The organism is Bacillus cereus group sp. RP32 (assembly GCF_040459735.1).
Lineage (GTDB): Bacteria > Bacillota > Bacilli > Bacillales > Bacillaceae_G > Bacillus_A > Bacillus_A wiedmannii.
Genome location: NZ_JARVHO010000001.1, coordinates 3,228,164 through 4,150,909 on the forward strand (window position 1 = coordinate 3,228,164; position 922,746 = coordinate 4,150,909).

The window sequence follows — 922,746 nt, forward strand, 5'->3', positions numbered from 1 at the left end:
AACACGGAAAGCTCTCCTCTTGTCATCGCTCCCATAGACAAGACAGAAATTAAAATATAAATAGACATTACTAAAATAAGTCCAAGTACTGTCGCTTTACCAACATCTCGGCTATTTTTCGCTCTACCAGATAATACAACCGCTCCTTCAACCCCAATGAAAACCCAAAGAGTTACAAGCATTGTATTTTTCACCTGACCAAGTATAGAGGAAACTGATATAGTTCCTTCTCCCCAAAAATCATGTGTAAATGTATCCCAGCGAAACGCTGTTACCATTACAACAATAAATAATACGATTGGAACTAATTTCCCTATCGTTGCAATAACATTCATAATAGATGCTTCACGAATTCCAAATAAAATTAGAAAATGAAGTGTCCATAATAAAAGTGATGCACCAACAATAGACGCAACATTATTTCCACCTTTAAAAATGGGGAAGAAATAACCTAATGTACTAAACAGTAACATGATTGTTGCAACGTTTCCTAAAATTCCTGCTAGCCAATATCCCCAAGCACTGTTAAATCCGATATATTCTCCGAAACCAGCGCGTGCATAACTATAAATTCCGCCCTCAAGCTCCGGTTTTTGTCTTGCTAACGTTTGATATACGAGCGCGAGTGGAATCATTCCCATCGCTGTAATACACCAACCAATTATTATAGAGCCGCTATTTGCTCCTACTGCTAAATCATGCGGTAAACTAAAAACACCGCCACCAACCATCGTTCCGACTACTAATGCAATTAATGGAAAAAAACCTAACTTCTTTTCTATTTGTACCACCCCATCTGTCATTCTAGGTGTTATGTTCGTTCAACTATTAAAGTCACCTTTTTCTCTAATAGACGTTTCTCTTATATTTTTTCAGGAAAACATTACTTATTCTAAAAGAAAATGAAGAAAAATGGAATACTTTTTTGAAAAAATGTATAAGTATGCACAAAAAAACCGTTCATTTTGTAATGAACGGTCATTTCATACATATAAATTTGTATATTTCTTGTAAAATTAACGAAGTAAATTCTCTTTTTGTAAAAATTGTTTTGCAACTTCTTCACTACTTTTTCCATTCACATTTACTTCATAATTCATTTTTCGCATTTCTTCATCTGTAATCTTCCCAGATAATGTATTTAATACTTTTTCAAGTTCAGGATATTTCTGTAACGTCTCTTTTCTTAATAACGGTGCACCTTGGTACGGTGGGAATAACCCTTTATCATCTTTTAGCACTTTCAGTCCATACTGCTCAAGTTCACTATCAGTTGAATATGCATCGATTACGTTAACATCCCCTGATTGAATTGCACTATAACGTAGTTTCGGTTCCATCGTTTTCACATTTAAAAACTTATAGTTATATAATTTTTGCATTCCTTTATAACCGTCTTCACGATCAGCAAATTCTAATGTGAATCCTACTTTAGCATCCTGTGCCATTTTTCCTAAATCAGAAATTGTATTTATATTATTTTGATCTGCTATTTTTTTCGGCATAGCTAGTGCATATGTATTGTTATACTCCATTGGCTTCAACATGACCATATTATATTTCTTTTCCATTCCAATGCGAGCCTGCTCATATACTTCATCCCGATTTGTGCTTTTTGGCTCTTCTTTCACAAAAGTAGATAAAGCTGTTCCTGAAAATTCAGGGTATATATCTACTTCTCCTGATTTCAATGCTTCAAATACAAATGCTGTTTTTCCAAGACCTGGTTTTAATTCTACGTGTAAATCGGTATCTTGTTCGATAAGTTGCTTATACATTTGAATTAAAATTTCAGGTTCTGATCCAAGTTTGCCGGCAATAACAATATCTTTCTTTTGTGTGTTCCAAAGAAAGGGAGAAGCAATCATTATACAAGTAATACATATCGTCAATATAACACGCTTAGAAGAGCGTTTTGGACTCTCAAGCACTCGAAGTACTACATCAAAGAATAAAGCGAGTAACGCGGCTGGTACGGCCCCTAAAATGATAAGCGCATGATCATTTCGATCGATACCAAGTAATATGAGTTTTCCGAGCCCACCAGCACCTATAAGAGCTGCTAATGTAGCCGTTCCAACAATTAATACCATCGCCGTACGAATACCGGCCATAATAATTGGTAATGCAAGAGGAAGCTCTACCTTCCACAGTCTTCTCCAGCTATTCATGCCCATAGCTCTCGCTGCTTCGATTAAAGATTCATCTAACTCCCTTATTCCTGTATATGTGTTTCGTAAAATAGGTAATAGTGCATACACAACTAATGCAATAATGGCTGGGAATTTTCCAATTCCTACTAACGGAATTAAAAGTCCGAGTAATGCAAGTGATGGCACTGTCTGCATAACCGCAGAAGTTCCTATTATAAATTCAGCCATTCGTTGTTTTCTCGTTAATAAAATGCCAAGTGGCACCGCAATAATTACTGCAAAAAATAGTGAAATAAGCGATATTTGTAAATGCTCACTTAATGCAGTTAGTAATTCTATTTTCCGCTCTTGGAACGTTTGTATAAAATCAGTCACTGTTTAGCCTCTTTCCTTCATTTGTTCAACAATGTAATTAACAATATGACGACTTGTTAAAGCTCCAACATATTGACCATTTTCTTCAACTGGAACGACTTCGTCAGCTCGTACACGAACTAATGCTTCTTGTAAAGAAGAATGCAATGATAATGCATCCCCTTCTGCCCGTATACTTTCATCAAGTGGCAATACATCTTCTATACTTTTCCCCTCATACCAAGGTTGTCCACGATTTCCAATGAACTCTTCTACAAACTCATTTTTCGGATTATGTATAATACCTTCTGGTGTATCTAATTGAACTACTCTTCCTTCTTTCATAATACAAATACGATCTCCAAGTGATAATGCTTCTTGCATATCATGTGTTACGAATACAATTGTTTTTTGAATCTTCTTTTGCAATTGTACGATATCCTTCTGAAGCTGTTCCCTACTTAATGGATCTAACGCACTAAACGGTTCATCCATAAGAACGATTTTCGGGTTTGCGGCTAATGCCCTTACGACACCAACGCGCTGCTTTTGCCCTCCTGACAATTCATCAGGCATACGATTGCGATATACGTCTGGATCTAGCCCGACCATCTGTAGCAACTCATCGACACGAGCTTTTATTTTTTCTTTGCTCCATTTTCTCATTTCAGGAACGACTGCAATATTTTCAGCAATTGTCATATGCGGAAACAAAGCGATTTGCTGCAATACGTATCCTATATTCCAACGCAGTTCGTTTATATTATATTGTTGAATATCTTTTCCATCGATTAAAATAGATCCCTCAGTCGTTTCAATTAAACGGTTAATCATTTTCATTGTCGTTGTTTTCCCGCAACCACTCGGACCAATGAGAACAAAAAATTCTCCCTTTTTAATTTCTAAATGCAATGAGTCCACTGCTTTCATGCCATCTTCATACGCTTTTGACACATGATTAAATTGAATCACAAATACAACTCCTTTAATGTTGTTTCCTTTATTTTGATGGAATACGGCATTCATTTCAAATGATACGCTTTATAATTAAAAAAGAGCTCAAATTTGAGCTCTAACGGTCGAACAATATTGTTTTCATTATTGCAGCATATTCACGTACATACATTTTTTTCTTAGAGCGCATTGGTGTTTCAGCAGCTAGTGCCTCCATCTTCATGCCTAAACGCTTTGCAATTATTTTGGTCCTATACAAATGATACGTATTACTTACAACTACCGCATGTTTCACATCATATAAATCCATACTAAACTTTAAATTCTCATACGTATTTGTAGATTGATCTTCTATTAAAATACGACTCTCATCTATACCATGTACCATTAAATAGTTTCTCATACTATGAGCTTCCGGTATATCTTCATCTTCTCCTTGACCACCTGAAACAATTACTTTCACTGTAGGATGGGAAACTAAATATTCCAATGCTACATCCAAACGGTTTTGAAGAGATAAAGACGGTTTATCTCCAAATAATTTTGCGCCTAATATAAGAACGTACGGAGAGTGATGGCTCAATTTTTCACGAGCAACCTGCTTCATTCGAAACGTCATATAAAGAATGTATAGTGGTGGTAATAATAAAATTATAAGCAAGATCCATTTGTTCATAAATCAATTTGCACTCCCTTTCTTTTTATTATATAGAAAAAGAAAGGAAGGCAGAAGTGTTTTTTAAACGATCGATTTATTAGAAACACTCGCTTCGAATTTACGTTTTGAGATTACATAGTTTATAGCAATTCCTAACGAAAGGATCAATATGAAACTTAGTAAATAAAACGGTACCATGACACCTACTTTAGAAACACCAGCTGTAAACAACATTAACAATACAATTTGAATTCCTGTGTCAATTAACCGAAATAAGCTATCCACTCTTCCCATTACTTCGTTTGGAATTTCCTCCATCATTAATACATGTCTCGCCACTCTTGTAACTGCATTTCCAATTGCATGAAAAATTGCAAGTCCATATAACAACATTACGGAAGGTTCAATAATCATTACGGTAATTGAAATTACATATAGGAACATCGTCATGACGATTGAAATTTCTATTTTGACATATTTCATCATAATTGGAATACTTATTCCCGCCAAAACCGCTCCGACACCATACCTTCTATTGCGTAGACAGAGGCACTAGCTTTTAATATATCTGAAATATATACCGGGATTAAATAATTTGCCACCATAACACCGATAAACGGCATATAAGTCGCAAGTAAAAACAAAAAGAACTTCGGACGCTTTTGCATAAAGTGAATCCCTTCGAACAATTGCTTCTTAAATGTTACTTTCTTTTTCACTTCATTTTTCTTTACGTACGGTATACATAAGAAAAGGAAAAATGCTCCTACAAAAGTTAACATATCTACTAACAAGATCCATTTTAAAGAAATGATTTCAATTAGGAAGCTAGCAGCCGCTCCTGAAATAACTTGAGTTAATTGTCCCTGTATTTCCATTGTTCCACTTAAATTTTTATAATGTTCTGCTTGAAATATCTCTTGGTTGAACGCAAATATTGTAGGATAAAATAATAAATAGTAAAATGACCCTGCTATATATATAAGAATATAGTGAATAGAATGATAAGGTTGCCCAGTAAATCCCCATACAGCCACCATTCCTATAACGACTATCCCTATACCTTCATTACATAATAATAAAGATTTTCTTGAAAAACGATCAATACTTTGCCCAATAAACGGTGTTAATAAAAACATAATAAGAGTTGCGATGATGGAAACATAACCAAACGTTGTCTCTCCTCCACTCTCTTTAATTAACAACCACGGAATCGTTATCATAACAATACCGGAACCAATAGCTGATAGACTATTGGCCCCTAGAATGAAATACAAGCGTGAATCTTTATACAGAGATGGCATATCACTCCACTCCTAGTTGTTTTTTCACCTCTTTATATACGCCCATGTATGCTTTTAATTCTTTAACTAAATCATGAATTAATGGTTTTGCATCTTCTCCCAGTTCACCGTCTTGTACATGAAGTCCATCAAGCACAACTTGTTTTGGGATAGCATTTGCGTATACTCCTCTAGCAACAATGCGCATACTGTTTAATGCGTTAATTCCACCTTTACCGCCTCCTGCAACGGCTAATAAAGCGACAGGTTTATGAATAAATTCACTACTACTTAAGTAATCTAACGAATTTTTCAGCGCTCCACTCATTGCATTATGATATTCAGGTGTACATAGTACTACACCGTCTGCAGTTTTCACTAATGCCTTTAATTTTTTTACCGCTTCTAATTCACGTTGTGATTCTTCCCCATTATATAAAGGCAGTTCCTCTGCTGCTAAATCATATAACTCCCCTTCAAATTGATTAGCAATATACTTTGCCACCACACGAGTTCTACCGAATTTTCTTGGTGTACCGTTAATAACGACTAGTTTCATAATTATTTCTCCCCTTTGTTTTCCAGCTATACTTATATATTATCAGAAATTTCTATACAAAACACAATATAAAGAGGGAACTAGCTTGATAAAATAGTATGATAGACGTAAAAAGAACTCATACTTTCGTATGAGTTCTTCACAATTACTTTTTTTCTCCTTTATGACTCAGTATGCCTATGCTTCCTTTCGCCTCAAAATAGTTATACGCTTTTTCTGCTAATTTAATACGTTCTTCTGGTAATTCTATATATTTCATAACGTTTTCTATTATTTTTTCATACGGAGTAAACACTATTCCTGGCCACTCTATCTCGTCCTCAGGATTACTATTTTCAGAGATAATAAATTTCTTATTTGCCACTGCATAAGAAACTCGAGGAGTTTCAAGAATACCCGATAAGTAAAAATGAATATTTAATATAATTTTAGACCTAGCAATCAATTCATTTCTAACAATTCCCCACGCATTATTTTTAAAAACAATATTTAAATTCGGGGCAACTACTTTTAATTGATTAAAAATAGCTTGTCGCCTTGGGTTAAGAGCACCTATAAACAGTATATCAATGTCTTCAGTTAACTCTTCATCAAATGCATCTTTTTTTATTTCTAGAGTTGGGGCATAGTTCATTTCCACATGTTTTATTTCTTTTCCTACTCCTTTTTGTTTTAACCATTCTATATTTTGTTTACTATAATCCCAAATTTCCTTATCTTTTAATAACATTAAATAAAGAGGATGCGCATAAGGACTTCCTTCATATAGCTGTTCTAAATTATAAACAATTGCATTTTTTGGTAGTAGATTCGGATTATGTGCGTACGTATGCGCTCCAAAAACAATTGTATTTTTCACATTTTCTAGTATTGTTTCTGAAATAATTGCTGTATTTCCCTCCTGCTCCAATCGCCATTTCAAAGCTCGCGCAACATCTATAAAACTACCATACGTCTTTGGGCATATAAAAAGACAATAATCATATTCTTTATTCAAATAAGCTTCCATTAGTCTTAAATTATTTTTATATAAATCCACATCCGGATATCTAATTAAAAGCTCACTTGCATGTTTTTTTGCTACTTTATACATTCCAGCATAATAAGCAGCAATGCACCTTCTTAATTCGATTTTTTGCCGATGCTCTTCTGCTACGTCCATGTCTATAAGGAGATTTGCGATACAATACGCTTTTAAATGATCACGATCATAATAATAATCTAGTAGTGGCATCAATTCTTCATACGTATTTCCATGCACGGATTCCCCTAGTTCTAGCGCCCATCGTATTAATTCCATGATTACTCCACTACTCCTTTAACCGACAATGTATTTAATAAAATTTCGCATTACTTTCTACCATATTTGCTATATGCAACGGTAGCTCTTCTTTTTTCGATTCCAAATATTTTTGTGATACTGCACCTAAATGTTTTTTATGCGGTATATAAAAAGCACTTATAGAAATCTCATAGTCAAATAAGTAATCATACACATGATAATCTACAAATAGCAGATCATTTTTCGGAAAAGGAATTTCCTTCCCTTGCAACGCATACATCAAAGCAATATTATTTTGAGATTTTAATCGATACATTCTTGCAAGTTGGTATAATGGCTCAGCCCGAGTTGGTCTATATTCCCACGCTTTTTGAAAATAAAGAATAGCTAATGCTGTATATTGCTCTTCTTGCGCCTTAGCATTTTCTTTTTCATCCACTTCTGTTACCTCATATTGTTTATTTGCTGAACGGTTTGCTAATTGTTCATAACAAAATCCTATTCGCAATAACGAATAGAACACCTCTTCAACCCATCCACCTGCTTCCACTCTTTTTTTGTACCATTTAATCGAATCTTCAAATTGACTTAAATGAAAATAAGTTTGGGCTAAGTAAAATAAATATCTTATATGCAAATCTGGCGTTGTTTCTGGATCACTCAATCCTTGTAACAACAACCGCTCATCTCTCTCAAATTTATCAGCTTTACTACCACCATCCCCAGGATCGTTAACGACAAGCGTCTCTAACCTAGCTACCCTCGTATTGTAATTCGCACCAACTTTGGAACGATCTATATCCCAATACTCATGAGTAACACCGACAGATTTCCATGGTAAAGAAGCTTTCAAAAGGCGTGTAAGCCAATACTTAATATGAATATCATATTGCATTGTAAGATAGTGGTCTTCCGTTAAACTAGTCTTATCAAACTCGGGATCAACTTCTAATATCATATCTGCATCTAATATTAATAAATAATCTGCTTCTGGATATGTTTTTTGTGCTAATGAAACTGCTAAACTTCTGTTATAGCCAAAATTTTGAAATGGTTCATGATGAACTGTTCCAGGGATTTCATTTTCTTCACACCAATTTTCAATAATTTCAGGTGTATTATCAGTTGATCCCGTATCACAAATAGAAACAAAATCTACAATTGATTTTGTAGCATTTAAACATCTTTCCATAATTCTAGACTCGTTTTTAACAATCATACAAAGACATAACTTTTTTTCTTCCCCTGCATTCTTCACTTGCTCATTTCCCATTTAACCACCTCATATTTTATTAACACGCTCTTTTCATATGTAACACCACTTCATAGCTACACTGATGACATAATCATCCTTTTACTATTTATGAAAATTTCATTTTATTTATTCTTATTTTTATGTTGGGACATCTTTCATGCTTCACTATATATTTGATACAATCAGTACAAATAAACAATGATTGATTGATATTTTTAAATTAGAGATTTCTTACACTATAAAAAAAGAAACTTGCGCCTATGCACAAGTTTCTTTTTAAAAACAACCTTATTTTTTCACAACTTCATGTCCACCGAACTGATTACGAAGAGCTGAAACTACTTTTCCGTGGAATGTATCATCTTCTTGAGAACGGTAGCGCATAAATAATGACATTGCGATTACCGGTGCTGCCGCTTGAAGTTCAAGTGCCGTTTCCACAGTCCATTTCCCTTCTCCTGAAGAGTTCATCACACCTTTAATGCCATCAAGTTTAGGATCATCTGCAAATGCCTTTTCAGTTAAGTCCATTAACCAACCGCGGATAACTGATCCGTTTGCCCATACTTTAGCAACATCTTCATAATTGAAATCAAAATCACTTTTATCTAACACTTCAAAGCCTTCAGCGATTGCTTGCATCATTCCGTATTCAATACCGTTATGAACCATTTTTAAGAAATGACCACTTCCGACGCGGCCTGCATAAGAATACCCATTCTCTACTGCTAAATCTTTAAATAAAGGTTCTAATTGATCATAAATTTCTTTTTCTCCACCAACCATTAAGCAAGCACCGTATCTAGCTCCTTCTACACCGCCTGATGTACCGATATCTACGTAATGTAAACCAAAACTTTTCGCTTCTTCAGCACGGCGTAACGTATCTTTATAGAATGAATTCCCGCCTTCAATAACGATATCGCCTTCCTCTAATAATGGATATACATCTTTTAGTACCGATTCAACAACTTCTCCCGCAGGTACCATTACCCAAATTTTACGAGGAGCTTCTAGTTCAGCAATCATTTCTTTTAATGTATGACGAGCGGTAATCCCTATTGCCCCTGCCTTTTCAACAAGCTCTTTATTAACGTCATATACCACTACTTCATGCTTGTCTTCATATAAATGTTCTGCTAATGGGAATCCCATTTTTCCTAATCCAATTAAACCTAGTTTCATATTAATCAATCTCCCATTCTATACAAATATATTTAATAACGAAATGAGTCCAAGTGCTACGACAGATAATATCGTCTCCATTGCAGTCCATGTTAATAATGTTTCTTTCACAGTCATTCCGAAATATTCTTTAATCATCCAAAATCCAGAATCATTTACATGTGATAAAATTAATGACCCTGCACCTGTTGCAAGTGCTAGTAGTTCAACATTTACACCTGGTGTACTTGCTGCAATCGGCGCAACAATACCAGCTGCTGTCATCATAGAAACTGTAGCAGATCCAGTCGCAATTCGGATAAGTGCCGCAATTCCCCAACCTAATAATATCGGTGAAATATGAGATTCTTTCGCCATTTCTGCGATTGTCGTTCCAATTCCAGAATCTAATAATACTTTATTAAACGCACCGCCTGCACCGATAACTAACAGTATGTTCGCAATTGGCCCTAAACAATCATTTGTAAATTGTAATACTTTATCTTTTGAGAAACCTTTTGCATAACCAAGACTAAAGAAAGAATATATCGTTGCAATTAATAACGCGACTATTGGATCTCCAATGAAGTGCAATACTTGTGCAAGTTGACTTGTTTTGCTTAGCCCTACTTCCGCAATCGATGCACCTAGCATAAGAAATACTGGAAGTAAAATAGTAAACAATGTATTTCCGAAACTAGGAAGTTCCTTCTTCTTATCTCTTTCAATAAATTGCTCCGCTATATCTAATGGTACTTCTTTATGTATACGAGCACCGATCCATTTCCCGTAAAGCGGACCTGAAATGATTGCAGTTGGAAGTCCGACGATTAAAGCATATAAAATTGTCTTCCCTACATCTGCTTTAAAAATACCTACTGCTGCCATCGCTGCTGGATGTGGCGGAACGAGTCCGTGTACAACAGATAAACCTGCTACTAGTGGTATACCAATTGTAATAAGTGATACCCCTGTTTCTAACGCAATTGTAAATACTAATGGAATTAACAGTACAAATCCAACTTGGAAAAACACTGGAATCCCCACTAAAAATGCAACGAACATCATTGCCCAGTGAACACGTTTCTTCCCAAAACGATCAATTAATGTGTTAGCAATTCGTTCAGCACCGCCAGATTCGGCCATCATTTTTCCAAGCATCGTTCCTAATGCTAATACTATCGCTAAAAACCCTAACGTATTACCAAGCCCTAGTTTAATAGAATCGATAATCCCTGGATCTTTTGGTGAAGTTCCAATCAATGGCATTCCCATTGCTAGTCCTACACCAATTGCTGTTAAAATTAACGCGACAAACGGATGCCATTTTACTACTGTAATAAGTAAAAGTAGTATGACAACTGCCGCTAGTACGATTCCAACTACCATTTCTCCCAATCCCCCTATTGTTTACGTTGGAAAGCAGCTATACAATCAAATTCTTCCTTCAAGCGATTGTAAAGTCGTTCATACATATAAAACATTTCTAAATATATAGCCGTATTTTCTTTATTCGGTACATGATGATGAACAATATCAATCCAATCCTTTACCTCTTCAAGAGAATCAATTTTTCCTACAGCATATAAAGCAACTGCCGCTGCCCCAAGCGCAGATGCTTCATGACTTTCAGGAACAAGCAATTCTTTTCCCATCATATCGGATAACATTTGTCTCCAAAATGCAGATTTCGCAAAACCTCCTGAAACGCGTATTTCAGTAAGTGGCCCTGTACAATCCCTGATTGCGAGTGCAACAGAATATACGCTCATACAAACACCTTCCATGACTGCACGTATAAAATGTTCTCGTTTATGCTGAAGGTTTATTCCAAAGAATGTACCACGAGCATTTGCATTCCAGTAAGGTGCACGTTCTCCAGATAGAAACGGTAAAAATAGCAATCCACCCGCTCCAGCTGGTACACTTTCCGCATACTTAATTAATAAATCATACGGATCAATGCCAAGCTTCCTTGCAACCTCTTGTTCCGGGCTACCAAATTCATCACGTAACCATCTCAATAATATTCCGCCGTTATTCGTTGGTCCCCCGATCACCCAGTGCTCGTCTGTTAATGCATAACAAAACGTTCTTCCTTTTTCATCTGTATTAACACTTGATGAAATTGTTCGAACCGCACCACTTGTACCAATTGTAATTGCAGCTGAGCCAGGCGATATTGCCCCAACGCCTACATTCGCAAGAACACCATCACTTGCACCAATAACAACTGGCGTATCTTCACGAATGCCCATCTTTTGTGCTAATTCAGGTTTCATACCCGATAAAATATATGCAGTTGGCACTGGTGTTGATAATTGTTCTGGTGACATATGTAACAACGTTAAAACATCTTCATCCCAGTTTAATGTTTCTAAATTAAATAACCCAGTAGCTGATGCTATTGAATAATCCACTACGTAACGTGAAAACAATTGATACATAACATACTCTTTAATGGAAATAAATTTATATGCGCTCGCATATAATTCTGGCTCTTCCTCTTTCATCCACAATAATTTAGAAAGTGGCGACATCGGATGAATTGGTGTACCCGTTCGTCTATAAATTTCATGACCATTCATATGTTGTAATAATTTTTCTGACTGTTTCGTACTTCGATTATCTGCCCAAATGATAGAATGCGTTAATGGTGCACCGTTTTTATCTACTGCAATTAATGCGTGCATTGCTGTACTAATACCGATTGAAGAAATATCCTCTGGTAACACGTTACCCTTTCGGATGGCAACGCTTACAGTTTTATATACAGCAGCACATATTACATCAGGATCTTGCTCAGCCCATCCGACATTCGGTTGAATAATTGAATAATCAACTGCATGTGATGCAACGACTTTTCCTTTTTCTGTAAATACAACCGTTTTTGTACTTGTGGTACCGATATCAATCCCGATTACTCTCCCCCTTGTTTCCATGCGAATCTTCCCTTCGTTTCTAGCAAAATACGATCTAGTAAACCGTTTACATGAATTAGTATATAAAATATTTTTTCATTAATAAAGTTTTAAAAAGAAAATTTTTTTCACAACAAAAAATATATCCCCCTCATTCCATTTCACTTACATACTAAATTTAGATTTTCCCCGCGGTAAAGTTGCGTTATATTCGTTACGTTTCGCAACACACTCTCTTTTTCTTTCATTAACAACACATACATAGTCCTTCCTTACGTTCTACTCATTTGCATGAAAAAGAGTTGAGAAGCAATATTCATTTTTAAGGGTCACTTTACATAACCATCAAGCTAAGAAAAATGATTAGTGACCCTTCTTTTTATACAAGTCCGAAAAATAAGGGATATTTTTAAAAGATTATTAAGTAGGCAATAGTTAATTGATTAGGCCAGTATTTTTATTCTTCACTAATAAAGGGAGCAATTATCTTTTTTTCATGAGAAGATAACACGATATTTGTTGATGGCGTACCATATTGCATCGAATCATCAATAAATTTTTCTAAACTTTCTACAGAATACGTTGCTAATTTGACAATATAGCTAATTTCCCCTGCTACTCTGTAACACTCAATTACATCTGGATGATTATAGCAAAAGTTAGATAATGATTTACAATTCGTTGATTTAAACAATATAAGTGCAGAAATTGGACGATTAATTTTTTTTAGAGAAACACGTGCATGGTAACCTTCAATAATTTGTTGCTCCTCTAACTTCCTTACTCGCTCAGTTACTGACGGAGAAGATAAGTGAACTGCTTCAGCTAAATCCTTCATTGAAATTTTTGCATTTGACTGTAATAACCCCACGATTTTTTTATCAATTTGATCCATAAACTATCCAACCTTTTTTTATAAAATAGAATAACCTAAATTCTTTATATAATAAAGCCAAACAATTGAATATCCTTATTTAACTTATTCATCAGCTTTTTATATTTATATAAAATAAGGATATTAGGAGGCGATTTACGATATGAAAAAGATTTTATTATTATTAGCTGACGGATTTGAAGCAGTAGAAGCTAGTGTATTTACAGACGTACTAGGTTGGAATAAGTGGGAGGGTGATGGATCGACCGAGGTCATAACAGCTGGTCTTCGGGATAAATTAACCTGTACTTGGAATTTTACTGTCATACCCGAAAAAACGGTTGATAATATTCAATTGGATGAGTTTGATGCACTAGCTATTCCAGGAGGGTTTGAAGAAGCTGGTTTTTATCGGGATGCATTCAGTAAAGAATTCTTACATGTTATTCAACATTTCCATGTCAAACAGAAGCCTATTGCAAGTATTTGTGTTGCATCATTAGCGCTTGGTAAAAGTGGAATTCTTATAGATAAAAAAGCTACCACATACAGTCATCCAACGAGTAAACGAAAAGAGCAGTTAAAGAATTTCGGTGCAAAAGTACAAAATGATTTAATTGTTCAAGATGGAAATATTATTACATCTTCAAATCCAGGTACAGCTTTTGATGTTGCATTTTTATTACTTGAAAAATTAACATCTAAACAGAACGTTAAACATGTAAAGAATCTTATGGGGTTTTAAACATTAAACTTCAACAAAGAGATAATTCTAGAGCTTGTTAGAATTATCTCTTTGTTGAACCACAGGTGCCCTCCTAGGAATTCATTGACCCCTAGGAGTTTTTTAAATTTCCTACACGTAGCCTAAAAGAAGAAACCATCTCGTCTAAAATTAACTTTGCATAAGCTTAGCTTTATCGCGATGAAGTCGCGTAACATAGCCGCTACCTCTCCAAATAAGAATTCTGTACATTTTGCTCTATTAATTGTTTTTGGTTCAATCATCCTATTACCTTAATAAACTTAGAGCGCGAATCCTACTATCACTTTATTAACTTGTAAATATATGTTCCATACTATAAAATCTAATAGTATTTTTATTTTTCAGAAAAATAAAACAATATTTTAGACTTTATTGTATAATGTTGTAAAAAGATGTCGGAGGGATTTAATGTTACATAAAATATCTCAATTCACAATTAAGCTTTCATCAATTCTTTTATCACTGTTACTATTATTAAATTTACCTTATTTATTTATCACTCAACAAGGATTCACCTTTCAACCAATTTATTTTTTTAACCAGATCGTTACTATGTTAAAACAGGTTTTCTCACCTGAATCATTGTTGGTTATAGGATCAGACCCAAAGTTTGGTCATTTAAAAACAACACCATTATTTCCAACTGTTTTAGAACCTTACCTATATTCGTTTATTGTATTATTTGTGGCCTTTTTGCTTGCGCTCTTTATCTCATCTAGCATGGCATTTTTTTATTTTTTAGCAAAAGATTATATAAAAAAATGGATAAACCGAATTGTATTCATATTAGAAGCTGTCCCTGATATGATGATGATGATTTGTTTGCAAATCTTTTTCATTTGGGTACTTAAGAAATTTGGGGAAGCTCCTTTCACCATTATTTCTTTTAATGAAAATCGCGCTTATTTACTCCCTATTTTATCTTTAGCGGTCTTACCTACATTACAAATGTTTCGGATGATGGTGTTATACATACAAGAAGAACATGGAAAACATTACGTAGAGGTTGCATATGGAAAAGGTCTTTCATCAAGTTATATACTACGCATTCATTTATTCAAAAATATATCTATCCACTTCTTCTACCATTTAAAAACGATTTTTGTTTTCTTACTTTCTAACTTATTCATTTTAGAATTTGTTTTTAATATGCAAGGTATTATTCAATTTTTATTTAAGAAGGCGTTTATTTCACCTCCCGCTGCATTTATTATACTTGTCATGATTATTTTACCGTTTTATACCATTTTTCAGATAATCTCTCTCATGATGAATAGATCGCAAAAACAATTGAAAGGAGTAGCTTTATGAAATCTATTTGGAAATCAAAACGCTTTTTAATCGGCTTTACTTATTTATTCATACTTGTTTCAGCTAGTTTTATTTATAGTTGGTTCTTTAAAGATAACATCCCAAAACCTCCTCAGTTGCTTTACAATGACAATAACGAATTGCTTGGAAAGGCTCCCTTTCCACCATCGTTAATACCACCTTTTGGATCTGATCGTTTTGGAGAGTCTGTTTTCTTACAAATTATAGAAGGAGCAAAATTCACCATTTTATTAGCCGTGGCAATTAGCTTCTTTCGAATTTTATTCGGAACATGTATAGGAATCCTCTTAAGTTTATATGCTCCAAAATTCAAGAGATTTTTCCAGTCATGCTCAGAAGTTTTTTATTACATTCCTACTTTATTTATCGCATTTATACTCATTACGCCCGTTAATATTGTAATCGTATCAAATGCTGATAGATTAGATCCAAATATTTCATTTGCTTTTTATCAAGTACTCGTACTTATTTTCGTCGCTCTGCCTACACTTTCTTTATATATATCCTCAGAGGTTGAGGAATTTATGAAACAAGATTACATTTTAAGTTCCCAATTGCTAGGGGCTAGCCGTTTTCATATTATCAAAAAACACTTACGAGTCTTATTACTTGATCGCTTATTTGTGTTATTCATGGAACATATCGTCCAAGCACTCATACTCGTTATCCATTTAGCGTTGCTTGATATTGTAATTGGCGGGATTCAAATGCGGGAACTTTATGACGGAGTGCTTAAACCTGTTTCGCTATCTAATGATTGGGCTGGCCTTATTGGATTAAATCGTTATGAAATGAATATTTCATGGTGGATTATTTTGTATACTCTCGTTTCATTCTTTATTACGATTCTATTTATTAAGCTTATGACAATCGGGATTCAAGACGCACTGAAAGCAAGAGATTCGCAAGCAGTAGCAATTCAAACCGTTCCAGATCATAAAAAATTTGTTAAAAGTAAAGATTCTTTTTCGTTTGTAAATAAAGTGAACCTTTAATCCTTTCTCGTTAGTCGACATTGATAGTAGTGGAATGCAAAGAAGATGATTCCTGTTGAATGCAGGGATCATCTTCTTTCTGCCGTCTAACTTTTTTACATGTCTTTAACTAGACTCATGCTTTTTATATTTAAAATGAATTATTTGCAATCACAATTATGCTGTTTAAAATCGATTACCATACGTCCTTGAATTCTACCTTGTTCCATTTCTTCGAATACATTTTTTACTTTATCTAGAGAACAAGTTTGAACAACCGGCACTACTTTTCCTTCTGCACCGAACATGAATGCCTCTTCTAAGTCTTTACGAGTACCGACTAGAGAACCAACTACTTCAATTCCATCTAGTACAAGTCGCGGAATGTTTAAATCCATAGTTTCTACTGGTAAACCTACTGCAACGACTTTACCACAAGCACGTACTGCATCAACTGCTGAATTGAACGCTACTTTAGAAACGGCTGTTACTACAGCAGCATAAGCACCACCAAACTCATCTTGAACAATCTTATCAGCAGGACCTTGAGAAATTGGATTGATAGTCATATCCGCACCAACCTCTTTTGCTAATGCTAATTTATCGTCATTAATATCTACTGCAATTACCTTTGCACCAAATACGTTTTTAGCATATTGGATAGCTAGGTTACCTAATCCACCACACCCATAGATGACGATAGGTTGACCAGGTTTAATGTCTGATACTTTTATTGCTTTATATGTAGTTACGCCCGCACATGTGATTGATGATGCTTGAGCAGGATCTAATCCTTCTGGTACTTTCACAGCATAATCAGCTGTAACAATACATTGTTCTGCCATACCACCATCTACTGAATAACCAGCATTCTTAACTTCACGGCAAAATGTTTCTCTACCAGTTATGCAATATTCACAACGTCCACAAGATTGGAACATCCATGCAATACTTACACGGTCACCTACCTTTAGTGAAGTTACATCATCAGCAATTTTCGTAACAATACCTACACCCTCATGACCAAGAATACGGCCATCTGTATTTCCAAAATCATGATTTGCAACGTGTAAATCAGTATGACAAACTCCACAATACTCTACATCCACTAGCGCTTCACCTGAGTGTAACGGACGCAATTCCTTTTCAATAACTTCAATGTTTGCTTTACTATTTTTATTTACTACTACCGCTTTCATATGTGATCTCCCCTTTAGTGTTTTAGAATTTTAATGAGTTCATCTCACAACTTCTACCTGCACTGTTTCGACCAATTATTGCACCAAATTTAAATGTTCAATCATCATTACACGTTCATCATAACATGTAATTTTAAAAGCTTATTGTTAAATATTGAACAATATTTGAATTATTAACCAAATGTTTTCTTACTATATTTGAAGGGAAAACTGAGATTTCATCTATGTATCGTTTATTAGAATTCAAGATGCGGAGTAATAAATAAAGATTTTTTAATATAGGAAATTATTATCATCATATTTTCAAAAAAGATTATAACGAGTAAACCTAGATTATATATCATCAAACTATTGACCAATATAAAAAGCCCTTCAACTGAAGGACTTTTTATATTCGTTTCATCGAAATTGTTTCACGTATACTTTGTAAATTTTGCAATGTCTCTTCTTGGCGTTGTAACGATAACCCAACGTATAAAGTATCTAACAAACTTAACTGTGCTAATCTTGATGAACTTGCTTCTGTACGGAATTCCGTCTCACGTGTTGAAGTATATAATGTAATATTAGCAAGTTGACTTAATGCTGATTTCTGATAGCTCGTAATTGCAATAATGCGAGCTCCCCTTGCTTTTGCTACTTCTAACGCTTCCAGTAACCCTTTATTGCTACCAGAATGAGAAATTGCAATGACCACAGCTTCTTTCGTAAGTAAACCCGCACCCATAATTTGAAAATGTGAATCTGTATGAGCAATACACGAAATACCTGTTCTCATAAATTTATGATATGCATCCATCGCAATAATACCAGAACCACCATTTCCATAAAACTCAATACGGCTTGTATCTTGCAATACTTTTACAGCTTTCTCTAGCGCTGTATCATTTAGCAAATGTAATGTATCTTGCAGTCCTGTAATATGCGAATGGAAAACTTTTTTAGCAACAGTTACCATACTATCTTCTGCCGATACTTCTTCATGAATATTTTGCATAGGAGTATGTACAATTTCACGAGCTAATGTAATCTTTAAATCTTGAAACCCTTGAAAACCAAGGTGCTTACATAAGCGGAATATCGTAGCTTCTGAACTATTCGTAACCTCAGCTAATTCTGTAATAGATTTATGTACAACATCTTGTGGATGTTTCAATATATGTTCGGCAATACTTCGCAATTTTGGTGATAAACCGTTTAACGAAGCTTGAATCTTTCCAATCCCACTTCTTGTACCTGGCATAGTATTTCTTCCCCTTCCATCGTAGCTTAATCCAGTAAAATCCAATTGGTACAGGCTAATAATCAGTTGGGATGACCCCACTGATTCAAGTTTCACTTTATTGTACCTAATTATTGAAAGAAGAAAAACCTTTATTTGGCATCACTATGGTTTGTAATGTAAATCAACGCAAGTTTTGTACAGCTCTCACTGATTGTTAGCTCACAAATAGCGGGCCAACTATATATATTCTGCCATAACATGGTACACCATTATTCATACTTACTATTCCCCTCATGTTTCACCGCATATAATGCAGCTTGCGTACGATCATCCACTTCCAATTTAGCTAAAACATTTGAAACATGTGTTTTCACAGTCTGTTCTGTAATATGAAGCTCTGCTGCAATTTCTTTATTACTTCGCCCTTTCGCAATTTCACGAAGTACTTCTTGCTCTCTTTTTGTTAACATGGAAAAAGGGTTTTCTTTTTCTTTCTTAACTGCTGATCGTCCTAATAGTGCCGGTGTTACTTTCGGATGAAAATTCGCATTCCCTTCATGTACTGCGATAATTGAAGCTACAAGTTGCTCAGGTTGTACTTCTTTTAATTGATAACCATCTGCTCCAGCTTCCAGTGCTGGTAAAACATAATCTTGCTCCGAAAAACTGCTTAATATAAGTATCTTTATCGTTTCATCATATTGTTTTATTCGTTTTGTTGCCTCAATTCCATCCATCTTTGGCATTGATAAATCCATTAATACTACATCTGGTCTTTCCGTTCGGACAAATGTTAATGCCTCTTCCCCATTTTCTGCTTCCCCAACTATTTCAAATTCTTCTCTCGTTTTCAAAAAGAAGACAAGTCCTCTTCGGACAATATGATGATCCTCAACTAGTAGTAATTTAATCGTCAACCTTCTTCTCCCCTTCAAACTGGTAATTGAATTTCAATTTTTGTACCCTTTTTCAGCTCAGTTTTTATTTGAAATGATCCCCTCATTAACTGAATACGTTCCTTCATACTTTTTAAACCGAGCGCTGATTCTCTTACGTGATCTTGTATAAATCCGATTCCGTTATCCTCTATGTAAAAATACAACTGGTTATTTTCTATTTTCAAAAGAACATTTACTTTTTCACATGAAGCGTGTTTTTTACAATTATGTATTGCTTCTTGACTAATACGCCATAAAACTTCTTCAATTTCATCTCCAATTGAAACCATTCCATCAATTCGAACTTCCACGTGAATCCCTAACAACTTCCCGTAATTTTTAATTGCCTCTGCTAAACCTTTCTCTAATCCTTCCGGTCTTAATTGCCAGATTAAAAGTGTCATTTCTTGTAATGCTTCCTGTGATAATTCTCCAATATAACTCAACATCTCTTGCAAGTCGCTATCTTGCGTCATATTTAGAGTACCTTTTGCTGTTAGCATAATAGAAAATAACAATTGTTTTACTGAATCATGTAAATCACGGGCTAATCGATTTCTTTCAGCTACCACTACATATTTACGTTCTTTCTCTACTAACTGAATACGTTGTATTGTCGTTCCTATTTGAAATGCAATCGATTCTAATAATGCCAATTCTTCCTCTGAAAAATGTGTTTTTTGAGGTGAGGCTACATTTAATAGACCAAACTTCTCCGATCCTGACCTAAGCGGAATCGTCGCATGATGCGTAACATCTTCTGTCTCTCCCCAATTACACTCAATCGCATCCTCTATTCGCTTACATTCAATAATATTTGTCGCTTTTTCCAATCTGCCATTCACAAAACGCTCTACACACCAGCAGTCTCCTTCACACATTGGTTTCTTCTCTTGCCACGTAAGAGCTGGTGGTAAGTTTTCATCTACAAGCATTCGGTGCTTTCCACTTTCATCAATAAAAAAGATCCACCCTGTTTGCAAATTCATAACTTGTAACAATGTATGTAACACTTTTTCCAACATGTCTTGTAAGTCTGTTGCTTCATTTAATAATTCTGCAATTGCTTTTAATGCTTCTAAACGATGCATCTCTTTTTCTTCAAAGTTCATTTTCATCACCATCTACCATTATAACATTAAGAAATTTCTAAATTCTACAAATAAAAAAGAACTGAATTCCTTCAGTTCTTTCTTTATATTGATCATTTTATTATTGTTTTTCTATCCAATTATTCTACTTTAGCTGTCCGATACAGATTGTCCACCATGGTTATGCTGTAAACTCTCAGTAGTAACGAACATATTTGTTGCTGGCATTTGCACTTGATTCTTATGGAACATAGACATTAATTCAAACCTTACTTGTCTAGAAGTTTCAAAATAATCTTCTGGCTTTATTAAGCCTGTAATACAAAATTCATATCCAACGTATTTAAGATTTGGATTTAAATCTGTAACACCAACGTATTTAAACGGTTCCACAGCTTCATCTTCTACTTTATAAAGATTTGAAGCGAATTTTTCATTGCAATTCACACAAACTTCTTCTAACAATTCTTTAACTCTTGTAGGATCTTCCTGATAACTTACCGTAATTCGTTCAATTACGCGCATCCATCCTTTATTAAAATTTTGTATCGTTCTTATCTCTCCATGTGGTATCGTAAGAAGCTTTCCTGACCATTCACGAATTTGCATGAAACGAATACTTATTTCCTCAATCGTTCCTGAGTTTGTTCCGTTAAAAGTAACAAAGTCGCCAACACGAAACTCTTTGTCCGCTAATCTCGCAAAGCCTAATATAACATCTTTTAACATCTGTTGTGCAGCAAAACCAATAACAACCCCCGCTATCCCGGCACCTGCAATGATACTTTTTATATCTACAAATTGGCTAATTAAATAAATGATTAAACTGATGATAATGATATATCTAAAAATAGATCGAATTACACTTTGAATCGTTTGCTCTACCTCTTCATCAAAAAAGCTTGATTTCCTAAAAAACCAATCAATAATGCGGTTGATTACAAAAGAGATAATGATTAAAACGAAAGCAAATAGTAAAAATCTTAAAAGTAAAAACTCCCGTACATAATTAAAAAATTCTTCAGTATACGTTAATAAACTCATCCATCCACTTCCTTAACTAATAAAAATTTCATACAAAACTGATTTATTGTAATACTTTTTGATTTCCTTAAGACTTGTTACACATCCTCCTATAAATATACCCTTTTTCATAATCTAAAGGGAGATTGCAATAGAATTTTTTATAAACGACTTTATTTTATGACCGCAATACTTCCATCAACAAAAAAGGAAATAATAATATCGCGCCGAATAGTTCATTTGAAAATATTTTGATTCGCGGAGGTTACTAACAATGGGCTATATCGAAGAACTAAGAGAAGTTATTGGATCAAGACCACTCAATCTAGCAGGAGTTGCTGTAGCTGTTTTCAATGAACAAGGACAAATATTACTTCAACAAAGACGAAATGGAATTTGGGGTGTCCCTGGTGGATTCGTTGAACTAGGTGAATCAACAGAGGAAGCAGGAAGACGAGAAGTGCTCGAAGAAACTGGGATTGAAATAGGCTCTTTACAGTTAATAAGCGTATTTTCTGGAAAAAAATTTTTTGTGAAATTACCGAACGGAGATGAATTTTATCCTATAACAATTGCATATCTTTGCAAAGACCTTACAGGCGGTACGTTAAAAGCTGATGGAATTGAATCATTACATGTACAATTTTTTGATATAAATGCGTTACCAGAAAAAATAAGTCCGTTCCTAAAAAAACTAATCGAGCAAAATGTCGTTTCTATTTAAAAGTAAAAAAGAGCCCTTTTTTAACGGCCTCTTTTTTCACTTCACTTCTGCGTTTAAACAAGATTTAAAATGCCCAAGTGCATATTCATGACCTTGGGCATTAAAAGATGCAACTGCCTTTTCAAAAACAACAATTTTAAATCCTTTATTATAAGCGTCTACTGCTGTGTGAAGAACACAAATATCAGTACATACCCCTACAAGATGAACCTCTTCAATTCCTCTTTCTCTTAACTTCATCTCTAAGTCTGTCCCTGCAAATGCGCTATATCGTGTTTTATCCATATAATATACATTCTCAGCATTTTTATATGTTTCGTATACATCTTGTAATTCACCAAACAACTCTCTTCCATTTGTGCCAGCTATATTATGAGGCGGGAATAATTTTGATTCTGGATGATATACATCATTTTCTTCATGTTTATCAATCGCAAAGACAACGTAATCTCCATTTTCAATATATTGCTTCGTTATTTGTACAATTTCTTTCTCAACTTCTTGGCCCGGCTTACCGCAAGTTAGAGCACCTTTTTCAGCTACAAAATCATATGTATAATCAATATTTATAAGAGCTCGCTTCATTACTATCTCTCCTTCTCCTGTTTCACAGTAAACAATAGAAAATTTGTTATTACGACATCGTAAGTACTATTCGACATTTCAAATGAAATACCTACATTTTCTTCTGAAAATTACCTTAGTCCGAGTTTATCATATAATAGATAAACAATGGTAAAACAAAGAGCTCCTATTAATAAGTCATGAATTTGATAATTGAGCGTAACTTGAATCACCTCTTGTATCGTAAACCAAAATACTGCCATCATCATACTAATCAAGACGATACGAATACACCGATTCACATCTTCAACCCCTTCCTCTGTCATAGAAGTAATAAGTGATTTCTTCTTATTTAATCGTATTTGAAAACGAAACAAGTTATTCACTATTGCACACTCTAATCCAAACAAAAAAGCACACTACTGTTTGGAGTAATGTACTTTTTACACTTATTAAGACGCAGGCTTTGTCTCAAATGTTGCTTGATTAAAACTAATAACCTTTCCTTTCGGGTCATTGTTTTCATACTGAACTGCAGTAATTGTATGACTACCTGTTTCAAGCGTCTTTTCTTTTAATTGTACTGTTGTCTGTGTTGTACTAGTTACTTGATGTTTATCTGCAAATACTTGATCTACAAATACGAATGTTTCTTTATCATTTTGAAAATTAGAAAGCTCTAATTCAACGTGTTGAATTAAAGTATCCTTTTTAATGAATACGGTTGGTATATTGCCATTTTCAGAAGTGCCATCTGGAGTAATAACTTTCACTTTCCCTTCTCCAATTGGCATTGCTCCTTCAGGAAATACAACTATATTCTCATTACTTGCGTTTACAACTTGTTCTTCTGGCTTTGATTGTGTACCGTCTTTTTCCTTTGGAGCACCGCAACCAACTAATAACAATACAGACAATCCAGTGATTATGAATTTTTTCAAAATTCATCCCCCCTGTCATTTCATTATAATTTATTATACAAAAATAACTTTTAGATTTTAAGACTACTTTCAACACTTTCATGAACAAATAGAATCTTGCTCACGATTAATGTATCATACTTTCCTTAATAGAACATTAATTTTTTTTATGAAATAAATAGTAATTCCCTCTTATCTATCATTTTAGCCCAACAAATTAATTACATACCTGTCCAAAATAAAAAGACATTGTTCATTCAATGTCTTTTTATTTTAAGCTTTAAAAAACAAATGTTGTAATCTCATCTACTTCTTTTCTTGGAAGTTTCTTCGGCTTATCTTTCGGAAAACCGAGTGAAATAACCATATTTATTTGTTTTTCAGGCTCAATTTGTAAATATTGTCGTAGTTCATCTTGAGCTAACAATACAGGTCCTGTCATTGGGCAAGTACCAAGCCCCTTCGCATGTGCAGCCAACATTAAGTTTTGTGCCGCTAAACAGCTACTCTTAATTCCTTCTTCTTCCCAAACTGAATCTGGAACAAAAGCAATTGGATCAAATATTTTTTCACGAAACTTTGATTCATATGGCGTTGCCAAACATACGATTAATACTGGTGCCTCCGAGAAAGCTGTTGCATATGGTCCGAAAGAACGTGTAAGTAATTTCCCTGCTTTCTCTTCTCCGTTTTCTGCCGCTTTTGCCGCAAGTTTATGTAATGCATCCCATGTCATTTGTTCAATTTCTTTAATTTTTTCTCGGTTCATAATGACCAAGAATTCCCAAGTTTGTGAGTTCGTATCACTCGGTGCATAACGAGCACAATCAATAATTTCTTTTATATCACTAGTGGATACTTCTTGTTCTGTGAACTTTCTAACACTTCGTCTACCGTGAATTACTTCTTTAAAATCTTCATAATTCATACATTAAATCCCCTTTTTACAGCGTTTTCAAATCTTGTCCTATGCTTGAATTATATCATGAAAAAAAGCTGGAGGAATACCAGCTTTTTTCTTCAATATTAGTTCATAACTTTAAACAATCTAATACTTTCTTCATATGCCACTTGGAGTTTCTTTGTAATCGGTCCTCTTTCGCCGTTTCCAAACTGCTCGTCACCAATTTGAACGACTGGGAATATTTCAAGTGGTGTCGCTGTAAAGAAGCACTCATCAGCCTCATATACTTCTTGTAGTGAAAATTCTCGTTCTTCTACATCAATATGTAACTCATTCGCTAATGTAATAACGTAGTGACGTGTAATGCCGTGTAGAATGAAATTGTCAGCTGGGTGTGTAATCAATTTATTATTTTTCACAATAAAGAAATTCGAATGACACCCTTCAGTAACAATGCCATCTCGTACTAATATCGCTTCTTGATAGCCTTGTTCATTTATTTTATTTTTAATCATGATATTAGGAAGAAGATTTAATGATTTTATATGGCAAAACTTCCATCTTATATCTTCTTCTACTGTTACCTTGATTCCCACTTCCATTGAAGCAATTGGTCTTGGAAACGAAACAATATTTGCAAAATATGTTGGTTGCATATTGGAATCATATACATGATTCCGCGCTTGAGCACCTCTTGATATTTGCAAATATACATTCCCATCCTCTTGAAATTGATTTTTTTCAATCATTTCATGTAACTCTTCTACTAACTCCTCCTTAGTAAACGGTGGAATTAGTTTAATTTCTTCCATAGAATTAAAGAATCATTCTAAATGTAAATCTAACAAATGTGGCTTCCCATCATATAATCTAAATACCTCGTATATACCATCACCAAATTGAAAGCCTCTCTCCTCTAATGGAATCATCGGCTGTTCTTCCTTCGTATTTACAATTCTTCCGTTAAACAAAATCCAATCTTTATGAGTAGCTTTCATTCATTCCCACTCCTTTATTCCATAATTGGTTTAATTGTACAACTTATCCACACTCAAAAGAAGGAATTTTCTGTATTTTTACAAATAAAAAAGTACATCACCCATTTAAGGTGATGTACTCAACCATTCATTTACTTTAAAAAATATTTTTCAATATCATCTAACATAAGGTTTGCAGCTACAATACCACCTGCTGTATTCCAAATCACTTCATCTACTTCGAATACTTTATTATCTTTAGAAGCCTGTAACTGCTTAAAGAGCGGATCTTCTGTCCATTCTTTCGCTAACGTGTTTCCTTCATTATTCTTATCCGCATCTTTATCAGATGTGAAATAGAATAAGTAGTCCCCGTCCATATTTGGAATTTGTTCTTTTGTAATTCCTTTTATCGCAAATTCATCTTTATCTTGTAGTGGTGGTCGTTTAAATCCAATATCATTTAATACAACGCCTGAGAATGAATTTTTTTGATAAATACGAACATCACCTGGGACGAAGCGAATAATTGAAACTTTAGAGTTAATTTTATCACCTAATTGTTCTTTTATTCCTGCAATACGCTTTTTATAATCATTAAGAGCATTTTGCCCTTCTTTTTCTTTATTTACAGCTTTTGTATAAAGCGTAAAGTTTTCTTTCCAATCACCGCGCAATGTTTCAGCATATACTGTTGGCGCGATTTCTTTTAACTGCTCGTATATTTTTTCGTGACGCATTTTATTTCCAATAATTAAATCCGGCTGAAGCTTCATTACTGCCTCTAAATTAATGTCACGCTCAGTTCCTACTACTTTCGTATCTTTTAACTCATTCGCTAAATGAGGATACCATTCATCCCCAGCTCGTGGTTTTGTCGTTCCAACTGGCGTTACTCCAACAGTTAAAAGTGCCTCAGCACCCTCATTCGTTAAAACAACAACTCTTTTTGGTGTACCATTTACTGTCGTTTCGCCCATTGCATGCTTTATACTATATGAATCTTTTGCCTTTACTGATGTATCTTTATCTTTCTTCTCTTCTTCTTTACCGCAACCTGCAATTATGACCATTAATAACATAATGCAAAGTATAAGAATATTTTTAGTGCGTGTCATAAATCCTCCTAGTTGAAAATGATTTTCATTAACATTTAAAGATTAATGTATATCTCATACATTGTCAATAGATATATCAGAAAACTTTTTCAATATATCTAATTTCGACCTCATTTTTATTCAAAATATTTTTGTACTTATTTGCTATTCACTTTTTAACCGTAACATGTGAAACATAAACGGACATAAGAAAGTAATTGTAATTCCAGTCAATGCATAACGTACATAATACATATCAGGTATTACTTTTTTTAGTATGAGCTGTATCATTAACATGAAACTAAGGCCTAAAACTGTTTTTACTACTTGTATTTTTAAATTATTATTTTCATTCATTTTAATAAAATGATTCTCTAACATGATACCAATCGTAGAACCTGTCAAAACTCCAAGTAATTTTAAATTATCTATTTGGTCAGTCATAAAATACATAATAAGTGAAACTGCCAATACAATTCGTTGTAACAATATAAATTTCCTATCACTTAATTCCCCTGTTACTTTCGTATATAAATAAACAACTATGACACTAATTAAAATTGCACCTATTATATCACTGAGCCAATGTACACGTAAATATAGACAAGAAGTAGCAACCAATATTATAAAAATAATTCCAATGGTCCAAATGATTCTCTTTTTACATAACATCATAAAAGAGCCCCAAAATGTTGTCGCTAACTGGACGTGTGTACTTGGAAAAGAATAACCTGCAGCTGATTTTTCATATAAAGCCTGAATTCCTTCGTATGTATACGGTCGCGGGATTTTCATGAATTCTTTTACCACTATCCCTATATACCCAGAGAAACAAAGCATAACAATCATATGAAATGCTTTTCTTTTAGAAACGCACCAATATAAAATCGAAATAATGACTAAATACAACGTTTCATTTGCAATACTAGATATAAGTTTAAAAAGTATTGTAAGCACACTTCCCTCCACACTGGTCATCCATTCAAGAAATAAAATATCCAAATTAAACATAAAAAAACGAAACCTCCCCAAAATTTAATCCTGCTATTTGTCAGCACTTAAGATAAACTAGTTGATTAACATTTCAAATTTATACACCTACTTACGTTACAGATTAAGAATATATAGTACCACATACTAATAATAGATAATATGTTAAATCATCTAATTATTTTTATAAATTTTAATGAAATTTTGAGCTTTATATACAAAAACATCTGTATCTTGTTATCCACTTATTTATATTCCATGTCAAATTGCACCTCGTTGTTTTTTGATATATGGAACTACTATTAAATAAATCAGCATACATATAACTTTCAAAACCATTACAATTACAAATAAAAAAACCGCCTTATGTAAGGCGGTTTCTATCATTGTGCTTTAACCAATTTAAAATAAATATATACGATTGATAGTGAATATAACGTATGCAAAATAAAAGAAATAAAAGGGCTATTCCAGTGCTACTATACAGCAAACCGAACTTTAAAAAAATATTTAAAAGCGGTGGAAAGTTCGTTATGTTTTGTAATGTAATAAGCATACAAAATAAAAGGAAAAACACAGGGGCATATTGTAATTCATACGGCTTTCTTTTCTTATTCATTCTTTTTCGAATGAACATATGGATTAGCTCTGCTACTATAAAACACCCTCCAATTAATACAAGACCAGAAGTCATCGTCATATATCCACCTGCCTTATATTTATCTCGCACAACTACTCATCGTTATATTTTCTTCACATATATTCCATCTTCTTCATTAAAACCAAAGCTCTCTATGAAAGTTTTTGCTTGTTCTGTTAATTCCGTTTGTAATACCTTTATCTCTTTCACGTTTCTTTCTTTCATCATCGTTTCAAATGTAAAATACGTATTTGTCCCATAACCGTAACTTTGATAATCAAAGTGAATAATTAACTGCGATAAAATTGTACTCTCCTCTTGTACACTATAGTCTATTACACCAATATATGTATCATCAACTTTCACACAATACTGTACTTGATTCTCAGTTAAACTATGTGAGCGAAACATTTCTTTAACAACGCTTTCATTATCTACAGTTACTTTTTCAAACATAATCATATGTTGTCCATCCTTTTACTATTATTGTATCAATAATACGTCCTATTTATGAAAAAAACCTTAAGACCATATGCGATCTTAAGGTTTTTCTAATTAAACTAAGCTATACGCACGTTTCGTTTCTTCGTGGAACTTATTCGTATCGTATTTATGCTCAACATAAATTTGATGCCATACCATAAACGCAAGTACAGTCCAAATTTTACGGCTATAATCGCCTTTATCTGCACAATGTGCTTCCAGTAAGTTTAATACATACTGTTTGTCGATTAAATGCTCTGTTTTACTCTCGTTTATAATATTGATAGCCCAATCATGCATTTCGTCTTTTAACCAGTGACGAATTGGTACTGGGAATCCAAGTTTTTTACGATCTAATACGTGATCTGGAACGATTCCGCGTGCCGCTTCACGTAAAATAGCTTTCGTAGTTCCGTTAGCAATCTTAAATTCAGTTGGAATTTTAGATGCAACATCAAATACTTCTTTATCTAAGAACGGTACACGAAGTTCTAATGAGTTTGCCATTGTCATTTTATCAGCTTTTAATAAAATGTCACCGCGTAACCATGTGAACATGTCAATGTACTGCATTTTGCTTACATCATCATAATCTTTAATCTCGTTATACAATGGTTTCGTGATATCCATATAGTTAACACTTTCATTGTAATACTTCATTAATTCAACTTTCTCTTCTTCACGGAAGATTTTCGCGTTTCCATAGTAACGCTGTTCAATTGGCGTACATCCACGCTCTAGGAAGCTCTTTCCTTTAAATCCTTCTTTAAGAGCACCACTTAATGCTTTTAGAACGCTCTTACCTGGGCTAGGAATGTAAGAGAACATTTTTAGTGAGTTTGGCTCACGATAAATGTTATAACCACCAAATAGCTCGTCTGCACCTTCACCTGAAAGAACAACTGTTACATGCTTACGTGCTTCTTTTGCAACGAAGTACAATGGTACAGCTGCTGGATCTGCTAAAGGATCATCCATATGCCAAATGATTTTTGGGAACTCATCCATAAACTCTTTCGCTGAAATGAATACGTTATGGTTTTTAACGCCTAATTTCTCAGCAGTTTCTTTTGCAACATCAACTTCACTGAAACCACGTTGTTCAAAACCAATTGAGAATGTTAAAAGATTTGGATTCATTTCTCTTGCGATAGAAGCGATAATAGATGAATCGATACCACCAGATAAGAATGAACCTACTGGTACATCACTGCGCATATGCACTTTTACTGAATCATACAACACATCACGAATTGCTTGAATATGCTCCTCTTTCGTTGCGCTTGAAGCATTGAAATAAGGTTTCCAGTAGCGATGGATTTCCATCTCTTTACCGATTTCTTTTACGAAATAATGACCAGGCTCGATTTTATTAACATCAATTGTTAATGTTTCTGGCTCTGGACCATATTGGTACGTAAAGTAATGTTGTAGTGACGTTGGATTAACGCCTTTATCTTCCATCACATGCATAATACTTTTCTTCTCAGATGCGAAGAATGTAGTATCACCTTGTTGTGCGACGTATAAAGGTTTAATACCGAAGTGGTCACGTGCACCGAAAAGTTTCTTCTCTTCACGATCCCAAATCATAAATGCAAACATACCACGAAGATAATCTACACATTTTTCTTTCATATGTGCATACAATGCAATGATAACTTCTGTATCAGATTGTGTTGCAAACGTTGCACCTTTTTCAAGTAACATTTCACGTAATTCTACATAGTTGTAAATTTCACCATTAAAAATAATTACATATCGATCATTTTCATAAGTTAGCGGCTGATGTCCTGCCTCTAAGTCAATGATGCTTAAACGGCGGAAGCCAAATTGTACATGTTCATCACGAAAATATCCTTCGTCATCTGGACCGCGGTGGAAAATCATCGTGTTCATATTTTCAAATTGATGTTTTTCTGTTTCTGAAAACTCTCTAGGGTTTTCACATAAACATCCTACAAAACCACACATACTTCTTACCCTCTTTCAGTTTTCATTCTGTCTATATACTACTATATCAACCCTATTTATACTAGCATAATCAATTGAATATGGCGACCAAAAACTATAAAAAAATCACTCCATTTCACATTTTTAACAATTTTTTATGAAAACATGAAAACTAGGCAATCACCTTTCTCCGCTTTTGTCATATGATATTGCAAATTGATTTCTAGGAGGGAATACCATGAGTGAAGAAAAAAAAGACTCTTCTCGCCCACCGGTTCGCAATTATTTAAAGCAAATTGATGATTTCTTCGAGCAAACACCACTTCGCAATGTAATCGCTGATTTAAATCATTTTTTCCAAAAAGGAAATCGTTTATTAACATTCCCCGTAGATTTATATGAAGTTGGTGAAGAACTCGTTGTTACAGCTGAACTACCAGGTATACAAAAAGAACAAATTCAAATTGAAATACAAAGTGAATACTTAAAAGTTTCTGTAAAAGAAGAGATACTTGAAGAGGTCGAGGAAGAAACATCTCATAACTATTATCGCCGAGAACGTTCCATTTCAGAAGCATCAAGATTGATTAAATTACCGTACTCAATTAATAAAAAAGCAGCGAAAGCTTCGTATCAAAACGGCGTGTTAGAAATTCGGGCACCAAAACTTCCACAACAACATGACATTTTATCCATAGACTAATGTAAAAAAAGAAGGGTGCTGTGCACCCTTCTTTTTAATCCACTAATCTCTTCATATCACGTATAATGTCTTCGTACGGCGTATTACTAATACCACTATACTTTTTCATTACTTTTCCGTTTTGATCAATTAAATAAAATGATGTACCATGTATAACTTGACCATCCTCAGGTTTATCTACAAGTGATTGGAAATTATCTTTTGAAAACTTTGTAATATCTTCTAATGAATAACCCGTTAATAAATCCCAGTTACTAGTATCCTCTGTAAACTTTTGAATGAAAGCCTTCAAATTCTCCGGCTTATCAAGGTCTGGATCTACACTAAACGAAACAAACTGAACGTCTAATTTCTCTTCTTTGGCCATCTTTTGCAGTTTTGCCATATTGGCAGTCATTGGCGGACAAACTGTTTGGCAATTTGTGAACATAAAATCAGCAACCCAAACTTTCCCTTTTAAATCTTTTGTACCAAATGACTTTCCATCTTGATTTGTAAATTGGAAAGTTTCTAAATCCCAATTCAATGGTTTACGAAGCTTTGAACCCGATCCACTACATCCAGCAAGTACAAAGAGACAAAATACAACCATAAGACCAATTATTTTTTGATAACGCTTCATTTATAAACCTCTTTTCTCTATCCTAAATTTAAATAGGTTATGTTTATCATAACAAAAGTTAACACTACGAGAAAATTGTTTACTACATTTGTTCACGAAATCGTACGAATTTACGTATGTTACTTCTTTATTTCAAGCCAATTACTAGACAAAATTTATTTTTTTACTATTATTTCTCTAAATAGAAGTTGCAAAACTAATTTTATTGTTACTTTTGTAAACGCATCCCCCTATTTTTTAACAATTCCTTAAACATTCATCCATGTTATACACTGTATTCCTTAACAACATTTCGGTACAATACAATTACAACGATTTTAAATGAGGTGATGTTCATGACAAAACGTTATGAAAACATGGATAATGTGAGTACAAAAAAATCAATTCGTTCCTTTATACGTTGGCGAAAAGAACGAAAACAAAATAAAAAGGATTTTTCTTTTTTAGTAGAACAATCACCTGTTAAGCAAAGTAAATTCCTACAAAACAACTTTGAAAAGACGTCTGTAACTTGGATTGGTCATTCCACATTCCTTATCCAAACGAATGGGCTGAATATATTAACAGATCCAGTATGGGCTACTAAATTAAAATTAGTTCCAAGACTTACTGAACCTGGTCTTTCTATACAAGAACTACCTAAAATTGATATTGTCCTCATTTCACACGGTCATTATGACCATTTAGATTTTCCAACGCTTCGCCAGCTAAATGATGATGTTTTATACCTTGTACCTATTGGACTGAAAAAACTATTTACTCGCAAAAAATTTACTCGTGTAGAAGAGTATAATTGGTGGGAAAATACGATCATTAATGATGTTTCCTTTCACTTCGTACCGGCCCAGCACTGGACGAGAAGATCCTTATTTGATATGAATACATCTCACTGGGGGGGATGGATTATTAATAATGAACCAACGAAAGAAACCGTTTATTTTTGTGGTGACAGTGGCTATTTCCAAGGTTTCAAAGAAATTGGCAGACGCTTTTCAATTGATATTGCCCTTATGCCAATTGGCGCTTATGAACCAGAGTGGTTTATGAAAGTATCTCATGTTTCACCTGAAGAGGCAGTGCAAGCTTATTTAGATTTAAACGCTACACACTTTATACCGATGCATTACGGAGCTTTTGCCCTTGCCGATGAAACACCTCGCGAGGCAGTAACAAGGCTCCGAAATAATTGGAATTTACGTATGTTACCGTGGGAACAACTGCATGTACTCTTTTTAGGCCAAACTTTTACTTATAATAGCGCAACAAACGATAAGCAAGTAAATGAAAAAATTGAAACATTACACGTATAACGTAACTACTTATTTTCTATATCCAACATATACTAGAGAAAATCATAAAGTAAAACTTTAATCAGTGGGTGTTTTCTATGAATAAATATTTACAGACTCGCTATATCATTAGCGGGAGTGCCTGTATAACCCTTCTTATTTCTTACTTTCTATTCACATAAAAAAGCTACTTGAAAATTCATTTCAAGTAGCTTTTTTATTACTCTATTACTCTGCTAAATACATAAATCCGATTGCACCCGGACCTGTATGAGTACTAATAATAGGCGTTGTAAAGAAAATTTCTGATTGAGCAAATCCACTCACTTTTTCAACAGCCGCTTTTACATTTTCAGCTAAAGGAATTGCTTTCGCATGCGGAATTGCAACAGCTTTTACAACTTTTCCAGCTGTATCTTCCTCAAATAACTTAGCTAACGTTTTTACAATTTGACCTTGGCTACGCACTTTCGTTACAGGGTTATAAACACCATCTTCAAGGCTAGCAATTGGCTTTATATTGAGTAGCGAACCGATAAACGCTTTTCCTTTACCGATACGCCCACCCTTCACTAAATTTTCTAATGTATCTACTACTACATATAAACGAGTATTCTTTCTCACTTCATCTACACGTTTTAAAATTTCTTCTAGTGAGCGTCCTTCATTTGCCATTTTTGCAGCTTCTATTACTTGATATGCTAAAGCATGTGTAATAAATTGAGAATCAACAACTGTTACTTTTGTGTCGGTCATTGATGCAGCACTATTGGCAGTTGCCACAGTACCACTCATTCCACTTGTCATATGAATAGAAAGTACTTCACTTCCATCTTCACCTAACTTGTCATACATTTCTACAAATGTACCCATTGCCGGTTGTGATGTTTTTGGTAATTCCTCTGATTTGATCATTTCTTCAATAAATTCATCAGGTTGTAAATCAACTCGATCTAAATATGTTTGTCCATTTACAGAGATTGATAATGGTAGCACATGAATGCCATACTTTTCGATTACATCCTGCGTTAAATCTGCAGTTGAATCTGTTACAATTTTAATTTTTTGCATATTATATTCTTCCCTTTCCAATACGCTCTCCTTGTTATTATACTAGCATTCCCTGTGCTTTCAACAATTTCGAACAAATTTCACCAAATTAATTATATTTTTATACCTAAAATGAAAAAGACAGAGTTTACTAACCCTGTCCATACTTTGTATCATGCATTTTTTTCAAGGGTATTTGTTTTATATACATTTAAATAATCATTCCACTTCAAACAATTTTGCAAATATTCACGGAAAGAATACGAAAATCTTGGGTGCTTTTGTTTTTGAATTTTTGCAATAAATAATTGAAGACGAGACTGAATTAGAAACGATAATGGATGCTGTGCCTGTAGGACAGGGATTTCGAATATTTTAATACAATCCCCTGTTGAATGAGTGAAATAAAAACTTTTCGTAATCACAATATCAATCCTCTTTTTCATTGGATTTTTGAACTTCCTCTACTTTACGCTGTAACACGTTGTTTAAAGTGGAGACTTCTATGAATACAAAAGTATCCTTAGTCAATCCCTGTAGTCCTTTTGGTTAGAAGATTTATACTCTATTCATCCTCCATCCTAAATATCCGATCAGACAGGAATCCCGTTATCCGTATATTGCTTAATAATTTTAGTATAAACTTAGCAAAGCGCAAAGTTTGTCTAAATTTTGGAGATTCTATAATTTTTTTCTTCTATATATTGTATACGTTTATGTCTAAAGTATAACAAATAAATAAAAAAAGTGCCTTTATAACGAGGCACTTTTCGACTGTATTTCTTCTTCTCTTTTCTTCTTCCGCTTACTGACAATCTTTGATAAAGCGATACTAATTTCATAAATACAAATAAGCGGTACCGCTACTAAACTATGTGATAAAAAATCTGGCGGTGATATACACGATGCAATGATAATCAATGCTACGTAAGCATACCTTCTTATTTTTATTAGCAATTCCGCCGTTAACAGTCCAATACTCGTTAAAAACATGACAACTACAGGTAATTCAAAAATTACAGCAAATGGAACTGTTAAATTAAGAACAAAATGAAAATACTTTTCTGTCGTAAACATCGTATTAAACATTTCATTACCTATCGTAGTTAAAAAATGAAATAAAAACGGCATTACAACGAAATATCCAAAACATAAACCTGCAATAAATAATATAGACAATACCGGTATATACATTACTGTCATTTTTTGTTCATTTGGATGTAAACCCGGTTTTACAAATAACCAAATTTGTATAGCAGCAAAAGGAATTGTACAAACGATAGCAAATACTGTAGCAATCGAGAAAAAAATCCATAATACATCACTTGGACCGAGAACAGTTAATTTCATTGGTAAATCTTTTACTAGCCAAAAATAAATATCCTTCGTAAAAGTAAATCCGATAATTAAAAATAGGACAAAGGATAGTACTGTATATATTACTCGTTTGCGAAGCTCAACAATATGTTCTACTACGCTCATTTCCCGATCTTCCATCTCGTTCACCACACTTTATTTATCCATTTCGAGGAAAATTCATTACATTTTTTCTTTCTTTTCCTTCTCTTGAAATGCATCATCAGTCAATTCTTTCGTTGATTTTTTAAATTCTTTTAACGTTTCCCCTAAAGCCTTTCCGATTTCTGGCAATTTTTTCGGCCCAAACAAAATGAGTACAGCTACTAAAATTAAAATTAATCCTGGAAAGCCAATATTTGAAAACATTTCTCCATCCCCTTTATTAGTAGATTCCTTGTCCTACTATTGCATAATTTTATTTTGTCAAAAAAGTTTGAAAACGTCAACAAATCCATTGCCTTTTGTCAAAAAAATTAAAAAATATAATCAATTATACAAATTTCATTTTCTATTGCCCTTGTGTATGATATGGTAAGGGAAATGACATATTATTTTATGATAGTAGAAAGGATTTGCATTATGACTGAAAAAATGACACGAATGACACATTTTGTGAAAGAAGAAATTGCAAATGCAATTACACATGGTATCGGTGCCATTTTAAGCATCCCTGCCTTAATTATATTAATTATTCATGCCTCTAAGCATGGTACCGCATCTGCTGTAGTTGCATTTACGGTTTATGGTGTAAGCATGTTTTTACTGTACTTGTTTTCGACCTTGTTACATAGCATTCATCATCCAAAAGTAGAAAAATTATTTACTATACTAGATCACTCAGCCATTTATTTATTAATCGCTGGCACATATACTCCTTTTTTACTTATTACGCTTCGCGGACCATTAGGCTGGACGTTACTCGCTATTATATGGACACTAGCACTCGGAGGTATCATCTTCAAAATTTTCTTTGTACGTCGCTTTATTAAGGCATCAACATTATGTTATATCATAATGGGATGGCTCATAATCGTTGCTATTAAACCACTTTATGAAAATCTAACTGGACATGGTTTTTCACTACTTTTAGCAGGCGGAATTTTATATTCTGTAGGGGCTATATTCTTCCTTTGGGAAAAGTTACCTTTCAATCATGCCATTTGGCATCTTTTCGTTTTAGGTGGTAGTGCGATGATGTTCTTCTGCGTACTCTTTTATGTCTTACCTACAGCATAAAAAAAGGTTTCAGCTTATATTAAGCTGAAACCTTTTTTTATTACTTATGTAATTGTGATGCGATAACATCCTGTGTATGCTTCGTTAATTCTTTAATATCCATATTCGCATACTCTTCAGCTGTAATCGGCTTAGAAATTGTTACTGTTGCATGAGCTGGTTTCATACGGTTTCCATTCGCTTCAAACATTTTATATGTCCCATCTAATGTTACAGGTAAGATTGCTACACCAGATTTTACTGCAAGGTGAAAACTCCCAGCCTTAAACTCTCCAATTTCGCCACCCTTACTTCTCGTCCCTTCTGGGAAGATTACGATTGAATGCCCGTTCTTTAACAGCTCAATTCCATCTTTAATCGCTTGAAGAGATTGACGACGATCATTACGAACCATAAATACACAATTCATAAGTTCCATCCAAGTTGGTACAACTGGAAACTTCTTAATCTCTGCTTTTGAAACAAATCCAATTGGTTTATTTAAGTAACCTAGTAAAACAGGAATATCCATATTACTCTGATGATTACTTACAACTAGTACCGGCTTATCTTTTGGAACATTTTCCAGTCCCTTTACTTCAACTGTCCCACCAGCTACACGTACCATTTTCTTACCAAACCAATTTGTCGTTTTATACACAACATTATCTTTTTCTTGTGGCGACATCGTATTTACTTGTCTTTTCAGACGCCACATTCTCGGTGTAATCGCAATTACGATTAAAATTAAATAAAAGATTTTAAAAAACGTTTGAATCATACAGAACCCCCACCTATTATCATTCCGACCTTCATTATACTAGACAAACGAAGGAAAAAGAAGAAAAAATGTCCAAACAGCAAGTGCTTGGACATTTTTTAAGTATTCTATATTAGAAACGTTTTGCTAATTCACGAGCATTAGCAATTGCTGCTTCTTTAATTTCTGGTGCTTTTTCAGGGTTTGCATTCATACCTTCAACTGCAATGTATTCAGTTTCATTTACACCAATGAATCCTAATACTGTTTTTAAGTGATTGCGGCCGAAGTCTACAGCTGCGTATGCTCCTTCAGAATAAACGCCACCTGTTGCTTGAATGTGAAGTGCTTTTTTGCCTTCTAATAAGCCAACTGGGCCATTCTCAGTATACTTGAATGTTTTACCTGCGATTGCTAAGTTATCTAAGTATGCTTTTACTACTGGTGGATAGCTAAAGTTCCACATTGGAGTTACGAATACATAACGATCCGCATGCATAAATGTTTCTAAGTTTGTGTTCATTGCTGCAACTTTTTGTTGTTGAACTTCAGTTAAAGTTTCAAAGCCTTCACCTGCTGCAAATTTACCCCAAGCAGCAAATACATCCGCATCGATTGCTGGTACTGTAGTGTTGAATAAATCAATTGTTACAACTTCGTCTTGTGGATGTTCGTTTTTATAAGCTTCGATGAAAGCTTCTCCTACTGCCATTCCGAAAGAACCTTCTGCTGAATTTGGATTTGCTGTAATAAATAGTACTTTTGTCATTGTATTCTCTCCCTTTTACACATCTTATCTTTAATTTGAGATTTATAATTCGAAAGTAAATAACTTACCTTATGTAAGTATAATACAAAAAGTTATGTTCAATGTCAATAAAAAATAGCTACTTTTTTTTCGTAAGTTAATAAACACTATCTTTTCAATATGTTTTTGGTGAAACAAAAAACTACCTCCACATTCCATGGAGATAGTCTTCATCATTTTCTATTTTTGAAACACATGTTTCACTTTTTCAGCTGGAATATTACTTCCGCCTCTACCTTTTACATCTTCAATCATCATTGTAATGACCATATCTGGTGAATTTAAATCAAATGCAGCGAACCAGCCTAGTTCTTTTCCTTCGGCCTCTTTTGATACTTTTAATTCCGCTGTACCTGTTTTTCCAGCAAGAGTCATTCCATCAATTTTAGCAATTTTCCCAGTACCATCTGGATCATTAATTACTTTCGTCATAGCAGTTTTTAATATATCCTGATTGCCTTTTGAAATGACATTCTCTTTCCAAACTTTTGGTTGCTTATCTGTTTTAATAATATATGGAGAAGGTATGTTTCCATCATTAACAATTGGTGCGTACGTTAATGCTAGATGGAGTGGAGTCATTAATACTTGCCCTTGTCCATAACCTGTGTCTGCCATTTGAATATCATTTTTAATACCATCATTTGCGATTTTAGAAGCTGGGAATCCATATTCAATTGGTAATTTCTCATCGAATCCGAACTTTTTCGCTTCACTCATAAATTTATCTTTTCCGATTTTCAAAGCCTCTTGTGCGAAATAAATATTATCCGAGTATTTCATAGCCTTATCAAAATCAATCGGATTTGCATCTTTTACACGCGTTACATAATAATTACCCCAAGAAGAATCTTTTGTCCATTTCAACCCTTCAATTTTCAACTCTTCTTTTGGATCAATTGTTTTCGTTTCAAGACCGATTGCAGCTGTAATTGGCTTAAATACAGAACCTGGTACCGATAATTGTGTAAATCGATTCGTCATCGGTTTTTTCGGATCATTATTTACCGCATCACGTTGCGCTTTTGACGCCCCTCTTGTAAGGGTATTTGGGTTATAAGCTGGTGTGCTCACAAGTGCAAGTGTTTCTCCAGTCTTTGGATTAATTGCTGCACTTGATCCTACCTCATTTTTCATTTCATTATAAATTTCGCTTTGAACTGCACTGTCAATCGTTAAAGTTACATTTTCTCCATCAACAGCATCTGTTTTTGCTAAATTTTTAATTTCTTTTCCTTGTGCATCTTCTACGAAGACACGACCACCTTTTTTACCGCGTAGCTTTTCTTCCAATACTTGCTCTAAACCAGCTTTACCTACTGGATCATCAGCTTGATAGCCTTTCTTTTGTAGCGTTTTTAAATCTTCAGCATTTACCTTTCCAATATAGCCAGTAAGATGTGCTGCTTCTTCTCCTAATGGATATGAGCGAACATTTACTGGCTTTGTTGCAACACCGGGTAAATCTATGTACGTATTTTGTGTTGCTCCTTCAGGCAATATTCCCATTGGTACAAGGTAATTTGGTTTTACCCATTTAGCTGCTAGTTTTTGATCAATTTCTTCTACAGACATATTTAGCAACTTCGCTACCGTTTCTTTCGTTTGCGGAGCAGCATCACCTAACTGTTCAGGAATCATTCCGATTTCAGAGGCTTTACCATTTACCGCAAGATATTTACCGTTACGGTCATATATTTCTCCGCGCTTTGGTTGTGTCGTTTGCATGCGTACTTTACTATCTTTTGTCATCCCTGGGAAGATAAAATCAGGAGTCCAATCTATTTTCCAAGATTCTTTATCTCCATCTTTTTCTTTCACCATTTTTGCCTCATGACCAAAAGTGATTTTACCGCCAACTGTATCCATACTTACTTTAAAAGGAACAGGGCCTTCATCTTTTTTATCTTCTTTTACTTCCCCTGTTTCTACTTTTAAATCTTTCACTTCAATGCCAGAATAAATTTTTTCATATTTCTCAGTGAATTCTTTCTTTGAAATATCTTTTTTTGCCTTTTCTGATAATTGATCATACATTTCTGCAAATTTTTGTTTATTCCATGCTTTTGCATATGTATCAAATGCTTCTTGTGGTTTTTCTTCTTTACCACATCCAACTAACATGAATGTTAAGCAAAGAAAAAGAATCCCCCATATCTTTCTCAATCGATTCTCCTCCTCTTTCTATATGAATACTTTTGAAAATTTTAGCATTTTTACATGCTAGATTTCATTATAGCACTATTGAATATCATCTATAAACTTATATTAACGAATACAAATAAAAAGATTGATGTGAATTTCACATCAATCCTTATTATTATTGTCGCTTCTCATATACATGATAATAGTACGTATACGGATTTTTTTCGTCTGTTAAACCTTTTTCTACAAAAATCTCTTTCCAATTTTTCATATCCATTTCTGGGAAGAATGTATCTCCTTCAAATGCATGATGGATTTTTGTTATATATAACTTGTCTACGTAAGGTAAAAAGAGATCATAAATTTGTGCTCCGCCGAAAATAAAGATTTCCTCTTCATTTTTGCATAGTTCAAACACTTCTTCTACAGAATGTGCTACTTCACACCCTTCAACATGATACCCTTCATTACGAGTTACAATAATATTACGTCTTCCAGGCAGTGGTCTACCAATCGCTTCGTAGTTCTTTCTGCCCATAATAAGTGAATGGCCCATCGTTGTTTTCTTTACATACTGCAATTCACTCGGTAAACGCCAAGGTAAATTATTATCTTTGCCAATTACTCTATTCTCGTCCATTGCGACCATAAATGAAACAATCATTTTTTCATCTCCTCTACAATTATACTGCAACCGGTGCTTTAATTGCTGGGTGTGGATCATATCCTTCAATCGTTAAATCTTCCATTTCAAAATCAAACACAGATTTCACATCTGGATTTAATGTAAGTTTCGGGAATGGACGTGGTTCACGTGCCAATTGCTTTTCTACTTGTTCAAAATGATTCGTATAAATGTGTGCATCTCCAATTGTATGAACAAATTCTCCCACTTCAAGACCACATTCATGTGCGATTAAATGTGTTAGTAATGAGTAACTTGCAATGTTAAATGGAATTCCAAGGAATATGTCACCACTTCTTTGATATAACTGACAAGAAAGTTTGCCATCCGCTACATAAAACTGGAATAGCGTATGACAAGGTGGTAATGCCATACTTGGTACATCTTCAGGATTCCAGGCAGAAACAATTAGGCGACGGGAGTCTGGCGTTATTTTAATCATTTCAATTACATCTTTTAATTGATCAAGCGTCTCACCAGCTGTCGTTTTCCAGGCACGCCACTGCTTTCCGTATACGTCTCCTAAATAACCATATTTATTCGAGAAATCATCATCTTCTAAAACGTTCTTTTTAAACAAGTCCATCTGCTCGTCGTACTGCACTTTAAATTCCTCATCTTGTTGTGAGCGAAGACCGAAATCAGTCATATCAGGACCAGTATACTCATCGCTTTCTACCCAGCTCTTAAATGCCCATTCATTCCAAATATTATTATTATGCTGCAATAAATAACGAATATTTGTATCACCTTTCATAAACCAAAGCAGTTCACTTGCTACAAGGCGAAACGGCACTCTCTTTGTCGTTAATAAAGGAAAACCTTTACTTAGATCAAAACGCATTTGATATCCAAATACAGATACAGTGCCTGTCCCTGTACGATCTTCTTTCTTCGTACCATGCTCCATTACATGGCGGCATAAATTTAAGTATTCATATTCAGCATGTTTCATATGTAGTAAAACCTTCTTTCAATCTTATATGCAATTTATCATAACATGAAAAACAGTAAATTAAATAATCCTAATGAATAAAAAATATTTCTATATAAACAGAATTCTACTTCAATATATTTTTACAAAATGTAAATTTATAATCGCCTGATCCTAAATCCCTTCCAACGTCATGTTCTGCTTTCCAATTTATTTCGTCTATCCGTAATGTAGCGCTTGTATTAGGTGGTACAGAAATATGTAAAAAGGCTTGTTCCTTTTCTACCCGCCACTCAATCTTAATTTCTCCATAAGCTGTCTCACGTTTTACTTTAACCCACTCTAAATTCGAATCAAAATGTGGTTGTACATAAAAATGTTTATACGCAGGTTTTGTCTCATCCATTTCTAATCCAATAATATATCGGTATATCCATTCAACAATAGAACCATATGCGTAATGATTATAAGAATTCATACTATCATTCCAAAGTGTTCCATCCTCTTTCACGCCATCCCAATGTTCCCAAATCGTTGTGGCACCTTTTTTCACTTGGTATAACCATGATGGATAATCTTCATAAAATAGAAGCTTACAAGCAAGGTCATGCCGGTTAAACTTGCTTAATATTAAATTCAAATACGGTGTTCCTATAAAACCTGTTGTTAAATGATTTTTATTTTCTTTTAATAGCTCAATTAAGCGATTAAATACTTTCTCCTTCACATCATCTTTCACTAGTTCAAAAAGAAGTACTAATATGTGGGCTGTTTGTGTATTTGAAATTAACCTACCATTCGGTGTAACGAATTCATTTTGAAATGCTTGAACAATATTCCCATGTAACTCTGCATATAATTTAGCATCTGTATTTTCACCTAAAATCTCAGCAATCCTTCGTAAAAGCGATGTAGAATACGCATAATAAGCAGTCGCAATAAAATGCTTGTCTGTTCCACCTTCATATACATCTGGTTTCGTATCTAATGCGAGCCAATCCCCTAAATGATAGCCTGTATCCCATAAATACTCGTTCTCACCTTGTGAACGTATGTAATCTATATACTTCTTCATACTGTCATATTGTTCTTTTAAAATCGATACATCTCCGTAATGTAAATAATGAACCCACGGGCATATAATTGCTGCATCGCCCCAACCACCAGAAGTATGTAAATCAAAATCCGCTCTTTTCCCAAAAGCATCTGGAATAACTAAAGGCACAGCTCCATTAACATTTTGATCTAACGATAAATCTTGGAGCCACTTTTTAAAGAACAATTGTACATTCATAATTTGCGTAGCTGTCCCAATGAACATTTGTGCATCTCCGGTCCATCCAAGTCGATCATCTCGCTGCGGACAATCTGTTGGCACATCAAAAAAGTTCCCTCTTTGAGACCATTCCACATTATGATGAAGTTGATTGATTAATGGATTAGACGTTTCGAATTCAGTTACTTTTTCCATATCCGTATGTAATACAACCCCTTCAAAATCTGTTATTTGAGGTGGTTGGGTTAATCCACTTATTTTCACATACCTAAAGCCTTGATATGTAAAATGAGGTTCAAACGTTTCCTCTTCTTCTCCTTTTGCTATATACACTATTTTTTGTTTTGCCTTTCGGAGATTTCCAGTATAAAAACTACCATCTTTATTTAATATTTCAGCATGATGCAATTCTATCTTTTGCCCAATATAAACATGACGGACTATACATCGAACCCACCCTACCATATTTTGCCCCATATCAATGAGCCATTCGTGATTCGGTAGTTTTGAAATAGAAATCGGTTTTATAATTTTCATTTTACGAATTGATTCATTTTCTTGCGAAAAAATCATTTGTTTAGAATACTCAATCACTTCAACATCTTCTAGCTCTTGAACACTTTCTTCTAGTGTAGCGTCATAAACCTCTCCTTCATATATTTCCGAATACAAAATAGGACTTGGAGTTACCTTCCATGTTTCATCCGTTACAATTTTTTCTTTCGTTCCATCTTCATATGTTATATGTAATTGAGCAATTATCGCACGTCTTCTCCCGTAATAATTACGTACATGATGCATAGTGATCGGCCCTTTATACCAGCCGTTACCTACCAGAGTGGAAATATCATTTTGCCCAACCTTTAATACATGAGTTATATCATACGTTTGATACAATACTCTCTTATCATAACTTGTCCATCCAGGAGTAAAGTAACAATCTCCAATACGCTCTCTATTAATAGAAGCCTCATATATTCCTAAACTAGTGATATATAAGCGTGCTTTTTTAACTGCTTTTTTAATAGAAAAACTTTTATTAAAAGACATAACTTGCGTTCGTTCTTTTTTCACAGTAATCCAGTTTCCGCTCCAATTATCTTGCCCTTGTAACCCCGTCTCCCAAAATCCTACTTTAGACCAAGATGATTCTTCTCCGTAATTATCCCATACCTTTACCCGGTAAAAATAACGTGTCTCTTCTCTGTATGAAAATGAATTGATTGGTATATGCAAACTTTGATCTGTTTCTACTTTTTGCGAATCAAACATTAGAATTTCAAAATCTCTATCCTTCGCAACCTGCAATTGATAAGCAATTTGTTTTACATTTCGGTTCCTCGACTCAAGCTGCCAACTCATTTTCACAACTTTTGAATCTATACCTATCGGATTTTTTTTATTATCGCAAATCACTCTCTTTATTGTTAGCACACTTCTTCACCATCTCTTCTAAATCTTAATTTAAATTAATTATAATAAAAATAAAATTCTAAATAAATAATAATTTTATTCATTCTTACAAAATTATTAACTTTCCATAATTAAAAAGGTTTTTATTTTCTATTACCGAAAGTATAGTGCGGTAGAACAAAATTTATATTTGGAGGTTAGAAGTATGTCTAAAATTGAAACTCCTGTTATGACTTCTTTACAAACAACGGTTGAAAAAATGATGAAGGATTTAAACGTTCCTGGAGCTGCTGTAGCTGTTATAAAAGACGGTGAAGTTATTATTTCAGAAGGATTTGGCTATCGAAATTTAGAGACAAAAGACACTGTTACACCGAATACTCGGTTCGCAATCGGTTCCTCAACGAAAGCTTTTGGTACACTTTCATTAAGCTTGTTAGCACAGCAAAAAAAGTTTAATTGGGATAATCCTGTCCAGTCTTATATACCTAACTTCTCTTTATCTGATCTACTTGCTAGTTCACAAGTTACCGGGCGAGATTTAGCTTCTCATCGAACCGGTGTAAGCCGCCATGAGGCTCTTTGGTATAGCTCTTCCTTATCTCGAAAAGATCTTGTTGAAAAAATAAAACATTTACCGCTTGATGCACCGTTTCGAACTTCCTTTCTATATAACAACTTAATGTATGCAACAATTAGTTATATTGTAGAAAACATTACGAATCAAACGTGGGAGCAATACGCTACAGAACATATTTTAGAACCTTTAAATATGGATCAAACAAACTTCTCTGTTACAGATTCACAAAATACAGATGATTATGCTTTACCTTACATTGAAATTGAAGGTGAAATAAAAGAAGTTCCATTCCGTAACATTGATACAGTTGGCGCTGCTGGGTGTATTAATTCTACAATTAAAGATATGGCAAATTGGGTCCTTCTTCACTTAAACAAAGGGAAATTTGGAGATCATGAAGTAATCTCCTCTGAATTATTACAACAAATGTATACACCACATAATTCCATTCCAGATCAACCAGTTTTATCACTTCCTGAATCTCCATTAAATAGTTACGGCCTTGGTTGGTTTATTAGCGCTTATCGTGGTAATAAGGTAATTCATCATGGCGGTAATATTGATGGGTTTTCAGCACTTGTTTCATTCATACCAACAGAAAACATAGGCCTTGTCATTTTAACGAATGCTGGAGGCACACTACTTCCTACTTATCTCGCTAATCAAATTTATGACGAACTACTTGAATTAGAATGCATTGATTGGCATAAACGTGCTGTAGAAGATACTGAAAAAATGAAGGAAATGATGAAAGAAGCAACCGAATCCATTCCTGAACAAACGAAAGGGACTACACCTTCTCACAAGTTAGACGATTATACTGGTACTTTCGAACATCCTGCATACGGAACATTACAAGTATACAAACGAGATAATTCGTTATATGTACAATTTATGGGGATGGACATTCAATTAGCGCATCATCATTACGATATCTTCTCTGCAAAAGTTGATTTATTCCAAATGAAAATGAGTTTATTATTCGCTTATGAAATGAATGTGAGTGGTGAATTTCCATCCCTTCAGTTACATGTACCAGCTATGTTAAGTACGCAGCCACTTGTATTTACGAAAATTAAATAAATTTTTAAAAGAGGGATGATAACACATCCCTCTTTTCTCTATCTAAAAAAGGATAATACGTAAAGAATACAGAATTCTATTATTCAACTAATTAAATTGGCAGGAGGAAAAGCAATGTACACAGAAATTTTCAAAGAAGTTGTTTCGATTACTCATCATGATTATTCAGGCTGTATAGATAAGAAAGGATGGGACGATCCTATTACTTATTTACAAACAATCGAGAAATTAGAGAAACAAGGAGAACTGACACCGGTTCATTTCACTGAAATTGTAAGTGATTACTTACTAGATTTTAAAGATAATCATATGTTTTTCAAAATGCAGTCTAACAATCCACCTCTTAACAGTGTTGGTTTCCAAGTGAAAAGATACGGAGATTGCCTATATATTACATCCACTTCACAAGAAATAAGAGTGAAAAAAGGACAGTCTATACTAGCATTAGATAATATGAAAATTCCTGAGCTATTAATAAAATATAAAAAGTATTTAAACGAAACTTCATATGAACGAGAAAAATGGAATTATGTTTTATTAAAATCGTCAAATTTTACACTTATAAATGAAAATGGGGTAACCGAGACCATTACTTTACAAAAATATAAACAAAACGAATACACGCCTATTTATTCAATTAAACAGCATAATGAAGATACACTCTTAATTACTTTGACGGATTTCGCAAATACTGAAGCTATTAATAAATTATTAGACTCACATAAAGATGAGCTTAATACTTTTCCGAATTTAATAATAGATGTGCGATTGAATCGTGGCGGGAGTGATGATGCATTTTTCAAATTACTTCCTTACTTATTCGAAGACAAAGAGATTTCACTTTTAGATTCTTCAGATACAATGCAATTAAATCATACAGAACGAAACTTTCATTTGCGTATGAAAGACATCGAAAGGGAAGATTATGATTCTTTAGACGAACTTTCCAAATTATTCACAGATATATTTATTCAAGATTTAAAAAAGAATTATAAAAAAGGATTCGTTACATTTGATACTTCTGGGTTACCAAAAGAACTTCAATCATTAAAAATACACGGAAGAAAATCACCTAGTAGAGTAGTTCTATTAACAGATGTTACATGTGGAAGTTCTGGTGATTCTTTTGTAGAAGTTGCCAAAAAATCATTAAAAGTAAAAGTAATAGGTCGTCCAACTGCTGGTTTAAATGATTATTCCAATTTAGTCGTAATGGATGGGCAGATACATTCGCCCTTTACTACCCTACTTCACGACTTTCTACTATAGATAAAGGTGAAGGAATGTCCGGCATTGGCATACAACCGCATATACATATCCCGTGGACTCCGGAACATATACAAGAAGATGTAGATTTAAAGTTAGCATTACAACTACTTCAAAACGAAGAATGGTAAAAAAATAAGGGTAGATGTGAATCACACCTACCTTTTCTATTTCATCTTAATCTTTTCTGGTTGAAACCAAGTTGGCTTTAATGACTCAAAGTCTTTATGATCTTCTAAAACGATAGTAAGACGCTCTAACGTATCCTCTAACATATGTGGTGCTGCTCGTAAGGACCACACAACTGATGAGAAAACTGTCATGCCAACGTACACCGCATATAATTTCCAAAACTCCTCTGGTATTCTCCCATTAAAGTATCCTTCTACTTGTCCGATTGAATACGGAATACTAATGTCCCTTGCAAATAGTGCAATTTTTACGAAATCATGGAGTGGGTCGCCCCAATCATAACCATTAAAATCAACAACACCTACATATTTCCCATCCCGTACAATTATATTTTCTAAATGAAAATCATCGTGTTGAAATCGATTTGGGCGGTTTTGTAAATACATTTCATTTTCATCGATAAACTTAATGATTTTATCATCATTTTTTATTTTTATTCCGCACGTTTTATATGCCTCTACATATTTTTGATGTTTTTTCATTGCTCTTTCATACCATGGAAGTATATTCTTAGGAGCTTCATATGTATGCATTTTCGCTAAATCTTTTCCTGCCTCTATACCAATTTCATATTGTTCTTTTGGTGAATGCGTAGGCAATAGCTTCTTTGCATCTTCCCCTTCTAAATATGAAAAAATACTATAGCATACACTTTCTTCTTCCAATATACCTATTTCAATCGGCCTTTGTGCCTGTACGTTGCGTTTTGCCATTTCATTTAAAATTTGAAACTCTATTTTTCTTCTTTCATACTCTTGTATATCGCCAATCCGTAACAAATATTTTTCATCATCAATTGTCGTAACTATATATTTTTTATCAGGTGAAAAACCTTTAGAAATTTCTTCAATATTCGCTGCATCTTTTACTATTTGTATACTATTTTGCCATGCTGTCATTGTTTTCATTTTTATTCCCCTTACATTTCTGCATTTGGTGTATAGGCAACTTCTACAATAAATCCATTCGGATCGTAAAAATCAATTGTATAGTAACCTTCCGAATAATGATTCATTTCAATTGGACCACGTATTACCTTCACTTTCGTACTAGAAAGAAAATCTGCTACTTCATCAACTACTTCTCTATGAATAGCTTGATAACAAATATGTCTAGGCCCTAACGTCCTTACGATTTCCTTATCTACTTCTTTAAAGTATATTTCACTTTCTCCTGTGCTATATGCTACTTCATTTAACTTTCTCCATCCAATTATTGAAAATAACATATCATAAAAAGAAATGGACTCCTCTAAATCCGATACCCAAAATTCAATATGATGAATAGCTGATTGAAGTGTATTCATATTAAGAATATGCCCCTTGTACTATTTGCACAATTTCCATTGGTGTATTGACCATGTAATCTGGTGCATCTTTTTTCACTGTTTCAATAACATCATATCCCCAAGATACCCATATTACATTCACCCCAGCCTTTTTACACGCTGCTACGTCTCGCTGTTCGTCACCGACGTATAACATATCTTTCTCTGTTATTTTTTTCGATTTTAAAAATCTTTTTATCATTTTATCTTTACCGAACAAATTTTTAGAACAATATACTTCTTGTATATTTTCTATATCATTATTGTGTAAAAATGCCCGAATATGCTCTTCTGAGTTAGAAGATATAACGGCAATTCCGTAGCCTTTTTTATGTAGTTCATCTAATACATCCTTCATCCCATGGAACAAAATAAGATCTTTTATAGCAGGTTGATACAATTTATAAAACTCTAATGCTAAGATCGGTAGTTTATACAGTGGTACATCGAGTTTTTTGCATCTCTCTGGCATCGTTAATTTACGTAAATACTCAATTTCTTCTTCCCTTACCGTTTTATATCCGTGCTTTTCAGCAAGTTGATTATAAATTGGTACAAATATATTTTGTGAATCTACTAATGTGCCATCAAAGTCAAAAACAATATACTTTTGCATTTCCATACTCCCTTTGCTTCTTTTTTCTAAACCTATTTTATTCAACAACATAGTTGTCTTACCCTTCTATACACATAAAAAAAGAACAAGATCTTCTCTTGTTCTTTTTAAGAAAGCCATTTTGGCGGTACATTCGTATTCCAATAAATGTTTCCTAATTCATGGTGTCCTGAGTACCCATCATCAAAACGGTGATAGTGGAAATTAAAATAATAACCATCTTGCGGTGGATGATCTCTTCTTACATGAAATCGTAATAAGTCATTTCCTGATTTCGTGTCATACACATGAAAAATCTTTTCATTATTTCCGCCAGCTGGCCTTTGAGAAATTGCTAATGATTGCAATGACTCCTCTGGTACATCACTTGCAAGCTCAGCAATTGCCTCTTCAATTTTCGGTAATATTACATCTTTAAACTCATCTTCAATTACTGGACCAATTTTAGTGCCAAACTTTTGCATCGACTGCTTCTCTGCTTCTAGCATTGCATAAGTAATAAAAGTATCGGTGGTTAACCTGTCATTCGTTTCTTCATATGTATAGGACGTACTCTCCAAATTTTGTTGCCCAGCTGTACTCGTAGGCTTGTCCGCAGCTTTGGCATTATCAAGCAATATGGAAGGAGGCGTCACTAAACCAAATGTAAATACGGTAATTAATGCGACTAAGGTTTTTCTAAACCAATTTGGCATTTATGTTCCCTCCCTTTCACTCATTATATTTTATATAACGGTTGTTTCTTCTATTATACAAAATGATTGTAATTTTTGCACTTTACAATTTTGTTAACGTTCACATATTTTTCACTTGAATATGAAATTGTAAGATTTCATACAATATAAATACAACAACAATGAGGAGGCAATCCGATGACTTTAGATGTCATGTATTCCGCCGCAAGCATACTCGTTTTAGTATATTTTCTTTATCAATGTGTAACAGATTAAAAAAAGAGCCATTTTTCGGCTCTTTTTCTATGGTAAAAATACAATCCAACCAATCCATACTATAAAAAGAATCCCGGCAATTACAGCTAGTAATAAATAAAAATGAGAAAGTACAACTATTCCATACAAAAGCAGTACTGGAAGTAATAAATAGCGATCTGCCTTCCATCTTAACAATAATAATTTTCCTTCATCACAATATAGATGGAGAAACATTTTTTTCGTAAATTCATTCCAATAATCGCGCGCATAACGAGAAATTCCAACTAAAGCAAATGCAAGAATAATAGCTGCAATCCACCTCGGACTCATAATAATACTGACGGTGCTTATACATACAATTTGAATATAAAATATTCGTGCACTACTTGTACGGAAAAATTCTTTTAAAAAGGATTCAACAATACGAGATTCCTTTTTCTTCCCTAAAAACTTTTTAGAACGTGGAAACATCCACGGTTTTTTATTCGAACTACTCGGTTTAGCTGTATGACCACCAACTTGCATAATCCCACTTGTCCAGCGCATACTTTCTTCTTTCTCTTTCTCAACTTCTTTAAAAAAGCAATTTTTATAATTCAATTTTTCTTTTATCAACCCGATAATTATAAAAGCTGCTAGACCGATACTTAGTATAGAATAAAATGGATTTGTATAAATAAGAAACAGACTCACTCCAAAAAAGGTTAAACTTATAGAAAACATTACATTTTTTATAATCCATAGTAGCCATCGTTTCCCCACACGTACATGAATAAATCTCGTTAATAACGACAACAGAAATCGAAATACAGTAAAAAATAGCCAAAATAATACGACTTGTATTTTCGTCACTCCGATACTTTTCATCAACACTGGTAACATAGCAACTATTACTATTACATTCGTTATCGCTATTCGAATGAACGTATATGTCATGCCATACTGGATTAACTTTTGCATGTGAGCGGGATACGAAATTAAAAATAAACTGTCCGCTTGTTCAAAAAATGAACGAACTCCTCTCGAATATGTAATCACATAAAATGCGAATAAACCTAACCCAAAATAAACTGTCTCTCCCATCGATAATTCTTCCATCCATAGTGAACGATAATAAATCCCTATAAATATAAGTGCAGGAATAATAATATATAGTGCAACCGTCCAATCAGTTATAGAACGTATGGACTTCCATTTACGCCCCAGTTCATGGCGCAATCTTTTATAAAATTGTTGTTTAATCATGCTGTTCACGCCTTACTATTACATCAAAGCAGTCTAATAATGAACTCCCTGGCATTTCTGCTAACGCTTGGATAGATTCTAGATTTCCATCTGCGACTAATGTACCTTGTGAAATGAGTAAAAATCTCTCACAAATTCTTTCAGCTGTGTCTAATACGTGCGTACAAAGTAAAATACCTGCGCCACGTTCTTTTTCTTTATATAAATAACTTAAAAACTCTTTCGTAGCTACTGGATCTAAACCGATAAAAGGTTCATCAATGATATAAAAATCTGGTTCAGTTAAAAATGCCAAAATGAGCATCGATTTTTGTTTCATACCTTTTGAAAACTTTGATAAATACTCATGTTTATGTTTATCCATTCGAAACATATGTAATAACTCTTCTGCTTTTCTTTCCCAGCTTCCTACTTCGTTCTCGCGAGCAGCCATTAATAGTTCGATATGTTCCCAAAGCGTCAAATAATCATAATATGTCGGGTGTTCCGGCACGTATGCATAAGGATTTTTCTTTTCACCAAATGATATTTCACCATTCATATTTACAAGTAAACCGAGCATCGTTTTAATCGTCGTACTCTTCCCAGCACCATTCGCACCAATAAGTGCAACTAATTCACCTTTTTCAATTGAAAAGGCAATATCATGAATTATCTTTTCCCCTATATCATATCCGGCAGAGCGAATATTCACGTCTAACATACATTCCCCTTCTTTCCATTTCCAATACAATCAAGAAAAATAATAACATATAACTATCTATATATCATTATAAAATATTTATTTTCATAGCAGGAATACATACTTTTTAACAGAATATTTAATGTTTGATTACATTTTATTGGAGTGGATTATATGTCTTTTCAAATTCGCGAAGCTACAATAGACGATATAGATGCACTTTGTTCTTTAGCGAAAGAATTAAAAGGTTCTTCTATTTCCTATGAAGATATGAACAACCGATTGCAATTCGTACAAATGAGTCCCTTTGATTTTTTATATGTTTATGAGGAAGAAGAAACCATATGTGGATTACTTGGGTTTCGTATACGTGAAAATTTAGAAGATATAACTCGTTATGGGGAGATTTCAATTATTAGCGTTGATTCTACAATACGACGGAAAGGCATTGGACAAGTATTAATGGATTATGCAGAACAATTAGCAAAGACACATAATTGTATCGGCACATGGCTAGTCAGTGGAACAAAAAGAGTAGAAGCACATCCTTTTTACAAAAAATTAGGATATGAAGTAAATGGATATCGATTTGTAAAACATTTTTAAACTACTTATAAATGGAAAGGACTAAAACTATGACAAACATCGAAGCTATTTTTATTGATCGTGACGGTACAATTGGCGGTGACACTACAATACATTATCCAGGCTCTTTTACATTATTTCCTTTCACAAAAGCAGCTCTGCAAAAACTAAAAGCTCAAAATATAAAAATTTTCTCTTTCACAAATCAACCAGGTATCGCAGATGGGATAGCGACTGTAGCTGATTTTGTACAAGAATTAGAAGCCTTCGGTTTTGATGATATATACGTATGTCCTCATAAACACGGTGATGGTTGTGAATGCCGTAAACCAAGTACAGGTATGCTGCTGCAAGCGGCTGAAAAACACGGGCTTGATTTAACAAAATGCGCTGTAATTGGTGATCGCTGGACTGATATCGTTGCAGGAGCAACAGTACATACGACAACGATATTAGTTCGAACAGGCGCTGGATATGATGCTTTACATACGTACCGAGATAAATGGGCACATATTGAACCAAACTACATTGCAGAAAACTTTGAAGATGCTACAAATTGGATTTTAAATCAACTATAATACAAATTAAAAGAGACGTTTTCACAATGAAAACGTCTCTTTTAATCTTATATTTTTTTAAAACGTTAATTCATAGTGAAAATAACGATTATCTCTCAAATAACCATTTTCAGCATATAATCGCTGTGCTGATAAATTATCAATCTCCGTTTGTAATTTTACACCTTTTGCACCATTTTCTAATGCAAATTCTTTAGCAGCTTCTAATAATTTTTTACCTGTTCCTGCCCCGCGCTTAGTTGCTTGTACAAATAAATCATTTAAAATCCATAATTCTTTCATCGAAATGGAAGAAAATGATGGATATAATTGCGTGAATCCAACATATTCACCATCTTCAACTGCCACGAAAATAACAGATTCTTTTCTCTCGATTCGACTTCGCAAAAATACTTTTGCTCCTTCTACATCGGAATCTTGTCTATAAAACATACGATAGTTATTAAAAACTGATGCTAGTCCATCTAAATCTGCAATTGTTGCCTCATATATTCTCATTTTACTCCATTCCCCTTCCAATACTGTCTCATTATATCCGTTGCCCATTTAGGCTGTACAATTTCTTCTTTCGGCATAAACTCTTTCATTATCGGCTTTATATCCAATATAGGTGTGCCATCAATAGCATCTAACCCCTCAACAATAATTGATTTACCTTCTCTTTTGATCACCTTTACAATTGTTGCTCCTATGCGATTCGGACGATTTTTCCCGCGCTGTGCAAAAATGCCTACTTTAGGATAATCATTATTATTTCTAGGATTTCTAGCAAAATGTTGAATTTGTTCATCAGTTACTTTATGAAAATAAAAAACAACTTCAATATGAGAAAAATCTTCAATCCCTTGTATACTTTCCTCTGTATACATTTCAATTAAAGTAATACAGGATCTTACTTCTCCCCACTCATCATCTTTTATTTCCTTTCTTTCATTATGTACAAATGCGATTGGTTGAACTGAAAACATACGCATTCCCCCTCGATTGTAACCACTTACATTATAAAATATTTTCTGAATGTTTTCCACAAACTCGAACTAGGTTACATAATATAATTATAATCTATTTTGTAAAGCGAAATTAACTGCTTCAACTGCATGTATATGAGTTGTATCGAATATCGGAATGGATACGTCTTCCTGTTTTATTAATAACCCTATTTCTGTACAACCTAATATGATTCCTTGTGCCCCTTCTTTTACTAGATCTTCTATAACTCTTTTATAATACTCTCTAGATTGGGATGTTATCTTTCCTAAACACAATTCTATATATATTACTTCATTTATTTTATCTCTATCCTTTTCTGATGGAACCATTACTTTTATATGATTCTCTTCTATGCGTAACTTATAAAAATCTTGCTCCATTGTATATTTAGTTCCAAGTAAACCAACCTTTTGAATACCTTTCCTTTTAATTTCTTTCGCAGTTGCATCAGCGATATGTAAGACTGGAATATGAATATTCTCCTTTATTTTCTCAACTACTTTATGCATTGTATTTGTGCAAATAATTATAAAATCTGCTCCTCCCCTCTGTAACGAATATGCTGCATTCCCTAATACTTCTCCCGCTCCATTCCAATTTCCGTTAGACTGGAATCGCTCAATCTCTTCAAAGTCCACACTATTAATCATACATTTTGCTGAGTGTAACCCTCCCAACCTCTCTTTTATTTCTTCATTTATGATTCGATAGTATTCAGAAGTTGATTCCCAACTCATACCACCAATTAAACCTATTGTTTTCATTACACAACACCCACCTTATACTGTTTTTCAAAACTAATCACAACATTTTATTATGTATATTATACATAATAAAACAAGACTTTACGTTTATAATATAAAGTCTTGTTTTAACTATTTCCAAGGAAATTTTATAAGAATATTCCGAAATTAATTACCGGATGTTTTTATAGAATCTTCATATTGATAATGAAAACATTCTCGATACAACTGTTTAATTTCATCGTATGATGGCACACGTGGATTATTTGCTGGACTTCCACTTTCAATTGCATCTGATGCCATTTTAGAAATAGCTTTTTCAAATTCAACCTCACCAATTCCGTATTCTTTTAAATTTGGAATACGAAGATCAAAACAAAGTTTTTTTATTTCTCCCAGCGTGTAGTCGGCTACTTCTTCATCACAATAGGAATACAAATCTTTATTTATACAACGTCCAATTTCCGCTAGTCTTTTTACTGCACTAACTTTTGTATATTGTAAAACTGTAGGTAATAGTATTGCATTCGATATACCATGTGGTACATGAAATAACGCTCCTACCGGCCTTGACATTCCATGAACTAACGTAACAGATGCATTTGAAAATGCGATTCCAGCTTGTAAAGAAGCAATCATCATCGCTTCTCTTGCCTCCATATTCTCTCTATCTTCATATGCAATACGTAAATATTTCATAATACTTTCAATAGCGGAAAGTGCAAGTACATCGGTAAGCGATTGTGAAACTTTAGAAATATATGCCTCGACTGCATGACATAATGCATCTATCCCTGTTGCTGCTGTAATATGAGGTGGTACCGAACGCGTTAAAATTGGGTCAATAATCGCTACTTGCGGTGTGAAATTTGGATGCTTCATCATCATTTTTACATCTGTTCGTTTATTCGTAATTACTGCTACACTTGTTACTTCCGATCCAGTACCAGAAGTTGTTGGGATTGCAATTAGTGGTAGCGGATCGTTGTCTATTTCCATATCTTTTTGGACATAATCTTCCACTTCTCCACCATTTGTATATAACACCGCAACTGCTTTCGCTGCATCAATACAACTTCCACCACCAATACCAATAATAAAATCACACTTTCCTTCTTTGCAAATAGTTAACGCTTCTAACACGTGTATATTTGTAGGCTCAGCATTTACTTTATTATATGTAATAACAGTAATACCTTTCGTATTTAATTGTTGTATACACCTCTCAACATATCCTAAATTCTCCATAATTGTATCCGTAACTATAAACGCTCTTTTCCCCAACTTCTTAGATTGTTCCCCCAGCTTTTCTAGCGAATTTCTTCCATATAATACGGACTTCGGCATACGAAACTCAGCAACTTCTTGCAAGTACCCCACCCCTTCTTACCCTAATTAATGTTTTAGTTTATAAAATATCGACTTAATAAATTCCTGTTGCAGTATAGAATGCAATTACTAAAAATACAGCAACCGTTTTCAAAATTGTAATAGCAAAAATATCTTTATACGACTGTTTATGTGTTAAACCTGTGACTGTAAGAATAGTAATAATAGCCCCGTTATGTGGTAATGTATCCATTCCTCCCGATGCCATTGACACGATACGATGCATTACTTCTAATGGAATATCAAATTGATTGGCCGCTGCAATAAACTTATCTCCCATCGCACTTAAAACAATTCCCATTCCTCCTGATGCAGAGCCTGTAATTCCAGCTAAAATATTCGTCGTTACTGCTCCATTCACTAAAGGATTCGTGAATGTGGCAGAAATGCCGTCTCTCATAATCGCGAAACCTGGAAGTGCTGCAATTACCCCACCGAATCCAAACTCAGCACCTGTATTCATCGTTGCAAGTAACGCTCCACCAATACTTGTATTCAATCCAGCTTGAAATCCTGTTACTACTCGTTTCCAATATAATAATAACGTTGTTACAATACCTATAATAAGTGCTAATTCTACTGACCAAATTCCAACTACTGCACTTAATTCTACTTTTCCAAATGCTTTCATACCAATTGCAGAAAAATCAAAACCATTCGGATACCACTTCGGTATCATAATAGTAAAAACTTTATTCATTACACCTACTAAAATAAGTGGTATAAAAGCAATCACTTGCTGTACTCTTGTAATTTCAATACTTTTAAGCATCGGCATATCTTTTTGTTCTACTTGCAAAGAAGCTGCCATTTCAGTATTCCCATCGTTAAAACCAAAATACCCTTCTCCTGCTACCTTCGCCTTCTTACGTCTACTCTCTAAATATAGTAAACCTAACGTGAGTACAAAAATTGCCCCTACAATACCAAGTATCGGCGCAGCATAAATGTCCGTTTTAAAAAAGGTTGTAGGTATTACATTTTGAATTTGTGGTGATCCAGGTAGCGCATCCATTGTAAACGTAACTGCTCCAAGAACAATTGTTCCAGGGATTAAACGCTTTGGAATATTCGCTTGGCGAAACAACTTAGCTGCGAACGGATATACAGCAAACACTACTACATACACACTAACACCACTATACGTTAAAATAGCACCCATTAATACAATCGCTAAAATCGTACGTTTTTCACCAACTAACTCTATAATTGTTTTTGCAATCGAGTCCGCAATTCCTGACATTTCTACTACTTTACCAAATATTGCACCAAGTAAAAATACAGGAAAATATAGTTTAATAAAACCTACCATTTTCTCCATAAAGATATTCGAAAAGAAAGGTAATACAAAACTAGGTTCTGTCAAAAATACGGCAAATAAAGCAAAAATCGGTGCAAATAAAATAACAGAAAACCCTCTATATGCTACAAACATTAGTAAACTAAGTGCTAATAATATAATAACTAGCTCCAATTATACCCCTCCATTTAAACAGAAAATTCAAACTTTTATAAATATAATTCTACTAATCTTTTGATTTTGACATCCCTCCTCTTATTCATACAAATTTTTCATGCTAAAAATGTCTAATTATAAGTATTCGATTACATATGAAAAATCCCTTTAAACATAAAGTGAAACTTTAATCAGTGGGGGTTTTGTTCATCCCCCACTGATTATTAGTTGAACCAATCGGACGTTTACGGACAGTTAATCTCCCACCTAACTTCTTTGCTCCAACTGAATTTTGAGGTGGGAGTTTTACTGTCCGTTAACGCGGGATAAACGATTTCATCGTCATACGTTATAAAGGGATTGTTAGTCTCTATATTTACTTCTTTACCAAACTATTTTCTGCACAAAAATGCTGTAGTTCTTTTACATCATTTACTATATAAGTCGCACCAACTTCAGTCAATTCTGTTTCACTACCATAGCCATATAAAACGCCTATTGAGGAAATTCCATTATAATTCGCACCGATTATATCGTGTTTTCTATCTCCAATCATAACAATCTCTTCTTTATTAAAATCTTCATTTGTTTGTAAAATATGAGCAATGATTTCTTCTTTTTTTATTCTCGTACCATCTAAGTTACTTCCAATGATACTTTCGAAATAATTCGTTAGTTGAAAATGATCTAGTACTTGTTCAGCAAATATAGTAGGCTTGGAAGTTGCTATAAATAAACGATTTCCGGTATCTTTTAATTGTTTTAAAAGATTTGGAATACCATCGTACACATTATTTTCTAACAATCCACGTTGCTTTACATACTCTCTGAAATAAAAAACAGCTCTTTCAACTTGCCCTTCATTCATATTGTACCTCTCTACGAATGATTGTTGGATGGGCGGACCGATAAATGAGTCTAACTCATTTACATGTAATTCTTCAATTCCAAGCTTTTTTAATGCATACAATACTGAATTTACAATTCCTTCTTTCGGATCCGTCAATGTTCCATCTAAATCAAATAGAAATGTTGTATACACATTTAATCCCCCGCTCCTATTTACTTTACATATTATATGGAAGGCTTTTTCATGGCCACCTTTTACTATACTATCATTATTTATCTTTTCGAAATTTTTTCTTCTATGTCACATACTTTCAGTTACAAAATGTAATACATATGATAAAGTAAAAAAGTTACAATTATTTTAATAGAAACTGGTGAATCTAATGTCAATTACGTTAATTGTTATAATGGCTTTCACAATTGTTATTCATGCGGTTGAAACAAGCTCTTATAGTATTCGATTAGCTGGAGTGCGTTTAAAGAGAATTGCTGTTGCTTTGTCTGTCGTAGGCATGGTGTTACTTATTTCAAGAACATCTAACATGCTACAAGCCTTTTTAATCAGTGGGTTTGTCGATGAGGCAAAACGAGACGCATCCATTAATTTAGAACATATTATACGGCTCGTTCTATTATCCGCCTCTGTCGGTACATTGATTGCGATTATACTATATCCAACTTTAACCAAACTATTTGGATATGTCATTCAAAACTTTGAAACAGACGGTTCTTTCATTCGAATGATGAGAACAAATAACATTCAAAAATTAAAGTACACAAAAAAATATGTACGCTTCCCAAAATTAGAAATGATTCATAGACTACGCATTGGTGGTATTCCAAAACGTATTATGCTTATTAACATGTTTGCTACTGCTATTTATACAGCTGGTGTTCTTTCAGCCCTATACGCTTCCTTTTTACTTCCAGATTACGCAACAAAAGCTACTACAGCTTCTGGCCTTATTAATGGGTTTGCTACTATTTTATTAACAGTGCTGCTTGATCCACGTATCGCTCTTTTAACAGAGCGAGCTCTTCAATCAGAAGAAGGTGCAGAAGCAATGAGTAAAATGTATGGTTGGCTAATGATTTCTAGACTTTTCGGTACATTATTAGCACAACTATTATTCATACCAGGTGCTTACTGGATCACATGGATTATTAAACTGATGAATTAGTCCTCTATAAAAATAGTAGGTGGGATAACAAATGACTATACAAACAGAGCAAGATATAATTCGCTTAATAGAAAACGACGAATGGATGATGAACGTATTACAAATGGCAAAATCACTAGAGTTACCTGATTGGTGGATTTGCGCCGGATTTGTTCGCTCTAAAATTTGGGATACTTTACATAACTATGAAGCTAGAACAACTATGCCTGATGTTGATGTAATTTATTATAATAGTCTACATAAAGATGAGATATACGAACAATCATTAGGAATAAAATTAATGAATATGGATGCTACTATCCCTTGGTCGGTAAAGAATCAAGCTCGTATGCATGTGGTGAATAATATGCCACCGTATTCTTCTTCTGTTGATGCTATTTCTAAATTTCCTGAAACAGCAACCGCTTTAGGGGTTACATTAGACGAAAAAAACAAAGTTATATTAACAGCCCCATGCGGTATTGAAGATGTTCTTTCCTTACAAGTGAGACCAACAGCTCATTTTCTTGAAACAAAAGAACGATTACATATGTACAATGTTAGAGTTACTAAAAAGAACTGGCAAAACAAATGGCCTAACATAACAATTACTTATCCCAAAATGTAAGAAAAGGAGCTTCGCATTACACGAAGCTCCTTTTCTACTTTATTTCAAAAACTGAATGACTATTTCAGCAAATCGATCTGCTTCTTCATAATGCGGTGTATGACCACTCTCTTCAAATACAATATAATCCCCATTTTGAGCATCTTTATTAAATGTTTCAATTTGTTTTTCACACGTTACTACATCATGTTTTCCTACAATTAATAACATTGGATTTTGTATATTTTTTATTTTTTGTAATAATGAAGTATGAACTGCTCCTTCTACTTTTAATCTATCAAAATGAATTTTGGAGCGATTTGAACATACTTCCCACTCTTCATCACTATACAAACTCTCGTCTGTCACATCTTCCTTATAATTGTAAATCTCCATTCTTTTTTCTTCTAGTTCATCACTTAGTCTTATATAAGCTTCTAACAACTCTTCTGAACTAGCATTGCTAGATAAATAAACTAAACACACTTTTGCTACTTCTTCTTTTCCATACTTTTTTAATAAATCCGCTGTCTTTTGTAACAAAGCTCTACTTGTTAATGCAAAATCGAAAGTTGGCGCTTCAAATATGATTTTCTCTATTGAACTTGGATATATCGACGCATATAACAATGCTACATATCCACCGAAAGAATGTCCAATGACAGACCATTTCTCAATTTGTAATACTTTTTTTAGTTCCTCACAGTCTTCAATCAAATCATTTAATCCAAAAGCTTCGTCCTCAGTAATTTCTTCTGAGCGACAAACACCTCTTTGATCTATCATTATTACATATAAAGAATCTTTTAAACGTTCCGCTTGATAAAATGAAAAATCATAGCAACTTTCTCCTGGTCCACCATGCAAGTATAAGACCGGTTTATTTTTAGGATTTCCATGCGTTTCAACGTATAGCTTTTTCCCTCTAATGTTCATGTGTTTCCCTACTTCTATCAAATTCGTCTTTATAATCATCACCTTCTTTTTTTACTGAATATTATAACATTTTCTGTTAAATAATCCCTATTACATTTAAAAAGACAACGATTATTGCAAGTGGTGCTACAAATCGAAGTAAAAACGCCCAACAAGTAAATATTTTCTTTCCATAATTACCACCTACAAAAAACTCTGCTTCTAGTACCTTCTTCTCCATTTTGAATGAAACGAAAATACTAATAAATAGTGCTCCAAGCGGCATTAATATATTACTAGATAAGAAGTCTACTGCATCAAAAATATTCTTTCCAAAAATCGTAATATCACTCCATATTCCAAATGATAACGCTGATGGTATACCTACTAAGAAAATGCCGAAACCGATCATCCATGATAATTTCGTTCTCTTTTCTTGTTCACCATTTGCTAATGCTGAAACAACTGTCTCTAATAGTGAAAATGCTGATGTTAATGTCGCAAATGTAAATAGTGCAAGAAATACTGTTAAGAATAAACCACCGAATGGAATTTGACTAAATACAGATGGTAATACGATAAATAGTAATCCAGGTCCTTCTGTCGGCTCCATTCCTAATGAAAATACGGCCGGAAAGATAGCAAGACCTGCAAATAATGAAACAAATAAATTCAATCCAACAATTGTAACTGCTGATTTTGGTAAACTTTCTTTTTTATTTAAATACGAGCTATAGGTAACCATAATCGAAATCCCGATACTAATCGCAAAAAATGATTGTCCCATCGCGAATAAAATACTTTCTGAAGTAATCTTTGAAAAATCTGGTTGTAAGAAAAACTTCACACCTTGTATTGCATTATCAAGTGTTAATGAACGAATAATAAGAGCAACAAATAAAACAAACAATGCTGGCAACATATATTTACTTGCTTTTTCAATTCCATTTTGTACACCCTTTGATACAACCCAAATCGTAATGAACATAAAAGCGAAATGTCCCATAATCGCCCAAGCGGGATTTCCAATTGTTTCAGTAAATAACGCTCCATAATTTTGTCCCGGAGTAATAAGTTGTCCCGTTACTCCTCTGAATAAATAAATTAACACCCATCCACCTACAACACTATAAAACGAAAGTAGTATAAAACATGTTCCAACGCCAAGGCGTCCAATCCAGTGCCATCCTGTATTAGGTGCGATACTTTTAAATGCTCCAACTGCTTGTTTCTGTGTACTGCGCCCAATCATAAATTCAGCTATAAGTAGTGGTAGTCCAATTAATACAGTAAATAATATAAAGATTAAAAAGAATGCCCCTCCCCCACTCTTCCCAGCGATATAAGGAAACTTCCATATTGCGCCAAGTCCAATTGCTGATCCTGCTGCAGCCATTATAAAACCTAATTTCGAAGTCCATTGCTCCGTCTGTTTCATCTTATTTTCCTCCTAGTTAAATTACTTTATATAAATAATTAAATTTTATAAACCAATCCGAATAAACCCTCCATTTCTATTTCCATAAAATAAAAAAATGGCTCAACGTCTCTATATAAAGAGACGCTAAGCCATTTACTTAACGCGGTACCACCCTTATTGATTCCATTATGAATCCACCTTAGTAGTAATCGTTTGATTACAAACCTAATATCGAAGGTTAACCGTTAAGATTTACTAAGAATGTGATTCCGTTCCACCTTACTGCTCCTAGGCGAGTTCAGGATGTCATTTGACTATGTCACACCAACCCATAGCTCTCTGTACAAATACATGACCTTACTACTCCTATTCAACACATTTTAATATTTAGAATATATTTTCTTTTTAAATTAATATGAATTATATCGGTTATATCTGTAACTGTCAAGGTGTATATTAATTTTTTTGTCGAAAAGGAGTGTTATATAGATTTATAGAAAATATTTACAATAAAAATATAAGGAGATTCAAACGTTATGTCACTTTTAAAAAATGGTTGTTTTTTTATTATCACTTGTAATGTTTGTATCTCCAGATGAAGAACATTTTTGGCTTTCTTATATGATTTCAGTTTTAATTTTTATTGGTGTACCTAATTTAGTACAGCTTTTCATTAATGAAATTCGTTTATTACTACAAAATGAATTTGTGACAAGCTCTAAAACATTAAGACGTGGTTTTTTTCACATTTGTAAGATCCATTTAAAACCCTTTCTTACGCCAAAAATTTTCATTTGGATTAATCAACAAATACTGCAAACTTTAGTTTTATTACTGCATTTAGCACTATTTCAAACCATTTTATTTAACGTTGCTGGCACACTTATTTTACTTGGTCGTAATCATCAATTTTTATCCGTTTTACCATGGGCAGCATTTGGTCCAGTTTTACTTTTCACTATTGTTATTTTAGCTGTATATATGATGCTATCTGGAATGCAAAGTGTATTAGAAAAAGATATAGACTATATGGAGAACTCGCTTTTATTAAGTGTTTTAGCGAAGAAAAAGAATAAAAAAAGAACTCCCATGTATCCCTTGAAAAGAAAGTTTATTAAAAAAATTCACAACATACTATAAAAACCCCATTGTTCACAAAAATCAAAATGGTGATTTTCTTATTTATGATTTTTTCTATTTAGTATTACTACAAAAGCAAAAACACTTGTTGCCTTTCATAGACAATCAGCTGGCTCAGGAGTAGTCCTCTTTTTTGTTTCTATAAACTAACAAAGGACTGATATGAAAATACTACTTAAGTCTGCTATGAAAGACTTTAAGGAGGAAAAAGTTTTGTAACCTCTACCCTCAAATATCCTAATTTAATAATATTCTACTTGTTATTTTTGTACAAAAATAAAGCAAGGATTTCTCCCTGCTTTTGTTAGTTTCTTTAATTGAGAAGATTAACTACTAATATTCTTATCTGCCATTCTATACAATTTATATCTATTTTGCCCTCTTCTTTTTTCGATTTCTAAATATAACCTCTAACGCTACTACTGCGATGAATCCTACAGTTAGTTGTAAACCTGTAAACAGAAGTTTATTATTTAGAGGAATATCAGGTGCACTCCACAGCAGCACTGGAGGAACAAGTATGCCTATGATTACAATGGTTCTCATTATCTTTCCCATTTTGTTTCCCCTATCGTATTTTTAAAATCTATATGTATTTTCCAAATAATTTACATTTCTACTAATTTCTCACGTAGAACTAATTCACTCTCAGTCATATACCCTCTATGCATTTCCTCTACAATCTTATCATGATTAAAACACAATACTTTTTCATCACCTAGATAGCCAACTGGGTAAGGAACACCCACATAATCAAAATCACGTTTATCTGCTGATACAATCATTCTTCCAATAATCATAATGATTGGTTCTACACCTTCTAGTTTCACTACTGATCCGATTGGTAAAAGTTTCATTTATTTATTCCCCCTCTTATGTTATACATTATTTATTTTTAAATTTACTATACATCCGTTCGTAAAGTTTATTAGTACCAAGTGCACATGCTCCTAAAATAAGAACAGCTATAATAAAGCCAATCTTTTTAGGTAATTCATAAGGAGACATAATAGCGACTACAAGAAATATAGCAATTGCGACATATGTAATATATTTTCCAGCCTTAAATGGTTGCATATAAAACGCTCCTCTCTTAATCCTCAAATTTAATGGTACCACCTAGTCCATAACCATCTCCAACATATAATCCCGTTTCTTTTCCTAATTTAAAGTCATAGCCAAATGTTCCCAAACCCAATTCCCCTTTTACGACGACATCTTTATCTCCTATAAAAGGAACAAATTCTGGGATATGAAAAAGGTCCATCTCTACTTCATATTTATTAGTAGTAACTTCCGCTGCATTTTTTAGTGTATATTCATCCACACCATACGCAAAGTTTCCTTCACCAAACTTTTGAGTAATTTTAATATCCTTCATTTCAAAACCTGTAGGGGTAAATATAGGAACTTTTGTGCTATATTCGTTTTCTAAAACTGACCCCTCTATCTTTCCACCAATAATATTCCCTGCAAATAAATCATCTTTAGCAGTATCTAAAGAAAAAGGAATATTTAAATCTACTTTCCCAGATAAGGCTTTCATTGTCAAATCCCCATTTGTCCCTACACTATTCTTTGCTTCTACCACTGCTCCCTCTAACGTCCCACCAAATCGGTCTCCTTCTTTCCATTCTGCTTTCCCTTGCAAATACTCCACATCATTTTGAGATTTTGCTTTTGCTAACATATAATCCATTTGGTCTGCTTCACGGAATTTCTTAGCAGAATGTTTGAGTTCTTCTGAAATTTTATCCAATAGATTATTAACTTCAAAAATCTTTGGTTTAGCTTCATTAAACATTTGATAGAAATTTTGACTTGTTGCACCTGTCCACTGAGACGCTATGTATTCTGTTTGATTATAAAGATCTTTGTGCATATTGTCTAAAGTTTGTCTTATATCTTGTACCAACTTAGCAGACTGCTCCAAACGCTCTGGAGTAATTTTTATTAAATCCATAAGCCTTTCCCCTTTTAAATTTTTATATAGAATATTTTACCACAAAAATTTAATTAGGTAGAAGAATATTTTTTATACTCTTAAAGCTCGAAGACTCTGTCTCCTCAAGGTAAGCAATTTTAATCAATACTAATAAATGTACAAATAGATGACACCGAGATAAAAACATTCTCCTAGTCTTCTTTTTTGGGGATAAAGCTAAAAGAGGTAGCCTACTAGGCTACCCAAGGTTATTAATGATACATATTGCCATACTTCTTAACCATTTCCTTGTACTTGTTCTCTTCCTTTAGTGCTTCCCTTAACATCCACACTAAAAAACAGTACCGCCACCAACGAACTCGGACTCCATAGCCTTTTCGTATTTTTCACTATAGAGATTACCTAACATCTTAATAGTTTGGCATCTGTATAGTGATATTAAGGTTAGATACTCTTCTCTGAGAGGAAGGACTGAGGAGTCTATCTCATGTTTATTCATTCCCCACATCTTATTAGATACCTTATATAGAATGGCTACTAGAAATGATGTGTATGAAAAAGAAAGTATAGACTGCCTTGATGAACTTTTACAAACTTTAATAAGCTTTTTAATTACTTCTGTTTCTCACAGATAGCTATACTAGGCTTTCTTTTACTTAAAAAATTGCTTATATTTTGATTTTAGATCGGAAACTAACTGCTTTTCTATCGAAAATAAACATAAAAAAGTTCTACTCAATATTAGTAGAAATTTTTTCACTTTATGGCGGAGATGAATACACAATAGGTTCGATTTCTAAAAGTGAAAATTTAGAATTAAAATACTAAACTTTTGGACACCTAATGGTAAGAGTTTTTTTTATGAAAAAATCCCCACACAATGTGCAGGGATTCGTAACTGATATAATTGGGTTAGTACCACATCACCATCAACCTAAAGAATCATCATTTCCTAGATAACTGTTACTTCTTTTGTATTATTAGTTCTATCCACTAGATTTAAGTAGAAATGCGATACTGTAGTAGTATAATATGGAGAAATCCAAAGGTATGGGAGATTTAGTGTAAATATTCCCACCAATGAACCTAAAATAAACCAACCAATGAAACTTAACCAAGTGATAAATAAATCTAACTTATGTCCTTTCATCATCACTTTACTTTTTTTAATTGCTTCACTTGCTGTACATTCTGGATCCTCTAACATAATGTAGTAAGCCATAGAATAAGAGAAAAATTTAATAATACCTGGAACAATGAACAAAAGACTCCATAAGCTAATAAATATTGTTTGTAAGATACCTAGTTTCATAGCTCTAAATATATTATTTGAATTGAAACCAGCAAATAAATCACCAATTGTGGTAGATTCATTTTTCGCTAAACCTAATGTGATTGTATAATAGCCGTAACTCATAACACTTTGTACAACAATATAAAGAATAAAAATAATAGCCCATATAATAATTTGAGATAAAATAACTCCAAAATTAATTTGAGGTTCGCCATATGAATAATATACAAGGTTCTCAGGTCCTAAAACGTCTATGAACAAACCAAAAATTAGAAATACTACTATACCAATGAAATACATACTTGCTGCGGGAATGAGGTAATTAAGAAACGTTGAACCTACCCCTAATCCCCATCGGCCTTTCAATGAGGATAATGCTTCCCTTTTTAAATTGCTAATCATCTTTTTTCCACCTTTCAAATTCTTTATTATGCAAAGTGTGACTTTAATGAATAATTAATGAGTTTAGTAGAATTCAAATTTCTACTAAACTCATTAATATTTACTCCTTATGCGAAATTTAAATCTAGTTATTTTTGAACGTTCATTGCTTTAATTTTTTCTACATTCTCTTTTGCTTGTTTAGTTATTTCTCCATTAATAGCATTTGCATATTTTTCACGAGTTAAAAATTCAAAACATTTATATGCATTATTCGTGTCATTTGACGACATGTACCCTGCACCTTTATTAAACATTTTTACTGCTACCGTATTCATCCATTCTTTTGCATCTTCTTCTGGATATCCTAGTTCCATAGAATGATAAGTTAATTCAACTGCTGAAGCTAAATCTTCAATCGTATCTTTATTCCCGCTTACATTTGCAGCTTCAAATGTACTCAAATACTCAATTTTCGCTTTTATCCCATCTTTAATTCCTAATTCTTCAATTCCTGGTGTTTTATATAAAATTTGATAGTTGTTTAATGCAGCCTTATATTGAGTTTTTTCTAACTGTTTTACTTCTTCGATTACAAGACTAGCAACATTAGAAAACCCTGTTTTTTCAACAACACCACGAGAGGCTGCTTGACCATAATAATGTAAAGCGTTATAAAGGCTCGTTTGCTCTTTTTTATTTGCTTCATCACTCGCTAATTGAATAAGTTGAATTCCCTCCATTTTTTTTGATGCACTATCAATCATACTCATACCGCTAATTTGTCCAATCGTTTTATCAATATCTTTTAACTGTGCAAGTAATGTGTATGATGGTAATACGGTTTTACCTACTTCACTTTGCCATCCTGTCGTTCCATTCATTTCATTCCATTCATTTTCTGTATTTACCCATAATTTACTCGCATAATTAACCATTTCTTCTCTTGAACGTTCTAATGGATGCTTTGTACGAATTGCATTTGCAATATTTAATACCGCTGTATAGTATTCTCCTTTATTTGCAGCTTCGTTTGCTTTTCTTTCAAACATAAGCGGCATTAATAACTTATGAGATTCATCTTGAACGGATTTTTCTACCCTTACCGTATTTGCTAATAAATTTGCTTTCTTTATAGCATCTTCCACTGAAAAACTAGGATCTTTTATTTGTCCACGAAGTCCCTCTACGGCCGCACCAAATTGCTTTTCTAATTTTTCTCTTTGTTGACCTGTTGCCCCGTCAATATACTGATTTGCTAATAGTAAAGCATTTTCATAATGTGGATTCGCTGGAATTACATATGTTTCAATTTCATCAATCGCTCGATCAACCGGATCAGATTTCACCTGTTCCTTTTGATTACTTGAATCTATATTATTTGTTTTATCGTTATTTGTGGCACCTTCAGTTATTGAATCTTTTAGATTTTTCTCACTTGATGTAGCTGTTGCCTCATTTTCACTTACATTTTCTTCTTTAACTACTTTTCCTTCATTACTGCTAGTAACTTCTTTCACTGCTTTTCCTTCATTACTGCTAGTATCTTCTTTCACTGCTTTTCCTTCATTACTGCTAGTATCTTCTTTCACTGGGCTTGCATTTTCTTTTATTTCAGTTGTAGACATCACTACTGATGTTTGGATATTAAGGTTCTTTAATTCTTTTTCTAATAGTTCGTTGAAAATATCTTCTACATCTTGATTCGCTTTTTCTACTAATGTAGGATCTACACTTTCAAATACAGACGTGACTAAATAAAATTTACTTAATGCTTGTTCTAAAGATGCTACATCCCCTGTATTTAACCAATTTTTTTGTTCTTTTGTTGCTGCTTCATAAACATTTTTTGCTACTAATTTAATGTAATCTTTCTTATTTTCACTTAAATACTTTTGTAACTCTTCTTGTGTGGTAACCGATTCATTTAACACATTGATTTGATTACGTAAATAGAATAATGCTCTCTCATTTGAATATTCACCACTCGAGCGAATTTGATCTAAATTATCTAATGCTAACTTATGTTCAGCTATCGATTTCGATTTTGATGGTGTATTCAATTGGCTAACAAGCGTCCAATCTTCCTTTTTGCTATCGTAGTTCGTTAAATTATTTAATACATTTTGATCTGGTTCTTTTTGATTTGTATAAAAATCATTAAAGAAAACAGATGAGTAGTATTGTCCATTTCCAGCGTACCACTCAACTAAAATATCACCCGTTTTTGGTGATATTTTAATTGTTGGTTGTGTTGGATCTGGTTTTGGTTCTGGTTTTGGATCTGGTTTCGGATTCGGATCCGGATCTGGTTTCGGATCTGGTTTCAGATCTGGTTTCGGATCTGGTTTCGGTTCTGGATTTGGACTTGGGTTTGGATCTGGTTTCGGATCTGGATTTGGACTTGGGTTTGGATCTGGTTTCGGTTCTGGATTTGGACTTGGGTTTGGATCTGGCTTTAAATCTGAATTCGGATTTGGTTTTTGCCCATCTCCTTCTTGCCCATTAAGTTGCTGTTTATTATCATTCACCTTACCCGGTTCTGCCACAGGTCCTACTATATTAGTTGGCAAATCTAGCTTTTGCGGAGTTGGTGCATCTGATAATTTGATTTGTGGATCTTTCTTTTCCACCGATACTTCATCAGGTTTATACGTTACTGGTGTAATTGGTGATTTATTATTTCCAATTAAATCTGCTAAATTAATAGTTGGTTTTTCGCCGGGTTTTTCATCTTTTTTTGCAGGATCAGCGACTAAATTTGGGAACATAGATTGTAAATCGCCCCCTGTAATACGATCATCTTTTTTCTCTTCTGTATTACTTGCTAGTTTTACTGGTTCTTTTCCTGCTGTCCTAAAGCCTTTGTCATACACAAGATATCCTGACGTTCCTAGTAAAGCTACTGACATTACTGATATAGCGACTTTTTTCCCTAAGTTATTATTGTTTTCCTCCATGTCCTTTTCCCCTTTTCCTATCTTTATTGAATCCAACCGTTTGTTTTCATTTCTGTTAGTTTTTCTTGCGCGGCTCTTACTTCAGATTCATTTTCATTTGCCTGCACTGTTTTTCTTAAGAAGCGACTTGCTTCCTCGTATTTTTTCTGTTTAATTTTAAACATCCCGAATGCAAAATTCACATGCGGATTTTCATCGTTTTGTGAGTATGCTTCTGTGAAAAGCTTCTCTGCTTCATTTCCTTGTCCCACTTTATCGTATAAAATCCCTATATTTACAAGCGTATTTATGTCGCGTGTTCCACTGCTGACAACTCTATTGTAAGCTTCTAACGCTTGCTGATATGCAGCAGTACTCTTTGCGCCATCTCGCGTTTCATAAAACTGGCCCGCTTCGTAATACACAATTCCTAGTTGATTTAACAACTCAATATTTTTCATATCTTTTTGAATCGCTACTTGTAAAATGTGCGATGCTTGTTGATAATTTATTTCTTTCTTCGCACTATCAATTAGGTTTGTTTTATTCCAAAGCACATATAAATTTGAAAGTTCAATTGTATATATGGCATTCTTTGAATCTTGCATAATAGCTTCTTTAAAGAAAGATTCTGCTTTGTCTAACTGTACCGTTGCGGTTGATAATTGACCTTTTAAATACGAAACAATTGCTTTATCTTCATTTGTCTTCGTACTCATTTTGACAATAACATCTTCCGCTTTTTCAAATTCTTTCATTTTCATATGACTTACAGCTAAATCTCTCATTGCATCTTTTTTGTATGGTTCAATTCCTTTTGCATTATTCGCTAGCGCTTGTTCAAAATTTTGCACTGCTTCTTGATATTTTCCAATGCGGAAATTTGCTAAAGCTAATAGATAAGCAGCTTCATTATTTTCTTTATCTATTTCTCTATCTTTTATTAGTTTTGTAATATAATCGATTGCAATTTTATTTTTTCCTTCAGCAACGTAAATCGTTGCTAATTGGAGATATGCCTCGTCTTTACCCTTCACAGCAATTGCATGTCCAACAGCTTCTTCTGCTTTTGTATATTTTTTATCATCATAAGCTTGTCGTGCTTGTTCCATAAACTTTTGATATTTCGCGTTTGTTGTGTAGAAATAAAATAACGTTGAACCACCTATAACAACCACTACAGTTGAACCAATAATCAAAATTCGCTTTTTATTCTTTTTCCACCATGTAGAAAAAGCCGACGGTTCGCTTTGTTCATGCGTTATTGTAAGTGGTTGATTTGATGCTTTTGCATTTAAAATCTCATCATCTATATCATATTCCACTTGTTTTTTCGTTTGTTTCCGGCTTTGTAGAATGCTAGTTGGAACTGTAATTGTAGCTGCTACTTCTTGCTGTGACTGCGTTCCTTGCTCTTCTTTTATCTCTTCAATAATGCTTTCAATTTCCTGTTTTAACGCCTGGTCAATGTTTGGAAATTGTACGATTCGTGAATAGACGAAACAAGCAAATGCTGCATTGTTTTCTCGTTCCAATTCAGTAGCTAATTCCAAATAATGTTGTAGGACCATTTTATTATTTATTTCAGGCTCTTGACTCTCCATAGTTTGAATGATATATGCGAGTTCTTTTTGTAGAGCTGTTGATGAATTGAGTGAATTGAAAATTATTTTATACTCATATAATGCCGCTTGTTTAAATTCTCTCTCTTCTAATAATCTTGCAATTTCCAAACATTTTGATACAAAAAGAGAGTGTTCTTCTGCTGACTGCCTTTCCGCATCAATTTTTATTCTTTCTCTCACGCTATTAAATACATCGTACCACTGTGCAAAGCTTGGGCATTCTGCGAAAGAGTTACTACTCCATGCCTGCTTAAATAATTTTGCAATTTCCCCATTCCATTGATTATGTAATACTTGCTGAAGTAACGTATACCTTTCACATTCTGTCTGCATTTCTTCCGTTTTAAAGTAACTTGCATCCGTCCATTTTTTATTTCGAACTTCTTCACTACACCAACCTAATATTTCTCCCAATAAAATAGCGCCTGCAAATCGATCGGCTTCTTTTTGCCATACCCCGCTTTTTAAATACATTGGTGCATAGCCCGCTGAACCTGCTGGCAATAGCATAGGCCTTTTCGTTTTTGGTCCATACATTTGCTCAACATCAACAAGTTCGATATAGTGTTGTCCTTCAATTGGATTTTCACTCAAGAAAGGTATGAGTACGTTGCTAGACGATAAATCATTATGAGCAACTTCATTTTCCTCCATCATTTTAAGTGTTTTAAGAAATGCTTCTGCAATAAAGAAACATTGTTCTTTTGATAACACTCGTTGTTCTTGTAAAATATCAGCCCAAGTTGGACCTTCAATCCAAGGCATTACAATACTATTAGCAAGATCTTCTGATTTTTCAATAACAGATGCATTTTCTTCTTTTGTAACAATGTAGCGTGAACATACTTTAAGGCCCGCTAAGGAAGAAAGTGGTTTTAAAAATGCTAATTGATGTTTTTCATCACGATAGCGTTCCTTAAAAACTTTTAATGCAATTCGTTCCACACCATTTTCATGTTGTAATTGATAAACTGTTCCTTGTCTTCCCTCTTGACCATAGGGCATTTCAATACCAATTACGGCTGGGTGTTTCTCAAAACGATAAACATCTTTATTAAGAATAATTTTTTCTCCTACTTCTGGTCGGAATCCCATCTTATCCCCTTACCCTCATCTGACAATTTTCCATAAAAAAGACCAGGAACAATAGCTCCTGGCCTTTTGCAATTGTTCTATTTTTAGTATGAGTTATCTGTATTACGGAAATTCTCAGCGATTTTTCTTAAATCCGTCGAAATTTTTTCTAAAATCGGTATGTATTGTTGCATTTTTTGTTTAGAATTATCAAATTCCGCTCTGAACTTATCTTGTGTTGCCCCAGACCATTGACCATGTAAACTATTAATGTCGCCTTCAAGTCTATTAACTTGATTTTGTGCTTCCCCAGCTGCGTTTTTAAAGTTATTAGCAATTCTTTCAAGTTCTTCTGGTCTAATTTTAATTTCTGTCATTGTATTAATTTCCCCTTTCAAATCATAAATGATACAACAATTAGATTATAAACTATATTCATACAATATTTAAAGGGTTAAATTACAAAAAAATTCTATTTTTTTGTAATTTAACCCTATTTTAATATTATTTCACTTTTAATTCAGACCATTTCACAATTATTTTATCTGTCATTTTGCGAAGTAAATGTAATGGTGTATATGCACATTTTATTTTTATTGGTTTTCTACGTATGCAATATCCATCCCCACTTAATAATTCTTGATCCATTTCAGTATGTGGAAGTTTCATATTAAAGAAATACACATCGTTATTGTGTGTTGTTCCCAATAAATAACCAATGCTTCTTTTTCTAATTTCTGCAAACCATTTTTCATGAGAATGGCTATTTAGACTAGAGGTTGTAGCCGCCGTTATAAAATGAATCCCTTTATTTTTACAGTTTTGAACTATTAGTTCCATTTTATTTTTCGTCTCATAATCATTAGCTAGTATAGTTAACACTTGATCAATATCATCAATCGCAATGATTATTCTCTTATATGGAAATTCCACTGCTGCATTTGGATCTAAAGATGGCATTACTGGTTCTCTATTATTTATTAACTCTAACAATTCATCTAATATTTCTTTTAATTGCATACCATCTGTAACTTTCTTCTTCACATGAGGTAAATCTCCAAGAGCTAATATGCCTGTAGGTCTTTCACCAAGATCTACTAAGTATAGTTCAACCTTTTCTGGAGAGTACTGGTAAGTAGTGGTGAACAGAATCGTTTGTAATAGCGATGTTTTCCCGCCTTCTATTCTTCCACCAACAAATATATGGCTCATTTCGTCTAATGAAAAACTTTGCAAACGAATATCCTCTGTTTCAATACCTGCTGAAATTTGGGATGTTTCTAATTGCTCAACCATATGCTCTACAAATATCTCTTTAGGTACCATTGGAATATCTTTTGCTTTTTCACCATTCCATTCCCTATTCATTTTTTGAATAATCGTTTTTAATTGCTGGGAATATTCTAATTCACTTTCACCAATAAACGGCAGTGCTGCTTGGAACAATTCCGGCGGTTGACCTTTCATTAATCCACGACCAATAGGAACTTCAATTAATGGGAAATTAGGTCTGCCAACTAAGTTATGATATTCTGTTCTATCTTGCAATTCAAATGTAATTGCCATCGGTATATTGTTACGAACACGATCGAACATATCAATTGTTTGATTCAGAGAGAAATAGAAATATACTCCGTATGTACTTGATTCACGCAATAATAATTCTAATACTTCATTTTCTTTCTCGAATTCATTTTTGAATCTTATATAACCATCTACCATTATTACTATAGCTGGTATTTTCTTTTCTACCATTCGATTATACATAGAGAATGACTTTGCACCGATATTAGAAAAACTCTCTTTTCTATCCGTGATTTCCTTCTTCAAAAATCCGAATAGACGTTTCATTTTTTCATTTTCGCCTTCTTGTACAATCCCACCTATATGAGGTAAATCTCTAAAATCTAAGAACATACGACCAAAATCAATAACATAAAAATTCACTTCTTCTGGTGTATGAGATACAGCTAAGGACATAATAATGGTTTGCAACATCGTCGTTTTCCCTGTACCTGGCATACCATATATATTTAAATGCCCTTCTTGTAAATCTAACTTCAGAGGAAATTGTGCTTGATTTGCAACATCATCAATTAATCCTACCGTTACTTGTAAATATTCTTTCGGTTTATTCCACTCACCAATTGTCCAATCTTCCATAGCATAAAATTCTTTTAACAATAATTTTTCCGGTAATGGATCCAGCCAAGGTCCTGGTAATGCTTTAATATTTTCTTTTTCTGATACGCTCTGTACATATTGAATAAAAGCTTGTAATTGCTTTGGACTATTTGTCATTGGTTTTGGACGCTTTTTCACTTTTATTCTTTCACCCGAAAGCTTAACTTCTGTAAAGTCAACAATATCAAGAACTTTCTCTTCATCTGGATTATAAGGTGCTCCGCTCCATGCAGATTGGAATAATTCCAATACTTCATTGCTACCAACTTGGAGATACCCTCGTCCTGGTACATTGATTTTAGATGCATCTGGAATCTTTAGCATTTCACGACTATCCGCATCATCTTGTACACGTAAACAAATTCGAAAACGCGAGTTACTCCAAATCTTGTCATTTACAACCCCTGAAGGTTTTTGAGTTGCCAATAATAAGTGAACCCCTAAAGTTCTTCCTATTGCAGCGACACTAATTAGCTCGTCCATAAATTCTGGTTGTTCCTTTTTCATTTGAGCAAACTCATCAATAACAATAAATAAATGTGGTAAAGGTTCTTTTTCACGCCAGCTTGTTTCATAATATTCATCTAGATGCTGGACATTTCCAGCCTGAATGAATAACTTTTGTCTACGCTCTAATTCTGCCTTTAATGAAATTCTGGCACGCTCAATTAAGTTTGGATCTTCTAAGTTCGTAATAGATGCAATAATATGCGGTAATCCCGCAAATGTGTTTGACATTCCGCCACCCTTATAATCGATAAGCATAAATGCCATCTCATGAGGATGATAGGTTGCTGCTAACGCTGCTATTATAGACTGAATAACTTCACTTTTTCCTGATCCAGTTGTACCAGCCATTAGACCGTGCGGACCATGCCCTTTTTTCTCTATTTTATCGTGAATATTTAGAAAAACAGGTTTACTTCCCTCTCTTACACCAATTGGAACCGGTAATGAAGTCGGATATCGATTTTCTTTCCATCTCTCGAGCACTTGTAACTCTTCCATGTTTTTAGCTTGAAACAAGTCTAAAAATGTTAATACTTTCGGAATGTTGGCTGCTGTAGAACTTTTCATTCGAATTGGAGCAATGCTTCGCGCTCCTAGTTCACATCGTTCGAATGAAAGTCGATCTACTTTAAAACTTGCACGCGTTGTCCCACTGTTTTCAGCTGAACTTGAAAAAGTTTCTACTAACTCACCATTTTTTCCATTTAAACTTATAATAAGATCACATTCCATAGGTAAGCGTTCCCTTTGTTCCGCAAAAATAAATGTAGAAGCTCCTACACTTTCACCTTCTCTAAGTAACATTGGAGTTAAAGGATCATCCTCTAAAAATTCTCTCGCCGATAAGAAAAAGACATACATTGGAATTAAAGGAACTTTTGCATCCGCTTGCGCAGAAGAATTATAGATTCTGCGCATGTTAAGTGGGGTAAAGAGTACTTCAGCTAGCTTCTGCGCATCTTGTTGATTTTCAGATAAAAAACGCATACTTCTCTGTTCATCCCATACGTGAGGAAGCCATCTCATCCAATCCCACTGTTTTTTCTCCTTCTCATGATAAAAGGCTGCTATTTTCACTTCATTTGGTGCATGATGTGTCATAATTTGCGTCGTTACAATTCGAATAAAGTTTAGTCTATCTTCTTTATTTCCGACTACACCAATTACATCGTTTTTTTTCAAAGAAATTGAAATGTGTCCATTAGGTATCATATTGAAATCCCTTTTCACATTTTGTGCTTCTGTAACTAATGGATTTTCTTCATAACCTTTCTGTTCAGGTACCTTCAATTCTACAAGAAATGGTCTTTCTCCTGTTCCAATACGAATATCTAAAAAGTCCGGACTTTCAGGTGTACGCTCCCATAAATTACTTTCTCGGTTTTCAATTCTTTGTACACTTTTTAATGGGCTTGGATTTTGTGTAATTAAATATTTTGCTTGTTCAACCTTTAACGTATCTAATTCCACTCGATGCTTTTGAATTTGCTCTAAGTATCTTGTTTGTAATTGTTCAACCATTTGACGATGTTCTTTCTTTTTACGGAAATGCCCCATCGTTGTAATTACATATGATCCCAACATTGGAATACTTGAAACCATCATTAATGGCATATAACTTGAATTCATCTTCATAAATTTCATCATTACAAAATATAATATCAATGTTAAAATCGTCATCATTGCTGGCAGTAACATTGTTTCAATTGAAAACTTCGGCTCCTCCGGTATATTCGGCGGATCATGAATAATAACATCCCCTGTTGGTATATCTACTTTCACACGCGGAGAGCGTTGAAAATACGGTGATTTTTGCACAAAACATTGCTCCTTCCCCACTTAAAAACTATTACTCAATGATTTTCCATACATAATCTTCTTCATTAGAAGGTATATCTGATTTAATAGGTTCGGTATGAGCTTCTTCTGCAGGTAGCATTTCAAAAGAAGAAATAATTGCTCCTTTTTTATGCAACATTACATATTGCCCATCCCAAACATCACTATCTCTCAAAGTTTCATCATCCCGAATAGAATGCCATTCTTCTTTATCTTTTGTCACTCTAATTTCATAGATATCGCTTAACGCTTCATCTATTTTTTCATGATGTAAAATCGCTTCAATAATTTGTACTACTTTTACATCATTAGGAATCGCAATATCTATTTCTTCATTTGATTGCTTTATGTACGTCACAATAATCTCTTCCACGTTTATTCACCTTTTTCTATCGTGTTGTTACCAAGAAATATCTAAGTATGAAATATCATCGCTTGTCGGCGAGCACTGCGCCCTCTCAATTTCTGTTAAGACTTCCTCAAAGTTATATTGCATAAGCGACATAAGTCCGTCTGAATGAATAACTATCCGGTTTACTTCTTCTTTGGATAATATCTTTGAAAAAACCTCCAATTCGCCACCAATAATGCCACGCTGTGTAGACCATCTTTTCTCTATATTTCTCTCAAACTTCATTACATTCAAACAATCCTTCTTCTCTTGAAACAATTGTACAAATGAATCACCATGTGTAACCATCGTTACTTGTACTTTGTCTTGATTTGGAATGAGTTCTATTTTTCCACCAATAAACATAGCTTCACTACCTTGTTTTCGCTTTTCTTCCAATACATCGCGAAGTAACCACGGTGTTTCTTCTGGCAATCGAAATGCCCTTATTTCCTCTGACGCTTCTTCTTTCCACTTTTCCAACTCTTCATTTAATAGAATAGAAATATCCTGTTCCGTTTCCGGAAATGTTTCAAATAAGTTTAATAATTTCATACCAAGAAATTTCGCAGCGATTTCACCATGAAAAGACATCCCTACACCATCACATAACACAAATGTGAAATTAGTTCCATTATCTTGAAATACTAAAAAATCTTGTCCACTTTCATTTAAATCCTGTGTTTCTTTAGCTCTTACATAGCTATATTGATAAGTAAAATGTTTGCTTTTCTTTTCTTGCAATACCGTTTCTTTCTCTTGCGACAGGATATATTTCACTATACTTTTCCCTCCTATCGAACCGGCGTCGCAGCGGACATTTGAAATCCAAGTGACACTAAATCGGCATTTGTACCAGGAAACATCATCACCGCACCATCTGCAATATGAAAACCATGTTCAGTCATCATCTCACGATAGCTTTGAGGGATAGGCGATGAAAGTCTTTGCAACTTTGCGCCATACTCATCTGTAATCTCTGTATTTGGCATAATCCCTTGCCACTTCTTTATGTTAGTAATTTCGTCCTGCATAATTTCATCTGAAATAAAAATATTTTCAATTAGCACATTTCCATCAGGTACAGACATATCCATAATTCTTCGCACAATTAATTCTGGATCTTCACCAGTTGAAGCGCCGTCTGTCATATGACAGACCACAGGAGCTGGTCCATCTTGTAAATTTGGTAATTCCTTTTGCAATAACTTCTCCACTACAGAGAAAGCTTTTGCTGTATCAGTTAAGCGATGCGTTTGGATTTTTTCTAGTGGGCGCAGTCTTGCTACTTCGTCTATTGTTTTCACCCCACCCAATAGATCAAAAACATGATCGCTATAGGCTAAAATAGATAACTTATACCTTGGAAGCAAGCGACTACCTTTTGTTGAACGAAATACCATTTGGCGAATCGCTAATGATAGAGCATCCGTTACAATATCAATTCTTCTTTTTTCTTCTCCGCCTGCATCCATCATTTGATTCATTGATGCGCTTACATCCAGAAGATAGATTATGTAAGCTGGTGTTTGTTGTGTTGCTTGAGTTTGATATAACATGTTTCATACCCTTCCATACATTATTATATGAACTATTTTTATATTCATATTTTATTATAACTTATGAATTTTCTATTTCTCAATTCATTATAAAATTTTCTTGATATAATTTACATATTTTCACACAAAAAAACCATTATTCTTCCCTTTAAGTTATGTTGAAATGCACAAAACCCTTCTATTATTATAGAAGGGTTTTAATATTATGGTATAAGACGTGTACAATCTCTCGGAAAAGCACTTGCCTCTCGTATGTTTGTTAATTCTAAAAGCTTATACACAATCCTTTCTAATCCTATCCCAAAACCACCATGTGGTGGACAACCGTATCGGAATGTATCTAAATAAGATTGAAACTTCTCTGGATGTAATCCTTTTTCTTTAAAAGAAGCAAGCAACATGTCATAGTTATGAATTCGCTGTGCCCCTGATGTTATTTCTAATCCTTTATATAGTAAGTCGAACGAATCAGTAATAGACGGATTCTCATTATTCGGCATCGTATACATCGGCCTAGCTTCTTTCGGATAATGTGTAATGAAAACTAACTCACTCTTATATGTTTCCTTCACATATTTGCCTAGTAGCTTTTCACCTTCTGTATCTAAATCCCCAATTGGCGACTCTTTTCGGTATTTATTTTTCAAAATTTCTTGCGCTTCTAACAATGTAATTTTCGGTATTTCTGTAATAACAGGTACTTCTATTTGTAATAGTTGTAGTTCTTTTTCACAGTTTTTTGCTACTTGTTGAAACATATATCGTAAAACATCCGTTTCTAATTGCATCACTTCATAAAAATCATGAATAAATCCAAGTTCTACATCTAACGATATATATTCATTCAAATGACGGGAAGAATTATGATGTTCCGCTCTGTAAACAGGTGCAACTTCAAAAACACGTTCTAACCCTCCAGCTACCATCATCTGTTTATAAAACTGTGGTGATTGTGCTAAATAAGCTTCTTTTTGAAAGTATGGAAGTTTAAAAACATTCGCTCCTCCTTCTGCCCCTTGTGAAACAATTTTCGGAGTAAATATACGTGTGAAATCGTTCTCTATAAGGAATTCACTAAAGCTCTGAACGAGTGTAGATTTCACTTTAAATATCGCCGCGGTTCTCTCATGTCTTAATGATAATACCCGCTCATTCAGTAGTTGATCTAAACCAATTTGTAACTTCTTTTTATTTATTTCAAACGGAAGTGGTTCTGCGCCATTTAATATTTTCACTTCGTGAGTAAGCACTTCAACCCCTAACTCTGTTTTCGAAGTCTCTACAATTTCACCAACGACTTGAACGACACTTTCCACATCTACCTTATATCCAGCTAACTCATTTTCTAATACACATTGCATAACTCCCGATCGATCCCTTATTAATAAAAAACTAACATTACCTAGATGACGAATCTTTTTTACCCATCCTTGAAGTAATACAACCTTGCCGCCTTGCTCCGTACATTCTTTTGTGAGTGAACGCTTTATTATTGACTCCATTAATTTTCCCTCCAGTAATTTTATATTTATTTACGTTATTGTTGTCATCGTCATCATCCACGGTCACTCACCTCCTTTCAAAGAATACAAAAATCCGCCCCTATAAATAGGGACGGATTTTTCCGCGGTACCACCCAAATTGTCATAATGACCATCTTAGCCCTGATAACGGTAGGTACCGTTTGCTTTTACTAATTATCACGTTCAAAGCAACACTCACAGGTGTCTTTCCATCATGCGGTATCGCAATCTTCTCAGCAACCGATTGCTCTCTGTAGACCTTTGCATCATGTACTTTTCCTGATCCTCACTTTTTATATTTACAGAGTATTCTATCTCTTTGTTTTATAAAACGCAAGCCTTTTTAAATATATTTTGATCTTTCATATCCAATTTTGTACAATCTCCTCTAAAGCCATTCCACGTGAGCCTTTCAATAATATGATATCCTTTTTCGTTATAACTTTTAATACTTCCTCTGCTATCTTGGCTTTACTATTAAATGACTGTACTTTTCCTATATCATATTTCTTTCTCGCTTCTTCCGCTACAATTTCAGCTAACTCTCCATAAGTGAATACATATTGAATGCTCTCTTGATTTAACATTTTACCAATTTCTCTATGATATGTTTCAGCATTCTTCCCTAACTCCAACATATCCCCAATTACTATCATTTTTTTCTTATAGGCATTTAATGTCTGTAACGTTTCAATTGCGGCCTTCATTGAAGAGGGACTGGCATTCCATGCATCGTTAATAATTGTAAAACCTGTTTTAGCAGTTAAAAATTGAAAGCGCATATGAGTAATATTTACTTGTCGCAATGCTTTCTGTATTTTTTCTGTGGGGACATTATAAAATTGACCTACGGCGATTCCGACAATCGCATTTAAAATATTATGTTTTCCATGCAAGGGAACATCGTACTGTATTTTTGAATCATTTAATTTAAAATGAACACCATATTCATCTAATTGCACGTTTGTTGGCAACAAATCATTTGTATACTTTTCACTAAATGCCTTACAATTTATACTCGATAAATTCTTATTTTTCAAAAGCAATGGTTCATCACCATTATACAAACATAATCCTTCATCTTTTAATCCATCAATAATTTCTAATTTAGCCTTCGCAATTTCTTCTTTTGATCCAAGCGTCTCTAAGTGAGAATGGCCAATCATTGTAATGATCACTACATCTGGCTGTGCTATTATTGATAAGTTTCGAATTTGTCCTTTTTCACTCATCCCCATTTCAAGAATTAAAAACTCTGTATCTCGTTTCGTTTCTAAAATCGTTAACGGCAAACCGATTTGACTATTAAAATTGCCCTTTGTTTTATGCACACGATAAGTTGTATTTAAAATTGTGTTTATTATATCTTTTACCGTTGTCTTGCCATTACTACCAGTGATTCCGATTACTTTTACATTTAGCTCTTTTCGATAAAATTGTGCCAATTGTTGCAAAGCAAACAAAGTGTCATTTACAAATATAATTGCTATCCCTTTTGGCGGAGTACCGTAAGACTTTTTCCATAAGGAAGCGACAGCTCCATTATCCATTGCTTCTTTCACATAATCATGTCCATCTTTCACTCTAATAATTGGGACAAACAAATTCCCTTTCTTAATTTTCTTGGAGTCAATGCAGATACCTTGTATCTCTATATTGTGAAACGATTCTCTTAATCCTTCTCCATCTACTACCTCTTCAAGTTTTTTTAAATTCATTTGAATCAAATTATCACCTTTTTCCATTTTATTACATAAAAATTGTGTTTTTTACGCATATTAACTAACAAATTTAAAGCGAGGTGTGTATATGAAAAAAACAATAAGTTTCTTCCTCCTTTTGTTATGCCTAATCGTAGTAAATGAAACATACGCCTATTCACCAAAATCTTTACCAATCTCCCAAAACTCTGATCAATGGAAAGTGAATATTGATGAACCGAAGAACATAGGTAACAATATGCTTCAAGCTAAAGAAGATGAATTTAAAACATATCAATTTTCAGTAAAAAATGTTGGTAACAGTGAAGTATATAACGTACAAGTCGAAGTATTCCGCAACGAGCCAAAAACGAAAACGAAATATGAACTTTTCTCACGAAAGGAAAGTCGCTTAGCAAGTGGAAAAACTGGATTTGAACATACTAATTTTCCACTTGCTACAAAAGCAGATGAAGTTGATGTAATCATTACTTGGCAAGAACACCCTTTCCGCTCCATGAGAAACGGTCAAAAAGTTGAGTCTAGAAAATTTAAAGAGCATTTTGTTTTTAAAGACGAAAAAAACAACTAGAATGCGGATGAATTTACATTAGCATTCCTATAGCTTACTTTACTAGTACCAGTGCTTAAGCAAATTAAAAAGTCGTGGCTTATAAACGCCACGACTTTTTATATTAATTCGTACTAATTCCTCTTGCTGCCCAAATACGATCGATATCAGCAGCATGTTGTCCGCCATATAAAAGAGCATCTGCTTGCTTAATCGCTTTTGCTCCATCACTGAATTTAGAGTTTGGTGTTAATGACCAGTGTGATTGTAAAATAATTTTCGTTGCTACATCACGTCCAAAAGCTTGTGCCATCTCATATTGACCTTGTGCCCAAATTTCCCCATCATCATGTACCTCATTTGTAACATCTTTCGGATACACTTTATTCGTATCTAATCGGCGCAAGCACGTCGGATCTGAACTAGAATAAGCTGTCGCATCCCATTCTCCAACACATGCTTTTCCGTAGCCTGTTGTCGATACTGCATCTTCATACGTAGCACCTAAGAAGTCACCAAATCCTTCTCCCATCGCTCCGCCTTCTGCAGAACTACCAAAGCCAGGCACTTGGTTATCTTGAATTGAATGCCCGTATTCATGTGCGATAATACCAGCATCTTCTGCATCATCTACTCCGCCAGTACCAAAAGTTAAAGCTTTCGTTGTTGGAGAATAAAATGAGTTATCCGCCGTCGTTCCATTCACATTCACTTTAATAGAGCGATTATTAATATTTTTAAATCCTAACCCTTGAATGTAACGCTGTAATGTATCGATATGATAATACGACATAACATCTTCAAAGCTATCATTTGCACGTGTATAGTTAAATTGTAAATTTGTAGATTTTGTTTTTGCTTTTGAAGAAATCGTTACATACTCTCCAATTAAAAATCCTGTCCCATCTAAACCTTTTAACGTAACAGTCTTCAATTGATTCGTTAACGCTGTTGAATCTGCATCGTTATTATCTTTTAAGCCTACTTTACTACCGCTAGATACGACTGGGTTAGGTAAAAATACTTTTCCTGTCCCTTCAGCTTTTCGGTTTATATCAACCTTTTTAATTAACTTCCCATTTTCCGCATCAATAAATGTTTCCCATGCACCAAATGGATTATTAGAATGGACTACCACTTTATATACTGGACGAGCAATTCCCTCTTCCACAATATATCCGAATTCTTTCTCTGTAGGAGCCCATAAGTTTTGCTCACTTGCTTCTCCAACATACGCCATTGATTTTTGTATTGCATCTTTTTCACTAATTTTTGTCGTTACTTCCTTCACACCTTTGACGGATTGATAATCAGAAACAGCAAGTACGCCCTTTCCCTCTCCGTTAAGAGTAACTGTAATTTGTTTTGAAAATACAGGTGCACCATTAACAACTTGCTGGAACCTAACATATGAAGCTACTGACGTTTCTGTTGTAGAAATATATTGCAAGTCTGAAAGGTCTGTTTTTAATCCATACTGCGCAGCATTTTCTTTTAAATATTCAGTTGCTTTTTTCTGCGGCGAATAAGCTTCTAGCTTTACTTGCTGCTGTTTTTCCAATGCCGAAACCGTAGAAATCGTCCCCATTACTAACGGCACAGTCATTGCCATTGCCACCATTTTTTTATTAAACATAGAACCACTCCCCCTAATAAAGTAGCTCAACCTTATCCCATTACCACTAGGCAATCATTCCCCACAAAATGGGGGGATAAAAATTGAATCTACGAGTAATTCTCTATAAACAATTCTATTACCTTTCCATTTAGGTTGAGTGAAATTTTCTCAATATTTATGTATAAAATGAGAAAAATACTGTAGAAATATATTTCTACAGTATTTTATTTAGTGTGCTATGAAGAAAGACATTTACTAGAGGACCTATCGAACGGATTATGAGGAAGTTAGCCGGATAAATTTCCATCATACAAAAAGGAAGTTGGAATGATTCCAACTTCCTTTTTTCTTTAATGAGCCGCGCTTAATTTAATTCGAACTTTCGCTTCACCTAAAGATAGTTCATCGTCTTCATTCGTTAAGTGATCAAATGTAAATTGCTTAACGAGTAAATTTTCTTCCAATAAATCTTTATGGTTCGTTAATGTTCGTTGTAGCTCTTCCTCTGTATCAAGAATAACATCTACTCGTAAATTAACCGGTAAATTTAACTGCTTACGATATTCTTGAACCGCTCGAATAAATTCACGCGCCACTCCTTCTTGTAACAACTCTTCTGTTACATTCGTATCTAACATAACTGTATATTGTCCGTTAGTCGTATTAGAGAACCCTGATTTCGCAACTTTCTCTACTACTACATCTTCAGCCGTTACAACTACTTCTTCTCCTGGTGCAGTTTCGTAAACTGCTCTTTCTGTAGATACAAAGTGTTGCACTTCTTCTTTTGATAATTGTTTTAACCATCCATTTATTGCATTCACATTTTTACCAAACTTCGGCCCAGCTGTTTTAAAGTTCAACTTTAATTGATAGGACGTGTATTTCGTTTCATCGAGTTCAACATGAAACGCTTTGACATTTAGCTCATCCATGACGATATCACGATAAAATTCCCAATCCATATCATTTTCATTATGCGCTAGTAATACAAGTTCCGCTAACGGCTGTTTTACTTTTAAAGAATGTTGATTACGGTTACTTCTTCCTAGTTCAACAACTTGTAAAACAGCATCCATTTCCGATTCTAGTTTCGGCTGAAGTAGTGATTCATTTACAACTGGATAATCCTCTAAATGAACGCTACTTCCAGTTAAATTTAAATGAATATCTTCAGCGACAAACGGTGTAAATGGTGCAATTAATTTACTAATTGTCACAAGCACTTCATGAAGTGTCTCATACGCAGCTGCTTTTTCAGCATTCATACCAGATTCCCAGAAACGATTACGTGATCGTCTTACATACCAGTTACTTACTTCATCTACAAGCGCCGCGATTTCACGAGCTGCATTCGTAAATTGATAATCATCAAGTGCTGTTCCCACTTTTTTCGTTGTGCTATGCAATTTTGATAATACCCATTCATCCAATTTCGTCCGCTTTGCGTCATACGTTTCTTTCGGATTATACTCATCTAAATTTGCATATAAAACGTAGAAGCTATACACATTGACTAATGTATCTACAAATTTAAACTTTGCTTCCAGTACTGTTCTTTCCGAGAAACGTTTCGCATTCCACGGCGCACTGTCAACGAGTAGCGCCCATCTTAATGCATCTGCACCAAACTGATTTACTAAATCAACTGGATCTAGTGCATTCCCTTTACTTTTAGACATTTTCTGTCCTTCTTCGTCTAATACATGCCCTAGTGATAACACTCGTTTATAAGGCACTTTTCCTGTATATAGTGCTGATACTGCTAATAAACTATAAAACCATCCACGTGTTTGATCAATGCCTTCTGCAATAACATCCGCTGGAAACTGTTCTTCAAATAACTCTTTATTTTCAAATGGATAATGATATTGCGCAAATGGCATGGAACCACTATCAAACCAAACATCAATTACTTCTGGTGTACGATTCATTGTACTTCCGCATTTTTCACAGCAAACTTGCACTTCATCTACATATGGCTTATGCAATTCCAAATCTTCCGGTGTTTCTTTTGTACTATGCTTTCTTAAATCAGCAATGCTTTTCGGTGCGAATTGATGATCGCAACTTTCACATTCCCATACGTTTAATGGTGTTCCCCAATATCTATTTCGGCTAATATTCCAGTCCACCATATTTTCTAAAAACTTACCAAAGCGTCCATGTTTCATATGGTCTGGATACCAAGTAACAGAATCGTTATTTTGCAAAAATGTATCTTTAATTGCAGTTGTTCGGATTAACCAACTCTCTCCTGCATAATAAAGAAGTGGTGAATCACAACGCCAGCAATGTGGGTAGCTATGTTCATACTTTTCTTTATGATATAGTAAGCCTTCCTTCGCTAAATGACGAACAATATCCACGTCACAATCTTTTACAAATTTCCCTTTCAAAAATGGTACTGCTTCTGTATACTCACCTTTCTCATCTACAACATGCAAGAATGACAATCCTTCACTTTGAACGACTCTATAATCGTCCTCCCCATATGCTGGAGTGATATGAACGAGTCCTGTACCACTATCTGCCGTGACAAAATCTGCTGCGATAACGTGATAGCCATTTGTAACTTCTTTCATTGGAAATGGCGGCATATAAGATGTGTTTACTAATTCTTCACCTTTATGAACAGATAATACTTCATAGTCTTCTTTTAATACATCTTGTACACGTTCTTTCGCAACAATGTATACATGACCTTCTTGTTTCGCTTTCACGTATTCCATATTTGGATGTACAGCGAGCGCAACATTTGCTGGAAGTGTCCAAGGTGTTGTTGTCCACCCTAGGAAATATTCATTTTCACTATCTTTTACTTGAAACTTAACTGTTGCACTTAAGTCTTTTACTGTTTTATATCCTTGTGCAACCTCATGTGAACTTAGTGAAGTTTGACAACTTGGGCAGTATGGTGAGACTCTATGCCCTTTGTACAATAATCCTTTTTCATGAATCGTCCCTAAAATATGCCATACACTTTCGATATATGGATTCTCTAGCGTAACGTATGGATCATCCATATCTACCCAATAACCGATGCTTTCAGTGAATTCACGCCACTGCTTCTCATATGTGAATACACTCTCTTTACACTTCTGAATAAATGGCTCAATTCCATACTCTTCAATTTCATGTTTACCAGAAATACCGAGTTGCTTCTCAACACCTAATTCTACAGGTAAACCGTGTGTATCCCATCCCGCTTTTCGTAGCACTTTATAACCAGCCATCGTTTTATATCTCGCTACTACATCTTTAATTGTCCGTCCAAGTGCATGTCCGACGTGTGGTAAACCGTTCGCCGTTGGTGGTCCTTCATAAAATACGAAAGACTGTGCGCCTTCTCGATTCTGAATTGATTGCTCGAAAATACTTTGCTCGTTCCACTGCTTACGAATACGTGTTTCTCTCCCTACAGCTGACTCTTTTACATCTACTTTCTTCATCTACAATCACTCCTTTTGAATATTTTAAAGCACACAAAAAACCCGTCCCCATGAAGTAGGGACGGGTTTAACCGCGTTACCACCCTAATTCTATTAGCTCTTCGCTAATAGCACTTAGCAACGTACTATCATACGTGTTCTTTGTAACGGTAGACATCCGTCCGGGCTTACTTATTTCAGCCTCGGCTCCTCGGAGATGATTTTCAAATAACGTCTGCACACCGGCTTTCAGCTATACACCGGCTCTCTGGGGAACAATTCATTATTTTACTCGTTCTCGTCTTCAGATTTGTATACTTTATTAAAAGCTATTTTATGCCATTGGGCAATAAATTGTCAACTAATTCGAAATATATATTTAATTATACCCTTTTTTCACAATTCCTATACAATTATTTCTTAAATTCTTGTATTCCAGCTAATTCTTCATCTTCTTCAATAAGCTCAGCAAAGAATCCTGATTCATCCTCACGAAGAACAATTTCAAGCTCTTGCTTCGCCTCTTCAATTCTATTTAACTGTGCTAAATAACAAGCGCGATCGTATCTTGCTAACAAATCACTCGCATCTATTGTTAATACATCATTTGTTATTTTTTCTGCCTTTAGTGTTTGTCCGGCACCATGATACGAAGATGCTAAAGAAAGAAGAATTGCTGCTTCATTTGGATGATGTATAGAAGCATTTTCTAATACATGAATTGCCTCTTCAAACCTTTCTTGACTTTGATACATTTCTCCTAAAGCAAGAAACGCTCTACTTACAAACGGTGTTTGCTCCGTTAATTGTAAGGTAATCTTTTCTGCTTTTCTTTCTTCTCCTATTTTAAAGAATACTTGTGCTTGTAAAAGAAGCGTATCATAATCATCTGGTAACTCTCGAACCATTTGCTTCGTTAATTCTGAAGCATCCCGTAACATATCTTCTTCCTCACACGCCATGAAAAGATTTACAAGTTGCTTCGCTATATCGTAATCCCATTTATTTTCTAACGATATTTGCAATACATCTATCGCCTCTTTATACATCGCCACATTCTCGTAAAATAGTGAAAATCGCTGTGCTGCCATACTATTTTTTTGATTTAACTTTAACGAAATTTCATACAAATCAATGATTGTAGTAATAATCGAAATTTCTTTCGCACGGTTTTTCATACGATAAAAAGCTCTCGTAATTATGGATTTTTTCGGCTGTTCATTTTGTTGACGTTCAATCCATCTTTCCGTCACCGCAGATGCAGCATACATAAATGCCATACTTCTTTCTGCCTTCTTCACCTTTAATGTATGAAGAAAATCTCGTATGTTAGACAATTTCTTATGTTGTTCTATCGCTTTTACATACACATCAAATATTCGTTCATTATTTGCATCTTTTTGTATAACTTTCATTGCAATTTCAATTGCTTTTGCATTTCTTTTTTTCACTAACACTTTGGCATAATGATATAGAACTTCTATATGCTCACTATCTAATTGAAGTGCCTCTTCAATCTGTGCTTGTTCTTTATCTATTTCATCCATCGCTCCATACACATATGCAATCGCATCTAATCGCCATATTTCAGGTGCTTCGTCCGCTAATTGTTCTAGTTCTGTCAGTAACTCTTCCTGAAGACTCATTTCTACTGAAAGCTGTGCCAAATATTCCATATTAATATGCATCGGCTCTTCTTTCATAGCTTGAACCATATGACTTTGTTCTTTAGAACGATTTTCTTCTTTTTCATATATTTCTGCAAGCTGTAAATGCACACCTACGAAATTCTCATCAAGCTCTAAACATGTTTCATACGCTTGTTTTGCTTCCGTCAATTGCCCTAATGCCATGAGTATTTCACCAATTCGGTAATACGGTAATGCCGTTTCCTTTTGTTCTATCGCCTTATTATACCTTTTCATCGCTTGGCCGTACTGCCCAATAGATTCATATAAAATACCTGTATAACAACCGTATTCGCTTATTTCTTTTCTTTCTTTGTGTAACGTTCTTAAGAATGCTATACCTCTTTGTACAAATACCGTTCCTTTAATTCGATTCACATATTCATCTAACGCACTTGCCACATTATATTCACTCTGCTTTATACCACTCTCTAACTTAGACAAAGCTAATTTAAACCCTTCTTCATTTCCACCAAGTTCAACCTCAGCATCCCATAGAACCATTCCCGCATTCATAAGAAAATCTTGGCTCTTTTCAATTTGTTTTTCAATACCGAGAATATATTGTTTCGCTTCCTTGTATTGTTCTTTCGCCATATAAACTTGCGTAAGTCCAAAGTGAGAATAAACATCATCATGATTTTCTTCTAAAGCACGATTATACAATGTTTCTGCTTCTTCCAGACTATCATTTTGAAAATGATAGTCACCGAGTTTTACGTATAGAGGTGCCTTATCGTCACAATTCTCAATACCTTTTAATAAAATTTCTTTCGTACTTTCCTCATCCTTCAAATCAGACTCGTATATTTCCGAAAGTTTCGTATAGATGTAAGGTGCATTACTATCCAAATAAATCGCTACTTTAAGCCCTTTTATCGCTAAATGTAATTCCCCTAAATGATGCGCACATCTCGCGCGCTCATACCATACATGTGCCTCCTTTTTATTCTCTCTTAATAGGTCATTAAAAATTTCATACGCTTCTTCATATCTTTCTAAATCTATTAATATTAATCCGTGATTCGTTAAAGTGAATCTTTCTGGACTACGTTCTAAAGCAACTTGAGAAAACTGCAACGCCTTTTCAGATTGATCGATATACATGTATGATAGAGCGAGAAAACTCCAAGCAATCGGCTGATCTGCGTCTAATTGTAATGATGAACGAAAACTTGAAATCGCTTCTATATAACTTTCCTGTTCAAAAGCATATCTTCCGTTTATTAAATGATATAAAGCACGATTATTTTTCTTCTCAACACTTGTCAGCATTTGCCCGGCTTTTTCTAATTCTTGAAGGCGAATAAAGCACTGCGCACCATGCAATTTAACAAAATCTGAGTTCGGAAACTTCTCCATTAACTTTTCAATACAACATATAATAAACTCATTATCTACTTCAACATCTAAATGCTTAACTGTATATAACCACGTATTCGGATTATCACTCGTCTCTTTTAAAAATTGTACTAAGTTATGAATCCCCTCTTTATCATGTTCATCTAGATGATCCGTAAGAGAAAAAATAGATTTAAAATAATGATTTTCTTCTTCATTTAAAAATGCTAATTGCTCCTTCTTTTCTTTCGGAACAAACGTAATCGCTAAACAACCTGTGTAACGATATTTTTCTTGTAACTTACTATATTCCACAATAACTGGTTCTATAAAGTTCGGATCTTGAACATAAAAAGCTTGTAACGTATCATCATATCCAGATAGCACTTGTACATGTGAAGCATGCTCAATATCTATACTTAATAAAACAGGAATCCTTTCATCCAGCAGTCTCTTATAATTTTCCTCATTCCCTTTAAAATAACGATATTCATAACCTAATTCTTCTAAATAAGAAACAGTATCTGAAAACTTTGAGCCTGTCATATCAAAAATAAACTCTGCTATTTCATCTTGTGTACGTTTTTCTCCCCATAACTGCAACATCATTTCTAAACTTGTCGGAACACAATAATTATCCTTTTGTACAATAGGAACTATCGGTAAATGCACCTTTTTTCCATCTGGATTTTTTTCTAAATTATGATATAAAGACTCTTTTAAACTTTTTTCTTCTTTTAATAACTGTTGTAAATCTACAAGTTTATTCATTTTGTAAAGCGCTTCTGCACGTAAATGTACAAAGTAAGCTTTATACGCATGATAAGGAAGCTGATTATTTATGTTATCTATTACCGCTAACATTTCTTCATACTTCCTTAAATCTAATAAATATTTTACCTTTTCAAAATGAAAATATGGTACTTGCGGGAACTTTACAATCGCATCATCAATTAGCTGTAATGCACGTTTTTGTTCTCCTTGATTCGCATATAATTGTGATAATAAATAGGTAGATAGCTCTTCACAATCTTTATGCTGCATGCCAGCTATAAATTGTTCTTCTGCTTTCTCCCATTCACCTGTATGCATATAGACGTAGCCCCATTTATCAAATACGGCACGTGAACTGTACTCCTCTGCCTTTTGCATATAGATTAGGGCTTCTTCATTTCGTTTCATTTCCAACAAACATCGTACTAACGTAAAATATGTTTTCGCTAAAAGATCAGCTTCTATTTCTTCTTTACTTACCTCTTCTAATGAGTCTTTTAACAACTGTTCTACTTCAAGTATTTTCCGCTCATCAATTAACTCATCACAATATAAAGAGAGCGTTCTCATATTTGGGAATTTTTTGTAGGCGTAGCGAATGAGGAATGAACTGTATTGGTGCATAAGCCCTTCATCAGTAAGACGTATTAATATGTCAAACTCCTTATGTGAAGGAACACTAGCAAGCCAACTCTTCAAATAAGATAAAGTATTCTTTTCTTTTATATATGAAATTTCATTATTTATTTCCTGTAATCCATCTATAAATCTCTTGTCTTTCAAACAAGCATCTAACTGCTTAAAATCTAGCATGTATTCACCTCGAATATTTATTTGTACTGCTACTTGCTTAGATTTTACACATCATATTGTAGGTATTCAACTAAAATCTCTTATAATGGATGGTATTAATTAATATTATTCAAATTTATAACAAAATATAGTAAAAATGATTGTTTTTCTCCATATTTTGTTTAATTAAATGGAATAACGTAACATGAGGATTTTATCTTTTGGAAGCTGAACTCTGTACATAAAATTATATCGGCGATAATTCAAATATATCAGCGATTCTTTCATTTTATCGGCGATTTTCAAAATATATCGACCGATTCTTAACATATATCAGCGATTATATGTCGAATATCGACTTATCGACAATAAATGACATCCCTCGTAATATCGCTACCTTTTAACATACTATGTCACCAAATGTAATTTTCATATATCGTACATTTCCAATTGTAATGCCTCCTTTTTATATATGACATTACAATTCTCCATTTAATAAGGAGCTTCCTACACTTGAAACAATTCTAGAAAAATTTAGATTTAATAAAATAAAACTTCTGCTTTCACATTTTCTATAAAAATAAATAGGCATACATATCTACTATGATACGTATACCTATTTATTTTACATCTCCTCAGGAGCCTCTACCCCAAGTAAACGTAATCCCTCTTTTAATACAACTGTCACAGCATAAACTAATGCCAGTCTACTGTCTTTCTCTTCGCTCTCTTCCAATATACGAACATTGCCGTAGTATTTATTAAACGATTGTGCTACATCTAATACGTATTTCGAAATGATTGATGGCTCATTTTTGTTGAAGGCTGCTTCAATTACTTGTGGGAACTTATTAAGTAATTTTACGACGCTCCAGCTATGATCATCTTTTAATGCAAACGTACACGTTTCAAATTCTACACTTTCTTTTCTTAAAATAGAGCACGCACGTGCATGTGTGTACTGTACGTACGGTCCTGTTTCACCTTCAAATTTCAGCATATTTTCTAATGAGAATTCAATATTATGCATACGCTCATTTTTTAAATCATGGAAGATAACTGCGCCAGCGCCGACTTGCTTTGCTACTTCTTCTTTCTGTTTTAAGTTTGGATTTTTCTCTTCAATATTTTGTTTTGCAAGGTCTATTGCTTCCTCAAGTACTTCTTCAAGTAAAATAACTCTTCCTTTACGTGTCGACATTTTCTTACCGTCTTTTAAAATGAACCCAAACGGTATATGTTCCATGCCCTCAACCCAATTGTAACCAAGTTTTTTTAATACCGTGAAAAATTGATTAAAATGTAAACTTTGTTCTGGGCCAACTACATATAACGCTTTATCAAATGCATATGTGTTTTGACGGTATACAGCTGCCGTTAAGTCACGTGTTGCGTAAATCGTCGCACCATCTGATTTTCTAATTAAGCAAGGCGGCATTCCCTCTTCTTCTAAATTAACGACTAACGCGCCGTCAGACTCTTCAAGCAAATCATGTTCTTCTAAAATTCCAATAAAATCTTCCATTAAGTTATTATAAAAAGCTTCTCCTTGAAAATTAGTAAATTCAACACCGAGAAGTTCATAAATACGAGAAAATTCTTTTAAGGATTCGTGACGGAACCAATTCCAAAGCTCAACCGCTTCTTCATCACCTTCTTCTAATTTCTTAAACCAAGCGCGTCCATCTTCTTCTAGTGCTTCGTCGGTTTTTACCTCTTCATGGAATTGAACATATAACTTAAATAGCTCACGGATTGGATCTTCTTTAACTACTGCTTCATTTCCCCATTTTTTATAAGCCGTAATTAACTTTCCAAACTGTGTTCCCCAATCCCCAATATAATTAATTCCTACAACTTCATAACCACATTTTTCAGCAATATGTTTCAATGAATTACCTATCATCGTAGAACGTAAATGCCCCATTGAAAAAGGTTTCGCGATATTAGGAGAAGAATAATCAATAACTACCGTTTTTTCACAGCCAAAGTGATTTTGACCGTATTCTTCTTTCTCCGCTAAAACCGTTTTTAATACTGCATCACTTACAATTTCACGATTAAAAAATACATTTACGTAAGGACCAACGGCCTCTACTTTCGTAAAAAATGGATTACTTAATTTCTCCGCAACTTCCTTTGCGATAATAGCTGGTAATTTTTCATATTGTTTCGCAAGTGAAAAACATGGAAATGCCGCATCTCCGAATTCATCTTGTTTCGGCGTTTCGATTAAATCTAAAATTTGATTTTGTGTTAATTCATTTGTAAAAATATTGGATAAACTTTTTGCAAACTGCTTTTTATAATCCATACTACAACCTCCTTCATTTTTAAAACACAAAAAACTCGTCTCTAAAAAGAGACGAGTTTAAACCCGTGGTACCACCCTTGTTGTTCATTACGAACCACTTTCCCGTTTATAACGAGGACAGGGGGCCTCGGCTTACTCTACTATTCGTTCAAGAAGCATCTCCGAAGTGCGCTTCATCTTTTTCTTCCGCACTAGGCTCACACCATCCCTAGCTCGCTTTCCTTCTAAAAAAGACTACTCTCTTCATCACCGACAGTATATTTAATTAATTATTGCTTATTATACATCTTTTCAAACAATTAGCAAGGGTCAATTACACCAAAGTGAAACTTAGCACTTCTTCTTTTGTATACATGAAAATTATGTTTTTCAAATCTAGAACTACGGAAATGATCTTTCAGAACGACACGCTTTCTCGCCACACGCTTCGCTTCTGCAATTGTTTCGTCAGTAATATCATGATACAAAGCGAAGTGTTTTAATCCTTTTATTCCATCTGATTCTATAACAGTTTCTTCAAACATCGGATCAAGGTATACAACATCATAACTATTGTCTTCACATTGTGTTAAAAATGCGTAATGCTCCGTTTGCTTCACATCGATTCGTTGCATTGCCTCATCAATTTCAGAAACAGTTGAAGACCATGTTTTCAAACCATTTTCCATAATATAAGCCATATACTCATTGCCTTCAAGTCCCGTTACTTTTCCGCTTTCACCAACAATATAACTAGCTACAATACTATCTGATGCCATACCGAGCGTACAATCTAATACTGTCATTCCGCTCTCTAATTGCGTGGCTTGTACAAACGGATCATGTTCTCCGCGCATTAACCTTTTCACACGAAACATCGCTGAGTTTGGATGAAAGAAAAACGACTCTTCCGTTCCTCTCGGATAAATAGCTAATCGGTTTTTCCCTACAACAAGTACATCTTGTTCATACTGCTCATGTAGTTTATGTACTGGTATGTCATTACGTTTAACGAAAGAACGATTTAATTCTGCTGCTACCTTATTTGCGTAATCTGTCATTTCTTTGTTCGTTCTTCCTGCTGTTGTTACTATCATTGTTTCACCTCTATATAAAGAAAAGAGGGAGATTTTCTCTCCCCCTTCTTTAGCAATTCTTTTCGAAAGCTTGTTCTAAGTTCGTAATAATTTCGTCCATAGTTGCACCTTCAATTTCATGACGGTGAATGAAGTGAACAACTTCTTTTCCTTTTAATAATGCCATAGATGGTGAAGATGGAGGAATTTCTCCGAAGTATTCACGCATTTTTGCAGTAGCATCTTTATCTTGGCCTGCAAATACAGTTACAAGATGATCAGGTTGTTTTTCAGCACGAACAACTGCTTGACCTGCTGATGGACGTGCTAAACCAGCTGCACAACCACAAACAGAGTTTACAACTACTAAAGTTGTACCTGCCGTGTTTTCCATAAATTCTGTTACAGCTTCTTCTGTAGTTAACTCTTCAAACCCAGAACGCACTAATTCTTGACGCATTGGGATTACCATTTGACGCATGTATTCTTCATAAGCATTTGACATCTTGTAATCTCTCCTTCAACTTTCATTCCAAATTCATCATATCACGCTCTATTACTAGGTGCAAAAGAAAGATTACAATGATTTCATTTTTTTGTAGGGATTTCACAAACCCCTTCACGGCAATGTCCAACTGGGACAAGTTTTCTATTGTTAGCGATATAATCGTATACTTTACTTCCAAATCCAAGTACAATAGATAGTTTTATAAAAGGCACGGCAAACCAATAAGATGGAACAGCCTTTGCTAATACATGTATGCTATGAATCCCGTCATACCACTTATTATTTTTTAAAATATACAATCTTTGTTCCATCTTGCTTTGTAGTTCTTGAGAGAGTTCATACTTCTCAACTACATCTTCATCTCGAAATGAAACAAATTTCATCTTACCCTTTTTATCTAATTTTTTCGTACGTTCTGCAACCGCCGTACACATCGGGCACCAACTATCATAGAAAACAATCATACATTATTCTCCTTTACGAGACTCCGTCATTTGTTTCCATACAGAACCTTTTGCTTCTTCTCCGCCTTCAATACGCTCTAATGCTAGACGCGCTTGCATAGCTACTTCAAACTCTGGATCATCTTGCGCTGCTTTTAATGCCGGAATCGCACTTTCATCTCCAAGTTCAAATAAGAACATCGCTGCACGCCAGCGTACTAATTTACTTGAATCTTTCAGAGATTTAATCATGACGAACATTGCTGCTGGATCACCTACGTCTGATAAGCAATCGCCCGCTGTACGGCGAACACTTACTGAACGATCTAATAACGCTTTATATAATAACGGCAATACTCCATCACCTTTTACCATACCTAAATACGCTGTTGCTAAACGGCGAATCGAAACTTTTTCATCATCTAACGCCATCTTCAACACTGGAATATCTTCTTCAGTAGGATCCATTTGCTCTAATGCTGCAAAACGATTTTTCCAGTCAGCATCTTTCATCACCTCTACTGTTACTTTATATGGCTCACGCTTTTGAATCGTTACTTCAACAGCACCTGCCTGGTTTAATAATTCTTTAACTGTTTCATTTACACGTTCTTCTGAATAAGCAGCAACAATCTCTTCTACTACTTCTTTCCCGATTTCTTCAAAATTACCGTAACGTGTACTTTGTTCTACCCATTTGCGCTCTTTCACAACGTTTGGTGCAGACATTTGTACTTTCATAATTGATTCTTTAAAACGATCTGGTAAGCCAACACGTTCTTCCGATGTTCCATCTGTTAACTTTACTTGCATTGGAATTGTAAAGAACATTTGAACAAACACTTTCACTTCCCCAAAATGAGCAAGTTGTTGTTCTTCACTTTCTTCTACTACTTCTTCACCGAAAACAGCACGAACTTGTTGTAATAAAACTTTCCAGTCATACTTTGCATTTCGCTCTACTGCTAAAAAGTCGGCTACATGATATACACCTTTAATGCCTTCAATTTTCAAAATTTCTTGCACTTGCATTGGTGCTTGTTCTTTATTTTCATTTGTATAATTATTACGCGCTCCTGATGGTAATACTTCATTCAAAATAACTTTCATTGTATTTGGACTTGGCGTCGGTTCAATTGCTTTAATCTTCACGTAAAAAACTCTCCTTTATTGCGTGTTCTTAGGTGTATTGTAACATGTTCCACCTTTCTAAACCTACTCGGATGCTTTATTTTGCTGATTTCTTTCCATCATCATACTTTATCTTTCAATCTAATTGCCCCAAACCCATTGTTTAAAGTCCCATCTTATTGTGATGCGCCCTCCCGCCTTCTCTCCAAAAATGTAATGCTCTCAATCACAACTTCAGTTCTATATGTTCTCTTTCCCAGATCATCCTCGTAATTACTCGTATGAATACGCCCGGTAATTCCAACAAGAGACCCCTTCGTACAATATTCAGTTACATTCTCAGCCGATTTTCTCCAAACGACACAATTAATAAAATCTACTTGTTGCTCACCTAAACTATTTCGAAAACCTCTATTCACCGCAACACATACTCGTGCATACGCAACACCTTGCTTTGTGTAGTATAATTCTGGCTCCTTTGTCAATCTACCGATTAATACAACTCGATTCATCATAAGTTATACCACCTCACATATTTTTCTTCATTGTAAAGAAAAATGTATGAAGGGTAAAAAGCGTAAAATAATATATTTTAAAGTGAAAAATATTATTTTATATGCTGTAAAAGAAAAAAAGAAACCTTACATATATTAAACATGTAAGGTTTCAAAATTTATACTTCACTACAGGAAATGTAATATCCACCGCGAGCCATCTTTATCTCAACACGATACATTACATTTTCTAAGTAAAAAGTAATCGGTTTAACTTTACTCTCAAAATTCAATTGTTCCTGACATTCAACCGCATACCTTTCGATAGCGGAAATAATAACTTCTAATGATGGATACGTTAAAGCATCTTCTAGTTCTATGAAAAAACTTTTAGAAAATAGTTTTTTCATAATCCCTTTCTTCTCTTTCATCATATTCCATCCCCCTTCAATTCGAGTTACCAACAACCATATTATACCATTAACGAAATTACCCTGCATTAACAGGCAGTATAAGCCTCACTGATTAAAATTTCACTCTATCTTTGAAAATAAAAAAATCCTGCATTTTTCATGCAGGATTTTTTATTAGTCATTTTTCGTAAAGTAAGAAACGAAACGAAGAATTTCTAAGTATAACCAAACTAATGTAAGCATTAGTCCCATCGCAGTGTACCACTCCATATATTTCGGAGCTTGACTACGTACACCATTTTCGATTAAATCGAAATCTAGTAATAAGTTTAATGCAGCAACTACGATAACAACTGCACTAATAATAATACCAATCGTACCGCCTTGGTGAATGTACGGAACCGTTACACCAAACATGTTTAGTAGAAATACGACTAAATACATAACCATAATTCCAAGTGTTGCTGCCATCACGCCTGTACGGAATTTATCCGTTACCTTTACTACACGCGTTGCATATAACACTAACATTGCAAATAGAATTGAGATTGTTAGTAATACAGCATTTAAAACGATAGAATCGCCAAATTTCATTGTATAAACCGCTGAAATACTACCTAATACAACCCCTTCTACCGCCGCATAGATTGGTGCACCAAAAGGTGAAATACGCGGAAAGAACATAGACGCAAATGCGATGATTGCCGCAACGATTAAAGCACCAATTAATACCGGCATCTTCATCGTCCCCTGCATCATCTGTATGTATGAATAGACAGACGTTGCAAGTAGCAAGATAAGCATAATAAACGTTTTGCCTACTGTTCCGCCAATCGTCATCGCAGAAGCGCTTGCTCCCTCTTTACGGAATGCCTCTTTTTTCAACATTGGATTAGATGTTCTCATTTTTTCCCTCCTAAAATAGGTTCTACCAATAGTGTAAAGTTTTTCTCTTTACTTTTCAATATATGCAGCTTGTTTTTATTTTAATCCTTCAACGATGTCTGATAGTTCACTCCATCTTTCCATCGTTTTTTCTAGCTCTTCTTCTGTTTTTTGCTGTGCTTCAGATAATTCTTGTGCCTTTGTAAAGTCAGATCCAACTTTCGCAAGTTCTTCCCCAATTGACTCAATTTTCTCTTCTAGTTCGGCAATTGTATCTTCAATTGTTTCCCATTCACGCTGCTCTTTGTATGAAAGTTTACGTTTACGTTGTTGTTTCGGAGCTTCTTCTACTACTTTTTTCTCTTTTTGAACTTCCGCCTTCTCAATAAGTTCTTTCGTCTTTTCCATTTCTAAAAAGTCCGTATAACTACCTAGGAATTCACGCACTTCGCCTCCGCCACTAAAGATGAACAATTCATCTACTACTTTATCTAAGAAGTAACGGTCATGCGATACAGTTAAAACGACACCTGGGAAATCTTCTAAATAATCTTCCAGTACTGTTAATGTTTGTGTATCTAGATCATTCGTAGGTTCATCAAGTAATAGTACGTTTGGTTCTCCCATTAAAATACGTAATAAATATAAACGTCTTCTTTCACCACCAGATAGTTTACCAAGCGGTGTACCATGTGAGTGCGTCGGGAATAAGAAACGTTCTAGCATTTGAGATGCACCAATTACTTTTCCGTCTGTCGTATGAATAACTTCTGCAATCTCTTTAATGTATTCAATCATACGCTGATTTAAATTCATCTCTTCATTTTCTTGCGTATAATAAGCAACTTTTACAGTTTGTCCTACTTCAACTTCACCACTATCAGGAGCTAACTTGCCTGCAAGCATATTTAATAGAGATGATTTTCCGCTTCCATTCGCTCCAATGATTCCGATACGATCTCCTGGTTTCACAATATGATTAAAGTTGTGTAATACCGTTTTATCACCGAATTTTTTCGTTACATCTTTTAACTCAAGTACTTTTTTGCCAAGGCGACTCCCGCTAAGCGCAATATCAACTGACTGTTTTGCAGCTGGTCCTTCTTGACCTTTTAACTCATCAAATCGTTGAATACGTGCTTTTTGCTTTGTCGAACGAGCTTTTGCACCGCGGCGGATCCATGCTAGTTCGCGGCGATATAAGTTTTGACGTTTTGATTCTTGCGCAATTTCTTGTTCTTCACGAAGTGCTTTCGCTTCTAAAAATGTACTATAGTTTCCTTCGTAACTATATAGTTTACCATTGTCTAATTCAAAAATGCGGTTTGTCACACGATCTAAGAAATAACGATCATGGGTTACAAGTAATACCGCACCAGTATATCTTGCTAAATATTCTTCCAACCATTCAACTGTCTCATGGTCAAGATGGTTCGTAGGCTCATCCAAAATTAATAAATCAGGTGTTTCAATAAAACATTGCGCCATTGCAATACGCTTTTTTTGTCCACCAGATAGGTTTCCAACAGTTGCTGTAAAATCAGTAATTCCTAATTTCGTTAATAACGATTTTGCATTCGCATTTGCTTCCCACGCACTCATCGCATCCATACGTTGCTGCACTGCAAATAATTGTTCCTGTACTTTTTCATTACTTGGATCTTTTTCGATATTTAATAACGATTGTTCATAATCACGAAGAAGACGAATTAAAGGTGTATCACCATGGAACACTTGCTCTAATACTGTTAGTTTTTCATCAAACTCTGGCTGCTGTGATAAATAACTAATTGTATAACCACGTGAATGCGTCATATCACCTGTATCAGGAGTTTCTAACCCTGCAATAATTTTTAATAATGTCGATTTACCAGTACCGTTTACACCAATAATTCCGACACGTTGTCCTTCTGTAATACTACATGATAATCCATCAAATAACGGTTTTTCTCCGTATGATTTCGATAAGTTTTCCACAGTTAACATTTTCATATTTGTGCATTCCACTCTTTCATAAATTGTTCAATAAACTGTTCCATATAACGATGACGAACTTCAGCCTCTTGTTTTGCTGCGTTCGTGTTCATTAAGTCTTTTAGTTTTAAAAGTTTTTCATAGAAATGATTTAAAGATGGATCGTTATTTTTTCTATATTCATCTTTCGTCATCACTTCACGCGGAGGAATAGTTGGATCATACATTAATCTCCCTTTCGCTCCACCATACGCAAATGTGCGAGCTATTCCAATTGCTCCAAGAGCGTCTAAGCGATCCGCATCTTGAACAACCTTCCCTTCAAGTGACTCCACTTTGCCACCATGACCACCCTTATAAGACATGTTGGCGATGATGTGAAGAACATGTTTACTTTCCTCTTCTTCCACATGTAACTCTTCTAACCAATCAGAAACTTTTTTCATTCCTACTTCTTCACTTTCATTTAACTTCTCATCTGCCACATCGTGAAGTAATGCTGCCATTTCAATTATAAAACGATTTCCCCCTTCTTGCTCGGATAAAGAAATCGCCAGTTTATGTACGCGTTCAATATGATACCAATCATGCCCACTCGCATCTTTTTCTAAAATATGTTTTACAAAAGTAATTGTTTTTTGAATCTTTTCTTGTTTTGTCATTTTATCTTCACCCAGTTACTTATTGTAACACGCCCGCATTTTTTCATCACATATTTTCTTGTCCGCCCATACACTGGGTGGTAGGCATCATCATGAAGGAGGAATAAATATGTTCTATAATAATCAACCGCCTTATCCACAACAACCATTCTACCCTCAGCAACAAGAACAACGGTATGAAGAAAAATATGAGGAACAAGAACAACAATTCGAGCAAAACCAAGAAGCTAATTACCAACAAAACTCATTCGACACACGTCCAAATTATGAATATCCTCAAAACCCATATGCAGTACCACAAAATCAAGAACAACAATATCAACAAAATCCATACGTAACACCGCAAAATCAAGAAGATAATTATCAACAAAATCCATACGTAACACTGCAAAATCAAGAAGATAATTATCAACAAAACTCATTCGACACACGTCCAAATTATGAATATCCTCAAAATCCATATGCAGCACCGCAAAATCAAGAAAAACAATATCAGCAAAATCCATATGTAGCACCACAAAATCAAGAACAACAATATCAACAAAATCCATACGCAACTCAGCCTCAACAACCACAATATCAGCCACAAATGTATCAACCAAACTATGACGCACGTGTTTCACCACCGGCACCACAAACAATTGATCCGACACAACCACAAATTTTACCACCAGGACCAACACTCGATATTACACAACCGCAAATCTTACCACCTGGACCAATTACAGAACCAACACAACAACAAATTCAACAAGTTGTCGGTACACAGTTTTTACCTTTAAAGAAACCTGTACTAGATTTCGTAAAACCTTGGGTAGATTACGGTTTAAATGAAGCAAAACATACATCACACAAACATGCTTTAACAGAAGTTGCTGCGATTATGTTTTTAGTTGGGAAAGGATTCAATCCGACGATTGCACATTATATTGTGGAATCTTGGGAGAAGAATGAGCAGTTTTAGGGTTGTTTATTTGATAAAATATAAAAACCACAAGGGTTTCGGCACTTTTTAATATCTAGAACAAATTTTATTGAAATAATTATTTTTATAGATTTTCATACTTTTTTATATAGTACGTGAACAAAATGTGAGCAAAATGTGCGCAAATATATGAATCACATTTTGCTGTTGGTGCACTGGTTATTTAAACCAATTCTCAATTATAAGATTTATATGAAAAACCAACACTTTTTCCTGTTGGCACCCGGACAGTTTCCTGATATCCAGCCACGACACTCATGCACCGTGGTTGGATAAATAAATTCAATTAAGTTTTTCGTCTTTTTCTTCCTTTTTTCTCCGTCCATTCCGACCAAGTAACGTTTTGATAAAGGGGCTACGCTATCCCCACAGCATTCTTTTTTCAAAGAACAATTAACTGTAGAAATGTCGTACCGCCGATTCCAAAGTAAAAAGGCACCTGATTAAGTGCCCTAAATAGTGCCCCGAACAGTACTCCTAAAATTCCATTACTTTTTAAATCATGCCAAGCGCTGTAGCAAAGTTGATGATACCTGATTTACGTTTTCTATAAAACTTACCTCGTTTCATTCCAAGGATAGTATAAATGTAATCATCATTTAATTCTTTGATACTCATATACTTCATTTCAAGAATCCTTTGTTCATCCTCATCAAGAGCTTCTTCAAAAGCTCGTTTTAACTGTCTATATTTCAACTCATGTTTATCCACTTGCTTTAGCTCAGGAAACAATAATTCTACTCCAAGTTCTGTTTTTTCCTGCTGATTTTGAAACCGAATACGTAAAACTCTATATTTCCGTAACTCATATATAACCCTCCCACTTCTCAATCCTTACATATGTAAGACTAAAATTTAAAATATTTTAGATATCTGCCTTTGTATGTGTATGAAATTAGTTCTGTATCCCAAATAGGTTGGAAACCTTCATTTTCTTATGCCTATTACTATGTAATTTACTAGCAGTGACCATTTAACTTAACACAATTACACTACATTCTCATAGTATATTTAATCATTTTCACCAGACATAAAGTATAAAAACAATTAAAGAAAAGAGACTGTCTTCAAAAGTTAATCTGAGGATACTTTTTTGACAATCTCTTTTCTTATATCAAAATTTTCAACTACAAAACTTACAAGTGATTATACGAATGTTATACCTGCACTTGCGAAGCCTGTAATAGCAGTAGCTATATCAAAACCAGGTGTAGTTGATGAAACAACAAGTAATATCTTATCTTGTGGAGCGACCGCAATGGCTTGTGCGCTAATACCACTTGAAGTATTACCGATAGCAATAAGACCACTAAATGCTGGTGTTAATAGTAACGGTGTACCTACTGGAGTGAAAGTATTACTTGCTGCTGGCGCGCTGTACAATTGCATTTGAATTTGTATGCTTCCTAATGCTAAAGCAACCGCTACAGTTACACTAAAGAACCCTGCTAAAGAAGTAATTGTACCTGCGCGAGGGGCTACAAATGCAAAATCAAATACTGGAGGTACAGGACCTATAGTAATTGGACCACCAGGCGGGACAATTACAGGGAAGAATGAACTTCCAAATCCAAGAAGTGCTCCTGTGTTTGCTAATCCACCTAAAACAGTTGCTAATGCTACTGGTCCACCTGATGCAAACGGAATAACTGCTCCAGCTCCGGTTGCTCCTGTTAGGCCTGTTGGACCTGTTGGACCTGTTGCTCCTGTTGGACCCGTTGGACCTGTTGGACCTGTTGCTCCTGTTGGACCTGTTAGACCTGTTAGACCTGTTAGACCTGTTGGACCTGTTAGACCTGTTAGACCTGTTGGACCTGTTGGACCTGTTAGGCCTGTTGGACCTGTTGCTCCTGTTGGGCCTGTCGCGCCACCTCCAGGACCTGTTGGGCCTGTTACTCCACCTCCAGGACCTGTTGGGCCTGTTGGACCTGTTGGACCTGTCGCCCCTGGAGTAGCATTGATTAATTGAATTAATAAACTAAAAAGAAGTTGTAAAGTTGCAGGATCGACATTTGAGTCACAGGATACAGGGATAAGATCTAAAGCGAAGAAGAATTGTGCAAGGGCACTATAAAATTGTTGCAATAATGTTGACAATTGTCCTAAATTAGGTGCTGGAGATTGTAATAAAACTATAATACTTTGAGTTAATTGTTTCAAAAAATTAACTTCTGGGGAAGATAGTAAGGAATTTAAGAAAATTAAAAATTGATTAAATAAATTGAGTAACGCTACTCTGTTTGCATCACTTGGATTTGCAAAAAATGCTGAAATAGCTGGTATTAATGAATTTAGTAAAGTAATTAATTGACTTAATTGTTGGCTAGTAATAGGAACTGACTGTGGATTTTTACAACAATCTGCTGAAAAAACAATCGGATTGCAGTTATTATGATTAAAACAATCATTATGTTTCATTTATTTCCTCCTTATTTAATAATTTTGAGAGAATACCCTTATACTAAGAAACACTCAATTGTAATGGTGTTGAATATTTTTAAATATTCATTTTTCTTAGAATAAAAGTAGAGTTACTAATAATTAAACTAGAAAAATTTAGTTTAATTACATTCACAACTCACATAATATAAGTATACGCATCTATTTATCGAGTGCTTAGATTAATTTACTAATAAAAACGCATATTTTTAAAGGAATACGTTATTACTCCTATCAACGTATTTATTTTATCAATAAACGAAAAAACATATTAATTTATAAGTTCAATAATTCCATTCTAGAGTAATATCAAATGAAGTTTTTCAAAAAGTTTAACCCTCACAACATAGTTGTTTGTATCATGGGTTTCTAATAATGCATTGTATTTTCCATTGAGAGCTAATCATTTTGCTTTTGCTGACTAATTTTTAATTTTTTGTAACAATTTATACTCATCTTACATGTATTATTTTGAATCCTTACTTTTCAAACCATTTGATTGTTCATGACTCACAAACATTAACAATATATGAATGGTGTACTGATTCATAGAAGAGTACCATATAATGGTGCTCTTTTTTATTTCAACAATTTTATATGAAATTTGTTTACTTTTTTCACCTATTTTCAATGAACTTTCTTAAAGCCTTCAATAATACAATCGACTATTCACTCCAAGAAAATTACTTTTCGAAGACCCTCTTTTTCAATACACTAAATATAATTTAAATATTGATACATACTGTAAATACAAAAACTCCTAAGACATTTCATTTAATATTCCTTTAAGATTGGAGAAGTTAGCTTTTGCTAGCTGTTTTTTTGTTGATCATTCTTTTAAGAGGAACCAGTTATATGCATAATAACTCAAATAAAATCCATACTATATTTAGGTTAGGTCTTAAAATCTAAAACCCTTATTCCAAACTTAGACCTAATTGATCGCTCCTCTCCCTTCCCTGGGGCTAAGTAGCTAGCTTTTGCTAGCTATTTTTTTGTTCTTATCATTCTATTTATTACATATATCTACAACGTAGCTCATTTTGTTCAAAGACAGAGTTACCTCCTAACTTGAGAGCACTATAAATATGTGCTCTTTTTTATATGAAAGACACAAGAAAAAATTGCATGCATACCTTATAATGAGCAAACTCACATTATATGTTTTCTCTTGAAATTCTTGATCAAAGAGCATCTATACATGATGCTCTTTTTCATTTCCTATAAAATAAAATTTTGTATAAAAGATACACACTTAATCGAAAATAACTTCATAAAATATTTTGTGTTCATTTCTTTATAAAATAGTCGTTACAAAATGAATCTCGTCACGAGAGCACTTTATTTAGTGCTCTTTTTTGGTTTTAAAATAACACAAAATGAAATTTTTACCACATAGCTAATTGTTAAATATTTTACGTTTATACATTATAATGGAATAGTTATTGTATATTGGCATTAAGAGGAGCGACCTAATTAAGGGCTTCTCTTTTTTTAAATAGCATTGTTACTGTAATCTTCCTTTGTGTATCTTCTTGATTTGCGCCCTTCAGTGAATCCCTCGTATACCGCAAATACTTCAGGAAACTCACTTAGACACATATCGATAATCACGTCATCTGTTGTTCTAATGTAGAAGTACTTAACTTCTCCCATATAATCGTTGTGTAAGTAATAACTTCTAATCTCGCAATGGTAACTATTAGCTTCCAAGACTTCATACAACTTGTTTTTGGTTTCATCGATATCAAATATTGATAGCTACCCTTCGATCTCAACCTGTTCAATCATTTAGCTCATTCTCCTTTCTATTCAAATAGCGTTTTCATTAAATTTTTTTATTACAATAATACTACAAGCTTTATTAACCTTATATTTTCATATTACATTCACAATTCACATCTATTAGTAAAGAGTTAATATACTGGAGGTGAATTATGTCAAAAGGAAATCCATTTGATTCACATGAAAGCTTACGTGGAGCTGCATTAGACCCAAGTTCAATTGGACCCACATTCCCACCTATTCCACCATTTACGTTTCCAACTGGGCCGACTGGCATTACTGGACCCACTGGCGATACAGGTCCCACTGGACCACCTGGACCTACTGGCAATACCGGGCCTACGGGCATCACTGGACCTACTGCCCCACCACTCATTTGTGAGGTATCTGGCAGTATTGGAACATGCTCTTTTGAAGGTAGCCCTGTTCAGAATGGTGATTGCTCATTCGCTGAAGGATGTGGAACGACTGCAAATGGTGATTGCTCCCACGCTGAAGGATGTGGTACAGAAGCAAACGGAGATTTTTCTCATGCGGAAGGTTGTTGCTCGGTTGCTAATGGTGACTGCTCCCATGCTGAGGGAAGTCAAACTGTAGCAAATGGTACGGCCTCTCACTCAGAAGGAACGCTTACTCAAGCGAATGGAGATGCTTCTCATGCTGAAGGAGAAAATACCCGTTCCAGTGGATTTTGTTCTCATACGGAAGGAAATAATACCGAAGCCAGTGGTACGGCCTCCCATGCAGAAGGTCTGAACACGCAAGCCAGTTCATTTACCTCGCATGCAGAAGGACAGGGTACAGTTGCCAGTGGAGCAGTCTCGCACGCAGAAGGGCAGGCTACTATCGCCAGTGGACTCGTGTCACATGCAGAGGGAATTGTAACAGAAGCAAGTGGTCGGGTCTCTCATGCGGAAGGGCTATTTACTCTAGCTGCTGCGGAAGGCTCTTTTACAATAGCGAACGGAGATTTTTCTCACGCGGAAGGTCGAAGTACAACTGCTAGATGGTGAGAAAATACGAACAGCAAATGCGGATGATGATTATATTGTAGGAGTTACGAGTTCTCGTCCTGGCATATTAGCAGATACTCAAGATCCTACATGTTCTAAATACTTACTAGATGAATGGAATCGGGAGATATATGAAAAGGTTGTAAAAGAAGCGATAAAAGATAGCACAGGAAATGTAATTGTTCCAAAGCACGTAGAAACTAGAAAAAAAATCAACCCCAATTGGGATCCTGATATTCCGTGTAGCTCACGATTAAACAGACCTGAATGGGTTGCTGTTGGTCTTATTGGAAAACTTCTAGTTCGTGATGATGGTACCTGTCAAGTAAACGGTTATTGTAAATCCAATAATGAGGGAATCGCTACGTCATCAACTAACGGATATCGTGTTATGAAACGTACAGGACCAAATCAAATAATGATTTTAGTTAGGTAAAAATTAAAATGCATCTTAATTGTGTAAACTGCAGATTCAGCAACCTATTTTAAACAAATAAACCCTACCAAAAGGTAGAGCTCAAGTAAGACGATTTACACATATCATATAAAAATCTGTCTCAACGGCACCAAAAAACATAATTTTATTTTCACTAGAATAAAACCAAGTTTATATAATCCCTAAAGCAATAGCTATCAAACGGATAGCTATTTTTTTATTCCCATAAAAGTTATCGCGTCTCATCATCAATTCGTTATAAACATAAGAATCTTTCACTTTCTCATTCCCTAAATACTTTAACTCAATAATCTGCCGCTGATCTTTATCAAGTGCATTCTGTAACGTTCGTTCAATTTGTTTAAAGCGTATCTCATGATTCTTATCGTCACCTTTCATTTTAGGAAAAAGAACAACGCATCCAGCTTGATGCTGTTCTTCTTGATTCTTCATCCGGACGCACAATGCTTTGTAGTTTTTCAGCTCCTTCACCACAAGTCTTCGCATCTCCTTTTCATCAATGTTTTCAAAAAATGACAATTGATTCATACGATACGGTTCCCCTCCGTTCGATCTACTTACTTATATACGAATTATTTTGTTTAAATTTATACAGCATCTATTAAACACATAATAATTATACTTTTTTACTAGTATACAAGCCGTATCTTTTAGAAGAAGCACAACATAGAATAAAATACAGGACAAGCCTTTCAAAAAACTTGTCTGAGTTTATTCTCAAAAAAGAGGTGAACATAAATGCCTATCGTTAAGCCCTTTATAGCTGGAAGACGATTTGTAAGTACAGCAGCAACAGGAACTGTCGCAGGAGCAGATTTAACTTTTGCTAACACAGACTTCACTGATGACACCGGTGCTGTAACAACATTCCCTGCTTCTTATGCTTTTTTAACACTTTATATTAATGGCGTTATTCAAACAGGTGATACTATTACTGGTGTGACTACTACAGCTGCTACTATTGTAGGAGGAGCTGTCCTAGATGGAGGAACTCCTATCGCAATCGAATTTACAATAACGTAAATTTAGTTATCTTTTTAGAGGTTTCATTAAAAGAAACCTCTAATTTTAAAAAATGAAGTTAATTTTAGTAGCAACTACATAATGCAGTGCATATACTAGTATAGGATGATTGGTATTTATACTCACTCTTGAAAAGAGCACTTATATGGTGCTCTTTTTAGGTTCGCTAGAATAAAACTCAAAATTCCGTCAATACTATAGACAACCCATTTCGAACCACATTCCATGATTGGAGGAGCAGTTAACTTTTGTTAGCTGCTCTTTATTTGTACAAGGTACTCAATTAACTGGGCGTACATATAATATCCTGAGTTCCTTTCTTTATAAATTGAAATAGTCATTACAAAATGAATCTCGTCACGAGAGCACTTTATTAAGTGCTCTTTTTGTGTTCCAAATTAATACAAAATGAAATTTTTATTTAGCGTAGTAAAAATTCTTTGCTTCTGAATTGAGACTATCTTTTTAATTAAAATTGTAGGCGTTAGTATTTATATGGGCTTAATTAAATAATTCAACTTATACTTCCCTCGAATAAAATCCGCTATTCCGGTAACACTAAGTATAAGCTGCTTTTCCCCAAAGTAGTTCCTTTTAGCAGTGCTTGTGAGAGCGGTTAGCTTTTGCTAACTGCTTTTTTATATTGAACTAATAATAAAATTTAGGTCTTATTTCTTTTCTACACCATATAATTTTAACCTAAACATCCAGCTCAAATTGTTACCTCCTATCTTAAAAGGCACTGATGCATGGTGCTCTTTTTTATTTTGTTTTCTTTGATTTCCGAATAACATTTTCAACCCTGTTCATACTATTTTTGTAACTTAAAGTTACAAACTATTTCTGTAAGCGCAGCGTTTCTTTTGTACAACAAGCAGTTAGTTTTATTAACTAGCTGCTTTGTTGTGCAAAAGAAAGAGTTTTTAAACTGCACATGTATTAAGAACATACATAAAATATCATGTGGTATTCTTTTTCAATATTAGTTTTAGTCAGAGAGCACTTTTAAGAGTGCTCTTTTAATGTATTGCAATGTATCACGTTTTACATACAATAAACATAGATTGCAATGAGCACGCAAGACATAATTTTTATAAAATCGTGTGCATTTTTTGTACACGATTTTATTATTAAATAACTATTTTATTGCACTTCCTAACTTACAGTAATGTTCTTGAAAAAACATTCATATATATTTATCGGATGCCTTTTGAAACCCCTAAGTATTAAATGCTTTTAAGAATTGACTGACCAACACTTTTCAGCTAATTTTCACAAACTTGTTAAAAATAACATAGATACACAAAAAGTTACGTTTTATAAGATAAAAAATTATCTTACACAAAGGAGTTTGATTATTTGTGAATTACCAAAATGATAATAACTCTAAAATTCACAAACCTTGCACTTGTCCGTCCCCCACGGCTAACAGTTTAAATGTTGTTCAAACTACCCCAACAATAGTTTCTGTAAATTCTGCAATTCCACTAGATACCGTGGTAAATTCTAATGGTACGGCAATCTCATTCACACCTCCAACAACTGTTTTACTTGAAGGCGGAAGAACCTATTTGGCAATCTATGAAGTGCAAGTTATTATTCAACCAGGAGGTAATTCTGCAGGTATCACTATGTATCTGAATAATAATGCAATCATTGGCTCAGGTACTTCTCTAGGATATACTGCAGGATTTACTTCTGTATCGGCACCAGCAATTTTCACTACACCTCCAGGTATAATAAGTACTCTTACTGTTAATGTAGGCCCATATTCTAGTCCATTAAATACGTTGGGCTTAACTCTTGCTGTTGTAGCATTAACATAATAAAATCTAATACTCTCTAAAATGATTTTCTTTGTCCTTTAACTGTGGTTTTTGAGCTAGCCTCTAGGAACTCAACATAAATACATATAGAAAAAGAACATTATTTGGATCGATAGTACTGGGTGACTCGGCTGGCACACTTGCTAAGTCACCTATTTTCCTATAATAAAATAACGCTTTTATGAAAATTCCATTGTCTAATTCCTCACTTGTCCATTTCGCTTTTCTCTATCCCTGCATTTACTATTAGTAATACTAACTATTCAGAGGTGAAAATATAATGGACGAGTTTTTATCTTCTGCTGCAATAAATCCTAATTTAGTTGGACCTACTTTACCACCTGTTCCACCATTCACACTACCGACTGGACCGACTGGGCCAACTGGACCGACTGGGCCAACTGGGCCAACTGGACCGACTGGACCGACTGGACCGACTGGGCCAACTGGGCCAACTGGGCCAACTGGACCGACTGGACCGACTGGACCGACTGGACCGACTGGACCGACTGGACCGACTGGGCCAACTGGGCCAACTGGGCCAACTGGACCGACTGGACCGACTGGACCGACTGGACCGACTGGACCGACTGGACCGACTGGACCGACTGGACCGACTGGACCGACTGGATCACTATCAGTAGCTTACGGTACTTTTTGGCAAACGGAAATCATTACAGTTCCTTTCGAATCCCCTTTTTCTTTTAATCAGGCTGCCCCTATGGTAGGGGGAATTTCTCTGTTAAATCCAACTACAATTAATATCACACAAGCTGGGGATTATCGAATTTCTTTCATTTCCTCAATTAACTTGACTGTAGCCCTTTCATTCCCTTATTCGCCTACCATTTCTATACTATTAAATAACAGTCTGATTCCAAATTTCAAAGCTACTTTCGGTCTTTCAATACTAGATCCAGAGGATGTAGATTGCGCTCAACTCATTGGGGACACTATTTTATCAGTCCCAGCTAACTCAACACTTCAACTTATTAATAATAGCTTTGTAGGCGACACAGACATTCGTACATGCGATAATGGAATAAATGCTTTAGAATTAAACATTATCAAATTAAGCTAGTACAAGTACTCCTTTAAAACTAGGTGCTATTATGGCATCTAGTTTTCAGTTTTCAATGAAATTTTTGTCCAAAGAATACACACAAAATCAAAAATAAATTCATAAACTATTTTATATTCTTTTCTTTTAGAATGAATAGTCTTTACAGAGCACTTCCCGAAGTGCTCTTACATTTACATATCAAATAACGTTTTTAATTAATTACGAGAGCGGATTTTATTATTTTGTACAAGCACTCTATTCTTCTTTTAATAAAATATATAGATATCTCAAAGAAAGGAGAGCGACATAAGTATGGCTGATTATTTTTATAAAGATGGTAAAAAATATTACAAAAAACAATCGTATTCTCACCAACAAAAAGACAACTGTTTTATTGAAACCCATACAATAACTGGTTCGAATACAGCTTTAAATTTCAGCGTACCAGCTAACACTACAAGAACTGCTTTTGAAGATTTCACCAATAACCACAATAAAACATTACTTGATCTTCGCATTCCCGGTACTTCCCAACCAATTGAAGTAACTATCCGAACAAGAAGTTCTCGTCTGCCGATTACTGTAACAATAGTTGCAGGTGAAACCAAGGTATTCCAAGTAGAGGATTTCCATAGCCTCACTCTCACAAATAATACTAATATTAATAGCAATATTGGTATATTCATTCAAAAAACATTTTGTATCTGTTGCAATAATCAAAATGATTCTCGTAACAAGTATTATAAAGAACAATCAAATTCTCACTATCAAAAAGATAACTGTTTCATCGAAACTCATACCGTAGCTGGTTCAGAAACTACCCCAACCGAAAATGCACCTTTAACTATTATCGTACCCCCTGAAACTTCAAGAAGAGTTTTTGAAGATTTCACTAATAATCACAACAAAACATTACTTCAAATATCTGTTCCCGAAGATGTCTCCCCCATCGAAGTCACTATTCAAACAAGAAAATCTCCTACACCAATTATCGTGACTCTTGCTACAAATGAAACAAGAGTATTTCAAGTAGAAAATTTTCAAAGCCTTACTCTCACAAATAATACCGAATTCCTTAATTTCATTGAAGTATTGATTAAAAAGACATTTTGTATCTGCTGCAATGATAGAAATGATTCGTGCGATGAATATTACCGTGATTACGAATGTGAATGTTAGATTGACTCCCCAAAAGAATCCTTATAAAGGGTTCTTTTTCTTTTACCTTAGTATCATATAATCATTCACATTTGTTCAACATTTCATCTCTTAACAAAATTCAAATTTGATTAAAGTAACTGTGTTTTTCGTTCTTCCATACGAATTACTTTTCCACTTTGATATACAAATGATTGTTCACCAAATCCACCTTGGGATGGTTCTATTAGTTGGACCTGACCATTTTTAACAACATATATTCCGTTTATTTTCAAATCTATTTCAGCTGTCATTTCTTCAAGTTTTTCTTTAATAATTCCCACTAAGACCACTCCCGTATGTTATGATTATTTTGTCGAAGCAAGTCGGGAGCAATCTCGGCTTTTTTGTTTGTCTACAAGTATCGCACAACAATTTTGTGTACCTACTTTTATGTTACGTAACCTTCCTCCCCTACAGTTAAAAGCATATATAATCTCAGAAAAATTCAATGTAACAACCCAATTTGCTGAAAAAAGGCTTTTGCATTATGAAAATCAATTATTAGCAAGTAAATTACAGAATCAAATATCACAATACTGTAATTTTAAAAACTAACGATACAGGAGGTATTGAATATGAAAGGAAGTTTTCGTAAACGTGGAAATACGCGGTCTTTTACAATAGATATTGGTATAGATCCAACCACAGGAAAACGACAGCAAAAAAGTAAAAGTGGATTTAGAACAAAAAAAGAAGCCCAAAATGCTGCTGCAACGATGATCACAGAGATAGAGAAAGGAATATATTTTGATGACAAACAATTAACTGTTTTAGATGTATGGGAAAAGTTAAAGCCTCTTCGTAAAGCTGAATTAAAAATTACATCTTATGAAAAAGACATGAGCTTAGTTAGGCTCTATATCCTTCCCCCATTTAGTTATAAAAAAATTAAAAGTATTAAGCCTGTAATGATTCAAAGCTACTATGCTGAACTTAAGGAAAAAGGACTATCAAATGGTACAATCAGCAATATCCACCGCTGCCTAAGATGCATTTTCAAACACGCTGTAGAATGAGAAATCATACATGATAATATAATGAATAAGGTTAAAAAACCACGTGAAGAGCAAGGTGAGATGAAAACATGGTCCAGCGAAGAATGTAATCGATTCCTCCAGTATCTAAAAGAAAAAAATATTAAGTACCATATGTTCTCCTTACTGGCAATCTATACAGGTATGAGACGCGGAGAATTACTTGCACTAACATGGAAAGATATTGACTTTGATAATAAACGTATCCTGATTAATAAATCGCTTGTAAAAACAGAAAAAGGACTTTTTAAAGCTGCTACAAAAACTAAGTCTACAAATAGAAGCATTAGTATCTCTTCTTTTGTTATAGGGAAGTTTCAATCCTACTACTCCTATAAAAAGAAAGAATTTTTCCGCTGGGGTATACACTTGAATGAAGAGGCCTATATTTTCACTGGCAATACGATATACATTCGCCCTTACATATAGATGCTCCCCATCGCTTTTTGACTGATCACTATAAAAAAGCTGATGTTCCCCGAATTCGTATACACGACTTACGACATACTCACGCTACACTCATGCTTCAGGCTGGAGAACACCCTAAAATCGTACAAGATCGCTTAGGACACTCATCTATTCAAATGACGTTAGACAAGTATAGCCACATCACACAGAACATGCAGCAACAAGCTTCGGAAAACTTCGAGAGCATAATCAAATCTAATGAAAACACCTGATAAAAAATGAAAAGATTTAATGTGAGCATCGAGGGAAATCACCACTTATAAACCTTGATACAATAAGGTTTTTCATACTATATCGTTGAATCTTAGGAGAAGAATGAGCAGTTTTAGGGTTATTCATTTCATTTTAAACAAAACAAAAAAAGTGTCACAAATGCCCATTTCATAAGCATTTGTGACACTTTTTGTTTGTTATTTTAAATATCATTTCAATACTGAATTACTGCAGTTACCTTTTCCTTCTAGGACCTACAATTAGTTTAATCGCCGTTCTTTCTTGATCATTAATAGTAACCTCTTGAAATGCTGGAACAAAGGCCAAATCAATACCACTTGGAGCAACAAATCCTCTTGCGATTGCAATTGCTTTAATCGCTTGATTTATAGAACCAGCCCCAATCGCTTGAATTTCCACATTTCCACTTGTTCTTAGTACACCAGCTATTGCACCTGCTACTGAATTTGGTTTTGATTTTGAAGATACCTTTAATATATTTTCCATGTAAGTTGCTCCCTCTATTATTTAATCTCTCTTTTGTTACGGTTTAAAATATTTCAACGTATCTTTAACTACTATTCACACCAAAAGCAAATAATGCTACATATGTACATTCATTCGATACTTTTCGTCTTCTTCCTGCCCTATTACGTAAATAAAAGGCGACAACTAAAAACTCTAATATACAAACTCTTAAACGCTCACAGCATCCAAACTGAGGATAATGGTTTTACTTTTACATGTAAAAGTAAAATATGCGTGCCCACTTTACTTCAATCTTTCAAGATATTCCACGGATATTTCCACCAAAACATTAACTTTTTCATCTTCAAAAATTGTTACAACTAATACTCTGTTACTATATTTCTTCATTTAAGCACTTTATCTTCCAAATCTATCACCTTTTATATAGGACAAACATAAACTACTATGAGTATACACTTCATTAATAATAGGAGGTAATATATTGGGTTCATACTATCATTCTTCAAATTCAAATAAAAAATGTTCATGCAAATCTTCTTCCAGCTCATATAAAAAATGCTCATGCAACTCCTCTTCTAGTTCATATAAAAAATGTTCATGCGACCATTTACATAAAAAAAGCTATCCAGCATACGGTACTTTTTGGCAAACTGAGTTTATAACTGTTCCTTTTGGAGATCCTTTTCCATTTAATCATGTTGGCCCTATAGCAGGAGGAGTTTCCTTACTAAATCCTACTACTATACAATTTAGTCAAGCTGATGATTATAGAGTTTCTTTCATTTCAACTATTAACACTACTTCAAACCCTGTATTTCCACATATTCCAGTCATGACTATATTTTTAAATAATAATCCACTTGCTAATAGTCAAGGTGACTTCGCATTTCAAATGAATACTTCATCAAATAACGAATGCCTTCAACTAGTAGGCGAAACGATTGTTACAGTATCAGCTAATTCCACTCTTCAACTGAAAAATAATAGTGGTTTTAATCGTCAAAGTATTACAACTTGTGATAATGGTATCAATTCAGTTGAATTAACAGTTATAAAACTAACTTAATAATCACCTTCTCATTCAGATGCTATTTCAGCATCTTTTTTTATTGAATAATGTTCTTTTGATTCCTATCGTCTCCCTCATAGAACTTAAATTCTCATTGCACGTTGTGATATGAACCATAAGTTTTCCGAAACGGCAAGCTTATGGTTCTTTTTGTTTGCGGCAAACTTATGCTTCCTGTAGCTTTGAAATAAATTCGTACCGATTATAAAAAAATTGATCGTTTTATCCCTTTGGGTTTACTCATTTTTTTGTTTTTGGGGTGTTTCTTTTTCTTAAGTTGATGGATGTGGGGTCTCGCCACATATCCATCAACTTATCTAAATAAAATACCCTCTAAAAATTAAGGGTATTCAAAAATAAAAATAGACATTCATTCACTTCGTTTGTTATAATTCAAACAAAATAAAAAATCGTTTACTTTTTACATTTAACGATATCAAATTTACTGGAGGGGATAAAGATGAAAAAAGCACTTTACATCAATATAGGTGGAGAAGGACACTTAAATCCAACGTTAGGATTAGTACAGGATTTAGTACAACGTGGAGACAACATTGTCTATTATTCATCAAATGATTTTGAAGAAAAAATCAAAAAAGCAGGTGCACAATTCCGTCCCATCAATCAAGAGGCACAAAGAGAGCTTTCGGAAAATATGAATCTTATGACTTCCCATCCTCAAGAGTACTTATTACACTTCCTTCATGCTATGGAAAGAATTACTGATTCCATTTTTGAAGAAATCTCCAAAGAAACATACGATTACATCCTCTATGATGCACAGTCTTTACCTGGAAAATGGGTTGCTCACCATAGAGGTTTAGCATCTATTGCAACTTGGACCACGTTTGCTTTTTCACAAGAACTAAAAGAAAATATGAACCTGACAGGAACAAGAAACATAGAACAAAAACAGGAACGTTTAGCCATGCTACAAGCATTTTTGCAATTAGAAGAAATAGCAAAAATGAAACAATATTTAGAAGGAAAATATGAAGTATCCCTATCTGATAATTTTTTACTTTGTCCGGGTTCAGGCGATTTGAATATTGTCTTTACTTCTCGCTATTTCCAAAGAAACAGCAAGGATTTTAAGGATGGCTATATTTTTATCGGTCCTTCCATTGCTGAAAATGAAACTCTAAATGATTTTTCGGTTGATGAATTAAAAGGAGAACGTGTGATTTATATTTCTATGGGAACCATAATTAATAATCAGCCTGAATTCTATCAAAAATGTTTCGTCGGTTTAAAAGATCTCAATGCGAAAGTAGTACTTAGTATAGGCAAACAATTAACAGTGGAGCAGCTAGGAGATATACCTGATAATTTTATTGTTGGTAACTATCTTCCACAATTAGATATACTGCGTCAAGCGGATGTATTTATTAGTCATTGTGGAATGAATAGCACAAGTGAATCACTTTATTTTGAAGTACCTCTAGTTATGCTCCCATTTATAAATGATCAGCATACGATTGCTGAGCGAGTATACGAACTTGGCGCAGGATTTATGTTAAATATCCAGCAATTATCGGCCGAGGATTTAAAACATGCCGTTAATGAAGTATTGCAGCATTCGATTTACAAAGAGAATGCCCAAAAAATTAGTCAATCATTCCGTGAGGCAGGTGGTTATATCAAAGCTGTTGATGAGATTATTACATTTACTCGTTAATTCTGCTATGTATGCCACTTAAGGCCTATTAACTTAAGAATTTTATAACACTCTACAACAAGAATATAGAAGATAGAAGAAATGCTGGCAGTATCCCATACTCATCAAGCTAAGAAATTGAATACCCCATTACTATCAATTCTTAAGTTGATAGTAATGGGGTACAGCCACATCGCCATCAAGCTAAGGTTTTGAAGTACCCACTAAATGAAATTTTTCTTTCTCTGCAGTTAGTTATTTTGAGAAGTCAGCTCATTTTTTGTTTTTGGGGTGTTTACTTTTCTTAAGTTGATGGATGTGGGGTATCGCCACATATCCATCAAGCTAAGATTTTAAAGTATCCCCTAAACGGAAATTCTATATTTTTTATAGTACAAAAGTTTAATTTTATCGTTTTGGGGAAGAATGTGTTTCTTAAGTTGATAGCGATGGGGACGGCCCCTCTAACCCTTTAACTGAAAGAAAACTTGTTCAATATTGCCTCAGTACCAAGTATGACCGTGTTAAGCTCATTCCCTCGGCTATCTTGTCCCCTTCTGAAATAGAGACTGCGTAAAAAATTCTTGCTGTTCACGCGAGCAATCACCTGACTGCGACTTCTCGGCAAATTGCAGCATTGCGCTAAGCCGCTAATCCAATTAGCGATTTCTTGATGTGGAAGTAACTCTTTGTCAATCATCGTATCCACGATGTTTACCAACCGCTCATCATCCTCATCGCTAAAAATGTGTCTACCATTATGAAGCATGCCAGAAATAGCGACAAGAACCTCACGCAGCAGTGCGACGCTGCTCTCCTCGCACTGCACCAGCTCAACAAAAACATCCGCACCATGAGACGCGCTGTGAGCCCAGCCTCCTACTGAAAGGTAACCTCGCAGATCCTTCTCCTCTTTATAATAACGGAGCATCACATGCATTAATTGCTCAATTTCCGCTTGATTAAAAAATGGATTCTGTCTGTGGCGTTGCACAATCAAAGCGATAGGTAAGGCAGAGAACGTCCTTGTAAAAACTGACTGATCATCCTCGCTACCAATACTATAGAACAAATGGTTCTCATCAGTCAGAACAGTTAAGAGGCTTCGTAACTCCTCTTCACTGAATCTATTCTCTTCCTTAATCCACATATAAAACATCGAATAAATCAGGTTATCCCGTAATTCTGGCTGAGGATCGCCAATATATTGAAGTAACAAAGGTAAGAAATCTTGATGCTGCTCACCTTCGTGTAACTGATACTCATCCTTCTCAATTCTTTGTAAATCCAGCATCAATTTAATCCTTGTATCGCTCATTTCCCCATCTCCTTCAACATTAACATAATCTCCTCTATAACAACTTCGGGCTCATCATGATGAATATAATGTCCACTTCGACTAGCAATCCGGTACTTGCTTGACGTTGATAGCCATTGGAATTCTGCTTGGAGTTTTTGCTCAATTTTCAATATTTCTTGAGATGGCCATCCCTCTTCAACATTGTCAGGTAAACCTCTTGTAATAATTGCAAGAGGGAGGTTACTTTGATTTGAATGATCAACGATTTGCTTATAACTTTGTATTTTATCAATCTTCTCACTATTCAACATAGGATTCTCGTAATATTCCCTATTTCTTGCAAGAAGATTTTCGGGTAGAACCTTTTCATAGGCAAGTTCTTTATATTCCGGTGCAGCGTCAACCAAAACCATACCACAGATGTTCAGTGGATAAAGGCTGGCATATAATCTAGCGACCAAACCACCAAAAGAATGCCCCACCAATATATAGGGCTTCTCCACTTCAAGCGCTAGCAACAATTCGTTGAGCTCCTCGACTAGATCATAGCAAGTCGTCGGGACGGATGCGACTTGACTCCTGCCAATACCCGACCTGTTATAGGAAAAGGTTGATGTTTTTTGCGATATTCGGTCTTGGACTTTTTTCCATGTCTCATAGCTATCGCCTAACCCTGCTATGAAGATTACGCTTGGAATACTGTTACGTGAATATTTATTTAATAGTCTGCGGTTATCACAGATATCAATTATCTTTTCATTTTGTATAGTCACTTTTAATCACCCAGTTCAATTATAAGCTTCACACTATCATTATTTCTACAATAATTTGATTATTTTATTTTTTATGAACTTTCCTGTTTTTTATTTTGTAACTTCAGCTGAAACTGAAGAAGAACAAGTAAATGCCTTAAGAAAAATTTTAATTGCATTTCATGATCGATTAACTAGAGAAGAAGTTTCGATTTTTGCCCAAAACGATCATTTATTTTCTAAATTTAAACTTCCTTTAGATATGCTATACAGCCCAGAAAAGCCTAATTTAGATGAGTTTAAACTATATATCACTAAGATTTTTTATCAAGAATTTGAATTGAAATACTTATTATTAAGTTTAAAAAAACAATGTATTTTTGTGAATGTCCGTGATTATCTTTTAGAGCAATTAAAAATGAGTAATAACGTTTGATTATTTAGATATATAAAGGTGGCATAAATAATTATTAAACGGCTATTTGGTACCGCTACATCGCTATAAAACTAAGGTTTTGCACTATCCATAAAGCAAAAAAGGCGTTATCCTTTCTGTAGAATTATAGGTGGTCTGACCCCATTTGGTGAGACAAAGAAAAAACACCTAGATAACATGTTTCCTATAAGCTATAGGTGACATATTATCTAATTTTCTCTGAATCCGTTCATTATTATAGTAGTGGATGTATTCATCCACAGTTTGTATTATACTAGCATTATTCGATTGTTTTATATTTTGCGCATAGAATCCTTCGGATTTCAAATGAGAATGAAAGGATTCTATGAGGGCATTATCATGGCAGTTTCCTGTACGAGACATGCTTGTGATAATGCCTTTTTCTTTGGCATATGTTTGAAATTGTTTTGATGTATACACCTTTCCTTGATCCGAATGTAAAATCGTATCAATCACATTTCGCTTTCTTAAAGCCTCTTTTAGAGTATCTAATACAAGAGAAACATCTTGTGTCTCAGCTATTTTATAACTTACAATTTCATTGTTAAACCCATCTATAATAGATGAAAAATAAAGAGTCTTATTGCCGAACATCAAATACGTGATATCAGTGAACCATTTTTCATTAGGCTTGGTAGCTTTAAATCTCCGTTGTATTCTATTTTTAGCTACCACTGGTTCATGACCGAGCACAAATATCTTTTTCTTTTTTCTAACCCGAGATAATACGTTGTATTTTCTCATGATACGTAATACTTTTTTATGATTCATTACGATGTTAAATTGATCACGTAGACAAGCTGTAACCCGACGATATCCATACCGATATTTATGATCTTGACATATTTCTATTACGGTTTTTTCTTCATGATTAGTTACTGTTTTCTCCTGTTTTTTCCAACGATAATAAGTAGCACGTGAAATATTAAATATGGAACACAGTTCTGCAATTGTAAAAATTGATTGCCGTTCCTTTATCATTTTCATTATTTCTTCTTTTCCTCCCACCTCCTTAAGATTTCTTGGCACTTTTCCAGCAATATAATCTTTGCCTTTAAATATCGTATTTCTAATTCTTTTTGTTCAAGTTCTGTTAACCTTTTTAAGCCTTTTCCATGTGCAGATTGTCTTCCAATAGATTGTTCAAACCGATAGGTTTCGCCTTCACGATACCATTTCATCCAAGTTTTAATTTGAGCCACATGTCTAATTCCTAAGGCATCCATAATTTCTTTATTTTTGAATCCTTGGTGTTTCATTTCAACTACTTTCCACTTTATTTCGGCGGGATAATGCGCCTTTTTCCCCATACGAAAAACACCTCCATTAAAATCATAACTGATACTTACGATTTAGAGAGGTGTTTTTTATCGTCTCATTCTCAGGGTTCACTCCAATAGGAAAGGATGGCGTTTTTTATGTCTGTTTCTGTGCCTGATGAATTACAACTATTTGCTCAAGAGATTCAAAGTTTTTTATCTCCAAATACCTTACGGGATCTTGCTAGAGATGTTGGTTTTGTACAACGAACTAGTAAATATCAAGCAAAAGATTTAGTCGCTTTATGTATATGGATGAGTCAAAATATCGCTACAACCTCTTTAGCTCAGTTATCTAGCTGTTTAGAAGCATCCACAGAAGTACTCATCAGTCCAGAAGGACTGAATCAACGGTTTAATACATCAGCCGTTCAGTTTTTACAACATATATTGACTAACCTTCTAAATAAAAAATTAACTTCATCTATGCCACTTTCTTCTCCATACACCTCTGTTTTCAAGCATATTCGCATTTTAGATTCCACTGCATTTCAGCTTCCAGATATATTTTCAACCATTTATCCTGGGGCTGGAGGATGTAGCCATACTGCTGGGATGAAAATTCAACTTGAATATGACCTATTAAGCGGACAATTCCTACATATCCATACAGGTCCAGGGAAACAACATGATCGAACCTATGGTTCTCTGTGTGTTCCAACTGTAACACCAAATGATTTATGTATCCGTGATTTAGGGTATTTTCATTTAAAAGATCTTCAACATATACAAGATAAAAAGGCTTACTATATCTCTCGTATTAAATCCAATACACGTATTTATCAAAAAAATCTCACACCTGATTATTTTCAGGATGGAAAAATCAAGAAAGGTACAGAGTATATACAGATAGATATGGAGGCATTAATGAACTCTCTCCAACTAGGGCAAACCTATGAAATATCCGATGCTTATGTAGGAATGACTGATAAAGTACCAACTCGTGTGATTGTTCATCGACTTACAGATGAACAACAACAAAAACGATTGCAAGATCAAGCTGTAAGAGAGAAAAAGAAAGGAATAAAGTATTCCCCTCGTAGTAAACGTCTCAGTAGTATCAATGTATATATGACAAATACCTCTACAGATACTGTCCCGATGGGACAAGTACATGATTGGTACTCTTTACGTTGGCAAATCGAGATTTTATTTAAAACATGGAAATCATTCTTTCATATTCACCATTGTAAAAAGATAAAACGAGAAAGATTAGAATGCCATTTGTATGGGCAACTGATCGCTATTCTCCTCTGTTCTTCTACTATGTTTCAAATGCGTCAATTACTTCTTATGAAAAAGAAACGAGAGCTGAGTGAATATAAGGCCATATATATGATTAGAGATTATTTTTTTCTTATTTATCAAGCCATACAGAAAGACACCCAAGAATTATCAAAGATTCTCATTCGCCTGTTCAACCTCCTACAGCAAAATGGGCGAAAATCTCACAGATATGAGAAGAAAACAGTCTTTGATATATTAGGTGTCGTTTACAATTATACCATTTCTGAAGATCAAGCGGCCTAATTCAAAAAATGAAACCCGATAGGGTTTATTTCGCATGCAAACCTTTAAATTCTCTAAGCCTGGCTTTTAGAAAAAAGAAATAATCTCTACTATACTTGACATTGTATAATCTTAGCTTGATAGCGATGTGGCGGGACCCCTAATAAAAGAAACATGATATATAAACTGAATATAAAAACGTTTTAATCCTTTAAAATATTCCATAATTTAGTATTGTTTAAATATGGAATATTTTGTTTACATGAAAGGGGTAACTATATGTTTTTACAAAAATATAAAGGTTTGATTATTGGGGTAATTGGTGCTGTTATAGGGATATTATCTTTCTTTTATCTTAAAGATTTAGCTTATATGTATAGATTGGGTCTTAGATTATTTTCTATAACATTAATAACTATAGGATGGATTATTGTCGAGAATTCGAACCATTTCTATAAAAAAAGGATACTGGTAATGTATAGATGTTACTATTCCCAAATTTTTTTGCGTTTTATTAATCAGAGAATCACATAGTAAGGTTAACATGTGTAATTTTAATCAACCATTTTTATAAAAAACCATCTTAAATCTACTGGAAAAGAATCTATTATAAAATCAACGTTTGTAGCATGTTTTTGATCAAACTTTATTACAAACAAACAGCATTCACGGCAAAGTTATGCTTCCATTTTCTTTGAACAATTAGATAAATATCTTCTAAAACAAGTGAATTCCGGCAAGTTTATGCTTCCAATTGCGGCAAACTTATAGGTAAAGTGACACACGTTTCTGTTAATCTAATAAACATGAAAAAAGTACCGAACTCTTCTACTGCAAAAGTTCGGTACTTTTTATATTAAAAACTTCTTATTCTTTCTTACTTCTCCACATAAACCGACTTAACAATTGTACGATTATACGGTTGTCCTTCTTTATTCGTCCCTTTTATATCCATCGTAACGTTGTATACTCCTGGTTGCTTTATGTCCTTCAAAGCACCAGTAAATGTATTGTTATTAACATGTTGTAATTCATTATATTCAGAGACTAATTTCCCTTCTTTATTAACGACTCTTACTGTTATGGAAAGATCCCCTTTCATTTCAGGTGCCACAGGTGATTTTTTCAGTTTATACTCAGATTTATTCGCTTTAACTTTTGTAGGCATTTGGAGAACAAATGGCGCACCACTTTTGTAATCGCTTACAACTAAATATGCATCTTTCGACTGCTTCGCCATCATTTTAACTTTCCATTCTCCTACATCCATTTTATCAAATTTAAATGTTCTAATTGTCGCACCATTAAAGAAAGATTCACCTTCACCAGTTGTTATAACGCTATCTTTATTTGTATACATTTTTCCTTTTGGAGATATCATTTGTACTTCTACATCAGAAGAAGCTGTTAATATAGAAACGATTCCTTCCGCTTTTTTATCAACCGTAACAGTTTGCTCTATCCACTGATTTTGTGGCAATTCTCCTCCTAATATGTTTTGATTTGAAGTTGTATTTAATTGTTCTATATTTTCATTTGAACTAGTGCTGGATGCTACTAAAGCTGGTACGGCTACATTTGCTGTACGTAAATATGGTTCAATTCGAGAGAAAACAGCAGATCCTTTTCGTATATTATCATGATCAAATCTGGAATCTGTAAATAAATGCGTTCCATATGGCAGCTTAGCACTCCACTCATTTACTAGTCCATCATTTGAACCGTATGATGACAAATAGAACCCACCCATAGATAACGCAGAAAATACTGGTCCCCAGCTAGTCCCAGTAGCCGTATAGTAACGGTTTAATTTAGCTGCTGGATTATTATCAATCGTTGAACGAAATTTTGCCATTTCGCCCATTTGTAATGAGTACGTACCATCATCTTTTTGACCTAAAATAGAAGCCAGCCATCCTGCCCACCAACTATATGATAAGTCCGCTAAATTTGAGCCATGATGTGGCGTCGCAAGCGTAATAACATTTCCGACAAATCGATTTGCACCATATCCTACTAATGCAGCTTGTGTATCGATACCGCCTTTACTATGTGCTACAATATTAACTTTTTTACCGAAGTGATTATATATTTCTTCTAATTTTTGTGCTAACAATTTTCCGTTGTCCCACTGACTAGCTGACCCTTTCCCAGCAGCATCATATAATTGGATAAATACTGTTTGATAACCTGCTTTTAAAGCATAGTCATACATATCATTTATATCGTGATACACTGTCTTTCCATACCAACTATCAGCGTTCCCATTCCTTCCTTGTACAAAAAGAATTGGAGGCTTATTCTCATCGTAATTAGCAGGTTTTTGACCTAAAAACCATTCTCCAGGTGTAAATACTTCTGTATCAGGAAATCCCTTTCCAAGCTCTTTTACAACTTCTGCCCGTACATTCGTGCTAATTATTGGAGCCATGATAAAAAATATAATTAGTAAAGTAACACATCTTCTCATCAATCGCATGTTATTCCCCCCACTTTTTTTGAAAGAAGGTGCTCTTTGTAATATTTTTTATCTTCACTCTTAATAATAGATAATCTTTTTACTTAAACAAGATTTTGCCCTATTTTCAAGAGATTACTAGTACACCCTCTTCCTTAACACACGTTATTCTCTTTGTTTCTATCTCTTCCTTTTGAGAGAACACTACAAAAAAGTTTCTCAATAATTTTTAACTTTATTAAATCTAAATATCCCTAAACCATTATTGTTTATATAAAGTATACAAATCTTGAAAAAACTTTAGTAAAAAAACACTTTATTACCAGTTAGTTATAAAAAAGATTAATGAAGATATGTACTTTTATTTAATTAAATACAAACTAAAGGAATAGAAGCTTATATTGTAAGACTTTCCTACGATTAAAAACTAAACTGAAATTTCCGAATAGAAAATAATATTTCCAGAAACATATATTATGATAATTTTCGCAGACTTGAATTAAAATTTTAGAAGTACTAACCTAGCGATGAGCAGAAGAAAATTCTGTAAAAAGAAAGGAGAATGCTTTATGATGACCAAGTTACAAAAGGAGTTTTTTAAACGATTAAAAATTCCTGCAAAAGAAATAACATTTGATGATTTAGATGAAATCCTCTTAAAAATGGGATTGATTCTCCCCTATGAAAATCTTGATATTATGGCTGGTACTTTTAAAGACATCTCAAAAAAGAACTTAGTAGAAAAGTTACTTATTCAAAAACGAGGCGGTCTTTGTTATGAATTAAACTCCTTATTGTATTACTTTTTAATGGATTGTGGATTTCAAGTATATAAAGTAGCTGGTACTGTTTATGATCTTTACGATAATAAATGGAAACCCGATGATGGTCATGTCATTATCATATTAAATCATAATCATAAAGATTATGTTATAGATGCAGGTTTTGCATCCCATCTACCTTTACATCCAGTCCCTTTTAACGGCGAAGTCATCTCTTCTCAAACAGGAGAATATCAAATTCGCAAACGAACTACCCGAAAAGGCACACACATTTTAGAAATGAGAAAAGGCGCTAACGGGGAATCTACAAATTTCTTGCAATCTGAACCTTCACATGAATGGAAAATAGGCTATGCTTTCACTTTAGATCCAATAGATGAGAAAAAAGTGAATAACATTCAAAAAGTGATTGTAGAGCATAAAGAATCTCCTTTTAATAAAGGGGCTATTACTTGTAAATTAACTGATTATGGTCACGTATCATTAACAAATAAAAATTATACAGAAACCTTTAAAGGCACAAAGAATAAAAGACCAATAGAATCAAAAGATTATGCCCGCATTCTTCGTGAATCTTTTGGAATAACACAAGAGAAATATGTAGGAAAAACACTAGAAAGAGGATAGTTGACTAGAAGTATTTCATAATAAAGCAGATTCCATACTTAGAATCTGCTTTATTTTATATTTTTTTATAAAGAAATTCACTTTTGCTGTTACCCTTTAATTTTCAATTATATACTCATCATCATATTTATCGTATTGGAGCCCTGATCCTATTTTTGATTCCGTAACTTGATCTCTTAAAAACGGTGCAGCTTCCATTTTGCTAGTTGCAATTTCAATTCCATATTTTTTCGTTAAATGGGCTAATTCTATTAAAAACCACTCTCTTCGCAATGTAACTGGAATATCAAATGTTCTTCTTTTCATATATAATAGCACCTCTTTAATTTCATAACTTAATGAACATCATTACATGCACGTGTGAAAACTACCTTTCATCACTAACATCCAATGAAACATTATAGTATATGCATGTCCATTTTAAACGTGCTATTACAAAACAATATTTTAGTTTACATAATCATATTATGTAAGAATAGAAAAGAAAGGTATACCCCTTCCCTTCTACTCTAGAAATTTAAATTAAGAACATCTTGGTACACCTAAAGCTAAGAATAAACCTGCTACTCCCGCAGTAATCGGTACTTTTAACGTAATAACATCGTCTACTTTCGTTACTAAAAAGAAAGCATTACCTTCTTGTAATATACAAGTTACCAATAATTGAAATTCCATTTAAACCCCTCCTTTCAATCGTTATATTATACTTTATGAATTCTCTTTAAAAACGTAATAGGAAATACATCTATTTTTCTTCATATGCAAAATAAATGTTTATAAGTCTATTAAAAATACTAATTTTCTAAATTTATATAAATCGTGTAATATCCAATAAGTTCCTATATAATCAATAGTGAAAATCTTACAAATGGAGGTATAAAAATGGCAATTTTGAGTAATATTGGTGCATCTTTATTTTTTATTGCTTTTATTCTTTTAATACTATGTATCATTTCATTCTTTAAGAAAAATGGAAAAGCAAAAAAATATGGTCGTCCTACCATTATTCTTTTTATGATTTCAATTCTCTTAATAGGAATGGGCACTACAAAATCTGAACACCCAGTCATCGATTTTTTTGCTACTTTAAGTTTAATTTTATTTATTTTTTTCCTTGTTCTAGCAATCTTATCCGTAATTAAAAAGACAGGTGTAGCAAAAAAACAATTTATTATCACTGCTATTTTATTTGTCATTTTTGTTGCATTATCAAGTATTTCAGCTCCTTCTTCTGAAAAGACGACAGCAACAAATAAACAAGTCGCTTCTAATAATGCAGAGAAAAAAGATGATAAAAAGAAAGAAGCGGACGAGAAAACTCAAAAGCAGGAAGATGAGAAGCGTCTAGCCGATGAACAAGCTCGTAAGCAAGAGGATGAAAAACGCCAAGCCGAAGAGCAAACTCGTAAGCAAGAGGATGAAAAACGTCTAGCCGATGAACAGGCTCGTAAACAACAAGAAGAGCAAAAACGTCTAGCCGATGAACAAGCTCGCAAACAACAAGAAGAGCAAAAACGTCTAGCTGATGAACAAGCTCGCAAACAACAAGAAGAGCAAAAACGCCAAGCTGATGAACAAGCTCGTAAGCAACAAGAGGAACAGAAAAAAGCACAGCAAGCTCAAACACAACCAGCTGCAAGTAGCAATAGTAATGTAACTTACAAAAATTGTACTGAAGTTAAAAATGCTGGAAAAGCTCCATTATATAGAGACCAACCAGGTTATAGCTCTAAACTTGATCGTGATGGCGATGGAGTTGCATGTGAAAAATAGTATTAAAAAAGAAGCTTCTAGTAAGCTTCTTTTTTTATCAAATAGTATTGCGACTAATTACCTCCTCTCTCTCTTCCGTTTATATCACTCCTATTATTCTCAAAACTGACACATAAAAAGTGATTTCAATCACCACATTGCTTTTCATTTATCGCTATTCTTAATTTAGATAGTACATTTAAACTTTATGGAGGCATTCATATGGAACATACATTTACTGAAACTTCAATTGTTGGTGAGATTGTTACACAATTCCCAAAAGCTAGTGATCTTTTTAAATCATATAGAATAGATTTTTGTTGTGGTGGTAATAAGCCACTTATTGATGCAATTCATGAAAGAAATTTATCAGCTTCTGAAGTAATTACAGAGTTAAATACGCTTTATCATAATACGAAACGATTAAATGAATCTGAAATTGATTGGAAAAATGCTTCATATCGTGAATTGATTGATTATGTAATTAATAAGCATCATCGCTATTTAAATGCAGAGTTGCCACAGCTAAGTCCATATGTGACGAAAGTATTACGCGTTCATGGAGCAAATCAGCCTCATTTAGCTCAAATTCATAAGCTATTTCATGAACTTAAAATGGAATTAGAACAGCATTTAATTAAAGAAGAAACGGAAGATTTTCCATTAATTTTAGAATTTGAACAAAATCCAACTGATGAAAACTATGCTAAGTTACGTGAAGTAGTAGATGAACTAGAAAATGAGCACAATTATGCCGGAAATATTATAAAAGAACTTCGTAAAGTGACAAATGACTTTACTCCTCCAGAAGGGGCTTGCGGTACTTATCGACTTGTGTATCAACGCCTTGAAGCGCTAGAGTCTGATTTATTTGAGCATATTCATTTAGAAAATAATATTTTATTTCCACGTGCAATTACGAGAGCATAAATCAAGTGCAGGACATGAGTGTAAATACTTATGTCCTGCTTTTTCATTTTGCGAAAAATATCCACGCCCCCCCTCACACAAATCCGAATTTTAACAATTTGTGAATCATTATATAAGTGTGATAAATATCACATCTCCCTCTTTTTTAATTTTCTATAATAGAAATATAATCCTTTGTTCAACATTTCACATAAAAAGGGGAAACGAAAATGAAAAAACGTTTAGTTATGATCGGGAATGGTATGGCTGGCATACGCTGTATGGAAGAAATATTAAAACATGATAGTGCTTCATATGAGATTACTATTTTTGGAGATGAACCGCATCCAAACTACAACCGTATTATGCTCTCTCATGTTTTACAAGGCAAAACAAATATGCAAGATATCATTATGAATGAATACAGTTGGTATGAAGAAAATGAAATAACTTTGTATACAAATGAAAAAGTTCAAAGTATTAACCGAGAAGAAAAAATTATTATTACTGAAAAGAATCGTACTCTGACATATGACAAGCTCATTATTGCAACAGGTTCTAGTGCTTTTATTTTACCGGTTGAAGGTTCCACTCTTCCTGGTGTAACGGGATTTCGAACTATTGAAGATACACAGTTTATGATGGATACCGCTAAAGAAAAGAAAAAGGCCGTTGTCATTGGTGGCGGGTTACTTGGTTTAGAAGCCGCAAGAGGTCTTATTGACTTAGGAATGGACGTACATGTTGTTCATTTAATGCCTAGCTTAATGGAGCAACAACTAGATACAAAGGCAGCAGCTCTATTGCGTGAAGATTTAGAAGCACAAGGCATGAAGTTTTTAATGGAAAAGAAAACTGTAAAAATTCTTGGTACAGACTATGTTGAGGGCATTCAATTTGAAGATGGTGAAGTTGTAGATTGTGATTTAATCGTAATGGCTGTCGGAATACGACCAAATACGAAAATAGCAAGAGATGCTGGTCTCATTGTCAATCGAGGCATTGTAGTCAATGACTATATGCTTACAAATGATGAATCCATTTATGCAGTTGGCGAATGTGCAGAACATGATGGTATCGCATATGGACTTGTTGCTCCTCTTTATGAACAAGGGGCAATATTAGCGAAACATATAACAAATTTACAAACGAATGGATATTCGGGCAGTATCGTCGGTACGCAATTAAAAGTTGCTGGTTGTAATTTATTCTCTGCTGGCCAAATATACGAAGATGATCAAACGAAAGCAATATCAATCTTTGATGAATGTAAACGTTCCTATAAAAAAGTATTAATTCGCGACAATAAAGTCGTCGGTATCGTTTTATATGGTGACACAGCTGATGGTACACGCCTCTTTAGCATGTTAAAGAAAGAAGAAGATATACAAGAATATACACCAGCTTCCATTCTTCACAAAGCTGGTGAAGAAAGTGAACTTGACGTTGCTACAATGAGTGCAGATGACACGATTTGTGGATGTAATGGTGTTACGAAAGGTACAATCGTTCATGCCATTTTAGAGCAAGAGTTAACTACTTTTGAAGAAGTAAAAGGCTGCACGAAAGCCGCAGGATCTTGTGGTAAATGTCGTCCGCTTGTGGAACAAGTTTTATCTCATACACTCGGAGATGCTTTTGATGCTTCTGCGCAGTCTGCTGGTATGTGCGGATGTACAACTTTATCACGTGATGAAGTCGTAGCAGCCATTCACGAGAAAGGTTTAAAATCTCCAAAAGAAGTACGAAATGTTCTTGGTTTTGTACATGAAGATGGCTGTTCGAAATGTCGTCCTGCTTTAAATTACTATTTACGTATGGCGATTCCAGAAGAATATGAAGATGATAAATCGTCCCGTTTCGTTAATGAAAGAATGAACGGGAACATCCAGTACGATGGTACATTCTCTGTTATTCCACGTATGTACGGAGGCGTTACAACAGCAGATGATTTAATGAAAATTGCTGAAGTTGCGAAAAAGTATGATGTTCCTCTTGTGAAAATTACAGGTGCGAGCCGAATCGGCTTATATGGTGTTAAGAAACAAGATTTACCTAACGTATGGGCTGACTTACATATGACTTCGGGATATGCGTATTCAAAATCGCTTCGTAATGTAAAATCGTGTGTTGGTTCTCGCTTCTGCCGTTTCGGCACGAAAGATTCATTAGGACTTGGTATGTTACTTGAACAATCATTAGAAATGGTAGATACACCTCATAAAATGAAGATGGGAGTAACGGGCTGTCCACGTAACTGTGCGGAAGTACTGACGAAAGATTTTGGCGTTGTATGTGTCGAAAATGGATACCAACTTTACATTGGCGGAAATGGTGGTACAGAAGTACGCGAGGCAGATTTTGTAATGATCGTCCCTACTGAAGGTGATGTCCTTCGCATCGCTACAGCTTACATGCAATATTATCGTGAAACTGGTATTTACGGAGAGCGTACTGCCTACTGGACAGAACGTTTAGGCTTCGATCACATAAAAGAAATACTACAAGATGCAAGTATGGTTACTACGCTAAATGAACGCTTCCAAACAGCTCGTAGCACATATACGGAAGCATGGGGACAAGCACTAGAAACGAAGTCATTAAAAGCGATGTATGAAGTAGAAACTGTGAAATAAGGAGCTGTGATTTAAATGATACAAACGAAAGAAAAAATAAAAGTTATGCGTGCAGAAGACCTTCCTATACAAATCGGTAAAGAGGTGCAAATGAAAGGTATGTCTATCGCCCTATTCCGCCTTTCAAATGGAGATATTCGAGCTGTAGAAAATCGTTGTCCTCATAAAAACGGACCGTTAGCAGAAGGAATTGTATCTGGAGAATTCGTCTTTTGTCCACTGCATGATTGGAAAATTTCACTAATAACAGGTGAAGTTCAAAAACCTGATGACGGCTGTATCCAAACATACGAAGTAGAAGTTATTGATGGTGACATTTATATAAAGTGAAACTTTAATCAGCGGGGATTGGTTCATCCCCCGCTGATTATTAGTTGAACCAATCGGGCTTTTACGGGTAGTTGATCCCCACCTAACTACTTTGCTTTCGCTGAATTTTGAGGTAGGGGTCTTACTGCCCGTTAATGCGGGATAAACATGTAATTTACGAAAGGAAGCCTCCTCTGGCTTCCTTTTAAATAAAAATTGATGAGGTGCGATGATGAACGGATATGTATATTTAGTTGGTGCAGGACCAGGTGATGAAGGGCTTATTACAAAGAAAGCGATAGATTGTTTAAAGCGTGCAGATATCGTTTTATATGACCGTTTATTAAACCCTTTCTTTCTTAGTTATACAAAAGAAACATGTGAACTTATTTATTGCGGCAAAATGCCAAAGAATCATACTATGCGACAAGAAATGATTAACGCCCACCTCCTTCAATTTGCGAAAGAAGGAAAAATCGTTGTCCGATTAAAGGGCGGAGACCCATCTATTTTTGGCCGTGTTGGTGAAGAAGCAGAAACTTTAGCAGCAGCGGACATTCCATATGAAATTGTACCAGGTATTACATCTAGCATCGCCGCTAGTAGCTATGCAGGTATCCCCCTCACCCACCGCAACTACAGTAATAGCGTTACTTTACTAACTGGGCATGCAAAAGGTCCTTTAACCGATCATGGAAAATATAATTCATCCCAAAATAGCGACACAATCGCCTACTACATGGGTATAAAAAACTTACCTACAATTTGCGAAAACTTACTACAAGTAGGAAAAAAAGACGATACACCAGTAGCAGTCATTGAATGGGGTACAACTGGAAAACAGCGCGTTGTCACAGGTACACTTTCAACCATTGTTTCTATCGTCAAAAACGAAAATATTTCTAATCCATCAATGACAATTGTTGGTGATGTCGTTTCCTTACGTAATCAAATCGCTTGGAAAGAACGTAAACCATTACATGGTAAAAAAGTTTTATTTGCATCTGCAACAAATAAAACAAGTTTAGCGAAACAAAAGTTACAAAAAGCCGGTGCAGAAATATATCAAATTCCTACTTTCAAAAAGGCAGAATATACATTAACACTTGAACAAATCAATGAAATTTTTAGCGTTGATCGCCTAGTATTTTGCTCAGCTGAAAGTGTAGAAATATTGATGCAATCATGTAGTAAACACGAGAAAGATATTCGTTCCTTACAGGCGAAACTGCGGTATATGAACGTTGCTACTCAAGAGAAACTTATGCAATATGGGCTATTAAGTAAACAAGCAGAGTTCTCTTTCGATACTACTGTTTATTTAGGCAGAAATATTAATCGAATTGCTTTTATTCAAGAGAAAATTGGTGCCGGTTCTTATATGATGACACATGAGTATACTATTGATCATCGTTTCGATGAAGTCCATTCTCGTATGCTTTCTGAATTCTCATGGGATAGTATTGTATTTGAAGGGCGGGCGTCAATTGATACGTTTCTAGCAGAAATAAAACGTCTTGGCTTTATCGATATCGTTACTCTTCCATTCTCGTATACCGACGTTCCAACTTTACACTATGCGAATAAAGTTGGATTTCATAATATAGATCAGCAATTACAAAACATTATTATGAAGAAAGACATGGTGAGACGATGAAAGGAATCGTATATGTTGGACACGGTAGCCGGCTCCAAGAAGGTAATGAACAATTCATTCACTTTATTCAATCTGTTATGAAAGAACGTAACGAAAGAATTCAAAAAATAGCTTTTCTAGAGCTAACAACACCTACCATTAAAGATGCAGTTACAGAAGCGATACTGGAGGGAACAACTGAAATAATGATTGTACCTGTTTTATTATTTGCAGCAGCTCACTATAAACGTGATATTCCTTTTGAGATAGAGAAATTGCAAAAGAAGTATCCACATATCACATTTTCAGTTGTACCACCTTTTAGTACGCATCCACATATGGTGGAACTTGTAGTGAAAAGAATACGTGAAGCTATGCCAAAGCAAGATAGTAGCGTTTTACTCATAGGACGAGGCAGTAGTGATTCACAGCCGATACATGAGTTACAACAAATCGGAGCAGCTGTCGAACGAAAACTCGGTATGCAAGTATCGTGCTCCTTTTTAACGAAAGGAGCGCCCTCTTTTACTGCTGAGCTCAAGACTATAACATCGACTGCGTCCCATGTATATGTCATGCCGTACCTTCTCTTTACTGGATTATTGCTTCAAAAAATTAAGTTGCATACGAAAAAATATGATCACATTACGACTTGTAACTGCCTTCAGTTTGATACATATATGAAGTTAACATTATTAGAACGAATGGAGGAATGTGTGTATGTATAACATGTACCCTCTTATGCTTAATTTAAATAAAAAAGTGGTCGTTATCATTGGTGGAGGTAAAATCGCATATCGAAAAGCGTCTGGATTAAAAGATACAGGCGCTTTTGTCACCGTTGTCAGCCCCGAAATTTGCAAGGAAATGAAAGAACTTCCTTATATTAATTGGAAGCAAAAAAATTTTTCTAATGATGATATTAAAGATGCTCATCTTATTTATGCAGCTACAAATCAACATGCTATAAATATGATGGTCAAACAGGCCGCCCATGATTTCCAGTGGGTTAATGTTGTAAGTGATGGTACAAAATCATCGTTTCACACACCTGGTGTCATCCGACATGACGAATATGTTGTCACTATTTCAACCTCAGGTAAAGATCCATCGTTTACAAAGCGTTTGAAGCAGGAACTAACATCTATATTTCCTCAACTTATAAAAAAGCTTTCTCGTACTCACAAATAATAATCTATTTCTTAGCTAAAATAGTAATTACCTTTGGACAAACGTTTTTTAGAAGCGTTTGTTCTTTTTGTTTTGGTTCCTTTTTTGAATTAAGCCGCTTAATTATCAGACATGGTACAATTGTAAACGACAACCAATATATCAAAGACTGTTTTCTTCTCCTATCGATGGGATTTCCGCCCATCATTTATCGCCTCAAATCTATGCGTTTTTGCACGTATATTCAAAACAAAATATATGACAAATAAATAACGATAGTTACTGTAATCATGCTGAAAAGTGTTGAAAATAAAACGATTTGCGCATGTAATTCAGGCTCAATTTGATACTCCATAGCAATGGTTGATGTATTTCTTGAAGTAGGAAAAGAACTTGCAATAAATAATGATTGTGCAACAATACCATCAATGTTTAGTAGGTATATCATAGCAAGTGCTAATAATGGTCCCATCAATAATCTTCCAATTAAAGCCCATGTTATGACTCGATGGGAAAAATTAAGCTTAATGTTGGATAATTGCGCTCCTAGCAATATGAGTGCTATTGCAACAAAACTATTCGCAAGCTGATTGAGAGGTAGAAAGATAGAATTAGGTATTTGAATTGTAAAAGATTGAAAGAGAACCCCTAATATGAGTGCATGAAATACAGGCAGTCTTAGAAATGATTGAATAATACTTCCGATTGTTTTTGTTGCTGATAGTAAGTTATATATCCCAAACGAATAAGTTAAAAGATTCTGGAAAATCACAATAAAAATCTGAATGGAAACCCCCACTGGATTTTGACTGAAAATCAATTGACTTACTGGTAATCCATAATTACCGGAATTCATTAACGAAATGCTATTTTTTAGAGCTGCACTTTCTCCTTTTTCTAACTTTAATATTTTTGAAATGAAATGACTTACTATGATCAGACTTAGACTATAAAGCATTAAATAGTATATTATTTGGAGCAACAAATCTATTTCTATACGAATGTCATATATATTCACAAATACAGCCGCTGGCATCAAGCAATAAGTAATAAGTATAGATAGCTGCTTTAAGTTAAATTGGAACTTTCTTTGTAAGATTGCACCAATTAGCAGCAATATTAATATTGGTAATATCACGTCTAATATAATAAAAACAAACATGTAAAACCTCATTCCAAATATATTATAGTTGGATTAAACTCTTTACTAAATATGGAATGGACAAATTTAATTCAAATGTAGCTCCTGATGCTACCTAAAATACCATTTGAAAGCATTCGTACACAGAATGTTTTCGGTAGCTTGTTCATCAAATAGCTGTTGAATTAATTTGACATCTCCATACTCAAAAGGTATTTTTGCTCTTGTAGATGGTAAATCTGTCCCAAACATAAGTGCATCTGGGTTAACTTCATAAATCGACTTTAAGACATTCTCAACATCTAATTCGACACGCCCAAATCAATAGCTTTCACAATTACCCTCCCCTCTCTTTTCTTTAACATATCAAATATGACTCATAAAGAAAATTATGGATTATTTATACAAATTCATAATTTTATCTTATCGACCTAAACTGTATTCTTTATTTTAAGTGTACTTTTTCACAATATCCATTAGCCTTACCAAAAAATCTGGCCCTAAAAATATGAAGTTTTTCTTGTTATAAATACCGTCATATATTTTTAAAATTTCGGGATATTTCTATATATTTATATAAATTTTTATATAAATATATAGTTTTTTGGAAAAGAGCGACTATTTATCGATTCGTTAGCGATCAATAGTCATCGTTTCATTCAAAAGCTATTATTTTCGTTCTCGATATATTCCGAATGTTTTATGAGGATTTTTCGGTTGTTCATTTCAGTCTTATAACAATCGTACTGTTACTTTTACTTTGGAAACTTTCAATAGACAAAAAACAGAGTTCTCGATTGTGGAATTAGATTTAAGTTCATACATTTATCCCTTAATTTCTTTATCTGTAGGCAAAACAATTGCTGCTATTATATAAAGTAACACTGTAAATCCGCTAGAAAAAAAGGCTGATAATGCAGTTACTATACGAAGGATACTAACATCAATTCCATACTTATCACTTAAACCACCTAATACACCTGATACTTGTTTATCTTGAGTGGACTTATATAATTTTTTCATCTAAACACCCCGATTCAATTAAATATTTGTATGTTAAAAATTAGTTCGATCTTTGGAAGAAATTTAAACTTTCTTTAACTAACCTGCCCTTTAATTGAATAACACCTGACATCTATATTTTAACATAAAATCCCATAAGCCTTCTTTTTTTCATTTTAAAACCACATTATTTTAGAAAACAAGCGTTTGTTGAGATATCAATAAAAAACATGTTGAAGCCTATTACTAAAAGAACCATCCCAAAATATTTTGGGATGGTTCTTTTTCCTGATTAATGATTCTTTAACATCACTAACAGTTTCTCTTGGCTATACATCCATACTGTAATGATTAAACAAGCAAGTGCGACTTCTGATAATGCCATAAATCCAATTGCATAATGACCTGTTAGTTGGAATAGTAAAGTTAAAATTAGGGGCGGGAAGAACCCTCCTAGTCCGCCTAAAGCTGAAACGAGGCCATTTACAATACCTGCTTGTTCTGAGAAATACATTGGAACGAGTTTGAAGATTGTACCATTACCAATCCCTGCACAAAATGCTACTAGTAAGCAACCAAGTGTATACACGTTCATACTAGGCATAAATGATAAAATAATACCTGAAAGTGTTAAACCGATAAATACGAAGATTAATATTTTAAATGGGTTAAATTTATCACCTAGCCAACCGCCAATTGGACGCATCATTGTTGCTAATACGATGAATCCGGCTGTCCGCATACCTGCATCTACTTTTTCTAATCCGAAGTGAGATACTAAAAAGTTTGGTAAGTATACTGTAAATGCGACAAATGATCCGAATGTTAAAAAGTAAAAGATACATAAAAACCAAAGTTTTTCATTTTTATATACACCTTTTATTTGTTCCATTAATGGTGTATTCACCTTTTTCTCCTTACGATCACCTAATAAAAAGTTCATAAGTGCAAATGCTGCAAGTAAAACTAAATAACACTGTACTGTCGTTCTCCAGCCAACTGAAGTTGCAATGACAGGTGCTAAAAACGAAGTAATTGCTGTTCCAGCGTTACCGACACCGTAAATACCATTTACAAAACCGTGACTCTCTTTCGGAAAGTATTTCGGTAAAGAAGTTACCCCTACGGAGAATACGGCCCCACCGATTCCGACGAATAAGCCACCAATAATTAAATCCATCATTGAATTGGCAACACTAATATAAAAGACAGGAAATAATAATAGAATAAAACTAATAAAGAATAATTTTCTTGCTCCGAAACGATTTGTCCAATAACCAATTGGAATGCGAAGAACAGAACCTAAAATAACCGGTACTGCTGTTACCATAGAAATTTGTCCCGCAGTTAATGGAATATCCGCTTTAATATAAGGCATTAATGATGATAAAATAACCCATACCATAAAACCGATAACTAGATTAGAAGTTTGTAAACTTAATTGAAAATTAGGACCTTTCATCCTGTTCCCTCCTATGTATGCATAGTTATATTCATTCCCTCCAGCCTAATCACGTCCTAACATGATTAGGCTGAAAAGAATCAACCACCACTTACTGGCGGAATCATTGCTATGACATCGCCAGTTTGAATGATGTCATCCTCATTTGCATACTCTTCATTTATAGCGACCATTATCTCACTTGAAATTGCTACGTTGTATTTCGTAATAAGGACTTCCTTTAGTTCAGCAACCGTAATATTTTCACAATCTATGTGTAATGCTGACTTACTTACTTCTTCTTGTAAATGTGCAAATAATAGTATTTCAATCATATTCTCATCTCCTTTCCAGGCTCACCATTTGCATACGCTACCTTCTCTAACTGATCACCTATCCATGACTCACCATCTTCCCAAAACTCTTTCTTCCAAATTGGAACAATTTGTTTTATACGCTCCATAATATATTCGTTCGCCTCATAGGCAGCTTTCCGGTGTGGTGTAGAAACAGCGACGACAACAGCAAGATCAGAAATTTGTAATGTACCAATGCGATGTGTAATGGCGACATTTGTCCCAGGCCACTTCTCTCCTACTTCGGTGCCAATTCTCTTAAGCTGTTTCTCCGCCATTGACTTATATGCTACATACTCTAAATATAGCGTACGACGGCCTTTCGTAAATTCTCTAACAGTACCAATGAAAGTTGCAACTGCGCCACATTCACGAAGAATTACTTTGTTTGTAACTTCTTCAATTGAAATAGGTGTATCAATTACTTCATAATACGTATGTGTCATCTTGCACCTCTTATCTTTGTATAAGTTAGCAATCTATTTTTCTCTTATTTGTACGATCGAAGCGGTTCTTCCCACGGCCACTCACTTCCGGCGTTTGATTCTAATAACAGTACCGAAACCGTTATTCCTGCTTCAAATCCTCTCGTTCCTCCTGGTAAAACGATAAATGCATTTGATTCTACAAGTGAAGAAATTGCACTAGATTTATCTAAACCAACTGGTATAGCTTGCAATGTTCCATCTACAATTTCCACTTTCCCTCTTACAAATCGAGTAAATGGATTTGCTTTCGGAAAGTCTTTTTGTAATATTGCCTCTGCACGAAATACGTGCGGATTTTTCTTATACAAGTATGTTCGAATAACTGGCCGAACAAATAATTCACAACCGACATAGCAAGCAGAAGGATTACCAGATAAACCAAATAGTAGTTTTCCTTCTACCTCAGCTACAGTTGTCACACTTCCTGGTCGCATCGCTATTTTGTTAAAAAGTACATTTGCTTGTAATCTCTCATAAATAGCAGGTAAATAGTCATAATCTCCTACCGAAACGCCACCAGTTGTAATTAAAATGTCGACTTCTTTCATCGCTTTTTTTACAGTGTTATAACACGTCTCAAAATCGTCAGCGAACTGTCCATAATACTGTACAACTCCGCCGGCTCGTTCAATTTGAGCAACAATCATATAGGAGTTACTATTTCGAATCTTCCCTAGCTTTAATTGTTCATGTACTTCAAGCAGTTCGCTTCCTGTCGTTACAATTCCAATAACCGGCTGTTTTATAACATTTACAGAACTATAACCAAACGTAGCAAGAAGCGCTGATACTCCAGGATTAATAACAGTCCCTTTTTTCACAAGGATGCTATTTTGTTTTACATCTTCTCCTTTAAAAGAAATGTTATCACCAGCGGCGAAGGAGCGTTTTAATTTCATATACGTCTTTTCTTTTTCTTCAAATCCTTCCGTTAGCTCTAACATAACAACCGCATTACACCCTTTCGGAATTGCGGCTCCTGTCATAATACGGACAGCTTGAAATGCTTTCACTTCTTCTGTAAAAACAAAACCGGCTCCAATTTCACCAATCACTTCAAACAGAATGGGATTACTGCTACTTGCTTCTTTTGTATCTTCTGCTCGAATCGCAAACCCGTCGTATGGAGAGCGATCAAAATGAGGGACATCATAATCTGCAATAACATCTTCTCCAAGAATTCTTCCGTAACTTTCTATAAGAGAAACCTCTTCTATTTCACCTTGATGAGCGTATTTCATTACACGTGCCACTGCTTCTGCCACCGGAATTGGTATACGTTTTTCTAACATTCTTTTTCACCTCGTTTTAATAAGGGGCAACGCTCTTTCTGTTCATCCTATATATTTTGCGTATAATCGTTTTGCTATTTTCACATCATTTGTCCCATGAATAAATGCCCTACCGTCTGTAAATAAAACGAAACGATATTCATCAATTAGAAATGATAGTAAGTATGGCGTTTTTTTGACATGTACACTCTTTTGTAATCGTTTTCGAATTTCGTTTAAATTAAGATTTTTCTTTATTCCTGAACGGATTTGAACTGTATTCCGTCCGCATAACACTTCCGTTTTCATTTGCGTTTCAAATGTTAAACTTGGATACGTTCGTGATTTTCCGCAAGATAGACATGTACTTTTTTTCTGTCTATTTACTTTTAATGAGAGATATTGATTGTTCCAAATATCAAATGATAACATCGTCCCTCTTAACGACTCATAATCATCCACCAATATTTTCATCGCCTCTGTTACTTGGTGAGCAACAACCATTTGTACAGCTGGCTGAATGATTCCGGCTGTATCGCATGTTGCACCGCTCATAGGATGGTCCATTAGGCAGCGAAAACATGGTGTTTTCCCAGGAAGAATGGTATACGTTACACCGTAACTCCCGATGCATCCGCCGTATATCCAAGGTATATTCTCTTTTTGTGAAATGTCATTTATAAGTAAACGCGTATCGAAATTGTCAGTCGCATCTATGATAAGGTCCACATCTTTTGTTAACTCTTCTATTTCTTGCATTGTGACATCTGTTACAACTGGTACAATTTCCACTTCAGAATTAATCTTTCTTACATGTTCTGCCGCTGCAATTGCTTTCGGTTTACAATGCTTTGCATCTTCTTCTGTATATAACTGTTGCCGCTGTAAATTACTCCATTCGACGTAGTCACGATCGGCAATTGTCAATTTCCCAATTCCCATCCTAACGAGCGCTTCCGCATTTGCAGCTCCTAGTGCACCCGCACCGATTAGGAGCACTTGCTTTTCTCTTATTTTGCTTTGTCCCATTTCACCAATTCCAGAAAACAATACTTGCCTTGAATATCGCTCTTGCATAGAGAATCCTCCTTTCGCTATCCGCCAATGTATGACATTTCAACTTTTGGACGTTTATTTGTACTTTCCACCGTTCTTTCATCTGAATATCGATTTGTTCTATATCGCCATGTATGTTGTAAAATTTTTAATAGTGAGGCATCCGAAATATTTTCTCGAAGAAGCGTTCGCAAATCCGTTCCTTTTTCTCCAAATAAGCACGTATAAAACTTGCCGTCTGCCGAAATACGAGCTCTCGTACAAGAAGAACAAAATGACTCAGATACTGAAGTAATAAATCCAACTTCGGCATCGCTCCCTACATATCGATACAATTTCGCAACTTCTCCAAAATAACGAGGTTGAACAGGCTCAATCGGATATACGCGATTAATCTTCTCTATTAATTGTTCCTTCGTAATAACTTGTTCAAAGTTCCATCCGTTCGTACTGCCCACATCCATAAACTCAATAAAACGAAGCTGAATTTCTTGTTCTTTAAAATAACGAGCCATATGTAGGATTTGGCTATCATTCATTCCTTTTTTTACGACCATATTTACCTTTACTTCTAATCCAGCAGCCTTTGCTGCTTCTATTCCTTTCAGTACAGGTTTTGTACTTACATTTCTTCCGTTAATTTTTTGGAAAACGTGATCCTCTATTGCATCTAAACTAATATTTACACGTTTTAATCCCGCGTCTTTTAACGCCTTAGCTTGTTTTGCTAAATGAATACCGTTTGTTGTGAGCCCAATATCCTTTAAGCCTTCTAATTTTGCAAGCCTTGCGATTAACTTCGGTAAGTCTTTACGCAATAACGGTTCGCCGCCAGTAAGCCTAATTTTATTGACTCCCATACTTATAAACAATCTTGCTAATCTTTCTATTTCATCGAACGTTAATAATAACTCTTCTTGTAAAAAAGCGTAATCAGGTCCGAACACCTCAGCGGGCATACAATATGTGCACCTGAAATTACAACGATCAATAACTGAAATACGTAAATCTTGAAGTGGCCGTTCTAAAGAATCTTTCATTTTCTCGTGCATCTATATCCCTTCTTTTCTGCTCAAATCCTTAGTAAGTTTTCGTTTTTTTTATTTGCCTTCATTATAAAAAAGAAGCGACATATTCAATGTGACATTTCTCACATCACTTTCCCCATTCAAAAAATCTTCACAAATCCGTTCGAATTTTGTTCACATCTTCAGTCTCTCCTCCTTACGGTCATTGAAATTTCACTTTATTTTTAAAATAGCTCTTGCATTTTCAGCATATTTACACTCAAAATAGGAAATGTATTGCTTATAAGAAGAAAGGTGATTGCTGTGGCAAACAGTATGACATTATCTCAAGATTTAAAGGAATTACTTGCATCTGTTGAATATAAAATGCAGATTAAAAAGGGGAGTTTTATTTTTCAAGAAGGTATGGAAGCAACAGAACTCTATATCATCCACTCTGGAAAAGTACAAATTAGTAAACTAAGTGCTGACGGGCAAGAATTAACACTCCGTATTTGTTCGGCATACGACATTATTGGAGAATTAACATTATTCACGGACAATGCGAAGTATTTATTAAATTCAAAATGCCTTGAAGATGTTGAAGTAGGAGTAATAAAGCGTGAAACCTTAGAAAAAGCATTACTCCAAAAACCCGCACTTGTATTTGAATTTATGAAATGGATTAGTGAACATTTAAGAAGAATGCAAACGAAGTTCCGAGATTTAGTATTACACGGCAAAAAAGGTGCCTTGTATTCTACTCTCATACGAATGACAAATAGTTATGGTGTGTTAAAGGAAAATGGTATTCTCATCGATTTACCATTAACGAATCAAGAACTTGCTAATTTCTGTGCAACTTCACGTGAAAGTGTAAATCGAATGTTAAATGAATTAAAAAAGCAAGGCACAATTTCTATTCATAAAGGAAAGATTACAATCCACGATTTACAATTTTTAAAATGTGAAATTGCATGTGAAGATTGCTCTACCTCTGTTTGTAGTATTGATTAGCATCTTATTTAGATACTTATACCTATAAGGAAAGCCGAGGTCTCCAATTAGATCTCGGCTTTCCTTATAAACTACTAAACATATAAAACTAAATCATTTTTTCAATTCATTTGGAATACGTCTTCTGTAAATCACATAACTACGGCTTAAGTATTTAATTGGGGCACTAAAAACATGTACCAGTCTAGTAAATGGCCATACTGCGAAAAGCCCCATCCCTGTAAGAATATGAATTTTAAACCATACAGGCACTTCCATCATATATTCGACTTTCGGTTGGAAAATAAAGAGACTTCGGAACCAAGGACCGATCGTTGTACGATAATCAAACCCTTTTGAGTCGATGTTTAAAAAAGTTGAAGAAAGTCCTGCTAGCATTACGATTAGTAATAAAATAAGCGCAATATAATCTCCCTTTGTACTCGTTGCAATGATGCGTTTTACTGTTACACGGCGGTACGTTAATATAATTAAACCGATGATAGAAGCAATACCTGCCGGAAGTCCGAAACTAATTGCTATTATGTGATACATATGCTCCGAAATACCTATTGAACGATATACAGCCTCTGGAATTAAAATCCCCATAACATGACCGCCAATTACGAACATGATCCCAAAGTGGAATAATAGACTTCCAATTCGTAGCATTTTCTTTTCTAATAGTTCACTAGATTTTGATGTCCATCCAAATTGATCATAGTTGTATCTGAAAATATGTCCACCGATAAAGATCGCAAAAATGATATAGGGAAACAATACCCATAGAAATTGATCCATCATTTTGACAACTCTCCTTTCTAATTTGTCTGTACACCCCATGTATCGATAGCGAGTAGAACAGCCGCAAGAATCGGTTCATACATACTACCTGCTTCTTTTAACTGAACGTGTAATGCTTGTATGTTCTCCTTGTATTTACTCATAATTGGTTCACTGTCTTGCTCATTTGCATTTGCAAAAAACTCGAGTAATAACGGTAAATAATCAGGTAGTTCTTTATCTGTTACTTCAAAACCAGATTTTTTATAATGCTGCTTTAACTCTAGTAATTCAATACCTCTTTCTCTTTGTTCGCCGGTGTTCATATAAGTTAAATACATATTTGTCTTTTTACCAAAATCAAATGTATATACGTAACAGTCAATTAATTGATCATCCATTTTATCCAGCGCTTGCTTTATAAATGCTGTAAGTGATGCTTTAACGTCTTCCTGTTCAATCGCTTCAATCTCTTCTTGCAATTCAGTTAAAGCTTCTCTCCACCCGAGTTCTGGATAGGAAAGAAGGAATGAAGAACATGAAAAAGCAGTTTGTAAACTTTGTTTCATATTTTTCCGCCCCCATTATTTAAGAAATTGTCGTGCAAGAGCCTGGGCCACCTGCGAAAGATAAACCACAGCTTCCTTGTTCGTTATATAAATCTGCAACTTGCTCGCGGTGAGATGTCGGGATGACGAAGCGATCTTTATATTTCGCGATAGCAAGAAGACGATACATATCTTCTACATCCTGTTTCGTTAAGCCAAGTTCTTTTAATACCGATTCATTTGGTTCTTTATTAATTTGCAACGCTCTCATATGTGTTCGCATAACAGCCATTTTTTTCAATGTAAGACGAATATGTGATTCATCTCCTGCAGTGAGTAAATTCGCTAAATATTGAATTGGAATACGCATATTATCAATAGCAGGGAAAATCTCTTCTGCTTGCCAGTTACTACCTTTCCCCTCCACCATGTTCATAATTGGGCTAAGCGGCGGGATATACCAAACCATCGGCATTGTACGATACTCTGGATGAAGAGGTAGAGCGATTTTCCAATCAATAATCATTTTATAGATTGGTGACTGTTGTGCCGCTTTAATCCATTCTTCAGGAATCCCTTGTTTTTTCGCTTCAGCTGCTACTTCTGGATCATTTGGATCTAGGAAAACAGTAAGCTGAGATTCATATAAATCTTTTTCATCTTCAACAGACGCCGCTTCTTTTACTTTGTCAGCGTCATATAGCATTACCCCAATATATCGAATACGTCCTACACATGTTTCCGAACAAATCGTTGGCATACCCGCTTCAATACGCGGGAAGCACATTGTGCATTTTTCAGCTTTATTTGTTTGCCAGTTAAAATACACTTTTTTATATGGACAAGAAGATACGCAGAATCTCCAAGCACGACATGCATTTTGATCCACAAGGACAATCCCATCTTCTTCACGTTTATACATCGCACCAGATGGACAAGAAGATACACAAGATGGATTCATACAATGTTCGCATATGCGAGGTAAATACATCATAAAGACATTTTCAAAATCCGTTTTAATTTCTTCTTCCATTTTCTTTACGTTCGGGTCTTGCAATCCTGTTATATGTCCGCCTGCTAAATCATCTTCCCAGTTTGGACCCCATTCAATTTTATCAATAAATTCACCTGTAATTGCTGATTTCGGACGAGCAACTGGCTGATGCTTACGCTGTGGACTATTTGTTAACGTTTCATAATCATAGTTCCAAGGTTCAAAGTAATCATCAATTGTTGGTTGATCTGGATTGTGGAAAATATTCATAAGGCGCTTCATTTTTGAACCGGATTTCAGTTGAATTTCACCATTTTTCAATTCCCAGCCGCCTTTATATTTCTCTTGATCTTCCCATTGCTTCGGATAACCAATACCAGGTTTCGTTTCTACGTTATTGAAATACATATATTCAGCACCTGGACGATTTGTCCAGGTGTTTTTGCACGTTACACTACAAGTATGGCAGCCGATGCATTTATCTAGATTCATTACCATTCCGACTTGTGCTTTAATCTTCAAGCCAATCTACCTCCTTCAGTTTACGAATTACTACGTTTAAGTCACGCTGGTTACCAGTCGGACCATAATAGTTAAATCCATAGCTTAATTGACCATATCCGCCAATCATATGTGTTGGTTTCACATGAATACGGGTTGGACTATTATGCGTTCCCCCGCGGGTGCTTGTTAATTTCGTACCAGGCACGTTAATGTGACGATCTTGCGCATGGTGCATAAATGCCATTCCTCTCGGTATACGGTGCGTTACAACAGCACGCGCTACAACAACACCGTTACGGTTAAAGCACTCGATCCAATCATTATCTGCAACGCCAGCTTCTGCAGCGTCCTCTTTATTCATCCAAACAGTTGGACCACCTCTAAACAGCGTTAACATCGGTAATGAATCGAAGTACATACTATGAATCGACCACTTATTATGCGGTGTTAAATAATTCAATGTAATCTCTTTTCCTTCTACTTCAGGCCGTGATTTACGGAACGGTTTATGTTGCAGAATTGGTTTAAATGTTGCCATCGTTTCACCAAATTCTTTCATCATGTCATGATCTAAATAGAAAGATTGTCGACCAGTTATCGTTCTCCAAGGAATGAGACGTTCCACATTTGTTGTAAACGGTGAGTAACGACGTCCACCTTTTTCTGAACCTGTAAAGGCCGGAGAAGTAATTACTGTTTTCGGCTGCGCTGTAATTTGTTCAAATGTGAAGCATTCTTCTTCACGTTCTTCTGCTAAATCACGTAGTTTTAAATCCGTTTGTTTTTCAAGTGCTTCCCATGCTTTTACAGCCATATGACCGTTTGTTGTAGAAGAAAGTGTTAATACCGCTTCAGCAGCATTAATTGCTTCTTTTATGTCAGGGCAACCTTTCGCAATAGAATCCGTTCGAACGACCCCTAATCGGCTCTTTAATTGCTCATATTCTTTTTCTGCAGACCAAGAAATCCCTTTCGTACCAATCGGCTGTTTTCCGGTATTTGGTCCTAGCGCAGTCATTTTGTCATAAATCGTTTTATAATCCCTTTCGACAACATGAATTTGTGGCATCGTTTTACCTGGAATCGGTTCACACTCACCTTTGCTCCAATCTTTAATCTTGCCAAGTGGTTGCGCTAATTCTTGTGGTGTATCGTGAAGAAGTGGTGTTGCAACAACTTCTTTCATTGGTTCAAGATCGATTTTCTTCGCTAAATCTGACACAGCTTTAGAAAGAGAAGTGAAAATGTCCCAGTCAGAGCGTGCTTCCCACGGTGAACCGATTGCTGGATTAAATGGATGTACAAATGGATGCATATCTGTACTACTTAAATCATGCTTTTCATACCAAGTTGAAGCAGGTAAGACGATATCAGAATAAAGCGCTGTTCCAGCCATACGGAAATCTAAATTAATGAGTAAATCTAACTTCCCTTCTGGTGCTTCTTCATGCCACTTAATTTCTTCTGGTCGTAACGAATCACTATCGTCATTCATTAATCCGTTCGTTGTACCTAATAAATGTTTTAAGAAATATTCGTGTCCTTTACCAGAACTTGAAATTAAGTTTGCACGCCATACGAATAAGTTGCGCGGGAAGTTATTTTTATTATCAGGATCTTCAATCGCAAATTTCAGTTCTTTATCCTTTAATTTTTGTGCAACGTATTTTCCGATTTCTTCTTGCGTTGTTGCACAAGAAGCAACAGCTTCTTTATATAATTCAATCCCATTTTTCTCGAATGTCGGATACGAAGGTAACCAGCCAAGTCGCGCTGCTAATACGTTGTAATCACCGTGATGTTGATAACGAGAGTTGCCTTCCACTGGTGATGCTAAATGTCCAACTGGTGTATCTTCATAGCGCCATTGATCTGTTACGAAATAGAAGAAAGATGTACCGTTTTGTAATTTCGGTGGCCCTTGCCAATCTTTTGCCATCGCGATTGTTTGCCATCCTTCTGCTGGTCGTAATTTTTCTTGACCAACATAATGCGCCCAACCACCGCCGTTTACACCTTGTGCCCCAACGAGAAGAACAAGATTTAAAACGGCGCGATAAATCGTATCAGAGTTAAACCAATGGTTAATACCCGCTCCGACAATAATCATTGAGCGACCATTCGTATCAACAGCATTTTGTGCGAACTCACGAGCGATTTGAATAATAAGCTCACGTTTTACTCCTGTCATTTTCTCTTGCCATGCAGGTGTAAACGGTACGTCATCATTGAAGTCTTTCGGCTCTTGCCCGCCAAGTCCTCGGTTCACACCGTAATTTGCTAACGTTAAGTCGTATACAGTTGTAACGAACACTTCACCTTCTTCTGTCATAACCTTTTTCACTGGAATTGTACGTTCTAATACTTTGTTTCCATCATCAGAGAAGTACGGAATTTGTACAGTTTGAACACTATCCTCCATTCCAAGTAAAGAAAGACGTGGATCAATCTTTTCACCTGTTTCTTCATCTTCTAAACGTAAGTTCCATTTCTTTTCGTTATCCCAACGTGACCCCATTGTGCCGTGAGGTGTTGCAAAATCATTCGTATTCTCGTTCCAAAGTACAGGTTTCCATTCTCCTAACTTCGTTTCGCGTCCAATATCAGAAGCATTTAAGAAACGATCAGCAACGAATTGATCCCCTTTTTGTTTCAATGTGACGAAGAAAGGAAAATCAGTATATTGTTTCGCATACTTTGTGAAGTATTCCACTTGATTATCTACGTAAAATTCTTGTAAGATTACGTGCCCCATTGCCATCGCAAGCGCACCATCTGTACCTTGTTTCACACTAATCCAATCATCCGCAAACTTTGTAGATTCAGCGAAGTCAGGACTGACAGAAACGACTTTCGTTCCTTTATATCGAACCTCTGCTAAAAAGTGTGCATCTGGTGTTCTCGTCATCGGTACATTTGAACCCCATGTCATAATGTAACCAGAGTTATACCAGTCACTACTTTCTGGTACATCTGTTTGATCGCCCCAAATTTGAGGAGAAGCTGGTGGTAAATCTGCATACCAATCATAGAAGCTAAGCATCGGTCCACCCATAAGTTGCATAAAGCGACTACCAGCTGCATGACTTAACATCGACATAGCTGGAATTGGTGAAAAACCAACATTTCGGTCTGGACCGTATTTTATTACTGTGTAAAGTAAAGAAGCTGAAACGAGTTGTAACACTTCATCCCAATTCGCACGAATGAATCCCCCTTTACCACGCGCCTGCTTATACGTACGTGCCTTTTCAGGGTTTTCCACAATGCTTTTCCAAGCGTCTAATGGTGACTCGTTATTTTGTAACTCCTCTTGCCACATACTCCAAAGAACACCACGTACATACGGATATTTCACACGAAGCGGGCTATAAATATACCAAGAAAAACTTGCTCCACGCGGACATCCTCGCGGTTCAAAATCAGGCATATCAGGACCTGTAGTCGGATAGTTAAGCTCCTGCCCTTCCCAAGTTACAATTCCATCTTTCACATAAATATTCCAACTACATGAGCCAGTACAGTTCACGCCGTGTGTAGAACGAATTACTTTATCATGCTGCCAACGCTTTCTGTACACATTTTCCCATTCGCGATCTTCATATGTTTCTTGTGTATGGTTATCGTTATAACGATCTATTGGTGAAAAATATTTTAAACGTTTCATTAGTGCTGAAGGTTTCTTCTTCATACTGTTCACTCCTTTAATACGTCTCTCTTCCATACCCTTACTATAAGAGAGGTTGTAAAATACAGATGTGACATTTCGCACAGTTCAAGAGATTGTCAAAAATTACGGAACAAATATAAAAAAGTGAAAATCTAATCGTTGTGGAGGGGTCACATCCTTCACTGACTGTTAAATTACTTCCTTGCTTCTAGCAAAGTTTAAGATGTAGTACAGATTATAATGAGCGTGCAAAAAATTTCTTATATAATAGCGGAAGTAATTTGGGAATAGTTAAATTTGATTTGCCTAAATCGTAAGATAAGTTTATAAATGAAAATACAATACTTTCAATCCAACATAATAAGGGTAAATATCCTGAAAATAGTTGAACAAAAAACGCCAGGAAACCCATATGATTTGCCAGCAACTTGGATTGAATGAAGAGAAGAATACACCAGAATGGTAGGATATTTAGATAATAATAAAAGGAGTAGATTATGATATTAGAACCGCTTTATGCAGAAAACATTATAGTAGCCGTCATATATAAAAATGAGTTTAGGTGGTATGTAACAGATAAAGAACTATGGTTTTTAGATTATAATAAATTAGATAATGCATATAAAAATTTAGGTATAAGCATTGAAGATAATGATGAAACGGAAGAAAGAAATGGAATAAAAATATTAGATCATGAAAATGTAGAAGGATTTTTAGTAAGGATTAATCAATATAAAACAACTAAAGAAGAATTAAATTATTTACTAGTTGAAAATATTAAAAGGAAGAATGCAGTAGAAGATCTATTAGATTATAGTCCAGTCTTATTAATTAACTTTGATAATAAAATACTATATTCAATGTTTCCAGAACCGGCATCATACGAAAACTATGTACCAAAAGATTGGATAGGTACATATGAAGATTTCACTGAACTCATACCTACATCAGAGAAATATTGGATAAATAAGTTTAATAACAATCTACTTTTACTATAAATGTAAGTAAGACAAGAGTAATGATAGTATAAGAATTTATTACCTTAATAGAGCTTATGAGATTAATAGAGAAGTAAATAGAGTCACTAAAGCCAGAAATAAAGGAGTAAAATAGTCATGAAATATCCATATAGTTTTGAAGTACTTAACAGTAGTGATTTAGTTATGAGATTTCCTCAAGAAATAAAACTTGTTGAAACTTTTTTAGGAATTGAAGTTTCAGCTTTTGGAGATTGGATTTTAGAAGAAATACATAGTGTTTTAAACGGAGAAAAAAATTATGTAGTAGTAAATGGCAACATTTGCGGTTTAGAAATCCGGAACGACACAACTACTGTGTTAGACAATTTAGCCGAAGATGGGAAAGGAGAATATTGTGAGATTGAAACAATGGAATTGGTAGAATTGATTCATATTTGGTTAAATAAACGAAAAGAATATAAAAGAGATAAAAAATAAAGGAGTGTAATAATTTAAATAGATGGCCTCTTCATGTGAAGCCGACTTTATTTTATTCACAAGGCGTATTAATATATGTTCCAAACTTTACGCGTAGGGTTTCCTACGCTATTTATTTTGCTCATTGAGGTCAATCTTTCCTGTCCTTCCCCTCTTCTACTTTTACCGACGATACTATTCTATATCAAAACGTATTTCACATAAAACGAGAAATCATTATTTACCATATTGCCCTAAGTTACCGAAACAATTATACTAGATGTAATCAGACTAAATAATCTGAATATTCTTGGAATTAGGTGGATACATTCTATTTTTCACTAAATAGATTAGAAAACGATAATAACACATTAGGAGGATTACGATGCACCAGCTTGATTCATTACATCCCATTATAGAAAAAATAATTACCAATATTGAAAAGTTAATGGTCGGAAAGCGAAAAGAAACGATCTTAGCTTTGACAGCTCTCTTAGCTGAAGGTCATGTACTATTAGAAGATGTGCCTGGCGTTGGGAAAACAATGTTAGTACGTGCACTTTCTAAATCAATTGATGCTGATTACAAGCGCATTCAATTCACACCTGATTTACTGCCGTCAGATGTTACAGGTGTTTCTATTTATAATCCGAAAGAGCTCCAATTTGAGTTCAAGCCTGGACCAATCATGGGGAATTTTATACTTGCTGATGAAATTAATCGTACATCTCCCAAGACACAATCTGCCTTACTTGAAAGTATGGAAGAAGGCAATATTACAATAGATGGCATGACAAGACCGTTACCAAAACCGTTCTTTGTAATGGCTACACAAAATCCAGTCGAATATGAGGGAACATATCCTTTACCAGAAGCACAGCTCGATCGTTTCTTATTGAAACTAAAAATGGGATATCCTAGACCAGAAGAAGAGTTTGAAATTTTAAACAGGATGGAAAAAACAAATCCCCTCTCCCATTTACAAGCTATTACAACAATAGAAGAATTACTTTATTTACAACAAAGCATACGGGAAGTAAGTATGGACAAAGCAATTAAGCATTACATTGTAAAGCTTGTTAGTCAGACTCGTTCTTATAGTTCTATACAACTAGGTGCAAGTCCACGTGGCTCGATTGCTTTAATGAAAGCTTCACAAGCTTACGCATTCATCCATGGCAGAAATTATGTTATTCCGGACGATGTTAAGTTTTTAGCTCCTTACGTGTTGGCTCACAGACTCATTCTAAAAATGGAAGCAAAATTTGAAGGAATTACAGGAGAACAAGTTATCGCAAAAATCGTTGCACGAACTACCGTACCTACTCACAGGAAGATGAACCTTTGATGAAACGGATACTACGAGCACTCTATCATTTTACTAAGTTATCACTCATTCCGTTATACCTAGTCTTAACATTTGTATACGCTATGCTTCAAGGAGGATTTGTAAGTTGGTTTTTGTTTTACAGTATGATTCCTATTGGTCTTTATTCACTATTGCTTCCCTTCTTTGCTTTACGGAACGCCGAGGTAAAACGAATAACAAATCAAGACGAATATGTAGCAGGAGAACCCTTTTTAAGTACGATTACACTAAAAAGAAGTTTTCCTTTTCCCTTACTGTATTTAATTATAGAAGATGTGCTGCCATCACAATTTACAAATTGTAAACAAACGAAGATGAATAAAGTAATACTCTTTCCAGGATTGAAACGAAATATTTCGTTTCAATATGCAATTGACACAATACCTAGAGGAGAGCACACTTTTTCAAGCGTACGTGTCAAAACTGGTGATTTATTCGGTATGATGGAGAAAGAAGTAACTTTTTCAGTTCCAGATACATTTTTAGTCTACCCTCAGTATGTAGATATAACATATCGACAAATGGAAAATCATTTCGAACAAGGAGCACTTTCAGCAAATATAAATTTAGTAAAAGACTCTACCATTTCTGTCGGTGTGAGAGACTATAAACCTGGTGACCGCTTTTCATGGATTGATTGGAAAGCAACTGCACGAACAAACAACATTATGACGAAAGAGTTTGAACAACAGCGCAGCCATAATATTATGATATTCATGGACAGAACCCCATCCCCTCTATTCGAATCAGTCGTCACATTTACTGCCTCTATTGTCAGGTCTGTCTTGAAGCAAAATTCACCGGCGTCATTCGTATCTGTCGGAAAAGAACGAACTTTTTTCCCTTTAGACAATGGAGATAGTCAGTTACATCAAATCTTTTGTCATTTAGCGAAGGTACAAGCAGATAGTGTATTCCCACTCTCCCGGAGTGTAGAAATGGAATTAAGAAAAATTTATGAGCCCGTCACGATTATACTCGTGACAAGCGATCTTTCTCCCGATATTCAAAAGGCGGCTGACTTTGCTGCTATAAAAAATAGAAAATTAATGGTGTTTGTCGTAAAAGAAAAAGTAAACCAACTCTCACATCGAGAGCTAAGTATTCTAGAAACTCTACAAAAACGAAAAATATTTGTAAATGTGGTTTATGGAAACCAGTATACAAACGTGTTTTTTGAGGTGAGCAAATGATAACATTACAGGCAAAAAAAACAATTGGATATGACTAGATTTTTCATGCATGCATGCGCATTTCTACTTTTACTAGAATGGCTAAGGCCCCTTATAGGTATTACAAACGTAGGTAGATTAGATGTTTTCGTAATATTTATAGGGATTTGCTTCACTCTCTATTTTTTTCAAACAAGGTGGCAGATTCCAATAAAGATCGTCACAATTTTATTCATCATTCATTTCCTATATTATAAAAATGCTTTTATAAACCCATCTTGGCTAACGAAATTTTCCACTGATATTTCTCGAAATTTCTCCCTGTTATTCCAGGGGAATTTGCTGGATATCTCTCCAGTTTTTCCAACACTTTTATTTTTTTTATCATTTTGGTTTTTGAGTGCTTTCATCTCTTTTTGGATGATTCATAAAAAACGTGGGCTGTTATTTCTTATATTGACTATTATTTATATCACCGTTTTTCATAACTTACATTTATATCATGCAAACTACGCTATTATTCGTACTGTTGTCATCGGCTTTTTTATGCTTAGTCTTCTCCGCATAGAACGAATAAAAGAGATGGAACACTTACAAAATTATGCTAGAGAAATCTCAAAATTACTTAAACCTCTTACAATATTTATTGTATTGTCAGCAACTATCGCATACTTTGCTCCAAAATTTGGCCCTCAATGGCCAAACCCAATGGATTTTTTAAAATTCAACACATCCGAAGCAAGTAAAAAACAAGAAGTTTCTAAAATTGGGTATGGTTTAGATGACTCGCGATTAGGCGGTCCTTTTAAGGCAGATCCTACAATTGTTTTCACAGCACAAACGCAAAACAAACAATATTGGAGAGTCGAAACGAAAGATTTTTATACAGGAAAAGGCTGGGAAGTTTCTGAAAATCAAAAAAAGGTTTCTTTTAAAAATAAAAACGACGTCGTGAGCTGGTACGAACAAAATACAAAAACGGAGACAACTAAGGCAACAATCAACATGCAAAAAAGATATCCTCACCTTACCTATCCAGCAGGGTTAATATCAGTTGAGGCTTCTTCAGATGTATCATACAGCGTTGACCCATTTTCTGAAAAAATCTATACGATGGACGGAGATTCTTCTACTACTTTAAATTCATATAAAGTAACATATGGGGTCCCGGAGTTTTCCATAGAAAACTTGAAAGCTGTAAAAACGAATGAAGGTCAAGAAACAAATCCTTATTTCATGACAAAGTACACGCAACTTCCCGAATCATTACCGCAGCGAGTAAGAGACTTAGCTGTTAATCTAACAAATGATAAAGACAACCGATATGATAAAGTATTAGCTATTGAAAATTACTTCACCGACCATTCTTTCGTATATGAAACAATGAATGTGTTGTTCCCTGCCAAAAACCAAGATTATGTTGATCAATTCCTTTTTGATACAAAAAGCGGCTACTGTAATAATTTTTCGACATCTATGATTGTGTTACTTCGTTCTGCTGGGATTCCTGCTCGATGGGTAAAAGGTTATACAGAAGGAACTCTTGATAACACACTAGTTGGTGCAGAAGGTGAGGATGTATTTAAAATCGCGAACGATAACGCACACTCTTGGGTCGAAGTATATTTCCCAGGATACGGATGGATTCCATTCGAACCAACAAAAGGATTTACTAATCCCTATAATTTCACAAATAATACTCCTGCTCCTACTTTACAAAATAGCGAAGAAACTAATTCTCAAAATGCGCAAATGCACCAAAGAAACAATGAAGCAAAGCTCAAAAGTTTAATTGAAGATACAGAAGACACTCCTACTAAAAAGCTTACAAATTCTAAAAATGGACTTTCTTGGTGGTACGTATTCCTCTCTACGATACCAATTAGTATCATCGGATACATTCTCTTCACCACTAGAATGAAATGGATTACATTTTTTATCATTCTTTTCTACAAATACCGAAAAGATGATGCTGTTTATAGCAAAGCTTACGGTGCACTTTTAAAACAATTTGGCAGAATTGGTATACCACGAGGGAAAAGTCAAACATTCCGAGAATATGCTCTCCACATTGATACACTTTACAACTCGGCTCATATGCAACAACTTACTTTCAGTTATGAGAACGCTATGTATCAAAAAGGACAGGCCGCAGCAGAATGGAAGAAATCCGTACACTTATGGGAAATTCTTATGAAAAAAGCAGCCTCTCCGCCTAAATCAAATGACTTCCATTCAGCGATTTAATCTTGATAATGTGAGTTGAAAGAAAACGCCTCAAAGAACTACATTGTTCTTTGAGGCGTTTTTTAATAAAGTGAAACTTCTAGTTATTCTCCAAGTACCTTCTCAATCTCAACTTCTAAATCTACCGGCTTTGTCTGCGGCGCAAAACGCCCTACTACTTTCCCGTCTTTTCCAATTAAAAACTTAGTAAAGTTCCATTTCACTGCTTTCATACCGAGTAAACCTGGTGCTTGTTCTGTCATGTATGTATAAAGCGGATGTGCCTTATCACCTTTCACATCAACCTTTGCAAACATCGGGAAATTCACACCGTAGTTTAACTCACAAAAACTAGTAATATCTGCTTCTGTACCTGGTTCTTGTCCTCCGAATTGATTACAAGGGAAACCGAGTATTTCTAGTCCTTGGTCTTTATATTTATCATATACTTCTTGTAATCCTTTATATTGCGGTGTAAAACCACATTTGCTAGCTACATTTACAATAAGAAGTGCTTTTCCTTCGTAATCTTTTAACGATTTATCTTCTCCTGTTATCGTTTTAGCTGAAAAATCATAAATTGTCATTGTCCTGCCCCTCTCTTCACTATCATTCCATGTTTATACTATACTACATTCGTGAATATACAGCTCTTTTTACGTACTTATAAGCTGAAATGATAGCGCTTTGTTTTTGTTCGAAAATTCGACACAGACTACTAGACTTTTATGATGGAAAGTTTTACAATTGAATTGTGAACAAAATGTGACAGTTTATATTCCATTATAAAAGAAAAGGATGGTGTTCATTATGAAAACTGCACAACATGAAATGATTTCAAATCGCGAGTTTTATTTCGTACTATATATGATGTTATTGTATGTGATTGGCTGGGTAATCGATGTAAATGGTTTATTTTTAAGCTCCTACTTTAATTTAGCAGGAGAGATTATGCTTCCAATCGTTGGTGGCATTGTTGGACTGTTCGTTATGTCTATCAATAAAGAACAAACGAAATAACAACACTTTAAAAAGGCAGAAGACGAGCTTTCGTTTTCTGCCTTTTTCTATTTTAGCGTATAATAGAAACATACAGTAACTAAGGAGTGGTAACGATGAAAAAAGTAGAGCAATTATCTTCACACCTATATCTTATTGATGATTTTGATTTACAACACAATGAACGAACTGGTACGTACGTTTTATTAGGTGACGATATTACTTTAATTGAAACTTGTGCAGCCCCTTCTCTTCCGTATATTTTAGATGGCTTACAACAATTACATATTGATTTATACGATGTAAAAAACATTATCGTTACACATGTTCATTTAGATCACGCCGGGGCTGCTGGTTTAATGATGGAAAAGTGTCCAAACGCTACTTTATATGTGCATTCTCGCGGTGCTCGTCATATGATTGACCCAACAAAACTCATTTTAGGCGCAAAAGCTGTATACAAAGAAGATTTCGATAAACTATTTGATCCAATTCTTCCTATAGAAGAAAAACGTGTTCGTATTGTACAAAATGGTGATACGTTAAAAATTGCCGAAGACCGTACACTTACATTTTACGATACACCGGGACATGCTAAGCACCATATTAGCATTCACGATTCATTAACAAATGGCATTTTTACTGGCAATACAATAGGAATTTACTATAGAGAACTCGCAGACCTTGGTGTAGAACTATATCTACCATCAACGTCCCCTTCACAATTCCAACCAGATGCGATGATTGCTTCTAAAAATCATATTCAAAGTATGAATGTAGATACTATTTATTTCGGTCATTACGGTGCATCATCCAATGTTACAGAAGTATATAACCAACTGGAACATTGGTTACCTATTTTCGTTCATACTGGTAAAGAGGCCTTTGAACAGTATAATGATTTCGATGAAGCGACTAAAGCTTTACAAACTATATTAATGGATAAGATCTCTTCTCACCTTACAAAGGTAAACGTTCCATCAGATCATTCCGTTTATAACATTTTACATCTAGATATAGAAATTAGCGCTATGGGCATTATTGATTATTTCACGAAGCAAGAAAAAGGAAACTCCACTATTAAATAACCGTAAAAGAAGAGATATACAACAGTAGTTATTGTATATCTCTTTTTTCTTTGAATATATTTTGAGTAAAGGATGGTGGAATGCAATGCAAAAAGTAATGCTATACCTCTGCTTCACCTTATTTATCGTCTTATTATTATTTGTCGGAGTGAAAATTCAATTTTATTTAGATACAGATGCGCAGGTGAATTTTAACGTTTATCCAAGATTATTCTACTTTACAATCTTCCCTCTTATAGTTGGCATATTATTACGATTCCTTCAATCGATTAATCGCGAAACGAGTAAAAAAAACTGGAGCTTTCAACCGGATAAGTTTATCGCTATTACAGTACCTACAATATTAATTTCCTTTTCCCCAGCTCTACTCTTTTCACCACTTGGCCAATACTTACCTTATTTAGCTAATATTATTCTTATAAATACAACTTTTGTTACGATAATTAGTTTAATAGCTGGTTATTCACTTTTAGATTGTTTTATACAAAAAGATAAGGAAAATAGTAAGGAATATAACTAAGTGATTTCCCACTTTCACTTTATTAAGCAAATCAAGATAATTCTGCCCTGACTTGTATGCAAAAGAACTTAATGTTCAATTTTTAAGTGTCGTTGGTTATGGTGGTTTATTTATAAGTGCAATACTCCTTGTAAGAGTTGCTATACATGCGGTAAGGAAATTTATGTTAAACTTAAGAAAGTCGTGCACTAAGTCAAAATACATTTCAAACAAGGGAGACTTATTATGAAATTAGGTACTTTCTCGTTTCTAACGTTTCTTGCAAGTATATGTTCTTTCTTTATTTTAAGAGGACCTAATGCAAATTTAACTTTAATTATTGTGATTCTAGCTATACTTTCATTACTCGGTATTATTTTTGCAATCGCATCAAAGAATTGGTTATTCGGAATAGTTGGTACAGCATTAAATGCAGTAATACTAGTATTTGTATATTTCTTATCGCTAGCAAAAGGAATAGGTGGTTAATAATTTTACGTTTCAATAAAAAAGCTCAGAGCTTAGGCTTTGAGCTTTTTACTTATCTCACCTTTTCATCTACATACTCCATAAACTGCTCCGCATTAATAAATCTTTCTTTATACGCCTCAGGTACTTCTTCTACTTTCATCCCACCAGTTGATTTTGTCTTTCCTTGTACGATTTCATATGTCATTAAAGCTTCCACATAACGGTCAAACTCTTCTTGTGTTAATACTTCTTTACTAGATTTATGACCATTTAATCTATCAAAGTATGGTTGAAGGCTCATACTTAAATTTTTCATTTCTTCTCTTTTTCCTGGTGATAATTGATCATAATTAATATTACCGTTCGAATCCCCGTACGCAAGCTTTGCATTTGTTAATTTCTTTAGTTCTTTTGTAAACTCTTCATATTCCTTCGCACCCATTTCGTCTTTCGCTTCTGATAACTTTGCATTAAAACGCATATACGCTTCTAATGTCATCGCTCCGGCATGTTTTATTAAGTTCTCAAACGACCCGTATATACCATCCGCCATAATAGATTGGTAAGCAAAACCAGTCGTTGGGATTAAAAATACTGCTGCAAGCACTCCTGCGATAAGGCGCTTCTTCCTTTTACTTCCCCCGCTCTTCATTTTTATTTGAACAATTACTTTTTCTTTTAACTCCGGCGGGGCAATAATCCCCTTCGCTTCTTCTTGTATAGATTCTCTAACTCTACAATCTAAGCTCATTTCACATTCCCTACCTCTCCTAAAAAGATTTCTTCTACTTGCTCTTTTTGACGTAGTTTCTTTAATGCCGCATGAATTCTAGACTTCACTGTACCGATTGGAATATGTAATATGTGTGCTACTTCTTCTTGAGAGTAATCGTGTAAGTATCTTAAGATAATAACTTGTTTCAATTTATACGGTAACTTATGAATGAGTTCGATTAATTTTTGATTTGATATTTTACTTACAACATCGCTAGAAAAATCAATTTGTACTGGTTTTCTTTGCTCTTCTGCTTTTTTTACAATTCGTAGTCGCATCCACCTCTTTCTTCTATAAGAATGAATTTGTTTAATCGCAAGTCCAATTAGCCAAGGTCTAAATGGCTTCTCGCTATCATATTTACGAAGCGATTCATATAGCTGTATGTATATTTCTTGAACGACATCATCTACATCCATTTTATCTTCAATTAAAAAATGTGCTGTCTTATATATTTCTTGAATCGTTTTATCATACAATTCGCTATATGCTTCTTTATTGCCTGATAAAGTTAATTGGATTAAATCTATATACACCGTTTCATCCTTCATATTCCATCCCTCCTTTGTCTTACACTTTATATTGGCAAGTAATTGATATTTCGTTCGATTTTTCAAATTTTTTTTATATAAATTAATATAATGATTCAATATGTTCATAAGCTTCACTTATAATCACACATAACTATTATATAATTTTCCAATTTCTAATGACGATTTAAAATGATTTATATAATCAAATTTAGGAGGATATACAATGAAAGCTATCATTGTAACGTCGTTCGGTGGTCCTGAAGTGATGAAATATACAGATGTGGATATGCCGGCTATTTCAGAAGATCAAGTTTTGATTCGCGTTGTTGCTACTAGTATAAATTTCGCCGATATTAAATCCCGTTATGGTAAAAAAGGAAATACCGCACTACCTTTTATACCAGGGATAGATGCCGCTGGTATTGTAGAACGTGTCGGTTCTCAAGTGAAAAATATTCATCCTGGACAACGTGTCATTGCTTTTCCTCAAAATGGATCTTACGCAGAATACGTTGTCGCAAACGAAAACCTTACTTTCGTTTTACCTGATGAAGTCGATTTTCAAACTGCAGCTGCTTGTCCAATTGTATCTTTTACAAGCTATAATTTACTCGCAAATGTAGCAAGGCTTCAACAAGATGAGTCTGTACTCATTCATGCAGCGGCTGGTGGAATTGGTACGACAGCAATTCAACTTGCAAAACGATTAGGGGCTGGAACCGTTATCGGTACTGTCGGAAATGAAGCGAAAAGTAAAATCGCTTTAGACGCTGGAGCTGATTATGTTATATGTCATCAAGATGTAGATTTTGTAGAGAGAGTCAATGAGCTGACAAACGGTGAAGGGGTTGATGTAATTTTAGATTCTATTTCTGGAACGGTTTCGGAAAGAAGTTTAAAATGTCTTGCTTATTACGGTCGCCTCGTTCATTTCGGAAATGCAAGCGGTGAAATTGGTAACTTTCAAACGAAAGATTTACACGCAAGTTGCCGCTCTATACTCGGTTTTAGCTTTGGTACTACACGAAAAAAACGTCCTGAACTACTCCAAGAAACTGCAAATGAAGTTTTCCGTTATTTACGTGACGGAAGTTTGCAAATTAAGGCTACGAAATCTTTTCCACTTCAAGATGCAGGGAAAGCACATGAATGGGTCGAAAGTAGAAAAAGTACAGGGAAAGTAATACTAACTGTTCAGTCCTCTTCCTGAAATGAATACTTGAAACCGAGGTGTCATTCATGGGATCACGAATTATGCATGCTATTATCGCTAACAGGATTGCCGAGAAATTATCTATTCAAGATAAAACTTCTTTTATACTTGGAGGTGTGGCCCCTGATGCTGTGCATTCAAATATAGAAAAAGTCACCTCACATTTTTACGCCGGCTCAACAAAAGACTATACGAGACGAATTGATTATGGATCATTTATTCATAAATATAAAGATTATATGGAGTCCCCTTTTCTCCTAGGCTATTGCACCCACCTCATTGCCGATGATAATTGGCTAAGCGGCTTTTTTCTACCTTGGCTTAAAAACAGAATCGAAAATGACGAAACGATCGCGCCTATGTACTACAACGACTTTAAATTATTGAACGCAAAATTACTTTATCATTACGATAAAGAACAACGGCTCTTCTCTCTTCTCAATCAAGAGGCTCACATTATAGATATTGAAGAGGTTTCTAAAGAAAACGTTTTAGCTTTTCGAAAGTATCTTTTTGAAGATATGTTGTATCCAGAGCAACATTTACATGAAAACTTACAAGTATTTACGTTCGATCAAATCGTTGGTTATATTGAAACAGCTATTGAAAAAGGGGCATTTTTTATTAATCAACTCTCTAATGAAAAATCCACTTCAAATATGTAATCCCCCTCAATATATATGAGGGGGATTTTCACATAGCAATATTATTATTTGTTCTTTTCCATAACCGCAAAATAATTCCCTTCGCTATCAGCAAAGTTAAATACTTTACCAGAAGGCATTGTTACCATTTCGCCAACAGTAACATTTTTATTTTTTAAATCTGTATATAATTGCTCAAGATTTTCTGAAAAGAACATTAAAGATGGTGTACCAAGATTTAATTCTGGGCTCATCTTAGAAATAACTTCTTTATTATGTAATATAATACTCGTTTCTGCACCGCTAGTCGGAGCAATTTCAATCCATCTCATTCCTTGCTTATTATCTTCCTCTGCTACTACATGAAACCCTACCTTTTCCGTCCAAAAATTTACTGCCTCTTCTTGATTGTTTACATATAACATAATTTGTCCAACTTTATGAATCATTTCATTTCCCCCTAATGGTTTTTATATTCTATGTAGGTTTCTACAGGTACTATCGTTATTCCTTTTTCATTCAATTACAAACAAAAAAGACGTAACTACAAATAGTTACGTCTTTCTCTTTATTTATCTAGGTTTTTTCTTCCCAGTAAATGCTGGTTTCTTTTTCTTTGGTGCTTTCGGTTTCGTTTCTACAAATGATCCGTTGAACATTTCTTGCTTCGTAAACACGATACCTAATTTTTTTGCAAATTGAAGTAATTTACGCTCTTCTTGTTGTGTTACAAGAGAAACGACAGTTCCTTCTTTACCCATACGTCCTGTACGTCCTGAGCGGTGAATATATTGGTCTACTGTGTCTGGTAACTCCAAGTGGATTACATGTGTTAAATCATCGATATCAATACCGCGTGCTGCAATATCAGTAGCAAGTAAAATTTCTAATTTCCCGCTGCGGAAAGCACGCATCGTTGCTTCACGCTCTTGCTTACTTGCCTCTGAATGAAGAGCTGCTGCTTTCATTTTACGGAATTGCAATTTCTGAGTAATTTCATCTAAACGGAATGGGTCATTTAAGAAAGCAACTGCTTTTACATCGCCCATATGCATAATTCTTCTTACGTAATCATTTTTTTCGCGTCGCTCACAAATGATATACGTATGCTCAACTAAGCTTTTTGACTCTGCACGTGTTATACGTACTAATTGTGGTTCAACTGCTAAATCACGTGCAGCATCTTCTGCCACTTTTGTAATTGTCGCCGAGAAGAATACTAATTGACGATCTCGCATTGTAGATTTAATTACATCTTGTACTGCGCCCATCATCTTTTGTTTTACAATTTGATCAAACTCATCAAATACAATCGTTTTTACTTCATGCATCTTTAGCTTTTTCATTCGAATTAATTCTAAAATACGTCCTGGTGAACCGACAATTACTCTCGGGTGTTTCTTTAATTTTTCAACTTGGCGCTTAATATCTGCACCACCAATTAAAGATGCCCCTGAAATTTCAGTCCCTGCTGTAAACTTTTGAACCTCTTCGTGAATTTGCATTACAAGCTCACGTGTTGGCGCTAAAACAACAACTTGTGGTTGTTTTACTTCAGGATTAATTTTATGTAAAAGGGGTAATAAGTACGCTAATGTTTTTCCTGTTCCAGTTGGAGATTCAGCTATAACGTCTTGTCCTTCTAAAATAGTTGGAATCGCTTGTTTTTGAATTTCAGTTAATTCTTTAAAACCAGCCTTCTCCCAAGCTTGTTGTAAAAATGGTTGCATATCTTTTATCATTTGTTTTTCTCCTTTATCTCTATTTTTGAAGAAAATGTTGTATTGTTCGCACCGTTTCTATCATGTGTGAAATAACAGCTATTAAATCATCAACATGGTCTTCTGTAATCGCTTTTTGAAATATAACCTCTACCTTATTATGATATGAAATCGCTTGCTTATTATATTCGTATGAAATTTTCTGCGTAATCATTCTTTCTTTTCCCCATATAGAATGCATGAAATTTTCAATTTCTTCACACACTACCTCTGGCTTTTCTATCGGGAATGAAAATGCTAACTTCATTTCACAACCTGGTGTAAATTGTGGTACTTCCAATATTTCACCAGACAAGTTCTTTGCATCTACAGATAGTGAAAATGTTGCTTTTACTACCGGTTCGAACGGTTCTGTTAATTGAAATGAAATATGGTATATACGACTTAATGAGGCAAGGTCCATCATATCTTTTCGATCTGTTACAAGAATATCTCCATGTAAATCAAAATCATAAACAGCACCTTCTACGATTACTTTTAAATTATCAAAAGCAGTTGGATCAAACATAATTTCCTCCAAAAAACAGGCGCCTTTCGATGGAAAGGCGCCACTTGATGTATATATAGTTTACAGATAAACGAGATGAATTACAACCTTTTAGAATAAACCTACTGCTTTTCCATCTTCATTTACATCCATTTGTAGTGCTGCTGGCTGTTTTGGAAGGCCTGGCATTGTTAACATTGTTCCTGTTAACGCAACGATAAACCCTGCACCAATTGATGGTTTTAGCTCACGAATTGTAACGATAAAGTCAGACGGACGACCTAATTTTGTTGCATCGTCAGAAAGAGAGTATTGTGTTTTAGCCATACAAATTGGTAGGTTACTCCATCCTTCTCCTTCATATTGAGCTAATTGCTTACGTGCTTTCGGAGCAAATTCAATATCTTTTGCACCATACACTTTTTGAGCAATTGTACGGATTTTTTCTTCTAATGGTAATTCTAATTCATAAAGTGGTGCGTAGTTGTTCTCACCTTTTTCAATTTCTTTTAATACTTTTTCAGCAAGGTCAACTCCGCCTTGGCCACCCTTCTCCCAAACTTCCGTTAAGGATACTGCATAGCCACGCTCATTGCACCAATCTTGTAAGTATGCAACTTCTGCATCTGTATCTGTAATAAATTTATTAATTGCAATTACGAAAGGCACACCGAAGCTTTGAATTGTTTCAACATGCTTCTGTAAGTTTTCCATACCTTTTGCTAATGCATCTACATTTTCTTCTTTTAATTGATCTTTTGCTACGCCGCCATGCATTTTAAGCGCACGAATAGTCGCAACAATAACAACTGCTTCTGGTTTAATGCCAGCTGCACGAGCTTTAATATCTAAAAACTTCTCTGCACCTAAATCAGCACCGAATCCAGCTTCTGTAATAACATAATCACCTAATTTTGCGGCCATTGTTGTAGCGATAACACTGTTACAACCGTGAGCGATATTCGCAAATGGTCCACCGTGAATGATAGCTGGTGTATTTTCTAACGTTTGCACTAAGTTTGGTTTTAATGCGTCTTTTAATAATAATGTTAACGCACCTTCTACACCTAAATCTTTAACCGTTACAGGTTGATTTGCAAAGTTATAAGCAACTACGATGCGAGATAGACGAGCTTTTAAATCTTGAATATCTGTTGCAAGGCAGAATACGGCCATAATTTCAGATGCTACTGTAATATCAAAACCGTCTTCACGTGGTACACCTTGAACTGGTCCACCAAGACCAATTACTACGTTACGTAGGGCACGATCATTTAAGTCAACACAGCGTTTCCAAACGATTTTACGCGTATCAATTCCAAGTGTGTTCCCTTGTTGGATATGATTATCAATAAACGCCGCTAACGCGTTATTAGCAGTTGTGATCGCATGAATATCTCCAGTAAAGTGAAGGTTAATGTCTTCCATAGGTACAACCTGTGAAAAACCGCCACCTGCTGCCCCGCCTTTTAGTCCCATCGTTGGTCCAAGAGATGGTTCGCGAAGTGCAATTACTGTTTTCTTACCAATTTTATTAAAAGCTTGACCTAAACCAACTGTTACTGTTGATTTACCTTCTCCAGCTGGAGTTGGGTTAATCGCTGTTACTAAAACAACTTTACCGTCTTTCTCATCCTGTAAGCGCTTAAAAATATCAAGAGATAACTTACCTTTATAATGCCCGTATGGCTCTAATTCATCTTCTAAAATATTTAATTCAGCTGCAATTTCTTGAATCTTCCTCATACTCGCTTCTTGCGCGATTTCAATATCGGATTTAACTGTTGTAGTAGTTGTCATATACCCTAGTCCCCCTTTAATTGGTTCTGATGATATTGTATCAGTTTTTTGTATTTTCTGCACTTATTTACCTCCTAAAAATTCTTTCATTTCTTTATGCGTTTTTTAACATAAATACCCATAAGAATGTTAACGATTGTTGTAACTCGATAGGTAGTTGACCTAGCATCTTCTCATTTACTCCGCGCTTATATACACCGATGCCATCTACAACTTCAAAACCTTGTTCTTTCGCTAACTGTTCAAACTCCCAAGGCATCATCGTATTACAAACAACGTCTTTGCCATATAAGCGAGGATAACTGTTCTCTCGGGGCTTTGCTGTCGGTCCTAAAATTGCAATACATGCATACCCATCTCTTTTTAAAACGCGCTTTATCTCATTTAATGCTCGTAATGGCTCCTCGGTCCATTCTAAAGAATTTATTGCCATAATTGATTCAAATTGCTCATTTTCAAATGGTAAGGAAGAAAGATCCCCTTTTATAAAAGATAAATTCGGTCCTTCTCCACGCTCCTTCCCTTTTTGAATCATCACTTCTGATAAATCTACTCCAACTGCTTTATAGCCCGCGCGACTTAATTTATATGTACCATACCCATCCCCACAACCAACATCGAGCACCTGAGCTTCTTTCTTCACATACTGTTCAAAAAACGGAATAATTGTACTCCTACTCCCGCTGTCCCACATCTCTTGACTATTTTGATTCCAAAATTCTGCACTACTATCCCATTTTTTCTCTGCTGATTCATGCCAATTAAATTTCGTCATACATTCCCCTGCCTTCACGTTTTATCACTCATTTCATTCTACATCATTTTCCAAAATTCCTGTTTATCTTCATTAGGAGATGTACAAGCTAATAATGGAATCTTTATTCTCCAATTTTTGCTTTACTTGGGTTTAACTCATACTCATGTTCTTCTCTTTGTGTAAGATACTATAGGTACACCCAATTGAAAGAGAGGGATGTACATGCGAAGAAAGAGAAATCATCATTTTAAAAGTGGTGAAAAACACGAAGAGTATGCAGCTGAAATATCACCAGCTGGCATTCCAATTAGACATAACCGTAAAGAAATTGCAAATGAAATAGAAGGTACAAATATCGGTGCAATGGTAGGGTATGTCGCTTTATTTCTTTCGCTTTTCTCAATTGCATTTTATCCGGTTACACTCGGTTCTCTTGCAATTTTAGTCGGCTTATTAGCTGTCAATTTCGGAGCGAGAACACTTGGATATACAGCAATTGGTTTTGGTAGTTTTTCTGTTTTATTTACTTTACTTTATCCGCTTGCTTTGTCAACGTTTTAAAAAAACACACCAAGTTATACTTGGTGTGTTCATTCGTGATACAACATAATATGGCCGCATCCACAGCAATGTTTCGCTGTAATTTCTTGAAACACTGGATAATTTTCTTCATCCCTATGTTCAATAAACACCTTTTCAAAACGGTACATGTTTGGCGCATATGCCCAATCTTGTTTCGTACGTGCATACAAAGTTGAGGAAAAAAACTCCTCACCACCGCAAACGATACATGTATTCTTCATTACTATCCCTCCTATGCTTGTCTTACTTCATCTATATGAACATAAGCATAAGAAAAAGACCTTCTATTACTAGAAAGTCTTCTCTGAAACAAAAAGAAATGTACCAAACATTCCTACTCCGCTATATTCTTTCGTAACACCAGCTTCTGTTTTAAATGTTTGCTTTGCAGTCATAAAGAATACACCATTTCGTGCATCTGTACTTTCAAATTGTAATTTTTCTTTTTTACCATCTACATTTTGTGTGCATTCAAAACTACTCTCATCACATTTCAATGCATACTTATCCTCTACATATACTTTAAAATCCGATTCTTTCGGACAAGTAATAAGTAAAATCGCTACGAGAATAATACTTACAATACCCACAATTGTATAATATTTCTTCATTTGTACTCCTTTCAAATGACAAGAAAACTTGACTTCATGCGCCAAGTTTTCTTAGTCCACAACCCATTGCCATTCTTGTTCTTTCTTATCAAAAATAAGCCAGCCCGTCTCTGTTGCTTCTTCTTTCAATTCATCGATATTATCTAGCACCTCATCCGTACTTTCATACGAACCAACTACATATACCGGAATTTCAAGACCTCTTCTTGACTCAATTTTCCCTGCTAGATCAATATAAAGACCATCCTCCATTAATGGAAGAAGCCCCATGATCACTTCTTTCGAAATTGCTGGGAAAATTTTTGATTTTTGGAACAAAGAAAAACGTTTCTTACCAAAAGCACCGAGTTTATAAGGAATGACTTTACTTAACATCCCTACAAAGTCAGCAATTCTACGATAATACACTTTGTTGTACCATCCGTCATCATGTGAAAAATAAACAAATCTATTTTTCAATAGCGGAAAGAATGTTCTTGCAAGTGGTTCTTTTTTGTGAGCCAAATATAAAAGCTCTGCAATTTCTTTTGGCTCTAATTCATCTAAATCGCTTGCATCATCAAAATCTACCCAACAAAATTCATCAAATTCATCAATCTCTGCTTGAATTAGCTTATGTATATTTTCTTCCTCAACATATTCAAATAAAGTATGATAATGAAAATCTGTCCATTCAAAGTTATGCTTCAAAAGCAACACTTGATGAAGCGGTGAAGGGATGTTACTTGCAAACTCTTTAAACGTAATTCCTGATGTAATAAAACAATGACCCCGACGATTACCATTAATATATATCATATTTTTTACTTGGTCAGATCCTCCAGACAAAGCACCTAGCCACCTTCGTTTTATATGTTTCAATTCTATAGCATATTTTAACATGAAAAATTTTAGAAACATAGAAAAAAATTCAAAAACTATTTACAATTTCATGTGTTTTATTACATAGTGATTACAAAAAAAACACCTGCTCGTGAGCAGGTGTTTTTAAAGGATTTCATCTGGGTTTTGAGGATGATGATTTCCCTCTTTCTTTTCATCTTTTTGGAACATCGATTGAATTTTATCAATTGTTTGTGGAGCTAATTCAATCATTTTTTCTGCTAAATGTGTCGCATTTTGTAGATGCAGAATATTTACTCCATCTTTATTCACTACAAGAAATGCTACTGGTGTAATAGAAACACCACCCGCGCTACCGCCACCAAATGCAGGGTTACCGTTCGCTCTTTGGCCATCATTCGTTTGGAAATCAGAACCTCCTGCTCCAAAACCGAACGCTACTTTAGAAACCGTTAACACCACACCACCGTCAGCCGTTTGAACAGGCTCTCCAACAATCGTATTTACATCGACCATTTCTTTTAAATTTTCCATTGCCGCTTTCATTAACCCTTGAATTGGATGATCCACCGTTCATAACCTCCTTTGTCATATCTTTCCTAGTTTTTCCGAAAGTTGGTGAACTAAACATAAAATTTTATATTGATTTCAAAAAATTTAAGTTGTAATATTTAGAAAAGTAAAAAAGAGGTCGATTCGTTATGATGCGAAAGTTAACAAAGAAAGATCATGAACAAGTATTCGATTACCTAAAAGAAGAAGCAGCCCTTAACTTGTTTATTATTGGGGATTTAGAAGCTTTCGGTTATGAAACAGACTTTCAAGAATTATGGGGCGTATTTAAAGAGAATGGAACATTAAAATCGATTTTACTCCGCTTCCATGATGCATTTATACCCTATAGTAAAGAAGAATTTGTTACCATTGATTATGAGGCACTTATTTCCGCCTATAAGCCGCTTAAACTCTCTGGCAAATCAACTATTGTAGAAAAATTTGAAACCGCTCCGAGTATACAACTAGGTGTCAAAAATGAAATGTATTTTTGTGAATGTCTAAATGACAACAACTTACCTATTACGCCTGTCCAAGAAACAATTAAACTTGCCACACTAGATGATGTAAAGCGAATAATGCAATTACGAAGTAATATCGTTGAATTTCCGACTGCTAATGAATCAGAGAAAATATTAAGACAAGCTCTCGAAACAAACACAGGACGTACATACTATATTGAAAAAGACGGCGCTATTATTGCATCCGCCTCTACATCTGCTGAAAATTCATTATCCGCTATGGTAGTTGGCGTATGTACACACCCAAATTATCGCGGGAGTGGATACGCTTCACTCATATTGCAAAAAATGATTCAAGACTTTGCGAAAGAGGGCCGAACACTTTGCTTGTTTTATAATAATCCGGCTGCTGGACGAATTTATAAACGATTAGGGTTTAAAGATATAGGGATGTGGACGATGTATCGATAATAAAAAGCCGATTTGAAATCGGCTTTTTATACATATTGTGCTAATCCAGCTTCAAAGGCTTTTTTATCATTATTTAGTACACCAAACAATGCTTCTTGAAGCGAAAATGGACTTTTATAAAAATACATTCGTTCCTTTACTGCTTCTAAATTAGGATAATGGGCTGAAAATAGTTGTAAAAACTCCTCTCCATAACTAGCTAATTCTATTCGAAGTTTTTGAATACCTTTTTCATATTTCGGAAAACGGAATACTACATTATCATTTACAATTAATACATCATTATTTTGGCCAATTTCATTTATATAAGCTGATCTTATTTGTAATTCAGGACACACTCTTTGTAAATACGAAACATACTCATTTTCTTTTCTCATTCTTTCCCCTCTCCCGTTCAAGCCTATTGTTCTCACTTCAAAGTCATAATTACCTGTCTTTCAACAAAACCAAACTCTTCGTACATCTCTTTCGCAAAATTCCCGGCAAATACATTTAAGCGAATTTCTGAATACTTCTTTTGTAATTCCTTAATACCAGCCCACATTAACTTTCTTGACAACCCTTTTCCGCGGTACTCTGGAAAAACATACAATTCGTATATAAACCCTAGTTTTTCATGAGAAAAATAGTCCGTATTTTCCCCTATTAATATCCATCCCATTACATTGTTTTCTTCTTTAACGACTAAATAATATGCTCCCTTTTCTACAATCGACCTTGTGATTTCAATCGCTTTCTCTATACTTAACTGACAATTTCCCCTCGTGCCTTCAAAAAGTGATTGAGCTGCATACTGTAAGATTTCATTCGTTTCTTCTCGATTCGCCTTTTCTATCATTTTTCACAACTCTCCTCTTTAATAGGCATTAATATTGCTCGTTCAAGTTCCTCCGACTCAATTACAATTGCCATCAATCCCTTTTCCGTACTCGTTTCATGAGATTCGTCCTTCCCCCAAAACACAGCTTGTCCCGCTTCCACCTTCACTTTTTCTTTATCTGCTCCGCATACATATCCTTCTCCGTCCACAATAAGAAGCAGCTGTGATACAACTGCTTCATGATATCCAATTATTCCATTCTCTCGTAAATGCATAGCACCAATATGTACATTTCCTTTATAGTTTAATATTTTTGACATTATGAAATTAGATTGAAATGCTGAGATTTTCTTTCCCACTTTTTCACTAAAATCAAAAATTTTCATTACTAGTCCTCCCTATACGTATAAAACCATCCTTACTGTCTGCATCATATGTCCTTCAAAATCTTCTTCAAATTCCTCTAATTGAGCAAAACCTTTCGCTTCATAAAAACGTTTTCCTTTTTCATTCGCTGCTTCTACATGAATGTATAGTTTCCGAATTCCTTTTAATTCCGTTAACCCTTTTTGTAATAAAGCACTTCCTACCCCTTTCCCTTGCTGATCTGGTAACAAATAAATCGCTCCTAATTCTGCTTCGTTTTGCAATCTAACAGGTGAAAAATTCGCAAAGCCAATTACTTCTCCCTCTTCTTCCGCAACGAATAAATGTGTATTTTCAAGACGATATTTCATTTTTTCATCAGAATAGGCCTCGTCTAAAAATCTGTCTTGAATCTCTCTCGGAATAATGCTTTCGTATGTATCATGCCAAGCTATTTTCGCTACGGATTGTACAGCGTGAATATCTTCTTGCTTCATTTCTCTAATTACATATGTCATCTCGTTGTCTCCATTCTCTTTAACTTATATTCTGCTAATATACTAGAAGAAATGGCAGAACCATTTTCATAATTCACTTTAATTAATTTTAATTTCTCAATTGAAGCTGTTGCATAATCAAATTTTTCATATATATATTCCATTACACTTAAAAACTGATTTGCATGTAACTTATTTGCAATCGTGCAATGCGGAACCCATTTTCCTGGTACATAATATGAATTTAAATTATCATGAAAAGTTTTAAAATTATCATGATAAGAATGATGAAGTTTTAACAATTCATCTGTAATGGTCGGTGCTAAAAAGATCGTTCCATTAGTAGGAAAAACTCCAACAGAAGGAAAATTTATTGCAGCCATATTTTCTTGAACAGCTACAAACTCCTCTAATTTCTTAGTATATAAGTTAACATCTACCTCATTGTAATCAGCTAATGTTATATGAGGTTCTACTCCGGCTAATTGATTTGTGCCAATGATATTTGTTATTTCATTTTGTAATTCTATAATTTTATTAGTAAACACACGATCAAATGTAGCAATAATAGCGTACATACTTTCTCACCCCTTCGTTACATATAACGCTTCCCATTCTTCACGAATCATTCCCATTCGAATAGAATCATAGTACGTCCCGTTATAATAACGACATTTTCGCATCCTACCTTCTAAGCTCATTCCTATTTTCTCCGCTACTTTCATCATTCGTTCATTGCCAGACCAAGTCGTGATTCCTACTCTGCCAATCTCCATCTTTTCAAATAGTAAATCTCGATATAACGTTAACGCCTCTGTACCATAACCACCATTCCAGTAATTTGGATTATAAATAACAAGCCCTATCTCTAACCAACGCGTCGGTTTATATTCCCAATAAAACCCGATTGTCCCTATAATTTGACCGTTATTTTCTATAATTAAATTGGATAGAGGTTCCTCTTTTAAACGAGTTTTCATCTTCTCTTTATAAGACGAGTATTCTTGCATTGAAAACGGAAAATACGGTGCATCCCATTTTTTCCATTCTGGATTTTCTTCTTTAAATACGAGATCCCATAATGTTTTTATATCTGATTCTTCAATTGCACGAATTGTAACTTTATCCCCTTTTACTCTTACGTTTTGCATAATTTCCTCCTACACTCCTCTTTATTTCATATATAATTATAATGTTTTTTCAGAAAAATCAAAACAAATATCAATTATAAAAAGATAATAAAAAAATAGAAGGCTCCATACCTCCTATTTCATCTTTTCTATCTCAACTAAAATACCTTTCTCTATCCAGCCTTCTATTCCATCTCTTTTAACTAAATCATATCCTGAACAGCTTCCATCAATGAGAGAAACAATGTCCCCTTTCCTTACACATATTTGTGCACAAGAAATATCGGTTTTCACTGTGTAATCACCTGACTCAAGCTGCCTAATATATTCATTTTTCACATAAAGTAATGTATTCGCTTCCTTTTGCTTGCATATTGTGTATTCTTGCACCTTCTCCATCGGCTCTATGTAATAATATGGATATGTTACCCCGCCCTGCATTTCTGAATTCGCATTAAAATCTGCTATCACTTCATATTCTGGAAAATAGTCTACATATGTATAAGAAAACATATCACCTGCTGGTTTCCTTTGAATGATAAATGCGTTTAATTGTCCTGCTTCTTTAATCGCATTTCCCCCATCAATCGCAATAATCTTTTTCTCCTCATCAATAACTGGATTGTTAGACGGTGCCTTATCTGAATAGTTTACAACAGGCCAATGACCGACAACTACATACTTATTTGCTCTATGTGATTTATTGAAAAACTCTGGCATTGCTATCGCATTTTTGCGCTCTGTTTCTTTCCAATCTTCTTTATCATCAAGGCCAGCATGTACAAAAATATAATCTTCTGTTTCAATCGCTGTTGGTAATTCTGTTAGCCACTTTATTTCTTTTGAAAAATGACCCATCAATATGTTTTTCACTTCACAAATATCACTTTCTTCATTAACGGTAACACTCAATTCCGCTAGCCACTCATTAAAAATTGTATTCTTTCGCGTACATAAATAATTTATTAGCGCGGGATTTTCATTTACAAGTGCTTCAACTACAACTTCACAATTCCCTTCAATTACATAAACGTTTGGCTTGCTAACTACTAGATCCATCACATAGTTTACGACGCCAATGCTATTTCTTCCTTTCTCACAAAGATCACCATTAATAATTAAATAATCCTCATCTTTAAAATGAACTTTATGTAGTAGTTCCTTAAAAAGATCTAATTCTCCATGAATATCAGAAATAACGATGACTCTTCCATTATTTAGTATAGATAATTTCTTTATTTTTTCCAAGTATAAACGCTCCTAACATTCTCCAAATTCAATATTCCCTTGTTATTTTCTAATATTCGACAAATTATATTACTGGACCTGTTGCTAGCTCAAATCCAGAAAAGAAAAACAGGTTCCATATATTTTTAAACATGGAACCTACTTAGTATTATAGCTCTTTATAAAAAGAATAGCTTACCTTATCATAGCCCTCTCTTTCATAAAAACGATGTGCATCCATTCTTGGAAACGCAGATGTAAGAACAATAGAGCTGCACCCTTTTTCTTTCCCCCATTTTTCTACATATGACAGCAGAACTTTACCATATCCTTTTGATCTGTGTGCTTCCGCAGTTACAAGATCATATACGAAAACATGTTTCTCATTATAAAAATTCGTACAAATCGCTACACCGGCTAGACTCACAACTTCATCCCCTTCATTACGTAGCGAAAACAGTTTATAATTTTCTTCTTTCATTTTTTGAAATAAAGAACTTACTTCTTCTTTTGAAAGTTTTGTTCTTAACTGTTGTAATACAGGAAATACGTCATGTAAATCCGCTTCTGTTACTAATTCTCTAATATTCATTATGATTCTCTCCTTACTATTTATAAAATTTTCTAAATGTTATATCATCATTATAGAAAGCCGCTGTCCTTAGCTTAAGTGACAGTTTTATTCTTTTTTATAAGGCCAGTATGAAAAGGAGCGTCTACGAATGGATTTGACTATCCCATTAGTATTACAAAGTAAAACACCCCTTTACTTACAAATTTATGAATATATGAAACGAGAAATCTCTCATGGATCACTACGTGCCGGGACACGCCTTCCTTCTCACAGAAATTTAGCTATGCAACTTAATGTGAGCCGTATTACAGTGGAATCCGCTTATCAACAATTACTAGCTGAAGGGTATGTAGAAAGCAAACCGAAACGTGGGATTTTTGTTGCAGCAGTTGATATTGATGTCATTCAAAAGAAACAGCAAATTGCGTCAAACAGTGCAAATAATAAAGAAAACGAACAATATGATTATGATTGTAGTCAAGGGCTTATTGATCAAAAAGCTTTTCCGATAACAAACTGGAAAAGAGCATTACACGAAACTTTATTTCAGTATGAAAATGAATTATTTGCTAAAGAAGATCCACAAGGTGAGCTCGTTCTACGAGAACATATTTCAAAGTATTTATATCATGCTCGCGGGGTACATTCTTCACCTAATCAAATTATTATCGGAGCAGGTACGCAGCCTCTTCTTTGGCTACTACTGCAACTACTTGGTCCAAAAAAAGAATACGGAATCGAAAATCCTGGATTTCACCGTATCCCTGCTATGATTCAAAGTTCTGGCCTTCCCGTTCACCCTATCCCTTTAGATGATAAAGGGATTCATATTTCCGCTTTACGTAAATCGGCTTCCAATGTAGCGTATGTCACTCCATCTCACCAATTTCCACTTGGAATCATTATGCCGTTATCTAGAAGACTCGAGTTATTAAAATGGGCGAATGATTGTAAGGGCTATATTATTGAAGATGATTACGACGGGGAATTTCGCTATATAGGAAAACCTATTCCTTCTTTACAAGGGCTAGATGCAAATGAACGTGTTATTTATATGGGAACTTTCTCAAAATCTTTTTTACCTTCTTTACGAATGGGATATATCGTTTTACCACCTCATCTATTAGGAGCTTATCAAGAACTTGGTGGTATGTTTAAACAAACAGTTTCTACGCTGCAACAACTTACCTTTGCCACCTTTATTCAAAATGGTGATTGGGAACGTCATATTAACCGAAGTCGGACGTTATATAAAAGAAAACATATTTCTTTAATTAAATCTATTACAAACGAGATGGGAAATAACGTACATATACTCGGTGAACAATCCGGACTTCATATTGTACTTCACGTTCATAACGGGATGAATGAACAAGAACTTATTCATGCAGCCGCAAAAGAACGTATTAAGTTATACCCTCTCTCCACATACGATTCTGTTCATAATGTAATGGATGAGTCGTATGTATTGCTCGGTTTTGGTAGTATTCCAGAGGATTGTATCGAAACTGTAGTTCAATTACTGAAAAAGGCCTGGTTCCCTAAATAAGAATAGCTCCACGCAAGTTATACTTACGTGGAGCTATTTTCATTCACTATTTTTCTGATCTCGCTGCCCTTCCCGGACGTTTGACACCAGTTGTTTCTGTTGAATAGGAAGCTTCAATGATAGCAGTTGGATCTACAGAGAGAACGAGATCTTTCATTTTTGGATAAATGAAACGGTTTGTAATACAATAAATGATTCTCTTATGTTCTCCTAAAAAACCACCTTCTCCATGTAGATACGTAACGGATAATTGCAATTCTTTCATAAGCAGATCGCCTATTTCTTTATTTTTACCAGAAATAATCATAACGCTCTTTCCTTGATTAATACCATCTAATATGAAATCAATCATCTTTGTAACAATATAGAAAATCGCTAATGAGAACATCGCTTGCTCGATTGAAAATAAAATCGCTACAAATGTGAAAATAACAGCATTTACCGCAAGTAAAAATGTACTAATCGGTACTTTAAAGTGTTTGTTCATCCAAACTGCTAACATTTCTGACCCGTCTATCGCTCCACCCATTTTAACAACAATCCCAACACCAATTCCAAACAATACTCCGCCATAAAGTACAATTAATAGTTCAGAAGTCGTAATCGCTGGAAATGGTTTTAAATAAATTAATCCGAGTGTTGTAACTACATTTGCATAAGATGTACGGATGAAGAACTTCTTCCCCATTACTTTTGCGGTAAATAGCAGGATAGGAATATTAAGTCCTAAAAACACTCCGTACAGCGGTAATCCAGCAACTTTATTTGCCATAATAGCAATGGCCGTTACCCCACCATCTACTAATCCATTAGGTGCTAAAATAAGCTCTAATGAACCCGCTACAATAATCGATCCAATTGTTAATAATACGTATTCAAATACTCTTTTCATTCATTACCCCCAAAACTTATGTATTTTCTTAGTATTATTTTAACGTAATTTAACTACTAATTCAAAGATATGAGTTTATATACACAAAAGTTTCACCTTTACAGTGATTTTTTATGTAATTTATTTATAGAAACACACTTACATATTACAGTAAGTGTGCTCCAAACATTTATTTAAGTTTTGAGTATGAATTCATTTTCATTTTTAATATTTCATCAACTGCCCTTTTATACCCACCAGCATTTCGAAGTGACTCTCCAACTTTACGACTATTTTCCTTAAACGTTACATCATACGTTACTTTCTCTACAGCTTCACGTAACGATTCAGAAGTTAATTCTTTACGATTAAGCCTTATTCCAGCTCCTACTTCACTCACTCGTTTCGCAACTAAAGGCTGATCTCCTGTTACTGGAATTACAACTAACGGGACACCGTAATATAGTGCTTCGCTCGAACTATTCATACCACCGTGTGTCACGAATACATCAGCATGCTGTAATACTTCTAATTGCGGTACATAATTAAACAACTTAAAGTTATTCGGAATGTTTTCAAATTGACTTATATTTATCTTCTTACCAACAACTATTATGACTGTCGCTTCTACATCTTTAAACGCTTCAAAACATTTTTCATATAGCTCAGGTTGTTCATTAAAAACTGTTCCCATAGAAATGAAAATCAATTTTTTATCTTTTAAATCTATCATAGGAAAGTTGCCTACTTCTTTACGCGTAGCAATTGATGGGCCGACGAACTTATACGATTCATCGAATACATCTGAACGCGGCTGGTATTCTTTTGAAGTATATACGATAGTAATATCACCAGGATGATTCATAATATCATACATACTATTACATTTCATTCCATACTGCCTATTCCATTTTTCCATTCCCGCTAAACAAGATTGATATAATGGATTCGTTTCGTCTACTTGTCTTGATTCTTGTTCATCATGAAAAGTAATGTACTGATTAAAAGCAAATGTTGTACAAGAAGAAACGCTAGGTAATTTTAAAACATTGGCTATTATACGTCCTACGGGAAAATGATTATCGTATATTAAGTAATCGTACTTTTCCCCTTTTGTTTCTTCTACAATTTGAGTCACAATACGCTCTGATGCTTCAATCATATGAGATAGCATCGTCAGAGGACTCCCACCTTCATTTACTCGTTCCATAATATTAATTTGAGAGAGGAAATTCTCAAACACTCGGAGTTCTGCACCGGTTGCTTCAATCTTCTTTCTATAATCTTCAATACAATACGAAACAACTGTCTCCCCTCGCCGAATTAACTCACTTACAATAGCTAAAGTCGGATTTATATGACCTTCTCCAGGGAAATTTATTACGAGTACATTTGCCATCATATTCTCTCCTATCTAATATTATTAATAATTAATTATATTAATTAATTTAAAACTATTATAAAGGAATCTATTCTACTTCTTTATATTTTTCTCTTCATTTTATTATTGAGAAATATTTTTCATAACCAACTTTATAATACTTATAAAAGAACGCTTAACTCTTCATTTACTGAAAATAAGAGATTTACATTCGGGTGTTTTTACAGATTTATCATCAGAAATATTATTTTGATAATTCATACAAAAGTAGAAAAATATAATTTTCACACTGATTTCTTACTATAAATTTATTTAAGTTCTATGTTGTCCTCATCATTATCCACTTGGAACATATTCTGTTATATAATGAATTTATAGAATTTACAGAAAAAGAAGTAACTTCATGCTACAACAACTATTCACTTCAACTATTTTATCTATTCAAGCTTTACACCCAGGTTATGAAGACCATGCAAGCGATGTGTTTCTCGTCCGAACGGAAGATGCAGAAGTCATCGTTCGTTCTTCTAAAATGAATGAAGAACCAAATAATGATTTTTGGTGGGGATGTAAAAACCTATTTGGAATTGATCCAAGGAACGTACATCATTTAGAAGCTGTACATACATTGCTGCAAGAACATACTAATCTTCTTATCCCAGCAATATTAGAAAAACATATTTTAAATGGTCGTGAATTCGTTGTAGCCGAAAAGTTAGTAGGTAACACAGTTCAATCTTTTATCGGGCAACCAGATTCTATTTTATTCAGTCTAGGAAAAGGGCTTGCAGAAATACATACATTTAAAGCCGATTACATAGGAAATGTGTCAGATTCCTTCCAAATTACACTAGATGAATTCCAATCACACATTTTAAATGTGAGTAAAGCGCTTGTGAATATGTTTTATTCCGATAATGAAAGCATACAAAATGCATTTCCTACTTTTGAATCACAACTTTCTTCCTTGCCAGCACCAAAGGACTCAACGCTCGTTTTAATTGATATGGACCCTACTCAGTTTTTATCAGATGGTTCAACTATTACAGGTTTAGTAGATACAGAAGCCTATGCAGTTGCTCCCCGGGAGTTTGATTTTATCGGCTTAGAATATGTGCTTACAGAAAAAGAAGCTCATGCTTTTAAACAAGGTTACGAAACCATTATGCCCATTCCCCGTCTTGAAGAATGTAGACATCTCTATCGATATTTGTACCGATTATTATCTGTTCAGGGCAGCGTGGAGTTAGAAAAGTGGCTAAGTCATCCAGTCTATTTTTAAATACGAATGAGAGGGATTATGAAATGAATATTGAACAAAAGAAATCTTTAACAGCAAATGCAATTCAGCAAATGAAAGATTTAGCTCATATTTGCGGGGAATACGATCAAATTGATTATTCGTCAGATTTACATATAAACTTTTTAACTGCTCGTACTAATAAAGAGATAAATGATTTTCTACTTTATGACGATACTCAATTAATCGGTGCATTAAGTATGTATGACTTTGAAAGACCGACAAAACTGGAGTTAATAGGGTTTGTTCATCCGAACTATAGGAAACAACATATAGGCACTACTCTTTTACAAGCTGCAATAAAAGAAATACGAATAAGAGAGGCAGATGAAGCTCTTCTTATTATGAATGGAGATTCTATTTCCGGGAAAGAATTTGCAAAACATATGAAGTTACCTTATTTATATAGTGAATATAGTATGGAGTTCAAAAAACACCAAAGAATACTATACAGTTCCCTCTTGCCTCTTCAGAATCACTTCTTGATCTTATTGAAATTTCCAGTAAAGCTTTTGGAGATTCAGCAGAAAATACCGCTACATGGTTACAAAAGATGATAAATTCACCTTCCCATCAAGTTTACTGTGCTCTTATCGATGAAAAAATAGTAGGAACGATCACAGTTTCTAAGCAAGAGCAATCTACTACACTATCAGGATTCGCCGTCCATCCTTCTTATCAAGGTAAAGGATATGGTAAAGATATTCTTAGTTATATGGTACATACCCTTATTACAAAAGGAATTTCAACAATTGAATTAGACGTCGAAACGAAAAATAACGACGCTTTAAAACTATATACACAATGTGGTTTTGAAATGAAAAAGAAGCATGACTATTATAATCTAATGAATCTTGAGGTGAATACATATGTGTAAAAAACTAATTTATTCTGATTATGATATTTTCGCATCCATTTATAATAAACATTGGGGGCATTATGCTGAACACTCCTATCTACTTTTGGAAAAACTCGTTTTACAATATGCACCACCACATTCTCATATTTTAGATCTTTGCTGCGGGACTGGTCACCTTACTAAGAAATTAATTGATAATACTTTTTTAGTAACTGGTATAGATGGTTCTGCTCAAATGATTGAATACGCACGTCAAAACGCGCCAGACGCAACCTTTATCATCGATGATGCTCGTTATTTCAATATAAATGAGCAATTTCACTATGTTATCTCTACTGGCGATAGCTTAAACCATATTTTAAAATTAGATGAATTAAAAAATGTTTTTCATAATGTTTACTCCGTATTACATAGCGAAGGTACATTCGTATTTGATATGAATATGGAGAAAGGTTTTCTTGAAAATTGGATTGCTTCATTTCATATTTCAGCGGAAGAATATGTATGTACGATTGATTCTACATATGATAACGAAAATAAAAAAGCAGAAATGAACTTTATACTATTTCAACATGATATAGATAATAATTGGAAAAGAAGTGACTTTACTTTTGAAGAAGCTTGTTATTCCAATGAAGAAATAATATCTTTGTTGAAATCCGTTGGTTTTAAGAATATTCAACTACACGGTACAAATAGAGCATTTTTCATTTGTCAAAAATAAAAAAACTGAATCATATCGATTCAGTTTTTTCTTAGTATATTTACGACAGCAGTCGTTTCATTATTTTCTTTATAAACTCGCGGGATTCTTCTGTCTAACATACATGTAACTTCATAGTTAATTGTACCTAACATATCCGCTACTTCTTCTACCGCAATTTCTTCTTCGCCTTGTTTACCATAGAATACTACTTCGTCCCCAACTTGTACTGGCATTGCTTTTGAAACGTCTAACATGAGCTGATCCATACAAACACGACCAATAACAGGTACTCGAACTCCATTTATTAATGCATGCCCTTTATTAGATAACTGACGATTATAGCCATCAGCATAACCAATTGGTACAGTTGCAATCCATTCTTCACCAGTCGTTACATACGTATTCCCATAACTTACACCGCGATTCTTCTTCGCATGTTTAATATGAGCTACTTTTGATTTTAACGACAACGCAGGCTGTAAAGAAACGACTACATGATCTACCTCTTTTGAAGGATACATTCCATATATTCCAATACCTACCCGGACCATATTTTGAAATGTATTGCTAAGCTCCATTGAACCTGCACTATTTGAACTATGAATATATGGAATATGAATTCCTAATTCTTTTGCTGCATTGACAGCTTTCTCAAATAAACTTGTTTGCATATTCGTATATGATTTATCAATTTCATCTGCCGTAGAGTAATGTGTAAACATTCCTACTACCTCTACATACTCCATACGGTTTAATTCTTCTAAAAATGGTTTAACCTCTTCTTCTTGTAAACCGATACGACTCATTCCTGTATCAATTTTCACTTGAATTTGCGCTTTCTTTTGAAGACGGTTTGCGATTTCATTTATACCTTGTAAATCTTCACTTCTATAAACAGTCATCATAACGTCATATTGAATTGCCTCTTCCGCCGCTGCTACTGATGTATAACCTAAAATTAAAATCGGCACGTTAATTCCTGCTTCTCTTAACTCTATCGCTTCATCTACAAATGCAACTGCAAGCTGATTTATTCCTACTTCAATAGCAGCTTTCGCAACTTCAACCGCCCCGTGGCCATAACCATTTGCTTTTACAGCAGCCATCATTGCAATATTTTCATCATTCACACGCTTTTTAAATTCTTTTACATTATGTTTTACTGCATTTAAGTCAACTTCAATAATTGTATCTCTTCCATATTTCAAACTCATTGGTCTAACTCCTAACTCAATAATTGCATTCCATTCTATTTCACGTTTCATATGACCTTTTACAATATAATACTTTTCAATATGCTAGTCAAACTACTAGAATTTTCGGAATTTTGAGTATGATATAATACTCTTAAGAAACTATTATATACGGAGAAGAGGAGAATTACAATGTTTGTACAATCTGCATTGCATCAACTACAAGTTGCTGTTGATACTTCTATTCAAATGCTTAACCAATATAATGAAGCCGATTTAAAAATACAGCCCATTCACGCAAAGCGATCTCTATTTGAAATGTGTGCACATCTTTCTCTTATTTGCCATGCAGATCTACTCATTTTAAATGGTGTTACGGAAAAACAACTACACACTTTCTATAAAGAACAAACACCCGAAACAATTACGCAAATGCAACAAACGATGATACAGGGCTACGATTTACTTTCTAAAACTTTTTTATTCTATTCCAATGAACAATTAGCAGAAATTAAGACTACTTATTGGGGTATTTCTTATTCACGCTTTGAATGGTTGCTTGAAATTGTTGCACACTTTTATCATCATCGTGGGCAAATTCATATTTTATTGTGCGAGCACATTAAAGATCCTAACATACCTTTATTCCAATAAAGGTATGTTAGACGACATGAAGCTTCTCTAAAGCAAATAAAATACCACCTTCACTCGCCTTCTTTGTAACGAAATCAGCTTTTGTTTTTAGTACTTCTCCGCCATTCCCCATCGCAATTCCTAATCCTACATATTGCAACATCTCAATATCGTTTCCACCATCACCAAAAGCAATTGCTTCTGATTTACAAATGTTTAAGTGATCCAATACTTTTTGAATTGCGGTGAGCTTCGATACTTTATTATCTTCCAATACATTTATGACATAACCATGAAATCCGTCGAATGTAAGCATTGGATATTTTTCAATAAATTTTTGAGATTCTATTTCATCCGCATACAGACATAAACAATAGATTTCTTCAGACAAATCCTTGCTTTTTTCAGGGTACTCCCCTAAATTTAACGTCTCGCTAAGCGCTTGCATTACACGCTCATTATCTGAGGCTATTCCGTTCATTGTAAAACCCTCAGTAAAATAAGAAACGCCGTGACCATGTAATTCTGCAAACTCTGAGATATCATGAACGATTTCACTGGAAAGTACTGATTTATGTATAACTGATTCCTCACACTTAATATGTGCACCATTTGCAGAAATAAACGTATTTATGCCTAGTTCCTTAAATTGCGAACATAAGCTATATGGTCTCCCTGTTGTAACAACTACGTGAATTCCTTTATCTATTAATCTTTGTATCGCTTCTTTTGTACTTTCGTGCATACTTCTATCAATCTCACTTAAAAGCGTACCGTCAACATCAAAAAACACTACTTTGTACACGGGTCTTTACATCCCGTCCAAATGATTCGTATCATTAATGAAATGCACCGTTTTTTGTTCGCCATCAATTTCAATTAAGCTTATTCCCGTATCTCCCATTTTAAAATAATAGTCCATTGAAATGGGCATTTTGAAAAACGCACGTAATAGACTATTTATTACACCACCGTGTGCAACGATTGCTATCCGTTCATAAGTATTCTCTGTCACGATTTTAGAAAAGATTCCTTCTATTCTCATTCTAAATTCAATAAATGATTCCCCATTTTCAAAACGGTCATGAAGAAACTTTGGCTCTGGATATTTCTTTGCTTCTTCAAAAGATAAGCCTGCTTGCACTCCGTTATTAAACTCCATTAATTCCTCTTCTAGTTGAATTGGGCATCCAATTCCTTCAGCTAACGTTTCACCAGTTTCACGAGCACGCTTTAATGTACTTGCCCAAATGAAATCTGGTGGAAAATCAGCTTTCACTTTCTGTACAAGCCTTTGCACTTGCTGTCTTCCCTTTTCTGTTAATTCAAAGTCAGCTCGTCCTTCATGTACGTTTAAGATATCAGCTTCGGATTCACCGTGACGTATTAATAATATTTGCAATTGTTTCCCACTCCCTTGTTTAATATCCACAAAATTCCATTATATCATATTTTAAATTTTCTTTAACAAAAATATATTACTTTGACAGTTTTTTAACCGTCTAGTAAACGTGTTATTCCACTTAACAATTCCAAACACTCTAAACTTATAATTCTTTGAAAAGTGACAAACAAAAAAGCCCTATCCATAATGGCAAAGGACTAATATTTTTTATCCTACTCAAAAATAAAAAGAGAAATGGCATCCCATTTCTCTTTTTCACTCTTATTGTTCTTTTGGTGTATCTGAAGAAGGCAATTTCTTCGCTTGTTTTTCTTTAAAGATTTCTCCAATTGCTCCGAGAGTACCAAGTGTTTCAATTGCATTAGACGGAATAAAGACTTTATTTGCTGGTCCTTTCGCAACCTCAATCAATGATTCAAATGATTTATAAGCAAGTACGCGTTCATCTAAATCTGCTGCACGAAGTAATTCAATTCGATTTTGTTCTGCTTTTGCAATTTCCTCAATCGCTCTTGCTTCCCCTTGTGCTTCTAGTTCTTTTGCTTCCTTTATACCTTCAGCTTCTCGAATACGTGCTTCTTTATCCCCTTCAGCCATTAAGATTTTACTTTGCTTTTCACCTTCAGCACGAAGGACTTTATCTTGTTTTGCAGCTTCAGCTTCTAAAATGATCGCACGTTTATTACGTTCTGCTTTCATTTGTTTTTCCATCGATGCTTGCACATCTTTTGGCGGATTAATATCAACAACTTCAACACGCTCAATGCGAACGCCCCATTTTTCTGTTGCTTCATCAAGCGCTAAGCGAATTTCTGTTGAAATTTTTTCACGACCAGATAACGTTTCATCCAGTTCCATTTTACCAATGATTTGACGCATCGTTGCAGAAGTAATATTACGAACACCATATTCATAGTTCGAAATACCATATGTCGCAAGTTCTGGTTCCACAATTTGATAGAAAATGATTGTATCAATTTCTACTTGTACATTATCTTTCGTAATTACCTTCTGTGGTGGTACATTCGTTTGTTGAATACGTAAGTCATGATATACACGAACACGGTCTACAATTGGTATTAATAAATTTAATCCCGGCTCCATAATACGCTGAAACTTACCAAATCTTTCAACGACTCCAACTTTTTGCTGTGGAATAATTTTAATTGTTAATGCGATAAATGTAACAACGATTAGTGCGAAAATAATCGTTAATGTTAATGCTACTGCCATATTTATTCACTCTCCTTTTTTACTTGTAATATAGTACTATGCCTCTTTATAACAATAACTTTTTCTCCAACATCAATTGGATCATCTGCAATAGCTGTCCAAGTATCTCCATCCACCTTCACAATACCATTTGCTTCATTTGTAATCGCTTGCATAACAATTCCTTTTTTACCGACAAGCAAATCTACTGTATCAGTAAAACCTTTTGCTTCTCGAAAGTTTTTTGAAATTCTTTTCGTAAAGAAAGTCAATGTTAAACTTACAATCGCACCAGCAACAACTTGTAGCAGTAGTGCTTCAGGGGCAAACAAAGCAATTAGACCTCCGACAACAGCTCCAATTCCAAGCCAAAGCATATAAAACGTAATCGACAACAGTTCCGCAATAAATAAAATACCAGCTATTATAAACCAAATTACCCAAGCAGCCATATGCAACCCTCGCTTTCTTTCTCATTTTCTATATGTATATGAAGAAAAGAATGGTTTATCCGCCCTTTCTTATACCGGGGCATTTACTACAAGCTATTGTACATATTCACTGTTATAAAAAGTATCAATAAAATACTATATTAATATATTCTTCATTATACATGACATTTCCTTTCAAAAAATGACAAAAAATTAAATTCTTTCACAATTCCAACTTTCAAATTATAATTATTCTAACTATTGGAATGTTTTTCCTCAGGAAGGTTGTGTACTTATTGCAAAATCGTTCACTAATTTACTATTTAGGCTCTAAAATATGCATTACTCTCGCTGACATCGTATACATCATGATTATTACAACTCATATGTATATCACAACGAAATCAGCTACATTAACCGCGCTTTTTCCATTAGTACAAGTCATAACTAATCTTATAGCAAATACATCTGCACCACTTATCATGAATCGTTTTTCATCTTATTCCTTACTTTTCACACTACAATGGACAAAAACTGTTCTATTATTTTTATTAATGATATTATTCCCAGCCCTTTCCTCAAACGTTGTAACACTATTCATTTTCATTTTTTTCATTTCTTTATGTAGCGGCTGGAGCGCACCGTTATTATACGGTATCCTTCCTCGCCTTACACGAAAAGAACAATTAGTAAAAGTAAATAGTATTTTTTCCTTTTCCACACAAATTGCGCAAGCCGCTGCTTATTCATTTACAAGTGTTATAGTTCTTCTTATCGGTGCTACTTCTACACTCATGATGAATAACATTTTGATGATTTTTGGGTGTGTTGCACTACACGTTTCATTACGTTCCATACATACTGAACGAGTAATTGAACCTTCTTCTTCAAAAGGCGCTGCTTTACTGGAAGGTTGGAAACTCTTATTTCAGAACCCCTCTCTCCGTACCGTTACATGTATGGACTTAATTGAGACTTTCGCAGGGACGATATGGATCGGCGCTATTACAATGGCTTATGTAACAACTGTCCTTCATAAAGGAGAAGAATGGTGGGGATATATTAACACAAGTTATTATGTGGGGACGTTAATTGGCGGGATATTAGCGTGGAAAATGAGTACATACATTCAAAACAATTTAATACGCTCCATGGCGATAGGCTCTCTTATGTTTAGTATTCTTACATTTTTATATGGTATGACAAGTAGCGGGTTTATTGCGCTTTTTCTATGCGTTCTAATGGGGCCATGTTATCAAATTAGAGATATTTCTCAAACGACGGTTTTACAATCCAGCGTCGCTCCTTCTTTATTATCCAAAATGTATACAGCACACGGCGCACTTCTTTCAACAGCTTCTGGTCTTTCTATGCTTAGCGTTGGCATTATTACCGACCTGTTCGGTGTTCGTACTATTTATATTCTCGCTTCTATCCTTATATTGTGCTCTGCTTGTTTATCATTTAACTTATTAAAATATGATAAAACAGAGAAAAAAGATATTTCACTTTAATGAACAAAATAAATAGGACAGGGATTCCTGTCCTATTTATTTTGTTCATGATAAGTTAGGGATTTTCCGATGCTTTGTCGCTTGTTCAAAAGCGTATGCTAGTTTAATCAAGGTCCCCTCATAAAAAGCAGTGCTTGCAAACGTGATTCCAAATGGTCTCCCGTTATCCATATATCCCGCAGGTATCGCTATAGATGGATAACCTGCTTTCGCACATATAGTCGAGCCGATATAGGAAGGGAATAGAATCGCATCGAGATTATATTTTTTCAGTGCAAAATCAATACCTTGTTCTTGTGAAAAATATATATCTGCTAATCTTGCATTTAAATATTCTGGATTTCTTAACGTATTAGGAAAATCTTTTCTTCTTTCTAACTTATTTTGTCCATATTTTAAAGCTCTTTCAGCTATGTTTTCATTAAACGCCATTAACTCTGAAATAGAATGTACTGGCATAGTAGAAGGTAATTTAGAAAGATAGTTATCTAAACTATGCTTTAATTCATAGAGCGATACTCCCCAGCTCCATTCTCTATGAAAAGACGGAATATCAATATTTTCTACTACTGTTGCTCCCTCACTACACAATACTTCAATCGTCTCCTTAAACAACTTTTCATCATACTCACCAGTTTCATAATAATCTTTTGGTGCATTGCTAAATACACCAATCTTCGCTTCATGTAAGCCATTAACATCAAGATATTTTGTATAATCATGTTCTGCTATACCTTCACTTTTATGAGTAGCTACATCCTTCTCGTCTACCCCAGTTAAACTCCCTAGCAAAATAGCAGCGTCTGTAACCGTTCTAGCAAATGGACCAGCTGTATCTTGCGAATACGTGAACGGAATAATGCCTCTACGACTAATTAGACCAACAGTCGGTTTAATACCGACTACAGAACTTTGAACAGCCGGGCTTAAAATAGAAGCATCCGTTTCCGTTCCAACAGATACTACTGTAAAGTTAGCAGCAACTGCAATCGCAGACCCCGTACTAGAGCCACCAACAAACATATCATCCTCGCCCGTCCCATATGGATTGATTGTTTGTCCACCTCTTGCACTATATCCAGCCCACATGTCAAAAGACATTGCATTTGCTAATTCTGTCATATTTGTTTTTCCTATTATCACTGCTCCTGCTTCTCGAAGTTTCGTAACGAGAAATGCATCTTCACTACTTATATTTTGTTCCAGGGCAATCGTACCTGCACTTGTATGCATAGAGTCATTCGTTTCAATATTGTCCTTAAGTAAAACAGGTATACCATGTAATGGTCCCCGTCCACCTTTTGTCTTTCTTTCATAATCTAACGCTTCTGCAATAAAAATAGCGTCTGGATTGATTTCTAAAATAGAATTGATTTTTGGTCCTTCTTGATCATATTTCGCGATTCTATGAAGATAATACATAACTAATTCTTTTGCAGTTAATTGCCCAGCTTCCATCGCTACTTGTATATCATGAATTGTTAATTCTTTTTGTAATCGAGCATTGAACTGAATCTCCTTCTTTAAAAGCTTTCATTGATAACGTGTATCTATTACTTTTTCATTTTCTCCGCTCCTCGCATATATAACTACAATCCCTTTCAAAGAATTCAACTTACCAATGTAAAAACCTTTTATTTCCTGAAAAATAAAAAAAGTCTGAAACGATTAAATTTCCGCTTCAGACTCTTTTATTACTTTACATATACCTCATCTAACAAATGTAAGAACTCACCTTGTTTCCCAGCTAATGCAGGGCATTTTGCAATATCCATCCATTCGTAGCAAAATACTAATCCTTGATCTTCCTCACCAGCACTTACAATATGTTCCCAATCATCTTTTACATCTGTTAGCAAAGTTACGTGGAAAAAATGCCGCTTTTGATATTCCTTTTTCTCTTTCACAAGTATGATGTAATCGGCTAGGAATCTTTCTATGCATAAATGACGTAATCCAGACTCTTCCTGTACTTCACGTAAAATTGCTGCTTCTAACGTTTCCCCTTCGTCAACTGTTCCCCCTGGTACTTGTATACCAGCTTCAGGTATATCACGATGTTTAAAAACAAGCAGTTGCATAACTCCTTCTTTTTCTCTTGTCACATATGCGTGTACTTTTTTCTTATATAACACCGTCATAATCCTTCTCTCCCCTCAATTGTTCACTGCGTTACTTCTTCAATCGTCAGTTGATTTTCATATAAATATGTAGCTTGTGGGTTCCCCACATACCTTACGTGCCATGGTTCATATCGATAGCCCGTAAGCGATTCTTTCTCTTTTGTATATCGAATTACAAACCCGAATTTATGGGCATTTTCAGAAAGCCACTGCCCTTCTTTCGTTTCACCAAAAACTGTCTCTAACTGAAACTTAGCAGCTTGAGATGTAATATCCATAGCAAGCCCTGTTTGATGTTCACTCGTACCAGGAACCGCACTCGACATCGCTGTTTTTACTTCTCCATCTTGCTTTTTATACATCGTATTTAATGCTTTTTGTCGATCGAAAGATCTAAATCCCGATACTGCAAATAAGAAAATATGCTCCTTATCAGCTTGCTGAAACATTTCCTCTAGCGCCCCTGCTGCTTCTTTCCTCATTTTTTTCTTTTCTTGATCACCTTCACTTGAGTAGCGCACTTTCGGAATAACTAAATCTGGCGGTCTGTATCCATCTGGTAAACGTCTACTTTTATTCACAAGCACAAGCATCGAATTCGGATTACTAATTACCGCAATATCACCATCCATATTGGCAATCGTTTCTTTCGCTTTCGGAAATATGTTATTCACATTTACCTCGCGCGCCTGCTTATCCTTATACATTTTATAATTGATTCCTGCTACTCCAATAATGAGTATCATCGCTACGATACCAAGTAGTATCCATCTTTTTTTCATATAACGACCTCTTATTTTAATAATTTGGCCATTTCATACTCATCGATGTTCTCTCCACCGATAATAAGAGCTGCTCTTTTGACACCTTCTTTCTCAAATCCAACTTTTTTATATAGTGCCTGAGCTCTTGTATTGTGGGCCATTACCGTTAATTCTAAACGCCATACATCATGTAATCTTGCCCACTTCTCAGCCTCTTTAAACAATCTCGTCCCAATACCTCGCCCGCTATACTCTTGCAAAATACCAATTACAATACCTGCTACATGTCTCTTTCTTTGAATATTATTTCCATTCACTAAAATAAACCCTACTATACTTTCTTCTTCAACTGCTACGAATATTGTTGCATATTCATTTTCTATAAAGCGATGAATCATTTGTTCTTGTTGCTCGGCTGTAAATTTTCTTTCTCCTGGTTCATATAGCATAAATTTCGTTTCTTCATCTAGTTGCTTACTTAATTGCAAAAATGGTGCTGCATCTTCTATTTTGATCTCCCTAATCACTTTTATCACCCTACCAGTTTTATAATAAAAAGTTTTCCTTGTAAAAAGATTTTCTCTAATTTTTCGAAAATCCCTTTGTAAATCTCCCAGTATAATTTGACAAATTTCGATATTACCATAACAACGGCAAATTATGTCTATTCTGTGACACCTCATCATTACAAAGAAAAAACGCAAGCTTTACACTCACGTTTTTTCAGACTCTCCCACTAATTTATGTTTCATTTTATCCATTCACCTTTTCCGCCTGCCAGAAATATTCACCAAACGCTTTAGCAAGTACATCAATTGATCGATTTAGTTCTTCCTCCGTATTATCTACGCCACCAACTTCAATTAATATCGCTTGTCCTGATAAGTCTTGATTGTAGACACCATTTCCTGTTTGGAATCCTTTTTGAATGACACCACGACTCACTCCTGGATATTTCTTATTAATTTCCTCATGAAGAGCTGTTGCTAATTGTAAGTTCTTTTCATAATTTTTATTGCCTTTCCCTATTACGAAAGCAAGCTTTGCATATGATTTATCTCCAATTGCTTTTGTCGTGACATTTTTCCGAGCACTATCACGATGCAAGTCAAAGAAGTACTGCAGTTCTTTATTGCCTGTCATTGCTTCTTGTACAATTTCCCGTGACACTTTGTAAGAACTATTACTATTTAACCCTTTACTAATCAACTTTTGGCCGACATCAGTCTTGTCGTTAGTAGCTCCTATCCCTTCACTTTCTAATTGTTCACGAAATCGATCGCCCACTATTGAAATATTAGTGACGGAACTTGTTGCTTTATTCGGATTTGGATCGTTTGCTAAATTTAGTAACGGCAAATAAGATTCCCAACTATGCGAATGATAAATAAGCGCAACTTGTCTTTTTCCTGTTGTTTGAGCCGGTTGCTTTTTCTCTTTGTTCGTATTCGGCTTTTGAGCCTGTCCACCTTCACTAGTCCGTTCTTTTACCACTTCTTCAAGCGGAACGCTCGACTCTATCGGTAAGTTAGAATAATTTGTCCCTTCACCCGCAATAACAATTTCTGTATCGTACTTTCCAAAACCAGGTAGCTCTTTTCCGACAAAACTGCGTACATCATTAAAACGAATATTCGTAGCCATAGAAAAGAGAAACGAAGAAATTGAAAAATCTTGATTTAAATTTCGATACTCCTGTGTAAAATAATGATTCTCTTTCCCAAGAACGTACATGTAACCATTCATCGATAACTCATTTAACCAATTATATAAATACGTTGACTTTGTCTCTTTCATAGAGGTTACCATCATACTAATAAGAAAAAAAGTCGCTAGTACTGTAGTAATAATAAATAAAACTAACTTACGTACACTTGTGAACTTCACATAAAAAAAGCCTCGATTCATACTATCACCCTCTCTATTTCAAGTTATGTACAAGCTCTAGAGAATAGACCGTCTAAATTCCGGCTATATTGTTAATGAGGTGAAATGAATTGAAGCTACTAATAGGAACATTACCCATTGTACTATCATTTATTTTTTATTGGCTTGCTAAGCATCCTACAATCCGTGTTGCTTTACATATTTCAGCGTACTTAGCACTTTATGTACTCGGTACAATTATTTCTATTAATATATATGATGTTTTAATACAAGATTTAGTTTTCATGACAAGCATTCATGGAATTTTACTAAATCCATTTTTTCTTATATCAGGAGCATATATAGGGATATACACCTTGCACTTAATCTTGTCTTACGTTATTACGAAAATAAAAAATGGAGCGTAATAAAATGCAACCACCATTCATCTGTCATACATGCAAAAAAAGAATTGTGCGAAAGAAAGATCTTATTATTGCCACATCGTACTTCCGCTTTTATTTATTTCACAGTGATTGCTTTAAACGACAGCAAGTGTTCATCTCACGATTTATCCCTGTAAATACGCTTTTTAATTTCTTTCTTATTATATACGGACTTATTTTTGGCAGCATGCTTATGATTACAGAACCATCTATTATTTGGGTGATTTTCTTATTTCCCATTTTATATCGGTTTCTTTCCTATTATTATGTTGAACGTTTTTTCTCTACATAACGTGCAGACTGTCCTCTAGGAATACTTAGACATTCCCACTCATTTTCTTTTAACATCTTCCCAATGTAAATAATCTGTCCAATATGCAAAGCATAATGAGAAATTTGTCTTTCAATTGCTTGCATGACAGTATGTGCTTCACCGCGAATATATACCGTCTGTAATAAAACTTCTGGCGTTAGCACATGCATCGTTTTCAAAACATATTCCCATCCTTCATTCCATGCTGCGAGAACCTCTTCCTTAGAATGATAACCATCTTCAAATTCAGCGTCTCGGTTACGATCTATTTTTTCACCATCAGATGTTAAAAAATCCGTCCATCTAGAACGCATATTACCTTGCAGATGCTTTATAATAACCGCTATACTATTTGTTGCTTCATGAGAAGACCATTCAATCTGTTCATATGATAATTGAGAAAGCACCCGTTCCCCTTGTTTCTTTGTTGCTTCAAAATTCGAAATGGCACATTGTAAATATTCTCGTCCAATATCCATGTTCCCCCGCCTTTACACTAACTAATTTTCGTTCCATTTGGTAATTCCATATTGGGCTGAAGTAATACGACATCACCGGCTTCAGGTACTCCCCCTAAAACAAGCACTTCTGATTTAAATCCAGCTACACGTTTTGGCGAAAAATTTACAACAGCAACGATTTGCTGACCGATTAAATCTTCTGGGGTATATCTCTTCGTAATTTGAGCACTTGACTGCTTAATTCCAAGCTCTCCAAAATCAATTTCTAGTTTAATCGCTGGAACTCTTGCTTCTTTAAATTCCTCTGCATATGTTACAGTTCCAATTCGTAAATCCAAAGCTAAAAAATCTTCAAAATTAGCCATTTTATCATTCCTCCCATTTATTACTTAGACAAAACAATAAAATCCCCTTTAAAAAAAGAAAGGCGCCTAAGCACCTTTCTTTTGTAGTTCACTTGATTCATTTGATTTATAGAAGAAGAAACCAAGAATCCCGCCAATACATGATGGGATTAACCATCCTATTCCTTCATTATATAATGGTAACATTTGTAGTACGTTAGAAATCGCGTCAATTTTAATGTTCGCACTTTCTAAACCGTTAAAGAAACTAATTAACAATGCGCCTAAAATAGCTCCAATATAAATGGTATTACGCTTCCCAATCCATTTATGGAAGTAAGAAAGTACGATTAATACGATTGCAACTGGATAAATGATCATTAACACTGGTAAAGTAACTGTGATTAATTGTGTTAAACCTAGGTTAGATACAATTAAACTAAACACACATACCATCGTTACAATCGCTTTATGCGAAAGTTTAGGGAATAAGTTTGTAAAGAAGCCAGCACAAGCTGATGTTAATCCAACAGAAGTTGTTAAACAAGCGAGTATAATAACGAGCCCTAATAAAATTTTACCACTTGTTCCATATAACTCATTTACAACATTCGTTAAAATAAGTCCACCATTCTCTGATACACCAAGTGATGTACTTGTTGAACCAAGATAAGCAAGTGATAAATAAATTAACGTTAAACCAAGTACTGCAATAATACCTGATACTACTGTTATTTTTGCAACTTGACTACTTTCTTTTATTCCTTTAGAACGGATAACTTGTACAACGACAATTCCAAATACAAGCGCACTAATTGCATCCATCGTTAAATATCCTTGTATAAATCCACCAAAGAAAGCATTTTCTTTGTATGCTGCTAGCGGCGCAGCTGGTTCTCCAATTGGATCAATAATTGCCTTTCCAACAATAACAGCAACAATCAATACTAACAATGGTGTAAGAAATTTTCCGAACCAATCCACTAATTTAGATGGATTTAATGATAAATACCAAGTTATTCCGAAGAAAACTATCGTGAAAAGAAATAGCATGTACCATTCGGAAACCAATGCCTCTGATAAAAATGGCTTCATACCCATTTCAAATGAAACGGCTCCAGTACGCGGAATCGCGAAAAATGGTCCAATTGCTAAATAACTAATCAATGGGAAAATAAACGCGAATATTGGGTGAACTCTAGAAGATAGCGCTTTCAAGTCCCCCTCTACAAACGCGACAGCCGTTACAGCTAATAGGGGTAATCCGACTCCCGTCACAAGGAATCCAATTGTAGCAATCCAAACATTCTCTCCAGCTTGTTGCCCTAAAACTGGTGGGAAAATTAAATTTCCTGCTCCTAAAAATAGTGCAAATAACATTAAACCGATTGCTACCGTATCACCTGGCCTTAAACGTCCCTTCATACTTTTCATTTGCATAGCACTTTTTCATTGTTTATCTCTATTTTCACAATATGCTATGCATCCTCCTCTCTGCTCAAGCTGATAAAATATGCCCCTTACAAAGCAGTGTCTTTCTCCATAATTTCTCCATTCCCCTTATTTTTACTCTAATTATTAATTTTTGATTTTTTTGAATATTTGACTCATTAGAGTGGTATTGCGTGGAGTATAGTTGTCAGACCTCTTTGTTTTTATCACACATATAGTAACATATTTAGTTGAAAAATAAAAACATATTTTCAAATTGATTTTTTTGAAAATCAAAATTATCTACATTTTTTATTCTTTTACACAAATATTGTTACAATCTCGACTTTTATCCTATCATTATTTTTAAATAACTTTATTCAAGTAACATAACAAAAACCATCCAACATAATTAGATGGCTTTTGCATGTTACTCTATCGTTTCAACTTCGCGTGGATTTTTCATCTCTTCCACATACACAACTCTAAATCCGTGATCTTCTAAATCTTTCAGTAACGTCTCTAATTCACCGTCGTTAAACTCTTCTCCTAATGTAAACATAATTCTCCGAACTAATAAGGCGTCATTATCAAAAGTCATTAAACTTTGGATACCTGTATATTTCTTTAATACTGTCGATAATTTTTGAATGGCCCCATTATAATCTTGTGTCCCAATCATGACAGAATATTTACTAGAATGAACGCCCCAAGCATCTTCTAATAACTCGAAAACCTTTTTATGCGTTAAAATTCCAAGAAAGACTCCATTTTCATCAACTACTGATAAATAAGGTAATTTTTTTATTGTAAAAAATACTTTAAAGAACGAAGAATCTTCTCTAACATAACCTTCTTTATCATTTAATAATTGTACTACACTCTCTTCCAGCGAACCTTTATATTCTAAAATATCTACTTTGTATACATTCCCTAAATATTTCTCTTTTTTTTCATCTAAAACTGGTACACAACGATACCCAGTTTTATTTAAATGCTCCAGTGCTTCCCCTATCGTAATTGAACTTGAGCAAAATAAAACTTCCCTTTTCGGCACATAATTCCCTTTAATCCTCATAAACAGCCTCCTTATGTTAAAATACTTTCTGTGCCATAACTATATTATATTTTCAGAAAAAAATAAATAATTTATTTTACTTTTCTGAAAATTATTCATTTTCTTGTCATAATTTATTCACGTTTCATTCACTTATATCCCCTACAATACTAAATTTCTTTAAGAAAAATATATTGTAACTTACGCCGAAAAAAGCTAAAATAAGAATAAGAATTTTCTGAATATTCTAAGAGTAGGTGGTTACATGTCTTTATTGCGCTCACATATATGTAAATTTATCGTTGGTGTTCTCATTATATTTATCATTAGTCCTATTCCTGCATTATTCATTACACATAAATACTCATACATAACTGGCTTTATAAGCATTTTTCATAACTTCGCACAACTTTCTTCTATGACAATTCCAAAGATTGATTGGATGCACGAATCTATCTTTTTCTCAGCAAATCAAATGGTTCATACTTCTAATCATTCAACACCGTTATTCCCTTACATATGGGAAATATATTTTTTATCGATTGTTCGTTTTACCTTTACTCTTGCGATTGGATTCTTTATCAGCTTAGGGATCGGCCATTTATTTTTTAAAGCACCTCAATCGGTTAAGAAGTTCACTTATTTATTAAAATGGATACCGTACTCTTTTTGTACTGTATTATTACAATGTTCGGTCTTATTACTACTCCTATACATCGCAAAATTGATAAAGCTTCCTTACTACTCATCTTTTATCATCGTTTGTAGTACTTCCATGATTATCGTTATGCAAGCAATAAAAAAGTGGATTCCTTTCTTAAGTAACACCAATGAATATGAAATAAAACAATCTTCTTTCCTTGTAGATACATTGTTTTTAGCGCTTACTTCGAATCACAAATCTATTCTAGGTTCCATTATTCTTTCATTCGTTATTATGGAATGCGTTTTTCATGCAAGCGGACTATTGCAATTTGTCGTTCAATTCGGTGGAAATGCACCTGTTATTGTTACAATTAGCTTATTACTTTTGTATATCCCGTATTGCATACTCTCTTTCCTTCAAACACTATGGACGACAAATCACGTTAAACAACAATCATACGCTTTAACGAGAAGTATTCCAAAACCTTAATTTGAAATAACCCTCTATAATCTGAAAGTAGGGGGTTATTCCTTTTGTATAGCGGACAAAATAACAGCAAATTCAAAAACTATTGCAGAAACATACCAATATTTACCCTTTTTCTTTGACTATTCTTTTCGTTTGGATTTATTATAAAAGCATAACATAATCGCAGGAGGTGACATCTTTATTCCAAACTACGGAATAGAGAACACACTTGGACATATTAAATATTTTTCTCATCTTTGTGCTCATCCTTATTTCCGGCTTTTTCGTTGCATCAGAATTCGCTGTTGTAAAAGTACGAAAAAGTCGCATTGACCAACTTGCAAATGAAGGCAATAAACAAGCTTTAGCTGCAAGAAGTGTCCTATCTAATTTAGATGTTTATTTATCAGCTTGTCAGCTCGGGATTACGATTACTTCTTTAGGGCTTGGTTGGCTTGGTGAACCGACTGTGGAACATTTACTACGACCGCTCTTTGAAAAGATTAATATTACTGGAACAATGGCGAATACTTTATCCTTTATTATTGCTTTTAGTGTTATTACATTTTTCCATGTTGTATTAGGTGAATTAGTTCCAAAGTCTTTCGCCATTCAAAAAGCTGAAGCAATTACACTTAAGTTTGCACGACCACTTATTTTATTTGATAAAATTATGTATCCATTCATTTGGCTACTTAATAGTACGGCAATCTTTTTCACAAAACTACTCGGTTTAGAGCCTGCGAAAGAAAATGAACTTGCCCATTCTGAAGAGGAACTACGACTCATTTTAGGTGAAAGTTTCAAAAGCGGCGAAATAAACCAAACCGAATATAAATATGTAAATAATATTTTTGAATTTGACGACCGGGTCGCGAAAGAAATTATGGTCCCTCGTACAGAAATGATTTGCTTATCTACTGAAAATACGTTAGAAGAGAATATGGATATCGTCGCAACTGAAAAGTATACACGCTATCCGATCATCGAAAAAGATAAAGATGATATTATCGGTATGATCAATACGAAAGAAGTATTTCACGATCAAACGAAAGACATTCATAAACCACTTGAATCTTACATACATCCAGTACTAACTGTATTTGAAACTGTTCCAATTCGCAAAACATTAGTACATCTACAAAAGAATCGCGTTCAGATGGCAATCGTTATGGATGAATATGGTGGTACTGCTGGACTTTTAACAATGGAAGATATTCTTGAAGAAATCATTGGAGAAATTCAAGATGAGTTTGATGCGGATGAATCACCTATGATTGAAAAACGTACGCCGAAGCTTACTGTTTTAGATGGGAAGGTGCTCATTTCTGAAGTAAATGATATGTTTGGCCTGCATATTGATGATAGCGATTTAGATACAATTGGAGGCTGGCTCCTCTCTCAAGCAGTTGATTTAAATATTGAAGCTGGTTATTCCATTGAATTTGCCGGTTTTCAATTTAAAGCACTAGAACTTGATGGACATCAAGTGAAAAAAATTGCGGTACATAAATTAGACACGAAGAAGGAGTTATAAAGTGACAGTATTATTAACAATCTGTATCATTGCCTGTTTCATTGTTTCATTTCTCGCCTTTATTTATCCTATCATTCCAGGCATCCTTGCTGTCTGGGCTGGATATTTAATTTACCATTTTGGTATAAATGGCGGAGAACTAACAACTTCCTTTTGGATTATTCAAGTCATTTTCACACTATTTATTTTCATTGCTGATTTTATTGCAAATGGATATTTCTTAAAGAAATACGGGAGTTCTAAATGGGGAGAACGTGTCGGTATGATTTCTATCATTGTCGGATCTTTCTTCTTCCCACCATTCGGTTTAATTATCATACCGTTCTTATCGGTATTTATTACAGAACTCATGCATAAAAAAGCGCCAAAAGACGCCTTTCTAGTAGGAGTTGCTACTGTAGTTGGTTTTTTAAGCAGTACAGTAGCGAAAGCCATTCTCCAAATCATTATGATTCTCATATTTGTATGTTATATCGTCTTTTAACCATCCCAATTTCGGGATGGTTTTTTTAATAGGAAATACCTACTCGACTATTCTCATATTGGTTTTCACTACATAAATTCCACGTAAATTGCGCTGTATCACCAACTGTTATTTTCGCTCCATCTTCTGGTAATACATCTTTTTCAGTTCGATATATTCCTGTCACATCACCGTCTATTAAATGCGTCGGACAAACGACCGTCCAACATAAATTACTACTACTCAGTAACTTATATGCGGCTAAATGATCTTCTGCTGCGGTTGTTGTCTTCCTTTTTGATTCCGTTGATTGAAAACGATATAAATTTAAATTTGTTCTCGCTTGTAAAATACCGGCTGTTCCTATTGTAATGATTCTATGAACCCCTTCTTCTTCCATTTGCTTTATAATTTGTGGCATACTCTTCGCTAACGTTCCATTTTGATCCGTTCCAAGTGCACTTATTACTATATCGCTTCCTTCTATTGCTTTCTTTATATCATTTTCATTTAGTACATTACCTTCTATCACTCGTAACCTTTCATGTTGTATTTCTATTTTATTTACATCACGTGCTAATGCAGTCACTTCAGCTGAATCCTTTAATGCTAATTTAATTATGTTTGAACCTACTCGACCTGTTGCTCCCAATATACATACTTTCATTTGTTTTCCCCCTTTTTCATTCTTTCTCTATTTTTCAATAATCTCAATCAATTTACAACAAAAAAGCTTCCTCATATATAAGAGGAAGCTCTATTATTACATTATTTCTTTTCTTTAGAATCCGTAGACTTCTCAGTTCCACTTGTTTCTTTATCCTTTTTGTCCTCTTGTTGTGTTGTTGTATCCTCTTCGTTCTTCTTGTCCTCACCTTTACTACAACCTACCATTAATAAAGAACTTGCAAGTGCCATAGCAGTTAATGATTTAACCCATTTGTTCATTTGCGTTTCCTCCTTTAGATAGAATATGTACAACCCCCATATTACTCTCTATTTTTAAAGGAAAGATTGAAAAATAGTAAATAAACGGTAAATATTTGTAAATTTTCTGATAATAAATATGTACACCTAGTCTTTTTTTCTCCATGAAAAGTAAAAAACTAAGGCGCCTATCTTTCCGCCTTAGTTTCTTATGCAAACTTCTCATTTTCATATACATGTTTAATCTTATACTCTTTCTTCACAACATATTGCCATACACTATAGGCATAACGATTCATTTTCAGGAAGCAATTTTCTAAAAACGAGCGGAATTCTGGATTTGCAACTTCAACTGCCACTTGAGCGAACTTTAGTGCTAACCGTTTTAAATGCGAAATATAACAAGTTGCAATATGGATATCCCCTGTATATTTACTATCAGTTTCCTTTTCCATTTCATGAAAATGAAATGAAATTGGTTCACAAGTTATATGCTGTACATTCTCTCCTTCTTGAAAATTCACTTGTTCATTATACGCTTGCAACATATATGGTAAATGATGCTGTAATAGCTCTTTTAATTCTTCGTCTCTTACCTCCCTTGTATACTCCCCAACCTTATAAATAAGCATATAACTATACCTCATTAATTCTTTCATACAATCCATGAAAATGCCTCCCTTCTCTTTTGTCTATATGTTATAAATATGATGCTATAACATTTGCTATTCTTGCTAAAAACCAATCCCACTTACTAATTTTCTCAAAGTCTTCTTCTGAAAGTCTTTTTGATTTATGAAAGTCTTCTTTTAATCGGTTCCATACGTCCGCTGTTACTCCCTTATCATAGATAATACAATTAGACTCCGTATTTAAATAAAAACTTCTATTATCAAAGTTTGCGGTACCAATATCAACAATTTCCCCATCAATGATTGTTACTTTTCCATGAAAAAAACCATTCTGATATTGATAAATCTCCGCTCCAGCATGTAACATGTCTTTCAAATACGGATAGGCAGCTTGTTTTAACAATACTGCATCACTTTTAAATGGTACGAGAATTTTCACATTGACACCGCGGTTTAATGCATCTTTTAACTCTTTCATCATTTCTTTACTTGGTACAAAATATGGCGTTGCAATAATTAAAGACGTTTTAGCCTGCTTTAAAAGTGCTCCATATTTTTCCCATAAACCTTTTCCATCTGAAAATAAATATTGATATTTCACATTCCCAATTGCAGGTAAACTTTCATGTATAGGCGTTTTTTCTCCTGTATCTTCTTCCCAGTCAGTTGCAAATTTTCTTTCCATATCCGTGGCACCATTCCCCTTGACTCGTACATGATAATCACGCCACGGACCAAATTTCGGATTTTGTCCAAGGTACTCCTTTCCAATGTTAAAGCCGCCAACGTATGATACTTTTCCATCTATCGTAACGATGCGTCTATGGTTCCGTTGGTGCAACGAATAGAATAAATGTTTCAATTTAGGTTTTTTACTAAACGTAAACTGGACACCATTGCTTTTTAGTTGATGAATTATCTTTTTCTTCAGCTTATATCCGCCTATTCGATCGACTGACAATTTCACTTCTACTCCGCTCGTTGCCTTTTTCTCAAGTAACTGCAAAAACTCTTTGCTTATTTCATCTTTACCTACAATATAAAAATGGATATATACGTACTTTTCTGCATTACGTATATCCTCAAATAATTTCTTATATAACTCTTCACCGTTCGTATATAGTTGAAATTCACCTAATCGAACTTGTCCTAATTCATATTCACTAGCCATTTTTTTCCCCATTTCCACATCGATGTTCATCCAAATGAATACACCTACTAAAAAAAGGAGTACAGCGAAAAAGTGTTTCATGGATATTTTCCTTTCTCCACTTACTGTTATTTCTATATCTTCCCTTTTTTAATACATTATCATTCAAGAAAATATGTCATTACATGATATATGTCCATATCAAACGATAGCTCATTTGCATATTGTATGTTGTATCTTAAAATAAAAGGAGGAAATAACAATGGGCTTCGCACATGGTAATGGATTCGCGCTATTAGTCGTATTATTTATCCTCTTAATCATCGTCGGTGCTGCTTGCTTCTGCTAAGTAGTTATCGTCATATGATATGTGGATGAAAAAACTATAAAAGCGGACACCTATTTTTAGGTGTCCGCTTTTCATATGAAAAACATTTCCGTTTGTTATTGTACCTTTAACGACTACATATTCAACTCAAAAAGTTAATAATGTAGCTACTTTCTTACTCTCCGCCTTACGTATATGGCGTTGTTCTGCACGTAACACTGCAATGCGATGTAATTCTTTCTCTTCTTCTGTTTCAGGGATAACTCGCGGCACAGGAACCGGATTATTTTCCTTACTAAGTGCAACAAAAGTAACAAATGACGTTGCTGCTATACGTTTCTCACCCGAAATTAAATCTTCTGCTACTACCTTCACAAATACTTCCATAGAAGTTCTACCCGTCCAAATTACAAAAGATTCATAACTAACACAATCTGAAGAGCGAACAGGATGTAAAAAATCTACCCAATCCATAGATGCTGTGACACATTCTTTTCTTGCATGCCTTGTTGCTGAAATAGAAGCAACCATATCCATCTCGGCTAATATCTTCCCACCAAATAGCGTATTATGATCGTTTAAATCTGTTGGAAATACTCGGCTCGTTTTAAACACTCTAGACTCATTAGCTGTTTTCCCTTTTACTTCAGTCATTGTTATCACCTCTTTGATTATTTAACCCGCTATTTGCAGACATTAAGACTCCCACCACAAAATTCGGCTGGAGCAAAGAAGTTCGGTAAGAGTTCCATTTCCCATTAACACTAGAACGGTATGAGCTTACTATCACTACACGTTTAATATTAACAACATTCAGAACTCTTAGTCCACAAAAAAGAACCGATGTTATCAATCGGCTCCTCTAAATACATATTGTTCTTTTGGCGGTTCAACCTTATTCCATTTCGTTACTTCTAATACAGGGATATTCGCATGGAATGGCTGATAAAATTCCGTTGATATTTCTCCTTCAACTTGAATCCAATCATCATTTTTCCATTCTACCCCTTCTGGTTTTTTCACTAACATACCATATACACCAGAATCCGCTACACAGTGTATAATCCCGAAACGGAATAAGAAATATTGTTCTTTTTGAGAAGAGTCATCTTTGAAAACAAACCCTTTAAAAGATAATTTTTTCCCAGTAAACTCGCCAGGGTAATTATAAATTGTTTCCATACCCTTAAGGAAATTTTCATCATTTAAAGTAACACTATCTTTCGTTACAAACTCTTTCTTCCCTTTTTCCATTACACCACGGTATCCTTCTTTTCCGTAATAAATACTCGTGTCCGGTCTTAAAAATTGCCTTCTCATAAATGGGTCTGTACTTTCTGCTTGTGCAACAGGAAAATGAAACCCTTTCGCCTTAACAATATCTGAATCTAACGTTGCAATTGGGAAAAACAATCCTGATATAATAGGAAAACAGAACAATGAGTACGAAAATACTTTTTTCCACCATGTATTCTCATCTTTTGAATGATCATGTCCGCAATGGCTATGATCACAACTACAATCTTGTTTTCCTTGTTCTTTCTCATGTTCTTTTTGAAAAACGATAATAATTTGAACTACTGTTAAAAAGCCTAAAATAATGGCTGCTGTAGTTGATAAATAAGCATACTTCATATTGATATACTTCGTAATATTACCGGAAATATGAAGCTGCGCGATTAAGATTGTAAAACCTAATAATATATACGCTCGAAACATAACCTACCACCCCATCGCATAAATGAGTAGTGAGCTTGCATAAACAACAAGTGTAACTGTAACTGTAACGACAATTACAAATTTCGTTTTAAATGTCGCAAGCATCATAAACATATTTTTAATATCCACCATCGGTCCATATACGAGGAACGCGACAAGTGATGCTGTTGAAAATGTACTTTGGAATGACGAAGCAATAAACGCATCCGCTTCTGAACAAAGTGATAAAATGTAAGCTAGTCCCATCATAACAGCTGGTGAAGAGAACGGCCCTTGTCCTATAGCAAGAAGTGTTGAAGTTTGTACGAACGTTTGAACTGCCGCTGCAATTAACGCACCTAATACTAAATATTTTCCCATCGAGAAAAATTCCTCAACAGCATGCGTACATACATCCCACATTTTTTTACGTAATGGACGCTTATGATTCACTTCTGGGAAGTGATCATCTCGTAATTGATGTTCTTTAAACATAAATGATAATATAATTCCAACGATAATTGCTACGATAATCGCTACGATAGAACGATACCATACCATGTGCATACTACTTCCAAAGGCAACGTATGTTGCAAATAATACGACCGGATTAATAATTGGCCCAGTTAACATAAATGCAATCCCGGCATATGGTGGAACCCCTTTTCCGATTAACCGTCTTACAATCGGAACGATTCCACATTCACAACCTGGAAACATCATACCTAAAAAAGTAGCCATTAAAACAGACAGAAAACGGTTTTTCGGCATCCATTTTGCTACCATATCCTCTGTCACAAACATTTGAATGAATCCTGAAATAAATACACCAATGAGCACAAAAGGAAGTGCTTCGATCAATATGGAGATAAAGATTGTATTCATTTGCAGGAATGCTTTCGGTAATTGAAACAATTCCATGATGTATTTCCTCCAACTTTTCATTAACAATATGTAATTTTAACCCCATTTTATGAATTGGACAAGGCTTATACGGAATTCACTTCCTTCATATACATTACATTTTATAAGTTATATTCTATTCAAAACTTTCGATTTCATGGCAAAAAAGCTGCTCTAGCGCAGTTATATAACTATGCTAGAGCAGCTTTCTTCTCGTTAAAAGTAACGTTTCTTCCAAAAAACAAACGCTAATGTGAAAGATAGTGTTACACATATTATGAGTACAATTACAAAACCATGTGCTTCCCCTTCAAACGGAACCTTTACGTTCATTCCAAAGAAACTAGAAACCATCGTTGGTAACGATAAAATGATTGTAATAGACGTTAACAGTTTCATAACACTATTTAAATTATTTGATATAACGGAGCTAAAAGTATTCATCATTCCACTTAAAATGTGACTATATATTTCCGCCATTTCAATAGCCTGTTTATTTTCAATTAATACATCTTCTAATAAATCTTGATCGTCTTCATACATTTTTAAAAATGTACTGTTACGCATTAATTTTTGAATTACAATTTTATTCGCCTTTAATGATGTTGTAAAGTAAACTAAACTTTTTTCAAGGCCTAGCAATGTGAAAATCTCTTTATTTTTCATCGACTTATTTAATTGATGCTCTAAATCGATTGTTTTTCTGTTAATTTGCTTTAAGTATCTTAAATAATAAGTAGAAATCGTATATAAGAGCTGAAGTGCAAAGCGTGTCTTTTTAAACGTATAAAATTCTTTAATACGTTGATTAATAAAGCGTTCGAAAATTGGGTTTTCTTCTAAACAAATTGTCACAAAACAATCTGGCATTACAATCATACCTATTGGAATCGTGTCATAAATCGAATTTCCTTCTTCATCATGTCTAACTGTTGGAATATCCACGATTATTAAGGTATTATTGTCTTCCTTTTCAATACGAGAGCGTTCTTCATCATCTAAAGGGTCTTTAATGAAATCTAAGTCTACATTTAAAGTTTGTACTAGATATTGAATTTCTTCTTCCGTTGGATGAAGTACATTAATCCAGCAACCCTTTTGCATTTCCTCAACCTCTTGTAGTTTTCCGTTTCGGTCTGTTAAATAAATATTTAACATACTATCACCCCGATTCTTTTTACATGTAGGAATCTACCTCTCTTACATAACAGTTTTTGAACCGCCATTCTCAGCATATGAAACATACGTTTAAATTTCAATAGAAAAATTATTTTGAAAACGTTTTTATAAGAAAAATATTCTAAACAAAGAAAAAGACAGAGTGCTCTCTGCCTTAAAAAGCTTATGTTGCCTTTATAACATATTTAGAAAGCATCCACAAGTTAAAGCCAACTGAAATCGTATAACCAGCGTATGTTGAAATAATAAAACTTACATAATCGAAATACGGAAGCAATACGATATTTAAAACTATCTTTACAATAATGCCAATTACTAATCCTAGCACTGTTTTCTGTTGTTGGTTAATTCCTTGTAACATCGCAGCTGTTACTGTAAAAAGCGAAAATAGTATACAGGCAGGAGCATAATACTGTAAAATAACTCTCCCCATCTCCGGATCATTTCCGGCACCAAATAAAAGAGTATATACTGGTTTTGCTAACACCATCATTCCAATCGCCGCTGGTACCGTAATACCTACTACTAATACATTCGTTCTCGTAAAATGTTTGTACAGTAACTTCACATTCCCTGCTGTATAGGCTTTTGTCATCTCAGGTACGAGAGACATACTAAAAGCAGTCGCAACGGAAACTGGGATGAGTACAACCATCTGAACAAGACCAATTATTGCATTTATCTTCTCCGCTTCTCCTTGCATATACCCTATTTGTATAAGTAGTTTATTAATTGTAAATGTATCAATCGTCTGATACAACGGAATTGCTAAACCAACCACAACAAACGGTATTGAATATGTAAAGAGCTCCTTATAAAGCGAGAAAAAAGATTTCGTTGTTTGCGGAATACTTGCCATTTCTTTTTTCTTTAAGTGCTTTCTCCTTCTTATGTAATACGCACTTAAAACAGTTAATCCACCTATCGCTCCCATAAAGGCACCGAACGTTGAAATACCAACTGCTAGTGAGATAGAAGCTTTTAAAATATATAAAACGACAAAGCTTCCTATTAAAATGGTTAAGACCCGAAAAAACTGCTCAACAACTACACTTAAAGCAGAAGGCCCCATCGATTGAAACCCTTGAAAGAATCCCCTTAATAAACTCATTACCGGTACAAGTATTAACGCAAAACTTACAATTTGGATATTAGTAGTGACCGCTGCTACACTATTCCCTGTTTGATCATTTCCATCGATTACAAGTTTAGCTAAATGTGGAGCTAATATATATAGCGTAAAACATGAGATTACTCCCATTATTAACATAAAATAGATACCGCTCTTTAGCACTCTCTTAACCGTATGATAATCATTCAGTTGATCATATTTTGATACCATTTTTGAAACGGCAAGTGGTAGTCCCATCGTCGCAATGCTGAGCATAATCGTATAGGGACGATATGCATATGTGTATAAAACGTACCCACTCGTACCAACCATTGCTGTAAATGGTATAACATATATAAATCCTAACATTTTAGATATCATCGTTGCCATCGTTAAAAATATCGTTCCACGTATAAACGGTGACCCTTTCATCACATTCCTCCGCTACGCTTTATTATTACACATTATGGACAACTCCTTTTTTTTAGAACCGAAACAAATAAAAAAGCCAATGAAAAATCATTGACTTTAACGCGCTGCTTTTTTCTTTTTTAAATACTTTAAACCGAAGTATAGAGCAACAAAGAGAACAGCTCCTATAATTATGTAATGTGTGTAATCAGATGCATACTCTTTAATGTGTCGCCAATTTCCACCAAGCTTTTCACCTAAGTATATAAATAGTATTGACCATGGAATAATCGCAACTACTGTATATAGTGTAAATAGTTTTAACGGCATTTTAGCTAATCCTGCTGGAATAGAGATTGCATGACGTACTACTGGGATAAAGCGTGCAGAAAAGATTACTCCTGCTCCGTAACGCTTAAACCAACCTTCCGCTATGTCTAAATGGTGTTTATTAATAAGTAGATATTTCCCATATTTCTCTACAACCGGACGCCCTCCGTAATATCCAAGCCAGTATAAAAAGATTTGGGCTAAAGTACCACCAATAGTTCCGGCGATAACTGCACCGACAAAACTAATTTTACCATCCGCTACTAAAAATCCAGCATACGAAAGTACAATTTCACTCGGGATAATTTCAATCATTAAAGCTAGCGCTACTCCAAAGTAACCTAGGCTTGCAAAAAATTGTAATAACTGATCTATTATGCTTGCTAACATTTTATTTTCTATCTCCTTTTTTCTTCACATACCATCCCATTATTACATAAAGGTCGCATTCTGCCAATATCTTCATTCCAACAATATTATCGGCATAAGCATAATTAATCTATTAATGTTTCTTTCTGAGGTTCTTTCATGTAGGCAAACATTTCTTTAATTTGCTCTTCTGTATTTCTAGCAATCGATAAATTAGGCAATTCATTCTCACCAAAAAACTCCACATCTTCTGTTTCAATACTAGTTTTCTTTTCGCCACCAATAATCTTACAGCTAATAAAAATTTTATATACGTGTGTTGCTGAAGGCGATGGTTGATGTTTTTCTTTATCAAATATAGCGAGTAGCTTAAAATCGTCTACTTCATAACCCGTCTCCTCTAAAACTTCTTTTGCTGCTACTTCTGTTGGCGTATGACCGATATCGGCCCATCCACCTGGCAATGCCCATTTCCCATCACTTTTTTCTTTCACAAATAATAACTTTTCATTTTGAAAAACGACTGCTCTTATATCGACTTTAGGTGTTTGATAACCTGTCTCACTTGCAAATAACTTCTCTACTATTTCCCAATCTGTCTTTGTGTAATGTGACATCATCGAAATGGAAATATCCCGTAATTGTTGGAAACGCTCTATATCATACACATCTTTAGAATACGTTAAACCCGCTTGGGCTATAGCTTGTATTTGTTTTACCCAATCAATCCATTTTACCGTCATGTTTCCACATCCCCCATACTCTTTTAAGTGAATAGTAAGTCAGTTTTGTTGATACATCTTTATTATACAAAAAAAGAGATTGATAATGTTCCAATCTCTTTCAAAATTAATCCAATTCATGTAAGTGGTCTTGTATATACTTTCTTCTTTTATTTATATATTCATCGATCATATCAGCTTCTTGATCAAATGTTTCTAATTTTTCTTTCATATATGGATCTTGTAGTAAATATGGACGAATCGATTCACACAAACTCTCAACTTTCGGCATCATAAACGAAACGGTAAATTGTTCTTCTAGTATTTCTTCCAAAATACTTCGGTATTGCTTTCTAAATACAGGTATATCTAACAATCTTGCACTTAACGTGTTATAGCCTTGAATGCGAATATACTCATGATTAAGTGGCCTTCCTTGTACATCTCGCCCCCAAGTTGCATCATAATCCCACGGTATCACTTCAAATAAATTTGTTTCATCGTTATGATATAGTGCATAGTTATGAACGAAACCATCAAAGTTTTGTGTAAAAATAACGCCAGCTAACCATCGTAAATATTTATCAACATGCAAAAATTTTCCAATTTCTTTTTCATAAGCTTCCCTCGACAAAGCATTCGCTTGAAATACAAATTCACTCAGCTGTTCTTCACTATTTTTATTCGAATATTTAAATTCATAACCCGCAAAGAGCTCAGTCTTAACATCTTTATCTCTCTCACTCATTAAAGAAAAATTCGCATCATCATCTATTGCATAATAAATAGAACCACTCGGTAATCCTCTATTTTTCAAAAAGTTTTCATCAACTGATTCTAACTGTAAATATACACCTTGAATTTGACCATTAATTTTTATAAATACATGTTGTGATTTTGGTGAAAGTACACCAATATCATGAAAAAAGTCTAAAGATAATTTGTTTCGTATGAGAGACGGATCCATAAACTCAGAATTTAAATGAATTTCTTTCGCACCTTGAAATTTTTTCGGTTTATAAAACATAACATGATAAGACTTTTTCTCAAACTCACGAATATGAGCCCCCCGGTATACGATATCAATATCATACTTCTTTTTTCCATAAGTTAATTTTGCTGGCACTGGACTATCTGACCAAATGTCTTTTTTTAATTCCACTAAGTACATTGGATGAATAAAAAAATCATATGAAGGTAGCATATTTTCTCATCCCTTCTCAGTTCTCTTCATTCAATGTATGCACCTTGCCTTGTCCATACATCCGCTATCATCTATTTATATAAAATTACACTCTTGTCCTGTTCAGAAAGACGTCATATCTCATATCATGTTAAGGAAAAAGAATACCTTTTCAACTTAATACATGATAAGGAGGATTTCTATGAAACGTGATATTAGAAAAGCGGTTGAAGAAATCAAAAGTGCTGGGATGGAGGATTTCTTACACCAAGATCCAAGTACTTTTGAGTGCGATGATGATTGCACTACAAAAATAGAGTGTAGCGAAGATTGTAAGTGTCCAAGAACAAGATGTACTCGCGTGAAACATTGTACTTTCGTTACAAAATGTACTCATGTTAAAAAATGGACATTTGTTACGAAGTGTACTCGTGTTCGCGTTCAAAAATGGACGTTCGTTACGAAAGTAACACGTAGAAAAGAATGCGTTTTAGTTACAAAACGTACTCGCAGAAAGCATTGTACTTTCGTTACAAAATGTGTACGCTTTGAAAAGAAATTTTACTGGACAAAACGATGTTACTGTAAAAAATGCGAATTCTTCCCGAATGGACACGGTGGCTCTTGCGACGATTCGTGTGATGACGGAAAGAAATGGAATGATTGCAAAGGCGGACATAAATTCCCATCTTGCAAAAACAAGAAATTCGATCACTTCTGGTATAAAAAACGTAATTGCTAGTTTTTATGCCTACAAAAAAAGGCCGTTTTGCGGCCTTTTTTACGTTTATTGAAAGTGACTTATATCTGCAAATTGCTTCACTTCACCTTTCCCTTCTTCAAATTCTATTATACTTAGACTAGCACTATGCATAAATGGATCATCCCACACATTTTCTATTTCAATACCCGCAAAATGTCCTACAAGTAGTTTTGCCGCTGCCGCATGGGAAACAATTAATATACTTTCTCCTTTATGCTTTTCTAAAAGAAGTTGTATCCCATCCATTACCCTTTTATGAACAACCTCAAAATTTTCTCCTGATGTTGACCGAAAAAGATGTGGCTCATACCAAAACAATTGCATTTCATCTGGGTATTCTCTTTCTATATCAGCGATTGTCTGTCCTTCCCATATACCCATGTTAATTTCATAGAAATGCTCATCCGCTATTATCGGTATATCACGTTCGCCCTTTATTAACTCTGCAGTATGAAGGGTTCTTTCACTCGGACTACTATAGATCGCATGGATAGATAAATCTTTCATTCGGTCTCCTAATTGCTTTGCTTGTAACATACCATTTTCAGTTAAAGCAGAATTTTTCCGGCCTTGCATTCGTTTCGATACATTCCATTCCGTCTCACCGTGCCTTGTTACATATACAGTTGTTTTCATTTCACATTCCCCCTTACCATTTTGGCCGCAATTCCCACGGTTCTACTCGTCCTACAATCCATTCATCACATTTATTCTCAATTCCTTTTATTACCCCATCCGATATTTCTTCATGGGTAAGCCATCTCCCGTATGTATCTTCTAATATAAAACCTAATATTATTTTATGGTAGCTACATCGCGTACCACCTATTTTTTGTGCGGGTATACGCGACGCTTTACTACCTAAACTATGAAAAACGTTGTATGTTTCAGACGACAAATCCACTTCTCTACAAATGAATGACAACGTATCCTTCGCACTTGCGTGTACCCATGCGACAACTAATGTTATGGGGCCATTCCGCTCAATTGTGCTTTTAATAGCTAGCTTTACATCGTCGTCATTATGATAATCTAATGGAAGACATGCGATATTTTCTGGTATAGCACTCTCTCGCTTAACATTTTCTAATTTCATTTCATCTCGTCCAATAATAGAAACATGAAATCCTTGCTCACAAAGCCACATAGAAACTCTCTTTAGCATTCCTGTCCCACCAATTACTAGCGCATGCAACTTCTTCCCCCCTTAGTAAAATGTCATATGAGGTTTATCTTCCCTATAATAATTAAGTCGGTCTTGCAATGTCCCTGAATGAAACTCAAATTTGTGGCCGTCAGGATCAACAAAATATATAGACTTACAATCCCTTACATCCCGTTCTCTTCCTTGTAAAATATGAACATCGTTTTCTTCTAATCGTTGCAGTAAACGTTCAAAGTCTTTCTGTTCAACAGAAAACGCAATATGCGTATAAGATTGATGAATCTCATTTCTTGGAATATGTGTTTCTTCATTTAGTGCTATCCATACCCCACATATATGAAAATATGCAAGTTTTCTCCCTTTAACTAATAATTCTCCTTCTAGCACTTTTTCGTAAAATGTAATAGAGTTTTCTAAATTAGATACTGAAAAACAAAGATGATTGATTCCTTTTAACAAAAGTAGCTCCTCCTTAAACAAACGAAAAGATGAGCGAAAATTCACTCATCTTTTATTATACTATTTCTTTGTAATATATGCCCATTTATAACTGAAGTCCCCACCAAACGTATGATTCGCAATACCTTTTACGTATGGTTTCTCTAAGTAAGCCGTACTTTGTTGGTACGTAGGAGAAATGGCAGCATCTTGACCAATTAAGATTTTTTCAGCTTCTGCAAGGGCATTCCAGCGTGCTTTATCATCTTTTAATAGCTCTCCTTTTGATTTCGCTACTAAATCATCATACTTCGGGTTAGAATAATCCATTTCATTAAATGAACTTCCAGTAACAAACATATCAATATAAGTCATTGGATCTGGATAGTCCGGACTCCATGCTGATAATGAGAATTCATATTCAAATTTCTTTTCTAACTCTAACTTCTGCTTATATGGTTGTTGTTTCAAATTCACTTTAATACCAGGTAAATTCTTCTCTAATTCTTCTTTAATAAAGTCGCCCACTTTTTTACGGCTACCGTTATCATCATTTAGAAATTCTACTGTAATTGTATCTTGGCCAAGTTCTTTCTTCGCTTCTTCCCATAGTTTTTTTGCTTTTTCTGCATTGTCTTTACTATCACGGAAATTTTTATTTACAGAACGGAAATCTTTCCCATCTGGTCCTGTCGTAAATTTTTCAGGTACTAAGAAATATGCTGGTAATGATCCGTCATTTAAAATAATATTTGCAATTCCTTTTTTATCATATGCCAGATCAATCGCTTCACGAACTTTTTGGTTTTTAAATATTGCATTTTTTTGGTTAAAGCGCAAGAAATACATACGTGGATCTAACTTCGTTTTAAATTCATCTGGCTTATTCTTTTTATATTTATCAACAAATTCAGAACTTAAAATAACACGGTCCGCTTGATCACTATCATATAAATTTACTCCCGTGCTCGTTTCCTTCACAATATTTACATTAATTTCTTCTAACTTCACAATATCTTTATCCCAATAATTAGGGTTTTTCTTTAACTGATAACTTCTTTCATGTTTCCATTCACTCATCGTAAATGGTCCATTGTATAATAGTTTATCTGCTTCTAATGCATATTTATCCCCTTGCTCTTTCACATATTTTTCATTTAATGGGAAAAATGTAGGGAATGACGTAAGTTCAAGAAAATAAGGTGCTGGTTGCTCTAATTCTACTACTAACGTTTTATCATCCTTCGCTTTAACACCCAATTGATCTGATGGTAATTCTCCTTTATTTACTTTCTGTGCATTTTTCACATCAAATAAAATAAATGCATATTCTGCCGCTATTGCTTTATCTAATGTACGTTGCCATGCATATACAAAATCTTGTGCTCGAACTGGATCACCATTTGACCATTTCGCATCACGTAATTCAAATGTATATGTCTTTTTATCTTCACTAATCTTCACATCTTTTGCCATGCCTGGTGTTGGTTTATTATCCTTATCTAAACGATATAACCCTTCCATTGCATTTACAAAGGCACGGAATGATACAGAGTCTGTTGATTTTGACGTATCCATTGAAGGGATTTCTGCTGTTTCTAGTAAGTTTAATACTTGCTTATCTGCTGCTCCCTTATTCGATTCTTTCTTCGTTGTCGAAGCCTTCTCACCATTCCCACATCCTGCAACCAATACACTCGTCGTTAACGCAAGTGCAGCAATTGTTGTTGTCTTTCTCTTCATTCTTCCTTCCCCCAATCTATATGTATAAGTTAAATCCTATATAATATATTTCATTATACAAAAGATTCTGATTATTTTAAATATTTATTTTAACAAACATAGAAAAAAGCGGTCAGAAATTTCTTTCCAGCCGCTTTGTTGAATAGCATTTACTTGTAATCCATCCTCTATATCAAATGGATTTTGGACCTTAAATATTTCTTCCATCATCTTCAAAAACTCTTCTTCATTTTTAGATTCACCGTTAACCGTAAGTGAGTATGGTTCCACTTCACCCAATTTATAATCGACAACAAATTGAATCGCCACCTTTTGCCTCGGCGTTCCAGCGTTATATCCTTGGAATTCTACTAATTCTAACCCTTCCGTTCCACGATAATATATCCAACCTGAATTTTGAAAATAATTTTCGAAAGATTCACCTATAGAAAAGAAAGGATATTCATAAAGCGAGCTTGTACGAACCTTTTGAATAACGTCTCGATCAGTCGGAAAAAAGAAATGACTAAAAAATATGCTAGCAACTGCTAAAATAGTAACAATTGTCGCTCCCATTTTGCTCGTTCCGCCGCTATCATGGATAAGATAGTTTTCAACTGATTTATCTTTTATTTCTCTTGCTTTTATTCGGTATATACGTCTTTCCGCAAATTGATAGTATAATCCATTTGCAAAAATCCCCATTCCAAACAGAATAAAAATGAGTAATAAAAACGTAAGAGGCACCATATTAATGATTGGCAACGCTACATTAAATCCCATATAATACGAAAATGCATCACACGCTACTAATAACAACATAAATAAAGCAGCTGGCACATAATACTTACGATATCCTAGCCAGCCTATATTAAAAATAGCAGCCCAACCATTCCAGCTCCACCTAGCAATCCGCTTATTCTCAAGCTCCCATTTCCTTTTGTAATACGGATATCGTCTCCCTACATATACTTCTAGTTCTTTATCTATTAACGAGCTACCTTCATCTTGTTCATTATCCAAGTTTCGCTGACAACTTGCACAATTTAACTGTTCCTCCTCGCAAGGTCGCCCACAATTTATACATTTCAAAACAATCCCTCTTCCCATCCATACGTCATTTCAAAATACCTTCGTGTTTTAATAACCACTCTTTCCTCCATAAACCGCCCGCATACCCAACAAGCTTCCCGCTCTTTCCTATTACACGGTGACATGGAACGATTATTGAAATTGGATTCCGACTATTTGCTCCTCCTATTGCTCGTACCGCTTTCGTATTTCCGACCTTCTCTGCAATATCTAAATATGAAGCACTTACGCCGTACGGAATAGTATAAAGTGCATCCCATACATTTTTTTGAAATGATGTGCCCTCCGCAGACAGCGGGACCGTAAACTCTTTTCTTTTCCCTTTAAAATATTCATCTAACTCATTTATACATTGTTCTATCATTTCATTTTTATGTTCTTCTTGTCGTTCATCAACAAATATAACAGACGTAATTCCTTCTTGATTTGCTGTAATTTCTAGCAAACCTACTTCGCTTTCATAATAAGCCTGGTACATATGTCATCCTCCAATTCAGTTCATATTAGTCATTGTAACACGAATAAACAAAATTTTTCGTATAAGCGTTTTATTAGAGAAACAAAAAAGAGAATGGTAAAATATAAGAAAATTCAATCAAGGAGGCTATTTGATGAATTCCAAGCTTTTTTCACCTTATACAATTAAGAACGTTACACTAAAAAATCGTATCGTTATGTCGCCTATGTGTATGTATTCATCAGAAAACGAGGATGGCCAAGTAACTAATTTCCATCACGTTCATTACGGAACAAGAGCTGCTGGTCAAGTTGGTTTAGTTATGATCGAAGCAACAGCCGTGTTACCTGAAGGAAGAATTTCTAATAAAGACCTAGGTATATGGAATGATAGCCTAATTGAAGGCTTACATAAAACGACAACTTTTATACATGATAACGGCGCAAAAGCCGCCATTCAACTTGCTCACGCCGGAAGAAAAGCTGAATTAGAAACGGATGCTCTCGCTCCATCCGCAATTCCGTTTAATGAAACTATGAAAATCCCAGTAGAAATGAGTATACAGCAAATAAAAAAGACCATATTAGCTTTTAAAGAGGCTGCAATACGATCCAACCAAGCTGGATTTGACGTTATTGAAATACACGGCGCTCACGGTTATCTTATTAATGAATTTCTTTCTCCACTTTCTAATAAACGGACTGATGAATATGGAGGTTCACCTGAAAATTGCTATCGTTTTTTACGTGAAATCATTGACTCAATAAATGAAGTTTGGAATGGACCGTTATTTGTTCGTATTTCAGCAAACGATTATCATCCAGACGGTTTAACGGTTCAAGATTACGTTCCATATACAAACTGGATGAAAGAACAAGGAGTAGATTTAATTGATTGTAGTTCTGGAGCTGTTGTTCCGGCACACATCGATGTATATCCCGGGTATCAAGTGCAATATGCTAAACATATTAAAGAACATGCTAACATTGCAACTGGGGCTGTTGGTTTGATTACGACTGGAGCACAGGCAGAACAAATTTTAAATAATAACGAAGCAGATTTAATTTTTATCGGACGCGAGTTACTTCGCAATCCTTACTTCCCAAGAATAGCCGCCAATGAACTTAGTTTTGAGTTAGAAGAACCGTATCAATACAAACGAGCACCGGGGAAACTCCATACGAATAAATAAAACCGAGAATAATATGTACTACTGAATCTAGAGGAATAAAAAGTATACTATAAGATAACGTATGTTATTTCATAATATCGTTTTAAGGTGGATCAACATTTTGCTTGATACACCTATTTTTTTATGTATTTATCTCCCTTTCTGAATATGTGACAGGGTTAAAAATCGAATTCCACAATCATGATTACGAAAAAAAACAATTCCTCAGATTAAGCGAGAAATTGTTTTTTCATATAGTAGTATTCTACATATTAATTCGTTTGTTTCGTTTATAACTCCAACAATTTTAAGTATCATTTACAAATAAGAACGATGCGCTGGCCATGAACCTTGAAGCTTGCGAAGTTGCACAATTTGCCCGGTATGATAAGCATCGTGCAAAAGGATGTTCATATATTGTTGCCAAATTGGTAGAGAAGGAGTTAATTGATTTAGTTCTGCTTCTTGAAGGGATATTAATGCAGATTGTAAGGCATCATGCACTTGAATTGTTCGCAACACTGTTTGTTGCCAATCCCTCTCATCATTACGTCCACCTTGGACAAACGTTTCATCATTATTTTGTGGCGCCACAAATGTTTCATCTTGATGCAAGCGGGCAAGTAAGCGTTCTTTAAAGATAAGTAAATGGTTTACATTTTCCCAAATCGTATTACTAGCCTCTCCTTCTGGTTGCCAACATGCTTGTGCAGCAGTAAGGTGCTTTAACGCGTCTGATAAAGGTGGATACCATTCTTCTTCGTAAAACACTTGCTTAATTCCATTTTGCAACATTTCTTTTTTACTCATTCGTATATCCTCCTTTTGCAAATCTCCAAAAAATACGGAGTAGTACATATAGGACTTTTATATCTTCGGAACCCAATTCCCTTCAGATTTTACTCAAACAGATATAAAAACAGATTATTTCCAAATAGAAAGTATATTCTATTTGATTTATTGGCATTACAAACAATGGATATATGATAGTAGTATATTTTCAAATGAAGTGAAACATTCTTATAAGACGAAATCATCCGTTAGTATAATACGACTCTAAAAATAGCATTGCAATAAACGAGGTCACTTGTCGTACTAGAGTTGGAGACGTATAAAGTGAAACTTTAATCCGCGGGGTTTTTGCTGTCCACAAATAGCGGGATAAGAATGCGATTTGCATAATAAATTATCGTAAAAAAGGAGTGGGCTTCCCACTCCTTTTTTACTTTCTTATAATTGCTAAACTACATGTATTTACTATTCATTCAAGATTCAAACTTGATTTTTAATACATGCCATTTTTCACGTTTTTTATTCTATCGTTGTAATTTCATTTGAGTTATAAATATAAATACCCGTTTCTTCTCTCAATGCAGTTATATACATCCCTTTCGCCACATCTTTCGCTGAAATTGGTTTATACTTTTTGAAAGCCCCTTTAAATATAAAAGGAATGATACGAGATAACTTTTCAGCCATTCGTTCACCGAAACGAAATTCTTGTCGATTTCCTACTAATAAAGATGGCCTAAAAATGTGAATACCACCAATGACTAACTTTTGTAATTCCTCTTCCATTCTCCCTTTAACTTGCGAATAAAAGAAAAACGATTTAGGTTTTGCTCCCATTGAAGACACAACAAGGAAATTTTGTACCCCTTGTTTTTCAGCTAAACAAGCAGCTCGTAACGTATATTCATAATCTACCTTTTTGAAATTTGCCTTTGTTTTTGCTTTTTTGATTGTTGTTCCTAGACAACTAAATACGTCATCTACAGCAAAAAACTCTTTATATTCCTCTAACATCGAAAAATCTATTTGCTTTTGCTGTAACTTTTCATGTTGCCATTGCATTGGTTCCCTTACAAAAATAGTAACCGAATCGTAGTAATCTGATTCAAGTAATAGACGCGTTATCTCTTGTCCAACTAAACCACTTGCACCAAGTACTAACGCTGTTCGCTTATTCATATATGCATATACCTCTTATTTTACTTTTCTCTCCTTCAGTAAAATACAACTTTTAGGAGTTTCCTGCTCTCATTTTACCACAAGTAAAGCACTATGCGTACGCATAGTGCTTTACTCACTCTTTTTTCTCATCTTTCTCTCGCAATTTTGTTACTATTGATGCATCTCCTAAATTACTTATTAATCTTCTTAAAAAAATTAAGACTAATGCTAATGGTAATACTACCGCTAATATCAATAAAATAGCTTCCATTAAGTAACCCAAACACTCATCCCCCTCTACACCCTCCTTTCAAATATATGAACGTAGCGTTGTCACATATGCATGCATTCCTAAAAATAATACATCCAAATTTGACAACTTTATAACAAAAACAAATCGGAATGATTATTATTTATTGCAACTTTATAAAAGATGTATTATACTAAGTTCGCAAACTAAAACGTAATTATTCCGTTTTGTATTAAAATGATATTTTTCTTCTATAATTGGGGAAAATATATCCGTAAAAAAAGAAAAGAGGAGAACTTCATGCCTAAAAGATTGACTATATTTTCATTCTTACTTATTTTCACTTTAATTTTTACTGGCTGCTCAAATAAAAAAGAAGGTAATGCCAAGAAAGACGGAAAGCTAACTGTTTATACTACTATTTTTCCTCTTGCAGATTTTGCAAAAAAAATTGGTGGCGACTATGTAACTGTTGAAGCGATTTACCCACCTGGTGCAGATTCACATACATTTGAACCAAGTCAAAAACAAACAGTACAAGTTGCAAAAGCCGATTTATTCGTTTATAACGGCGCTGAATTAGAACCATTTGCTGAAAAAATGGAAAAAGCATTACAAAAAGAAAATGTTAAAATTGTAAATGCATCAAAAGGTATTGAACTGCGTACTTCTACTGAAGAAGAGCATCATGATCACGGAGACGGCCACAAAGAGGATGAACATCATCACGATAAAGACCCACACATTTGGTTAGACCCTACTCTAGCAATGAAACAGGCAGAAAAAATTAAAAATGCACTTGTAGAATTACAGCCTGATCATAAACAAGAGTTCGAAAAAAATTTCGCAGCACTGCAAACAAAATTTACTGATTTAGATGATCAATTTAAAGCAGCTGTTGCGAATGCAAAAACGAAAGATATTTTAGTTTCTCATGCGGCTTATGGATACTGGGAACAACGCTATGGCCTGAAACAAATTGCTATCGCTGGTATTTCAGCTTCTAATGAACCATCTCAAAAACAGCTTGCTGACATTACAAAAACAGTAAAAGAACATAATCTACAATATATTTTATTTGAAACATTCTCTACACCAAAGGTAGCGTCCGTAATTCAAAAAGAGACGGGTACAAAAATTTTACGCTTAAATCATCTTGCTACTATTTCTGAAGATGATGCGAGGAGCAATAAAGATTACTTCACTTTAATGGAAGAAAACGTAAATACATTAAAAGAAGCTACTAACTAATCAAATTTTTAAAAGAAGCTGAATATGTCATTCAGCTTCTTTTTTATTTGTTCTTACTTGACTTGACCAAAATAACAAGTAAAATTATCCATATTAGCTTTTAAGCTATATTAATTTAGAAGGTGAGTTGGAATTATGACTCTTCACATTTGTGAAGTTACAGCAAAAAATTGGCGTTCGGTAGCTGCTTTAAACGTTGCAAAAGACCAGCAGCAATTTATTGAAAGCAATGCGTTTTCTCTAGCAGAATCATTATATGAGGGAAACGGAACGTCAGTAGGTTTATATGATGGAGAAACACTTGTAGGATACGCAATGTATGGATGGTATTGGAAAAAACGTAAAAGTGTGTGGTTAGATCGCTTTATGATTGACGAGCAATATCAAGGAAAAGGATACGCAAAACGTTTCCTTCGCATACTCATTCAATTCTTACAAGATAAATTTGAATGTAAAATAATTTATTTAAGTTTACATCCAGACAACAAACTCGCAATGGGATTATACGAGTCATTTGGTTTCCGTTTAAATGGTGATATTGATGACGAAGGTCCAGTTGTAGGTGTTGTAATGGAGTTACTATTAGATGAACATACAAGCCTGTGAAAACAGGCTTTTTATTATCCTTCGTTTTTTGCAATCTAGCATTTTTCTACAAAATACTTAGTTAAGTTAAAAAAATAAGCCTGCAATATATGCAGACTTATTTCACACACTCCCCGAAATGTTCTTGGAACCATTCTTTATTAATATCTTTTCCGATAAACACAACTTCACTTATTCGTTCTTCGCCCTCTTGCCACTCTCTATCATATGATGCAGCAAACAGTGTATGCACACCTTGGAAAACGATACGTTTATCTACTCCATCAATCGATAAAATTCCTTTGTAGCGATATAAATACTCCCCTAGCTCTTGAACGACAGCTGACATCCACTCATTTAGTTTTTGTAAATCTAACGGTCGCTCTTCGCGTAGTACAAACGACTTTACCCCTTCTAGATGATTATGCTCTTTATGAGGATAAATTTGTAACGTATCTTTCGTTTTAAACGTTTGAATTTCTAGTAACGATGGAATATCTACATCACAGTTAGTCGCCTCGATTAACTTTGCAGTTGGGTTAATACCTTGCAGTTCCTGCAATAGATTTTCCTTTTCACTTTCATCCACTAAATCTAATTTATTTACTAAAACGACATCAGCAAATGCAATTTGTTCCTTTGCTTCTAGTCCTTTTTCAAAATGTTTATGTATATGATAACTATCTACTACTGTTACAACGCCGTTAATTTGGTATGCAGATTGAATCACAGGATCTAAAAAGAATGTTTGAATAATCGGACCTGGATTTGCAAGACCAGTCGTTTCAATTACTAATCCATCAAATTCCATTTTACCTTCTGCTTTTACGTCCAGTAATTGTTTTAAAGCGACTAGTAAATCTTCACGTACAGTACAACATAAACATCCATTCGTCATCTCCATAATCTCTTCTTCGACATTCATAATCAGCTGATTATCAATACCAATTTGTCCTATTTCATTTACAATCACTGCTAATTTATGACCGTGATTTTCTGATAAAATGCGATTTAATAATGTCGTTTTCCCTGATCCAAGAAAACCAGTTAATATTGTTACTGGAATCATTTCGTACATCTCCTTATAGCTATATGTTTTTACATTATAGCATATAGAGAAAATCGTTTTTGTAGCAAAACATATTTATTGTATGTACGACACTGTAACTATATAATAATATGTAGCAAGAAAGCCTTTTCAAAAAATGATTCATTCATCAAGGAGGTACTTATAATGGAACGAGTTCAAATGGCCGAAACACTAGAATTTTCTCGTATTATTCAAGGTTTTTGGCGTTTAGCAGAATGGAATATGCCAAAGCAAGAGTTACTTTCTTTTATGGAAGCTTGTATGGATATGGGAATTACTACTTTCGATCATGCTGATATTTATGGCGGATATACGTGTGAAGGATTATTTGGAGAAGCGTTACAACTCAAGCCTTCCTTACGCGAAGACATGCAAATTATCACAAAATGTGGAATCGCTCCCCCATCACCAAAATTTCCAGAGAGATATGTTGCGCACTACAATACGAGTGCTGAACATATAATAAAAAGCGCGGAAGACTCACTACAAAACTTACATACAGATTATATTGATGTACTGCTCATTCATCGCCCTGATCCATTTATGGATCCAAATGAAGTAGCAGAAGCGTTCTCACGCTTAAAGCAAGAAGGAAAAGTCCGTCACTTCGGTGTATCTAACTTTTTACCTTCACAGTTTAATATGTTAAGTTCTTATTTAGATTTCCCGCTCATTACAAATCAAATTGAAGTATCTGCGATGCAGCTTGAACATTTCGAAAAAGGGACAATTGATTTATGCCAAGAAAAGCGAATCAATCCTATGATTTGGTCGCCTCTTGCTGGCGGAGAAATCTTTACTGGCCAATCAGAACGTGCTGTACGTTTACGTGAAACTTTACAGAAGGTTGCTACTGAACTAGATGTTACTAGCATCGATACAGTTATGTATGCATGGCTGCTTGCTCATCCAGCTAACATGATGCCAATCGTTGGATCTGGTAAATTAGATCGTGTTAAAACAGCCGCCCTTGCTACAAAAGTTAATTTAGATCGTCAACAATGGTTTACAATTTTCGAAAGCTCTAATGGACATCCTGTACCATAATACACAAAAAGAAGAGCTGTTTCTTTACAGCTCTTCTTTTTCATATGTATTTCTAGTCATGGCAAATACACACATATCCCTTAATCCATTTCCATCTACCGCTACACTCGCACTTTCCAATGTACCTTCTAACTTAAATCCTAATTTCTCAGGTATCGCTCTACTCTTCTTATTTAAAGAATCACATCGAATTTCTACGCGATTTGCTTTCAGCTCAGAAAAAGCATAATCTGTTATACCCTTTGCAGCCTCTACCATATAACCCTTTCCACTAAACCTTGAATCAATCCAATACCCAATTTCAAATTGAGGTATATCCCAATTAATACGATGCAATCCAGCTGATGCAATAAATTCACCTGTTTCTTTCGAAAAAACTAGTAATCTTAAATCCTCACGCTGTAAAAATTGAATATGCGATTTTCTAATGCTCACTTCTACTTCTTCCTCTGTTTGCTCTTTTTGTGCAAAAACCATCCAAGGTTTTAATTCTTTCATAGAAGCTTGAATTGCATCGTATACAGATTTACCGTCACCCGGTTTCGGCATTCGAATAAATAGCCTATCAGTATAAAATTCAGAAGGAAAATCGAATAATAACGGATTCACTTTCAACACTCCTTTTAATTCTTTTATATATAATAATATCCGTCTCAAATCATACAGTAAAGAAATTTCTGAATTTTACACATTTTAATCATTTACCTCTACCGCTACACGAACTCCAGATTCAATTGCACCTTGTATCCATCCGTGATATAACGTTGTATGATCACCTGCAAAGTATAATCTCCCCTCTGGTTTTATAATCGCTGGTTGTAGCTCAGATTCTTGCCCTGCCTGAAATAGTGCAAACCCTCCAAGTGCATATGGATCCAATGTCCAACTTTTTGATATGCCAGACATGAACTCATCATATACTTGATCGCCTAATATTGTCGCTAAATTTTGTAGTGTGTAATAAATACGATCACCTTTTGATAACCCATCCCATAACAACGCATCATAAGACCATGTATAGCTTCCTAACATCATAGCAGGTCCTTTTTCTCCAATTCCGTGACTTGGATAATAGGCATAACGAATTGGCAAATCCGTTATAATCCTGCCACCTAATTGTCCTTGTTCTTCCCAAAATCGACTTTTAAATTGAATTCCTATTTTTGTCGCTGGCATATAATGCAATTCACGAATTGCTTTCCATTTTTCATGAGATATAGAATTAAATGGATCTACTTCCACAAAGCGCATTGTCGAAAATGGAATTGTAATAATAACTAAATCCCCTGTAATACTACTATACTCAAAAGTTTGCTCGTTTCGATAAAAAGCTGTCACACCATTATCGTGCTGATCTAGCTTCATTAATTTTTGGTTATATATAATATTTTCTTCTAATTGTGGTAAAAAGGACTTTGGTAATTTATCATTCCCACCTACAATTTCACAAAATCCACTCTCCTCTTGCATAATATATAAAAAGCGCAACGTCTCTACAAATGACCTTTCCAAAAAACCTTCTAAATCTAATAGAACACCGATCATCTCAATTGTTACTGGCGAGAAATACGTATTATATTGATAAGGATGATACTTTAAAAATTGTCCTGTAGAGTATCTCCCAAAATCCTTTACTACAACATCCCAATTTTTCTCTGGGTTCTTTTTTATAAAATTTATAATGGGCTGTACCGCTAGCAATAATAGCTCCTCAGACGTTTTCCCGACCTCATTCATTTCTACAGGATACTTTAATATACTTGGATCTTTTTCGTATTGTTTTAATGTCGTTTTCCGGCCATTTACGAAAATGATATCAGTCTCATTCCTATTAATAAACGGGCTCACCTGTAGCCCAAATTTTCTTATATATGCCATCGTTAATGTGTGCGAATACGGAATTCTCATTGCCCCAACATCTAAATATAATCCAGTATCTTCCATTCTAACCGTCTCTATGCGGCCACCTACCCGGTTGTTTGCTTCAAAAATCTTCACATCATGTCCTGCAGCCTTTAATAAAGATGCCGAAACCAACCCAGCCATACCGGCCCCTACTACTATAATTTGCTTCGAACGTGTCGTCTTCTTTAACCCTTTATTTATAACTTTTAACGTTTCATCCATGTCAGTGTTATACATTATATCTTTCTGCACAATTCCACCCCTTACTTCATAAAGTGAAACTATAATCAGTGGGGGTTCTTCCCCCACTGATTATTAGTTGAACCAATCGGGCTTTTATGGACAGTTAATGCGGGATAAAATGGGCATTAGTGGTTTAGTGCATTTTATTCATAAATTCCTATAAACATAACAACATAGAAAGAGGAATATTCACTAAAAGTACATAAGAGTTAGCTTTCACACCTCTTCACGCTTCGTATAATATAGCAACAGCAAAGAAGGAGTGGTTAAAAATGAAACAAACTTACGACTACCACGCTACAAAGAAGTATTTAGAAGAAAAGAAACAACAACTATGCAACAAACTTAGTTGTAAGCATCTATCTAAAAAAGAGCGTGAACAACTAAAACTTGAGATTGATAACTACGAATATATATTAAATTTAGCCGAAATGAATCATTATGAACGAGGATTTTCTCGTTAAAAGTAAATATAGAATTTATCCACTTTTTATTTTGAGCATTTTATTACGCATTTTTCGTAAGTAAATATATAATAGGATGTACATTAAGATTGAGAGGTATATTCTATGATCAAATTAAGCGTATTAGACCAATCACCTATTTCAGATGGTAGTACAGCAGCCCAAGCTTTTTCACATACAGTTACACTTGCGCAAGAAGTTGAAAAACTCGGATATACACGCTTTTGGGTATCGGAGCATCACAACTCTGTCAGCCTTGCTGGTTCAAGTCCTGAAATACTTATTTCACATATTGCAGCAAAAACAGATCGTATGAGAGTGGGTTCAGGTGGTGTTATGTTGCCACACTATAGCCCATATAAAGTTGCTGAGAATTTCCGTGTTTTAGAAGCGCTTTATCCAAATCGTATTGATCTTGGTGTCGGCAGAGCACCTGGTGGTATGCCAATTGCAACTCGCGCACTTCAAGAAGGCAAAATGGTCTCACTTGATCAATACCCAGAACAAATTGCAGATGTTGCAATGTACTTACATGATCAAGTACCAGAAAACCATCATTATGCAAATTTAAAGGCTACTCCTGTCATTCCAACATCTCCCGAGATGTGGATGCTTGGTTCTAGCGGAGAGAGTGCAATGATTGCCGCAAAACAAGGTGCTTCTTTTGCATTCGCACAGTTCATTAACGGATACGGTGGCCCTGAAGTAATGAATGCTTATCAAGAACAGTTCCAACCTTCTTATTTAGGAGATAAACCAAAATCAATCGTCTCTATTTTTGTTATTTGCGGAGAAACGAATGAAGAGGCGGAAAAAATTGCTTCTAGTTTAGATTTATCAATCTTATTACTAGAACAAGGAAAGCGTACAACTGGTACTCCTTCTATCGAAACTGCACAAAATTATTCATACAGCGCTTATGATTTATTCCGTATAAAAGAAAATCGTCAACGTATGATCGTCGGTGATCCATCTTCTGTGAAAGAACAAATCGTAAACTTAAGCAAAGCGTACAATACTGATGAATTTATGATTGTCACAATTACTCATCGATTTGAAGATAAATTGAATTCTTATCGCTTACTAGCAAATGCTTTTCATTTATAATGACAAAAGGGAGATACATCAATTATGATGCATCTCCCTTTTTTACTACTTATTATTTTTGTCGTCTATATATTCAATAGCTTCTTTATTTCTCTTCGTCCAATAAGTTTAGTATAAAGTTTAATAAACAGAAAAATCAATATTTTACTAAACAAAAAAAGACAACAATATATTTATTGTTGTTTTCAATACATCTACCCACTCTTTTGTTTTTTTCTGTCTGGTTTACTTGAAACTAAATAGTGTTTTTCTGAAATATATAAGTCTCTTTTTAATATACGATTTAAATACGGCCCTAATTTCATCCCGCATATAAGGCGATCTTCACTACCTTCAACAATTGGAAACATTTCTTTTTCTGTTACGTATTGATCTACTGCTTTTTGTACGATATCAATTTCTTTAACTAGGTTTAGATTTTCTTCTGTATGTTCAAATACCTCAAGCGTTTCCTTCGTAATAAGAAAACTATTTGTTGGAAATGCAAGTAAATACGGCTTTAACAAATCATAATTTACTGTATAATCATCATTTACTAATACTGTATAAACGATATTAGCATTCTTTTCTAGAAACTTAGCCATCGCTTGTTCTAATTCATCTTTCGTAATTTCACGCTCTTCTTTTCCAGTTCTGAAAAAGCGAAACATCGCATCGCCTCCTTTTTACTATATTATAGCATAAAAGAAAACTGGAAAATTACAAAAAAAGCCATTGAAAGAATTTTTCAATGACTTTTTTCTTTATATACTTATATTTATTTTAAGAACGCACTTAGCATCCATACATGTTGTTCTAATGTTGTATGAATCGCTAACAACATGTCTGCTGATGTTTCATCGCCAGCTTCGCCAGCAACTTCCATACCTTCTTTTAATTCTTGAATAAGTGCAGAGTAATCATTCACTAATGTTTGCACCATTTCTTCTGCAGATTCCTTGCTTGTCCCTTCACTCACACTAGATGTTGCAAGATATTCTTTCATTGTCGCTAGCGGTTTACCTTCCAACGCTAAAATACGTTCTGCTAATTCATCAATATTTGTTCCAGCTTCATTGTAAAACTCTTCAAATTTCTCATGTAACGTAAAGAAGTGTGGTCCTGTCACATACCAGTGATAATTATGTAGTTTCACATATAACACATTCCAGTTTGCTACCTGCTTGTTTAATACTTCAACAACATTTGTTTTCGTACTCATACAATCCACTCCTCTTATCATTTCATAATGTTTATCTTTTAATAACCTAGTTACATGTTACCATACATTTCCTATCCTTTCGAACGATTGGCTCATATGTAACAAAGTTTTAACACCTTTAATACTTCCCTAATATCTTTTAATTCATGTATGTTTTCAAACACTTCATACGTCTAATTGTCCAAGCTCATACATATGCATAATAGTAAATCAAGCTCATCGTAGTAGAAAGAGGGATAACATGGACAATCAACAATGGCAAGTAGCAAAGAAGGTCGCTGCTACTTATATTGGAACAGTCGTTGGAGCTGGATTTGCTACTGGACGAGAAATTGTTGAATTTTTTACAGTGAACGGATTATATGGAACAATTGGCATATGTGTAAGTGGATTTTTTTTTATTTGGCTTGGCACAAAGATGATGTTACTTTCATCACAAATCGGTGCATTTTCAGCGCAAGAATTTAACAAATATTTATTTGGGGATGTAGTTGGCAATGTTGTAAACACACTATTATTACTCGTATTATTTGGTGTAACGAGCGTTATGTTATCAGGAGCTGGGGCGGTATTTGAAGAGCAACTTCGTTTACCAAGACAACTTGGTATTTTCATTATTTTGATCGCCTGTCTCATTATAGGTAGTCGCGGATTACAAGGGGTTTTTGAAGTTAATACACTTGTCGTACCTATTATGATGATTTTTATTATCGGACTTGCTATTACAACTTTTTTTCACGGTACAACTCCTATTAGTGACACTATTCCTGCAGAAAGCTGGAATATGAAGTGGATTACTAGTCCTATTACATATGTCGCCTTAAATCTTTCTCTCGCCCAAAGCGTTCTCGTCCCGTTAGCCAGTGAAGTAAAAGATCGAAAGGCCATTTTATGGGGCGGTATTTTAGGCGGTGCAGGACTTTCTTTAATTTTATTATGTAGCCATTTAGCTATTTTATCAGTCGATCAATTTTATCAATATAATATCCCAATGGCTGAAGTCATAAGAAAATTCAATGCAACTTTTCACTTTTTCTTTGTTCTTATCATTTTCGGTGAAGTGTTCACAACTTTAGTTGGTAATGTGTTCGGAATGACAAAACAAATGCAATCCATCACCGGATGGAAAAGTAACAATATTATTTTCTTCATTTTACTAATTAGTTATTGCTTTAGTTACATTGGTTACAGTGAATTACTCCACATTCTATATCCTATAATTGGATGGGTCAGCATCATTTTACTGCCAATTATTGCTTTTAAACAACTTCAAAAAACATAAAAGAAGCATCCATGTTATTGGATGCTTCTTTTATGTTCATTCACAATCATCGCATACTTCCCAGTACGGCCCCATTTCGAGTGCTAAATATGGCTTTAATTGCAACCGAATCATCCGACTAGGCATACGTTCTAAAACGAATTGAATTCCTTCCTCCTCTTCGTCTAATTCAACTTTTGAAATCGCAATTCTTTGCATAGTAGAAATAGGCATTCCATCTTTATATAAAGTGATTTTCACCTCATCATATTCATTAAAATACAATTCAACACTCATTTGATTTTTCAACAGTTCATCAACAATTTCATATTTATCATTTCGTTCCTGGATTATATATTTCCAGCCGCCTCTACCTTCTTCTTTCGGAGCTGCTTGAAATAATGTCATCAAATCCTCGTATAGCATAAGATAACCCCTCTCTTACTAAAAAACGATGAGTATTTTATATACCCTTTATCTCTATCACTATCCATATGTATTGTACCATATATCGTCGTTTTTACCGTATTCATTTGCTTCATAATTGCATGTAAAACACCTGATTCTCTTCATTATTATATGAATTGTCTCTCATTATATTTCTTAATATGCTTCTAACGCTTTCCAATCATATCAAACATAAGTAAATGCACTCTTTGTCCATCCTCCGCTTAGTATTTCCTTACAATAACAAAAAAGAAGAGTGACTTTTATCACTCCCCTTAAAAGAATTTCCCCGTAGCTACTAACGCTAATACTAGTATTAAAATTGTAAATAATAATGATACGATGAAACTAAAAATAGGTAATGCTTTCTTTTCATTCTTCTTAAAGAGTAACTTTAAACTAAGAAAGATGTTTACTGGTACAAGTATAAAATAAAAATATTTAACAATTTGCACCGAACTATTCGAAAGTGTTTTTAAAATAAACACTTCAATTAGAAAGACAATAAAAAATGAAATACTTAACCAAAATGAGACATAACTAAGCCAAGAATGTCTTTTGGTACCCCAATAAACTCCCATAGTAATCTCCTTTATTTGCATTTTATACGATTATAATTATACACAAAGCAAACAAATACCTCTATTTTTCGACAAATATCATACAAAATATACCTTTAAATATTATAAAGATACTCTCAATCTCATTTCATTTTACATAATAAAAACAGACTACTCCAATAGCATACTGCTATTGGAGTAGTCTGTCCTCTGTTAAACTTTAAATCTTTCAATTAACCCTTGTAACTCTTCAGCCATTTGAGATAATGTACCAGCCGCCGAACTAATCTCCTCAATGGACGCTAGTTGTTCTTCTGCTGATGCTGCAACGTTTTGAGTACTCGTCGCATTGTTCTGTGCTGTCATTGCAATTTGACCTACTGAAATAGACACTTCATTTGCACCTTTTGACATCCCATTAGCCGTTTCAACCATCGTTTTAATTTGATCTGCAATTTCATTTGTAGATTGTAAAATCTCAGTAAAGTTTTGCTTCGTTTCATTCGCAATAACAAGTCCAGATTGAACCTCTTCATTTACATGCCCCATAGATTTTACCGTCTTACTCATGTCATCTTGTATTTCACATATTAATTTACTAATTTCATTAGATGAAACGCTAGACTTCTCCGCCAATTTACGTACTTCATCTGCAACGATTGCAAATCCTCTTCCGTGCTCTCCTGCTCTTGCAGCTTCAATTGCCGCATTCAAAGCTAGAAGATTCGTTTGATCTGCAATATTTTGAATGACTTCTAGTATGTCACCAATTTGTTTTGATTTATTATTTAGTAACTGAATAACTTCATCTGATTGTGAAACAGATTCTGCAATAGACTGCATTTGATTTACTGTTTTTCCTACTAGTTTCCCGCCATCTTCTGCTTTTTCACGAGTATGAGCAGAAGCCGTACTAATTGATGATGAACTATTTGCTACATGCTGAATTCCTTCTGTTACATCAAATAATAACATTGCACCATTTTCTACGCTCGTTGTTTGCGTTGTTGCCCCGTTCGATATTTCATCCATTGCCATTGTAATTTGCTCAGTCGCTTCACTCGCTTGTCTTACACTTGCCGTTAGCTCTTCTGATGCTGCTGCAACATGTCCAGCCGACGTATTAATTCTTCCAATTAACGTTCGCAATGCATCTGTCATCTCATTGAATCCTTTTGCAAGTTGGCCAATTTCATCATTAGAATGAATCTCGATTGTTTGCGTTAAATCTCCCTCACTTATTTCTTTAGAAGTGGCAACTAATCTTTTTAATGGCTTCGTTATAGAAAGTGTCACAAAATAAATAAGTGCTCCGCCTATAACTAATGAAATAAACATAACAATTAACATATTATAAAATACAGGCTGCGCAGCTTCAATTATTTCATTTGAGTACATCGTTCCACCGATTTTCCAACCTGTTTTTACATTTGTAGCAAATACCATTTGTTTTTCGCTGCCATCATACATATATGAAAAAGCACCATGGTTATCTTCATAAATTTTCTTCGCCCAAGAATCAGCTGCTTTTTCTCCTGATTTTTCTTGAGGATGTGCAATTATTTTTTGTTTTCCATCTAAAATGAAAGCATATCCCTTTTTACCGATATTGATTAACTTTGTTGTTTTTAATAAATTATCTAAACTTAAATCTATTGCTACAACACCGTTTTTATCTTCTGCTTGTTTTGCAATCGTTACGACAATATGTCCATTTCCTTTCGCCTTATACGGCTCAGTAATGACAATACCACCTTGTTTTGCCACTGCATCTTTATACCAAGAACGATCTGTTGGATTATAGTCTGCTGCCATTTGTATATTTGGTTCTTGCACAAATTTCTTATCATTCCCAGCAACATATACTTGTTCAACATCTTTATTCAAATTGATATATTGAGATAGCATTTTTCTTAATTCATCTTGATTATCCCCTTGATACATATTACCTTGAATCACCCGTGCAAAATTATTCACGTCATTAAATTTCGCATCAATCATTTGATTGATTAAATTATCCAGTATTTTTATATTGTCGTGAGCACTGCTCGTAATTTGTGATTCAAAATTCTTTTTAGCTGTTTGATAAGACATGCCTCCGATAATAGAGCCAGCCGCAATTAAAATTACAAAAAATGAAATTAATAACTTTTTTGCTACTTTCATATCACGAAACCAATTTAATAGTCTACCCATTACAAACCTCCTGCTTTTCAATTTCAAAAGTTAAATCTAGCGAGTTGTAAACATTTCCCATCCCTAAATTATTATTTTCATAATCTATTACGATGAATACTTTGTAAAGTTTAAACAATTAAATTCCCTTTGTCTATATATTTGAATAATATTATTATAAAATTTACAAATGCAAAAAAAGCCAAAGGGAACTACCCTTTGGCTTTTCATATTTTTTTATGCTGTTTAGAAATCTTTTTCCACTTATCACGCTCTGCTCTCGCAAGAATAGCATCTTGTTTTCTCATAAAATACGCCAGTTCTCTTTGTAATTTTTTATAGCTTTGCAAACGATTTATCGTAATAATTCCGTTATCAATTGCATTATGCACTGCGCACCCTGGCTCATTTTCATGTTTACAATCCCTAAAACGGCACGTTTTTGCTAATTCTTCAATATCAGAAAATGTTGTTTGAATTGCATCGCTTCCTTCCCAAAGCTGCAGCTCCCTCATACCCGGAGTATCAATAACTAAACCACCACTCGGTAATCGGAACAATTCACGATGAGTTGTCGTATGCCTTCCTTTACTATCTTCCTCACGAATATCTCCCGTTTTTGCTACTTCAAGTCCTATGAGTGCATTTAACAAAGTGGATTTTCCAACCCCCGATGACCCGACTAAAGCAATTGTTTTTCCTGAAGAAACAAATTGCTGCAACGATTCAATACCAGTATGCTTTAAACTATCAACGACGAAGATTGGAACACCAATTGCCACAGCTTCCGTTTCAACAATTTTCTGTTCCACGTCTTCACATAAGCTACTCTTTGTTAAAACAATAACAGGCATTGCACCACTTTCATACGCTAATAGTAAATAACGTTCTATTCTTCTTACGTTAAAATCATGGTTAAGTGCATTTACTAAAAATAGATAATCTACATTTGCTGCTATTACTTGTTCTTCCGTTCGATTACCAGCCTCTTGTCTAGAAAAAGAGCTTCTTCTTTGAAAAATACGATGAATAATTGCTTTCTTTTCATTCTCTATTTTCTTTATATACACCCAATCACCAACCGCTGGATAATCTCCCTTCGTTACTGCTTCATGTCGAAACTTTCCAGACAGCTCTGCCATATATTCACCATCATTACAAATAATTCGATATATATGCTTATGCTCAAGTAAAATACGCCCTACTTCAAAGTTCTCTACAGCTTGTTCCTCAAAAAAAGAATCCCAGCCGAACGATTCTAAAATATTTTGATTCAAATTGATATCCTCCCTAGTTTAAGCTAAGCGGAAGGATCGTGCGCTAACTTATACAGTCTCGCCCTTTCCATCCACCTTTGTATTTGGTTTATTAATATAAGTTATTTTCGCCATAATACATCACCCCGTTCTCATTTTAATTACTCTCATTATATGGAATATTCATTTAAAAAGCTATCTTATTTAACGTAATTTTCAAATAATTTATTTTTCATCATTCTAATTTGTCCACGGTGATTAATCTCATCTTCTAGCACATGAAACCACAGATAGTGCTGGTTATACGCTACATCGTTAGGCCACTTTCTTTCTGACATAAGCCATTCATCATCTTGTTCACTCAAATACTTCAACGATTCTCCTCGAACACTTTGTAGAAGTTGTTCATAATACTGTATGTCATGACCACGGATTGTTCTCCCCGCTTCCCCTAAATACAGTGCGTCTTCCCATATTTTTAATTCTTCTTTTGTAAAGTCACGATCTTGAAATGAAATAAGTTGATGAGCTTTTTCTATAGCTGCTATATGCTTTAGTAACGCTCCGATGGAATTTCCTCCACTCGGCATAATTAAATCTAATTGCTCAACTGATAGATCTTGTATTTCCTGTAATGTTACAGACCTCGTATGCTCCAGCATGCTTACTAATTCCCCTATATTTTTTGCATAACCATCCACACTTCTTATTCGATAATCTATATTCATATCACGCATCCCTTTCTACATTCATATTAAGGAATAACCTCTTTATATAATAGACTGAAATATATCAGATTTTTCTGTTATAATTAATTTGAATACAGTAAAAACCCAAACAAACTTTCTCAATATGCTTCTATGAAATATTAAAAGGAATCAATATAAAATAATCGAATCTTATTCACTAAAAGGAGTGGATTCGATGGAAATGTATCAATGGCTAACTGCAGTTCTTGTTGGTGGCATTACTGGCTTCGTTTCCCATCTAATCAATAACCAAGGTAAGTTATTGCTTCCACGCCGTTTGAAAACTTTTTTTCACTTTGGGTTTTTGACTGATATTTTTACTGGTAGTCTAGCTGCACTTCTTGGACTCGTTTTATTCGATGTCACCTTAATAAAAGAAATTATTAAAGTATCCATTGTGACTGCCATTTCCGGTCAGACTTTCTTACTGCACCAAGCGCTTGGTGGTGAGCAGGCTAAAAATACACAAATTGGGAAAGCTGATGAGAAGATTCAAGAAATTGACAAATTATTACGACGTTAGTCTATACTTTTTTTAAAAATTATTGCTATAATAAACAATAAATATTTTCTATTGCGTCGTTTGTCAGAAGAAAGGGTGTTTCGTATGACAAAAAAGAAAATAGAAGATTTCTTAACAAACACTGAAAAAGAGGAACTGCTAGAAAACTATAAATGTTTACGAGAAGCCCGCACAAAGAGCGAAGCTAACTATTTTGGTGAAGCAGTAAATCATCTATTAAATATAGCTAAACAACGAATTATTAAAGATGCAGGCATACATGATGAAAATGCAGCAACTGTTCAATCAAAGAAAAAAGCACTGTTTTAGTTGCATTTGCTAAAACAGTGCTTTTTATTACGGGATTTTTTCACATCTATTTCACATCTTTTTCACAAATATAAGTAGTCCTATATGCTAAACTAAGTATATCCTTTTCCAAGGAACTATATGCCGATATATAAATCCCTATTTTTATAGGGATTTTTTATTTTTGGATTCCTCATAACTTTGTGAAAAAACATTTCTACTATTGTTCTACTTTCTTTAATCTCTGCACTCAAAAATCCCTTCATGTATTATTACTCTTCTAATATTGATTTCATATGTGGTTTCCAACTGCTATTTTCATTGATAGACTAACTGCACTTCTTGCACTCGCTTTATTCCATGTCACCTCAAATAATAGATAAATCCCTTTTTTTATTTATACAAGCTTCATGATGCAATTCCTGTCTCACGATCTTCATTAAGCTTTTCACTTCTTCTAAACAGAAATAAAGCTACAATATATAGTAACGCAGTAAAACTACCTATAAGTATAAAATTGTGAGATGCTGCAAATAACATTCCTGCTATTGCCGCTCCAATCATTTGACCAATGTACATAGAAGCATTTACAAGCGCGGCTCCTGTTCCTCTTGCTACACTAGACATGTTTTGTAAGTGCCTCATCATTAATACAAACAAAATTCCTGTCACAAAAAACAAAACAAAGAACAATAACTCCACCAATACGATGTTCTTTACATGAGGAAGTAATACATATAGCACTGCTGTAAATATAATTCCACCATAGAAAGAAAGTTTATAACCAATTTTATTTACGATTCTAGGGCCAAAAATATTACCAGTTAAATTTCCTAATCCTAATACGAGCATAGCTGTACCTACTTCATGGACTTGTAAGCCGAATTGACTGGAAAGCCATACACCAAAAAATGAAAATGCAGCAAAATTACCAGTTTGAAAAACAAAATATGCAAAATAAGAAAGTGAAACCTTTGAATCTGTAAGTAATTGTTTATAGCGCTTTAAGATGTTTGTTTTACTTCCACCTATATGAACCGGTTGTATTTCTGGTAATACTACATAGATAAGAATGACAAGTAGTGCTGATAATATACCAATGACGAAGAATGGTGTTGTATAGTGTATCATTGCCAAATATGATCCAACTGGCAACCCTAAAATTTGAGAGATTGCTAATCCTGCTGTTGCAATTCCAATTGCCTTTACAATTTGCTCCTTCTCTATAAGGAGCGGAATAGATGCCCACACTTGTGGAGACACAAAGGCTGCACTTACACCTGCTAAAAATCTAAATGCTAGCATCCATAGAAAACTCGGTGCCATTCCACATAAAAACGTACTTAACGCAAAAAAACTCATTCCTATTACCATTACTTTTTTTCTGTTTAAGCCATCTGATATAGGACCAGCAATAAGCGCAAATCCAGCATATCCTAAAGCATATGAGCTCACCATCCACCCTGACAGCTCAGTTGAAACATGATACACCTGTTGTAATATCGGTAAAAGTGGTGAAATTAAGAAAGTATCCGTACCGATCATAAACATGGTTGTAAAGAATACAGCTAGTACTCTTTTCATTTAAACCTTCTCCTTTTATATAAAGTGAAACTTTAATCAGCCCTCACCAATCGGGCTTTTACGGGCAGTTGATTCCCCACCTAACTTCTTTGCTCCCGCTAAATTTTGAGGTGGGGGTCTTACTGCACGTTAATGCGGGATAAAAAGAGGGAACACCCCTCTTCTCAATTAAGCTTCTAAAATAGCTTCAATCTCTTTCATCACCTTCTCATTCAATGAAACTTCCACCGCTCTTACACTTTCTCTTATTTGCTCCGCTCGTTTCCCACCAGGAATAACGGTATCAATTCCTTTTTTGTTTAATAGCCAAGCTAACGCTAAATGCGATACTTCAAGATTTATTTCTTTAGCTAAGCCTTTTAACTTCTCAACTTTTTTAAAGTTACTCTTATATGTATTTTCTTCAAATAGATTTACACTTTGACGCCAATCGCCTTCGTTTAATTTAAAATCTTCTGTATATTTTCCACCTAGTATCCCAAAAGCAAGAGGCCCGTATGGTATAAATGAAATACCTGATTCTATACAATACGGCAAAATTTCTTCTCCAGCAGTACGATCCAACATATTATACGGTGATTGTACAACATCTATTTGTTCGTGCTGATTCGCTTCTTTTAATCGCTCTACGTTTACGTTAGATATTCCAATTGCACGAATTTTACCTTCTTCTTTTAGGCGATTAAGCTCACCAATTGAATCTATGTAACTTGTTTCTGGATTTGTAAAATGTAAATAATATAAATCAATATAATCAGTTTGTAATCTTCTTAAGCTATTTTCCACAGCATTTCTTAAATAGCTTGGCTCATTATTAATATAAACTTCTCCATTTAATAACGGCTGTATTCCACCTTTTGTAGCAAGTACAACTTCGTGGCGTTTTCCTTTCAATACTTCTCCTACTAATTCCTCTGATCTACCGAAACCGTATGAATCTGCTGTATCAAAAAATGTAATCCCTTGCTGGATAGCTTCTTTTATTAATCGTTTTCCTTCTTCCTCATTCACATCAGCATATAAATTATGTCCCCCTACAGCATTTGTTCCTAGCCCTAACTTCGAAATATGTAGTCCTGCCTTTTGCAATTTGGTATATTTCATTTTTTCTCCCCCTATATTTCTATTGTTCGAATATATTCGAACAATAGAAATATACCACTTTATATGTTATAGTGCAAACTATATTAACTTATACAAGCAGGTGAAAAAATGCGTACTCTCTATCATCCAAATCGAGAAGAAATTCAATTCTCTTCTGTCTTATACGCACTTAGCGATCAAATTCGTTTACAAATTGTAACGATGCTATTAGAGAAAAATGAACAATCTTGTGGTGCGTTAAACATTCCAATTGCGAAATCAACTTTATCTCACCATTTCAAGGTTTTACGTGAATCCGGTGTTATGTATACACGCATTGAAGGAACACAGCGTTTCATTTCAATTCGTGAAGATGACTTACATGCTAGATTCCCCGGTTTATTAGACGTCGTATTACATGCGACAGAACCATACTAAAAAACATCTCATATTCATATGAGATGTTTTTTAGTATGGTTCTATTCTTTTAATAAAATGCAACTTTAATCAGAAGGAACTTTGTTCATCACACACTAGAAATATATACGCTTCATTCTTTTTCACTTTATTTTTTTACTGGATCCTTTGGACACTTTAATTATTTGATTACATTTTATACACATCATTAATATAGGACCGCCTATCTGTTTCAATTCCTGTAGTTGCTTATGCTCACACTCCTCCATATTATTAATTAGGTCATTTTGTAATTACTATAACTACTAAGTCCATTCCTAATTTAAGGTCTGAATAAAACGTTTAAATGCCGATATCCCTTCGTCATCTCGTTTAAAAACGCCAGCATCTTCAAGCGCCTGTATAAATTTCTGTCCTAATTCTGCTCTTACTATCTCCTGTACATTTTGTTCATGTATCCGATTGTAATATTTGATTTTTAATTGTTCTGCCCATCGTATATGAAGCGTTGGAATATCACTTGGAATGTTAAGTAAGAATTTTTCCACTTCCTGAAGTTCTGTTTTTAAACGCGCCGGAAGTACTGCTAACCCCATTACTTCAATTAGACCGATATTTTCCTTTTTAATATGCTGTATTTCCGCATGAGGGTGGAAAATACCTAGCGAATGTTCTTCACTTGTACGATTGTTCCGCAAAACAAGGTCCAATTCGTACATACCATTCCGGTAACGAGCAATCGGAGTTATCGTATTATGTGGAACATCATTCGTAAATGCAAATATATTAACAGATGGATCACTATATCCCTTCCACCTCTCTAATATGTACTCCCCTGCATTTACTATTTGTTCTATGTCTTTACTTCTTAAGCGAATAACTGACATAGGCCATTTAATAATAGAACATTGCATTTCTGGAAAGTTAGTTAGTTCAAAAATTAGGTCGTTTGATGCATTTGCCATAGCAAATTCATAGTTTCCACCTTGATAATGGTCATGTGTTAGAATAGATCCTCCTACAATAGGCAAATCAGCATTAGAACCAAGGAAATAATGCGGGAATTTTTCTACAAATTTTAACAAACGTAAAAATGTTTGACGGTCAATTTTCATATCACGGTGTTCTGAAGACAATACAATACAGTGTTCATTGAAATATATATACGGAGAATACTGTAGAAACCAGCTTTCATCTGTAAGATTCATACGAATCATACGATGATTCGAGCGTGCTGGATGTCCAATTCTGCCTCTATATCCTTCATTCTCAATACAGAGTAAACATTTTGGATAATTTGTACTTTCCAATACTCTCTCTCTAGCAATTTGTTTCGGGTCTTTTTCCGGTTTTGATAAGTTAATCGTTATATCAATGGGTCCATATTCCGTATTTACTTTATAATTTATATTTTTGGCAATTTGCTTCATTTGGATATAGTTGCTGTTTTTACTTAACTCATAGAAGTAATTTGTCGCAGCCTTCGGATTTTGTTCGTATTTTTCATAAAATAGAGAATTGATAACGGACGGTTTGGACATAAAAACATCCATAATTGCACTTGCTAAAATCTCCTTCTCGTCCATTACTGCCTCAATGACTTTATGCATACAAGCATATTCAATTAACTCTTCCAATAACTCTGAAATTGCTTTCTTTGCGGGCGCTGACGCTTCCACTACAAAGTCATCTAAACGAAGTAAGGAAAGGATTTGATTCCTTGTATATATTTCATCTTCTTTTTCAATCAGTTGAACTTCAATAGCACGATCAATTAACTGCTGGATAGCTTGATATATCATCAGTATATACCTCCTCTAACCTTATAGCGGTTTTCGTTGTTACGATGCCAGTTCTATGTACCTTTTATCATTTTATGAACAGATCTATGGGATAACCACCACCCTAATAAACATTTCATGAAAAAGAAATAAATACTAGATTCCACGATATATTCGACAAAGCCATACAAAAAAACATCTCATAAAATTATGAGATGTTTTTAGTATTTGCTATTCTTTTAATAAATCTATTAATCCATTCCCTTCAGATGTACGTTCATACCCTAAAGGTACAGTTCTTTTAATAAGTTGTGCATATATTTCTGGCTCTGATAACTTTCTACCATATTCTCTCTCACACTGCTTAATGAGCAATGCCAGCGCTCCAGCGACATGCGGTGTCGCCATAGAAGTTCCACTTAATACCGCATATTTCCCTTCAGGATACGTAGATAATATTTCATCACCTGGCGCCACTAAATCAATTTCTTGATTCGAATTACTAAAACATACGATTTTCCTTTCTAAATTGACAGCGCCTACTTCAATTACTTCGGAATAAGCACCTGGGAAATCTAGTTCTTCTGTATTATCATTACAATCTCCATTATTCCCAGCAGCACATACGACGAGAACATCTTGCTTTACTGCATTTTGAATCGCTTCATGTAATTCTGGAACGTCCTGCGGGCCACCAAGTGACATTGAAATAACTCTAACTCTTTCTTTATTAGACCCTCTCCAATTTACAGCATAATGAATCGCCTCAATAATTTGCTCATAACTTCCAGAACCATCTCCCGCTAAAACCTTTAACACTAACATTTTAGCAAGTGGTGCGACTCCTAAAACACCGACTCCATTTTCAGTCGCTGCAATTGTCCCCGCTACATGAGTACCGTGTCCGTTATTATCAAGATAAATATTTGGATCTCCTTCGTAATCTTTCGTGAAATTTCTTCCACCGATAATGCGTTCCTTTAAATCTATATGATTCACATCACAACCTGTATCTAATACGGCAACAACAATATCATTTCCTTTCGCACTCTTCTCCCATACTTGTGGAGCATGAATGAGTTGTACACCTGGTGGAATTTCATTTACTTGTTCAACCACCTTATCTACTGTAAAAGGAATCAATTGTATACCTTTTTGTTTATTCGCTGTACTACTATTCATCGTAATCCCTCCTGAAAATATATTATTTTCATTTCAGACCACTTTTGAAAAGGTTTAAATGTAACATTCGTTTTATTCGTTTCGTTTTCCTTCCTTAAAAATATTTCTCAATATAGCTTACTAATTTTATACTACTCTTTTTATTTATCTCGTAATTTTTATTCACCAAAAATCCAATTGGTACAACCATTAACCAAAATAAAAGGACCAATTTAATGGTCCCTTCATAGTTTTTAAAGAATGATATGAAATTTTAAAAATAAATTAAGACTAAGCCTCACTCTTATTTAAAAACTTCTCTATTTCTTTTATTAAATGTTTCGCTCCATCTATACTAACAGTAATGTTTCCATTTGCTAATGATATGTTTTGATTTGAAACATCACCTGTTATTTGACAAGCATTGTAAGGTTGATATTTTTGTAAAATGACTTTATCTTCTTCTACGAAAATTTCAAGTGGTGATTTGATTTGTATTCCTAATACTTCTCGTAACTCTTTAGGAATAACAATTCGTCCTAATTCGTCTACTTTTCGAATAATTCCTGTTGCTTTCATATTACTCCCCCCTTACTTTCTATTAATTTTTCCACCTCGCTCTTTCCATTTTATCACTTTTTGGTAATACTTGCCTCTTTTTAGAAATTTTTGTACTCAAGTTAAAATAACACAATTAATGCATACGTAATCTCTCTTTCAATTGTTTTAAATAACGAGATCTTATCAGTAAGAAATATACAACTTGAATTCCTACGAAAATACTTAATACAATCGCATTTTCTTTAAATAGTGAGTACTCAAACATCTGTCCCAGTGCAGTTAACGCTACTGCCCCATGTAATGTTGCAACACCTATTGGAACGAAGAATAAAAGTGCCAATCGGATTGTAACTACTTTCGATAACTCTCCACTCGTTAAGCCTACTTTTCGAATCATTTCAAACAAACGAGTATCATCCTCCAAATCAGAAAACAAACGGAAGTAAAGGAAACTTCCTGCACATACGAAAAATACTATACCAATAAAGAAACCTACAAATAGAATTGGTCCTGCGATTTGTAAACTTTGGTTTTGTTCATACTCTTCTGCACTAAACATTGCATGTTCTTCATAAGTCTTCATTTGATGAGTAAGTTCTTTACCAACTTCAATTTCATCTTTCGTTCCTTCTGTTTTGTACACATAATCTTTTTCCTCTTTAAATCCATCTTGTAATGCATCATATTGATTTTTAGAGATTACATAGACGTTACCTCTTAGTATTTTACTTAATGAAGAAGTATTAACTTTTTTCACTTTTAAAGATTCATTCAAATGTGGTAAAGTAATTTCTTTTCTTTCTTTCATCGGTGGGCCTGGTATATCGACTGATAAAAATAAAGCTTCTTTATTTGCTACAGTTTGAAATGGTTCTCCTGTTAACTTCGCATATTCCTTATAATCTGATTCTTTTATGAAAACGGCACTTCTTAACGACTGCTCCTCCGCCTTTTTCGTTGAAATATTCGTTTTAGAAGCTGCTATACTATGTTTCTTTAATCCTTCATCAATCATCTTCAAATGCTGTGATTCATTACTATTTCCTTGCTTAGAATGATACTGAAACGCAATTGGTCTCTCCATAATCCCTTTCGTCATGGACGTGAAACCTACTAATGTACCTATTGCTGAAAATGCTACAGTTGAAATAATAGTTACAATAAAGAACATTCTGGCGTTGTCTCTCATACGGTAAGCTAAATCTGATAACGTAACAATATTTGTCTGTGTCCAATAGAAACGTTTACTTTTTTTACACAGTCTAATAATAAAGACACTCAACTGCTTGTACAGCAAATACGTACCAATAATGACTACCGTTGTAACAGGAATCATCATGACAAATACCATTGCCCCGTGTGACATAAGTGCTCCTGCATATCCCGCACTAAGCAATATAACCGCTAATATAGAAGAAATAATCGATGCTTTCGGTTCCGGCTTCGCTTCTGCGGATCCTCTAAACAATTTCATAATTTTATTTTTTCGAATCATTCCTGCACTAAACAATGAAATAATCATAAATAATACGAAAAACATAATACTCGTTACAACAATGGCTTTCATTGGAATGTAATAAGCTAAAGTAATATCTAATTTTAATATCATCGGAGCTACAAATAGTAATATTCCGGAAAATAACATTCCAGCAAGTATTCCAAAAATAATGGCCCCTATCCCAATCATAATATTTTCAAAGAAGATAAGACGCTTTAATTGATATTTCGTCATACCTAACATCATTAAAATTCCTAATTCACGCTTTCTCGTTTTTAAAAACATTCCCATCGAATATAAAATAAAGAAAAACGTAAATAAGTAAATAATGGACTGTGCAAAAGACATACTTACGAATACGTATCGTCCCAATTCTCCAGCACTTAATGCGGGATGAAACGCAAAAAATGAATAAACAAAAAAGGCCATAATGGCAAATGCACTACTTAAAAAATATGCTGAGTATGTTCGTCTATTTCGCGTTACATTCCGGTATGCGAGTTCTCTAATGTTCATATTACTTCTCCGCCCTTCTACTAACTATGTTTTTATATTAGTAAAATACGGAAATACCTTCCATCGATTCAAATGACAAAAACCTTACATTATTGAAAGGTTTCAAAAAAATTGCTTAAACGAAGCAGTTTCATTATAATGACTACATTCATATTCATACACGCATCCTATTGTATATTCGTTAGTTTTGCGAAATAATAAAGGATAGAAGTATGTACCAATATACATATAAACTTAATTACTGCTTTAATATGAATAGGAGGAAACATAATGACATTACAAGAACAGATTATGAAAGCATTACATGTTCAGCCTGTAATTGATCCGAAAGCAGAAATCCGTAAACGTGTTGATTTCTTAAAAGATTATGTAAAAAAAACAGGTGCGAAAGGATTTGTACTTGGAATTAGCGGCGGACAAGACTCTACATTAGCTGGACGTTTAGCTCAGCTTGCAGTGGAGGAAATTCGTAATGAAGGTGGTAACGCAACATTTATCGCCGTGCGCCTTCCTTATAAAGTGCAAAAAGATGAAGATGATGCGCAATTAGCATTACAATTTATTCAAGCTGATCAATCTGTTGCATTTGATATCGCTTCAACAGTTGATGCTTTCTCAAATCAATACGAAAACTTATTGGGTGAATCATTAACAGATTTCAATAAAGGTAACGTGAAAGCGCGTATTCGTATGGTTACACAATATGCAATTGGAGGACAAAAAGGTCTACTTGTTATCGGAACTGATCACGCGGCAGAAGCTGTTACAGGATTCTTTACAAAATTCGGAGATGGTGGTGCAGACCTATTACCATTAACGGGTTTAACGAAACGTCAAGGACGTGCTCTTTTACAAGAATTAGGTGCGGATGAGCGACTTTACTTAAAAATGCCAACTGCTGATTTATTGGATGAAAAACCAGGTCAAGCTGATGAAACGGAGTTAGGTATTTCGTATGATCAACTAGATGATTATTTAGAAGGTAAAGCAGTTCCAACTGACGTTGCAGAAAAAATTGAAAAACGTTACACAGTGAGCGAACATAAAAGACAAGTTCCAGCATCAATGTTTGATGATTGGTGGAAATAAATAAAACATAAAAAAGAAGCTAACCTCATTAGCTTCTTTTTTGTTAACGATACACCCCTACTCTTTTCTCTAGTAAATCCTGCAAACAATCCTCGTGTTGTTGATTAAACAATGGTGGCATCTTATTTAACGGGAAAAACTTCAAATCTAACGTTTCATCACCGTCTATTTTTTTCTCTCCTCCGGTAATTGAGCATGAAAAGAATAGTAAGATTGACTGGGCTTTATCTCCATTTGGATACGCTTGAAAATATTTTGAATACACCCCGATAAGCTCATTTATTTCCACATCATAACCTGTTTCTTCTTTTATTTCTCGAATCGCAGTTTCTGCGGCAGATTCTCCAATTTCCATTGCACCACCAGGAAATCCCCAAGCGTTGAAATCACCTCTTTTTTGCAGCAATACTTCTCCATGTTCATTCAACACACAACCACCCGCAAAGTTTATGAGAACACAGTCGTGCCCTACTTTTTTACGCAATTCTTTTATATAATTAGCCATCCTCTCCCCCTTTTCATAAGTCTTCTATCATTATTTCTTATCTTTTTCAAGCAATTCAATCATTCGATCTAGCTTCTTATTCATATTTATTTCATGTTGTTTTTTTGCAGCGCTATTTTGCAATAATCTTCTAAGGAACAAAGTAAATGATAGGAAAAACAAAACGATAAGTCCGATTACTAAACAAGTATATATCAATATAAAAATATTATTTTCGAACAAATCCAATCAGATTCCACATCCTTCCTTTTTATATTTTATCACAAAATTCTGTTTTTTAAAGTGATACATAATAAAAAGAGCACCTTTTACAGATGCTCTTTTTCATTACTTAATACGTAAATGAAATTGTCGCTAATGAATAATTTGCCATCGCACTATAAGGTGCTACTTCATAAGATACACGCTTTGCACCTTTTGGCCAATTTATTTCATTTAACACTTTCTTTATATCTTGCATTGTTCCATCCATAGATTGCTTATATCGTACTTCTACCTTTTCTGGCTTAGAAGCGAATTGTTGCTGTAATTTTTTCTTAAATTCACTATAATTATCTGCCCCGTATTGTGCAGACAAATATTTTAAATTTGTTTCTTTTAACATTTGTTCATACGCAGCAGTCTTTGAACTACCCGTTTTTATTTTGTTTGTTAATTCATTAAAGTAACTTGCAGTTGCCGCCGGATATTTACTACGATCCCATTCATGATCTTTACTTAATTGCTCGTCAGACATATTAAAATATGAATATGTTACACGCCCAGCTTTATCTGGTACTGGATCATCGAATGTCGTATCAATGTGGTACCATTTGTTTTCAATGTTTACTAAATTCCATGCATGAGCTTGTCCATTCCCTGTGCCTGTTACAATATGATTTTGAATACCTGCTTCTTTTAACAACTCATACGTTAATAACGTATAGCCTTGACAAACGGCAGAACGATTCGCTAATGCTTCATATGCTGTATACGCTTTATAAGACGTATCATAAGATACATGTTTTACAACATAATCGTGAATAGCTTTTACTTTCTCATGCTCATCCATCCCTGTTTTTACAATTGAACCGATAATTGCTTTTGCCTGAGATTTTACATATTGTGTTTGCTCTTTTGATTCACGGTATTTCACTTGCAATGTAAACGTATAGTTTCCTGGTAACCCTTTAATAGAATATTTAGTAGACGCTACATTATATTTTACATACTCATCTGCATCTACAATTTTATTAAACTCGCCATACAATTGGTCCATAACATTTCTAGCATTTCTATCTTTCTTTTTATATGTGATTGTAATATTTTCTTCTCGATTATCAACCTGTTTTTTTAATTCTTTTCGGAAATCATCTAATAGCTTTGCATCTGATTGTGTTGTCGCTACAGACGGATTCGTAGCTGCATAAGATACCGTTGACGCGTGTAAGCCTCCCATTACTATAGTTGAACAAAGCAGGGTAGCTGTCACATACTTACTTGTCTTTCTCATCTCGTCACTCCTTACATTCTATAACTATACGAAAAAGTATCGTATAGTTTCAGAGTATACAATACTTTTTCGTATAGGTCATATGAGATTATGCATATTTAACATTGTAAAAAGGCTGTTCCTTTTACAAGAACAACCTTTTTCATTAACAAGTTTGTAATACACAACATGTATTTTCAAAACGTCGATTTTTTAAGTCTTCATTTCCAATACAGAAATAAAGCATTCCTAAATCTCCCCACATCATATTACAATTTTTAGTATCTGAATCGATTTGGAATAAAAGCGTCATTTGCTGCGGGTCTATCCCCATATATTCTCCTGTCTCATATAATACTTCCTCTTGTACAGAGAATGGCTCACCAAACATTTGATGGTTATCATAGTTGTCTGGGATTAGTTCTTCAAGCAATTGTAAGAAACGATCTGAATCAGCCTCATCTTCAATGAAAAGCTCTGGCAATTTATATGTCAGTTCAAAAGTAGTTGCACACTGGTTATAATTTGTTTGCAATTCATCGGCCCTTCGTAATTGCTCTACAGGAACATCATAATAAAGTACACGCCCCGCTTCAGTTGGATTCACATCTTCTTCAAAGTAATTTTCAATGCTGAAAAAATATAACATCCCTGTCTTAGGAAGATTGTGACCCATACCAACATTTTGTAAATCATTTAAATTAAATTGAGCGATAAATTGTAATGGATTTCCTTTGTGCATTGGGTATTCCAATGTAGCTGGCAAGTCAGGAACTCCTCCCATTTTCGAACTACCTACCGCAACTGTTTCCTCCTGCTTTGGCACAACTTTTACACAAGGAAATACAGTGTGAATAAGTTCCTCTTTTAAATGTGTCAGCCCATATTTATCAATTAATACTTCAATTTGTTTATTCATAAATTCTCCTTATATTTACATACTTATTTGTATCATCGCACAAAAATTATACTCCATTCTTTGTAAAAACAACAAGCCTCCAAAAAAACGGGCTCTTCCTCCATACGCGAACAAGTTAAAAAAAGCATAGTATACATTGTTCCTACAAACACGATAGTTCATTATTTCTTCCAGTACATTTTCCCCTCGTTCATTTTTATTTTTAATTTAAGGAGGAATTCCACATGGGTTACGGATATAGTTGCGGCGGTTACGGCGGTAGTTGTGGTGGATGTGGTTATGGAGGTTTCGCTTTATTAATCGTTTTGTTTATCCTTCTAATCATCATCGGAGCTAGCTGTTGGGGCGGCTTTGTAGGCTGCTAGTAAATTTAAAAACTATTGTAAAAAAGCACGTACAATACGTGCTTTTTTGCCATTTTCAAATCTTTTATTCGAAAGGAAGTATGATTAATGAAGATTGATGGTGTTTTTGAAGGGGGCGGTGTACGCGGAATTGCGCATGTAGGGGCAATTTGCGCGTTAGCTGAAAAAGGCTATGAATGGGAACGTGTAGCTGGAACATCAGCTGGTTCCATTATCGCTGCGCTCCTAGCAGCAGGATATTCTTGTTCAGAGTTAAAAACGATTATAACTGATATCGATTATAATAAATTTACGAAGAGAACCTTTATTGACAGAATCCCCTTTATCGGAAAAGGATTAAGCGCATGGACTACCCTTGGTATTTACTCTAATATATTTATAGAAGAATGGATTGAAGAATTACTTCGCAAAAAAGGAGTTCACTTATTTACAGATTTATCTGATTTAAATAAGCTTAAAATTATCGCTTCTGATATAAGTAATGGTAAAATGGTTATCTTTCCCGATGACTTACCGAACTACGGATTTTTAAATTATCGCTTCTCTATTGCTAAAGCTGTAAGAATGAGTAGTACAATCCCTTTCTTCTTTGAACCGGTAAAATGGAGAACCCCTAAATGGAAGCAACCTTGTTATATGGTTGATGGAGGGATTTTAAGCAATTACCCAATTTGGATTTTCGACTCACCTTCCTCTCCTCGCTGGCCAACATTTGGATTTCATTTCGTAAAAGATGAGATTCAAGCTGATCCTGCCCATTATAACGAGCCTATCTCCATGTTCAAAGGACTTTTTAAAACGATGATGCAAGCCCATGATTTACGTCATTTAGATAAGGAATCAAAAGCAAGAACGATTACAATTCCAACAGGATCCATTACAAGTACAAACTTTGAGTTAACAAAGGAAGAAAAAGAGTGGCTTTACAATTCTGGTTATAACGCCGCAAATAAGTTTTTACAATCTTGGAACTTCAGACAATATATTGATGACTATAGAAACGGAAATCAGGACCGAAAAACAAATCGGTATTTCCGTCAACTTGACTCATAATACTATTATTTTTCATACGAGAACACGTAACGCTTTCAAAAAAAATAAGCCTAGTAATATCATAGATTACGAGGCTTATTTACTTCATGCTGCATCATAATTATTCGTTGCTTAAGGATACGTTAACCCTTCAGCTTCTTCCGCAGTAATAACTGTGTATCGATTTCCCGTTCGTAATCCTAACAATTCTGCTTTTTCAATTGCATCCTGCTTCGACTCCGCATAAGCAGCTAAATATTTTTCTCCATTGATAATTTGGCAAATTACGTATTGTTTCATTATTTTCTCCTCTTACTTTTTCATTAGTTGTGCAAGTTTTTTGATACCTATTTCAATTTCTTCTAACGTTGCGTATGAATAGGATAGACGCAAAAATTGGTTTGCACTTCTATCATACAAAGTACCTGGATTTAATAAAATCTTTTCTTTCAAAGCTTTGTCGAATAAGCTACGGTTCGAAACGGGTACATTCATATGTAACCAAATATAAAAACCACCTGTCGGTTCATACCATGTTGCTATATCACGACAATATTTCTCTAACATTTGTAACATAAAATCTCTACGTTTTTTCAACTTAGTTCTTACAAACTGTAAATGTTCATCATACAATCCATCTGCAAACCATTCCGCTGCAATTTGCTGGGATATAGAACTTGAACCATAATCTGTTTGCATTTTTATGTCTGCCAATCTTTGAATGACTGGCTCAGATCCAACAATCCATCCAATTCTTAATCCTGGACTAATGACTTTAGACATACTCCCAATATGTAGTACAATTCCGTTTTTATCATATGCTTTTAAAGGCTTTGAAACAGGCTCATCAAACCATAAGTCTTGGTACACCGCGTCTTCTATAATAGGCAAACCAATTTCGTTACATATTTCCATCACTTCTATTCGTTTCTTCGCATTCATACTAAAGTTCGTCGGATTATGAAAAGACGGAATTGTATATAAAATAGATGCATTAAATTGCTTCTTATATTTCGTAATATATGATGCATGTAAACCGTTCTCATCCATTGGTATACCAATTAAACGCATTCCTGCTGATTGAAAAACATTAAGAGAATATAAATAAGATGGTTTTTCTAATAAGATGGATGCCCCTTTTGGAAGAAGTCCCATAGAAATAAGTTGCAACGCTTGAATTGCTCCTGAAACAATTAATATAGAATCAGGAGTTACATCTATACCATGTCCTTTTAAATAGTCCGCAATCTTTTCCCTTAAAGAGAGATTTCCTTTCGGCTCTTCATAGCCAAGTGCCACCTTTGATGCTAACAGCTTATTCATAATATCTTTCATCTTTTTTTCAGGTAAAAGACTTGGCGCGAGCTCACCTGTTCCTAAACGAATTACATGCGGAGAAAATTCAGCTTGATTAATCTCTTGAATAGCAGGCAGATTCGGATAATGAAGTCCTGTTTCTACATAAGACTGCCAATTAGGCGGAGGTGCGTACGTTGAAGCATTCTCATTATTATTTACAACAATTGTTCCTTTCCTGCCATTCCCTTCAATATATCCCTTTGCCACTAGCCCATCGAAAGCCAGTACAATTGTACTCCGGTTCACACCAAATGCATGCGCCAAATCTCTTTGTGAAGGTAATTTCGTTCCAATAGTCCATTCTCCATTAACGATTCTTTCTTTTATATACGTTTCTATTTGTTTATACAGAGGAGTCGCTAGAGACATATTTGGTTTCCAAACGAATCTTTCCATCATATCACCTTATATTCTTTTTGGTTGGTAACCTCCCCAACCATATGGATGGATACAAATTTTCATTTCTTCTATACAATATACACTATCATAATGAATTAAAATAGGAGGTAATATGATGAATGAAGCAATTATTCATGGTATCATTCTTGCGTTTGGTCTTATCATTCCATTAGGCGTCCAAAATATTTTCGTCTTTAACCAAGGTGCGAGCCAACCAAACATTTGGAGGGCAGCTCCGGTAGTATTAACTGCCTCTATATGTGATACGTTACTCATATTAATTGCGGTGCAAGGTGTCTCCCTTGTACTCCTTACTTTTTCTTGGCTAACTAACACGTTATATATAATTGGATTTTTCTTTCTCCTATATATGGGCTTTGTTATTTGGAGAAGTAACCCTTCCAACGATATAAAACAAGAAAACAGCATGCCGTTAAAAAAGCAAATCCTTTTCGCTGCATCGGTTTCGTTATTAAATCCACATGCAATTTTAGATACAATCGGTGTAATTGGAACAAATTCTATTCAATACATAGGAAGTGAAAAATGGGCTTTCACACTTGCAACTATTATCGTTTCTTGGATTTGGTTTATAAGCTTAGCTTTAGCGGGGAAATTTCTAAAAAAAATAGACTCAACTGGAAAGACAATCGTATTATTAAATAAATTTTCGGGTCTCATCATTTGGGGTGTCGCGCTTTATATGTTAAAACAAGTTATGTATTCTTAATGAACGAAAGAGAATTGCATGTTCCTTAAAACACCATGCAATTCTCTTACAAATTATGAAGTAGGTTCCGTTTTCTGTTTTACCGTCTTTGCATCTTTTGCTGGTTTAATCCAAATCATTGCTATAACAGCACCGATACCAGCAAAAATACTTGTTACATAAAACACTTCATGGTCAGCACCTTTCATGAAAAAAGAATATAGAGGTGGTCCAGCTGCTACACCAATAAATCGCATGGAACTATAAAATGACGTAACTGTCCCCCTTTGCTCCTTTTCAATTCCTTGTGTAATTAGGGCGTCTAAACATGGGAGTGCCATACCAATTCCTATCCCCATAATAACGAGACAAAGAAGTAGTAAATAGATCCCTTTTATAAATAAAGGAATGATGACTGATGCAGCTGCCATTAAAAAACCAATATAAATACACTTCTTCATTACATTTTGATTATCTCCAATTTTTTTACCCGACATATATGAACTAAGTGACAGTACAAGTAACGGGATAGCAAGTACACAACCTTTCCATATACCATGTATGTCATACTTTGATTCCAGTATCGTCGACAAATAAAAGAGAATTCCGAATAAAATAAGCATAATAATTGCACCTAATACAAAAATGGCAATTAACCATCTTCCCTTTTCTCGAAATGTAGAGATAATAGATTTTATAAACTCTTTAAGTGGTGGCACTTCTCCTTCTTGTTTCTTTGCCTTTACTAGAACAAGTAATAAAACAATTGATACTATGCATAAAACTGGAATTGCCCAAAATGGTAAGAACCATACAATGGCAGCAAGAGCAGATCCTAAAATAGGGCTCAGCACTTTTCCAAATGTATTGGATGTTTCAATGATTCCTAAACCTGCACTAACTTGTTTTTCATCTTTGTATAAATCACCAACACACGGTATAACAACTGGCATTGCACCAGCTGCACCAATACCTTGAATCGCTCTACCAATCAGTATCCAAGTGTAGGGATTATCAACTTTCCATGATACCCACCCTGTTACCGCTCCGCCTATAGCCGCAATCAGCAAACTCGGAACCATTACCATCTTTCGTCCCCATCTATCTGATAAGTAACCAGCAATCGGTATAAGTAAAATGGCTACAATAGAGTAAATTGTAATAATCATGGATACTTGAAACGATGAAATATGTAATTTCTTTTCGATAGTCGGTAGGATTGGAATGAGCATTGAATTCCCTAATGTCATAACAAGTGGAACTGATGCAAGCGCAATTAAACAACAGTTTTCTTTTTTTAACATGTTGACTTCGGAACCTTTCATCATATATTTCTTACCATATAATAGCCCTGCTGGAACGTAATTTTTCATTCCACCAGGGCTATTACATCTTTACTACTTCCCATTCACAACAAAAGAAATTGGGGAAAATATAGTATTATTACTATTCTTTGAATCCAGTTCGTAATATATCCATACCAATTAATTGAAAAAAAAGAAAGGAAGAATCCTTCCTTTCTCCTATAACCTTCTACAATTAGCGAGTATATCCGCCACCAAGTTGTTGTTCTGCCATCGCTACAAGGCGTTTTGTAATTTCACCGCCTACAGAACCGTTTGCACGTGAAGAAGTATCAGCGCCAAGTTGTACACCAAACTCTTGTGCAATTTCATATTTCATTTGATCTAAAGCCGCTTGTGCTCCATGTGATGCTAATTGATTAGAATTACGATTTCTAGCCATTACCAATCACCTCCTTATTTATATATAAATTGTGTTAAATTTCAATTTAAATACATGGTAATTTTTGGTTATTTTATTTTCAAAAAAAGAGTCTCTACAATGAGAGACTCTTACATCATTTTATATTAAGAAGTTACTACTTCTAAATTTCTATTTCTTAATACTTTCATTTCTTCTTTTAATATATCTTTCGCATTATGTCCAAACCATTCGATTGAAGCGAAATGATCAGTACCTCTCACTTCCTGAATAATCTCATCATAATTTACGATACCTTCAAATAATGGAACCATACCATTACGACTTCCCGCTGCTGCATATACATTATTAGGTTCAAACACATGTAAATAATCTGCTGACGATATATTCTTAAAATGGTAATGTTGTATCCACGGCTTTAGTCGATGGAAGCTGTCTATTGGATTTGCTCCAGACTCCCATATATGAAGAAAATCAAGGTTTATTTTCAAATTCGGATGATTTACTTCTCCCAATAATTCCAAAGTAGAAGGCAACGTATCCGTTAACGTATTTGGATGTGTTTCTAAAAGTACATACATATTATGCTGAGCAAATACTTCACAAATCATGCGAATACGATTCACATATTCTTTTCTCTCCTGTTCCGAGAAATCTTCGCTACCTTTTTGTCCAGCAAACGTACGAATTTTGTTCGTTTTAAACCAATTAGCTAGTATTGCAAGTTGTTCACATTTCTCTATCATTTTTTCAAAATCTGCCGATAATGATATGTCTAAGTAATCACTTATCATCGTAATTTCCAAGTTTTTATTCTTTAAACAATTCAATTCTCGTTCTGTTGTTTCATATTCTTGCATATACAAATTTTGTGCATGAGTCCCCCACAATTCAATGCCTTCAAAGCCGTTTTCATATGCAAATTGAACAATATCAGTAAATGAAATTAATTGATGACGAAAGGAAATAGTACATAATGAATATTTCATAGGTTTGAACTCCCTTATCTTAAATTCAGTTAGGTTTTTACAATACTAAGACAGACTCGTTTGTTTTCATTTCTTTCCATGATAAAAACTGTCTCTCTAATTCAGCCTTTATTTGCAGTTCAATTGCATTCATTTCATCCAACTTTTCAACAATTGATACTAACATGCCTTTATTATTCGTCATTGCCATTTTAATTGCACGATACTGTACATTTGTAAATCCTTGTACAATATCTTCTATCCGATCACACCAATAATCAAATTCTTGCTCCGAATATTGCAACGTTTCACGGAAGTATGCAAAGGCATGTTCATAACTATATTTACGAATTGCAAGTACTGGTATTTGTTTGACTGCCGCTACAAGACCAGAAAGCGAATACCCTTCTTCTTCATTTGCCATTTTTATAATTAAATTTTTCAGCTCCATAGTCAGTTCATTGTCGTTTCTTTTGAAAGTTTCTATGAAATAACTTGCTACCATTTCTAGCGTTGGCTCCTGAATTCCTTCTACATCAATGAAATAGCCTCCACCAAATGGGTTATCTTGAACAGAGTAAAGCACTTTTTCTCTTTCCATATTCCCTTCCCAGCGAAAATCAGGATCTAGCATGAACCACTCTTCTTCTTTCTCTGTCTTCGATATCATTAAATAATGTGGAAATGGTTTTTGATGAAATTTATTTTCCCTCTCTGGTAATAGAGACATATCAACCATTACAATGACATAACGATTTTCAGGCTTGTTTTCTACTAATTCTAAAAATATTTCTACATTGCTATTTTTATCTTTTGCATGATCGTACCATTCGTTCACTTTCATACCATACAATTTTTGATACCATAGTAAGTAATTATTATGGTTAATGTTTTCAGAGTGATACGAAATAATTCCACCTTCTGTTATATCAAAATCGCCGTCCCATAGTCCAAAATAAAATGGACGAAAATCAATATCGCTACGCCTTTTTATAATTTCACAAAAACAACTCACTAAACAGTGCACTTTAATTGAAGTCATACTCTCATCCACTTTCCTAAAGGTTAGTTATTCACATTTACTTCCTATAGCGGCTGCAACTCCTCCATAAAATCAAGCAAAGATCCTACAGTAAGAAATGCTTTTGGGTCTACCTCATCCTCTGGAACGCATAGCTTTACATCCATTTCTATGTAGACTATGAGTTGTAACATCATTACCGAATCTATATATAAATCTTGGTTTAAACGCATCGTTTCTTCTAAATGCGTTACATTTTTTAGCTCCATTTTTTCTGTCATAATTTTCAACACTTCATTTTTTAATGTTTCACGTCTCATGTTGTAACCTCTCCCATCTCTAGTAATTTTCTACTTACTTTTCCAGTTTTATTTTTCGGAATTTCAGTTACACTTTCAATCTCATGCGGAACTTTATAAGATGGTAAATGCTGCATACACCATTCTCTTATTCGCACTGGATCAACATGAGAGATTACTTTCGCTTTAACAACTTCGCCCATCACAGGATGTTTTCCCCGATATACAATTGCCTCTTGAACGCCTTCTAGTCGAAGCATTGTTTCTTCTACCTCTATCGGAAAGACTTTTAATCCTGAAACGTTAATCACATCATCCATGCGCCCCATAAAATGAAGACCATGCTCAGATTTATACCCCAAATCTTTCGTGAAAATTTCCTTATCGTTCATTTTCACTACGATTTCTTCAGGCATATTTTCATCTGAGCCTATGCTTATACTCGCATGAGGTAGTGGATTTCCTAAATCCAAATGGCTTTTCATATCATGACATATACTAATACAACCCGCTTCAGAACAACCGTATTGCTGCATCATATATGTTGACATTTCTTTTAGTTTATAAAATAATGCTTCTGGTAAAGGTGCTCCGGATGTCATAATTTTATGAAACTGAAACGTTCCTTGCGGGAAACTCCCCATAATATGTAACATAAGTGGTACTGCATATATGATATGTTTTTCTGTATTGCGAACGATATTTAATGCGAATTTAGGATTTTTATTCGTAATGATGATAGGTTTGCTTCCCCGCGTAATTGCAGATAACGTACCACATATTAATCCGTATGAATGTGAAACAGGAGCCATAACGATCGGCACTTCATCCTCTTCACAGTTTAAAGCTTCATTATAAGCAGTAATTTCTGTATCCACTTCCGTCCATGCTCTACGAATCAGTTTTGGTTCTCCCGTAGTTCCAGAACTATATTGCAATAAAGAAGGCTCTTCTAGTAAAGCGTTCACTACTTCTAATTTCGTAAAATCGCCATATTCTCCATACAATATCCCGATACAATTTGCACGCTTTGCCATTTCAATAGCCGTTTCTTTTGGCGTATCTTCATGTATAAGCAATACTGATGATTTCTTTTCTTTTAAGAAAAACACAAGCGTAATAATATCGAATGGATCTTTCAAACAAAGCGCGACTCTATTTCCTGCTGCTTTTTGAAATTGTTCCATTTCCTCATAAACTTGTAATCTCAAATCAAAATCACTTTTGCTATACTCTTGTTTATTAACGATTAGCATAATTTCCCCCTGTAACAACTGATTTTTGTTTGATAAGTTGTCTTGCTCTATACAATGGATTTGGAACTTCATGAACAAGCGAGTCCACATCCATATATAATCGTCGCTTCGTTAATTGCTCAGCATAGAATGTAGGAGTGTATAGCTGAATCCTTTCAAATCTATCTTTCAAGTGTGGATATTTTCTAAAATGATTTTCAATTTCTTCGACAACTATCATCCAAAAAATTTCTTCTTTCCAATCATATTCGTCTGCAAGTACGAAAGCTAATTCTCCTACATTAAATAAGAACAGTGCATCTAATACCATCTCTTGTAAACATTCAATACGATCCATTTCAAAGAAATCATTCATTTTTCCATTCGCATACGTTTTATGCATTTTAGTAAAGTCTGGACATTTATTCATTTCTTTTAAGAATGGACGATAAAACTCAAGTCCTTCATGGAAATCCTTTAATGCAATACGGACAGGTAGCCCTTCTTTATGAACTAAAATCATATTTTGTCCGTGTGATTCTAATGCGATTCCATACTCTACAACAAGATGTATAACTGGTATGATCGCTTTTTGAATCAATAATCGTAGCCAATTTTCTATCCCATATTTGTTTAACCATACATCAATAACTGGTGTCCCGTCTTTCTCTTTCGCATATAAGCCGTTAAAGGGAACCGCATCCTCTTGCTCATCTAAATATTTATGAACGCTTTCACGCCAAATGCACCCTAATGAACCATATGTGGCTTTCTTATTCGTATCATACGTTACACTCGAAAATTCCTTTAACAAAATAATACGCGATTCATCCCTTAAATAAGAATCCTGACTTACGACATCACTTAACCAATTCGATATAGCTGGTGCACTCACAACTGAATATGGTTTCAGCGTACGGAGTGTTGAAGTGTTAAGTATGTTCAGCGATAACTTTACATATGGTCTCTTTGGATTCGTAACATTTCTTAACGTCCTCATCGATTGTTGCGCGCAATAATCATCCGCTGATTGTCCTAAATAAATTATATTTTTATCCTGTATATGATCAGCGTAATTTGGAATGATGAAATTCTCCCACTGCCAAGGATGAACAGGTATAAACACGTACTGCTTTGGATTACATCCCGCACTGTGAATTCGTTCCATATACGTTTCTAATGTATGCGCGCCTATCTCACCTTTTAAAATATTGTCATAGATCATTTCATTTTCATAACCTACAGTCGCATACTTCTTATGAGCTGCAATCCATATAATTTTTATAGGTCTCATAAATTCATATCCATATTGAAAATTGTCACGATATTGAAACCCAATGCGTGCTTTATAGCTAGGATGATATGGATGACCGTCTATTAAATGGCTTTCAAATTCATCGTACGATTTTTGGGTATATTTCACCTTATTATGTCTTTCATATTGTGCAATCGTGTCTTTAAATATTGTTTGTTCTAATTCATGAATAAAAGAATCTAATTTCGTTTGTTCTACGTTAACAATCCGAAAAACTTCTTCCAAAAATTGCGAAACTGATTGTATTTCTTGTTTTTCCTCTTGAACTCTTATTACTAATGAATCTATAGAGATACGTCCAAATGTCATTCGTTCTCTTCCGTAACATTCATACGTGACACTTTTGTTGTCCTCATCAAGTCCTTGTATAAGAAAAAGAATTTGTTCTTCGTTTTCTATGCGAATTGGCGTAATAATCCCCTCATAAATTAACGACTCTACTAATTGACGTAACACTCTTCTTCGTACTGAAATGTAATCTTTTGATTCAAGCGCTTTCAATATTCTCGTATGATACATGTCCACTCTTATAACTCCCTCCGCCTTACGAAAAAATACCATTATTTGTATTACGTGAAATTTTAACGTTATTTATGAACGGACAGCCACTTCTCTAACGAGCGGATTCTGTACCTGTACGTAAATTGCTTGTTCTAAAGGATTACTTAACTCATCGACATCGAAAAATCTCGTTAATAAATTTGCTTTACATGCCAACTTATCCTCTTCTAACAATTCTCTTAAAAAGGTAGAAGGTTCACGGTTATACGGAAGGAACGATTCAAGTACAGATCTTAATTCAGAGAGAAGAATTTCCTCCTTAATTAATCCTGCTGTGCCAAAACCGTTAATGAGACCAAACATATGATTGAAAATTAAGTAGTAACGAAATCTCTCATCTACAATATAATCGTCATATAGATTTCCAGTACGTTCTCCAATGCCAGCCAACTCATTATTAAGCATCTCTTTCATTGAATTACAGAAATAAAACCCTTGATTATCACGGAAATAATATTTGACCGGATAACCATCCTTTAGCTGAACAACGCTATTTTGCTGATGCGCTTCTAATGCAACACCATAACGTAAGTACATCCATACCATCGGCTTTAAAGAAATATTCATATATCGTCTAAACCAATCTAAACTTACTTCTTCACAGCTTCTACCTTCTAAATCTGCTAGTCGATGAATAATATTCGATAAACGAGTACGTTCCCCAGGTATAGCATCTTGAACTAATCCAGCAATTAAAGTAGCGTCATTTGCATGTTCACTATAAAAAGGATTCTCTCGTATAATTACTTCAAATCCAGACTCTTTTGCCCCGTAATTTAATGTAATAAATGCTGGATCATAAATAAAATCAAAACCTGGAAACTTGTCTAACACTTCACCAATTGCTGTATTTAGCATTTCCTTTCCTTCAAGACCACTCTCTAGTTCCTTCAATTTATTAATGCGCATTGAATTTGTTACTTTTACTGGAAATGAAAACTTAAGCATATATTTTGATTTAGGATGATATAACGTTCTGAGTGATGATGTTGCCATATAGTACTTACCTGCAGGACCGATATATTCAAGTACTCCTTGATCTATCCAATCCTGTACGTAAGGTTGGTGTAATAGCCATTCTGCCTGAAGCGGATGAATTGGAAGTAATGAATATGCATCTTCATTACAATACTTCGATATAAATTCCTTACTAACCATCTCATCATTACGTAACTCTTCTTTTAGAATTACTGTTGTAGAATCTAATAATAATGATTTTTCATTTACTATACTTTTATGTGCCCTAAAATAATGAAGCTGACATTCTCCTTTTAATTCTGGAGAATACATTGCGCTTTTCCATTCCAAAATACCTTGTCTACTCTTTGGGGTTGGATGAGTTAAATGTCCAAATAATAAAGATTGCTCCGCTTCTATAAAGGATGTATGGAAACCGTATAATGCAGATGTATCTTCTATTCTCTCCCTTGTAAATTCTTCAATATTTTGACAACTACGAATAACTCGAAGCATAAGTTCAGCAGGATTCGTCCCTTCTCCGTAGTTGATAGACATCTCTTTTATTAAGAACGTAATAACTGTAACGTAATCTGCTTTTATAACATTCTTATTTTCTCCCATTTGATAATAAAATTGTTCTCCAAACAAATGGCGATCTGTTGCTGATTTATATATAACTTCTCCATACAAAGTAATGTGTTGTGCCGATAGCCGACAATATAAATATGTGGGGACTATATCTCTATTCAACGTATTATTGAAGATACTTTTCATTTTTTCATCCTCTGTAATCCATTCTCCACTCCCTGTTTCCCTTAAATAACAGTTTAAAAAACTTTGTAATGTTGCATGTTCTGCGATTTGTTTCGCATGCTGCATGTTGGTCCTCCTCTTTATATTAAAGCTATCGAAATTTTATATAATAAACAACAATTGAATATCGTTATCAATTATGATTCTAATTGATAATGATATTCAATTCAATAGTATATTTCAGAATTTTTAAATCTGAATAAATATTTATTTTTTCTACCTTTCTTTAATCTGGTTAAACATACACGAAAAAAATGCTTACATTCAAACTATATACTTTCTATTTTTCATTAATAATCCATCCAAAATAGTTAAACAAAAGAGGTATACCTTAATTGGTATACCTCTTACAAACAATGAGTTTACATAATAATATTATTTATATTTCTCCAACAATACGCTGTCTCTTCTACCTGTACTCTCTCTAGAAATTTTGTATCAATTTTTTCTGGATTATATTTTTCATAAAACTTTTTAGAAAGATTATTCGTGACCACCCAAACTAAAAGTGATTGCATGTCATTGTTTATACATTCCGATAATAAAGCTTGAAATAACTGTTGTCCTATTTTCATTCCTTGATACGTTTGTAAAAGGTAGATCGCATATAATTCCCCATCACAATTATATGCACCACTTCTTTCAACTCCCCCGTCAATGAATCCAATTATTGTTCCATCTGACGTCTCTGCTACAAATCTATATTGGTATTTATCTTCTTGTTGAAAAATGTTTTCCCATTGTTTTTCTCGTTGCTCATATGTTATATTTTCTAAAAATTCGTCAGCAAATATCCCTGTATACGTTGTTTTCCAGCTATCAACATGCACCTTTGCTATACCTCGTATATCATCTTTTATCGCTCTTCTAATATGTATTCCCATCATTTCTCCCCCTTGTTATTCATCATTATATCAATTTATTCCCTTAAAAATCCAAATAAAAAAAGAGTGAATACACTTCACTCTTTTTTATCACAATTATCTACTTTCCACTTCAACTGAAACTACTCGATCAATCTCTTTCAGGGAACTATATAACTCTGTTGTATATAAATCTTCTGGAGCTAAAATAACCATTTCCAGTTGCTGAAATGCTCCACTATCTATATCTTTAATTTTCACTCGTTTCACATGCATACCTAAATTTTTAATTTGCTTAAATATACCATCTAACTCATGATGCTCTTTTACAGTAATTTTTATAGATAAATCCTTTTGTCGTAATGAATACGGACCTGCAATTTTCACAAGTTGTGGAAGTACATTAATTGCTAAAATAATTAAAATCATAGCAACCGTCGCTTGTAAATAAAAGCCCGCCCCAATTGCTATACCTAAAGCTGAAGCAGCCCACACCATAGAAGCTGTCGTTAATCCTGAAATAACATCATTACTTCTTCGTAAAATAACACCTGCCCCAAGAAAACCAATCCCACTCACAATTTGAGCAGCTAGACGCATTGGATCCATATTTGTATGCCCTGGAACAGAATATACATGTACGGCTTCAATTGAAACCATCGTAATTAAACAACTTGCTACAGAAATAACCATACTTGTTTTCACACCAAGCGGTTTATTCTTTAGCTGCCTATCTATCCCGATGAATAATCCTAAAAAGAGTGCTAAACCTAATTTGAGTAAAAATTCATATGACATATTTCCATTCTCCTTACTTTACAATGTTTCCCTTGGAATAATTCACTATAACTCTTTTATGATATCAATTCCAGTCTTTTCTATTCATTTAACGTAAAAAGCCGAAAAAACATTTGTAACGATGTTTCTCCGGCTTTTTATTATGCTTAAGATTCTTCTTTATTTCTGATCTTTAATCTTAATCTCTGCATCTTTGTAGAATGCTAATTTACTGTCATTATACTCTTTTGTAAAATTGTTAAATTGCTCTTTTGATTTTTGTGCTTCCACAGTTAATTCATTAACAGCCTTAACTTTTTCACCAATCTCTTTTAATTTCGTTTCTTTTACTTTTAATTTTTCATACAGTTCTTTTTCAGTCGCTAACGCCTTCGTATAATTTTCATTCATCTTTTGGAATGCATCATAACGGTTTTTATACGACTCTTCTACAGCTTTCGCTTGTTTTTGTAACTTCTTATCTTCAAGCTTCTCTATATTTCCTTGAACCGATTTTGTTTCTTTCTGAGCTTTTTCTAGCATTTCTTTCTCAGTTTTTAATACTTTTTCACGGTCATCTACATTTGCAGTAGCTTGCTCTATCTTCTTCATAACAGCGTCATTATGATCTTTACCTTCTTGTAAAATTTGAGAATATAGTTCTTGACCTTCATTCTCTAATTTCTCTAACTTCTTCGCTTCATCAACTAATGATTTTTCTTGTGTCGCTGCTGTTTCAAAAGCTGTATATAGATTTTCTTCTGGTTTTTCACCAAAACAACCTGTTAATAGTCCTAATGATAGTGCTCCAACTACTGCTACTTTTCCATACTTCAACGTTCATTCCTCCATTACATACGGTTATCATGCCAGAAATTCACTGGGAAGTGACTCTCTTCATGATAAGCTTCAAACTCATAACCCTTTTCTTTTAACCCTTTTAAAATTGCTGGCACAGCAGCAACTGATTGTGGGTGAATGTCATGCATTAAAATAACTTCCTGTGGTTTTGTTGCATTTGTTATTACATTTTGAGCAATTTGTGCTGCCGCTGCATCAACTTGCATTTTATTATATTTCCAATCTAATGAATCAATTGTCCAATCCCATACTTTAAAACCGCCCTCTACTACTTTATTTCGAAGACCTTCATTTAATCCAGGCATCGAACCGTATGGTGGACGTGTTAATTTAGGTGATTTTCCAATAATATTTGCGATTAAGCTTTGATCTTCTTTCATTTCATTTACATACTCGCCATTTTTATATAACTTTGCAAAATTATGTGTCATACTATGCATACCTACATAATGACCCTCTGCATTTTCACGTTTCACTAAATCCGGAAATCCTTTTACATTCGCTCCAATTAAAAAGAACGTCGCCTTCGCATCATGCTGTTTTAACATATTTAACAATTCAGCCGTATATTTCCCTGGGCCATCATCAAATGTAAGATAAGCAACTTTTCTTTCTTTTCCATTAAAACGACTTGGTGCCGTTTTATTCATTTCTACTTTCGGTTGTTCACTTGCAAGCTGTACTACGTTTTCTTGTTTTGCAACAGCCTTTGCTGGTGAAGTAATGGATTGAAACATGAAATACCCAATAGCTACTGCTGCAATCGCTATTAAGACGACTACTACTCGTTTAACTTTAAAAGCTTTTTCCATTCTATCGAATTCCTCTCCCTATTAATCTTATATATAAATCACCCAATATAATTATACATCTATTTATTTTATTACACTATATAAACAGACTTTATATGTATTATAATGGGAGTTTTATCAAAATGGTTGTTCCTTTTCCTTCTTTACTTATAATACTAAGTGTACCTCCATGAAGCTCCACCATTTTTTTAACGATAGCTAAACCGAGACCAGCACCTGTAGCATGGTTATTAATCTGGTAAAATGACTGTTCTATATATGGTAAATGCTCTTTAGCAATTCCGATCCCTTCGTCTTTCACCTTTATCACTGCTTGTCCTTCATTTTTAGTCGCTTCAACGTGGATGGTACCTTTTTCATGTGAATATTTAATAGCATTTTGAACAATATTCAAGAAAATTTGCTTTAGCCTATTTCGATCTCCCATCAATTCAATTCTTTCTATCATATTAATAAATTGAATTTGTTTCTCCTCAGCGTTAGGAGTTAATTGCCAAATCGTCTCCTCTAGTATATCGTACATTTGCACCTTTTGTTTATATAAATTAAAATGATTTGATTGTAATCTTGAAAAATCTAGCAATTCTTCTACTAAATGAATCAATCGGTCTGTCTCACCTGAAATAATTCCCATGCCTTGCTTTATCTCTTCTTCTGTTAAATGATCTACCGTTTTTAACGTCTCACTCCAACCTTTAATTCCAGTTAAAGGCGTTCGTATTTCATGAGAAATAGAAGCAATGAATTCATTTTTCATCTGTTCCGCTTTTTCTATTTTATTAGACATATGATTTAAACTATATGCTAACTCACCTAATTCACCTGGATAATCCTCTTTAATTTTCTTCTTTAATGTACCTTCTGCAATTTGTGAAGAAGCATGAATAATAGATTCGATAGGTTTAACAAACGAATTCGCTAATCGTCTACTGATTAAGAATACGATACCAGAAATGACAATTCCAACTGAAATAGTAAACATAATAATTTCAATAATCTTTGCATTTACATTCGTTAAAACAGTTGTATATTTCAAAACACCGATCGTTTGTCCTTGATGAATAAGTGGACTAATCACTTCCAATTGTTTCACATTGTCTTTCGTAGCAGTCACTTGATGATACATTTCTCCTTCTAGTAATGAATATGGAATAACTACTTTACCTTCTACCTTTTGTCCACTTGACGATTGTATAATCGTACCATGTCGATCAATTAATTGTAATTCGGTTCCTTCTAACTGAAAGCTCTCAATTATATCCCCGCTGTATTCTTGCAAACGAATAAAGTATAGTGAATTGTATTCAGAGAAAAATCGCGTACTTGTCTTCGCATGAGATTCTATATATTGCACAATGCCATTATAATAATATCGATAAATTGAGACTGAAAATACGACTTCAAATAATACAAGCATAAGTATAATGACCGTCATAAAATATAAAGTCACTTTTCTTTTCATCTTATACTTTCCTTCCACACATATCCTTTTCCCCACACAGTAAGAATAAATTCAGGTTCTGATGGATTACATTCTATCTTTTGGCGTAACCGCCTCATATTTACATCTACTACTTTCGTCTCACCTACATAATTCGTTCCCCAAATCATATTTAAAATTTCATCACGTGAAACCGGCTTTGAAGCCTGATTCATCAAATACTGTAATATCATATACTCTGTAGGGGTTAAATCGACTAATTGTCCACCTTTATATAGTCTTTCCTCTATTACATTTAACGAAAATGGGCCAGATATGATGATATTCGCTTTTTCATCATGTACTTCTATTCTCCTTAGTAACGATTGTATACGTGCAGTTAATTCCATTGGACTAAACGGCTTTGCGATATAATCATCTGCACCAATTCCTAGTCCTTGTACTTTATCTTCATTTTGTACGCGTGCGGTTAACATAATAATACCTATTTTTTTATTTTCTTCCCGGATGGATTTACAAACTTGAAAACCATCAATTCCTGGTAACATAACATCAAGTAATGCTACATCAACAGTATGTTCACATAAAATCTGTAACGCCTCTTCTCCCGTACTAGCTTCTAACACATAAAATCCAGCACGTTTCAAATTCAAGACGATAAAACTACGAATAGGCATTTCATCTTCTAAAACTAAAATTGTTGGCATAATTTCCACCTCCCTACTCTTGTTGATAATCCGCTAGCGGTTTTACATATGCTTTCACTTTTTCAAAATGTGATTGTTTCGGTACAGCATATACGTGAGAAGCTGTTTTAACTGCTGCTTCGTATCCTTTTATTTTGAACCATTCTTTCCGCTTAAATATATGGACTTCAAGCCATAGTTCATTTGTACTTGTCTCCAAAAACTTTTGAGAATTTGATTCCTTTTGCTCATCTGGTATCGTAATTTTTCCAATTAACTCTTCAGGAATTTTCACATAATATCCTTTTTCTATATCGATATATCTTTCTTCAATTGGTTTAATTCCAGATTCACTCCACTGTATGTAACGTTCAAAAAGCGGAATATCACCATGTGATTTATCTTCCCAACCTTGTGGACGCACTGTACGAACAAATTCAATAATGCCGTCTTCATTAACATCTTTACTCTCCACTACATATTCATTGAACAAATCTTCTTTCCCATCTATAGGCAATACCTCATAATGACCCTTATCAAATTTTGCTACATACGTTATCCCTGAATGAGCACCAACTCCTGCATCAATTACAACTGCCTTTAGTGATTTAGAAACACGACCCATTTGTATTCTTTGAATGCTATTTATAAATGGATCGAATGATGCTTCAGATAAAGTTTTAAATTGTTCCATAAACTCAACTGTCAACTTCTCATCTTTTTCATACGTAACAAGGCTTATATCTTTCAGTCCATTTTTATTTAGATCCTCTATGAATAACTTCGTATAACTTCGATTATATATTTCCTTCATATCCTCATATTCTTCCGAAAAAACATACATAACATGTTCTAACGATTCACGACTTACAGAAATTCCGATTAATAACTCTCGCTTCCCGTTCCCTGTAAAATCACCAACTTCAACGATATCTACATCTCCACCATCAAATCTATGCGTGGACTTTACTTTCCAGCCATTTCCGACTTCTTCATAGACAGCTAAATATACGCTATGATCTTCATTCGGTAATTTATAAAATAAGATAGCTTCTTTCTTATTATCTTGTTTAAAATCCATTGACCAAATCATCTGTTTATCTTTATTAGACATTGGAGTAAGCAATCGATAATTAACAGGCAAATCTTTATCTATTTGCTCTTTTAGTTCATTAATCCATTTTTCATTGGCAGGAGCACCCATTAAACTTGTTGGAGCTTCAGACATTTTACATCCAGTCAACATAAAAATGATTCCCATAATGCCTATCCATTTCTGCATATGATATCTTTCCTTATTACAGATTTTCATTATTTCTCTTTACTTTTTGCTTCTCCAATATTCTCATACATATGAGTATAATTTTTCTAAAATAAAAAATCGTTACAGAAAAGTTACAAATCCATCTCGATAAAAAAAGATTGGCAAAGGCCAATCTTTTTTTATTATTCATTTCGAACTGGTTTTGGTGTTACACCTAAATGCTCATTTAATTTTTTCGAAATATCTTTTACATTTTTTTCGTTTGGAATGTAATAATAAATACCTCCGATACGTTTATCCGTACCTTCTATTTGCATTTTTTCCATTTCTAAATTAGATCCTGCCATATTTTTTGTAATCGCAAGCATATCATCGAAAGTTAAGTTCGTTTTCATATTTTTATCAACCGCATCAAGTAAAGAGCCCATTTTGCTAATTGATTGCACAGACATCGCTTTTTTTGCAATTGCTTCTATTACAAGTTGTTGTCTTTGTCCACGCATTGCGTCACTATCAATTTTACGCGTTCTTGCAAGTGCAAGTGCTTGTTCTCCATTTAAATGTTGGAAGCCTTTTTCTAAATGAATCATACCCGCTTGGTCTTTACTATCTTGCTCTGTGAAAGTAACAGGTACATCAATATCAATACCACCAAGTGAATCGACAATTTGTACGAATGATTCAAAGTTAAACTTCACATAATAATCAACAGGAACATTTAAAAATCTTTCCACTGTATCTCGTGTACTTTCAACACCACCAAATACGTGTGCGTGTGTAATTTTATCTAATTTCTTTCTAGATGGAATATATACACGTGAATCACGCGGAATACTTACTAATTTAACTGATTTATCATCTTTATTAATTGTTGCTAATAAAAGTGCATCTGTGCGAACAGCTTCACCATATTGACTTTTTCGCATTTCACTACCATCTACACCCATAATTAAAATAGAGATGTTATCATTTAAAGGCTCAACTTCTTTATCACGTTTTGATGATTTATCAATTTGTGCATACGCATCACTTACAACAGCTTTTGCTTTATTATATATTAATGATCCATATCCTACTCCTCCAAAAATAAGTAGGAAAAATGGAATTAAAATGAACCATTTTATTGACCTTCTTTTAGAACGTTTTTTATTGCTTCTCGTATTTTGTTCTAATTCAGAGCTCATCTTCATTCGCCTCTCTTTCTCTTTCCCTAGTATAATGTATGTCTAGTATTCTTCATATTGAATTTCCTTTCAAACACCTTACATTTTTGTAAGGTTACATGATGAATCCAATATGTATCCCATTTCACATTATACTCTCGTGCTTATTTTTGGCAAGTCACTATTTTCCAACTTCAAATATTTAACACTTCGCAACATTCGAAATTATAGATTTATAAATTTATTCGTTTCGAATCCTTCAATTTTCACCTGAAAAATTAGTAATGCAACAATACATTTCATATTATCTCTCAATCGGTGTATACATTGTTTTCTTCCCATGATTATTAATGAAAGCGGATTTTGCTTTTAGTTTCGTCTTTTCTATTTCTATCTCTGCATTCGAGAAATTCACAATAATTTTAATATCTTTTCCATAAGAAGCAGATTGAACTAATTTATCTTCTGACAAATATACAAAGTTCGTCATTTCTTCTTTTACTGCCTTTTCATGAACGTCATTCCAAACTTTCAGGTGCTGCGTAATTTCTTGTTTATGCTTATTCCATTCTACTTTATCTAAATGGTACAACGGAGGAACATTATACAATAATTCGTATAGCATACGGTTCCCTACCTCATCTTTTACTTTCAAACTTCCCCATTCCCAGTGGTGCGTTGTAATTACAGAATCATTGTATACTAATTTATATAATGGTACTGAATATACAGGGTTTAAATACACTTGTTTATATTCTTCTTTTAACGGTACTTGTTTTGCATATTTTTCTGGAACATTTTGATTCGGTGACCAATATCCGCCCACATAATACGGACTTGTTTTATTTTTCCTCATATCTTCATCGTCCCATTTAATAACCGGTGTTTCAATACCGTGAGCAAATGCAATCGTGCTACTTGCAAAGTCATTTCCGCCTTCTGAGCCAACTACCATACCTTTTTCTTGCGCAATATAATCCATTCGTTGCAATCTTGCTTTTAAATCTTGTTCTTGTGTCGTTATATGTTTGGCTGAATAGTCATCATAAATTTCACCTGTTGCATCACAATCAATAAACCATGAATTATATTTAGGTCCATTTTGTAAAATATCGTTCATTCGCTCTTTTACACTAGGAAGAGATAAAGTTGGATTTAACTTTCGCCCTCTACCTAAAAATCCTTGCACTTTTTCTCCATTTTTCTTCGTCACAGTTGCCTCTTCATATAACGATGGATCCTGAAAAGAAGCTGTATTCCAATTTTTATCAACTTTTTCGTGAATAGAATGATAAGAATCATACGGACCAACTAAATATCCCATTTTCTTAGCTTCTGTCACGAAATCAGGCTGCATATACCCTTGTTCCCAGTTCGGTAGCCCAATCCATGCATTGTCTATTCCTGATTCTTTCATTTCCTTTATAATATCCGTTCCATCTGCCTTACCCCATTTACTTACTTCTTCAACCGCATCACCGAGCGCTGATTTTAATACATGCTTATTTAAGTTATATAACTCCATCTTCGATAAATGGTCTATCCCTTTGTTTAATAACTCACTAGCGTTCTGATCAACCTTTTGAAAAATATCATCTTTATACAATTCCTTCATTGATAATACTTCATTTACATAACGCAAAATAACATTTTTTTGGTACTTATCAATGAAATCTTGTTTACTTAATTGCTCAAACACACTCAGTTCTCCAGGCTCCGAACTATTCTTTTGAATAAGCCCTTTTATATGACTAAATACAGGACTATTTATTTGCTCTCTTATTTTAGGCCAATTTACGTTACTGTCAGACAAACCATTTTGATTCCAAAAATAAAAATGAGCAGCACCATAAAGTTTTTCAATCTCTTTATTTTTTCTAGCCTTTTCTTGTAATGTTTTAAATTCACCTTTTTGAGTAATATTATCCTTATACAGTTTAGCAATACTGACTGCATCATTATTTGTCACATATAATTGAAATCCATATGCTTTATTTTTATTTATACTCGGGAATTCATGTATAAAATCAAATCCTATTTTCGGATCCGAATGAAATTTCAATTCATTATTAAACATATTGTTCGTAATAAATACAATTGAATATTTCGAACCATTTAACGCAAAAAACTTCATAGAAAATGATTCAGCAAATGAATATGCATCATCCTTTAAAAACTTCTTCCAATTTTCATCATTACTCGGAATTTGCTTACCTTCCCATAACGGAAGTGTATAATTTTCAGCTTGTACTTTCGGCCACGTAAAGCTTTCTGCACCAGTCGATTCCACTTCAATATTTAAGTGATCTTTTTTCTTTTCTAGATTCACTTTTACTTTTTGATCTGGATATTCCCAAGATGTTCGATCCTTGTCTTTTTTTACATTCGCCACCTTCATTTTCGGTAACGGCTGTGACGCCTGTTCCTTTACACCATCATGTTCTACAGTTAACATGAAAGTCTCTGGATTTACATCGTAAGTAAACTCTTTATACGTCGCTTTCTTTACTTTAGAATCTTGTACAGCCTTGTTACCTTTTACATCACACCCGACTAAAGTCGAAAATGACATCGTTGTAAGAAGACATATTGCTATCATTTTTTTCATCTTTTGCACCTCCACCACTGAATATACAGGGGCTTTGTTACAGGAATGTGGCAAAAAAATAGAACTAGCATAACGCTAGCTCTATTTTGAGTATTATAAATAAGTGTGTATGAACAACTATAATCTGCTTAAAGTATATGTAGTACAATAACCGTGTTTTTTCATCCCCACTAAATATAAAAGCAAATAATTCGAAGCCTTAACACTTATTTTTCAACTAAAAAAATAAGTGTATATAATATACCCTAAAACTAGCACTAAAATTACTAGCGCTGTACCTTTCCAATTCATACCATCCGTCATATCAACTGGACTACCTGATTCAGCTCTGTTGAATCCATCATTTAAAGAACCGGTAGGATTATTTTTCAATTCACTTTGCCTTATACGTTCTCTGTTTTCTTCTGGTGACTCTTTTTTCATACGATCACCTCTAAATTAATACACACTTTACTAAATTATACATTATTACTTTTCTTTTATATGCCAACTGAAAAGATATTTACAACAAAAAAAGCTAGCAATGCTAGCTTTTTTATAGTTCTATATGTTCTTCTTTATTTACAGTAATTCCTCTATGATCGATTTCTAGCTCACACACTTTCATAGACGTAAATACTCTCGCTAATTGCTCAGCAATTTCTTGACGCTTATCATATGGCGTTAATATAAAAATGGATGGACCTGCACCACTAAGCGCTGTGCCGTATGCTCCAAACTCTTTTGCACATTTACGAATTGAGGGTAATAGCGGTACGAGTTCTAAACGATACGGCTCGTGAAAATGATCTCTTTCCATCATTTCACCTACAACTTCCCACTTCTTTTGACAAAACGCAGCTACTAATACGTTGCTGATTGCACTAGCCTTAACTGCTTCATGAAACGGAAACACATCTGGTAATACAGATCGGCTTTCCTCTGTATTTAACTCTTCATTTGGAATAAGAGAAATTACACCTAATTCCTTACTTTCAATTCTTACAACCGAAACATTCTTTCCATCAAGTGCTCCGATTACAGTTCCTCCTAATATAGAAGCCGCAACATTATCTGGATGCCCTTCAAAATTTGTTGCAATTTGAACTTTTTGATCAGTCGTTAAGTTTAAATTGCCAAGTTGATTCGCAAGCTCTATCCCTGCTGCAATTGCTGATGCACTACTTCCTAGTCCTCTTGTAAGCGGGATATTACTAGTAACTTCTATTATGTGAGGTGATAAAGAAGGACATACTTTACATGCCGTGCTAACGATTAAATTTTTATCATCTGTCGGAATTAATTCTTCAAAGGAATGGATTACTTGCCATCTATCAGCTTTTTCTTTTACCACCACATCTAAATATAATGACAAAGCTATTCCTACTGAATCAAATCCAGGTCCAACATTCGCTGTACTAGCAGGAACACGAATACTTAATGGTATCACGACATAATCACCCCTTTAATATGTTCTTTAATTTGTTCTATATTATTTGAAACACTTGCAATATCTAATGTATTAGAAGAAATTGCGATATCAGGATCTTTCAAACCGTTTCCAGTTAAAACTGCAACAACTGTCTCTCCTTTTTTGATTTTTCCAGATTGAACATGTTTAATTACACCTGCTAATGAAGCATTTGATCCTGGCTCAGCGAAAACCCCTTCCGTTTTTGCTAATAATCTATACGCACGTAAAATTTCTTCATCTGATACCATATCTATTTCACCGTGAGACTGTTCAGCAGCCTCTACTGCATATGACCAACTTGCGGGGTTACCGATACGAATCGCTGTTGCAATTGTTTCAGGTTCTTCAATGACATGTCCTTTTACAATAGCAGCTGCTCCTTCCGCTTCAAATCCGTGAATTCTTGGCTTCTTATAGCCTTTTTCTTTCTCATATTCACAGAAACCTTTCCAGTATGCTGTAATATTTCCGGCATTCCCAACAGGAATCGCTAAAACATCTGGTGCACTTTGCAACTGGTCACAAATCTCAAATGCTGCTGTCTTTTGCCCTTCAATTCGATAAGGATTCACTGAGTTTACTAATGTAATCGGCTCTTCCGCAGCAATATTTCTTACAGCCTTAAGTGCATCATCAAAATTTCCTTCTATTGAAATAATTTCAGCTCCGTAAGCGACTGCTTGCGCTAATTTTCCATGTGCAATCTTTCCTTCCGGGATTACGATTATACATTTCATTCCAAGGCGTGCCGCGTATGCTGCGGCCGATGCCGAAGTATTACCTGTTGATGCACAAATAATTGCCTCCGAACCTTCTTCTTTCGCCTTCACAACAGCCATTACCATACCACGATCTTTAAAAGAACCTGTCGGATTCGCACCTTCGTACTTACCGTATAACTGAATCCCTAATTGTTTTGATATATTTAATAGCGGAATAAGAGGTGTATTTCCTTCCATTAAGCTAACATCAGGTGTATTTTCATTCACCGGTAAATAAGAAGCATACTGTTTTAATAATCCTTTATACATATTGTTTTTCCTCCTCAATAATGTAATAACTGTTTATTTCACTTGCGACACTTTCTATCGCTCCTAGAACTCGTTCAAATTGATACTTTGAAGTTTGATGTGTCACAACAACGACTTCTGCAAGTTCACGATTTAAAGGTAATTGAATAACTTCTTTTAAACTTACAGAATAATTAACGAAACATTCTGTTATTTTTTGCAACATCCCAGGTTCATCTCGTAATGAAATACGTAAGAAATATTTCGAAACGACTTCTTCATCCCCTTGTAACTCGTATGGCTCTGGTTCTTTTAACACACTTTTATTTTTCTGAACTTGATTCATATTTTTAACGATTGAAATAATATCACTTACTACAGCAGAACCAGTCGGTAACTTCCCGGCTCCAGGTCCGTAAAACATTACTTCTCCTACCGCTTGACCGTGAACATATACTGCATTAAATTCATTATTTACATTCGATAATGGATGATGGCTTGGTAAAAGTGTCGGTTCTACACTTAAATGAATGGCTGATCCTTGTTTCTCTGCTTTCCCAATTAATTTCATAGTAAATCCTAACTTTTCAGCCATTTGTAAATCTTCTTTTTCGACCTTTCGAATCCCTCTTACTTGTACATCATCTAAAGAAACATTCATCGAAAAACCTAAGTTTGCAAGAATGGCTACCTTTCTCGCCGCATCTAGCCCATCTACATCTGCTGTTGGATCCGATTCTGCGAAACCTAATTTTTGTGCTTCTTGTAAAGCCTCTTCGTACGACCATCCATTTTGACTCATCTTTGTTAACATGTAATTTGTTGTACCATTTACAATCCCCATTATTTTTTCAATTTGATCTGAAGCTAATCCGTCTGTTAATCCTCTTAACACTGGAATACCGCCCGCTACACTTGCTTCATAACATAAATCACAATCATTATCGTTCGCCAGTTGGAGAAGCTCTGCACCGTATACAGCCATTAAATCTTTATTTGCTGTTACGACATGTTTTTTATTTCGTAAAGCCTTAACAATATGTTGCTTTGCTTCTTCAATTCCGCCCATTACCTCTACTACAATATCAATATTTGGATCATTTAGAACTTCATCGACATGACTTGTTACTACGATTCCATCAATGCAAACATCACGTTCTTTTTCTAAGTCACGTACAACGACTGTCTTTACCTTCACTTCATACCCTGTATCAAGTGTAATTTTTTTATAATGTTCTTTCAAAATATGGACAACACCACTTCCGACCGTACCTAAGCCTAACACCCCAACATTAATAACGTTATTCATTTTCTAATCTCCTCCTACAATTTTATTTTTTATCTCTATCAATCACCTTGCTCTGCTTTTTAATCATGCAGGTGGTGGTTATTTCCGTACGTACAAATCGTTTCATTTTACTGCACCTCCTTTCAAAGTAAAAAAACACACTCATCCCTAGGAAAGGGACGAATGTGTTTTCGTGGTTCCACCCTTGTTCCAATCCAGACTTAACTCCTTCTAGATTGCTCAAGTTCAGATAACGGCTGATTCCGTCAATAATTACTAGATTACTCGTTCACTATTGAAGTTCAAAGGTGGTAAAATCATTTCTCGTGTTAGGAAGCTCACACCCTTGGCTTCCCTCTCTGTAAACCGTAAAAATGATTCCGTGTCCTTATCGTTACTTTTTCGTTCATGTTTATTTGTTAACTCATTATACTCGTATAAACAACAAAATCAATACTATTTTTTAATTATTTTTAATTTTCAATCTCTAATTCAATAAAAAAACACACTCATCCCTAGGAAAGGGACGAATGTGTTTTCGTGGTTCCACCCTTGTTCCAATCCAGACTTAACTCCTTCTAGATTGCTCAAGTTCAGATAACGGCTGATTCCGTCAATAATTACTAGATTACTCGTTCACTATTGAAGTTCAAAGGTGGTAAAACCATTTCTCGTGTTAGGAAGCTCACACCCTTGGCTTCCCTCTCTGTAAACCGTAAAAATGATTTCATGTCCTTATCATTACTTTTCGTTCATGTCTATTTGTTAACTTATTATAGTTATCAACTTTTTAAAAAGCAAGCCTATTTTTACTAACTATTTTCAAAATCATTTTTTATTATATTTCACAATAACATTTTACAATTGCCGCTCGATTTACCTATTTTGCTATTTCTCCATTTTGTAAATCCACGGTTCATATATAAATATCCCATTCTAAAATGTGTACATATTCACCTTACAAAGATATATTAATAAAGTTTTTTAATACAATCTTTTCGTATAACTTTCTTCTAAAGAACGTGCAACATCTTCTTCTGAAGCATTCACTTTCGCATGCTCCAGCAACATTTTTGCTGTTGAAGGTAATTCTTTTTTATTTAACCAAAATTCTGAATCCCACATCTTAGAACGAATAAAAGCTTTTGCGCAATGAATATAGCATTCCTCTATTTCAACAACAATTCCAAGTAACGGATTGCGTCCATTTGCCTGCATTTCTTGCAAAATTTCTTCATCGTTTGTAACGAATGCTCGGCCGTTTATTCGGAGTGTCTCCCCAAGACCAGGGATCAAAAAGAGTAACCCTACGTGCGGATTTGAAATAATATTCAAAATGGAGTCTATACGACGGTTGCCTGGTCTTTCTGGAATGATAATTTTATTATTATTTAATACGTATACAAATCCAGGTGCGTCCCCTCTCGGCGAAGCATCACACTCTCCTAATTTATTTGCAGTAGATAATACTAGAAAAGGAGATTTAGACAGAAAATCTATGCAATGATGGTCTAATGATGAAATAACTTTTTTCAAAGCTCGCTCACTTGGTCGCCCCAATATTTTTCGTAATTCTTCCTCTGTTGAAATAATCGATTTTATTTCCTTATTCTCTATCCCCACTTATACCCACTCCTTTTTCTTTATTTTCCCAAAATCCAATACAAATATTGTATAATAAAATTTGCGGAAAGGGGAATTTAAATGACAGAGTGGTTAACAATATTTGATACTGAAAGAAATATACTTGGGAAGAAATTACGTGATGAAGTGCATCGTGACGGTGATTGGCACGAAACATTTCATTGTTGGTTTGTAGAAAAAGATGCTGAAGATATGTTTTTATATTTCCAATTACGCTCTAAAAATAAAAAAGAAGCTCCTAGTATATGGGATATTACTTCAGCTGGACATATTATGCATGATGAAGAAGTACAAATTGGTGGTCTTCGTGAGATTGAAGAAGAATTAGGGCTTTCCTTTCAAACTACTGATTTAGCATACAAGGGCATCTTTAAAATAGATTATGAAATTTCAAATCTTACTGATCGCGAGTTTTGTCATATGTATTTTCACAATGTCATGAATCCACTTCCATTTGCACCAGGTGAAGAAGTAGACGATGTGATGAAAGTACATGCAACTTCTTTTCTACAACTATTAAAAAGAGAGATTTCATCTTTTACGGCTATTTCTGTTTTAAACAATAAACCAATAACGATAAAATTTGAAGATATTTATCCATATGATCTTGCATACTATGAATTTGTTATAGAAAAAGGAAAAGACTTACTAGAAAATAATAGTATATAAATAAAATAGGACTCCCATTTTAAAGTACTTGGGAGTCCTATTCTTTATAGTGGACGATTGACAATACCCGACTGATTTAAATTCCAGTTTATTTTCTCTCTTTCGATGTTTGGAACATACTTGGCAGCGTTACAAAGCGTGCCCCTTTCGTTTTCAACTGCGGAATAATTTTGTCTAGCGCCTCTACAGACCCTTGCAAATGTCCACCTGGAGTCGAATGCTGAAGTATAACACTGCCAGGAAATGAATTCCCTAACACATTATTTGTAATCGTATCAGCGCTTACTCCTTTCCAATCAACCGTATCAACACTCCACTGTACAATCATAAAATTTTGCTCTGTCGCCCACTTCAATTGATTTTCAAGTATTTCACCGTACGGCGGACGTATAAACTTCGGTGCATAACCAGCTAAACGATTTAATATTTCTTCTGTTTTTATAATTTGATTACGATACTCAGCATCATTTACTTTCGCTAAATTTGGATGGCTATACGTATGATTGCCAATTACATGCCCTTCATTCGCAATACGTTTTACTACATTCGGAAACTTTTCTGCATTTTCACCAAGCAAGAAGAAAGTCGCCTTCACATTATGTTGTTTTAACTTATCTAAAATTTTCGGCGTAAATTCTAAATCTGGTCCATCATCAAATGTAAGAGCGACTTCCGCTTTATTGTACGGCCCTGAAAATGCGTACGCATATTTTTCGACCCACGAAAATGGTGTCCACGATCCACGCTCATATGCTTTCATTTGTACTGTATATTTTTGAGGGATATATGTGTATGGCAATGAGCTCATATAGTCTCCATAATAAAATGAGTGATATGGCATATAGGCGTACGAAACATCTCGTTCTAGTCCCCATTCATATGGGGCAAACATTTCTGATGAATAAAAATAATACATGATAAAAACCTCCCTAAAATTTCATATGTGATTCATCTGCACTTTGTTAGAGAAATTATTATTCATGAACAAAAATAAGACTGTCCATAATTAGGACAGTCTTACTGCTTTATACAATTAATAAATCGATGCACTATCTTTCGGCAAAGCTTTTACATGTTTTAAATAGCTTGTCACTCTGTTATCATCACCTTGCGGGTATTGATACCCATATGTGTTAGCAATTTCGTTCGCAACTTTTCTAAATAAATCACCCATTACAAAAAATGACTCCCAAATATCTTCATATTCATCATTCGAATAGGTCCTTTTAAATTGCTCCCACATATCTTTTTCAATGTATTGCTCGAAAAGCTTTCCAAACTTCCCTGCATTAACTGTAAAGTCTGTTTTCATACCAATATGCCATTCTAACATTACGATGAACATATCCCGCACCGGGCCATCAAGTATTCCTTTCGCATAAGAAAGTTCTTCTCTCCATAGTCCTTTTGCCACATTCGTACTACACCACCAAAATTCATTACAGCAATCTAAAAACTCTTTTTCTGTAGGCTTTTTTATTAAGTAATCCCTATCGCTTGCTGGTGGAAATTCGTCAATACAATTATCTTTATCCAGAAGCAGTTCACTTAAACTATCTTGTCCAATGAACTTATTTATCAAATCAAAGGGAACGAGCGTTAAATCAATTCGGTTTCCATCCATAAACTGCATTAAATACGGAAATTTCCCGTCTTCATCTGCTGGAACTAATGACATTTCTTCCGGCATTTGTACAATCATTATTTCGCCAAATCTATGAATCCAATTATGATTAGACGTAAAAGATTGTATATCATTTACAACATACATAATATCATAGTCTTGAAAACAATCTTTTTTCACATGTGGATTTACACGTGACCCATTCATGATGACAGCTCGAATTCTTCCATCCTCTTTTGCTGTACTAATAATTAAGTCTAACATTTCTTTTTCAGTTTTCATCTATTCCTAACCTCCAATTTTTATATAAACTTATATTTCCAAGTATGTTGGAGGTCCACGAGCTAGCTGTGTTGTACACGATACATGTTATAATTTTTGAAACATCTTTTTCATCTTTTTACCACCTTCCGTCATTCTTTTACGACTACCATTACAAACCCATCGTATCCTTTACTTCCGACAGTTTGAAGCGCAGTAGCACTTACACGTGGCTCTGCAGCTATTAATTCATAGAAGCGACGTATCCCTTGTACGCGAGGATCGTTACTCGTATTGTCAATAACTTCTCCTTCACGTACTACGTTATCACCAATAATTATAGTACCAGGGCGTGATAGTTTCAGTGCCCATTCAAAATAAGTAGGATTATTTTGTTTATCGGCGTCTATAAAAATAAAATCAAATGGTTCATAATTCTCATTTTCGATTTGCTGTAAAGAATCTAAAGCTAATCCTGTTCGCACTTCAATTCTATCATTCAAATTGGCACGCTCAATATTGCTACGTGCAATTTCAGCATGCTTTTCACTTGCCTCCAATGTAACAACTCTGCCTCCCAATGGCAATCCCCTTGCAAGCCATACCGTGCTATACCCGCCTAGAGTACCAATTTCCAAAATGTTTCGAGCTCCTTGAATTTGTACTAATAGTTGCAAAAACTTCCCTTGCGTTGGCGATACATCATGTGCTGGTAAATTAGCTGCAGCGTTTGCTTGAAGTACTTCTTCTAATGTAGAATCTTTCGGTATTAATACATCACTCACATATTGATCAACAGCCGTCCATTTCTCAATTGTACTCATGTAAATACCATCCCTTTCAATATTTTTCTACTATTCACATATTATTATACAGAAAATTCTGTCTCGTAAACAAAAATAAAGAAGGGACATCTCCTCCATTACAGAATAAATATCCCTTCTTTTGTTTATAAAATTATCCCTTACGGATTAGTAGACCAAAGTCCTGCTGATTTAATAAATGTACGTTTATTTAATTTCAGCTGCGCTACGATAAACTCTGCAATATCTTCTGCTTGCATTACTTTATCTGGGTTTCCATCAGTTAACCCTAAATCTACAGCCATATCAGTTGCTACTGTACTTGGAGTTAAAGCTGTTACACGAATATTATGTTTGCGAACTTCCATCGCTAACGATTCTGTTAAGCCAAGAACACCAAATTTAGAAGCACTGTATGCACTTGTTACAGGTGCACCTTTTTGTCCTGCTGTAGATGAAATGTTAATAATATCACCAGATTGTTGTTCAATCATACTTGGTAAAGCTGCACGAGTTGCATAGTATACACCCATTAAGTTTACTTGAATGATTTTTTCCCAATCAGCAACGTCTAATTCTAAAAACTTACCGAACTTAGAAATACCAGCGTTATTAATTAAAATATCGATAGACCCTAAACCATTTTTTAACGTTTCAATTGCAGTCGTTACCTCTTCATATGAAGATACATCAGCAGTCGTAATAACAGCTTTTACGCCTTCTGCTTCTACTTCTTTCGCTACAGCTTTTAAGTTTTCTTCTGAACGAGCTAAAAGACCTACATTTACGCCCTCTTTCGCTAATGCGATTGCTACAGCGCGACCAATTCCTCTACCTGCTCCTGTAATTAAAGCATTTTTACCTTGTAATAATTCTGCCAAGTATAACACTCCTTAATCATCTCAGTTATGTATTATATTAAAATTGTATCTGTGTTTATGTAAAAAGGCAATGATGCACTTTCATGTGCGTAGGTTACTTATAGGTAACTATGGAAAGTTTTTATTGATAAGTCTCATGTTTTTGCCATAATTCATGTAAAATAAAAATAAATCCTGCATAGGAGAGTGTATGTGTATGAAAAGAAAAAAATGGTTCTTGTCACTAACTGCAGTCGGACTATGTATCATATTTTTGGCTATGTACTTTATATTTGGTAATCCACTACATTATAAAGTAATAGAAAAAGATACTAGCGACTATCTCTATACTATACAAGGCTATAAGCAAAAAGAAATACAAAGCATAACCGGAAAATATACTCCCATTTATAATATCGGCTATTATGTAGAGGTAGTATATAAAGACGAACCTTATTTTACATACTCTTATACATACGATAATAATAAGAAAATAATACAAGACAACGGCATTTTAGGAAGACATACTGAGTCATTTAAAAATCTTAATTTAAACTGGTCATTGTTTGACGAGTTAGTAGACGGTATCCATACTAACTTGCAAGAAAGAGGTTTAAGCGAAAAGAAAGATTATTCTATACGCTATGTTCAATTCATTGATATCGATGATGATACAAACGGTGTAGAAGCATATGTTGACTTTAAGAAAGATAAAGAATCAGATTATTCATACCGTATGAATGGCCAAGGAACAGCTTATCAATATAGTTGCAGTAACGGGGAATGTATTTTTAAAGAAAAATAGTGTTAGAAGATATCCTCCTAACACTATTTTTCTTCATAATTCGGAATACACACAATAAATTCTGTTCCATTCCCTTCCTCACTCTCGACTTTTATTTCTCCTTGATGAAGGTCAAGTACCTTTTTTACAATGGCCAAGCCTAAGCCACTTCCTCCATAAGCACGATTGCGTGAAGAATCTGCTTTATAAAAACGTTCAAAAATATGTTGTTTCTGTTCTTCAGATATACCAATTCCAGTGTCACGAATACGTATTTCTACGAATTTCTCATGTTCTTTTAACTGAATTGTAATTGTGCCACGACTTGGAGTAAATTTAATACTATTATGAATTAAATTAATCCACACTTGACTCATACTTTCTTGATCCGCAATTATATGCACTTTTTCTAAATCAAGGTCTAATTCAATTTCTTTTTCAGCCCAGAGCGGTTCACTATTTAACACAGTTTGCTTTAACTGTTGATCTAATCGATAAGTCACTCTTTCTGGTGTATACTCTTCCGACTCTAAAAGAGTTAGTTTCAGTAAATTTTGGCTTAGTTTAGATAATCTCGTCGTTTCCGTTTCAATAATGGTAAGATAATGCTTTCGTTTTTCCTCGGAAAGATTGTTATCTTTTAGTGCTCTAGCAAATCCTTTTATAGAAGTTAAAGGTGACTGTATTTCATGAGAAACATTCGATACAAATTCCTGGCGCATTTTCTCCATCGCATTCAGTTCATCTGTCATATCATTTATACTTTTTACGAGTACACCAATTTCTCCATCATACTTTTCTTCATTTCGTATTTTTACGGAGAAGTCTCCTTTTGCAATTTTTTGTATCGGTTCAATAATAGTCCAAATCATTGCCTCTCGTTTTGGTCTCATTAATATCCCAATCAATGTCCAGATAAGAACAATAAATACAAAACCGACCATATCACTAATTAGAAAGGCTACAAACGACGATACATTTACTTCAAAAGCATTCAATATACTAGTTGCTACATAAAATGCGATAGACCAAATTATAGTGAGAAAAGAAAAAAGCGCTAATACCGCTCCCGTTACTTTCAACATCTTCAACTTACTCATTCGTTTTCTTTTCCTCATTTACTTACCTCTAAGCGATACCCTAATCCTCTTATCGTTTTAATACTAAACTTCGACTTCTCTTCTTGAAACTTCTCACGTAGTCGATTAATATGAACGTCTAGTGTACGTTCATTCCCTTCAAAATCATATCCCCATACATCTTCAATTAACTGCTCTCTCGCACAAGTTCTTCCTGCTTTAGAACCTAAAGTAAAGAGCAATTCGAATTCTTTTAGCGGTAATGTGACTGTTTGTTCTCCGGCTGTAACTTCAAATGTTTTACGATTTAACAGTACATTCCCAATTTGAATCGATTGCGACACTGTAATTTGGTAACGTTTCAATAACACCTTAACTCTCACTACTAGTTCTATAGGATCAAATGGTTTTACAAGATAATCATCCGTGCCAAGGTGAAATCCTTTTACTTTTTGAGACGTTTCCCCTTTAGCAGTTAGCATCAAAATCGGAATATCATAGTACTTCCTTAATTCAAAACATACATCAAATCCATCCATATTTGGCATCATAATATCAAGAACAACCATATCAACTTTTACTTCGTCTATTTTCTGAAGTGCATCTAGTCCATCAATTGCCTCATATGTTTGAAAACCTTCTCGTTCTAAAAATACAGAAACAAGTTCCCTAATATGCGGATCATCGTCCACTATTAAAATGTTAGGTATCAAAGAAACCATTTCCTTTCTAATTCGCATCCTTTATAAAACTTTTAAAAATGAATCATTAGTGGAGTAAAAACCCCACTGATGATTCATTTTATAATACGCCCTCTTTAATTTTCAATTGTTGCGTTGCAAATTCACGATACATATCATGTGTCTGTAATAATTCATCATGTGTACCGCTTCCTGTAAGATTCCCTTTTTCTATAAAGATAATTTTATCTGCATCCACAACAGTAGAAAGTCTATGTGCAATAACTAATGTTGTTCTGCCTTTCATTAAGTTATTTAACGCTTTCTGAACGACAGACTCTGATTTACTATCTAGACTGGAAGTTGCTTCATCTAACATAAGAATTTGTGGATTTCGAAGTAACGCTCGAGCAATTGCAATTCGCTGTCTTTGCCCTCCAGAAAGCTTCACACCACGCTCTCCAACTTCTGTTGCATATCCGTTTGGTAAATCATGAATAAATGCATCAACATATGCCATCGCTGCTACTTTTTCAATTTCTTCATCTGTTACTTCACCCTCAACACCGTAGCAAATATTATCACGAATTGTCCCATCAATTAACGGACTATCTTGTGAAACGTAACCAATTTGACGTCGCCATGATTGCAATGAATAACTCGTAATTGAGTCTTTTCCTAATTTAATAGCACCGCTAGTTGGCTCATAAAAACGTTCTAATAGTGAGAATAACGTCGTTTTCCCGCTACCACTTGGTCCTACGATTGCTGTTACTTTTCCTGATTCAATTGTGAAATCAATATTCTTTAAAACTTGCTCTTCTTCGTTATACTCGAAATGTACATTTTCAAGTACGATTGGCTGCTTAGCATTTGTAACCTTCATACCAGTTTCATGATCTTCTACTTCATATTCTAAAATTGTATTAATTCTTTCCGTTGCACCAATTGCCTTTTGGAACTGTGTAAAGAACATAGATAATTGACTCATCGGCATTATAATTTGAACTAAATATAAAATAAATGCTACTAGTTCTCCTGTTGTTAATGCACCGCTAGAAACTCGCATTCCACCATACCCTACGATAATAACAAGTAATGCCATTAAAACAAACGACATAACTGGTGAAATTAACGCTTGCACTTTTCCCTCTTTCAAGCCAAATTGTAATAGCTTTTCAATACCTTTATTTCCAGTTTCATATTCCTTTTTTTCTGTGTTCGAAGATTTCACTAAACGAATTTCTGATAATACTTGTGTTAATACACTAGTAAAAGAAGCCGTTTCATCTTGAAGTGCTTTTGAAATCTTATACATTTTTCGTCCAAGTGGAACTAAGATGAGTACTGATAACGGAATAACCGTTAAAAGTAAAAGTGTCATTTTCCAATCTAAAACAAATAGTACAATTAATGATCCAACAATTGAAATACCGCCTGTTAATAAATTTGACAAATGCTCAGAAATTAACGTTTTCACAACTCCTGTATCATTTGTCATACGGCTAATTGTATCGCCTGTTCTATTTTGATCATAATAAGTTACCGGTAAAATAAGCACCTTTTTCCACAAACGTTCTCTCAGTCCAGCTACAATCTTCTGTCCTATATAATTTAGTAAATATATAGACAATCCCGCGGCTATAGTTTGCATAATAAAGAATGCAATTAGCCCAAAAATTTGTCCTGTACTAATTGACGAAAGTGAAAAATTATCTACTAAGCCCTTCGTTAACATCGGTATAAATAAACTTGCTCCAGTAGAAAGTAAACTCATTAATAACGCAAAAGCAAGAATCCCCTTTGGAGGATTTGTATCTTGAATAAGGTGTAAAAACTGCCTCCAGCTCCCTTTTTTCTCCATCTCATTTCTAACTTCCATTTTTGTTCATCTCCTCGTGTTCAACCAAACTGTTCTTTCTAAAAGTAGAATACAATACAAATGTAAACTGAATGTAAACACACTTTTTCTGTTTTTACAAAATATACATACAAACGCATCTTTACAACAGATATAAACATCTGATATTATTACCTGGTACTTAATATTATTCTATGTGAATTATAGATAACTAATTTACAATACTGTATAAATCTCCCGTTATTGAAAGGAGTATCCTTTTTGCAAACAAATATACATTCCGAAAAGGAAACAATCATTTTTATTCATGGATTAGTCGGCAATCGTCGTGCCTTCAAAAAAGAGCATAAGCGATTTTCCGCCTCTTACAACATTATTACTTATGACTTATTAGGTCACGGCGACGATAAAGGAGAAGCTATCGAATTTTCATTACAGCGCCTCGTAGATCAACTATTGAAATTATATGAAAAAGAAGGTATTACAAAAGCTCATATTTGCGCTCTAAGTTATGGCTGTTATATCTCTACAATTTTTGCACAAATGCACCCAGAAAAAGTATTAAGCATTTGTCATATTGGTGGACATTATAATAATCCATCCCTTTTATATAACGTATTTCAAAAATTTTGGGAGAAGCGCGGAGACGAATACTCTAAATGGCTCTCTCAATATGCAAATACCATTTTTCCAAGTGGCATACTAAAGGCAAATCCGTTCGCAGTCATTTCAAGAAATATTTATTACCGTTTCGGATTGCAATTACATTCATCAATTATTTCCCAATCATTACGGCATCGTTTAGAATTCGATTTAAAATCTAAATTAAAATCACTTCCCCACCCTATATTATGGGTAATGGGTGAACATGATCATCTCTATAAATCTTGTCTTTTTGATTTAAAGTCCGTTCTTCCTAACGTTTTATATAAAGAAATACCGTTAGCAGGACATGCAGCAAACTTATTTCGTCCGAACTACTTTCATGACCTATACGCTCGATTTTTAAATGGGAAGTTACAGTAAAAACTACTACATTCCCAACTCAACTATAAAAAGGCTTCCCAAGTTTCCCTGGAAAGCCTTTTCTCTATACGAAAAGTATATAAACTACTTTTTCTTAGTATGCTTTTGTGTAACCTAACATGTGCTTGCTCCAGTAAGAGTTACTTACAGAACTAATACGTACACCAGTTGCATCAGTTTCTGCACTAATGAACTGACCGTTTCCTAAGTAAACACCCATGTGAGAAGGACCTGATTTATAAGTATTTTGGAAGTATACTAAATCACCTGGTTGTGGATTGCTAGTTTTTGTTTTAGAGCTCCAGTATCCAGCAACTGTTTGACGAGCGCCTTTATGACCAGTTTGATTTAATACGTAGTGAATGAATCCACTGCAGTCAAAACCAGCAGGTGTTGTACCAGCAGTTCTGTATGGTGAACCATTTAAAGATCTAGCGAATCCAGCGATTGAAGATGTATCTCCACCTGTTGTTGGTTTTTGTACGTCTTTACCTGGTTGTTGAACGTTATTTGTAACGTTATTGTTATTTGTAACGTTGTTTACTCCGCCTTTTACAAACTTAACGAAGTCTGCACTTACGTAACCTGTACGGCCGTTATGGTTAATTTTGTACCAACCATTTTCAGCGCCAGTAACGTTTAATACTTTACCTTGTGTTACGCCACCGATTACAGCGTTGTATGTAGCTGGGCCTGTACGTACTTTTAAAGCACCAGTGTTAACAACATAAGAACCACCAGTTTGAACTGTAGTAGTATTGTTGTTTGTAGTTGGTTGTTTTGTTTCGTTAGATACAGCAGAACCACCTTTTGTTACGAAGTCTTTGCTTACGTATCCAGTTCCACCATTGAAGTTGATTTTAAACCAATCTTCTACTTCTCCAACAACTTGTACTGTTTTACCTTTATTTACAGAGCCTAATACTGTATGAGATGTACTTGGGCCTGTACGTACGTTTAGTGAAGAAACGTTTACTGTGTAAGTACCAGTTCCTTGTTGAACAGTAGTTCCTGTTTTACCACCAGTCGTTACGAAGTCACCACTTACATAACCAGTTTGACCGTTTACAGTTACTTTGAACCAACCGTTTTCTTGTCCAATTACTTGTAGTACTTGACCTGATTTCACTTTAGAAATAACGTTATGTCCTGTACCAGCACCTGAACGTACATTTAATACATCAGCTGTTACCGTGTATTTTAATTCAGAAGTTGTTTCTACCTTTTTTGTTTCAGTTACAGTCGTTTGAGTTTGAGTTTGTCCATTAATTTCTTTTAGCGCCTCATTTGAAACTTGTGCCTGAGCAGAATCCATACCTGGAACTGCAACACCCACTACAGAAGCTGCTGCTAAACCTGCAATTACTTTTTTCATAAGTTGTCTTTACTTCCTTTCCCTACTATCCTCTTAAAAAAACTTATAAACTTAATACATTACAATATTATCAAAGTAAAATATTCATTAAGTTCCATTTTTTAACAAGAGTTTTATTTTTCACACAGAGTTCATTTTAAATGAATGAAGTGAATTCCGTGTGAACTTCATGTGAACTTTACCATTAAACTTATTGTTTTTGCAATGCTTTTTTCAATTCTCTTATGTATTTCATTGAAAATTCGACATTTCATTCATTATCTTAATATACATTTTCTATCCACTTTGAAAAACTCTATTCATCTAATCCAATGCAAAGAATGTATTTTCTAGTAAAGTCCCTTACATAAAGCATACTCTTATCATGACAAAAAATGCTTTTTTAATCAATAGTATAATATTTTCAGAAAACTTTTTTGATACTATCTATCACTTATAAAAGATTTGACGATTTGTAAGATTTAACTTCAAAAATTCTGTTCTAATTTGGCGAAAACACACACACCACTACCTATTTTTCACTAAATATGGAATTTATAGGATATTTATATTATCATATATATAGTGGCATTTTAACCAATACAAATTTTATTTACCCTACACTGAAACCTATGGAACTTTTACAGGGCGGTACATTGAATTTTGAGATGGAAGTCTTATTGCCCGCAAATAATGGGATTAAAAAAGGAGGTATATTTATGAAAAACATAATAGATGATCCTATAAATAAAAATATAGAATTGTACTCTGCTTTTTTTCAATTCGTTTCAATTATTACCTTACAAAAAATATCAACTATTGAAACACGTAAAAACGAATTAAAAGATCAGATGAAAAATTCCTATCAAAAAAATCCTTATTACTTATAAAAGGTGAACAGGTTGTATCCCTGTTCACCTTTTATCTCGCATTATTTATAAATTTTCACACGATTTTCTAAAGGTTGGTATTCTTTTTCACCTGCAGGTACCACCGGTTTACCAAACGGCATTTGCGCAGTAAGTTTCCAGATTTCTGGAACTTCCCATTCTTTTCTCACTTCTTCATCAATTAATGGATTGTAATGCTGCAATGTAGCACCAAATCCTTCAATTTCTAAAGCTGTCCAAATTGCAAATTGTAACATTCCTGAGGATTGCTGTGACCACGTTGGGAAATTCTCTTTGTATAATGTAAAGTTTTCTTGCAGTTCTTCCACTACTTGACTGTCTTCAAAGTATAAAACCGTTCCATAACCACTTTTAAATGCATTCATTTTTTCTTCAGTAGATGCAAAGTTATTTTCAGGTACAATTTTTCGTAACGTTTCTTTCGTAATATCCCATAACTTATCATGTTGTTCTCCTAGCAAGACGACAACGCGGGCACTCTGAGAGTTAAAAGCTGAAGGTGTATGTTTTACAGCATGATAAATCACTTCTTGAATTTTTTCATCAGAAACTACTTGCTCTTTACTAATCGCGTAAATAGATCTTCTGTCTTCAATTGCTGTGTAAAAATCTTTTGCCATCATAATTCCCTCCAATTTTCATTTGAGGCTTTTTCATATGTATACATCATGTTCCGCCTCTTAAAACTTATCATTAATAAGCTTCTAACTTTATACTATCAACAAACAATAATAAACTCAAACAATAATAAACTCAAATAATAATAAACTCAAATAATAACACTCACATTTTTTACCTTTTTACTTCCTAATACTAACAATAAAAAGGCAATTTATTGTTACCGATAATAAGTAACAACAAATTGCCTTGCTTATATGATGATCCAACTCAGTATTTCACTTAATTAACTAAGCCAAAAGCATAAGACATTAGCTTGTTCGTCTCTGTAAAACGCTGCGTTTTACCTTTCGTTCCCATTACAACAGTAATAATACGAGTATCACCTTGTTTTGCTGTACCCGTAAAACAATACCCCGCGCTATCTGTAAATCCTGTTTTTAATCCGTCTATTCCTTCTATATATAAAGCTTTATTATTTTTGTTTAACATATCATTTGTACTTATAACATTAATATTATTAAATGCTAACTGACTTTGACGTAAGTGAGTCACTTCTAATATTTCTGGATAGTCTTTTATTAGATGATACGCCAAGTTTGCTACATCAGCAGCCGTCATCTTCGTCTCACTTCCATCAGGTTCTTGTAGTCCTGATGCATTTGCGAATTTAGCATAATCCGACATTTTTAACTCCTTCGCTTTTGCATTCATAAGCTGAACGAAATCTTTCTCCGTCTTAGCCATATGTTCTGCTAAAGCTACAGCCGAATTATTTGCCGATTCAATCATTAATGCATGGTACAAATCTTTAACAGTCAATGTGTCATTCACTTGGACTGGGATTCTCGCACCCTCTGTTTGTGCCGCTTTCGTACTCATTTTCACCGGATCTTCCCAGCGAACTTTCCCATTATGTACATTTTCTAATAGAAGATACGCTGTCATCATCTTAGACATGCTTGCTGGCGCAAAAGCTTCTTTTTCATTATGTTGATAAATAACTTCTCCATTACTCGCATCAATAATCATAGCTGCTTTTGCATCAATTTTCGGTGGTATGTACTTTGGTGGCACTACTTTTTCAGCTAATCCTGTTTTAGGTAGTTCTGCCACCTGTAAAGGTTGTCCCTCTATATTTGTTGCACTCTTTTGAGTTCCTTGGAATAAGAACCAACATATCCCTAAAATAATGACTACTAGGATCGTCAGCCTTCCCCATTTTAACCGCTTCATTTCAAAACTCCTTTAGCAAACCTTTTATACACTCACGTTTAACCATAACAACTTTCCCTTTATATCGTCAAGATAAAAAGTCTATTTATTCATCTATAACAATTATATTTCAATATATTTATGTTACAATGATACTGAAATATAAGAATATTCAACAATATATTCACGCGGCTAAACTATTTAATAGAAGGGATTCATACAAATGCCACTTCCAAAATCATTAAAATACGGAGACACAATTGGGATTTACTCACCTTCTTCTCCAGTAACCTACACTTCTCCCAAAAGATTTGAACGAGCGAAATCTTACTTACAACAGAAAGGATTTCATATATTAGAAGGTTCACTAACAGGTCGATATGATTATTATCGTTCGGGTAGTATACAAGAGCGTGCTAAGGAACTGAATGCTTTAATAAGAAATCCTAATGTATCTTGTATCATGTCAACAATTGGCGGTCTAAATTCTAATTCCTTATTACCTTATATTGATTATGATGCTTTTCAAAATAACCCTAAAATAATGATTGGCTATTCAGATGCAACAGCTTTATTACTAGGGATTTATGCAAAAACAGGAATTCCTACATTTTACGGTCCGGCACTCGTTCCCTCTTTTGGAGAATTTGAGCCTTTTGTAGATGATACGTACAAATATTTTGCAGAAACATTACTGCATGACCAAGCACTTCCTTACAACATAAAACAACCTTTATTTTGGTCAGACGAATTTATTAATTGGGAAGAGAAAACGAAAGATAAAGAACTTAGACCAAATAATTGGATTTCTGTAACAAACGGACAAGCTACTGGACGTGTTATTGGTGGCAACTTAAATACAATACAAGGAATTTGGAGCAGTCCTTATATGCCATGTATTCAAGAAGGCGATATTCTATTTATTGAAGATAGCTCAAAAGATGCAGCTACCATTGAAAGAAGCTTTTCATTCCTAAAAATTAACGGTGTATTTGAAAAAGTTTCAGGCATTATTCTTGGAAAACATGAGCAATTTGATGATTGTGGTACAAATCGCAAACCTTACGAAATACTTTTAGAAGTACTCCAAAATCAAAGGATTCCTTTACTAGCTGACTTTGATTGTTGTCATACCCATCCGATGATCACTATGCCTATAGGTGTTCAAGTGAACATGGATGCAACCAATAAGTCGATACATATTTTAGAAAAATGGAAGATATAAAATAAAACTTTAATCAGCCATCACCAATTGGGCTGCCCGGCAAGCAGTGTGATAAAAACTCTTATATTATAGGAAGAAAATATAATGGACTTTTCCATTAGAAAACATAAAAAAGCTCCGTTATTACAACCGGAGCTTTTCATTATTGCCCTAAATTTTGTATCTTATCTTTCAAATCTCGAACTTGATCTACCGTCTGCATAAGCTCAGAGTTTTTAAATTGCTCTACATCTACTTTTCCTTCTTCTATCTTTGTCATTGCCGTATCAATTAACGTATTTAACTTTTCGTTATATCCGACAATTTGCTGATGAAGATCCTTTGCTACATCAGGTGGCGTTAATTCATTGAATGCGGGTATGTCTTGTTTAATTTCACTAAGCTTCGTTTCTAATTCTTTTCGAGCTTCGCTATCATTAACAGCCTTTTCTGCTAATGCTGGTGCATCATTTGCAAATGCACTTATTTCATTTACATAGTCTGTCGCTTTTTGCGCATAATCTAGGGAGTTCTTTCCTTCCTCTACTAGTGAACATCCCATTAATCCAATTGAGACTATACATGCTAATAAAATTGATTTTATTTTCATTGTAGGCTCCCTTCATTTTTATAATTGTCTTCAATTTTCTCTATCATAACTTCTATCTAAATTACTTAAAACCTTTTTTCAAATAGCTATTTAGCCTCTTACATGCCCGATTACAGTTACAACATCTATTTCTATATGTACGCTAATAATATCTTCAATTATATCCATATATCCTTGTCCTATAGCTGTTCCGTAGTGTAATGTAAGCCCCTTCTTTTCATACACTGATTTTGGCACTGAAAAAATAAATCTCCTCAAGTTCCTTTCATCAGCTGGTTCCATAATTAAAACTATCCCATCCTCATCAAACATATACGCTCGCCCTCCAACTTTACATTCACTATGGCTCAGTATTGCCTTGGTCAGCAAAATTTAATACATAATAAGTTAAAATACATTCTGCTTGTCATAAAGTAAAACTTTAATCAGCCCTCACCAATCGTTTTTTACTGGCAACAAGGCCCCAACCTAACTTCATTCCTTTCGCTCAATTTTGAGATGGGGTTTTACTGCTCGGCAAATAGCGGGAGAAAAATACAAAGCATTCATTCTTTTTTATTAAGAATGAATGCTTTTTAAAAAATCAATTTCTAACTCTAGCATCTTTTTTTGACGAGGCTTTACTTTTTTTACGGGAACTCCAGCATAAATATACCAATCATCTAAACTCTCTTTCACCATACTCATCGCGCCTACTGCCGTGCCTTCTCCTATAGTTACATTTGGAAAAATAATAGAATTAGCACCAATAATCGCATGTTTTTTTAAAATAACTTTTTCTGTTTTCACATTCCTATATTGATTCGGAACAGTTGGCCCCATTAAAGTATTTCCACTGAAATCATCAAGTACTGCATATACGATTGTTTTAGCTGAGATATTTGCAAAGTCATACATTTCAATCCCAACTTCCCCTCCATATAACGCTGTATACGCTGATATATGCGAATAACTTCCAATTGTGATTTTACCACTTAAAATACAAAAATCATCAATTCTTACATTATTACCAACTGATATAACACCTGGATTATATATACTTGCTTTTTTACTAATCAATACATTTTTCCCAACAGATAAAAATCCAATTTTCTTTAGCTCTTCTTGACTATAAAAACTATTCATCTGCCGACACCACCTTCTGCCTTAAACAGATTACAATTTGTTCTACTATTTCTTTCGTCATTCCTTCCCATAAAGGTAAACTTACTATTCGTTTGGCTATTTTATTCGTTTCTATTAAATCTGTAGACTTATAAGTTCTAAAAAGAACTTGTTGGTGGCATGATGGTGAAAAGTATAATCTAGCTTCTATTTTCTGTTTTTTCAGTTCTTCTATTACTTGTATGTTGTGAACTTCTTCCGGACAAAGAATAGGCATAAATTGTTGAATAACTGCTTCTGTCTTTTGGAGTTTCCATCCTTTTTTCATTAATCCATTACTTTGTAACAATTGTTTATACCATTCAGAAATACGGGTGCGTTCTTTTAATTTTTGATTCCATTTTTTCATAGTCGCAATCCCAACAGCTGCCGCATATTCAGACATTTTACAATTAAACCCCATCATCGTACATTCACGATTTTTATCAAATCCGAAATTACCCATTCTTTTAATACGTTGTATATCTTCTTCCTTTTTACTATATATGAGCCCTCCTTCACCAATTCCGAACGGCTTTGTTGCATGAAAACTATATACGATCATACCACTAAAATCCTGACCGTAATGCATACTTCCATTCATTAACCCAAACCCCGGTGCCGCATCTACGACAACCGGAATTCCCTTCTTCTCTAATTCTTCATATTCTTCTAAGTTCATCCATGATCCAAAAGTTGCGTACGGGACAACAATCGCAACCTCTTCTTTTAATTCTTCAATTTTATCCAAAAGTACTGTTTTATCCATATACCAATCATCTATTGAAATATCAATAAAATAAGGCTCCAACCCACACCAAATAGCCGCTAATGGAGTCGCAGGGAATGTAAAACTAGGCATGAGGGCATACTTTCCGTTTCTTCTTTTCTTAAGTTGAATAGCGGCCATTAACCCTGACGTTGCGTTTGCTACCGTTGTAACAGCTCCCCTGTTCTGAAAAAATTCGGACATAATTGTTTCTTCAAAACGTTGATTTATAGGTCCATAATTCGTATATATGTGAGATGTATCAATTTCCTTCAATTCGTCCAAATACTCAATTACAGGTACAGTTGAAGCACGTAAAAAAGGAATATTCTTCATATCTATCTATTCCTTCCTATCATTTTCGGACAATATAGAGCATATCTGTTTCAGATAATCCAAATTTCCTAGCACTTTTCATTCCTTGTCTTTCAGCTATGTTATATAATTCCACCTTAAATCCCGCATTCATTAATCGTTGAATGAATCCCGATTGATTATAAATTCTCACATGATCTTCTTGACCAAAAGCTAATTTCCTCAATTGTGGTGTTACAATTAATTCATTCTCTATAATAGAATCTACATTCATTACGATTGGTACTTGAATAATTCCCCATCCATTTGGCTTTAAAACTCTATATAACTCTCGCATTGCTTTGTCATCATCAAGAACGTGTTCTAATACATGGCTACATAAAATTACATCAAAAGTATTACTATCATATGTAATTCTTGTAACATCAATTTCCTTCATCAATGGATCCTTTGGCTCTAAATCCCCACATACATAAGTAATATTTTTATACTCGTTAAACCAATCTCTTACCTTCGCTTCAGGTGCAATATGAAGCATTGTATAATTTTCACTTAACAAGTCCGTTTCCGTTTCAATGTACGCACGATACAATCTTTCACGATCCATTGAACTACAAACTGGGCATATCCCTGTATCTTTATTCCACATCTCAAATTTATATTTCGGAAAATCATAATGTGCTGGCCAAGGTGAAAATTTTTCAAATTGTTGATTGCAATATTGACAATAACAAGATTCTTTCTCAAACATATAAGCAATTAGCTTGTTTAACCCTTTTTTTATCTTTTCATTATAAATTTGATCTAGTTCTCCATTTCTTACTGCATCCTTAACTATAAATCCCGCATTTTCTAAGCAATAAGATAAGCTCTCTTTATAATCTCTCTCAGAACTTAAAAATCCACTATTATACGCATCTATAATTAATTCAGCCCATTCTTCAATTGTCATTAAAATAAAATGCATTTGTTTTTGATTTTGTCCACTATGTTGTCTAAAATAACTAAGAGGTTCTTGTATATAAACTACTTTTCCTTTCCTCATCATATCTAGCCAAGTTGCAATGTCATTAATGGCGGAATAAGCCTTTCCTTTAAAATACCCAAACTTCCCTTCAAACAAATCTCGATTAAATAGAACAGTTGTCGGCTCACCAACTATATTTTTTAAATTTTTTAATATGTAATTCCCTAATTCTTTCCCTTCAAAAAGTGTAGTTTCTTTCGCAATTTTCATATTCAATGTTGAGGGTGGTAATATCTCTCCATTCTCATCAATCAGTTCACGATATGACGTCACAAATGAAATATTTTCTAACGTCAAAAAGTATTTCATCATTCTCTCGATCTTTTCATGATGAAATAAGTCATCATCTAATAAAAAGTTTATATAATTACCGTTCGCAAGTTCTATACACTTATTAAAGTTTTCAGCAACTAAAGGTGTTTCATTTTTAACATATGTAATACACTCATATTCACGTAAATACGGTTGAATCATAGCATTAACTTCATTATTTGTACTGTCGTCAGAAATAATAATTTCAATATTTTCATATGTTTGATTCAGAGCGCTATTGAGCGCTAATTCCAAGTAATAAGGTCTATTGTACGCAGGAATAAGTATACTTACTTTCGGTAAAGGAGAATTATTATTTATATGTTGTTTCTTCTTTTCTATGTTTATTTTCTTTCCCCTAATTTTTTGATAATAGTCTAATGTATATAATATCGATGATGGAACTATCCTTCTTGCATAATCTAGAAAATTAGTTATCGCTTTGTCTAACTCTTTTTCGTTGGATAAGAAACCATATTTTTCCCCTGCTATCATAATACTATGTGAAAAGTCTTCTAACCCATCCATTATTTTATTAGATTCATTTAACTGTTGATCTGGATGTAATCGAAAGTAACTAAGTGTCTCTGCTATATATACTGCTTTTCCTTTACTTAATAAAGATAACCATGAAGCGATATCTACGTTACATAGATACCTCCTCTTATCAAAAACCCCATACGGTTCTTGTAAATCATTTTTACGAAATAAAACTGTTGTCGGTTCTCCAATATAATTTTTTTGATCTACAATTACCCTATTTCCTAATTCTGTTCCCTCTATAATCATATCCTCTTCAAATAAGCGGACAGTTGAATAAATATGTCTTAGTTCTTTCCCTTTATCATCAATTACTTGACGATGAGATGTTATAAGCTTAATTTCATTATCTAGATCATTGAAAAAATACTTCATCATTTTTTCAATTTTATTCACATGAAATATATCATCATCCATTAAAAAATTTATATACTCACCGTTCGCTTCATTAAATAACATTAGCGCATTTTCAAATTGTCCGAGAGTTGACCTGTTTTTTATATAAATAATATTTGAATGATTACATAAGTATTTTTGTAGCATCTTTTCTGTTTCGTCATTCGTGCTATCATCTCCAACTATAATTTCTATATTAGGGTATGTTTGTTCTAACACACTACATAACGCTTTTTCAAAGTAGCGAGGACGATTATACGTAGGAATTAAAACACTTACCAATGGAAGTTGATCTCTCGCCTCTTCAGTTCTTTCAAAACGAGTTCTCATTTTACTCTCTCACCCCTTCGCATATTATTTGTATACTCGATGCAAAATCACATTACTTAACTGTATGGAGCCTATTTACTTTTATGCAAACATGAAACAAAATATCATACTTTTCGTTCCTGAATAAACATATTTAATAACGCGGACATTTTATTTGCACCTTTTTTATTCATATGATCACTATCATAAAAATCATCATCACAAAATAATGGTGAATCAAATAAATCTATGATTTGAAAAGAATATTGAGTTTGAAAATCATTTATAACTTTATAAAAATCTGCTTTTAATTTCTTACTACTACAATTGAAATAATGTGAAGTAACAGGAAATACAACGATTAGTGGCTTTATATCATTTTTTAACAGTAATTCTAAATATGTTTTAAAAATCGTTTTATTTTCAACTAAAGTATGAGGATAAGACAATTTAGCATGTGAAGCTGCTCTTATTTTCCCATGTTCTTCAAAAGGAATATGAAGGGGAGTGGTATTCCATTCAGCATTTATCCAAGGTAGTTTCAATGATTCATCTTTTAGTTCGTCTAGTAAAAGATATTCAAAATGCAAATTAAAAATAGAAAAAAGTGGTTTCGGAGTATCTAGATGTGAGAATCCATCAGTGGGTAGAGGAGAATGGACTACAGTATGATGACCGTCTTGAAACAATGGATAATATACTTTGTGAATTCTATATACTTCAGATGATAACGACATGTCAAAGTAAAAAGAGAAATAAGCTATTCCTATCAAACAATATTGAAATGAATGATCGTTTGATAGAAGTTGTGACGCTATTAAATAATCATAGTATAGATCTTGCGATGGAAGTGTTAATTTTATTGACTTTTTTGAGAGGAGCTCCGTACTTATGCCACAATGCGGATAAGACAAACCGGTAGCAAACAATTCATACGTGGGATCACTCTTTACTTTTTTCATAGACATGTATAAAAACATAAGATCTGGATTTATTTGATATATAGAAATTAATTTATTCCTCCATTCATACATGTATTTTGTTAAATTAATAATTTTTTTACTTTGCACGCCCTTGTTTATCAATTCATTTGTAAGTTTTTCTGCGTCCACTCTCCAAATGACTATATATTGAAAAGAATTTTCTATACGAACAATAGTTGAAACGTCTACAACATGAACTATTGTTTTACATTTATTTTTGTCTAATGCATTTTGAATCCTTCCCCCTGATACTTCATCACTTAAAACAATAATTTTATACTGCTCCTTCATGTATATCCCCCTCCATTATATGTATAATATGAAATTCATTTTTCATTCATAATGATCATATACATCTGCAATCCAACATTAAAAAAGAATAGAATATTCATTTCAAAACAAAAATAGCTCCACCATTTGGCGTAGCTATTTTTACAATTATTACTTATTCAAACTATATTCCTTTATCTAACTCATAAAGCTTTCGATACTTCTCGTTTTCTTTCAGAAGTTGTTCATGACTGCCTTGCATCACAATTTGACCACGATCAAGGAATATAACTTCATCTACATGTTCAATTCCTACAAGGTGGTGTGTAATCCAAATAACAGTCTTTTCTTCTGTTGCAGAAAACATTGTTTCTATTAAAGATAGTTCTGTCTTTGGATCTAAGCCGATCGTAGGTTCATCAAGTACAATAATTGGAGCCTCTTGCATTAGCGTTCTAGCAAAAGCAACCCGTTGTCTTTCTCCACCAGAAAACCTTTTTCCCATTTCATGCATTTTTGTTTGCAATCCATCTGGAAGAGAAGCTATATGCGAAGCTAATTGTGCTTTCTCTAAAGCTGTCCATATCTCTTCATCCGTAGCCTCTGGTTTACCGATTCGCACATTATTTCCAATTGTCGTATCGAATAAATGCGGCTTTTGATTCAATACAGAAATATATTTTGATAAAAGATTCGTATGAGCATGTTCACTATTCAGTAAAACTTCACCATGTAACGGGCTTAGCGCACCTGCTAACAATTTTAACAAAGTAGATTTTCCTGTTCCACTTCTTCCTAAAATGGCGATTTTCTTTCCTGCCTTTATTTGCAGTGATACTTCTTTCAATACAAATTCATTACTATCTGGGTAACTATACGATACATTATTTAATTCAATGTCTATATGTTTTGATGCAACATAATCTTTATCCTCATGTAATTCCTTTTCATCCTGTAAAACATCATTAGCTTCTACTTTATTTAGACGATGAGCAGATTCTACATATGATGGAATTCGATCGATAGCATCTGAAAGAGGAATAAGCGCGTTTGTGACTGATAACGTCATTAAGACGAAAGCCGCAATAACGGTAGGTGCAATCTGTTCACTTGCCGCCTCATTTCCAGTCCATATGATCATTGAAATAACTACAATCCCCACTACTAATTGAATGATACTGTCCCGAATATGATTCCAGCGCTTCATTCTTTTTTCCGTTTTTAACAACTGAGCATTTTGCTCTACATACTTATCAATGAATTCATCTTTTCTACCACTTGCTTGCCAATCAGATAACCCAAAAACAGCGTCTGTTAGTTGTTGATACAAACGGCTTCTTCCTTGCTTTAAAGTAACATGATGCTGCTTCATTAAAAGTAATGATACAAACGGAAGAAGAAAAACGATAATAGCCAACATACATGCTGTAATAAGTGCAAATACTACGTCAAATGCACCGATAACAAGTACGAATATACTATATACAACTAATGCTAATAGACTAGGAAATATTGTACGTAAATATAGGTTTTGCAAATGCTCTATATCTTCGGATAATATACCTAACATATCGCCCGTTTGAAATCGTGAGCGGAAAAATAACGCCTGCGGTTCTACTATTCTGTATAGTTTCGTTCTCATCTTTTCTAATATGCGTAGTACGACATCGTGTCCAACTAAACGCTCTAAATAATGAAATACCGCTTGTCCTATACTAAACGCACGTGTTGCAACGATAGGAACATATACAGCCATTACATTTTCTGGTCTAAGAGCAGATTTAGAGATTAAATAACCTGAAATGAAAAGTAACATCGCACCTGAACTAACTCCAAGAAGACCAAGGAAAATAGTTAAAGTCATTCTACCTTTATTTTGCTGTATATAAGGTTTAATCCAGTTACTCATCTCTATCCCCTCTCTTTCCTTTGAAAATGTAATGCCTCATTCTTTAAAAGTTCTTCATACGTGCCGCTTTCTATCATTTCCCCTTTATTTAAAATAAGAACATGATCCATCTGTTTCATCCAGTGAAGACGATGTGTTGCAAGAAATACTAGCTTACCTTCAAACAGACGTAACATCGCTTGCTTTATTTCAAATTCAGTTTCAATATCAAGATGTGCTGTAGGCTCGTCTAATAAAATAATTGGCTTTTTGCTTAAAAGTGCACGCGCCATAGCGACACGTTGTTCTTGCCCCCCACTAAGCATACGTCCACCTTCTCCAATTCTTTCATACATCCCGTTCGGAAGCGATGTAACGAGTGAACGAAGACCAACTTCATTAATAACTCTTTCCACTTCTGCATCAGTTGTATTTGTTTCATAGAAACAAATGTTATCTTTTAATGAAAGTGGGAAAATATAAGGTTGCTGCGGAATATAAACAATATTCTTTTGCCAATCTTCTCGAGTAGACCCGTCAATTTTCACACCATTTATTATCAGCTTTCCACCCGAAGGAGTTAAAAATCCTGCTAATACGTCAATTAACGTCGATTTCCCTGCCCCACTTTCACCAATTACACCTATAGCGCCGGTGCCTTTCCAAGTAAAATCAATTCCCTCTAATATAGCTTTTTCAGATTCACCACTCTTTACTTTTACATCTTGTAAATTCAAGTTACTAGAGGAATTCCAGATTAGATCTACATTAGATTCTTTCTTTCCTATTTCTTTTTGCTGCTGTAAAATCTCTTCTATTTGCTCCATTGCAAGTTGTCCATCTAACGTAGCATGATAATTCGCTCCAACTTGTTTAATCGGCAGAAAATATTCTGGAGCTAAAATTAAAATCGTAAGGGCTGGCAATAGTACAATTGTCCCATCTATTAAACGTATCCCTAATCCGACTGCCACAAATGCGATTGATAAACTCGTAAAGAAATCTAATGCAAAAGAAGAAAGAAAAGCAACTCGCAAAGTACGCATCGTTGCTTTTCTATACCTTTTACTTACTTTTTCAATCTTTCCTTCGTGTTGTTTACTTTTCCCTAAATACTTTAATGTTTCTAATCCTTTTAATGTATCTACAAAATGATTAGAAAGTACTCGATATGTTTCATATTGGCTATCCGCCATTTTCTGCGCTGCTAATCCTAGTAGGATCATAAATGTAATTACGATAGGGATCGTTACAACTAAAATGATTCCAGACTCAATATCTAACGTAAAAACATATAGTACAATTAGTCCCGGTACGATACTACTTCTAATCATTTTAGGAATTGTTAATTCAATATATGTTTTAAATTTCTCAATACCTTCAATCGATAAGGTAACCAGATGACCTGTTCCAGCAGTTTGAACATACCGTGGACCTAATGTGAAATACGCCTCTATTAATTGTTTTCGCAGTAGCGATCCTGTTTTTTCAGCGAAACGTTCCACTAATATTTGCGAAATTCGAACTAGCATATGACGTACTGCAAACGTGATTCCAAAATAAACCGTTTCATTTAACACAGATTGCACTGTTTCTCCTTGAAATAAAAACGTAATAGCCCGTGCTAAAAACACTGTTTGCCCAATAATACTTATAGCTTCTAAAATGCTAATGATTGTTAACACTACATATAAAACTCGGCTACCAGGATACGATGGAAGTCCTCTTTTTCTTTTCATTAGTACTCCAAATCTTTATCTGACTTAACAGGTTGTCTAAACACATAGAAACTCCATATTTGACTTCCCAAAACAAATGGCAATATAGCAATTGAAAAATACGTCATCAGTTTTAGTGCATAATCTCCCGATGCTGCATTATAAATTGTTAAATCGTATATTGACCCTAACGAGCTAATTAAGACACGTGGGAACATGCCGGCAAACACACTCGCACTTAGTAAAATGATTGTTAAACTCGTCATAACGAAAGCCCAACCATCTCTTCTTCTTTTATTTAATAATGTTGACGCACATAATGCTACAAAAGCTCCGATCGGAACCATAATCCACTCTGTACCATGACCAGTGAATATATCTGTTTTCCATAACCCTACACCGGCAAAAATAAGAAGTGCTATAATTGCAAGCGGTGCAATTTTCAACGCAGCAATACGTGCACGTTCTCTTAACTTACCAGTTGTACGTATAGTAAGGAATTGCAATCCGTGAACAATACATAGCAGAAGGAACATAACTCCTCCAAGTAATGCAAATGGATGAAGTAATGGTAAGAATCCACCTACAGCATTTTTCGTTTCATCAATTGGAATACCTACCATAAAGTTAGCAATTGCAACTCCCCAAAGAACAGGCGGTAGTAAACTTCCTAAAAACATACCCCAATCCCAAAAACCTTTCCATTTATGATTGTCTATTTTCGCACGGAATTTAAAGGAAACCCCTCTTATAATTAAAGCAAGAAGCATAAATACAAACGGAATGTAAAACCCGCTAAATAAAGTTGCATACCAGTGCGGGAATGCCGCGAACATAGCTCCACCAGCACAAACAAGCCATACTTCATTCGCGTGCCAAAATGGGCCAATTGTATTTAAGTAAATTCTTTTCTCTAAATCGTTTTCCCCTAAAAACCTTGAAACTATACCTACACCGAAATCGAAACCTTCAAGTACAAAGAAGCCTACGAATAAAACTGCAATAATGATAAACCACAACTCATTAAGAGATAACATACTCTTCCTCCTTATCAAATGGATCATGGCTTTGAGAATCCTGTTTCGCTTTCTTATTCTCATGTCCTTTAATAATACGAACGAATAAGTAAATAGTGATTCCACCTATAATTAAATATAGTGATGTGAATGAAACTAAAGAGAATAATACTTCTCCGAACGTAACATTTGGAGATACAGCATCTTCCGTTTTCATAACACCGAAAACTACCCAAGGCTGACGTCCCATTTCAGTCATAATCCATCCTACTGTATTACCGATAAACGGTAGTGCAATTGCATACACCATTAATTTTAAATACCAAGTTTTTTCAGCTAAACGATCTTTTCTTGATAAGAACCATCCGTATGCTCCTAGAAGAAGCATAAATGTTCCACTCATTACCATCGCTCTAAAACTCCAGAACATAGTGTGTACTGGCGGTATATAATCTCCAGGCCCATATTTTTCTTCATATTGTTTTTGAATTTGATTCATCCCTTCTACTTGACCACTAAATTTATCAAATGATAATAGACTTAGCATATAAGGGATTTGAATTTCAAACGAATTTTCTTGCTTCTCTGCATCAATTTTCGCAAATACTGTAAATGGCGCTGGATCCTCACTCGTATTCCATAACGCTTCAGCTGCTGCCATTTTCATTGGATGCGTCTTAATTAATTGTTGTGCTTGCGCATGACCGAAGAATAATACTAACGCCGTTGTAAGTGTTCCAACAATGATAGAAATGCGGAACGATTTTTTAAACACTTCAGTTTCTTGAGCTTTCGTTATTTTCCATGCACTCACACCTGCAATAAAGAATGCACCAGTTGCAATCGCCGCTGTAATTGTATGCGGGAATTGTACCCATAATTGTGGGTTTTGAATAATCGCTAAGAAATCATTCATTTGTGCACGTCCATCTGCTGCCATTTCATATCCTACTGGCGATTGCATAAATGCACTTGCAGTTAAAATCCAAAATGCTGATAACATTGTTCCAATTGAAAGGAGCCAAATACATAACAAGTGAATTCGCTTCGGTAATTTGTCCTCACCGAATACCCATAAACCTAGGAATGTAGACTCTATGAAAAATGCTAATAAGCCTTCAATTGCAAGTGATGGACCAAACACATCACCTACGAAACGTGAATATGTTGACCAGTTCATGCCAAACTGGAATTCTTGTAAAATACCAGTTACTACACCTACCGCAAAGTTAACTAGGAATATTTGTGTCCAAAACTTCGTCATTTTCTTATAAATTTCTTGTCCCTTTACCACGTATAACGTTTGCATTAACGCAATGATAAAAGCTAAACCAATAGACAGCGGAACAAAAAAGTAATGGAAAATCGTTGTTGATGCGAATTGTATTCGTGCCAATTCGAGCGTTTCCATACTACAATCACTTCCTTCATAATTTTTTATATCGTAATTTCAATTGAGTTGTATGTATAAAACAACTCAAATCTTAGAAATATAGAAAGATAAATTTGTTTATGTACTTTTAGAAAATATAAATTTTCAGTTTTCAAGATCATTACAAAAGAACTTTCTCATAAAATTTACCTTTTCACTATTTCAGTAGTGTTTTATCCGTTAATCGAATTGTATAATATACCTGCATAGTAAATTCAGCTGATTTTTGACGTATTATTGACATCATTTTGTCTGAAATATGTCTTTTGTCATTTTTTTGAATTAGATTTTTCTCATTAATAAAATGTATTTTTTCAATATAAGACTTACTCTCATATCAATAAAATAATCATTTCTCTCTTCATACACTTGACTTTCACACGAAAAAATGTCCTCTAAACCAACGGAGAAATCAGTTTGTTTTTTGTCAAGAGAAAAATATATTTCTAAAATTCAAACACGAAATAATGTTATTCAAAAATAGAAAATACCCTCCCTCTTTCTAGATTAAAAATTCATTTTTTTGCCATTTTTCAAACTAAATTAATACATAAAAAAATACCGAGAATCGATTAGACTCTCGGTATTTTTCAAATTATTTTGCTGTATGTTTTCTTACAGCCGGTAATATTTCAGTAGCAATTAATTCGATATTTTTCTCAATTTTATTAAGTGGCACACCACCAAAATCAATTTGTGCCATAAAACGTTGTTGTCCAAACAATTCATATTGGTAAAGCATTTTTTCAATAATTTGTTGCGGGCTACCAACCATTAATGCGTCACGATAATCTACTGCATTTGTAAATTGGTGCTTCGGATATCCACCACCGCGCAGTGTAAGCATACCAGCATTAATATGAGGATAGTATTCACTAAGTGCATCCTGTGAATTTTTTGCTGTATAAAATAAACTCGTTGTTGCAACTGGTAAATTTGCTGGATTAAATCCACTTTGCTCAGCAGCCTCACGGTAAGCATCTACTGATCCTTTAAAGTTAATAGCTGGACCACCTAGTGTTGTTATCATCATTGGCACACCCGCACGTCCTGCTTTAATTGCACTAGCTGGCGGGCCACCAACTGCACGCCAAATTGGTAAGTTATTATTTTTCGCTCTCGGAATAACCGATGCATGTGCAAGCGGCGCTCTGAACTGTCCGTTCCATGTTACATGTTCCTCTTTATTAATTTTTAATAAAAGATCCATCTTCTCTTCGAATAATTCTTCATAATCATTCACGTCATAACCAAGCAAACTATATCCCCCAATACGAGATCCACGACCAGCCACGATTTCTGCACGTCCATTAGAAATCAAGTCAATTGTAGCAAAGTCCTCATATACTCGTACCGGATCAGATGTACTTACTATCGTTGCTGAGCTTGCAATTTTTATATTTTTCGTAGCTTGTGCAATAGCTCCTAAAATAACTGTATGAGCTTGCGTTGTAAAATGCGTTTGATGACTTTCACCGACAGCAAATACATCAAGTCCAGATTCATCCCCTAACTTAGCTGTTTCAATTAATTCATGAATTCTTTGTTCTGCACTAATTTTCTCTCCGTTATGTGGATTTAAAACATGATCCCCAATTGAATATAATCCAAACTCTATTCCTTTACTTGTATCCATACGGTATTTTTCCATAGTTGCTCTCTCCTTTAATTCAGTCGTATTCATATTCTTCAATTATTTTTTCACTTGATTAGTCAATTGATAGTGTAAAAAAAATTACTCTTACGGCAATTCTTTTTTTTCACTATGCTTATGAACTTTCGTCATTAGCTCGTATAATATTTTCTGCTCTTCTTCATTTAATACATCATCAAAAAACGATGATTGAAATGCAAGTTGCTCTGGCAATGCTCTCTCTAAAGCTGCTTCCCCTTGCTCTGTAAGACTAATTGTTTTCGTTTTCCAGTCTTGTTTTCGTACAATATATCCTTCTTTTTCAAGACGAGTTAACATTCGAGAAATACCGCCTTGTGTAACAGTTACCTTTTCAGCTAACTCCATTTGTGTGAGTGGCTGATACGTACGTATTTGCAAAAGCACATCAAATTGAGCTGTCGTTAAATCAAACCGTTTTAAAAACTCATTTGACATCTGATTACTTTGGTTCGTAAATCGTATTAAACGTAACCATATTAATGACCCTATCGTATTATCACGCATATTTGATCACTTCCTATCGTGAATCTTACTATCACTTTACTACGCAAGTGATAAAAAAGCAAGAGAAAAAGTGAAAAATATCTCATTAGAGTATTGCATAAATAACGATAAGAAAGAATTCATATTTAAATGAATTCTTTCTTATCGTTATTCTTAACTTTCCATTTCATTCATTGCTATATTTAAAGCTCCCACTGCTTTGGGCCAACCAACATAAAAAGCCATATGTGTTATTAATGCGATCATTTCATTCTCTCTTGAATACAATATTTAATTGATTCATTCATCATTTCACTCTCCCTTCACTTTTACCAATTGTGCCAATCCTTGACCAAATGACCAATTTTCAGCAGATGTCTCATTTAGCGTAATAAAAATATCTGCACTTTTTATACTAGAACATCCAGAAATCCTCAGGGATATCGACTGATATAGATTCATTTTCTGTTTTATCGTTCTTCCCGGTCCGCATGTAATAGAAACATAAATCATATTCTCTGTTCTCTTTTCTCCTCTTTCTAATAAATAATATGGATTATATAAAAAGTGATTTTGTTGATAAGGTAAAAACATTTGAAAAAAATCATTTTCAAGGATGTTAAAATGTTCAATTAATGACAGATGAATACATTCACCTATCTTTTTCAACTCTTCTTTATTTAATATATTTTCATGATAATAAACGTTCACAAAAGGCATACATATTCATTCCTTTTTCCTAATTTAACTTCAACAAGTTTTCATCGTGAAATGTGCAAAATCTCATATACTGTAACACCTTTATTTGTTACCATTTCAGGCTTTTCTTCATAAAAATTAAACTGACTATACCTCCATTTATCTGGATTATAAATGATTACATTTCCTAAACACTTTTCTATATTTTTTACATATTCATTCATAGTTTTTAATTGAGTCTCCCTCAGTGAATTACTTTGAGAAATACTCCCTACATATTCAACAACATACTTACATTTCTTAAAATCATCCTTTAGATTAACAACTAATGGAGCACCTATATTTATTTGTTGCCACCCAAAAGATTGTAAAATATTATCGTAATACCCTTCAAAGATAAATTTGTTCATTCCTTCATGGCCATTCCAAATATATAAAGGTGCATAACAGTTATAGAAATTCCCTTCCATACCTGCCTCAGTAATTAAATATGCTTTGAAATTCAATTCTTGAAAACCATCCGTTTTATGCCCATTATCCTTTACCCTTTTTTTAATAATCTCCATGTCATAATCCTTTGGCAAAATGACCTTATATTGCATTCCAATCATGTTTATCACTCACTTTCTATCTTATATACACAATGATAAACCGGTGATTGACTAACGTAAAATAGGTATAAATTATGTTTGTTATCATTTATAATGATACCGTATAAGGGGCTGTGATAAATGGAAATAAATGATCTTATTATATTCAAAACTGTAGCTAATGAAGGTTCTATTAGTAAAGCTGCTAAAGAGTTAGGATATGTTCAGCCAAACGTAACTGAGCGAATCAAAAAATTAGAACAAGAATTAGAAACTCCTTTACTACATAGAGATAACAAAGGCGTTTCCTTATTACCTTCTGGTGACATTTTATTAGACTACACGAATCAAATATTAACTCTAGTAGAAGAAGCAAAAGATAAAATTAAAACGAATGGTTCTTCTTATATAATCGCGACGTCACAATCTATTTTGACTAATTATGTAAGTAAGCGTATTAAAGAAAATTTCAGGAATTATCAAATATACGTAGAAAATAGCAGTCATTTGCAAAAATTACTGCATCAACAAAAAGTTGATATGGTCATCACTTATGAAGAGGATCCCGACGAAGCTTTTAAAAAAGTATTTACTGCTTCAATTTCTATAGGCTTATTAAAAACGAAACAAACACGTACCATTGACTATTCGAAGGAACTCTTCTTCGTTAGTAATGACAAAAGGTGCCCTTTTAGAAATAAGACGATACAATTTCTAAAAGAAAATAATTTATCTCAGCGTCAACTTCAACAATTAGATTCTTATTCGCTTATGGAAGAGTTTATTCATGATGGAAAAGGAATAGCCTTTTTGCCGATTAGAAATGATACATTGGTACCAATTGAAAATGTTCCAATTGAAAAATTAGCTGTTCATTTTTTTACGAATCAACACTCTTTAAAACAAATCCCTGATGAACTATTTGATTAATAGAATAGCTATAAACTAATTACATACACCAATAAAAATCCCTCCTTTACGAATTTAAAAGAGGGATTTTCATATTCTATACAATTGATTTTTCACACATTTTGCTCCACTTCTGCACTTTTCTCCTTCTTACTCTGTTTCACATTCTTCAGTCTCTTAATCGTGCCAACTAATCCTTTCGGAAAAACTAACAAGACGATAATGTACAATAAACCAAGAATAATTGTCCATCTTTCAAAAATCGGATACGCTGTGGCTAGTTCTGATAAATAATATTTCAGTGATTCAATAATTCCAGCTCCAGCAATTGCTCCAATTAACGTTCCAACACCTCCAATCATTGTCATCAATAATGCATTTAATGTCATTTCAATTGAAAATACAGTCGTATTAACAAAGCGTAGTGTGATAACAAATAAACCACCGCTAATTGTAGCAACTACTCCTGCAACAATACTAGCAATAATTTTATAATGAAGAACTTTATATCCTAATGCTTCAACACGTTGCTCATTTTGTGAAATTGCCTTTAATACTTTTCCAATAGAAGATTTTGTGAAAAGACGTAACAGAATAAAAATGACAATTAAACATATAAGTGTTACATAATAAAACGTAAAACGATCACGGAATAAGTCTGGTACACCAAATGTAAAACCGTCTCCTCCATGAGTGAGTCCACGCCATTTTTCAGCAAGTACGAAAAACAACTGTGAAATAGCAAGTGTTAACATTGCATAAAAATGACTTTTCAGCCGTAACGAAAGCAAACCGATTATATAACTAACAATTACTGAAATGATAATTGCAGCTACTAGCCCTATTAAAAAGTTCGTTATGGATACTCCTTGCCGATCAAATAAAAGTGCTACCCCATACGCTCCTATTCCAAAGAACATACAATGGCCGAACGATACAATTCCTGTATAACCAAGCAATACATCAAAACTCATTGCAAAAATAGCAAAGATGAAGATTTGAGTGAACAAAATTAACAAGCTCCGTGAATCATTTACGAATGGAAATACACTTAAACAAATGAGCATAAATACTCCGAAGTATACTTTAATTCGATTTGATGTGCTGTTCACCATTTCACCCCTTTTCACTAACAAGTCCATTTGGCTTCACTATTAAGAAAAATAGTAACATTAACATATTGATTGCAAGTGATAAATCCGGTATAAAATACGCTGTAAAGGCACCCGCTAATCCGACAATTAAAGATGCGATTGCTGAACCTTGTACGCTTCCTAATCCTCCAATGATTACTACTATGAAAGCTAAAATCGCATACTGCATACCCATCTCGGCGAAAATAACTCCTGAATACGGTGCTAATAAGAAGCCTCCCAACGCTGCCATCCCTGCTCCTAATAAAAAGACGAAAGAAAATATTGCTTTTACGTTAATACCGAGCGCTTGAACCATCTCTTTATCTATTACACCAGCGCGTATCATTAGACCTATCTTTGTTTTTTTGAGCAATAATAGTAAGGCAATGTAAATGATGATCCCAATTAAAATAACGAATAGACGATATTTAATTAATATAACGCCTTCAAATGTATAACTACCTTGTAACCATAACGGTAATTTAGCACCAATTGGATTTGGCCCCCAAAATACTTTAATACATTCACTAAGTACAAGCATTCCTCCAAGCGTCACAAGAAGCTGGCGAACATGATTTCCATATACCGGTCTAATAAGAAATCTTTCTAAAATGAATCCAAGAAACATCCCCATAGCAATTGCTCCAATTAACGCTAATACATAACTACCTGTCATATTAAATAACCAAACACCTGTAAACGCTCCCCAGGCAAATAAACCACCATGTGCGAAGTTTAGAACGCTCATTAAACCGAAAATAAGTGAAAGTCCTGATGCTAATAAAAAAATGAGCATCCCTGTTGAAATCCCATTTACAAATAAATTGATTAACACATCCATCCTTCTCACCTCGGATTCATGTTAAGAGATTCCTAAATATTTGTGACACATTTCCTTATCCTCTTTTAATTCATGCATAAAACCGTTATGAACAATTCTTCCGTTATCCATAATATAAAAGTAATCACCAATTTGACTAGCCATCATAAAGTTTTGTTCAACGAGTAAAACTGTTGTTTTCTCCTTCATTTTCAAAATGGCTATCATTAATTTTTCTATCATAATAGGGGACAAGCCTTTACTCGGCTCATCAATAAGTAATAAACCATCACTATTAATAAATGCTCTTGAAATTGCTAGCATTTGTTTTTGTCCTCCGCTTAAGAGTCCACTTTTTTTGTGCCAAAACTGCTTTAAATCTGGAAATAATTCAAGCATCCACTCAATTTTCTCTTCCGCTTCTTCTCCCTTACCCCTAGCAAGAGCGAATGTTTCTTCTACTGTCAGATCGTGAAAAATACCTTGATTTTCTGGTACATAACCTATTCCTTTCCTTGAAATTAAATGTGTAGATAATCCATTTACTTGTGTACGATCATAATAAATTTCACCATGTGCGATATGGTGAAATCCCATAACCGAACGTAATGTCGTCGTCTTCCCTGCCCCATTTCTTCCAAACAGTACAGTAATCGTTCCTTTCTCAATAGCAAGAGATACCCCTTGTAAAATATGAAACTGATCTAAATACGTCTCTATATTATTCACTTGTAATAGTGCCACTATATAATCCCCCTAAATAAGCACTTTGTACACGCTCATCTTTCATCATTTCTTCAGGCAAACCTTCAGCCAATAACTCTCCATGGAACAAAACGATAAGATGGTCTGATAAACCTAGTACCATATCCATCTTGTGTTCAATTAGTACAATTGTACTTTCTGGATGTTTCTTAATATTTTCAATCACTTGTAAAATAGCCGGTACTTCCTCAACTGATATACCTGCGGTCGGCTCATCAAGTAGTAATACATCCGTTTTTAAAGCTAGTAACATCGCAAGCTCTAACTTTCGTTTTTCCCCATGTGCTAAATCTTTCGCTAATACATGTTCTTTCTCCTGAAGTAATACCGTTTTTAAGAACCGTCTCGCCTCTCCCACTTGTTGTTTAAATTTTGCCGAACTCGGAAAAAAACTATAGTAATCTTGAACAAATGATTGAACACTTAAACGAACATTTTCAAGTACCGTTAACTCCGGGAATATATTTGTAAGTTGAAAAGAACGACCAATTCCTAATCGAGTTCGATCCGAAATTGATAATTTTGTAATCTCTCGTCCTTTAAAATATACTTCACCCTTCGTTGGAGAAATTTGTCCACTAAGTAAATTAAATAACGTTGTCTTTCCTGCACCGTTTGGTCCAATAATGGAAATGAGCTTTCCTTTTTGTACTGTTACATTCACATCTTTAATAACATGATGCTCGCCAAAAGATACGCAAAGATTTTTCGTTTCTAGCAAATGTGTCACGAAATCCCTCCTTTTAAAGCTTTAAGTATGAAAGAAATACGTATAAAGAGGGTGCACGCCCTCTTTATACGTAAACAACAGAAAATTCAGTCTATTTATTTTGAACTGGTGGTTCTGTCTCTTTCATCGTTAATTCTCGCTCTAATACTGGCACCGGATAGTCAACACCATCTTGCTTTTTCAATGTGATAGAATACAGTGTCTGCATCGCTTGGTGATCCTTTTCTCTAAACTTCATCTTTCCTTTCGGTGTATCAAATTCCATTCCTTCCATTTTCTTAATCAACGTATCAACATCTGTATCACCTTTTGTTTTCTTTAAAGCTTCTACAATAGAAATTGCCGCTGACATTCCACCTGCTGTAAATAAATCTGGCACCGCACCATTAAATCGTTTTTTATGTTCTTCCACTAACCAATCATTCACCTTATTTTTCGGGAGTGTATGATAATAAACAGAAAAACCTTGCATTCCTACTAACGCATCCATCGTTTTTAATGCCGGTATATCTGGTGCACCGGTAGAAATTTTAATACCTTGCGCTTCCACATTCATATCTTTCAACTGTTTCCAAGGTGAATTTGCCCCAGCCCAAACGATAAATAAATAATCCGGTTTTGAGCTAATGATATTTTGAATATTTGCAGTGAAGTCAGTCGAATTTGTATCTGCGTATTGCTCGTTTACAATATTTGCCCCTAATTTCTTCGCTCCAGCTTTAAATGCCGCAATTCCCTCACGGCCGTAAGCATTATCTTGTGCTAACGTTGCTATTTTCACATCTTTTTTAGCGATTGCCGCCGCACCAGCGACTGCATCTTGGGAGGAATTTCTACCTGTTCTAAAAATATATTTATTCCAGTTATTCCCAGTAATACTATCAGCTACTGCTGGTTCTACAACCATTATTTTTTCATATTCTTCAGCTAATGGTAAAACCGCTAATGTATCACTTGAACTAGACGATCCGACTAAAAAATCGACTTTCTCTTCTTCTAATAACTTCGTAGCTTTTTTAACCGCTACATCAGCTTTTGTTTCCGTATCTTCTACAACAAACTTAATCTTCTTCCCTTCAACTTTGCCAGTTCCACCAGTTGCATAGTCTAACCCTAATTCAAATCCGTTCATGGTTTGTTTTCCATATGATTCTAATGGACCTGTTAATGAAGCAAGAACACCTACCTTAATCGTCTTGTCACCCTCTGTACTTGTTTTCTTTCCTGAACAAGCTGTCGTTATTAATAACGAACCTAAAACACAACCAGTAGCCATCATTCTTAGCCATTTACGTTTTTTCATCGACATTGTGATCCTCCCCATACTTTACTTTCTGATAGAATCAAACACGCCAAAGTTACCCAACCGTAATTATGACTTTTTCTTTGAATAATATAAACGAGATTGTTAGTATACATGTATCTTCTACGCTTTCAATTAAACACCTTTACAATTTGATATAAATATTTTAACCGCATTCCCACTCTATTAAACTTCTATCCTTTCTAACAAGCATTTTGAGTCTCCAATATTAATTAGCTTTCTTAAAAAATTGAATTCTTTGGAGTAAACCATCTGTAATAATGATATTCCCTTGGCTATCCACATCTATTCCTTGTGGCGAGAAAAACTGCCCTGACATACCATTAAAACTTCCAAAAGACTCTAAAAAATCCCCATTTTCATTATAAATATTCACACGATTATTAGAAGTATCTGTGACATACACCGTATTATTTATATCGATTTCAATTCCTATTGGCAAAAAAAGATCTCCTGGACCCTCTCTCCAATTTTCTAGTGGATCTAAGTTTCCAGCTCCATGATTTGTACCCCATTTTGTAAGAAAATTACCCTCATTATCAAATTTTTGAACCCTATTATTAATCCGATCAACAACATAAACATTATCTTTTGAATCAATTGCTAATTGCATAGGTTGAAAAAACTCTCCCTCTCCACTTCCTTTTCTCCCCCATTCTTTCATATATACAAAGAATGGATTAAATTTTTGAATACGATGATTTTCTGAATCAGCTATAAATATGTTTCCTTTACTATCAATAGCTATTCCAGATGGAAATTGAAAAAAACCTGGTAATACTCCAAATGAACCATATGAAGCAAGCGTTATCCCTGAATTGGTGAATTTTTGGATACGATGATTTACAGAATCAGATACATACACGTTATTGTAACAATCTGTTGCAATTTGTCTTGGAACATAAAACTGTCCCGGAAGACTTCCGTATCCTAGTGATCCACCAGCACCAAATAAACTTCCCCACTTCCCAACAACCTTCCCAGATACATCATATTTCAAAATTCGATGATTAAAGGAATCAGATACAAAAACATTTCCATTCGTGTCTCTTTCGACATCATAAGGTCCTGCATATTGTGTATTTCCATTCCTTTCATTACCTATGGTTTTCTTCATTACCGCTGTTAGGCCTACCTCATTATATAAAAGCACACGATTATTTCCCGTATCCGTTATATAGATATTCCCTTTACCATCCGGAAGAACTTGATTAGGATAAACAAACTGAAAAAAGTTACCTACTGTATATAAAAATTGATCTTTATTTGTAAATTTCATTATCCGATTGTTATATGTATCTGCTACATATAGCGATCCAGATGTTGAGTCAAAATTTATTCCTCTTGGATGGTAGAATTGATATGGGCCTAAACCTGCACTTCCTGTTCCGATTACTCGTTGAAACTCCCCTTTTTTATCAAACACTTGAATACGATTGTTATATGTGTCTGCAATATAGACCTCGTCCTGTTTATTTATCGCGATTCCTTGTGGTAAAGCCATTTCTCCATTCGCCTTTCCATAACTCCCTATTGTTTGAATATACTGCCCATCCGGGCTATATTTTTGAATTCGATGATTGTATTCATCCGTAATATAGTAATTGTTATCGCTATCTACTGCAATTTCCCTAGGAAACGAGAACTGCTCACTTCCTTTACCTTTTGTGCCCCAACTTTTAATAAATTGAAACTCCTCATTAAATTTTTGAATACGATAATTCGCTGTATCCGCAACTAAAATATTACCTTCTTTATCAACAGCAATACCAAATGGCATATTAAACTGTCCCGGACCTTCACCTAAAGTTCCTATAGCATCAACAACTTCTCCATTCTTATCTATTTTCAAAATTCTATTATTCCCCATATCAACAACATACAAAAATCCTTTTGCATCCCTTGCCATCGCCACTGGTGTCCTTAATAACTTAGAAGTATCTAGCTCACTCCCCCATGATTTCACATATTTTACAGCAGAGGCACTCCCTAAAGAAGCAAACATCCCTAGACTCACAGTAACAATGAAAAAACAACATATAATTTTTTTGATAAAATTCATCTTTACTACCACCTAATCACAGTCGCTGCCCACGTATACCCAGTCCCTGCACTAACTACTACTGCAATATCTCCGGCCTGTAATTTCCCCTGTTCATTTGCAAAATGAAGACCAATGCAAGGATCAAGCGCTGACATATGTCCATAATGATCTAAATATACAACTTGTTCTTCTGCTAGCCCTAGCCCCTGTATCAATTCTATTAACATAGAACGTTTTGTATGCAGTGGTAACAATACTTTAATATCTTTAGGAGTAAATCCACTTTTTCTTAACGCCTCCCGAATAACCTTGTCAAAATTAGGAGTTGAAACCCTGTCTAGACGTTCTTTCATACTAATAGGATCTATTACATCAATATAATGCTGTCGATTCTCAACTGTATCGTAGCTCGCAACCTGCTTCGATCCACCTGCTGGAATACGAACATCTTCATGAAATGAACCATCTGTTATAATCGCACTTCCTAATATTTCACCGTTTCTAGCGTCTTTTTTCACTAAAGCTGCACTTCCGCCATCAGCGAAATTAAACATAAAACGCGAGCGTGGATTATCATAATCTACAATTTGAGATTCTTTACATCCACCTACTAATAATATATTTTCAATTGAGTTATCGGAGTAGAGCATATCTTTTGCCACTTTGAGAGCAATAGGAAAGCAAGAACTAACATTCATAATTTCAAAAGCATAAGCATTTTTTAATCCAAGTTCATGCTGAATTTTTGGGGCACTAGACCATACGTGGTAATCTTTATGTGGACTGCCAAAATAAATGACTACATCAATAGATTGAGGATCTACTTGTGATAATATTGGCTTTGCAGCAGCAATAGCTAAATCTGATGCATGCATCGTTTCATCTGCGACATGTTTTTCATATAATCCAAACTTTTCTATAATAATGTGCTCAGGAATACCTGTTTTTTTAGATAGATCTGCAGCCGTCTCTACGTCTTTTGGGAAGAAAACACCAGTCGCTTCAATCCCAATATTCATTAGACTACTCCTCCTTCTTTTGGCACCATCATTGTAGCTACACCTGTTAATACTAAATCTCCTTTTTGGTTATGACACTCCGTTAACAATTTCAAAACTCTCTTTTCTATTATAAATTCTTGTACTGTAGCCGTTGCTGTAATTGTATCTCCTATAAAAACTGGTGCTGTAAATTTAATAGTTTGCTCCATATAAACGGATCCTTTTCCAGGTAAATGAATACCAAGCAATTGCGATAATAGACTAGAAGTTAGTAAACCATGTGCTATTCTTTGATTAAATCTAGTTTTTTTCGCATACTCATGATCAATATGGATTGGATTAAAATCCCCACTTAAACCTGCAAATAATACAAAATCCGTTTCTGTTATTGTTTTACTACATGACGCCTTTTGACCCGTGCTGTACATCGTCATCTCTTCACCTACTTTTCAATTGATTTGCTAACTGTGTTTTTTGAATTTTACCAGTTGCATTTTTAGGCAATTCTTTTAGAAAAACAATCTCTTTCGGTATTTTATATTTTGCTAGAAATAAACGACAATGTTCAATGACTTCCTTTTCAGTTAATACACTGCTACTTTTTTTCACAATAAAGGCGATTGGAGTCTCTCCCCACTTTACATGTTGCCTACCAACGACCGCTACCTCATATACGTCCGAAAGCTTATTAATGACTTGCTCTACTTCAAGTGGATAAATATTTTCACCACCGGAAATTATCATTTCTTTTTTTCTACCGACAATGTATACAAAACCATCTTCATCAACTCTAGCTAAATCTCCCGTATATAACCAACCATCTTGAATCGTTTCTTTTGTTGCATCTGGCCGATTCCAATACTCTTTCATTACATTTGGCCCTCTTATAAGTAACTCTCCAACTTCACCAATCTCAACTTTATTTTTGTTTTCATCAATAAGTATATAATCACAAAACAAAACTGGTTTCCCAATTGAGCCTACTTTACGTCTTGCATCTTCTTCTGAAAGCATAAATACGGTTGGTGATGTTTCAGTCATACCAAAGCCTTGACCAAATAAAAATCCTCTATTTATAAATTCTCTCATCAACTCTTCTGGACACGGAGCACCACCGTTATAAAACCAGCGAACTGATTGCAAATTTGTAGTTCCAAAATTCTCACAATTCATTAATGCTTGATGAATTGTAGGTACTCCCATCACTACAGTCACTTTATGTTTTTCTATCATGGAAAGAGCTGTAGTTGGCTCAAATTTTCTCGGAACAATGATTACACCACCTGCAAATAAAGTTGGAAATGCGAATAAGCCAATCCCACCAATATGAAATAAAGGCAGTAATACAATGGAGCGATCGTGAATAGTTAGATCAATCGCAAATGTATTATTTAGCGCATTCCAAAACATATTTTCTTGTGTAAGTACAGCTCCTTTCGGTTTTCCAGTTGTCCCTGAGGTATAACATATAATAAAGGATGCGCTTTCATTTATCTCTTCAAAGTTATCAATTTTTCTATCTTCTATTTCTTTTAAACTTTTAATCGAAATCACACTTTGTACATACGATACCTTCTGCATTGACAGTGCCATATTTTGAAATGTTTCCTCTACAAATAAAACTGTAGTTCCACTATCCCCTAACTGAAATATAAGTTCATTTTCTGTTAACCGTATATTCAGTGGAACAGCAATACATTCTACTTTTGCTATAGCAAATAAAACCACAATATATTCCAAGCTATTTTGCGATAAAATAGCTATCCTTTCTCCTTTTTGCACATGTAAATCGTAAATTAAATATGCAGCTACTTTATTTACATACTCATGTAACTGTTTATATGTCATTTCCTCCTCATCTGTAATAATGGCAATGCGATCTGGATGTAAATAGGCCCGTTTTTCAATCCAATAAGCAATGCCTTGCATATTTTCCCCACTCCCTTATCTCTTTCTCAATCCTTCAAATATTAATGACATCGCTGCTTCAAATACATCTTCCGGAACATCTTTCTCTTCCCAATACCCCCATCGCATTCCTAGAAATTGCCCAATTGACATAAGACAATACGCAATTGTTTCTTTATCAAGTTGTTTAAACTCCCCCGCTTCCATACCAGCCGATAAACTTTTTAAAAATCCATTTGCGAGCTTTGCATAGTACCATCTATATAAGTTATCATCAACAACTACCGCCTGTTGTACAATGTTATATAGATTAGGACGATCTTTCACCCATCGAAAAAATGCTTGAAAACCTCTTCTTTGTGCCTCTTCGTAACTTGATATCCCCTTCATTTCTTCTTTAATAATTAAGCGTAACTCACGGTTCAATCTGCGAATCAATTCATCAAATATATCTTTTTTAGATGGAAAGTAATTATAGAAAGTTCCGTGCGCTACCTTTGCTTCTTGTGTAATATTCACGATAGAAGCCTCGTAATATCCTTTACTACCAAACACTTCTTCTGCAGCACACAATAATTTCTCTCTTGTTTCTAACCCTTTTGTTGTTAGATTTTTTACATCCATTATTATCTTTTCTGACACCTGAATCACCTCTTAGATTTGATTATAAATATATTTCTGAATTTTACAATTATTATTGTTAGACAAAATCTGCAAGCATTTTTTATACCCCAACAAAGGTTGTCTTCTTTTGACCAGCTATTAATTAGTAAGAATTTTATAACACATCCCTAATCAGAATGAATCAACGCCCCGTCAGTTAACTTTTTATACTTCCCTCCCTCTTATAACACCAAATATATTTAAGCAATATTCCGAAAGTAAATCCATATTTTACAAAAACTAAATATACTAATATAATAGATAAGTGATTATCACTTAAAAGTAACGGATATGAGTGAGAAAATATTGTTTTATATACTTAGGAGGAATCATAATGAATTTTAAACATGTACTTGCAACAGGCTTAATTACCGCCACATTATTCGGTGCAACGAATGCTCATGCACAAACTGAACGTTTCATCGATGTACCAAAAGGGCATTGGTCTGAAGATTCGATTGACCATTTAACTGAACAAAATGTCATGAATGGTTATGGTAACGGAAAATTTGGATTTGGGGACAATGTAACTCGTGGGCAAGTAGCTGCGATTATTTCAAGATACTTAAAACTAGAAAATACCGGATCTACAAGCAAACATTTCTCTGATATTCATGGGCATATGTTCGAAAACAATATTAAAGCAGTTGCTCAAAAAGGAATCATGACAGGGGACAATAGCACTGACAAGTTTAGACCTGATGATACATTAACTCGATATGAAATGGCTGTTATCTTACAAAAAGCGTTTCATTTACCTGTAAAAACAAACGACCTTTTCTATGATGTTCCAAATAATCATTGGGCAACAAACTCTGTTCGTTCATTGTATAGTAATGGTATTACAAACGGAATTGGAAACTATCAATATGGCGGAAAACTGAATGTAACAAGAGAACAATTTGCAAAGTTTATGTATAGTGCAATTAATGTAAGTCCTTATTTTGTTCCTGATTCTATTCCTGCGAAAGATGAGGATAAGTATAAAGAAATTGAGAATATACTAATTGATTCTGGATTTTTCAAACGCTCTTCGGAATATATATATAATAAAAATGGTAAAGACGGATATGATAACATGATGTATTTTTATTTTTCTTCCTCAGATGATAGCGCATATAGAATGTATATTACAAGTGATGATCCGGTATTAAACGAGCCTGTGAAAAAAATCCTAAACACACTACTACCAACTAAAGCAGATTATCTGTACAGTCTAATTAAAAATCCTACTGCAAGCTCTCGAACAATAGAATTAGATGGTCGCAAAGTTGAAATTAGTAGAGGCTCTAATATAAGTGTTTCTCTTGGAAAACGAAAATACTAAAAGAGTGACTATTTAAAATGAATACAAGTATCTATATGCTTATTCACAAAAAATAAAAAGCTGCCACATAAGTCGTTTTCATCAACTTATGTGGCAGCTCCCTTTAATCTTAATTAGAATTAAGTTCCACTTTCTCTAACCCTTCAGCCAATTGTTTCTTATCTAGCCCTTCCCCTATTACTACCAGGTTCGTTGGGAAACCGAAGTCTTGTTCCAGTAAAGTCGGTACCCCGAACGAGTATTGGAATAAGTGAGGATATTTGTCCCCATGAAATTTCACAAAACCTTTTACACGATAAATACTATCTGGTAAATTCGAAAGCCATTCGTATAATTTATCTTGATCAATTGATTTCGTAAATTGATATGTCATCGTTTGTATATGCAAATGCTGTTTTACATGTAGTGTCTCATGTTCCCTATCATTCGTAAGTTCAGCTGCTTCTATGTCTTCTAAAGATATATTACAATATTTTGTTTCAAACAATTTCGCATGATTATTTATTGCTTTCACTTCTTCAATTACTTTGTTCTTATCCGCATCTGTTAGTAAATCTGATTTATTAATTAAAATGTGGCTACCAAACTTCAGTTGCTCATGCAATAATTGCTGAACGTTTGCACTTAATACACTTCGATTTAACCACCTTACTGCATCTAAAACGACGACAATTGATTTCACTTCTAGGAAAGGTGCTAAAATTGGTGATACACACGCATCTAACACTTCAATTGGATGTGCAACACCTGTCGTTTCTATATAAATGACATCTGGTCTTTCTTGCTGATATAACGAATGTAATTGTATTTCAAGCTCTTCTTTTAGCGTACAACAAATACATCCTTTCAGAAGCTCTCTTAAAACATTCTCTTTTCCAATAATATCTGTATCTACCGAGTATTCACCAATTTCATTCATTAATACTGCAACTTTTCTATTCTTCTTTTTCTCCGCTAACAATAAATTTTGTAATAATGTTGATTTTCCACTACCTAAAAAGCCACCTAATATATGAATTTCTACTTTTTTCATTTGATCGACCATCCATTTCTTTATTTCAAACGTATTCAAAGCGTAATAATTACGATTTATACTAATCATTTTATTAAAAGAATAGTGATTTGTAAATATATCTTCACTGTTCGTTTACTTCATAAGCAACTCGAATTCCAGACTCTATTGCTCCTTGCATCCACCCATGTGTTAATGTCGTATGCTCTCCGGCAAAATGCACTTTCCCAGATGGTGGTGTAATATACGGAAATAACTCGAGTTCTTGGCCCGGTTCGAAAGCTGTAAATGCGCCGCAAGAATACGGATTTTGGCTCCAGCAAAAAGATGTTCCAGTAACAAACTCACTATAGACGATGTCGCCGTATATTTCTGCTAAATTTTTTAATGCGTAACGAATGCGATCTCTTTGCGGGAGACTATCCCACGTTAACGCCTCATCTGCCCACGTATAACTCGCTAAAACGATAGCCGCCCCTGGTGTTTGAATGCCATAACTCGGATAATATGTAAATCGTATAGGTAAATCTGTAATAGATTTACCGCCACACTGTCTCGCTTTCTCCCAAAATCTACTTTTAAACTCTATCGCAATTTTAGTTGCAGCAATATAATTTAATTCACGAATTGCTCGTCTTTTATAATAAGAGAATAAATGATATGGCCGAACTTCTACAAATCGTAACGCTGAAAATGGAATTGTGATAATAGCAATATCACTTGTTATAGTAAATCGCTCTAACGTTTGCTCACGATTTCCTTGTAACATTACTTTATTATCTTCTTGTATAATTTTCTCTACTTTATATGACATAAAAATATTATCCTTTAGCTGTGGCAAAAATGAATTGGGTAATACATCCATTCCACCCGTTATCTCATAATATTTCGTCGTTGAAGTAAAAAAAATCATTTCCCGTAATACTTCAATTAAAGACATTCCCATATAAGCTTCCATATCAAGAAGTACCCCAATCATATCTATTGCACCGTCTGAATAATATTCAGTTAAAAATGAGCCGAGCGAATATGTTTTATACTTTTTTTCAACGATAATCCAGTTTTTATTAGGATCTTTTTTTATAAAATTTAGTATGGGTTCTAATACTACTAACATTAACTCTTCTGCCGTTTTCCCTTTTTCGTTCTCTAAAACAGGATATCCAATTTTACTTGGATTTTTTTCAAATACGCTCAATCTCGTTTTAATATTATTCGTATAAATAATATCTGAAGTGGTTTTATTTATAAAAAGATTTAATGGTAATTTAAATTTACGAATGTAAGCTAAAGTTAACTCGTGTGTTTCAGGAATTCGCATTGGCCCTACATTAAAATATAAACCAGAGCTAAATGGTTCACGAATCGTATATATTCTTCCGCCTATTCGATTATTTGCTTCTAAAATTGTTATGTTATGCCCTGATTCTTTCAATAACGATGCTGCAACTAATCCTGAAATTCCTGCACCAGCAATAATAATTTGCTTTGGATTCTTCGTTTTTACGAGCCCCACATTAATAATATGGAGCATTCTTTCCATCGTTAATGGATGCATCATGCCCTTTTCCCCTTCGATAAAGGATTTTATTGCATTATATTCGGTTCACTTACTTCCTATGTTTCGTGCAAAGAATTGCACGGATACATTTTCAATTACTTGAATATCTTTTATAAAGTGTAATAAACTAGATATGACTCTATAGAAGTAAGACGTATTATCTTACATAATAAAATCAATGAAATTGCGAGGAATTTTGAAATGAAAAAAGGGATTAACCGTGTTGTATTAGTAGGAACAGGAGCAGTTGGATGTAGTTATGCTTACTGCATGATTAACCAAGCTGTAGCTGAAGAATTTGTTTTAGTTGATGTAAACGAGGCAAAAGCTGAAGGAGAAGCAATGGATTTAAGTCATGCTGTTCCATTCGCTCCAGCTCCAACTAGAGTATGGAAAGGTAGCTACGAAGATTGTAAAGATGCTGATCTTGTAGTCATTACGGCTGGATTACCACAAAAACCAGGCGAAACACGTTTAGATTTAGTTGAGAAAAACGCGAAAATCTTTAAACAAATCGTTCGTAGTATTATGGATAGCGGATTTGATGGTATCTTCTTAATCGCAACTAATCCTGTCGATATTTTAACTTACGTAACTTGGAAAGAATCTGGTTTACCGAAAGAACGCGTAATCGGTTCTGGTACAACTCTTGATTCTGCTCGTTTCCGCTATATGTTAGGTGAGTATTTCGATATTGGTCCACACAACATTCATGCTTATATTATCGGGGAACATGGTGATACGGAACTTCCTGTTTGGAGTCACGTATCAGTCGGTATTCAAAAACTACAAACGCTTCTTGATAAAGACAACACATACACGCAAGAAGATTTAGACCAAATCTTCATAAACGTTCGTGATGCAGCTTACCATATTATCGAGCGAAAAGGTGCAACTTACTATGGTATCGGTATGTCACTTCTACGTGTTACAAAGGCGATTTTAAACGACGAAAATAGCGTATTAACAGTATCAGCTTACTTAGAAGGCCAATACGGTCAAAAAGATGTTTATATCGGCGTACCTGCTGTTTTAAATCGCGGCGGTGTTCGTGAAATTTTAGAAGTGGAATTAAGTGAAGAAGAAGAATTAAAATTCGATCACTCTGTTCAAGTATTGAAAGAAACAATGGCTCCAGTTCTTTAATCGTTTATTCAAAAAAGCAATCCAATTTATTTTGGATTGCTTTTTTTGATTGTTCCTTGAAAACATCAGTTATTTTCTATCATTTCCTATTTTTTAAACTGTTCCTCATTGTTTACATCAAGTACATCTAATAAAAAGATAAAGATTGGTATCCCGATAATAAGCCCCCATATTCCAAGGAAATGTTCTGAGAAGATGAGAATCATAAATGTATAAAAGATTGGCAAATTCGTTTTCGCAGACATAAACTTCGGATTTAAAAAATAACTTTCAAGAGCATGGATTACTGTAATGAACACAAGTATGTATACAACGTACATTACTCCGCCTACGTTATAAGCAATAATACAAAGTGGAAACAAGGAAATGATTACACCGGCAACAGGAATCAAACCGAGTAGAAAGACCATGACGGCCAATACAAGAAGCTGCGGAAATCCTAAAATCACAAGTGCAATTACAGTGAGTACACAATTGACAACCGCAATTAAAAACTGTGCTTCAATTACTTTACCGAACGATCTTGCAAACCTTTCACCAAAATATGCAATCTCCTCATAAAAAACCTTCAGACTACTATCTTTAAATTTCGAAGTAAATGATATTATGCGTTCTTTTTCTAACAAGAAAAATAAACTTAAAATAAGAGAAAGTAGTATTTGCAAACTGACTTTTCCTATATTTGCAATCGATTGATATATGACATCTACACCTTGTTCTATATATTTTGATACTTCCATCCCATTAATTGTTGAAAGTGCATATTTAATGATCTCATTATCAGGTGGATTTTGAAAAAACAACCTAAACTGATAAATCAATTGGGAAATTTGTATCGTTAGTACAGGTAAATATTTATATAATGTTGTGCCGATAAAAGTAACTAATATTATATACAAACATGCGATAACAATTTTCCGATTCACTTTCAATTTCTTTGAAATAAAACGTTGAAACCGATCCATTAAAAATGTAAGTATGAACGTAATTAATATTAAATTGATCATACTTTTTAATCCATATAATACAAGCGCTACTATTATTAAAACGAGAAACCGTTGGAACCCTCTACTTCGAAAGAAATTTTTCACTTCATTCATTAAGATTTAACCTCCCCCTTCAATGGATGGAAATTGAATATATTACATTTTATGAACTTCTATAGACAATCTTTCTTACTAATTGAGAAGAATCCTTTTTTTCTTTTTATATTGTTAGATTCTTTTCATATTAGCCTACCAACATATTTCAGTGGAGCTCTTTTTTTCGTTTACCCTTTTACAGTTTTGGTGATCTTCTATTTTTAGACTGCTGCTCATACGCATATCCAATATTGAACAGTTCCTTTTCACCAAATTGCTTCCCGACAAACACTGCACCTACTGGCTCTCCATTGTTATCATATCCTGCTGGCACCGCTAATTCTGGATAGCCAGCTACAGCTGATAGAAGAACTTCTTCGTTGTTAATCATAACTAAAGCATCCAAACCTTTTTCTACTAAATATCTATCTAGCTCTTTTCTTGCATTTTCTTGACTCGATCGTACTATTTTTTCAAACTCATCTTTCGTTATAGCAGATTTTTCAGATCCCTCAATTAATGCTTGTCCGTATTTTATTCGTCTATTACTATCCTTTTTATTAAACGCTATAATCTCTTCTAGCGATTTTACCGGCACATTTTTTTGCTGTGCAAGATAGTCGTTAACATTATGTTTGAACTCATATTCTAATGTTTGCAGGTTATCTACTCCCCCATCGTTTAACTGAATATCATTAGTCAAGATCGCACCTGCATCTTGAAGGTCTTTTCTAATCTTTTCTGCTACTTCTTTTCTATTCTCATCTTGTCGATCTATTGAAAAAAGAACTCCTACTTTTTTCCCTATCAATCCGTCTATTGATAAGTCCTTCGTATAATCAATTCTTTCTTTATCTTTCATTTTTTCTGTCATAGCATCTTTTCCATCATAACTTACCATTATATTAAATAACGTTGCCGCATCCTTTACCGTTCTTGCCATCGGCCCTGCTGTATCAAGTGTTTCAGCTAACGGAATAATGCCAGATCTACTCACCATACCTAGTGATGGACGTAACCCAACTACTGATTGCTGCGTCGCGGGTGCTACAATTGACCCAGTCGTTTCCGTCCCGATTGCAAGTGGTGCAAAATCTGCCGCAACTACTGTAGCAGATCCAGAACTTGATCCCGATGTATCAAACGTAATCGGACCGTATGGATTCAAATTTTGTCCTTTTTTCCCGCTATATCCGCTAGGCATTGTAAAGGATAAATAATTTGCCCACTCAGACATATTCGCTTTCCCTAAAACAAACGCACCTTCTTCTTTCAACTTCTTCACGATTGTCGCATCTTTATCTGCAATCCAATCTTTTAACACATACGTGCCCGCACTTGTCGGCATCACCTTTTCTGTTTGTACATTATCTTTTACGATAACCGGCATGCCGTATAAGTTCGACTTCTTATTTGAAGACCTTTCTTTATCTAACTTTCGCGCTTCTTCCATTGCATTTGGATTAATCTCTGTAACAGTATTTAATGATATTCCATTTTGGTCATGTTCTTGTATTCTAAAAAGATAAATACTCGTTAATTCTTCATATGATAATTTTCCATCATCAATCATTTTTTGAAGCTCGTTCACAGTCGCATTTACAACCTCTTTTTCTTTTATCTTTACTTTATCTATGTTGATTCCTTTCAGCTGATTATGTATCGGTTTTAACACTCTATCTTTATCATATACGATACGCTCAGGTTCCTTTGGAAAATAATTTTTATACACGTAATATCCTCCGGCACATGCCAATAGGACAATACCCCCAGCAATTGACAGCGTTATCTTTACCCACTTTTTCATGCTGTTTCCTCCGCTCTAAAAGTTGCTCCATTGTATTGAAAAAGAGAGTTATCCTCATAACTCTCTCTAATTAGAATGCTAAATGAAAAAATAAAGGATTTCAATTTCATTACTTCTTTTTTTGCATTTGCTTCGCTAATAATTCTTTCACTTGATTATATGATAATCCCGAATTTTCATTTAAACGTTTTACTTCTTCAACATCAGTACCTACCACTGTATACTTTTTCTCATCATTCATTTTCCCACTTCCCTTTCGATTATTTCTTATATTTTTCCCCTAAACTCTTATTAATTAACACAAATACAAATACGGAAACTGGACGAAATTCAATAGCTAAAGGGAATTCAGTTACATAAGAGGAAAAGATAAAAAAATGTCGAATGTATATACTTGTTAAATTTAAGGGCTTGGAGGGTACATTTTGAAAACATATGAGTTTAAACATAACATCCCACCATTAGAAGAGTACAAATATTTGTGTGATTCTGTTGGATGGACTGATTATATGAATTTTGATGTAGCAGATACTTCACTGAAGAATTCTATTCACTGCATCACAGTGAAAGATAATGAACAAATAATTGGCATGGGGCGAATTGTTGGTGACGGATCTATCTATTTCTATATTCAAGATATAGTAGTTCATCCGGATTATCAGAAACATGGTATCGGGAAAGAAATCATGCATCGTTTAGTTGCATACTTACATGAGAATGCCCCTGATAAGGCGTTTGTTGGTTTATTTGCATCAGAAGGTAAAGAATCATTCTATGAAAAATTTGATTTTAAGGATTACTCACCAAACATGACGGGGATGTTTACTGTCATTACAAAACAATAAACATAACAGATTTTTAATTGTAAGGAAAAACTTCGATTCATATGAAGGAAATCGTTCTTGCAGTAAGAGTTTAACATTGCATACGAAAGGAGAGTACATATATGACTAATACGTACTCTCCTTTTATTTAACTTTTTATATATTAAATTTCTTAATAAAATTTCACTACATCTTCAGTAGGTAAGAAAGTTCTTTCTCCTGGTTGTTCATTTGGCTCACCAAATGGCATTTGTCCTACTAAGCTCCACTCTGCTGGAATGTTCCAAGTTTCTTTCACTTCAGCATCTACGATTGGATTGTAGTGTTGCAGGGATGCGCCAATTCCTTCAGCCGATAATAACATCCATACAGTATGTTGTAACATTGCATTTCCTTGATGAGACCAGAATGGGAACTGATCTTTATATAATGGTGCATTTTCTTGCATTTTTTCTACTGTTGCTTGATCTTCAAAGAATAACACAGTCCCAACACCTGTATGGAAACCTTTTAATCTTTCTACAGTTGCTTCAAAGTTTTCTGCTGGTACGCGGGCTCTTAGTGTTTCTTTAACAATATCCCAAAACTTTTCATGTTCTCCATCCATTAATACAACCATACGACCACTTTGCATATTGAAAGATGTTGGTGCGTGTAAAGCTGTTTGTAAAACTTCTTCAATTTTTTCTTTCGTAATTGCATCGTTTTTTGTTACTTTACGAATAGAACGACGGTTCACGATTGCTTCTTTTAAATTTGTTGTAGTTGCTGACATTTTAATTCCTCCAAATATTTGTTTTATAATTTATTTTGTTATTTCATAACAAGCGAATTAGCAATATCCATCTGTATTACATTGCATACCTTCAAATGAATTTGTTTTATCCTTTTCAATTTCTTTATCGATGACTCTTTGTAGCGTTTCTTTACTAGCAAGCCCTTGAATGACTTCATCTCCAATCATGACAGTTGGAACAGCCATAATATTTGCTTCATCATATGCATGCTGAATTGCTTCTTGATGCTTTTCTTTATATTTACGAGTTACTAAAGCATCTTTAAATTCAGATTCAGGAAGACCTACTTCTACCGCTAATTTTGTTAAAACATCAATATCTTCAATGTTTTGCTCTTCTTGGAAAAATGCGGTGAATACGCGGTGATGATACTCATTTCCTAGTCCACGTTCTTTCGCAAATTGACATCCTTCGAAAGCTAAATGTGTATATGGATGCGGTGAAACACGCGGCAAACGCATATCAATTCCTAACTTCTTCGCGGTTGGAAGAATAAAAGCATCCCATGAGCCTAATTTTTCTGGCTCATTCCATGGATCTATTTTTGAATATGGACTTGGACGTAATTCAAATGGCATCCATTCAATTTCTACATCTTTCTCTTTCGCAACTTCATCTAATGGACCTTTTGCTAAAAAACAAAATGGACATATAAAATCTGAGTATACTTTCATTTTTACAGTCATACTTTTACACCTTACCTTCATAGTTGTAATCAAATCAGTTACATTAATAATAAAAAAATATAAATATGATTTAAGCATTCATTTTTTCTTGCAAAGTTTCAAACAAATGCCCCATCGTAATATTTCTCAAAATTTCTTCCATCGCGGATTGCGCTTGTATTAATATAACTTCTAACACCGCTTGAATATTTGCTCCAATTGGACAATCTGGATTTGGTTGCTCGTGAATATGAAATAATTTATCCTCTTCCACTACATTCACTGCATGATACACATCTAACAATGTGATTTCATGTAAATTCTTTAATAATCCCGCACCACCTGGACCGCGGTTTACATATACAAAACCCGCTTGTTTCAAGTACGACATGATTTTGCGAATGACTACTGGATTTGTGTTTACACTTTCAGCCATATAGTCTGAAGTACAAAGTGAAGATGGATTATTTTTCAAAATAGATAAAATATGAACAGCTATAGAAAAGCGGCTACTAATTTTCATCGTGATCATCACCTCGATGTAATCATTATAGTTACAACAAAAAGATAAGTCAATCCTTTTCATAAATTTTTTATAAGCAAATTAAAAAGTGTCCCATTAAGATATATGAGACACCTCTTTTTACTCTGCAAATAGCGCTTGAAATTCCTCTATAAATAGCTGCACAGCTATTGAAGAATCCTTTAATGAAGGAACAGCTAAAGCAATTTCTCTCCATACTTGTGGTTCCAATTCCCTCGTTTGCACATTCTGTGGTAAATTCGTTAAAGATAATTCGGCTAATATTGCAATACCTAGCCCTTCTTGAATCATGTTTAAAGCTGTAGTAACGGTTGATATTACATACTCAGCCCGAAGTGGTACGTTGGCTTGTTTAAACATATCAATAATGGGTGGTTCATATCCGCCCTTACATAATATGATTGGTTCATTCTCTAAATCACTAATTGTAATAGAGTCCTTCTTACAAAGAGGATGGTCATCTCTTAAGATAACAACCATTTTTCCTTTCGTTAATGGAACAATCTCCATCTCTTTATTAGGCAAAATAACAATTCCTATATCAACAACCCTCGATACTAACCAATCTTCAACCTCTTGAATCGTTCCTTCGCAAAGAACGACCTCTAAGTTCGGATACTTCTCCTTAAAATGGTTTATCATTTTCGGTAAGAAATGTGCAGAAGCACTCGGAAAACTCCCAATTCGAATCGTCCCAACTTCGTGCCCTTTCTCCATCGCAACTTCTTGTTCAATCTTCTCTACACCGTTCAAAATCTCTCTAATATGTACAAGAATTCTGTTTCCTACATCCGTAACAATTAGCCCTTTTCGTTTATCACGTATAAGAATAGTAACTCCTAACTCTGACTCAATACTTGAAATGGCATGACTGACTGCTGGCTGCGTCATATTTAACACCCGGGCCGCCTTCGTAAAACTACCTAACTCAACAGTTTTTATTAATACTTGCAGTTGTGTAATGGTCATAACTAATCACTTATACTCCTTATAAAAAAGATTCATTTTATTTATTACAGTCGATATCATATCATAGTGAAATGAATAACAACAAGGAGGTCTTACCGTGACACAGCTTTCTCGAACTAAGACGGCCATAATCCTTACCTTTCTCGTTTTCATGTGGGGAATCAATTGGCCTTTATCTAAGTTTGCCCTGCATTATACACCACCCGTTTTATTTGCAGGCGTTCGAACTTTAATTGGAGGATTCATTTTACTTCTTTTCGCATTACCGAAATACAAAGAGTTACACTTAAAAGAAACTTGGCATTTATACGTTATTTCTTCTTTACTTAACATCATTATATTTTACGGATTACAAACTGTAGGCCTTCAATATATGCCCGCTGGGTTATTTTCCGCCATTGTATTTCTACAACCTGTTTTACTCGGCATTTTCTCATGGATTTGGCTTGAAGAATCTATGTACGGCTTAAAAATTTTCGGGCTTGTTCTTGGATTTATTGGCGTAGGTGTCATTAGCTCTAGTAGTTTAACTGGACATATTTCTATTATCGGAATCCTTCTCGCGATAGGATGCGCTATTGGCTGGGCACTTGGAACAGTATTTATTAAGAAGACTGGGCACCGCGTTAATTCCATTTGGATGGTAACACTGCAGCTTATTATTGGCGGGCTTTGCTTAATTGGATTTGGATCAGAGTTTGAAAGCTGGTCTAGTATTGCTTGGAGTATACCGTTTGTTAGTGTACTACTCTTTATTTCATTCTTTGTTATTGCAATGGGATGGCTTGCATACTTCACTCTTGTTGGAGCTGGTGAAGCAAGTAAAGTTGGGGCTTATACATTCCTCATTCCACTAATCGCTATTATTGTAAGTTCAATTTTCTTACATGAGGCCATTACTATTAGCTTATTCATCGGACTATTATTTATTGTTGTGAGTATTTGTTTCGTAAATATAAAGCCGAAAACACTTACTGTAAGGCAGCAGGTTGAAGTGAAATAAAAATGAAAAAGAGCCTGCTGTTTGTAGGCTCTTTTTCACCCTTTTATCAGTAGAGTTCAGTTACGGAGAGTTGTATTAAAGGGAATTTTTTTCTTTTTTATTGTATGATTATACTTAAGTAGTAAGAATATTACCTCTACTATATATGGATGGACTAACAATTCTAATCATAAGGGGGCATTATATGGTTATACAGTATAAAGAATTTGGAGATTCCAGCTCACCACTTCTGGTTTTTATTCATGGGGGTGGAGTCAGTGGTTGGATGTGGGACAAACAAATTAAACATTTTACTAACTATCACTGCCTTGTTCCTGATTTACTTGAGCAAGGAAAAAATAAAAGTAAAGATCCTTTCTCAATAAACTTTAGTGCTGAAAAAATCATAGACCTAATTGAAGAAAAAAGTCAGGGTAAAACTGTTATAGTAATTGGGTTTTCATTAGGCGCTCAAGTATTAATTTCCATGCTCAGCATGAAGCCAAACTTAATTCAATATGCTATGATCAATAGCGCATTAGTTAAACCAATCCCTTTCGCTAAAACATTAATAAGCTTCCTTAGCTTAACCTACTTCCTAATAAAGAGTAAGACATTTTCCAAAATACAAGCAACATCAATGTACATAGATGAAACACAGTTTGATAACTATTATCATGACAGTTGTCAAATAAATAAAAATACATTTGTAAGGATATTAGAAGAAAATATGTCGTTTACAATACCAAAAGGTTTCAAGGATGCTAATAGTAATATATTAGTAACTGTTGGAAACAAAGAAAAAAGAATTATGAAAGACTCAATGACTGAAATCCTTGAAAATAATACAAATTGCACAGGTATTATCATTCCTAAAATTGGTCATGGAATCTCTTTAGCAAATCCCATACTATTTAATACTTTAATTGAAAACTGGCTCGAACATGATATCCTGCCGGAAGACTTAATAATCGTCAATTGATTTCCATACATCAATACATTTCATTATAGAGTGGCTATAATAGTACCACTATCTTCATTCTTTCTAATCCATAGACCTAATAAAAAAGGTCTCATTATTTTCGATGAGACCTTTCAATCTTACTTACCTTTTACGGCGTACTACAAAAACACACGCACCTGCCGACGATACAATCGCCAAAATAGATAAGACAATCGCTATTACTTGCATATTACTAGTACCTTCATTCTGTTCTACACTAGACACTTCACCATGTTCTCCTGTTAATGACGTACCTTTTGCAATTGTAGTAAGTGAATGTGGTTTTTCAGCTTTTTCATCGCCTGTCCATTCAACAATTTCTCCGTCTTTATATTGTTGATATGCATCCCAAGCTATTTTTTGTTCTTTATCCGGATTTTTAGCGACGAAAGTAAATCGCTGGAACTGACCGGGTAAAATCCCTTCTCCTGTTGCTTCCCATACTACAGTTTTCACTTTTCCAGCATTATCTTTCTGCTCTTCCACTTTCCATCCTGGCACTGGTTCATACTGTTGGAACTCTACTCCAGACGGTATTTTCAATGTAACTTTTGTCGTTGCTACATTCTTCTCAACTGGTACTTTTATCGTGTAAGTCTCCCAAGAATTAACGTCCGAAGCTTCTGGTTTCACAGTGACGTGCGCACTAACAGGTAACGAAAAAATCCCCATTGCAATTATTGTTGCGATCATTGTTGTGCCAAATTTTTTTATACGTTTCATTTTCTATTAGCTCCTTTTTATCTATACCTTCTCTTTATCCCGGCTATTCGCCGGATAACCCGATTGATGAGGGCTGATTAAAGTTTCACTTTATCTGCCGCCTACAATAAATTTATAATCCGTATCAAAACTATCAAGAGATTTTGTTAATCCGTGCACTTGCATATTCCAGTTTCCTGTCATGTTAATATATATACCTTCCGCTTCATATTCTCCTGGTGACACGGCCGAAACTTTAAATGAACCCTTCCCCATATTCATATCCAATGATTGCGTGGTTAAAATAATTTGCTCCATATCAGTAACAGGTTGTCCGTTCTCATCCTTTAAAGTAATATGGAATGTATTTTGTCCTACTTTATTAGGACTTACATGTAAAGTAAGTTCATATCCATTATCTAATTGCTTACTCTCTGTAAAAGGTCCAGTTGGAGGCATCGGCGGTGTTTGTACGTTTGTCATAAAAGCTACGATTACGAAAATGATAATTCCAATGATAAACTCTACTTTCACCGTAGCGCCTAATCCTTGCTCCGCTCTCATTTTCCCTTTCACATAATGAACAATTCCCAATATCCCCATGAAAATGAATAAAAGTATCTTTGCTAATAAAGCTAATCCATACTTCGTATCAAATAACGAGTGGATTGTTGGTATAAAGAATGTACTGTTAAAAAGACCTGTTATTAAAATCACGATGACAGCACCTGTTGCCCACGGTGAAAAACGCTTAATCATATCCCAATACATATTCCACTTGTCTTCCTCTTTACGTAAAAGAAAAATAATGGATGATAGACCTCCAACCCATAACGAAGCTGCGAATAAATGTAGAAAGTCCATAACGACCGCAATCTCTTTAAACTTTAAACCAAATGCATGACTATTAAAGGCTTTCATAACAAGTATCCCGATAAACAATAGTATTGGAATGCTCCATACTTTAAACGACGACAACTTCTCACACTTCATCGCAAAATAAGTAACAATTATAAGCGAACTAATAAGAACCATTTGAGTAATCCATACATATCCAAAAACAGAAAGCTGTAATGTTTCTTTTAATAGTAATGGATCGAATGCTTCTAACCATGAAACATCAGCATTTATTTTCGCTTGCAATGGCAGATTGAATAATAAGCTAATCAATATACCCAATAATGAGATCCATATTATGTTCTTACTCCTTGATCGAACCGAGGTTGCATTCCCTTTATACATAATAAGATTAAAGAATAGCACTCCTATAAATAGTGAGAAACTTGTATATAAAACTCCACGTTCCATAATCATATCTTTTTTCGGGACATACCCCATCTCTTCTACTTGTATATCGTCTGCTCCCGCTTCCTCTGACCCAATTCGGAACGGAATAACTCCTTGAATAGGATGCCCGTCAGCAGAAATCACTTTCCACTGAATAGAGTAGAGTCCGTTTTTCAAGTTTTCTTTTAAGCCTACTTCTAATATTTTTTTGTTTTTCTTATCGATATGAGCATCTTTTAAATCTACTCTTGTACCTGAGGTATCTCTTACAAACAATGTATTAAAATGCGAAACTTGTATATCCTCATCAAATTCAATTTTCACTACAGATGGTGCTTTCTTCAACGTTTCATTTTCAGCAGGGTTTGATTTCACAACGTACGCATGAGCAGATGCACTTTTTGGTATCAATATGATAAGTACACACGCAATTAATAGCCATGCCCCTAACCTTCTCATTACTTTCACAATCATTTCACTTCTTTCTTCCTCATCACTATCTTTTCATTCCTTAAACTTCCCAAGTTTCATTCTCCGACGAAATATTAACCTGATTAAATATAAATTTCTATACAGTGTAACTTTTTATTTCTATCTCACCTCTTAACTTCCAATACAATAGTAACTACCTTCATAGATACAACTTACATTTTTAAAGTCGGTTGTTATTATATCATAAAATATATTTATGTAAGTTCCTAAAGAAGAAAAGTTATCGTGAATCATTTATGAAAAAAGTGTGAAATACATAAATAAAAAAGGTATTACGTTATTACGCAATACCCTTCTTCCATCATAAAATTTCTTTACTTCTCTTCTGGATAATCACAATACTCAATGATTGTTCCCTCTGTATCCGCTGGGTTAAGATATATTAATCTTCTACCGTGCTTATTAATTCGAAGTGTATGCTCTAACGTTCGAATACCTTGTTCTTTTAACTCTTCTAAAGCTACATCTAAATCATCGACACGATACGCAACGTGATGAACACCTTTACCTTTTTGTTTTATAAATCGTGCAATTGGAGATGTCGTATTATTCGTAGGCGCAAGTAATTCAATTCTATCTCCATCCACTTCAAGAATGGCTACTTCGCTTTCCACACCAGGAGCTTCACTTACGTAACGATCTATTAAAGTTCCTAACAACACCTTTTTGTTTTGTTTCAAGATAGTTGTACATCAGAAGGCGTATAACCCCCTATTTTTCAGCTTTAATTTTGAAATAGTTAAAACAAAGTTGTTCCTTATATGCATCCATAATTAATTAATCAAGGTAATTATTAAAACAACATAGTTGTACACTACACATATATTAGAAGCAAATTCAAACTTTACGTATCTCATCATTGGAGTATTTCATATATGTAATACACACTTGTATAGCAAGAAAACAGATATCTTTTGAAAAGATATCTGTCTGTTGTAAGCACATAGCAAATACATAAATAAAAAGGGTATTACTTTATTATGCAATACCCTTTTCAATAATAAAATCCCTTTATTTCTCTTCCGGATAATCACAATACTCAATAATCGTTCCTTCTGTATCCGCTGGGTTCAGGTAAATTAATCGTCTGCCATGTTTATTTATTCGAAGTGTATGCTCTAATGTTCGAATACCTTGTTTTTTTAATTCTTCTAAAGCTACATCTAAATCATCGACACGATATGCAACGTGATGTACACCTTTACCTTTTTGTTTTATAAATCGGGCAATTGGTGATGTTGTATTATTCGTCGGTGCAAGTAGTTCAATTCTATCTCCATCCACTTCTATAATAGCGACTTCACTTTCCACACCTGGTGCTTCACTTACGTAATGATCTATTAATTTCCCTGAGAGAACTTGTTCATAAAAACGTATCGTACTATCTATATCACGAACTGCGATTCCAATATGATCAATTTGTTTTTTCATTTTCTTTCCCCTAATACTTTATTTTTGCTCATTATTAATAGTAACAAAAAAAGTTATAGAAACAAGCGTTTTGTTTCAAGATAGTTATATATCATAAGGTATATAACCCCCCATTTTTCAGTTTCAATTTACAGATAGTTACAACAAGGTTATCCCTTAACTGCCTCCATAATTAATCAAGGCATTTATTAAAACAACATAGTTGTACACTATACATATATTAAAAATTATACTTCTCTCTTAGTCCAATAAATTCTTTCTGCATTTCAGGGTTTTTAAACTCGAAACATTTAACGGATCCATAACTTCGTATGTTATTTTTAATAATTTTTTCTCCTTTATTAATCAATATAGGGATAATATATTTAATTTTTCGCAACTGATAACCTTCTCTATCTTCAGTATGCATCTGTAAATACTGTACAGTTTTAGGTGTTTTCTTTTCATATCCTGTAACCCCCTTAATACCTAACTCTTTTGCTACACGATTTTTAGTAACATGTATTGGAGGCTCAATCTGGTATAATTTATCTAAAATGCCTCTTGATTTATGTAAATATTCTTGATCTTTTTCCGGCCAATTCACTTCTCTATAAGTTTTAGAATTGTTACTACGTCTATATTTAACATTTGGCTTATTTTTCATTATCCATTTTTTGTCATTATTATACAACCAGGCGATTAAATTCGTATCAATTCTTTTTAGATGAGGGATTAAAAAATCAGGATGTTTTTCTTTTAAATCTAAATATTTCCTTCGATTTTGATGTTTTAATTCTTCTTGTCTATCCTCCAGACACAATTTATTTCTTAAATGATAGTATACTTTAGCATCGTATGTACCTAATATTCTCGCTATCTTAGCTATTGATAGTTTTTCAACATATCTTAGTTCAAATAGCTTATCCCTCCAAACCTTTCCATATTTTTCGATTTTCCAATACATTTTTTCATCGGAAATATGATCCGGCACCAATTTAGAATAACTAAATCCACAATTACATTCGAAAATTCCTTTTATTTTATCTTTAAATTTTTTTATTTCGACTGTTTCTATAATACGAGTATTATAATGTTCTGCTGCTTTATTCAAACAAATATATGGTCCTTCGCCAAAAAGATTAATTTTCCCCTCATTATTTTCAGCTAGATTTTTCACGGATTTATCCCAAAAAATAGTAAGTAATATATGTCGGATAGGATGAAACGAAGTATAATGAGTTCTAATTAATTTGATAAGCCAACAGTTCGCACTATCTGTGATTGTTGAATTCATAAGAATTAATAATTCTTCTCCATAAAACTCTAAAAAATCTTTAAGTAACTTTTTTCTATCAAGTAAATCATTTTTATTTATGTATCCTTTTTGGGTTAAGATTGTCCGATATATTTGATTCACATCTTCGAAATTATAATTATTATTAGCTAGAAGAATGCTTTCTTTAGTTATATATTTAAGATACATTTTAGTCCTATCAGAATAAGATACTTCCTTTCTTACTATTGGACAGTTTTCAATAGTAGGTGGCTCTAAATATTGAGTATTGCTATATTTATATACCACAGTACTATCTAACAAGTATGTTTCATGTCTCTCACAACTAAATACACTAGGTATCTGATGTTGTAACCTCCAGTACGTTTCTCCAAACTTTTCATAATCGTCAGCTACACAACACGGACAATACTTAAAGTACTGATTTTGTATTGTTGTATATACTCTTGTTCCAATAAGACTTATTACATTAACATTCCCACCATTGCACATAACATCCCATACTTTTTCTTTTATCTCTTTTCCAAAAAAATTTGTATAGTAGAAATACAAAGTATTTCTTTTTATTAAAGAATCTACAGGTGGCTATGCAAATATGTTTAATCGTTTCATTATGTTATTTAAAGAAGTAGGTAAATCAGTACTAATTGTCCATGATTTACCTGGAATCAAATCTTTTCTTCTTATACTCAACTTTCTACTTGGACTGCCTATATGGTTATAATAACGTGCAAAAACACTATAAATAAGCTCATCTTCATATAAACTTGGAAAATACGGTAACAAATAAACGCCTCCCTATGACTATTGGAGTGAACCCTGAGAATGAGACGATAAAAAACACCTCTCTAAATCGTAAGTATCAGTTATGATTTTAATGGAGGTGTTTTTCGTATGGGGAAAAAGGCGCATTATCCCGCCGAAATAAAGTGGAAAGTAGTTGAAATGAAACACCAAGGATTCAAAAATAAAGAAATTATGGATGCCTTAGGAATTAGACATGTGGCTCAAATTAAAACTTGGATGAAATGGTATCGTGAAGGCGAAACCTATCGGTTTGAACAATCTATTGGAAGACAATCTGCACATGGAAAAGGCTTAAAAAGGTTAACAGAACTTGAACAAAAAGAATTAGAAATACGATATTTAAAGGCAAAGATTATATTGCTGGAAAAGTGCCAAGAAATCTTAAGGAGGTGGGAGGAAAAGAAGAAATAATGAAAATGATAAAGGAACGGCAATCAATTTTTACAATTGCAGAACTGTGTTCCATATTTAATATTTCACGTGCTACTTATTATCGTTGGAAAAAACAGGAGAAAACAGTAACTAATCATGAAGAAAAAACCGTAATAGAAATATGTCAAGATCATAAATATCGGTATGGATATCGTCGGGTTACAGCTTGTCTACGTGATCAATTTAACATCGTAATGAATCATAAAAAAGTATTACGTATCATGAGAAAATACAACGTATTATCTCGGGTTAGAAAAAAGAAAAAGATATTTGTGCTCGGTCATGAACCAGTGGTAGCTAAAAATAGAATACAACGGAGATTTAAAGCTACCAAGCCTAATGAAAAATGGTTCACTGATATCACGTATTTGATGTTCGGCAATAAGACTCTTTATTTTTCATCTATTATAGATGGGTTTAACAATGAAATTGTAAGTTATAAAATAGCTGAGACACAAGATGTTTCTCTTGTATTAGATACTCTAAAAGAGGCTTTAAGAAAGCGAAATGTGATTGATACGATTTTACATTCGGATCAAGGAAAGGTGTATACATCAAAACAATTTCAAACATATGCCAAAGAAAAAGGCATTATCACAAGCATGTCTCGTACAGGAAACTGCCATGATAATGCCCTCATAGAATCCTTTCATTCTCATTTGAAATCCGAAGGATTCTATGCGCAAAATATAAAACAATCGAATAATGCTAGTATAATACAAACTGTGGATGAATACATCCACTACTATAATAATGAACGGATTCAGAGAAAATTAGATAATATGTCACCTATAGCTTATAGGAAACATGTTATCTAGGTGTTTTTTCTTTGTCTCACCAAATGGGGTCAGACCACCTATAATTCTATAGAAAGAATAACGTATTTTTTTCATTTTGAGGATATTTCTTTTTATTAGTTTGATAGCGATGGGGTTCGTCCCCACAAAGCAAGCCGCATTCTAGCCAAAACGCAATCTTTAGATCGAAAAATAAGAATAAAACCAATGAATAAATATTTAATTTATATTATTTTAATCTCATTTTCGTAATCTTCAAGTTCCTTATCTGTCATTACATATGGAGAGGGATCCTCTTTTATAAACCGTACCGCATTTAGTCCGATCATCTGAGCAGCGGCGGACGGCTGACCATCTGGAATAATAGGCGAAATGGACAAATCGGCAACCTTAAGATTTTTGGTACCAAACACATTGAGGAATCCATCGACAACCCCTTCTTGAATCGTTTGTCCCATCCGACACTGACCGCCTAAAGAGAAGTTCGTGTAAGAGGCTTTGACATAATTCTCAAGCTGCTGTTGTTTGTTAGGATCATTGTCAGGTAGCTGGAATATACTTTCGGGTGGATATACAACTTTCCCGATTCCGTTATTTGGGTATTTCAGTGGATCTCTAGCCTCTACAATAATATTATAAATTCTCTTATATTGATCGACCATATACGTTAGGTCATTGGGATCTTCCAACGGATTGAAGTTAAGAGATGGATAAGCCTCTGGATCGCTATGTTCCACTAGCACTGTACCCCTGCTTTTTGTATTCACGTCTACAATACCAAAACTCATGATACTTGGAGTAGTTTGGAAAGTTAAATCTAAGCTCCAACCATTGCTGATCACATCTGGAGCAGGGATAAAAAATGGGATAGGAGCCCCTATCAGTTGGAGACGACGACTTTCTAGTAGATTCATTGGATTCTCTGCTTGGAAAGCACCTAAGATAAGTGGAAAGTTGGGATCAGCAAAAAATATCGGAAGAATTTGAGAGGTATCTATTTCAACTCCTAATCCAACATAACCATGAGTTTGAAGATTGTGACCCACATTTGGACTCTCTATAAATGTTGATATACCTGCTTTAGCCAAATCATCCGATTTACCGATTCCTGAACGTTGTAGAATGACTGAGGAAAAAAATCCTGCAGAGACGATAATGCCTTTTCTTGCAAACCTTCTATGTGAAACACCATCCTTGACAAATTCAACACCAACCGCAATGTTCAGTCCATTTTTTTTCTTAAATAAAATTTTGTTAACGGTTGTTTTAGCTAAAATAACTAACTTTCTTCCACCAACTCCAAATTCATCTGGATGGAACTGGTTTCCTTGACTGACAATATGATCATTTAAATAACCTGTTGCCGTTGAGGATCGGACAAATTGACCGGGGCTAATTTCTTTTTGAATAATTTGCGATTTATAAAATGTACAATCCCTTATGCCAGTATTATAGTCCACAGCAATCGGCGTTCCCAATACAGTGTTTGTTGCTTGAACTAACGTATTGATCAATCCATTAGGGGGAATACTCTGTTGCCTAATAAAGATTGGCCCTTGTGATCCTCGTTCATCAGGGTCTTGTGTCGATCCTGTATAGGTTTCATTTTTTACAAATAAGGAGCTAATCTTGTCGTAACTCCATTGATTACCAACAAGACTTGCCCACTGGTCATACAACTCTTTACTCCCACGTACGGCGTACATGTCACTAATTTCTGAGCTTCCCCCTATGGTGCGACCATTTGTTGCAATAAGTGTACGTGCAATAGTCGATTCTAATTCAGAAGTAACATTAAAGCTAAACCTGTTACCTCGAGTTGTATTAATGGCCGCAAGAACGCTAGGGTTACTTAGCTCATTCGTCATATTTGTTCCTGCTTCTAGCACTAGTACAGAAGTACTTTTGTCATCTGTTAATTCTTTGGCGATTACCCCTCCAGCAGTTCCGGCACCAATCACGATATAATCAAATTTAGTAGGGTCTATTGGTTTTATAGGCTCTGGAACTGCACAAGGAAATGCACAAGGAAATAATGAATAAGGAAATTCGCAAGGATTAAAACAATTTCTATTTTTTGATGGCATAAATAATCAAGCTCCTTTTTTGCATTTAGTATATTAAATGTAAGAAAGAATCTGTCTCTTGTACCAGTGTCTTTATTTATTAAAAAAATGTATGTTCTATACATGTAAAGTTAATATAACGCATTATTATCAATAGACAATAACGGATAGAATTTTCGTTTTGGGGAATTTTGATTCTTTAGCTTAATGGGCATGGGGGGCTACCCCTTCAAAAGTTTCCATTAAAAAATAGTAAAAGCCGGAAAGTATTTTTATACTCTCCGGCCTTAATATAAAAAAATTAAGAAGTTGAAGCCTTATTTGCTAAGCATAATTTTCTCAAGTTCATCTAACATTTTGTTAGCTGCAATTACACCACCAGCAGTATTCCAAACTGCATCACTAACTTCATGTGCATTTCCATTTTTAACAGCATTTAGATTTTTCCAAAGAGGATCGCTTGTCATTTCTTTTGCTTTATCTAAAGCTTTTTGATCATTTTCTGGAGCATATGTAAAGTAAAAAAGAACATCTCCATCCATTTTAGGAATCATTTCTTTTCCTACATCTATAGCAAGGTTGCCAAATTTACTGTTAGCAGTAAACAGCTCTTTTTGCTGTTTCACACGTTTAAAACCTAATTGATCAAAAATAACTCCAGAAAAAGAATCTGTGTAATAAATACGAGAAGTTCCAGCCATGAAACGGACAACAGAAACTTCTTGATTTACTTTATCACCTAATTTTTGTTTTACACCTTCTAGGTGTGCATCAAATTTGCTTAATACTTTGTTGCCTTCTTCTTCACGATTTAAAGCTTTTGCATATAATTTAAAGTTTTCCTTCCAATCGCCTCCTAGTGTATCTGAAAATACTGTTGGAGCAATTGCGCTTAATTTATCGTACACCTTTTCTTGGCGTACCTTATTACCAATAATTAAATCAGGTTTTAATGATGCAATTTTCTCTAAGTTGACTTCATGTTCAACCCCTACAACTTTAACATCTTTCATATCGCTTTTAATATGATCGTACCATGGATCCCCTAGCCAAGATTTCACAGCACCAACAGGCTTTACTCCCATTGATAAAATCGCTTCTGTTCCTTCGTTAGTTAAAACAACAACGCGTTTAGGAGTTTTTGTGATCTTTGTTTCACCCATAGCATGTTTAACGGTATAACCTTGTCCTTTGTTTGATTTTGACTCTGTTTTTTCTTTTGACACTTCATTGCTACCACAAGCAGCTATGAACACTAAGAAAAGAGCTGACAATAAACTAAGTATCGTCTTTAAATATGTACGCATAGTAAGTCCTCCGATAAGTTCGATAATGATTTTCATTATTAATAATGATGTATAAATTAATAAACTGTCAATGCTATTTTGTCAGATATTTTAAAAATGCATTGAAATATCTGATAAAACATAAGAAATCAGCTAGATAGGAATACGGAAATGGTTCAAAGAATAACCTTCCACATCTGAAAGTTTTTCAAATTTGGCGGGTGCTTTATTTTATACTTTGGTCTGTATTTTCCTATCAGAGTCCCGCCCGATAGCCATCAAGCTAAAATTTTATAGTACCCCCAGAACCAAATTTTGTGCTACTTGTAACAAAAAAGCATATTTTTTCGTTTTGGGGAGCAACCAAATTCTTAACTTGATGGGGATGTGGCGAGACCCCATTTCTGTCAAGCTAATAATTTGAAATATCCCTAAAACGAAAATTTTATTTATAGCTGACCTTGGGAATTCAATTCACTTTTTTCGCTTTTGAGGACGATGCATTCCTTAACTTGGTAGACATGGGGACCAACCATCTTGATTTAAGTGCATATGTGTGTCAGAGAAAGTGGACTATAGGTTAAGGATCACAGCCTTGCATCAGTGGATGATGGAACTAACTTGTAATTCCATAATACAAGCTCCTCTTTCATTACAATATGATACTATACTACCTTAACTTAATGATATATATCATTACTTGTACCATTATATATAAAAGTACATAAATATTTCTAGATGCTTTCCCCTACTCTTTTTGTAATATATGTTTTTATATTATTATATTAAGATATTAGATATATCATATAATTTCTCGTTTTTTTCCTTTAAATACAAAAAATTCCCCCATTTCCGTAAAAAATAGGGGATTAAAAAATAAAGTATCGCCATAATACTTATATATACTGTAATCTTTCCAATCCAGAAATTGGAGACCTATTTGGCATAGAAGGCCGAACTTCTACAAAAGCAGGCATTATGCTGGATGGTAATTCTGAGATTGCAACAGCCAATTGACCTATATCTTGTGGGCGCATTTTCCATTCATCATTTTCCATCGACCTGTTGGCAATTGCTCCTAAGGATAGGTGACTAACACGTATTCCTTCGTATCTTAAATCTTGTATTGCTGCCTCTGCCATTGCGTGCAAAGCAGATTTTGTACTTGAATATGCAACACCTTGCTCAAAATAGTATTCACCCGCATGGCTTCCAATGAATATGATTAGCCCTTTACTCTGCTTTAGCATAGGGGCAGTAAACTGAATCAACCATAATGGGGCTGAAAGATTTGTACTTATACTGTCTTGCCAATCTTGTTCTGTTATCTTTGAAATGTTATTAAATCTTCTTATACCTGCATTATTTATTAATATATCTATTTTCCCATATCGTCTAATTATCTCGGCAACAGACTTTTCAATATCTATCTTTTGTGAAAGATCACATTTAATTTCTTCTAACCATTCTTCTTTACACAAAGTCCTATTCAATCCAATAACCTTGTGCCCTTTCTCCGCAAATGATTTTGCAATTCCGTATCCCAAACCGCGATTTGCACCAGTTATTACTATTATTTTCACTTCAAAACACCACCTATTTTCTCAAAATGTTATTTTTATAACTTAGATGGCACATTAATGTTATAAAAATAATTATTAAAGTTTGCCAAAAAGTCATTAATTTGTTTTTCTTTTTCATATAATGATTTTTTTCTTTTAACTATTTTTGCTGAAATCTCTTCAATTTTTTCATAGATTATTAATCCATTTTCAGCAAGTGTCTTACCTGACTGCACTATTTCCACAATACAATCCGCCATATTCAACACTGGAGCAATTTCCACCGAACCATTTAAATGTATCACTTCTATATCATGGTATTGCTGATCAAAATATTTCTTTGTAATTACAGGATATTTACTTGCTACAGATTTTACATCTCTTATATTTATACCAGGTTTTGCACATACACACAGTTCACATTGCCCAATTTTAAGATCAAGTATATCTACAAAACCTTCACCCTTTTCTAATAGTAAATCACTTCCTACAACGCCTAAATCAGCAATCCCTTTCTCTAAAAAAAGTAAAATATCTACTGATTTTACCAATACAAAGCGCAAATTTTGTTCACTTAACTCAAAACACAGTTCACGCGAACTCTCTAAATCTACGGGGATATTAATCCCACTTGCTCTTAGAATCTGCAAGGTTTCTGATAATAAGCGTCCCTTTGAAAGAGCAATTGTAATAAACTCTTCATTAACTGACAAAGTGATTCCTCTCTTCATAGAAAATATAAAATCAAATGTTAATAATTTTTCATTTTCTTCTTTGTTTACTTTTTAATCAGTACATCTTCTATACGTAAAACTTCAAATGGAATTAACACTCCTACACTTTTAATTCTCCCTGTTAAGTGCCCAATAACAATGTCCGAGGTACATCCCAATAACATGTAGGCATCTGCCTTATTCATATGATTTGCTTGAGCTATTATCTTTGTAGAAGTATCTACGCCCATCTTAACAGCTTCTTCAAATGTCTCCCCAAAGCCAATTATTACAAGTCCTTGTTCTACCTGTAAAATGGGAGTAGGAATATTATTTTCAAATACATTTACATTTATGTGTAAAGTGCCTGATGCCTCTAAAGCAATCCCTGAGGGTTCTCCATTTCCTTGTAGAGCATGTAAGTCACCAGCGTATAATAAACCACCTTCGACAGCTACTGGTAAATAAATTGTTGTTCCTTCAACCAACCAGCGGATATCTAAATTCCCTCCGTATTTACATGTTGCACCATTTCTTGTTCTAAAGGGATCAGCTAGTCCTATCCCTCCCAAGCTAGGTCTAACCTGTAAATCAATTCCCTCAAAATCTATCCTATTATTTTTAATCTCTATTTTCTTATAATTTCGTTCTGTGAATTGCCCCTTCAACACTCCTGAAGAACGCGAAATACATGTATATGCATGCTTTGCTAAATGAATATTTTTAATTTTTATAGCTACTGTCATTCCTGGCAATGCTCCATTGATATAAACTGGCCCTGTAAACGGATGATGTTTGCCTTTATTAATTACATTATTTAGTTCCTCTTCATTATCCGTCTCTTGTGAAAATGCATTCATTATCTCCATTGAGATTTCTTGACCTGGATTTACATATAAAACCGGTTCTCTCTCTGGAGATAACTCAAAACTAGCTGTATCAGTTGAGTATTCAATAAAATTCACATCTACATTATTCATCTTATTATTTCATACTCTCTACTGGCATTATACGTTTCAATATTTCTTCATAAGCATGTACCAAGTCTCCTTTGTTGTAACGAAATACATCTTTATCTAGAGATTGGTTTGTTTCTATATCCCAAAGACGCATACCATCTGGAGAAATTTCATCTCCTATTACCAACTCACCTGCTGCATTTCTTCCCATTTCGAACTTAAAATCAACTAATTTTACTCCTCTTTCCAAAAGAAAACCCTTTAAAATAGCATTTAATTCAAAAGCTATCTCTCTTATAACTTCTATTTCTCTTTTAGTAGCAATACCCATTGCAACAATGTAATCGGAATTCATCATCGGATCGTTTGAATATTTGAGGTCTAATTTTAAAATAGGCTGATTAAAAACTTGTCCATATTGGATAGGATAATTCCTTACAATTGAACCAGCTGCAATATTTCGAGGAATTATCTCCAATTTAATCATATCTAATTTGTTAACTTTCATTCTCCCCATTCCTATATTGGATATATAATGATTAGGTACCCCTTTTTTATGGAGTAACTCAAATATGTGAGAAGAAAATTCACATCTTAGTATTCCAGTTCCTATAATTCGAGCATTTTTATTTTGTGTATAAGAAGATACACTATCCAAAAAATGCATGATAATTGAATCATTTTCCTCACCATGATACATCGATTTTGATTTACCACATGTATATAACAAACCGTTTTTCGTCATTAGATTCTATCCTTTCCCTTTATAAGTTATAGTCTTTATATAGAAAAAATCCCACGTAAAGTGTGTGCTACACCATCATTTTCATTTGTTGGTGCAATACAATTCGCTCTTAATTGCACATCTTTTCCAGAGTTCCCCATAGCAACCCCCATACCAACTAGTTCTAACATTCCAATATCGTTTTCTGCATCACCAAAGGCCACTATGTTTGAAAGTGGGACACTGTAGTGATTCGCTATCCACTTTACAGCCGCTGCTTTCCCTGCATTTTTACACAAAATTTCTAACCAAACTTTACGGGAGTCAGAAAATGTATAAATTAAGTGTTCTTTGAATTGTTTTTCCAAAATTCTGATAATAAATTCGGTATTTCCCCTAACGATCAACTTAGATAAATGGTCATCTAAAAAAGTAGATGGATATCCTATTGCATGTGGTGGACAACCTGCATCAATCCAGCACTGTACATCTTTATCAATTACATCCACCCAAAATTCGTTATTTTTTTCAGCTAAAAAATTTTCAATGCTTTTTTCTTCTCTTAATACTTCAAATAATTTTTTCACTATGGAAATATCAATCATATTAGACGTAAGTATTTTACTTTTTCTATTATCAAAAATTAATGCCCCATTATAACAAATGCTAGGAGTATCAAGTGCTAATTCTTTTAAATAAGTTTCTATATCTCTTGGTGCTCTTGCCGTTGCGAGAATAACAGGTATTTTCATTTGATTTAAAGATTGTATAGTCTTTATTGTCCTATTACTAATCTCTTTATTATTGTTTAGCAAAGTACCATCTAAATCACATATGACAACTTCAAACATAGAATTCATTTTAAGTAGCTCCTAAAAAAGAATTAAAACTTCTTTATTTATCTAATTATCGTTAATACTTAATTTGATATTTACAAAACAAGAAAGTATCCACCACTAAATATTTTTTATCTAATGGTGGATACTCTAAGTTTGTACAAAATCTACAATTTATGTTTATGCTGCTTTGTTTAATCCCTGTTTCTGATTTAGCACTGAAAATCCGTATTTTACAAATGTTTCTTTTACTTGGTCCGTTTGAAGATAGTTATAATATTCTGTAGTTTCAACTGGAGACGGTGTCGCTTTAAGAACACCCATTGGATAAATAATAGGATCATGTAAACTAGAATCTGCTGTATCTACTATTTTTACTTGAGGTGAAATGAGTGCATCTGTCTTATATACAAGCCCAGCATCAACTTGCTTCGTTTCGATCAACGACAATACATGTCTTACGTCAGTTGCTAATACAAATTTAGGTTTTAAAACTTCATACAGGTTCAGCCCTTCAAATACTTGTTTTGCATACATTCCAGCAGGTACTGTTGCAGGATTACCAATAGCTATCTTTTGCACATTATTTGTGTTCAAGTCTGAAAAACTATGCACAATATTATTTTCGATTGGTGTTGCCAATACTAATTCATTCCCTAAAAAATTAATAGCTTGGCTCGGATTGATATACCCCTTTTCAACTAGAGGAGTGAAATTTTTTTCGGCAGCGGAGATAAATAGATCTGCTGATTGACCTTGCTCAATCATTTGTTGGAGTGAGCCTGAACCACCGTAAGTGAAAGTAAACTTTACATTTCCATGAGTTTTCTCATAATTAGCTGTAACTTCCTCTAAAACATCTTTTAAACTTGCAGCAGCAAATACTTTTATCTCAGTTTTATTAACATTTTCTTCCGCCAGAGCAGGAGAGAATCCTGTAAAAATTGCGAGCATAAAAACAGAAACAGCACATAATAAAAATGATTTAATTGTTTTCATAATTTTTCTCCCTTCTTAATAAAAGACAATAAATAAATTACCTAACAAAAAAGTACTCTTGTATCTCCTCCTTTTACCAAAAGCATTACTTGTACAAAATTTAATTCTCGCAAACAGAACATACCACAACATTCTCACTATAGTTTAAATTCTAATTTTTCTATATTTTCAGATTTATTTTTTGAGAAACATTTGTACAATAATATCCACTCAATTTAAACAAATAAAGTATTGTGGATCCTCATTTTTTTTAAAACAATGTAATAAATGTTTATGAAATAACAACATCACATGTCGAAATATGCGATTTTATTTCATAAGAGAAATTTTTTGCGAAAAAAAAAACTGAAAATACTCAAACTTAATTATATCTAGTTATCTTTAATTATGTTTAGTTATAATTCGTTATACATTAAAATCTGCGAAGAAATATATTCCAATTAAATCAAAATTATTGTATACTTCTTTTTGTATTTTCAGAATAATAAAAAAGGAGGTGTTACAATTGATTTCATATTAATACGTACTTACATTTACCAACAATAAATTCGAAATACTCAATGTGGAACATAACTTCAAATTAGTATGTTTTTAAAAGAAGTTTATTGGTTGGATAGCCTGTAGAATTTTATACTGGACTAGTTTCACTATAAGAACTACTACCTCCTTTCAGTTAAAAATACAGTCTATAAACATAAACCATTTACTTGTATATTAAATAACTTTCTAATCTATGAAGGAACAAACACAAAAGGCTTCTCTCCAAAATATTACTGTTGAAAATACGCCAGACACTAAGAATTATTTCAAGCATGTGGAAGATCACTAAATATATTATTTTTCCAATTTACAAACCACTAATCCTTGGGAGAAAAATTATTTAAACCGCATTATAAAATACACTTAAGAACTGAATATATTAATTTTAAGTACAAATTGCTACAAACTAATAAAAAAACGTTCTTAATACAGATCAATCACTACTATAACAATACCAATCTTAATAAAGAGGTGGATAAAAATGAAAACATTTGATAAGTACTGTTCCTTTACTTTCTTTTCATACTTTGCAACATTTGCTATTGTAGTTCCGCTAACCGGACTTTTTTTAAATCAATTACACTTTGGTAGCAAAGAGATAGGGATAATCCTTGGCATTTCAATTCTAGCCAGAATACTAGGACCATATGTATTCCTAATGATATCAAAACTAAATAGAAATTTAGCAAGCATATACCTTATACAATGCGTTCTCCTTTTAGTCGTTCTGTTTGTTGGTACTCAAGTTAAAAATAGCTTGGCTATAGTTATAGCACTCTCCTTATTAAATATTTTTTGGATATCTATTTTGCCCAACATAGAAACAATTTCATTATCAAAATTAAATGGTGACATGAAACGATACTCAACCATTAGAATGTGGGGAAGCATCGGATTTATTTTCTTTTCAGTTTGGGCAAGTCATGCCCTTATTAAATTCGGCCCACTATCTTTTTGGTTTATATTAATATTTTTAGGGTTTATGTTGTTAATTTCCTCTATTCTACTAATTCGCCTTGAACCGATTAAGGTTACGAAAAAAAAATCAAAAAGTATTTTTATTGAAAGAAAACTTTTGCTTTTTTATTCTGTATTTTTCTTATTTGAATTAACACATGCACCTTATTATGGATTCTTTTCTATTAAGTTGTTGGAAAATAATTATACTGGTTTTGCAATAGGTTCATTAATTGCTTTTGCAGTTATATGCGAAATTGTTACTTTCGCTTATGGTCATAGGCTTCTAAAATATATGAATGTTTCATCTATTCTCTTATTGTGTTCTATTTTAGGTATTCTAAGATGGACATTAATAGAACTTTTTGTCGGAAGCATCACTTTATTAGTAATTTCACAGTTAATGCATGCTTTTACCTTTGCTTTATATCACATTTGTGCTATGAACATTTTAAGTTTAAATGCAGACCAAGATTTAATTAGCCAAAGACAAACTACCTACACAGTTCTTACCATGGGTATAGGTGCTGCATTAGGAGCTTACCTGTCCGGCTTGTTCTGGGACGTTAAAATTTTTCAATTCTCATCTTTCATATCAGTTGGAGTTAGTTCACTGGTTATTAGTATAATACTTGTTCTGTTAATAATGAAAAAAGAAGCAAACCAAGCCCTAAATACTCCTACCGAGAGTAATATGTAATTATATAGAGAACAATCCTTGTTGTAACAAGCCTAAGAAAACCACATGCAAAACATTAAATGATACATTTTAATCTTTAAAAACAGATTCTCTTATTCAATACCAAAATATTTTTCTGAATTTTCGAAAATGAAATCATCTCAGAATTCCCGTATTTAAAAGAAAATTTATCAATACCTTTCTACAGTGAAAAAGTTTAATATATTAAAAAGGTTCCAATATAACCCTTATATTGAATTTTTTGATACCGAAATCCTATTACTTTATAATTGCCTTTTCATAAGCCACATTAACAAGAATTAATTTTGAAACAAAAAATTTCTATGTACTTCATAAATCTTAAAGGAGGATAATTATGTATAATCATGTGATGCAACTATTAGATCAAGCTAATATTTCTTATCAGCAATACAAGCATGAACCCAATCTGGATTATGATACAGATAGAGAAATACGAAAAAGATTTAATTTAGAAGGTGTTCCAAGTAAAAGTTTATTTCTAAAAGATAAAACCGGACATAATTATGTACTAGTTACGATTGAAGGCGAAAAATTAGATTCAAAATCAATGAAAGAACTAATTGGCAAGAGAGTTTCAATTTGTTCATCTGAAGAGTTGGTTGAAAAGACTTCCTGTGTTCCCGGTTGTGTAGCTCCTTTTGGGTATCAGGATGAGGTTACCCTTATTATAGATAAAAAAATCTATAATTATAATAAATTTCTACTATCTCCAGGCGTACCTGAGTTAACAATTGAGATACACACGGAGGATATCAATAAAATTTTAAATATAGTGAAAAACAACATTTTAATTTATGAAAACAATCAATGATTTTATACTCACAATAAGGAGGGATTACAGTGGTAATCCAATTAACCAAATCTTATTTGTATAATCAAAATAGAATTCTTGATGAAAAGAACAATGATTTCTTAGAAAACTGGAAAATAAACGCTTACAACAGTTTCCACAAAAGTATTATGGATAATTCTAAACCGTTTCCTTGCTATTTTGCAGTAGATTCTGAAAAACATGGTTGGTCCAGATATCTTTTTATCGATTCAGCTTATGATCAAAAAGAGCTACTAAAGCTTAGAGATGGTATTTATGAATATATAAAGACATATCAGCAAATTGCCAAGCGGACCACGCTAGTGATATTCTTCAAACCCTCAAGTAAGCAATTACTAGCAGAAGAATATAAAAAACAATTTTGGAATGTACTACAATTTTTAATTGAAAATGATCCTGAACCATGGAATCCGGAAATCCCAACAGATCCTTACCATGCTAAATGGGAATTTTGTTTTGCTGGAGAGCCTATATTTGTAGTTTGCCGAGCACCTATATATGCTGAAAGACAAAGCAGATATACCGAGAATGGTCTTGAAATTACCCTTCAACCCCGCGGAACGTTAGATGATATTACAGGTGATACCAAACAAGGAAAACAAGTCCGTAAAGTTATTAGGAAACGCTTATTAGCCTACGATAATATTTCAATGCATCCAGATATAGGTGATTATGGTGCTGAAAATTCACATGAGTGGAAACAGTATATTTTGCCTGAAACAAATGAAGAAAGCGTAATGAGATGTCCAATTACAGGTGTAAAAAAGCATGATTAGCATGATCTTTAGTTATATATTGTTAGGTGTTTCCCTTTCTGCTCCTGTGGGTCCAATCAATGTGGCTCAAATAAATAAAGGTATTAAAAATGGATTTTGGAGCGCTTGGTTTGTAGGATTAGGCGCTATGTCAGCTGATGTAATTATGATGTTACTCATTTATTTTGGGGTTTCCACTTTTCTAACAACTCCAATTGCTCAACTTTGCATTTGGATTTTCGGTTTTATTACCATGCTTTACTTAGGATATGAAAGTATTAAGGATGCTCCTAAACAAGTACATCATTCTTTAACTGGCGAAAAAGAACATCCTCTAAAATCTTTTTTAGCAGGATTTGCAATTGCAATCTCAAATCCATTAAATATTGTATTTTGGATAGGAATTTACGGTTCTGTTCTTACTAGTGCAATAAGTACAATTGGAAAAGAACAAGCACTATGGTATAGTACAGCTATTTTTGCAGGTATTATGCTATGGGATTTATTCATGGCTACATCCATACATTTTGGTAGACGCTTTGTAAACGCTACTGTAATGAAATGGATTTCCATTTCAGCAGGTGTTATTTTAATCTGTTTTGGTATTTACTTTGGCTACCAAGCTGTACTAACAATCCAACAGTTAATTTAAGATAAAGTTAGGAAAATATCCCTTTGGATTTGATCATCCAAAGGGATATTTTCCATTTTACAATATTTAATTATTCCACATCTAATAATTTTAAAATATATTAATGGATTTTTAAACATTTAATTATGACTTAGGCTATATAATTCAGAAAGTTTCTCTAACCTATTTATGATCTCTATTTCGTATTCTATGTCCATAGGGATGCTTTCTTTAGAGAATGGCGCTAATTCTGGATGATGCCCAACCATTACTGAATATGCAGCATGTTCGAACATACTTATATCATTCGCATCATTTCCAATAGCTACATATTCCCCTTCTTTAACACCTAATACCTGCAGTGCATTCCATTTGTGAATACCTTTTGGACTAATGTCTATTACATTTTCATTTCTATGTTTATGCACAACAACATCTAATAAACTTAGACTCTTCGATAGTTCTTCCATGTTGCTTGCTGTAAGGATTAAAATCTTAACTATCGAATTTAAAGAGTTCACCTTAACAGATTTAGCAAGTTTAGCTGGATCTAGATTATTAAGTATAGAATGATTATCCGGACCAGTATATGCATAATCCCAATCACCGTCAATTAAATAAGTTGCTTGAAATTCATTTATCAAAGTAAGGATCTTTTTTAGTTGCGATTTCTCGAACTCTTTTGAATAAATTAATTTTCCGTTTTGAGAAATTAAAGATCCATTTCCCCCAATCAATGTATATTCGTGAAAGCGCGGATGTATCACAGGTAGCATATCACGAATAGGTCTTGCAGAAGCAAATATAACTTCGTGACCATTTTTACTAATGTTATCTAAACATGCAAGAATTTTTTCTGAAACTGGTTTTCCCTTAAAACAAATTGTACCATCTAAATCAAAGACAAATTTCAAAATTTGCACTCCCCTTCTTACTTCTCCTAGATTATATAATAACTCAAAAATAAACAAAGTGATTTTACTTTAAGTTACTCACAGTTATTCACTCTACCCAATGCTGATCTATCATCTACCTTCCCCTCTGCTTATCTATAATGTCTTTAAAATAAATCAAACATAAATTTAATAGACTATGTAGATTTTTCAAATTATTAACAAAGAAAACATATCATATCAATTCTATTAATTGCAAAATTATTTTTTTCTTTGTTTTCAGGATAAAAACCTTTTGGTAGCTTTATTTCTTAGTCACAACCCTTGATAGCCTTACAATTTAATAAAAGATTTTCACTTCATTAATCATAAAAATTATCATCTTAATAAATAAAACAAAGAATGTTCTGAATTAATTAAACAAATATATATCCAGTTATGTTTTGTTATATTTAGTTATGTTTCGTTAAAATAAGTATTGTTTTATATCTAAAATTATTGTTTAATATAATTTAGTTATAACTGGAAAATAGGTCCATATCTATAAATATATATTTTTTAAGCATTTTTTCTCTTTTCTCTTCCAGCAACCAGATCACTCACAATAATATGAAATATCAATTACAAGAAAATTAATATTACAAATAAAAGTGAATCTAGGAGTGACGAAATGACTAACAGTACTATAAAAAAAATCATCGAAGATAGATATAAATTTTATACAGCGGCCTTAGCTACAGAAAATATTATTTGGGATAAAGAACTCAATGCGTGGCTTGTTTTCGATTACACCAATATCACCCAACTATTAAAAGATTCTCGATTAAAGGCTAATCGAAAAAAACAATTCATCGAAAAGCTAGATATACCTGTTGAGTATAAAGATAAACTCTCTAATTTTTACTCTAGATGGTTAATGTATATGGATAATCCTAAGCATAAGGAATTGCGTAAACACGTACAAGTACCTATCAATTTAACAAACTCTATTATAGAAGAGTTAGCTAAATCTTCTACACTCAAAGTATTGAATTCTCTGAATAAAGATAATGAATTCATTGACGTTATTAATGAAATAGCTATACCGTTTACAGAAAACACTCTTGCTAATTTATTGGGCCTAGATGTAAACGATTATAAATTAATTCTACAAGAAGCTTTTAAAGCTGTGGATTTCCTTTGGATTCCGGTTCCTAGTTTCGAAGACTCTCAAAAAACTGTTCACTCTATTGATAAAACCTATAGTATTATTTCTGAAATTCGCGACCAACAAAGATACGAAAAAAAAGGTTTATTCGATTTAATACTGAAAAATGTAGATCAAGTAGAAGATAGTTTAGCCCTAATCGCAAATGTAACAGTAGATGGACATGAACCATTTCTTAGTGCTGTAAAAACATTAATGTATCTTTACATACAAACGCAGAATGATAAATTACCTCATAATAATCCTTACAGTTTACTAACATTAGAAAATATAGTTGAAGAATCTTTAAGAATGGAATGCCCTTTTCCCTATTGTGCACGTGTTGCCAATGAAGATATACCTTTAGAAGATAAACTCATTAATAAAGGTGATAGAATTATTTTGTTTATCTCTTCTGGAAATAGAGATCAGAGTAAATATGAAAACCCAAATGAATGCCAAAAGCGAACAAATACCCCTCCAATCTTAAGTTTTGGAGTTGGTTCTCATTACTGTGCCGGTGCAAATCTAACAAGAAAATCACTAAAAGTATTTTTAAATACCATACAACCTTTTATAGAAGATAAGTCACTTATTATTGACGATCTAGAATGGAACGATACTTTTGGATTTAGAACAATTTCAACTTTGAAAGTCACAATAAAAACGAAGTACCCAGTTAATGTATAAAAAATTTGAACAGAGGAGACTTATGTCATGACAGAATGGATTTATACTCACTTTAATATGACACACTACAATACAACCATAAAAAAAGAATTACTAGCTGCTCTAACAAGTTTCTTCACTGTTTCTTATATAGTGATTGTAAATGCCTCCATATTAAGAGACGCAGGGATTAGTACAGAGGCATCTGTAGTAGCCACTACTCTAACATGCTTTTTAGGTTGCCTTATAATAGGTTTTTGGGCAAATTCCCCTCTCGTAATTATCCCTGGAATGGGAGAAAATATATTCTTTTCCTATACAATTGTTCAATCTTTAGGACTAAATTGGCAGGAAGCTTTAGGCGTCGTATTAGTATCAGGCATTATTTTCACACTGATTACATTTACACCTTTTTCTAGACTTTTAATCAACTCTATTCCACACTCCTTAAAAAATGCTATTACTGTAGGGATTGGCCTATTTTTGACCTTTATCGGACTTCAGAAAGGTGGACTTATTACAGATTCTTCTGTAACAATAATTGGATTGGATAACCTATTTAAAGCAAATACATTACTTACAATTTTTACTCTGGCATTAGCTGTAATCCTTTTTATTTATAATATCAGAGGTGGATTTTTAATCGTTATAGGAATTAGTACATTGGTTGCAGCCCTTTGTGGCATAACAAAATTAGATCCTTCCTATAATATGGGGTCTTTATATGAGCATTACCCAGCTGTGTTCAATGCTTTTTCTTTTGCACAAGTGAAAAATGCATCCTTTTGGACAGCTACCTTTTCTTTAACAATGATTCTACTATTTCAAAATCTAGGAACCATACAAAGTTTTGAAAATGACAATAAACGTTTCAATCGAGCTTATCAGGCAACCGGGATGTCCAACATTTTTGCTGGAGTTTTTGGGACTAGCTCCACTGTAGCTGGTTTAGAAAGTGCCGTGGGAATAGCTGCTGGTGCAAAAACCGGTTTATCCTCTATTTTTGTTGGATTACTATTTCTTATCTCATTTTTCTTTATGCCTTTTATAAAAATGATTCCAGATGGAGCCGTTGCACCTATTCTAATTATCATTGGAAGTTTAATGTTAAAAAGCATAAAAGAGATTGACTTTGATGATTTCTCGGAATATTTCCCTGCCTTTCTTACAATTATTATGATTCCACTGACTTACAATATAGCTGACGGTATAGCTTTTGGTTTTATATTTTATCCAGTAATAAAACTCCTAACTGGAAAAAGAAAAGAATTAAACAAAACTATTTGTGTTATCGGTCTATTATTCTTATTAAACTACTTACTATCTTATTAATTAATAATTCTTTATACATAGAAAAAGACTGCTTTATAAAGCAGTCTTTTTCTATGTATAAATCCCATCTAATATCTTATTATTATAAATAAAAACAAGACATTAAATCTAACTAAAAAGATTCATATATAGTGTTTCCTGTCAATGTTAAATCATATCCTCCAATAGACTCTAGTTCTTGTTTAAAGTCTGTTGAATGCAGTACTTCTTTAATTTCATTAATGATTTTAACAGTATGTTCATTTTTTAAGATTATAAGATCATACTGTTCTTTTATTAATGGAACGAATTCAACTTTTGTTATATTGGCTACATTTTCAATCCCTATTCCCACATCCGCTTTATTCATAGCTACACTAGTTGCAATACTAAAGTGGCTACTTTCTTCATAATCATAACCTTTAATCTTTGTTCTATGTATATTATGAATACGTAACTGTTCATCTAATAAAACGCGTATACCCGCTCCAACTTCTCTATTCACTATCTTTACATCTTCTCTACATAAATCTTCCCAAGTTTTGATATTCTTTGGATTACCTTTTTGTACATAAAACCCTACATTTCTTAAAAGTAAATTAAAAATTATATACTGAGAATTTGTTAAAATTCTTTTAGTGTAGGGGATGTTATATTCTTTAGTATCACCATCAAATAGATGTAGACTGACTATACTTCCTTCACCTTTATACAAACGAATCAAACTTGTAAGACTTCCATCATAAGCTCTTAGCATTCTTTCTCCCATACTACTCTCCATATATTTCCCTAGTATGTCCAATGCCATATCTTGCCCACTAATTACAATTACATTCGTTAAATTATGTTTTTTAGATAATTGAGCGGAATTTTTTAGGCTCCCTGTTTTACTTTGCTCTATGTATTTCTGTAGATCTTCTACATCAATTCGAACTTGCCTACCTATTCGATAAGATGGCAGTTCCCCTCTTTTGATAAGTTCATAAACAGTTAATTTAGATATTTTCAACTTCTTTGCAGCTTCTTCTGCTGTATATGACTCGTTCAAAGTTTCATTCCCCCAATCTCTTAAATTTATCATATAACATTTGTCTCTATTTTTCCAAGAAGTATATTTGCTGCAAAGTAAAATACACTTAAATTAATTTTTTATAAACTGAACCATTTCTTTCTTCTATCATGAACTGATTACATACTTAATTTTCATAAAAAATGCTGTTTTATAGTTTTTCTCATTGTTTTTCCCCATAAAAAAATATTTTAAAACTTCTCTTCACACGTAGTTAATTAAAACTTTAACGCCCTATATTTAGGGACTTTATTTAATCTCAACTGAAGTTTTCATTAAGATACCTATAATTTATTTCTCAACATAATACACCTAGAATTTCCATTCAGTAAATGGTAATATATAGACATCTCAATTACGCTATTTCTTGTAGCTAGAGCTTGTTTCAAGGACAGGCTCTTTTTTTATTTTCTATATAAAGATCTAATAAAGAAATCTTAAATTAGTAACTGGTACTCTCCTTCAAATTTCCATTTAATATTTAACCTAATAATTAAAAATCATTCTGTAACCATAGAACTCTAACCTTTACTAATTCTTCAAAATCCCCTTAAATTCCATTTTTGAAATTGCAAAAAAGCATAACGTAAAGTTATGCTTTTTCCCATATAATCTTATATTATTTTAAGTGTACATCTTTCATGTACCATGTATAACTTTGTTGTAGAATGAACAACCTTCTTGTAAAGTATACAACTTTCTTGTCACTTCACACCTTTTCATAAAAACGTATCGTACTTTCTATATCTCGAACTGCGATGCCGATATGATCAATTGTTTTTTTCATTTTATTTCCCCTACTACTTTATTTTCTTTCATTATTAATAGTAACAAAAAAAGTTATAGAAACAAGTAAAATGTACCCTATAGAATAGACACTCGAAAAAAGTCTATTCTATAGGGTATTTCTTGTATAATAAAAGGAAAATTGGGATCGGAGAATGTCCAAAATGACAAAAAAGCTATTTACAGAAAGAGAAATTCAAATTCTATCAAATAACCTATACGTAAAATCTGTAAGTCAGAAAGGTATCACTTATACAGAGGAATTTAAGCATATTTTTATTGAGGAAAATGAAAAAGGAAAGCTACCTCGAAATATTTTTGAAGAATGTGGCTTTGATATAGATATGATTGGAATGAAACGGGTTATGTCATCAGGAAGTAGATGGCGTGCTGCTTATAGAAAAAATGGTGTATTGGGTTTACGGGATACACGTATCGAAAAAGCTGGAAGAACTCTTGAGAGAGAGAGCTTACGTTAGAAGAAAAGTATGCCCGTTTAGAAGCCGAACGAAACTTACTAAAGGCGGAAAATGAATTGTTAAAAAAAATCAAACTTATAGAAGGGAGGATGAGAAGGAAATAACGCTACAACCTAGTCAGAAATTCATCTTGATTCGTTCTGTCATCATGAAATACAACTTAAGGAATATGGTCAGTCATTTGTGTAAAGTAATTATAGTATCCCGTTCGGGATACTATAATTACTTTTCAATTTCATCTCAAGAACAACGGAAACAAAAGAGCGATCGAGATGAAAGCGTGAAAGAAACCATCTTAAAAGCACTTCGATTTAGAAATAAAAAGAAAGGGGCTCGTCAAATAAAGATGACATTAGCGGGTCAGTTTCAAGTTGTCTACAATTTAAAGCGTATCCGTAGAATTATGAAGAAATACGAGATTGTCTGTCCGGTTCGCAAAGCGAATCCTTATAAAAGAATGCTAAAAGCTACAAAAGAACATCGAATAGTACCGAATCGATTAAATCGGGAATTTAAACAAAATACTCCAGGGAAAATACTTCTTACAGATATCACCTATTTAGTTTACGGTAAGAATCAAAGGGCCTATTTATCTACAATTTTAGATGGATCAACCAATGAAATTTTAGCTTACCATGTTTCAGAACAGATGACATTAGAGCTCGTAACAACCACTCTCCATAAACTAAAAAGGAATCAGCGGATTCAATTGACCGAAGGTGCTTATATCCATTCAGATCAAGGAGCCCACTACACAAGTCCTACCTATCAAAAGCTAGTCAAAAAGCTAAATCTCGGACAATCCATGTCAAGAAGAGGAAACTGTTGGGATAACGCCCCGCAAGAATCATTTTTTGGTCATCTGAAAGATGAAGCTCATATAAAACCTTGCGCGTCCTTTGATGAGTTGAAACAAGAGATTAAGAAATATATGACGTACTATAATCACTATAGATATCAATGGAATTTAAAAAAGATGACTCCTGTTGGATACAGAAATCATCTTCTTGATGTTGCCTAACTTTTTTCAAAATGTCCTTTACAAAGGGTACAGATTAAAGTTCTATAACTTTTTTATTTAACCTATTTTCTTATTTGCACTAGCTGCTGGCTGAACTTGATTTTTTACTTTCATAATGCTAATGCCATATCCGATAAATCCACCGATAATTGCTGGGAAGATCCATCCTAATCCTACTTCTTGCATCGGAAGGAATTTAGTGAACACTCGGCTTACTACTTCAATGTTAACTCCAGCTGCACTTAATCCATCGAATAAGCTGATGATAAATGTTACGATTAAGCTCACTTGATAAACTTCAGCTCTTCCTTTAAATAATGAATGGAAGAATGTTAAGAAAATCAATACGATTGCTAGTGGATAAATTGCTGTTAGTACTGGAACAGAAACTGCGATTAATTGTGTTAATCCTACGTTTGCAACAATGGCACTAAATACACATAACGTGATTGCAATTGCTTTGTAAGGAACATTTGGGAATAACTTATGGAAGAATGAAGAACATGCTGATACAAGTCCCACACTAGTTGTTAAACAAGCTACTGTAATCATTAATCCTAATAATACTCCGCCATATGATCCAAAATAGTAGTTAGAAACTTTCGCTAATACTTCTCCACCATTCTCTAAATGTCCAAGCTTTGCAACACTTGAAGCACCCATATAAGAAAGAGCTGTATAGATAATTGCTAAAATAGATGCTGCAATGATTGTTGCTTTTGCACAAACGACCATAATCTGTGTTTTCGTTTTCGCACCTTTTTCTTTAATTGCATTAATGATGATGATTCCAAATACGAATGATGCAAGCGTGTCCATTGTTAAGTATCCTTCTTGGAACCCTTTAAAGAATGCATGTGATGTATAAGCTTCCACTGGTGCTTGCATATCTCCAATCGGATGTATAAAAGCAACGATTACTAAAATACCAATGAAAGTTAACTTAATTGGCGTTAAGATTTTTCCAACAATATCGACAATTTTCGCAGGATTTAGCGAAAAAAAACAAGTGATGCTAAAGAATACAATTGTGAAAAGAATTAAAGGTGTAGAACCTAATCCTTCTGGCATAAACGGTTTAAGACCAATTTCATAAGAAACATTTCCTGTTCTTGGTATTGCAAATAACGGGCCAATCGCTAAGTATAAAACTGTTGTAAACACAATCCCGAACACTGGGTGAGCACGACTTGCTAATGACTGTAAATCATCTTTACCCGAAAAACCAAATGCTAGTACACCTAGTAATGGTAATCCAACACCCGTTACTAAAAATCCAGCATTAGCAATCCATACATTCTCTCCTGCCGATTGCCCTAGCATTGCCGGGAATATTAAATTTCCTGCTCCAAAAAATAGTGCAAATAACATTAATCCAATAACTACTATGAACGAAAACGGTACTTTATTCGCCATAATATAACCCCCATTCAAATTTCCTTATCTCATTTTCCATTTTTAACTAATTGAATTTTCTGAATCTTTAGTTCAACTATCAACTATTCTTGAACTCATTATAGTTTGCTATATAATATTTTGCAATACTATTTTCAAACTTTTCATTTATTTTATAAATATACATTTTTTAACATAGAAATAGACTAAAAAACCAACATGGTCATCCATGTTGGTTTTTTAGATTTACTATCAATTAAAATTTCGCCGCTACTTTTTTAACGTTCTCTAAACCTTCTTCAACAATTTGTTGTGCACGATCTGGATATTGATTGTGCCCTTCAATTACAACAGTCTCTGGATTTGTAATTCCCCAGAACCCAAGCACATTCGTTACATAATTCACTGCCATTTCCATAGGAGCCATTTGTTCTGAAGAGTAATCTGAACCACGCGCACCTAATACAACGACTTTCTTATCGCCAGCTAAACCTTCTGGACCATTTGCTGTATATTTAAATGTTTTTCCAGCTTGAGATAAGTATGAAATATACGTAATTAATGGCGCTGGCACTGTGAAGTTCCATAGTGGAAAGGCAAATACAACTTTATCAGCTTCTAAAAACTGATTTAAATATTGATCTACCGTAGCTACAGCCTTCTCTTCTTCTGCTGTTAACTCCATTCCTTGACTACGTTTGTATCCACCTGAAATAGCGATATTTCCGTAATACGGAAGATCTAATGCGAATAAATCTAACTCCGTAATTTCTGTATTTGGGTTCGCTTCTTTATAAGTACTTACAAATGTTTCATACATTCTTGAACTAACTGCTTGCTCCGCTGGACGATCGTTTGCTTTTACAAATAATACTTTTGACATTGTTTTATTCCCCTCTACTTTTGTATTTTCTTCTTTTTTACCAAATAACGAGCTAAATAATCCCATTTTCTTCACCTAAACTTTCTTATCATATTCATTATTCATCATCATAAAAATTCTTATTCTAGTAAAAAGTTCCAATAGATACCTTAAGTACAAACATAAAAAACTTTTTGTTATTTAATTACCTTATGTAAGTGATTGTATTACACTCACTTACTTTAGTCAAGTAACTTAAAATAAAAAATAATATCTCGAATTAAAAATAATAATCCCAATACAATTAAAACACCCATTGTAACTTTATTATTTGTATAATGGAGATAGAGAGGGCAATTCATATTTAGAAAGGATTCACTCATGAGCACTATAGAAAAGATTCAAACTTTTATTATTCTTTTTGCTGTTACATGCGGCATCGTACTTGGACAATTTAATTTGATACATATGTATTCAGAGCAATTTATTGTCCCCTTCCTATTTTTCATGTTATATGGATTATTCCTCAGCATTCCATTGAAAGAAATAAAAAACGGATTCCACAATTTAAAATTTGCTGGAACGAGCCTTACTATTAATTTTGTATGGACACCTTTACTTGCTTGGGGATTAGGTGCACTATTTCTTTCAGATCATCCAGCACTTTGGGTTGGATTTGTTATGTTAATGGTTACTCCATGTACAGATTGGTACTTAATCTTTACTGAAATAGCGAAAGGAAATGTAGCACTTTCTACTGCTATTTTGCCTGTAAATTTAATATTGCAAGTACTACTCCTTCCCATTTATTTATTTTTATTTGCTGGTGTCATGAAGACTGTAGCGCTTTCTGTTTTAGTAGAAAGTATTGTTATCGTAATTGTCTTACCCTTTGTACTTGCACACGCTACAAAATTCATTATGAATAAAATGAAAAAAGCCGAAATACTAGAGAATAAACTCATTCCGTTTTTCAGCTCTGCACAAATTGTATTTTTAAGTTTAGCAATTGTAGCGATGTTTGCATCACAAGGTAAATATTTACTACAAAATATGAATATCGTTTTACTATTACTCATTCCTGTTCTATTGTTCTTCATCATAAATTTTGTACTCGGACAATTAATCGGACGCATTATGCATTTATCTTATAAAGATACAGTAAGTTTAAGCTTAACAACATTAGCAAGAAACTCACCTGTTGCACTCGCTATTGCTGTGACTGCTTTTCCGGACGAGCCTCTTATTGCACTTGCACTCGTTATTGGACCGTTAATTGAACTGCCAGTACTTGCTTGTATTTCACAAGTGTTATTACTTATTAAGAAAAAACAGCAATATACATAATAAAAAAACGTCCCAGATTAGGACGTTTTTTTATTTTCAAGAAATAATAGAAGTAACGATAATTATCCGCTCTAAGGATTTTATACGTTATAGAAGAATTAACTTGTCGTTATATTAACAAAGCCTTTCTAATTAAACATTATAGGAAAAGTAAATATAACGAAAGCTGCCCAAAGTCCGTAGATTGGCAAATACTTCGTAACAGCATCTTGGATAGCTGTCGGCCCTGATTTGTTTTGTAGAAAACGCATATAGGAGAACATAATCCAAATGAGATTTGCCCAGATCAGTATGTTTACACCTAACACAGCAAGTCTATTAGGTGTAATCCCGTAAGAAGAAAGTCTGAATACGATGGCTGACAATGCGACAGTGTCAATAATAAGCGCCAGAACAATTAAGGCAAAATTTATATAATCTGGAATGCTCTTTTTCTCGTCTGAGTCACTCTCAACAATAGAAAATATGGTAACAGCCAATACACCAAGGAGTATTCCGTTGAAGACCATTAGGAAATTGCGGTCCAAGAACGGATTTTTCCCAACCCATATAACCGTTATAAGATAGATCAACAATGTGATCAGGACGAGCGGACTAAAAATTTTAGATATGTATGGTGTAATATTTTTAGCAAGTTTAAGGTTCATTGATACTAAGTATGCAGCCACTACAGCGAGAGCGGCAGCTCCAAATAAAACAACATTACTAAAATAGAATTCTCCTATATCCAAGTCAACGAAGCTAAATAACTTCATAGTGAATATTGCTAGTATCATTCCGCTCACTGCCATGCTCGCATAGAGAAGGCAATATTCTAAATTAAATTTAATATAAGCTAATCTTGTACTGCCTTTTGAATATTCATTTCCTGTAAACGCAAGCCCTACTAAGACCCATAAAAATATAGGAAGATGTAAATAAGCAAGGATGGTACTGTCTTTATAATTTACTGGCAACGTATTAAGATAAAACCCGGAAATTAGGAACAACGCTACAAGGAAATAAATAATACTTTTTTTCGGAGTATTATTGTAAATAAAATAAGCAGCAATAAAGGGAATTACACCAAAAGCCAAGTTAATTGGAGCAATTGCTTCCTGTTCGACAAAGTGGAAAATGATTCTAGTGCTTAGCCCAGATAGAATAGCTAACATACCCATGAATAAGAATCCTTTTTGAAACAGCGATATTTTTTCTTTCTTTGCCGTCTCCTTGAAATGTAATCTTTCATACCAAGCAGCTAGAACCTGCGCATCAGGGTTTTCATCCCATGCTTGTGAGAATGACTTTTTAAAAGCTTTTGGGTCTTTTCTATACATTCTCTCCAACTCATGAGGATTATCCATATTTTCAATAATCAAATTGTTTTTGTTCATAGTTTTACCTCCTCTAATAAAAAACAGCGTTGTTACCTTTCTATAAAAAGCACCTCACTGATTTATCATGATATTGATTTTAATACAAAATTTATTGTTTTACAATAAAAAATTATCAATTATAAAGATTTTTTTATTGTATATTAAATAAAAATAAATAGTACTACTTATTCAAAAAAATATCCTATAGAATAGATTTTTTTAAGTGTCTATTCTATAGGATACAGTTTAATTATCATATTTTTTTATTTGTTGAAACTACTTAATTCTCAAACACAAAATTAATCTTATTATCTTTCCACTCTAACTTCGCATCAAATGTTTTCTCGCCCTTTGTAAAGCCTTTAATTAAATCGGTCTTTTCACCTTTTAAGAGCTTTGTCATATTCTTTTGCGAAATTGTTTTGCTTAATATCTTCTTTGAGATGGTAAAATCACATTGTGTTGTATTGTAGTTAGAACAACCGTAAAACGTTGATTTATCAATCACATCGCCATCACATTTTTTACAACTACCAACCTTTTTACCTGTTGTAAATTTCGATCCTTTTCGCTCAATCGATTCAACATGTAATCCAGTGAAATCCCATTTCTCCGACATTTCTACCGCATCTTCAATAATTTTAGCTGATAGCTTTTTCGTTTGTTCCATAAATGTAGCTGGTGATGCTGTACCTTCGCCGATTTCCGCGAGGCGCTGCTCCCATTTCGCTGTCATTTCTGGTGAAGCTAATATTTTGTCTCCGATTGCGGTAATTAATACTTTCCCTTTATCGGTTGCATACACTTGGTTCTTCTTCACATCTATATATTTACGGTCTTTCAGCATCGTAATAATTCCAGCGCGCGTTGCCTCTGTACCTAAACCTTCTGTTTTCTTTAATACTTTCTCCAGCTCTTCGTTCTCTAAATACTTACCTGCCGTTTTCATTAACGTAATAAGTTGCCCTTCTGTATAACGCTTCGGTGGTTGTGTTTTTCCTTCTTTCACTTTCACCTTTACAACTTTTCCTTGTTCACCTTCTGCTACAATTGGGAGAATTGTTTCATCATCTTTATCATCTTGGAAAATTACTTTACGCCATCCTTCTTGAATTTGCTGTTTTCCTTTTGATATGAATTCAGCACGTTCATCCACAAGCGTTACAATCGTTGTATAATCAAAGATCGCAACTTCATAATGAGCTGCAATAAGTCTTCTTACGATCATATCGTAAATTTTCTTTTCATCACCTGATAATCTGCTTGGGTTTGTAACTTGCTCTGTCGGAATAATGGCGTAGTGATCTGTTACTTTCTTTTCATTCACATAACGCTTATTGTTCATAATCGATTCAATTGGTGCAGGCAATAACCCTTTATATTCATCAAACTGACTTAACTTCTGCAAAATATCAGGGAACGTCGCTGCTTCTCCTTGTGTAACATAGTTAGAATCCGAACGCGGATAAGAAACAATCCCTTTTTGATATAGTGCTTGTGTTATATCAAGCGTCTTTTTCGGTGAAAATTTAAAAGCTTTATTAGCTGTCGCTTGCAGTGCTGATAAATTAAATAAAAACGGCGGCTGAAACTCTTTACGCTCCGTTTTCATTTCTTTTACTACAGCCGGTTTACCTTGGCAAAATGCTGCAATTTTATTTGCCATATCAGGGTCTTTTAAGCGTGATTCACTATCCTTCTCCCATTTCCCCTCATACTTCTTTCCTTCTATATTAAAGGTTGCGAACACTTCCCAAAAAGGCTCAGACTTAAAGTTTTCTATTTCTTTTTCACGCTTTACAATTAATGCGAGTGTCGGTGTTTGTACACGTCCAGCTGAAAATACATCGTTCATTCCTTTTTTCTTTAGCAAAATACTAAAGACACGTGACGCATTCATACCAACGACCCAGTCCGCACATGACCTTGTATACGCCTCATAGTACGTATTGATTGTATCTGCTTCATCTAATAAATTTTTAAATCCTTGATAAATAGCTTGCTTCGTTAAAGATGAAATCCACAGGCGCTTCATTGGTTTTTGCACGTTGCAAAGATTAATAATGTTTCGTACGATTAATTCCCCTTCACGACCAGCATCGCCCGCGTGAATAATTTCTGTTACCTGAGGGTTATGTAACAGCTGTTTCACAACGTTAAATTGCTTATACTTTGACTTTGTTACTTCAAATTGAAAACGCTCTGGAATCATCGGTAACGTATTAAGTGACCATTTTTTCCACTCTGCGTGATAATGCTCTGGATTACATAACTGCGTCAAATGACCAATTGCCCATGTACAGTACGCTCCATTTGGAAATAACTCATTCGCTTCTACTTCTAAATATCCATCTTTCCGGCGATATTTAAACTGTGAAACAAGAGCCAAACCTTGATCTGGTTTCTCGGCAATAATTAATTTCATTTTATAACTCCCTATCTGTATTCCAGTGTTACGTTCATTGTCTATCTGTTTAGAGGCGATGATAAAACAACAATCTTATTTATCATTCGCGGTTCGTCTCGCAAATGGGAGACCTATAATATTATACGCTTATTCTTTATGGCTTCACAATAGAAACTCTTCATTTAACTCTTACATTTACATGCTCATAATTAAAAAGGCGTCCCAAAAAATCAGGAGCCTTCTCACTTACATTTATGAAATTGTGCAGATAATATGCAGATATAAATAAGCATAAGTACTCTCCATATGAACATATGATGAAATGAATGATAGGACAGGGAGGTATCATGATGTTCGCTTACACATTAACCGCCTTAACACTTTGTTGTATCTCGATTCTTATTACATCATATATTTCTAAACGCAAGGGTACCCTAATGGAGTATATGGTATTTATTATGTCTTTTAGTATGTGTATCGGTTTAAGCATAGGTTTTTATTTAGGTATTCTTTTTAAAGGAGAATTACTATATTCTACTTTGCTTGCGATTTTAATTAGTGGTTGTATCGGTTTTGTAGTCGGTCTACGTTTTCACCTATATACTGCTTTAGAAGGAATGTTTTCTGGATTAATGGCAAGTATGATGGGAGCAATGATTACAGAAATGTTAAACGCTCAACAAGCTCATAGTATACTGTTTATTAGTCTCTTACTTACGATAACAATAACTATGTCATGTATAATTCAACTTTTATCAGAAACCTTTTCTACTTTTATCCAACGGCGTTTTTTATTATTACTTTCAATTAGTGTGGCAATTATCGTTGCCGTATTCGTGACATTCCCAGATCATACTCCCCCACCTTCGTCCGGGCATGATCAACATATATATTGACATTTGGAATATAATTGACTTTATAAATTGAAGATGCTTTTTGAGGAAATATCGCGGTTTCAAATGAACAAAATAAAAAGACGCTCAAACTTGAGCGTCTTTCCCAATCATTATTTCGTAACAACTTCGTCTTTTTTTACATGTACATTGTTTTCTCTCATAAACGCTTCAATCTCTTCAACTTCTCTAATGATATCTTTTGACAAGTTTTCATATCCGTCTTTCGTTACAAGAATATCATCTTCAATACGAATACCAATTGATTCTTCTGCAATATAAAGACCAGGTTCAATTGTTATAACCATACCTTCTTCTAACACTCTATCTTTATATGTTCCTACATCATGCGTATCTAAACCAAGGAAATGGCTGACACCGTGATAATAGTATTTTGATAACTCTTCGTCTTCTTGAATTAAACCAATTGCTTTACACTCTTCTGCTAGCACCTTTTTTGTATGCTCATTTAATGCAGCAAACTTTACTCCTGGCTTAATGAGCTCTGTTGTTTCTTTCAATGCTTTTAATACAATATTATACATTTGTTTTTGGCGACTAGAGAATGTTCCATTTGCCGGGAATGTATAACTAATATCAGCATTATAGTAATCTTTTTGAGCGCCTAAATCTAGCAGTACTAAATCACCATTTTGAATTTGTGCATCATTATCTTCATAATGAAGAACTGTAGCATTTTTCCCACTTGCCAAAATTGTATTGAACGCATGATGCTTAATGCCAGATGACTTCAGTGTGAAATCAAACTGAGCTTCTAATTCATACTCCATCATGTCAGCTTTTGCATGCTTAAGTACGTTGTAAATGCCCTCTTTCGTTACAGCAATCGCTTCTTTAATGATTTCAATTTCTTCTTCTGTTTTAAACACTCGTAATTCACAAATATTCGGATATACATTACCAATTAAAACGTGTGGATACTGTTCTCTTACATGTTTAGCAAACGCAAGCGTTTTTGTCTCCGCACCATTCCACTCACGACACTCTAAATCTAAATATAGATGCTTCACATTTTCTGTGAAAAGTATATTTGACATTGTCTTTTCAAAGCTATCTAAATATACAACTTTCTTTATACCTGAAATTTTCTCTGCCTCTTCGTTAGAAACTGTTTTACCGACCCATTTTTCCATTACTGGATCTGACTTTTCAATGAAAAGTGTTTCTTCTACACTACCTCCAACCTTCTTCAACATGAAAATAACATTTGGTTCATCGATCCCTGTTACATAGTAAAAGTTTCGATTCGGCACAAATTTATAATGTGCATCAGCTGACATATGAGGTGCTTGTCCAGCAAATAAAATAGTAATAGATTCATCTGGTAATGTGTTTACTAATCGTTCTCTATTTTGAGCAAAAAATGTTGATTTCATATTAATCCCCCTAGCGTTCTATGTATACTTTTAAAGATAATTAACCTCTGCTATTCATTTTATTATTGTTATAATTTTTCGTCAATTTTTAACCTTTTAGATGATGTTGACATAATAAAAATTAAGCGTTACAATAACTATATATTAGTAAGTAACTAATATAATCGATTCTAACTAGAGGTGAAGACAAATGAAAAATATTTTATTCCGTATTAACGAATTATCAAAAAAAGAAAAAGCATCTGGATTAACAGTTGATGAAAAACAAGAACAACAAATGCTGCGTCAAAACTATACAAAAACATTTCGTGGAAGCTTAGATTCCATTTTATTAAACACAAAAATTGTTGATCAACATGGTCTTAACGTTACACCAGCCGCATTACAAGATGCTCAAATACGTTTAAAATTAAGCAAATGAAATCAAAGCTAAAAAAACAATCGTATAAAACATAAAAAGAGCCGGAATTCCTATTTAGAAATTCCAGCTCTTTTTATTGTCTTTTCTAATTTAACATATGAGCGATACATCACAATTCTCCACGATACAATCATTTTACTCAAAGTTTATGAACGGAATATGAACAGATTATTACATTCTATTATTGAAAATAAAAAAGGCCATGCCACAACTATTAATTGTGGCATGGCCTTTTAATTTATTTTAAGTCTTCAATTGAAAAGGCACCAGGCAGTAGCTGCTCTACAGTCACTTCTTTTTCATCGCCTTTTACATTCGTTAGTAAAACTGGCATTTTCGGTTCACAGAATTCAGCAATTACTTGTCTACAAGCACCACATGGTGAAATCGGTCCGTCTGTTTCGCCTGTAATAACTAAGTAACTAAAGTCGCGCTCCCCTTCTGATACTGCTTTAAAGATCGCTGTTCTTTCTGCGCAGTTACATAAACCGTAAGAAGCATTTTCTATATTACAACCAGTATAGATTTTACCTTCTTTCGTAACTAATGCTGCACCAACAGGAAATTTCGAATACGGAATATATGCTTTCGATAACATCTTATTTGCTTCTTCAATATATTTTTTCTTATCCATATTATTTCCCCCTTAAAATAATGTAATGATGATTAGTCAGTAATAACTGTATGAACTAATTTAGGAGCCACTGCTGTTTCAGCGATAGAAATGTTCTCATAGATTTTTGCTTTTACATCTTCTACATTTTCACGGTTTGCATAGATTGTTACAAATGGCTCGCCTTCTTTTACTGCATCGCCAACTTTTTTACGTAACATTAATCCTACTGCTAAATCGATTTCATCTTCTTTTGTTGCACGGCCAGCACCAAGTAGCATAGCTGCGATACCGATTTCATCTGCAACAATGTTAGAAATAACACCTGAAGTTTTAGCAGGTACATCAATTACATACTTCGCCTGTGGCATTTTTTCTGGATTGTCTACAATTGAACTATCTCCGCCTTGATTGCTTAAGAACTCTTTAAATTTCTCAGTTGCTTTTCCATTTTTCATAACTTCAATTAACATTTCACGAGCTTCTTCTAACGTATTTGCTTTTTTCGCAAGTACGACCATTTGGCTACCTAATACGAGTACTAATTCTGTTAAATCTTCTGGACCTTCGCCTTTTAAAGTATCAATTGCTTCCTTCACTTCTAGAGCGTTACCAATCGCAAAGCCAAGAGGTTGTGACATATCTGAAATAACAGCCATCGTTTGACGTCCAACATTATTTCCGATACGTACCATTGCATGAGCTAATTCTTTTGCATCTTCTTCTGTTTTCATAAATGCTCCTGCACCTGTTTTTACATCAAGTACGATCGCATCAGCACCAGCTGCTATTTTTTTACTCATAATTGAACTTGCGATTAAAGGAATCGAGTTTACTGTTCCTGTTACATCACGAAGTGCATAGATTTTTTTATCTGCAGGTGTTAAGTTTCCTGTTTGTCCAATAACAGCTACTTTGTCACGGTTTACAATATCAATGAACTGCTCTTTCGTAATTTCAACGTGGAATCCTTCTACCGCTTCTAATTTATCAATTGTTCCGCCTGTATGTCCTAATCCACGACCAGACATTTTTGCTACTGGTACATCTAAAGCAGCTACTAATGGTCCTAATACTAATGTTGTCGTATCACCAACACCGCCAGTTGAATGTTTGTCTACTTTAATTCCTTCAATTGCTGATAAGTCGATTGTTTCTCCAGACTCCACCATCGCCATCGTTAAATCTGCACGTTCACGATCTGTCATATCTTTAAAGAAGATTGCCATTGCAAGTGCACTCACTTGATAATCAGGAATACTTCCGTCTGTATATCCATTAATAAAGAATTTAATTTCTTCAGTCGTCAATTCTTTGCCGTCACGTTTTTTCGCAATAATATCTACCATTCTCATTACAATCACCATTCCTTTTTATATGATATGAATCTGTTAAAATAATAAGCCTACGATTGTTGCTGATAAGAAACTTACTAATGTTGCACCGAAAAGTAATTTCAAACCAAATCTTGCGACTACATTCCCTTGCTTTTCATTTAAGCTCTTAACTGCCCCTGCAATAATTCCAATTGAAGAGAAGTTTGCAAATGAAACTAAGAATACAGATATAATCGCTGTCGTTCTATCTGAGAAATTAAAGTTGCCTTGTGCTAAATCTGTCATAGCGACAAATTCATTTGATACTAATTTTGTTGCCATAATATTTCCGGCATTAACTGCTTCATGCCAAGGTACACCCATAATAAATGCAAATGGTGCAAATACATAACCAAGAATTTCTTGGAATGAAATACCGATTACACCTTTAAATACTGCATTAATGAATGCGATTAAAGCAACGAAACCGACTAACATAGCTGCTACTGTAATTGCAACTTTAAATCCATCTATAATGTATTCCCCTAATACTTCAAAGAAAGTCTTTTTCTCTTCTTCTTGTACTTCTAACATATCTTCTTCTTCAGTAACTTCATAAGGGTTAATGATAGAAGCGATAATAAAACCACCGAATAAGTTAAGCACTAAAGCGGTTACAACATATTGTGGTTTTAATAACACCATATACGATCCAACGATAGACATTGAAACGGTAGACATTGCAGATGCACATAATGTATACATTCGTTTCTCTGGCAATAATCCTAGTTGTTTCTTAACTGAAATAAACACTTCAGATTGTCCTAAAATCGCAGAAGCAACAGCGTTATATGATTCTAGTTTCCCCATTCCATTTACTTTACTTAATGCTAGACCGATAGATTTCACAATAATAGGTAATACTTTAATGTGTTGCAAAATGCCTATTAAAGCTGAAATAAATACGATTGGCATTAATACACTTAAAAAGAACGAAAACTCTTTTTGATTTACTAATCCACCAAATACGAAATTCACACCGTCAGCGGCATATTTTAATAGCTCTCCAAAACCATCTGCTATTCCGCTAATTAATATATTCCCTACACTTGTATTTAATAATAAAAACCCCAAAATGAATTGTAATATAACCATCGTTATGATTGGGCGATATTTGACTTTCTTTCTATCATTACTAGCAAGCCAAGCGATACCTAAAATCAATACGAGGCCAAAAATACCGATTAAATATTTCATAAGCCGTCTCCTCCCATTCGTATCCGCTTACATTTTTTTCAATTATTAAAGCAATAGATACACTTTACTTTGTGTATCTATTGCTTTTGACTTCATTAATGTTTAGTAGTTATCTGTAGCACCTTTTGCATCATTTAATACGATTGCAACACTAGCACTTGCTCCAACGCGAGAAGCTCCAGCAGCTACCATTTTGTCTGCATCTTCACGTGTACGAACGCCACCAGATGCTTTTACACCAACGTTTGGTCCAACTGTTTTGCGCATTAATGCGATGTCTTCAGCAGTTGCTCCGCCAGTTGAGAATCCAGTTGAAGTTTTTACGAAGTCAGCACCAGCTTTAACTGATAATTCACAAGCGCGTACTTTCTCTTCATCTGTTAATAGGCAAGTTTCAATGATTACTTTTACAAGAGCTTTTCCTTTTGCTGCTTGTACTACTTCATAAATATCTTTTTCAACGAACTCATTGTCGCCATCTTTTAAAGCGCCTACGTTGATTACCATATCAACTTCAGTTGCACCTTTTGCGATAGCATCTTTTGTTTCAAATGCTTTTGTTTCAGTAGTGCTTGCTCCTAATGGAAAACCGATTACAGTACAAACATCTACATCATGTCCAGCTAACTCATCAGCAGCTAGCTTTACCCATGTAGGATTAATACAAACAGAAGCGAATTTATATTCCTTTGCTTCTTCGATTACTTTCATAACATCTTCTTTTGTAGTATTAGCTTTTAAAATTGTATGGTCAATTAACTTTGCAATATTCATTATCTTCACTCCTCGTATCTTTTAACAACTTCATTCTAACTCTTAGTTGAACAAATGTAAATACACTTTTGAAATTTTGTTCATTCTTTTCAAAAAGGAATTTTCTTGTAGTAAATAAAGCGCATTCTAACTAAGAAACAATTCATATTTAAAATCAAAACTTTTATATTAACAATGGTAGTATGTATCTCAATATCCATAATTATTTTTAAAAAGGCAATTTGTATTCAAAAAACACTCCCATAATTCATACATAACAAAATAAAAGGCTTTCTCAAAATTAACATCTTGAGAAAGCCTTTTATTTCTAACCTTTTTGATAATGTAACAATTCTTTTGCTGTATGCTGATCGATAATTAATACATTTGCATACCCGCCACGTAACGCACCATCAATTGCTTTTATTTTTCTATTACCACCAGCAACTAAAATAGAACGTTTCTTTAATTTCAGTTCTTCTAACTCAATTCCAATTGTACGCTGATTAATCTCTTCGCTACTAATCTTTCCGTCTCCATCAAAGAAACGTGAACAAATGTCACCGACCGATTGTTTTTTGAGCAAATTCGTTTCATCCTTATCGAAATAACCTAATCTGAATAATAGTGCTTCGTCTCTCACTGTTCCTACAGTGAAAATTGCAACATTCGCTTGTTTCCCCATTTCGATAATGTGATGAATATGTCGATCCTGCTCTACTAATTCTTTTGTCACTGCATTATCAAATATAACTGGAAGGGGTAGATTTCTTGGTGTCGTTTGAAAAGCATCTGCAAATAAAGCAATCGTTTCATTCGCATATGTATTTACACTCGAATGACTAATACCACCTTTTAACTGAACAACTTCTACACCTTTTACATGTTGTGGTACAATTTTTCTAGCGATTTCATACATCGTCATTCCCCAGCTTACACCAACGATATCACCAGTTTTAACCGTCTTTTCCATATACTCAGCTGCATATTTACTAATATATTCTGTAATCGTTGCATATTCTGGCACTGGAGAAAATACGACATGTGCCTCTAACAAGTTGTACTTTTCTTTTAGTAAATTTCCAACGTTATCTAAATCAGCAAATGGATCGGCTATGCTAATTTGAACAAATCCTTTTTCTTTCGCGTACTTTAATAGTCTAGAAATCGTCGGTCTTGAAATATTTAATTTGTTAGCAATTTCTTGCTGACTATAATCTGATTGATAATATAATCTTGCAACTTCAACGCTTAACTGTTGTTTATCTTTTTCCATAGTAATTCATTACAAATCCCTTCCTGTATTTCCCTTTCGTTACAAGCATTATACAGCTTTATACAAGAAATTTCGACTACCGAATTTTATCTAACTGAACTTCTGCTACACTTATTATATACAATGAAAACTTATTGTGTAGATTTACAAACTCAATATAGATACGCTTGAAACATGTAAATCGATTTATATTTAATTCATTCTTTTTTGCTTTTTCTGTAGTAACGATAACAAAGCCATTCAATAACAAACATTAAATATCGTTTATGGAGCTTCCTTAATGTACGGTAAAACCAAGTTTATTAACATAGAAGTTCCTTAGCGTGCGAAATTCGCATTGTAATGGTGATCCCATTCCCATCAACTTAAGAATGAAAACAAAGTGAATTTTCGTTTAAATAAACTAAAAATCCTGAAAACACTTTTTCCCTTTAAAAATGACCATGCCAAATAAAATTAGATAGGTATTATTTTCAAAAAAGATAAACAAGTTATCAAGCATGTAGGTAACACCGAAGGAAGTTCACGAAAGACCTAACTTTAGCTTGATGTAGCGATACCACATCAAGCCAAGAAAAGCTATCCCCAAAAACGCAAATTTTGTATTTATTATATCCCTGCATTCTTATTAAATAAAAATGAGAATGCAGGGGTACTCGATTTGTAATATTACCGCAACAACCTTAGTTTTTATTCAGGATATTCAAAAAATAATCCAATTCTAAGGTTATTTCCGTTTTTTTGATTGGATTTTGAGAAAGTGTAAGGTAAATTCTTTTAAACAATATAAAACAACGTGGGATAAACCAAATCCAAATACTGTATTCTAAGCTCTATTTTTTACTTTTCTAAAACAATTGCTGCTATTTCATTAGCATATTTTTTAGAGTCAAATTCAGCATAGTTACTTAGTACCGCAACAGACAAATATTCTTTTGGAAACCGCATGAAGTGTGAACGATAACCTGCCCAGCTTCCTGAATGTTCCAGGTATGGACAGTTAAAACCTTCTGCAACCCTCAGCCCAAAAGCATAATCTTCATTATCAATAATCGTCTCTCCAGTTGGAGAAATTTTCGGACCTATTTCGCTCATTCTTTTAACGAGGTCTTTTCCACCAACGGTACCTGTCGTTAAATGTTCTCCCCATTTTACCAGATCTTCAACTGTTGTATGAACTGCCCCATCCCCTGTATGTTCCCAAGGACTTTCATAAATTTTATATGTTCCTTGCTCATTCTTCGAATAGCCCCTAGCAATTGATATAGTAGTTGGGTAGTAATCTACAATTATTGTGGTCCCCATATTTAAAGGATCAAAAATACGCTCCTTTGTAAACTGACATAGAGACTTGCCACTTGCCTTCTCTATCACTTGTGATAATAAAAAATATCCTGTATTGCTATACTCAAATTTTGTTCCAACTGGGAACATTGCAATTTGATGACTTTTAAGGTGTTCTAGCGATTCTTCCACAGTTAATGTATCAGTATATTTAATATTTGCTGCTTCAGCCAATTCCATATAATCAACTAGTCCACCAGTGTGATGAATTAGGTGTCTCAATGTTACAGGTTCAGCATATGCTCCTATAGAAGGGACAAACTTTACAATTGAATCATCTAAACTCAATCTCCCCTCTTGTTCTAAGAGTAATATAGAAAATGCTGTGAATTGTTTAGAAACTGAGGCAATATTAAAAACATTTTTGGTAGTTATGGGTAGATTTTTCTCTATAGAAGCTAGGCCAACTGCACCTTTATAAGTTACTCCGCTATCGAAACTAGCAATATATGCAAAGCCAGGAGCTTTTGATGAAAACTTTTTTAATAATTGTTTAATCGATGTATGCGTCTTTTCATTATATGTATTATTCACCTCAATCACATACCCTTCCCTTTAAATGATTAGAAATATATTAACCTGTTATCTTTCTCATATTGAATCCAATTGGACTCTGTATCGGATTATGAACTCCAGCAACGGGATGACCATCTTCAGGCTGATTGCACAGACCTACTTGTATAATTCAGTTTTGGATTATCTTTTGCATCATTCCAATATAATTTAAATTTTAGAATTATATTACACATTTTACTTCAACTCAAAACGACATATTTTAATTTGACTACAATAAAGCACCCTCACACTAACTTCTTTAGTTTCTAAATTCTTGTCTTTATAAAGAGCTTGAATTTAGTGAGTGCTATTATCCCCGACTTTACGGAAGTAACTCTTTCAATTCCAAAACCACTCATGGAAACGTAATAGATATTTTCGAAATGGGGTCAATAACATCTAAATCACAGGTGTTATTGACCAAAATATCTATTTTACTTTTTCGATATGAAAATCCGAATACCCATTTTAAACAACTAAATTATATTAGACTATATTCACAAAAAAGCAGGGGATTTCCAACTCTTTATTTTTCATTGTAGTTTCAAATGTAATATTGGGTAGTGATGCCCTGCATTATCTGTAAGTTCCACTATTGACTTCAGCTAACTGGTTCAAGTGAGAGTGTCAAGAAAGTAATCCTGTTTCTTTTGCCTTTTGTACGGCTTCTTCTCGATTTTTAACTCCGAGCTTCTCATAGAGATTGGAGGCATAATTTCTTACCGTTCCGTTTGACAAATAAAGTTTCGAAGCTATTGTTTTATAACGACTTCCTTGTGATAATAGTTCCAAAATCTCTAGTTCTCGTTTCGTTAATCCATACTCTTTTCCACCTGATCTTGATTCAAATAATCCTGTTTCTTCATTTTCTTCCCACATTCTATGGAACAGGTCATGATTAATCATCGTGCCTCCTCGATAGACTAGACGAATTGATTCAGCTAGTTCACGCGAATCTATGGATTTCAATACATATCCATCCGCACCATTTCGTATGATTTCTTTTGCCCTTTCTGTATTCTGAAAGGTTGACAGAATGAGTACACGAATATCCGGCCATTTTTCCTTAATCATTTTAGTCGCATGAATCCCATCCAGATTTGGCATCTCTAAATCCATTAATACTACATCTGGTTTTAGTCTCTCACACAATTCCAAAGCCCGTTCTCCATCTTCAGCCATTCCCACTACTTGTAAATCCTCCTGTCCATCCAAAATTGTATGAAGACTTTCTCGGATAAAAGAATGATCATCGACAATACACAGACGGATTTGTTCATTAGACAGTTGTACTTGTTTCGGTAAAACACATGAAATTAACGTCCCTTCCCCCTTTTTGGAATAAATAATGACTCTTCCTTGCGACTGACTCACACGCTCTTTCATTGCAGTTAATCCAAAGCCATCCTTCCACTCTTCTACCCCACAGCCATTATCCTGTACATCCAATCTTATCTGTTGTGGTTCAAAGTGGAGTGACACAATGATTTCTGTGGAATGCCCATGGCGAACAGCATTTGTTAGTGATTCCTGCAAGCTCCGATATAGTGTCATTTTTGATTGTTTTGAAGCCATATACTCTTCCCCTATTATTCGAGTACGTACATTTACTTTTGCATGTTTCTTAAATTCCTCTGTCAATTGTTGTAATGTGACAGCTAAGGGAAGCGATTCTTGTGATAAATCCAATTGATGTAAATACAGTCTTACTTCTTCCATACTGTTACGGGCCAATTGTAATAATGAATCGAGCTGTTGCTCTCCTTCTTTAGACTTTAATTCCATACGTAATGTTTCCATCCCCATAATAATTGAGGTATAGGAATGCCCCATCGTATCGTGTAAGTCTTTTGAGAGCCTGTCACGTTCCTCAAGTAATGTAATCCGCTCAACTTGGGATACGTATTGTTCCAATACATGTTTCTGGTTTCGAATAGTTTCACTTTGACGGTAATTAATAGCCAGTAAACGAAAGAAAGAGCCCATAGCAAAAGCTAAACTGAGTTGTAGGATGATTGCCCATACATCTGTTACTTTGGAAAATATCGCAATGAGCAATGGGAATAAAATAATTGTGGTAGGACCCGACCAACGGTAAGATTTATGAGCACTATTTGCCGCAATCATAAAAGTTGGCATTAAAAAAGTAAGATACGCTGACGGAAATAATAAAGTTAAATAGAAACACACTCCGCCAAATAATATTATTTCAGTAAACAAATAATAGCGATAACTAAACATTAAACAAATCCAAGGTACTGAGAATGAAACTATTTCCCAAAGAATAATGATCCAAAGTGGTACTGTCAAATAATCTTGTTGTTGGATAGTCATCCATATCAACGATAGCCAAATAATAAAACGTATACAAAGTAAGACCCAATCATACCAGAACCATAGTTTCAAAGTCTTAAACAAATTATCACTCCTTTATAGCTTTAAACATGGAACGCGTGTACATTCCAATAATTTGAACTAAGCAGCTTCCAATAAAATTATGTATCCAGATGAGAATAAAACCAACAATCATGACAAAAATTGCTGTCTCCCATGAATCCACAGCTATGCCCAATAAGTATATATTAAAATATCGAAAAAGTAAGGGTGTAACGATACATACTAGTGGCATTACATACAGTAAAACAGCACATATAAGACTCATTATTCCGACAAAAAATTTCTGCATGAGCCAAAAAATAGCCCTCCAGTTGCTATTATTGAGGATCGTATCTCTCGCTTTAATCCATTTATCTCCCTCCTTTTTTTTTCTTAGTTCGAATAAATCTATCGATATATCTGTATAAATTTTCGTCTGAATACGTTCATACTGAACAAACGTGTGAGTTGTTTGCAGCACCCACGCCAATAAGGGAATACCCAAAAAGATAATCGTCATTACTAATGCAAATGTAATGCTGACTAGATAGAAACAAAAGTAAAAAAAGCCGGATACAAAGGTAAATAACAAGAAATAAAAATCTTGCAAAGTTTTTTGAGCTGATGCTTTCGTCATCAAAATCTCTCCTCCTCACTCATTGCTAATGTGTTAAAAACTACTTTTTTAATTCTAAGTATTTTTCTGTCACATACGGTAGTGTCAAAATGTCATGGTTTGTATGACATAACTATCAATACAGCCGGATCCCACTCAATTTTTGTTGTTCTTTAAAATATGACAAAAGTTAACTATCGACTATGACTCGTCGCTTGCTAGATATTCATCCTAAATTGAATCATAAAAAATTGGATGATGATATCCCATCATCGTCAAGCCAAAATATAACAAGAAATTCAACTTTATAATATCTTTATGGAAACGATTCGAAGCATAACCCGATACATTTGAAGTTTCTGCATTTAAAGAAGGAACCTATTATGAAATATGATAGGTTCCTATTTTGTTATATAGGGGAATCATACGTACCCATCAACTTAAGAAATTAATTGTTTCCCAAAAAGAAAAAGTGAACCAAAATCTCATAAATAACTGTAGAGAGTAAACTTTTCGTTATGGGGGCAATTAAAAGTCTTAGCTTGATAGCAATGTGGTGATACCCCTAAATGTAAACAAACGCTATCCTTTCCTATGATTCTAGAGAAAGAATAACGTTTTTTTATGTTACGAAGAATTTTGTTTTATTAGCTTAATAGTATTTACCCCCTTAATTTCAAGAAAAATTTTAAAGGAAGTTGTTTTTTTGAACCAGAAAGGTATATTTTCAACTATAAAAACTATTACAAAATTTATCCGGTTTTCCTTTTTACCTACTTGCTAAATTCTGCAAGTAAAATATTTTTAAAAGGATCAGAACGACTAGTTTTATGGCCATTCAAATTGATAGCCAATGTATGCTCGCCTCCAAGTGTGCCTCCAGCAAAAGTAGAAAACCCTGGAACACCGCCTGCGTGTCCCCATATCGAGACACCGTTTTGAAGTTTAGTTTCATAGATTCCAAGACCATATCCATCGATTCCTTCTGTTCCTGTAGGAACTGTAGTAAGCATTTGTTTTAGTTGCTGTTCCTTCAGTAATTTGCCACTGAGTAAGTAAGAGAAAAATTTGTTTAAATCGTCAGCAGTAGAAATTATATCTCCATCCGAGCTACCTGGGTTAGAATAAGTAACGTCTTTTAGCTCACTTTCTCCGTCATATCTTTCATATCCACGGGCATGCTTGGTGCCTGGAATAACCGTTGAATTGCCAGGTAGGAATGTATTTGACAATTCAAGAGGTTCAATAATTCGACTTTCAACCTCTTCCGCATAGCTATTTCCAGTTACTTTTTCAATAAGGATACCCAGTAATACGTATCCTGTGTTTGAATAAGACCAGCCCTTTCCTGGAGCAAAGTCTGGAGGAAGAGAAATCCCCATCTTTATGAATTCTTCAGCTGTATACGCTTTTTTTGTATCTTTCATATCAAAGTCTTTTGACTTTGTGTATTCAGCGATACCACTTGTATGATTCAATATCTGTCTGATAGTAATCTGGTTACTATCATATCCGTTTCCTTGAATAACACCAGGCAACCATTTTTCAATGGAGTCGTCTAAATTCAAGCGGTTTTCTCCAGCTAATTGAAGTAGCACTGTTGCAATGAATGTCTTCGTCGTACTACCAATGCGAAAGCGAAAATCTGTTTTCATTGGCTTCTTGGTTCTCAGATCCGCTATACCAGCGGCATAACTCCACGTTTTACCGCCCTTAGAAATTTGAGCGAGAATTCCAGGGTATCCAAGTTGCAGTGCATCCCGCATTGCCTTCTTAACGGAAGTACGATTGCTTTGAGTACCTGTTTGTAACGAACTAGATACATTTTGCGTGGATTCTGCTTTTACAATTGAGGCTGGTGTTAACAGGGAACTTCCAGCAATTAAAAGTGATAGACTTGCACATGTAATTTTACTGCTTGTTTTCATAAAGTATCCTCTCCTCTATTTAAATTGTATCGTTAGTTACTTGCTGTTTCGTATTAATCACACAGCTATTACCTCCACCAATGACTACAAGCCAGAATTGAATTCGTAATCATATTCATAATCATTATTTTTACAAACTCCATTCTGTCCTAAGTAAGTCCCTCTTTTTCCACATGTACGTTAATTGTTAACCCTAGAAATTACTTTATCCTTGAAACACTCTTGTTACTGGCTTGTTTTTCATAAATAGGTCATACCTGTTTCCTCTTTCACGCCTCTTTATTTTTTAACATACACAATGAAGCTCTTCCCTCCTCATTTATTATTAATGGGTAATAAACTGCTCCTTGATTCTAAGGGTTTTTCTGTCACATACGTTAGTGTCAAAATGTCATAACTTTTATGACATAACTATCAATACAGCCTCATCCACTCAATTTTTGTTTTTCTTTATAAATATGACAAAAGTTCACTATCGACTATGACTCGCCGCTTGCTACACTCTGTTCATAAGCTAGTGAGTCGCTAACTCGTTGAGCTAACAAAAAATCTCAATTAAATAAAGGAGCGTACAAAAATGAAACAAGCAATTAACAAACTGGGTATCGTTACAATTCTTCTTTCTTCTTCAACCATGATTTCTGCATGTTCTCAACAATCATTAGAAAGAGAAACATCAAAACCATCGGTATCCACAACTAATATTGAAATGACGAAAGGACCCAATAATAAAAAAGAAATAGAATCTTTTGCTGATCCATTATTCGAGGAAAAAATGAAGAAGTATAATGTGAATGGTTCTAGTTTTGTCGTCGTTCATGATGGAAAGGTTGTTGTTAATAAAGGGTATGGATATGCTGATAAAGAAAAGAAAATTCCCGTTACTAAGGACACGGTCTTTCAAATTGCTTCAGTCTCAAAAACTTTTACTGCCTTGGCTGTGATGCAACAAGTCGATAAAGGAAATATTAAACTAGATCAAGACGTACAAAAATATCTTGGTGGATTACAAATACCTAATCAAACAGGGAAACCTGTAACACTGTTTGATATGCTCACTTATACCAGCGGATTTGATTTTCCCGACCTTACAAATATAACTGGACCTGAATATACCGATGACGAAAACAGCATACCAATGAAGGAATTTTTCTCTAAACACATGCCAACGGTGGTACGGCCGCCAGGGGAAGTTTATACGTATGATAACGTCTCATTTGCGCTCGCAGGGTTTGCAGTAGAGAATGTTACTAACAGCCCTTTCTCCAAATATATGGAAAATAATGTTTTCAAACCATTAGATATGAAATCTACAAGTATGAGCTTCACACCTGAACTTATAGAAAGAATGGCTACACATTATGGTCCCACTGGCGAACCGATCCCAACAAGTGGGAGCGGTTTAAGGGATACACCACAAGGAAGCATTTTATCTACCGCAGAAGACATGTCAAAATACATGATTATGCAACTACAGAAAGGAAAGTTTAAAGACAAAGAAATTGTAAGCAAAAAAAGCATAGATATGATGCATGCCTATCAAGTTTTTGATGATAAGACCAACCCTGTTGCGACAATTGGGTTTGAGACACCTTTTAATAAATTTGCTAACGGTCAACACGTTGTAATGAAAGGGGGAAGTATGCCTGGACATCAATCACTGATGATTTTAGTGCCCGAACAAAAAACAGCATTCTTCATGTCTTATAATAATGATTCAATGATGAGTATAGACGTATATGAAGCTCTCATGGATCACTATTTCCCAGCTAAGAAGAATGAAGTAAAAACAAGTTATCTCCCGTTAGAGGAGAAAGAAGCTCATAAATACTTGGGCTTATTCCAAAATACGCGTTTCGCTACGATTCGCACTCATTTTACTTATGAAAATGGGAATTTAGTCATGGAGGGTGGAATAACTGGAAAACAAGTTCTCAAAATGATTCATCCGTTGTTATTTGAAGATTCGGAAGGCAACAAAGTTGCTTTCAAAAAGAATTCAGCTGGAGAAATCACATATTTTCACTACAATTCTCCTAAAAGCCTTGATTTTGTAGCAGATGCTCAGAAAATTAACAACAAACCACCTTTTGATGACGTTCCACAAAAGAGTAACTATAAAAGTCACATTGATAACCTTCATGCTCTAAATATTATGGGTGCTAAAACAGGTAATCTATTCAACCCGATGGAAACCATGACACAAGGAGAGTTTGCGGATACGTTGTTACTTGCTCATGGATGGAACGGTTTTCCAGATGAATCAAAAGAGGCAAGGAAAAAAATTATGAATGGAATTCCAGAGTATAATCGTGCTACTCCGATTACCCGCCAGGTCGCAGCAACCATGATTCAAAACGTTAAGCAAATTCAAAACTTGAAACCGATTCAACCTGACAAAGCTATTGAAGTTAAATTACTGGATGCCGCAGATGACTGGGCAGTTCAATCGATTCAGGCACTTGCCTCCCAAGGAATTCTAGACCCTGATACTCCCATCAATGCTGACGGATCCTTTATTTTCCGTCCGAAGGATTTGTTACTGCGTCAAGAAGCAAGTGCTTTGCTGGATTTAGCTTTTAATTATTATGCAACACCTATCAAACGACAGTAATTATTCATCCTAAATTGAATCATAAAAAAATTTGGATGATGGTATCTCATCAGCATCAAGCTAAAATATAACAAGAAATTCAACTTTATAAGATTTTTATGGAAACGGAAACGATTCGAAGTATAACCTGATACATTTTAAGTTTTGCATTTAAAGAAGGAACCTATTATGAAATATGATAGGTTCCGATTTTGTTATATAAATAATTTCAACTTTGATATAAGAGGTTAATAATGCCAATTATCCGAGAAAAAGATCAACTTCCCTACCTTAAAATCATTATAAAATTGTGAAATGGTAGCTTTAGAATAAATGAAAAGAGAAATAACCACCATTATTTATTTCTCTTTTCATATACATATTTATTTTTGGAAAAACAACCTCACTCCAAATACTAATAATACTGCTCCCGTAATACCCTCTATTGTACGGTTCACTCTTTCTTTTCTTAAAAAAGTTCTTAATTGACGTATGAGTGAGATATAAAGTAAATACCATATTGCTGTCAAAGTCGTAAATGTGACTCCTAATAAAAGAAATTGGAGGAAATGATTTTGATTACTCACAATAAATTGGGGTAAAAAACTAAGGAAAAACACAGCAGTTTTTGGGTTTAAAATTGCCGTAGTAAATCCTTGTCTAAAGCTTTTAATTGCCCCAACATCCTTAGAGTCCATTTCTACTGAACCTGACATATCTTCTTTTTTATGTAAGGCACTTTTAATTGACTTTACAGCTAAGTAAATTAAATAAAAAGCCCCAGCATATTTTATAAATGTAAATAACATAGCAAATTTCATTAGAATGGCAGAGAGTCCTAGCGTGGCCATTATTGTATGAATCATCATTCCAGATATCGTTCCTAAGACAGTCTTTATCCCACCATTTTTACCATGCGAGATAGTGTTTTTTGTAACTAGTGCAAAACCAGGACCAGGCATTATTATGATTAACAGTGCTGTAAGGATAAATAATAAATAATTTTCCATGTTCTAGTATTTCCTTTCCAATTTTTAATTTTACTTACAGTATAGCTTTTTTCATTAAAACATTAAATATAAAAAGCTTGATCAGAAGTATATCTAGGTTATTAGTATCGATTTGATTAAACATTACCCCAAAGCTACATCAATAAAAAAACACAGCAAATTTATATATTAAATAACAAGTCCACCTCTCACAAAAAACAGGATAAAAAATAAACAGCAGAACTAGTCCACTGTTTACTTCGCCACGCCTTCATGTAATTTTTCTGTATAATCTTTTACATCTTTCCAGCTATCTTTCGCTGTATGTAAATCTTCTTTTATGAAGGTAAATTCTTCAGGGCTGATTCCTTTTACGTTTTGCAGTAAATTATTATACTTTGCCCCTACTGTATACCATTGATTTGATATATTTTGCAATGCTGTAATTGCTGCATCAATTGTTTCAGTCATATTTGTTGTTTTATTTTTTACATCTGTCAATATTGCCACTTCTGCTTGTGCGCCAGAAATTCTATCTTTTAAATTGGAGATTTCTCTTTCTGCATTTGCGATATCTTTTTTCGCAATCGCAATCATCGGTCCGCCAGCAAGACATGTTATTAGTGCTACGCAAAGTACGCCACCAGCAATGACCATATCATTACTCTTTTTGATTGAATCGTTATATGTATTTATTTGTTGCTCTAGAGCTGGAATGCCAGCATTCGTACTTGCTAAAATTGCTGTTAATTGATTTGTATCCTCTTTAAAACTATTTGTGTCTTTCGCCATTCTATCGCGAAAAGCTTTCAAATCCCCTAATAATACATCTACCTCATTTTGATTCTTTACAATATCCGCATACAACTTTTCTAAATCCGCTTTTAATTTTCCACTATCCTTTTGTTCAATCGCTACTAGCATGCTATTATAATACGCTTGAAAAGTATTATTGTAATTAATAATATTTTGATCTGTTTTCATAATTTGAGGCTTCATATAATTTAACCAATACGCTGCGTTAATTTTTGCATCTCTTTGGTGCTGAATCATATTTCCTTTAAACTCACTATTAATGGAACTTATTTTACTCAAATCAGTCTCTTGCTGATTTTGAATTAATTTTGCATATGAATCCATTGCAAATATGCTCGATGTCGTTTGCGCCATAACATCTTGGAATCCAGCTGGCCCTAGCGAATAATTTTCCGCACTTTCTTGCAATGTTTTTACGTTTTGTTCTGCTGCAAAAGGATGTAAAGGAAATGCGTTACTCGTTGCCACTCCAGCAATCATTAACGTTAAAAGACATTTTTTATAAAATCGTTTCTGCATACTTTTCACCTATTTTCTTTATAAGGGTATAAAAAGCTCCTGCTCACAACTGAACAGGAGCTTCAAATCACTCATCAATACTTAACGCTCTAACGATTCGTATCCGATTATGCTTTTTTCGTATCTACTACTTTAATATCTTCAGCATAAATCTTTTCTGCATAGTCTTTAATGTTTTTCCAGCTATCTTTCGCAATGTTTAAATCTTCTTTAATGAAAACAAGGTCGTTTGGACTAATTGAATCTACATTTTGAAGTAAAGAATTGTATTTTGATCCCATTGTGTACCATTGGTTTGAAATGTTTTGCAACGCTGTAATTGCAGTATCAATTGTATTTGTTAAATACTCCGTTTGTGTTTTAATGTTCGTTAACCCAGCTACTTCTAATTGGGCAGTTGTAACTTGTCCTGTTATTTTTTGAATTTCAGCTTGTGCATTATCAAGTTCTTTCTTCGCTAATACGATTCCAGCTGTACCACCGCCTACAGCTGCTGCACCACCTGCAATTAATGCGACTCCTAGCGGCGTTCCTGCACCTGTAGCAATAACTACTGCACCACCGATAATTGCAATTGGTCCTAGTGCTGTTGCAACAGATGAACCGATAATAATTGCATTATATTTACTAATTGCTTCATTGTACGTTGTAATTTGATTTTGCAGAAGCGGAATTCCAGCATCTTGACTAGCTAATATAGATGTAATTTGATTTGCATCACCTTTGAAGTTTTGCGTATCGGACGTCATTTTGTTTCGGAATTTTTTTAAGTCTTCTACTAACTGATCTACTTGCGCTTTATTTTCATTAATACTACTTGATAATCTAGTTAACCCTTTCGTAAGAGTCGCTTTATCCTTCGCATCCACCGCAGCAACTAACGTATCATAATAGTTTTGGAATTTCGTATTGTAGTTAATGATATTTTGATTCGTTGAAATAAGCTGCGGCTTTAATACATCTAACCATTGTTTCGCATTTCCTCTAGCTGTATCCTGGTGCTGAATTACTTTCCCTTTTAGAGCCGTATCAACAGAGGATACATTACCAAAGTTAACATTCCCTTGTTTAATAATTGTTAAAGCGTACAGATCCATTACTAAAGCGTTTGAACCTGTTCTTTCCATTGCATCTTTTAGGCCTTCTGGTCCTAATGAGTATTCTTCATAGTCATTATATGCTTTTGCTACCGCATAAATTGGAGCTTGTTTCACTGTACTTTCAGCTGCATACGTATGAGCTGGCATGATATTTCCTGCTGCAAATACTGCCATAAGTGCTGATAGAGCCATTACTTTATAAGGTTTTTTTGTCATTTTTCTTCTCTCCCTATATCGTTACTTATTTTTAATGTACTTCAACGTTTGTAACGTAATCTTCAAATTGATTCGTTTGTTTATTCATTTCATCACTTACTTTTTTAATTTGATTGAAATGTTTTTGAAGTAAACTACTATCTGTATATGTGCCTTCTTCAACATTCTTTTGAATTTGGATCATATTATTGTTTAAAACTTTCCAATCCGTTAATAACGTTTCTAAAGTTGTAATTTGACGATCGATTAGTTCTGTAAAGCTACTTACTTGATCTTCAACGAATGTAATTTGTGTCGCCTCTGCTTCAGTTTGTGATAACTTTTGAATAAGTGGTAGTAGCTCTTTTTGCTTTTGCTGAATGCGAAGAGCTGCTTCTCTCGTTTGACTATCTGCAGCATTTACAATTTCATTACTTAAAGTACCGATAGAAACGAAATCAATTGTTTTCGTTTGCGCAGTTTGATTTGTAATTGTAAATACTTGTTTACCGATATTAATAGAACCTTTAATAATTTCTTGAGGTCTATTCAAAATAGTCGTTAATTCCGCTTGGATTTCTCCTTGAATTCTTTTAATATCTTCTCTTAATTTCACAATATCTCCACTTGATCCTTGCAGTGTTTTTATTGCTTCATCAGCTTTAAGTGATAAGTTGCTACTATCTTTGTCTAATACCGTTTTAAATCGATTTAACTCTAATAAATCTTGCTCCATACTCTCTTGGATGCTTTGTACTTGCAATTGTAATTTTCCATATGCATTTGTAAAATCTGCTTTTGCCTGTTCATCTTCATTGACGTTTCCTGCTAGTTCATAGAGCTTACTATAATAACTATTAAATCTAGTACTATATCTCATCATCTCTTGATTTAAGTCGATTAGCTTCGGATTATATTCATCAATCCACTCTCTTACATTTGCCTTTGCAAACTTTTGATGATTCGTCAAACTACTCATCGCATTCACCTTAATGTCTGGCTGCTGTAAAATCACTAGTCCATATGCTTGTATAAGCGGTGACTGTGATCCTAACATTCTAATTGAATTGGATAATGTATTTGGAGCAATTACATTTTGTGCATATACTGTTTTCACTTCTGTTTGCCCTTCCTTAGCGTAAGCGCTTACAGGAATAAAACAACTCGTAGATACTGCTGTAACCAATAACCCTGTAATTAAAGTCTTTTTCACTTTAACTCCTCCTATGTATTAGCAACTATTACTATCGCATTTTATTATTCTATTTTCTTGCATATAGTTTGAGATGGTTAAAATAGAGAACGTTCTCACCGCGATCCATGTACGAACCACCTCTCTCAACTTTTATTGATACAGTACTTACTTATTGTTATAAAACATTTCATATGTGATTAGTATGAATAATATTGTATAAAATTTCTATTTTATAGCCATTCTCACATTCACACAGTGAATATATTACATAAAAATATTATTCATTTTAAACTAAATAACGTACGTAAATATGAAATTCCGTTTTGTTTTCATGTAAGTTTTGTACTGTAAGGTCATTTAAACACAGCTATTTATATAACGTAAAGAAGTATTTTCATTCCCTTTATTTTCAAGCTTTCCTGTCCTTATTTCAAAATATAATCCACTTCACTTTTTCAATTGAAATATCCATATATCACAACAAAAACCTCTACTTATTCATAGATACAAAAATTATATCAATATATCTTTTAGAACCATATGCAATTATGCATAGTGTATACACAAAAAGGATAGCTTCACTTTCGTAAAGCTATCCTTAAAAAATCTTCTTACTTTTTCAAATGATATGGAACTGTCGTAATAACAACATTTCTTTTATAGAGTAAATACGCACGAATGAGTAAACTAGACTGATTATGAAGAATGTTATGCCAACCTTTTTTCGGAATGAACTGTGGTATAACTACAGTAACTCGGTAATTTGACTCACTCGCTTTATATTGTACTGTATCAATAAACTTTGTTAGTGGCTGAATAATACTTCTATAATGAGAATGTAAGGTAACAAGCCTTACTTCAGGTTGCCACTTCTTCCATTTCTCTTCAAATTTCTTTTCCTCTTCTCTGTCAAAAGCAACATATACAGCAATAACTTGATCTGCCGAAAGAGCCTTCGCATAGTTCAATGAATTTTCTACTACATGCGTCATACCAGCTACAGGAACAACAATTACATTTCCCTCAATTGGAACAAGTGGCTCACAAGTTTTTAAACTTAATTGATCACCCACTGCCTCGTAATGCTTCTTAATTCTATGGAACAAGAAGATGATGGCAGGTAAGAAAATAAGGATTGACCAAACTTGTGCGAACTTAGTTAAAAAGAACATACTCATTACAATAAAACTAATGACTGCACCAACTAAATTGACCGTTAATCTCAAAACCCATCCTTCAGGTTTTTCACAAAGCCATTTTAATACCATCCCCGTTTGAGAGAGTGTAAACGGAATAAATACACCTACTGCATATAACGGAATTAAATGTTCTGTTTGCCCTTGGAAAGCTACAATTAAAATAATCGAAGCAATTCCAAGTATAATAATACCGTTTGAGTAACCTAGGCGGTCTCCTCTAATCGTAAACATTCTCGGTATGAATTTGTCTTTTGCAAGGTTAACTGCTAATAGCGGGAATGCAGAATACCCTGTGTTAGCAGCAAGAATTAATATTAAAGCAGTTGTACCCTGTATAAAATAGTACATGAAATTACGCCCAAAAGTTTGTTCAGCAATTTGTGAAACAACTGTTACTTCCTTACTTGGATTAATTCCGTAATAATAAGCTAAAAAGACAATTCCTGAAAATAACACTGCAAGTAATGCACCCATTGCGAGCAATGTTTTCGCTGCATTGTTAGGTGCAGGATCCTTAAAGTTTGGAATTGCGTTAGATATTGCCTCAACACCTGTTAAAGCAGAGCTTCCTGAAGCAAATGCTCGTAACAGTAAAAACAAACTAATTCCTGCAACTGGTGTTCCAATCGGTGAATGTAATGTCGGTGAAACTTGACCAGTTATAATATTATAACTACCTACACCAATTAATATAAATAGTGCTAAAACGAATAAATAAACAGGATATGCTAAAACGGAAGCTGATTCCGTTACCCCTCTTAAATTTAGAATAGTAATCAATATAACAAATATAATCGCAATGATTACATTGTGTGCATGTAAACTAGGGAAAGCTGATGTAAGCGCATCTGTACCTGCTGATACACTTACTGCAACAGTTAAAATATAATCGACTAATAAAGATCCTCCAGCTATTAGCCCTGGATTCATCCCTAAATTTTCTTTTGATACTACGTATGCGCCACCGCCGTGCGGATAAGCAAAAATAATTTGTCGATAAGATAAAATAAGGGCTGTCAATAATACTAATACCCCAACAGCGATAGGAATAGAATACCAATAAGCTACTGCTCCTAGGCCTGCTAGTGCGATTAATATTTGCTCTGGTCCGTATGCGACCGATGACAATGCGTCAGAAGATAAAATGGCTAGCGCCTTCGTTTTATTAAGCTTTTGCTCTCCTAACTCAGTTGATTTTAACGGCCTTCCAATTAAAAACCTTTTGATTGATGAAACCACTGCTATCCACTCTCCAATAATTTTGTACGAACTTTTCTGCTAGTTACAGCGGATAAACGATTTCTTCAGAAAACAAAAAATGTCTACAAGCCATAACGAAATAGACTTGTAGACATTATTTTTTTTGTCGCACAAGCTCCACCTTCCTTCTCAATATAACGCTTACGAGGTTAGCTGTCGGATTCGGGCCTATGAGTAGCCCTACCTTTTTCAAGGATTCACCCCATTGGATTAAGAACTAATCCATAAGAACGGGTCCCCCGCACCATGCGGTTTCAGCGATTTAGAAAATTGAAACTGTGGATTATAATACTCCTTTATTTTCAAAATGTAAACAAAAATTTTTAAAAAGAAAAAATTTAAATGATTGCGCATAATCCGCCGGTAAATATACATAATGAATACTAAAAAATCGATAAAGGAGACCCACATGTCTAAAGAAAAGAAGCCTATTTTTTCTGATTCCTATTTAGATGCATTAGCAAATGAAATTAATCAATTATACGGTAAACGTGAACAGGAAATAAATTTGACAGATAGAACGAAAAGAAATAAATAATTTGTCATAAAAAAAGAAAGCAATACACTTATATATTGCTTTCTTTTTTATTTTTTCATACATCCAATTGTATTGCTAATCTGTTAAAGGTCATTTCTTCATACACTTTCAAATTTTGATATACTGCCCCTAATAATGGTGCTTCTATAGAAAATTGTTCCGCTACATCTAGTAAGTATCCTTGTAAGTGCTCGCCTTCAATGAACGAATCTTTTTCCATATCACGCTGCATCGATGACTTCATATCATACGAAATTTTATCAATTGTTTTCATATGTTCTTGGGCAATTCCATCCTTAACTGGAGCTTTCATAGATCTCATGATTTGCACACATTCTTCAAATAAGTTTTGGATAAAATCGCGTCCACCTTCGCTTTCGCGAATCGGTCCTATCGGTGCACGCATTAATGTCGTCACACCCGACATTACAGTAATGAATAAATATTTATGCCACATATCTTGCATAATATTTTCACTTAAAACAAAACTAGATTTCGTACCTGCAAATGCTTTAGAAATATGCTTTATTCTCTCTGAATCTTGAGACTTCATTTCTCCAAATACAAGTCTGTTGGCAACACTCGTTTGTACAATCTCTCCTTGATCGTTTAACGTCGTCTCGATAAAGCATAAACCGCCAATCACTTTTTCCACGCCAAATTCTTTTTGTAATAGTGATACATGAGCAATACCATTTAACAATGGAATAATTACAGTATTTCCACCTACAAACGGCTTCAAATCTTGAATTGCCTCGTTTAAGTGATACGCTTTTGTTGAAAATAAAATAACATCAAACGGAGAAGTTCGATCTTCTTTCGTTATTAATTTCGGTTGGAAGGAAAAATCCCCGTTAACACTACGAATAACAAGTCCCTTTTCCTCTAATTGCTGTTTTCTTTTACTGCGGACAAGAAACGTAACATCTTCTTCTTTTTCGACTAATCGACCTCCAAAAAAGCCTCCGACGCCACCAGCTCCTAATACTAAAATACGCATACAACATCCCCCTTTTCAAAATACAATTTTATAACATTTAATATACATAACATTATACATGTCCCCTACTAAATAAGCTGAATTTTCATTCTTAATCGAGTATAAAACAGTGGTTATTTTCAAATAAATTTGGGTATGTTGTTTTTATAGCATATATGGAAAGGAAACAATGTAAATGGAGGCAATACAAACCATCGAGGAAAAAGATGTAGCAACAGCTATATTTCAATTTATATTCCCGTTTTCTTTTAAAACTGGATATGAACAAAATATGTTCCCTTTCTTACAGAAAAATGATTTCCGCCCTTTTCGACTCGATCATCTTGAAAATGAAAATACATACTACGGAAAGTTTCAAGTTTCACATCAAAATATGGAAGCATACTATCTTTCATTTACAAATAAAATTCTATTTCCTCACTCAGAGCATCAAAAAGGATTACAACGCTATTCTAAAGACCTTAACTTAACTGGACATTTAACAACAAATTTGATTTCTGTTCCATTCAAGATTCATTCTATTGACGTAACAATTTGTCCTTATGAGCTTGGCTTCTTAACAATTCGGACAGAAGTAGAAACCGCTCCAAACATAACATTATCAGAAGCAATTGAATTCGCCGCCCGCTTCCGTGTACTCGAAACTAAAAATGATACAAACGAGACTATTTGTATTGAATGTAACGGAAAACAATACTCACAAGTGGAAAAACTTATATTCGGTGATTTATTTCATGGTGTAACAGACTTCTTTGAGAAAAAGAGATTGCGGAGCTCTTACTTTCAAACCTTTCCTTTCTTTGAAGACCAAAGAATGTATGTACAAACGTTATTATCTATAAAAGAAGATATGGACCTGAATGAAGTGGATGTTTATCGTACTTCCAGCCTTTCCGGATTAACAGACGATGGTAAGCCGTATATTGGCGCAAATAATGTTTCTTATATTCAAGATTATTTAATAAAACATTCTTATCAAAGATGGGCTCCTAATCGCTACTTTGTTATGGAAGAACATATTTTTACATGTATAACAAATGAAGGTGAGCAAGCAATCGCTAAACTTGCTAGTCAAATGTACGGGGAGTTTTATTACGCTTTATTATTAAACTTATTTCATAAAGTTGTTTTATTAAAGATGGCCAACGCTTATGCTGAACTAAACATTGAACAGGATACAAATGAAATAGAGCAATTAATTTATTCAATCAATTCATTTACAGCAAATTACTTTTCTTTAGAGTTAGTATCCCAATCACAGAGTGAAGATATTTTCTTCCGCTTAAGAAAACTATTTAACATTGAGGTACTATACTCGAATGCAAAACAAAATCTTGATAGTTTGTTTAAATATCAAGAAAATGTCGCTTCTAAAAAAGATAGCCTTTTACTATTAATTTTAACGCTCTACTCTGTAGTAGGCCAAATGTTAGGGTTTACTATGATTGATCTTTTAAGAAACACCGATTCAAACAAAATCTCGTCGCCACTTGAATTTTTCGCGCTTTTAATAGCAATTAGCGGCATAGTCATTTCACTTATTTTAGGTGCGCAAAGTTTATACCAATGGAGTCTACAACATAAACGAAGAAAATCATGGGTAAAACAAACTGTACTTTCTGCTGTTAAAGAGAAAGATGATAAACATTAAAAAGGGTGATTTTCAAATTACAAATACGTAGAGCATTTCAGTGAATGAAATTTTTATCAGCGATTTTTAAGATATATCGGCGTAACTCAAATTATATCAGCGATTTTTCGATTATATCGGCGCAACTCAAATTATATCAGCGATTTTTCGATTATATCGACTTACCGACAAAAACTGATAAAAAACACATGGTAAAAAAAGTACTCCAAAATAAAATTTGGAGTACTTTTTTATTACAATAATTTAGCTTACTTCCCTGCTTCGATTTTCTCTAATGCAGCCGCTACTTGCTCTTCAGTTAATTCGTGTTGAACGATATAACGATTACGTGGGTGTACACGACATTCATGAGAACATGCACGTAAATGTTTCGCTTCGTTTTCTTCAGAACATAAAATTTTCTTATTACATTCTGGATTTGCACAGTTTACATAGCGCTCACAAGGTTCACCTGTAAAGTGGTCTTTACCAACGATAACATGCTCTTTTTGGTTTACTGGTACAGAGATACGCTCATCGAACACGTAACATTGTCCATCCCAAAGCTCACCTTGTACTTCTGGGTCTTTTCCGTACGTTACAATACCGCCGTGAAGCTGACCTACATCTTCGTAACCTTCACGAACTAACCAACCAGAAAACTTCTCACAACGAATTCCGCCTGTACAGTATGTTAAAATCTTTTTACCTTCAAGTGTTTCTTTGTTTTCTCTAATCCAATCTGGCAACTCACGGAATGATTCAATATCCGGTTTAATCGCACCTTTAAAGTGACCTAGATCAAACTCATAATCATTTCGTGCATCAATGATAACTGTATCTTCTTGTTTCATTGCCTCATAGAATTCTGTTGGCTCTAAATATTTACCAGTTATTTCTTTCGGATTAATGTCGTCTTCTAGACGAAGTGTAACTAACTCTGGACGAGGGCGTACGTGCATTTTCTTAAATGCATGTTCATCTGCCTCATCAATTTTAAAAACGATTCCAGCAAAACGTGGATCATTGTTCATTGCTTCCATGTATTTCTCTGTTTGCTCAACAGTTCCAGAACAAGTTCCATTAATTCCTTCTGTCGCTACAAGAATTCTTCCTTTTAACTCAAGTGATTTACAAAATTCTAAATGCTGTTCAGCAAATTCTTCTGGATTTTCAATTGTTGTGTACATGTAATATAGTAATACTCTATATGGTTTTGTAGTTGCCAATTTATTTCTACCACCTATCTAAATTTTAAAATCATGTATAAGTTAACGTTCATATCAAAACATATATAATAAGAAAATACATACTAAATTGTACTTAGCCTATTTTCTTCTATTTACAATTTTTTCTATAAGTTAACGAAAATAAAAACAAGATTACATCACAAAACACTATGGTTATGTTGTAATCCCAATATATTATATATCATACAATTTCATTTCCATCAATTAATATGCTGTAATATAGGCTCTATGTTCACATAAATTTCAAAATTAGTCCTTTAATTCATTATGTTTCCCCATGTGATCACACCATAAACTCCCATTTTTTTATAACACGACACTATCTATTGCGGCAAGGCATATAATTTGCACTAAGGAAACATTTGTGTTCAAATAAAAATATCATCTCATACATTTAAATGTATTGAAATAAACAATAAGAATACTTACAATAATTTCATCAAGTTAACATTTCAAAGGGGAAAACTACTATGAATAAAGATATATCAAAAGATGAACAAGTCCCTTCTCAAAGTACAACTGTTCAATCAGCACACTTAGCTTTAAGTGGAGAAACGAAAGGCTGGAAAAGACTGTTACCGTTTTTAGGACCCGCTTTTATCGCATCCGTAGCTTATATTGACCCTGGTAACTTTGCTACAAATATCGCAGCTGGTTCACAATATGGATATTTACTATTATGGGTTATATTCGCCTCTAACTTAATGGCAGTATTAATTCAAACTTTATCAGCTAAATTAGGAATTGCTACGGGAAATAATTTACCTGAAATCGCTCGCGAACACTTTCCAAAACCTGTGTCTATTGGCTTATGGATTCAAGGTGAACTCGTTATTATGGCTACAGATCTAGCGGAATTTATCGGGGCAGCACTCGGATTGTATTTATTATTTGGAATTCCGATGTTACCAGCTGCTTTAATTACAGCAGTCGGATCATTTATTATTCTTGAGTTTCAACGCAGAGGATTTCGCCCACTAGAAGCTATTATTACAGGGATGATTTTTATCGTAGTAATAGCATTTGGGATTCAAGTTTTTTATGCAAAACCAGAATTAAGTCCCCTTCTTTCAGGACTATTTATTCCAAAATTCCAAGGTGTAGACAGTATATTACTTGCAGCAGGGATATTAGGTGCGACAGTTATGCCACATGCAATCTATTTACATTCTGCATTGACACAACGCCGCGTGATCGGAACAACTGATGAACAAAAGAAAAAAATTTTCCGTTTCGAGTTTATTGATATCATTATCGCAATGGTTATCGCTGGAGCAATCAATGCGAGTATGTTAATTGTTGCTGCCGCACTATTCTTTAAAAATGGCTTACATGTTGAAGACCTTGATGTTGCTTTTAACCAGTTCAGTACTTTAGTCGGTCCTGTATCAGCTGCTTTATTTGGAATTGGGCTCTTATCAGCAGGACTATCTAGCTCTTCTGTCGGTACAATGTCAGGTGACATTATTATGCAAGGTTTCATTCGAATGCATATTCCGTTATACTTACGCCGCTTTATTACAATGATTCCACCATTAGTTATTATCGCTTTAGGTGTAAATCCAACTTACGCTCTAGTCATGAGCCAAGTCGTCTTATCATTCGGTATTGCTTTTGCATTAGTGCCACTTATTATGTTTACAAGCAATAAAAAAATTATGGGTGCGCTCGTTAATCACCGCATAACAACCTTTATCGCTTGGATCATCGCTGCACTTGTTATCATTTTAAATATTTTCTTACTTTATCAAACATTTGTAGGGTAATGAGAAAAGGTATTCCAATAAAACTGGAATACCTTTTTTCATTACCACTTATGTATGTACCTCTTTCTGGCATTATCTTACCTTTTTCAGTTCGAAAGTAAAGTGGTAATCCTTCCGAAAGAAATATGCTCACCTTGGATGGATCCTGCCTTTGATGATGAATATGTAAATGCGGCTCACTTGAACTTCCTGAGTTACCAACTTGAGCAAGTACCTCTCCTTCATTTACATGTTGGCCTTCCCTCACTTTAATTGATCCTTTTTTTAAATGGGCAAGAATCAAAAATGTCCCTGATTCATCTAGTTGCAAATAAATATGATTCCCCGCCATTGACTCAAAATTATCCGATCCCGGAACTACATCTTTTTCATCGTTATTGATTGATACAACTGTTCCTGAAGCTGGTGCCATTACTTTTGCTCCATATATTCCATAATCTTCTAATTTACTACTTTTCACTTCAGCAGGCGGAATAAGAATATCATATGCCCATCGTTCATTTGGTTTTATAACATGATAGTTCGTTTCTAATCGATCACCACCTCAGCCCACTAGTGCTCTTTCATTTAAGGGAAAACGAACGACTATTTTAGGGCTCATAGACTGTACATCTGCTGGGTAAGCAAGTCCCCCTATGTTAGCAAACCATCCTAAAGGCCAAGCTCCAATTATAGAGAAAAGAACGATGAAGAGTAATATTCTATCTATTCGCTTTCTGAAAATGCCTTTCCACACAAATAGTAATGCTGATCCTATCAAAATAAAGATTGATACTAAGCTAAAGGCTTGTATACTCCACCACACAATGACTGATATAACACCTTTAGCTAAATAAACTACACTCCAACTTGCAATTAGAAAAGCAATTAAAATTACTAATACATATTTCTTCCACATGTTGTATCCCCACTCTCCTATCTTTGTACTACATCATACGAAGTGAAAATTACGACATATAAAAGAAATACTTACGACTTCCTTATAATTCTTTATAATACGGTAAAGCGATGGTGAAAACAGTTTCTTTCTCGTTACTGCGCACAGTGATATCCCCTTTATGAAGCTCTGCTATACTTCTCGCAATTGCAAGTCCCATTCCTTTGCCACCCGTATGGGAGCTACGTGATTTTTCACCACGATAAAACTTCTCAAAAACGTAAGGAAGGTTCTCATCCGGAATACATTGTCCAAAATTTTTAATTTCTATTTCAGCATTCATGTCTCTTTTAGAAACTTGAATTAAAATATCCTTTCCGTCTTTCCCGTACATAATACTATTACTAATTACATTTTCGAATAGCCTCACCATAAGCGCTACATCTATTTCCACATGTAACTCCTTATCACCATTAATACAAAAGCTCATATCGGCATCATCTAGTTGTGGTACAAAATCAATCATGATTTGTTCAATGAACGATTTCATATTTACTACACTTTTATGTAATTCGATCTCTCTATAATTTATTTGACAATATTCTAATAAATCATCTACTTGATTTTTTAATTCATAACTTTTTCGCTTTAGTATACTTACATACTGTTCACATTCTTCTCTATTTGAATGAAGCTGATTTCCTAACAGGTCCGCGTAACCGATTAGAGATGTTACAGGTGTTCGTAAGTCATGAGAAATATTACTAATCATTTCAGTTTTCATTTCCTGCAATTTTTTTTCATTTTCGATAGACTCTTTTAAACTTTTAGCCATTCTATTAACATTCACTGCTAATTCACCAATCTCGTCATTTTTTGAAATAGGTATATGTATTTCCAAATTACCACTACTTATTTCCTTCACACTCTTGTTAATTTCAGATAATCTTTTCATCATTGTTTTTGTCATGAATGCAAAGTATGTTGTAGTAAAAATTAAAAAAACTATAAAATATAAAAATGAATATTTTTCCTCTAACGCAGTAACATGACTATATATATTTCCAATTACAATTTGAAACGCTATTATACTTACAGTTGCTAACAAAATGCTACATATGAATGCGATAAAAAACTTAGCTCTAATGCCTTGTAATGATTTAATCTTCAATTTTATATCCGACTCCCCAAACATTTTGAATAAACTTCGGCTCTTTTGGATTCTCTTCAATTTTATTTCTTAATCTTGCAATATGAACCATTACTGTATTATTACTTTCATATGCTCTTTCTTTCCAAACGCTTTCGTATATTTCTTCAATAGTGAACACACGATTCTTTGCAGCGGCCATTAAGTACAAAATATCATATTCAGTTTTCGTAAGATTGATTGTTTCTCCATATAACATTACTGTTCTAGACACTTCATCTATTTCTAAACCTCTAATATTTATTTTCTTTTCTATTTCTTGGACAGCACTTTGATTGAAATATGTATACCTTCTTAATTGAGCTTTCACTCTCGCTATAAATTCAATTGTACTGAACGGCTTCACAATATAATCATCTGCCCCAGTACTAAACCCAATTACTTTATCTACATCCGATGATTTCGCGCTTAAAAACATAATTGGTAAACTATGTTTCTCTCTAATCCTCCTACACAATTCTATTCCATCCATATGTGGCATCATAATATCCAAAATAGCAAGTTGAATACTGTTATTATTTATTATTTTTAAAGCCTCTTCTCCGTTATGAGCACTAAAAACTTTAAAACCTTCTTGCATTAAATTCGCGTTAACACATCGAACAATATCTTGATCATCATCTACAATTAAAATTGAGTTTTTCTCCATATACAAACCTCTTTTTGAAATATATTCCACAATCAATTTTATCACAAATTAAAACCATACTTCCCTCTTGAATAATCTTTATTTTCAGACTAAATTATATAATAACAACACATTCTAGTTTCAGAAGAAATGGAGTGAAAGTATGTTTCCTATATTAAAAACCGACCGACTCATTTTACGAGAACTTACCGAAGAAGATGCACCGAGTATACTACAATGCTTTTCTAATGCTGACGTACTGCGCTATTATGGCCAAAAACCATTACAAAATATTGATCAAGTGAAACAAGTCATTCATAACTTTAAGCTCAGTTACAATGCAAGAAGCGGTATAAAATGGGGTATCGAATTAAAGGACAAGAAAGAGCTCGTTGGAACAATTGGGTTTCATGATTGGTCTTCTGAGCATAAACGAGCCAATATAAGTTATGCCTTTCTCCCTGAACACTGGGGAAAAGGATATGCAACTGAAGCTGTTTCTGACGTTATATCATACGGTTTCCACACACTTCATTTAAAACGGATCGGAGCAATTGTATTTCTTGAAAATGAAGCTTCCAATAAAGTGTTATTAAAATTAGGATTTGAAAAAGAAGGCTTTTTAAAAAATTATATGTATCAAGATGATATCCCATATGATACGAATTTTTATTCTTTATTAAAATCGGTTTAATAGAATGCATGCGTAAAAAACCTTACTTTTAAAAAGTAAGGTTTTTTGTATTTATTAATTTAGGATATAAGCATTCTTATAAGTATAAACACCACCAAATTGATGCTTTTCAATTCCCTTTACGTAATCCTTTTGTACATATGCTGAACCAATATGATACAGCGGTGCTACAGCTGCATCCTCTAATAAAATACGCTCGGCCTCTTGCAATGCTTCCCATCTTTTCTTCTGATCTAGTACTAGATCGCTTTTCGCTTTCTTTATTAATTCATCGTAGTGTCGGTTAGAATAGTTCATTTTGTTATTCTGATTATCCGTCGTAAAGAGTTCTAAATAACTAATTGGGTCTTTATAATCCGGTCCCCAATTTGCCATAGATATATCGTAATCTCCTGTTTGTTCTAACTGTAATTTTTGCTTAAATGGCTGTTGTTTAATTTGTATCGTTAATCCTTGCAAATGCTTTTCTAATTCACCTTTTATATATTCTGCCATACGTTTTGCATTATCTTGTTCATACGTTAAAAACTCGAGGTTTACTTCGTCTACTCCTAGTTCTTTTTTCGCTTCTTCCCAAATCTTTTTCGCATTTTGCAAATCATATGAAGAAAGATCTCCGTTTTCTTTTCTAAAATCTTTGCCAGTCTCTTCATTTATATGACCAACTGGTACAAGTCCGCTTGCAGGTTTTGACCCGTTATTTATAAAGTGAGCAACGAAATCTTCTTTATTTAACGCGAATGAAATAGCCTGACGCACTTTCTTATTTGCTAACGCATTATTTTTTTCATTAAAACGTAGCATAGCAATTCCAGGATCGCTCGACATATGTAATTCCTTATTCCCTTTATACTTGTCTACAAATTGAGAATTAATAGTCACTCGATCCAAATTACCAGCTTCGTATAAATTAACAGCGGTCATTGTATCCTTTACAATTTGAAAGTTTATCTCGTCTAATTTCACTTTCTTTTCATCCCAATATGTAGCATTCTTCTTTAATTGAAACTCTTGTTCATGCTTCCATTTCTCTAATACAAATGGGCCGTTATATATGAGATTACTAGGTTCCAATGCATAATTCTTTCCTTGTTCTTTCAAAAATGACTCATGCTGTGGCAAGTAAATCGGCAGTGCTAACAACTGTAAAAAATACGGAATTGGCTGTTCGAGTTCCACTTCTAACTTATAATCATTTATAACTTTAACCCCAAGTTCATCAAGAGGCATTGTTCCCTTATTTATCTCTTTCGCATTTTTCACATGAAAGAGCATGTACGCATATTGAGACGCTGTTTCAGGTTTAATTGCACGTTTCCACGCAAACATAAAATCATTTGCTGTTACACTGTCTCCATTTGACCATTTTGCATCTTTACGCAAATCAAATGTATATTTTTTACCATCTTCACTTCTTTTAAACGATTTTGCTACTGCTGGAATAGGCTGATCTTGATCATCTAATACATACAAACCTTCAAATATGTTTTGCATAACATGTGCTGATGTACCATCCATCGTTTTCGCAGTATCAAGAGAAGGGATTTCTTCCGATACCGTTACATGTAATACTTGTTTTTTTGCCTCTGTGTCACTTTTATTCGCTTTATTATTACAAGCTGTTAATAATAAAGATGTAACAAGTGCCATTACCATTAAATGGCTCTTTTTTCGCTTCATGAGTTGTTCTCCTTAAGTATAATATATTATAAAGCGTAATATATTATAGCAGAAATACTAACAGAAAGATGCGACATTCTTTTGAATATTTATTCGTCCAAGAAAAAAGCTATCCTTTTAAAAAAGGATAGCTTTTTCAACTACATATAATTACCTATCTTTGCAAACCTCGTTTATAACGACTCGCTTCAAATATAATACGCTCTTCATCTAACGTTTTACATTCGCCATTCCAAACGACACGTTTTCCGTTAATAATTACATCGCTTATATCTTTTCCACTAGCAGCATATACAAGGTGCGATAACACTTCATCTGCTGGTTGTAAATGCGGCTTATTAGATGGATCAATTGTGATAAAATCGGCACACTTTCCGACCTCAAGTGAGCCTGTTTGTTTCATCCCGATTACTTCAGCAGCTCCTTTAGTCGCAAGTGTAAGAGCTGTTTCAACTGGTAACGCTGTTGCATCTTGATGAATGCCTTTTTGTAATAATGTCGCTATACGCATTTCTTCAAACATATCTAAATTGTTGTTGGATGCTACACTATCTGTTGCAATTCCTACTTTCATTCCTGCTTCTAGCATCGCTTTTACATTTGCTATACCTGAACCTAGTTTTAAATTACTATTCGGGTTATGAGCTACTCGAACATCATGTTCTGCTAAAAATGCACGCTCATTTTCATTTAATACTACACCGTGTGCAATAACTGTTGGACGTTTAAACAACCCGCAACTTGCTGCATATTCTACTGGACGTTTTCCGTACTGTGCTTCAATATCACGTACTTCACGCTCTGTTTCCGAAAGATGAATATGAACCATCGTTTGATTTTCTACTGCAATTCGTGCGCATTCTTCTAACAGTTCTGTGGAACATGTATATGGACTATGCGGCGCAACCATCGTAGTTAACATACCACTTTCATTATAGTAACGCTTCACATATTTTTCAGCTTCTTCAACGGCTTTCTTTTCATCATCTTTCGTTCCGAAGCTAAATAAAGTTCTCGAAACAGCAGCTCGCATTCCACTCTTTGATACCGTTTCCATAATTGCATCTTGATCTACTCCAATTGGATTAAACATATCAGAGAATGATGTTGTACCACTTTTCACCATTTCAAGTAATCCTAATTCCGTACTAGCGACCGCAAGCTCTGGCGTAAACTGACTTTCAAGTGGCCAAATTCTCGTCTCAAGCCACGGCTGTAATAGCATATCATCGCCAATACCTCTTAAGAGACTCATTACAACATGTGTATGTGTATTTACAAGTCCTGGTAAAACCCACTTTCCTTTCATGTCAATTACTTCATCTACTTCAAAATTATTAGCGAATTCTCCGCTCTTTACATCTATAATTTGATCATTTTCTACAATGATATATCCATTTTCTATCACTTCGTTTTGTTCATTCATCGTTACGATTGTAGCGTTTACATAAGTTGTTTTCAAAAGTATTTCCCCTTTCAACTCTATGAAGTTCCCTTTAATAAGTTACCACCATTATAGTAACTTATTAAAGATTAAGAGTCAAAAGATAATTTCAACTCTTTCATTATCTTTTCCTTCAAAATGCTATATTGTTTTTCATTTGTATCTGCAAATGCTTCTTCTCGATTTGATTCCACATCCAAATAATTCAATCTTCCATTGAACTGAATCTCTGTAAAATCAAACCTCTGTCCAACTATACAGTTATAAAAATGCCACACCTCCCCTACTTTTGTCTTTTTGATTTTTCCTCCGTATATATCTTGAACGACTAAAGCCGTTACACCACACTGTCCCTTTGCCGGATTCTCAATAGTCCACTTTGAACTTGTTTCAATCGACCATGATTTTACTAGTGCTTCATATATCCTTTTTATCTTTACATCATCCATTCTAATCTTCTCCTACTATTAATTGTTTTACACATCATGTTGCAAAAGAGGCAGTAAACGATCCTCAAAAACCGTTGATGGTGTCTCTCCTATTAACTTTGCTCCCATCTTCAAGTAAAACCCTTTTGCATTCGGATCACTATCAATTGTAAAACTTTTTATTCCTAGCTCATTTGCTTTTTCTAATACATACTCCCAAAGTATTTTCCCGTACCCTTTTCCTTTGTAACGAGGCTGAATGTACAGGAGATCAAGAGCGTTATCATTACGTAAAAATGAGAAAAAACCAATCTTCGTATTATCGTTTTCTAAAACATATACAAAATTATTTTTTATGTACTCATCAGTAATTGTTAAATCTTCCTTACAAGCAAGTATGAATGCTTCGCTATAGTTCCACGTTGCTTTTGAATGTAGTGCAAGTTCACTTAATTGATTTGCTTCACTTAATAACGCATTTCTTATCTTCATGATTCTTTCTCCTCACCTTTGATATATAAACTATTAAAATGATTCGAAAAGTAATTAAAAAAACCTCTTATTTCCGTAAATAAGAGATTACTTTTATAATTCCTCATAATAGGTAACAATTTTTTAAAAGAAAAAAAACGCCATTCCTGAAAATTGGCGTTCTTTTTCTTTTAACCTTTATGGCATATTATATTAAGCATCATTTTTGCATTTCTAAACAGTTTCTACTACCGCTTCAAGCATTGTTCCATTTTTAGCATAGTTTGTATGCCAAGAAAAAGCTTTTTCTAAAATATGAGGAGTTTGTCCACCTCTTGTTTTTGCTTCCTCGTAATAAGCTCGTAGCTGTTCACGATACATTGGATGTACGCAATTCTCAATAATTAGTTCCACTCTTTCTCTTGGCGCAAGCCCTCTTAAGTCAGCATACCCCTGTTCAGTGACGATAACATCTACATCATGTTCACTATGGTCTACATGAGAAACGAAAGGAACGATGCTTGATATGTTGCCACCTTTTGCAATCGATTTAGTAACAAAAATAGCTAGACGTGCATTTCTCGCAAAATCACCAGAACCACCAATACCATTCATCATTTTTGTACCTAAAACATGAGTAGAATTAACATTTCCGTATATATCTAATTCTAAAGCAGTATTAATCGAGATTAATCCAAGGCGACGAATGATTTCAGGATGATTAGAAATCTCTTGCGGGCGCATCATTAATTTGTCACGATATTTTTCAAAGTTAGAAAATACTTGTTGCATTTTCTCTTCAGAAAGCGTGATGGAGCAGCAGGAAGCAAAATTGACTTTCCCAGCATCCATTAGATCAAAGACCGCATCTTGTAAAACTTCAGAATATACCTCTAAATCTTCAAACTCCGAATCTAGCATGCCGTGCAATACTGCATTAGCAACTGAACCAATTCCCGATTGTAACGGCGCTAAACGATTTGTTAATCGGCCTACTTTAACCTCTTCTCGAAGGAACTCTATTAAATGCTGTGCCATAATAACAGTTTCTTCATCTGGAGGAACAATTGTCGATGGCGAATCCAGTTGATTCGTAAACACAATTCCCTTCACTTTTTCAGCATCAATTGGGATACCGATTGTTCCAATTCGATCATCCGTTTTTACGAGCGGAATAGGGAGTCTTTCCCCTTGTTTACCTGGTTCATATAAATCATGTAGCCCCTCTAATTGCGTAGATTGAGCCATATTCATTTCAATAATAATGGACTTAGCATTTAAGGAGAATGCTAAGGAATTTCCAATTGAAGTGGTTGGAATAATCATTCCATCTTCAGTAATCGCAACCGCTTCCAAGATAGCGAAATCTATATCCATAACGTCAGCACGAAGTAACTCTGCTGTATGAGATAAGTGCTGATCCACAAATAAAAAGTCCCCGTTATTAATTCCTTTTCGCATAGTTGCATCTGCTTGGAAAGGCAATCTTTTCCCTAAAATTCCTGCCTCAGCAAATAATTTATCTACATCCGAACCTAAGGAAGCCCCTGTATAAACATTTACTTTAAAAGATTTATCATTCTTAACTCGGTTTACAAGTGCAAATGGGACTGCTTTTACATCACCAGCACGTGTAAATCCACTTAATCCTAAAGTCATTCCACTTTTAATCCATGAAGCTGCTTCTTCAGGTGTAACTACTCGATCTTTTAATCGTTGATCCCTAATTCTATCTAAATTATTCTCCATATGTAATCCCTCTCCCAATGAATATTCATAATTATTTTACACATTAACACCATCAAAATAGGGGTTTTCTTACACAATGCCGAAAATTCAGATAAAACAGCGAATCTAGGTTCTAAAGCAGAAAATTTTAGAATCCTAGAAGCTTACGAAAATAACTGGCGTATGATTGACTTACTGGTACCCTCTCTCCGTTATCCATAGAAAGTAAAAAAGTAGAATGGGTATCAGGATAAATCGCTTTAATATGATTAACATTTACAATAAAGGAACGGTGGCATCTAATAAACGAATCTTTCGGAAGCAAGTATTCGAATTCTTGTAGAGAGTATTTATGCGTTCCTGTTAACTCTTCTGAATTCACATATGTCTTTTTATCTTTAGCCTCTAAATACATGACCTTTGCAAAAGGAACTGGAACCCATCCGTCTGTTGTTTTTAAAGTAACGACTGACTTACCATCCGTTAAAGCGGGATAAATTGCCGTCACGCAACCTTCAATATTTCCATTATTTGCAAATGGTACGGCCATTCCATGATAAGGAATACCGAAAACATCTCGGTTAATAAACTCAGAGGCTTTTTGCTTCGTTACCATTGCTTTATGTGCAATCGTTCCTTCCTTAATAGGATTCCCGGCGCTAATCTTTAAATCAATTCGTTTACTTGGCCGATAGTAAATATATTCTTTCGTATTCGAAACGGCGATTGATATTTCATCTGAAAATAATTCCCCAACAACATCTAGTAGTATACCTAATGTTTTATCTTCCATATTATTAACACCTCATTCACTATTATACTACTATTATGATTTGTAAAACCGTTCAACAATTTGAACGGTTTTACAAACAATTTAGTTCACCTTAGCCCCATAACATCTTGCTACTGCAACTGCCTGCGCTATATCTAATTTCACATTTTTCAAATCAAAACTTGTAAAATCAATTCTATCAACTATCGCCCCTTTTAAATTTGCACCGCTAAGTTTCGCCTTACCTAGTTGTACACCTGTTAAATCGGCTTCACGTAAATCTGCTTTTTCTAAATTACATTCATATAGGTCAGCTTCAATTAAACGTATACCCTTTAACATTTGTTTACTTAAGTTCGCGAACCTTAAATTCGTATATGACCAATCGCCCGATATTATAGTTATTCCGTCTAAATTCGCTTCTTCAAAATCAGAGCCAGTCATTTTACATTCTTCAAACTTCGATACGAATAAATTCACACCAACAAACTTACAATTTGCAAATGTAGTTCCTTGATGGATAGAAGCGTTAAATAGAGCACCGGTAAAATCACATTCTATGAAATTACAATTTTCAGTAGAAACTTCCGTTGCATCCACCCCTCTAAAACAGCATTTTATGAACGTACAATTTTTCAATTCCTCTTCTTTAATCAAAACATCTTGAAAATCTATTTCTATATACTCTTTATTTACAAATTCACTCATAACTATTCCTCCATTTCCTCAAAGAAACCTCACTTGAAAAAAGTGAGGTTTCTTCTCATACAATATGCCCATCTAACCAAGAAATCAAATCTTGAAATACTTCATCTCTATTTACTTCGTGGAACATTTCATGTCTTCCATTTTCATATAAGCGCAGCGTTACATCTTTCACGCCACATTTTTTATAATTTTCATATACTTTTTTTACACCTTTCCCCATATCCCCAACAGGATCACGATCTCCTGAAAAAATATGTATTGGAAGATTTTTCGGTGTTTTCTTAAACTCTTCTAGTTTATTTACTTCTAATACCCCAGAAAATAATTCACGATAAAAGCTTGTTGTACAAATAAATCCACATAAAGGATCCGCAATATATTTATCAACTTGATTATTATCTGAAGATAACCAATCAAATTTCGTACGATTTGGCTTAAAGTGTGAGTTGAAATTTCCGAAAGATAAAAAGTTTAGCATCGGACTTTTCGTTTTTGCCCCGCGTAGTTTCATCTCGATTGTCGCTACTTTATGACCAATGACTCCTAAGAATCCCGGGTTCCCACCAGTTCCTGAAATAAGGAATCCATCATATAATCCACCTTTAAGTTGTACAGCACGTCTTGATAAAAAAGAACCCATACTATGTCCAAGTAAAAACAACGGGCATGTCTGCTCTTTTCTTATCGTTTCTGATACAAAGATAACATCAGAAACAGCCTCACTCCAACCTACATTTGGTTCAAAATGACCATAATCTTCTTCTCTTTTCACTGTTTTCCCATGACCTTTATGATCATGCGCATAAACACCATACCCCGCTTCTAATAAGGCAGCAATAAAGTCTGTATAAACACCTGCATGTTCTGTCATACCATGTGCAATTTGAATAATCCCTCGCGGATCTCTTTCTGGTAGCCACTTACGTAAATAAATTTCCGATCCATCCAATGCCGTAACGAAACTTTCCTGTACGTTCATTTCGTCAGCCCCCAACTCTATTATGTATATCAAAAAATGAATATCCATTCATTATTCTTATTATGTATTATATGCAATTGCCTTCATTATGACAAATGACCCACTTTTCCAATTAGCTCTTAAACTAATATATTGACGAACAGAAAATAAAATTATATAGTTACTTACATAAAGTAATTATTATATAGTTACTTACATAAAGTAATTATTATATTTTTGGGAGGTTTCTATTATGATGCCATCATTATTTTTAGCACACGGATCACCGATGCTTGCTATTCAAGATACAGACTATACAAGGTTTTTAAAAACACTTGGCGAAACATACAAACCGAAAGCAATTGTTATTTTCACCGCTCACTGGGAAAGCGAAGTATTAACGATTTCTTCAGCAGATAACGAATATGAAACAATTTATGATTTTGGAGGTTTTCCTCCTGAGTTATACGAAATCAAATATCGTGCGAAAGGCTCTTCTAACATTGCATCTATGTTAGAAACAAAATTTAAAAACAAAGGTATTCCAGTCCATCATAATATGACGAGAGGTTTAGATCATGGCTCATGGACTCTTCTGCATCGCATGTATCCAGAAGCAAATATTCCTGTTGTCCAAATATCAGTCAATCCATTCCTTGCTGCAAAAGAGCAATTTAAGATTGGCGAAGCACTAAAAGGACTTGGACAAGAAGATATTTTAATAATCGGGAGCGGTGTTACCGTTCATAACTTACGAGCTTTAAAATGGAATCAAACTACACCCGAACAATGGGCAATTGAATTTGATGATTGGATTATTAAACATATGCAGACTACTGATAAAGATGCATTATTTAATTGGGAGAACAATGCCCCTCATGCACAATTAGCAGTACCAAGAGCAGAGCATTTTGTTCCTTTATTTATCGCTATGGGAAGCGGTGAAAATAACGGTGAAGTCATTCACCGCAGTTACGAGCTTGGTACATTAAGCTATCTTTGTCTCCAATTTTAAAGAAAAGGATGAAGCAATCATTGCTTCATCCTTTTCTTTTTCATTCACTTAGTTAACTAACTTCCAAATGTCGTTTCTCTGATACCTCTTCGTTCTTATTGTGAAAATAAACCCAAATGCACGCAATAAATAATAGTGATGAAGTAGAGAAGAAAACATATTGGAAGCCTGCATGAGCTGCAATTTGTCCACCAAGTACTGGTCCAATCATATTTCCTAAAAACTGAAACGATTGATTATACCCAAATATTCTTCCCGTTACATGGTTTGGTGTATGTTGTTTTAGTAGAGTTTGTACGGAAGGTAATAGTCCTGCTTGTGCGATACCTAATAAAAAGCGAAGAATTAATAGTTGCCAAGCTGAGGTTACAAATGCTTGCGGAATAAAAATAATTCCTGCCGCAAATAATGCCACAACTAACGTTTTTTGAGGTCCAATACGATCTGATAATCTCCCTAACTTAGGAGCTGCCATAATAATAGCTAAACCTGTCGCAGACATGACTGCGCCTGCAATCATTTCAATATGAGCTGTTCCTGGGCCTTCTAAATTCTTTACATACAATGTAATAATAGGTTGAATTGACATGTTCGCAAGTTGAATAATAAATGTTGTTACAAATAAACTAATAATTAAATGCTTTGCTGGAACCATCGTCCATACTTTTTTCGGTTGTACTTTTTTTGCTTGAGCGGAGTGATTCTCTTCATGTAGGAAGAAAAAAACGATGAGAAAAGAAAGGAATAAAAAAGCTCCTGTAACAAGAAAAACATGGCGCATTCCAATTAACTCAGACAAATAACCACCAAGTAATGGGCCAAGTAAAGAACCGCTCACGCCACCTGTTGAAATTGTGGAGATTGCCCAACCTGAATGTTCTTTCGGAGTTTCTGCCGCAATAAATGTCATCGCCGTTGAAAGGAAACCAGATACCGCTCCCATCAAAAATCTTAGTGCGACTAGTTGATACACATCCGTTACAAACCCCATAAGCGTCATAATAATCGCCATACCAAGGCTCGCACGAATCAGCATCAATTTCCGTCCATGTATATCACCAAGCTTTCCCCATATTGGTGATACGATCGCACCCATTAAAAATGTTATACCAAATGCAAGTCCCGACCACTGTGCAATACTTGAAGTGCCAGTCACTCCTAATTCCTCAATATAAAAAGATAAAAAAGGAATTACTAAACTCATACCGGCTGCAGTGGTAAAACAACCTAGCCAACAAATCATTAAATTTCGTTTCCAGCTGGCCATTTTCACACCTTCTTTCTTTAGATACCCATTCTACACCCTTTCTTGTAAAAAGTTTAGTAATTTGCTTTATTTGTAAGATTTACTACAAAACCCGCTATTTTCTAGTGAAAACCACTACATCTCTACATTATTTTCATAAAAAAACCAACTCCCATATATGGAGTTGGTTACTTATTCTCTAACGGTATTAAACGCGCATCACAATTTCTTTCATAAAACTCAATCGGACCTGCTTGTCCAATAATTGCGTATTCATATCCTTCTTGCTTCATACTATGTAAACAACGATGTAACAATTGCTTTCCTACACCTTTCACACGATTTTGTTTTGTTGTGCCCATTGGACCAAACAATCCTTTCTTCCCTCTCACTACATCATAGCAAGCAAAACCTACTATCACTTCTTCTTGTTCTGCTATATAAATAGGTAAGTTTTCTTTATATGTACGAAATCCATATTCTATTGAACGTAACCAACGTTCACCAAATTCCTCATTAACAAAACTTGCTAATTTTTCAAAATCAGAAAGGTTAGCCTTTCTAACAGTACAAGTTAAATCATTATAAGTAGGAACAAAACATTTTAGATCAACCGCTAAATCTCTTGGCTCAGCTATAATACGTAATATATCTTTTTGTATTTGTGCATTTTCAATAAACTTATCTACACGAAATAGCGCATATATAACATGTCCTTCATTGATCATTACTTGCTGGAAACGTTCCATACGTTTCTTCGCTATTTGTAAAATTTCTAGCACCTTATAAGATACCTTATATTGTCCTATTTTTTTATACTTTTGATACGGTGAATCGTATTGTTTTCGTATTGAAAGTTTTTCTAAAAAATCCGTACCCAAGTTACGAAACAAATACATATACAACTCGCTACAAACTCCAGTGCCTTCTTTACTCATTCCGATAAACAGATGAGTTGGTTGAATAATATTATTTTCCGCCTCTTCTGCTGCAATCTTCAATATGTTATGAACACGTTTTGTATATTGAAATTCCTCCATATATATATCCATCCCCTACTACTTTACTATTAAACCGTAACCGTAAATAAGTGAAACAATTATTCCAACTACCAATATACCTGGCAGTAAATTTGCCACTTTAATTTTAATAATACCAAGTAAGTTCAATCCAATAGCGGCTATCATAATACCACCTGTAGCTGTCATTTCCACTATAAATTGATTCATTAATTCTTTCGGGACCAAACTATTAATTTGTGTTGCAAAAACCGCAATACCTCCTTCGTATAAAATAACTGGAATTGCCGAAAATACTACACCAATCCCTAAAGTCGTCGTTAATATAATAGAAATAAATCCATCAATAATTGCCTTTGTAAATAAAATATCATGATTTCCGCGAATCCCACTGTCGAGTGCACCAAGTATCCCCATTGCACCAATTACAAAAATTAAAGTAGCTGTTACAAAACCTTCTGATATGCTCCCTTTCCCTTTCGATCCAACTTTATTTTCTAACCAATCTCCTAACAGCTTTAACTTTTCCTCTAGTTGTAGCCATTCCCCGATGACGGTACCAATAACTAAACTTAGTATGACAACAAGAAAATTTTCACTTTTCAATGCCATTTGAAGTCCAAGCACAGTAACTGCTAAACCGATTGCATGCATAATTGTTCCCTTCATACTTTCTGGAATTCTACTAAATAATTTTCCTAGTAAAGTACCAAATATAATACAAATCCCATTTACAACTGCTCCTAATATAACCATCTCTCGTTCTTCACCCTTCGAATTCTTTATTTCTATATTTTGGTTTATACATTGATTTACAGGTTATCTATATGTTAACTTAATATTGAGAATATTAACAAATGTTTTCACTACATAAACTGCATTTGTAGTTATACATAAAGTGAAACTTTAACTAGCGCGAGTTTTATTGCCCACAAATTGCGGTATAAACTCAAAAGGGAAGGTATTTATGAAAACTTTACTAAAACGATTTCTGTTAATAGCCTTTTGCATTACACCAATTGTTTTATTAGTTAACTACTCTTTTATTTCAAAAGCGAAAGACAAACCCGATTTGCAAAACAAATCTAGTAAAACAGCTTCAACAAGTGAAAAGAAAATAGAAGACAAGGAAATCACACTCACCTTCTCTGGTGATACAATGTTCGATTGGCAATTACGTCCTGTAATCGAAAAAAACGGGGCTGATTATCCATTCCAACATGTAAAAGAAGAAATAACAAAAGCTGATATTTCTTTCGTTAATTTAGAGTCAGCATTTACAACGAGAGAAAAGAAAGCTCCTGGACAACTGTTTTGGATTAAAAGTGATCCATCCACGCTTAAAGCGATAAAAAACACGGGATATGACATCGTAAATATTGGGAATAACCATACACTTGATTATGGGCAAGATGGATTATTAGACACGATTTCTCACGTTGAAAAATTAAAGTTCCCTTACATTGGAGCCGGAAAGAATGCAAAGGATGCATATACTGCACGAGAAATGACTGTAAAAGGGAAAAAGTTCAAATTTCTTTCCTTCGTTCGATTTATGCCTGATACGAATTGGGTAGCTGGTGACAATAAACCTGGCGTTGCGAACGGATATGATTTAAATCTTGTAACAAAAACAATTAAAGAGCAAAAGAAAGATGCAGACTATTTAATCATCTATATGCATTGGGGCGTTGAAAAATCAAATCGTCCGGTAGAATACCAAAAACAATATGTACCTAAAATGGTTGAAGCAGGAGCTGACGCGATTGTCGGGAGTCACCCGCATTGGTTACAAGGATTTGAGTATTATAATAACGTTCCTATCGCTTATTCATTAGGCAACTTTTTATTCCCAAGTTATGTAAGCGGGAAAAGCGCCGAAACTGGCGTATTAACTTTAACTTTTAAAGGAAAGGATGTCCAAATGTCATTCAATCCTTACATCATTCGCAACAACCAAATTTCCCCTGTAAATGAGGAAGAAAAGAGAAAAGCTCTACAATATTTACAAACGATTTCAACTGATGTAGAAATTGATGATACAGGGAACATAAAAAACAAACGAAACTAGACAGCGCAAGATTTATTTCTCTGTAACATACTTTATAGAATAGGTGATGAACATGCTGAAAGACTTATTAGAAAATGTAAGTTTGTTAGAGAATATTTATAAAATATCTATAGCCGTTCTACTTTTATGTTCATTTTTTTCTGTTAAACTTCTAAAAAAAATAAAACGTGAACGAAAACTTACTACCTTTGAATTTACTATGTATGTAATCATTCGCATTGCGATACTCTTTTGGTTAACTAGCTTTATCCTACTTGAATATGGAAAGTATATAGTGTAATTATAAAAAGATAGATACAAGCAGCATTTCCGCTGTTTGCATCTATCTTTTTTATTTGGATGCTAACTCTTTCCTTCTATTAAATAAGCAAATCAAACAAAATAGGATTTTTATTAAGCTCCATAAATTGAATATTATTTTCTTTAAAACGAGTAATTAATTGCTCATAATCTTCTTTATGTTTCAACTCTACTCCGACTAGTGCTGGGCCATTTTCTTTATTATGTTTCTTAATGTATTCAAAACGAGTAATATCATCTTCTGGCCCTAATCCCTTATCAAGAAACTCTCTTAGCGCACCTGAACGCTGCGGGAATTCAATGATAAAATAATGCTTTAACCCTTCGTAAATGAGCGAACGTTCTTTCATTTCTTGCATTCTATCAATATCATTATTTCCACCACTTAGCGTACATACAACTGTTTTACCTTTTATTTCATCTCTATATAAATCAAGCGCTGCAATAGATAGTGCACCAGCCGGTTCAGCTACAATTGCATTTTTCTTATACAGTTCTAAAATCGTCGTACAAACCTTTCCTTCTGGTACTAAAACAATATCATCAATTACATCTTTACAAGTTTCAAATGTTAACTTTCCTACCTTTTTGACAGCTGCCCCATCAACAAAACTATCTATTTTCTCTAACGCGACATTTTCGTTTTGAAGAAAAGCCTCTTTCATAGATGCAGCTCCCATTGGCTCTACACCAATGATCTTTGTAGCAGGACTAACACCTTTTACATATGTACCAACACCTGATGCTAACCCACCGCCTCCAATTGCTGTAAAGATATAATCCACTGGTTTCTCCATATCATGCATAATTTCAACTGCCACTGTTCCTTGACCAGCAACTACATGCGGATCATCAAACGGATGAACAAACGTCATTCTATTTTCTTCACAATAGCGCTGTGCTTCTTGGAAAGAGCTATCAAATGTATCACCAACTAATACAATTTCTGCAAAATCACTACCGAAAAATTGTACTTGCGATACTTTTTGTTTAGGTGTCGTTGTTGGCATGAAGATTTTCGACGGAATCTTCAATAAATTACACGTGTAAGCAACTCCTTGTGCATGATTACCAGCACTTGCACAGACAACACCGTTTTGTAATTGTTCTTTTGATAAACTTTGAATTAAATTGTACGCACCACGAATTTTGAAAGAGCGAATCAATTGTAAGTCTTCTCGTTTTACATAAACGTCACAATCATATTTCTCAGATAGAACTGTATCACGTTGTAACGGTGTTTTAATAACGATATCTTTCATGCAATTATGAGCCATTAAGATATCTTCAATTTTCACTCTCTCCTTTACCTTCTGCACCATTATATATCATCCTTATCTCTTTTAAATTGGCTCAATCAAAATTCGGGATTTTTAGAACTGCACCTGTATTCGCCGATGTTACCATCTGCGCATAACGTCCAAGCCAGCCAGTTTTCACTTTCGGTTCTGGTCGTTTCCATTCTTTTTTACGCTTATCTAATTCTTCATCACTAACTCTTACTTCTAACAATCTTTCCTCAACATCGATACAAACGATATCCCCTTGCTTGAGAAGTGCAATCGTTCCCCCCGCAGCTGCTTCTGGCGAAATATGCCCTACCGAAATACCACGTGAAGCTCCAGAAAAACGTCCATCCGTTAATAGCGCAACATCTGCACCTAATCCCATACCAGCAATCGCTGACGTTGGTGCTAACATTTCCGGCATACCAGGACCGCCTCTTGGTCCTTCATAGCGAATAACAACTACATCGCCTTTCTTAACCTTTCCAAGCATAATGCCCGCAAGTGCCTCATCTTGTGAATTAAAAATAACGCAAGGTCCTTCAAATCGTTTTACTTCTGTTGCCCCACTTTTAATAACTGCTCCGTCTTTCGCAAGGTTTCCTTTTAATATACGTAATCCCCCTTCTTCACTATGAGGGTTTTCGAGAGAATGAATCACTTCCTTATCTTTAATCTCTGCATGAGCAATGTTTTCTCTTAATGTTTGCCCAGTAGCAGTAATACGGTCTAAATGAAGCACCCCTTCTTTTCGGCTCATCTCTTTCAAAATTGCACTAATTCCGCCTGCTCGATCAATATCCTCCATATGCCAATTGGAGGCAGGACTTACTTTACATAAATGTGGTACACGTCTTGAAACGGCATCAATGCGGTTCATATCGTAATCTAAACCCGCTTCTTGTGCGAGCGCCAATGTGTGCAACACTGTATTTGTTGAACCGCCCATCGCCATATCAAGCGCGAACGCATCATCAATTGCTTCTTCCGTTACAATGTCTCTCGGTTTAATATCTCTTTCAATTAAAATCTTTAATTTCTCTGCTGCTTGTTTAATTAATTCTTCACGTCTTGGATCAATAGCTAAAATACTTCCGTTACCAGGAAGAGCTAAACCTAATACTTCACATAAACAGTTCATAGAGTTCGCTGTAAACATACCAGAACAAGAACCACAAGATGGACAGCCATGATCTTCAATATCCTTTAATTCTTCTTCTGAAATTTTCCCAGATTGATAAGCTCCTACTCCTTCGAAAACAGAACTTAAATCGACAACCTCCCCTTTAGAAGTCTTCCCAGCTGCCATCGGTCCACCTGAAACAAAAACAGTTGGAATGTTAATACGAAGTGCAGCCATCATCATACCGGGTGTAATTTTGTCACAGTTTGGAATACAAATCATGCCATCAAACCAATGTGCATTTACAACCGTTTCTACTGAATCTGCAATGATTTCACGACTCGGAAGCGAATAACGCATACCGATATGCCCCATCGCAATACCGTCATCTACTCCAATTGTATTAAATTCAAATGGAACCATACCTGCTGCACGCACTGCTTCTTTAACAAGTTTTCCAAACTCATTTAAGTGCTTATGACCTGGAATAATTTCAATAAAAGAATTACAGATAGCTATAAACGGTTTATCAAAATCTTCATCTTTCAAACCAGTTGCTTTTAATAAACTACGGTGCGGCGCTTTATCAAAACCTTTTTTAATCATGTCACTTCTCATCTTGTCAAATCCCCTCTTACGTATTTTTCACTTACAATCTCTTTCTCTATTTCTTTACTAATTCTTTCGGTGCATGAATCCAGCTCATCATTTCACGAAGCTCTGCCCCCACTTTTTCTAACTGATGATTTTTCTCTGCTTTTTTCATGGCATTATACGTTGGACGCCCCGCTTGATTTTCTAAAATCCATTTCTTCGCGAATTCACCTTGCTGAATTTCTGTAAGAACACGTTTCATTTCTTTCTTCGTTTCATCTGTAACAATTCTCGATCCTGTTACATAATCTCCAAACTCAGCCGTATCTGAAATAGAATGGCGCATGTTCGTTAAACCACCTTCGTACATTAAATCAACAATTAACTTTAATTCATGCAAACATTCAAAGTATGCAATTTCAGGACGATATCCGCCTTCTGTTAACGTTTCAAAACCAGCTTTCACAAGTGCAGTTACCCCGCCGCAAAGTACCGCTTGCTCACCAAACAAATCTGTTTCTGTTTCTTCTTGGAATGTCGTTTCAATTACACCTGCACGTGTACAACCTACACCTTTTGCATACGCAAGCGCTACACTTAATGCCGTGCCTGTTGCATCTTGATGTACAGCGACTAATGCCGGAACACCATTTCCTTCTTGAAATACACGGCGAACGAGATGACCTGGACTTTTTGGCGCGACCATTGCTACATCTACGTAACTTGGCGGATTAATTTGCCCGAAGTGAATATTAAATCCATGTGAGAAAAGTAACATTTGTCCTTCACGGAGATTCTCTTCTACTTCTGCTCTATACACATGTGCTTGCTGTTCATCCGGTAATAGCATTTGTACAACTTGCGCGGTTCGAACCGCTTCTGAAACAGACATTACTTCAAACCCATCTGCTTTTGCTACTTCAAAAGACTTACCAGGTCGAACACCGACTACAACTTCCACACCAGAATCACGTAAATTTTGCGCCTGCGCATGACCTTGAGATCCATAACCAATTACCGCAACTGTTTTCCCTTGTAATAACTCTAATTTTGCATCTTTCTCATAATACGTTTTCATATTCCATACACTCCTTATAATTTATTTACTTGCAGTACATCAATTAATTTTTTCAACTGACCGACAAGTAATGTCGCTTCATTTTCAGTACAAACTGCTGTGAGTTTCATTTCAGAAACGCCACTAGTATCTCTTTCGTTTAAATGTAAAGAAGAAATATAATAACCACGCCGAGCAAAAATCCCACTTATACGTAATAAGACGCTTGGCTCGTTATGAATAACGAGTGAAAAAGTATGACTCATTCTTCCCACCTCTTCATAATCATTTCGTTATTCCCTTTGTTTGGCGGAACCATCGGAAATACGTTTTCACCTTCTCCTACACAAAAATCAACTACGACAGGACCATCATGAGCAAATGCTTCTAACATCACTTGTTTCGCCTCTGTTGAATTTGTCGCCCTTAATCCCTTCACTCCATAAGCTTCTGCCACTTTCACAAAATCTGGTGATCCGATTTTTGACTCTGATAAACGATTTTCATAAAACATCTCTTGCCATTGCCTTACCATCCCTAAAAATTTATTATTTATAATAAATACTTTTACAGGAATATTATTTTCAGCAATTGTTTGTAATTCTTGAATGTTCATTTGAAAAGAAGCATCGCCCGCAATACAAATGACGAGTTCTTCTTCTTTCGCAAGCTGAGCACCAACTGCCGCTGGGAAACCAAATCCCATCGTTCCTAGTCCGCCAGATGTTAGAAACGTCCGTGGTTTTTTCGCTTTATAAAAATGAGCAGCCCACATTTGATGCTGTCCTACTTCTGTCGTAACAATCGCTTCACCATTCGTTAATTCACTTACTAGACTAATAACATGCTGTGGTTTTAACTCACATTCTTTTTGATTGTAGGAAAGAGGATATTCCGCTTTCCATTCCTCTATTTTCGTAAGCCATTCATTTGTTTGTGTACGAATTGGCATATGTAACAACATATGTAACGCTTTTTTCACATCTCCAACAATCGGATATTCCACAGTTACATTTTTATGGAACTCCGAAGGATCTATATCAATATGTACCTTTTTTGAATGCGGAGAAAAGAGTTCTAATTTTCCTGTTACACGATCATCAAAGCGAACACCTAACGCAAGTAATAAATCACATTCTGTTACTGCCATATTTGCAGCGTACGTTCCATGCATGCCGAGCATTCCTAAAAATAACGAATCTCCCGGCGGATATGCACCAAGTCCCATTAAAGTGGAAACGACAGGAATACGATTTTCCCTCGCAAACTGAATAAGTTCATCAGAACCACCCGAATGAATGATCCCTCCTCCAATATAAAGAAGGGGACGTTTTGCTTCGGAAATTGCTTTAGCTACCTCTCTAAGCTTCCTACCGTCTGGCATAGGCTCTAATTTGTAACCTGGAATCTCAATTACTTCATTATAAAAACTTGTTACATTTTCATTTTGAACATCTTTTGGAATATCAATTAATACTGGTCCTGGTCGCCCGCTTTCGGCGATGTAAAAAGCTTCTTGTACGATGCGTGATAAATGATTCACATCACGAACTTGGTAATTATGCTTCGTAACAGGTACTGTAATCCCGACAACATCTGCTTCTTGAAATCCATCTTTTCCGATGAGAGGTTTTGCAACTTGCCCTGTAATGACAACTAAAGGAATCGAATCCATATAAGCATCTGCTAAACCCGTAACTAAATTTGTCGCCCCTGGGCCAGAGGTAGCAAAGACTACCCCGACCTTTCCAGAAGCTCTCGCATATCCTTCTGCCGCATGAATGGCAGCTTGTTCATGACGAGTTAAAACGTGCTTCAAACCACTTCCATATAACGCGTCGTACACTGGCAAAATCGCTCCGCCTGGATAACCGAAAACAGTCGTTACACCTAATTTTTTCAAGCATTGAATAACATGTCCGGCACCTGTCACATCTTCACACTGTAATTTCTCACGTGTTGTATGCTGTTCCATTTTAATTAACTCCTCTCCCCTACCTACAGTAAGCTCTCCGCCAGTCCTGGAACACGTACTCCTCTTTCTCTCGTTAACTTTTTAAATTCCTCTGTCAATTGTTTCGTTACACTTCCTGGTTTTCCATCTCCAATCTCTCTTGAATCAACTTTTACAACTGGAATTAATTCTGCTGCCGTTCCTGTTAAAAACACTTCATCTGCTACATATACGTCATGGCGAGTAAATGGCCTTTCCTCACATGGAATATTAAGTCGTTCACATAGCTCGATAACACTATTTCTCGTAATACCTTCTAGCGCCCCTAAGTAAGAAGGAGGTGTTAACACTTTTCCATCTTTCACAACGAAAACATTGTCTCCAGATCCTTCACAAACATATCCTTGTTGATTTAACATAAGGGCCTCTAACACTCCTGCTTGTGCCGCTTCAATTTTCACAAGTACGTTATTTAAATAGTTCATTGACTTAATACGTGGATCTAATGCATCTGGCGTATTACGTCTCGATGCAACAGATACAACGCTTAGTCCATTATCGTAAAATTCCTGTGGGAATAACTTTAATTGTTCTGCAATGATAATAACGCTCGGTTTCACACAACTTCTAGGGTCGAGCCCTAAGTCACCTTTTCCTCTTGAAACAATTAATCGAATGTAGGCATCAGCATATTCATTTTTTTGCAATGTTTGTAAAACTGCTTCTTCCATTTCGTTAACTGTCAGTGGGATTGTAAGTAAAATAGATTTTGCCGATTCGTATAATCGTTTTACATGTTCTTTTAAACAAAATACATTTCCACCGTAACTACGAATCCCTTCAAATACACCATCTCCGTATAAAAAACCGTGATCATATACTGAAACAACTGCCTTTTCTTTTTCTACAAATTCCCCATTCATATAAATATACTGGTTTCCCATCTCACATCGCTCCTCTTTTTTCTCTCTATTTTTGCAATCTATTTCTATATCGATTGCTGAGATGAGTTATTTCAACAGAATATTCAGTATATAAACCTTAAAAATATACTCGTCTCAACAATCGATTACATACATACTTGTAGCAATCCATTGCTGAGACGAGGGAATCGTGGTACCACTCAGCTTCCTTACACTTCTCACGAAATATAAGCTCTGCAAGTCCAATTAGACTTTTGTTTTTCTATCGGAAACAACTCCGCTACTTTTTACTAGTTTTCAAAAGTAGTACTCCGAGGTGATTTTCAATGATGAAATTGTTACCACCCTCACAGCTTCTGGGCAGCTCTCTGAAACAATTTTCTTCATTTACTCTCCTCTTCTACGCATTATCGTATTCTATTTTTTAAAATAAAAACTCTCGCCTCAGCAATCAACTACTACAATTTAGTAGCTTTGATTGCTGAGGCGAGAGTTTCGCGGTACCACTCAGCTTCCTTATACTTCTCACGAAATATAAGCTTTGTAGGTCCAATTAGACCCCCGTCCTTTTACCGGAGACGATGCCGTCGCCCTCTACTCAGTTTCCCTTTCGCAAGCGATGCTCCGAGGTGATATTCAATGATTCGATTGTTACTACTCTCACAGCCTAGGAGCAGCTCTCTGAAACGATCATAACCATCTACTTTCCTCTTCTTTGCATATGCAACATATAAAGTTGAAAGATTCTTAATTAACTTTTATTTGTTAAACGTATTATAGGACGTTGTTCTTTTCATTGTCAACATATTTTCCGAAAAAAAATAAAATTCAATCAATTCAAGAGAAGTCTATTTATTTTTTCTCAAAACAAAATCGGAATGAACTTCTTACACATACTCATATATTACTTAAGTATGTTCGCATTACTACATAAAGAAAAACAACTTAATAACATAAAATTTTTTTTGAGGAGATGAGAAAACTATGTTAAAAGGAAAAGTGGCATTAGTTACAGGAGCAAGCCGAGGAATTGGACGTGCTATTGCAAAACGTTTAGCGAACGACGGTGCATTAGTTGCTATTCATTACGGAAATCGAAAAGAAGATGCTGAAGAAACTGTTTATGAAATTCAATCAAATGGCGGATCAGCTTTTTCTATCGGTGCAAACCTTGAATCTTTACATGGTGTAGAAACCCTTTATAGTTCTTTAGATAGCGAATTACAAAAAAGAACTGGTAGTACTAAATTTGATATTTTAATAAACAACGCTGGAATTGGTCCTGGTGCTTTTATTGAAGAAACGACTGAACAATTTTTTGATAGAATGGTTTCTGTTAATGCAAAAGCACCATTCTTTATCATCCAACAAGCTCTATCTCGTTTACGTGACAATAGCCGAATTATTAATATTTCATCCGCTGCCACTCGTATTTCTTTACCTGATTTCGTTGCATATAGTATGACGAAAGGCGCTATTAATACGATGACTTTCACGCTAGCAAAACAGCTCGGAGCACGAGGAATAACAGTGAATGCAATACTTCCTGGATTTATTAAAACCGATATGAATGCAGAACTCTTGAGCGATCCAATGATGAAACAGTATGCCACTACCATTTCCGCTTTTAATCGCTTAGGTGAAGTAGAAGATATTGCCGATACCGCGGCATTTCTCGCTTCTCCAGACAGCCGCTGGGTTACTGGGCAATTAATTGATGTGAGCGGAGGATCTTGTTTGTAATTTCTTAATCTACTTACGCAAAAAAAGCCAGCATTTTTGCTGGCCTTTTCACTGTGTAAAACGATACCCTACTCCCCAAATTGTTTCGATATATGATTTATCAAATGGATCGAGTTCAATTTTGTGACGAATATTTTTCACATGGACAGCAACCGTTGCTGCATCACCAATTACATCCATCCCCCATACAGTTTCAAAGAGACGATCTTTACTAAATACTTGATTTGGATGTTCTGCCATACAAGTTAATAAATCAAATTCTTTTCCTGTTAACATGATTTCAGTTCCATTTACAAATACACGTCGGGCCGATTTATCAATAAGTAATCCTCGAATACGAATTTCATCTTTTATTTGTTCTCGTTTTCCTGTTAAACGATCATAACGAGCTAGATGAGCATTTACACGTGCCACCATTTCACTCGGGCTAAACGGTTTTATAATATAATCATCTGCTCCAAAACCTAACCCTTTAATTTTATCGATTTCCTCTTGTTTTGCGGACACCATAAGTATTGGTATGTCCTTTTCCAATCGAACTTGTTTACAAATTTCATATCCATCTATTCCCGGTAACATTATGTCTAAAATTAACAAGTCATAATCCTCCAGCAGAACTCTTTGTAAACCTTTTTCGCCAGAGTAATCAATATCTACTGTATACCCAGCAACCTCTAAATAATCCTTTTCTAACTCTGCTATAATAGCTTCATCTTCAATAATTAAAATTCTTTTCAAGATGCTCTCCTTTTTCTAATTGATTTTTTGTAATGTAAATGCCAGCGTCGTTCCTTTACCTTTTTTGCTTTCTACCCAAATATCACCACCATGTTGTGTGATAATCTGATGTGCAATTGACAAACCAAGTCCGCTTCCACCTGTTTTAGAATTTCTAGAATGATCTGCACGATAAAACCTTTCAAATATATGAGGCAACGCCTTCTCTTCTATTCCTACCCCATTATCTTTTATGTAAATCGTTACATAATCAATAGATTCGGTCATGCGAATTCCTATATATCCTTCTTCTTTATCCATATACTTCACACTATTCCAAATGATATTTGTAATAACACGACGTAATTTTTCACGATCACCTTTTACCAAAATAGAAGTATCCTTTTGAGCATCCCATCTCACTGTAATTCCCTTATCTTGCAATTCAAGCTGTAGTTCTTCTATGCAATCAGATAAGTATTGGTTAATTTCAACCTCTTCAAATTGAAATGGTTCCTCTTTCAAATCAAGTTTTGAAAAGAGAAAAAGCTCGTCAATTAATTGATCCATATCAAACACTTTATGATAAATAATCGTTAAATATTTATCTAATTGTTCTGGAGTTCGAGCGATACCTTCTTTAATTCCTTGTACATAACCTTTAATAGCCGTTATTGGCGTCCGTAAATCATGAGAAATATTTGAAAGCAACTCTTTACGATTCTTTTCATATTGCATTTGCAACTCGACCGATTCCTTCAATCTGCCACGCATCTCTTCAAACGATAAACTTAATTCACCTATTTCATCTTTCGCAAGTGGCTTTACTTGAAAATTTAAATCACCCTTTTGAATTCTTTCCGTTGCCTGCTTTAATGAATGCAATGGTTTAATAATACTCCGTGATATAAAATATGTTAATATTCCATTCGTAATAATTAACCCAAGTATTAAAGAGAATACGAAATACGGGAAAAATTCTCTAATCATTTCTTCTAAAGGATTTACATACTCAAATACAAAAATACTGACCTTATCCTTCTCTTCATCGTAGTAATCAAATTGCTTATAGTAAAAAGAATTATCCTCTATTTTCACATCCATTCCCTTTCTTTGTCCTTCCGTTTCAAATGCGGGTAGGTATTTATCAAAAGAAGAGATTTTAAAATATGGGGATGAATATGTAAGCTCATCATTTTTTCGAATTAGTAATCCTGCTTGATTATCGTTTAATTCTTTATCAGTTTCCTTTAAAAAATTTATATCCTCCAATTTATCTGGAGCATACGATGAAAGAATTTTCAACCTACTGAAAATATCATCTTCATCTTCTTTTGTACGAATAGCTCCCTCCTGCTCTTTATCAATGAGAGAATGACTATTTTGATTAAGACCAATGATTGCTTTTGCAATACGAATATCACCAAATAAAGTAACACTAATTAACATAACTGCTATACCGCAAAAAACGATTGGAATAATTACCATCGCAACATACGACAACAGCAATCTAATACGGATTGACATTACAGAACTCCTATGAACATTATAATTTTAGCTTGTTACAGAATTCACCGGAAACGAAACTTGACTCATCCAAATACCAGCTAATAATACGAGTATAGCTAGAACAATTTCTAAGAGCAATAAACGGCGATTAACTGTTCCAATATCGATACCCCATGTTTTCGTTTGTCTCCATGCTACAATTGTAATTATACATACAGTAAGAACCTTTATATTTAAAAGGTTCGTCCATATTGAATTAAAATTAAAAAGTACCCAATTCCTTGTCTGTAGAAACACAATTAATTCCCCAGAAAGAAATGCTAGAATAAATGAAATACCAGCAATAATGCTAAAATGCTTACGGAAACGCTTTTGATCAAATGTAATTTTGTATAATGTTGTCCACGCTATAACAAGAACTAAATAAATAAGTGCTCCTAGCCACACTGCAATACTCATAACATGGACCATTCTAATTATAACTGCTGCCCAATTTGGATTAGTAATCCATACATGACCTGTGAAAGAAAAACTCGCAACAAGAAATCCCCAAACTAGCGCATACCATTCGTTCCCCATATGTTGCAAAGACATAAGAACTAATAATAGCAGTTGAATCATAATAATAACTGAAAATGGCGAATGAATAAGTAAACTTCCCTTCGGAATAACTGACTTATATACTATTAATTCAGCTATTAATCCTACTACAAGTATAGAGAAGAAAATCTTTTTCATATTCTTCATTCTTTGCAATATGGACGGTAATCTATAACGTTTAACAAACATATCGAGCCACTTTACTCCTGCTCCAATTAAAATCATTCCCTCTACAATATAGCGTAGTGTTACTATCATAACATCTGAAAATACTGAGCCACTCCCACTCGCATTTCCCTCTACCACTACATTAGTTTGTACTTCTTCTCCAATTGAAAAGGGATAGCCTCCCTCACTCGGATGTCCGTCTGCAGAAATCATAGACCACCTTACTGTGTAAGTACCATTATTTAAGTTTGGTAATTTCACTTTTATTTTTGTTGGGTTATCTAATATTTCAACCTTTGATACTTGCACTCTCTTTGCACTTGGATCTAGCAGTTCAATATTGACTACATTTCCTGTAACTGGTTCACTGAATTCAAGAATAATCTGTTCCGGTTGTACTGTAAGAACCTCCCCCTCTTTAGGGGTGGCTCCTACAACACTTGTATGAGCAAATACACTACTATGAGAAAATAAAAATATACTTACACTTGTTAAAATAAATACTATCATTCTATAAAGCATGAAAACCTCCGTATTATTATTCTGGATGATTACCTGAGTGATCTCCGGTAGAAAATGGAGTAGTTACCCCCTCATAATTCATCATCGTATGCATTCCTTTTTCCGCATGAACGAGATGATGACAATGAACCATCCATAGTCCACTATTATTTGCCTCTAAAGCAATTTCATATTCTTCTCCCGGAAAAACATTAACTGTATCTAAGTAAATCGGACTTCCCTCCATTGGTTTACCATTTTTAGAAATAACCTGGAATGTATGTCCATGCAAATGCATTGGATGAATTTCTTCTCCCTTATTTTTAAAGCGAATCTTAACTTTATCTCCTTTCTCTACTTTAATGGGTGGAATGTCAGGTGATGTCTTTCCATTAATCGTATACACCCATTTTTCTTGTCCATTTACATCTTTCACACCTTCTGCCAAATCCATATCATAGACCTTTGTAAACTTTGAATCTATCGTAAACTTGCCAACTTCTTTTTCTCCATATTTCGTAAAGTCAAACCATGGATAACTCTTTATATCAATAGGTTTTTTCGGCAAAGAACCGTTCCCAATAGTCGTCGTTAACATTCGATTCATTTTCTTAGATGGATCCACATTAATAAGTTTTACACTCCTTGTTTCCGGCATTTTAAAAACAAGGTCATAACGTTGTGCAGCCCCCATCGGAAGAATTGCTTTATCTAGCTCGTCCCCACCTTTTATATCACGACCATCTAATGCGATAATTTGAAATGGCGCCCCAACTAATGTCATTAAATGCGTATTATTCCCAGCATTAATTAAGCGAAGGCGTACTGTTTCACCTGGTTTTGCATCCAATCGTAGTCCCTCACTTGTATCATTTAATGTAAATACATCGTAATCATCTCCATCAGATAAATCTTTGAGTTGATCATTACTTGGCATCATTAACGGGCCTTCTAAAGTTTGCGCCTTTTCATTTCGAATATGATTGCTAGGGTAGCTATCCCAATCTTTATCTTGTTCGCCATTATGCTTACGGGTTTTTATGGCTCCTGTTTTCCATTCATGGATCGCCACTGTATAATCCTTTTCATATTTTACAGCTGGTTTATTCGGTTCAATAACAATGGTTCCAAATAGTCCCCGCTCCGTTTGTATTGCACTTTTTTGATGTGAATGATACCAATATGTCCCCACCTGATCAGCATTAAATGCGTATGTATATGTTTCACCGGGTTTTATAGCATTTTGCGTAACACCTGGAACACCGTCTACCGCCGCAGGAACATCTAATCCGTGCCAATGGATTGTAACTGGTTCTGGCAATTCATTTTTCAAATTTACAACAATACGTTCACCTTGTTTAACTCGAATTTGAGTACCCGGTGATGTTCCATCAAAGGTCCATGCATCTACCTTTTTCCCATCTCCCAAATCTAAACTTGCTACTTTCGCCGTAATATTAAAAGTTTTTGTAACCCTTTTTTTGGCATCTGAATTAGCAATAGATGTAATTGATTCTGAAGTAGATGTTGCATCTGTTAACTTCTTTTTTTCATTTGTACCTGGGTAATTATTTATTAAAAAATATCCAAAAATAACTAACCCTAATAGTAAGCATGCCGCAATCAATATATTTCTTAAATCGCTTTGTATAAATTCCTTTTTCATATTAGTCTCTCTTTCATTTTTTGTTGTAAACTATTAAATTTCATACGTGGATTCATTGCCTATCACCTCACATCTTCACTTCGATTTACATCATAACACTCAGAAAAAAAGAAACTTTGAAGGAATTTTAAAGACTTTATAAAGAAATATATTTCAATTTTCCTTTACTTCTAAATCTTTTTTATTGCGTAATAAAAAAGATTGTATAATACTATATAAAACATATATATTTAGGAGGATTACAACAATGTCCGAAAAAACATACGAACTCGCAACCTTCGCAGGCGGTTGCTTTTGGTGCATGGTAAAGCCATTTGATGAACTTCCTGGTATTCATAAAGTACTTTCTGGCTATGCGGGTGGTCATGTAGAAAACCCAACATATGAACAAGTAAAAGCTGGTACATCTGGTCATTTAGAAGTTGTACAAATTACATTCGATCCTTCTATTTTTCCATATGAAAAATTACTAGATTTATATTGGCCACAAATCGATCCAACTGATGATGGCGGACAATTCTTTGACCGCGGTCCCTCTTATCGCACTGCTATTTTTTATCATAATGAAACGCAAAAAGAGCTTGCTGAAAAATCAAAACAAGCTCTTGCAGAAAGCGGTATGTTTAAAGAGCTAATCGTAACTGAAATTCGCCCGGCTGCACCTTTTTATGAGGCTGAAGAATACCATCAACATTTTTATAAAAAAAATCCGGAGAAATATGCTACTGAGCAAAAAGAATCTGGCCGTGAAGACTTTATAAAAGAAAATTGGCAAAAAAAATAATAAAAATGCATCGTATCTTTTAAGTACGATGCATTTTTATCTTTGAAAAAAGTACCATACAATGATGAGAACAACCGCTGTCAATGTCCAAAGTGCGATTTCATTTTTCACTCTACTCTTTTTCTTATTCATTTCCTCTCCTCCTAATAGAAATACAACATATTCAAGATTTCCTCTGTTTAATTGTCCACCTTATATACGTGAATACATCCTTACAAATTTTTATAACAAGACCACCGACGATTCCGATTGCAATTGAAATTATTAACATCTGTCCAAAACTAAGAGTAGTTGTGTATGTTATGTAGATAACAATGCATACAAGTAAAACATCCGGTAAAGAAAGCAAAAACTTTTTAAGCATTTCTTCAGCTCTCCTATGCTTTATTTGTAATTTATACTTTCTACTGTAGCTTTGAAATAAAGTTTGTTCAAAAATTCCATTTAGACACTCATTTTATGGAAAAAGAATAAGAACCTCTTTTAAAAAGGGGTTCTTATCTACATATCCTATTCCATAATTACTCCTAAAATAGAATAATATTACTAGTGATTTGTTGTACATTAACTATTTTCCAGGCAATCGGATGTTACGCCAGCTACCTACATCGCATTGACCGTATGTATTATCACCTACTGCTACCACCGTGCCATCTAATTTCAGACCGACCGTATGCGCACAACCCGCCGCTATCGCTACAATATCACGCCAATCGCTTACATTACATTGACCATACTCATTCCAGCCGACTGCCACCACGGTACCGTCTGATTTAAGTCCGATTGTATGATTCGTACCAGCCGCTATTGCCATAATATCTTTCCAGCTGCCTACATCGCATTGACCAAGTTTATTATTACCCACTGCCATCACTTTGCCATCCGATTTCAAACCAACAGTATGAAGATAACCTGCCGCCAACTCCACCATACCACGCCATCCACTTACATTGCATTGGCCATATCGATTATTCCCCACAGTCGTCACTGTTCCGTCCATTTTAAGACCAACTGTATGCCAGTCACCCGCCGTGACCACCACAATATCTCTCCAGCTACTTATATTACATTCTCCTTCTTTATTTCGCCCCACTGCTACTACTGTGCCATCCGGTTTAAGGCCAATGGTACGACGCCACCCCGCCGCAACCGATACAATATTATGCCAGTCGTTTACATCACATTGATCATGCTTATTCCACCCCACCGCTTCCACAGTATTATCACTTTTAAGAGCGATTGTATGAGCATTACCCGTGTTCGTCGCCATATGAACATTGCCCGCTGCGACTGCTTCAATATCACACCAACCGCTTACATTGCATTCTCCTTCTTTATTTCGCCCCACTGCCACAACTGTGCCATCCGATTTAAGAGCAACTGTATGACCACGACCTGCCGCTATCGTATCTTTAGGCACCGTTTCACTTTTAACATTTCTTCTTTCGGTGAAATGTAATTCATGTTTTACCTCCTTGCATATAAGCAACTGTATCCAAATAGATATTTTTATCTAATTTCATTATAAATGACCCGACTTTTTTTATAAATTTACAGCTACAAAAGAAGCCTATTATTACTTCTCCCAAAAATAAAAACCTCCAGTTTAAATACTAGAGGTTCCTTCTTTATTTCTTCAATCGTTCAATAAAATCGTTCAATTTATCAAGCGATTTCATATTCTGATTACAGGCTACACCATCTTTGCAAATATAGTTTCCCTTTTTCACAAAGGTTCCTGGTACATCACCTTTAATTTCAACTAAAAACATCCCAACTTCTTCATGTCCATGACATAATGAACAAATGCTCTTTTTATTTAAACTTTGGAACGTTCCTTGCAGACCAACAAACTTATTTTTATCATTTTTCGCTATAATAAATTTCCTGCTTGACCCTTTATCAATCCAGCTTAAATAAGATAACTCTTTCATATCCAGTTCTTCCATATCAGGAAGTTTTAATTTTTTCGCTTTAGGAAATAATTTTTTTAATGTTTGTGCTGTAACTTCCTGAAACGGAATGACATACGGATTTATTTTCATTAAAAACGATTCTGCATCTTCTCTATTTTGAACTGTTAATACTGTATCAATTAACTCTTTCTGTTCATCTGTTAAATTTTCAAATACATGTATTATTTTTTCAATCGCAAGTGATTTTAATGCTTGAATTACACCTCTATCATTTGCCGTTGCGTGTCCATTTGCTAAAATATAAGCTTGTGACTTTATAAAATTGTATTGATCACTTCTAATAAAAGCTTCCATGTTTATCACTCCATACAAATTGTTAATCTAGTCTTATTGTATACAATGATTCAGCTTTTTGATATGTAAAAGATAACTTAGAAATGAACATTACATACTCTGACTATGTTCTACCGAGGCATTTCCTGACAAAAGAAACCATCGTCTGTTTTCCATTCTGCATATAAGACGTCTTCAAATTTAGTAATCCCTTTTTGCTTTATTTGTTTATACAGCCACCCTTCATCAAAACCAGCTTCCCTCAAATTATCTTTCACTACTTTTCCATCACTAATTAATGAAATTGGTAAGTATACAGGCTTATGTTTTAAACTTAAATCATTTATAGTAGGAGATTCATATTTGCTCTTTTTCAGAACGCTTATGTTTCCGTTAGGTTCCAATATCATATATTCAACTTCTCGTATTGAAAATATGTCTTTTTGTTGCCTAAGCATTTGTTGTAATTGATTAATATCCAAATGATTCGATTTTAATTGTTCTCTGTCAATATGCCCATTACGAATGATAATAGAAGGGTATCCTTCAAAGAACTTTCTTGTCCTTCTAAATTTTTGTGTTATTACTTCTATTGCGTAAATTAATATTACCCATACAAAAACAGCGTATAAAATAGACCATACTCTCACCTCAGGATCATATACAGTGTTTCCAACTAGTTCTCCGATTACAATGGCAGAAATAAAATCAAATGGTGTTAACTGAGATATTTGTGTTTTTCCTAATATTTTAGTAGCCACCAATAGAACAAAAAAACCAACAAACAGTTCTATCGTTATTTGTCCTAGATGATTCATATGTAGTCACCTTTCTATGCCGTACAATTACGATTCACTTTTACTATTATCATTCCCATTTACAACCAATATATCCAATAGATACAAAACAAAAAGAGTCTAGTTCAAAATAATATTTGAACTAGACTCTTTTATTTTCATTTAGAATACACAATCTTTTTAATCGTTTCTCCGGAAAGAAAATACTCCTCTGCAAGTTGATGAATGGAAATTCCACTTTTAAACGCTTCTTTAATGGCTTTATTTCTTTCATCTAGTTGTTTTCTTCCTCCAGATCGTGTACCCCATTTATAATGTTTCGTTTCTTGTTTTGGAATGTAAATTGTTTCACCTTGTATATACTTTTGAATTTCAGCAATTAAACTCTCTGGTAAAACCGTCGCAGCTTTTACGTATTTCATTTCTGCTCGCCCCTTATTTTTTATGGTTCATTTCAATAAGGTGCAAAGCCAAATATAAAAATGATACGAGCTCATTTAGGCGATTGTATATTACTTGTCTACCTCACGCAAAGTATCGCCATTTCCATACTTGGCTTTGCATGAGACGCTGCAGTGTCCGGCAATTGAATTGTAATCGCCATTTCAACACCTCCTAATATACCTTTTGTATTTTATTATATGATAAATTCCTCCCCCTTGCATCCACATCCTTTTTTAAGCATGAAATTACTTAGTTTGGTATAATATTTTTTAGTCCAATCCAAAAGTATAGTGAGGTCGCTTTATGAAAAAGAAAATAATCATTACAATCGTTACATTATTCATTATTACTGTAGCATTATTTGGAACATACAAATTGATGAACGCAAGGAGTTTTCAATTGTTTGGAGATTTAACAAATCGAGTAGAGACAAACGAAAAAGTAATTGCTTTAACTTTTGATGATGGCCCTACGAACAATGTAAAACAAATATTACCGCTACTAGATACATACAATGCAAAAGCTACTTTCTTTTTAATCGGAAATGAATTAGAAAAAAACCTATCGTTAGGAGAATCTATCGTACAATCTGGACACCAAGTTGGAAACCATACATATTCTCATAACAGAATGGTTTTTAAAACACCTTCTTTTATTAAAGAAGAAATAGAAAAAACGAATTCATTAATCCGCCAAACAGGATATACAGGCGAAATTGATTTTAGACCACCTAACGGAAAAAAGCTAATTGGTCTGCCCTATTATTTAAATAAAAATAATATCGAAACAATCACATGGGACCTTGAACCTGATACTTTTTATAAATCTGCTGCTGATAAAATTGAATATGTTAATAAAAATGTAAAAACAGGTTCTATCATTTTACTGCACTCAATGTATGATGAGTCTAATGAAAATTTACAAACCATTGAAGGTATTTTAGACTCTTTATCTAAGAAGGGCTATCAGTTCGTAACAGTAAACGAACTACAAAAAAGAGCAAAATAAAAAGGTAGCGTATCATAGAGCGATACGCTACCTTTCTTTTTAAATAATGCCAAGTACATTTAAGAATACGATAATAATCGCAATTGGTGCGATAAAGCGAAGTAAGAATAACCATAATACGAACAGTTTATAGCCTTTATTTTTACTTACACCAAGTTCTTTCATTAATACATCTTTCTTCATTTTTAAAGGAACAAAGATAGAAACTAATAAAACACCAAGTGGCATTAGTACGTTACTCACTGCATAGTCCGCTAAATCAAAGATTGTCTTTCCGAAAATCTTCAGATCACTTAATATACCAAATGATAATGCTGATGGTACTCCAACAACGAAGATTAATAACCCTACGATTAAGGCCGTTTTTTCACGTTTGCCTTTACCTTTTGATGTTAACGACGCAACACTAATTTCTAGCATAGAAATAGCAGATGTAATCGTTGCGAAGAAGAACAGCAATAAGAAAATAACGAAGAACACTTTTCCGAACGCCATTTTACTGAAAATAGCAGGTAATACGATAAATAATAATCCTGGTCCTTGAGATGGTTCTAGTCCAAATGCAAATACAACTGGGAAAATTGCAAGTCCTGCAAGTAATGTAATTACTAATGTTAAAGCTACGATAGAAAATGCTGAACGCGGTAAACTTTCTTCCTTCGGTAAGTATGAACTATATGTTACCATTACTGCTACACCGACCGATAATGAGAAGAACGATTGACCCATCGCATATAAAATAACTTCTGATGTTACATGTGAGAAATCAGGTTGTAAGAAGAAACGAACTCCCTCTCCAGCACCATCTAACGTAAGTGCACGAACGATTAAAACAAAGAATAAAACGAATAATGCTGGCATGAAATATTTATTTACTTTTTCAACACCATTTTGTACACCTTTACTTACGATGAAAATAGTAATAAGGATGAATAATAGCTGTGATCCAACTGCTAAATACGGATTGGAAATGATTTCACCAAACGTATCTTCGTATGCCCCATTTCCTTCCCATAGTCTACCTGTAATTGCATTCCATAAGTATAATAAAATCCAGCCTCCTACAACACTGTAGAAAGAAAGTAATATGAAACAAGTTACAATCCCTAATTTCCCTAACCATGGCCATAATGTTTTTGGTGCGATTTCTCTATATGCATCAACAGCCTCTTTTTGTGTACTTCTTCCAATAACGAATTCAGCTAGTAATAGCGGTAAACCAATTAATAATGTGAAACCGATGAAAATAAGGAAGAACGCGCCGCCCCCTCCGATGCCGGCCATATATGGGAATTTCCAAATCGCCCCAAGACCAATTGCTGAACCTGCTGCAGCTAATACGAAACCTAATTTCGATGTCCATTGCTGTGAATTCATTTGTTAATCTCCTCTCTGTCTCTTTTTCTTTGTTTCAGTTCAGTATTTATATTGTTCTATCAATACTCTTTTCTAATACGTTCACTTCCTCCCTACTAATAAAAAAACGCCCCTACGTAAATACGTAGGGACGACAAAAATATCGCGGTACCACCCTAGTTATGAAGATACAACAAAGTTAGGACCTAAATAAAAAACGTCCCTACGCAAATACGTAGGGACGATAAATTATCGCGGTACCACCCTAGTTATGAAGCCACAACAAAGTTAGGACCTAAATAAAAAACGTCCCTACGTAAATACGTAGGGACGATAAATATCGCGGTACCACCCTAGTTGTGAAACAATCTTCACCACTTTATTTGATAACGGTATAAACTACCGTCTTTCATTTCCTCAAAATATGAGATTTATGAAAGATGCTCCAGGACGAACTTCATGAATAATCTATATACTGATTCACACCAACCATCAGCTCTCTGAAATAGGGAGATATTCACTACTATACCCTTTCATTGCCCAAATATTATTTTCCGAATTGATTACTATCATTTTTATCACACATTAAAAATAGTGTCAACTTATATTTTGAATTTTTATGTATTACATTCTATTTAAAAAATGTAAAATATGACTTTTAAATGAATAATATTAGAATATTTATGTTCCATACTATATTAACTTCTCTAACAGGTTTATAGTAGTATACGATAAATGCAAGACAGCACGAGTAGGAGGAAAGAATTTTGTCTACTTCAAAAGTTTTAAAAGGTACTGCTTTATTAAGTGGTGCAACAATGATTTCACGTATATTAGGTTTTATATACTTCTTCCCTTTTCAACTATTAGTCGGAACACAAGGGGTCGCTTTATATGGATATGCATACTCTTGGTACGGTATTTTATTAAGCTTTTCAACAGCTGGTATTCCTATTGCTGTTTCCAAATTTGTTGCAAAGCATAATGCGCTCGGTGATTATAGTACAAGCAAAAAATTATACAACTCTAGCGTAAAATTAATGTTGTTTATGGGCTTTTTAGGGTTTTTAACTTTATTTATTGGAGCACCATACATATCACAATTTATTATTCGCTCGAAAACGCCAGATCCACAATTTATCGCCGACGTAACACTTACGATGCGAGCATTAAGTTTCGCACTTATTATCGTACCAGCTATGAGTGTTACACGTGGCTATTTCCAAGGTTTTCAACATATGAAACCAAGTGCCGTTTCTCAAGTCGTAGAACAAATTGCGCGCGTGGTTTTCATTTTAGTTGGTAGTTTTATCGTTTCAAAACTATTAGGGGGGGCAGTCGCCTCTTCTGTTGCAGTTGCTACGTTTGGCGCTGTTATCGGAGCGCTTGCCAGCGTTTCGATTTTAATGCTGTACTGGAAAAAATATAATAGATTAAAGCCTCCCGAAGGAGAATTAAAGTCAAGGGCATCGAATATTCCATTAAAAAATATTTATATGGAATTACTTCGATATGCAATCCCAATTGTATTTGTCAGTATTGCAATTCCACTCTACACGTTAGTAGATCAATATACTGTAGCTGATGTCCTTAGGGCGATGGGCGAGCCGTTAGAAACAGCGAATGCAGTTTTCGCTTATATAACGAACTATGCCCAAAAGTTAATTATGATTCCAGCTTCTCTTGCAACTGGATTCTCATTAACGATCATTCCGGCTATAACGAAATCGTATACAAGTGGGAAACTAGAAGAACTACAAGAACAAATTGCAAAGATATTTCAAGTCTTATTATTCTTCACTATCCCAGCTGCATTCGGTCTTGCTAGCATCGCTTACGATGCCTTCCGTATGGTTTATGTAAATCCTGAAATTGCACTTGGGGGATCACAATATTTAATTTCATTTGCACCTTCTGCTATATTAAGTGCGATTTTCACAGTTTCAGCAGCTATATTACAAGGAATCGATTATCAAAGAAAAACGATGATCGCTTTCTCAGTCGGTATTCTCGTTAAAGTTTTAGTAAATACACCGCTCTTACATTTATTTGGCGGACACGGTGCTGTACTTGGAACAATTCTTGGATACCTCGTTTCCAATGTTATTATGTTGTACTGCATCATTAAGTTTGCGAAATTTAAAATTGGTGAGACAGCAAAAACAGTACTTCTTATTACAATTTACTCCGCTGCAATGTCTGCTGTTGTAATTGCATTAAAAGCGATTTTAAAATGGATGATTCCTGGACAATCCTATATGGAATCACTTCTCATTGTCTTTATATGCGGCGCTGTAGGAGGGATTGTTTATCTTTTATTCGTCCTAACGAGCGGACTTGCTTCACATATTCTCGGTGATAGACTTCAACGATTACCCATACTAGGTAAATTAGTCAAATAAAAAGAAGGGAGGTAACTCATTGTTACATCCCTTCTTTTTTACTTCGCATATTGTATACGTTTTTGTTGTTCAGTAATATGTAATTCTGGAGCATATTGTTGTACTAAATGTAATAGCTCTTCAATTAACACTTCTAACTCCTGTACACTATACTCCGGTTTCCCTATTAACGTATTTGCCATACGCTCGTATAGATTTTCAGGCTTAATAATCATTCGTTCCACATTATGTGGCATCCATTTAAATGCCGGATGATGTACATACATTTTATTCAAACCAAATAAGACCCCAAATATATTTCTTTGCACTTCACAAATAACATCATATAACATAAGCCAGTCTTTTCGTTTTAAAAGCGCCTCTCGATTATGCCAGCGATTGCTTAACCAAAGATTTTCTGAAATCATCCGTTTCGCTAGGTCTTCTGGATATGCTACCACTTTATCTTTTAATTCATGTACTTTCTCTTCTCCATACAAACTAACACCATCATGAACGGATGATACAATACATTGTTTTTCATAACTTATATCATATTGAACTACCACATCCGAAATAACTTTCTCTACTGTTTCAGTTAAAAAGTTACTAATCTCTAATTTAATTCCCTCTTTTGTCAAATACGTTTCCGACCATTCTTCTTCCTCGTAAGGATAATATGACAAAATTGTTCCACCAATATAGTTAATAGGCCATTTACGATCCTCATCCTCTGGTGGCATTGACCATAAAATATGCAATTCTATATCTGAATGTTCATCTTCTAGTTTTCTAGCTACTGAACCCGCTAAAATAATAGCTTCGATCTTCGGATTTCTCCTATAAATCTCCGATATTTCTATCGCTTTCTCTTTTAATCCCACTTCATTTCCCCCTATAATTGCAGTACACAGTTACCTTTTCATTTATCTATTTCGATATTATGCATTGCATTCCCTTTTCAATGTCCCACTAAATCATATTTCTATCCAATAACGCTGAACAATTTCCCCAGTATGAACAGAAACTACTTCATCTTCTAACATACCGCCAACCTTTTGAATCGTTTTAGCCGAAGCGATATTAACTTTATCGCAAGTTATTAACACTTTCTGTAACCCTAACTTTTGTGCTTCATCTAATGCAAGTTGTAGTTGTTTCGTAGCGTAACCTTGACGACGTTTATTTGGATGTACACTATATCCAATATGACCACTTTCCCGCAATAATTCTGAGTTTAGTCGATGTCTAATATTCACAAAACCTATAAGTTCCCTTTTTTCAAAACTTAAAAATTGACTAGACGGTACTCGATTACCTTGTAAGTTTTCTCCTAGTTCCTGTCTACTCACTTTTTCAAACCATTTATCGAGAGAATCAAAATTTTGTAAAGAACTACTACCATATGGTTTTTCATCCGTATGTAAAAATGCCTCCCGATACTCTATAATTTGTTTGCTATATTCATTTGCTGGTTTTAATAGTTTCATTTTCATTCTCCCCCTCTTTTCAACCTAAAACAAACAGCTTAATCGTGACAATTTCACGATTAAGCTGTTTCTAACAATTTCATTCAAATAATCCCATACTCAAATAACGTTCTCCTGTATCAGGTGCAATACATAAAACTTTTTTACCTGCGCCTAGACGTTTCGCTATCATAATTGCTGCGTAAACAGATGCTCCAGACGATGGCCCAACTAATAAACCTTCTTGTCTAGCTAAGTTTCTCATTGTCGTTAAAGCCTCTTCGTCTGCAATTTGAATAATTTCGTTATACACTTCTGTATTTAAGTTTTTCGGGATAAACCCTGGACTTGTTCCTACTAGTTTATGAGGACCTGGAACACCGCCTGATAAAACGGGAGATCCTTTCGGTTCTACTACTGCAATATATAAGTTTGGTAGCTTCTCTTTTAACGTTTCCCCAGTACCTGTAATAGTTCCACCAGTTCCAGCCGTTGCTACGAATGCATCAAGCTCGCCATCCATTTGTTCATAAATTTCAAGTGCAGTCGTATAACGATGAATATTCGGGTTTGCTGGATTTTCAAATTGTTGCGGAATAAAACTATTTGGAATTTGCTTTTGCAGTTCTAATGCCTTCGCAATTGCTCCTGGCATTCTTTGTTCTGCCGGTGTTAAAACTACTTCCGCTCCGTATGCTTTCAATAAATTTATACGCTCTTTTGACATATTGTCTGGCATAATTAAAATTGCTTTATACCCTTTCGCAGCTGCATTCATTGCTAAGCCTATTCCTGTATTTCCGCTTGTCGGTTCAATAATTGTATCTCCTGGTTTGATGAGACCATTCTCTTCTGCAACGTGCAGTAAATTATAGGCAGCGCGGTCTTTCACACTGCGTGATGGATTAAACATTTCTAGTTTTACATACACATCCGCTGCGTCTTCTGGAATAAATTTAGATAATCGGACGACAGGTGTATCTCCTATTAATTCTGTAACATTTTCACATAATTTCATAGTGCATCCCCTATTCTATCGTTTTCTTATCACTTGGTAATAACCAAGAAGTAAGTCCAATTAATGGTAGACAACTACATAGTAACATAATGAATTGTAGACTATATATGTCAGCCAATTTCCCAAGTACTACAGATCCTAAAGCTCCGAGTCCAAACGCAAGCCCTACAATTAATCCAGATACCATCCCTACTTTTCCAGGAACAAGCTCTTGCGCATAAACAACAATTACACTAAAACTACTTGAACTAATAAAACCGATACATAAAAATAGCGGTACGACCCACATGAGCGAAACGTGAGGTAATAAAAGGGCAAGTGGCGCCGAACCTAGCATTGAAAATACAATAATTGTTTTCTTTCCAAATCGATCTGCTAACGGTCCACCAAAGAAAGTTCCTAATACACCGGCAATCATAAATGCGAATACGAAATACTGGGCATTTTTTATAGATAAACCATAATGCTCAATTAAGTAAAATTGATAAAAATTCCCTATACCAGCACCGTACCAAGAACGTACAAAAGTAAGAAAAACAAGAAGTAGAATAACAAATTTAATATGTGTACTTACAATCGCATTTTCCGCCTCAAGCGCAGCCCTCTTTTTTCTTCTCACAGCGCCAGTTGCTAATTCATTTCTATACCAATTTGATACGAAAATTAATAATACAATTCCTACTGCTGCAAAGGCTGTAAAACCTAAAGAACCAATTTGGCCGAGCGGAACGAAAATTAGCGCTGTAAAAATAGGAGCTAAGGAATTCCCTGTATTTCCTCCAACCTGATAAATCGCTTGCGCTAAACCTCGTTTTGCACCAGCTGCCATATAAGCAACTCGAGCACCTTCTGGATGAAAGACTGCGGAACCTAATCCGATAAATAAAACAGAAATGATAACAATAATAAAGTTCGGTGCAAACGCGAGTCCAATCATTCCAAGCATACTCGAAAACATACCGAGCGGTAATAAAAATGGTGACGGTTTCTTATCCGAATACATACCAAAAACCGGCTGCATAATCGATGACGTCATATTTAATGCAAACGCAATCCATCCTACTTGCATATAAGATAAATTCATCGTTTTTTCCAAAATAGGAAACAATGCCGGCACAACTGCTTGCATCGAGTCATTTAAAAAATGACCGAAACTAATCGCAAATAGAATTCGATATATCGTCCGTGTTTCCATTGTATTTTTTTTCGAAACTGCCTGCATATATGTATTTCTCCTTCCTGTACAAAATATATATTTATTACAGCAAGTGTAATAAAGTAAAACTTTAACCTCGATAAATTCTGACTTTTGAAACATTTCTATTCTATACTGGTTTCATTTCTTTTTCCAGAAATATCACTTCTTACATAATATATTTTTTCTATAAGTTTTATCGGATTTATTTATAGAAATCTTCTATATTTTCTTTTATACTAGGACAGAGATGAAGGAAAGGATGACAACTATGAAGAAAAAAACTAAAGGAATCGTTGCACTCTCAATCACATTATCTATGTTTTTAACAGCATGTGGTCAAAAACAAGAGGCAACAACTACCGGAGCAAAGAAAAAAGAATCTTCAAAACAAGTATTAAACATTGTAGAAGCTGGGGAAATTTCTACACTTGATTCATCTATCGCAACTGATGGGTTTTCTTACGCTGCATTAAACAACGTAATGGAAGGATTATATATGCCTGGCCCTGACAATAAACCTGTTCCTGCAGCAGCTGAATCATACAAGCTGAGCGAAGACGGAAAAACATATACATTTACATTACACGATTCAAAATGGTCAAATGGTGATCCAGTTACTGCACATGATTTTGAATATGCATGGAAACGTGCTGTTAATCCAGAAACTGCTTCTGAATACGCACATATTATGTTCGATATTAAAAACGCAGAAAAAATAAATAAAAAAGAATTACCAATTGACTCATTTGGTGTAAAAGCAATTGACGATAAAACGCTTGAAGTACAGTTAGAACACCCTGTTCCATACTTTTTAGGGTTAATGGGATTTGCAACATTTTATCCTCAAAACAAAAAGGTTGTAGAAGCGCAAGGGAAAAATTACGGACTTGAAGCTGCAAATGTAGTTTATAACGGGCCGTTTCAATTAAGTGAATGGAAACATGATACAAGTTATAAAATGACAAAAAACCCGAACTACTGGGATAATAAAAATGTGAAGTTAAGTGAAATTAATGTAAATATCGTAAAAGATACTTCCACAGCCGTTAATTTATTTGAAAGCAAACAAGTAGACCGAATTACGATTAATTCAGAGTTTGTTGATAAATATCAAAAAGATCCGAGCTTAAAGAAAATGGAACGTCCTTCTATGACATTTTTCCGATTTAGCCAAAAGAACCCTTTATTAGCAAACAAAAATGCTCGAAAAGCTATTTCGCTTGCTTTTGATAAACAAGGAATCGCAACAACAATTTTAAATAATGGTTCTATACCGGCGAATGCATTCGTTCCGAAAGGATTCGTAAAAGGACCTGATAATAAAGATTTTCGCAGTACAAGTAATGTAAAAGTAGAAACAAATGTGAAAGAAGCTAAATCACTATGGGAAACTGCGAAAAAAGAAACAAATTTACAAAATGCTTCTCTTTCAATCATAACAACTGATGAATCTAACGATAAAAAAATTAGTGAGTTTTTAAAAGGTGAACTGGAGAAAAACTTACCAGGACTTAAAATCACATTACAACCTCTTCCAGTAAAAGCATTTTTAGATCGTGAAGGAAATGGTGACTATGAAATTTCACTTTCTACATGGGGACCAGATTATCCTGATCCTACAACATTCTTAAATATGTTTGTCACTGACGGACCGTTTAATAAGATGAGTTATTCAAACAAAAAATACGACGAATTAATTGAGAAAACGAGCTCTACTTTAGCAACTGATTTACCAGCACGTTGGAAAGCGTTCCAAGATGCAGAGAAAATCTTACTGGAAGATGATGCAGCTATCGCTCCAATCTTCCAATCAGGCCTGGTATATTTAGAACGTCCAACAGTAAAAGGTGTTGTTATTCGTCCATTTGCAGGAATTTATTCTTATAAGTGGGCCTCTATTACAGAATAAGAAAAAGGCGATCCTAACATATATTAGGATCGCCTTCTTTATTAAATTGCAAAACGCTTATACTTTTCGTAATCACTCGTCTTACATTCTACTTCTAGTTTCGTACCTTCGTTTTCATAACTCGTAGATAAAACGTGCGCATGAGTATTGAAATAAGAAACTACCTGTCCTTGATCATACGGAATTAGCATTTCACACTTCGTATACTCTTTATAAATGTGTGAGCGAATCATTTCGACAAGCTCTTTTATTCCAACATGTTTCTTCGCTGATAAATAAACGCGGTCTTCTTGTACTTTCGGAATTTCAACATCTACCATATCTGATTTGTTATAAGCATAAATGGTCGGAATATTGTCTACTCCAATTTTCTTTAACGTTTCATTTGTAATATCAATTAATTGTTCGTAATTTGGATTTGCATAATCTACAACGTGAATAAGTAAGTCTGCTTCAGCTACCTCTTCCAATGTTGAACGGAAAGCTTTTACAAGGTGATGCGGTAATTTGCTTACAAATCCAACTGTATCCGTTAATAAAAATGATTTGTTATCTGGTAAATCAATATTTCGCACAGATGTTTCTAGCGTCGCGAATAACATATCTTTTTCAAATACTTGTTTTTCTTCTGTACCATTGTAAATTTCAAGCATTGCATTCATCGTCGTTGACTTTCCGGCGTTCGTATAGCCTACTAATGCTACAACTGGTACTTCATTTTTCTTACGTTGCTTTCGCTGCGTTTGACGCTGGGCAACAAGTGCTTCTAGATCTTTATTTAAAACTGAAATCTGTTCTTCAATTTTACGGCGATCTAACTCTAATTTCTTCTCACCGACACCTTTATTTTTCGTACCAACTCCGCCGCTCTGTCTTCCTAACGATTCACGAAGACCGATTAAACGTGGCATCATATACTGAAGATGCGCTACCTCTACTTGCAACTGTGCTTCTTTCGTTTTCGCACGTTGCGCAAAAATATCTAAAATTAATATGGTACGGTCAATTACTTTACAATCTAAATCTGCTTCTAAATTTCGAATTTGAGAAGCAGATAATTCGTCATTAAAGATTACCATATTCGCATCTACTTCATTTACATAGGCTGCTACTTCTTCAATCTTTCCTTTTCCAATATAATGGGACGGATTTACTCGTTGTAAATTTTGTGTCACTTGCCCGATTACCTCTACATCACAAGCCTCTGCAAGATTCGCTAACTCTTCCATCGAATATGCAAAATCATCTTCATTACCTAAATTTACTCCAACTAAAACTGCTCTTTGTAATAATTCTTCCATATATTTATTCCTCCATTTCGATTACGTAAAATAAAAAACACAGGTTACTGCCTGTGTTTTCGCAAACGGATAAGGGTTCACCAAAGAAACAGGAGAAAGCTATACTTTCATCCTATCTCATAGTCAATAAGTCCCAAGATCATATACGTATCCACAATAAGGGTTCACCTATACGATCCCATTCTATTTATAAAGGCAAAACAAAAAGAGGGCGTATTCGTCCCTCCCTCTTTTTCACATATAAGCTTAATAAAGGGTTCCTTTAAAATAGGCAGACCAATCCCGTTCACTCTGCACACAGACAGAGCCTTTGAGCGCTATTCAATTATTGGCACAAAGTATTGAGACGTAATCTGATTAAGATCAAAGGAAGCCCCTCCGTTCATTTTAAGTTACATAAAGTGTAGCATAAGTAATTCGCTTTCACAAGATTAAACCACCTATAGAAACAGAAAGAAATTCTTTATATATTTACTTTAATCGTCATTTTTTGCGCATTCTTCTTACACTAAAAATCAAAAGAGCTACTATGAGTAACAGGCCTATAGAAATGGTAACAACTTGCCACCAACTGAAACCGCTGACTATGTTTTTCCGAGTGTCGCGTGTCAAATACAACAACACTTCAGCATACCTCATACAATAGCATTTGATTTAAATGCAACTTGCGCTGGTTTCACATATGGCCTGCACGTCGGTAATAGCTTAATCACTTCTGGATCACACGAAAAAGTACTTGTCGTAGCGACAGAGACATTATCTAAAGTTACTGATTACACCGATAGAACGACTTGCATTTTATTTGGCGATGGTGCTGGAGCTATTTTATTAGAAAAAGATGAAAACAAACCAAGCTTTGTCGCTGCTCATATGGGAACAAATGGGCACGGTGGTATTCATCTATACCGAACAAACTTATCTACTACTATGAATGGTACACCACTGCAAACAAATGAAAAAATCGTGAAAAATGGAAGAGAAGTATATAAATGGGCAACTCGTACAGTGCCAGCAGGTATAAAAGAACTATTACATACCGCAAATATGCAAATAGATGATATAGACTGGTTCATACCACACAGTGTTAACTTACGAATGATTGAATCTATTTGTGAGAAAACCGAAATTCCAATTCAAAAAACTTTAACAAGTGTAAAACACATGGGAAATACATCTTCAGCTTCCATTCCACTCGCTCTGGACTTAGCTAGGAAAGAAGGAAAATTAAATAATGGAGACACACTTTTACTATACGGATTTGGTGGTGGTCTTACGCATTTAGGACTTATTATAAAATGGGATTTAAGTTAAACATAAAAAAGGTTCTAGGGAATAACTAGAGCCTTTTTTATTACATTTTACATTTTAAATTTTATTTACCATATATCCATAAAACAATTTAAACAAGTAATTTGAATTTTTCATGTAATAATTCTCTTCTCTTTGCAATAAATTCTTCAAAATTTGCAAATTCAAAACTAACCATCGGTATGTAGTGTTCTTCCATATATTTTTCTAGCTTGGTAGCATCTTTATACGTTTCGTTCAACCACTTTTCAAATTCCGTATCAGATTTTTCCATGTTTGGAATCCCTTCCAATAACTGAAGATTCACGATAGAATTTACATTTTCTACGTACACATCCATTTTCCCCTGTGGAATTCCTCTCTTAGTTAGATTCCTTTTTGTAAATAAACTTTTAGCAAAGATGTGATCTAGATGGAACTTATTTCTAAAATCTAAATGTGGATAAAGCACTGCTAAAATAGAAAACGTATGCTTTTGACCATATTGGTAAGATAGTAAATTATCAATTTCATCATCAGAAAATGTGAATGATTTCGCTTCTCCTTTAAATTCATCAATAATCAGTTGCAAAGGAAATTCATTATTATTAGCAGCTATAACTTTTCTTAATTTTCGTAGTATATTATCAGGCTGTCCACTGAAAACCCTTTTTAACAGCCCTAAAATCAACCATTTCTTCACAAGATCTCGATCTTGCTTATATTTTTTTGATTCCACATAATTATGTGGAATCTCTCGTTTTAATAAATAATACGCTATCGGAACAATTGCGTTATTAGATGTTAAAGTATCTTGATTATATCCAAAACTTGCAACTAAATTAATAGCCAATCTAATTGCTTCTTTTGCGTGATCCCAATTGTCTTCTATTTTCTCCATCGTTTCGGTATTAAAGTTATCAACTTTAAAAGCAATATCTTTAAAATCACACAGAACTAAACACGCTTTCAAAACAAAATCCTTATCAAACTTAAACCCATCACCAATTTGATTAATTTCATCTACGAACTTAATTATTTCTTGTCGAGCGTCTTTATTTTTCCATTGGGCTGTTGCAATTGACAATAATAAATCCGAATAACTTAATTTTGTTCCACCACTGTTAACTCGAATAAAGATATTTAAAACCTTATCCAGATTTTGTTCCTCTTCTAAAAAATAATTCACATTAGGTATTTCATTTATAGCTCGATATAACTTATATAGCGTTTCACTTGCAAATAAAGCCTTATCTTTTTCAATTGCACTTAATCCCTCTTGTATAAGATATTGATTTAATTCAAAAGGATTGTTTATATTAAGAATATCCGCTACTTTAAACCAATAAACACCTTCAATTTTTTCATTTGCTTCCTCAACAGTTAAAAATCTAAAATCATACACCGTATCAAAATCATCTGATGTCCCTAATAAATCTACATATAGTTGTTGTTCTGGAAAAGCTAACGGATTTTCTCTCCTCATTCTCGGCAAACGATATGCATACGTTCCTTTCAATGCAATATACATTGAAGTTAGACGTTGTTGACCATCTAATATTGCCACAATCCCCTCTTCACCACTAATATTTGCTAACGGATTATGTCTATTATTCTTTTCATGATAGTTTCTAATAAACTCATAAAATTGAAAATCCTTACTTTTCTCTTTTTTAACATCCCAAAACAAAAATGACCCTACTGGATACCCTTGCATTAACGAATCAAATAATCTTTCAATCTGATCAGTTCCCCAAACAAATTCACGTTGAATAGCTGGTAATAAATATTTCTTACTATGAACATTTTCAATAACTTTCTTAATTGTTAACGGTGTTTGAAAAGCCATATTACCCCACCCTATACCTAATAAATTCCATTTTAAAATAATTATATCACAAATTCCGCATATTCTTTAAACCAGACTATCTCTAAAGCCTATTAAAATTATTTCTATCTATTTTTAAATTCAAAAATAGTAGATCATTAACCCCCCCAAAAAGAAAAGGCTATATTAGCCTCCCTTTTTTGACATGTTTATACTCTTAATCTTTTCGAGTCCATATCACAACAGGAATGAGTATGAAAGCTAACACTCCTCCAGCTAATGACAATGCCGCATAACTTGAATTCGCCACTACCATACCTGACATCGCTCCACCTGAAGCTCCAGCTAGCGCAATAAACACATCTATTTTCCCTTGTGTTTTTGCACGTGTGGAAGGTATAGTTGCATCAACAATTTGAGCAGTACCACTTATTAAACCGAGGTTCCATCCTAATCCAAGTAAAGACAAAGCAACAATTAATAGTATTAAAGAATCACTCGGCGCTATCGCAGCTATGACACCTGCTGCTAGTAAAATTACTCCACCAGCTATACTCATCGTAGTTCTGCCAATTTTATCAATTAGCATTCCTGTAACGAGAGAGGGAAGATACATTGCACCTACATGAAAACCAATCACAAGCCCTACTGCACTTAATCCATGACCGTGATGTCCCATATGGACTGGCGTCATCGTCATAATCGCAACCATCACGATTTGTGTAAGTATCATTACGATGGCTCCAACAGTAATACCTCGTTTGTTTTCTGTAGCTTCTTCTGTTACTGCTTGCCCTTTATATGTATGCTCTTGTTTATATGTTTCTATCATATTAGCAATAAGTAACGGATCTGGACGAAGCATAACAAATAGGACAATACCCGCAAGTATAAATGCAGTTGCCGATAATATGAACGGACCAGCAAGTTCAGGAATTCCAATTGAATGAGCAAACCTTCCCATTACTCCTACTAAATTTGGACCTGCGACTGCACCAAAAGTCGTCATTACCATCGTAATACTAATAGCAGTTGCTCTTTGCTTCTTATTCGCTAAATCCGTTCCAGCATAACGCGCTTGTAAATTCGTAGCTGTGCCCGCGCCATATATAAGTAAAGAAACTAGTAAAAGAATAATACTATTTGTTAAAGCTGCCCCCACAACTCCGATAGCCCCTAGTCCGCCTACTATAAAACCTGCCGAAAGCCCTATGCGGCGACCATGTTTTTGCGATAATTTTCCAACAAAGAAAGCCGCTACCGCAGATCCCATTGTAAACATAGCTGCCGGTAATCCTGCATATGCATCTGTCCCAAGCATTTGCTGCGCAAGAAGTGCACCTACTGTAATGCCAGCAGCTAACCCTGCTCCGCCGAACATTTGTGAGATGCTGACGATTATTAATGTTCGTTTGTATAATTTTTGTTGGTCTTCTTCTGTATATATATGATTACTTATTGAAACATCTGCTGTATCTATTATTTTCTCACCCTCTCTATAAAACTAATCCCCCTTGTTAATGTACTATAGAACAACAAAATCCCCAAATTTATAACTCTTAAATTTATTCATATTTTATTGCTCCTCCACTTCAAATAATAATCCCCTAATTTTTAACACTACTCTTATGTATTATTAAAGATAAATAATATAATACAAAACTACATAACATATGATTTTATATAGATACCGTAGTAAATTTATTGTTTCCAAACAATGATTAAAGTGCGATTTATTATAAATAACACTGCAAGAATAATAGCAAAGGTTATTTGATCAACAGTATATAGAGCAACAGAGCTAACTCCAAACAATATGATTTCTAACATAAACCTATATGGTTCTGTCAATTTTAATGATGCTTTAGGTGCAATGAACATCCCCAAAAAATTGAAAGCCCCAATAACATAGTGATGCAAGAGCAAATAATTCTATAAAAAATCTTGTCACCAGATTTATATGTTTTATAGACATATTATAAAGCCCCCTTGAAAACATATGTAGAATCCTATAAAAATAATATTATGCATCCTATATTTGAACTTGATACGTACCTATTCATTGTATGTAAAAATACTTATTCATACTATTCAGTTCATCTTTGATTTTGGCTGATAATGAATGAGAGTAAATACTTAACGATAGTGACACATATGCCTATAAGCACAAAGGAAAGAACTTCGCCATTCACGTTTCGTCCGTGGAGTTCTTTCCTTTGTTAATAACCAACTTTCAATAATTAGAGTGAAATTTATATTTAGCCTATTTCCCTTACAATCCCCCTACTATCCTTTTTTCCCTTCTTTTACTTAAAGCCTTTCCTTCCCAAAATAACAAACTTACTAAAGCAAAAACTAAGATAATCGGCACACTTACTTTATATAAATCTGTAAAACTCATTGCCATCTGATTTTGAGCATAGTGATTCACATCATTCGAAAATGCGAGTACCTCTTTCTTTATATTTCCCTCTTGTTTTTCAACTTCTTTTGTCACTTGATTCATAACTTCTTCTCTTTTTACATCTCTATATTCTACTGGAATTTCTCTTAATACTTCATCCACTTTTTGGTGAATTAATGCATCTTTTTTCTCTTTATTTAACCCTACAAATGTTTTATTTTGATGCTTTTCTACACTTGGTTCTATACTTTGGTTCTCTATTTTTTCTTTTGTTACTTGTAGTATTTCAGCTTGCTGTGAGCTATCCACATGAATATTATGTACTTTTTCTTCTGCATAACGATATACATTCTCTTTATTTACAGCTAAATTGTGCGTTAAGTTAGATACAAATATTGCAACTGCTAATACAATTCCTACTTGCCGCAACATCGAGACAACACTTTGAGAAGCGGTTAATAATTCCCCTTCAAACGAAGAAGCACTTAAAACTGTAATTGGACCTACTACTAAACCATACCCAACACCTAATATCATACATGGAATAATAATTTCTATATTTGTTGAATTAACATCAATCATTTGCAACCAATAATAAGATAAGCCCATAACAAGAAATCCTGACAAAATAATAGTTACTTTTCCAAGCTTTTTAATTAATGTTGCTGCAACTGGTGAGACAAAAAATATCATTGCTGAAATAGGTGTCACTAAAAAAGATGCTTCAATTTCCGTTCGACCTTGTATTTTCGTCAAGAACGTTGGAAGTAATACAGTTACTCCAATTAAAAATAAATTACTTAATATGATAACGATAGACGCTCCGACAAACATTCGATCTTGAAATAACTTTAAATTCACCATTGGATTATGAATCTTTCGTTCTACTAAAACAAATAGAATAAGAGAAATAGTGCTAATTGCATAACAAGACAAAGCAATATTACTTTGCCATCCCCATGTATTGCCTTTTACTAATATGAGAGTAAAAGAAAAAATTGCTGTGCTACTTAATAGTAGTCCTACCCAATCTATTTTTGAGATAATACGTTCTTCATTTTTTATTTGCAGCATAACGCAGCATAAAATGATTCCAAGAATACAAATTGGAACATTTAAGAAGAACACCCATCTCCAACCGAAATTTTGTGTAATAATTCCACCTATTACTGGTCCCATTGCAGCTGATAGTCCTTGTGTTACCCCTAAAATTGCAAGTGCAACATGCCTCTTTGCTAATGGCATTGCTGATACGCCGATTACCATACTTGTCGGAAATAAAATTGCTGCACCAATACTTTGTATAAAACGAGAAAAGATAAGAAAATCGCCCGTATTAGCAAAAGCACAAAGCACTGATCCACCACCAAAAATTATCAAACCAAAAATATACATCTTTGCTTTCCCAAAAATATCAGCTATCCGTCCTAGTGGAATGGCTAGTACTGCAATCGTCATCGTATAAACATTTAATATCCAAGACATCTTTTCTAATGAAGTGTTTACACTCGTTTGTATCGCTGGTAAAGCTATATTCATAATTGTCGTATCAATCATACAAAGAAATATACCTAAGCACATTAAAAAGACAATCTTAATACCCTTTGATTGCTCCATGTTCATCTACCCCTTTATTTATTATAAACGTGTTTTTCATTCTTCCGTTTTATTGTGTTTTTTTACTTCTAGTTGCTCTAGTTTTCTTTTCAACGTCTCTACTTGAGCACTATACGATGCGATACCTACATCTAGTGAAATTTCTTCAACAAAAGTAATACCTTCTCTCCACTTTTCATATTTCAAACGAAGATCCGCAATATATGCTTCTTTCCTTTCAATTTCGTCCGCAATCCATTTTTTTATTGACTTGTCATCGCTATAATTACCGAAATACATCCTCATTAAAAAATCTGAACGTAAAACATCTTTCTCTACATCTGTTTGCATGTACTGATAAAACTCTTCACGCCCTTCATCTGTAATAAAGTACATTTTCTTATTCGGTTTCCCTTCTTGCATAATAACCTCTTTCTTTATTTTCCCCTCTTTTTCCAACTGTCGTAACGTTGGGTAAATCATTCCAAAACTCCCATCAAAGAAATGAGTAAATACGTCTTCAAACACAATTTTAATATCATAACCAGACATTTCTTTTCCCATTAACAAGCCTAAAACAACATCTCTTCCCTTCAAAATAAAACCTCCACACTGTATATAATCAATAATCATATTAACAATGTTAATATGATTATTGATTATATACCTCATTCCGTTAATTGTAAAATATTTCTAAATAAAAACACCCTGTAATTTTATTATCTAAAATTACAGGGTGGCTCTACTTTATATTTCATATACAAACTTTGTACTATTTTACAACTTCATCTTGATTAGCTTCAAAGCCTTCTTTCTTACCCTCTTTTATTTCATAATAATACGAAGGTAATTCTATATTATGTTCTAAAAGGTAATCCTCAATCAATGCAATAATCACTTTCAATATTTTCAAACGTGCGTATAATTTATCATTGCTTTCAATAATATGCCATTTCGCATTTGGCTTATTTGTTTTTTCAAACATATCTTCCATTGCTTCAACATACTCGTCCCACTTTTCACGGTTACGCCAATCTTCGTCTGTAATTTTCCATCTTTTCAAAGGATTGTTCTCTCTATCTTTAAACCTCTTTAATTGTTCATCTTTACTAATATGATAGAAAAACTTCCCGATTATATAATGATCATCTGTTAATAGTTTTTCAAAATCATTAATCTCATCATACGCTCTCGTCCACTCTTCCTTTATAGCAAACCCTTCAACACGCTCAACTAACACACGTCCGTACCATGAGCGATCAAAAATAGTAATTTGCCCGTACTGAGGAAGTTTTCGCCAGAAACGTTGCAAGTAATGGTACCGTTTTTCATGAGGTGCTGGTGCTCCAATTGGATTTACTTGAAATCCGCGCGGATCAAGATGTTCCGTCACTCGCTTAATCGCTCCGCCTTTTCCAGCTGCGTCCCAACCTTCCATAACGAGCATAACCGCAATTTTTTCTTCTTTTACAATTTGCTGCAGTGCTAATAAACGTCTTTGGTATTTTTCAAGTTTCTTATTATACTTAGATTTCGATTCTATTCTTTTCATTAAATCCACTTTAGCAAGATATCCATTTTCCATAAAACAAATCCCCCTTGTTGTATGACAATGTTATTTTAACATATTATTGAAAAAATTCCCAAATAAGGAAAACTGTGCAGAAAAATCTCTACACAGCTTCCTTCTCTAATTGCACATCTACTTCAATATTCTCATTTTTATTTTTCGCAGCTTTTATAAAGAATACAACAGTTAATATAACGGTAATAACCGCACCTACCATATAAGATGTGTTTAACGGAATATTAAAACCAATTTTTGCATTTAAAATGTAAATGACAGTCATGAGTGTCATGACTATCGCGGGAATTAAGGAAACAACATACAGTTTCCCTTTTATGAATAAATACATCTTTCCAATCGATCACGCAATTGCTGCAGTCGATTGGTTAGCCCAAGAGAAATATCTCCATCTTATTCACAAAGAGAGACTATATTTTTTACAATTGAATTATGGTATACCCTCTCAAAAAAAGAAGATAATAACAAATAAATCCGTTACAGAATGGGAGTACTTTAAAGATGAAACGAAAAATATTTTCTCTCTTTGCACTAACCTGTTTCGCACTACCAATACAAGCTAGTGCATACACATTTCAATCACTACCAATTGTGTCAAAGTCTAAACAGTGGTATATCGAAATTGACAAATCTCATAACGCAAACAAGCAAGCAGTGCAGCCAAAACAGGGTATATATGATACATATAGTTTACTCGTAAAAAACATCGGTAATGATGTATCAAATGTATCAGTGGAAATACTTGATAACACTCCTACCTCTAAAGCTACTTTTAATCCTACTACGTTAAATAGCAACGTTTCTAAAAGTCAGACAAGCTCTGACTACATCGTATTCCCTTTAGACTTTAATAGCCATAATTTTAAAGTCGTCATTACTTGGGAAGAAAAAAATTTCTCATACAACGGTCATCCGGTAAATGAGGGGGAACAAATGAAACAAACATTTGTGTTTAATGAAGAATGAGCCCTAATTTGATTAGGGCTTATTCTTCATTTACAAAACCAGATTGAATCGCTTCCGTCACTTCTTCTGTGATTTCTAGTTCTGTTGCTTCCGTACTAATTTTCTTGTCCCAAATATGTACGGAAGGCTTTTCGTTACAAAGATGTTTTACTAATACTAGTTGATTATATGTTAGCTTATTTTCTCTATGGGTGGCGATATAGACTGTGAAATTTTTTGCTTCACAGACCTTTTCATGCAAAGTGTATTGGCTGGCCAATTCCTTTATTACTATATCTTTCAAGTTTCCTATAATCATATAAGTCGTTCCCCTTTCCTTTATATCATCAATCAAATCGTCGAATACTTGGTACACATAACGCTATTCCAATTGTTACAAGTACTAAAATAGCTAGTGTTATAATCGTTATCGAACTACCTAAAGTCGAAAGTAATTGCCCAATCCACAAAAATTTAAAATGTGGTGACGCTTTAACCGGCAATATCAATTTACCAACATAACTTACATTTTTCTCTGTTCGTATTTCTCCTTGCATACCTCTCTCCTCTTTCCAAATTAAGTTAACAGAAAATTCAAACTTTAATACCTTTAATTATATATGAAACTGTTAAATTATTGGAAAAAATATAAAAAGGTGCTTTCATAAATGAAAACACCTTTTTTGTCTATAATTTTAAGTTCTTCTTCAATGTCCAATATTTTTCTTGAGTATTTTCAAATGAAAATTCTACCCAACCGTTTGGATCTTCACGATATACAGTTACTTTCTTACCATTTTCTAATTTTCCAACTTCATTTTGTGTAATATTTGGTACACTCTTAATTGTATAACCAAATGGATATGGCACTTGATAGTAGGAACCTACTAATTGAACCGTAGCCGTTGCATCTTTTGCATAATCTTTATATGGGATGTCTTTTCCTAATGCCTCTACATTTAATGTACTAGGATTTTTCCGTAATCGTTTTACATTTGCATAATCTTTCTTGTTAAACGGTTTAATACGCTCCATAATATTAGCGATTTTGCCAGCCCATTCTTTATCTGTTGCATACTTTTCATTCATAGCAGGTAATGTGTAACCATTAAAATGATTAGCACCTTCTTCTAAGTAGTTCTTCCTTACATAATCAGCATTGTAAGAAATACTTTCCTTGTATGACGGTAAATATTTTGCATATGCAAATGGGTCACGGTCATATGCTCTTAAGCCAAATAAATTATGTTTACGATATGCAATTTCTGATTTACCGTACGCTGATTCTAAGATTGCATGTGCAGCTAAATATAGTGCGCTCACACCATACTCATTTTGTGCTTGAATAAAATCTTTACCAGTTCCAATAAGTGGACTATCCGAATGAGATTTTTTAATGAAATTATCAATCTCTAGTGCCGTTACGTTAGATGGCAAAGTTACGTCTAGATTAATATACGATGGCTGTTCAACAGGAACATCATTTTTAATTTTCATCGCTTTATATAATAATTGCGCATAGCTTTCACGTGTTAATATACCTGATGGATCAAATCCTCCAAGTCCATTTCCTACCGATACACCATTGGATTGCAATGCACTAATTGCTTCTTTTGCCCACCAGTGTGTTGCATCTATATCATTAAATGTATGTGGTGCTTTTACTTCTAATTTAAATGCTCTTTGCAAAATAACAGACATTTCAGCACGAGTTAATGATTCTTTCGGTCTAAACGTCCCTTTACCATCACCTATGAAAATCCCCATATCTGTTAATGCCAAAATTTCTTTTGGGAACATCGTCGTTCCTGCGCTAATATCAGAGTATGGATTTTTATAATCGCTTTTTAATTCTGGTTTTAATGCGCGATACATTAATGCTGCTACTTGCTCACGAGTTACAACATCTCCAAAGCCAAATTTACCATTATCGTAACCTGCAATAACCCCTTTTGACGTTAAATCAGTAATCGCTTCAAGTGCCCAATGATTTTTCGGAACGTCTGGAAATTCTTTTGTAGATGCAAAAGAAGTTGCTGGAGCCAGTACTACTTGAAGTGCGACTGTCACTGCTAACACATTAGAAATAACTTTTTTCATAAATTGTTTAACACGTTTTCTATATGCTTATACCGTGTTAACTTGCCTCCCTTTATCGTATAATTTTCCCTATTAAACTAACAAACTCTTAATTAGTCAACAGTAAAAGTATACGTGATAAAAATAAACTAATCTACCATTATTTTATTCATAATCAGCATAATACGATATATCTTTCTATTTCGATATAAAATTACAAAAACTTACATAAAAAGCCCACCTCTATATAGACGATGGACTTAACAATCAACATTGTTATTTCGTTAAACGAGATTTTGAAACATCAAAACCTTTCCACTCATAATAATCTAAAATACCCGCATAAATTGCCTCAGCAACTATTTGTCTTCCAGATTCTGAAGCTAACTTCTCATAATCCGCGCTGTTATCTAAAAATGCTAGCTCCGTTAGTACTGCTGGCATCTCATTTTCTCTTAGTACATAAAAGTCTTCTGGTTTCACACCACGATCTCTTGTATCTAGAGCTTTAACTAATCGCTTTTGTATTTTATCAGCTAACATATAACTATCTTTTTCACGCTCAGTTAATTCTTTCTTTTCAGATCCTTTATAATAAAAAGTTTCTGTTCCATGTCCATCATGTTTTTGAGAAGCATTTGCATGGATACTTACAAAAATATCTCCATTATGTTCTTTCGCGAAATCCACACGATTTTTAAGGTCTTCTCCTTGTTTTTCACCAAGACGAATATCTGTTTCACGTGTTAACATCACACGGAATGGAGTATGTTTCTCTATTAAACTTTGTAATCTTTTAGATGTATCTAATACAATATCACTCTCATGTAATCCTTGTGTTGCTTTCCCAGGATCTGTTCCTCCATGACCTGGATCAATAATAATCATCTGTTCTACTAAAGGATTGCCTATTTTAAGTGAATCAGCCTTTGCAATAAACTGTGCTGCTTCTGCTTTCGTTACAGTTTTCTTAGGCTCCCACTTCTCACCAGTACCAAGAGAGATGCCTAATTCAACTAGGATGTTCGCTTTTTCTTTACCCCAGTTTAGTGTTTCTAAATCTTTGAATTTAGTTTCTGGAGTACCGTTTACTTTAGACTCTAATTTGTAAGCTTCTACAAGAAGAGATGCCATTGAAACACGGTCGATTTTCCCGTCTGGCTCGAATCCATTGCCTGTACCTTTAACAACGCCAGCTTTTTCTACAGCTGCGATGATTGGAGTAGCCCAATGTTTTTGAGAATCAGCGTAAGATGGTTTAGCATTTGTATCGATTCGTAAGTTTAATATTCGAGCCATCATTGTAGCTGCTTCGGCACGAGTAATTTCTTTTCCAGGCTCGAACATTCCTTTATCGTTACCTGTAACTGCACCTTTCTCTACTAAATAGTAAATAGAATCTTCTGCCCAATGTTTAGCTGGGACATCTGGAAATTTTTTTGTTTGTGCGAAACTACTAGATGAATAAGATAATATACTAGCTGCGATTAATCCTGCTGCGATTATTCTATTTTTCATAGAATATATTCCCCTCTCAAGTACAATGTATTTATGTAACAGACTAATTATAGTTCTGAAAATTAGTAATAGTCAATTGAAATTTGTATAATTTTGTATTATTATTGTATTTTTTGTAATATATAACTATAGTTAAAAACTATAAGATTTTATAAGAGGAGAGATTCGTATGAGCAACAATTGGAAAGATATAGAGCACCGTATTTATACAATGTGTATGATTCAGCGTAATAACAAAATATTGCTAATACAGCGCCCCGATCATCTAGGCTTCCCTGGTTACATCGCTCCTGGCGGAAAAGTAGATTTCCCAGAAAGTATCGTTCAAGCTGCTATACGAGAATCGAAAGAGGAAACTGGACTTCACGTTTCTAATTTAATTTTCAAGGGGTTAGACGAATATGTAAATCCGAAAGAAAATGTTCGATATATGGTATTCAATTATTGGACAGATTCGTTTGATGGTGAACTTCTTATAAACCCTCCTGAGGGCGAATTATTATGGGTGCCAATTGATGAGGCACTAAATCTTCCTATGCAAAATTGGTTTAAAGAGAGATTCCCATTATTTTTTGAAAAAGGTACGTTTGAAATTCAACGTGTTTGGGATCGGGACTTAGATAAACAAGTTGCTATGACAATTACGCATACGTAAAAAAGCTTGGTATCTCTCCAAGCTTTTTTTACTTTCCTTCTATTTTCTTAATCTCATAATCAATTTCTAAAAACTTAACTCCAAATATCCACATTCTATGGTTAGCTTTTAATATGTGATTCGTGTTCTCTTTTATAATAAAAGTCTCTGCTAACGGTAAACGAATTGTAAAGAAACGAGTATGTAAATAAATCCCCTCATCTCCTTTACCGTTTCTTCTCAGCTTACTAGTAATGATTAAATCATTACTCCTCTTATTACATAATTTTAAAACCCCCGTCATATTCGAATATGGTAAAGGTAATGCAATATTCATATATGTCTCGCTCTTATATGTGTGCTTTGAATAAAGAGCTACAAAAATAGATTCTCCTGCTTCATTTTTTCTTAGCCAAGCCCTTACATTCTCCCTTCCATCTTTCTCATCTATTATCCCAACGATAGAGCCATGCATCGTTTCCCACTTACCGCCCATTCCTAAATGTATTTGTCCTACACGCTTACTCATTTTCTCATAGCAAAATGCAACCGGACGAAACCAACGAGCCCACTTAATATGCGATTGTAACTCATACTCTTTTGTATTTTCATAAAAACGAGTAATACTTAAAGGAATCTTTGCCATGCCAAATCCCTCACTATGAAAATCGTTCATATTATCAACTAAACCTTTGTATTCCTTGCTATCTATTAAACTTCTGTTATGTAAAAATGCTTCACCAACTGTCGTATTTCCTCTTAACCTGCTCATTGGTTTCCCGTAATATTTATAATTCGGAGCAGTCTTTTCAATCATCCAGCCGACAAATGCGGGTAACGCTACTCCAATTCCATTGACAACACCGTGAATCCAAACCATTTGAGCAATTGTAATCGTCATTACATGTTTCAAATTCCCATATGAATATATAAGCGAAAACATAATTGTTACCATGAGTGTACTAGACGATATGATCAGAAGAACCTTTGCACTAATAGCATTAAATTTCGTACGCCAAACATAAATTCCATAACTATAAATAGCGCATAAATATAGGAACACTGCAAAAAATTCAAATACTCTTGAGTACGTAATTCCTATTGCAACTGTCATAGGTGAAATGACGATGACAAACATAATAGCATCATATACTTTACTTCTCTTTTCTCTTTTCCTCCCAATTAAACCAGCTGATAACGGCAATAGAAATGCCGAATAATGAAAGTGTGCAGCTGTAAGCAAAACAATGTCGGAACTAAAGTGCATAATGGAAAGCTTTGCTACAGAAGCAAAAAACCAGAAACCACCTAAAAACAAATACATAAACGCACTATCGATAGCTGTCTCCTCTAACGGTTTCCATCCTCTTTCTAGCACTCTACTTACACCGAATAACGCAACGATTCCTGTATATACAAACCAAAGTAATCCAAAGAAATAGTGATTTGTTACGAAAGCTAGCATTGCACTAATTGCTGCGATTGGATATAAAAGCGATACTAGTTTATAAAAGGATACATATGATCCACTTCTTGTCTTTTTATCAAGAATGCAAAATGACATCGGTATAAATAACAAAATAGATAATAAAATAATTGCTTCAACTGGGTTTACATTTGTCCACTCACATATTAGAAATACAATATAACAAGCAAGCCCAACTATTATATTTTTCATATCATTTATTTCCTCTCCACAAATGTTCCCTTATATGAAAATAATGAACCGATTAACGGATTGCGTACTTGTACATGAATTCGAAAGCATTGTCGTGTTTCATCATAACTTTCTACAATGTTGGCCTCTCCGTATAAGAATCTAGGTAACGGGACTTTTCTGCCAAACATGTAAAACCATTGTTTCTTTGAGGAAATATGCATTGCCCCCACCTCATCAATATGAAAATTCAATGTAGAAACAAGTATGTGTGGTTCACCAAAACAATCTACAATTTCATTATTCTCTTCATCCAACTGCATAACGGCGTTAAAATATCTTTTCTTATTGTGAAAATAAAAAGTACGATTCCACCGCACAAGTTCATGTCCATGTTCATCACGCTCAGCGGTATTATGTATTGTAAATGGCACTTCCTTCCCCCGCTCAGAGAAAAACATACGGAACTTTGATGCAATTTTTAATATGAATTTTACGAAAAAAGAACCACCATAAATCTCATCCATCTTTCCTTCTCCAGTAAAACTATTTTCTTCTGTAATTTCATAGCGTTTCTGTAATTTTGGATGTAGTTTTTTATAAGAATCCCCTAATAGTCTTTCATACATATTAGCCATACATTATCCCTTTCTCTTCCTCTTGCAATTTTTTGAGCTTGGCAAGTTCGTGCTATTTATATAACCGACAATTGATAATCCCATGATTAGAACGTTTAATGTAATTGGATTAAACGGCTCTGTAAAACTTGCAATATTCGTAATCCCTGCCGCTATCGTTAAGGCTATTAACATAAAAATATGTACGATAAATACTTTTCGTTTTGGAAATGGCAACAGCCATATGACACCAAAAATAATTTCTAACAATCCAATTATTTTAAGTACAAAAATACTATGTTCAGTTGAACCAATTATCACAGATAGCATTTTTACTTCTTCTGAATGGGTAAACATTAGTTTCGGTACTATTCCTTGATACATCCATACAAATGCAAATAAAAAACATACGAGCCAATATGTCATTGTTCTTCTAATTAGTAACTTAGGATGAAGTCCCTTTTCTATCCATAATTTTAACGCATCAAAACTCCAAGCAGTCGCCCAGCCTAATAAAGGCCGAAACATATAGAAATCTATTACATTTCCTATACGACCAAACCTCGTATCATAATCATATTGTGTCTCAAAATAAATGTGTTCTTCACGCGGTGTATACTTCCAATAACCACGCCCTATTTGAATAAGTAATAATTTATTATCCGTCCAAAATTTTAAAGAAGAAATTCTTTCACCCGTTTCTTTTCTTATTTCAGCTATCGATTCCCCTTCACCAGCTATTTCAAGTCCAAATCCAATCTTTGTTTTATATAAAAACTTCTGCGGTTCTCCTTCTTTTTTCTCTAAATACGAAATTTCAGTAAAACGAGCATCCCATTCTGTATGTATATGTGGTTCTTGCGTGTATTCCCATAATTTCTCCATTGTTGTGTTCATTTCTGCCGAAACATAAATAGGCTTTTTCCCCTTCATTCTTCCACCTCCAATGCACTATAATTTTAATGTACATGCAATGAATTTATTTTGCTACATTTTTCACAAACTTTTCCACAAAGAGAAAGAATTTTTAAAATTTATACAAAACACTTGATTCCCCGAAAAATTTAAATTATTATAAAACAAATGTTACCAACAACTTCATAAATCAAACACTCTCGCCTAAAACGTGAGATAGAGGTTGCGATACTTATGAGTATTCTAATGGAGACACAGAGATGTCTATGAAATTAGATGAAAGGAAGTATTGCCGAAATCGATACATTTCTCTGCATTTATCGATTGGGGCTGTTTTCGAATAGAAACAGAACTGTCATATGTACAGACGTGTATGTATGAAGAGCTATCTACAAAAAAGAGATATCATTTTTATGGTATTCCTTTTTTGGCGGTTTTTTTATTAGCTCCGTTTTCTGTTTCCCTTTTCCTGTAACAGCACCATCCTCACTTATTTGAGATGGTGTTTTTTGTTTTTTCTCTGGTAACTACAGGAATATTGGGATCTATATATGTCCTAATCTATTCTTAAAAATGGATGAAAGAAGGAATTCGTAATGGAAACGATTGTACAAAAATTTGGTGGCACTTCTGTTGGAAGCGTTGAGCGCATTCAACATGTAGCAAATTTAATTATTGAAGAATATGAACGAGGACATAGCATCGTCTCTGTCGTTTCAGCAATGGGAAAAAGCACAGATGAACTCGTAGCACTTGCTAACGCGATTTCAGAAAATCCGAGTAAACGCGAAATGGATATGCTTCTATCAACAGGAGAGCAAGTGACTATTTCATTATTAACGATGGCACTACAAGCAAAAGGCTATAACGCGACTTCATTAACTGGATGGCAAGCTGGTATTACGACAGAATCTGTACATAGTAGTGCACGGATTACTGAAATTAATACTGATCGAATTCAGTCTTATCTTACTGAAGGCACGATTGTTATTGTAGCTGGCTTCCAAGGAATCAGTGAAAACCATGAAATTACAACGCTTGGCCGCGGTGGTTCTGATACAACTGCTGTTGCATTAGCCGCTGCACTGAAAGCAAAAAAATGTGATATTTACACGGATGTGACCGGCGTATATACGACGGACCCACGAGTTGTAAAAAATGCTTATAAATTAGATGAAATTTCTTATGACGAAATGTTAGAACTTGCAAACCTCGGTGCTGGTGTATTACACCCGCGTGCTGTTGAGTTTGCTAAAAATCACAATGTCATTTTAGAAGTTCGCTCAAGTATGGAACGAGAAAACGGAACAATTGTAAAAGGAGAATGTAACATGGAACAACAATCAATCGTTAAAGGTATTGCATTTGAAGATAATATTACACGCGTCACAATGAAAGGATTAGAACAAGGTGCACTCTCAACAGTCTTCTCTACATTAGCAGCGGCACATATTAATGTAGATATCATCATTCAAAGTATTACAAATGAAGGAACTGTTCACCTCTCCTTCTCAATCCATTCTAATGATTTAAAAGAAACATTAGAGGTATTGGAACAAAATCAAGAAACACTTCACTATGAATCTGTAGAATATGAAAATCATTTAGCAAAAGTATCCATTGTAGGATCTGGTATGGTCTCTAATCCAGGTGTTGCTGCAAATATGTTCACTACTTTAAAAGAAGAAGATATTCATATTAAAATGGTAAGTACATCAGAAATTAAAGTGTCTGTCGTTATTGACCGCCTTCATTTAGTAATAGGTGTCGAGGCGCTTCATCAATCATTTATGGCGAAAATTGAGCCTTTAGTGCAGATGAGTTAATTTCCACCAGTAAAACTTAAAATAAATTATATAAATCTATTTCCTTCCTATATTAATAGCAATAGGGTCGGAATATTTTGCGGGCAAGTCGAAGTTATATTATCGAATAGAAACTACATTATTGAATTCTTAAAATGATAGCATTCTCGAAATAAAGTTCGCGCATATTTCAATAGTAGAGGGTTTAAAAAGTGTTGTTCGTTAACAAAATGTTTTATACTATACCCGAAAACACCTTGTCACATTTTCCTACACTGTGACAAGGTGTTTTTTGTTTAAAAGAGATTTTAGTATAATTATGAGGATAATTAAATAATAAATTTATACATATAAGGAGATAAAGACTATGACAAACAACAGATTATTACGAATGGACAATGTCAGCATCGTTGTAGAATCCCTTGATAACGCAATCTCTTTCTTCGAGGAGATTGGACTAAAACTCGAAGGGCGAGCTACTGTCGAAGGTGAAGGGGCTGGTCGCGTAACAGGACTCGGTTCTCAGCGCGTAGAGATTGCTATGATGGTTACGCCAGATGGCCATAGCCGAATTGAACTTTCGCGATTTCTCACCCCACCTACTATAGCAGATCACCGGACAGCTCCTGTAAATGCCCTCGGTTATTTGCGCGTCATGTTCACCATTGAAGACATTGACGAAATGGTATCGAGACTTACAAAGCATGGTGCTCAGCTCGTTGGCGAAGTAGTTCAGTACGAGGACTCATATCGACTCTGCTACATTCGTGGAACTGAAGGGATTTTAATCGGTTTGGCGGAAGAACTCGGTAACAAATAAGTAATGTTTTATATGAAGTCTTTGCTGAAGTAAAAATACTTGAAAGAACTTTACGCTTAATAAAACTTAGATTTTGAACCCCGTCCTAGCTTTAGAACGGGGTTATACTTGTTTGAGCTTTTTAACATACTATCAACATCCCGAAATCATTATAAAACAATTCAATTACTTGTTATACTCTTTCCTAGGAAATATAACGGACTCTTCTCACTTCTTATCATATATATCTTTTCTTTTAAAAAACGATCTGAACTCATTCAAAATAACTTTCTTCACGTCAGAGTAAAAAACCATCATGAATAGTGCAATTCCTAATAAAATCTCTTGCATTCCTTCATAATCAATGAAAGCACTCACAATTAGCAAACCAAACCCAATATAAAAACCAAACTCATTCTCTTTCTCAAAATCCTCATCTTCATCAATATGTATTTTTTCTTTTAAATTTCGGTTCCCTTTTATTAACTCATCGAGCGTAACATTATACATTTCGCTCAATAAAATTAAATTTTCAATATCAGGGCAACTTTTATCATTTTCCCACTTATACACTGCTTGCCTCGTTATACCCATCTTTTTAGCAACATCTTCTTGTGAAAATCCTTTTGATTCTCTTAATTTTTTAAGTTGTTGTCCTAAGCTCATAACGTCCCCTCCTTTAACAAATTATTACATAAAAGGATCCAAAAAAGAAAGAAACCATTAGTAAAACCCACTGTAAACCACTCGTTTACACTATAAAAAAGAGAGAATAACTCTTTGAGCTATCCTCTCTCTTCTATTAAAACAGATGAATGTTTTCTTTCTTGCAAGCTTCACGTAAATCGTCAGGCCATACAGAAGATTGAACTTCACCAATATGTGCTTTACGTAAGAAGTACATGCACATTCTTGATTGTCCAATACCACCGCCAATTGTTAACGGTAGTACGTCTTCTAAAATACCTTTATGGAAATCGTACTCACGTTTGAAGCCTTCACCTGTTTTCGTTAACTGCTCATCAAGTGATTTACTATCAACACGAATTCCCATTGATGATAATTCGAATGAAGATTGTAATACTGGGTGCCAGAATAAAATGTCACCGTTTAATTTCCAATCATCATAATCAGCTGCGCGTCCATCATGCTTTTCACCTGAACGAAGTGCATCACCAATTCCGATAATGAAGACTGCACCGTGTTCTTTCGCAATTGCATGTTCACGATCTTTCGGTGTTAATTCTGGATATTTATCTTCTAGTTCTTGGGAAGTGATGAAAACAATTTCTTCTGGTAAATACTTTCCAAGGAACGGATACTTTTCAAATAAGTGGTCTTCTAAATCTTTGAATATTCCATAAATTGTTTGTACTGTTTCTTGCAAGTAATCTACAGTACGCCATTCTTTTTGAACGATTTTTTCCCAATCCCATTGGTCAACGTAAATGGAATGTGTTGCATCAAGTTCTTCATCACGACGAATCGCGTTCATGTTTGTATATAAACCTTCACCAGCTTCATATCCGTATTCATGTAATGCGAATCTTTTCCACTTCGCTAGTGAGTGAACAATTTCTAATTCTTCTCCTGAATGTAACATATCAAATTCAATTGGACGTTCTACACCGTTTAAATGATCGTTTAATCCTGATTTTTTCGTTACGAATAATGGTGCAGATACGCGGAATAGTTCAAGGCGTTTTGCTAATTGATCCTCGAAAAATGTTTTAACTTCCTTAATTGCGATTTGAGTCTCTCTTACTGTCATTAATGATTGATACATGGTGGTTTCCTCCTAAAATGTTTGGATGTTGTAAAAAGAAGCCAACAAAAAAAGCCCTTCTTTCCCAAAAAACTGGGACGAAAGACTTTGGTTCCGCGGTACCACCCAAATTAGCAACAGAGGTTGCTCACTTATACAATACGGAGATGAAATATCTCGATACTGTTCTTCTTGTAACGGCGAAGTTCCCGGCTAAGTCTACTTTCCTGTAAAGGATTTCGGTTAGCAACTCCAGGAGGTTCTTCATAATAGGCTTCGTATCAGGCTCACACCACCCCTGACTCGCTTAAACTACTTCCTACTACTACTCGTCCTTTCATAGTCGTTTTGTTGTCACATCTCTGAAACATTTTATTAATGATTATTCTATACAAAAAATAAAGAAAGTCAACAAAAATTTAAAAATATTTTTCAATTCTTTATTTTACGGCTTTATTGATTGTTTTCAATATAACGTCTTCACTTCTTTTGTCTTGTCAATCCAAAAAACGTTTCACTAACCGAAACTAACATATACACAACAAGTAATGTAATCGTTCGAAATATAGAATCCGCAGTATTTCGTATTATTTTCATTTTCTTTGTAATTCCTTTCAGTTTACTTGCAAATTCGTGTTATACTATAGCATTCAAGCAGTTTATTTTTACTTAAAGCAATCATAGTCATTTATAAAGAGTATGTTCTAAATCATTGACTATTATCAAATAAGATTTTTATATAACGGAGTGATCATATGAGTAAAACGAAAGCAAAACCGAAAAAAGGTGTAGGACAAGGTACAGGAAGTAAAGGATGGAATCGTTGGCAATCAAGTGCAAAGAAAAAGGCAGCTGCCAAGCCATATAAAAGTAAAGGGACTAAAAAATAAATTCTGTATTATCTCTTTACTTTTTTCAAAACAAATTATAATTATTACACTAAAAAAGCTATGCTCTCATACATGTGAAAGCATAGCTTTTTATATTAAATCATTAAAATATCTCGTATTTCTTCCTCCGTGATTGATGATAATTTCTCTTCTCCCGGCTCAATCACTTCAGCGATTAAATTTTTCTTACTCTCTTGCAGTTCATGCATTTTTTCCTCAATTGTTCCGTGGGCTACTAATTTTATAACTTGTACTGTATTTTTTTGTCCCATTCGATATGCTCTATCAGCTGCTTGTTGTTCAACAGCTGGATTCCACCATAAATCGTATAATATAACCGTATCGGCACCCGTTAAGTTAAGACCTGTACCACCAGCTTTTAAAGAAATGAGAAATAGATCCCCTTCCCCCTCGTTAAACCGATTACATAGCTCTACACGTTCTTGTGATGGTGTACTCCCGTCTAAATAAAAGTATGGAATCGCTTGACGATTTAACTCACGACCAATAATAGACAGCATCTTCGTAAATTGAGAAAAGATTAAAATTCTCTTACCAGTACTTCTGCATTCCTCTAGTATCTCTAATAGTTGTTCAAATTTAGCTGAACTACCCTTATAATCATCAACGAATAAAGCCGGATGATTACAAATTTGTCGCAATCTCGTTAAGCCAGCTAAAATTCTAATTTTATTTTTACGTAACGTATCTTTATCTAAATGTTTTAACGTTTCTTCCCTTAATTTCGCTAAATAAGCAGCATAAAGTCTCTTTTGATCTGGTAATAACTCCGATGACTGTAAGTGCTCTATTTTATCTGGAAGCTCCTGTAATACGTCTTCTTTTAATCGTCTTAATACGAAAGGTTTTACGCGCTTCGCTATATCTTCGCGTCTTAAATCACCGAATTCTTTTCTTCCTGGTAATAATTCCGGAAATACGACATGGAAGATAGACCATAGCTCTTCTAATGAATTTTCTACAGGCGTTCCCGTTAGCCCGAAACGAAATTCAGCTTGAATTGTTTTCACTGCTTTTGCAGTTTGGGTTGTAGGATTTTTAAACGCCTGTGCTTCATCAAGAAACAGTGTATGAAACGGCCTCGCATACGACCTTATATCTCTTCTCAGTAATGGATATGACGTAATTACGACATCAAATTCCACTATGTCTTTTAATATTTTTCGCCGCTCTGTTTGATTTCCATCTGCAATAACCGCTCTAATATGCGGGGCGAATTTTTTCAATTCACTAAACCAATTATAAACAAGAGAGGATGGTGAAACGACTAATATAGGTAGTTTCTTTTCTCGAATTTCAGGCAACACAGAATCTATGTAAGCAATACTTTGCAGCGTTTTTCCAAGTCCCATATCATCTGCTAAAATACCGCCAAAACGGTAATAGGCGAGTGTTTTCATCCACTCAAATCCGTATACTTGATACTCTCTCATTACAGCATTTAAAGTTTGCGGCACTATAAACTTTAATTTTTTCGGATTTTGAATGCTTTCCACTAAATCTTGAACAGACTCATCTAAACTTAAAACATTACCTTCGTGAAGTCCGTTCATCCATTTCACACTCCGAATAAGCGGAACATTCACTTCTTCCCCATTTAAAAATTCTTTTCGAATACCTGATTCTTTTGCAAACTGATTAATTTCATTAAACTCTTTGCTCTCTAGTGATAATAATGAACCATTCGCTAATCGATAATATTTGCGTTTCTCTTCAAGAGCCACTAATACCCCTTTAATTTCTGCTTCCGGTATTCCTTTTATATCAAAACGAAATGACAACCAATCAATTCTTTCTTTTCTTCTCACTCTAATAAGTGGTGCTGTATCCCCTTTATGAATACGTAATTTAATTGCTGTCGTCGCATAAATGTCAACCAAGCCTTTTAACGACGGAACGACGTGATATAAAAAGTTATACTCAGCCTCTTCATTATGCATAAAGTAACCACCTTCTGTTTTCGCAAAGGCACTTTCACTCATAATGTCTAAAATCTCTTTTTCCTTTTTCTCATCACGATTAAAAACAGACGGCTGTCCATCTTCTTCTAACGGATTGATCATGACGTTTCCATAATGAAATTCAAGACCTGCTAACAAACGATTTTTCACTCGATCTAAATACAGCTTTGCTTTTAGCGACGGCGTTTCAACACGATCTGATATTACTTCATCAATGCGTACCGTTCCCAGTTTCATTAATCCTGGCACAACTTTCGCTACAAAATGTTCCATCTTACTTTCAGGAATATAAAACTGATTGCTATTTGAGCGACTCATCATCTTTTGCAATTCAATAAGTCGCATACAATCTTCCATAGGTAAATGATATAATTTCCCATCGTAAAGAGCGTTGTTATACATTTCCATAACTTGAACACGATTTAGGCCGTCTATATGAAGTGTGAATCCACCATTATTTCCTTTCTTAAACTCAAAATGTAATGGCAATAAACCGTTTGAAATTTGTAAGCCCTGAAACTGTTGTTCATTTTGTTTCAGCTGTACATACTCAACTTTAGAAAGTGAAGAGAGCATATCTTTCCACGAAGCTGGCGGTATGAATATCATACTTTCATCTTGTTTCGCATGTACTTCTAACGCATCTTCATACATTTTTTCATTATGATACATTTTAATAAGCTGCTGAATAACCGCATCTGTTTCCTGCCTGAAGCTATGTACATCTGGTGTGTATGTAAATTCATTAGAACAATGAAAAGTCTCTCTCTTCTCCACTTTAGAAAGAAATTCTCTAATATGCTTTATAAAATATATTTTCGCAAGTTTTAACTGAATTCCAAGAAGCGCCCCACCACTTTTCGTCGCTACTGGTGAACATATAAACGCAACATCTAATATTTCACGTGTATCAAAACGGTGTTGTTTACTTTTTGGCCGCAGTGGTTTGTCTGCAAACAACTGAAACATTCCGCTCGTTAATTGATCATTTCCGCTCATATTTTCGGACATGCCGCCCGTTTGCTGGTTATAATTTATTTGTATTAGTACGGCTGCAACATGTTGACAATACGTTTGAAAAGACGCTAATGAAGGACAACTACATCTCGCAACTACATCACCTTTTTTAGCTTTTTCTACTGTAACATGAAAATCCTCATTCCCTTTTACCGTCGCCTCACAAATTTCTTTCGTTTCATCATAATGATTCACGATTACTTTATTTGCTTTATAATAAGCTTCGCCTCTTTTATATGAGGTCTCTCCGCATACTTCTTTTATAATCGATTTATTTAATGTAAAACTCATTGTTTTGACACTTCCTTAATGTAAAACCATTTTCTCTTACTTAACATTTTACATGCTCTACGAGAAAATATAAAATATTGATTGAACAAAAAAAGATGCTTATTTATAAGCACCTTCTTCACTCTATCTCCATCAACCGTTTCGCCTCAAAATATAACACTTGAATAAATTTTTTCGTATTAATTCGTATATGGCCAGAAGTCGCTACTTCATCCTTTGTCATTTCTGTCATCCGTTTTCTAACTACAGTGAAATCAAAAAACTTCGGAGCATAGCTTTCAAATTTCGGATTTGAAAAGTCTGTTAGTCCGAGGGAGGCTAAATGATTCAATGATTGATAAATTGCTCTTCTCACACGTTGTTCAGATGCTTTTCTCTCCTTATCTATATCTGTATCCGAAGCTATATGATCTAATTTTTTTAATGTTATTTGGTGAAAAATATCTTTTAACGCAGGAAAGCCAAATTCAAATGTCTGCGCCTTTTCTTGTCCGTATAAATATTCCAGCATACTAAGTAAATCTTTACTTCCGTTCTCTCCCGCAATACCGAGCTCTGCTAGTAAGAAGCGTCCTGAATCTGATATCTTTTTTCCTTCTTGCACTGTTTCACTACGCATTTGCGGCTTTTCCCACTGAAACACATTATTTAATGATTTTTGAATGTCATATATAGAACGTTCCAAACGAATACGCTCCATCACTTTTCGTACAACAGATACTACTTCTATTTTGTTTAGTGGTTTTGTAATATAATATTCCACACCAAGTGTATACGCCTCACCAATGAGCTGTTTCGATTCAACTTGGGAAATCATAATAATTTTCCCAGTAAATGAAGACGCTATATGACGAACTGTTTCAATGCCGTCTCTCATCGGCATTAGTAAATCAATAAATAAAATATCTACTTTTTTATAATTTAGCTGTTCTGCTTCAATAAACGCTCCATCTTCCGATTCTCCAATTACTTCCCCAAGATCGCCATCCTCAATAATTTGCGAAAGCATCGAACGGAAAACTTCATCATCATCTACAATATAATAAAACAAACCTATTCCCCTTCCCGCTTTAAACTGCACTCCGGTAAACAAACGATAAACTTACACCCTTTTCCTGTTTCATTGTCTTCTAACCTTACTTCTCCGCCAAGCTCTGTTACCATTTCGTGTATGTAAGAAAGTCCAATACCTGTTGACGGTGTTCCTGTTTGATCATACTTGGAAGTAAACCCTGGCTTAAATACTAATTTCTTATACTTTTGTGCAATACCAGGGCCATCGTCAATTACTTCAAAGATTACATGTTGCTCTCGTTTATATAACTTAATACGAATGAGACCTCTATCTTCAATTGCTTCCACTGCATTGGCAACTAAGTTATTAAAGATTGATAGCACTGTATACACGTGATATGCAGCGTGTTCACCTTCTATATGTTTTGAAAAACGTATATCTTTCCCTAGCATTTCAGCATATTTCTCATTTATTCTTACGATCATTTCTGTAAGCTCATGTCCTTCTACATACTCAGTCACATTTTTATCTAATAACAGTTTAGATAATCCTGCAAAAATCCTTTGATTATCCTTTTTTATTTCGTGCACTTCTCCTGCTATTTTCAATGCTGTTTTACTACTGGAATCATCGTCTGTCTGTAAATTTCGATATAGTTGATATGCTTCTTGTGTAATCAATTCTGCATTTTGTAACGTTTTTTTCAAGTGAACAGATTCTACATATAAATTTGAAAGGTGCATGAACATTTTTTCATTTTCTTTTCGGACTTGTGACTCTTTTAATTTCGTTTCATATAAAATCATCATATTTAAAAAGCCAAGTGCAAAGAAACTACGAAAAATAGCAATAATAATTAATTTATTCACTTCAGAAACTGTTATTGTTGTACCGAGTACTACCATATGATAAATCGCAAGTTCTGACATACTTGCGATAATTTCAATTGTAATTCCAAGGCACCCAATAACGATTGGTTTCTGATGAAACTTATTCACCCTACAAAGTGAAAAAAGACTTCCATAAATAAAATAATAAAAGAACACAGGATAGCGCAAATAAAATGATTCTGTCATATGAAATGAACCTTGCATGATCCAATCAAGGCATACACGGAATAAAACGACACATATACCGACAAGAATACCTGCAGCCGCTGCTGGTATTCTTCTTAAAAATAATAATAAAAAGAAGAAAAGCGGTGTCCCAAAGCTAACGCGAAACGTATCGTTAAAAGGATGAAAATTAAGCTCTCCAGCAATCGGAACAACAACCATTAATATAATTAAAAGGGATATATCTTTCTTCCATAATTGATTCCAATTCAAAGGTGCCACTTCCTATACTTTTTTCGACAATAAAAGTGAAAGCCCGCTTATTATAATAAACGGGCTTTATTTCTATATTCTAACCTTTTCTACCGCTTTTATTTGGCGGTACTCCGGCTCCCATATTGCTTCTTTCACTGCAATCTTGATATCGTTATCACTTAAGTTCTCTCTAGCAACACCTTCTGCAACGGCAACTTTCGCTACTTCAATTGCAACCATTTCCGAGATATTACGTAACTCTTCAACCTCTGGCAAAATAGGTGCTCCTGGCTGACTTGTGTCTACCATGCTTGCAACTGCTTCAGCAGCTGCTGCGAACATTCCATCCGTCATGACGCTTGCACGTACAACAATTGTTCCAAGACCAAGACCTGGGAAAATAAGTGCGTTATTTGATTGTCCAATCACATACGTTACACCGTTGTATGTAACTGGTTCAAATGGACTTCCTGTTGCAACTAATGCTCTTCCTTCTGTCCACTCGATTAAATCAGCTGGTTTTGCTTCAGCAAGTGGCGTCGGATTCGACATCGGTAAAATAATTGGTCTTTCTACGTGAGAAGCCATTTCTTTAATAATCTCTTCTTTGAATGCTCCTGCAACAGTTGATGTACCGATTAAAATTGTCGGTTTTACATGCTTCACAACTTCAGCAAGTCCAATCACATCATTTTGTTTCCACTCACTTACTTTCGCTTCTTTTCTTGCATATGGAATTTGGAAATCAAGAAGATCTACCATATTATCTGTAACTAACCCGTTACGATCAATACACCAGAAACGCTTATATGATTCTTCTTCTGATACGCCAACGCGGACCATTGCATCTCTAACTTGATCTGCGATACCGATTCCAGCCGTACCAGCACCAAACACAACAACGCGGTGTTCACTTAAAGGTACACCCGAAACTTTCACTGCCGATAACACAGCAGCAAGTGAAACTGCACCTGTACCTTGAATATCATCATTAAATGTACAAATATCATGACGATATTTATCTAAAATTTTTCGTGCATTTCGAGAGCTAAAGTCTTCCCAATGTAAAAGTGCTTTCGGGAATTGTTTATTCACTGCTTGTACAAATGTATCAATAAATTCATCGTAAGCTTCACCAGTTATACGAGGGTGACGATTTCCAATATAAAATGGATTGTTTAATAGTTCCTCACGATTTGTACCCACATCTAAAATTACCGGTAATACACGGCTAGGATCGATACCAACTGCGGCCGTATAAACAGCTAATTTCCCGATTGCGATGTTTATACCACCAACACCCCAGTCACCAATTCCAAGTATGCCTTCTCCATCTGTTACAACGACTAAATCAATGTTTTTAGCTGTTGCACCGATATTCGCAAATGCTTCTTCAATACCCGACGGATCGTTAATTGATAAATACACACCACGCGGTTTACGATATTCATGACTATATCTTTGAATCGCTACACCAACAGTTGGTGTATATACGATTGGTAACATTTCACGTAAATGATTTGTTAATATACGATAAAATAACACTTCGTTTCGATCATGTAACGCTGTTAAGTATACATTCTTTAATAAATCGTCCGGCTGAGAACAAAATTGTTCATACGCTCGGCGTGCTTGTTCTTCTAATGTTAAAACCGCTGGCGGTAATAACCCTTTTAAACCTAATTCTTCTCTCTCTTCTTGCGTGAAAGCGACCCCTTTATTTAAAAGTGGTGTTGATAATACTTCTACTCCTCTTAATGTCGTTTCTAATGAACCATTAGAAGCTACTGTAAACTTACTCATAACATCCCTACCTCTATTCATATATAGCATTTCTATATTGTAAACAAAAAAGAGGGGATTGTCCCCCTCTTCTTTTAATTTTTCTTTAAAAGAGTTGCTCCTGCAATCCCTGGGTGTGTCATTTCGAATGGATCTAGAATTAACTCTAAGTCTTCTTGTGACAGTACACCGTTTTTCACACAAAGTTCTCGAACGGATTGACCTGTTGCAATTGCTTCTTTCGCAACGCGAGCTGCTGCTTCATAACCGATATGAGGGTTCACGGCTGTAATAATTCCTACACTCTTCTCAACATACTCTTTTAAGCGATCTTCATTCGCTTCAATTCCTTTTAAGCAATTATCTGTAAAGGCACGGAAACCGTTATTCATAATGCTAATAGATTGAAGTAAGTTGAAAACAAGTACTGGCTCCATCACGTTTAGTTCTAATTGTCCTGCTTCTGAAGCAAGGCAAATTGTATGGTCGTTACCAATTACTTGGAACGCAATTTGATTAATTACTTCTGGCATAACAGGGTTTACTTTCCCTGGCATAATAGATGAACCTGGTTGACGAGCAGGTAACATAATTTCCGCTAAGCCAACACGTGGACCTGATGCCATTAAGCGAAGGTCATTCGCAATTTTAGACATATTCATCATACATACTTTAAGTGCTGCAGATACTTCAGTGTATGCATCCGTATTTTGCGTTGCATCTACTAAATCTTCTGCACCAACAAGTGGTAGTTCACTAATTGTAGCTAAATGTTTTACAACTGCTTCAATATATTCTGGATCCGCATTTAAGCCTGTACCAACTGCAGTTGCTCCCATATTTACTTCATATAAGTGTTGACGTGATTGCTGAATTCGTTTCATATCACGTTCAAGTACGCGAGAGTACGCTTTAAATTCTTGTCCAAGACGAATTGGCACAGCGTCTTGTAAATGTGTACGGCCCATTTTAATAACATGATCGAACTGCTCTGCTTTTAATTCAAATACATCGTGCATATAACCCATCGTTTGTAATAAACCTTCTAATGCGTTTAATGTTGCGATATGAATCGCCGTTGGGAATGCATCGTTTGTTGATTGCGCCATGTTTACATGACTATTTGGACTAATATAATGATAGTCTCCCTTTTCCATTCCTAATAATTCAAGAGCACGATTGGCCATGACTTCATTTGCGTTCATATTCATTGAAGTACCTGCTCCGCCTTGGATTGGATCTACGATGAAATGATCATGCCATTTTCCATCAAGAATTTCTTGAGCAGCTTCTGCGATCGCGCCGCCCTTGTTCAATTCCAATCTTCCTACATCTGTATTAGCAAGCGCTGCTGCTTTTTTTACAATTGCAAAAGCTCTAATTAAACCTTCATGGATTTTGTATCCTGTAATCGGGAAGTTTTCAACTGCACGCATTGTTTGTACGCCGTAGTACGCATAGTTCGGTACTTCTTTTTCACCTAAAAAATCTTTTTCAATTCGAACACCATTTTTAACTTCAGTTAATGTTGCCATGATTATTCACTCCTTAACGATTTCTTATGCTGCTTTTGTTTCTTTGACTGTTTCTACATATTGTTTTGCTTTCTCATTATCGAATTCGCCTTCCCACTTCGACATAACAATGGCCGCTAATGCATTTCCTAACACATTGACAGATGAGCGAATCATATCTAAAATGCGGTCAATTCCCGCAATTAATGCGATGCCTTCTAGTGGTAACCCCATTGAACCTAACGTTGCTAATACAACAACGAATGATGCACCTGGAACTCCCGCCATACCCTTGGATGTTAACATGAGAACGAATAATAACGTTATTTGCTCTGTCAGTGACATGTGCACACCGTACATTTGTGCAACAAACAATGCCGCTAACGCTTGATAAATAGCCGATCCAGTCAAGTTAAATGTATAACCTGTCGGAATTACGAAAGAGGCAACGGCCTTTGGACAACCGAACTCTTCCATTTTTCTCATTATATTAGGTAAAACAGCTTCTGAACTTGCTGTCGTAAATGAAAGAATAAGTTCTTCTTTTAAAATTTTCATTAATGTAAAAATGTTTACGCCAACCATTCGTGCATTAATACCTAATACAATCACAACGAATAGTATAACAGTTACGTATACAGCTAGCACTAGTTTTCCTAAAGGAAGTAGTGTTGCTACACCAAATTTTGCAACCGTAACTGCAATTAATGCGAATACACCAAATGGTGCAAATTTCATAACTTGATTTGTAACCCAAAACATCGCTTCGAGTACACCTTCAAAGAAGTTAAAAACAGGCTTTCCTTTGTCTCCAATTGCCGCAACTCCTAAACCGAATAATACTGAGAAGAAAATAATCGGTAATAAGTCACCTTGTGCAATCGATTCAAATACGTTTTTCGGTACAATATGAACAATTGTCTCAGCAAAACCTTTCTTCTCTGTAGCATCTGCTGTTTGTTTATAAGAAGAAATATCACTTTGCTGTAAGTTACTCATATCAATGCCAGTACCTGGTTGGAATATATTCGCCGCAAGTAATCCCATTAAAATAGCAATCGTCGTAATAATTTCGAAATAAAGAATTGTCTTACCGCCCAGTTTCCCAAGCTTCTTCATATCTCCTACACCTGCTACCGCAACAATTAATGCTGAAATAACAATTGGTACTACAATCATTTTAATTAAGTGAATAAATATATCCCCAATTGGTGTGATATAAGAAATCGCCGTTTTATTGCCATAAAAGATTGCCCCTACTACAATCCCTAAAACAAGCGCGACAAAAATTTGTGTTGCCAATCCGAATTTTTTCATTTATGTTCATCCCCTTCATGCGAACGCTTTCATTTCGTATTTATAAAAGCTTACTCACACATCTTATAGGCGAACCTACAAAATCATACAAAAACCTACAAGTTCGTCACAAAAAATTCGAAAATTTTTCTTTTCTTTTTCATTGACACCTTTTTATTAAAAAGAAATAAAATATACTTGATAAGTAATCAGATTATTTCGTATAATCAAAAAGATATACACTTACAACAAATCGAAATGAAAAGGAGTGGATGATATGAAAAATTATGTACAAAAATTCGTCCTATCTTCTTCTTTTCTTTTTCATTTTCTTAAAAAGGAACAAAGGCATTTGCCTTTGTTCCTTTTTTATTGCGATCTATATAGGGGGGAATTGTTATGAGGCCATATAAACGTGTCTTAATTAAATTAAGCGGCGGTGCACTTGCCGATCAAACCGGAAATAGCTTTAACTCCAAAAGATTAGAACATATCGCAAACGAGATTTTATCCATTGTTGATTTAGGTATCGAGGTATCTATTGTCATCGGCGGCGGTAACATTTTCAGAGGCCATTTAGCTGAAGAATGGGGAATTGATCGTGTAGAAGCTGATAATATTGGTACGTTAGGTACAATTATCAACAGTTTAATGCTACGCGGCGTTTTAACAAGTAAAACAAATAAAGAAGTACGCGTTATGACTTCCATTCCGTTTAATGCTGTAGCTGAACCATATATCCGCCTACGCGCAGTACATCATTTAGATAACGGTTATATCATTATCTTTGGAGGTGGTAACGGGCAACCATTCGTTACGACAGATTATCCAAGTGTTCAAAGAGCCATTGAAATGAATAGTGACGCTATATTAGTCGCAAAACAAGGAGTAGATGGTGTCTTTACTAGTGATCCAAAACATAATAAATCAGCAAAAATGTACAGAAAACTAAACTATAACGACATTGTTAGGCAAAACATACAAGTAATGGATCAAGCCGCTTTATTACTTGCCCGTGATTATAATTTGCCAGCACACGTCTTTAACTTTGATGAGCCTGGAGTTATGAAAAGAATTTGCTTAGGTGAGCATGTCGGGACATTGATTAATGATGATGCTTCATTGCTTGTGCATGAGAAATAATTATTTCTCATAAAAAAGGGGTGTCTATAAAAGACTCCCTTTTCTTTAAAATTTATAAATAAAAATCCACCAACCCTGCCAATTTCTCCTTACAACGCTCCCAAAAAGATAACTTCTCAAAAAATTCTTTCGTCATTTCTTTTGAATCACGAAAATCCTCTGTTAACACCGTATTAACTTGCCCTACAATAGGGCCACCATGAATATAAAAATTCATTTCATCATTTATATTGAAGCTACGCGAAGTAAAGTTTGTTGTGCCAATAACGGTTAATTCATTATCAATAAGCATTAATTTGCCATGGAACATTCCTTTTTTATACCCATATACAGTAATCCCATTATTAACAGCTTGACGTATGTATGGATACGCCGCTTCTTTTATAAGAGGTAGATCTGGTTTATATGACCAAAGTATTTTTACTGTAACACCACGCTTTTGGGCTGCGATTAAAGCATTCATTGATTCTTTATTTTTCGCTATAAAATACGGCGTTGCAATTACAATTGAGTGCTGAGCTTGTTTTATTAGCTCTATATATTTTTTAGCAACGTAATGTCCATTGTAACTCACCATAGTATGCAATGTATTCCCTTTACTAGCCTTATTCGTACTCCTCTTTATATCTTCTTTCGTATCTCGTTTCCAATCTAAAGCAAATTGTTCCTCTAAATCTTTTGCACCTTCACCTTTTATCCGTACATGATAGTCTCTCCAGTACCCAAAGTGTTTATCTTTCCCTAAATACTCATCCCCTATATTAAAACCACCCGTATAACCAATCTCTCCATCAATCGTTGTAATGCGGCGATGATTACGATGATGAAGGGAATAAAACCCGAATGGTAATTCCTGTTTTCTACTATATGTAAAATGCACACCATTTTCCTGTAATTCTTTTTTCATCTTTCTTTCAAATGATAAATCGTTAAGTAAATCAACAGATAAATATACGTTTACTCCTTCTTTTGCCTTTTCTTTTAATAAGTTTAAAAAAGTATGGCTGCTTTTATCATCCGATAAAATAAAAAAATAAGTGTAAATAGATTGTTTCGCTTCTTTTATATCAGTAAATAACTGTTTATAAAATGACTTTCCTTCTATATATAATTGAAAATCACTATGATGAGATGCATACTCTGTAGGCATGTTTTTCCCGGCTTCCATTTTCCTACCTAGAGTAACATCAATATGCATACAAACTAAAATAAAAGCGAAAATAGCAATAATAATAGAAGTAACTCGCAATATTTTTTTAATCATTTTGATTTCCTTCCGCTCATTTTTCTTTCCACCTTTCTATTTTGTCATTCAAATTTAGATTTCATGCTTCATACAAAAAAGGATGCGACTTAACGCCACACCCTTTTCATATTAAACAAAGTTTCTCGCATCATTACTTCTTCCAAACTTATAAATAGCAATTAAGAAGAATGCTACCGCAAAGGCAATTAAGATTAATATATTTAAATACAAATCTGAAATCGGAATTCCTTGTTGTAGTTTTGATACCGTATCTAATAGCCATCTTTGCGGAAGAAAATCAGCTACTTTTTGCACTGCTTTCGGCATAATATCATACGGAAAATAGCATCCAGCGAGTAAACATGTCGGTACAATGATCATATTTTGCAATGCATTTGCCGATGCTGAGTTTTTTGAAAAAGCAACGAGGACTAACGATATTCCAATCGCTATTAAAGCAAATAGCATGAGTACGCCAAGCATCACTATGAAAGGCATATTGATATTCGTATGAAAAACATTCGTTAGGAATAGGATTGTAATCAGAATTTGTACTGTTAATATCATCATATTTACCCCGACATTAGATAATATGAATTTCTTCCCATCTATTGGCGTTGATAAGAGTCTAAAATACGTTCTATTTTCTTTTTCTTTTAAAATATAACCTGATAAGTTCGCTGCTGAAAATAGCATAAACATAATAAGATAACCCATCGTTTGGTTTGTCATATCTTTATTTTTCGAAGTATCTTCTAGCGTCTCAGTTTTCATTTTAAATGAACCTTTTTGATATCCTGCGTACATACTATCAAATGCACTTTGATCTGTTCCTGCTATTTTACTAATAGCTGCTACATTATCAATATAATTGTATAAATATGATTTTATAAATCCTGTTACTTGATCACCTTTAATCGATGAAATTTCAATATGATTTGGTTTCCCTTCTCGAACACTTTTTGAAAAACCAGAATCTAATGTAATAACTCCATCAAGTTTTTTGGAAGTGAGTTTATCTTCTACTTCAGATTCTTTAATTTTACTTACCTTTACATGATTTAATCCTTCTAAAAATTTCACCGTATCATTTGCTATAGATTGATTTTCTTTATTTATAACCCCGATATTTAACGTCCCTTGCCCCACATTCCCATACATTGAGAAGGAGATTAGTGTTCCGATTATCGGCAAACTAATAATAATGAATAACCCTTTTTTATTTTTCAAAAGTACAGATAACGTTTTTTGTATGAGCCATAAAATATCTTTCATACTATAGCCCCTCCCGTCTACGTAATGCAATAATTGCAATTAATAAAAAGAGTGCTGAAATGCCAAGGTTTAAAAATATTACCGGCAGTGCTGCTCCTACATCATTTGCATAAATAATTTTCATGACAGCTGTGTTTGCCCACGTTAATGGTGATAAATTCGTAACAAAATTTTCTTCTACTACGAAATATGCACCACCAAAAATAGAAGCTAATTGCACAACTACAAGAATAATTGCTCTCGATGATTCAGCTGTTTTCGTAATATATCCAATCCCTAAACCAAAGCTAATTGCTAGGAAGATTTGTGTTAATAAAATAATAAATATGATTCCAAGATGATCGCCCCAATTCGCTTGAAAGACAAATTTACTAAATAACATGACAAGTAATACGCAAAGGGCATTTGCTACTAGGCTACCAAGTACTTTTCCAATGAATATTTCAGCCTTACTTATAGGCGCAGCAATGAGGCGATCTCCTGTTTTACGTATTCGTTCTCCACGAATTAAAGAACTCGCTCCCATCCCAGCATATAGTGCAATCATCGTTGTCATTACAACCGCATAATAATCCATAGAACCTGGTTTTTGCGCAGCTTGTAAAGATGTTTCTTTTATATAATCATTATGATTTCCGTTTGAAATAACTGTGCTCACCTTACTAGGATCTACTTTTGCAACTTCGACCGCTACATTGTACTTATCAATAAATGTTGTAAGCATGCCTTCCACAATACTTCCCTCAATACTACTTTTGTCACTTCCGTAAAATTTTGCACCATCTTTATTTAATTCTACATAAGCAGCATATTTATTTTGCTTCACTTCTTCTTTCCCATCTATACTGCCCGAAGCTTTTTTAAAATGAATACCCGATTTATCGACTTCTTTCGTAAATGCTTTGAACGATTGAGAAAATGTGCTACTCGCTTCATCTTTGTAGAGCACTTGTATATCTTTAATCGCTTGACTATCGCTATCAAATGCATTCGTTAACGCTGTTCCTAACACAAGCATAAGTACAATCGGAAATGCTAACATAAAAACTAAAGTTCTTACGTCTCTGAAATCTCTTTTAATATGCATAACTGCAATATTGAAGATGTTCAATTGATGAACCTCCCTTTACCTTTTCTTCATTTACCTTTTATTTATCTCGTAAGTTTCTTCCAGTCAACGTAAGGAATACTGTTTCTAAGTTCGGGGCCTGCTCCTCTAATGAACGAATTTCAATGTCATGATTAATGAAATGCTGAATAATTTTATTTAAATTATTTACTCCTGCATCCGAGTTTACCTTGATTACGTTCTCTTCAACTTGAACAGCTTTCACACCGTTTATCTCTTTTAACTTTTCTACATCTAAATTTTCTACTGACTTCACTTCAACCCAAATGTCTTTCGTATCAGTAATAATCGCTTTTAACTGTTCTTTCGTTCCTTCTGCAATCACTTTACCGTGATCTACAATTGCTATTTTCGTACAAATCTCTTCTACTTCTTCCATATAGTGGCTCGTGTAAATAATAGTGCTTCCCATTTCATTTAATTTTCGAACCGACTGGAGAATATAGTTTCTTGACTGTGGATCAATTCCAACTGTCGGCTCATCCATAATAATTAACTTCGGTCTATGAGCAATCGCACAAGCAATATTCAGTCTTCGTTTCATCCCGCCTGAAAAGTTTTTCGGGTAACTTTTATATTTATCACTAAGTCCCACAAATTGAAGTGCTTCCTCTACTCTCGCTTTTAGTTCAGCTCCTCTTAACCCGTACAATCCAGCAAAGAATTTCACATTTTCATAGGCAGTTAACTCTTCATAAATCGCAATATCTTGCGGAACGATACCGATATTCATCTTCGCAAATCGATTATGTTTCTTTATATTTTTTCCTAATATGCTAATTTCACCTTCATTACTTCTTAACAACCCAGCAATCATATTTATCGTTGTACTCTTACCAGCACCATTTGATCCTAAAAAGCCAAATATCTCTCCTTCTTTAATAGATAAAGACATATTATCTACCGCGATGAAATCACCAAATTTTTTCGTTAAATTTTTAATTTCTAATGTATTCATCATTTCACCCCTATTTCGTTTTCTCTGCTATTCATTATAAACAAAAAAAATGAACCTGCTCAGTGCAGAAGTTCATTCTTTTCACATGAGATTATTCACTTTTTTCATATGAGTTGATTCATCTTCGTCCCATTTTCTTATATCGGCAACAGCATCGTTACTGAAAAGCTACTTGTTCCATCTACAATAATTTTTCCGTTTACTGATGCTGTTCGCTCCTCCATCCCCATAATCCCGAGACCTTTCTTAACGAGAGCTGCACCTTTTCCGTTATCCTTCACTTGTACTTTCACCATCTTGTTAAGTACATGAATATCGATTGAAATGACTGTCGCATCAGCATATTTCATCGCGTTCGTTAGTGCCTCCGTAACATTTTCACCGATAATCTTCCACTGAATCGGTGAGATTATATCTAAATTCCCTTTATATACGAAAGGGATATTTATATCATGCTTACCGGCAAATTCCTCTATGAATAATTTCATACGATGAATGCCAATTTGCTCCGTTGGTGGCTTCATATTTTTTAATGTAACTCGAATACTTTCAATTCCATCTTTCGATATATGAATTGCATTTTGTAATAACTCGGCAGATTTTTCTTTATCTATCCCCATTAATCTCTTTGCTGCTTCCATTTGAATTAGCGCCCCTGTCATCGAGTGGCCAATTTTATCATGAATTTCTTGTGACAACCGATTTCTCTCTTCTAACTTAAATGTGTACTCTGATTGCTTTATGTACTCTTTATTTTCATGTAAGCTTTTCGTCAGCCGCTGCATATCTTTTCGCATCTTATCATTTTGTGATTCAAGCTTTAATACACGCGATATATACCGTTCTGCCATAGTTAATACGATGAAAGAAAATGTAGCAATTAATCCATATGTCATTCGAATACTTTCTTCTGTAAAGATAATAGGAATCATCATAATGATAAAGAGCTGCCATTTCTTCTCTATATAACGAAATATAACTTCATATAAGTTCAATGGTAAAAATAAAATAAAAAACGGATGAACCTTCCATGTAAATAACATAACTATGCCAATTGACAGACTAGATAATATGTTTTTGTACGTATCTTGTTTAAATATAGAGATCAGCACATTTACAGAAAGATATAAAAGCAAAGTAAGTATAATCCACGGTAAGTTCACAACATTTAAATAAATGTAACTAAACACAATATATATAAAGACAATTAATTTACTTACAATTAACCAAAATTCCATATCTTTAATCTACTTTCCCTGTTAAATAATAAATCGCAATTTGTGTGCGATGTTCAAGTCCAGTTTTCCCTAAAACTGATGTAATATAATTTGCAATCGTTCCTTCTGATATGAAAAGTTGCTTTGAAATTTCTTTATTCGAGAAACCTTTCGCAATTAATGCGATAATACTAAGTTCTCTTTCTGTAAAAAGACTTGTATCTATTTTGCATTCGTCCTCTTTGCTCTCCATTAAATTGCTCTTAATTTTATCAAGCACTACATCTTGCATAACAGTTTGACCGTTATATACTCCTTTTATTGCATCACGAATACGCTCTGGGTCATTATTTTTTAATAAATAACCTTTCGCCCCGTTCTTCACTGCGTCCAAAATATATTCATCATCATCGAACGTCGTTAAAATTAGTGGTTTCGTTTCCGTTTCTTCACAAATAAATTTCGTTGCCTCTACCCCGTTCATATTTGGCATGCGGACATCTAAAAGAGCGATATCAACGTCGTTCTTTTTACAATATTCCACTGCTTCTTTCCCATCATTTACTGTATCTACCACTTCGAACTCTTCATATGTATTTAAAATAATTTTCATGCCTTCTCTAATAAAAGAATTATCATCCGCTATTAATATTTTAATTTTCATGTTTGTTAGTATGGACCTTCCCCTACTAACATTCACATCCTTTCTTCACGTAACATTTCCCACTTGCTCATTATATACTTCTTTTTACCATTTTTTCACACCTTTTTTCATATAGCTTCCTTCCTAAAAATATATTATTCTTTTTTTACAACATGTGTAGGGTGACCTATCATTTCTTACGTCTATATAATAGAATGCGTCAAAAAGGAGGGAGAGACCCATTGAGGAAAAACAATTAATTGAAAAAGCACAGCAAGGAAGCGAACATGCTTTTCGTATCCTTGTGCAAACATATCGTCATTATATTTTTCAAGTTATCTTTTCTATTTTAAGACATGAAGAAGATGCGAAAGATGTTACACAAGAAGTATTCTTAAAAATTCACGCCTCTCTCCCAAATTATCAATTTCGCGGATTAAAAACTTGGATGGCACGTATTGCCACTAATCACGCTATTGATTATAAAAGGAAGAAAGCTAGAGAAAATGAAGAACTCTCCTTATGTAAAGACACTGAGGAAAATATAAAATCCTCTCATAATATTGAGGCTTTATTATTGACGAAAGAGCAAAAATTACTCATTGCTCAAAAACTGAGAGAACTTCCCGAAAATTACCGTGACGTCGTTCTCGCACATTACTTAGAAGAAAAAAGTTATCAAGAAATTTCTTTACAGGAAAACATCGAAGTGAAAACAGTCGAAATGAAACTGTACCGGGCAAGAAAATGGATTAAAAAACATTGGAAGGAGGAAGAGTTTCTATGATGCATTATTCAAAAGAGGATTGGCGCAATTATACTTTAGATTTTATAGAAAGCAATGAACGTGAATCTATGGAAGAACACCTTTATGAATGTGATCATTGTTTAGCACTTTATATGGAAAGTATCGATGAACAACATGAAAACCTTCCAATGATAAATGATGATTCATTTACGAACGAAGTTATGGCGAAAATTGATTTTGAAACGCTACAACCTAATGAAAATATAAAAACAAACTCACTAAAGCGAACGATTATTCACTACATAATCGCTACGGCAGCTACAATTATTTTTATGGTAAGTGGTTTATTCCAATATATTTTCACAGCGACATCAAATTTCGAGAAATCTTCAAAACATAACGAGTCTTCTATCTCACAACAAATTGTAAACAAATCGGTAGATACATCAAAAAAGGACGGAGGTTCAAAGCATGAATAAAAATCCCTTTTTAGCACTTGTATTAGGGCTAATTCCTGGGCTTGGACATTTATATTTAAAAAAGATAGGACGGTTTATTTTATATAGCGGAGGGGCTTTATTACTATTTTCTTTTGCAGTTTTTTGCGTAGTAGAATTAGGAGAGCGCACCATTGTCTTTCTCCCCCTATTTTTACTAGCTGTTCTATGGATAATTAACTTACTAGATTTAGTTATCACCATTATAAACCAAACGAAAAAACAAGAAGCTGGAGAATTGATAAATCCCTCTAAAGAGAGCGAACGATTTTATATCATTCTCCTATCCATCATACCTGGACTTGGTCATTTCCAATTAGGGCTTATGCAACGTGGACTTACATTTTTAGTAGCTTGCACAGGGATCGGAAGTATGATTATTTTCGTTGCACTTTTAACATCACAAGAAAGTTTCCTTATCTTCCTTATTACATTACCTGTTTTATGGATTTACAATTTCTTCGATGTTGTTCAGCAACTCCAGAAAAAAGAACGTGGCGAGCAACTAGATGATCGTACTATTTTTGAAGAGTTTGAAGAGCACCGTGAACAAGGAAAGAAAAGTAAAACATTCGCTTCTATTTTAGCGATGTTCCCTGGGGCAGGACATATGTATTTAGGCTTACAACGCCGCGGCCTTCAGCTTATGGCAGCCTTTTTACTTTCCATCTATTTACTTGACTTATTAAGACTTTCTGCGTTTTTATTTTTAGTTCCAATCATTTGGTTCTATAGCTTCTTTGACGCTTTACAGCAAACTGCAAAGTATGGAAAAGAACGTGTACATGACGAACCTATCATTGATTATTTTATCAATCATCAAAGATGGATCGGTATCGGGTTAATTACACTCGGTGGTTATTATTTATTAGATCAAACACTCCTTCCTATTTTGAATGATTACTTTGCAACTATATTTAACATTCATCTTAGCGAGCTATATTATCGCTATTTCCAAACATCTATCGTTGCACTCCTCTTAATTGGTGGCGGCTTTAAATTGTTACTTGGAAATAAAGAAAACAAAGGTGGTACAAAAGAATGAGAACATGGCGCGTTGGAACATTTTCAATGGGGCTTTCTATTATTTCATTAGGTTGCTTCTTACTATTTTCAGTTGTAAAAGGTACTGAGGTATTAGATTCCTTAACAGCATGGTGGCCTGTTTTACTTATTATACTTGGCGTGGAAATTTTACTATACCTTCTATTTTCTAAGAAGGAACAATCCTTTATTAAATATGATATTTTTAGTATTTTCTTTATCGGTATTTTAGGAAGCGTTGGAATTGCTTTTTACTGTTTATTATCAACTGGATTACTAGATGAAGTTCGTCATTCTATTCATACCACTCGCCAAACGAGTAATATTCCAAGTGGACAACTTGATATACCTGAGTCTATCAAAAAAATTGTAGTGGATGCAGGACAGCACCCTCTAACAATAGAGGGAAATAATGCAAATCAAATTCACCTTCTTGGAACATATGAAATGACAACGAAAGCTAATGAAAAACTTAATTTAAAACAAGAAGATTTCCTTTCAGTTCAAACAGCTGGGGAAACGATGTATATCACTTTAAAATCATTACCAGTTCAACATACGTTATGGAATTCAGCACCACAGGTAAAACCAACACTCGTTCTTCCGCAAAATAAAAATGTAGAAGTTCGTGCTTCAAATAACGAACTATCCCTTTATCCTGGTCAATTACAAAATAATTGGTTTGTACAAGAAAGTTCACATGTATCTGTTCATTTAGCAAAAGAAAGCGATGTATCTTTAATCGCCATAACAAACAAAAAAGAATCACACGGAAACACACCTTGGGAACAAGTTGAAGATTTAACGAAAAAAGAAGAGAATACTTCAGAAGAAAATAAAGAATTCAACGAACAAGAACATTGGTATAAAAATTCGATTAAAACAGGCAATGGGACGTACAAGTTAAATATTGAAAAAGCTTATAATATCAATATGAGTATTATTGAAAAATAAAAACCTTCCACAATTGTGGAAGGTTTTTCTCATATAATCGCTTTAATTCCTTCTAACACTAATCCAATCATAAATCCGCAAACAGCCCCGTTTACTCGGATCCACTGTAAATCTTTACCGACGTTATTTTCAATCATTTCAATTAACGTTTTATCATCTAACTTATCAAGGTTTTCTTGTACAAGTTTTCCGATTTTCGAATGATTCTTTTCCACAAGTGTGACAACTTGTTTTTGTAACCAATCTTCTATTTTTTGAACAGTCTGTTCATCTTCTTTTATTTTATTCATTTGTGTTTGTAAAAATGGAATAACATATTTATCCGTAAACTCTTCGTTTTTCACAAAAGTAATTGCCCTTTGTTGCACTTGCTCCAGCATCTCTTTAATTTTGTCAGTAGCATTCCAATTGGCAATCCATTTTTCTTTCCAATTTTCTAATTCTTGTAGTAAAGCTTCATTTTCTTTTACATTTATAATTTCTTGACGAATTTTCGATAATATAAGTTGTCTCGTACTATTATCTGCATCTTGTAAGCTGTTAATATTGCTAATAATAAACTTCTGCAAAATGCCGCCAATTTTATCTTCATCTACAATATTCATAAACGATTTCAAAGTAAACTGTAAAAATCCATCTACTTTTATGTTTTCCATCGCCTTCATACCTAAGCTTCCGAGCTGGTAACGTGCTTCATCTTGCGCTGTCCAATCTTTCACTTTTACTAATATGTAATCCAGTGTCTTTTCATCGTACTCTTGCACTACCAATTGATCAACAAGCACTTGTAATATGTTACTTGTATTAATTGTATGCAAATACGTTTTTAATTCTTTTTCAATAATAACCGCTAACTTTTCCGTATCTATTGTAACAATCGCCTTCTCAGCAATTTTTACAATTCCCTTTTTCACAGCGTCAGACTGCATTTCTCTCTCAGCGATTTGCAGTACCATTTGCGCTAGCTGCATTTCTTTTACTTTATTCGTAATACTTTCTTTCGTCAGCCACTCATTTTCTAACGTATGAATGAGTCCTTTCGTTACTCGTTTACGATTTTTAGGTAATAACGCAGTATGCGGAATTGGAATTCCCATCGGATGACGGAATAATGCTGTAACTGCGAACCAATCCGCAAGTCCACCAACTAATCCAGCTTCAAATCCCCCTTGTATAATCTCCCCTGCTACCGTTCCTTGAAAGGGGATAGAAGCGGCAAATCCTACTCCCATAACCCCAAGCGAAATACCCGCTATATATTTAGTCTGTAATGACATCGTATACACATCCTCTTATTATGTAAAATAAAGCTTTTTTGTTATATTTATTCGATCTTAGTAATCCTTTATATCTATACTATAAAGAACATATGTGAAAATAACAAAGATTTTTATGTACATGAAAAAATGAGGCTATAACTAGCCTCATTTTCCTTATAGTATTAATTCTAAACCTTTCTTATAATACCCATTCATCACATCTTCTGGAACCATACTACCGCCAGTTCCCCACACAATATGAGTACCTTTCTTCATCTTCTCTGTTAACTGTTTTTTTTGTAAATACTCATCTTCTTTACATACTTTCACTGGACCTATCATACCGGCTAACGCAGAAGGTTCTAAATAAATATTTTCTGTATCTGCTAGTTCTTTCAACAATCTATATAACTCTTCATCACTTACTGTGTAATTCCCACTCAAAAATGGTTCCATCGTTTTACCGACAAATCCAGACGGTCTTCCTACCGCTAGTCCGTCCGCGTCTGTTACATTATCAATCCCGATATCTTGAACAGCAATTTTATCATGAAGTCCTGTCATTAAACCGAGTAACATACATGGAGATTGCGTAGGCTCCGCAAAGAAACAGTGCACGTTGTCTTTATACAATAACTTTAAACCAAATGCGACTCCGCCAGGTCCGCCCCCTACTCCGCAAGGAAGATAAACGAATAAAGGGTGCTCTTCATCTACTACAATCTCTAACTCTTTTAATTGCTTTTGTAAACGCGATGCTGCTACTGCGTATCCTAAAAATAAATCATGTGAGTTTTCATCATCTACAAAATAACAGCTAGGATCTGCATCTGCTTGCTGACGCCCCTCTTCTACTGCTTTACTATAATCAGCTTCATATTCAATAACGTTTACACCTTTACTTCTTAATAAATCTTTTTTCCATTCTTTTGCGTCTGCTGACATATGAACAGTTACGTTAAAACCTAGTTTTGCACTCATAATTCCAATGCTTAGTCCTAAATTACCTGTAGAACCTACCGCAATTGAGTATTTTGCAAAAAACTCTCTACAAGTATCACTGTCTAAAATGGAATAATCATCTTCTTCTGTTAACATTCCATGCTGCAAAGCTAATTTCTCCGCATGCTTCAGCACTTCATAAATGCCGCCTCTAGCTTTAATCGATCCTGATATCGGAAGCCCGCTATCACATTTTAATAGTAATTCACCTAATATAGGTTTCCCGTAATTTTTCTCTAAAGACTGTTTCATAGTAGGTATCTTCACTAAAGGTGATTCTATAATGCCGCCCGTTTCTTTCGTTTCTGGAAAAACTTTCGCAATGTACGGTGCAAAACGCTTTAACCTCTCTTCCGCATCTCTTACATCACCTTCATTCAATGGGGAATCTTTTATTGCCGTTTCATACTTTTCCATGTTCGGATTCACCCAAAACACTTCTTCTGTTGAGATTAATTTATTTAATAGTGGATATTCCTCTTTTAATTTCTCTATTCCCTTCATTTCTCTTCCTCCTCATAACCTTGTAGCTTACGATTCAATAAATTATAATTAAATTAATTTTAATTTAGTTTAACATAAATTATTCACTTTAGTTAATTTTAATTTAATTTATTTAAATAAAATTTAATAATTAGTAAGGAGCCTTTCATTATGGAAAATATAGATATTGGTAAAAAGATTGAAAAGCAAAGAAAAGAAAAAGGTTTAACGAGTAAAGAACTAGCAACGATGGCAGGTATTACACCATCTATGTTAAGTCAAATTGAGCGTGGATCTGCTAACCCTTCTATTCAAACATTAAAAGTACTCGCTAAAGCTCTTGATGTTCCAACATTTAGCTTTTTATTGGAGGATACAAATACAGACGATTTAATTGTACGTTCTCATAAACGAAAAAAAATGATTATCGATAATTTATCATATGAATTGCTATCACCTGATTTTACAGGAAATTTAGCAACAGCAATTATGACTGTTCCACCGAATACAGCTTCATCAGAAAATGTACTAGAACATAAAGGTGAAGAGTTAGCATACGTATTAGACGGGAAAATTACATTACATTTAAATGAAGAAGAATACATATTAGAAACGGGTGATAGCGTAAAAATACCTGCTTATTTAAAACATAAATGGGTAAATCAATTCGAGAAAAATGCAATTGTTTTATTTGCTGTTACTCCGCCGATTTTTTAATATATTTAAGAAAAACAGGATAATCCTTGTTAAACATGGATTATCCTTCTTATTTAATAAGAAGGAAACTCCTCCTCATATTAATAAAACTCTATTTACAGTAGAGGTCTATTTTGTTATTCGTAGAAAACTTGTTATATATAATTTAAATTGAGGTGTTATGAAATGAACATTCACAAAAAAACGAAGCCCCGCATTCATGTTAGTTCGTCAATCTCATTAATTGATTCTCCCATTCAAATTTATATAACCGGATTAGAACCTTTACAAGAAGTAACAATAAGAGCCTCCAGAATTGCCGAGGGAATAAATGATATATATTTAGAATCAAATGCCACCTTTATTGCATCTAAAAATGGGAATGTAAACCTTACCGAACAAGCACCTATTACTGGCTCTTATACAGGGATTGATGGAATGGGATTGTTTTGGTCCTTAGACATTATTAAAATAAACGAACATCACGATTTTATTCGAAATTATAAGAATCCATTGTCGCCTCAAAACTTAACTTTATCACTTGAAATTAATGGATCTACTATCGATGAAATAAACATCTCAAGATTATGGAAATCCAAACAAATCGTTCGGTATCCAATTAGAGAAAATGGATTGATTGCCACCTTTTTCTACAACGAAAATAAAAAAGCGAATCCAGGAATTATTGTACTCGGCGGTTCGGAGGGTGGATTAAATGAATACCTTGCCGCTTTACTTGCATCACATAATTTTTCAGTACTCGCCCTCGCTTATTTCGGAATCGATAATCTACCAAAACAACTTGTAGAAATCCCCCTTGAATATATAAAAACAGCCATTGAGTGGATGAAACAACGAGAAGAAGTCACCAAAAATTGGTTAGGTATACATGGTACCTCTCGAGGAAGTGAACTAGCCCTTTTATCAGCATGCTTTTTCCAAGAAATAAATGCTGTCGCCTCTCTAAATGGTTCCGCTATTGCATTAAGTGGTATTGTACCGTGGTCCGATGCTACAACATTACCTCCTGCTTGGACATATAAAGGGAAAGTATTACCGTATGCGTCTCCAATAAACCCCATCTCCGTCGCACTCGAATGTCGTAAAATGTTTGAAGAACATAGGGGAATGCCATATAGAAAGTGGTATAACGCTTTTACTTCAGATTCTAAAGTTGTTGAAAATGCTACTATACCAGTTGAAAAAATTAATGGAGATGTATTGCTAATTGCTGGTGAAGAAGATGAAGCTGATATTGTAAGATTATCAAAAAAAGCAATTAATAGATTGGATACATTTCATTCTCCTCATTTTTATAAACAACTCGTATATAAAGGGGCTGGCCATTCTATCGGCATCCCCTATTTAAGAATAAATTATAACCAAGGGAGCAAAAAAGATAACGCTTTTGCTAGTATTGATTCTTGGAAGGAAACCATTCATTTTTTTCAGAAAAGCGCTCAATCCTAATGATAAAGAGGTATGCGTGTATGAAAATCTCATACATGCATACCTCTTATTTTTTCGGCACCAACAAAATCCCTAAACTAATAAAAAAAAGCTCATTATTTGCTGTATTGATAAACCAAATAAAACCGAATTTTGTTCACTAATAAGCGAAATAATAATATGAGCAAATCCCTCAACTATTAGAAAAACACTTATGTTCTTTCCATTTCCAAGTCTTTCATTTTTCATCCATAACAAGCCGATTATACAAAGGGCGAGGATGATCTCGTATACGAAAATAGGGTGATATAAAAATTTAGATTCATATATTTTCACACCCCAAGGCAATGTCGTTTGTACACCTATTTTGTGGTTGAATAGAAAATAAAAAATAATGCTCATACATAGTCCAATAGGTAATGCATCCAGTAAAATACGAAGCGAAAATTGTCCCTTTTTACTTTTCCAAACAATGTATATACTCGCAATTACACATCCTGCTATAATATGCTGCATACTTCCTACAGCTAATAGTGCCTGCAATGGCGACCTAAAGGCCCATACTGGATTTAAAATTGCCGGTGCAAATTTCCATACAAATATGATGATAAGAAAGGCATTTGTTACTGCATCCATCATTTTTTCATATAGTACACTTTCGTTCTTCATCTTTCGTTTCATCAACATAAATCCAAATAAACTTCCAATTATAAGAGATACGGGTTGTAACCTCACGATCCACTCCATCAATACAAAATCCCCTCTTTAACTCTCAATTAATTTCTTAAATTTCTCTTCTAATTGATCTGGAGGTAATACGCCTCGTACTTGCTCTACGATAATTCCATCTTTATTAACAAAAAATGTCGTTGGTAACGAAAATACTTTATAATCTAATCCAGCTACTCCGTCCATATCTAGTAAAACAGGAAACTTAAATCCGTGACGATCTGCAAATGCACTCGCTTCTTGTACTGGATCTCCAATTGTCGCATTTACCGCAAAAATTTCAACATCCTTTTTATATTTATCATACATACGAACTAAGTCAGGTGCCTCCATTTCACATGGGCCACACCATGATGCCCAAAAATTAATAAGGTATGGCTTGCCTTTTGCATCATTTAACGAATACAGCTTCCCGTCTAACCCTTTTAATGTTATGTTTGGCGCTTTAAATCCTACTTGTGGTAATACTTCTGTTTCTTGTAACTCCGCTTGTTTTGCTTTTCTTTCTTTTTCTTCTTTCTTTGTATTATAAAAATTAACTCCGGCCCAAATTAATGCCCCGGCCAGTATAATCGCAATTAGCTTCTTCACTTTTCTTCCTCCTCATTTTTAAAAGCCTGTAAATCCACCGAATAGACGAATAAAGAATGCGGTAATTTTCGTCATTTGATTTGTATACAATAAAACCCCTGTTACAATCATCATTCCACCGCCAATTTTCATCATGACATTGGCATATGTAACAATCCATTTTACCTTCCCGATAAAGAATGCCATCACGAAAAATGGAACCGCAAACCCAAGAGTATACGCTGTAATATAAAGAAGTGCCCCTTCAGGATTCGTCGCACCAAGCATGAGTACAGCTGAAAATATCGGTCCAACACATGGCGTCCAACCCGCTGCATATGTCATACCGACTAAAATCGAGCGAATATATCCAGTCGATTTACTTCTGTATTGTACTTTTTTCTCTGCCATAAGCCACTTAGGTTGAAACAAACCTGTCATAAACAGTCCCATCAAAACAATAAAAACCCCACCAATTTGTTGAATCAATTTTTGGTTAGATGAAAATGTTATTCCAATCCAACTTACCGATAAACCTAACGCATAAAATATAACCGAAAATCCGATCATAAAAAATACGGTATGTATAATCGCTGATTTTTGCATAATTCCACGATTCTCTTTTAAATCTTGAATAGACACACCTGTAATATATGATAAATAAGATGGATATAGCGGTAAAGAACATGGTGATATAAATGACAATACCCCTGCCCCAGCTACAAGCCAAATTGTTAAATCTGCTGCATTCATTTTACTCCCCCTAAAGCACTACAATAAGTAGTGTTAATTCTTAAAAAAAAGAGGCTATATGCACTCTCCGACAATAAGTACAATCGACATACAGAATAAACCTAATGTTACATATAACGAATTCGTATGTAATGGAATATTAAGCTTAACAACTTTTTCATTTAACACTTGCTCGATTCGTAAATTTATTGCTGTTTTTGCAAATGAAGCTGTCACACATCGATTTTCCATTGTCTTTATTTTAATTAATTTTAATAACGCACTACCTAATTCGAATGAAGATTTCATCTTTTGCATTGCATATTTATCTGCTGCTAGCTCCTGATACACATGATAGCGCTGCAATAACCCTTTTAATATCGGAATGTACACCATTCCTTCTGCTAATAACGTAAAACAAAATAATTTTAATGGATCTCGATTAGTTTGATGATATTCTTCATGGAAAATAATCGCATCCATTTCTTCATCTGAAAATGTTTGAAGCATGCCTTCTGACATGACAACTTTCGGACGAAATAACCCAATTGTAAATGCCGCAACTTCCCCGTTCGGCAATATATATATTTGTTTTCCTTTTCGAATGAAAGGGATAAGTATTTTTTGTAATTTTTTACTATAGAAAAATTGTCGCCACATTCTTTTGCACACTATGAGTACTGTAAGTAATAGTAATCCAGCAATTATAATACGAATGAGCGATAATTCCTTCATATGTTGTTCTAATTGAAACAAGCAAAAATTTGAAAGAAAGAACGCCTTATTTTGAAACAGAAATGGATATGTAACGTAATACACTAACATACTGAAAAAGAGGGTACTAACAATTACTGCTAACAATACGATTTTACGCATTTGCCATTTCATTTCATTGATCCTCTTTTTTTAACTGACTCAATTTGTCTTCTAATTTTTTTATTAAAGTCGGATCAGCCTGCTCTAACTCATCTAGCATATGATTTACAACTAAATCTCCAAATTCCCCCATCAATTCCTGTGTCATTTTCTTCGTTTGATTGGATAAGAATTCTTCTTTTGTTTGTACAGTACGATATATGCCACTTCTTTTCACCGTCTGTTTTTCTAAGTGTAATTTCTCTACTAACCTGTTCATAACTGTCATAACAGTGTTAAAATTCACAGGTGATTCTTCACTTAATTTCTGCTGCACTTCTTTAATCGTAATACCCTCGGTAGACCAAACAATCTCCATAATTTTTGCTTCAAGAGGTCCAAAGAAATGATTTAATCCTTGCTCATTTAATTTATAGTTTTGAGTAAACATAGTATGGCTCCTTTCACACTACAAATTGTAGTACAAATTAAATGAAAGGTCAAACAAGAATGATATACACTAAAATTCACTACCTATAAATACGCAGGCCATTCCATTCATTTTAAACCTAATTTCTCTCCAAATGTCTCAAAGAGATACTGCTCTAAAATTTGTACATTAAACTTCTCATTGCGCCCAAGTGCAAATAATTCTCGATCCTTTGCTACGATAGTATCTAAAGGAATAACGACATTATCCACTATTTTTGTAATTTCAATGATGTTACTTTTTACATTTACCTCTGTTTTAAATTCAACATTTTCTAATACGATATGTGAACGTCTTCCTGATGTAAAAAAAGTAAAATTAGGATTTTTCACAACGCCAATTTCAGCCTCTAACGCATATAAATAGTGAAAAATTATATCTCTATGTCCATCTTTTATTATTTTTTCATCCTTCTCATCATCTAAGTATTCTTTCACCTTCGCTGCAAACTCAAATCGAAAATCCACCTTTTTCACGCTCCCTCTTTGTATTTTTATATTAAATAAATATATTGAAATAATTTTACCATATTGTAATACAAGTTCCTATTAAAAGTAAAAAACGATTTGTAAAATCCCTATTATTTCCGATTCCTTTTTAAAATATAAACACTAATTCAATTTGAATTAATGCTTTGTTATATCCATTTAAACATATTGTTTCCATATTTTGAAACAATAGTATGAAATATTATATATCGATAAAGTGAAACTTTAATCAATGGGAGTTTCGTTCATTCCCCACTGATTATCAGCCCTCACCAATCAAGCTTTTACGGGCAGCCCGCAAATAGCCGGGTAATTTGTTTCAAATTCATTTTTCTATATAGTTATCACTACCTTTACTATTCCGATATACTTAAACTATATTTTCTACTTATTCATTACTTGAGAGAAGGAATGTTACTCTCTTCTATCGAATTTTTATATAACAAAAATGATTAGGTGGTGCTTTACTATGAAATTAGCTGTCATTGGTGGCGGTGATTTACAAGATTCAAATCACTCGCCTATTAATGAGCGACTTATAGAATTAACAAATAAACAGTATCCAAAAGTATTATTCATTCCTACAGCTAGTCATGATGATGAAAGCTATATAAAGCTATTTTTAGACACGTTCGAAAAACAATTACACTGTGAAGTACAAATTTTACGTACTATAGCTGATACACCTTCTAAATATGAAATAGACGAAATGATTCAGTCTGCTGATTTAATTTATCTCGGTGGCGGGAACTATATTCAAATGGTTACAGAATGGAAAGAACTTAAACTCGATGAAAAATTACTATTGGCTCTGCAACAAGGAACACTCATTGCGGGCAATAGCGCTGGTGCTATGTGTTGGTTCACATCTAGTATCCGATCAGATTATGAAGGTTCTGGTTATATAGAGTGTAACGGTTGGGGGATTGTTAACAAAAGGTTTTGTCCACATTATAATCAATTAAATAGAATGAACGCCTTCCATTCCTTTTTACAAAATCATCAAGGTAATATAGAAGGAATTGCACTAGAGGATAATTGCGCTTTATATATTACAGAAGAATCTTTTGAAATTATCGGTGAACCTGAAAAAGCGTGGGAGTTTTATATGAGCGATAACAAGCTCATTAGACAACATTTTGATATCACTTTAAAAAGCTATTTGTAAACATACACTTACAAAAAATGTCCCTAAGTATAATAGCTTAGGGACATTTGCATGATTTAACTCACTAGTCGTGTAATTCGTTTCTTCTGCCATGAAAGCTTATAATATGCATACTGTAATATTAAGCTGACAATAAATGCTGCTGGGTACCCAATCCATATCCCTTCTATGCCAAGACTTGTATGGTAAGAAAGGTAATACGCTACAGGTACTTCAACAAGCCAAATTGATACAACTCCGATAACAGTTGGCCATAATACTGTACCACTCGCTCGCATTGTCGCACTAATAATTTGCGCATGCCCGAAAATTAAATAACTCCATAACGTAATCATAACTAGGCTATGAGCAATTTCAATTGTAGTTTGACTCGTTAAAAATAGTGATAGAATGTCTCTTGAGAACAAGTAAATAAGAGATATTAGCACACCACCGATGACGTAGTTCATAATAATTCCGGCCTTCACAACTTTCTGCAATCTATCAAATTGATTCGCACCAATTGATTGTGCTGCAAAAATGGAAACTGTAATACCAAGGCTAACTGCTGGCATTTGTACATAACTTGCAACCTGGTTCACAACGCCATAAGCTGCTGTTGCATCCGAACCATAACGATTCACAAACGCGATTACCGCAATTTCAGATAATGAAACTAATATCATATTAATACTCGCTGGAATTCCGAGTCGTAACAATAGCTTCAATAACTCCCTATCCATGCGAAGATATTTCCTTACCGTACTATCTAATTGTAGTGGGTGATTTTTCTTCTTTAAATACACCAACATGACAATAAACGTAATCACTGTAGATATAACAGAAGCATAGGCTGCTCCATACACATCTAATTTCGGAGCTCCTAACCATCCAAAAATAAGAATTGGTAATAAGATCATATTTAGCGCTGTACTTACAATTAAAAAGTAAAATGGCGTTTTAGAATCTCCTGTACCTCTCATAAATGTTGTGTATGCAAAATATAAAAATAATACTGGCATTGATATAAATAAAATACGTGCATAATGAACACTTATATCAATAATATTTTCTGGCGTTCCCATTAGGCGCATAATATCCATCGCAAAAATACTACCTATTATCGCCAACACAACTCCAATAATAAAGGTAAATGTCAGTGTCGTACCAACGATAGCTTTTAAACGATCTTCGTTTTTAGCACCAAACGCCTGACCAATTAAAATAGAACTCCCTGAACCAATACCAATTACAAATGAAACGAGTAAGAAAAATAGTGGAAAGAATGCTGATATAGCCGCTAAATCATTAACGCCAAGCCATCTTCCTACTACTACCATACCGAATAATTGTCCAATCGATTGTAATACATTACTTAATAGTAACGGTACTAAAAACATGGACATCGATTTCCAAATCGGTTTACTCTCACTTTCTAACTTATGTGACTCCGCACCTTCTTTATTATTATCTGTAGGTGGTTTCAAATTTCATTTCTCCTTTTATTAAAAATCTGTTTTTCAACTTCTATTTCTTTGTATAGTTGTTATAATAATGTGCCTCTATTCATTTTCTTTTCCGTATTATTATAACTTTACCCAATATTGGCTTCCATCTGCTGTTCTATCTAAAAACCCATATTCGATTAAATATCTTCTTAAAGTTACAAAATCCGGGTATACACTTTCTATAACAGTATTTACTTCTTTTTCAGTGTACTTTTTATTACTATCAAACTTCGTCACTAAATGGCGTAATATAATTAATTTACGCTTTTGCTTTTTCGGAAATTTAGAAAGCGGTCCATCTAATCCTTCTGTAAAGTGTGCTTTTAATACTTCCTCATTTTCTTCTTCCGTAATATTGTAACGATCATCTACCATCGTTGCTGTTCTATGAATCGGTACAAATTTCGTTTGTACCTTTGATTTTTCTTCTGATAATTCCATTAACGCTAAAAACACTTTCGCTTGCTTCATTTTCTCTCGAAGTGTAAATCGATGATTACGAATGGTTGATGTACTTCCGCCATCCATCTCTTTTACAATCTCTTTATCATTTAGCCCCATATGGAAAAACTGAACCATTTTCTTTTGCAAATCCGTTAAACTCGTATACTTTTTATCAAGGTTTAATAAATAATCAAACATAGACGTATGTTCATTTTGCACATGCAATTGCACAAACTTCTCTGCTTCATACAAAACTTGATTATCTTGATAAATAACCCCCTTAATAAATGCTTCTCCACAAGCTAAACAAATATACTCCTCTGCTTCCGCTTCAAATACATACCCTTTCTTCAATTCTTCTACCGAAGCATCCCAAAACTTCTCTGAAATATCACTCATACTAAACACTCCTTTAAAATGTTTATCTAAAAACAGACATTTTCCAATAACGTTTACTACCACTTCATCATCTTAACATAAAACAAACAAACACTTCAACGTTTCGTTTACCTTTTTTATAAACTTTTATAAAAACATCTATTAAAAGGGTTTGATACAACGAAAAGCGAATATATTTATATAAATTCATTCAATAGGATGTGAAATAGAACATGACTATTCCTCAAGACCCTTGGTTTACTGTAATGCAGATTGCACAAAATACATATGCAATTAGTGAATATGGACATTGGGAGAAAGTACATTCCTTCTTACTTATAGGCGATACTGCTGCAATTCTTATCGATACAGGACTTGGTATCGATAATATGAAACGTATAACGGACCAACTAACAAACTTACCCATTACAGTTGTCACAACACACGTCCATTGGGATCATATCGGTAGTCACGCACAATATGAAGAAATTTATGTACATGCTTTAGAAGAAGATTGGCTCATTAACGGCATAAAAGGACTTCCTATTACTCAAATTAGGCACGACATCGCTCGTGACATTACTTTACCTACACCTAAAACATTTCAACCTGAAACATTCGAGCCATTTCAAGGGACACCAACAAAATTACTACAAGATGGAGATATGATTGATATTGGAAATAGGAAAATTCAAATTATACATACCCCAGGTCACTCACCAGGACATATTTGCCTATACGATTATGAAACTGCGTTTTTATTCACAGGAGATTTACTTTATGAAGGCATGATTTTCGCGTTTTATCCATCGACAAATCCTGTAGACTTAGTTCAGTCTCTAAACAAAATTACAAACCTCTCTCCTATTCAACAAATTTACGGCTCACATCATACTCTTGGTCTTCCGCCTACTATTTTGAAAGAAGTAAAATATGCTATTCAATATTTAAATAATAACAACCTCGTTCAACACGGAACCGGTATTCACTTATTCCAAAACTTCAGCATTCAATTTTAACTACAAAAAAGGTATTTCCGTATATGGAAACACCTTTTATCCATTATATATTCTATTTATAACCTCGACTAAAGCCTTACTTACCTGTACAAATATATGCTTTCGATTTCCATCCTCAACAAATTTAGTTGCACAACTACCCATAACCGTCATACAACTAATTATGACTAGCGCTAACTTTCTATTCTTGTAAGTCACTTCATACCTCTCCACTATTACAAAATTCCATTTAAATTTATCCCATCAGGAAATTTTACATGAATAATAAAACGTGTATATATGCAATTATGCATATATACACGTTTTATTACGATGTTGTGATTTAATTTAGTTAGAGTACACGTAAACCGAGGTGACTAACTTGAAATTCAAAGCGAAAAAGAATCCATTTCACGTCATTTTTATTACATTATTTATCACTATTTTTCTCGTTTCGCTATTCTTCCAAAATGAAAATTCTATTTTTTCACTCTCATGATGCTGTTAAATATCGTGAATCTTTCTTCATTCTATTTCTCTCACTACGACGTAACGGAATCATCTCTTGTTGTAAAACATGGTTTCATACTGCGTACTGAAATTCCATTTGAAGATATTCGCCATATTACATACTCTGGCAAAACACTTCGCTCAGAAAAGTGGACTAGGCAGCAATTAGAAATCCATTACAATTTATTTGATTCTGTGACAACTTTCGTACCACAAGAAGAAGAAAAGTTCATTTCACTCTTAAAAGAAAACTGTCCACAAATGAAAGTATTGAACATGCCTGCTAACAAATAATATATTTTGGCACTTGCAGTAATACAAATGGAAGTCATAAAAATAAATATCAAAAAAGCCAAGATTCTAAAGAATCTTGGCTTTTTTGTTACTCTTTCGGAGCAATCATTTTTTTCGGATCGACAATTTCATCAAATTGTTCTTCTGTTAGTAGTCCAGATTGCAGTGCTGCTTCTTTTAGCGTTAACCCTTCTTTATGAGCATGCTTCGCAATTTTCGCTGCATTTTCATATCCGATATGCGGGTTTAATGCTGTAACAAGCATTAAGGAACGATTCACATTCTCTTTAATTACTTCTTCATCTGCTTCGATACCAACTGCACAATTATCATTAAATGAAACAATTGCATCCGCTAATAGATGAGCAGATTGTAAGAAGTTATATGCAATAACAGGTTTAAATACATTTAATTCAAAATTACCTTGGCTCGCTGCAAATCCGATTGTTGCGTCATTTCCCATTACTTGCGCTACAACCATCGTTAACGCTTCACTTTGCGTTGGATTTACTTTACCTGGCATAATAGAACTTCCTGGCTCATTTGCCGGAATAATAATTTCTCCTAGACCACTACGCGGACCACTTGCAAGCCAGCGCACATCGTTAGCGATTTTCATTAAATCAGCTGCTAATGCTTTTAATGCACCATGCGTATATACAACTTCATCATGGCTCGTTAATGCGTGGAACTTATTTGGTGCAGTAATAAATTGCTTACCTGTAAATTGGCTAATTTCCTCTGACACCATCTCCCCAAACTTAGGATGAGCATTAATACCTGTTCCAACTGCAGTACCACCAATTGCAAGCTCTTTCATATATGTATTGCTCTCTGCAATCATACGCTCTGTTTTTTCAAGCATACGGTGCCATCCGCTAATTTCTTGCCCTAATGTTAACGGTGTTGCATCTTGTAAATGTGTACGACCAATTTTTATAATATGTTCAAATGCAGTTACTTTTTCTGCTAATGTCTCTTTTAATTTCGTAATTGCTGGTAATACGTGATTTTCTACTGCAATTACACATGCTACATGAAGCGCCGTTGGGAATGTATCATTTGAACTTTGAGACATGTTCACATCATCGTTCGGATGAATATGTACGTCAGATCCCTTCTCTTTCAAAATTCGATTCCCACGATTTGCAATTACTTCATTCACATTCATGTTTGACTGAGTACCGCTACCAGTTTGCCATACGACAAGTGGAAAATGTTCATTCCATTTCCCTGCAATCACTTCGTCAGCTGCTGCCACAATTGCTTCTGCTTTTTCTTCTAATAGCTTTCCTAATTTTTGATTACTAAGTGCTGCACTTTTCTTTAAAATGGCAAATGCTTTTACAATTTCAAGCGGCATTTGCTCTGTTCCAATCGGGAAGTTTTCTTTACTACGTTGCGTTTGTGCTGCCCATAATTTATCAGCAGGAACTTTTATTTCTCCTATTGTATCTCTTTCAATTCTGTACTCCATTTTTTCATCCCCTTGAAAATAAAATACCTACATTTCTCATTTTAACAGAATTTCACCCAAATGATAAGAATTCTCACTCGTATATATAAAAAAATACCTCCTGCCATCGCAGAAGGTATTTTTTTATGATGCTTGCTTTCCTTTTTCAACGTCATCTACATACCAAATGAACTTGCCTGTGTATCCGTAAATAACTGCTAAAATTAATGAAACAAAGCTTAACCACATAAACGGAACGTATGAGAACGTTGCTACACCTAAAATACCAGCCATAAAAATACCATTATCCGACCACGGAACCATACCAGAAGTTAACGTTCCACCTACTTCTGAGTTACGCGCTAATACACGTCGGTCTATTTTTAATTTATCATAGCTATCTTCCATAATTTTCGGTGTTAAAATTAGTGATACGTACATTGCACAACCAAATATATTCGCTAAGAATGCCACGATTAATGTAGACAATGTTACATTACCTGCAGAATTTAATTTCTTCTCAAATTTTGATACGATTACTTTTAAAACACCTAGTTTTTCAAGTAATCCACCAAATCCTAAACCGAAAATAATAACGGCCACTGAGCCAAGCATACCGTTAATTCCACCACGGTTTAATAACTTGTCAACAAACTCAACACCAGATTGAATTGAAAATCCGTTATACGCTGTTCCAATCGCCTCTCCAAAGTTCATTCCTTGGAAAAGAGCTGCCCAAATTGCACCAATTAAAGCTCCCATTGCAATTGTCGGCATAGACGGTTTCTTCATCGCTAATAGAACAATAACAATGACCGCCGGAACAAGCATCCATATTTTAATATCAAATTGCTTTAATAAAGCTTCTTTTAAAAACTCTACTCGATTCAAATCTACATTATCGCCGCCATACATCCAACCAGCTACAGTAAACATAATGCTAGTAATAATGTAAGCCGGAACATCTAATACGAGCATAGCTCGAACGTGAGCAATAACATCTACTTTTGCCATAGAAGCTGCAAGAACTGTGCTATCAGAAAGTGGTGATAATTTGTCGCCGAAATAAGCTCCTGAAAGAACTGCACCAGCAACAAGTGGAAGTGGTAATCCAAGCCCTTCACCAATCGCCATCATAGCAATACCTGCTGTTCCAACTGTTCCCCATGATGTTCCTGTTGCGATAGAAGTTATCGAACAAATAATTAATGTTGCTAATAGGAATATGCTAGGGTGAATAAACTCTAATCCATAATAGATTAATGTTGGTACAACGCCACCAGCAATCCATGTTCCAATTAAAGCACCTACCGCAACTAAAATCAGTATTGCTTCTAATCCGTTAGAAATCCCTTTCGTAATTGCATCTTGCAATTCTTGATAACGAAATCCTAATCTTAATCCAAGCGCAATTACTAAAAACCATGAAATAAATAGCGCTAATTGAATTGGGAGATCAAAAATCGTTTGGAAGGAAAAGACAACAGCAAGAAATAGTAATAAAAGAACTATGATTTCTAGCATCGATGGTAATCTTACACTTTTCATTTTTTTCTCTCCTTACAAGTCGATAACATGACGTGTGTCGTCTTACATGTATGTAATATACAATTAGCGAAGACAAAACAAAATTTTCATATTATTTCGATTTATTTTTTCAGTATAATATAACACCTTTTCTATTGTAAAAGTAGATGTTACTTTTCGCAATGGAAAATATAAAAAATGTTACATTTTTATATAGAACAATCCAAAAATAACTTTTTTAATATTTGCCACAACAAAACTTTTTACTATTATCCTCCCCTTTTAAGGAATACCATTTTTCTCCACAAAAAAGCACACATCATTAAAATGATGCATGCTCTACTTTTATTTATACATATTTTGTATTTCTTCTTTATTTTTAAATATTTCCACAAACTGATCGCTACAGCCTTTCGGAAATAACACTCCGAGCCCATAGGAATGCTCAAACTGAAAATGAGGGTACTTCGCCTTGACCTCATCCCAAAATTTATACACACCGAAGTTTCGATTTTTCACCTCAATATCATGAAATAACACAATACCGTTATTCGCAAGTTTCGGTAACCATGTTTTATAATCATGAGAAACTGCTTCATACGTATGATAGCCATCAATATGCAACAAATTTATCGTTCCATCTTGAAACTGATCCACAGCGTCATCAAAAGTAGATCGAATTAAATTACCTATACTAGGATAGCTCATTTTCACCACTTTATCTACGATTTGGAAAACACCTTCTCCATATGGACCTGTATGCCCATCTCCCGTCCAAGTATCTACAGCAAAACATTTTGTAGGTAACCCTCCATCTTTTACCCCTTGACAAAAACTGAAAAAAGAAGCGCCTAGATGTGTACCTAGCTCAACTAATATTTCTGGCTTTTCAAATCTTACTAAATCATATGCGAACTCTAAATGCCCAAGCCACGCAGTATTCGCACGAATAAATGGACTATAATTATCAAATTCAAATGTTGGTTTATGAGTAACCCAGTTCATCGCGTATCTCCTTCTACACATATTTTTAACAAACCAAATTACTCTTATCTTTATTTTTTTATCGTCATGATTATGATTCTATTTCATGAAAATATGAAGAATTAATTCTTTTTTATTGTGGTAAAGCATCATATACATATGGGTCTGTAGGCGTATTGATTTTCTCTACTTTACTTACTTTTACAAGTGGAAATAGTGTTCCTTTATATGTCGTTTCATCCAACAAACCTGTTATTTTCACCCATGTTTCCTGCGGGAGCTTTTTTACGTTTTCCCCTGCAACAATCATCCCCCAGACTGATGCATCCGCAATGCAACAAGTTATGCCATATCGAGCCACTACTGCTTTATTACCCGTCACATCTTTATCCCTATATATGAACCCTGAGAATGTAATTTCTTTCCCTTTAAATCCATTAACATCTTGACTAATTATGCTCATTGTTTGAACATAGTTATTTTCCTCTACTTGTATTTTACGCTGCCCTAACATGCTTTTTGCTAATTGCTCTTCTGTTTGATAATTTGTTGGTAAATTCGAAGTTGCATCTTGCTCAACTAATACTTCTCGCCAATCAAAATTGACCTGCCTTCCTTCTTTTTCGTTCTTTTCCATACTTCTCGCCTGTACACTTTGATTCATACCCCTTTTCCCCGCTAAACTTCCGTCAATTGTTACACTTCCAAATAGAAAAGCACTAATAATTGGAACAACAAATAAAACATATACAAAGAAACTTTTCATCCCTGGTTTTAATGCTGTATGGTGCTTACAACAATTACAATCATCCTGTTTTTCTCTCCCATCTCTCCAAACTTGTAAAGAACCAAGAAGTAAAATCACTACAAAAGCTATATACGTAAATTTAATCATTTTTGGAGCGATAAAATTATAAATATTCCCTGTTACAAGTAGTTTAAATAAGAGCATTGCTAAACCAATTAAAATAATGCCACGAATATAGCGATGATAGGCCTTCTGTTCCTTTTCCTCCACTGTTTCCCGCCTCCTATAACGTTGTAATTTGCACGATTGTGTACACCGATAAAATAATAATTCCAATCAAAAAGAATACAAATCTCTTTTGAAAATAAGCAAATAGCATTAATGTATTTTTCATATCAAGCATAGGTCCAAACACAAGAAATGCGAGAAGTGCTTTTATAGAGAAAACATGTCCAAAAGATGCGGCTATAAATGCATCAGCTGCTGAGCAAATGGATAAAACATAACCAAATCCCATCATAATAATTGGGGAAATTACTTCGTTATGTGCCACTGCATCCAGTACATTCCGATCAAAAAACGTTTGAAACACACTTGCTAAAAAAGCACCAATTAATAAATACTTACCAGTATCAAAAAACTCATCTACAGTGTGATTCAGAACATCTTTCCAACTCTTTTTTTTGCTTTTTTGAACCGAAACCTCTACGTCTTTTAAAACATTTCTCCCGTGATAGCAATAATACACAATTAGACCTATGAATAGAGCAACAAGAATTGTTATCCCAAAGCGTGCATATACAACGTAATCATTTTTTTGAAACGCATATACAGTGGATAAAAGAACAATTGGATTCATAATAGGTGCACTCAGCAAAATAACAATGCCCACATGAAGTGGTAACCCCTTTTGAATGAGCCTTCTTACAATTGGTATAATGACACATTCACACATTGGAAAAAGAATTCCCACAAATACTGCTGGAATCATTGCAACAATTGGAGATCTCGGCATTACTTTTTGAATCATATCTTCTGTCACAAACACTTGAATAAGTGAAGAAACGATTACCCCTAATAAAATAAAGGGTATTGCTTCAAAAATAATACTTAAAAACACCGTATTCACATTCAACCATTCTTTTGGCATACTTTTGTGCAAATTTGCTAGACTTGTAAAATCTACAAAAAATAATAAAAAGAGAAAAATAGCGATAAGAGCTATACCTGCTAATTCTTTTGAAACTCTATTAAAGACCAACCTTCTCACCTCCATTTTATTTATATGTAAACATGTGCTTGTCCAAATGCTTCATACTACTAAAACACAAATTTTATAGTCTATTCCTATTCTTAAATCGTAATCATTATGATTTATTGTTGATTTTTTCTTTTTTATCATTTAATATAAAACGTAATCATTACGATTTAAGGGAGAGAGATTATTTTATGAAAAAAGTACCTATCACTGTATTAAGTGGTTTTTTAGGAGCTGGAAAAACTACCTTACTACATCATATTTTAACTAATAAGAACAACTTAAAAGTAGCTGTTATCGTTAATGATATGAGCGAAGTAAACATTGATGCATCCCTTATAAAAAAGGGTGGTTTTTCACGTACGGAGGAAAAACTAGTAGAAATTCAAAATGGCTGTATTTGTTGTACACTACGAGAAGATTTAATGATAGAAGTGAATCGTCTTGTTGAAAATGGGGATATCGACTATATTTTTATTGAATCTTCTGGTATAAGTGAGCCTATCCCAGTTGCTCAAACATTTACTTATACTGACGAAGTACTTAATATCGATTTAACAAAAAATTGTCGTCTCGATACGATGGTTACAGTTGTAGATGCAAATAGATTTTGGGATGATTTTGCAAATGGGGAAAGTTTATTAGACCGTAAACAGGCTATCGATGAAAATGATACTCGAGAAGTTATTGATTTACTAATAGACCAAATTGAATTTGCGAATGTCATTATTCTTAATAAAATTGATCTACTAGAAAAAGAAGATGTGATAGAACTCCATCATTTACTTCAAAAATTAAATCCCGGTGCAAAAATTATTGAATCTTCATTTAGCAAAGTACCATTACAAAAAATTTTAAATACAAATTTATTTAATTATGAAGAAGCCAGTCAATCAGCCGGATGGATACAAGAATTAAATAGCGAGCATCATACACCCGAAACTGAAGAATACGGTATCAATTCCTTTGTATATCGTCGTAAATATCCTTTCCATCCTGAACGCCTTATGAATTGGCTAGAAAAATGGCCTATAGATGTTGTAAGAGCGAAAGGCTTTTTCTGGCTCGCATCTCGTAACAATATGATAGGTCTTCTATCTCAAGCAGGTTCTTCTATTACAATTCAAGGAGCTGGTGAATGGATAGCAGCATTACCTGAAACTGAAAGAAATCAATTGATTGCAGAAGAACCAGAAGTATTAAAAAACTGGGATGAACAATATGGAGATCGAATAACTGAACTCGTATTTATTGGCATCGATATGAATCGTTCTATTATCGAACAATCATTAGATGATTGTCTATTAACAAAAAAAGAAATGACACAAAACTGGAATACATTTGTTGATCCTATTCCTGCTTTTACTTACATTTCATAATCCCCAAATAAAAAGGCTTCTGTAAACGGAAGTCTTTTTATTTTATCGTTCTCTTATTTAACAAATTTTCTTTAATTTCAATAACAACTTTACATTAAGTAAGAAATTTCAGTTTATTTTTTATACATCCTGTGATATATTGCATATTGTATCCAATATATTTTTTTGGAAGGAGGACTATATACATTATGGATCCAAATCGTTTAAAAGGAATCATTATGGTTGTAATTGGCGCTTGTTTATGGGGATTGTCCGGAACAGCCGCACAACAACTTTTTCAATATGAACATGTTTCTACTGAATGGTTAGTTACAATACGCTTGCTTATATCGGGCGTTATCTTACTCATTATTTCATCATTTGGAACGAACAAAAAAGAAATATTCGGCATATGGAAACAAAGATCTGATGCTACTAAAATGATATTGTTTGGCCTATTCGGTATGCTTGCTGTACAGTACACGTACTTCGCTTCTATTAAAGAAGGGAACGCTGCCGTCGCAACATTATTGCAATATTTAGCTCCTATATTTATTACTGTATACTTACTTTTCAAATGGAACGTTCGGCCATCAAAAATTGATTTCATTTCCATTACCCTTTCATTAGTAGGCACTTTTCTCTTACTAACAAATGGGTCTGTTCATAACTTAGCTGTTTCTACACCGGCTATTATTTGGGGTATTTTATCTGGGTTATCTCTTGCTTTTTATAGTTTATATTCCAAGACATTACTAGAAAGATGGTCTTCCTCTGTTATCGTTGGATGGGGCATGATTATTGGGGGTATTGGCGTTACGATTCTACACTTTATTTCTACAAACGAATTCATTTTATTATCGACTATGAAATATGTAAAACTAAGTACCCTACCGCTCATCACATTTGTCGTCATTTTCGGGACACTGATTGCATTTTATTTATACTTAGACAGCATACGATACCTGACTCCGAAAGAAACGACATTATTCGGTTGTACTGAACCACTCGCAGCTATTATTTCTTCTGTACTTATATTACACGTACCCTTTCAATCTTTTCAGTTATTAGGTGCTTTTTGTGTCATTGTAATGGTGCTCATCTTAAGCCAAAAACCGGATGAAGGGAAACAGGAATTAAAGTTTGTTCATGAGAAAAAAGAAAATATACAATGAAAGGATTGAATTCACTATGCCTATCCCTCAAAATTATAAAAAACAAGGAAGAGTTTCGGCAAAATCACTCGTTTTAAATCAACTACAAGATTGGATTATTGAAGGTGTACTGCAGCCTGATGAAAAAATTAATGATGGGGAATTGGCTGAAGCACTAGGAGTAAGCAGAACACCTGTAAGAGAAGCACTGCAAATATTAGAACTTTCTGGATTGGTGGAAATGATACCTGGGCAAAAAACAAAAATTGCTCCTATTAAGTTAGACGACATTCCGATCATTTATGAAACGATGGCTGGTCTTCACTCTATTATAGGAAAGCAAGCACTTCAAAACATTACAGACGCTGATTTGAAACTACTTTCTGAAATAAATGATGATTTTCAGCGCTCTATAAAGAAGAAAAACGCAAAACAAGCTTTACAACTAGATATACAATTTCACAATACAATTTCTTCTATTGCTAAAAACCAATATATTGAACCCTTTCTAGAAAATATGCACCTTCACGTTTTACGTCTTGAATACTTGTTTTTCCAAAACTTTGTTCCAGCAAGTCAATCTATTGAAGAACATCACTCTATCATTCAAGCACTACAGAAGCTGGACGAAAAACAAATGGAACAAATGATGTCTCAAAACTGGCTCCGTCCAATGAAAGAAATATCAAAAATAATTTCTACGAAATAATAATAGAGCTGGTTACATAAAATCGTAACCAGCTCACCTTTTATTAATCTATATAGCTATGCCTGAATATCTGCATAATCTTCCATATCTTCGTACTCTTTTTCCAATTCCTCTAAAGACAGCTCGTATAATTGTCGATCGCGAATTTTAAACACACCTGCTCCAATTAACTCATCAATTAAATGCCTCTTACGATTTTCAACAGCAAAACGGAGTTGACTACTCATCTTTAAAAAAACTCCTTTCTACAATCATCGAAAATGATAATCTTTATCAATTACCAATTCTGATTATAAAAGATGACTCTTTATAAGTAAAGTAATTTCATGAAATATTTACCTTACAAAGTATTTGTGGCCACATTATATATATGTATGCCTCGCGAAAAATGTTATGACACTTTTTCTTATCCTTTTTCTTTCATACTTTGCAAGTTGTCTCACTATGGTTAAATTCACCATCTATCTCTACTTGAATGGTGACATGTTCTACATGAAACTTCTCCTTTAATACATCCGTAGCCTCTTTTAGTACCCTTTGCGTTTCATTACCTGTAATAATCAAATGGCAAGTTAATACTTGAAAATCAGATGTGACAGACCATATATGCAAATCATGAACTTCTTTTACAACTGTAATATTTAATAATGTACTTTTTACCTCTTCAACATTTATGTGCTGTGGTGCACCTTCCATTAATATATGGACCGTATCACGTGTTACACGCCATCCACTAATAATGACTAAAATAGACACAAGAATACTAGCAATCGCATCTGCAGCAGTCCATCCGAAAAATTTAATACATAGCGCTGCAATAATCGCTCCGACTGATCCTAATAGATCGCCTAATACGTGTAAGAAAGCACTTCTTAAATTTAAATTGCCCTTCACATCTCCGCCTCTCATTAATATCCAAGCTGATAAAATATTAATAAGCAGACCAAGTACAGCAATAATGAGCATCCCATTACTAGCAATCTCAACTGGTTCTGTAAAACGGCGAATTGCTTCAATAAAAATATATACTGAAATGACTATAAGAACGACGCCGTTGCATAATGCCGCTAACATTTCGACTCGCTTATACCCGTATGTTTTCGCAGCTGTTGCTGTTTTTTCTCCAAGCTTAAACGCAAGTAAACTTAGCGCTAAAGATACCGCATCACTTAACATATGCCCCGCGTCAGATAGTAGTGCTAAACTATTTGTTACAAATCCGCCAATTACTTCAGCAATCATAAAACTTGTCGTTAATACGAAAGCAATTAGTAGCGCCTTTTTATTGTTAGAATGACCGTGATCATGTGAATGTCCCATACGAATGCTCCTTTAAGTGCAATATCTGTATGTTAGTATGAAACAAACTCCCCCTCTTTATCCCCCATTAATTGCCCATAAACGTCCGCTTCCTCTACCTACACACTTCGCTATTTTTCAAACAAGTCCTTTTTCTCAACAAAAAATAAGACTACTTCTTTTTCAGCTTCATATTGTTTACTAATGAAAGAAATTTAAAGGAGGTTATGGAATTGAAACGACTATTTCTCTGTATGGAACGTGAACTTGTTGTAGTGAAAGAACAATATGGTAACTATGAAACAGCGTATCACTTACAAAATATGCAGCCTACTTGTATCGCTGTTGATCCATTTCAAAAGAATCGTATATATTGCGGTACATTTGGACGAGGCCTCTGGTTAAGTGACGATAGTGGAGATTCGTGGAGACCGATTGGAGATTCTTATCGTTACTTTGATTTTCCAAAAGAAGATGGTATTTTACATTCTTCAATCACTTCCATTACGATAAGCCCTAATGAACAAGTTAACGGATATGGCGTCGTTTATGTTGGCACAGAACCGAGCGCTTTATTCCGCTCTGAAAATGGTGGTGAAACGTGGACGGAACTTAAAAATATGAAATCATTATTATCTTCTTATACGTGGGCTTTCCCGCCTAGACCTTTTACTCATCACGTACGCTGGATTACAGTTGATCCAAACAATCCAAATACAATTCATGTTTCAATTGAAGCTGGTGCTGTTATTCAAAGTAACGATAAAGGACATACATGGATTGATAAAAAATTCGGTGCTCCTATCGATGCTCATCAATTACTCATGCACCCTGAAGCCCCAAATCGCCTTTATGCATCATGTGGTGACGGGTTTATGGGCGGACCTGATCGCGCATACCTTGAAAGTTATAACAGCGGAAACAACTGGATTTCATGTAGTGACGGACTGGAGCATCATTATTTATATAGCATGGCTATCGATCCAGCTGATTGCGATACAATTCTCGTTTCTGCTGCACCGAGTGCCGATCTTGCTCATCACCGTATTCCTTATGAATCTTATATTTATCGTAAAACGAAAGATACTCCGTTCCAGCAAGTACAGCAAGGACTACCATCAGCAATCGGTACAGTCATTTCGATGCTTGCGACAAACGAAGCAGAACCACATACATTTTACACTTTAAATAACAATGGCGTGTTTCAATCCACTACTAGCGGCGAATCGTGGGAACAACTAAACATTCCGTGGAAAGATGAGTATAAAACGCAGCATCCACATGCATTACTCGTTACTAGTTCTTAACGAAAAAAAGACTGCCTACTTGTTTTAGGCAGTCTCTCTTTTATTTCTTTAAATCAATAACGATATCATCTAATATAATATCTTTCTTTTTCGCTTCTTTATTCGGCACTTCAATTTTCTTCTCTTTTCCATTCACATACTCCACTCCACCATGATTTTCAGGTGTATGCACTCGTAAGTTCACACGAGGTGTAACGATAAGCTTTGTTGCATTTTCGTTTAACTTTTGGAATGTAGCACTCCAACTACTTTTATGTGGCTCTGCTACTGTACTAGTTCCACCATTTCCTTCACCTGCATATTTATTTCCTAAATCATCTTTTATTTCTAATTCCACATCAGCGCTATCCCATATACTTCGTAACGCCTTAGATTCTTCCTGATTGAAAAAAACGATAAATGACATCGGGGTTACTTCCATTTTGTCTATATTTACTTTTATTAATTCATTTTCAGAAGCCCCATTAACCTTTACTTCCTTACTATCCATTGCCTTTAAACTAAGTGCGAAATTCCAATTCCCCTTAATTGAATTACCTTTATAATCCATTTCAATTTCTTCCATATCCCACCAAACATTTGCAACATCTAACCTTTTACTACTATTACCACTCATTGTAGTCATACCTACGTACTTTTTCTCTCCAACTTTTGTTACTTGAGAGCTTCCTCCCCCGCCATTAAACCCCATCACCTGCGGATATCCAAATATATTTGGCTTCTCCCCTAAATCTTTATCACTCTCAATAGAGTATGTGATTGTGATTGTTCTACCATCAAACACAGCATCATTAATTGTAACCTTAACCCCATTACTCTCCCGCGTCATATTCAATTCAGTCGAAAACTCTTTATAATTTTCATATAACCCTGTTCTACCATTATCTAAAAATCGAAATATATCACCTACAATTGGTAATCCCCCAGCATATGTAGGAAACCCGATACCAAGCGTTGCAACTGATAACCCTACTAAAATAGATGCAGCAGCAACACCTTTTTTCCAACTTTTCATCTTTTTCTTCGTACGTATCGATTGTTTTACATTACGTTTCACTTTTTCTTTTTCAATTTCAGAAGCCTCAATTTCCTCAATTTCTTTTTCATCTATATCAATATCATTTAATAGTTCATAAATGTCTTTCATATTGCACTACCTCCAAAACTAATTTTCGTAGCATTTTGTTGTAGTTTCTTTTTTCCACGGTACACACGATTATCGATCGCTGCCCGAGTTAACCCTAACTTATCTCCTATTTCTTCTGTCTTCATACCGAGAAGATATTTCATAATGAACACCTTTTGATCTAACGGTTCTAATTGATTAATAAGCTTCAATAACTCTTCCCTATCTTCCATAACGATTAATTCATCTTCCGCTGACTTTTCCGTACTAATATGAAACTCATCTGAAATAATTTCTACTTTCCTAGTCGCTTTCCGGTAATAATCAATCGCTTTAAATTTTGCAATTGCCGCTATCCATTTTTTAAAATCACTCGGCTCTCCATGAAATTTATTTGCGTTATTCCAAATGGAAAGAAATATATCGTTTACGCATTCCTCTATGAGTCCATCATTTTGAACTGGAATAAGAACTTTGTGCGTTATTCCTTTTATGAGTGGTAAGTATGTATCGACAACGAATTCTAGTGCATCTTCTTTTTGCCGTTGTAATCTTTTTATAAAATTTTTCTCATTTGATTTCATGTAGCGATTCCCCTTATTTTTTTGTAAAAGCTTTTACACCCTATATAACGTCTTACAAAATATTTTCTCTCATCTTTTTTATTTTTTGTATGTTATGGAATACTTTCCCTAAGCCATTGTCTCACATAACTATGTATTACAAGAAAATTTTCTCAAGTCTGCCCTTTAATTCATGTAGTACACTATTTATGTAGTGACTTTTTAACTTGATGTACATTTTATTTCATTAATCTACTATTTTAAATTAGGAGATGAGATGTGTATGTGTGGAATTACAGGCTGGGTAAATTGGAATAAGGATCTTTCCAATGAACATGTTATTTTAGAAAAGATGGCAAATAGTATCCAGCATCGCGGTCCGGATGCTGAAGGATTTTGGTTTTCACCTCGTGCGGCCTTTGCACACCGTCGGTTAATCGTAATTGATCCAGAAGGCGGGACACAACCAAAAACATTTCGTGCTGGTGATTATACGTATGCTCTTACTTATAATGGAGAAATTTATAATTTCCGTGAACTGAGAGAGCAACTTCAACAATGTGGTCATGCATTTGAAACGCATTCAGATACAGAAGTATTACTACATGCTTATTTAGAATGGAAAGAAGATTGCGTACAACATTTAAATGGTATTTTTGCCTTTGCAATATGGGATGATCAAAAGCAACAATTATTTTTAGCACGTGATCATTTAGGCGTAAAGCCACTCTTTTATACAGAAAGAAATGACAGTATTATTTTCGGATCCGAAATAAAAGCGCTATTAGCCCATCCATCTGTCCCTGCTGAAATTGATGCAGATGGCATAAACGAAATATTTGGATTAGGATTATTTCGAACTCCAGGATGTGGCGTCTTTAAACATATTCAAGAAGTACGTGCTGGACATTCTATAACGTTTACACGTGATAAAAAAGTAGTTAAGAAATATTGGAATTTAGAAAGTAAAGTTCATACAGACTCTACTGCAGATACATCATCACATATTTTATCTATTTTACAAGATACAGTAAAAAGACAATTAATTGCTGATGTTCCTCTCGTTTGTATGTTATCAGGCGGATTAGATTCTAGTGGTATTACTGCACTAGCGGGTAAAGAGTTTGCAGCGGAAAATAAAACACTTCATACGTATTCCGTTGACTTTGTAAATAGTGCAAAAGATTTCGAGCTAACATTTGCTCGCACTGGTTTAGACGCTCCTTGGGTAAAACGTGTTTCCGAACATGTAGGGACATCTCATCATGACATTATTGTGAATGCTGAAGAATTAGCAAATCACTTATTCGTCCCTCTCCGTGCAAAAGATTTACCGAGTGCTGGTGAAATGGAAACTTCACTATATTTACTATTTTGCGAAATGAAAAAAGATGCAACTGTAGCTTTATCCGGCGAATCTGCTGATGAAGTATTCGGTGGGTACCCTTGGTTTCATCAAGAGGATTTACTATTTGTCGATAAATTTCCTTGGCTAACAAATTGGAAAAACACTTCCCCTCTTCTACTAAATGAAGTAAATAACCAATGCAACTTAGAAAACTATATTGATACACGCTTCCAAGAAGCGATTCTTGAAGTACCTACTCTTGAAGAGGAAAGTAAAAAAGCCGCGAAACAACGCCAAATGTTTTATTTATTTTTAACGAGATTTCTCCCGTTCTTACTTGATCGTAAAGATCGTATGAGTATGGCTGTAGGCTTTGAAGTTCGTGTACCGTTTTGCGATTATCGATTAGTTGAATATTTATGGAACGTTCCTTTCAATATAAAAAGCATTGATAATATTGAAAAAGGCATTTTACGTAGAGCACTGCAACCTGCTTTACCTGACGATGTACGCAATAGAAGAAAAAGTGCTTATCCAACTTCACAAGATCCACATTATTTACAAACAATCCGTCATTTATCACTCGACTTGTGCAGTAATAAAAACAATCCTATCTTCTCACTTATTAATCATTCCACATTACTTGCCATTGCCGATGAAAGCAATAAAGAAATTAACAATTTTGAAGCAAGAAGTGCTATGGAATACATGCTTCAAGTAAATGAATGGTTAAAAACATATCACATCCATATTGCTTAAAAAAAAAGAGTTCAAGGATAAAAACCTTGAACTCCTTTTATATTAATTAGCGCATCGTTTATTTTCAGTGTCAATGGACCATCCAATAATTGTGGCACAATCTCTACCTTTCCAATGCAGTACATTTGTTAATACCGGCTCAATCTGCAAGCTATTTCCGTCGTGCAATATTTCTACTAAAGATTGATCATCATCAAATTTTCGTTTATCACACTCTAAAATACCGTCCGTTGCCATTACAATGTGATTCATTCCTTTTTCTAATCCTCTGACACCTGATGTAAAGCAAGGTGTATTTGCAGCAAAAATATTTTTCCTACCAATATATTCGTAATTCTTCCGTTTATTTAACCGCCCTTTACCATTCTTCGTTTTTTCAGAATGGAATAAATATGCGAAGCAATCACCAACTGATAGCCAATATAAAAATTCGCCTTTTCGCAAACAAATTAAGCATGCAAGTTCCTCATCATCTTGATCACATTTTTCAATAAACAATTCATCTGTAAATAACGCTAATAAGTACATATGCGTATGATGAAAAGCTAAATGTATCGGGTAAGAAAATAACTCTTTTAGTTTCTCTTTTCTTGCTGAAATTGCTTCTATTATATAATCAATATTTTTTGTTTTGTGGTGTGTATCAAAAATCATAACAAATTCAAATTGTAATTCAGGATCCCACCAAGCAAGTACCGCATCTCCTCGTTCATATGCATCACTCTCTTGATTTCCCCCATATACGCCGACTGAAAGAGGACCACATTTTTCAACATGTATTTCATCTACATACATCTGTTCATGACTCATCCATTTGAATGTATTCACAGCTATCATCCTCTCTCTTGCTAAATGTATACCTTTACACATAGATTACCTTATATTTCAATAAAAATAAACTTTTTCAACATTTTTTATCCAAATAAAAGGATTTTATTTCTATGTTCACGAATATATCTTATTATACGATATAAAAATAGGGGGATTTATCATTATGAAAGACATCAATCAACATTGGGAGAGCATTTATTATCACTTACGATATGAGTATGAGGACAACCTTTCTCACCAAGCCATTCGTATTTTACAACTCATTTCTCGTGAGAAAGATATAACAATTGGAAAAGTCGCTACTGAGCTTAGTCTCTCTCATAACACAGCATCAGAACACGTAAAGCGCCTTATTCAAAAAGGATTTATCATGAAAGAAAGAAACAAACAAGATGAAAGGGTCGTAAACCTTACTTTAACGAAAGAAGGCATTGAAATATTAGAAAAGCATACTTTACTAGATAAAGAAAAGATAAAAATATTAGAATCACAGTTATCAAAAGAAGAACAACAATTAATTGAAAAAGCCTTTTCGTTATTAGCGAAGGAGGCAAAATATGCATTTCCTCGTTAAAGTAATCGTTTCTGCACTTATTATTGGCGTTATTACTGAAGTCGCTAAACATTATAGTACGATAGGTGGCTTTATTGCTGCCCTTCCTCTCGTTAGTTTACTGAGCCTATTTTGGATTTCTTTAGAAGGCGGGAACAAACAAGAATTAAGTCAATTTGCTATAGGCGTATTATATGGATTTCCTGCATCCGCACTACTACTATTTATCGTCTATATTGGTCTAAAAAACTCATTTTCACTTAGTACATCTGTCCTGTTTGGTATAGGTGTTTGGTGTATCGTTTTTGCTTCTCAAAAATTATTTCAAGCTTAGTTAGGAGGGTTTATTATTTATAAATTTGTAGAGGTATTGGAGCAAACTATAGAAGTATATACAAAAGGAAGTAGTAAACAAACGGTAGTTATTCAGACCGGAATGGGTTGCTCATTTTATGATTGGCTCCCTATTATAGAAAAACTTTCACAACATTTTACAGTCATTTCATACCATCGCCCAGGTTACGGAAAAAGTGAACTAGGAAATTATTCGCGTACTACAAGACAAACGACAAACGAACTTCATATGTTACTACATGAACTTGCTATTCACGAGCCTATCATTTTAATCGGTCATTCCTATGGAGGCTTATGTGCACAACATTTTGCGATGTTACATGAAGATAAGCTGCAAGCACTTATTTTAGTTGATTCTACTTCTATGAACTTACACCGATTAGATGAACTGCATTTACCAATTTCTGATCAAACGGATTCGGATGATATGTGGCTTCAAAAATATAATACATACTCCAAAATGGATATAGATATGCTTAATAATGAACTAAAACCTATACTCGTTGATCAATCAAGACAGTACATTGAATTTTCTACCTCCCCTCTATTATATAAAGCGACAGCTTCCGAACTATGTGAGTGGAAAAATTGTGCTCGCTCAATAAAAGAGCTATATAAAACATTAAAAGTACCGTTAATCGTTATCGGTAGAGACCCTCAATATTCTATTACTCAGTTGACTGAGGGTGGCATGCCAAAAGAGGAAGCGACACAACTTGAATCAATGTGGCAAGAACTGATTCATGAACAATTACACCTCTCAATAAATAGCCAATATATACTTGCCGAACATGCTGGTCACGGAATTGAAAATACTCGACCAGATATTATTATTGAAGCTGTTCAATCTGTATAAATAAAAAAAGGAAGCAACTAACGCTGCTTCCTTACTTATCTATTCATAATCTTCTTCATCATCGATTTCTTCATAATACGAATTCCCATTACTTACATATATAGGGCCATTCGCAACGTCAATACGTAATACCCATGCCCATGGCACAGCTAAACGCTTATGTATTGCTCGCCAAAAGCTCATTGATTTTCTTTCGTACTCCTGGAACTCCTGAAGTAACTCTTTGTAGGAGGAACCGTCTAACTGAATATTTGCTTCTAGCAAACGAGAATGGGCATAGTACTGCAGCTCTAGTTCAGCAGCAATTTCCATTTCTTCTTCCGTTGCCATACCAATAATTGCTCCATCTGCTGGTACAATTTCAAATACGTTCTGAACTTCAATAAGCCCTTCTTTCTCTTTCTCAAACATGTAAACAGCCTCCTTTAACACATATTTTTTATGTTACAAAGTCATACTTCTACAATAACTTCTCCCTTTCCTCTTTTTTTGATAAACTTTTACAAATTATTTATCTGATAATCTGTAGACTGTATTCTTTCAGCAGAACTGAAACAATTATTATCAAAAGTTAATTTATACACGTCAGGCATATGAAGGGTTTTCCAAAACTGAAAATCATATTTCGAATCAAAATAATTCATTAGTAATACCATAATATTCCCATGAGTACCTATTACAATATTCTTACCTTTATATTTTTTTAATATACTTTGCATACATATTACAGCACGTCTTTGCGCTACATCATTTGATTCTCCGCCTTCGTATGCAAAAGTCCAGTCTTCCCATACCTTCTGAAGAGCATCATTAAAATCCTGTACTGGTTCTTTACTTAATAGCCTTTCCCGTAAATCTTCTTCCAGTTGTATTGATAAATTATATGTATTCGCAATTCCTTGCACAGTTTGCATTGCCCTTTTGTACGGACTAGAAATCACAACATCAATATGTTTATCTTTTAATAAGCGTGTTACATGCTGCGTATCTAACAAACCTTTTTCAGATAAAGGCCTTTCCCGTTCTTCTTTTGTATATGTAGAGTTGGCATGGCGAACAAAATATATTGTCGTCATTCATTCATCCCCCTTTTCTGTTTCTATCCAAATTCAATACATTACCATCAAATCCCTTTACCTTTATAATAAGTGCTGTCAAATTTGAATGTTGATTTTCATATTAATAAAAGGGAAACACCTCTATGGTATTTCCCTCATTTAAAATAGACTACATTCAATTAAATACTTTATCAATTTTATTTCTGTCGTATTCTAATATCCAATCATTATATGTATGATAAATATCTCTAATTGTATTAAGAGAGGTAGCTAATACATCACAACCCCTATCATCATAAACGTGAAATATAGTATTCTTGTTAATATTTATGAAATACACCCTATGAAAAATACGCGGTTTTATTCCCATATCTTGATTACAAATTGCTTTTAGCATAGGAATGTATTTCAAGTCTGAAACTTTACATTTCAAAGTATATCTATGAGTTTTATATACCCCGTCTTCATCGTCTTCTGGAAAAATATAAGGGATTGTATTTTTCTGTAACTTAAACAAATCGGACTTCTCTTTTACATACTTAGAAAAGATATTCAATTTGTATTTGAAAATTTCACCGTCTGCATAGTCATTTACATCCACTACGATATAAATATCACCTTCTGTTGCATGTAAAGACTGAAATAAAGTAATCGCTCTATTATAAACGCCTTCTAAATATGAGCAGTTTTCATAAATGTTATTGCAATCATAGTTCACACCTAATCTAAAGCGAATACCAATATCCCCATTATAAAATAGAGGTGGTCTAAGTTCTAAATTTGGAAACGTTTCAAGCATATACTCATTCAACCTCATCTCAACACCTACCTTTAATAGCACCTTGTTTACATAATAAAATTATTCTATTATAATTTATTTTTGAATTCCTCACTTGTTATAATGTCTCGAATAAAATAATCTACATTATTTCTCAGCTTTTGATATGCAACTTGATCTTCTATATCGTTAAACATAATGACAACTTCTACTTTATTCCCTTTCTTATCTGTAGTATACAAGCTTTTTGTCAATACGAATGCGGTAGAACCACCTTTTTGACCAGCATATTCGAACTTACTATTTTTAACTGTTCCTTTGAAAATGTTCTCGATTTCTTCTTGCATTGATTTTGGAAAATAATTTCTACTATTTATTTTTCCCATTATACTCATATAATCTTTAGCGTTTGCACTCACTAATCGATCTGACCAAATTCGCTGAAATTCCATATCTACCTTTAATGGAATATCCCGTTTTTTCCATTCTTCTTCATCTTTCATCCATTCATGAATTTGTAACACATGTTTATTATACTCATCCTTTGACATGTTACGTATCATTTCTAATGATTGATTTTTTGGCTCATGAAGCTCTTTTTCTACATACCCTCTCATATATAGTGAAGCAGTATACGAAGAGAATTTGTCATGACTAGTAAGCTCTAATTCTTTTATACTTTCATTTACCCTTTCTATTCCAAGCTTATCTAACAAATATGTTGTATTTGCATTAGAGCTATAATGAATCATCCCTTTAGAGACTTCTTCTAAAGCGATTTGTCCATTTTTCACTAATTCTCTCGCTTTGGCATCTTCTAACCAGTCAGGGTGCGCTCCACCGTCAGTGTTTTTAACGTAATATTTATCTAGCTCCTGCAATGAAATTTGTTCATCACGACTTATTTTCCCTTCTGACACTTGCTTAGCAAATTCAACTGCTATTACAATTTTGGCCATACTCGCTAATGGCAATTTTACATCTTCATTTATAGATGTTACTACTTCCCCATTTTTTCTAATTAGTAATGAACATGTTTTATCACCTTTATGCTCTTTTATGTACTGTAATACGTAATCAGGATCTTCTTTTGACAAATAGTACTTCATAATAAAAAAGAAAGCTATAGCGGCTACTATAATAATTCCTGCAACAATTCCTATAATCTTTAATATGTTCACAATATGCCCCCTCTAGAAATTCCCTTCTATTTAATAATTATAACGAATTGAATTACAAAATTAAACAAAACAGAGCAACTCTTCCTAAAATAGAAAGAATTACTCTATTTCACATGATGTTATTTGTCCATTTAACGTAACGATTATATTTGAGTCGTCACTTTCTTGAACGCTATTTAATCGATTTGAGTTAGGGGGACCAATTACAACTGACTCCTTAATTGGCGAAAGGTCCTTTCCTAATTTTTCTGCACTTACACCGTATGCAGCTTGAAATACTTCTGGCGGAGTTAATCTAAGTATGTCTGATCCTTCTGCTGTTTCAAACTGATCGTTATTGAAGAACAAATGTAATTGTACTTCTTCTGTTATCGCTGTAATCCAATGCCACCATCCCATTGGAATAAAGACAGTTTGCCCCGCTTTCACATGATAATTTTGCAATTGATTCGTTTCCGGATTTAAAATGGATGTAACTGCTTCTCCTGATACAACAACATCTAATTCCCACGCATTCGGATGCCAATGTGGTTCCCTCATATGCCCTTTCGTCATAAACAAATCAACAAACGCCCCTCCTATCATCGCTGGTAACTGCGTTGACGTAACTTCATATGCAACGTTTTTCTCATCTCTTTTAAAAAAGACATTTTTTCTCGAATCAAAGAAAAGGTTTGGAGTTCCTGAGCTTTTCTTTAAATTTTTGTTATCTGGAACATAACCTGAACTACTCATTTTATCCCTCTTTTCCACTCCGAACATTTCGACTTTCACACTGTATCGTATGGAAAAAATGTATGAATGTGCCTAAGCATTGATATAACAAAAAAACATGCCTTCATAAGGAGAGCATGTTTTGTGATATTCTTCACATTATTTAGCTAAAAATAAACTTTTTACTTACCATGATGTAACATTAAATCACTAAGTTCTTCTTCAATGTGATTTAATTTCGCAACGCCTTCTTTCCATTTATGAATATAACGTGAAACCCCAACGAAAAATAAAATGATAATTGTGGAAAGAATAATACCATACACGATTGTTACAGTACTCATAGTTACACTTCCTTATAATTAGTAATGTGGTTATTAGTTATATTTTTATTATAAACCTTTTTCTCTTAAAATACTTCGATTTCAACTTTTTGTAACAAAATTGATTTTTCTAATATTTCATTCGTAAAAATGGCATATTTTTCACAAATTATACAAAACTTCACCATATGTACTATTACCATATGAGTTATATTATTTAATAGGAAAAAGGGGATGATATACTATGACGACTTGGTTTATTGTTATGTTAGTTGTATTTGGGGCATTTAAAATTATCGTTTCTAGCCTTCCCAACTCTGTTATTGAATCCATTATTAGCAAGTACGAAACACATCCACAACTTGAAGAAGAGAATTCGACTGTTACAATCAATGGAAATAACTTAGAAGGCGAACAAAAATCCAAAATTATTCATGGTTTTAACGAAGGTTTATTTTTAGATCGCTATTATGCACCACCTCACAATGAGGGCACGCCTTTAATTATCAATGCAAAACGTGGTAAAAAAGATTTTATCTTTTACATTTATAGTCATGAAGAGCATGTTGATGTTGTAAAGCAACATAAAAAGAAAGTAGTTGCTTATAGTTTACGCTCTAAAAACCTTCAAAATAATGATATGTTCGTGTCAGCTGATTTAGCTTAATACTCATATATTAGAAAAAGGAATCCATGACATATGGATTCCTTTTTACTATTCACTGAAAAATAAGCTCTGTCTTCAAACTATCTTTCGGTAACAACCATCCTTTTTGTTCTAAACTCTCCATTAATAATTCTCTTTGTTTTGTTGCAATACTTTCCTCTTTTGTTTTAAACGATACTTCTATTACGAAATCATCTTCTATTTTCCCTGTATTACTTAGTGGCCAAACTTCAATATTCGTTTTAATATTTTCAAATTCAGCTGTATACCTTTTCATTAATACAGGGCCATAAATACGAGAATTTTTGAGCATTTCTTCTCCCCAATTCGTATACAACCATTTGTTCATTTTCCCTGGCAACTTTTCTATTAACATGTTTTGAGCAGCTCGTTCGTTTGGTAAATCAAGTACGCCATACCCTTTAGCACTGTAACTTTTCTTATTTGAAATACTTAACGTTTTCTTCTCAAATCCCCAATCTATTTCTGCCTCATAGTTATCAGTTTTACTATCAAATCCATCCTTTTTAGCCACTTCTAGTGTATCTTGAATTACACCATTTTGAATGGGATATCTTTTTTTATATGTTAGCTCAAAATCTTTACTAAATTCTTTCTTTCGAATTCTCGCAAACCAACCTTCATTACTTAAATTTTTATTTGCCGTATCTAAAAATTGCACTTGTATTCTTTCATAATTTGTACCAGCCTGGAAATATTCTAGTACCTCTTGATTTATCTCTTTGTTATAACCTAATACTTGTTCTGGTTTTAATAATAACTTCACTTCAAAACTAGGTGTCATTGGACTGGCAGCAAACCCTTCCTTAACGTTATAAAGGAAACAACAAAAGAAAATGCTTACGAATACAAATACTTTTTTCATATACCTATCCCCTTTACATTTCAAATGACTTCTATACGTTCCATAGTAAGTGAATGTACATTTTCATACCCTGCCGTGCTAAGCTTTTTCTGTAATCGATCCGTATCCTCTTTCAAAGCGTGTACTAAAACCGTATGTTCTGGTAATAGTGTATTTAACATTGCCTTAACGTCACTTATACTTTGATGAACTTTATAAGGAACTCGCTTCACCCTACATTCCTTATCTACACGTTCTTTCAAAACTTTTTCTGCAAAACTCCCTTTCGCAATATGTCCAGTAAAGATAATGGAATTTCGTTCTTCATGCCGGAGTTGTTCATAATATAACTGCGCTCGCTTCGTTTGCATATTCGCATCACTCATTACAACTATTCCATAACTATTTTGCGTACGGCTGTCATGATCCATAACTATTATATTTCTTTTTAAACTCTCCATAAGCCCTTCAAGTTTTTCATTGTTTTTGATCCAATCTTTATATACGAACATCTGTTGGAATCCATCCAAAATTTCTTGATCTACTACAATGGGAAGTTCTTTATATTTTTCATATAAATACAATACGATGTCTTGTGCCCTACCAAGCGATGGCAATGGTAGTAACGCTATCCCTTTCTTTTGAACAACTCTTTCAATTTCTGCGCACAATTCGTTTACTCGTTCATGTTGCGAAACATCATCAGTATGATAAGCGGCATCTACGATTGCGACTTTTATATCGCCGTGCAACTTCTCAGGTAAATTAGCTCGTAGTATGTTAGACTCTGCTGAGTAATCGCCAGAATAAAATACATATGTTTGACTCATATCCACTAAAAACCAAACACCCCCTAATACATGCCCACTATACCCCCATTGAAAACGCAATGTAGGGGTAATCTGTATCCATTCATTCGGATTGCTAATCTCATCAATATATACATAATTTAAATCTTTAACATTTTGGTCGGTATAAGGTACATGCCATCCTTGCGCCAAATTGTAGTTTCTCCATTTTTCGTAATAAGCAGGAAGTTGCTCCTTCGTATAACGAGTCGTCCAAATTTTTTTCTTATATCCATACTTCGCTAATAAAGGTACGCCCATCGTATGATCTTCATGAATATGTGATAAAAATACTGCATCTAAAAACGGTACAACTTCCCTCTCTATTTTTGGATAACTATCCTCATATGATCGATTAATGCCACAATCAAATACTATTTTCGTCTCTTTATTTTTTACAAAGTAGCAGGAACGACCATATTCCCCCGCTCCTCCCCATACCTCTATCCTCATCATGCTACCCCTTTTCGTTTTTGCTCCATATGTTGCAGAAGTAATAAACATATTGTTGTAAGTCCAACTGAAACGACAGCCATCGCCATTCCAATAGATACTTTTCCTTGTTCAAATTGAGCAAAAATAAATGTTGCTGACGTTTCTACTGATGGAGGTAGTACGAGAAGTGATGCTACTAGCTCTCTTATCGAGATTGTAAATGTCATCGCCCATCCAGCAAGAATGCCCGGGATAATAAGGGGTAATATTATTTTTCTAAAAGTATAAATATAATTTCCAGAAAAAATACTTCCTGCCTGCACAAGAGAATCATCAATTTGCCCGAGCGATGCTTTTACATACTGCACTGTATAAGGTAAAAAAAGAACGACGTACGTTATGATAACCATGACTGGTGTATTATAAATTGACAGGGGCATATAGGGTGAATTCCAAAATAAAATAAGCCCTACAACCATCACGATTCCTGGTACCATATTCGGTAACATACCGCACATATCAAGCCATTTTTCAGAAGAGTTTTTCCCCTTTCGAATCATAAGCGCCAAAAACACTCCAATAGTAGCAGCAATAATCGCTGTTATAAGTGAAAAGAGAAAACTGTTCCATAAAGCTTCTAATCCTGGGGATCCAATTGTAAATAATGCTTCATAATGGCTCGTTGTAAAGTTGTTTAACTGTAAGCCTCCGCCTCTTAATTTTGACAAAGAAGCAATCAGTATAGAGAAATACGGGATTCCAATTGATACGATTAATAAACCAATTACATAGCCCCATGCTACAATACGTGTAAATATAGACAAAGTATATCTTTTAGACTTCACACCTTTTCCACTAACCATTGCATATGAATACTTTCGATTCAATACATTTTGCATATACCAAATGAGCATGCACGCACTAAGTAATAAAGAAGATAATGCTGTTGCACTACTAAAATCAATCGGCCAACTCGAAATAAATTTATGAATCTCTGATGTTAACACATGAAATCCTATTCTTCGTCCGAATGTAGCCGGTGTTCCAAATTCAGCAATCGTCTTTACGAAAATGAGTAAAGCACCCATTACATAACTTGATACTAATAGCGGCAATATTATTTTTCGTAAACGATAGAAAAAGTTTCCACCATGAACCGCTGCAGCCTCTTCTTTACTACTTCCAATTTGAAGTAACGTGTTTTTCAACATAAAGTAAAGAAATGGGAATAAATGCAGACTCATAATTAAAACCATACCTCCTAAACTAAAAAACGAAGATGAAATCGTCTTTAGCATCGGGAAAAACTGTTCGAAATAGCCGTTCGGTTGCATGAACAAAATCCAGCCCATCGATCCAATATACGGCGGAGTCATAAATGGAATCATAAAAATAATATCCAATTTACTATACTTTCCAACATCTGTTTTGCTCATAATGAACGCCAATGGAAATGCAAATACGGTTGCTCCTATTACTACGAGTACACCTAGAAGCATCGAGTTTAGAAAAATACCAGCTAATCCACCACTCTGCATCACTTCAAAAGGCTTTAAAAAATTCCAACTACTATTTTCATATACGCTAGAAAATAAAATGAGGAAAAGCGGAATGACGATTAACATCGCCACAAGTAATAACGCTACCGTCATTCCAACTTGTCTTACTGATACGAATCGATTTACCATGTAATCACCATCTTATTGAAATACTTTCTTAAATTGTTTTCCTATTTCATCTTGTTCTTTCTCAACTGTTTTCCAATCAATATTTAATACCGGAATCTCTTCTACATTCGGTCTATTTTCTGCTTTTATATCTGTTCTGCCTGGTAATAAATACGCTTTAGCAACTTGTTTTTGCACATCATCTGATAATAAATAATCAATAAACTCTTTTGCACCTTCTACATTTTTACTATCCTTCATAATCCCTGCTGCACGTGGACTAATAACTGTTCCGCTTTTTGGATACACAATATCAACCGGTTCACCCTTTGCTTTTGCACTGTACGTCATATAATCAACACCAGCAATGACCATGTCTTTCGCACCTGTTACTACTGGATCTAACGCTTCTTGATTTGCCCCTGCTACTGTAACTTCATTTTTCTTAAGCTGTTCAAATAAATTCCAACCATCTTTTCCATTCTTTTTCACATATCCTGTTACAAAGTCTAAAGCTGAACCTGAAAGTGCTGGATCTGGAAGATTCACTTTTCCTTTCCATTCCGCTTTCGTTATATCACTCCAATCTTCCGGCGCTGTCTTCACATTTTTTGTGTTATACACAATTCCTAACGCTGAAGCACTATATCCGAAATAATTTCCTTTATCGTCCGACCATTCAGAACGAAGCTTATCAGCTTGTTTCGCTTCTTTATAAGCTAACGTTTGCCCATCCTTTTTTAATCCTTCCATCGCTGGTAATGATGCAAGTACGACTACATCAATGACTGGATTTTTCTTTTCAGCTTCCATTCTCGCTAAAATCTTACCTGTTGTTCCTTGAAACATTTCTACTTTTATACCTGTTTTCTTTTCAAAGTCCTTTTGAATCTTTTCTGCTAATCCTTTTGGTCCTGCACTATATACAACAATTTTCTTTTCATTCGTATTTTTACTTTTTGCATCTGCATTACCTGTCTTTGAACTACACCCTGTTACTACAGCAGAAAATAATAACGTACATACAAATAAAGACTTAAGCGAACTGAATCTCTTCATACGATTCTCCCCCTATATGATGAATACATTTTTTTGGCACATATAACGATACTGGTTTACCGATGCTTAATTTACTATTGTGATAAACTGTCCATATTCCAAGTGCACCCATGTTTACTTTCATTTCATACCGTTCTCCTACATATGTAACGTGCTGAATTTCACCTGTATACATTTCGCAAACTTCATTTTTCGTCCAGCTCACATGCTCTGGACGAATCATTTGTTTACCCTCTACAAGCCAATTTGCCTTACCAACAAATTTTGCAACAAATTCATGAGATGGTTTCACATAAATGTCTTCTGGTGTTCCTTTTTGTAATACTTCTCCTTGTTTCATGACAATAATTTGGTCTGACATTGACATCGCTTCTGTTTGATCGTGCGTGACATACAATGCCGTTAAACCAATTGAATGAACGATGTCCATAAGCTCTAATCGCATTTCTTCTCGCAAAATTGCATCGAGTGCACTCAGCGGTTCATCAAACAAAATAAAATGCGGTTTTGTTACAATTGCTCGAGCAAATGCGACACGTTGCTGCTGTCCACCAGAGAGTTCATGCGGGTATCTTTTCTCCATCCCTTGCAAGCGAACTCTCTTTATTGCATCTTCTACTTTTTCCCGCAATTGATTCGTTTGCTTTGTAGCTCTTAAACCAAATGCAACATTTTCAAACACTGTCATATGCGGCCATAAAGCAAAATCTTGAAATACCATACCGATATTACGTTCATGAGGAGATGTTTTTATTTTTTTTGCACCAGAATACATGCACTTATCCCCAAAATATATTTCACCTTTATCTGGCTCTTCAAGTCCTGCAATCATTCTAAGTAAAGTCGTTTTCCCGCATCCCGAAGGTCCTAAAAGTGTGGTGAATTCGCCTTGTTTCATAACAATTTGTAATGGTTTCAACGCCTGTGTTTTTCCAAAGTTCTTTTCTAATCCATGAATTTTAATATCCATCGTATCACCTCTCTCCCCTTACTCTTAACCTGCTTTCATTCTATATGGAAGATTTATACTGAATGTTAATGTACTGTAAAGATTAAATTAAAAAACTTCTAATAAACTATTTATTTCTATAGATTTTTTCTATAGTTAGAAGAAAAAGGGGTAACTTGCCGTGAATCTCTTAAAATTAGAAATTGTAGTGCTCATTAAGAAATATAAAAAACTTACGATTGTTGCAGAAAAACTTGGTGTGAAACAACCTACTATTACATTCCATATAAAAAGCTTAGAAGAGGAGCTTGGTGTACCTTTATTTGAATTACGTTCTGGAAGATATTTCTTAACGGAGGCTGGTGAGGCACTTCATCATTATGCTTGTAAAATAGATGCACTGATGAAAGAAGCTAGACGGGTCACGCAAGAATTTAAAGATTTTCATAAAGGTGCTATAACAATTGGTGCTAGTTATGTACCAGCGACTTATCTTTTACCAGAAATGATTCATCAATTTCAATGCGAATTTCCAAATATAAAAATAACACTTATGGTAAAAACAGCTCCTGAAATTCGGACGATGCTTCAAAATCATGAAATTGATCTCGGTGTAATTTCTGCAGCACCGTTTGATGAATCCCTTTTAAAACAGACGACTGTATTGCCTGATACACTTGTTCTTGCTTTCTCCAAAGAACATCATTTTTCAGAAAAAGAAAATGTATCATTACAAGATATTGAAAAGGAACGTATATTATTGCATCGTAATCCATCTACAACGAGAGATTTACTTACAAAATGGATGTTAGAACATAACATTACGTTCCAATCGGAAATTGAATTAGATTCATTAGAAACGATGAAACAAATTTTAAAGTATGGTAATGGAGTTGCCTTTATTTCTAAACTCGCTATTGAACAAGAAGTACAACGAAATGAACTATGCTATATACCCATCCCTGGATTTGATTTTCCACGCAACATTTATACGATTCACCATGAAGACAGATGGAATTCTAAAATTATTTCTTTTTTACTTCATAGCATCACTTCTTATGCCGCAAAAAATTAAAAGGCTGTCGTTATGCACGACAGCCTTTCAAACTATAACTCTATTTATTTTTCTTCGCTTCAACTTTTGCCTGCGCCTCTTCAGCCTTATCTAATGCTTCTGAAACTTTCTTCTCTTTTTCTTTCACGTCATCTATACTATCGACCGCTTTAATGAGTTTATCGATTCCTTCTTCTTCTACTTTTCTCCGCTTTGCCACTCTTTCATTTACTTTCTTTTCCACATCTTTTGCTTTTTGAAGCATATCCTCTGCATTTGATGTCACAGCTTTTTCAAGTACATCGTCTTTTTTCTTTTGTAATACCTCATTTGCAATATCTTTCGTCTCTAAATACTTACCATCTTTTAATGATGTAGCTCCGCGCTCCAATAACTGAGCGACTTCTTTATATGCCTTCGCTTCATTTCCTGTTTTCTCTTTTTCCGCTTTTTCAAACCACATCGTTGCATCACTATATTTTTCATCTTTCAATGATTGCATACCTGTATCAATATACGTGTCATAATTACTACATCCAGCCATTACGACTAATAGAAAAAGCATAACAAAACTTAATTTTTTCATGATGTTTTCCCCTTTTCTTTGCCTGCTCACTATACTGTAACATACATGAAAAAGAGTTTCAAAAACTAAAATACTAATTTGGTCATTTTTATAATGATAAGTCAATTTTTTATTATTTTCTTATTTTTAAGCCGACACATCTACTTGTTTTTTTGCCATATGTTGCTTTACTCCAACTAATACAACTAACAATAACCCCCCGCCTATCGTCATCATAACAATGCTAGTTGGCAACATATCTAATAATAATCCATATACAATCATACCGAGTGGTGCGATTGCAGTAGCAATTGTTTCAAGTAGGCCAAACACACGCCCTAAGTAGCTCGGATCTGTCGTTTTTTGCATATGTACTTGCATCGGAATATTTACAATCATAATTGCTATACCCGTTAACATCATAAAAGCAATATAGTAAATAAAACTTGCCCCTTTTGAAATGGTAACTACCAATGGGAAGACTGTACATAAACTTAAACCCGCAAACAAAAACAGCCCAGTATAAATAGAACGAAACGGATTATTCACTTCTTTACGCACCGATAAAGCAATCGCACCCATTAGCATCCCGACTGCTAACATTCCCTCTACAGTACCGAGTTGCTTTGAAGATAGATGCAATGTATGGACGATAATATATGGAAGTGCTACGGTTAGCCCACACGCAAAAAAGTTTACCCACAATGCTATTTTCATTAAACCATATATTTCATGCTGTCGTTTTACATATGAAAATCCTTCTTTTATACTCGTCAAGAAACGCTCTTTACTCTCAGCCACTTCTTTTTTGTATAAATCAAATACAATAAATAATTGCAAAATAACTGCTAAAAAGAACGTAATACTATTTAACAAAAAGAACGACTTAATGGAAAAGAAACCAAATACAACTCCACCAATAATCGGCCCTAAAATATTTGATAAAGAAGCTGCCGTTTGATTTAAAGCACTCGCTTTTTGAATACGCCCCGCATCTACTAAATTAGGAATAGACGAAGTTAATGCAACAGAATAAAAACTTGCACAAATTGATAATAATGCCGCTGAAATATAGATAAAAAGAAGTGATGGTCCAAATATAGTAGCAAGAATAAACATAATAAGCATCGTTAAACTACTTAATAAATCAGTGCCAATGACAAGCCATTTTCGATTCACACGATCAGCTACAGCACCTGCAATCGGACCACAAATCATCCTTGGTAGTGATCCGCAAACGAGCGTAATAGCAAACCCCATCCCTGAACCAGTTGTCTTTAATACGTATAACCCCATTGCGAATGTATAAATACCTGCCCCTAATAAAGACGTCATCTTTCCAATCATCATCAAAATAATATTTCTCGTTGCAACTTTCATTCTTGAATCATTTTCTCCTATACTTATATCTCCCATAATGACTTTCTCCCCTTAAAAGTTAAATTGTGTTAAACTTATTATATAATCAACTTTCCAATTTTTACAACAAAAAGTTAAATACAATTTAACTTTTTAATGATAAAGGAGCAATAATATGGCAACTCTCGGTGAAAAAATTAAAGCGTTACGTAAAGAAAAAAAACTTACACAAACAGAACTGGCAGGTTCGGAACTTACAAAAAGTATGCTTAGTCAAATTGAAAATGGAAAAGCTACCCCTTCCATGAAAACATTACAATACATCGCTGAAAAGCTTGAATGTGAAGCGAGTTTTTTATTAGAAGATGATGATGGAGAAATTGTGGAACTCATTACAAAAATGGAGCAACTCATAAAGAAAAACAAATGTGATGAAGTGTACGAGACTTTACTACCTATCGTTCAAAAAGAGCTCCCTTCTACTTTAAATACGGCTCGTATATACAAACAATTCGTAACTGCTGCGGTGATTATGAAAGATTACAACATTGAATCTTACGTAGAAAAAGCTGTTTTTATTTTCGAAAAATATAAGTTATACCGAGACAGTACGGAAACAAAATTAAAATTATCTTTTGCGATATTCACACGTAAAAAGTATGCAGAATGTTTACAACTTATATCTAATATTAGAAATGATTATGAAGAGAAACATTTAGAAATGGATCTTATTATACATATTGATTTATGTTTATATGAAGCCATCATATTACTGGCATGTGGCGATTATGAAAAATGTGAAGAAACGATATTAGAGACACTCACATTTTCAAAAAAACATCAAGTGTATTATAAAACAGATGTATTTTACCGGATTTTATCTTATCAAAAAGTCATTACAGTTGATAAAGAGCGTTATTTATATTACATAAAGAAATCTGAGCAATTTGCCATTTTTACAGAAGATACTCTATCCATTGCGATGACTAATATTTTAAAAGCCTATTACTACAACACCATTACTAATGAATATACAATCGCATTAAAACATCTAGAACAATATCGAGAAAAACTAAAAGATCAGCCCATTTTTCAAGACGACGGATTGTATTATCTTGAAAAAGGAAAATCTTTATACGGATTAAAACGTTACGAAGAAGCTTTGGAAGCATTACAACGTGGCATTATACCGGATTATATGAACCATCCATTGGATCAATCGTGGCTTACAACAGCAGGTGCATATCGTGCACTTTGTTACGTTAAACTGAGTGATAAAAAAAGAGCTCTTGAAGAAGCAACAAAAGCAAATGAAATGATACAATCGTATCCGGATTCTATTTTCTCTTCATTTATTAAAGAAACATTACAAATAATACAAAAACTTTAAGAATGTCTCGAAATGGTATATTATTCCTCTTTTTTAGCAAAGATAATAATGATGGGAGGAATATAAATGAATATTCAACGTGCAAAAGAGCTTTCTGTTTCATCTGAACAAGCAAATGTCAGTTTTCAAGGCATGCCTGTTACAATTCAACACGTCGATGAAAGCAACGAAACCGCCCGCATATATGAAGTTAAAAATCCAGACCGCGAATTAACGGTCCCCGTTAATAGCTTAGAGGAAATATAAAAAATGCCGCTTCGATTTTGAAGTGGCATTTTTCTTACTTTCATATAAATTCTCTATACCCCCTTGTTTTACAACAACTGAAAAAATAAGAATCTTCTACTTCTTTTCTTTTTTTAACCTGCTAAAATACAAACTATAAATGAATTATTCGCACTATATATTAAGGGGGAAAGATAATGAAATCTGCTTTAGAAAAAAACAATCATTATTATGCAGTTATATTCACTTCTCATTTATCAAATGATACGACAGATTATAGTACCGTTGCCGACAAAATGGAGGAACTTGCAAAGCAGCAACCTGGATTTTTAGGTGTAGAAAGTGCACGAAATCATTCGGGACTCGGAATCACAATTTCTTATTGGGAATCACTTGCGGCAATTGACAATTGGAAACAGAACGCCTTACATAAAGAAGCGAAAAAAAGAGGTCGTGAGCAATGGTATGAAAACTTCCATCTACGTATCTGCCTTGTTGAGAAAGAATTTAAGTTTCATAGAGGTACATTGTAACGATGAAGAAAAAATTAGCTCTCGTTGCTGTTCATGAAATATATGGTGTGAACGACCATATGCATCACGTTATCCACCACTTCACTTCATCTCATATAGATGTATTCTGTCCTAATCTTCTACAATCGCAACATGCATTTCATTATAGTGATGAAGAAAAAGCATATCATTTTTTTATGAATCATATTGGATTTGAGGATGGAAAGAAGCAAATTGAAGAATTCATTACTTGTCTTTCTAATAGTTACACACATATTGGACTGATTGGCTTTAGTGTTGGTGCTACCATCTCATGGCTATGCAGTAACAATCCGAAAATAGATTTTATTATCGGATGTTACGGTTCCCGTATACGTGACTATATTCGTATGAAACCAACATGTGCTACCTTACTTATTTTCCCTGAAAAAGAAGTTAGTTTTTCAATATCCTCTTTAATCCAAACATTGCAACAACAAAACAATCCTTTACTAGAAATACAACAACTACACGGTGAACATGGATTTCTAAATCCGTACTCCGAAAAATATAACGAGCACTCTACAAAGCAGGCATACAATGTAATAGATTCATTTCTTGTAAAAAACAATCTTATAAAGGAGATCTAAATGACACTTACATTACTCTTACTTTTTTTCATATTCATTGCATTTATATTAGCGCTAACTATCATTTTTACAACCGTAAAAAAAGGAGAGTTTTTCAAACGCCCCCACTTACAATCTATTATCGTTTGCATTTTATTTTTTACAAATTGGATCTTATATTTAACAACTTTTTATGGTTTACTTCCCGAGAAAGTTAGCGAGTTCATATTCCTGCCCATTTGGTTTTTCCTTTGTATTTTAGGGTTTATCGTTTTCTGGTGCGAATGGAGAAACAATCGTGTGTTCTCAATATGTATTGGTTTTCTTTCCTTTATTAGTTTTTTATTTGGGTTATTTTTGTTAGTTCTTTCGGGGATGTAATAGAAAAAGAAAGAAAAGCCAACTTTCAACTTTTCTTCCTTCTATGTTTACCTTTAGCTTTCACTGTCACTGATTCACAAGGTGTATAATATATTTGAGGTGTCGCCTTATCAACAAACATCATAAACGTGACGAAGCCGATAATAAATAAAATAAACAACGTTAACAAAATTGCTCCTATCGTTAAAAGTATCATAACACCACCCCTATATCTTTTATGTTATTACACCTTTCGCTATTATATGAGCGTAATCCTTTTTAGAAAAAGAAACGTAACAAAATAATCACAATCACTCCCGTTAATACTGTACCTAATAAACTACGAGTATATATTGCAACAAGAAATGTTGGGATTGCTGCGATAAGGTAATCCCACTGCATCGTCTCATGCATAAATAGTACTTGTGCTAAAAGTGCTGCTAATATCGCAATTGGTATGTAATTTAGCCATTTTAAACCCCAGTCTGGAATTTGTAGTTTGCTAAATACGAGTAGAGGTAAAATACGTGGCACGAGTGTGACAGCTCCAGCTGCTAGTAAAAGTAATAGTACGTCTAATCTCATTTCCATTTTTCAATCACAACTCCAATCGTCGCAGCTAGTAATGTTGCGATAATAACCGCTATACTATCTGGCATAAATAAGTGTGAAACGTATGCGATCATAATCGCTACAATTGCAACAGTAAGATGAATTGCTAGTTTCGGTTTACTACTTATGAGCTGAAGTACAAATAATCCGATAAACATTGCTGGTAATGCATAATCCATCCCGTACGTATGTGGATCTGGTATCCACTCACCAAACAGCCCGCCAATAATAGTAGCAAGAATCCAATTTAAATATGCTGTTACATTTAAGCCCATCATCCACCTGTCGCCTACATATCCTTTTTGCGCTGCATGCTGCACTGCAACGCCGAACGTTTCATCTGTAATTTGAGAACCGATAAATACGTTTTTTAATAGCGGAAGTTTCGTAAAGTATGATGCAAGGGCAGCACTCATTAGAAGGTGGCGTAAATTAACAAAAAAGACGGTGAAAATGATTGCTGAAGCAGGAGCACCGGCTGCATACATACCAGCTAATATAAATTGGGCAGAACCTGCATAAATTAAAGTGGACATAAATGCAATTTCAATGATGGAGAAACCTGCTGTTTTTGCAATTACACCAGCTGCTATACCGATGCTTAAATAACCAAATACAGTTGGTAAACAATCTTTTACTCCTTGCTGAAATGTATCATCGCTCTGCAAAGCTACATGTGCCTGAGCCTTACTCATCCATATCATCCTCCATTCTTTCCATCGTTCTTTTTCCTGTTACGACATGAACTAAATCTATATTTTCACGCCACAACGTATCTAACTTATCAGCCCCAAATTCCTTCGTAATTTCTTCGACCATAATATCGTGCCGCACATACTCTGTAGCAACGAGCACTAAAGCTGGGTCATACGTTGTTACGGCCCATGAGGTACTATCATTTGAAAAGTTCGCAATTAATACTTCCTCTCCATCACGAGCAATAACAGTTAAATGACCACCCATTCTCTTTTCAACAACGTGGGGCGTCATATAATTATGGTGAAACGTCGCGCCTATTTTTGTATTTGGAGCGCCAAATAAGATTGAAAATATATGTACACCTTCCTCTTCCTTTTGACGAATATATGGCTCAATTTCATGCACTTGATCTTCCCATACAGAAATCCATAACTCGTCCTTTGCCCTATTAATTATATTGCATATTTCTTTTACAACACGATCATTGGAGCGAATATGCGAAATTACATCTATTTGTCTCTCTTGTTCTAAACAATTTAATTTCCGGTCTAAAAATTCAAAGGACTTTTCAAAATCTTTTCGCATTCGATCCATTAGCTCCGTAGCTGGTACTGGTACATATTTCACTGGTTCAGTAGGAACGATATGCACTGCTCCTTTATCCATCAATTTACCGAGCACTTCATAAATCATCGAACGAGGTACTCCTGTCTGTTTACTCACTTCATACCCAGTTACTGGGGAATGTTTTAATAATCCAATATACGCTTTACATTCGTACTGGGAAAAACCTAACTTTTGTAATTCCTTTATTATTTCATCCAACGGTAATCCCTCACATTCTATATAACTCTCATCTCAAAACGATACATATATATTAGTAGTTATTAGTATACCTACTAATATAAAAAAACAGACCTACAAAGTCAATTGATAATTCTGAAATTTAATCCAAAAATAAAAAGCCTTTCATCAGAAGGCTTTTTCTACATACTATTTCACTTATTTTAGTTTCAACGTATTTGATAGATTCTCCTCCAAATGCTCCCGTAAAGTAGAACCTGTATACTCTTCCGATACGATAAACTTAACTAAATCTATACAATTCAATCAAATTTATACAAATTAGTGCTTCATCGTGTTCTCGCAACCCCGAGGGGACGAGGGGTATAACACTCCACACGAGGCAGTATCGTTACCTCCTATTATCAAGCATTTATTTTACCCATCTTGATAAATTTATCGAAGCATTTACATCCCTATCGTGATGGCTATTGCACCCAACACAACACCACTCACGTATTTTTAAACTCCACTGTCCTTCTGGTTGAACTGAATGGTCGTATTTTACTCCGCAACATGAGCAAATCTTGCTTGAGGCGAACCATTTATCAGCTTTTACATACTCAATGCCATACTTCTCGCACTTGTATGATAAACATTGAAAGAAGAAGTTTAATTTTTGAAATGAAAATGCTTTCGATAGTTTTTTGTTTTTTAACAGGTTTGAGATAGATAAGTCTTCCACAACAATCCTCATTGGTTTGGTTTTCACCAATTTAGCTGTTGCTTGATGGATATGGTTATTTCGGATATTCATAATTTTCCTAGATAACCGCAGGTGCTCAGTTTTGGCTTTTTCATATCCGGCAGATTGAATTTTTACACCTTTTTTAAATCTCCTAGACATATCTCTTTGCGCTGACTTTTTCCTTTTCAAAAGTTTTTTAACCTTAGCATCTTTGTTTATATTTCGTTCTTTCGTACCATTAGAAGCTACAAACAGCTCTTTTAAACCAACATCCACACCAATCGACTCATTGGTTAGTTCTTGTGATGCAAATTCTTCTTGGAACCCTACACTAATCCACCAGTGACGACCATCAAAGGTAACTCTTGGATTTGATGGCTTTTTGTTTCTTGGTAGTTGTTGGCTTGTTTTCACTTCTCCAACGGACTGAATATGAACTACTTTCTTTCCTATAATCAGTCTTTCATAATTAGCATAAAATCCTTGGATTAAATCTTTTTTGGATTTATAAGAAGTGTGAGAACCATTTTTGTACTTTTTGAACGAATGTTTCCTCGCCTTATCAAAATCTTTTGAAGCCTGTTTGGGAACTTGTGCGTTGATGTCATTTAACCACTCATATCTCTTTCGCTTCTTGATCTTTGTAAATCGTTTCTGTAAAGCTAACTGTGAAACAGATTTTCCAAATAGCTTATAGTATCTATCACTCATTCTTTTACAATAGTTATAAGCGAATCTTGCAGCACCAACATGGTTTCTAAGCACTTTTTCTTGTTCAGGCGTTGGAATCAGTCTGACTTTCTTCGCCAATATCATCAGAAGCCTACTCCTTTACTGTGCGATTATTCGGGCACTCACCTTTCAGATAATGAAAGATTTATTCTTCTGAATAGTAGCGTACTCCACCAGCATTCTCCTAAGACTACTAGGATACAAACCTGTTAATTCCGATACTTGACTAACTCGTGAAAATTTCATTATTATTCTCACCTCATTGAACCCACCATAGCACATACGTTCTATATATTCAATGAAGTTTGATATATTCAATAAAATTTATCTCGTTCAACTAAGGGCGCAATTCCTTAGCCAGTTCTCTTATGAACTTCTCATGTTTTCACATGAGCGCAGACTATATGTTTATCTCTTTAGAGATAGAGGATTTTCCACCACCATAGGCTTGTGGTGTACTCTCGTCAGTTATACGAGATAGTCGTTGAACGTTCATCTTATCCATTTTGACTTAGATGATTCGAGGCGGAAGACCCATTATTCTAATGTTTAGGATTTAACCTTGCACCATCTGATTGATTTTTTCTGCTTTCGCGACATTCACACTCGCTATTTCTAGCCACGTTGTAGTTCAATCAGCTTTAGGGATTGCCCGCAGTTAACCCTCACTACTAGCCAATCACTTGACTAGCAGGGCTTGCTGATATATTTAATTAACTTTGGTTATAATTGGTTAAATAAATCGTAACAGTTAGTTACCCCTTTTTTAATTCACTTAGTTAAATAAACATTGCTATCATTATGAAATTCTATCCTCACAATAACGATATTGATAATCATTATCATTTTATGATGTAACTGTAATAAAAGCAATAAAAAAAAGACTTCCGCTAACGGAAGTCTCTTATCTCAATATTTCATTCGCTTCTTTTTCATAAATTTTATCAAATGAAGTCATAACGCGTTGTGACGCTGAAATCATTTTTTGATCTGTCATAAGATCAGCCATCTCTTTCGTCATATCTACATTTGAATTTTCTAGCATATGGTTTTTTACTGTCCCTGTTCCGTTCGGTAAATCAGCAATATTCCCTTCAGCTAGCGCAAAGCTTTTGTTCTCTCTTTGTACGAGACGTGCATTCGCTTCTGCATCTACTGTTTTTGTTTGCAACTGTGCAATTACTACTCTCTTATGATCTGGTTTAAGCTCAGTGCCCTCATTAACTTCTCTATAAATTTCTCCATTATTAGATACGAAGAAATCAACATTTTCTGGAATACGAATACGTTCATTATTTACATCCATAACATAAGCACCAGATGATGTTTGCAGATAACGATCACTATTTAATGTAAAACTACCATCTCTCGTTAAAAATGTTTCATCGTTTTTAGATGTAACGAAAAATGATGATGTGCCGGCCGTACCGTCATCTAAAAAGAAATCTGTAGCACTATTTGTCATTTGTATATTTCCTTGTACTAAGTTCACATGCGTTGCGGCTGGTACTACAGCGTAATCGACCGAACCGATATTTGTCACAGCTCCATCTCCGCGGCGATATGTGTCTTGTACATCAAATACTTTAGAAGTCATATTTTCTGCTTTAAATCCTGTCGTTTGAGCATTTGCAACGTTATTCGAATGAACATTAATACGCTGCATGTAATTCATCATACCCATAGAACCTATATAAAGACCGTTCATATTCGATTGAATAAGGCAAGTGCCTTATTCTTCACCTCTTTTCTATGATGTTTGCAACATTTGTTTCGCTAAATGTTCAGCTGTAGCGATATGTATATGTTGCTTCACGTCTTGTCCGTCTGTCATTAATACAATTGGAGCTGATGATACTGCTGGAATTTTCAATAATTCACCACTACTTGCTGTTTCATCAAATTTCGTAAATACGATACCATCAATATGAATATCTTTAAAATTTGTAATGATTTCAATCATATCTTTACTTTTCATCGAAGCTGATAACGTTAAGCAAATATAATCTGGCTCTACTTGTCCCATCGTTTCAATCATTTCTTCTACTGTTTCTGACGCACGATAATTTTTTCCGGCTGTATCAATTAAAATATAATCGACGCGCGCTTCTTCTTTAAAATACGTAAGCGCTCTTGTCATTGCAGCTTCATCACGTACAGCGATTACTTCAAATCCAATTGTCTTGACGTAATCTTGCAGTTGCTGTACTGTTCCAATGCGCGAATGATCTGTCGTAATAAAACCCACCGTTTTTTTCTTACCGTGAAACTGCCATGCCATTTTCGCAAGTGTCGTCGTTTTTCCAACTCCAGTTGGGCCGATTAATGCAATTGTTTGCACTTCTTTTTCAAAAACGTTTTCCGTGTTGAAATGGGATCTCATATCTTCCAATATGTATCCGATCACTTCTTCTTCTGTAATCATCGTTGCATTCTCAAACTTCACTTTTAACTTTTCAGCATATGCATGAATGAAGTATTGTTCTACATCGTTTTGCTCTAGCATGCGAATTACTTTTTGAATAATAAACGGTACAGATTCTTGGTTTTCTTTTTTTACAACCACTTCTTCTTTCTTGACCGGAACAACTTTTTTCACAGTTTTTTGCTTTTTTGTTACTTTCGCTACTTTCGTTTCTTCCGTCTGTTTCACAACAACGATACCTTTTTCAAACAGCTTTAATAGTTTCTCTTTCTTTCTTGTCCATTCTTCACTATTTCCTGTTTGCATCGCCGCATATGACATAGAAGTCGTCACGTTTTCTAAATTGTGCAGTACCGATTGAATTCCGTTCGCCTTCACAATTTGTTCTGAAGAATCATTGACAACATCCATTAGTTGTTCATGAAATTGAGCTGTGCCTTCATTCACTTCTTCCTGTTTATCCTCTGGAAAAGCAACTAACATTTCATAATTCTTTTTCCAAAAAAACGGGATATTTCGTTTTACACTTTCATCGACAACGTAATAATAATCTGTACCATATTGGTCAAATAACTTTCGATACAATTCATTTTTCGAAGCTGCTTTTATTCGCATTAACGCTTCTTTCTTTTCTGTACTTTCCATTACTTCACCCCCTACTATTCAATATAGGCAATTTGATCTACAACAATTTCCGGTGCTAATTCGCTAATACAAAGTACTTGCGCTTCTACTTGATAACGCTCAAGAAGCCTTACAATCGCAAATCTGAAATCTTTTCTACGCGTTAGTAATACTGGTTCTCTTCCCATTAAACGAGCTTGTTTAAAGACACGCTGTACTTGTTCAACAACACGTGTTTCTAAATCTAAATCCCAGTTTAATAAGTAACCTTGGTATGAATTATTTACAACATCCGCATCTAACTCGATTGAATCTGAGAAGAGCGCCGCATAAATTTTACCGTCAGGATTTTTCGCATTTTCACAAATCACTTTTGAAATACATTCACGGACGAATGACGTTACACCGTCAACGTGGTTTTGATAAATTTCTTTTCCGTCAATAATACCTTCAATAATGGTTGGTAAATCACGAATAGAAATACCTTCTTTTAGAAGTTGTTTAATAACATTTTGAACGAGTGATAAGTCGATTTCTTTCTTCTTAATCTCTTCTAATAAAACACCGTTATCATTTTCAAGCGAGTTAATTAAGTCTTTTACATGTTGACGCTGAATTAACTCATGAAGATTACGTCTAACGACAACATCTAAATGCGTAATTAATATGCTAAGTGGCTCTAATACTTGATAGCCTTTCATTTGTGCATCTTGTACCATATGCTCTAAAATCCAATATCCATCTTCACCGAAAATTGGATCTTTCGCTGGTTCTGCATCTAAATCGGCCATTACATTCGGTGTTTTCAATGCTAATAAATAACCTGATTTTAAAACACCTTCAGCTGCCTTCGCACCTTTAATACGAATAATGTAACGTCCGCGTGGTCTAAAACTCGTATTATCTTTAAAGTTAATGCCAGGAACGTTAATACCAAGGTCGGTAATAATCGACTTCCTCATAAGAACAACTTTATCACGAGCTGTTTCCCCGTTAATCTTCTGCTTTACAAGGGCTGCTAAATCTAAACCGAGTTCTACTATAATTGGATATTTATCTGTAAATACTCCGAATGAATCTTCCACTTGTTGCAGTTGCTCATCTTCGCCTTGAATCATTTCTAATTCTTTTTGAAGCTCGTCTTCTTTTTCTTTCTTTATTCGGTTTTTATTACGAATTCCTAAGAAAATAATTGTTCCACCAACAAGAGCAAACGGTAGAAATGGTAGCGGAGTGAAAATACCCATCGCAATAAATAAACCACCAAGCGCATATACAACAACTTCATGTGCTAATAACTCTTTAAAGATACCTTCTGTTACTGTATCCGCTGAGCCATCAAATACACGTGTTACGATAATACCTGTTGAAATCGCAAGCATTAACGAACCAATTTGGTTTACGATTCCGTCACCAACAGTTAGCTGTGTATAGTGAATAGCTGCTTCAGCAAAACTCATGCCCTGCTGCATCATGCCGACAATTAAACCGAAAATAATGTTTACGAATAAAATGACAATCCCGAAAATAACGTCCCCTTTAATGAACTTCCCGGCACCATCCATCGCTCCATAAAACTCTGTTTCCATATTTAATTTCTTTCGTTTTGCCTGTGCATCTTTTTCAGTAATAATACGCTGATTTAAATCCGCATCGATTGACATTTGTTTCCCAGGTAAAGAATCAAGTGTAAAACGAGCTGCAACTTCAGCTGTACGAGATGCACCGTTTGCAACGATAAACTGGAATATGATTAATACTATAAAAATAACGATACCAATTAATAAGTTCCCGCCAATTACGAACTGACCGAACTCTTCAATAACATGCCCCGCATTTCCGTCTGTCAAAATCGCTCGCGTCGTCGATACGTTAATCGATACGCGGAAAATCCCGATTAATAACAACATCGTCGGAAATGACTTTAATTCATCCCACTCGTTAATACTTGTTGCTCGCATATAAATAAGCACTGACATACTTAGTAAAAAAACGATAACGATATCAAGTATAAATGGTGGAAGTGGAATTAAGAGCGCCACTACGAATGACGCTGCTAAAAAGATAGAAAAATAGGTTCTTGCAGAATCTATCTTAAACACAAGAGATCTCCTCCAACCGCGCTATTATACTTCAAGCTCATTCGTTTGAATTAAATAGCGCATAACTTCAATTACAGCTACGTATAAATCTTCTGGAATCGTCTCATCTTCCTCGACTTGATAATATAATGAACGAGCAAGCGGACGGTTTTCCACCATTGGTATTTCTTGTTCGCGGGCAAGTGTTCGTATATATAATGCGAGCTCATCTTCCCCTTTTGCAACGACAATTGGCGCCGCATCAACCTGTTTATTGTACCGAAGTACGACCGAAATATGAGTCGGATTGTTTACAATAAACGTTGCACCATCCATCTTCTTCGCAATTGTCCCTTGCAAGATCGCATGCATAAAGTTTTTTCGCTTTCCCTTTACTTGCGGGTCCCCTTCATTATCTTTATGCTCTCTTTTTACTTCTTCTTTTTTCATCTTAATATCTTGTTCGTACTCCCATTTTTGATAAATAAAATCAATAATAGAAAGAACGATTAATATAATTAAAATAGCTAAAAAGATAAATTTAATTTGCCTAATAATTTCAGAAAGTGACGCAGTCCAGTTAAATCCAATCATACTAACGATCTTCTCTAAATTCTTTTTAAAGAGAACGTAAGAAACGTACCCGATTAATCCCATATAAAATAGTGATTTCAAAATATCTACTAAACTTTTACGACTAAACAATCTCGTAAAATAGTTTTTTGGATTAATACGCGACGCTTTCGGCTTAATAACTTTAGAAGAAAATAAGAAACCGACTTGAATCATATAATTGAATAAATGAAAAGCGTATACGAGTATTAAGATTGGCGCTGAAACTTTTAGTAATAAAATACCCATTAAATAAAAATACTCGGTCGAATCTGTATTTTTTCCAATTTGATCAAACAGTACTGCTACAGAGTTTGCAATCTCATAACCGAGCCAATCTCCGAAAAAATAAACGACAACTGCTAATACAAGTATGGAAAATAAATTATTTAAATCTTTACTCCGGGCAATATTCCCTTCTTCACGCGATTTCTTACGCTTCTGCGGGGTGGCCTTTTCTGTTTTATTATCCTTTGCCATGCGCGTCCCCCTACTTCGTTAAGAAAAAGTTAAATAGTTTCGTATATTCCTCAAGCAATACATCCGTCATATTTTTAAACACATAACCGAGCATCGGTACACTCATCGCAATAAACAAAATACCACATGTGATTTTAATGACGTACGCATTCATAAAAACGTTTAATTGCGGAGCGTTTTTTGCGATTAAAATTAAAACAAAGTTAATGATGAACAAACTTCCCATAAGCGGAAGAGCAATTTCAACCGCTGATGTAATCGCAAATAATAACGTTGCGAGTAGACTATCTAGGAAACTAGTCGTCAGCAATTTTGAAATCGCCTCTGTATATTGAAACGACTTTAAAATCGTGGCAACGAAATAATTAATGCCGCCAAGTGAAATAAAAATAATGAGAAAAAATATATCAAAAATGGTTGAAAGTAAAGTAGACTGTGAACCTGCATTTACATCAAACAAACTTGCCTGTGATAAACCGATATCAAAGTCTAAAATATGCCCTGCCATTTTTGGAATGTTCCACAGCATTTCTACAATTTTTGAAAGCGATAATCCAATTACAATTTGCGTACCTGCATAAGCTGCAACGTCCCAAGTTGTCTTTATGTGAGAGACATCAACTTGATCGGCAACTGTAATTGAAAGAGCAAGTCCAACTGTAACCTTCGCCATCGCTGGAATGGATCGACCTGAGAAAAACGGTAAAAAATATAAAAATGAAGTAATGCGGCAAAACGCAAAAAACGTCGCCGCCCATAATTCCATATTCATTTCAGTTCACCTATCTTAGTACGAACGCAATAGCGATGGGATTTTATCAAATAAATCTAAAATAAGCGTCGTTAACTCTTGAAACATCCACGGACCTAAAATGATAATAACGAGCACAATACTCGCCATTTTCGGTAAAAACGTCAGCGTTTGTTCTTGAATTTGCATCATCGCCATAATGACAGCGATAATAATAACGACAATCATACTAACACCGGCAACCGGCATTAAAATCATAACCCCTTTATAAAAAAAGGTTTGAAAAATATCTATAATTGGTGACGTATTCATTTATATGACTCCTATCACATAGCATCAAACGCTTCAGGCGACCGTTTTAAACATAATGTCGACGATTTTTGTATATCCACCTAAATATACGAAAACGAGTATTTTAAATGGTAAACTTAAAATCATCGGCGGTACCATCATCATCCCGAGGTACATTAAAAGTGTACTAATAATCAAATCTATAAATACAAACGCTAAATAAATGAACATCCCCGTTAATAACCCTTTTTGGATTTGCGTTAACGTAAAGGATGGTACGAGCGTAAATAAGGAAAGATCTTTCAAATCTTTCGGCAACTCTTCTCCGCGCACTTTCAGCATCATTTTTAAATCATGCTTATATGTATGCTTTGACATATACTCTTTCATAATCGGAGCTGTCGTCTCCGCAGCTTGACTTACTGTTATTTTCTCTTTCGTCATCGGATCCCAAACATCGCTCTTTAGCTGCCCAAGTACAGGCTGCATCGTGAAGAGGGATAAAAATAGTGCAAGTCCTACAAGCACTTGGTTCGGTGGTAAGTTCATTACCCCAAGTCCTTGACGTGTAATCCCAAGAACGATCATAAAATAAGTAAAATGTGTAAATAATAGAACGATAGAAGAAGATAATGATAAAAGGGTAACGAGCGCAAATAACTGTACACTTGAATTACTCGTAAACTCTTTTCCATTTTCGAAATTAATAAAACCGTTCGGGGCCGCATACGCTGGATTTACAAAAATAATTGAAAAAACGATAGAAAATACGAAAATAACGGCTAATAATGATAACTGTTTCTTTATTCTCATGATGGATCCTCTACTTTTTTCGTTTCACTCTTCACCGCGTCTTCTAGCGCTTGTTGAAACTGATTTCCTGTTCCTGTTAATTGCACAGATTGTACACCGTTATTACTAATAACAGTGAACACTTGCTTTCCATCTACTTCAAATAAAAAGGCGCTCGTTTGATGATTTAAATACACCCCGTCTTTCACTTGAATATGGCCATTTTCACCTTGCTTAAAAAACTGCTGCTTGCGCGTCTTTTTCGTCATATAATATGCACCGTATCCGAGCGCACCAAACAGTAAAACGACTTGAAATAAGGTCGTCATATACGACATATGACTCCTCCTCTACTCTTTATCTTGCATTTGACTTTGCGCTTTCATAAGCGCAGCTTGCTTCTTATCGGCTTCAATTTCAGAAATGATAATACCGAACTTCTCGTCCATTACGATCGCTTCCCCAATGCCGACTTTCATATTACTTAAATACACATCTACTTTATGTCCTAGGTTTTTCTCTACTTCCAGAACATCGCCAACTTTTAACTGTTTCACATCACCAAGCGTAATAGATGACTTTCCAAGCTTTACACCAAGTTCAATCGAAATATCTGAAACGGTATCAATATGTGCTTTACCCGCTTCATTTCGCTTTCCTGCAAAATCTTCTAATCCCATTAATGACACAGGAGATACTTCATGCTTCATATGGATCCTCCTACTCTACAAAACTTTTAAATAAGAGCGCCTTACGCGTTCCATCTTTCCCAATAAAACAATTAAATTTATGCTTTCCATCTACATAACCAAGTAATTCATCCGAAACTTTCGTATGAAGCGGAATAATATCGCCTTCTTCAATTTGTTCAATCTCACCCATTGTCATCTTCTGTTCACCAATCGCAACGTGAACAGGTTTAAACACTTGATTTACTTTCACTTCTACTTCAGACGTATACTTTTTACGCTTATCCGAAGAATGTTCGACAATATTTTCAGACGTTAACTTATCCATAATTTCTTCAACAGATAAGAACGGAATACCGATACGCACCGTCGTATTCCAAAAATCTGTTTTCATATTTACATTCAATAATGAAATAATATCACTCGCTGTCGTAATTTTTAATGCATTCGGGTCTGTCTCCGTCGTTACAAATTTTGGTTCAATCGCAACAACGCTTTCAAATGATTGCTCTAAATTTTTACAAAGAAGCGAGAATATATTATCAAGCGTTAAAAACTCAAACGCAGTTAGTGGTCTACGCATCGTAAAGTTACGCTTACTATCTCCGCCAAGCCAACATTCATGGATATAAATAACGAATGCTAAATCAATCTCAATGACAATTTCTCCAAGCTCCGGGAGGCCAAGATCAATCACGCAATATAAATAATAATCTTTCGGCATTTTCTCCACATACTCACTCGTAAATGGAACTTGCTCAACCGTTGAAGGCTCTAACTCAATCGGAATACGCATACGCGCTGACAACGTCTGTGACGTCTGTTTACCAAATGTAGAAGCAATTGCTTGCAAGCTACGTAAATGCTCAACACCGAACTTCTCCGGTCTATTAAAATCATACTCTTGAAATTTCTCTTGCTTCCCTGCTTCTTGTGCGAAAGCTGGCATTTCCTCGCCTTCATTTACCGCCTTCAGCAGGGCATCAATTTGCTCTTGGCTTAATTTTTCGCCACTCATGACAATCCCCTTCCCTACCTTTTCAATTCAACGATTTCAACGTACATCTTCCCGTTTTTCGTCAAAATCTTTCCGGTTCCAATCTCTTCATTCTCAAGCATAAGACGCACCGTATTTTTCGTTGAATTTTCAAGACGATACAATGTACCTTTCGTAATATGAAGCAAATCTTCAATTTTCTTTTTCGTATTTCCGATTTCAAAATAAATTGTTAACGGAATATCATCTTGTAATTTCAAATCTAGCCAACTCCCATATCATGTTCACGAAAATTTCATGTTCTCTCTATATATGAAATTTCTTATTTTGAAACGTCGATATTTAATATTTTTTTTATATATCCTTGCGTTTCTTTAAATGGAGGTACGCCTCCGTACTTTCTCACATTACCAGGGCCAGCATTATAAGAAGCAAGTGCCAATACTAAGTCGCCGTTATTTTTCTTTAAATAACCGCTTAACTCTTTCACGCCACCCTCAATACTTTCAGCTGGTGAAAATGGATTTTTTATACCCATCTCTCTCACATTTGCTGGCATAAGCTGCATTAGCCCCTTCGCACCTGCATGCGACACCGTTTTCGGATTAAAATCAGATTCTACCTCAATCATTTTTTGAATTAACGTTTTCGGAATTCCGTATGTACGACTTACACGATCAATAATATCCTCATACTTCCCCTCATTGGAAGAACGTATTTTTTGAATATTATACTTCTTCGTTAATTCCCACGTATCAACAGCCTCATTTTTCGTTTCTGGGAAACGTCGTTCAAACTCTTTTTGTGCGACTTGCACTTCATCTACGTTCTTCGTTTCAGCTTTTTCTTCAGGCTTACTCGCTTCCTCTACTTTATTAATAGATTGTTCCGTTTTATTTACGACCGTTTCTATTTTCGTAGATTGTACCGGCTGACTCATATCCTCTACATTTACCGGCTGCGCAGTACCCTTCGTCTCCTTCGCAGGTTCACTCTGCAACTTCTCTTGAAAACGACTACTAACGAATGCTTGTGGACTACTTAGCTTTTGCTCAATTTGTCCTTTCTTATATGCAAGCACTTCTTTTACTATATTTCCAACTAACATAATATCACCTTTTCGGTAAACAAAGATAATCTAATATTAGAGTTTTTTTTTAAAGTTTGCAATAATCCTTTTAAATAATATTGTAATAAAAAAACGACTAAATTGTTAAACTGTTATTTTTTTATATTTATTAATTCGAATTTTTAGTTGACACCCATTGTAGCAAGGATTACAATAAATCTCGAAATTGATTTTTTCGCATATTACCGTTTTTCAATTTGCAGAAAAGTCAATATAAAAAAATGGGGGTTCTTAACATGAGAATTAATACAAACATTAATAGCATGCGTACACAAGAGTACATGCGCCAAAACCAAGCTAAAATGAGTAACGCTATGGACCGTTTATCAAGCGGTAAACGTATCAACAACGCTTCTGACGATGCAGCAGGTCTTGCAATCGCAACTCGTATGCGTGCACGTGAAAGCGGATTAGGAGTTGCAGCTAACAACACACAAGACGGTATGTCATTAATCCGTACAGCTGATTCAGCAATGAACTCAGTATCTAACATTTTACTTCGTATGCGTGACCTTGCTAACCAATCTGCAAATGGTACGAATACTGATGGAAACCAAGCAGCACTAAACAAAGAATTTGCTGCATTAAAAGATCAAATTGACTACATTTCTAAAAATACTGAATTCAACGATCAAAAATTACTAGATGGTTCTAAAGAATCTATCGCAATTCAAACATTAGATGATGCTGATACTGGAAAACAAATTAATATCAAATTATCAAATGTTTCTACTAACGAACTTAACCTTAGTGGATTACAAATCGATGGAAAAACTACAAAAACGCTTGATGCTGCTGTACTTAAAGGAGCAACTGATGCGAAAGCAGCTCTAAATACATTAAAAACTACCGATACAGATGCAGCAACTAAAGTAGACACATTTAAAAAAGCATTTGAAAAAGTAAAAGATTTCATGTCAAGTGATGACGTTAAGGCTATTAACGAAAAAATTGCAACTTTTGAAAACGACAAAACTGTAGACAATGCTAAAGCAATTGACGCTGCTTTCACAGCACCTGCTGCTGGTGCAAAAGTTGAAACTTCAAATGCATCTAGTGCGATTGCAGCAATTGACGCTGCCCTTACAAAAGTTGCTGACAACCGTGCAACTTTAGGTGCTACATTAAACCGTCTTGACTTTAACGTAAACAACCTTAAGAGCCAATCTTCTTCTATGGCTTCAGCTGCTTCTCAAATCGAAGACGCTGACATGGCGAAAGAAATGTCTGAAATGACTAAGTTCAAAATCTTGAACGAAGCTGGTATCAGCATGCTTTCTCAAGCAAACCAAACTCCACAAATGGTTTCTAAATTATTACAATAAGCCATTTGAGTTAGTTTCCTGAATAAACCTCTCTGCTTGCGGAGAGGTTTATTTTTTATAAAAACTTCTTTTTTTTTGATGGAAGAGAGCATCTGCGGTGCATAGAAGCGGTTAGTGCTTATCTTGATCCCCGCTTATGCTAAAACACAAATAGCAAATAAGCATAAGCCTTTTTATCTTTTCATGACCTTTTATTAGCTTTAGAACACTGACTATATCAATCTATAAGGAGTGTCTATTATGCGTATTGGTACGAATGTTTTAAGTATGAATGCTAGGCAGTCGTTGTATGAGAATGAGAAACGTATGAATGTTGCGATGGAGCATTTGGCTACTGGTAAGAAGTTAAACCATGCTTATGATAATCCTGCGAATGTTGCCATTGTGACTCGTATGCATGCGAGAGCGAGTGGTATGCGCGTGGCGATTCGTAATAATGAGGATGCAATATCGATGCTTCGCACGGCAGAGGCTGCCCTTCAAACTGTGACGAATATTTTGCAGCGTATGCGTGATTTAGCTGTTCAATCTGCAAATGGTACAAATTCAAATAAAAACCGTGATTCACTAAATAAAGAGTTTCAATCTTTAACAGAACAAATTGGCTATATTGATGAGACAACTGAGTTTAATGATTTATCCGTATTTGACGGACAAAACCGTCCTGTTACGTTAGATGATATTGGTCATACGGTAAATGTAACGAAACATATTCCCCCTTCCCCTACACAACATGACATCAAGATTTCAACAGAACAAGAAGCAAGAGCTGCAATTCGTAAAATTGAAGAGGCTTTACAAAATGTATCACTTCATCGTGCTGATCTTGGGGCTATGATGAATCGTTTACAGTTTAATATTGAAAATTTAAATAGCCAAAGTATAGCCCTAACAGATGCTGCATCTCGAATTGAAGATGCGGATATGGCGCAGGAAATGAGCGATTTTTTAAAGTTTAAATTGTTAACTGAAGTTGCACTTAGTATGGTTTCACAAGCAAATCAAATACCGCAAATGGTTTCCAAGTTACTACAATCTTAAAAAATCATCTTCCTTCTATGAAACGATTCCATACAAAACAAAAGGGAAATACATATACACTATGTATCTCCCTTTTATTTTGTACCCAAATTTTATTACTGCGTTACAGTCATAACCTGCCCACTACGATCAACCATAATTTTCATTTTACCATCTTGTGCGTTATATAACCCTAATTTATGCAAATCTTGTTTACATTCTTTTACAAAGAAAGGCAATGTGCGAATTTGATCGATATCAGAACTCGTAATGAAATGAATTAAATGATGCGTCATTTCTTTTATATCATGAACAAGCTCTTCTTTTTCTCGCTTTAGTCTTTCATTTTCAGCTCGTAATACATGTAACTCGCCTTCAAGTCCACGAGCATTCTTTTCATCTTTTGAACGCTCTGCAGCCATGCTAGAAAGCTTATAGATTCCTTCCATGAACTGATGTAGTTCATGCTCTTTTCTTTCACTACACTGACTAATCGTTTCAAAATTATCAACAATGCCAGATATAACTGTTACAAGATTTTTTTCGTTCTCTGTATTTGGAACTTCATTTCTAAATTCTTGTTTGTTTTCTTTTTTTATTTCAACAATTGATTCTTTTACAGGCGTATATTTTCGCTTTCGTCCTGGTTTTTGTTTTTCAATATTTTCAAACGGTATTTCACATTTTTTTAATTTGTAATACGTATTTTGTAATTGACTTGCTGTTTTTGGAAAAAGATTTATTTCTTTTTTACTAACGTATTTTGAAATATTAATAATGTTTAAACCGTGACGTTGGGAAAATTGATACACTTCATACAGTAACTCTAGCTCAGACTTCAGCCATGTAATTGTAGATTTTTCATACGCTCGCATCCCGCCATTTTTTTCGATATCTATTTGAAATAATACCATTCTATTATATAAATCAACTAATTCTTCATACTCTACTCGGAATTGTTTCTCTATTTTTTTTAATTCCTCTTCTAGTTGCACATCGTTCATTTTATTATTTGACATGTTTTGTAAAAGATTTAATACATTGATTGCTGTGTGGTGATACATAATCTGTGCCACTCCCCCTCATCCTTTCACAATTCTCATCTGACTCCCATGTCTTTTTAGAAAATAGCAATTTTTTTCATATCCATATTATAACATTTCGAAATTATCTGTCAAATATTAAACATACAAAAATGTATAGAAAGTATAGAAATAGAAAAATTATTTTTAATTAATATGTATAATTACATATTAATTATATTATATGGTATTTCGGATATATTTTCACCGAAAAAGTTTGCGTCACTACGCAACCTTACTAGCATATTCCAAAAATACACTTTCTTATATTTTTAAATAAACAAGCCCGCTATTTATTCATTAAACGAATTGAAAATCTCGAAGTAGAGACTATTCATACAGCCACAAACACTCCAAAACGTCCCATCTTTCCGCCTATACAGAGTATAGAATACTAAAAAGGAACTAGCCAGTACTACTTACACGTGGCTAGTTCCCTCCTCCCTACTAAAAGAATAGAGTTGTATATCGGTTCTTCAAACCCTCAATTAAAGGCTCTATTCTTCTACTGACCTAAAACTACTCCATATCTCTGGTCTTAATCGCATGGGGCTCATTAGGCACTGACCTTGCTAGATTCTCTCTTTCAGCCAATAAAAGCTTTTAAAGTACTAACTTATCAACTAAACCAATTAACTCTTGAATATCTGGCTTACTTACTTGAGCATTTGCTCCTACAGCTTCGCCTTTATGGAATAATTCATTTGTAATTAATGAAGAGAAAATAATGACTGGTAAACGATTCATTACTTCACTATCCTTAACAACTTTCGTTAAATGATGTCCATCCATTTTCGGCATTTCAATATCCGTAATTAGCAGGTGTATATGTTCAAACATTTTTTCACCTTGCTCTTTCGCTAGCTTTTCAATTTGTGCTAACGCTTCTGCACCATTGCTGAAGAAGTTCATTTTCGTATATCCAGCTGATGATAATGTTTCTTCTAATATTTGACGAAGCATTGCTGAATCTTCTGCAATATAAATCACTTTTTCAGCTCGATCTGTTTTCTGTTCTAACCCTGCAAGTGATTTATTATCATAACCAGTACCGCTAATTTCACATACAATTTTTTCATAATCTAATAGCAAAATGATTTTTCCATCTAGTTTTACAATACCAGATGTCGTTTCTTCTAGTCCCATAGACAATGAAGCTGGTTCATCAATTTGTTCCCACGAAATACGTTGAATACGATGCACTTCATCAACGCGGAAAATAACCTTCATTTGGTTTAATTCAGAGATAATAAATTTCGTTTGATCAAGTGGCTTTGTTGATTTTAAATTAAGAGCCGTTGCTAAGTTAATAACAGGTAAAATTTCACCACGTACTTGAACAACACCTTCAACTGCATGATGCGATTCTGGCACAGTTGTAACAGGGAATGGATTAATGATTTCACGTACTTTCATTACATTAATACTAAATAGGTTTTCACCGACAGTATATGTGACAATCTCTAATTCATTTGTTCCGCTTTCTAATAAAATACTTTGTGCTTGTGACATAAAGGTGTCGCTCCCCTTCCATTAATTCCGTATATCTAATTATTAAGCTTTATTAAACCGAAAAAGTCAACTACCTATATAAAAAATATAGATAGTCGAACGATTTATTTTAAAAGACGCTTAATCTTGTATAAAAGAAGCAAGTGCCTCTAATAACACTTCTTGTGCTCCTACAATTTCTGTCGGCATTGCTTCCCACTTTTTTGAAAGCTCCGTTTCTACTCTTATTCTTAGCTCCGAATCCATTTCTTCTAGCACATATTCTTTCGTCGCTATATCAACATCAAGTAGCGCAAGCGCATATAATTCTGGATCATTTATTTTTTTAAATAATTGTTTCAATATAGCTGGTGCTATATGTTTTAATTTTTCAATATGAATTTCCTTATCCGAAAATAGTAACTCATATTGAATAAATGTAACATTTTCTTTAATCACTTTAAAATAGCAATTATTTTTTTTATCATTTACAAAATAACCGTTCGGATCTGCAATGATACTCTCTACTTTACGAATTAAATCTGGCAAACTACTCGCCGTCATTACAGTCCGCTGCTCAACCTCACTTGGCGAAATGAATGTAACGCGATACTTATTCTGCGCCATCCTCCTCACCTCTCCTTTTATAGAAATCTATCGTCACAAATAAACTTATTAGTCCATCTAACACGCTAAGACCACAGGTATTATTCATACTACAATTCGCTTAAATCTTAAACTAACCTAGTAACTCTCCATATCTCTGGTCTTAAACAACGGTCGAGCATCCACATAAGCACTAACCGCTACCACATACCGCCAGATCCTCTCTCAAAACCTAAAAAAGGGCTTTTAAAAGCTTTTTAAGAGCTTTTCAATAACTCGATGTTATTGAACCAAAATGCAATCTGCTGATCCGTTATCCCTGATAGTGTAATAAAAAACTCACGGCACTTCATCTCATCCTTAAACAGCTGATATTTCCATTCTCCCTCGCTACCAACGCTTACGAAATAAAACTCATGAATACGGCCAATGATTGATTGCTTTTCACCAAATGAATATGGAGGTACTTGCTTAATTTCAAAATGATCCGGTAAATATATATGCTCTTCTCGTTCCATTTTTAACACTTGCTCAGCAAGTTCACGTTTATTTTCGAAAAAAGGCAATTGTAAAATTCGCTCTTGTCTTGTCATACGAATAAAAAACCCTTTCTACTACATTACAATTTTTCTTTATTATATATTATCGAATTAAGTTTACAACTTCATTTAATACTTCATCAGAAACTTTAATTACTTTCGCATTTCCTTGGAATCCGCGTTGATAAAGCATTAAATCAACAAATTCTACAGATAAATCTACGTTTGAACTTTCTTTTGCTGACCCTCGTACATTCCCTGCACCATTCTCACCAGCAACACCTATTCCTGGAATACCCGCTGATGGTGTCGCAACGTAATTTCCATTCCCTGTTTTCATTAATCCACCTGTATTTGGGAATGTAGCTACAGCTAGTTGTCCTACAACTTTCATACTACCATCCGAATATTTCATCATAACGAAACCACCGTCAGAAATAGAATAGTCATTTGCAATTGCAGCTGGACGCCCCGTTACTTCTGTGGTAGAAATAGTTTTCCCTGTCGGATAATTTGTTAATCCGCTTAAATCAAGTGTTAGACCACCACCAAAAGGAATTTGAACAGATCCACCTTTAGTAATTTCACCAGTTACTGGATCTTTTTGTACAGCCTCATCTGTTTGCTTTAAATTTCCTAATGTATCAAATATAAGCGGTTTGTTGTCCGGCATACCTTCAATAGGCTTAAATTCTTTTTCGTTTTTAGAATCATTTCTTACAGAAACTGAATATGTATATTCGCCTGGCACTGGCTTTTCAACTTCTTTACCATCTACAGTCTCTTTTGTAGTCTTTTGTTTAATATTTACACGTAACGTTAACGAGTTCCCTTCCGCATCAAAAACTGTGAATTCGTGAGATAATGCATTTTGGTTTCTAGGAAGGTTTCCGCCTATTGTCGCTTTATCTGTTTGAATCCCACCAACAGCTGATCCCATTGGAATATGAATTGGGCTTGGTCGTGAAGAAAAATCTACTTCTTGTGTTCCTGTTTTTACACCATAACCTAGTACATACTGTCCACCTGTATTTGTAACATAGCTATCTTTGGATACACCAAAAGACCCTTTTCTCGTATACTCTACATTTCCAGCATTACGATCACCGACTAAAAACAAACCGTTTCCTTCTATCGCTGTCTCCATCTTATCACTAGTTAAAGTAATAGAGCCATCACTAAAATCAGTAGATGTCCCACTGAACTTTACACCGTTACCAATACTCTTTGGATTCGTACCAGCATAGGCACCATCACCACGTGAACCAACCGTATTATTATATAGCAAATCATCAAAAATAGCCTTTTGCTTTTTATATCCAACTGTTTGTGCATTTGCAATATTATTTGAAGTAACACTTAATGCATTTTGTGCTGCATTCATCCCTGTAATACTTGTATATAACGCTTTAATCATAACCTTTGTACACTCCTTTTATTAATCTGGCTTAACCTCTTCATTTTTTTCTATATCATCTTTCTTCTCATCTTCCGGATTAGTTTCTGTTATCGGTTTATCAGAAACCCTCTCTATGAAACGAAGTGAGACAACTTGATTATCAACAATAAGTTGCACATCGTTATTTTCAGCAAGTCGAACTGTTTCCACTTGACCAGTCACTTGCTTTCCATTATTGCTTACACCTCTAACGTACTTTCCTAAAAACTTCATCCCTCCATCAAGAGCCGTCGAATACATCGTTGATTGCAGTTTATCTACTGCTTTCGTCATATTCTGTACTTGCTCCATAAGCGATAGCTGTGCTGTTTGGTTCATCATTTGGTTCATATCCATCGCATTAAATGGATCCTGATGTTGAAAACTAGCTAAAAACAGCTTTAGGAAGTCATCTTTATCCATAATACCGGGTGTTTTTTGAGTACTTGCTGATACTCCGTTTGCTTGTTGAGCTGTCGACTGTGCACCAGTAACAGATGCGTTTTTTGTTTGTGCTCCTGCTTGTAACGGAATATGATTTGTACTCGTTGTATTTAATCCAACTGTTGGCACACTTTATTCCTCCAATAATCCCGCAAATTCTTTTGAGTGTTGTTTTTCATGTTTCGTACTTGCTAATTTTTGTTTTTGTCTTTGCTCTTGTTCTCGCTGTTCTTTTCGATTTTCATCTTTATCTGAATAGCTAATTTGAATATTGATTTCTTTTTCTTTTAACTTCAGTCTCAATTCATCAAAAATGATTTCAACACGTTTTTTCGCATCATGTTTTTCCATTTCTACGTGAACATCAATTTGATCTCCATGTTTTTTCATAAACACCGTTAATGTACCAAGTTTTTCTGGATTTAACTGAAATAAAACACGCTCTTGTTTCACTACAAATTTTTGCAACGCTTCTACTTGTGCTTCCATTTTCTTTCCTAAGTCAGGTAACGTAACTTTCTCAGCGCCACTATTTGATTTTCCTATTTGATTCGTACCCGTTGCTTTATTTAATAACTCCGCACCCGTTGAACTCGAATCGTTTAACACATCACCTTCAGGCAATTCTATCTTTACATCATCGCCCTCAGCTTTTGGAAGATCTACATCTAAGTCTTTGGAATCTTCTTGTTTCTTTGCAATATTACAAGTTTCTGTTTCTACAATTTTTAATGCTTGCATCGTTTGCTCCGGCATCTTCATTTTGTCTAATACCATTTGCATTGTATCTTCTAAACATATAGCATTTTTGATATTCATATTTGAAAGAAGCTCTTGCAACTGTTGTAATTCATTGGCGGGTAATTCGTTAAGTTTTATATTCCCATATTCTTTATATAGCTCTTGTATTTTTTGTATGTATTGATATAACAATTCCGGCTGCACACGTAATTGTTCAATTGCAACCATTTGCTCAGATACAGCTAATAGTAACTGTTCTGTCTCTTTTTTTTCTTCTTTCTTTACAATTGGCTCTTCTTTCGTTACTGATTGTTTAGAAAGAATATATTCTTTTTTTTCTTCTTTTGGTGCTTCTTCTCGTTTCATGTTCTCCGTTTTCGGCTGCTTTTTATTTTCCATTCTCATCGTACGATCGAATGAAGAATCTTCACTTTTTGATTGTACTTCTAGCCCTTTTTCTTTTTGCGGAGGTAAACTTTGTTGCACCGGTAATACAGACTGTATCACTATATTCACCTCATCCATTCATACACATTTTCAAATCAAGAAGCATTTTTTCTTCCTGCTTTTCTCGTACTTTAGCAAGCTTTCTACAACCTTCTTGATACATCTCATCAATGACACGTTCTTTTTCTTTTACTTGCTCTAAAAGGCTTTCATTTTTTCGAATAAAATCTTCCATTTTTTTAATTTTCCGATTCCATTCTTCTATTCTTTCAGGTGAAAACGTATGTGACGAAAGCATACCGGCCATTATACGCTGCCCAGTTTGTACGACTTTACTACGCGATTTTACTACATATAAATCATATTCTTTTTTTTGTTCTATTTTTCTTTTTTCACCTGTTAATTCATACACTTCTTTCAAAATCTGTTCTTTTTCTTGATTTATTTGCAATTTTATCGTGTCGTACTGCTGCTTATCCACCTGTTTTTATAGCCCCTTCCTATTATAACGTTCTCTTTTTCTATTATATAGTTTTTTCCCAAAAAAATCTGTGAAATATTAAAAAACAAAAAAATAAGACCTCTTGGGCAGAGGTCTTATACTATATGGTGCATCGCTTCAACAATATCATCAAATTGGAAACTATCAGATCGACCTTGTTTTAAAAACGTATTTATACCTTCTACTTTGTTTTTACATTCAAAAATATAAGCATTTTCTGCATTTTCTTGAATCGTCCCTAATTTAAAATACAATTCATTTTCTTTATAAACAGATAAGATTCTTCTCATTTCATTTGCAAGTTGCCAATGATTTGGCGACACGATTTCTTCCATAATCCTACTTACTGAATCTAACACTGAAATGGCAGGGTAATGACTGAGCGTTGCAAGTTCACGCTTTAACACAATATGCCCATCTAAAATACCTCGTGCTAAATCTGGTACAGGTCCGTTTAAATCATCCCCATCGACGAGTACTGTATATATACCTGTTATGGATCCCTTTTGTGTTTTCCCAGAGCGCTCTAACAGCTTCTTCATATAACTTTCCATTAAGAGTGTTTTACCACCGATCGGCAACTCTTTAACGGCAATATCAACACTTCTACGCGCATCAGCAAAACGAGTAACAGAGTCCATCATAAGTAGTACGTTATTACCTTGATCACGGAAATATTCAGCGATAGATGTTGCAAGTTTCGCTGCACGAAGTTGCATTAGGTGACTTTCATCTGACGTCGCTACAACAACGACGCTTTTTCGCATTCCTTCTTCACCTAATTCTTTTCGAATAAAGTCTTTTACTTCCCGGCCACGTTCTCCTACTAAGCTAATAACATTAATGTCAGCTTTTGCATTTTTTGCAATCATTCCGAGTAAAGTAGATTTACCAACACCAGAACCTGCAAAAATACCAATCTTTTGACCGATGCCAATTGTTAGCATAGAATCAATCGATTTGATTCCAGTTTCAAATACATCGGTAATTTCTTCACGTTCAAATGCATGAATAGGCGGGGCATCTAGTTTTATTTTTTGTAATGGAATATTCTCTGCATCCTCATTTAGTACTTCGCCATTTGCTCTTAACACTTTTCCGAGTAAATAATTCCCACGAGGTATGACAACATCTTCTGCAACTAATGTAACTGAATCTCCATAACATACTTTTTCTGTTTGCTCAAATGGAAGTAGCATATTGTTTTCTTTTTCAATCGCAATCACTTCACATAAAACATTATGTTCTCCAACGAAACAAACATCTCCTATTTTCGCCTTTGGCCCTTTCGCTACGAAAAACTGTTCTTGTACACTATGAACTTTACCGACTTTCGTATAAAACGGCGTTTCAATAAATGTATTCCATTTTTGGTTTTCATTCATTAATAGTCGATTCATACATTTTGCTCCTCAAATAACTTCTCTTCTTCCCATTTCTGGCGAAGTTTCGCAAATATAGGTGCAAATTTAAATTCAAAGAACTCTTTCTCTTCTTCCAGAACAAATTCACCGAACTGTAAGGAGAAATCATACTTCCATTCTACTAATTGTAGTAGCCAATATTCTTTCGTATTTTCCTTCTCTTCTTGAATACGTTCAAATGTTTCTGGATGTACTGTAATGACTAATTTTTCAAACGAAGTAGGCAACGTTTGAACGATGCCAGTTAAAATAGGTAACACATCAAGCACGCGCGAATCTACTGCTTGATTTACAATTTTTTCTGCTAGTTGAAAAGATTGATCCCATAATAACTCTGTCCATTCATATGCTGTTTCTTGTTGTTCTTTTTGAAACTGCATACGTGCTGCTTCCATCTGTTCCATTTGTTCATGAATATGCATTTGAAAGTGTTCTTTATCTTGCAATAGCTGTTGACGCTCTCGTTCTAACATTTGTTGTTCTTGCCTTAGTTGATTCAGTTCAGTATGTAATGATTGTTGCTGTGCAAGAAGCTCTTCATGGTCCACCTGTATTTCTTCTTCTACTTGAACTGGTATTGGTTTTGGAAATTGTAATTCAAACGTTTCTTCAGAAAAAGAAACAGAATTCTTCGGAATTCTGTTTTTAAATAAGGACATCATCTTCACCTCTTTGAACGATAATTCTTCCTTCCTTCTCTAGCTTTTTCACTGTGCCTGTAATCGTTTGCTGTGCCTTTTCAGCATCCGTCATCTTAAGCGGTCCTAAGCCATCTAATTCTTCTAGAATCATCTCTTTACGGTTTGAAGACATACATGTAAATAATTTCTCTTTAATTTCTTCTTTTGCAATTTTAAGTGCTTTCGCAATAACACCGTTATCTGTAATTTCTTCTAATACACGACGAAGTGCAAGATCTTCAAGTCCGAGTAAGTCTTCAAATACAAACATGTTTTCTTTAATTTTCTCAGATAACTCATAATCCATTTCATCCAGCTTTTGAAAGACTGTTTTTTCAACACCTCGTGAAACATTATTTAAAATGTTTACTATTGTTTTCAAGCCATCCGTTTTATTAATTGCATTAAATGCCATATTATTTAATTTCGCTTTTAATAAATCACCAATTTGATTTATTAATTCACCATCAACTTGCTCTAGCTTCGCAATCCCCATTACCGTTTCTACTCGCTTATGATCTGGTAATCTCTCAATTAACTGAGAAGCAAGTTGCGGTTTAATATAAGAAGCGATAATCGCAATCGTTTGTGGCGATTCATCATTAAGTACAGTAAGAAGCGGTTCTAAATCCGCAAGTGAATTTAAGAATTCAAACGGATTATCTTTGTTATACCAAAGATCTTCCAATAATTTTTCTAGTTCGTCTTCTGGCATATTTTTAAATATGCGACGAATATATTCTTTATCCGGAGTCACTAGGTTTAATTCTTTTACGTTTAATTCATACAAGAACTCCCCTAATACATTTTCTAACGTTTCTGGTTTATATACACGAAACTTCGCGATTTCACGAAGTAATACTTCTTTTTCCTCAGCCGTCATATATTCAATGACTTTTGCTGCCACCCCTTCTTCTAATGTACGAATAAGGATGGCAGCTTTTTCTTTGGAGGAGATTTCATCTAACATCGTTGTTCCTCCCTTACTGTCCATTTAACCATTTTTTAATTACTTTTGCAGTTCCTTCTACATGTTCTTTCGTAGCATCATGCACTTGTTCATCTAACGTTGGTTCTTTCGGTTCTTCTGGTTCTGGTTTTGGCTCTGGTACTATTTTTTCTTCAGGAATTTCCATAATACTTTCATTACTTGCAGCAATTTCCTCTTCTGCTAAGTATTCTTCATATTCCTCTTCTTCTTTCTTTCTCTTACGTCTTGCTAATAAGAACCATACTAGACCACCAATCGCTAATAAACCAGCTGGAATTCCACCGAATAACCACCAGTTTATACCGCTTTCTTCTGGTTCTTTTTTCTTCTCTTCTTTCGGCTGATCAAACTGAACAGTTACAACGTTAACTTGACCGTTTGTAAAGTTTCCATTCGGATCAGCTTGAAGCCCAGCAGCTGTGCCGATTGCTTCTTTGAAAGTAGTCATATCTATTTTTCGTTTTACTAACGTATCGTTGTCTACCCATACTACAACATTTGTTTTCGTTAATTCTGGGTGTTTCTTAATTGTTTCAACTGTTTTATCTATTTCATAGTTTTCAATTTTGTTACCATTTTTATTATCATAGACGATTTTACCATTTTGATTATTGTTCGTACCGTAGTTTGGTACTTCGCCGTTCGCTGTAATACCAGCGCCTTGCTTCGTCTCTGCTCCTTCTTGTGCAGTAGAGCTTTCTTCTTGCTCTTGTTTACTACGAAGTACACCTTTATCACCATATTTTTCTGACTGGCGTGTAACTTCATCATAGTTTACAGACACTTTCGTATTCACTTTATATTCATTCGGTTTAAACATCGTCATTAACGTTGCATCAATATCTTGCTTTAATTTACCTTCAATTTGTTGCTGCATCTCTACTTCTTTTTCATAAGAAGAGGAACTAGTAGAATGCGCTTCATCTGCTCCTTTTGAGATAATACCTTTTTTGCTATCAATCACACTTACTTCTTCTGCTTTTACACCTGGAACTGCTGCACTAATCATTTGCTGTATACCTGCAACCTGATCTGCAGTTAATAATTGGCCACGTTTCACACCTACAGTAATTGCCGCTGTTCCTTTTGCTTTTTCTTCATCAAAAATTGTCTCTTTTTCAGGTAATGTAATTTGAACATTCGCCGTTTCAACTGTCGCAAAGTTTCTTACGATATCTTGCTCCAATTGCTTTTTCGTACCGACAATTTGCTTCATTTTTTTATCTTGCTCACTTGAACCGAGCGAGCTTTCTAATAAAATTTCCTCACCGCTTTTAGAATTAAATGGTAAGCCCATCCCATTCATTTCTTTTCGAACCCATGGAGCATCATTCTTTTGCACACGAATCGAACCATCGGCCGCTAATTGATAATCGACACCTAACTTCGATAATTCTGCTGTAATCTCTTGCTTATCTGTATCATTTAAATTTTGATATACAACAACATATTTATCTGGCAAGGTGAAGTATAAAAGTGCTCCTGTTACAATCGCTAAAAGCGCAGCACCGATTACTAACTTATGCCACGTTTTTAATGATTGGATAACATTTTTTATCTTTTCCATTTAAACACACCCGTCCACTTTCCTAAATTTGCATATTAATTAGTGACTTATAATTTTCGATAAGATTATCACGTACGAGAGCAGCCGTTTTCATTTGGGACTCTGCCTTCTTCTGCTGAATTAAAACATCATGCGTTTCCCCTACCCCTTTAGTTAGTAAATCGTATACTGCTGTTTGCGCATTGTTTTGCGTTTGATTCATATCTTCCAATAAATCAATAAACTTTTTCCCCTCAACTACAGATGTTTGAGACGTTTTCGGTGCACCAATTGACTGAATTGCTCCAAATGGTTGCGTATTTAACATTGGTTGGATTTTCATATTACTATATTCCCCCTTATCCTCTGCCAATTTCTAAATCTTTATCAAGCATTTTTTTATTCGCATTTAATACACTTGTATTCGCTTCGTACATTTTTTGGGCAACCATTACATTCGTCATTTCAGCAGTCACATCAATATTTGGATAGCGTACATATCCTTCTTCATTTGCATGCGGATGTGTTGGATCATACACTAAGTTTTCAGTTTTATCTGCTTCAATACTTTTTATTTTTACTCCATTTGTAGGAGACCCATCTAACATAGTTGCAAAACTATTGTTTGATTCTAGCACTACACTACGACGCTCATATAAATCCGCCCCCGGAGCAGCCGTTGTATTTGCATTTACAATATTGTTAGAAGTAACTTCCATCCACTTTCTCGCTGTCGTTAACCCTGAGCCACTTGCATTAATTGCCTGAAACATCGTTGTCTCTCCTTCTACTTTTAACGTCCGCGTGCCGCTTGGTTAATTGCATATTGTGTATTAATCGCGTTAATTGAAATACCGTATAACTGATTTGCTTTCATTAAATCTAGCATTTCTGTCGTTACATCCACACTATTTCCATCTTTATTCGTTTGCATTGATTTTGTTTGCATCTTTGCATATGTATTTTTCGCATTCACTGTCGGTAAGTGCATTTCATTCGTTTGATATAAATCTGGATTGCTCTTTAAGTCCGCAGCATTGTTTTTATATAATGCACTACTTTTATTCATTTGCTCAGCAAATGTTACATCTTGTGCTTTATAGCCGGGTGTATTCGCATTTGCAATATTACTAGAAACAGTATTTCGTTTCGTCACTAAATAATTCATATAATGGCCTACATCACTCACTAAATCTGGCATATTCCACACCCTTTCTTTTTTAACTTCATGATCCACTGATGGAAGTTTCACTTCATTATTTATTTTCTTATATGTGTTTATTAAAATATTAACAATCATGTACCCTTACATATTTTATTCCATTTTTCCATTGTTGTCTTTAGAAAAATACAAAAATATAAAAAAGAATACAAAAAAACTGTATACACGCAATAATCTATGAAACATTTCAATATATGATCTACAAACTAAAGTTCATTTTCGCATTATTTAGATTACTACTTTTTTCATTACAGTCATAAAATGAAACCTCAACCAGCGGAAGTCTTTATTTAAACAAAGGAATGGATCCCCTCTTAAAAGGGGAATCCGTTTCTAAACTCTATCACTAAAATTTACCGTAAAATGAATTAGCTTTCATGCGCCCATCATTTGTCATAATCATTTCTTCCAAAATCTTTTGCTTATCTCGAATATGCTGTGCCGCCTTAATAATGAATGGGCTTACTTCTGCTGCAACTTGCGCACGTGTTTCCTCATCCAATGTCATCATCCAGCGATTTAACATTTCACTCTTCTCAGCAAACTCTCCATCCGACACTTGCAATTCACCGATTTCATTAAAACAGCCGACAAACGTCCGATAAATATCATTGTTCATTTTCAAGTGCTCCGCGGTAACCGTCTATTAAATCTTGTAACACTTTCACAATCGCATCCATATCTTTTGCTTCACGTGTTACTTTCATCGTTTGAATTTGAATGCTAATCCAATCGTATAAGCCATATAAACTATCATATAAATCTTTCGTAATTTCAGGATTTAATTGAAGCTTTAATTCTTCAAAAATACGTTCTAACTTTTCAAGAAGTGCATCTCCTTCTTGTAGCTTAAAAGTATGTAACAGTTCTTCTAAATTACGAAACTCTACAATGCATCTTTCATAAATAAAAATTGTATTTTTAATCGGATTACTCGTCATAATATCATTTTGCATATAACGTTGCCATGCTTGCATACGATCACTTCCTTACCTTTCATTAATCATCACTTTTTTGTTTTGTCATTGCTTTAATTGTTTTTAATTGGCTATCAAGCGCCGCTAATGTACTTTCTAGCTTTTGATACTTCTTCACAATTTCATTTTGTTTGTCCAAATTTTGCTTTTCAATATCTTGAATCTTTTTATCTAAATCACTTACACGTGAGTCAATGTTTTTTACTCGTTCTCCAACTACACCTTTGTCACCAAATAACTTATCAAGTGGTTCTTCCATCATTTTTCCTAAACCGTTAGAACTAAAGAAAAATTGCTTCGCTGCATCCGGTTTTTCTTTTAACGCTTTCGTTAATGCTTCGTCATTAACTTCCATCGTTCCATCTTGCTTTAATTGAATACCAAATGAGAATAAGTAATTGTCATCTTGTGAAAATGTTACGACATTGTTCATAGCTTGACGCACACTTTGCATAATAGCTTGTCCTTGGAAGGCCCCACCTTTACCAGCAAAGATATCTACTGTAGCAACAGCTTTATTATAATCTGCAACCATCTTTTTAATAATATTTGATGCGTCTGTTACGTTTGAGTCACTTACTGTGAATTTTAGATCTATGCCTTTTGCTTTTTGGTCTACATCTGTACCAGTTCCGCCTTCTGGTTTATTTTCCACCTTTGATTCCGTTACTTTCAATAGCTCAATCTTTACACCTGGCAATGCTTCAATTGTATTACTATCACTTTTCCCCTCAACACCATTAATGCTGTATTTTGCATCTAACGCTTCATTAATAGTATTTAGTTTCATCTCTGTCGTAGGTTTGTTATTCTCATCTATACCTTCCACTTTCGAATAAAACAAATCTGTAAGTAGATTAGGTGGTGTCTTTTCTAATTTAATTTCATTTGTTGCCCCTTCTTTTTTCGAGGTCATGAAAATTTTATTTCCAAGTGTATAAGCCGATACACCATAATCTCCGTCATTAATTTTATTAATTAAATCTTTATATGTCATATCAGTTGTTACTTTTAGTTCTTTATCACCTAGTTTTAATGTTTCATCTTTAGGAAGCTTTGCATTTATATCTTTAATTTCATTAGAAGCTATTTGATGACGCTGTGCAAGCTGTGTAATTGTCATATTGAAAGTGCCGGCAATCGCACCACCATCAGCTTTTACATTAATATAACCGTCTTGTGATGTTGTTACCTTTTTCTCATTTCCTTTAAAAGCCGCTAAGTTTTTAAAAGTTTGCGCAAAAGAGCTAAATTCTGATTTTAAACTTGTATATAATAGTTTATCTTGTGAAAGTTGGTTCTTTTCATTAGCATAAGGCGTCTTTCTCATTTCTAACGCTTGCATTTCTAATTCTACAAAGTTAGATGTATCGATCATATTATTTCCGAGGTTCCATATTTGTTGTCTACCACCGATACCCGTTAATGTTCCTGCCATAATTTCTCACTCCTTATTTATTTACATATAATCTAAAATGCTCGTTTTACTCATCGTACTAACTGCTTTTAACGTAGCTTCATACGTTGCGTTTATATAAGCTAAATCAGAAATGGCAACCGCTAAATCGACATCTTCAATTTCTTTACGGTTTTCTTGAAGCGCTAAATTTTGCTCGCTTAAAATTGTTTTAAACGTCTCCATTGTGTTCATTGTCGAACCAACTTCAGTTGTACGATTAATGATGCCATCTAAATTTTTCTTATTTTCTCCTAATAAAGGCTGTAATGCTTTTTGGTCACCTTTTTGCATCGCTTCACTCATCTGTTTTAACGTTTTTATAACAGGGGATAATAGCCCTTCACCGTTACGAAATGCTTTTAATTCATAACCGTCATTTAGTTGCCAGTTCACATCATTTTCTCCACCTTGATACGTACCATCTTCTGTAAATGGTGGCTTCTCTGCACTATCACCACCGAAAATATAACGACCTTGCTCTTTCGTATTTGCTAAATATACGACCTGTTTTAAAATTTGATCTATCTCTGCACCGATTGCCTTCAATTCTTTTTCACTATTCGTTCCATTTAACGCCTGAACTGTTAATTGATCTGCTCTTGTTAAAGATTTAAAAACACCTTGTAAAGTATTTTCAGTTTGTGTTAATACATTTTTCGAATCCGCTAAATCTTTTTGCATTTGTTCAATATTCGCCAATGAATGTTGAATCGCAAATGATTTACTTGCCGCAAGTGGATCTTCACTCATAAAAAGGTTTTTCTTCCCTGAAGTTACTTGATTTCGGTGGTATTGTTGTTGCACATTCAAATCCATTAACTGATTCTTTGCCCAGCTTGCATTTTGAAATGTAGATACTCTCATTTCTATCTCCTCCTTATATATTTCCAATCAATTACTATCACTTATCGAATAATCGAAAATAGACTATCAAACACTTCATTCATCGTAGTAATAGCTTTAGAGTTTGCAACGAAATATTTTTGGAAAGCCATTAAATTAACCATTTCCTCTTCCATATTAACGCCTTCAACACCCATTTTTTCTTGCTGAATCCCCTCTAATAAATCCACATGAATTTTTTGATAAGCATTCACTGCACTTTTATCAGATGCAACACCAACTACGAATTGGTCTAATGCTTGTTTATAAGAAAGACCTTCTTTATACTTTCCATCTGTAATTGCTGCTAATTTATTTGCTGTTTCAGCTGATATTTTCATTTCCGAAACATCTTTTGCAAATTCAGGGTTTAATTTCATATCTTTCGCTTGATCTCCAACGAAGAACTCTTTCCCCATTACTGTGTTCACTTCATTCTTTACAGAACTCATTAGTTCTTCAAGGTTTTTCTTATAACTAGCAATCTTCGCTTTCGTATCGATCGCTGATTGGATTGCTCCACTAGTTAAAGGAATTTCCGAACCGTAAATTTCAGCAGTCATTGGCTCTTTTTCTTTATTTAATTGAAGTGGATATGTATCTTGTCCATTTACTGTTAAAACACCATTCATTCTAACACCCGCGATATTAGGATTCATAGATTCATAAGACACTTCTATATTTGCATACTTAGACATTTCTGTAATGATACGATCACGTTCATCTAAAAGTTGATTTGGTACTTGTGTACCTGCTTGTCCAATTTTTTTATTCGCTTCCGCTAAACTGCCAGCAAGACGATTAAATTCATTGACATGTGCTTCAATATCTTCTGTCGTTTGTGCTTCTGCTGTATCTAAGCCTTTCGCTAGACGATTTACTTGACTTGTAAACTTCCCAGTTTCAGAAATTAATGTATCGTAGTAATTTGGTTGTTCTGGATTTTTTGCAACTTCACGAAAGGCATTAAAGAAGCCATCCATTAAACTAGATAATGAATTCTTTCCTGTCGTTCCAACCATAGATTCTACACGTGATAAAGTCGAATTCATGTAGTTATAGTAAGAGAGTTGAGATAATTGATCGTTAAACTGTTTCGTCTTCACTTCATCTGTAATACGGTCAACGCCTAACGTTTGTACACCGTAACCTATTTTTTGTTCCGGTGAATAGCCCTGACTTGCCCCAGCCGATCCGTAATTCACCATTTGACGCACATAACCAGGCGTATGAATGTTTGATAAATTTTGTTTCGTCGTTTGTAATCCCATTTGTGCCGCTAATAAACCCGATAGCGGCGTATTATAATCAGATAATCTCATAATGTTTCACTTCCCCTTTACAATAGTTCGTTCATAAAGATTTGTGAATTATTGTTTCGCTCTAAATTATATTCAGAAACGGAATCCACAATACTTTCTGTAGTTTTTAATAGTACGTTTAAGTAATATTGATTTTTCAAAAGAATCATTTTTACATTCTCTTCTAATTCAGCTACATTTTTTTGTAATTCTTCCATTTTTTCAATTTCTTCGTTAGAAAAATGCGAAAATAATGCACTTACACGAAATGATTCCACGCCCTTTTCTTTACAAAACTGAACAACCATTTCTTCAAATGAACTTGATAACTTTTTTAAACCATCAATGTACTGCAATTGCTCTACTTGCAATTTTTGAACTGCATTTACATTTTTATGTTTCAAATTCTCATATATTTGTTCTCCGAGCGTTTGAATATTTTCATACGCTTTTTGAATAATAACAAGCTTTTCATATAATTGTATGTACATATAGCTTCCTTCCTTTTACAAGACTAAATTTACAATTAAACCGTGGATCTCTCCAATTTGATTTAACATTTCTAAATGTCCTGTTTTCGTATTAATTAAGTTCATAACATCTTCTAACTCATTTAATCCCATTTCCGCCTGTTTCACAATCGTCATTTTCTGTGAATATCCGTAACGCGGATGACGAGACATGACATCTTTATATTGCAATACATTATCTACGTAAAAATTCAAAAATGATTTTACTGTATTTTTGTATTCCATTACATTATCAAGCGTTAATTCCATTTCAATTTTCTCTTTAATTTCTCCAATGTTATCGACAAATGCTTCCATTTGTTCTAGCAATTTATCTTTTTTCGGATCTGCATGCAAATTATCCGAAAATGCAAGTCCTGTCCTGACATTTGCTTCTTTCGGCATTTGAGTAGCAGGCGGTATATGCGATAAAATTGGATTATGCGAGATCGAACGCAGCATATATATCACCTATTTATTTTTTTATTTCTTCCTAAACTTAATCGTAAAATCCAGTTATTTATAATTATACTCTGAACACTAATATTTTGCAGTTATTTTTTATAAAAGATATGTTACAATTTAGCATGAGGTGGCACAAATCTATGAATATTTTTCTTTGTGGTTCAAATCAATTAACAGCATTAGATCAAGAAGAAATAAAAAAATTTTTAACTGACTATGCTCACAAACATAAAATTTACATATTATGTTATAAATCTATTGAAAATGAGGTACTTCGTTTTTTCGTCGAAAACGAAAGACTCGCTCAAAATTTATGCCTTTACACGCTACAACCGTTACAAGCAGTAACAGATGAATTTCAAGAGGTCGTTGATTACTTAAAAAAACACGGAGCCGAGTACGTCGCTTTTGATCATCCTTCCGACTCCATTTACCGATCCGATTATATGTTTTTTGTAAAACAAATAATCGAAGATACCGATTTAGTTCTCTGTTTTTATAATGGGGACAAGCATACATCTGTCATTCCCGTTGACGTTGCAAAAGAAGCAGGAATTGATGCTGTTATTTATGATTTACCAGGTTTACATGAAAAACAGATGAAAAAAAACTTTGAACAAAAAATCCGTATGATGTAAAGGGGGAGGCACAATATCGTTATTGTGCCTATTATAAATATGATAATTGAACAAGATTATGATCATTTTATCGCGAGTTTTAAACAACAATTCAATATGGATATCGCTTCATATAAACAAGATAGAATGCGTCGTAGAATCGATGCTTTTATTTCGAGAAAAGGCTTTGAGAACTACACTAGTTTTCTAAGCCTTTTACGTACCGATCAAAATTTATTTTTAAGTTTTATTGATTATATTACAATTAACGTTTCAGAATTTTTCAGAAATAAAGAACGTTGGCAAACGTTAGAAACGAAAGCACTACCCAAATTACTTGAACAAAATAACGGAAAATTAAAAGTATGGAGTGCCGCTTGCGCTGCCGGTGAAGAACCATATACACTCTCTTTGATTTTATCGAAGCATCTAGCTCCATTTCGTTTTGAAATACAAGCAACAGATCTTGATTTTCACATTTTAGAAACTGCAAAACGCGGTCAATATACAGAACGTTCTTTAAAAGAATTACCTATCGATTTGAAAGAGCGTCATTTCACAAAAGAGAATGATATATATTCATTACATCAAAATATTAAGCAAAACGTCACGTTCAAACAACACGACCTGTTAATGCAGTCGTTCGATACAAATTACGATTTAATCATTTGTCGCAACGTAATGATATACTTTACTGAAGACGCAAGGGTAAAACTTTATGAAAAGTTTAGTCGTTCTTTACGAACAGGCGGCGTACTATTTGTTGGTAGTACCGAACAAATTTTAACACCTGAACGTTATAATCTTCAGAGATTTGATACATTCTTCTACGAAAAAATATAAAAGAGGTCGTCACAATGTAAAGTGACGACCTTTTTATATAACTCGAATTAAAATAATAGCAACAATCCATACAAAGAGAAAAAGAAATGTCATAGACCATTTATGTTCTTGCATCGTTTGTTTCAGGGCCTGTGATAATTGTGTCATATTCATTTCTGCGAGCGCTCTCCATACACTTACATCCCGCTCTTTAGCTGTGCGATCTGTAACGCTAATTAAAATAGTTTCGTTAGACAATTTCGTTATGTAAGCAGTAATAACCGTTACCATTAAATTTATATTTCCTTCTGAAGAATCACTTTCCACTCTAGAAATGAGTGCACTTACATCTAATAACGGAATATGTACCTTTCTACCAAATGATAATTGTACTTCAGCAAAATCATACGTCCCATCTAACAAAGGAAGCTCTTTTATATGCGCCTGCTTAACAAGCCCTTGCAAACTTCTCATTACTTGTTCAAATACTTTTTCTGTTTGCTTCCCTTCTCCAGATAACGTATGCAACTTTTTAAAGAGTTGTAACACTGTATCCATCTCTTTAGAAAGCATTTCCTTCATAACCTTTCCATCACCTAAACTCGCAAGTAAAATCCCTATTTCATTATTTTTCGAAATAACCTTAGACTGTCCAGTAAACACTAGATTACTATGCTTTCGTTCTTTCTGGATTTCATGTTCCGAAATAGCTGCAGGCTGTTTTAATGGTTGTAGCGTCTTATTTTCAATTGTCGTACGTTTAATCTCCATCTAAGCGCCTCCACTACTATGAAATAATTAGCCCCATTCTTTATTACTTTTTAAAACTAAAAACAATACGAATAAACCTGACATGATAGCAAATACATTAGAAGCTTGTATTCCCTGTTCACTTTTAGCTTCTTTCTTATCTTCTGGCTCTTCTTGTTTCTCTTTCTTTTTCGAAATGACTTGATTGTTATTATCTTTATCTTTTTGAGCCTTCGCTTTATTTACTTCCTTGTTGTCTGTGAGAGGCTCTTTTATAACATAAGTAATTTTTTCTTTCTCTTTCAATGGTTCTTTTATAAGATCGTTTACTTTCTCTTCTTTTTTCGGAATTTGAACAACTGGCGTTTTTTCTTCTGGAAGCGGGATTTCTACTTTCGAGTCTTCCTGCTTCTCAGTTTCTTTCTTATCTTCTAATTTATCTTCATTCTCTCGTTCTTCTATCTTTTTATCATCTTCTGGTTTTTGCTCCAAAATAGAAACGATATACTCACTTTCTTCAACCAGTTTATTGCCGGCCGCATCCACTATCTCTACAAGTATTTCGTATGTCCCGATTGGCAACGCATCCGTTATTTCAAATACTTTTTGCCAATCCATGTCGCGCTTATTGTAATCTAATAAAAATGTAATCTCTTTATTTTCTTTCCCTTTTAATGTAACACGAACCTCTTTCACAACTGATTCTCCGTCTGTCGCCTTCACTCGCACACGTATAGAATCGCCTTGTTTCCGTTCAATTAGCTTCTCTTTCGCCTCGTCAACAGTAACTTTATGCAACTTCGGCAGTTCTTTATCTATTGTTGGCGTGTCATTATTTATACGAATAAATGGGACTTTTACTTCATTTTCTATAAGCTCTTCTTTCTCAGTTTCTTTAGAACTTTGAATGAGCTGAAGATTCCAATCACCTTGCAAATCAAAAGTTTCGACCTTGTAGTTAGCAATCCATCGCTTTGTTTCCTCTTCATACTTAAACGATAGCACTCTTTCTTGTTCATACTGATCGCCGTTTTTTGGCAAGCGCAAAATACCTTTTATACTTTGAACATTTTGCTCTTTCGGCTCTACAATAACCCGCACTTCTTCGCCAACTTTTAATTCTGGCTTATTTACTGTAATAACCCCTTGATCCGTTTCTATCTTTTTTTCGATTTCTTGTTCATTTGCTACTTCTTGTTGTTGCTCTTTACCTTGATTCACTTCCACTTGCTCTGGCTGCTCTTGAACTTCTTTGTTTTCTTCTTGTACATTCATTTCATTTAGTTTTTGATCTGGCTCAATTTGTTCTTCCGCCTGACTTTGCAGAGGGAAGAACAGACACACATTTATAAATAACCAGCTCATTAGAAAAAACTTTACGTTTTTCATCTACTAGCTCAAACTCCTATTTCAACGACTTATAGCGATTTCGTCACTTTTACTCCGAAAAACCCATCTACATTTACAAGTTCACCATACGCCACCAATACATCATTTACATAAATACGAATTGGCTCGTCAATATCCTCATCTAGTACAACCGCTTCATTCTCTTGTAAACTTAAAATATCTTGAATTGTTTTCACTGTGCTTCCAAATACAAATTTCACATTCATTTCTACATTTTGTAAGATGGATGTGTCCATGTATACTGGTTCCATTTGTTTTACTTCTTTAAATTCAATAGGTTGCACAACAGGTTCTACAATTTTTTCTTCTTCAATTTCTTCCGTAACAATCTCTTCTTCCTCTTCCACCATTGGATATAGAAGTCTTCTTACCATTTCTTTCGCTTCTGAAATCGGTAAAATTTGATACATTTTCGATTGAAGCAGGTCGCCAATTTCAAGGTTAAACGTAATTTGAACGAGTTCGTCCACTTTCATTGACTCTCCCAAATATTCCATTTCTTCTTTTAACGTTACGAATTTAACATTTGGCGGTGTCATGTCCATTTTTTCTTGAAACATTTCTGACATCGCTGTTGCAGCATGCCCCATCATTTGGTTCATGATTTCTTTAATACCGCTCAGTTCTAATTCACTAAGCTCCTTCTCTGGATCAACTTCCCCTGTTCCCATCATCATTAAATCTACCATTGTTAAAGCGACATCTTTCGTAAATACGAATACATTCTCATTCTTTAGTCCTTCAACAAAATCAACATTTAAAATAACAAACGGGACTGGTACTCCGTCATAATGACGAACATTGATTGATTCTACATTGGGCGTACTAATTGTAACTGGCTGATTTAAAAGTGTTGATAATACTGTTGAAGCGGAACCAATTGAAATATTTGCAATTTCACCAAGGACATCTTTCTCTTCTTGTGTTAAATGCTCTTTTTCAACTTGTTCTTCTACAATCTCAGTTTCTACTACTTCTGCTCCACCAGATAATTGCATTAATTTATTTACCATTCGTTTCGCATGTTCAACTGAAACAATTTGCACAAGTTTAGAGTTTACAAGATTATCTATCTTTAAATCAAACGATACTTTAACAATCGTTTGATTCCCATCAATTTCAGAAATTTTCTCCATTTCTTCTGATAACTTTACAACTTTAATTGTCGGCGGAGACATATCTACTGTATCTTGAAAGAATTCTGACATAGATGTAGCTGCGAACCCCATCATTTGATTCATTGCTTCTTGTACAGCACTTAGCTCTAATTCCCCAAGTTCTTTTCCGTCTTCCACTTCACCTGTTCCCATCATCATTAAATCAGCAATGGATAACGCAACATCTTGCTTAAGGACAAGAAGGTTTTCCATATCTAATCCTTTTGTAAAATGAATGTTTAATACAACGTGTGGAACTTCGACGTCGCTTGAATCATATAAATCTACCAATTCTATGCGAGGAGCAGTAATGCTTACTTGCCTATTTAAGATTGTTGATAATACAGTCGAAGCTGAACCAAATGATATATTTGCAATTTCGCCAAGAATATCGCATTCTTGAGGCGTTAAATGCTCATTTTCTTTTTCTAGCACAATTGTGCTCGTATCCCCTTTTGTGTGTTGCTCAGGCATTTTCTCTGCCTCCTCATTTCTGTTTTTCTATCAAATGATATAAACTCTCATTTTATTTTAACAAACTTATTATATAAAACGTTAATATGTATTTATTCCCATTTTTAGATTAGTAACGATTAACCAAAAAGCTCCCCAATTGTATACAAGTGGGGAGCTTTCCTTCATTCCTATTATAAACCTTCTGGGTTTAAAATGAGGACCACTCGTCCATCACCGAGAATTGTCGCACCAGAGAAATAATTAGAACTCTCTGCAAAGAAGTCACCTAATGACTTTAAGACGATTTCTCTTTGACCGATAATTGTGTTTACAATAAGTCCATAGCTGCGATGTGTATTACGAACAATTAACACAGGAACCATTTGACCATCATATGACGCAAACGCCTCATCTACTGTTTTCTCACCAAATACAGTACTTAAATGCTTCACTTCAATAATTTGATTACGATAATTTAACACATCTTTTCCTTGTAAGGATTGGATGTCTTCTCTCTTAATCCGAATTGCTTCAACAATATTACCAAGAGGGAAAGCATAACGTTTATCATTCGTTTGAACAAGCATAGATTGAATAATGGACAACGTTAATGGAAGTTCAATTCTAAATGTACTACCTTTTCCTTCTTCAGAATCAATAATTAAATGCCCACCTAAACTATGAATCGTATGTTTCACTACATCTAATCCAACGCCACGCCCAGAAAGGTCTGATACAACTTCAGCTGTACTAAATCCTGGTTGGAAGATTAAATCAAATACTTCACGGTCCGTTAATTTATTTGCCTCAGATTCTGTTACAACACCATTTTTAATCGCTTTTTCTAATACTTTTCCTTTATGAATACCGTTTCCGTCATCCGTAATTTGAATTACGACATGATTTCCACTATGGAATGCTTCTAATTTAATCGTACCTGTCTCATTTTTACCTGCATCACGACGTTGTTCAACAGTTTCAACCCCATGATCAATTGCATTACGAATTAAATGAACAAGTGGATCACCGATTTCATCAATAACAATTTTATCAACTTCAGTGTCTTCACCTGTAATTTGTAAATCGATTTTTTTCCCTAAATCTTTCGCTAACATACGTACCATACGCGGGAAACGATTGAAGACCGTTTCAATTGGTACCATACGCATGTTTAGTAGTACATTTTGAATATCTTTTGAAATATCGCCTAATCGATTTAAATGCTCAATTAACTCTTTATTTTGAATCCTTTGTGCCAATTCATCAATGCGCCCACGTTCAATTACACTTTCTTCAAACATATTCATTAATCTTTCGATTTTTTCTAATTGAACACGTATGGAACGATTTTCCACTTTACCACTTTTTGTCTTCGCATTACCCTTAGCTGATGTAGCACTAGCAGGTTGCTTCGATATTTCTTTAGTTGATTCCACCTGCGTAGCCACTTGTATAACTTCTTGTGTAGCCAATTCTTCTGAAACTACTTCTTTTGATATATGTCCTTGCTTCACTTCTACTTTCTCAATTTCAGAAACATGAAGCACTACTTGTTTTAATTCTTCTTCACTTTGATCAGTATCCATAAATACTGTGAACTCAAACCCAAAAGCATCTGCTTCAATTTCTTCAATACTTGGAACTGTTTTTTGTACATTACCCACATTTTGCAGTGCCTCAATACACATGATTGCACGTACCGCTTTTAAAATAGCTTGTTGCTCGACAGTTATATACACTTCATGTGAAACTGCATCATCATTATTTATAGGTTCTTGCTCAATATATCCAGCAGGATTTTCTACATTGCCATTCAATAATGCTTCTAATTTCTGCTTAGTTGTAACTACATCAATATTGCCCATTCCGCCTTGTTGCACATCTGCAACCATCTTCTCTAGATTATCAATGCACTCAAAAATCACATCAATAATCTCCGCATTTACAACTATATTCCCATGACGAATTTCATCTAAAACGTTTTCCATTTTATGCGTTAAATCCGCCATTTCCGTAAATTCCATACTCGCTGACATACCTTTAAATGTATGGGCTGAGCGGAATATTTCTCCCACAACATCCATATCGGCAGGATTTTGTTCTAAAGTTAGCACATTTTCATTTAGTGATTGTAAATGTTCTTCTGATTCCTCAAAAAATATATTTAACAGATCTGTTTGCATTTTAATCCCCTACCTGTCTAACAAACATTTCATTTATGTATAACAATTTAGTGTTTTAAAACAAGAAAAAAGGGGGCCACACGCATATCCGCTATCAATGTTTAGATTCCTTGTGGCACCCCTTCTATATTAGCTGTTTGCTACTTTTGTTAAAGCTTCAATTACTCGATCCGCTTGGAATGGCTTTACAATAAAGTCTTTTGCTCCACCCTTAATTGCATCTAATACCATACCTTGTTGTCCCATTGCAGAACAAATAACAACTTTTGCACTTGAATCAATTTTCATAATTTCTTTTAATGCTTCAAGTCCGTCCATTTCTGGCATAGTAATATCTAATGTTACAATATCCGGTTGAAGTTCTTTAAACTTCTGAATTGCTTCTACTCCATTCTCTGCTTCACCAATAATTTCAAATTCAGAATTACTTTTTAATAAGTTTTTAATCATCGTTCGCATAAACATCGCATCATCTACAACTAAAATTTTATGTGCCATTCTTTTTAATTCTCTCCTTCTATGTATAAGTATATCTTAATATTTCATCTTATCATTCTCACTCATTATACAAAATAAAATGATAAAATTTAATATTTTTTAAAAAGAATTTTCGTATTTTTATTATTTTATTATTAAAATGATAATATACTATTCTTTTATGTAAATGACAACGCGACGGTTTTTCTCCCAATTTTGCGGTGAATCATTTGGTACAACTGGCTTTGTGTCTGCATATCCTACCGCAGCTAGCCTTTTATCATCCACATTATACACTTCGATTAAGTGGTGAATCATATTTGCTGCTCTTGCTGAAGACAACTCCCAGTTAGAAGGGAATTTGTCATTATGAATAGGTCTACTATCTGTATGCCCTTCCACAACAATCGGATTTGGTACGGATTGGAAAAACCCAACTAGTTGACTTATTATCTCTTTCGCTTCTGGTTTAACGTTCGCGTCACCCGTATCAAATATTAAATTATCTACTATAACGACGCTTACTCCCGTATCCTCTCGATATACATTCACTTGACTAATACCGTTATTATCTACATATGCTTTTAACTTTTTATATAATTCGTCCATTCTCTTTTTAGAGACCATTTTTTCATCATTTTTTTCATGTGAAATATCTGGTATTGTATTTTCCATTACTTTTGCATCAACTTGCTCCACGTCACTAAACTTTTCAAGCATCTTTGACAATTTTACTGCATCCTGCTTTGATGTAGCAACTAGTAATACAAAGAAAGTTAATAATAACATCGTTAAATCTGTAAAAGTCGTCATCCAACGAGGCGATCCCTTTTGCGGTCGTTTCATCATAACCATACCACTCCTTGAAATATTAGGCTGCTCGTTTTACTTTTTTTACCTTTGTTTCGTATACATATGTATCGAGTTTCAACTTTAATTTAGAAGGAATTTGACCACGATATAATTCTGAAATCGCTTCAATAACAAACTTCTTCTCTGTATATAAATCTTCAATACCACGATACACCTTTTCAGCAAGAGGGATTGCAATCATATTTGCAAGTACTGACCCATACAATGTCGTTAACATCGCAACTGCCATCCCTGTACCAATTTGCGATGTGTCTTGCAAGTTTTGAAGCATAATGATAAGACCGATTAAAGTCCCTATCATGCCCCAAGCTGGAGCGAAATCACCAATTTTATCTAATAATGCTGCCCCTTTTCTTAACTCATACACTTCCGTTTCAACATCTTTCATTAACACTTCTTTTAATTCATCTTCATCGTAACCACTTAACATTAATCGAATTCCTTTTTGAATAAAAGGATTGTCTACTTGCTCTCCATCAACTTCTAAAGAAAGTAGGCCGTGTTTTTTAGACTTTTTCGAAAAATCAACAAATAAATCCGTTAACTGTTCTAAATTTTCTTCTTTTCTATGTAAAACAGTAAAAATGCTTTTCGTATATTTTTTTATTTCTCCAAATCGATATGCCACAACAATTGTCGCTGTAGTTCCCCCTATGACAATTAAAATAGATGAAATATCTAAAAAGTTTTTAAAAGCTTTTACTCCGCCGCCGCCAATCATAATTGCCGCTATTACAATAGCGAAACCTACTATTATGCCCACTGGGCTAGAAATATCAAACTTCCTTTTTTTTCTTTCTGGTCTAGCAAACACTTGATTTTCGTCTCCCATATTCCGGCCCTTCCCTTTTCATTTTTATAAAACATTTTTTTATTTTAATAATGCGTTTTCACATATACTAAGTATTATACGCTCATCATCTATTTATCGCAATATACTCATAGAATTGACACATTTCATTTCCATATTAGAATTATAGTATGGAAATATGAGGAGGATCACGATGGAACATAACATTTTACAAGTCATTGCACTAGCAGAAAAATTAAAATACGAAATGCGACATAGCTGGCTTTCTAACGGACGTCAAGAAAGTGTTGCTGAACATACGTGGCGCATGTCTCTAATGGCCATTTTAGTCGAGCCTTATTTAGATCAAAAAGTAAATATTGAAAAATTACTTAAAATGGTTATCATTCACGACCTAGTCGAGGCAGAAGCTGGTGATATTCCTGCTTTTGATACAATGAATAGTCATGAATTACAATTACAAAAACAAAAAAATGAGCAAGAAGCCATTTTAAATATTAAACGAACATTAAAAGGTTCTCTCGGTGAGGAATTATATGATTTATGGATGGAGTTTGAAGCGAAAGAAACGTACGAAGCAAAAGTTGCCAACGCACTTGATAAGCTTGAGGTGAAAATTCAGCATAACGAAGCTGATATTGATACGTGGCTACCCATTGAGCATAAAATGACATTCCAAGTAGCAAAGCATACAAACTTTGATTCTTTCCTATCTAAATTACAAAAAATGATTGAACAAGATGGAGAAAAGAAATTACTAGCTGCCGGCATTGACGTGGAAGCTTGCAAACGATAATGAAAAGACACTCAAATTGAGTGTCTTATTTCATTATCGTTGATACAGCCTGCTTGTAAATCAGTTGTTGTTTTCCATCAACTAACATTAAAACGGTAAATTTGTCTATCGCAACAATTTCTCCTACTATTCTAACGCCACTCTTTAAAAAAATTGTAACAATACCTTTTTCTTCTTTTATTTGTTTATATAACTCTTCTTGTAAATGTTCCAAATACTTTTCTCTCCTTTTTTTACAAAATATCTTAATATAAAAAACTACAAATTATTTATTTGTGTACTTTATCTTTTACATTCATAAACTTATTAATAAGTATATCTAAATCTCGGCTAAATAACAAAACTTTATCATGATCCAATCCGTGTCTAGCAACAAGTTGGATTAGCTCTTTCTTTTTGTTTTCTATTTTATTGTGTAATTTTCCCATCTCCATCTCTTTACTAAAACTCCCTTTTCCCATAATATTACTTGTAAAATTATAGTACAAATCCTCTCATAAAAAAATATAAAAATGGTTTTTTTTACAATTTTTATATTTTTTTATGAACAAATCGCAAAATATATAACGATTTCTTCACATACCCCTAGCACAATATACAATCAAAATAACCATACAGGCCTTTGTCTAATTACAAAAGAGACTGGCTCCTTTTCCATACAAAAAACATACTGTATATAGTAGTCCATGAATTATATAGATTAACTTACTCAAAAGGAGGAAAACATATGAGCTATGGTGGAAGTTGCTCTGGTTTCGGCGGTGGATTTGCTTTGCTTATCGTACTATTCATCCTTCTAATCATCATCGGATGTAGCTGCTGGGGTGGCGGCGGATACGGATACTAATATATCCTATCCTTAACAAATGAACGAAAAACTATACGAAAACAGCTCATATTTGAGCTGTTTTTTCATACTTTCGTATGAAGTGTTATCCCTCTTTTTTGTGATTTCAACTAATAAAAAAACGTTTACTATGAAATAAGAAATATTTTACTGAGGAGGATTACAATGATTAAAGGTCTTTACGAAGCACATTTACCTGTTAGTAACTTAGAGATATCCATATCTTTTTATGAATCACTTGGACTGAAATTATATAAAAGAGGAGATGATATTGCTTTCTTTTGGATTAAAGAAAATGAAAGTTGGCTTGGCCTTTGGGAAGGCCCAGAATACAAAGTTAATTATCACCCTTCTTTACGACACATCGCTTTTCAAGTAAGCTTACATGATTTAGAAAATGCAATACACTGGCTAAACCAAAAAGGAATTTCAGCAAGAAAAGATTTTGGAATGGAACCAATTGAGCCGATTGTTTTTCCAGAATTAGCACATGCCGCCGTATACTTTAACGATCCTGACGGAAATAGTTTAGAATTGATCGCACAATTACCTGTTGGACTTCCTACAGCGGAGAAAGTGTATTTAAGCGAGTGGAAAAAACAAGTTCAAGCATCATCATTACATAAGGATTAATCTTTTTATGTCAGTTTCTTATTCCGCACTTCTTAAAACAAATAGTAACTTCAAAAAACTATTTTACGGTCAAACATTAAGTGTACTTGGAGATTGGTTTCATACTGTAGCTTTAGTAACATTCGTCTATAGCCTAACGGAATCGCCATTTATGATTGCACTCACTTTTATAAGTAAAGGCTTACCACAGCTACTTCTTAGTCCATTCATAGGTGGAATTGTAGATCGTTTTTCTAAAAAGAATATTATGATTTTTACCGATATTACACGGGGAATTCTAGTCCTTACATACTTACTCGCAAGCTATAATATTGAAATTATTTTCATTGCTAATATATGTTTATCTGTACTTTCTTGTTTATTTGAACCAGCTAAACAAGCAACCTTAAAGAATATCGTACACCAAAATCATTTCGTAACTGCTAACTCTCTTTCTAGTACAATTAATGGTTTTATGTCTATTATGGGTGCTTCTTTGGGCGGGATAATTGCACAATCTTTACATATTGAGTTCGCTTTTTTAGTAAATAGCCTGTCATACTTTATTTCAGCCTATTTTATTTATAATATGAATGTCCCTTCTCATGATACTTGTAACAAGAAAAAAGCATTTTTTACTGATATAAAAGATGGTTACACATACATATTACAAACAAAAATCATTTTAACGTTAATTCTTGTCGGCATTTCATGGGGCATGATTGGAGGTGCTTACCAGCTACTTCTAACGATCTATGCCGAAAAAATTTTCTACACCAATATCGGAATTTTATATACGGTTCAAGGGGCTGGGCTTATGATTGGAAGCCTCCTCGTTAACCTTTATATATCTAAAAATGAAGAAAAAATGAAAAAAGTATTCGGTTGGGCCTATTTCCTACAAGGAATTTTCTTTCTCGGATTCATTTTGTCCGATCAACTTATTATCGGTATCATTACATTGCTCTGTATGCGCATAGCAGGAGGAATTATCGTTCCACTTGATACGACATTACTTCAAACTTATACGAAGGAAAATATGATGGGTAAAGTTTTTTCATTCCATTATTCCATTTACGGATCTCTTATTCAGTTATCCATGTTTTTTACAGGAGCGCTTTTAGAAATTCTTTCTCCGCAAATTATTGGTAGCCTATTAGCTCTATGCTGTATTTTTGTTAGTTTTATATGGCTTTACCTGTTTTATCGCGGGAAACTGAGTGAAGAATCTACTAACACTTAATAGCATGTTTATATACACGTTATTTTTATTTATGTCGAAATATAAAGGAAAAAGGCGATTTATTTCCCTTACGTTCTAATTTTTTAGAATGTACAATAAATTTAGATTATAAGAAAGGAGATATCATAATGTTTGACGATAGACTTACTATTTCAGCTGAGCAGCAGAAGCTCATTTCTAATGCAACTCGCATTCAAATTCTTCACCTTTTAAAAGATGAAGCACTCACTGCAAAACAAGTAGCTACTAAACTAAATAAATCTGCTGGTAGCGTACATTATCACGTTCAAATTTTATATGATGGAGGGTTACTTGAATTAGTAGACACGAAAGAAAAACGAGGAATTATTGAAAAATATTACAAGGCAAAATCTGCTCATTTCTATATTGAAGAAAGCGGCACAGAAGGAACGAATACAGGCAGTCATATTGTATCTCATTTATTTTTAACTCCAGAGGAATTACAACAACTTACTTGGGAAGTTACACAAGTTTTATTACGCTGGGAAAACAAAACCGCTCGTCAATCAAACTCCGAAGAGGAATACGCTATTTCCTGCAGGATTAAAAAACAATGAAAGAAAGGTCCAACTACTCATGAAGAATAAATTATTATTATTGTCGGGAACAGGAATTTCTCGTTTAGGTGATTTTATGTATCTCATCGCCCTAAACTTAATGGTATTAAATAGCACAAACTCCCCTGCTGCTGTAGCAGGATTATGGATTGTAGGTCCAATTGCCACCGTTGTTACAAAAATATGGTCTGGTAGTATAGTAGATCGATTAAACAAACGGGCCATTATGCTCATCACAGATATAATTCGGGCAGCTCTTATTGGCTGTATTCCACTATTTGATTCTATTTGGGCCATTTATATTTTTATCTTTTTAACTCGCATCGCTACATCATTTTTCGATCCAGCTTCATTCACTTATAAAACGATGCTCATACGAGCTGAAGAACGCGCTCAATTTAACGCTTGGAATAGCTTATTTACAAACGGGGCTTTTATTATCGGTCCAGCTCTTGCTGGAATACTTCTCACCACGTACTCAGCATCCTTTGTGATTTACTGCAACTCACTTTCCTTTCTACTTTCTACCATTCTCATTTACTTCTTGCCAAACATTACACTACAAACAAAACAAAACGAAGAAGTTGCAAATACTTTCGTACAAACATTACGAAGTGATTGGAAACAAGTTTTTTCATTCGCTCGAACTGAAAGTTACATTATTCTCATATTCGTTTTATTTCAAGCTACTATGCTTGTCTCTATGGCACTCGATTCACAAGAAGTTGTTTTCACAAGACAAGTACTGTTTTTATCCAATATAGAATATAGCATGCTTGTTAGTATAACTGGTGCTGCTTACGTTTTCGGTTCATTTCTTGTTTCTCTCTTTGCTAAACGATTACCAATTCAACATTGTATCGGATTAGGTATGATTTTCACAGCAATAGGTTATGTAATTTTCGCCTTTTCAAATTCATTTATAGTTGCAGCGAGTGGTTTCATTTTACTTGGCATTTCTTCATCATTTGCTGGTACTGGCTTTATAACATTTTATCAAAATAACATCCCTGTACATATGATGGGACGTATTGATAGCGTATTTGATTCCATAAAAAATTTCATCCAAATCTTTTTCATTTTAGCAATTGGAGCGTCTGCTCAATTTCTTTCCGTTCAAATTACTGTAATAAGTAGCTCATTACTCATTCTTTTCCTTTCCTGTTTATTAGCACTCCGAGTAATGACCCCTTCACGTGAAAAATATTTTAAAGCTACAGGATCGTCATTAGAATACTAACTAAAAAATAAAAAGCGGCTATTATGCCGCTTTTTGCCGGGCAGTAAGCCCCCCACTGATTAAAGTTTCACTTTATGTTAAAATATGTATTGGATCTGATTATGTAGGAGGGCTATTTTGGAGATTATATTCATTTTCATATGTATTATATTAGTAGCTTCTATTTTACAAACGAGTACAGGTTTTGGCTTTTCTATTATGGCAACACCTTTCTTACTCATGTTATTTCTACCACAAGAAGCTATACAAATAAATATCATTTTATCCTTAATTATTTCCATATCACTCATCTGGAAAATAAGAATGGACATTGATTTTATTCTACTGAAAAGATTAATTTTCGGAAGTATAGTTGGTGTTCCTTTTGGTATTATCATTTTCACTTCCATTAACATCAACACATTTAAATTAGCAATTAGCATCTTGCTCTTACTATTAACGTTGATGCTAATATGCAACTTTAAGATTCAATCAACAAAATCTAGAGATTTCATAGTTGGTGGATTATCTGGTCTTTTAACGACAAGTATCGGTATGCCAGGACCTCCACTGTTACTTTATTTTACAGGAACTGATACGAAAAAGGAGAAGTTACGAGCAACTACATTGGCTTTTTATCTATTTATATATTTCATTAGCCTACTAACTCAAATACTCTTCACTGGGACAAACAAAACAATTTGGGAATCCAGTTTATATGCTATTCCAATCGTATTTCTAGGTTTGTATATAGGTCAATTTATTTTCAAATGGCTTAATCAACGGATTTTTAAAATATTTACGTACATCCTTTTGAGTTGTACAGGTATGTATCTTCTTATTGAAAGTTTGCATTTATTATAAGTAAGTTTTTCAAGATAAAACGATTAAAGCTTGCTTCATTTTTCTCCTCCAAAAAAGGCAGACCTGCATGCAGGTCTGCCTTTTTACTCATTTCTCATTAAATCCTTTTTCACTTAAAAACTCTTTCATATGCATTCTTTTTTCTTTAGCCATAAACGAACTCATTGATTCCGTCCATGTTACGTTTTTCTTGTTTGCTGATCTTTCTTTGTAATACGAGCTCATCGTTTCATCGTATTCGTTTAATAATTCATCATATTTCTTTTCATCATACCCATTTTCATGAAGAATTGCTGCTACTGGTAAACGCGGTTTCACTCCGTGATCTTCATCTGGTACACCAACTGTCATTCCGAATATAGGATATACTTTATCTGGTAAATGAAGCAATTCACTTACTTCTCTCGGGTTATTACGAATACCACCAATATAACAAATACCGTATCCTAACGATTCTGCTGCTAACGCTAAGTTTTGCGAGAACAGTGAAGCATCTACCGTCGCAACGATAAAGTCTTCTACTCCTTCATGCTTAATCTCTGTACCATGCTGTTCACACGCCATTTCAAGTCGTTTTAAATCTGCACAACAAACAAAGAATGCTGCGCAGTCTTTCACGTGACGATTTCCGGATAGCTCTGCTAGTTTAACCTTTAGGTCTTGATCTGTTACATATATAACAGAATACGCCTGTACAAAATGCGAGGAAGCAGCATGCTGCGCAGCTTGCACCATTCTTTCTACTACATCTTTCGGAATTGATTCTTCTTTATATTTACGAACTGAAACGTGTTGCTCCATTTTATGTATGATCTCATTCATGAAAAACACTCCTTTTTTCTCTTCATAATGAAAAATTAACATATCTTTTTCAATATTCACAACTTATAAGCACAAAAAGAGCAATTCTTTTTGAATTGCTCTTTTTTAAAACGTCTATTAGTACGGTAAATGAAATTATATCGACGATTCCTTGCATTATATCAACGATTTTTCAAATATATCGACTTATCAACAAATACCGACAGGTTTACATCAAATTATTTCTTGTCTTATTACGTTGTTTTCAAAACTTTAATACCTTTTACGATATTCCAAATGAAGTAATAAATCCCTACAAGAATGAATACTGCATATGTGATCATCATTCCAATTCCAGCACCATCGGATTGATTGAAGCTTAAACCATATATGCCGGATACTGCTAATCCACCAAATAAAACCGCATACGGGAAAATATGTGACCAAAATGCTTTTTTCGCGTGGTATTTCACTTCATCCTCCGCAACGAAGTAGACGATAATTGGCAGTAAAAATGGTGCAAAAAAGATACTAAAGTAACATAGTGAAGATAATATATTATTTCCTTTCATCCGATTCACCTCTAAATAGTTTTTGTTATCTTCATTATGTCAGGAATCGGTTCTAGAAACTATCGCTTTACCTTTCATGAACATGACATATTTGTAAGATTTTCATCAAAAATAATCCCGACTGGACTTCCAGATGGGATTACTTTTTCTATATTCGATTCATAAACCAATATTGCGTAATAGCTAAATACTCTCGTATATTCGATGGAATGACAATTCGCTTCGGTGTTTCGGCCGGAAGACCTTCTAATTGTAAACCTTGTTTTGCTGCTATTTTTTTCGCTCTAAACATATGGAAGTCGTTTGTTACGATCATTCCCTTTTTCATATTGTCCGGAATTAAAGGTTTTGAGAATTTAATATTCTCATCTGTACTCGTTGACTTATCTTCCATAATGATACGGTCTTCTGCAATTTTTAGTTTCATTAATTCATATTTCATTGCTAATGCTTCTGAAATATCTTCTCCTTTTCCTTTCCCTCCAGACACAATCGCAATTGTTTTCTCATGTGATTTTAAATATTCAGCTGCTTCCTCAATACGATATTGTAATGAGTAAGATGGTTTCGTCCCATTTACTTTCGATCCTAATACAATTATATAATCCGCATCGTAGGTCGCGTTCATATGCCCATGCTTATATATGTTATATTGTAAAAATCCTGCATAAACGGCGCAAATCATTATAATTCCTATCATATACTTAATTATTTTCTTCTTTTTCATATCCATATACTCCTATGTTCTTTGCTTCTTTCATGATAATATCCATTTATTTGTTTGTATACAGACAAATTCCAATTCAGCCTAATTTATCCTCTGGAAAGTAATATTTATATTTCTTTCGGGAACAGTAAGTACAACTTTGCACGAAGGAGTGTCTCTATTGCTTCTCTTTTTATGTAACGTATCATTCTTTTTCATCTTATTTTTACTATCACTTAAAATGCTCGGTAAATCAGCTTTAGCACAACTAACTCCTCATGATTTTGGTGCTATTATCTTTTTATCTTATTTAGCTTTTCAGGCCATACCAGTCTCTGGTGCTTTGCAAGCTTTTCTCGGCATGGTCGTTATTACGTGTTTACATTTGCTTCTTACAAAATTAAGTTTACTAAACAAACTAAATCGTTTCATTCTCGGGCACCCTATCATTTTAATTAAACATGGTGATATTATTTTTGAGAACTTACAAAAAAGTAGATATCCAATTGCTGAACTACTTTCTAACCTTCGCGTCGCAGGATACCCAAGTGTTCACGAAATTGAATATGCTATTTTAGAAGCGAATGGAGCCATTAGCATTTTACCAAAGCGTGAACTTGTACCATTAACTCCAAAAGATTTAAACATAGATGTTACGTATGCTGGATTACCAATTGCCCTTATCGTTGATTCGCAAATTCAATACGATAACTTAAAGTTAATTCATAAAGACGAAAAATGGTTATATAAAGAATTAAAAGAAAAGGGCATCACTAATATTAAAAGCGTTGCTTTCGCGTCTGTTCAAGAAACAGATGGATCTTTTGCGATTAGTTTAAAAGAGTAAAAAAATCCCCTTACTTGCTCAAGGGGATTTTCTTCATTATATCGCTTCTTTCTCTCCCGCCATATTTAATGGAACAGGATGTTTCATACGATTCATCGTAAATACGATAATCGCTGTCAATACTTCAGCTACTGGCATAACGAGCCAAATTCCATTTATCCCAAATAATTTTGGCATAATCCATAATAATGGAATAATAAATAGTAACCCTCGGCTCATTATAATCAGCACTGATTTTGTCGTTTGTCGCACTGATTGGAAGTACTCTCCATACACAATGTTATATCCTAAAAATACATATTGGATAAAGAACAAGCTAATACCCGTTAATGTTAACTCCAATAACTCTGGAGATTGGACATCAAATAGACCAATAATATATTTCCCAAAGAATAATCCGATAACTATTGCAATACCACCGAGTACTACCGCAATTTTTACAGCGAACTTTAATCCTTCACGCAATCTTTCTGATAAATTTGCCCCGTAATGGAAACTAGCGATCGGTTGTAACGCTGCTCCAACACCGAAGAATAGTAGTAATGTCATCGCATGAATACTGTTCACCATCGCATAAGAAGCGACTCCTACTTCTCCTGCATATCGAACGAATGCAATATTAAAACCAATCGTAACAATCGCTACTGTACTTTCTGCTGTAAAGCTAGGGAAACCTATGATCATAATTTGTTTAACTGTATCCCATTCAAAATGGAATTTCGTCCATTTTAAAATACTACTTTTTCTAAAAAAGTGCGTTAATAATACAAGGAATCCAATCGCTGCTGAAAGAATAGTCGCTGAAGCAGCACCTGTTACGCCCCATCCAAAGATGAAAATAAAGATATAGTCAAACACTATATTTAATACAGCAGTTACAACTAGACCTGCCATTGCTAAATTAGGATTTCCGTCATTTCGTATAAATGTACTTAAAATATTTTCTAAAACGTATATCATTCCAAATGTTAATAATACATGTAAATAGTCTAACGCATACGGTAAAATCACTTCGTTTGCACCGAATAAGTATGCTAAATCTTCTATTCTCCATAAGCAAATCGCTGCTAAAACACCTACGATAATTACTGCTACCGTCATGGATTGAGTAAAAATAGATCTTGCTCTATCTAATTTATTTTCACCTAGTGCAATGGAATATAACGTTGCTCCGCCCATTCCAATCCACAATGAAATAGAGAAGAAAATTGAAAATGCTGGAATAGCCACGTTTACTCCCGCTAATCCGTTCGCTCCAACTCCCCTGCTAATCATAACCGCATCAATCACAATATTAACTGACATTAATACCATTCCAAGAACAGCTGGTATTAAATATGAAATAAATAAACTTTTTATTGGTTTTTCTCTTAACTTTTCTGTTGTTTCCATCATATAAATGCTCCTTTTTCAATGCTCTGTTCACAGTTTAAACCTTCAAGTTACTTGAAGGTCAATAGAGAATTAAAAAATAGGCAACTTAATTATCATGTTTGCGGCCAATTTGTAATGATACGAGTCCTACAACTTATTGCTTTGTTTTTTCATGATAGGAATTTGAATTTCTGTTACTTGCTCCTCTGGATTTTCTGTTACAGACCAATCAATTAATGCAATCTCAATCGCATCTCCACTTATTTCGTATCCTTCTTGATCAATATATTTCATTAGCTTTTTATATGTTTCATCAGTTTCTTCATATGGCCCATGATGATATACACAGGCAAACATACCTTCTTTAATTTCATCTGAACTCTGTACTTGAAAAGGCATATAATCCAAAAGAATAAAAACACTGCTATATGCTTGAAACTCATTTTGCAATAATCCTTTTTTCGCAACTGTTACACCGATATCTCCAGAAAACAAGCTATCATCCATTTGCCTCATATTTTTTTGCAACGAATGAATGTAGTACTCAAACATATCATCCGTCGTATTCGGAGCAATTGCAATAGCTGTTATTTTTCGCTGCGGGATCTCTTTTATTACCATTTGTTCAGCTTTTGTTTTTGTTGCTTCCTTAATTAAATGAATTCTATGCTCCATTTTCGCCAAAGCATACTCAATTTCTCTTTGTTTTTTCAACATCATTTCTTGTTGTTTCTCTAGTAAATTGAGTGCGTATGTGGGATTTCTTTCATCAATATATTTTTTAATTTCCTTTAGTGGGATATTTAATTGACGTAAAAATTTAATCGTATCTAATAGTGAAAATTGATCGATTGTGTAATAACGATAATTTGTTTGCGGGTCCACAATGGACGGATGAAAAATTCCCTTCTCATCATAATAACGTAAAGTAGATTCAGCTATATTATGCATTTTTGCCATTTCTCCAATTGTAAAGCGTTTGTTTAATAACATCTTTTATTTCCTTCCATTTCTATTTATTTCATTATATGTTCATTCTGTCTTCAAAACAAAAAAGAATTCTCCTACGAGAATTCTTTTTATTAACTCTTAAACCTCTATTATTATAGGAAGGATCATCGGTTTTCTTTTCGTGTTAGTATATATAAACTTCCCTAAAGCCTCTCTTACTTCTCTTTTCAAAATACCCCAGCTATTCACATTCTCTTTCTTTAAATTATTAATCGTCATAACAGCTAATTTATTTAATTCCTTCAAAAATTCTTCTGAATCACGAACATAGACAAATCCACGAGAGATAATATCAGGACCGGAAATAATTTCTCCATCCACTTTATTAAAGGTAATAACTATTACGAGCATTCCATCTTCTGAAAGTTGTTTTCGATCACGTAATAAGGCATTCCCAACATCACCAATTCCTAATCCATCTACATATATATTTCCAGCCTGTATTTTTCTAGATTGAACGGCCACTTCATTACTTATATCTACAACATCGCCATTACGAACGATAAAGATATTTTCTTTTTCGACACCAATTGATTCTGCTAACAAACTATGGTGATGTAGCATTCTAAACTCTCCATGAATTGGGATAAAATATTTAGGTTTCATTAAAGTGAGCATTAATTTCAATTCTTCTTGATACGCATGACCAGATACATGGACTCCAGTAGAACTACCTGATCCATAAATTACTTTTGCTCCTAAAGCAAATAAATTATCTATAATTCTTGAAACGTTACGTTCATTTCCTGGAATCGGAGTCGCGGCTATAATAACCGTATCTTCTGGTAAAACATCAACTTGTCTATAGTTTCCACTCGCTAAACGCGCTAAAGCTGCCATCGGTTCTCCTTGACTTCCTGTACAAAGTATCGCTACCTGCTTTGGATCTAAACGATTTACTTCACTCGCTTCAATTAACATGCCGTCTGGAATATGTAAATACCCTTTCTCTAGAGCAACTTCTACTACATTTACCATACTTCTCCCGAGCAAAGCTAGTTTTCGATTTGTTTTTATGCAAGCTTCAACTATTTGCTGAACACGATTCACATTAGAAGCAAATGTAGAAATAATTACTTTTCTATTTGCTTTCATAAATATTTCCTCTATTCGTTCTCCTACTGATCTTTCTGATGGAGTAAAACCTGGTCGTTCTGCATTTGTACTTTCAGATAGTAAAGCTAGTACACCTTCACTACCTATTTTAGCCATTTTATGAATATCAGGATGTTGGTTATTTACTGGTGTTAAATCGAATTTAAAATCCCCGGTGTGTACTACAGTACCTTCTCGTGTATGAAACACAATACCGAGACAATCTGGGATACTATGATTCGTTTTAAAAAATGTCGTCTTAATAGAACCGAGATCGATTTCTGATTCTGCGTGAATAACGATTAATTCTGTATCATTTTGAAGATTATGCTCCTTTAATTTAATTTCAATTAAACCTAACGTTAACTTCGTCGCATAGATTGGTACGTTTAGTTGTTTTAAAAAATATGGTATTCCGCCAATATGATCCTCGTGTCCATGCGTCACGACTAACCCGCGAATTTTTTCTTTATTTTCTTGTAAGTATGTGATGTCTGGAATTATTAAATCAATTCCTAATAAACTTTCATCTGGAAATTTAGATCCACAATCAATAACGACAATATCATTTTCATATTGAATAGCATACATATTTTTCCCTATTTCATTTACTCCACCTAAAGCAACGATAGATAAGTTGTTTTTTAATGACTTCAAATGATAAGCCTCCCTTTCACAGTTATAATTTGTGAAATAGTATTTAGACTTTATTATTTGTAATAAAAAAAGACTTCATACTATTTCATACATATAAAATCCACACGCTACTCTTATATGTATATCCCTAATAACACAGCCTCCCTCTAAAAAAGCCCCCATTTTTTCATTGATTTTTTGTAAAATATATTATATATTAATTACAGGTTCAAATTACGAGTTCAAAAGAACTTGTAATAAGACCCTTTGTTTAATGGGTTTTACATATTTTCATTAGGCAAATTCCGAGAAATCGTATGATAAAAATAAAAATGATGAGGAGAGGATCCGATGGAATTCGAATTTTTCTTTCAAATTGCACTTATTTTATTAAGTACAAAGCTTGCTGGTGATCTTAGTGTTAGATTAGGTCAACCTTCTGTACTAGGTAAATTAATTGTCGGTATCGTTATCGGTCCAGCTTTATTAGGTTGGATTGAAAATTCAGAGCTTCTAACACAATTAAGTAATGTCGGTGTTATTCTTTTAATGTTTATGGCAGGACTTGAAACAGACTTAGAGGAATTAAACGCAAATCGTAATTCTTCTTTAGCTGTTGCACTTGGAGGTATCATTCTTCCATTCGTAGGTGGTTACATTTCTGGTCTTGTTATGGGAATGGAACAAGGAAATGCTGTATTTTTAGGGTTACTTCTATGTGCGACAAGTGTTAGTATTTCTGTACAAACACTTCGCGATTTAGGAAAGATGAAAACACGTGAAAGTACAACTATGCTGGGCGCAGCTGTATTTGATGACATTCTTGTCGTTATTTTATTAGCATTTGCAATGAGCTTCTTAGGTACAGACGATGTTAACTTAACAATGGTTATCTTGAAGAAAGTTGTATTCTTAGCTTCTATTATTTTAATCGGATGGAAAGGTGTTCCTGCGATCATGCGCTGGTTATCACCACTACGCGTATCTGAGTCTATCGTGAGCGCGGCTCTTATCATCTGTTTCTCATTCGCATATTTCGGCGAACTATTAGGAATTGCTGGTATTATCGGTGCTTTCGCAGCTGGTATCGCTATTTCTCAAACGAACTACAAACATGAAGTAGAAAAGAAAGTAGAACCAATCGCTTACGCTATGTTCGTTCCCGTGTTCTTCGTAAGTATCGGTATGAATATTACATTTGACGGTATTGGCAATCAAATTTGGTTCATCCTAGCATTAACAGTAATCGCTGTATTAACGAAACTAATTGGTTGTGGATTTGGTGCACGAATGACTGGATTTGACGCTAAGTCTTCTGCAATTATCGGTGCTGGAATGGTTTCTCGTGGTGAAGTTGCACTTATCATCGCAGGAACAGGACTTTCTTCAGGTCTACTAGCACAAGATTACTTTACAGCTATCGTTATTGTCGTTATTTTAACTACAATGATTACACCACCAATGTTAAAATACACTTTTGGTGCAAAAGATAAAGCAATGAAAGCAAGTAAATAAGTTTAATAAAAAAGGAGATTGCTATCTTATAAGATAGCAATCTCCTTTTTCGTTTTATCTTTAAACAATTTTATTCGTTTTTAACCATTTTTCAAAAATAATTCGTGCTTCTTCATCATCAATATCATTACTAAATGAATACACCTTAATGCCATAATCATCTATATATTCACCTAGCTTCATTTCCTCCACTTTCTTATAAAAATTGTCTACCTCATAGTGCGGAATATAAGCGTCCCAAACTGGTTCATTTATTCTTTTGTACGCCGTCACTTCTAAATCGTATCCATCTTCATAATAACCGATGTGATAATGTTGACTAGGGTCATATTTCTTCATAAAAGTTCCTTCCCTTTGAAAATTTATCATATTTCACATAATAAACAAAAGCGAGCTGTATATTACAGCTCGCTCGATTCATTAAATACGTTCCATCGCCGTCTTCAACGTTCCAACAACAAAGGCAATTTCTTCACTTGAAATAACAAGTGGTGGTGCTAATGTTAAGACGTTATTATATCCTGCTGTTGTCATGCCGTTTCGTCCGATAATTAACCCTTTTTCTTTACAAGCATTTACAACACTTGCAATTTTGTCGTTATCAATTGGTTCTTTCGTCTCTTTATCATTTACTAGTTCGATTCCAACTAGTAAACCTTTCCCTCTAATATTCCCAACAAGTGGATGCTCTCCAATTTCTTCTTTTAATTGCTCTAATAAAAGCGAGCCCATTTGTGCAGATCGCTCAATTAAATTTTCATTTTCCATAATCTCTAAGTTTTTAAGCGCTAATGCACAAGCTGCAGGATTTCCACCAAATGTATTAATATGACGGAAGAATTCATATTCTCCCTTCCCTTTAAATGCTTCATATATTTCTTTTTTCACAGCTGTCGCTGATAACGGTAAATATGCGCTCGTAATCCCTTTTGCCATCGTAATAATATCTGGCTTCACATCATAATTCATAAATCCAAATGCCTTCCCTGTACGTCCGAAACCGCAAATTACTTCATCGCTAATGAGCAATGCACCGTGTTTTTGACACGTTTCTTGAACAGCTTTCATATAGTCTTGTGGCGGCATTAAAATGCCTCCGCCCGTAATAATTGGTTCCATAATAAAAGCTGCAATCGTTTCACTTAATTCCCATGTCATAACGCGATCTACTTCTTTTACACATTCTACATCATAAATATTCTCTCTTTCTATTCCAGGCATACGATAACAATCTGGTGGCGTTACATGTAAAAATCCTGAAGCAAATGGCTCATATTGATATCGACGTTGCGCTTGTCCCGTCGCTGCCATCGTAGCCATTGTATTACCGTGATACCCGCGGTAACGTGACATAAATTTATAACGATGCGGTTCACCTTTTTGAGCATAGTATTGTCTTGCTATTTTAAAAGCTGTTTCGTTCGCTTCCGAGCCACTATTAGAGAAGAAAATAACATACTCTCCTCCAAGCCACTCATTTAATTTTTCTGCAAGCTTTATAGCTGGTTCATGCGATTGTGACATCGGAAAGTATGATAATGTTTGTAATTGCTTATATGCCGCCTCTGCGAGCTCTTTTCTGCCATATCCACTATTCACACACCAAAGACCACTCATACCATCTAAATATCTTTTCCCTTCTATATCTTCAACCCAGCACCCTTCTGCTTTTGCCCCTACCATTGTACTATTTGGACTAAAGGGACGCATTCCGTGCCAAACATATTGCTCATCTTTCGCTAATAATTCATCAGTCTGTTTCGTTTTCATCATTTCTTCCACCTTCCATAACAACTTATTTTTCACAAAAGCTGCGCTGGTGCCATGATGATTTAAATTTCTCCCTGCTTATTTTCATTCCACAAAATTAAGACAAAATCCTACTTACAATACAGTAATATTTACAAGAAAAAGGAGCTCTTCTTATATATCGAAAAGCCCCTCTTTTTTTAATGCGACGATGCATCACTAACGCCATGACCTGTATTAGATTTCACAAGAATCTCATCAAATTTCGCAGCGTCTTCTTTCTTACTAGATAAAACTGTTCCTAAATATGCTGCAAGGAATCCAAGCGGAATTGAAATAATTCCAGGTGTCGTATATGGGAAAATCGCTTCCCCAACAAATATAGCTTTTCCAGCTACAGGGTTCCAAACATTTGGACTTAACGCTACGAGAACAATTGCTGATACAAGACCAACGACCATACCCGAAATAGCACCTGTTGTATTGAAGCGTTTCCAATATATTGTGAATAATATAACTGGTAGATTTGCACTCGCTGCAACTGCAAATGCTAATGAAACTAAAAATGCTACGTTCAACGTTTGAGCAAATAACGCTAGTATAATGGATAATACCGCTACCCCAATAGACGCATAGCGAGCCATTGACACTTGCTCTTTTTCCGTTGATTTCCCCTTGCGAATAATTTCATTATAAAAATCATGTGCAAATGCTGATGCTGCTGTTAATACAAGGCCTGCCACTACAGCTAAAATAGTTGCAAAGGCAATTGCTGAAACGAAAGCAAATAAGAAATCTCCACCTAACGCTTTAGCTAATAGAGGTGCTGCCATATTACCAGCAGGGTTTGCTTTCATAATTGCCTCATTCCCTACAAATGCTGCTGCCCCAAATCCTAAGAAGATTGTCATAATATAAAATGCGCCAATTAACCACGTAGCGTACACAACAGATTGCCGTGCCGTTTTTGCATCACGTACTGTAAAAAATCGAACAAGAATATGTGGTAATCCGGCAGTACCAAGAACTAGTCCTAAATTTAAAGACAGTGTATCAAGACCATCCTTATACTTTACTCCTGGATTTAAAAACGAATCTTTTAATGGTGTAGCTGTTTTCATTTGCGCGAACATTTCAGTCACACTAAAATTAAATTTGGAGAAAACGATAACAGAAATAATAAATGTACCAGCCATAAGTAGTACAGCCTTAACAATTTGTACCCAACTCGTCGCAGTCATTCCGCCAAAAATAACGTACACTGTCATTAATGTACCAACGATTAAAACTGATGTCGTATATTCGATCCCTAATAATAATTTAATAAGTGCACCAGCCCCAACTAATTGTGCAATCATATAAAAAATCGAAATCGTCATTGTATTAAGCGCTGCAACACCGCGAACTTTTTTCGCATCAAAACGTGCCGCAATCATATCCGCTAACGTGTACTTCCCTAAATTTCTAAGCGGTTCTGCAACAAGGTATAGAACAACTAAATAAGCAACTAAAAAGCCGATACTATAAAAGAATCCATCAAATCCAGTTAATGCGATCGCTCCGGCTATACCAAGAAATGACGCAGCAGACATGTAATCTCCCGCAATGGCCAGACCATTTTGCCAACCAGTTAATCCCCCTCCAGCTGTATAAAACTCACTCGCATTTTTCGTTTTCTTCGACGCAAAATAAGTTATGACGAGTGTACCAAGAACGATGATTAAAAATAATGCAAAAGCGGTTATATTCAACGTCAGCCCCTCCCTTTTTGCATATCTTGTAGAATTTTTTGCGAGATTTCATCAAAGGATTCTGCTTTTTTGCTATAAATCATACATAATGACCACGTCATTATAAATTGCGCAAATGCAAACATCCATGCCCACGTAACATCCCCAAATGCTGGTGTATTGAGCACCTTTGAATACGATGTTAAAATAGGTAATGCAATAAAAAAGCTTAAAAAGAAAATACTCATCGGAACGATAAACTTCTTTTTCGTATTTAATAGCAATTGAAATTCTTCTGACTGAACAACCTCTGTATAATTCACTTCATTTTGTAACTTACGTGCTGACGTATCATCTCGTTTCATTCTCCGATCCCCTCTCTTACTGAAAATACAATTACCCCTTGTATACCTAAAGACTAAATTTTATAAATATTCAGAAACTTATTTCCATTTTAGACAATCCATACATTCCTGCAAAGATTTTTCGATAGACATTTTTCGGCATTTTCCCCTAAATTTTTAATATACTTTTGCAGCATAAAATTTACGTACTGCAATCCCGCACCAGTCAAGCTTTACAGGAAGTTATCTTCCATCTAAATTCCTCATATTTGCCGAATTTTGAGGCGGGAGTTTTACCGCTCGGCAAATTTCAAGATAAAAAAAGTAGTGCTTATCGCACTACTTCTGTCTTTTTCTCTTTTTCTAAATTACGAGCTGTTTCGCTTAATTCAACGTCTTTTCCATCTTTAAGCGTTCCAAATATGAAATCGAATACTGGATTTGAAACACCAAACCAAAACTTTTCATTTTTATAATGGTGTAATATGTGCTGTTTTTTTAGCCATCTTCCAAACTTAGTGAACGGACGAATCGGCTTATGTGCAATATAATGTTTCCATTCATAAACGAGAAGCATGATAATCATTCCAATTCCAAATGAAAGTGTAATAGTAACACTTTTTGTTATACCATATGCTATAAGTAAATATATAGTAAAGCTAGGTATACTAAACCATACAGGCAAAAACAATAGTTTTAAATCATCTGGATATACATGATGATCATAATGTAATCTTCTTAACATTTTTAATAAAAATACGTTTTTAGGTGGCTTTAAATGGAATAAAAATCGATGTGTCATATATTCGTTAAACATATAAAAAACAATCCCAAACAAACATGCGAACATACCAATCCATGTGAAAAATTGCATTTTTAAAATAATGATGAAAATAAATAAAATACTATACATAATAACGATATCATGTTGTAAAAAGAACTCTTTCCCTACTCTCTTCATCTTCCTTCCCCCTTTTCAAAAAAACAGCCGCAACATATCGTTACGACTATTTCTTTTATTTTATTCTATTCACTTTACAAATTTGCCTGCTGCTCTATTGTCGAGAAAAAATTGTTCGATCCAAATATATTTTGCTTTGGAATAATATGTTCCACTGCAAATACTGTTACTTCTCCTCTTTGTACCTCTCCAATAACGAGCCCAAATATTTCATGATTCACTGCAAACGTTGGTTGCTTTGTTTGTAGTAATCTTGCTGCATTTTGAAATACCGCTTCATATAGTGGATTTCTATCAGTAATTTCTTTTCGAATTTTTGGTGCTAACGTAATAATAATTTCTTTTCCGTCAATAGTGGTTCGATACATAAAAATCTCCCCTTCAATCTTATGTGAACAACTGTAAAGCTTTGTATGCAAAATGGATAGAATATCCTACTAAAATAATACCTGCTCCGGCTGTTATATAGCCAAGTGCTTTTTGCTTTAATAAAGTTCTGCCAAAATGGACAGAAAAAGCAATATTTAAATTCCATAAAATAATGCCAACGATAATACAAAGACTGTACAAAAAGGCTTCTTGTTTCGTTACCTTCGTAAGCAATGAGCTAAGTGTACTTCCGTATATACCAAACCAAAAAACAAGATTTAATGGATTGGATATCGCAATTAAAAAACCTGCCATAAACGATTGTTTAAGACCACCTACCTCTTCCTTTTTATATTCCATATTCGAGTGGGAAATTCCTTGTTTTACACTTTGAAATCCTAAATAAAATAATAAGAAAAACCCTGTACAATACATAAAAGCTTGTACATATGTATACATAAACACAGAAGATAAACCGAAATAAACGAGAAGCATAAACAAAATATCTGCAGTCATTCCACCAATTCCAACAACCCATGCATGCCAAAAACCTCGTTCAATTCCTCGTTTTAACATTTCAATATTAATCGGACCTACTGGCGCTGCTAATGAAATACCTAATACAATTTGTTGTATAATCGCTCCAAACATCGCTCTATCCTTTCTACTTCCTTTACTATTAAGTAATGATATAATGATTAAAAATAGACTAGCTTACATCAAAATATTCACTACTAAAATACCCTTTTTTATCCAAAATATGCAAAAGAGCCATCTGGATGATGGCTCTTACTTTTCTAACTTATGAAGAAAAGGACATTTTCCTTTTATCGGCTCTACATCGTCTCCTACGAAGTATTGTTTCCATTCACGATGATCTGGATCACCATAATGACTAATGTTAGGATGCTTCGGCAGCTGATCCCACTTTTCAACTCGATCTCGGACCGTTTGTCTTGAATATGCTCCTTTAGGGCGATCCCCTTCTAATCCATCAAAGATGGTACGCGGTTGAAATCCAATAACGAGAGAATTTCCTAAATGCCTAGTTTTTCGTTGTTTATAAGCTGGCGCATTTCCAAATGCGAATATCGGTTCACCACCAAATGAAAATTCCCATAAGTAATGGTCTGGGTCTTCAGGCATTTGCTTCGGCCATGTTTGGTCATCGTTTTCATGTAAATATTGTAGTACTTTCCAAAAGTAATCACGATAATATTCCAGTGATTGTTCCTCACATTCCGGTTCCACAAAAAGAAAGAATCCTCTTCTTACAATTGGGCGCTCTTTCATTAACTCTAAAAAAGATAACATTGTATGTGGCAAATGACTCCAATCATTATGAGAGAGAAATGAATAACGAAGTTCATTCTTTTTCAAAGCTGTTAAGCCGAAATAACATGGGAAAGTTGGTTCTAGCACGACACTCGAAAAATTTTGAAATTCTTTTGTAACCCAATTTGGTATGTCGGTTCTCGTTCTCATTCCTTCATTATCTAATAAATAAGACTCATTCATTCTTTCTTTCACCTCATTATGTATAGCATTCAATTAAGAATATTACATACTCGGCCTGTCCTATACCTATTTAAAAATTCGGCTGAAAAATTATTTAAAAATACAAAAAAATAAAATCGCTTACTTGACTAATTTCTACCAATTCGTGTATATTTAAATTAATCATTTAGCAGAATATTCAAGATTATAGCATTTTTAGTTTATATTATCTTTCAAATGAATTTCACTAAATGAAAAAAGCAAATGTTTTTAGGAGGAATTGTAACATGCAAGGAAAAGTAAAATGGTTTAACAACGAAAAAGGTTTTGGATTTATCGAAATGGAAGGCGCTGACGATGTATTCGTACATTTCTCTGCTATTCAAGGTGACGGCTATAAAGCTTTAGAAGAAGGTCAAGAAGTATCTTTCGATATTACTGAAGGAAACCGCGGACCTCAAGCTGCTAACGTAGTAAAACTTTAATCCAACATATAACAGGAGGTTACCTTACTTGGTAACTTCCTTTGTTATTCCTTTGTATATTTCCGTTTTACAGAGCAAAAACTATGTGAAATGCGCAATATACAAAGGAGGAAGTAATAATGGGATCAGAAGTAAATGATTTTGAAGAAGTGAAATTCCGTGTAGAAACAGCACAAAAAATGGTAGGGTCAGCGACAATTTCAATGGATCCAGATACATTAGAGCATGCGACTACTGCTGTAGAAGCCGCTCGCTCTCAGCTTGAAATTATGAAATCTGTTGCGACAGATTTAGATGAGCCATTTTTAATGAATGAGGAAAAGAAATTAAGTAAATGCGAGCATCAATTAAATGAAGCAAGACACTAAAAAACATCCAGAGAATTTTCTCTGGATGTTTTTTCATGATAACTGTTCTCCATACTTTTTCAATGTTTCTCCAACTGTACATTGTCGTATACAAAATGAATGGGCATAATACTTACTATTTGTCTTTCGATTATGTTCTCGCAAGAAACATCCTTCACAATACGTTTCTAATAAGTCATTTACCTCTGTAATGAGTTGCTTTTTATCCACCTTTGCACCTCTCTATTAGGTTATTTCTTTATGACTATCAATGACTGTTCCTTCTAATGCTTGCGTAGCTAATTGATGCGCTTCTTTATTTTGTTTTCTAGATATCGGCTCACATACAAGTTTTAATTTCATTTGCTTCGCTTTTTGTTCGATTTGATCTAAGTAATGATTTAAATGCTCATCATAACAAGGCCATTCTCCAGCCAATTGCTGCAGTACAACTTGAGAATCGCCGCGAAGTGTAACTGCTTCATACTTAATTCCGAATTCCTCGAGTATATTCATGCCATATAGTAATGATGCATATTCCGCTTCATTATTATCATATATACCTTCTATATATGCATTACGGCGAATTCGGTATTTTGTATTTCCTTTTTTATAGTATACACATATACCTACTCCAGCTTCTTTCGTCTGTACATCATAACCGCCATCAAAATAAACGAGGATTTCTTGGGGCTCTTCCTCCACTTGTTTACTCAGCTTTTTCATTTCCTTTAATGACCATTCTGCATCCATTTCATCATAAAATGATAGTTCTTTCACTCTTCCTGTTTTCTCGAAATCCTCTGCAAATTGCAATACATCTTCTATGTTCATATAATCTGTCGTTAATTCCGTCTGCAATCCGCTCTTTGTTTTATACAACCAATGAATTTTATATTTCATACTAGATTCCCCTTATATAAGACTTCTTATATGTAGTCAGCTAATGAAAGCCTCACTTTATTTTATTATATTGTATCAAGAGTCACAGCATTATATTCAATATGATTACATACAAAAAGAGCTATCCCTATAGGAATAGCTCTTTCATCTATTGCATAAATCTTTCAAATTGTACTCGTTTATTAATCCAGTACATTACAGGCATACCAATTGCCATGACAACAAATTCACCGATGGCACATGTTAACCAAGTCAACATAAACGGTAAATCAAATGCAAGATGAAGTTCAATTGCAATCATAAACATAGTAATTGTAAAAATAACTGTATTAAAAATCATACGAGCCCAAACACCTTTAATAAATCGCATAGAAATAATCGTTGCAACTAATGCAAGAATAGATTGCCCTACTCCAAATACTAAATCGTAAGCGATCATAGGTGAGAAAAAGAGATTCGTTAAAAATACACCTAATACAATTCCGTAAATTGCTTTCTTATTAAATACAACAAGATGATTAAACATCTCTGAAATACGAAACTGTACATTCGTAAAGCCAAATGGCTGAATAAGCATAGAAACAGCAATATATAATGCCGCTAAAATACCATTACCGACTAAAGTTCTAATATTCATGACAAAATCTCCTTAGTTTTTTTACGTGGGATGGTTTCGAACCACGTTATTCGTTTTTTAAGCAACAAGAATATATTCTACGCAATACACACTCTCTCGTCAATAGATTCCTATCATTAACTACCTTTTTTCTTTTAGACAACGTATAATAAAACATATGAAAGTTTTAGGAGGTTTCACTTCATGACAGCAACAATTCAAAATGAAAAAGTGGTCGTTTCCATTTCTGACAAAGGTGCAGAATTACAAAGCGTTCGCTTAAAAGAAGATAACACTGAATACTTATGGCAAGGCGATTCTACTTATTGGGGGCGCCGCGCACCAATTTTATTCCCAATTGTCGGCCGATTAGTAGATAATACATACTACGTAGATGGTAAACCATATTCTTTAACACAACACGGCTTTGCTCGTGATCTTACATTCTCTGTACAAGAACAAAGTGAAACGAAAATCACTTATATTGTAACTAGTAATGAAGAAACATTAAAAAAATACCCATACGAATTCGAATTACTCGTTTCTTATGAGCTAGACGGACAAATCGTCCATGTAACATATGAAGTAAATAATCCTGCTTCAAAAGAGATGTTCTTCTCAATCGGAGCACATCCTGGTTTCAACTTCCCCTTATTAGAGGGCGAATCATTTACTGATTATCATTTATCATTTAATGGTTCTGAACGCTTAGAAACAAGCGTATTAGAAGGACCTTACCTTTCAAGTAAAAAACAATTAATTGCTGAACATACGAATGAATTACCACTTACATACGATTTATTCAAAAATGATGCGCTGATTTTTGAAAATATGAATACGGATGAAATCTCTATTCGTTCTCATAAACATAATAAATTTGTAAAAGTAGAATTTGACGGATTCCCATTTGTCGGCGTATGGACACCAGGCGAAAACGCACCTTTCTTATGTATTGAACCTTGGTACGGTATTGCTGATGAAGTAAATCCGGCAAAAGATTTCAAGGAAAAAAAAGGAATTCAATCTTTACAAGCGAATGAAACATTTACATGTCGTTATAGTATTACAATCGGCTAAAGTACTCTATCCCCTACTTCAAAGAAACATATAAGTAGGGGATCATCTTATAATTTGGAGGTTTCTCATTTTGATTGAAGTATATATTGATGGTGCATCAAAAGGAAATCCTGGTCCTTCTGGTGCTGGAGTGTTTATTAAAGGGGTGCAACCAGCTGTACAATTATCATTGCCCCTTGGGACAATGTCCAATCATGAAGCAGAATACCACGCTTTACTTGCGGCATTAAAATATTGCACGGAGCATAATTATAACATTGTCTCTTTTCGTACAGATTCGCAACTTGTCGAGCGAGCTGTCGAAAAAGAATACGCAAAAAATAAAATGTTTGCACCACTATTAGAAGAAGCATTACAGTACATAAAAAGTTTCGATCTCTTTTTTATTAAGTGGATTCCAAGTAGTCAAAATAAAGTTGCTGATGAATTAGCTAGAAAAGCTATCTTACAAAATTAACGGGGGTATGAGTATGAAAAAAGATTGGGTTGCTCCTCTTGCTTTATTATTTGTCTCTTTTATTTGGGGAGCTACGTTTGTTGTCGTTCAAAATGCTATGTCTTTCGTTGGTCCATTTACTTTTAATGGCATTCGCTTTTTATTCGCTGGAATTATTTTATTATTCGTTCAAATAATTTTCTCAAAAAAAGCTTCAAAACAAGATATAAAACAGAGTAGTCTCGCTGGATTAATCGTTGGATTTTTTTTATGCGTTGGCTATGTATTACAAACATTCGGCTTACTTTATACAACTTCTTCAAAAGCTGGTTTCTTAACAGGTCTTAGTATCGTTATGGTACCCATTTTGTCTTTTATCTTTTTAAAACAAAAAGCTACCATTTTTATCGTAATGGGTATTGCTGTAGCAACAGCAGGTTTATACTTATTAACTGCTGGTGATTCTTTTCAATTAAACATTGGAGATATACTCGTTCTCGGTTGTGCAGTTGCTTTCGCTGCCCATATTCTTGTTAACGGCTCCTTCTCTAAGAAAATATCACCTTTATTGTTAAGCACGTCGCAAGTATTAGCTGTCGGTATGTTTTCTTCTATTTGCGCTTTTTTGTTTGAAGATTGGGAAAAATTATTTTCAGTAGCATTATGGACGAATTCTTCCTTTTTATTCGCTCTATTTCTAACTTCCCTATTTGCGACATCCATTGCTTTTTTTATTCAAACATCAGCACAAAAACATACGTCTCCAACGAGAGTAGCAATCATTTTCGCAATGGAGCCCGTTTTTGCTGCCTTAACAGGCGTTCTCGTTGCAAACGAACAACTTTCTGTTTCCGCTATTATCGGATGCCTATGTATTTTCCTAGGCATGGTTTTTGTTGAATTACCTTCCAAAACCAAAAAAGAAGCGCAGGCTGCATGAAGTTACGCTTGTAACTTCCGCATAAAAGCCTTAGCGCTTTTTTTATCTGTAATTTCTTCTTCTTTCAATCGTTCTAATAACGCAACAAAATAACTTCCATCAAACTGTAATTGATGTTTAATTGTCGCTTCTATTGCTGCGTTCACAATTCCATCAGATGCACCAGTATATCCTTGTCCGAACATAATAAATCCTTGTGCTTCCTCTGATAATTTAAATCCTTTCGTATGTAAGAATGAAAGATAATCTTCTACTGTTTGCATGTTATTCCCACCTACTCAAAAATTCTCCATCTCCTATCATACATGTTTTTACACGCTATGAGAATGAAATTTCTTTGACAACTTTGTAAATCTATCGTCTACTGCATAGACAATAAAGGATTTCCTTGCAATATGAATGAATATGTATAGTGGAACTTATTTCATATTAAAGGGGAGACACGATGAAACAAGCACTATTAATTATCGATGCGCAGCAAGAATTAATGGATGGGAATGAACAAGAAAAAGAAGTTTTTCGCAAAAAAGAGTTATTATCTACACTAAATACAGCCGTACAAAAAGCAATACATGCAAATGCCCTTATTGTTTTCGTAAGAGATATCGATGTTGCTTCTGGTAGCGGAGAAGGATTTGAAGTACATAATGAAATTAAAGTACCTCAGTCCGCAATCCTTATTAATAAAGCAGCAACAAACGCATTCTATGGCACTTCTTTACTTGAACTTTTAAAAGAAGAAAAAATTAACCATCTCGTTATAGGTGGATGTAAAACAGAACATTGCATCGACACCGCCGTTAGAACAGCAACTGTACAAGGCTTTGACGTTACATTAATTAAAAACGGTCATTCCACAACTGATTCTAACGTGTTATCTGCAGAGCAAATTATCGAGCACCATAATAAAGTTCTACACGGTCATTATAATGTGGATCATTTTTCTATGGTGAGAGATATCGAGGAAGACCTTTTTCAACCTATTCATGATCAATATCGCGATTAAGTTGGCTATAAAAAAGAATCCTTTTCACAAAAGGATTCTTTTTTATCCAAAAATTTGCGCTGCAATACTGTATAGTTCTCCATTTCTTTTCAAAAATTGATCACTATTTTTTATCATAATTGGTGGTGTATTAACCTTTTGAAAACCAGTAATCTCTAATTCTTTCATGAAACCTTTCTTTCCTTCTGGTACATCAATTCTTAATTTACCATGATGCTCTCTTGCTAAATCATGTACAATCCTCATTGCCATCGCATCATTTTTCGCAACGACTGGTCCTATTATTTTATTTTCTGATGTTTGTATACTTAAACCGTAACCTAATACATTTTGTTTGTTGTCCTTTACAACGATGCATTGTTCACTTTGTATAATTCTTTTCGTTAAAAATGCTTTTCTATTTGTTCCAAACGCATTTTCATCTAATTTTATTATTTCTTCTAAATCACACTCTTCATAATTCATCATATAATCTTCATTTCCTACACAATAATCATTCACATTGTACGAGTTACATATGTATTTAGAAACATAGCTTACTGCCCTAAATCCTAGTTTTTCATATAACGGCTTTCCTTCATCCGTGGCAATAAGCATAATTGAGGTTTGAGCCGATACGCTCTTAATACATGCATTCGTTATCACCTTTCCAATCCCACTTCCCTTATAATTCGGATGTACAATGACCATTCCGATAGACGCTAATTTCTCCCCATATAATATAATTGCCGCGCTAGCAATAAGTTCCTTTCTCTTATTCCACACACCGTATATAATACCTGAATCAAAAATAGTCTCAATTTCTTCTTTGTTATAATCCCACCCAATATAAGAAGATAATGCTACAATATCGCCTATTTGTTCGTCCCTAAGACGCTCCACCATAATTTCCAATTCAAGCATACTTCATCCCCTTATCTAGACATTTAAATCATTATTATCAAATCAACTTGTACATGTTTCACTTTATCTGTCACACACATATCCTATTTTGACCAAGACTATATTGTAAATGAGGTGACAACATGCCCATTACGAATCGATTTTCTACCACCACTAACGGCGCACTCGCAATTACAGGTAATACACTCGAGTTAAGTAAAATTAGTAATCAAAACCGTGCTGGTACAATCGGGGCAATTGGTGCATTCGTAACTACGAATACTGCTTTACAAGTAACGACTTTTCCTGCTGGTACAACATTAAACTATACACAAAATAGTTCTACCGCTATTTTAAATATCCCTGCTGGTAGTACGATTCTTTACGCAGAACTTGTGAGGTATTGAACCATTCCCCGATTCCTACGATAAGTACTTCTATTTTAGATACCATTCCAACTGGTACAACATTTATAGAAAACAGCGTAACCATTAACGGCACTCCTGTTCTAAATGTCCGTCCAGACACTGGTATGAATATCGGTGCTTTATCAGCTGGCTCCGTAGCAAAGATAGCATTTAAAGTTCTCGTCACGTCTATCCCTTCAAACAGCACAATTATCAATTCTGCTTCCGTCACAGCCGCCTTCCAATTGACACCACAGGACCCAATTATTACTTTCATTGACAATTCAAATATCGTTCGTATACCAGTTCAATTTATAACTGCAACAGTAGTGAAAGATGCTTCCGTCAGCTCAGCTTATTTAAACCAATATTTTGATTATACGGTGCGTATTACAAATACTTCTGATATTTCACTTTCAAATGTTTCATTACAAGATACCATTCCACTAGGTTTACAATTTATGAACGGCACTGTCTTTATTAACAGCGAACGCTCTCCACTAGCGAATCCGAATATCGGTTTCCTAGTCGCTACTAATTTGGAACCAAACGAAACAATTATTGTATTATTCACAGTACAAGTGATAAGTCCACCTGTTAATAATGAATTCAAAAACACGGCGAATATTTCGTTACAACTTCAAGTCTCGCCTACCGATCCACCAATTACAGTAACCGTTACAAGCAACGAAAACATCGTCTCTTTTATTTCAGAAAATCCAGATGAAACACTTCCAAATTTAAATTGCTTCTTTAACGGTGAACGTTTTATACGCGTTACTCCTCGAAATATACGAAATTACTTTTGGGCTTGGATTTGGTGGAAGTAATAAAAAAGAAAAAGCTTGTAGTTTGGATAGTATCCAAACTACAAGCTTTTTTCATAAGCAAAATTATCAATTGCTAGCACCACTATATGCTACATGTCGTTTCTCAATTCTCTCTTCAATTTCTTTCATATTTTCTTTATTATTTAATAGTGATTGTTTATTTTCAATTAATAATTGTTTAAAAGATTTTCTCACTTTTTTTCTCATTTTCATTGTCCTCCTTGGGGGATGGTTTATATAAAAGATAAGGAATTATCTGTGTGCCCTTATAATAATTGATTGTTGTGAATTCCATTTGAACTTCATATGAAAATTTCATTTATTTTCTGACAACTTTGTGAACATACAAAAATGTGATCATCCTAAAACCATTTTGAAATTGCTTCATTTCATTATCAAAGTTGCTATTGTCATCAACTTCTATCCATATATTTTGTCGAAACATTTATATATTTAAAATTGAGTTCGATATAATTTTATTTACTACGATACTGTTCGTAAAAACAAAAAGAGGGGTGTTATATAAGTCAAAGTTTGACTTATATAACACCCCTCTTTCAAAACTATTTATAGCATATTGATTAATATTTCAGGTCTTCCCCAATTCATTTCTTCACAAACGAATCTAAGTTTTTCTTCATCCATTGTGTGTAATCCTTCTTCTAGTAAACATGAAATTGGAACTTCACAATGAATTTGTGCCAATTGTAATGAAATATTTAAGTTCTCTAAATCACTTTCAATCTTTGTGCGCTGCGCTTTCGTTAATGATGCTACATTTTCTAGTACAGTTGCTACTGTTCCGTGCTCTTGAATCAATTTATACGCTGTTTTTTCCCCGATACCTTTTACACCTGGGTAATTATCGCTCGTATCTCCCATGAATGCTTTCGCATGCACGATTTGCCACGGCTCTACGCCTTTTTCTTCCATGATTTTCTCTGGTGTGTAATATTCGTAATTTCCGATTCCTTTGCGCAAGAGCATTACTGTAACGTTCTTATCAACAAGCTGGAGTAAATCCGTATCACCTGTTAAAATATACACTTCCGCTTCATTACAGTATTGTTTTGCAAGCGTGCCGATACAATCATCCGCTTCATACCCTTTCATACCGATAACTGGAATAGACAATTTCGCAGTCATTTCTTGAACTAAATCAAATTGCGGAATTAATTCTTCAGGCGGCGCTACACGATTCGCTTTATAATTCGAGAACGATTCTGTTCTAAATGTCGTACTACCCATATCCCAGCATGTTACGATATGTGTCGGTTCAATTGCTTGCATAGCTGTTAATAAATGTTTCATATAACCATGAATCCCATTTGTAGGGGTACCATCTTGTCGTTTCATAAATTGTCCGTAGACACTTGTTGCGTAAAAAGCACGAAATAATAGTGCCATACCATCAACTAATAATACTTTTTTCATAATCCCTCTCCTACCAAAAAAATAATAACCCCACGTCATCACGTAAGGTTATATAAATAGATTACCATTCTACGTTTTTTCAACTTTGTCTATTATACATTGTTTTTGTATATTTAGCATCATTTACACATTAAGACGTTCTACTACAACAAGTATGAAGAATTCCTGTATACGTATTTTTCCCAGTCGAAACAACTACAGCCTTTGCATTTCCGCCAACAATATGAGTCCCTTTGAAACATACGTTTTCAAGTTCAAGTGGATTATAGTCTTTCATTCGTTTTAAAGGAATAAATCGTTTACGCTCAAGGTGATAGCAACTTTCAAATTTCTCAATACTTGCATCTTTTCCTGTTAGCACGGATTCATTTACTAATAAATCATTCGCGTAAATGATACGTACATCTGCTGGTACTGTATCACCTTCTGAAAGAAAAATCATATCGCCAGGAACAAGTTCTTGTACTGGCACATTCATCATTTTTAATTCACCGTTTAAACCTGTTACACTAGAACATTCTACTCGAGACACAGTAATTTTCTCACATTGTAACCCATCACGCACATGTTGTTTTGAAAAACCTGGAATCATTCCACTTAGCTTCATCATTACTTCCGCAATACGCGCTCTTTTTGAAATTAATTCGTTACGGCCGTATACTTGAATGCGTTTTTGTGCCTCTTTCATAGATAATCCGTCTCTTGTTGTTTTAAAATACGCAAATACAGATTTTACATCTCTCGTTGCGATTTCAATTAATAAATCTTTATTTTTTTGAAGCATTGTTTGTTCTTTCATTGATTTTTTACTTAATTTATATGACGTGTTACCCACAGTTTTGTTTGCATATAACATATTATCGTCTCCTCCTGTACAACATAGGAAGAAACGCTTTGTTTCTCAATTTATCCACTTTACCGTAACAGTGTCTAGCGCTTAAACATGCATATAAACGCTACATTATGATAAATATAGAGGGAGGAACAAGTCGTTTCCTGCCTACATCATATATTTTTGATTTGAAGTATATGGGTAACGGAACCGAGTCAGAATTTGACATGCTCCTCACCTCCTCGTTTAATTTTATAGTTTATACTATGAAGTTACTCATAGCTTTGTAACAAAAAGACCCTTACTCCGAAAAGAGTAAAGGTCATGACATACACAAATAAACGATTCCTAAACAATTAGAAATCTACGGACCTCTCCCTCGCCGAGTTTTAGCACTGTATAGCATAGGTACATTACCAGCTACGTTAAGAAAAACCTTAATTCGATCATTCCTGTTGACCCATTGGCGTCTCTCGACATTTTTGGGCAGTAGCATTTCTCTATACAGGAGCCTCACCTAACAGAGACTTATTTTTATTACATAGAAAATGTTACTCTTATTTAAAATAGATGTCAACAGTAGCCTACAATTTTTTCGAAAGGTATGGCGAACTAACGTATATAAAATAAAAACCTTTACGTCTAAACGTAAAGGTTTTAATAAGTTATACAACCAGCAATTACAATCCCAATGGAAAGCGATAAAAACATAAGAAAAAGACCGACTGCTTGATTATCTTCTTCAAGACTTTTGTTTATATTAAAGCGTGGTGTAAGCCACTCAGCTAAATAAAAGACGATAATTTGAGCCAAAATCCCAACGGCTCCCCACGAAACCATATCAAGAAGTGAAATGGAATTAGCTGCTGTCGAATATAAAACAATAGCTAACCCAAGTAATCGTCCTCCAAGTACATAGCTTACCGCCTTATTTCCTTGGGCCATTAACTTAAATTCTTTTACTTTCGTTGTCACTTCCATGAGGATCAGACCAATACATAAAAGGCCCAGTGTTACTGCTAAATATAATAAAAAATTCATCATATACTTTCCTCCTTTTTTATACCTACCGGTAAATAGTACGATTCATTCCCCGTAATTTTTTCCCCAGCGCGAATACCGATACTACTCGCTTTTCCGGCAATTAAAAACGAACCAAACACATACGACAGTTTCTCCATCCCTTTCTCTGTTTCCAAGGATACGACTGGAAGTTCTGTATACTTTTGAAATATCGGCAGTGACGCTTTATATGTTTGGTGTGCATTTTGAATCATAATATTTTCGTCCTTATCGCGAACGGTAATTGTGTCTCCTTCTCTACCAAATGAAGGTTTTTGAACGAAAGAGCCTTTTCCTAAAAATAAATCTGGTTCTAAATATGTAGGTAACATATATTCTTTAATCCACTGTTGTTCCTCATTTGTATAAAAGGCCTTTTCTTCTGCTAACCCCCAAATAAGACACTGAATTGATTTTGGCTGAAGCAAAAATGCTGACAAAGGATTTATTATAAAAAGCTTTCCGGCTTTTACAAGTTGCAACAGTTCCACACCTACGAAGTCTCCTGTTTCAGGATCTTGATCCTCAATTAAATCTTCTATCGGATATGTTTGGCGATATAAAACATCAATCTGTACTCCATCCCTATCCACTAAAGCATCTTTTGTAATTCTAAGTTCTGACATTGGCACTACTTTATTTTCGACATGGCATAACTGACTCAAATACATAGTCGTATTCCAATCCTCAATATGTTCATGATGTGCTGTAAAAACAACATTTGGGTTATCTATTCCCTTTGTCGCTTCCATTACGGCCTTTGTAACACCAGAAGATAGTAATCGTTCTTGACCCAAGTTTGGATTATCATAGCCTAGTTTTCCACAAACTTTTCCATTCATTTGAAAGCATTCCATAATAAAAGTTGGTGTATCACTATTAAACTCAAGCATTTTAATTTGATTATCACTTGTTAAAACGAAATCAAATCGTGAAATAACAGATTCAGGATATAATCCTTTCATTCTAATGAAAGATAAGCTTGCAGGAGGATACCCAAGTTCAAGAAGCTGTTCGTCACTTAAATTCCGCAAAAGTTTAGCAGTCTTAAAAAATATTTTCCCCATTCGTTCAGTTGCTAATTGCAATTGTTTCATAGTCTGATTTGTTATAGAGAAAACATGAAACAAACTATACTCACATTCATATAAATCCGACCAAAAATTCGGATATTTCGAATAAAAATCTTTTCGATCCCTGATGTATTGCGACATATGTTAGCCCCCAAATCCTCCCTTTGAACCGCTTCCAATTCCACCTTTAAATTCCCCAGACGATTGATAAGATTTAAACGCCGATGAATTTTTAAAAGTGGATTTATTTTGATAGTAACTCCCACCATAAAAATAATGCCCACGATAACCTGACCTACTATCATCACACTGCCATACCCCAAGTTCATCATCCCAATCCCAATCTGAACAACTATTATCATTCGGTTTTGGGGGAAGATCTTGTGCGCAGCCAAATAAGGTGCCAGTCATTAAAGACGTTACGACACCACCTACTAGCCATTTCGTTTTTGTCACCTTCGCACTCCCCTTTTTAAATTCTATTCCTATTATATAAGATAACATGATAAAGTAGAAGAAAAAGGAAGAAGAGGGATAAAATGCGCTTAGAATATCGACTTAATGATGAAACGAAAAGGTATCCTGCTTTATGGAACTACGCAAATATTTCTAATTCTGAAATCATCGCACGCATGACGTGTGAATATTTTATAAAAGATAACAAGACATATGTTGTTACTGCTACTTCAGTAGATCCAGACGGAACAGCAGTTATATATATTCAAAAAGAAGAGTTTGCAAATGACCCTTCAGATCCTACATACTCTCACATCGGTTTTGAGGTTAGAGAACTAAGTGAAACGAGTTCAAGCATAATAGATCGGAAAGATGTATGGAACTATGAAGAAATTTTGCCATCTCTTCATTCAGATCTTATATATATTCAGCGCGACGGCATGCATATGGAGTTCGCTTTAGATTCAAGAGAGATTGATGAAGATAGAAAGTGCTATATTTATTATGGAAACTTCACAGGTGAATCCAGATAAAATAAGATATATTTATGCAACAAAAAAACCTTACGTATAAAACGTAAGGTTTTTATATAGCCCCACATATGCCGTTCTCTCTAGATGTCCATAAACCTGCTCTCACAGGTGGATGCTCTCACAAATGTTTGTAACTTCCTTCTTAAAAAGACGGCTTGTTAGCTACATTTAAATATTGAACTTCCATATTAAACTTATTGGTTTAAGACATGCATAAGCTACGTACACCGTAGGAATTTTATATAATGTTAGTTGAAATAAGACCCCCGCACGTGCCGCTCCTCGTAAATGTCCAAAAACCCGCTACTCGCAGGTGGATGCCCTCACAGTTACCGTACATCTTCCCCCACAAGGACGGCTTGATGATGGTCGCTAAATATTGAGCTTCCGTATAACTAACATCGGTTTTAGACATAAATAAGTTACGCACACCGCAGGATGTATTATTTACTTGTCGTTATATTATCACATTGTTTCCAATGTGTAAAATACAAAGTTTTTCGAGCAATTTCTTGCTTGTGACCTTATTTTAATACAAATTATTTTTGCATGCAAGTGATTAATCTTCTTCTTTTGCAATTTGATTTTCTGGATAAGAAATCCAATCACTCCAGCTACCTGCATACAATTTAACATTTTGGAATCCAGCTAATTTCAATGCAAGAATATTTGGACAGGCTGTAACACCAGAACCACAATATACAATTGTTTCCTTATCTTTCGAAAGATTTCGGAATCGTTCTTGTTGCCCAGCTTCATTCTTAAATTGCCCTGATTGTACAATTCCATCCTTCCAAAAATAGTTTACTGCTGTCGGAATATGTCCTGCTTTTGGATCAACTAGTTCCTCTACACCAGCATAACGTTTTGGCTCTCTAGAATCAATTAACGTAACATCTGCACCTGCATGAATATTCTCTCTCACCGTTTCCATCGTTACAAGCATATGATCTTGTACATTTGCTTTGAATGTTTTTCGTATAGCAACAGGAATTTCCGTTGTTATCGGTAGTCCATTCTCTTTCCAAGCTGGAAATCCACCATCTAATATATATACTTTCTCATGTCCTACATAGTTTAATAACCACCAGAGACGAGAAGCATTTGCACCCGCTTGACTGTCATATGCAATTACTGTCGTAAGTTCATCAATACCAGCTTGTGAAAGCTTGTCTGCAAACTCCTCAATATTCGGCAATGGATGGCGACCACCATGTTCTGTTACAGGACTTGATAAATCTAAATTCAAATCAAAATATAATGCATGAAGAATATGTTCTTCCTCATACTTTTCTCTACCCCAATTAGGATTCGCTAAATCAAAACGACAATCGATTATACGGACATTCTCATCTTCTATATGCTCACGTAACCATTCGACTGTAACTATCATCTTTAACGACCTTCTTTCTCTTGCAAACGACTTACATACTCCATAACCATTTCTTGTGTAACAAATTTACGCTGCAGTGTAACACCATTTTTTGCAAGATCATTAATTTGCTTTGTTACAACATTAATGACATCAACCGAAAATTCTTTCCCATTTGACGCAAGAGATACGGCTGCTTCAATAGCTGCTTCACGCTGCGCATCTAATTGTAAACATGCTTTTACACTTTCATTTTGTTTACGAGAATGTGCTGTAATTGCTTTATGTACTTCCATCTTCTCTTCCCCCTAAATAAGTTATACGTTCTTATTCAATTCCATTGCAAGCCGAATCATATCACGACATACAATCCCATTTTCAATAATCTCTTCTTCATAATGCTTTGAAAAGTAATCAAAATCAATAGAAAAAATACGAAATCCACATTTTTGATATAAAGCAAGTTGTGAAACACTAGAATTGCCTGTACCAACTTCAAGTTTTGACATACCATATCCTTTAGCAGTTTCTACGGCATGACTTAATAGCTGCTTTCCAATCCCTTTTCCTTGCAAATGCTCTACAACCGCAATATTCATAATTTCCATCGTCTTCGGCCTTGTTTCCAAAAGAACATATACACCGATAACTCTCCCCTCTTGCTTAGCTACATATGTTTTCCCTCTTTGTACATATGTATCAATTTGCCCCTCACTTGGATCAGCAAGCAATAATAAAGGTTTCGGTATAGCTTCTTTCGAAATATACTCTATTACTACACACATAAAAAACTCCCCTTTCTCTATTGTTCTAAACCCTCCTTGTCTACCATAAATAATAGAAAGGAGGGATTCACCATGGACAACAATGAGAAAAAGTGCAACGTCATCTCTATTGATGGAAAGAAGAAGAAAAGCGACACGTATTCCTACCCAAAATTAGTAGTAGAAAACAAAACATATGAATTTTCTTCATTCGTCTTATGCGGTGAAACACCAGACGGCAGACGCCTCGTTCTTACTCATATGATTTCTACCGATGAATTTGCTGGGTTTGTCAAATCTTTAGATACAGTATTGCAAAAGAAAATTGAACGAATCTTTTTCTCATAACGACTATATCACATAAATTTCTTTTTCAATCTCTACTAACTGCTTTTGCAATTGTTCTTTACTTTGTTCATATAGTGATACATCAATTGTTTCAGCCAATGCAAATAATACACTTTCATAATAATTCATCACATCTTGCTGCATCACTTTTTGGAATAATTTCCATTTCAAATCCCACTCTTGCTTATAATGATGAACAAATAAATCTTTTTCATCAGCTACATAGTTTGATACGAAAGGCTCTAATACAACTTTAGCCTCTTCTTGCATGAAAGCTTTATCATTTTTTTCAAAAAAGCTTTTTTCATTTTTAAAATGCGCCAGTGCTTTTTTGAAATCTTTTATTTCAACTGAAGGGAACGGTTCTTTATGTGCAATATCTTTATATTCATAATCCACTGTTCCACTCATAGAAATTGATTCATTTTCTACTTTACAGTTCACCACAATTTCATTCTTTGCACGCTTCATCGCTTCATCTATCCATTTCTCAAGGCGTAATGATGTCGCACGCATTTCTTGTAGTAAATCATGCTGAATAAATGCCACTAATTCCATAACGCACTGTTGCAACTGCACTTTCACATTCCCATCCGTTCGCAGCGATGCTGGATTAATAAATTCAGTAAACACATCGTTATAGCGTAGGAATAGACGCTGTTGCACGTAATAAAGCAATTCTTTCACTTCATTTTGCATCGCCTGCTCTTCAGCAAGCACACTATATGATGAAATAATATGAAGTAGCTGATCACGCTCTGCTTCATATTTTTTCGTTTGCTTCTCTTTCTCTTCATTCCCCTGCTTTGCACCGTTTATCATATTTACTAAAAGCTGATCTGCTCCTTGCAATGTACCATATAAAGCGTGAACAGATACGAGCATTAAATCTCTCATCATAAAGGATGTAAATGATTCCTCGAACTTAGCAATCCCAGAGTTTTGTAAAATACCGTACTTCTCTTTTTCAATATTCTTTCCTTGCTTCTCTTCAAGTGCACATAAACTTGAAATTGCAAATAAACGCGGATTTCTAATACCGTATTGCAGTAGCTGGTCTGCGATATAACCTTTTACCATTTCAAGTTCTTCTTCAGACTCTGCTAAATCGGCCGCATTAATTAAGAAGAACATTTTATCAAGTGCAAAAGTATCCTTTACACGACCAAGCTGGATTAAGAATTCACGGTCAGCACGAGAGAACACATGATTATAATACGTTACAAATAAAATAGCATCTGCGTTTTTAATATACTGGAACGCAACGTCCGTATGGCGGGCGTTAATAGAATCCGCTCCAGGTGTGTCTACAAGCGCTACTCCTTGCCTTGTTAAAGCACAATCATAATAAAGCTCCATGTACTCAACAAAACATGATTTTTCTTCATTCGCTACATAATCAGAAAACTCTTCTAATGTAACTTGTACTTGCTCCCCTAAATGAGCAGAAACCGTATCATACCCTTTTTGTACCGCTCGTAAAAAGCTAAATGTTGTTTTTTGCTTCCCAGTTGGTGAAGGATATTTCATAACTTTATCAATTTGTGCTAACGCTTCATCTAACGTAGTAATCTCATAATGAAACAACTTATAAACAGCTTTCATATCTTCTAATAGAGCTTGCTTTGATTTGAATTGAACCATTACTGTTCCGTGTGGTTTTTCCTCTGTAACCGGCAAAATTTGATTAATCGTTGCCGTCGTCGGATTTGGTGATACAGGAAGTACATTCCCACCAAGCAATGCATTGGCAAATGATGATTTCCCAGCACTAAAAGCTCCGAATAATGCTACTGTAAATTGTTTCGTTTCCACACGACGCCTTTTTTCTATTACCTCTTGTTGTACATGTTTCAGCGCTGGCAATGGCTCTAATATCGTTTCAGCTTTCTTCACTTTCTCTAATATACGCTGAATATTTAAAGCTGCCGTTCCTTTTATCTCTTCCTCACGAGCCATTACGTTATCGTTTACGCTTTCCTGCTCTTGTAGTGTGAATTTCTCACTAACAATTTGTGTTTTACTTTGCAATATCTCCTCTATTTGCAATCCTTCTGGTGTAGCAACACGCTCGTGCCAAACATTTTGCAAATAACTTTCATATGTCTCTAAATTGTTACTGTATTGCAATTGCGTTTCTTTTGCCGTTTGCAACATCGTATATTTTTCAATCTCTTCTTCAATGCGTGCAACTGCTTCCTTCACCTTTTGCTTTAAAACGACTGCACTTTTATCAAAAATTTGCTGCGCTATTGTAAAATAACGTTTCTTCAGTTCATTCGCTACATCCGCTGTATAAAGAAGTAAGTAATCACCTGTGAAACCTGCACCTTGTTTAATAACTTCAGCTAACATTTCTGGTCCAAAAGCAATTTCTAAAGCATATATGTCTTTCCCAATTTCCTCTGTGAACAATCCTTCTTCTTTTAAGAAGGCAACAATAAATTCTTTCACATGAAAATCAAGTTGCGTTTCAACAGTCTTTTGCAAAGCAGAATAAAAAGCATCTAAACGTCTCTGTTTTTCTTGCTCCGTCTTTCCTTTCGCAAACAGCAAACCGACCTTAAATTTAGTTAATTTCGTTTCTAAATACGCATTTGCCAGTTCTCTCGTTTCAAATGGCATTAAATATGCGTTATCTAATATAGCTTGTAAGCCTTTTATAAATTCGTTTCTCACATGAGATTCTTTACTAACCTCGCGTTGTTTAGTTTCCGTTAGCTCTTCTTTCTTTTCAACTATCTCTGAAATAGAAAGCGGCGATGCTAGCTCCTCCTCATATTTCAAAAGAGCTTTTTCATTTTCTGAAAGAATAAACGAGAAATGTTCCCCCATTAAATATTCTGTTTCTCGCTCCATTCCATCTCTTACATACTGCACTTTTTCTTTCATAATAGAAGTAATTAATGTTTCTAAGCTCCCAATTTCATTATGTGTATGGTTCATCATTCGTAATGAAGTATAATACACTCCATCTACTTCAATATCCCAGTTAGAGAACGATTGTTTTACACTATCTTTATAATCCTCAAAGGATAATTCATTTTCTTTATGTTTATCTATTTGATTTACAACGAGATAAACCGTTTTATTACGTTGTTTCAATTCTTTAACAAATTGCAAATTCACTTCCGATTGGACGTGATTATAATCCATCATATAAAAAATTACGTCTGCTAGATGTAGCGTTGATTCTGTTGCTAATTGATGGGCATCATCTGTTGAATCAATCCCTGGTGTATCAACTAACATAACACCCTCAGGAATTGGCGCATCATTCCGATAAATGTGTACACCGATTACCTCATCACCGTCTTTACAAATTTGTTTTAATTCTTCAGCTGAATATGCACCGTCATATTCGTACTGTTCACCGGATTTAACCGTTACAACAACACGATCCATTCCTTTTTCAATTTTGACAACGTTAGCGCTTGTCGGAATTGGACTTGTTGGTAATAACTGCGCTTTATATAGATGATTCATCATCGTTGATTTCCCTGCAGAGAAGTGACCGCAAAACGCGATCATAAGCTGTTCTTGTTTATATTTTTGAATCACCTCAAACAACTTTACACTATTCTCTGCATCGCCGTGTTTTTGCCACTCTTCATAAAAACAAACAAGTTTTTTCATACCGTTTGTCTGTACTATGTTTGTCATCCCCTTGTTCCCCTTTATCCAAGATGTATATACTTTTCCCCGCCATTTGCGAGCTCATAATCATCAGGAAATACATCCCCTCATCGATTACAGTTTCACTTTACTATCATACTAAATTTTCAGCATATTCTCATTAAAAATAAAAAATCCCTTTCATTCTTTTTACAAATGAAAGGGATTTTATGTCATATCACTCATTTTGCTGTTCCTACTCCATTTAAAACATACTTTGCAATAACTGCATATACAGTGACTGTACCTGCTACTAATGCATATACCATACTCATGCACCAACCTTTTTTGATAATGATTATCACTTTTAAATACATTTTATCATTAAAGAGAATCATTATCAATACTTTTCATAAAGAAAGCCCCTTATAGAAAGGAGCTTTACTGCCTGTTTTGAAGAAGGTTAAAACTTGTTGTGCACTCTTATTATATCTCATAATACATATCTTAACAGTTTTAAAAATTGGAAATTACCTATATACCCTCCTCTTTACATTTTGTATAATAAAAGGGAATTACTTAACAAGGAGGAAAATAATGACACAAAATATTTCACAAGGCGAGAGGATACATTCCATCGATATTATTAGAGGAATAGCTGTATTAGGTATTTTTCTTGTTAACTGGCCAATTATCGCCGGGGTTGACTCACGTGATATTACAGGAATTTACGAAGGGATAGACAGCTATATTCGCCTATTTTACGATATGTTTATTCAAACGAAATTTTATACAATTTTTTCGTTTTTATTCGGATTAGGTTTTTATATTTTTATGAATCGTGCTGAGGCGAAAACCGATCGTCCAAAAACTTTGTTTGTTCGCCGCTTACTTATTTTATTATTATTTGGTTTCTTACACTACGTTCTTTTATGGGACGGGGACATTTTACATACTTATGCAATTACCGGGTTTTTCTTATTTTTATTTTACAAGAGAAAGCCACGTACTATTTTAATATGGTCAATTGTACTATTAAGTTTCATGCAATTGTTTACATTAGTAGGTTCTCTTCTCATGTTATTAGTGCCGGTAGATGAACTAGGCCTTTCCATAGCCATTATGCCGTTAGAAAACTGGGGCTTACAAATTACAGACAGATTCCATTCTTTCTATTCTGAAGCAATAAGTAACAGTCTTATTATGCTTCCTGAAACACTAGGATTGTTTTTACTAGGATTATATGCCGGTAAAAAAGACATTTTCCGCCGTGCTAAAGAATTAGATCTAAAACTTAAAAAATGGCAAATCATTATGTTCATTTTAACATTACCGATGTGGTTTATTATGGTTTACTTCTTTATGAACAATCAACCATACACACCATTTTCACTTATGGGTATTACGATGATAAGCGGAAAGACATTGTTCATCTTCTACATTGTCACGTTAATGCGTTTATTACAAAAAGAAAGATGGCAAACATTATTACGTCCGTTCCAGTATGTTGGTCGAATGGCGTTAACAAACTACATTTCACATACAATTGTTACATTACTTGTATTCGGACTATTGTTCAAAAATGATTATCTTGCTCCATTATGGGTAGGTCCTCTATTTTGCATTAGTTTCTATACTTTACAAATCTTTATTAGCCGCTGGTGGCTGTCACGTTATCAATACGGGCCACTTGAGTACATTTGGCGTCTTGGTACGTATGGGAAAATGATGCCACTTAAAAAGAAAAGCAAGGTCTCATAATGAGACCTTGCTTTTTTACGCTTCTCTTACTGCACTTTGCATCGACACTGGCTCTTCTTTTACTTTCACTTTACGCTGCGGCACCATATTAAATACGATATTTAAAAGTACTGCTGACGCACTTCCAAGTACAATTCCGTTATCTGTTAAAATACGAATGTTTTCAGGAAGTTGTGAGAATAATGTCGGAACAACTGTAACCCCAAGCCCAATTCCAACAGAACATGCAACGATTAATAAGTTTTCTTGTTTACCAAAATCAACACTACTTAACATTTTAATACCATATGCCATTACCATACCAAACATCGCTAACATTGCACCACCAAGTACTGATTTCGGGATAATAGTTGTAATAGCTGCGATTTTTGGAATGAACCCAAGAACGATTAACATACCACCACAAGTATAAATAATAACGCGATTTCTTACTCCAGTTAATTGAACAAGTCCTACGTTTTGAGAGTATGTTGTATATGGGAATGCGTTAAAAATACCACCTAACACCATCGCTAATCCTTCTGCGCGATAACCTTTTGTTAATTCTTTTTCACCAATCTTTTTATTGCAAATATCAGATAATGCAAAATATACACCTGTTGCTTCTACAATCCCTACGCAAGCAACTAAAATCATCGTAATAATTGGCGTTAATTCAAATGTTGGTGTACCGAAGTAAAACGGCTGAATACCATGGAACCAATCCGCTTCTCCAACCGCTTGCAAACTTACTTTCCCCATAAATGCTGCGACAATTGTACCGAACAATAGACCAAGTAAAATAGAGATTGAACGAATAAATCCATCAAAGAAACGATACATAATGATGATAAATAGTAATACACCAAATGCTAACGCTAAATTTTCAAGACTACCAAAATCCTTACTTCCTACTCCTCCAGCCATATCATTAATTGCTGCTGGAACAAGTGTAACTCCAATTACGGTAACGACAGATCCTGTTACAACAGGTGGAAACAGTTTTACAAGCTTTCCAAATAATTTCGCAAAAATAACAACGAATAACCCGGCAGCAATAATTGCTCCATAAATAGAAGACACGCCGTATTGTTTCCCGATTGCAATCATTGGGCCAACCGCTGTAAATGTACAACCAAGTACAACTGGAAGTCCAATACCGAAAAAGCGATTTGATAATGCTTGTAAAATTGTCGCAACGCCGCACATTAATAAATCAATTGAGACTAAGTATGTTAACTCTTTTTGATTTAAACCAAGTCCGCCGCCCACAATAAGCGGAACGATAATTGCGCCAGCATACATCGCAAGCATATGCTGCATACCAAGCGATGCGATTTTAAATGGATGTTGCTTCATCGTTTATTTCACCTCCGCAGTTTCTTGCTGTACAAATGTAACTGTGCCGTTATCAAGTGATGCAATTTCTGCTAGTGACTCAACACGAACTCCTTGTTCACGAAGCTTCTTTCCTCCATCTTGAAATGCTTTTTCAATAACAATACCAATTCCTGCAATACTTGCTCCAGCTTGCTCTACTAAACTCATTAAACCTAAAGCAGCCTGACCGTTTGCTAAAAAGTCATCAATAATTAAAACACGGTCATTTTCATCGATATGATTTCGAGATAATGAAATTTCATTCGTTTCTTGTTTCGTAAATGAATATACGTTTGCAACGTACATATTATCTTGTAACGTTAACGATTTACGTTTTCTTGCAAAGATTACTTTTACACCAAGCTCTAATGCAGCCATAACTGCTGGTGCAATGCCTGAAGATTCAATCGTTACGATTTTTGTAATGTTCTCTTCTTTGAAACGTTTAGCAAATTCTTTTCCAATCTCTTGCATAAGTACTGGGTCAATTTGATGATTCAAAAATGCATCTACCTTTAATACGTCACCAGATAAAACCTTTCCTTCGTTCAAAATCTTTTCTTGTAATACTTTCATGTTTGTTCCCCCTCTTATGCAATAAAAAACTCCAAAAGCCGCCACCACTCGTTACAAGTGAGAGACGCGCTTTTGGAGTTTCGCAAAAAAAGAATGCTAAACAAGCAAATATATTCGTCCTCACTCATAGTCAAAGTATTTACGGTACTTCGGTAGAAACTTGCAGGCCATATCCCCGCGATTATATGAGTGTAGCTAACTATTTATTTTATAGATGGATTATAACGCACTTTTTATACTTTGAAAAGTATTTCTTAATAAAACACGTACAAATTTTATAAAAACATCATTTTTGTTCGAGTTTTGTAAACTCTTACATATTATTTCAAAGTGTCGTTAAAATAATCGGCCCATCTTTTGTAATCGCAATTGTATGCTCATATTGCGCTGATAATTTCCCGTCCATCGTTCTTGCAGCCCATCCATTTAAATCTACTTTAGAATATCGCATACCTACATTGACAATAGGCTCAATTGTAATTACCATTCCTTCTTGTAGTTCAGGCCCTTGTCCTTGTTTCCCAAAATGAAAAATTGCTGGTTCTTCATGAATCTCTTTACCAATCCCGTGCCCCGTAAAGTCTCTTGCAACCGAAAAACCTTCAGTAGCTACATAACTTTCAATTGCATAGCCAATGTCTCCTACATGATTACCGATTACCGCCTGATTAATCCCTTTATATAAAGCATTCTCAGCTACTAACAATAACTTTTCTGCTTCATCAGAAACATTTCCAACTCTATACGTCCAAGCAGAATCTGAAAGACCACCATTTAAGTTTACTACCATATCAATTGTTACAATATCACCCTCAGTTAAAGGAACATCCGCCGGAAACCCATGACACATTTCATCATTTACAGATGCGCATATCGCATATGGATACCCGTTGTAACCTTTCTGCTGAGATGTTGCACCATGCTTTTCTAAATATGCTTCAACAAACGTATCAATTTCTTTTGTCGTAATACCTGGTTTCATCATTTTGGCAATTTCCCTATGACATGAAGCAAGTAATTTCCCAGATTCATGCATCAAATCTATTTCATTTTTCGTTTTAATTGTAATCATTCTACCTCTCCTTGCTAAACCTGCTATTTGCTACTAAAGTTCAATCATACACATCCTCTGTCAAAATTTCAAAACTCCCAATTACAACAAGTACAAAAATATGTATACTATACTTCTAAATCAAAATAAAGAAACAGAAGATCCCCTCTGTTTCTTAATCATTTTTACATATATAATTCATTTTCAAAAACTCAAAACAACTACCATTTGTTTTCTGTATAAACGTTCCAACAGCTTCAAATCCTGCTCTTTTATACACTTTAATCGCTCTCTCATTACATGTCGCTACTGATAGTGTTATATAATTGCAACCATATTTTTCTTTACTAAAAGCTAGTCCAGCGTTTACGAACTGTAAACCAAATCCATTTCCAGTTATATCAGGTCTCATTCCAAGACCTATATCAACCGTTCCATCATTTATTTTACAAACAGTAAAAAAACCAATGAGAGTGCCGTTTTCCTTCACAGAAAATGTATGATCTCCTCTACTCTCATCATGTAAAAACTCAGCTAAATCTTCTTCATCTGCACCTATATCGTAAAAGGAATACCTCCCTTCATAATGCCAGTTATATGCAATTTCTTCTGCTTCTTCTTGCGTCATTACTGTATATGTATAATCCATTCTTCTATCCCCCTTGAAAAAAAGAGCTGCAATTAAGCAGCTCTTTTTTATAACTCATAGATTTCTTTATACTTCGCTTCTAAATAATCTGCTAAGTAGTTTGCATTTAATCCTTCACCTGTCACATCTTCTAAAATTTCAAGTGGCTTTTTCGTTTTACCGTATTGGTGAATATTTTCTGTTAACCATTCACGAATTGGTGTTACGTTTCCTCCTTCTAATAATGCATCAAAGTTCGGAATGTCTTTTAACATTCTTTGCTTAAATTGCGCTGCATACATATAACCAAGCGCATAAGATGGGAAGTATCCAAATGAACCACCAGCCCAGTGAACATCTTGCAATACACCTTGTGCATCGCTTTCCGGACGAATTCCTAAATATGCTTCCATCTTATCATTCCAAGCCGCTGGCAAATCCTTCACTTGTAATGTACCATCAAATAATTCTTTCTCAAGTTCATAACGAACCATGACGTGAAGCGGATATGTAAGCTCATCTGCTTCTATACGAATGAACGATGGCTTCGATTCGTTAATCGCATCATAAAACTCATCTACTGATATATCATTGAATTGACCATCGCTATACTCTTTTAATAAATCATAATTTTTCTTCCAGAATGATTTATTACGACCAATAAAGTTCTCAAAGAATAATGATTGTGACTCATGAATACCCATAGAAGTTCCACTACATAGCGGTGTACCTTCGAATTTCTCTGCAATATTTTGTTCATATACAGCATGGCCACATTCATGAATTGTTCCAAACACTGCCATACGGAAATCTTTTTCATCATAGCGTGTTGTAATACGAACGTCCCCTCTATTTAATGTAATCTCAAATGGATGTACCGTTTCATCAAGACGACCTGCTTCAAAGTCATAATTCAATTGCTTTAATAACTCTAATGTAAAGTTCTTTTGTTTTTCTTTTGAAAAATGTTCTGATAAAGCACTTGTCTTTAATCTCTTTTGTGACTCCGATATTTCTTTTACGAGCGGAACGATACGCTCACGAAGTTGACCAAATACGTGATCTAACACTTCTACTGTAATACCTGGCTCATACATATCTAATAATGTATTATATTTATATGTTTCGTAACCCCAATATGTAATGAATTTCTTTTTAAATTCAACTATTTGTTCTAAATACGGACGGAACATTTCGAAATCAGATTTTTCCCGAGCTTCTTCCCACACACTTTCCGCTTTCGCTTCTAATTTCACATACGCTTCGTATTCCGCTTGTGGAATTTTCTTATTTCTATCATATTCTTTACGACACTCTTCAACCATTTTCTTCGTCGTTTTAGAAAGTTTATCTTCACTTATTAAAGCTTCAAGCTCTGTTAAATAATTTCCCATCTCATCTGAAGTCGACATGACAAACACTTCTGATGAAAGCATACCAATTACTTCTGAACGCTGGTCTACACCTCTTTTAGGCGCACCTGTTCTTAAGTCCCAAAACATTAAGCTTAATGCTTCCCCGTAATTCTGTATCTTCTTCACATATGTTAAAAATTGTTTTTCTACTTCATATGTAGCTACTGTCATCGTATAAAACCTCCCTTTTCTACCTCAAACTTAATTCGACATGGAAATCTAAATTCCTTTTATAATAGAAAAAAAGCTTGGCAAGCGCCAAGCTTTCTCCTTATAATTCTTTACCTTCTACTGGTAGTACGTTTTTCACCGCTTCTATCACTTTCTCATCTTCTGTATCAGATAAGAAGATTGATATAGCCCCTTTATCGTCGCTCGTACGAATTAAACGTCCAATCCCTTGACGAAGACGTAAAATCATATACGGTACATCTACATCCCAGAATGGATCATTTACATGTTTACGCTTCGCTTCAAACACAGGATCGTTTGGAGGGAATGGTAATGACCAAATAATAACATGCGATAATGATGAACCAGGAATATCTAAACCTTCCCATAAATGAACAGCACAAAGTACAGTCTCTTCTTCATTTTGGAAACGAGAAACGAGCTGACTAATTTCTTGATCCCCTTCATATAGGAACGGAACGGACATTTGTTCTTTACTTACATAGTCTTTAAACGCTGCAAGTTCTTGTGTTGTACGGAATAATACAAGTGTACGTCCATTTGTTTTCTGTATATTTTCAAGTGTATATTGACACTTTCTTTCCCATTCATTTTCTTTCGTATGCGATAGTAAGTTTACTGCCATTTGCTCCTCATAATCAAACGGTGAGGCAACTGAGAATGATAAGTAATCTTTTACCCCTAGGCTATTTGCTGTAAATGCGAATGAATCGTTGTTAGATAATGTAGCAGAAGAGAAAATATACGGGATTTTCTTCGAGAATACTTTCTCTTGTAATACTTCTTCAACTGCACGTGGCATAATCACTAACGTGAAGGCTCCATCACCTTCTTCACCCCATGTAATTACATTTTTCTCGTGCATGAACAGACGAAGTGAATGTTCTAATACATCTAAATGTTCATCAACGATATTTAAATCATACGTGTTTACTGTATGCATTTCACTTTCAAATACTAATGCATCACCGACTTCACCAATTTTCGCATAAAGTCTATTCGCTTCAGCTGTTACTTTTTCTGTCACAGTAATTTCTAAACGATCAGAACCGGCGATTTCCTTTTTATTTTCTTGTAACACATCAAAGAATCGCTCTGTTTGCCAAATTGTTTCTTCTACTAAATGTGCAAACTCTTCACGAATATCGTTTTGCAACAATCTTGTTAAAAGTTGCTCCATCATCGTTTGCTTTAAACGATATGTTAAAGCTTTTTGAGCTGCATATTCTACAAGATGTCCTTCATCGAATACAACGCAGCTACTTTCAGGTAATAACGGAATTTGCCCTTCACGCTTACGAGCATCGTACGTCCAAATATGATCCATGTAGAAATCTTGAGAACAAATAATTAAATCTGCCGCTTTACGATAATGTTCACGAGAAAGAGTTTGACCACAACGATGACGAGAATCACAAGTGAAGCAATCTTGGAAGTAATCCCAATTTACTTTTGACCATTCCTCATCATTTAAAAGTGGAAATTCTTTTCTGTCGCCGTAGTGAGTAAAGTTTTGCATCGTACCATGATCGAATACAAACTGTGGTAATTCGTAGTATACATCTTCAATTACTTCTGGAGCTCGTCCACTCATAACATCTTCAAGTTTACGTAAACATAAATAATTATCCATTGATTTCGCAAGTCTAACATCAACAGATAGTCCTAATGCTTCAGATAACTTAGCAATGTCTCCTTCTTCTTTCACAAGCTGCTCAATTAACGTTTCATCAGCACAAGCGATAATAGCTGGTTTTCCAGTATAACGCGCATAGCAAATTGCATATAGAAGATATACAATTGTTTTCCCTGTTCCTACACCCGCTTCTGCGAACATTACTTTCTTTTCTTGGAAAGCACGCTCTAATTGAAACGCCATAAAAATTTGTTCATCACGCTCTTCAAAGCCTTTTTCCGGAAGGATATCGTAAAACACATCTCCAATCCATTCATTCAACTTATCATAAAAATTATCTTGTTTTCCTACTTCAAATGGTAATCTCTTCTCAGTAAACATCCTTAGCCTCCAACCAAAAAGTTTTTCTATAAAAAGATATAGCAACTGCTACTCATATGTGTGCAGCCACTTTCCCCTGTTGCCATACATAGAAATACACGAAAAAAAATTTTCCTTTCGAAAAAGGAAAATTTTTTTCTATATTAATGACTTTAAATACCGTTTATCAATCGCTGTTTCGTGTGAAAGAGCTGACAAATATTCTTCTTGTGCTTTTTGTATTTCTTCTACAATCGTACCTTGGCTATCCACTTCTTTCCCGATCTCATCATACGTACGATGAATAGCTTTTTGAATCATAGATAATTGGAAACTATCCATATCACGTCCTCCTTTACGCATTACATAATAGCCAGTATATGCGCGCTGGAGGAGTTTTATACTATGAATTACGCGGTGGACGTTTTCCGAAGTATTGGTAGTAATCTGTACGGATAAATCCATTAAACAGTTTACGTTTCTTCGATGCATCTTTTCCATAACACTTTTCAAATGCTTCGTAGCTTGTTAATACATACGCTGACCATGTGTCTAATGGGCGGAATACTTGTCCCATTTCTTTGTACAATTGTTCAACGAGTGCTTTTTCACTTAAACGTTCTCCGTATGGAGGATTCGTTACAACATAGCCATAATCCTCTTTTGTCGTGAAATCTTTTACTTGCATTTGTTTAAACGTGATTAAATCACCTAAACCTACTTCTTCAGCGTTGTCTTGAGCAACTCGGATCATACGATGATCGATATCTGATCCAATGATTTGTAGTGGTTGATTATAATTCGCTAAATCTTCAGCTTCTTGACGAGCTTCACGCCAGTTTTGTTTACCAACCCAGCCCCACTCATCTGATGCGAAGCCACGGTTAAATCCTGGTGCAATATTTTGTCCAATTAATGCTGCTTCAATCGGAATTGTACCTGATCCACAGAAAGGATCCACGAAAGGACGATCCGGCTTCCAGTTTGTTAACTTAATTAAAGACGCAGCCAATGTTTCTTTTAATGGGGCTTCCCCTTGATCCATACGGTACCCACGTTTATGAAGTCCAACACCACTTGCATCAATTGTTAATGTTGCAATATCCTTGAGCATTGCGATCTCAATACGGAATAACGGACCATCTTCTTCAAACCAAGTTGTACGTTTATATGTTGTTTTTAATTTTTCAACGACAGCTTTTTTAACGATACGTTGGCAATCTGAAACACTGAACAACTCAGATTTTAACGATTTACCAATTACAGGGAACTCTCCATTCTCTGGAATATAATCTCCCCAGTTTAATGCTTTCGTTTTTTCAAACAGCTCATCAAATGTTGTCGCTTTGAATTCGCCAACTTTAATTTTCACACGGTCCGCAGTACGTAACCATAAGTTCGTGCGACAAATCGCCTTTTCATCTGCTTCAAATGTTACTTTGCTGTTTTCCACTTGGCATTCATAACCAAGATCACGAACTTCTCGGGCAACTAACGCTTCAATACCCATTGCCGCTGTTGCAATTAAAGTAACTTTTCCCATTTGCATTCACCTCTTATGTATAGTTAAACAATAATTAATAGCAATTTGTCCTATTAATCATTACATTTTACGAAGAATTTTCTCATTAACCATTTTAACTCATAATTTATAACTTCATACAAATAAAAAGCCCTCCTCTAACAAAGGAGAGCTGAGTTATTTCATAGTTGGTTCATAACGTTCTGTAAGCCATGTTCTGTTCCTTTGTACTGCAAACGGCCCACGCCTCGTACTCCGGTGGCAATCATCTATCTACAGGTTATACAACCTGTCCTTTCCCATCGTTCATTTCCTTGGAAAAGATTCCCCTACCATTATTTGGGTTTCTCGCTCGTGGGGTTTACCTCGTTCCACTCCTATCATTTCTTCAAGGACTTCGTCACTGTGGCACTTTAAAGGTAGTCAAACCATATCCGAAAGGACTTAGGTTTTTTCCCTGCCGTTAAACCAGCCTTACAGCCAGAATACCCTAGCTTATGAATTGGCTAGGCACGAACACTACAGCCATCTCAGGCCGTGCGAGCATGGACTTTCCTCTACAACGTTGGCGTTGCAGCGATTACCCAAACGTTATGACATCCATTAGTATAGTGGAAACAAAAAGATTTTGCAATGTTTTTTTCTATGTAAAATGCTTTAACCTTTTTACCACTAGAAATTATTCGTATAACTTACTTCCAAATACAGCTTTTTCTAAATTAGATAGACGTTTTAAAATGTCCGTATTCGTATTGTTATATACAGGTTGTGCAACTGGTGTTTGTACAACTGGTTGTTGAGGCACTTGCGTTGCTACTAATTTTTGTTCCTCTAATTCACGCTTTAAACGAGCATTTTGTTGCTTTAATTGATCAAACTCCTTGTGAAAAGCTTCATAGTCTTTAATGATCATATCAAGAAACTTGTCTACTTCTTCTTGTTGATAGCCTCTCATGCCTGTTTTAAATTCTTTTTCTAAAATATCTTTCGCCGTTAATTTAATTTTATCCGAAATCATTTTCTTCACCTCAAATTTTTGCCAAAACTTTCATTACCTAAATTTTTTCAGAAACAATGCCTTTTGTCAATCATATATACGAGTACTATATTACATATTACTCAGCATTATTCCACTGTTCCTCTTCTATTATATCTTGTAAATCAGAAAAAAGAATAAAATAACTGTGATAATTTTCTATTTCTCCTTTTTTCTTTGCTGCTTCTACAATATATTTGGGACTCCCTGGTTTTTCTTCATCATATACAGCTAAAAGTGCATCACTTTTTTCAATAAAAAATTGATTTTTTAATTTAAATTGTTCCGGGCTTTCGTACTTCCGTTTCGTAATACTATCAATATGGTCTGCTTGAGAGAGAATACATTCGTAATATTCACGGTTATCTTCCTTCCAGCTTTCTTCTTGTTCTAAAAACGGAGTAAATACCGCTAATTTTAGATCTGGATATTCTACTTGAATTTCAAAAACAACTTCAGCAGCCCATAATTCGACTCCTAACTGCCCACTTATTATCACCCATTCCAAACCTTCTTCTACAAAAGTAGTTAATTTTCGATGCAATGCTTTTTTTATACATTCCACCCCTGGATGATCATTTTTAAATATACCAAGTTCAAATGGCTTATATCCCGTTACAGCAATAACTTTCATATCAACACTCCAATTACAAAAAAAGAACTAGCATTTCGCTAGTTCTAACATATCATTTACTTTTTAAATATTCCACCAACGTTTGGTCCAATATTCGGACCTACTGGTGATACATTATTCGGTAAGAATGGTGATACATTTGGTCCTGGACCAAATGGAGATATTTGATGTCCAAAATGTCCATGATGCCCATGATGCCCATGACCACATGGTCCACATCCGCCGCCGAATCCTGGATTAACTGGGTCTACCACATTTACATTCGAGTTTGTTTGTGGGAAGAAGTTTTGGTTTTTAATTTGTTGATGGTGTACATGTGTTGTATGCGTTGGGAAAATGTGTGGCACCACCGTTGTTGAAAAAGAGTGTGTTACGCATTGTTTCGTCGGATGAATGACAGGAGCAGTTGTACAAATAGGTCCTACAGGCTTATGCCCTCCAAAACAAGGATGACAATGATGCATAGTTTTTTCTCTCCTCTCTCGTTAAAAAAATCTGACTACACTTTACAATATGAGAAAAGAGAGAAAGCCGTTTGTTATATATACCCATTTATTACAAGGAAATTTGTCTAGCCTTCTGCTTTATACGTAATACTTTTTATAGACAACCCCCAAGATTACTTACCAAAAAAACCTCCAACTTGCTTTACAATACCTGTCACTTGGTTCATCGCATTCATCATTTGTCCAGCTGTATTCATCATTTTATTTACATCATAGTTACCGTCTGAGTTTTTAAATTGGGAAACAAAACTAGAAAATTGACTCGGTTGCTGTTGTTGTTTTTGTTTATTCTGCGTCGGGTACGGTTGTTTTGGTGGATAAAACATCGCTTGTTGATTTCCATAGGGAGATGGTGGTGGCATATAGTATTGTGAATTCATATAAGGTTGCTGCTGTTGATCCATATAGGGCTGCTGCTGTTGATTCGTATAGGGTTGCTGCTGTTGTGGTTGATTCATAAACGACACTTCAAATGGCTGGTAATAATTTTGATTTCCATAATTAGGCTCGAAAGGATACATATTATACCGTAAATATGTATCCGTATTATATTGGTACATATTTTGCTGTGCATATGGATTAGATTGCTGATATACGTTAGATTGTTGAAACATGCATTCTCTCCTCCTTCACATAAGTTTCTACATATATAATATGTACTTGTAAAATAATTTGTGTGACGGAGTATCTGTCTATTTTTGTCGGAAGTTTAAATTTTTAAAAAATTAAAAAAGAAAACCCTTCCATGCTATGATAGTGAAGAAGAAGATTCTCATGGGGGAGGAATCAACATGGTATTAGGGGATTTAAAACAAGCGTTTTCTCAAAAAAAGGGGTATTACACAGAGAATGTAAATGAATTATTAGACTTTGCGAGACATTGGTATCTCGAAGGAAAAATATGCATTTCAGATTACCGAACATTAATAAAAGAATTAGAAATAAACGGTGCAACAAAACCTACAACAATGACAGAAGCATAAAAAAAACAAGAGGGTTTCCCCTCTTGTTACTTACATTGCTCAATTATATTTTGCAAAGTATACGAAATGGCTTGATGTGTTTCAAAGAATCGCTTACCTTTACCTTTATTTACAAAACATTGCAACACATTTGTCTGTAAATTATCGTACACTTGATCAATTTGCTGTACATGTATATACTTCGGTTTTTCTTCCTTAATCCATTTATAAGCTAATTCTTTCCACACTTTTAATTCCTCATCTACCATATCTACAAATGGTTTCATATCCTTATAAAAATCGTACTCAATCATTTCTCTTTTTTTCACATTCGCTTCATTATTATACTGCATGAGTTTTTCTGAAGATTGTATTAATGCTTCATACTTCATTTTATTCCCACCTTATTATGCACTCACTACGACGTTTTGAAATGCCTTCACCCAATTCCCTTTTTCTTCGTGATGCACTAATTTATTTTCCATATGCTCAATATGCATTTCTGTTATTTCTATCTTATTGCATATTTTTTCACCCGTATCCTTCAATGCATGATTCATTCTAATCCCTATATTCATTTCCAGCAAATCGAGAGAACTTAACATTTGATCCATTGCTTTCATTACATCTTCCTTCTGAACCATCGCCATATACAAAACGCCCCCTTCTTTGCTTTTCCTTTGTCATGTAATTTCGCCGAATGACTGCTCACTCCTGCTCACATGACAAAACTAGTTGTTATTCGTCAAAGAAATCATTTTGTATGTCATTTATAGAAATGGTAACAATACAAAAAGGAGGTGTATGAAAATGGCAAAGAACAAAAACGAAAAAAAGAAAAAACAAAACAAACAAAATAAACCCGAGACTGGCAACCCTAAGTTAGACGGTCCAAACTTCCCTGCTACATAAAGTGAAACTTTAATCAGCGGGGGTTTTGTTCATCCCCACTGATTATTAGCCTTCTCAATCGGGCTTTTACGGGCAGTTGATCCACACCTAAATTCTTTGCTTTCACTGAATTTTGAGACGCGGGTCTTACTGCCCGGCAAGTAGCGGGATAAAGTGAAACTTTAGCACTTTTACAAAAAGCTAATTTCTGAAGCATCCTTAATCTCTTATATTCATTACGTTTTGAGATTAAATTCTTAGCATACACGGCAGGATTACTTCACATTAAGAAGTCCCGTCTTCATTTATGAAGACGGGACTTCTTTTTTATTATATCACGAACTCATCCATCCTTTTAACAAAACGATTTACGATAGAAGCAACATAGATTTGCTCCCTCTTTCTTTTATACCATTCTGTTATATCAACTTCACCCTTATACTCTTCCAGTAGAAACAACTCATTTATTTCCATATCTCTACAAAACCAATCTCTCATACTTATTTCCTTATGTGCAACGACAGGATAAACTTCTCTAAGGGCTGGCGTACAAGATTTTCTAGCTTCTCTTACATAATATTCATAATCTGCTCTTGATCCTGTGTGTATAGTTTGCAATGCAAACCTATGGAATAAACTTCTATAATTCGGATGAAACAGTAACTCCGCTAATTTCTGCCCTAGTTCTATACGCTTTTGTAACGTTTCAAATTGATAAACTGAAAAACCATACATCCTCCCTTCAACAGTCGGAAAAATAACAGCACTAATATGAAGCATTTCTTGCAATTTAAAAAGTGCAGTATGGAATACATGTTTTTTAAAATATGCATTCTCAATAACTGGTTTTTGAATTTTATTTTGCTCATTTATAATAAGCGCTGTCATGAGCCTATTTATATCTTTTTTTTCCCAAAAATAAATCCATTCTTTTTCCATAAAAATTGATACGTTAAAATATTGTAACAAATAGAATAGTGGTACCTGCCTCCTCTTACTTTCTTCGTATAACAATAGCTGAGGAAATGCATCTAAAAAAATAATCCAATTCGCCTCTTCATAAGTCAGAAACAAATGTTTTTTTACTGTTTGAGGTAAAACAGTAGCATAATATCTCCCTTTTAAATCAGTCATATTCCATCCCGCATTTCTCGAGACCATACTTGCTAAAAAGGCCCACCTAATTTCACTGTTCCTTACATAATATTCTTGATAAGACTGTGTTCGAGAAATATTGTCCATATTAGCCATTTCTATTTTCCTCTTAATGTTATAAACGATTGTTTTTTCTACGTCTGTACAAACCATATTTTTACGATATTGTTTAATTTTCTCATAATCATTCCATGTAAACATAAATAAGTCATCATACCTTTCTTCAAAAAGGTCACATCTTTTTTCATTTTTTGTTATAATCACCTTTGTAAGTAATTCTTAGCAAGTTGGGAGTGGACACACTATGACCATTCGTTACCCAAACGGAAAACGGTACAATCAAGCTTCACAACCTCATAAAACACCAATTAAAAAACATACTTATAGTAATAGAGGTATGTCCCTTGAAGAGGAATTGAATGAAACAAATGAATATTACTTAACCCATAATATTGCATGTGTACATAAAAAACCTACACCTCTTCAAATTGTAAAAGTAGATTACCCCGCTCGAAGTGCTGCAGTGGTAAAAGAAGCGTATTTTAAACAACCTTCTACAACAGATTACAACGGTGTATACAAAGGGAAATACATCGATTTTGAAGCGAAAGAAACAAAAAATAAAACCAGCTTTCCACTTCAAAACTTCCACCTTCATCAAATTGAACATATGAAGCAAGTAATCGTTCATGATGGAATTGCATTTGTTATTATTAAATTTACACTTTTTGATGAACTTTATTTACTAGATGCAAAACATATTATTGCATTTTGGAATCGTCAAAATACTGGTGGACGGAAATCGATTACGAAAGAAGAAATAGAAGAGCATGGATCTTTATTATCATGCGGTTATCACCCTCGGATTGATTATATCCGTGTACTAGACACGGTTTATTTTTCGTGATAGAGTCATCACTAAGGCTCTTTTTTCGACTTTTGGGGAGAGAATGAAAGGTAGGAGAAAGTATAATGTCAGATAATTATCGTTCTCGTACAGAACGAAATCATGTAAAAAATCAAAATCAAAAGCAAGAAACAAATAAAGAAAAAAAACTAAAGAAAAAAGGCTCCTTTTTTAAAAAATTCCTAATAGGTTGTCTACTTCTTGGTATCGTTGGTCTTATAGCTAGCGTTTCCGCTTTCTTTGTTATGGTGAAGGACGCTCCAAAATTAGACAAATCAAAACTTGTTAATCCTTTATCAACAAAGTTTCTTGATAAGAATGGGAACTTTTTCTATGAATACGGTGCTGAAAAACGAACCCACGTTACGTATGATCAAATTCCAAAGGTAGTTGAAAGTGCATTCCTTGCAACTGAGGATTCACGTTTCTATGATCATAATGGAATTGATTTTAAACGAACTACAAAAGCAGTTATGGAAAATGTCACTGGAGGGTTCGGATCTCAAGGTGGTAGTACGATTACACAACAAGTAGTCAAAAACTATTTTCTAACGATGGACAAAACTGCGAAGAGAAAAGTACAAGAATGGTACCTATCTTACAAATTAGAACAACAATACTCTAAACATGAGATCTTAGAAATGTACTTAAATAAGATTAACTTAGGTAACCGTTCGTACGGTATTGCAACAGCAGCCAAAAAATATTATAACAAAGATTTAAAAGACTTACAGTTACATGAAGCTGCAATGCTTGCAGGTTTACCCCAAGGTCCTAATATTTATGATCCAACAAAAAAAGACAACGTTGAACGAGCTACACAACGTCGTAACGTCGTATTATCATTAATGAATCGACATGGTTATATAACAAAAGATGAAATGAATAACGCAATGAAAATCCCTGTAACTGAGGGTCTTCAACCGGCTTCAGAAGTAACTGAGATGAAGTATCAAGCATTTTTAGATGCTGTTGTAAAAGAAGTTGAAAAAGAATATCCGGATATAAATATCGGTTCAGATGGTTTAACTATTCATACAACACTTGATCAAGACGCTCAAGATTACGCTGATAAAATTATGGATGGCAATCTTATTAAGTATCCGAACGATCAATTCCAAGGATCATTCGTATTTATGGATACACAATCTGGCGAAGTTCGAGCAATTGGAGCTGGGCGTAAAGAAAGTAAGTCTACTTTCAAAGGTCATAATATGGCCATTGATTTAAAACGCCAAGTTGGTTCAACAATGAAACCAATTTTTGACTACGGTCCAGCAATTGAGAATTTACAATGGTCTACATACCATCAATTAAATGACTCAGAGTATACGTATTCCAATGGTAAAAAAATACGAAATGCAACAAATAGTTACAAAGGTGACGTTTCACTACGTGAAGCTTTGAAAAAATCATTAAACATCCCGGCTTTAAAGACAGCCCAAGCGGTTGGCCTTCCTAAGTCACAAGCGTTTGCTGAAGGCTTGGGTATGACATTTAAAGACGGCAAAACATATGAATCAACAGCAATTGGTAGTAACGATAGTTCTCCATTAGAATTAGCAGGGGCGTATGCCGCATTTGGTAATGACGGTGTGTATAACAAGCCGCACTTCGTAAAAGAAGTCATCTTCCCAGACGGGAAAAAGAAAAGCTTTAAACCGAAGGAACAACGTGCAATGCACGACTATACAGCTTACATGGTGACTGACGTTCTTCGTGACGTAGTAAGACCTGGTTCTGGTGGTACAGGTCCAACAGCATACGTTTCAGGTATAGACGTAGCAGGTAAAACAGGAACACAAAACTTTGATGAATCAGTTATAAAAAAATATGGCATCCCAGCTGATGCAAACAGAGATAGCTGGTTCGCTGGATATTCACCGCAATATACAATGGCGGTGTGGACTGGTTACGAAAAAGATAGCCCAGAAAATTACATTGGTGATCGCTCTACTAGAATTGCGCAACAAATGTTCCAAGTAATGATGAGCAAATTCGCTACAGATAAATCTCGTTTCGAACGCCCTTCTTCTGTACAAGTACTAAATGATGAATTGTACGTAAAAGGTGCTAAGAAAGATGCAGTTAAACAAATTAAAGTAGATGCACCTAGTGGTCTTAATGTCACTTTCGATGGTGCTAACACAGTTACACTAAACTGGTCTGGACCAGCAGAAGTTGATGCATATACAGCAAGCTATAAAGCGACTGACGGTTCAAGTGGTAGTTTATCAATAAAAGGTACAACAGCTACTCTTGGTGGTATTAAACCAGGCGTTACTTACAGTTTCTCTGTAGTAGCGAAAAAAGGTACTGGAACAAGCCCTGCAGTTGGTGCATCCTTCACTGCGCCTGGAGGAACTCCAGACGCGAAGAAAGCTGACGAAGAGGCTAAGAAGAAGGCTGACGAAGAAGCTAAGAAAAAAGCTGATGAGGAAGCACAGAAAAAAGCTAATGAAGATAAACTAAAACAAGACGAAGCTAAGAAAAAAACTGATGAAGATCAGCGTAAACAACAAGAGCAACAAGAACAACAGCGTAAACAGCAAGACGAAGCTAAAAAGAAAGCCGATGAAGAGGCTGCTAAAAAGAAAGCCGATGAAGAAGCCGCTAGAAAGAAAGCCGATGAAGAAGCTGCTAGAAAGAAAGCTGAAGAAGAGGCTGCTAGAAAGAAAGCTGAAGAAGAGGCTGCTAGAAAAAAAGCTGAAGAAGAACAACACAAGCAACAAGAACAACAACAAAATACCGGAGGAGATACACCTCACGCAGACGGAAATGCTGTTATAACAGAGTCTTAATACAAAAAAAGAAGTCCTTTCTCTTAACGAGAAAAGGACTTCTTTTTTGTTATCATTTTCTTAACATATAGCTTTTCTATTTCAATATACAACTGCGCTAACTGAATATAGGAATGATAATTATTCGGTTTCTTTATGATGAACGAATATCGCTCTATAAAATTAACTGGTTGTACTTCCAATTTACTCGTATAAGCTTCCATTTCATTCAAACTATGAACAGGTTGCTCATTTAGCCAATATACAATCGATAACAAATGTGCCGCAAAAAGAATCATTGGACCTTCAACTTCTTGCTTATTTCTGTTTCGAAATAGTGTAGCAATGTCTTCATGCTTACTTTTCCATACATTCAACAGTACAAGAATACTATTTTCAATTTCATTCCACGGCTCATATTGTCTTTCAATATCAAATATAAAGTAAGTATTTTGTATTATTTCTTCAAAAGACTGATCTGTATGATACGTAATCGAAGTTACGCTTTCTGTAAAAAATGGTAAGCACCGAAATTCTTTCGGTATTTCTATAACTCGCTCCATCCTTTATTTCCCCTTCATTCGCTTCTTTCCTTCACGACACACTTCTAGTAATCGGCACTCTTCACATTGTGGTCGCTGTGCTTTACAGTGGTAACGCCCAAAGAAAATCATACGATGATGTGTAACGCCCCATTCATCCATCGGAACTTTGTTCATTAATGTCTTTTCTACTTCTAACACCGAATCTTTCCACCTACAAATCGCTAACCGTTTACTCACTCTCTCTACATGCGTATCAACAGCAATCGCTGGAATTCCAAATGCAACCGAAACAACTACATTCGCTGTCTTTCTTCCTACTCCTGGTAATTTCGTCAGCTCGTCACGGTCTTCTGGAACTTTCCCGTTATAATCATCTAGCAACATCTGGCACAATTTTTGAATATTTTTCGCCTTATTTCTAAACAATCCAATGGAACGTATATCTTGTTGTAATTCTTCTAAAGACACGCTTAAATAATCTTCTGGTGTTTTATATTTTTGAAATAAATTTTTCGTCACTTTATTTACAAGTGCATCTGTACATTGTGCAGATAACGCCACGGCGATTACTAATTCAAATGGATTATCATGAATTAATTCACAATGTGCTTCTGGATACATATCCGCCATTGTGTCTAAACAATAGCGGATTTGCGTTTTATTTAACATATACTTCCTCCTACATTACTGCTCCAACCAATTATAAAAAGGCACTTTCCCAGTAAATTTCGTCTCTTGTTTTGTCGTTTGCTGCGTTCGTTGTTGATTTGCTCTAAATTTCCGTCCTTGGTTTTGGGCTTGATCTACTGTTTTAATACCATTCTTTTTCCACTCAAATAAAATACGATCAATATATCGGAAATTAAGCTTACCGCTCATTACAGCTTCCCTGAGGGCCGCTTGAATTAAATTCGGATGATGTTGATCTTGATCTTCCCACATACCCAACGTTTCACATTCAAACGGAGAAAGTGGTCTTCCAAATTCTTTTTCAAATACTGTATATAAATTTACTTGCAGTTGTTTTATTTCTTTTTGTTCTTCCTCTATTGATTCGTTCATTAAGAAATGCAATATTCTTTCCCATAGCGGTTGTAAAGAATAACTTTCACACATCATCGCTTCTGATTTTTGTCCACCTTCTAGTGATAAAAAACCTTTTTGAATCAATGTCTGAATCACTTCCATACATTTCATTTCAGTAATCGTCATCCGTTCTGAAATCTCTGACGGAGTCGGAAACGAATTGCCCGATTCTAAAAATGTGTGTACATGAAGTACAACCATAAATTCCATTTCATTTAACCCTAATTTTTTATAATGCATCATAAGTAATTTTGGAATTGCAATGCTTCCCTGCTCAAACCACTGTAACATCATTTTCTTTTTCATCACCAAACACCTCGCTCTCTAGTATAACACACCTTTCGCTATTTCTTTTTGCCACAATTCGTCAAAAAAACCTTCCCATTATGTAGGAAGGTTTTTTGTATTGCGTTAATAAAATATACAATTAAGCTTGCACTTTACTTTTCATAAACGTATGAATGCGTTCTAATGCTTTCTCGACTTGTTCAAGAGATGTCGCATATGATAAACGAACGTTATTTGGAGCACCAAATCCTGTACCTGGTACAAGAGCCACTTTTTCCTCTTCTAATAGAGCTTTTGCCCAATCATCCACAGTTTCGTATCCTGATAAAGCTACAGCTTCTTTTACATTAGGGAATAAGTAAAATGCACCTTGTGGTTTAATGCAAGTAAAGCCAGGGATTTGAATTAATTTATCATAAATAATGTTTAATCTTTCTTCAAATGCTTGACGCATTGTTTCTACAGGTTCTTGTGAGCCTGCATATGCTGCAATTGCGCCGTATTGAGCGATTGAAGTAGGGTTTGACGTACTATGACTCGCTAAGTTCGTCATCGCTTTAATAAGCTGCTTATTTCCTGCTGCATATCCAATACGCCATCCTGTCATAGAATGAGATTTAGATACACCATTAATAATAAGTGTTTGTTCTTTTAATGCATTAGAAAGCTGGGCAATCGAAGTATATTCTGCTCCACCATAAATTAATTTTTCATAAATTTCATCTGAAACGATTAAAATATCGTGTTCTAAACATATTTCTCCAAGCTGTTGTAATTCCTCTTTGCTATAAATCATTCCTGTTGGATTGCTCGGTGAATTAATAATAACTGCTTTCGTTTTCTCTGTAATTGCCTCACGCAGCTGCTTCGCTGTAATTTTGTACTCATTGTCTTCCAGGCCTTCTACGTAAACTGGCTTACCTCCAGCAAGCTTTACTTGCTCAGGATAACTTACCCAATAAGGAGTTGGGATGATAACTTCATCTCCTTCATCAAGTAACACTTGGAATAATGTATATAATGCATGCTTTGCACCGTTACATACAATAATTTCAGATGGATCATACGCAATTCCTTGATCACGTGTAAACTTCTTCACAATTTCTTGTTTTAACGCTTGTAATCCACCTGTTGGCGTATACTTCGTATGTCCTTCTAACATCGCTTTATGTGCAGCATCCATAATATGTTCTGGCGTATTAAAGTCAGGTTCTCCTGCCCCTAATCCAATTACATCATGACCTTCTGCTTTTAATGCTTGTGCCTTTGCTGTAATTTCTAAAGTTGCAGATGGTGTTAAAGCAGCTACTCGCTTTGCTAATTTCATTTGTAGTTCCCCCTACATCTATTTTTCAATGCTGTAGTGACCAGCATAAGCCCCATTTTGAAACTCTAAATAATAATACGTATAACGATCTTCCTGATCAATATATGTAATTTCCCACAACGGAATATCGTTTTGAGCACCTAATTTTACTTTTATAATTTCTTTTGGCTTTGGCTTTGGCTCATCACCTTTTCCTGTAGCTTGTTCAGCCAACTTTTGCAAAGCTTCTTTTTCAGGAATACCTTCACTCTTTTTCTTCACAAGGACATTCCCTTTTTTATTAGGCACCCAAACAATAATTTGTTCTCCTTTTTCGTCTACACCTTGTACGACTGTATATGAAGAATTTCCATTATAATAATCAACAGATTTTACTTTTGTAAGCTTTGCCTTTTCTTTCGCAATTTCTACAGATTTTGCCTCTTTATGGATTTTCTTTTCCATTGCTTTATTGTAAACATACGCCCCATATATTCCGCTAGCAACGATTACGATAACGATTGCAAAGATCCACTTTTTCATTGTATCACTACGTTCTGTAAATCGTAAATACAGCTATTTCTTTATCTTTTTCGTCTAATGCTAATCCGAACATGAGGTCCTGTTCTTTTAACGTACGATTCAAACTATCAACAATTTTATACAAGTCAGACGAATATTTAATACGCGTCGTTGATAGGACTTCGATTTTCTTATCCATGAAAAAACTCCTCCGTTACACAAAAATTTCTAATTATAGAAGAACGCAATACGGTTACAATAAGAGTACATTCTTTACAACCCCTGCTTCATCACCCATCTATTATAGCAGGACATGTACTGCAAAAAAAGGTTTCAAGTCGAAAACCAATACATTTTGTATACAAGAAGTAAGAAAAATAAAATTCCTCCTACCCACATTTTTTACGCCTGAAGCTTAAATGTACTTCAGGCGTATTTTTCTTCCAATTTTATTTATTTGGCCATGCCTTTAATTGTTCTAATAATTCTTCTAGAGGGCCTTCATAAAGCGGAACAGTTGGGATTGATTGTAAAAAACGTTTTCCATAAGAAGCGCTTATCAAACGACGGTCTAATACAAATACTGTTCCGGTATCTGTACTTGTTCTAATCAGACGACCAAATCCTTGTTTGAAACGCAAGATTGCTTGCGGGAGTGCTAACTTAGCGAATACGTCCTCTCCTTGATTTTTTAACCACTCTCCTTTTGCTTCCATCATCGGTTGATGAGGAGGCGTAAAGGGAAGCCGTACAATAACAAGACAACTAAGGGCATCTCCAGGTATATCTATCCCTTCCCAAAAACTACTTGTTCCTAATAAAATCGATTTGTCGAACTCTTGAAATTTACGAATGAGACGACTTCGGCTCTTATTATTTACACTTTGCGTTAATAATAAATACCCCTCTAATTCCTCATCATTTTTCAAATTCGTATACGCTTCTTTCAACATTTCATACGAAGTGAATAAAACAAGCATTCTACCTTTTGTAGCTTTCGCTATTTTTGCAATATGTGCCGACACAGATTCAATATATTCTTCATTACTTGCTTGCTTAATAAAAGGCACATCTGTTGAAACCATTAATTTCATCTGTTCTTCAAAACGGAATGGTGATGGAACCTGTAATGTATTGGGAGCAAAATCATGTAAACCTAGCTCCTCTTTTATATAGTCAAATGAATCGTTTACTGTTAACGTTGCTGATGTGAAAATAACACTCTTTTTCTGTGTTAAAAATTCATCCGCAAGCCTTTCACCAATATGAACAGGCTGTGCATATAAAACGGTTGAATGAATTGTTCCCTTCGTTTCAGTCTCCATCCATGTCACATATGAATTTTTTTCTAAAATGAGTAATTGTAAAGATTGTTCCATCTTTCTCAACAACTCAATTAAATGCATAAATTCACCTGTAACAACATGCATCTCCCATTCTAATTTACTTTGCAATATATCAACTTGCTTCTCAAGTATAGTCAATAATTTTCTTACATCGTATACAAAACGATTTGTTAACTCTGTAATGCTATCCCATAACTTACCTTTCTCTACTTCCGTGTTATATCGATAAATGAGTGGCATATTGCTTATCCCTTGTTCCTGCTTTGTTTGTTTAAAGATGAAAGCACGTAACATTTGGAATAGCTCATCCGCATCAAATTTCAATTCCTTCAAACTATGACTCACCATACGGAAAGTCGAACGAGAGGCTTGCTCTGATTTTTTCATCATTTTATATACTTTAGAAAGTACATCATCTGTTTCTAGCGTACCAAGACGAGATAAAACTAATTGAAAATACATACAGGAGAACTGTTCACCTAATATTCTACTCGCCGCTTCCTCGATATGATGAGCTTCATCAAAAATAATATGTTCACATGAAGCAAATAGTGGTTCTTCACTTGAAAAATCTTGAAATAATAACGTATGATTTGTAATAACGATATCTGCAAATAATGCTTTATTCTTTGCTCGTTGATAAAAACAACGGCTATACCAGTTGCTTTGCATCCCGCCTGGACTATGTACATCACTACAAATACGGTTCCAAAGTAACTTTCCGCCCTCAGGAATATTTAATTCATCACGATCGCCAGTTTCTGTTTGCAATAACCACACTAAAATTTTTGCCTTTGTGAGCGCCATATCATAATTTTTCTCTTCCTCTTGCAAAGCATATTCAAATTTATGTAGACAAAGATAATGCTTTCTTCCTTTCAAAAGAGCTACTTCAAATGAAAATGGCATTATTTTCTGTAATAATGGAATTTCTTTTTCTAATATTTGTTGTTGCAGTTGTACTGTTTGGGTACTTATGATGACAGGTTCTTCTTTTTTCGTTGCAAAATAAATACTTGGAAGTAAATATGCAAGAGTCTTTCCTGTTCCTGTTCCTGCTTCAATTAGTGAAAACCTAGAATCTCTTAGTGCTGTATATATTTCCTTCATCATAATCTGTTGGCTTTCTCTTTTTTCAAACCTTGGCATATTCAATTCAAGTTTATCGATTGCCTTATGCAAGAAAGCATCAAATTTAGATGAACATGTTTCACTGAGATTTAAAGCATAATTCCGTTTTCGAAGCGCAATATTTCGATACACTTCATACCCCTCTGCCACTTTTCTACCATGCATCATTTTCTTTAAAATATTTTCAGAAAGTACATCCGCTATATCACTTTGAAAAACATCGCTCAATTCATAAAGCGATTGCAAGGTGACAAGTGGTAACTTTTCAATTTCATTTAAAAATTGTAAAAATAATTCCGCTGTTGCAAGAGCATCACTATCCGCACGATGCGGTTGATCGTGCTCTAATTCATGTTGTTTAGCTAAATCACGTAATTTATAACTATCAGCTGTCGGCAAAAGAATTTGCGCCAACTCCACTGTATCAACTTTCGGACAATGTACTTCTGTATATCCAGCCCACCTTAATTCTTCCGTTAAAAAATTCCAATCAAAGTGAACGTTATGTGCAACGAAAGCTGCACCTTGCAATAGCTCAACAACCATCGGGGCTACATCATGAAATAACGGGGCTTGCTTAACCATACTCTCATCAATCCCTGTTAATTCTGTAATAAATGGCGGAATCTCTCTCTTCGGATTAATAAAAGATGAAAAAATCTCTAGTATCTCTCCATCTTCCACTACAACAGCTGCGATTTGGGTAATTTTATCCTTCCCGTCCTTCCAGGAGTTCCCTGTCGTCTCTAAATCCACAACGACATAACGTTTACTCATATATGTAACACCTCAATTTCTTACCTATCAATCACAAAATTATATAATGTTACTATACCACGTTTTATCTCATCTTAATGAAAAGATGCACAAAAAAGCTATCTCCGTAATAGAGATAGCCTTCTTACTTATAATATCGTACCCGCTTTTTCAGCGCCTAACATTTGGATAATTTGATTATCATCGTCTAATACTGCAATTTTCGGCTCTTGGTTATGAATATTTTCTTCTGCCACTAAACCGTAGCAAATAATAATAACTTTATCCCCTGGCTGTACAAGCCTTGCAGCTGCACCATTTAAACAAACAACACCGCTACCGCGTTCTCCTTTAATAACATATGTCTCTAAGCGCGCACCATTATTGTTATTTACAATTTGTACTTTTTCATTTTCTACAATATTTACTGCATCCATTAAATCTTCATCAATTGTAATACTACCTACATAATTTAAATTTGCTTCTGTTACCGTAGCGCGATGTAACTTCGCTCTCATCATTGTGCGAAACATAGATGCTCCCCCTTATTTAACCGTTAATGTTATATTGTCAATTAATCGTACATTCTCAAATTTAACTGCAATTGCTAAAATCATTCGTCCTTCAATTTTATCTATTACTTGTAGTGAAGGATAGGCATATAAATCAGCATAATCTACAGTGCCTTTCGTATACGTCTCAATATACTCTTTCACAAGAGTTGTAATGATTTCTGCATTACGTTCGCCTGCTTCAATTCTTTCTTTCGCTTTACATAGACTGCGATATAAATGAGGAGCCTCTTCACGCTCTTCTTGTGATAAATACACGTTACGAGAACTTTTCGCTAATCCATCTACTTCCCTTACAATATCCACTGGTACGATTGTAACCGGAATATTAAAATCAGCGACAAATCCTTCAATGACAGCAACTTGCTGTGCATCTTTCATACCAAAATAAGCACGCGTTGGCAATGTAATATTAAATAGTTTCATTAGTACAGTCGCAACTCCAGCGAAATGACCAGGTCTTTGTTTGCCACATAATACATCGGTACGCTTCACAACTGCTACTGTTGTCGTTTGTTCTGCTGGATACATTTCTTCTACGCTCGGATAAAATAAATAATCTACACCGTTTTCTTTTGCTACATTTTCATCTCTATCAATATCACGAGGGTATCGATCTAAATCTTCATTCGGCCCAAACTGTAGCGGATTGACAAACACGCTTAAAACCACAATTTCATTTTCTTCTCTTGCCTTACGTAATAAAGTCGCATGGCCTTCATGTAAATAACCCATCGTTGGAACAAAACCAATACTTTTTCCACTTATACGAAGTTCGTTTGTAATTTGCTGCATCTCTTGCACTGTAGTTACGATTTTCATTATTGTTTTCCTCCGTATAACGCTAAGCATTCTTCCTCTTTCATTGTGAATGAATGTTTTTCTTCTGGAAATTGCCCTGTCTTTACTTCAGTAACGTATTGTGAAATCCCTCGCACAATCTCCTCTTGAACAGACGTATATTGCTTTACAAATTTCGGAACACGATTTACGCCGTATGAGATAAGATCATGATAAACAAGTACTTGCCCATCTACTTTTTTCCCTGCTCCAATTCCAATCGTCGGAATTGTTAGTTGCTTCGAAATTAATTCCGCTAACTGCATTGGCACACATTCTAACACAAGCGCTATCGCACCAGCTTCCTCACATCTCTTCGCATCTTCTATTAATTTTTTTGCACTTTCAGCATCTTTTCCTTGTACTTTATACCCACCTAGTACTCCTACAGATTGAGGAGTTAAGCCTAAGTGTGCCACGACAGGAATCCCCGCATTCGTCAAGTAATGAATAGTTGATACCACTTCCCCTGCACCTTCTACCTTCAGTGCATGAGCACCACTCTCTTGAACAATGCGGCGTGCATTCACCATCGTATCTTGAGGCGACACATGATACGACATAAATGGCATATCAGTTACAATAAACGTCTCTTTCGCTCCTCGGCGTACAGCTTTCGTATGATGAATCATATCCTCTACTGTTACAGGTACTGTTGAATCGTAGCCGAGCACAACCATCCCAAGGGAATCTCCAACTAGAATCATATCAACTTCAGCTTCTTCTGCTAACTTAGCAGACGGATAATCATACGCCGTTAGCATCGTAATCGGCTCACCTTGCTCTTTCATCTTCAAAAAATCTGTTTTTGTTTTCAAAAACTACTCCTCCTTTATACAGGAGAGAGGAGATGGCCGAAATCATATAAAAAACCCCTCTGGCCATAAAAGGGCAGAAGGGTTGTGTGTTAGTCGGCATTATTCATCCCTCTGTCCCAGTCCGTTATTGGATCAAGGCAGAATCCAAGTTATTATTTTTCGTATTGCTTCGAATCATGGTGCAGTTCGCTCTGATACTGCCCACATTCGAACTAATTATAGCAAACTCCAAAAAGGAATTACTACATTTTTTTGAAAAAATAATTTTTTATTCCTATTACGGTATGTGAAATTTTTTATAAATAACTCAATCATAGAAAGATACAGCTTTGTTTAAAATGCCTCGTATAACTCTTAAACTAATGATGCAGGTTAATTGAGAAAAGTACTTACAAAAGGAGAATTGCGAATGTTTATGAACAAATGGTTATTTCCATTCACCGGTTTGCTTCTGATGATTGTAGGGATGATAACTTTTAGCTCCTTCCATGCATTTGCCTCAGTTAACGTCGTAACACAACCCATCGATTCAACGAAAGTAATTGAGGTCGAACTGAATGATGATTACTTTCATCCAAACGTCATCACCATTCCAATTGAAGAGTCAACAACATTGTTATTAAAAAACAAAGGTAAGAATGAACACACCTTTACAGTAAAAAAACTCGGCATTGATGTCGTAGTCGAGTCAGGAAAAGAAAAAAACATTACCGTGAAACCTAAAAATACTGGTACATATGAATTAATATGCCGGTACCACCTTCTTAAAGGAATGGAAGGCAAAGTAATAGTCAAATAAAAAGAAGTTCCCAAAAGGAACTTCTTTTACTTAATTTCGATATCCGCAGAATGAATGTGATGTACTTTCCCTTCATGATCCTCCAGAAGCAATACACCATCCTCTGTAATTCCTTTTGCTACGCCTGTAATTGTCTCTCTCATCGTTCGAGCGGTAATTTCTTTCCCGATGCTCACAGCGTAACTTTCCCAAAGAATTTTAATGACAGAGAAACCATTTTGTAAATACTCTTCATATAATTTTTCTAGTTGTAAAAAGATTTGTTGCATCAGCTCTGCACGAACAATTGGTTTACCAGATTCAATCGCTAAAGAAGTAGCAATATGCTGAATTTCCTCATCAAAATGCTCTTGCTTTTGATTTGCATTAATACCAATACCCATAATGACAGCATTAATTTTATCAGGATCAGCCTGCATTTCTGTTAATATACCTACAGCCTTTTTACCTTGAATTAAAATATCATTCGGCCATTTTATTCCTACGTTTACACCCGTGCACTTTTCAATTGCTTGTGCAACGCTAACAGCCGCTAATAAAGTAAGTTGTGGTGCATGATGAACCGGGATTGATGGACGTAAAATAATACTCATCCAAATTCCTGTTCCTTTTGGTGAATGCCATTTCCTACTTAAACGACCTCTGCCGGCTATTTGTTCTTCTGCAACAACAATCGTTCCTTCTTCTGCACCTTCATAAGCAAGTTTTGCTGCAATATGCTGCGTAGATTCAACAGACTCTTCAAAATATACCGTTCTACCGATATGTTTTGTTTGTAACCCTAACTGAATTTCATTAGCAGTTACTTTGTCTGGCTTACTCGCAATTCGATAACCTAATCGACGCACAGCTTCAAGTTCATATCCCTCATTCCGAAGGTCCTCCATATGTTTCCACACAGCGGTTCTTGAACAACCAAGTTTATCACTAATCGTTTGGCCAGATATAAACGCGCCATCCGCTTCTGAAAAAACTTGCAATAACTGCTTTCTTATAGTAGATTGCATTCTTGCAGCCACTCCCTTATACACTCTTTCTCATTACCTACGTTTCCTTGTACGATTGCTTCTTCAACCTTTTGAATCATTTCAGCAACCCACGGACCTGGCTTTTTATTTGCCCAGTTTAATAAATCATTCCCAGTCACATTCATTTCTTGTCGATTCTTGATTGGCAATGCTTCAAACAACGTTTGTACTCGTTTCACAGATGTATTATCGTAGCTTTCAATCATCGCTTCATATACTCTTTCTGCCATTTCAGCGATATGAATTCCCGTTTTATAAAGAAGGACTGTATCCCAATCCTTCTCCTTTCTCGTACGGAGTGTTAATAAAACTGCGACGATATCTTTTATTTTTTTATTCGAAAACTTCCATTGACGTAAAAAGACAGATGGATGCTCTTCCCCAATACAATATAAGAAGAATGCCCATGCCTCAACGTCCGTTTCAAAAGAATCCCAGTTATACTGCGTAGCTTTTAATAATCTCTCTTCTGACATTTGTAAATATGGCAGATGAGAAAATAGCTTCGTTTCTACTAATTCTTGCAAGCCCTTCACGCAATATGTACCAGTTAACAGTTTCTCAAACTCCACTGTAATTCGCTCAATTGCAATATGTTCTAGCAAATGTCCATATGTTTCTATTGCTTGTTTCGTTTTCATTTCTAAAGAAAAACCTAACGTACTTACGAAACGAATACCACGCATCATTCGCAGGGCGTCTTCTTGAAAACGATCCGCAGCATTGCCAACCGTCACAATTTCTCTCTTTTGAATCGCTTGCTGTCCAGCAAATAAATCAACCATTTTGCCTTCTTCTGTCATCGCAATTGCATTCATTGTGAAATCACGACGTTTTAAATCCTCTTCTAATGAACGAACAAATTGAACACTACTAGGTCTTCGAAAATCTTCATATTCGCTCTCTGTTCGAAAAGTGGTTACCTCATAAGGTTCACCATTTTCTACCACAATTACAGTTCCATGCTCAAGACCAACAGGAACATGTCTTGGAAATATAGCCATCACTTCTTCTGGTAAAGCAGATGTCGCAATATCAATATCTCCAATCGGCCTATCGATAATAAGATCTCGTACGCTTCCACCGACAAAGTAGGCCTCATGTCCTTGTTGCTTTAAAGTCTCAATAATAGAACTAGCTTTTTTAAATCTTTCCATTTTTGTCATCCCTTAGTACATCATAGTAAATCGTTTCATATTGTGAGACGATTTTTTCAGAGCGGAACTGCTCGTAAACACTTTCTCTTGCTCGCTCTCCCAAATTACGGTGAAGTTCTTCATCCTTTAATAGCTGAATGGCTTGATTTGCCACTCCTGTTGGATCGCCAACTTCACATAAATATCCTGTTTCACCATGTTGAATGACTTCTGGAATACCTCCAACCCTTGTTCCGATACAAGGTACACCACACGCCATCGCTTCTAATAAAACAAGACCAAAACTCTCCTTCTCTGAAAGAAGCAACATTAAATCACTCATCGCAAGTAGCTCTGCAACATTATCTTGCTTCCCTAAGAATAAGACGCGATCTTCAATATGTAAATTTTTTACTATCTGTAAAATCGTGCAAAATTCTGGTCCATCTCCAACAAGAAGCAACTTCGCATCTACTTCTGTAACAATTTTAGCAAATGCCTGAACAACATCTTGCACACGTTTCACTTTACGGAAATTTGAAATGTGAATCAGTATCTTTTCACTCTCACTTATACCATATTCTTTCTTTAATTGGGACATATCACGCTTGAAATATACACGCTCGTCTATAAAGTTATATACCGTTTGAATGTTTTTATTTGGTTTTACAAGCTCATGCGTTTCGTTAATCAATGAATGCGAGACAGCCGTCACAACATCAGATTGCTCAATACCAAAACGAATTAAATTATTTAACGAAGGGTCGGAACCTAACACAGTAATATCTGTTCCATGCAAGGTTGTAACAATTTTAATACGCTCTCCAATCATTTGTTTTGCTAAATAAGCACAAATGGCATGTGGTATTGCGTAATGCACATGTAAAATATCTAGGTTCTCTCTTTGTGCAACCTCTGCCATTTTACTCGCTAACGCTAAATCGTATGGTGGATATTGAAATACAGAGTATTGATTTACCGTCACTTCATGAAAATAAATGTTTGGATACACTTTATTTAACCGGAATGGTAAACCCGATGTAATAAAATGAATTTCATGCCCGCGTTCCGCTAATTGCTTTCCTAATTCTGTTCCAACAACTCCAGAACCACCTACAGAAGGATAACATGTAATACCTATTTTTAATTTCATTTACATCCCCCCTATTAAATCAGCATGTAATAAAACCGGTTTCTTACTCATAAATCCCTCGGCATATAAGACTCCAACTTCTTTTCCAAACATTTTCTCTCGAGCGACCACAGTTTCAACGTAACCTTCTGTTAACGGCGTTTTCACACCATCACTCCCTGTTGAAAACTGACTTTCATACGCTTCTAATGCTTCCACTTTTATAGAAAGGTACTCACTTATATCTATACAAAAATTCGGTTTATGAAAACCATTAATCATATAATAATAAAAAGACTCCACGCGATGTGGCGAAACCTCTGGCATATATTTACGAATTCCCGCTGAAAAAATAGCTTCTTCCACAAGTTTTGCACAATTTGCATGATCTGGATGACGATCTTCATAATACGGCGCGAAAACTAGTTTCGGTTTATATGTACGAATCACCTTTACAATTTCACGTATATACTCTTCTTTCATATACAAACCACGGTCTGGCATCGCTAAATTCAGTCTCGTTTTTACTCCCATTATACGAGCTGCCGCCTTTGCTTCTTCTTTTCTCAATTCTATCGTTCCATTAGAAGAAAGGTCAGCTTCTGTTAAATCACAAATACCTACTTCATACCCTTGCTTCGTATATTTAGCAATGGTACCAGCCATGCCGATTTCAACATCATCGGCATGAGCACCAAACGCTAATATATGTAATCCACTCATAATTGTTCCCCTCATTTTCTAAACTTGCGGTAATCTAAATCTCCTCGCTCTAATGCGTGCATTAACATTTCAGCACTTGCCATATTCGTTGCAAGTGGAATCGCATATACATCACATAAACGAAGCAATGCATTTACATCTGGTTCATGCGGCTGAGCAGTTAGTGGATCTCGGAAAAAAATCACCATATCCATATCGTTTTTTGCAATCATGGCACCAATTTCTTGATCGCCACCAAGAGGACCCGACTGAAATCTTGTTACAACTAAACCAGTTGCCTCCATAATACGAAGTCCTGTCGTCCCTGTTGCAAATAATTCATGTTGTTCAAAAATTGGTTTATATGCGTATGCAAACGAAACCATGTCATCTTTCTTTTTGTCATGTGCGATTAAGGCAATTTTCATCTGTTGTCTCCCCTTTAGTCGATAATATTTTCTAAACCGTACACAAGATGATCTAGATTCATTACTGTATCAATTGATAGTTTTACACCCGACATAAATGATGCACGATTGAATGAATCATGACGAACCGTTAACATTTGTCCATCTCCACCAAACATTACTTCTTGGTGCGCAATAAGTCCTGGTAAACGTACACTATGAATGTGAATGCCGTCTACATTTGCACCACGAGCACCTTCTAGTTGTTCTACTTCATTCGGATGACCTTGCTGCTTTGATTCACGATTTTGACGAATTAATTCTACTGTTTTTACTGCTGTACCAGATGGTGCATCTAACTTTTGATCATGATGCAATTCAATTACTTCAACATCTTGGAAATACTTCGCTGCCATTTGTGAGAATTTCATCATAAGAACTGCACCAATTGCAAAGTTTGGAGCGATAATTGTTCCTACTGCTTTTTCTTTCGCATTCTCTCTTAATTGCTTTAGTTCTTCTTCTGTAAATCCAGTTGTACCAATAACAGAACGAAGTCCACGCTCAACTGCTAGTGTAACGTGTTGTTTCCCAACTTCTGGCGTTGTTAAATCTAACAACACATCTGCTTCTACTTCCTCTAAACAAGTATGTAAATCTGCGTAAATTGGCGCTTGTAACGCTGGCATGCCCGGTAAATCAGAAATTTTCTCTCCACCATGCTTATAATCCACTGCTGCTACCAAATTAAAATGTTCCGTTCTTTCCATAAGAAGGACTGCTTCATGTCCCATACGTCCTCTTGGTCCAGCGATAATTACTTTAATTTCTTTCATTATTCTTTCTCTCCCTCATCAATACGTGTCCAGCGATCTTTATCACGTGTATTAAATTTATTCATTACAATGTTATGTGCCGTTTCTAAATCAATATTTAAACTATTTGCCATACAAATCATAACAAATAATACATCTCCAAGCTCTTCTTCCAGACTACGTTCTTTTTCAGTTGTTTTCTTCGGTTTCTCACCATAATAATGATTTACCTCTCTTGCAAGCTCCCCCATTTCTTCCGTTAAACGAGCCATCATTGCAAGTGGACTGAAATAACCTTCTTTAAACTGACCAATATATGCATCTACTTCTTTCTGCATATCCTTCATCGTTTTTGCTTCCATACAATTCACCTCTAATCCTTCCTCTTTCATGTTAGCCAATTCATCGCGATTTGACAAATATTATTCCCCGCCAAACACCTATTTGCGACCCTTTTTTGGATAGACTATAATAAAGTGAAACTTCTTTTGCATGCTTTTCGCAAAAGATTAGTTGAACCAATCGGGTTCCTACGGCTGGTTTGTCCTTCTTCAGAGCTTTATCCCCTACCAGCCGTTGGAACGGGGTAAAGTGAAACTTCTTTTGCATGCTTTTCGCAAAAGATTAGTTGAACCAATCGGGTTCCTACGGCTGGTTTGTCCTTCTTCAGAGCTTTATCCCCTACCAGCCGTTGGAACGGGGTAAAGTGAAACTTCTTTTGCATGCTTTTCGCAAAAGATTAGTTGAACCAATCGGGTTCCTACGGCTGGTTTGTCCTTCTTCAGAGCTTTATCCCCTACCAGCCGTTGGAACGGGGTAAAGTGAAACTTTCTTTTGCGGTTTTTGCAAAAGATTAGTTGAACCAATCGGGCTCTTACGGCTGGTTTGATCTCACTTCACTGCTTTATCCTCTACCAGCCGTTAGAGCGGGGTAAAGTGAAACTTTCTTTTGCGGTTTTTGCAAAAGATTAGTTGAACCAATCGGGCTCTTACGGCTGGTTTGATCTCACTTCACTGCTTTATCCTCTACCAGCCGTTAGAGCGGGGTAAAGTGAAACTTCTTTTGCGGTTTTTTATAGCCTTCACTATTTTTACTAACAGCTAGAAATTACTTATCATTATGTTTTACCGTATCAGCGGAGCAATGCAATTTACATAATTAGGAGGATTTCTATATGACATCAAATTTGAAGATTCGAAATATCATTTTCATTTTAATCGGTTCCGCTATTTTTTCTTTCGGTATTGTGAATATCAATATTGAAAATCACCTTGCAGAAGGTGGATTTACCGGTATTACACTATTATTGTATTTTCTATTTAAGTTTGATCCTTCTTATTCAAACTTAATTTTAAATATCCCTATATTTTTTATTGGTTGGAAGTTACTTGGAAGAACGACATTTATCTATACACTAATCGGCACCTTCAGCGTGTCTTTATTTCTATGGATTTTTCAACGTTACGAAGTTCTTAACTTACATTTAAACTTACAAAATGATATGACACTCGCGGCTTTATTCGCCGGGGCATTTATCGGTGTCGGTCTTGGCATAATATTTAAATATGGCGGGACTACTGGCGGTGTAGATATTATCGCAAGACTCGCTCATAAATATATTGGCTGGAGTATGGGGAAAACGATGTTTATGTTTGATGCTATCGTCATTATCGTCTCTATTCTTACCTATTTATCATACCGCGAGGGCATGTATACGTTAGTTGCTGTTTTTATCGGGGCGAAAGTCATTGATTTTATGCAAGAAGGAGCCTATGCGGCAAAAGGAGCAACTATTATCTCAGATAAAAACGATGAAATTGCTGCCAAAATTTTATCTGATATGGAACGAGGAGCTACTTTTTTAAAAGCTGTTGGATCGTATACAAAAGTGGAACGGAACGTATTATATTGCGTTGTCGCTAAAAATGAAATCGTGAAATTAAAAAATATTATTACTTCTGTAGATCCTCATGCCTTTGTTGCTGTAAGTGATGTACATGATGTAGTTGGTGAAGGTTTTACGTTAGATGAAAATAAAAATCCGTTACATAAATAAACGCAACTAGAAAAGCTCTCTAGCTTTTCTAGTTTTTTATTACATATTTTTTAAGTTTATCTAAATCCTCATAAATAAGCTCCAATAAACTCCGATTATAAAAAATGGAAGCAGGATGAAAGGTCGGGAAGATATGATATTCTTGCTCTGACCATGTAAACACTGCACTTTGCATATTCTTTAATTTTTGAATAGGCTGTTTTAATAATTGTCCGTGTACATCTGTGATTTTTTTATTTTTTCCTGTTAAACGTTGAAGACCGATATTTCCAAGCGTGACGATAAGCTTCGGGTTTATTTTCTCTAATTCATAATCTAACAAAGGGGCATGGGCAAGTATTTCCCCTTGATTTGGTGTTCTATTATACTTTTTCTGTACGATCTCACCATTTCGTTCTTTTTTCTCTCGCCACTTATACGGTCTGCTTCGTACAGCGCTCGTAATATATACTTCTTCCCTTGTAACATGAATCCGTTCTAAAAAAACCATTAATTGTTTTCCCGCTCTCCCGCTAAACGGAATCCCATTATGAATTTCTGTTTCACCAGGCGCTTCTCCTAACAGCATAAATTTTGGATTTTCAGGACCTTGTCCACTTAAAAAGCCTTCTAGCTGATAAGGAGCACTACGTTCTTTCACTTGTTTTACTAAATGGTCTGGATATTTCATTTCCCCCACCGCCTTTCCGCATTGCTTCTATTATTTCTATTTGCAGTACATTATATAATTCAATTCACAAAACAAAAAAGACTATCAAAATTGATAGTCTTTAGTCGTCGCTACGCTGCATACCAGTATACATTAATACGAGACGTAATAATTCAAATACTGCTACAGCTGCAGCCGCTACATATGTTAATGCTGCCGCATTTAATACTTTACGAGCTTGGCCATATTCATCTGTTGATACGATACCTAACGCTTCAATTTGTTGCATTGCACGCTTTGATGCATCAAACTCAACAGGTAATGTCACAAGTTGGAACACAACACCTGCTGCCATTAAAATGATACCTAATAACAACAAGTTAGACATAGATGCAAAGGCACCAATCATAATAAATACCCAAGAAATATTCGATCCAAAGTTTGCAACTGGCACTAACGAATGACGAATACGCATAAAGTTATAATCTTTTGCGTCTTGAATTGCGTGTCCTACTTCGTGTGCTGCAACTGCTGTACCAGCAACTGAATGACCGTAATAGTTATCTGTTGATAATCGAACTGTTTTGGCAGTTGGATCATAATGGTCTGATAAATGACCTGGTGTTTCTTCTACAGCTACGTTGTATAATCCGTTTTCATCTAAAATTTTTCGAGCCACTTCCGCTCCTGTCATACCTGAAGTTGAATAAACTTGTGAATACTTGCTATAGGCACTACGTACTTTTGACTGTGCATACAACGGTATGATCATTATGATCGCGAAGTAAATTAAATAAAACATCATGAACCTCCATTGAAGTTTTAATTATAGTACTTCTCATTCTATTTTTTTCTGACATCATTGTCAATGAATAAACCTTACAATCGGTATCTTTATTTATTGCATTATCTATTCTTAGAGTGTACATTACTTTTTCTTTTTTCTCTCTCTCCTTTATACTTTCTCCATCCAACATAAGTTAATGTGAATAAAATAAGACCTCCAGTAATTGTCATAAACCAAATGAGAGAGGGTGCAATTTCATCTTTTTTTACTGTATGAAATATTTTTTGCAAATCCCCTTTAATGATTCCTACTTGCATTTGCCCCCCTTTCGTATTTAACATAACGTTACGAAATTCATCCAAATAAGATAAATGGGCATTTACACGCTGCACTTCATTTTCTGGCAGGGCGATCATTAAGCTTGGATAAATAATATTAAATTCATGTAAAAATGTGTTTAACGTTTGTTGAAACTGTCCCGTATCTTCTTTTTTCATCGCTTTTTCCATTTGAGAAAAGGCACCCATTACTTTTCTTTCTCTTTCCATCCAAAGCGGTTGATATTTCGACACTTGCGCATCAACAGCGAGCTGCAGGGCTAACACATTATCAATTTTAACTTGTTTACCTAAATCTGTTTCCGAGAGAGATTGTTTCGCCTTGTCGTAAGCTAAAGAAATAACTCTAACCTGATCTGGCGTTACTTCTTGCTTCTTTTCATTCCCCTTTATAACAAATTGCTCGGAGAAATGTTGTAATACTTGTACTGCTTTTTCATCTTCATTAAGCTTCACTAATTGTAATGAGTCGTCTAACAACCCTGTTAGTTCACTCCACTCTTCAGCATATATACGTAACGGAAACATTATAATTAGAAATGCTATTAATCCAATTAATGTTCTGTTCATCACGGTCCCCCCTATAACTACTAGTACAAAATATGTTAATTTGGACAAGAATAGAACAGAACTGGACCGAAAAATATATTATCATTTTACAAACAAAAAAATTCTCTTTAAGCAGAGAATTTTTCCTTTGAAATCCTTTTCTTTTTTACGAAATATCTATACAAGCTATAACAAAGTATGCTGCCACATAAAATAAATAATAAAATAACACACGCAGCATGCATAAAGAATTCTTCTGGTAACATTAATATAATTGGATCCGTTTCAATATCAAACATCCAATAATCATTACTGAATAAAAGTTTATGGAATAATACAAAACTCTTTTCAAAATTAATAGCGATCGGTAACATGAGCGCGATCGGTAAGATAATTGTTAAAATTGATCCGTGCAGTAAAAACTTTTCATTTTTCTTTTTTAATAAATAAATCCCGCCTATTATTGCAATCATAATTGTCGCATACATTACATATTGAATCTTTACTAAAATATTTTTAACATCTACAAAATGAATACGGCCATTTGTAGACATATCTAATGTTGGAAACTGTAATGCCCCGTCATAAAACGGAGATAAATATGTGATAAGCACATCATAATTTTCTTTAATATCAGCCTTCGTCATATCCGCTAAGTCTGGGATGTTTAAAAAATCAATTTCAAAATAATATAGCCATTTTCCGTATACAACCGCTGTTGTTGCGAGTGCAAATATAGAAAATGCTATGCCATATGAAACAACTATAGTAATCAATCGATCCAATATTTTTGTACCACTCTTATTTTTCTTCATTTTCTCCCCCTACATGTTCTAACTATCATAAAGAAAACTGTTTTCGGTTCTCACGCAAGCAATAATAATATGTAAGACATAGTGTGACGATGCTTAGCCAAAACGTAAAGTAACCAATTTCTTCTACAAACAAATGCATAATTCCATATCTCGGCATTTGCCAAAATAAATAATCAATTGCATCATTATGTAATGTCCATATAGCTGCTACCGCAAAATGCCATTTTTTTATACGGTAAAACGGTGCATATAACAATCCTTGTACTGCCATCGCAAAGTGCGAAAGCATTAACATATACCCCATAAGACCAATAGGACCTTTTACATAGATCATAATTGCATTTACAACAACAGCCCATATACCATATTTCATCAAAGTAACAATTGCTAGCGCCTCTATTAATCCCCAATTTCTCTTTCTTAAAAAAGCAATTAAAACAAAGACAAAAAAGAGACTCGCCATCGGGCTATCGGGTACAAACGGCCAAAATATAGGTGAGGTTTCTTTTAATTGATTTCCATACCATATAAATCCGTATATTGTACCTAATATGTTAACAACTAATAAAAATAATAATATAGAGCGTTGTCTTAACATTGCATACAAATAAACCAAGCTGTATGTCCAACACCTTTCAAACAAAGTCATTCTTTCCTCAAACTCTACTCTATTATATAGTAAACTTTCTTTCATCAAAATAAAAAGCTGACTACAAATTTTTGTAGTCAGCTTTTTATTATTTTTTATTATACTTAGCAATGAATTCCGAAAGCTTCTTCAATTCCTCATCCGTACCTTTAAATACGCCTTTAGGCATTGAACCTTTTCCATCTTTCGCAATTTTAGCAATTTCTTCTGGCTTTAAAGTTAAATTTTGCAGTGCCGGTGCTGCTGCCCCGCCTTGTAAATTGTCACCGTGACATGTTAAACAAGTATTTTTTTGCATTAATTTATAGCCGTCATCATTTTTATCAACTGGTGCTGTTTTTACAATTGCTCCTTGTTTTTTTGCAGCTTCCCAGTCGTGGTGTGCTACAGATTCCCAAGTTAAAAAGATAATCGATGCAATTGCTAAAAGCATAAATCCAGTTGCTATAGGACGCTTCAATGGGCGTCTTTCTGGGCCTCGATCAAGAAATGGAGCTAACAATAATGCGCCAAACGCAATCCCTGGCATAATAAACGCTCCAATTACAGTAAATGAACCAGAAGCATAAGAATACTTTAATAACTGATACAAGAATAAGAAATACCAATCTGGAAGTGGTATATATCCGGCATCAGTTGGATCCGCCATTCTCTCAAGTGGTGACGGATGCGCCACTGTTAAACATAAATAACCGATTAAAAAAACTGCACCAACCATCCATTCTTTTAACAAGAAGTTCGGCCAAAACGCTTCTGTTTTTCCTGGGTATTCAGAATAGTCTTTTGGAATATTTGGTTTCCGAGCTACTGGTACCCGAGAATCTCCTACAAACTTCATCCCTTTGCCGCGATGCATAATCTCCCTCCTTTAGTTCTTTCCCCTTTAATTTAGCAATCTCTTATAGCGGACCGGAAATACCTTGTTTGCGAATCATGATGAAGTGGAAGGCCATTAAACCTAGAAGTGCTGCTGGTAAGAAGAAGACGTGAATAGCAAAGAAGCGAGTTAATGTTTGAGCGCCAACAATTTCGGAATGACCAGCGAGTAATGTTTTAATATAAGGACCAATGAGCGGCGTTTGCTCTGCAATTTGAATCCCTACTTTCGTAGCAAATAATGCTTTCATATCCCACGGTAATAAATATCCGGTAAAACCAAGACCTAACATAACAAAGAAAATAAGAACACCAACAATCCAGTTTAACTCACGAGGCTTTTTATACGCACCCTGGAAGAAAACTCTAAGTGTATGTAAAAACATCATTACAATGACGAGACTAGCGCCCCAGTGGTGCATACCACGAACAATTTGCCCATATGCAACTTCATTTTGTAAATAATAAACCGATTCCCAAGCATTTTTAATATCAGGCACATAATACATCGTCAAAAACATTCCTGATAAAATTTGAATTACAGTAACGAAAAAGGTAAGTCCTCCAAAGCAATAAACGAATGCAGAAAAGTGATGTGCCGGGTTTACATGTTCAGGTACTTCATGATCAGCGATATCACGCCATATTGGTGTAATATCTAACCTTTCATCTACCCAATCATAAATTTTATTTAGCATCTACTTTGCACCCCCTTTTGGCTTCGCTTTGCCTAAATACAGCGTTCCATCTTTTACTTTGGACTCGTATACATCAAGCGGAGCAAGGGGCGGCGTGCCTTTAATGTTCATCCCGTCTTTTGTGTAACGGCCCCCGTGACATGGACAAAAGAATTGATTCGGATGTGCTTTGTCCGAATTCCAGTTAACTGTACATCCTAAATGTTTACATACTGGAGAGAACGCAACAATGTCTCCGCTTTCATCTTTATGAACCCAAGCTGATTTTGGCTCTTCGGACTTGTACCAACCATCAACCTGCTTCACCTTAAAGTCGAAACGTTTCGGCTCTGTTGTAATATCCTTTACTTGTGCAACAGCAACCATATCCGTTCCCGCTTCTTTTCTTAACACCGGATCAAGCGCAAATCGCGTCATCGGCATTAAAATACCCGCTGCCATAAAGCCTCCTACCCCTGTAAGGGTGTAATTTAAAAACTGTCTTCTTGATACACGATGTTCTTTCTCGCTCACGAAAATTTCCCCCCTCTATCAGAAATTGTCCCCTCGTGATAAATTATATAAAAAATAAAAACTAGGACACTATCATGATATAATACGCTTAGGTACAGGTCAATATCATACTACTCATAATAATAAGAACTTTCTGTTTATTGCTACTTTCCCCATTTTTCTTCTAACATCACCATTATATTTTTTATATGTGCATGAATAACTTCTCTTTTCGCTTGATCACTAAATTGTTCTAACGCTAATGAAGGAAACCAAAATAAATCTCCTTGTAACTCTTGCATATCTTCTTTCCATGAAAAATCACTTGTAACATAAGCAATATGCTTAAGACCTTGCTTTTGCAAATGATTTGTCCATTCTTGCAAACGACCTTTTTCATTTTTTTGACTTTCTACTAAATACGTAAATGCAGGTAGTAAAAGTACTCTTCCTTTATATTCTCTTTCCAACTCCATACTCAACAATTCGATAAATTCACCTTGTTCTACTACCATTTTCATTTCTTTTGCTGCCGAAATTGATAAAAGTGGTATAACACCAGTATCTACATACTCTCTTGCTTGCTCAAACTGCTCCACATCTTTTACACTCCATTTCAAATGTCTTCCCTCCCTTCATTTTCAAATGACAGAACTTTCACTTTATATATATTAAACCATACTAAAAGAGGTAAAAAAAGAAAAACTACCTATATTAAGGTAGTTTTTCTTAAAAAAGTCTGAAATTTGTAAAATTTTATGAATCCAAATGAATTCTATAGCATCTTTAACTCAGCTGTTAACTTATGAAACGCTTCCTTATCTTGCTTATCCAGCGCTTCATCAATTTGTTTCAAAAGACGTTCTCTTCTAAAAGAAAATACACTTTCTTCTAAAAATCTTTCTGCAAGTAAACGATCTTTTTCATTTACTTCAATATGCTTTGGTAAATACGGGTTTTCTTCTAGTACAGCTACATAATTGGCATTTTGAAACGATGATTTAAAATTGAGTTGAATATAAATATCTTCATCTCGATTTAAACGAATATCATGAAACGATTTTTCAGCATCTGTTGTCATAACATTTTGTTTAAAAAAGTGAAACGGTGTGTCTTTCACACAATTCGCGGACATCACTAAACCACGCGGACAATATTTTGCATGCTCTACGAAGTGGACTTTATGCATCAATTGGTCATGACTCATTAAATAATTCAAAATCCATACACATTCACGCTGTTTCAGTTGGTAATTATTCAAAAACCATTTTACAAAATCCTTCTTCTCGTTTACAGAAACAGGGGTATTCATAGCAATTAAGTCCCTCCTCTGTCTTTCTCTTTTCTTTTTAGATTCAAGAAGCGGTATTCAGTTTCCTTCCAACTTATGAAAAATCCTCTAAATTATATAACAATTCTTCAATATGAATTTGTGTCGGGTCTAGTTGTATTAACTGAGTAAATACTTCTTTCGCCTCTTTTCGCATACCTTCTTCCAATAAGAAATAACCGTACTCTTCCAAGAAGTCTGGATGATTCTTAAAAGAAGTATATGCACTTTCATAGTGTTTTAATGCATCCGAATACATTTCTAATTGTTTTTTTGCAAACGCAAGATCCCAAAGTAGTTGTGTATCTGGTTCTCCGCTATCAATCGCACGCTCTACAACTGCAATTAACTCTTCATATTTTTCTTGTTCTTTTAAGATATACGCATATTTTAATATCGCACCTAAATGTCCTGGATCTAACTCAAGCGCTTTTTGAAGCACTTCCTCTGCTTCCGCTATTTTTCCTAATTTCGCCGCAATGTTCGCTAATTCTACATAAAATGGTACAGAAAGCTCATCTACTTTAATTCCTTCTTGAAGTGTTTCATAGCTTTCTTGAAGCATTCCTTCTTTTTCATAGCTTTTCGCCAAATACATGTACAGCGATGCATACTCCGGATCTAATTCTTTTAGTTCTTGCCAAGCACCAATTGCTCTTTGGTATTCTTCACCTTGGTATAATGTGAAGGCATATCCAAATAATGAGTGGATATCTTTTTGTTCCTCTAAACCTGCTTCATAGTAAGAGATCGCTTCTTCCCAATTTCCAATCGCACTTAACGTTTCTGCGAGGCGAAGTGCAATGACAACACCACCCATGACTTTATGTTCTGCTAATAGCGACTCATAATGAGTGATTGCCTTTTGTTCTTCACCTTTACTACTATATAACTCTGCTAATCCAAACGTAATAACAGGTTCGTCAGGCATCATTTCTTTCGCCTTTAATAGTTTTTGTTCTGCTACATCATCGAAACCTTGCATTTGGAATAAATCTGCAACAAGTAATAACGATTGAACATATAAGTCATCATTTTCTGGAATATCATGAAGCACTTCAATCGCTTCATCTTCTTTGTCTAGATCAATATATAATTCTGCTAAAAATACAGTGAATTCACTTTCTTCCGGATACAATAAACGCAAGTCTTCTGTAATAGCTAACGCTTCATCCGTAAATCCAAGTGTATGATAATAGCGAGCGATATCATACTTCTCTTCATCATTCGCAATTTTTAATTGTTCTTTTAATAATTGTAATCCTTTTTCCGCTTCACCATTTTCAATATATGAAACAGCTTGTTCAAACTTTTGCATAAACGTCTCCTTTAATTCTAACAAATATTATTTTCTGTTCATTTACCCCGATTGGTGCGGGCTAATAATCAGTGAGGGGATGAGCATACTTCTTCTTGTACTTTCACTGATAACGATTCGAATATGACACCGATACCGCATTACTACTTTCTATTGTACCGTTTTCTTTCATTACCGTGCAAATAACTTCCCTTATTAATTATTAACACGTACGGATCAAGCTTTACAGGCCTTCATTTAAATAAAAAAGACTCCTATATTAGGAGCCTTCACAAACTCTTAAGAGTATGTTTCTTCTTTCTTTACTTGCTCGTTTACAAGCTCTTTCAATAATTCTATAATTTCATCATTTTCTTCTTTCAAACCGACAGTAATACGAATACCATCATGTATACCAAATGCAGCACCAGAACGAACAATATATCCTTTCTTCATTAATCGTTCGAAAGCCTCATTACCAGGAATACCGAGTTTTAAGAAAATGAAATTTGTTTGAGATGGATAATAGAATACGTTATATTCCTTACAAAATGCGTAATATTGATTTAATCCTTCTTCATTTTTTTTCACACATTCTTGTAAAAATACTTGATCTTCTAATGCAGCAAGTGCTACAGCCTGCGCTACAGTCGATGTATTAAATGGTAACCTTGCTACTTCTAGCTGCCCGATTAAATTCGCATTACCAACCGCATATCCGATACGGAAAGCAGCTAAACCATATGCTTTTGAAAACGTGCGTAAAACCATAAGATTTTCATACTCTTCAAGAAGTGGTAATGTTTGCGGATAGTCTTCTGCCCCCGCATATTCATAATATGCTTCGTCCATAATAACGAGCGCTGACTTAGGAACTGATTCTAAAAATGAAAGTAAGTTTTGTTTCTCTACATATGTACCTGTCGGATTATTCGGGTTACAAATCCATACAATCTTCGTTTTATCATCTACTTGCTGTAACATCGCATCTAAATCGTGAATGCCATCTTTAAGTGATACTTCACGAACTTCTGCTCCTTCAATAACAGCATGGTGATGGTATTGCGAGAATGTTGGGTTCGCCATTACAACATTTGTTCCTTCATGTAGTAATGCACGGCTAATCATTTGAATGACTTCATCTAATCCACTACCAAATAACAGTTGTTCTGCTTTGACACCTAACTGCTCTGCTACTTTTGTCCGAAGTTCAAATGCATATCCATCTGGATAAAGAGCGTATTGACTCGCTAAAGAAGTTAATGCTTCTGTTACGCGTGCTGAGCAACCGAATGGATTTTCGTTCGATGCTAATTTCACAATTTTTGATAATCCATATTCCCTTTTTACTTCTTCAATATTTTTCCCAGGTACATATGCTCTCAAAGTTAACAATTGCTCTTTCACTCTCATTTTTCTTCCCCCAGTCGTTTTATTCAATTCAATTACAATAAGGTTGTAATCTCTCACTGCAATCGTTTATCTTAACCGTCACTATTACGAGGATACCTTTAAACAAGCACTTCTTAGCTCTTAAACCATATCCTTTTGAAATGCCTCTAACGCAATATGAACAGTCTCATCTGGAATAGATACGACATTCACTACCCCATATTCCTGCATTAACACCATATGAATTGCTCCAGCGTTCGCTTTCTTATCTTGTTTCATTAATTGAACGAGACGCTCTACATTCAAATCACTTGGCATTTTTGGATATCCGTACTTTAAGAACCACTGCTTCATCTCTTCATAAGAAAGATTAACCTTGTACACTTGCTCACTTAAAAACAAGGCAAATAACATTCCAACCGCTACTCCGTCACCGTGAGTAATATTTCCATATCCTAGTTCTTTTTCAAGAGCATGGCCTAACGTATGTCCAAAGTTCAAATGAGCACGTACACCTTTTTCTGTTTCATCTTGCGATACAATGTTTGCCTTTACAGGAATCGCCTTCGTTAATATATGGATTAATTTCTCATCACGAAGATTTGCTAATGTTTGCACTTCTTCTTTTAGCCAATGATACAGCTTTACATCACCAATAAGAGCATGTTTTATCACTTCTGCATAACCTGAACGCCACTCTTTTTCAGGAAGAGACTGTAAAAAAGGCGTATGATATACAACTGCTTCTGGTTGATGGAATGCCCCTATCATATTTTTACCTAACGGGTGATTAATTGCTACTTTCCCACCTACTGCGCTATCGTGAGCTAATAAAGTCGTTGGAACTTGAACGAAGCGAATTCCACGCATAAACGATGCAGCAACAAAACCAGCTAAATCTCCAATCATCCCGCCTCCAAGTGCAATAATTAAAGAATTTCTATCTAATTTATTTTCAAGAGCTGACGTATGAGCCGCATAGAAATTTTCAAAAGACTTCTCTTTTTCGCCACTCGGTACGACAAATGAAAATACTTTTTGCTTTATTTGCAATGCATCTACAACTGTCTGTAAATGTAAAGTTGCAACAATTTCATCTGAAATGATCATGATGTTTGATACAGATGGCTGCATGTTTTGAATGATTGTTGTCAAATGTGACAACGATTCTTTTCCTACATGTACATCATATTCTTTTGATTTCGTTTGAATATGTATGTTTCCCATTAAAATCCCCTCGCATATTCATTATGTTTCTCAATATTTTCACGAATAAGGTCCATACGATCTAATCCGAATTGTTCTATTAAAGCTGTCGCTAATTCCCATGCTACAACCGCTTCTGCAACGACACTAGCTGCTGGAACAGCACAACTATCTGAACGTTCAATACTTGCTGTAAAAGGCTCTTTCGTATCAATATCTATACTTTGAAGAGGTTTATATAGTGTAGGGATCGGTTTCATCACACCACGCACAACAATTGGCATTCCAGTCGTCATACCGCCTTCTAATCCACCTGCATTATTTGTTCTTCGTGTATATCCATGTTCCTCATTCCACAGAATTTCATCATGAACTTCACTTCCCGGTCTATGCGCTGCTTCAAAACCAATTCCAATCTCGACGCCTTTAAAAGCATTAATACTCATAATTGCAGCTGCTAATTTTGCATCCAGTTTTCGATCATAATGCACATAGCTACCGACCCCAATTGGCATTCCTTCCACAATCACTTCAACGATTCCACCTATTGAATCACCATTTGCTTTCGCATCATCAATTGCTTTCATCATTTGGTTACCTGCTTCTTCATCTAAGCAACGTACAGGTGATGCTTCTGTAATACTTTTTAATTCTTCAATTGAACTATACGTAATTTCCTGAGCCTCAACACCGCCAATTTCAATTACATGGCCCGCCACTGTAATACCAAGTTCTGCTAACACTTTTTTAGCAACCGCACCAGCAGCAACACGCACTGTCGTTTCGCGTGCTGAAGAACGTTCCAGTACATTTCTCATATCTCTATGACCATATTTAATCGCACCATTTAAATCAGCATGCCCAGGTCTTGGTTTTGTTACTTTCCTTTTCATTTCTTTTTCTTCTTGTTCCGTTAAAGGCTCTGCGCCCATAATTTTTGTCCAATGTGCAAAATCACGATTTTCAACAACAAGTGCAATTGGAGAACCTAATGTCTCTCCATGTCTAACACCACTTACAATCTGCACTTGATCTGTTTCAATTTGCATGCGTCTACCACGCCCATGCCCCTTTTGCCTTCTAGCTAACTCTTCATTTATATCATCCGCTACTAAAGGCAGTCCTGCCGGAACACCTTCTATAATCGTTGTAAGTTGTGGACCATGAGATTCACCAGCTGTAATATATCGCATACGTTATTCCTCTTTTCGTATATGTATTTATCCCGCTATATTAAGCAATGATATTATCTTTCCTTACTCTAAAAATATGAAAGAAATTATATATTTGATCAGCCATTCGCTTATTCTCCGATAGGCCTTTTACTTTACATATCAATATATCATAACAGCTCTAACTTCGTAACTAATTGAAACAAAAAAAGTGCAAGAAGAATACCCCTATTCTCCTTGCACTTTCTACTATTATCACAGTGATTAAAGCGTTTACAAATTATTTCAAAATAATTAGTAAATCCATTCGTTCATTAATTTTGAGTAGTCAACTAATTCTTCTTCCTTAAAGAAAATAGCAATCTCGCGCTCTGCACTTTCTAACGAATCAGAACCATGGATAATGTTTTTCGCAACAGTTACACCGAAATCTCCACGAATTGTTCCAGGAGCTGCTTCATGTGGTCTTGTTTTACCCATCATGTTACGAGCTGTATCTACTACACCTTCACCTTGCCATACCATTGCGAATACAGGTCCAGATGTAATAAAGTCCACTAATTCACCAAAGAAAGGTTTTTCTGTGTGCTCAGCATAGTGTTGTCCAGCAATTTCCGGAGTGACTTGCATTAATTTTGCACCAACTAATTGAAAGCCTTTTTTCTCAAAACGAGCTACGATTTCCCCAATGAAGGCACGTTGTACACCGTCTGGTTTTACCATTAGAAATGTTTTTTCCATAAAAAATCTCTCCACTTCTGAATTATGTATGTAATTGTATATCCCCCCACACATATTAACACCCTTATCACAATTGCGCAATAGTTTTGAAATAGAGAGATTATTTTATTTTTTAGAAAAAACACTAAAATTTTCGTTTCCCAATATACTTTGCTACATTTTGTAATGCATACTTCGCTTGTCCACGCGGAAGTGGTTTTATGATTTTTAATGCTTTATGTAAATAACGTTCACTAAACGCAAATGCTTGATCAATAGCGTCACTATTTTTTACAGCCTCAATAATTTCTTTCATTTCGTCCGCTGTTGTATTTTCATGTACAGATGTGATTTTCTTACGAAGCACGGGATCTTCCATAGCGTATAGGGCAGGAAGGGTAATATTCCCTTGTAACAAATCACCACCAGCAGGTTTTCCAAGCTTCTCTTCTGTGGAAACGAAGTCTAAAATATCATCAATAATTTGATACGACATTCCTACAAAATACCCATACCAAAATAGTCGATTTACCGTATCACGATTAGCGCCAGCAGCAATTGCTCCTAGTTGACAACTCGCAGCAATTAATAATGCTGTTTTTCTCTTTATTCTTCTTAAATACGTTCGTAAATTTTGGTCATAATTGTATTTATCTTTAATTTGTTCAATTTCACCTTTACAGACTTCTAAAATGGTATGCGATAGCGCCTGATGCGCCTTTGGGATTTCGATATTTGTAATACATTCAAGAGACTTAGCAAACAAATAGTCCCCTGTATACATTGCAATACGATCTCCCCATTTCGCATTCACAGTTGCACTACCACGTCGTAAAAATGCAGCATCAATAACATCATCGTGAACAAGAGAAGCCATATGAATAAGTTCTAACGCAACAGCTACATGTTTAATTGCATCTAACTTATAATCTCCAAATTTCCCCGCAAGCAACACAAATACAGGACGAATTCGCTTCCCACCAGCTTCAATAAGTTGTAATGCCGCCTCTTCTACCAATGGCTGTTCAGAAGCAACTGTCTTTTTTAATTCTTTTTCTATCACATTAATATCCGATCGTAAAAAAGAGTACATAAGTTGTAACTTCATATTGTTCACCTTAACCTAAAACTTCTTTTTTCTATTTTCTATTTTCTATTTTGATTCTGGTTTCATACCTAAGTGCATCGCTGCTACCCCAAAAGTAAACGGCTTCACTTGTACACGTTCAAGTCCAGCTTTTTCGAACATATTAGCCAATTCTTTCATACCTGGGAATGTACTAGCAGATTCTTGTAGCCATGAATATTCTTTATAACTTTTTGCAAATAACTTTCCAAATAACGGCATGATATATTTAAAGTATAAAATATATCCTTGTCGAAAACCAATCATTGTTGGTTGAGATGTTTCTAAACAAATTACTTTTCCACCTGGTTTTACTACACGCGTCATTTCTTTTAATACGTGCATATAATCCGGTACGTTACGTAAACCAAATCCAATCGTTACATAATCAAATGTGTTATCTTCAAACGGAAGTTCCATTGCATTCCCGTGTAACAGTTCTACTTGTTTTAATTGTAACGCCTCTACCTTTTGCTTACCGACAGATAACATATTTTCACTGAAGTCTAAACCGACAACCTTGCCCTGTTCACCTACCGCTCCAGCTAGCGCAATTGTCCAGTCCGCTGTCCCGCAGCATACATCAAGAGCCTTGTTACCTGGTTTTACATCCATAATGCGCATCGTCTCTTTACGCCACGCTTTATGTCTTTGAAAACTAATTACAGAATTCATCACATCGTATTTATCAGAGATTTTCTCAAATACATCATGTACTCTTTCTTCTTTTGATTGTTGCATGCTCGTACCTTCTTCCAATGTAAAATTGCTTATGTCTTCGATTTATCTCTTAACACAGAGTTTATATCGCTTATATCTGTGTGGTTTTTCAAATATTGATTTTCTTTCTTTCTGAGTTCCATCACCCATCCATTGATAACTGTTTCTGCATCCGCTTTATCGTTCAAAATCTCTTGAATAGCTTGAAAAACAGGTGAATGTTGTTTATCAGCGTATCGTTCACATTCTTTTTGAAGACGATTTTTTCCAAGTACATACGTTATAAACGGCTTCCAATGAGATAAATGAAAATGATCACATGTTTTTTGTAAGAGTGCAGACTCAATCGTTACTACACTTCCCATTATGTCATCCATCGTTTTATGTGCTTTTTGATATAACATTATTTTGTGCTCATTAATTTCTTTAATTCCTTCAGCAAGCGCACGAATTAAAACAATATCACGATTCATAGACAATAAGTAATAATATAACCCGCTATAGTAATCTCCAGCAAGCACTGTTAACTGGCGACGTTTATGCGATTCATTCGCTTCTTCCCCTGCCTTATTTGATACTCTTTCATGTGTATCAAGCGCAATTTGAACAAGCATAATCGTTACTACATAATGCTCAATTTGTTCTATATGTAATTTTGCACTTTTTAAAGCACCATATAACAATGCTATTTTCTCTTCATCAATATATGGTTCTTCAATATAGTTTATAAAATAAGGATGGCGTAATTTCTCCATCAATTTCTCTCTTATACCCGCATACCCTCCGTAGATGTCACACACAAAAATCACCCTTGTTTTCTAATTCATAAAACTTATTATAACACATTCATTCTATTTTCTATAACCAAAACTTGGCTACTCTTTCCAAACTTCCACCGAATGAAATAACATCTTCCATTCTTGTAAGTAGTCTTTCTATTCTCACTCTGTCTTCCTAAAACTATATCATTTATTTACAAAAAAAAAAAAAAGAAAAGCAGTTTCCCACTTTTCTTTACTTCGTTTTAATAAAAGATAAAATTTCACTACGTGCCGCTGCATCATTTTCTAACACACCACGTACCGCTGTTGTTACAGTTTTCGCGCCCGGCTTTTTCACACCACGCATCGTCATGCACATATGTTCCGCTTCTACTACTACCATTACACCATGCGGTTCTAGTACTTCCATAATAGAGTTCGCTACTGTTGATGTAATACGTTCTTGCAGTTGTGGACGACGTGCAATTGTATCTACAGTTCGAGCTAATTTACTTAACCCTGTCACTTTTCCGCCTTGCGGAATATATGCAACGTGAGCAACTCCATAGAATGGAACTAAATGATGCTCACACATCGAATAAAACGGTATATCTTTTACTAGTACAAGCTCCTCGTGATCTTCTCCGAACACTTTATGCAAATGTTCTTTCGGATCTTCATGCATACCCGCGAACACTTCTGCGTACATTTTTGCCACACGCTTTGGTGTATCAAGTACTCCCTCACGATTTGGGTCATCTCCGATTGCCTCTAAAATAAGGCGTACTGCATGTTCAATTTGTTCTAAATTAACTTTTGCCATCCGCTAGCCCTCCCGAAAACCTAAAAGTGATACGAACACATTCTAGCATATTTATGTTTTTAAAAGCAAAAAGAAGAGTTCCCAAAAAGGAAACTCTTCTTCCCTGTTAATATGTAAGGATTATTTAACCGCATCTTTTAACGCTTTACCAGGTTTGAATGCAGGTACTTTACTTGCAGCGATTTCAATCTCCTCACCTGTTTGTGGGTTACGACCTTTACGAGCCGCACGCTCACGAACTTCGAAGTTACCGAATCCGATCAGTTGTACTTTATCACCTTGTTTTAAAGCTTCTAAGATAGAATCAAAAACAGCGTCTACTGCTTTTGTTGCGTCCTTTTTAGAAAGGGAACTTGCTTCTGCAACAGCATTGATTAAATCTGTCTTGTTCATGCCATTCACCTCCTCCCAAAGATAAGACTGTATAATGATCATAAAATGAGTCTTACTTTCATTTGTAGGCAATTTTTACAAATTCTATACTACAAAGATGTAGATAAATCATTATCAACGCCTATATTATACGATTCTCCTTTATAATTCAATATTTTTAAGGAAATTGTTACTCTTAAACTGTGAAAATCTGATGAAACTTGACAATTTACAACAATATATTAGATAATGACTGTTTATTTTGCTATTCTATACGCGAAAATCAAAAAAAATCCCTCTACGATGAGAGGGATTTTTTCTTATAATATAATCGCAATTAATCCGCCAGATCCTTCATTAATAATTCTTTCTAGCGTTTCTTTTAATTTATATCTCGCATTTTCTGGCATTAAAGATAGTTTCGCTTGAATGCCTTCTCGAACAATAGAGCTAAGTGAACGTCCGAATATATCAGAATTCCAAATTGATAATGGATCATCTTCAAAATCCTGCATTAAATAACGAACTAATTCTTCACTTTGCTTTTCAGTACCAATGATTGGCTCAAACGTTGACTCCACATCTACTTTAATCATATGAATAGACGGAGCTACAGCTTTTAATTTCACACCAAACCTTGAACCGTGACGAATAATTTCCGGCTCATCTAAGCTCATGTCAGCTAACGCAGGCGCTGCTACACCATATCCTGTTTGCTTTACCATACGCAGGGCATCCGCCACTTGATCGTATTCTATTTTCGCATGAGATAAATCGAGCATAAGCTTTAATAAATGATCTTTCCCTCGAATTTCTACTCCTACTACCTCTTTTAAAATTTGATCATATAATTCATCTGGTGCATATAAATCAATCTCTGCTACACCTTGCCCCATATCAATGCCAGCTAAGCTCGCTCGATCAATAAATTCATACTGACTAAACTGCCAAACGACACGGTCCACATCACGAAGACGTTTTATATCCTTCACAGTCTCTTGAACAGCTTCTTGATAACTTTGGCGTAACCAATGCCCTTCATTTAACACCATCACCCAGCTCGGAAGGTTAACATTCACTTCTAAAACCGGGAACTCAAATAAAGCCTCTCGAAGCACATTGTACACATCTGTTTCCCTTAAACTTTCTACACTCATCGCAATGACTGGGATATCATATTCTTCAGATAAACTTTGGCGCAATTGCTCTGTATCTGGATGATACGGCTGTACAGTGTTAATGATCATAATGAAAGGTTTTCCGACTTCTTTTAACTCATTTACTACGCGTTCTTCTGCCTCTATATAATCTCTTCTTGGAATTTCACCAATCGTTCCATCTGTTGTAATTACAACACCAATTGTGGAATGTTCTTGAATTACTTTACGTGTTCCGATTTCTGCAGCTTCATGGAATGGAATAGGTTCTTCATACCAAGGAGTATTAATCATGCGCGGGCCATTCTCATCTTCATAGCCTTTTGCTCCTGGAACCGTATATCCAACGCAATCTACCAATCGAATATTCACTTCAAGACCTTCATCTACTTCGATAGAAACCGCTTGGTTTGGAACAAACTTCGGTTCCGTCGTCATGATTGTACGACCAGCAGCACTTTGAGGCAGTTCATCCTGCGCCCTTTGACGGTCAGACTCATTCTCAATATTAGGAATAACTACAAGTTCCATAAATTTTTTAATAAATGTTGATTTCCCTGTTCGAACAGCTCCTACAACTCCAAAATAAATATCACCGCCTGTGCGTTCCGCAATATCTTTAAAAATATCTACCTTTTCCAAGTGATTCCCTCCCTCAATATTTTTGGGAATAATTCCACATTTATAGTCAACTAATACCTTCTCTAACGTTGCCTATAATATCTGATATAATATAATGGTATTCTAGAAGTTCGGACAATATATCATATAATTTTGTCCAATTTCATATGACTATTAAAAAATACCTTTTGTTTGCATCGCAAGTTGTGTAACATAAAAAACCTTTCTTCTAGAACTTATTCACTAAAAGAAAGGTTCATGACTTATGATTTTAAAAAAATTGGTTCTCCATTCTTTACCGTATACGGTAAAGAATACGCAGGTACAAATGGAGAATCTTTCGAAAGTATATTCCGAATATCTTCCCCTTCCTTAAATTGCCCTTCATTTTTTTTCAACGCTTCATATAAGTCGATTCGATAATCAACATAAATTTCTCCCTTTTCATTGATTACAAAAGGAAGCCCTTTACCAGAATACGGACTTGTCACTTGCGGCACATCTTTATATCCTAGTTTTTTGAAATCTAATTCATACACACCATCTGAAATTACCTTTTTAAAAGGCGGATATTGATGTTCATCCCGATACATCCTAAGCTTTAATGATAATTCCTGGATTTGTTCAGCCATCCTAACATCAATTAACTTTACTGTCGGGTTTGTTTCAACGTCTATTAATACGTATTGGTATACTCCTCCGCTTTCATACGCATTTCCTGGCGCTTCTTGTATGTAACGCGGAGCAATCTTTTGAAAATCGATTGGATACTTTTGATAAATAGGCGTACTCATATCCCGCGTCTTAATTGGCAATATCCCCTCATTTTGCTCCTTAAATGTCACTACAGCTTTTTGAACAACCTGTATCTGATCTTCATAAGGAACAGCATTTTGTTTCATATTTTCTTTCGGATACAGACATCCTGTTAAAAGGCTCATACAACAAAATATTAAAATAATATGGACTTTTTTCACTAGCAATCACCTTTTCATACTAATATAACTTGCTCCGTATGTAGCATTTTCGAGACCATTCCCTTTACTGCTGTACAGGTCCACTAAATACAACAAGAAAAATAACAATTCCTGACACAATCATAAGGGTGTACGCTACTAACGCTGTAATCCCTTTCAAAAATTTATTCTTTATTTTGTATCTACTTAGTAAAATAAAACTTACTGCAAAAAACATAAATCCAATTGCACCTAAAGCAAACCACATTTTTATGAGCCCTTCTGACATATACACACCCCTTTTTATTAATCTATTTTTATACTATTTTAACAAATTAAAATCTTTAAACAAATACAAAAAGAACATTTTACTACAAATTACGAATATATAACTTTAATCAACAGGTTTTTTCGCATCTTCCACTAATCTAAATAAAAATAAAACCGAAGCGAGTATATCTCTCGCTTCGGTTGACCAAATATGCCCAAAACAGCTCTATTCCCATACTTTCATGGCTATCATATGCAATCTACAAACTCTTTGTTTCTTATATCTTATTTTTTAAACATTTTGCTTAACGAACCAAAATCAGCGGGCATATTATTGTTAATAATCGCTTTTACAATTTGATCCTCTTGTTCTTTCGGCACTTCACGTCCTGCCATAAGAGCCACTTGATGAATCAATTGACGAAGCACAGTCTCATCACGTAAATTCGCATTCTGTACAGATGATGCTAATTTAAAAATATCTTCTTTATTCACTTTCGCTTCTTTTTCAATGTTATTAAAAATGTTATTATCCATTCTTTTCACCCTCTCCTCAAGTTACTCTTCATCCTATGCAAAATTAAAAAAATGGTGAAAAGACCCATAAAAATAAAAAGCGACAGAAGTACAAATGTACTTCTGTCGCTTTTCTTTAAAGTAAGTCAGGTATAGCTTCCACTTCATGTTTTCGAACACGTCCCATTAATGAGCCTACTGCATCTTTCACATTATTCCCATTGAATAGCACGTCATATAAAGCAGCTGTAATCGGCATTTCAACTTCCATTTTCTCTGCTAATTCGTGAGCAGCTTTCGTTGTTCTTACACCTTCTACAACCATACCCATGCTTTCTAACACCTCTTCTAAAGAGTGTCCTTTTCCAAGCATATTTCCAGCGCGCCAATTTCGGCTATGAACACTTGTACAAGTTACAATTAAGTCTCCCATACCAGTTAGACCAGCAAACGTTAATGGATTTCCGCCCATTTTTCTTCCTAAACGAGCAATCTCCGTTAAACCACGTGTCATTAATGCCGCTTTCGCATTATCACCTAATCCAAGTCCATCAGTTATCCCAGCAGCTAATGCGATAATATTTTTTAACGCACCACCAAGCTCAACTCCAACGATATCTGGATTTGTGTATACACGGAAGTAACTATTCATAAACAAATCTTGTACTTCCTCAGCCGCTTCCATACGCTTTGCTGCAGACGTAACAGTTGTCGCTTGACGTAAACCAACTTCTTCAGCATGACTCGGTCCAGATAGTACAACAACATCTTTAATCAAGTCCTCTGGAATTTCTTCCTCAATCACTTCCGAAATACGTTTTGATGTACCAGGTTCAATCCCTTTACTTGCATGAATCCAAGTAGTCGGACCTGCTACATATTTCTTCATATCTTGTAATACCTCTCTATACGCTTTCGTTGGTACTACAAGAAGTACTACATTTACATCTACTAATGCTTCTTCTAAAGAAGAGTAGGCTGCGATTGTGCTTGGCAATGTAATTCCTGGAAGGTATCGACTATTCTCATGTTTTGTATTAATCTCATCCATAAGTTCAGAACGATTTCCCCAAATACGTACATCATGTCCATTGTCAGCTAATACCATCGCTAACGCTGTTCCCCAGCTACCTGCTCCAACTACTGTGATTTTTGTCATAAAATCACATCCTCTCCATTAGTCTCTTGCTCTAGCGATAATGTGAATCGGCGTTCCTACAAAACCGAACGCTTCACGTAAACGATTCTTTAAGAAGCGCTCATATGAAAAGTGCATTAATTCTGTATCGTTTACAAATATAACAAATGTTGGTGGTTTTACCGCAACCTGTGTCGCATAGAAGATTTTCAGACGGCTACCATTATGAGTTGGTGTTGGATTCATCGCTACCGCATCCATAATTACATCATTTAATACGTTCGTTTGAATACGGATACTATGGCTTTCATTTACTTCATTAATAACTGGTAATAATGTTTGTGTACGTTTTTTCGTTTTCGCAGATAAGAATACAATCGGTGCGTACTCTAAAAATTGGAAATGAGCACGGATGTTTTCTTCAAATGCTTTCATTGTTTTTTCATCTTTTTTCACTGCATCCCATTTGTTTACGACGATAATAACAGCACGTCCTGAATCATGAGCATATCCAGCAATTTTTTTATCCTGTTCAATAATTCCTTCTTCTCCGTCTAAAACGACTAAAACAACGTCAGAACGTTCAATCGCTCTAAGTGCACGAAGTACACTATACTTTTCTGTGCTTTCGTATACTTTCCCTTTTTTACGCATACCAGCTGTATCGATGATTACATAATCTTGACCATCTTTACTATATGGTGTATCAACAGCATCACGTGTCGTTCCCGCTATATTACTTACAATTACACGTTCTTGACCAAGAAGTGCATTTACAAGTGATGATTTCCCTACATTTGGACGTCCAATTAAAGAGAAACGGATTGTTTCATCATCATACGCTTCTTCTTCAATCTTTGGAAAATGATTTGCAGCTTCATCTAACAAATCACCAAGTCCTAAACCGTGTGTACCTGAAATCGGGAATGGCTCGCCAAATCCTAATGCATAAAAATCATAAATATCACTACGCATTTCTGGATTATCAACCTTATTTACCGCAAGTACAATTGGTTTTTTAGAACGATATAAAATTTTAGCAACTTCTTCATCTGCTGCAGTTACACCATCGCGACCATTCGTCATAAAAATGATAACATCTGCTTCATCAATCGCTACTTCCGCTTGTTGACGAATTTGTGTCAAGAACGGCTCGTCTCCAATATCAATTCCACCTGTATCAATAATGTTAAATTCATGATTTAACCATTCTCCCGCACTATAAATACGGTCTCGCGTTATACCTGGTATATCTTCTACGATTGAAACTCTTTCTCCAACAATTCTATTGAAAATAGTAGATTTTCCTACGTTCGGGCGGCCTACTATTGCTATTACTGGTTTCGGCATATACTTTCATCCTTTCAACTTGCTTCTGTTTATTATGTAAAAATCCCTTCTTTGTGCAAGAAGGGATTTGCATTCCAGAATATTTCTCAGCGTATCAAAACACCTCACATTATACCACACGTTACTAATGTTTCACAATAATATATACATTCTCTTGTAAGCGATGCGCAATACCATCTAAAATTGCCTCTAAATTATTTGCAACAAATTCTAACTCATCTGTCGATTCACAAGTAAACAAAGGGGCACCACCAGCAAATTTCTCCGGCGTTGTTGTAATAACCGCGAGAATTACACTTTCTAACATCATCTTTTATCTCCCCTTCCTTTCGGGGCTTCCGATGACATATGAACAGCACTTTCTAACGTCGGCACATTCCCTATGACACCTATCGCTTTCTCTGCATCTTGATCTTGTGGCAAGACAAAAATCCCAACCCTACCATCTTCTAAATCACGCTTTGCTAGCGGCACAAGCGCTGGCGTACCAGAATCTCTATAAATCCCTAAAGCAACAGAAACATCATGTAAAATAGCTTGTCGTTGTCCTAAGTTTGAGATTGTCACCATCGCATCAATTGTTTTCGGCCTTAAAATAAAGCCCATTCCATATTTCATAATTTCCTTTTGCCTTGCTGGTAATCCAATATTCATAATGTAAATATTATCAATATACAGCCCTGCTCCTTCAAAACGAAGTGGAACATGCTCGATATCAACAAGATCATGTAACCTTCTGCCAGACATTAATTTTTTCGCGATAATAAATGCGATTATAGCCATAATTACTCCAGCAATCCATGAATGGAATCCTATATACGCAAACGTCGTTGCAAACGACGTTAACATCGCCAAATAGTTTCGACTTTCAAAAACTAATGCAATCCCTTCAATATATGTATTTCCACGCGGTACGAGCTCATATCCATCTAATTGTTGAAGGGTATTTCTTTCCATATTACGCACATCACGAAACTGTGTTGCTGCTAATGTAAGAAATGTAATAGCAGAAAAATCTTTTTTCAAAATTGACGGAATCGCAATCGCTCCTAAAGCCGCTGCAATTAACCCCATCGCAACGTGAATAATTTTCCCGTGGAGCCTCGTCGGATACTGACGCGTATCTGTGCGGAGCATTAGCACTCTCGTTACTGTCCCCGCTATTACTCCGCATAAAATGGCCGGTGTATATTCAGTCATGTATTACCCTCGCCTTTCTTTTACGTGATTTCCTCTTGAACCGTTCCATGTATACTGATGCTTTTGCAATCCAAAACAAAATTGTCATGAAAAATGTAGCAACGGCGACGATATCAAAAAACGCTAAACTTCCGTAATCATAAGGGAAATGTAGTTTTCGAAAAATAAGTGTCACTAACAATTCCCCCTGTAACATTCCTATATAAAGAGAACATAATCGTAATATGCGATCCTCATGCAATAAAACCGATGCATACACAAGAGCACCACTTACCAAAAACAACCTGTCCACCACAATCCAAATCGGATCATATACTTCTAACAAATGAAAACTTGTATATAACATTGCAATAATAAGTGCCGAAAGTAAGCTATATAATTTTTTCCAAATAGAATATAGTGCGATTCCTATAAAAGCAACAATACAAAGCAAAAGTGCATTTACTGATACCGTGAATGAAGCAATCGTTACATGTAACGGAGAGCAAATAATAAAAATCAATATACAAGCGCTTATCTTCCACCGCATAGAGTCCTTTTTCATAAAAAAAGTTACAATAATCCACCCTATCCAAGCTAAAAAATAAAAAGTACTCCCTTCCATCATTTCACCTCCTATGTTTTCCATTATGGGAACTTTTTATGAAAGTTAATCCACTTTCTTCGCGCATAGTTTTTTCATATAACAGCAACACTTTTAATAAGGAGGTGCTATTCATTATGGGTAAAGATCGTCAAGAACGAAAACTAAGAGAATCACGACGCGTTGAATCTGATCGTGACCAATCACTACAATATCCGGGTGCAACTGGACTGGATACACCCGAGCAAGCCCGAAAACAAAATCAGCACTAATGAACACAAAAAGACGGTTTCGATATTGTACGAAACCGTCTTTCACATAATTATTTTAATGTTTTTTACTTATATCAAAATAACATTTAACATCCGAATTTTTCTATGGTTTAGTTTTATCTCCACCTATTTTTCCTTTGCGAAATTAAACCCTCTCCAATAATTCAGTAGCAAACTATCTACATTTTCCAGCCTCTTTTTCATTCGCAACTTGCACAAGATAGTGTTTATATAGGAATAATTTTATTTTGATAGAATATTAATTCCATTCCTCACTTTATATTACTAAAACGAACAAAAAACAAAAAAATCAACCAAACGGTTGATTTTTTTATCTTCTACTATAATGCGTCGTATCAATACCACGCTGCGTTAACCAATGATACGTTTCGCCCTTTACAACAAGAGGTACAGCCTGTAACTCTTCTATCGTCTTTGCACCAAGAGCTGTCATAATAAATTTCAAATCTGTATGTAAAAGATCAATTTCATCCACTAACTTCTCGATACCATCTTGCATTAAAATACGTAAAAAGTATCCAGCAAACGCAGTTGTATTCGCCCCTAATGCGATTGCTTTCGCTACGTCAAGCGCTGTTTGTATACCCCCAGATGCAATAAAAGAGAGGTTATTATTTGTAGAGGTTGCTTCAATAATCGAGGTTGCTGTTTGTATGCCCCAGTTATTAAAATAAGAAAGCATTCGCTGTCTTCTTTCATTTTCAACAGCAGCAAAATTTGTACCACCTTGTCCACCAATATCAATTGCCGTTACACCTATGCTCGCTAGCTGTTGTATTGTTTCCTTACTCATCCCAAATCCAACTTCTTTCACAATGACAGGAACTTTACTATTTAATACAATTTTCTCAATGCGCTGAAGTACACCAGTAAAGTTACGGTCTCCTTCTGGCATCGTTAACTCTTGTATGACATTTAAATGAATTTGCAATGCATTCGCTTCAATCATATCAACGGCACGCTCTGCTTGTTCGATAGTTGCCTCACTGCCTAAATTAGCAAAGAAAATACCATTTGGATTTACCTTTCTGATAATCGTATAAGAAGCAGCCTCACTTTCATCTTTTAACGCCGCCATTTGCGACCCTACAGCCATAGCAAGATTATGATGTTTCGCTACATATGCTAATTGCTCATTAATATGTAACGTTTTCTCTCCCCCACCACCAGTCATCGCATTGATAAAAATCGGCGAACTTAGTGAAAGTTCGCCGATTTTTGTTTCACATGTTATTGTGTCATAACTTGAATTTGGCAATCCTTGATGCACAAAATCAATATCATGAAATCCATGCGTACGAGACTGACCAGTAGAAAGAGCGTATTCAATATGATCTAATTTACGTTTTGCCCTTACCACTTGTACCCCTCTTTATTTCTTTAATTTTTTCAGTTGTTCACCAATAATATCACTTAATTGGAAAGTAGCAGAATCAGCATTTGGTTCATACTGACTGTAATCCTCAATTACATTATTTTCCTCAAGCGTTTCTTTTATACTTAAAGAAATACGTTTCTCTGCAACATGGACTTCAAGCACTTTCACTTTTACTTCTTGTCCCATTTCCAATACTTCATTTGGATTTTTCACGTGACGATTTGCAATTTGAGATACATGCACAAGACCTTCAACGCCAGGTAAAATTTCAACGAATGCACCGAATGTAACAAGACGTTTTACTACTCCCTCACGAATATCTCCAGCTTTTATTTCGCCAGCAACATTCTCCCAAGGTCCTGGCTGAGCTGCTTTAATTGATAAAGAAATACGTTGTGTATCAGCATCAACAGATAATACCTTTACCTTTACCTTTTGACCTTGCTCTAATACTTCAGAAGGTTGCTCTACACGTTCGTGTGAAATTTGTGAAATATGAACTAAACCGTCCACACCACCAACGTTAACGAAAGCACCAAAATCCGTTAATCGTTGCACTGTTCCTTCAACAACGTCTCCTTCTTTTAATGAAGAAATCGCTTCTTTTTTCTTAGAATCTAGTTCTAATTCTACTACTGCTTTATGCGAAAGGATTACACGATTTTTTCCGCGGTCTAATTCAACAATTTTCACGGCTAATGTTTTGCCTTTATAGTCAGTAAAATCTTCTACATAATGTACTTCTACAAGTGAAGCTGGGATAAAACCACGAACACCAAGGTCCACAACTAATCCACCATTCACGATATCTTTTACAGTAACATCAAACACATGACCAGAAGTAAATTTCCCTTGTAATTCTACCCATGCTTTTTCTGCATCAACAGCACGTTTAGATAAGACAAGATCATCTTCTTCTAATTTAATAATTTTCAATTCTAGTATTTGATCTAATTCTACAACATCGCTTGCTTTTTCAATATGAACGTTAGCTAATTCACTAATTGGAATTACGCCATCTGTTTTGTATCCAACATTTACAAGCACTTGTTTCTCTTCAACTTTCGTTACAGAACCTGTAACAACGTCACCAACTTGTAATTCTTTTGAATCCATAACTTCTTCATTCATTTTCTCTACCATGGAAATACCTCCCTACAGAATTGACAAAGCATTTTTTATGTATATACGAAATGAAAACATATGTTTTCATTTGCATGTTTAAGAATTTATCATCACATACTCAGTTTTCATACATTTCACTAGAAAATATATTAAACCTATATAAATAGTATACAGCAAAATCATCTTGAAGAAAGTATGTTTTGAAATATAATAGCGAATATATTCTGAAAGTTTTATCCTTCTTTTACTAACTTCTTACAAATCCGAGCATTTGTCAAGGAAAGAGACTCACAATTCACGCATCCTTTACATTTCTATATAAACAAAAAAGAAAGAGGTTATCCCCTTTCTTTATTTCGCAAATACTCCTGAAACAATACTCATAATTTTTTGGACAACTTCTTCAATTGATAAAGAAGTTGTATCTAATTCCAATGCATCATCAGCTTTCTTTAGAGGAGAAACCTCGCGTTCTGAATCTAATTTATCACGCTGAGCAATTTCTTTTTTTAACTGCTCTAAATTAGAATCGAAACCTTTATTTATATTTTCTAAATGTCTTCTTTCTGCTCTTTCTTCAACAGAAGCAAGCATAAAAATCTTCACTTCAGCATCTGGTAACACATGTGTACCAATATCACGGCCATCCATTACAACGCCGCCTTTTTCCGCTAACTCTTGTTGACGACGTACCATTTCTTCACGAACAAGGCGATGTTTCGCCACAATAGATACTCGATTCGTCACCTCAGGTGTACGAATTACTTCAGAAACATCTTGTCCATTTAAAAATACAAGTTGTGTATTTTCTCCTTGCTGAAACTCAATATTTACATTCTTTACAACTTCCATTAACTTCTCTTCATTTTCAATGTCCACTTTTTGTTCAAGGGCTGCATATGTAATCGTGCGGTACATTGCGCCTGTATCAATATAAACGTAAGAAAGTTTCTTTGCCACAACTTTTGCAACCGTACTTTTTCCAGCAGCTGCTGGACCATCTATAGCAATTGAAATTCGTTTATCCATTGTAACACCTCATTTTTTCACTTATAAAACAAAACGAAAAGCAGGTATTCTCCTGCTTCTTCTCATTTGCTTCACGTCATTAAATCCTCAATTATTGTAGCATAATCCTTCATAGAAGAAAATGAAAACTACCTATTCACCTGTAAGATTTCTGCTTTGTTTTTTACCATGACACCTTCATAATAAACAATTTTAGATAAATATTTCACTGATGACTTATGTATAAATAACAATTGCACAACAGAAAGACAAATGAATTGTATTACTAATATACGAATAAAAATTTTCTCCATCTTTTTCAATGTAATTGCTCCCTCCTATCCTACATTTACACATTTCGTTTCGTGATTTTATACATCTTATATATAGCAGCTAACTTTATTGTCATTTTCGATGCATACTTTTATACATTTCCATTGTCGAATTTACTCAAAACATGTTATGTTCTAAATGTATTTTTCAACTTGAAAGGGGTATAAGCATTGAAAAGAATCCTAGTTTTACACACAGGTGGAACAATTGCAATGGAGGAAGATAAAGAAACTGGGGTCGTACAGCCAGGTGAAAAAAATCCTCTTTTAAAATTTATTCCTGATTTAGAAGGCGATGTTGATTTAATCGTTGAAGACGTGTTCCATCTACCATCTCCTCATATGACACCGAGCGAAATGTTACAATTACAAGTCATCATTGATGAAAAAGTAAAACAAGACAACATTCATGGCGTAGTCATTACGCATGGTACGGATACATTAGAAGAAACAGCCTATTTCTTAGATTTAACAGTGCAAGCAACTATTCCAATCGTTGTAACAGGTGCAATGCGTTCTAGTAATGAATTAGGTGCTGATGGTCTATATAACTTCTTATCGGCTGTAAAAGTAGCTAGCTGTAGTGAAGCTGCTGAAAAAGGTGTTTTAGTCGTATTAAACGACGAAATCCATTGCGCTACAAATGTAACGAAAACACATACAAGTAACGTGGCAACATTCCAGAGTCCACAGTATGGACCAATTGGTATGGTAACAAAGCGCGGCGTTGTATTCCATCACGCTTTAGTACACCATGAAACATATTCAGTAAATAAGGTTTCTAAAAACGTAGTTGTTCTAAAAGCATACGCTGGTATGGACGATACATTGTTAGCAGCAATTGAAAACCTTCCAGTAGACGGGATTGTTATTGAAGCACTTGGACAAGGTAATTTACCTCCAAGAACACTTCCTAGTCTAGAACGATTAATCGACAAAGGAATCCCTATCGTATTAGTTTCTCGCTGTTTCAATGGCATCGTGCAAGATGTATATTCATATGAAGGTGGCGGCAAACAATTAAAAGATATGGGTATTGTATTCACATACGGTTTAAATGCTCAAAAAGCACGTATTAAATTATTAGTTGCATTAGAGAATACAAATTCTCATGAAACAATCCAAAATATGTTTATGCACAATTAAAAAGAAGCTGTCGAAGTTTATTTCGACAGCTTCTTTTTATATTTCTCTTGACGCAATGGTTTGCGCAATCGCATCCCCATGAAATCGACCGTTCTCAATAAATATTTCATTCGCATTATTTCCAGCAGCAATTACACCTGCAATGAAAATATTTTCAGCGTTCGTTTCCATTGTATCCTCTGCATAAATCGGACGTCCTGTTTCTTCATCAATCCGAACACCCATCTTCGTTAAGAAACTATGATCAGGATGGTAACCAGTCATCGCAAATACAAAATCATTTTGGATTGTATATGCCTCATCATCGACTGTAAACGTTAATGTATGTTCAGTAATTTCTTTCACGTGAGCCCTGAAATGCATTTGAATTGTGCCGCTTCGTACTAACGCCTCAAACTCCGGCAAAATCCACGGCTTAATGCTTGGTGAATACTCACTTCCGCGATATAAAACCGTTACACGCGCACCGGTTTTAACAAGTTCTAACGCGGCATCTATACTCGAGTTTTTCCCACCTATAACTACTACATCTCGATCAAAATAAGGATGTCCCTCTTTAAAATAGTGAGCTACTTTCTTCAGTTCCTCGCCGGGAACATTCATATAATTTGGATTGTCATAATATCCAGTTGCTACAACAACATATTTCGCTATATATATTTCTGTACTTCCGTCACGCTTTGTTGTCTCAACATGAAAAACTTCTCCATCTTTTTGTACTTTCTCCACTCGCTCAAAAGCATTTACACGTACAGATTTACGCTTTACTACTTCACGATAATACGCAAGCGCTTGATTTCGAACTGGCTTACGATTTTCTGTAATAAAAGCTACATCACCAATTTCTAATTTTTCACTAGAAGAGAAAAATGTTTGATGAGTTGGATAATTATAAATCGCATTTACAATGTTTCCTTTTTCAATTACTAACGGATTTATCCCTACCTTTTGCAACGAAATTGCTGCTGCTAATCCGCACGGACCGCCTCCAATTATGATAGCTGTTTCTTTCTGCATACTCAGCTCACTCCTAGTCTTCTACCAATACGCTATTTATAAAAACAAGAAAAAACCTACTTACAGCAGTAGGCACCTATCTTTATTGTATTCATTTTTCATATATTTGTCATCTAAACGAAACGTACATCCGATAGACATCTGCTAAAAACTGCTGAAATTTAATACCTTGTTTCCCTAATACATTTTCAGGATCAATCTTTCTAGCTGGGTCAAGTGTTTTATGTGATACGATATCTTTCTTCGGATTCAAGCCGAAGTTTTGACATAAATACGCATGATACCACGTAAAACGGGTATATGCTTCCCAAAAGTTAACATCACCGCCATAACAAAGTTCCACTCCAATGGCAGCCTTATTAGCATCATAACCATATAAGTCATTATCTGTCGGCACACCATATCGAACGTGATAGGCAACTTCATTTATAGGAACAATTTCCAATATTGTTTTATCATCTATAAATGTATGTGCCGAAGCTTTCGGTTGTATTTCATTAAAATAATCCCGATTCCCTATCGCATTGCTACCAGGGTTCCCCGTATCATGACTTACAATAAACCTTACTTTAGAAAGAGGAATTCCCGGTCGTGAACTTCCATACCCAATATAGTTACGCTCTATAGGAAACATCGCCATTACTACCAACTCCTGCTTCAGAAGATTACCTTACTTCTTTATATATGTATTCGGTAGCAATGTCCTTATCGCATATTTCTTACGCGAAGAGAAAATCGAAAATATTTGATGTGAACACCATAAATAATAAAATACTTACAGCAACTCCATAAAAACCGTAAAACCAAACACAATCTTCTTTCGTATCTAAACCGAAAAATTTATTTACAGATTGTAATAATGTGCCGCGCTTACTTTGTTTGTTTCTTAATACTTCCACTCGTTCTACAACATCTGCTGGCATCATAAATCTTTGGTCTACTGTCATTTTCATCATTTATCTCTCCTTAAAATCATTTCCGTTTTGTTTATCTAAGGAAAGTATAGCACGTTTGTTCGTGTAGAACAAGCGTTCTTTTTTTGTTTTTATTTTATTTTTCAACAATCCAAGTAAGAATTGAGATTACAAAAGCGATAATCGGCCCTACTACAACTGCACCAAATATTAAAAACAGTAGTCCTTCTCCGAACATCCGAACGTTACTTGTTTTTCGGGCTTTCATCGTTCTTGAGAGTCCTCCCTCTAACCTCTTAACCTTTTCTTCTAATTGTTCTACTCGTTCCATCATTTCATTTTCCATATACAACACCTCACACTAATACTTCAACAAAAAAAACGTGATTCCCTCGAAAGGAATCACGTTTTCTCACGATATAATATTATACCCAACCTCTGAAGCGACTTGCTTCAGCCATTTTACGAACACCGACCATATACGCAGCTAAGCGCATGTTCACTTTACGAACTTGTGCTGTTTCATAAATAGAATCAAATGATCTTACCATTACTTTTTCTAAACGTTGTTCTACTTCTTCTTCAGTCCAGTAGTAACCTTGGTTATTTTGTACCCACTCAAAGTAAGATACTGTTACACCGCCAGCACTTGCTAATACGTCTGGAACAAGTAAAATTCCGCGATCTGTTAAAATTTTAGTTGCTTCTAATGTTGTTGGACCATTTGCAGCTTCAACAACGATTTTTGCTTTAATATTATTAGCATTTTCTTCTGTAATTTGGTTCTCAATTGCAGCTGGAACTAAAATGTCGCAATCAAGTTCTAACAATTCTTTGTTTGAAATTGTATTATTAAATAGTTTTGTTACTGTACCGAAGCTATCACGACGGTCTAATAAATAATCAATATCTAATCCGTTTGGATCATGCAATGCACCGTAAGCATCCGAGATTGCAATAACTTTCGCGCCTGCATCATGCATAAATTTAGCTAAGAAGCTACCAGCATTACCGAATCCTTGAACAACAACGCGTGCACCTTTAATATCAATGTCGCGTTTTTTTGCAGCTTCGCGAATACAAATTGTTACACCTTTCGCCGTTGCTGTTTCACGTCCATGTGATCCACCTAATACAAGTGGCTTACCTGTAATAAATCCTGGTGAATTAAATTCATCAATACGGCTATATTCATCCATCATCCATGCCATGATTTGAGAGTTTGTGAATACATCTGGAGCTGGAATATCTTTCGTCGGTCCTACGATTTGGCTAATTGCTCGTACATAACCGCGGCTTAATCTTTCTAACTCACGGAATGACATTTCACGTGGGTCACAGATAATTCCACCTTTACCTCCACCGTATGGTAAATCAACAATACCACATTTTAAACTCATCCAGATTGAAAGTGCTTTCACTTCATTTTCTGTTACATTCGGATGGAAGCGAATTCCACCTTTCGTTGGACCAACAGCATCATTATGTTGTGCACGATATCCTGTAAATATTTTAACAGTCCCGTCATCCATACGAACTGGTATTTTCACTGTCATCATACGAATTGGTTCTTTTAATAATTCATATACTTCGTTTGGATAACCCAATTTTTCTAATGCTTCACTAATAACAATTTGTGTCGAATTCAATAGTTCAAAATGTTGTTCCCTTTGTTGTTGTGTTTTTGTTTGAGTTCCCTTTTCGGCTACCATAGTAAGTAAACCCCCTGTAATTTCACTTGTTTAGTAAACCTTCATTGCCTAGTATACACCGTTAAATTTGGAATGCAATAGAAAACGCTAACAAATATATACAAACTATTTCCTGTTGCAAGCGTTTTCACTATCATTATAGTCCTTTTATTGCTTTTAGAAAAGTAAAATACTTAAATATTTAAATATTTTTTATTTTACTTATATATAACAACTTAAGAAGATATTTTTAAGTATTGTAAAGAGCGCCCAAATATTTATGATTCCCGCTATACCATTAATCGTTTTGACATTTTCAGACCAACATTTTAGGTTTCTCCAAATAAAAAACAAAACCTTAGCTTTGTTATATTAGCTAAGGTTTTGTTTTTTCACAAAGTAATTGTGTATTTGTTCAATTGCTTGAGAAGCCATTAATTCTTTACCATACTCCATTAGACGATAAATAGTTGCTGTAGACGGATTACCATATTCCGCTAAAATAGCTATAAAATCTGCCTTCAGTAATTGAACTTGCTCTTCTTCTTCCATCCAAAGATAGAAACGCCCATCCCACGTATATAGTTTTCCGCCAGTTACATCAAGGTTATATAAACGATTCGACAGGTTAATTACGTCATCTAGTGTAGCAAACTCATAAAGTATATGCTCGCTTTCATCTAGAGTCACTTGCATTTCAATAAACTCGTCACGGAACTCATCATCTGTATCCACATCTTGATGTTCTTTCGTTACAATTACGACCATTCCTTGCGCTTGTAGAGAAAATACTTCAACTGCAATCGGGCCATCCGCTTCAAACCCTAGTTCCTTATTTGCTTCTTGCATCATATCACGAAATAATTGCTGTACTTTCGGTGCATTTCTCCACAAATCTTCTTTCGTTAATCCTCGTTCAGATAAATCATCAAATGTTAAGAAAATTTTTATCTTATTGTAATTTAATCGTTCCAGCCTCATCTCATACCCTCCCTACGTAACCAATGAATATAATTTTTATTATATGAAATAGAAAATAGATGGTTCTTTTCGAACAACTATTCTAACATTTTTAACCAATCATCCCATTCTTCTTTCGTATCACCAATTAGGCATGTTTGAATGTTCAACTGATCTCGAGTACCTATTTCTCCTATAAACCCAACAGAAAGTTTCTCACTTTTTTCTTGCAACAAATTCATGTCCTTCATCGTGTTCTTAAGTTCTCGTTCCTCATCAAAAGAGACTACTACATATGTAGGTTGTATTTGCTCAACAGCTAACAAAATACCATCTTCCGCTAAGCTTGACCTAATATATATCACCTCATATCCTTTTAAGCGTAAATACGTTGAGAAAACAAACCCTTTCAACATATTATTTTCTAACACGACAACTTTGTGTATAGAAGCAAATGATGATGCATTATGATACACCATTCCTAGACGAGTTTGTAAAAATGATACGACATATTGGAATTGCACCATTGTAACTTCATTATTATTTTTTAACGTTAACAATTTATTTGACACTTGAAGAACAATACTTGCTATGACTTTTTCTGTTGCATAAATACTGAAAGCCTCGTTTAACAATGCAGAAGTTGTAATTTCATCAAATTTTAACAAAGCTTGCAGTAAATCGTCCACTAAAACAACTTCTCTATCGTAATGTATTTCTTTTTGAACATTACTCTGCAAACGATTCCCTTCTAATAATTGAACTGCTTGTCCAATCATCATGCCGGAAGACACCTTGTCCATTAACCATTTCAAAATTTGAATATGCTCTTCTGTATATAATCGATGCCCCGCATGATTCCGCTTTGGGGCAATAATTTGATATCGTCTTTCCCATGCACGAAGCGTACTCGGCTGAATTCCAATTATATTCGAAACAGCTTTTATGTTATATTTCCCGTTTAGAGTTGGCATCATTTCCCTCCGCATAACGTAATAATATGTGTTTGAGCAGGTGCTCGGAAGCGAAGTGGAATCAACGTTGTTCCATACCCATTACTAACAAAAAGAGTCATATTTGAATGCTTATATACGCCACCTTTTAAATATTTTTTAGATGGGAATAATCGAATCTGTCCTCCATGTGTATGTCCACTTAACACAAGTGAAATTTGTTCTTTTCCAGACATTTTATTTATTATATCAGGGTTATGGCTAATTAATATGCGAAAACCATCTTCTTTGCAATCAGCCAAAGCTAAATCTAAACGATCACGCTTCAAACCAACATCATCTACACCGAGTAAACAAATTTTTTCTCCTAGTTCAGACTCAAATACAACTCTTGTATTATCTAAAACTTTCACATTATTTTCTAATAACAAAGCATCTAATTCATGATATTCAATCTCATAATCATTATTTCCCCACACAAAATATACAGGAGCTATCGCTCTTAACTTTTGTATATTTGCAGAAATTTTAGATAAAGGGACGCCTCTTTCCGCTAAATCACCGCCAATAATTACAAGGTCTACTTTTCCTTTTACTTGTTCAATTAATGAACTTGAAATGACCCTTCTATGAATATCAGAAATAAAAAACACCTTTACTTTTTGAAAACTTTTCGGAAATTCTTCAAAAAGTAAAGTATGTTCTAACACAGTATTACGCATCGCTTCTGTATACATTACAAGAAGAAATATAATACCAATACATATGAGAGCACTTAATAAGATAATCCATATCATATATTTTTCACTCCCTTCCGCATAAAGATAATTCTCAGTTTTTATAGTAGGTATGTTACTAGCTATCCTGCTTTGCGGACTTATCTTTTATCGGAATTTTTATTTCTTGACCTACATTCACTTCATCTTCTTGTAAATCATTATACTTTTTAATCACTTCAATCCCAGTTTCATCTGAAAAATATTGCTTCGCTATACTTTCTAAAGTTTCTCCTTCTTTTACCGTATGCGTTACTACTTTCTCAGATGTTACCTCAGACTCAGATTTAGCTGAATCAAAGAAAATGACCTCAAACGCACTTTTCCCAGCGTTATTACCATCACTTTTCACCTGAATATATTTATCTGTATACCATAAGATACTAATTGGTAGTAATATGAATAGAAATGTTAAAACTCGGACGAAAATATGATTCATTTTAAACTTTTCTTTTTTCTCTTTATTTCTATGAATTTCACTACGCGGCGGTAAACTTTCTTTTTCTTCCACTCGCTCAACTTCTAATTCCTCTTCGAAATCAGGAATTCGTTTTCTCATGTTGTTCACCACCACCTTCCATTTATTTTCTTAATTGGAGTCCCATTATAAAATCAACAAGAAAGTGTGCAAAGATTGTTATAAACAAATTTCCTGTCCATTCAAACACATAACCAAAGACAAAACTAATGAAACAGACGAAACAAAACAAAAATGGCTTTGTTATATACCGAATATGTAACACTGCAAATACTAAACTCGCTATTATAATTCCAAAGTGCGTCTGCACTACACCTCTAAATAAAAATTCTTCTGCAAAGCCGATAATGAACGTAATAACGAGTAGGTGCATAACTGACATTCCTTGAAACATCTTATCGTTAATACCACCATCATCAAACCAAGACTCTGGAAATACTCGCATTGCAACATAATCTAATAACACAATACCAATCGCCAACAAGCCACCTATTATAAGTATAGACACCGGTTCCCACTTCCACAGACTATACACCGATTTTATATCTCGGAATAATACATATGCTAGTAAACAACCGATACCGATAATAATGAACTGTGTGATATACAGATTCAGCCTTATTTCTTTCGGACTCATATCTTCAATATTATGCCTTTGAATGTTCATCATTCCCCCATCTTTTCTAGACCGAAAAGCTTTTGTAACTCTGTTTCCCAATTATAGTCGAAATCCGATTGTTGCGCTTGTCTTTTTTTATAATCTGTTTTTGTAATACCACAATAGTCACAGCAATTTTTCAACTCGTTCTCTTTTCTATAACCGAACTGTTGTAACAAATATTCACGCCTACATTCTTTCACTTGTATCCACGATTTCATGTTTTCTAGCTCACTATATTTATTACGTAGCCTTATTTCTACTTCAGCTATTAATCTGTTCATAATTTCATCTGACAAGCTCTCTAATTTTAATTTTCGCTGTTGTATGATTCCAAGCTGTTCAAGATGATAGCGAATGAAACGCCAATATTGTTCATTAAATCTTGCTGCATTATAACAAATTTCTTCTACCTCTTCTATTGGTAATTCTTTCGTTTGAAACATTCTTTCTTGTAGTAAAGAGAATAAAAATTGTATTTGCGACTGACTTGGCAATTCATCTTCAATTATCGAAATTGGTAAATCGTGATCTAACGGACTACATAGTAAGATAGCTATACTCGGTTCACCATCTCTTCCAGCTCTTCCGATTTCTTGTAAATAGGAAGCTATATTAGTCGGATAATGAAAATGAATAATATAGCTCGTATTCGACTTATTTACTCCCATACCAAAAGCACTTGTACATATTACAAGCTGCAACTGGTCATTCATAAACTGCTGTTGAATTAACATACGCTCTTCATGTTCCATACCACCATGATAAAAAGCGACACCAGTCACGCCTTTTCCTCTTAAATACTCCGTTAAACGTTCTGTCCACGCTCTGCTTGAACAATATACAATCCCTGGCCCTTGTAAATACATCACCTGGTTCAAAAGCGCTTCTTTCTTCTCTTCTATCGTCTCCACAAATTGTACTTCCATCGCAATATTTGGACGATCAATAGAGTATACATGCTGCGTCACTTTCTTCAAATCTAAACTCTCTGCTATATCTCGGAGTACATCTTTTGTCGCTGTTGCCGTTAATGCTAGCACCGTAGGAGACCCGATATTTTCAATGACTACATTTAGTTTTTTATAGTCTGGCCTAAAATCATAACCCCATTGTGAAATACAATGAGCCTCATCCACAACAAATAATGAAATATGAACTTTCTTCAATTCTCTTATTAACACTTCCGACTGCAACATCTCTGGTGAAACAAAAATAAATTTATATGAAGCTAATTTTTTCATCGCTTCTCTTTTTTCATGTAATGTCCGAAAACTATTAAATGCTATTACTCGGTTTTTCACAACATACTTTAATTGTGTAACTTGATCTTCCATCAAAGATAATAATGGTGATACAACAAGCACGGTTCCTTCTTGCATTAGCCCTGGAAGTTGATAGCACATAGACTTCCCTCTTCCAGTCGGGAGCATTGCTATAACATCTTTTCCTTCTAATAAATCTGTAATGACCCCTTTTTGCCCTGTACGAAATTCAGAATATCCAAACCATCTATATAAATATTCCTCAAGCTTCATTTATACCCTCCATCCGCGCCAATACAAGACGAACTTCAAAATAAGAGATACCCTCTCCAACCGCTTGTTTCAACTCACGCAACTTACGTGTTTGTAATGCCTCAATTACTTTTGTTACTTTATCTATTTTGTCTTTTTCCATAAACATCTCGATTGAAAACTCTTTTTCCCGCAAAGCAATTTCAACAAAATGATCTTCTATCGTTGCAACCTTTAAATTTCTAATTGTCGCTATTTCATCTAAAGAGCGTCCTTGTCTCCAAAAATTATATGTTTTTTTCGTTGATAAACTAAATAATTCAGCTCTCTCATTTGGATAAGAGATAATCTCAGCTAATAGCGGAAATTCATTTTCTTTATCATGAACTTCTTGTATAAAGAAGTGAATTGTACCCCAAAATAAAAAATACACCCGGAATATATCTTGTTTCGTAATTTCCGCTAATTGCTGCAATGTACAACCGATACGTTCATATCCTGTTAATCTATATGTTACAATCGTCGCTTCTACCACATCACCTTTTCCTAAAAGATTATGTATTTCTTTCCATAATCTTTTAGCCAATTCACTTCGCCTATATGGTATACCTGTTAAAAAGCGTTTTACCCACATCATTATTTCTGTATCTTGTTGAATGGGAATAAATTTCGTATTATTCTGTTGTAAATTAGATATAGTTTGAATAATTAATGATAAACGTTTCCAAAATGTTTCACCTAATTCACCATAGTGTAAACCATGTAAATGCGCGGGAAAAGCATACACTTCCTCCCATGTATGTAACTGCATTTTACCTTTAGATGTTAACAAATATGTATTTTCATGTATTTCTCGAATCAAATCTGCTTGCAACAACTTTGCAACTTCACGATCGTAGTCTGTTCTATTTAACGATTTATATATTCCAAACAAAAATGAAATTCGGAACATATTTCCATCTTGTAACGTTTGCGAAGATCGTTTTCCTTTTAATAAATAATAAATAGAAGAAACGGTCCTTTCACCATTCAATTGTTTTAAACAATACAATAAAGTATATTGTAGTTGCATTACCGCTTCCACCTTTCAATCTAGCTTAATTACTTTTTAGTATGATTGCACTTACTCATTAAACTTATCATATCGGCACTATGTACTTGTATATAGTATATTGTACCAAACGAAATAACATTTACGTATTTTGAAAATCTTATGACATAATGCAAAAATTAGTTGACACTCTAATTGATAAGGATTATCATTATAATTTTATGTTGAAAAGTTTTAAAAACCGTTTTACAATAAGGTTATAATTTTTATGGCGAGCTTTTCACATACATATTATCAGGAGGGAAAAAAGATGGCAAAATATACAATCGTTGATAAAGATACTTGTATCGCATGTGGTGCTTGCGGCGCTGCTGCACCAGACATTTATGATTATGATGATGAAGGTATTGCATTTGTAACGTTAGACGATAACCAAGGTATCGTTGAAATTCCAGATGTATTAATTGAAGATATGATGGATGCATTCGAAGGTTGTCCAACTGACTCAATTAAAGTTGCTGATGAATCATTTGATGGCGACTCTTTAAAATTCGAATAGTCTTTTATTAACTTCAAAAAATATCCCTCATTCATATGAGGGATATTTTTTGTTTTCTATTTTCATTCTACTTAATAAAAAACCACTAGTAGTTCCATACTACTAATGGTTTTATTTTATATTTTATGCATTTTTCATTTTTGCAAACACCCATACTTTCAGGCGTGAGAATAACGCTACAAATACAATTGTCACAACAATTCCTTTAATCAAATTAAATGGTAAGATTGCCGTTACAACCGTTGTTCTTATAGCCTCGCTAGACATAGCTGGTGAATTTAAAAACCAAGTGTAAGCTGGGAATATAATGATGTAATTTAATACACTCATAATGAGCGCCATTGTAATTGTCCCTAGCATTAATCCTGTCGTTAAACTCTTAACAGTACGATACTTTCTAAATAAGAAAGCTGCCGGTCCAATAAATAAACATCCTGCAATAAAGTTAGCAATTTCTCCAACTGGCACTCCCGTTAAACTCCCTTGAATCCCGTAATGTAAAATATTCTTTATCGCCTCTACAATTATCCCTGCAACTGGCCCGAAAATAATTGCTGCAATTAGAGCTGGTACATCACTAAAATCAATTTTTAAAAATGGCGGAAGCCCTGGAAACGGGAAATCCAACATCATCAGTAAATATGCAATACTACTTAGCATCGCTACACTCACCATCTGCACTACACTGTTTTTTTGTTTCATCTTTCTCTCTCCTTTTCCATCGATCATCTCATGGAAAGTGGAAAGGTTCTGCTATGCCTACTTTTTCATAGAACGAAAAAACCCTTTGTGTTTTACACAAAGGGAGAATTTAAGGCACATCAAACAGACGTTCAAATCCATATCTTTTTTGAACGCTTGAACCTCCATCTTCTCCCATCCAGACTATACTGTCGGCTTTGGAATCACACCAAATCCTGCCTTAACGGCTCGCGGGCTTAGAACAAAATCACATATAGTTCATCACCGCCGGTCGGGATTTTCACCCTGCCCCGAAGATAGACCGATATTCTATTTTCCACTTTATTATACAACAACATAATCGTATTGTGAACAAAAAAAGTGTAACTTATTAAAAATAAGTTATTAATTTTATATAATTAAAACCAATCACTATATTTTACAATACACCCCAGATTTTTTAGTATTCGGCATTTCCCCTATGAATCCCCTAGTCATATATAATGAAAAGTGATAAGATGTTGAATTGTTAAGATAAGAACATTTTCTGGATTATGGAGGAAATGTCATGAAAAAAGAAAAGAGACACTCTATTCGAGAAGCAATGAAAAAAAACTTAAGAAAAGAATACTTTTACTTAAAAAAAGAATTACTTTTCTACTGTCCAATTGATTTAGGCACATTCTCAAGCGAGACATACTATGCTGCTTTCGATGAAGATGGCATCAGTATTTATCAGTATGATAAAAAAACAGAGAGTAAATTAAAACTGTGTGAGCGTCACCCATGGAAGAGTTGGAATAAAGTGAAGGTCGATCATTATTTGACAACTTCTCAATTTATTTTTCAAGGTGAGCGAAACTGGATATTATCCCTTTTCCAAAAAGGAAAAGAAGCTCAAACAATAATTGAAGAGCACACATCTTTACAAACTGAAGTTGTTTCCCGTTCTTTCTTGAAAAAACTTCCAGGGTTCCGTTCTAATGCACCGTTGAATAAATACATCGGCAGCATTTGCTACACTGCACTTATTGCATTTTTATTAAAATGGATGATTCCATTTCAAGCACCACAAATCGCCCTGTACTCCATTTCAATCGGTTGTATGCTTCTTGGTTTACTTTGTTTGACAATCGGTTTAATTGAACCGACTATTGTACTATTTCGAACGAACGAAAAAACAAGAACGAAAGTATTTTACTTATATAGCTACTTAGCTATTTCTGGATTTATATGTGTCTTTATTTTTTGGTAAAAAAAGAGCTAGTTTAACTAGCTCTTTTTTTACTTTACGTATAATTGTTGATTTGGATAAATCCGATCTTGCTGCAGTCCATTTTTATCTTTAACTTCCTTAACTGACATACTAAATTTCCGTGCAATACTAACTAAAGTGTCCCCTTTTTGGACGACATATAAGGATGAGGAAACAACTTCATTTCTCTGTTCATTTAGAACAAGCAATGGATTCATCGCATTCTTTTTCGCCATCGTCCATCTTCCTTGATGAACTTCTAAATGTAAGTGTGCACCTCTCGATTCTCCAGTATTTCCTACTTCTCCAATTATTTCTCCTTTTGAAATATAATCCCCTTGAACTACATATCTCTTATTTAAATGCGCATACACAGCCTCATATTCTCCATGTTTAATAAATACAACGTTTCCATAACTACTTGAATAATAAGACTTTGTTACCTTACCTTCTTGAATAGCTGCCACAGGCGTGCCAATCGGTGCTGCTATATCTATACCGTAGTGTTTTCCATGCCTTGTCCCAAAATAATCACTTATCTGCCCTTCAACAGGCCATGTCCATTGATTTCCCTCTGCGTACACATGTAATTGAGATAAAAACAATACCGTCAATAACATGACGCCACATTTTAACACTTTCATATACATCCTCCGTTTTCTAATTAACACCATACCTTCTCTATTTTGGTATATTACAGAAAAAAGTATACAAAAAAAGAAAGTGAATCACTCCACTTCCTTCTCTTTTTTATCACGAAAAACGATTGCACTGCGATTATACTCCACATCTTTTACTTGTAATCGAGCGTTTATTACTCTAGCTATCGCAAACAAATAATCAGATAATCTATTTACATACTTTAGAACAACTTCATTTATTTTCCCTTCTTTTTGCAAGGACACTACACATCGTTCTGCTCGCCTTACAACTGTACGTGCAATATGAATAGCAGCTGCCGCTTCGCTTCCACCTGGTAAAATAAAACGCTCTAACGGCGGTGCTTCTTCTATATACGAATCAATCCTTCTTTCTAAGCTTTCAACCATTTCAACCGTTACTTTATAAGGAATTTTCCCCTCTACTATCGCCAAGTCTCCCCCGCAATCAAATAGTTCATGTTGAATATTTTCAAGTTCATTGTAAATATCTCCAAAAGATCCGCCTTGTAGCTTAGTCATTGCATATCCAATATGAGAATTCGCCTCATCTATCGTGCCATATGCTTCAACTCGAATATTATCTTTATCCACTCTGCCGCCTATTACACTTGTTGTCCCTTTATCTCCTGTTTTCGTATATAATTTCATCGCTTCACGACACCCCTCTTGCTATTCTTCATTCGACTAAGATAGAAAAAAAGTTCTACTATTATTTATTTAATTGATTTTACAAAAAAATAAAAAACAGTAGAACTTTATTCATTATCAACTTTAAAAACGTATATCTAAATTATACGATTCGGTAAATATACAGAGAATGTAGTTCCCTCTCCAACAACACTTGAAACAGCAATTTTACCATCATGGCCTTGCACAATATTTTTTGCAATCGCAAGCCCGAGCCCCGTTCCACCTTTTTTCCCACGTGTTCTTGCTTTATCAGCTTTGTAGAAACGATCAAATAAAAATGGAATATCTTCTTCTGGAATACCAGCGCCCGAATCTTGTACTTCAAAAGTAAGACCATTATTTTTCGTATTAATTACAAGCGTTACATGTCCGCCTGCATTCGTATGACGAATTGCGTTATCAATTAAATTCGTCAATACTTGTTCCATACGATCTGCATCAAACGGGTATTGTTCAATTGGATTCTGAAAATCAACCGTTAATGCGACTTCTTTATCCTTTGCAATTCCTTGGAATTTACGACCTATTTTTTCAACGAAAGGATGAATATCAACTTCACCTATATGTAACTCTACATTACCACTTTCCATACGCGCTAAATCTAATAGTTCATTTACAAGTTTACCTAAACGAACGGATTCATCATAAATAATTTGAACAAACTCATTAATTTCTTCTTTCGTTTGCACAATATCATCTAAAATCGCTTCACTATACCCTTGAAGCATTACCATCGGTGTACGAAGTTCATGTGATACGTTCGCAATAAAGTCTTGACGCATCTTCTCAAGACGGCGTTCTTCCGTCATATCACGTAATACAGCTACAGCGCCACGAATTTTCGTTTGGTTGTAAAGCGGCGTCATAAGAACTACATAGTTCCCTTTTTGTAAATTAATTTCAACCACTTGTTGTTGTTCACTTTCTACAACGAGATGGAATAGTTCAACAAGTTCAGAAGGTAGTTTTTTACTGAGCTCTACTTCCTTTTCCTCTTGCCAAACTTGTAAGAAATGTTCAGCCGGCGGATTAATTACAACGACTTCACCTTCTTGGTTTAACGTAATAACCCCATCTGCCATACTACTTAAAATACTAGCTAACTGTTCTTTTTCTTGCTGCAGGGCATTCATATTAAACTTCAACTGTTTCCCCATTTGATTTAAGGCCGTTGCAAGCTCACCAATCTCATCCTGAGATACCATAGGTGCTTTCGCATCAAACTTCCCACGCGCGACCTCAAAAGCAACCTCACGCATTTTACGGAGTGGTGCTGTAATTCGAGTAGATAAGAAGAATGCAAAGAACGTTGTTAATATAATCGCAATCCCTGCTGATAAGAATATAAAATCAGTCGTTCTCTCCATACCTTGTATCGGTACTTGTAAAGATTCGTATACGAACACTGCACTTTGATTTTTTGAATGCACTGGTTTTCCGACAATCATAATATCATTTTCAGTGTTTTTATTCTTTCTACTATTAGAGGCTTTTCTAATGTTATTCTTAATTTCTTTTTTGTCTGTAAAAACAGCCGCTAATTCTTTGTCTTCTTTCAAATCATCCATTGTAAGAGTGACTAATCCTTCTTGTTTCGGCGAAGAAGATATTTCTTTACCATCTTCTACAATAATGATCCTTGAAAGTGGATCAGAGAATTTGTACGCGATATTCTCAATCGTTTTTACATCGGCACCTTCTTCAATTAACTCTGAAACACTTGTTGCAACTTTTTGAAGCCTAGCTTCACTCATATCAACATAATATGTTCTAAAAAACTGTGAAAGTAAAATCGCAACAAATCCGAGCACAAACGAAACGAGAAGTAATATAGTCATCCATAACTTCCCTACTACACTTCTCCAAAGCATCAGTCGTTCACAACCTCAAATTTGTAACCTACGCCCCAAACGGTAACAATCATCTTCGCAGCATCTGGTGATTTTTTGCTTAACTTCTCACGTAAACGCTTTACATGCGTATCAACTGTACGTAAATCTCCGAAGAATTCATATTGCCATACTTCTTTTAACAATTGCTCACGATCAAATACCTTATCAGGCGCTTTCGCTAAGAATAATAGTAATTCATACTCTTTCGGTGTTAAGTTTACTTCATTACCATCTGCTGTAACACGGTGTGCATCATTATCAATTGTTAAATGCGGGAACACAGTAACATCTTTTGTCGTTGTATCTTGTGTAAAGAACGTTGTTGGTACAGAACGGCGTAAGACCGCTTTCACACGAAGCACTACTTCACGTGGGCTAAATGGTTTCACAATATAATCATCAGTTCCTACCTCAAACCCTTGTACTCGGTTTACTTCTTCACCTTTTGCCGTCAACATAATAATTGGCGTCGCTTTCTTCTCACGAACCCCTTTACACACTTCAATACCATCTTTACCTGGCATCATAAGATCTAATAGGATTAAATCGTAATCATTTTGTAACGCCATTTCTAAAGCTGTATCACCATTGTCCGCTTCTTCAATTGTATATTGTTCTCTTTCTAAATACATTTTCAACAAACGACGAATACGATCCTCATCGTCTACAATTAAAATTCTTGATTCATTTTCCATTTCTACCCGTTGCGTACTTTTACCACAACGGTTTACACCTACCCTTCTACACTAGTATGTTGCGCTATTCTCGTTTATTTAAGCAATCTTCTAAATGTTTCACTTCCCATATTATGCTTCACAAGAATAATAAAGTTTGTTCAATTTTTTTCCAAAACTATGTATTTTTTTTGAACAGGATATAATGTCCTCGACATCATTTTACAAAATCAACCGCTACTTTGTCATGTTTTTCTCAAAAAAGAAGAAAAATTGACAAAAATAAAATAGGAAAGTGACATTCACTCTCCTATTTTATTTCTCTATGCGTATGAATGTAAACCCGCGATAATTAAGTTTACTACAATAAAGTTAAACATAATGATTGCAAAACCAATTACCGCTAACCACGCTGACTTCTCTCCGTGCCACCCTTTTGATAAGCGTAAATGTAATACCGCCGCATAAAAAAGCCAAGTAATAAGCGCCCAAACCTCTTTTGGATCCCAACCCCAAAAACGTGTCCACGCTATTTGAGCCCAAATCATGGCAAAAATTAATGCACCTAATGTGAAAACCGGGAATCCAATTGCAATAGAACGATATCCGATTTCATCCAGTAAATCACTATTTGTATTCTTTACTAACGGCTGAAGTGCTGCCGATACTCGTTTGCGTAAAACAAGTCTTAATACAATATAAAGTAATGTCCCAACTAACACTGACCAAATAACAGTATTTAATTTTTTCGCATTTACAATCGCTGGAACTTCAACTGTCGGTTCTAATTTATTTTCTGTCAATAACTTTCCTTCGTGCGGTCCTACTAAAGCTGGAAGATTGTACTTCATTTCCACTTGTTGTTCATTTTTATCAATCCATTGAAACTTTGCTTCATATTTCATACTAGAAAATAACGTTGTCACTCCAATAAAACCAACTGTACAAACAAGTGTGAACACTACCGTTTCTAACCAAAATGTACGTTTGCTTCTCGTTGATTGGTCTACATTTTTCAATAAATACATAACGCCCGTAATAAAACTAATTGCTAAAATAGCTTGTCCTGCTGCTGCAGTCGTCACGTGAATATGCAACCAATTACTTTTTAAAGAAGGAATAAGCGGAGATATTTCCCTCGGAAACATACTTGCGTAGGCAATTAATAAAAGTGCAACTGGTAATGCAAAAAGTCCGATTATACTTACGCGATACATAAAATACATGACAATAAACGCTCCGACAAGCATCATGCCGAAAAATGTACCGAATTCAAAAAAGTTACTAACTGGTGCATGTCCTGATGCAATCCATCTTGTAACAAAATATACTGTTTGTGCAATAAACCCTAAAATTGTAATCGTTATTCCTATATTTGCCCATTTATGACCTTTTTCTTTAATTGCTCCCCCGAAAAATAGAGTTGCAATTAAATATAAAATAAATGCGGTAAAGAGAAAGTTACTACTTATTTGCACCATATCGTTTCCCCACCTTAACTAATTTTTTTATCCACTACTTTATCGCTTGGCTGCGGAATTGCCGTACCTTCTAGTACTCTTTCAATATCTTTCTTTAAACCGAACCAATTTTTATTCGTGTGTCCTGCAATCCACCATTCATCATTAACGCGTTGTATCCAAATACGGCGATGATTCCAATACATCCCTTGAATAACACCCACCATAAATATAAATCCTCCAATACCGAGAATCCAAAGCGTTAAATCTTTCCTTACAGTAAGTGCTGTTGCATTTTGCATTTCCACACCTGCAAACGACATTTTATATTTATTATTTCCATCAGGTTCTATATTTTGCTGAATACCAACAAAACTCACTTCACCATCTGGTGTTTCAGGCGTAAACATTTTAAACACAAATGCAGGGTTGTTTGGTAATTTCGTTTTCGTATTTGGTCTTCCACTCTCATCAAAATAAAAATCTGGAAAATAGCTTAATAGTTCTAAAGAATAACCATTTCCTAAATCAAATTTTTCTGTAGGATTCGTTAAATCTACTTTAATCGGTCCCCACTTTTGATTATTTTCTTTGTTTTGCAAATGGAATGACATGCTTTTAAATTCACTTTCTTTGTAATCCACTTGATATATAGCAAATTGATCAAATTTCAGCGGTTCATTCACTCGAATTTCCGCTTCTTTTACTTTTTCTAATTTCGGTTTTTGTCCTGCTATATTTTCGCCGACCGCTTTATATAATACAGCATTCGTTTGGAAGTTTTTCGCAATCATTTTATCGCCTACACGATCAATCGCTTCATCAAAAACTTCCTTGTCCTTACTTTTATCATAAACTTCCTTAATAAATTTCTCGTTTTTTAAATAGTATTGACCATCCGTTCCTGGTATTTCTTTCGTTTCACCATCACGTAACCAAAGGGCTTCGTCTACGTACATACTCGGTAAAAAACGGAGCATTGCACCGAATAAAAAGATAATGAGACCGATATGATTCACATATGGACCCCAGCGTGAAAACCGTCCCTTTTCCGCCAAAATATTTCCGTCTTCCACTTTCACGTTATAGTTTCTTTTCTTTAAATTCTTTTGCACTCTTTCAAGATCACCATCTTGCGGTGTACCAGTACCGTATAATCTTTGTCTCTTTAAAAAGCTAGGGTGTCTTTTCACCCCTTGCTTCTTTAAAGCTTTATAAAGTGGAATGACACGGTCTAAGCTACATATCACAAGTGAAATACCAATTGAAGCAATTAAAATCATATACCACCATGAACCGTATAAATTATTAAATCCTAATTGATAGTATAGTTGCCCTAAAAATCCGTATTCTTGCTTATAATATTCAGCTGGTGCAATTCCTGGAGTTATGTACATTTCTTGCGGAAAAATAGTTCCTATTGCTGATGCAGCTAAAGTGATTACAATGAGCCATACACCCACTTTTACAGAAGAGAAAAAGCTCCAAATTTTATCGACTATCGTTTTTGTTTGTGTGAGAGATCTCCGAGCACTCCCCTCATAACGCATATCCAATAGTTTTATATTTTCATTGCTTTCAAATGGTTTCCCACATGCTTCACAAAAAACAGTTCCTATCGGATTCACATGTCCACATTCACACTTAATTTCTTTCAACACTCTCACCGCCCCTATATCTATATGTACTATTGTATATTCTACCCTCAAGTTACCGCAATACTCAGAATTTTTAAATCAGAGGCACTATAAGGATGCACCTCATATGTAAAGGCTTTCTTTATTACGGAGTAATTTTCTTTAAATATCCTTCTAACTGTTCTTTCGTTTGTTCACCTATAATTTGTTCGATTACTATTCCATCTTTATTAATCAAAAAGCTTGTCGGTAATGGTCCTACCCCATATGTGCTTATGATTTTTGTTCCTTTATCAATAGCAACTGGGAATTTCAAATCATATTGTTTCACAAAGTTCTTAACAGCAATATCTGTTTCATCTGCATCTAACGCAATAATTTCAACGCCTTTTTCTTTATACTTTGGATATAATTCGTTCATATAAGGCATTTCTTTTTCACACGGTTTACACCAAGTGCCCCAAAAGTTTAAAAATACACCTTTTCCCTTTAAATCTTTTAATTCAATTTTCTTTCCTTCTAAATCTGTTACAACAAAGTTAGGTGCTTCTTTTCCAATTTGCATTTTCTCTTTATCAGCAAAAAATCCTTGATAAAGTGTAAATCCTACAGCACCGCATAAAATGAGTAGAATAATAACACGAAATAATAAGCGATTTTTTTTCATATTGTCTCCCCTCTCTTCGACGAGTGATGAATATATGTATTTTTTAATAAATCACCAGCGGAGCATTCCACTGGTGAAAGTTTCACACTATCGGTTAGCGCGGCTTTGTAGAAGCCAATGCACGTAATTGTTTCACCTCATGTGGTGACAATTCTCTCGCATCACCAGGTCGCAAGCTACCCACTTCTAAAAAGGCGTAGCGTTCACGCTTTAGTTTCACTACTTTACAATCTAACGCTTCAAACATGCGGCGTACTTGACGATTACGTCCTTCATGAATCGTTAATTGTACAATCGCAGTCTCTTTACGCTTGTCCCAAGAAATAATTTTCACTTGTGCTGGTGCTGTTTTCCCATCTTCTAATGCAACACCTCGTTCTAACATGCGAATTTTCTCACCTGTTAATGGCCCTTTAATTTTTGCAACATACGTTTTTTCAACTTTATATCTTGGATGCATTAATACATTTGCAAATTCCCCATCATTTGTCATCAATAATACGCCAGACGTATCATAATCTAGGCGTCCGATTGGGAATAAACGTTGTCTAATTTCAGGGAAAAAGTCTGTTACAACACTTCTTCCTTTATCATCTGATACACTTGAAATTACGCCAGTTGGTTTATATAGTAAAAAATAAACAGGTTCTTCTTTTTCAAGAGGGATGTTATTTACTTCTACTTTATCTTGAGGAGTTACTTTCGTTCCTAACTCCTTCACTATTTTTCCATTCACTTTTACTTTTCCTTGCTGAATTAATTCCTCAGCCTTTCTTCTCGATGCAATACCTGCTTGCGCAATCACTTTTTGTAATCGTTCCATTTCTTTTTTTCACCTCGAATTTATCTTACCTTACATTAGAAAGACTTGGCAACCGCATACGCTTGACGGCTATTCGCTTCATCTTACTTAAACAACATAGCGATGATAATAAACATATAAAGGGCAAATCATGTTTTTTACCTTTTATTATTGTCCATATTCTTCATATTGCTCACAATAAAAGTTCATCATTTTGTCAAAAATACCGCATAAAAAAACCACTATTAAGCAACACCTTAATAGTGGTCGTATACGTATTATAAGCGAAATAGCATAAAAAATGAATAGCCGCCTTACTTAAACATTAAAGAAACAAACACAATTGAACAAATAATCCCGATTAAATCGGCAAAAAGTCCTACTTTTAATGCATCTCCCATTTTTCTAATTCCAACAGCTCCGAAGTATACTGTTAAAATATAAAAAGTCGTATCTGTACTCCCTTGCATTGTAGAAGCCAATCTTCCAATAAACGAATCTGGCCCATATGTGGCAATTAAATCGGTCGTAATACTTAAACCAGCAGAGCCTGAAATAGGGCGTATAAGTGCTAGAGGAACAATTTCCGCGGGGACATGAATTAAATCTAACATCGGCTTCATTACTGATATCATTGCATCTAACGCTCCAGACGCCCGAAAAATCGAAATAGATACAAGCATTCCAACCATAAACGGTAAAATAGAGATCGCAATTTGAATCCCTTCTTTTCCCCCCTCAACGAACGATTCATACGTCGGCACTTTCTTTATCGTGCCATATAAAAGGATAAAACCAATTACACAAGGAATTACCCATAATGATATCGTATTGACAATACTCATTTTTTCCGCCCCTTCCTACTCCTTCTTCGGTAAAAATAGCGGTCAATCCAAATCGCTCCGATCATAGATAGTACTTGTGCAATGAATGTTACCCCAACAATTTCAGTAGGATTCGCTGATTCATACGTCATTCGAATCGAAATGACAGTAGTAGGAATTAAAGTAATCGCTGATGTATTTAATGCGAGAAACGTCACCATAGAACGGCTCGCCGAATCCTTCCCTCCATTTAACTCTTTCAATTGTTCCATCGCTTTAATACCAAGAGGGGTTGCTGCATTACCTAACCCAAAAAAGTTCGCCATCATATTCGATAAAATAAATCCCATTGACGGATGATCTTTCGGTATTTCTGGAAACAACCTTTTTACTATCGGCATAAAAAGTGACACTAACTTTTTTAACAACCCTGCTTCCTCTGCAATTTTCATTAAACCGAGCCAAAATACTAATACACTAATAAGTCCTATACAAATTGTTACTGCATCTTTTGCTCCGTCAAATACGGCTTTATTTATTGCTTCCATCGTTCCATTTATCATGGCATATACAATCCCTATGACTGCCATCGCTACCCATACGAGATTAACCATCGCTCCCAACACCTATCATATGAGAAAAAATTTCTTTCACATTATTCCAATACATTCCCGTTGTAGCTACTAACTTTCGTTTACTATAAAATAAATTCCGTTCTCCAACTTTCTCATTGCCAACATAAATTTCCGTCTTCCCAACCTTTACTCCATCTTTAAGTTTTGCACTTTTATCAAGTTCAACTTTTAATACGACATTCTTTCTTTCCTGCTCAGTTAATGGCACCGCGAAACTATTTTTTGTATATACATGATTGGCATATTTCTTTTCAGTTATTTCAGCAAGAGCTCCTTGTCCTACAACGTTCGTTTGCTTGAAACGTTCAAAACCTTTATCAAATAAATTCATATGATCATCCCAATCGCTAGAAGCGCTCAAAGTTACGACAATTAGATCTAGTCCATCTTTTGATGCTGTTGTAACAAGTGTCCGTCCTGCTTTCTTCGTAAAACCTGTTTTTCCTCCTGTCGCAAATTCATAATAAGATGTCACGAGTTTATGTTTGTTTTTCCACGGATAATCCCACGAATCTGATTTATACGTTTTTGTCCCAAAAATCTTCTTAAAGGTTTCGTTCCCCATTGCATACTTTGTTAAAAGTGCCATATCATAGGCTGATGAATAATGGGATCCATCTCCATCCAAACCATGTGGGTTTGAAAAGTGAGTATCTTTCATTCCAATTTGTTTCGCCTTTTCATTCATTAAATATACGAACCCTTCTATACTTCCTCCTACATTTTCAGCAATTACTTGTGCTGCATCATTACCAGATCTAAGCATGAGTCCGTATACTAAATCCTCTAACTTCACTTTCTGTCCAGGCTTTAAATAAATTGCTGATCCTTCTACTCTCACCGCTTCATTACTAACCGATACCATTTCTTTCATTTTTCCTGATTCAGCAGCTAACAAGGCTGTCATAATTTTTGTTATACTAGCAATTTTTTGTGGCTCATGTTCTGCTTTTCCGTATAATACACGACCGGACTGTTGCTCCATTAATACAGCATTTCGAGCACTGACATTACTGTTCATCTTTGCATATGTAGGAATTGGTATAACGCTTGCGTACATAATAAGAAGCGTGATTATTACACAAATTCGTCTCATATTTCCCCCCACGTCCTTTTGGCACTTTTTGTACAAGTGTATGCTTGGCCTTTTAAAATATGAACGAAATCTCTTTCTCCTTCTAATAAAAAAGACGCAGAGAACCTGCGTCTAATACGGTGTCCATTCAATTTGTTTCGCACTTTCAAATCTTTTTTCTACATCAGGCCAATTTACAACATTCCACCAGTTTTTAATATATTCATCTTTTCGATTTTGGTATTGTAAATAATACGCATGTTCCCACACGTCTAGCACGAGGAGCGGTATCGTATCCCATTGTGTAAATAATTGATGAAGTGTACTCTGCAAAATTTCTAATCTTCCAGATCGTGGTACCCAAACGAGAAGCGCCCAGCCTGATCCTTCCACTTTAGAAGCTGCTTCTGTGAAATGTTTTTGAAAACGTAAAAAACTCCCAAAATCTTGTTCAATCTGTTGTGAAAGAGCCCCTCTTGGACTTCCGCCACCATCTTTTTTCATGTTATTCCAAAATATCGTGTGTAAGTAATGACCTGATCCATGAAAAGCCGCTTCTCTTTCCCAATGCTTAATTAAATCAAATTGATTTGTTTTTCTCGCTTCTTCCATCATTTTCTCTGCCTTATTTAACCCTTCTACGTAACTGCGATGATGTTTATCATGGTGTAACATCATAATTTCTCTAGAAATATACGGTTCTAACGCATTATACGGATAAGGTAATGGTGGAAGTGTATGCCCTCCAATCGGAACTGCTCGTTCACTATCCCCTCTTTCATATAGTTCATATTCCTCTTCTCCTTGCACGAATACTTCCTGCAAATGATGCTGAATATGTTCTACATCATCACTTATTTCATACATAAACTCTGCATCTGTATCATACTCATGCTCTTTCATACGATCTAATAACGTTTGAATTTTATAAGCAAGCATATGGACATCATACACTTCCATTGCACGGCTATCTAATACGTGAAGAACACTTTCACACCAGCTTTCTACTTCATGAAAGTAATCTGTAAATACACCTTGCTGACTCATGTTACACCTCCTTAATGCTATCCCCATAAATATATTCAAAGGAAATCCCTTATATAACTTTACAAAAGGAAAAGAAGCTAAGTCCCCTTAGCTTCTTTTTCGCAATTAATATTTGTGTAACATCTTTGTTTGGTAATCCGTCTCATAATATTCTAGTTCTTCACGCATCAATTGAAATTTTCCTTCTAAACTCTTCATCACTTGCTCTATAGATGCTGGTGGCGTTTGTTGAAAAACGATGGAGTTTTTCCCTGTATAGGCAGACCGACTATTTTCATACCAATGATCACTCTTTGGTGAGAAAAACTCTGCAATTACTTGATGATAAATTTTATATAAAATTTTCTCAGCTGCTGTTTTTCGAAATGGCTGGCTATTTAACAAAACAAAACATGCATCATGTCCTTCTTCACAAAAAACAAGAAGACGTCTTATTGATGCTAATAACCCTTTATAATATTGCTCGTTCCCTGCTGGTTTTTCTTCTAATAAAGAAGGCAACGTATGATAATTTACATAATTGGTTATTAAAGTAATAACATCTTCTAAAAACATAGAAACTTGTTCTGTTTGATTTTCAACCATTAGATTAGACATTTTTCCCTCTCCTTTGCCATTTCACGCTATTTCTACTCTTTTATTTTTATGTAATTCAGCTAATATTTCTTGTACTTTCACCACTGTTTCCTCATCAAAATATTGTTGGAATGCTTCTATATTATTTAAATATAAACGTTTTTGCATGCGATGCTCATTCTCTTTCAGTAAACAACATATCGCTACAATATCCCGTAAATATATGTCTTGTTCTTCTATTTTACATACTGGATTTCCTTCAAAAGGAGTAATTTCTTGTAAAACTTCTTCAAAATATCGAACGTATAAAACGGAAAAAGTTCTCTCTTTATTATTTAATATATATGTCACTTCCGATCTATTAAAGAAATCTTCTGATGTATTAGGTTTCGCTTTCTCTAACTCATATCCCGCATAACCTATTATAATCATCTACTGCCCCTCTCTTCCTTCTTTCAATTTATTTTAACTTAATTTTCTGACAAACGAAATACTCTTTTAAATATAACCCATATAAAAAATAGCTTCCCTATACAGGAATTTACCTTTTTATTTTTCTTGAAGTTTGTCATAATAATATTATTGTCTCAGTTTTCTTATACAAGGAGAGTTGTATTTATGTCGTTTTCATGGAAACGTTTCTTACAAATCGGGAAAATTATCTTCCCATTTGTTGTATTAACAATTGTATTCTTTCAAGCAAAAAAAGAATTAGCAGGCATTTCTTTTTTAGAAGCAATCAATACAATTAAAAACATTCCAACTGGAGGAGTCTTTTTAGCAATTACACTTGGTGCATTTGCCGTATCAACAATGTTCTTTTATGACTATGTTATGCTTCGTTATTTAAAAGCTGATATACCAGTCCAAAAGATTTTTCGTATCTCATGGATTGCTAATACTTTAAATGGATTTATTGGGTTTGGTGGTCTCGTTGGAGCTGGTGTACGCACAATGCTTTATCGTCCATACATAAAAGAAAATGGCAAACTTATTAAAAGTATCGCCTGGATGACAACTGCTTTTATTAACGGACTCGCAATTCTTTCTTTCCTCGGTCTCATTGGAATATTAGACACAAGTTTTATTTTGCATGAAAAACCGTGGCTATGGCCTGTTCTTATTTTCTTCGCCCTTTTCGTCCCTATATACATTGGCTTTTCTAAACTTAAAAATAGAAAACCAAAGCAAACCGAAGGGCAAGAAGAAGGGGAAGAAGAAAAAAATCCAACTGTTTTATACTCATTAGTTTCATTAGTTGAGTGGGTATCTGCCGGTATTGTTATGTACGTCATACTAATATTATTTGGTATCGATATCGAATTTCAAAAGTTTTTAGGTGTGTATGTAATTGCTGCTTTAGCTGGTGTTGTTAGTCTTGTTCCTGGTGGACTTGGTTCATTTGATCTTGTCTTTTTAACTGGGCTCGGACAATACGGCATTGATACAGGCGTATTACTACCTGCTATGTTATTATATCGCCTCGTCTATTACATTTTACCTTTCTGCCTTGGTCTTATTTTTGCAGCTTTTGAAATGACAGGCGTGGCCATTAAAAAGTTTGAAGATAAACCTTTTATTGCGCCTGCATTAGAAACAACTGGTGTTATATGGACTTTGCAGCGTGATTTTCTAGGAAAACTAGGTTCATGGGCCTCTGCTGCTTTAACAGTATTTGCTGGATTAATGGTTATTTTATCGACCATTCTACCGACAAGTATAAACAGAGCACACGCCTTACATATTCTAGCTCCAAAACATCTTATTCAATTTTCTTTTAGCTTATCACTAACATTTGGTATTCTCCTCCTGATCCTTTCGCGAGGGATATATTATGGAACAAAGCGTTCTTACTATATGACGATTATTTCTTTAATCGGAGCAGCCATCTTTAATACGCTAAAAGGGATTGATATTGAAGAGACGTTTATTTTATTAATCGTACTCGCTGTATTATATATGCTTCGTAAAAGATTTGTACGCGAGAAAATGGAAGTCTCACTTTCTGATATGGTAAAAGTTTTTATATTCTTACTCATAACTTTATATTTATATAAAAACTTAGGTATTTTATTTGCAGGTGCAAAAGAAGCTTTTAAACCTGATTTTGTCGTTCGTAATATTACACAAGTGAAACGAAGTGCATTAGCAGCTGCCTTTTTCGTCCCTACATTTTTACTGATTGGCTCACTCATTGCCAATCGTTATCGAAATGAATTTCCCGGGCAACCAGCTAATGATAAAAGGTTGCAAAACTTTTTAGATGAACATGATGGTAATGTACTTAGTCATTTAGGATTTTTAGGAGATAAACAATTTTTCTTCAGTAGTGATGGGAAAGCGCTCCTTCTCTTCTCTATAACTGGAAAACGTCTCGTTGTGCTAGGTGATCCAATTGGGGATCCTTCCTCCTACCGTACTGTGTTACAAGAGTTTTTAGCTGAGGCTGATCGATTTGGATACATTTGTGTATTCTACCAAATAGAAAGTAAATGGATGAGTTTATATCATGATTTTGGTTACAACTTCTTTAAACTTGGTGAAGAAGCTGTCGTTGATTTGAACACATTTACAATAACAGGAAAAAAACGAGCCGGTATGCGAGCGACTTTCAACCGTTTCGAACGAGAAGGCTATACATTCTCTATTCATCAGCCACCATTCTCAAACGAATTATTTGAAGAGTTAAGAAAAGTTTCAGATGCGTGGCTCGGCGGAAAAAAAGAGAAAGGTTTTTCACTCGGATACTTTGATCGTGAATATATTAGCCGAGCACCTATCGCTACATTATGTGATGCTGATGGAAAAATCATTGCATTTACAACCTTTATGCCCGTATATCAAGACGGATCATTGTCTGTTGATTTAATGCGCTATTATCCAGATGCACCTAGCGGCATTATGGATGCAATTTTCATCCACCTATTCCAGTGGGCAAAAGAAAATGAATACCACTCCTTTAATATTGGTATGGCACCACTTTCAAATGTAGGTTTATCGACACAATCTTTTTGGTCCGAACGAGTTGCTGCTGCCATCTTTAATAATGTTCGTTATACGTATAGCTTCAGCGGGCTACGTCATTTTAAAGAAAAATATAAACCAGCATGGAGCGGTAAATATTTAGCATTTAGAAAGAATCATTCTTTACCAATTACAATGCTCTCTGTAACAAAATTAATAGGAAAAAGAAAAAACAGCTAAACATTTAGCTGTTTTTTCTTTTTTGAACTTGTACAATAAATTCTTTTTCATATTTCTTACCATTTATATAGAAATCTCCCCATATTTTATACGTTCCTTCTATAGGAAATGTAATACGGTATTGTAATTGTTCATCTGTATCAACAGGTATTGCGTATAAAAAGTTTTCTCTCGTTTCGTCCACGATATAGAGCGCTTCCACTTCTCCTCTCTCTGAATGTAATTTCAATTTCTCACCCTTTTTCGCTTGGAATTGAAATGTTAACGTCGCTGGTTCATTCGGATGCAATGCACCAAATAATAGAGAAACTTCATACTCCCCTATTTTTTTTGTAAGCACACTATCGATTGGAAATTTTACTTTTTTCTTATTTTTCTCCTCTATTTCTCTCCCAAAATCTTTCTTCGCAAATGATTTCACAGACTTGTTTTTGTCTTCATATAAAAATATTGTATATCTTTCATCTTTCGCTATGTTGGAAGATACCTTATATGATCCATTCCCTGCAAATGTAGGTTTCATTTGTTGTACATGTTTTAATTGTCCGTCTACAATAACTGCCCGAATTTGATCATTCACACCACGAACTTCGTTATTTTTATTATTTAGTAATTGAAACAAAATATTTACTTTCTCATTTCCTTTTCCATTTGACACATCCCATTTTACTTCCTGAACATCACCTACAGTCTCTGTAGTTTCCTGATACTTTTTTATGTAAAATCCTCCTACTACAATAAATAGTAAAGCAACAAGTCCAATGACAAGATTTTTCAAAATATCACCTACCATTTTTATTGTCTCTGTTTATACAAAACTTCTTACATATATATTCTAGATTATGATTTATGAAATCCTCCTGCTTTGCACATATTACAAATAATTAAAAGATTTTAATTGAAAGGATTGATAGTGTATAATGCAAATGATATTGATTTCTATCAATACATTATAAGGAGGACTTTTCATGAGTGTACATATTGAAGCAAAACAAGGCGAAATTGCTGAATCTATTCTATTACCTGGTGATCCATTACGTGCAAAATATATCGCTGAAACATTTCTAGAGGACGTTACTTGCTATAATAACGTGCGTGGTATGTTAGGTTTCACTGGAACTTATAAAGGAAAACGCGTATCTGTTCAAGGTACAGGTATGGGTGTTCCTTCTATTTCTATTTATGTAAACGAATTAATCCAAAGCTACGGAGTTAAAAATTTAATTCGCGTTGGAACTTGCGGTGCGATTCAAAAAGACGTAAAAGTACGTGACGTTATTATTGCAATGACAGCTTGTACGGATTCTAATATGAACCGTTTAACATTCCCAGGTTTTGATTTTGCACCAGCTGCAAACTTTGACCTTTTAAAGAAAGCTTACGATGCTGGAACTGAAAAAGGCTTACACGTTCGTGTTGGTAATGTTTTAACAGCAGATGTATTTTACCGCGAAAGCATGGACATGGTTAAAAAACTTGGAGATTATGGTGTACTAGCAGTAGAAATGGAAACAACTGCTCTTTATACATTAGCAGCGAAATACGGTGTAAATGCGTTATCTGTATTAACAGTAAGCGATCACATTTTCACTGGTGAAGAAACAACATCTGAAGAGCGTCAAACTACATTTAACGAAATGATTGAAATCGCTTTAGATGCAGCAATTCAACAATAATACATTAAAGAACTCGTCATACGTCTGTCGAGTTCTTTTTATGTGACTTTTTATTAAAAACTACTTTCAGAAGAGACAGATTTTCTCCTCTACTTTTTTGTAACGTTTGTTATAATTAAGAAATCATTTACAGTATTTCTCACAAGAGGTGACGCAGTGAAAAACAGAAGTATCGTCTTTAAACTATTTTTATTAACATCAACATTATTTACAATCATATTCCTCCTTTTTTTCTTAGGACAATCTCTATTTTTAGAGAAATTTTACATTAATAAAAAAGTAAAAACAGTTCAAACTGCTTTTGAGAAGTTCGTAAATACTTACGAAGAAAGTGGTAAAACTTATGAGGAAATTCGAAAATTAAAACAAGAATTTCATGACAAAACAAATGCTGAAATGCAGTTTTTAAATACGAACGGCATTATTAAAAGTGACAATAATTTCTACATTGATGTAATTAATCCTAAAAATAATAAAGCATATTCCATTCCACTCAATAATGTTTTAACGCCAGAAGAATATAATAAATTCGAAAACTTAGGATTGAAAAAAGATGGGATGATAAACGTCGTCGGTTTTGTACAAGATTCCACCATAACACCACTAGAATTGACAACAAACTATAATCGATGGCAAAACGAAAATGTCAACTCAGATTTTCAATCCATTAATGGAAACCCTGCTAAAAATAGACTTACAAGCCGATCCAAAACTGTGACTCAAATTGAGTTTACTGGTATCGTATCTAAGTTACAGCTTCCATCCAAAGCAGATGTTCGTCTTGCAAATGATTTTGAAACATTACAAGCCGTTCAATATTTTGCAGAGATTATTAGAAATGGCACTGCTAATTCACACCAATTAAACACTTATATAATAGATGGTGGAGAGAATATAAAAAATAGTATCTTTGTAAAACCTATTGTGGAAAATGGAAAAATTACAGAATACGCTTTTGCGATAGCATCTTTACAACCTGTTAATGAAGCGATGCTCGTTTTAAAGGATTATTATGTCTATGCCTTAATCATCGTATTTCTCGTAATTATTTTATTATCCTTCTACTACTCAAAAATCATTGTGAAACCATTAATTAAAATGAATCGCGTTACAAAAAAAATGGCCAATTTTGATTTTAGTGAAAAATTACCTGTGACAGCAGACGATGAAATTGGCGGGCTTTCCGGTAGTATTAATACGTTATCTGTAAACTTAAAAGACCGAATCGATCGATTAAATGTTGCCAATACAAAATTACAACAAGATATTGAACGTGAACGTCAATTAGAGAAAACGCGAAAAGAATTCATTTCTGGTGTATCACACGAATTAAAAACTCCACTTAGTGTAATTAGAAGTTTCGCAGAAGGAATTAAAGATGGCGTTAGTAAAGATACGACGTATTACACAGATGTTATTTTAGAAGAAACAGAAAACATGAACAGACTTATTGTTGAAATGTTAGAATTAGCAAAACTAGAATCTGGTACGTACAAACTAGATATGACGACATTCTCAATCGGTGAATTAATTCAACAAGTCTATACAAAGTTATTATTTAGCATGGAGGAAAAGCATTTACAAGTGAACGTAGATGTAGACTCTTCTATATTCGTTAACGCGAATCGTAGTCGTATTGAGCAAGTCGTTGTGAACTTACTTAGCAATGCAATTCGCTATACGCCAGATGGAGAAAAAATACACGTCTCCGTTATAGAACTGGAAGATATAGTAAAAGTCGAAATCGAAAACACAGGAAACCCTATCCCTGAAGAAAGTCTTGAAAAAATTTGGGATCGTTTCTACCGTTTAGATGCATCTCGTAGCCGTCATACTGGAGGTACCGGTCTCGGGTTATCAATTGTAAAAAACATTTTAGACCTCCACCATGCCGAGTACGGTGTATATAACACGACTAATAGTGTTGTATTCTACTTTAATTTACAAAAAGTAAAAGAAGTCAAATAATTTGTCTTAATTTCACTAGGAGTTCACATGAAATTCACACTCTCCCTTTATAGTAGGAAACAAGTTAATCCTTTCCTTTACACACATAAATGAGGAGAGTGCGTGAAATGAAACAAGCAGGACAACCTATTCAAAATGAAAAACAATTAGAAACTATCAAAAATATACTTTTACAATCTTCGAAACGTGATGGCTTATTATTCGTATTAGCTGTAAATTCTGGCTTAAAAGTAAGTGAAATCTTACAATTAAAAGTTAGTGATGTAATCGATGAAAATGAAAATGTTCGCCATTCCATTTTATTTTACAATGAAAAAGTAAAGAAACATAAATGGTTTGCTGTAAATGAAGACTTGCAGCACGCGATCGAAGACTACATGAAAGAACGTAAAACTTGGAAACGTAATGAACCATTATTAAAGTCTCAAAAAGGAACGAAATCTATTACGAGACAGCATGCATGGTACATTTTAAACAAAGCTGCAAAAGAAGTTGGATTAGAAGGGATTAGCTCACATACACTTCGAAAAACTTGGGGATATTGTGCATACAAATCAGGTGTTGATATCGCATTTTTACAACACTTCTTTGATCATAGTACTCCATCAAAAACTTTAAAGTATATCGGTATTGCTTAATAACTCTTATACATAAAAAAAGTTACCATTTATAAATGGTAACCTTTTTTATGTTTCACATTCTCTTTTCTTGTCTCTCCTATATTGTAGTGGTACTCTAATAGTAAGGGGGAGAAATTATGAACACATTAACAATTGAATTACCGAAAGAAACGGCTGAAAAACTTGATTTATTAAAACAAGCTTATGAAAAGAAAACAGGTGCTTCCATTTCTGAAAGTACTCTTGTTCAAACACTTATCTCAAAAGAGTTTATCCAAGCGATAACTCCTTTTGATTTACAACAATTCGTCACTGGAAAAGAACAGCATTAATTGCTGTTCTTTTTTTTGATACTTTATTAGGAGTTTACTAGCATTCTCCCCCGAAAAACTTCTTTGCTTCAGCCAAACCTTTTATCAGGAATCTTCCTACCCGGTAATGTCTCATAAAAAGTTTTTTATTTATTTTTCGGAAAACCGTTGACAATGATAATGATAACTATTATCATTTATTACGAAGCCAACAATTGATGAATCAACCAAACGCTCAGTAACATTGTTACCCCTCTTTTTCATATAGAAAGGCACTGTACATTCCCCCTGTTTGTACAGTGCCTTTCTTGTTTATTATCATTCAAACAAATTTAATTGCTCAGGCTTCGGCTCACCATATGTAATGTTCATCATTTTCATAAGCTGTTTCGCATTATCCGCTGCATCTCCGCCCGAATTATTGTTAAATAGTACATATATGTCCTTTGTCTTCTTTTTTAATTGCTCTAGTCTTTCTACCCATTCTTCTAATTCTTTATTGTTGTAGCGATATAAGCAACGAACCGCTCTCCAATTTTCCCCTTTATCAAGCCACCCATGAACATTCCTACCATGAAAACGTATTAACACCATCTCTGCATTCGTTACTTCTAATACGAGCGGTACCGAACCTATCCCGGCCTGCGGCTCATCACAAATGGTATGAATCCATTTCTCATGTTCTAGAAACTGTATCGTCTTATCTTTCATTTCGGGATAAAACCATGTTTGATTTCGAAATTCTATGGCACACGGTAAACCTTCCATTTTTTCTTTCGTATATCGAAGAAAATCCACATTTTTCTTTTTACAATCAAACCATGGTGGATATTGAAATAAAATCATTTTTAATTTATCAGCTTCTATTAAAGGCAGAATAGATTGTTTGTACACATCAAACATCTCATCAAACGTAGAAAAAGGGATTTCACCTTTCATATGTCCTGTCATTCCTTGATATGCTTTTACTATAAAAGCAAAATCTTTCGGTGTTTCCATTGCCCATTTTGTATAGTTTCGTGCAGGTTGCATCGCATAAAATGAACTATCCACTTCCACTATAGGAAAATACTCACTATATGTTCGTAATTTATTTCTATTTTCATAGGGATCTATATATAAAGAATCATGATCTCCCCACCCTGTCACTCCAATGAAAAGCAAATATATCCCTCCCTTTTTAACTTCACCTTCTATTCATTCTACTCACTTCCCGAACACTTCAGCTAATCAATTTTATTAAGTAGCCCCTTCTTTAAGAGTATCCGTATAAAAATATGATATACTAGATGGAAGAATTTTTAAATTGAGGGGTTATTTATTTATGCTTCCAAACGATGATATTATATCTCATGAAAAACGAATAGAAGAATTAGAAAATAAAGTACGTTTTTATGAAGAACTTGTGAATCAATTACCACATCATTTCACATACAAAAATCCACATATTGGTTTACAAATAAAGAAAACGAGAACGACTCATTCCATTCAAAACATAAAAAAAGAGAATAAAGAGGCTGATTTTCAACTTACTTGCGATTCATTATTTTTATTTGAGCAACTTGAAACATACTTCATTCATATTTTTGATGCTTTTTCACATCATGTAACCTTTGTTGATGCTAAAGGAAATATCACTTTATGTAACCAAGCTGCAGCAGATGATTTTGGTGTAGTACGAAATGATATAATCGGAAAGCCAATTCAACAATTACTACAATTGCCAGAAGAAAAAATTAAAGCTCTTGAAACATTAAGAACGGGAACAGAAATATATAACGAAGAAGTTTTAGACAAAAACTATGGCATTTTAAATAACCGAATTATTCGTGATTATAACGGAGAGATTTTTAGAGTCATTAGTGTCTTTCATTATTTAAACACAGAACGTGATGCAGAGAAATTTTCTTTAGCAGGGCGAATTGCAGCTGGGATTGCACATGAAGTACGTAATCCTCTTACAACCGTACGAGGTTATTTACAATTTTTACAAGAAACTGTTTCTCCATCTAATAAAGAATTATTTGAAAACTTACTTATTCCTGAATTAGACCGCGCAAATAGTATTATTACAAAATTTTTAGCTATTTCAAAAACACGCGAATTTACAAGAGAACCGTTTCCTATTAATACATTTTTACGTGAGTATATTCAACAGTTACTAGCTAGTGAAGTCTTTTTACATAATATTTCAATTGATTATAATTTTTCTACCGAATTAGATGATGTATTAGTCCATATTGATCGTCATGAACTTGTACAAGTTTTTTTAAACCTATTTCAGAATGCTGTCGATGCTCAAGGTGAAAAAAAACTTTCTATCCAAATTACTAGTTATCGCCTAGATAATTTTGTTCGTATTACTTTCACTGATAATGGAATTGGTATTCCAACAGCCATTCAAGAGTATATCTTTGATCCATTCTTCTCAACAAAAGATTCGGGCACAGGACTGGGCTTGTCAGTAACGAAGAAAATTATTCAAAATCATAACGGTACATTAAAAATGACCAGTAATCAAGATGGTACAACTTTCACTATTTCAATTCCAATTTTACCTAAAACAACCCTTGAAAGATTAAATGACTACAAATGAGGTACTCCTCCACAAACTGCATGCCAATTGTTAAATACCTACAACAATTAGCATGCAGTTTTTTATGCTGAATTTTTCGTCCTTACATTATATAAACCTTCTCTTTATCTTACTTATTTTTGCTAAGAGGGCCAATTTCTTATTTTTTTAGAAATGGTAGTTTGTCCATCACGAATTTAGTATAAATTTCATTTTAATATATAGTAACGACTATTGATTCTATGAAAGAAAGGAATGAAAAGATGAACAATAAAAATAAAGGAAAAGTATTTTATGGTAATGATTGTTGCGAAGTCAGAGCTTGTAGTTATATTAACATCTCTAAGTCCGAACTTACAGAATTCGTTAGACTTCTTCAAGCTCTTGGCCAAGCTATTCAAGCGGTCTTTCAAAACCCTTCTCAAAATAATATAGATAACTTGATTGCCGCCCTAAATAACCTACAAAAATTCCTAAATTGCTTAGATTTGTCTCCAGCACAAAAACAAATTGGAAATTCTATTATTGCTAATCTATTAACTATTTTAAGAACAACACCTTTCTCATGCGGAGCATTGTACGTTGAGCTACAAAGCTTGCTTAATTATTTATTGTATATCGCTAAGTTATTCAAAGTAGATTGCTGCACTATCGACAAACTAGTTAAACTCATAACAGAGATCCAAACTATCCTAGTTCAATACGGGTCAGGTTGCCTTGGAGGAGGAGCAACAGGGGCTACTGGTGCTCAAGGACCGGCTGGCGCAACAGGGGCTACTGGCGCTCAAGGTGCTACTGGTGCTCAAGGACCAGCTGGCGCTCAAGGGGCTACTGGTGCTCAAGGACCAGCTGGCGCAACAGGGGCTACTGGTGCTCAAGGTGCTACTGGTGCTCAAGGACCGGCTGGCGCAACAGGGGCTACTGGTGCTCAAGGTGCTACTGGCGCAACAGGAGCAGCAGGTACTCCAATTCCTGTAACTATCGCAGCTATCGGAAACTCAAATCCACAAACTATATCCCCTGGAACAAACATCCAATTCAATCAAGTTTTTGAATTAACTAATATCTCTTTCAACGATACTTCAGATACTTTAACAATTTTAGAAACAGGCGTATATGATATTAGTTTCTCAGCGTCTACAACTTTCCCAGGATCTTCACCATTCGGATTCGGTATTTCATTCAATGGCCAACCACCCAATCGTAACTTCTCAACTAACGTTATCGGTAGTGCTGTTTCTTTCTCTACAATCGTTACTTTACAAGCTGGTACAACGATTGCTGTACAGCCTACAGCAAACACTATTTCTATTCCTAACACAGGCGATACAACTGCAACACTATCCGTATTCCGAATTTACTAATTTTCAATCAATAAGTATATTTATAATAATATGTATCGTTTAACCGTGCATTAAATCTCTCTTTATATAGAAAGGAGCACTTATTTGGGAGGATAAGTGCTCCTTCTTTACGTTTCTTTACCTCAAATTTACTCTGTCTTAATCCTCATTTTGTATGATAAATAGTGAAGTCAAAGATATGAAAGAGGGATGAAAATGAGAGTTATGTCACTAATACGCATTTGGGTTGCTCTTATGGTATGCATTATTTTATGTGTAGGATTTTTTTTAACTCTAAAATATTCCACTATATCAAAAGCAGAGAGAAAAACTGTTCCATACAAACTTTTGTATACAAAACAAAGCAACATCCCTTATTCCAATGCCTCCAATAATGAAAAAAAAGTTATAAAAGGAATGCTTATTACGAAAGCTTCTAGTTCCGAAGCGTTACTTCAAATTGCTGAAACGATTAAAGTTCAGTATACAAATAAAGAAATTGATGAAATCATGCTTTCTATCCATAATGAAAATAATGGTGTTTACGAAGAAGAATTACCTTACGAGCCTATTAGTAAAGGAAAAATAATCATCACATACGATTCTCAATCCTTTAGCAGTACAAATGTTATACTTAACGAGTAATACTATTTATCCCAATTGATACGGGCTAACAACTCGTAAGGATAGATACAGCTCTTCCCACCGATTAAAAGTTCACTTAATTTCTCATACGAAAAAGAGACGAATTTCGTTATTCGCCTCTTTCTTTTACCAAAGTGAAGGAATCCATTCTTTTACTTTGTCGAGCCACTCTTGTTGCTCTTTTTTTCTTTGCTGTTCCTCTTCTTTCCTTTTCTTCTCTTCTTCTTTTCTTCGTTTTTCCTCTTCTATTGTATTCAATTGTTTTTTATAATCAGCCTCAGATATGAGCGATAACTGGAATGCTTTTTGAGCTGGATTGGCATTCGCTTTTTTCATAATATCCCGGAACATCGTCGTCGTAATTTGACTCCCCCCTGGAACATAATGATCGCTATCTGTTTTATCAAATCCTACCCAAATCGCACCTACTAAATCTGGTGTGTATCCAACAAACCATGAATCCTTTGCACCGGTGCTTGGTCCATTTACAATTTGAGTAGTTCCTGTCTTACCGGCCGTATCAACATTATTAACTTTCGCCTTTTCGCCCGTTCCCTTTTCGACAACACCTTTTAATAAATATGTCATCTTTTGAGCAATTTTCTCGCTCGTCACTCGTGTCTCTTTCTTATACCACTTTCCAATTGTTTCACCTTCAGCATTTTGTATCTCTCTAATCGCATGAGCTTCCACTTGGACACCGTCATTTGCAAATGTACTGTATGCTTGAGCCATTACAAATGGAGAGGTCCCAACATGCATCCCGCCTAAAGCAATTGGATACGTACGATCTTCTGGCACTAATGGAATACCAAATCGCTCTAAAGATTTCAATCCTTTATCCAATCCAATTTGTTCCAATAGCCAAACAGCCGAAACATTGTACGACTTTGCCACGGCTTCATACATTGTCACATCACCGTGAAAAGTGTGATCACTATTTTGCGGTTTATATTCTTTAATATTAAATGGTTCATCTTTTAATATATCGTATACTTCATACCCTTGCTCTAAAGCTGGTACATATACAGCCAGAGGCTTTAACGTTGAGCCAGGTTGTCTTTTTAATTGGGTTGCATGGTTAAACTGTAAAAACTGATACGGTCCTCTACCTCCAACTAAAGCTGGTACACCACCTGTTTTGGGATTCATAAGAACTACACCCGTTTGCATAAGCTGGTCTGAGCCATTATCTTTGAAATAACTCTCATTATTCACAACGTCTTCTACAGCCTGTTGTTTTTTCGGATCAAGCTCTGTGTAAATACGATAACCACCTGCTAAAATTTCATTTTGTGTTAATTCGTACTTGTCCATAGCTTCCCTAACAATATAATCTACATATTGAGAGTATTTCCCCTTGTATTTATCATCCACACCACGTTTTAACACAAGACCGCTCTCTTTTTCTTTATTATACTGTTCGTCAGAAATATATCCTTGCTCTTTCATTAAACTTAATACAACATTACGTCGTTCGATTGACTTATTAAAGTTTTTATATGGTGAATATGCAGACGGTGCTTTAATCAAACCAGCAATCGTTGCAGCCTCTGAAACCGTTAAATCTTTTACATCTTTATCAAAATAAGATTTAGCTGCCCTTTTTATACCCCAAGCACCTTCGCCAAAATAAATTTGGTTCATATACATTTCAATAATTTCATCTTTCGTATACGTACGCTCTATTTTTTTTGTTAAAAAATATTCCTTTATTTTTCGAGAGTATGTGCGGTCTTGTGTCAGAAATACATTTTTCGCAAGTTGTTGTGTAATTGTACTTCCCCCTGCTACAACTTCTCCTGCTGTAATATTTTTAAAAACTGCACTTATAATTCCACTATAGTAAATACCGTGATGGTTAAAAAACTCCTTATCTTCTACTGCAACAATTGCCTGAACCATAATATCAGGAATATTTCCCCTTTTAATACCTTCTGTTTTAGAAGAAGCTAATTTAGTCGCAACTTCATTATTTGCATCATAAATTAAGGTCGGTTGCGGAACAGCTTGTTTTAATTCAGATATGTCTTGAATGGAAATTATTATATTTATAGCAACAAATAGAGTAGCGAGTAAACTCCCTAATACAATTAATGAATTACGAAGTTTCTTCCTCTTGTTGAACCACTCCTGCATTTTTTTTAAGTGAGTGTTCTTCAATTTCATTCGTTCACTTCCTTCGTTTGTTTACACTCTTCTTTTCAAAAGGAAGAATATACCTCCTTTTAAATTTATTATAATAACGTAGTCGTTCCTATAGTGTAAAGCTTTTCTTTCACATTCATACTTTTTGCAAGAAAAGGACATTCTACAAGTAAGATATTCACTATTGATTATTAATATTATTAATACAACAATGAGAGTTATGTTAAGTTTTTGTAAACTTTTCGATAAAATGTTTTAAAAAACGACAGTTTTTTGTTAGAATTGATTAGCCAATATATTTTACATATATTACTTTTGTGGGGGTAACTAATAATGGTATTTAAATCAAAAAAAGATAAATTTTCTGAAATGTTAATGAATGTTTCAGAAAATTTAAAAGAAGGCGCGCAGTTTTTCGTGGAGTATAAAATTAAAAATGCTAGCGATTTAAAAGAGTTTTCTATGCGCATGAAAGAGTATGAGTCAAAAGGTGACTCATTTATTCACGAAATCATTATGGAGCTAAACAAAGCGTTTATTACTCCAATTGAACGTGAGGACATCCTACAACTTGCAATGAGTATGGATGATGTATTAGACGGATTAGATCATAGTGCTGGTCTATTCGAAATGTATTCTATTACAGAAGCTGATGAATACATGATTAAATTCGTTGAAGCAATTAATCAATGTGCGATTGAGATTGCAAATTCTGTTGAACTACTGTCTAAAAAGAAGTTAGTCGACATTCGTACGAACGCGATTAAGATTAAGGATTACGAATCACAATGTGATGATATTCGCCGTCATGCAATTAAGCACTTATTCTCTCGTGAGAAAGATCCGATTAAGATTATTCAATACAAAGAGATTTACGAAGAGCTTGAAGAAGTAGCGGATAGCTGCCAAAGCGTTGCAAACGTATTAGAAACAATTATTATGAAGAACGCGTAAGGAGTTTGATCATGGATACACTCTTGATACTGACCGTTTTAGTAGTCATTTGCGCTTTAGCTTTTGACTTTATCAATGGATTTCACGATACAGCAAACGCTATTGCAACGGCTGTTTCAACGAAAGCTCTAAAGCCTAGACATGCAATTATTATGGCAGCTATTATGAACTTTTTAGGTGCGATGACATTTACAGGTGTAGCAAAAACGATTACAAAAGATATCGTTGATCCATTTGCCTTGCAAAATGGTTCTCTTGTAATTTTAGCTGCTTTGCTTGCGGCAATAGCTTGGAATTTAATTACTTGGTACTACGGTATTCCAAGTAGTTCTTCGCATGCAATTATCGGCTCAATCGCAGGTGCAGCTATCGCTGCTGCCGGTATTAGCTCATTAAATCTTAAAGGGTTCATAAAAATTCTTGAAGCTTTAATCATTTCACCGATTATCGCTTTTGTTATTGGTTATATCGTATACAGTATTTTTAAAGTGGTCTTTAAAAACTTTAATTTAACGAAAACGAACAAAAACTTCCGTTTATTCCAGATTTTCACTGCAGCATTACAAGCTTATACACATGGTACGAATGATGCACAAAAAGCAATGGGAATCATTACGATGGCTCTTATGGCCAATAACTATCATACTTCTGACGACATCCCGTTCTGGGTACAATTATGTTGTGCAATCGCAATGGGTCTTGGTACTTCTGTTGGCGGATGGAAAATTATTAAAACTGTCGGTGGACAAATTATGAAAATTCGTCCTGTAAATGGTGTAGCTGCTGATTTATCATCATCACTTGTTATTTTCGGCGCAACATTTATTCACTTACCGGTTAGTACAACACACGTTATCTCTTCTTCTATTTTAGGGGTTGGTGCTTCACATCGTGTGAAAGGTGTAAAATGGGGAACTGCAAAACGTATGTTAATTACATGGGTTATTACACTTCCTATTTCAGCTTCGTTAGCTGCATTATTTTACGCTTTATTACACTTAATCTTTTAATTAAAAGTCGTCTTCCTTATTTTTCTAGGAAGACGACTTTTTTGTGAACAAACCTTTTTCTTATTAAAAAGCGTGTATAATAATTGGTGGATAAGTTATATAGAGGAGTTGGAAATTTTGGAATACATCATGTTACTTTTCATCGGGTTAATCGCCGGGACAGTCGGGAGTCTAGTCGGGCTTGGTGGCGGAATTATTATTGTTCCGTTATTAATCGGATTACACAGTCTATCACCACAACTTGCAGTAGGAACTTCAATGGTAACAGTCGTTTTTACAGGACTATCTTCCACCCTTACTTATATGAAGCATAAACGAGTAGATTACAAAAGTGGACTTATTTTATTTATCGGGAGTGGCCCTGGTGGTATCATCGGCTCGTGGGCAAACAAATTTTTAAACCAAGATACATTTTCTTTATATTTTGGGATTTTCCTTATTTTTGTCTCCATCCTTCTTATGTTACGAGACAAATTAAACCCCCTTTCTTTATCAAATATGACGGTAATTAAGCGTTCTTTTACAGATAACGAAGGAAACACTGTACACTATCAATTTCCACCGCTTCTCGCTATCTTTATCGCCTTTATAGTTGGTTTTATATCTGGATTATTTGGAATTGGCGGCGGTGCCTTACTTGTTCCAGCAATGATGCTACTTTTTGCATTCCCAGCACATATTGCTGTAGCAACTTCGATGTTTATCGTATTTTTATCAGCAATTGTAAGTTCTGCAACTCACATCTCCCTTGGAAATGTCAGCTGGGTTTACGCATTAATTCTTATTCCTGGTGCATGGATTGGCGGAAAAATCGGGGCTTATATTAATACAAAATTAAGTGGTAATGCCGTAATTAATTTATTACGTATCACATTAATTATTCTCGGAACTAGATTAATCATTACTTCTTTTTTATAACGCGTTCTTTTTAGAATGCGTTTTTCTTATACACATGAATATAAAAATCCTCCTAAGAGAACAAATAAAATTAAACAAACACATAATAACATATAATTGGAAATATGTACTTTCTTCAAGTTGACCACTCCTATAACTGCGACTGTTATCTTTATGATAGCGAAAAAATAATTCACTTGCAGTTACAAAGTGCTAACAATGCAAAATCATTTATTACAAATTTTATCCTTATATTTCATTTCTTTGTATATTCTATCGTTTTAATAAAAAAAGATGTCATATTGACATCTTTTTTAGTGAAGAAGTGACCACCCCATAAAATCCTCATGTACTTGGCACGCCCTCTTATCGTTTCGATCATATAATTCAGCATAACTATCTGTTTCTTCATCATAAGCCATCGTATAAATAATTTGGCCGTCTACTTCAACGGATAACACGACTCCACCTTTCATCTCTTCTACATGAATGATAGCATTCGCCGGAATTCTCATATCCGTCATTTTTATCGCATCTAACAATATACTAAACCCCCTACAGCGTATTCATTGCTAGTACTATTACACACTAAATAGTATACTACTGTAATAGCATATATTTCGTCAATGAAATTGCTATTTAAAAGCATATTGTCTTTATACATATACGCTAAAATAGAAGAAATAGAAATGTTTAAATGGGGGGGCTAACATTGATTCTACACAAAGGAGATGTACTATTCCGTCAAGGCGAGGACGGTCCTTTATATCTTATAAAAACAGGTTTATTAAAAGTAGTACGGATAGAAGAAGATGGAACACCATTTCTATTCAACATTATCGTTCCAGGTGAAACGATACCTCACCATTCCTTAATTTCACCGAAGGAATATCACGGTACAGCAATCGCTTTAATGAAAACAGAAGTTGAACCTATAATTAGTAACGAATGGTACGATCAACTTCAGGCAAATCCTGCATCATATGCAAATATTGCTATGCAACTACAATCAAAATTAAGAATGATGCAACAGCGTATCGATCAATTGACAACCGTCTCTCCGAAAGAACGTCTACATCGTTTACAAGAATGGTTCACACTATATTTAGGTGACATTCCTATATATGAAATATTAACACAAACTGAAATCGGTCAACTCATAGGTATACGCCGTGAAACGGTAAATCGGCTGTTACGAGAACAAATAAAAAACGAGGTAAAATAATACCTCGTTTTTTACTTATTTCAAACTTCATCTATTGTAAGCTTGCTGCTGGACCGAAAAATTCATAATGAATATGCTCTTGTTCCACACCTATATTAGTTAGTGCAGCATTTATATGCTTCATAAATGGTACGGGACCACAGAAATAAAATTCTGCTTCAGTTGTCGGAATAATAGTTTGTAACCATTCAGCTTCAATGAAACCTTCTTTATCAAAGTTCTTCATTTCCAAATCTTTTTCAGTTGGTGCAGAATAGCAAGTGTATGCTTTAACTTGTTCGTATTCATTATCTACTGCCTCAACGTGTTCTTTCATTGCATGTGTATTACTATTTATCGCTGCATGAACAAAACATACATTACGTTTTGAGTTTTGTTCAATTAACGTATTTAGCATACTCATCATTGGTGTAATACCTACTCCACCACTAATTAGCACAACTGGTAATGTTGAATCCATATTTAATACGAAATCTCCTGCTGGTGCACTTACTGGTAACATATCCCCTTCTTCTACATGATCGTGTAAGTAGTTAGATACTTTACCGTCCGGTGTATCTACACCTTTTTCTTTCTTTACACTAATACGATAATATTCTTTTCCAGGAGCATCTGATAAACTATATTGACGATTATGTGTATACGTTTCACCTTCTATATTTATTTGAATCGTTACATATTGTCCTGGGATGAATGAAGAAACTTGCCCACCATCTTCAGGTTTTAAATAAAATGATGTAATAACGTCGCTTTCCTTCACTTTTTTAACAACCACAAAGTTACGGAAATCTTTCCATCCACCTTCTTTATGTGCCGCTTCTTCATACATCTCTGCTTCAATGCTAATGAATGCATCAGCAATGACACCATAAGCTTCTCCCCATGCATTTAAAACTTCATCAGGTGCACCTGCGACCTCTTTAATTGCACGTAATAAACATGTACCTACAATCGGGTAATGCTCTGCTTTAATACCTAAACTTCTATGCTTATGACCAATTTGTTTTACAACTGGAATAATAGCTTCTAAATTATCAATATACGTTGCAGCTGCATAAACAGCATTCGCTAGCGCTTGTTGTTGTCTTCCCTTTTTCTGATTTGTATGGTTGAAAATATTCAATAACTCCGGATGTTCCGAAAATAAAATTTGATAAAATCTCGTTGTAATTTCAACGCCTTTTTCTTGTAATAATGGTACTGTTGACTTTACGATTTCAATTGTTTTTGCACTTAACATTGTATCCCACTCCTCTATTTCCTTAACTGTTTTTAGTTTAACTGAATTGTATAGTACATATTGTGATTTTAATCACTATTAACACGGTGTTTTTGTGAATAATATATGAACATTGCACTTACAAAAGAAAATAAGCCAACTAGAATTCTAGCTAGCTTATTATTTGGACTGTATAGCTTGTTCAATTACCCTTATATCTTTTCCATCTCCAAACTCTGTATACCCCCAGATGTTCGTTTCACCTCTATATTTATTTACAATAATATCTAAGTCATGGTATACACGATGTGCATAAACTACATACTCAACATTTTGAAGTTCTACACCTTTTTTTACAATTTCATAGCTTCTATTTACATCACGTTTTATTTTTTCATTCTTTATTTCTGTATGTATATTTTTTAAAGACGATTCTTGTTGTTGAAACCATTGTTTAAATTGGTTCCAGTCCCCTTCTGTATAATTCTCTGCTTTACCGTAATTTAAGAAATTATTATAACTTTCATGCGTCATACGAATAAAATCTAGCACTTTTGTCTCTTCTTGCACATCTTCTATTTGAGCTATTGTACTTACCTCAGCAGGCTTATTCGCATAATGTAATAGCAATTTCATAAGACTATAGCTCGCAATGATCATTACGATAATAATCCCGAATACAATTAACAATTTCTTCATATACAGAACTCCTTCTCTACTAAAGATATTACAATGTAAGACTATACTTGTAACATTCTCTCGTAGAAATATAATTCCTGTATAAATTCTTCCTATCATTTCGACAATATTTTTCTATACATTTCTCGTTGGTAAATGTTCTTGTAAAACAATGTACCCTTCATAAGCTGTATAACCGAGTATAGCCATTAATCCGATATAACAAGCAAAGACTGTCCATTTTGTTTTCATATCAACTTTATAATAGTTTTCCTGTTGTCTCTTTTCTGTCTCCCATTCCTGTAATTTTCTTTCTGACATTTCAAATGCTTCTCTTATATGAATTGTATGCGTTTCTTTTTCATCTTCATATGGAACGTAATCAAGCGGCTCAAACTTTGGTAAAAGATGCTCTAACACTTCAATCTTTTGAAGTTCTCCTACTTTTAATTCTTTCTCTCTTTCTTTTTGCCTTAATATATTTATTTCATGTTGCATCATATATATATTTCGATGCACCGCACCTGTTTCTTTTAACTCCTCTTCAAGTCTTGCAACATATTCTTTCATTCCATCAATTCTATATCCTAATTCCTTAATTGGCTCATCTCTCTTTATTACTCTATATAATTCCATACAGCCGATAATAAAAATAAATCCTCCCAAAATACTTTTAAAGTAAATGGCATAACCGAGCAATACAATAAGACCCGCTCCCCAAATCTTTGTACTTACAACTGAGATAATTCGTCCACCATCTAATGGAGAAACCGGAATCAAGTTAAAGAAGTTAATCATACTTCCAAGTAAAATAATTAATGCCCAAAATGGCTCTTTCGTTATTATATAAAGTGGAATCGCAGGTAAAAATGACAACAATCCGAAAAGAGGTCCCATATAGGCGATGTAAGCTTCATCTTTTGCATTTTTCGGCATCTCTTTCATCCCAATAAGAGCGCCCATAAATGGAATAAATATTGCTGGCGATGTTGGTATACCTTTTCTTTTCGCAGCCCATAAATGGCCCATTTCATGAATAAACAACAAATAAATGAGCGCTACCCCAAATTTCCAACCATATATAACCGCGTATGCACCAAGTGATAGAAACATACTAAATACCGTTGAAAACTTTGCTAGTTTAAAAATTGCAAATACCCACTTTAACTTAGAAAGTAAAAATAGCCCTATTGCAACAATAATTCCCCATAATCCTTTTTTATTATTTTTCATATTCCTCTCCTTTATCTCTCATTAATGAATCATATTTATTCATCAAAACTATTCTTTTCTCTATTATGACATATTTTTTTCTATCGTTAGAAATAATGTTTATTTAATCCATTTTTAGCCAAAAATATAAATATAAATATAAGGAGGTGTTTGCAAATGAATTTACAATCTCTCATAATAGGCGCTCTATCGTTTTTAGCTTCAACTCTAATTTTTTATACCGTTAGTTACGTATTATTATTAGATTTGTTGCCCAATCACGTATTTATTGCCCTTGTCATCCTTTCCGCTCTTATGATTTCTTTTCTTATTACACGAAAATCAATGAATGAGCCATCTGCAAAAGCAAAATAATAGAGAGGGGGTGTTTTCCCCTCTCTATTATCATTTCCTAGGAAAGGTCATATAGACTTTACATTCATCTCGATCCGTAAGGGCTAATTAAAGTTTCATTTTATCTTTGTAAATCCATTTTTTCACCATACTCTTTAACAATTTGAATGATATTTTGAAAAACACCTATTTTTTCTTTTTTGCTATTTAATATTTTCAAATCATAATTTTCATAATATGTTTCTAATGACTTTAATTGTGATTCTGAAGCATCTTTTACCGGAACAGTAGCATGCAATTCATATTGTTTATACCCTTCCTTTACCTTTTCACCTGAAATTTTTTCACTCTCTTTTGCTCCAATTAATTTTTGAACTTTTTCTGGGAAAATGACTTGTAAATAATACTCTTGTTCCTTCTCTAACTTGTTGTATAGTGAATGTGAAATCGTATACCGCACCGTATAATTCACTTTTTGATCGCCTGCTTTAATATGAAACGCAGTAATCTGCAAATCTTTTTTTGTTACTCCCGTTAAAGGACCTACCTGCATCTCATCTTCTTTTTGTTCTGAAACATTTGGAAATATAGCCAAAAGCTTTTCTGTATCTTTTTTATTCAGCATATACATAGCTTTCTTATATTGTATCCATCCTCGTCTGTCTTCTCCTCTTAGCCATGCATAATATGTTTCTTTTTTTCCACCCCTATTAATTTTTATTTCATATTCCGGTTCACCAAAACTACCTGTTACTTCTTGTTTTTCCGCTTTATCTATAATGTCTATTACTAACTTAGCTTCTGATTCCTGTAACTTTTTCTCTTTATGTTTTTTTTGTATAACGGTTACCCCTATCGTTTCTTTCACTTCATTCACCGTCTCTTCCACTTTTTTTGTTTCTTTTTTTTGCTCTACTTGACCACAAGATGCTAGTAACGTAGCAAATAACAACAATACATATTTCCTTTTCAACTTAATCCTCCTTTTACAATAAGAAATTCTTATACTCTTCATATAAAAAACAAAAACGTGAAACACTATAAAATACGCTATACTAAGTATTGAAAGGAGGTCTTTTTCATGTCCATTAATTTTCACGATGCAAATAATAAATACACATACGCACAGCGAAACGCCCATATTTCTTGGGGAGAAATGATAAAAAGTATTACAAATATACAAAACAAGCAAATAATTGATATCGGTTGTGGTGGCGGGATTTATACGAAAGAACTTGCTCTTATGGGGGCCAAAAATGTCATTGGACTTGATTTTTCAAAAGAAATATTACAAGCTACAAAAGAAAATTGTAGCGGCTTTCCAAATATTTCATTCATTCACGGTGATGCACATAACGTCCCATATCCTAATGATACATTCGACATTGTTATTTCGCGCGCAGTGATTCATCATTTACAAGACATTCCTACATTTTTACGTGAAGCTTCTCGTATATTAAAGAAAAACGGTGTACTTATTGTACAAGACCGAACTATTGAAGATTGTACAATTCCTGGAAGCCCCGAACACATTCGTGGATATTTTTTCTCTACCTTTCCAAAACTCATTGAAATAGAATCAAAAAGGCGGCCAAAAACCACCACGATACAGCAAGAATTACAAAAATATTTTCTTCACGTGTTCCCCTCTCAAACACAATGGGAAGTACGAAAAATACATGATTCTGTAGAAGCATTGCTACAAGATTTATCACCTCGAACAGGTCGATCCATTCTATATGAATTAACAGATCATGAACTTTCTCAACTTCTACAACAGGTCCAGACCGCATTACAAAGCATCTCTCCTATTATCGAAAGAGATCGGTGGACAATTTGGAGCGCCATGAAATTGTAAGGAAGGAAGCCTCACAACATAATGTGAGGCTTCCTTCTTTCATAGTCTAATTTTGCAACACTCTTGATATCCTCCACTTCTGGCCTGTGCACTTCCACACTTCGGACATACTAAATATCTAGACTGATTTGTCAACAAACTACCTTTTTGAAAGAGTAAAACTTCTGCTTGTTTAAACGAACGCGAATAATATAACCACATAAAACCAATTATAGCAATAATGCCAAATAATACTCCCATCGCAAGCATTCCAGTCACCTCTTTTGGTTTGTTCTTTCCAGCAAGTGGATTGTTGTATTATTCTCTGTAAATTCAAACAATACCTTCTTTACTCCTATAAATATCAACTTTCTCTATAAGTTTTACAATTCTCTACAAATTTTTACTCCCGTTTTACAATTCACCATTCCCTTTACAACAACGAATATCACATTCAATATTTCCATATATAAATATATATTTCAAAAAAATGTTGACTTTCAAAAAAAAACATGTGACAATACTGTCAGAATACTTGAATAAAAATTCATTGACGAGAACGAGTACGTTATAGGACCGTCCCCCAGAGAGTTGGCGATTTGCTGAAAGCCAACGTTCAGTGCGTAACCGAAAATCATCTCCGAGAAGTAGAACCGAATGTTACAGTAAGTTCTTACCGGCTGTCCCCCGTTACAAGGAACACGTATCATGTTGTACGTTGTAAAGCCGTCTACATATAGACTCATTTCTACATGTATAAATTAGGGTGGTATCGCGGGTAAATATAACTCGTCCCTTTCTTTAGGGACGAGTTTTTTGTGTTCTTACAAATGAATTTAAAAAAGGAGGAAAAACAATGAACACTGTATCAAAAAAACATATTTTTTTCACGGGTCTTATGCTATTTTCTTTATTTTTTGGGGCAGGTAATTTAATTTTCCCTCCCATGCTTGGACAAAATGCAGGTGAAAACTTTTGGCCGGCAATGATTGGATTTTTATTAACAGGAGTCGGTTTACCATTATTAACTGTTATTGCAATTTCTTTATCAGGAAACGGCATGCAACAACTCGCAAGTCATGTTCACCCATTATTCGGAATTTTCTTTACTGTAGTTGTATATATCGCAATCGGTCCTTCTATGGGAATTCCACGCGTTGCAAATGTCGCTTATGAAATGGGTGTTAGTTCTTTCTTACCAGAAACAATTCGTTCTAGTAACCTAGCACTATTTTTATACACAGTCGTCTTCTTCGCTATCGTATTTTGGCTTAGTTTAAATCCATCTAAACTTGTCGATCGCATCGGAAATATTTTAACACCTATTTTATTACTCTCTATTTTCTTACTATTTGTTAAAAGTGTATTTACACCACTCGGGCAATCAGGACCAGCAATGCAAGAGTATCAAACTTCTCCAATCTTCAAAGGTTTTATGGAAGGATACTTAACGATGGATACCATTTCTGCGCTTGCATTTGGAATTATCGTTGTAAATGCCATTCGCTCTAAAGGTGTGAAGGATCGTAAATCCATTGCCATCGCAACAGCGAAAGCAGGACTTATTGCCGCTACTGGTCTCGTACTTGTATATGGTGCACTTGGCTGGCTCGGTGCAACTAGCGTCTCGCTCGGATATGCACAAAATGGCGGACAATTACTTACTGTTATCGTACAGCAATTATTCGGTCCATACGGTTTACTTCTATTATCTCTAATCGTTACACTCGCTTGTCTAACAACTTGTGTTGGACTTGTATCTGCGTGTAGTCAATATTTCTCAACATTATTGACTAAATTTTCATACAAAATATTCGCGAGTATCATTTGTGCACTAGGATTATTAGTTGCCAACTTAGGTTTAACGAAAATTATTGCCATCTCTGTTCCAATTCTACTTGTTGTATATCCAGTTGCAATTGTACTCGTTCTACTATCGTTACTTCATAAATATTTCGGTGGATATCGCTCTGTTTATGTAGGTGCTTTAATTGGAGCAGCAATCGTAAGCGTATTTGACGGATTAAAACAAGGTGGCATTTCAGTTTCATTTATCACACCATATTTTGAATTTATCCCTTTATATAATGAAGGAATTGGCTGGCTAATACCAGCATTAGCCGGGGCTATTATCGGCCTTACAATCGCTAAGTTAAGCGGTGCGAAAAAAGTTCCCTTAATAACTGATTCCCGCGAAGTAAAAGCATCCTAAAAAACTCCCGAAAGGGAGTTTTTTTACTTTTGATAAGCAGTATGATTAAAACTGCTTATTTTATACGCTTTCGTATAATATTCGGTATTTGTATCCACTGTTTCTACTTTGATAACATCGTAGCAATCTTCTTGCTTTACTAAAAATAAATAGTACTCTTCTGTCGCCTCAACAATTGCAATTTTATCTGTTTCAACATTATATTGTTCACAAAGCGCTTGTAATGCGTTCACATAATCCCCTAATTTTTTAGACTTATCCATGCCAAATATCGTTTGAACTAACATACACTCTCTCCCCTTTGTATGTACTGTTAACAACTTAATGATAACGTTTACATTTGTTAACGTCAATAAAAAGATTTGGCGTAAACTAATAATCAGCGGAGATACCCCCCACTGATTAAAGTTTCACTTTATCATTTCGTCAATTGATGTCTAAACGCATAAATAACTGCCTGTGTCCGGTCACTGACATTTAGCTTATTTAAAATATTACTCACATGTGTCTTTACTGTTTTGAGGGCAATAAACAATTCATCTGCAATCTCTTGATTACTTTTCCCCTCTGCAATTAATAACAAAATTTCAGACTCTCTTTCTGTTAACTCCTCGTGCAAAGGTTGTTCTTTCTTCTGACGCATACGAGACATCATTTTACCAGTAACTTTTGGCTCTAATACCGTTTCTCCATCATAAGTAGCTCGTACAGCGTCTGCTATATCACTTGCTCTTGATGTTTTTAATAAATAACTTGTCGCTCCAGCCTCAATAACAGGGTACAATTTCTCATCATCTAAAAAGCTCGTTACAACTACAATTTTCGCTTCTGGCCATTCCTGAATAATAGCACGTGTTGCTTCAACCCCATCCATCTCGTCCATGACAAGGTCCATCAAAATAATATCTGGTCTTAATTGCAGTGCTAACTCTGAACCTTTTCTTCCATTTTCAGCTTCTCCAACTACTTCGATATCTGGCTGCGTTGATAAATATGCTGATACACCCATTCGAACCATTTCATGATCATCGACAAGTAACACTTTTATCATGATTCTCCCCCTTTCTCAATCATAATCGGTACTTTTACTTCTATTTGTGTCCCTTTAGCGGGGAAACTAAGTACTTTTAATGTCCCACCAATTTCATGAACACGCTCTTGCATTGATCTTAAACCATATGAACCAGCCTTATTCACTCCGACTTCAAATCCAACGCCATCATCAATAATTTTTAGAATTGCATATTGATCAATTTTCCGAAGACGTACTTCCGTTTTCTTCGCTTTCGCATGTCGTAAAGTATTGGATAAAGCTTCTTGCACAATACGAAATAAATGATCTTCTACACCTTTTTTCAATTCTATTGGCTCGATTAGCCATTCAATTTTCATATGTTGCTTTCGCGATAATTCCGTCAATAATTCCTCTATACCTTGTGTCAGTTTCTTACCTTCTAATTGTACAGGCCGTAAATGAAGAAGCAACGCTCTCATTTCTGATTGTGCATTTACAACCATATTTTCAACGAGCTGCAACTGCTTTTTTGTCGTTTCTGGAATTTCAGCTACTTGTTCATTAATAGCCGACATCATCATCGACATTGCAAAAAGCTGCTGACTTACAGAATCATGCAGCTCCCTCGCCAATCGATGCCTTTCTTGAGATATCGCTTCTTGTCTCATCTCTTCATTCCAATGAGCTCGTTCATTCGTTACTTTTTGAAAGAGTCCAGCTTGCTCCTCTAATCGACGAGCAAGACCGATTACTTTTCGTTCTACTTCATGAAATTCATCATCTGCAGTAAACGAAACATCACTCGGAAAATTCCCTCGCTCCACTTCAAATAGAAAAGTATTTAATCCTTGTATACGCTGCTCTATATAGTAACCGATTGCATATCCTACAATTCCCCCTATAAGTAAACTTGTAGTCATAATAAACAAGCCAATTGGAACAGAAGCGATGGATTCCTTCCATAATAAATCATACACTTGTTGCTCGCTTTTCCATACATATACAATTGTACAAATGAGTGCAATACTAACAGAAGACAACATAGAATAACGAATATACATCCACGAAATATTTTTTTGTTTCTTCATTATACTTTCCTCACTTCCGTATCGCCTACGACAAGCGAAGAAATAATTTTAATACGACGAGGCGCTTCTTTATACTGCTCTGTTCTAAATGTAACATTGCGATTAAATCCTGTCTCTTCATGTCCTGGCAGGAGCACACGTCCGACAATAACAGAATGATTTAAAGACAATTCAATATCATATGGCACATATAAACGAATATTACCAACGACACCTCGGATAACAATTACCGTTTCTCCTTCTGGAATCATAGCAGTTGTTAAATCTATTTCCACATCACAAGCACCATATTGAACATTAATATCCTCAAGTTCATAAATATGATCCATCATTCGTATATTCCCTACAAACATATTTTTTAAATATGGTTCTGTACGATATATTTGCTTCTCTTCGTCTATAATCCCTTTTTCTTTAATTTCAACCTTCATTGCTTTTTGCTGATGTCCTTGTTGAATCAGTTGATAACCAATTAAAGCTAAACAAGCAAATACGACAAGAACAAATGCTGCTGATGAAAATAAGAAGAATAAAAATACGATACCACCAACAAATAAAAAGACATTTCCCCTTACATAACGATTCTTCTTACGATAATGCCTTCCAAACATAAGCATAATAAATGCAAAAATGAGACCACCTGGTTCAAAATGTCCAAGTATCATATCAAGAAAAAGACCGAATCCAAATATGATGAGGAGCATCCCCATTAATTGTGTTTTTGAAAATTGTTTCTTCATTTCAGCTCCCCCCTTCTTGTTACATATACATAGAAGAAAAGGCATTGCTTTCCAACACCTTTTCTCCTATCACTATATCATAAGCCTGTTTTATAATATACTACTATTATTTTGTTAACTCTTTCGTTAACGATACATCATTCTTCTCTTTCATTTCACGCTCAAGCTTTGCAATCTTCATATCAAATGTGTCACGTTCATGCTCCTCATTTATACGAGATTCTAAGTCGCGAATATGATCTTCAATTTCCTCAAAGCGTAAGAACGGATTATTTTCATCCATTTTATGCATCGCTGTATTCATACGACGATTTGCATGTGCCATATTTTCACGTGCCATTAATTCCATACGTTTTGCGTGCATTTCTTTTAATTTATTTTTCATCTCAGCAAGACGACGCTCTAACTCATCAATTTGATCTACAACACCTGCATACATTTCTTCTAATCGAGTTACTTGCCCTTCATAATACGCTACTTCTTCTAACGCACGCTCATGTAGCTGTAATTCGCCTGCTTCTTGAGCGACGATCGCTTGCTTTGATCTTTTATTAACGAAATAACGTGCTTGCTCAAGCTCACGAGCGAAATTAGATTTTAATGTTTTGTGGCGCTCAATTAACTTCTCAATTTTTGTTATTTCACGCTCACTATCGCGTAAATATTGGTTTAACATCGCGATTGGATTTTTTCTTTCTTTCTCATCTAACACATTATGAAAATCTGCTAAAATTGCATCGCGTACACGTCCGAATAAAGATTGTTTCATTATAATCTTCCTCTCTTCTACTTTATAAATTTGATTTAATTTTTTATTAGTTTTTCATTAACTTGTTCCACTCATCTTCAAAGTTGCTATATGGTTTAGAACTTTCTGGTGCAGAATCAACAACTACATTTTTTTCTTTTTTCCACTCACGGTATCCGTAGTATAAAACTACTAATGCTGCGATACCGATTAATGCTGGGGAATGAGAAAGGGCGATGGACAAGCCGATCAAACCAACAATACCCCAAACTAACTTTCCAAAAAATGATTGTGCTCGCACAAATGATTTATAGCTCCAGTACACAACTCCTGCTCCGATTGCGACTCCTACAATACCAGCAAGACTACCAAGAGCAATTAAAGCTAAAATACCAGCCGCGATAAACGCTAGAAATTGTTTCATCTTGTGCTTGCCTCCCTTCGATTTGATACTCTTATCTTAACTATTTTTTCACTTTTCCATAACGAGCTTAAGAACCGTTTTCGACTCAGACTTAAGACTGAGTTGCATTCAGCCTTTTGTAAAAATATGCGGTAGGATAGGATGATTCACTCTTTTATCGCACATAAAAAGCCGTACAGAGAACATTCTCTGTACGGCTTTCGTTACTATTCATAAACTTCATTTTAAATTATGCTGTTTTGTGATACTCTTTCTTTCCCGCTACTTTAGAAAACCTCGGGAAACCAATTAATATAGAAATGATTCCACATACTCCAACTAAGATTGGATAAAACGCATATGGTAACAATTCAATCGGAGATAACGCCGCAAATCCTGCTGCCGTTAACATTTGCGCACCATACGGAATTAATCCTTGCACACAGCATGAGAAAAGATCTAATACACTCGCTGATTTACGAGGGTCAATTTCATATTGATCTGCAATGTTTTTCGCAAGTGGACCTGTAAAGATAATAGAAATCGTATTATTCGCTGTACACATATTCGTCATACTCACTAAGCCAGCAATACCAAACTCTGCTCCTTTTTTTGAACGAATGTTACGCGTTAAAATATTCATTAAATATTGAATGCCACCATTATATTGAATCAGTTCGACCATACCGCCAATTAAAATAGCTAGTAATACTAACTCCATCATACCGCCCATTCCAGTCGTTACACTTTTAAAGAAACTCTCTAACGTGTAACTTCCATCTAAAAGACCGATAACGCCAGATAGTACAGTTCCACCAGTTAACACGATAAGTACATTCCAACCAAGTAGCGCTGTAATAAGTACTCCTGCATAAGGTAAAATCTTTATCCAGTCAAAGCTATGTGCTTTTATCTGTGTATCGCTTCCTAAAGTAACGATTACTAATAGTACAATTGTAATAATAGCTGCTGGTAATACAATTAAAAAGTTCGTTTTAAACTTATCTTTCATTTCTGTTCCTTGTGAACGTACAGCTGCAATTGTTGTATCTGAAATAAATGATAAATTATCACCAAACATCGCTCCTCCAACAACGGTAGCCATCGTAAGTGCAATTGAGATATCAGTTTGCCCACTAATACCTACAGCTATTGGTGCTAATGCAGCAATTGTTCCCATTGAAGTTCCCATCGCTAATGAAATAAATGCCCCTATAACAAAAATTCCAGCTACGATAAATCCTTGCGGTAAAATGGATAACGCTAAGTTAACTGTAGAATCAACGCCGCCCATCCCTTTTGCTGTTTCAGAAAACGCTCCTGCAAGTACAAAAATTAGAACCATAATCATAATATCTGGGTTCCCTGCACCTTTAGCGAATCGTTCTACTTTTACATTAAAATTTTCTTTACGATTCATTGCTAAAGCGACTCCTACAGCAATTGAAATTGCTACAAGTATCGGCAATTTATAGAAATCACCTGTAATAATTCCAGAACCAATAAATAGCGCCAAAAATATCCCAAGTGGTAATAAAGCCAAACCATTTCCTCTCGTTTCTTTCAAAGTACCATCTCTCCCTAGTTTCAACCTTTTTCTAATGAATAACAAAAGACCTCTTCCAATGAGAAGAGGTCTTATACATCTATAAGAAACACTCTTCTCATCTTTCAAGCACACGCTTGCTGGATTTGGCACAGCACTCTGAAATCGAGTCCGCTGCCGAGGCATCGTAGGGCCAGTCCCTCCGCCTCTCTTTATAAGAAGGTTTCATATTTATTTTTTAATAATAATTTCTTCCCTAACTTTACTCGCTTACAAAACAAAAGTCAATTATTTTTTGTATAGATTTTTTTGGTAATTATGCAAAAATTTGAATAAAACAATCATTTTAACTTTTTGATTTCTTCTTCCAATATTGAAATCCAATAAAATTCACTATTTTTTATTGCATCTATTATCCATTTCGTAGTGTACCAAGCTAACTCGTACTCTTCTTTTGTAACATCTCCACTTTTATAGGCGTCCTCTAGCTCATCTTCATCTAGTACATACATCTTACCGTTCGGTAATAACACTACATCTAAATATAAATCATCAAAATACGGTAAACCACGGTCATCAATTTTATATTCTTTCGCCACATCGATATAATATTGCACTAATTTTTTCTGATCATCTAACATAGCTGTAATCGCAAAGTTTTTCCCGTCTATAAAATATTGAATCCACGTATATTGATTCCCTGCGATACAAAGTTTTTTACCATCATATTCTTTACAACTAGGTTCTCTTACCTTTTTTATGTCTAATATTCCTAGCATTCCCTCTTCTACTTGCTTAACCGTATAATCCTTCTCTATTAGTCGCTTCCACGAAGAACCGTCACCATATTTACGTTTCATTACGTCCGCTTCCCTTCTATATAGAAAAGCCCCCACATATTATGTGAGAGCTTGTTCAAATTATAATTAAGCTGCTTGCTTATTAGAAATTTCTTTCAAATAAGCTTGTCCTTTTTCAGCGTCATACTGACCTTCCCACTTAGACATAACTACAGCTGCTAAAGAGTTACCTACAACGTTAACTGCTGTACGAGCCATATCTAAAATACGGTCAATACCAGCGATGAATGCTAAACCTTCAGGTGGAATACCTACTGTACCAAGTGTCGCTAATAATACAACGAATGATACGCCTGGTACACCTGCGATACCTTTTGATGTAACCATTAATACAAGTAATAATGTAATTTGTTGTGTAATAGATAAATCAATACCGTACATTTGTGCTAGGAAAATAGCCGCAATTGCTTGATATAAAGTTGATCCATCTAAGTTAAATGAATAACCTGTCGGAATAACGAAAGACGTAATTGCTTTCGGACAACCGAATTTCTCCATTTTCTCCATGATTTTCGGTAAAACTGTTTCTGAACTCGCTGTAGAATATGCTAAGATCAGCTCGTCTTTTAAAATCTTAAAGAATTGGAAAATGTTAATTCCAAATATTTTCGCTGTAAGTCCTAAGACAACTACGACGAAGAAGATCATTGCTCCATATACGACAATTAGTAATTTCCCTAATGGAATTAATGAAGCTAGACCGAATGTAGAAACTGTAACACCAATTAGTGCAAACACACCAAATGGTGCAAATTTCATAACTTGGTTTGTTACATAAAACATTGCATCAGCTACACCTTGGAAAAATTGAAGAACCGGTCTTCCTCTTTCACCAATTGCTGCTACACCTAAACCAAATAATACAGAGAAGAAGATAATCGCAAGCATATCTCCGTCAGCTAATGACTTCATAATGTTCGTTGGAACAATATTTACAAATGTATCTGCAAATGAATGACTTTGCACTTGCTCTGTCGTATGTGTATATTTCGAAATATCTGTCTTCGTTAACTGATCCATATTTACGCCTTTTCCTGGTTGGAAAATATTCGCAATTAATAGACCGACAATAATTGCAATTGTTGTAATAATTTCAAAATAAAGAATTGTTTTTCCGCCTAGTCGGCCCAGTTTTTTTACATCACCAACACCAGCAACCCCAACAACAATACTTGCTACAACAATTGGTACAACGATCATTTTAATTAATCGGATGAAAATATCACCAATTGGTTGTAAATATTTCACAACCGCTGGATTATCAAAGAAAATCGCTCCAACTGCAATACCAAGCGCAAGTCCTATTAATATTTGCCATGCAAGTCCTATTCTTTTCATATTTGTTGTAACCCCCTCTTCGATGTGTCACTCTATCTCTCATTCTATCTCTATAAAACTTGAAATTAAGAGTATTACATATTATTCGACAATTCACTACATTTTGTCCCTGTTAAAAATCATAAATCAAAATTTTAAATCTGACAACAAAATAAGTTTGCCCGAACGCAAATAATTTTCTTGACAAAAACAAAACCCATGTCAGAAAACCTCACATGAGAACGATTCCTTATCAGTGTTTTATTGGATTCCGATCTAATATTTCACTATATAAAACAAATGCATTATTCCCTTTATTTTACACAAAAACCCAAAAAATACATCCTTCTTACACGAACAAAAAGTGCATCTACCATGACAATTACCGTTGAAAAATGATAAATTCCGACAAAACTTAGCAACTTTATAAAATTTTCTTTACATTATGGTTACAACGATAGACACTCTTCTTCTTATGATATATAACATTCATAGGGAAAGGAGCCAGACAACCATGAAAAAGAAATTTGCAGCGTTTAGTGTTTTAGCAGCAGGAACACTTTTTGTTTCTCCGTTACTTTCACCCGTATACGCTGAAACGAATCAAGATAAATTATATAATATTCAATCTGAATTAGAAGGAAAACAAAATGACTTACAAAATAAATCAGTTGAGAAAGAACAAATAGAAAAAGAAATTCAAGAATTACAAAAGAAAATCGACGATTTAACTACTTCTATTAATAAAAACGAAGCTGAATTAAACGATACAAAAAAAGAAATTAGTAAAACACAACAAATAATTACTGAAAAAAAGAAACATATAGAGCAATTACAAACAAACATAGATACGCGTCAGGAAGTTATTAAGCAACGTTTACAATCTATGCAAGAAAAACCTCGTACAAACATCATTACAGAGGTATTAACAAATTCTACAAACATTGCTGATCTTGTTGATAATATGTACTCTGTAAGTTTAATTTTAAACAATGATACAGATATTGTGAAAAAACAAACAACTGACCAAAATGCTGTGACGAAAGAAAAAGAGGCTGTTGAGAAAAAAGAGCAACAACTGAAAGAATCCGAGCAAAAATTAGAACAAAAACAGCAAGAATTACAAAATAACCAACAACAGCAGCAAACCTTTATTAGCGATCTACATACGAAAGTAGCAAAAGTAGATTCAGAGATTGAAGGATTAGAAGAATCTAAAGGCATTTTAGAAAATCAGCGTCAAGCTGTTCAAAAAGCAATTGAAGAAGAAAAACGTGCCGAAGAGGCTCGTAAAGCTGAAGAAGCTCGCAAGGCAGAAGAAGCTCGTAAACAAGCCACTACAGCTGCTCAAACAGCTCAAACAGCTCAAGCAGCTCCAACACCACACGATACAAATATTGGCGGGTTTATTAAGCCAGCAGCTGGATCAAAAACTTCTGGATTTGGCGTGCGCTCTATAGATAACCATAAAGGAATCGATATCGCAGCCTCAGGAACCGTTCCAATTATTGCCGCTGCTGATGGTGTTGTTATTCGCTCAGAATTATCATCTAGTTACGGAAACGTTGTGTACTTATCTCACCGTATAAACGGAAAAACATATACGACAGTATATGCTCATATGAGTAGCCGTTCTGTATCAAATGGACAAACTGTAAAACAAGGCACTCAACTTGGATTCATGGGAAATACTGGCCAATCATACGGGCAGCATTTACACTTCGAACTTCACCTTGGAGAATGGAATGTCGGTAAGACAAACGCAGTGGATCCATCTCCTTATATCGGATTATAAAAAAACTCGGTGCATACCGAGTTTTTTTATTTCCACTTCACACACTATAGGCATTCCACATAGACTACAACTAAATGCCTATATTTTACGAGGTGAATCATATGAATACGCAATTACAACAAAAAATCGAAGAGGCTAGAGAAACTTATATTGGCCGGCTATTTACATTTGGCGGTTCAGCATTATTTTTAATCGGATCATTTATCGCAGTCGTCACAGCCTATAAAGCGTATAATCGTTTATTAAATACACCTACTACATAATAAAACGACGGAGATTTCTCCGTCGTTTTATTATGCAAACATTTTAAATACGCCTATCGCATTTAAAAATACAATAATTACAGTTACTGGAATAACATAACGAAGCAAGAAGAACCAAATATTAAATAATGTTTTCCCTTTCGTTTCCGTAACTTCTAATTCTTTCATTAACATTTCTTTACTCATTTTATTTGGTACGAATAGTGAAATGGCTAGTACTCCGAGCGGCAGTAATACATTACTTACCGAAAAATCGACGAAATCAAAAAATGTCTTACCAAATATTTTCACATCACTCATAATTCCAAATGATAATGCTGACGGGATTCCAACTGCAAAAATAAGAATACCAATTAATAATGATGCTGACGGACGCTTTTTCTCATTATCTTTCGCAACAGATGCTACTACAATTTCAAGCATGGAAATAGCAGATGTTAACGTTGCAAAGAAAAATAAAACTAAAAACATAATGAAGAAAAATTGTCCAAATGGTATTTTCGCAAATACTGCTGGAAGGACGATAAACAGTAGTCCTGGTCCTTCAGTCGGCTTAACGCCTAATGCGAAAATCGCCGGGAAAATTGCTAATCCTGCAAGTACTGTAATAAAAACAGTTAAACTTACAATAGATGTTGCTGATTTCGCCAAATGTTCTTCTTTCTTCAAATACGAACTATACGTGACCATTACTGAGGCACCTACTGTTAGTGAGAAGAACGATTGTCCCATCGCGTATAAAATCGTATCTGCTGTCAGCTTTGAAAAATCTGGTTTCAAGAAGAACTCTACCCCAGCAAAAGCACCATCAAGTGTTAAAGCACGAACTATGATTGCAATAAACAAAATAAATAATAGCGGCATCATATACTTACTTGCCTTTTCTATTCCTTTCTCTACACCTTTACTTACTACAAAAATAGTACAAAGCATAAAGATAAATTGCGCTCCAATCGCACTTACTGGATCTGAAATCGTTTCACCAAACAATTTTCCATAATCAACAACACCATTCCAGAAGCTTCCTGTAACACTATAGTATAAGTACAGTAAAATCCATCCACCTACAACACTATAGAAAGAGAGTACACTAAAACAAGTTACAACTCCCATACGACCAATCCAAGGATATACTTTACTATTTGGTACTAGTACTTTATAAGCTGTAACCGCCTCTTTTTGAGTGCTACGTCCAATAACAAACTCCGCTAATAGTAAAGGCATACCTATAAATAAAGTTAATAGTAAAAATACAAGGAAGAATGCGCCTCCCCCACCATTACCTGCAACATATGGAAATTTCCATATGGCACCAAGACCTACTGCGGCTCCGGCTGCTGCGAGTACAAAGCCTATTTTCGACGTCCATTGCTGTGTTTCTTTCATCATAATTTCTCCTTTTCTGAATATTTAAACTTTTGTCAATTATACACTTTCATTTCATACTCGCACACCTCCTTTAGAAAATAAAAAAGTCCCCTACACGCAAATATGCATGTAGAGGACGATATATGTAATGTAAATACCGTGGTACCACCTCAATTGGATTGATAAATCCCACTTGTTCAAGTACAGGAAAATTCCGATACTCTATCCTTTTAACGGCGGAACCCGGGTTGCCTACTACAATGTTCAACATACCTCTCGCAAGCCCATTCTGTATATTTTATCGTACCGGGCTCACACCTTCCCCCAGCTCTCTGAACGTATCAAATATACATACTCTTCTTGCTCATCGATTTCATCTATTGAAGTTACTTGTGATTATAAATTATATTTTTATAGTTGTAAAGTACAATTTATTCATTATCCTATATGAACTCTTCTCTCTAATTCTTGTAAAAACAATTCTCTTTTTTGTTCATTTTGAACATATACCGACTTTAATACTTCTTGCAACAATATATTTCTCTCTCTTTTCTCTATTTGTAGTTCTTTCACTTTTATTCTAACTTCGGATAAAAAATCAAGATACGATTCATACGCCTCATCATATTTATTTGCGATATCATCACGAATTTTTTTTGCAAGTTTCGGACTCGCTCCTCCGGTAGAAACAGCCACATTCAATAATCCACGATGAATTGCCGCTGGAAAATGAACATTACCACTTTCCAGGTTCGTAATAACATTTACTAACTGATTTTCTGCGCTATCTTCAGCAACTTGTTCATTTAATACGGCATCACTACTCGCTGCAACGACTAAAAAAGCACCTTTAATGTCACTTTTTCCATACTCCCTTTGATACCAACGAATTTTCTTTTCTTCCACAAGTTTCACTAAATTCGCATCCAATTCAGGACTTACCACAACTATATCCGCACCTTGTTTTAGTAAAGGAATAATTTTGAATCCCGCGACTTTTCCTCCACCAATGACAACAACACGTTTCTTCTCAACTCGCACTGTAAGTGGATACATATTGATCTCCCTTCAATAATTTCTTCGTTTTCTGAATTAACATATATTGAAATGCTTCATTCTTTCCTAAATACGGACTTATTTTTATCTCATCCAACTCATATTGGCGCACTTCTTTTTCAATATGTTTCATAAGTAAACCTGTAAATAATAAGTAAGGCAGTACAACGATATTCTTTTCTTTTCGTTCAACAACTTCCTTTAACTTCTCCTCAAATTTCGGCTCGGCAGCCGCTAAATAACAAACCTCTACTTTTTTAATTTTCTCTTCATGTTGAAATAAAGAAGCAATCCAGTTTATATCTCTTAATACTTCAGGATCACTACTCCCTCTTGCTACGAGAAGTAGCGTCACTTCATTCTTATCTTCCTGTTCAATGCCACTTCCACTATACACCGATTTCACAAGTGTTTCTGATACACCAAACGGGTTACCGTAGGTCACTTTAACATTCGAAAATTGATTATTTAACTTTTCCAATTCAAACGGTATATCTTTTTTCACATGACCTGCCGCTAATAAAAAAACTGGAATAACAATAATCTCTGTAGCACCACGCTTCACACATGTACGGAACCCTTCATTAATCGTTGGGCTCGCTAACTCTAAAAAACAAACTTCTTGAATACTTGCCTCTACACGGTTCATGCATGACGTAATAAATGCAACCGCTTCTTCTTTAGCTGCTTTCAAACGACTTCCATGGCATATATATAAGATGGCTTTCATTTATAACACTCCACTTACTTGATAGGTACTTTCTGTCTGTTTCTCAAACCAATGGATTTTTTCTCGAAAACGGACCACTTCTCCAATTACAATCATGCTCGGATTTTGAATTTGTTCTTTTTTTGCAACATCCACAATTGTTCCTAACGTCCCAACAACTGTGCGCTGCATTGATGTCGTTCCCCGTTCAATAATAGCAGCAGGTGTACTTTTGTCTTTTCCATGCTTCATCAGTTGTTCACATATGTAGGGTAAATTGCTAACCCCCATATATACAGCTAAAGTCTCTACACTTTTCGCTAAATTTTCCCACTTCACTTCTTCTTCAGCCCCTTCTTTCCTATGCCCTGTCACAATAGCAAAACTTGCACTTGCATCACGATGTGTCACTGGAATGCCAGCATAAGCAGGAGCAGCTATCCCAGCTGAAATACCAGGAACGATTTCAAATGGTACACCTTGCTTTGCTAACGCTTCAGCTTCTTCTCCTCCTCTACCAAATACAAATGGATCGCCGCCCTTAAGCCTCGTTACAACTTTTCCTTTTTTCGCATATTTAATAAGAAACGTGTTAATCGTCTCTTGCTTCATCGTGTGATAATTTGGTAGTTTTCCGCAATAAATTAAATCCGCTTCAGGCTTTGCATGGGAAAGCAACTCTTTATTCACGAGACGGTCGTATAAAATAACATCTGCCTTCTCAATACATTTCAACCCTTTCACAGTAATTAAATCTGGATCACCAGGACCTGCACCAACGATATAAACCTTCCCCATCATCTCTCCTCATTTCTACTATTAAAGTGAAACTTCCATCCTTATATACGAATGGAAGTTTTCATTATTTCGTATTACCTTTTTCCTACTCATGAATAACAAATGCTGCACCTTTTCGAATCTTCTTTTTTTCAAATAGAGAAATCTCCTTTACTTCTGGTAACGGTAAAAAATGCTTTTCAAGTTCTATCTCCGCGAGCTTAAATGCCTGTTCTTCACTTTGAGCAACAACAACAATCGGAACAATACTATTTACTAACACAGCTTCAAATCGATATAAATCCATATTGTCCCTCCTAAGACGCTATTACTTCTTCTAGCACGTTATTTAACGCTATTTGTAATGTCTCTACACCAACACGGCCGACAAAATCATAAAACGTTTCAGCTGGTAATTTATTCTCTTTGAAATAGCTTATAAATGATGCAAGTACATCAGGTAGATCCTCACCATCTATTTTCCCTTTTAACTTTTGGTTATAAGCACCGCCATCTAACAGCGTTCCACCTACGTATATTTCAAATGCTTCAACAATTCCTTTTTCCTTCGTTTTCATTTTCACCCCTTGCAATCCAATGTCAGCAATTTGACGTTGCCCACATGAATTCGGGCATCCTACCATATGAATACGAACTGGAACATCGAGCGCAATTTGTGTATCTAAGTACTCTGCGATTTTGCGTAATCTTTCTTTCGTTTCTACTAAAGCAAGATTGCAATACTCAATACCGGTACAGGAAACCGCATGACCAATAAATGATTTAGGACTTGCTGATATGGCTTTAAACAACGGCTCATTTAGTAAACCTGTTACATTTTCTGGCGGAAGATTCGGAATAATGAAGTTTTGCGAATTACATGTACGAATCTGTCCATTTCCATACTGCTTAGCAATTCTTGCAATCTCAAACATTTCTTCTGCATGTAGACGTCCTACCGGCACATTAAAACCTACATATTTTAGTCCATCTTGTTTTTGATCTTGAACACCATAAAAGTATCCCGCATTCCATCCTTTGAGAGCACTTTCTCCTTTACTTTGCAATGGTCCTATATACTCTATTAGTTTCTCTTTAAATTTCTCTGCTCCCCAGTCTGCAACTAGAAATTTCAAACGGGCTAAATGACGTTTTTCACGGTATCCAAAATCACGGAATATCGTAGCAATCGCAATTGCTACCGCCTTCACTTCTTCTGGTAAAACGAATACATCTAATTCATCAGCTAAATATGGACGGGCTGATAATCCACCGCCTACTTTTATATGAAAACCAACTTTTTTCTCACCATCTATCTCTTTCGTTGCAGGTGTAAATGCAACACAGTTAATCTCTGCGTTTGCTGAATTATAAATGTTAGAACTAATAGACATTTTAAATTTACGCGGTAAGTTAGAAAACTCTTCATTATGTTGGAAATAATCATATACCTCTTTCACAATACCCGTTGTATCAAACAGTTCATTTGCATCAATACCAGCAAGTGGATTCCCTGTAATATTACGCGTTATATCACCACACGCCCCCGCTGAAGATAACCCAACTCTTGCTAATCTTTTAAAAATATCTGGAATTTGATGAATTTCTAACCAATGAAACTGAATCGCCTGTCTTGTCGTAATATCTATTACGTCACGCCCATAATCCTCAGCGATAGAAGCAAGCACTTCTGCCTGTGCATTCGTAATAATCCCTGAAGGTATATTTACACGCATCATAAAATATCCAGCTTCTTTCGGTCTTTGTAAATATAACCCTGCCCATTTGAATGCGTCCCACTCTTCTTTCGGAATAGATTCGAAGCCATTTTCTGCATAGTAAGGAATATCATTAAAGATTTCCAATCCATCTTTTTTCAATTTATTTTTCTCAGTCTGATTTAATTTTTCATTGTTAGCCCATACTTTTTCATAACTCATTTTTTATCCCCCTATATAAAACTACGCTCTTGTAAGTACTTCACGATTTGTTCTGCACATTCTTCAATAGAATACTTGTGCGTTTCTACAATTAACTCTACTTTCTCTGGCTCCTCATACGGTGAATCAACACCAGTAAACTCTTTAATATCACCCTGTCTTGCCTTTTTGTATAATCCTTTTGGATCACGTTTTTCACACTCTTCAATTGGACATTTTACAAACACTTCTATAAACTCATCTGCTGCTAATAGATCTCTAACTTGTTTTCGGTCTACTCGAAACGGTGAAATAAACGCTGTAAGAACAACAGTACCTTGATCTACAAATAACTTCGCCACTTCACCAATCCGTCTTATATTTTCCATACGATCACTTTCAGAAAAACCTAAGTCTTTATTTAAACCGTGGCGTACATTATCTCCATCTAATACATAGTTTCCAATATTCTTTTCAAATAGTTTACGAGCAACCGCGTTCGCCACCGTAGATTTACCTGAAGCTGATAGACCAGTAAACCAAACTACAAAACTATGATGCCCATTTCTTACTCTTCTCTCATCTTTTGAAACAGATGCTGTATGCCAAGTAATATTCGTATCCATGTCATTCTCTCCCTATTCTGTTACTACTTCTTTTTTCAAACCTTTAATTAGCACTTCCACTACTTCTTTACGACTAAATGTACTCGGCGGAACCTCACCGTTTCTTAATAGTTCTCTTACTTTCGTACCTGATAAAATGACATGATCCTCTTTTCCGTGTGGGCATGTTTTCGTCGAAGCCATCGCTTCACACTTCGTGCAGTAAAAACTATGTTCAAAAAATAATGGTGTAATCCCTAACTCTTCCACTGTAAAGTTTGTAAAAATTTCTTGTGCTTCATAAGTCCCGTAATAATCTCCTACTCCTGCATGATCACGCCCTACGATAAAGTGGGTGCATCCAAAATTCTTTCTGACTATTGCATGGAATATCGCTTCCCTCGGTCCTGCGTAACGCATTGCTGCAGGAAATACGCCTAAAAAGACACGATCTTTCGGATAATAGTTTTGAAGTAATACTTCATAGCTTTCCATCCTTACATCAGCAGGAATATCGTCCGATTTCGTTTCCCCAACGAGTGGATTTAAAAAGAGACCATCTACAATTTCAAGGGCAGATTTTTGAATGTATTCATGGGCACGATGTACCGGATTTCTCGTTTGAAATCCAACCACTGTTTTCCAACCACGTTTTTTAAATTCTTCTCTCGTTTCAATTGGATCTAAATGATAAGAAGGAAACGGATTATTTTCAAAGCGTTTTGTAAGAATAATAGCTCCCCCGACATAAACGTTCGGTCGTTCATATAATTTTTTCACTCCTGGATGAGCCTCATCCGTCGTTTTATACACAAGTAACGCTTCTTTTTCCTTGTCAGGCACAAAAATATCTTCTATTTGAATGACACCATATACATTTTCAGCATTAACAAGTTTTACTTCCTCTCCAGCCTTTAGACTCTCTGCTACTTCTTCTGTTACTGGTAATGTAATCGGTATACTCCATATGCTCCCGTTTGCTAAGCGAAGCGTTTCTACGACCGAATCATAATCTTTCTTTCCTAAAAAACCAGTAAGTGGGCTATATCCCCCTGTCGCTAATAGCTCTAAATCACTTAACGCAATGTTGTCTAGTTCAATTTCTTTTTCGATTTGTGATACGTCGTAAGTCTCGTCTATACGATTTATTAATTCGTTTCTTGTACTCATTTTCTATTTCCTCTCTTAGCTTTATTTTCAAATTCATCTTATTGGTAATGAAGACCACATTCTGTTTTCACTTTCCCAGACCACCTACCATCTCTCGAATCGCCACCCTCACCTACAGGTAACGTACACTTCTCACACCCAATACTTGGATATCCAACATCATGCAGCGGGTTATACGGTAAGCTATGTTTGTATACATATCGCCACACTTCTTTCCACGTCCAATGAATGAGTGGACAAACTTTAATAGATTGAAAGCGATGATCTTGATTTATAAACTTTGTATGCTTACGTGTTTCTGATTGTTCCCTCCTTAAGCCCGATATCCACGCTTTTTCCGCTGCTAATGATTTTTCTAACGGTAAAATTTTTCTAATTTTACAACAAAGATTCGGATTACTTTCCCATAATTTCTCACCATGCAACTTCGCTTGTTCATCAAGCGTAAGTTCCGGCTGTTTTTCTATAATATTTAATGAAGGAAATCGTTTCCGCACTTTTTGAATTAATTCATACGTTTCTTGAAAATGAACATTCGTATCTAAAAATACAACTTTAGCAGATGGATTTACTTGGTTTATAAGATGCAGCAATACCATCCCTTCCACTCCGAAGCTACATGCGTATACAATTTCACTTTTATATTCTTTATAAGCCCAACTTAATACAGATAGCGCGCCTTTCGTTTCATCTTCTTCTGAAAATGAAACATTATTTTCTTCCCACGTTTCATACGTCAACATGTTCTTTCCCCCTGTAAAAGCAAAAAGACGGTTTTAACCTAATATAATAGGTTAAAACCGCCTCTAGTTTTTCTAGTCAGCGCTTTTTACTTTAAACGTACCTTTTCACTTTTCTCTAATTGAATGACTTTCCCATCTTGCACAACAATTGTAATTGAACCATATTTCATATCAGCAAGCATCGCTTGAATTTTCTCAGATACTTCCTCAAAATGTTCCCGTACGTTCACGCGAACAGCCCCCCTTTTTATTCATAAAAAAAATCTTTCCCATTTCGAAAAGACTGTTCGGTAATATATTTTACCTTATCTTTCAAAATGGATTCCATTTTGCTGGATTTAGCACCTTGCTTTCTATAAGCAGGTTGCCGAGCTTCTTCGGGCCAGTTCCCTCCGCTTCTCTTGATAAGCTTTGTATTTGTATTTTATCACAATTCTGATTTTTTTCAATCCTAGTTTTCCGATATATTTTAATTATTTTGTTTTATAAAAAAGGAATTGCCCATCCGAACAACTCCTTTTTCCCATTCACACAAGTTCTTTAATACGTATGCGATCGTTCCCAATAATATTTTCATATGTTTCACGCTCTACAACAATTTGTGATGTGCCGCCTTTCGCGAAGACGACAGCTGGTCTACGAATCCGATTATAATTATTCGCCATCGAGTATCCATATGCCCCTGTACAAGAAATTGCTAATAAATCGGCTGAAGCAACTTTCGGTAGAGTGATATCCCAAATTAACATATCTCCACTCTCACAGCACTTCCCAGCAATCGAGACAAGTTCCTCATTCTCATCATTCCCTCGATTCGCTAACATCGCTTCATAACGAGCGTTATATAAAGCAGGTCTTAAATTATCAGTCATCCCACCATCCACTGATACATATTTCCGAATACCAGGAATGTCTTTCACAGATCCGACTGTATAAATTGTCGTTCCAGCATCCCCTACAATACTACGGCCTGGTTCAACCCATATTTCTGGCAGGGGATAATTACATACTGTAAATTGTTCCCTCACAGCACTTGTTACAGCTCGCACATATGTCTCAAGAGTTAATGGTGTATCTGACTCTGTGTAGCGTATTCCGAATCCTCCGCCTACATTTAGCACTTTTACTACATAGTTTGTTCGCTCTCTCACTTGTTCTAAAAATTGACGAAGAACTTCAATCGCTCGCACAAAGCCGGCCGTTTCAAATATTTGTGATCCGATATGTGAATGAATTCCTAACACATTATAATTTGATTTTTGTAAAGCAATCTCAATCACTTGCATCGCTTGACCATTTGACACGCCAAATCCAAATTTCGAATCATCTTGGCCTGTTGTAATATATTCATGTGTGTGCGCCTCTACTCCGGGCGTTACACGAATTAATATGTTCACAAATTTCCCATGTTGCACTGCTAAATCATGCAAAATTTCTAATTCCAAGAAATTATCTACGACAAAACAACCAATATTCGCCTGAAGAGCCATCACAATTTCTTCTTCTGTTTTATTATTGCCGTGGAAATGAATGCGTGATGCCGGAAATCCTGCTTGCAGCGCAGTATATAATTCTCCTCCAGAAACAACATCTAATGACATATTCTCTTCACGAGCCACTCGGCACATCTCCATGCACAAGAACGCCTTGCTTGCATATGCTACTTGATAAGAGAAACCACTTTCTTTAAACGCACGATGAAACGCGCGGCACTTTCCTCGAATTGACTCTTCATCGTATACATAAAGTGGTGTTCCGTATTGTTTTGCTAGCTGCGTCGTATCGCACCCTCCAATTTCTAAGTGTCCTTGCCCATTGATTCGGCTCGTGCCGTGTAAATACATTTGAATTCCTCCCTTATTTCCTCTAAAACTCATAACCCCAATCTTCTATTCATTGCAGCACGCTTTTAGATAGACAAAAAACGCGCGGAACAATGTTCACACGCGTTTCTTATTAGGAAAAATATATATTGAAAAAATAAACGAGTTGTTATCTCCTCAAAATAAGAAACCGCATCAACATCTCCAAATAGCTCTCCATAAAATAAATATTATGACAGTACTACATTTATTCAATGCAGTCCCAATATATGAATAAGATGGTTATTCTTATATTTCGGCAATAGTCCCTTTCAACCTATGATCACAGATTCCATTAAATCTCCCATAGCTTACTCTTTCCTATCGCGGCCTCTACCTTTGAGAGTAGATGAGGTAAGTCTATTTAATTTTCAAACATCTAATTGTTGCTATTAACAATACCAAAGGACCATTTTATTTGTCAAACAATTTTTTATATTGTTTTTTTACAGTTTAATTTCGTATCATTTGGTAAGCGCTTTACTGAAATCTTTGACACTTCCCATTCGCCTTCTTCATTATTAAATGTAATCGTTACCTTCTCAAATGGTGGAGCAATTTTCCCAGCAACTCGTTCATACTTCGTTACTTCAATACTTGCTTGAAATAAATATGTACCGCTATACACTTTTTTTAAACTAATAATTTTAGGACATTGATAAGGCTTCAAGCTCCCATATTGTTTTTCAATTGCTTTATTTATTTTCGGAAATAAAACAGAATAAAGGGCATCTTCCATAAGAGGTGCATCATATTGGGCTACCGACACACTCGGTGAAGCAAAAAGTATAACACTACTGCATACTATAAAATATAATAATTTTCGCATTATAACCTCCGTATTATTACACGATTCTTTCTGCGCACGATAATTATCATACATAGAAACTCCGTTTTATTGTCTCCCACTGCCCTTTTTCTACTCATTTATTATAAAAAAGTCCACAACTCTCTTTTATTTTCGTATAATGATACTCATAGTATAATAAACATAATAACAAAGGACTGTTCGTATATATAAAATGAGGCGCTAATCAAACCGGCTCACAAGAACTGTCATGCTTTTTAGGAGAGGAGTATATTATGCTACAACGTCTGTTTCCAAAACTGCGATTTGCACTCGTTGCAGTCGTTTTATTATGGATAAAAACATATATTGTGTACAAGCTAGCATTTGATATTAAAATTGATAACTTCTTTGAAGAATTTATGCTTTTTATTAATCCACTAGCTGCGTTACTTTTATTTTTCGGTTTTGCTTTACTTGCATCTAAACATCGAAACCGCATTATAGTTGGAATCAGTTTTATACTGTCCTTTATTTTATTTGGAAATGCAATGTTTTATGGGTTTTATAACGATTTCGTTACGTTCCCAGTTTTATTTCAAACAAATAATATGGCTGATTTAGGGACAAGTATAAAAGAACTCTTTACGTACAAAACATTACTTTTATTTGCAGATGCAATTATTTTAATGTTTCTTTCACGTAAATTCCCAGCATTTTGCGACAAGACGCCACTTTCTCGCTCTGAGAAGCGAACTTTCTTTAGCGGTGTAACAGCTCTATTAGCATTACAAATTGTCGTTTCAGTTATTTATAAGCCACAAATGTTCTCACGCTCATTTGATCGTCAAACTGTCGTGAAAAATTTAGGTTTATACACATATCATCTATTTGATATTACACTTCAATCTAAATCTTCGGCTGAACGTGTATTTGCAAGTGGTGACGGATTCTCTGAAATTAAAAACTATACAGACTCAAAAGATAAGCAAGTTGATAAAAACTTATTTGGAGCTGCAAAAGGTAAAAATGTAATTTTGATTTCAATGGAATCTACACAAAGTTTTGTTATTAATAAAAAAATAAATGGAAAAGAAATTACTCCATTTTTAAATGAATTTATTAAAGATAGTTTTTATTTCGATAACTTCTATCATCAAACGGGACAAGGTAAAACTTCTGATGCTGAATTTATCGTTGAAAATTCGCTTTATCCGTTAGACCGCGGTTCTGTATTCTTTACTCACGCAACAAATGAATATACAGCTACACCAGAACAATTAAAAAAATACGGATATTCTTCTGCTGTCTTCCATTCAAACGATAAAACGTTTTGGAATCGTGATGTAATGTATCCTGCACTTGGATATGATCGTTACTTTAATTTAAATGATTACGTAGGCACAGAACAAATGTCTGTCGGTTGGGGATTAAAAGATAAAGGGTTCTTTGAACAATCGATTCCAAAGCTAAAATCTTTACCACAACCGTTCTATACAAAATTTATTACTTTAACAAATCATTTTCCATTTCTTCTAAATCCAGAAGATCAATATGTTGATGAGTTTAATTCGGAAAGTGGTGTTGTAAACCGCTACTTCCCAACCGTTCGTTACACGGATGAAGCTCTTAAACTATTTATTAAACAATTAAAAGAGGAAGGACTGTATGATAATTCCATTATTGTCATTTATGGAGATCATTACGGTATTTCTGAAAACCATAATGCAGCTATGGCTCAGTTCCTTGGTAAAGACGCTATTACACCGTTTGATTCTATGCAATTACAACGCGTCCCTCTCATTATTCATGTACCTGGTCAAGAAGGAAAAGTCATTTCTAAAGTATCTGGTCAAATTGATATTAAACCAACGCTACTTCATTTACTTGGTATTAAAACAAATCAATCAGTTGAATTTGGAACTGACCTATTTATTAAAGAAGAAGATCCACTTATGGTAATGCGTGATGGTAGCTTCGTTTCGGAAAACTATGTTTATACAAAAAACATGTGCTATAAACGAAATACAGGTGAAGAAGCGGACATTTCATTATGTCAACCAAATATTGAAAAAGCAAAAACTGAATTGAAACTCTCCGACAAACTCATTTATGGAGACTTATTACGTTTCGACCCTAACAATCGTTATAAAACCGGAACAATGACAACGAAATTTGAATAGCGCCAGAAGCAACTTTTATAAAAGTTGCTTCTTTTTTTACTTATTTTTCAAATCATTCCGCTATGAAATCTTTCACAAATTGGGAATTTTTTTCGTATGAGGAAGAAATTTATGGTATGATAAAATAAGTAAAATTTCATAAACTAATTAAGAATTTATTACAGAAAGCAAGGGATCAGATTTTGTATAGAGCAGCTATTCCAAACTTATTTACGCTCGGAAATTTATATAGTGGATTCTTGTCAATCGGCTATGCATCTTTAGGATATTATAAATCAGCTGCTATTTTAGTACTTATCGGGATGATGTTAGATAGTCTTGATGGACGTGTTGCTCGTTTATTACGTGTTGATTCACAAATGGGAAAAGAGCTTGACTCGCTGGCGGATGTCGTAACATTTGGTGCAGCACCTGCTGTTCTCATGTATTACACATCTTTCTCCAATTACGGAATCATCGGACTATACATAGCGGGATTATTCCCTCTTTTCGGAGCATACCGTTTAGCACGATTTAATGTAACACCATCTTCTACTTCAATGAAATATTTCACTGGCGTACCGATTACAGCAGCGGGAGGGCTTGTTGCTTTCTTAACATTATTTTCACATACCATTCCAAAAATCGTTCTTATTACAGTATTTGTAACGTTCGCATTTTTAATGGTGAGCCGCATTCGTATCCCAAGTTTAAAAGATGTACCAATTCCACGATATAGTATCATTATTACACTATTTTTAGTTGGAATCATTATAACAATGTACCAAACAGGGTTCGGTAATTTTTCTGTTTTCTTATTCATTGCTATTCCACTATATATTTTGTATATGCTATCTCAATTTCTTAGACAAAGACCATCTAAAAGAGCAAATAAAGAAAAATAAGAAACCTTCCGGAATCGGAAGGTTTCTTTTTATTTTGTAACTACTACTTTTTGATTTACAGGTGTTACAGGCTCTTCCCCTTTTAATACGGCTAAAATATTTCTTACTGCCATTTCAGCCATCGCATCACGAGTTTCGAACGTTGCATTTCCTACGTGAGGAGCAAGTACTACATTCTTTAATCCTTTTAGCTCTTCTGTAATTTTCGGTTCAAATTCAAATACGTCAAGAGCTGCTCCTTCAATTTCATTCGTTTTTAATGCATGAGCAAGTGCCGCTTCATTCATAATTGGTCCACGTGAAGCATTTACAATATACGCTGTTTTCTTCATCATTTTAAACTGTTCATCATCAATCATATGATGCAATTTCGGATTATAAGCACAATTAATTGTAATAAAGTCTGCTGTTTGTAATAATTCTTCCAATGTTACATATGTTGCTTCCAGTTCACTTTCAGCTTCAGGCTTTCGATTTGGACCTGTATATAAAACATTCATTCCAAACGCTTTCGCACGCTTTGCAACTGCCTTTCCGATTTCTCCAAGCCCAATAATTCCAATTGTTTTACCATGTACTTCACGGCCTAAGAAAAATAATGGCGCCCATCCATTAAATCCAGTTGTACGACATAATGTATCGCCTTCAGGAATTCTACGTGCAGCTGCTAAAAGAAGTGCAAATGTTAATTCTGCTGTCGCTTCAGTTGATACTTTCGGTGTATTCGTTACCGCAATCCCTTTTTCTCCGGCATACGAGTAATCAATATTATCGTAACCAGCACCGTAGTTTGCAACAATCTTCAAATTAGGTGCCGCATCAATAACTTCTTTTGTCACCTTTGTAGAAAGTAGACTTAACAATGCATCTTTATCTTTTACACGATCTGTTAATTCATCTAAAGAAATTAACGCATCTTTATCGTACATTTCTACATCATGATCCTTTAATAGTTCTAATCCGATTGCTGGAATTTTCCCTGCTACTAATATTTTTGCCACTACTAACACCTCTTCTATAAAAAATAAGATATCTCTTATCTTTCATTGTAAGAAATCCACATATAAAAACCAAGGAATTTGATTATAGTTTTGAAAATCGACACTTTTCCACAAAAAAAGAGGAGATGCAAGTCTCCCCTCTTCTTATGCCTTTTCTTGCGATTGTTTTCCAAGCTTCACATCGATCGTTCCTTCTGCAACTGTATCACTAATTTGTTCCTCAATAACGGATTGAGATGTAGCATTCGTTTCAGAAGTATACGCTTGTTGCTGTGCACCTTGTACATTTTGTTTATTTTGTTGTTTCGTCATTTCTTTACCCTCCTTTTTATTCTTTCTTATTTTGAACAAAAAGGTGAATTTTCATCAAAAAATCGTGATCATTTTGAAATTGTTACTTCTTCTTCCAGTAATCGCATCGTTCTGACTCGTTTCGTAAATGTAGCTAAATGCGAAATATCATGATTGCGTAACGTCTTTATATTCTCTTCCACATATTTTCCTAAATCATGCGGATAATGAGCATCTGAGGAAAGTGTAATCGGGATCCCATGCTTAGCTAATACTTGTAAATATAGTGGACTCGGGCACATCTCGCGCACAGGGTAGCGATAGTACAACCCCGCATTTATTTCCGTTGCCGTATTAGTTTCTACTAACGCACGCGCAATTTCCGTATAATAAGAAAGTTGTTCATTCTCATCTAGCCGGTAGTTAAATACTTTTATGTTATCAAGATGAGCTATTATATCAAATAACTTAGAACGAACTGCACAATCCACCGTTTTAAAAAACGTATCATATAAAACATATAAGTCATGTTCCTTAAAATATTCTTTCGTATCTGGATTATCAAATCCCCAGCCATTAAAAAAATGAACAGAACCTATTACATAATCAAAATCCCCTAATGCGAGTAAAGATTGTAATTCTTGTTCACCACCAATAAAATAATCCGCTTCAATTCCAAGTTTAAGCGTAACACCTCTTTTACTCCATCGTTCTTTCGCCTCTTCAATTGCCTTTGTAAAATCATGTAGTGACGCTACCCTTACTTGGTCTAACCATTCCTTCTGTAAATGACCAAGCCTCGAATTACTAATATCGACATATCTTTCATAGTATTCTTTCGCTTCATAAAAACGGTATAAATGATCGACAATCCCAACTTCTTTTATACCTTTTCGCAAAGCTTCTTCTAAATATAAATCAATCCATTTCACTGTAAATGGCCCTTCTTTCACACGTCTTTGCAGGCGTTCTTGTGTTTTCACAAGCCATTCCATAGAATGTTTTTCTTCTTTAAGTGGTTCATAATGTTGCAGTGCTTCATTTATTTTAGCTAGCCATCCTATTGAATATGGCCCTTCTTCTAAATGAATGTGATAATCCACCTTCATCTACATTTCCCCCTTATAATGTATCTATTTCTCTCCTGTCTCCTACTCTCGAAAGCTTCCCATTTCTTTCTTTCACTTCCTCCATAATATCTTCTAATGGTATATTTTTTTCGGCTAATAAAACGAAGCAGTGATACATTACATCAACCATTTCTTTCACTAACTCTTCTTTATCATTATTTTTAGATGCGATAATTACTTCGGAACATTCCTCACCAATTTTCTTTAAAATTTTATCTTCCCCTTTTGAAAACAAGTAATTTGTATATGATTCAGGAAGCGGACTTCTCTTTCGTTCTTCAATTGTTTCAAATAGTAATGTAAAGGCGTTTTTCATATGTATCCCCCTATATAATTTTGTAATGAAAACATGTCTTTTCTCCCGTATGACATGCAGGTCCTACTTGCTTTACGACAACAACAATTGAATCTTGATCACAATCTAAATAAAGAGATTGCACATATTGGATATTCCCTGATGTTTCCCCTTTATTCCATAACGACCTTCTTGACCGAGAATAAAACCAAGTTCTTTTCGTTTCTAACGTTTTTTCATATGCTTCTTCATTCATATAAGCTAGCATTAAAACTTCTTTTGTACCTTCTTCAATTACAACTGTTGGTAGTAATCCTTTTGAAAAGTTAGGTTTCATAACCGCACCTCGACGTTTGCATTTCTTAATTTTCTCTTTACATCCTGCATTGTCGCCTCACCATAATGAAAGATTGATGCCGCTAACGCTGCATCAACTGTTGTCTTTTGAAAAACTTCTATAATGTGATCAACATGACCGCACCCGCCTGACGCGATGACTGGTACGGAAACGCTTTTTGAAATTTTTTCTGTTAAGCGAAGGTCATATCCATTTTTCGTTCCATCTGCATCCATACTCGTTAATAAAATTTCCCCTGCGCCTAGCTCGGTAACGCGCTTTGCCCACCAGATGGCATCCATTCCTGTATCAACTCTTCCGCCGTTCACATATACATTCCACTTACCTTCTGTTACTTTTCTAGCATCAATTGCGACGACAATACATTGTGAGCCAAAGTGTTCTGCTCCTTCTTCAATTAATTTTGGATTTCGCACTGCTGCTGAGTTAATTGAAATTTTATCTGCTCCCGCTCTTAGTAAATTGTACATATCTTTAACACTTGAAATCCCCCCGCCAACTGTAAGAGGAATAAATACTTTTGAAGCTGTTTTTTCTACAACATCTAGAATTGTTTTTCGTCCTTCATGCGTTGCCGTAATATCTAAAAATACAATTTCATCTGCTCCCGCCTCATTATATAAAGCGGCTATTTCAACAGAATCACCGACGTCTTGTAATCCTATAAAATTTACACCCTTTACGACTCGGCCCTCTTTCACATCTAGACATGGAATAATGCGTTTCGCTAACATAACTTTGTTACCTCTAACACTTCTTCTAAATCAATCGTTTTCTCATAAAGAGCCTTACCAATTATGACGCCGTATATATTCATATCATTTAATTTTTTCACATCTTGAATAGATGCCACTCCTCCAGAAGCAATAAGACGAATAGCAACGCTTTTTTGTAGTAACTCCAATTGCTCTAAATTCGGCCCTGCAAGCGTCCCGTCTTTCGAAATGTCTGTAAACACAATCGTTTGAACACCTACATTCTCCATTTGCTTTGCTAAATAAATGTAAGAAATTTCAGACACATCAAGCCAGCCTCTCGTTGCTACGAAACCATTTTTCGCATCAATTCCAACAATGATTTTCTCTTTATATAGAAGAACTGCTTCTTCTAAAAATTCCTTATCATAAAGAGCAGCTGTTCCTAAAATCACTTTATCTACACCTACTGACAATAACTTCTCTACCGCTACAAGTGATCGAATTCCCCCTCCAACTTGCACAGGAATACGTACTGCCTTGCAAATCCTTTCAATAACGAGCAAATTTACTGACTCGCCAGCAATTGCGCCATCTAAATCAACAATGTGCAACTTTTTCGCTCCCAATTTTTCGAATATAATCGCTTGCGCAACCGGATCTTCATTCATTACTGTTTCTTTACTAAACTCTCCTTGATAAAGTCTAACGCATCGCCCCTCTTTTAAATCGATAGCTGGGAAGATTTCCATGCCTCTACCACCCCTTTGAAATTTTTCAACATTTGCATTCCAATGTCACCGCTTTTTTCAGGATGAAACTGTGCGCCGTATATATTTCCTTTTGCTACAAAACCAGGTACTTTCACTCCATATTCACTTATTCCATACACAATTTCATTTGGACAATCTGCATAATAAGAGTGAACATAATATACGAAAGAACCGTCCTCTACTCCATTCCAAAGTGCTATTTCTCCCTCTTTATTTAACTCATTCCATCCCATATGTGGAATTTTATAAGGAACCTTTAACTTTCGAATAACACCTGGCAATAAACTTAATCCGTTACAGTCTTGTAGTTCCTCACTTTTTTCAAATAAAAGCTGCATCCCTAGGCAAATGCCCAGAAGCGGTTTTCCTGAACGCCCGACTTCTTTTAACACACGCACTAAATTTTTTTCTTCCAATACATCCATCGCTTTCGGAAATGCACCTACTCCTGGTAAGATCACTCCATCACTTCTAAAAATCTTTTCTTTATCACCCGTTACGATGTACTCTGCTCCAATATATTGTAATGCTTGTTCCACACTGCGAATATTTCCCATTCCATACTCTATAATAGCAATCAATTACAACATCCCTTTCGTGGAATTTACACCAGTAATGCTGGCATTTCTTTCGACTGCTTCTCTAAGCGCTCTACCAAACGCTTTAAATAACGCTTCAACTTTGTGATGTGTATTGCTTCCGTATAAAATGCGAGCGTGTAATGTAATATTGGCAGCATGAGCAACTGCTCTAAAAAATTCTTCTGTTAGTTCTGTATCAAAATCCCCTAGCTTCGGATTCGTTAATTCTCCTTGAAATACAATATATGAGCGCCCGCTAATATCAATTGCGACAAAACCTAAAGATTCATCCATCGGTACATATGCGGAGCCATAACGGTTAATCCCCTCTTTATTTTGCAATGCTTCTTTCAAACAATTTCCGAGTACAATTCCAACATCTTCAACTGTATGATGCGCATCAACGAATACATCGCCTTCCGCCTCCACTTGTAAACCGAATCTTCCATGCCTTGCAAATAAAGTTAGCATATGATCAAAAAATCCAACTCCCGTTTGTACAGAAACGTTCTTGCCTTCATCAAGCTGCAAACTTAATTTGATTTTTGTTTCTGTCGTCTCACGTATTTGACTGCACTCACGCATTATTCTTCCTCCTCAAATCTTATTTGAATTGCTCTCGCATGCGCATGTAACCCTTCTTTATCGGCAAGTTCTACAATATGATGTTGTACATCTCTTAACGCTTCCTCCGTATAAGACAGAAAGCTTGATTTTTTCACGAAATCATCGACTGATAACGGTGAGAAAAACCTTGCCGTTCCACTTGTCGGTAACACGTGATTCGGTCCTGCTAAATAATCACCGAGCGGTTCCGGTGCATATGGACCAAGAAAGATAGATCCTGCATGTTTCACATAAGCTAGAGCATTCATCGGTTCTTTTATATGTAACTCTAAATGTTCTGGAGCGATTTCATTCGATAATTGTAGCGCCTCATCTAAAGAAGGAACGATAAAGATAGCTCCATTTCTATTTATCGATTCACGTGCAATTTCGCTTCTTGGTAATGTTTCTAACTGTCTTTCTATCTCTCTTTCTACTTCTTTTGCTAACTCTATATTCGTTGTAATACAAATTGCTGTTGCTCTCTCGTCATGTTCTGCTTGTGATAATAAATCAGCAGCGATATATTTTGCATTACCGGTTTCATCAGCAATAACTACAATTTCTGACGGTCCAGCAATCATATCGATATTTACTATTCCGTATACTTCTCGTTTCGCCAGAGCGACGTACAAATTTCCTGGTCCAACTATTTTATCCACTTTTGGAATCGATTCCGTTCCATATGCTAAAGCAGCAATTGCTTGCGCACCACCTATCGTATAAATTTCATCTACTCCTGCAAGACTTGCAGCAACTAAAATATGTGGATCAATCCCCCCTTGCCTTGGTGGTGTTACCATTACAATCTTTTTCACACCAGCGAGTTTTGCTGGCAATACATTCATTAATACTGACGAAGGATACGAAGCAGTTCCGCCCGGCACATATACCCCTATATTTTCTAACGGCCGAATGATTTGCCCTCTAATAATGCCTTCACTCGTGCAATCGAACATGGATTGCCTTTTTTGCTTTTCGTGATAAGAAATAATGTTTTTCTTCGCCTCTTGTAACGCTTCTAAAAATGAATTCTCTACAAACATACCCGCTCGTTTTATTTCTTCCTCACTTACACGAAACTCTTTAATCTCCACACCATCAAACTTTTTTGTATAAAAAGATAGAGCCTCATCCGTACTCTTCCTTACCTTTCGAACGATTTCGCTTACACTTCTTTGAACAGTTTCTTCTATTATATTAGCGTTTTCTCGTAGCAATTTTATTTTTGATAACGCCTTTTGAAAATCTTCATAAACGATTTCCATTACAAGTCCCCCTATTTTCCTGACAAAATTTCTTTCTCCATCATATTTACAATACTGAATATTTCGTCTTTTTTAGTTTTTAATGCAGCCTTATTTACAATCATTCGAGCAGATATAGAACACATTTCCTCAAATACAATGAGCCCATTTTCTTGTAATGTTTTTCCTGTTTCCACAATATCAACAATTGCATCTGCCAATCCAAGAATAGGAGCGATTTCTACAGAACCTTCTATTTTAATAATTTCTACATCTTCCCCTTTATCATGAAAATAGTTAGAAGTAATATGTGGATATTTCGTCGCAATGCGTTTCTTTCGGTAGCTCTTCGGATTATACGTAGGAATAGAAGCAACACAAAACTTACACACGCCCACTCCTAAATCTAACATTTCATAAATATCTTTCTCGTTTTCCATTAAAATATCTTTTCCAACGACCCCAATATCAGCTACTCCATGTTCTACATAAGTAGCAACATCTACTGCTTTCACTAAAATAAATGAGATATCTGTATTTTTACTTTGAAAGACAAGCTTTCGTCCTTTATTTTTGAGCTCCGAACAATCAATTCCAATCTGCTCAAAGAGCGGAATCACATGTTTTTCTAATCTTCCCTTCGTTAACGCAATTTGAATGTTACGCATGAAGTTTCTCCTTCTTTCTGGACTACCCATTTCTCTTTCCATACATATTCCACTAATGATTCGTTCTTCGCCTCAACGACCGTTACTATTTGATTTTTTCTTGCAAATTGAAAGGTGTCGTTTACATTATAGTATAAGGATAGCTCTACTTTTTTCCCGTCCTTTTGAAGTAAATTTCGTAATCTTTCCGCTTCTGCTAATCTATTTAACTCATAATGAATAATAATATCTATTCCCTTTCGTTCATATGGTTCTTGTTGCTCTTGCAGGGCCTTCACAATTTGATTGACTTGCACCGCGAGTCCAACAGCCGGCAGCATCTCTCCAAAATTTCCAATTAACTCATCATATCTTCCGCCACTAACAATTTCTTCTCCTATTTCATATATATACCCTTTGAAAATAACTCCCGTATAGTAATCTAAATGTTGGATCATACCTAAATCAATTGATATGTAAGATCCATAGCCTAGTTTTTCAATTGCTTCATATATTTCTTTCACTCTTGCAATCGCCATTTTCATTTCATTACTTGAGGCGAGTTTTTCTGCTTCCTCAATCACTTCTAAGTTTCCAAATAGCCTTGGTAACTTCTCAAGTAATCTTACTGTTTCATCACATCGATCTAATTTCTTTTCTCTAATAAAATTTGATAGAGCCGCATAATTTTTACTTTCAATGTATGTCCTAAGTACTCTCTCTTCTTCCTCATGAATGGAGAGTTTTTTTACAATACATTTATATAATTGCACTTGCCCAATCTCTATTGTAAAAGATTGTACCTTCACCTTTTGAAGTGATTGAATGACGCTTATGACGCATTCAATTTCAGCTCTTACATTATCAATACCTATAATTTCAATACCACTTTGTACAATTTCATTATATTTTCCAGTAAGGGACTCATTCGCCCGAAATACATTCCCGCCATACGTCAGTTTAAGCGGCGTATCCCACCTCTGCGTTCCCATCACTCTCGCTAAAGGAATTGTCATATCTGGACGCAATACGATAATCCGTCCCTTTTCATCAAAAAATTTATACATCTTTTCTTCATCTATCGGTCTATTTTGAAAGGCAAAAACATCATAAAATTCAATTGTAGGTGTCCTTATTTCCTCATAACCTCGCCCTAAAAAAGTACGTCTTAATTTTTGCTCCACTTCCTCAATTAACGTACATTCTTCGAATAAATAGTCTCTCGTTCCATTTGGGTTTGCACGTTTCCATTTTGTCATCTAAATTCTCACACCTTTCCCTTTCTAATGTATGCTCATTTCATTCACCTAAACCGAAAATAAAAAGAGCCTTGTAGACAAAATACCTACAAGGCTCTTTAGTAGAGTGTAGGTACAACGGGAATAACCCTTGTACCTACACGTTTTCACGCTAGGTTCAAGGGCTTTATGTATGGTGATGTAGTTGTGTAAGCACTTTAATAGATTGCATGATATTCATAATACTTACTCCCTTTCTCCTCTGATTTTTACATAGTATATAATACTTAATTCTGAATGTAAATACTTTTTGAACATTCCGTTATTTCTTAATGTAAAGCTACTCTCCTTTCATACTCTACAATTTCTTGTTCATATTGCATCGTAATACTAATTTCGTCTAGACCATTTAATAATTTCTCTTTCCACATTTTCTCGATTGTAAAATGAAACCTGTGCGTACTTGTTTTAATTACCTCATTCTCTAAATCTACTTCTATTTGTTCTCTCGCATCCGTTATGGCAAGTTGTTCTCGCATTTCTTTATCCATTACAATTGGTAACATACCATTTTTCATACAATTCATATAAAAAATATCTGCAAACCCGCCGGCGATAATAACGCGAAAACCATAATCAGCAAGCGCCCACGGAGCATGTTCTCTTGAAGAACCACAACCAAAATTATCACCTGTAATTAATATACTTGCTCCTTTTCTATTTTGTGCATTAAGCGGAAAATTAGGGTTTTCATGGCGGTTATTATCATAACGCCATTCATCGAATAAATATTTTCCAAATCCCGTCCTTTCAATTCTCTTTAAATATTGCTTCGGAATAATTTGATCTGTATCAATGTTATCATTCATCAGTACTGCAGCAGTACCTTTATGAATACGAAATGGCTCCATCATAACTCTCCTTTCTAGTATCAACAAAATGACCGTATAACGCAGCTGCTGCCGCCATTGCCGGGCTAACTAAATGTGTTCGTGCCCCTTTTCCTTGTCTTCCTTCAAAATTACGATTTGAAGTCGAAGCACAATGTTCTCCTGCAGGTACTTGATCTGGATTCATTCCAAGACACATTGAACATCCAGGTTCTCTCCATTCAAATCCAGCTTCTTCAAATATGTGATGTAGCCCTTTTTGCATCGCAGCTTCTCTTACTCTTTTCGATCCAGGCACAACGAGCGCTCGCACACCTGCTTTTACCTTTCTCCCTTTCACAACAGATGCAGCAATTTCTAAATCAGAAAGCCTGGAATTTGTACAAGATCCAATGAAAACATGCTGAACAGGAATGTCATACGTGCTTTGTCCAGGGCTTAATCCCATATAAGAAAATGCTCTTTCGTCATTTGTATCCTGCTTTTCTGGCAATTTTTCATCAATACGAACACCCATACTCGGGTTTGTTCCCCATGTAACGTACGGTGCTAAATCCGTCACATCTATCGAAATATGCAAATCATAAATTGCATCTGAATCTGTATAAAGTTCAGACCATTTCTTCTCGAATGTTTCAAATTCTTTCGGTGCATATTTACGTCCTTTTACATAAGCAAATGTTTTTTCATCTGGTGCTATAATACCAGCCTTTGCCCCTCCTTCAATTGCCATATTACAAAGCGTCATTCTCTCTTCCATCTCCATAGCCTCAATCGTATCTCCGTAAAATTCCATTACATATCCAGTTCCAACTGCTACACCGTACTTTGAAAGGAAATGCAAAATAATATCTTTTGCGTAAACACCTTTCTGTAATTTTCCTTTTAACTCAATACCCATCGCTTTCGGCTTTCGTTGCCATAACGTTTGCGTTGCCAATACATGCTCCACTTCACTCGTACCAATGCCAAATGCTAGTGCGCCAAACGCACCATGCGTTGCTGTATGACTATCACCACAAACAATTGTTTTTCCTGGTTGTGTAAGTCCAAGTTCTGGTCCGATAACATGAACAATCCCTTGCTCTTCATCCCCGATATCCGCTAACGGCACCTGAAATTGTTTACAATTTTCCCGGAGTGTATCTAGTTGCTGCTTCGCAATGCGATCGGTAATATTCCAAACATCTTTCGTTGGAATATTATGATCCATCGTTGCGAATGTTAAATCCGATCTGCGAACCGTTCGATTTGTAAGCCGCAAGCCTTCAAAGGCTTGCGGTGACGTTACTTCATGAACAAGATGAAGATCGATATATAATAAATCTAATCCATTTTCGTTTGTCGTAACTACGTGTCTTTCCCAAAGTTTATCTAGCAGCCTTTTTCCCATTATCTCCCTCTCCCTACTAACGCTTGCTCTTCCATCTCTTGTATAACTGCCTTCGTAAATGAAGTTGTCGTCTCATCTCCTCCGATATCTGCTGTACATTTTCCTAATTTAAGAACTGCAGATATCGCAGATTCAATTGCATTCCCTTCTCTCGTTAATTCAAATGATTGCCCAAGCATCATTGCAACAGAGCGCATCATTGCAATTGGATTTGCCTTATTTTTCCCGGCAATATCCGGTGCTGATCCGTGAATAGGCTCGTATAATGAAGGTCCCTTTTCCGCATGACTTGCTGATGGAAGCATTCCTAATGATCCCGCTAATACTGAAGCCTCGTCACTCAAAATATCCCCAAATAAATTTTCCGTTACAATTACATCAAACCGTCCTGGATTCCGAATTAACTCCATCGCAGCTGCATCTACTAAAATATGTTCTAGTTCAACGTCTGGATAACGAAGTGCTACTTCTTCCGCAATAGTTCTCCATAGTTTACTAGATTCTAAAACATTCGCCTTATCAATAGATGTTACTTTTTTCTTCCGCTTACTCGCTAATTGAAAGGCATAAGAAACGATCCGTTCAATTTCATGACGATGATACGTAAGTGTATCTGTTGCTACTTCGTCCGTTCGTTCTTTCGGATAAGAAAAATAAATTCCGCCTGTTAATTCACGAACAACAACGAAATCAATTTCATCAGCGTTTTTTAATGGCGATAAATGTGCCGTTGCGCTTTCTACCGTTACAGGGCGAACGTTCGCAAATACTCCAAGTCCTTTTCTTAGAGCTAATAATCCTTTCTCTGGTCTTTCTTTCGCGCTATCCCACCTTGGTCCACCAACCGCTCCAAGTAAAACCGCATCACTTGCTAAACAAGCGGCAAGCGTTCGTTGTGGTAATGGTTGCCCATTTAAATCGATAGCACTCCCGCCAAAGTACTCATCTTGTAAGTGAAAATGATGTCCATATAACCTTTCTACCATATGCAATACTTCTTTCGCACTTTCCATAATTTCTGGGCCAACACCATCACCAGCTAAACAAACGATACGTTTTTCCAATTTCAACACTCCTTTTAACTGAATTTTTCAGAACTTTAATTTGATAGGTAAGGAAACTTCTCCCTCACCCATCAAACACTTATTTCACAAGCGCTATAAGAGATTTTAATTTCCCTGCTGCATGGACATATGCTCTTGCCGACGCTTCCAATACATCTTGGGCAACACCAAAACCTGATACTTGATGCGTTCCTTCTTTTAATTCAACATGAACATGAGCCAGTGCGTCTTGACCTTGTGTAATAGATTGTATGCGATAATCCGCCAATTCACATTCTAATCCTAAAATTCTTTGGATTGCATTATAAATCGCCTCAATACTACCAGAACCAGTGGCTGCATCTTCGTATGCATTTCCTTCTTCGTCTTTTAGTACAACTGTCGCGCATTGTGTACTATTTGATACGAAATGAACTTGTAGTTGCGTAATGTTATATTGCTGAGCTGCAAATGCTGCTTCACCAAGCATAAGCGCACGTAAATCTTCCTCAGTAATTTCCTTCTTACGATCAGCTAATTTTTTGAACGCTTCAAACACCGCATCTCGATCTTCCTTTGTAAATTCATAGCCAAGCTCTTTCATTTTTTCTGTAAACGCGTGACGTCCAGAATGTTTTCCAAGTACGAATAGATTTTGAGATTCGCCTATTAGCGCTGGTTCAATAATTTCATATGTTGTCACTTCTTTTAAAACACCATCTTGATGAATTCCGGATTCATGAGCAAATGCATTCGCTCCAACGATCGCTTTATTTTTCGGTACAACCATACCTGTTAATCTGCTTACTAATGTACTCGTCGTTTTAATTTCTTTTAGCGTCATAGAAGACTCCGCCTTATAGAAATCTTTTCTAATATGAAGAGCAACTGCGACCTCTTCTAGCGCCGCATTACCTGCTCTTTCTCCAATTCCATTAATTGTTCCTTCTACTTGCAACGCTCCGCCTTCAACCGCAGCTAATGAATTTGCTACTGCCATCCCAAGATCATCATGACAATGACAAGAGAAAATTGCTTTTTCATATGAAGGAACGGATTCTTGTAAGTATTTAAAAAGAGAATAATATTCTTCTGGATTCGTATATCCAACTGTATCTGGAATATTAATTACATTCGCTCCTGCACGAATCGCAACTTCAACTGCTTCAGCTAAAAAATCTCTTGCTGTTCTTGTCGCATCTTCTGCAGAAAATTGTACTGTCGGAAATAATGATTTCCCGAGTGTAACCGAGCGGTGAATACTATCTAATACATCTTCTTTTGACATACAAAGTTTATATTTCATATGAATATCACTTGTAGCTAAAAATACGTGTAAACGAGGAGATACAGCACCTTTCACCGCTTCATATGCTCTTCGAATATCACTTTCTTTCGCTCTAGCTAAACTCATAACTGTAGCATTTTGAATGGTATTTGCGATGCGTTTTACCGATTGAAAATCCCCTTCGGAAGCTGCTGCAAAACCAGCTTCCATGACATTAATACCTAGTCTCTCTAATTGCCTTGCAATTTGCAATTTCTCTTGTTCATTTAAATTTACTCCTGGTGATTGTTCGCCATCACGTAGCGTCGTATCCATGAACAAAATCTGCTTCATATTATTTGATCCCTGCCTTTACTCGCGGCTGTACAAACGGCATCATTTCACGTAATTTACGTCCAACTACTTCAATTTCGTGTTCATTCTCTTTCTCATTTGTCGCATGGAAATTTGGTTTTCCTGCTTTATGCTCTGCAATCCAGCCTCTTGCAAATGTACCATCTTGAATTTCTGCTAGCACTGCACCCATCGCTTTCTTCGTATCTTCCGTTACAACGCGTGGTCCTGATACGAAGTCGCCCCACTGCGCTGTATCTGAAACTGAATATCTCATATTTTCAAGTCCGCCTTCATACATAAGGTCAACGATTAGTTTTAGTTCATGTAAACATTCAAAATATGCAAGTTCCGGTTGATAACCAGCATCAACTAACGTTTCAAATCCAGCTTTTACTAGCGCAGTTACTCCGCCGCAAAGCACAGCTTGCTCTCCAAATAAATCTGTTTCTGTTTCTTCTTTAAATGTCGTTTCTAATACACCAGCTCTCGTCGCTCCAATCCCATCAGCATAAGAAAGTGCCTTTTCAGTCGCAACTCCTGTTGCATCTTGGTATACTGCAAATAATGCAGGAACAGCTCCGCCTTCAGCAAATGTACGGCGCACAAGATGACCTGGCCCTTTTGGCGCTACTAGAAATACATCTACATTAGCTGGTGGTTTCACTTGATCAAAGTGAACATTAAATCCGTGTGCAAAAACGAGAGAATTTCCTGCCTTTAAATTTGGCGCAATTTCCGCTTCATATACTTCTGGCTGGAGTTCATCTGGTAGTAGAATCATTACAACATCAGCTTTTTCCACTGCTTCTGCTACTGTATATACAGAAAACCCATCTTCTTTCGCTTTATCCCAAGACTTCCCTTTTCTTAAACCTACTACTACATCAAATCCGTTATCACGTAAGTTTTGCGCATGCGCATGACCTTGCGAACCATATCCAATGATTGCTACTTTCTTTTCTTTTAATACATTTACCGTTACATCTTTCTCATAATAAACTTTTGTCATTTTCATTTCCCCCTATATTTAAATGATTATTGAATTAACATAACTTGCTTATCTTGTTTTTTCATACTACGCGTAAATGCTGTTACACCTGTTCTAGCAATTTCTTTCAAACCATACGGACGAAGTAATTCAATTAATGCTTCTACTTTCTCCTGCGTACCAGTTACTTGCACAACTATGGAATCCTTCCCAACATCTATTACAGCGGCTCGAAACGGTTCAATTAAACTATATAATTCTGCTCTTGCTACTGATGTTGCTACTTTAATAAGTGCAAGTTCTCTTGCGATCATCGCTTCTTCTGTAATATCTGATACTTTCAGAACATCAATTTGCTTATGAAGTTGTTTAATTAACTGCTCCACTTGCTGTTCATTTTCAACGTGTACAACAATCGTCATCCGCGATATGTCCGATGATTCCGTATGACCTACTGAAATACTTTCAATATTAAAATGCCTTCGTGTCATAACACCCGTAATTCGGTTTAACACACCACTTTGATTTCGAACTGTCGCTGTAACAATTCTCTTCACCTTTTTTCCACTCCCTCCATTTGGTGAACACCTTTCCCTGGCGCAACCATCGGCATTACCTTTTCTGATTGAAGTACACGGCAATCAATTACGACTGGTCCTTGTAATTCAATCGCCTGCTGTATTTGCTTCTTTGCAAGAAGTGGATCCTCTATGCGAACTCCTTTTATGCCATACGCATTCGCAAGAGCGACGAAATCTGGTTGACACGACAATAAAGAGTGCGAGTATCTTTGATTATAAAATTCATCTTGCCATTGTCTTACCATTCCTAAAGCTTCATTATTTAAGATAAATACTTTAACAGGCAACGAGTGTTCTTTTAACACACTTAATTCTTGCAAGGTCATTTGAAATCCGGCATCACCGACAATTGCAATAACTAGTTCCTCAGGCTTTGCAATTTGCGCACCAATTGCTGCTGGAAACCCAAATCCCATCGTTCCTAATCCTCCTGAAGTTACCCATTTATCTGGATTTTTGAGCGGATAATATTGTGCCGCCCACATTTGATGTTGCCCAACATCTGTTGTTACAATCGCTTCTCCTTTCGTAATTTCATATAACATATCAATTGCGTATTGAGGCTTAATACTTTCCGAATTTCGTTTATAAGAGAATGGATACTTTTCTTTTCTACTCTTTAGTAAAGAGATCCATTCATGATGATTTTCTTTCTTTCCTTCTGGTTGAAGTAATACTTCCAAAGCTCGCTTAGCACTTGCAACAATAGGAATTTCAGTCGGCACATTTTTTCCGATTTCGGCTGGATCAATATCGATATGCGCAACAGTCGCCTTTTTAGCAAAATAAGCTAAATTCCCAGTAAGACGATCGTCGAATCTTGCACCTATATTAATAAGTAAGTCGCATTCATATAACGCCATATTGGCTGTGTAAGAACCGTGCATTCCTCCCATCCCTAGAAAAAGTTCATCATCTGGCGGAAACCCACCAAGACCAAGTAATGTATGCACAACAGGAATTTCATATTTACGAGCAAAACTTGTTAACTCTTTCGAAGCCTTCGCATGCAATACACCTGCTCCAGCTAAAATTAACGGCTTGTTTGCAGCCCTAATTGCTTGTAATAATTTGTTTATTTGGAGTAAATTCGGTTCATAATTAGGGTTGTATCCTGGTAAATCCATTTGTACGTCATTACATCGTTCTCCTTGCTCTACTACCATATCTTTCGGAAGGTCAATAACGACTGGACCTGGTCTTCCTGTTCTAGCAATATGAAATGCTTCTTTAATAATTCGAGGTAAATCTGAAGCCTTTCGCACTTGATAGTTATGTTTTGTCACTGGCATCGTAAGCCCCATAATATCCGCTTCTTGGAAAGCATCACTTCCAATTAACGTCGTTGCTACTTGCCCTGTAAATACAACAAGTGGTAATGAATCAATCATCGCATCTGCTAGACCGGTAATAACATTTGTAGCACCTGGCCCACTCGTTGCAATGACAACCCCTGGATTGCCAGTAATTCTGGCATACCCTTCCGCGGCGTGAATAGCTCCTTGCTCATGCCTTGTTAAAATATGCGGAATTTCACAGTCATAGAGTGCATCATAAAGAGGTAAAACAGCACCACCAGGATAACCGAAAATCACTTCTACCCCTTCCTTTTCTAACGCTTCTAACAATAGCTGTGCACCAGTTGCCAGTTTCTCTTCCGTTTTTGAAGACATTGTTCTTATAAGCCCCCTTTTTGAAAACTTTTATCAATAAAAAAAATCCTACGTCCACACTCCAGCTATGTGCTGAAGGGACGAAAGATTTCGCGGTACCACCCTTCTTCGCAAGAATACTCTTGCCTCAGTGACCCATAAATGAGTCTAGCTAATAACGGAGCTACCGTCTAAGCCTAGACAAATGCTTCAGCTTAGCACTCAAGGGCGATGTTCGTCGACGTGAACCATCGGTTTTCAGCAACCACCGACTCTCTGTGAGGCTTCACAATCAACTACTCCTCCCTCTCAACGCTTTCTTATCGTTATAAAGAGTTGTTATCCAACTTTATTTTCTTCGTAAATCTTCTCTCCATCTTCTACAACTAACTTTCGGAATTCTTCTAATAAACGATTCGTATGTGGACCTGTTTGCCCTAAACCAATCGTTCTACCATCTACTGTCGTAACAGCAATTACTTCAGCAGCCGTTCCTGTTAAAAATACTTCATCAGCTACATATACATCATGCCTTGTAAATAACTCTTCTCTAACGTCATATCCAAGTTTTTCACCGATTTCTAATATAGCGTTTCGTGTAATGCCTTCTAACGCTCCAGCAGAACTTGGTGGTGTAATTAATTTATTTCCTTTTACAATAAACACGTTATCTCCTGAGCCTTCAGCTACGTATCCTTGATCATTTAACATAAGTGCTTCTTGTACTCCAGCTAATTTCGCTTCAATACGAACTAAAATATTGTTTAAGTAATTTAAAGATTTTACTTGAGGTGATAAAACATCTGGACGGTTTCGGCGCGTTGCAACTGTTACAACTGGAATCCCCTTTTCATAATATTCTTGCGGGAATAAAGATAGTTGTTCTGCAATTACTACTACATTCGGTTTCTTACAAGAATCAGGATCTAATCCAAGATTTCCTGCTCCTCTCGATACAACAAGGCGAATGTATCCATTAGATAATTTATTTTGTCGAATCGTCTCAACAACAATATTCGTTACTTCATCTAAAGAATATGGAATTTCTAACATGATGGATTTTGCTGATTCATATAACCGGACAAGATGCTCTCTCAAACGGAAAACATTACCGCTATATACTCTAATTCCTTCAAATACTCCATCGCCATATAAATAACCATGATCATATACTGAAACTTTTGCCTCGTCTTTTGGAACAAATTCTCCATTTAAGAAAATCCATTGCTCGTTCACTGGAAAGCGCCTCCTATGTTCTATGAATTTTTTATTGTTTCCTAGTTTACTCTCCTTTCTAAATAAATCAAGTGAATTTTTAGAAAATTTATAATTTTTAATCGTACGTACATCTTTGATTATATTGATTTAACAGCATTGTTAACGTTTACAAAAAGTCAAAAAATTTTTTTCGTCAATTTCCACTAAAAAAAATATTTGTTTAAAAGAAGGATTTTCATCAATTGATACGAATCTATTGTATTCAATAAACGGACGTCCGTTTTTATAAATTCGGGAATATATAACGACTTTTGCTGAAAAAGGGGGAAAATAATAAAAATAACGCTGTCTAAAAATAACATTCATATTTTTCGTTTCGTAATCATAATCCTATTTTTAAAAAACAATTTGTCAAAATGAAGGAGGAAATCAATATGGCGTGTGTACAAATTAAAGGAACGAGACAAGAGGTAGTAGAAATGCTTCAACTATTTGATCTAATGGATACGAAAGGTTTTTGTAAATTCGATAATTATGTAGAGGTAGAACCAAATAATAAAGAACATAATAATTTTATTGCTTCAATTGACATTCATTCAAATACTTCTTCTGCCCAAGATACTTTAAACGATCAATTCGTAAGTCAAATGCTTACTGGTGTATATAACGACTAAACAAAGATTTACTTCCTACCGTCTTTTCATAAATATATGCAGTGGACTTGAGCATACTAGCAACTAGATGGTAGGAGGTGAGAATTATGGCTAGAATTGGCGTTGAAAACTCATTAACAGATGTTCAACAAGCTCTTCAGCAACAGGGACATGAAGTTGTTACCCTGGGCTCCGAACATGATGCACAAGGGTGCGATTGTTGTGTTGTAACTGGGCAAGATTCTAATATGATGGGTATTGCAGATGCATCAATTAAGGGATCGGTAATTGCAGCTCATGGTTTAACAACAGATGAAATTTGTCAGCAAGTAGAGAGCCGCACTTAAATGTATTATACAAAAAGAAAGAGGACTCCTTTTGAAAAGGAGTCCTCTTTTTTATATTCACCTAACGGGAAAGTAACATATACTGGATGAAAGCCCTACCTCTCTCTCATCATTACGGTTCCACTGACCGCTCCTTGATTCACTAGTATACATATAAAGCCTACAATAATAATTTATAGGGTTTGTTCACAAAAGTTGTTGGTAAGACTACCCGATCTTTCGCAAACTTTTCGTATTATATTTATAAGATTTATTTACTTTACACTAGCTGTAACCGAGACACGAATTAAAATTTTAACACTAATACAATAACTTGTCAACATTTTTTGTAAATTAAAAACAGACAGTAACGGTTTGTCTGTTTTAGAATGGAGCTTTTTCTTTTATTACATATACAACAAAACCGCTTACTAACATACATAAGCCAACTACTAAGTTTTTGATATTAATCATAAATTCCTCTCCCTTATTCCACACATCATATATATTTACAGTTCAATTATTCCGATCATCTTAAAGCGCACTTTTTCTAATATATCATAATTCCTAAAAAATGCAAGTTCACTTTTGGCGACCATTTACAAATTTATCTACAGTGCTTGGTACCGTATTTAAAGCCTTTTCAATTAAATGTGTACTACTATTGAGGTGTAATACTTGCACACCGTTAGAACCGACTACTAAAAAAGCAACTGGGCTAATAGAAACCCCAGCCCCGCTTCCGCCTCCAAATGGATGGCTTTGCTTCTTCTCTTTATGCTGCCCTTGTCCGTTATTATGCTTTTCGGAAATAAAATCACCTTTAAAGTCACTTCCGCCGGCACCAAAACCAAAAGCCACTTGAGATACTGTTAATACTACATTTCCATCAGCTGTTGAAACTGGACTTCCGACAATCGTATTTACATCTACCATCTCTTTTAAATTTGTCATTGCTGTTTTCATTAAATCTTCAATTGGATGTTCCATTATGTATTGCACCCTTTCCTCATTATTCTTTTTTATACTTTCCAAAATAGAGGAAGTCATACTAACTTTTCCTATTTCAAAAAAACAATTTTACTCTTCTAAGTGGAATTACGCCTTGTACTCGTTCGGATAAAGTGAAACTTTAATCAGCAGGGCTTTGTTCATCCCCCATTGATTATTAGCCATCAGCAATCAGATGTTTACGGGCTACAATAGCGGGATAAAAAAGAAAAAGAGATGCATACTACTATTGAACCTTGTTATGAAAGGAGCCATGACTTTGACTGAGAAATTTGATGAGTATAAAAAAAGAGATAGGATAGATAGTGATTATAGTGACTATAAAGAAGAATATGCAGCTGAGGTTGCACCACAGCGCATTGATTATGATTACGATGAGAAAGATAATAAAGATGATGTAAGATCGTCCGCCGCTGGATCAACTGCTGGCTTTATCGCTCTTGCCTTATCTATCTTATCACTCTTTACCTTCCCAACATTATTTGGTCTTGTTTCTGTATTACTAGGAATTTACGCTTATAATCGCGGAGCTACTGTAACTGGTGGTATCGCTGCGATTGTCGGCGGAATTGCAGCACTCATTGCAATTTTATTCCGAGTAGCACTTGTCGGATTATTGTTCTCCCTTTTTTAAAAAGAAAAAGGTATCTCGCTTATGCGGGATACCTTATCCTGTAAATACATCTTCCGATGGATATTTAATTTTTTGTTTTGCTGGTCGCGCTAAAGAAAAAACAAGTGTTAACGGTCCAATTAATCCACAAAACATAACAAACATAATAATACATTTTCCAAACGCTGATAACTTTGCAGTAATCCCCATCGTTAACCCTACTGTTCCAAACGCTGAAATTGTTTCAAATAGTAACTGAATAAAACTAAAGTTTTCTGTAAGCATTAATACAAATACTGCTGCAAAAATGAGTATTTGACTGGCAACAGCAATGGCTAACGCTCTCGTTACTGTTGACATTTTTATCGTGCGCTGAAATAAAACGATTTCCTCTTTTTTTCTAAAGAAAGAAAGGACGGATGTAACTAAAATAACAAACGTTGTTAATTTAATCCCTCCACCTGTCGATACACTTCCTGCACCAATAAACATTAAAACCATCGTAAATAATATAGATGATTCTTCCATCCCCCCGTAGTCAACTGTATTAAATCCAGCAGTACGAGGAGTAATACCTTGGAAAAAAGAAGCCCATAACTTTTCATTTAAAGGTAAATTCCCCAACGTCTTCACATTATTATATTCCAATACAAAAATCACAATCATCGCTATCACATTTAGCGCTACTGTTCCAACAATCATGATTTTGGAATGAAGCGATAATTTTCGAAAACTACGGCTATACCATATATCAATTAATACAGTAAAACCGAGACCACCTATTACGATTAAAGAGCAGATCCCAATATTAATAATAGGATCTCCTACATACCTCGTTAAATTATCTGGCCATAGAGCAAATCCGGCATTATTATATGATGCGATCACGTGAAAAACACTATAGTATACACCTTTTCCAAAGCCAAACTCTGGAATAAAGCGAAATGATAAAAAGATAACTCCAATCAATTCAATACAAATTGAAAATATAAAGACACGTTTTACTAATTTTACAAGACCACCTATATTTGTCTGATTAAATGCCTCTCCGATTAATAATCGATGGCGTAACCCGATTTTTTTACCTAATACCCAAACAATTAAAATGGCAATTGTCATAAGACCTAAACCACCTGTTTGAATTAAAAACATAATAACAATCTCGCCAAACATCGTAAACGTACTTGCAGTATCTACTACTCCTAATCCGGTTACAGTTGCTGCTGACGTTGCCGTAAAGAAAGCATCTACCCAACTAATATGTACTTTCGTTGCGAATGGTAACTTTAATAACAAACCGCCAACCACAATTAAGCAGAAAAAGCCTAGTGCTAATATTTGTGGTGGATTTAATCGTATAAAACGATTATACAGCCCTTGTCTTTTTGTTACTTCCATATCACTAACTCCCTTAATAAAGTGCAGCTTTTCCTTCATAAATAAAGGCTTTTAAGAGCCCTCAAATAGTCGGATAAACCTCATATTCTTATAATATAGTTGAGCATAATCCTTTTTTTCATAGTTTTCAACTTTTATTTATATTCGGACTTCACTTCATTTTATGACAAGAAACTTTCTATTATATTTATTCGTACTCTACAACTCTCGCAACAATCATTTTATATGTATCATTTCTCAAATTCTCATACCTTTCACTCTATGTTCACATCAAGGTCACATCCAACTTTTATAGTATATATATCGAAGTTGTTCCTCCCTAATTTATAAGACATTCCCCAGTGTCTTGAACAACTTCCATCCCTAATTAAATTGACATAAATTGTCCCCTTCCTTTGGCCATCATTTGTGATGGTCTTATTTTTTGTTTACTCTACCTCTTATTTAAAACTCCCTCTCTCTTTCACTCTATGTTCACATGGGGGTCACATCCAACTTTTATAGTATATGTATCGAAGTTGTTCCTCCCTAATTTATAAGACATTCCCCAGTGTCTTGAACAACTTCCATCCCTAATTAAGTTGACATAAATTGTCCCCTTCCTTTGGCCATCATTTGCGATGGTCTTATTTTTTTGTTTACTCTATACTTTATATAAAACTCCCTCTCTCTTTCACTCTATGTTCACATGGGGGTCACATCCAACTTTTATAGTATATGTATCGAAGCTGTTCCTCCCTAATTTATAAGACATTCCCCAGTGTCTTTGAATAGCTTCCATCCCTAATTAAATTGACATAAATTGTCCCCTTCCTTTGGCCATCATTTGTGATGGTCTTATTTTTTTGTTTACTCTATCTTCTATTTAAAACTCCCTCTCTCTTTCACTCTATGTTCACATGGGGGTCACATCCAACTTTTATAGTATATGTATCGAAGCTATTCCTCCCTAATTTATAAGACATTCCCCAGTGTCTTTGAATGGCTTCCATCCCTAATTAAATCGACATAAATTGTCCCCTTCCTTTGGCCATCATTTGTGATGGTCTACTTTGTGTTCTAACTAGATTCCCCAACTTTTTTGCTTACTTTAGCAAAAGCAATCTATCATTTAAATACATATTTTCATACAGAATATTCAGAAAATACTGTCAGAATAGGCGGTTTTTCTGTACAATTAATATAGAAAGTAATTTTACAAAAATAAAGGGGGGGTTTTATTGAAACAAACAAAAGCAATCTTAATCGCATTATTTCTCGGTTTAGTCGTCGGACTCACTTTAAATTTAGCTGCACCATCCATTTTTGAACCATTAAATCAATATGTGTTCAATCCACTTGGTCAATTATTTATTCGCCTCATTAAAATGCTAGTTGTTCCTGTTGTATTCATTTCTATCGTGCTTGGATCTGCTGGGCTTGGAGACCCGAAACAACTTGGAAGAATCGGCTTAAAATCAATTTCATTCTTTCTTGTAACTACAGCCGTTGCCATCTCTATTGCAGTTACATTTGCACTGATTATACAACCAGGATCTGGCGGTAACTTTAAAACCGAAGGGCTTAAATATGAAGGGGCAAAAACCGAAACATCTTTCGTCGATACATTGCTAAATATCGTACCAGATAACCCAGCAAAAGCGATGGCTGATGGAAATATGTTACAAATTATTGCCTTTGCCGTATTAATCGGACTCGGTATAGCTATTTTAGGAAAACAAGTTCAAGGTATCCATTCATTACTTGAACAGGGCAACGAATTAATGATGTATCTTGTTAATCTCGTTATGAAATTAGCTCCAATCGGAACATTTGGATTGCTCGCTTCATCCGTTGGTAAAATGGGTCTTGCAGGCGTCGCTGCGATGTTCAAGTATATGATTGTCGTTATGCTAGTACTTATTATTCACGGCGTCTTCGTCTATGGCGGATTATTAAAGGTATTAGCAAAAGAAAGTATTGTCCGTTTCTTTAAACATTTCGGACCGGTAATGGCAATTGGGTTTAGTACATCTAGCTCTAATGCATCTCTTCCGTTTGCAATGAAAACAGCACAAGAAAAACTTGGTGTTCCAAAAGCGATAAGTTCTTTTGTACAACCACTGGGGGCAACTATCAATATGGATGGTACTGCCATTATGCAAGGTGTAGCAACTGTGTTTATCGCTCAAGTATACGGAGTTGAGCTTACTATGTCCCAATTAGCTGTCGTCGTATTAACTGCTGTACTAGCTAGTATCGGTACTGCTGGTGTACCAGGTGTTGGACTTGTAATGCTGACGATGGTGTTAAATCAAGTAAATCTACCGGTAGAAGGTATTGCCTTAATTATCGGTATTGACCGTATTCTAGATATGTCACGAACAGCTGTAAACATTTCTGGTGATGCAATTTGCGCAATGATTGTTGCAAAATCAGAAGAAAAATATAATACGGATCAATCTGCAGCATCTTAAATCAAAAAAGGAGTGAATCATTTCACTCCTTTTTTGATTTACTTCCTTTTTTCGAACGATATTCTTTTCCTTTGTTATCATTACCAGTCTCAAATTCAGTGCTAAACTCTTGCTGAAATTGACCTGATTTCGGTGAGCCTTGATTTCCGCTCCCTTTACTACCATTTCGATTTGTCATATGTCTGCCCCCTTCCTTTACTAGTAGTATGTTACATATTTTCTTTTTTATAATCTTTTACATATGAAAGAAGACCTTCCTCTCATAAGGAAGGTCTTCTCCTTTATTACGTAAGCGTTTTCTTACCTGTGATGAATTAAATAAGTTTTTTAGAAATTGATATCATTATATTCATTTCTTCTTCTGAAAGCGCGGAGAATCTTTCTTGTAAATATTTCTTTTTCTCCCCTTCCATTTTTGCAACTAAATCTTTTCCTTGTTCTGTAATCTCCAAATATACAACTCTGCGATCTGACGTAGAACGTGAACGAGTTACAAAACCTTTATTAATTAATTTTTCTGTAACAGCTGTAATATGACTATTCGACACATTTAACTCATTGGCTACACGTGATACCATTTCTTTATTCGTACGATTCAATATTCTAAGGACGATGAACTCATTCCACGGTATGTAACCACCAAATATCTTTCCAATATCATTACGCAACGTGCGGAACATAGCAAAAACATTTGTCGATAGTTCTTCCATTAATTGCTCTCGATTTTGAGACAACTTTGACAGCCCCTTTTATTTCATTTAGTTAAATAAAAACCTTATTAATAATTTTACATGAAATCTTACTTTTTGTCACCTTATTTTCCCACAATTCGTAGTTTTTTAATAGATATTTCATGATACAATAAAGTTGATTTTCCAGAAAAAGGGGATGGAATAGTGAGTGAAGAAGAAAAATTTTCTAATCTCAATCTAAAAGATAAGACTTTGATTATTGGTTTTGTTATTCTGTTTCTCATTATAATTTTTGCATTTATATTCTTTGTATATGTAGGAATCTTTCATATTACAGGTATAGAGTATAGATCACGCACTGCTTTACTTCTATTTTTTCTATTAATCACTTTCTTAGACGGTATTACATTCTTTATCTTCGGCTTCCTCAAGGCGTTGCTATATCCAATGACAAAAAACATGCCAAATTGGCTGGCTATTACGCTTTTTGCAATCATTGAAATTACGTTAGATTGGTTCGTCATTCATACTGCCGACGATTGGATAGAGAGCGTACAACTGTCCAACATAGCTGAATTATGTGTCGTACTATTCTTTTTCCTATTAAATAAATTATTAACCGATAAGAAAGAGTAAGAATACAAGCTTTTCTATATAAAAATTGGTACAATGAAAACAAATCATACTAAAGAGGTGTTACTTATGAACTTACAACAATGGGCTGATAAAGGTATGTCCTTTGATACATATGTGAATGAAATGAAAGTCAATCAATACGAGCTACTACACATTTACAATAACTTTTTAATTCCAAATGAATTACTTCCTGTATTAGAAGAACGCCAAAATGATGGCTGGCGTGTTATCGTATTAACAGCTGATTGGTGTGGTGACGCTCTTTTATGCGTACCTGTTATGAAACGAATTTCTGAAGTTGCAAATATTGATATGAAATTATTAATTCGCGATGAAAACTTAGAATTAATGGATCAATATTTAACAAATGGAACAGCACGTGCCATTCCAATCTTTATTTTCATTGATACAGATGGAAATGAACAAGCCGTTTGGGGACCACGCGCTCCGAAAGTACAAGAATTAGTAACTTCAATGCGCGCTACATTGCCTGAAAAAGAAGATCCAACATTCGAAGAGAAACAAAAAGAAATGTACGCTAATTTCCGTGCCACATTAGCGGATGATACTACTCTTTGGGAACATGTAATGGAAAGCATGATGGAAAAAGTAGTAAAATAAAAAAACTGCCGAACTCGGCAGTTTTTTTATTACATAATGAAGAAGAAATAGAATACCGCAGCTAAAATGAAACGGTAGTAAGCGAACGGTGTTAGTTTTACACGAGCTAATAATTTTAAGAATGAAACAATTGCAAACATCGCAACAACGAATGCTGTAATGAATCCTGTTGCAAATAATGGGATATCAGCCGTACTTAATATATCCCAGCTTTTAATTAAATCTAAACCACTTGCAGCTACCATCATTGGTACTGCTAAAATGAATGTATATTCAGCCGCCGCTGTATGTGACACGCGAGCTAATAAACCACCACTTATTGTAGATCCAGAACGAGAAAATCCTGGCCAAAGCGCTAAACATTGGAACATTCCAATTGTAAATGCTTGCTTATATGTGATTTCATCTAATGTTCTTGCTGTACTTGGTTTCGAAAACTTTTCAGCAACAATCATTAAAATACCACCAGCCACTAAACTGATGACAACTGGGCCTGGCCCAAATAAAACTTCTTTAATCGCGCTATGGAACAATACGCCAAGTACGCCGGCAGGAATCATCCCGATAATAATATGTAATAAATTTAACGATGGTCCTTCTGTTACTTTCCCTATACCTACTAAAGACCATAGACGCTTCCAAAATATAACAACAACTGCTAAAATCGATCCCAATTGAATAACAACTTCGAAAACTTTCGCTCTCTCATCGTCAAATCCAAGTAAATGACCTGTTAAAATCATATGTCCTGTTGATGAAACTGGTAAAAACTCTGTTAACCCTTCAACAGCACCCATGATTATTCCAATTAACCAATCAGCCACGAGTAGTGCCTCCTTAATAACGAATATGTAATTTTTTCACACCTTATCATAATACCTTATCCCCTTTTAAAGTGCATCCTTTTTTTATTGATTGTACATGTTGTATGCGCGTATTTCTTTTCTATTTTTTGATTAAATTGTATGATAGTATGAGTTTGTTTTTTTAGCGGAAAGGGGATTTTATGAAAGAAACTAATTCATTCTCACAAAAATTAAAGCAATTTGTATTACTATTTTTCCCGATTTTCGTAACGCAAATGTCATTATTTGCAATGAGTTTTTTCGATACGACAATGTCCGGGCACGCAAGTCCTATTGATTTAGCGGGTGTTGCTATCGGAACAAGTATATGGCTTCCCGTTAGTACCGGATTAACAGGAATTTTAATGGCTACTACTCCAATTGTTGCGCAGCTCGTTGGATCAAAGAAAAAAGAGGATGTTCCCCAAGTTGTCATACAAGCAGTATATTTAGCAATTTGTGCTAGTTTCGTGGTCATCCTTATCGGTTTCTTCGCTGTTTCACCTATTTTAAACGGCATGCGCCTGGAAGAACCAGTGGAACGTATTGCGGCACAATTTTTAAGTATTATTGCAATTGGAATTATCCCTTTATTTACTTACACTGTTTTACGCGGCTTCATTGATGCATTAGGAAAAACTCGCACAACGATGATCATTACATTACTATCATTACCAATTAACGTAGTATTAAATTATGTATTAATTTTTGGTCATTTCGGTTTTCCAAAACTCGGTGGTGTTGGAGCGGCAATTGCTTCTGCAGCAACTTATTGGTGCATTTTAATCATTACCGTTATTATTATTCGTACGAAAGAGCCTTTCGCATCTTTCAATATATTTAAACAATTATATCGTCCTTCTCTTTCAAGTTGGACTGAATTCTTAAAACTTGGCGTCCCTATCGGATTTGCTATCTTTTTTGAAACGAGTATTTTCGCTGCGGTGACACTTATGATGAGTAATTTTAGTACGACAACAATCGCTGCTCATCAAGCAGCTATGAACTTCGCTTCCTTGTTATATATGACTCCTTTAAGTTTAGCAATGGCAATGACCATCGCTGTTGGATTTGAAGTTGGAGCAAAGCGATACAATAACGCAAAACAATATGGATTTATCGGGATTTGCTTAGCACTTGCATTCGCCCTATTATATTCAATTCTTCTCTACTTCTTTGATGATGCAATTGCTTCAATTTATACGACAGATATACAAGTTCATCATTTAGCAAAAGAATTTCTTATATTTGCGATTTTATTTCAAATTTCAGATGCAATTGCAACTCCTGTACAAGGGGCACTACGTGGTTATAAAGACGTAAATGTTTCCTTAATTATGACATTAATCGCTTACTGGGTAATAGGTCTCCCTCTCGGTTACATATTAGCAACGTATACTGACTGGGCAGCAAAAGGATATTGGATCGGTCTTATTATCGGTCTAGCATTTGGCGCTATCTTCCTTCTTGTCCGTCTCTTTCAAGTTCAAAGAAAATATACAACAGAAAACCGCCGCTCACGATAGAGGGCGGTTTTCTTTATGCATATTTTTTCTTTGAACGTATAACATAATGAAAAAGAAAGGTGGATACATATGGACGAAAAAGAAAAAAAGCAATCATTCGATGAAGAATTCGCCCCTGAAATTTCACCTGGATATCGGCAAGATGTACATAAGCCACCTAAATATAAAAACACCTCGTTTTTAATGGGCATTACTATTTTTGCTGCGGTGTTACTCGTACTCATCGTTTTCGTTTATTTTTAAGGAAAGGTGACATATTATATATGAAGAAACAAGATTCCAATCGTTCAAAAAAAACTGTGAAAACAGAAAAAGGGTATGCAGGTGATTCTGTTCTTACACAGAAACAAGTCGAGCAAGGAAATTTATATATTGCTCAAAAAGAACTTGGTCAACAAAATGAAAACCTTTAGAATCCCTCAAAGAACTGGGGGATTTTTTTATCCGCTATTTGTAGCACTGATTCATGTTTCACTTTATTGTACATATTGCTTTTGTTCTAACACCTTAAATATATTATTAACCTTTACAATTTTCATTTCATAATTCAATTTCATTTCGCTTCTCTTACCATTTTCAGTACCCGCAACGTACGCTGCAGTTTGATAACGAAAACTTTCATCCGTCACTTCACGTATGTCCTCGTTTGTAAATTTATACTCTAAATCCCGAAACCGATTTGGATAATAATTTCCTATTAATTGTTCATATCCTCTACTTACAAATAGTTCTTCACCTTTTCGTTTCACATCTTCTTTATTATTAAGCTCAAACACTGATAATTGCTCTGTCACAAAATGTTCTCCTACCTTTTTCATTTCATTATGAGTTAAAGTTTCTATACTTTTGTTCTTTAATTTATTATTTAATCCATACGGATCAATCGGTTTAAAGCTAGCAAAAACCTCTTCTTTATATGACCAAAACAATCCAAAAGCGATACATAGAGAAATGATGAATAGTCTTTTCTTCGTAATACTCCCGCCCTTCTTCATAATGATAGTTATATTTTAACATATAGAAAGAAAATTCTGATATCATAAAGTGGAATAACTTAACTTAGAAATGAGGAACAATTATGGACTCTTACAAACAGTATATAAAAGAAGCTTTGCCTAATCTTTCTATACATTCATATAAACAAAATGAAGAAGGATGGGATAATGTAGCGATTATCATAAATGATGAGCTACTGTTTCGTTTCCCTCGAAAACAGGAATATGCAATGCGAATTCCGTTAGAACAAGAACTATGCACACTCCTCTCTTGTTCACTACATGAAATTGAGGTTCCACAGTATCACCTATTATATAGAAATGATGCTGATGCGGTTCCACTTTGTAGTTACTATACACTCATTCATGGTGAACCATTAAAAACAGACATAGTAATCAAGCTTGAGGATAAAGAACTGAAAACTATTATTATACAATTAGCTACCTTCCTTGCAACCTTACATAGTATTCCTTTAAAACAAGGTACAACGTTAGGATTCCCTGTTGAAAAAACACTCACCTACTGGAAAGAGCTACAAACAAAATTAACTCAATATCTTACTAACAGTCTTACTTCATACCAGAAATCAGCGTTAAATTGTTTATTCGAAAATTTCTTTACATGTATCGATACATCCACTTTTCAAAAAACAATTATTCACGCTGACTTTACACATCATCACATTTTATTTGATCACCAAAATAAAACCATTTCAGGTATTATCGATTTTGGTGATGCTCAAATTGGAGATCCCGCCTTTGATTTTGCTGGGCTATATTATGATTTCGGACATGAATTTACTACATCAGTATATGAACAATACAGTACGCTTATTTCACACCATGATCCATTACTCATTCATCGCATCACGACCTTTTATCAATACAGTCCTTTATTACATAATATGATTTATAACTTTGAAACAAAGAATGAACTTGAATTTCTAGCAGGTACAGAAAAACTGAAAGTAATACTACAGGGCCGAGATTAAATTCTCTCTCTATATTCTCTCTCCTCATACATCATTAACTTTTTATCCATTTCAACAATGATTTGATACAGTTGAAACGCTTGTAAAATTTGCAGTTGAATTCCAAAAGGAGCATTCTGTTCTTTTAACCATTGAAATACTTTCGTTTCATCTTTCATTGATTATTCCTCCCTTTATTAAAATCTGCTACAAATATACGGTAAATGATGAAAAGCTTTTCATGTCAATAACAAAAAAGGATGCAAAATTGCATCCTTTAATGTACGATATTTTTCTTCTGCTTTACTTCTTTCTTTACTTCTTCCCTTTGGCATTCACTACGAAACGCACAACTCATACACTCAGAACGAAAATGACGCTCTGTATAATGCTCAGGTTGTTGCAACATTTCTTTCATTCTAGATAAATCAGCCATGCCAGTTATAATATCTTCCTGTTTCGGAATGTACTCATACTTAGTTCCTTCTATTAAATTAATAACTTCAATTTTTCCTGGAAGAATACCGAAAGCTTTATAACTGAATACTGTCATTAACTTTTGACAAAGAGCAAGCATTTCCTCATCCGCATCGACAACATACTTTTTAATTACAAACGACTCAGTACTCCACTCACCAACTTCTAATGTCAATGACATGTGGACACCTAACTCTTCCATATATGTTTGAAATTTTTCATATAAAAATAACGGCGGTGTCTGACTATCATCTCTTTCAACAAACTGTAATAAGTGATCCGTTAACTTCGCTAACACAATATAATACTCCGTCTTTGAAGCGAACATATTAATCCTTACTCTTTTCCAATACTTTTCTATTAATATTAAAAGTACGATTTTCGTTTGTTGGCCCGCAGGTAGTGTGTAATACTCGTTAATAATTCGATTCACAATCATTTGTGCAATTTGTTGCCATTCAAATGAAGAAGGTTCTCTTCTTTTTATATGACGAAAATAAAATTTATGCGGACAACGCATAAAATCATACAAATGATAATCTGTCATCGTTTTGATTGCGATTTTCTCGTGCACTTGCTCTCCATCTCCCTTCTGCCATTAAGAAAGGTGTTTTACAAATTCAGCTCCAAACTGTAAACATTTTTCTACATCTTCATCTTCTGGCGTTAATTCTACTTTTAGTCCTTCTAACACAACTGCAGCTCCGCGCTCTTGTAGCTTTTCTATTAAAATGTCAACCGCCACGCCGTATTTCGGATAAGCCGAATCACATGATCCGAATACTGCTGCTTTTTTCCCATTTAAATCAATAGAATCCATTGCGTCATAAAAATCTAAGAAATCATCAGGAAGGTCACCATCTCCCCAAGTGTAAGCACCTAAAATAATTCCATCATACTGTTCTAGTATAGAAGCCTCTGGTGAATCCATAATATCGATCACTTCAATTTCATTTTCTGTTTCACGAATTGCACCCGCAATATGATCAGCCATTTCCTCTGTATTTCCACTCATACTTGCAAATATCATTACTAACTTACTCAACTGAATCTCTCCTTTTACCTTGTATCTCTTTTTCTGTTGGAAGTGTACTCTTCTCATCTACATATTCAGATCGAATTACATTTCGTTGCCATTCCATATGCTGATCAACTTCTTTATTTTTATCTTTTAATCCCCTCCGCAGAAGGTGAAATTTTTTTCTCATTAACATGTCGCATCCACCCTATTGATAATAATTATCAATTTCAACTATATTTAGATTAATTGACATTGATTATCACTGTCAACAACTATTTTTAAAAAAATGATTAAAATGTACAAGCTTGTCCGTTAGCTATTCATATACTATAAATGAGCATAGTTCTTTCTCAGCCCTCTCTGACGGAAAGAAATAAAAGCAACTGCGATAGAGCGCAGTTGCCTTTTTTTATACTTTTTTACGATTTTAGCAATCTTATCGCTGTCTCTAAAAATAATTCCACTCCATAAATTAAAGCTGCTTCATCTACATCAAATTTTGGATGATGATGTGGATAACAAGTATCTATCTTTTCATTCCCCGTCCCCAATTTAATGAAGCAACCCGGTGCTTTTCTTAAATATGCTGAAAAATCTTCTCCTCCCATAGAAGGTTCAAGCTTCACAACACGCTCATTCCCAAACAAATGTAGTGCACTTTCTTCTACTACTTTCGTAATATATTCATCATTAATAACCGGATCATATCCATATCGATACGTATATGTATACTTCCCTCCATGTGCTTTTGTAATTCCTTTCACGATTTGCTCAATTTTCTCTTCTGCTTCTATTCTTAACGCTTGATTAAAAGAACGCACAGTTCCCATTAAAGTTGCTGCATTAGGAATAATATTATCAGCCATTCCCCCATGAAACTGCGTAACTGAAACAACTCTTTGCATGAAAGCACTTGTATTTCTTGATACGATATGTTGTAAATTTGTAATAATCTGTGCTCCGATAGCAATAGGATCTATCGTTTCTTCTGGCCTCGCCGCATGCCCTCCTTTCCCTTGAATTTCAACTGTAAATACGTCCGGTGCCGCCATCATCGGACCGTACGCAATTCCGATTTTCCCGCTCTCCAATCCAGACATAACATGTAAACCTATTACATAATCAACACCATCCATCACGCCTGCCTCAACCATTTCTTGTCCCCCGCCAGGATACACCTCTTCTGCGTGCTGAAAGAAGAGACGAATCTCACCTACGAAATCTTCCTTTATATTTGATAGCACCTCTGCTGTACTTAACAAAATAGCTGCGTGAGCATCATGCCCACATGCATGCATCATTCCTTTATTCACAGACGTATAAGATTTCCTTGTCTCTTCTTGAATTGGTAAAGCATCTATATCAGCTCGAATCGCAACTACTTTCCCTTGTCCCGTCCCTCTTTTAATTGCTAGTACACTATACTTCGTCGGTCTCGTTACTTCAAAAGAAGAAAATGAACATAATGTATCATATATAAATTGTGAAGTTTCTTTTTCATGAAATGATAATTCCGGATATTTATGAAAATGCTGTCTCCACTTAATAATGTTTTCTTCTGAAATAAGATCCTTCCACATCCTCTTCATCAGAAATTCCTCCTCTTATGAAACTTTAACAATTCATATATTAACTATGAAAAACTCAAACAAATATTACTTTTCTATACATTCTCCCAGACCACTTTTATACATTCACACAATCCACTTCCTATTTACATGTCAAACCCATTACAAATTCATGCTGAATGTAATATAATTGCTAAGTTAGGGATTTTCTTTTTTAGTATTTAGTGCTAATATCAGAAAAGAGCCTTTTGACTTATTTTTACCTAAAATGTGGAATTTTGTTTTTTTCACAATAATGTAGGACATGATACCTACAAAGAGCTATCATTTCATTAAGAGAGGGAAAGACATGGAAAGATTAAAAGAGATATGGTCTCGACCACTCACACAATGGGTTGCAAAGACGGTTTATTACCTTGCAATTTTATTTGCATTGCTTTGGTTGTATGGATTCCATGATACAAACACAAGTACATTTATTTACAACGAATTTTAGGGTGGGAACGTTATGAAGTTATTAGAACAAATTGAAAAGTGGGCTATTGAAACGCCTGATCAAACTGCTTTTGTTTGGCGAGATGCGAAAATTACGTACAAACAATTAAAGGAAGATTCTGATGCGTTAGCACATTGGATTTCTTCTGAGTATCCAGATGATCGTTCACCAATTATGGTGTATGGCCATATGCAACCTGAAATGATTATTAACTTTTTAGGATGTGTAAAAGCTGGACACGCTTATATTCCTGTAGATTTATCTATCCCAGCTGATCGTGTACAACGTATCGCTGAAAATTCTGGTGCGAAACTACTTTTATCAGGAACTGAAGTAACTGTAACTGATTTACCAGTTCGCATTGTAAGTGAAGACAACTTAAAAGATATTTTCTTTACTCATAAAGGGAACACTCCAAATCCTGAACATGCGGTAAAAGGTGATGAGAACTTCTACATTATTTACACATCAGGAAGCACAGGTAATCCGAAAGGGGTTCAGATTACTTATAACTGCCTTGTAAGCTTTACAAAATGGGCTGTAGAAGATTTCAACTTACAAACAGGACAAGTATTCTTAAACCAAGCACCTTTCTCATTCGATTTATCTGTCATGGATATTTACCCATCCTTAGTAACAGGTGGTACACTTTGGGCAATCGATAAAGATATGATTGCACGTCCAAAAGACTTGTTTGCTTCTTTAGAGCAATCGGATATACAAGTATGGACTTCAACACCATCTTTCGCAGAGATGTGTTTAATGGAAGCATCTTTCTCTGAGACTATGCTACCGAACATGAAAACATTCTTATTCTGCGGTGAAGTGTTACCAAATGAAGTAGCTAGAAAATTAATTGAGCGTTTCCCGAAAGCAACAATTATGAATACGTACGGTCCAACAGAAGCTACTGTCGCTGTAACAGGTATTCACGTTACAGAAGAAGTACTTGATCAATACAAATCACTTCCAGTTGGCTACTGTAAATCAGACTGCCGCCTTCTTATTATGAAAGAAGATGGTACGCTTGCACCTGATGGTGAAAAAGGTGAAATCGTAATTGTCGGTCCAAGCGTAAGCGTTGGATATTTAGGAAGCCCTGAATTAACAGAAAAAGCATTTACTATGATTGACGGTGAGCGCGCCTATAAAACAGGCGATGCTGGCTATGTTGAAAATGGTCTTCTATTCTATAATGGTCGTCTTGATTTCCAAATTAAGCTGCATGGTTATCGAATGGAATTAGAAGAAATTGAGCATCACCTTCGTGCGTGTTCTTACGTAGAAGGTGCAGTTATCGTTCCAATTAAAAAAGGTGAAAAATACGATTATTTATTAGCGGTTGTTGTTCCCGGCGAACATTCATTTGAAAAAGAATTCAAATTAACATCTGCAATCAAAAAAGAACTCAATGAGCGATTACCAAACTACATGATTCCACGTAAATTCATGTATCAATCTTCTATTCCAATGACACCAAATGGAAAGGTAGATCGCAAAAAATTATTGAGTGAGGTTACAGCATGACCGCATATGGATCATTTTATTTTTTCGCTATAGTGGGCATTTTATTAATACCTACTATCATAGCTGGACTAAAAGGTAAAATGTTGCGTAAATATAATGCCGTTTTAACATTAGTAATGCTCGTTATTATCTTCTCGGATAAACCGAAGCAAGCGATTATGTTAGCCGCATTTATTATTTGGCAATATGCCCTTATTAAAGGCTATTTAATTTTAAGAAAACAAAATAATAGTACATTCATGTTTTGTATAGCTGTTATTTTGTCGATTTTACCGCTCGTTTTAGCAAAAATTGCACCGTTTGTACCTGAGCTAAAGTTTGTTGTATTTTTAGGAATGTCCTATGTAACATTTAGAGCAGTACAAATGGTATTTGAAGTTCGTGATAACTTAATTAAAGAACTTTCCTTCTTTAATTTTTGGGAATTCGTTTTATTCTTCCCGGCGATTTCAACAGGACCTATCGATCGTTACCGTAGATTCCAAAAAGATATTCAAAAGCCACCTAGCGCTGAAGAATATCAAAATTTACTATATACAGGATTAAACCGCATTTTCCAAGGTTTCTTGTATAAATTTATTATCGCTTACTTAATAAAGCAATATTTTATGGATCCAGCATTTGCTCAGCAAGATACAATCCTATCCAATATGATTTACATGTATAGCTATAGCTTATATTTATTCTTCGACTTTGCTGGTTATAGCTCATTTGTAATTGGTGTAAGTTATATGATGGGTATTAAAACGCCTGAAAACTTTAATAAACCGTTCATTAGTCGTAACATTAAAGACTTCTGGAACCGTTGGCACATGAGTTTATCATTCTGGTTCCGTGACTTTATTTACATGCGTTTCGTCTTTTTTGCAACGAAGAAAAAGTTAATTAAAAACCGTTACACAATTTCGTATATCGGTGCATTTTTGAACTTTTTCATCATGGGAATTTGGCATATTACTGGTGAGCATGTGTATCAATACATTATTTATGGTCTATATCATGCCGCACTGTTCATTCTATTCGATATTTTCGAACGAAAAAACAAGAAGCATAAGTTTTGGCCAAACAATAAATTTACACACATCCTTGCGATTGTAATTACATTCCACGTTGTATGTTTCGGGTTCCTAATTTTCTCTGGACACCTTAACAGATACTTTTAATGCACCCTTCTTATACTAGTAAGAAGTTGCACATATAATATATTTCGGATATAAAGGAGATTTTAAAAATGGCAGAATTCAAAGAGCAAGTATTAGATATTTTAGAAGAAGTATGTGAAAACGATATTGTGAAAGAAAACTTAGATGTTCAATTATTTGAAGAAGGTATTCTTGATTCTTTCGCTGTAGTATCTTTATTAGTTGAATTCCAAGAGCGTTTAGATATTGAAGTTTCTATTTCTGATTTTGACCGTGACGAGTGGGCTACACCAAACATGGTTATCAAGAAGTTGGAAGAAATCCGATGAACAAAGCAAAATTTGGTCCGATGCTTTTAGCATTGGCCCTTTTTGCTGTATTCTTACTTATTCCAACGCGCTTCTTACTTCCACTTTTAAGTGATGAAAAAGTAGAACAAGCTGCCACTTCTTTAAAAGAAGAAAAGATTCAAAGTATGATATTACAGCAAAAGATGTTAGCAGACCCGAAATACCTTCCGATGTACGGTTCATCGGAATTCGCACGTATGGATGCTTTCCATCCATCAAATTATTTCAAAGTAAAGCCTGAAGGGTTCACACCATTCCTACTTGGACGCGGAGGAACACAAGACCTTGTACATGTGTTAAACTTTGCATCTACAATGGATCAATTGAAGGATAAGAAAATGGTATTCGTTCTTTCTCCTCAATGGTTTGTACCACAAGGTATTGATGAAACACACTTTGCACCTAACTTTTCCAAACAACAAGGCTATCACTTGCTTTTCAATGATGACTTAAAGCCTGAAATGAAAAAGCAAATTGCAAAACGTTTATTAAACTTTGAGATCGTCAAGAAAGAAACTTTACTAAAAATTTCGCTTGAAGGTATCGTTTATGATGATACAAAGCATAAAGTAAAAGCACTTGCTGCTAAACCTTTCGCTTATATTTATCGTAACATTTTAGATCGTAAAGATTTATTTACAGCAATGTTTGATATTAAACCGCATAAAGAAAAACTTGACCCTTCATTAAAACAAATGAATTGGGAAGAAGCTCGTAAACATGCAGATCAAACTGGTGCAGTAGAATCAGGTTCTAACGAATATGGTATCGAAGATGATTACTTCAACAGCAAAATCAAGAAGAAATTAAAGCAACGTGAAGGCTACTTAAAAAATGATGCTTATGATCAATCGCCAGAATATGAAGATTTACAAATTGTACTTGATTTATTAAAACAATCTGGTGCAAAACCACTCTTCATTTCTGTTCCTGTAAAAGGTCCTTGGTACGATTACGCTGGCTTCCCGAAAGAACGCCGCGAATTGTACTATAAGAAAGTTCATGAGCAAATTGAGAAAGCTGGCTATCCAATTGCCGACTTCTCAAATCATGAATATGATAAATACTTCTTAAAAGATCATATGCACTTAGGTTGGAAAGGCTGGGTTTATATCGATGAGGCCATCCAACAATTTTATAAAGCAAACTAACGAAAAGACCGCTTGAATTATTCAAGTGGTCTTTTTCTATATATATTTTGTAATTGTTCGATTACGTTCTCTGCTTCTTTCATAACTCGCTCCACTACATGCTGAGCTGATTCTATTCGTGCTAACGATGACGCTTGCCCTGCCCAAAGCGACATGTATTCTCCTTTATTTTGTTTTGCTGCTTCTTGGCGTATTTTAGAGGTTAATACATTTTGCACTGGATACATCGGAAGCCCTTCTTCTTTCCCTTCATGTCTCTCTATAAATTCATTACGAATACCCCGCGCATATTTCCCGGAAAACGCACGGGTCACAGTTGTACTCGTATCTGTACTATGTAACACTGCTTCTTTATACACATCATGCGTAATACTTTCTTTACTCGTTAAAAAGGCTGATCCCATTTGAACAGCTTCTGCCCCCAGTGTAAATGCCGCAACAAGCCCTTGTCCGTTCATTACACCACCTGCTGCAACAATTGGGATATGCGGGATTGCTGCTACTAACTGCGGAATTAATGCAAACGTCCCAATCATAGCGTCCTGTTCTTTCCCAATAAACGTTCCTCTATGCCCTCCTGCCTCACTACCTTGACCAACAATAATGTCTACTCCTAATTCAGCAAGCACCCTCGCCTCTCTCACATGAGTAGCTGTTCCTATGACTTTTATTCCTCTTCTTTTTAAGTCATCTATTTCTTCTTTTTCTAACGTTTGAAATGCAAAGCTAACGACTGGTACGTTTTCTTCTACTAACACTTGTAATTGTTCTTTATAGCTTTTAGGAAGCTTTATCGTCTCTTCTTCCTCTATACCGAATTCTCTATTCACTCCGCTAAGTAATACCTTTGCCAAGTTTACTTTCTCTTCTTCTATCTGTATCTCTTTCGTTAACAGTAAATTAACACCGAAAGGCTTATCAGTTCGTTCCCTTATTTTATTAATTGCTTCACGAATTTGCTCAGGGCTCATATAGCCTGCTCCAAGCGTTCCTAGTCCTCCGCTATTACTTACAGCTGCAACAAGCTCAGGCGTCGTAATCGCACCTGCCATACCTGCTTGAATGATGGGATACTTAATTTGTAATAGATCTATTACGCGACTTGTAAACATCATTTCTCCTCCTATTCCCCTTATATCTTCTTTATTTGACAAACTTTCCCCTTCTTTTACAAGGGTTGAACTTCATAGGAAGCGAATATATTGAAAGGGAAGGAGGCTAAAAATAATGATATATCCAAATGCGTTACAACAAGGTGATACAGTAATGGTTATTGCACCGTCCGGCCCACCAACAATTGAAAATGTATTAAAAGGGGTAACCCTATTACAAGAAATGGGTTTATCTGTAGTAATCGGGAAGAGTGTTTATGAGAAATATGGATATTTAGCTGGAAGTGATCAAGTTCGGCTCGATGATATACATGAAGCATTTACAAATAATGAAGTAAAGGCCATTTTCTGTGCACGAGGTGGTTACGGAAGTGCTCGTCTCCTCCCTCACATTCAATATGAAATCATTCAGCAGAATCCAAAAATCTTTTGGGGATATAGCGATATTACAGCTTTACATACGGCCTTTTCACGTTATGCAAAGCTTGTTACTTTTCATGGTCCAATGGTTGAAGAACTAGGTAAAGGTGTAGATTCTCTTTCTTTATCTTCTTTCAATCAACTATTCCATCCGTATTCAACCATCTTATCTGCTTCAGAATGTATCGTACCTATCTCTCCATGTACAGTTACAGGCACATTGGCGGGAGGAAATTTAACTGTATTAACGAGTATAATTGGCTCACCCTATGAGATAAATACGGCTAATAAACTTTTATTGCTTGAAGACATTGGGGAAGAACCGTATCGCATTGACCGTATGTTAAATCAGCTGCTTTTATCTGGCAAGTTTAATGAATGTAGCGGTGTTATTTTTACAAGTTGTCACGACTGCACTCCTTCTAAACCATCTCAATCATTGCAAACAATACTATATGAATATTTCGCACCATATCATATACCTGTCCTATTCGGTTTACCGTTTGGACATATAAGCCCAAACATCGGGATTCCTCTTGGAGCTACAGCGACAATAAATACAAATAATAAAACACTCTCTATTTCTTCTGGCGTAGCCAATCCGTATTCAAATTAAAAAGGAAAAGCGATTCCGCTTTTCCTTTTATTTATAATAATTAAAAATTCGTCCAGATGCGATATCTGCAACTTCTTCTGGAATAAATGTTTTACTTATATCAGTGCCAACATTTAATACTGCTGTAGCATCTTTCTCAATGCTACCAAATAATTCTTTTCCACGTATTGTAATAAGGGGCGTTCCTTCTGGCAACACGTCTTTTACAAATTCCATTTGTGTAAAGAACGGAACGATCCATCTACCCTCTCCTTGGAAATGACGCAAACGAAGTATTCCTTCTGTTGCCCCGTCCTCTGCTTCTAGTGAACCAGCAACATAAAACTCAGTAGATAAGAGCAATTCATAAAATTCCTTTTGCTTCTGTTTATCGTCCCCTGCTACAACAAGTACTTCTTCTATTCTCTTTACCGGAATTTGCTCCATATGATGCCACCCCTATTTCAAAATGATTGTACTTAGATTATACGAAATATTCTTATTTTTTTCTACATAATTCGCAATTATTTTCTTAAAATAATTTTAATACTTCTTTTGTCGTCACAATTGTAGCAAACTCTTCATGTAAATTTAGAAGTGTCATATTGTGAATATCCTCTGCATTATACTCTTTACCATCTAGACCTTTACGGTTAAAAGTAGCCGTTGCATCACTCACTAAATACGTTGTAAATCCTAAATTTCCTGCCATTCGTGTCGTAGTTTCCACACAATGATTTGTCGTTAATCCTACAACCACTACTGCATTACATTTGTTCTCTCTTAATTGCTCTTCTAAATTTGTCCCAATGAACGCGCTGTTAACGAATTTCTGAATAACCACTTCACCTGGTAATGGCTTCAGCTCTTCTTTAAAGTTTACTGTTTCCGCTCCCTCATAAAACATCGACTGAGCATTTTCTTTATTTACATGTTGAATATGAAAAACCGGTCTTTTCCTTCTTCTCCATTCTTCTAATAAAATTCTCATTTTTTCTTCAGCAAAAAGATTATTTCTCTCGCCCCAGTATGGTAATTGAAACGCTTTTTGTACATCAATTATAATAAGTGCTATTTGATTAATCATCATTTTCTCCTTCATTTGGCTGTAATTGAAACAGAAAACCAAGTTGTTGCGACGCAGTGATAAAACAAATATAAGCGCAAAGCTCTACAATTTCTTTTTCCGTCCAATATTGTTTCAATGCATGAAACATATTATCATCTATTGCCTTTTTATCATGAACAAATGTATGTGCAAAAGTAACTGCTACACTCATTTCTTCTACCTTTTGCATATCATCAGGTCTTCCCTTTGCCATACAGTACGGACATTCATTCCCGTACGCTAATGTTCTTCTTACTTGCTCCTTTAGCTCTGCCGACAGAGTTCCTTTACTATACAGTGTATTCTCTACCATACTCCATGAATGTAATAGATCTGGATTATGCCCTAATAACTTTTGAAACTTTGTAACTCCTACATTTGATAATGAAATTCTCTCCATCATTTCCCCTCCTATTTCCTTCCGTTTTATTGTAAAATAAATAAAGTTCACTTTACATTTCATATGAATCTTAATTTATATTTTTCCTTTACAAAAATTATTATTTTACTGGAGGTATATTTACAAATGCAACTAGACCGTGTCGATCGAAAGATTTTAAATGAATTATATAATGATAGTCGCCTTTCCATGCGTGAATTGGCGAAACGAGTAAACTTATCTGCTCCGTCTACTGCAGAACGTGTTCGCAAACTTGAAAGTGAAGGCGTGATTCAAAAGTACACAATTGATATCGATTATAAAAAAGCAGGACTTGTTTTAGATTGTATTTTAGAAATCACTTTAAAAAATGGTGATACAACACGTATGCAACAGTTTATTCAGTCTTATCCATCTGCAAGTTTTTGTTACCGAGTAACAGGAAGCTTATGCTATATTGTAAAAATTTCTGTTCCTTCACTCGTTGAACTTGAAGATTTTATCAATGATGTTTCTTCATATGCAACGACAGTTTCTCATATCGTATTATCAGAAGTATCTCTTACTCCTGATATCGAACACATCTTCCCAGAAGCTTAATTTGTTTTTATTCATAAAATACAAAAAAACCCCTTACAATAAGAATAAAAATAATATATTATGTATTAAAATACATAAAGTTCGAGAAAGGGGCTTTACATTGAAAATCTGGTTTTATGAAAAAACGGCACAATTAGATGATTTACTTGGCATTTGGGATAATGTTCCGACTATCCCTCGAATTGGTGAAAAAGTGGAGATTTTAAAAACAGTCCGCACTGTTACAGATATTAAATATGTAAAGAACGGTAATAATTTTCGTGTAGAAATTATTACAAATTAAAAAGTAGCTCCTAAGAGCTACTTTTTAATTATCTATCACGTGCTTTCTTTATAACGATTTTATCTTCTTCTACAGATACTGTTACATAATCATTTTCTTCTAATCGAAGCTTATTTACTGCTTCATCTGGTAGCTCTACAGCCATCAGTCTATCTGTTACAATCACTTGACTATACACTTCATTTTCTTGTAATGCACTCACCACTTTTTCCTCATTTATAAAGCGCACTGGTGGCACACCCACTTCTTTTACTGTACGCCATTGTTTCCAAACGTAAGGAATTAACCAAAGTAATCCAACAACTGTAAGACCAATACCGATCCATAAATTACTTTGCGCTTGTAATTCAGTAATTGAGATTGCGTTACTCTCTTCTCCACCGACAAATTGCATACTTGTTGCAATTAAATTATTTAGAGCATGTACAGCGATATTCGTCCATATATTTTTCGTCTTTATGTATAAAAGACACATTACAATACCAAACATAAATGCACCAATAACATCAAAATGTCCTAAACCAAAAATAAGTGAAGATATGATTACAGCTTTTTTAATTCCCCATTTATAAGCCATTCGCTGTAAAAAGAACCCCCTAAAAATAACCTCTTCCATAATAGGTGCTAATACACATGCTGAAATGAAAGTAAATATCGTCATATATATGTTACTCGTATTAATAACATTTCCGTCTTCTAACATGGTAACTAAGAAACTCGGTAACGTATGTGCTAATATGTAAAATTGAATATGAGATATACCAACTGAAAAAATCATTCCCATTATCGTTGCTAATACAATTAATCCCCACGGTAAACGTCCTGGCTTATCAAAAAAACTGTTAAACACAACATTATTTTTATTTGTTTTTACGTATAACCAAAATAACGGAAATATAAAAAATACAGTTATTTGTGAAATAACTTCCAGCGTATTCTCAGAAACATTTGCTAGATCTAATGGAATCATCGTAAGGAACAACCCTATAATCATCCATCCAAAAAAACTGCGTAGTCTTATGCGTGAAAATGCATAATGCATGTAGAACACCCCCAAAGATAATAAAAACAAATGGTCGGATAACTAAATTATAATTTGAATATGGTCGAAATTCCTCCTATTTTTCTCAATTACTTTCAAACAACATATCTCTTAAAATACCATATCACTGTTCTTCAAGTTGCCATTTAGGAGGAGGTTATGTAATAAAAATCCCCGTTTTTACAAGCGGGGATTTCTTTTATTATAATACGTCACGTTTTTGGAATAATACACTTGATGCTACAAGTAATACAACAAAGTATGCAGCTACAAGTAATAATGAAGTTGTAAATGTAAACTCTGTAAATGTTGGTTCCGTTCCGCCACTTACTAATTTATTGCTATCGTACACACTTAAATTTAAATGGAAAAACACTACAAATTTCGCTACACCTTTTGCAAACATCATTAATACCATATTAATTGCTCCTTGTAAAAAGAAGAGGAACATCGCAATTATTAATGATAATACAGATTTTCTAAATACGTTTGCTAAGAAAAATGCAAGCGTCGCAAAGAAGAACGGCGAAAGTACTTGATATAAAGTAGATTTCATTACGATTCCTACCGTTAATTCTGTTTTACTACCATCCATTACAATTCCGCCAATAATCATTGCAATTAACGTGCTAGCAAATATGATAAATACTATAGTAAGTAACACTGTAATATATTTAGAGAATAAAACTGTAATTCGTTTTCTTGGACGGATTAATAACTGCTTAATTGTACCTTTTTGGAACTCATCAGTAATCATACGAGAAGCAATCGTAATCCCAAAAATTGTTGCAAACAAAGTAATTAAACCAATCTCTGAACTTGCAAAATCTAAATATGATCCTTTAAATTCACTTCCGTCTCCCCATTTCAGCATCGCTAAAACTCCCAAAATCTCCAATACTGCAATGACACCAATTAAAATATACATACCTTTTTTCGCATGTAACTTTAAAAATTCATTTTGAATTAATTTAAACATTACGCTTTCACTCCCCCTGTAATCGCTAAGAACTCATCCTCTAACGTTTTATTTTGAACAGTAACTCCGTATACAAGCACATCGTCATTCACAAGTTTTTTTACAAGTTGTGGGATTTCTTCTTTCATTACAGATACTGCAATTACATCTCCTTGCGTCTTACCTTTAATGATTTCATTTGCTTTCTGTACTTGATCTACTTCAAACGCTACAACTACTGTCTCATCATGTTTCGCTTGTTCGTGTAAGTTGTACTCTTGCACAAACTCACCTTGCTTAATAATAACGACGCGATCACACATGAGTTCAATTTCACTTAATAAGTGACTTGATACGATTACAGCAATATTCTCTTCTTTCGCTAAACTTTGTAAATAATCACGAATTTGGCGAATACCAGCTGGATCTAATCCATTTGTCGGCTCATCTAAAATTAAGATTTTCGGCTGATGAAGTAATGCCTGTGCAATTCCTAAACGTTGTTTCATACCAAGTGAATATGTTTTCACCTTTTTATGAATCGCGTGCTCTAATTCGACAAGCTTTACAATCTCAGCAATGCGCTCTTTACTAATTGGTGTAATTGCCATGTTCGCAAAATGCTTTAAGTTTTGCATTCCAGTCATATAATCATATAGTTCAGGATTTTCTACGATCGCCCCAATTTGCTCTAGCGCCTTTTCACGCTCCGTGCGAATACTATGACCGCAAATTGTAATATCGCCCTCTGTCATTGATATAAGACCTGTCATCATACGAATTGTCGTCGTTTTACCACTACCATTCGGTCCAAGAAACCCGTACACTTCCCCTTCACGAACTTCAAATGATAAACCGCGAATAATTTCTGTTCCACCAATCTTTTTTCGAACATTCTCTAACTTTACTACTACATTTCCCAATGTTGATTCCTCCTTTAGACTTCTAGTTTTTTATCGATTATGCGACCTGTTATATAAACAAGTAGAATAAATATTCCTATAGAAAAACTAAGGCTATATAAATTCATAAGTTTTCCTGGAAATAACATTATATCTGCATCTAATGATTCGTCTATATAAACTAAATTTCTTATTAAGGGCACTATAGGAGCAAGCCCACCCAACATTTCATATATAATGCTCATCACTTTTGTTACTAATAAAAATAAGAAAAGTATAATCGTATATTCAAGCTTCTTCTTTTTCAAAGAAAACATTTTAACACTAGCTACTGAAAAAAGTAATACCAGCAATATGCTAGATAATTTAAATACATATAACATGGTACTAAAGAGGTGCTTTAGTGGATTGAATACACTTTGGGTAAATAACACTTCATAGAGCTCTGTACCTTTTATTATTTTCATAGAAATACTATATAAAAAAATAGAACCTATTAATTCGAAAATAAGGAGATAAATTATAGCATATAACACTATTGCTAAAACAATCTTTTTACCGGATGTCGGTGTTAAGCGGAATAATCTACTTTTAGTCATTTTCCCAAATGCAGACACCGCTTGAATATATATCATTGCCAAAAAGGTTATATATACTAGAATAACCAAGCTAACTATAATTATTTGCCTTACCTCTCCTGATTCTTGCTTAATATAATTTCCCAAACTTACGAAAGCTACAGCGACAACGAATATAAATGATAACAAAGAAATAATAATTTGCTTTTTATTTATATTGTACATATATATTAAGCTCGACCTCATCTACTAAACACCTCCTTAAACACCTCTGTAACAGCTTTTCCTCTCTGAAAACGTAACTCTTCTACATTTTCATACAATACAATTTCCCCATCTTTTAAAAAGATTACTTCATCAAAAATATTTTCAACTTCATTTATTAAGTGAGTCGAGATTAGTATCGTACAATCTTCTCTATAAAATTGTAAAATGAGATTCAATACGTGTTCTCTAGAAACAAGATCAATTCCGCCCAGCGGTTCATCTAGTACGTATAACTTTGCTTTCCTCGAAAATGTTAAAATAATTTGTAGCTTTTCAATCATACCTTTTGATAAAGCTATAACTTTTTCTTCTAACGGTATTTTAAATTCTGCAATCGTATCTACCGCTTTTTGAATATCGAAGTCCTTATAAAAATCTCGGTAGAAAAATAAAGCGTCTTTTACAGTCATCCAATCATCAAAGATTGGCTTATCGGACATAAATGAAACGATTTCTTTCGTCTGTAATCCTACCTTTTTACCGGCTATTGTAATACTACCTTCAGAAGGGTGTTGCAAGCCTGCAATCATTTTCAATAACGTCGTTTTCCCGCTCCCGTTATCTCCAACGAGTCCTATAATTTTCCCTTCCGTAATCTCTATGTTTAATTCACGGATCACTGCTTTTAATCCGTATCTCTTCCATAAATTTTCTATCTTTAATAGCTCTGTCATTCGCTCTCCTCCCTCTTCTCGTGTAATGAAGAGCGAAGGATTGTAAGAATTTCTTCTTCTGAAAAACCTAAATTGTCCATTCCATCTATAAAAGAATGAAGTAATTCTTTCGCCATCTCTTTTCGCAGCTCCATAATTTTCTCCCCTTCATTCGTTACATATCGTCCCATTCCTCTACGTGTGACAACAACCCCATCCCGTTCTAGCTCTTGAAATGTACGCTGAATCGTATTTGGATTTACTTGTAATTCACTCGCTAATTCACGTACAGAGGGAATTTTATCACCCGGCAATAAATGTCCTGTTACGATTTCTTTTTTTATGTATTCCATTACCTGAATGTAAATTGGTGTATTTGGAGAAAACTCTATTTTCATTTCTTCCCTCCTTTTGTATTGGTGTACTAGTTAAATAATACACCGATACAAACAGTTTGTAAATACCCATTTAATTACAAAAAAGTTCTATCCATTTGCTGGATAGAACTTTTTAAACAGAAATTCTTATACAAAAATAATAGTGTTATGTAAACAAACCCATAAAGAAAAGCTGTCTTATCAATGAATAAGACAGCTTTTCTTTATGAGTATATATTAAAAATCAAACACGAAGTCATCGTCAGCTAACTTTTCAACGTTCGTTGCTTTTACGTAACCATTCCCTTTTACAGAGAAGAAATCATGGTTTTTCGTATCTGTACGTAAACCATTTAAAACGATTGGGTTAATTTCTTCTTCTTCAAACTTCGGCTCAAGTCCTAAGTTCATAAGTCCTTTATTCGCATTGTAACGAACGAAACGATTTACATCCTCTACAAGACCGATAGAAGTGTAAATTTCTTCTGTGTATGCCATTTCAATTTCATATAGTTCCATTAATAACTCTTGTGTTTCTTTTTGCACTTCTTGTTGATCTTCTGCAGAAAGTTCTGCGAAGAGTTGTTGTGCTAAAATACCGACGAATACGCCGTGAATTGACTCATCACGAATTATTAGGTTAATAATCTCACCACTTGCCGTCAATTTACCTTGACCTGCTAAGTAAAGTGGGTAGAAGAATCCACTATAGAATAAGTAACTTTCTAAGAATACACTTGCTACCATTGCCATGTATAACTCTTTTTTCGTTACTTCAGGCTTTAATAAACGACGATAGTAACCAGTAACAATACCAGCTTTCTTCTCAAGTAATGGATGATTGTCTACCCATTCAAAAATATCATCAATTTCTTCTTCTGTAGCTAACGTTGTGAAAATATGACTGTAACTCTTCGCATGTACTTCTTCCATAGCTCCCATGAAAGCTAATACACTTTTCGCTTGTAAATTTTCAAGATGAACAAGTACAAGTGGCATCCCTTCGCCACCTTGTTTCGTATCTAAAAGTGTTAAACCACCTAATACACGCTTATAAGCAACCTGCTCTTCTTTTGATAATTGTGCCCAAGTATTTTTGTCAGAAGATACCGCGATTTCTTCTTCTGTCCAAAACTGAGCGATGTTTTGCTTCCAAAACATTAAACTAAAATCATCTTCTTTTTTGTTCCAGTTTACCGCACGCATTCAATCGCCCCTTCTCTAAATAAACATGAAAAATTGATAACTAAGCATGAGCAGGGTTCAGAAAACCCTGCTCATGATGTCTCACTTTTTATATTAAACGGTACAAGCTACGCACTCTTCCACGCTTAACTTACGTGTTCTCGTATAATAAAGACTCTTCAAGCCTTTTTTATGTGCATAGATGTAGTAACGTGCTAATTCACGTGTTGAAATATCACTATTAACGTAAAGAATTGTACTAATTCCTTGGTCAATATGTTCTTGGATTTCTGCGATTAAATCAATTAATTTAAACTGATTCATATCGTAAGAAGATTTATAGTACCAGAACGTATCTTTTGATAAATACGGCATTGGATAATATGTTGTCGCATTCGCATATGTTCTTGATTCGATTTGACTTACGATCGGCATTACGCTTGAAGTTGCATTTTGAACGTAACTAATAGATTGTGTTGGAGCGATAGCAAGACGGTATGAATTATATAATCCATTCTTCTTCACTTGCTCTTTTAAACTTGTCCAATCTTCTTTTGTTGGAATATGAATTCCTTCAAATAGTTGCTGAACTTTTTCAGTTACTGGGCTGTAATCTGTCGTTTCGTACTTTTCAAAGTATGTGCCATTCGCATAATCAGACTTATCGAAGTCTTTAAATGTTTCCCCTTTTTCTTTAGCGATTTCCATACTTTTCTCAATAGAGTAGTAATTTAACATCATAAAGAATGTACGAGCGAACTCTCTCGCTTCTGCACTTTCATATGCGATTTTGTTTTTTGATAAATATCCGTGTAAGTTCATTGCGCCAAGTCCAACTGAATGAAGCTCATCATTTGCTTTTTTCACAGTTGGTGCATTCGGAATGATCGTCATATCAGACACAGCTGTTAAAGCTTCCATTCCCGCATGAACAGCTTCACGAATTTCTTTATTTTCCATTACATTCACGATATTTAACGATCCTAAATTACAGTTAATATCACGACGGATAATATCATCTGTACCGTAATCATTTATTTCAGAAGTTTCTTGAAGCTGGAAGATTTCTGTCTCGAATGTTCAACCAAGTCCGCTACTCCTCAGTCCGTTGCTCATGCAACTGCTGTATGTCACCATACAGGACAGACTATATCATCACCTACAGCATTACCTGATTAGGTGCTCCGCTTTTCGAACGCCAATCGCTTGCGCTCTACTCCCATAAGGGATAGTCGTTAGGCTTTTACTTATCTTACATACTTCAGAAAGTCTCTTATTACTTTATGTTGTCCCATAACTCTGCTATACAAAATAATAAGATACATTCTGAACTTTTATATTTTCATTCTAAGATAAGATTTAGCACGGTAGGTTACCTCAAATTTGAGGCTTTCCCCGTTTAACGGAGTTTTCGACTAGCATTTCTACTAGAAGGTGCTACATATTTAACACAAGTTCGACATCTTCACAGTTCCAATATCCTTCAGTGGATGTTGGTTATTTGCATTTGATTTAAACATTAAGTATGGGTAACCAGACTCAAGCTGAATCATAGCAATTTTAATAAGCATATCACGTGCACTAATATCTAGCGGCTTCTTCTTCACTTTCGGATTGCTCATTAATTCATCGTACATTTCATCAATGTCTATATCATCTAAATGCTTTCCGTATTCTTTATACACCGTATAAGGCGCGAAAACATGGAAAGGTTCGTTTTTCTCAGCAAGCTCAAAGAACTTACTTGGAACGATAATTCCGATTGATAGAGACTGAATACGGCTCTTCTCATCGGCATTTATTTTTTTTGTATCAAGGAATTCAATAATATCCCAATGGAAAATGTTTAAGTATACTGCGCCGGCACCTTTTCGTTGCCCAAGTTGATTCGCATATGAAAACGAATCTTCAAGTAATTTCATAACAGGTACTACACCACTTGCAGCGTTATCGATACCTTTAATTTGCTCACCGCGTGCACGTAGCTTAGACAAGTTTAAAGCTACTCCACCGCCGATTTTTGATAATTGCATTGCAGTATTAATGTTAAAGCCGATTGAATTTAAGCTATCATCCATCTCTAACAAGAAACAAGACACCATTTCTCCTCTTCTGCTTCGTCCCGCATTTAAAAAGGTTGGTGTCGCTGGTTGGTAGTTTTGTTTTACAATCATGCTTGCGAAGTGTTTTGCCTTCGCAACATCACCGCGTCCTAAGTATAATGAAACAATTGCTACACGATCTTCATAGCTTTCTAAGTATTGTTTTTGATCATTTGTTTTTAACGCATAATCTTTGTAGAACTTAGATGCTGCCATATAAGATTGGAACTCGAAGTTTTCACCATAAGCGATGTTATATACCTCTTCTACTTCCTCCAAGCTATACTCGTCCAGAACGTTGTAATAGTAATCATATTCTTTCATATACTCCATTCGCTCTGCCACGCTATTAAAATGAACGGTATTTTCTCTAGCTTCTTCCATAAAGACTTCTAATGCCTCTTTATCTTTATGAAGCTGATAAAAACCGTCCTGCATTTGCGTGATTTCATTATTCAGTTCAATGTGTCGCAATCTCCCGCACCCTTTCCTTAAAATATTCTACATCATTATTTGTTCCTGATAACTCAAATTTTGATACAATAGGCACTTCATATTTAGCAGAAATTTTGTCAGCACTTGCACCGAACATGTCTCCCCAGTTACGATTGCCGCTTGCAGATACGCCTTTTAATTTTTCATTATTGCGCTCTAAAAATTCTAAAACACGTTCTGGTACATTGCCAAAACCTGTTGTATACGTAATTAAAACAAAGTCTTCATCTATTACTAGATCTTCACCAATTTGAACGGCCGGCATATTTAATTTGTGAATGAAACGCTTCACGTTTCCTGTCATAGAATCATATGCAACTATCATTTCCGACCCTCCCTCTCCAATCTATACTCTCTGTATGTTGTTTCTTGATTTCTCTATATATTGTATTACGTTTCAAAATAAGACACAAGATATATGTATAAATTCTTTCTTTTTTTAAATTTTACTTTTCGACAAGACAGTCGATTTTTTTCAATACAATGACTATGAAACAACATTCTAAAACTCATGTCAATAAAGTGCTTTTCAAAAAAGTTGTCAACGAATTTAACCTTATTTTTAAAAAAGTTACCAATATATTTTGTCATAAAACGGCAAATGCTGGAGGAATATATTTCTCCAGCATCACGCAAAAAAGAACAGACATGAAACGATAATCTGTTCTAAAAAACGATTACATTTATCAGTTTTACTTTATTAAATATTATACATATACTTTCGGTTCGCGTTACATACTAAAAGATAACTATTATAGAAAAAGATTATTATTATGGAAATTCAACTTATTTATGAAAAGATTATTCTGAGTGCTCAATGCGCAAAATATCTTTTACAAATATATGATGTGGATTTTCATCTTTATCAATCATTGTACATACAGGAGCTTCTTCATCAAAGTACACAATCATTCCTTCTACGTACTGATATGTATGTTGAACTTGTATGGTTACTTTAATTTCTATAGCCTCTTCATATGCTCTTTTTATTTTCTGAAGCATTTTTGCCGAACACTTTCGTTTCTCTGGATACATGACCATCCCCATAAACCTATTGCCAGCTCTATCTTTCCACATATAATCCCAATGCGGTAATATGCCTTGTTTAAAATCGCCCATAATTCTCCTCCCTATATTCTTCTAGTTACGAACGTGGCGTTTCTGAATATGTATAAATTACTTGTCCGCCGCGCTGTGCGTTCCCAATAATATGTTTAAAATCTTCTCGACTTACTACAACTTCTCTGAACGTATAAAATACATCTTTCGTAACAACATACTCCTTTATTTCACCATTTTTCAGCTGATCCAAAATTGCATTTGCTAATTCTTTATCCATGTATTTCACCTCTATGCAATATTTTATTTTATCGTATATTCTATAGGTCAACAACTGTAAAATTATCCAGGTGCTATACCTTCATTTCATTTTCATTATTTTTCAAAAAAGATCTCTTTAGTATATGTCCACTAAATATCATATACTAACATAGCTACTTCTCTATATCAATCATTTCAGCATTCAATTATGTAAAGTTCCATACCACTATGCTACAATATATAAATAGAATTAGGAGGGATACTATGATTCGGAAAGCAAAAAAGACAGATGCGAAGGCAATTGCACCTTTATTATATAACGCTCTGCACGAAATTGCTGAAAAAATCACAGGCAGCACAGTTGAGACAGAAGTATTACTAGGACTTGAAACATGGTTCTCAAAAGAGAGAAATCGACTGAGCTATGAAAACTGTTTTGTATATGTACAAGACGGGGTTGCAGTTGGGGTTATTGTCGCTTATCACGGTAGTGAAGCAACAAGTCTTGATGCACCAATTGTACATTACTTAAGAGAATTACATAAAGATGAATCAATTACATTAGAAAAAGAAGCTGAACTTGATGAATATTACATTGATACATTATCAGTTTCAAGTGCATATGGCGGAAAAGGAATCGGTTCTCAATTAATTGAAGCTGCTGAAATCCATGCAACTGAAAAGGAGCATGAAAAAATCGCATTACTTGTTAATTTAGAAAACAAACGTGCCTATTCACTATATGAAAAACTAGGTTATAAAAAAGATCAAATCGTTATGCTTGTAGGCGAACCTTATGCACATCTCGTAAAAACATTAAACATCAAAATTTCTATATCTTAAAAAGAAAGCACACGATTTATATATAAATCGTGTGCTTTTATGTTAATTTTGTATTTAATATATTTCCATCCATCGCTTCGTGGAATGTATAGGTTGTACATCCCCATGGCTTCCTATGTAAAATAGGAGAACCAGACCATCCCATCGCTCTCAGCTCCGCACCAACCATTGCATTAATGTAATTATGACCTACAAGAGCGATACTTCCATGTACGAGAGCATAACGGTGTAATAAGTAAGCCGCTTGCCTTGCCCTCTCTCTTACTTCCTTATAAGACTCAACACCTTTATGGTACCCAAGTATCCATAATGTTCGCCCGATAAACATCCATACGTTAGGTTTACATTTCAACCATGTTGGAGCATAAAAATTCGTCGGAATTTCAGCTTCCCTAAAAAGAGAATTTTGCATAAAAGATAAAGAATTCATTAATTCAGCTGCTGACTGTATAGCACACCTTTGATCACTCGTTACAATCAACTTTGCTGCTTCAACCGCTTCCATTGTTTCCATTGGTATAGGTGCTTTTTCTGTTATAGCATGTAAGTCATATCCTTTCATCCATTCATGAAAGGATGTAACCGTCATTGGTTCTATAGTACGATCTAAGCGGCCATGACGAATAAAAGAAATCTTCATTCTTTCCACTCTCCATTCATCACTTACGAACTCTATTATGTACTATTTTTAAATATCATACCACGCAAAAAAAGAAAGTTATACACCTTTACATATCCCCGCCACTCTCATGTGTGACCCCAGCATGTATACCATCCATCCCATCAAAATATATAGTCGTTTCATGATGACGAATCTTTTTTAAATTTATATAAGAAAATACAAATAAAGTTAATGCTATAACACTCCCCACAAATTCAAACATCATTTTACCGCCTCTAATTTCTCCCACTTTAGTAGGTTATTGTATTTTTTCATTATACCCCTATATAAAGATGCACGCATTTAAACCGTTCTTTTTTTCTAATAACTTGGAGTTCTTGCATATTTTCTTACAAAATGTGAATATTTTTCGAATTTTTACTTTGGAAACATTTACAAACTAGACAATATGGTTCAAAATAAGAGGAAATAAAAAAAACCAAAATTATTCTTTTTTTGGAAAACTGTAACAAGGAGAGTTGCTTATGCAGATCGCAGAAACTGGAGATATCATTGAATTTAAAGGTGGAATGCAAGGCCGTGTTCAAAAAGTAAATCAAAACTCCGTTATTGTAGATATAACAATTATGGAAAATTTTAGAGAACTAGATATGGAACCTCTTACAGTTGTAAGTCATAAAAACTATACTGTCATTAATCAAAATGCATAATATAATAGAAAGAAAGGATCTGTATGTTATACAGATCCTTTCTTTCTATTATATATTAACGATTATCAATTGTTTCTGGATATAGATCATGGTTCATCATACGGTAGTCTGCCATTTGTTCATACTTCGTGCCTGGGCGACCATAGTTGCAGTAAGGATCAATTGAAATCCCTCCACGTGGTGTGAATTTCCCCCATACCTCAATGTAACGCGGATCCATTAATTTAATTAAATCATTCATAATAACGTTCATGCAATCTTCGTGGAAGTCACCATGATTGCGGAAACTAAATAAATATAGCTTTAAAGATTTACTCTCTACCATTCTTTGTTCTGGAATGTAGCTAATATAAATTGTTGCAAAATCTGGTTGACCTGTTTTCGGACATAAGCTTGTAAATTCAGGGCAATTAAATTTCACAAAATAATCACGGTTTGGATGATTGTTATCAAATACCTCTAAAATTTCTGGGCTATATTCAAATAAATATTTTGTATTTTGATTTCCTAATAAAGTTACATCTTTTAAATCTTCATCTAATCTTCCTGCCATTTTAAACATCCCTTCTCATTATACTCCGCGTTTATTTCCCCATACTAACGCATGAAGCTGTGGCAATACTTTTGCATTATTCATTTCTTTACAGTTAACCGCTTTTTCAATAAGCCACTCGTATTTATCTAATAATTTTTTAATCAACATCGCATCATCCACAGTTTTTGTATCATCATTCCCTACTTGTAAGAAGAATGGAACATCTGGATAACGTTCGTGCATCTTAACTGCATACTCAAAGTCATAATCGTCAAATACTACTACCTTTAAACTAATATCTTTTCCTGCTAGTTTCTGAATAACAGCATCTAACTTCTGAAAATCAGTATTCATCGTCGAACTTGGTGGTTTTGGAGAAATCGTTATCTCATCAATTTGAAGTAACCAATCTTGCCATTTACTCCCTTGCGTTTCGATTGCCGTCCGCATTCCATTCTCTTTTAATATAGAAAGAAGAAACTCAATATTTTTCAACAATGCTGGATTTCCACCTGAAATCGTAACATGAGAAAAATTTTCGCCACCAATTTCTACAAGCTCGTTCCAAACGTCCTCTGCTGTCATCTGTCTAATTTGTTCCTTAGCCGATCCATCCCACGTAAAAGCAGAATCACACCATGCGCAACTATAATCACAGCCAGCTGTACGGATAAACATCGTCTTTTGTCCCACAACCATTCCTTCACCTTGAATGGTCGGACCAAATATCTCTAAGACAGGGATTTTACTCATCGAGCATCCACTCCCGTCTTACTTCCGCATAACTAGTTGGCGTCTCGAAAAGACGAACAAATTCAACACGAGCTCCTTTATATTCGTTCGCACGATTATCTTTTAGTAATGCTTCTGCCATCTTTTCATAAATCCAAACGACCATGTTTTCAGCAGTCGTATTCATTGCTGGTAACGTTTCGTTTAAATAACGATGGTCTAAATAAATTTCTATTTCATTCTTCCAAATTTCTTTTATATCTCCAAAGTCAATCGCAAGACCTATTTCATTTACATATCCACTAATCCCAAATACAACTTTATATGTGTGACCATGTAAGTTTTTACATTTCCCCTCATAACAGTGTAAATGGTGTGCTGCATCAAATGTAAATTCCTTGCTGACCATTACTCTTTTATTATGATATTTGAGCTGTTTACGCTGAATATCCTTGTCCATTTTTTGCAAATTTTCTACGATGCGAAATCCAAAGAAATTATCCATTAGTTATTTGCTCCTTCGCGTTCTTGTAGGTACGTATCTAATCCTGCTTTACGAAGCTGACATGCTGGACATTCACCGCAACCATCACCAATGATTCCGTTATAACATGTTAATGTTTTTTCTCGAACAAACTCGAATGCTCCAAGTTCATCTGATAATTTCCATGTTTCCGCTTTATCAATCCACATAAGTGGTGTATGAATTACGAACGGATAATCCATGGATAAATTTAAAGTAACGTTTAACGATTTCACAAACACGTCACGGCAATCTGGATAACCACTGAAATCAGTTTCACATACACCCGTTACAATATGACGTGCTCCAACTTGTTTTGCTAATACAGCAGCAAATGATAGGAATAGTAAATTTCGTCCATCTACAAACGTCGATGGCAATTCACCTTCTTCATGTGTAATCTCCATATCCGTTCTCGTTAACGCATTTGGAGCAAGTTGATTTAATAGACTCATATCTAACACCGTATGTTTAATTCCTAGCTCTTTCGCAATTTCCGCTGCACAATCAATTTCTAGTTTATGACGTTGATTGTAATTAAACGTTACAGCTTCTACTTCTGCAAACTGCTCTATTGCCCAAAATAAGCATGTCGTACTATCTTGTCCTCCACTAAAAACAACAACTGCCTTTTCTTTTTTCATTTCACTCATTCTCCTTCTCTACTACGAATAAGAAGAAAGAACGTTCTTGAACTGTCACAATAAAAAAACAAAACAATACCTAAAGATATTGTTGTTTCCATAGTTTTTTATAGAGGGAGTTCGCGAACCTCTCCCGTGCAATGCACGGAATTCCTTCTTTCATTGACAAAGCTTATTGTAACATATTGTATACTACCAGAAAAAATTTCTGATTTTTCCGCTATTTTTCATTTCATTTCTTTCATTTTATAGTATGATGAATTTAATGCGAGAAGAGAAGAGAGGAGGCACCCCACTGAAACCCTTTATTATTTATCTCTTTCTAAATATATTATTCATCCTTGTTACAATGCTCGTATACCATCTATTTTGGAATCAAAAAGGGAAACGTTCTCCTAAATTAAATTCAGCTATATTTATTGCATTATGTTGCCTCGCTACCATACTATGTATTACTTTCGGAGCAAAAACAAATTATGGATTTCAATTTGATATGCGCCATATCGTATTAATTGTCGGTACATTAACAGGAGGCCCTATTGCTGGTGCTTCTATCTTAACTGTATTAAACATATACCGCTTCTTATTAGGGGGAATAGGTGTTTTCCCATCCCTTATCGCTTCGGTTCTACTGTTTATTGTTCTCCTATTAACATACAAACTATTTAACCGAAGTTCTAATCGAATAAAAATAGCACTCGCTATCTTTTACAGTCTCATATTTGGCTTGGGCTGGGTACCTTCTTTCCTTTCAGAGGTTACAAATAGCGCCGATTACATACCACATATTATCGTGTACGAAATATGTACAATAATTGGAACAATCCTTATTTTATATTTGCTACACATACTACAAATGCAAGTTCGTCTTCAAAACGAACTTATGAATGCCGAAAAATTCCATTTAATTGGAGAAATGGCAGCGTCCATCTCTCATGAGATTCGCAATCCATTAACTTCAACAAAAGGATTTTTACAACTTTTGCAGTCAAATACATGCACTGAGCAAGAGCGAAAATTATATATCGACATAGCCATCAACGGAATCGAACAAGCAAATCATGTTCTTACAGACTACTTAACTTTCGCGAAACCAAGTATTGAAAAAGAACAACAGTTACAAGTAGAGGAAGAATTATTGCATGCCTTATCTTTAATCACACCTCTTGCTAATTTAACAAATGTTCGTATCCACTATATCAAACAAAGTACATCTTTCTATATCACTGGTGAAAAACAAAAACTAAACCAATGTTTATTAAATATTTTAAAAAACTGTATTGAGGCTATGCCTACAGGCGGTGATCTCGTACTCACTTTAGTTCCAGACCATAAACATATACAATTGTATATAAAAGATACAGGAGTTGGTATGGATCAAGAACAAGTAAAACGCCTTGGATCCCCTTTCTACTCAACAAAAGAAAAAGGAACTGGTCTTGGAATGATGGTCGTATTCAGTGTTATTCAAGCTATGAACGGAAAAATTGATATTATAAGTGAAAAAGGTACAGGTACAACCTTCTTATTAACTTTTCCACTCATACAAAAAACGTGATGAAATACTCATCACGTTTTTTCTGTTCCTTCAACTAATTCAGCAAAGGCTTTCACTTTACCATGTGGTTTTTGATTTTCTTTACGTGCTTTCCACGCGCGCTCTTCTTCTTTCTTTTTCTTGGACATACTTTTCAACTCCTTCTGTTCTTTCTCCATGTAGTATTCCAAAATAAGAAAGAAAACTATGCACGTATCAAAAAAGAAGTGGTCTCCCACTTCCTTCTGATTATCGTTGCAAAATTGCGTGTTTCGCCTCTTTTAACTGCGTAAGATGTCTTTGTTCATGCAAATCAAGAAATTGAACCCACTGATACAAATTCAAATCATTAAAAATAGGATGCTTTAATCCATTTTCAAATAAATCTTTTTCATCTATCACACTATGAAGCGCGTGTAATAGTTCTTGTCGTGAATGTTCTAGTAATTGAATTCCTTGCTGTTTTTTCATTAACGTTTCTGTTGGTTCCATTTGCTGAGGAGCTTCTCGTTTATGTGTGCGATCAAGCGTAAGTTGGAGGTCTTTAAATGGAGTCGTGTTTCTTTCATTTTTTTGTAAAGCATATACAAGGGCAGATGTAACTGATTGTTCAACTAAATGCAAGTGATGCAAAATTTGAATAATACTCCATTTATCACGGCGTGGCTTTACATTCACTTCTGTATCATTTAACATTTCAATTTCTGATAATAGCGTGCTTCGAGTAGACTGTAATGAGTTCACCAAACTTTCTAAACTCACATCCATATTAGATTGAAGCATACTTCTTTCCCCCCTTTTTGTTGGTGAAAAGAGGTGCTCCTTATTAGAAACACCTCTTTATTATTCTGAATTTTCTTTTATTATCTCATCATTTTCTCTTTATGTCGATGTTAAACATGTGAAAAAAAGCGCATGTTTTTTACAATTTTGTGTCGTCAATCGCACGTAGCCATGCTTCAATTTCTGTAATGACACTTTTCACACAGCCTTCAGCAAATGGTGATGTTAAATTTGCAACTTCTACTAATTCCAAGAATGATTTACTTCCACCTTGTTGACACAGATTCACATAATCTTCCCATGCCTCTTGTCTATTATCTCTTGCACGTTTCCAAAATTGCAGTGCGCAAATTTGTGCTAATGTGTAGTCGATATAGTAGAACGGCGAGCTATAAATATGTCCTTGACGTTGCCAGAATCCACCGCGCTCTAAATAATCATTATCTTCATAATCACGATGCGGCAAATACTTTTTCTCTATATTACGCCATGCTGTCTTACGCTCTTCTGGTGATGCTTCTGGATTTTCATATACATAATGTTGGTATTCATCAACAGATACACCATACGGTAAAAACAGAAGTGCTGAACTTAAGTGAGAGAAATAATATTTATCTGCATCTTCTTCAAAGAATGACTTCATCCATGGCCATGTAAAGAATTCCATACTCATAGAATGAATTTCACATGCTTCATACGTTGGCCAATTGTATTCTGGAATTTCAAACTTACGACTTTCATATACTTGGAAAGCATGACCAGCTTCATGTGTTAATACATCAATGTCGCCAGATGTTCCGTTGAAGTTTGAGAAAATAAATGGCGCTTTATAATTCTCAATATATGTACAATATCCGCCACCAGCTTTTCCTTTTTTCGCAACTAAATCTAATAAATCATTATCTAGCATGAAATTGAAAAATTCATCCGTTTCAGCCGATAACTCTTTATACATCGTTTTCCCATGATTAACAATCCAATCCGCATCTCCTTTTGGAGTTGGATTACCAGTAGCAAACTCAAAGTTTTCGTCGTAATATGCTAACTTCTCTACACCAATACGTGCTTGTTGTCGTTTTCTTAACTCCGTTGTAACGGGAACGATATAATCTAGTACTTGCTGACGATAATTCGCCACCATTTCCGCATTATAATCTGTACGGTACATTCTTGCATATCCAAGTTCAACAAAGTTTTTGAAACCTAAAGATTTGGCGATTTTCGTTCTCACTTTAACAAGCTCATCATAAATACGATCTAACTCTTCCTCATTCTCAGCTAAAAATCCGTAATAAGCTTCACTTGCTGCTTTACGTTCACTTCTTTCTTTCCCTTGCATAAACGGAATCAGTTGCGATAACGTTCTTTCTTCTCCTGCAAAGTCAATTTTTGCAGATGCTAATAACTGTGTATATTGTGAAGACAATTTATTCTCTAATTGTAAATCTTTCACAACTTCATCAGAGTATGTTTTCAAATCACACTCCGCTAAAGCAAATAATTGCTTTCCATAATACGCTTCTAATTCTTCACGGAATGGGGAATGAATTAACGCATTATAATACTTTGTACCATATCCTTGTACAACTGGAGAGAATTCATCAAAGAAATCTTGCTCTTCCTTATAAAAAGCATCTGTCGTATCAACAGAATGACGAATGTAACAAAGGTTCCCCATTGTACCGAAGTCGTTGCGAATTTCGTTAATTGAATTGATGACTTGTTTTTGTTCTTCTACCGTTTTTACGTTATCAAACTTCTCTAAAGCAACGGTAAACTTTTCTTTTAATTCTTCAATATTTGGCCGTTTATATTCATAGTCTTTAAATGACATGAACGAGCCTCCTCTCCATTATATGCATCCTTACTATAATTCAATGCTTACTTACAAATCTCCTCTTATTCTTCAACAAAATACGGCAGATGCTGTCATAATTACATGTAAACAAAAGAACCTTGGATTTCTTTATCCAAAGCTCTTTTGAAACATACTATTATTTTTCATATTTTCCAATCTTTTTTAATAGAGCTAGTAATTCATCCTTTTCCTCTTTCGTTAACATTTCAAAAGACTGATGTATAACTTGCTCATGCCCTGGAAAAATAGAAGCGATAAAGCTCTCTCCAGATTCAGTTAGTTGTGCATAAATAACACGTCTGTCATTCGGGCACGGAATTCTCTTTACTAGTCCCTTTTTCTCTAGCTTATCTACAACATATGTAATGCTGCCACTAGCTATTAAAATACGCTCACCAATTTGCTGAAGTGGTTGACCGCCTTTATGATATAACAGTTCTAATACAGCAAATTCAGTTGGATTTAGCCCGTTACTTTGTATAGATTTATTTGTAGTATCCATAACAGAACGATGTACACGAGATAATGCAATAAATACTTTTAAAGATTGAGAAATATCTTCTCGTTCATTATTTGATGTCATACAACTTTCAACCCTTCACTTAAATTCTCAGTAATAAAAAGAAAAAACAACTTAGTACTTCATGTGAATTCCGAATGAGTATTCACTCATTCATTTCCTCTCCCCAAATATATTATGAATGATTCTTGAATAAAAACATGACAATTTTAACATAGTTTATATATAATGATAATAAAAAAGAAGGAGTACCAAATTTGAAAGTCAAATTCCACAGCATAGTTTTATATATAGTTCTTGTTATCCTACCAACGATAGGGATTGGTGCTACACTTTATTCATATCATTTGTATAAAATGAAGCAGGAAAACAAACTATCTGCTCACACGGTTCTCTTTTTATATAGAGACTATTTAGATCATCACCTTGGTGAAGCAATTTCCGCATTAAAAATGCTCTCAAAGGTCGTAGGAACCGAGACTGGAAATATAAATGGAGTTAAACAAATTGTACATGATACAGATGGAAACGATGCACGTTTTTCTGGTTTATATTACGCTACACCAGAAGGAATCATTACAATCGCATCCGAAGGCGACCGACCACCTGTTGCTGTCTCAGATCGTAAATATATTCAAGACGTATTGCAAACGAAGAAAACAACTGTATCATCAGTCATTACAGATCGTGTTCTTGGACATCAAGCTATTATGATTGCTTCTCCCATTTTTAATAAACAGAAGGAAATCTCAGGCTTATTGTTAGCAAGTTTACGCTTTGACTACATTTCAGCATCTTTAAATGCCATTAAGCCACAATATCATTTTGAAGTAACTGATAAACATGATGTAGTTTTTCTCACCGATGATAATAACGAAACAAGTGATGCGCATTCTAATATGCTTACTACCCCACTCAAAAGATTAAATTGGAAGGTCTCTGTTTCTCCATTGCCTATCCATCAAAAAACTTTATATCAGTGGGTTGTAATAGAGTGTATAGCTACTTTATTTTTAATGTCTATTTTATTTTTACTTGCTCAATATATGTTGTTAAAACGTCAAACAAAACTGGAAAGACAACAAAATGAACTACAAAAAATTGAATTAGTTGGAACTTTTGCAGCTAGTACAGCCCACGAAATCCGTAATCCTCTTACCGGAATTAAAGGGCTCGTCGCTCTATTAAAAGAGAAATATAAAGATGAACAAGATCAGTTTTATTTTTCCATCATCGAACAAGAGATAGAACGGATTAATGAAATTGTAAGCGAATTTCTTATTCTTGGAAAGCCAACTGCTATCATTGAACAAACATATGATGTGAGAACCATTCTAAATGAGGTAGCATTAATTATTCAATCTGAGGCGAATCTACATAACATTGTATTCCATTTACATTTGCCAGACCATCCTGTTCATATCCGTTGCTCAAAAGACCATATGAAACAAGTGGTTTTAAACATTACAAAAAATGCAATTGAAGCCATGAATTCTGGTGACACACTGACCATTTCCGTAACAAACAATGAGACACACGCACAATTGAAAATTACAGATACTGGAAAGGGGATTCCGAAACATATTCAAAAACACCTCTTTCATCCGTTCTTTACTAATAAAGATACTGGAACCGGTCTTGGACTTGTCATATGTAAACGAATTGTAGAGATGTACAATGGGCATATTTTTATTGATAGTATAGAAAATGAAGGAACGACAGTTCATATCGAAATTCCGTTACACCTAGTATAATTATCCTTATCCCAAAAGGGTAATTATACTTATTTCATAAAACCAGCCACAAGCATTCGCCAAAAATTACTTGATTTCCCTTTATACCCAATTTGAAAAATAGGTACCTTTATAATTGATAACCATTTTGGTGTTTGTTTTTCTTTATAACACTGATACTGTAAAATAAGCTTGTCCAATTCTTGACTCACTTGAATTGTCTCCATACTATTTAACCCACTTGTTAAACCTAATTGAATCATTTCTTCACGTTTCATATGAATATCACGTGAAAGCTTTTCTAATGTGTACTTCCTTTTTACAGTAAACATCCATATCCCCCTTATTATACTTCCGTGCTCTCGACTTTACTTCTCCATCGGCCTTTTAACTACTTAATCATATTTGAATTTGAAGAATCAGAAAATTTAACATTTTCTCCCTGTAATTTACAAATCTTTACCCTCACTTTGAGAATTATTACAAATTATTCTATCTTTGTAAATACATTCGCAATAATAGACATTTTTTTCATCTTCTTTTTTTACAAATACCAATTAAATAGCTGATTCTCTATTTTCCATATACTTTTCTTCGACATTTTTTGTTTAATTTATATAAAAACGCAAAACATAATGATGATTGATAAAGTGAAATTTAATCATTGGGGATTTTGTCCATTCCTCACTGCTCGCAAATAGCGGGATAAAATAGAAAGGAAATATTTATATGCGCAAATATACGATTGCATTGCTTATATTTACTATGTTTTTACCATCCTTCTTGTTTCCTGTTCAAGCAAAGGCCCATACAAACAAAGTCGCTATTGTCATTGATGACTTCGGCAATAATATGAAGGGGACTGATAAAATGTTATCACTTCCTATTCCACTGACTGTTGCCGTTATGCCTTTTCTCCCTTCCACAAAGGAAGATGCGATAGCGGCTCATAAGAAAGGGCACGAAGTTATTATACATATGCCAATGGAACCTATTAAAGGTAAAAAAGAATGGCTTGGACCAAAAGCAATTACAACTGATTTAAGCGACGAAGAAATAAATAACCGACTCGAACAAGCGATTCAAGAAGTACCGCATGCAATTGGCATGAATAATCATATGGGATCAAAAGTGACCGCGGACGAAAGAATTGTACGACTTATACTTGCAGCTTGTAAAAAACACGGTTTATTTTATTTAGATAGCAAAACAAATCCTAAGAGTGTTGTCCCAAAAATCGGGAAAGAATTAGGAGTGCCTATTATTGAAAATCAATTATTTTTTGATGATGTGTATACGGCGGCACATATTTCAAAACAAGCCCAATTACTCATTAAAAAACTTCAAGAAAAACCGATTATGGTAGCTATTGGACACGTTGGACCTCCAGGTGAAATTACATCACGTGTTATAGAAACTTCTATTCCTAACATTCGCGCGCATGCAGATTTTATTTTTTTATCTGATTTAGCACTATCTCCACCTCCTGTTTCAAAATAAGATTCATTACTCACACTAAAAAGGTACCAATCTGCATATAGCAAATTGGTACCTTTCCTTTTCACCTTAAATATAATCTACATGACTCACCCTGAATCCTTTTTTCTCTATTTTTTCGATTAATTGCTTTAATCTTTTTTCATTTAACTCATCTGCTATATTTACGATAACGCGGCGAATATATTGATCACCGTTATCTAGTGTAAATAATCCACCGATATTAAATGCTTTCAACAATGTCCCAAGTTCTTTAATCGTTCCCTTACAATCTTGTGTTGCAATTGTTAATATATAACCACCCGTCCGCATACCGAATGAATCTTCAATAACATCAAATATATTGGAATGCGTTAAGATACCGACAAATTCATTATAGTCATTTAGCACAGCTAAAAATGGAAGTCGACGAATAACATAAAATGCTCTAAAAAAAGAATCCTTTTCAAAAATAAATGCGGAGGAATCTCCCAGCATATGTTCCGCACTTAATTTCTCTAATCCGCTATTACACTTCTTTTCTAAAAGATCTACTTTATAAATAATCCCTATGAATTTCTTTTCATCTTCTGCTAATACAGGGATTGCTCGAAATCCCGTTTCATTCATAATGTGCAAAGCCTCTTCACCTGAATCGTTCATTTTGCAAAATGTTACTTGCTGTTTTGGCAGAAAATGATATTTAACTCGCAAAATATGTTCCTCCTTACATGTCAACATGTAATCTATATATAATAAGGAGACCTATATTTTATGAGTGAAATTATTTTTAAAACGCTTTCATTTTTTGTTGACTTGTAACGACATCACAAACATTTTATATAACAGAGCTCTTTGCACCTTTTATCATTAACAACTTTACATGGTAATTCATTAAATATTCTATACCCTCTAGCCATTTTTTCGCTTCTTCTGGAGTTTTCCCCCACACAATCATGCCATAATTATGAACAAGAACTACTCCTCCACCTTCAATAAAATTCGGTACATTATTTTCTAATAAATCAGCAAATTTCTTCTCATCTTCTACAATGGGAATTGTCATTTCTGTTATACCTTCTTTTCCAAAAACACGTTCCACACTACGTTTATCGAATGTTACTTCCCCTTCTTCTCCATATAACTCTGATATTAAATGACTATCTACAGTCTGCACTTGTAAAATACATTCTGCACTACTTTTTTTATAAATATCCGCATGCATAAACGATTCTGCAGCTGGTTTTTCTTCATTTTCAAATACTGGCTCACACATACAATTAACAACAATAAAGTCTTCTTCTGAAAATAACCCTTTATCTCTTCCCTCAACGTTTATTAAAAAAGTTAACGGCTCTTTTGACGTACAGAGTGATAAACTAATTTTTGTACCATAAAACCAATCACGAAGTGCCAATTCAGATTTCACATCTTTTAATTCATTCCATTTTTTTAGAAAAAATAACATTTCGTCACCCCCGGCATAATATTTATATAATGTTCGAATCCTTTCTATGTAAAAGGAGTATTTTTTGATTATTCTAAAAATTTAATTGAATTATCACATGATAACGCCTTTTTGTCAATATAGTTTCATAGCTCTTCTTTAAAATGGGCCATCCATATATCTATACTTCTGTCTATTCCCTATTTCATTTTGTACATAAAAAATACGTTATTCTTTTTAAATCAAAGAATAACGTATTTTCTCATCTTTTATTTCTTTATTGCGTTATATAAAAACTGTGCATATTGTTCACGTGTTACGAAATCATCACCTAAAAAGTTTCCTTTTCCATCACCTTTTGATATATTATTATCCGCTAAAGCTTTCACATAGCCTTCTGCCCAATGACCTTTTGGCACATCAGTAAAGCTCTCTACACTCTTTTCATTTCCCTTTAACTGAAATACTTTTTGTAATACTACTGACATTTCATATCGAGTTAATACTCCATCTGGACGGAACTCCCCAGTACCATCTCCTTGCATAATTCCAGCTTGCGCAACTGTGGCAATCTCTTGCTCAAACATATGCCCTTTCGTATCTGTAAATCTCTCTTTCTGCTCTACTTTATTTTCTAATTTCAAGTACCTTTGTACTAAAGACGCAACTTGTCCACGAGTAATACTATCCCCAAACCCAAATTGTCCATTTCCATATCCCTTGAAAATATTTTCTTTCGCTAAATAATGAATTGCTTCTTCTGACCAATTTCCTTTTGGTACATCTTTAAATTCTACTACTTCTACTTTTTCATCTTCTTTAGAAGTATTGTTTTCTTTAGAATTGTTGTCCCCTTTACTTTCTACTACATTTTGAATTACAGATCCTGTAAAGAAAATACCTGTATCTGCAAATGGATCTTTCACTCCAAATTCATATACTTTCTCACCTGGTGTACTCCATTTCACTACACCATTACTATACGTACCACCATCACTCTTCAGACGGATTTTTGTAGATACCTCGCCGTCTTTTTCGTATATAGGTACTTTTACTTCTTTATTTACTTCTGTATCCTCTAGAAAGACTTTTTGGTTTTGAACATTAATATAAGCCTTCTTACTTAATTCTATTACTGGTCTAACATCGCGGATTTCATTTGCAACAAAACTTAAATATACTAACTTATTCAACTTACTAACTGGCGATAAGTCTGAAATATAATTTGCTTCTAAATCAAGTTTTTGTAAGTTTACTAGATTTGATAATGGAGTAATATCCTTTAACTCATTATTAGGTAAATCTAATTCTGTAAGCTGAGTCATTTTAGCAAGTGGTGTCACATCTTCAATTTGATTTTTACCGATAAATAATTTATTTAATTGATTCATTTGATCAATACCCGATAAATCTTTAACTTTATTACGCGTTAATACTAAATCTTTTAAAGGTAATGAATATAACGGTTTAATATCTTCAATTTGATTACCTGCTAAAGTTAAGTATGTTACATTTTTCAACGCGCTTAATGGAGCAACATTCGTAATTTTATTATTTGCTAAATTCAAGTAATCTAGTTGTTCCATTTTCGCTAATGCTGTTACGTCTTCTATTTGGTTGCCTGATAGATATAAACTTTTTACATTTTTCATTTCAACGAGTGGTGCAACGTTTGTAATTTTATTATTACTCAAATCAAGAGATGCTAAATTATCCAGCTTAACAAGTGGTGTTACATCTGAAAATTCATTACCACGCAAAGCTAAATGATTTAATTGCTTTAAATTCGCAAAGAACGACGGATCTGTTATCTTCGCATTCGCAACTGTTAAAGATTTTAAATTTGGCATATATTTTAATGCACTATAATCAAGAATCTCATTCGTGTTTAAAAACAAGTCCTTTACTTGTAATAACTCCTCTTTCGTAATTGGTGTATTTAAATCTTTTCTATTAAATACTTTTTTATTAACAAGTTCTCTTAATTTGTTATCTGTTATCATATTTTGACTATCAACTGGATGATCCGTTTCCGTATTGCCTGAATTAGAGTTATCATCTGGTTTCTCTGTTTCTTTGTCACCTACAGTTGGATCTTTAATTTCAAATTGAACTTGATATTTGTGATCATATCCGATGGCCGGAATAAGTATATGCATTTGCATATTATGCTTCTTCTCAAATTCGCCAATTTCAAATTGGACCACTTTCGTTCCATTTTTCCTCTTATCTTCTGATAAAACTTTCACATCTTGAAATACACCAGGTTGGTTTTTATCCTCTATTCTAAGATATTGAAAATAATCGCTATCTTGTATTGTTACAGTAACGATTTTTTTCCCATCTTCAATTGCTACTTTAGGATTTTTTATGTACTGAGAAACCATAGATGGCTCATCTTTTTGATCCTTATATATTTTAATCTCAGTATCGTATGTACGTTCACTAGCTGCTGCCACCGACTGGTTTGCTTCAGCTTTTAGTGCTGCTAATGCTGGAGTAGAGTATGTAGCAAATGGAATTGCTAATGTTGTGGCTACTACTAGCGCCTTAATATAACTTTTTTTCAAAATAATATCCCCTATCATATATAATTTTCATAATTTATAAATGTTATTAATTATCTACAAATAAATGATAATGAATATCATTATCATTGTCAATGGTAATATTACATTAAGTTTATATTTCCAAAGATAAAAAATAAAAAACCCTTTAATCAAAGGGCCTTTTTACCTAGCGTATGAAGAATTTCACTTTTTTCTTTTTCATTAATAAAACCAATTTTTTGCAAAATATTTGCATAAAATACAAGTTTATTATATATCCGTTCTGACATGCTTCTCCCTTCTTTCCTTCGACCAACTTTTTTTGTATTGGTAAATTATATGAAAGAGATGAGAAAATGTGTCCACTTTTTGCATACATGCAAATCTTTTATCCCGCTATTTGCGGACAGTAAAACTCCCACCTCAAAAACAGGTGGGAGTTCAATTTATTTAGCAAATTGTCCATTGAATATTATGATTTTTGACTTCCTCTTCAAAACTATAGGGCATTTTCTTATCACAAATTACATGTTGAATACGTGAAAATGCTGCTATTCGGTAATTTCCTTTTACCCCTACTTTTGTATGATCACATAAAATATATGTTTTCTCCGCTAATTTCAGCATCGCTTCTGACAGTTTCGCCTTTTCTAATTCAAAACTAGAAACCCCAAAACCAGGTAACAATCCATCAATCGAAACGAATGCTTTATGAAAATGAAATTGCTGGATTACTTGCTGTGAAATAGAACCTGACACACGTGAATGCTTTGGAGATACTTTTCCACCAATAAATAAAACTTCACCGTGAAACATCTTTTTATTAATAGAAGAAATTAATTGTGTAGCTACTGGAAATGAACTTGTTACAATCGTTAAATTTTTACGATGAACAAGATATGGCACCATTTGAAGTGGTGTACTTCCATCATCAATCGCAATCACATCCCCATCTTCCACAAACGTTGCTGCTTTATACCCAATTCTCTTCTTCTCTTCTATATGCAGCATCTCTCGTTCTAACATTGGTGCCTCTATTCCAGCTCCCGGAAGTTGGACGGCTCCACCATACACTTTCTTCAACTTCTTTTCACGATCCAATTCTTCTAAATAACGACGAATCGTCTCTGTTGATACAGCAAACTCTCTCGCTAACTCTGAAACTTTTACTTTCCCTTTAAACTCTACCTTCTCAAGAATGGTTCGCTTTCTTTCTTCACCTACTACAGACATAGCTTCACCCCATTGATTTCTACCTCATACACTGCCTTACTTATACAAAGTTATAACTTTCTTTTTCAGTTAAAATTTCTTCATGAATATGAATACCACGCTTTTTTAGTTCATCAAAAATAATTTGTGGATTTACAAAAGCTTCCTCAGGTGTCACAACACCAACTTTATTTACATTCCCTTTTGCGATTAACTCTGTAGCAATCCCAAATGGAATACCAACGTTTCTCGTATAAGCTCTTAATTTTTCCCACCCTACAACAGAACCATCAGATAACGGGTGTGTATGATATAATATGTGCCTTTGTTTCTCATTATTTTTCATACCTATTACTTCTACATGAAGTGCATAACCGTAAATTTCTGTTTCTTTCCCTTCTTTCGATTGCAATAAATACTTCGAAATACAATCCATAATACCAATTTCTTTCCCATTTATGTCAACCAGATCATTACGCAATATACCATAATCATATAAAGCACGTACGAGCTGCATATTTTGCTTTGGCCAAGTTCCTCTCGTCTCTATCAGTTTGACGCCTTTATTTTCTAGTGCTTTTGCTAACGTAATCGTTTCAGAATGCGGTATTATATACTGCGTTGCCTTACCATAAGGCGCCGGTAATTCAATTTCTCTTGGACGCGCAAACGGAGGTACTTGCTTAAACTCACCATCTTCATATACTGTACGCGATGGTAAATGTGGATCATATTCATATGTCGTTGTTTCTGTAATTGATGCAGAAAAAGCAATTGGACGGTACGAGCCATGACTTACACGTACTGACTCTACAGTATCTAGCTGATTTGCTGCATGCATTGCCATCATTTGCGTTACACCTGGCGTCATACCAAAACCGGGTAAACACGTTTTTTCATTTTGAGCAAATATAGAATGAGATTCATTTTCTTCACCAAATCCATTCAAATTCACACCGTGACAACCCGCTTCTGCAATACATCGAGTAGACAATCCATTTAACTTAATTGTCGTACCGTCCATTACAATGTCATAACCTTTCATTTTTGCAACCGTATCCTCGTGATTCGTTACATCTACTTTCACAAAATCAACACGAGGATCGTTGAGCCATTCTACTACTTTCAGGCCCTCTTCTTCATTAAAATCAGCTACTGTAATCGCCTCAAAAGATGAAAATTGCACTAAATCTAAAATTGCTTCACGACAAATTTTACCTGCTCCCCCTAAGCAAAATACTTTCATCCTATAACAACTCCTTTAGCAATACTATCAACTAAGCTATGGATATCTGCCTCATGTACATCACCGATATTTCCAATGCGGAATGTATCTACTTTTGAAATTTTACCTGGATAAATAACAAACCCATCGCACTTTAATTCATTATATAACTGTCCAAAATCAAACCCCTCTTCTGGATAAATGAAGGATGTAATAATAGGCGATTGATATTTTTCATCTACTAGTGGCTTAAATCCGATTTCTCTCATTCTATTCACTAATATTTTTTGATTGTTATAATATCGATTGTAACGCGCTTCTACTCCGCCCTCTTTTTCTAATTCAAGTAGTGCTTGATAAAAAGCGTGTACAACATGTGTAGGTGACGTAAAACGCCATTTCCCATTTTGATTTTCCATCGTTTCCCACTGATCAAATAAATCTAATGATAATGAACGTGCCTGCCCTTTACATTTCACCAATTCATCGCGCTTTGCAATAACAAAGCCGAATCCAGGAACCCCTTGAATACATTTATTCGCACTACTAATTAGAAAGTCAATTTGTAACTCAGCGATATTTATTTCAATACCACCAAAACTACTCATTGCATCAACTAGTGTTACTTTTCCGTATTGCTTCCCTAATTTACATACATCTACAATTGGATTGATAATACCTGTTGTTGTTTCACAATGAACAACTGCAATATGTGTAATCTCTTTATCTTGTTGCAATATCTTTTCTACCTCTGCAATATTAGTAGGCTCCCACTCTTCTGTTTGACTGACCACGACATCTATATGTAACAGCTCTGCCATTTGTACAATTCGCTTACCGTACGCACCATTTGTACATACGAGCAGCTTTCCATTTTTAGGAACGACAGATCCAATCACTGCTTCAACTGAAAACGTACCGCTTCCTTGCATGAGAACAGTCGTATATTTCTCTTCTTCCTTCGTTGCTAACGATACAAGTCTAGTTCTCACATCTTGCACCATCGTGTTATATTCAGCATCCCACGTACACCAATCGTATAACATAACTTCTTTTACTGTTTTGGTTGTTGTTAATGGTCCAGGCGTTAATAATAAATAGTGATTTTCAGTCATGATCCTATTCCCCTTTTATGAAATAATAAGTTCTTGTTTCTCGATATGTTCCATTACGTTTTCGAGTTCCTGCATCGTTTCTATCGTAAAGTGCGCCCCATTTTCAACGAAACGATTGCGAACTACTTCTATTTTTTCACGAAGTTCTACCGGATCCATATTCTCCACTTCCTCTTCAGTTAAGCCGAGTTCGCTACTGCCGAGAATTACACCCACTGTCCACATACCAGCATTTCTTCCCTCTTTCATATCTGATACCGTGTCTCCAACTTTTATCATATGATTCATTGGATATACACCAAGCTCCATCGCATTTTTATAGCACATCCACGGATACGGACGACCTGCTGGAACATCATCTGGTGTTACAAGAAAATCAGTTTTATACCCTTGTAGTGCTGCTTCTTTTGCTACAATGTCCATCATTTCTCTCGTATAACCAGTCGTTGAACCAATTTTAATTCCTCTTTCACGTAAAGAAGCAATCACTTCTTTTACTCCATTAACCGGCGACGCATAGCGCGGTAAAATAGTGAAGAGAATCTTTTCGAATTCTTCATACATCTCCTGAATGTCTGCTTCTGTTGGTAATTGTCCGAAAATACGATTCCACTCACTCGCAATACGAGGCATCTCTGTTAATGCCCTAACATGATCAATTTTCAATAATCCCATTGGCTTACGGGCTTCTTCTGCAGTAATTGCAACACCTCGTTTATGGAAAATCTCCATAAATACTTCCAGTGGTGCAAAACATCCGTAATCAACTGTTGTACCTGCCCAATCAAAAATAACTGCTTCTACTTTCATCCAATCCATCACCCTTCTTATTTATCTTTTTTGCCATTGTGACGTTCGGTTACGAAGTGCTTTCGTCCCCCATTCATATACAACTCTCACTACAATATTTGTAACAACAATAAGTACACTCATTGCAGCTGCTGGTGCTACATTTCCTGCATCATCCATATTTACAATTGATACGGCAGCTAGTTTAAAATCAGCTGCATACAGGAATACAACTGCTGAGACAGTTACCATTGAATTTACGAAGTAGTACATTACCATTTCTAAAATGGCTGGTAAACACATCGGTACCGTAACTCGAAAGAATGTTTTATAAAACGGTATCCCCATCGACTGTGAAACAAGTTCAAACTCTCGATCTAATTTCTTTAAAGCTGTCGTTGCCGTAACAAATGTTACAGAATAAAAATGAATGATATTGACTAGTACTAGCACAGCAATTGTTCCGTATAGAGAATGGAACGGGTTCGTTACGGAAAGTCCAAAGATTTGTATTGTTGGTTGACTAAAGAAGAAGACGTATCCTAACCCAAGTACTAAACCTGGTATCGCTAAAGGAACGATAGAGAAAAAGTAACCTGCTTTTCGGAAAAATTGTAGCTGATCTATTTTCTCAATCGCATAAGCGAACATAAATGTTAAAACCGCTCCAATAACTGCAGTAATTGCTGAAACAATTACGCTATTTTTAAATGCTTCAAGTCCATCTCCTGTTAAACTGGAAAAATTAAAATGCTCAAATGTAAAGCTCATATTATATGGCCATACTTTCACACTTGCAGCAATACCAACTGCCACAAATAATAGAATGATCATAAGCGTTACTACGCTACAATATACGAATGAAATAACATCTCGTTTCTTATTATTTATTATTCTGTAAGGTACTGATTTGGAAGATAAGAGATTCGCCTGCTTTCTTTGCGTAATGCGATCAACTGCAAAGGCAAATATAGCTGGGATTAATAAAATCATTCCGACAGTTGCACCCATCGACATATTTTGCTGCCCAATTACTTGCTTATATACGTCAGTAGCAAGTACATTATATTGCCCACCAACAATTTTTGGTGCCCCAAAATCAGTGAAACTAAGTGTAAACACAACGAACATCGCACTAATTAATCCGTACTTTACACTAGGTAAAGTAACAGTGAAAAATTGCTTTGTTTTACTCGCTCCTAACATATTAGAAGCTTCATATAAACGATAATCAGAGCCTTGAAAAGCAATTAACAATATAAGAAATGCTTGCGGAAATGTATACATGACTTCAGCCATTACAATTCCTACTGGTCCATATAAAGGGATTTGTATCCCTTCAAACAAACCAAACATTCCTTTCGTTACTAACCCTTGATTACCAAATAAATATGTAAGTGCGATACCATGCATCATCGTTGGTGCGAATAATGGTAACAACGCAATATATTGGAATACACGCTTTCCAAATACATTCGTACGAGCAATCGCATAGGCGTAAGCGAAAGCGAGTGTCACTGCAATAATTGTTGTCGCGCCCGAAATCCATATCGTATTTTGTAATGATTGAACTAGCGTTGGTGTTGTGAAATATTTACTGAAATTCGCAACACCAATGAAAGCTCCATCTTTATCGTAAAAAGCTTGTGTAAACAATTGTAATAGAGGTAATACAAGCATGATCAAAAACGCGAGAAGCATACCAATAATTAATAGTCTTTGTATCCACTCTTCTTTACCGATACGTCTCTTAATCTTTTTTTTCGTACTTTCTACCTTAAAATCTTCTAACATCTCCATCTATACAATGACCTTCTTTCCATATGACAACATATGATTTTCTGAGAAAGAGATTTGAATCGGCTTTCCTTTTCTAATTGCGGTTGCTTCTACTTCTGATGCCAATATATCCACTACAATTTTCTCGTTATAAAGATGTGTTTTTTCTTCTACGACCCGCACTTCCGTCCGATATACAGATCCGCGAAATTCCATGCTTTCCACAACCGTTTTAATACCATCCTTTTGTACAACTGTTACATGCTCAGGACGAATTGCATGTTCTTCATTGTTTTTCGAAAAGAAATTAATAGAACCAATAAAATCTGCCACAAATGGATTGGCTGGTCTTTGATAAATCTCCTCTGGTGTGCCAATCTGCATAATTTCCGCATGATTCATTACAACAATTTTATCGGCCATCGTTAATGCCTCTTCTTGATCATGCGTAACCATAATAGTTGTTACTCCTACTTTTTCTTGCAAATCACGCATTTCTCTACGTAACTTTTCACGCACTTTTGCATCTAAAGCAGATAATGGCTCATCGAGTAACAAAATATCCGGAGACAGAGCGAGCGCACGTGCAAGTGCTACTCGCTGCTGTTGTCCACCAGACATTTGAGCAGGATATTTATCTTTTACATTCAGCAAATCTACAAGTTCTAACGCCTCTAGCGCTTTCTCTTTTACTTCTGCTTTTCCATATTTTTTTGTCTTTAAGCCATATTCAATGTTTTCAAGTGCTGTTAAATTCGGAAATAATGCATACGATTGAAACACCATTCCGAAATTCCTCTTTCCAGGAGGTAATGCTGTAATATCTTTTCCATCCACAGCGATACTACCTGTTGTTGCCTCTTCTAGCCCTGCTAAAATTCGAAGCAATGTTGTTTTCCCACAACCACTTGGGCCTAATAAACATACAAACTCATTTTTTTTCACAGTAAAAGAAATATCTTTTAACGCTGTAAATGCATCAAACTGTTTTTGAATGTGTTGAATTGATAAATATTCGCTCATTTTTTCTCTCTCCCACTCACTTACTTTTTCGGTTCTGCTTTTTGGCCAAACTCTTTTTCCCATTTTTCTAAAATTTTGTTACGATTTTCTGCTGCCCATTTAAAGTCATTCTTTTTGTATAACTTTTCTGTCACATCTTTAGGGAATCCATCTGGAAGTTTATAATCATTTTTAATTGTCGCGAATCCATTTTTCTCGAAGTATAACTTCATTACATCATCAGTAATTGCCCAATCTAAAAATGCTTGCGCTAATTTTTCATTTTTTGCATTATCTTTTTTAATAAGTGCGTTCGCTTCTACTTCCCAACCTAACCCTTCTTTCGGCAATACAACTTCAACTGGTGCACCTTTTTGTTTCTCTTTCAAAGCACTATAAACCATTGATACGCCAACTGGATATTCACCTGCGCCTGCTAATTTCGCTGGTTTTGAACCTGAATGAGTATAAGTTGCCATATTATCATGAAGTTTCTTCATGTAATCCCAGCCTTTATCTTCACCCATAATTTGTAACCATGCAGAAACTGTTAAAAATCCTGTTCCAGAAGAAGCTGGATGTGGCATAACAAGCGTTCCTTTATATTCTGGTTTCGTTAAGTCTTCGTATGATTCTGGCATCGGTAAATTTTTCTTCTTTAATTCTTCTTTATTTATAGCAATCCCCGTCATAAATGCCGTATTACCTACCCATTTTTCTGGTTGCTTATCATCTTTAAATTGCGGAAGAACACGATCCGCTCCTTTTGGAGAGTATCCTTTTAACATATCTTTTTTATCTAAAGCTAATAGACTAGACGCTGCTGTTCCCCATACAACATCTGCTTGTGTATTTTTTCCTTCAGCTAGCAATTTCGCTGTAATAACTCCAGTTGAATCACGAACAATGTTCAGTTTCACATCTGGATATTTCTTTTTAAAAGAATCAAGATAAATTGGTACAAGTTCTTCTTCAATCGCTGTGTAAACAGTTAATGATCCAGATAATTTATCATCCTTTACTTTTGCCCCAGCACTTTCTTCTTTCTTTGCACCACACCCCATTAATAACGAAAATACCATTCCAGTTGCTACAGCTTTAAAGATTGTTTTTTTCACTGTCTCTCTCTCCTTTTATAAATCTTATGTACAACTCTAATATAAACAACTAGTGTAAAAGCAGTATTAAACCAACATTAATCTTTTGTTTGTTGTTTGTTTTTGTGTAATACGTTGCTACTTCTATGTTTTTTCGCATTTTTCTGCTAATAATGAACACTAAATTTACAAATAATTAAAAAAACCTTTATAATCCCACAAAAAAATGAGGCGTTTGTAAAAAACGCCTCATTTTTGTTTACCTTTTTTTGAATTACGATTTGCATACTTCGCGCTATTTTCTCCTTCATACTCTAATGCAAATTCTGCATCTGGTAAGCTTTCTTTCGGAGTTTTATTATTGTTGATTGCCGCATTTTGTTTCACTTTTCTTTTTACCAATACATTCACCTGCTCTCAAGAATTCACTTTCTACTCTAGTTTGAAACAACATTAAATAATTATTACTGGCAAGTGTTAACAAGTACATAAGGCCGCTAGATGGAAATACTACCTATGAAAAAAACATTAGAAAAGGGGCGATTATTTTGAAGAAGAAAGATAAAATCCAGTCACCAATTTTAGATGAAACGCTCCCGCATCAAATGAATTTCCCATCTTTTAAAGGAACAGGAAAGAAGATGCAACAACCTTTCATAAATCAATATGACGTCGTAATCGGAGACAGTAAATATGATTCCGAGAATAGTCCACTTCACAATTGGACTGATGAAGTAGACCCTGCCATTATGGCTGGAGAAGAATGGATTCATCCTACAAATGATATTGGGTGGATTTCAGAAGAAAATCAAGAGTTGCTAAAAAAAGAAGTGGATAATAAAAATGACGCTTTTATGCATCCGCAATTTGGCATTAACGACTAAAAAACCATTCTACCTCACATAGGTAGAATGGTTTCATACTATCCAATAATAATTCTCTCTTTCGGGTATTTATAGCGAGGTGGCTGTTCTCTTCCCCCACTAGCCAGTATAAATGTTAAAATACCGACACGCCCAATAAACATAAGTACAATGAGTACAAGTTTACCAACAGTTGTTAAATCTGGCGTAATACCTGTCGATAGCCCTGTCGTTCCGAAAGCAGAACACACTTCAACAATTAAACTCATAAGCGGTACATTTTCCGTAATAGATAAAATAAAGAGTGCTGTGGCACATAATAAAATCCCCATCGTCATAACGACAGATGCTTTTAGCACGTCTTCTTCATGTAACTGACGTTTGAAGACTCTAACCGTTCTTCCGCCTCTTGCAAAAGTGTATAGCGATAATATACTAACAGCAAATGTTGTTGTACGTATTCCGCCCCCAACCGAACTTGGAGATGCCCCTATAAACATTAATATACTCATAAATAAAAGCGTCGGTTGTGACAATTCACGTATATCCATTGTAGCAAGTCCACCGCTTCGCGTCGTCACAGATTGGAATAATGTATAGAAAACTGTTTCATGCCATGACTTTCCTGCTAAAAATTGATTTCGTTCTAGTAAAAAAATCATAATGGTTCCAACGATAACGAGTGCAAAAAATGTCGTTGTCGTCAATTTTGTAAACAACGAAAAGCGGAATAGTTGCTGTCGCCTTTTACTAAAGAATTGCTTTACTTCCATTAACACCGGGAAGCCAATCGCTCCTAAAATAATAAGTAACATATGAATCATTTGTACAATATAATCTTTTTTGTACGGAATTAGTGATTGTCCAGTTAAATCAAATCCTCCGTTCGTAGTTGCACTAACAGCGGCAAAGAAACCGTGAAAATAAGCTTCTTGCCAAGTTGGAAAATAAAGCAGGAATCTTGTACCTAATAGTATCGCTCCAATAAGTTCTATCGAAATAATTACAATTAAAATAGAACGCATCAATTCTACAAGACCTGATAAATTCCCTTGATTATGGTCTGCCATAATGAGTCTTCTTCTCTGCAAACCGATTTTTTTCCCCGTTATAATCCAAACAAATGTACCAAGTGCCATAATTCCTAAGCCGCCTAATTGTAAAATAAGGGCTAACATAATAATTCCTGCCGTAGTAAATGTATCTGAAATTGTAACAACAGATAGTCCCGTAACACTTACCGCACTAACAGCTGTAAAGAGGGCATCGATAAATGTCCATTTCATACCAGACTTCGCAACAAACGGTAAACTAAGCAATATCACTGATACAACTACTGCTAATAAATAAAACAACACAATGAGTTGTACAGGACGTAATTTTTGTAAAAACTTTTTTATATCTCTCATTCCATCACTTCGCTACCTTTTTTCTATCGATTAAATAAAGAAAAATCTTCACTTCCTTTATTTGTGAATAACTGCTCAAATATTTTGGCAAATACCATTCCATACACAGTTCCATTACCGCCATGTGACAATGCATAAAATAAATTATGTATCTTTTTGTCTTCTTTTAAAATAGGGAGACCATCATGACTACTTCCAAATGCTGCTGCCCAATAGTACTCTGCCTGTATATTTTTATACTGCGGGAATATTTCTTTTACAGTGTTAATAAGAATCTCACGCTTATGCATTAATTTTGTGTCACCAATCGTTTGAATTTGCATCGCCTCATCTAATCCACCTACAATAATACGGTTTTGATATGTTCGAAAATATAAGTAAGGCCGTGCTGTTTCCCAAATCAATGATCGCTCATGCCAACTTTCAAAATGATCTATTTCATTTGTCACAACTGCGTAAGATGTTTCTACTGCTGTATTTTTTTCTTTCCTCCCGAAAAGCGCTTCATAACCTGTCGCCATAATAATATTCTTTGCTACAATTTGATTTCCTGTTTTCGTGTAACAAATTAAATCATTTTTGCGTTTTTTTATATGTATTGCTTCTGTATGTTCATGTATAATGGCTCCCATTTGATTTGCTTTATGCAAAAGACTATGCGCTAATAAATACGGATTCACCTCGGCATCACCGTGTGTATATAGCGCCGCATATTTTGTAAAGGAATAACGTTTCTTAATATCCGATTCTGTAAAATATTCAACCGGAAATCCATAGTTCTGTAACGTATTATATTCCTCTTGTAAAAATGAGACGTCCTCACTTTTACTTGCATAATATAAACTATTTCGCGTAATAAAATGGGGATTAATATCAAGAGTCGGTATAACCTTTTTCATTGTTCTTAGCGCTTCATAACAAAGTCTATATGCTCGTACCCCTTTTTCTTGACCAAATGTATGAATAAGTGAGGTTAACGATTTATCATGAAGAAATTGTAATAACCCTGCATTGGCAGCTGTGCTACCACACGCGATTGCTCTTTTTTCAATAAGCGTAACACTCATTCCAATTTTCGCTAATGAATACGCTATATGAGCACCTGCTTCTCCACTTCCGACCACAAGCACATCACATATCATATCATTTTCTAACGATGGATAACAAGGTATAGAAACTCCTGTATTCCAAAACAACTTACCAGTCATAAGTTTCATAATTATACTCCTAAAATATAAATTTCTCCTTTCTATGTTTTGTTATTTCCCATAAAAAAATCCAACTAACATACGCTAGTTGGATTTTTTTATTTTTAATTAGAACGTTCTTCCAGCCAATTTCCAACCGTCGGATATGTTTGTTTTACCGCTGTTCCACCGTAAACGATCGACATATGTCCCGTCGGTAAACATACATATTGTTTATCTGTGCTAGAAATATGATCTAACAAAGCTTCTACTTGGCATGGCAGGGCGATATGATCACGTTTCGCAGAAATATTTAAGACATTCGCCTTAATATTTGCAAGGTCTACCTTTTGTCCGCGAATAACGAGTTCACCTTTCACTAATTTATTATTTTGATAAAAATCACGAATCCATTGTCTATACGATTCACCTGGGAATGGAATACCGTCACCAACCCACTTTTGAACTAATTTCCAGCTTTCGACGAAGCGTTCATTTTCTGAACGATCGAGTAAAGCGACATATGGACCTACAAAGTTTGTAATTGGTTTTAACATCTTATTTCCGAAATCAATCATTTCTGGCGGAATATTTCCGAATGTATCAACCGCTTTATCTAAATTGAAGTATTTCTCATCTAATAAAGGACCGTATAATCCTGTTTCAGAGAAATCAAAAGGACTTGTCATAAAGATTAAGTTGCGAATTGGCATGTGCGGATGAAGTGCTGCATAAATAGATGTTAACGTTCCACCCATGCAATAACCAAGTAAAGAAATCTCGTCCGATTTCGCAGTTCTCATTACTTTCTTCACTGCTTTTGCAATATAATCAAACACGAAATCATCAAATTTCAAATGACTATCTTCTAAACCAAATGTGCCCCAATCAAGCATATACACATCAAAACCACGATCTACTAAATATTCCACTAAACTATTTCCTGGAGTTAAATCCATAATATACGGTTTATTAATAAGCGCGTATATTAATAGGATTGGAACTCTCTGTGTTTTTTCTTGTTTTGGAATGTAACGATACAACTTCGTTTTATTCTTCGTCCAAATAACTTCTTTTGGTGTTAAACCAACTTGTGGTTCTGGTTCGCGTAATAAAACTTCGCTCGCTCTTTTCACACGGCGATATGCTTTACGATATTCTTCTGGGTACAACTCCAATTGCTTTTCCCATTCCGTTACGAATGTAGTCATTTTTCTATCTCCTTTTTGGTCGATTTCTTTCTAAAAAAAGAAGTGCATTCCTGCTATGGATATGCACTTTTTTCTTACTTCATTACATGTATAATCCGCCGTTAATGTTTAATTGCTGACCTGTGATATACGCACCGTCACGGCATAGGTATACTACACCTTTTGCAATTTCATCAGCTTGACCAAAACGTTTTTTCGGGATTTTCGCAACGATTTTTTGACGTACTTCTTCTGGTACTTCCGCTACCATTTCAGTATCAATAAATCCTGGGCAAATTGCGTTTACAGTTACATTTGTTTTTGCAAGCTCTAATGCTAATGATTTTGTAAATCCTAACATACCTGCTTTTGCTGCAGAGTAGTTTGTTTGTCCAAATCCACCAGCTTGGCCAATAATAGAAGAAATACTAATGATTCTTCCTTCTTCTGCTTCCGATATGTATGGAAGTACCGCGCTTGTTGTATTAAATACACTGCTCAAGTTCACATCAATTACGCGCTCCCAATCTTCACGATTTAATTTTTTGAATGTACGATCTCTTGTAATACCAGCATTATTAACAAGAATATCAACTTTACCAAAATGATTCACAGCTTCTTCTACAAGTCGGTTTGCATCTTCTACTTTCGAAACATCCGCTTGAACTGCATAAACGTCATGTCCTTCTTTTCCTAATTCATTTACTAAGTTTTCAGCTGCTTCTTTACTGCTGTTATAGTTAATAACTACTTTTGCTCCCTCTTGTGCTAATGCTACTGTAATTGCTTTTCCAATTCCTTTTGCCCCACCTGTTACGATTGCTACTTTGCCATTTAATTGAACCATTTCTTTTCCCCCTTAAATGAATTTGTGAACGATTGTTATGAATCATTTTGGTACTCATATGAATAGAGTCCATATATTAATTATGTTTCGTTGTTTATACATGAAAAAGAGATTCTCCCCTTCCCTTTTTACACGTTATAAACAAACGCTATTATCATTTTTTATTTTCCGGCTTATTCGCAGGTTTTACTTCTTCTTTTGCAGGTACTTGTAGTTTCGCTAGTACTGCATTTTGCTTTTCTAGTAACTCTAAAATTTGATCAACTTTCGTTTCTAGCGTGCGAATATCTTGTTTTACTTTCGTAACATCACGCTTTAATGTAGGAGCTTGTCCTAATGAATCCACTTTCTCTTCTAGAACTTCCTCGATATTATCAACTTTATTTTCTAAGTTAATAACAAGCGTAGCTACTCTAGCGATATCCTCTTTCGTAGGCACGTTTACCTGTTCTAAATAACTTTTTGTTGTATCATTTAACGCTTTTTGATAAAACAAATTCAAGTCTAGAACGCTGCCCATCCAAGCAGAATATTCTTCTGTTTTAATTGTTTCATTGAGCGCTTTTCCCCAAAATGTTTCGGTTTGTTCATAAGCATTTTTCCATGCTTGCAATGGATCGAATTTTTGATCAATCACTTCGCCTACACTCCCTTTTTCGTTTTTGAAACAATTCAACCTATTCACTATTTTCTAATATTCTGAATAAAACTTCAAGTCTATATTTTATTTTTCTTTATTTTCCAATAAATGTGTTGACATTAAAAACAGATAGGTGTAAATTGCACTTATAAGCAAAAAAATTCCATCTAACTGATTCATGAGGTGATGCACAATCATGCTACATAATGAACCAGAACACCCAGAAAGTTTGGAAAAAAACCAAGCGAAACAACCAAACTCCATGCCCAAAAACTTCTTAGTTCCTTTCTTACTTCTCTGTCTAAAAGACTGGAGTCTTCATGGTTACAAACTCATTCAAATGCTAATGGACATCGGCTTTTCTTCTGTTGACCAAGGTAATGTGTATAGAACATTGCGCAAGTTAGAAAAAGAAAATCTCATTTCTTCCACTTGGGATACAAGTGAAGGCGGGCCAGCGAAACGAATTTATTCTTTAACAGAATATGGAGAGCAATATTTAACAACATGTGCAACTTCTTTTGAACATTATCAAAATATGTTGCGGACGTTTTTTACGCTATACACCAATGCGTTCTTTCCATTTTCTACTTCTCCAGAAAAGGATGAAAAGGATTCTTCATCTTCACCTGGTGGTACAGCAGAGTAATCTGCGTTCACAATATGCAAAAAAACATTTGGAGGTCAAACAATGGAAACTAAGCCATACGAATTAGTCGATGCATTTTGGAAAAACTGGTCTCAATCTCTTTCCCTCTTCTCTTCAGCTGGGAAACAATTAGAGCAACTTACTTTAGAAACTTTAAAACAACAACAAGACGCTTTGCATAAATTAACATCAGGAGTAGATGAACTAGAAAAAGAACTACAACAATTCACTGCTCAGTTCAATAACCAATATACAGATTACGTGAAGCAATTAACTGGAAACTCCTTAAATGATCAAATTAACGAGTGGCAAGGGAAATGGAATGAACTTTCTAATCAAATGCACCAACTGACTGTTTCTCCTACGAAAACATCTTTGTCTATTCTTACTCAAACTAGCGGTCAATTTGAAGAAACAACAAAACAATTTATTGAACAACAACAATTACAACGTGAAGAGGTTCAAAAACAGTTAGAAGTTTTTTTGGGAGAGTTCAAGTCCAAACAACTAGAACTCGCAAAGCAGTTCGAGGAAAACTCAAAAAATTTATTTACTTCCATCAAGTAAGAAAAATGTGGGAGCTAACTGCAGCACAAACAAAACTCTTTCTTCCTCCTACTACATCAAGATGGCTAGCATTTTTCGATATGGAAAAGAAGGAGGCCAAAATGAATCCATTTCAAGAAGCACAAACTGTTCCGGAGCTTCGTTATGATGAGATTCAAGTCGGTGATCAAGCATCCCTTACAAAAACTATTACGGATGAGGACGTTATTAATTTTGCAAAATTAACTGGAGATGTGAATCCTATTCATATTTTAGATTCTTTTGCAAAAACGACAATGTTTAAAGAACGTATTGCTCATGGCATGCTCGTTTCCAGTTTCATTTCGACGATTCTTGGAACGAAACTCCCTGGCAAAAACACGATTTATTTATCTCAAAACGTTTCATTCCGTGCTCCTGTCAAAATCGGTGATACACTTCGCGTTGTGGCAGAAGTCATTAAAAAACGAGACGATAAAAAAATCATTACGTTGCAAACAAACATATATAATCAATCCGGTGATATTGTCGTGGAAGGTACAGCGACAATACTGAAAAAAGAGTAGCAAATTTGCTACTCTTTTTTCTATCCAATAACTTCTAATCACACCGATTACTTCCGCGTATGAGTACGTCGTTTCCACATAAAATAACGTTACCAGTTTAGATAAGTATTTAGCTGAATTGGACTACTCATAAGGATGTGTATCAACATGGTAAAAACAAACAAATTATTAGTTCCAGGTGCAGAACAAGCGCTTGAACAATTTAAATATGAAATCGCACAAGAATTCGGTGTTAGCTTAGGTTCTAATACAGCATCTCGTTCTAACGGTTCAGTTGGCGGTGAAGTAACGAAACGACTAGTCGCTTTAGCTCAACAACAATTACGTGGATAATACAATAACCTATGGCTTAGAGGCAGATATTCTCTGCCTCTTTCTATTTTTAACATACATAATCGTGCTTTTTCACATACTAGTAAGAGCAAACTGAAAGGAACGATATGTGACATGAAACGGATTAATATTAGCATGAGTCCTCCCCGTGTTCTTACTTTGTCTTTTATTATGTTATCAGTTATCGGTACATGCTTATTAAAACTACCAATTGCTACAACAACTTCTATTTCATGGATCGACGCTTTATTTACAACAGTTTCTGCTTGTACTGTTACTGGGCTTGGTGTTGTAGACACCGGAAAAGTATTTACTTTGTTTGGACAGTGTGTCATTTTAACGCTTATACAAGTAGGGGGACTTGGCATTATGAGCTTTGCCGTTTTAATTGCGATTATGCTCGGCAGAAAAATTGGTCTTCAAAACCGAATTTTACTGCAACAAGCGTTAAACCAAACGAACATCGGTGGTGTCATTCGTCTTGCCAAAGCATTATTTTTATTCTCTTTTACAGTCGAATGTATCGCTACTTTGATTCTTTCTTTTGAATGGGTACCAAAATACGGGATTGCTAAAGGGATCTATTATAGCTTTTTTCATTCGATCTCTGCTTTTAACAATGCTGGTTTTTCTGTGTGGAGCGATAATTTAATGTCCCATTCTCATAGCATTCTTGTCAATCTCGTTATTTCCTCCCTCATTATTTTAGGTGGGATTGGTTTTACAGTAATCGTAGATATAAAAAGAAAGAAAAATTTTAAAAACCTTACATTACACTCAAAACTTATGCTCTCTTCTACTCTAATCGTCAATATTATTGCGACTGTTTTTATTTTTATATTCGAGTTCCACAATTCCCTTTCTATGAGAGGATTTACCCCATTTGAAGAAGGAATGGCCGCTTATTTCCAGGCGGTTTCAACTCGTACTGCCGGGTTTAATACAGTTGATATTTCTGCATTATCAAAGCCTTCCCTACTATTAATGATGCTCCTTATGTTTATTGGCGCTGGTAGTGCTTCAACCGGTGGTGGAATTAAGTTAACAACATTTTTAATCATGTTTTTTGGGGTATTTAAATTTTTACAAGAACAAGATGATATTGTCGTTTTTAAAAAATCTATTAAAGATACTCTCATTGTCAAAGCATTGACCATCACTATTATTTCCATTTCATTTATCTTTTTTGCTATTTTAATTTTAAGTATTACTGAGCGAGTTCCTCTATTGATAAGTGCTTTCGAAGTATTTTCAGCATTTGGGACTGTCGGTCTCAGTATGAATTTCACAACACACTTAACTATGATCGGAAAAGCTATTATCATCTTTATGATGTTTTTTGGGAAAATGGGACCTTTAACATTGGCTTTTTCATTTGCACGTAAAAAGAACCGAAAAATAAAATATCCGAATGAAGATATTTTAACAGGTTGACAACCGTATAAATTATCCATATAATGAGAGTACAATAGCATATCTCCAAAGGGGAGTAGCGTCCAAGAATATTTCTTGGAAACAAAGTCGTCATTACGTAGAACTTAGTTCTTCCGGCTTTGTTGGCATTTTCATTACATATGTCTAGCAAGACCTTTGCCTATTAACGGCAGAGGTCTTTTTTGCATTAATTTCCAAATTCTCCCAAAGTTAATAGGCAGGAGTATGGGGAAACTAAATAGTGGGGAAATTCTTCACTTATTTAGTACTTATAGAAATGAGAGGAGAATGTACATGGATGTATCATTATTATTGGAGTATGGTTGGGTATTACTCATCCTAATTGCACTAGAGGGGATTTTAGCGGCTGATAACGCTCTCGTTCTTGCAATTATGGTAAAACATTTACCAGAAGAAAAACGAAAGAAAGCATTATTTTACGGATTAGCGGGGGCATTTGTTTTCCGATTCGGATCGTTATTTATGATTTCGTTCTTAGTCGACGTATGGCAAGTGCAAGCAATCGGTGCCATTTACCTTATGTTTATAGCTGGTAATCACTTATTTAAAACGTATGTTAAAAAGAATACGGATGAAGAAACAGAAGAAAAAGAAGCAAAGAAAAAACAAGAGAACTTTTGGTGGACTGTATTTAAAGTTGAGGTTGCTGATATCGCCTTCGCAGTTGATTCAATTTTAGCTGCAGTTGCGTTAGCAATGACTTTACCAAAAACAGGATTAGGTACAATTGGTAGTCTTGATACTGGGCAATTCGTTGTTATCTTTGTAGGTGGACTTATCGGGTTAATCATCATGAGATTTGCAGCAACTGCTTTCGTACAAATCTTAAAACGTAAACCAGGACTTGAAACTGCAGCATTCTTAATTGTAGGTTGGGTTGGTGTGAAACTAGCAGTTTATACATTAGCACACCCTGCATTAAATGTAATTCCGCATTCATTCCCAGAATCTACACTATGGAAGCTTACATTCTGGATTGTATTAGTCGGAATCGCAGTTGGCGGTTGGTTCTTCTCGAAAGAAGTAGAAGTAAAAGTAGAAAAGAATTTAGACGAAAAAGCGCTGTAATTACAGCGCTTTTTCTTTTTCCCTTCCCCTCTCAATGTCCAGAAAAAATTCTATTATACTACCATTTGTAAGCGTTTTCTTGATATATGTATGTCCTTTTTGTGAAACATTGCACAAACTTATTGAAACTAAGAACAATTCCATGTACTTTATTCATATAAGGAGTATTTATAGATGATGTACTAAAGGAGCGTATTACTCATGCTAGAGCAAGGAATAGATTATGTTGTCAAACTGGCTAAGAGCAAAAAACAAATGCTAGATACAAACCCGATGCAATATTTCATTCGTGCCGCACTTGCGGGTATTTATATCGGTTTTATTATTGTACTATGTTTTAAATTAGGTAACTTTTTTCACATTGCAGATTCACCGGCAACTTATTTAGCTGCTTCTATGTTTTTCGGAATTGCCCTCGTACTTATTATATATGGCAGTGCTGAATTGTTTACTGGAAACACAATGTACTTTACTGTAGCAACTTTAAGAAAAGAAACAACGATTTCTGATACACTTCGTAACTGGGTCGCTTGTTATGCAGGGAATTTAGCTGGAGCTTTATTCTTTGCCTTACTATTTTATGCAACTGGAATTTTCGAAGCAATTGATCACGGCCATTTCATGAATAAAGTAGTAGAAGGAAAAATGAATACACCTACAATGCAATTATTCTTTAAAGCAATTTTATGTAACTGGCTTGTATGTCTTGCGTGTTTCTTACCTTCTCAAGTTAAAGGTGATACAGCAAAAATTATGATGATGATGCTACTCGTTTTCACATTCTTCTTATCTGGTTACGAGCATAGCATTGCAAACTTATCACTGTTTGCTCTATCTTTAGTTTCACCGCATCCGGAGACAATTTCTTTTGCAGGTGCTATTCATAACTTAATTCCAGTTACAATCGGTAACATTATTGGCGGGTCCGTCTTTGTCGGCATGGTATACCATTACTTAACAAAGAAAGTACCTGACGTGAAACAAGAAGAAACTGAATTAGTAGCGGCTCAACAAGAAGAAATCATTCCGTTACAAGCACATATGAAACATTAAAAACTCCAAAGTAAAACTTTGGAGTTTTTAGCTCCCCACATATTTAACAACAAGGTGCGGATTAATTTCGCCTTCTTCCTTTCCCTTATTAATTCTCTGTTTCATCTTGTGCATACCGATGACATCATTCGTATGAAGGTGAATTTCATTTACATATAAACCCTCTTTACAAAAAGCCTCTACAAAATCTAATCCATTTCTTTTCCCACATCCCATATTAAAATCAAGGGAAAGAATATTCACATCATAATCCCGAACCATTTGCAAGGCACATTCTACTGTAGTAGCGGGCACATACCCGTACGGACAACTTCTTTGATCATCCATATATACATTCATGTTCTATCCTCTCTCTATTTTGTATACGTGAACAACATGTAACATATTGCCCCAAGGCTAATAAAAGGACCGAACGGAATTTGGCTCCTCATTTTCATACGTTTTAATACTATACCAACTCCAAAGAAACAAAGACTAAAGCAAGATGCTAAAAATAAGATCATAAAAATCCCTTTCAGTCCCACTATAAATCCAAGTAACGAAAGTAATTTTATATCTCCTCCACCAAGCCCTTCTGGATATATCTTTTGCATGCAATATAACAAAATGAATATACCGCCACTACCAACTATACTATCTGTCCAAGTCACTAACGGCACAAAAACACATTCTAAAATAAGTAAACAGGCAAACCAAGCTAAAATACGATTGGGGATTAACATATATATGTAATCTGTAACTGAAATAATAAGAAGTAGAGAAAAAAGCGATAAAATGATGATAAGCTCCCGTTCCACCCCAATCATATATACAGTAAGAAGAAATATCATTCCTGTTACAAGTTCAAATACTACGTACAAAATTGAAATTTTCCTCTTACAATTCGTACAACGTCCTCTTTGTATACAAAAAGAAATGATTGGAATCAATTCTTTTGGCTTTAGCACATACTTACAATAATGACAATGTGAACGCGGGGTAATGATAGACTCACCAAGTGGTACTCTCATCGCAATTAACATAAAAAAAGAACCAAACACCATCCCCACTAACAATGCATATAAATAAGTGAACATCCCTTCCTCTCCTTTCCAGAAGAACATAGCAAAAAAAGGAGAGAAATTCTACTTCATATTATTTCTATTCTATTAAAAAAGCAGGCCATTTTCTGGCCTGCTTTCCCCTCTTTTATACGATGAAATATACTGCTTTTAATGGTCCGTGTACTCCGACAACAAGATTCATTTCAATGTCTGCCGAGTTACTAGGTCCTGTAATAAAGTTAATACAAGATGCTACTGCCTCGCCATTTTCTACACGTGTGTTCATATCCTGAACTGCTTGTGTAATACGAGGCACAAGTGTTTCACGTGGAATAATAGCAAAGTATACAGTCGGTAAAAAGTGTAAAGAACGACCTTGGCCTTTATGGCTTTGTACAACAATCGTACCAGATTCAGCTAAAGTATAATCACTAAATGCGATTCCAATATTCGCTCTTTCTGCGATACGCATATTCTCTTCTTTTTTCTCAGGATCCCATACATTCACTTCAACATTTTGCTTTGGAAGCTCTTCTTTAAATAAAGAAGTCAATCCATAAGAATCAAAACGTTCGTCTGCCGATAACATAATAGGTCCCCCGCCGTTTTCCACGATTACTTTTTGAATATCTTCACGTAAACGGTCTTTTGTCGTTTCCACTACAGTTGTATGAATGTTTGTACATTGATTTTTAAATACTTCTAACAATTCTTCTTTTGAATAATCTTTTAGCGTTTCTACATTCACATTACTTTTCCATGCTGGACGCTTTACGCCTTCCGTTTTCCGCTCACGTCCAAGTTCTTTTGCAATATTATCTAGAAAGGACTCACGGTTTTGAATTAATCCTGTCATTATTTGTCCCCGCCTTTCTTATGATCTTTATACCAATCACGGAATCGTTCTTTACTTGGAGCCGGGAATTCACGAATATCTGTCCAGTTTTTAAGTGGCCCAACACCTTTTGATACACGGTTGCCCGATGTAAATGGACTCATTGCTGCTGGCGCCATTTTTGATCCCATTTTATATAAAGCTGCTGAAGATGCACCCATACTAAACATTTTCATTGCTAATTTTTCTGCAAGTGGTGCACGTCCTTCTTGCTCAACAATTACTTGACGATGTTTTAATAATAAATCATGCAATGGTATTTTTACTGGACAAGCTTCTGTACACGCTCCGCATAAACTAGAGGCATATGGAAGCTCTTTGTAATCATCGTATCCACCTAAAAGTGGTGTTAATACCGCACCGATTGGTCCTGAGTATATAGAACCATACGAATGTCCACCAACGTGACGATATACAGGACATACGTTAACACAAGCAGCACAACGAATACATTGCAATACTGAGCGGAATTCAGACCCAAGAATTTGAGAGCGGCCATTATCAACAACAACTAAGTGGAACTCTTCTGGTCCATCTACTTCCTCTTCTTGGATTGGTCCCGCTACAGTTACATAACTTGTTAATTTTTGCCCTACTGCACTACGACATAGTAAACCAACTAAAACATCTAATTCTTCCATTGTCGGAACCATACGTTCCATACCCATTACTGCAATTTGAGTTTTCGGAATCGACATAACAAGATCGGCATTACCTTCGTTCGTTACTAAACAAAGAGAGCCAGTATTTGCAACTGCAAAGTTACAACCTGTCACACCAATTTCTGCATCCATAAATTTCTCACGAAGTTGTTTACGAACAAACTTTGTCATTTCATATGGATCATCAGAATTTTCATAGCCAAGCTTTTCTTTAAATACATCACGAATTTGCGTTCTGTTTTTATGAAGTGCGGGCGCAATAATATGTGAAGGTGGATCGTTATCTACTTGCAAGATATACTCTCCTAAGTCACTTTCTAACACTTCACAACCAATCTCTTCAAGGGCATGATTCATACTAATTTCTTCAGTTACCATTGATTTTGATTTTACAACTTTCTTCGCTTGTTTCTTTTTTGCAACGTCTTGAATATACTTTGCTGCTTCCTCTTTCGTTTTCGCAAAGTACACATGTCCGCCTCTTTTTGATACATTTTCACTTAACTGCATTAAGTAATAATCAAGATTTTCTAACGTATGTTGGCGAATTTGTTCACCTAGTTCACGCCACTCTTCCCAATTTCCTAATTCTTCCGCTGCTTTTAAGCGATTCGTATATAAGCGCGTTTGCGCAGAAGATACTGCTCCGCGCATAAAAGAATCTTGAATTCCATCGCCAACGCGATCATTAAATTTTTTCTCACTGATTTTCATAGACATAGCTTATGTTCCCCCTTCATGAGCGACTATTTAGCACCTCAGCAATATGCATTACTTTTATTTCTTTTCCTAAACGCTCAATACGTCCGCCAATGTTTAACAAACACCCACAATCTGCACCGATTAAATAATCAGCACCTGTTTCCATTGCACTATCTACCTTCTCATCTACCATTTGCTCAGAAATTGGAGTCATCTTCACTGAAAACGTTCCCCCAAACCCACAACAATTTTGTTCGTTTGGCAGTTCTCTCACAGTTAATCCTTTTACGTTTGATAATAAAATTCCTGGTGCCTCTTTTACTCCAAGCAGGCGTGTCATATGACAAGATTTATGAATAGTAGCTATCCCTGGTAAGCTTGCACCAACATCTGTCACTTTTAAAACATCTACAATAAATTGTGTAAATTCATATGTTTTATCAGCAACCTTTTGTGCACGTTTAGCCCACTTCGGATCATCTTTAAAAACATGCGGATACTCATGAAACATTGTCGCACAAGAACCAGATGGTGTAACGATATATTCTGCATCTTCGAAAGTTTCAATCATATGTTTCATCGCTTCTTTTGCTGCTTCTACATGGCCGCTATTATAAGCAGGCTGACCACAACAAACTTGTGCTTCTGGAAATTCAATTTCACAACCTAAACGCTCCAACACTTCAACTGTTGCTTTGCCGACGTTTGTTTCAAACATATCGACTAAACAAGTAACAAATAAAGTAACTTTCATAATTATTACTCCCCCTTTTTACAACTCCACCAACAAACATATGGTCATCAGATGACTAAGAAAAGAAGAAGTAGGCTCAACCATGGCCTATCCTCTCCCTCTTCTAAAGAAAACGCTTACTTAATCTTTCTCTATTTTATCAAAAAATTTGATTTTTAAAAGATTAAATTACGAATTTATATCGTTTTTACCTGTGACAATATGTTCTACATTTGTTAAATGATCTAGCATTGCTTGCTGCGCTAATTCTACATCTTGCTTTAACACTGCATCATATATAACTTGATGCTCTTCTATAAGTCGTTCTGATGTTGTTTGTTCACCATATAAAATAATGCGTCTTGATTCACCAATCGTTTCAGCAATCATCTCTGAAACGTGATTCATGAGTTCAAGCAAAATGTTGTTATGCGAAGACTCCGCAATTCCCATATGGAACTGAAAATCTGCTTTTTCGCCAGCCTTTTCATCTCCAATGCTCTTTACCATTTCATCTAACCAATGCTTCATATTTTGCAAATTATCTTCCGTACGTTTTGCCGCAGCTGCTCGAACTGCCCCCACTTCAAGCACCTTTCGTACTTCTAATAAGTTTAAAATATCTTCTTTCTTCATTAATAATTTATTGTTTAATGATTTTGTTAATGAAGAAGAATCGAAATTCTTCACATATGTACCTTCTCCTTGTTTCATCTCAATTAAGCCCATTGCTCTTAGCGCACTTAGCGCTTCTCGAACAGCAGATCTACCCACTTGAAACTGCTCAGCTAATTGATGTACAGGAAGTAGTTTGTCACCAGGTTTTAACGTACCATTTTTAATCATTGTTAAAATAGCTTCAGATACTTCTTCGTAAATCTTTTTCGGTTTAATAGATTTGTACTCCAGTTAAATCACCTCAGTATCTTCCAAACAACAATTGAAACGATTTATAAGAACTTTGCATCATAACTATTTTAGAACGAATTGGTAAGAAGTACAAATGTTTTGTTCATAAAATCGTCAAATTTTTAATATTTATTTGATATTAATTTATATTTATTCCTCTATTCATTGCACTCATGAAGAAAAGCATGTCCTTCACGTTAGAACATGCTTTCTTCAACTTGTATTTTCAATTTAATACTAACCGTCGTTCCATGCCCTTTTTCACTTTCAATTCGCCACTGTCCATCATGTATATGAACAATTTGTCTGACAATGGCAAGGCCTAAACCTGTTCCACCATGTTGACGACTTCTCGCTTTATCAACGCGGTAAAAACGTTCACCAAGATTTTCTAAATGCTCTGTTTCAATGCCGATTCCTGTATCTTTTATGTTTAATTCACAGTAATCATCTATCTGCCTGAGTGTTATCACAATATCCCCATTTTGATTTGTATACCGTATCGCATTATCTAACACGTTATGAAGCACTTGTTGCATACGATCCTCATCAATCATTACAATGATTTCTGGATTTAAATTTGTTGAAATACGAATTTTCTTTTCTATAAACTTAATCTCATACGTATCTAACACATCTTCAATCAGTTGTGAAAAAACGATAGGTTGTTTCTTTAACGGAAAATGTTCACCTTCTAATTGTGCTAAATCTAATAAATCATGAACGAGACGCTGCATACGACCCGCTTCTTTATGAATGAGCTGTGTTACTTTTTCCTGCTGTGGTCCCTTCGCTACACCATCTAAAATAGCTTCACTATATCCTTTTATATAACTAAGCGGTGTTCTTAGTTCATGCGAAACGTTAGCTAAAAATTCCTTACGCTTTACGTCTTCTGTCTCTAAAGAATTTGCCATTTTATTAAATGCTTTTCCTAATCGTCCAATTTCATCTTCGGAAGAAATTGTAATCCGTTCTGAGAAATCTCCCGTAGCCAAATGATTGGCAACTCGTTCCATTTGCGAAAGCGGTCTCGTAATAGCAATAATAATCTTTCTACCAATCCATATTGTCAGTAAAGTCATAGCAAGTGCTAATGGTGCTAAAATAAGGCCCATATCATATATTAAGTCTTTTATACTTTTTAAAGGAATATAAGAATATACAATGCCAACTAACTTTTTATTTTCTAAAACAGGGATGACAACCCCCATAATATTTCGGTCAAAATGTTCCTCATACCCTATCTTTGTCACAGTTTTTCCATCTAATAATGCTTGCCTGTCCCCTTCACTTATAAGAGAATGATGATGCACATCAAAAGGTAAACACGCGCTTAAATCACGCGGATTAGATACGAAAAGAACATCTGAACTAGATATTTGATCAAATGCTCTTACTTTCTCTTCAAAAGTTGCTATTCCTTCACGCTTATCATATTGCGCAGCAAGACGTTTCCCTTCCATTACTAATGAATCTTTTAAATTATCAACGTATAGTTTTTCATACGAGTATAAAGATACAAAATAAAGAAAGGAAACTGTTACACATACTGCACATACTACTGTAAGCCAAAGCTTCTGTACCATCGTAAACATACGTTACACCTCAAATTTATAGCCTACACCCCAAACCGTTTGAATGTAGTTTCCACTTTCTCCAAGCTTCAAACGCATCGTTTTCACGTGCGTATCCACTGTTCTTGTACTTCCGGCATAATCATATCCCCATACCTTTTCCAGCAATTGTTCCCGGCTAAATACTTGTCCCGTATGTTGGCAAAGAAAATAGAGTAAATCAAACTCTTTTACTGTAAGAGAAATCGGCTCACCATCAGCCTCAATCTTCCTACTTTTTTCATTAATAAGTATCGGTCCAAACTGAATCTCTTCTTGTTGCTCTTGCTTTGTATAACGTCTTAGCACAGCTTCCATACGAGCAATTAGTTCTCCAGGACTAAAAGGCTTTACAATATAATCATCTGCTCCCATACGCAAGCCGTTCACCCTATTCCACTCTTCACCTTTTGCTGTTAAAAATATAATTGGTACATCCGACGTTTTTCTAATTTCTTTACAAACTGAAAGTCCATCCATCTCTGGCATCATAATATCTAATACAACGAAATCATAATGATCAGTCTCTAATTTTTTTAGAGCCTCTTTTCCATTTTCAGCTTCTCCCCACTCGTATCCGAAATTATCTAAGTACATTCCAACAAGCTGCCTCATATCACTTTCATCATCTACAACTAGCACCCTATATTTACTCATTGTCCTTCCCTTCCCTCTCTATGAGTTGAAACGGCCCTTTTCCGACTTTAATTATTTGTTTTATTTTCAAGCTCTTCATATCCATGACACACACTTCATCACTATCATAGCTTGCTACGTATCCTTCTGCTCCGCTCTTCAAAAATGCAAATGGATTCGATCCTACTTCTACAGAAGCCACCTCTTTATACGTGCTAACATCAAACTTTCTAAGCGTATTCGAACCGTGACTTAATGCATATACATTCTTATTATCATTCGTTATATTCACAGGCATAAACGGAGCATGTAAAGAACGTACCATTTCTCCGCTCTGCAATGAATACACTAATACTTTTTCATTGACTTGATTTCCATCACCATGTCCGCCAATCCATATTTCTTTCCCATCCGGGCTAATTGTCGCTCCCGTTGATGCTGGGGGAATCATAAAGGATTGTATCACTTCTTTTTTCTTCGTATCAATGGTCGTTAGCTTCGTATCATAAAAGTTTAATACAGATAACTGGTTATCGTGCTCTACCATCGTAATTGGTCCTTTTCCTGTTGATACACTCCCTGTCTCTTTCCCTTTTATCGTAAAGAACCTTACCTTTTGGGCAGTTTGATCGGCAGCAAATAATTGTTTTTTATCCTCGGATACAATCACATTTACAATGCCTTTTCCCGTTTTATATTTGTCCACTTGCCTTCCTTCTGCTAGTGAATATACATACATGTACTCTAACTGCTTGCCATATACAAGTATGTCCTCACCGTTTGGAAGTAGTGCAACTCCTGCCATTGGTTCATTAAGTTCCCATGTCGTAATTAACTTTTTAGTTTTTTCATCAACAAAACTAATACTACCTTCTTTTATATTCGTTGTTATAATAACACTTTTATCTTTAGCAATCGGTGTATATGAACTTCCTTGACACCCTACTAATAGAAATAAAAAACAGAGAAGAAAAACATACTTTCTCAAAAGATTCCCTCCATCTTCGGATGATTTCGTTATAATTGTAAAATAACAAATAAATGTGTGGAAAGTGTGAAATTTTCCTTTCTTACTTCATTTACATATATAATGTACAACAAATAGAATTTGAGGTGTGCAAATTATGCTTTTTCCTGATTTAGCGAATAAAATTGTACGAGAAGTACGCAGATTAATTAAAGAAAATATCATTATCATTAATATACAAGGCGTTATTATTGCAAGTACAGATGTAGAAAGAATCGGCCAATTTCATGAAGGTGCACTCCGATGCGCGAAACAAAAGAAAACTGTCATTATTACAAAAGCAGATGAACGACGTTTGCAAGGCGTAAAGGCGGGTATGAACCTCCCCTTACTATTTCATGACGAAGTAATTGGTGTCATTGGAATTACAGGCGAACCTGAAAACATTTCGCAATACGGAGAAATATTACGTAAAATGACCGAACTACTCATTCACGAAAACTACTTTTTAGAACAACTAGAACTTGAACACCGTTCTTATGAAGCATTTGTCTTTGATTGGCTTCAAAATACAGACTGGTCTCCAAGCTTTCTCGATCGCGCAAAAACACTTGGTATTGATTTATATAAGAAGAAACAACTTATTTTGTTCTCTATCGATCAAAATGACACGATGCTTCAGCGTAAGATTTGGCAACACGTACGCAATCTATTAACAAAGGAGCATCTATTTGTTCGTTGGGGAAATGATCGATTCATTTTATTTACAGCCACAAACTCCAAAGAGCAAACGTATCAATTTTTAAAAAGATTAAAACAAGACTGTGAAACTTTGTTTTCTATTCCTTTATATATTGGGATTGGACAATCCGTTACACCAAGCAATATGAACTTATCTTACGAACAAGCATTACAAGCTCTTTCCGTATCACTTGAAACGAAAAAAATTGTATTTAATGAAGATTTACGTTTAGAAATGTGCTTACAAGATATTTCTGCTGAAACGCGGGAACAGTTTCTAAGGCGTACTATCGAAAACTTACTATCATCTCCTGAGCTTATGCACACTTTACGCTTATTTATTGATTATAACCAATCCTATAAACAAACAGCTGAACAATTACATATACACATTAACACATTGCATTACAGACTTAAAAAGATTGAGGAGCATACAGGACTTGACCCGAAACAATTCAAAGACTTAAACATTTTATACTTCTCGCTCCTCTTATTAGATAATCAAACAAAAAAGAATGATAAAAAAGATTAATCTTCATATGATTATACATAGAAAGAATCCCTCAACTTTTTTATCATTATAATGAAAGCACTGTTACAACGTTTTTTATGATGACTAAATACGTTAACAGTTTGAGGGGGATTTCCAATGTTAGAAAAGCAAATTATTCATTCATTCGTATCCATTGTTGGCGAAGATAATGTAGATACATCCAATATGGGGCGTTTAACGTATAGTTATGATGCCACTCCAAACTTCCAAGCAATGCCTGATGCAGTCATTGCTCCTCGTAATACAAATGAAGTAGCTGAAGTGTTAAAAATATGTAACACTCACAAAATTCCTGTATATGTTCGTGGTTCTGGAACAAACCTTTGCGCGGGGACATGTCCACTTGAAGGCGGTATCGTCCTTATCTTCCGCCATATGAATAACATTTTAGAAATTGATGAAGAGAATTTAACAATTACTGTACAAGCTGGTGTAATTACACTTGATATTATTAAAGCGGTAGAAGAAAAAGGTTTATTTTATCCACCAGATCCAAGCTCGATGAAAATTTCTACAATCGGCGGTAACATTAATGAAAACTCAGGTGGATTACGCGGATTAAAATATGGCGTAACACGTGATTATGTGATGGGTCTTGAACTTGTCTTACCAAATGGCGATATTATTCGTACTGGCGGTAAATTAGCAAAAGATGTAGCCGGTTACGATTTAACTCGTTTATTTATCGGTTCTGAAGGAACACTTGGCGTCGTAACAGAAGCAATATTAAAACTTGTTCCTATGCCTGAAACGAAGAAAACGATGCTTGCACTATATGAAGATATTAATGAAGCTGCACGTGCTGTTTCTTCTATTATTGCAAATAAAATCATTCCAGCGACACTTGAGTTTTTAGACCAGCCGACAATTGAAGTAGTAGAAGAGTTTGCACAAATCGGTTTACCAACTGATGTAAAAGCAATTTTATTAATTGAACAAGACGGTCCACCTGAAGTTGTCAATCGAGATATTGAAAAAATGGCTAACGTTTGCCGCTCTATGAATGCAGTCGATGTTCGCATTGCAAAAGATGAAGCGGAAGCAGATGCGCTTCGGACAGCTCGCCGTAGTGCACTATCAGCACTTGCAAGATTAAAACCTACTACAATATTAGAAGATGCAACGGTACCACGCTCACAAATAGCTCCGATGGTTGAAGCTATTAATGCCATTGCAAAAAAATATAATATTCCTATTTGTACGTTTGGGCATGCTGGCGATGGCAACCTACACCCAACTTGTATGACAGATGCTCGTAATGAAGAAGAAATGCACCGAGCTGAACAAGCTTTTGCTGAAATATTTGCGAAAGCAATTGAACTTGGTGGCACAATTACTGGTGAACATGGTGTTGGTGCGATGAAAGCTCCTTATTTAGAAATGAAATTAGGTAAAGAAGGTATTGCTGCCATGCAAGGAGTTAAACAAGCCTTCGATCCAAATAACATTATGAACCCTGGCAAGATGTTCGCGAAAGACACTCGCAAAAGAGTCGTGGTTGAGCGATGACAACATTAAATAAAGAAAACATTCAAAAAGAATTTAAAGAAAGATTAAGTGAAGATGAACTACTAAACTGTATGCGATGCGGTTTCTGTTTACCTACTTGTCCTACTTACATTCAATCTGGATATAAAGAATCACATTCACCACGAGGACGTATTGCATTAATGAAAGCGGTCGTTGACGGTTTAATTGAACCAGATGAAGATGTTGAAAATACATTGAATGTTTGCCTTGGCTGCCGTGCTTGTGAACCTGTTTGTCCATCAGGTGTAAATTACGGACATTTATTAGAAGAAGCTCGTGATATTATAAATCAAAACAAAAAGTTCTCGGTGCCAGTGAGAGCCGTTCGTAAAGTTGTTTTTGAAGGGCTCTTCCCGCATCAAAATCGAATGAGAACATTAACAGGGTTAATCGGATTTTACCAACGTTCTGGTTTACAAACACTAACACATAAAATGGGTATTATGAAGTTATTCCCTGAAACACTTGCAACAATGGATCTCGTTTTACCAAAAGTCCCTAAAATGAAAGCAATGAAAGATCGTCCTGCATTTTTACCTGCTGAAAGTAAAAAAAAGAAACAAGTTGCATTCTTCACAGGCTGTTTAATGGATACGATGTTTTTAGAAACAAATAACGCAACGATGAAACTTCTTCAGTTAGCTGGTTGTGATATCGTTATTCCGAAAACACAAAGTTGCTGCGGTGCATTACATGGGCATGCTGGTGAAAAGAGCGGAGCGAAAGAATTAGCGAAACGAAATATAAAAGCATTCGAAGATTTAAATATCGACTATATTATTACGAATGCAGGTGGTTGCGGAGCTTATCTCGTAGACTACGATTATCTTTTAAAAGATGATCCACAGTGGGCTGAACGCGCAAAGCAGTTTGTTTCTAAAATTAAAGATATTACTGCTATTCTAGTAGAACTAGATTTCCATAAACGAAATGACTTACGACTTCCATCGCAAATTATTACGTATCAAGACTCTTGTCATTTACGCAATGTTATGCGAACATCTTCAGAACCTCGTATGTTACTAGAAGCAATTCAAGGCGCAACATATCGTGAAATGAAAGATGCGGATCGCTGCTGTGGTTCTGCTGGTATTTACAATATTGTTCATTCAGAACTATCCATGGAATTTCTAGAGTATAAAATGGACCGTGTACATGAAACAGAAGCAGCAACTATTGTTACTGCAAATCCAGGTTGTCTACTACAAATGAAATTAGGCATTGAACGAGAAGGACTTTCTCATAAAATGAGAGGAATTCACATTGTAGATTTATTATTAGAAGCAATTGAAACCAACTCGTAATAACTCGTAACATACGTAATAATAGGAAAACGGCTATCTCCTTCGTCTATGTAAAGAGATAGCCGCTTTTTTGTCCGCTACAATATTAAAAATATGTTACTTTATTATAAAAAAGAACAACAGATACATTACAGTTTTGTAAAAATCAATCCAGTATATTCCTAAAAAAAACTCTCAAACCATTGATACAATAGGATTCTTCATTTTCTGTTTAGGTAAATTTCTCCAAAATACCCCTCTTAAAACGAAGTATAAAAATGCTGAAAATTCCTTTTATACTCTATGTTTCTCTTATTTTTCCTCTTTTCCCCTCTTAGGATAAATTAGGTAAATTTTAAGTCTATGAATTTTTTTCCATCTTTTTTCTCACAAAATCTATGCTACGATGAATTTGTCAGTCAGACAGGCTGTCAAAAACAAATCGTGTGAAAACAAATTAAAACTTTATATAGGGGGACACACATCATGAAAAAGCGTGTTTTATTATCTGTAGCTGCTGCAACGGCTCTTACTTTAGGAGTATCTTCTCTAGATGCACAAGCTGCAACAGTACAACCATCTAACATAAAGGTTCAAAATATTCAGCATTCAAAAGTGATGATGAAGCAAATGAGCCAACAAGAATTACAAGCATTCTTACAATCTATGGGCGTGGAATCATTAGCACAATGGCAACAAGGAAACTTCCAACCAAATTGCATTATTCCTGGTCAACAACCAACTGAAAATGTTGTAACTGAGCAACCAACAGCTAAGCCAGAAACTCAAAAGCCTGCTGAGCAAAAACCAGTTGAACAAAAGCCTGCTGAAGAAGTTCAAAAACCAGAAGCTCAAAAACCTGCTGAAAACAACAATACTCAAAAACCTGCTGAACAAAAACCTGCTGAGCAAAAGCCTGCTGAAGAAGCAAAATCTTTAAGCGAATTCGAACAACGTGTTGTTGAATTAACAAACGCTGAACGTGCAAAACAAGGCTTACCAGCACTAAAAATCGATACGGAATTAAGCAAAGTAGCACGTGTTAAATCTGAAGATATGCAGAAGAATAACTACTTTGATCATAACAGCCCTACATACGGGTCTCCGTTTGACATGATGAAGAAATTTGGTATTTCTTATACATCTGCAGGTGAAAACATCGCTCAAGGCCAACGTACACCTGAAGAGGTAGTACAAGCTTGGATGAACAGTGCTGGACACCGTGCAAACATCTTAAATAACGGCTTCACTCACATCGGTGTTGGCTATGTAGAAAGCGGCAACTACTGGACACAACAATTTATTACGAAGTAAATAGATTAAAAGAGTCTTCTCGTAATGAGAAGACTCTTTTTTATGTTTCATAACTTTCTATTATGTATGAGTATAAAATGTAAAACATGAACAAAATAGAACCACTACTTATTACACTAAGTAATACATAAAACCCCCACTTCAAGTTCAAAAATAATGAAAATAATATACTACATGCCATCATTTGAAAAATCCGCCTACTCACTAAACGAATCTTTTGTAATTTGATTGGGTCTTTTTCCGTACTCTGAACTTGTTTAAACAACTTACTAAGCATAAAAAGAAACATACTAATCCCAATTGTTAGTCCTGTTTGAAAGGATATCATACTTCCAAAATTAATAAAGAGAATGAGCATATGGATAAACAACATAAATAAAGTAATCGTCTTTAGAAATCCACTTATAATGACATGCTCGCCTTCATTAAACTTATATATATTATGTGAAATAATATACATCAATCCATGTAAAAAAATAAGAAAAAAAGGAATAAATGCTATAACAACTTGTTTACTCATAAAATCGTTCGGCCCACCATTTTCATCCCAATGTACAGCCATCTCATTTGGTAAATATGGATAGAGGCATAGAGTAACTAAAAGACAAACGAAAAATATTCCTAGTATGTATTTATATTTGACCAAGCAATTCTCACCTCTCTTTTCTCTTAACGGCTTCGCTTCTTTTAGAGAAATTCCTGCAAGAATCTACTTTTCTCAAATTTAAACTTACACTTTACGCATTCATTCTTTGAAATTCTTTCATTGTATCATTTAATTTTGCAGGGAATGGTACATCCACTTCGATCTCTTCTTTCGTAATTGGATGTAAGAAGTTTATCTTCATCGCATGTAATGCTTGCCCTGACATATATTGCGTTTGTCCACCATATAATACATCCCCAACTAATGGATTACCATGATAGCTCATATGAACACGAATTTGATGGGTTCTACCTGTTTCTAATTGTAACGTTACGAACGTAACATTTTGGTTTTTAAAATACTTCTCTACTTTATAAAATGTGATGGCTTGATCTCCCTTTGGAGAAACACGTCGTCTCGTCGCATGATGGCGATCTCTTCCAATAGCTGCGTCAATTGTTCCTTGCTTACCTTTTACTTTCCCTTCCACAAGCGCCGCATATGTTCTTTTAATTTTTCGTTCCATTAATAAACGATCCATAATTGCACCAGCAATTCTATGCTTAGCAAACACGACACCACCTGTCGTATCTTTATCTAACCGATGAATATGACGAACCTTCGTCTCTAAACCTTGCATTTGAAAATGAAAAGCAACAAGGTTTGCAAGTGTTCCCATCCCGCCTTTTTCCGCAGGATGCGTATCCATCTTCTCAGGCTTATTTACGATGAGTACGTGATCGTCTTCATATACTACATCTAATTCACCATATTCAGGCTCTACATCGTATTCTTCTTCCATAAACATATGCACTTGTAACTTATCGCCTTCTTTTAAAAGCTCATTCCATCTTCTCTGTTCTCCGTTAACGGTAATACCTTTTTCCATACGAAGCTGATGTAACAACTTTTTCGGTATTTCCCATTCTATTTTTAATAACGAATCAATACTTATGCCATTCCATTTCGCTGGAACAGTAATTTCGCACCATTCACCCTTCTTCTTCGTTTCCATACTGTATCACCTTATTTCTATTGATTCTCTCATTGTAACGGAAAACACAATTTGATGCACCGTCAAAAATAGAGGCCAGTCTTATAGTAGACTGGCCCCCTCACGCTCTACGCCGTTTCATTTCCTGCAATACTTCTTCCGCTTTTTGCTCATACGATAAATCTTTAAAGAAATCCGCCAATCTTTTATAATCATTATACGTATCTAATAAGTCATCAATTTTTTCTACTTTCATCACTTGTTGTTTTTGCTTCATTTTTACTGGATAACGATAGCCCGATATCTCTTGTATTTTGTAATACTCATCCTCTACTTGAATGACCTTTACAAGTTCCTCCTCTTCCGCATCCATCGTATACCCATCAAAATCTCTAAGTAATTCATAAATGATATGAGTCCATTCATCTTTTGGATAATATCCTTTTTCTAACCGATAACCGACAATGCGATACATATGCCCATCGTTTTCTGCAAACTGTACTGTATCATTTAGCTTAAACTTAAAATAACGAAACATTGTCTTCACCTACTTATATGTAATGTTCTTATCACATACTATTTGCAAAATGTAGGTCTTGCTATTCATAAAAAAATACTCATCTATAAGATGAGTATTTTTTACGATGATTTTTCTCTTTTCTTTCGAAATGGTAACCACCAGTTCCAATCTCCAAACAGTTTCATTAAACTTGGTACAAGCATAAGACGAATAATTGTTGCATCAAGGAATATTGCTAATGCAACACCAAGCCCCATTTGCCGTACTGGTAAAATATCAGTAAAGGCGAACGCACCTGTTACAACAATCATAATTAACGCAGCTGATGTAATGATCCTACTTGTTGACACAAGTCCTTCTAACGTTGCTTGATCATTATCTCCTGTTTCTTCATATAACTCATGAATACGTGAAATAAGAAAAACTTCATAATCCATACTAAGCCCAAATACGAGACCGAAAATAAAGATTGGTAAGACAAATAGAACAGGACTCGCTTCTAAACCAAAATGCCCACCTTCAAATAACCAAACAACAATTCCAATTGTTGCGCTTAAACTAAGTATATTCATAATAATCGCCTTAATTGGAATGAGTATAGATCGGAATGCAAATAATAATATAACAAAGGTCGATCCAAATATAACAGACATACCAATTGCAACTTTATCTTTAATTTCATCTTCTAACTCTTGTTGGAACGTCGTCATCCCGCCTAAATAATACGTAACATCTGTTTCTTTATAATTTTGTTTAAAATCACGAACCCACTGTTTAGCAGTTTCAGTACGTGGTTTTGTTTTCAAAAAGATTTCTATCGTCGTCTTATTTCCTTTCGTATACGCTTCAAATATAGGAGCTAGTTTCGCCGCTTCTGGCGACTCTAACATTCCAGCAACTTGATCTGCTTTCATAAGAGTTAACCCGTCGTATAAGCTTCTAACTTCATATACTTTCTTATCATCTTTTAACTTTTGAACGACTTCTTCTATCTTTTGTAAACTTTCTTTTTCTTTCATATCTTTTTTCGTCTCTACCACTAACGTAACATCAGCGTATTTTTTTGCAGTTTTATTAAATGCCTCTTCGTACTTCTCATATGCAATTCTTGTATCACTTTGTTTAGGTAGAGCTTCTACGTCAGGGAACTGCAAATTAGCTGTACGTAACGGTAATAAGCAAATAACAATAAATGTTGTAACAACAATAATCATTGCGATTGGATGTTTCATTACAAATTGCGCAAATTTACGCCACGCCTTTGCCGGCGTATGTGCTACTTGATTCTTTTTTAATATTCGTTTCCCAATTAATGATAATAGCGCTGGAAGAAGTGTGAGTGAGAATAAAATACTCATAATCACAACAATCATTCCGCTAATTGCGACAGACTGAATATAATCGATTTTAAAGAAAAACAAGCCGGATAATCCAACAAATACACATAATCCTGAAAATACGATAGCGCGCCCTGCTGTTTGATATGTAATTGCTATCGCTTCTTTTACCGCTCGCTTTGCAACTTCCTCTCGAAAGCGATTTACAAATAATAGTGCAAAATCAATAGATAGTGCAAGTCCAATCATCGGTGCAACATTTAATACAAAGATAGATAGTTCCTTATCGCTACCTATAAAGTATAATATGCCCATCGTACTAATAACACTAAGTGCCCCATTTACAATTGGTAAAATAGATGCCAAAAGACTACCAAATGAAAATAGTAATACGAGAAATGCAATTGGTAACCCAATCATCTCTGCTACTTTTAAATCATTTTGCGTTCTTTCATTAATCTCTTGATTAATTTTTGGAAACCCTGTAGGCGTTACTTTTAATGCGGCATTACTTTCCTTTTCGATTTTATCAGCAAATTGCAATGTCTTTTCCATTCGTTCTTTATTTGTTTTCCCGGAAAATAAAATTGTCGCATAGCCGATATCATCTTGTAACATTTCTTTATTTTGCACTGGGTGATGGAAAGATTCATATGTCTCTTTCTCTTGTATATTCTTTACAATTCCCTCTACTTGCTTTTGAAATTCCTCATGTGAAACACCCTTATTTTTTTCAAAAACGAGTAGAAGTGTGTCTTGAGACCTCTTAAAATCTTTATCTAAAATTTCTTTCGTTTTTTGATAGTCCCCTTCCGTTTGGAAACCATCACCGCCTAATACTCCCGGCAGCTTTGGAGCGAAAATACCGAGTGCGATCGCAACCAATAGTAATGCTACAATTACTGTATAACGAAACTGATACAAAAAAGCTCCTAATTTCCCCCACTTATCTACTTTATGTACATTTGTTTTCACACATTTTCACCTACTTTAAATAATTCAATTGTCATTTATACTGTATCACATCTTCGTACAAACAAAAAACGTCTGGAAACACTATAATGATAGTTTTTCCAGACGTTTTTTATCTCTCTTTATTAAGTCCCAATCTCTTGGTAAGTAAACGATGGCAGTAAATCGCCATAATTAACAAAATACCACCTACGCAATAACCAGCTAAAATATCAGTTGGATAATGTACATTTAAAATAACTCTACTTAATCCAATCGATACAATTACAATTCCCATCAAAATCGTTATAACATATTTTCCAGTTACACTCTTCAAATTTGCCGCAATAATATAAGTAAGAAACCCGAATGTCATAATAGATAACATTGCATGTCCACTAGGGAAGCTATACCCAAGCGCATCCAACGTTTCATTTAACGATGGGCGCTCCCTTTTCACAATTTCTTTTATCCCTTTATTAACAAGATGTGTTATTAAAATGCCCATTGGATACACGATCATCGCAGCATAATAACGTTTTCTCCAAAAAACAAGTAAACTTATAGCCAGCGTAGTTACGATCCCGATAGCAGAACCTAATTTTGTATAGTGTGAGAAAAATGTAAGCGAACCTTCTGTTTGTAATCCTTTTACTAATGCTCGGACATATGTATCCATCACTGTAACGCCACCCGCATGTACGCGCCAAGCAACAATGCCAAATACAGCAAGTAATAAAACGCTACATACTACCTCATATTGATGCAACTTCTTTTTCAAGCGATTTCCTCCTACTATGAAAAAATGCGATTTCTATTTTAGAAACCGCATTTCCTTACTTATTTACCTTTTGTTTTTAACTCTGTCCAGTAACGATCATAGTCTTTTAGCTTATCGTCTACATCAACAAGCCATTCTGTACGATCTAATTCTTCTTTCGTTAAGAAGATCATATGATTATCACGATATTCTTTACTATGAAGAGGATGAGCTTTTTCATTAGGATTACTGTATCCAATTGACTCGTAGTTTTTCACACTTACTTTTTCATCTAATAAGTAGTTCATAAACTTCTCTGCAAGCTCTTTGTTTTTCGCACCTTTTGGAATTGCTAACGTATCAGCCCAAATTGTGCCGCCTTCCTTTGGTACAACGTACTCTACATCTTTATTATCTTTTGCGATAAATGCTGCATCTCCAGACCAAACTGTTCCGATCCAAGCATCTTCTGTAATGAATTTTTGTTTAATATTATCTGTATCAAATGCTAATAAGTTTGGAAGCAGTTTCTTTAAATCATCTGCTGCTGTCTTTAACTGTGTATCGTCTTTCGTGCTGTTTGAGAATCCATGCTTCTTAAGACCCATACCTAATACTTCACGAGAATCATTTAATAAAGTTACATGCCCTTTATATTTCTCATTCCATAGGTCAGCCCAGCTTGTAGGAGCTTCTTTCACATACTTTTTATTGTATGCAATACCTGTTACGCCCCAAGTATATACTAAAGAATATTTATTCTCTGGATCAAACGCCGGTGTTTTGAAGTTAGAAACCATATTTTCGATATTCGGGATATTCTTTTTGTCTAACGGCGCTAATAAATCCATTTTCGCCATTGTTTTAACCATGTAATCAGACGGCTGAATTAAATCATACTTCGCGCCACCTGCTTGTAATTTCGCAAGCATTTCTTCATTACTTGCATACTTATCATAGTTAATTTTCACGTTATATTTCTTTTCAAAATCTCTTAGCACTTGCTCATCAAAATTGTCAGCCCAGCTATAAATGTTTAACTCTTCTTTCTTTTCACCACAACCAGCAAGTACACCAGCAACAAGGCTAAAGCTAATTGCTGCGCCGGCTAATCTTTTCATTAATTTCATCGGTTTATTACCTCCTCGTACTTTCTATATCGTTCGTATTATAAAGGAAGGTGTCCTCCAGAGTTTTCTTCACCATCTGCACCTTTGTTACGGAAGATTTCAGATAGAACCATTAATCCTACGATAGCCACAATTAAAATTGTAGAAAGTGCATTAATTTCTGGTGATACTCCGCGTTTAACCATACTGTAAATGTATAATGGCAATGTTGTTGATCCTGGTCCTGATACGAAGAAACTAATTACAAAATCATCAATTGATAATGTGAATGTTAATAATGCGGCTGAAATAACCCCTGGTGCAATTGCTGGGAACGTTACATAACGAAACGTTTGCCACGGCGTTGCTCCTAAATCATTCGCAGCCTCTTCTAAATCACGTCCCATACCAGAAAGACGCGCTGCTAAAATAACGACAACAAATGAAATACTAAATGTAATGTGCGCAATAATAATTGTTGTTTTGCCAAGTTCCATACCTAATTGACTAAATAAGATAAGTAAAGATAATCCCATTAAAATATCAGGAATTAAAATTGGTAAATACACAAGACCGTTAATAGCCCCTTCATAACGATATTTATAACGATGTAATGCAATCGCGAAAATCACACCAAGAACTGTCGTTACAACCGTCGTTACGATCGCAATCGTCATACTATTTACAAACGCATCAATAACATCTTGCTTTTGAAATAAATCTGTATACCAATGGAATGTAAAACCTTCCCATTCCGCATTAATGCGAGAATCATTGAAGGAATATACCATTAAAACCATCATTGGAAAATACAAGAACAATAAAATTAACCAAGAATAAGAAACTAAAAACTTCTTCATCTTTGCCTATTCCCCTCCGTTCCCATCATATTTATATACTTTCGTTGCACGATAATATAAGTAAATTAACAGAACAGAGAATAGAACAACAATCATAGATAACGCAGATCCAAACGGCCAGTCACGCGCTCCTAAGAATTGATTTTGAATTACGTTTCCGATTAACGCTACTTTCGATCCACCCATAACGTCTGATACAACAAACATTCCGATAGAAGAAACAAACACTAAAATAGAACCAGTAGCAATCCCTGACATCGTCATTGGTACTGTTACATTCCAAAATGCCTTTGCTGGTGTTGCTCCTAAATCATAAGCTGCTTCTAGCTTACGCTTATCAAGCTGCTCAATCGCTGCATACACCGGTAAAATCATAAATGGTAATAAAGAATAGACCATTCCGAGTATTACAGAAGGTGTGTTATATAGTAAATTTAAAGGTTCACTTATAATACCTAGTTTCAATAGCAATGTGTTTACAAGACCTTGTGAACGTAAAATAACAATCCATGCGTATGAACGAACAAGGAAGTTAATCCAAAACGGGATCGTTGCCAATAATAAAAGAATTGAACGGTATTTGCGATCAACAATTGTAATTGTATAAGCAAATGGATAACCAATTACTAAACAGATTACTGTTGTAATAACTGCAATCTTAACAGTTTCCCATAACGTTCCCATGTATAGTGGATCAAACACACGAGCTATATTCTCTAACGTAAATTGCATTTCCACTGTCCCATATGCCCCGCGCTGCATAAAGGCAAATGCCAATACAAACAGAAGGGGAATTAGGAAGAAGATTAACAGCCACGCGACTGTCGGTAGTGCGAGTAATTTCCCTTTTTTCAATTTAAGGTCACCTCGTCCTCTTGCTCCCAGCCTACGTATACATTATCTCCAATGCTCCACTGCGCTGCTTCTTCAGCAGTTTGATATGCCATTAGTAATTCTGATGTTTTCTCGTCACGTACATACAGCTTTTCCATATTTCCAACAAACTCAACGTCTTCAATATGTCCAAGATGGTATTCTTTTAAAATCGGCTCTTCAACCGAACGTACTTTTACGTTTTCAGGGCGAATTGCTACATAGCCTTCCCCGTTTTTCACAATATTATTTTCACCGATAAATGTCGCAACGAACATTGTTTTCGGCTTATTGTAAATTTCTTTCGGCGTTCCAATTTGTTCAATATGTCCTTTATTCATAACGACAATACGATCACTCATGCTCATCGCTTCTTCTTGATCGTGCGTTACGTATATGAATGTAATTCCTAAATTACGTTGTAAGTTTTTCAATTCACGTTGCAAATCTTTTCTTAACTTAAAGTCTAACGCCCCAAGTGGCTCATCTAGTAATAATACACGCGGGTTATTTACAATCGCTCTCGCAATTGCTACACGCTGCTGCTGTCCACCAGAAAGCTTTGCAGGTTTACGATTACGGAACTCAAGTAACTGCGTTAAACGCATTGCCTCTTCAGCACGCTCTTTCTGCTCTGCTGCCGGTACTTTCTGCATTTTCATACCGAAACAAATATTTTTCTCCACATTCATATGTGGGAATAGCGCATAATGTTGGAACACTAAGTTCATATGACGCTTATATGGTGGCAAATCGTTAATCTTTTCATCATCTAATAAAAGATTCCCTTTAGTTGGCGTTTCAAAGCCTGCGATCATGCGAAGTAACGTTGTTTTCCCGCAACCACTCGGCCCTAAAATCGTTAAAAATTCCCCTTCTTTAATGTCTAAAGAAAGAGGTGGGATAATCACTTGATTTCCAAAATGTTTTTCTACTGCTTCAACTTTAATAATCTTTTTCATTTTCCCGTCCTATCTACCTTAAATTTTAATTTTTATATTCATGAATAAATATTTATGTTCTATAGACTATTTTTTGTTTCGATCCAAACAAAAATGGTTGTTTAGCGTTCTCTTCTATTCTTTATGTAGTATGTTTGATTCATTTTTGCATGATACATATGTCGAACAGAAAAACCCCTTCCATTACGAAGGGGCTATTATCATACGGCTACGCCTACTGATAAACACCATCATCATTTTAACAACTTTCGTATGAATTTTAAAGCACTTTTTGTAGAAGAGTAACGAATTTTCATATCGAATGCCGTAGATTGGGCTAAAATGCTTTTATAATGTGAAAAAGTCCGAAAACTTTCTTCCCCATGATAACTACCTAATCCACTACTTCCAACACCACCAAAAGGTAAATATGGCGTTGCAAGATGATAGACAACATCATTAATACAGCCTCCGCCATATGAAATATTACTTGTCACTTTCTTTTGTACTTCTTTATCTTCAGAAAATACATATAACGCTAATGGCTTCGGATGTTGCTGAATTGTTCCAATTACCTCTTCTATGTTGTCGTATTCTACAATTGGTAAGATCGGACCAAAAATTTCATCTTCCATAACAGTACTTTGCCATGTAACATTTGTTAACACTGTTGGTTCTATATGTAAAGTTTCTTTTTTATAGTTCCCGCCGATTACCGTTTTACCATCTTTCAAAAATGAACATAAACGTTCAAAATGACGTTCAGTCACAATTCGTACATAATTGTCATTGTTTAGTGGATCTTTTCCATACTGCTCCGCAATTTCGTGTCGTAATGTCTCGATTAACTGTTCTTTCACCGAAGCATGCACATACATATAATCAGGCGCTACACACGTTTGCCCTGCATTTAAAAACTTACCCCAAACAATTCGTCTTGCTGTTACATCTATTTTTGCATCTTTATGTACAATGCATGGGCTTTTTCCCCCAAGTTCTAACGTGAGTGGCGTCAACCGTTTCGCTGCTGCTTCCATCACAACTTTTCCAACACCGACACTACCTGTAAAGAAAATATAATCAAACGGTTCCTTTAACAATTCCGTACTCTTTTCTACACCGCCTTCTACTACCGCTACAAGCTCTTCTTGGAATAATTCCTCTAACATCCTCGTAAGTACTTTGGAAACGTTTGGCGTTAACTCTGACGGCTTTAAAACAATTGTATTTCCAGCCGCCAACGCTCCTACAAGAGGTGCAATTGCTAATTGAAACGGATAGTTCCACGGTGCAATAATAAGTGTCACACCGTACGGTTCAGGAACTACTTTCCCCTTTGATCCAAAATGAGTGAGTGCTGTTCGAACCCGCTTCGGTTTACTCCACGATGAAATATGCTTCAATTGAAAGGAAATTTCTTTTAATACATATCCAACTTCCGTTGTAAACGACTCATGAACTGACTTATTTAAATCTAATTTCAATGCCTGAAATATTTCTTCTTCAAAACGCTGAATGCCTTCATAAAGCTTCTTCAAATTATTCTTTCTCACTTCTACACTTCTCGTATGGCCATTATAAAAATATGCTTTTTGTTTATTTACAATAGAAGAAACACTCATTCATTCACCTTCTCCCACTATTTTTATCCAATTCTTTCATTATTTATATAGACTTCATATATAATAAATTTCTATTCGTAAAGTTACATTATATATAATTTCTTCTTGCATATAAAATTCATTGCTCACAAAAAAACTACCGAAAGAAAATCTTTCGGTAGTTTTACTGTATTAACGATATAAACGAACAGCACCAGCAGAATTATCATCAGCTTGTCCTACTACTTCAAACTTCAGACCAAGATTCGGTAAAATACGTCCTGCATCTGGAATCTGTTTATTAATATACGTTTTCGAATCATCAAACTTCGATACGCCTGCTAAGCCATTATACGTATACGTTCCGCGCGTTGGAGATACAACTTTCCAAGCTGGCGTTTTATCAAATGAGAACGCCGCATCAGCGATTTGGAATCGTGTACTACTTGCTACTGTTGGTTTACCATTTAAAGTTCCAACAATTGCTTCCGGATGAGAATCAACTACGCCAAGGAAACCATGTCCTGGATGTAAACCAACCCAGTTATCTGTATAAGCTGAGTCTGCATACCATACAACCATACCTGTGTTGTATTCTGGACCGCGAGCATATTTCAATGCGTTATCCGAACCAGCATAGTTTCTCCACTCTACATAATAGTTATGTTTTTTCTTCTCTGTTCCATTAGATACAGCGAATCCATCTAATTTGAACTGCGGTGTACCTTCTGCATCATCAGAGAATACTACTTTATCGTCTACATTTAGTGATGCATTATCAAGTAGGAAACCGTTTAATGCTAAACCACCATCTGTAATGTACTCAAATGTTAATTTTACTTTCTTACCTTTGAATTGGCTTAAATCGTATGATTTGTCAATCCATTTTCCATTTGTTGAATGTGCATTTCCACTATTTGCTTTCTCACCAAGTTTTTCGATTAATGTTTGCTGACCATCTTCTGTTACAGCATGTACTTCAAGGAAATCATACTCTGCTTCAATTTCATACAATGACTTGAAATCAAATTTCGCAGTCGTTGCATTTGTTAAATCGAACAGTGGCGTCTCCATTTTTGTGTGAAGATTGTCACCTTTTGTGCTGTAGTAATACTGCTTACCAAATGCTGGAGCAATTGTTTTTATATCTTTATCTGGCAAGTTAACACGAATCATACCTGGGCGGTTAGATTTCGTAACACTTTGGTCTAAATATGTTGCTAGACCGATACCTTTATTTAATTTCTCGTAATCTACTTCTACGATATTTGCCCAGTTACCACCGATTGTTTTTTGGAAAAACTCTTTATTTTGTGGTGAGAAACTCGTTGGCGTTGTTCCTGCAATGTTACCAGCCCAGCTTCCGCCACTCATAACAGACCAAGCTTGAATTGGTTCACCGTCACCAGTATAGTCTGTATCATACTCATCTGGAAGACCTAAATCATGACCATATTCATGTGCGAATACACCAACTGCGCCATCTTCTGGTTCAATTGTGTAGTCGAATGCCGCGATCTTTCCCCCCCAATATGGAACTTTCGCTTGTGTGCCTTCAATTGGGAATGGTTTTGGTCCAACAGTCCAGCGATGTGACCAAATTGCATCGTCACCTAATTTACCGCCGCCTGCTTCTTGTCCAACACCCGCATGGATAATCATTAAGTGATCAATTAAACCGTCCGGTTGTTTTTGATTTCCATCGCCATTTACATCATATTGATCGAATTGGTCAAACTCTGATAAATCAATACCGCTATCTACAGCTGCTTTTAATGCATCTTTTACTAAATCACGTGGTCCTTTTGGTCCTTTATTATCATGACCTGTCGCACCATCTGCACCGTAATCAGCAGCTTTACCAGGAACTGTTAACCATTTTGTAACTGTTCCGTCTACTGTATAACTACCGCCAGATTGCTCTTCGTAATATTGTTTAAACGTTTCGATTTTGCTGCCATCCTCTAATGCGAATGGCTCATTACCGAATAACATTTTTTCATAATGTTCTTTGTTAAAATCGTCAGTATACATATAACCAGGTTCTTTATCAATATTGTTATGTTTAAAGTCGGCGTACTCTACAAGTAAAACGAGTACTTTATCTTTACGAACTTCACCGTTATATTCTTTTCCCTTTGCTGGAGAAGTTGGTACTTTACCATTTAGACCACCCTTAACTGGGCCTGTCGCTGCAGGTGTTCCTGTTGCTGGTTTGTCTAACTTTTCTTTCGTATCAGCTTTCGCATCTTTCACTTTCTTTAAAAAGTCAGATGCTTCTTTCGTAAGTGGGTCCCCATTTGATACTTCTTTCCCAGGATTTTCACCCTTTTTGTTCTCTACGTATTTTTCGACGGCTTTCTTTGTTTCTGTCTCTGAAGCCTTCGAATCAATTATCCCACGTTTTTTTAGCGCATTTGCTAAACGTTCTTCTGGAATTAAATGATCATCGACTGGGCTCGTAGCTGTCTTATTCACAGGTGTTTCAGCATATGCAGACTGGCCACCCGCTCCGAATGAAAGACCTAACACAGCTGTCAAAGCGATTGATGACAAAACTTTGAACGGTTTCTTGTTCATCCCTTATTTCCTCCCCTAATAAAAAATATGTATTACAAATTGAATTTTATTAAAAATTCAATATTTTTTCAATATTTAGTCATATTATGTAATGTTTTTAACATATTTGTAAAAATTCCATAGTTAGCATACGAATATATCACAATTCAACAATGTTTTCTGAAAATATTGAAAATATTTGCCAGAAACTTTATAATCGCCATAGAGGGAATTTAATGGGGATTTTATCTTTGTTTTATCTACAAAATATTTGATAATTCACTATATAAAACACAAAATGCGATTGCTTATCATATATTCTGTAGCAGCAGTTATGACCGATAATTAGGGAGGAATTACATTTGTACAAAGATAAGACTGACGCACTGGACCAAGAATGGATTGATTTAATACTTGAAGCTCTAGACGCTGGTATCGCCCTGCAAGATATCGAACATTTTTTCCAACGTATGAAGCCATCCAGTCAGGCTCAATAGCCTTGTTCTTTTTAACGAAGTTTATGTTATAATAATGACATCATAAGACGACTACATATTGATAGAAAGGTGCGCAAATATGATTGGAGAACGTATAAAACGCCTTCGCTTACAAAAAGGTATTTCATTAACTGAACTTGCCGAAAAAGCTGGTGTTGCTAAATCTTACATTAGTTCTATAGAGCGAAATTTACAAAAAAACCCTTCCATTCAGTTTCTTGAAAAGATCGCAGCAGTTCTACAAATTCCAGTTGATACTTTACTTCATGATGAAACAACAAAGGAAACTAACCTAGACTCCGAATGGACACAGCTTGTTAAAGATGCAATGAATTCTGGTGTCTCCAAAGAACAATTTCGTGAATTTCTTGAATTTACAAAATGGAAGCACGATCAAAAATAATAATAGAAAGAAGTGCTAACAACCAGCACTTCTTTTTCTTTATAAAAAAAGCGGGGGATACCCGCTTTTTTATTATTTTTCTTCGCCAGCTTCTTGGTTAGCATTGAATGTCCATTCTAAATTCAATGAATCACCTTGGAAGATATTTTGGTCTTTTCCATCATCTACAAATTCAAATTGTACCCATAAATAATCCTCTGTACCAGCTTCTAATCCACCCTTTTCTCCCCACTCAGGAGCAAAGATGTCTTTAGCTAAAAGATCTGGATCAGTTTTTTGTAAATCAGCTAAAGTTGTTTCATATACAGGCTCACTTTGTTTATCCCAGTTCCAAAGGAATTTCACTTTAACGTGCTTACCAAAGTCTTCACCAGCATTATCGCCTTTTGCATCTTTCACAGTATACTTTGTTGCTAGTTTAACGTCTTTAATTGTTAATGAACCGCTATTCTTTAATAAGAACTCTTTCTTAACAGAATCCCCTGGTTTTAAATCTTTAATATCTACAAGCGTTTTAGGGTCTAATGTAAGATCTAACGTCCCAGCTGCAAATGTATTATTTGATACTTCTTTATCGCTAAAGTATGCAAACGTTCCTCCACCAATTAAAGATAACCCCAGTGCCGCTGATGCAACTCCCATACCTAATTTCTTTTTCAGACTCACAATCAATTCCCCCTAGCTGTTTTTTATATTTTTCCCCCTATAAATTTTCAATAAGGGACATAAAGAAAACTATATTAGCTTAGCTAATATTCGTTCTCTTTTAAAAACCTTAAGTTCATTATAACGAACAACTCTATATAAATACAACATTTTTTTATTAGTATTTTCAGTTATTTTTATTTCTCAATATCATTTTAAATTTCCGGAAATTTATTGAGAAATAAAGAAAAACGTAATTAATTTTCACTATCTATACTAATTAGTATCTTTCACCATCATGCTGCCAACCAGTTTTCTCGTATATGACGTGTATTGTTAAAATAAAGAAGACACGCCGAATAGGTGAGTCGCAATGCTCTCTCACCTATTCGGCTTTATAACCTCTATTCACTCTGAAATGTTGCTGTATTTACTTGCTATCTTTATTTTTCTGTTCTTCTTGTTTCTTCTTCTCTTCCAGCTTTTTTGCTTCTTCTAGTTTTTTCGCCTCTTCTTGCTTCTTACTCTCTTCTAGTTTTTTCGCTTCTTCTTGCTTCTTACTCTCTTCTAGTTTTTTCGCTTCTTCTTGCTTTTTACTCTCTTCTTGCTTTTTCGCTTCTTCTTGTTTCTTACTCTCTTCTAGTTTTTTCGCTTCTTCTTGCTTTTTACTCTCTTCTTGCTTTTTCGCTTCTTCTTGTTTCTTAGCCTCACTTACTTGTTTTGCTGTTTCCTCTACTAGTAATTTCTCAAAATCTTGAATTTGTTTATCAATCACCTGTAACTTTACCTCTTTATCAACATACTCACAATTGTCCTTCACTATATGAAAACCAGCATTCACATATGAGAATACTTGCTTATTCGATTCGCTTTTATTTCCTTTTAACTCTTCTTGCACTTGATTATAAGGAACCTCTATTGATACATATACTTTTTGTAACAATTCTCTTTCCGCAACTATTTTCTCACGCCCTTGCTTCCACGTAGCAAGCACCTGCTCTAACTCTTGAATGGAAGTAAGGGTTAATTTCAATTTCATCCCTTCATACTCACGCAAAATAACTTCCTTATGTTGCTTAGCTTGTTCTGTTAATTGATCGACTGTTTTTGGAAAAATACTTGCTGTAGAAATAGTAGCCTCAACTTTCGTTTCATGAATGAAAGCTGCTTCTGTATAAGTCATCATTTGAGAGCCTAAATAAAAAGTAATAGAACACAAACATGGCAATATAAGCATCCTTTTGAATTTGCGAGGTGGCTTCAACATTTTAATCTCTCCTATCGAACAACTTGTTCTTTATCAAGAACTATACCTTTATTATAATAAAGTGAATTATAAAATGATATAAGAAATTATGTTTCTTTGTACATTTCACTTTTATCATAAAAAGAGACTATCATTTTTGATAGTCTCTTTTTATGATTACTTTTTCTCCACTCCATCGCCTTGTTGTGCTTCAAATGTCCATTTTAATTGCAGTTTGTCGCCTTGGAATTCATTTTGAGGTTCATTTTTATTAATAAAGTGGAATTTCACTTTAAATGAATCATTAGTTCCTGCTTTAATACCTTTCTCAGGCCATAACCAACTTACTAAATCATTTTCTGCAGCAGTCATTGTTTTACTCTTCAACTCTTTCAATGTCATTCTCTTAATTACTTCATCTTTTTTATCTATATTTTTCAAGAAAACTACTTCAATGTCTTCACCAAAGTCTTTCTTATTATCTTTCTTCACATCTTCTACATTATACTCCGTATTTAATAGTACTTTTTTAATATCTAATGTACCTTTATTCTCCAATTTAAATTCTTTTTCAATTGTATCACCTGGTTTTAAATTATCCACTTTCACAATTGTTGATGGGTTCAGCGCTAAATCAAGTGTTCCAGACGCAAATGTATTATTTGACACTTCTTTATCGCTAAAGTATGCAAATGTTCCTCCGCCAACTAATGCAGCGCCTAATACCGCTGATGCGATACCCATCCCTAATTTTTTCTTTAAAGTCATGTCCATATCCCCCATAATATATATTTGTTAATTCCCTAATAGGAAATTATAACCAAATGAACTAGACGGATTGTTCTACTTTTTTCTCTTTCTTTTCTCCGTCAATGCTACGAATAGCACTAAAAATAGAAATCGCTGAATAGCCTAGTAAAAAGATTCCTGGAATAATAAGAAGTAAAGCAGCTCCAGCTTTTGAATTCGCATAATTTAATGCATACCCTGCATAAGGAACTGTAATATCCGCATATTTCCCAATGACATTCTCCGCAAGTACTGGTTCTAAATCAGGGCCGTTGTTGTTATCCCCTTTTGTTTCATACATTACTTTTCCATTTGTATCTTTCACACCGATAATACGGTGAGTGATAATTTTTTCATCTTTCTCTTTAAAGGTAATAACATCGCCTTTTTGATATTTAGAACCATCTTTCGTCGGTTCTATCGCAATGATTGATCCTGTTAAAAATGTCGGTTCCATCGATCCTGATAACACTGATTTAAATTGATATCCCATCACTGTTGGATCCCCACCGCTCGCTTTTGAAGAAATAACTACAAAAGCTAAGCAAATCATCAATGCAAATAAAACAAATGAGATAACGTTGCTAATCACCTTCCAAATTAATTTCATCGTTTCTCTCCCTCTCCGTTGTTTTATATTATTTGAAGTATGCAATATTCACTCTTGTTCTTTAACAAGAACACAAATAAATAATATAACGAACAAAACAGAAATGCAATAATAAAATTTACAATTATTAGTTATTTTTAATATATAAAAAAAGACTGTGACAAAGTCTCTTCACAGCCTTTTAATTAGTAATTTATTTTTCTTCTGATTTTTCTTCTGATTTCATTCCTGTTGTATTTCGGCGTAGCACTACAAATAAAATAGCTCCAAATAATAGAGAGGCACCTATTCCAATGCTTATTATTTTCACATTTGATTCGTTTACTTCAGGCGTAGCCGTATCTTTTTTAGGCATCGCAAAAGTAACATCTTCTTTAGAAAGAACATTTATCGTCGCAATTGTTTGATTATTTTTCGTGATGTCAACTGCACCAACTACCTCACCACGATGAATTCCTTTATGATACAAAGAATCTTTATCTAATGAAGCCGCACGGAAAATCGTCCTCACATTTTTCCCTTCATCTTTCTTAAGCATAAGTTCTGCACTTTTTTCAAGTTCGCTATCAATATTTTTATTTAAATACGTTGTTTTTTGATGCCAACTATGTTTATCTAATACAGTTTGCTTCACAAATTGACCGAAAGAATAGTCCGCCATCTGCTTCAAATCTTCATAAATTTCAGGTCTTTGGGAAGCCATTACTACATTTATAATGCGATTGCCATCCTTCTCATTTAATAGAACGAGTGTATTACGCGCTTCATTTGTAAAACCCGTCTTCCCGCCAATGCTATATGGATTTTCAAAATAATTAGACTTATTAAAAATAGAAACCGTCTGGCTAGATGTCGTAACCGTCGTCCTTTTCGTATTCATCGCTTGTAAAATCTCAGGATACTTTTGTACACCTCTCGTAATCATTGCCATATCATACGGCGTCGTATAATGGTTTGGATCATGCAAGCCATTTGGCGTTACAAAGTGACTATCTGTAGCCCCTAATTGCTTTGCTTTCTCATTCATCATATGAGCGAAATTCTCAACATTTCCGCCAATACGCTCCGCAATCGCATACGACACATCATTTGCACTCAGCACCATTAAAATCATAAGCGCAGTATTTCTATTAATCGTCTCACCAGGTTGAAATTCAATTTGATAATTACTCTTCTCTTGATCTAATGCTAATTGTGAAAACGTAAATTGATCCTCTGGCTTCGTATGCTCCATAAGTAAAATCGCTGTTAACACTTTCGTCATACTAGCTGGAAATGCACGATGATGTGCGTTTTTGTTATACAAAACATCTCCAGTTTTCCCATCAATCGTAGCTGCAAACTGACTAAAAACATTTGGTCCTTCCGCAGGTGGTGGTGCCACTTGTTCTGGATTCACTCCAACATTCGTCTCAGCACGTAACGTCATAGGTGTCAAAAAAAATAAACAAATAACGGTAACAAAAGCCAAAATTTTCTTAAAGTTTACCATATGACTCTCCCTTTTCACTATACTCTCACAGCTTAAAAACTGAATCTACCAATCTATATGTAAATTGTATTAAATTGGAAGAATGTTCACTGTTTTTTACTATATCATACTTTTACGATAAAGAACATAAATATACAATAAAAAATAAGAAGGAATTATTCTTTCTTATCCTTCTCATCAATCAATGAATCTATTAATTTTTGACTAGCTTCCTCGGGTGTAATCTCATCTGTCATCCCCATAAACGACCAGCCTTTAGAATCGACCCACTCAACAAACTCTTGTAAAAACTCATCATGTGTAACATCCACATCAAGAATCGATCCATTAATCGAAATCGTTCTATTTCTAGATACACGCATCTTGAACGTTTTTCTTACCATTACAATAATTCTCCCTCTACTACTGAATATTTATAAAATAATCTTGTATCTCTGTTATACATGATTTTAAGTAAATTGTAAAAAGGATATATTGGCCAATTTGCATATTAAAACTGAAAACCTATCACCATGCAAAAATATCAAACGGTATGTAAATGATCATAAATGACTAAATAGATCCACATAAAAATAAAACAACTTACATTTTATAACACCAAATACAAATGACTTTCGTACAATATAATGGAATATACTGGAAGAAACCTTAACATGAGGAGGAACTCTATGGCGCGTTGTACGTATTGTAAAACGAAATGGAAAGTAAAAGATGTATGGTCGATACTCGTGACATTTGAAAAAGATTGTCCGTATTGTTTTGGAAGGCAGTATCTATCAAAGAAAACATTGAACGCTATGCCAGAACTTATTAGCTTACCTTTACACTTCTTATTCCCTTTTCTTGTTGATTTAAGTGATGAAGGTCCTTTAGATTGGTATCGAAAAAAATAATATAACCACTTTATTCGAACTCACTTTTCATTACATTCTCTTCTTATGTATTCCTTAATACACGACTAGCGCCATTCCAACTACTTTCCCTTCAAAAATCAAATATAAAAATATTGTAAAATTTCAGTTAATTATATATAATTGCTTTAGCATAACGATTAAAGTTGCTGTTACATACGCATTTTTAAAGATCCCGTAGCTCAGCAGGGAGAGCGCCACCTTGACAGGGTGGAGGTCGTGAGTTCGAGCCTCTCCGGGGTCATAAAAAAAGAGAAACCGTATCAACCTTCTACGTGATATGGTTTCTCTTTTTTATCTAAATCAATCACTTCCCACCAAACATCTTCTCCAAAGACTTCGCATTAGCAAACAATACTTCTTTCAAGTTATCATCTGCAACGATTTTATAGTCGCCATCTTTGTTTTTCTTTAAGTTCAATGTAACTTCGCGAGTTGCCATGATTGCATCTTTATCTGATAAGTGTTTGACGATTGCTGATGTCATCGTTTTTTCGATTGCTTTTTCAGATTGCTCTTTGTCTTCGCTAAAAGCGCTAGCAAAGGCCATTGGCATAACTTCTCCCACTGCTTTTGTTACAGCAACGGATAGATCAGCAGATGTAATTTTCACTTTCACTTCTGCTTTGTCATCCTTTTTCGATACTTCTTCTAGCTTTTCAAATTTAAAGTTTTTCGTAATTGCACTCAGCATTGCTTTTGCCTCAACATCATCTGTTTTTTCATTTAGTTTATTAAATTCCTTGTCACTCTCAACAAATGTACGAGCTTTTTCTACATCACCTTTTTGTATCGCTGTTAAAAATTCTTCTGTAGTATCTTTCGGATTTGCACATCCTGCTAAAACACCTACTGTTAATCCTACTACCATCATTAACAGCAATAATTTCTGTATCTTTTTCACGTTCATTCTCCTCTTATCTTTTCTAGTAAGTCATCACTATATAATAGTATGAAACTGACATTACAAACATTTTTTAGTATAGCATTTATATGAGTCATTCGTTTCTATTTTTTCAAACGTTCCCTCTTTCCATCTCATAACGCCCACTACTCTCTATTAAAAATTTGTTTCTTCATTATAAATAGCAAAATTAAAACCAGCAACTTTAAGGTTGCTGGCTTATCTATTATTCATATTCGAAAAAACAATAACAATTGCTCCAAACACATAATGACCCGCTACCGTCCACACGCTCCGATCGAGGATCATAAGTGATAACCAAAGCGATATATTAATAGCAGCAAATAATACATATAAAATGAAGTCTCTCTTTTGTAGCGCCTCTCGATTCATCAAAATATAAATTGCGCCGATTGGCGGAAGGATGAAGCAAAGGAAAAAAACAAACATTTTTCTTAACGACCATGGATAAATTACTGTCTGCATATGAGTCTCCTTTTCACTTTATAGTACATGTAACATCGGTCTTACTACTCTCTATATTCGTCACTATAAGGCTCCTTTATGATTAAAGGTGAGTGAGGATTTTTTTCTTCTTCTATCATTGTGAATACTTCTGTTTTTTCTTGTAATATGTTGGATTCACTGTTTTTAGTAGTTTTTTTACTTGTTTCGATTTTCTTCGTTACTTCTCCGAGCCTTTGTCCAACTTTTTCAGCTTCGGCAGGTTCATTCGTAACATAGTATTCTTGGTGCCCCCATACTAACATAGGTGGCACTTGTTCTCGTTTGTTACATATTATATAAGTAATACTAGCTATAAGTAGTAGGCATGTTAATAAAAAGAAGATAGTTTTTTTATTCATATACTATGCTCCCTATCTATCATTTTATTAAATTATATAATATCCATTATATGTAGTAAATGGATGTCGTGGGAATTTTCGGATTTTATATCAAAAAGAAAAACCTTACTACAGTAAGGTTCCATTTTTATATTCTATAGTGATTGATTTATTAAAACGATCATTACGATAATCGCTATAAACATAACAACTAAACAGCCGATCATTTTATAAAAGCCTCTTTTCGTTAACGTCCCACCTTGAACGTCTTTTCGAATAAATAAGAATACGGCTAAAAATAATACAAGTCCAATGCCAAAAGCATACATCATTTGCATATGTTAATCTTCCTTTCTCTCTTCCATCTTAATATCTTTTCGATAAAACAACAAATGAGATAAAAACTGTACTCATCGTAAGTGCCATTAGTATGTTCAATAATTCAGTAGCAGATAGTGTAAGTATTTTCAAGTTTAAGCCGAAAGAGAAAAGAAGATAATATGCTATTAATGCAAAAAAGCTGAAGAACATTCCTTTATAACGAATAAGTTTCATCCGCTCATCTTTTTCTTTAAATTGTGGGTGTAAGTAACTTAGGCAGAAACTCATAATCATCATCCCAAGCAATGGATAAGTTGCTGGTGGTGGTGCAGAATGCGTCATTATACCTGTTAATATCATAAATCCACTCATAAATAGAAAAATAATTCCCATGATTACAAAGTACTTTTGTGAATAATTCATCCCTATTCCCCCCCTTCTTTTCCTTCATAAATAAATACATGTTCTATCGTTGTCTGAAATGTTTTCGCTATTTCAAATGCTAATGGAAGTGATGGATCATATTTTCCTTTTTCAATTGAAATGATGGTTTGTCTGGAAACTCCAAGTTTCTCAGCCAATTTCTCTTGAGATAGTCCAAATTTTTTTCGGTATTCGACCATTTTATTTTCCAAGGAAATTTCTCCCTCCTCCCTTATATCGAGTATATATGTAAAGTAAACTTTACGTCAAGTTTCCTTTACATTCATTTTGTTTATTTTTCGTTCTATTTATATAGAAGAAACTTTTTCATTTTCAGCACGTCTATTTTGAAATGAAACATGGAACACTGTAATGAACCGTTACTATATTTCCTCCTCTCTATTTTTAAAATTTAATATCTCCCTATTTGTTTTATCCTTTTAAAATATTTCATTTATCTCTTTATTCCACAAAATGCGTTATTGGTTTTACGGTGTTTTTCGTCATATTTATAGAAACTAACTGTTTATGAAGCATTTTTTATGTTTAGCAACTTTTTTTGTAGAAATCCTTCGCTTTCCTTTCAATATTTAACACTATCTAAATAAAGTTTACGATAAATTCATAATTTTTTATTTTTTATACTATATTCCATTATATTGTTGTATAATATCAATGAAAGCGCTTATTATTTCAATATACATAATTCGGACTCTTTTTATCGAAACATTCTAACTATTATACTTATATTTACATGCAACAATTTTAGTTATTTGTATAGGTATACCAAATATATCCACCCCATTTTTCTGTAAAATTACTTTATAACATGAAAGATTAACTTGGGTGATAAGTTATTGTGAATGTTTTTTTACAAAACAGATAAGTAATAGTGTTTGGTATTATGTAAATTATTGTAATAACATAAGAGTAAAGAAAACATTTACATTGATTATTGGTTCATCAATTATTGAAAAGAGCAAAATGCACCTTTTGTATGGAAAAAGGATTATATGCATTGGGAGGTTTAAACAAATGACGAGGAAGAATACAACGACAAACCCTTGGGCCAAGTTCCATGGTCCGAACCTTGGTTATGTTATTGAGCAGTATGATCTTTACGTAACTGGAGCAGGTTCTGTTGATCCGGAATTACAAGAGCTTTTTGAAATTTTTGGAGCTCCTTCGTTTCAAGATGATGTCGTAACAGGGGACAACACAGCAACACATTTTTCTCCTCAAAACACAGGGAACATTGAAAAAATTCTTAAAGTCGTTCAGCTTGTTGAACAAATTCGTTCATTCGGGCATACGTTGGCTCACATCAATCCGATGGAAGATGCTGCTAATGGACAATCTCTTCTTGAGAAAGCAATGAACGAACTGAGCGATGCTGACTTGAAAGCGATTCCAGCGAAAACAGTATGGCAAGATGCACCAGAAGGTATTCACACTGCACTTGATGTAATTCATAGATTAAAAGACGTTTATACAAAATCTTTAGCTTATGAATTTTCTCATATACAAGATAGTGAAGAACGCGCGTGGTTGCATCAAATGGTGGAATCAAATTCATTGCGTCAACCACTATCAAATAAAAAACGAACTGCTCTTTTAAAACGTTTAACAGCTGTTGAAGGTTTCGAGCAATTCTTGCATAAAACATTCGTTGGGCAAAAGCGTTTCTCTATCGAGGGCGTTGATATGCTTGTACCTGTTCTAGATGAAATTGTTCTCGAAGGTGCAAAGGGCGGCGTAGAAGATGTCATGATTGGTATGGCTCACCGCGGTCGTCTAAGCGTACTTGCACACGTATTAGAAAAACCATATAGTCACATGTTTGCTGAGTTCAAACATGCAAAAATAGAAGGCGCAGTGGCAAATTCTGGCTGGACTGGCGACGTGAAATACCATTTAGGTAGAGAACAAGTCGTTAGTAACGAAGAAGTTAGCACTCGCGTTACATTAGCAAATAACCCAAGTCACCTTGAGTTCGTTAACCCTGTTGTAGAAGGTTTTGCACGTGCGGCTCAAGAGAATCGTAAAAAATCTGGTCTTCCAGAACAAGATACTTCAAAATCATTCGTAATTTTAGTTCATGGTGATGCTGCATTCCCTGGTCAAGGTATTGTATCTGAAACGTTGAACTTAAGCAGATTAAACGCGTACCAAACAGGCGGAACAATTCATGTTATCGCAAACAATGCAGTTGGCTTTACGACTGATAGCTATGATTCTCGTTCTACGAAATATTCAAGTGACCTTGCAAAAGGTTTCGATATTCCGATTGTTCACGTGAACGCTGATGATCCAGAAGCTTGTCTTGCTGCTGCTAACCTTGCGATTCAATATCGTACATTGTTCAAAAAAGACTTCTTAATCGATTTAATTGGTTACCGCCGCTACGGTCATAACGAAATGGATGACCCAGCAGTTACGCAACCACAAGTGTACAAAAAGATTAAAAATCACCCAACTGTAAGAACTATTTATGCAGATCAATTACAAGCTGCTGGTGTTCTAAATGCAGATGAGGTTGAAACAATGACTCAGTTTATACAAGAGCAATTAAAATCTGACTATGCACAAGTACCGCCAGCTGATACGAGCGCTGCAACAATTGACGTTAAGGTGCCAGATGTTGTTGCAAAAGGCATTCAGCCAATTGATACTGGTGTTGAGATTGACTCACTTCGTGCAATTAATGAAGGTCTACTATCTTGGCCAGAAGGCTTTAACGTATATCCGAAAGTAAAGAAAATTCTTGAACGCCGTAAAGACGCTCTTGAAGAGAACGGTAAAATTGAATGGGCACTTGCTGAGTCATTAGCATTCGCTTCTATTTTACAAGAAGGTACGCCAATTCGTTTAACTGGTCAAGATTCACAGCGTGGTACATTCGCGCACCGTCATATCGTATTACACGATACTGATACAAATGAAACATATTCACCATTACATCGCTTGCCAAACATTAATGCATCCTTCTCTGTTCATAACAGTCCGTTATCAGAAGCTGCTGTTGTTGGTTACGAGTATGGCTATAACGTATTCGCTCCAGAAACTCTTGTTATGTGGGAAGCGCAATATGGTGACTTCTCAAATACTGCGCAAGCATTATTTGATCAATATGTTTCAGCAGGAAGAGCAAAATGGGGTCAAAAATCTGGTTTAGTTCTTCTATTACCGCACGGTTATGAAGGTCAAGGACCAGAGCATTCTAGTGCACGTCCAGAGCGATTCTTACAGTTAGCCGCTGAGAATAACTGGACAGTTGCAAACTTAACGAGCGCGGCACAATACTTCCATATTTTACGTCGTCAAGCATCTATCTTAGGAACAGAAGCTGTTCGACCATTAGTATTGATGACGCCAAAGAGTTTATTACGTCACCCACTTACACTTTCAACTGCTAGTCAGTTAAGCGAAGGACGTTTCCAACCTGCTCTAGAACAAGAAAACCTTGGCATGAAACCAACTAAAGTAAAACGTCTTGTTTTAAGCACAGGTAAAATGGCGATTGACTTAGCAGCAGAAATTGAGTCTGGTAAACATGAGTATAACTTAGATGAAGTTCATGTCGTTCGTATTGAACAGCTGTACCCATTCCCTGCTGAGAAAGTTCAATCTATTATTAAACGCTTTAAAAACTTAGAAGAAATTATTTGGGTTCAAGAAGAACCTCGTAATATGGGCGCATGGCATTACATGGCTCCAATTCTGTTCGAACTTGCTGGAGATAAAGTGAAAACAGGTTACATTGGACGCCCAGATCGCTCTAGCCCATCTGGTGGCGATCCATTCGCTCACAAAGCTGAGCAAGAACTAATTGTTGCACACGCTTTAGATGTGAAGTATAACTTCCGTCAAGATAAACAAGAAATTGAAGTTTTCAGCAACTGAAAGTAACAATGAAGGTTTCTAGCTTGCTCCCCGGACAGATATTCTGCCCGGGGGCAGGCTAACAAATGGAGATTACCGAAGACAAAAGAAGAAAAAACACACCGTTAGGCAAATAAGGGGAGGACATTTAAAATGATCGAAATTAAAGTACCTGAGCTTGCAGAATCTATTACTGAAGGAACTATCTCACAATGGCTTATCAACGTAGGCGACAAAGTTGAGAAAGGTGGCAGCGTTGTTGAGCTTGAAACTGATAAAGTCAATGTAGAAATCATTGCAGAAGATTCAGGTATTGTATCGAAGTTACTAGGCGAACCTGGGGATACAGTTGAAGTTGGTGCAACTATCGCAATTTTAGATGCAAACGGAGCACCAGTTGCAGTAAGTACACCTGCACCGGCTGCTGAACAGCCAAATCAAGAAACAACTGAAGCACCGAAAGCTGCGGCACCAAATGCTGAGCAAACTACAACTTTACAAGGTTTACCGAATACGAACCGTCCTATCGCATCACCAGCTGCTAGAAAAATGGCTCGTGAATTAGGTATCGACTTAAACGACGTACGTAGCACAGATCCACTTGGACGTGTGAGACCACACGATGTACAAGCTCATGCTGCCGCACCAAAAGAAGCACCAGCTGCTCCAAAAAGTCCAGCTCCTGCTCCAGTTGCAAAAACGGAATTCGAAAAACCAGTTGAGCGCGTGAAAATGTCCCGCCGCCGTCAAACAATTGCAAAACGCCTTGTAGAAGTTCAACAAACATCTGCAATGTTAACAACATTTAACGAAGTTGATATGACTGCAATCATGGAATTACGTAAAGAGCGTAAAGATGCTTTCGAGAAAAAACATGATGTACGTCTTGGCTTCATGTCATTCTTCACAAAAGCAGTTGTTGCAGCATTAAAACAATTCCCATTATTAAATGCTGAAATTCAAGGCGATGAGCTTATCATTAAAAAATTCTATGATATCGGTATTGCAGTAGCAGCTCCAGATGGATTAGTTGTTCCAGTTGTACGCGATGCTAACCAATTAAACTTCGCTGAAATCGAAAGCGAAATTCGTAATTTAGGTATGAAAGCACGTGATAACAAACTTTCATTAAAAGAGTTACAAGGTGGTACATTCACAATTACAAACGGTGGTGTATTCGGTTCTCTAATGTCAACACCAATCCTAAACAGCCCACAAGTAGGTATTTTAGGAATGCACAAAATCCAAGTACGTCCAGTTGCAATTGATGCAGAACGTATGGAAAACCGTCCAATGATGTACATCGCTTTATCTTACGATCACCGTATTGTTGATGGTAAAGAAGCAGTTAGCTTCCTTGTTGCTGTTAAAGATATGCTTGAAGATCCAAAATCATTATTATTAGAAGGTTGATAGATTAATAATCTATTACAGGCTGTAGAATGAATTATTCTACAGCCTTTTTTTATTGCGTTCATATGGGACAAATTTCATAACATAAGCTAATAATGTATGCCTAAAACGTAAGGAGGATTAAAATGAATAACCTTCCAATTGATGCAAAACTTAAAGCAAATAAGGATACTTTTTTCCTCCCCGACTCAAACGGGGGTGTCTATTTTCGAAATAATGCCAGTTCATTTCGTATGGACGGTGATGGAATTTACAACTGGATTGAAAAATTAATGCCAATGTTTAACGGGAATTATTCTTTAGCAGAAATAACCGATGGTCTCCCTCTCCCCTATCAAAATCGTGTATTTGAAATTGGAGAGATTTTATATGAAAATGGTTTCGTTCGGGATGTAAGTCAAGATGCACCTCATGAATTAAATAGCGCATTACTTGATAGATACGCTTCACAAATTGAATTTTTAGAAGCTGATTCTCATTCAGGCGCTCTAAAATTCGAAACGTATCGCGCGGCAAACGTCCTTATAATTGGTTCTGGAGATATGCTTACTTCCTTAGTTTCTTCTTTATTAGAATCAGGATTACCTACCTTTCATTACCTTGTTACAGATTATGAGGAAACAAATTACGATCGCATTCATGAGCTAGTAGAACTTGCACATGAAGTTGATGATCATGTCCTTGTTCAGGAAATAGATACGACAATTGATCGTCCCCTGCATGAAGTGTTCGAGCCTTTCGACTGGATTTTGTATGTTTCTCAAAATGGAGATATTGAAGGCCTAAGAGCAGTTCACACGATTTGTAGAGAAGTAGGAAAGAACTTCATACCTGCCGTCTGTTTATCAGCACTTGGTATAGCCGGCCCTATCGTAACAGCTAATCGTGAAGAATGCTGGGAATCCGCATGGCATCGGCTACATGAAACGACTTTACAAAATGAACATTCATCAGCATCATTTTCACCACTTCCATCTGCAATGTTAGCAAATATAATCGTATTTGAATTACTTAAGCATGTCGCTGATGATTCCTACCGAGAAAAAGAACCACAATTCTTTTTATTAAATTACGAAACACTCGAAGGAGCATGGCATCCTTTTATAAAACATCCTCTCGCAACTGATGAAAGTTTTACAATTGATACGATAGAAAATCTTTCTGAACAACTTGAGCAGCGGTCCAACCAACATACCTCAACTGATTTATTCCGCTTTTTCGACTCATTAACTTCTAAAGAAGCCGGTTTATTCCATGTATGGGATGAACAAGATTCATATCAATTACCGTTATCACAATGCCATATTCAAGTAGCTACTCCACTATCAGATGGTCCTGCTTCCCTCCTGCCTCTTATGACTTGTGGTGGTCTAACTCATAATGAAGCGCGCCGAGAAGCTGGTTTAGCAGGAATTGAAACATATGTAGCGGAAATTATGCACCGCCTTATTCCTGAACATAATGATATCGGTATTGGCGCTGGAGAAACGATGACAGAAGGTGTATACCGGGCGCTACAACAACATTTAAATAATAAATTGTATGAGCGGCAGTCACATATGCTAGAAGAAATTACGACGATTGATTTAACTGCAATTCATGATAAACATTGTAGATTTTATTACGATGCTCTCTCTACAATTCATGAAACACCTAAAATAGCAGTAAGTGAAGAGATTCTCAGCTTTCCTGTCGTTTGGGTCGGTATAAATGATCGCTGGTACGGTGCATCTAATATTAATATGACGTTAGCCTTACGAAACGCACTACAACTATCACTACTTCATATTCAAAATGAAGAGACTCCTTACAGAGCTAATATCTTGCCTGAATCCTCTATTATTTTATATGACACGGATTCTTTTAGAGTGGAAATACAAGCGGAAGAAGAAGTTCCAGGTGTGCAATCTGTGCAGCTTGCCTTGCAACATTTAGAAGAACATAATTTTTATCCATTCGTGTTTGATTTAGCCATTGAATCATTTTTGAAAGAAAACTTAGATGGTGTGTACGGTGTATTAATTGCAAAGGAGGACAGTCTATGACTCAAAATATATTGCTTATAGGAGATGGCTTACTTGCAAACTATGTACATGATCAACTATGCAAACAATATTCTATCATTCGCCAACATAACCTTACAGAAGAACTCCCTAAAAATATTCATCTCGCTCTCGTATTACATGATGGCTCTCCTTCTACTATTCATCATGATGCCGAGCTAATGTTTCGATCGAATCATATTCCATGGCTACGTGCATTCACTTCATTTGGTGAAGGTATTATCGGTCCTTACATTCATCCTCTTGCAACTGGCTGTTCCAACTGCTCTGATGGACGCCGATTTATCGCTGGATTTGATCAACAAGAAATGTGGGCACTACAGCGGAAATATGCGTTAAAGGCAGATAATGTAACAAGGCGTGATGTACGTGCCACCCAAAATGGTATGTTACAAATGTGCCATCTTATTCGTGCAGAAACAGAGAAAATATTAACTCATAACCATTCTTCTTTAGAAAATGAACTCATTTTACTAAACTTACAAACACTGCAATGTACGCGGCATTCTTTTCTTCCCGATCCGCTCTGCCCTGTATGTAGCAATTTGCCTGATGATACGGCAGATGCAGCAGCGATTTCGTTACAACCGAGCTTAAAAACAAGCGAAGCAGCATATCGCTGTCGTTCCATTCATGAACTAAACATATTTTTAACGAGAGATTATTTAGATTATCGCGTCGGTATGTTGAACGGAAAAATGCAGCATTCTTTATTACCATTTGCTGACGTTATTATAAATATGCCATTAATGTTTGGAAATGAAGGTGTTGCAGGCCGAACTCATTCATTTGCAATGAGTGAAGCGACTGCTATTTTAGAAGGTTTAGAACGATATTGTGGTATGTCACCTCGAGGAAAAAAGACAAATGTACACGGCAGTTTTCGTGAGTTAGAGGATCATGCACTTAATCCCCTCTTGCTCGGTGTACATACAAATGAACATTATAATCGTAATAGTTTTCCGTTTAAACCGTTTGATCCTGACTATGAACAAAACTGGGTATGGGGCTACTCTTTATTACAAAACCGGCCACTTTTAGTTCCTGAATCAATTGCTTATTATAGCCTCGGTCATCGAGATGCTTTCGTGTATGAAACATCAAATGGATGTGCAATTGGTGGTAGTTTAGAAGAAGCAATTTTTCATGGCATTTTAGAAATTGTAGAGCGTGACGCCTTTTTGCTCACTTGGTATGCCGAATTACCTCTCCCTCGCCTTGATCTTAGTTCAGCAAATGATACGGAATTACAATTAATGATTCAGCGGCTATACACGATTACTGGGTATGAATTACATGCTTTTAACGCAACGATGGAACACGGTATCCCAAGCTTATGGGTAATTGCGAAAAATACGCGTGAAAATGGAATGAACGTTGTTTGTGCTGGAGGCTCTCATTTAGACCCTGTCCGCGCTTTAAAGAGTGCCATCCATGAAATAGCAGGCATGTTACTAATAGCAGACGATGAACTCGAACAAAAAAAAGAGCACTACGAAAACTGCTTACAAGACCCTTATCTCGTAAATAAAATGGAAGACCATAGTATGCTGTACGGATTAAAAGAAGCAGAAGAACGTCTTCACTTTCTTTTACGTGACGATGCCCCGGTACAATCATTCCAAGAAATGAATGCATTACAATCAGTTGATCTAGATTTAACATCCGATCTTCATCAACTTTTAAACCGTCTGCAGCAATCTGGACTTGACGTAATCGTTGTAAATCAAACAGTACCTCTTATAGAAAAAAACGGATTACATTGTGTAAAAGTCATTATTCCAGGCATGCTACCGATGACGTTCGGCCACCATCTCACTCGGGTTACAGGACTGGATAGAGTATATACTGTGCCGATGACACTTGGATATACAAACGAACCTTTAACGAATGAACAATTAAATCCACATCCGCATCCGTTTCCATAGTAAAGGAGGGGATTCTATGCAGCTGGATACTTTTTTACATCATCTTCATTTTTCTATAGACGAAATTATGCCAAACCATGAAGTGGACTGGGAAGATGCACCGCTCCCTTATAAATTATATCGAAATGTCCCTATCATTCCACTCTCTTTAGAAATCCCATTATCTTTACCTAACTCTTCTACTACACCTACTTTAAAAGAGATTGGTCATTACCTTTGGTCCTCATTTGGTTTAACACAGTTATGTCAGCTAAATAGCGAGAAAATTTTATTCCGAAGATCTATCCCTTCAGGCGGCGCTTTATATCCAAATGAATTGTATATATATTTAAAGATTGATGATTATCCAGACGGTATTTACCATTACGACGCTGCGCACCACCGACTTATTTTACTTCGCGAAGGAAATTTCGATTCTTACATTACAGAAGCACTTGGCAATCGTTGTAACATACAGTCTTGTTTTGGCGCTGCATTCGTATCCACTATGTTTTGGAAAAACTACTTTAAATACAATAATTTTTCGTATCGACTTCAAGGATTAGATAGTGGTGTTCTCATCGGACAATTACTTGCATGTGCCAAACAATTCGGTTACACAAATGGTGTATACTTTCAGTTTCTAGACCGTGCAATCAATCATTTACTCGGACTGTCAGAAGGCGAAGAAAGTGTGTATGCTGTTGTTCCTTTAAGTACAGAACCGCAAACGAATTGGTTTCACAATGATTACCGTGAAAATAAAACAGTTACTTCTCATGAGTTGTTACAGCAAATTCCGCCGTTAGCACACGAACATTTCGTTCGCTCAAAACATGTAAATGAATATCCAATGTTAACAAAAATAAATGAAGCTTCTATGATTGAATCGACAGCACACTTCCAAACACTACATCATGAAGAGCACTATCAACATCATGCGCACGCTGTACAGTTGCCGCAAGTAGAACGGTTATCGTATGATTTCTTACAACTTTGTAAAGAACGGTATTCCCCTGACGCTGACTTTACTTTCACGAAATGGGATGCAGCCGAGCTCGCTACTTTACTACAAGAAGCGAGTCTCTCCTTCCCTTATTACAACGACCTTGATGGTCAGTATGTAAATGAAAATGCACGGGTCTCATTATATGGATGTTTTTATAACGTAAAAGATATAGGGAACGGCGCTTATTCTTATAACAGTAAAACACATTCCATACAGCCACTTCGATATGGAGACCTTCGTTATCCCCTTCAATCTAGTATGACGATGGATAACGTGAATCTTTTTCAAGTACCGCTTTGCCTACATGTAGTCGGTAAGAAAGGTTACTATACAAATGCATTAGGCTATAGAGGATACCGTATTCACCAAATGGAAGCTGGTATACTCGTCCATAAACTCGTTTTCGCCGCAACCGCGATGAGGATGGGCGGGCATCCATTACTAAGTTTTGATACAAATTCATGTGATCAGTTATACGGGATAGATACTGGAACTGAAACGTCTCTCATTCAAATTCCTGTTGGGGCGTATCGAGCACGGAATTGGTTAAAAGGGGATTTGCGTAATTAGAAGCACGCCGGTGGACGGCGTGCTTTTTTAAAGGACTTAATTGATAAAAAGCGAAATGAGTATATATTCTTACATAAAAGGAGAGTTTAACTTGAGTATTTTACAACGATTGATCCAGCAAGCAAAAAATCCCCGCGGGACAATTGGTTCTTCCATGCTTTGTATTATGAACACTGCGCATACAAGGCTAACAAATTGGGCATTACAGAAATTACATATAAAGAAAGATGCAATCATATTAGATATCGGTTGTGGCGGAGGTAAAACGATACACAATCTTTCAAAACGAACTCCACTTGCGAAAATATATGGGATTGATTACTCCGATCAAGCTGTAAAAAATTCTCTACAGACGAATATAAAGGATGTTCAAAAACAAAAAGTCATTGTTCAACAAGCAAGCGTTTCTTCTATTCCCTATCATACGAACTTCTTCGATCTCATTACCGCTTTTCAAACACACTACTTTTGGCCTGATGTGGAACAAGATATAAAAGAAGTATTTCGCGTCCTACAACCGAACGGATCCTTTTTATTAGTGGCTGAAACTTTCAAAATTCAATATCATATGGAGAAATGTAAAACGGCTGAAGAATTAATAAACCTATTTTATAAAACAGGATTTACAAGTGTGAAATGTTACGAAGAAAGAGGATGCCTTTGTGTAATAGGAAACAAATAAAAAAGCAGACCCTTTGAGGTCTGCTTTTTTACTAGATTAACTTAAAAATACTCTTAATTTGTCTTGCAAATAACCAGTTTTTCGTACCGTAGTTATCATTTAAACTATCTAAATTGATAGATTGTCCGTTAGCAAACTTTAATTCTAACGTTGTATTTTTGTCATTTGTTTTTAAGTTGCTATGTGTAATTGCTTCATACTTTAATTTTTCGATTTCAACATATTCATCTTTTTCTTGTCCAATCACGACATGATCTTGGAAGAAGAACAATACTTCTACTTTCTTACCGAAACAAAATACATTTTTCGTATAAATTAATGTCGCATTATCAAGTCCGACGCATACTTCTTTCATCTCTTCCACAACGTGTCCAAAGTCTTCTTCTTGTCTTGCGTTTGATTCAGCAATCCATTCTTCGATTGTTTTCATGTTAATTGCCATACTGTGCCCCCTGGTTCGTTCATTGCTTTATTAAAAAATAAATACTATATGAAAATATAAGCGATAAGTACTATGTTTTCAAGGGTGAACGGTATATTCGAAATAAAGTGAAACTTTAATTAGTGGGGGTTTTCTTCATCCCCCACTGATTATTAGCCTTCACCAATCGGGCTTTTACGGGCAGCCCACCCCCCACTTAACTTCTTTGCTTTCGCTGTATTTTGAGGTGGGGGTCTTACTGCCCGTTAATGCTGGATAAAGTTAAATTTCAAAGTAATCTACTAGAGGCACCGATTTCATTATATTTTAAACGTTTGAACGAGGCATTCTTCATCATCAATTAACTGTGTTTTCTCATCAAATTCGATGTTTAACTCCCTATATACTTTCTTCCAAAAAGAAACAGCTGGTACATTTTTCACAAGTTCGATAACAAAATACTGTCCTCGTTTCTCTTTTAGTACATTCTCAATAACTTGTTTACCGATTCCTTTCCCCTTGTACTGATTCAATATGAAAATGTCATTTATGCCAAAGTCATTTTCTTTTTTCAAGTATGGACGTTCCAGTAGTAATAAAAACCCTACAATATCATTATCACTTTTAATAAAATACGGAGTGATTCCGTCATTTTCCCAAAACATGTGCAAATCTTTGTATTCAAAAAAACCATTTGCCTCAATCGTTATATTAGGAGTGAATGTAGAGAGGTCATGAAGATATAGTGCATACAAATTACGTAATATTTCTTTTTCTGACTCTTGAACTGTTTGAAGTGTTACAAACATTTTTAATAATCCCCTTCCCAATATGTAACTATTTCCCAATCCTCTTCATTCGCCAAAAATGTTGATTCCCCTTTAACGAAAAAAATAGCACTTAAAAAGTGCTATTCTGCTCTCCTTGCCGCTTGCTGAATTGGATCCCAAACGCTGTTATATGGTGGTGCGTAACTTAAGTCGACATCTTCTAAATCGTGAATGCTCATTTTATTGAAAAGTGCCATTGCGATCACATCAATCCGTTTATCTACACCTTCTTCTCCAATTACTTGTCCGCCTAATAATTGTTTCGTGTCAGAACGATATAGTAATTTCAAGTAAAGTGGTTTCGCATTTGGATAATAACCCGCCATATTTGTAGAATCTACTTTGACCGTTTTATACGGAATATGTAGTCCTTTTGCTTCTTTTTCATTTAAACCTGTTCTTGCAAGCGTTAAATCCATAAATTTAATAATACCTGTACCTAACGTACCTTTAAAGACTCTTCGTTTATCAAGCATATTCAATCCAGCGAGTCGCCCTTGTTTATTGGCAGTCGTTCCGAGCGGGATATGATCATGAATTTCCTTTATAACGTGGTAATGTGTTGCACAATCACCAGCTGCATATACGTCCTGCACATTCGTTTGCATATATGCATTTACTTCGATTGCCCCTTTATAATTGGTACGTATATTTGTTCCTTCAAGAAAATCAGTATTCGGCTTCACTCCAACCGATACTAAAACAAGATCTGCTTTATACGTACCTTTATCCGTTTCAATTTGTTCCACTCTTTTATTTCCTTTAAATGCTTTCACATTTTCATTCGTTAAAATTTCAATATTGTGTTTATCTGCTTCTTTATGTATATATTCAGCCATATCTGCATCATAAATCGTACCGATATGATCATTTCGCTCAATCATTCTTACTTTTTTACCAAGTTCGACGAATGTTTCTGCCATCTCCAGTCCAATCGCACCGCCGCCAATAATGGTTACATCCTCAATTTTATTTGTTTCTAACGTTTTTAATATGCGCTCAGCATCCGGAATTGTTTTTAAAAGATGAACACCTTGCAAATCTCGGCCTTCCCATTCTGGCATAACAGGACGCACTCCAGTCGCAATTAATAAACGATCGTACGGAAATTCAAAAAACTCTTTCGTCTCCGTATGCTCTGCGTACACCATTTTCTTTTCCGTATCTACTTTCGTTACTTCATGACGCACTTTCGCATCAATTCCGTATTTATCACGAAACGTCTTTACATTACGCGCGATTAATTTTTCCGTTGAAGCGATAGCACCACTAATGACATACGGTAACCCACACTGAGCGTACGAATAAATTTCACCTTTTTCTAACGTTACAACATTTGCATTTTCATCGTTTCTAACAATTTGCATAGCTGCACTCATACCAGCTGCATCTCCGCCAATAATGACATAGTTCACTTTACCACTCCTTCTTTTTTACATACTCTTTACGTTTTCCATATTTTATAGAAATAACACCTACTTCCATTGTAAAGAAAGAGAATTCCATCTTCAAATTTGGTGCACAAACCTATGCTTTAATAGGTAGCCGTCGTGTCTTATAAACAACATGTTTAATATGCTATAACAGTTACTATTGAAAGTAGGTGAAACATACATGTGCGCCGGCCTTCTCGCCCAGCTTCCAGATGAACCGCAAGAACCAAAAGAACCGAAACCCGCCCTCTCCCTTGACCAAGAATTTTCCATTAATGCAACAATATACAGCGCTCGCGCTTGGTTATCTAACGATGATACGTTTGCACAAGATATTTGGAAAGCTACCCAATTCGCTTCAGCATCACATGCTGGCAAGTCCATCTTTCCAGTCGGTTCCGTTAAAATTTTGAACTTTTCTGACGATACAATAACTGTTACTGCTTCACCAGAATCAGATCATGCGCTCAAAATAGTCGTACCACCCCATTCCGAGGCAGCTCTAACGTCTGGTCCTTTATCACATATACAGGCTAGTACATCAGGAGGATCAAGTAAAGTCACATTTCTCTTTCACATCTTTTTCTCAAGGGATCCTGGTTCAGATAAATAACTATAGAAAAGGTACAGCTATGCACTGTACCTTTTTCACGTGTTTATTCTCTTGATTTGATCAATTCAACATTATAAGTTTCAATATCTGTTAGCTTTCCTGTAAAATACGTATTTTCTCTATACCAAGACTGTTTTGCAAAGTACGCTTGCATATCTTTCGTTTGAAAAATATGTCCATGTCTTGCGTATATTTCATTTCTAGCAATTTTCAACTGTTCTTTCGATAAATATGTTAATTCTTCACTCGTTAGTTTTCGAATATCACTATCCGGGAAGATGAAACCATTATATACATACCGAGTCATAGGCGGCGGAGTAACATTGTAAACAACTGGTTTTTCTGTACCTTTCTTTTCGAATGGAAGATTATAAGACGGAAGTGCAGTTACCGTTTCTACCTTCGTCGTTTCCCTTCCGTTTTCTCCATTTCGTTCTAAATAAATCGTCGTACTTCCATCAGTTGCTACAGGCCCCCATGTAATTTCTTCTCCTGCCAGCGCTGTAACTGGTTTTTGATTCACATACAATGTTGCACCAGGCACGTTCGTTTGAACCTTAATATATTGTCCTTGCAACGTTAAATCTATCGTTACGTTATTTTGACCTTGTTTCATAAGTACAACCTTTTCTTCACGTGATAGTTTCACATAATCATTTTTATATTCTGCTTGAAACACTTGAGTTCCTGGAAGAAACGGTCCATATTGCTTCTCAAACTTTTTGTCATCTGTTTTATCTATTTCTTTTCCGTTCATTTTTAAAGATGTACCTTTTTCATTTGTAAGCAATGTCGTATAATACGTCTTCGCTTTCAATTTATACCGATCAAATAAAAAGAAATACTTTCCGTCTTTCGTTAACGAAAAGTCTGCTCTTTCGATTCCGTTTCCTTGTTTTTCACCTATCTTCAACTGTTCTTTCAATTCATTCACATAAGATGGATTTTCTTTTATATACGAAAATAGTGGCATTGGACTCTCTCTCGTTACAGTAACTGATGGATCATCTGCCATGACGATTTCAGCTAACTTCTCCCCGTTCCTCTCTTGTAAAATAGTAATGATCCGATCTACTTGTGCCGCCTGCTTATAATACGATGATCCGTACAAATACAGTCCAACAATCACTACAGCAAGTAATGTTAAAATTGTAATGCCAACCTTTGTACCGCTGCTCATTTTCTTCTTTACTGCAAGACTCTCCCTCTTCCTCCCGCAGCTTTGACAAATTTGCACACCGTCTTCAAGCTGAGTCCCACACTTTGTACATACATTCATCCATTCAACCACCTTTTCTTTAGAGGCCCGTTAATCCCTGTGTAAAGGTTTGAATTATCGTGCTAATGTAAGACCACAGTACAATGAATGTTGCAATTCCAATGAAAATATTTGCGATAAAAAGAGTGTAAACAAGATCTAATCCACCGTTATCTAGTTTTACTGTAGCTACAATTATACTAATTCCCATATATGTTGTAGCCAGCCCTAATAAAATTGGTAAGAAAAAGATTAATAAAAAGCTAAACAGAAAAGAAAGCACTAATATAGCAATTACCGGAGTTGCTATCGTTCCCCATATTCCAAATACTTCAAGAAACGAAAAAGATGATTTCATCATCTTCCCACTGACAAAAATAATAAATCCGACAAATGAAGTTAAAATGAGTAAAAATAAAAAGACCGTTACAGAGTCCAAAAAGAATGTAGGAGTAGATATATCTGGTGCAAATGTTTTCGTAACAGCTGCTGCAGCACTCATCATTCTATAAAAAATACATGCCCCTAAAAAACAAATAAGAACAAGACTTACAATTCCATTTCGTACTTCAACCTTGCCACTTTTCATAATAGCTGTCGGTGCTTGTAATGCGTGTTTAAAAAACTGAAAGTAGCCACTTGCAAACCGCTTCGCTTGCTCTACCGTTTCATTTGATCGAGTTTCCTCTGCTGGTGCTACGCGTGCTTGTTGCTCACCTTCCTCCTGTGCACCACTCGCTACGGCTTCCTCCGTCAACGAATGTCCACAATTCCCGCAAAATTTTGCCTCTGCTATATTTTCCGTATGACACGCCGGACATTTCATTATCGCATCCCCCCCCCCTTAAGCAGATACCATATAGGGTGTTACAAATTCAATATATGACTTTGTACATAAAACATGACTACAAGAAAAAGATTATGAAATCCTTCTTTCAAATGAAAATATATGTGCTAGCAATCTTGAAAAATAATGCTATTATGAAACAGAACAAATAACATTTTTAACAGATTGGATGAAAGACAATGGAATTGGTAAACTCAATTTTTCAAATACTCCTTACAAGCGTAATCCAATTATTTTCCTTAATTGGCGTTATCATTGTAATTGGATTTCTATTAGGCTATTTAGAATCTCTCACACGCATGTATTGGTCGAGGGCTTTCGGAAGAAAAGGCTTCCTTTTGACTGCATGGATTGGTGTTCCTATTCACGAACTTGGACATGCCATTATGTGTGTACTATTTCGTCATAAAATTGTAGCAACACAGTTTTTCCCAACAGATACAAGTCAAGGTGCTTTAGGCTACGTACAACATCAATACAATCAAAAAAGTGTATATCAACGAATTGGGAACTTCTTCATTGGAATCGGTCCTATTATTTCCGGTATTACTGCGTTAATCCTTTTAATGCGCTATTTCGTACCAAATTCATATTTCTTATTTAATACAACTCTCGAAAAAACAATCGCTTCTACTTCTATTAATGTAGAAATGGTTCAAAACATGCTCTTATCGACGTTTGTATTATTAAAAAGCTTATTTACAATAAGTAATTTATTAAATCCTTCTTTTTGGTTATTTTTATTTATCGCCATTTGTATTTCTGCACATATCGCTTTAAGTAAACCAGATATTAAAGGATCAATAGACGGTGTTATCGTCATGTTTATCGTGTTATTTTTATTCAACATAATAGCAGGACTATTTCAGTACGACAGTAACCATTTAATTGGCAAAATGATGAAGTATAATATGTATCTCATTGCGTTTTCTAGTGTGGCACTACTATTTTCTTGTATTTCTACACTTGTTAGTTTTGGATTTTATAAAATAAGAGGAGGGCGTTCGTTTTGAATGCTCTCTTCTATTTTCAGATGACTATTTATCCGATTTAATAAGTTATTGAATTGGAATAGATGGCCCAATTACTTCGTTTTCTTTCCCCGAATACGGTACAAGTAAATATTTTCCTACCGATACATTAATTCCATCGAATCTACTAAAAGAAATGTCTCCTTCTTTATTCGATGCAAATGCCTCTTTACATATATATGTTTTTCCAGATTCTGATTCAATTTTAAAATAAATATCTTCATTTGTACTTTGTGTTACATCATAATAAATTGTTGTAGAAATCGGCGTTGAAACTACTTTTTTAACATTTACTTTATTGCCATCGGATAAAACAATTGTTTCATTTAAATCAAACGTCTGCTTCTCTTTCATCAACTGAGCTTGCGATACTTCAATATTAAATATCCATGGTTGCTCAATTACAGTATCCCTGTTGAATGTATCATAAGTAATTTCGATTTGAAGTTCGTCAGTTTTTGGCATTTCACTTAACTCGACACCACCGTAGATTGTATACATAGAATGATTTACTTCAATTGATTGTGCATCCTTTGTACTAGAAAAGTCACGGCCATTTATTCGTACCTGTGGGATTAAATATGTTTGATAATCAAATTCCACACCCTTCGCTGGCTCAAATGTTGAACTGATGAGTAGTTTATTATCATCAACTAGTACCTCGTTTAAAGTCAGTTTACCGTATTTATTTTCAGCAGTTTTTCCAATAGCTGTTTTATAGGGAGAATAGTCACGCGGTTGCTGTTCATCAAGATATTTTTCAATCAATCCAGCAATAAATGGAGTATTTGCTAAAGAAGATTGTCCAAGTGGGACTGTAATACTGACGATTAACATGCAAGCTGCTGCAACTCCGAACCATTTTTTTGACTGTTTGTTTTTCCGGAGCTTATTTTTCACACGTTTTCCCCACTTCTTTTCCTCTAATTTGGTTAAGGGAATCTCTTCAAACTCTGTGATGTCCAGCTGAATATCATTTAACTCTTTATAAATAGACATGCCCTCACACTCCATTTTTAAAAATAAAAATCTGTTTGAGCTTTTTTCTTCCACGTGACAGTTTGTTATGAATCCATGACTCTTTCACATTAAGGTGGGATGCAATTTCACGAGACGGTACACCTTCTAGATAATACTTTTCAAAAATGTTCCGCTCCGTTGCTGACAGTTCACTGAGCAATTCTTGTACGTCTAAGAAATCGTTTTGTCTTCTTTGTTCTTGATACAGACGATCATTAATCTCCGTACAGACAGTTTGTTGCCGATTTCTCGTATTTTTCCGCTGATAATCAATTGCTCGATATTTAGCAATGGCTGCTATCCATTGTTTAAACGTATTTTTACTTGGATCGAATGAGTCGATATGAAACCAGATAGCTAGTAATACATCATCTAAACATTCTTCATAATCTTGTTGATTACTCTGTACATATCTTTTAATGATAGCGCTGAGTAAACTGCCGTATGTCTGAATAATAAACGTAATGCTTTTCTCATTACGTTTTTTTATTTGTTGCACAACATTTTCTTCCGTTATCTTCAAAGCTAGACCTCCTTGTACTGCTAATTGATACCTACTTTCTAATACGAATAAAAATCAATAACTCTATCACGATTTTTAATATTGCATACATAATCTTACCACTATATACCATTCATGTTGTTTACAATGAGAAGAGCTAGTTCATTACGAACTAGCTCTTCTCATCACTTATTGTTCTTATAATCACAATGCTCAACCGGAACACGAGCATGTCCTTCTTCATCGGTACACCATGACTGTGATTGGAAGGCAAGAAAAATACCGATCCATTCTTCTTCCTTTTCAAAGTGAATGAGTATGCCCCCATCTTGCCATATACCATTATCACCTTTCCATTTCTCTACATTCCCTTGATTCATATGAATATCGTGTATACCGTTTCCTGGCTCGAAATGAAAGTAAGAATCAGGTGTATTTTCTTCTGGTCCCCATCTTTCACCGAACGCATAAATAATTGCTTTTTCTTCTATCGCTCGTTTTATATAACGCTCTATTTTTTCATTTAAATCATTATCCACACCTGCTTTTTCAGCAGGTAAAGGAATCATTTGTTTCGAATCAAATACATTACCTCTTACGTAGTCTAAAGCTACTTTCGGCTCATTGTTTTTAACTTCTGTAAAACCGAATGGTAATGTCGGTAAAATGTGAATCGCCTCTGACCGAATATCGGTACTCGCAAAATATAAAACCTCTGACGGATAACTTTGCGATTTCACGTTAATTGCAATACGATAATCTACTCCTGCTTCGCCTTGTAAATGAACTTGATAATGAGGTGTTTTCCCTTTTCCAATCTTTGATTGTATAACTGTACCTTTTAACACGCCGTAGTTTTTTAGGGGCATACATTTCATCTCCTATTCATTTAGTAGAAGCTTTACATATTTAAAACATTATCCAATCATAAAAAAAATCCTCCTATGTTAGCAGGATTTTTAATTTCTCAACATATACCAAAAAATAACCTCTACCACTAAAAGTAACACCGCACCCAAAATCATTAACGTCGTCTTCTTTAATAGTTCATTTTCACGATACGGGATATTACATAAGTACGCACCTAGTGTAATCCGTGACGGGCAAGCGATTGTCGCCACTGATGATGCGGTGTTTTGCAGTGTTGTGACGTATTGCCACGGAAGTGCTACGTTTTGCGCAGTTTGCATTTGTAGTTTTATAAACATCGCATTTGAGCCTGCGTTACTACCTGTTAAAAAACCACCGATTCCGCCGATAAACGGAGCAACGAAAACGAAAAATGTTCCAAATGTTTCACCAGCTGTTTTTGCCAGTAATGAATGCATGCCAGATGCACCCATTAGTTCTGAAATGGCGATAAACATTGTCGTTGTAATCGCAAAGGGAATCCATTGTTTTATCGTTTGCGAGAGTGATTGTTTAATAATATGAGACGGAATGCGGAAGAAAATAATAGTAAATAAGCAAGTCATACCGAGCCAAAATCCTGGTGAATATAATAGCTCTAATTTGTAAGAGTATGATTTTAAATCAAGGACTGCATATGATCTGAATACATCATGTAATGCTGGTACGAGGCGAGAAAGTAAAATACAAACTGTTAGGAATATATAAGGGCTAATAATTTTTATAATAGATACTTCTCTCTCCGTTGCCGCAGCATGTTCTGTCATTAAATTTTGCTCACTTTTTCCTTTTAATTTAATGATAAGAAAACCAAATGCAATTGTAACGATAGAACTTAATATACCTGCTAGTTCAACACTTACGTATGCGTTAGAAAGATAGATTCCGAGAGAAAATAATAGAAAGAAACCGAATCCTTCTTTCCACTTTTCAATAACAGCCTGCCAACCACCAACAACGTGTAAAGAAAGGATGACGAAATAAGCAAACATCGGAATGCTTAGTAGTGCCGTATTTGTGCCAAGTGTTGTAAGCGGCATATTTATAAGCTGCGAACCGATAATCGTACCAGTTGCCATTGCGCCCCATGAACTAGCTAGTAAACCAATAAATGAAAGTAGTACAGCTTGAAACGGTTTATAGCCTAATGATAGAAAGATCGGTGCTGCAACCATGAATCCAATTCCGAATCCACTTACTGATTCGATTAGCGGACAAATACCAAAACACATAAGGAGCATTTGTAATAAACGATCGTGCGTCACTTCTTCTAGAAAACGTGCTACTTGATCGATGTACCCCATTTTGTTCATGAGGTGAAATAAAAAAATACCGAAAAACAACACGTACCCGACAATAAAACAAATTAACCAACCTTTAATCGTTGCGTGCACAGTTTCACTTATCCCTAGTTGAAACGTTGGCGAGAGTAAAACGATTCCAACAGACACAACGTAAGCAATTAAAGAGGACCTTAATGACGTTTGTTTAAATAAAAATAAACAAATGAAAATCATCATAATTGGGATAAGTGCCAACAATATGGCCATGTTATCATCTCTTTTCATTAAAAATACAATTTTTAACTATTATATAACAGATGTCATAATTTTCAATTGTTTTTACTACAGATTCAAAAAAGGAGCCATTTAGCTCCTTTTTTGAATCACTCCCATTTTCTTTTATCCTGAAAAACGCTCTGCTGTCCAACTATTTTGTCTAACACAACAAACACAATATAAGCACATATTACTTGCAATACAACATTTCCAAATTTCATTAATTCAAATGAATGGATCCAGCGAAATAATTCATTTAATAATACAATTGAAACGATACTAAATAGTTCTATACTAATCGAAAATATACATATTTCTAAAATAGATTGCTCTTGAATGCGATTTAAGTTGGAAAAGATGAATACATATCCTAAAAATAGAGCCATCACCTCTATTTTCGTCATGCTAATAAGCCAAGCGTATAATGGTACAGTTAGAAGAAGATATAGTAGTTTCCGTCTTAGCATGCTTTCTCACCCTCTAAGTTATATGTATTTTCTGTATATTTTAACATTTATTACGTAAAACAAAAAGAAGAGACTTATGCCTCTTCTTTTTGTTTTGTTGCCTGTATTAATTCACATATTTCTTCTCGCTTTTCATTTTCTAACAGCTCGATAACTTTACTTCCAACGACTACTCCATCACATATTGTAATCATTTCTTCTACATGTTCCTTTGTTGAAATACCGAACCCTGCCACTACCGGTAAATGTGTATGTGATTTTACTTTTTCTAAGTAACTATGAATCTCACCTTTAAAGTTTTGACGTACTCCTGTTACGCCCGCTACTGTAACAGCGTAAACGAACCCTTCTGATTCACTCGTAATTTTTTCAATTCGCTCAATTGGGCTCGTTACTGTAACGAGTGGAATTAGCGCAATGTTTGCCTCTCGAAGTAACGGGGCAATAATATTTTGTTCTTCATACGGTAAATCCGGAACGATCATACCGTCTACACCTGCTTCTATACAGTTTTCGATGAATCGTTCTTTTCCGAATGCGAGTACTGGATTTAAATATGTCATGAGTACAAACGGAATTTGTACTTTTTTCCTTACCTCTATTAATGCTTGAAAAATGCCTTTTAATGTTACACCGCTATCTAGCGCTCGTTTCCCTGCTCTTTGAATCGTTGGACCGTCTGCGACTGGATCTGAAAACGGAATACCGATTTCAACGATGCTCGCTCCTGCTTCGTCTAGAAAACGAATTCTTTCTTTTAATTTTTCAAGGCCACCATCTCCGCCCATTACGTACGGAATAAATGCTTTCTTACCATTTTCAAACGCTGCTTTAATTTTTTCTACTCCCATTTTTTACACCTCTTCCATATAACGTTTTATACTCTCTACATCTTTATCCCCGCGGCCAGATAAACAAATGACAAGTCCTTCGTCTTTCTTCATTTGCGGCGCTAATTTTAATGCGTATGCGACAGCATGTGAGCTTTCTAACGCCGGAATAATCCCTTCTTTTTTCGTTAATAATTGAAATGCTTCTAACGCTTCTTCGTCTGTTATTGAATGATAAGAAACGCGTCCAATATCTTTTAGCAAGCTATGTTCTGGCCCAACACCTGGATAATCGAGTCCCGCTGAAATAGAATGCGCTTCTTGAATTTGTCCTTCTTCATTTTGCAGAAGGTACATCATCGATCCGTGTAAAACACCAACGCTTCCTTTCGTTAAAGTAGCTGCGTGCTTTTCTGTGTGAACGCCTTTTCCAGCTGCTTCTACGCCGTAAAGAGCGACTTCTTCATCGTGTACGAACGGATAAAACATGCCCATCGCATTACTACCACCACCAATACATGCAACGACTGCCTCTGGTATTTTCCCTTCTAACGCTTCATATTGTTTTTTCGTTTCTTTCCCAATTACACTTTGGAAATCACGAACAATTTGCGGGAATGGATGTGGTCCAAGAACGGATCCCATAATGTAGTGTGTATCGTGTACATGTGAAACCCAGTAGCGAAGCGCCTCGTTTACCGCATCTTTTAATGTGCCGCTACCTGCCGCTACGCTTTCTACTTTCGCTCCGAGTAATTCCATTCGGAACACATTTAATTTTTGACGTCTCACATCTTCTTCTCCCATAAAGATGACGCATTCTAATCCTAGTAGGGCACATACAGTAGCTGTTGCAACTCCGTGTTGTCCTGCTCCTGTTTCAGCGACAACTTTTTTCTTGCCCATTCGTACTGCAAGTAGTGCCTGACCGATTGTATTGTTAATTTTATGAGCTCCTGTATGGTTCAAATCTTCACGTTTTAAATAAATCTTTGCACCGCCGCAATACTTCGTCATATTTTCAGCGAAATAAAGCGGTGTTTCTCTTCCGACGTACGTTTTTAAATAATGATTTAATTCCTTTTGAAACCCTTCATCTTGCATTGCTTCTTTATATGCTTCTTCTAGTTCTAATACAGATTGCATTAACGTTTCTGGAACGTATCGTCCTCCATATATACCGTAGTGACCTTTTTCATCTGGATATGCGTAATTCATTTGGAACACTCCTTCGCTTTTATAATAAATTGTTTTATTTTCTCTACATCTTTCTTTCCTTCTGTCTCCACTCCGCTACTTACATCGACCATGTATGGCTGAATCGTTCGAATCGCTTCTTCTATATTAAAAGCGTTTAACCCACCAGCTAATATTGTTTTCTCTCGCGAGTCTTTTGACATATGTGCGAGTAACTCCCATGAAAATGTCTTTCCATTTCCCCCGTGAAACTTTCCTTTCGGACTATCAAACAATATATAATCCGTTTCATATGTTTGAGCATTTTTCATATCACTCTCTGAAGTTACCCCAAGTGATTTTATAGACGGAATATTCAATCTTCTGATTTGATGATTGTCTTCATCTCCATGTAGTTGCACATGTGTTAACCCGCAATCATCTGCAATTTTCTCGATCACTTCTACTGATTCATTTACGAAAACACCAACCTTTAACACGTTTGTTGGAAGCTCCTGAATGATTTCTTTCGCTAGCACTGGAGTGATTTTTCGCTTACTTTCTGCAAAAACAAATCCGAGTGCATCAGCTCCGTATTCGCAAGCACGTTTTGCCGTTTCAACATCAGTGATACCGCAAATTTTCACTTTCATATGTTCACCTTACAATCTTCAAAAAAGGTATGAATAGAAGATGATGTCATAAGTGCTTCTCCAACTAATACACCTTTCGCTCCAGCTTTTTTAACACGGATAATATCTTCCTTTGAATGAATCCCACTTTCACTAACCCAAAGTAATTTCTCCTCGTTTAATCGTTTTCCAAGCTTTTCTGTTTGGCTTAAATCGACTTCGAATGTTTTTAAATTACGGTTGTTAATACCGATAACGTGCGGATTTAATTGAATTGCAATTTCTAATTCCTGCTCATCATGAACTTCAACAATTGCCTCTAATCCTTTTTCTAGTACGTAGCTGTACAGCTCTTTTAAATTTTTTTTCGTTAACGCCGCTACAATTAATAAAATAATATCTGCTCCAGCTTCATACGCCCTATCAATTTGAATCTTATCAATTATGAAATCTTTACATAAAAGCGGAATGTTACTTTCTGCTCTTGCCGTTTGTAAATCGTGAAACGACCCTTTAAAAAATTGACCGTCTGTTAAAACAGATACTGCTCCTGCGCCGCATTCTTCATATATTTTCACTTGTTTTCGTACATCAACGTGTAAATTAATATCTCCTTTTGATGGTGATGCTCGCTTTACTTCTGCAATGACAGTAAACTGCTGTAATGCTTCTACAAGTGAAAGTGTCTTTCTACTTTCTTTTAATGGTGTATACGTTTCATATAATGCCGCAACTTCCTTTTTCTTTTGGTCTACAATTTTATCTAAAATCGTCCCCACGTTAATTCACCCTTTCTAATTTTTCATTACTTGCTGCAATTAATAAGTTTAGTTTGGCTAATGCTTTTCCAGAGTCAATGCTATATGCCGCTAGTGTAATTCCTTCTTCAATCGTTTCTGCTTTTCCATTTGCAAAAAGGGCTAGACCTGCATTTAATAAAACTGTATCGCGGTAAACATTCTTTTCTCCGCTTAATACTCCGAGCGTAATCTTTGCATTTTCTTTCGAATCCCCGCCTCTAATCTCTTCGTTTTTCACTATTGAGAAACCATATTTCTTAGGTTCAATACTCGTTTCTACTATTTCATTATCTTTCAAAATGACAACATAATTCTCTCCTTGTAATGATGCTTCATCTAAAAATCCACTTCCGTTTACGACAAGCGCTTGTTTTCTGCCTAGTTTCTGTAATACTTGCGCAACTGGTAGTAACATATCTCGTTTATAAATGCCGACAAATTGTGTTTCTAAATTTACCGGATTTGTTAAAGGACCAATTAAGTTAAAAATCGTCGGCACATTCAATTCTTTTCTTATTTTCATAATGCGTCTTAATGCTGGATGCATCGCTGGTGCAAATAAAAATGCAATGCCGACATGCTCTAATAAATAATCAATTTCGTTTGGCGTACTGCTAA

926 protein-coding genes, 1 tRNA gene, 3 other RNA genes, 26 pseudogenes, 11 riboswitches and 13 other annotated features (2 of these 980 only partly in view) are annotated in these 922,746 nt (G+C 34.8%); of the genes and pseudogenes, 246 read left to right on the forward strand and 710 right to left on the reverse strand.

The genetic code is table 11. From position 1 onward, the window contains the following. From QCI46_RS16640 to QCI46_RS16695, 12 genes and pseudogenes are all read right to left on the reverse strand, one after another. Positions 1-803: the 5' portion of a basic amino acid/polyamine antiporter gene (locus QCI46_RS16640; protein ID WP_000129474.1), read on the reverse strand. It extends 625 nt beyond the left edge of the window; the window shows 803 of its 1,428 coding nt (coding positions 1-803); it begins with the start codon at positions 801-803; the stop codon falls past the left edge of the window. A gap of 213 nt (positions 804-1,016) precedes the next feature. Next, entirely contained in the window at positions 1,017-2,528 is a 1,512-nt protein-coding gene (locus QCI46_RS16645) for an ABC transporter permease/substrate-binding protein (RefSeq protein WP_353840916.1), read from the reverse strand. Between the two features lie 3 nt (positions 2,529-2,531). After that, positions 2,532-3,479 (reverse strand): ABC transporter ATP-binding protein, encoded by a 948-nt coding sequence (locus QCI46_RS16650; RefSeq protein ID WP_353840917.1) that lies wholly within the window; start codon positions 3,477-3,479, stop codon positions 2,532-2,534. Between the two features lie 100 nt (positions 3,480-3,579). Next, a complete protein-coding gene (locus QCI46_RS16655; protein ID WP_353840918.1) occupies positions 3,580-4,137 on the reverse strand; it encodes a YdcF family protein in 558 nt (185 codons plus the stop codon). Between the two features lie 63 nt (positions 4,138-4,200). Beyond that, positions 4,201-5,423 (reverse strand): annotated as a pseudogene (locus QCI46_RS16660) (MFS transporter). A gap of 1 nt (position 5,424) precedes the next feature. Beyond that, complete coding sequence (locus QCI46_RS16665; RefSeq protein ID WP_353840919.1) at positions 5,425-5,961, reverse strand: NADPH-dependent FMN reductase; 537 nt, start codon at positions 5,959-5,961, stop codon at positions 5,425-5,427. Positions 5,962-6,106: 145 nt separating this feature from the next. Next, positions 6,107-7,261: a CgeB family protein gene (locus QCI46_RS16670; RefSeq protein WP_353840920.1), complete on the reverse strand. Its 1,155-nt coding sequence runs from the start codon at positions 7,259-7,261 to the stop codon at positions 6,107-6,109. 34 nt (positions 7,262-7,295) lie between these two features. Continuing rightward, positions 7,296-8,516, reverse strand: coding sequence for a tetratricopeptide repeat-containing glycosyltransferase (locus tag QCI46_RS16675; RefSeq protein ID WP_147786216.1), 1,221 nt, complete (start codon positions 8,514-8,516; stop codon positions 7,296-7,298). A gap of 270 nt (positions 8,517-8,786) precedes the next feature. After that, the gene (gnd, locus tag QCI46_RS16680) at positions 8,787-9,683 is read right to left on the reverse strand and encodes a phosphogluconate dehydrogenase (NAD(+)-dependent, decarboxylating) (protein WP_088092666.1); all 897 of its coding nucleotides are present in this window, start codon (positions 9,681-9,683) and stop codon (positions 8,787-8,789) included. Positions 9,684-9,701: 18 nt separating this feature from the next. Beyond that, positions 9,702-11,051, reverse strand: coding sequence for a GntP family permease (locus QCI46_RS16685; RefSeq protein WP_000260195.1), 1,350 nt, complete (start codon positions 11,049-11,051; stop codon positions 9,702-9,704). Positions 11,052-11,065: 14 nt separating this feature from the next. Then, positions 11,066-12,604: a gluconokinase gene (gene gntK, locus QCI46_RS16690; protein WP_353840921.1), complete on the reverse strand. Its 1,539-nt coding sequence runs from the start codon at positions 12,602-12,604 to the stop codon at positions 11,066-11,068. 436 nt (positions 12,605-13,040) lie between these two features. Next, a complete protein-coding gene (locus QCI46_RS16695) occupies positions 13,041-13,478 on the reverse strand; it encodes an Lrp/AsnC family transcriptional regulator (RefSeq protein WP_060488643.1) in 438 nt (145 codons plus the stop codon). Between the two features lie 142 nt (positions 13,479-13,620). Here QCI46_RS16695 and QCI46_RS16700 point away from each other — a divergent pair, with 142 nt between their 5' ends. The 3 genes from QCI46_RS16700 (at position 13,621) to QCI46_RS16710 (ending at position 16,550) form a co-directional block, all read left to right on the forward strand. Beyond that, the gene (locus tag QCI46_RS16700) at positions 13,621-14,202 is read left to right on the forward strand and encodes a DJ-1/PfpI family protein (RefSeq protein WP_353840922.1); all 582 of its coding nucleotides are present in this window, start codon (positions 13,621-13,623) and stop codon (positions 14,200-14,202) included. A 429-nt stretch (positions 14,203-14,631) separates the two neighbouring features. Continuing rightward, positions 14,632-15,534 carry an ABC transporter permease subunit gene (locus tag QCI46_RS16705; protein ID WP_353840923.1) on the forward strand — a complete coding sequence of 301 codons (903 nt, stop codon included), beginning with the start codon at positions 14,632-14,634 and terminating at the stop codon, positions 15,532-15,534. Further along, the gene (locus QCI46_RS16710) at positions 15,531-16,550 is read left to right on the forward strand and encodes an ABC transporter permease (protein ID WP_353840924.1); all 1,020 of its coding nucleotides are present in this window, start codon (positions 15,531-15,533) and stop codon (positions 16,548-16,550) included. Before QCI46_RS16705 ends, QCI46_RS16710 begins: the two co-directional genes overlap by 4 nt. A 140-nt stretch (positions 16,551-16,690) precedes the next feature. On the opposite strand, the gene adhP is transcribed toward QCI46_RS16710, so the two are convergent. The 5 genes from adhP to QCI46_RS16735 form a co-directional block, all read right to left on the reverse strand. Continuing rightward, positions 16,691-17,728: an alcohol dehydrogenase AdhP gene (adhP, locus tag QCI46_RS16715; protein WP_353840925.1), complete on the reverse strand. Its 1,038-nt coding sequence runs from the start codon at positions 17,726-17,728 to the stop codon at positions 16,691-16,693. A 388-nt stretch (positions 17,729-18,116) separates the two neighbouring features. Next, positions 18,117-18,971, reverse strand: coding sequence for a MurR/RpiR family transcriptional regulator (locus QCI46_RS16720; protein WP_353840926.1), 855 nt, complete (start codon positions 18,969-18,971; stop codon positions 18,117-18,119). A 251-nt stretch (positions 18,972-19,222) separates the two neighbouring features. Continuing rightward, positions 19,223-19,870 (reverse strand): response regulator, encoded by a 648-nt coding sequence (locus tag QCI46_RS16725; RefSeq protein WP_353840927.1) that lies wholly within the window; start codon positions 19,868-19,870, stop codon positions 19,223-19,225. Between the two features lie 14 nt (positions 19,871-19,884). After that, complete coding sequence (locus tag QCI46_RS16730; RefSeq protein ID WP_483299019.1) at positions 19,885-21,003, reverse strand: GAF domain-containing sensor histidine kinase; 1,119 nt, start codon at positions 21,001-21,003, stop codon at positions 19,885-19,887. A 129-nt stretch (positions 21,004-21,132) separates the two neighbouring features. After that, positions 21,133-22,026: a mechanosensitive ion channel family protein gene (locus QCI46_RS16735; RefSeq protein ID WP_342719275.1), complete on the reverse strand. Its 894-nt coding sequence runs from the start codon at positions 22,024-22,026 to the stop codon at positions 21,133-21,135. Positions 22,027-22,279: 253 nt separating this feature from the next. On the opposite strand from QCI46_RS16735, the gene QCI46_RS16740 reads away from it, so the two are divergent. Next, on the forward strand, positions 22,280-22,729 hold the full coding sequence (locus QCI46_RS16740; protein WP_353840928.1) for an NUDIX hydrolase: 450 nt from the start codon (positions 22,280-22,282) through the stop codon (positions 22,727-22,729). Between the two features lie 36 nt (positions 22,730-22,765). On the opposite strand, the gene QCI46_RS16745 is transcribed toward QCI46_RS16740, so the two are convergent. The 10 genes and pseudogenes from QCI46_RS16745 to asnB (QCI46_RS16790) form a co-directional block, all read right to left on the reverse strand. Continuing rightward, positions 22,766-23,314: a cysteine hydrolase family protein gene (locus QCI46_RS16745; protein WP_353840929.1), complete on the reverse strand. Its 549-nt coding sequence runs from the start codon at positions 23,312-23,314 to the stop codon at positions 22,766-22,768. A gap of 110 nt (positions 23,315-23,424) precedes the next feature. After that, positions 23,425-23,679: a hypothetical protein gene (locus QCI46_RS16750; protein WP_353840930.1), complete on the reverse strand. Its 255-nt coding sequence runs from the start codon at positions 23,677-23,679 to the stop codon at positions 23,425-23,427. Positions 23,680-23,745: 66 nt separating this feature from the next. Next, positions 23,746-24,234, reverse strand: coding sequence for a putative periplasmic lipoprotein (locus tag QCI46_RS16755; protein ID WP_353840931.1), 489 nt, complete (start codon positions 24,232-24,234; stop codon positions 23,746-23,748). A gap of 259 nt (positions 24,235-24,493) precedes the next feature. Continuing rightward, positions 24,494-25,141 carry a nitroreductase family protein gene (locus QCI46_RS16760; protein WP_001105300.1) on the reverse strand — a complete coding sequence of 216 codons (648 nt, stop codon included), beginning with the start codon at positions 25,139-25,141 and terminating at the stop codon, positions 24,494-24,496. Positions 25,142-25,239: 98 nt separating this feature from the next. After that, positions 25,240-26,115 (reverse strand): annotated as a pseudogene (gene dat, locus QCI46_RS16765) (D-amino-acid transaminase). 131 nt (positions 26,116-26,246) lie between these two features. Beyond that, positions 26,247-27,212 (reverse strand): ABC transporter substrate-binding protein, encoded by a 966-nt coding sequence (locus tag QCI46_RS16770; protein WP_088122016.1) that lies wholly within the window; start codon positions 27,210-27,212, stop codon positions 26,247-26,249. A 144-nt stretch (positions 27,213-27,356) separates the two neighbouring features. After that, positions 27,357-28,202 carry a phosphatase PAP2 family protein gene (locus tag QCI46_RS16775; protein ID WP_353840932.1) on the reverse strand — a complete coding sequence of 282 codons (846 nt, stop codon included), beginning with the start codon at positions 28,200-28,202 and terminating at the stop codon, positions 27,357-27,359. 343 nt (positions 28,203-28,545) lie between these two features. Continuing rightward, positions 28,546-28,875, reverse strand: a complete 330-nt coding sequence (locus QCI46_RS16780) for a hypothetical protein (RefSeq protein ID WP_046955685.1) — start codon at positions 28,873-28,875, stop codon at positions 28,546-28,548. 48 nt (positions 28,876-28,923) lie between these two features. Then, entirely contained in the window at positions 28,924-29,283 is a 360-nt protein-coding gene (locus tag QCI46_RS16785; RefSeq protein ID WP_353840933.1) for a GNAT family N-acetyltransferase, read from the reverse strand. Positions 29,284-29,376: 93 nt separating this feature from the next. Continuing rightward, the gene (gene asnB, locus QCI46_RS16790; RefSeq protein WP_353840934.1) at positions 29,377-31,278 is read right to left on the reverse strand and encodes an asparagine synthase (glutamine-hydrolyzing); all 1,902 of its coding nucleotides are present in this window, start codon (positions 31,276-31,278) and stop codon (positions 29,377-29,379) included. 217 nt (positions 31,279-31,495) lie between these two features. On the opposite strand from asnB (QCI46_RS16790), the gene QCI46_RS16795 reads away from it, so the two are divergent. Then, positions 31,496-31,960: an Hsp20/alpha crystallin family protein gene (locus QCI46_RS16795; protein WP_001288088.1), complete on the forward strand. Its 465-nt coding sequence runs from the start codon at positions 31,496-31,498 to the stop codon at positions 31,958-31,960. 34 nt (positions 31,961-31,994) lie between these two features. Here the strand turns inward: QCI46_RS16795 and QCI46_RS16800 are convergent, their stop codons facing one another. Beyond that, a complete protein-coding gene (locus tag QCI46_RS16800; RefSeq protein ID WP_353840935.1) occupies positions 31,995-32,582 on the reverse strand; it encodes an SCO family protein in 588 nt (195 codons plus the stop codon). Between the two features lie 335 nt (positions 32,583-32,917). On the opposite strand from QCI46_RS16800, the gene QCI46_RS16805 reads away from it, so the two are divergent. Then, entirely contained in the window at positions 32,918-33,892 is a 975-nt protein-coding gene (locus QCI46_RS16805; protein ID WP_353840936.1) for an MBL fold metallo-hydrolase, read from the forward strand. Between the two features lie 207 nt (positions 33,893-34,099). Here QCI46_RS16805 and QCI46_RS16810 read toward each other — a convergent pair whose 3' ends face one another. The 4 genes from QCI46_RS16810 to QCI46_RS16825 all read right to left on the reverse strand — a co-directional run bounded on the left by QCI46_RS16810 (position 34,100) and on the right by QCI46_RS16825 (position 36,646). After that, positions 34,100-34,942 carry a DegV family protein gene (locus tag QCI46_RS16810; protein ID WP_033657798.1) on the reverse strand — a complete coding sequence of 281 codons (843 nt, stop codon included), beginning with the start codon at positions 34,940-34,942 and terminating at the stop codon, positions 34,100-34,102. A 152-nt stretch (positions 34,943-35,094) separates the two neighbouring features. Next, entirely contained in the window at positions 35,095-35,346 is a 252-nt protein-coding gene (locus tag QCI46_RS16815; protein ID WP_000629012.1) for a DUF2535 family protein, read from the reverse strand. Between the two features lie 328 nt (positions 35,347-35,674). Further along, entirely contained in the window at positions 35,675-36,418 is a 744-nt protein-coding gene (tatC, locus tag QCI46_RS16820; protein WP_000390128.1) for a twin-arginine translocase subunit TatC, read from the reverse strand. Between the two features lie 42 nt (positions 36,419-36,460). Then, the gene (locus QCI46_RS16825) at positions 36,461-36,646 is read right to left on the reverse strand and encodes a twin-arginine translocase TatA/TatE family subunit (RefSeq protein WP_000492443.1); all 186 of its coding nucleotides are present in this window, start codon (positions 36,644-36,646) and stop codon (positions 36,461-36,463) included. Positions 36,647-36,859: 213 nt separating this feature from the next. Here QCI46_RS16825 and trhA point away from each other — a divergent pair, with 213 nt between their 5' ends. After that, positions 36,860-37,516, forward strand: coding sequence for a PAQR family membrane homeostasis protein TrhA (gene trhA, locus QCI46_RS16830; protein WP_000136880.1), 657 nt, complete (start codon positions 36,860-36,862; stop codon positions 37,514-37,516). Positions 37,517-37,556: 40 nt separating this feature from the next. Here the strand turns inward: trhA and QCI46_RS16835 are convergent, their stop codons facing one another. From QCI46_RS16835 to QCI46_RS16860, 6 genes are all read right to left on the reverse strand, one after another. Further along, on the reverse strand, positions 37,557-38,276 hold the full coding sequence (locus tag QCI46_RS16835; RefSeq protein WP_048541203.1) for a lysophospholipid acyltransferase family protein: 720 nt from the start codon (positions 38,274-38,276) through the stop codon (positions 37,557-37,559). 112 nt (positions 38,277-38,388) lie between these two features. Continuing rightward, a complete protein-coding gene (locus QCI46_RS16840) occupies positions 38,389-39,024 on the reverse strand; it encodes an FMN-dependent NADH-azoreductase (protein ID WP_048541201.1) in 636 nt (211 codons plus the stop codon). A gap of 219 nt (positions 39,025-39,243) precedes the next feature. Next, positions 39,244-41,229, reverse strand: a complete 1,986-nt coding sequence (gene pbpC / locus QCI46_RS16845) for a penicillin-binding protein 3 (RefSeq protein ID WP_098088201.1) — start codon at positions 41,227-41,229, stop codon at positions 39,244-39,246. Positions 41,230-41,383: 154 nt separating this feature from the next. Continuing rightward, on the reverse strand, positions 41,384-41,872 hold the full coding sequence (locus tag QCI46_RS16850; protein WP_098088203.1) for a dihydrofolate reductase: 489 nt from the start codon (positions 41,870-41,872) through the stop codon (positions 41,384-41,386). A 19-nt stretch (positions 41,873-41,891) separates the two neighbouring features. Then, on the reverse strand, positions 41,892-42,848 hold the full coding sequence (locus QCI46_RS16855) for a thymidylate synthase (RefSeq protein WP_353840937.1): 957 nt from the start codon (positions 42,846-42,848) through the stop codon (positions 41,892-41,894). Between the two features lie 106 nt (positions 42,849-42,954). Next, positions 42,955-45,537, reverse strand: a complete 2,583-nt coding sequence (locus QCI46_RS16860; RefSeq protein ID WP_353840938.1) for a family 78 glycoside hydrolase catalytic domain — start codon at positions 45,535-45,537, stop codon at positions 42,955-42,957. Positions 45,538-45,721: 184 nt separating this feature from the next. Between QCI46_RS16860 and QCI46_RS16865 the strand changes: the two genes are divergently transcribed. Further along, positions 45,722-47,179 (forward strand): serine hydrolase, encoded by a 1,458-nt coding sequence (locus QCI46_RS16865; protein WP_353840939.1) that lies wholly within the window; start codon positions 45,722-45,724, stop codon positions 47,177-47,179. A 114-nt stretch (positions 47,180-47,293) separates the two neighbouring features. Then, positions 47,294-48,576: pseudogene (locus tag QCI46_RS16870) on the forward strand (S41 family peptidase). 36 nt (positions 48,577-48,612) lie between these two features. Here QCI46_RS16870 and QCI46_RS16875 read toward each other — a convergent pair. From QCI46_RS16875 to QCI46_RS16900, 6 genes are all read right to left on the reverse strand, one after another. Then, complete coding sequence (locus QCI46_RS16875; protein ID WP_353840940.1) at positions 48,613-49,545, reverse strand: aminoglycoside phosphotransferase family protein; 933 nt, start codon at positions 49,543-49,545, stop codon at positions 48,613-48,615. An 11-nt stretch (positions 49,546-49,556) separates the two neighbouring features. Then, positions 49,557-49,943, reverse strand: coding sequence for a VOC family protein (locus QCI46_RS16880; RefSeq protein ID WP_353840941.1), 387 nt, complete (start codon positions 49,941-49,943; stop codon positions 49,557-49,559). Position 49,944: 1 nt separating this feature from the next. After that, positions 49,945-50,580 (reverse strand): HAD family hydrolase, encoded by a 636-nt coding sequence (locus QCI46_RS16885; RefSeq protein ID WP_327960158.1) that lies wholly within the window; start codon positions 50,578-50,580, stop codon positions 49,945-49,947. Positions 50,581-50,687: 107 nt separating this feature from the next. Next, entirely contained in the window at positions 50,688-51,275 is a 588-nt protein-coding gene (locus QCI46_RS16890; RefSeq protein ID WP_098095935.1) for a YpjP family protein, read from the reverse strand. Positions 51,276-51,557: 282 nt separating this feature from the next. Next, positions 51,558-52,757: an ABC transporter permease gene (locus QCI46_RS16895; protein ID WP_353840942.1), complete on the reverse strand. Its 1,200-nt coding sequence runs from the start codon at positions 52,755-52,757 to the stop codon at positions 51,558-51,560. Beyond that, positions 52,750-53,460, reverse strand: a complete 711-nt coding sequence (locus QCI46_RS16900; protein ID WP_353840943.1) for an ABC transporter ATP-binding protein — start codon at positions 53,458-53,460, stop codon at positions 52,750-52,752. The genes QCI46_RS16895 and QCI46_RS16900 overlap by 8 nt, the downstream gene beginning before the upstream one ends. A gap of 153 nt (positions 53,461-53,613) precedes the next feature. On the opposite strand from QCI46_RS16900, the gene QCI46_RS16905 reads away from it, so the two are divergent. Together QCI46_RS16905 and QCI46_RS16910 are read left to right on the forward strand one after the other, a co-directional pair. Continuing rightward, positions 53,614-54,045, forward strand: a complete 432-nt coding sequence (locus QCI46_RS16905; RefSeq protein ID WP_098095938.1) for a GNAT family N-acetyltransferase — start codon at positions 53,614-53,616, stop codon at positions 54,043-54,045. A 29-nt stretch (positions 54,046-54,074) separates the two neighbouring features. Continuing rightward, the gene (locus QCI46_RS16910) at positions 54,075-54,602 is read left to right on the forward strand and encodes an HAD-IIIA family hydrolase (RefSeq protein ID WP_353840944.1); all 528 of its coding nucleotides are present in this window, start codon (positions 54,075-54,077) and stop codon (positions 54,600-54,602) included. A gap of 57 nt (positions 54,603-54,659) precedes the next feature. Here QCI46_RS16910 and QCI46_RS16915 read toward each other — a convergent pair whose 3' ends face one another. The 6 genes from QCI46_RS16915 to QCI46_RS16940 form a co-directional block, all read right to left on the reverse strand. Next, positions 54,660-55,100, reverse strand: coding sequence for a GNAT family N-acetyltransferase (locus QCI46_RS16915; protein WP_353840945.1), 441 nt, complete (start codon positions 55,098-55,100; stop codon positions 54,660-54,662). Further along, positions 55,097-55,570, reverse strand: a complete 474-nt coding sequence (gene tsaA, locus QCI46_RS16920; RefSeq protein WP_353840946.1) for a tRNA (N6-threonylcarbamoyladenosine(37)-N6)-methyltransferase TrmO — start codon at positions 55,568-55,570, stop codon at positions 55,097-55,099. Before tsaA ends, QCI46_RS16915 begins: the two co-directional genes overlap by 4 nt. An 87-nt stretch (positions 55,571-55,657) precedes the next feature. Further along, positions 55,658-56,356, reverse strand: a complete 699-nt coding sequence (locus tag QCI46_RS16925; protein WP_098103306.1) for an aspartate/glutamate racemase family protein — start codon at positions 56,354-56,356, stop codon at positions 55,658-55,660. Positions 56,357-56,503: 147 nt separating this feature from the next. Next, positions 56,504-57,706, reverse strand: a complete 1,203-nt coding sequence (eutG, locus tag QCI46_RS16930) for an alcohol dehydrogenase EutG (protein WP_353840947.1) — start codon at positions 57,704-57,706, stop codon at positions 56,504-56,506. A 52-nt stretch (positions 57,707-57,758) separates the two neighbouring features. Continuing rightward, the gene (locus tag QCI46_RS16935; protein WP_098274913.1) at positions 57,759-59,198 is read right to left on the reverse strand and encodes a GntP family permease; all 1,440 of its coding nucleotides are present in this window, start codon (positions 59,196-59,198) and stop codon (positions 57,759-57,761) included. Between the two features lie 358 nt (positions 59,199-59,556). Next, positions 59,557-60,222 (reverse strand): HAD family hydrolase, encoded by a 666-nt coding sequence (locus QCI46_RS16940; RefSeq protein WP_353840948.1) that lies wholly within the window; start codon positions 60,220-60,222, stop codon positions 59,557-59,559. Between the two features lie 190 nt (positions 60,223-60,412). Here QCI46_RS16940 and QCI46_RS16945 point away from each other — a divergent pair, with 190 nt between their 5' ends. Further along, positions 60,413-61,210: a lipid II flippase Amj family protein gene (locus QCI46_RS16945; RefSeq protein WP_000028920.1), complete on the forward strand. Its 798-nt coding sequence runs from the start codon at positions 60,413-60,415 to the stop codon at positions 61,208-61,210. Between the two features lie 31 nt (positions 61,211-61,241). Then, on the forward strand, positions 61,242-61,817 hold the full coding sequence (locus tag QCI46_RS16950) for a nucleotidyltransferase family protein (protein WP_353840949.1): 576 nt from the start codon (positions 61,242-61,244) through the stop codon (positions 61,815-61,817). A gap of 39 nt (positions 61,818-61,856) precedes the next feature. On the opposite strand, the gene QCI46_RS16955 is transcribed toward QCI46_RS16950, so the two are convergent. Together QCI46_RS16955 and QCI46_RS16960 are read right to left on the reverse strand one after the other, a co-directional pair. After that, entirely contained in the window at positions 61,857-62,771 is a 915-nt protein-coding gene (locus QCI46_RS16955; RefSeq protein WP_353840950.1) for an alpha/beta fold hydrolase, read from the reverse strand. 37 nt (positions 62,772-62,808) lie between these two features. Then, complete coding sequence (locus tag QCI46_RS16960; RefSeq protein ID WP_353840951.1) at positions 62,809-64,149, reverse strand: sodium-dependent transporter; 1,341 nt, start codon at positions 64,147-64,149, stop codon at positions 62,809-62,811. A gap of 116 nt (positions 64,150-64,265) precedes the next feature. Further along, positions 64,266-64,514: a binding site (T-box leader), on the reverse strand. 169 nt (positions 64,515-64,683) lie between these two features. Here QCI46_RS16960 and QCI46_RS16965 point away from each other — a divergent pair. Continuing rightward, positions 64,684-65,271: a hypothetical protein gene (locus tag QCI46_RS16965; protein WP_353840952.1), complete on the forward strand. Its 588-nt coding sequence runs from the start codon at positions 64,684-64,686 to the stop codon at positions 65,269-65,271. A gap of 369 nt (positions 65,272-65,640) precedes the next feature. On the opposite strand, the gene QCI46_RS16970 is transcribed toward QCI46_RS16965, so the two are convergent. The 14 genes from QCI46_RS16970 to QCI46_RS17035 all read right to left on the reverse strand — a co-directional run bounded on the left by QCI46_RS16970 (position 65,641) and on the right by QCI46_RS17035 (position 84,280). Continuing rightward, positions 65,641-65,829 (reverse strand): hypothetical protein, encoded by a 189-nt coding sequence (locus tag QCI46_RS16970; RefSeq protein ID WP_002118913.1) that lies wholly within the window; start codon positions 65,827-65,829, stop codon positions 65,641-65,643. A 50-nt stretch (positions 65,830-65,879) separates the two neighbouring features. Beyond that, positions 65,880-66,128: a DUF4176 domain-containing protein gene (locus QCI46_RS16975; RefSeq protein ID WP_002031668.1), complete on the reverse strand. Its 249-nt coding sequence runs from the start codon at positions 66,126-66,128 to the stop codon at positions 65,880-65,882. A 28-nt stretch (positions 66,129-66,156) separates the two neighbouring features. Beyond that, positions 66,157-66,348 carry a hypothetical protein gene (locus QCI46_RS16980; RefSeq protein ID WP_002075027.1) on the reverse strand — a complete coding sequence of 64 codons (192 nt, stop codon included), beginning with the start codon at positions 66,346-66,348 and terminating at the stop codon, positions 66,157-66,159. 16 nt (positions 66,349-66,364) lie between these two features. Then, entirely contained in the window at positions 66,365-67,234 is an 870-nt protein-coding gene (locus QCI46_RS16985) for a WXG100 family type VII secretion target (RefSeq protein ID WP_002118909.1), read from the reverse strand. A gap of 934 nt (positions 67,235-68,168) precedes the next feature. Next, positions 68,169-68,912 carry a DUF975 family protein gene (locus tag QCI46_RS16990; protein ID WP_088058541.1) on the reverse strand — a complete coding sequence of 248 codons (744 nt, stop codon included), beginning with the start codon at positions 68,910-68,912 and terminating at the stop codon, positions 68,169-68,171. A gap of 128 nt (positions 68,913-69,040) precedes the next feature. Beyond that, a complete protein-coding gene (locus QCI46_RS16995) occupies positions 69,041-71,851 on the reverse strand; it encodes a ring-infected erythrocyte surface antigen domain-containing protein (protein ID WP_353840953.1) in 2,811 nt (936 codons plus the stop codon). 23 nt (positions 71,852-71,874) lie between these two features. Beyond that, positions 71,875-74,550 carry a tetratricopeptide repeat protein gene (locus tag QCI46_RS17000; RefSeq protein ID WP_353840954.1) on the reverse strand — a complete coding sequence of 892 codons (2,676 nt, stop codon included), beginning with the start codon at positions 74,548-74,550 and terminating at the stop codon, positions 71,875-71,877. 83 nt (positions 74,551-74,633) lie between these two features. After that, on the reverse strand, positions 74,634-74,906 hold the full coding sequence (locus QCI46_RS17005; RefSeq protein WP_002118898.1) for a WXG100 family type VII secretion target: 273 nt from the start codon (positions 74,904-74,906) through the stop codon (positions 74,634-74,636). Between the two features lie 127 nt (positions 74,907-75,033). Then, the gene (essC, locus tag QCI46_RS17010; RefSeq protein ID WP_353840955.1) at positions 75,034-79,041 is read right to left on the reverse strand and encodes a type VII secretion protein EssC; all 4,008 of its coding nucleotides are present in this window, start codon (positions 79,039-79,041) and stop codon (positions 75,034-75,036) included. Positions 79,042-79,072: 31 nt separating this feature from the next. Continuing rightward, positions 79,073-79,435, reverse strand: a complete 363-nt coding sequence (locus QCI46_RS17015; RefSeq protein ID WP_000391137.1) for an EsaB/YukD family protein — start codon at positions 79,433-79,435, stop codon at positions 79,073-79,075. Between the two features lie 27 nt (positions 79,436-79,462). Then, positions 79,463-80,236: a hypothetical protein gene (locus QCI46_RS17020; RefSeq protein WP_033656038.1), complete on the reverse strand. Its 774-nt coding sequence runs from the start codon at positions 80,234-80,236 to the stop codon at positions 79,463-79,465. 11 nt (positions 80,237-80,247) lie between these two features. Beyond that, on the reverse strand, positions 80,248-81,012 hold the full coding sequence (locus QCI46_RS17025; protein ID WP_088058533.1) for a vWA domain-containing protein: 765 nt from the start codon (positions 81,010-81,012) through the stop codon (positions 80,248-80,250). Positions 81,013-81,215: 203 nt separating this feature from the next. Further along, positions 81,216-82,514 carry an aspartate--tRNA(Asn) ligase gene (gene aspS, locus QCI46_RS17030; RefSeq protein ID WP_353840956.1) on the reverse strand — a complete coding sequence of 433 codons (1,299 nt, stop codon included), beginning with the start codon at positions 82,512-82,514 and terminating at the stop codon, positions 81,216-81,218. Between the two features lie 105 nt (positions 82,515-82,619). Then, positions 82,620-82,831 (reverse strand) — a binding site (T-box leader). A 66-nt stretch (positions 82,832-82,897) separates the two neighbouring features. Continuing rightward, positions 82,898-84,280 (reverse strand): UDP-N-acetylmuramoyl-tripeptide--D-alanyl-D-alanine ligase, encoded by a 1,383-nt coding sequence (locus QCI46_RS17035; RefSeq protein ID WP_353840957.1) that lies wholly within the window; start codon positions 84,278-84,280, stop codon positions 82,898-82,900. 64 nt (positions 84,281-84,344) lie between these two features. Here QCI46_RS17035 and QCI46_RS17040 point away from each other — a divergent pair, with 64 nt between their 5' ends. Continuing rightward, positions 84,345-84,827, forward strand: a complete 483-nt coding sequence (locus QCI46_RS17040) for a hypothetical protein (protein WP_353840958.1) — start codon at positions 84,345-84,347, stop codon at positions 84,825-84,827. Positions 84,828-84,930: 103 nt separating this feature from the next. Here QCI46_RS17040 and QCI46_RS17045 read toward each other — a convergent pair whose 3' ends face one another. The 13 genes from QCI46_RS17045 to QCI46_RS17105 all read right to left on the reverse strand — a co-directional run bounded on the left by QCI46_RS17045 (position 84,931) and on the right by QCI46_RS17105 (position 104,329). After that, positions 84,931-86,442, reverse strand: coding sequence for a M36 family metallopeptidase (locus QCI46_RS17045; protein ID WP_046959291.1), 1,512 nt, complete (start codon positions 86,440-86,442; stop codon positions 84,931-84,933). A 332-nt stretch (positions 86,443-86,774) separates the two neighbouring features. Further along, the gene (gene ileS, locus QCI46_RS17050; RefSeq protein ID WP_353840959.1) at positions 86,775-89,876 is read right to left on the reverse strand and encodes an isoleucine--tRNA ligase; all 3,102 of its coding nucleotides are present in this window, start codon (positions 89,874-89,876) and stop codon (positions 86,775-86,777) included. A gap of 54 nt (positions 89,877-89,930) precedes the next feature. Then, positions 89,931-90,169 (reverse strand) — a binding site (T-box leader). A 99-nt stretch (positions 90,170-90,268) separates the two neighbouring features. Then, a complete protein-coding gene (locus QCI46_RS17055) occupies positions 90,269-94,471 on the reverse strand; it encodes a tetratricopeptide repeat protein (RefSeq protein ID WP_353840960.1) in 4,203 nt (1,400 codons plus the stop codon). Between the two features lie 604 nt (positions 94,472-95,075). Next, positions 95,076-96,764, reverse strand: coding sequence for an arginine--tRNA ligase (gene argS, locus QCI46_RS17060; protein WP_353840961.1), 1,689 nt, complete (start codon positions 96,762-96,764; stop codon positions 95,076-95,078). A gap of 44 nt (positions 96,765-96,808) precedes the next feature. Further along, positions 96,809-97,023: a binding site (T-box leader), on the reverse strand. 40 nt (positions 97,024-97,063) lie between these two features. After that, complete coding sequence (locus QCI46_RS17065; protein ID WP_353840962.1) at positions 97,064-97,840, reverse strand: class I SAM-dependent methyltransferase; 777 nt, start codon at positions 97,838-97,840, stop codon at positions 97,064-97,066. Between the two features lie 49 nt (positions 97,841-97,889). Next, positions 97,890-98,324, reverse strand: coding sequence for a BrxA/BrxB family bacilliredoxin (locus QCI46_RS17070; RefSeq protein WP_000063705.1), 435 nt, complete (start codon positions 98,322-98,324; stop codon positions 97,890-97,892). 83 nt (positions 98,325-98,407) lie between these two features. Then, positions 98,408-98,791 carry a thiol-disulfide oxidoreductase DCC family protein gene (locus QCI46_RS17075; RefSeq protein ID WP_000634876.1) on the reverse strand — a complete coding sequence of 128 codons (384 nt, stop codon included), beginning with the start codon at positions 98,789-98,791 and terminating at the stop codon, positions 98,408-98,410. A 3-nt stretch (positions 98,792-98,794) separates the two neighbouring features. Continuing rightward, complete coding sequence (locus QCI46_RS17080; RefSeq protein ID WP_353840963.1) at positions 98,795-99,922, reverse strand: conserved virulence factor C family protein; 1,128 nt, start codon at positions 99,920-99,922, stop codon at positions 98,795-98,797. A gap of 155 nt (positions 99,923-100,077) precedes the next feature. Then, a complete protein-coding gene (locus tag QCI46_RS17085) occupies positions 100,078-100,416 on the reverse strand; it encodes a single-stranded DNA-binding protein (RefSeq protein ID WP_172553032.1) in 339 nt (112 codons plus the stop codon). Between the two features lie 158 nt (positions 100,417-100,574). Then, entirely contained in the window at positions 100,575-100,829 is a 255-nt protein-coding gene (locus QCI46_RS17090) for a DUF4318 domain-containing protein (protein WP_353840964.1), read from the reverse strand. Between the two features lie 153 nt (positions 100,830-100,982). Continuing rightward, the gene (locus QCI46_RS17095) at positions 100,983-101,714 is read right to left on the reverse strand and encodes a Bax inhibitor-1/YccA family protein (protein WP_001260655.1); all 732 of its coding nucleotides are present in this window, start codon (positions 101,712-101,714) and stop codon (positions 100,983-100,985) included. Positions 101,715-101,789: 75 nt separating this feature from the next. Continuing rightward, positions 101,790-103,685 (reverse strand): ABC-F family ATP-binding cassette domain-containing protein, encoded by a 1,896-nt coding sequence (locus QCI46_RS17100; protein WP_087982620.1) that lies wholly within the window; start codon positions 103,683-103,685, stop codon positions 101,790-101,792. Beyond that, positions 103,682-104,329, reverse strand: a complete 648-nt coding sequence (locus tag QCI46_RS17105) for an HD domain-containing protein (RefSeq protein ID WP_327960123.1) — start codon at positions 104,327-104,329, stop codon at positions 103,682-103,684. The genes QCI46_RS17100 and QCI46_RS17105 overlap by 4 nt, the downstream gene beginning before the upstream one ends. Positions 104,330-104,438: 109 nt before the next feature. On the opposite strand from QCI46_RS17105, the gene QCI46_RS17110 reads away from it, so the two are divergent. Beyond that, positions 104,439-105,293 (forward strand): hypothetical protein, encoded by an 855-nt coding sequence (locus QCI46_RS17110; RefSeq protein ID WP_353840965.1) that lies wholly within the window; start codon positions 104,439-104,441, stop codon positions 105,291-105,293. A gap of 516 nt (positions 105,294-105,809) precedes the next feature. On the opposite strand, the gene QCI46_RS17115 is transcribed toward QCI46_RS17110, so the two are convergent. From QCI46_RS17115 to QCI46_RS17125, 3 genes and pseudogenes are all read right to left on the reverse strand, one after another. Then, the gene (locus QCI46_RS17115) at positions 105,810-106,145 is read right to left on the reverse strand and encodes an ArpU family phage packaging/lysis transcriptional regulator (RefSeq protein WP_098095968.1); all 336 of its coding nucleotides are present in this window, start codon (positions 106,143-106,145) and stop codon (positions 105,810-105,812) included. Between the two features lie 315 nt (positions 106,146-106,460). Continuing rightward, positions 106,461-107,732 (reverse strand): exosporium glycoprotein BclB-related protein, encoded by a 1,272-nt coding sequence (locus tag QCI46_RS17120; protein ID WP_353840966.1) that lies wholly within the window; start codon positions 107,730-107,732, stop codon positions 106,461-106,463. 1,528 nt (positions 107,733-109,260) lie between these two features. After that, positions 109,261-109,508 (reverse strand): annotated as a pseudogene (locus QCI46_RS17125) (hypothetical protein). Between the two features lie 182 nt (positions 109,509-109,690). On the opposite strand from QCI46_RS17125, the gene QCI46_RS17130 reads away from it, so the two are divergent. Both QCI46_RS17130 and QCI46_RS17135 read left to right on the forward strand, forming a co-directional pair. Next, complete coding sequence (locus QCI46_RS17130; RefSeq protein ID WP_353840967.1) at positions 109,691-110,551, forward strand: exosporium leader peptide-containing protein; 861 nt, start codon at positions 109,691-109,693, stop codon at positions 110,549-110,551. A gap of 34 nt (positions 110,552-110,585) precedes the next feature. Next, entirely contained in the window at positions 110,586-110,987 is a 402-nt protein-coding gene (locus tag QCI46_RS17135) for a peptidase G2 autoproteolytic cleavage domain-containing protein (RefSeq protein WP_353841889.1), read from the forward strand. Positions 110,988-111,158: 171 nt separating this feature from the next. Here QCI46_RS17135 and QCI46_RS17140 read toward each other — a convergent pair whose 3' ends face one another. Beyond that, positions 111,159-111,536, reverse strand: a complete 378-nt coding sequence (locus QCI46_RS17140; RefSeq protein ID WP_327960118.1) for an ArpU family phage packaging/lysis transcriptional regulator — start codon at positions 111,534-111,536, stop codon at positions 111,159-111,161. 210 nt (positions 111,537-111,746) lie between these two features. Between QCI46_RS17140 and QCI46_RS17145 the strand changes: the two genes are divergently transcribed. From QCI46_RS17145 to QCI46_RS17160, 4 genes are all read left to right on the forward strand, one after another. Next, positions 111,747-112,031 (forward strand): DUF4183 domain-containing protein, encoded by a 285-nt coding sequence (locus QCI46_RS17145; protein ID WP_001123250.1) that lies wholly within the window; start codon positions 111,747-111,749, stop codon positions 112,029-112,031. A gap of 1,361 nt (positions 112,032-113,392) precedes the next feature. Then, positions 113,393-113,857: a hypothetical protein gene (locus QCI46_RS17150; protein ID WP_098096841.1), complete on the forward strand. Its 465-nt coding sequence runs from the start codon at positions 113,393-113,395 to the stop codon at positions 113,855-113,857. Between the two features lie 280 nt (positions 113,858-114,137). Continuing rightward, positions 114,138-114,938: an exosporium leader peptide-containing protein gene (locus QCI46_RS17155; protein WP_353840968.1), complete on the forward strand. Its 801-nt coding sequence runs from the start codon at positions 114,138-114,140 to the stop codon at positions 114,936-114,938. A gap of 294 nt (positions 114,939-115,232) precedes the next feature. Next, positions 115,233-116,099: an exosporium protein D gene (locus QCI46_RS17160; RefSeq protein ID WP_098096839.1), complete on the forward strand. Its 867-nt coding sequence runs from the start codon at positions 115,233-115,235 to the stop codon at positions 116,097-116,099. Between the two features lie 110 nt (positions 116,100-116,209). Here QCI46_RS17160 and QCI46_RS17165 read toward each other — a convergent pair whose 3' ends face one another. Beyond that, on the reverse strand, positions 116,210-116,401 hold the full coding sequence (locus QCI46_RS17165) for a DUF3954 domain-containing protein (RefSeq protein ID WP_098096838.1): 192 nt from the start codon (positions 116,399-116,401) through the stop codon (positions 116,210-116,212). A 76-nt stretch (positions 116,402-116,477) separates the two neighbouring features. Here QCI46_RS17165 and QCI46_RS17170 point away from each other — a divergent pair. Together QCI46_RS17170 and QCI46_RS17175 are read left to right on the forward strand one after the other, a co-directional pair. Beyond that, positions 116,478-116,675, forward strand: a pseudogene (locus tag QCI46_RS17170) (ImmA/IrrE family metallo-endopeptidase); the annotation flags it as partial. A 20-nt stretch (positions 116,676-116,695) separates the two neighbouring features. Beyond that, positions 116,696-117,834 (forward strand): annotated as a pseudogene (locus QCI46_RS17175) (site-specific integrase). A gap of 235 nt (positions 117,835-118,069) precedes the next feature. On the opposite strand, the gene spoVS reads toward QCI46_RS17175, so the two are convergent. Beyond that, positions 118,070-118,342 (reverse strand): stage V sporulation protein SpoVS, encoded by a 273-nt coding sequence (spoVS, locus tag QCI46_RS17180; protein WP_000427790.1) that lies wholly within the window; start codon positions 118,340-118,342, stop codon positions 118,070-118,072. A 463-nt stretch (positions 118,343-118,805) separates the two neighbouring features. On the opposite strand from spoVS, the gene QCI46_RS17185 reads away from it, so the two are divergent. Both QCI46_RS17185 and QCI46_RS17190 read left to right on the forward strand, forming a co-directional pair. After that, positions 118,806-119,390: a preprotein translocase gene (locus QCI46_RS17185; RefSeq protein ID WP_353840969.1), complete on the forward strand. Its 585-nt coding sequence runs from the start codon at positions 118,806-118,808 to the stop codon at positions 119,388-119,390. Between the two features lie 463 nt (positions 119,391-119,853). Next, positions 119,854-121,071 (forward strand): macrolide family glycosyltransferase, encoded by a 1,218-nt coding sequence (locus QCI46_RS17190; protein ID WP_098130703.1) that lies wholly within the window; start codon positions 119,854-119,856, stop codon positions 121,069-121,071. Between the two features lie 451 nt (positions 121,072-121,522). Here the strand turns inward: QCI46_RS17190 and QCI46_RS17195 are convergent, their stop codons facing one another. Continuing rightward, the gene (locus tag QCI46_RS17195; protein ID WP_353840970.1) at positions 121,523-122,368 is read right to left on the reverse strand and encodes a DUF2785 domain-containing protein; all 846 of its coding nucleotides are present in this window, start codon (positions 122,366-122,368) and stop codon (positions 121,523-121,525) included. Beyond that, positions 122,365-123,123: an alpha/beta fold hydrolase gene (locus QCI46_RS17200; protein ID WP_075313662.1), complete on the reverse strand. Its 759-nt coding sequence runs from the start codon at positions 123,121-123,123 to the stop codon at positions 122,365-122,367. Before QCI46_RS17200 ends, QCI46_RS17195 begins: the two co-directional genes overlap by 4 nt. A 73-nt stretch (positions 123,124-123,196) precedes the next feature. On the opposite strand from QCI46_RS17200, the gene QCI46_RS17205 reads away from it, so the two are divergent. Then, on the forward strand, positions 123,197-123,538 hold the full coding sequence (locus tag QCI46_RS17205; protein ID WP_353840971.1) for a DUF1878 domain-containing protein: 342 nt from the start codon (positions 123,197-123,199) through the stop codon (positions 123,536-123,538). Positions 123,539-123,706: 168 nt separating this feature from the next. Here the strand turns inward: QCI46_RS17205 and QCI46_RS17210 are convergent. Continuing rightward, a protein-coding gene (locus QCI46_RS17210) for an IS3 family transposase (RefSeq protein ID WP_098818981.1) occupies positions 123,707-124,869 on the reverse strand; the annotation gives its coding sequence in 2 pieces (ribosomal slippage) (positions 123,707-124,602 and positions 124,602-124,869; 1,164 coding nt in all). A gap of 108 nt (positions 124,870-124,977) precedes the next feature. On the opposite strand from QCI46_RS17210, the gene QCI46_RS17215 reads away from it, so the two are divergent. Then, on the forward strand, positions 124,978-126,408 hold the full coding sequence (locus tag QCI46_RS17215; protein ID WP_353840972.1) for an IS4 family transposase: 1,431 nt from the start codon (positions 124,978-124,980) through the stop codon (positions 126,406-126,408). Between the two features lie 258 nt (positions 126,409-126,666). Continuing rightward, positions 126,667-126,852, forward strand: a pseudogene (locus QCI46_RS17220) (hypothetical protein); the annotation flags it as partial. 412 nt (positions 126,853-127,264) lie between these two features. On the opposite strand, the gene QCI46_RS17225 reads toward QCI46_RS17220, so the two are convergent. Then, a complete protein-coding gene (locus tag QCI46_RS17225) occupies positions 127,265-128,866 on the reverse strand; it encodes an esterase/lipase family protein (RefSeq protein ID WP_353840973.1) in 1,602 nt (533 codons plus the stop codon). 548 nt (positions 128,867-129,414) lie between these two features. Here QCI46_RS17225 and QCI46_RS17230 point away from each other — a divergent pair. Further along, on the forward strand, positions 129,415-130,254 hold the full coding sequence (locus QCI46_RS17230) for an arylamine N-acetyltransferase family protein (RefSeq protein ID WP_353841890.1): 840 nt from the start codon (positions 129,415-129,417) through the stop codon (positions 130,252-130,254). A 96-nt stretch (positions 130,255-130,350) separates the two neighbouring features. On the opposite strand, the gene QCI46_RS17235 is transcribed toward QCI46_RS17230, so the two are convergent. After that, positions 130,351-130,560 (reverse strand): hypothetical protein, encoded by a 210-nt coding sequence (locus QCI46_RS17235; RefSeq protein WP_000830253.1) that lies wholly within the window; start codon positions 130,558-130,560, stop codon positions 130,351-130,353. Between the two features lie 216 nt (positions 130,561-130,776). Continuing rightward, positions 130,777-130,929, reverse strand: a complete 153-nt coding sequence (exsG, locus tag QCI46_RS17240; RefSeq protein ID WP_000395678.1) for an exosporium protein ExsG — start codon at positions 130,927-130,929, stop codon at positions 130,777-130,779. A 207-nt stretch (positions 130,930-131,136) separates the two neighbouring features. Here exsG and QCI46_RS17245 point away from each other — a divergent pair, with 207 nt between their 5' ends. From QCI46_RS17245 to QCI46_RS17275, 7 genes are all read left to right on the forward strand, one after another. Continuing rightward, positions 131,137-132,027, forward strand: a complete 891-nt coding sequence (locus QCI46_RS17245; protein WP_075310859.1) for an excalibur calcium-binding domain-containing protein — start codon at positions 131,137-131,139, stop codon at positions 132,025-132,027. Between the two features lie 201 nt (positions 132,028-132,228). Continuing rightward, positions 132,229-132,936: an iron-sulfur cluster repair di-iron protein gene (gene ric / locus QCI46_RS17250; RefSeq protein WP_353840974.1), complete on the forward strand. Its 708-nt coding sequence runs from the start codon at positions 132,229-132,231 to the stop codon at positions 132,934-132,936. Between the two features lie 209 nt (positions 132,937-133,145). Continuing rightward, positions 133,146-135,551, forward strand: coding sequence for an NADPH-nitrite reductase large subunit (gene nirB / locus QCI46_RS17255; RefSeq protein WP_353840975.1), 2,406 nt, complete (start codon positions 133,146-133,148; stop codon positions 135,549-135,551). Between the two features lie 15 nt (positions 135,552-135,566). Then, the gene (gene nirD, locus QCI46_RS17260) at positions 135,567-135,881 is read left to right on the forward strand and encodes a nitrite reductase small subunit NirD (RefSeq protein WP_201033706.1); all 315 of its coding nucleotides are present in this window, start codon (positions 135,567-135,569) and stop codon (positions 135,879-135,881) included. A 211-nt stretch (positions 135,882-136,092) separates the two neighbouring features. Beyond that, positions 136,093-137,517: a uroporphyrin-III C-methyltransferase gene (locus tag QCI46_RS17265; RefSeq protein WP_353841891.1), complete on the forward strand. Its 1,425-nt coding sequence runs from the start codon at positions 136,093-136,095 to the stop codon at positions 137,515-137,517. Further along, positions 137,514-138,224 carry a sirohydrochlorin chelatase gene (locus tag QCI46_RS17270; protein ID WP_353840976.1) on the forward strand — a complete coding sequence of 237 codons (711 nt, stop codon included), beginning with the start codon at positions 137,514-137,516 and terminating at the stop codon, positions 138,222-138,224. The genes QCI46_RS17265 and QCI46_RS17270 overlap by 4 nt, the downstream gene beginning before the upstream one ends. Next, positions 138,217-138,687: a precorrin-2 dehydrogenase gene (locus QCI46_RS17275; RefSeq protein ID WP_353840977.1), complete on the forward strand. Its 471-nt coding sequence runs from the start codon at positions 138,217-138,219 to the stop codon at positions 138,685-138,687. The genes QCI46_RS17270 and QCI46_RS17275 overlap by 8 nt, the downstream gene beginning before the upstream one ends. A 223-nt stretch (positions 138,688-138,910) precedes the next feature. Here QCI46_RS17275 and QCI46_RS17280 read toward each other — a convergent pair whose 3' ends face one another. The 9 genes and pseudogenes from QCI46_RS17280 to moaA all read right to left on the reverse strand — a co-directional run bounded on the left by QCI46_RS17280 (position 138,911) and on the right by moaA (position 146,473). Next, positions 138,911-139,828 (reverse strand): AEC family transporter, encoded by a 918-nt coding sequence (locus QCI46_RS17280; protein ID WP_353840978.1) that lies wholly within the window; start codon positions 139,826-139,828, stop codon positions 138,911-138,913. A gap of 90 nt (positions 139,829-139,918) precedes the next feature. After that, a pseudogene (locus QCI46_RS17285) lies at positions 139,919-140,151 on the reverse strand (amidohydrolase family protein); the annotation flags it as partial. Between the two features lie 481 nt (positions 140,152-140,632). Then, entirely contained in the window at positions 140,633-140,830 is a 198-nt protein-coding gene (locus QCI46_RS17290; RefSeq protein ID WP_172553052.1) for a PspC domain-containing protein, read from the reverse strand. Between the two features lie 271 nt (positions 140,831-141,101). Further along, positions 141,102-142,271, reverse strand: coding sequence for a nitrate transporter NarK (gene narK, locus QCI46_RS17295; RefSeq protein WP_353840979.1), 1,170 nt, complete (start codon positions 142,269-142,271; stop codon positions 141,102-141,104). A gap of 80 nt (positions 142,272-142,351) precedes the next feature. Further along, complete coding sequence (moaD, locus tag QCI46_RS17300; RefSeq protein ID WP_327959060.1) at positions 142,352-142,585, reverse strand: molybdopterin converting factor subunit 1; 234 nt, start codon at positions 142,583-142,585, stop codon at positions 142,352-142,354. Next, positions 142,582-143,052 (reverse strand): molybdenum cofactor biosynthesis protein MoaE, encoded by a 471-nt coding sequence (locus tag QCI46_RS17305; RefSeq protein WP_327959061.1) that lies wholly within the window; start codon positions 143,050-143,052, stop codon positions 142,582-142,584. The genes moaD and QCI46_RS17305 overlap by 4 nt, the downstream gene beginning before the upstream one ends. A 44-nt stretch (positions 143,053-143,096) precedes the next feature. Further along, a complete protein-coding gene (locus QCI46_RS17310) occupies positions 143,097-144,386 on the reverse strand; it encodes a molybdopterin molybdotransferase MoeA (protein WP_353840980.1) in 1,290 nt (429 codons plus the stop codon). Between the two features lie 42 nt (positions 144,387-144,428). After that, the gene (locus QCI46_RS17315) at positions 144,429-145,442 is read right to left on the reverse strand and encodes a molybdopterin-synthase adenylyltransferase MoeB (RefSeq protein WP_353840981.1); all 1,014 of its coding nucleotides are present in this window, start codon (positions 145,440-145,442) and stop codon (positions 144,429-144,431) included. A gap of 17 nt (positions 145,443-145,459) precedes the next feature. Next, positions 145,460-146,473: a GTP 3',8-cyclase MoaA gene (gene moaA / locus QCI46_RS17320; RefSeq protein WP_353840982.1), complete on the reverse strand. Its 1,014-nt coding sequence runs from the start codon at positions 146,471-146,473 to the stop codon at positions 145,460-145,462. Between the two features lie 279 nt (positions 146,474-146,752). On the opposite strand from moaA, the gene QCI46_RS17325 reads away from it, so the two are divergent. After that, on the forward strand, positions 146,753-147,445 hold the full coding sequence (locus QCI46_RS17325; protein WP_000013864.1) for a Crp/Fnr family transcriptional regulator: 693 nt from the start codon (positions 146,753-146,755) through the stop codon (positions 147,443-147,445). A gap of 93 nt (positions 147,446-147,538) precedes the next feature. Here the strand turns inward: QCI46_RS17325 and narI are convergent, their stop codons facing one another. The 4 genes from narI to QCI46_RS17345 are packed head-to-tail and all read right to left on the reverse strand — an operon-like array spanning position 147,539 to position 153,944. Continuing rightward, entirely contained in the window at positions 147,539-148,228 is a 690-nt protein-coding gene (narI, locus tag QCI46_RS17330; protein ID WP_098096357.1) for a respiratory nitrate reductase subunit gamma, read from the reverse strand. Positions 148,229-148,245: 17 nt separating this feature from the next. Continuing rightward, a complete protein-coding gene (gene narJ, locus QCI46_RS17335) occupies positions 148,246-148,776 on the reverse strand; it encodes a nitrate reductase molybdenum cofactor assembly chaperone (protein ID WP_000814221.1) in 531 nt (176 codons plus the stop codon). Between the two features lie 19 nt (positions 148,777-148,795). Beyond that, positions 148,796-150,271 (reverse strand): nitrate reductase subunit beta, encoded by a 1,476-nt coding sequence (gene narH, locus QCI46_RS17340; RefSeq protein ID WP_048561721.1) that lies wholly within the window; start codon positions 150,269-150,271, stop codon positions 148,796-148,798. Continuing rightward, positions 150,261-153,944, reverse strand: coding sequence for a nitrate reductase subunit alpha (locus tag QCI46_RS17345; protein WP_353840983.1), 3,684 nt, complete (start codon positions 153,942-153,944; stop codon positions 150,261-150,263). The genes narH and QCI46_RS17345 overlap by 11 nt, the downstream gene beginning before the upstream one ends. A 476-nt stretch (positions 153,945-154,420) precedes the next feature. On the opposite strand from QCI46_RS17345, the gene QCI46_RS17350 reads away from it, so the two are divergent. The 5 genes from QCI46_RS17350 to QCI46_RS17370 all read left to right on the forward strand — a co-directional run bounded on the left by QCI46_RS17350 (position 154,421) and on the right by QCI46_RS17370 (position 160,147). Beyond that, positions 154,421-154,921: a hypothetical protein gene (locus QCI46_RS17350; RefSeq protein WP_353840984.1), complete on the forward strand. Its 501-nt coding sequence runs from the start codon at positions 154,421-154,423 to the stop codon at positions 154,919-154,921. Positions 154,922-155,038: 117 nt separating this feature from the next. After that, entirely contained in the window at positions 155,039-155,380 is a 342-nt protein-coding gene (locus QCI46_RS17355; protein ID WP_353840985.1) for a hypothetical protein, read from the forward strand. Between the two features lie 364 nt (positions 155,381-155,744). After that, positions 155,745-156,707, forward strand: a complete 963-nt coding sequence (locus tag QCI46_RS17360) for an AAA family ATPase (protein WP_353840986.1) — start codon at positions 155,745-155,747, stop codon at positions 156,705-156,707. After that, complete coding sequence (locus tag QCI46_RS17365; protein WP_353841892.1) at positions 156,707-157,921, forward strand: DUF58 domain-containing protein; 1,215 nt, start codon at positions 156,707-156,709, stop codon at positions 157,919-157,921. Before QCI46_RS17360 ends, QCI46_RS17365 begins: the two co-directional genes overlap by 1 nt. Before the next feature lie 30 nt (positions 157,922-157,951). Continuing rightward, positions 157,952-160,147 carry a transglutaminase TgpA family protein gene (locus tag QCI46_RS17370; protein WP_353840987.1) on the forward strand — a complete coding sequence of 732 codons (2,196 nt, stop codon included), beginning with the start codon at positions 157,952-157,954 and terminating at the stop codon, positions 160,145-160,147. An 83-nt stretch (positions 160,148-160,230) separates the two neighbouring features. On the opposite strand, the gene bsaA is transcribed toward QCI46_RS17370, so the two are convergent. Further along, positions 160,231-160,713 carry a glutathione peroxidase gene (gene bsaA / locus QCI46_RS17375; RefSeq protein WP_064473982.1) on the reverse strand — a complete coding sequence of 161 codons (483 nt, stop codon included), beginning with the start codon at positions 160,711-160,713 and terminating at the stop codon, positions 160,231-160,233. A gap of 223 nt (positions 160,714-160,936) precedes the next feature. On the opposite strand from bsaA, the gene QCI46_RS17380 reads away from it, so the two are divergent. The 5 genes and pseudogenes from QCI46_RS17380 (at position 160,937) to QCI46_RS17400 (ending at position 163,201) form a co-directional block, all read left to right on the forward strand. Continuing rightward, positions 160,937-161,146 (forward strand): DUF3925 family protein, encoded by a 210-nt coding sequence (locus tag QCI46_RS17380; RefSeq protein ID WP_064473983.1) that lies wholly within the window; start codon positions 160,937-160,939, stop codon positions 161,144-161,146. A 95-nt stretch (positions 161,147-161,241) separates the two neighbouring features. Continuing rightward, the gene (locus QCI46_RS17385; protein WP_353840988.1) at positions 161,242-162,213 is read left to right on the forward strand and encodes an MBL fold metallo-hydrolase; all 972 of its coding nucleotides are present in this window, start codon (positions 161,242-161,244) and stop codon (positions 162,211-162,213) included. Positions 162,214-162,298: 85 nt separating this feature from the next. Continuing rightward, entirely contained in the window at positions 162,299-162,733 is a 435-nt protein-coding gene (locus tag QCI46_RS17390) for a hypothetical protein (RefSeq protein ID WP_353840989.1), read from the forward strand. Positions 162,734-162,791: 58 nt separating this feature from the next. Continuing rightward, a pseudogene (locus QCI46_RS17395) lies at positions 162,792-162,896 on the forward strand (ABC transporter); the annotation flags it as partial. A gap of 62 nt (positions 162,897-162,958) precedes the next feature. Beyond that, positions 162,959-163,201 carry a hypothetical protein gene (locus QCI46_RS17400; RefSeq protein WP_353840990.1) on the forward strand — a complete coding sequence of 81 codons (243 nt, stop codon included), beginning with the start codon at positions 162,959-162,961 and terminating at the stop codon, positions 163,199-163,201. Positions 163,202-163,253: 52 nt separating this feature from the next. Here QCI46_RS17400 and QCI46_RS17405 read toward each other — a convergent pair whose 3' ends face one another. Together QCI46_RS17405 and QCI46_RS17410 are read right to left on the reverse strand one after the other, a co-directional pair. Beyond that, positions 163,254-163,934: a DUF3600 domain-containing protein gene (locus QCI46_RS17405; RefSeq protein WP_353840991.1), complete on the reverse strand. Its 681-nt coding sequence runs from the start codon at positions 163,932-163,934 to the stop codon at positions 163,254-163,256. Further along, entirely contained in the window at positions 163,931-164,509 is a 579-nt protein-coding gene (locus QCI46_RS17410; protein ID WP_353840992.1) for a sigma-70 family RNA polymerase sigma factor, read from the reverse strand. Before QCI46_RS17410 ends, QCI46_RS17405 begins: the two co-directional genes overlap by 4 nt. Positions 164,510-164,714: 205 nt before the next feature. Between QCI46_RS17410 and QCI46_RS17415 the strand changes: the two genes are divergently transcribed. Beyond that, a complete protein-coding gene (locus QCI46_RS17415) occupies positions 164,715-165,701 on the forward strand; it encodes a quinone oxidoreductase family protein (RefSeq protein ID WP_353840993.1) in 987 nt (328 codons plus the stop codon). A gap of 29 nt (positions 165,702-165,730) precedes the next feature. Continuing rightward, positions 165,731-166,369 (forward strand): zinc dependent phospholipase C family protein, encoded by a 639-nt coding sequence (locus tag QCI46_RS17420; RefSeq protein WP_353840994.1) that lies wholly within the window; start codon positions 165,731-165,733, stop codon positions 166,367-166,369. Between the two features lie 44 nt (positions 166,370-166,413). Here the strand turns inward: QCI46_RS17420 and QCI46_RS17425 are convergent, their stop codons facing one another. The 5 genes from QCI46_RS17425 to QCI46_RS17445 form a co-directional block, all read right to left on the reverse strand. Continuing rightward, on the reverse strand, positions 166,414-166,797 hold the full coding sequence (locus tag QCI46_RS17425; protein ID WP_353840995.1) for a VOC family protein: 384 nt from the start codon (positions 166,795-166,797) through the stop codon (positions 166,414-166,416). Between the two features lie 123 nt (positions 166,798-166,920). Next, positions 166,921-168,090 carry a DEAD/DEAH box helicase gene (locus QCI46_RS17430; protein ID WP_048540973.1) on the reverse strand — a complete coding sequence of 390 codons (1,170 nt, stop codon included), beginning with the start codon at positions 168,088-168,090 and terminating at the stop codon, positions 166,921-166,923. Positions 168,091-168,109: 19 nt separating this feature from the next. Continuing rightward, a complete protein-coding gene (locus tag QCI46_RS17435) occupies positions 168,110-168,637 on the reverse strand; it encodes a hypothetical protein (protein ID WP_141499182.1) in 528 nt (175 codons plus the stop codon). Positions 168,638-168,727: 90 nt separating this feature from the next. Beyond that, complete coding sequence (locus QCI46_RS17440) at positions 168,728-170,416, reverse strand: formate--tetrahydrofolate ligase (protein ID WP_087983223.1); 1,689 nt, start codon at positions 170,414-170,416, stop codon at positions 168,728-168,730. A gap of 94 nt (positions 170,417-170,510) precedes the next feature. Next, positions 170,511-171,191 carry a class I SAM-dependent methyltransferase gene (locus QCI46_RS17445; protein WP_060488566.1) on the reverse strand — a complete coding sequence of 227 codons (681 nt, stop codon included), beginning with the start codon at positions 171,189-171,191 and terminating at the stop codon, positions 170,511-170,513. 204 nt (positions 171,192-171,395) lie between these two features. On the opposite strand from QCI46_RS17445, the gene QCI46_RS17450 reads away from it, so the two are divergent. Beyond that, positions 171,396-171,734, forward strand: a complete 339-nt coding sequence (locus QCI46_RS17450) for a permease (RefSeq protein ID WP_353840996.1) — start codon at positions 171,396-171,398, stop codon at positions 171,732-171,734. A gap of 29 nt (positions 171,735-171,763) precedes the next feature. Here the strand turns inward: QCI46_RS17450 and QCI46_RS17455 are convergent, their stop codons facing one another. From QCI46_RS17455 to ytfJ (QCI46_RS17470), 4 genes are all read right to left on the reverse strand, one after another. Next, positions 171,764-171,976, reverse strand: a complete 213-nt coding sequence (locus tag QCI46_RS17455; RefSeq protein ID WP_000798747.1) for a hypothetical protein — start codon at positions 171,974-171,976, stop codon at positions 171,764-171,766. Between the two features lie 69 nt (positions 171,977-172,045). Beyond that, positions 172,046-172,366, reverse strand: coding sequence for a hypothetical protein (locus QCI46_RS17460; protein WP_048540982.1), 321 nt, complete (start codon positions 172,364-172,366; stop codon positions 172,046-172,048). 51 nt (positions 172,367-172,417) lie between these two features. Next, entirely contained in the window at positions 172,418-173,194 is a 777-nt protein-coding gene (locus QCI46_RS17465) for an oxalate:formate antiporter (protein ID WP_000014094.1), read from the reverse strand. 159 nt (positions 173,195-173,353) lie between these two features. Next, complete coding sequence (gene ytfJ, locus QCI46_RS17470) at positions 173,354-173,779, reverse strand: GerW family sporulation protein (protein ID WP_000349987.1); 426 nt, start codon at positions 173,777-173,779, stop codon at positions 173,354-173,356. A gap of 131 nt (positions 173,780-173,910) precedes the next feature. Between ytfJ (QCI46_RS17470) and QCI46_RS17475 the strand changes: the two genes are divergently transcribed. Further along, complete coding sequence (locus QCI46_RS17475; protein ID WP_353840997.1) at positions 173,911-174,696, forward strand: GNAT family N-acetyltransferase; 786 nt, start codon at positions 173,911-173,913, stop codon at positions 174,694-174,696. A gap of 26 nt (positions 174,697-174,722) precedes the next feature. On the opposite strand, the gene QCI46_RS17480 is transcribed toward QCI46_RS17475, so the two are convergent. From QCI46_RS17480 to QCI46_RS17515, 8 genes are all read right to left on the reverse strand, one after another. Next, complete coding sequence (locus tag QCI46_RS17480; RefSeq protein WP_353840998.1) at positions 174,723-175,073, reverse strand: hypothetical protein; 351 nt, start codon at positions 175,071-175,073, stop codon at positions 174,723-174,725. Positions 175,074-175,105: 32 nt separating this feature from the next. Further along, entirely contained in the window at positions 175,106-175,534 is a 429-nt protein-coding gene (locus QCI46_RS17485; RefSeq protein WP_353840999.1) for a GNAT family N-acetyltransferase, read from the reverse strand. Beyond that, positions 175,531-175,902, reverse strand: a complete 372-nt coding sequence (locus tag QCI46_RS17490; protein ID WP_353841000.1) for a cupin domain-containing protein — start codon at positions 175,900-175,902, stop codon at positions 175,531-175,533. The genes QCI46_RS17485 and QCI46_RS17490 overlap by 4 nt, the downstream gene beginning before the upstream one ends. 12 nt (positions 175,903-175,914) lie before the next feature. Further along, on the reverse strand, positions 175,915-176,400 hold the full coding sequence (locus tag QCI46_RS17495) for a GNAT family N-acetyltransferase (RefSeq protein ID WP_087982712.1): 486 nt from the start codon (positions 176,398-176,400) through the stop codon (positions 175,915-175,917). Next, a complete protein-coding gene (locus tag QCI46_RS17500; RefSeq protein ID WP_088063135.1) occupies positions 176,397-176,957 on the reverse strand; it encodes a 2'-5' RNA ligase family protein in 561 nt (186 codons plus the stop codon). The genes QCI46_RS17495 and QCI46_RS17500 overlap by 4 nt, the downstream gene beginning before the upstream one ends. Before the next feature lie 6 nt (positions 176,958-176,963). Beyond that, complete coding sequence (locus QCI46_RS17505; RefSeq protein WP_097889438.1) at positions 176,964-177,530, reverse strand: GNAT family N-acetyltransferase; 567 nt, start codon at positions 177,528-177,530, stop codon at positions 176,964-176,966. Positions 177,531-177,644: 114 nt separating this feature from the next. Then, positions 177,645-178,757, reverse strand: a complete 1,113-nt coding sequence (locus QCI46_RS17510; protein WP_353841001.1) for a metallophosphoesterase — start codon at positions 178,755-178,757, stop codon at positions 177,645-177,647. Between the two features lie 148 nt (positions 178,758-178,905). Beyond that, positions 178,906-179,328, reverse strand: a complete 423-nt coding sequence (locus QCI46_RS17515; protein ID WP_353841002.1) for a GNAT family N-acetyltransferase — start codon at positions 179,326-179,328, stop codon at positions 178,906-178,908. A gap of 130 nt (positions 179,329-179,458) precedes the next feature. On the opposite strand from QCI46_RS17515, the gene pdxR reads away from it, so the two are divergent. Continuing rightward, a complete protein-coding gene (pdxR, locus tag QCI46_RS17520; RefSeq protein ID WP_353841003.1) occupies positions 179,459-180,859 on the forward strand; it encodes a MocR-like pyridoxine biosynthesis transcription factor PdxR in 1,401 nt (466 codons plus the stop codon). A gap of 46 nt (positions 180,860-180,905) precedes the next feature. Here pdxR and QCI46_RS17525 read toward each other — a convergent pair whose 3' ends face one another. Beyond that, on the reverse strand, positions 180,906-181,751 hold the full coding sequence (locus QCI46_RS17525; RefSeq protein ID WP_000831975.1) for a YitT family protein: 846 nt from the start codon (positions 181,749-181,751) through the stop codon (positions 180,906-180,908). A 169-nt stretch (positions 181,752-181,920) separates the two neighbouring features. After that, on the reverse strand, positions 181,921-183,129 hold the full coding sequence (locus QCI46_RS17530) for a macrolide family glycosyltransferase (RefSeq protein WP_353841893.1): 1,209 nt from the start codon (positions 183,127-183,129) through the stop codon (positions 181,921-181,923). 385 nt (positions 183,130-183,514) lie between these two features. On the opposite strand from QCI46_RS17530, the gene QCI46_RS17535 reads away from it, so the two are divergent. The 3 genes and pseudogenes from QCI46_RS17535 to QCI46_RS17545 all read left to right on the forward strand — a co-directional run bounded on the left by QCI46_RS17535 (position 183,515) and on the right by QCI46_RS17545 (position 185,994). Then, positions 183,515-184,393 carry a nitrate reductase gene (locus QCI46_RS17535; protein WP_353841004.1) on the forward strand — a complete coding sequence of 293 codons (879 nt, stop codon included), beginning with the start codon at positions 183,515-183,517 and terminating at the stop codon, positions 184,391-184,393. Positions 184,394-184,416: 23 nt separating this feature from the next. Continuing rightward, positions 184,417-185,288, forward strand: a pseudogene (locus QCI46_RS17540) (GNAT family N-acetyltransferase). Then, complete coding sequence (locus QCI46_RS17545; protein WP_353841005.1) at positions 185,281-185,994, forward strand: class I SAM-dependent methyltransferase; 714 nt, start codon at positions 185,281-185,283, stop codon at positions 185,992-185,994. Before QCI46_RS17540 ends, QCI46_RS17545 begins: the two are co-directional and overlap by 8 nt. 20 nt (positions 185,995-186,014) lie before the next feature. On the opposite strand, the gene alr is transcribed toward QCI46_RS17545, so the two are convergent. Further along, positions 186,015-187,190, reverse strand: coding sequence for an alanine racemase (alr, locus tag QCI46_RS17550; RefSeq protein ID WP_098095488.1), 1,176 nt, complete (start codon positions 187,188-187,190; stop codon positions 186,015-186,017). A gap of 171 nt (positions 187,191-187,361) precedes the next feature. Here alr and QCI46_RS17555 point away from each other — a divergent pair, with 171 nt between their 5' ends. Further along, a complete protein-coding gene (locus tag QCI46_RS17555) occupies positions 187,362-187,823 on the forward strand; it encodes a DinB family protein (protein ID WP_353841006.1) in 462 nt (153 codons plus the stop codon). 7 nt (positions 187,824-187,830) lie between these two features. Here the strand turns inward: QCI46_RS17555 and QCI46_RS17560 are convergent, their stop codons facing one another. The 4 genes from QCI46_RS17560 to QCI46_RS17575 form a co-directional block, all read right to left on the reverse strand. Further along, the gene (locus QCI46_RS17560; protein ID WP_353841007.1) at positions 187,831-188,607 is read right to left on the reverse strand and encodes a Cof-type HAD-IIB family hydrolase; all 777 of its coding nucleotides are present in this window, start codon (positions 188,605-188,607) and stop codon (positions 187,831-187,833) included. Positions 188,608-188,613: 6 nt separating this feature from the next. Next, complete coding sequence (locus QCI46_RS17565) at positions 188,614-189,204, reverse strand: histidine phosphatase family protein (protein ID WP_033656322.1); 591 nt, start codon at positions 189,202-189,204, stop codon at positions 188,614-188,616. Between the two features lie 264 nt (positions 189,205-189,468). Continuing rightward, positions 189,469-190,440 (reverse strand): SPFH domain-containing protein, encoded by a 972-nt coding sequence (locus tag QCI46_RS17570; RefSeq protein WP_000257391.1) that lies wholly within the window; start codon positions 190,438-190,440, stop codon positions 189,469-189,471. A 2-nt stretch (positions 190,441-190,442) separates the two neighbouring features. After that, positions 190,443-190,871 (reverse strand): NfeD family protein, encoded by a 429-nt coding sequence (locus QCI46_RS17575; RefSeq protein ID WP_048543089.1) that lies wholly within the window; start codon positions 190,869-190,871, stop codon positions 190,443-190,445. 275 nt (positions 190,872-191,146) lie between these two features. Between QCI46_RS17575 and QCI46_RS17580 the strand changes: the two genes are divergently transcribed. After that, positions 191,147-192,364, forward strand: coding sequence for an MFS transporter (locus tag QCI46_RS17580; RefSeq protein WP_353841008.1), 1,218 nt, complete (start codon positions 191,147-191,149; stop codon positions 192,362-192,364). A 45-nt stretch (positions 192,365-192,409) separates the two neighbouring features. Here the strand turns inward: QCI46_RS17580 and QCI46_RS17585 are convergent, their stop codons facing one another. From QCI46_RS17585 to spoIIP, 5 genes are all read right to left on the reverse strand, one after another. Next, positions 192,410-193,822, reverse strand: coding sequence for an amidase family protein (locus tag QCI46_RS17585; RefSeq protein ID WP_353841009.1), 1,413 nt, complete (start codon positions 193,820-193,822; stop codon positions 192,410-192,412). Between the two features lie 236 nt (positions 193,823-194,058). Next, positions 194,059-194,505 carry an NUDIX hydrolase gene (locus QCI46_RS17590; RefSeq protein ID WP_048543093.1) on the reverse strand — a complete coding sequence of 149 codons (447 nt, stop codon included), beginning with the start codon at positions 194,503-194,505 and terminating at the stop codon, positions 194,059-194,061. Between the two features lie 23 nt (positions 194,506-194,528). Beyond that, entirely contained in the window at positions 194,529-195,269 is a 741-nt protein-coding gene (locus tag QCI46_RS17595; RefSeq protein ID WP_353841010.1) for a M15 family metallopeptidase, read from the reverse strand. A gap of 11 nt (positions 195,270-195,280) precedes the next feature. Beyond that, positions 195,281-195,778 carry a GNAT family N-acetyltransferase gene (locus tag QCI46_RS17600; protein ID WP_137050779.1) on the reverse strand — a complete coding sequence of 166 codons (498 nt, stop codon included), beginning with the start codon at positions 195,776-195,778 and terminating at the stop codon, positions 195,281-195,283. A 226-nt stretch (positions 195,779-196,004) separates the two neighbouring features. Further along, positions 196,005-197,159, reverse strand: a complete 1,155-nt coding sequence (gene spoIIP / locus QCI46_RS17605; RefSeq protein WP_353841011.1) for a stage II sporulation protein SpoIIP — start codon at positions 197,157-197,159, stop codon at positions 196,005-196,007. An 89-nt stretch (positions 197,160-197,248) separates the two neighbouring features. Between spoIIP and QCI46_RS17610 the strand changes: the two genes are divergently transcribed. Continuing rightward, a complete protein-coding gene (locus QCI46_RS17610; protein ID WP_048543102.1) occupies positions 197,249-197,545 on the forward strand; it encodes a hypothetical protein in 297 nt (98 codons plus the stop codon). Between the two features lie 4 nt (positions 197,546-197,549). Continuing rightward, entirely contained in the window at positions 197,550-197,855 is a 306-nt protein-coding gene (locus tag QCI46_RS17615) for a hypothetical protein (RefSeq protein ID WP_048543104.1), read from the forward strand. Here QCI46_RS17615 and QCI46_RS17620 read toward each other — a convergent pair. The 4 genes from QCI46_RS17620 to cbpA (QCI46_RS17635) all read right to left on the reverse strand — a co-directional run bounded on the left by QCI46_RS17620 (position 197,828) and on the right by cbpA (QCI46_RS17635) (position 201,190). After that, the gene (locus QCI46_RS17620; protein WP_223698540.1) at positions 197,828-198,355 is read right to left on the reverse strand and encodes a DUF1572 domain-containing protein; all 528 of its coding nucleotides are present in this window, start codon (positions 198,353-198,355) and stop codon (positions 197,828-197,830) included. The genes QCI46_RS17615 and QCI46_RS17620 overlap by 28 nt on opposite strands. 17 nt (positions 198,356-198,372) lie before the next feature. Continuing rightward, positions 198,373-198,702 carry a chaperone CsaA gene (csaA, locus tag QCI46_RS17625; protein ID WP_353841012.1) on the reverse strand — a complete coding sequence of 110 codons (330 nt, stop codon included), beginning with the start codon at positions 198,700-198,702 and terminating at the stop codon, positions 198,373-198,375. Between the two features lie 66 nt (positions 198,703-198,768). Next, entirely contained in the window at positions 198,769-200,106 is a 1,338-nt protein-coding gene (brnQ4, locus tag QCI46_RS17630; protein ID WP_395940407.1) for a branched-chain amino acid transport system II carrier protein BrnQ4, read from the reverse strand. A gap of 436 nt (positions 200,107-200,542) precedes the next feature. Beyond that, a complete protein-coding gene (gene cbpA, locus QCI46_RS17635) occupies positions 200,543-201,190 on the reverse strand; it encodes a cyclic di-AMP binding protein CbpA (RefSeq protein ID WP_001220512.1) in 648 nt (215 codons plus the stop codon). A gap of 244 nt (positions 201,191-201,434) precedes the next feature. On the opposite strand from cbpA (QCI46_RS17635), the gene QCI46_RS17640 reads away from it, so the two are divergent. From QCI46_RS17640 to QCI46_RS17650, 3 genes are all read left to right on the forward strand, one after another. Next, a complete protein-coding gene (locus tag QCI46_RS17640) occupies positions 201,435-202,304 on the forward strand; it encodes a hypothetical protein (RefSeq protein ID WP_353841013.1) in 870 nt (289 codons plus the stop codon). A 208-nt stretch (positions 202,305-202,512) separates the two neighbouring features. After that, positions 202,513-203,820: a hemolysin family protein gene (locus QCI46_RS17645; RefSeq protein WP_137050786.1), complete on the forward strand. Its 1,308-nt coding sequence runs from the start codon at positions 202,513-202,515 to the stop codon at positions 203,818-203,820. A 1-nt stretch (position 203,821) separates the two neighbouring features. Continuing rightward, positions 203,822-204,304 carry a DUF456 domain-containing protein gene (locus tag QCI46_RS17650; protein WP_197229776.1) on the forward strand — a complete coding sequence of 161 codons (483 nt, stop codon included), beginning with the start codon at positions 203,822-203,824 and terminating at the stop codon, positions 204,302-204,304. A gap of 25 nt (positions 204,305-204,329) precedes the next feature. Here the strand turns inward: QCI46_RS17650 and QCI46_RS17655 are convergent, their stop codons facing one another. The 4 genes from QCI46_RS17655 to cls form a co-directional block, all read right to left on the reverse strand. Further along, entirely contained in the window at positions 204,330-204,950 is a 621-nt protein-coding gene (locus QCI46_RS17655) for an NAD(P)-dependent oxidoreductase (RefSeq protein ID WP_353841014.1), read from the reverse strand. Positions 204,951-205,051: 101 nt separating this feature from the next. Further along, positions 205,052-205,231, reverse strand: coding sequence for a hypothetical protein (locus QCI46_RS17660; protein WP_098095972.1), 180 nt, complete (start codon positions 205,229-205,231; stop codon positions 205,052-205,054). A gap of 188 nt (positions 205,232-205,419) precedes the next feature. Further along, a complete protein-coding gene (locus QCI46_RS17665; RefSeq protein ID WP_193671693.1) occupies positions 205,420-205,878 on the reverse strand; it encodes a spore coat protein in 459 nt (152 codons plus the stop codon). A gap of 31 nt (positions 205,879-205,909) precedes the next feature. Continuing rightward, entirely contained in the window at positions 205,910-207,094 is a 1,185-nt protein-coding gene (gene cls / locus QCI46_RS17670; RefSeq protein ID WP_353841015.1) for a cardiolipin synthase, read from the reverse strand. 160 nt (positions 207,095-207,254) lie between these two features. Between cls and QCI46_RS17675 the strand changes: the two genes are divergently transcribed. After that, positions 207,255-207,341 (forward strand): YjcZ family sporulation protein, encoded by an 87-nt coding sequence (locus QCI46_RS17675; RefSeq protein ID WP_000505094.1) that lies wholly within the window; start codon positions 207,255-207,257, stop codon positions 207,339-207,341. A 126-nt stretch (positions 207,342-207,467) separates the two neighbouring features. On the opposite strand, the gene QCI46_RS17680 is transcribed toward QCI46_RS17675, so the two are convergent. The 8 genes from QCI46_RS17680 to cotH all read right to left on the reverse strand — a co-directional run bounded on the left by QCI46_RS17680 (position 207,468) and on the right by cotH (position 215,247). Next, positions 207,468-207,974, reverse strand: coding sequence for an acyl-CoA thioesterase (locus QCI46_RS17680; protein WP_000141167.1), 507 nt, complete (start codon positions 207,972-207,974; stop codon positions 207,468-207,470). 195 nt (positions 207,975-208,169) lie between these two features. Then, positions 208,170-209,039 carry a TIGR03943 family putative permease subunit gene (locus QCI46_RS17685; RefSeq protein WP_353841016.1) on the reverse strand — a complete coding sequence of 290 codons (870 nt, stop codon included), beginning with the start codon at positions 209,037-209,039 and terminating at the stop codon, positions 208,170-208,172. Positions 209,040-209,042: 3 nt separating this feature from the next. Further along, positions 209,043-209,939 (reverse strand): permease, encoded by an 897-nt coding sequence (locus QCI46_RS17690; RefSeq protein WP_000418724.1) that lies wholly within the window; start codon positions 209,937-209,939, stop codon positions 209,043-209,045. A gap of 198 nt (positions 209,940-210,137) precedes the next feature. Further along, positions 210,138-211,079 carry a magnesium transporter CorA family protein gene (locus tag QCI46_RS17695; RefSeq protein ID WP_000932392.1) on the reverse strand — a complete coding sequence of 314 codons (942 nt, stop codon included), beginning with the start codon at positions 211,077-211,079 and terminating at the stop codon, positions 210,138-210,140. A gap of 184 nt (positions 211,080-211,263) precedes the next feature. After that, on the reverse strand, positions 211,264-212,643 hold the full coding sequence (locus tag QCI46_RS17700; RefSeq protein ID WP_353841017.1) for a putative polysaccharide biosynthesis protein: 1,380 nt from the start codon (positions 212,641-212,643) through the stop codon (positions 211,264-211,266). Between the two features lie 96 nt (positions 212,644-212,739). Next, a complete protein-coding gene (gene uptA / locus QCI46_RS17705) occupies positions 212,740-213,342 on the reverse strand; it encodes an undecaprenyl phosphate transporter UptA (protein ID WP_000881203.1) in 603 nt (200 codons plus the stop codon). Between the two features lie 104 nt (positions 213,343-213,446). Next, entirely contained in the window at positions 213,447-214,064 is a 618-nt protein-coding gene (locus tag QCI46_RS17710; protein WP_353841018.1) for an NUDIX hydrolase N-terminal domain-containing protein, read from the reverse strand. Positions 214,065-214,170: 106 nt separating this feature from the next. Next, a complete protein-coding gene (gene cotH, locus QCI46_RS17715; RefSeq protein WP_000937986.1) occupies positions 214,171-215,247 on the reverse strand; it encodes a spore coat protein CotH in 1,077 nt (358 codons plus the stop codon). Between the two features lie 181 nt (positions 215,248-215,428). Between cotH and exsB the strand changes: the two genes are divergently transcribed. Beyond that, a complete protein-coding gene (exsB, locus tag QCI46_RS17720; RefSeq protein ID WP_353841019.1) occupies positions 215,429-215,968 on the forward strand; it encodes an exosporium protein ExsB in 540 nt (179 codons plus the stop codon). A gap of 45 nt (positions 215,969-216,013) precedes the next feature. Here exsB and QCI46_RS17725 read toward each other — a convergent pair whose 3' ends face one another. The 6 genes from QCI46_RS17725 to QCI46_RS17750 form a co-directional block, all read right to left on the reverse strand. Beyond that, positions 216,014-216,625: a phosphoserine phosphatase 1 gene (locus QCI46_RS17725; protein WP_353841020.1), complete on the reverse strand. Its 612-nt coding sequence runs from the start codon at positions 216,623-216,625 to the stop codon at positions 216,014-216,016. Between the two features lie 13 nt (positions 216,626-216,638). Beyond that, positions 216,639-217,184, reverse strand: coding sequence for a short-chain dehydrogenase (locus QCI46_RS17730; RefSeq protein ID WP_353841021.1), 546 nt, complete (start codon positions 217,182-217,184; stop codon positions 216,639-216,641). Between the two features lie 12 nt (positions 217,185-217,196). After that, positions 217,197-217,613: a FosBx1 family fosfomycin resistance bacillithiol transferase gene (gene fosB / locus QCI46_RS17735; RefSeq protein WP_327960097.1), complete on the reverse strand. Its 417-nt coding sequence runs from the start codon at positions 217,611-217,613 to the stop codon at positions 217,197-217,199. Positions 217,614-217,673: 60 nt separating this feature from the next. Continuing rightward, positions 217,674-219,335: a peptide ABC transporter substrate-binding protein gene (locus tag QCI46_RS17740; RefSeq protein WP_353841022.1), complete on the reverse strand. Its 1,662-nt coding sequence runs from the start codon at positions 219,333-219,335 to the stop codon at positions 217,674-217,676. A gap of 84 nt (positions 219,336-219,419) precedes the next feature. After that, complete coding sequence (locus tag QCI46_RS17745; RefSeq protein ID WP_483299020.1) at positions 219,420-220,424, reverse strand: DUF2628 domain-containing protein; 1,005 nt, start codon at positions 220,422-220,424, stop codon at positions 219,420-219,422. A gap of 7 nt (positions 220,425-220,431) precedes the next feature. Beyond that, on the reverse strand, positions 220,432-220,884 hold the full coding sequence (locus tag QCI46_RS17750; RefSeq protein ID WP_327960101.1) for a methylated-DNA--[protein]-cysteine S-methyltransferase: 453 nt from the start codon (positions 220,882-220,884) through the stop codon (positions 220,432-220,434). Positions 220,885-221,017: 133 nt separating this feature from the next. Here QCI46_RS17750 and namA point away from each other — a divergent pair, with 133 nt between their 5' ends. Then, positions 221,018-222,055, forward strand: coding sequence for an NADPH dehydrogenase NamA (namA, locus tag QCI46_RS17755; RefSeq protein ID WP_353841024.1), 1,038 nt, complete (start codon positions 221,018-221,020; stop codon positions 222,053-222,055). A 297-nt stretch (positions 222,056-222,352) separates the two neighbouring features. Here namA and QCI46_RS17760 read toward each other — a convergent pair whose 3' ends face one another. The 3 genes from QCI46_RS17760 to QCI46_RS17770 all read right to left on the reverse strand — a co-directional run bounded on the left by QCI46_RS17760 (position 222,353) and on the right by QCI46_RS17770 (position 224,270). After that, positions 222,353-222,844 (reverse strand): DinB family protein, encoded by a 492-nt coding sequence (locus tag QCI46_RS17760; RefSeq protein ID WP_098115773.1) that lies wholly within the window; start codon positions 222,842-222,844, stop codon positions 222,353-222,355. A 501-nt stretch (positions 222,845-223,345) separates the two neighbouring features. Continuing rightward, on the reverse strand, positions 223,346-224,005 hold the full coding sequence (locus QCI46_RS17765) for an oxidoreductase (RefSeq protein ID WP_048559679.1): 660 nt from the start codon (positions 224,003-224,005) through the stop codon (positions 223,346-223,348). Positions 224,006-224,120: 115 nt separating this feature from the next. Continuing rightward, on the reverse strand, positions 224,121-224,270 hold the full coding sequence (locus tag QCI46_RS17770) for a hypothetical protein (protein WP_353841025.1): 150 nt from the start codon (positions 224,268-224,270) through the stop codon (positions 224,121-224,123). Between the two features lie 267 nt (positions 224,271-224,537). On the opposite strand from QCI46_RS17770, the gene QCI46_RS17775 reads away from it, so the two are divergent. Then, positions 224,538-225,488, forward strand: a complete 951-nt coding sequence (locus tag QCI46_RS17775; RefSeq protein ID WP_327960106.1) for a metal ABC transporter substrate-binding protein — start codon at positions 224,538-224,540, stop codon at positions 225,486-225,488. Positions 225,489-225,623: 135 nt separating this feature from the next. Then, positions 225,624-226,094, forward strand: a complete 471-nt coding sequence (locus QCI46_RS17780) for a GNAT family N-acetyltransferase (RefSeq protein ID WP_327988925.1) — start codon at positions 225,624-225,626, stop codon at positions 226,092-226,094. A 97-nt stretch (positions 226,095-226,191) separates the two neighbouring features. On the opposite strand, the gene QCI46_RS17785 is transcribed toward QCI46_RS17780, so the two are convergent. After that, positions 226,192-227,142 carry a CobW family GTP-binding protein gene (locus QCI46_RS17785; RefSeq protein ID WP_353841026.1) on the reverse strand — a complete coding sequence of 317 codons (951 nt, stop codon included), beginning with the start codon at positions 227,140-227,142 and terminating at the stop codon, positions 226,192-226,194. Between the two features lie 165 nt (positions 227,143-227,307). Between QCI46_RS17785 and QCI46_RS17790 the strand changes: the two genes are divergently transcribed. Continuing rightward, on the forward strand, positions 227,308-228,210 hold the full coding sequence (locus QCI46_RS17790; RefSeq protein ID WP_088063104.1) for an aldo/keto reductase: 903 nt from the start codon (positions 227,308-227,310) through the stop codon (positions 228,208-228,210). A 24-nt stretch (positions 228,211-228,234) separates the two neighbouring features. Here QCI46_RS17790 and QCI46_RS17795 read toward each other — a convergent pair whose 3' ends face one another. Next, a complete protein-coding gene (locus QCI46_RS17795; RefSeq protein WP_048543150.1) occupies positions 228,235-228,819 on the reverse strand; it encodes a GNAT family N-acetyltransferase in 585 nt (194 codons plus the stop codon). 84 nt (positions 228,820-228,903) lie between these two features. Continuing rightward, the gene (locus QCI46_RS17800; RefSeq protein WP_327988927.1) at positions 228,904-230,367 is read right to left on the reverse strand and encodes a flavin monoamine oxidase family protein; all 1,464 of its coding nucleotides are present in this window, start codon (positions 230,365-230,367) and stop codon (positions 228,904-228,906) included. 263 nt (positions 230,368-230,630) lie between these two features. Here QCI46_RS17800 and QCI46_RS17805 point away from each other — a divergent pair, with 263 nt between their 5' ends. Together QCI46_RS17805 and QCI46_RS17810 are read left to right on the forward strand one after the other, a co-directional pair. Beyond that, a complete protein-coding gene (locus QCI46_RS17805) occupies positions 230,631-230,822 on the forward strand; it encodes a DUF3896 family protein (RefSeq protein WP_048543153.1) in 192 nt (63 codons plus the stop codon). A gap of 105 nt (positions 230,823-230,927) precedes the next feature. Continuing rightward, a complete protein-coding gene (locus tag QCI46_RS17810) occupies positions 230,928-231,929 on the forward strand; it encodes an LLM class flavin-dependent oxidoreductase (protein ID WP_048543155.1) in 1,002 nt (333 codons plus the stop codon). Positions 231,930-232,123: 194 nt separating this feature from the next. Here QCI46_RS17810 and QCI46_RS17815 read toward each other — a convergent pair whose 3' ends face one another. Then, the gene (locus QCI46_RS17815) at positions 232,124-232,579 is read right to left on the reverse strand and encodes a DUF3939 domain-containing protein (protein WP_048543159.1); all 456 of its coding nucleotides are present in this window, start codon (positions 232,577-232,579) and stop codon (positions 232,124-232,126) included. 107 nt (positions 232,580-232,686) lie between these two features. Then, a complete protein-coding gene (locus QCI46_RS17820) occupies positions 232,687-233,130 on the reverse strand; it encodes a Dps family protein (protein ID WP_000105195.1) in 444 nt (147 codons plus the stop codon). 241 nt (positions 233,131-233,371) lie between these two features. Here QCI46_RS17820 and QCI46_RS17825 point away from each other — a divergent pair, with 241 nt between their 5' ends. Further along, the gene (locus QCI46_RS17825) at positions 233,372-234,412 is read left to right on the forward strand and encodes a YkvI family membrane protein (protein ID WP_048543161.1); all 1,041 of its coding nucleotides are present in this window, start codon (positions 233,372-233,374) and stop codon (positions 234,410-234,412) included. A 36-nt stretch (positions 234,413-234,448) separates the two neighbouring features. On the opposite strand, the gene QCI46_RS17830 is transcribed toward QCI46_RS17825, so the two are convergent. From QCI46_RS17830 to QCI46_RS17850, 5 genes are all read right to left on the reverse strand, one after another. Further along, a complete protein-coding gene (locus QCI46_RS17830; RefSeq protein ID WP_000965083.1) occupies positions 234,449-234,817 on the reverse strand; it encodes a DUF3979 family protein in 369 nt (122 codons plus the stop codon). Between the two features lie 296 nt (positions 234,818-235,113). Further along, positions 235,114-235,419 carry a hypothetical protein gene (locus QCI46_RS17835; RefSeq protein WP_000539573.1) on the reverse strand — a complete coding sequence of 102 codons (306 nt, stop codon included), beginning with the start codon at positions 235,417-235,419 and terminating at the stop codon, positions 235,114-235,116. A 192-nt stretch (positions 235,420-235,611) separates the two neighbouring features. Then, positions 235,612-237,594, reverse strand: coding sequence for a HAMP domain-containing methyl-accepting chemotaxis protein (locus tag QCI46_RS17840; protein WP_353841027.1), 1,983 nt, complete (start codon positions 237,592-237,594; stop codon positions 235,612-235,614). Between the two features lie 206 nt (positions 237,595-237,800). After that, positions 237,801-238,850, reverse strand: a complete 1,050-nt coding sequence (gene rsgA / locus QCI46_RS17845; RefSeq protein ID WP_001073065.1) for a ribosome small subunit-dependent GTPase A — start codon at positions 238,848-238,850, stop codon at positions 237,801-237,803. A 179-nt stretch (positions 238,851-239,029) separates the two neighbouring features. Continuing rightward, a complete protein-coding gene (locus QCI46_RS17850) occupies positions 239,030-239,557 on the reverse strand; it encodes a DinB family protein (protein WP_353841028.1) in 528 nt (175 codons plus the stop codon). A 196-nt stretch (positions 239,558-239,753) separates the two neighbouring features. Here QCI46_RS17850 and QCI46_RS17855 point away from each other — a divergent pair, with 196 nt between their 5' ends. Together QCI46_RS17855 and QCI46_RS17860 are read left to right on the forward strand one after the other, a co-directional pair. After that, positions 239,754-240,101, forward strand: coding sequence for a DUF4257 domain-containing protein (locus QCI46_RS17855; RefSeq protein WP_000426320.1), 348 nt, complete (start codon positions 239,754-239,756; stop codon positions 240,099-240,101). Positions 240,102-240,185: 84 nt separating this feature from the next. Further along, the gene (locus tag QCI46_RS17860) at positions 240,186-240,410 is read left to right on the forward strand and encodes a hypothetical protein (protein WP_060490073.1); all 225 of its coding nucleotides are present in this window, start codon (positions 240,186-240,188) and stop codon (positions 240,408-240,410) included. Between the two features lie 387 nt (positions 240,411-240,797). On the opposite strand, the gene QCI46_RS17865 is transcribed toward QCI46_RS17860, so the two are convergent. Then, a complete protein-coding gene (locus QCI46_RS17865; protein WP_353841029.1) occupies positions 240,798-241,973 on the reverse strand; it encodes an MFS transporter in 1,176 nt (391 codons plus the stop codon). 168 nt (positions 241,974-242,141) lie between these two features. Beyond that, positions 242,142-243,077, reverse strand: coding sequence for an aldo/keto reductase (locus tag QCI46_RS17870; protein ID WP_353841030.1), 936 nt, complete (start codon positions 243,075-243,077; stop codon positions 242,142-242,144). Between the two features lie 108 nt (positions 243,078-243,185). On the opposite strand from QCI46_RS17870, the gene QCI46_RS17875 reads away from it, so the two are divergent. Continuing rightward, a complete protein-coding gene (locus QCI46_RS17875) occupies positions 243,186-243,494 on the forward strand; it encodes an ArsR/SmtB family transcription factor (protein WP_064474209.1) in 309 nt (102 codons plus the stop codon). Positions 243,495-243,790: 296 nt separating this feature from the next. Here QCI46_RS17875 and galT read toward each other — a convergent pair whose 3' ends face one another. The 4 genes from galT to QCI46_RS17895 form a co-directional block, all read right to left on the reverse strand. Next, positions 243,791-245,275, reverse strand: a complete 1,485-nt coding sequence (galT, locus tag QCI46_RS17880) for a UDP-glucose--hexose-1-phosphate uridylyltransferase (protein WP_353841031.1) — start codon at positions 245,273-245,275, stop codon at positions 243,791-243,793. Positions 245,276-245,485: 210 nt separating this feature from the next. Next, on the reverse strand, positions 245,486-246,436 hold the full coding sequence (locus QCI46_RS17885; RefSeq protein WP_353841032.1) for a serine protease: 951 nt from the start codon (positions 246,434-246,436) through the stop codon (positions 245,486-245,488). A gap of 270 nt (positions 246,437-246,706) precedes the next feature. Continuing rightward, entirely contained in the window at positions 246,707-246,994 is a 288-nt protein-coding gene (locus QCI46_RS17890; RefSeq protein WP_048543174.1) for an AbrB/MazE/SpoVT family DNA-binding domain-containing protein, read from the reverse strand. 115 nt (positions 246,995-247,109) lie between these two features. Continuing rightward, entirely contained in the window at positions 247,110-248,990 is a 1,881-nt protein-coding gene (locus QCI46_RS17895; RefSeq protein WP_353841033.1) for an ABC transporter permease, read from the reverse strand. Positions 248,991-249,260: 270 nt separating this feature from the next. Between QCI46_RS17895 and nadE the strand changes: the two genes are divergently transcribed. Next, positions 249,261-250,079 carry an ammonia-dependent NAD(+) synthetase gene (gene nadE / locus QCI46_RS17900; protein WP_353841034.1) on the forward strand — a complete coding sequence of 273 codons (819 nt, stop codon included), beginning with the start codon at positions 249,261-249,263 and terminating at the stop codon, positions 250,077-250,079. 43 nt (positions 250,080-250,122) lie between these two features. On the opposite strand, the gene QCI46_RS17905 is transcribed toward nadE, so the two are convergent. The 4 genes from QCI46_RS17905 to QCI46_RS17920 form a co-directional block, all read right to left on the reverse strand. Further along, a complete protein-coding gene (locus tag QCI46_RS17905) occupies positions 250,123-250,584 on the reverse strand; it encodes an NUDIX hydrolase (RefSeq protein ID WP_353841035.1) in 462 nt (153 codons plus the stop codon). 30 nt (positions 250,585-250,614) lie between these two features. Continuing rightward, a complete protein-coding gene (locus tag QCI46_RS17910) occupies positions 250,615-250,812 on the reverse strand; it encodes a DUF4083 domain-containing protein (RefSeq protein ID WP_353841036.1) in 198 nt (65 codons plus the stop codon). Between the two features lie 103 nt (positions 250,813-250,915). After that, complete coding sequence (locus QCI46_RS17915) at positions 250,916-252,076, reverse strand: transglutaminase domain-containing protein (protein WP_353841037.1); 1,161 nt, start codon at positions 252,074-252,076, stop codon at positions 250,916-250,918. A 145-nt stretch (positions 252,077-252,221) separates the two neighbouring features. Next, a complete protein-coding gene (locus tag QCI46_RS17920) occupies positions 252,222-252,974 on the reverse strand; it encodes a YwqG family protein (RefSeq protein ID WP_353841038.1) in 753 nt (250 codons plus the stop codon). Positions 252,975-253,198: 224 nt separating this feature from the next. Between QCI46_RS17920 and QCI46_RS17925 the strand changes: the two genes are divergently transcribed. Then, the gene (locus QCI46_RS17925) at positions 253,199-253,339 is read left to right on the forward strand and encodes a YjcZ family sporulation protein (protein WP_000540423.1); all 141 of its coding nucleotides are present in this window, start codon (positions 253,199-253,201) and stop codon (positions 253,337-253,339) included. Between the two features lie 87 nt (positions 253,340-253,426). Further along, entirely contained in the window at positions 253,427-254,392 is a 966-nt protein-coding gene (locus tag QCI46_RS17930) for a patatin-like phospholipase family protein (RefSeq protein WP_353841039.1), read from the forward strand. A gap of 111 nt (positions 254,393-254,503) precedes the next feature. On the opposite strand, the gene QCI46_RS17935 is transcribed toward QCI46_RS17930, so the two are convergent. Both QCI46_RS17935 and QCI46_RS17940 read right to left on the reverse strand, forming a co-directional pair. After that, positions 254,504-254,671, reverse strand: coding sequence for a DUF3933 family protein (locus tag QCI46_RS17935; protein ID WP_000816376.1), 168 nt, complete (start codon positions 254,669-254,671; stop codon positions 254,504-254,506). A gap of 12 nt (positions 254,672-254,683) precedes the next feature. Continuing rightward, positions 254,684-256,126 (reverse strand): aminotransferase-like domain-containing protein, encoded by a 1,443-nt coding sequence (locus QCI46_RS17940; protein ID WP_353841894.1) that lies wholly within the window; start codon positions 256,124-256,126, stop codon positions 254,684-254,686. Between the two features lie 118 nt (positions 256,127-256,244). Here QCI46_RS17940 and QCI46_RS17945 point away from each other — a divergent pair, with 118 nt between their 5' ends. Next, positions 256,245-256,859, forward strand: coding sequence for a LysE/ArgO family amino acid transporter (locus QCI46_RS17945; protein WP_353841895.1), 615 nt, complete (start codon positions 256,245-256,247; stop codon positions 256,857-256,859). Between the two features lie 53 nt (positions 256,860-256,912). Here QCI46_RS17945 and bcbE read toward each other — a convergent pair whose 3' ends face one another. The 22 genes from bcbE to QCI46_RS18055 all read right to left on the reverse strand — a co-directional run bounded on the left by bcbE (position 256,913) and on the right by QCI46_RS18055 (position 281,584). Next, a complete protein-coding gene (bcbE, locus tag QCI46_RS17950) occupies positions 256,913-258,142 on the reverse strand; it encodes a bacillibactin exporter BcbE (RefSeq protein WP_353841896.1) in 1,230 nt (409 codons plus the stop codon). A 235-nt stretch (positions 258,143-258,377) separates the two neighbouring features. Then, positions 258,378-258,584 carry an alpha/beta-type small acid-soluble spore protein gene (locus tag QCI46_RS17955; RefSeq protein ID WP_000113545.1) on the reverse strand — a complete coding sequence of 69 codons (207 nt, stop codon included), beginning with the start codon at positions 258,582-258,584 and terminating at the stop codon, positions 258,378-258,380. 125 nt (positions 258,585-258,709) lie between these two features. Beyond that, complete coding sequence (locus QCI46_RS17960) at positions 258,710-259,552, reverse strand: sugar phosphate isomerase/epimerase family protein (protein ID WP_353841040.1); 843 nt, start codon at positions 259,550-259,552, stop codon at positions 258,710-258,712. Positions 259,553-259,589: 37 nt separating this feature from the next. Next, a complete protein-coding gene (gene asbE, locus QCI46_RS17965; RefSeq protein ID WP_353841041.1) occupies positions 259,590-260,573 on the reverse strand; it encodes a petrobactin biosynthesis protein AsbE in 984 nt (327 codons plus the stop codon). A gap of 44 nt (positions 260,574-260,617) precedes the next feature. Continuing rightward, positions 260,618-260,872: a petrobactin biosynthesis protein AsbD gene (asbD, locus tag QCI46_RS17970; protein WP_353841042.1), complete on the reverse strand. Its 255-nt coding sequence runs from the start codon at positions 260,870-260,872 to the stop codon at positions 260,618-260,620. After that, positions 260,869-262,107 (reverse strand): 3,4-dihydroxybenzoic acid-AMP ligase AsbC, encoded by a 1,239-nt coding sequence (gene asbC / locus QCI46_RS17975; RefSeq protein WP_353841043.1) that lies wholly within the window; start codon positions 262,105-262,107, stop codon positions 260,869-260,871. The genes asbD and asbC overlap by 4 nt, the downstream gene beginning before the upstream one ends. Beyond that, positions 262,094-263,932, reverse strand: a complete 1,839-nt coding sequence (locus QCI46_RS17980) for an IucA/IucC family protein (protein WP_353841897.1) — start codon at positions 263,930-263,932, stop codon at positions 262,094-262,096. The genes asbC and QCI46_RS17980 overlap by 14 nt, the downstream gene beginning before the upstream one ends. A gap of 60 nt (positions 263,933-263,992) precedes the next feature. Further along, a complete protein-coding gene (locus tag QCI46_RS17985; protein WP_353841044.1) occupies positions 263,993-265,801 on the reverse strand; it encodes an IucA/IucC family protein in 1,809 nt (602 codons plus the stop codon). 296 nt (positions 265,802-266,097) lie between these two features. Then, positions 266,098-266,619, reverse strand: coding sequence for a GNAT family N-acetyltransferase (locus QCI46_RS17990; protein ID WP_353841898.1), 522 nt, complete (start codon positions 266,617-266,619; stop codon positions 266,098-266,100). 96 nt (positions 266,620-266,715) lie between these two features. Then, positions 266,716-267,396 (reverse strand): MgtC/SapB family protein, encoded by a 681-nt coding sequence (locus QCI46_RS17995; protein WP_000119503.1) that lies wholly within the window; start codon positions 267,394-267,396, stop codon positions 266,716-266,718. A gap of 159 nt (positions 267,397-267,555) precedes the next feature. After that, positions 267,556-268,212 carry a YkyA family protein gene (locus QCI46_RS18000; protein ID WP_353841045.1) on the reverse strand — a complete coding sequence of 219 codons (657 nt, stop codon included), beginning with the start codon at positions 268,210-268,212 and terminating at the stop codon, positions 267,556-267,558. A 14-nt stretch (positions 268,213-268,226) separates the two neighbouring features. After that, positions 268,227-269,048: a peptidoglycan-N-acetylglucosamine deacetylase gene (locus tag QCI46_RS18005; protein ID WP_353841046.1), complete on the reverse strand. Its 822-nt coding sequence runs from the start codon at positions 269,046-269,048 to the stop codon at positions 268,227-268,229. Between the two features lie 100 nt (positions 269,049-269,148). After that, positions 269,149-270,510, reverse strand: a complete 1,362-nt coding sequence (locus QCI46_RS18010) for a sensor histidine kinase (protein ID WP_353841047.1) — start codon at positions 270,508-270,510, stop codon at positions 269,149-269,151. Continuing rightward, positions 270,507-271,196: a response regulator transcription factor gene (locus QCI46_RS18015; protein ID WP_353841048.1), complete on the reverse strand. Its 690-nt coding sequence runs from the start codon at positions 271,194-271,196 to the stop codon at positions 270,507-270,509. The genes QCI46_RS18010 and QCI46_RS18015 overlap by 4 nt, the downstream gene beginning before the upstream one ends. Before the next feature lie 13 nt (positions 271,197-271,209). Further along, positions 271,210-272,457, reverse strand: coding sequence for a hypothetical protein (locus QCI46_RS18020; RefSeq protein WP_353841049.1), 1,248 nt, complete (start codon positions 272,455-272,457; stop codon positions 271,210-271,212). Between the two features lie 164 nt (positions 272,458-272,621). Next, entirely contained in the window at positions 272,622-273,623 is a 1,002-nt protein-coding gene (locus QCI46_RS18025) for an LCP family protein (protein ID WP_353841050.1), read from the reverse strand. 283 nt (positions 273,624-273,906) lie between these two features. Further along, positions 273,907-276,210, reverse strand: a complete 2,304-nt coding sequence (locus QCI46_RS18030) for a glycoside hydrolase (protein ID WP_353841051.1) — start codon at positions 276,208-276,210, stop codon at positions 273,907-273,909. A 213-nt stretch (positions 276,211-276,423) separates the two neighbouring features. Further along, complete coding sequence (locus tag QCI46_RS18035) at positions 276,424-276,633, reverse strand: DUF6366 family protein (RefSeq protein WP_353841052.1); 210 nt, start codon at positions 276,631-276,633, stop codon at positions 276,424-276,426. A 112-nt stretch (positions 276,634-276,745) separates the two neighbouring features. Continuing rightward, complete coding sequence (thrB, locus tag QCI46_RS18040) at positions 276,746-277,639, reverse strand: homoserine kinase (RefSeq protein ID WP_353841053.1); 894 nt, start codon at positions 277,637-277,639, stop codon at positions 276,746-276,748. Continuing rightward, complete coding sequence (gene thrC / locus QCI46_RS18045) at positions 277,636-278,694, reverse strand: threonine synthase (protein ID WP_353841054.1); 1,059 nt, start codon at positions 278,692-278,694, stop codon at positions 277,636-277,638. The genes thrB and thrC overlap by 4 nt, the downstream gene beginning before the upstream one ends. After that, positions 278,687-279,982 (reverse strand): homoserine dehydrogenase, encoded by a 1,296-nt coding sequence (locus tag QCI46_RS18050; RefSeq protein ID WP_353841055.1) that lies wholly within the window; start codon positions 279,980-279,982, stop codon positions 278,687-278,689. Before QCI46_RS18050 ends, thrC begins: the two co-directional genes overlap by 8 nt. Positions 279,983-280,133: 151 nt before the next feature. Beyond that, positions 280,134-280,365 (reverse strand) — a binding site (T-box leader). Between the two features lie 115 nt (positions 280,366-280,480). Then, positions 280,481-280,712 (reverse strand) — a binding site (T-box leader). A 233-nt stretch (positions 280,713-280,945) separates the two neighbouring features. Further along, positions 280,946-281,584, reverse strand: coding sequence for a pyridoxamine 5'-phosphate oxidase family protein (locus tag QCI46_RS18055; protein WP_353841056.1), 639 nt, complete (start codon positions 281,582-281,584; stop codon positions 280,946-280,948). An 81-nt stretch (positions 281,585-281,665) separates the two neighbouring features. Between QCI46_RS18055 and QCI46_RS18060 the strand changes: the two genes are divergently transcribed. Then, the gene (locus QCI46_RS18060; protein ID WP_353841057.1) at positions 281,666-282,274 is read left to right on the forward strand and encodes an NUDIX hydrolase; all 609 of its coding nucleotides are present in this window, start codon (positions 281,666-281,668) and stop codon (positions 282,272-282,274) included. Between the two features lie 88 nt (positions 282,275-282,362). Here QCI46_RS18060 and QCI46_RS18065 read toward each other — a convergent pair whose 3' ends face one another. From QCI46_RS18065 to QCI46_RS18080, 4 genes are all read right to left on the reverse strand, one after another. After that, positions 282,363-283,190: a peptidoglycan-N-acetylglucosamine deacetylase gene (locus tag QCI46_RS18065; protein ID WP_353841058.1), complete on the reverse strand. Its 828-nt coding sequence runs from the start codon at positions 283,188-283,190 to the stop codon at positions 282,363-282,365. Between the two features lie 117 nt (positions 283,191-283,307). Further along, entirely contained in the window at positions 283,308-284,180 is an 873-nt protein-coding gene (locus QCI46_RS18070) for an aminoglycoside 6-adenylyltransferase (protein WP_353841059.1), read from the reverse strand. A gap of 131 nt (positions 284,181-284,311) precedes the next feature. Next, on the reverse strand, positions 284,312-284,983 hold the full coding sequence (locus QCI46_RS18075; RefSeq protein ID WP_098204183.1) for an O-methyltransferase: 672 nt from the start codon (positions 284,981-284,983) through the stop codon (positions 284,312-284,314). Between the two features lie 140 nt (positions 284,984-285,123). Next, positions 285,124-285,843 carry a 3-ketoacyl-ACP reductase gene (locus QCI46_RS18080; RefSeq protein WP_142343625.1) on the reverse strand — a complete coding sequence of 240 codons (720 nt, stop codon included), beginning with the start codon at positions 285,841-285,843 and terminating at the stop codon, positions 285,124-285,126. Positions 285,844-286,039: 196 nt separating this feature from the next. On the opposite strand from QCI46_RS18080, the gene QCI46_RS18085 reads away from it, so the two are divergent. After that, the gene (locus tag QCI46_RS18085) at positions 286,040-286,627 is read left to right on the forward strand and encodes a DUF3139 domain-containing protein (RefSeq protein ID WP_353841060.1); all 588 of its coding nucleotides are present in this window, start codon (positions 286,040-286,042) and stop codon (positions 286,625-286,627) included. 23 nt (positions 286,628-286,650) lie between these two features. Here QCI46_RS18085 and hitS read toward each other — a convergent pair whose 3' ends face one another. From hitS to QCI46_RS18100, 3 genes are all read right to left on the reverse strand, one after another. After that, positions 286,651-287,724 carry an envelope stress sensor histidine kinase HitS gene (hitS, locus tag QCI46_RS18090; RefSeq protein ID WP_353841061.1) on the reverse strand — a complete coding sequence of 358 codons (1,074 nt, stop codon included), beginning with the start codon at positions 287,722-287,724 and terminating at the stop codon, positions 286,651-286,653. Beyond that, the gene (hitR, locus tag QCI46_RS18095; protein WP_327960490.1) at positions 287,721-288,398 is read right to left on the reverse strand and encodes an envelope stress response regulator transcription factor HitR; all 678 of its coding nucleotides are present in this window, start codon (positions 288,396-288,398) and stop codon (positions 287,721-287,723) included. The genes hitS and hitR overlap by 4 nt, the downstream gene beginning before the upstream one ends. An 88-nt stretch (positions 288,399-288,486) precedes the next feature. After that, positions 288,487-290,247: an ABC transporter ATP-binding protein gene (locus QCI46_RS18100; protein ID WP_353841062.1), complete on the reverse strand. Its 1,761-nt coding sequence runs from the start codon at positions 290,245-290,247 to the stop codon at positions 288,487-288,489. A 240-nt stretch (positions 290,248-290,487) separates the two neighbouring features. On the opposite strand from QCI46_RS18100, the gene QCI46_RS18105 reads away from it, so the two are divergent. Then, positions 290,488-291,252, forward strand: coding sequence for an alpha/beta fold hydrolase (locus QCI46_RS18105; protein ID WP_088063066.1), 765 nt, complete (start codon positions 290,488-290,490; stop codon positions 291,250-291,252). 94 nt (positions 291,253-291,346) lie between these two features. On the opposite strand, the gene entFM is transcribed toward QCI46_RS18105, so the two are convergent. Next, positions 291,347-292,627, reverse strand: coding sequence for an enterotoxin EntFM (gene entFM, locus QCI46_RS18110; RefSeq protein ID WP_353841063.1), 1,281 nt, complete (start codon positions 292,625-292,627; stop codon positions 291,347-291,349). Between the two features lie 698 nt (positions 292,628-293,325). Here entFM and QCI46_RS18115 point away from each other — a divergent pair. Further along, on the forward strand, positions 293,326-293,496 hold the full coding sequence (locus QCI46_RS18115; protein ID WP_048543210.1) for a hypothetical protein: 171 nt from the start codon (positions 293,326-293,328) through the stop codon (positions 293,494-293,496). A 41-nt stretch (positions 293,497-293,537) separates the two neighbouring features. On the opposite strand, the gene QCI46_RS18120 is transcribed toward QCI46_RS18115, so the two are convergent. Then, positions 293,538-294,140 (reverse strand): nitroreductase family protein, encoded by a 603-nt coding sequence (locus tag QCI46_RS18120; protein WP_327960488.1) that lies wholly within the window; start codon positions 294,138-294,140, stop codon positions 293,538-293,540. 277 nt (positions 294,141-294,417) lie between these two features. Then, positions 294,418-295,371, reverse strand: coding sequence for a D-alanyl-D-alanine carboxypeptidase family protein (locus tag QCI46_RS18125; protein ID WP_088121899.1), 954 nt, complete (start codon positions 295,369-295,371; stop codon positions 294,418-294,420). Between the two features lie 202 nt (positions 295,372-295,573). Between QCI46_RS18125 and QCI46_RS18130 the strand changes: the two genes are divergently transcribed. Then, the gene (locus tag QCI46_RS18130) at positions 295,574-296,575 is read left to right on the forward strand and encodes a S66 family peptidase (RefSeq protein ID WP_127814727.1); all 1,002 of its coding nucleotides are present in this window, start codon (positions 295,574-295,576) and stop codon (positions 296,573-296,575) included. Between the two features lie 142 nt (positions 296,576-296,717). Here the strand turns inward: QCI46_RS18130 and QCI46_RS18135 are convergent, their stop codons facing one another. From QCI46_RS18135 to QCI46_RS18205, 15 genes and pseudogenes are all read right to left on the reverse strand, one after another. Continuing rightward, entirely contained in the window at positions 296,718-297,164 is a 447-nt protein-coding gene (locus QCI46_RS18135) for a DUF6376 family protein (RefSeq protein ID WP_327960485.1), read from the reverse strand. Between the two features lie 90 nt (positions 297,165-297,254). Then, the gene (locus QCI46_RS18140; RefSeq protein WP_063224199.1) at positions 297,255-297,476 is read right to left on the reverse strand and encodes a hypothetical protein; all 222 of its coding nucleotides are present in this window, start codon (positions 297,474-297,476) and stop codon (positions 297,255-297,257) included. A gap of 246 nt (positions 297,477-297,722) precedes the next feature. Then, on the reverse strand, positions 297,723-298,289 hold the full coding sequence (locus tag QCI46_RS18145) for an acyltransferase (protein WP_353841064.1): 567 nt from the start codon (positions 298,287-298,289) through the stop codon (positions 297,723-297,725). Further along, positions 298,282-299,412: an aminotransferase class I/II-fold pyridoxal phosphate-dependent enzyme gene (locus tag QCI46_RS18150; RefSeq protein WP_353841065.1), complete on the reverse strand. Its 1,131-nt coding sequence runs from the start codon at positions 299,410-299,412 to the stop codon at positions 298,282-298,284. The genes QCI46_RS18145 and QCI46_RS18150 overlap by 8 nt, the downstream gene beginning before the upstream one ends. 19 nt (positions 299,413-299,431) lie before the next feature. Then, complete coding sequence (locus QCI46_RS18155; RefSeq protein ID WP_353841066.1) at positions 299,432-301,996, reverse strand: glycosyltransferase; 2,565 nt, start codon at positions 301,994-301,996, stop codon at positions 299,432-299,434. Between the two features lie 104 nt (positions 301,997-302,100). Further along, positions 302,101-303,249: a hypothetical protein gene (locus QCI46_RS18160; protein ID WP_353841067.1), complete on the reverse strand. Its 1,149-nt coding sequence runs from the start codon at positions 303,247-303,249 to the stop codon at positions 302,101-302,103. A 163-nt stretch (positions 303,250-303,412) separates the two neighbouring features. Next, on the reverse strand, positions 303,413-305,137 hold the full coding sequence (gene cydC / locus QCI46_RS18165; RefSeq protein ID WP_353841068.1) for a thiol reductant ABC exporter subunit CydC: 1,725 nt from the start codon (positions 305,135-305,137) through the stop codon (positions 303,413-303,415). Between the two features lie 2 nt (positions 305,138-305,139). Further along, the gene (gene cydD / locus QCI46_RS18170; protein ID WP_353841069.1) at positions 305,140-306,855 is read right to left on the reverse strand and encodes a thiol reductant ABC exporter subunit CydD; all 1,716 of its coding nucleotides are present in this window, start codon (positions 306,853-306,855) and stop codon (positions 305,140-305,142) included. Then, entirely contained in the window at positions 306,855-307,871 is a 1,017-nt protein-coding gene (cydB, locus tag QCI46_RS18175; protein ID WP_000950075.1) for a cytochrome d ubiquinol oxidase subunit II, read from the reverse strand. Before cydB ends, cydD begins: the two co-directional genes overlap by 1 nt. Continuing rightward, positions 307,858-309,261, reverse strand: a complete 1,404-nt coding sequence (gene cydA / locus QCI46_RS18180; protein ID WP_000448888.1) for a cytochrome ubiquinol oxidase subunit I — start codon at positions 309,259-309,261, stop codon at positions 307,858-307,860. Before cydA ends, cydB begins: the two co-directional genes overlap by 14 nt. A 616-nt stretch (positions 309,262-309,877) precedes the next feature. Next, complete coding sequence (locus QCI46_RS18185) at positions 309,878-310,933, reverse strand: LLM class flavin-dependent oxidoreductase (protein ID WP_353841070.1); 1,056 nt, start codon at positions 310,931-310,933, stop codon at positions 309,878-309,880. A 90-nt stretch (positions 310,934-311,023) separates the two neighbouring features. Continuing rightward, a complete protein-coding gene (locus QCI46_RS18190; RefSeq protein WP_327960474.1) occupies positions 311,024-311,461 on the reverse strand; it encodes a MarR family winged helix-turn-helix transcriptional regulator in 438 nt (145 codons plus the stop codon). Between the two features lie 153 nt (positions 311,462-311,614). Further along, positions 311,615-311,716: pseudogene (locus QCI46_RS18195) on the reverse strand (carboxymuconolactone decarboxylase family protein); the annotation flags it as partial. Between the two features lie 36 nt (positions 311,717-311,752). Further along, a complete protein-coding gene (locus QCI46_RS18200; RefSeq protein ID WP_327960472.1) occupies positions 311,753-312,160 on the reverse strand; it encodes a tautomerase family protein in 408 nt (135 codons plus the stop codon). A 41-nt stretch (positions 312,161-312,201) separates the two neighbouring features. Continuing rightward, complete coding sequence (locus QCI46_RS18205; protein WP_353841071.1) at positions 312,202-312,750, reverse strand: DUF4865 family protein; 549 nt, start codon at positions 312,748-312,750, stop codon at positions 312,202-312,204. A 120-nt stretch (positions 312,751-312,870) separates the two neighbouring features. Between QCI46_RS18205 and QCI46_RS18210 the strand changes: the two genes are divergently transcribed. Continuing rightward, positions 312,871-313,659 (forward strand): LysR family transcriptional regulator, encoded by a 789-nt coding sequence (locus tag QCI46_RS18210; protein WP_327960470.1) that lies wholly within the window; start codon positions 312,871-312,873, stop codon positions 313,657-313,659. A gap of 92 nt (positions 313,660-313,751) precedes the next feature. Here the strand turns inward: QCI46_RS18210 and QCI46_RS18215 are convergent, their stop codons facing one another. The 10 genes from QCI46_RS18215 to QCI46_RS18260 form a co-directional block, all read right to left on the reverse strand. Next, complete coding sequence (locus QCI46_RS18215; protein ID WP_048561510.1) at positions 313,752-314,705, reverse strand: branched-chain amino acid ABC transporter permease; 954 nt, start codon at positions 314,703-314,705, stop codon at positions 313,752-313,754. A gap of 49 nt (positions 314,706-314,754) precedes the next feature. After that, entirely contained in the window at positions 314,755-315,615 is an 861-nt protein-coding gene (locus tag QCI46_RS18220) for a branched-chain amino acid ABC transporter permease (RefSeq protein ID WP_000382797.1), read from the reverse strand. Between the two features lie 21 nt (positions 315,616-315,636). Then, the gene (locus tag QCI46_RS18225) at positions 315,637-316,338 is read right to left on the reverse strand and encodes a branched-chain amino acid ABC transporter ATP-binding protein (protein ID WP_353841072.1); all 702 of its coding nucleotides are present in this window, start codon (positions 316,336-316,338) and stop codon (positions 315,637-315,639) included. Next, the gene (locus QCI46_RS18230) at positions 316,316-317,089 is read right to left on the reverse strand and encodes an ABC transporter ATP-binding protein (protein ID WP_098088469.1); all 774 of its coding nucleotides are present in this window, start codon (positions 317,087-317,089) and stop codon (positions 316,316-316,318) included. Before QCI46_RS18230 ends, QCI46_RS18225 begins: the two co-directional genes overlap by 23 nt. Positions 317,090-317,180: 91 nt before the next feature. After that, entirely contained in the window at positions 317,181-318,398 is a 1,218-nt protein-coding gene (locus QCI46_RS18235) for a substrate-binding domain-containing protein (protein ID WP_353841073.1), read from the reverse strand. A 223-nt stretch (positions 318,399-318,621) separates the two neighbouring features. Then, positions 318,622-320,418, reverse strand: coding sequence for a 6-bladed beta-propeller (locus QCI46_RS18240; RefSeq protein ID WP_353841899.1), 1,797 nt, complete (start codon positions 320,416-320,418; stop codon positions 318,622-318,624). 62 nt (positions 320,419-320,480) lie between these two features. Then, positions 320,481-321,476: a 3-oxoacyl-ACP synthase gene (locus tag QCI46_RS18245; RefSeq protein WP_088608632.1), complete on the reverse strand. Its 996-nt coding sequence runs from the start codon at positions 321,474-321,476 to the stop codon at positions 320,481-320,483. Continuing rightward, a complete protein-coding gene (locus QCI46_RS18250; protein ID WP_088608633.1) occupies positions 321,476-321,892 on the reverse strand; it encodes a MaoC family dehydratase in 417 nt (138 codons plus the stop codon). The genes QCI46_RS18245 and QCI46_RS18250 overlap by 1 nt, the downstream gene beginning before the upstream one ends. A 4-nt stretch (positions 321,893-321,896) precedes the next feature. Then, positions 321,897-323,387, reverse strand: coding sequence for an o-succinylbenzoate--CoA ligase (locus QCI46_RS18255; protein WP_353841074.1), 1,491 nt, complete (start codon positions 323,385-323,387; stop codon positions 321,897-321,899). Between the two features lie 15 nt (positions 323,388-323,402). After that, complete coding sequence (locus QCI46_RS18260; protein ID WP_001290799.1) at positions 323,403-324,008, reverse strand: TetR/AcrR family transcriptional regulator; 606 nt, start codon at positions 324,006-324,008, stop codon at positions 323,403-323,405. Positions 324,009-324,363: 355 nt separating this feature from the next. Between QCI46_RS18260 and QCI46_RS18265 the strand changes: the two genes are divergently transcribed. After that, the gene (locus QCI46_RS18265) at positions 324,364-325,356 is read left to right on the forward strand and encodes an S-layer homology domain-containing protein (protein ID WP_088608635.1); all 993 of its coding nucleotides are present in this window, start codon (positions 324,364-324,366) and stop codon (positions 325,354-325,356) included. A 109-nt stretch (positions 325,357-325,465) separates the two neighbouring features. Here QCI46_RS18265 and QCI46_RS18270 read toward each other — a convergent pair whose 3' ends face one another. Beyond that, positions 325,466-326,389: a CobW family GTP-binding protein gene (locus QCI46_RS18270; RefSeq protein WP_353841075.1), complete on the reverse strand. Its 924-nt coding sequence runs from the start codon at positions 326,387-326,389 to the stop codon at positions 325,466-325,468. A gap of 103 nt (positions 326,390-326,492) precedes the next feature. Beyond that, positions 326,493-327,929 carry a flavin monoamine oxidase family protein gene (locus tag QCI46_RS18275; protein WP_353841076.1) on the reverse strand — a complete coding sequence of 479 codons (1,437 nt, stop codon included), beginning with the start codon at positions 327,927-327,929 and terminating at the stop codon, positions 326,493-326,495. A gap of 201 nt (positions 327,930-328,130) precedes the next feature. On the opposite strand from QCI46_RS18275, the gene QCI46_RS18280 reads away from it, so the two are divergent. Beyond that, on the forward strand, positions 328,131-329,075 hold the full coding sequence (locus QCI46_RS18280; RefSeq protein ID WP_327960461.1) for an L-lactate dehydrogenase: 945 nt from the start codon (positions 328,131-328,133) through the stop codon (positions 329,073-329,075). 86 nt (positions 329,076-329,161) lie between these two features. On the opposite strand, the gene QCI46_RS18285 is transcribed toward QCI46_RS18280, so the two are convergent. The 3 genes from QCI46_RS18285 to QCI46_RS18295 all read right to left on the reverse strand — a co-directional run bounded on the left by QCI46_RS18285 (position 329,162) and on the right by QCI46_RS18295 (position 332,205). Next, positions 329,162-330,175, reverse strand: a complete 1,014-nt coding sequence (locus tag QCI46_RS18285) for an AI-2E family transporter (RefSeq protein WP_087980217.1) — start codon at positions 330,173-330,175, stop codon at positions 329,162-329,164. 178 nt (positions 330,176-330,353) lie between these two features. Beyond that, entirely contained in the window at positions 330,354-331,964 is a 1,611-nt protein-coding gene (locus QCI46_RS18290; protein ID WP_353841077.1) for an amidase family protein, read from the reverse strand. Between the two features lie 109 nt (positions 331,965-332,073). Continuing rightward, complete coding sequence (locus tag QCI46_RS18295) at positions 332,074-332,205, reverse strand: hypothetical protein (RefSeq protein ID WP_000997338.1); 132 nt, start codon at positions 332,203-332,205, stop codon at positions 332,074-332,076. 184 nt (positions 332,206-332,389) lie between these two features. Between QCI46_RS18295 and QCI46_RS18300 the strand changes: the two genes are divergently transcribed. After that, entirely contained in the window at positions 332,390-332,809 is a 420-nt protein-coding gene (locus tag QCI46_RS18300) for a GNAT family N-acetyltransferase (protein WP_353841078.1), read from the forward strand. 151 nt (positions 332,810-332,960) lie between these two features. Here QCI46_RS18300 and QCI46_RS18305 read toward each other — a convergent pair whose 3' ends face one another. The 4 genes from QCI46_RS18305 to QCI46_RS18320 form a co-directional block, all read right to left on the reverse strand. After that, on the reverse strand, positions 332,961-333,563 hold the full coding sequence (locus QCI46_RS18305; RefSeq protein WP_327960455.1) for a nitroreductase family protein: 603 nt from the start codon (positions 333,561-333,563) through the stop codon (positions 332,961-332,963). 57 nt (positions 333,564-333,620) lie between these two features. Further along, complete coding sequence (locus QCI46_RS18310) at positions 333,621-334,271, reverse strand: DsbA family oxidoreductase (protein WP_353841079.1); 651 nt, start codon at positions 334,269-334,271, stop codon at positions 333,621-333,623. Between the two features lie 70 nt (positions 334,272-334,341). Then, positions 334,342-334,773, reverse strand: a complete 432-nt coding sequence (locus QCI46_RS18315; RefSeq protein ID WP_483299021.1) for an Rrf2 family transcriptional regulator — start codon at positions 334,771-334,773, stop codon at positions 334,342-334,344. A 120-nt stretch (positions 334,774-334,893) separates the two neighbouring features. Then, positions 334,894-335,763: a LysR family transcriptional regulator gene (locus tag QCI46_RS18320; RefSeq protein WP_353841080.1), complete on the reverse strand. Its 870-nt coding sequence runs from the start codon at positions 335,761-335,763 to the stop codon at positions 334,894-334,896. Between the two features lie 97 nt (positions 335,764-335,860). On the opposite strand from QCI46_RS18320, the gene QCI46_RS18325 reads away from it, so the two are divergent. After that, positions 335,861-336,766: a DMT family transporter gene (locus QCI46_RS18325; protein WP_000192803.1), complete on the forward strand. Its 906-nt coding sequence runs from the start codon at positions 335,861-335,863 to the stop codon at positions 336,764-336,766. Positions 336,767-336,950: 184 nt separating this feature from the next. Beyond that, on the forward strand, positions 336,951-337,727 hold the full coding sequence (locus QCI46_RS18330) for an alpha/beta fold hydrolase (protein ID WP_353841081.1): 777 nt from the start codon (positions 336,951-336,953) through the stop codon (positions 337,725-337,727). A 123-nt stretch (positions 337,728-337,850) separates the two neighbouring features. On the opposite strand, the gene QCI46_RS18335 is transcribed toward QCI46_RS18330, so the two are convergent. From QCI46_RS18335 to QCI46_RS18360, 6 genes and pseudogenes are all read right to left on the reverse strand, one after another. Beyond that, positions 337,851-338,471, reverse strand: coding sequence for a YcnI family copper-binding membrane protein (locus tag QCI46_RS18335; RefSeq protein WP_353841082.1), 621 nt, complete (start codon positions 338,469-338,471; stop codon positions 337,851-337,853). Between the two features lie 90 nt (positions 338,472-338,561). Beyond that, on the reverse strand, positions 338,562-340,211 hold the full coding sequence (locus tag QCI46_RS18340) for a copper resistance CopC/CopD family protein (RefSeq protein WP_353841083.1): 1,650 nt from the start codon (positions 340,209-340,211) through the stop codon (positions 338,562-338,564). Positions 340,212-340,543: 332 nt separating this feature from the next. Continuing rightward, positions 340,544-340,909 carry a VOC family protein gene (locus QCI46_RS18345; RefSeq protein WP_353841084.1) on the reverse strand — a complete coding sequence of 122 codons (366 nt, stop codon included), beginning with the start codon at positions 340,907-340,909 and terminating at the stop codon, positions 340,544-340,546. Between the two features lie 331 nt (positions 340,910-341,240). Then, complete coding sequence (locus QCI46_RS18350) at positions 341,241-341,660, reverse strand: VOC family protein (RefSeq protein ID WP_168409337.1); 420 nt, start codon at positions 341,658-341,660, stop codon at positions 341,241-341,243. 220 nt (positions 341,661-341,880) lie between these two features. Continuing rightward, positions 341,881-343,239 carry a TnsD family Tn7-like transposition protein gene (locus QCI46_RS18355; protein WP_353841085.1) on the reverse strand — a complete coding sequence of 453 codons (1,359 nt, stop codon included), beginning with the start codon at positions 343,237-343,239 and terminating at the stop codon, positions 341,881-341,883. Positions 343,240-343,248: 9 nt separating this feature from the next. Further along, positions 343,249-343,428, reverse strand: a pseudogene (locus QCI46_RS18360) (TniQ family protein); the annotation flags it as partial. 103 nt (positions 343,429-343,531) lie between these two features. Between QCI46_RS18360 and QCI46_RS18365 the strand changes: the two are divergent. Together QCI46_RS18365 and QCI46_RS18370 are read left to right on the forward strand one after the other, a co-directional pair. Next, entirely contained in the window at positions 343,532-343,660 is a 129-nt protein-coding gene (locus tag QCI46_RS18365) for a hypothetical protein (RefSeq protein WP_353841086.1), read from the forward strand. A 170-nt stretch (positions 343,661-343,830) separates the two neighbouring features. Further along, positions 343,831-344,993, forward strand: a protein-coding gene (locus tag QCI46_RS18370; RefSeq protein WP_098818981.1) for an IS3 family transposase whose coding sequence is annotated in 2 segments (ribosomal slippage) — positions 343,831-344,098 and positions 344,098-344,993 — 1,164 coding nt in all. Because the reading frame shifts where the segments join, the coding sequence is not laid out codon by codon here. Between the two features lie 203 nt (positions 344,994-345,196). Here QCI46_RS18370 and QCI46_RS18375 read toward each other — a convergent pair. The 8 genes from QCI46_RS18375 to modA all read right to left on the reverse strand — a co-directional run bounded on the left by QCI46_RS18375 (position 345,197) and on the right by modA (position 354,117). Further along, positions 345,197-347,059 (reverse strand): GMC family oxidoreductase, encoded by a 1,863-nt coding sequence (locus QCI46_RS18375; RefSeq protein ID WP_353841087.1) that lies wholly within the window; start codon positions 347,057-347,059, stop codon positions 345,197-345,199. 296 nt (positions 347,060-347,355) lie between these two features. Then, complete coding sequence (locus tag QCI46_RS18380; protein ID WP_088082623.1) at positions 347,356-348,345, reverse strand: ABC transporter substrate-binding protein; 990 nt, start codon at positions 348,343-348,345, stop codon at positions 347,356-347,358. A gap of 875 nt (positions 348,346-349,220) precedes the next feature. Next, positions 349,221-349,907 carry an SDR family NAD(P)-dependent oxidoreductase gene (locus tag QCI46_RS18385; RefSeq protein WP_000692393.1) on the reverse strand — a complete coding sequence of 229 codons (687 nt, stop codon included), beginning with the start codon at positions 349,905-349,907 and terminating at the stop codon, positions 349,221-349,223. Positions 349,908-349,942: 35 nt separating this feature from the next. Further along, entirely contained in the window at positions 349,943-350,599 is a 657-nt protein-coding gene (gene hisG / locus QCI46_RS18390) for an ATP phosphoribosyltransferase (RefSeq protein WP_088082624.1), read from the reverse strand. A gap of 65 nt (positions 350,600-350,664) precedes the next feature. After that, positions 350,665-351,579 (reverse strand): acetamidase/formamidase family protein, encoded by a 915-nt coding sequence (locus QCI46_RS18395; protein ID WP_088082625.1) that lies wholly within the window; start codon positions 351,577-351,579, stop codon positions 350,665-350,667. A 4-nt stretch (positions 351,580-351,583) separates the two neighbouring features. Then, a complete protein-coding gene (locus QCI46_RS18400; protein ID WP_000164571.1) occupies positions 351,584-352,303 on the reverse strand; it encodes a phosphoribosylaminoimidazolesuccinocarboxamide synthase in 720 nt (239 codons plus the stop codon). Positions 352,304-352,338: 35 nt separating this feature from the next. Then, entirely contained in the window at positions 352,339-353,142 is an 804-nt protein-coding gene (locus QCI46_RS18405; protein WP_098393561.1) for a Cof-type HAD-IIB family hydrolase, read from the reverse strand. Positions 353,143-353,298: 156 nt separating this feature from the next. Continuing rightward, on the reverse strand, positions 353,299-354,117 hold the full coding sequence (gene modA, locus QCI46_RS18410; RefSeq protein WP_017673918.1) for a molybdate ABC transporter substrate-binding protein: 819 nt from the start codon (positions 354,115-354,117) through the stop codon (positions 353,299-353,301). A gap of 1,021 nt (positions 354,118-355,138) precedes the next feature. Here modA and QCI46_RS18415 point away from each other — a divergent pair. From QCI46_RS18415 to QCI46_RS18430, 4 genes are all read left to right on the forward strand, one after another. After that, positions 355,139-356,314 (forward strand): MFS transporter, encoded by a 1,176-nt coding sequence (locus tag QCI46_RS18415; RefSeq protein WP_088082627.1) that lies wholly within the window; start codon positions 355,139-355,141, stop codon positions 356,312-356,314. Between the two features lie 355 nt (positions 356,315-356,669). Beyond that, positions 356,670-357,146, forward strand: coding sequence for a YbaK/EbsC family protein (locus QCI46_RS18420; protein ID WP_106101480.1), 477 nt, complete (start codon positions 356,670-356,672; stop codon positions 357,144-357,146). Between the two features lie 29 nt (positions 357,147-357,175). After that, positions 357,176-357,943, forward strand: a complete 768-nt coding sequence (locus tag QCI46_RS18425; RefSeq protein WP_017673922.1) for a YqcI/YcgG family protein — start codon at positions 357,176-357,178, stop codon at positions 357,941-357,943. Then, the gene (locus QCI46_RS18430) at positions 357,936-358,574 is read left to right on the forward strand and encodes a LysE family translocator (RefSeq protein WP_353841088.1); all 639 of its coding nucleotides are present in this window, start codon (positions 357,936-357,938) and stop codon (positions 358,572-358,574) included. The genes QCI46_RS18425 and QCI46_RS18430 overlap by 8 nt, the downstream gene beginning before the upstream one ends. A 119-nt stretch (positions 358,575-358,693) precedes the next feature. Here the strand turns inward: QCI46_RS18430 and QCI46_RS18435 are convergent, their stop codons facing one another. Further along, complete coding sequence (locus QCI46_RS18435) at positions 358,694-359,467, reverse strand: HAD-IIB family hydrolase (RefSeq protein ID WP_353841089.1); 774 nt, start codon at positions 359,465-359,467, stop codon at positions 358,694-358,696. A gap of 649 nt (positions 359,468-360,116) precedes the next feature. On the opposite strand from QCI46_RS18435, the gene QCI46_RS18440 reads away from it, so the two are divergent. Further along, positions 360,117-361,322 (forward strand): cytochrome P450, encoded by a 1,206-nt coding sequence (locus QCI46_RS18440; RefSeq protein WP_353841090.1) that lies wholly within the window; start codon positions 360,117-360,119, stop codon positions 361,320-361,322. Between the two features lie 27 nt (positions 361,323-361,349). Continuing rightward, positions 361,350-362,633: an NCS2 family permease gene (locus tag QCI46_RS18445; RefSeq protein ID WP_328057835.1), complete on the forward strand. Its 1,284-nt coding sequence runs from the start codon at positions 361,350-361,352 to the stop codon at positions 362,631-362,633. Between the two features lie 112 nt (positions 362,634-362,745). Here the strand turns inward: QCI46_RS18445 and QCI46_RS18450 are convergent, their stop codons facing one another. Further along, positions 362,746-363,693 carry a substrate-binding domain-containing protein gene (locus tag QCI46_RS18450; protein WP_353841091.1) on the reverse strand — a complete coding sequence of 316 codons (948 nt, stop codon included), beginning with the start codon at positions 363,691-363,693 and terminating at the stop codon, positions 362,746-362,748. A gap of 700 nt (positions 363,694-364,393) precedes the next feature. Continuing rightward, positions 364,394-364,468, reverse strand: a pseudogene (locus tag QCI46_RS18455) (VOC family protein); the annotation flags it as partial. Between the two features lie 154 nt (positions 364,469-364,622). On the opposite strand from QCI46_RS18455, the pseudogene QCI46_RS18460 reads away from it, so the two are divergent. Next, positions 364,623-365,967 (forward strand): annotated as a pseudogene (locus tag QCI46_RS18460) (IS3 family transposase). Between the two features lie 57 nt (positions 365,968-366,024). Here QCI46_RS18460 and brnQ read toward each other — a convergent pair. Further along, a complete protein-coding gene (gene brnQ, locus QCI46_RS18465; protein ID WP_353841092.1) occupies positions 366,025-367,383 on the reverse strand; it encodes a branched-chain amino acid transport system II carrier protein in 1,359 nt (452 codons plus the stop codon). 235 nt (positions 367,384-367,618) lie between these two features. Beyond that, positions 367,619-368,311: an FMN-dependent NADH-azoreductase gene (locus tag QCI46_RS18470; protein ID WP_353841093.1), complete on the reverse strand. Its 693-nt coding sequence runs from the start codon at positions 368,309-368,311 to the stop codon at positions 367,619-367,621. Positions 368,312-368,605: 294 nt separating this feature from the next. Here QCI46_RS18470 and QCI46_RS18475 point away from each other — a divergent pair, with 294 nt between their 5' ends. Further along, positions 368,606-369,571: an arsenic resistance protein gene (locus QCI46_RS18475; protein WP_327960444.1), complete on the forward strand. Its 966-nt coding sequence runs from the start codon at positions 368,606-368,608 to the stop codon at positions 369,569-369,571. 128 nt (positions 369,572-369,699) lie between these two features. Here QCI46_RS18475 and QCI46_RS18480 read toward each other — a convergent pair whose 3' ends face one another. Both QCI46_RS18480 and topB read right to left on the reverse strand, forming a co-directional pair. Continuing rightward, the gene (locus QCI46_RS18480) at positions 369,700-370,947 is read right to left on the reverse strand and encodes a DUF4153 domain-containing protein (protein ID WP_353841094.1); all 1,248 of its coding nucleotides are present in this window, start codon (positions 370,945-370,947) and stop codon (positions 369,700-369,702) included. A gap of 262 nt (positions 370,948-371,209) precedes the next feature. Then, entirely contained in the window at positions 371,210-373,354 is a 2,145-nt protein-coding gene (gene topB, locus QCI46_RS18485; protein ID WP_353841095.1) for a DNA topoisomerase III, read from the reverse strand. A 332-nt stretch (positions 373,355-373,686) separates the two neighbouring features. Here topB and QCI46_RS18490 point away from each other — a divergent pair, with 332 nt between their 5' ends. Then, a complete protein-coding gene (locus QCI46_RS18490) occupies positions 373,687-374,232 on the forward strand; it encodes a hypothetical protein (protein WP_353841901.1) in 546 nt (181 codons plus the stop codon). A gap of 110 nt (positions 374,233-374,342) precedes the next feature. On the opposite strand, the gene QCI46_RS18495 is transcribed toward QCI46_RS18490, so the two are convergent. After that, positions 374,343-375,626 (reverse strand): aminopeptidase P family protein, encoded by a 1,284-nt coding sequence (locus QCI46_RS18495; RefSeq protein ID WP_353841096.1) that lies wholly within the window; start codon positions 375,624-375,626, stop codon positions 374,343-374,345. A 190-nt stretch (positions 375,627-375,816) separates the two neighbouring features. Here QCI46_RS18495 and QCI46_RS18500 point away from each other — a divergent pair, with 190 nt between their 5' ends. After that, positions 375,817-376,047: a DUF896 domain-containing protein gene (locus QCI46_RS18500; protein ID WP_000789775.1), complete on the forward strand. Its 231-nt coding sequence runs from the start codon at positions 375,817-375,819 to the stop codon at positions 376,045-376,047. Positions 376,048-376,285: 238 nt separating this feature from the next. Here QCI46_RS18500 and QCI46_RS18505 read toward each other — a convergent pair whose 3' ends face one another. From QCI46_RS18505 to QCI46_RS18545, 9 genes are all read right to left on the reverse strand, one after another. After that, positions 376,286-376,681 carry a cytidine deaminase gene (locus QCI46_RS18505; RefSeq protein ID WP_000358539.1) on the reverse strand — a complete coding sequence of 132 codons (396 nt, stop codon included), beginning with the start codon at positions 376,679-376,681 and terminating at the stop codon, positions 376,286-376,288. A gap of 32 nt (positions 376,682-376,713) precedes the next feature. After that, positions 376,714-378,015, reverse strand: a complete 1,302-nt coding sequence (locus QCI46_RS18510) for a pyrimidine-nucleoside phosphorylase (RefSeq protein WP_001983022.1) — start codon at positions 378,013-378,015, stop codon at positions 376,714-376,716. A gap of 36 nt (positions 378,016-378,051) precedes the next feature. After that, on the reverse strand, positions 378,052-379,233 hold the full coding sequence (locus QCI46_RS18515) for a NupC/NupG family nucleoside CNT transporter (protein ID WP_000876170.1): 1,182 nt from the start codon (positions 379,231-379,233) through the stop codon (positions 378,052-378,054). 102 nt (positions 379,234-379,335) lie between these two features. Continuing rightward, entirely contained in the window at positions 379,336-380,007 is a 672-nt protein-coding gene (deoC, locus tag QCI46_RS18520; protein ID WP_001017440.1) for a deoxyribose-phosphate aldolase, read from the reverse strand. Between the two features lie 307 nt (positions 380,008-380,314). Beyond that, a complete protein-coding gene (locus QCI46_RS18525) occupies positions 380,315-381,262 on the reverse strand; it encodes a DNA-binding transcriptional repressor DeoR (protein WP_353841097.1) in 948 nt (315 codons plus the stop codon). Positions 381,263-382,102: 840 nt separating this feature from the next. Beyond that, positions 382,103-383,140, reverse strand: coding sequence for a serine hydrolase domain-containing protein (locus QCI46_RS18530; RefSeq protein ID WP_353841902.1), 1,038 nt, complete (start codon positions 383,138-383,140; stop codon positions 382,103-382,105). 648 nt (positions 383,141-383,788) lie between these two features. Further along, positions 383,789-385,579 (reverse strand): response regulator, encoded by a 1,791-nt coding sequence (locus tag QCI46_RS18535; protein ID WP_353841098.1) that lies wholly within the window; start codon positions 385,577-385,579, stop codon positions 383,789-383,791. A 4-nt stretch (positions 385,580-385,583) separates the two neighbouring features. Next, positions 385,584-386,174 carry a sensor domain-containing protein gene (locus QCI46_RS18540; protein WP_353841903.1) on the reverse strand — a complete coding sequence of 197 codons (591 nt, stop codon included), beginning with the start codon at positions 386,172-386,174 and terminating at the stop codon, positions 385,584-385,586. Positions 386,175-386,926: 752 nt separating this feature from the next. Next, entirely contained in the window at positions 386,927-388,081 is a 1,155-nt protein-coding gene (locus QCI46_RS18545; RefSeq protein ID WP_353841099.1) for a serine hydrolase domain-containing protein, read from the reverse strand. A 577-nt stretch (positions 388,082-388,658) separates the two neighbouring features. Between QCI46_RS18545 and QCI46_RS18550 the strand changes: the two genes are divergently transcribed. Continuing rightward, positions 388,659-390,695, forward strand: a complete 2,037-nt coding sequence (locus tag QCI46_RS18550) for a serine hydrolase domain-containing protein (RefSeq protein ID WP_353841100.1) — start codon at positions 388,659-388,661, stop codon at positions 390,693-390,695. Positions 390,696-391,057: 362 nt separating this feature from the next. Here QCI46_RS18550 and QCI46_RS18555 read toward each other — a convergent pair whose 3' ends face one another. From QCI46_RS18555 to QCI46_RS18575, 5 genes are all read right to left on the reverse strand, one after another. Further along, a complete protein-coding gene (locus QCI46_RS18555) occupies positions 391,058-391,684 on the reverse strand; it encodes a LysE family translocator (RefSeq protein ID WP_353841101.1) in 627 nt (208 codons plus the stop codon). Between the two features lie 234 nt (positions 391,685-391,918). Further along, positions 391,919-392,998 carry a non-hemolytic enterotoxin NHE subunit C gene (nheC, locus tag QCI46_RS18560; protein WP_061673168.1) on the reverse strand — a complete coding sequence of 360 codons (1,080 nt, stop codon included), beginning with the start codon at positions 392,996-392,998 and terminating at the stop codon, positions 391,919-391,921. A gap of 107 nt (positions 392,999-393,105) precedes the next feature. Beyond that, on the reverse strand, positions 393,106-394,314 hold the full coding sequence (gene nheB, locus QCI46_RS18565; protein WP_353841102.1) for a non-hemolytic enterotoxin NHE subunit B: 1,209 nt from the start codon (positions 394,312-394,314) through the stop codon (positions 393,106-393,108). 31 nt (positions 394,315-394,345) lie between these two features. Continuing rightward, positions 394,346-395,506, reverse strand: coding sequence for a non-hemolytic enterotoxin NHE subunit A (gene nheA / locus QCI46_RS18570; protein WP_046959101.1), 1,161 nt, complete (start codon positions 395,504-395,506; stop codon positions 394,346-394,348). Positions 395,507-396,099: 593 nt separating this feature from the next. Beyond that, entirely contained in the window at positions 396,100-397,926 is a 1,827-nt protein-coding gene (locus QCI46_RS18575; protein WP_353841103.1) for an APC family permease, read from the reverse strand. A 144-nt stretch (positions 397,927-398,070) separates the two neighbouring features. Next, a riboswitch (cyclic di-AMP (ydaO/yuaA leader) is annotated at positions 398,071-398,217 on the reverse strand. Between the two features lie 139 nt (positions 398,218-398,356). On the opposite strand from QCI46_RS18575, the gene QCI46_RS18580 reads away from it, so the two are divergent. Next, complete coding sequence (locus QCI46_RS18580) at positions 398,357-398,485, forward strand: hypothetical protein (RefSeq protein ID WP_000031869.1); 129 nt, start codon at positions 398,357-398,359, stop codon at positions 398,483-398,485. A 55-nt stretch (positions 398,486-398,540) separates the two neighbouring features. Here QCI46_RS18580 and panE read toward each other — a convergent pair whose 3' ends face one another. Continuing rightward, complete coding sequence (gene panE / locus QCI46_RS18585; RefSeq protein WP_353841104.1) at positions 398,541-399,485, reverse strand: 2-dehydropantoate 2-reductase; 945 nt, start codon at positions 399,483-399,485, stop codon at positions 398,541-398,543. A gap of 175 nt (positions 399,486-399,660) precedes the next feature. Between panE and QCI46_RS18590 the strand changes: the two genes are divergently transcribed. Further along, positions 399,661-401,136, forward strand: coding sequence for a hypothetical protein (locus QCI46_RS18590; RefSeq protein ID WP_353841105.1), 1,476 nt, complete (start codon positions 399,661-399,663; stop codon positions 401,134-401,136). 248 nt (positions 401,137-401,384) lie between these two features. On the opposite strand, the gene trhO is transcribed toward QCI46_RS18590, so the two are convergent. Continuing rightward, on the reverse strand, positions 401,385-402,344 hold the full coding sequence (gene trhO / locus QCI46_RS18595; RefSeq protein WP_000246241.1) for an oxygen-dependent tRNA uridine(34) hydroxylase TrhO: 960 nt from the start codon (positions 402,342-402,344) through the stop codon (positions 401,385-401,387). Between the two features lie 491 nt (positions 402,345-402,835). Between trhO and QCI46_RS18600 the strand changes: the two genes are divergently transcribed. Beyond that, entirely contained in the window at positions 402,836-404,131 is a 1,296-nt protein-coding gene (locus QCI46_RS18600) for an Nramp family divalent metal transporter (protein ID WP_048543263.1), read from the forward strand. A gap of 40 nt (positions 404,132-404,171) precedes the next feature. On the opposite strand, the pseudogene QCI46_RS18605 reads toward QCI46_RS18600, so the two are convergent. The 3 genes and pseudogenes from QCI46_RS18605 to QCI46_RS18615 form a co-directional block, all read right to left on the reverse strand. Beyond that, positions 404,172-405,029, reverse strand: a pseudogene (locus QCI46_RS18605) (M23 family metallopeptidase); the annotation flags it as partial. Positions 405,030-405,111: 82 nt separating this feature from the next. Then, complete coding sequence (locus QCI46_RS18610; RefSeq protein ID WP_353841106.1) at positions 405,112-406,179, reverse strand: sensor histidine kinase; 1,068 nt, start codon at positions 406,177-406,179, stop codon at positions 405,112-405,114. After that, positions 406,169-406,867 (reverse strand): response regulator transcription factor, encoded by a 699-nt coding sequence (locus QCI46_RS18615; protein ID WP_353841107.1) that lies wholly within the window; start codon positions 406,865-406,867, stop codon positions 406,169-406,171. The genes QCI46_RS18610 and QCI46_RS18615 overlap by 11 nt, the downstream gene beginning before the upstream one ends. A 142-nt stretch (positions 406,868-407,009) precedes the next feature. Here QCI46_RS18615 and QCI46_RS18620 point away from each other — a divergent pair, with 142 nt between their 5' ends. Beyond that, a complete protein-coding gene (locus QCI46_RS18620) occupies positions 407,010-407,540 on the forward strand; it encodes a GNAT family N-acetyltransferase (protein WP_353841108.1) in 531 nt (176 codons plus the stop codon). A 54-nt stretch (positions 407,541-407,594) separates the two neighbouring features. On the opposite strand, the gene QCI46_RS18625 is transcribed toward QCI46_RS18620, so the two are convergent. The 8 genes from QCI46_RS18625 to QCI46_RS18660 form a co-directional block, all read right to left on the reverse strand. Further along, a complete protein-coding gene (locus QCI46_RS18625) occupies positions 407,595-409,220 on the reverse strand; it encodes a peptide ABC transporter substrate-binding protein (RefSeq protein WP_353841109.1) in 1,626 nt (541 codons plus the stop codon). 154 nt (positions 409,221-409,374) lie between these two features. Next, complete coding sequence (locus tag QCI46_RS18630; RefSeq protein ID WP_353841110.1) at positions 409,375-410,700, reverse strand: bifunctional S-methyl-5'-thioadenosine deaminase/S-adenosylhomocysteine deaminase; 1,326 nt, start codon at positions 410,698-410,700, stop codon at positions 409,375-409,377. Between the two features lie 53 nt (positions 410,701-410,753). Next, positions 410,754-411,113 (reverse strand): YunG family protein, encoded by a 360-nt coding sequence (locus QCI46_RS18635; protein ID WP_353841111.1) that lies wholly within the window; start codon positions 411,111-411,113, stop codon positions 410,754-410,756. 27 nt (positions 411,114-411,140) lie between these two features. After that, positions 411,141-411,584: a GNAT family N-acetyltransferase gene (locus QCI46_RS18640; RefSeq protein WP_353841112.1), complete on the reverse strand. Its 444-nt coding sequence runs from the start codon at positions 411,582-411,584 to the stop codon at positions 411,141-411,143. 213 nt (positions 411,585-411,797) lie between these two features. Beyond that, positions 411,798-413,312, reverse strand: a complete 1,515-nt coding sequence (locus QCI46_RS18645) for a succinyl-CoA:acetate CoA-transferase ScpC (RefSeq protein WP_353841113.1) — start codon at positions 413,310-413,312, stop codon at positions 411,798-411,800. Positions 413,313-413,439: 127 nt separating this feature from the next. Beyond that, complete coding sequence (locus QCI46_RS18650; RefSeq protein ID WP_353841114.1) at positions 413,440-414,084, reverse strand: LytTR family DNA-binding domain-containing protein; 645 nt, start codon at positions 414,082-414,084, stop codon at positions 413,440-413,442. A gap of 81 nt (positions 414,085-414,165) precedes the next feature. Continuing rightward, positions 414,166-414,771: a pentapeptide repeat-containing protein gene (locus QCI46_RS18655; protein WP_087983019.1), complete on the reverse strand. Its 606-nt coding sequence runs from the start codon at positions 414,769-414,771 to the stop codon at positions 414,166-414,168. A 55-nt stretch (positions 414,772-414,826) separates the two neighbouring features. Then, on the reverse strand, positions 414,827-415,750 hold the full coding sequence (locus QCI46_RS18660) for an alpha/beta hydrolase (protein ID WP_353841115.1): 924 nt from the start codon (positions 415,748-415,750) through the stop codon (positions 414,827-414,829). 232 nt (positions 415,751-415,982) lie between these two features. On the opposite strand from QCI46_RS18660, the gene QCI46_RS18665 reads away from it, so the two are divergent. Next, on the forward strand, positions 415,983-416,744 hold the full coding sequence (locus QCI46_RS18665; RefSeq protein ID WP_353841116.1) for a DODA-type extradiol aromatic ring-opening family dioxygenase: 762 nt from the start codon (positions 415,983-415,985) through the stop codon (positions 416,742-416,744). A gap of 52 nt (positions 416,745-416,796) precedes the next feature. Here QCI46_RS18665 and QCI46_RS18670 read toward each other — a convergent pair whose 3' ends face one another. The 3 genes from QCI46_RS18670 to QCI46_RS18680 form a co-directional block, all read right to left on the reverse strand. Further along, positions 416,797-418,011, reverse strand: a complete 1,215-nt coding sequence (locus tag QCI46_RS18670) for a multidrug efflux MFS transporter (RefSeq protein ID WP_353841117.1) — start codon at positions 418,009-418,011, stop codon at positions 416,797-416,799. Between the two features lie 167 nt (positions 418,012-418,178). Continuing rightward, positions 418,179-419,030 (reverse strand): GNAT family N-acetyltransferase, encoded by an 852-nt coding sequence (locus QCI46_RS18675; protein WP_353841118.1) that lies wholly within the window; start codon positions 419,028-419,030, stop codon positions 418,179-418,181. Between the two features lie 18 nt (positions 419,031-419,048). Further along, on the reverse strand, positions 419,049-419,765 hold the full coding sequence (locus QCI46_RS18680) for a DUF554 domain-containing protein (protein ID WP_353841119.1): 717 nt from the start codon (positions 419,763-419,765) through the stop codon (positions 419,049-419,051). Between the two features lie 211 nt (positions 419,766-419,976). Here QCI46_RS18680 and QCI46_RS18685 point away from each other — a divergent pair, with 211 nt between their 5' ends. Next, a complete protein-coding gene (locus QCI46_RS18685) occupies positions 419,977-421,080 on the forward strand; it encodes a CapA family protein (RefSeq protein WP_353841120.1) in 1,104 nt (367 codons plus the stop codon). Between the two features lie 52 nt (positions 421,081-421,132). Continuing rightward, positions 421,133-421,360 (forward strand): hypothetical protein, encoded by a 228-nt coding sequence (locus tag QCI46_RS18690; RefSeq protein WP_046959079.1) that lies wholly within the window; start codon positions 421,133-421,135, stop codon positions 421,358-421,360. A gap of 79 nt (positions 421,361-421,439) precedes the next feature. Here the strand turns inward: QCI46_RS18690 and ilvA are convergent, their stop codons facing one another. From ilvA to ilvE (QCI46_RS18720), 6 genes are read right to left on the reverse strand one after another with little or no spacing between them, the layout of a single operon-like run. After that, positions 421,440-422,702, reverse strand: a complete 1,263-nt coding sequence (ilvA, locus tag QCI46_RS18695; protein WP_353841121.1) for a threonine ammonia-lyase IlvA — start codon at positions 422,700-422,702, stop codon at positions 421,440-421,442. A gap of 31 nt (positions 422,703-422,733) precedes the next feature. After that, positions 422,734-424,407 (reverse strand): dihydroxy-acid dehydratase, encoded by a 1,674-nt coding sequence (gene ilvD, locus QCI46_RS18700; RefSeq protein ID WP_064476429.1) that lies wholly within the window; start codon positions 424,405-424,407, stop codon positions 422,734-422,736. A gap of 46 nt (positions 424,408-424,453) precedes the next feature. Next, positions 424,454-425,461: a ketol-acid reductoisomerase gene (gene ilvC, locus QCI46_RS18705; RefSeq protein ID WP_088608682.1), complete on the reverse strand. Its 1,008-nt coding sequence runs from the start codon at positions 425,459-425,461 to the stop codon at positions 424,454-424,456. A gap of 14 nt (positions 425,462-425,475) precedes the next feature. Next, the gene (locus tag QCI46_RS18710; RefSeq protein ID WP_000019914.1) at positions 425,476-425,706 is read right to left on the reverse strand and encodes an ACT domain-containing protein; all 231 of its coding nucleotides are present in this window, start codon (positions 425,704-425,706) and stop codon (positions 425,476-425,478) included. Beyond that, positions 425,703-427,415 carry an acetolactate synthase large subunit gene (ilvB, locus tag QCI46_RS18715; RefSeq protein WP_353841122.1) on the reverse strand — a complete coding sequence of 571 codons (1,713 nt, stop codon included), beginning with the start codon at positions 427,413-427,415 and terminating at the stop codon, positions 425,703-425,705. The genes QCI46_RS18710 and ilvB (QCI46_RS18715) overlap by 4 nt, the downstream gene beginning before the upstream one ends. 23 nt (positions 427,416-427,438) lie before the next feature. Beyond that, positions 427,439-428,338, reverse strand: a complete 900-nt coding sequence (gene ilvE / locus QCI46_RS18720) for a branched-chain-amino-acid transaminase (protein WP_000528141.1) — start codon at positions 428,336-428,338, stop codon at positions 427,439-427,441. Positions 428,339-428,489: 151 nt separating this feature from the next. Further along, positions 428,490-428,729: a binding site (T-box leader), on the reverse strand. 67 nt (positions 428,730-428,796) lie between these two features. After that, positions 428,797-429,042: a binding site (T-box leader), on the reverse strand. A gap of 259 nt (positions 429,043-429,301) precedes the next feature. Here ilvE (QCI46_RS18720) and QCI46_RS18725 point away from each other — a divergent pair. Then, a complete protein-coding gene (locus QCI46_RS18725) occupies positions 429,302-430,060 on the forward strand; it encodes an SDR family oxidoreductase (RefSeq protein ID WP_061676649.1) in 759 nt (252 codons plus the stop codon). A gap of 48 nt (positions 430,061-430,108) precedes the next feature. Here QCI46_RS18725 and QCI46_RS18730 read toward each other — a convergent pair whose 3' ends face one another. From QCI46_RS18730 to QCI46_RS18745, 4 genes are read right to left on the reverse strand one after another with little or no spacing between them, the layout of a single operon-like run. Further along, the gene (locus tag QCI46_RS18730; RefSeq protein WP_075310075.1) at positions 430,109-430,798 is read right to left on the reverse strand and encodes a response regulator transcription factor; all 690 of its coding nucleotides are present in this window, start codon (positions 430,796-430,798) and stop codon (positions 430,109-430,111) included. Between the two features lie 15 nt (positions 430,799-430,813). Next, positions 430,814-432,304: a sensor histidine kinase gene (locus QCI46_RS18735; RefSeq protein WP_353841123.1), complete on the reverse strand. Its 1,491-nt coding sequence runs from the start codon at positions 432,302-432,304 to the stop codon at positions 430,814-430,816. A 27-nt stretch (positions 432,305-432,331) separates the two neighbouring features. Next, positions 432,332-433,576 carry a copper resistance CopC/CopD family protein gene (locus QCI46_RS18740; RefSeq protein ID WP_353841124.1) on the reverse strand — a complete coding sequence of 415 codons (1,245 nt, stop codon included), beginning with the start codon at positions 433,574-433,576 and terminating at the stop codon, positions 432,332-432,334. Between the two features lie 16 nt (positions 433,577-433,592). Then, complete coding sequence (locus tag QCI46_RS18745) at positions 433,593-435,221, reverse strand: multicopper oxidase family protein (protein ID WP_353841125.1); 1,629 nt, start codon at positions 435,219-435,221, stop codon at positions 433,593-433,595. A 247-nt stretch (positions 435,222-435,468) separates the two neighbouring features. Between QCI46_RS18745 and msrA the strand changes: the two genes are divergently transcribed. Next, positions 435,469-436,005, forward strand: coding sequence for a peptide-methionine (S)-S-oxide reductase MsrA (gene msrA / locus QCI46_RS18750; RefSeq protein ID WP_353841126.1), 537 nt, complete (start codon positions 435,469-435,471; stop codon positions 436,003-436,005). Between the two features lie 163 nt (positions 436,006-436,168). Here msrA and QCI46_RS18755 read toward each other — a convergent pair whose 3' ends face one another. From QCI46_RS18755 to QCI46_RS18775, 5 genes and pseudogenes are all read right to left on the reverse strand, one after another. Beyond that, positions 436,169-436,369, reverse strand: a complete 201-nt coding sequence (locus tag QCI46_RS18755; RefSeq protein ID WP_353841127.1) for a hypothetical protein — start codon at positions 436,367-436,369, stop codon at positions 436,169-436,171. Positions 436,370-436,573: 204 nt separating this feature from the next. Further along, positions 436,574-437,469 (reverse strand): annotated as a pseudogene (locus tag QCI46_RS18760) (RCC1 domain-containing protein). 164 nt (positions 437,470-437,633) lie between these two features. Beyond that, positions 437,634-438,275, reverse strand: coding sequence for a FusB/FusC family EF-G-binding protein (locus QCI46_RS18765; RefSeq protein WP_000387067.1), 642 nt, complete (start codon positions 438,273-438,275; stop codon positions 437,634-437,636). Positions 438,276-438,385: 110 nt separating this feature from the next. Continuing rightward, positions 438,386-439,072, reverse strand: coding sequence for a DUF421 domain-containing protein (locus tag QCI46_RS18770; protein WP_327958608.1), 687 nt, complete (start codon positions 439,070-439,072; stop codon positions 438,386-438,388). 137 nt (positions 439,073-439,209) lie between these two features. After that, positions 439,210-439,473 (reverse strand): CD3324 family protein, encoded by a 264-nt coding sequence (locus QCI46_RS18775; protein WP_327958607.1) that lies wholly within the window; start codon positions 439,471-439,473, stop codon positions 439,210-439,212. A gap of 325 nt (positions 439,474-439,798) precedes the next feature. On the opposite strand from QCI46_RS18775, the gene QCI46_RS18780 reads away from it, so the two are divergent. Next, the gene (locus tag QCI46_RS18780; protein WP_353841128.1) at positions 439,799-440,503 is read left to right on the forward strand and encodes a polysaccharide deacetylase family protein; all 705 of its coding nucleotides are present in this window, start codon (positions 439,799-439,801) and stop codon (positions 440,501-440,503) included. A 39-nt stretch (positions 440,504-440,542) separates the two neighbouring features. Here QCI46_RS18780 and QCI46_RS18785 read toward each other — a convergent pair whose 3' ends face one another. Next, a complete protein-coding gene (locus tag QCI46_RS18785; RefSeq protein ID WP_353841129.1) occupies positions 440,543-441,880 on the reverse strand; it encodes a sodium-dependent transporter in 1,338 nt (445 codons plus the stop codon). A 302-nt stretch (positions 441,881-442,182) separates the two neighbouring features. Then, positions 442,183-442,405: a binding site (T-box leader), on the reverse strand. Positions 442,406-442,626: 221 nt separating this feature from the next. On the opposite strand from QCI46_RS18785, the gene QCI46_RS18790 reads away from it, so the two are divergent. After that, positions 442,627-444,261 carry a putative polysaccharide biosynthesis protein gene (locus QCI46_RS18790; RefSeq protein ID WP_353841130.1) on the forward strand — a complete coding sequence of 545 codons (1,635 nt, stop codon included), beginning with the start codon at positions 442,627-442,629 and terminating at the stop codon, positions 444,259-444,261. 38 nt (positions 444,262-444,299) lie between these two features. Here QCI46_RS18790 and QCI46_RS18795 read toward each other — a convergent pair whose 3' ends face one another. The 4 genes from QCI46_RS18795 to QCI46_RS18810 all read right to left on the reverse strand — a co-directional run bounded on the left by QCI46_RS18795 (position 444,300) and on the right by QCI46_RS18810 (position 447,949). Further along, positions 444,300-445,124: a DUF4037 domain-containing protein gene (locus QCI46_RS18795; protein ID WP_353841131.1), complete on the reverse strand. Its 825-nt coding sequence runs from the start codon at positions 445,122-445,124 to the stop codon at positions 444,300-444,302. A gap of 93 nt (positions 445,125-445,217) precedes the next feature. Beyond that, a complete protein-coding gene (locus QCI46_RS18800) occupies positions 445,218-445,730 on the reverse strand; it encodes a GNAT family N-acetyltransferase (RefSeq protein ID WP_098091006.1) in 513 nt (170 codons plus the stop codon). 79 nt (positions 445,731-445,809) lie between these two features. Beyond that, positions 445,810-446,727 (reverse strand): cysteine synthase A, encoded by a 918-nt coding sequence (cysK, locus tag QCI46_RS18805; RefSeq protein ID WP_000762271.1) that lies wholly within the window; start codon positions 446,725-446,727, stop codon positions 445,810-445,812. A 10-nt stretch (positions 446,728-446,737) separates the two neighbouring features. Next, complete coding sequence (locus QCI46_RS18810; protein WP_353841132.1) at positions 446,738-447,949, reverse strand: MFS transporter; 1,212 nt, start codon at positions 447,947-447,949, stop codon at positions 446,738-446,740. A 244-nt stretch (positions 447,950-448,193) separates the two neighbouring features. Here QCI46_RS18810 and QCI46_RS18815 point away from each other — a divergent pair, with 244 nt between their 5' ends. After that, complete coding sequence (locus tag QCI46_RS18815) at positions 448,194-449,834, forward strand: peptide ABC transporter substrate-binding protein (RefSeq protein ID WP_353841133.1); 1,641 nt, start codon at positions 448,194-448,196, stop codon at positions 449,832-449,834. 41 nt (positions 449,835-449,875) lie between these two features. Here QCI46_RS18815 and hflX read toward each other — a convergent pair whose 3' ends face one another. Both hflX and QCI46_RS18825 read right to left on the reverse strand, forming a co-directional pair. Further along, on the reverse strand, positions 449,876-451,135 hold the full coding sequence (gene hflX, locus QCI46_RS18820) for a GTPase HflX (protein ID WP_353841134.1): 1,260 nt from the start codon (positions 451,133-451,135) through the stop codon (positions 449,876-449,878). A gap of 483 nt (positions 451,136-451,618) precedes the next feature. After that, positions 451,619-451,723 (reverse strand): annotated as a pseudogene (locus QCI46_RS18825) (cobalamin biosynthesis protein CbiN); the annotation flags it as partial. Between QCI46_RS18825 and QCI46_RS18830 the strand changes: the two are divergent. Next, positions 451,706-452,446, forward strand: a pseudogene (locus QCI46_RS18830) (beta-ketoacyl-ACP synthase 3); the annotation flags it as partial. The pseudogenes QCI46_RS18825 and QCI46_RS18830 overlap by 18 nt on opposite strands. Positions 452,447-452,534: 88 nt before the next feature. Here QCI46_RS18830 and QCI46_RS18835 read toward each other — a convergent pair. From QCI46_RS18835 to QCI46_RS18865, 7 genes and pseudogenes are all read right to left on the reverse strand, one after another. Continuing rightward, positions 452,535-454,271, reverse strand: coding sequence for a GmrSD restriction endonuclease domain-containing protein (locus tag QCI46_RS18835; protein ID WP_353841135.1), 1,737 nt, complete (start codon positions 454,269-454,271; stop codon positions 452,535-452,537). A gap of 196 nt (positions 454,272-454,467) precedes the next feature. Beyond that, on the reverse strand, positions 454,468-455,733 hold the full coding sequence (locus QCI46_RS18840; protein WP_353841904.1) for an MFS transporter: 1,266 nt from the start codon (positions 455,731-455,733) through the stop codon (positions 454,468-454,470). Positions 455,734-455,951: 218 nt separating this feature from the next. Beyond that, a pseudogene (locus QCI46_RS18845) lies at positions 455,952-456,225 on the reverse strand (YrdB family protein). Between the two features lie 297 nt (positions 456,226-456,522). Further along, the gene (locus QCI46_RS18850; protein ID WP_353841136.1) at positions 456,523-458,271 is read right to left on the reverse strand and encodes an MFS transporter; all 1,749 of its coding nucleotides are present in this window, start codon (positions 458,269-458,271) and stop codon (positions 456,523-456,525) included. Positions 458,272-458,307: 36 nt separating this feature from the next. Beyond that, positions 458,308-458,847 (reverse strand): PadR family transcriptional regulator, encoded by a 540-nt coding sequence (locus tag QCI46_RS18855; RefSeq protein WP_353841137.1) that lies wholly within the window; start codon positions 458,845-458,847, stop codon positions 458,308-458,310. A 175-nt stretch (positions 458,848-459,022) separates the two neighbouring features. Continuing rightward, entirely contained in the window at positions 459,023-459,835 is an 813-nt protein-coding gene (locus QCI46_RS18860; protein ID WP_353841138.1) for a polyphosphate kinase 2 family protein, read from the reverse strand. Positions 459,836-459,923: 88 nt separating this feature from the next. Next, positions 459,924-460,226: pseudogene (locus QCI46_RS18865) on the reverse strand (carbon starvation CstA family protein); the annotation flags it as partial. Between the two features lie 110 nt (positions 460,227-460,336). Between QCI46_RS18865 and QCI46_RS18870 the strand changes: the two are divergent. Continuing rightward, on the forward strand, positions 460,337-460,801 hold the full coding sequence (locus QCI46_RS18870; RefSeq protein ID WP_353841139.1) for a hypothetical protein: 465 nt from the start codon (positions 460,337-460,339) through the stop codon (positions 460,799-460,801). Between the two features lie 19 nt (positions 460,802-460,820). On the opposite strand, the gene QCI46_RS18875 is transcribed toward QCI46_RS18870, so the two are convergent. From QCI46_RS18875 to QCI46_RS18890, 4 genes and pseudogenes are all read right to left on the reverse strand, one after another. Further along, positions 460,821-461,099, reverse strand: a complete 279-nt coding sequence (locus tag QCI46_RS18875; protein WP_353841140.1) for a hypothetical protein — start codon at positions 461,097-461,099, stop codon at positions 460,821-460,823. Positions 461,100-461,166: 67 nt separating this feature from the next. Beyond that, positions 461,167-461,337, reverse strand: a pseudogene (locus QCI46_RS18880) (tetracycline resistance protein); the annotation flags it as partial. A gap of 130 nt (positions 461,338-461,467) precedes the next feature. Next, entirely contained in the window at positions 461,468-462,880 is a 1,413-nt protein-coding gene (locus QCI46_RS18885; RefSeq protein ID WP_353841141.1) for an S-layer homology domain-containing protein, read from the reverse strand. A 255-nt stretch (positions 462,881-463,135) separates the two neighbouring features. Beyond that, complete coding sequence (locus QCI46_RS18890; protein ID WP_353841142.1) at positions 463,136-464,377, reverse strand: N-acetylmuramoyl-L-alanine amidase; 1,242 nt, start codon at positions 464,375-464,377, stop codon at positions 463,136-463,138. Between the two features lie 169 nt (positions 464,378-464,546). Between QCI46_RS18890 and QCI46_RS18895 the strand changes: the two genes are divergently transcribed. Further along, positions 464,547-465,032, forward strand: coding sequence for an 8-oxo-dGTP diphosphatase (locus QCI46_RS18895; RefSeq protein WP_098133621.1), 486 nt, complete (start codon positions 464,547-464,549; stop codon positions 465,030-465,032). A gap of 28 nt (positions 465,033-465,060) precedes the next feature. On the opposite strand, the gene QCI46_RS18900 is transcribed toward QCI46_RS18895, so the two are convergent. The 3 genes from QCI46_RS18900 to QCI46_RS18910 are packed head-to-tail and all read right to left on the reverse strand — an operon-like array spanning position 465,061 to position 468,218. After that, positions 465,061-466,689, reverse strand: a complete 1,629-nt coding sequence (locus QCI46_RS18900) for a YndJ family protein (RefSeq protein ID WP_353841143.1) — start codon at positions 466,687-466,689, stop codon at positions 465,061-465,063. 5 nt (positions 466,690-466,694) lie between these two features. Further along, positions 466,695-467,306: a DUF4166 domain-containing protein gene (locus QCI46_RS18905; protein WP_098091026.1), complete on the reverse strand. Its 612-nt coding sequence runs from the start codon at positions 467,304-467,306 to the stop codon at positions 466,695-466,697. Between the two features lie 3 nt (positions 467,307-467,309). Continuing rightward, positions 467,310-468,218 (reverse strand): DoxX-like family protein, encoded by a 909-nt coding sequence (locus tag QCI46_RS18910; RefSeq protein WP_353841144.1) that lies wholly within the window; start codon positions 468,216-468,218, stop codon positions 467,310-467,312. Positions 468,219-468,409: 191 nt separating this feature from the next. Then, positions 468,410-468,596: riboswitch (Lysine riboswitch) on the forward strand. A 200-nt stretch (positions 468,597-468,796) separates the two neighbouring features. Here QCI46_RS18910 and QCI46_RS18915 point away from each other — a divergent pair. Together QCI46_RS18915 and QCI46_RS18920 are read left to right on the forward strand one after the other, a co-directional pair. Next, the gene (locus QCI46_RS18915) at positions 468,797-470,026 is read left to right on the forward strand and encodes an aspartate kinase (RefSeq protein ID WP_353841145.1); all 1,230 of its coding nucleotides are present in this window, start codon (positions 468,797-468,799) and stop codon (positions 470,024-470,026) included. A 346-nt stretch (positions 470,027-470,372) separates the two neighbouring features. Continuing rightward, positions 470,373-470,825, forward strand: a complete 453-nt coding sequence (locus QCI46_RS18920) for a VOC family protein (protein WP_353841146.1) — start codon at positions 470,373-470,375, stop codon at positions 470,823-470,825. A 207-nt stretch (positions 470,826-471,032) separates the two neighbouring features. On the opposite strand, the gene QCI46_RS18925 is transcribed toward QCI46_RS18920, so the two are convergent. Continuing rightward, positions 471,033-471,470, reverse strand: a complete 438-nt coding sequence (locus QCI46_RS18925) for a helix-turn-helix domain-containing protein (protein ID WP_353841147.1) — start codon at positions 471,468-471,470, stop codon at positions 471,033-471,035. A gap of 136 nt (positions 471,471-471,606) precedes the next feature. Then, a complete protein-coding gene (asnA, locus tag QCI46_RS18930; RefSeq protein WP_353841148.1) occupies positions 471,607-472,590 on the reverse strand; it encodes an aspartate--ammonia ligase in 984 nt (327 codons plus the stop codon). Positions 472,591-472,660: 70 nt separating this feature from the next. After that, positions 472,661-472,919 (reverse strand) — a binding site (T-box leader). Positions 472,920-473,324: 405 nt separating this feature from the next. Here asnA and QCI46_RS18935 point away from each other — a divergent pair. Next, positions 473,325-473,459 carry a DUF3934 domain-containing protein gene (locus QCI46_RS18935; protein ID WP_000047588.1) on the forward strand — a complete coding sequence of 45 codons (135 nt, stop codon included), beginning with the start codon at positions 473,325-473,327 and terminating at the stop codon, positions 473,457-473,459. A 95-nt stretch (positions 473,460-473,554) separates the two neighbouring features. Here the strand turns inward: QCI46_RS18935 and QCI46_RS18940 are convergent, their stop codons facing one another. The 6 genes from QCI46_RS18940 to QCI46_RS18965 all read right to left on the reverse strand — a co-directional run bounded on the left by QCI46_RS18940 (position 473,555) and on the right by QCI46_RS18965 (position 483,687). Next, positions 473,555-476,749: a DEAD/DEAH box helicase gene (locus tag QCI46_RS18940; RefSeq protein WP_353841149.1), complete on the reverse strand. Its 3,195-nt coding sequence runs from the start codon at positions 476,747-476,749 to the stop codon at positions 473,555-473,557. A gap of 118 nt (positions 476,750-476,867) precedes the next feature. Then, on the reverse strand, positions 476,868-477,800 hold the full coding sequence (locus QCI46_RS18945; RefSeq protein WP_353841150.1) for a response regulator: 933 nt from the start codon (positions 477,798-477,800) through the stop codon (positions 476,868-476,870). 2 nt (positions 477,801-477,802) lie between these two features. Further along, positions 477,803-479,101 (reverse strand): sensor histidine kinase, encoded by a 1,299-nt coding sequence (locus QCI46_RS18950; RefSeq protein WP_327958591.1) that lies wholly within the window; start codon positions 479,099-479,101, stop codon positions 477,803-477,805. A gap of 63 nt (positions 479,102-479,164) precedes the next feature. Then, the gene (malS, locus tag QCI46_RS18955) at positions 479,165-480,877 is read right to left on the reverse strand and encodes an oxaloacetate-decarboxylating malate dehydrogenase (protein ID WP_353841151.1); all 1,713 of its coding nucleotides are present in this window, start codon (positions 480,875-480,877) and stop codon (positions 479,165-479,167) included. Between the two features lie 74 nt (positions 480,878-480,951). Next, positions 480,952-482,391, reverse strand: coding sequence for an aspartate ammonia-lyase (aspA, locus tag QCI46_RS18960; protein ID WP_048561196.1), 1,440 nt, complete (start codon positions 482,389-482,391; stop codon positions 480,952-480,954). Positions 482,392-482,415: 24 nt separating this feature from the next. Beyond that, positions 482,416-483,687 carry a cation:dicarboxylate symporter family transporter gene (locus QCI46_RS18965; protein WP_353841152.1) on the reverse strand — a complete coding sequence of 424 codons (1,272 nt, stop codon included), beginning with the start codon at positions 483,685-483,687 and terminating at the stop codon, positions 482,416-482,418. 378 nt (positions 483,688-484,065) lie between these two features. On the opposite strand from QCI46_RS18965, the gene pyrH reads away from it, so the two are divergent. After that, complete coding sequence (gene pyrH, locus QCI46_RS18970) at positions 484,066-484,809, forward strand: UMP kinase (RefSeq protein WP_088082896.1); 744 nt, start codon at positions 484,066-484,068, stop codon at positions 484,807-484,809. A gap of 52 nt (positions 484,810-484,861) precedes the next feature. Here pyrH and QCI46_RS18975 read toward each other — a convergent pair whose 3' ends face one another. The 6 genes from QCI46_RS18975 to QCI46_RS19000 all read right to left on the reverse strand — a co-directional run bounded on the left by QCI46_RS18975 (position 484,862) and on the right by QCI46_RS19000 (position 491,298). Further along, positions 484,862-486,073: a phospholipase D-like domain-containing protein gene (locus QCI46_RS18975; RefSeq protein WP_353841153.1), complete on the reverse strand. Its 1,212-nt coding sequence runs from the start codon at positions 486,071-486,073 to the stop codon at positions 484,862-484,864. A 111-nt stretch (positions 486,074-486,184) separates the two neighbouring features. Beyond that, positions 486,185-487,330: an ABC transporter permease gene (locus QCI46_RS18980; RefSeq protein WP_353841154.1), complete on the reverse strand. Its 1,146-nt coding sequence runs from the start codon at positions 487,328-487,330 to the stop codon at positions 486,185-486,187. Between the two features lies 1 nt (position 487,331). Beyond that, a complete protein-coding gene (locus tag QCI46_RS18985) occupies positions 487,332-488,441 on the reverse strand; it encodes an ABC transporter permease (protein WP_353841155.1) in 1,110 nt (369 codons plus the stop codon). A gap of 37 nt (positions 488,442-488,478) precedes the next feature. Continuing rightward, the gene (locus QCI46_RS18990; RefSeq protein WP_353841905.1) at positions 488,479-489,417 is read right to left on the reverse strand and encodes an ABC transporter ATP-binding protein; all 939 of its coding nucleotides are present in this window, start codon (positions 489,415-489,417) and stop codon (positions 488,479-488,481) included. A gap of 137 nt (positions 489,418-489,554) precedes the next feature. Next, positions 489,555-490,655: a sensor histidine kinase gene (locus tag QCI46_RS18995; protein ID WP_353841156.1), complete on the reverse strand. Its 1,101-nt coding sequence runs from the start codon at positions 490,653-490,655 to the stop codon at positions 489,555-489,557. A gap of 4 nt (positions 490,656-490,659) precedes the next feature. Continuing rightward, positions 490,660-491,298 carry a response regulator transcription factor gene (locus tag QCI46_RS19000; RefSeq protein WP_000694104.1) on the reverse strand — a complete coding sequence of 213 codons (639 nt, stop codon included), beginning with the start codon at positions 491,296-491,298 and terminating at the stop codon, positions 490,660-490,662. A gap of 283 nt (positions 491,299-491,581) precedes the next feature. On the opposite strand from QCI46_RS19000, the gene QCI46_RS19005 reads away from it, so the two are divergent. Genes QCI46_RS19005 through exsE form a run of 4 tightly spaced genes read left to right on the forward strand, consistent with a single transcriptional unit; the run spans position 491,582 to position 494,520 of the window. Then, positions 491,582-492,064 carry an RNA polymerase sigma factor gene (locus QCI46_RS19005; protein WP_353841157.1) on the forward strand — a complete coding sequence of 161 codons (483 nt, stop codon included), beginning with the start codon at positions 491,582-491,584 and terminating at the stop codon, positions 492,062-492,064. Continuing rightward, positions 492,061-492,504 (forward strand): hypothetical protein, encoded by a 444-nt coding sequence (locus tag QCI46_RS19010; RefSeq protein WP_353841158.1) that lies wholly within the window; start codon positions 492,061-492,063, stop codon positions 492,502-492,504. The genes QCI46_RS19005 and QCI46_RS19010 overlap by 4 nt, the downstream gene beginning before the upstream one ends. Next, positions 492,497-493,567, forward strand: coding sequence for a hypothetical protein (locus QCI46_RS19015; protein ID WP_353841159.1), 1,071 nt, complete (start codon positions 492,497-492,499; stop codon positions 493,565-493,567). Before QCI46_RS19010 ends, QCI46_RS19015 begins: the two co-directional genes overlap by 8 nt. Continuing rightward, entirely contained in the window at positions 493,564-494,520 is a 957-nt protein-coding gene (gene exsE, locus QCI46_RS19020) for an exosporium protein ExsE (RefSeq protein WP_353841160.1), read from the forward strand. Before QCI46_RS19015 ends, exsE begins: the two co-directional genes overlap by 4 nt. 29 nt (positions 494,521-494,549) lie before the next feature. Here the strand turns inward: exsE and QCI46_RS19025 are convergent, their stop codons facing one another. Both QCI46_RS19025 and QCI46_RS19030 read right to left on the reverse strand, forming a co-directional pair. Then, entirely contained in the window at positions 494,550-495,797 is a 1,248-nt protein-coding gene (locus tag QCI46_RS19025) for a DUF445 domain-containing protein (RefSeq protein ID WP_087983120.1), read from the reverse strand. A gap of 156 nt (positions 495,798-495,953) precedes the next feature. Beyond that, positions 495,954-497,285: a D-serine ammonia-lyase gene (locus QCI46_RS19030; protein ID WP_353841161.1), complete on the reverse strand. Its 1,332-nt coding sequence runs from the start codon at positions 497,283-497,285 to the stop codon at positions 495,954-495,956. Positions 497,286-497,435: 150 nt separating this feature from the next. Between QCI46_RS19030 and QCI46_RS19035 the strand changes: the two genes are divergently transcribed. After that, entirely contained in the window at positions 497,436-497,981 is a 546-nt protein-coding gene (locus tag QCI46_RS19035; protein WP_088082907.1) for a helix-turn-helix domain-containing protein, read from the forward strand. A gap of 165 nt (positions 497,982-498,146) precedes the next feature. Then, entirely contained in the window at positions 498,147-499,430 is a 1,284-nt protein-coding gene (locus tag QCI46_RS19040) for an acyl-CoA thioesterase/bile acid-CoA:amino acid N-acyltransferase family protein (RefSeq protein ID WP_353841162.1), read from the forward strand. Between the two features lie 46 nt (positions 499,431-499,476). Here QCI46_RS19040 and QCI46_RS19045 read toward each other — a convergent pair. The 6 genes and pseudogenes from QCI46_RS19045 to QCI46_RS19070 all read right to left on the reverse strand — a co-directional run bounded on the left by QCI46_RS19045 (position 499,477) and on the right by QCI46_RS19070 (position 503,252). Then, positions 499,477-500,156: pseudogene (locus tag QCI46_RS19045) on the reverse strand (prolipoprotein diacylglyceryl transferase family protein). Between the two features lie 18 nt (positions 500,157-500,174). After that, positions 500,175-500,729 (reverse strand): TlpA family protein disulfide reductase, encoded by a 555-nt coding sequence (locus QCI46_RS19050; protein WP_000733169.1) that lies wholly within the window; start codon positions 500,727-500,729, stop codon positions 500,175-500,177. 18 nt (positions 500,730-500,747) lie between these two features. Next, on the reverse strand, positions 500,748-501,461 hold the full coding sequence (ccdA, locus tag QCI46_RS19055; RefSeq protein ID WP_000990445.1) for a cytochrome c-type biogenesis protein CcdA: 714 nt from the start codon (positions 501,459-501,461) through the stop codon (positions 500,748-500,750). 54 nt (positions 501,462-501,515) lie between these two features. Then, positions 501,516-502,328 carry a M56 family metallopeptidase gene (locus QCI46_RS19060; RefSeq protein WP_353841163.1) on the reverse strand — a complete coding sequence of 271 codons (813 nt, stop codon included), beginning with the start codon at positions 502,326-502,328 and terminating at the stop codon, positions 501,516-501,518. Position 502,329: 1 nt separating this feature from the next. Further along, a complete protein-coding gene (locus tag QCI46_RS19065) occupies positions 502,330-502,746 on the reverse strand; it encodes a BlaI/MecI/CopY family transcriptional regulator (RefSeq protein WP_000495070.1) in 417 nt (138 codons plus the stop codon). Between the two features lie 107 nt (positions 502,747-502,853). Next, positions 502,854-503,252, reverse strand: a complete 399-nt coding sequence (locus QCI46_RS19070; RefSeq protein ID WP_002108594.1) for a DUF3942 family protein — start codon at positions 503,250-503,252, stop codon at positions 502,854-502,856. A 490-nt stretch (positions 503,253-503,742) separates the two neighbouring features. On the opposite strand from QCI46_RS19070, the gene QCI46_RS19075 reads away from it, so the two are divergent. Further along, complete coding sequence (locus tag QCI46_RS19075) at positions 503,743-504,441, forward strand: peptidase E (RefSeq protein WP_048543339.1); 699 nt, start codon at positions 503,743-503,745, stop codon at positions 504,439-504,441. A gap of 56 nt (positions 504,442-504,497) precedes the next feature. Here QCI46_RS19075 and QCI46_RS19080 read toward each other — a convergent pair whose 3' ends face one another. Together QCI46_RS19080 and QCI46_RS19085 are read right to left on the reverse strand one after the other, a co-directional pair. Then, positions 504,498-505,907, reverse strand: coding sequence for an MATE family efflux transporter (locus tag QCI46_RS19080; protein ID WP_000804152.1), 1,410 nt, complete (start codon positions 505,905-505,907; stop codon positions 504,498-504,500). A 99-nt stretch (positions 505,908-506,006) separates the two neighbouring features. Continuing rightward, positions 506,007-506,771: a DUF2087 domain-containing protein gene (locus QCI46_RS19085; protein WP_353841164.1), complete on the reverse strand. Its 765-nt coding sequence runs from the start codon at positions 506,769-506,771 to the stop codon at positions 506,007-506,009. A 212-nt stretch (positions 506,772-506,983) separates the two neighbouring features. Between QCI46_RS19085 and QCI46_RS19090 the strand changes: the two genes are divergently transcribed. Both QCI46_RS19090 and QCI46_RS19095 read left to right on the forward strand, forming a co-directional pair. Next, positions 506,984-507,769 (forward strand): MBL fold metallo-hydrolase, encoded by a 786-nt coding sequence (locus tag QCI46_RS19090; RefSeq protein ID WP_353841165.1) that lies wholly within the window; start codon positions 506,984-506,986, stop codon positions 507,767-507,769. 361 nt (positions 507,770-508,130) lie between these two features. Next, positions 508,131-508,552, forward strand: a pseudogene (locus tag QCI46_RS19095) (PH domain-containing protein). An 88-nt stretch (positions 508,553-508,640) separates the two neighbouring features. Here QCI46_RS19095 and fumC read toward each other — a convergent pair. The 5 genes from fumC to QCI46_RS19120 all read right to left on the reverse strand — a co-directional run bounded on the left by fumC (position 508,641) and on the right by QCI46_RS19120 (position 514,543). Continuing rightward, complete coding sequence (fumC, locus tag QCI46_RS19100; protein WP_353841166.1) at positions 508,641-510,029, reverse strand: class II fumarate hydratase; 1,389 nt, start codon at positions 510,027-510,029, stop codon at positions 508,641-508,643. Between the two features lie 123 nt (positions 510,030-510,152). Then, positions 510,153-511,556 (reverse strand): Na+/H+ antiporter NhaC, encoded by a 1,404-nt coding sequence (gene nhaC / locus QCI46_RS19105; RefSeq protein ID WP_353841167.1) that lies wholly within the window; start codon positions 511,554-511,556, stop codon positions 510,153-510,155. A 324-nt stretch (positions 511,557-511,880) separates the two neighbouring features. Continuing rightward, positions 511,881-512,540 (reverse strand): class I SAM-dependent methyltransferase, encoded by a 660-nt coding sequence (locus tag QCI46_RS19110; RefSeq protein WP_353841168.1) that lies wholly within the window; start codon positions 512,538-512,540, stop codon positions 511,881-511,883. Between the two features lie 112 nt (positions 512,541-512,652). Next, positions 512,653-513,537 (reverse strand): TIGR03943 family putative permease subunit, encoded by an 885-nt coding sequence (locus QCI46_RS19115; RefSeq protein WP_353841169.1) that lies wholly within the window; start codon positions 513,535-513,537, stop codon positions 512,653-512,655. Positions 513,538-513,550: 13 nt separating this feature from the next. Further along, positions 513,551-514,543 carry a permease gene (locus QCI46_RS19120; protein WP_353841170.1) on the reverse strand — a complete coding sequence of 331 codons (993 nt, stop codon included), beginning with the start codon at positions 514,541-514,543 and terminating at the stop codon, positions 513,551-513,553. A 173-nt stretch (positions 514,544-514,716) separates the two neighbouring features. On the opposite strand from QCI46_RS19120, the gene QCI46_RS19125 reads away from it, so the two are divergent. The 3 genes from QCI46_RS19125 (at position 514,717) to QCI46_RS19135 (ending at position 517,746) form a co-directional block, all read left to right on the forward strand. Then, on the forward strand, positions 514,717-515,904 hold the full coding sequence (locus tag QCI46_RS19125; RefSeq protein WP_327959870.1) for a GTP-binding protein: 1,188 nt from the start codon (positions 514,717-514,719) through the stop codon (positions 515,902-515,904). 188 nt (positions 515,905-516,092) lie between these two features. Beyond that, the gene (locus tag QCI46_RS19130; protein WP_098091063.1) at positions 516,093-517,058 is read left to right on the forward strand and encodes a DMT family transporter; all 966 of its coding nucleotides are present in this window, start codon (positions 516,093-516,095) and stop codon (positions 517,056-517,058) included. A gap of 16 nt (positions 517,059-517,074) precedes the next feature. Beyond that, on the forward strand, positions 517,075-517,746 hold the full coding sequence (locus QCI46_RS19135) for a GntR family transcriptional regulator (protein WP_353841171.1): 672 nt from the start codon (positions 517,075-517,077) through the stop codon (positions 517,744-517,746). A gap of 56 nt (positions 517,747-517,802) precedes the next feature. Here the strand turns inward: QCI46_RS19135 and fbpA are convergent, their stop codons facing one another. Both fbpA and QCI46_RS19145 read right to left on the reverse strand, forming a co-directional pair. Continuing rightward, a complete protein-coding gene (fbpA, locus tag QCI46_RS19140) occupies positions 517,803-517,973 on the reverse strand; it encodes a Fur-regulated basic protein FbpA (RefSeq protein ID WP_000098301.1) in 171 nt (56 codons plus the stop codon). Positions 517,974-518,166: 193 nt separating this feature from the next. After that, the gene (locus tag QCI46_RS19145) at positions 518,167-519,066 is read right to left on the reverse strand and encodes a cation diffusion facilitator family transporter (RefSeq protein ID WP_327959865.1); all 900 of its coding nucleotides are present in this window, start codon (positions 519,064-519,066) and stop codon (positions 518,167-518,169) included. Between the two features lie 212 nt (positions 519,067-519,278). On the opposite strand from QCI46_RS19145, the gene QCI46_RS19150 reads away from it, so the two are divergent. Continuing rightward, entirely contained in the window at positions 519,279-520,352 is a 1,074-nt protein-coding gene (locus QCI46_RS19150) for a beta propeller repeat protein (RefSeq protein WP_242251322.1), read from the forward strand. Between the two features lie 40 nt (positions 520,353-520,392). On the opposite strand, the gene QCI46_RS19155 is transcribed toward QCI46_RS19150, so the two are convergent. Both QCI46_RS19155 and QCI46_RS19160 read right to left on the reverse strand, forming a co-directional pair. Continuing rightward, the gene (locus QCI46_RS19155; protein WP_353841172.1) at positions 520,393-521,499 is read right to left on the reverse strand and encodes a DUF4179 domain-containing protein; all 1,107 of its coding nucleotides are present in this window, start codon (positions 521,497-521,499) and stop codon (positions 520,393-520,395) included. Continuing rightward, a complete protein-coding gene (locus QCI46_RS19160) occupies positions 521,496-522,062 on the reverse strand; it encodes a sigma-70 family RNA polymerase sigma factor (protein ID WP_327959860.1) in 567 nt (188 codons plus the stop codon). The genes QCI46_RS19155 and QCI46_RS19160 overlap by 4 nt, the downstream gene beginning before the upstream one ends. Before the next feature lie 262 nt (positions 522,063-522,324). Here QCI46_RS19160 and asnB (QCI46_RS19165) point away from each other — a divergent pair, with 262 nt between their 5' ends. Beyond that, positions 522,325-524,148 (forward strand): asparagine synthase (glutamine-hydrolyzing), encoded by a 1,824-nt coding sequence (asnB, locus tag QCI46_RS19165; protein WP_353841173.1) that lies wholly within the window; start codon positions 522,325-522,327, stop codon positions 524,146-524,148. 42 nt (positions 524,149-524,190) lie between these two features. On the opposite strand, the gene QCI46_RS19170 is transcribed toward asnB (QCI46_RS19165), so the two are convergent. Further along, positions 524,191-525,018: a PP2C family serine/threonine-protein phosphatase gene (locus QCI46_RS19170; protein WP_327959856.1), complete on the reverse strand. Its 828-nt coding sequence runs from the start codon at positions 525,016-525,018 to the stop codon at positions 524,191-524,193. A 124-nt stretch (positions 525,019-525,142) separates the two neighbouring features. Between QCI46_RS19170 and QCI46_RS19175 the strand changes: the two genes are divergently transcribed. Genes QCI46_RS19175 through QCI46_RS19185 form a run of 3 tightly spaced genes read left to right on the forward strand, consistent with a single transcriptional unit; the run spans position 525,143 to position 526,742 of the window. After that, positions 525,143-525,553, forward strand: a complete 411-nt coding sequence (locus QCI46_RS19175) for a MarR family winged helix-turn-helix transcriptional regulator (RefSeq protein WP_088062937.1) — start codon at positions 525,143-525,145, stop codon at positions 525,551-525,553. Continuing rightward, complete coding sequence (locus tag QCI46_RS19180; RefSeq protein ID WP_353841174.1) at positions 525,537-525,866, forward strand: DUF3147 family protein; 330 nt, start codon at positions 525,537-525,539, stop codon at positions 525,864-525,866. Before QCI46_RS19175 ends, QCI46_RS19180 begins: the two co-directional genes overlap by 17 nt. A 36-nt stretch (positions 525,867-525,902) precedes the next feature. Continuing rightward, a complete protein-coding gene (locus QCI46_RS19185; RefSeq protein WP_353841175.1) occupies positions 525,903-526,742 on the forward strand; it encodes an alpha/beta fold hydrolase in 840 nt (279 codons plus the stop codon). 39 nt (positions 526,743-526,781) lie between these two features. Here QCI46_RS19185 and QCI46_RS19190 read toward each other — a convergent pair whose 3' ends face one another. From QCI46_RS19190 to QCI46_RS19220, 7 genes are all read right to left on the reverse strand, one after another. Next, on the reverse strand, positions 526,782-527,153 hold the full coding sequence (locus tag QCI46_RS19190; protein ID WP_046959012.1) for a hypothetical protein: 372 nt from the start codon (positions 527,151-527,153) through the stop codon (positions 526,782-526,784). 89 nt (positions 527,154-527,242) lie between these two features. Further along, positions 527,243-527,818: a histidine phosphatase family protein gene (locus QCI46_RS19195; RefSeq protein WP_353841176.1), complete on the reverse strand. Its 576-nt coding sequence runs from the start codon at positions 527,816-527,818 to the stop codon at positions 527,243-527,245. A 157-nt stretch (positions 527,819-527,975) separates the two neighbouring features. Further along, positions 527,976-528,617: a DUF3885 domain-containing protein gene (locus QCI46_RS19200; protein ID WP_353841177.1), complete on the reverse strand. Its 642-nt coding sequence runs from the start codon at positions 528,615-528,617 to the stop codon at positions 527,976-527,978. 50 nt (positions 528,618-528,667) lie between these two features. Beyond that, the gene (locus tag QCI46_RS19205; protein WP_353841178.1) at positions 528,668-529,759 is read right to left on the reverse strand and encodes a serine hydrolase; all 1,092 of its coding nucleotides are present in this window, start codon (positions 529,757-529,759) and stop codon (positions 528,668-528,670) included. Between the two features lie 99 nt (positions 529,760-529,858). Then, a complete protein-coding gene (locus QCI46_RS19210) occupies positions 529,859-530,494 on the reverse strand; it encodes a cupin domain-containing protein (RefSeq protein ID WP_353841179.1) in 636 nt (211 codons plus the stop codon). Positions 530,495-530,655: 161 nt separating this feature from the next. Continuing rightward, on the reverse strand, positions 530,656-530,817 hold the full coding sequence (locus QCI46_RS19215; RefSeq protein ID WP_000109005.1) for a hypothetical protein: 162 nt from the start codon (positions 530,815-530,817) through the stop codon (positions 530,656-530,658). 65 nt (positions 530,818-530,882) lie between these two features. Next, positions 530,883-530,999: a hypothetical protein gene (locus QCI46_RS19220; RefSeq protein WP_002011946.1), complete on the reverse strand. Its 117-nt coding sequence runs from the start codon at positions 530,997-530,999 to the stop codon at positions 530,883-530,885. A gap of 41 nt (positions 531,000-531,040) precedes the next feature. Here QCI46_RS19220 and QCI46_RS19225 point away from each other — a divergent pair, with 41 nt between their 5' ends. Next, the gene (locus QCI46_RS19225; RefSeq protein ID WP_353841180.1) at positions 531,041-531,463 is read left to right on the forward strand and encodes a YfmQ family protein; all 423 of its coding nucleotides are present in this window, start codon (positions 531,041-531,043) and stop codon (positions 531,461-531,463) included. Between the two features lie 52 nt (positions 531,464-531,515). Here the strand turns inward: QCI46_RS19225 and QCI46_RS19230 are convergent, their stop codons facing one another. From QCI46_RS19230 to QCI46_RS19250, 5 genes are read right to left on the reverse strand one after another with little or no spacing between them, the layout of a single operon-like run. Then, positions 531,516-532,349 (reverse strand): hypothetical protein, encoded by an 834-nt coding sequence (locus QCI46_RS19230; protein ID WP_353841181.1) that lies wholly within the window; start codon positions 532,347-532,349, stop codon positions 531,516-531,518. Between the two features lie 20 nt (positions 532,350-532,369). Then, complete coding sequence (locus tag QCI46_RS19235; RefSeq protein ID WP_353841182.1) at positions 532,370-533,632, reverse strand: MBL fold metallo-hydrolase; 1,263 nt, start codon at positions 533,630-533,632, stop codon at positions 532,370-532,372. After that, positions 533,629-535,299 carry an ABC transporter permease gene (locus QCI46_RS19240; RefSeq protein WP_353841183.1) on the reverse strand — a complete coding sequence of 557 codons (1,671 nt, stop codon included), beginning with the start codon at positions 535,297-535,299 and terminating at the stop codon, positions 533,629-533,631. Before QCI46_RS19240 ends, QCI46_RS19235 begins: the two co-directional genes overlap by 4 nt. Positions 535,300-535,311: 12 nt before the next feature. Continuing rightward, positions 535,312-536,337: an ABC transporter substrate-binding protein gene (locus tag QCI46_RS19245; RefSeq protein WP_353841184.1), complete on the reverse strand. Its 1,026-nt coding sequence runs from the start codon at positions 536,335-536,337 to the stop codon at positions 535,312-535,314. Beyond that, complete coding sequence (locus tag QCI46_RS19250) at positions 536,315-537,307, reverse strand: ABC transporter ATP-binding protein (protein ID WP_088062929.1); 993 nt, start codon at positions 537,305-537,307, stop codon at positions 536,315-536,317. The genes QCI46_RS19245 and QCI46_RS19250 overlap by 23 nt, the downstream gene beginning before the upstream one ends. A 160-nt stretch (positions 537,308-537,467) precedes the next feature. Between QCI46_RS19250 and QCI46_RS19255 the strand changes: the two genes are divergently transcribed. Further along, complete coding sequence (locus QCI46_RS19255) at positions 537,468-538,361, forward strand: LysR substrate-binding domain-containing protein (protein ID WP_353841185.1); 894 nt, start codon at positions 537,468-537,470, stop codon at positions 538,359-538,361. A 40-nt stretch (positions 538,362-538,401) separates the two neighbouring features. On the opposite strand, the gene QCI46_RS19260 is transcribed toward QCI46_RS19255, so the two are convergent. After that, positions 538,402-538,926, reverse strand: coding sequence for a COG3014 family protein (locus QCI46_RS19260; RefSeq protein ID WP_353841186.1), 525 nt, complete (start codon positions 538,924-538,926; stop codon positions 538,402-538,404). A 126-nt stretch (positions 538,927-539,052) separates the two neighbouring features. Further along, entirely contained in the window at positions 539,053-540,321 is a 1,269-nt protein-coding gene (locus tag QCI46_RS19265) for an MFS transporter (RefSeq protein ID WP_264463003.1), read from the reverse strand. Positions 540,322-540,439: 118 nt separating this feature from the next. Between QCI46_RS19265 and QCI46_RS19270 the strand changes: the two genes are divergently transcribed. The 5 genes from QCI46_RS19270 (at position 540,440) to QCI46_RS19290 (ending at position 543,380) form a co-directional block, all read left to right on the forward strand. After that, positions 540,440-541,654 carry a helix-turn-helix domain-containing protein gene (locus tag QCI46_RS19270; RefSeq protein WP_353841187.1) on the forward strand — a complete coding sequence of 405 codons (1,215 nt, stop codon included), beginning with the start codon at positions 540,440-540,442 and terminating at the stop codon, positions 541,652-541,654. A 66-nt stretch (positions 541,655-541,720) separates the two neighbouring features. Further along, positions 541,721-541,900: an H-type small acid-soluble spore protein gene (locus QCI46_RS19275; RefSeq protein WP_087983182.1), complete on the forward strand. Its 180-nt coding sequence runs from the start codon at positions 541,721-541,723 to the stop codon at positions 541,898-541,900. A gap of 176 nt (positions 541,901-542,076) precedes the next feature. After that, positions 542,077-542,412, forward strand: a complete 336-nt coding sequence (locus tag QCI46_RS19280; RefSeq protein WP_088610064.1) for an antibiotic biosynthesis monooxygenase family protein — start codon at positions 542,077-542,079, stop codon at positions 542,410-542,412. Between the two features lie 2 nt (positions 542,413-542,414). Beyond that, positions 542,415-543,020, forward strand: coding sequence for a dienelactone hydrolase family protein (locus QCI46_RS19285; protein ID WP_353841188.1), 606 nt, complete (start codon positions 542,415-542,417; stop codon positions 543,018-543,020). Then, complete coding sequence (locus QCI46_RS19290) at positions 543,021-543,380, forward strand: hypothetical protein (protein ID WP_353841189.1); 360 nt, start codon at positions 543,021-543,023, stop codon at positions 543,378-543,380. Between the two features lie 25 nt (positions 543,381-543,405). On the opposite strand, the gene QCI46_RS19295 is transcribed toward QCI46_RS19290, so the two are convergent. From QCI46_RS19295 to QCI46_RS19375, 17 genes are all read right to left on the reverse strand, one after another. After that, positions 543,406-543,576, reverse strand: a complete 171-nt coding sequence (locus QCI46_RS19295; RefSeq protein ID WP_000602248.1) for a DUF3951 domain-containing protein — start codon at positions 543,574-543,576, stop codon at positions 543,406-543,408. A 62-nt stretch (positions 543,577-543,638) separates the two neighbouring features. Further along, the gene (locus QCI46_RS19300) at positions 543,639-543,950 is read right to left on the reverse strand and encodes an AzlD domain-containing protein (protein WP_000425942.1); all 312 of its coding nucleotides are present in this window, start codon (positions 543,948-543,950) and stop codon (positions 543,639-543,641) included. Then, the gene (locus QCI46_RS19305; RefSeq protein WP_353841190.1) at positions 543,941-544,666 is read right to left on the reverse strand and encodes an AzlC family ABC transporter permease; all 726 of its coding nucleotides are present in this window, start codon (positions 544,664-544,666) and stop codon (positions 543,941-543,943) included. The genes QCI46_RS19300 and QCI46_RS19305 overlap by 10 nt, the downstream gene beginning before the upstream one ends. Then, complete coding sequence (locus QCI46_RS19310; protein ID WP_149213625.1) at positions 544,659-545,495, reverse strand: TrmB family transcriptional regulator; 837 nt, start codon at positions 545,493-545,495, stop codon at positions 544,659-544,661. The genes QCI46_RS19305 and QCI46_RS19310 overlap by 8 nt, the downstream gene beginning before the upstream one ends. Before the next feature lie 391 nt (positions 545,496-545,886). Beyond that, the gene (locus QCI46_RS19315) at positions 545,887-547,017 is read right to left on the reverse strand and encodes an RNA-guided endonuclease InsQ/TnpB family protein (RefSeq protein WP_353841191.1); all 1,131 of its coding nucleotides are present in this window, start codon (positions 547,015-547,017) and stop codon (positions 545,887-545,889) included. A gap of 820 nt (positions 547,018-547,837) precedes the next feature. Next, a complete protein-coding gene (locus tag QCI46_RS19320) occupies positions 547,838-548,641 on the reverse strand; it encodes a flagellar basal-body rod protein FlgG (protein WP_353841192.1) in 804 nt (267 codons plus the stop codon). Positions 548,642-548,683: 42 nt separating this feature from the next. Then, on the reverse strand, positions 548,684-550,003 hold the full coding sequence (gene flhF / locus QCI46_RS19325; protein ID WP_088610291.1) for a flagellar biosynthesis GTPase FlhF: 1,320 nt from the start codon (positions 550,001-550,003) through the stop codon (positions 548,684-548,686). 14 nt (positions 550,004-550,017) lie between these two features. After that, entirely contained in the window at positions 550,018-552,084 is a 2,067-nt protein-coding gene (gene flhA / locus QCI46_RS19330; RefSeq protein WP_064476528.1) for a flagellar biosynthesis protein FlhA, read from the reverse strand. Between the two features lie 24 nt (positions 552,085-552,108). Then, entirely contained in the window at positions 552,109-553,155 is a 1,047-nt protein-coding gene (flhB, locus tag QCI46_RS19335; protein ID WP_087983205.1) for a flagellar type III secretion system protein FlhB, read from the reverse strand. Positions 553,156-553,165: 10 nt separating this feature from the next. Further along, positions 553,166-553,927, reverse strand: coding sequence for a flagellar biosynthetic protein FliR (locus QCI46_RS19340; RefSeq protein WP_001055716.1), 762 nt, complete (start codon positions 553,925-553,927; stop codon positions 553,166-553,168). A 15-nt stretch (positions 553,928-553,942) separates the two neighbouring features. Next, the gene (locus QCI46_RS19345) at positions 553,943-554,218 is read right to left on the reverse strand and encodes a flagellar biosynthetic protein FliQ (protein WP_001098085.1); all 276 of its coding nucleotides are present in this window, start codon (positions 554,216-554,218) and stop codon (positions 553,943-553,945) included. 33 nt (positions 554,219-554,251) lie between these two features. Further along, entirely contained in the window at positions 554,252-555,010 is a 759-nt protein-coding gene (locus QCI46_RS19350) for a flagellar type III secretion system pore protein FliP (protein ID WP_001220582.1), read from the reverse strand. Beyond that, entirely contained in the window at positions 555,007-555,327 is a 321-nt protein-coding gene (locus tag QCI46_RS19355) for a hypothetical protein (RefSeq protein WP_000121176.1), read from the reverse strand. The genes QCI46_RS19350 and QCI46_RS19355 overlap by 4 nt, the downstream gene beginning before the upstream one ends. 12 nt (positions 555,328-555,339) lie before the next feature. Beyond that, positions 555,340-555,699 (reverse strand): flagellar motor switch protein FliN, encoded by a 360-nt coding sequence (gene fliN / locus QCI46_RS19360; protein ID WP_000680010.1) that lies wholly within the window; start codon positions 555,697-555,699, stop codon positions 555,340-555,342. Positions 555,700-555,709: 10 nt separating this feature from the next. Continuing rightward, on the reverse strand, positions 555,710-556,696 hold the full coding sequence (fliM, locus tag QCI46_RS19365) for a flagellar motor switch protein FliM (RefSeq protein ID WP_353841193.1): 987 nt from the start codon (positions 556,694-556,696) through the stop codon (positions 555,710-555,712). Between the two features lie 14 nt (positions 556,697-556,710). Then, positions 556,711-556,935, reverse strand: a complete 225-nt coding sequence (locus tag QCI46_RS19370; RefSeq protein ID WP_000775712.1) for a flagellar motor switch protein FliN — start codon at positions 556,933-556,935, stop codon at positions 556,711-556,713. A gap of 62 nt (positions 556,936-556,997) precedes the next feature. Then, positions 556,998-557,783 (reverse strand): lytic transglycosylase domain-containing protein, encoded by a 786-nt coding sequence (locus QCI46_RS19375; RefSeq protein ID WP_353841194.1) that lies wholly within the window; start codon positions 557,781-557,783, stop codon positions 556,998-557,000. Positions 557,784-558,040: 257 nt separating this feature from the next. Between QCI46_RS19375 and QCI46_RS19380 the strand changes: the two genes are divergently transcribed. Both QCI46_RS19380 and QCI46_RS19385 read left to right on the forward strand, forming a co-directional pair. Continuing rightward, entirely contained in the window at positions 558,041-559,129 is a 1,089-nt protein-coding gene (locus tag QCI46_RS19380; protein WP_353841195.1) for a flagellin N-terminal helical domain-containing protein, read from the forward strand. A gap of 240 nt (positions 559,130-559,369) precedes the next feature. Next, entirely contained in the window at positions 559,370-560,170 is an 801-nt protein-coding gene (locus QCI46_RS19385; RefSeq protein WP_353841196.1) for a flagellin N-terminal helical domain-containing protein, read from the forward strand. 95 nt (positions 560,171-560,265) lie between these two features. Here QCI46_RS19385 and QCI46_RS19390 read toward each other — a convergent pair whose 3' ends face one another. The 22 genes from QCI46_RS19390 to QCI46_RS19495 form a co-directional block, all read right to left on the reverse strand. Then, a complete protein-coding gene (locus QCI46_RS19390; RefSeq protein ID WP_353841906.1) occupies positions 560,266-561,213 on the reverse strand; it encodes a DNA-binding domain-containing protein in 948 nt (315 codons plus the stop codon). Positions 561,214-561,834: 621 nt separating this feature from the next. Beyond that, on the reverse strand, positions 561,835-562,743 hold the full coding sequence (locus QCI46_RS19395) for a chemotaxis protein (RefSeq protein WP_064459934.1): 909 nt from the start codon (positions 562,741-562,743) through the stop codon (positions 561,835-561,837). A gap of 120 nt (positions 562,744-562,863) precedes the next feature. Further along, positions 562,864-563,349: a LysR family transcriptional regulator gene (locus QCI46_RS19400; protein WP_353841197.1), complete on the reverse strand. Its 486-nt coding sequence runs from the start codon at positions 563,347-563,349 to the stop codon at positions 562,864-562,866. A gap of 236 nt (positions 563,350-563,585) precedes the next feature. Next, complete coding sequence (locus tag QCI46_RS19405) at positions 563,586-563,921, reverse strand: DUF3964 family protein (protein WP_097908071.1); 336 nt, start codon at positions 563,919-563,921, stop codon at positions 563,586-563,588. Positions 563,922-563,970: 49 nt separating this feature from the next. Continuing rightward, the gene (gene flgE, locus QCI46_RS19410; RefSeq protein WP_353841198.1) at positions 563,971-565,284 is read right to left on the reverse strand and encodes a flagellar hook protein FlgE; all 1,314 of its coding nucleotides are present in this window, start codon (positions 565,282-565,284) and stop codon (positions 563,971-563,973) included. A 21-nt stretch (positions 565,285-565,305) separates the two neighbouring features. Next, positions 565,306-565,878, reverse strand: coding sequence for a flagellar hook assembly protein FlgD (locus QCI46_RS19415; protein WP_001143481.1), 573 nt, complete (start codon positions 565,876-565,878; stop codon positions 565,306-565,308). A gap of 3 nt (positions 565,879-565,881) precedes the next feature. Continuing rightward, entirely contained in the window at positions 565,882-566,997 is a 1,116-nt protein-coding gene (locus tag QCI46_RS19420) for a flagellar hook-length control protein FliK (RefSeq protein ID WP_353841199.1), read from the reverse strand. A 10-nt stretch (positions 566,998-567,007) separates the two neighbouring features. Next, positions 567,008-567,418, reverse strand: a complete 411-nt coding sequence (locus tag QCI46_RS19425) for a cytoplasmic protein (RefSeq protein ID WP_353841200.1) — start codon at positions 567,416-567,418, stop codon at positions 567,008-567,010. 116 nt (positions 567,419-567,534) lie between these two features. Continuing rightward, positions 567,535-568,839: a flagellar protein export ATPase FliI gene (gene fliI / locus QCI46_RS19430; RefSeq protein WP_353841201.1), complete on the reverse strand. Its 1,305-nt coding sequence runs from the start codon at positions 568,837-568,839 to the stop codon at positions 567,535-567,537. Then, a complete protein-coding gene (locus QCI46_RS19435; RefSeq protein ID WP_353841907.1) occupies positions 568,836-569,522 on the reverse strand; it encodes a FliH/SctL family protein in 687 nt (228 codons plus the stop codon). Before QCI46_RS19435 ends, fliI begins: the two co-directional genes overlap by 4 nt. Next, a complete protein-coding gene (locus tag QCI46_RS19440; protein WP_353841202.1) occupies positions 569,509-570,513 on the reverse strand; it encodes a flagellar motor switch protein FliG in 1,005 nt (334 codons plus the stop codon). Before QCI46_RS19440 ends, QCI46_RS19435 begins: the two co-directional genes overlap by 14 nt. A gap of 13 nt (positions 570,514-570,526) precedes the next feature. After that, positions 570,527-572,101, reverse strand: coding sequence for a flagellar M-ring protein FliF C-terminal domain-containing protein (locus QCI46_RS19445; protein ID WP_062822501.1), 1,575 nt, complete (start codon positions 572,099-572,101; stop codon positions 570,527-570,529). A 22-nt stretch (positions 572,102-572,123) separates the two neighbouring features. Continuing rightward, complete coding sequence (gene fliE / locus QCI46_RS19450) at positions 572,124-572,423, reverse strand: flagellar hook-basal body complex protein FliE (protein ID WP_000701682.1); 300 nt, start codon at positions 572,421-572,423, stop codon at positions 572,124-572,126. A 16-nt stretch (positions 572,424-572,439) separates the two neighbouring features. Next, positions 572,440-572,853 carry a flagellar basal body rod protein FlgC gene (gene flgC, locus QCI46_RS19455; RefSeq protein WP_075308889.1) on the reverse strand — a complete coding sequence of 138 codons (414 nt, stop codon included), beginning with the start codon at positions 572,851-572,853 and terminating at the stop codon, positions 572,440-572,442. A 20-nt stretch (positions 572,854-572,873) separates the two neighbouring features. Continuing rightward, the gene (gene flgB / locus QCI46_RS19460; protein WP_062822519.1) at positions 572,874-573,281 is read right to left on the reverse strand and encodes a flagellar basal body rod protein FlgB; all 408 of its coding nucleotides are present in this window, start codon (positions 573,279-573,281) and stop codon (positions 572,874-572,876) included. Between the two features lie 367 nt (positions 573,282-573,648). Further along, positions 573,649-573,921: a hypothetical protein gene (locus QCI46_RS19465; RefSeq protein WP_001058080.1), complete on the reverse strand. Its 273-nt coding sequence runs from the start codon at positions 573,919-573,921 to the stop codon at positions 573,649-573,651. Further along, positions 573,911-574,279 carry a flagellar export chaperone FliS gene (locus QCI46_RS19470; RefSeq protein WP_001149518.1) on the reverse strand — a complete coding sequence of 123 codons (369 nt, stop codon included), beginning with the start codon at positions 574,277-574,279 and terminating at the stop codon, positions 573,911-573,913. Before QCI46_RS19470 ends, QCI46_RS19465 begins: the two co-directional genes overlap by 11 nt. A 22-nt stretch (positions 574,280-574,301) precedes the next feature. Next, positions 574,302-575,717 carry a flagellar hook-associated protein 2 gene (locus tag QCI46_RS19475; protein WP_327959801.1) on the reverse strand — a complete coding sequence of 472 codons (1,416 nt, stop codon included), beginning with the start codon at positions 575,715-575,717 and terminating at the stop codon, positions 574,302-574,304. A gap of 21 nt (positions 575,718-575,738) precedes the next feature. Next, positions 575,739-576,602 (reverse strand): flagellar hook-associated protein 3, encoded by an 864-nt coding sequence (locus QCI46_RS19480; protein ID WP_353841203.1) that lies wholly within the window; start codon positions 576,600-576,602, stop codon positions 575,739-575,741. A 41-nt stretch (positions 576,603-576,643) separates the two neighbouring features. Further along, positions 576,644-577,942 carry a flagellar hook-associated protein FlgK gene (flgK, locus tag QCI46_RS19485; RefSeq protein ID WP_353841204.1) on the reverse strand — a complete coding sequence of 433 codons (1,299 nt, stop codon included), beginning with the start codon at positions 577,940-577,942 and terminating at the stop codon, positions 576,644-576,646. 17 nt (positions 577,943-577,959) lie between these two features. Continuing rightward, positions 577,960-578,412 (reverse strand): hypothetical protein, encoded by a 453-nt coding sequence (locus tag QCI46_RS19490; protein ID WP_002135377.1) that lies wholly within the window; start codon positions 578,410-578,412, stop codon positions 577,960-577,962. Between the two features lie 15 nt (positions 578,413-578,427). Continuing rightward, on the reverse strand, positions 578,428-578,892 hold the full coding sequence (locus tag QCI46_RS19495) for a YaaR family protein (RefSeq protein WP_000946323.1): 465 nt from the start codon (positions 578,890-578,892) through the stop codon (positions 578,428-578,430). Positions 578,893-579,035: 143 nt separating this feature from the next. Here QCI46_RS19495 and QCI46_RS19500 point away from each other — a divergent pair, with 143 nt between their 5' ends. Further along, positions 579,036-579,533 (forward strand): flagellar motor switch protein FliG, encoded by a 498-nt coding sequence (locus QCI46_RS19500; RefSeq protein ID WP_353841205.1) that lies wholly within the window; start codon positions 579,036-579,038, stop codon positions 579,531-579,533. A gap of 39 nt (positions 579,534-579,572) precedes the next feature. Continuing rightward, a complete protein-coding gene (gene cheR / locus QCI46_RS19505) occupies positions 579,573-580,355 on the forward strand; it encodes a protein-glutamate O-methyltransferase CheR (protein ID WP_353841206.1) in 783 nt (260 codons plus the stop codon). A 33-nt stretch (positions 580,356-580,388) separates the two neighbouring features. Here cheR and QCI46_RS19510 read toward each other — a convergent pair whose 3' ends face one another. From QCI46_RS19510 to QCI46_RS19540, 7 genes are all read right to left on the reverse strand, one after another. Continuing rightward, positions 580,389-581,105 (reverse strand): hypothetical protein, encoded by a 717-nt coding sequence (locus QCI46_RS19510; RefSeq protein ID WP_353841207.1) that lies wholly within the window; start codon positions 581,103-581,105, stop codon positions 580,389-580,391. 27 nt (positions 581,106-581,132) lie between these two features. Continuing rightward, positions 581,133-582,473: a transglycosylase gene (locus QCI46_RS19515; RefSeq protein ID WP_353841208.1), complete on the reverse strand. Its 1,341-nt coding sequence runs from the start codon at positions 582,471-582,473 to the stop codon at positions 581,133-581,135. A gap of 29 nt (positions 582,474-582,502) precedes the next feature. After that, complete coding sequence (locus QCI46_RS19520; protein WP_353841209.1) at positions 582,503-584,125, reverse strand: flagellar motor switch protein; 1,623 nt, start codon at positions 584,123-584,125, stop codon at positions 582,503-582,505. 173 nt (positions 584,126-584,298) lie between these two features. Continuing rightward, positions 584,299-586,290, reverse strand: a complete 1,992-nt coding sequence (locus QCI46_RS19525) for a chemotaxis protein CheW (RefSeq protein ID WP_353841210.1) — start codon at positions 586,288-586,290, stop codon at positions 584,299-584,301. Positions 586,291-586,419: 129 nt separating this feature from the next. Next, positions 586,420-586,788, reverse strand: a complete 369-nt coding sequence (locus tag QCI46_RS19530; protein ID WP_353841211.1) for a response regulator — start codon at positions 586,786-586,788, stop codon at positions 586,420-586,422. A gap of 150 nt (positions 586,789-586,938) precedes the next feature. Further along, entirely contained in the window at positions 586,939-587,616 is a 678-nt protein-coding gene (locus QCI46_RS19535; RefSeq protein WP_000977943.1) for an OmpA family protein, read from the reverse strand. A 22-nt stretch (positions 587,617-587,638) separates the two neighbouring features. Further along, positions 587,639-588,472: a flagellar motor protein MotP gene (locus QCI46_RS19540; RefSeq protein WP_353841212.1), complete on the reverse strand. Its 834-nt coding sequence runs from the start codon at positions 588,470-588,472 to the stop codon at positions 587,639-587,641. A 172-nt stretch (positions 588,473-588,644) separates the two neighbouring features. Between QCI46_RS19540 and QCI46_RS19545 the strand changes: the two genes are divergently transcribed. Then, positions 588,645-589,247, forward strand: a complete 603-nt coding sequence (locus QCI46_RS19545) for an HD domain-containing protein (RefSeq protein WP_000400774.1) — start codon at positions 588,645-588,647, stop codon at positions 589,245-589,247. Positions 589,248-589,272: 25 nt separating this feature from the next. Here QCI46_RS19545 and hfq read toward each other — a convergent pair whose 3' ends face one another. Both hfq and QCI46_RS19555 read right to left on the reverse strand, forming a co-directional pair. Then, entirely contained in the window at positions 589,273-589,461 is a 189-nt protein-coding gene (gene hfq / locus QCI46_RS19550) for an RNA chaperone Hfq (protein ID WP_000400658.1), read from the reverse strand. Positions 589,462-589,516: 55 nt separating this feature from the next. Then, on the reverse strand, positions 589,517-589,735 hold the full coding sequence (locus QCI46_RS19555; protein WP_002096752.1) for an aspartyl-phosphate phosphatase Spo0E family protein: 219 nt from the start codon (positions 589,733-589,735) through the stop codon (positions 589,517-589,519). Positions 589,736-589,974: 239 nt separating this feature from the next. Here QCI46_RS19555 and QCI46_RS19560 point away from each other — a divergent pair, with 239 nt between their 5' ends. The 6 genes from QCI46_RS19560 to QCI46_RS19585 all read left to right on the forward strand — a co-directional run bounded on the left by QCI46_RS19560 (position 589,975) and on the right by QCI46_RS19585 (position 594,610). Then, positions 589,975-590,094: a YjcZ family sporulation protein gene (locus QCI46_RS19560; protein ID WP_000120183.1), complete on the forward strand. Its 120-nt coding sequence runs from the start codon at positions 589,975-589,977 to the stop codon at positions 590,092-590,094. A gap of 165 nt (positions 590,095-590,259) precedes the next feature. Continuing rightward, a complete protein-coding gene (locus tag QCI46_RS19565) occupies positions 590,260-590,727 on the forward strand; it encodes a VOC family protein (RefSeq protein ID WP_075308867.1) in 468 nt (155 codons plus the stop codon). Positions 590,728-590,734: 7 nt separating this feature from the next. Next, the gene (locus QCI46_RS19570) at positions 590,735-591,949 is read left to right on the forward strand and encodes an MFS transporter (protein ID WP_075308865.1); all 1,215 of its coding nucleotides are present in this window, start codon (positions 590,735-590,737) and stop codon (positions 591,947-591,949) included. A gap of 128 nt (positions 591,950-592,077) precedes the next feature. Then, the gene (locus tag QCI46_RS19575; RefSeq protein WP_000459087.1) at positions 592,078-592,527 is read left to right on the forward strand and encodes an ArsR/SmtB family transcription factor; all 450 of its coding nucleotides are present in this window, start codon (positions 592,078-592,080) and stop codon (positions 592,525-592,527) included. A gap of 19 nt (positions 592,528-592,546) precedes the next feature. Continuing rightward, complete coding sequence (locus QCI46_RS19580) at positions 592,547-593,767, forward strand: MFS transporter (RefSeq protein WP_353841213.1); 1,221 nt, start codon at positions 592,547-592,549, stop codon at positions 593,765-593,767. Between the two features lie 117 nt (positions 593,768-593,884). Then, positions 593,885-594,610 carry a sulfite exporter TauE/SafE family protein gene (locus tag QCI46_RS19585; RefSeq protein ID WP_353841214.1) on the forward strand — a complete coding sequence of 242 codons (726 nt, stop codon included), beginning with the start codon at positions 593,885-593,887 and terminating at the stop codon, positions 594,608-594,610. A gap of 87 nt (positions 594,611-594,697) precedes the next feature. Here the strand turns inward: QCI46_RS19585 and nfsA are convergent, their stop codons facing one another. The 3 genes from nfsA to QCI46_RS19600 form a co-directional block, all read right to left on the reverse strand. After that, entirely contained in the window at positions 594,698-595,432 is a 735-nt protein-coding gene (gene nfsA / locus QCI46_RS19590) for an oxygen-insensitive NADPH nitroreductase (RefSeq protein ID WP_353841215.1), read from the reverse strand. 233 nt (positions 595,433-595,665) lie between these two features. Next, positions 595,666-595,983, reverse strand: coding sequence for a magnetosome magnetite crystal formation protein family (locus QCI46_RS19595; protein ID WP_087985595.1), 318 nt, complete (start codon positions 595,981-595,983; stop codon positions 595,666-595,668). 148 nt (positions 595,984-596,131) lie between these two features. Then, a complete protein-coding gene (locus QCI46_RS19600; RefSeq protein ID WP_353841216.1) occupies positions 596,132-596,710 on the reverse strand; it encodes a YdcF family protein in 579 nt (192 codons plus the stop codon). 160 nt (positions 596,711-596,870) lie between these two features. On the opposite strand from QCI46_RS19600, the gene QCI46_RS19605 reads away from it, so the two are divergent. After that, positions 596,871-597,536 carry a DUF421 domain-containing protein gene (locus QCI46_RS19605; RefSeq protein ID WP_000923941.1) on the forward strand — a complete coding sequence of 222 codons (666 nt, stop codon included), beginning with the start codon at positions 596,871-596,873 and terminating at the stop codon, positions 597,534-597,536. 36 nt (positions 597,537-597,572) lie between these two features. Here the strand turns inward: QCI46_RS19605 and QCI46_RS19610 are convergent, their stop codons facing one another. The 3 genes from QCI46_RS19610 to QCI46_RS19620 form a co-directional block, all read right to left on the reverse strand. Beyond that, the gene (locus QCI46_RS19610) at positions 597,573-598,928 is read right to left on the reverse strand and encodes an MATE family efflux transporter (RefSeq protein WP_327959933.1); all 1,356 of its coding nucleotides are present in this window, start codon (positions 598,926-598,928) and stop codon (positions 597,573-597,575) included. 129 nt (positions 598,929-599,057) lie between these two features. After that, entirely contained in the window at positions 599,058-599,903 is an 846-nt protein-coding gene (locus tag QCI46_RS19615) for a MerR family transcriptional regulator (RefSeq protein WP_353841217.1), read from the reverse strand. Between the two features lie 96 nt (positions 599,904-599,999). Next, the gene (locus tag QCI46_RS19620; RefSeq protein ID WP_353841218.1) at positions 600,000-601,673 is read right to left on the reverse strand and encodes a ribonuclease J; all 1,674 of its coding nucleotides are present in this window, start codon (positions 601,671-601,673) and stop codon (positions 600,000-600,002) included. Between the two features lie 330 nt (positions 601,674-602,003). Here QCI46_RS19620 and QCI46_RS19625 point away from each other — a divergent pair, with 330 nt between their 5' ends. Further along, on the forward strand, positions 602,004-603,167 hold the full coding sequence (locus tag QCI46_RS19625; RefSeq protein ID WP_353841219.1) for a cation:proton antiporter: 1,164 nt from the start codon (positions 602,004-602,006) through the stop codon (positions 603,165-603,167). Between the two features lie 60 nt (positions 603,168-603,227). Here QCI46_RS19625 and QCI46_RS19630 read toward each other — a convergent pair whose 3' ends face one another. From QCI46_RS19630 to QCI46_RS19665, 8 genes are all read right to left on the reverse strand, one after another. Then, the gene (locus QCI46_RS19630; protein WP_327959774.1) at positions 603,228-603,506 is read right to left on the reverse strand and encodes a DUF3986 family protein; all 279 of its coding nucleotides are present in this window, start codon (positions 603,504-603,506) and stop codon (positions 603,228-603,230) included. A gap of 81 nt (positions 603,507-603,587) precedes the next feature. Then, positions 603,588-604,937: an aspartate aminotransferase family protein gene (locus QCI46_RS19635; protein ID WP_327959773.1), complete on the reverse strand. Its 1,350-nt coding sequence runs from the start codon at positions 604,935-604,937 to the stop codon at positions 603,588-603,590. Positions 604,938-605,116: 179 nt separating this feature from the next. Continuing rightward, positions 605,117-606,667, reverse strand: coding sequence for a solute symporter family protein (locus QCI46_RS19640; RefSeq protein ID WP_001027730.1), 1,551 nt, complete (start codon positions 606,665-606,667; stop codon positions 605,117-605,119). A gap of 2 nt (positions 606,668-606,669) precedes the next feature. Further along, a complete protein-coding gene (locus QCI46_RS19645; RefSeq protein ID WP_327959769.1) occupies positions 606,670-607,011 on the reverse strand; it encodes a DUF485 domain-containing protein in 342 nt (113 codons plus the stop codon). 310 nt (positions 607,012-607,321) lie between these two features. Further along, complete coding sequence (locus QCI46_RS19650) at positions 607,322-607,951, reverse strand: sterol desaturase family protein (RefSeq protein WP_327959768.1); 630 nt, start codon at positions 607,949-607,951, stop codon at positions 607,322-607,324. A 74-nt stretch (positions 607,952-608,025) separates the two neighbouring features. Beyond that, complete coding sequence (locus QCI46_RS19655; protein ID WP_075308841.1) at positions 608,026-608,319, reverse strand: cytoplasmic protein; 294 nt, start codon at positions 608,317-608,319, stop codon at positions 608,026-608,028. A gap of 19 nt (positions 608,320-608,338) precedes the next feature. After that, positions 608,339-608,971, reverse strand: a complete 633-nt coding sequence (locus tag QCI46_RS19660) for a LysE family transporter (protein ID WP_327959766.1) — start codon at positions 608,969-608,971, stop codon at positions 608,339-608,341. Positions 608,972-609,109: 138 nt separating this feature from the next. Then, on the reverse strand, positions 609,110-609,838 hold the full coding sequence (locus QCI46_RS19665) for a YqcI/YcgG family protein (RefSeq protein ID WP_223697383.1): 729 nt from the start codon (positions 609,836-609,838) through the stop codon (positions 609,110-609,112). 266 nt (positions 609,839-610,104) lie between these two features. On the opposite strand from QCI46_RS19665, the gene cspB reads away from it, so the two are divergent. Then, complete coding sequence (gene cspB / locus QCI46_RS19670; RefSeq protein WP_001161731.1) at positions 610,105-610,302, forward strand: cold shock-like protein CspB; 198 nt, start codon at positions 610,105-610,107, stop codon at positions 610,300-610,302. A gap of 119 nt (positions 610,303-610,421) precedes the next feature. Continuing rightward, positions 610,422-610,670: a DUF2564 family protein gene (locus QCI46_RS19675; RefSeq protein WP_000534395.1), complete on the forward strand. Its 249-nt coding sequence runs from the start codon at positions 610,422-610,424 to the stop codon at positions 610,668-610,670. Positions 610,671-610,703: 33 nt separating this feature from the next. Here the strand turns inward: QCI46_RS19675 and QCI46_RS19680 are convergent, their stop codons facing one another. From QCI46_RS19680 to QCI46_RS19690, 3 genes are all read right to left on the reverse strand, one after another. Then, positions 610,704-610,880 (reverse strand): zinc-finger domain-containing protein, encoded by a 177-nt coding sequence (locus QCI46_RS19680; protein ID WP_000358801.1) that lies wholly within the window; start codon positions 610,878-610,880, stop codon positions 610,704-610,706. 15 nt (positions 610,881-610,895) lie between these two features. Continuing rightward, positions 610,896-611,552 (reverse strand): ribonuclease H family protein, encoded by a 657-nt coding sequence (locus QCI46_RS19685; protein WP_353841220.1) that lies wholly within the window; start codon positions 611,550-611,552, stop codon positions 610,896-610,898. Positions 611,553-611,700: 148 nt separating this feature from the next. Continuing rightward, on the reverse strand, positions 611,701-612,189 hold the full coding sequence (locus QCI46_RS19690) for a QueT transporter family protein (protein WP_001026468.1): 489 nt from the start codon (positions 612,187-612,189) through the stop codon (positions 611,701-611,703). Positions 612,190-612,195: 6 nt separating this feature from the next. Further along, positions 612,196-612,240, reverse strand: a riboswitch (PreQ1 riboswitch). A gap of 132 nt (positions 612,241-612,372) precedes the next feature. Between QCI46_RS19690 and QCI46_RS19695 the strand changes: the two genes are divergently transcribed. The 3 genes from QCI46_RS19695 (at position 612,373) to QCI46_RS19705 (ending at position 614,621) form a co-directional block, all read left to right on the forward strand. Further along, the gene (locus tag QCI46_RS19695) at positions 612,373-613,245 is read left to right on the forward strand and encodes an aldose 1-epimerase family protein (RefSeq protein WP_353841221.1); all 873 of its coding nucleotides are present in this window, start codon (positions 612,373-612,375) and stop codon (positions 613,243-613,245) included. Positions 613,246-613,315: 70 nt separating this feature from the next. Next, the gene (locus tag QCI46_RS19700) at positions 613,316-613,702 is read left to right on the forward strand and encodes a reverse transcriptase-like protein (protein ID WP_000573873.1); all 387 of its coding nucleotides are present in this window, start codon (positions 613,316-613,318) and stop codon (positions 613,700-613,702) included. Positions 613,703-613,715: 13 nt separating this feature from the next. Further along, positions 613,716-614,621, forward strand: a complete 906-nt coding sequence (locus tag QCI46_RS19705; protein WP_353841222.1) for a DMT family transporter — start codon at positions 613,716-613,718, stop codon at positions 614,619-614,621. Positions 614,622-614,623: 2 nt separating this feature from the next. Here QCI46_RS19705 and QCI46_RS19710 read toward each other — a convergent pair whose 3' ends face one another. Then, complete coding sequence (locus QCI46_RS19710) at positions 614,624-614,884, reverse strand: DUF6123 family protein (protein WP_001195212.1); 261 nt, start codon at positions 614,882-614,884, stop codon at positions 614,624-614,626. Positions 614,885-615,066: 182 nt separating this feature from the next. On the opposite strand from QCI46_RS19710, the gene QCI46_RS19715 reads away from it, so the two are divergent. Beyond that, the gene (locus tag QCI46_RS19715) at positions 615,067-615,627 is read left to right on the forward strand and encodes a cysteine hydrolase family protein (RefSeq protein WP_353841223.1); all 561 of its coding nucleotides are present in this window, start codon (positions 615,067-615,069) and stop codon (positions 615,625-615,627) included. Between the two features lie 42 nt (positions 615,628-615,669). Here the strand turns inward: QCI46_RS19715 and QCI46_RS19720 are convergent, their stop codons facing one another. After that, positions 615,670-616,530, reverse strand: coding sequence for a GNAT family N-acetyltransferase (locus tag QCI46_RS19720; protein ID WP_353841224.1), 861 nt, complete (start codon positions 616,528-616,530; stop codon positions 615,670-615,672). Positions 616,531-616,652: 122 nt separating this feature from the next. On the opposite strand from QCI46_RS19720, the gene QCI46_RS19725 reads away from it, so the two are divergent. Together QCI46_RS19725 and QCI46_RS19730 are read left to right on the forward strand one after the other, a co-directional pair. Continuing rightward, on the forward strand, positions 616,653-616,916 hold the full coding sequence (locus tag QCI46_RS19725; protein ID WP_353841225.1) for a hypothetical protein: 264 nt from the start codon (positions 616,653-616,655) through the stop codon (positions 616,914-616,916). Then, positions 616,907-617,746, forward strand: a pseudogene (locus QCI46_RS19730) (hypothetical protein); the annotation flags it as partial. The gene QCI46_RS19725 and the pseudogene QCI46_RS19730, both read left to right, overlap by 10 nt. Before the next feature lie 66 nt (positions 617,747-617,812). Here QCI46_RS19730 and QCI46_RS19735 read toward each other — a convergent pair. The 6 genes from QCI46_RS19735 to QCI46_RS19760 form a co-directional block, all read right to left on the reverse strand. Beyond that, entirely contained in the window at positions 617,813-617,953 is a 141-nt protein-coding gene (locus tag QCI46_RS19735) for an FbpB family small basic protein (RefSeq protein WP_001228048.1), read from the reverse strand. 360 nt (positions 617,954-618,313) lie between these two features. Then, positions 618,314-619,180 (reverse strand): 5'-3' exonuclease, encoded by an 867-nt coding sequence (locus tag QCI46_RS19740; RefSeq protein WP_000757060.1) that lies wholly within the window; start codon positions 619,178-619,180, stop codon positions 618,314-618,316. Positions 619,181-619,310: 130 nt separating this feature from the next. Continuing rightward, the gene (locus tag QCI46_RS19745) at positions 619,311-620,036 is read right to left on the reverse strand and encodes a P-type ATPase actuator domain-containing protein (protein WP_000964966.1); all 726 of its coding nucleotides are present in this window, start codon (positions 620,034-620,036) and stop codon (positions 619,311-619,313) included. A gap of 342 nt (positions 620,037-620,378) precedes the next feature. Then, positions 620,379-620,544: riboswitch (M-box (ykoK) riboswitch) on the reverse strand. A gap of 125 nt (positions 620,545-620,669) precedes the next feature. Further along, positions 620,670-621,056 carry a DUF350 domain-containing protein gene (locus QCI46_RS19750; protein WP_048561313.1) on the reverse strand — a complete coding sequence of 129 codons (387 nt, stop codon included), beginning with the start codon at positions 621,054-621,056 and terminating at the stop codon, positions 620,670-620,672. Further along, a complete protein-coding gene (locus QCI46_RS19755) occupies positions 621,053-622,288 on the reverse strand; it encodes a glutathionylspermidine synthase family protein (RefSeq protein ID WP_075308822.1) in 1,236 nt (411 codons plus the stop codon). Before QCI46_RS19755 ends, QCI46_RS19750 begins: the two co-directional genes overlap by 4 nt. A 3-nt stretch (positions 622,289-622,291) precedes the next feature. Further along, a complete protein-coding gene (locus tag QCI46_RS19760; protein ID WP_000169027.1) occupies positions 622,292-622,603 on the reverse strand; it encodes a hypothetical protein in 312 nt (103 codons plus the stop codon). Between the two features lie 83 nt (positions 622,604-622,686). Between QCI46_RS19760 and QCI46_RS19765 the strand changes: the two genes are divergently transcribed. Then, positions 622,687-623,136, forward strand: coding sequence for a hypothetical protein (locus QCI46_RS19765; RefSeq protein ID WP_001235541.1), 450 nt, complete (start codon positions 622,687-622,689; stop codon positions 623,134-623,136). A gap of 55 nt (positions 623,137-623,191) precedes the next feature. Here QCI46_RS19765 and ssrS (QCI46_RS19770) read toward each other — a convergent pair. The 5 genes from ssrS (QCI46_RS19770) to QCI46_RS19790 form a co-directional block, all read right to left on the reverse strand. Beyond that, a non-coding RNA gene (ssrS, locus tag QCI46_RS19770) (6S RNA) lies at positions 623,192-623,375 on the reverse strand. Between the two features lie 21 nt (positions 623,376-623,396). Further along, positions 623,397-623,579, reverse strand: a non-coding RNA gene (ssrS, locus tag QCI46_RS19775) — 6S RNA. A gap of 116 nt (positions 623,580-623,695) precedes the next feature. Beyond that, on the reverse strand, positions 623,696-624,529 hold the full coding sequence (locus QCI46_RS19780) for a sulfurtransferase (protein ID WP_353841226.1): 834 nt from the start codon (positions 624,527-624,529) through the stop codon (positions 623,696-623,698). A gap of 2 nt (positions 624,530-624,531) precedes the next feature. Beyond that, complete coding sequence (locus tag QCI46_RS19785) at positions 624,532-624,804, reverse strand: YpbS family protein (protein ID WP_353841227.1); 273 nt, start codon at positions 624,802-624,804, stop codon at positions 624,532-624,534. A 21-nt stretch (positions 624,805-624,825) separates the two neighbouring features. Beyond that, complete coding sequence (locus QCI46_RS19790; RefSeq protein ID WP_353841228.1) at positions 624,826-625,293, reverse strand: GNAT family N-acetyltransferase; 468 nt, start codon at positions 625,291-625,293, stop codon at positions 624,826-624,828. Between the two features lie 72 nt (positions 625,294-625,365). On the opposite strand from QCI46_RS19790, the gene QCI46_RS19795 reads away from it, so the two are divergent. Next, complete coding sequence (locus tag QCI46_RS19795) at positions 625,366-625,620, forward strand: DUF3931 domain-containing protein (RefSeq protein ID WP_000369740.1); 255 nt, start codon at positions 625,366-625,368, stop codon at positions 625,618-625,620. A 3-nt stretch (positions 625,621-625,623) separates the two neighbouring features. Here the strand turns inward: QCI46_RS19795 and QCI46_RS19800 are convergent, their stop codons facing one another. Continuing rightward, on the reverse strand, positions 625,624-629,283 hold the full coding sequence (locus QCI46_RS19800; RefSeq protein ID WP_353841229.1) for a dynamin family protein: 3,660 nt from the start codon (positions 629,281-629,283) through the stop codon (positions 625,624-625,626). Positions 629,284-629,832: 549 nt separating this feature from the next. Between QCI46_RS19800 and QCI46_RS19805 the strand changes: the two genes are divergently transcribed. Next, positions 629,833-630,996, forward strand: coding sequence for a DUF418 domain-containing protein (locus tag QCI46_RS19805; RefSeq protein ID WP_088608768.1), 1,164 nt, complete (start codon positions 629,833-629,835; stop codon positions 630,994-630,996). A gap of 15 nt (positions 630,997-631,011) precedes the next feature. On the opposite strand, the gene pbuX is transcribed toward QCI46_RS19805, so the two are convergent. From pbuX to QCI46_RS19870, 13 genes are all read right to left on the reverse strand, one after another. Beyond that, the gene (gene pbuX, locus QCI46_RS19810; RefSeq protein ID WP_000809222.1) at positions 631,012-632,334 is read right to left on the reverse strand and encodes a xanthine permease PbuX; all 1,323 of its coding nucleotides are present in this window, start codon (positions 632,332-632,334) and stop codon (positions 631,012-631,014) included. Positions 632,335-632,337: 3 nt separating this feature from the next. Beyond that, on the reverse strand, positions 632,338-632,931 hold the full coding sequence (locus tag QCI46_RS19815) for a xanthine phosphoribosyltransferase (RefSeq protein ID WP_000866483.1): 594 nt from the start codon (positions 632,929-632,931) through the stop codon (positions 632,338-632,340). Positions 632,932-633,038: 107 nt separating this feature from the next. Continuing rightward, positions 633,039-633,140, reverse strand: a riboswitch (purine riboswitch). Between the two features lie 116 nt (positions 633,141-633,256). Beyond that, complete coding sequence (locus tag QCI46_RS19820; RefSeq protein ID WP_353841230.1) at positions 633,257-634,003, reverse strand: type I methionyl aminopeptidase; 747 nt, start codon at positions 634,001-634,003, stop codon at positions 633,257-633,259. A gap of 154 nt (positions 634,004-634,157) precedes the next feature. Then, positions 634,158-634,631: a GNAT family N-acetyltransferase gene (locus QCI46_RS19825; protein WP_000386783.1), complete on the reverse strand. Its 474-nt coding sequence runs from the start codon at positions 634,629-634,631 to the stop codon at positions 634,158-634,160. 47 nt (positions 634,632-634,678) lie between these two features. Then, the gene (gene ypwA / locus QCI46_RS19830; protein ID WP_353841231.1) at positions 634,679-636,196 is read right to left on the reverse strand and encodes a carboxypeptidase; all 1,518 of its coding nucleotides are present in this window, start codon (positions 636,194-636,196) and stop codon (positions 634,679-634,681) included. A 100-nt stretch (positions 636,197-636,296) separates the two neighbouring features. Beyond that, positions 636,297-638,234: an ATP-dependent DNA helicase gene (locus QCI46_RS19835; protein ID WP_353841232.1), complete on the reverse strand. Its 1,938-nt coding sequence runs from the start codon at positions 638,232-638,234 to the stop codon at positions 636,297-636,299. A gap of 138 nt (positions 638,235-638,372) precedes the next feature. After that, entirely contained in the window at positions 638,373-638,555 is a 183-nt protein-coding gene (locus QCI46_RS19840) for a DUF3921 family protein (protein ID WP_048543487.1), read from the reverse strand. Positions 638,556-638,616: 61 nt separating this feature from the next. Then, a complete protein-coding gene (locus QCI46_RS19845; RefSeq protein ID WP_000521229.1) occupies positions 638,617-639,756 on the reverse strand; it encodes a THUMP domain-containing class I SAM-dependent RNA methyltransferase in 1,140 nt (379 codons plus the stop codon). Between the two features lie 180 nt (positions 639,757-639,936). Then, positions 639,937-640,327, reverse strand: an RNA gene (rnpB, locus tag QCI46_RS19850) — RNase P RNA component class B. A gap of 87 nt (positions 640,328-640,414) precedes the next feature. Further along, positions 640,415-640,753, reverse strand: a complete 339-nt coding sequence (gpsB, locus tag QCI46_RS19855) for a cell division regulator GpsB (protein ID WP_000622425.1) — start codon at positions 640,751-640,753, stop codon at positions 640,415-640,417. Between the two features lie 97 nt (positions 640,754-640,850). Continuing rightward, on the reverse strand, positions 640,851-641,405 hold the full coding sequence (locus tag QCI46_RS19860; protein ID WP_000862919.1) for an SLOG family protein: 555 nt from the start codon (positions 641,403-641,405) through the stop codon (positions 640,851-640,853). Between the two features lie 56 nt (positions 641,406-641,461). Next, positions 641,462-641,869 carry a CotD family spore coat protein gene (locus QCI46_RS19865; protein WP_353841233.1) on the reverse strand — a complete coding sequence of 136 codons (408 nt, stop codon included), beginning with the start codon at positions 641,867-641,869 and terminating at the stop codon, positions 641,462-641,464. A gap of 155 nt (positions 641,870-642,024) precedes the next feature. Further along, complete coding sequence (locus tag QCI46_RS19870; RefSeq protein ID WP_353841234.1) at positions 642,025-642,525, reverse strand: YppG family protein; 501 nt, start codon at positions 642,523-642,525, stop codon at positions 642,025-642,027. A gap of 177 nt (positions 642,526-642,702) precedes the next feature. Here QCI46_RS19870 and QCI46_RS19875 point away from each other — a divergent pair, with 177 nt between their 5' ends. Further along, positions 642,703-642,894, forward strand: a complete 192-nt coding sequence (locus tag QCI46_RS19875) for a YppF family protein (RefSeq protein WP_000242661.1) — start codon at positions 642,703-642,705, stop codon at positions 642,892-642,894. A gap of 26 nt (positions 642,895-642,920) precedes the next feature. Here QCI46_RS19875 and QCI46_RS19880 read toward each other — a convergent pair whose 3' ends face one another. Further along, positions 642,921-643,265 carry a YppE family protein gene (locus tag QCI46_RS19880; protein ID WP_000872967.1) on the reverse strand — a complete coding sequence of 115 codons (345 nt, stop codon included), beginning with the start codon at positions 643,263-643,265 and terminating at the stop codon, positions 642,921-642,923. Between the two features lie 15 nt (positions 643,266-643,280). Further along, a complete protein-coding gene (locus QCI46_RS19885; protein WP_353841235.1) occupies positions 643,281-643,523 on the reverse strand; it encodes a hypothetical protein in 243 nt (80 codons plus the stop codon). Between the two features lie 85 nt (positions 643,524-643,608). On the opposite strand from QCI46_RS19885, the gene QCI46_RS19890 reads away from it, so the two are divergent. Continuing rightward, positions 643,609-643,785, forward strand: coding sequence for a hypothetical protein (locus QCI46_RS19890; protein ID WP_001982922.1), 177 nt, complete (start codon positions 643,609-643,611; stop codon positions 643,783-643,785). A gap of 309 nt (positions 643,786-644,094) precedes the next feature. Here QCI46_RS19890 and QCI46_RS19895 read toward each other — a convergent pair whose 3' ends face one another. After that, positions 644,095-645,120, reverse strand: a complete 1,026-nt coding sequence (locus QCI46_RS19895; protein WP_353841236.1) for a DUF2515 domain-containing protein — start codon at positions 645,118-645,120, stop codon at positions 644,095-644,097. Between the two features lie 103 nt (positions 645,121-645,223). Between QCI46_RS19895 and recU the strand changes: the two genes are divergently transcribed. After that, positions 645,224-645,826, forward strand: coding sequence for a Holliday junction resolvase RecU (recU, locus tag QCI46_RS19900; RefSeq protein WP_046958934.1), 603 nt, complete (start codon positions 645,224-645,226; stop codon positions 645,824-645,826). 65 nt (positions 645,827-645,891) lie between these two features. Beyond that, positions 645,892-648,627, forward strand: coding sequence for a PBP1A family penicillin-binding protein (locus QCI46_RS19905; protein ID WP_353841237.1), 2,736 nt, complete (start codon positions 645,892-645,894; stop codon positions 648,625-648,627). 23 nt (positions 648,628-648,650) lie between these two features. On the opposite strand, the gene QCI46_RS19910 is transcribed toward QCI46_RS19905, so the two are convergent. The 10 genes from QCI46_RS19910 to panB all read right to left on the reverse strand — a co-directional run bounded on the left by QCI46_RS19910 (position 648,651) and on the right by panB (position 657,816). Then, on the reverse strand, positions 648,651-649,169 hold the full coding sequence (locus tag QCI46_RS19910; RefSeq protein WP_353841238.1) for a YpoC family protein: 519 nt from the start codon (positions 649,167-649,169) through the stop codon (positions 648,651-648,653). Positions 649,170-649,172: 3 nt separating this feature from the next. Beyond that, the gene (gene nth, locus QCI46_RS19915; protein ID WP_353841239.1) at positions 649,173-649,820 is read right to left on the reverse strand and encodes an endonuclease III; all 648 of its coding nucleotides are present in this window, start codon (positions 649,818-649,820) and stop codon (positions 649,173-649,175) included. Positions 649,821-649,835: 15 nt separating this feature from the next. Then, positions 649,836-650,543: a DNA replication protein DnaD gene (gene dnaD / locus QCI46_RS19920; protein ID WP_353841240.1), complete on the reverse strand. Its 708-nt coding sequence runs from the start codon at positions 650,541-650,543 to the stop codon at positions 649,836-649,838. A 121-nt stretch (positions 650,544-650,664) separates the two neighbouring features. Then, a complete protein-coding gene (aspB, locus tag QCI46_RS19925; RefSeq protein ID WP_088062716.1) occupies positions 650,665-651,852 on the reverse strand; it encodes an aspartate transaminase AspB in 1,188 nt (395 codons plus the stop codon). A gap of 18 nt (positions 651,853-651,870) precedes the next feature. After that, positions 651,871-652,374, reverse strand: a complete 504-nt coding sequence (locus tag QCI46_RS19930; protein WP_046955209.1) for a cell wall elongation regulator TseB-like domain-containing protein — start codon at positions 652,372-652,374, stop codon at positions 651,871-651,873. Between the two features lie 7 nt (positions 652,375-652,381). After that, complete coding sequence (locus tag QCI46_RS19935; protein ID WP_000358351.1) at positions 652,382-652,552, reverse strand: YpmA family protein; 171 nt, start codon at positions 652,550-652,552, stop codon at positions 652,382-652,384. 250 nt (positions 652,553-652,802) lie between these two features. Further along, positions 652,803-655,607 carry an ATP-dependent DNA helicase DinG gene (dinG, locus tag QCI46_RS19940; protein WP_353841241.1) on the reverse strand — a complete coding sequence of 935 codons (2,805 nt, stop codon included), beginning with the start codon at positions 655,605-655,607 and terminating at the stop codon, positions 652,803-652,805. Positions 655,608-655,735: 128 nt separating this feature from the next. Next, positions 655,736-656,119, reverse strand: coding sequence for an aspartate 1-decarboxylase (gene panD / locus QCI46_RS19945; RefSeq protein ID WP_000490178.1), 384 nt, complete (start codon positions 656,117-656,119; stop codon positions 655,736-655,738). A 12-nt stretch (positions 656,120-656,131) separates the two neighbouring features. Then, positions 656,132-656,980, reverse strand: coding sequence for a pantoate--beta-alanine ligase (gene panC, locus QCI46_RS19950; RefSeq protein WP_000707017.1), 849 nt, complete (start codon positions 656,978-656,980; stop codon positions 656,132-656,134). Continuing rightward, positions 656,980-657,816 carry a 3-methyl-2-oxobutanoate hydroxymethyltransferase gene (gene panB / locus QCI46_RS19955; RefSeq protein WP_000853116.1) on the reverse strand — a complete coding sequence of 279 codons (837 nt, stop codon included), beginning with the start codon at positions 657,814-657,816 and terminating at the stop codon, positions 656,980-656,982. Before panB ends, panC begins: the two co-directional genes overlap by 1 nt. 409 nt (positions 657,817-658,225) lie before the next feature. Between panB and QCI46_RS19960 the strand changes: the two genes are divergently transcribed. Continuing rightward, positions 658,226-658,615 carry a cupredoxin domain-containing protein gene (locus tag QCI46_RS19960; protein ID WP_078183454.1) on the forward strand — a complete coding sequence of 130 codons (390 nt, stop codon included), beginning with the start codon at positions 658,226-658,228 and terminating at the stop codon, positions 658,613-658,615. Between the two features lie 26 nt (positions 658,616-658,641). On the opposite strand, the gene QCI46_RS19965 is transcribed toward QCI46_RS19960, so the two are convergent. Genes QCI46_RS19965 through QCI46_RS19995 form a run of 7 tightly spaced genes read right to left on the reverse strand, consistent with a single transcriptional unit; the run spans position 658,642 to position 664,197 of the window. Continuing rightward, entirely contained in the window at positions 658,642-659,622 is a 981-nt protein-coding gene (locus QCI46_RS19965) for a biotin--[acetyl-CoA-carboxylase] ligase (RefSeq protein WP_353841242.1), read from the reverse strand. Beyond that, a complete protein-coding gene (locus QCI46_RS19970) occupies positions 659,607-660,800 on the reverse strand; it encodes a CCA tRNA nucleotidyltransferase (RefSeq protein ID WP_075308782.1) in 1,194 nt (397 codons plus the stop codon). The genes QCI46_RS19965 and QCI46_RS19970 overlap by 16 nt, the downstream gene beginning before the upstream one ends. Next, positions 660,787-661,932 carry an N-acetyl-alpha-D-glucosaminyl L-malate synthase BshA gene (bshA, locus tag QCI46_RS19975; protein WP_087985552.1) on the reverse strand — a complete coding sequence of 382 codons (1,146 nt, stop codon included), beginning with the start codon at positions 661,930-661,932 and terminating at the stop codon, positions 660,787-660,789. The genes QCI46_RS19970 and bshA overlap by 14 nt, the downstream gene beginning before the upstream one ends. Continuing rightward, positions 661,933-662,634 (reverse strand): bacillithiol biosynthesis deacetylase BshB1, encoded by a 702-nt coding sequence (gene bshB1, locus QCI46_RS19980; protein ID WP_048543522.1) that lies wholly within the window; start codon positions 662,632-662,634, stop codon positions 661,933-661,935. A gap of 11 nt (positions 662,635-662,645) precedes the next feature. Then, positions 662,646-663,041, reverse strand: coding sequence for a methylglyoxal synthase (gene mgsA / locus QCI46_RS19985; RefSeq protein ID WP_046955216.1), 396 nt, complete (start codon positions 663,039-663,041; stop codon positions 662,646-662,648). 14 nt (positions 663,042-663,055) lie between these two features. Next, positions 663,056-663,856 (reverse strand): dihydrodipicolinate reductase, encoded by an 801-nt coding sequence (gene dapB / locus QCI46_RS19990; RefSeq protein WP_048543525.1) that lies wholly within the window; start codon positions 663,854-663,856, stop codon positions 663,056-663,058. Next, a complete protein-coding gene (locus QCI46_RS19995) occupies positions 663,856-664,197 on the reverse strand; it encodes a nucleotide pyrophosphohydrolase (RefSeq protein WP_048543622.1) in 342 nt (113 codons plus the stop codon). Before QCI46_RS19995 ends, dapB begins: the two co-directional genes overlap by 1 nt. Positions 664,198-665,010: 813 nt before the next feature. On the opposite strand from QCI46_RS19995, the gene QCI46_RS20000 reads away from it, so the two are divergent. Further along, positions 665,011-665,892, forward strand: a complete 882-nt coding sequence (locus QCI46_RS20000; protein WP_353841243.1) for a YitT family protein — start codon at positions 665,011-665,013, stop codon at positions 665,890-665,892. Positions 665,893-665,920: 28 nt separating this feature from the next. Here the strand turns inward: QCI46_RS20000 and QCI46_RS20005 are convergent, their stop codons facing one another. From QCI46_RS20005 to QCI46_RS20145, 29 genes are all read right to left on the reverse strand, one after another. Further along, on the reverse strand, positions 665,921-666,562 hold the full coding sequence (locus QCI46_RS20005) for a uracil-DNA glycosylase (protein ID WP_098089040.1): 642 nt from the start codon (positions 666,560-666,562) through the stop codon (positions 665,921-665,923). 100 nt (positions 666,563-666,662) lie between these two features. Beyond that, positions 666,663-667,343: a zinc metallopeptidase gene (locus QCI46_RS20010; protein ID WP_002096760.1), complete on the reverse strand. Its 681-nt coding sequence runs from the start codon at positions 667,341-667,343 to the stop codon at positions 666,663-666,665. Positions 667,344-667,447: 104 nt separating this feature from the next. Then, positions 667,448-668,236: a sporulation protein YpjB gene (gene ypjB, locus QCI46_RS20015; protein ID WP_353841244.1), complete on the reverse strand. Its 789-nt coding sequence runs from the start codon at positions 668,234-668,236 to the stop codon at positions 667,448-667,450. Between the two features lie 107 nt (positions 668,237-668,343). Then, positions 668,344-669,030: a lipoprotein intramolecular transacylase Lit gene (gene lit, locus QCI46_RS20020; RefSeq protein WP_353841245.1), complete on the reverse strand. Its 687-nt coding sequence runs from the start codon at positions 669,028-669,030 to the stop codon at positions 668,344-668,346. A 25-nt stretch (positions 669,031-669,055) separates the two neighbouring features. Then, positions 669,056-669,646, reverse strand: coding sequence for a lipoprotein heptaprenylglyceryl N-acetyltransferase LhaT (gene lhaT, locus QCI46_RS20025; protein WP_000262813.1), 591 nt, complete (start codon positions 669,644-669,646; stop codon positions 669,056-669,058). A 121-nt stretch (positions 669,647-669,767) separates the two neighbouring features. After that, on the reverse strand, positions 669,768-670,535 hold the full coding sequence (gene qcrC, locus QCI46_RS20030) for a menaquinol-cytochrome c reductase cytochrome b/c subunit (RefSeq protein ID WP_353841246.1): 768 nt from the start codon (positions 670,533-670,535) through the stop codon (positions 669,768-669,770). Between the two features lie 43 nt (positions 670,536-670,578). Beyond that, positions 670,579-671,253 carry a menaquinol-cytochrome c reductase cytochrome b subunit gene (qcrB, locus tag QCI46_RS20035; protein WP_000932700.1) on the reverse strand — a complete coding sequence of 225 codons (675 nt, stop codon included), beginning with the start codon at positions 671,251-671,253 and terminating at the stop codon, positions 670,579-670,581. Then, positions 671,254-671,766 (reverse strand): menaquinol-cytochrome c reductase iron-sulfur subunit, encoded by a 513-nt coding sequence (qcrA, locus tag QCI46_RS20040; RefSeq protein ID WP_001290419.1) that lies wholly within the window; start codon positions 671,764-671,766, stop codon positions 671,254-671,256. It lies immediately after the preceding gene. A 143-nt stretch (positions 671,767-671,909) separates the two neighbouring features. Further along, the gene (locus tag QCI46_RS20045; protein ID WP_353841247.1) at positions 671,910-672,365 is read right to left on the reverse strand and encodes a YpiF family protein; all 456 of its coding nucleotides are present in this window, start codon (positions 672,363-672,365) and stop codon (positions 671,910-671,912) included. Between the two features lie 155 nt (positions 672,366-672,520). After that, the gene (locus QCI46_RS20050) at positions 672,521-673,057 is read right to left on the reverse strand and encodes a ReoY family proteolytic degradation factor (protein WP_001095922.1); all 537 of its coding nucleotides are present in this window, start codon (positions 673,055-673,057) and stop codon (positions 672,521-672,523) included. A 73-nt stretch (positions 673,058-673,130) separates the two neighbouring features. Beyond that, positions 673,131-674,393 carry a tetratricopeptide repeat protein gene (locus QCI46_RS20055; protein ID WP_001168667.1) on the reverse strand — a complete coding sequence of 421 codons (1,263 nt, stop codon included), beginning with the start codon at positions 674,391-674,393 and terminating at the stop codon, positions 673,131-673,133. A gap of 279 nt (positions 674,394-674,672) precedes the next feature. Next, positions 674,673-675,785 carry a histidinol-phosphate transaminase gene (gene hisC, locus QCI46_RS20060; RefSeq protein ID WP_353841248.1) on the reverse strand — a complete coding sequence of 371 codons (1,113 nt, stop codon included), beginning with the start codon at positions 675,783-675,785 and terminating at the stop codon, positions 674,673-674,675. Between the two features lie 120 nt (positions 675,786-675,905). Beyond that, complete coding sequence (aroB, locus tag QCI46_RS20065) at positions 675,906-676,991, reverse strand: 3-dehydroquinate synthase (RefSeq protein WP_353841249.1); 1,086 nt, start codon at positions 676,989-676,991, stop codon at positions 675,906-675,908. Beyond that, complete coding sequence (gene aroC / locus QCI46_RS20070; protein WP_353841250.1) at positions 676,991-678,163, reverse strand: chorismate synthase; 1,173 nt, start codon at positions 678,161-678,163, stop codon at positions 676,991-676,993. Before aroC ends, aroB begins: the two co-directional genes overlap by 1 nt. Before the next feature lie 273 nt (positions 678,164-678,436). Beyond that, positions 678,437-678,883, reverse strand: coding sequence for a nucleoside-diphosphate kinase (ndk, locus tag QCI46_RS20075; RefSeq protein ID WP_000415885.1), 447 nt, complete (start codon positions 678,881-678,883; stop codon positions 678,437-678,439). A 124-nt stretch (positions 678,884-679,007) separates the two neighbouring features. Continuing rightward, on the reverse strand, positions 679,008-679,970 hold the full coding sequence (hepT, locus tag QCI46_RS20080) for a heptaprenyl diphosphate synthase component II (RefSeq protein WP_353841251.1): 963 nt from the start codon (positions 679,968-679,970) through the stop codon (positions 679,008-679,010). Between the two features lie 45 nt (positions 679,971-680,015). Next, on the reverse strand, positions 680,016-680,729 hold the full coding sequence (gene menG, locus QCI46_RS20085) for a 2-heptaprenyl-1,4-naphthoquinone methyltransferase (RefSeq protein ID WP_001187661.1): 714 nt from the start codon (positions 680,727-680,729) through the stop codon (positions 680,016-680,018). Between the two features lie 29 nt (positions 680,730-680,758). Then, the gene (locus QCI46_RS20090) at positions 680,759-681,508 is read right to left on the reverse strand and encodes a heptaprenyl diphosphate synthase component 1 (RefSeq protein WP_327957780.1); all 750 of its coding nucleotides are present in this window, start codon (positions 681,506-681,508) and stop codon (positions 680,759-680,761) included. A gap of 214 nt (positions 681,509-681,722) precedes the next feature. After that, positions 681,723-682,292, reverse strand: a complete 570-nt coding sequence (gene folE, locus QCI46_RS20095; protein WP_001151478.1) for a GTP cyclohydrolase I FolE — start codon at positions 682,290-682,292, stop codon at positions 681,723-681,725. A gap of 120 nt (positions 682,293-682,412) precedes the next feature. Continuing rightward, positions 682,413-682,685 carry an HU family DNA-binding protein gene (locus tag QCI46_RS20100; protein WP_001043860.1) on the reverse strand — a complete coding sequence of 91 codons (273 nt, stop codon included), beginning with the start codon at positions 682,683-682,685 and terminating at the stop codon, positions 682,413-682,415. A gap of 299 nt (positions 682,686-682,984) precedes the next feature. Beyond that, positions 682,985-684,463, reverse strand: coding sequence for a stage IV sporulation protein A (gene spoIVA / locus QCI46_RS20105; RefSeq protein ID WP_000416519.1), 1,479 nt, complete (start codon positions 684,461-684,463; stop codon positions 682,985-682,987). A gap of 242 nt (positions 684,464-684,705) precedes the next feature. Further along, positions 684,706-685,419, reverse strand: a complete 714-nt coding sequence (locus tag QCI46_RS20110) for a hypothetical protein (RefSeq protein ID WP_000755477.1) — start codon at positions 685,417-685,419, stop codon at positions 684,706-684,708. Positions 685,420-685,483: 64 nt separating this feature from the next. Further along, positions 685,484-685,687 (reverse strand): DUF2768 domain-containing protein, encoded by a 204-nt coding sequence (locus tag QCI46_RS20115; protein WP_001288995.1) that lies wholly within the window; start codon positions 685,685-685,687, stop codon positions 685,484-685,486. 266 nt (positions 685,688-685,953) lie between these two features. Continuing rightward, positions 685,954-686,205 (reverse strand): stage VI sporulation protein F, encoded by a 252-nt coding sequence (locus QCI46_RS20120; protein ID WP_000369753.1) that lies wholly within the window; start codon positions 686,203-686,205, stop codon positions 685,954-685,956. Positions 686,206-686,320: 115 nt separating this feature from the next. Beyond that, the gene (locus QCI46_RS20125; protein WP_000161769.1) at positions 686,321-687,343 is read right to left on the reverse strand and encodes an NAD(P)H-dependent glycerol-3-phosphate dehydrogenase; all 1,023 of its coding nucleotides are present in this window, start codon (positions 687,341-687,343) and stop codon (positions 686,321-686,323) included. 18 nt (positions 687,344-687,361) lie between these two features. Then, positions 687,362-688,672: a ribosome biogenesis GTPase Der gene (der, locus tag QCI46_RS20130; RefSeq protein ID WP_001125888.1), complete on the reverse strand. Its 1,311-nt coding sequence runs from the start codon at positions 688,670-688,672 to the stop codon at positions 687,362-687,364. Positions 688,673-688,796: 124 nt separating this feature from the next. Beyond that, positions 688,797-688,982 (reverse strand): capping complex subunit for YIEGIA, encoded by a 186-nt coding sequence (locus QCI46_RS20135; protein WP_000979052.1) that lies wholly within the window; start codon positions 688,980-688,982, stop codon positions 688,797-688,799. After that, positions 688,979-689,872, reverse strand: a complete 894-nt coding sequence (locus QCI46_RS20140; protein ID WP_353841252.1) for a YIEGIA family protein — start codon at positions 689,870-689,872, stop codon at positions 688,979-688,981. The genes QCI46_RS20135 and QCI46_RS20140 overlap by 4 nt, the downstream gene beginning before the upstream one ends. Continuing rightward, a complete protein-coding gene (locus QCI46_RS20145; RefSeq protein WP_353841908.1) occupies positions 689,865-690,476 on the reverse strand; it encodes a YphA family membrane protein in 612 nt (203 codons plus the stop codon). The genes QCI46_RS20140 and QCI46_RS20145 overlap by 8 nt, the downstream gene beginning before the upstream one ends. Positions 690,477-690,592: 116 nt before the next feature. On the opposite strand from QCI46_RS20145, the gene QCI46_RS20150 reads away from it, so the two are divergent. Further along, the gene (locus QCI46_RS20150; protein WP_000513900.1) at positions 690,593-690,727 is read left to right on the forward strand and encodes a YpzI family protein; all 135 of its coding nucleotides are present in this window, start codon (positions 690,593-690,595) and stop codon (positions 690,725-690,727) included. 331 nt (positions 690,728-691,058) lie between these two features. On the opposite strand, the gene QCI46_RS20155 is transcribed toward QCI46_RS20150, so the two are convergent. The 4 genes from QCI46_RS20155 to QCI46_RS20170 all read right to left on the reverse strand — a co-directional run bounded on the left by QCI46_RS20155 (position 691,059) and on the right by QCI46_RS20170 (position 694,582). Beyond that, positions 691,059-692,108 carry a type 2 isopentenyl-diphosphate Delta-isomerase gene (locus tag QCI46_RS20155; protein WP_098089027.1) on the reverse strand — a complete coding sequence of 350 codons (1,050 nt, stop codon included), beginning with the start codon at positions 692,106-692,108 and terminating at the stop codon, positions 691,059-691,061. A 12-nt stretch (positions 692,109-692,120) separates the two neighbouring features. Then, positions 692,121-693,269, reverse strand: a complete 1,149-nt coding sequence (gene rpsA, locus QCI46_RS20160; protein WP_353841253.1) for a 30S ribosomal protein S1 — start codon at positions 693,267-693,269, stop codon at positions 692,121-692,123. Between the two features lie 333 nt (positions 693,270-693,602). Beyond that, the gene (cmk, locus tag QCI46_RS20165) at positions 693,603-694,280 is read right to left on the reverse strand and encodes a (d)CMP kinase (protein ID WP_000361262.1); all 678 of its coding nucleotides are present in this window, start codon (positions 694,278-694,280) and stop codon (positions 693,603-693,605) included. A 128-nt stretch (positions 694,281-694,408) separates the two neighbouring features. Beyond that, a complete protein-coding gene (locus tag QCI46_RS20170; protein WP_000738047.1) occupies positions 694,409-694,582 on the reverse strand; it encodes a YpfB family protein in 174 nt (57 codons plus the stop codon). 180 nt (positions 694,583-694,762) lie between these two features. On the opposite strand from QCI46_RS20170, the gene ansA reads away from it, so the two are divergent. Further along, positions 694,763-695,737 carry an asparaginase gene (ansA, locus tag QCI46_RS20175; protein ID WP_088110189.1) on the forward strand — a complete coding sequence of 325 codons (975 nt, stop codon included), beginning with the start codon at positions 694,763-694,765 and terminating at the stop codon, positions 695,735-695,737. Between the two features lie 36 nt (positions 695,738-695,773). Here the strand turns inward: ansA and QCI46_RS20180 are convergent, their stop codons facing one another. The 12 genes from QCI46_RS20180 to QCI46_RS20235 all read right to left on the reverse strand — a co-directional run bounded on the left by QCI46_RS20180 (position 695,774) and on the right by QCI46_RS20235 (position 705,773). Continuing rightward, complete coding sequence (locus QCI46_RS20180) at positions 695,774-696,754, reverse strand: YpdA family putative bacillithiol disulfide reductase (protein WP_193671417.1); 981 nt, start codon at positions 696,752-696,754, stop codon at positions 695,774-695,776. A 109-nt stretch (positions 696,755-696,863) separates the two neighbouring features. Then, positions 696,864-697,394: a peptidoglycan recognition protein family protein gene (locus tag QCI46_RS20185; RefSeq protein ID WP_001240648.1), complete on the reverse strand. Its 531-nt coding sequence runs from the start codon at positions 697,392-697,394 to the stop codon at positions 696,864-696,866. Between the two features lie 79 nt (positions 697,395-697,473). Beyond that, positions 697,474-697,710 carry a DUF3961 domain-containing protein gene (locus QCI46_RS20190; RefSeq protein WP_001983018.1) on the reverse strand — a complete coding sequence of 79 codons (237 nt, stop codon included), beginning with the start codon at positions 697,708-697,710 and terminating at the stop codon, positions 697,474-697,476. Positions 697,711-697,804: 94 nt separating this feature from the next. Further along, a complete protein-coding gene (locus tag QCI46_RS20195) occupies positions 697,805-698,014 on the reverse strand; it encodes a hypothetical protein (RefSeq protein ID WP_098802964.1) in 210 nt (69 codons plus the stop codon). Between the two features lie 79 nt (positions 698,015-698,093). Next, positions 698,094-699,380: an NAD-specific glutamate dehydrogenase gene (gene gudB / locus QCI46_RS20200; protein WP_000225171.1), complete on the reverse strand. Its 1,287-nt coding sequence runs from the start codon at positions 699,378-699,380 to the stop codon at positions 698,094-698,096. A gap of 351 nt (positions 699,381-699,731) precedes the next feature. After that, positions 699,732-700,340: a genetic competence negative regulator gene (locus QCI46_RS20205; protein ID WP_001235391.1), complete on the reverse strand. Its 609-nt coding sequence runs from the start codon at positions 700,338-700,340 to the stop codon at positions 699,732-699,734. 77 nt (positions 700,341-700,417) lie between these two features. Further along, entirely contained in the window at positions 700,418-701,293 is an 876-nt protein-coding gene (locus tag QCI46_RS20210) for a MerR family transcriptional regulator (protein ID WP_353841254.1), read from the reverse strand. After that, positions 701,293-702,069, reverse strand: a complete 777-nt coding sequence (locus QCI46_RS20215; RefSeq protein WP_000637808.1) for a metallophosphoesterase — start codon at positions 702,067-702,069, stop codon at positions 701,293-701,295. Before QCI46_RS20215 ends, QCI46_RS20210 begins: the two co-directional genes overlap by 1 nt. Positions 702,070-702,127: 58 nt before the next feature. Continuing rightward, positions 702,128-702,607, reverse strand: coding sequence for a LysM peptidoglycan-binding domain-containing protein (locus QCI46_RS20220; RefSeq protein ID WP_353841255.1), 480 nt, complete (start codon positions 702,605-702,607; stop codon positions 702,128-702,130). 22 nt (positions 702,608-702,629) lie between these two features. After that, positions 702,630-703,193: a CPBP family intramembrane glutamic endopeptidase gene (locus tag QCI46_RS20225; RefSeq protein WP_353841909.1), complete on the reverse strand. Its 564-nt coding sequence runs from the start codon at positions 703,191-703,193 to the stop codon at positions 702,630-702,632. Beyond that, positions 703,193-704,722: a RecQ family ATP-dependent DNA helicase gene (locus QCI46_RS20230; RefSeq protein WP_098122438.1), complete on the reverse strand. Its 1,530-nt coding sequence runs from the start codon at positions 704,720-704,722 to the stop codon at positions 703,193-703,195. Before QCI46_RS20230 ends, QCI46_RS20225 begins: the two co-directional genes overlap by 1 nt. Next, entirely contained in the window at positions 704,712-705,773 is a 1,062-nt protein-coding gene (locus tag QCI46_RS20235; RefSeq protein ID WP_048561351.1) for a YpbB family protein, read from the reverse strand. Before QCI46_RS20235 ends, QCI46_RS20230 begins: the two co-directional genes overlap by 11 nt. A gap of 289 nt (positions 705,774-706,062) precedes the next feature. On the opposite strand from QCI46_RS20235, the gene QCI46_RS20240 reads away from it, so the two are divergent. Beyond that, entirely contained in the window at positions 706,063-706,311 is a 249-nt protein-coding gene (locus QCI46_RS20240; protein ID WP_001151994.1) for a ferredoxin, read from the forward strand. 123 nt (positions 706,312-706,434) lie between these two features. Here QCI46_RS20240 and QCI46_RS20245 read toward each other — a convergent pair whose 3' ends face one another. Beyond that, on the reverse strand, positions 706,435-707,013 hold the full coding sequence (locus QCI46_RS20245; protein ID WP_000810851.1) for an ECF transporter S component: 579 nt from the start codon (positions 707,011-707,013) through the stop codon (positions 706,435-706,437). A 162-nt stretch (positions 707,014-707,175) separates the two neighbouring features. Next, positions 707,176-707,315: riboswitch (FMN riboswitch) on the reverse strand. 245 nt (positions 707,316-707,560) lie between these two features. Here QCI46_RS20245 and QCI46_RS20250 point away from each other — a divergent pair. Beyond that, a complete protein-coding gene (locus QCI46_RS20250; RefSeq protein ID WP_353841256.1) occupies positions 707,561-708,247 on the forward strand; it encodes a hypothetical protein in 687 nt (228 codons plus the stop codon). A 29-nt stretch (positions 708,248-708,276) separates the two neighbouring features. Here the strand turns inward: QCI46_RS20250 and QCI46_RS20255 are convergent, their stop codons facing one another. From QCI46_RS20255 to QCI46_RS20320, 14 genes are all read right to left on the reverse strand, one after another. Next, entirely contained in the window at positions 708,277-708,891 is a 615-nt protein-coding gene (locus tag QCI46_RS20255; RefSeq protein WP_000866129.1) for a peptidoglycan DD-metalloendopeptidase family protein, read from the reverse strand. An 84-nt stretch (positions 708,892-708,975) separates the two neighbouring features. Beyond that, positions 708,976-709,557: a cob(I)yrinic acid a,c-diamide adenosyltransferase gene (locus QCI46_RS20260; protein WP_098802974.1), complete on the reverse strand. Its 582-nt coding sequence runs from the start codon at positions 709,555-709,557 to the stop codon at positions 708,976-708,978. A 137-nt stretch (positions 709,558-709,694) separates the two neighbouring features. Then, positions 709,695-711,470 carry a sensor histidine kinase ResE gene (resE, locus tag QCI46_RS20265; protein WP_000964666.1) on the reverse strand — a complete coding sequence of 592 codons (1,776 nt, stop codon included), beginning with the start codon at positions 711,468-711,470 and terminating at the stop codon, positions 709,695-709,697. Beyond that, positions 711,470-712,186, reverse strand: a complete 717-nt coding sequence (gene resD / locus QCI46_RS20270) for a DNA-binding response regulator ResD (RefSeq protein ID WP_000426862.1) — start codon at positions 712,184-712,186, stop codon at positions 711,470-711,472. Before resD ends, resE begins: the two co-directional genes overlap by 1 nt. A 302-nt stretch (positions 712,187-712,488) precedes the next feature. Continuing rightward, the gene (resC, locus tag QCI46_RS20275) at positions 712,489-713,646 is read right to left on the reverse strand and encodes a cytochrome c biogenesis protein ResC (protein ID WP_098078692.1); all 1,158 of its coding nucleotides are present in this window, start codon (positions 713,644-713,646) and stop codon (positions 712,489-712,491) included. A 14-nt stretch (positions 713,647-713,660) separates the two neighbouring features. Beyond that, the gene (gene resB, locus QCI46_RS20280; RefSeq protein WP_098047363.1) at positions 713,661-715,286 is read right to left on the reverse strand and encodes a cytochrome c biogenesis protein ResB; all 1,626 of its coding nucleotides are present in this window, start codon (positions 715,284-715,286) and stop codon (positions 713,661-713,663) included. A gap of 121 nt (positions 715,287-715,407) precedes the next feature. Beyond that, positions 715,408-715,929: a thiol-disulfide oxidoreductase ResA gene (gene resA, locus QCI46_RS20285; protein ID WP_353841257.1), complete on the reverse strand. Its 522-nt coding sequence runs from the start codon at positions 715,927-715,929 to the stop codon at positions 715,408-715,410. Positions 715,930-716,023: 94 nt separating this feature from the next. Continuing rightward, on the reverse strand, positions 716,024-716,752 hold the full coding sequence (gene rluB, locus QCI46_RS20290; RefSeq protein ID WP_000440552.1) for a 23S rRNA pseudouridine(2605) synthase RluB: 729 nt from the start codon (positions 716,750-716,752) through the stop codon (positions 716,024-716,026). A 293-nt stretch (positions 716,753-717,045) separates the two neighbouring features. Further along, a complete protein-coding gene (gene spmB / locus QCI46_RS20295; protein ID WP_000029511.1) occupies positions 717,046-717,576 on the reverse strand; it encodes a spore maturation protein SpmB in 531 nt (176 codons plus the stop codon). Then, a complete protein-coding gene (spmA, locus tag QCI46_RS20300) occupies positions 717,573-718,169 on the reverse strand; it encodes a spore maturation protein SpmA (protein WP_000247806.1) in 597 nt (198 codons plus the stop codon). The genes spmB and spmA overlap by 4 nt, the downstream gene beginning before the upstream one ends. Continuing rightward, on the reverse strand, positions 718,162-719,286 hold the full coding sequence (gene dacB, locus QCI46_RS20305; protein ID WP_001252621.1) for a D-alanyl-D-alanine carboxypeptidase DacB: 1,125 nt from the start codon (positions 719,284-719,286) through the stop codon (positions 718,162-718,164). Before dacB ends, spmA begins: the two co-directional genes overlap by 8 nt. 111 nt (positions 719,287-719,397) lie before the next feature. Beyond that, positions 719,398-720,312: a superoxide dismutase gene (locus QCI46_RS20310; protein WP_000082674.1), complete on the reverse strand. Its 915-nt coding sequence runs from the start codon at positions 720,310-720,312 to the stop codon at positions 719,398-719,400. 105 nt (positions 720,313-720,417) lie between these two features. Further along, a complete protein-coding gene (locus QCI46_RS20315) occupies positions 720,418-720,909 on the reverse strand; it encodes a YpuI family protein (RefSeq protein ID WP_000067570.1) in 492 nt (163 codons plus the stop codon). Positions 720,910-720,930: 21 nt separating this feature from the next. Further along, positions 720,931-721,320, reverse strand: a complete 390-nt coding sequence (locus QCI46_RS20320) for a hypothetical protein (protein ID WP_353841258.1) — start codon at positions 721,318-721,320, stop codon at positions 720,931-720,933. Between the two features lie 186 nt (positions 721,321-721,506). On the opposite strand from QCI46_RS20320, the gene mprF reads away from it, so the two are divergent. Beyond that, positions 721,507-724,092, forward strand: coding sequence for a bifunctional lysylphosphatidylglycerol flippase/synthetase MprF (gene mprF, locus QCI46_RS20325; RefSeq protein ID WP_048541887.1), 2,586 nt, complete (start codon positions 721,507-721,509; stop codon positions 724,090-724,092). A 4-nt stretch (positions 724,093-724,096) separates the two neighbouring features. On the opposite strand, the gene QCI46_RS20330 is transcribed toward mprF, so the two are convergent. Then, positions 724,097-724,885 (reverse strand): hypothetical protein, encoded by a 789-nt coding sequence (locus QCI46_RS20330; protein WP_141499058.1) that lies wholly within the window; start codon positions 724,883-724,885, stop codon positions 724,097-724,099. A 175-nt stretch (positions 724,886-725,060) separates the two neighbouring features. Here QCI46_RS20330 and deoD point away from each other — a divergent pair, with 175 nt between their 5' ends. The 4 genes from deoD (at position 725,061) to QCI46_RS20350 (ending at position 728,688) form a co-directional block, all read left to right on the forward strand. Further along, positions 725,061-725,768, forward strand: coding sequence for a purine-nucleoside phosphorylase (deoD, locus tag QCI46_RS20335; RefSeq protein WP_000110707.1), 708 nt, complete (start codon positions 725,061-725,063; stop codon positions 725,766-725,768). 156 nt (positions 725,769-725,924) lie between these two features. Then, positions 725,925-727,736 carry a sensor histidine kinase gene (locus tag QCI46_RS20340; RefSeq protein ID WP_046955235.1) on the forward strand — a complete coding sequence of 604 codons (1,812 nt, stop codon included), beginning with the start codon at positions 725,925-725,927 and terminating at the stop codon, positions 727,734-727,736. 107 nt (positions 727,737-727,843) lie between these two features. Next, on the forward strand, positions 727,844-728,374 hold the full coding sequence (locus QCI46_RS20345; RefSeq protein WP_000806236.1) for a tyrosine-type recombinase/integrase: 531 nt from the start codon (positions 727,844-727,846) through the stop codon (positions 728,372-728,374). Positions 728,375-728,493: 119 nt separating this feature from the next. Further along, positions 728,494-728,688, forward strand: a complete 195-nt coding sequence (locus QCI46_RS20350) for a DUF3924 domain-containing protein (protein ID WP_001094861.1) — start codon at positions 728,494-728,496, stop codon at positions 728,686-728,688. Between the two features lie 297 nt (positions 728,689-728,985). Here QCI46_RS20350 and QCI46_RS20355 read toward each other — a convergent pair whose 3' ends face one another. Next, positions 728,986-729,831 (reverse strand): DUF72 domain-containing protein, encoded by an 846-nt coding sequence (locus tag QCI46_RS20355; RefSeq protein WP_000897337.1) that lies wholly within the window; start codon positions 729,829-729,831, stop codon positions 728,986-728,988. A gap of 160 nt (positions 729,832-729,991) precedes the next feature. Here QCI46_RS20355 and QCI46_RS20360 point away from each other — a divergent pair, with 160 nt between their 5' ends. The 3 genes from QCI46_RS20360 to QCI46_RS20370 all read left to right on the forward strand — a co-directional run bounded on the left by QCI46_RS20360 (position 729,992) and on the right by QCI46_RS20370 (position 733,230). Next, positions 729,992-731,263: an ATP-binding protein gene (locus QCI46_RS20360; RefSeq protein ID WP_046958910.1), complete on the forward strand. Its 1,272-nt coding sequence runs from the start codon at positions 729,992-729,994 to the stop codon at positions 731,261-731,263. A 242-nt stretch (positions 731,264-731,505) separates the two neighbouring features. Beyond that, positions 731,506-732,606 carry a Gly-Xaa-Xaa repeat protein gene (locus QCI46_RS20365; protein ID WP_353841259.1) on the forward strand — a complete coding sequence of 367 codons (1,101 nt, stop codon included), beginning with the start codon at positions 731,506-731,508 and terminating at the stop codon, positions 732,604-732,606. A gap of 195 nt (positions 732,607-732,801) precedes the next feature. After that, complete coding sequence (locus QCI46_RS20370) at positions 732,802-733,230, forward strand: hypothetical protein (protein WP_327957841.1); 429 nt, start codon at positions 732,802-732,804, stop codon at positions 733,228-733,230. A gap of 126 nt (positions 733,231-733,356) precedes the next feature. Here QCI46_RS20370 and QCI46_RS20375 read toward each other — a convergent pair whose 3' ends face one another. Continuing rightward, positions 733,357-735,399 (reverse strand): transglycosylase domain-containing protein, encoded by a 2,043-nt coding sequence (locus QCI46_RS20375; protein WP_353841260.1) that lies wholly within the window; start codon positions 735,397-735,399, stop codon positions 733,357-733,359. Positions 735,400-735,711: 312 nt separating this feature from the next. On the opposite strand from QCI46_RS20375, the gene QCI46_RS20380 reads away from it, so the two are divergent. From QCI46_RS20380 to QCI46_RS20390, 3 genes are all read left to right on the forward strand, one after another. Continuing rightward, positions 735,712-736,332 carry a DUF47 domain-containing protein gene (locus QCI46_RS20380; RefSeq protein ID WP_000231446.1) on the forward strand — a complete coding sequence of 207 codons (621 nt, stop codon included), beginning with the start codon at positions 735,712-735,714 and terminating at the stop codon, positions 736,330-736,332. A gap of 11 nt (positions 736,333-736,343) precedes the next feature. Continuing rightward, entirely contained in the window at positions 736,344-737,342 is a 999-nt protein-coding gene (locus QCI46_RS20385; protein WP_048544857.1) for an inorganic phosphate transporter, read from the forward strand. 117 nt (positions 737,343-737,459) lie between these two features. Beyond that, positions 737,460-738,260, forward strand: a complete 801-nt coding sequence (locus QCI46_RS20390) for a sulfite exporter TauE/SafE family protein (protein WP_000455764.1) — start codon at positions 737,460-737,462, stop codon at positions 738,258-738,260. Between the two features lie 293 nt (positions 738,261-738,553). Here the strand turns inward: QCI46_RS20390 and QCI46_RS20395 are convergent, their stop codons facing one another. Continuing rightward, positions 738,554-738,781: a hypothetical protein gene (locus QCI46_RS20395; RefSeq protein ID WP_000882907.1), complete on the reverse strand. Its 228-nt coding sequence runs from the start codon at positions 738,779-738,781 to the stop codon at positions 738,554-738,556. Positions 738,782-738,951: 170 nt separating this feature from the next. On the opposite strand from QCI46_RS20395, the gene QCI46_RS20400 reads away from it, so the two are divergent. Further along, positions 738,952-739,464, forward strand: coding sequence for a Crp/Fnr family transcriptional regulator (locus QCI46_RS20400; protein WP_353841261.1), 513 nt, complete (start codon positions 738,952-738,954; stop codon positions 739,462-739,464). 31 nt (positions 739,465-739,495) lie between these two features. Here QCI46_RS20400 and hmpA read toward each other — a convergent pair whose 3' ends face one another. From hmpA to QCI46_RS20415, 3 genes are all read right to left on the reverse strand, one after another. Further along, on the reverse strand, positions 739,496-740,704 hold the full coding sequence (gene hmpA / locus QCI46_RS20405) for an NO-inducible flavohemoprotein (protein WP_327957794.1): 1,209 nt from the start codon (positions 740,702-740,704) through the stop codon (positions 739,496-739,498). 159 nt (positions 740,705-740,863) lie between these two features. Next, positions 740,864-741,382: a hypothetical protein gene (locus QCI46_RS20410; RefSeq protein ID WP_353841262.1), complete on the reverse strand. Its 519-nt coding sequence runs from the start codon at positions 741,380-741,382 to the stop codon at positions 740,864-740,866. 114 nt (positions 741,383-741,496) lie between these two features. Continuing rightward, a complete protein-coding gene (locus QCI46_RS20415) occupies positions 741,497-742,594 on the reverse strand; it encodes a site-2 protease family protein (RefSeq protein ID WP_098089014.1) in 1,098 nt (365 codons plus the stop codon). Positions 742,595-742,750: 156 nt separating this feature from the next. Here QCI46_RS20415 and QCI46_RS20420 point away from each other — a divergent pair, with 156 nt between their 5' ends. Continuing rightward, the gene (locus QCI46_RS20420; protein ID WP_001053356.1) at positions 742,751-742,948 is read left to right on the forward strand and encodes a hypothetical protein; all 198 of its coding nucleotides are present in this window, start codon (positions 742,751-742,753) and stop codon (positions 742,946-742,948) included. A 100-nt stretch (positions 742,949-743,048) separates the two neighbouring features. Here QCI46_RS20420 and QCI46_RS20425 read toward each other — a convergent pair whose 3' ends face one another. Then, a complete protein-coding gene (locus QCI46_RS20425; RefSeq protein ID WP_327957795.1) occupies positions 743,049-743,900 on the reverse strand; it encodes a YhfM domain-containing protein in 852 nt (283 codons plus the stop codon). A 108-nt stretch (positions 743,901-744,008) separates the two neighbouring features. On the opposite strand from QCI46_RS20425, the gene QCI46_RS20430 reads away from it, so the two are divergent. Continuing rightward, a complete protein-coding gene (locus QCI46_RS20430; protein WP_327957796.1) occupies positions 744,009-744,785 on the forward strand; it encodes a class I SAM-dependent methyltransferase in 777 nt (258 codons plus the stop codon). A 39-nt stretch (positions 744,786-744,824) separates the two neighbouring features. On the opposite strand, the gene QCI46_RS20435 is transcribed toward QCI46_RS20430, so the two are convergent. After that, positions 744,825-745,034, reverse strand: coding sequence for a hypothetical protein (locus QCI46_RS20435; RefSeq protein ID WP_000880630.1), 210 nt, complete (start codon positions 745,032-745,034; stop codon positions 744,825-744,827). 271 nt (positions 745,035-745,305) lie between these two features. Beyond that, positions 745,306-745,564, forward strand: a binding site (T-box leader). 56 nt (positions 745,565-745,620) lie between these two features. Here QCI46_RS20435 and brnQ3 point away from each other — a divergent pair. Continuing rightward, a complete protein-coding gene (gene brnQ3, locus QCI46_RS20440) occupies positions 745,621-746,976 on the forward strand; it encodes a branched-chain amino acid transport system II carrier protein BrnQ3 (RefSeq protein WP_353841263.1) in 1,356 nt (451 codons plus the stop codon). 23 nt (positions 746,977-746,999) lie between these two features. Here the strand turns inward: brnQ3 and QCI46_RS20445 are convergent, their stop codons facing one another. From QCI46_RS20445 to gltP, 9 genes are all read right to left on the reverse strand, one after another. Further along, on the reverse strand, positions 747,000-747,296 hold the full coding sequence (locus QCI46_RS20445) for a DUF3992 domain-containing protein (RefSeq protein WP_327957798.1): 297 nt from the start codon (positions 747,294-747,296) through the stop codon (positions 747,000-747,002). A gap of 98 nt (positions 747,297-747,394) precedes the next feature. Next, entirely contained in the window at positions 747,395-748,027 is a 633-nt protein-coding gene (locus tag QCI46_RS20450; protein WP_000598709.1) for a response regulator, read from the reverse strand. Beyond that, positions 748,024-749,079, reverse strand: a complete 1,056-nt coding sequence (locus QCI46_RS20455) for a sensor histidine kinase (protein WP_098089008.1) — start codon at positions 749,077-749,079, stop codon at positions 748,024-748,026. Before QCI46_RS20455 ends, QCI46_RS20450 begins: the two co-directional genes overlap by 4 nt. Next, positions 749,079-749,819 (reverse strand): cell wall-active antibiotics response protein LiaF, encoded by a 741-nt coding sequence (liaF, locus tag QCI46_RS20460; RefSeq protein ID WP_075308724.1) that lies wholly within the window; start codon positions 749,817-749,819, stop codon positions 749,079-749,081. Before liaF ends, QCI46_RS20455 begins: the two co-directional genes overlap by 1 nt. Before the next feature lie 106 nt (positions 749,820-749,925). Beyond that, positions 749,926-750,588 carry a PspA/IM30 family protein gene (locus QCI46_RS20465; RefSeq protein WP_075308722.1) on the reverse strand — a complete coding sequence of 221 codons (663 nt, stop codon included), beginning with the start codon at positions 750,586-750,588 and terminating at the stop codon, positions 749,926-749,928. 46 nt (positions 750,589-750,634) lie between these two features. After that, entirely contained in the window at positions 750,635-750,991 is a 357-nt protein-coding gene (locus QCI46_RS20470; RefSeq protein WP_353841264.1) for a lmo0954 family membrane protein, read from the reverse strand. Between the two features lie 229 nt (positions 750,992-751,220). After that, entirely contained in the window at positions 751,221-752,537 is a 1,317-nt protein-coding gene (locus QCI46_RS20475) for a Na+/H+ antiporter NhaC family protein (RefSeq protein ID WP_353841265.1), read from the reverse strand. A gap of 94 nt (positions 752,538-752,631) precedes the next feature. After that, positions 752,632-752,737: riboswitch (SAM riboswitch) on the reverse strand. Between the two features lie 120 nt (positions 752,738-752,857). After that, entirely contained in the window at positions 752,858-753,376 is a 519-nt protein-coding gene (locus QCI46_RS20480; protein ID WP_048544881.1) for a ribonuclease FAU-1 family protein, read from the reverse strand. A 66-nt stretch (positions 753,377-753,442) separates the two neighbouring features. After that, positions 753,443-754,714: a glutamate/aspartate:proton symporter GltP gene (gltP, locus tag QCI46_RS20485; RefSeq protein ID WP_000821129.1), complete on the reverse strand. Its 1,272-nt coding sequence runs from the start codon at positions 754,712-754,714 to the stop codon at positions 753,443-753,445. A 493-nt stretch (positions 754,715-755,207) separates the two neighbouring features. On the opposite strand from gltP, the gene QCI46_RS20490 reads away from it, so the two are divergent. After that, positions 755,208-756,488 (forward strand): murein hydrolase activator EnvC family protein, encoded by a 1,281-nt coding sequence (locus tag QCI46_RS20490; protein WP_353841266.1) that lies wholly within the window; start codon positions 755,208-755,210, stop codon positions 756,486-756,488. A 101-nt stretch (positions 756,489-756,589) separates the two neighbouring features. Continuing rightward, the gene (locus QCI46_RS20495; protein WP_001096003.1) at positions 756,590-756,751 is read left to right on the forward strand and encodes a hypothetical protein; all 162 of its coding nucleotides are present in this window, start codon (positions 756,590-756,592) and stop codon (positions 756,749-756,751) included. Between the two features lie 30 nt (positions 756,752-756,781). Here the strand turns inward: QCI46_RS20495 and QCI46_RS20500 are convergent, their stop codons facing one another. The 12 genes from QCI46_RS20500 to QCI46_RS20555 all read right to left on the reverse strand — a co-directional run bounded on the left by QCI46_RS20500 (position 756,782) and on the right by QCI46_RS20555 (position 767,789). Then, on the reverse strand, positions 756,782-758,137 hold the full coding sequence (locus tag QCI46_RS20500; protein ID WP_353841910.1) for a sodium-dependent transporter: 1,356 nt from the start codon (positions 758,135-758,137) through the stop codon (positions 756,782-756,784). A 111-nt stretch (positions 758,138-758,248) separates the two neighbouring features. After that, positions 758,249-758,496 (reverse strand) — a binding site (T-box leader). Positions 758,497-758,557: 61 nt separating this feature from the next. Beyond that, entirely contained in the window at positions 758,558-759,175 is a 618-nt protein-coding gene (locus QCI46_RS20505; protein WP_353841267.1) for an NAD(P)-binding protein, read from the reverse strand. Beyond that, positions 759,150-759,905, reverse strand: coding sequence for a sirohydrochlorin chelatase (locus QCI46_RS20510; protein WP_098199249.1), 756 nt, complete (start codon positions 759,903-759,905; stop codon positions 759,150-759,152). Before QCI46_RS20510 ends, QCI46_RS20505 begins: the two co-directional genes overlap by 26 nt. Beyond that, entirely contained in the window at positions 759,906-760,682 is a 777-nt protein-coding gene (cobA, locus tag QCI46_RS20515; protein ID WP_353841911.1) for a uroporphyrinogen-III C-methyltransferase, read from the reverse strand. It lies immediately after the preceding gene. Positions 760,683-760,767: 85 nt separating this feature from the next. After that, positions 760,768-760,968 (reverse strand): DUF3906 family protein, encoded by a 201-nt coding sequence (locus tag QCI46_RS20520; RefSeq protein ID WP_000366913.1) that lies wholly within the window; start codon positions 760,966-760,968, stop codon positions 760,768-760,770. A 10-nt stretch (positions 760,969-760,978) separates the two neighbouring features. Beyond that, positions 760,979-762,601: a nitrite/sulfite reductase gene (locus tag QCI46_RS20525; RefSeq protein WP_353841268.1), complete on the reverse strand. Its 1,623-nt coding sequence runs from the start codon at positions 762,599-762,601 to the stop codon at positions 760,979-760,981. 11 nt (positions 762,602-762,612) lie between these two features. After that, the gene (gene cysC / locus QCI46_RS20530; RefSeq protein WP_098068891.1) at positions 762,613-763,206 is read right to left on the reverse strand and encodes an adenylyl-sulfate kinase; all 594 of its coding nucleotides are present in this window, start codon (positions 763,204-763,206) and stop codon (positions 762,613-762,615) included. A 12-nt stretch (positions 763,207-763,218) separates the two neighbouring features. Further along, a complete protein-coding gene (gene sat / locus QCI46_RS20535; RefSeq protein WP_088062662.1) occupies positions 763,219-764,355 on the reverse strand; it encodes a sulfate adenylyltransferase in 1,137 nt (378 codons plus the stop codon). Between the two features lie 38 nt (positions 764,356-764,393). Further along, positions 764,394-765,098, reverse strand: a complete 705-nt coding sequence (locus QCI46_RS20540; RefSeq protein WP_075308704.1) for a phosphoadenylyl-sulfate reductase — start codon at positions 765,096-765,098, stop codon at positions 764,394-764,396. An 86-nt stretch (positions 765,099-765,184) separates the two neighbouring features. Next, positions 765,185-765,328, reverse strand: coding sequence for a YezD family protein (locus tag QCI46_RS20545; protein ID WP_353841269.1), 144 nt, complete (start codon positions 765,326-765,328; stop codon positions 765,185-765,187). 72 nt (positions 765,329-765,400) lie between these two features. Further along, positions 765,401-765,509: riboswitch (SAM riboswitch) on the reverse strand. A 116-nt stretch (positions 765,510-765,625) separates the two neighbouring features. Further along, on the reverse strand, positions 765,626-766,942 hold the full coding sequence (lysA, locus tag QCI46_RS20550; RefSeq protein WP_000280662.1) for a diaminopimelate decarboxylase: 1,317 nt from the start codon (positions 766,940-766,942) through the stop codon (positions 765,626-765,628). A gap of 180 nt (positions 766,943-767,122) precedes the next feature. Beyond that, positions 767,123-767,304, reverse strand: a riboswitch (Lysine riboswitch). A gap of 89 nt (positions 767,305-767,393) precedes the next feature. Then, positions 767,394-767,789, reverse strand: coding sequence for a DUF3888 domain-containing protein (locus tag QCI46_RS20555; protein WP_001228833.1), 396 nt, complete (start codon positions 767,787-767,789; stop codon positions 767,394-767,396). A 254-nt stretch (positions 767,790-768,043) separates the two neighbouring features. Between QCI46_RS20555 and QCI46_RS20560 the strand changes: the two genes are divergently transcribed. Both QCI46_RS20560 and pssA read left to right on the forward strand, forming a co-directional pair. Continuing rightward, positions 768,044-769,930: an LTA synthase family protein gene (locus QCI46_RS20560; RefSeq protein ID WP_098962281.1), complete on the forward strand. Its 1,887-nt coding sequence runs from the start codon at positions 768,044-768,046 to the stop codon at positions 769,928-769,930. 182 nt (positions 769,931-770,112) lie between these two features. Next, complete coding sequence (pssA, locus tag QCI46_RS20565; protein WP_000285422.1) at positions 770,113-770,814, forward strand: CDP-diacylglycerol--serine O-phosphatidyltransferase; 702 nt, start codon at positions 770,113-770,115, stop codon at positions 770,812-770,814. 29 nt (positions 770,815-770,843) lie between these two features. Here pssA and QCI46_RS20570 read toward each other — a convergent pair whose 3' ends face one another. The 21 genes from QCI46_RS20570 to QCI46_RS20670 form a co-directional block, all read right to left on the reverse strand. Continuing rightward, positions 770,844-771,815 carry an NAD(P)-dependent oxidoreductase gene (locus QCI46_RS20570; RefSeq protein ID WP_048544909.1) on the reverse strand — a complete coding sequence of 324 codons (972 nt, stop codon included), beginning with the start codon at positions 771,813-771,815 and terminating at the stop codon, positions 770,844-770,846. A gap of 144 nt (positions 771,816-771,959) precedes the next feature. Continuing rightward, positions 771,960-772,127 (reverse strand): DUF4025 domain-containing protein, encoded by a 168-nt coding sequence (locus tag QCI46_RS20575; protein WP_048544910.1) that lies wholly within the window; start codon positions 772,125-772,127, stop codon positions 771,960-771,962. 68 nt (positions 772,128-772,195) lie between these two features. Continuing rightward, the gene (locus tag QCI46_RS20580) at positions 772,196-773,215 is read right to left on the reverse strand and encodes a histidinol phosphate phosphatase domain-containing protein (RefSeq protein ID WP_353841270.1); all 1,020 of its coding nucleotides are present in this window, start codon (positions 773,213-773,215) and stop codon (positions 772,196-772,198) included. 13 nt (positions 773,216-773,228) lie between these two features. Beyond that, the gene (hisE, locus tag QCI46_RS20585) at positions 773,229-773,552 is read right to left on the reverse strand and encodes a phosphoribosyl-ATP diphosphatase (protein WP_048544914.1); all 324 of its coding nucleotides are present in this window, start codon (positions 773,550-773,552) and stop codon (positions 773,229-773,231) included. A gap of 10 nt (positions 773,553-773,562) precedes the next feature. Continuing rightward, a complete protein-coding gene (gene hisI, locus QCI46_RS20590; protein WP_048544916.1) occupies positions 773,563-773,868 on the reverse strand; it encodes a phosphoribosyl-AMP cyclohydrolase in 306 nt (101 codons plus the stop codon). Beyond that, on the reverse strand, positions 773,865-774,623 hold the full coding sequence (gene hisF / locus QCI46_RS20595; RefSeq protein WP_353841271.1) for an imidazoleglycerol phosphate synthase cyclase subunit: 759 nt from the start codon (positions 774,621-774,623) through the stop codon (positions 773,865-773,867). Before hisF ends, hisI begins: the two co-directional genes overlap by 4 nt. Further along, a complete protein-coding gene (gene hisA / locus QCI46_RS20600; protein ID WP_098077880.1) occupies positions 774,617-775,336 on the reverse strand; it encodes a 1-(5-phosphoribosyl)-5-[(5-phosphoribosylamino)methylideneamino]imidazole-4-carboxamide isomerase in 720 nt (239 codons plus the stop codon). Before hisA ends, hisF begins: the two co-directional genes overlap by 7 nt. Then, positions 775,309-775,938: an imidazole glycerol phosphate synthase subunit HisH gene (gene hisH, locus QCI46_RS20605; RefSeq protein ID WP_353841272.1), complete on the reverse strand. Its 630-nt coding sequence runs from the start codon at positions 775,936-775,938 to the stop codon at positions 775,309-775,311. The genes hisA and hisH overlap by 28 nt, the downstream gene beginning before the upstream one ends. After that, entirely contained in the window at positions 775,939-776,523 is a 585-nt protein-coding gene (gene hisB, locus QCI46_RS20610; RefSeq protein WP_001206365.1) for an imidazoleglycerol-phosphate dehydratase HisB, read from the reverse strand. Then, on the reverse strand, positions 776,523-777,812 hold the full coding sequence (hisD, locus tag QCI46_RS20615) for a histidinol dehydrogenase (protein ID WP_353841273.1): 1,290 nt from the start codon (positions 777,810-777,812) through the stop codon (positions 776,523-776,525). The genes hisB and hisD overlap by 1 nt, the downstream gene beginning before the upstream one ends. Positions 777,813-777,823: 11 nt before the next feature. After that, complete coding sequence (gene hisG / locus QCI46_RS20620) at positions 777,824-778,459, reverse strand: ATP phosphoribosyltransferase (RefSeq protein WP_353841274.1); 636 nt, start codon at positions 778,457-778,459, stop codon at positions 777,824-777,826. Then, entirely contained in the window at positions 778,435-779,697 is a 1,263-nt protein-coding gene (gene hisZ / locus QCI46_RS20625; RefSeq protein WP_353841275.1) for an ATP phosphoribosyltransferase regulatory subunit, read from the reverse strand. The genes hisG (QCI46_RS20620) and hisZ overlap by 25 nt, the downstream gene beginning before the upstream one ends. 308 nt (positions 779,698-780,005) lie before the next feature. Then, positions 780,006-780,587: a 3-isopropylmalate dehydratase small subunit gene (gene leuD / locus QCI46_RS20630; protein ID WP_141499054.1), complete on the reverse strand. Its 582-nt coding sequence runs from the start codon at positions 780,585-780,587 to the stop codon at positions 780,006-780,008. Continuing rightward, positions 780,565-781,959, reverse strand: coding sequence for a 3-isopropylmalate dehydratase large subunit (leuC, locus tag QCI46_RS20635; protein WP_048544931.1), 1,395 nt, complete (start codon positions 781,957-781,959; stop codon positions 780,565-780,567). Before leuC ends, leuD begins: the two co-directional genes overlap by 23 nt. After that, positions 781,959-783,023: a 3-isopropylmalate dehydrogenase gene (leuB, locus tag QCI46_RS20640; RefSeq protein ID WP_353841276.1), complete on the reverse strand. Its 1,065-nt coding sequence runs from the start codon at positions 783,021-783,023 to the stop codon at positions 781,959-781,961. Before leuB ends, leuC begins: the two co-directional genes overlap by 1 nt. Positions 783,024-783,102: 79 nt before the next feature. Next, complete coding sequence (gene leuA / locus QCI46_RS20645; RefSeq protein WP_353841277.1) at positions 783,103-784,623, reverse strand: 2-isopropylmalate synthase; 1,521 nt, start codon at positions 784,621-784,623, stop codon at positions 783,103-783,105. A 1-nt stretch (position 784,624) separates the two neighbouring features. Beyond that, on the reverse strand, positions 784,625-785,641 hold the full coding sequence (gene ilvC / locus QCI46_RS20650; protein WP_353841278.1) for a ketol-acid reductoisomerase: 1,017 nt from the start codon (positions 785,639-785,641) through the stop codon (positions 784,625-784,627). Between the two features lie 20 nt (positions 785,642-785,661). Further along, the gene (ilvN, locus tag QCI46_RS20655; protein WP_000822948.1) at positions 785,662-786,171 is read right to left on the reverse strand and encodes an acetolactate synthase small subunit; all 510 of its coding nucleotides are present in this window, start codon (positions 786,169-786,171) and stop codon (positions 785,662-785,664) included. Continuing rightward, complete coding sequence (gene ilvB, locus QCI46_RS20660) at positions 786,168-787,868, reverse strand: acetolactate synthase large subunit (protein WP_088062627.1); 1,701 nt, start codon at positions 787,866-787,868, stop codon at positions 786,168-786,170. The genes ilvN and ilvB (QCI46_RS20660) overlap by 4 nt, the downstream gene beginning before the upstream one ends. 73 nt (positions 787,869-787,941) lie before the next feature. Beyond that, positions 787,942-788,169 (reverse strand) — a binding site (T-box leader). Between the two features lie 17 nt (positions 788,170-788,186). Beyond that, positions 788,187-789,083 (reverse strand): branched-chain-amino-acid transaminase, encoded by an 897-nt coding sequence (gene ilvE, locus QCI46_RS20665; protein ID WP_048544941.1) that lies wholly within the window; start codon positions 789,081-789,083, stop codon positions 788,187-788,189. Positions 789,084-789,224: 141 nt separating this feature from the next. Beyond that, positions 789,225-789,431 (reverse strand): hypothetical protein, encoded by a 207-nt coding sequence (locus QCI46_RS20670; RefSeq protein ID WP_106382757.1) that lies wholly within the window; start codon positions 789,429-789,431, stop codon positions 789,225-789,227. 68 nt (positions 789,432-789,499) lie between these two features. Between QCI46_RS20670 and QCI46_RS20675 the strand changes: the two genes are divergently transcribed. Both QCI46_RS20675 and QCI46_RS20680 read left to right on the forward strand, forming a co-directional pair. Further along, positions 789,500-789,739: a DUF3911 family protein gene (locus QCI46_RS20675; RefSeq protein ID WP_000752504.1), complete on the forward strand. Its 240-nt coding sequence runs from the start codon at positions 789,500-789,502 to the stop codon at positions 789,737-789,739. Between the two features lie 86 nt (positions 789,740-789,825). After that, complete coding sequence (locus tag QCI46_RS20680) at positions 789,826-790,065, forward strand: YkuS family protein (protein WP_000101010.1); 240 nt, start codon at positions 789,826-789,828, stop codon at positions 790,063-790,065. 363 nt (positions 790,066-790,428) lie between these two features. Here the strand turns inward: QCI46_RS20680 and QCI46_RS20685 are convergent, their stop codons facing one another. Together QCI46_RS20685 and ytfJ (QCI46_RS20690) are read right to left on the reverse strand one after the other, a co-directional pair. Next, positions 790,429-790,518 carry a hypothetical protein gene (locus QCI46_RS20685; protein ID WP_000608225.1) on the reverse strand — a complete coding sequence of 30 codons (90 nt, stop codon included), beginning with the start codon at positions 790,516-790,518 and terminating at the stop codon, positions 790,429-790,431. A 108-nt stretch (positions 790,519-790,626) separates the two neighbouring features. After that, positions 790,627-791,094, reverse strand: coding sequence for a GerW family sporulation protein (gene ytfJ, locus QCI46_RS20690; RefSeq protein ID WP_053078521.1), 468 nt, complete (start codon positions 791,092-791,094; stop codon positions 790,627-790,629). Positions 791,095-791,296: 202 nt separating this feature from the next. Here ytfJ (QCI46_RS20690) and QCI46_RS20695 point away from each other — a divergent pair, with 202 nt between their 5' ends. Continuing rightward, complete coding sequence (locus QCI46_RS20695; RefSeq protein WP_137012683.1) at positions 791,297-791,689, forward strand: imidazole glycerol phosphate synthase; 393 nt, start codon at positions 791,297-791,299, stop codon at positions 791,687-791,689. Between the two features lie 33 nt (positions 791,690-791,722). Here QCI46_RS20695 and QCI46_RS20700 read toward each other — a convergent pair whose 3' ends face one another. Further along, positions 791,723-793,066 (reverse strand): TrkH family potassium uptake protein, encoded by a 1,344-nt coding sequence (locus QCI46_RS20700; RefSeq protein ID WP_353841279.1) that lies wholly within the window; start codon positions 793,064-793,066, stop codon positions 791,723-791,725. A gap of 1,220 nt (positions 793,067-794,286) precedes the next feature. Between QCI46_RS20700 and QCI46_RS20705 the strand changes: the two genes are divergently transcribed. Beyond that, positions 794,287-795,522 (forward strand): dicarboxylate/amino acid:cation symporter, encoded by a 1,236-nt coding sequence (locus QCI46_RS20705; RefSeq protein WP_353841280.1) that lies wholly within the window; start codon positions 794,287-794,289, stop codon positions 795,520-795,522. Positions 795,523-795,544: 22 nt separating this feature from the next. Here QCI46_RS20705 and QCI46_RS20710 read toward each other — a convergent pair whose 3' ends face one another. Both QCI46_RS20710 and QCI46_RS20715 read right to left on the reverse strand, forming a co-directional pair. Continuing rightward, positions 795,545-795,700, reverse strand: coding sequence for a hypothetical protein (locus tag QCI46_RS20710; protein WP_000184933.1), 156 nt, complete (start codon positions 795,698-795,700; stop codon positions 795,545-795,547). Positions 795,701-795,836: 136 nt separating this feature from the next. Next, positions 795,837-796,256 (reverse strand): MarR family winged helix-turn-helix transcriptional regulator, encoded by a 420-nt coding sequence (locus QCI46_RS20715; RefSeq protein WP_000081442.1) that lies wholly within the window; start codon positions 796,254-796,256, stop codon positions 795,837-795,839. Positions 796,257-796,418: 162 nt separating this feature from the next. Between QCI46_RS20715 and QCI46_RS20720 the strand changes: the two genes are divergently transcribed. After that, complete coding sequence (locus QCI46_RS20720; RefSeq protein ID WP_098156380.1) at positions 796,419-796,850, forward strand: YrvL family regulatory protein; 432 nt, start codon at positions 796,419-796,421, stop codon at positions 796,848-796,850. 33 nt (positions 796,851-796,883) lie between these two features. Further along, on the forward strand, positions 796,884-797,471 hold the full coding sequence (locus QCI46_RS20725; RefSeq protein ID WP_353841281.1) for a thioredoxin family protein: 588 nt from the start codon (positions 796,884-796,886) through the stop codon (positions 797,469-797,471). Positions 797,472-797,500: 29 nt separating this feature from the next. On the opposite strand, the gene uppP is transcribed toward QCI46_RS20725, so the two are convergent. Then, on the reverse strand, positions 797,501-798,295 hold the full coding sequence (gene uppP, locus QCI46_RS20730; RefSeq protein WP_098068904.1) for a bacitracin resistance undecaprenyl-diphosphatase: 795 nt from the start codon (positions 798,293-798,295) through the stop codon (positions 797,501-797,503). 182 nt (positions 798,296-798,477) lie between these two features. Here uppP and QCI46_RS20735 point away from each other — a divergent pair, with 182 nt between their 5' ends. The 3 genes from QCI46_RS20735 (at position 798,478) to QCI46_RS20745 (ending at position 800,255) form a co-directional block, all read left to right on the forward strand. Next, positions 798,478-799,842, forward strand: a complete 1,365-nt coding sequence (locus QCI46_RS20735; RefSeq protein WP_353841282.1) for an MATE family efflux transporter — start codon at positions 798,478-798,480, stop codon at positions 799,840-799,842. A 69-nt stretch (positions 799,843-799,911) separates the two neighbouring features. After that, a complete protein-coding gene (locus QCI46_RS20740) occupies positions 799,912-800,085 on the forward strand; it encodes a 2-isopropylmalate synthase (RefSeq protein WP_327957822.1) in 174 nt (57 codons plus the stop codon). A 20-nt stretch (positions 800,086-800,105) separates the two neighbouring features. Next, positions 800,106-800,255, forward strand: coding sequence for a hypothetical protein (locus QCI46_RS20745; protein WP_327957823.1), 150 nt, complete (start codon positions 800,106-800,108; stop codon positions 800,253-800,255). Positions 800,256-800,318: 63 nt separating this feature from the next. Here the strand turns inward: QCI46_RS20745 and QCI46_RS20750 are convergent, their stop codons facing one another. Beyond that, positions 800,319-800,837 (reverse strand): biotin transporter BioY, encoded by a 519-nt coding sequence (locus QCI46_RS20750; protein ID WP_327957824.1) that lies wholly within the window; start codon positions 800,835-800,837, stop codon positions 800,319-800,321. 83 nt (positions 800,838-800,920) lie between these two features. On the opposite strand from QCI46_RS20750, the gene QCI46_RS20755 reads away from it, so the two are divergent. Beyond that, positions 800,921-801,829 carry an aminoglycoside phosphotransferase family protein gene (locus tag QCI46_RS20755; protein ID WP_353841283.1) on the forward strand — a complete coding sequence of 303 codons (909 nt, stop codon included), beginning with the start codon at positions 800,921-800,923 and terminating at the stop codon, positions 801,827-801,829. On the opposite strand, the gene QCI46_RS20760 is transcribed toward QCI46_RS20755, so the two are convergent. The 5 genes from QCI46_RS20760 to amaA all read right to left on the reverse strand — a co-directional run bounded on the left by QCI46_RS20760 (position 801,826) and on the right by amaA (position 804,895). Then, complete coding sequence (locus QCI46_RS20760; RefSeq protein WP_046958209.1) at positions 801,826-801,987, reverse strand: hypothetical protein; 162 nt, start codon at positions 801,985-801,987, stop codon at positions 801,826-801,828. The two genes, QCI46_RS20755 and QCI46_RS20760, sit on opposite strands and share 4 nt — an antisense overlap. Before the next feature lie 98 nt (positions 801,988-802,085). Continuing rightward, positions 802,086-802,859 (reverse strand): hypothetical protein, encoded by a 774-nt coding sequence (locus QCI46_RS20765; RefSeq protein ID WP_098047491.1) that lies wholly within the window; start codon positions 802,857-802,859, stop codon positions 802,086-802,088. A 24-nt stretch (positions 802,860-802,883) separates the two neighbouring features. After that, entirely contained in the window at positions 802,884-803,330 is a 447-nt protein-coding gene (locus QCI46_RS20770) for a flavodoxin (RefSeq protein WP_000041145.1), read from the reverse strand. After that, positions 803,323-803,499 (reverse strand): hypothetical protein, encoded by a 177-nt coding sequence (locus QCI46_RS20775; RefSeq protein ID WP_353841284.1) that lies wholly within the window; start codon positions 803,497-803,499, stop codon positions 803,323-803,325. The genes QCI46_RS20770 and QCI46_RS20775 overlap by 8 nt, the downstream gene beginning before the upstream one ends. Before the next feature lie 226 nt (positions 803,500-803,725). Beyond that, positions 803,726-804,895, reverse strand: a complete 1,170-nt coding sequence (gene amaA, locus QCI46_RS20780; protein ID WP_087984828.1) for an N-acyl-aliphatic-L-amino acid amidohydrolase — start codon at positions 804,893-804,895, stop codon at positions 803,726-803,728. A gap of 328 nt (positions 804,896-805,223) precedes the next feature. Here amaA and QCI46_RS20785 point away from each other — a divergent pair, with 328 nt between their 5' ends. The 5 genes from QCI46_RS20785 (at position 805,224) to dltD (ending at position 809,540) form a co-directional block, all read left to right on the forward strand. Next, a complete protein-coding gene (locus QCI46_RS20785) occupies positions 805,224-805,370 on the forward strand; it encodes a teichoic acid D-Ala incorporation-associated protein DltX (protein ID WP_000440293.1) in 147 nt (48 codons plus the stop codon). Positions 805,371-805,382: 12 nt separating this feature from the next. Continuing rightward, positions 805,383-806,897, forward strand: a complete 1,515-nt coding sequence (gene dltA, locus QCI46_RS20790) for a D-alanine--poly(phosphoribitol) ligase subunit DltA (RefSeq protein ID WP_098857380.1) — start codon at positions 805,383-805,385, stop codon at positions 806,895-806,897. Then, positions 806,894-808,060 (forward strand): D-alanyl-lipoteichoic acid biosynthesis protein DltB, encoded by a 1,167-nt coding sequence (gene dltB, locus QCI46_RS20795; protein ID WP_353841285.1) that lies wholly within the window; start codon positions 806,894-806,896, stop codon positions 808,058-808,060. The genes dltA and dltB overlap by 4 nt, the downstream gene beginning before the upstream one ends. Positions 808,061-808,128: 68 nt before the next feature. Then, positions 808,129-808,368, forward strand: coding sequence for a D-alanine--poly(phosphoribitol) ligase subunit DltC (gene dltC / locus QCI46_RS20800; RefSeq protein ID WP_000807310.1), 240 nt, complete (start codon positions 808,129-808,131; stop codon positions 808,366-808,368). Then, on the forward strand, positions 808,365-809,540 hold the full coding sequence (dltD, locus tag QCI46_RS20805; protein WP_048544965.1) for a D-alanyl-lipoteichoic acid biosynthesis protein DltD: 1,176 nt from the start codon (positions 808,365-808,367) through the stop codon (positions 809,538-809,540). The genes dltC and dltD overlap by 4 nt, the downstream gene beginning before the upstream one ends. Positions 809,541-809,557: 17 nt before the next feature. Here the strand turns inward: dltD and QCI46_RS20810 are convergent, their stop codons facing one another. Continuing rightward, positions 809,558-810,652 (reverse strand): NAD(P)H-dependent flavin oxidoreductase, encoded by a 1,095-nt coding sequence (locus QCI46_RS20810; RefSeq protein WP_353841912.1) that lies wholly within the window; start codon positions 810,650-810,652, stop codon positions 809,558-809,560. A gap of 115 nt (positions 810,653-810,767) precedes the next feature. Here QCI46_RS20810 and QCI46_RS20815 point away from each other — a divergent pair, with 115 nt between their 5' ends. Next, on the forward strand, positions 810,768-811,688 hold the full coding sequence (locus QCI46_RS20815) for a S66 peptidase family protein (RefSeq protein WP_353841286.1): 921 nt from the start codon (positions 810,768-810,770) through the stop codon (positions 811,686-811,688). A 27-nt stretch (positions 811,689-811,715) separates the two neighbouring features. On the opposite strand, the gene QCI46_RS20820 is transcribed toward QCI46_RS20815, so the two are convergent. The 3 genes from QCI46_RS20820 to QCI46_RS20830 form a co-directional block, all read right to left on the reverse strand. Continuing rightward, a complete protein-coding gene (locus QCI46_RS20820) occupies positions 811,716-812,114 on the reverse strand; it encodes an SseB family protein (RefSeq protein ID WP_000435201.1) in 399 nt (132 codons plus the stop codon). A gap of 85 nt (positions 812,115-812,199) precedes the next feature. Continuing rightward, positions 812,200-812,754: a cysteine hydrolase family protein gene (locus QCI46_RS20825; protein WP_353841913.1), complete on the reverse strand. Its 555-nt coding sequence runs from the start codon at positions 812,752-812,754 to the stop codon at positions 812,200-812,202. Continuing rightward, the gene (locus QCI46_RS20830; protein ID WP_097857431.1) at positions 812,747-813,238 is read right to left on the reverse strand and encodes a carboxymuconolactone decarboxylase family protein; all 492 of its coding nucleotides are present in this window, start codon (positions 813,236-813,238) and stop codon (positions 812,747-812,749) included. Before QCI46_RS20830 ends, QCI46_RS20825 begins: the two co-directional genes overlap by 8 nt. Before the next feature lie 63 nt (positions 813,239-813,301). Here QCI46_RS20830 and QCI46_RS20835 point away from each other — a divergent pair, with 63 nt between their 5' ends. Both QCI46_RS20835 and QCI46_RS20840 read left to right on the forward strand, forming a co-directional pair. Further along, positions 813,302-813,754 (forward strand): Lrp/AsnC family transcriptional regulator, encoded by a 453-nt coding sequence (locus QCI46_RS20835; protein WP_001175491.1) that lies wholly within the window; start codon positions 813,302-813,304, stop codon positions 813,752-813,754. Between the two features lie 100 nt (positions 813,755-813,854). Continuing rightward, a complete protein-coding gene (locus QCI46_RS20840) occupies positions 813,855-814,037 on the forward strand; it encodes a DUF3913 family protein (protein WP_000707107.1) in 183 nt (60 codons plus the stop codon). 28 nt (positions 814,038-814,065) lie between these two features. On the opposite strand, the gene QCI46_RS20845 is transcribed toward QCI46_RS20840, so the two are convergent. The 12 genes and pseudogenes from QCI46_RS20845 to QCI46_RS20900 all read right to left on the reverse strand — a co-directional run bounded on the left by QCI46_RS20845 (position 814,066) and on the right by QCI46_RS20900 (position 823,935). Beyond that, positions 814,066-815,079, reverse strand: coding sequence for a CPBP family glutamic-type intramembrane protease (locus tag QCI46_RS20845; protein ID WP_353841287.1), 1,014 nt, complete (start codon positions 815,077-815,079; stop codon positions 814,066-814,068). 202 nt (positions 815,080-815,281) lie between these two features. Continuing rightward, positions 815,282-816,058: an ABC transporter permease gene (locus QCI46_RS20850; RefSeq protein ID WP_353841288.1), complete on the reverse strand. Its 777-nt coding sequence runs from the start codon at positions 816,056-816,058 to the stop codon at positions 815,282-815,284. Beyond that, on the reverse strand, positions 816,058-816,960 hold the full coding sequence (locus QCI46_RS20855; RefSeq protein WP_353841289.1) for an ABC transporter ATP-binding protein: 903 nt from the start codon (positions 816,958-816,960) through the stop codon (positions 816,058-816,060). Before QCI46_RS20855 ends, QCI46_RS20850 begins: the two co-directional genes overlap by 1 nt. A 14-nt stretch (positions 816,961-816,974) precedes the next feature. Continuing rightward, entirely contained in the window at positions 816,975-817,763 is a 789-nt protein-coding gene (locus tag QCI46_RS20860; RefSeq protein ID WP_353841290.1) for an ABC transporter permease, read from the reverse strand. Continuing rightward, positions 817,760-818,458: an ABC transporter ATP-binding protein gene (locus tag QCI46_RS20865; protein WP_353841291.1), complete on the reverse strand. Its 699-nt coding sequence runs from the start codon at positions 818,456-818,458 to the stop codon at positions 817,760-817,762. Before QCI46_RS20865 ends, QCI46_RS20860 begins: the two co-directional genes overlap by 4 nt. Continuing rightward, complete coding sequence (locus QCI46_RS20870; protein WP_000687513.1) at positions 818,455-818,835, reverse strand: GntR family transcriptional regulator; 381 nt, start codon at positions 818,833-818,835, stop codon at positions 818,455-818,457. Before QCI46_RS20870 ends, QCI46_RS20865 begins: the two co-directional genes overlap by 4 nt. 216 nt (positions 818,836-819,051) lie before the next feature. Then, positions 819,052-820,020 carry a class 1b ribonucleoside-diphosphate reductase subunit beta gene (nrdF, locus tag QCI46_RS20875; protein ID WP_353841292.1) on the reverse strand — a complete coding sequence of 323 codons (969 nt, stop codon included), beginning with the start codon at positions 820,018-820,020 and terminating at the stop codon, positions 819,052-819,054. A gap of 93 nt (positions 820,021-820,113) precedes the next feature. Continuing rightward, positions 820,114-821,064 carry a ribonucleotide reductase large subunit gene (locus QCI46_RS20880; RefSeq protein WP_353841914.1) on the reverse strand — a complete coding sequence of 317 codons (951 nt, stop codon included), beginning with the start codon at positions 821,062-821,064 and terminating at the stop codon, positions 820,114-820,116. A 383-nt stretch (positions 821,065-821,447) separates the two neighbouring features. After that, a pseudogene (locus QCI46_RS20885) lies at positions 821,448-822,575 on the reverse strand (ribonucleotide reductase N-terminal alpha domain-containing protein); the annotation flags it as partial. Then, positions 822,562-822,921, reverse strand: a complete 360-nt coding sequence (gene nrdI / locus QCI46_RS20890) for a class Ib ribonucleoside-diphosphate reductase assembly flavoprotein NrdI (protein ID WP_000634376.1) — start codon at positions 822,919-822,921, stop codon at positions 822,562-822,564. The gene nrdI and the pseudogene QCI46_RS20885, both read right to left, overlap by 14 nt. Before the next feature lie 476 nt (positions 822,922-823,397). Continuing rightward, positions 823,398-823,715: a hypothetical protein gene (locus tag QCI46_RS20895; RefSeq protein WP_000502194.1), complete on the reverse strand. Its 318-nt coding sequence runs from the start codon at positions 823,713-823,715 to the stop codon at positions 823,398-823,400. Positions 823,716-823,740: 25 nt separating this feature from the next. Further along, positions 823,741-823,935: a hypothetical protein gene (locus QCI46_RS20900; protein WP_000356682.1), complete on the reverse strand. Its 195-nt coding sequence runs from the start codon at positions 823,933-823,935 to the stop codon at positions 823,741-823,743. Between the two features lie 245 nt (positions 823,936-824,180). On the opposite strand from QCI46_RS20900, the gene QCI46_RS20905 reads away from it, so the two are divergent. Beyond that, on the forward strand, positions 824,181-824,759 hold the full coding sequence (locus QCI46_RS20905) for a GNAT family N-acetyltransferase (RefSeq protein WP_048544992.1): 579 nt from the start codon (positions 824,181-824,183) through the stop codon (positions 824,757-824,759). Positions 824,760-824,796: 37 nt separating this feature from the next. Here QCI46_RS20905 and QCI46_RS20910 read toward each other — a convergent pair whose 3' ends face one another. Both QCI46_RS20910 and QCI46_RS20915 read right to left on the reverse strand, forming a co-directional pair. Then, positions 824,797-825,399 (reverse strand): histidine phosphatase family protein, encoded by a 603-nt coding sequence (locus QCI46_RS20910; RefSeq protein ID WP_131932860.1) that lies wholly within the window; start codon positions 825,397-825,399, stop codon positions 824,797-824,799. An 88-nt stretch (positions 825,400-825,487) separates the two neighbouring features. Next, complete coding sequence (locus QCI46_RS20915; RefSeq protein ID WP_353841932.1) at positions 825,488-825,646, reverse strand: hypothetical protein; 159 nt, start codon at positions 825,644-825,646, stop codon at positions 825,488-825,490. A gap of 259 nt (positions 825,647-825,905) precedes the next feature. Here QCI46_RS20915 and QCI46_RS20920 point away from each other — a divergent pair, with 259 nt between their 5' ends. Then, positions 825,906-826,091: a YkvS family protein gene (locus QCI46_RS20920; RefSeq protein WP_001165081.1), complete on the forward strand. Its 186-nt coding sequence runs from the start codon at positions 825,906-825,908 to the stop codon at positions 826,089-826,091. A 55-nt stretch (positions 826,092-826,146) separates the two neighbouring features. Here QCI46_RS20920 and queF read toward each other — a convergent pair whose 3' ends face one another. The 4 genes from queF to queC are packed head-to-tail and all read right to left on the reverse strand — an operon-like array spanning position 826,147 to position 828,525. Beyond that, positions 826,147-826,644 carry a preQ(1) synthase gene (gene queF, locus QCI46_RS20925; protein WP_000918895.1) on the reverse strand — a complete coding sequence of 166 codons (498 nt, stop codon included), beginning with the start codon at positions 826,642-826,644 and terminating at the stop codon, positions 826,147-826,149. 18 nt (positions 826,645-826,662) lie between these two features. Further along, positions 826,663-827,379: a 7-carboxy-7-deazaguanine synthase QueE gene (gene queE, locus QCI46_RS20930; RefSeq protein ID WP_000036302.1), complete on the reverse strand. Its 717-nt coding sequence runs from the start codon at positions 827,377-827,379 to the stop codon at positions 826,663-826,665. Beyond that, a complete protein-coding gene (queD, locus tag QCI46_RS20935; RefSeq protein WP_000368411.1) occupies positions 827,372-827,863 on the reverse strand; it encodes a 6-carboxytetrahydropterin synthase QueD in 492 nt (163 codons plus the stop codon). Before queD ends, queE begins: the two co-directional genes overlap by 8 nt. Continuing rightward, positions 827,863-828,525: a 7-cyano-7-deazaguanine synthase QueC gene (gene queC, locus QCI46_RS20940; protein WP_000711595.1), complete on the reverse strand. Its 663-nt coding sequence runs from the start codon at positions 828,523-828,525 to the stop codon at positions 827,863-827,865. The genes queD and queC overlap by 1 nt, the downstream gene beginning before the upstream one ends. 93 nt (positions 828,526-828,618) lie before the next feature. Continuing rightward, positions 828,619-828,662, reverse strand: a riboswitch (PreQ1 riboswitch). Between the two features lie 212 nt (positions 828,663-828,874). On the opposite strand from queC, the gene QCI46_RS20945 reads away from it, so the two are divergent. Beyond that, complete coding sequence (locus QCI46_RS20945; protein WP_353841915.1) at positions 828,875-830,083, forward strand: ATP-binding protein; 1,209 nt, start codon at positions 828,875-828,877, stop codon at positions 830,081-830,083. Positions 830,084-830,094: 11 nt separating this feature from the next. Here QCI46_RS20945 and QCI46_RS20950 read toward each other — a convergent pair whose 3' ends face one another. The 4 genes from QCI46_RS20950 to QCI46_RS20965 all read right to left on the reverse strand — a co-directional run bounded on the left by QCI46_RS20950 (position 830,095) and on the right by QCI46_RS20965 (position 833,286). Next, on the reverse strand, positions 830,095-830,211 hold the full coding sequence (locus tag QCI46_RS20950) for a DUF6254 family protein (protein ID WP_000038254.1): 117 nt from the start codon (positions 830,209-830,211) through the stop codon (positions 830,095-830,097). A 100-nt stretch (positions 830,212-830,311) separates the two neighbouring features. Then, a complete protein-coding gene (locus tag QCI46_RS20955; protein WP_087984814.1) occupies positions 830,312-830,845 on the reverse strand; it encodes a DinB family protein in 534 nt (177 codons plus the stop codon). Between the two features lie 139 nt (positions 830,846-830,984). After that, positions 830,985-832,679: a M3 family oligoendopeptidase gene (locus QCI46_RS20960; RefSeq protein WP_087984813.1), complete on the reverse strand. Its 1,695-nt coding sequence runs from the start codon at positions 832,677-832,679 to the stop codon at positions 830,985-830,987. A 160-nt stretch (positions 832,680-832,839) separates the two neighbouring features. Beyond that, positions 832,840-833,286 carry a MarR family winged helix-turn-helix transcriptional regulator gene (locus QCI46_RS20965; protein WP_000203344.1) on the reverse strand — a complete coding sequence of 149 codons (447 nt, stop codon included), beginning with the start codon at positions 833,284-833,286 and terminating at the stop codon, positions 832,840-832,842. A gap of 194 nt (positions 833,287-833,480) precedes the next feature. Here QCI46_RS20965 and QCI46_RS20970 point away from each other — a divergent pair, with 194 nt between their 5' ends. Then, positions 833,481-834,977, forward strand: a complete 1,497-nt coding sequence (locus tag QCI46_RS20970) for a DUF3149 domain-containing protein (RefSeq protein ID WP_353841293.1) — start codon at positions 833,481-833,483, stop codon at positions 834,975-834,977. A gap of 29 nt (positions 834,978-835,006) precedes the next feature. On the opposite strand, the gene QCI46_RS20975 is transcribed toward QCI46_RS20970, so the two are convergent. Beyond that, positions 835,007-835,288: a Spo0E family sporulation regulatory protein-aspartic acid phosphatase gene (locus QCI46_RS20975; protein ID WP_353841294.1), complete on the reverse strand. Its 282-nt coding sequence runs from the start codon at positions 835,286-835,288 to the stop codon at positions 835,007-835,009. 397 nt (positions 835,289-835,685) lie between these two features. On the opposite strand from QCI46_RS20975, the gene QCI46_RS20980 reads away from it, so the two are divergent. Further along, positions 835,686-836,456 (forward strand): divergent polysaccharide deacetylase family protein, encoded by a 771-nt coding sequence (locus QCI46_RS20980; protein ID WP_046958227.1) that lies wholly within the window; start codon positions 835,686-835,688, stop codon positions 836,454-836,456. A gap of 66 nt (positions 836,457-836,522) precedes the next feature. On the opposite strand, the gene cbpA (QCI46_RS20985) is transcribed toward QCI46_RS20980, so the two are convergent. The 11 genes from cbpA (QCI46_RS20985) to QCI46_RS21035 all read right to left on the reverse strand — a co-directional run bounded on the left by cbpA (QCI46_RS20985) (position 836,523) and on the right by QCI46_RS21035 (position 849,049). Beyond that, entirely contained in the window at positions 836,523-837,146 is a 624-nt protein-coding gene (gene cbpA, locus QCI46_RS20985) for a cyclic di-AMP binding protein CbpA (protein WP_048545012.1), read from the reverse strand. Between the two features lie 124 nt (positions 837,147-837,270). Then, the gene (locus tag QCI46_RS20990; RefSeq protein WP_048545015.1) at positions 837,271-837,900 is read right to left on the reverse strand and encodes a class II aldolase/adducin family protein; all 630 of its coding nucleotides are present in this window, start codon (positions 837,898-837,900) and stop codon (positions 837,271-837,273) included. Positions 837,901-838,148: 248 nt separating this feature from the next. Continuing rightward, positions 838,149-840,449 carry an NEAT domain-containing leucine-rich repeat protein gene (locus QCI46_RS20995; RefSeq protein WP_353841295.1) on the reverse strand — a complete coding sequence of 767 codons (2,301 nt, stop codon included), beginning with the start codon at positions 840,447-840,449 and terminating at the stop codon, positions 838,149-838,151. Positions 840,450-840,878: 429 nt separating this feature from the next. Beyond that, the gene (locus tag QCI46_RS21000) at positions 840,879-841,661 is read right to left on the reverse strand and encodes a DeoR/GlpR family DNA-binding transcription regulator (protein WP_000117659.1); all 783 of its coding nucleotides are present in this window, start codon (positions 841,659-841,661) and stop codon (positions 840,879-840,881) included. A gap of 40 nt (positions 841,662-841,701) precedes the next feature. Next, a complete protein-coding gene (locus tag QCI46_RS21005; protein WP_088608353.1) occupies positions 841,702-842,886 on the reverse strand; it encodes a saccharopine dehydrogenase family protein in 1,185 nt (394 codons plus the stop codon). Continuing rightward, positions 842,883-843,980 carry a 2-aminoethylphosphonate--pyruvate transaminase gene (phnW, locus tag QCI46_RS21010; protein WP_353841296.1) on the reverse strand — a complete coding sequence of 366 codons (1,098 nt, stop codon included), beginning with the start codon at positions 843,978-843,980 and terminating at the stop codon, positions 842,883-842,885. Before phnW ends, QCI46_RS21005 begins: the two co-directional genes overlap by 4 nt. A gap of 15 nt (positions 843,981-843,995) precedes the next feature. After that, the gene (gene phnX, locus QCI46_RS21015) at positions 843,996-844,790 is read right to left on the reverse strand and encodes a phosphonoacetaldehyde hydrolase (protein ID WP_353841297.1); all 795 of its coding nucleotides are present in this window, start codon (positions 844,788-844,790) and stop codon (positions 843,996-843,998) included. A gap of 21 nt (positions 844,791-844,811) precedes the next feature. Continuing rightward, positions 844,812-846,569 (reverse strand): putative 2-aminoethylphosphonate ABC transporter permease subunit, encoded by a 1,758-nt coding sequence (locus QCI46_RS21020; protein ID WP_353841298.1) that lies wholly within the window; start codon positions 846,567-846,569, stop codon positions 844,812-844,814. After that, positions 846,570-847,571, reverse strand: coding sequence for a putative 2-aminoethylphosphonate ABC transporter ATP-binding protein (locus QCI46_RS21025; protein ID WP_060489477.1), 1,002 nt, complete (start codon positions 847,569-847,571; stop codon positions 846,570-846,572). A 20-nt stretch (positions 847,572-847,591) separates the two neighbouring features. Further along, positions 847,592-848,668: a putative 2-aminoethylphosphonate ABC transporter substrate-binding protein gene (locus QCI46_RS21030; RefSeq protein ID WP_353841299.1), complete on the reverse strand. Its 1,077-nt coding sequence runs from the start codon at positions 848,666-848,668 to the stop codon at positions 847,592-847,594. A 228-nt stretch (positions 848,669-848,896) separates the two neighbouring features. Further along, positions 848,897-849,049 carry a hypothetical protein gene (locus tag QCI46_RS21035; RefSeq protein WP_000240799.1) on the reverse strand — a complete coding sequence of 51 codons (153 nt, stop codon included), beginning with the start codon at positions 849,047-849,049 and terminating at the stop codon, positions 848,897-848,899. Positions 849,050-849,195: 146 nt separating this feature from the next. Between QCI46_RS21035 and QCI46_RS21040 the strand changes: the two genes are divergently transcribed. Then, complete coding sequence (locus tag QCI46_RS21040) at positions 849,196-849,531, forward strand: DUF3905 domain-containing protein (protein ID WP_002070938.1); 336 nt, start codon at positions 849,196-849,198, stop codon at positions 849,529-849,531. A 38-nt stretch (positions 849,532-849,569) separates the two neighbouring features. On the opposite strand, the gene QCI46_RS21045 is transcribed toward QCI46_RS21040, so the two are convergent. The 5 genes from QCI46_RS21045 to phaR all read right to left on the reverse strand — a co-directional run bounded on the left by QCI46_RS21045 (position 849,570) and on the right by phaR (position 854,780). Further along, the gene (locus QCI46_RS21045) at positions 849,570-850,919 is read right to left on the reverse strand and encodes a TrkH family potassium uptake protein (RefSeq protein ID WP_353841300.1); all 1,350 of its coding nucleotides are present in this window, start codon (positions 850,917-850,919) and stop codon (positions 849,570-849,572) included. A 23-nt stretch (positions 850,920-850,942) separates the two neighbouring features. Continuing rightward, positions 850,943-852,136 carry an NAD(P)/FAD-dependent oxidoreductase gene (locus QCI46_RS21050; protein WP_075308597.1) on the reverse strand — a complete coding sequence of 398 codons (1,194 nt, stop codon included), beginning with the start codon at positions 852,134-852,136 and terminating at the stop codon, positions 850,943-850,945. A gap of 95 nt (positions 852,137-852,231) precedes the next feature. Then, positions 852,232-853,317 (reverse strand): class III poly(R)-hydroxyalkanoic acid synthase subunit PhaC, encoded by a 1,086-nt coding sequence (phaC, locus tag QCI46_RS21055; protein ID WP_000206842.1) that lies wholly within the window; start codon positions 853,315-853,317, stop codon positions 852,232-852,234. A gap of 82 nt (positions 853,318-853,399) precedes the next feature. Next, a complete protein-coding gene (locus QCI46_RS21060) occupies positions 853,400-854,143 on the reverse strand; it encodes an acetoacetyl-CoA reductase (RefSeq protein WP_000250411.1) in 744 nt (247 codons plus the stop codon). 154 nt (positions 854,144-854,297) lie between these two features. Then, positions 854,298-854,780, reverse strand: a complete 483-nt coding sequence (gene phaR / locus QCI46_RS21065; protein ID WP_073517464.1) for a polyhydroxyalkanoic acid synthase subunit PhaR — start codon at positions 854,778-854,780, stop codon at positions 854,298-854,300. A gap of 199 nt (positions 854,781-854,979) precedes the next feature. On the opposite strand from phaR, the gene phaQ reads away from it, so the two are divergent. The 7 genes from phaQ (at position 854,980) to QCI46_RS21100 (ending at position 860,453) form a co-directional block, all read left to right on the forward strand. Then, positions 854,980-855,432: a poly-beta-hydroxybutyrate-responsive repressor gene (gene phaQ / locus QCI46_RS21070; RefSeq protein WP_000903018.1), complete on the forward strand. Its 453-nt coding sequence runs from the start codon at positions 854,980-854,982 to the stop codon at positions 855,430-855,432. Between the two features lie 42 nt (positions 855,433-855,474). Further along, on the forward strand, positions 855,475-855,999 hold the full coding sequence (gene phaP, locus QCI46_RS21075) for a polyhydroxyalkanoic acid inclusion protein PhaP (RefSeq protein ID WP_000448583.1): 525 nt from the start codon (positions 855,475-855,477) through the stop codon (positions 855,997-855,999). Between the two features lie 101 nt (positions 856,000-856,100). Continuing rightward, complete coding sequence (locus QCI46_RS21080; RefSeq protein WP_001067917.1) at positions 856,101-856,544, forward strand: MaoC family dehydratase; 444 nt, start codon at positions 856,101-856,103, stop codon at positions 856,542-856,544. Positions 856,545-856,691: 147 nt separating this feature from the next. Next, complete coding sequence (locus tag QCI46_RS21085) at positions 856,692-856,877, forward strand: alpha/beta-type small acid-soluble spore protein (RefSeq protein ID WP_000241212.1); 186 nt, start codon at positions 856,692-856,694, stop codon at positions 856,875-856,877. Between the two features lie 114 nt (positions 856,878-856,991). Further along, the gene (locus QCI46_RS21090) at positions 856,992-858,311 is read left to right on the forward strand and encodes a TrkH family potassium uptake protein (protein WP_353841301.1); all 1,320 of its coding nucleotides are present in this window, start codon (positions 856,992-856,994) and stop codon (positions 858,309-858,311) included. A gap of 38 nt (positions 858,312-858,349) precedes the next feature. After that, positions 858,350-858,515: riboswitch (yybP-ykoY riboswitch) on the forward strand. 90 nt (positions 858,516-858,605) lie between these two features. Beyond that, a complete protein-coding gene (locus tag QCI46_RS21095; RefSeq protein ID WP_000383317.1) occupies positions 858,606-859,400 on the forward strand; it encodes a TerC family protein in 795 nt (264 codons plus the stop codon). A 201-nt stretch (positions 859,401-859,601) separates the two neighbouring features. Then, the gene (locus tag QCI46_RS21100; RefSeq protein ID WP_353841302.1) at positions 859,602-860,453 is read left to right on the forward strand and encodes a formate/nitrite transporter family protein; all 852 of its coding nucleotides are present in this window, start codon (positions 859,602-859,604) and stop codon (positions 860,451-860,453) included. A gap of 27 nt (positions 860,454-860,480) precedes the next feature. On the opposite strand, the gene QCI46_RS21105 is transcribed toward QCI46_RS21100, so the two are convergent. The 9 genes from QCI46_RS21105 to QCI46_RS21145 form a co-directional block, all read right to left on the reverse strand. After that, entirely contained in the window at positions 860,481-860,792 is a 312-nt protein-coding gene (locus QCI46_RS21105) for a cyclic-phosphate processing receiver domain-containing protein (protein WP_001103786.1), read from the reverse strand. A 14-nt stretch (positions 860,793-860,806) separates the two neighbouring features. Then, the gene (locus QCI46_RS21110) at positions 860,807-861,529 is read right to left on the reverse strand and encodes a prepilin peptidase (protein WP_353841303.1); all 723 of its coding nucleotides are present in this window, start codon (positions 861,527-861,529) and stop codon (positions 860,807-860,809) included. 112 nt (positions 861,530-861,641) lie between these two features. Further along, entirely contained in the window at positions 861,642-862,352 is a 711-nt protein-coding gene (locus QCI46_RS21115) for a LutC/YkgG family protein (protein WP_098189691.1), read from the reverse strand. Further along, positions 862,352-863,773, reverse strand: a complete 1,422-nt coding sequence (locus QCI46_RS21120; protein WP_000061936.1) for a LutB/LldF family L-lactate oxidation iron-sulfur protein — start codon at positions 863,771-863,773, stop codon at positions 862,352-862,354. The genes QCI46_RS21115 and QCI46_RS21120 overlap by 1 nt, the downstream gene beginning before the upstream one ends. 16 nt (positions 863,774-863,789) lie before the next feature. Further along, entirely contained in the window at positions 863,790-864,509 is a 720-nt protein-coding gene (locus tag QCI46_RS21125; protein ID WP_000869144.1) for a (Fe-S)-binding protein, read from the reverse strand. A 168-nt stretch (positions 864,510-864,677) separates the two neighbouring features. Continuing rightward, complete coding sequence (locus QCI46_RS21130) at positions 864,678-865,367, reverse strand: FadR/GntR family transcriptional regulator (RefSeq protein ID WP_255256195.1); 690 nt, start codon at positions 865,365-865,367, stop codon at positions 864,678-864,680. 227 nt (positions 865,368-865,594) lie between these two features. Beyond that, positions 865,595-866,995: a sensor histidine kinase gene (locus QCI46_RS21135; protein WP_000494801.1), complete on the reverse strand. Its 1,401-nt coding sequence runs from the start codon at positions 866,993-866,995 to the stop codon at positions 865,595-865,597. A gap of 3 nt (positions 866,996-866,998) precedes the next feature. Then, positions 866,999-867,670: a response regulator transcription factor gene (locus tag QCI46_RS21140; protein WP_000049878.1), complete on the reverse strand. Its 672-nt coding sequence runs from the start codon at positions 867,668-867,670 to the stop codon at positions 866,999-867,001. Continuing rightward, positions 867,663-868,637, reverse strand: a complete 975-nt coding sequence (locus QCI46_RS21145; protein ID WP_353841304.1) for a YncE family protein — start codon at positions 868,635-868,637, stop codon at positions 867,663-867,665. The genes QCI46_RS21140 and QCI46_RS21145 overlap by 8 nt, the downstream gene beginning before the upstream one ends. 136 nt (positions 868,638-868,773) lie before the next feature. On the opposite strand from QCI46_RS21145, the gene QCI46_RS21150 reads away from it, so the two are divergent. The 4 genes from QCI46_RS21150 to QCI46_RS21165 all read left to right on the forward strand — a co-directional run bounded on the left by QCI46_RS21150 (position 868,774) and on the right by QCI46_RS21165 (position 874,037). Next, entirely contained in the window at positions 868,774-869,889 is a 1,116-nt protein-coding gene (locus QCI46_RS21150; protein ID WP_046957069.1) for a CdaR family transcriptional regulator, read from the forward strand. A gap of 117 nt (positions 869,890-870,006) precedes the next feature. Further along, positions 870,007-871,419, forward strand: coding sequence for a glycolate oxidase subunit GlcD (gene glcD / locus QCI46_RS21155; protein WP_193671338.1), 1,413 nt, complete (start codon positions 870,007-870,009; stop codon positions 871,417-871,419). Continuing rightward, positions 871,416-872,744 carry a (Fe-S)-binding protein gene (locus tag QCI46_RS21160; protein ID WP_353841305.1) on the forward strand — a complete coding sequence of 443 codons (1,329 nt, stop codon included), beginning with the start codon at positions 871,416-871,418 and terminating at the stop codon, positions 872,742-872,744. The genes glcD and QCI46_RS21160 overlap by 4 nt, the downstream gene beginning before the upstream one ends. Before the next feature lie 465 nt (positions 872,745-873,209). Further along, positions 873,210-874,037: a CAP domain-containing protein gene (locus QCI46_RS21165; RefSeq protein ID WP_098189690.1), complete on the forward strand. Its 828-nt coding sequence runs from the start codon at positions 873,210-873,212 to the stop codon at positions 874,035-874,037. 40 nt (positions 874,038-874,077) lie between these two features. On the opposite strand, the gene QCI46_RS21170 is transcribed toward QCI46_RS21165, so the two are convergent. From QCI46_RS21170 to inhA1, 11 genes are all read right to left on the reverse strand, one after another. Beyond that, positions 874,078-874,683 carry a DUF1648 domain-containing protein gene (locus QCI46_RS21170; RefSeq protein WP_060489453.1) on the reverse strand — a complete coding sequence of 202 codons (606 nt, stop codon included), beginning with the start codon at positions 874,681-874,683 and terminating at the stop codon, positions 874,078-874,080. A gap of 91 nt (positions 874,684-874,774) precedes the next feature. Then, positions 874,775-875,698 (reverse strand): RluA family pseudouridine synthase, encoded by a 924-nt coding sequence (locus QCI46_RS21175; RefSeq protein WP_353841306.1) that lies wholly within the window; start codon positions 875,696-875,698, stop codon positions 874,775-874,777. Between the two features lie 100 nt (positions 875,699-875,798). Continuing rightward, entirely contained in the window at positions 875,799-876,215 is a 417-nt protein-coding gene (locus QCI46_RS21180) for a histidinol dehydrogenase (protein WP_353841307.1), read from the reverse strand. Between the two features lie 101 nt (positions 876,216-876,316). Then, the gene (locus QCI46_RS21185) at positions 876,317-878,509 is read right to left on the reverse strand and encodes an MMPL family transporter (protein ID WP_353841308.1); all 2,193 of its coding nucleotides are present in this window, start codon (positions 878,507-878,509) and stop codon (positions 876,317-876,319) included. A gap of 109 nt (positions 878,510-878,618) precedes the next feature. Beyond that, the gene (locus QCI46_RS21190) at positions 878,619-879,266 is read right to left on the reverse strand and encodes a phosphatase PAP2 family protein (RefSeq protein WP_327958048.1); all 648 of its coding nucleotides are present in this window, start codon (positions 879,264-879,266) and stop codon (positions 878,619-878,621) included. Between the two features lie 59 nt (positions 879,267-879,325). Continuing rightward, a complete protein-coding gene (potD, locus tag QCI46_RS21195; protein ID WP_000772499.1) occupies positions 879,326-880,375 on the reverse strand; it encodes a spermidine/putrescine ABC transporter substrate-binding protein PotD in 1,050 nt (349 codons plus the stop codon). A 38-nt stretch (positions 880,376-880,413) separates the two neighbouring features. After that, the gene (potC, locus tag QCI46_RS21200; RefSeq protein ID WP_000714201.1) at positions 880,414-881,214 is read right to left on the reverse strand and encodes a spermidine/putrescine ABC transporter permease PotC; all 801 of its coding nucleotides are present in this window, start codon (positions 881,212-881,214) and stop codon (positions 880,414-880,416) included. 6 nt (positions 881,215-881,220) lie between these two features. After that, entirely contained in the window at positions 881,221-882,069 is an 849-nt protein-coding gene (gene potB, locus QCI46_RS21205) for a spermidine/putrescine ABC transporter permease PotB (RefSeq protein WP_000715495.1), read from the reverse strand. Then, positions 882,066-883,049, reverse strand: a complete 984-nt coding sequence (gene potA / locus QCI46_RS21210) for a spermidine/putrescine ABC transporter ATP-binding protein PotA (protein ID WP_000720323.1) — start codon at positions 883,047-883,049, stop codon at positions 882,066-882,068. The genes potB and potA overlap by 4 nt, the downstream gene beginning before the upstream one ends. A 233-nt stretch (positions 883,050-883,282) precedes the next feature. Continuing rightward, positions 883,283-884,650: an aldehyde dehydrogenase gene (locus tag QCI46_RS21215; protein WP_353841309.1), complete on the reverse strand. Its 1,368-nt coding sequence runs from the start codon at positions 884,648-884,650 to the stop codon at positions 883,283-883,285. A gap of 171 nt (positions 884,651-884,821) precedes the next feature. Then, positions 884,822-887,209 (reverse strand): M6 family metalloprotease immune inhibitor InhA1, encoded by a 2,388-nt coding sequence (gene inhA1, locus QCI46_RS21220; RefSeq protein WP_353841310.1) that lies wholly within the window; start codon positions 887,207-887,209, stop codon positions 884,822-884,824. Between the two features lie 341 nt (positions 887,210-887,550). Between inhA1 and QCI46_RS21225 the strand changes: the two genes are divergently transcribed. Together QCI46_RS21225 and QCI46_RS21230 are read left to right on the forward strand one after the other, a co-directional pair. Further along, on the forward strand, positions 887,551-887,685 hold the full coding sequence (locus QCI46_RS21225; RefSeq protein WP_000276217.1) for an anti-repressor SinI family protein: 135 nt from the start codon (positions 887,551-887,553) through the stop codon (positions 887,683-887,685). Between the two features lie 79 nt (positions 887,686-887,764). Continuing rightward, positions 887,765-888,088: a helix-turn-helix domain-containing protein gene (locus QCI46_RS21230; protein WP_088062549.1), complete on the forward strand. Its 324-nt coding sequence runs from the start codon at positions 887,765-887,767 to the stop codon at positions 888,086-888,088. A gap of 72 nt (positions 888,089-888,160) precedes the next feature. On the opposite strand, the gene calY is transcribed toward QCI46_RS21230, so the two are convergent. The 6 genes from calY to QCI46_RS21260 form a co-directional block, all read right to left on the reverse strand. Further along, positions 888,161-888,754: a biofilm matrix protein CalY gene (gene calY / locus QCI46_RS21235; RefSeq protein ID WP_000053730.1), complete on the reverse strand. Its 594-nt coding sequence runs from the start codon at positions 888,752-888,754 to the stop codon at positions 888,161-888,163. A gap of 409 nt (positions 888,755-889,163) precedes the next feature. After that, entirely contained in the window at positions 889,164-890,000 is an 837-nt protein-coding gene (locus tag QCI46_RS21240; protein WP_353841311.1) for a DUF4047 domain-containing protein, read from the reverse strand. A gap of 156 nt (positions 890,001-890,156) precedes the next feature. Then, positions 890,157-890,747, reverse strand: coding sequence for a TasA family protein (locus QCI46_RS21245; protein ID WP_353841312.1), 591 nt, complete (start codon positions 890,745-890,747; stop codon positions 890,157-890,159). 61 nt (positions 890,748-890,808) lie between these two features. Further along, positions 890,809-891,378, reverse strand: coding sequence for a signal peptidase I SipW (sipW, locus tag QCI46_RS21250; RefSeq protein WP_098857355.1), 570 nt, complete (start codon positions 891,376-891,378; stop codon positions 890,809-890,811). A 193-nt stretch (positions 891,379-891,571) separates the two neighbouring features. Beyond that, complete coding sequence (locus QCI46_RS21255; protein WP_353841313.1) at positions 891,572-892,870, reverse strand: D-alanyl-D-alanine carboxypeptidase family protein; 1,299 nt, start codon at positions 892,868-892,870, stop codon at positions 891,572-891,574. A 155-nt stretch (positions 892,871-893,025) separates the two neighbouring features. Then, the gene (locus QCI46_RS21260) at positions 893,026-893,253 is read right to left on the reverse strand and encodes a hypothetical protein (RefSeq protein ID WP_000251864.1); all 228 of its coding nucleotides are present in this window, start codon (positions 893,251-893,253) and stop codon (positions 893,026-893,028) included. A gap of 285 nt (positions 893,254-893,538) precedes the next feature. Between QCI46_RS21260 and QCI46_RS21265 the strand changes: the two genes are divergently transcribed. Together QCI46_RS21265 and QCI46_RS21270 are read left to right on the forward strand one after the other, a co-directional pair. Next, on the forward strand, positions 893,539-893,763 hold the full coding sequence (locus tag QCI46_RS21265) for a hypothetical protein (RefSeq protein ID WP_000090219.1): 225 nt from the start codon (positions 893,539-893,541) through the stop codon (positions 893,761-893,763). A 189-nt stretch (positions 893,764-893,952) separates the two neighbouring features. Then, a tRNA-Val gene (locus QCI46_RS21270) sits at positions 893,953-894,025 on the forward strand. Between the two features lie 63 nt (positions 894,026-894,088). On the opposite strand, the gene QCI46_RS21275 is transcribed toward QCI46_RS21270, so the two are convergent. The 6 genes and pseudogenes from QCI46_RS21275 to QCI46_RS21300 form a co-directional block, all read right to left on the reverse strand. Continuing rightward, complete coding sequence (locus tag QCI46_RS21275; RefSeq protein ID WP_353841314.1) at positions 894,089-894,685, reverse strand: hypothetical protein; 597 nt, start codon at positions 894,683-894,685, stop codon at positions 894,089-894,091. Positions 894,686-894,904: 219 nt separating this feature from the next. Further along, positions 894,905-895,171 (reverse strand): hypothetical protein, encoded by a 267-nt coding sequence (locus QCI46_RS21280; RefSeq protein ID WP_353841315.1) that lies wholly within the window; start codon positions 895,169-895,171, stop codon positions 894,905-894,907. 18 nt (positions 895,172-895,189) lie between these two features. Next, positions 895,190-895,551 (reverse strand): annotated as a pseudogene (locus QCI46_RS21285) (hypothetical protein). A 134-nt stretch (positions 895,552-895,685) separates the two neighbouring features. Further along, on the reverse strand, positions 895,686-895,868 hold the full coding sequence (locus QCI46_RS21290) for a DUF3976 domain-containing protein (RefSeq protein WP_001178300.1): 183 nt from the start codon (positions 895,866-895,868) through the stop codon (positions 895,686-895,688). Between the two features lie 28 nt (positions 895,869-895,896). After that, on the reverse strand, positions 895,897-896,274 hold the full coding sequence (locus QCI46_RS21295) for a permease (protein ID WP_098088928.1): 378 nt from the start codon (positions 896,272-896,274) through the stop codon (positions 895,897-895,899). Between the two features lie 2 nt (positions 896,275-896,276). Then, positions 896,277-896,486: a helix-turn-helix transcriptional regulator gene (locus QCI46_RS21300; RefSeq protein WP_038415531.1), complete on the reverse strand. Its 210-nt coding sequence runs from the start codon at positions 896,484-896,486 to the stop codon at positions 896,277-896,279. A gap of 823 nt (positions 896,487-897,309) precedes the next feature. On the opposite strand from QCI46_RS21300, the gene odhA reads away from it, so the two are divergent. From odhA to QCI46_RS21330, 6 genes are all read left to right on the forward strand, one after another. Continuing rightward, positions 897,310-900,177: a 2-oxoglutarate dehydrogenase E1 component gene (odhA, locus tag QCI46_RS21305; protein WP_353841316.1), complete on the forward strand. Its 2,868-nt coding sequence runs from the start codon at positions 897,310-897,312 to the stop codon at positions 900,175-900,177. A gap of 132 nt (positions 900,178-900,309) precedes the next feature. Next, complete coding sequence (odhB, locus tag QCI46_RS21310; RefSeq protein ID WP_327958028.1) at positions 900,310-901,569, forward strand: 2-oxoglutarate dehydrogenase complex dihydrolipoyllysine-residue succinyltransferase; 1,260 nt, start codon at positions 900,310-900,312, stop codon at positions 901,567-901,569. A 125-nt stretch (positions 901,570-901,694) separates the two neighbouring features. Then, positions 901,695-903,614, forward strand: coding sequence for a putative thiazole-containing bacteriocin maturation protein (locus QCI46_RS21315; protein ID WP_048545080.1), 1,920 nt, complete (start codon positions 901,695-901,697; stop codon positions 903,612-903,614). After that, on the forward strand, positions 903,611-905,560 hold the full coding sequence (locus tag QCI46_RS21320) for a TOMM precursor leader peptide-binding protein (protein WP_353841317.1): 1,950 nt from the start codon (positions 903,611-903,613) through the stop codon (positions 905,558-905,560). The genes QCI46_RS21315 and QCI46_RS21320 overlap by 4 nt, the downstream gene beginning before the upstream one ends. Positions 905,561-905,576: 16 nt before the next feature. Then, on the forward strand, positions 905,577-907,118 hold the full coding sequence (locus QCI46_RS21325; RefSeq protein ID WP_353841318.1) for a SagB family peptide dehydrogenase: 1,542 nt from the start codon (positions 905,577-905,579) through the stop codon (positions 907,116-907,118). Between the two features lie 91 nt (positions 907,119-907,209). Continuing rightward, complete coding sequence (locus QCI46_RS21330) at positions 907,210-907,800, forward strand: class I SAM-dependent methyltransferase (protein WP_353841319.1); 591 nt, start codon at positions 907,210-907,212, stop codon at positions 907,798-907,800. Positions 907,801-907,831: 31 nt separating this feature from the next. Here the strand turns inward: QCI46_RS21330 and QCI46_RS21335 are convergent, their stop codons facing one another. The 3 genes from QCI46_RS21335 to QCI46_RS21345 all read right to left on the reverse strand — a co-directional run bounded on the left by QCI46_RS21335 (position 907,832) and on the right by QCI46_RS21345 (position 910,466). Further along, positions 907,832-908,242: a DUF3908 family protein gene (locus QCI46_RS21335; RefSeq protein WP_098095516.1), complete on the reverse strand. Its 411-nt coding sequence runs from the start codon at positions 908,240-908,242 to the stop codon at positions 907,832-907,834. Positions 908,243-908,541: 299 nt separating this feature from the next. Then, a complete protein-coding gene (locus tag QCI46_RS21340; RefSeq protein ID WP_353841320.1) occupies positions 908,542-909,030 on the reverse strand; it encodes a GNAT family N-acetyltransferase in 489 nt (162 codons plus the stop codon). Positions 909,031-909,131: 101 nt separating this feature from the next. Beyond that, entirely contained in the window at positions 909,132-910,466 is a 1,335-nt protein-coding gene (locus QCI46_RS21345; RefSeq protein ID WP_353841321.1) for a CoA-disulfide reductase, read from the reverse strand. Positions 910,467-910,665: 199 nt separating this feature from the next. On the opposite strand from QCI46_RS21345, the gene QCI46_RS21350 reads away from it, so the two are divergent. Next, entirely contained in the window at positions 910,666-911,097 is a 432-nt protein-coding gene (locus tag QCI46_RS21350; protein WP_000332402.1) for a hypothetical protein, read from the forward strand. 43 nt (positions 911,098-911,140) lie between these two features. Here the strand turns inward: QCI46_RS21350 and QCI46_RS21355 are convergent, their stop codons facing one another. Continuing rightward, complete coding sequence (locus QCI46_RS21355) at positions 911,141-912,376, reverse strand: TcaA 3rd/4th domain-containing protein (RefSeq protein ID WP_353841322.1); 1,236 nt, start codon at positions 912,374-912,376, stop codon at positions 911,141-911,143. Between the two features lie 19 nt (positions 912,377-912,395). Beyond that, positions 912,396-913,181, reverse strand: a complete 786-nt coding sequence (locus QCI46_RS21360) for a zinc ribbon domain-containing protein (RefSeq protein ID WP_327958018.1) — start codon at positions 913,179-913,181, stop codon at positions 912,396-912,398. Between the two features lie 200 nt (positions 913,182-913,381). On the opposite strand from QCI46_RS21360, the gene QCI46_RS21365 reads away from it, so the two are divergent. Further along, a complete protein-coding gene (locus QCI46_RS21365; protein WP_087984764.1) occupies positions 913,382-914,215 on the forward strand; it encodes a hypothetical protein in 834 nt (277 codons plus the stop codon). Positions 914,216-914,260: 45 nt separating this feature from the next. Here the strand turns inward: QCI46_RS21365 and QCI46_RS21370 are convergent, their stop codons facing one another. The 10 genes from QCI46_RS21370 to trpD form a co-directional block, all read right to left on the reverse strand. Then, a complete protein-coding gene (locus QCI46_RS21370) occupies positions 914,261-915,232 on the reverse strand; it encodes a DUF4179 domain-containing protein (RefSeq protein ID WP_353841323.1) in 972 nt (323 codons plus the stop codon). Between the two features lie 4 nt (positions 915,233-915,236). Then, positions 915,237-915,776, reverse strand: a complete 540-nt coding sequence (locus tag QCI46_RS21375; RefSeq protein ID WP_087984762.1) for a sigma-70 family RNA polymerase sigma factor — start codon at positions 915,774-915,776, stop codon at positions 915,237-915,239. 164 nt (positions 915,777-915,940) lie between these two features. Next, positions 915,941-916,624: a DUF2278 family protein gene (locus QCI46_RS21380; protein ID WP_353841324.1), complete on the reverse strand. Its 684-nt coding sequence runs from the start codon at positions 916,622-916,624 to the stop codon at positions 915,941-915,943. A gap of 90 nt (positions 916,625-916,714) precedes the next feature. Beyond that, on the reverse strand, positions 916,715-918,214 hold the full coding sequence (locus tag QCI46_RS21385) for an L-lactate permease (RefSeq protein ID WP_353841325.1): 1,500 nt from the start codon (positions 918,212-918,214) through the stop codon (positions 916,715-916,717). Between the two features lie 116 nt (positions 918,215-918,330). Further along, a complete protein-coding gene (locus QCI46_RS21390; RefSeq protein WP_087984759.1) occupies positions 918,331-918,690 on the reverse strand; it encodes a DUF4029 domain-containing protein in 360 nt (119 codons plus the stop codon). Between the two features lie 74 nt (positions 918,691-918,764). Continuing rightward, positions 918,765-919,541, reverse strand: a complete 777-nt coding sequence (gene trpA / locus QCI46_RS21395; protein WP_353841326.1) for a tryptophan synthase subunit alpha — start codon at positions 919,539-919,541, stop codon at positions 918,765-918,767. A 3-nt stretch (positions 919,542-919,544) separates the two neighbouring features. Continuing rightward, positions 919,545-920,738, reverse strand: a complete 1,194-nt coding sequence (gene trpB / locus QCI46_RS21400; RefSeq protein WP_353841327.1) for a tryptophan synthase subunit beta — start codon at positions 920,736-920,738, stop codon at positions 919,545-919,547. After that, on the reverse strand, positions 920,735-921,349 hold the full coding sequence (locus QCI46_RS21405) for a phosphoribosylanthranilate isomerase (protein WP_353841328.1): 615 nt from the start codon (positions 921,347-921,349) through the stop codon (positions 920,735-920,737). The genes trpB and QCI46_RS21405 overlap by 4 nt, the downstream gene beginning before the upstream one ends. Further along, positions 921,346-922,107: an indole-3-glycerol phosphate synthase TrpC gene (gene trpC / locus QCI46_RS21410; RefSeq protein ID WP_327958009.1), complete on the reverse strand. Its 762-nt coding sequence runs from the start codon at positions 922,105-922,107 to the stop codon at positions 921,346-921,348. The genes QCI46_RS21405 and trpC overlap by 4 nt, the downstream gene beginning before the upstream one ends. A 1-nt stretch (position 922,108) precedes the next feature. Next, positions 922,109-922,746 carry the 3' portion of an anthranilate phosphoribosyltransferase gene (gene trpD, locus QCI46_RS21415; protein WP_046957046.1) on the reverse strand. Its footprint extends 388 nt past the window's final position, so only the last 638 of its 1,026 coding nucleotides appear in the window; its start codon lies off the right edge, out of view — the gene reads right to left on this strand; it ends in the stop codon at positions 922,109-922,111.

What these genes read in the sequence shown, in the direction of transcription:
- QCI46_RS17745 (WP_483299020.1), bottom strand. Translation starts at nt 220,424, where the DNA reads ATGGGAAGAGGGATTGTTTTGAAATGTATAAATTGTGGGCGACCTTGC.
- QCI46_RS21255 (WP_353841313.1), bottom strand. Translation starts at nt 892,870, where the DNA reads ATGGTAAACTTTAAGAAAATTTTGGCTTTTGTTACCGTTATTTGTTTA.
- QCI46_RS19265 (WP_264463003.1), bottom strand. Translation starts at nt 540,321, where the DNA reads ATGGGAGATATAAGTATAGGAGAAAATGATTCAAGAATGAAAGTTGCA.
- QCI46_RS18635 (WP_353841111.1), bottom strand. Translation starts at nt 411,113, where the DNA reads ATGGATGATGTAAAGATAAAAAGGATATATGAAGCACTAGTAAAATCA.
- QCI46_RS20365 (WP_353841259.1), top strand. Translation starts at nt 731,506, where the DNA reads ATGAACAATAAAAATAAAGGAAAAGTATTTTATGGTAATGATTGTTGC.
- QCI46_RS17725 (WP_353841020.1), bottom strand. Translation starts at nt 216,625, where the DNA reads ATGAAAACAACTGTATATGTAACAAGGCACGGTGAGACGGAATGGAAT.
- QCI46_RS17545 (WP_353841005.1), top strand. Translation starts at nt 185,281, where the DNA reads ATGTGTAAAAAACTAATTTATTCTGATTATGATATTTTCGCATCCATT.
- QCI46_RS18025 (WP_353841050.1), bottom strand. Translation starts at nt 273,623, where the DNA reads ATGAGCTCTGAATTAGAACAAAATACGAGAAGCAATAAAAAACGTTCT.
- QCI46_RS21335 (WP_098095516.1), bottom strand. Translation starts at nt 908,242, where the DNA reads ATGGCAATTAACATGAAAACAATCGAAGAATGGATTGCTGAATCAAAC.
- QCI46_RS19965 (WP_353841242.1), bottom strand. Translation starts at nt 659,622, where the DNA reads ATGCAATCTACTATAAGAAAGCAGTTATTGCAAGTTTTTTCAGAAGCG.
- QCI46_RS17955 (WP_000113545.1), bottom strand. Translation starts at nt 258,584, where the DNA reads ATGGCTAGAAATCGTAATTCTAATCAATTAGCATCACATGGAGCACAA.
- rpsA (WP_353841253.1), bottom strand. Translation starts at nt 693,269, where the DNA reads ATGGTAGAGAAAATGAATGAAGAAGTTATGGATTCAAAAGAATTACAA.
- ilvA (WP_353841121.1), bottom strand. Translation starts at nt 422,702, where the DNA reads ATGGTGCAGAAGGTAAAGGAGAGAGTGAAAATTGAAGATATCTTAATG.
- cbpA (WP_001220512.1), bottom strand. Translation starts at nt 201,190, where the DNA reads ATGAGGATTAAAGGGAATTATGTGCCGAAAAGGGAAGTTTTATTTTGC.
- phnW (WP_353841296.1), bottom strand. Translation starts at nt 843,980, where the DNA reads ATGACTGAAAATCACTATTTATTATTAACGCCTGGACCATTAACAACA.
- QCI46_RS16700 (WP_353840922.1), top strand. Translation starts at nt 13,621, where the DNA reads ATGAAAAAGATTTTATTATTATTAGCTGACGGATTTGAAGCAGTAGAA.
- QCI46_RS17275 (WP_353840977.1), top strand. Translation starts at nt 138,217, where the DNA reads ATGTATAACATGTACCCTCTTATGCTTAATTTAAATAAAAAAGTGGTC.
- QCI46_RS21245 (WP_353841312.1), bottom strand. Translation starts at nt 890,747, where the DNA reads ATGACTTTAAAGAAAAAATTAGGGATGGGTATCGCATCAGCGGTATTA.
- gnd (WP_088092666.1), bottom strand. Translation starts at nt 9,683, where the DNA reads ATGAAACTAGGTTTAATTGGATTAGGAAAAATGGGATTCCCATTAGCA.
- QCI46_RS16865 (WP_353840939.1), top strand. Translation starts at nt 45,722, where the DNA reads ATGTCTAAAATTGAAACTCCTGTTATGACTTCTTTACAAACAACGGTT.
- QCI46_RS19380 (WP_353841195.1), top strand. Translation starts at nt 558,041, where the DNA reads ATGAGAATTAATACAAACATTAATAGCATGCGTACACAAGAGTACATG.
- QCI46_RS17815 (WP_048543159.1), bottom strand. Translation starts at nt 232,579, where the DNA reads ATGTTTCGCTTTTTCAGAACTGGAAAAGAAGAGCGTGAAATTACGAAA.
- QCI46_RS16910 (WP_353840944.1), top strand. Translation starts at nt 54,075, where the DNA reads ATGACAAACATCGAAGCTATTTTTATTGATCGTGACGGTACAATTGGC.
- QCI46_RS20225 (WP_353841909.1), bottom strand. Translation starts at nt 703,193, where the DNA reads ATGAACATTCAAAGGCATAATATTGAAGATATGAGTCCGAAAGAAATA.
- asnA (WP_353841148.1), bottom strand. Translation starts at nt 472,590, where the DNA reads ATGTATCAATCATTAATGACAGTAAGAGAGACTCAAATCGCAATTAAG.
- QCI46_RS20685 (WP_000608225.1), bottom strand. Translation starts at nt 790,518, where the DNA reads ATGATTAATATCAAAAACTTAGTAGTTGGCTTATGTATGTTAGTAAGC.
- QCI46_RS19315 (WP_353841191.1), bottom strand. Translation starts at nt 547,017, where the DNA reads ATGATATTGGCGAAGAAAGTCAGACTGATTCCAACGCCTGAACAAGAA.
- QCI46_RS20375 (WP_353841260.1), bottom strand. Translation starts at nt 735,399, where the DNA reads ATGAAATTGAAGAACACTCACTTAAAAAAAATGCAGGAGTGGTTCAAC.
- QCI46_RS19995 (WP_048543622.1), bottom strand. Translation starts at nt 664,197, where the DNA reads ATGGAAGCAAAAACGATGAAGGATATGCAGAAAGAAGTAGATGCATAT.
- QCI46_RS17280 (WP_353840978.1), bottom strand. Translation starts at nt 139,828, where the DNA reads ATGTTTGTTTTTATTATATTAGACGTGATATTACCAATATTAATATTG.
- QCI46_RS16855 (WP_353840937.1), bottom strand. Translation starts at nt 42,848, where the DNA reads ATGAAACATGCTGAATATGAATACTTAAATTTATGCCGCCATGTAATG.
- QCI46_RS17825 (WP_048543161.1), top strand. Translation starts at nt 233,372, where the DNA reads ATGGACAATCAACAATGGCAAGTAGCAAAGAAGGTCGCTGCTACTTAT.
- QCI46_RS17680 (WP_000141167.1), bottom strand. Translation starts at nt 207,974, where the DNA reads ATGACTGAAGTAAAAGGGAAAACAGCTAATGAGTCTAGAGTGTTTAAA.
- QCI46_RS20920 (WP_001165081.1), top strand. Translation starts at nt 825,906, where the DNA reads ATGCAGATCGCAGAAACTGGAGATATCATTGAATTTAAAGGTGGAATG.
- argS (WP_353840961.1), bottom strand. Translation starts at nt 96,764, where the DNA reads ATGGATTATAAAAAGCAGTTTGCAAAAAGTTTATCCAATATTTTTACA.
- QCI46_RS17245 (WP_075310859.1), top strand. Translation starts at nt 131,137, where the DNA reads ATGGCAATTTTGAGTAATATTGGTGCATCTTTATTTTTTATTGCTTTT.
- QCI46_RS17040 (WP_353840958.1), top strand. Translation starts at nt 84,345, where the DNA reads ATGAAAAAAACAATAAGTTTCTTCCTCCTTTTGTTATGCCTAATCGTA.
- thrC (WP_353841054.1), bottom strand. Translation starts at nt 278,694, where the DNA reads ATGTATAAAGGATTATTAAAACAGTATGCTTCTTATTTACCGGTGAAT.
- QCI46_RS17405 (WP_353840991.1), bottom strand. Translation starts at nt 163,934, where the DNA reads ATGAGCTTAGATTGTAGAGTTAGAGAATCTATACAAGAAGAAGCGAAG.
- mprF (WP_048541887.1), top strand. Translation starts at nt 721,507, where the DNA reads ATGTCGTTTTCATGGAAACGTTTCTTACAAATCGGGAAAATTATCTTC.
- QCI46_RS19190 (WP_046959012.1), bottom strand. Translation starts at nt 527,153, where the DNA reads ATGTTTGAGAAAGAGAAAGAAGGGCTTATTGAAGTTCAGAACGTATTT.
- QCI46_RS19790 (WP_353841228.1), bottom strand. Translation starts at nt 625,293, where the DNA reads ATGTGTGTAGTAATAGAGTATATTTCGAAAGAAGCTATACCGAAACCT.
- QCI46_RS20830 (WP_097857431.1), bottom strand. Translation starts at nt 813,238, where the DNA reads ATGAAATGTAAAGTGAACTTTATTTATTTTACAATAAAACGGAAGGAA.
- QCI46_RS18015 (WP_353841048.1), bottom strand. Translation starts at nt 271,196, where the DNA reads ATGCCAACAATTTTAGTTTTAGAAGATGAAATGCCTATTCGTAGTTTT.
- QCI46_RS21360 (WP_327958018.1), bottom strand. Translation starts at nt 913,181, where the DNA reads ATGAAATGTCCGGCGTGTCATACGGAAAATATAGCAGAGGCAAAATTT.
- asnB (WP_353840934.1), bottom strand. Translation starts at nt 31,278, where the DNA reads ATGTGTGGTTTTGTAGGATGTTTATGTGAAAACCCTAGAGAGTTTTCA.
- QCI46_RS19065 (WP_000495070.1), bottom strand. Translation starts at nt 502,746, where the DNA reads ATGTTTACTCAAAACTATAAATTAAATGAGCAAGGATTAAATCATTTC.
- QCI46_RS21115 (WP_098189691.1), bottom strand. Translation starts at nt 862,352, where the DNA reads ATGACAGGATTAATTCAAAACCGTGAGTCCTTTCTAGATAATATTGCA.
- deoD (WP_000110707.1), top strand. Translation starts at nt 725,061, where the DNA reads ATGAGTGTACATATTGAAGCAAAACAAGGCGAAATTGCTGAATCTATT.
- QCI46_RS17585 (WP_353841009.1), bottom strand. Translation starts at nt 193,822, where the DNA reads ATGGAAGCTGGGCAATTAACTGCAAAAGAATTAGTTATGTATTATCTT.
- cls (WP_353841015.1), bottom strand. Translation starts at nt 207,094, where the DNA reads ATGAAACACTTTTTCGCTGTACTCCTTTTTTTAGTAGGTGTATTCATT.
- QCI46_RS19970 (WP_075308782.1), bottom strand. Translation starts at nt 660,800, where the DNA reads ATGGAAAGATTTAAAAAAGCTAGTTCTATTATTGAGACTTTAAAGCAA.
- QCI46_RS17345 (WP_353840983.1), bottom strand. Translation starts at nt 153,944, where the DNA reads ATGAAGAAGAAACCTTCAGCACTAATGAAACGTTTAAAATATTTTTCA.
- QCI46_RS20945 (WP_353841915.1), top strand. Translation starts at nt 828,875, where the DNA reads ATGCTCGTATACCATCTATTTTGGAATCAAAAAGGGAAACGTTCTCCT.
- QCI46_RS17440 (WP_087983223.1), bottom strand. Translation starts at nt 170,416, where the DNA reads ATGACAACTACTACAACAGTTAAATCCGATATTGAAATCGCGCAAGAA.
- QCI46_RS17895 (WP_353841033.1), bottom strand. Translation starts at nt 248,990, where the DNA reads ATGAACATTAGAGAACTCGCATACCGGAATGTAACGCGAAATAGACGA.
- QCI46_RS18645 (WP_353841113.1), bottom strand. Translation starts at nt 413,312, where the DNA reads ATGGAGAATAATTTAGATAGAATTAGGGATCAACGATTAAAAGATCGA.
- hisC (WP_353841248.1), bottom strand. Translation starts at nt 675,785, where the DNA reads ATGAGAGTGAAAGAGCAATTGTTAACTTTGAGAGCATATGTACCTGGG.
- QCI46_RS18420 (WP_106101480.1), top strand. Translation starts at nt 356,670, where the DNA reads ATGTATAATCATGTGATGCAACTATTAGATCAAGCTAATATTTCTTAT.
- QCI46_RS17675 (WP_000505094.1), top strand. Translation starts at nt 207,255, where the DNA reads ATGGGCTTCGCACATGGTAATGGATTCGCGCTATTAGTCGTATTATTT.
- QCI46_RS21175 (WP_353841306.1), bottom strand. Translation starts at nt 875,698, where the DNA reads ATGGAAACGAAGAAGAAGGGTGAATGGTGCGAAATTACTGTTCCAGCG.
- QCI46_RS19195 (WP_353841176.1), bottom strand. Translation starts at nt 527,818, where the DNA reads ATGACGACAATATATTTTGTTCGCCATGCCAACTCTACATATACAAAA.
- QCI46_RS19860 (WP_000862919.1), bottom strand. Translation starts at nt 641,405, where the DNA reads ATGAAAGTTATTGCTGTAACGGGATATAAGCCATTTGAACTTGGTATA.
- QCI46_RS19720 (WP_353841224.1), bottom strand. Translation starts at nt 616,530, where the DNA reads ATGCTTGAATTGGAAATTATGGTGGAGCGTCTTAGGGACGAACAAATA.
- QCI46_RS16915 (WP_353840945.1), bottom strand. Translation starts at nt 55,100, where the DNA reads ATGAGAATATATGAGGCAACAATTGCAGATTTAGATGGACTAGCATCA.
- QCI46_RS19650 (WP_327959768.1), bottom strand. Translation starts at nt 607,951, where the DNA reads ATGAAGAGAGTAGGGAAAGAGTTCTTTTTACAACATGATATCGTTATT.
- QCI46_RS18265 (WP_088608635.1), top strand. Translation starts at nt 324,364, where the DNA reads ATGAATTTTAAACATGTACTTGCAACAGGCTTAATTACCGCCACATTA.
- QCI46_RS18615 (WP_353841107.1), bottom strand. Translation starts at nt 406,867, where the DNA reads ATGGAGAAAAACTCAATTTTAATTGTAGATGATGATCAAGATATTGTT.
- QCI46_RS20960 (WP_087984813.1), bottom strand. Translation starts at nt 832,679, where the DNA reads ATGTCATTTAAAGACTATGAATATAAACGGCCAAATATTGAAGAATTA.
- lit (WP_353841245.1), bottom strand. Translation starts at nt 669,030, where the DNA reads ATGAAGAAAAATAAGAGTGGTACAAAAATATTGGATCGATTGATTACT.
- QCI46_RS18600 (WP_048543263.1), top strand. Translation starts at nt 402,836, where the DNA reads ATGAATAAAGATATATCAAAAGATGAACAAGTCCCTTCTCAAAGTACA.
- QCI46_RS18305 (WP_327960455.1), bottom strand. Translation starts at nt 333,563, where the DNA reads ATGTCAGCAACTACAACAAATTTAAAAGAAGCAATCGTGAACCGTCGT.
- QCI46_RS20180 (WP_193671417.1), bottom strand. Translation starts at nt 696,754, where the DNA reads ATGCAGAAAGAAACAGCTATCATAATTGGAGGCGGTCCGTGCGGATTA.
- QCI46_RS17435 (WP_141499182.1), bottom strand. Translation starts at nt 168,637, where the DNA reads ATGTTTGATCCAACTGCTTTTGATAATTTAAAAGTAATCGTAGAAGGT.
- QCI46_RS17290 (WP_172553052.1), bottom strand. Translation starts at nt 140,830, where the DNA reads ATGAAAAAATTATATAAGTCCACTCAAGATAAACAAGTATCAGGTGTA.
- QCI46_RS21090 (WP_353841301.1), top strand. Translation starts at nt 856,992, where the DNA reads ATGAAACGGATTAATATTAGCATGAGTCCTCCCCGTGTTCTTACTTTG.
- QCI46_RS16985 (WP_002118909.1), bottom strand. Translation starts at nt 67,234, where the DNA reads ATGGATTTAATAAAAATTACTCCAGAGCGTTTGGAGCAGTCTGCTAAG.
- odhA (WP_353841316.1), top strand. Translation starts at nt 897,310, where the DNA reads ATGACGAGGAAGAATACAACGACAAACCCTTGGGCCAAGTTCCATGGT.
- QCI46_RS18690 (WP_046959079.1), top strand. Translation starts at nt 421,133, where the DNA reads ATGCTGAAAGACTTATTAGAAAATGTAAGTTTGTTAGAGAATATTTAT.
- QCI46_RS16980 (WP_002075027.1), bottom strand. Translation starts at nt 66,348, where the DNA reads ATGCAACCATTTAAGGCTGGAAAATATATTACATATGTCGCAATTGCT.
- QCI46_RS19300 (WP_000425942.1), bottom strand. Translation starts at nt 543,950, where the DNA reads ATGGAAATGAGATTAGACGTACTATTACTTTTACTAGCAGCTGGAGCT.
- lysA (WP_000280662.1), bottom strand. Translation starts at nt 766,942, where the DNA reads ATGTATTTACACGGCACGAGCCGAATCAATGGGCAAGGACACTTAGAA.
- QCI46_RS21380 (WP_353841324.1), bottom strand. Translation starts at nt 916,624, where the DNA reads ATGCCCCTAAAAAACTACGGCGTGTTAAAAGGTACAGTTATACAATCA.
- QCI46_RS19845 (WP_000521229.1), bottom strand. Translation starts at nt 639,756, where the DNA reads ATGGGAAAAGTTACTTTAATTGCAACAGCGGCAATGGGTATTGAAGCG.
- QCI46_RS18070 (WP_353841059.1), bottom strand. Translation starts at nt 284,180, where the DNA reads ATGAAAACTGAAAAAGAAATGTTAGACTTAATTATTAGTACAGCAAAA.
- QCI46_RS18250 (WP_088608633.1), bottom strand. Translation starts at nt 321,892, where the DNA reads ATGACGATGTACAGCACGGGTCAAAAGGCGTCATGTAGTAAAACAATA.
- QCI46_RS19035 (WP_088082907.1), top strand. Translation starts at nt 497,436, where the DNA reads ATGGAAAATATAGATATTGGTAAAAAGATTGAAAAGCAAAGAAAAGAA.
- QCI46_RS19225 (WP_353841180.1), top strand. Translation starts at nt 531,041, where the DNA reads ATGACGACTTGGTTTATTGTTATGTTAGTTGTATTTGGGGCATTTAAA.
- QCI46_RS20205 (WP_001235391.1), bottom strand. Translation starts at nt 700,340, where the DNA reads ATGAGGCTGGAACGATTAAATTACAATAAGATAAAAATTTTCTTAACA.
- phnX (WP_353841297.1), bottom strand. Translation starts at nt 844,790, where the DNA reads ATGAAAGTAGAAGCAGTTATTTTTGATTGGGCAGGTACAACAGTTGAT.
- QCI46_RS20950 (WP_000038254.1), bottom strand. Translation starts at nt 830,211, where the DNA reads ATGTCCAAGAAAAAGAAAGAAGAAGAGCGCGCGTGGAAAGCACGTAAA.
- QCI46_RS19695 (WP_353841221.1), top strand. Translation starts at nt 612,373, where the DNA reads ATGACAGCAACAATTCAAAATGAAAAAGTGGTCGTTTCCATTTCTGAC.
- QCI46_RS19660 (WP_327959766.1), bottom strand. Translation starts at nt 608,971, where the DNA reads ATGTTTGGAGCGATTATACAACAAATTGTATTAGGTATTTCATTAGCA.
- QCI46_RS21290 (WP_001178300.1), bottom strand. Translation starts at nt 895,868, where the DNA reads ATGCAAATGATGTATGCTTTTGGCATTGGACTTGTATTATTTTTAGCC.
- QCI46_RS18065 (WP_353841058.1), bottom strand. Translation starts at nt 283,190, where the DNA reads ATGTATTATTTTTATTCATCAGAAATGTTTGCCCCATATGAATGGGGA.
- QCI46_RS17905 (WP_353841035.1), bottom strand. Translation starts at nt 250,584, where the DNA reads ATGGCTAATTATATAAAAGAATTGCGTAAAAAAGTAGGGCACGACTGT.
- QCI46_RS16795 (WP_001288088.1), top strand. Translation starts at nt 31,496, where the DNA reads ATGAGTGAAGAAAAAAAAGACTCTTCTCGCCCACCGGTTCGCAATTAT.
- QCI46_RS17765 (WP_048559679.1), bottom strand. Translation starts at nt 224,005, where the DNA reads ATGAATAAGCGAACAGCGTTAGTACTTGGTGCAAGTGGTTTAGTTGGA.
- QCI46_RS19465 (WP_001058080.1), bottom strand. Translation starts at nt 573,921, where the DNA reads ATGAACAATGATATTTATCGGACGTTTGTCGGCTGTTTTAATGAAATC.
- QCI46_RS17915 (WP_353841037.1), bottom strand. Translation starts at nt 252,076, where the DNA reads ATGAGAAAGACAAGTAAGTATGTGACAGCTACCCTGCTTTGTTCAACT.
- QCI46_RS18765 (WP_000387067.1), bottom strand. Translation starts at nt 438,275, where the DNA reads ATGGAAGCTTTTATTAGAAGTGATCAATACAATTTTATAAAGTCACAA.
- QCI46_RS19060 (WP_353841163.1), bottom strand. Translation starts at nt 502,328, where the DNA reads ATGAAATGGCAAATGCGTAAAATCGTATTGTTAGCAGTAATTGTTAGT.
- QCI46_RS17620 (WP_223698540.1), bottom strand. Translation starts at nt 198,355, where the DNA reads ATGGATATTGGACGAGAATATTTACAATGTGCCATTTCGAATTTTGAA.
- QCI46_RS17570 (WP_000257391.1), bottom strand. Translation starts at nt 190,440, where the DNA reads ATGGCAGTAGCATTAACATTAACGATTATTTTCGCACTAATCGTTGTT.
- phaQ (WP_000903018.1), top strand. Translation starts at nt 854,980, where the DNA reads ATGCTACATAATGAACCAGAACACCCAGAAAGTTTGGAAAAAAACCAA.
- QCI46_RS17760 (WP_098115773.1), bottom strand. Translation starts at nt 222,844, where the DNA reads ATGAGTAAAAAAGAAATGTTGCAAAATGGAATTAAGCAAGTGTTTTAC.
- dnaD (WP_353841240.1), bottom strand. Translation starts at nt 650,543, where the DNA reads ATGAAAAAGAAAATGATGTTACAGTGGTTTGAGCAGGGAAGCATTGCA.
- QCI46_RS18810 (WP_353841132.1), bottom strand. Translation starts at nt 447,949, where the DNA reads ATGCAGGCAGTTTCGAAAAAAAATACAATGGAAACACGGACGATATAT.
- QCI46_RS19220 (WP_002011946.1), bottom strand. Translation starts at nt 530,999, where the DNA reads ATGGTAATAGTACATATGGTGAAGTTTTGTATAATTTGTGAAAAATAT.
- QCI46_RS18475 (WP_327960444.1), top strand. Translation starts at nt 368,606, where the DNA reads ATGAGCACTATAGAAAAGATTCAAACTTTTATTATTCTTTTTGCTGTT.
- QCI46_RS19825 (WP_000386783.1), bottom strand. Translation starts at nt 634,631, where the DNA reads ATGGATTATACATATACAGTAATGACGCAAGAAGAAGCAGAAGAAATT.
- QCI46_RS20510 (WP_098199249.1), bottom strand. Translation starts at nt 759,905, where the DNA reads ATGAAAGCCATCTTATATATATGCCATGGAAGTCGTTTGAAAGCAGCT.
- QCI46_RS16740 (WP_353840928.1), top strand. Translation starts at nt 22,280, where the DNA reads ATGGGCTATATCGAAGAACTAAGAGAAGTTATTGGATCAAGACCACTC.
- QCI46_RS18675 (WP_353841118.1), bottom strand. Translation starts at nt 419,030, where the DNA reads ATGGAGGAATTTCAATATACAAAACGTGTTCATAACATATTGAAGATT.
- QCI46_RS19560 (WP_000120183.1), top strand. Translation starts at nt 589,975, where the DNA reads ATGAGCTATGGTGGAAGTTGCTCTGGTTTCGGCGGTGGATTTGCTTTG.
- QCI46_RS18285 (WP_087980217.1), bottom strand. Translation starts at nt 330,175, where the DNA reads ATGAATGAAGTGAAAAATTTCTTTCGAAGTAGAGGGTTCCAACGGTTT.
- exsG (WP_000395678.1), bottom strand. Translation starts at nt 130,929, where the DNA reads ATGGAATTTCAATTATTGGTAACTTGTATATTACAAGAAGGTAATGCT.
- ytfJ (WP_053078521.1), bottom strand. Translation starts at nt 791,094, where the DNA reads ATGACTTCCTCTATTTTGGAAAGTATAAAAAAGAATAATGAGGAAAGG.
- QCI46_RS20850 (WP_353841288.1), bottom strand. Translation starts at nt 816,058, where the DNA reads ATGTTTAAATTAATTCAAAATGAATTTTTAAAGTTACATGCGAAAAAA.
- QCI46_RS21350 (WP_000332402.1), top strand. Translation starts at nt 910,666, where the DNA reads ATGTGCGCCGGCCTTCTCGCCCAGCTTCCAGATGAACCGCAAGAACCA.
- QCI46_RS20450 (WP_000598709.1), bottom strand. Translation starts at nt 748,027, where the DNA reads ATGATAAAAGTGTTACTTGTCGATGATCATGAAATGGTTCGAATGGGT.
- QCI46_RS18330 (WP_353841081.1), top strand. Translation starts at nt 336,951, where the DNA reads ATGGTTATACAGTATAAAGAATTTGGAGATTCCAGCTCACCACTTCTG.
- QCI46_RS20980 (WP_046958227.1), top strand. Translation starts at nt 835,686, where the DNA reads ATGCGCAAATATACGATTGCATTGCTTATATTTACTATGTTTTTACCA.
- QCI46_RS19835 (WP_353841232.1), bottom strand. Translation starts at nt 638,234, where the DNA reads ATGTTTACTGAGAAGAGATTACCATTTGAAGTAGGAAAACAAGATAAT.
- QCI46_RS19645 (WP_327959769.1), bottom strand. Translation starts at nt 607,011, where the DNA reads ATGAAACGAGATGATACGTCAGCACGTAAGTTACAAAATGAAGTGAAT.
- recU (WP_046958934.1), top strand. Translation starts at nt 645,224, where the DNA reads ATGACCATTCGTTACCCAAACGGAAAACGGTACAATCAAGCTTCACAA.
- QCI46_RS19885 (WP_353841235.1), bottom strand. Translation starts at nt 643,523, where the DNA reads ATGGCGATGGTTCAGAAGGAAGATGTAATGAAAGCAATGGATCAAATG.
- QCI46_RS20100 (WP_001043860.1), bottom strand. Translation starts at nt 682,685, where the DNA reads ATGAACAAGACAGATTTAATCAATGCTGTTGCAGAAGCAAGTTCCCTT.
- flgK (WP_353841204.1), bottom strand. Translation starts at nt 577,942, where the DNA reads ATGAGATTATCTGATTATAATACGCCGCTATCGGGTTTATTAGCGGCA.
- QCI46_RS17225 (WP_353840973.1), bottom strand. Translation starts at nt 128,866, where the DNA reads ATGCGATTGATGAGAAGATGTGTTACTTTACTAATTATATTTTTTATC.
- QCI46_RS18925 (WP_353841147.1), bottom strand. Translation starts at nt 471,470, where the DNA reads ATGAGCTTAGGACAACAACTTAAAAAATTAAGAGAATCAAAAGGATTT.
- QCI46_RS19215 (WP_000109005.1), bottom strand. Translation starts at nt 530,817, where the DNA reads ATGAGTACTGTAACAATCGTGTATGGTATTATTCTTTCCACAATTATC.
- QCI46_RS16675 (WP_147786216.1), bottom strand. Translation starts at nt 8,516, where the DNA reads ATGGGAAATGAGCAAGTGAAGAATGCAGGGGAAGAAAAAAAGTTATGT.
- QCI46_RS20775 (WP_353841284.1), bottom strand. Translation starts at nt 803,499, where the DNA reads ATGTTAATGAGAAAAAAATTTCACCTTCTGCGGAGGGGATTAAAAGAT.
- sipW (WP_098857355.1), bottom strand. Translation starts at nt 891,378, where the DNA reads ATGAAATTAATTTGGAAGGTGATTAGCAACGTTATCTCATTTGTTTTA.
- QCI46_RS17365 (WP_353841892.1), top strand. Translation starts at nt 156,707, where the DNA reads ATGAAACGGATACTACGAGCACTCTATCATTTTACTAAGTTATCACTC.
- nrdF (WP_353841292.1), bottom strand. Translation starts at nt 820,020, where the DNA reads ATGCGTGCGGTAAACTGGAACAAAAAAGAAGATGATTTTAGTTTAATG.
- QCI46_RS18740 (WP_353841124.1), bottom strand. Translation starts at nt 433,576, where the DNA reads ATGCTTTATAGAATGATAGTATTTATTTTAACAAGTGTAAGTATATTT.
- QCI46_RS16665 (WP_353840919.1), bottom strand. Translation starts at nt 5,961, where the DNA reads ATGAAACTAGTCGTTATTAACGGTACACCAAGAAAATTCGGTAGAACT.
- phaC (WP_000206842.1), bottom strand. Translation starts at nt 853,317, where the DNA reads ATGACTACATTCGTAACGGAATGGGAAAAGCAATTGGAGTTGTACCCA.
- QCI46_RS17690 (WP_000418724.1), bottom strand. Translation starts at nt 209,939, where the DNA reads ATGGAATTGTTTCAATTACCGAAAGCATTCCTGCAAATGAATACAATC.
- fliM (WP_353841193.1), bottom strand. Translation starts at nt 556,696, where the DNA reads ATGAGTGGCGAAAAATTAAGCCAAGAGCAAATTGATGCCCTGCTGAAG.
- QCI46_RS20975 (WP_353841294.1), bottom strand. Translation starts at nt 835,288, where the DNA reads ATGTTTACTGTAAAAAGGAAGTACACATTAGAAAAGCTTTCACGTGAT.
- QCI46_RS19075 (WP_048543339.1), top strand. Translation starts at nt 503,743, where the DNA reads ATGAAATTAGCTGTCATTGGTGGCGGTGATTTACAAGATTCAAATCAC.
- QCI46_RS18640 (WP_353841112.1), bottom strand. Translation starts at nt 411,584, where the DNA reads ATGAAGATAAGAAATGCGTTATTAAGTGAAGCAAATCAATTAAGTGAA.
- QCI46_RS21405 (WP_353841328.1), bottom strand. Translation starts at nt 921,349, where the DNA reads ATGAAAGTGAAAATTTGCGGTATCACTGATGTTGAAACGGCAAAACGT.
- cotH (WP_000937986.1), bottom strand. Translation starts at nt 215,247, where the DNA reads ATGCTACCTTCATATGATTTTTTTATTCATCCAATGTACTTAGTGGAA.
- trpB (WP_353841327.1), bottom strand. Translation starts at nt 920,738, where the DNA reads ATGAATTACGCATATCCAGATGAAAAAGGTCACTACGGTATATATGGA.
- QCI46_RS18365 (WP_353841086.1), top strand. Translation starts at nt 343,532, where the DNA reads ATGTTTAATCGTTTCATTATGTTATTTAAAGAAGTAGGTAAATCAGTA.
- QCI46_RS19795 (WP_000369740.1), top strand. Translation starts at nt 625,366, where the DNA reads ATGGACAACAATGAGAAAAAGTGCAACGTCATCTCTATTGATGGAAAG.
- QCI46_RS19155 (WP_353841172.1), bottom strand. Translation starts at nt 521,499, where the DNA reads ATGAAAGACATTTATGAACTATTAAATGATATTGATATAGATGAAAAA.
- QCI46_RS19540 (WP_353841212.1), bottom strand. Translation starts at nt 588,472, where the DNA reads ATGGGAGACGAAAATCAAGTGTTTGCTAGACCAGAAAGAAAAAAAAGG.
- QCI46_RS20835 (WP_001175491.1), top strand. Translation starts at nt 813,302, where the DNA reads ATGCAACTAGACCGTGTCGATCGAAAGATTTTAAATGAATTATATAAT.
- QCI46_RS16670 (WP_353840920.1), bottom strand. Translation starts at nt 7,261, where the DNA reads ATGGAATTAATACGATGGGCGCTAGAACTAGGGGAATCCGTGCATGGA.
- QCI46_RS21050 (WP_075308597.1), bottom strand. Translation starts at nt 852,136, where the DNA reads ATGAAACTTATGACTGGTAAGTTGTTTTGGAATACAGGAGTTTCTATA.
- QCI46_RS18655 (WP_087983019.1), bottom strand. Translation starts at nt 414,771, where the DNA reads ATGAGTGAATTTGTAAATAAAGAGTATATAGAAATAGATTTTCAAGAT.
- QCI46_RS17265 (WP_353841891.1), top strand. Translation starts at nt 136,093, where the DNA reads ATGAACGGATATGTATATTTAGTTGGTGCAGGACCAGGTGATGAAGGG.
- hisF (WP_353841271.1), bottom strand. Translation starts at nt 774,623, where the DNA reads ATGTTAGCGAAACGCATTATTCCATGTCTAGATGTGAAAGAGGGCCGA.
- cydC (WP_353841068.1), bottom strand. Translation starts at nt 305,137, where the DNA reads ATGAGTAACTGGATTAAACCTTATATACAGCAAAATAAAGGTAGAATG.
- QCI46_RS21265 (WP_000090219.1), top strand. Translation starts at nt 893,539, where the DNA reads ATGGCGCGTTGTACGTATTGTAAAACGAAATGGAAAGTAAAAGATGTA.
- QCI46_RS19180 (WP_353841174.1), top strand. Translation starts at nt 525,537, where the DNA reads ATGCATTTCCTCGTTAAAGTAATCGTTTCTGCACTTATTATTGGCGTT.
- flgB (WP_062822519.1), bottom strand. Translation starts at nt 573,281, where the DNA reads ATGCCAGATTTAGTGAGTGATGTAGGCCATTATATGAATTATTTAGTG.
- QCI46_RS18670 (WP_353841117.1), bottom strand. Translation starts at nt 418,011, where the DNA reads ATGGCCAGCTGGAAACGAAATTTAATGATTTGTTGGCTAGGTTGTTTT.
- QCI46_RS17525 (WP_000831975.1), bottom strand. Translation starts at nt 181,751, where the DNA reads ATGAAAAGAGTATTTGAATACGTATTATTAACAATTGGATCGATTATT.
- QCI46_RS18590 (WP_353841105.1), top strand. Translation starts at nt 399,661, where the DNA reads ATGGAGGCAATACAAACCATCGAGGAAAAAGATGTAGCAACAGCTATA.
- QCI46_RS19030 (WP_353841161.1), bottom strand. Translation starts at nt 497,285, where the DNA reads ATGAAGGGAATAGAGAAATTAAAAGAGGAATATCCACTATTAAATAAA.
- QCI46_RS17925 (WP_000540423.1), top strand. Translation starts at nt 253,199, where the DNA reads ATGGGTTACGGATATAGTTGCGGCGGTTACGGCGGTAGTTGTGGTGGA.
- QCI46_RS20670 (WP_106382757.1), bottom strand. Translation starts at nt 789,431, where the DNA reads ATGAATGTTATTTTTAGACAGCGTTATTTTTATTATTTTCCCCCTTTT.
- QCI46_RS19815 (WP_000866483.1), bottom strand. Translation starts at nt 632,931, where the DNA reads ATGAAAGTATTACAAGAAAAGATTTTGAACGAAGGAAAGGTTTTATCT.
- QCI46_RS16710 (WP_353840924.1), top strand. Translation starts at nt 15,531, where the DNA reads ATGAAATCTATTTGGAAATCAAAACGCTTTTTAATCGGCTTTACTTAT.
- leuA (WP_353841277.1), bottom strand. Translation starts at nt 784,623, where the DNA reads ATGAAGCAGATTTTGTTCATGGATACGACGCTACGTGATGGCGAACAA.
- aspS (WP_353840956.1), bottom strand. Translation starts at nt 82,514, where the DNA reads ATGGAGTCAATAATAAAGCGTTCACTCACAAAAGAATGTACGGAGCAA.
- QCI46_RS18100 (WP_353841062.1), bottom strand. Translation starts at nt 290,247, where the DNA reads ATGGAAGTTAGAAATGAGATGGAGAAAAAAGGGAGCTGGAGGCAGTTT.
- QCI46_RS19595 (WP_087985595.1), bottom strand. Translation starts at nt 595,983, where the DNA reads ATGAAAGGAAATAATATATTATCTTCACTATGTTACTTTAGTATCTTT.
- QCI46_RS19280 (WP_088610064.1), top strand. Translation starts at nt 542,077, where the DNA reads ATGAAATCTGCTTTAGAAAAAAACAATCATTATTATGCAGTTATATTC.
- QCI46_RS19875 (WP_000242661.1), top strand. Translation starts at nt 642,703, where the DNA reads ATGGTATTAGGGGATTTAAAACAAGCGTTTTCTCAAAAAAAGGGGTAT.
- QCI46_RS20825 (WP_353841913.1), bottom strand. Translation starts at nt 812,754, where the DNA reads ATGATTAATCAAATAGCACTTATTATAATTGATGTACAAAAAGCGTTT.
- QCI46_RS19765 (WP_001235541.1), top strand. Translation starts at nt 622,687, where the DNA reads ATGCGCTTAGAATATCGACTTAATGATGAAACGAAAAGGTATCCTGCT.
- QCI46_RS17160 (WP_098096839.1), top strand. Translation starts at nt 115,233, where the DNA reads ATGGCTGATTATTTTTATAAAGATGGTAAAAAATATTACAAAAAACAA.
- QCI46_RS20760 (WP_046958209.1), bottom strand. Translation starts at nt 801,987, where the DNA reads ATGAAAGATGAAACGAAAGTATTTCAATGGTTAAAAGAACAGAATGCT.
- QCI46_RS19135 (WP_353841171.1), top strand. Translation starts at nt 517,075, where the DNA reads ATGCCTATCCCTCAAAATTATAAAAAACAAGGAAGAGTTTCGGCAAAA.
- QCI46_RS16970 (WP_002118913.1), bottom strand. Translation starts at nt 65,829, where the DNA reads ATGGGAAAGATAATGAGAACCATTGTAATCATAGGCATACTTGTTCCT.
- QCI46_RS20465 (WP_075308722.1), bottom strand. Translation starts at nt 750,588, where the DNA reads ATGAAACAATCTTTATTCGGACGTGTACGCGATGCAATTTTAGCAGAT.
- QCI46_RS17750 (WP_327960101.1), bottom strand. Translation starts at nt 220,884, where the DNA reads ATGTACCAGGCTTATTATGAAAGCGAAGTAGGTTTGCTAGAAATTACA.
- QCI46_RS20135 (WP_000979052.1), bottom strand. Translation starts at nt 688,982, where the DNA reads ATGATGTTAGAAAGTGTAATTCTCGCGGTTATTACAACAACGCCGGAG.
- hitS (WP_353841061.1), bottom strand. Translation starts at nt 287,724, where the DNA reads ATGAGGAAAAGAAAACGAATGAGTAAGTTGAAGATGTTGAAAGTAACG.
- QCI46_RS21295 (WP_098088928.1), bottom strand. Translation starts at nt 896,274, where the DNA reads ATGAATTATTCACAAAAGTACTTTGTAATCATGGGAATTATTTTTCTA.
- QCI46_RS18350 (WP_168409337.1), bottom strand. Translation starts at nt 341,660, where the DNA reads ATGAAAAAACAAATTGATCATATTGGAATCGCAGTTCGTGATATAGAT.
- QCI46_RS19580 (WP_353841213.1), top strand. Translation starts at nt 592,547, where the DNA reads ATGAAGAATAAATTATTATTATTGTCGGGAACAGGAATTTCTCGTTTA.
- cysC (WP_098068891.1), bottom strand. Translation starts at nt 763,206, where the DNA reads ATGGATACGAATATTACTTGGCATACAGCATCTGTTTCAAAAGATGAG.
- QCI46_RS18255 (WP_353841074.1), bottom strand. Translation starts at nt 323,387, where the DNA reads ATGCAAGGCATTGCTTATTGGATTGAAAAACGGGCCTATTTACATCCA.
- QCI46_RS17430 (WP_048540973.1), bottom strand. Translation starts at nt 168,090, where the DNA reads ATGATAAAAGATATGCAACCATTTTTACAACAAGCTTGGGAGAAGGCT.
- QCI46_RS21365 (WP_087984764.1), top strand. Translation starts at nt 913,382, where the DNA reads ATGGAATTGGTAAACTCAATTTTTCAAATACTCCTTACAAGCGTAATC.
- QCI46_RS20345 (WP_000806236.1), top strand. Translation starts at nt 727,844, where the DNA reads ATGAAACAAGCAGGACAACCTATTCAAAATGAAAAACAATTAGAAACT.
- QCI46_RS16835 (WP_048541203.1), bottom strand. Translation starts at nt 38,276, where the DNA reads ATGATTCAAACGTTTTTTAAAATCTTTTATTTAATTTTAATCGTAATT.
- QCI46_RS20210 (WP_353841254.1), bottom strand. Translation starts at nt 701,293, where the DNA reads ATGCCAACTCTAAACGGGAAATATAACATAAAAGCTGTTTCGAATATA.
- QCI46_RS20430 (WP_327957796.1), top strand. Translation starts at nt 744,009, where the DNA reads ATGTCCATTAATTTTCACGATGCAAATAATAAATACACATACGCACAG.
- QCI46_RS18340 (WP_353841083.1), bottom strand. Translation starts at nt 340,211, where the DNA reads ATGATTGTGAAAGTAATGAGAAGGTTAGGGGCATGGCTATTAATTGCG.
- QCI46_RS19805 (WP_088608768.1), top strand. Translation starts at nt 629,833, where the DNA reads ATGACACAAAATATTTCACAAGGCGAGAGGATACATTCCATCGATATT.
- QCI46_RS19710 (WP_001195212.1), bottom strand. Translation starts at nt 614,884, where the DNA reads ATGCAAACAGTAGAAGATTATCTTTCATTCTTACATACGAAAGGATTT.
- pbuX (WP_000809222.1), bottom strand. Translation starts at nt 632,334, where the DNA reads ATGAAGCAACATCCATTTAAAATCGCATCGCTTGGTATGCAGCATATG.
- QCI46_RS18490 (WP_353841901.1), top strand. Translation starts at nt 373,687, where the DNA reads ATGTTCGCTTACACATTAACCGCCTTAACACTTTGTTGTATCTCGATT.
- QCI46_RS19495 (WP_000946323.1), bottom strand. Translation starts at nt 578,892, where the DNA reads ATGCTGCGTTCGATCTCGCATAATCCAATTTTATCGCATATACCGCCT.
- QCI46_RS19840 (WP_048543487.1), bottom strand. Translation starts at nt 638,555, where the DNA reads ATGGATAGTTTCCAATTATCTATGATTCAAAAAGCTATTCATCGTACG.
- QCI46_RS20010 (WP_002096760.1), bottom strand. Translation starts at nt 667,343, where the DNA reads ATGTTTTATTTAATTTACTTCGCGATCATAATGATCATACCGTTGTAT.
- QCI46_RS17235 (WP_000830253.1), bottom strand. Translation starts at nt 130,560, where the DNA reads ATGAAAAGAAGAACATTTGATATTCCAGTTACATTGCGAAGAGAGTGG.
- QCI46_RS18150 (WP_353841065.1), bottom strand. Translation starts at nt 299,412, where the DNA reads ATGAAGAATATTCCTTTTTTACGTGCTTCAACTGTACCTGTAATTGAG.
- ric (WP_353840974.1), top strand. Translation starts at nt 132,229, where the DNA reads ATGGAACATACATTTACTGAAACTTCAATTGTTGGTGAGATTGTTACA.
- cheR (WP_353841206.1), top strand. Translation starts at nt 579,573, where the DNA reads ATGATAATTGAACAAGATTATGATCATTTTATCGCGAGTTTTAAACAA.
- QCI46_RS19740 (WP_000757060.1), bottom strand. Translation starts at nt 619,180, where the DNA reads ATGAAAAAAGTATTATTAGTTGATGGTATGGCACTATTATTTCGTGCT.
- QCI46_RS20540 (WP_075308704.1), bottom strand. Translation starts at nt 765,098, where the DNA reads ATGTTGACGTATGAAACGTGGGAAGAAAATAATGTTTCATTTTCAGAA.
- namA (WP_353841024.1), top strand. Translation starts at nt 221,018, where the DNA reads ATGAATTCCAAGCTTTTTTCACCTTATACAATTAAGAACGTTACACTA.
- ilvD (WP_064476429.1), bottom strand. Translation starts at nt 424,407, where the DNA reads ATGAGAAGTGACATGATTAAAAAAGGTTTTGATAAAGCGCCGCACCGT.
- gltP (WP_000821129.1), bottom strand. Translation starts at nt 754,714, where the DNA reads ATGAAAAGAATAGGACTTGCATGGCAAATATTAATAGGACTTGCGCTT.
- QCI46_RS18245 (WP_088608632.1), bottom strand. Translation starts at nt 321,476, where the DNA reads ATGAATATTGGGATTGAAGCGACTGGTGTTTTCTTCCCAAAAGACGTA.
- QCI46_RS17145 (WP_001123250.1), top strand. Translation starts at nt 111,747, where the DNA reads ATGCCTATCGTTAAGCCCTTTATAGCTGGAAGACGATTTGTAAGTACA.
- QCI46_RS21110 (WP_353841303.1), bottom strand. Translation starts at nt 861,529, where the DNA reads ATGTTCACTTATTTATATGCATTGTTAGTGGGGATGGTGTTTGGTTCT.
- hisE (WP_048544914.1), bottom strand. Translation starts at nt 773,552, where the DNA reads ATGAAAAACGCCTTTACATTACTATTTGAAACAATTGAAGAACGAAAG.
- QCI46_RS18755 (WP_353841127.1), bottom strand. Translation starts at nt 436,369, where the DNA reads ATGCTTAAAAAGTTTTTGCTTTCTTTACCGGATGTTTTACTTGTATGC.
- QCI46_RS21230 (WP_088062549.1), top strand. Translation starts at nt 887,765, where the DNA reads ATGATTGGAGAACGTATAAAACGCCTTCGCTTACAAAAAGGTATTTCA.
- cydD (WP_353841069.1), bottom strand. Translation starts at nt 306,855, where the DNA reads ATGAAAAGAAAAAGAGGACTTCCATCGTATCCTGGTAGCCGAGTTTTA.
- QCI46_RS19870 (WP_353841234.1), bottom strand. Translation starts at nt 642,525, where the DNA reads ATGTTTCAACAATCTAACGTATATCAGCAATCTAATCCATATGCACAG.
- QCI46_RS18310 (WP_353841079.1), bottom strand. Translation starts at nt 334,271, where the DNA reads ATGACTGTAAAAATGAAAGTATACTCAGATTTTATATGTCCATTTTGT.
- QCI46_RS18440 (WP_353841090.1), top strand. Translation starts at nt 360,117, where the DNA reads ATGACTAACAGTACTATAAAAAAAATCATCGAAGATAGATATAAATTT.
- QCI46_RS21000 (WP_000117659.1), bottom strand. Translation starts at nt 841,661, where the DNA reads ATGTCTGTAGTAGGTGAAGAAAGAAAGCGAACCATTCTTGAGAAGGTA.
- QCI46_RS19230 (WP_353841181.1), bottom strand. Translation starts at nt 532,349, where the DNA reads ATGAAAAAAGTATTTGTATTCGTAAGCATTTTCTTTTGTTGTTTCCTT.
- QCI46_RS17985 (WP_353841044.1), bottom strand. Translation starts at nt 265,801, where the DNA reads ATGCAGCATGCGAAACAAATCGCAGAACATGCAACATTACAAAGTTTT.
- QCI46_RS17870 (WP_353841030.1), bottom strand. Translation starts at nt 243,077, where the DNA reads ATGAAATATACCAAATTGCAAAAGGCAGGACTACATATTTCGAAGTTA.
- QCI46_RS18620 (WP_353841108.1), top strand. Translation starts at nt 407,010, where the DNA reads ATGTTTCCTATATTAAAAACCGACCGACTCATTTTACGAGAACTTACC.
- QCI46_RS18375 (WP_353841087.1), bottom strand. Translation starts at nt 347,059, where the DNA reads ATGCCATCAAAAAATAGAAATTGTTTTAATCCTTGCGAATTTCCTTAT.
- QCI46_RS20385 (WP_048544857.1), top strand. Translation starts at nt 736,344, where the DNA reads ATGGATACACTCTTGATACTGACCGTTTTAGTAGTCATTTGCGCTTTA.
- QCI46_RS21390 (WP_087984759.1), bottom strand. Translation starts at nt 918,690, where the DNA reads ATGCTAAGACGGAAACTACTATATCTTCTTCTAACTGTACCATTATAC.
- QCI46_RS18505 (WP_000358539.1), bottom strand. Translation starts at nt 376,681, where the DNA reads ATGGATAAGAAAAAATATATTGAAGAAGCAAATAAGATGTTATCGAAA.
- ndk (WP_000415885.1), bottom strand. Translation starts at nt 678,883, where the DNA reads ATGGAAAAAACATTTCTAATGGTAAAACCAGACGGTGTACAACGTGCC.
- QCI46_RS19375 (WP_353841194.1), bottom strand. Translation starts at nt 557,783, where the DNA reads ATGTTAGTTGGAAATATAGTAAAAGAAGTGCTTGCATATAAGAAAGGA.
- ilvC (WP_353841278.1), bottom strand. Translation starts at nt 785,641, where the DNA reads ATGAAAATGACAAAAGTTTATTATGAGAAAGATGTAACGGTAAATGTA.
- QCI46_RS17695 (WP_000932392.1), bottom strand. Translation starts at nt 211,079, where the DNA reads ATGTTAAATATTTATTTAACAGACCGAAACGGAAAACTACAAGAGGTT.
- QCI46_RS18550 (WP_353841100.1), top strand. Translation starts at nt 388,659, where the DNA reads ATGAAACAAGCAATTAACAAACTGGGTATCGTTACAATTCTTCTTTCT.
- pdxR (WP_353841003.1), top strand. Translation starts at nt 179,459, where the DNA reads ATGGATTTGACTATCCCATTAGTATTACAAAGTAAAACACCCCTTTAC.
- moaA (WP_353840982.1), bottom strand. Translation starts at nt 146,473, where the DNA reads ATGCACGAGAAAATGAAAGATTCTTTAGAACGGCCACTTCAAGATTTA.
- QCI46_RS18775 (WP_327958607.1), bottom strand. Translation starts at nt 439,473, where the DNA reads ATGAAATACGTAAAAGCTGCGACGGTTTTACCAGAGAGTTTAATTGCT.
- QCI46_RS17480 (WP_353840998.1), bottom strand. Translation starts at nt 175,073, where the DNA reads ATGAGAAAAGAAAATGAGTATGTTTCGTATTTACAAAGAGTGTGTCCT.
- QCI46_RS19535 (WP_000977943.1), bottom strand. Translation starts at nt 587,616, where the DNA reads ATGATGAAACGACCGCAAAAGGGATCGCCTCGTTGGATGACGACTTTT.
- QCI46_RS17380 (WP_064473983.1), top strand. Translation starts at nt 160,937, where the DNA reads ATGAAAACTGCACAACATGAAATGATTTCAAATCGCGAGTTTTATTTC.
- QCI46_RS19440 (WP_353841202.1), bottom strand. Translation starts at nt 570,513, where the DNA reads ATGTTAGATGAAATCTCCTCCAAAGAAAAAGCTGCCATCCTTATTCGT.
- QCI46_RS16760 (WP_001105300.1), bottom strand. Translation starts at nt 25,141, where the DNA reads ATGAATTATGAAGATTTTAAAGAAGTAATTCACGGTAGACGAAGTGTT.
- QCI46_RS19895 (WP_353841236.1), bottom strand. Translation starts at nt 645,120, where the DNA reads ATGTTTACATGGAATGATTATGAGAAAATTAAACAATATCGTAAAAAT.
- queD (WP_000368411.1), bottom strand. Translation starts at nt 827,863, where the DNA reads ATGGATAATTTCTTTGGATTTCGCATCGTAGAAAATTTGCAAAAAATG.
- QCI46_RS21385 (WP_353841325.1), bottom strand. Translation starts at nt 918,214, where the DNA reads ATGGCCATATTGTTGGCACTTATCCCAATTATGATGATTTTCATTTGT.
- QCI46_RS21140 (WP_000049878.1), bottom strand. Translation starts at nt 867,670, where the DNA reads ATGAGTAAATATAGGGTGCTAGTTGTAGATGATGAAAGTGATATGAGG.
- QCI46_RS18510 (WP_001983022.1), bottom strand. Translation starts at nt 378,015, where the DNA reads ATGAGAATGGTAGATATTATTGCGAAAAAACGTGACGGCAAAGAATTG.
- QCI46_RS19015 (WP_353841159.1), top strand. Translation starts at nt 492,497, where the DNA reads ATGAATAAAAATCCCTTTTTAGCACTTGTATTAGGGCTAATTCCTGGG.
- QCI46_RS18545 (WP_353841099.1), bottom strand. Translation starts at nt 388,081, where the DNA reads ATGAAAACAAGCAGTAAAATTACATGTGCAAGTCTATCACTTTTAATT.
- QCI46_RS17190 (WP_098130703.1), top strand. Translation starts at nt 119,854, where the DNA reads ATGAAAAAAGCACTTTACATCAATATAGGTGGAGAAGGACACTTAAAT.
- QCI46_RS19930 (WP_046955209.1), bottom strand. Translation starts at nt 652,374, where the DNA reads ATGAAAAAGTGGATCTTTGCAATCGTTATCGTAATCGTTGCTAGCGGA.
- QCI46_RS20820 (WP_000435201.1), bottom strand. Translation starts at nt 812,114, where the DNA reads ATGGAGCAAATTCCGGTAAAGAGAATAGAAGAAGTACTTGTTGTAGCA.
- QCI46_RS19475 (WP_327959801.1), bottom strand. Translation starts at nt 575,717, where the DNA reads ATGGCAGGAACATTAACGGGTATCGGTGGTAGACAACAAATATGGAAC.
- QCI46_RS16770 (WP_088122016.1), bottom strand. Translation starts at nt 27,212, where the DNA reads ATGACACGCACTAAAAATATTCTTATACTTTGCATTATGTTATTAATG.
- fliN (WP_000680010.1), bottom strand. Translation starts at nt 555,699, where the DNA reads ATGAAGCATGAAGTATCTCCTGTGTCATTAATGGGATTAGAAGATTTT.
- dltC (WP_000807310.1), top strand. Translation starts at nt 808,129, where the DNA reads ATGGCAGAATTCAAAGAGCAAGTATTAGATATTTTAGAAGAAGTATGT.
- spmB (WP_000029511.1), bottom strand. Translation starts at nt 717,576, where the DNA reads ATGAGTATTGTCAATACGATATCATTATGGGTAATTCCTTGTGTAATT.
- QCI46_RS17315 (WP_353840981.1), bottom strand. Translation starts at nt 145,442, where the DNA reads ATGCAAGAGCGATATTCAAGGCAAGTATTGTTTTCTGGAATTGGTGAA.
- bshA (WP_087985552.1), bottom strand. Translation starts at nt 661,932, where the DNA reads ATGAAATTAAAAATAGGTATTACATGTTATCCTTCTGTAGGTGGTTCT.
- QCI46_RS16875 (WP_353840940.1), bottom strand. Translation starts at nt 49,545, where the DNA reads ATGAAAACAATGACAGCATGGCAAAATAGTATACAAATAGTAAAAGAT.
- QCI46_RS17615 (WP_048543104.1), top strand. Translation starts at nt 197,550, where the DNA reads ATGCAACCACCATTCATCTGTCATACATGCAAAAAAAGAATTGTGCGA.
- QCI46_RS21260 (WP_000251864.1), bottom strand. Translation starts at nt 893,253, where the DNA reads ATGGTAAGAAAAACGTTCAAGATGCGTGTATCTAGAAATAGAACGATT.
- QCI46_RS20810 (WP_353841912.1), bottom strand. Translation starts at nt 810,652, where the DNA reads ATGTTTACAAGTCGCGTAATAGATCTATTACAAATTAAGTATCCCATC.
- QCI46_RS20005 (WP_098089040.1), bottom strand. Translation starts at nt 666,562, where the DNA reads ATGAAATATCCAGACCATTTAGTAAAACAAGTGAAAGAACGTAGTGCT.
- trpA (WP_353841326.1), bottom strand. Translation starts at nt 919,541, where the DNA reads ATGGGAGTAGAAAAAATTAAAGCAGCGTTTGAAAATGGTAAGAAAGCA.
- QCI46_RS17575 (WP_048543089.1), bottom strand. Translation starts at nt 190,871, where the DNA reads ATGGCTGCTTGGGTAATTTGGTTTATAATAGCTGGTATTTTATTTATT.
- QCI46_RS17230 (WP_353841890.1), top strand. Translation starts at nt 129,415, where the DNA reads ATGATGACCAAGTTACAAAAGGAGTTTTTTAAACGATTAAAAATTCCT.
- topB (WP_353841095.1), bottom strand. Translation starts at nt 373,354, where the DNA reads ATGAAATTAATTATTGCCGAGAAACCAGATCAAGGTTTGGCTCTTGTT.
- bcbE (WP_353841896.1), bottom strand. Translation starts at nt 258,142, where the DNA reads ATGTTAAAAAAAGAAAACTGTTGTTTAATTGCGCTTGCATCAGTTCCA.
- QCI46_RS18270 (WP_353841075.1), bottom strand. Translation starts at nt 326,389, where the DNA reads ATGAAAAAAGTAGAAATTCATATATTAGGTGGCTTTTTAGGTAGTGGA.
- QCI46_RS18185 (WP_353841070.1), bottom strand. Translation starts at nt 310,933, where the DNA reads ATGGAAAAATACCGTATGGATACAAGTAAAGGAATAGAGTTTGGATTA.
- QCI46_RS17305 (WP_327959061.1), bottom strand. Translation starts at nt 143,052, where the DNA reads ATGACACATACGTATTATGAAGTAATTGATACACCTATTTCAATTGAA.
- QCI46_RS20250 (WP_353841256.1), top strand. Translation starts at nt 707,561, where the DNA reads ATGAAAAAAGAAAAGAGACACTCTATTCGAGAAGCAATGAAAAAAAAC.
- QCI46_RS17530 (WP_353841893.1), bottom strand. Translation starts at nt 183,129, where the DNA reads ATGGCAAATGTACTCGTAATAAATTTCCCTGGAGAAGGTCATATAAAT.
- QCI46_RS20435 (WP_000880630.1), bottom strand. Translation starts at nt 745,034, where the DNA reads ATGCTTGCGATGGGAGTATTATTTGGCATTATTGCTATAATTGGTTTT.
- QCI46_RS17310 (WP_353840980.1), bottom strand. Translation starts at nt 144,386, where the DNA reads ATGTTAGAAAAACGTATACCAATTCCGGTGGCAGAAGCAGTGGCACGT.
- nfsA (WP_353841215.1), bottom strand. Translation starts at nt 595,432, where the DNA reads ATGAATGAGATCATACATAAAATGGAGCAACACGTTTCAGTTCGTAAA.
- QCI46_RS18735 (WP_353841123.1), bottom strand. Translation starts at nt 432,304, where the DNA reads ATGTCAATCCGTATTAGATTGCTGTTGTCGTATGTTGCGATGGTAATT.
- QCI46_RS20255 (WP_000866129.1), bottom strand. Translation starts at nt 708,891, where the DNA reads ATGAAAGTGTTAAAATGTGGCGTCATGTTATTGACGGTATTGTTTTTA.
- QCI46_RS18050 (WP_353841055.1), bottom strand. Translation starts at nt 279,982, where the DNA reads ATGAATAACGTTATTAATGTTGGGGTGTTAGGCTTAGGTACGGTCGGA.
- bsaA (WP_064473982.1), bottom strand. Translation starts at nt 160,713, where the DNA reads ATGACAATTTATGATTTTTCAGCTAAAACGATAACAGGAGAAGATAAA.
- QCI46_RS17685 (WP_353841016.1), bottom strand. Translation starts at nt 209,039, where the DNA reads ATGTTTCGAGCGTATATATTATTAGGTTTTACAATCTTAATCGCGCAG.
- QCI46_RS20695 (WP_137012683.1), top strand. Translation starts at nt 791,297, where the DNA reads ATGAAAGGAGCCATGACTTTGACTGAGAAATTTGATGAGTATAAAAAA.
- QCI46_RS19125 (WP_327959870.1), top strand. Translation starts at nt 514,717, where the DNA reads ATGAAAAAAGTACCTATCACTGTATTAAGTGGTTTTTTAGGAGCTGGA.
- QCI46_RS18155 (WP_353841066.1), bottom strand. Translation starts at nt 301,996, where the DNA reads ATGAGAACTCGTTTTGAAAGAACTGAAGAGGCGAGAGATCAACTTCCA.
- moaD (WP_327959060.1), bottom strand. Translation starts at nt 142,585, where the DNA reads ATGATTGAAATACTATTATTTGCACATTTACAAGAAGAAGTAAGTAAG.
- QCI46_RS19010 (WP_353841158.1), top strand. Translation starts at nt 492,061, where the DNA reads ATGATGCATTATTCAAAAGAGGATTGGCGCAATTATACTTTAGATTTT.
- panD (WP_000490178.1), bottom strand. Translation starts at nt 656,119, where the DNA reads ATGTTTCGCACAATGATGAGAGCGAAGTTACATCGCGCTACGGTAACA.
- gntK (WP_353840921.1), bottom strand. Translation starts at nt 12,604, where the DNA reads ATGGAAACAAGGGGGAGAGTAATCGGGATTGATATCGGTACCACAAGT.
- QCI46_RS19500 (WP_353841205.1), top strand. Translation starts at nt 579,036, where the DNA reads ATGAATATTTTTCTTTGTGGTTCAAATCAATTAACAGCATTAGATCAA.
- QCI46_RS19245 (WP_353841184.1), bottom strand. Translation starts at nt 536,337, where the DNA reads ATGAAGAGATTCAGTTCGCTTAAGTCTTTATTTGTATGTACGTTATTA.
- QCI46_RS16890 (WP_098095935.1), bottom strand. Translation starts at nt 51,275, where the DNA reads ATGCCAAATTGGTTTAGAAAAACCTTAGTCGCATTAATTACCGTATTT.
- QCI46_RS20055 (WP_001168667.1), bottom strand. Translation starts at nt 674,393, where the DNA reads ATGCAAAAGTTTGAACAAGCTGTTTCATATATTGAAAATGGTGAAGCG.
- QCI46_RS19755 (WP_075308822.1), bottom strand. Translation starts at nt 622,288, where the DNA reads ATGTCGCAATACATCAGGGATCGAAAAGATTTTTATTCGAAATATCCG.
- QCI46_RS21100 (WP_353841302.1), top strand. Translation starts at nt 859,602, where the DNA reads ATGCTAGAGCAAGGAATAGATTATGTTGTCAAACTGGCTAAGAGCAAA.
- hmpA (WP_327957794.1), bottom strand. Translation starts at nt 740,704, where the DNA reads ATGTTAAGTGCAAAAACAATTGAAATCGTAAAGTCAACAGTACCATTA.
- QCI46_RS21095 (WP_000383317.1), top strand. Translation starts at nt 858,606, where the DNA reads ATGGATGTATCATTATTATTGGAGTATGGTTGGGTATTACTCATCCTA.
- QCI46_RS17355 (WP_353840985.1), top strand. Translation starts at nt 155,039, where the DNA reads ATGAAATATCCATATAGTTTTGAAGTACTTAACAGTAGTGATTTAGTT.
- QCI46_RS16975 (WP_002031668.1), bottom strand. Translation starts at nt 66,128, where the DNA reads ATGAAACTTTTACCAATCGGATCAGTAGTGAAACTAGAAGGTGTAGAA.
- QCI46_RS16995 (WP_353840953.1), bottom strand. Translation starts at nt 71,851, where the DNA reads ATGGAGGAAAACAATAATAACTTAGGGAAAAAAGTCGCTATATCAGTA.
- QCI46_RS21105 (WP_001103786.1), bottom strand. Translation starts at nt 860,792, where the DNA reads ATGAATGTATATATGGATGATCAAAGAAGTTGTCCGTACGGGTATGTG.
- nth (WP_353841239.1), bottom strand. Translation starts at nt 649,820, where the DNA reads ATGTTAAATAAAACGCAAATCCGCTATTGTTTAGACACAATGGCGGAT.
- QCI46_RS19295 (WP_000602248.1), bottom strand. Translation starts at nt 543,576, where the DNA reads ATGATACTTTTAACGATAGGAGCAATTTTGTTAACGTTGTTTATTTTA.
- QCI46_RS18125 (WP_088121899.1), bottom strand. Translation starts at nt 295,371, where the DNA reads ATGAAGCGGTTAAAATGGGGAAGGCTGACGATCCTAGTAGTCATTATT.
- QCI46_RS17495 (WP_087982712.1), bottom strand. Translation starts at nt 176,400, where the DNA reads ATGACATATGTAATTAGAGAAATGAAGCAAGAAGATATTCACGCTGTA.
- QCI46_RS17130 (WP_353840967.1), top strand. Translation starts at nt 109,691, where the DNA reads ATGTCAAAAGGAAATCCATTTGATTCACATGAAAGCTTACGTGGAGCT.
- QCI46_RS20120 (WP_000369753.1), bottom strand. Translation starts at nt 686,205, where the DNA reads ATGGATAATAACATTTTTAATAACATTGAAAAAGAAGCGAAAGTGAAT.
- QCI46_RS17055 (WP_353840960.1), bottom strand. Translation starts at nt 94,471, where the DNA reads ATGCTAGATTTTAAGCAGTTAGATGCTTGTTTGAAAGACAAGAGATTT.
- sat (WP_088062662.1), bottom strand. Translation starts at nt 764,355, where the DNA reads ATGAGTACAAGAAACGAATTAATAAATCGTATAGACGAGACTTACGAC.
- QCI46_RS20000 (WP_353841243.1), top strand. Translation starts at nt 665,011, where the DNA reads ATGACATCAAATTTGAAGATTCGAAATATCATTTTCATTTTAATCGGT.
- QCI46_RS20125 (WP_000161769.1), bottom strand. Translation starts at nt 687,343, where the DNA reads ATGACAAAAATCACAGTAGTTGGAGCAGGTAGCTGGGGAACAGCGTTA.
- QCI46_RS19210 (WP_353841179.1), bottom strand. Translation starts at nt 530,494, where the DNA reads ATGAGTAGTTCAGGTTATGTTCCAGATAACAAAAATTTAAAGAAAAGC.
- QCI46_RS18850 (WP_353841136.1), bottom strand. Translation starts at nt 458,271, where the DNA reads ATGGAGCAATCAAAGGGTATTAAGATTGTCTTTTTAATGTGCTTAGGT.
- QCI46_RS18555 (WP_353841101.1), bottom strand. Translation starts at nt 391,684, where the DNA reads ATGGAAAATTATTTATTATTTATCCTTACAGCACTGTTAATCATAATA.
- QCI46_RS18060 (WP_353841057.1), top strand. Translation starts at nt 281,666, where the DNA reads ATGACAGAGTGGTTAACAATATTTGATACTGAAAGAAATATACTTGGG.
- QCI46_RS18815 (WP_353841133.1), top strand. Translation starts at nt 448,194, where the DNA reads ATGAAGAAAAAAACTAAAGGAATCGTTGCACTCTCAATCACATTATCT.
- inhA1 (WP_353841310.1), bottom strand. Translation starts at nt 887,209, where the DNA reads ATGAACAAGAAACCGTTCAAAGTTTTGTCATCAATCGCTTTGACAGCT.
- leuC (WP_048544931.1), bottom strand. Translation starts at nt 781,959, where the DNA reads ATGGGAAAAAGGCTGCTAGATAAACTTTGGGAAAGACACGTAGTTACG.
- fliE (WP_000701682.1), bottom strand. Translation starts at nt 572,423, where the DNA reads ATGAAAATCCAACCAATGTTAAATACGCAACCATTTGGAGCAATTCAG.
- QCI46_RS18085 (WP_353841060.1), top strand. Translation starts at nt 286,040, where the DNA reads ATGAAAAGAAAAAAATGGTTCTTGTCACTAACTGCAGTCGGACTATGT.
- bshB1 (WP_048543522.1), bottom strand. Translation starts at nt 662,634, where the DNA reads ATGAGTGGATTACATATATTAGCGTTTGGTGCTCATGCCGATGATGTT.
- QCI46_RS17195 (WP_353840970.1), bottom strand. Translation starts at nt 122,368, where the DNA reads ATGAGCGATACAAGGATTAAATTGATGCTGGATTTACAAAGAATTGAG.
- QCI46_RS17350 (WP_353840984.1), top strand. Translation starts at nt 154,421, where the DNA reads ATGATATTAGAACCGCTTTATGCAGAAAACATTATAGTAGCCGTCATA.
- QCI46_RS17590 (WP_048543093.1), bottom strand. Translation starts at nt 194,505, where the DNA reads ATGACGGTGTTATATAAGAAAAAAGTACACGCATATGTGACAAGAGAA.
- QCI46_RS17110 (WP_353840965.1), top strand. Translation starts at nt 104,439, where the DNA reads ATGTTCTATAATAATCAACCGCCTTATCCACAACAACCATTCTACCCT.
- spoVS (WP_000427790.1), bottom strand. Translation starts at nt 118,342, where the DNA reads ATGGAAAATATATTAAAGGTATCTTCAAAATCAAAACCAAATTCAGTA.
- nirB (WP_353840975.1), top strand. Translation starts at nt 133,146, where the DNA reads ATGAAAAAACGTTTAGTTATGATCGGGAATGGTATGGCTGGCATACGC.
- QCI46_RS20315 (WP_000067570.1), bottom strand. Translation starts at nt 720,909, where the DNA reads ATGTCTAATCTAATGGTTGAAAATCAAACAGAACAAGTTTCTATGTTT.
- QCI46_RS18290 (WP_353841077.1), bottom strand. Translation starts at nt 331,964, where the DNA reads ATGAAAAAGTGGGTAAAGATAACGCTGTCAATTGCTGGGGGTATTGTC.
- QCI46_RS16950 (WP_353840949.1), top strand. Translation starts at nt 61,242, where the DNA reads ATGACTATACAAACAGAGCAAGATATAATTCGCTTAATAGAAAACGAC.
- QCI46_RS20215 (WP_000637808.1), bottom strand. Translation starts at nt 702,069, where the DNA reads ATGATATGGATTATCTTATTAAGTGCTCTCATATGTATTGGTATTATA.
- queF (WP_000918895.1), bottom strand. Translation starts at nt 826,644, where the DNA reads ATGGCAGGAAGATTAGATGAAGATTTAAAAGATGTAACTTTATTAGGA.
- QCI46_RS17105 (WP_327960123.1), bottom strand. Translation starts at nt 104,329, where the DNA reads ATGACAAAACAAGAAAAGATTCAAAAAACAATTACTTTTGTAAAACAT.
- QCI46_RS18030 (WP_353841051.1), bottom strand. Translation starts at nt 276,210, where the DNA reads ATGAAAAAAATGATAGCAATATGTCTTCTTACAACGATGTCATTTTCG.
- resE (WP_000964666.1), bottom strand. Translation starts at nt 711,470, where the DNA reads ATGCTTTGGAGAAGTGTAGTAGGGAAGTTATGGATGACTATATTACTT.
- QCI46_RS19270 (WP_353841187.1), top strand. Translation starts at nt 540,440, where the DNA reads ATGGCAACTCTCGGTGAAAAAATTAAAGCGTTACGTAAAGAAAAAAAA.
- QCI46_RS19690 (WP_001026468.1), bottom strand. Translation starts at nt 612,189, where the DNA reads ATGAATATTAGAACTTTAGTCGGTAATGGTATTTTAGCGGCATTATAT.
- QCI46_RS19780 (WP_353841226.1), bottom strand. Translation starts at nt 624,529, where the DNA reads ATGATAGTTACAGTCGAATGGTTACGTGAGCATATAGAAGATGAGAAT.
- QCI46_RS18990 (WP_353841905.1), bottom strand. Translation starts at nt 489,417, where the DNA reads ATGAATACATTAGAAATTAAAAATTTAACGAAAAAATTTGGTGATTTC.
- QCI46_RS18680 (WP_353841119.1), bottom strand. Translation starts at nt 419,765, where the DNA reads ATGGTTATATTAGGAGCAGTTGTAAATGGGATTTGTATTATATTTGGT.
- QCI46_RS18975 (WP_353841153.1), bottom strand. Translation starts at nt 486,073, where the DNA reads ATGATTAAAAAAATATTGCGAGTTACTTCTATTATTATTGCTATTTTC.
- QCI46_RS18335 (WP_353841082.1), bottom strand. Translation starts at nt 338,471, where the DNA reads ATGAAACGTATAAAAAAATTTGGCACAACAATGATCGCAACAATAATT.
- QCI46_RS17945 (WP_353841895.1), top strand. Translation starts at nt 256,245, where the DNA reads ATGAATGAAGCAATTATTCATGGTATCATTCTTGCGTTTGGTCTTATC.
- QCI46_RS18235 (WP_353841073.1), bottom strand. Translation starts at nt 318,398, where the DNA reads ATGTCGATGAAAAAACGTAAATGGCTAAGAATGATGGCTACTGGTTGT.
- flhB (WP_087983205.1), bottom strand. Translation starts at nt 553,155, where the DNA reads ATGGCAAAGGATAATAAAACAGAAAAGGCCACCCCGCAGAAGCGTAAG.
- QCI46_RS18135 (WP_327960485.1), bottom strand. Translation starts at nt 297,164, where the DNA reads ATGAAAATAAAATCAATTTTATTAGCATGTATAGTCTCAATTGGATTA.
- QCI46_RS17505 (WP_097889438.1), bottom strand. Translation starts at nt 177,530, where the DNA reads ATGCAAAACGTAAGAGTAAAAGGGGATAAAGTTACAATTCGTGCAATT.
- der (WP_001125888.1), bottom strand. Translation starts at nt 688,672, where the DNA reads ATGCCGAAACCAGTAATAGCAATAGTAGGCCGCCCGAACGTAGGAAAA.
- QCI46_RS17940 (WP_353841894.1), bottom strand. Translation starts at nt 256,126, where the DNA reads ATGGAAAGATTCGTTTGGAAACCAAATATGTCTCTAGCGACTCCTCTG.
- brnQ (WP_353841092.1), bottom strand. Translation starts at nt 367,383, where the DNA reads ATGGCGAATAAAGTACCGTTTTCGTTCATAGTAGTTATTGGATTAATG.
- QCI46_RS20900 (WP_000356682.1), bottom strand. Translation starts at nt 823,935, where the DNA reads ATGGATAAAGAATTAGCAAATGCAATTTTGGATCAGCTGAAAAATGGT.
- QCI46_RS20915 (WP_353841932.1), bottom strand. Translation starts at nt 825,646, where the DNA reads ATGATGTTTGAATTTGTGGGGAGTGTTATAGCATTAACTTTATTTGTA.
- QCI46_RS17005 (WP_002118898.1), bottom strand. Translation starts at nt 74,906, where the DNA reads ATGACAGAAATTAAAATTAGACCAGAAGAACTTGAAAGAATTGCTAAT.
- ilvC (WP_088608682.1), bottom strand. Translation starts at nt 425,461, where the DNA reads ATGAAAACGTATTATGAGAAAGATGCAAAATTAGAGTTATTACAAGGG.
- ypwA (WP_353841231.1), bottom strand. Translation starts at nt 636,196, where the DNA reads ATGACAGTAGCTACATATGAAGTAGAAAAACAATTTTTAACATATGTG.
- QCI46_RS21240 (WP_353841311.1), bottom strand. Translation starts at nt 890,000, where the DNA reads ATGTTGAAGCCACCTCGCAAATTCAAAAGGATGCTTATATTGCCATGT.
- QCI46_RS19305 (WP_353841190.1), bottom strand. Translation starts at nt 544,666, where the DNA reads ATGAGTAAGGCTCAGGCACATGTAGCTTTGCAGAGCGATGATACATTT.
- QCI46_RS18430 (WP_353841088.1), top strand. Translation starts at nt 357,936, where the DNA reads ATGATTAGCATGATCTTTAGTTATATATTGTTAGGTGTTTCCCTTTCT.
- asbC (WP_353841043.1), bottom strand. Translation starts at nt 262,107, where the DNA reads ATGCTAATCGTTAATAAACAAGAGTATAGCAAAAGTGATTTTGATTTG.
- QCI46_RS19345 (WP_001098085.1), bottom strand. Translation starts at nt 554,218, where the DNA reads ATGAATACGTCACCAATTATAGATATTTTTCAAACCTTTTTTTATAAA.
- ilvE (WP_000528141.1), bottom strand. Translation starts at nt 428,338, where the DNA reads ATGGGAAACCAGTATATTTATATGAATGGGGAATTTGTAGAAAAAGAA.
- QCI46_RS19405 (WP_097908071.1), bottom strand. Translation starts at nt 563,921, where the DNA reads ATGACAAGACAAGAGCGAATTTTACAATTGCCTTTTTTCGAAAATAAA.
- qcrB (WP_000932700.1), bottom strand. Translation starts at nt 671,253, where the DNA reads ATGCTAAATAAAATTTATGATTGGGTAGATGAAAGGTTAGATATTACA.
- QCI46_RS17860 (WP_060490073.1), top strand. Translation starts at nt 240,186, where the DNA reads ATGACAAAAAAGAAAATAGAAGATTTCTTAACAAACACTGAAAAAGAG.
- QCI46_RS20755 (WP_353841283.1), top strand. Translation starts at nt 800,921, where the DNA reads ATGGACTCTTACAAACAGTATATAAAAGAAGCTTTGCCTAATCTTTCT.
- QCI46_RS18160 (WP_353841067.1), bottom strand. Translation starts at nt 303,249, where the DNA reads ATGAAGGAGCAGTATAAAATTATTGTTTTAAGTGATGAAGTATCAGGG.
- QCI46_RS17665 (WP_193671693.1), bottom strand. Translation starts at nt 205,878, where the DNA reads ATGGATTGTATGAAAGAATTAATGAGGTATAGTTATATGCTTATTTAT.
- QCI46_RS17960 (WP_353841040.1), bottom strand. Translation starts at nt 259,552, where the DNA reads ATGAAATATTCATTATGTACTATTTCCTTTCGTCATCAATTAATTTCA.
- QCI46_RS18315 (WP_483299021.1), bottom strand. Translation starts at nt 334,773, where the DNA reads ATGAAAATTAGTAGCCGCTTTTCTATAGCTGTTCATATTTTATCTATT.
- QCI46_RS19635 (WP_327959773.1), bottom strand. Translation starts at nt 604,937, where the DNA reads ATGAAAACGAAACAGACTGATGAATTATTAGCGAAAGATGAGCAATAT.
- QCI46_RS20220 (WP_353841255.1), bottom strand. Translation starts at nt 702,607, where the DNA reads ATGAGAAAACGAATTCCTGATTTCGAAGAGGAATTAGAAGTTGAGCGA.
- hisD (WP_353841273.1), bottom strand. Translation starts at nt 777,812, where the DNA reads ATGGAAATCGTTTATGAAGATTTTCAAAAGGCGTTATCAAAAATAAAA.
- QCI46_RS19565 (WP_075308867.1), top strand. Translation starts at nt 590,260, where the DNA reads ATGATTAAAGGTCTTTACGAAGCACATTTACCTGTTAGTAACTTAGAG.
- QCI46_RS17595 (WP_353841010.1), bottom strand. Translation starts at nt 195,269, where the DNA reads ATGAAAAAAAGATGGATACTACTTGGTATCGTAGCGATGATACTCATT.
- QCI46_RS19355 (WP_000121176.1), bottom strand. Translation starts at nt 555,327, where the DNA reads ATGTCGTATATGACGACCTTATTTCAAGTCGTTTTACTGTTTGGTGCG.
- alr (WP_098095488.1), bottom strand. Translation starts at nt 187,190, where the DNA reads ATGAGTTTGAAATATGGAAGAGATACAATTATTGAAGTTGACTTAAAT.
- flhF (WP_088610291.1), bottom strand. Translation starts at nt 550,003, where the DNA reads ATGGAAAGTACAGAAAAGAAAGAAGCGTTAATGCGAATAAAAGCAGCT.
- entFM (WP_353841063.1), bottom strand. Translation starts at nt 292,627, where the DNA reads ATGAAAAAAGTAATTGCAGGTTTAGCAGCAGCTTCTGTAGTGGGTGTT.
- QCI46_RS18910 (WP_353841144.1), bottom strand. Translation starts at nt 468,218, where the DNA reads ATGAAGGGGAAAAAGCCTATTTATGTTTCGGCAGAAATGAACACAACA.
- spoIIP (WP_353841011.1), bottom strand. Translation starts at nt 197,159, where the DNA reads ATGAATCGAGGCTTTTTTTATGTGAAGTTCACAAGTGTACGTAAGTTA.
- QCI46_RS17370 (WP_353840987.1), top strand. Translation starts at nt 157,952, where the DNA reads ATGACTAGATTTTTCATGCATGCATGCGCATTTCTACTTTTACTAGAA.
- QCI46_RS20955 (WP_087984814.1), bottom strand. Translation starts at nt 830,845, where the DNA reads ATGCTTCAATCTAATATGGATGTGAGTTTAGAAAGTTTGGTGAACTCA.
- QCI46_RS19435 (WP_353841907.1), bottom strand. Translation starts at nt 569,522, where the DNA reads ATGTCCTTATTTAAAAACAGAATTCCGAAGAATTCTGTTTCTTTTTCT.
- QCI46_RS19880 (WP_000872967.1), bottom strand. Translation starts at nt 643,265, where the DNA reads ATGAAGTATGAAGCATTAATACAATCTTCAGAAAAACTCATGCAGTAT.
- QCI46_RS20860 (WP_353841290.1), bottom strand. Translation starts at nt 817,763, where the DNA reads ATGAGGTCGAGCTTAATATATATGTACAATATAAATAAAAAGCAAATT.
- resD (WP_000426862.1), bottom strand. Translation starts at nt 712,186, where the DNA reads ATGGAAAATGAATCAAGAATTTTAATTGTAGACGATGAGGATCGTATT.
- fliI (WP_353841201.1), bottom strand. Translation starts at nt 568,839, where the DNA reads ATGAATCGACTATTAATGAATGAAAACCAAAAATGGAATACATTTATT.
- QCI46_RS20240 (WP_001151994.1), top strand. Translation starts at nt 706,063, where the DNA reads ATGGCAAAATATACAATCGTTGATAAAGATACTTGTATCGCATGTGGT.
- QCI46_RS20230 (WP_098122438.1), bottom strand. Translation starts at nt 704,722, where the DNA reads ATGAAGCTTGAGGAATATTTATATAGATGGTTTGGATATTCTGAATTT.
- QCI46_RS17840 (WP_353841027.1), bottom strand. Translation starts at nt 237,594, where the DNA reads ATGGGTAGACTATTAAATTGGTTTCGTGATATGAAAGTAGCAAAAAAG.
- QCI46_RS17640 (WP_353841013.1), top strand. Translation starts at nt 201,435, where the DNA reads ATGTCTTTATTGCGCTCACATATATGTAAATTTATCGTTGGTGTTCTC.
- QCI46_RS20580 (WP_353841270.1), bottom strand. Translation starts at nt 773,215, where the DNA reads ATGAAGGTGGATTATCACATTCATTTAGAAGAAGGGCCATATTCAATA.
- QCI46_RS21160 (WP_353841305.1), top strand. Translation starts at nt 871,416, where the DNA reads ATGACAACATTAAATAAAGAAAACATTCAAAAAGAATTTAAAGAAAGA.
- QCI46_RS21085 (WP_000241212.1), top strand. Translation starts at nt 856,692, where the DNA reads ATGGTAAAAACAAACAAATTATTAGTTCCAGGTGCAGAACAAGCGCTT.
- QCI46_RS17035 (WP_353840957.1), bottom strand. Translation starts at nt 84,280, where the DNA reads ATGGAAAAAGGTGATAATTTGATTCAAATGAATTTAAAAAAACTTGAA.
- QCI46_RS16880 (WP_353840941.1), bottom strand. Translation starts at nt 49,943, where the DNA reads ATGAATACACTTCAATCAGCTATTCATCATATTGAATTTTGGGTATCG.
- qcrC (WP_353841246.1), bottom strand. Translation starts at nt 670,535, where the DNA reads ATGCATCGCGGCAAAGGGATGAAGTTTGTAGGAGATTCTCGGGTACCA.
- QCI46_RS16925 (WP_098103306.1), bottom strand. Translation starts at nt 56,356, where the DNA reads ATGAAAACAATAGGTTTAATTGGTGGTATGAGTTGGGAATCAACTTCT.
- hisA (WP_098077880.1), bottom strand. Translation starts at nt 775,336, where the DNA reads ATGGAAATCTTCCCAGCTATCGATTTAAAAGAGGGGCGATGCGTTAGA.
- QCI46_RS18965 (WP_353841152.1), bottom strand. Translation starts at nt 483,687, where the DNA reads ATGAAAAAATTCGGATTGGCAACACAAATTTTTGTCGCGCTTGTTTTA.
- liaF (WP_075308724.1), bottom strand. Translation starts at nt 749,819, where the DNA reads ATGAAGAAACAATTTTCAAAAACACAATTAATGGGGATGCTCCTCATC.
- QCI46_RS19130 (WP_098091063.1), top strand. Translation starts at nt 516,093, where the DNA reads ATGGATCCAAATCGTTTAAAAGGAATCATTATGGTTGTAATTGGCGCT.
- QCI46_RS19170 (WP_327959856.1), bottom strand. Translation starts at nt 525,018, where the DNA reads ATGTGTAAAGGTATACATTTAGCAAGAGAGAGGATGATAGCTGTGAAT.
- QCI46_RS17390 (WP_353840989.1), top strand. Translation starts at nt 162,299, where the DNA reads ATGCAAAAAGTAATGCTATACCTCTGCTTCACCTTATTTATCGTCTTA.
- QCI46_RS20185 (WP_001240648.1), bottom strand. Translation starts at nt 697,394, where the DNA reads ATGGCGATGTTTCCTATAGAGCGTAACTATATTGGGTATGGAAGTTCA.
- QCI46_RS19525 (WP_353841210.1), bottom strand. Translation starts at nt 586,290, where the DNA reads ATGCAAACAGATCTGTTAAATATATTTTTTGAGGAATCAGAAGAACAT.
- QCI46_RS20700 (WP_353841279.1), bottom strand. Translation starts at nt 793,066, where the DNA reads ATGGAAGTAACAAAAAGACAAGGGCTGTATAATCGTTTTATACGATTA.
- QCI46_RS18380 (WP_088082623.1), bottom strand. Translation starts at nt 348,345, where the DNA reads ATGCGTACATATTTAAAGACGATACTTAGTTTATTGTCAGCTCTTTTC.
- QCI46_RS20490 (WP_353841266.1), top strand. Translation starts at nt 755,208, where the DNA reads ATGAAAAAGAAATTTGCAGCGTTTAGTGTTTTAGCAGCAGGAACACTT.
- QCI46_RS17100 (WP_087982620.1), bottom strand. Translation starts at nt 103,685, where the DNA reads ATGAAAATGTTAACTGTGGAAAACTTATCGAAATCATACGGAGAAAAA.
- QCI46_RS20865 (WP_353841291.1), bottom strand. Translation starts at nt 818,458, where the DNA reads ATGACAGAGCTATTAAAGATAGAAAATTTATGGAAGAGATACGGATTA.
- QCI46_RS18870 (WP_353841139.1), top strand. Translation starts at nt 460,337, where the DNA reads ATGAAACGAAAAATATTTTCTCTCTTTGCACTAACCTGTTTCGCACTA.
- QCI46_RS20360 (WP_046958910.1), top strand. Translation starts at nt 729,992, where the DNA reads ATGCTTCCAAACGATGATATTATATCTCATGAAAAACGAATAGAAGAA.
- QCI46_RS20330 (WP_141499058.1), bottom strand. Translation starts at nt 724,885, where the DNA reads ATGGTAGGTGATATTTTGAAAAATCTTGTCATTGGACTTGTTGCTTTA.
- QCI46_RS19905 (WP_353841237.1), top strand. Translation starts at nt 645,892, where the DNA reads ATGTCAGATAATTATCGTTCTCGTACAGAACGAAATCATGTAAAAAAT.
- QCI46_RS20495 (WP_001096003.1), top strand. Translation starts at nt 756,590, where the DNA reads ATGAATACGCAATTACAACAAAAAATCGAAGAGGCTAGAGAAACTTAT.
- QCI46_RS17920 (WP_353841038.1), bottom strand. Translation starts at nt 252,974, where the DNA reads ATGAATAAACAAATTGAAGTATTAATTGATAAATATGGGCTGACACAT.
- QCI46_RS17885 (WP_353841032.1), bottom strand. Translation starts at nt 246,436, where the DNA reads ATGAATAGTAGTACAGCGAATAAACAAAAAGGTATACAATTGATTCCT.
- exsE (WP_353841160.1), top strand. Translation starts at nt 493,564, where the DNA reads ATGAGAACATGGCGCGTTGGAACATTTTCAATGGGGCTTTCTATTATT.
- QCI46_RS16685 (WP_000260195.1), bottom strand. Translation starts at nt 11,051, where the DNA reads ATGGTAGTTGGAATCGTACTAGCGGCAGTTGTCATACTACTTTTACTT.
- QCI46_RS19785 (WP_353841227.1), bottom strand. Translation starts at nt 624,804, where the DNA reads ATGGAAGTACATAAAGCAATTACAGCACATTCTCGTAAACAAAATGAA.
- QCI46_RS18275 (WP_353841076.1), bottom strand. Translation starts at nt 327,929, where the DNA reads ATGATGCATCCATTAACGATGGAAAGAATGCTCCATATTATTAATGTG.
- QCI46_RS17215 (WP_353840972.1), top strand. Translation starts at nt 124,978, where the DNA reads ATGTCTGTTTCTGTGCCTGATGAATTACAACTATTTGCTCAAGAGATT.
- QCI46_RS20500 (WP_353841910.1), bottom strand. Translation starts at nt 758,137, where the DNA reads ATGAAAGAAACACAGCAATGGACGTCGAAAATAGGCTTTGTACTCGCA.
- cobA (WP_353841911.1), bottom strand. Translation starts at nt 760,682, where the DNA reads ATGGGGAAGGTTTATATCGTTGGTGCAGGTCCTGGTGATCCAGATTTA.
- QCI46_RS17455 (WP_000798747.1), bottom strand. Translation starts at nt 171,976, where the DNA reads ATGAAGAATACATGTATCGTTTGCGGTGGTGAGGAGTTTTTTTCCTCA.
- QCI46_RS20680 (WP_000101010.1), top strand. Translation starts at nt 789,826, where the DNA reads ATGGCTAGAATTGGCGTTGAAAACTCATTAACAGATGTTCAACAAGCT.
- QCI46_RS17740 (WP_353841022.1), bottom strand. Translation starts at nt 219,335, where the DNA reads ATGAAGAGAAAGACAACAACAATTGCTGCACTTGCGTTAACGACGAGT.
- QCI46_RS19800 (WP_353841229.1), bottom strand. Translation starts at nt 629,283, where the DNA reads ATGACAAACATAGTACAGACAAACGGTATGAAAAAACTTGTTTGTTTT.
- QCI46_RS18725 (WP_061676649.1), top strand. Translation starts at nt 429,302, where the DNA reads ATGTTAAAAGGAAAAGTGGCATTAGTTACAGGAGCAAGCCGAGGAATT.
- QCI46_RS20710 (WP_000184933.1), bottom strand. Translation starts at nt 795,700, where the DNA reads ATGACAAATCGAAATGGTAGTAAAGGGAGCGGAAATCAAGGCTCACCG.
- QCI46_RS17805 (WP_048543153.1), top strand. Translation starts at nt 230,631, where the DNA reads ATGAAACAAACTTACGACTACCACGCTACAAAGAAGTATTTAGAAGAA.
- QCI46_RS17810 (WP_048543155.1), top strand. Translation starts at nt 230,928, where the DNA reads ATGATCAAATTAAGCGTATTAGACCAATCACCTATTTCAGATGGTAGT.
- QCI46_RS19515 (WP_353841208.1), bottom strand. Translation starts at nt 582,473, where the DNA reads ATGAAAAACGTAAAGTTTTTTCTAATGAGCTGGTTATTTATAAATGTG.
- QCI46_RS20190 (WP_001983018.1), bottom strand. Translation starts at nt 697,710, where the DNA reads ATGATGAAAATGACAGTAGACCAAAGATTTATGATGCCAGCAGATGTT.
- QCI46_RS19705 (WP_353841222.1), top strand. Translation starts at nt 613,716, where the DNA reads ATGAAAAAAGATTGGGTTGCTCCTCTTGCTTTATTATTTGTCTCTTTT.
- galT (WP_353841031.1), bottom strand. Translation starts at nt 245,275, where the DNA reads ATGATATATCAAGCTATCCAGCAGTTAATTGATCGTGCTATTGAAGTT.
- trhA (WP_000136880.1), top strand. Translation starts at nt 36,860, where the DNA reads ATGACTGAAAAAATGACACGAATGACACATTTTGTGAAAGAAGAAATT.
- QCI46_RS16745 (WP_353840929.1), bottom strand. Translation starts at nt 23,314, where the DNA reads ATGAAGCGAGCTCTTATAAATATTGATTATACATATGATTTTGTAGCT.
- QCI46_RS17445 (WP_060488566.1), bottom strand. Translation starts at nt 171,191, where the DNA reads ATGACGAAATTTAATTGGCATGAATCAGCAGAGAAAAAATGGGATAGT.
- QCI46_RS20815 (WP_353841286.1), top strand. Translation starts at nt 810,768, where the DNA reads ATGATATATCCAAATGCGTTACAACAAGGTGATACAGTAATGGTTATT.
- QCI46_RS20870 (WP_000687513.1), bottom strand. Translation starts at nt 818,835, where the DNA reads ATGAAAATAGAGTTTTCTCCAAATACACCAATTTACATTCAGGTAATG.
- QCI46_RS17095 (WP_001260655.1), bottom strand. Translation starts at nt 101,714, where the DNA reads ATGAGAACATCTAATCCAATGTTGAAAAAAGAGGCATTCCGTAAAGAG.
- QCI46_RS20480 (WP_048544881.1), bottom strand. Translation starts at nt 753,376, where the DNA reads ATGAAACGTAAATATGGTGACGGTTCTTCGTGGAAGCGACTAATAGAG.
- QCI46_RS21135 (WP_000494801.1), bottom strand. Translation starts at nt 866,995, where the DNA reads ATGTTTACGATGGTACAGAAGCTTTGGCTTACAGTAGTATGTGCAGTA.
- QCI46_RS19725 (WP_353841225.1), top strand. Translation starts at nt 616,653, where the DNA reads ATGCCCATTACGAATCGATTTTCTACCACCACTAACGGCGCACTCGCA.
- QCI46_RS19350 (WP_001220582.1), bottom strand. Translation starts at nt 555,010, where the DNA reads ATGAGAATAAAGAAACAGTTATCATTATTAGCCGTTATTTTCGTATTT.
- uptA (WP_000881203.1), bottom strand. Translation starts at nt 213,342, where the DNA reads ATGTTAGCAAGCATAATAGATCAGTTATTACAATTTTTTGCAAGCCTA.
- QCI46_RS19025 (WP_087983120.1), bottom strand. Translation starts at nt 495,797, where the DNA reads ATGTCATTACAGACTAAATATATAGCGGGTATTTCGCTTGGGGTTATG.
- QCI46_RS18130 (WP_127814727.1), top strand. Translation starts at nt 295,574, where the DNA reads ATGCCACTTCCAAAATCATTAAAATACGGAGACACAATTGGGATTTAC.
- QCI46_RS20520 (WP_000366913.1), bottom strand. Translation starts at nt 760,968, where the DNA reads ATGGATTTATATCGATTTGAAGCTGTGTTAGTAAATAGTATTGTTCCG.
- tatC (WP_000390128.1), bottom strand. Translation starts at nt 36,418, where the DNA reads ATGGAAGATCGGGAAATGAGCGTAGTAGAACATATTGTTGAGCTTCGC.
- QCI46_RS20260 (WP_098802974.1), bottom strand. Translation starts at nt 709,557, where the DNA reads ATGAAATTATATACGAAAACAGGAGATAAAGGGACAACAAGTGTAATA.
- queE (WP_000036302.1), bottom strand. Translation starts at nt 827,379, where the DNA reads ATGAGTAAAATCCCTGTCTTAGAGATATTTGGTCCGACCATTCAAGGT.
- QCI46_RS17700 (WP_353841017.1), bottom strand. Translation starts at nt 212,643, where the DNA reads ATGAAAGGGTCACCGTTTATACGTGGAACGATATTTTTAACGATGGCA.
- QCI46_RS17855 (WP_000426320.1), top strand. Translation starts at nt 239,754, where the DNA reads ATGGAAATGTATCAATGGCTAACTGCAGTTCTTGTTGGTGGCATTACT.
- QCI46_RS20555 (WP_001228833.1), bottom strand. Translation starts at nt 767,789, where the DNA reads ATGCGAAAATTATTATATTTTATAGTATGCAGTAGTGTTATACTTTTT.
- QCI46_RS20740 (WP_327957822.1), top strand. Translation starts at nt 799,912, where the DNA reads ATGGACGAAAAAGAAAAAAAGCAATCATTCGATGAAGAATTCGCCCCT.
- QCI46_RS17655 (WP_353841014.1), bottom strand. Translation starts at nt 204,950, where the DNA reads ATGAAAGTATGTATATTGGGAGCAACAGGTCGAGTAGGTTCAAACATA.
- QCI46_RS19480 (WP_353841203.1), bottom strand. Translation starts at nt 576,602, where the DNA reads ATGAGAGTATCTACATTTCAAAATGCAAGCTGGGCAAAGAATCAGTTA.
- QCI46_RS16735 (WP_342719275.1), bottom strand. Translation starts at nt 22,026, where the DNA reads ATGAGTTTATTAACGTATACTGAAGAATTTTTTAATTATGTACGGGAG.
- QCI46_RS16800 (WP_353840935.1), bottom strand. Translation starts at nt 32,582, where the DNA reads ATGAAGCGTTATCAAAAAATAATTGGTCTTATGGTTGTATTTTGTCTC.
- cmk (WP_000361262.1), bottom strand. Translation starts at nt 694,280, where the DNA reads ATGGATAAACGAATTTCAATTGCTATAGATGGTCCAGCAGCTGCTGGA.
- leuD (WP_141499054.1), bottom strand. Translation starts at nt 780,587, where the DNA reads ATGGAGCCATTTCGTATTCATAAAGGTACTGCTGCAGTACTGATGAAT.
- fumC (WP_353841166.1), bottom strand. Translation starts at nt 510,029, where the DNA reads ATGGAGTACAGAATTGAAAGAGATACAATAGGAGAAATAAAAGTTCCT.
- QCI46_RS18780 (WP_353841128.1), top strand. Translation starts at nt 439,799, where the DNA reads ATGAAAAAGAAAATAATCATTACAATCGTTACATTATTCATTATTACT.
- ilvB (WP_353841122.1), bottom strand. Translation starts at nt 427,415, where the DNA reads ATGGAACAGCATACAACACGTGAGAAATTACAGTGTGAAGATGTGACA.
- QCI46_RS17475 (WP_353840997.1), top strand. Translation starts at nt 173,911, where the DNA reads ATGATGCGAAAGTTAACAAAGAAAGATCATGAACAAGTATTCGATTAC.
- QCI46_RS17420 (WP_353840994.1), top strand. Translation starts at nt 165,731, where the DNA reads ATGGGATCACGAATTATGCATGCTATTATCGCTAACAGGATTGCCGAG.
- QCI46_RS18280 (WP_327960461.1), top strand. Translation starts at nt 328,131, where the DNA reads ATGAAAAAAGGGATTAACCGTGTTGTATTAGTAGGAACAGGAGCAGTT.
- QCI46_RS18120 (WP_327960488.1), bottom strand. Translation starts at nt 294,140, where the DNA reads ATGATGGCAAAAGATTTTTACACAGCAATTGAAGACAGAAGATCTATT.
- queC (WP_000711595.1), bottom strand. Translation starts at nt 828,525, where the DNA reads ATGAAAAAAGAAAAGGCAGTTGTTGTTTTTAGTGGAGGACAAGATAGT.
- phaP (WP_000448583.1), top strand. Translation starts at nt 855,475, where the DNA reads ATGGAAACTAAGCCATACGAATTAGTCGATGCATTTTGGAAAAACTGG.
- QCI46_RS18905 (WP_098091026.1), bottom strand. Translation starts at nt 467,306, where the DNA reads ATGGCTAATATGTATGAAAGACTATTAGGGGATTCTTATAAAAAACTA.
- QCI46_RS17555 (WP_353841006.1), top strand. Translation starts at nt 187,362, where the DNA reads ATGTTTGTACAATCTGCATTGCATCAACTACAAGTTGCTGTTGATACT.
- QCI46_RS17450 (WP_353840996.1), top strand. Translation starts at nt 171,396, where the DNA reads ATGCGAAGAAAGAGAAATCATCATTTTAAAAGTGGTGAAAAACACGAA.
- flgE (WP_353841198.1), bottom strand. Translation starts at nt 565,284, where the DNA reads ATGATTAAAGCGTTATATACAAGTATTACAGGGATGAATGCAGCACAA.
- QCI46_RS18995 (WP_353841156.1), bottom strand. Translation starts at nt 490,655, where the DNA reads ATGGAATTTTGGTTAATTGTAAGTAAATTAATTGTCTTTATATATATT.
- QCI46_RS17155 (WP_353840968.1), top strand. Translation starts at nt 114,138, where the DNA reads ATGGACGAGTTTTTATCTTCTGCTGCAATAAATCCTAATTTAGTTGGA.
- QCI46_RS18415 (WP_088082627.1), top strand. Translation starts at nt 355,139, where the DNA reads ATGAAAACATTTGATAAGTACTGTTCCTTTACTTTCTTTTCATACTTT.
- QCI46_RS19510 (WP_353841207.1), bottom strand. Translation starts at nt 581,105, where the DNA reads ATGGAGATTAAACGTACGACAATTGAAAATAAGACGCTACAACCATTA.
- QCI46_RS16850 (WP_098088203.1), bottom strand. Translation starts at nt 41,872, where the DNA reads ATGATTGTTTCATTTATGGTCGCAATGGACGAGAATAGAGTAATTGGC.
- QCI46_RS17400 (WP_353840990.1), top strand. Translation starts at nt 162,959, where the DNA reads ATGAAATTAGGTACTTTCTCGTTTCTAACGTTTCTTGCAAGTATATGT.
- QCI46_RS19275 (WP_087983182.1), top strand. Translation starts at nt 541,721, where the DNA reads ATGAATATTCAACGTGCAAAAGAGCTTTCTGTTTCATCTGAACAAGCA.
- QCI46_RS20745 (WP_327957823.1), top strand. Translation starts at nt 800,106, where the DNA reads ATGAAGAAACAAGATTCCAATCGTTCAAAAAAAACTGTGAAAACAGAA.
- QCI46_RS19090 (WP_353841165.1), top strand. Translation starts at nt 506,984, where the DNA reads ATGACTATTCCTCAAGACCCTTGGTTTACTGTAATGCAGATTGCACAA.
- QCI46_RS19615 (WP_353841217.1), bottom strand. Translation starts at nt 599,903, where the DNA reads ATGTTATTAAACAAACGCTTTACAATTGGAGAAATGGCAAAAATGCAT.
- QCI46_RS21125 (WP_000869144.1), bottom strand. Translation starts at nt 864,509, where the DNA reads ATGAAAGTTACTTTATTTGTTACTTGTTTAGTCGATATGTTTGAAACA.
- QCI46_RS18920 (WP_353841146.1), top strand. Translation starts at nt 470,373, where the DNA reads ATGACAAACAACAGATTATTACGAATGGACAATGTCAGCATCGTTGTA.
- panC (WP_000707017.1), bottom strand. Translation starts at nt 656,980, where the DNA reads ATGAAAATCGTAACTACAGTGCAAGAGATGCAGCAAATTACAAACGAA.
- QCI46_RS19240 (WP_353841183.1), bottom strand. Translation starts at nt 535,299, where the DNA reads ATGGTAAATCGATTCGTATCAGTAAGACAAGTTGGAATGACGGTAGCG.
- dinG (WP_353841241.1), bottom strand. Translation starts at nt 655,607, where the DNA reads ATGAGTAAACGTTATGTCGTTGTGGATTTAGAGACGACAGGGAACTCC.
- QCI46_RS17025 (WP_088058533.1), bottom strand. Translation starts at nt 81,012, where the DNA reads ATGTTATATCAAACTCAAGCAACACAACAAACACCAGCTTACATAATC.
- QCI46_RS18745 (WP_353841125.1), bottom strand. Translation starts at nt 435,221, where the DNA reads ATGAAAAAGGAATTTATACAAAGCGATTTAAGAAATATATTGATTGCG.
- QCI46_RS16885 (WP_327960158.1), bottom strand. Translation starts at nt 50,580, where the DNA reads ATGCAAAAGTATATTGTTTTTGACTTTGATGGCACATTAGTAGATTCA.
- QCI46_RS19390 (WP_353841906.1), bottom strand. Translation starts at nt 561,213, where the DNA reads ATGTATCACCACACAGCAATCAATGTATTAAATCTTTTACAAAACATG.
- QCI46_RS16900 (WP_353840943.1), bottom strand. Translation starts at nt 53,460, where the DNA reads ATGTTAGACGTGAATATTCGCTCTGCCGGATATGATATAGGGGAAAAG.
- glcD (WP_193671338.1), top strand. Translation starts at nt 870,007, where the DNA reads ATGTTAGAAAAGCAAATTATTCATTCATTCGTATCCATTGTTGGCGAA.
- QCI46_RS16895 (WP_353840942.1), bottom strand. Translation starts at nt 52,757, where the DNA reads ATGATTAAACAACAATTTTATAAAAGATTGCGCCATGAACTGGGGCGT.
- QCI46_RS20145 (WP_353841908.1), bottom strand. Translation starts at nt 690,476, where the DNA reads ATGGAAGGGAGTACTTTTTATTTTTTAGCTTGGATAGGGTGGATTATT.
- QCI46_RS17065 (WP_353840962.1), bottom strand. Translation starts at nt 97,840, where the DNA reads ATGATAGTAACAACAGCAGGAAGAACGAACAAAGAAATGACAGATTAC.
- pyrH (WP_088082896.1), top strand. Translation starts at nt 484,066, where the DNA reads ATGAGGCCATATAAACGTGTCTTAATTAAATTAAGCGGCGGTGCACTT.
- QCI46_RS19610 (WP_327959933.1), bottom strand. Translation starts at nt 598,928, where the DNA reads ATGGAAACAACAGAAAAGTTAAGAGAAAAACCAATAAAAAGTTTATTT.
- QCI46_RS19745 (WP_000964966.1), bottom strand. Translation starts at nt 620,036, where the DNA reads ATGTTATATGCAAACAAAACTGTGGGTAACACGTCATATAAATTAAGT.
- QCI46_RS17075 (WP_000634876.1), bottom strand. Translation starts at nt 98,791, where the DNA reads ATGATTGTTTTCTATGATAGTTGGTGCCCGATGTGTACGGCGGTTGCA.
- QCI46_RS18115 (WP_048543210.1), top strand. Translation starts at nt 293,326, where the DNA reads ATGAAAAACATAATAGATGATCCTATAAATAAAAATATAGAATTGTAC.
- cydA (WP_000448888.1), bottom strand. Translation starts at nt 309,261, where the DNA reads ATGGAAACGCTCGAATTGGCACGAATACAATTCGCATCAACAACGATT.
- QCI46_RS17890 (WP_048543174.1), bottom strand. Translation starts at nt 246,994, where the DNA reads ATGAAAGCAACAGGAATTATTCGAAAAGTAGACGAATTAGGACGAATT.
- QCI46_RS16825 (WP_000492443.1), bottom strand. Translation starts at nt 36,646, where the DNA reads ATGTTTTCAAATATTGGCTTTCCAGGATTAATTTTAATTTTAGTAGCT.
- QCI46_RS18205 (WP_353841071.1), bottom strand. Translation starts at nt 312,750, where the DNA reads ATGATTGGAATGCAATATAAGGTCATTTTGCCAAAGGATTATGACATG.
- QCI46_RS19910 (WP_353841238.1), bottom strand. Translation starts at nt 649,169, where the DNA reads ATGGAGCGAGTTATAGAAATACCGAAAGAATTTCGGTGCTTACCATTT.
- QCI46_RS16705 (WP_353840923.1), top strand. Translation starts at nt 14,632, where the DNA reads ATGTTACATAAAATATCTCAATTCACAATTAAGCTTTCATCAATTCTT.
- QCI46_RS18835 (WP_353841135.1), bottom strand. Translation starts at nt 454,271, where the DNA reads ATGGCTTTTCAAACACCGTTAACAATTAAGAAAGTTATTGAAAATGTT.
- QCI46_RS18940 (WP_353841149.1), bottom strand. Translation starts at nt 476,749, where the DNA reads ATGAGTTTTACATTAAATAAATCGATTATAAAAGAAGTATGCGGAGAG.
- aroC (WP_353841250.1), bottom strand. Translation starts at nt 678,163, where the DNA reads ATGCGATATATTACAGCTGGTGAATCTCATGGTCCACAACTTACAACG.
- QCI46_RS20455 (WP_098089008.1), bottom strand. Translation starts at nt 749,079, where the DNA reads ATGAAGAAACAAAAAAATATTTCGTGGATGTATATTCGTTATTCTATG.
- QCI46_RS17785 (WP_353841026.1), bottom strand. Translation starts at nt 227,142, where the DNA reads ATGATTCCAGTAACAATATTAACTGGTTTTCTTGGATCAGGGAAAACG.
- odhB (WP_327958028.1), top strand. Translation starts at nt 900,310, where the DNA reads ATGATCGAAATTAAAGTACCTGAGCTTGCAGAATCTATTACTGAAGGA.
- hisG (WP_353841274.1), bottom strand. Translation starts at nt 778,459, where the DNA reads ATGCGTAACATTCAAATTGCGTTAACGAAGGGAAGATTAGAAAAACAT.
- QCI46_RS19935 (WP_000358351.1), bottom strand. Translation starts at nt 652,552, where the DNA reads ATGGATAAGAAAATCGAAGTCCTATCAACGACGCGTATTAAATATTCG.
- QCI46_RS17425 (WP_353840995.1), bottom strand. Translation starts at nt 166,797, where the DNA reads ATGATTCATAAAGTTGGACAAATTATGTTATATGTAAACAATCAAGAA.
- QCI46_RS17485 (WP_353840999.1), bottom strand. Translation starts at nt 175,534, where the DNA reads ATGATAGAAAAGGCGAATCGAGAAGAAACGAATGAAATCTTACAGTAT.
- QCI46_RS18405 (WP_098393561.1), bottom strand. Translation starts at nt 353,142, where the DNA reads ATGAATTCTATGTTTGAAGTTGTCATATGTGATTTAGATGGTACTTTG.
- aspB (WP_088062716.1), bottom strand. Translation starts at nt 651,852, where the DNA reads ATGAAATTAGCAAAGCGAGTAGCTGCTTTAACACCATCTGCAACTTTA.
- QCI46_RS19400 (WP_353841197.1), bottom strand. Translation starts at nt 563,349, where the DNA reads ATGGCGCAGAATAAGTATCGCGTTACATTCATTTCGCCAAGTGAGGTT.
- QCI46_RS18895 (WP_098133621.1), top strand. Translation starts at nt 464,547, where the DNA reads ATGAGCAACAATTGGAAAGATATAGAGCACCGTATTTATACAATGTGT.
- QCI46_RS19320 (WP_353841192.1), bottom strand. Translation starts at nt 548,641, where the DNA reads ATGAACGGTCTTTATATAGGTTCTATGGGTATGATGAATTACATGCAG.
- QCI46_RS17790 (WP_088063104.1), top strand. Translation starts at nt 227,308, where the DNA reads ATGGAACGAGTTCAAATGGCCGAAACACTAGAATTTTCTCGTATTATT.
- QCI46_RS18685 (WP_353841120.1), top strand. Translation starts at nt 419,977, where the DNA reads ATGAAAACTTTACTAAAACGATTTCTGTTAATAGCCTTTTGCATTACA.
- QCI46_RS16775 (WP_353840932.1), bottom strand. Translation starts at nt 28,202, where the DNA reads ATGTTTAATTTGGATATTTTATTTCTTGAATGGATGACCAGTGTGGAG.
- QCI46_RS18860 (WP_353841138.1), bottom strand. Translation starts at nt 459,835, where the DNA reads ATGGAAAATGGATATCTTGCTAAAGTGGATTTAATGAAAAGAATAGAA.
- resC (WP_098078692.1), bottom strand. Translation starts at nt 713,646, where the DNA reads ATGGTGCAAATAAGTAGTAACTTTCTCTTTACCGCATTTATTTTATAT.
- gpsB (WP_000622425.1), bottom strand. Translation starts at nt 640,753, where the DNA reads ATGATTTCGGATAAAATTAAATTAACGGCGAAAGATATTTTAGAAAAA.
- nirD (WP_201033706.1), top strand. Translation starts at nt 135,567, where the DNA reads ATGATACAAACGAAAGAAAAAATAAAAGTTATGCGTGCAGAAGACCTT.
- QCI46_RS18785 (WP_353841129.1), bottom strand. Translation starts at nt 441,880, where the DNA reads ATGAATTCACAGCAATGGACATCGAAATTAGGTTTCGTATTAGCTGCA.
- QCI46_RS19085 (WP_353841164.1), bottom strand. Translation starts at nt 506,771, where the DNA reads ATGAGTGATATTTCAGAGAAGTTTTGGGATGCTTCGGTAGAAGAATTG.
- QCI46_RS17775 (WP_327960106.1), top strand. Translation starts at nt 224,538, where the DNA reads ATGCCTAAAAGATTGACTATATTTTCATTCTTACTTATTTTCACTTTA.
- QCI46_RS18665 (WP_353841116.1), top strand. Translation starts at nt 415,983, where the DNA reads ATGATGCCATCATTATTTTTAGCACACGGATCACCGATGCTTGCTATT.
- panE (WP_353841104.1), bottom strand. Translation starts at nt 399,485, where the DNA reads ATGCGTATTTTAGTATTAGGAGCTGGTGGCGTCGGAGGCTTTTTTGGA.
- QCI46_RS20150 (WP_000513900.1), top strand. Translation starts at nt 690,593, where the DNA reads ATGGGTAAAGATCGTCAAGAACGAAAACTAAGAGAATCACGACGCGTT.
- QCI46_RS19395 (WP_064459934.1), bottom strand. Translation starts at nt 562,743, where the DNA reads ATGTCACAAGCACAAAGTATTTTATTAGAAAGCGGAACAAATGAATTA.
- QCI46_RS19235 (WP_353841182.1), bottom strand. Translation starts at nt 533,632, where the DNA reads ATGATGAGGATAGAGGTATGGGGAGGAGCGGGGGAATATGGTCGTTCC.
- QCI46_RS18005 (WP_353841046.1), bottom strand. Translation starts at nt 269,048, where the DNA reads ATGGAAAAAGCTTTTAAAGTTAAACGAGTAGTAGTCGTCTTAATAGCG.
- QCI46_RS21215 (WP_353841309.1), bottom strand. Translation starts at nt 884,650, where the DNA reads ATGAGTGTTTCTTCTATTGTAAATAAACAAAAAGCATATTTTTATAAT.
- msrA (WP_353841126.1), top strand. Translation starts at nt 435,469, where the DNA reads ATGTCCGAAAAAACATACGAACTCGCAACCTTCGCAGGCGGTTGCTTT.
- aspA (WP_048561196.1), bottom strand. Translation starts at nt 482,391, where the DNA reads ATGGCAACATTAACTGAAGTTAAAAATGGTGTTCGAATTGAAAAAGAT.
- QCI46_RS21025 (WP_060489477.1), bottom strand. Translation starts at nt 847,571, where the DNA reads ATGAGCGAATATTTATCAATTCAACACATTCAAAAACAGTTTGATGCA.
- QCI46_RS18625 (WP_353841109.1), bottom strand. Translation starts at nt 409,220, where the DNA reads ATGAAGCGAAAAAAGAGCCATTTAATGGTAATGGCACTTGTTACATCT.
- QCI46_RS18875 (WP_353841140.1), bottom strand. Translation starts at nt 461,099, where the DNA reads ATGATTATAGGAAACTTGAAAGATATAGTAATAAAGGAATTGGCCAGC.
- QCI46_RS20675 (WP_000752504.1), top strand. Translation starts at nt 789,500, where the DNA reads ATGGCGTGTGTACAAATTAAAGGAACGAGACAAGAGGTAGTAGAAATG.
- QCI46_RS17085 (WP_172553032.1), bottom strand. Translation starts at nt 100,416, where the DNA reads ATGATGAATCGAGTTGTATTAATCGGTAGATTGACAAAGGAGCCAGAA.
- QCI46_RS21320 (WP_353841317.1), top strand. Translation starts at nt 903,611, where the DNA reads ATGACTCAAAATATATTGCTTATAGGAGATGGCTTACTTGCAAACTAT.
- asbD (WP_353841042.1), bottom strand. Translation starts at nt 260,872, where the DNA reads ATGAGACGTGAAACATTAAAAAATGAAGTGTTGAAAATTATGACAGAA.
- ilvB (WP_088062627.1), bottom strand. Translation starts at nt 787,868, where the DNA reads ATGTCTTCAAAAACGGAAGAGAAACTGGCAACTGGTGCACAGCTATTG.
- QCI46_RS21165 (WP_098189690.1), top strand. Translation starts at nt 873,210, where the DNA reads ATGAAAAAGCGTGTTTTATTATCTGTAGCTGCTGCAACGGCTCTTACT.
- QCI46_RS20415 (WP_098089014.1), bottom strand. Translation starts at nt 742,594, where the DNA reads ATGAAAAATAATAAAAAAGGATTATGGGGAATTATTGTTGCAATAGGG.
- QCI46_RS18075 (WP_098204183.1), bottom strand. Translation starts at nt 284,983, where the DNA reads ATGAGTACAATTGAGAAATGGACGGCTGTTGATCAATATGTGAGTGAT.
- dacB (WP_001252621.1), bottom strand. Translation starts at nt 719,286, where the DNA reads ATGAGACGAATTTGTGTAATAATCACGCTTCTTATTATGTACGCAAGC.
- QCI46_RS16945 (WP_000028920.1), top strand. Translation starts at nt 60,413, where the DNA reads ATGTCAATTACGTTAATTGTTATAATGGCTTTCACAATTGTTATTCAT.
- QCI46_RS17515 (WP_353841002.1), bottom strand. Translation starts at nt 179,328, where the DNA reads ATGAATATTAGAGAATTAGTAACAGAAGCGGATTTACATGACGTATTT.
- QCI46_RS20505 (WP_353841267.1), bottom strand. Translation starts at nt 759,175, where the DNA reads ATGTATCCACTTACAGTGCGAGTTGAGAAGAAACGTGTTGTTGTCATT.
- QCI46_RS19110 (WP_353841168.1), bottom strand. Translation starts at nt 512,540, where the DNA reads ATGAACTGGGTTACTCATAAACCAACATTTGAATTTGATAATTATAGT.
- QCI46_RS17070 (WP_000063705.1), bottom strand. Translation starts at nt 98,324, where the DNA reads ATGTCAAATGCTTATGAAGAATACATGCGTCAAATGGTAATCCCAATG.
- QCI46_RS19385 (WP_353841196.1), top strand. Translation starts at nt 559,370, where the DNA reads ATGCGTATTGGTACGAATGTTTTAAGTATGAATGCTAGGCAGTCGTTG.
- QCI46_RS18240 (WP_353841899.1), bottom strand. Translation starts at nt 320,418, where the DNA reads ATGTTTGCTTCTTTAGGGAGTGCCTCTGCTGTAAAATATGTGAAATCA.
- QCI46_RS17415 (WP_353840993.1), top strand. Translation starts at nt 164,715, where the DNA reads ATGAAAGCTATCATTGTAACGTCGTTCGGTGGTCCTGAAGTGATGAAA.
- QCI46_RS21045 (WP_353841300.1), bottom strand. Translation starts at nt 850,919, where the DNA reads ATGAGAGATATAAAAAAGTTTTTACAAAAATTACGTCCTGTACAACTC.
- QCI46_RS18200 (WP_327960472.1), bottom strand. Translation starts at nt 312,160, where the DNA reads ATGCCTTTTGTGAACGTTTATTATCATGAAAATATATTAAATAAAGAA.
- QCI46_RS19470 (WP_001149518.1), bottom strand. Translation starts at nt 574,279, where the DNA reads ATGCAAGCATGGCAACGTTATATGCAAAATGATATTATGACGAGTAAT.
- QCI46_RS19200 (WP_353841177.1), bottom strand. Translation starts at nt 528,617, where the DNA reads ATGAGGTTGAATGAGTATATGCTTGAAACGTTTCCAAATTTAGAACTT.
- potA (WP_000720323.1), bottom strand. Translation starts at nt 883,049, where the DNA reads ATGAAAAAGATTATTAAAGTTGAAGCAGTAGAAAAACATTTTGGAAAT.
- QCI46_RS17780 (WP_327988925.1), top strand. Translation starts at nt 225,624, where the DNA reads ATGACTCTTCACATTTGTGAAGTTACAGCAAAAAATTGGCGTTCGGTA.
- cspB (WP_001161731.1), top strand. Translation starts at nt 610,105, where the DNA reads ATGCAAGGAAAAGTAAAATGGTTTAACAACGAAAAAGGTTTTGGATTT.
- adhP (WP_353840925.1), bottom strand. Translation starts at nt 17,728, where the DNA reads ATGAAAGCGGTAGTAGTAAATAAAAATAGTAAAGCAAACATTGAAGTT.
- QCI46_RS19290 (WP_353841189.1), top strand. Translation starts at nt 543,021, where the DNA reads ATGACACTTACATTACTCTTACTTTTTTTCATATTCATTGCATTTATA.
- brnQ3 (WP_353841263.1), top strand. Translation starts at nt 745,621, where the DNA reads ATGAACACTGTATCAAAAAAACATATTTTTTTCACGGGTCTTATGCTA.
- QCI46_RS18710 (WP_000019914.1), bottom strand. Translation starts at nt 425,706, where the DNA reads ATGAGTCATACTTTTTCACTCGTTATTCATAACGAGCCAAGCGTCTTA.
- gudB (WP_000225171.1), bottom strand. Translation starts at nt 699,380, where the DNA reads ATGGTAGCCGAAAAGGGAACTCAAACAAAAACACAACAACAAAGGGAA.
- mgsA (WP_046955216.1), bottom strand. Translation starts at nt 663,041, where the DNA reads ATGAAAATTGCCTTAATCGCACATGACAAAAAGAAAGATGACATGGTT.
- QCI46_RS21315 (WP_048545080.1), top strand. Translation starts at nt 901,695, where the DNA reads ATGAATAACCTTCCAATTGATGCAAAACTTAAAGCAAATAAGGATACT.
- QCI46_RS20245 (WP_000810851.1), bottom strand. Translation starts at nt 707,013, where the DNA reads ATGAAACAAAAAAACAGTGTAGTGCAGATGGTGAGTGTAGCGATGCTA.
- QCI46_RS18515 (WP_000876170.1), bottom strand. Translation starts at nt 379,233, where the DNA reads ATGAAATATTTAATCGGTATTTTTGGCCTCGTATTGATTTTAGGTATC.
- QCI46_RS18770 (WP_327958608.1), bottom strand. Translation starts at nt 439,072, where the DNA reads ATGAATCATCTAGGACAAATAACGATAGAACTGTTTGTTGGTTTTTTT.
- narK (WP_353840979.1), bottom strand. Translation starts at nt 142,271, where the DNA reads ATGAAAGGTCCTAATTTTCAATTAAGTTTACAAACTTCTAATCTAGTT.
- ileS (WP_353840959.1), bottom strand. Translation starts at nt 89,876, where the DNA reads ATGAAGAAAGTAGATGTAAAAGAGTCAGCTGTAGGGAGAGAAACACGT.
- nhaC (WP_353841167.1), bottom strand. Translation starts at nt 511,556, where the DNA reads ATGAAAAGTGTAAGATTACCATCGATGCTAGAAATCATAGTTCTTTTA.
- QCI46_RS19600 (WP_353841216.1), bottom strand. Translation starts at nt 596,710, where the DNA reads ATGAAAAAGAAGAAAATAATTAAGTATATGATAGGAATTATAATGATT.
- flgC (WP_075308889.1), bottom strand. Translation starts at nt 572,853, where the DNA reads ATGTTTCAGGCAATTAATGCAAGTGGCTCAGGGTTAACGACAGCGAGA.
- QCI46_RS18495 (WP_353841096.1), bottom strand. Translation starts at nt 375,626, where the DNA reads ATGAAATCAACATTTTTTGCTCAAAATAGAGAACGATTAGTAAACACA.
- QCI46_RS16990 (WP_088058541.1), bottom strand. Translation starts at nt 68,912, where the DNA reads ATGATTAGCAATTTAAAAAGGGAAGCATTATCCTCATTGAAAGGCCGA.
- brnQ4 (WP_395940407.1), bottom strand. Translation starts at nt 200,106, where the DNA reads ATGAAGGGACGTTTAAGGCCAGGTGATACGGTAGCAATCGGTTTAATG.
- dltA (WP_098857380.1), top strand. Translation starts at nt 805,383, where the DNA reads ATGAAGTTATTAGAACAAATTGAAAAGTGGGCTATTGAAACGCCTGAT.
- QCI46_RS19445 (WP_062822501.1), bottom strand. Translation starts at nt 572,101, where the DNA reads ATGGAAAAGATAAAAAATGTTATCCAATCATTAAAAACGTGGCATAAG.
- malS (WP_353841151.1), bottom strand. Translation starts at nt 480,877, where the DNA reads ATGAGTAAGTTTACAGTAGCTTCTAATGGTTCATTAGAAACGACATTA.
- QCI46_RS18915 (WP_353841145.1), top strand. Translation starts at nt 468,797, where the DNA reads ATGGAAACGATTGTACAAAAATTTGGTGGCACTTCTGTTGGAAGCGTT.
- QCI46_RS18020 (WP_353841049.1), bottom strand. Translation starts at nt 272,457, where the DNA reads ATGCAGAAATGGATAGGCATTATGGGAATCATTTTTATGTTGACTGGA.
- QCI46_RS19545 (WP_000400774.1), top strand. Translation starts at nt 588,645, where the DNA reads ATGGAACATAACATTTTACAAGTCATTGCACTAGCAGAAAAATTAAAA.
- QCI46_RS18500 (WP_000789775.1), top strand. Translation starts at nt 375,817, where the DNA reads ATGAAAAATATTTTATTCCGTATTAACGAATTATCAAAAAAAGAAAAA.
- amaA (WP_087984828.1), bottom strand. Translation starts at nt 804,895, where the DNA reads ATGAAGAGGATGTGGAAGGATCTTATTTCAGAAGAAAACATTATTAAG.
- QCI46_RS19575 (WP_000459087.1), top strand. Translation starts at nt 592,078, where the DNA reads ATGTTTGACGATAGACTTACTATTTCAGCTGAGCAGCAGAAGCTCATT.
- QCI46_RS17270 (WP_353840976.1), top strand. Translation starts at nt 137,514, where the DNA reads ATGAAAGGAATCGTATATGTTGGACACGGTAGCCGGCTCCAAGAAGGT.
- QCI46_RS18395 (WP_088082625.1), bottom strand. Translation starts at nt 351,579, where the DNA reads ATGAATAATGTAGATGTGAATTTTATTGAATACTCAACTGATACAGCT.
- dltB (WP_353841285.1), top strand. Translation starts at nt 806,894, where the DNA reads ATGACCGCATATGGATCATTTTATTTTTTCGCTATAGTGGGCATTTTA.
- QCI46_RS18010 (WP_353841047.1), bottom strand. Translation starts at nt 270,510, where the DNA reads ATGAAAAGAAAAGTGACTTTATATTTTATGACGGTCATTATACTTATG.
- spmA (WP_000247806.1), bottom strand. Translation starts at nt 718,169, where the DNA reads ATGGTTAATCTCGTATGGGTAGCGATGGCAGTCATAGGGATTGTATAT.
- QCI46_RS17410 (WP_353840992.1), bottom strand. Translation starts at nt 164,509, where the DNA reads ATGAAGGATGAAACGGTGTATATAGATTTAATCCAATTAACTTTATCA.
- QCI46_RS18210 (WP_327960470.1), top strand. Translation starts at nt 312,871, where the DNA reads ATGGAAATAAATGATCTTATTATATTCAAAACTGTAGCTAATGAAGGT.
- resA (WP_353841257.1), bottom strand. Translation starts at nt 715,929, where the DNA reads ATGAAAAAAAATCGCTTATTATTTCGTGTTATTATTCTACTCATTTTA.
- QCI46_RS19530 (WP_353841211.1), bottom strand. Translation starts at nt 586,788, where the DNA reads ATGGCACATAAAATTTTAGTTGTAGATGATGCGATGTTTATGCGAACG.
- QCI46_RS21355 (WP_353841322.1), bottom strand. Translation starts at nt 912,376, where the DNA reads ATGAATGTATGTACAAAGTGTGGGACTCAGCTTGAAGACGGTGTGCAA.
- QCI46_RS16810 (WP_033657798.1), bottom strand. Translation starts at nt 34,942, where the DNA reads ATGCAAAAAATTAAAATTGTAACAGATTCAACTGCAGATTTAACGCAG.
- tsaA (WP_353840946.1), bottom strand. Translation starts at nt 55,570, where the DNA reads ATGTTTTCAGTTCAACCAATCGCATTTGTACATAATGAAAGAAAGGAA.
- QCI46_RS19570 (WP_075308865.1), top strand. Translation starts at nt 590,735, where the DNA reads ATGTCAGTTTCTTATTCCGCACTTCTTAAAACAAATAGTAACTTCAAA.
- QCI46_RS17865 (WP_353841029.1), bottom strand. Translation starts at nt 241,973, where the DNA reads ATGAAAAGAGTACTAGCTGTATTCTTTACAACCATGTTTATGATCGGT.
- QCI46_RS20575 (WP_048544910.1), bottom strand. Translation starts at nt 772,127, where the DNA reads ATGACGAAACAACAAAATAAACAAAATGTACAAGGTGCACAGCAACAA.
- potD (WP_000772499.1), bottom strand. Translation starts at nt 880,375, where the DNA reads ATGAAATTAATGAAAAGATTAGCCGGCGCAGCAATTAGCTTTAGCCTT.
- QCI46_RS18220 (WP_000382797.1), bottom strand. Translation starts at nt 315,615, where the DNA reads ATGGATGTGTTAATCAATTTATTTGTAAATGGGATTTCAACAGGGATG.
- QCI46_RS20785 (WP_000440293.1), top strand. Translation starts at nt 805,224, where the DNA reads ATGGAAAGATTAAAAGAGATATGGTCTCGACCACTCACACAATGGGTT.
- QCI46_RS17385 (WP_353840988.1), top strand. Translation starts at nt 161,242, where the DNA reads ATGAAAAAAGTAGAGCAATTATCTTCACACCTATATCTTATTGATGAT.
- QCI46_RS21325 (WP_353841318.1), top strand. Translation starts at nt 905,577, where the DNA reads ATGCAGCTGGATACTTTTTTACATCATCTTCATTTTTCTATAGACGAA.
- QCI46_RS18035 (WP_353841052.1), bottom strand. Translation starts at nt 276,633, where the DNA reads ATGAAAAAAGAGTCACCAGAAGAAAACAGAGAACGTATAAGGCAAAGT.
- QCI46_RS20195 (WP_098802964.1), bottom strand. Translation starts at nt 698,014, where the DNA reads ATGGAAAATGAAATGATGGAACGAGTAGAACAATTAGAAGAAAAGGTT.
- QCI46_RS17045 (WP_046959291.1), bottom strand. Translation starts at nt 86,442, where the DNA reads ATGTTTAATAAAAAAATGGTGGCAATGGCAATGACTGTGCCGTTAGTA.
- QCI46_RS19160 (WP_327959860.1), bottom strand. Translation starts at nt 522,062, where the DNA reads ATGAAATCAAATGAGAAAAATTTTATAAAAAGATTACAACGGCAAAAA.
- QCI46_RS19960 (WP_078183454.1), top strand. Translation starts at nt 658,226, where the DNA reads ATGTTTATGAACAAATGGTTATTTCCATTCACCGGTTTGCTTCTGATG.
- QCI46_RS17500 (WP_088063135.1), bottom strand. Translation starts at nt 176,957, where the DNA reads ATGTACGCTATTATTGCTACATTTGATCGTGTGTTTACTAATAAAATT.
- narI (WP_098096357.1), bottom strand. Translation starts at nt 148,228, where the DNA reads ATGATGGATCAATTTCTATGGGTATTGTTTCCCTATATCATTTTTGCG.
- QCI46_RS17360 (WP_353840986.1), top strand. Translation starts at nt 155,745, where the DNA reads ATGCACCAGCTTGATTCATTACATCCCATTATAGAAAAAATAATTACC.
- QCI46_RS16955 (WP_353840950.1), bottom strand. Translation starts at nt 62,771, where the DNA reads ATGATTATAAAGACGAATTTGATAGAAGTAGGGAAACACATGAACATT.
- QCI46_RS16960 (WP_353840951.1), bottom strand. Translation starts at nt 64,149, where the DNA reads ATGAAACAGACGGAGCAATGGACTTCGAAATTAGGTTTTATAATGGCT.
- QCI46_RS20420 (WP_001053356.1), top strand. Translation starts at nt 742,751, where the DNA reads ATGAATTTACAATCTCTCATAATAGGCGCTCTATCGTTTTTAGCTTCA.
- QCI46_RS19340 (WP_001055716.1), bottom strand. Translation starts at nt 553,927, where the DNA reads ATGAATATGGAATTATGGGCGGCGACGTTTTTTGCGTTTTGCCGCATT.
- QCI46_RS19040 (WP_353841162.1), top strand. Translation starts at nt 498,147, where the DNA reads ATGAACATTCACAAAAAAACGAAGCCCCGCATTCATGTTAGTTCGTCA.
- QCI46_RS18295 (WP_000997338.1), bottom strand. Translation starts at nt 332,205, where the DNA reads ATGAATGATGAGAAAAAGTATACAGTGGTAGGTACTGATGTTGAAGAA.
- nrdI (WP_000634376.1), bottom strand. Translation starts at nt 822,921, where the DNA reads ATGATAGTTGCATATGATTCTATGACAGGAAACGTGAAGCGTTTCATT.
- QCI46_RS21005 (WP_088608353.1), bottom strand. Translation starts at nt 842,886, where the DNA reads ATGAAAGTATTTTGCTTAGGGGGAGCAGGTAAAATTTGTCGTGAAGCA.
- QCI46_RS18320 (WP_353841080.1), bottom strand. Translation starts at nt 335,763, where the DNA reads ATGACCATTACACAACTGCAAGTATTAATAAAAACTGTTGAGTTAGGT.
- dapB (WP_048543525.1), bottom strand. Translation starts at nt 663,856, where the DNA reads ATGAAAGAAATTAAAGTAATTATCGCTGGACCAAGAGGACGTATGGGA.
- QCI46_RS17205 (WP_353840971.1), top strand. Translation starts at nt 123,197, where the DNA reads ATGAACTTTCCTGTTTTTTATTTTGTAACTTCAGCTGAAACTGAAGAA.
- QCI46_RS18445 (WP_328057835.1), top strand. Translation starts at nt 361,350, where the DNA reads ATGACAGAATGGATTTATACTCACTTTAATATGACACACTACAATACA.
- QCI46_RS20310 (WP_000082674.1), bottom strand. Translation starts at nt 720,312, where the DNA reads ATGAGTCAGCAAGGTGTATTTACAGATTACTTTCATGAAGTAGAAAGC.
- QCI46_RS18215 (WP_048561510.1), bottom strand. Translation starts at nt 314,705, where the DNA reads ATGCTCATTTGTTTAAGTGTATTTCCATTCGTAAATGATTCACGGAGC.
- QCI46_RS20140 (WP_353841252.1), bottom strand. Translation starts at nt 689,872, where the DNA reads ATGACTGAATATACACCGGCCATTTTATGCGGAGTAATAGCGGGGACA.
- QCI46_RS20965 (WP_000203344.1), bottom strand. Translation starts at nt 833,286, where the DNA reads ATGACATCAAATAATGAACGAGAAGATATTTCTCAATCTTTAAAAGTA.
- QCI46_RS18800 (WP_098091006.1), bottom strand. Translation starts at nt 445,730, where the DNA reads ATGAAACTATTAAAACCAGCAAATGAATATAGCAAACAAATTATAGAG.
- hisB (WP_001206365.1), bottom strand. Translation starts at nt 776,523, where the DNA reads ATGCGTGAGTGCAGTCAAATACGTGAGACGACAGAAACAAAAATCAAA.
- QCI46_RS17875 (WP_064474209.1), top strand. Translation starts at nt 243,186, where the DNA reads ATGCGTACTCTCTATCATCCAAATCGAGAAGAAATTCAATTCTCTTCT.
- QCI46_RS19750 (WP_048561313.1), bottom strand. Translation starts at nt 621,056, where the DNA reads ATGATGAATTTTTTATTATATTTAGCAGTAACACTGGGCCTTTTATGT.
- QCI46_RS19655 (WP_075308841.1), bottom strand. Translation starts at nt 608,319, where the DNA reads ATGTATCGAACCACTATTGACGGAAAAGAAATTATTATTACGTTAGCA.
- QCI46_RS20895 (WP_000502194.1), bottom strand. Translation starts at nt 823,715, where the DNA reads ATGGGCGATTTTAAACAAGGCATATTACCGCATTGGGATTATATGTGG.
- QCI46_RS19625 (WP_353841219.1), top strand. Translation starts at nt 602,004, where the DNA reads ATGGAATTCGAATTTTTCTTTCAAATTGCACTTATTTTATTAAGTACA.
- QCI46_RS21120 (WP_000061936.1), bottom strand. Translation starts at nt 863,773, where the DNA reads ATGTCTATGAAAATCAGTGAGAAAAAATTTAATGATCGCGTTGGCGAT.
- QCI46_RS20910 (WP_131932860.1), bottom strand. Translation starts at nt 825,399, where the DNA reads ATGAAGATTTCTTTTATTCGTCATGGCCGCTTAGATCGTACTATAGAA.
- QCI46_RS17820 (WP_000105195.1), bottom strand. Translation starts at nt 233,130, where the DNA reads ATGAGTACGAAAACAAATGTTGTTGAAGTATTAAACAAGCAGGTAGCA.
- QCI46_RS19675 (WP_000534395.1), top strand. Translation starts at nt 610,422, where the DNA reads ATGGGATCAGAAGTAAATGATTTTGAAGAAGTGAAATTCCGTGTAGAA.
- QCI46_RS18140 (WP_063224199.1), bottom strand. Translation starts at nt 297,476, where the DNA reads ATGTTTGATGAGGATGGGATAGTTTTAATTATGGAACCAGCTGATGAA.
- asbE (WP_353841041.1), bottom strand. Translation starts at nt 260,573, where the DNA reads ATGACTTCAATTAAAGTGCACTGTTTAGTGAGTTGTTTTTGTGAAATT.
- QCI46_RS20050 (WP_001095922.1), bottom strand. Translation starts at nt 673,057, where the DNA reads ATGAATACCCCTGTTTCTGTAAACGAGAAGAAGGATTTTGTAAAATGG.
- QCI46_RS17460 (WP_048540982.1), bottom strand. Translation starts at nt 172,366, where the DNA reads ATGAAGAAATATTATACAATTGTGGGTATTGTAAGTATTATTCTCGTA.
- fbpA (WP_000098301.1), bottom strand. Translation starts at nt 517,973, where the DNA reads ATGAGTAGTCAACTCCGTTTTGCTGTTGAAAATCGTAAGAGGCATTTA.
- QCI46_RS19175 (WP_088062937.1), top strand. Translation starts at nt 525,143, where the DNA reads ATGAAAGACATCAATCAACATTGGGAGAGCATTTATTATCACTTACGA.
- QCI46_RS18450 (WP_353841091.1), bottom strand. Translation starts at nt 363,693, where the DNA reads ATGATAAATTTAAGAGATTGGGGGAATGAAACTTTGAACGAGTCATAT.
- hepT (WP_353841251.1), bottom strand. Translation starts at nt 679,970, where the DNA reads ATGAAGTTACAACTTATGTACTCTTTTTTACGATCGGATATTAATGTG.
- QCI46_RS19260 (WP_353841186.1), bottom strand. Translation starts at nt 538,926, where the DNA reads ATGAAAAAATTAAGTTTTGTTATGCTTTTTCTATTAGTCGTAATGGCT.
- QCI46_RS20560 (WP_098962281.1), top strand. Translation starts at nt 768,044, where the DNA reads ATGCTACAACGTCTGTTTCCAAAACTGCGATTTGCACTCGTTGCAGTC.
- QCI46_RS19715 (WP_353841223.1), top strand. Translation starts at nt 615,067, where the DNA reads ATGAAACAAGCACTATTAATTATCGATGCGCAGCAAGAATTAATGGAT.
- QCI46_RS20380 (WP_000231446.1), top strand. Translation starts at nt 735,712, where the DNA reads ATGGTATTTAAATCAAAAAAAGATAAATTTTCTGAAATGTTAATGAAT.
- QCI46_RS16655 (WP_353840918.1), bottom strand. Translation starts at nt 4,137, where the DNA reads ATGAACAAATGGATCTTGCTTATAATTTTATTATTACCACCACTATAC.
- QCI46_RS20750 (WP_327957824.1), bottom strand. Translation starts at nt 800,837, where the DNA reads ATGAAGAAGGGCGGGAGTATTACGAAGAAAAGACTATTCATCATTTCT.
- QCI46_RS17990 (WP_353841898.1), bottom strand. Translation starts at nt 266,619, where the DNA reads ATGGGAATACATATTAGAAGAGCGATAAAAGATGATATACGAGGTATA.
- QCI46_RS17000 (WP_353840954.1), bottom strand. Translation starts at nt 74,550, where the DNA reads ATGGGATTCCGACCAGAAGTAGGAGAAAAAATTATTCTTAATAAAGAT.
- QCI46_RS18540 (WP_353841903.1), bottom strand. Translation starts at nt 386,174, where the DNA reads ATGACGAAAGCATCAGCTCAAAAAACTTTGCAAGATTTTTATTTCTTG.
- QCI46_RS17490 (WP_353841000.1), bottom strand. Translation starts at nt 175,902, where the DNA reads ATGAAAATTTTTGATTTTAGTGAAAAAGTGGGAAAGAAAATCTCAGCA.
- QCI46_RS19285 (WP_353841188.1), top strand. Translation starts at nt 542,415, where the DNA reads ATGAAGAAAAAATTAGCTCTCGTTGCTGTTCATGAAATATATGGTGTG.
- QCI46_RS16965 (WP_353840952.1), top strand. Translation starts at nt 64,684, where the DNA reads ATGGTTGTTTTTTTATTATCACTTGTAATGTTTGTATCTCCAGATGAA.
- QCI46_RS19820 (WP_353841230.1), bottom strand. Translation starts at nt 634,003, where the DNA reads ATGATTACAATTAAAACGAAAAATGAAATAGATTTGATGCATGAATCT.
- QCI46_RS19520 (WP_353841209.1), bottom strand. Translation starts at nt 584,125, where the DNA reads ATGCCTGAGCAACACACAAAAGGGGATACGAGCACAATTGTGCTAGAA.
- QCI46_RS16780 (WP_046955685.1), bottom strand. Translation starts at nt 28,875, where the DNA reads ATGACTTCTGGTCTTGTATTAATTGGAGGGTGTTTTATAGTAGCAGAG.
- QCI46_RS19250 (WP_088062929.1), bottom strand. Translation starts at nt 537,307, where the DNA reads ATGGATATTAAAATTCATGGATTAGAAAAGAACTTTGGAAAAACACAG.
- QCI46_RS17660 (WP_098095972.1), bottom strand. Translation starts at nt 205,231, where the DNA reads ATGAACAAATGGGTTAAATCATTAACTGCTATGGCACTTGCAAGTTCT.
- QCI46_RS20845 (WP_353841287.1), bottom strand. Translation starts at nt 815,079, where the DNA reads ATGCATTATGCATTTTCACGCATAAGACTACGCAGTTTTTTTGGATGG.
- QCI46_RS20320 (WP_353841258.1), bottom strand. Translation starts at nt 721,320, where the DNA reads ATGATTATAATAGGTTATGCGGGATATGAGTTAGAGAAAGCGAAACCT.
- QCI46_RS18890 (WP_353841142.1), bottom strand. Translation starts at nt 464,377, where the DNA reads ATGAAAAATAGAATAATCGCAGCAGGATTAATCGCAGCTAGTATATTA.
- aroB (WP_353841249.1), bottom strand. Translation starts at nt 676,991, where the DNA reads ATGGGAAACATACATATTCAAACGAAATCAAAAGAATATGATGTACAT.
- QCI46_RS19120 (WP_353841170.1), bottom strand. Translation starts at nt 514,543, where the DNA reads ATGGAGGTGAGAAGGTTGGTCTTTAATAGAGTTTCAAAAGAATTAGCA.
- folE (WP_001151478.1), bottom strand. Translation starts at nt 682,292, where the DNA reads ATGGCAAAAGTTAATTTAGAACAAATTGAACATGCAGTACGCCTTATT.
- QCI46_RS19735 (WP_001228048.1), bottom strand. Translation starts at nt 617,953, where the DNA reads ATGAGAAAAAAAGTGAGAAAATCTTTTAAACAATTATTAATTGAAAAT.
- QCI46_RS18480 (WP_353841094.1), bottom strand. Translation starts at nt 370,947, where the DNA reads ATGAACAAAAACAATTTGATTATTGAAAATATGGATAATCCTCATGAG.
- QCI46_RS20350 (WP_001094861.1), top strand. Translation starts at nt 728,494, where the DNA reads ATGAACACATTAACAATTGAATTACCGAAAGAAACGGCTGAAAAACTT.
- QCI46_RS18400 (WP_000164571.1), bottom strand. Translation starts at nt 352,303, where the DNA reads ATGACGAAAAACGGTTTGTTATATACATGTGGTAAATCAAAATCGATG.
- QCI46_RS18470 (WP_353841093.1), bottom strand. Translation starts at nt 368,311, where the DNA reads ATGGGATTATTTAGCTCGTTATTTGGTAAAAAAGAAGAAAATACAAAA.
- QCI46_RS16730 (WP_483299019.1), bottom strand. Translation starts at nt 21,003, where the DNA reads ATGAACTTTGAAGAAAAAGAGATGCATCGTTTAGAAGCATTAAAAGCA.
- cydB (WP_000950075.1), bottom strand. Translation starts at nt 307,871, where the DNA reads ATGTTATCTCTTAATGAGTTGTGGTTTATCATTATTGCAGTTTTATTC.
- QCI46_RS20905 (WP_048544992.1), top strand. Translation starts at nt 824,181, where the DNA reads ATGATTCGGAAAGCAAAAAAGACAGATGCGAAGGCAATTGCACCTTTA.
- dltD (WP_048544965.1), top strand. Translation starts at nt 808,365, where the DNA reads ATGAACAAAGCAAAATTTGGTCCGATGCTTTTAGCATTGGCCCTTTTT.
- hisZ (WP_353841275.1), bottom strand. Translation starts at nt 779,697, where the DNA reads ATGACAAAATGGAAACGTGCAAACCCAAATGGAACGAGAGACTATTTA.
- QCI46_RS17535 (WP_353841004.1), top strand. Translation starts at nt 183,515, where the DNA reads ATGCTACAACAACTATTCACTTCAACTATTTTATCTATTCAAGCTTTA.
- deoC (WP_001017440.1), bottom strand. Translation starts at nt 380,007, where the DNA reads ATGAATATTGCAAAGTTAATTGACCATACAATTTTAAAAGCTAATACT.
- QCI46_RS19665 (WP_223697383.1), bottom strand. Translation starts at nt 609,838, where the DNA reads ATGAATGAGTCTTATTTATTAGATAATGAAGGAATGAGAACGAGAACC.
- potC (WP_000714201.1), bottom strand. Translation starts at nt 881,214, where the DNA reads ATGAAGAAGTTTTTAGTTTCTTATTCTTGGTTAATTTTATTGTTCTTG.
- QCI46_RS19490 (WP_002135377.1), bottom strand. Translation starts at nt 578,412, where the DNA reads ATGTACATACAATTATATGAAAAGCTTGTTATTATTCAAAAAGCGTAT.
- QCI46_RS21280 (WP_353841315.1), bottom strand. Translation starts at nt 895,171, where the DNA reads ATGCAGACAGTAATTTATCCATGGTCGTTAAGAAAAATGTTTGTTTTT.
- QCI46_RS17850 (WP_353841028.1), bottom strand. Translation starts at nt 239,557, where the DNA reads ATGAATATAGATTATCGAATAAGAAGTGTGGATGGTTATGCAAAAAAT.
- QCI46_RS20525 (WP_353841268.1), bottom strand. Translation starts at nt 762,601, where the DNA reads ATGAGTTATGAAAAAGTATGGGCTAACAATGAAAAATTAAATCAGACT.
- QCI46_RS21020 (WP_353841298.1), bottom strand. Translation starts at nt 846,569, where the DNA reads ATGGAGATGTTAGAAGATTTTAAGGTAGAAAGTACGAAAAAAAAGATT.
- modA (WP_017673918.1), bottom strand. Translation starts at nt 354,117, where the DNA reads ATGAAAACAATTAAATCATTTTTATTATGTGCTGTTTCTGTTTTTATG.
- nheB (WP_353841102.1), bottom strand. Translation starts at nt 394,314, where the DNA reads ATGACAAAAAAACCTTATAAAGTAATGGCTCTATCAGCACTTATGGCA.
- QCI46_RS19145 (WP_327959865.1), bottom strand. Translation starts at nt 519,066, where the DNA reads ATGGGACATTCACATGATCACGGTCATTCTAACAATAAAAAGGCGCTA.
- csaA (WP_353841012.1), bottom strand. Translation starts at nt 198,702, where the DNA reads ATGGCTAATTTTGAAGATTTTTTAGCTTTGGATTTACGAATTGGAACT.
- QCI46_RS21180 (WP_353841307.1), bottom strand. Translation starts at nt 876,215, where the DNA reads ATGTTTCGTTATTTTAAGTTTAAGCTAAATGATACAGTACAGTTTGCA.
- QCI46_RS17140 (WP_327960118.1), bottom strand. Translation starts at nt 111,536, where the DNA reads ATGAATCAATTGTCATTTTTTGAAAACATTGATGAAAAGGAGATGCGA.
- QCI46_RS20410 (WP_353841262.1), bottom strand. Translation starts at nt 741,382, where the DNA reads ATGAAGAAATTGTTAATTGTATTCGGGATTATTATCGTAATGATCATT.
- QCI46_RS17120 (WP_353840966.1), bottom strand. Translation starts at nt 107,732, where the DNA reads ATGAAACATAATGATTGTTTTAATCATAATAACTGCAATCCGATTGTT.
- QCI46_RS20735 (WP_353841282.1), top strand. Translation starts at nt 798,478, where the DNA reads ATGAAAGAAACTAATTCATTCTCACAAAAATTAAAGCAATTTGTATTA.
- QCI46_RS16695 (WP_060488643.1), bottom strand. Translation starts at nt 13,478, where the DNA reads ATGGATCAAATTGATAAAAAAATCGTGGGGTTATTACAGTCAAATGCA.
- QCI46_RS18900 (WP_353841143.1), bottom strand. Translation starts at nt 466,689, where the DNA reads ATGAAAAATATAATAGTTGGGCTTGCTTGTTATATTGTATTTCTAATA.
- nadE (WP_353841034.1), top strand. Translation starts at nt 249,261, where the DNA reads ATGACATTACAAGAACAGATTATGAAAGCATTACATGTTCAGCCTGTA.
- QCI46_RS20470 (WP_353841264.1), bottom strand. Translation starts at nt 750,991, where the DNA reads ATGAAACAATTTCTAGCGTTTATCGCGGCTGGTATTTTAGCTTTAATT.
- QCI46_RS17090 (WP_353840964.1), bottom strand. Translation starts at nt 100,829, where the DNA reads ATGATGAAAGAGAAGAAAGGGATTATGAAAAAACTATTTTCTAAAAGT.
- QCI46_RS19685 (WP_353841220.1), bottom strand. Translation starts at nt 611,552, where the DNA reads ATGAAATATAAAATTCATTGGTTGTATAAAACAAAGAGCGGATTGCAG.
- QCI46_RS20990 (WP_048545015.1), bottom strand. Translation starts at nt 837,900, where the DNA reads ATGTTATTTTTTCTAAAAAAATGGAATGAATTAAAAGATGTGAAATCT.
- QCI46_RS18525 (WP_353841097.1), bottom strand. Translation starts at nt 381,262, where the DNA reads ATGGAAAAAGATAAACAACAGTTAAGCGTTGAAGTTGCAAGATTATAT.
- QCI46_RS20235 (WP_048561351.1), bottom strand. Translation starts at nt 705,773, where the DNA reads ATGCAACTACAATATACTTTATTGTATTGTTTAAAACAATTGAATGGT.
- QCI46_RS19865 (WP_353841233.1), bottom strand. Translation starts at nt 641,869, where the DNA reads ATGCATCATTGTCATCCTTGTTTTGGAGGGCATAAGCCTGTAGGACCT.
- exsB (WP_353841019.1), top strand. Translation starts at nt 215,429, where the DNA reads ATGAAACGTGATATTAGAAAAGCGGTTGAAGAAATCAAAAGTGCTGGG.
- QCI46_RS21340 (WP_353841320.1), bottom strand. Translation starts at nt 909,030, where the DNA reads ATGTTTGTAACACTTCAAACAGTTCAAGAGTCAGAAAAAGAAATATTA.
- QCI46_RS20115 (WP_001288995.1), bottom strand. Translation starts at nt 685,687, where the DNA reads ATGTCAGAAGGGCTCATAAAAATGTGGTTTGCTTTAGGTGCAATTGGA.
- QCI46_RS21080 (WP_001067917.1), top strand. Translation starts at nt 856,101, where the DNA reads ATGAATCCATTTCAAGAAGCACAAACTGTTCCGGAGCTTCGTTATGAT.
- QCI46_RS18190 (WP_327960474.1), bottom strand. Translation starts at nt 311,461, where the DNA reads ATGCGTGATAATACGATAGGGTCATTAATATGGTTACGTTTAATACGA.
- QCI46_RS20725 (WP_353841281.1), top strand. Translation starts at nt 796,884, where the DNA reads ATGAAAACAAATCATACTAAAGAGGTGTTACTTATGAACTTACAACAA.
- QCI46_RS18660 (WP_353841115.1), bottom strand. Translation starts at nt 415,750, where the DNA reads ATGAACGTACAGGAAAGTTTCGTTACGGCATTGGATGGATCGGAAATT.
- QCI46_RS17930 (WP_353841039.1), top strand. Translation starts at nt 253,427, where the DNA reads ATGAAGATTGATGGTGTTTTTGAAGGGGGCGGTGTACGCGGAATTGCG.
- QCI46_RS16785 (WP_353840933.1), bottom strand. Translation starts at nt 29,283, where the DNA reads ATGATTATGTTTGAAAAAGTAACTGTAGATAATGAAAGCGTTGTTAAA.
- hisI (WP_048544916.1), bottom strand. Translation starts at nt 773,868, where the DNA reads ATGAAACCTAACTTTTCAAAAGGATTACTACCAACAGTTGTAATTGAA.
- rluB (WP_000440552.1), bottom strand. Translation starts at nt 716,752, where the DNA reads ATGGAACGATTACAAAAAGTGATTGCGCAAGCAGGTATTGCATCGAGA.
- QCI46_RS16840 (WP_048541201.1), bottom strand. Translation starts at nt 39,024, where the DNA reads ATGACAAAAGTACTATTTATTACAGCAAATCCAAATTCAGCAGAAGGT.
- menG (WP_001187661.1), bottom strand. Translation starts at nt 680,729, where the DNA reads ATGCAACAATCAAAAGAAGAAAGAGTACATGATGTATTTGAGAAAATC.
- ypjB (WP_353841244.1), bottom strand. Translation starts at nt 668,236, where the DNA reads ATGAACAGAACATTAATTGGATTAATAGCATTTCTAATTATAATGTTT.
- QCI46_RS17995 (WP_000119503.1), bottom strand. Translation starts at nt 267,396, where the DNA reads ATGTCATATGAATTTTTACTCAAATTAGGTTTAGCACTCTTTTTAGGA.
- narJ (WP_000814221.1), bottom strand. Translation starts at nt 148,776, where the DNA reads ATGAAACAAAGTTTACAAACTGCTTTTTCATGTTCTTCATTCCTTCTT.
- QCI46_RS17710 (WP_353841018.1), bottom strand. Translation starts at nt 214,064, where the DNA reads ATGACGGTAAAATGGATTGATTGGGTAAAACAAATACAAGCTATAGCC.
- QCI46_RS18580 (WP_000031869.1), top strand. Translation starts at nt 398,357, where the DNA reads ATGTCTAAAGAAAAGAAGCCTATTTTTTCTGATTCCTATTTAGATGCA.
- asnB (WP_353841173.1), top strand. Translation starts at nt 522,325, where the DNA reads ATGTGTGGAATTACAGGCTGGGTAAATTGGAATAAGGATCTTTCCAAT.
- QCI46_RS17835 (WP_000539573.1), bottom strand. Translation starts at nt 235,419, where the DNA reads ATGGGAGTTTATTGGGGTACCAAAAGACATTCTTGGCTTAGTTATGTC.
- QCI46_RS21060 (WP_000250411.1), bottom strand. Translation starts at nt 854,143, where the DNA reads ATGGTTCAATTAAATGGCAAAGTAGCAATCGTAACAGGTGGGGCAAAA.
- QCI46_RS17830 (WP_000965083.1), bottom strand. Translation starts at nt 234,817, where the DNA reads ATGCTATACGAGGATTTGATGACATTATTTCAAGCAGCTCCGAAAGAA.
- QCI46_RS16720 (WP_353840926.1), bottom strand. Translation starts at nt 18,971, where the DNA reads ATGCCAGGTACAAGAAGTGGGATTGGAAAGATTCAAGCTTCGTTAAAC.
- nheC (WP_061673168.1), bottom strand. Translation starts at nt 392,998, where the DNA reads ATGCAGAAACGATTTTATAAAAAATGTCTTTTAACGTTAATGATTGCT.
- QCI46_RS18935 (WP_000047588.1), top strand. Translation starts at nt 473,325, where the DNA reads ATGAGTAAAACGAAAGCAAAACCGAAAAAAGGTGTAGGACAAGGTACA.
- cysK (WP_000762271.1), bottom strand. Translation starts at nt 446,727, where the DNA reads ATGAAATTATGTGAAAATGTTACAGAATTAATAGGAGATACACCTGTC.
- QCI46_RS16805 (WP_353840936.1), top strand. Translation starts at nt 32,918, where the DNA reads ATGACAAAACGTTATGAAAACATGGATAATGTGAGTACAAAAAAATCA.
- QCI46_RS18650 (WP_353841114.1), bottom strand. Translation starts at nt 414,084, where the DNA reads ATGGAAGATAAAACATTAGGTATACTACTAGATGTTGTTGGGGAATTA.
- hflX (WP_353841134.1), bottom strand. Translation starts at nt 451,135, where the DNA reads ATGGAAGAATTATTACAAAGAGCAGTTTTAGTTGGAGTAAATTTAGGT.
- QCI46_RS20370 (WP_327957841.1), top strand. Translation starts at nt 732,802, where the DNA reads ATGAGAGTTATGTCACTAATACGCATTTGGGTTGCTCTTATGGTATGC.
- QCI46_RS21150 (WP_046957069.1), top strand. Translation starts at nt 868,774, where the DNA reads ATGCTTTTTCCTGATTTAGCGAATAAAATTGTACGAGAAGTACGCAGA.
- ccdA (WP_000990445.1), bottom strand. Translation starts at nt 501,461, where the DNA reads ATGAATGCAGCAGATTTAACAATTTGGCTTGTAGCTGGGGCAGGGGTA.
- QCI46_RS21370 (WP_353841323.1), bottom strand. Translation starts at nt 915,232, where the DNA reads ATGTCTATTTATAAAGAGTTAAATGATATTCAGCTGGACATCACAGAG.
- QCI46_RS18145 (WP_353841064.1), bottom strand. Translation starts at nt 298,289, where the DNA reads ATGAATAGTTTTTATAGTCAAGAAGAGCTAAAGAAAATTGGATTTTTA.
- QCI46_RS17935 (WP_000816376.1), bottom strand. Translation starts at nt 254,671, where the DNA reads ATGAAACAATACGTAATTTGCCAAATTATCAATGGAGAAAAATATTTA.
- QCI46_RS18980 (WP_353841154.1), bottom strand. Translation starts at nt 487,330, where the DNA reads ATGAAAGATATTTTATGGCTCATACAAAAAACGTTATCTGTACTTTTG.
- QCI46_RS19000 (WP_000694104.1), bottom strand. Translation starts at nt 491,298, where the DNA reads ATGAAAATTAAAATATTAATAGCGGATGATAATTCTTTTATTAGAGAA.
- QCI46_RS19630 (WP_327959774.1), bottom strand. Translation starts at nt 603,506, where the DNA reads ATGAAGAAATATGACCCTAGTCAACATTATCACATCGGTTATTATGAA.
- QCI46_RS16905 (WP_098095938.1), top strand. Translation starts at nt 53,614, where the DNA reads ATGTCTTTTCAAATTCGCGAAGCTACAATAGACGATATAGATGCACTT.
- QCI46_RS18885 (WP_353841141.1), bottom strand. Translation starts at nt 462,880, where the DNA reads ATGAAAAAAGTTATTTCTAATGTGTTAGCAGTGACAGTCGCACTTCAA.